This is a genomic window from Mucilaginibacter sp. R-33, assembly GCF_049949235.1.
Lineage (GTDB): Bacteria > Bacteroidota > Bacteroidia > Sphingobacteriales > Sphingobacteriaceae > Mucilaginibacter.
Genome location: NZ_CP188089.1, coordinates 230686 through 1153431 on the forward strand (window position 1 = coordinate 230686; position 922746 = coordinate 1153431).

Consider the following 922746-nt stretch of genomic DNA (forward strand, 5'->3'; position numbering starts at 1 on the left):
AATTAAACCTGACTTGATATGATTAAAAAGCTATTATTAATGGGTATGTTGCTTGGCGCCGTACGCGCGGGCGCTCAAACCTACACGCCAACGGCCGACAACCTTGCTGCAAGGCAAAACTTCCAGGATATGAAATTTGGCTTGTTTATTCACTGGGGTATTTATAGTGAACTGGGCGCGGGCGAGTGGGTGATGAACGAAAAACATATCCCTTATGATAGTTATAAACGCCTGGCCGATTTCTTTAACCCGCAGGCTTTTAATGCCCACGACTGGGTGATGTTTGCCAAAAAAGCCGGCATGAAGTATATCACCGTTACCTCGCGTCATCATGACGGGTTCAGCATGTTTGGTACTAAAGCATCGCCGTACAATATTGTTGATGCTACGCCTTACCACAAAGATCCCTTGATGGAACTGGCGCAGGAATGCGTTAAGGAAGGCATCGAACTGCATTTTTACTATTCGCTATTGGATTGGGGCCGTAAAGATTACGCCTACGGCAGTCCGATAGTTGACGGCAAGCCCGCAAATGGCGACTGGGACAGCTACATCAATTTCATGAAAGCGCAGCTTACGGAGCTCATTACCAAATACCCCGGCGTTAAAGGCATTTGGTTTGATGGCCACTGGGAGCGTGATGTTAACTGGCATTATGACGAGATCTACGGATTGATCCATAAACTGAACCCTGCTATACTGGTAGGCAATAACCATCACCTTGAGCCAAAAGAGGGCGAAGATTTCCAGATGTTTGAGAAAGACCTGCCCGGAGCCAATACAACCGGCTTCAGCGGTAAATCAAAAATAGGTGCATTACCTTTGGAAACCTGCGAAACCATCAACAACAGCTGGGGCTTTAACATTACCGACAGGAGTTTTAAGTCATCTAAACGCATTATCCATTACCTGGTTAACGCGGCCGGTTTAAATGCGAACTTTTTATTGAACATAGGCCCGATGCCAAACGGAAAAATTCAGCCTGAATTTACCGATACGCTGGCTGTTGTTGGCGCCTGGGTACAAAAAAATGGCGAAGCGATTTACGGTACCCGCGGCAGCGGTATCCCGGCACAGCCATGGGGAGTAATCACTCAGAAAGATAAAAACCTGTATGTGCATGTGATGACAGCACCGCAACAACCCTACGTTTTCATTCCGCAATTAAAAGGAAAAGTAACTAAAGCCGCTTTACTGGCCGATGGCAGCGCGGTGAAATTTAAACAACAAACCGAGGGCGTGTTTGTATATCTTAGCGGCGTGGCAACCGACCCTAACGATACAATTATTAAACTGATAACAAACTAATACAACGACAATATGAAACTTATACGATTTGGCGAGATTGGGAAAGAGAAGCCGGGAATTATACAAAACGATAAAAGATATGATGTATCGGCCTTTGGCGAAGATTACACCGAACAGTTTTTTGAAACTGACGGACTTAGCCGCCTTGCTGATTTTATAAAAGATAACTTACTGCCCGAAGTTGCCGATGATGTACGCTTAGGAAGTCCTATCGTGCGCCCTTCAAAACTGGTTTGTATTGGCCTTAACTATGCCGATCACGCTAAAGAAACCAATGCACCGCTGCCACCCGAGCCGGTGATCTTTATGAAAGCAACCACCGCTATTGTTGGCCCGTTTGATGACATCATGATCCCTAAAAACTCGGTTAAAACCGATTGGGAAGTGGAACTGGCTGTGGTTATCGGCAAAAAAGCATCGTATGTGGAAGAAGCCGAGGCTATGGACTACGTTGTCGGTTATGTACTGCACAACGACGTAAGCGAGCGCGAATTTCAACTGGAGCGCAATGGTACCTGGGATAAAGGTAAAGGCTGTGATACTTTTGCACCGCTTGGTCCGTTTTTAGCTACACCTGATGAAATTGCCGATCCGCATAACCTGCGCCTGTGGCTAAAAGTTAACGGCGAAACCATGCAGGACGGTACTACCTCAAACTTTATATTTAACCTGCCGCACCTGATCTCGTATACCAGCCAGTTCATGACCCTGCTGCCGGGCGACATTATCTCGACAGGTACACCTGCAGGTGTTGGATTAGGGATGAAGCCGCCGATCTACTTAAAAGCAGGCGACGTAGTAGAATTAGGAATAGAAGGCCTTGGCGAATCAAAACAAAACCTGATAGCTTATGCTAAAAATTGATGCACATCAGCATTTCTGGCAATACAACCCGATAAGGGACAGCTGGATCACTGAAGACATGCAGGTAATAGGGCGGGATTTTTATCCCGAAGACCTGTTACCTGTACTGCAAAAACACGGCATGGATGGCAGTGTCGCCGTCCAGGCCGATCAGTCGGAAAAGGAAACGGAATTTCTGTTAGATCTGGCATCCGTAAATCCCTTCATCAAAGGGGTAGTAGGCTGGATAGATTTGAAAGCCGATGACCTGGAAGGCCGCCTGGATCATTTTAAGAAATATGAAAAGCTTAAAGGCTTCCGGCATATCCTGCAGTCGGAGCCCGACGAGCAATACATGCTTGATCCGGCGTTTAAAAAAGGCATCGCCGCTTTGGGTAAACACGGATATACTTATGATATCCTCATTTTCCCTAACCATTTGCCGTATGCCGCGCAATTGGTTGCCGAATTTCCGGATCAAAAGTTTGTGCTCGACCACATGGCCAAACCCTACATCAAAGCCGGAAAAATTGATGGATGGAAGCAGGATATCGAAAAGCTGGCAAGCTATCCCAATGTATCCTGCAAGGTATCGGCCCTGCTTACCGAAGCCGACTGGGACAACACCCCGGCAGCTGATTTTATCCCTTATATTGATATTGTATTCAACGCTTTCGGTATCAACCGGGTAATGTTCGGCTCCGACTGGCCGGTATGTTTGCTGGCCGGAGGCTATGAAAAAACAATGGAGGTAATGAACCTGTATGCCGAAAGACTTTCTGCGTCAGAGAAAGAGTTGTTTTTTGGTGCGAATGCGGCTGCTTTTTACGGCTTGTAGCTGGTCTTACTGTTGATGCAGATGACAGGCGATCCGTGGGGACACGGATCGGGGAGATTAAATTAATTCATTACCCGGCGTTCGTGTCCTCGCCAGAAGTGTTTGGAAGAAAAAAAAGCGAGGATTGTGCGATTCCCTCCCTTGGGAGGGGTTTCATTCACAGACTTATTCGCCCGAAATGAAGTATAAACCCCTCCCTGCCACCACGAAATCCAGCCGCACCCCTCCCAGGGGAGGGAATTAAAAATCTTCCGAACACTTCTGGTGTCCTCACGAACGCTTTTGTAATTTATGTCATTGGATAACCACCACGGCCCTCCCGGGAAAAATCGTAATAATTTGTAAAATACATTTAAAGATGGTGCGCGGGGGGCGTTAGTGATAGGAGCGGATACCGGCCTTGTGGCTAATGCCTGTGCAGTATGAGCGCATAGCACGGGCCGCAGGCAACGCCCATGTTCTGAACCGGGATTTGGGCGGATTATTCGGATTTATTGGATTTCTCTTGAAATATCTCCGGCTATTTAAAATCCTGTCCATTTCAGAGGCTGTTTAAAAACAAATAAAAAGCGCCATAGATATGACATGGTTTGATAAGTCTTAAACCATCAAATTCCGCGTTTTTACGATACTTCGCCACTGTACTAAAATCACTAATCTGTACTGTATATTATTTATTTCAAAACGATAGGCTCTATTATCAATATGATAGCGCAGTGTTTGGTGCATTTAATTATAAATCAATTAAATATCAGCATAAATGTAATATTACGGTAACACAGAGCGTCAGATATAAGTATGGCACACATTTAGCTGTATGTACACATGATGGGTATAAAATAACATTAAAAAGGCGAACCATTTCTCTCCCGATAACGTTATATGGGTACCAATCAGACTTAAATTTTTATGTTAGACGTTATGTACACAACCCTGTTACAAGTTGTAGTCCTGCTTGCGGTTTTCATTTTGCCGATGTTCATATTTGGCAAAAAGATCAGGAACAAAAAAGTAAAGACCGTTAATTACAAGATAGATACCGATACCTCTGAGGCCCGATATGCTATTAATGAAAATGGCTTCCTTGAAGAAATAAATACAGGCAAGCTGTCAAAGCACCGTAGTTGAGTGCAAAAACATACAAAAGCAAAGCACGCTTTTGCCTGCTTTGCTTTTGTATTTAAAACTGATCTTATTACTCCTGTTTTTTCAGAAACCCTGCTCATCCGCGCTTGGCCCGTAGCTGCCCGGTATCGGGATATCCAGCAAACGCAAATAAACTCCCAACTGTGCCCTGTGGTGTACAATCTGGCAATAGGTCATCCTGATCACTTCTGCTTTTGTCCGCTGATTAAGGATCTGTTCTCCGTTACGAAGTGTCCAGATTTTATCAAACGTGCTGATATCAGCTTTTTGCAGGCTCGAATAGCCATCGGCCAATGAGTCTTCAAATAATTTCAGCAAATCGGCAGTGCCGCTTACTTTTTTAGGCTCGTAAGGTACAGTGGCAAAATCCAGTTCGTCGGTATTTAAGGTAATAGTAACCCAGGTAGGTAATTCAGCGATGTGGGTCGAGAGCTGTTCAATGGTCATGCTTTTAGGGTGCGGTTTCCACTGGTATTTATCGTCGGGGATGCGGCTCAGCATTTTTTCGGTAGTTTGAGCTTCCTGCTCCATCTCTTGCAATAACGATTTCAAAGTGTCCATAAGTGTTGTTGTTTGTTTTATGATGTAAAATAACGGAGGGGTAATGACAGCCCTATGTCAGCAGGGACCGGGGAGGGTAATATTATTTTTCTGAACCGTGATTTTTAGGATTGGCAGGATGTTGTTGGTGGATAGGGTTCATTACCCGCTCTGTTAATATACCCTGATGATAGGTACTTGAGATTTTTCCATGAGTGGTTTTGCTGATTAAATATTAACTTCGTAAAACCTTATAACAAATGAAGAGACAAAACCTGTTGTTGCCGGCAATTTTAGCGTTGGCTATCGCATCCTGCAAGAAAGAAAAAAATGATCAGTCCAAAGATATTCCTGTAACAACTCTTATTATTGGCAATTGGAAAGCCACTTCAATAGCCGAAATAGATTATACAGATGGAATACGCACTGGCTATGATACTATTGCAAATTATCCTTTAATACAATTTAAACAATTTAATAAAGATGGCACCGGAACAAGTACGAACAATTTATTTACTTATGAAAAGTTCAACTTCAGTATTTCCGGTAGAACGTTAACGCTTACAAACGATACAGTAACAGATTATAACGACAAAACAAAAAGCAGGCTACCTGATAGGGTATTTAAAATAATAAAAGTGAACTCAGCTACTCTTGGTTTATACTATGAAGTTCCGCCGTATGTAGAGGATGGAAAAAATAAAAGCTTCACACAAAATACTTACTACACCAGGCAGTAATGTAAGTATTGAATAAATTTGCAGCTATGAGTTACACACCACCACAGCTCCGCACCGTTAACGTGATCCGTTACGTAACGCCTTTGCGCGAGGGCGGGTCATTACCGGCCATTGCCGAAGCTGATGACGAATTTTTATATGTACTGAAATTCCGTGGGGCAGGCCAGGGGGTAAAAGCCCTCATTGCCGAACTTATTGGCTGCGAAATAGCACGCCTGTTAGGTTTCAAGGTCCCTGAGCTGGTATTTGCCAATTTAGATGAAGCATTTGGTCGTTCGGAGGCTGATGAAGAGATCCAGGACCTGCTGAAGTTTAGTGTAGGGCTTAACCTGGCGCTGCATTATTTGTCGGGCGCTATTACTTTCGATCCGGCGGTAACTATTGTTGATGGCAAACTGGCTTCGCAAATAGTTTGGTTCGATTGTTTGCTTACCAATGTAGACCGTACCGCCCGTAATACCAATATGCTGATATGGCATAAAGAATTGTGGATGATTGATAACGGCGCCGCGCTGTATTTTCATCACTCATGGAATAACTGGCAGGAAATGGCTACCCGCCCGTTTTTACAGGTGAAAGACCATGTGCTGCTGCCCCGCGCCAACCAGCTTGACATTGTTGATGTCGAATTTAAGGAGATACTAACACCCGAAAAGATCCGTGATATTGTAGCCTTGATCCCCGATGAATGGATCACCTACCGCGATTTTGAAGAAACGCCTGACGAAGTGCGGAATATATATGCCGAGTTTTTGATAACCCGGTTGGCCGCTTCAGAAGTATTTGTTAACGCCGCAAAACAAGCCCTATATGCAGGTATTTGAGTACGCCATAATCCGCGTTGTACCAAGGGTGGAGCGCGAAGAGTTTATCAATATAGGGGTGATCCTGTTTTGTCCCAAACAAAAATTTTTAAAGGTATTGTTCAAGGCTGATGATGCAAGGTTAGCTGCCTTTTGCGGTGACCTGGACCTGGATTGCCTGAAGGAAAATATCAATTCGCTTGAGCGCATCTGCAATGGCGAAAAGGATGCAGGGCCAATAGCGCAGCTTGATCAGCCCTCACGCTTCCGCTGGCTTACGGCTACACGCAGTACGGTGGTACAGGCGTCCAAAGTGCATCCGGGTATGACTGCCGATGCGGAGGCTACGCTGAACAGGTTGTTTGAGCAAATGGTGTTGTGATGATATTTGCCCGTGAGGACACAGGCAAAGGGGAAGAAAAAAGCTCGCGCTCGTTTGTAACGAGTGCGTAGCTGGGTTTGCGTTTATAACGCACAGGCGATACAATCGCCAAACCATATTAAGCACTCGTTGAAAACGAGCGCAAGAAGGGACGAATTCACGCCAGTTTATATTACAATAACATGATTGAAAAGCTTAAGTCAATTGGAGGAGTTGAAAAGAATCTCTTTTGTGCCGATCATAAGCAACAAGTGGAAAGCGCCTTTCTAAGTATAGAGGTAACATTTAATTCGCTTTTGCCGCAGTCTTACAAAGACTTATATATAGATATAGGTGCTTTTTCCTTTTTAGAACTTATTTGCGCGAAATGTATTGACGTAAATCCAATTATGCTAAAGGGAAATAAAATAAGTGTTGGCGATTTTTATTGTATTATCGGAAATAATGGATTATCAATAACTCAAGTTCTTTCAACTTTTCAGGAACAATTACCCGTTGGCCTATTACCAATCTGTGATGGCGAATTAGGAGATATTATATGTATGAGCCTTCGGCAGGCTGACTACGAATACATTTATTATTTCCATCACGAAAGTCCGCCTGGTAATGATTTATTTCTAATTGCAACAGACTTTGTAGCTTTTGTAATGAAATTGGAAATTTATGAAGAAGTTTAGCGTCTCAAAGAGCATTGATTACTTCGTCGATGTTGGTGATAACACCACATCTAATCGCCCCTACATTACCTCTCATCACACCATTTCTCCATCATCATAAAATCAAATCCATTAGTTTTATAAGCACAATTATAAACGCAGGGATATGAACATCAACCGAAATCTGATCAACAGGGCCATGCTGCTTGCTGTCGTTTTCATTATGGCAGTTTTTACAGCCATAAGCACCAACGCCCAAAGCCACAAAAAATTCAAAGTAATAGCCTTTTACACCGGCCGGAGCGATTTGGCGCATATCAGCTTTGTGCACGAGGCCAATCGCTGGTTTCCTAAAATGGCTAAAAAGTACAATTTTACCTACGACAGCACCAACAACTGGGCTAACATGAACCCTGAGTTTTTGGCCAAATACCAGGTAGTAATATTTTTAGATACCCGCACTGATAGCCCCGAGCAGCGTGCAGCTTTTGAACAGTATATGACAAAGGGCGGCGCCTGGATGGGGTTTCATTTTTCGGCCTTCGCGCTTACGCCCTCGGACTTTCCGCAAAACTGGGACTGGTACCATAACGAGTTCCTCGGTTCGGGACAATATGTGAGCAATACCTGGCACCCAACTTCGGCCATTTTAAGAGTTGAGGATGCTAATCATCCGGTAACCAAAGGCCTGCCCATCACTTTTAAAACAAACCCTAACGAATGGTACCGCTGGGAACACGATCTTCGTAAAAATCCGGATATCGATATCCTGCTGGCCGTTGATTCAACAAGTTTTCCCTTAGGCACCGGTCCAAAGCAACACGAGATCTGGCATAGCGGTTACTACCCCGTAGCCTGGACTAATAAAAATTACCGCATGGTTTATTTCAACATCGGTCATAACGATATGGACTATGACAGGGGCACCAACAAAGAGCTTTCTCAAACTTTTGAAAATGCCGATGTTGATAAGCTGATCATCAATTCGCTGCTTTGGTTAGGCAGAGGGAAATAGTGTCACCAGCCCCCTGAAGCAGAAGTTTTATTTTTATGTGGGTTTAGGCGCCCACGCCCAGAACCGTAACCTAAGAAAAAAACTCTTCAAAAGTGGGGGAATGTGCGATTCCCCTCTTGAGAGGGGCGGAGGGGTGTGTTATTCTACGTGCAGTTTATCACTTGTATAACACACCCCTGCTCCCGCTTTTTCCTACTGCACCCCCTCTCAAGAGTAATAGCCCCTGAATTAACATAATTAAAGAATTAACCGCCAAGTCTACTCACCCCGACATCGCTGCGCTTGTCACCCCTCTCTACGCAAGCGTAAAGAGAGGGATTTATCTGTATTTTTTCTTTACCCTCTTTCCGCCAAAGGCAAAGAGAGGGTGGTCCAGCGTAGCGCAGATCGGGTGAGTCAACTGTACGGCATGTCATTTCCCGGCACTGTCTAATCACGGGCTATTACTCTCAAGAGGGGATTTTAAAGCGCTTACGCTAAATTAATCCCTTAGGTAATGGTTATGGCGTCCACGCCTGAACATGGTCATGGATAGAGCGTCCACGCTCCCGGCCACAGGCAGAAAATCCTGCGTATTCCGGCGCAAAAAACGATCCGAAAAACAGAACATAAAAATGGTGTCGCTACATTGTCAGTATGCAAGACAGGTAAAGCCGCCATTTGGTTTTTTCTCAAAAAAATCCTAAAAATCAGCAAAAATTCACTTTTAAATGCCGTCGTTTTTAATCTTTCGAGAAAGGCTCGTTTTGAACTCTTTATAGTTTTAAGTGTTGATTATCAGTATTTTAATAATGTTTCAGGTAAATGATTAAAGTATTGAACGTCAACGTGTTTCATAAAAAAGGTGTCCCGCGTTTTTACATTCAGAATTTGGAACACTCCAGTTTTCCGGAAAAAGAACGCCGGGAGGATTTTTAAATTTTTATGGAGAATCAAAAATTTGGGACATGCGTTTTGTTACAATTGGAATGCAGGACTTCGTCGGGACAATGTAAATAAAATACCTATTGGTATATTTTAAAGGCGCTTTTGCTTATTTTGCCGGCGAAATCCTGCCTCGCTTATGAAAAAGTTAAAAACGGTATTTAACCAGGTAAAATCTCTTAATGGCGCCGAAGCGCCTGGTATGGTTAACTTGCTATGGCAATTGATCTGTTATTCGCCCAAAATGCCGGTCCGCTTGCAACAGCAGCAATTGCTTGACGAAGCCAAAGCATTTACGCTTGAAGTAGACGATCCTCATTTTGCCAAATCTGCTTTAAAGTTCAATGGGTTTACCTGGGGGGAGGGGAAGCGCAAAATACTTATTACCCACGGCTGGGGCTCAAAAGCCGCCGACTTTGCCGAGCTCATTACGGCTTTAAAAAATATTAATGATGTGCAGGTAACCGCTTTTGATGCGCCGGGTAATGGCAGCTCGGAAGGGGAGCTGTCAAACCTCTTGCTCTTTGCTAAAGCTGCGACTACGGTAATCAAAACCTTTGGCGCGCCCGATGTGCTTATCGGTCACTCGTTAGGGGCAATGGCCAATGCCATCGCTATTAAGGAAACAGCTATTAAACCTGGCTTGCTCATCAGCATTGCCCCGCTTATTAATCTGAAAGAGAATTTTATAGCCAGCCTGAACGCGGCCGATGTAGCTCCTGGTTTACAGGATCAATTCTTTACTGATTTTGAGGCATTGTTTGATATGGAGGCTTCGGATTTTACACTTCATAATTTATATCCTGCCGGCTTGGTCCGGAAACATTGGTTAGCCTATGATCCGGAAGATAAAGTTGCACCCTTCGCATTTCTGGAAAACTTCCTTGTCACTCATCCCGAAGTTGAAACCAAAGTATACCAGGGCCCCGGTCATGAACGCATTATTAAAGATGAGCTTGTTATATCAGATCTCGTTAGCCTGATAGCTTAATTTTTATATATAGTAATTTGGCTTTAAGCTTTTAGCCTTCTGCTTTTAGCTTTTATAAAACTATTTAGCGGCCATCACCTCATCCATGGCTTTCATAAAAGTTGTAACTTCAATTTCGTTTCGGTGTGCCTTTAAATATGCTAACAGCTTCCTGTGCGCATCTGCGGGTGTAACCAAATAATCGCCGCCTACGCCATGAAACATGAAGATGCCCATTCCACCGCTTTGTTGTACTTTCTTTACAAAATCTATCAGGGCATCGCCGGTTACCGGGTTGCCTGTTACGCCCCATGAGGGCACTTTTAACGGGTCGAGGTTTTTAAAATCAGTGATCACAGCATCCGGTCCGCCGCCTATACGGGCGTATTTTGCGAGGCCTGCTTTACGCAGGGTATCAACATAGTTCACGCCGCCAACTTCAAGTTCAGTGCAGGGGTAGGCATAAGTGCGACTGCCGGTTTTACCATCAAGGGCAAAAAGCAGGGTGTTCATTTCCTTTATTTCGCGCACCATGATATATGGGGTATAATTGGCCGAATTGTCGGCAGGATTAGTTTTTATGTTTATCAGGCAGGGATGGTACAAAGTATGGTTAGCCAGTTCGTAACCTTTTTCACCTGTCTGGCGCCAGCGGGGTAACGAAGCTTCGGTCATGTTTCCGGTTAAAAAAAAGGTGGCGGTAAGGTGTGCCGAATCCAGCTGCGGAATGGCAATGTTTAGCTGCGAAGTTAGCCCGTCATCATATGTAAGCACAATGATGGCTTTTTTGCGTTTGGTTTGCTGCGCGTTGGCAACAAATAAAAAGTTGAGCAATAACAGAAACAGCGCTAATTTTTTCATGACGAGGGCTTTGGATTAATTGGCCTAAAATAAAAAAATCCGGTTGATAACCGGATCTCTTCATAGTTTTAACATACCTCGCTCTGCACCCCCGAATAATATTTTAGCTCGATCAGGTCATGCGGCAGTGTTTTGGTATTCCAGGCATGATGAATAGCCAATGCCGTACCTACGGCAGTTGCCTGCGCCATCGACGCGGCGTAAACTTCCAAATGAGGGAAGGCCAGCGCCAGTAGGTGCATGAAAACACTGTTTTTACTAAAGCCGCCATCTACAAAAATGCGCTTTACCGTACAGCCGTTTAAAACATAATTGGTTGAGATGGTTTGCTGGGTAACAATATCAATCATGAGTTGGTGATAAGCTTCAATATCATCAGCAAAACTGTTTATGTCGCGCTGCTCAAATGCCGATTTCTGTAACTGGCCGTCATTTTCATTTGCCTGTAATGACGGCTGATTATTTAACCGGGCCGCGATGGCCGGATCATAATTTATGGTACGGTACCTGATCTCGTCCTGGTTAAAGTGGGTGGCTATTCTTTTTACCTGCTGCTCATATTCATAACCCGTAAACAAGCGTGAGGCTTTTACCGGGCTGCCTTTATATTGCAGGTAATTAAGACAATCATGCTTCAGTTCATCAGCCGTAAGTGGTGTTTGGTTAAAAGGGTTAAGACTGATTGACCAGGTACCCGTAGAGATCAGCACAAAGGGCATATTAAAGCTCACGAGGTAAGGGATCAGCGCTGCTGAACTATCGTGCAACCCAATACCAACCTTATAAGTGCTGCCCGGAAACTCGGCCGGAAGCACGCTGTCTGCAGGATGCAGAGGCGCCATTTTGGGCAGGATCCCTTCATTATTAAGCCAGTTGTGATAGGTGTTCTTAGCAAAATCCCAAAGGGCAGTGTGGCAGCCGATACTGGTTAAGTCGCTCACCATTTGCCCGCTGATAAGATAGCTCATGTATTGCGGCAAATGCAGGGCATACTTCACCCGCTTAAATACTTCGGGTTGCTCATATTTAAGCCTGTACAACTGTAACCCAGAGTTAAGATTGCCCAGAACGGGCGAGGCGGTCTCTAAAGCAAACCTGGCTTCATCGCCATAGTTTTCATAAAACTGCCTGCCCAGTTCAGGCGGATATGGTTTGAGGTAATTATACAGTGGGGTAAGCGGTTTGCCATGTTCATCAACATACACAAAGCTGGCTCCATACGTTGAAAAATTGACCGCTTTAAGATCAAACTCCTTATGCTTAAAAATTTCGCGCAATGAGTCAAACACCGATAGCCTGAGGCTGTCGAGGTTTTCACATGCATCGCCATCTTCGTCGTGAGTTTCCAGGAAGCGGGCTGTGCGTTCAAAAACTATCCTGTAGTTCTCATCGAACAGGAACAGCTTCTTATTGGTTTTACCCACATCAAAAACGGCTATAACAGGTATCGGCTCCATAGGCTTACAATCCGGTTGATACTGCTTTTGCTCCTCGTTCGTTTATCAGTTGCTGCCTGATAGTTTGCTGCCTGTAAACTGCCAGCGGGTTTAGCGCACCGCCTGCCCTTAAACGTGCTTCGGCCAGTAATGAACGGACGTCGGTGCGGTAAGCCTGCTGCAATATTTCCTGGGCAAGTACTACATCATTATCCTGTTGTGCCTGTACCAATGCTGGAGTATCTACTAACAATGCCTGTGCATAGGCTATCTTAATGGCTTCTACTGATTGTAACAGGTCTTCAATCGGGTCTTTTACATTGTGTGAAGCATCGATCATCCAGCCAATGGATGTAGCGTGTGCCATGCCGCGGGCATCCATACCTTCAACCAGTTCGTTAAAGATGAGGAACAACTGGTATGGGTTGATGCTGCCAACGGTAAGGTCATCATCACCATATTTTGAATCGTTAAAGTGGAAACCGGCCAGCTTGCCTTCCATCAGCAGTAATGAAACTATCTGCTCAATGTTTACCCCCTGTAAGTGGTGACCAAGATCAACTAATGTTTGTGCTTTTTGTCCCAGTTTTGATGATAACAGGTATGATTGCCCCCAATCGCCAATAGTGGTTGAATAGAAGTTAGGCTCATAAGGTTTGTACTCTACCCAAACTTTCCAGTCATCAGGCAAGGCCTCATAAATTTCCTGTAAGCTTTCTAAAGTGCGTTCAAACGCGCCGCGCATGTTTAACTGCCCGGGGAAGTTTGATCCGTCCGATAGCCAAACAGACAATGCTTTGGAATCAAGCTCAACGCCGTATTTGATCACCTCAATATTGTGAGCAACAGCTTGTTTACGTACCGCTTTATCTACATGGTGCAATGAGCCGTATTTGTAGCTCAATTCCTGGTTGGGCTGATCCTGGAAGGTATTAGAGTTAACCGCGTCAAAATGCAAACCCAATTGTGCTGCATGGGCTTTGATAGCTGAGGCATTGGATGGGATATCCCAGGGAATGTGCAGCGAAATCGAGTTACTGCTACGGTTAAGTGCGTGGATCAAACCCACGTCTTCAATTTTTTCTTCCAGGCTGCGGGGTTCACCACCGCCCGAAAACCTGCCGAAACGGGTACCGCCGGTACCTAAAGCCCAGCTTGGTATAGCAATATTAAAATCAGTTAATTTTTGCAGGATGGTATCCAGATTTTTCACATCACCGGCAACAAAATCGAATTTGCGTTGATGATCATTCAGCTGTTGATGATTGGCTTCATCAATTTTATATTTTTCTAACTGCATAATTGGTATTGGTTATAAAGCAAGTTCAAGTTTGACGCTTGAACTTGCAAAATTTATAAATATGTCATTGCGAGGAACGAAGCAATCGCATGCTATACAGAGTGGCTACGCATTGCGGCCATGCTTCCGTGCGATTGCCACGCTATCACTCGCAATGACATTGGTTTTATTTTTATTAAGGAAGGCTAGCCCTTAAGCGATGACCATGAACCATGATCTATCAACCATGAACTAACTACCGCACAAACGCCATCGCCACGCCGCCATCAACATTCAACACGTTACCGGTTGATTTGTTAAGCAGGCCGCCTGTAAAGGCAAAGCAGGCATTAGCTATATCGGCAGGTAAAATCACCTCGTTTAATAAAGTACGTTTTGCGTAGTACGCTGGCAGTTCATCTACGGTAACGCCGTAAGCTTTAGCACGGCCTTCGGCCCATCCGCCGGCCCAAATGTTGCTGTCGCTGATTACTGCATCGGGGTTAACTACGTTTACGCGGATCTTGTCGGTGCCAAGCTCGGCAGCGTTTAACCTGCTCAAGTGTAACTGGGCCGATTTTGCCGAGCCGTAGCCGGCGTTGTTCGGTCCGCTTACTAAGGCGTTTTTACTTACAATGTTGATAATGTCGCCGCCAATGTCTTGTTTTTTCATCACAGCAACTGCCGCCTGGGTAATGAAGAACTGGCCTTTAACCAATACATCGTACAATAAGTCCCAGTCTTTTTCAGTATGGTCGGCAATTGATTTAGAGATAGACAAGCCGGCGTTGTTCACCACAATATCAACGCCGCCGAAAGCTAAAGCAGCAATTTCAAGCGCTTCGTTGATCTGATCGGCTTTGGTTACGTCAAGTACGGCAGTTGTGTATGAATCTTTGCCGTATTGCTTTTTGAACTCCTCGCCTGCACCTTCCAGGCGCTCGGCGTTCATGTCATTCAGAATAACTACGGCGCCTTCATCAACAAATTTTTTGGCGATAGCTTTACCTATACCACCAGCGCTGCCGGTGATCAGGGCAATTTTGCCTGAAAGGGCTTTTGGCTTAGGCATGCGCTGTAATTTGGCTTCTTCCAATAACCAGTATTCAATATCAAAAGCTTCCTGGCGTGGCAACGAAGTATATTCAGAAATCGCCTCAGCACCCTTCATTACGTTGATGGCATTGGTATAAAACTCGGCGGCAACGCGGGCGGTTTGTTTATCTTTTGAAAACGAGAACAAGCCTACCCCCGGATACAGGATGATCACCGGGTTGGTATCCCTGATAGCCGGACTGTTATCATGCTTACAGGTATTGTAATAATCAGTATACATTTGGCGGTAAGCCTCAAAGGCAGGAGCCAAACGTGCTTTTAACGCGGTAACATCGCTCAGGTCTTCGCCCGGTGCAAGGTCAAGCACCAGCGGACTGATCTTTGTACGCAGGAAGTGATCGGGGCAGCTGGTACCCAAAGGAGCCAAACGGTCAAGATCATTGGAGTTAATAAATTCCAGTACGCGGGCATCATCCGTAAAGTGACCAACCATGTGCCTGTAGCTTGAACAAAAACCACGTAGTATAGGTGCAAGGGCAGCCGCCTGTTTTTTACGGCTGGTCTCGTCCAAACTTTCAACTTTTTGACCACCGAAAACAGGGCCTTTTTTTCCGTAGTTTTCTTCAAGATATTCGGCACAGCGCTCAATAACCTCAAGCGTGTTCATGTAGCTTTCGTAAGCTGTATCGCCCCAGGTGAATAAACCATGCGAGCCCAGCATAATACCACGGATGCCCGGATTTTCGTCAAGGCACTGTTTTAATTGCAGGCCAAGCTCAAAGCCTGGTTTTTTCCATTCAACCCAGCCGATGGTGCCGTTAAAAAGCTCCCGGGTTATTTTTTTACCATCTTTTGCTGCCGCGATGGCGATGGCAGCATCAGGGTGCAGGTGATCGATGTGTTTGAATGGCAGGAAGCCGTGAAGCGGCGTATCAATAGATGGCGCTTTTGAGTTAAGATCGTAGATGCAGTGATTAAACAACTCAACCATTTCATCTTCAAATTCAACCCCGCGATAAATGTTTTTCAGGCTACGAAGGCGATCAACATAAAGGGCAGCCAAGCCGCTCTTTTTCAGCGTACCAATGTCACCGCCCGAGCCTTTGATCCACATTACCTCAACATCATTGCCGGTAAGCGGGTCTTTACTCATCAACTTGCATGAGGTGTTACCGCCACCATAGTTGGTAAGGCGCAAATCGGCACCCAAAAGGTTGGAGCGGTATATGAGCAGGGCTACTTCATCGCCCGCCAGTTCGGCGGCTTTTGCTTCATCCCACAAATAGCTTACGTGTTTAAATTCAGTTGTTTTCGACGACATATATTTTAATTGTTGAATTATTGAGTTAATGAATTATTGATTTGTTTTTATCGTTGGCTTATTTAGCTCGGCTTTTACCGTCGGTTTTTCGGGTTTTATCTTATTCCCATATCCCACAACCAGTACCGATATTACAATTACTGCTATACCGGCTATTACCGTTGCGAATGCTTTTTTACTTACGCCTTTCCACTCTTTAAGTACCAGGCCCCACGTATTAGCAATCAGGATAATGAAAGCCATGTGCAGGATCCAGGAGCTGGCGCCATTACCCATTTTACTTTCGCCCATACCGTAAAAAAAGAACTGTAAAAACCAGGTTGTGCCGGCCAGTGCCGCAAACAGGTAGTTTTTAAGCAGCGGTGTTTTTTTATCGGTATAATTATCAAACGTTTTGTTGCGGGCATTTAGCACCATACACCATATAAAGTTAGTGGTTAAGCCACCCCATAGTATAATAATATAGGTTACGTTGTTTGAAAACAGGAAATTGCCTTGGCCCGGATGCGCCGCCTGCCAGATCTGGTTAGCTGTATCGGCCATTGGTTTCCCGGCTTCAATACCGAAGTTGAAACAAGCGCTCAGGATCCCCGAAACTACCGCCACCAGTATACCTAAGCCAAAGCGGTAATCCTTATTTTCCTGGGCTATGGTTTTATCGGCCGAGAGTTCTTTCTCTTTCATCATACCTGCTTTACCGCATATAATAATACCCACTACACAAAGCACAATGCCCAATAAAACCATCTGCCCCCATTGGGTGTGCAGCATCAGCGTAAAGGTATCTTTCCCTTCTTTCGGGAAAAGGTCATAATAAACCGATGGAATTATCGATCCAAAAACCGAGCATAAGCCCAGTATGATGGTACTACCCAGCGATACTCCTAAGTAACGTACCCCTAATCCATATGTTAAACCGCCAATGCCCCACAGCAATCCCATAAGGTACGTCCAGCCAAGGGTAGCAGTAGCTGTATGGCTTATAATGTCGGCAAAGCCGGGAATAGTAAGCCATGCTGCCAGCGGTGGTACAATGAGCCATGAAAAAATGCCGCCTACTATCCAGTAGCTTTCCCAGGCCCAGCCTTTTATTTTTTTGTAGGGGATGTAAAAGCTCCCCGAAGCAAAGCCACCGATAAAATGGAAGATGACCCCTAAAATTACTTGCATATTCTCTGATTGGTTTATATTGGTAAGGCTAATGTAGATAATTTAAATGCCGGAACTGTCCTTTGCTGTCATGGATGTGAAGGAATTTGTCTGAACGGGGATTTGGGGTGGGTCTATGGAATAGATAGGATTTTTGTCTGAACCGGGGTTTTTGGGATTTGCTGGAATAGACAGAATTTTGATGAGCTGATTTTATGTTAAACTGTTAAAGAAATCCCATAATCCTAAAAATCCCCCCAAATCCCGGTTCTCTTTATTATTTTGGCAATCAAATACATCTCTATGCAGGCATATATTTTAGGTATTGATATTGGCACCGGCAGTACAAAGGCCGTAGCGGTGAGTTTAACGGGCGAACCATTAGGTACAGTATCCAATCATTATCCCATTAATAGCCCTGAACCCGGTTACAGCGAACAGGATCCGCTGTTGATTTGGGACGCTTTTGTAAAATGCCTTGCCGGTATTACTGCCCAATTGGGAGCCGTTCCGCAGGCCGTGAGCCTGAGCAGCGCCATGCATAGTATTATTCCGGTTGATGAGCATGGCGAAGCGCTGCTGCCTATGATGACCTGGGCAGATGCGCGGAGCGAGAGCATCGCGCAGGCATTGCGTGCAACAGAAAAAGGTGAACGCCTTTATCATAACTGCGGCACAGCTATTCATGCCATGTCGCCCCTAAATAAGTTGTTGTGGCTGCGTGATAATCAAAGTAACATCTTTGAAGCCGCCCATAAATTCATTTCGATAAAGGAGTTTATCTGGTTCAGGCTTTTTGGTGTTTTTGAGGTTGATTATTCCATTGCGTCGGCTGCAGGATTGTTTAATATTGTAACCAAAGAATGGAATGATGAGGCTCTTACACTCACCGGTATTACTGCTTCAAAATTATCAGCCCCGGTTAATACCACTTATCACCGTAACAATATCAGGCCTGAAGTAGCTGCATTAACCGGGATAAATGCCGTTACCCCTTTTGTTATAGGGGCAAGTGATGGTGCATGTGCCAATTTAGGCAGCCACACTACCGGCCCGGATGTAGCGGCGCTTACTATAGGCACCAGCGGCGCGGTACGCATTACCAGCCCGAAGCCAGTTTACAATTACGAAGCCATGGTTTTTAATTACCTGCTTGATGAGCAGACTTATGTATGCGGCGGAGCAGTAAATAACGGAGGTATAGCGGTAAACTGGCTGCTCAAAAACTTTTTGCAAAAGGATAACCTTACCGCGGCTGATTATGACGCTTTGTTTAATGAGATAGCAACTATACCTGCCGGCAGCAACGGGCTTATATTTTTACCCTACCTGTACGGTGAACGCGCCCCGCTCTGGGATACCAAAGCCTGCGGCACATTTTTTAATATCAAACCGGCACATACCCGGTCGCACTTTTTACGTGCGGGGCTTGAAGGCATTTGCTTTGCGCTGAATGATGTGCTTAAAACATTGGAAGATGCATCGGGCGGGATTACACAAGTCAATATCAGTGGTGGTTTTACCAGCTCAGCAGTATGGACACAGGTACTGGCAGATATCACCGGGAAAAGGCTCGCAGTGCTTCAGTCTGAAGATTCATCAGCGCTCGGCGCTATTTATCTCGCTGCACGGATATTATATCCTGAAAGTTATGGCGCGCTTACCCGTGTTGAACAGCAGGATTTTATCGAACCAAATACTAAAAATCATGAAGTATACAGCAAAATGTTCCCGGTATTTAAAAAGCTGTACAGTGATTTAAAAGACAGCATGCATTTGGTGGATGGATGGGAGTGAAGACGGATTAAAAAAGTTATCATTCCAGCCCCAGCCATTTAACCAATCTCCAGCAACCATATACAAAAAACGGCGCGGCCACTACATCAATAGTGTAATGAATATGCTGTATCAACAGTAATACAACCAATACTATCGCGCAAATTAATGCGATCAGTTTATCTGTGCGCTTTTGCAGGTGCAGGTACACGAGCACCATGGTTGCTGTATGGCCCGAAAAAAACAGGTCTTTGGTGATAAACGTATGCCCGTAAAAAACGCTTGTGCTTGGGTCAATAAGCGGGACAAGGCCCATTGGCGGATTGAGCTTGACCAGGCCGATAGTGATAAACCGGGCAATACATACAAAATTCAGTGTCCAGATATAAGTGATACATATCCTCGGGTTATAAAGCGCCCGCCACATCATGAGCAGGCCCATGCTCCAGATAAGTATAAAAATAGGGACTGAGAGATCGTAAGAGGGTAAATGGGCCAATACCCAATCATTAAGTACAGCCCCGTCCTGCCTTTTTTCGATATACTTAAAAAAAGACGGTAACATGTTAATGATGATGACTATGACTATAGTGGCACCCAGTAACTTGAGCCTGCTGGCCCGGGTATTGTAGGCGCTCTGCCAAAGCTGTTTTATATGATAAATGGAGGCTAAATTCAATCTGTGTTTTTTTATAAAGCCTGCAAAAATACAGTTTGCTGATTAATATTAAGTAATTGTCAGGTATTTGTTAATTTAATAAACTCAAATATGGATAGTGAAAACAAATGCAATTGTGTTGCATTAACTTGTTTATATTTGCGGCATGGATTTTCAAAAGCTTTCACCCCGGCTGGATAATATTGGTATCACCGCTTCAACGCTTTGTGCTATCCATTGTGCAGTAGTGCCTTTGCTGTTTACGAGTTTGCCCCTGGTGGGCCTTGGTTTTTTGGCTAACGCCTGGGTAGAGTGGGGGATGATCATTTTCGCCCTGGTTATAGGAGTGTATTCTATAGGCTTATCCTACTGGCGTACGCATCGCCGTTCAGTTCCACTATTTATGCTTGTATCAGGTTTTGTTATCATCATGGGAGGGCACGCGTTTACAATAACAGGAAAATCCGAGGCTATGATAGTTCCTGTTGGAGGCTTGCTGATAGCCGCCGCGCATTATGTAAATTATAGGTATACCGGTGCCTGCAATCATAATCATAAAACATATAAACTTAAAAAGGTTGAGTAATGGATAAGCGCCACAGGAAATTCTTTTATGCGTTTTTGCTGTTCAACTGCTTTTTGAGTCCGGCTTGTAACCATGAAAAGCATGGTGCCTTGGCTGTATCAAACCATCATACTAAGCCAATAAAAAATACCGTTATAAAAGCCGGCAACTAATGGCGCATATTATACGTACCATTATTAAATTAGCGGCCTTATAATTATTACCCGATTAATACATGACACAAACCCGCGATATACATCATTTTGAGCACCTGCTTGATAAGCATCACCTGAAAAAAACCGCGCCCAGGCTGCGGGTTTTATCCATGATGTCGTCAAGACATTCGGCTACCTCGCAGCCCGACCTGGAGAGCCTGATGCATGATATCGACAGGGTTACCCTTTACCGGATCCTCAATGCTTTTGAAGAAAAAGGGATCATCCATAAAGTATTTGATTTAAACGGTACGGCAAATTATGCCCTTTGCTCGGCGAGCTGTAATGAGCATGACCACCATGACGAACACCTGCATTTTAATTGTACCCAGTGCAAAAATGTATATTGCCTTAATGATATGAACCTGCCGGTGATAGATCTTCCAGCGGGCTTTGAGTCGCATGGCTTTACCCTGTATGCTCATGGCTTATGCCCCAGGTGCAGTAAAAAGGCGGTGAAAAAATGAAATACATCGCTTTGCCCGGGATGATCATCCTGTTATTCCTGTTTCAAAATTCATTCGCGCAGCAAAAAGATACTATACCTGCTGTTACAACTTTTAGGTTTAAAACGGTTGTTATTGATGCCGGGCATGGCGGCAAGGATGCCGGGGCGCGTGGTTCACATTCGTTTGAGAAAAATGTAACACTGTCAATAGCCCTGAAGCTCAAGGCAGCGCTTGATACGGCCATTACCGATGTTAACGCTATCCTTACCCGTACCGATGATACCTTTATCCCGCTAAACCACCGCTCGGCTATTGCTAATCAAAACCATGGCAACCTGTTTATTTCCATTCATTGCAATTCATCGCCCGAGGGCACTGCCGCACGTGCACATAAGCAAAAAGGGGTACTGATGCTGGTATACGGTTTCCACCGCCTTAAGGAGCAGGAAGAGGCCATACGCGAAAATGCTTCTATTTTCCAGGAAAAGGATTACAAGCAGAACTACGAAAGCTATGATGAAAGCGATCCTTCAAATATGATCGTACTGAATGCTTATATACAGAAATACCGTAAGCAAAGTATCCGTTTTGGTGATCTGCTTGATGATGAGTTTACCGGGGTAGATGGCCGCGAAAGTAATGGTGTGAAAGAACAGGGGGTATTGGTGCTGGCCCATAGCGCTATGCCTGCTGTATTGATAGAAACCGGTTTCATTAATAACCCGGAAGAGGAAGAGTACCTTAATTCGGACGAAGGGCAGCACGAAATTGTAATGACGATCATCAGGGCACTTCGGAATTACCGCAAGGCGATAGGATCATAAAAAAGCTTAAAGCTGAATGCCTCTAAAGCTGAAAACCTGATCTTCCGGTACGTGAGGTATAGCATTTCTCCTCAATCCGGCGCTTTGCCCTTGCTGTACGGCGAAATGATGTAAAATATGTTCAACTTATAGTTTATTCAACTCATCCATCAATATCTTGCTGTACTGATTAAAGTAGCGCCTTACCCCAAAACCCATAACGGTTTGGATACCGCGGGTGGCGTTGGTTAAAAATACTTCATCGGCCTCGTATAAAATATCAGGGTTGATCTGGGCTTCGGTGATATCAATTTTGTTTTCCTTTGCCAGTTTGATCACTACCTGGCGCATTACACCTTCAACGCAGCCCTCGCTTAGCGCCGGGGTATATAAATGGTTTTGATAATTGATGAAAATATTGGAACTGCTGGCTTCGCACAGGTTACCGCTTTGGTTCAACAGAAAAACATCATCCAGCTTGTTTTGAGTTTTGTACAAACCCGCCATTACATAAATAAGCGAGTTGCATGTTTTAATGTTCGACAGATAGTTGGACGGTTTGGGTAGTTCCGTAAACACATCCATGATCAGGCCCTTCTCATTCAAAAAATACCGGGGCTCCTCTGATGGGGTTAACTCCAGGCAATAACCCATTTTATTTTGAGTAGGGGTATACAAGCCTTCGGCATCGCGGTAGACGGTAAGGCGTAACCTGCCGTGTTTAACTTTATTCCTGCGGGCAAGCTCACTAACTATTTCGTTCAGGAACCAGGTATCCATTTGCGAATAACCATCAATTTTAAGAGATTTCATGCCCCGCTGAAGGCGGTCGGCATGCAGTTCGGCAAATTTTAATTTTCCTTTCATTAACCGCATGCTTTCAAACAGGCCATCGCCATATTTAAAGCCCCTGTTGCCAATGGTAAGCAATGGAGTGTTTTGAGGGAGATATTCGCCGTTAAAATTGATGAATACGGGCATCATGGGACGGGTAGATATTATAATTTGATCGTGTTGTTAATAATTACCGGGTATTGTTGCTCTTCTATCTAACGTCTGTTATTTCGTATCTGTATCGCTGTACTTTCGCCATTTTGCAAGTACGGCCTCAAAATCAGCCGGCAGCGGCGATTCAAAATGCACCTGCTTTTTTAACGTAGGATGTAAAAAGCCCAGCGTTTGTGCGTGCAGGGCTTGCCGCGGCATCAGCTCAAAACAATTTTCAACAAACTGCTTGTACTTGCTGAACATGGTGCCCTTTAAAATTTTATCACCGCCGTAAGTGGCGTCGCTAAACAGGGGGTGACCGATATGCTTCATATGTGCCCTGATCTGATGGGTACGGCCCGTTTCCAGTTGGCATTCAATCAGGGTAACGTAGCCCATTCGCTCTAAAACTTTATAATGCGTTACCGACCATTTTCCTTTTTCAGGATCATCATATATCGACATTACCCGCCTGTCGGCCACACTGCGGCCAATATAGCCGGTAATGGTGCCGTCTTCCGGTAAATCGCCCCAGGCAAGCGCTATATATTTACGAGTGATGGTATGCTCAAAAAACTGCTTAGCCAGCCAGTTCATGGCACGCTCATTTTTGCTGATAAGCAGCAGGCCTGAGGTATCCTTGTCAATGCGGTGTACCAACCCTGGCCTGCCATCGTTGCCCGGCAGGGTTGGCAATTGCTGAAAATGGTAAACCAGCGCATTAACCAGTGTGCCCGTATAATTGTTATAACCGGGATGTACCACCATACCGGCTTCCTTATCAACCACCAATACATCATCATCCTCATAAATAATATTGATGGGGATGTTTTCAGGATATACTTCCGTATCGCGCGGAGGGTGTGGCAGCACTACCGAGATCACATCAAGCGGTTTTACTTTATAGCTCGATTTGATGGTTTTATCGTTCACGAGCACATTGCCCAGCTCAATGGCATTTTGAATACGATTGCGCGAAGCATTCTCCACGCGGTGCATCAAAAATTTATCAATCCGCAAAAGCGACTGGCCCTTGTCAACCACTACGCGTAAGTGCTCATACAAGTCCTGTTCTTCCTGCTCAATAAGTTCGGGTTCGTGTGCCATTTGAGGCGCAAAAGTAATCGTTTTTTATGGTAGGTTAAACGTAATATTGCAATAGCATTAACGCCGTATTATTTTATGAACATTGAGCTTGAAATTTTTAGCCCGGTACAGCAAGTCAGTAACCCCCTGTTTGATGACTACGGCCTTAAAGTTTTCATCAAGCGTGATGACCTGATCCACCCCATGATATCGGGCAATAAATGGCGTAAGCTTAAATATTTACTGAAACAGGCGCAAACTAAAGGGAAGGCACATCTTGTAACCTTTGGTGGCGCTTACTCCAACCACCTGATGGCCACAGCCGCGGCTGCCGCAAAGTTTGGCTTTAAAGCTACAGGCATAGTGCGCGGCGAGGAGGTTGATAACGATACCTTGTTTTTATGCCGCCTGCATGGTATGAACCTCCAATTTACTGACCGCGACAGCTATCGTGATAAACCGGCCCTGTTCAATCAATATTTTGGCAATGATGAACAGGCTTTTTTTATTGATGAAGGCGGCGCATCTGCCGAAGGGGCCAAAGGCTGCAGCGAACTGGTTAACGAACTAACCGAAACCTACGACCACATTTTTTGTGCCTGCGGTACCGGTACAACAGCGGCGGGTATCATTAACGGATTAAATGGTCATCAGCTTAAAACAAAATTCAACGCGGTGCCGGTATTTAAAAACGGTGGTTTTATTAAAGAGGAGATAGACCGGTTTTTAACGACCCCGGCAGGATATAACATACATACCGATTACCACTTTGGCGGTTATGGCAAAGCGAATGACGAGCTCATCAGTTTCATTAAACAATTTGTTGCTGCAACAGGGATATTGATAGAACCTGTATATACCGGCAAAATGATGTATGCCCTATATGATTTAATAAGCAAAGGGCATTTTAAACCCGGCAGTAAAATCCTGGCAATTCACAGCGGGGGGATTTGGGGCCTGTTGGGAATGAAAGAAAAGTTTAATCAACACTAATTACACGAATGTGTTCGAATTTTTGCGAATTAAAGTTAGATAGCAGTAATTAAGTTAATCAGTTTGAATTTACACAAATCAGGTTAATTCGTGTAATTCGTTCTAATTGTTAGGCGTCATGCAGGTCATTCGTGTTTATCGGGATCTCAAAATGGAAGGTTGACCCTTCGCCGTAAGTGCTTTCAACCCAAAGCCTGCCCTGGTGACGGTTAACAATTTCCTGGCAAATATACAAGCCAATTCCTAATCCCGACATGTGAGAGGCGAGGTTCTCAACGCGATAAAAACGTGAAAATACCCGTTCCAGTTGATCGGGCTGGATGCCGATGCCAAAATCCTGTACCGATACCCTAAATTTATTATTGATAACAAGGGCCTCGATGATCACTTTATCTGCCTTTGGCGAATATTTAACGGCGTTGGTTACCAGGTTAATGACAACCTGCTCAATACGCTGGCTATCGGCATGGATAATTAATTCCCCGGCAGGTAAATTTAAAAGGAGCTGATGGGAGGGGCCGGTTTGTTGCAGGATCTCTCTCAATTCGGTAAGCAGTTTGATCACATCAAAATCAGCATAAGTAAAAGGCAGTTTACCGGTCTGGATTTTGGTAACATCAAGCAAGTCTGATATCAGGATGGTTAATTTGCCTACCTGTTCCAATGCCCTGTTGGCCAGTACTTTGCTTTTATCATCCGGAGGGAGGTTACGGGCTATGATTTGGAGGTAGCCCTTTAAACTGGTGACCGGTGTTTTTAGCTCATGGCTTGCAAGCCCTATAAATTCATCCTTTTTTTCATTAAGCTCTTTAATATTTTCATAAAGCTTGGCGTTATCAAGTGCTACCGCGGCCTGGGCGGCAACAGCCAAAACAAGTTGCTCGTGCTCCCTGGTAAACCTGGCCGGTTGTTCGTGCCCAAAAAATAACCCGCCAATCACCTCGCCCGATTTGCCCCTTACCGGAACAGCGAGGTAGCTTACTACCGGCAGGTGCCCTTTAGGCTGGCCAAAATGTGGTGCATTTTTTCCGTAGCGTGGGTCTTTGGTTATATCATCAACCCTTACCGTTCCCTCACCACTGAAAGTAGGGTGAAAGACTGCCGTATTACGCGGCATGCCAAATTTTTCAAATGCCTCACGCGGCGCGCCCGAAAGCGTGAACAGCATATATGATTCGCCCTGCTCGTTAACCTGGTTGTGAAAAAAAGCGCCAAACTGTGCGCCGCACAACTGGGTGGTGGCATCGGTAACTTTTTGCAGGATATTTTGAATATCCAACTCGGCCGAAATAACCTGTCCTATGGAGTTTAAAATCTCCAGGCGTTCGGCATACTGTTGTAATCTTTCTTCTGATTTTTTTTGCCTGCCTATATCGCGGATTATTTTTGAAGCCCCTATTACCTTATTGTTGTTGTTTCTTATGGGAGATATGGTAAGCGAAATTTGTATTTCCTCGCCGCTTTTTGTTTTACGTATGGTTTCAAAATGTTCTATCCGTTCGTTAGCCCGTATTTTATTAATGATCATTTCTTCCTCATCATAACGGTCTTCCGGTATTAAAACCGTGATATGTTTGCCTATGATCTCATCTTCGGTATAACCAAATAAACGTTGGGCCGCGCCGTTCCAGCTGGTAATTATACCATTAAGGTTTTTACTTACAATAGCATCTTCTGATGATTCAATGATAGAGGCCAGCATCCCTTGCTTTGACTCGGCATTTTTTTGTTCGGTAATATCTATCAGGGTATTGGCGGCGCCTGCCAGTTCGCCCTTTTCATTGAAACGGGGCTTAGGGTTGGATAATATATAGCTTACACTTCCATCGGGACGTTTAATAAGTATTTCCTGCTGCTTTATAGCCCTGCCATATTTTAATACTTTACCCGTTGGTGTTTCATCGGGAGCTAACAGTATACCGTCGGAGGTAAATATCTCCCAGTTTACATACCACTTGTCTTTATTAGCTTCAGGCGTTTTGCCCCAAAGCGTTACCGCCGCTTTGTTAAAAGAGGTTATATAACCCTCTTTATCGCAGGTATAAACTGCAACGGGCAGGTCTTCAAACAAGTCCCAGTCGGCACTATTGTTAAATGTTACTTTTGGGACCGGTTTTGAGTGGCTGGCAGATAATGGTTCTTCTCCCATGGTTATAAATATCCCCTTTGGTTGTATCTGGTACTAATTTAATATTAAAATAATCAACCTATGCCAAATTAATTAAAAAGAAACGTTTATTAAATTATGCCGGTACAATTCAGGTTGGCGGATGAGGAATTTAGTTGTTAACCGGGCGGTAAATGTAAATTTGAGCTGCATTTTTTTATGAATATCGTGATGGAAACGGGTGTACCGGTTTTAAGTTTGGTACAAAAAGTAACTTTAAACAATTTAAAGTTACTTTTTTGCCAATCGGTTCAAAAACCGCTTAAATTTTGATTTTAGGCGGTTTTTACTAAATTTGTAATAAACCCAATTAATATGTACAACCTACTTGTTTCTCCGCAGGATGTCCAGGCGTCGCTTCAAAAGCATGTACTGGCCGATGGATTCGACCTCACTTTTGATATGGAAAAAAGTAAGGGTGTTTATATTTATGATGCAAAATATAACCGTACGCTGCTTGACTTTTTTACCTGCTTTGCTTCGGTGCCCCTGGGCTATAACCATCCCAAAATGCTGAATGATGAAGAGTTTAAGAAAAACCTCATGCTTGCGGCTTTAACCAACCCGTCAAATTCAGATATCTATACAACGCAATACGCCCAGTTTGTTGAAACGTTTGACAGGATAGGGATCCCCGAATACCTGCCGCACGCTTTTTTTATTGCGGGTGGCGCACTGGCTATTGAAAACGCGCTGAAAGTAGCTATGGACTGGAAAGTGCAGAAAAACTTTGCCAGGGGTTATACTAAAGAAAAAGGTTTTAAAGTATTGCACTTTGAGCATGCATTTCACGGTCGCTCGGGCTATACATTGAGCCTTACCAACACGCTACCAAATAAAACCAAGTGGTTTGCCAAGTTTGACTGGCCGCGGGTGTCTGTACCCTATATGAATTTTCCTTATAGCGATGCCAATCATGAAGACCTGCTAAGGAGGGAGCAATTATCGGTGGCACAAATCAGAAAAGCATTTGAAGATAATAAGGATGATATATGCGCCATAATTATTGAGCCTGTACAATCAGAAGGAGGCGATAACCATGTACGCAAGGAGTTTTTGGAAAAACTGCGTGAGCTTGCCGATGAGTACGAGGCATTGCTGGTATATGATGAGGTGCAAACAGGTGTTGGTTTAACCGGAAAATTCTGGTGTCATGAGCATTTTGGTGAAAAGGCGCGCCCGGATATCATAGCTTTTGGCAAGAAGATGCAGGTTTGCGGCATATTGGCCGGCAGGCGCATTGATGAGGTTGAAGATAATGTATTTAAAGTATCATCGCGCATAAACTCAACCTGGGGGGGCAGCTTGGTTGATATGGTACGCTCGTCAAAAATAATGGAGATTATTGAGGAAGATAACCTTTGTGATAATGCAGCACTGATGGGAGAGTACCTGCAAAACGGCTTGAGTGAAATTGCCGAACGGCACACGGTTATCAGTAATGTGCGGGGGAAAGGATTGCTTACAGCCTTTGATTTTCCGGACAAAGCAATAAGGGACAGCTTTATTAAAAAAGGTTTTGAAAATAATATTATGTACCTTGGCTGCGGCGAAAGGAGTGTGCGTTTCCGTCCGGCGCTGATCATTGAAAAAAGCCACATTGATATAGGCCTTGATATGCTTGAACAGCTTTCGGTCACTTTATAATACAATAAATAAAGAAAATTAATCCCGGCTACAGCTAAATCCGCTCATGAAACGGATGAAATTAACTAATATTTAATAAGGTAAAATCGACATCTATTATTTGCAAAAATGGAAAGATATTAATATACGCTACTTTTTTTCCAAAATACGCTATATTTTTTGTTATTATTCCGATTAGATTTGTTGCAACCCTATTAAAGTAACGTAGTTCTATTTCAAGCACCATGAGCAAACACATAGAGAAATTAAAGAAACAACTGGTTGAAGTTGCCGAGGTTGTAAACTCATTCAAATCTGAAGCTGTGCAGGTTCGAATAATTGACCGTTTACTGGAAGTTATGATCGAATCGGAGAAAGTAGATGCCGAGGGTGTTGAAATGTTTGGTAAAAAAGTAAGGAAATTACGCGTTGAAGATGAAGGCGGAGGTGTTTCAGGACGTAAAAAGCCCGGCGCTACCAAAATACTTAATCAATTGCTAAATACAGATTTCTTTGATAGTCAGCGGTCTATTTCATCAATTGCCAATTACTGTAAAGAACAGTATGATTCTGATTTTAAAACATCTGAACTTTCAGGGATCCTCTTAAAATTAGCTAATGAAAATAAGCTCAGAAGGGAGCGGAGCAATGAAAACAATCGCTTTGAATATATTAAAGCATAAGTATCATCATACTTGCTAAAATAAACAGGGAGCCTGATTTTCAGGCTCCCTGTTTATTTTAGGGTGAAATTTATTATATATAACTTATAGTTAAATATAAATATTATTTAAGGTTAAATAAATTATCTACCCCTAAAATTTTTCTGCTTGTAAAGCCCTCGGCGTATTTTACCTGGATGCTTTTGCCAAACTCGCGTGCCCGGCCGGTTACTATTTCAATAAAATTGGATGTTGAAATATAGGTTTGAGGCTCATCTTCCCAGCTCGGGTTATAAAACTGTGATCCGTAGGCATTAATACTCTCTATTTTTTTATCCCAATGTTCGGTTACATCAATTAATATATCAGGAGTAATATAATTATCCTGTATAAAATGCAGCACCATGTCTGGCCGCCAGGCCTCTTGTGGTGTGCCATCAATATCAAATGTTTCTATTTTGCGAAGGCCAGCTAAAAATGCCGAGGCTTCAACAAGTTCATTTGCCCGGCCATGATCGGGGTGGCGGTCATGGTAAGCATTGGTTATTACAATGGAAGGACGAAATTTGCGGATGGCTTCAATAACCTTTACCTGGTGTTCGCGGGTATTTTCAAAAAAGGCATCGGGCAGGCCAAGGTTTTCACGTACGGCTAAACCTAATATTTCGGCGGCGGCGGCGGCTTCCTGTTTACGGATCTCGGCCGAGCCGCGGGTACCCAACTCGCCGCGGGTAAGGTCAACAATACCAACTTTATAGCCAAGGGCAATATGTTTTAAAATTGTACCTGAACAACCTAATTCAGCATCATCAGGATGTACCGATAAAACTAATATATCTAATTTAAGCATGCGCAAAAATAATTCATTGGTTAAATGCCGCTGTCAGCAGGCGGTCAATCTTTCGCCTGATTTTTGAGGAGTTAGGTTTGGTGAAAGGGTAGTAAAAATCAACTACATACCCATTCTTATCAATCAAGAATTTATGAAAATTCCAGCGCGGAACCGAACGTACATTACCATTCTCCTTTTTATCGGCAAAAAATTGATACAATGGGTCGGCATATGGGCCACGTACCCTTATTTTTTCAAATATGGGATAATTTGCTCCATTGGCTTCACAAAAAACAGCAATAGCTTCGCCATCTAAAGGTTCCTGGCCGCCAAAATCATTTGAAGGGAATGCAAGAATTTCAAAGTCCTTGCCGGCAAGCTGAGTTTTTAAAGCTGCCAATTCTTTTAGCTGAGGTGTAAAGCCGCATTGCGATGCCGTGTTTACAATTAAAAGAACCTTGTTTTTATATTCGGAAAGACTGATCTCTTCACCGTTTAACTTTTTAACGTTAAACTGGTAAATGCTTTTGTTATCCATTAAACTAATTGCTGTATGAATTATATCCGGCCTGGTTTAATATGGCTTCGATATCCTTCTGTTCTTCAGGGTCGTAGGTTTCTTTGAGATTATGACCAAATATGCTGGCTACCGACTGGAACATGAAAGCCTTAAAGCCGCCTTTTAATTCTTTAACCATAGCAAAGCTGGTTTGCCCGGTTTCGCGGTCAATAAGCTTAATTAAAACCTCTCCCTGACTAATTGTCAGGTTTTTTATTTCTTTATTGAACAGGTTTTTTATTTCACCCTCGCAGGTGCTTACCAGTTCTTTTTGTTTTTTCCTGTCGGCAGTAACGGCAAGGTCGCGCTGTAACTGGCGGTACCTTTGCCCTGCAAAACGTGCGTAGGGCAGTACTTTCATTACATTATAACGCAAACGGCGGTAGTTTAGCCTATCGGCCTCGCTCGCAAAAATACGGGTATCTACAATTCTAACCTCCGGCTCAACTATCCATGGTACAAGCTCACCATCAAGGTTGGTCATCGCTGTTTTGATGGTATCATTTTTGCCAAGAGTTACGGGTGCAGGCGTAGCTGTTTGGGCCTTTGCAGCACCCATTAAGCAACATAACAGCAGCGTAAAACCAATAAATTTCATATTTTTACTTAATACAAAAATAATGTAATTTTTTTTGGTATTTTACTAATACCTGCAATAATATTTATTTGCTGCATGTTTATGATTGAATACCGCTAATACCCCGTACATGAAAGACTTAGTGATAGACCTGGAAGCCGAGAAGAACGAGATACTAAAAAGATACCGTGCTTTGTTGCGTGCCTGTAAATCAACCCTGCAAAAGGGCGATAAACGCATGATACGCAAGGCATTTGATATGGCCCTGGAAAGCCATAAGGACATGCGCCGTAAAAGCGGCGAACCTTATATATACCACCCTATTGCCGTTGCCCAGATAGCCGCCGAAGAAATTGGCCTGGGTACCACCTCAATAGTGTGCGCCCTGCTGCATGATGTGGTTGAAGATACCAACATGACGCTTGATGAAATTGAGATGGAATTTGGTAAAAAGGTTGCCAAAATTATTGATGGCCTTACCAAAATATCAGGGGTATTTGATACCAATAGCTCATTGCAGGCCGAAAACTTCCGCAAAATGCTGCTTACCCTTGCCGACGACGTAAGGGTGATCCTGATTAAGCTTGCCGACAGGCTGCATAACATGCGTACCATGGAGTTTATGCCCAGGGACAAGCAGCTTAAGCTGTCGTCAGAAACGGTTTACCTGTATGCGCCCCTGGCACACCGCCTGGGCTTGTATGCCATAAAATCTGAGCTGGAAGACCTCTCCATGAAATACATGGAGCGCGAAACCTACCAGTTCATCAAAAATAAACTGAACGAGAAAAAGGCCGAGCGTGAGCGTTTTATTCGTGATTTTATCGAGCCAATTAATAAATCGCTGCAAAGCCAGGGGCTTGAGGCTGATATTTTTGGCAGGCCGAAATCAATCCATTCTATCTGGAATAAGATGAAAAAGAAATCGATACCTTTTGAGGAGGTATATGACCTTTTCGCCATCCGGATCATATTGGATAGCGCCCCTGAACATGAAAAGGCCGACTGCTGGAAAGCTTATTCGATAGTAACCGACCAGTACCGCCCCAATCCAGACCGACTGCGCGACTGGATCTCATCGCCCAAAGCTAACGGTTATGAATCATTGCATACCACGGTAATGGGCCCGCGCGGGCAATGGGTTGAAGTGCAGATCCGCACCAAGCGCATGAACGAGATTGCCGAAAAAGGTTTTGCCGCGCATTGGAAATACAAGGAAGCCAGCACCGACAGCGGTCTTGACCAATGGGTACACAAAGTGCGCGAAATGCTCAAAAACCCTGATACCAACGCGCTCGACTTCATCGATGATTTTAAGATGAACCTCTTCAGCGATGAGATCTTCATTTTTACACCAAAAGGAGCGCTGATCCAGTTGCCATTGAATGCTACGGCGCTCGACTTTGCCTTCGAGATCCATACCGATGTAGGCGCAAGCTGTATCGGTGCTAAAGTAAATCATAAACTGGTGCCGCTAAGCTACAAGCTCCAAAACGGCGACCAGGTAGAGATCATTACCTCAGGCAAGCAAACCCCTAAGGAAGACTGGCTTAATTTTGTAGTTACCGCAAAAGCTAAGGCTAAAATCAAGTCGGCTTTAAAAGAAGAGAAACGCAAGATTGCCGAGGATGGCAAAGAGATCCTGGAGCGTAAAATGAAATCGCTTAAGATCACTTACAATTCCGAAAACCTGCAAAAAATCAGCTACTTTTTCAAGCTGCAGGCCACTCAGGATCTTTTTTACAATGTTGCCAAAGGCATTATTGATATGAAAGACCTGAAAGAGTACCAGGCATCCGAAAAAGTAATTGACAATAAGCCGCAGGATAAAATTGACCAGGAGCAGGTTCAAAACCTCATCAAAAATATCAAGGCCAAAGACAGTGATATCCTGCTCATTGGCGAGGATATGCAAAAGATTGATTACAAGCTGGCCAATTGCTGCAATCCTATCCCCGGCGATGATGTTTTTGGTTTTGTTACCGTGAGCGACGGGATTAAGATCCACCGTACCAATTGCCCTAATGCGGCTAAGCTTATGGCTAACTATGGCTACAGGATAGTAAAAGCCCGCTGGACAAACCAGCAGGAACTTGCCTTCCTTACCGGCTTGCGCATTACCGGTATTGACGAGGTTGGGTTAATCAACAAGCTTACCACGGTAATATCAAATGATTTTAAAATAAATATCAGGTCTATTACAGTTGATAGTGATAATGGTATATTTGAAGGGTCGCTGATGTTGTATGTAAATGACACCAGCCACCTTGATACCCTGATTAAAAACCTAAAACAAGTAAAAGGCGTAACCGCGGTTAACCGTTTTGATTCGGCAATTGAAAAAGCGTCGTGAGGATAGAAGCAGGAAGTCAAGAGTCAAGAAGCAAGAAAGAACCGGGAAATTAAGAATTATGAGGCAAGACAGAATTCACCAATCTTGATTCCTGACTCTTGACCTCTTGTCTCTCTAATCCATAATTTATTAATAACTTTGCCCCGTTAATACATCATTATGTCACAGCAGGATACCATACCAATGGTTAAAAAAATTTTTGAGGCTTACCTCGAAAATAAAAACCTCAGGAAAACCCCTGAACGTTTTGCTATACTCGAAGAGATATATTCCCGTACAGATCACTTTGATGTGGAGTCGTTGTACATCCACATGAAAAATAAAAAATACCGTGTAAGCCGCGCTACGGTTTACAATACGCTTGAGCTGTTGGTTTCGTGCGATCTGGTTACTAAACACCAGTTTGGCAAAAACATGGCCCAATTCGAAAAATCATACGGTTACAAACAGCATGACCACATCATTTGCATCGATTGCGGTAAAGTGGTTGAGTTTTGCGATCCGCGTATCCAGCAGATCCAGAGTATGATGGGCGATATATTGAAATTTGACATCAAACACCACTCATTAAATCTTTATGGTAATTGTACCAAATTAAGAGAGGGTTTTTGTGACAGACGAGTATAAAATCATGGACAAACCTATTTTAAGCAAGCAGGCATTTTGGGATGTTGATATGGATAGTATCGACTATCAGAAAAATGCCGCGCATGTTGTTGAAAAGGTTATCGAAAGAGGAAAAGCAGAAGATTTTAATAACTTGTTGAAATTTTATGGTTTTGACAAGGTGAAAGAATTAGCCTTGCAAGCATTATGGCTTTCAGATATCAGCATCAATTTTTGTTGCGTGCTGTTTAAGGTTAAACCTACCGATTTTAAATGCTACGAAAAGAAACAGTTGAACCTGCAACACTGGAACTTTTAAAAAAAATAGTTTCACTTCCTGGATTTGAACAATTCAGATTGGTTGGAGGTACTGCACTTTCGCTACTTTACGGACACAGGCTATCAATTGATCTTGATTTTTTTACAGATCAGCCACTTGATAAAGAATTTATCAAAGAAACCCTTAATGATAATTTCAATCAGGTTAGAAATGAAAACGACAGGTTTAAATCCATATATCAATGCCTCATTGAAAATATCAAAGTTGACTTTGTTTCTGTTAAAGATCCATTTACTTATCCGGCACAAATAATTGAAGGAATTCCCATTGCCGATATTCGCGATTTAATAGCGTTGAAGCTTAATGCAGTGAAAGGCAGAGGGGTAAAAAAAGACTTTTGGGACATTGCCAAACTCCTGGAGTTTTATTCATTTGAAAATCTTTTTCAATTTTATCATGATAGATATACTTATGATGATACCTTTGCGGTCATAAGATCAGTGGTTTATTTTGCTGACGCTGAAAATACTATAACTCCCGAGTCATTAGATGGTATGACATGGGACAAAGTAAAACAAACCATCACAAACGCATTTGACGATTATTATAGAAATATTAGAAATTAATGGCTGTTGACGTATTATTAGGCCTCCAGTGGGGCGATGAAGGAAAAGGAAAAATTGTTGATGTGCTTAGTGCAGGTTATGACCTGATCGCACGTTTCCAGGGCGGGCCAAATGCAGGTCACACGTTGGAATTTGACGGTAAAAAGTTTGTTTTAAACACCATTCCTTCAGGTATATTTTTTGAAAACACCATGAACCTTATTGGTAATGGTGTGGTGATTGATCCTATCACCCTGAAAAAAGAACTGGATAAATTAAAAGATGCCGGACATGATCTGCTGGCAAAAAAGAATCTTTTAATTGCTAAAAAAGCGCACCTGATATTACCTACCCACCAGTTGCTTGATGCCGCCAATGAAAAAAAGATGGGCGAAGGCAAAATTGGTTCAACGTTAAAAGGTATTGGTCCAACGTATATGGATAAAACCGGTCGTAATGGTTTACGGATCGGTGATATCACCTTGCCCGATTTTAAGGAGCGTTATCAGAAGCTGGTTGATAAGCATGTATCTATGCTGCAGCAGCTTTATGGCGAAGTAGCAGATTTTTCAGAACGCGAAACACTGTTTTTCGAAGCACTTGACGTTTTACGCCAGTTCCCGCTTGTTGATTCTGAACATTGGGTTAACAGCTATATTAAAGATGGCAAAAAGGTGTTAGCTGAAGGTGCTCAGGGCGCTATGCTTGATATCGACTTTGGCTCATATCCGTTTGTAACTTCATCAAATACTACCGCTGCCGGCGCTTGCACAGGTTTAGGTATTGCCCCACAGCAAATTGGCGAAGTAATAGGTATTTTCAAAGCTTATTGCACCCGTGTAGGTGGCGGTCCGTTCCCAACCGAACTGGAAAACGAAACAGGTGAGGAACTACGCAAAGTAGGCCATGAGTTTGGTGCAACTACAGGCAGGCCACGCCGCACCGGCTGGATCGACCTGCCGGCTTTAAAATATGCTATTATGCTTAATGGCGTTACCCAGCTGGTAATGACCAAGGCTGATGTATTAAGCGGTTTCGATAAAATTTATGCTGCTACTCATTACAACTATCTGGGCGAGCAGATTGATTATATGCCTTACGATATTTGCTCAGTTAAACCAGAGCCGGTATACAAGGAAATTGATGGCTGGAACGAAGACCTGACCGGCATTACCGAGCTGTCTCAAATCCCGGCTAAACTGCAATCATATATTGATTATCTTGAAGCTGAACTTGGCGTACCGGTAAAATATCTATCAGTAGGTCCGGACAGGAAACAGACTTTAACGTTACATTAATAGATATTCCCTATACCCATAGGGTTTATGATAAGAATAAAAAGGCCGGACGTTCCGGCCTTTTTTCATTTACTTGGTTATTTTTGCAGGGTGATAGTACAGGTTAATGATCTGCCGGAATTCAGAAAGAAGGCGTTGCAATGGGCCGCAACTTTTGATACGCTGTGTTACCTTGATTCGAATGGATTTAATGATCTCTATTCCAAATTTGATACGCTAATAGCGGTTGGCTCCCGTGCCGGACTTACTGCAGATGCAGGTAACGCTTTTGATAAGCTTGATGAGTTCAGAAAAAATAATCCCGGCTGGATGACGGGTTTCCTGGGATATGACCTTAAAAATGAAATTGAAGCGCTTACATCAACTAATCACGATGGCTTAAAATTTCCAGATTTGTATTTCTTTGTTCCTCAACATCTGATTTTGATAAGGGGGAAGGAGGCTGAAATTATTTCAGATAACCCCGAACTTGTCATAAGATCAATCATTGAGCAGGGTTTAATTGAACCTGTACAGCAGGCTAATATCAACCTATCCCCACGCTTCAGCAGGCAGGAATACATTGACACGGTAAACAAAATAAAAGAGCACATTACCCGCGGCGATATTTATGTCACTAACTTTTGCCAGGAATTTTTTGCAGAGGATATACTTCTTGATCCGCTGGAGATGTTTACGAGACTGAATGAAGTTTCGCCCAATCCGTTCTCTACTTTTTTTAAATGGAATGGTAATTATATTCTCGGCGCTTCGCCCGAACGATTTTTGGCTAAACGGGGAAGTAAACTCATCTCGCAACCCATAAAAGGTACGGCTAAAAGGATGGATGATATTGAAGCCGATGAACAGGCTAAACAGCGCCTGCGCAGCCATCCCAAAGAACTGCAGGAAAACGTAATGGTTGTTGACCTGGTAAGAAATGATTTAACCCGCTCGGCTAAACCCGGCACGGTTAAAACCGAAGAGCTCTTCGGTATTTACAGCTTTAAGCAGGTGCACCAAATGATCTCTACAGTGGTTTGCGAAATACAAGATGGGCTTTCAAATGTGGAGACCATTAAAAATACCTTCCCCATGGGTAGTATGACCGGTGCACCCAAGGTTAGCTGCATGCAACTGATGGAACAATACGAACGCAGTAAGCGTGGCGTATACTCAGGCGCTATAGGCTATTTTAGCCCCGATGATGATTTTGATTTTAACGTAGTGATCCGTTCATTGCTTTATAATTCCTCCAATAAATACCTTTCGTTTCATGCAGGTGGAGCTATAACTTATCACGCTATCGCTGAAAATGAATATGAGGAATGTTTGCTGAAAGCTGCAGCGGTGATGGAAGTTTTGGGTGGGAATTGATTATTTTGAAAACTAAAAAACAATCCGTCATTGCGAGGAACGAAGCAATCCCAAATCAGCAGAGTAGCTATGCAAATCCGCCCTGTAAAGTTGGGGATTGCTTCGTTCCTCGCAATGACGCGCGTGTAGCAGATCACCAAATTTTTATTATATTGGCTGTAAAGTACTATCACTATTCGCTTCTAATTATTAATATGTTAAGACCCCTACAAAACATAAAGCTAATTATCGGTTCCCTGTGTTTATTAGCAACCGCTATCTCTTCAGCCCAAACTAAGTATCATCCTTCAGATTTATTCCCGGCGCAGCCCTTATTACCTCCGGGCAACTCATATCGTACCGCTGCCGGTGAACCTGGCCCTGCCTACTGGCAAAACAAGGCTGATTATCTAATTGATGCAGCGCTTGATGATAAAACCAACGTCATAACCGGTACAGCTACAATTACTTATACCAATAATAGCCCCAAAGCCCTTTCGGCACTGTGGTTGCAGCTGGAACAAAACGTGTTTAAAAAAGATTCGCGGGGGATTCAATCCAAGCTATTTCTTTACCAGGATCCTGAAAAAACTACTCCAGACGGCGGATACCAGGTAGAAGGCGTGCAGCTTGCCGGAAATAAAGCTGGAAATATCAAATACCATATTTATGATACACGGATGCAGCTGGAGCTGGCACAGCCGCTGTTAAGCAGCCAGGCCATCAGTTTTAGCATCCGCTATCGTTATAACTTTCCGGTAAATTATAAAAATGCCGATTTCCTGGTTAACCGTACGGATATCCTCCCAACAAAAAACGGTAATATCTATGCGGTGGCACAATGGTACCCCAGGGTGTGTGTGTTGGATGATGTAGAAGGATGGAACACGCTGCCGTACTTAGGTAACGGTGAGTTTTACCTGGAGTATGGCAATTTCAGGGTTAATATCACAGTGCCATCTGGACTTATTGTGGAAAGCTCCGGCGATCTGCTCAATCCTGAAGAAGTACTAACACCAACCGCACTTAAGCGCTGGCAGGCTGCCAAACAAAGTGATGTGCCGGTGCAGATCAGAACAGCCAAAGAAGTAACTGATCCTTCATCGAGGCCAGCAAAAGCCACCTGCACCTGGAGATTTAAGTTAGATAACGCAAGAGATTTTGCGTGGACAGCCTCCCGTTCATTTATTTGGGAAGGGCTGAGTTTTAAGCTTGCTGATGGCAGGAGAGTAATGGGTAGTTCGTTATATCCGGTAGAATCAGAGAAGCAAAACAGCTGGAAACGCTCGTCAGAGTATATCAAATTTACCTTGCAGCATTTTTCCGAAAAATGGTTCCCATACCCTTATAATAAAGCAGTTAACGTGGCTTCAAACCTGGATGGTATGGAGTACCCCGGCATGGTTTTTTGCTCGGCAAAAGATACCGGCAATATGTATTTTGCTGTAGTAAACCACGAGCTGGGGCATACCTGGTTCCCGATGGTTGTGGGGAGCAATGAACGCAAATACGCCTGGATGGATGAAGGCTTTAACATGTTCATTGACAAAATAGCCGTCAAAGCTTTTAATAAAGGTGAGTTTATAGGTTATGTAGAGATCGATAGTCCGCTCGATTCGCTGTTTACGGAAAAGCTATTGCCTATTGTTACCCGCCCCGATGCTTTGCCCGGCAACCAGGTATATCCGTTGCAGTATCAAAAAGTGGCTTACTCTCTCGCGCTTTTGCGTAATCAGATATTAGGCCCTGAACGTTTTGACCGCGCTTTCAGAAAATATATCCGTGACTGGGCTTATAAACACCCAACTCCCTGGGACTTTTTCAGGAGTATAGATAGCTCGGCAGGTGAAGACCTGACCTGGTTTTGGAAGTCGATGTTTTTGGAAAACTACCGCCTCGATCAAAAGGTAACTAAAGTAGAAAGTGCGGCAGATTGTCAGCCTATTATTACAATCGAAAACATGGACAAGGCTGCTATGCCATTGGTGGTTGAAATAACCTATGCAGACGGTTTAAAGGAGCATCGTGAATTTCCGGTAGAGATTTGGGAATATAGCAGTATTTATACTTTTACCGGCGATAAGAAAGCTGCGGTTGCCAAAGTGATTATCGACCCGGATAAGATCTATCCGGATGTGGATAGGAGCAATAATAGTTTTGAGGTGAAGAGATAAGAAAGCGACCTCTTGTTTATCTCTTTGCACACACTTCTTCACAACAGTCATTGCGAGGTACGAAGCAATCGCTATCTATACAGAGCCGCTCTGTAAATCAGGGATTGCTTCGTACCTCGCAATGACGATTTTATAGAATTTTGTTCTATTCTCGTTCTATCAGAATCCTATCCTGGATATGCTGATGTTTGCGAGACACCCTTATAACTTCACGCCCCTCAAAAAGTCCTCGATACCCATGCGTTTCTTGCCCTCTAACTGAATATCTTTTAATAATACAAAACCGTCTTTAGCGGCAAATTTCAAATAGGTTTTATTGTCGGTCAAAAAGCCACCGGGCTGTATGGCCGGTTCTGATAATTGATATTCAGATGCATAAACTTTTAGGCTTTTGCCGTTAAGCTCAGTGTATGCGGTGGGTACAGGGCTTAGGCCGCGAATTTTGTTATAGATTGACAGGGCAGGCTGTGTCCAATCTATCCGGCAATCATCCTTAAAAATCTTTGGTGCGTGTTTTAATTCTGTCCCCTCGGCCAATTGCGATTGCGGGTGTTCGTTGTAACGTCCGCTCTCAACCGCTTTAACTGTTTTAACCAGCAGCCCTGCACCTTTGTTCATGAGGCGGTCATGTAATTCGCCGGCATCTTCATGGCCTGTAAGGGTTATTTTTTCGGTGAACAGGATGTTACCGGTATCAATATCATGTTTTAAAAAGAAGGTGGTTACGCCGCTTTCTTTTTCGCCGTTAATCAGTGCCCAGTTAATTGGCGCGGCGCCGCGGTATTGAGGTAATAATGAGGCGTGTAAATTTATGGTACCTTTGGCAGGCATGTTCCAAACAGCTTCGGGCAGCATCCTGAAGGCTACTACAACCTGCAGATCGGCTTTCAATGCTTTCAATTCGGCAATAAAATCTTCATTCTTAAGTTTTTCGGGTTGCAGCACTTTTAAGCCGTTAGCTACGGCATATTGTTTAACAGCCGACTCACTAACTTTTTGTCCCCTTCCGGCTGGTTTATCAGGCGCTGTAACAACAGCAACGATGTCACTACCGGCTTTAATTAAAGCGTCTAACGAGGCAACGGCAAACTGGGGGGTACCCATAAATATAATTCTCATAGTATGTTTAGGTATTAGATGTGCTTTATTCTGTTATTCGTATAGTAAGTATTTTTTGCGTGTGGCTTTAAACTTAGTTAGTCCGGGTTGCCAGCCGGCACGGATCTCTTCTTCGGTTTTGCCGGTTTCAATTTGTTTCCTTAGTTCGGCTGTACCTGTAAGCTTTGTAAAATAGGCATTAAAGAAATGGTCTTTGTAGGGGAAGGCGTTATATAACTCCAGGAGCCATTTCAAATTAATAACACCCGTACCCGTGATGTCAGTTGGCGGAATATTTTGCAGATTAATGCCAAAACATTCCTGGTCTTTCTGCGGCGGGTTCTCGCTCATACCCGGGATACTTTTGGGTGTAAACGAAAAACTGTATTTACCTTTCAACGCCGGGTGCCCCAGTACGGCAAATGGGAAGAGCGTACCCCTGCCCAAACTAAATGTTGTACCTTCAAATAAGCAGGTACTCGGATATAATAAAATCGATATAGGCGTATTTAAGTTGGGCGAAGGGTTTACGGGTAAGTTATAAGACAAATTATGCTTGTAATTAGCCACTTTAATGATCTTCAGTTTACATTTAACCCCATTTTTTAACCAGCCTTCGCCGTTTATCATTTGGGCATATTCGCCAATAGTCATACCGTGGGCGATGGGGATGGGGTGCATGCCCACAAATGAACGGTTAACCGTATCCAGAACAGGGCCATCAATCAAATAACCGTTAGGGTTTGGACGGTCAAATATCATGAGCTCTACATTGTTTTCGGCACAGGCCTCCATTAAGTAATGCAGGGTTGAAATATAAGTGTAAAAGCGTACGCCAACATCCTGTATATCAAATATCATGAGGTCGATACCCTTCAAATCGGCCGGAGTTGGTTTGTAATGCTTGTTACCGTACAGCGATATTACAGGCAAGCCGGTTTTAGGGTCTTTAGTGTCGCCAACGGTAGCGCCGTTACTGGCATTACCCCTGAAACCATGCTCGGGGCCAAAGATCTTTTTTACGTTTACTCCTAAATGCACCAAACTATCTACACTGGCAGTTAAATTTTTACCAATAACCGAAGTTTGATTAATCACCATCCCTATATTTTTTCCCTTAAGATAGTTAATATACAGCGGAATTTGATCAGCTCCGGGAATAATAGGGCTGTTTTTTTTGTTTTTTGGGATGGATGCTGTCTTGCAGCTTTTACAATTGGTTGCCTGGCTGCATGCCGTGTTTGCAAGTAAAACTGTTATCAGGGCAAATCGTAAAAAAGCACAAATCTTATTCATAAAATATTGAGTTGAAACAATTTTAAAAGTAGCAGGTTTAACAGCAAAACCGCATATTTGCGAAGGTACAAAAAATCAGTCTGCCATTGAGTTTCGCCTCCTTTATATCAGCCCGTATAACATTTAAATCAAAACGCACATTTTCAAAACTGATAGTGCGTATTGCAATAATAGGCATTATGCTGGGCCTTGGTGTAATGATACTGTCACTTGCTATCGTTAAAGGATTTAAACACGAAATCCGCAATAAAGTTCGCGGCTTTGCCGGCGACATCCGTGTGGTTAAGTTTGATCTGAATAACTCTTATCAAAGTTCCTCATTTCCTGCTGATAACGAATTTGTTAAGCGCGCGCTTAAAAGCCCGTTTATTACCCATGTAATGCCGGTGGCCACCAAACCCGGTATTGTTAAGGCCAATAACGAAATTGAAGGAGTGGTACTTAAGGGCGTTGACAAAAACTACGACTGGAGCTACTTTAAAAAAATGATGGTTGCCGGCGAGGTGATCAGTTTTGCCGATTCGGTTGAGGCGCAAAAGGAGATCATGATCTCGCAAACAACGGCCGACAGGCTTAAACTGAAAGTAGGGGATAAGCTGCTGATGTATTTTGTGGAAGATGATCTGCGCAGGCGCCAGTTTAAAATAAAAGGTATTTTCAATATCGGGGTTGAAGAAGTTGACAAAACCTTTGTTATCGGTGCCTTATCGCTCATTAACCGCCTTAACAATTGGAAACCGAACGAGATAGGCCAATACGAACTACGCGTAGCCGATTTTGATCATATTAATGAAGCCGCCTATGCGCTCGAGACTGTTTTGCCGGTAAAATTGAAAGAGTATACCATTGAAGAAGATTATCCTACCATATTTGAATGGCTCAACCTGCTCGATGTTAATTCGATAGTGATGCTGGTATTGATGGTGGCGGTTGCTGTAATCAATATGATATCGGCCCTGCTGATCATGATCCTCGAACGCACCGCTATGATCGGGATGCTCAAAGCGATGGGGGCATCCAACTGGGCTATCCGCAAAATATTCCTTATCAATGCCAGTTACCTGATAGGATTGGGGCTGCTGCTGGGTAATTTACTGGGTATAGGCCTGGGATATTTCCAGATGTATACTCATTTTTTCCAACTGGACCAGGCTTCGTATTATATGACCTTTGTACCGGTCGAGTTTAATATTTTTGATATTGTTGTCCTCAATATTGGTACACTGATCATTTGCCTGCTGGTGCTTGTTATACCATCAACGCTGGTAAGCCGGATCTCGCCTGTAAAGGCTATCCAGTTTAAGTAAGTTTTAAAGCAACCGGTAGCTTAATCCCAACCTAAAATATTCGCTATGCGCGTTAAAGGAAGCATCGCCTACCATATCTTTCATATAGTTGGTAAGGCCGTGGGCAAAGCTTGCATTTAAGCCATAGCGGCCGTAACTGGCGGCGGCACCAAGGCGTAACCTAACATCGGTTGGGGCCTTGCTTCTTTTGTAGTTAACTTTATAAATCTTACCTTCTTTATCCTTTACCTCGCCTTTATCCCTGGTATCCAGTATCAGGCCAATATCCATCCCCGGTAAAATATCAAGCTTAACTTTATTGAGGGCAAACCGGTATCCGATATATGGATTAAGGTTAATACTTTGACTTTGTAAAGCAACATGGCCGGTTACAGCAAAACTTGCGTCATTTGCTACTATATCGTATTCCGTTGGATTAAGAATGATAGGGGTATATTTATTAACTTCGGCTTTGCTCCTTAATAATTCATAACCACCCTGCAGCCCGACTATAAACCCGCCTTTTGATACCGTTTGAACCTGGACACTGCCGCCATAGCTAAAGCCATTTTTGCTGCCGTATGGGTTATTGGCACGGTTCATCGGATCGCCGGTGATTGAGCCTTGTAATACCTGGGTGGTAGCCGACGATGATTTACCCGCAAAATGAAATAAACCGGTGTTGGCCTGTACAGTAACTTCTAACTTTTGAGCACGGAGTTGCAACCCACTAATCAACAGTGGGGCAAGGATAAGGAGGTACTTTTTCATTTTTTATGTGTTGTAAAGTTCAGTTTCAGGTTTAAACCGCCTGCCCCAAATTTTATCTGCTGTGAGCCAAGGCCGTCAAGCGGGTATTTCAAAAATGGTTCAATAATTATCCTGTTGCTTTTGCCAAGCGGATAGCCAACACCAAATGCTACGTTCAGGGTTTTGGCAAAATAAAAGCTATTAAAGCTTTTGTGCGTTGTTTCATCGGATGTTTGCGGTTGTACACCGGCAGCCTGTGCCAGCCCGGGGTAACTGTAACTTGCCGTGTAGGCTTCATTTATAAACGTTCCCGAACTTAAACCTGCAGAAATATAAGTGTCATTTTTTTGCGGGTTAAATTCATACTTAAGGTTAACAGGAATATCCAGACCGATCAGGTTAGCACTGTAGTTTTTAAATGAAGGTGTAGACGATACCTTACTAAAATCGGCCAGCGTGTTATAAGCTGTGCTTAATGATGGCGAAAATGACACCGCAGCCGCAACATTTGAGGGTTGGTTTTTATTGTAATTAAGCGTGTTTTGGGCCAAAGCTAAACCGGTAGAAAGTTTGAGATTTTTGCTTAGCTTAATATCAGATGTAAAGCCGGCGCCGGCATTTACCTGGTTTTGGCTGCCCTTGGCATAGTTAAAGAATGTAGCCGCGTAAACACTGAATTTTACACTGCGTTCGTTCATGTCCATATCAGGTTTTTTAGGCTGATCCTGATCACTGGCAAGTAAAGATTCCATAGAGTTGATCTTTGGTTTTACTTTTACTATTGATGAAACAGCAGGCGGGTTTGCGGTAACAGGTTTGGTATTTGCCGGAGGCTGTACAGCAGGGTTATTAGCATATTGCTGCGCATTGGTTTGCTGCAATACAGATTTTACACTATCAGCTTTTTTAGCCGGAGTTACGTTGATTACACTGTTATTAGCCGGTTGAACTGTAGGGGGCACGTTGGTTTTGGCAATACCGTTAACTGGGTTTGCAGTTACAGGATTTGCCGGCACAGATGTAAACGCTGGTACGGTTGCTGCCGGTTGATTTACGATTACGTTGCCAGCCGGTTTATTTAAAGCGCTATTGTTTGCAAGTACATTTGATTTATTTGCCGGGGTGTTGCCTGCCGGATTCAGTTTTGTTGCTGAAGATTGGGTGCTATTGTTGCCCGCAAGGTTTGTTGCAGGTGATTGCTTAGTTGTTACAGGAGGCTGTACCGGGGTAGCGTTTTGAACATTGCTATCTGCCGTGTTGCTTTGCGGCTGCGCAGGTTTTACCGGTTTAGCCGAAAACGTTTGACCATTATTATTAACATTATTTTTATTCGATGCTATCCACAAGCCTATACTCAAAAACAACAACAGGACAGCAGCGGCGCTTGCCCACCATAGGTAAACCGGGCGGCGCTGTTTTTCCTGAACAGGGAACTTCTCCCTGAGCAGCAGCCAGCCTTCATCAGCGGTAGTGTCTTCGTAATTATCAAACACTTCCCTGATGCGGTCTCTTAAGTCGTTATCCAACTGGTCATCCATGGTTTTGTGCTTCTTTTCTTAATATAGTTCTTAATCTTTCTTTGGCCCTGCTCAGGTAAACGCGCGATGAGCTTACCGGGATGCCGAGCGTTGTGGCTATTTCATCATGGTCATAGCCGTCTATCTCATACATGTTAAAAATAGTTCGTTGTATAGCCGGGAGTTCAACCATCAATTTTAAAATATCCTGTACGTTTAAATTATCAACCGGCCCCATATTACTCCTGATGGGGGCGGCATTTTCCAATTCAACATTAAGCTGGAATTTAAGGTCTTTGCGCCGGCGGTCAATGGCTGTGTTAACCAAAATGGTGCGGAGCCAGGCTTTAAACGGCTTATCAATGTTGTAGCCGCCAATAGCGTTAAACACTTTTATAAAAGCGTCATTTACAGCTTCAAGGGCATCATCGCGGTTTAAACTGTAACGCAAACTTATACCCATAGCATAGCCATAGAACTGCTTATACAGCAATTCCTGATGTTTTAAGCTGCCTTTTTTGCATTGCCTTACGATCTCTTCTTCGGTAATGCGAGGGGGTGGATGCATTAAATGTACTTAGTTCCGCTAAATGTTGTTTTAAAGCCTTTACGCAGCAAAACAGTTAAATGATACAAAATAAAAAAAATTCTGCCCGGATTATTTGCTGTAGTAATCAAAAAAAGCCGGTACCCTCAATGCGGGCACCGGCAACGTAATAAAACAATAAAAAGTAGTTAATTCGTTTTTTTCAAATTGTATTGAACAGTTAACGTATCGCCGTTGCTGTTGCGCTGCATTTGAAATACGTTACCATCATAATAATATTGGTAAACACCTTTAAGATGAAATTTTTTGACACCCGGTACTACTGCCGATGAATCATTAAACTGGATATAGTAACCGTTGTACACAAATGCTCCGTAACTTGCCACATGTTTCCTGGTGTCGGTAGCTACTTTAAACAATGATGCCGCGGTAAGTTTTAAAGCTATCGTATCACGAATGGTATCATAACCGGTACCGGTTGTTTTTTTAACCAGCGCACCAAATGTACCGGTAAAATTGCCCTGTGGTTGAGCAATCGGAACAACCTCATTTTTAGGAGAGCAGGCTACGCCTAATGTTAACAATAATGGAAGCAGGTAAAATAAATTACGTTTCATATAATCTTATCTCGTTATCAATTTTTAACCATTACGCATGTTTTTAATTAAACGCTACAAACGGGCTGCATTATTTTACAGTTTTTTTGCCTCGTCCCAAAAAACATCCATCTCGGCCAGGCTCATGTCATGCAGTTGTTTGCCATTTTCCTGCGCTTTAAGCTCCAGGTATTGAAAGCGCTTAATGAATTTTTTATTGGTTTTTTCGAGGGCGTTTTCCGGGTTGATATTAATAAAACGGGCGTAATTGATCAGTGAAAACAGCAGGTCGCCAAATTCGGCTTCGGCCCTTTCATGGTCGATGGTGCTTTCATCTTCGGCATTGAATTCGTTTTTAAACTCCTGCATCTCTTCCTCAACTTTTGCCCAAACCTGGCTTTTCTCCTCCCAGTCAAACCCAACGCCTCGTGCCTTTTCCTGTATGCGCGATGCTTTTACCAATGCTGGTAAGGAAGCTGGTACGCCGCCCAAAACCGATTTGTTGCCCTCTTTAAGCTTGATCTGTTCCCAGTTGCGTTTTACATCTTCCTCGTTCTGTACTTCTATATCACCATAAATATGCGGGTGGCGGTTGATGAGCTTGTCGCAAACGCTGTTCAAAACATCGGTAATGGTAAAGTCGTTGGTTTCGGAAGCTATTTTGGCATAAAAAACCAGGTGCAGCATAATATCGCCAATCTCTTTTTTTATTTCGGGCATATCGCCGCCTAAAATGGCATCGCTTAACTCGTAGGTTTCTTCAATGGTAAGATGGCGCAGGCTCTCGAGCGTTTGCTTTTTGTCCCATGGGCAATTGGCCCGTAGGTCGTCCATAATAATGAGTAACCTGTCGAACGCGATGGAGGCGGTAGGGGCAGTTTCAGGGGCTTTTAAAGGCATAAATTATTTATAATGAATACTTATGCTGCAAAGGTATGATAACATCTTTAATGAAAACTTACTGTATCATTAATTTTAAACTAACATTAATTAATTTTATTAGCCAATTGTTAATGCTACCTATAAGCACAATTTATCATGAAAAAAACTTACCTGTTTATTCTCCTTTTCGTTTCGATAATTAAAGCTGGTTATGCTCAACAGCAGCCTGCCGGCGATGTGGCCAACAGTACTTTTAGCCAGCCTCAACCATTCCTGTTTACAGTCAGCACACTTAATCCGCAAGGCCGCAACTGGAGCCTAAATTATTCGGGCGGATATGGTGAGCGCACCGTTACACCCCTGGGTTTCGATGGTGTTGATCAAAATTTTTTGGCCAAGGGGTATCTGGGCAATAAGTTTACCTTAATGGCCATGCTGGGTACAGGTTTTAGTAATAACGGCGGTGTGCGTACCCTGCAGCAAGCCGAGGTACTACGTGATTTTATTGACGGCACTCAACCTATGGGTTTCAGGGCAGGGGCAAGCCTTGGTTTCAGAAGGGAGTTTAACAGTGATGCTGTAGCGTTCAGCCGTATAACCGCGGCATATGAGGTATCAAAATGGAAGCTTGGCGCTAATCTTCGCTTTGAAAAAGCGTTTTCAACCCACCGCGATGGTTTGGATTTAATAACCAGCGTTGGTGTGCACCGTCATATCTCGGGCCAGCTTTTCGGCGGCTTTGAAGCGGTAGGGCAGGATCTGGAAGGTTTTTGGGAAGCCGATGAAGCCGAAGGCGGTGCCCGTTTATTGATCGGCCCATCGTTAAATTACGCTCCTGTAAATTCGCGGCTGGCGTTTTCACTTTGCGGCGGCCCCATTATTTACGCTACCCGCAGCGCGGCAACCCAGGGCCAGTTTGCTTATCGCGAATTGCCAACCACCAATGGTTTCACACTGAAATTCAATGTAGGCTTCCGGTTTTTATAGCAGGAAGATTAAAGTTTTACTGCCCTGAGCATTTCGCGTTTGCCGGGTGCTCCGGGTGCTTTCTCTATTTTAAAGCCCTGGCTTTTGAGCATGCGTTTCAGGTTGCCGGTGATAGCGTAGGTAACAAACACACCACCCGGTTTTAAAAAGCTAACGGTGTGACCGATGGCTTCTTCATCCCACATTTCGGGTTGATGGGCTGCGGCAAAGGCGTCGAAATAGATAATATCAAACTGCTCGTCTGTTTTAAAATTCAGCAGCTTGCTGTGCGCGATATATAGTTGGTTTGTGGTACCGATTTGAACTTTACCTGTTAATGCAGCAGAATAATTATTGTTGAATTGTTCCCAAAGCAGTTCCGGGATGTATTGCCGGTAGCCGGTTTGCGCCATCATTTCGGCGCTTAAGGGGTAAGCTTCGATACCGGTGTAGTTAAGTTTTATTTGCGCGCCGGTACATCCATCGGCTGTTAACAGAAAGTTGAGCCCGGTGCCGAAACCAACTTCGAGGATACTTACCCCGCTGGTGTTATTCCGCTCCAGGAAATATTGTAAGCCCGATTTAACAAATACATGCAAGCTCTCCTGCAAAGCCCCGTGGCGCGAGTGGTAATGCTCACCGACTTCGGAATTGTAAATGGTATTGGAGCCATCGGCTGTGGTGACTATGGTTAGTTGGGCCATGGACGTTGTTATATATGCTATGATATAAAGCGTCATTGCGAGGTACGAAGCAATCGCGAACAGTACAGAGAGACTTGTATAGCCGCTCTGCTTATCGGGGATTGCTTCGTGCCTCGCAATGACGATATTTTTGATAATTATTAGTGCACCTCTTTCATCATCTCCGTTACCACCTCACCCAGGTCATAAACCGGTACGGCATTTATTGCAGCCGAAACAATACTAACACCGGCAGCCGAACGATAGCCTGCAGCGCAATGCACTACGACAGGCTTATCGGCAGGGATCTCACTAACGCGTTCGCGCAGCTCGGGCAAAGGTATACTAATGGCATTTTTAAAGACCTTGCCTGCCGCAACTTCTGCCTGGTTACGTACATCAACTATCGTGTAATCATTTTCATTTGCCCTGAAGGCGTCCAAATCAAGATCGGCGGATACTTCATTGGCGTTTACAGGCGTTAACAATGCGCCTTTGATATTTTGTTCGTAACCAATTTTGGCTGCTTTTTTAATCAGGGTGTCAAGCTTATCATCATTTTCGGCAATGAGGTAAAACTGCTCATCAGGGCCGATAATGGAACCCAGCCAGGTTTCAAATTTTTCACCATCCTGCAGGTTAATAGCGCCATGCAGGTGGCCGCTCCTGAACTGTGCTTTGGGACGGCCATCAACTACTAAAATGTCAGCTTCCAACGCGCTGCCTTCCTCCATACGGGGTACAGCAGTAATGCTGTCCTCAAAACCTGGTACACCATTTTTATTCAACAGCACATCACGGCCAAAGTATTTGGGCATAAAAGGCTGATCGGTGGTAAGCGTTTTAACAAATTCCAGCTCATCCATCAGTTGTAAGGCATAATTTTCACGCAGTTCGCGGCCAATGGTGCTTTCCAGCTCGGGGCTCATGTTTTTACCGCATAACGAGCCCGGGCCGTGCGCCGGGTAAACCACCACGTTTTTGGGCAGGGTCATGAGTTTTTGCCGGGTGCTTTGAAACATCTGGCGGGCAAGTTCCTCTTTTTTTGCAGTAATGTTACCCACATTTTCCCGCAGGTCCGGTCGGCCTACATCCCCAACAAATAGTGTATCGCCGGTAAAGATGGCGGTTTCTCGGCCTTCTTCATCTACCAGTAAAATACAGATAGAATCGGGCGAGTGACCGGGAGTATTGATGGCTTTTAGTTTAATATCATTAAGCTGGATAACGTCGCCGTCGTCAAAGGTTTCGTGGGGATATGTTGCGCCGGTTAACTTGCTGCAATAAATTACAGCGCCTGTGGTTTCATGAATTTCAAGGTGCGAGCTTACAAAATCGGCATGTGGGTGGGTTTCGATAACACCTACAATATCGGCATCGTGCTGGGCCGCAAAATCATAATAAGGCTGCGGGTTACGGGCCGGGTCAATAACTATCATTTTGCCCGTACGGATCACGGCATATGAACCATGCGCCAGGCCTTTATCGTAAAATTGTTGAATGATCATATTTTGCCTGCAAAGATAATGCTTAGGCGGAATGTTTTATTTGTGCAATGTTTGAGTGGTGTAAATATTGATCGCTTTGTGTAAATCTGTAAAGCATATTATCTACATAAATAGTTAAATTTGAATATGACAGCAATGGATATAGCCGCCAGTAAAGGAGAAATACGTTTTGATGAAATAAGAAAATGGATCGGCAGTAAAATGCTGAAAATAGATTAATTACTAAATTGCCTCAAATGGTGGTCAACATGTTTATAAGCTAACTGACCCATTTGTTCCCTGGTCATTTTGCCAAAAAAAGTATGCTCAAAATCAGTTTTTGAAGTTTTGCCATATTCCTCAACCAGTTCAATCCATCGTTTTTTTTGTGCTTCTATGTCGCCTCCGGCTTCCGTTACTTTACATTGCGGAACTGTAGGATTATTCTTTGCCAGTGGAGCATCATCCTTCAGCATATCTTTCAGCGCCACTTTGCCAAACAAGCGACCAATAAACGCTCGTTTATACGTTTTTTTGCCCAGGTACATTTCGTCCGAAAGAGTGCAATGTTTCAGCATTTGATAAACATTCATTTTACCCCATTGTGGCTGGCTGTTTTCGTTAATTAAATTGATGCGGGTTATGAGGCCATCCCGGGTTTCCTTATCAAATATTGTTTTCATTGTTTTAGAGCGTTTACGGTCATAAAGCTACTGCGAATTACAAAACAAGCACAGGGGTTTTTGAGCCATAAACAGGGAGGATTTACGCCAGTAAAATAACTCGTAAACCAAACAGGCCCGGTTGCACAACCGGGCCTGTGATAAAAAAAACTCCCGCTTACCAGATCTTAGTTCTGTCTTCAGGTTTTTTATACATTTTATCGCCGGGTTTCACGTCAAATGCTTTGTACCATGCGTTGATATTGGTTATGGGCGCATTGGTGCGGAACTGCTCAGGCGAGTGCGGGTCGGTCAGGATCCGTTGCGCTGCCGACTCCGGAGTTTGTGATGAACGCCATACCTGTGCCCACGACAAAAAGAACCGCTGATCGGGTGTAAAGCCATCAATGGTATTGGCCGACTGGCCTTGTTTGGTTTTGCTGAATGCCTCGTAAGCAATGTTCAAACCACCAAGGTCGGCAAGGTTTTCGCCAAGGGTAAGTTTGCCATTTACGTGCAGGGTATCAAGAACGGTAAATGAATTGTATTGTTTAACCACCTGGTCGGCGCGCGATTTAAATTTATCGGCATCTTGTTTGGTCCACCAATCGCGCAGTGTGCCGTCGGCATCGTACTGACGGCCCTGGTCGTCAAAGCCGTGAGTCATTTCATGGCCTATTACTGCGCCAATGCCGCCGTAGTTAACGGCGTCATCAGCCTTAAAATCAAAGAACGGGAATTGAAGGATCCCGGCCGGGAACACAATTTCGTTATTAGTTGGGTTATAATAAGCGTTAACGGTTGGCGGTGTCATTCCCCAGCGGGTTTTATCAACAGGTTTGCCTAAACGGCTAACGTTAAAATTATAGCGCCATTTTCCGAGAGCGCGCAAATTGCCGAAATAATCATCGCGATTAATCACTATACCATCGTACTTTTCCCAGTTATCAGGGTAGCCGATCTTTACCATAAAGGCATTAAGTTTTTTAAGCGCGCGTTCTTTGGTTGCCGGGCTCATCCAGTCAAGGCGTTTAATCCGATCGCCGAGGGTTTCCTTAAGATTATTCACCAAATTAACCATGTATTGTTTAGCGGCAGGTGTGAAGTATTTTTCAACAAAAAGCTGCCCAAGTAATTCGCCGAGAGTAGCATCAACAAGGGTACTCAAACGTTCAGTACGTGGTGTTTGCACTTTTTGACCACTCAGTGCACTGTTGAAAGCAAAACTGGCATTAACAAAGTCCGAGCTTAATGCATAGGCAGATCCCCTGAGCATATTCCAGCGCAAGTATACTTTCAACTTGGCAATCGGAGTAGCCGCAAATAAGGAGTCGGTGGCTCTGAAAAACGACGGCTGACCAACAATGATACTGTCCTGGCCGCCAGCGTGAAGGGCCGGTAATATTTTCGACCATTTTAGGTGTGGAGTCTGTTTTTCAAAATCAGTGATCAGGAATTTGTTGTAAGTAACGTGCGGATCGCGCATTGCTACGCGGCTTAATTGTGCTTTTGCCCATGTATATTCCAGGTCGTAAACTATAGCGGCGTTTTTGGCTGCTTCATCGGCATTGCTGCCGCTAAGCATGAACAGTGTTACAGCCAGCTTTTTCAAAGCCTCCTGTGCCTTTTTTGAACGTGGATCGTTTTTGAGGTAGTAATCCCTGTCGGGGAGGTTAGTGCCGCCCTGGCCAAGGGTTATTACATATTTGTTTACATTCTTTTCGTCCTGCTCAACACCAAACCTGAAAATCAGCGCCCCAACTGCGTTAACGCGTTCATAAATGAGTTCATTAATAAAATCATCCAGGTTTTTTATCTGATCTATGCGTTGAAGCCCAGGTTTAATGGGATCATAGCCACGTTTTTCGATAGTTAGGCTATCCATACCACTGGCATACAAATCTCCCACAAGTTGTTTCAGGCTGCCTTTGGGTTGCGACGCTGAGGTCTGGCTTACTTCATTCAGCAAGCCGATGAGCCTATCTGTATTTTCCTGGCGCAGGATATGGAAACTACCCCAGCGGGTTTCTTTAGCAGGAATACCGTTTTGTTTTAGCCAGCCGCCATTGGCATATTCAAAAAAATCATCGCCGGGCTTTACGCTCAGGTCCATGTTGGCGGGATCGATAAATTTTTTAGGAGGGGCGGAGGTTTTGTGCCTGGATTTTGCGGGTTTTGGGCCACCTACAGCAAACACATTTACCGACATGCCAAGGCAGGCAGCCAGTAATAAACAGTTAAACTTTAATTTCATGTCAATACTTAAAAATTAAAGTTAATAAATAGCGGGTATTAAACACAAGTGGCCGGGGGCAGGCCTTTAGTGATTGAACCAGTTAATGATGGCCTCGAGTTTTGTTTTTTTCAAAATATCAAGCCAGAAACGGTGTAAGGGTATTGTTTTCATGACAATTTGAATGTTACATATATAATAACTTGTTAATTGTAAAAATATTGTGGGAATGGGATTGTTCATGGTTGATAGTGTTGGTTTGGTGGCTGGTGGTTCATCGTTTTGTCTGAACCGGAATTTTCTGAATTAAAGAAATAACAGAATGCTAAGTAAATTCAATAAATTCTTAAAATTAGTTTAATTCGAGTTCAGACAATGGCATTGCCGGCGGCACGGGCTGTACGCTCATACGCCTGCAGGCATTACGCTCGTTAGCAGGTATCCGCTCCCATCCCTAATGCGGCCTCCGCTGTTATCCCTCTATAAACAATTGGATCAAACCTATCTTCGACCATGAACCATGATCTATGAACAATGAACTACCTTCCCGCTCAAAACCATGATCCATCAACCATGAACCAGCATAAAAAAATCCCCCAACCTTTGGCTATGAACCGTTAACTATCGTATTTTTGCGCGTTATGAGTATTGCTAAAACATATATCCCAAAGGAAACCGAAGAAAAATGGTACAGTTACTGGTTGCAGCACGGCTTTTTTAAGTCGGTGCCTGATGAGCGTGAGCCTTACACTATAGTCATTCCGCCGCCAAACGTTACCGGGGTTTTGCACATGGGCCACATGCTTAACAATACCATACAGGATGTGCTGGTTCGCCGCGCCCGTATGAAAGGCAAAAACGCCTGCTGGGTTCCCGGTACCGACCACGCCAGTATTGCCACCGAAGCCAAAGTTGTTGCCATGCTTAAAGAGCGCGGTATCAGCAAAAAAGACCTTACCCGTGAGGAGTTTTTAACCTACGCCTGGGAATGGAAGGAAAAATACGGCGGCATTATCCTGGAGCAGCTTAAAAAATTAGGTGCCTCCTGCGATTGGGACCGTACTAAGTTTACCATGGACGAGAACCTTTCGGAAGCGGTTATTGATACGTTTATCCACCTGTATAAAAAAGGTTTGATCTATCGCGGTATCCGCATGATCAACTGGGACCCGCAAGGTAAAACCGCGGTAAGTGATGAAGAAGTAATCCGTAAAGAGGTTAATCAGAAGCTCTTTTATATTAAGTACAAAGTCGTAAATCCGAAGTCGGAAGTTGAAAGTCAAGAGGCGACTTCAGATTTCTTAACCATCGCTACCACCCGGCCGGAAACCATTATGGCTGATGCAGCTATCTGTATCAATCCTAATGACGAGCGTTACATGCACCTGCACGGTAAAAAGGTTTACATCCCGCTGATCAACCGTGAAATACCGGTGATATTGGATGATTATGTGACTATGGATTTTGGTACCGGCTGTTTGAAGGTTACCCCTGCACACGATTTAAATGACTACGAATTGGGCCAGCGTCATAACCTGCCGGTCATTGATATCCTGAATGACGACGGCACCCTGAACGAGAAAGCTCAGATACTGGTTGGTGAAGATCGTTTTGCCGCCCGTAAAAAAATAGCCGTGTTGCTGGAAGAAGCCGGCGTGCTTGAAAAAGTTGAAGAATACAAATCTCAGGTTGGTTTCAGTGAACGTACCAACGCGGTTATTGAGCCAAAACTATCCATGCAATGGTTTTGCAAGATGGGGGAGATGGCTAAGCCTGCTTTGGATTATGTGCTGAACGGCGAAATAAAACTGATCCCCGAAAAGTTTGTGAACACTTACCGCCATTGGATGGAGAATGTACGCGACTGGAACATCAGCCGCCAGCTGTGGTGGGGACAGCAAATCCCGGCATGGCATTTACCTACAGGCGAGTTTGTAATTGCCAAAAACGCAGAAGAGGCGCTGAAAGAAGCACAACTTAAAAATCCGGAATATACCGTTGCCGACCTTACCCAGGACGAAGACGTGGTTGATACCTGGTTTTCATCATGGTTATGGCCCATCTCGGTATTTGACGGTTTTAAGGATCCTAACAATGCTGATATCAATTATTACTATCCTACCAATGATTTGGTTACCGCACCGGAGATCCTGTTTTTCTGGGTAGCCAGGATGATCATGGCCGGTCATGAGTTCAGGGGCGAAGTACCATTCAGAAACGTATACCTTACCGGTATCGTGAGGGATAAGCAAGGTCGTAAAATGTCAAAATCATTAGGCAATTCGCCCGATCCGCTTGACCTGATTGAAACATACGGTGCCGACGGCGTACGTGTAGGTATGCTGTTATGCTCGCCTGCAGGTAACGATTTGATGTTTGACGAAAGCTACTGTAAACAAGGCAGCGGCTTTGCCAATAAAATATGGAACGCCTTTAAACTGGTAAAAGGCTGGGAAGTTGATGAAAGCCTTGCCAACCCTAACGGCGTAGCCATTGAATGGTTTGCCAACAGGTTTAACCAGGCGCTAACCGAAATTGAAGCTAACTTTGCCCAATACCGTTTATCAGAGGCCTTAATGGATACCTATAAGCTGGTATGGGATGATTTTTGCGCATGGTACCTGGAGATGATCAAACCGGCTTATCAGCATCCTATTGATAAGGCTACTTATGCAGCTACTATTCAATTCTTTGAAAATATTTTGAAGGTATTGCACCCTTTTATGCCGTTCCTTACCGAAGAATTATGGCATGATGAGCTGTTTGGCGAACGCACCGAAACTGACTGCTGTATTGTAGCGCAATTGCCCGCTATTGGGGAAATTAATTCACGTCTATTAAATGAAACAGAGCTTGTTAAAGATGTGGTAACCAACATCAGGAACACCCGCAAAACAAAACAAATTTCTGACAAAGAGCAGCTTGAGTTATTTGTTAAATCAAATTCAGGGATCAATTACGGCCAGTACGAAGCTATCATTGCAAGGCTTGGCAACATCAGCAAATTTGAATCAGTAGCCGATAAAGTTGAAGGGGCCATTAATTTCTTAGCCTCAACAGATGAGTTTTATATTCCGTTCAGCGAAGAAATTGACCCGGTTGCCGAATGTGCGAAACTGAAAAAAGAGCAGGAATACCTGTTAGGTTTCTTGAAATCGGTTAATGCAAAATTGGGTAACGAGCGGTTTATGGCCAATGCAAAACCCGAGATTATTGAGGTGGAGCAAAAGAAAAAGGCTGATGCCGAAGCCAAATTAACCATCATTGAAGAAAACTTAGCAGCTTTGGCTTGCTAATTGCAGAACTTACCGGCTTGCGTAACAAGCTACCGTACAGTATTTTGATAGCTGTACGGTGGCCTGTCCAATTGCAGGGCCAATGTTAAGTTCTGAATATGAGTAATAAAGTAAGTTTTTTTAACTTATCAATTTATAAGATTTTGTCGAAGGAGCAATCGTTCCTTGACCAGGCCCGGATTCGTTTATTGTATTATGGGTTCTTCCTTATTTTTGTTGCCCTTGGGGCACTTTACCTGAACGTTTATTTCCAAAACCAAAAAATGCTTGCTGATACCGCCCTGTTTTTGATGGGAGCGGTAGTGGTATTATTTAAGTATTTAACCTGGCGGCCCGACTGGCGCAGCGCAGCACATGCCCTGCTTATTGTGGGTACCCTTGTTAATACCAGCCTGGTTTATGCCTCTATGCAAACGGTAAATATCATTACCGTGCAGGTAATTATAATCGTGATCGTATTCAGCTACTATATGCTCGGCCAGCAATGGGGGCTCATGTACTCGTTGCTTAATACAGTACCGGTTTTGGTATTTATGATCATTGAATACAACAGCGGGTATATTATTAGTATAAAGCCTAACAAAGTTGATCAGTCTACCATTATCATCAGCCTGTTTGCCAATTTTATATTGCTTATTTTTATCCATAGCCATTTTTACACTGCTTTCTTAAAAAACATCAGGCACCTTAAAAATAGCAGCAGGGAGCAGGCCCGGCTTTACAATAAGATGGAAACGGCTATTGAAAAGGCAGAGAAATCGGCCCAGGCCAAATCTGAGTTCCTGTCAACCATGTCGCATGAAATCCGTACGCCGTTAAACGCGGTGATCGGGATGAGTAATTTGCTGATGATGAGCAATCCGCGGCCCGACCAGCGGGAGAACATCGAAATTCTCAAGTTTTCGGCCAATAACCTGTTAGCCATTGTTAATGACGTGCTTGATTTCAGCAAAATTGAGTCGGGGAAGGTAGTATTTGAAAATATCCGCTTCAACCTTGTTGAGCTGATGAACAATATTTGCGGCGGGCAAATACTGAAGGCCGAAGAGAAAGGCCTGCTTTTTAAGCTTGATGTTGATAGCTCATTGAGGGATAAGGTGCTTTTTGGCGATCCTACCCGCATAACCCAAATCATTTTTAACCTGGTTAGCAATGCTATAAAATTTACTCCCCAGGGAAACATATGGGTAAGGGTTACTTGTGTGGAAGACCGGCATAACACCGTTACCGTTAACTTTTCGGTAAGGGACACCGGCATCGGTATCGAAAAAGAAAACCTTGAAAGTATATTTGAACCATTTACGCAGGAATCTTTAGCTACTACCCGCGAGTATGGCGGCACAGGGCTTGGCCTGGCCATAGTTAAGCGTTTGCTTGAGCTGCAGGAAGTGCAAATGACCGTTAACAGTACAATGGGGCGCGGATCAGAGTTTTCATTCCATATGGAATTTCCTGTATCTACAGAAGCATTGCCTGTTGCAGTAACCACTGCTCCCGAAGCTAAACAATTTTCAGAAAACCCGCTGGCCTGTTTACGTGTACTTATTGCCGAAGATAACATGGTTAATGTGATGCTGATGAAGAAACTGCTGAGCAAGTGGAGCATCAACCCAACCATTGCCGAAAACGGCGAACGGGCAGTTGAGTTTATGCAGTACGGCAATTTTGATATTATATTAATGGACCTCCAGATGCCGGTAATGAACGGTTTTGATGCAGCTAAAGAGATCCGTAAAATGGCCGACCCTAAAAAATCAAGCATCCCGATCATCGCGCTTACTGCTTCTGCACTTTTTGATATCAAAGAACAGGTATACGAGGCCGGCATGAATGATTATGTATCCAAGCCATTCAAACCGGATGAACTGCTGGAAAAACTTAATAATTATACATTGAACAAGGTGGGGTGAGCCCCACCCAAACCCTCCCGGGAAGGGGGCTTTAAAAACTATGCCATTGTTGGTGTTGTCACCAACAATTCCCAATCCTCTTTTAATCAGTTATTTCATATTACCATATTAAGCTCCCGGTTGCTTATTTAATACTATAACTGCGTGGAGTAGAGTTGTTGGTGACAACACCAACAACGGCCAGCGCTCACCTAATGGCCTATTTATTCAACTTATCCCCCTCCTTAATCACCGCCTGGTTTACTTCCTTTACTCTTTCGAACTCCATTTTTTCAACGGCCCTGTCGTAGGTTAAAACGCCGTTTACTTCGTGTTCAACGTCGGTGGTTTGGGTATATATGGCAACGCTCAATCCTTTATATTTCATAAGCTGTTCTACTTCATCCAGCAAAAAAGCATAACGATCGGTAAGTCTGGCTTTGGTTGGCTCGTAGTCATAGGCATCGTTATGCACCGGCCACATATGACCGCGAACAAACAGGCCAACGCCGCCAAATTCGCCCAGCGAGGCCGCCCGGTGGCTATCAGGAACGGAAGCACCGTAAGGGCCAACATAAATATGTGTATCCACGTAATCGCCATTGCCCGGATCGCCATACCGTTTTTGATAGCTGGGATTATTGTTAAAGCCCGAATTGCCATTAACTAATCGCGACGGATCATATTGTTTAACCCAATTGGTTATGTTTTTTACATCAAAAGCACCCCAGTTTTCATTGAAAGGCACCCATGTAATAATGGAAGGCGAGTTATAATGATCGTCGATTATGGCTTTTAACTCCTGCCTGTAAACGCGCCTGTTCTTAGTAGTATCTTCATTCTGATACCATATAGCGGGCATATCCTGCCAAACCAATAAGCCCATTTTATCGGCCCAATAATAAAAACGCTGCGGCTCGGTTTTCATGTGCTTACGGATTAGGTTGTAGCCCGCTTTTTTGGTGTATTCTATATCAAATTTAAGTGCTTCTTCCGTAGGTGCGGTTAAAACACCGTCGGGCCAGTACCCCTGATCAAGCAGGCCAAGCTGCATGATGAATTTACCGTTAATAAGCGGACGGATCACGCCGTTAAGCTTACCCAATTTAATATCGCGCATGCCAAAATAGCTTTTAACCTCGTCGGCTTCGCTGCCATCAGTATTGTATAGGGTAAGCTTCAGATCATACAAAAACGGAAAGTTTGGTGTCCATAAAACGGGGTTATCTATCGGCAAATAGAAATATGATCCGGCGGCCGCATTAACCTGCGACACCTCTTTGCCGTTGTTTAAGGCAACTGCTTTGATCTTGCCCGCGCCTGCAGCGTTAACAAATACTTTTAAGCGTTTACCTTCCACGTCTGGCAGCAAGCGGATGTTTTTAATATATGATTCATTTACAGGCTCCAGCCAAACAGTTTGCCAAATCCCCGACGAAAAAGTATAATCGCCACGAGGGCCGTTCTTGCCCGATGGTGTTTTACCGTCATTGGGGTCATGAGCAGCAACAATAAGGGTATTGCTGCCTTTTTTAAGATATGAGGTAATGTCAAAGCCGAAAGAATCGTACCCGCCCGAGTGCGAACCTGCTTTTTTACCATTCACAAAAATAGTGGCATCATGATCAACTGCTCCGAAATGAATAATGACGTGTTTGTTTTGCCATTTTTCGGGTACTTCAAAACTTCGGCGGTACCACATATTAATCTCCTGTTTACGCTGCACACCGGACAATACCGATTCAGGGCAATAAGGCACCAGTATTTTATCAGGCTTGTCATTAAAAGACACGGGCGTTTGAGGGTTCAGGGCATTTGGCGCGTTTTTACCACCCTGGTAATCCCATTTACCATTTAAGCACAACCAGTCATTACGCTGTAGCTGGGGACGGGGATATTCAGATAAAGGTATTTCGGCTTGCATGGCGGCATTGGTCCATTGAGTAGGGAGTTTAGCTTCCTGGGCAAAGGCGGCGCATCCGTATAATACAGCGGCCAAAAGCAGGGCTTTTGCTTTGAGATAGGCGTTCATAGGGTAATGTTATAATTGATGAGGTTATGAACGCCAAAATAGGGAATTGATAACTGTTATCATAACATTTTATTGGGAAATAGGATGTTGTCTGAACCCGAATTTATTGAATTTAGGGAACGAGCAGAAAATGCGATACACATTCCATGAGCTTCAGCCCTTCACATACCCTGGCAACTCTTCAATAAACTGGTAAGTATATTTTTCGTGGTCGATAGTACAATAATAATGCTGCAAACCGTTGCTAACCGCCAGCAGGGATACTTTATGCACCATGTTATACCGGGCAATCTGGTCGAAGGTCTTTTGGTCGATAGTTACTGATGGTGCTTTGCATTCAACCATTAAAATTCGCTGTCCGGACGGGTTAAATACCACAATGTCGGTACGTTTTTGCAGGGTGTTGAGCTTGAGGCCGCCTTCCAGCTTAATTAATGAGCGGGGATAGTTTTTTTGTTTGATAAGGTATTGTACAAAATGCTGGCGTACCCACTCTTCGGGTGTAATGATGATGGTTTTCTTACGGATCTCGTCAAAAAGCGTTAATGTTCCGTTATCGTCGCTTATTTTAAAAGGGTAGGGTGGCAGATTAAGCGGTTGGAGCATTTTTGAAAAGTCTGAAGTATTAATTTATGAGCCCTAAGTTGGGCATCAAAATTAATAAATATATCATTGGGCATTGGCTAAATAAAAATACATTCCACTTTTGACTTTCGACTTAGTACTTTTGACTGCGAAATATGACTGCTGCCGAGATATTAAAGGACCTTAAGAACCGTAAGTTTAAACCGCTGTACCTGTTGCATGGGGAGGAACCTTATTTTATCGACCTGGTAAGCAATTACATTGAGCATCACTTGTTGCCCGAGCACGAACGCGGCTTTAACCAAACCGTAGTGTATGGTAAGGATACTGATATCATGACTGTGCTCAATGCCGCCAAGCGTTACCCCATGATGGCCGATTACCAGGTGGTGCTGGTAAAAGAGGCACAGGACATGAAATGGGGCAAGGATGATGATAACAAGAAAAGCATCGACCCTGTATTGAGCTATCTCGAAAATCCGCTGCCAAGTACTATTCTTGTTTTTTGCTATAAGTACGGCAAATTTGATAAGCGTAAAAAAACCTACAAGGCCATTGAAAAGAATGGGCTTATTTTTGAATCGGCTACTTTATATGATAACAAAGTGCCGGCCTGGGTTGAAGGTTATGTAAGTGAGAAGGGCTACAAAATGAACCAGCAGGGATCGGCCATGATTGCCGAGTACCTGGGTAACGACCTGGCTAAAATTGCCAACGAACTCGAAAAACTGATGCTGAACGTTAGCGCCGGGCAGGAGATTACCCTGAAGCATATCCAGGATAACATAGGTATCAGCAAGGAGTACAATGTATTTGAGCTGCAAACGGCCCTCACCAAAAAAGATGCTTACAAGGTAAACCAGATCATCAATTACTTTGAAGCCAATCCCAAATCAAATCCCATTGTTTTGGTGCTCGGCAACCTGAATAACTTTTTCAGCAAGGTGCTGGTGTACCATTACGTAAAAGATAAAACCCCGCAAAACCTTGCCCGCGAAATGGGCGTTAACCCATACTTTATTAAAGATTATGAGCAGGCCGCCCGTAACTACCCGCTTGGTAAAATTTTCCAGGTGATCAGCTATCTGCGCGAGTATGATCTGAAAAGTAAAGGTGTTGAATCAAACGCGCCGCACGGTGAGTTGATGAAGGAGTTGATGTTTAAAATCCTGCATTGATACCGATTCCGATTTAACAGTTATGACCCTATCCTCGCAATCAAAAGTTAATATAGCATCCGGCATGATCCGCGTATCGGCGGTTTTGTATCTGGTTTATTATTATTTGAACGGCGGAAGATCGGCTTCTTTTCAAATCGCTTTAGCAACGTGCATAGCGCTGGGCATTTTACTTTTACTGGCTTTATTTATCAGGCGGGGTTATAAATGGGCAAAATGGCTGCTATTCGGCTTATTAATCTTAACTATAACGCCTGACGCTATAAATCTGCCCGCAACTTTTAAGGCAAACTTTTATGCAGGCTGCATCGCTGTTATAATTGACCTGTTACAAATAGGGGCGCTTGTTTTACTTTTTATGCCGGATAAAGAAAAGCCGGTTGCCGAGGATGCTGAATAGTTTTTTAATGATTATTTGTTAAAAGGTACCCGGCTTATGATAACATACATGAGGCCGCCAATTGTGACAATAAACCATAAGAAATATAAAGACTTTTTCAGGTCATTTATTTCTCTATCCTCTTTCCATACTAATGCCCTGAAAGCCGGTGAAAAAAGTGTCAGTGCGATCATAAAAAAAACGAACAGGAGTGACACGAGCGAATAATTTGCAGCACGGCCAACCCCTTCTTTTATAGAACCGGCAAAAAGAGGGATATTCCAACCCGCTAAAAACACAATTAATGCTGCAATTTTAAATGGTATTCTGCCCTGCCCCTGCATTTTCTTAACCTGGTAATATTGTGCCTGGTTATTGGCGGCTTTATTAAAGAATCCTGTTGCTTTTATGTTTTCAATTATGTCACTGTAAGGCATGTTTGCTGTAAATATAACTTTTTTAGGGTATGACGATACGTTGTGTATTATCTTGATGCCGCTGCCGGCAATTGAGGATGCATATTCGATTTGAACAATATCATCAGCGTTGAAAAATAACTGACCTAACAAACCAAGGTTAATCTTGAGTACAGAAGTATCAGCTTTCAAAGCTGCAAAAGGTTTGGAGACTTTGGTATTGCCAACATAGGCACCCCCGTTAAGTAAAAATTCGTTCATGTTTATTGTGATAGGTCCTTTAGCCCACAGTAAATATATCATAAAAACGGGTTCTCAAATAATCTCCAAAATCATTTTTGATAAATTAAATAACGTAACATTTTTGTTAAGTGTAGCGTTGGTTAGTGTTTGACCGTATACATCCATTTATTCATTGAATCTTCATTTTTAGCCGGTATTGGTTACTTTTTTCTCCTGACCTTCCGTTGTTCAGTGTTGCGTGTAATTGATTATTTACAATGTAACAAAATTCATCAGCCAATTAATTTCCTAAGTTCACTTATCCTAAGCAATATGTTAAGCTGATCAATAAGGCATACTAAATAAAAAAATTAAGGCATGATACTTTTATTTTGCGGATTATCAGGTGCGGGAAAAACTACTTTGGCAAAAAGTGTGGCCGCCGAATTAACAAGCCTGGGGATTAAAATTGAAATCATTGACGGTGATGAATACCGCGCGGCACTGTACCGTGATCTGGGCTTTAGTAAGGAAGACCGGAACGAGAACATCCGCCGCCTGGGCTTTGTAGCCAGTCGTTTCAGCGCTCAGGGTATTGTTACCATCGTAAGCGCTATAAATCCATATGACGATGTCAGGCAGGAGCTTGCCGAAAAATATGATCATGTAAGCATTGTTCATGTTGACTGCCCCGTGAACAAGTTGATAAGCCGCGATACCAAAGGCCTGTACAAAAGGGCGCTGCTGCCGCATGGGCATCCTGATAAACTACCCAACCTGACAGGTATTAATGATAGGTTTGATGTGCCTGTTAAGCCCGACCTATACATTGATACCTGCAATTATACCATACAACAAAGTACCTCATCACTGCTCTATTATATTATAAATAACCTGCATCCTGTTAAGCAGACGAATAAGATACCAAGCTACTCCTGATAAAAAAGGACGCCCATAACAGATTTATGCAAAAAAGAGTACTGATCATTACCGGGATGCATCGTTCCGGAACCTCGCTTATTACCCAGTGGTTGAGCAAATGCGGCCTGCAAACAGGCGAAAAACTGGTACCCGGCGGCCATGGCAATGTGGAAGGGCATTTTGAAGATATTGAATTTTTAAAAATGCACGAAGAGATCCTGGCCGGCCATAACCTGCCCAAAACCGGGCTTACGGTTGAGCATGTGGCCCAGTTTACCTTGTACGAAAGGGAAAAGCTTAAAAGCATTATTAAAGTTAAACAACAGTTATACGACCAATGGGGCTGGAAAGACCCGCGGACCTGCCTGTTCCTGGATGTATATAAGGAACTGCTGCCCGATGCCTGTTACCTGGTTATACTGCGCGATTATCAGTCGGTAGTGAGTTCACTTTTACAGCGCGAATTTAAATGGGTGGAAAACAGGTACATGGCGCGTAAATATTTTTCAAGGCTGGTATGGATAAAATTTCGCCGCGGCCGCCGCATGGTGCAGTTTTATAATGATCATGCTACCGAATACCTCAAAATTTGGATAGCCTACAACCAGGATATTTTGAAATGTATTGAAACACTGCCCCGGGATGCTTTTGTAGTTGTTAATTATTCGATGCTGAAAGATGAGGATGAACAGGTTTTTGAGTATCTGAAAGACAAGTGGAACCTGGCATTAAAGTACTCCAGATTTAAGGACATTTTTAAGGAAAACCTGATCGGCCCCGATGTCGCTTTTGAACAATATATCAACGATAAGACCCTCATTACGCAGGCCATAAAACTGCAGGCCGAGCTTAAAGAATATATGCTGACTGATTAGTATCAAAAGTTTTTTGCGGTTTATTATACGTTGTTGCGAAAGAAGTAAACAAGTATCTGTGCAATAAAGTGTAAAGGTAGCTCAATTTGTGATACAATCGTTATTACGGTTTGATAATCAGCTTATTATTTCTCCAAATTCGTTTTATTCAATGGCTTAAGTACCCCTTGTTACGGTGCTGAACTTTGCCGTTGTGAAACGAAGGAGAAGATATGAAAGCTAAGTTTTTTTGCTACTTGCCCTATAGAGTAGTTACGGGGCTTTTGATCATCATGTGTTTACATTCGCCGGGTTTTTCGCAGGCGGCGAAAATCGGGTCGCTGGCATATTTAAGGGCGCGCAACGGAATTGGCGGGTTTAACCTGGGCGGCTTGTTAACCGGCGAGCAGGAACAGGCTTTAACTTACATTGATGGAGAAGGCAGCAAGCCCGATGCGGATAGCTGTGTTACCTATGAATATCATCCGGATAAGCAGCTGGAACTGGAAGACGGGCTAACCGCAACTCATATTTGTGTACGTACATGGCAAAATAAAATAGTAAATATTTATGTTTTCTTTAACCGTAACCAGGGCTATAAAATGCTCAGTAAATTTTTGCACTGGTACGGTACCTTCACTGCAAAGCCAAATGATTACCAGGACGTTTATCTGTGGGATTCGCGCACGGTAAAACTATTGTTGAGCTATCACCCCGATGATGACCAGGGAATTGCTGTTTATACCTCTGTTCCGTTAACAAACACCATCAACGCGCAAAATGCTAAAAGGCTAACCCAGTTGTTGACCAGTAATGAATAAGTAAAGACTTTATTAACCCCTACATCACCACTCCACCCCGTAATTTCATTGTAACAATACGCTGTATTGCCTGTAGCGCATTTTAGTTTACGCTCCCTTTTTTACATTTTTACGTTACAAAAATTTATACCGTACAAATGCAACATTGGTTAGTTAAGAGTGAGCCCTTTAAATACAGCTGGGAAAAATTTAATAAGGATGGTCGTACCTTTTGGGATGGTGTGCGCAATTACCAGGCACGCAATAACCTGAGGGAAATGAAGGAGGGCGACCTGGTGCTATTTTACCACAGCAATGAAGGAAAAGAGATAGTAGGCATAGCCAAAGTTGTTAAGGAAGCCTACCAGGACCCCACAACCGATGATACCAATTGGGTGGTGGTTGACCTGGCCCCGGTTGAAGCCCTGAAAACCCCGGTAACCCTTGAGCAGATCAAAGCCGACCCTAAATTGCAGGATATAGGCCTGGTAAGGCAGGGGCGTTTATCGGTAATGGGGGTAAAGCGCGAAGAGTTTGATTACATCTTAGCGCTGGGCAGTAAATGAAACTGAGCAACATCTTTGACAGTTGTTTTATTAAGCCGGGCCTTACAGCCGCTTTATTTATACTACCAGGATTTGTAAAAGGACAGGACGCGTTTAAAGAATTCCCTGATCTGTTTACCACCCCGTACAGCTATGTAGCAAAGCATGTAAAGCAGGCGCCGGTAATTGATGGCGATGTGGAGGATGCTGTATGGCAGCGGGCCAAATGGACCCGGGATTTCCAGGATATTGAAGGCCGCCTCAAACCGCAGCCGCCCCTGCAAACCAATGTTAAAATGCTTTGGGACGATAGCTGCCTGTATGTAGCAGCCCGGATTAGAGATCCCCATGTTTGGGCTACGCTTAGCCATCATGATGATATTGTTTACAAGGATAATGATTTTGAGCTGTTTATCGATCCTGCCAACAGCACGCATAATTATTTTGAAATTGAGGTGAATGCCCTCAATACTATTTTCGACCTGTTTTTGACCAAACCATACCGTAACAGCGGCGCCGCGGTAACCGGTTGGGATACGCACGGCTTACGGTCGGCGGTAAAAGTAGAGGGCACGCTGAATGATCCTAAGGATACTGATAAAGGCTGGACGGTTGAAATGGCTATCCCATTTAAAGCCATAGCCGGTGGCTTTAACCGGGCTGTAATAAAAGATGGTACCCTGTGGCGCATCAATTTTTCGCGGGTGCAGTATGATACTAAAGTGCAAAACGGCAAATATGTAAAGCTGCAGGATAATGCCGGGCATAATTTGCCCGAGCATAACTGGGTTTGGAGCAACCAGGGACTTATCAACATGCATTACCCCGAACGCTGGGGCTACCTTCTTTTCAGCGATCATGAGGCTGATGACGCGACGTTTAAAATGCCTTATGCCGAAGAGCAAAAGAAATACCTGTGGCTGGTTTATTACAAGCAAAAGCAGTGGTTTAAAGATCATCGCGAATACTGCACCTTGTTAAACAACCTGGGTGTTGAAAATAAGGTAACAGTGGCTGGCCATGCCAACGAGCTTAAGCTGGAAGCAACTGCTCATCAGTTTATAGCTTATATTGCTGATATTAAAACCAAAGCAACCTATAAAATTGACCAGGACGGCCTGGTGCAGCAACAGATAATCCCTAAAACTCCATGAATAAGCGCGAATTTTTAAAGGCCGGTTTACTGGCCGGCGTGGCTGCCCAGTTGCCCTTAGCAAGCAATGCCGCTGTTGAAACTGCCAAAAGCAGTAAGAAAAAAGCCATGAAAAACTGGGTATGGATCAACCCTAACCCCAAAGATACAGATGATGATCTGGCCACCCGCTATGCTTCCTACAAAGCATCGGGCATTACCGGCATATTTTTCGAGAACGATAGCGAACGCCATTTTCGTGCCGCTAAAGCTAAAGGCCTGGAGACCCACCGCTGGATCTGGACTTTTAACCGTGCCGAACTGGTAAACGAAAAGCCTGAATGGTATAGCAAAAACCGCAAGGGCGAATCATGTGCCGATCATCCGCCGTATGTGCAGTATTATCGCTGGCTGTGCCCGTCGCGCCCCGAAGTGCAGGAGTATTTAACCAAAACTGTCGATGATATTTTAGCTAAAGATTATATCGATGGCATCCACCTGGATTACGTGCGTTACTGCGATGTGGTGTTACCGGTAAATCTTTGGGATAAATATAAAATTGAGCAAACCAAAGAGTTGCCCGAATATGACTTTTGCTACTGCGATGTTTGCAAAGCCAAATTCAAGGAAGAATATAACCAGGACCTCGATCAGATCCAATACCCCGAAGCCAGCCTTTCATGGCGTTTGTTCAGGTATAATAACATTACCCGGGTGGTTAATGGTATTTCGATCGTTGCCCATCAGCATAAAAAACAAATAACTGCGGCCGTATTCCCAACTCCCGAAGTGGCCCGCCGCAATGTAAGGCAGGACTGGACAAACTGGAACATGGATGGCATTTGCCCCATGATATATCACGGCTTTTACAAGGAGGGCGTAAGCTGGATAGGCAATGCCGTAGCCGAAGGCGTACATTTCCTGGCAGGCAGGTTTCCGCTATATGCCGGGCTGTATTTATCTGATTTTAAAAGCGATGACGAAATCCGTACCGGCATCCAGGTGGCGCTTAAAAACGGTGCCATGGGTGTGTCTTTCTTTGGTAATGTAAGGCCGGAAGTATTGGCGATACTGAAGGATGAAGTTGCGGCTTTTAAGGCTTCGTAATATATACCTCGCAATGACGGATTTGTTCTGCTGATCCACTCTGTATAGCATGCGATTGCCATGTTTCGCAATTTACCGTCCCATCAGGGTCTCTCGCAGAGAACCCTGATGTATAAGTTATGCAGATCCGTTGTTTTAAATATCTGTTAGATGTTGTCTTTGAACGCGGCGAACCTCAGGGTCCTCTGTGAGAGACCCTGAGGGAACATGACATGTTTTTATTTTGAATTTAAAGGCAATAAACCTTTCGCCTTTAACCTTTTCCCTTTCACCAAAAAAACCTATCCCCGCATTTTGTCCAACAGATCGCTTAGGGTCGCGGCTTCATCTTCGGTGAGGTTATTGCTCAGGATCTCTTTTGTTTTAAACTCGGCGTCCATTTTTGAAAGTGTTGCAAGGCCTTCTTCGCTGATGCGGATATCTACGGCGCGCCTGTCTTTATTATTGGTGCAGCGTGATACCAGTCCTTTTTGAACAAGGCGGTCAACAATGCGTGATGCATCCGACATTTTATCGATCATCCTTTCCTTCAATAAATTTATGGTAGCCGGTTTAGGATATTGGCCGCGCAGGATTCGCAGTATATTGAACTGCTGCTGGGTAATATTATGTTTTTCAAAATGACAACGAAAATAGTTAGCCAGCCAACCTTGCGTGTACGCCACGTTAATGGCTACTTTGTGGTAGTTGTCTTCAAAATTGGTACTTTGTATTTCGTCTTCTATTCGCATAGTAATAGTAATGAATGGGATGCAAATATGTTTAATTATTTTTAATTTAACATTGATTTATTTATCGCTATCGCTTGATTCAGTGTCATTTCCAAACAATTTTACCTTGCCATAACTCCAGGGGCAATGCAGGCACTTGTTTTTACAGCAATAGCCCCGCTTTAAATGTAAAAACGAAATTGCCGTCTTCGTTGATATAATAATCAATGCCTTCCTGCAACATCAGTTCAGAATTTTTACAAAGATATCATCTTTAAAATAAGCTTTCAGATGCTCGCCCTTACCGTGAAGCGTCCACACCTGTTTGGGTTTGGTGTTGGCGATGGTTTGCAGGATATCGTTCCAGTCCACATGGTCGGATATAAAGAGGGTATCCTGGTTGTTAACCTGCAGGTTTTTCCATCCCGATGCAAAAAGGCGTTTCACTCCTGTGGCCCTGATGTAGCTATCAAAAGTCAAGGGCGGCACAATGTAAACAAACTCATCCTGCACCTTCATCAATTTGCGCCCGTAAATTTGGTACTTGCCGGGATGGAAGCCCATCTTTTCATAAATGGCATTGATAGGCATTATTTTATGATGTACCAGGATCTTTTTTTGCGGTGCATGTTCGGTAATGAGGTTGATCAACCGCTGGCTTTTACCCAGCGCATATGCACCAAGTAAAATATTGCTTTTAATATCGTTGATCTTCCGGATCTCACTCACCGGGTCGGGATGGATAACAGCCGGATTGGCGAAGGTACTTTCGGTGATCAGCACATCGGTTGTCACCCATTCAATAGGTTCGCAGGTGGCATCGGGCTGTAGCTTATAGTCGCCGGTGTATAAATACCTTGCGCCTTCATACTCCATTAGTATTTGTGCCGAGCCAAGCATATGCCCCGCCGGGATCAGTGTTACCGTAACCCTGCCCACTTCAAATGGCTGGTTAAAGGCAGCTATGTTAAAAACTTTGGCAGCGGTGCGGTCATACCTTAACTGCATAATGTTTGCTGTGGCGCGGGTGCAGTAAACATTGTTGTTACCACTTATGGCATGATCGGCATGGGCATGGGATATTACAGCCGTTTTTACCGGCTGTTGAGGGTCGATATAAAAATCGCCGTACTTGCAGTACAGCCCCTTTTCGTCAAAAGAAACAAAATCGTCAAGTATCATTAATTGCTGTCAAGCGATAAGTACAGTTCATGCAAGGCCAGTACCTGGGGTATAACCAGCTGTTTACCGTCGTTAATAATTACATCATTGGCCAGTTTCAGCTTTTCCTCCTGGGATAGCTGGCGGGCCTCGCGGCTTTCAACATCGGCCCGGCTAATGCCGTCGCGCTCTATAACGCGGGCAATGCGGACTTCAAGCGGAGCGGTGATCATGATGGCCCTGTCGCACATTTTGTATGAGCCGCTTTCAAACAAAATGGCCGCTTCCCGGATCACGTAGGGAGCATCCTTGTGCAGTTGGTCAAAACTATCAAAAGCCCTGAACACGGCAGGATGTACCAGGGCGTTAAGCTTTTCAAGTTCGGCTTTGTTGTTAAAAACTATCCCCGATATATATTTGCGGTTCAGGCTGCCATCATCAAAATAAGCCTGCGGACCAAAAGTTTGTTTAATACCTTCAATAAGCAGCCGGTCGGCAACCATTACTTTTTTGGCTTCGTCATCGGCATAAAAAACAGGGATGCCAAGCAATTCAAATACCTGGGCTACGGTAGTTTTGCCGCTGCCTATGTTACCGGTTAAACCTATTTTAAGCATTATTTTTTTATGTAGAAGTCAATATTGGCAGGGGCAATCTTTACTATTTTACAAAAGGGAGGCATATGGATAAGTTTTACCGGCAGGGCTGTATAACCCTTATCGCGCCACAGGTTAAGATCGGCAACGGCTTCAAACAGGTCTTCATCAATATCGGCATACCGGCTTAAAGATGTAGTAAAAGTTACTTTAATTTTTTGCGGAAATACTTTTACGGTGTAATAGTTATTGTTATTGATCAACTTCACGGGGATCTCCAGTGTTTTTTCGGTAAATTCATCAACAGGGATGATGGCCTGTACCGAGCGCGGATAAACATTCAGGTTGCCCTCATTGCTGGGCTTTAAGTTAACCCTGGTATTAATGGTTTCATTAACATCACTGAATTTAAGCGAGTCTGTTTTCCACGAGGTGATTTGCTTCAGGCGTTCAATAGGGCCGCTCACAGTAACGTAAGCAGGCCTAACCGTTATGTTACCCGATACAGCAAATTGCTTTTGATAGCTAACGCCCATGGTAAGCTGAACGGGGACTTTTTTGATAAGGCGGTTACTGAAATCAAAATAAAGCGTATCCGGGTCAATGGATAAGATCCGGTTGGCCGGGTCTTTCCCTATATTGATCTGTTTAAGTTGCATGCTGTCGATAACCACATAATTTCGGGTTTCGAGCGAGCGGAGATCAACAGTTAGCGGCTTATTATCGCTGTTGAGCCTGGAAAACAGCATTTGCCAGCCGGTACCCTGTATGGTTGCATCAACAGTATCGGGCTGCAGCGAATGAAAAGCCCGCCTTTGCGGCGCGTTTTTAAAAGTTAAAACCTTTTTTACCCGATAAGGAAGTGGATCGGAAAGAGTAGTAAAAATCCAGGCAATGATAGCCAGCGACAAACAGGTAAAAAATACCGAGAGCCGCCTGCGTTCTGTTGCCGATAATTTTACTATTGCCATTCCTTTTAGGTTAAAGACCGTTTTAGGTTAAAGGCGAAAGGTTAAAGGTGAAAGGTCAAGCACTTTCATGCATTCCTTTTCCTTTAACCTTTCGTCATTGTTTATTTTATCTGAGTAAAAGTTTTCTGGTTTCGCGTTAAGGCTTCTACCTTTCGCCTTTAACCTTTATCCTTTCACCTCAATTACGCTTTCTTTTCAACCGCAGGTGTATTCAGTGCTTTTGATGCATCAAGCGATATGGCCGATTTATCAAAACGGATCTTGCCGTTTTCAACCTCAACCAAAAATGTGGTTTCGTTTAAATCAACGATACGGCCGTGGATGCCGGCTGTAGTTATAACCCTGTCGCCTTTTTTTAGTTCTTCAACGTATTTTTTTTGATCTTTTTGCTTTTTAACCTGCGGGCGGATCATAAAGAAGTAAAACACCACGATAATCAGTACCATTGGTACTAATGAACCGTAGCTACCTAAGCCGCCGCTTGAAGCCTGTAATAAAATAGTAGCTATCATTTGTTTAAATTAATTGTTATTTTTTTAAAACCTCGCCAATTAAATGCACCATAGTTTCGGCAGGCTGGGTGTTTGCCGTAACGGTTATTTGTTTATCCTGTAAACCGCTTTTACCGGCGCTGTTAAAAGTAACGCTGATCACGCCGCTTTCGCCGGGTTTAACCGGGGCTTTTGGCCAGGTAGGGGTAGTACAGCCACAGGTAGCACGCGCGTTGGTAATAATTAATGGCGATTTACCGGTATTGGTGAACTTGAAATCATACGATACTTTGTCGCCTTCTTTGATCTTGCCGAAATCGTGGCTTTCCTTTTCAAATTTAGCTACCGGCGCGTTAGCCGCGGTCGCGGCGCTATCGGCATTAGCTTTTGAAGCGTTATCGGCTGTGTTGCCGTTGCTGCTGTTGCAGGCCGATAATAACATGCCTGCTGCTACTAAGCTTAAAAATAGTTTTTTCATTTTTTAATATTATTCTATTAAGCCGCGGCCTATCTTTTTGATTTTGTTTTCGGCTTTAAGCTCTATTAAAATCTTGTCCAAGATACCGTTTATAAATGAATTACTCTTAGGCGTGCTAAACTCTTTTGATATTTCAAGATACTCGTTTATAGTAACTTTAACCGGGATAGAATTGAAGTTAATAAACTCGGTTATAGCCATTTTCATTAACAGGGTATCCATCATGGCAATACGCTCGGGCTCCCAGTTTTGGGTTTTGGCGGCTATCAGCTCATGGTAGGCCTCATTGTACCTGATGCTTTGCTGAAACAGGTTTACCACAAACTCACGGTCCTCAACCCAGTTGCCGGTAATTTCGGCAAGTTGGTTAAGCTTGTAATCATCGTGCGAAAAGTTTTTGAACGTTTTGGCAATAAGCGCCTGGAGCACGTCTTTATCAACAGGCCAAAAAATAAACCTGTCTTCAAAAACCTGCTCGGCTAATGATGATTTAAGGATAACTTTTTTGAAAATGAATTTGATGATATCCTTGTCTGTTTGCAGTGTATCGCCTGTTTTGGCAAGATATTCGGCATACTCAGGCGAGTTTTTAAGGATAATGAAAAGTGATTTTGCAAGTTCGGGCTCAAAGGTCCAGTCAACTTTGTACTTTTTCCAGGCTGTAATGTATTCCTTATTGTCGTTCAGGCTCAGGATAAACCTGTTGGTGAGGATCTTTAGGTTTGCATTTAAGTCATCGGCGGTAGGGAGGTGTTTGTTGGCGCGTTCCTGCGCGTCATTCGCGGCAAAACTTACTACTTCATTAATTAATGATAGCATCCAGATATACATTTCGTAAACCTGGTCAATGCTGCTTAGCATGTTTTTCTCGAATAGCTTAACATCTTTCGTGTCTGATTGATGATACGCGTACAGTGCCTGTAATACCTTTACCCGGAGGTGCCTTCTGTTTAACATTTTTGTAAGAACGATTTGGTTTGCTTATGCAAACGGTTTATAAAAAATTAATTGTTTTAATAGGATGATTTTACTTTTCTGATGTCTTCAATGCGTTTTTCGGCTATTTTATTGGCCGCGCTAATGGTTGGAATGTTTTCGGCCTTTGACAGCTTTAACACATTGCGCGTAGCCTCATAAATATTTTCTGTAAGCTGTAAGGTACGCTTTTTATTGAAATTCATCAACTCCGAATAACCGGTAATAATACCACCCGCGTTGATCACATAATCGGGGGCAAAGAGAACCCCTTTATCAAGCAGCATTTGCCCGTGCACACTCTCGTCAAGCAGTTGGTTATTGGCCGAACCTGCAATAATGCCGCATTTTAATTTAGCAATGGTTTGATCATTTACTGTACCGCCCATAGCGCAGGGGGCGTAAATATCGGCATCGATATCAAAAATATTATTGTTTGATACCGGCTGCGCGCCATATTTTTTAGAGATCTGGCTTACGCGTTCCTCATTAATATCGCTGGCGTAAACTTTTACATTTTCGTCCCTAAGCAGGCGTACCAGGTTTTCGCCCACATGGCCAATACCCTGTACTATAACCGATTTACCTGTTAAGCTGTCGCTGCCATACATTTCCCTCACACAAGCTTTAATGCCCATCAAAACGCCCAGCGCTGTTATTGGCGAAGGGTCACCGCTGCCGCCGATGTTTTCAGGAGCGCCGGTAACATGGTTGGTTTCCATTTTAATGTACTCCATATCGCGGGGGTTGGTGCCTACGTCTTCAGCAGCGATAAATTCGCCGTTAAGGTTTTTGATAAACCGGCCAAATTTACGCAGTAAAGCTTCGTTTTTGTCCTGGCGCGAATCGCCGATGATCACCGAATAGCCGCCGCCAAGGTTAAGGCCCGCTATCGCTGCTTTATAGGTCATGCTTTTGGCTAAACGCAACACATCGTTAAGGGCATCACCTTCGGTTTTATAGGCCCACATACGTACGCCGCCAAAAGCAGGGCCAAGCGTTGTATTATGGATTGCGATAATAGCTTTCAGATGGGTATCAGGATCGGTACAAAAAACAACTTTCTTATGCCCGAAAGCGTCAAGCTGGTTAAATATGGATTCCGGTGGATGTTGTTCAGGCATTAGTACTATAAGTAAATGTCTTTAAGCGCACAAAAGTAGAGGTTTTTTTTAATACTGGCAAAGATATTAAGTTGGGAGTGCGTATGAAATATCTATTATATTAAAGCTAAAAGCAGAATGCGCAAAGCTGAAAGCTAATAAAATCAGCACAGGGCCGGTATTTTTAATTTAAGTTAACTGTGATATTTTATTTATAAACTCAGCTAAAGATATTGTATGATCGGGGGTTACCGGTTGAATTGTTCGTATAACCATAACCGTGTTGATGATCTCTATCACAAAATCTTTGTACATCATTTCAACAAGGATCTTCCTAAAAGCTCTAGTCATGGCCGCTTTAGCTTTCTCTCTGTCGTTAGCAACAACGTAGAAAAGATTGCTGAAGACCCTGTCATCATTAAATTTAAGTTCAACGGGGTGGATTATCTCTAATATCTTATCAGTAAATGTTTCTCTTCTGATTAATATCCTACCGAAGTCTGATTTTAAATCGGCAAAAGCCCATACCTGGTATTTATCATACTGGGTAACCTGGCCTCCTTTACCACCCCGGCCGCCCATACTATTTTGGTAGCTAAATTTGACAAAGTTTAAATAACAATTCACCGAAGGATAGTTGATAAGTAAAGTACCTCCTAACCTTGCGCCCGGAATGTTATTAAATATTTCAAATTTGTTGATGAACTGTTCGGATTGATCAGGCACGCCGATTTTGAATTTTATTTTAAGCTCTTTGTAGGTATCGTCAAGTAATTGTATCTCTTCAGCATCAATCGCGACAGTATCGAACAGGAAATTTTTCAATTTTATAATTATTATTTGTAGGAAATAACGAAAAGGATTAACACTTGATTTGTGCGTATACTAACAAAGATATTAAGTTAAGAGCATGTATGAAATGATTATTAAATAAGTATGAACGGCCGTTAGCGGAATATTTAAGTTTTATGATTACAGTAAGATTATAAAAACAAATTTTGGATTTGAGACATTTGTCTGTATATTGGTAGACATTATGGCAGAGGTAGCTAATCACCCAAAGAAAATAAATATAGCCGATCTGGAGATTGGATCGCCGGACGCATGGTATGTTTTTTCTTTTCTTTTCCCGCATGAGTATCTTAAAGCCCACCTGAAGTGTGATATGGATAGTAATATAATTGATTGTATCAGGGGTGGGATACCGAGATTGGCTATTGATAGCATTTTAGAAAAAACTAATGTTTCCAGGGCGCAGCTTTCTAATATATTGCATATCAGTACCAGGCAGCTTAACCGTTACGGACAGGATGACCGTCTATCGCCCGAGCAATCAAACTTTCTTTATGAGTTTACGCGTGTTTATACCCGCGGGCTTGATATTTTAGGTGATGCAGCTACTATTGATAAATGGCTGATGCGCCCAAATATGGCCCTGGGAGATAAACAACCGTTAGAATTGCTTGATACAAGCGAGGGTTTAAGGATGGTAAACGATCTGCTTTCGCAAATTGAATACGGGTTTTATTCATGATCCTTTATCGTATTACCAGGGAAAAGTACGCTCATGATCTGTCAGGCAGGGGAGGCTTGTTGTCATCAGCCCGATGGCATGATCATATTCCGGTGATATATGCCTCTGTTAATTCATCAACAGCTATCCTGGAAGTGCTTGTACATCTGCAGCCGGAAGAAATTCACCACGACCTTGTGATCATGAGTATTATGGTACCTGATATAACCCTTAGTGAAGAGTTGGATATTGCTCAATTACCTGCTGATTGGAACAGTTATCCTGCGCCAGCTATATTGAAAAGGATAGGTAATGCCTGGCTCACATCAAAAAGCGCAGCACTGCTTTATATTCCAAGTGTTATTGATCCGCTGGCTAAGAACGTGCTGATAAACTCGATACACCCTGATGCCGCCTTGTTAAAAATTGATGAGGTAAGGCCTTTTACTTTTGATAAACGATTGATTAAAAAAGATTGATCATACTGACATGATCCTGTCAGTGTTCAACTTTTAAAAAACGGGTGTTCAACTTTTTACTTCTTGATTTTGTAACTGATTGATTATTAGGATGTGTGTGTTCAATTGGACTTTTAAGGGCGTTTGTGTTGTTTGTAATATATTGATTATCAATGGTGTTTATTTTAGAAAAATACGCAAGTGTTTACACTTTTAAAAATTGAACACCGGCGAGATAGTAACGGATATATCAATGTAATATTCTTACATCCGGCCGACTTTTCCATTCCATCACTCTCCCCAAATTTTAATACTTTTGATCATCATGTCAGGATTTGCGGACTTTTCCGACTTCCCGACTTCCGGACTACAATAAATGAAAGACCTCGCATACCTTAATAAGTTTTTTTACAAATACCGCTGGCGGCTTATCCCGGGCGTGTTGTTTGTAATTATATCCAATGTTTTTGGTGTGTTACCGGCGCAGGTTATCCGAGTGGCGTTCGATCTTGTTACCGAAAACATAGGGGCCTACCAGCTTTTTTCGGGTTTCGACAGGCAGAGTTTTATTTATGATATTTTCGGTACCAGTTTGTTCCTGTTTGGTACGCTGGTATTGGTACTGGCCTTGCTTAGGGGCCTGTTCCTGTTTTTTATGAGGCAAACCATCATCCTCATGTCCCGCCATATCGAGTACGATTTAAAGAACGAGATCTACAATCACTACCAGGAACTGTCACTGGCCTTTTACCGCCGCCACAATACCGGTGATCTGATGAACCGGGTAACCGAGGATGTTAGCCGTGTGCGCATGTACCTTGGGCCGGGTATTATGTACTCCATCAATACCGTAGTATTGTTTGTTATGGTAATATATGCCATGCTTACGGTTAATGTACAACTGGCTGTTTTTTCGGTGTTGCCATTGCCTATTTTGGCCGGTGTTATTTACTATGTAAACAATATTATCAATCATCGCAGCGAGATGATCCAGGAAAGGCTGTCGGGCTTATCCAGCTTTGTGCAGGAAAACTTTTCGGGCATCAGGGTGATCAAATCATATGTACGCGAAAGCTTTGTGCGCGAAAACTTTGCTAAGGAGAGCGAGGATTATAAAGTCCACTCCATGGAGCTGGCTAAGGTACAGGCCCTGTTTTTCCCGATCATGCTATTACTTGTGGGTTTGGCCAATGTAATAACCATGTACGTTGGCGGGGTAGAAGTAATAAAAGGTAACATTACTCCCGGTAATATCGCCGAGTTTATTGTGTACCTCAATATGCTTTCTTTCCCGGTTATTTCATTGGGCTGGGTAACCTCTTTGGTGCAGCGTGCCGCGGCTTCCCAAAAACGCATCAACGAGTTTTTACACCAAAAGCCAGAGATCATTTCGCCAATTTCCGAAAAACATCATGTTAAGGGATTAATTAAGTTTGATGATGTTTCGTTCATTTATCCCGATACCGGCATCCAGGCTTTAAAGAATGTTTCGTTTACCGTAGAGCCGGGGCAGATGCTGGCAATTATAGGTCGTACGGGTTCGGGTAAATCAACCATTGCCAACCTGGTAATGCGTATGTACGATACTACAGGCGGAGAGATCACCATTGACGGTCGGCCGATAAAATCGCTTGGCCTTGAAAACTATCGCTCGCAGATTGGTTTTGTACCACAGGAGGTTTTCCTGTTTTCGGATACCATAGCCAATAACATTGCTTTTAGTGCCGATGTACTGGATCTGCCCGTTGTTGAGCAGGCGGCTAAAGATGCCGCGGTATACAATAACATTATTGAACTGGAGGAAGGTTTTACAACCCTTATAGGCGAACGCGGCGTTACCTTGTCGGGCGGGCAAAAACAGCGTGTATCCATTGCGCGCGCCATATTTAAGCATCCGCAGGTTTTGATCTTTGACGATTGCCTTTCGGCAGTTGATACCCGCACGGAAGAGGAGATCCTGAATAACCTTGGCCGGGTAATGCAGGATAAAACAAGCATCATCATAGCCCACCGCATTTCCACCATAAAAAATGCCGACAAGATCCTGGTAATGGATAACGGCGAAATAGTTGAGCAGGGTAACCACGCGCACCTCATGCAGCTTAAAGGTACCTACTTCGAGCTTTACGAAAAACAACTGCTGGAAGAAGAGCAGGACGCGTAACAGCCTTCTCTTTGCTGAGGCAGTTTCCTCGAAAGCACCCTCACCACCTTTCACTTTTCATAGACCTGTCTTAAAACGATCATCCACACAAAAAAATGACGCTTTTGTTTCAAAAAACTCAATAATAACGAATAAAATACTTGCACTTTGAAAATTTATTTATATTTATGCCAACCAAAACTAATTACAGGTAAATATATATGGGAGATTTTGACAATAGAGAGCGTGAAGAGGTTTATTCAAAGAAGGTGAGAGCTGGGAAGCGGACCTATTTTTTTGATGTAAAAGCAACCCGTTCAAACGATTATTATGTTACTATTACTGAAAGCAAAAAGCGTTTGGAAGATGGGGTGTTTGTAAAACACAAGATCTTTTTATATAAGGAAGATTTCGAAAAGTTTGCCGAAGGTTTGAAGGATACTATCGACTACATTAAATCAAACCAGGAGGTAGTTGAAAAACGCTATGAGTACAGCGAAAACCCTGAAATTGCCAGGGCATCTGCCGACGAAGACTTTTCGTTCGAGATCTAACAACAGAACAATACTAAACTAAAATAATTAAGCCCTGCATCTTATTAAGAGGCAGGGCTTTTTGCGTATGTGGTATTCAAGGCAGGGTTATAGTAATATCCCCCGCATAAATAATACCGCTATGGTAAAGTATATGATCAACCCGGTAACGTCAACCAAAGTAGCTACAAAAGGCGCTGATGATGTAGCGGGGTCGGCACCGAGTTTTTTTAGCAGTAACGGCAGCATCGAGCCCGATAATGATCCCCATAAAACAATACCGATAAGAGATGCGCCTACTGTAAAGCCAACCAGCATCCAATGCGGGCCGTAAATATTGCTGAACATGCTCCAGGCTGCTATGCGTAAAAAGCCTATTAAACCTAAACAAACACCAAGCATTAAACCCGAAAGAATTTCCCTGCGCATAACCCGCCACCAGTCGGTAACGGTAACTTCGCCCAGTGCCATGGCCTGAATAATAAGGGTTGATGCCTGCGAGCCGCTGTTACCACCGCTCGAAATAATTAATGGAATAAAATAGGCCAGTACTACTACTTTGGATATTTCATCGCCAAAATAGCCCATGGCTGTGGCGGTAAGCATTTCGCCCAAAAATAAAATGATGAGCCAGCCAACGCGTTTTTTAACAAGTTTAAAAAGATTGATGTCCAAATAAGGTTCATCCAGTGCTTCGGTACCGCCTATTTTCTGGATATCTTCGGTATATTCTTCGTTAGCTATCCAAAGGATGTCGTCAACTGTTACTATGCCAAGCAATACGTCATTATTATCAACAACCGGCAGGGCGGTGCGGTTATTCATCCTGAAAACGTTGATGGCTTCTTCCTGCGGATCACTTGCGCTAAGGGAAATCAAACGACCATCCATTAGTTCGCTTACTTTGGTTTCGGGCTTTACCAATAAGATCTCACGGATCCGGATGTCATCAAGTAAAACACCGTGCTCATCAATTACATAGATGACATCGATGGTCTCTGAGTTTTTACCATACCGGCGAATGTGCGAAAGTACCCGGCTTACGTCCCAGGTGCGTTTAACGGCAATATAATCGGGCGTCATTAAACGACCAACGCTCTCTTCTTCGTAACCTAAAAGTTTTAAAGCTTCCTCGCGGTTTTCGCGTGAAAGTTTTTGGATAAGTTTTTGAACGGCGTCACCATGCAATTCGCTGAAAAGTGACGTACGGTCGTCAGGAGGGAGTTCGTTGATCAGATCTTCAAGCTTTTGACCCGAAAGTTTTTTGATGATCCGCTCTTGCACAGGGAATTCAAGGATGCGGAACACGTTAACCGCGCGGTTAAGCGAAAGGGTTTCGATGAATTTTGGGCCATGTTCAGGAAGTTCACCAATCAGTTCTTCAACATCCGATATGTTAAGGTTGTTCAAATATTCCTGTAATTGGGTATCGTCTTGTTTTTCCAGCAACAATTCTATTTGCTCAACCATTTCTTCCATATATAGGCCCTCCTCTTTTACATCGGTGTATTAATATTTAGCTTCTTTTTTCCGAGCGCAAAAGTCGTTTATTTTTTCAAATTATAAGGCAAAATTTTCTGTTATCTTTGCGCTTTTTAAAGTGAGTGGTTTATTAGGTTAAATGGTTGAGTAGTTTACCGAAATCAAAACTTAATCAACCCAATCAACCATTCACCCAATCAACTAAAAACACAAAAATGGGTTTACAATGTGGTATAGTAGGTTTGCCGAATGTGGGTAAATCGACACTTTTTAATTGCTTATCAAATGCAAAGGCACAGGCGGCTAACTTTCCGTTTTGTACCATTGAGCCAAACGTGGGTGTAATTACGGTGCCGGATGAGCGCTTAACAAAGCTTACCGAAATAGTACAGCCAAAATCAATTGTACCAAACGTTATAGAGATAGTTGATATTGCCGGCTTGGTTAAAGGGGCCAGCAAAGGCGAAGGTTTAGGTAACCAGTTTTTGGCCAATATTCGCGCTACCAATGCTATCATCCACGTATTACGTTGCTTTGATAACGATAATGTGATCCATGTTGATGGCTCGGTTGACCCAATCCGCGACAAAGAAATCATTGATACTGAACTGCAGCTAAAGGACCTTGAATCTATAGAGAAAAAGATTCAGAAGGTTGAAAAGATGGCTAAAACCGGCGGCGACAAAGAGGCTAAAAAAACCTTTGATGTTTTAACCGTTTATAAAAATCACCTGCTGGAAGGTAAGTCGGCCCGTACTGCACCTGTTGAGGAAGAAGATAAAGAATATGTAGCCGACCTTTGGCTGCTTACCGCCAAACCGGTATTATATGTTTGTAATGTTGATGAAGGTTCGGTAAGTACCGGTAATGCTTATGTTGAAAAAGTAAAAGCAGCTGTTAAAGATGAAAATGCCGAAGTGCTGATCATCTCAGCTCAGATTGAATCTGAAATTTCACAACTGGAAACCTATGAAGAACGCCAGATGTTTTTGGATGACCTTGGTCTTACCGAATCGGGTGTTAACAAGCTGATCAAAGCTGCTTATCGGTTATTAAACCTGGCTACCTATTTTACGGCCGGTGTACAGGAAGTACGTGCCTGGACTATTACCCAGGGTTTCACCGCACCACAGGCGGCAGGCGTGATCCATACCGATTTTGAAAAAGGGTTTATCCGTGCCGAGGTTATTAAATACGATGACTTTGTGAAATTCAACGGCGTTGAAGCTACCATAAAAGAAAATGGCAAGCTGGGCGTTGAAGGTAAAACCTACATTGTGCAGGATGGCGACATTATGCACTTCAGGTTTAACGTGTAGGGAATATACCCAAGGCGGCAAGAGTCAGGAATTAAGATAATAAAAAAAAGCCAGAAAAGAGGTTGGGTGTTGATTCCCGTTTCTTTTCTGGTTTTTTTAAAATCAGCACTCTATCAGCTCTTAAAAACATATAAATGAAGCGTCATTGCGAGGTACGAAGCAATCCCCGACTTTACAGGGCGGATTTGCTTCCGTGCGATTGCTTCGTTCCTCGCAATGACGTTTTTTAGTTATACGATTTATTGTATTACTTAAGGCAGTACATACTTCCTGTTTCTTGTCTCCTGAATCTTGATTTCTTGACTCTACCTCAGCGGTTACACCGCTGAGGGTGCTACCCCATAAGCTTTTTTAAAGGCGAAGGAAAAGTGGGAGAGGTCTTTAAAGCCTACATCCATATATACATCCGATACTTTGTGCTTCTTTTCCTTGATAAGGAAGTAGGCGTCCTTCAATCGCTGCTGCTGGATCCACCGGTTAGGTGATATATTAAAGATCCGTTCAAAATCGCGCTTAAAAGTAGCAAGGCTGCGACCTGTTAAGTAAGCAAAGCGGTTAAGGTCGACATTAAAGCGGTAGTTTTGGGCCATGAAGGCCTCCAGGTCTATTTTGCCGGGTTCGCTGAAATCAAAGAGGATATTTTTGAGTTCGGGGTTTGTTTCCAGCAAAATCATTACAGCTTCCTTAACCTTGTGCAGGGTAAGTGCCGGGCTAATTTCGTCGCTGCTTTTATCCATATACGGGGCTAACGACCCGATGTAATTGCTGAACAAGTCGTTTGGCCTTAAGAATAAGGCGCTTTCACCTGTATACGGGCCATCCGCATGCAAATCAAGTTCGGCACTCATACTTTGCAGCGTAGTCTGATCCATACCGATGGTGATGGTTTTAAACTCGCCGCCTGCGGGTGGATGCTTTACAAATTTTGCCAGTTCGTTCCGTTTCAAAAAACGGTAGTCGCCCTGTTTAAAATAATAGTTTTTACCGTTGACATAAAGCTCCGAATCGCCGGAGAGAATATAGCCGAATACATGGTCGGCAATAAATTGTTCGCCGGCCCGGCTTACTTGCGAGTAGCAGGAGTAAAGGATCCGTGGCGATGTTTTGATGTTTGACAAAGGCATGTTGTTCAAATTTAATAATAAACAAAGACTTACGAAGTTTCAAAAGCTTCGTAAGTCTGATATATCCCGGGGAACATGCCCCCACAACCGAAATTATATTATGCTTTTTGAGCGGTTATTGATTTCCCAAATTCTGTATTCAGAAAATCTTCAGCTTCGGCATGATCAGTTGAAGTTGTAACGGGGAGCCATTTTTCAAATTCGGCTTTGCGTGCTTCGTCGGCAGCTTTTAATAAGCCGGCGGCTTCACTGCCTAATATAAGGTGCATAGGAGGTTCCGGATGTTCAGCCAGATCAACCATTGCTTTCGCTGCTTTTTGGGGATCGCCTACAGGAATAAATTTGCCGCTCGATAAATAATCGGCACGCACGTCAACCGTTTGTTCATAGCCTTCAACCTTAGGGGCGTAACTCATGGAATCGCCGGCCCAATCGGTACGGAAGCCTCCAGGCTCAACGCTGGTAACCAGTATGCCAAGTGGTTTTACTTCTTTAGCCAAAGCTTCGGTGAAGCCGCTCAAACCAAATTTAGCTGCCTGGTACATGCTTAAACCTGCATTACCAACGCGGCCACCAACCGAGCTGATCTGCAAAATACGGCCCGAGCGTTGCTTGCGCATATAAGGCAAAACCGCGCGGGTGATTTCGATAGGAGCATAAAGGTTTGTTTCCAGCTGGCTGCGTACCTGCTCATCCGTAAAGGCTTCGGCTGCACCAATGATCCCGAAACCGGCGTTATTTACCAATACATCAATTTTGCCAAAGTGGGCTACCGCGTCGGCAACGGCTTTATATACTGCCGGGTAATCGGTAACATCTAATTTTATCGGATATACCTGGGCTGGATATTGATCAGCCAGATCTTTCAATTGTTCGGCGTTACGTGCTGTAGCGGCAACATTATCGCCTGCTGCTAAAACTGCTTCTGTAAGGCTGCGGCCTAATCCGCGGGCGCTGCCTGTTATAAACCATACTTTTTTCATAGTGTTATCTTTCTTTTTGGTAACACAAAGTTAGGCTGATAGGCAGTGCAGCGTTTTGTTAAAAAGCTCAAGTTGCTTTGTTGAAAAGGTCATGAACCATGATTTTCTTGATTAGAGGATTTCTTGATTGGGGAGATAGATTATCTTTCATGGGAAATCCCCTAATCCTAAAAATCATGGTTCCTTAAAAAAATGTTGCCATCTTCTCCATATATTCCTCAATAGGCATCGAGCTGCGCATGTTCATTAGCATGTTGCCCATATCACCTATCACCGTACGGAATTTATTGCTTTTGCCAGTAGCAAGATCATCAATAGCGTTGACGATTAACATTGGGTCATCAAGCTGCGATTCATCGCGTGAGCCCATCAGATTTTGCAGTTTGTTGGTAAGCTCGTCATAGGTGGTTATGTCTGGATTTTGATTCCAAACCACGCTTTCAACAAAATTATTGCCCTTCGAGCCGCCTTGTTCAATTAACCTTAAATGGATATTAAGCGGTTTTAATTCATAGTAAAGTCCTTCGGTAAGGCCTTCCAATGCGAATTTCGACATATTGTATAATGAGCCGAGAGGTACAGCGGTGGTAATACCCATAAATGAACTGATGTTGATGAACATGCCGTCACCGTTTTTCCTGAAGTGGGGCAGAAAAGCACGGATCACGTTGATAGGGCCACGGGCATTTACCGCAAACTGCCAGTCGATATCCTCTTCTTTAGCAAGTTCTAACGCGCCATACGTACCCATACCTGCATTATTAACCACAATATCAACCTTTCCGAAAGCGGCTATTGCCTGTTCGGTTGCTGTTTTTACCTGCTCAAGGTTGGTAACATCCAGTTTAAATATTTTAATATTAGGATATTGTGTTAGTTCGGCTTCCTTTTCGGGCGTACGCATGGTGGCGGCTACATTCCAACCCTGATTTGCAAAATGTTTAGCGGTTAATTTGCCCAGCCCGCTGCTGGTTCCGGTTATAAAAACTGTTTTTGACATGTATTTTATTATTTGATGCAAAAGTATGATGTAGTTGATATAATTTTGTAACCAGTTACACAGAGTATACCAATATGGAAGAGGGAATAACGTCACACGAACGTAATCATGCCGATGAGCGGCAGGCTTTACAAGATACCATGTATGTTATTGGTGGCAAATGGACACTGCCAATCATTAATTCCATTTGCAATGGAAACAAACGTTTCCGGGAAATTGAGCGGAGTATTCCCGGTATTACCACGCGCATGTTATCGCGCGAACTGAAAACCATGGAGATGAACAAACTTGTTAAACGTACGGTGACCCCAACTTCGCCGGTTTTAATTGAGTACGAATCGACAGAGTACTGCCGGAGTTTTGGCGGCATCATTTTGGAGATGATAAAATGGGGCAAGGAGCATAGGGAAATGTTGAGGAAGGCTGATAAGCAGTAGTTGTTAATCCCCATTGTAAAAGTTGAGATATCTTTAACGGTCATCCGCTATAAAAAACTATTTTCACCAGGTAATGAAACAATTCACCTTAATAACCTGCAAAGGCCTTTTCCTTTTGGCTTTTATATTTTCAATTGCACCGGCTTCGGCACAAAAAAGGCAATTGCCCAATATTATTTTTGTACTGGCCGATGATATGGGGTACTCTGATTTAAGTTGCTATGGGAACCCAGTGATCCGTACACCGTTTTTGGATAAGATGGCACAAAAAGGGGTGAGGGCTACCAATTACGTAGTGAGTAGTCCCACCTGTACACCTTCGCGAGCTTCATTGCTTACCGGGCGCTATGCTTCAAGGATGAATTTGCCGGCACCGATCGGCCCCGGATCAAAGCTTGGTATTCCCGATCAGGAAGTTACCATTGCCGAAATGCTGAAACAAATTGGCTATAAAACAGCCATGATAGGCAAATGGCACCTCGGCGACTATGCTGCTTACAACCACCCCATGGCACAGGGCTTTGATTCATACTATGGTTTGTTGTACAGCCATGATTATCGTTCGCCTTATGTAAAAACAGATACTACTATTAAGGTGTTCCGTAATCATAAGCCCGAGATCTTAAAACCTGCTGATTCATCCCTAATTGAGTTGTACCAACGGGAAGCCATTCGCTTTATCAAGGAGCAGAAAAAGGGTGATAAGCCGTTTTTCTTATATCTCGCTCACAATATGCCGCATTTACCAGTGGCTTTTGCGTCATCGGCAAAAAATAAAAACCGCAGCGAGGGCGGTCACTTGGGTGACGTGGTTGAGCAGCTTGATGAAAGCCTTGGCCAGGTTTGGGCGGAGCTTGAAAAACGGGGACTGGCTGACAATACAATATTCATGTTTTCGAGCGATAATGGTCCGTGGATAGATTTTCCCGACCGGATGCTGGGCGATAGCGCTACCAAACGGTGGGATGCAGGTACCGCAGGAGTTTTTCGCGGCAGCAAAGGATTATCCTACGAGGGCGGGGTACGTGAGCCATTCATTGTTTACTGGAAAAATCATACTCCGGTTGGGGCAAGCATCACCAGTATGATGAGCAACCTTGACGTGTTACCAACCCTGGCTAAATGGACAGGTGCCCCGCTGCCCAAAGGCCGCACCCTGGATGGACAATCGATAGCTGATGTATTAACCGGAAAGGCGCCTAAACATCCCGATCACAGGCCTATTTACTATTATAATAACAGCGTTTGTGAAGCAGTACGCCTTGGCGACTGGAAATATCGCGAAGTAAAGGCCAATAACAATGTTGGCGGTGTAGCAGGTTCGCCGCTATCTGCAAAAACCGAACTGTTTAACCTGGCCTATGATCCCAGCGAACGTACTAACGTAATCAAAGAATACCCAGAAATGGCCCAAAAACTCAAAGCTCTTTTTGATGAGTATCCGGGTATGAAGGAGAATTAGGAACGGAATAAAATTAATAGTCATGCTGAGTGATTAAATCCATGGACTCTGAAGGTTAGATGACAAAGAGAGCTTGTCAGTCTGAGCCTGTCGAAGACTCGTGAGCAGAGGCCTGCCCACCATACTTTGACAGGCTCAGTATGACACCCATTTTTTAAGTTGTCATGGGTAACTTGTTTCAGCATCCCACTCGCTAAGCAACCGTGCTAAGCAAATCGACTACTTGTAATGTGGGGTGCTGAAACAAGTAGCATGACAATTATTTATATAAGTCAGGGGGAAATCAACTCTCCCTTATCGTAGTCTTATCCTCCAACGCCATTTTAGCTATTTCATCTTTCCGTTTAAAGCTTACGCCTTTGTGCTGTTGTATGTATTTGATCAGGTCGTTTGCGGCTTTAGCCATTTGTGGGGTGCCGCCGATGCGATCGTGGAAACTGATGGACATTTGCCGGCGTTTGAACCCGGCCTCGGCATAAAGCTGGTCGAATTCAATTTTTACCTGTGTGAGGAATTGATCTGTTGAGAAATTTTTGCCTTCAATCAGCACGATATCGTTGTTACGGATGGTATAAGGTACCACCACAAAATCTTTTTGATTTATGGGGATGATAAAAGGCTCATCGCGGCTCAAATCGTCAATATGGTATACAAAACCAAGTTCCTGTAATATTTTCAGCGTGTTTTCGCCGCGGCGCAGCCAATTGGCGTTGTAGCCTACCGGGGTAAAACCGGTTACTTTTTTAATGGCATCGGCGCCATCTTTTATAAACTGCTTTTCCTGTTCATAGGGCATGGTGTATTGCGTGGCCCAATTCATGCCATGTGCTGCAGCTTCGTGTCCACGGTCCACAATTTCTTTAGCTAAGGAGGGGTTTTTAAGTACAGCCGAACCAACCATGTGCGACGTTACTTTAATGCCCAGTTTATCCCAGTTATCCAGCATACGGGGAATCCCTTCTTTATAACCGTATTGAAACCAGGTTGCACCGGGCAGATCGATATAGCCTTTTTGCATATTCTGCGGAAACGGGCTCTCGGCATTATCCGGCTGACCACCGGCCTCAAACTGCATGGATACGGAAACCACCAGCCTTGAACCATCGGCCCATTTTGAGGTATTAAAGTTATTTGCCGGTGTGTTTTGTTTAGCCGATGCCAAATTACTGCCCACAAGGCCGGCCAACCCTAAAAGTCCGCCTTGTTTTACAAAATCTCTTCTCGAGCTCATGATCTTATTTATTGAAGAAAAGGTTATCTAATGAATAGGTATTGTTAGCCGAAAACTGAAGCAGTACGGCGAAGAAAGCAGCATGGATCAGCTGTGAAGGAAGGATCTCCCAGTTCTCGATCAAACAGCTGCCAAATATTAACAGGATCATTGCCAGACTGCCGCCAATTAAAGCAGGTTTAGTAAATAAGCCCGATAAAAGCAATATACCTATAATAAATTCGGCAATTGGTAACAGGTAACTAAAGGGTGTTACCATAGCTTTGGGCAGCATTGACTTTTCAAAAGTGCCAACCATCCATTGGCTGAAACTATTCAGTTTAGGTAAGCGGACCAAGCCGTGACCAAACATACTGGCTCCGGCGGCCAGTCTTAGTATTACAAATGTTAAATCGTTCATGATGTGTTTGTTTTGATAAGTCAAAGTTCTGTATAATCAGTACCTGCGCCTTGTACATTCAGGGGGATGATCTGTAACTTTACGGGTATGGAAACCAAGAACCTGTACAGGCCTTATGAACTGGAGTTGCTCGAAACAAACCAGTACACAGCCAAACCGCATCGTAATACTTTTTTTGAAATGGTATTTACGCTGGAAGGTAAGGGGATCCAGATCATTAACGGGCATGAACTGCCCTATGCTTCGGACAAGTTCTTTTTGATTTTTCCGGAAGACCATCATGGCTTCGAGGTACATGAGCTAACACGGTTTTACTTCATCCGTTTTACGGATAGTTACCTGAAAACCCAAAGCGACCAATGGGTGAAAAAAATGGAGTACATTTTTCATAACCATAACCACTTGCCTGGCTGCATCCTCAAAACAGTTACGGACAAACCGTTGGTAAGGGCCCTGATAGAGGCCTTACAACGGGAAACATCCCATGAGTTTCCGCAGCATAATGAAGTGGTTGAGCAATTGATGAATACCATTATTACCATTGCCGCCCGCAATATCACGCTACAGCAGCATGCCAATATCATAAAGCAGCCTTCAACAACCACGCTTCCGCTGCTTAACTATATCCACGAATATATTTACCAGCCCGAACGCCTGAAGGCCGGGTGTATAGCCTCGTCATTTAATTTTTCGCCAAACTATATCAGTGAATACTTTAAGAAAACCACCGGCGAAAGCTTACAGCAATACATCACCAATTATAAACTGAAGCTGATAGAAACCCGCCTGCAATACACCGATAAACGTATGAGCGAAATAGCCTACGAGTTTGGTTTCACGGATGAAAGTCACCTGAACCGGATTTTTAAAAAGTATAAAGGGGAGAATCCGACTGCGTATAGGAAGAGGTATGCGGAAGTGAATAGATAAACAAAAAGGTGAGTCTTGATTAATCGTTGTTTCTGAATTTTGATTTTTATCTTCAATAGATACCTAAGGTTTTAAATTGTATTGTAGGTGGGAGAATAATTTGAATTATTAAGGAGAAGTATTTATTCAGATAAATTATATAAGAATTAAAACTAAATACTTATTGGTTAATATTTACTATTCTAAGAGTTATTTTTCTAAACTACAGATGTTTATTAACATTATTTATCCACACTTGTTAAAGTAAATAGGAAGTATTAAATATTACCGCTAAATTAGCAAAATCAATAGTTCTTAGTGAAGGCGTACGAATTTTCTTTTTGGTTTTTTTTCCACCTAAACAAATTAAAATCAATTTAAATGGAACAAACACAGAAAAGATTTCTTAGGGTTCGAATTTTAATAGGGATTTAACTCAAGAGATAGGCAGGTGCTCGGCCTAATATTAAACAGGGCGTAACCAAGGAGGTAAATATGCCAACACAGTATAAGACGATTGATGGCAAAACTTACAAACTTGTATTTACGAAATTCATCACCTTTAATGGTGTTCGTAAATACCACCCAACTGGCGGTGTATACCGTTTTTGGGTAGAAGTTAAGTAGTTCAAGGGGTTACAGTTCGTACCTGTAGCCCTTTTTTCTTGGTTAAGCCCTGTTTACTTTATGAGTACTCGGTATACGTTCACCTTTCATGATAACAAAGCCATCGTTGATTGGTTTTATCTCTTCAAATTTTATAAAACACCCAATCATAAAATTGTTGAAAAAGTTAGTTCCTTTAACTTCCATGGTTTCTTCGTTAAAATAACAATTGAATCCATACATTTTGGCCCGGTGAGTAAAGCGTGATGAGTGCTGCATAATGACCTATTAAAATGTGTTAGAGTGAAAAAGTTTACAATTATAAAGTTAATTTTATATTTAATTCCAATGTATATGTAAAAAAATTACATTAATCAGGAATTATTATTTTCTACGGCTTGTTAAACAATAAGTTACAATGAGGGATATAATGTAGAATATAGACTTTTCTAATCAAATATGGAATTTTATGGGTAAGAGCACAATTACAGTAGGGCAATTAATATCTCATTTATCAGGGCATGATAAAGATCTTCCGATAGATTTTGGAGGTCTTAATTTTTATAGATGTAAAGATAGAGGCGGTTCTGTCCAATTTGAATTTAACGAAACAGTGTATTTGGATGACGAGGGGGACGTGGTGGTAATAAATCATGACTTACCTCCCAAATAAGTAATGGCATCTATCATTTTACAATCTAATTAAGAAAGTAGCAATAAAAAAGCCCTTTAAAATCAAATTAAAGGGCTTTTTTGTGCTCCCGACGAGATTCGAACTCATATCGATGGTACCGGAAACCATAATTCTATCCATTGAACTACGGGAGCAGACAGGCGCAAAGATATAAAATTGATTTAAACCAAAAGCATTCTTTAATACATTACCGCGTTGTGATAATGTACAAGCTTATCAATCCTTGTGATCCGTTCTTGGCGCTACGTAAACGTTTACGTAAATAAAAGTATGTCGCCGCCGTCAATTAAATTGAAAGTTTAATAGTTTAGGTGTTTAATGTACAATTAAACGCTTCATTGTTCGTAAACTCAATAAGCGATAAACCTGCTTGAATTTTTCTTTTAATTATAACTAATAATGAAAATCCTTCATTTTTTAACGCTGCTTATAACGCCATTTGCCGGTTATGCGCAGCAAAAAGTATTTAACATTACCGATTATGGCGCTAAAGCCGATGGCATTACCAATAACACTGTGAGTATTCAAAAAGCTATTGATAACGCAAGCGAAGAGGGCGGAGGTATGGTATATGTTCCTGCCGGAAAGTTTCTAACGGCTGCTATCAGCCTAAAATCAAATGTTACCCTTAACCTTGCCAAAAATGCTGTATTGCTGGGCAGCGCAAAAAGAATTGATTACGGCGAAGGCCATGCAGCTCCATTGATAGCTGCCAATGGCCTGCAGCATATTGCCATAACAGGTAAAGGGATAATTGACGGAAACGGTGAAGAATTACTGAAAGACCTTTTCGCGATGCTGAGGGCAGGGAAATTAAGGGATTCGTTATGGCAAAAACAAAACCCCTGGGGGCAAACCCAACCCGAGGAGCCTAACCGTCCTAAATTGATCCATTTTTCAAATTGTACCGATGTGCTGATAAAAGGTGTAACCATGAAAAACGGCCTGGTGTGGGTGCAGGATTATACCAAATGCCGCGACCTGGTTATCGATAGCATAAAAGTAGAAAGCAACACGTATTGGAACAACGATGGTATTGATTTGGTTGATTGCCAAAATGTAAAGCTTACTAATAGCTTTTTTAATGCCGATGATGATGGCATCTGCCTAAAATCGAGCGACAGGAACAGCAGCTGTGAAAATATCTATGTGGCAAACTGTACCACCAGGTCAAGTGCCAGCGGCATCAAATTTGGCACGGCTTCGCGTGGAGGTTTTAAAAAGATAACCATAAAGAATGTGAAAATTTACGATACCTACCGGTCGGCCATTGCTTTGGAGTGTGTTGATGGTGGCGTAATGGAAGATATTGATATCAGTAATATCAATGCGGTAAATACTGGCAATGCCATCTTTATTCGCCTTGGTCATCGTAATAGAGATACTGTAATGAGCCGTATCAATGGCATCCGTATCAGTAATGTAACAGTAGAAGTACCGAAAGGTAAACCCGATAAAGGTTATCCCATGGAAGGGCCTTTAGTTAAAGGAAACCATAATACCTTTCCTTCGTCAATTGCGGGCTTGCCGGGACATCCTATTAAAAATGTAACACTTGAAAATATTAAGATAGTGTACCACGGCGATGCCAGCAAAGCTGTGGCAAATATCAGCCTTGATTCGTTAACAAAGATTCCCGAAAATCCACATGATTACCCCGAATTTTCAATGTTTGGCGAACTGCCGGCCTGGGGTTTTTACGCACGACATGCGGAAGGGGTAACGCTTAAAGATGTAACCCTTAGCTGCCTGGGGAATGATTTCAGGGCTGCCGGCGTGTTTGATAATGTGTATGGCTTGACTATTAATGGCCTCAAAATACCACAGGTTAAATCACTGCCGGTGATTGTGTTTAACAGGGTAAGCAAATTTTCGGTTAAAGGTATTCAGATTCCCGGAACGAGTAAAAATAAGATCCTTAAGAGGTAATTCCATTTCACAGTAGGAATCAGCCTTGCTAAATCAATTTAAGGGCTTTTAACGTTGTGTGTGCAGCTTTTAACGTTGGTGTAACTTAATCGTTTACGTAAATAAATATTGCAGTTAATATAAAAGGACCGTTTTTTTTATCAAAATTTAATCATTATAAAACTAAACGGAGCATTGAATTGCAGCTCCAGTAAAACTTAAAGCCGCAATAATTAATTGGATTTTTCTGTGGTATTTGGTTTGGAGCGCAATAAATATCAAGGTGCTTAATATTTAATAAAAGGTTTACAATATGGAAAAGTTAACTGAAAAAGAGATATCGCCATTGCCGAGTCTTGATGTATGGGAAGATGATGTATTGAGCAGGTACCCGGAACCTGGCACCGAAAAGGGCAAAGAGGAGTTCAGGGTTTATAACGACGATGAAAATAACCCGGTAAGGGAATTTTACAGGCTTAACCATACTTATCAAACCTATGGCAACGTATTGGCCAAAAAGGCAAACTTTTTACAGTTTGATAAAAAGGAGATGCCATGGTGGTCGGCAATGGAATACCTGAACACCTTGGTTGATGAATCAGATCCGGATATCTCGCTTGATCAGCTGCAGCATTTATTGCAAACATCTGAGGCTATCCGTGCCGATGGTCATCCGGATTGGTTTGTATTAACAGGCTTTATACATGATTTAGGCAAGGTGCTTTGTCTTTTTGGTGAACCGCAATGGAATGTAGTGGGCGACACGTTCCCGGTAGGCTGCAAGTTTTCGGATAAGATAGTTTACCCGGAATTTTTTGCCGCAAATCCTGATAGCTACGATGAGCGTTACAATACCAAATATGGTGTATATTCACATCAGTGCGGTCTTGATAACGTACACATGTCATGGGGCCATGATGAGTACCTGTATCACATTACCAAAGATTATTTACCCGAAGAAGCGTTGTACATGATCCGCTACCACTCTTTTTACTCACAGCACCGCGAAAAAGCTTACGATCATTTATTGAACGCGCATGACCAGGAGATGTTTAAATGGGTTGATAAATTTAACCCCTACGATCTGTACTCCAAAAGCCCGAAACCGCCGGTAGTATCGGAGTTAAAACCTTATTATGAGGACTTGATTGCCAAATACCTGCCCGCGACAGTTAAGTTGTAATTTAACGGGCTGTAGTTTAGTCCTGTTTTTATATATTGGTCATTCCAGTTACCTGTTTAGCCCAGGCTATAAAAAATAAGTTTATAGTCTGGGTCAAGCTTTACAAAAGGTGATAAGCCTCCTATCTGTTACTGAATAAATAATTAATGGCGCTGCTATGGCGTGGCTTCGTTGATTGAAAAATAGTTGTACTTTTAACAATAATTCCTGCCTGTTGATTAAAGAATAAATAAATAATTATCAGTTTTTTATGGATTCAAATGGAGATAAAGATTTAGTGTTTCGCTTACACGATGATGACATCGGCGCATTTGATATGCTTTATCAAAAGTATCACCAGGCTATTTATCGTAACATATTCAAACTCACTAAAGACGATGATAGTGCCCGGGATATTTTGCAGGATATTTTTGTTGCCCTATGGGAAAAACGGGCTGATATTAACCCCGATCAATCTGTAAGTGGCTGGTTATTTGTATTGAGCTTCAACAAATCCATCTCCTATCTCCGCAAAAAGATACGCGAAACGGCTGTTGTTAACGCCATGCCTTTTGCCGAAATGGAAACCGATAACGGCGACGTACAGTTAATGGATGAGCAATATTATTTATTACAACAGGCTATTAACCAATTATCGCCGCAGCGAAAAAAGGTATTTACCCTTTGCAAATTGGAAGGGAAAACCTATGAAGAGGCCGCCGAGAAATTGAACCTTTCTAAACATACTGTTAAGGAATACCTCGGACATGCGGTTGTGGCAGTTAAAAACCACATAAAAGAACACCATACCGAATGGAAAACCGCAGGGGTTACGTTGATTTGTTATTGGATAGGGGGAAATCAATAAGAGATTATTTACTTTTAAATAGTTGTTAAGCGATAAATGGACATTTATCGCTTTTTTGTTTTGGGTAGTAGGTTTTGTAGTTTATAACTACAAGCTAAAAAAATATGTCATTGCGAAGCGCGCAATCGCACGGAGGCATAGCCGCCCTGTATCGTATGCGATTGCCACGTCGCCCCGGGCGCGTTTACCTTGCGGCCTCTCGCAGTGGCATGTTTTATAGTCATTCAGGTTTATATTGTAATTATTTGCATTTCAGAAATCGCCAATGATCAAAAAATAAAAAATAATCGCAATTCCATCCCCCCGTTTTAAAGCTCCCGGCGTATTTATATAAAAATAGCTTGTGGAAACTATAGTCAAACGCTTAGAAAGGCTTTATAATACCGAGAATTTAACTCCTGAGGACAGGCGCTGGCTTGCCGAATACCTGCAAGGAGATGTTTCAGAATTATACCTTGTAGCGCTTGAAGGTTTCAGTAAGGATGCACTGGAAAAGAAGATCTCTTTGAGTGGAGAAGCATCTGATCAGATACTTAACAATATCCATCAGCGTATAATAAAGCCTCCGCCCAGAAAGGTGTTTCCTCTTTGGCGTTTGCTGGTAAACATAGCTGTAGCCGCATCTTTAACCGCTATTTTTAGTGCCGGCTATATCTTCAGAAAACAGTTGGATAACTGGCTGAACCCTGTTACTTACCAGGAAACGGTAGCGCTAAATGGCGAAATCAAACTGATCACCTTGCCCGATGGTACGAGCATTTGCCTTAATGCCGGCAGTAGTTTAAAGTACCCGGATAAGTTTAAAGAGAAAACGCGGGATGTTACACTTACAGGCGAGGCTTTCTTTAAAGTAGCACACGATAGCAGCAAACCGTTTGTCATTCACTCGGGTAAAATTAAAACCACTGTTTTAGGTACCAGCTTTAATGTTAAAGCTTATACCGAAGATAAATCGGTTAAGATCACCGTGGTAAGCGGAAAAGTAGGAGTTGTTCCAACGATCTCAAAACATGCAGCTGTATTACTCACAGCGAATATGCAAATGGTATATAATAAAACCAGCCAAAAACTGATTACCGAAAAAATTGAGGATGCTTCGTCAGTGATCAGCTGGCAGCAGGGCAAGCTGCAATACCATAACACCCCTTTATTTGATGTTTTGGCCGATGTGCAGCGAAAATATAATGTAACAATCAGGGCCGACAAAAATTTACTGAACTGCACGTTATACGCCGATTTTAACAATATGCCGTTAGAAAAAGTATTGAAGCTGACGGAGGCCCTTATAAATGCCCATTTTAAAAAGGCAGGCGATGCTTATACGTTAAAGGGCAAAGGCTGTAATTAATGTACCTGATAAACCAATTATAAAAACAAATAAATGTTTGACAACCTAAAAAAATGAAATTGCTATGAGTTAAACCAAGGAAAGAGAAAATGATCCTCCAAAATGGCCGGGCCAGTTTTGGAGGAATAAAATGTAAAGATTTTTTAATGGACCATGCACAGGGCCTCTCACAACCGCAGCACGTTCCAGCTTGACCTATAACACTTTAATATAGCAAAAATATGAAAATAAACATACCCGAAAGAGTCTTTCGAGCCATAACATTTGTTATGAAAATTAATGCGATCATTTTATTAGTAGTCTGTTCCCTGTCAACCATTGCCATGGCTGATAATTCATACGGACAAAGCGTGCTGGAAAAGCCAGTTACCGTTAAATTAAAAAATACCCCTCTTGCTGATGCACTGGAGCGGATTTCCGCCAGTACCGGCGTACGGATCATGTACACAGGGAATAACATTGAAAGCGATGTCAAAGTAACCCTTACAGCTCATAACGAAAAGCTGCAGGCTGTTTTGAAAAAAGTTTTATTGGATAACCAGTTTACTTATACCGAGGTTGAAGGAAGTTTGCTGGTTAAACCCGCGCCAAAGCCACCGGTAGAGAAGAAGATCGAGCTCCCACCGCCTGTTATTGTTACCGGATCTGTTGTTGATGATAAAGGGCAGCCCTTAATAGGTGTTTCTGTTAAAATAGAAGGCCTTGCGACAGGTGCGGTAACCGATATAGATGGTAAATTCAGGGTGCAGGTTGCCAACGAAAAAGCTGTGCTGGTGTTTTCTTACATAGGCTTTGAAACTCAAAAAATAGCCGTAGGCAAACAAACATCTATAAAAGTAATTTTACTGCCTTCGGCAAACTCGTTATCTACCGTTGTAGTAATTGGTTATGGTACTACTACCAAAAAGGAATTGACCAGCGCTATTGCAACTGTAAAAGCCGAGCAATTTAATGCCGGGGTTGTTGCAACTCCTGCTGATCTGTTAGAGGGTAAAGTAGCCGGTTTAAATATCACCAACGATGGTAACCCTAATGGTAAAGCTTCGGTAACACTGCGTGGTCCATCTTCAATAAGGGCTGGTGCAGCGTCTGTGCCTTTTTATGTAATTGACGGTGTGCCCGGCGCCGATTTTAATTTGCTGGCTCCATCAGATATTGCTTCTATAGATGTATTGAAAGATGCTTCGGCTGCGGCAATTTACGGAACCAGGGCTACCAATGGCGTAATCATTGTTACTACCAAAAGGGCAAAAGCAGGCCAGTTAAGGATGACTTATAACGGATACGGATCATTTGAAAAAGTATCTAACCAGTTTAAAGTAGCCACTGCTGATCAGTTAAGGGCTTATGTAAAAGCCAACGGACAAAGTTTTACACCTGCAAATGATAATGGCGGCAATACCGACTGGCAAAAAGCTGTTGAGCGCAGCACCGGTTTTTCCCAAAATCATAACCTTTCTTTTGGTGGCGGCACCGATAAAACTACTTATAACGGAAGCATAAACTACCTGCAAAATCAGGGTATCGTTAAAAGCAGCGATATGAAGCGTGTCATAGGCAGGCTCAACATCACCCAAAAGGCACTGAATGATAAATTGAAATTGGATTTTTCGTTAAGTAATTCGGTAACCAATTCTAACCTGTTAGTTAATGATATTCCGCTATCATCGGCAAATGGACAAAGCCCCGGGTTGTTTAAATCGATAGTACAATATTTACCTACCCGTACTATTTACAATGCCGATGGCACTTTTTACAACGATCCTACTTTAAAATTGGGTTATAACCCAGTAGGGCTTATTACCAATGATAGCTACAAGCAAAAAGTTAATTTGTTATTGGGTAACATACGTGGTGAGTTGATACTGCCTGCAGGCCTGCTTTACAATTTTAACTTAGCTTACCAGGAAACAAATACCGATAATAATACTTACTATAACTCAGCATCGGAGCTGGCACCTGGCCTCAACGGCAAAGCCATCCGTTCAACTTATGAGGATAACAAAAAGTTGTTTGAAAACTATTTGACCTATGCTCATAAATGGGGCGATAAACATGATTTTAAAGCCCTGTTTGGCTATTCAATAGATCAAACTACCACCGGGAATGGCTTTCAATCAACCAATCAAGGATTTATTTCGGATGCTACGGGTTCCAATAACCTGGGGCTGGGCACGCCTGCTGCAGGTTATCGCGTTGATTACGGCAATGTTAATGTTGAAACTTTACGTTTAATATCTTTCTACTCTCGTCTTAATTACAGTTATGCGGGCAAATACCTGTTACAGGCATCTTTACGCCGTGATGGTTCAAACGCGTTTGGTCCCAATAAGCGCTGGGGTTATTTCCCTGCTGCTTCGGCTGCATGGCGTGTAATTGACGAGGGTTTTATGAAATCTCAATCCCTGTTTGATGATTTAAAATTGCGGGTTGGATATGGTAAAACCGGTAATTCATTAGGGTTTTCTCCATATACGCCTTTAACGATTTATGGCACTACAGGTAGCTTTTATTACAATGGTGCTTATATTGGTGCAATTGGTGTAACCCAAAACCCTAACCCAAATTTACAGTGGGAAAGTACAGCTACACTGAACGGCGGTGTTGATTTCTCGTTATTTAAAGGACGTTTGGGCGGGTCGGTTGATATCTACAATAAAAAAACATCTAAAATGATCACCCCGGTGCCGGTATCGCTTATTAACAACTTTGTGGGTACAACGGTTGAAAACGTAGGCAATATGACTAACAAGGGTGTGGAGATAGCCCTTAACGGAACACCAATAAAAACAAAAGATTTTACCTGGAGTAGCTACGGCAATATTTCATTTAATAGAAATAAGATCACCGCACTGGCGCCAAATCTTTCAAAAATATATGCAGGCGATCCGGAAGGTCCCGGACAAAGTGGTATCAAGGTATCAATAATTGAAGCCGGTTATCCGCTTGGCGAATTTTATACCTTGAAATATCTTGGCCGTACTAATGGCGTATCTACCTTTATGGGTGCTAATGGTCAGCCAACAACAACGCCTCAAAGTACAGATCAAACTTATGCGGGCAATGCCCAGCCGACATACACATTCGGTTTTGGTAATGATTTTACTTACAAAAACTTTAGCCTTAATTTCTTTTTCAGGGGGCAGGGCGGTAACAAGATCATGAATGCATCATTGGCCAGCTTTAACCAACCAACGCAGGCTTCGGCGCATGGTGTGCCTGCTTTAACATTAAGCGAGCCAGGAACCGATGTTAATGCCAATTTATATTCAACACGTTATCTTGAAAGCGGTGCCTTTATCAGGTTAAGTAATGCTACACTGGCATATAAAATAAATGTAGCGGGCAATTATGTACATGGCATCCGGTTGTATGTTACCGGTACCAATTTATTCATCATCACCAAATACAAAGGCGTGGACCCTGAATTGAACTTAAACATCGATAACCAGGCAAGCGGCCAGTTTATCGGGGTAGACAGCAATAATTTTTATCCAAAAACAAGGAGCTTCCTTGCCGGCGTACAAGTTGATTTATAATAGATTTTAACCTAACAGACATGAATAATTTAAAAAGATATATAAAACCTGGCCTCATTGCCATGTTTATAGGAGCAATTTACCTTTCGGGTTGTACAAAATTGGATATTACGCCAAAATCGGCGCTTACAACAGCTAACTTCCCTACTACACCCGCGCAGTATGTAGCTGCTACCGGGCCTATCTATACCTCATTTCGCGGGGCGCCGGGCAGGCAATACTGGCTGCTGCAAAACTTAAGTACCGATGAATGTGTACTTGTTGCACGTGGCGGAAACTGGCTTGATGGAGGCACATATTCAACTGTAAACCTGCACACTGTTACGCCTGATAACGGCATGACCGAAACATGCTGGTCGGGAGGTTACGGAACCATTAGTTTATGCAACCAGGTACTGTCGTTATTGGCACCTACGCCCGAGAGCGATGCAAAAAAGCAAACTATTGCCGAAATTAAGACCATGCGTGCCCTGTCGTACTTTTATCTGATGGACCTGTTTGGTAACGTGCCTATCAGCAAAACTTTTGGCGATACTACCAACCTGGGCACCCAGCCAAGGGCAGCAGTGTTTGCATTTATTGAAAGTGAACTGCTTGCCCAGATTCCTGATCTGAGCGGGACAGCAGGGGTAACCACCTATGGCAGGCCGACCAAAGGTTTGGCGTATGCCATACTTGCAAAAATGTACCTTAACGCGCAATATTATATTGGCACACCAAGGTACCAGGACGCTGTTACCATGTGCGATAACGTTATAAAAAGCGGTCAATATGGTTTAGATGCAGATTATTTAGGCATGTTTAAGCCCAATAACGGCCCGGGTATTAAGGACTTTATTTTTGCCATACCTTATGACGGTGTATTGGCGCAGGGTCAGTATTATTCACGCTGGACATTGAATCCTAACCTGAAAAATAAGTATAAGATGCCATATACACCAGATGGGCCTGTGTATACTTACAAAGAATATTATGCTTTGTTTAACGATGCGAATGATATCCGCAAAAAACAATTTTTAGTTGGCAAGCAGTACAATAATGATGGCTCACCAATATTAATCACAACAACTAATATAGGATTGGACGCAAGTTATTCCGGACCAAACCCAAATGCTACGGTAGTACACCAGTTGGAGTTTACACCCGATATTGTGTGGAAAAATCCGGCAACGTTTGATATTGGTAACGACGAACTCGCCAATGAAGAAGGTTACAGGAATAATAAATTTTATCCGGACAGCCTGAACAGCGATCGTAACCAGGGTAATGATGTGCCTATGTTCAGATATGCTGATATTTTGCTGGAAAAAGCCGAAGCTATTTTACGCGGCGCATCAGCAACCAATGGCGATTCGCCTTTGTCATTGGTTAACCAGGTGAGAGCGCGTGCAAAAGCCTCGCCTTTAGCTACTGTAACACTATCAGATATATTGGATGAGCGCGGCCGCGAGTTCTCTATGGAAATGTGGAGGCGTAATGACCTGATCCGCTTTGGTCAGTTTGAAAAGCCATGGGGCATAAAAACAGACGCTAATCCCAATAAACGTATTTTCCCGATCCCAAGACCGGAAATGCAGTTGAACCCGAAACTGGTACAAAATCCGGGTTATTAATTTAGTTCTATTATTTATTTAACAAACGCAGGCCCTAAAAAGCCTGCATTTGTTTTTTTAGAAGGGCTTTGATGATCTTAAAACTCCCTGAATTTTCTCCGGTATTCCATTGGTGTGCTCCCGGTAGCTAATTTAAAATACCTGTTAAAATTTGAAAGATTGTTAAACCCCGAATCGCGGCTGATTGAATTTATATTTTCATTGGTCTCCCTAATCAGTTTACAGGCGTTTTCTATTCTTACCGTCAGTAAAAAATCAAAGTAGGTTTGGCCGGTACGCAATTTAAAATAATGGCAAAATGCTTTCGGCACCATGTGTATGATGTTTGCTATTTCCTTAAGCTTAATGTCTTTGTAAAAATTGTCCATAGTATACAGATAGATCTTCGTTAGCCGCACTTCATCTATCCTGTTAAAGATCTTCTTCTCCGTTTCACCGGCCAGGTTTGAGAGCTGTTCACCCTCTGCTATTTTATTTAACAACTGCAGCAATAACGGAAGTTGTTCATGCCTGGCCGAATTTTCTATTCGGCGGATGAAGTCGACCGCAACAGCTTTAGAATTTTCATTGATCAGTAATCCATTCTTGGCGCCATTTAAAAGATTGTTTATCAGGTTGTTTTCTGGCAGCGTCATGAAAGTACTTCCCAATTTATTGGGATCAAAATGAAGGGTAAGCAACTGTAGCGGTTTGGGTATTTTACCGCTTTTCATGGAGTAATCATAGTAGCGGTTAGTTTCAAACTTAAACATATGGGGCACGTTGCAGCCTATGATGATCATGGTATCCCCTGAAATTCTTTTTGAAGTATTTCCTATCGAAAAAGTGCCTTCACCACTTATAATATAAATAAGTTCGAGCTCGGGATGGTTATGGAAGTTATTGATAGCATGGTAGGTTTTTGCTTCGGCTATTGTAAAAGCTGAATTGTCGACTTTCAGGACCTGCTCGAAGAAATCTTTCATTTTATACTATAGTGATATAAAAAGTTAAAAATAGACAATATGTTATGAATATAGTATTACTTATTGTGAATATTTAAGCATTGGGCAGTTTGTTAAGCGGCTAACTTCGTTTTATAAAATTTAAGCCATGAAGGAAAAGAAGTTTACTATGAAACTTATTGAAGCTTCGATAAGTGACATTGAATTAGTAGGAGGTAAAAATGCATCGCTTGGAGAAATGATGCAGAACATCTCTCAATTTGGAATTGATATTCCTGACGGGTTTATCATAACAAGTAAGGCCTATTACCAGTTCATTGCAGATAATCAGCTTGATAAAATGATCAGGGATATCCTTGAGGATAAAGACCTGTCCAACTTGCAGGTTCTGTTATCCTGTGGCAGTAAAATACGAAAGCTTATACAAAACGGCCGGTTTTCTGTTGTTATGCAGAATGAGATCCTTGAAGCTTATAAGGATCTGCTGATCCAATATGCAGATAATGCAGCCGACGTTGCAGTCCGCTCATCGGCTACTGCTGAAGACCTGCCCGATGCATCATTTGCAGGCCAGCAGGATACCTATTTAAATATAAGCGGAGAAGCAAGTTTGTTAACAGCGATAAAGAATTGCTTTGCCTCATTATTTACCGACAGGGCAATCAGCTACCGGGAATCATTTAATTATGATCACTTTAATGTCGGCCTTTCTGTTTGTGTTCAAAAAATGGTGCGCTCAGATAAAGGCGTTTCGGGGGTTGCATTTTCATTAGATACAGAAAGCGGTTTTAAAGATGCAGTGATTATTAACGGATCATACGGCTTAGGAGAAATGGTGGTGCAGGGATCAATTAACCCTGACGAATTTATCGTTTACAAGCCATTGTTGAAAAGTGGTTTCCGGCCCATCCTTGAAAAAAAGTTAGGCAAAAAGCATAAAAAAATGATTTACGGAAACCCGGGAGAAGCCGCCGTAAAAATCATTGATACTCCTGTTGAGGAAAGTTCAAGGTTTTGCCTTTCTGACGATCAGATCATTCAGTTAAGCAACTGGGTAATTGTTATTGAAGCCTATTACACCAAATTGAAAGACAAATGGTGCCCCATGGATATTGAATGGGCGGTAGATGGGATTACCGGCAGATTGTTTATAGTACAGGCCAGGCCCGAAACTATTCACTCTCGCAAGCAAGTAAACCTGCTTGCCGAATTTCGCATTAATGACCCGGACAGAGCAGACAGGATCCTGCTGAAAGGGATCGCTGTTGGTGATAAAATTGCGACCGGAAGGGTACATAATCTCTCCGGTATTGGTAAGCAAAATATCCACGAAATTAACTTTTTACCCGGCGATATCATGGTGACCGATATGACCGACCCTGACTGGGAACCGATAATGAAAAAAGCATCGGCTATCATTACCAATAAAGGCGGCCGGACCTGCCATGCCGCCATTGTTGCCCGCGAATTGGGCGTTCCGGCAATAGTTGGCTGCGAATGTGCAACTGCAATACTGAAAACCGGTGATGAAATAACCGCCTCCTGTGCTGAAGGCGACGCCGGAATTATATACAGTGGCACAGTGGCATTTACTAAACGGGAGCATGATCTTAACGATTTGCCTGAAATTGAAACACCGCTAATGATGAATATCGGATCGCCCGAAATTGCATTTCAATATGCGTATTATCCCGGAAAGGGTGTAGGGCTTGCCAGGGAAGAATTTATCATCAATAACTACATAAAAATTCACCCGTTGGCCCTCCTCGAGCACAGGAACCTGAATGATGCCTCATTAACAGCGCATATTGAGGAGGCTATGCTGGGTTATGATAGTGAAGAGGCATTTTTCATTGAAAAATTATCGTATGGAGTAGCCAAGATAGCCGCTGCATTTTATCCCAATAAAGTAATTGTACGTTTCTCGGATTTTAAAACCAATGAATACTACAATATGCCGGGCGGCAAGTATTTCGAACCGAATGAGGAAAATCCAATGATCGGTTGGAGAGGAGCATCCAGGTACTATTCTAAAGTATATAAAGATGCTTTTGGGATGGAGTGTAAAGCTATTAAGAAGGTACGAGAGATGATGGGCCTTGATAATGTGGTGGTGATGATCCCTTTTTGCCGCACAGTGAATGAACTTTCATTGGTATACGAAACTATGAACGAGTATGGCCTGAAACGTGGGGAAAACGGGCTTGAAGTTTATCTGATGGCCGAAGTTCCGTCGAACGTGATCCTGGCCGAACAGTTTGCCGATCATGTAGATGGTTTTTCAATTGGTTCCAATGACCTTACCCAGCTTGTACTGGGGCTCGATCGTGATTCGTCTTTAGTGGCGGGCTTATACAACGAGCGTAATGATGCGGTAAAGTTCATGATCTCATCGTTAATAAAAACTGCAAAGAAAAGAGGCGTGAAGGTGGGGATCTGCGGGCAGGGGCCATCTGATTATCCTGATTTCGCCCAGTTTTTGGTAGAAGAGGGTATTGACAGCATCTCCGTTACGCCCGATTCGTTTTTTAAAACAGTAATGGCTATCAAGAAAATAGAGGATGAAATTGAAGAGGCGAAACGGCTATGCCTATCTGCTTGATATGAACGATTTATTAACTAATGCTAAAGCCGCTACTCAATCGGAGTAGCGGTACTAATTTTAAAACTTTATTATATGAAAGCGGTAAAAACTTTAAGCCAGTTTATCATTGAAAAACAAGCAGAATTTCCTTACGCCACAGGTGAGCTCTCCAGGCTGCTGAGAGATATTGGGATTGCGGCAAAGGTTGTTAACAGGGAAGTTAACAGGGCGGGATTGGCTGATCTGACCCTCGATAACGGTTCGGTAAACATACAGGGCGAAAGCCAGAAAAAGCTGGATGTTTTTGCCAATGAACAGTTTATTTCGGCCTTACAGCACGGCGGCGAATGTTGTGTAGTAGTATCCGAAGAAAGTGATGAATATATTGATATCGACAGTGAGATCTCAAAAAATGCTAAATATATTGTAGCGATAGATCCGTTGGATGGCTCTTCCAACATTGATGTGAATGTGGGCGTGGGCTCCATTTTTTCCATCTACCGCCGAAAAACAACAGACGGAAGAGCTACCATTAAAGATGTTTTACAAAGGGGTACCGAGCAGGTAGCCGCGGGATATGTGATTTATGGTTCATCAACCATGTTGGTTTACACTACAGGGAAAGGGGTGAATGGTTTCACCTTAGACCCCTCACTCGGTGAGTTTTGCCTCTCGCATCCCAAAATGCAAATCCCTGATGATGGCGTCATCTATTCTATAAACGAAGGCTATTATTCTCATTTCCCTGATGGTGTGAAAAAGTATATCAAATATTGCCAGGTTGAAGATGTTTCAACAAACAGGCCGTTTAAAGCAAGATATATCGGATCGATGGTGGCCGACCTGCACCGGAATATGATAAAAGGCGGGATCTTTATTTACCCGGCAAATGCAAGCGATCCAAAAGGGAAATTGCGTTTAATTTATGAATGTAACCCTATGGCCTTCATCATTGAACAAGCCGGGGGAAAAGCCAGTAACGGATACGAACGTATTTTGGACCTGGAGGTTACAGAACTTCACCAGCGTACAGGAATCTTCATTGGTTCAAAAAAGATGGTGACCAAAGCTGAAGAGATGATGAGGCGCTTTTCGCCAATTACAACCAATGTTGACTATAGTTATATGGAATTAATATAAGAAAGCTAAAAGCAGAAAGCACAACGCTAAAAGTTATAAATTGATTTAAAGACAAACCGGGGGAGCGGGGGCGCTATTTAAGTTTACCCGGATTTTTAATTAAAAAACTGTGGGCTATTACTTTACATGTATTACATGTGAATAATAGCCCAACAGTGTATTCATAAATGACATTAGGGGTAGAGGGACTGTCATCCTGAGCTTATCGAAGGATGCGCAGAGGCCCTACCCGCCATGCTTCGACAAGCTCAGCATGATACCCATTTTTTACCAACGCTATACTTGTTTTGCAGCGCTGGCTTTAATATTAAGCCAGATCAAACCTGTCGAGGTTTATTACCTTGGTCCAGGTAGCTACAAAATCTTTTACAAATTTGTCTTGTCCGTCGGCGCTTCCGTATACTTCGGCAATAGCCCTTAGCTCGGCATTGGAGCCAAACACAAGGTCGGCACGGGTTGCCGTCCATTTTACCGCGCCGGTAGCACGGTCACTGCCTTCGTAAAGTTCCCTATCGGGAGCCGTAGCTTTCCATGCGGTGCCCATATCAAGCAGGTTTACAAAAAAATCGTTGCTAAGCACACCTTCGCGCGCGGTGAATACGCCGTGTTTTGATCCGTCAAAATTAATATTCAATACACGCAGACCGCCCAACAATACGGTTAATTCAGGAGCTGTCAGGGTGAGCAGGTGTGCTTTATCAATCAGCAATTCTTCGGTTGATACCGCAAATTTTGACCTGCGGTAGTTGCGGAAGCCATCGGCTGCCGGTTCAAGATAGCCAAAGGATTCTACATCGGTTTCCTCCTGCGAAGCATCGGTACGGCCCGGAGTGAACGGAACGGCGATAGCATGCCCGCCATCTTTAGCAGCTTTTTCAATAGCGGTACTTCCTGCCAGCGCGATCAAATCGGCCAGTGAAACTTTTTTGCCATCGGTTTGAGCGCCGTTAAACTCATTTTGGATGCCTTCAAGCACGCTCAGTACTTTTTGCAATTGCGTAGGGTTGTTTACCTGCCAGTACCTTTGCGGGGCCAGGCGGATGCGGGCGCCATTTATACCACCGCGTTTATCCGTACCGCGGAAGGTAGAAGCAGAAGCCCATGCTGTTGAAACCAGTTCAGTTACACTTAAGCCCGATGCCAGTATTTTCCCCTTTAAAGCAACAACGTCGCTTTCAACTATCGGGGCATAATTGGCAGCCGGGATAGGGTCTTGCCAAAGCAGCACCTCTTCAGGCACATCGGTGCCCAGGTAACGCGCCCTCGGCCCCATATCGCGGTGTGTTAATTTATACCACGCGCGTGCAAAAGCATCAGCAAATTGATCCGGGTTTTCCAGGAAACGCCTTGATACCTTTTCATAGGCAGGGTCAAACCTTAACGCCAGATCGGTAGTAAGCATGGTTGGTAAACGCTTTTTCGAAGCATCATAAGCATCAGGGATGATAGCTTCGGCGTTTTTAGCAACCCATTGGTGCGCGCCGGCCGGGCTTTTGGTTAATTCCCATTCAAAGCCAAACAGGTTTTCAAAAAAGTTATTGCTCCATTTGGTTGGGGTTGTGGTCCAGGTTACTTCAAGGCCGCTGGTTATGGTATCAGCACCTTTGCCCGAGCCATAACTATTGTGCCAGCCAAAACCCTGTGCTCCAATGTCAGACGCTTCAGGCTCCTTGCCTACGTTATCTGCCGACGCGGCACCGTGGGTTTTGCCAAAAGTATGGCCGCCTGCTATCAATGCAACGGTTTCCTCATCGTTCATGGCCATGCGGCCAAATGTGTCCCGGATATCTTTAGCAGCCATGATGGGATCGGGGTTGCCGTCCGGGCCTTCAGGATTTACATAAATCAGGCCCATTTGCACGGCGGCGAGTGGTTTTTCGAGATTGCGTGTGTGAATATCACCGTCTGCGTCATCATCTGACACCAATACACCATGCCCTTCCTGTACACCCGGCGAACCATGTGCATAACGGATATCACCGCCCAGCCAGGTGGTTTCTGAACCCCAGTATACTGATTCATCTGCTTCCCAGGCATCCTCGCGGCCGCCGGCAAAGCCAAAGGTTTTAAAACCCATTGATTCAAGTGCTATGTTTCCGGTAAGGATCATCAGATCGGCCCATGAAATTTTGCGGCCATACTTTTGCTTAATAGGCCAAAGCAGCCTGCGGGCCTTATCAAGGCTCACATTATCGGGCCAGCTGTTAAGCGGCGCGAAACGTTGCAAACCTGCTCCGGCACCTCCGCGGCCATCACCTACGCGATAGGTGCCGGCACTGTGCCAGGCCATGCGGATAAACAAGCCACCATAGTGGCCAAAATCTGCCGGCCACCAATCCTGCGAGTCGGTCATAAGCGCGTGCAGGTCTTTTTTTACAGCTTCAAGGTCGAGGCTTTTAAAGGCTTCAGCATAATTAAAATCTTCGTCCATAGGGTTTGATAGTGAAGAGTTTTGCCGAAGGATATTAAGCTTTAGCTGGTTAGGCCACCAATTGTGGTTGCGTGTACCGCCGCCGCCAACATTGTGCTTCATTGTACCGTTGTGAAACGGGCATTTACTGATGTCATTTGATCCGTTTTCCATAATTATAGTTATAAATTGAATAGACTGCTTAAACCGCCGTTGGGTATTAAGTTTTATAAAAGTAGGATGTTAATAGCAACAATCACAATCAATTAATTCTATAAGCGGATAGCTAAAAGCTATAACATAGTTGATGATGGCCGGGCTTAAAAAATGGTAAAAAGATGTGATTATATCCGCCAAATTGGATGTGCCGGTAACTGTAACTTATAATCTTTATATTAATTAATAGGTAAAAAACACCTTTTTTACATCCTTCTTGATCTTTTTATTAACGAAATGTTTAGTTTTGCATCAACCCTAAACTTATCAGTATTGAAAAAAATATCCTATCCTGTAACAATAACCCTATCAAGGTCGTCTTCTTGAAATATGAAGATGTTAACGGCTGTGTCCGGTTGATTGGATTAACGATGTGTTTTTGCTGAAAAATTTACGGTATAATTTAAACATACCAGGCAGCGTTTAATGCTGCCTAACGATATTCCCGATAGTTCTTTAATGAGTATTTTCATTGTAAAATACAGTTTTAGTTAAAAAAACAATGTGTTAGCCAGGGATAGCACATTGTTTATTCGCCTTCCGGGCCAGCTCATTTTATCCAGGCACTTTCTCCCATTATTCTTCGAAACTTATAAATGCAAATTCCTTACTGACCATTGATATGCTGCATTCGTTAGCCTTACAGAAATGAATTGTTTATTAAATGTTGCCAGGACGTTTTTTAATTTGTCGGTTACACTTAACTTAGGGCCAGTCAATTCGTCAATAATTACCGTATTAAACCTAAATTAATGAACCTTAAAAAGTGTTTATCCATACTAATCGGAAGTGTATTGCTTAATGCCGGTGCATTTGCCAAAGTGATCATGCCGGGTGTTTTTAGCGATAATATGGTTTTACAGCAAAAAACCATGGCTCGGGTTTGGGGCAAGGCGAATGCGGGTAAAACAGTAACCATTACCTCTTCATGGAACAATAAAACCTATACAACCATTGCCGATGCTGATGGTAACTGGAAAACGAAGATCAAGACGCCATCGTACGGAGGGCCTTACCAGGTAACTATAACCGACGGCAGCGACCCGGTGGTTTTAAATAATGTACTGATAGGAGAGGTATGGATTTGCTCGGGCCAGTCGAACATGGAAATGCCCGTGGCCGGTTGGGGCCAGGTAAATAACTATAAAGAAGAAATAGCCAACGCAAATTATCCGGAGATCCGTTTGTTACAGGTATCGCAGGCAACGAGCCTTACCCCGCAAACCAATATTAAAGTTGCCAATAACGGCTGGATGGTATGCTCACCTCAAACTATCGGCGAATTTTCGTCGGTAGCTTATTTTTTTGCCAGGGAGATCAATAAACAGGTTAAAATTCCTATCGGCCTCATCAGTTCAAACTGGGGGGGTACTATGATCGAAGCCTGGAGCGATGAAAACACGCTTACTAATAACCCGGTTTTCAGCGCACAGATCAAACAGCAGCAGGAATCTGCTAAAACAGAAACGCCATTAACCTTTGCACAAAAAATGGATGCTTGGAACAAACTTGCCGCCGCTGCTGATTGGGGGTATACCAATAATAACGCGTTTAATCCTGATACTGCCGGCTGGCGGAGCATGTTGCTGCCCCAGTTTTTTGAAAAAGGCGCTTTAGGAGATTTCGATGGCGTTGTTTGGTTCCGTAAAAAGATCATCATTCCTGCAGCCTGGGCCGGGCAGGATGTAAAGATTAGCCTGGGTAAGATAGATGATAATGAAATAACATTTTTTAACGGTGAAAAGATAGGCGCTACGGATGGTTACACACAGTCGCGTAATTACATTATTCCTACTGCAAAGGTAAAGGCCGGGGAGTCGGTGATCACCGTGCGGGTTTTTGACAGCGGTGGCGGTGGCGGTCTGTACGGCGCCGATGAAATGCAATTGGTATCAGCATCGGGTGAAAAGATCTCCTTAGCCGGTACCTGGGATTATAAAGTTGGTTTTAATATAAAAAGCCTGCCGCCAATGCCTGTTGCCAATAACCCGAACCGGTTGGCTGTGTTGTATAATGCGATGATCAATCCGCTTACACCTATGGCTATCCGTGGTGCTATCTGGTACCAGGGCGAAGCCAATACAGGCAGGTCGGACCAGTATAAAGAATTATTTGAGGGCATGATAAACGGCTGGCGCACCATTTGGAACGAGGGCAATTTTCCGTTTTATTTTGTACAGTTAGCTAACTGGCAAAAACGTGAAGCCGACCCCGTTGCATCAGGATGGGCAGAGTTGCGGGAGGCTCAAACCCAAACACTTGAACTGCCTAACACTGGCATGGCCGTAGCTGCCGATCTGGGCGAAGCTGATAATATCCACCCAAAAAATAAACAGGAAGTTGGCCGGAGGCTGGCATTGGTCGCGCTTGATAAAACCTATCATAAAAAACAGCCCTATTCCGGGCCGATGTACAAATCACAAAAAATCGAGGGTGATAAAATTGAATTAAGCTTTAATTATACCGATGGCGGTTTAAAAGCACAGGGAGGCGACAATATGCAGGGTTTTGCCATAGCCGGTGAAGATATGAAGTTTCATTGGGCTACCGCTGTTATAAAAGGCGATAAGGTTATAGTGAGCAGCCCGGATGTTACAAACCCGGTTGCCGTAAGGTACGCCTGGGCCAATAACCCGGTAAGTTCGTTGTACAATGGCGTCGGATTACCGGCTTCGCCTTTCCGCACGGATAATTGGGCAGGGAAGTAAATAACAGAGTATAACGTAACCATCTTCTAAAATCCAGACTTACGAAGTTTCTAAAATTTCGTAAGTCTTCAACTGTTCTATTACTTACAACAATGGTCTCGGATCAAATATTACCCTGATGGAGTTTATCTTACCATCAACCACATGATACCACCCGCAGCTGAATATGGTGGCGCGGTCCATATCAATATCAAAAAAGATACATACATCATCGCCATCGCTAAACACACGTTTAATATCATATTTTAGCTTCATGTGCTGCATATCAGTAAAATAGGCATCGGCACCGTCGCGCTGGCCAAGTACGCCTATAAATTTCAAGTCGTCTGCCACGCAATTGCGGGCCTCTGCAAAATTTTCTTCGTTTAATGCTTTTATGAAGGAAAGCACCACGTCATTGGCGCTGCCAACTGTTGCACCTGCTTCTGTTGTCATAGGAATGGTTATTTAAGGTTACAAAATGATTTAATATAACCATCAATAATTATTCCCTTACTTATCCATTCAGTAATAATTCTTAAATTTATTAGGATGAAAAAGCATTTCGTAATTAAACTGACCGGCAACCGCCCAACGTTTCCTAACGATATGACCGATGACGAACGCGTTATTATGCAAGCTCATTCCGAATATCTGAAAGGGAAAATGAAAGAAGGCCTGGTGCTTATTTTTGGCCCGGTTTTCGACCCGAAAGGCGTTTATGGCCTTGGCATCCTTACAGTTGATGACGAGGCTCAGGTGCACGAAATTATTGCCAATGATCCGGCCAATGTTTTAGGTACTTATGAAGTGGCGTTGATGATGGCCTGGATATCGGCTTAGTTTTAAGTTAACAAGAAAGCCGCCCGGTAATGCAGGCGGCCTAAAATCAAAACAACAAAATTAAAAAGGATTAATCGAGTGGTGGCTGAAGTTGGGTAGTTACACCAATGCGGTTCCAGGCATTGATGGTGATGATAGCCATAATCACTTGTGCCAGGTATTTTTCGTCAAACAATTCTGCGGCTTTTTTATAGGTTTCGTCAGATACGCGGCCGGCGATCAGGGTTACTTCTTCGGTAAGGGCTAATATTGCACGTTCCTGCTCATCAAAGAAAGGTGCTTCGTGCCAAACACTGATGTTATAGATGCGGCGTTCGGTTTCGCCGGCTTTGCGTGCATCTGTAGTGTGCATATCCACGCAGTAAGCACAGCCATTAATTTGTGAAGCGCGGATCTTGATCAGGTCTTTATGACGGGTGGTTAACTCAGTGCTTTCGATGTATTTTTCAAGGGCAAACATGGCCCTGTATGCAGCCGGTTCGGCGATGTTGATTTTTAAGCGATTCATGTTTTTTTCTTTTTTGTTAATACAAAATTGGGGATAAACATGGCCTCAAAAAATGAACTGAGTTTAAGAAAATCAGATTTTTTTAGCCCTGAGCCGGCTCAAAAACTGCGGGGTAAAGCCTAAATAGGATGCCAGCATGTATTGGGGCACCCGCTGAACAAAAGCTGGAAACAAACCGGTGAAATGGCGATAACGCTCCTCATCGTTTTGATTAAAGATATAACCTATGCGGCGCTGTGATGCAATGAAAGCTTTTTGCATCATGATCCGGAAATAACCTTCCATCTGCGGAACCGCTTCAAATAATGCTATACGGTTCTTTTCGGTAAGCAACAGCATTTCTGAAGCCTCAATGGCTTGGATATAGGTTGTGGCGGGCTGGTGATTAAGCAGGCTGTCCTGATCGGCTATCCACCAGTTTTCAAGACCAAACTGGATGATCTGCTCATTGAGCTTGTTATTAACAAAGTATTGCCTCACCAGGCCTTTGGTTACAAAATAGTTACCAGCACAAAGTTTGCCGGGTTCTAAGATGAATTCCTTCTTTTTAAAGTTCTTAGGCTCAAAATGCCGGCAAATGGTTGCCTCATCAGCCTCTGATAGCTGAACATATCGTTTAATGTGGTTGATGAGTTCGGGATACATAAATCAGGCGCGATTTGGTTAGCGCAAATCTCACGAATTAGATTGAATTGCGCCAATTAGAGTTATATCTCCGGCAAAATAAATGTTATTTATATTAAAGCCCCAATTGATTATGCAGTGAGATGTTTCCATATCGTCCAATGTTCTTTCGCCAAATTTTTGATCTGATGCTGAACTATAGACAGCTTTAGTTCTTGATAGTTTTTGTGGTAATAGGTTGATAGTTTCGCTACCTTTTCATCGCCTGCAATCAGGTATAGATATTCGTTCGCATTTTTCTTGCCAGATATCGAATAGGTCAAAAAACCTTCTATATCGCTTATTTTATAAACTTTTTTTAAGCCAAATCCAAACCAGCGAACCCTGATTACTGTGTCACCTTCAATAACTATTTTATGGGCTTTATGATTTAGTTGATACCCTATCAAACTACAGATAGTCCAATTAAATATCATATAAGGAAATATTAGGAAATGAAGGGGCTTACCATGAGCAAAAAAAATATCGAAATTAATGAAAATAAAAAAAACTATCAGGCAGTTCAAAAACAGGCACATCAGTATAAGGAATTTAGGCCAAAATTTGAACTTGGATCTCATTTGTCTAATACATCATCAATAAACTTTACCTGTACCATCAAGTTCTGCCTTTTCCTCATACCCTAAATTTAAATCATCTTCAATTTTTTGCTTTGTCGGGCGCAAATAAATAAAGTATGCTATGATAGCCCCGGATATACCCAAAAAGATCAAATTACCGGTTAGCATGAAGCTCACAATAGCAAAAAGGGAAGGCCCCTCTAATAAAGCAAACCTCACGATCAAGGCAGATTGATAAGCAGCGAGTTTAGTCTTCAACGGACTTTGGCCGTCAATTTTGTTCACCAATGTTTTAAATAATATGTTGCTTACGGCAAGACCAGTAAAGGCCATTATGGGTACAACATAAATGAACACGTTATCACGCTGCCCAATAGTTGTTTTGTTAGTTATCATGAAAGTTACTGCGGCAAACATAATTTGTCCGGCTATCAGAGCGAGGTGGATTATCGATATAGTTTTCAGGAAGGTATTGGGGCTTTGAACTACCGGCTGTTTATTTATCATGTTAAGGTTGGTTATCTTGAGGCAAGATAAATAATAGAAATGACTTGAAGGTTATTTGTGATGGAATAATATCAATTGAAGAATTGTACTTTTTGAATCATATAAGTCATATAGCACCCCGATAATGGCATTTTTGCCCCTCTTCGCCTGGCCACATTAGGCTTAACTTTATCTCAAAACAAAAACATACTATCATGACAACTAAAGAAATTGTACAGCAGGTTATCGACGCTTTTGATAATAATGACGTCGAAAAGATCTTAAGTTTTTTTGCCGACGACGTAAAATGGACTATGAAAGGCTCATCTGTAACTATTATGAACGGGAAGAATGAAGTGGAGCAATTTTTAGGCGGAATGGAAGACGTGAAAATGGTGTCATCAACCAAGGATCACATTTTAGTGGAGGGTAACACCGCAGCTGTTGACGGCCTTGTTCAGTGCAAAGACAAAGATGGCAAAGAAATGGCTATGTACTATGCCGATTTTTATGAGCTGGAAAATGATAAGGTGAAAGCAATTACATCGTACATAGTTGATAAAAAGGAGTAAATTGTTTTTAGTGGCGAAAGGTAAAGGTTAAAGGCGAAAGGTTTTGACCTTTGCTATCTAAACTTCTTCCAGTGTCAACAGGTTGTCGATACCGGCCCTGTCGGTTAGGGATTTGAGGTGCTTTTTGCCGCCGTTTTCGGGTTTTACTATAGTAAGATAGGTTTTGCCCCGCTCGGTGCTTACATAAAAAGCCTGGCTGTTGGCTTCGATACGGGCAATGGCTTCAGCTACGGAGATCACTACCCTCGGCCTGTCTAACGATTCATAATAACCGATGTGGGTTATTTGCTCTTGTGTACTTGAGGCTTTGGGTTTGTCAATACAGTTTATCTGGTAGCTTGCCATAAAATATGAGTGTGGTATTTGTAAAGATATGGTTTAATAAGTAATAAGAAGGTTAGAAGAAAGTCATTAAAAGCGTTATGCTTGGGGTGTCAGCGTGCGTCTTTCGAAGGTCACACGCGAAAAGATTAAAATTGGGTGTCATGGGTAGCCTGTCGAAGTATGGCGGGCAGGCCTCTGCGCACGAGTCTTCGACAGGCTCAGACTGACAGCTCTTCCTTTGTTATATCGCCTTCAACGTTCACCCTGTTTCAAACTCAGGATGGCGGTTTATTTTAAAAACCTTACTTTTGCCCCTCATTAATCCCGGTAAATTGTACTCAAAAGAGCAGGCAACTCAACTAAAACAGGCGTTCTGGACAGCGTTTGGGCAATACCTCAAACCCCAGCTTTCGGCCGATGGCCTGCGCACTAACTGGGTTAATTATAAAACTGGTATCAAGCACCTGTACTTTAAAATGGAAGCTGATAAAAAGTCTGCCTTTATAGCTATTGAAATGAGTCATCCCGATGCTGATATCCAACAATTGATGTTTGATCAGTTTGTTGAGCTAAAGAATGTCCTAAACAGCCAGCTTGAGGAAGAATGGGACTGGGAGTTGCATACTACCGATGAGTATGGTAAAACAGTGAGCCGCATTATTAAAACCCTACCCGGCGTAAGTGTATTTAACCAGCAGGACTGGCCCGCGCTGATCTCTTTCTTTAAACCAAGAATTATCGCGCTTGATGAGTTTTGGAGCATAGCGCAGTATAGTTTTGATTTGTTCAGGTAGATCGAATAAATTTCCTGAACGGATATGGTGAAAAACTTACGAAGTTTTTAAAACTTCGTAAGTTTAAGAGTGCAATAAGAAAAATCTTTAAACGATGTGTGCCACATCATCACCGGCTGCCAAAAAGCAATGGTTAACTGTGTCGATAACATCGCTCAAATTAAAAGGCTTGGCAATAAAAGCATCGGAACCATAGCTGCCTAATGATTCCAGCACACGCGGGTAGGCCGATACCATCACCACCGGGATATGCGCCGTGGCCGGGTTTGTTTTTAGCATGTGGCAAAGTTCGCCACCGTTTATACCGAACAAAATGTAATCCAAAATTACAAGGTCGGCGTTAGCTGATAGGGCCGCCTTGCATATGTCATCAGTATAGTTCAGTACCTCAACTTCATAGTGCTCCATTTCCAGAGCTTCTTTCATCACTTCCAAAATATCCTCGCTATCATCGAGGATCAAGATCTTTTTTGACATAATTAATAATTGGTAAAGAAGATAACGCGGGGGACGTTTCTTTTGTTTTCAAAGTTATATCCAATTATTGTAACAATCAAGTAACAACCTGTAGCTCTAAGATATTGTTATTATTTACAGCTTCAGGTTATCTACGAGGTTATGAACAGATGCCAAAACGATATCCAAATTTGCAGGAGAATCTGTCACTTTCGAGATCATGATACCGCCCTCAATAAGCGCTATCATGCTTAAGGCCGTTTCTGTAGTGTTGATGCCCGGCTTAAGCTCGCCTGCATCGATGCCTGCTTTAATGAGGTTTTCGATGCCCGTTTTCCAACGGATCACCGCCCTGGCGGCTTTATCTTTCAGCAATGGGTTGGTGTCGTCGGCATCAACAGCAGTATTCAGAATAGGGCAGCCGCCGGGAATAAAATCACCCCGCGTAAAACTGTGGTATACCTGGGCATAAACCAATAATTTGTCATGGTAGCTGGTAGCCCGCTGAATCCGCTCCTGGATCTGTTTGCGCACCTTGCCCGAGTTATATTCAAATACTTCGGCAGCTACTTCTTCCTTATTTTTAAAGTTACCGTAAATACTGCCCTTGGTGAGCCCGGTAGCCTCGGTAAGATCGGAAAGGGATGTGCCGGCATACCCCTTTTTATTAAATACGGGTGAGGTACGCTCAATAATGAATTGACGTGTACGTTCAGCTTTTGACAATTCGTTTTCCATAATGCAAATATACCAATTGGTATTAATTAGTGGTCATTTATGATAACAACAGGACGGGCTTGTTTTTTACGGTTGATAACAAGGAACAAGAGCGGCATAGCCAGTAAAAATATCAAACCCGAAAACAGGTAGGCATCCAGATAGCTTAATAAAAATGATTGTCTGTTAATGGTGCTGTCAATAACTGCTATAGCTTTATTATGCGCGTCAAATGATGTAAATCCTTTGCTGCCAAAGTAATTAGTAAGCTTTGCGATACGTGCTGTGGTTTGATCATTGAAAATATTAATATTAGATAACAGGTCATTGCGGTGCAATCCGAAACGTTGGGCTACATAAGTGTTGATAACGGCGATACCAAACGAACCTCCTAACTGCCGCATCATGTTATTTAAAGCAGTTCCCTGTGGAATGTCTTTAGGTTCGAGCCCCGATACAGCTAAAGCTGTAAGCGGAACGGTCAATAAGGCAATACCCATGGCACGGTAAATAAGCGGACCAACCAAATCGCCAGGTGCTGCCTCCAGGTTCATGCGCGACATTTGCCAGGTAAAGGTGATAAAGATGATGAAACCGGCGGTGATAATAATTAATGGCGATACGCCTTTTTTTAACAATGTGGCCGAAAATAACAAGCCCACAATGGCCAGAACCGCACCCGGTAACAGAATAAGCCCGGTGATGGTAGGCGGGAACAGAAGCACCCTTTGAGCAAGAACAGGCGTAAGGAATACAGACGTAAACAGGCCAAAACCGGTCACAAACGTCAATATAGCCGCTACCGCGAGCGACTTGCTTCGCAACACCCTAAGATCGATAACAGGGTTAGGCGTTGTAAGCTCCCACCAAATGAAAGTACTGAGACTGATAACAGCAATTATAGTAAGCACGATGATATAAACTGCCGAAAACCAGTCGTCCGTTTCGCCGCGTTCCAATACGGTTTGGAGGGAGCCTATGCCGATGACGAGCAGGAGGATGCCCCACCAGTCTACACTTTTTACTTTGGCTTTGATCTCCGGTTCAGTGACCAGCAATAAACTGGATATAGTTACAGCAATACCGATAGGGATGTTGATGTAAAAGATCCATGGCCAACTATAATTTTCGGTAATGAACCCACCCAGAGTAGGGCCAATAGTCGGGCCTAAAAACACACCCACGCCAAACAGCGCGCTGGCTATGCCCACGCGTTCCTTGCCGTAAACCTCAAATACAATAGCCTGAGATACTGACAACAGCGCGCCGCCACCGATGCCCTGCAAAAAGCGAAAAGCAACCAGTGTCCATATGTTTGACGCGAGTCCGCACATGGCCGAAAAGAAAGTGAACGCGATGATAGACCCGATATAATAATTACGCCGGCCAAGCTTGGTGGTTAAAAAACTGGTCATTGGTATTACGATGATGTTGGCAATGGCATAAGCTGTAATAACCCAGGAAGTATCTTCGAGTGTGGCGCCAAGGTTACCGCTCATGTGCGAGAGGGCAACATTTACTATGGAGGTGTCTATCAGTTCCATGATAGCAGCAGCTATTACGGTAATGATAAGGATGCTTTTTTTCATTGAAGTATGAGATTTGGAACTAATAATTATCCTAAAAAATACCAATCGGTATTTTTTAGGATAAAAAAATTAAGCCAGAGAATTATCTCTGGTGAAGAGCTTTCAATGCTTCGGCTGGGTTTGACAGGAACAAGCGGTAGAATGGTTCGGTGCCACCAACGCGGATCTCGTAGTTGTCGGCTTCAAAACCGGATACAAATTCATCGGCAACTTGCGAAGCCGGGATCCCATTATGACCGCCAATCTCTGCCGAAAATTCGGTGTCAACCAATGGAGGCATCAACTCAAATACTTTAACATTGGTGTTTTCCAAAGCTGCCCTCAATGAAATGGTATAAGAGTGCAAGGCAGCTTTAGTTGCCGAATAGGTAGCAGTTTGTTTACCAGGCAAAAAAGCAACTATTGACGATACGTTAACAATGGCGGCATCGCTTTGCTGTTGTAAAACAGGAAGCAATTTTTCGTTAAGGCGGATTACTGAAATATAGTTGGTAAACATTTCAGTTTGCGCGTTTTCAAAAACATTAGGTGTGGTAAGCAGGTCATTGATTGAAGCTGCACCGGCGTTATTGATCACCACATTTAGCTGAGGGAAATCTTTTTTCACTTTTGCGGTTAGTGCCTCTACATCATCTGCATTTGAGATATCTGCTTTAATAGCGGTTACATTTTGTAATTGAGCGGCTGCTTTGTCCAAGCGATCCTGGTTGCGGCCAATAATGATTACGTGGTTATTTTTAGATGATAGTTGTTTTGCAATTTCAAAACCTATACCGGCACTGCCGCCGGTTATCAATACTGTATTTTGTGAAGTTTTCATGTTGTTGTGTGTCATTTAGTTTTGACAGTACAAAAATATACCAATCGGTATATTTTTGTATCATCCATTTGTCATTGTTGTAAATTGTTGATTTTTAGGTTAGTTAGAGGCGAGTGAGGTGTAAACAAAAACGTCATTGCGAGGTACGAAGCAATCCCAAACTATACAGGGTAGACCTGCTTATAGGGGATTGCTTCGTACCTCGCAATGACGTTGTTTTTAAAAGATCTTTACAAAAGTATAAACACTGATAAACTCCTTGGCCCATGCGCACCAATCACCAATGACTGCTCAATATCCGCTGTTTTTGAGGGGCCGGAGATAAACGAACCATAGCCATAATCGGCATCGCTAATGGTTTGATAAGCCTGCGCCATGGTAGGCACAAAATCATCTTTACCAATCACTACCGCCAAATGCTGTGCTATAAAAGGTAATACGCGGCTTCCCATATCCTTTTCAGTAAGCCAGAGGGCCCCGTTTTCGGCAACACCAAGTTTAGTACTAAGTACGGTTAGCTCCACATCGGCAAAGTTGTGGCCGTCTTCGTGTTTCACGTTTTCGGCATAAATGTAATCGCTCAGTTCGTTAAGGGCAGATATGATTTTTACACCGGGTTTAAATTCATTGTTGATGATGGTTTTGATCTCATCAAAGCCACTAACCTCATAAACGAAGCTTCCGCCTGCTGTAGCTATGGTTTTGTATTTTGACACCAGATCAGTTCTGACATCGGTTAGCGTATTCAGCACTTCCATATCTGGCAGCGGCATAGCAGCGGGCTGATTAAATTTTACAGCAGCTAATATTTTTTCTCGGCTCATGAGTTTTTTGTTCCTTTCCTTTTGGCATACCATTCGCCAAACGATTCATCGGGTGCTTTTGGCATTTCGCGTTGGTTGTACCAGGGATTTAATTTATTATTTACCGCAAATGGGGCATATTTAAACACCAGTCGACCGGTTTTTCCGCCCATACGGTACAGGGTTGGTGAGGCCAACGTTAACGCCATAGCTTTCATGGCTATAGTTTTTGCTTTGGGCGAATATCCTTCCTTCACAATCACCTGCCGCCATTTATACAATTGGTCATGAATATCTATCTTAACCGGGCACACGTTGCTGCACGAACCGCAAAGGGTAGAGGCAAAGGGCAGGTCGGCATATTTTTTCATGTCGAGGTTAGGGGCGAGGATAGAGCCTATTGGTCCGGCAACGGCGGTATGGTAGCTGTGACCACCACTTTTGCGATAAACCGGGCAGGTATTCATACAAGCCCCGCAACGGATACATTTCAATGAATTGCGAAAGTCCTCGCGACCCAGCTGAATACTCCGCCCGTTATCAACAATAATAATATGAATTTCAGTGCCATCCTGCGGTTTGCTGAAATGGCTTGAGTAGGTAGTAATAGGCTGCCCCGTAGCGCTACGGGTAAGCAGGCGTAGAAACACACCAAGGTGTTTTCTTTCAGGGATGATTTTTTCAATGCCCATCGAGGCGATATGGATCTCGGCCAAATGCGCCCCCATGTCGGCGTTACCCTCGTTGGTACAGATCACGAACTCGCCTGTTTCGGCAATAGCAAAATTAACGCCGGTAAGAGCTGCGCGACGGGTTAAAAATACTTCGCGCAGGTGTTGGCGGGCAGTTTCCGTCAATATTTTAGGATCCGATTCGCCTTTTGCCGAACCTAAATGTTCGTGGAAAATATCACCTATCTCTTCCTTTTTTTTGTGGATACAAGGCAGCACAATATGGCTTGGCGGTTCATTGGCCAACTGTACAATACGCTCGCCAAGGTCGGAGTCAATTACGTCGATGCCCTGTTCTTTCAGGTATTCATTTAAATGGCATTCCTCGGTAAGCATCGATTTGCTTTTAACCATTTTGGTAATGCCCTTTTGCTCAAGCAGGCTGTGTACAATGTGGTTATGTTCTGTGGCGTCGGCCGCCCAGTGTACAATAATGCCATTTTTAATGGCGTTGGCCTCAAACTGCTCCAGGTAGGTGCTCAGGTTTGAGAGTACGTTAAATTTTATTTGGGATGCCGTTTCGCGCAGCAATTCCCATTCAGGGAGTTTATGCGCAGCAATATCTCTTTTAGCGCGTACCCACCACAGGGTTTCGTCGTGCCAGTTTACACGTGGCTCGTCGCGATTAAATTCGGCAGCTAAATGCGGGTGGTCTTTGGTAGTAGCGGTACTCATTACATGCTGTGGTTTAAAATTTCGGCTACGTGAATTACTTTAACATCGCTGTTTTGACGGCGTAAAATGCCTTCGAGGTGCATAAGACACGAAAGATCGGCCGAGGTGATGTACTGCGCGCCATGCGATATGTGATCTGCCACCCGGTCTTTACCCATTTTGGCCGATACAGCTTCCTCAACCACGCAAAATGTACCGCCGAAACCGCAGCAATCGTCCTGGCGGCTTAATGGTACCAGTTCCAGTCCATTCACCATATCAAGTAGTTGTGCCGGTTTGCTGAAAGGTTCGGCCACTAATTCACTCATTTGGGCTATGCGCAATCCGCGTAATCCATGGCAGCTTTGGTGCAATCCAACCCGGTAAGGAAAGCTGGCTGAGAGTTGTTTTACCCGTAATACATCAACCAAAAACTCGGTAAGCTCATAAATCTTTTTGCGGATCTCTGTTGCCTGGTCCTCTTTTCCATCAGCATGTAAATGCTCTTTGATGTGCAGGGTACAACTCCCCGAAGGACAAACGATATAATCATACCCCGAAAAATTATCGACAAATAAATTATTGCAACCGCCGGTTAAATGCTCATAGCCCGAATTGGCCATCGGCTGCCCGCAGCAGGTTTGATTTTTAGGGTAGTGGACTTCACAGCCAAGTTTTTCCAGTAACTCCAGCGTGGCAATAGCCGCCTGGGGGTAAAACTGGTCAACATAGCAAGGAACAAACAAGGCAACTCTCATCGTTTACACGTTTACTTTATTGGTTGAAGCAATATTAGCGTTTATCATTTGCACAACTATCCCCTGGTATCTTGCCGGCAAATCAAACGGTTATATACTAACATCGAAAGTACAGCTAAGTGTGACACGAGTTTTCAATTTTATTTGCAAAATGTTGACTTTTATTTGCAGAAAAGGGAGGATAGACATGGTTTTGATGTTATGCGATAAATTAGGTAAATTTGTTAGGTAAAGATTATTACAATGGCAATAGCTCAGAAATCTCATACCGAACTTAATCCTATACAGGTAAGCTTGTTAAGGTTATTCAATCGCCCAATGTCTGAAAAAGAGACGCTGGAATTAAAAAAGCTATTGACTGATTATTACGCCGACAAATTAGAAGAAGAAGTGAATAAAACAATGTCGGAAAAAGGGTATACCCAACAAGATTTTGATAAAATGCTCAATGCGGATAGCTAATGAGGGCAGTTATCGATACAAATTGTCTTCTCGCCTCTATCCCTTCCCAAAGTTCCCATTATTGGCTGTACAAAGCATTTAAAGATCTCAAATTTGAATGGCTTATCAGCAATGAAGTACTTACGGAGTATAATGAATTGCTTTCTTCGTATTATTCCACTCAAACCGCGGAGCTTGTGCTAAATCTATTGAGTGTTGCTCAGAATGTTATCTATACAGAAGCCTATTTTAAGTGGAATTTGATAACAAATGACCCTGATGACAATAAATTTGTAGATTTAGCAATAGCCGCAAATGCAGATTATATTGTTACGAATGATAAACATTTTGATATTTTAAAGGATCTTGACTTTCCAGAACTCAATGTTGTATCCCTTAATCAATTTCGAGAAATAATTTTAGGAAATTGAAAATTCTATCTGAACCAGAATTGAGGAACTGACAGCTAAATTCAATAAATTCTTTAATTCGTTTAATTCAAGTTTGACAAAAAGTAAAATCCCATAAATCCTCTAATCCTAAAAATCCCGGTTCAGAATATGGGCGTTGCCTCCGGCCAGGCTTTCCGCTCATACGCCTGCAGGCCTTATACGCATTGGCCGGTATCCGCTGCAATCCTTAACGCGAAATTTGTTTTCAATTATAAATTCGTTGCTAAACGCTCCCCCTTTAGGGGGCTGGGGGCTACTGCACATATGCCAGCTTCACATCCTTATAAGCCGGTTTCTGCAATTGTTTTTTTAAACCTTTGAAACTTTCGGTAGGGCCTTGTGCGGCAAACATGTTAATAAGCCATGCAGGTACCGAACCTCCGGGGTCAAGGTGCAGGGTGTACACAATACTTACATGGGAGCTATCAACAGGAGTAATAATCCACTTGCCGGTTGAATTTTCCACCCTTACAATGCCATCTTTCGCGGGTACCATGTTAGAGATAACTGGAGCGTCAATAGTAACCACTTTGGTTTTAGGATCTTGTGTAACCTTTAAATGCGCTACGAAATCGCGGTTATGCACCGGCCAGGGTATGTTTACCTCCGAGTAATAATAAATATCCGATGGCGACACCTGCTTAATAATGGTAGCCGATTTGGTGTGATAAACCCACTCGCTGCAGGTTTTAATGTCCATAAGCACAGCTACCAACTGAGCAGCAGTTGCGTTAAATGTGCATTCTACTTTAATGGCTTTGATTTTTGAATCGGGGATGTGGCGGGTATAAACCCTGATGCCTTCCTTATCGGTGCTTAATGACCATGGCTCTTCCGGGCCTGCAACGGCAAATTTTGTAACAAATAATAAAAATACAATAGAAAATATCCTGTGCATGGTATCAGTGATTGTAAATAAGGTATGGCAAATTTATATACAAAAACAGGCCGGGGTTGCCCCGGCCTGTCAGTAAATGGTCATTTGATATGCGCAGATATTGAAATATGAAAATACTATGGCATTTGAAACTCCATTACTTTACTTCGAATACATAGCTGCCAGCAGCTATCTTGTACACTCCTGTGGTGGCAATCGCTTTGCCGCTGGCATAAACTTTACCGGCCGGGAAGGTAATTGTCGCGGTTGAGTTTGCAGGCACAGTAACTTTATAAGTTACACCGCTGCCAGTACGCTGCCATGATGAAACGATGTTACCATAAGGCCCTTTATGCGTTGCAGCAAACTCATTTAAACCCGGTACAAAATGGGGTTGGAGCAGCACGTTTTTAAAGCCCGGATGCTCCGGATCAGGGTGGATGCCTGCAATGCCTTTGTACAGCCATGCGCCAATTTCGCCAAACATGATGTGGTTAAGGGAGATATCGGATTTAGCATCTATCTGCCAGTTTTCATACAGGGTGGTAGCGCCGTTAACCATCCACCAGCCCCATGACGGGAAAGTTTCCTGCGATGCTATTTTGTAAGCTACATCCGGGTAGCCGTTATCGCTCAAGGCGCTCAATATGGCTTTGGCACCCAAAATGCCCACATCCAAATGGAAATTATCGGTTTCAACGCGCTTAGCCAGGTTGGCAGCAACTTTGCTCTTCATATTTTCGGGAACTACACCCCAGTAAAGTGGCACGCTTAGTTCTGTTTGCAGGCCTTTGCCATAAATGCCGGTTGCAGTGTTTAAGTATTTTGCGTTAATGGCATTTTTGATCTTACCAGCCAACGCCGAGTATCTTATGTAATCGGCTTGTTTGCCCAGTATTTTGGCTGCTTTGGCCAATATGCGGGCATCGGTATAATAATAAACCGATGAAGTGAGTTCAACCGGCGAAACCGATTTTACCGGCACCCAGTCGCCAAGGCCCCAGCTGGTCAGGCCGGTTGGGTAAAGCTCGTCAATATGGTTTACGTATTTTTCAATAGCTGTATAGTTATCGGCCAGTAGTTTGCTATCGCCATAAAACAAATAAATATTGTAAGGGATAATGGCGATGGTGCTGGTCCAGTCGGGCCCGTTACCCCATTCATAGCCCCAGCCTCCGGTTGGGATAATGGACGGTAACACGCCGTTTGGCTGCTGCTCGTCGCGGTGGTCGGCCAGCCATTTTTCGTAAACAGTTATTCCGTCAAAGTTATACAAACCTGTCTCGCTGGCAATATGGGCATCGCCTGTCCAACCGTTTTTTTCGCGCTGAGGACAATCAGTAGGATAGCCGAACAGGTTGCTGAGGTAGCTATTGTTGGTAGCCACCCAGATTTGGTTAATGGTTGGGTTTGATGCTTTTACCGTACCAATAGGCTCCACATCGCTGTGCATAAAAAATGCCTTGATATTTTCTTTGCCAATCTGGATAGGTTTACTGCTGCTTACCTCAATATATTGAAATCCCTTATAATTAAAGCGAGGTGAAAATGTTTCTTCACCTTTGCCGCCTAAAATGAAAATATCGGTTTGGAAGGGGTCTTTATCATCAGTTGGGCGGTAATGCAGATCAATGTTCGATTGATCAACATGGCCGTTTTTGTTTAACCTTTCTGCATGTTTAAGGCGGATCACGGTGCCCGAGTCTCCTTTAACAGTGATTTGACTCACGCCCGAAATATTTCGGCCCATGTCAAACACCCAAACATCGCTGTCAATTTTGGTAACGCTTTTGGTGCTGATGGTATCAACCGCACGGATAGGCTGCATAGCTTGCGATACAATGTTCATGGACGGGGCCGAACGGTTGATCACCGGTTTCCATTTGCTGTCGTCAAAATTAGCAGTGTTCCAGCCCGGTTGTTCTAACCGGCCGTCGTAATGCTCGGCAGTATAAATGCTGTTGAAAACAATAGGACTAAGCGACGTTTTCCAGTCGGTGCCGGATTTTATGGTTTCAACTGTGCCATCGGTATAGGTTATGCGTAGGTCCATGCAAAACGCCGGGCGACCACGCCATGGCGCCTGGTGAAAAAACCAAACCGCAGTACTTTGGTGATTGTACCAACCATTACCTAACAACACACCCACAGCATTTTTGCCGCTTTGCAACTGAGCTGTAACATCGTACGAAACGTAGAGTGTGCGCCTGTCGAACCGGGTATACATAGGATCGAGGCGATGATTGCCGATCTTTTTGCCGTTGAGATAAAGTTCATATAAGCCAGCAACCGCGATATAAGCCCTTGCTGAGCGGATTGGTTTAGCTACCTTAAATGTATTGCGAAAATAGGGGGCGGGATTTACTGCTATCCCTTTATTATCGCTGATCCATGAACCCTGCCAGTTTTGCATGCCCATAATGCCGGTTTCAAAACTGGCTACCGGCGCTGCAGCGAGTTTTTTACCAGCCTTATCCCAGAGCTGAACTTTCCAGTAATATTTAGTAAAAGGTTTTAGTTGCTGGCCACTATAAATGGCAAGGCTGTTTGATGAAGCAATTTTAGGGGTAGTCCACGCGTTGCCTTTACCCGCCGAAACCACAATAGAATCAGTCCCCACATAGAGTTGATAGGCACTTTGAGCGGCTCCCTGCGCTTTATCATTCATTAACCAGGTTAAACGGGGATGTGTATTATCGATACCTATCGGGTTTACAAGATATTCACTTTTAAGACCTGTAGCCCCAGGCGTTTGAGCTTGTGTTACCGAATAAAAGCAAAATGATAAGGCAATGCAGAGCAATGGCTTACATAGAGGGTGTTTCATGTGGTTAAGATAGCGGTTTGTACGTTATTGGCCAAAGACTATGGTATGTTGTCACAATCAACAATGTTAATTGGATGAATTGGGATTGGCATCCTGAACTGTCTGAACCTGGATTTTGACCATTGATTTTTTCTGATTACGTTGATTACGCTGATTTTTTTCTGAACTCGAATTTATGCGATTAAGGAACTAACAGAATGCTGAGCAAATTCAATAAATTCATTTAATTCAATAAATTCGAGTTCAGACAAAATAAGACAGTTCTCATTTTTATACATTTGCACCATGAGCAAGCTATGGCAAAAAACTACCAACGTTAACGAACTGGTTGAAAACTTTACTGTTGGCCGCGACCGCGAATTTGATGAGCAAATGGCGGCGTTTGATGTTTTGGGGTCACTGGCCCATACCCACATGCTACAAAGCGTTGGGCTAATGGACGACACTGATTTGGAGCTTGTTCAGCGTGAGTTAAAAACCATTTATGCCGATATTGCCAAAGGCGGTTTTAAAATTGATGAGCATGTTGAGGACGTGCACTCGCAGGTTGAGTTACTATTGACCCAGCGGATAGGCGATGCCGGCAAAAAGATCCATAGCGGCCGTTCACGTAACGACCAGGTTTTGGTTGACTTGAAACTATTTTTCCGCAGCCAGTTGCAGGAAGTAGTTGAAAGCACTGAAACACTGTTTCGCCTGCTTATCGAATTAAGTGATAAATACAAGGATGTTTTATTGCCAGGTTATACCCATTTACAGGTGGCTATGCCGTCATCATTCGGCTTGTGGTTTGGCGCTTACGCCGAAAGCCTGGTTGATGACCTTGAACTGGTTTTAGCGGCTTACCGTATCACCAATAAAAACCCGCTGGGCTCGGCCGCCGGTTATGGCTCGTCATTTCCGCTTAACCGTACCTTAACCACACAGCTTTTAGGTTTTGACAACCTGAATTATAACGTTGTTTACGCGCAAATGGGGCGCGGCAAAACCGAGCGTATCATTGCACAGGCCATATCAACTATTGCAGCAACGCTGGCTAAAATGGCCATGGATCAAACCTTGTACCTGAGCCAAAATTTCTCGTTTGTAAGTTATCCGGACGCATTAACTACCGGCAGCAGCATCATGCCGCATAAAAAGAACCCCGATGTTTGGGAAATTATGCGCGGCAAATGTAACCGCCTGCAAGCCCTGCCTACTGATGTAGCCATGATGACTACTAATTTACCATCAGGATATCACCGTGAGCTTCAATTACTGAAAGAATTGTTATTCCCTGCTTTTGCCGACCTGAAACATTGCCTTCAAATGGCAACTTTTATGTTGCAAAATATCACAGTAAAGACAGATATCCTGGACGATGCCAAATATGCTTACCTGTTTAGTGTTGAAGAAGTAAACCGTTTAACATTAAGCGGCACGCCATTCCGTGATGCTTACAAGCAGGTTGGTTTGGCTATTGAAGCAGGCAATTTTAATCCTGATAAAACGGTGAACCATACCCACGAGGGTAGCATTGGTAACCTTGGTAACGAGCAGATTGCTGCCTCATTTGATAAACTGATCAGTAATTTTGATTTCGGAAAAGTAGAGCAGGCAATAAAAGGATTGGTTGAATAGTTATCTTAGTAACGGGAAACTCTTAAATTCCTGATACTAAACCTATGAAGAAGCCTTATTACCTCATTCTGTTGATACTTATTAGCTTATTTTCGTGTAAACGCGATAACGGTGTAACTATCAAAGGCGACATACGGGGCCTTAAAAGTAAATGGGTTTATTATAAGCCCGTTTTTCCACAGATGGTCCGACCTTCAGACTCCGCTAAAGTTACAGATGGGAAATTTGAATTTAACTTTCAGTCGGATACTGCTTTTTTTGCTAATCTTGTTTCTATAAGTTACCTGGATGAAAAAGGGATCAGGAAACCTATAGCTGTTACTAACCCTTATGAGCACGCAAAGAACCACTCCAGGTATACTGATTTCGTTTTGGGGCCAGGATTGACAACCATAACCGGCGATTTTTCTAAAAATACAGGCGCTGTACTGAATGGTGGTACGCAGACCGATTTTTATCTCAGGAATATCACGTTACCTTTCATTCAGATGAGCGAAGACGGCGCCGTTAGAAATAAACAGGCAGCACGGATCGAAAGAATAATTAAGCGGGCGCCTGACGCATATTGGACTTTATATGCATTTAATAATCTTAGATTTTACTTTAATCACAAAGAGTTGAAAAGCTTCTACGCCATGTTTGGCAATGAAGCAAAATCATCATATTATGGCAGACGGCTTAAACTATTTATAGATAATCAACCTTTAAACCAAAATCAATTCGTCAATAGTATTTTCGCCGATCAGGAAGCAAAACCGGTTACCCTGATAGATAATACGAAAAAGTTGAACATGGTAATATTCTGGGCAAGCTGGTGCGTGCCATGCAGGCGGGAAATTCCATCATTAAGAAGAATAACAGAGCAGTTTAGTAAAGATGATGTGAGATTTGTAAGTGTATCATTAGATGCAAAAAAAGAGAATTGGCTACAGGCACTGAAAAAAGAAAATATGCCATGGCAGCAACTAATCATACCTCAACAAGAATACGCAAAGGCTCAGGCAAAATACAATTTAGGTTTTATCCCACAAGTATACCTTGTAAACAACAAAAATGTGATTGTAAAAAAAATTGATGGCTTTGACAATGGCAACGAAGAACGTGTTAAAACTTTTATAGCCGATTATCTTGCGAAAAATTGATATTTGCCTGGTTTTTGTGATAAGATTATTGTCGATCTATTCAATCAAATCAATCAGACAAAATCAAAAAGAAAAATCAGCGAAATCAACGTAATCAAACAAATCAACGGTCATGAATGGACAAAACAGAAGCGATATATACCCAGGCCTTGAGGTTGATATTATATTAAAAAAAGACCAGCGTACAGGTACGCTGACCAGGGGTTTCGTAAAACGGTTGTTAACCAGCGCAGCCTACCATTCGCGCGGAATAAAAGTGCAGTTGGATGACGGGCAGGTAGGCCGTGTGGCCTGGATTGTTGAGGAAGACGATTTTTAGTATCTTCATTTATTCTACATCAAACATTATCATATTTATGGTGTAGCTTAAATTGTATGCCTCAAAAAGCCAAACCAAAAAACAAAGTCTTTTTTAGTCTTGATGCCCATCACCGCCTCCTGATCTCGTTAGGGGCCGCAGCAATAACACTGTTTTTCTCCTGGGCCCATTTTTCGGCACCAACGGTGGCATTAGTAACCTGGATAGCATTTGGTTTATGCGTCATTATTATGGATTGGATCATTATTCTGACGGCTAACCCCGCCGAAATCCGTAAAATAGCCAGTATCGAAGACTCAAGCCGCACGCTGATATTTTTGTTTGTGATAGTATCATCGCTGATGAGTTTACTGGCCATAATGTTCCTGTTGTTATCCACAAAAAACCAATCGGATGCGGTTGTGACGGCGCGGGTTTTATTGGCCATGGCATCGGTTATTGTTTCATGGTGGCTGGTACACACTATATTCTCCTTGCGTTATGCCCATATGTATTATACTACAGATCCCGATGATGATAAAAAACTCAAACATCTCGGCGGTCTTGAATTCCCCGGTAATGAAAAAGAACCTGATTACCTCGATTTTGTATATTTCTCATTTGTTGTAGGCATGACGTTCCAGGTATCTGACGTGGAGATTTCCGCCCGGTCTATCCGCAGGCTGGCCTGGCTGCACGGGTTGATTTCTTTTGCATTTAATACAGCTATTGTCGCCTTGAGTATTAATGTGATATCGGGGATGATATCTAAATAGAAAAGACGTCATCCCGAATTTATTTCGGGATCCCATTTGCACGGCGAACCTGCATGGTTTAAACTAAGCAGTTGGGGTGCTGAAACAAGTTCAGCACGACTTCGTTTATTTTAGATTGGCATATCTTCCTTTGTAACATTTAACTATCTGCACCTCCCGCACCTTTCAAAGTAGTTAAATATTTTGTTACTTGTAATGCCTTTTATTTAAACAGTTATGCACAGAAGAAATTTCCTCAAAACCGGTTCATTAGCCGGGTTAACGATATCTACTTTAGTAGCGGCATCCTGCAATCAGCCATCTGCCGAAAATAAAGCTGATGAAACTGCCGCTGCTGATAACAGTAAGGACGATATATTTGAACTGAGCGAAATAACCATTGCCGATCTGCAGCAAAAAATGCAGAGCAAGCAGTTTACTTCAAGGCTGATTACCGAGCTGTACCTGAAACGCATTGATCAGATAGATAAAAAAGGAATTATGCTTAACTCGGTTATCGAGCTTAATAAAGATGCCCTGAATATGGCCGATGCAATGGATCGTGAACGTGAAAAGGGGAAAGTACGCGGCCCGCTGCACGGCATACCAGTGCTGATCAAGGATAATATTAACACCGGCGATAATATGCATACCACAGCGGGTTCATTGGCATTAGCCGATAATTTTGCTAAACAGGACGCCTTCATTGTACATAAGCTCCGCGAGGCGGGAGCGGTGATATTAGGCAAAACTAATTTAAGCGAGTGGGCAAACTTTCGCTCCACGCGTTCGACAAGTGCCTGGAGCAGCAGGGGAGGACAAACCAAATGCCCTTATATTTTAGACAGGAACCCCAGCGGTTCAAGCGCCGGTACGGGAACGGCTGTGGCAGCCAATCTTTGCGCTATTGGTATCGGTACCGAGACTAATGGCTCTATAGTTTCGCCAGCATCGGTTAACGGCTTGGTGGGCATTAAGCCAACTGTGGGATTATGGAGCCGGTCGGGCATAATCCCCATTTCCAAAACGCAGGATACGGCCGGACCAATGGCGCGTACGGTTAAGGACGCCGCTATATTACTCGGGGCGCTTACCGGTATTGATACGCTCGACCTGGCAACACTTGGCAGTAAAGGCAGGATTGAGGCGGATTATACCAAATTTTTAGATGTTAATGGTTTACAAGGCAAACGGCTGGGTATTGAAAAAACAGCGTTTGACGATAAGCCGGCCGTTGTTGCATTATTACAGGATGCCATCAAAATCCTGAAAAGTAAAGGTGCCGAAGTTGTGGAAATTGAACTGAACAAGGAGCTGAAAACCATAGGAAAAAATGAATTTACCGTGCTGCTTTATGAATTTAAAGACGGCCTTAATCAATACTTTGGCAACGCCAACAGCAAAATAAAAACCCTGGCCGATGTAATTGCTTTTAACAAACAAAATGAGGCCAAAGCTATGCCTTTTTTTAAACAGGAGACCATGGAGTTAGCTCAAGCCAAAGGCGACCTGAACAGTAAAGAGTATCTTGACGCAATTAAGCAAACCAATACAGGTACCCGTAAAGTTATCGACGATATGCTGGCCAAATATAAGCTTGATGCAATTATAGGTACTACCAACGGCCCGGCAGTTTGCATCGACCTGGTAAATGGCGATTATGATAATGGTTTCGGTTTTTCGGGGCCTGCAGCTATGGCTGGTTATCCGCACATTACCGTACCCATGGGCCTGGCGCATGACTTACCGGTGGGGTTATCGTTTTTTAGTACGGCTTATAAAGAGGGTGATATCATTAAATTGGGATATGCCTATGAGCAGGCATCTAAAAGGCGGGTAGCACCGTTGTTTAAGCCCGATCTGTTTGCTTAATTTTGTGTTATGGAAGCAACGCTTACTGTTCCGAAAAAGATACTGGCTCGTCAGCATGAAATTACTGCCGACTATTTGAAAGCTATTGATAGGCATCTTGAAGATGTGCTGAACAACCGAGTATTGGACATGTACGAGATCCGTGATTTTGCTGATGAAATGCATATCCATCCCACACATTTGAGCAATACTATTAAACTGACCACAGGTAAACATCCCTGTTTCTTTTTCGAAGAAAAGATCATGGAAATTGCAAAAGCCATGCTTCAGGAAAATACAGTAAGTGTAGCCGAAATAGCTAACCGGCTTACTTTCGACCCGTCAAACTTTACCAAGTTTTTTAAGCGTTTTGAAGGAATAACGCCAAAGCAGTATCGTGAGCAATGGCTGGTAAGGAACCTTGATTTATAGGATTGGAGGATTATATGATATTGTGCTGAAGTGTTGTGCGGGGGGAGCGTTAGGGATTGCAGTGTAAAGCCCACAGTGTGCGGAGGCTGGGGCGTTGGAAGGCGAGGACTTGTAACGAAAAGCCCCGGCCGCAGGCAACGCCCATGCATATAATATGATTCTAAATAAATCTGCCAATCAATAGTTTACAATCACGTCGTTATGAGAGATGATGACAACTGTGCCTAAACATATTAATCAGCTCCGTTTAGTATGTATTACGTTATTCCAAAGGCATGTCATTGTTATAGTCGAATAATAACTTCTGTATCATCCTCCAAACATTATTGGACAAAGCACGAGGCAGGGCGTATTAACGCCTGTTGTTATCCCTGAAATTTTGAGTACGTACGGCAATTTGTTCTAAAGTAAGTTCGCCGTATTTTTTAGCGCGATCTGCCCATTCGGGGGCATTGTCAACCAGGTTATCGATAATTGATTTACCGTCGGGTCCTTTTTTGGTTACGTAATTTATTCCGTAAGCAACTGCAGCACCTATAGCAAGAGTTTTGATAAAGCCCATAATTTATTTTTCTTTTTTGATATACGACAATGATAATGCCAGTTTGTTACTTCACCTGATAAAAGCTTCTATATTTGAAGTACTTAAACACCATAACCGCCATATGTTTTTTATTTTTTCAAAAGTTCTTTCGTTTTTAATGAATTTGCTTCTATGGGTATTCGCATTTTTATTGATCGCCCTTTTTTCAAAGAACGTAAAACGTAAACGGAAATTTTTGCTTGCAGGTATTATTGTGCTTTATATTTTCTCTAATTCATTGTTACTTAACCTGGTTAGCTGGTGTTGGGATATCAGGGAGATTACTGTACCAGCCGATAAAAAGTATACCTGTGCTATAGTGCTGGGTGGTTTTAGCTCGGATGATGGCAATGGCGGCGGTTTCTTTAACTCTGCTGCCGATAGGTTTATCCAGGGTGTTCGTTTGCAAAAAACAGGTAAAGTCAGCCATCTTCTTATCACAGGAGGAAACGGGCTTTTGAGGCCATCGGGTTTTAGGGAGGCTGATTGGGTAAGGGAGCAACTCAGGGAAATGCAGGTTGCGGACAGTTGCGTACTAAGCGAACCGAAATCCCGCAATACCATTGAAAATGCCGCTTTTTCAAAAGAACTCTTGCAGCAGCATAAACTTAAAGCACCATATTTACTGGTTACCTCGGCATTTCATATGCGCCGTTCCCTGATGATATTTAAAAAACAGGGAGTTGACGTGGTTGCATACCCCTGCAATTTTTCCAGCCGCAGGTTTTCGGTATCTGCCGATGATTTCCTACCTAATGCAGGTGCTTTAGCAGGTTGGGGGACCTATATAAAGGAAGCCATCGGCTATGTGGTAACCCGTTATTTTAAGTGATCAGCCTTGTTTAAGATGCCCTATATTTGGGGTAAAACCAGGCTCCCGGCGGTTATGTTTATTCCAATTGGCTATATCCACCATTCCGGGCGGCGTCTGATAATGATTTGGGTTGGCGCCGCATCTTACAATAAATTTACCTTTAGCCTGTGCAATTACAGGCCTGCTGCCGCAGATAATGCAAGGCTCGCAAAAGATGGATACCTGAATTTTAATGGGTTCGCTCATAATTAAACTAAGGTGCTATCTATCGCGTAAAAATTCAATACCAAGTAGTTGGTATTTTTAGCGGTATATTACCGTTGTTTTTTAACAGGCTGGTGCATCATCAATTGTTCAATGTCCTTTGCAATATCCCCGGGCTGCATGGCAAATTGAAGATATAAAAACCGCTCTCCCGGTACCACTACATCGGTGCCGTTGTCCTTTATTTCCATGTTAAGTTTGCGATAGGTAAAATAAGGTTTGGGCCCCCTGATGGCTGTTAGTACGGCGGTTTCGTCCCAACTATTGCGGCCGGTTGTATTCTTGTCTTTTGTAAGTGCTATCTGGAAGGCGTCTTTTACGGGGCTATCTTTTATTGATGTATTGTTGATCAGGCGGATTCCGGTCAGGATTTTTTCACCTATTTCAAAACCGCTAAGGGTAATAGGGGTAGGCCAGTCTTTAAACACTTTTTGCGCAGAGGCTGCGTCCACATTGACATTGTATTCGCTAAAGGTTTTACCATCGCTACCAATTCCGGTTGCCATAGATACCAGGTTCTTTACCTTTTGCTTTACCAGTTGCACCCCGGTTAGCTTGCTGTACTTATCGGCTCCTGACCGCAGCAGGTCGGCGAGGTTGGTGAAAAATCCTACCGAAATAATAGTTACGCTGGTATCGGGCTGCTTTGCCAGCAACTTGCGGTAAAGTGCTACCGCTTCAACTGCCTGGCTGTTCGATTTTACGTTATGCGGATATTTGGCAATAATAGACTGGGCCCATTGCTGTGCACAGTCTTTATTGGGTTTGTCTTTTTTTACAATACCTATGGGGATATTGGGCCTGCCAAAATAGGTGTTGATCACACTGATGGTTGGTGCGGTAGTTTCGAAGGCATTGCAGGATATGGTAGCCAGTATTTTGGCCTCACCCTTATCTGCAAAGGCATGCAGCACAGCCATGGCACCAACATCGTCATAATCTCCGGCAATATCTGTATCAAAAATAACGGGGATAGGGCTGTGTTTTTGCGCTTGTGCAAGGTTGAGGTTAAAAATAAATGCCAGGATGAGTAATGCTGATTTGAATTTCATTGTATGCAATAAAATAAAAGACAGTTAGTACCGAAAAAGATGTATGGGCAAATAAATGGTTTATGAATGATCGGTAAATAAATCTCGCATTATTTAATTACTTTGGCAAGTATTAATTTATAACGCATTACGCTAATCAGATGACTTATTGCCTGGGAATTAAAGTTAAAGAGGGTGTGCTGGCTATTGCCGATACCCGCATAACTTCGGGGACGGATACCACTGTAAAAAAGAAGATCACTATAGAACAAAAGGATCATTTTTCGCTGTTTATCATGACCAGTGGTTTGCGCTCTGTGCGCGATAAGGCCGTGATCTATTTTAATGAATTATTGGAGACAGCCGAGTTTAATAAGATGTACAAGGCTGTGAATGCATTTGGCGAACAGGTAAAGCGTGCAGCACAAGAAGATAAAGTGTCGCTCGATGCCGCCGGATTGCGGTTTGATTTGAACACCATCATTGGCGGGCAATTGCGCGATGACGATGAACACAAGCTTTTTTTGCTATATCCCGAAGGAAACTGGGTGGAGTTAGGGCAGGGGGCACCCTATGTGGTTATCGGCAACTCGGGCCACGGTAAGGCTATCCTTAACCGGATACTCGATGAAAATTCGAGCTTGAAACTGGCGCTTAAAACAGGTTTTCTTTCCTTCGATTCAACAAGGGTGAGCTCGAACAATGTCGATTTTCCGATAGATGTGGCCGTTTATAAAAAGGATAGCTTCAATATTGTTGAGCAGCGTTATAACAAACAGGATTTGGAACATATCTCAACCCAATGGGCCGAGGAACTGAAACTTGCGCTTGAGCATATTTCGGAGGATTGGATGGATGCCACATTTAACAAATTAGAAGAAATAAAAAACAGAAAGCTGATAACATGAAATTCGATGTGTTTACCCAAATGGAATATGTAGTACGGTCGCCGGGCACATTGATTTTAAACATACACGCATTACGCAGCCCAAATCAAACGGTAATAAGTGAAGAATTTGGCCTGGAACCATATATTAAGTTTGAAGAGCTGCAAACCCTGCAGGGAGAGAACCGTTTGGTGCGCTTTGATGTAAGTGCCGATACGCCCAATGTTAAAGTTACCTACAATGCTACAGTTGATAATTGTTATGAAATAACCGATTTCGGCAATTTGCAGGAAACCCATGTTTCTGAACTGCCTTCGCCGGTGCTGCCATATTTAAATCCAAGCCGTTATTGTCAGTCGGACAAATTATACCGCCTTGCACATAATATGTTCGGGCGTGTTACCAACCCTTTTGAGCAGGTGGTTGAATTGACCAACTGGATCAACAAAAATGTCCAATATTTAAGCGGATCAACCAATTCGCAAACATCGGCCTTTGATACAGTGACTGAACAGGCCGGCGTTTGCCGCGATTTTGCGCACCTCGGCATAGCCCTTTGCAGGGCTCTGACAATACCCGCCCGATATTTTACAGGTTATGCTTATCATCTTAAGCCTGCTGATTTTCATGCCTGTTTTGAGGCATACCTGGGTAGTAAGTGGATCCTGTTTGATGCAACACGGCTGGTACCTTTAAACGGACTTATCAAAATAGCTACCGGCCATGATGCTGCCGACTCGGCCATAGCCAATATTTTTGGCGATGTTACCTTTACCTCCATGCAGGTAAGTTGTGAACTTGCCGAAGACGGCTTTGAGCCTTTTTATTACGGTGATGGGGAATTTAAGGGGTTGTCATATCTGTAAAAAAAGCCTTAAAAAGGAAGTCTATGTGTTGATAACAAAAATCAGGCTTGAACCCAAAGAAAATGATATCTACAATTCGTCATTGCGAGGTACGAAGCAATCCCAAACTATACAGGGCGGACCTGCAAATCGAGGATTGCTTCGCACCTTATAATGACGTGATCATAAGTTATTGATTATTAAGTATATTTTTTGAGGAATTTATAACATGGGCGTTGCCTGCGGCCCGGGCTTTCCGTTGCAAGTCCTCGCCTTTCCTGCCCGCACCCCTTTACGCGCTCCGGGCTTTACACTGAATCTAACGCGGCTCACGCGCAACACCGTTAAAATATAATTTTTACACGTCATCACGTTTTTTTTTCAGGTTTCCCCTGATGGATACTCGCAATGACGAATCCTTTATTTGATGTTATTTTGTAATAGCGTTTCCATAGCGTTATCGCTTTCCCTTTTTTACCGGTACTTTTTTCCCTTGTTTTGCCCCATAAGCCCAGTTAGCCGCCAGCACAGCTACGCAGATCAGCAGCCCGAAAAACTCACGCACTTCTTCAACCCAGGGCTTTTCGGCTTTCATGGTTTGTACAAGGCTTTCAGCATGATGGAACTTAAACCAGTCGATAAGGCCGTTGTTATCAAATATCTTGTAAATGGCATACCCCGTAAAAATGATAATGCCGACTGCATAGCCAATGGGGTAAAACTCTTTTTTGGCTGCCAGGTAGCAAAACCAGGCACAATAAAGGTAAATGGGCATCCAAAGGTAAGGGTCAGGGTCGTTATATTGTAAACCCGCAAAAATGACAAAAAGTACAACCCATATGATATTGAAGATCTTCATAAGTAAAAAGCAATTGCAATAATTTATACTGGTTATAGCGCTTAATATGCAGGTTAAGCAATGCTAAATATATGAAAATATGTTTCAGCATTTAAATAAGGAAATAACTAATATCAGTAGCCGTTCCCGCCTTATGCATTATCAAAATTATATCCGGCCTAACATTAATTAAATATTGCTCAAACATTTTTTAACCTAATTCACTTCATCTTTTATAACTTTTGCAGCCGTATCTTTTAAATTGTTAATGCACATGACTTTAACGGGTTACTATTTTACCGGGCAATACTCCGGAAGGTTAAGAATCATACTGCTCCTGCTTTTATTGTTCACGTTTTTCTGTAGCCCGCATGTACGGGCTCAGGTTAATATTTTTGATTTACGTAAGGAAAAAGATACCGTAACACGATTTTCAGATCCGCCGGCAAAACAGAAACGTTTTGGAAGGGCTGCCTTAGAGCTTGGCCTCGCCGAGATTGCGCCCTGGACATATGATCGCTACATAGTCAACGTTGATTACGCCCGGATTTCCTGGAAAACAACAGGTCATAACCTGAACCCAGGCAGTTGGACCTGGGACAATGATCCGTTTCAAACCAACCAGTTTGGACATCCATATCACGGCAGCATGTTTTATAGCGCCTTCAGGAGTAATGGTTATAGTTTTTGGCAATCAGTACCGGTTACTATGGTGGGCAGTTACCTGTGGGAAACATTTGCCGAAAACCAGGCACCTGCCCCCAATGATTTTATCAACACCAGCTTTGGCGGCATAGTATTGGGCGAAATGACTTATCGGCTATCAAATAAGATCATTAATAACCACCGCCGCGGTTTTAAGCGGCAAGCCAGTGAGGTGCTGGGTTTTTTGGTTAACCCGATGAATGGCCTTAACCGCATTATTGATGGAAAATGGGGAAAGGTTGTTGGGCCGGCAAGTAGGTCGCAGGATGATTCATCAAAAGTGAGTGCCGAATTTGATCTGGGTGCACGTAAGTTTAACAGCGGCAACCAGGGATTGTTAACCCATGGACGGTTTGGTTGGTTTGGCCGGGCGAAGCTGCTTTACGGCGCTTCTAACGAAAATTTGCACACACCTTTCAGCAATATTTCCATCACAGCCGAGTTTGGGAAAGACGATAGCAGTGCGGTTAATGTGATCAGTGTTTATGGATCTCTTGCGGGATGGGACGTGTCAATATCGGATAGCGTGGAGAACCTGATCATCATATCAGCTAACTATGATTATATACGTAATGCCGCTTTCTTTTACGGAGGGCAAAGCGTAAAGGCTAATTTACTATCTGAATTTAGATTGTTGAATGGCTTTAAAGTGAATACGGCGGTGGGTGCGGGGCTTATCATTTTAGGAGCCGCTCCCGATCCCTACCTGTATAGAGGGCGCAATTATGATTACGGCTCGGGTTTCGCCATAAACGGCAGAGCTGGTTTTAATATAGGTAACAGATTTTATTATAGTATTAATTATCGCGGTAGTTGGCTCATGACTATTAATGGTAATAAGTCACATTATTTTTTACATACCATAACCAATGAGATGAGTTATCGTGTGTTAAAAGACCTCTCGATAAGTGCCGAACCTGGATATTTCAGGTTGGAAGGAAACTATAAAAATCATCCGGATGTAGACAAAACTTATCCGTACCTGCGGATTTCAACAAGATACAGAGTTAACCTGTAAGCTGTAAACAAAAAAGATTGGAAAAATTTGATGTCGCGGGCAGATTCGAACTGCCGTTTAGGGTATTGCGGACCCCCACCTATCCTCTCGGTCACGCGACTTGAAACTCTAAAAAATCACTTAATCAGATCGGTTGTGGGGTGTAGATATAATTATCTCTCTCCCGTTTTGCACAGGAGCAGGAATTAGCACCTTTTACATTATGCGGATGTACAGGTTGCTAAGACGTCTTTGGGCCTTTCCCTCAGTCTTTCTTGATAAGTTATGGAAAGAACGTGTTGTCGTTGTTGACAGTGCAAATGTAATAATAAATTATATAATTCCTATAGTTTAAGTAGTTTAATTTAATTTTTATTCGTTTTGTGCTGATTTTGAATGGGATAGATTTGCTGTTATTGTAAAAAAACAATGCTATTTCTAATTCTTTGGAGAAGTATCTGGAAGAAAAAAACTGAAACGGTCACCATTTAATCTGAAGTAGTCACCATAATTTTAGGCGCTGACTATTGCATCTTTGTATTGTTAAACATTAAAATAACAACACCATGGAAACAAATAAAATTGCATTAATAACCGGCGGCAGCCGTGGCCTTGGCAAAAATGCCGCTAAACATATCGCCCAAAAAGGTATTGACGTTATTGTTACTTACCGTAGCAAGAAAGAAGAAGCTGAAGCCGTAGTTGCCGAAATTGAATCAATGGGGCAAAAGGCCGCTGCTTTACAGTTGGATACAGGTATAGTATCTACCTTTGATGCTTTTATCACAACATTAAAAGCAACGCTTAACGAAAAGTGGGGCCGGGATACCTTTGATTTCCTGATCAACAATGCAGGTATTGACGCGGCCTCGCCATTCGCGCAAACTACGGAAGAGGATTTTGATAACCTGTTTAATGTGCATTTTAAAGGCGTGTACTTCTTAACACAAAAGAGCTTACCCGTAATTGCTGATGGTGGCCGGATCATTAATTTTTCGACCGGGCTGGCCCGTTTCTCAACTCCCGGGTATGCCGCTTATGCCTCTATGAAGGGCGCTATTGAGGTATTCACCAAATACCTTGCAAAAGAGTTAGGCAGCCGTGGTATAGCCGCAAACGTTGTGGCTCCGGGTATTATCCAAACCGACTTTACCAAAGCAGCATTCGACTCTCATCCCGGTTTGGAAGAAATGATGTCGAAATCTACCGCATTGGGCAGGGTAGGCCAACCGGATGATATCGGTGGTATAGTAGCGTTTCTCTGCACCGAAGATGCCCGCTGGATCAACGCTCAGCGTATCGAAGCTTCGGGCGGGATGTTCTTGTAAGAGGTGAGTGGTTGTGTTTTTAGGTGAGTAGTTGATTGAGTCGATTATGTGAGTGGTTGTTCAGCGTTTCAACTATTCACCCAATCAACTACTCACTTAATCAACGACTCACTAATCCAACCAATTTCCTATCTTTCCCACAAAAAAGCGATATGGAATTTGGCAGAGTAACCGATGAAGAATTAGCAGGGGTTGATTTTACCCTGCCGGCTGATCCGCAGATAACCTTAAACACCCTTGCCGCTGCAAAAAACGATGTGCCGCTGCAGGTACATGTTGGCTGCGCAAAATGGGGGCGCAAAGAATGGATTGGAAAAATTTATCCGCCAAAAACCAAAGACGCTAATTTTTTAGATGAATACGTTAAGCACTTTGATTGCATTGAGCTTAACGCCACTTTTTACAATGTTTACGGCCCCGATACCATTGCCAAATGGAAGGCCAAGGCCGATAGTAATCCTGGGTTTAAATTTTGCCCTAAATTTTCGCAGAGCATCAGCCATATCCGCCGCTTAAAAAATGCCGAAGATATTACAACCACCTATTATGAAGGTGTTTTGGCTTTTGGCGAAAAACTTGGCCCGCTGTTTTTGCAGTTGAGCGATAACTACACACCAAAGAGTTTCCCGGAGCTTAAGGCCTATCTTGAGCAACTACCAAAAGACCTCCCGGTGTTTGTTGAACTGCGCCATAAAGAGTGGTTTGCAGTTGCCGAAAACCGCGATAGGGTATTTAACCTTTTCCGCGATTTAAACATCGGTTCTGTTATTACTGATGCCAGCGGCCGCCGGGATGTGGTGCATATGGCTTTGCCTACACCGCATGCTTTTATCCGGTTTGTAGGCAATAGTTTACACCCTACAGATTATGCCCGTGTTGATGAGTGGGTTGAACGGATCAAAAACTGGAAGAAGCAAGGCCTTAAATCGGTATGGTTTTTTATGCACCAGCATGATGAGCGTTACTCGCCCGAACTGGCCGATTACGTGATTGAAGAATTAAATAAAGCATTGAGCACACAGCTAATGCGCCCAACGTTTATCCGAAGGGACGATAATAAGCCAACAGCACAAACCTCATTGTTATTGTAAAGGTTCGGTAGTAGCCGGCGGAATTTTTAAGGCCGGGTTAAAGTTGGGGATCAGTTGCTGCACTTTATCAGCAGTTGAATTGTTCATATCCAGGAACGACCAACTTTTTCCGCCATCGCCGCTAACTGCTAGCAGGTTACTATGCATGGCCATACGGCCTTTTGGGCTTGCCATGATGATCGTCTCGGGCAACAGGCAGTGGGTTTCTTTTCCAGCTTTATAAAATTTGCCCGGTGTGCCTACCGTGATACTTTCAAAACTAATGCCCGCTGCTTTCATCTGTTGCATGCCTGCACTAACCATGGCCGTCATTTTTTCTTTGCCACCGGCCATTTGAACGGCCTTGGGGTAGGTATAATTAACTATGCTTTTATAGTCGCCTTTAGTCATGCTTTGGGTCATCAGCGTGGCCTGTTGTTTTACTATAACCGGGTTTTGAGCGTGTAGAGCCAGTGGCGATAATATGAAGATCAGGAGCCTCAATGCGTTTTTCATAGGATGTTTTTATTTTTTTGTAAGGATGTTATCAGCAAGTCGGCCGGTACCATCAACCGCCATTGTATTTAAGCCCCAATATCCGATTTACTAAATTAAAAACATCAACATTTTTAAAAGAAGGTATTTGTTTGTTTTAAATACCGGTCCCCAGGCCATGTTGTAAAGCCAGACTTGGGAAGTTTCAAACTTCGCAAGTCTGGCCCGGCTTATCTTCACACCTTGGAAGTTCGAAAGATTCCAAAACTCAGTACGACCTGGTGATGTCTATCGCGCCTATTTCCTCTTTAACGCTTCCGCGATCCCTTTTTCAACCAATGGCCCCATTATCCGGTATCCTTCAATAGTGGGGTGTACACCATCGGCGGCGAGGTTCTTCGGTAAGCCTTTACGCTCGTCGGCCATGGCGCTATGATAATCTACATAAACCATTTTATTGGCATCGGCAAAAGCTTTGATCATGGCGTTAAGCTGCACCACTTTTTGCGCCGGTTCCATCCCGGGGCGCCATGGAAAAGCATAGGCAGGCAGCACCGAACATAATACCACTTTTATGTTGGCAGCTTTGGCCAGCAATGCCATGGATTCGATATTACCAAAAATATCTTCAATAGCTATCGGACCGTTATTTTGGGCGATATCATTTATTCCTGCCAGGATCACTACGGCACCGGGTTTCAGATCTATCACATCCTCACGGAAACGCACCAGCATTTGGGTGGTGGTTTGTCCGCTGATGCCGCGGTCAAAATATGGTTTACCGCTCCAGAAGGTTGAATCCCTGCTGATCCAGAAATCTGTAATGGAATCGCCCATATAAACTACACTTTTAGGGTTTGGAGCTGATGCTTTTATCTTTTCATTATCGGCCTTGTAACGGGTCATGTTTGCCCAGTCTTTATGAAATGCATCTTCCCATTGCTTATGGTAGGCTTCCCATTGATCGGCCCTTTCTTTAACTGTTTTTACTTTAGGGTCTATGGGTTTTAAAAAACCTTTCAGATCGAGCCACTCGTTAAAGCGGTCTATCCAGTTGTCGGTAGGCAGGTTTTGTTTGCGCATGCCAAAACCGTGGCCTCCTTTAGCGTACATATGCAGCTCGGCGCTGTGTTTTGATGCCAGCCATTTGCTATAAAGCTCAATGCTGTGCGGCGCAAGGCCAAGCTGATCATCAGTAGCTGCAGCTATAAACATCGGCGGCGCGTCGTCAGGGATTTTTGAGATCAGTTCTGGAGGCACGTATGCATAAATAGGCGCGTCAAAATCGGGTTTGTTAGCTGCTGTGTAATTGAAAGCTGCGGCACCGGCCAGTGTGCCGCCTGCCGAAAAGCCCATGATCCCGATTCGTTGCGGCGAAACATGGTATTCGGAGGCATGTTCACGCACATAAGTCAGCGCTGCACGCGCGTCAGCGATAGCTAAGGGAATGATAGGCGCTACCTGTTTAGGGAAATCCTTCTGACTCATTTTAGTTACCAGTTCCTTTACAGGGTCGGTAGTAAGGCTATGTGCCAGCCTGTATTTTAGTACAAAACAGGTAACTCCCTGTTTATTGAGCCATTTGGCCACGTCATAGCCCTCGCTGTTGATAGAAAGGGTATGAAAACCGCCGCCCGGGCAAATAACTACCGCCGTACCATTAGCAATAGTTGAATCGGGCAGGAAAACCTTTAGAGAAGGGTGCGTAACGTTGTAAACCACTTTGGTGTTGAAGGCATTTTTATCGCTTTCACCTTCGTCCCAGGTCCAGTTTTCGGAACCGCGGGCCGCGCCGGGGTACAGCGGAATAACTTTTTGCTGGGCCTGTACGCCAAGTGCCGACAATAGGAGTAAGGTGCCTATCAGTTTTAATTTCATGGGAGGTTAATTCAGGTTAAATGTTGATGTACAAAAATAACAGCATTAAGCAAAGAAACAAGATGCCTAAACGTTTTAGCAAAGATAAATCCCGTTTTAATCACAGCATCTGTAACCTCGCTGTAAAATATCTGTTATAAGGTTTAGTGACAGATATTTTCGCTATCTTAAACATTCCTGATTTATATGGCTGCGGCATTTTTCCATATCAAAAACCTGCTCCGGATTTTGCCGTTGTTAGTTTTGTTTGGGTCCTGCGCTAAACAAAAAAAGATTTTCCAAAGCGATTGCAATACCCCCAGGGGCTATAAAAAAATTTCGTTTACGGAGCTCATCCGTCATATTGAAGAATATGATAAACAATACGTGGAGGTAAGCGGCAAATACAAAGAAGGGAACGAGCAATCGGCGCTTTTTAACGACAGTCTTTTTTCGAGCCATGATTTGCATGATGCTATTTGGGTTGATTTTAGCCAGGATTGCCCGCTATATCTGCCCGGTACCCATATCGGCTTGTTTACTTATAACGATGGGCAGTTTACCAAAATGAACAAACGCAAAGTAACCATCCGCGGCGTGATTGATGCAGGCGATAAGGGGCACTTAAAACAATACAAGGGTACCATTGACAGGATAAGCTTTATCGAGTTGTAAATCCCCGTCCTCACCATAAAACAATGTGATATCCGGGCGGTTTTAACTATAAATATAAACAATAGTTATGGCTATCAACCCAAATGATATACCCGACAATGGCTTTTTTGACGAATCAGATGATGAAGAGATCATCAATCAAAATAAACTAAAAGGCTCAAACACGGTAAAAGATCCGGATGATTGGACAACCGGTGATGAACCCATGACCGGCGCGCAGCACTCCTATCTCAAAACATTATCCGACGAAGCCGGTGAAGAGTTTGACGGATCGCTTACTAAGGCCGAAGCGTCAAAACGGATAGACGAACTGCAGCATAAAACAGGCAGGGGATTAAATAATTAATTAAAAGATACGGATAGCCCGTTGGTTTCGGCAAATGTTTTGAGCATGATTACAGCAGTATGGTTGTTATCGGCAATGTCATTTTTATTTGCCGGATTAAGAAATCCTTCTACATTTTTCAGCAAGCCTGCATTTACTGATGCAAAAGCCATTGACCATTTTGGGAAAATTCTTTCCTCAACCATTCCGGTTATCATCAGGACAATGTTACGATGACGTGAATCAAGTTGGATTGCGTTATAAATTTTGTAAAGGTCTTCTGTTTCGCCCTCAAGCGCCTGTATAAAAGTACCTTCACTGTATAGGAGCATACCGGTGACGTTATGGGCGAAATTTTTTTTTCGTGCTGTTTGCAGCAGGTTCAATAATTCATCATCGCCCATTAACTTTTTAGCGGTACTTATATAAACAAGATATTCCATAGATGAGAAGAAATTTTGCCCCAAGATACGGGAAATTTAGAAACGCAGATTTAATGTTGGGGTTAAATCTCCAGTTTTAAACCGTCATACGCCAGCTCGATACCGGCAGGTAGCTCTTTAGAAACATCAGCATGTTTGCCCAGCCTGTGGCTTATATGCGTAAAGTAAGTAGTCTCTGCCCCAATATCGTTTGCAAAAGCTATGGCTTCTTCAAGCGTAAAGTGGGAGATATGAGTTTCCTTTTGCAGTGCATTGATCACTAATATTTTTGTGCCCTTTATTTTTTCCTTCTCGGCGTCCGGAATCGTTTTGGCATCGGTTAAGTAAGTAAAATCTTTAATCCTGAAGCCTTTTATAGGCAATCTGTAATGGAATACTTCGATAGGGATCAGCTCAACATTGCCGATCATGAAGGGATCAAGCGCAATAATGTGCATGTTTACCTGCGGAATGCCCGGGTAACCAGTGCCATCAAAAATATAGGGAAATTCACGCACAAGGGCTTTTTGCACCCTTTCGTCGGCATAAATATCAATCGGGGCATTTTGTTTGTAATTAAACGCGCGGATATCATCCATGCCGGCAATATGGTCTTTATGCTCATGCGTAAAAACAATAGCGTCAAGGTGCTGTACTTTGGCACGGAGCATCTGATACCTGAAATCGGGGCCCGAATCAATAGCGATAACCTTATCTTCGGCTTCAATTAAAACAGAACTGCGCAGGCGATTATCATGCTTATCTGTTGAGAGGCACACCTCGCAGTTACAAGCAATAACAGGTACACCCTGTGACGTTCCGGTTCCTAAAAATGTTATGGTCACAGCTGCAGTTTTGTTTGTTTAATATCCTGCAAAAATGCAATCTGTTTATCATCGAGCAATTTGTAATCTACCTCAAGTTCACGTAATAATTCAGTTAAGGCAAGGATCTTGCTTTCCAGGTTAGAGAAACGGTTAACAACGATCATTTTACTGTTAAGCAACAGGCAGGCGCCGGTTTTGAAGTTACCCTTTTCATAACGCACCTTGTAACCGGCCGTTTTTAACAGCAGTTCCAGTTTCTCGAGAGTATGGTTAGTCGCGGGTAGCATTAATTTCAAAAGTAGCAAAAATGGGTGTATTTGCCGGGCTTAAATTGGCATTTGCATGTCACATTTGCTAATTTAATTTCTAATTTTATTAACCTGTTATACCCTAAAACCATCCGAATTAAGAACTTACTGCTTACCGTTACAGGCATTGTTTTTAGCATTGCTGTTTATGCCCAGCAAACCAAAACCTATGCCGAAAAGCTTGGCTGGTCTAAAGGTTCACGTGTCATTATTCTGCATGTTGATGATGCCGGGATGTCGCATGAATCAAATGAAGGGGTGGAGAAAGCTATTGGGGATGGTGCTGCCACTTCAACCAGTGTGATGATGCCCTGTCCCTGGGTGCCCGATTTTAAGCATTATATGGATCAGCACCCGGGCATTGATGCAGGGCTGCATTTAACCCTCACTTCCGAATGGCAAAATTACCGCTGGGGCTCGCTTGCGGGTAAGGCAACAGTTCCGGGATTGGTTGATAAAGAAGGTGCTTTCTGGTCCGCGGTGCCAGCTGTTTATTTCAGGGCTACAGCCGACGAGGTAGATAAGGAGATCCGCGCCCAGCTTGACCGTGCCTTAACCATGGGCTTTATACCAACACATCTCGACTCGCATATGGGGACGTTGTTTGCCAAGCCTGCTTTTCTTGAAAAATATATTAACCTGGGGATTGAAAAGAAAATACCTGTAATGCTCCCCGGCGGAGAAGACCTTTTTTACCGTGAGGAAGCAAAAAACGCTACGATTGCCCGGCTTAAAAAAGATGGTAAATACACTGAAGGTATGGCCATACCGGAACCTGCAGAACTGGCAAAAGCGCGTGAACTTGGTGAAATGGTCTGGAAAGGTGGCTTGCCGGTGCTGGACGATCTTGATAATTCAAGCTATGACTGGGCAATGCCCGATATTGAAAAAGCGACCGATAGGGAATTGCAAAAATGGTACACAGATCATTACATCGAAAACTTCGACCGTCTTTCGCCGGGATTAACGATGGTATTAATGCATTGTACACAACCCTCACCTCAGTTTAAAAACATCTGTAACGAAGGCCAGAAACGAAAAGGCGACTTGCTGGCCATGACCGACCCACGCCTGAAAGCTTACCTTAAACAAAAAGGGTTTATTTTAACCACCTGGAAAGAGGTGATGGAGCGTAGGGTAAAGGTGGGAAATGAGTAAGTTTGTGGCTTAAATCTATTGTTTCGTGCACATCAATATCTTCGGCGCTTCGGGTTCGGGCGTAACCACTTTAGGCAAAGCGTTAAGTAATAAACTTAGCTACCCGTATTTCGACAGCGATCATTATTTCTGGTTCCCATCCGATCCTCCTTTTATTAACCGAAGGCCACCTGAAGAACGAAATGCAATGATCAACAGCGAGATGGCCGGTAATGATAACTGGATCCTTGGGGGCTCTGTTATCAACTGGAATAATAACTGGCAGTTTGATCTGTCGGTATTTTTGTATATCCCGCCAGCCATCAGGATTTGGCGTTTGCAGCAAAGAGAGCTTGAACGTTATGGCGATATTATCTATACCGATAGGGAGCGAAATAAGCTTTATAATGAATTTATTGACTGGGCACGCGGTTATGATGAGCTCATCACCAACAGCCGAAGCCTGCATTCGCATAAGAATTGGATGAAAAAGCTCACAACTCCTTTGCTGATTATAGAAGGTGATACAACTGTTGAGGAAAGGGTAGAGGCTGTTTTAGGGAAAATTAAGGAGTTAATTTTGTAATAAAAACAACTCTTCGCCGCCGCTCGGCTCCTGCCGAGTGGCAACTATCCTGCGGCGTCCCGCCGCCGGGAGCAAATAAATCAGGTGCTTAACGCAGGCCAGAGGCCTGGTAATAGTTGCCACTCGCCAAGAGGCGAGCGGCGGCAAAATAATTAAAATAAAAAAAACGGGAGGTACCCCCCCCGCTTCAAAATATCTCAATTCTCATGTCTCAGATCTCACATCTGAGACAGATTACCTCAAATCTACCACCTCAACACCCGGGTGGCCTTTGGCATCCCAGGCAAAAGTTGCGTCAGGAGCAGGTACGTTAGGGGTAAAGGTGCGTACGGTATAAGTATACCTGTTGCCGTTTTTATCGAACAATAAAGCACTGTAGAGTTGTTTTTTTACTTTGTCGATGGTAAGCTTCACTTTAAAGATGGCTTTTTTATCATCTTCGGGTGTAAGCTCTATGTTTTGATAAACTTTGCCTGCTATCTTCTGTTCGCCGGTGTACAGGTATTTAAAGCCTTTTTCATACATCGTAAAAATCTGGGCAGGGTTATTTAGTCCGTCGCCGCTTTTGTCGGCATCACTTACCTGTACTTCTTTATCTTTTTTAAGGTATGTCCACTGGGTTTTGCCATCGCTCAAGATCTCTTTGTCTACTTCGGGTTTTGCAGCTGCGCTGTAAAGTGTAACGCGGTATTTGCCGGTTTTTGCCCTCGATATCAGGGTGCCGGTTTGTGTTTCTTTAATATTGGCCTGCTGGTTGTTAAGGCTAAAGGTAAAGTCGGTTTTAATAACATCGTATGAACGGTATTTTTGGCTCACCTGATTTAAAATCGCCTTTGCCTGGCTGTCTTTTTGCGCAAAAGCGGTGCTGTATGTACTTATTGCTAAAATGGTATATGCTATGATCTTTTTCATTCAGTTTTATTCAACAACAACTATTGTTATTAATAGTTATTGGATTAGAGTAAATAAATTTTGCTTGGTTTAATCTTTAATAGGTTTTTGCAACGTTTCCAGGTAGCGTTCAAGGCTGTATTCGTCGGGATAAAGCACATCGCGGGCTTTGCTGCCTTCAAAAGGGCCTACAATTCCGGCTGCTTCCAACTGGTCGATAATACGGCCCGCGCGGTTGTAGCCCAGTTTCATTTTACGCTGTATGAGTGATGTTGAACCCTGCTGGTGCAATACGATAAGTCGGGCAGCTTCTTCAAACATCGGGTCGCGGTCGTCAGGATCATATTCTTTAGCGCCGCTGCTGGCTTCGCCTTCGCCCACATACTCAGGTAAGTACATAGCCGATGGATAACCTTTTTGGTTGCCGATAAAATCAGATATCGCTTCCACCTCAGGCGTATCCACAAAAGCGCACTGCAAACGGATCAGGTCGCTGCCTGTTGAGAACAGCATATCCCCGCGACCGATCAACTGATCAGCGCCGCCTGCGTCAAGAATGGTGCGCGAATCGATCTTGGAAAGCACCCTGAATGCCAGCCTTGACGGGAAGTTGGCTTTAATAGTACCGGTAATAATATTAACCGAAGGGCGCTGTGTGGCAATAACCAAATGGATGCCCACCGCACGGGCAAGCTGTGCGATACGGGCAATAGGCATTTCTACCTCTTTACCGGCGGTCATCATCAAATCGGCAAACTCGTCAATCACCAAAACTATAAAGGGCAGGTAACGGTGTTTTTCGGGATCGCTGATTTTGCGGTTTACAAACTTAGCGTTATACTCTTTCAGGTTGCGTACCTGCGCGTCTTTCAGCAGGTCATACCGCTGGTCCATCTCAATACAAAGCGAATTGAGTGTGTTTACAACCTTTTTGGTATCGGTGATAATGGCGTCACCATCATCAGGTAGTTTGGCCAAAAAGTGCCTTTCTATCTTGCGGAAAAGCGTAAGCTCCACCTTTTTAGGGTCAACCAGTACAAACTTGAGCTCGGCGGGGTGCTTTTTATATAGCAAAGATACCAGGATGGCATTAATACCAACTGATTTACCCTGACCGGTAGCACCTGCAACCAGCAAGTGGGGCATCTTAGCCAAATCGGCAATAAATACTTCGTTAGATATGGTTTTACCTAAAGCGATAGGCAGGTCCATCGTGGTATTCTGGTATTTTTCGGTCGATAGGATAGAGCGCATCGAAACCATCTCAGGATTTTGATTAGGCACTTCAATACCGATGGTCCCCTTGCCAGGCATAGGGGCAATGATACGGATGCCTAATGCGGCTAAACTTAGTGCGATATCATCTTCCAGGTTCTTGATTTTGCTGATCCTAACACCGGGGGCGGGGATGATCTCATATAAGGTAACCGTTGGGCCAATGGTTGCTTTGATCTTATCAATTTCGATGTTATAATGATTGAGCGTTTCAACAATCTTATTCTTGTTGGCCTCCAGCTCTTCGGCATTAACCGAGATCTTGTTTGAACCGTGGTTTTCTAATAACTCCAGGTGCGGAAGTTTGTATGAAGCCAGATCGAGCTTGTGGTCATATATACCAAATTTGCTTAGCAGGTCATCCTTTTTGGCTTCATCAGCCTGTTCAACACTTAATTCGGGCAATGGCCTGTTGGTATCAATAGTAAGTGGGATTTCTTCCTCCTCTTCCGGCTCGTGTTTAATTGTATTTTCAGGGCGCAACACCACAGGCTCATGATATCCGGGCATTTGCTCCATAGGAGGATGCCGGAGCGGTGATGGAGGTATAAGCGGTTCTTGTACCATGGGCTCGGGCATGATGCTGCTTACATGGGTTTCGCGGATGTTATTATTGCCCCGGGGCCATTCAAGCGGCATTGATGGCTCTTCATCAATCAGTTCAACAGGTTCAGGTGCTATCTCATCAACACTCATAGCTGCAACCGGTCGGTTTTTACGCTGGGGTATTTTAAAGTCGATATTATAGGCTATTACCAATACAGTAAGTGCCAAAAACACCAGCAATCCGCCGGTTCCCGCTTCACCTATCTGAGCCGCAAGCAAGCGGTTAGTCCAAAAACCGAAACCGCCTTCAAGGTAGTGGGGATAATCAATCACAAATGAATGAAAATAAGCTATCGCCACAGAAATAAAGACAATGCTGAATAACGAATATGCAAGTGTTTTACGGATAGAAAACAACCTCGCTTTAAAAAGCAGGCGGTACCCTACAACAAAAAATACAAAAATAAACAGGAATGAGGCTACGCCAAACCATTCATAAATAAACTGATTGGATAATAGCGCGCCAAACTTGCCCAGCCAGTTTTGCGCCCTGATGGTCGGATCGCTCAGGTCGGCAATTTCGTGAACGGTAGTGCCTGTTGAAAGGTTATGCCAGCCGCCGTTAGTTTTGGAAATGTAGCTTTGGTCTTCCTGCCAGGTAAACAGGTATGATGTAAAAGCGATGAGGAAAAAAATGGATAATAGCAGTGAAAACAAGCCCGCTATTTTAACAGCCTTGCCGTTTTCATAGTCAAAGTCAAAACTCGGCAGTTTAGGTAATTTCCTGCCTGCCACTCGTTCCTTTTCGGCCTTGCCGCTTTGGCGAGGCTGATTTTCTCCCTTGAAATTATTTGATCTAAACTGGTTTCCTTTTGCCGGCATCCTGATGTAACAATCGTTTATGTGCAAACTTACGTAAAATTTCACCTATGTGAACTTTGCAGTTACACCCGGTAAATATTTTATATAAGATTCATTAACCTGCAAAAAATTACAGGCCGAATGAATATAAAGTTAACAGATTATATAACTTATTGGCAACATTTTTAATTTTTTAGTATAATTGAAAAACAACGGTTGGAAATTAAAACTTCGCTTTTAAGCCTCACCCTCCCCGGTAGGAAGGGCTTTAGAAGTCTCCCCTTCCGGGGGAGATTTAGAGGGGGTTGCGTTGATACACCAATAAAGTAAATATAACAGCGCGCTTAATAGTAAACGCTTTACTTAACTAAGTAATGAGCATAGAAAGACTGGAAGAATATATCGCATCAGCCGATTTAGATAGTATCAATACCCTGCTTGGCCGCGACCCTGCGCTGGCTTTAAAAAAAACAAGCCTTAACGTATCGCCGCTGATGCTTTCATGCTATTATAAAAAGCCGGAGGTTACCAATTTACTGTTAAACTATGTAAGCGATATCAGTTTATTTGAAGCCGCTGCTGCCGGTAAATTTGATGTGGTTGCCCACCTGGTTGCTATTGATCCGAACACACTTGATGATTATGCTGACGATGGCTTTACTGCACTTGGGCTGGCCTGTTACTTTGGGCAGTTTGATGTGGCCAGGTACCTGGTGTTGAAGGGTGCAAATGTTAACCTTCAATCAAATAACGGTTTTAACGTATTCCCCATTCATTCGGCAACTGCCGGAAACTATACCGATATAGCCCGGATGCTGATCGAAAACGGCGCTCGGGTGAACGTTGTGCAGCAAGCCGGCGCTACGCCGCTGCATTCAGCCGCGCAGAATGGTAATCTTGAACTGATCATCCTGCTGCTGGAAAGCGGTGCCGAGGTTCATACCCGGATGGAAGGTGGCAAGCTTCCCGCCGACCTGGCCCGCGAAAAAGGTTTTGAAGAGATAGCTGAGATTTTGAGTTGATGTTTAAACGCTTAATTTTAAATTGGTTAAGTGATAGCTTTTTATCAATGATCTGCGTTTTTTAAGGCTTATCGCATGTTTTTGTGCCGGGTGCTTTTATATATTTGTAATAACCTGAATTATAACAAATGAAAGAAATAGCGCTGCTTATTCACGAAGACATTAATCTTTCAACCATATCGGGCGTATTGGATATGGTGAGGCATACTAACCGTTTCCTGGTTGAAAGCGGCAAAGCCGAAGCTTTTAGCGTAATGCTTGTAGGCGAAAAAATAAATAATAACCTGCTTTATTTCCCTGCCCAATTCACCGGTTTTAAAACTATTGATGAGATCAAAGATATTGACCTCGTGATAGCCCCCGCATTTTACGGTCCGCCGGATCTGGTGATGCGCAAAAACAAAAATTTGATAGACTTTATAAGGAATATGTACAATAAAGGCGCAGAAGTAGCCAGCCTGTGTTTTGGTAGCTATTTTTTGGCCGAAGCCGGCGTGCTTGATGGTAAACCCTGTACAACCCATTGGGTAGCTGTTGATGATATGAAACGGCGTTACCCCAAAGTGGAAATTTTACCGGATATGGTAACCACCGACAAAGGGGGGACTTATACTAGCGGAGGGGCTTTTTCAAGTATGAACCTGGTGCTTTATCTGATTGAAAAATATTGCGGCAGGGACACCGGCATATGGGCCAGCAAAATGTTTTCATTGGATATCGACCGTACCAGCCAGGCACACTTTAAGGTGTTTGAAGGGCAGCACCAACATGAAGACCAGGAAATAATGCGTTCGCAATTGTTTATCGAAAATAATTACCATTTGCCTATTTCGGTAGAGGAAATTGCCGGCCAAACCAACATGAGCAAGCGCAATTTCATCCGCCGATTCAAAAGCGCCACGCAAAATACCCCTATGGAATATCTGCAAAAGGTAAAGATTGAATCGGTAAAAAAGGGGCTCGAGAAAACCAATTTCAATATCAGCGAACTGATGTATAAAGTTGGTTATAATGATTTAAAGACATTCAGAAAGATCTTTAAACGGATAACAGGCTTAACCCCGCAGGACTACAGGAGTAAGTACTGCCGCAGGGCAGTGCTGGAAAATTAAAGATGAAGTATTTAAAATAAAAGACATGTCATTGTGAGCCTGTCGAAGACTCGTGCGCAGATGCCTGCCCGCCATGCTTCGACGGGCTACCCATGACATAATAATTTAAGCAGGTACAAGTTCCCTATTTAATTCAAAGGCGAGTTTTTCTAATCGCCTTTGTTTCTGTTCCTTAATGATATTTTCATAGGCTTGCAGCCCTTTTTCCACAAAGTCGGCTCCTTTTACAATTAAACGCCAGTATTGAGCGGCCAGTTTTCTGGCCGTTGCTTTAATAGCTATTGCCGGACCTTTTCTGCCCCTTAATCTTCTTGCAAATGAACCCCAGCCGATATACTTGCTGTTCAATAATCCATGGGCCATTTGTTTGAATATTTGCCCGACGGCCGGTTTACCCTTACTTTTACTTTTGTTCTTTTTCCCTGAACGATCCTGGCCGGGAGATAAACCAAGCCAGCTTGTGAAATGTTTTTCACTTGGCCATCGGCTAAGATCCGAACCCACCTCTGTGTATAACTGTAACCAGTTGTAATCTGTAATACCCGGAAGTTTAGTTGCATCCTTACCATCAAATATTTTTAACAGATGATCTCCCAGGTTGTTGATATGAGGTTTGTTGTGACGGATCGCCTTGCGTTTTCCTTCGCTTATTCCCGGCGGCAGGTTCTTATCCCTGTTGATCCGTTGTAAAACACTATCAATCTGGCTGTCGCATTCCATTATCTGGCCTTGATAAAAACCATAAGCCTTATAGGCCTGACCTAATGCAAAAAGCCCTTGCGCTGTATAATGACCTTGCAGGGCTTTCAATAGCTCTTCCCCTTTATTCTCCCTGATCTTTTTATGGCAAAGTGAAAACAACTTATCAGGATCTCGCTCGCCTTGCAGTATCGCATCGATTAACGCCATCCCGCTTACTCCATGGACCTGGCTTAATACCTCCGGCAAACGGATATTCATTTCTATTAAGGCCTTCTGCATGTGCTGAACATGCATGGCCGCACTCCGAAGATGATCCTCACGAAGGCGCTGGTAACTACGCAATTCTTTGATATGACCTTCGGATACATAACAGCGGTTCAGCAAGCCATAACTATGCAATTGCTGTATCCACTGACAATCTTTTACATCTGTTTTCCTGCCTGGTAACTGGCGCGTCTGTCTTCCGTCAACAAGCCACACATCCAATCCCCCATCTAAAAGAATATCGTAAAGTACATACCAGTATACTCCTGTGGCTTCCATTGCCACTGTACTTACCTTATGCTCCAATAAATAGTTCTTAAGTGATACCAGATCACTGGTGAAAGTCTCAAACGAACGAACCGGCTGGCCTTCAAGACCCACAAATACCTTGCGGGCTCCAATATCTATACCTGCCGCATGAAAATGCATCTTTTCCATACTTATAACGCTTTTTAAACCGTGCCCGAAGGAGTTTAAAGAAAAGACAGGCTACCCATCGGACAAATCACCCACACAAGGGATCGTACCATACCTTCAGACTCTTGCTTCGGAACCATACTCAGCAACAGGCAATAAGCACTATAACTCGGTCGGCCACACTGCACGGTTCAGCAATCTATGTAATTTCACCTTCAGAGGCCACGGATTTAAACACTCAGTATGACACCCCTTTTTAAAATTGTCATAGGTAGGAGGAACGAGGGTTGTGCTTCCGTTCGGTTGCCAGACTTCTTCGCAATGACATGGTTTTAAAAGTACTTTTAAACCATTTCTTCTTTTTCGCCCTGCTTCACAGCTTTTTTTTCCTGGTTATTTTCCTTCTCCTCAAGCGATTCAAAATAAGCTTTTTTGACTACAGTAGTCATTTTATGATCGCCGGTATGGCTCCAGCCCGGCGGCATTATAATGTATAAAAACTTGTTTTTGATGCCCGGCGCTTTACGTACATCTTTGGCCAGCGCTATGATCTCGCCAAAATAGGCATCCAAAAAGCTGTTTTTAATCATGGGACGACTGATGCCATATTCAATAGGGATCTTGCGGTCTTCATTTTGGAAGGTGCCGAAAACTTTATCCCATATCGGTAACAGGTTACAGAAATTGGTATCCATATATAATGGATTACGGGCATGGTGTACCCTGTGATGCGATGGCGTAAGTACGATTTTGTTCAGGAAGCCAAGACGCCCATCTTCAATAAGGTTTTCACCAATGTGGATCATTGATCCCCAAAAGCCATCCACAAACATGATCACAAACAGCATTGGCGGATTTACACCTAATAAAATGCAAATGCTGGTGCGGATGAGATCTGCATAAGGCGCTTCAAGAAAAAAATGGGCGAAAGTAACCGAAAGGTTCATGCTTTCGGGCGCGTGATGGGTTGAGTGGAGGCACCACAGGATCCTCACCTTATGCGCAAGATAGTGATACCAAAAATGTGCAAACTCCCATACTATGTACCCGTAAATAAACCAGTACCAGGTAAACGTTGTTTTAAAAATGGCAAACCTCGAAAAGAAACCGACGCAGAATCCCACCATGGCAATGGAAAGTACGCTGCCTATAAAAGCATTTAGCACGTAGGTCCAAAAAGAGATCTTGTAATGGATTACCTTGAATTTTTTATAAAAAGCCCCTCTGATGATCTCAAATACCAGCAATACAGGTAGCATAGGGCCTAATAAGGCTGTAATACCATCATAAGTAAGCAGTTTGCCATAATCGCCCGATTTGATGATGGTATACAATCCGCCGAGGCCAAAAAATCCTGTAATATGCTCGTATATCGTTTTTAAAAAATCCATATCGAAAATTAGGTTTACCGGTAAAAGGTTTTATTCAAATTTAGGAATAATTTATTTGTATATATGTAGGTACATGCAAATTCTTTGAAAAAGAGTATTAACATCACACGTCATGACTCATCTGCCTGCGCCCTTCAGTGAAAAGAAAAGAAATGATGGAACATCAAATAAAAAGGGTAGCGAGTGTAGTGATGTCAGGAGTGAGTAACTCTGCATCAATCCCGAAACAATCCGTTAACAGCAAGGTTATTTCTATAAATTTGCCTCAAAAAATCATCTGATATGAAATCATTTAACCGCGCTTTTGTATTATTTTTAGTGTGTATGATCCGGTACAGTTTAGTTAACGCCCAATCAACACCTATGACCCAAACTTCTGCCAGCAATCCACTACAAAACAACAGGATCAAAATTGATTCCCTCGATAAAAAACTTATAGCCTTATTGGGCGAACGCGAGAGAGTAGTAAAAGAGATCGGCATCTATAAAGCAAAAAACAATATTCCTGCCCTTCAGTCCGACCGTTTTAAACAGGTACTGGAAAAAACTGTCGAAGCCGGAAAACAGGAGGGGCTCTCCGCCACATTCATTACCGAACTTATGAATGCTATCCATAAAGAAAGCCTGCGCATTGAGGAAGAAATTAAGGCTCAAAAGCAATAGCGTGTGTAAAAAATACACCATACTTTAAAATGCATTTTAGCGCATCAAATCTGTAAGCAATTCGCTTGTTTATTATGGTATAATATTCTTATTATCAATTTATTAAAGTAAAATAAAATTTGGTATTAAGGCGTATCAATTTTCCTGGAACGACCTTTTGATGTGATAATTTATATCGGGATTTTTGCTTTTTTTTAATTAAGTTTAATAAATTTGACAACTCCGGTTAGCCACAATCCAGGCTTGTAACCAAGCCGGTAAGCCTATTTAATTAAACTCATGCAAAAAAAGTATTTAATTGCCTGTTTGATCGCGGGCGGATTATTAAAGATTGGCTTTGTCAGGGCCCAGGGTAAAGCGCCTTATTCGGTAATGGGTAGATCGGTCAAGGTGATTGTCTCTGAGCAAAAGGCCGGGTATAAATTTAAAGAAACCGAAACCCTGAAGTTTGCAGATAAGCCTCAACCTGCAGAAACAGAGGTGGCAGTTTTTATTGATCCGGCCAAAACATTCCAAACGATGATAGGAATTGGTGGTGCGCTTACAGATGCGGCAGCCGAAACCTATGCTAAACTGCCAAAAGATAAACAAAAAGAATTTTTAACTGCTTGCTATAATAAAGCCAAAGGCATTGGTTACTCCTTTGGCCGCACCAATATTCAAAGCTGTGATTTTTCGAGCGATAGCTACAGTTATGTAAAAGATGGTGATAAGGACTTAAAAACCTTCGATATCAGTCATGATAAAACCTACCGGATTCCTTTTATTAAAGCGGCCGCAGCGGCTGCGGGAGGTAAACTGACCATGTTTGTGTCACCCTGGAGCCCTCCTGCTTTTATGAAAGATAATAACGATGTACTGCATGGAGGTAAGCTCAAAAAGGAATTTGATCAAAGCTGGGCCAATTTTTACGTTAAGTTTATTAAAGCTTATGAAAAAGAAGGGGTTCCTATATGGGGCCTTTCGGTACAAAACGAACCGATGGCTAAGCAAACATGGGAATCATGCATGTATACTGCCGAAGAGGAGCGTGATTTTGTAAAGAACTTTTTGGGCCCAACCTTGCAAAAACAAGGCCTGGCCAATAAAAAACTGATAGTTTGGGACCATAACCGAGATTTGCTTTACCAGCGCGCCAGTACTATCCTGGAAGATCCGGCAGCGGCCAAATACATCTGGGGTATCGGTTTCCATTGGTATGAAACCTGGACCGGGGCAGGCCAAAATTTTGAAGCCACCCGTCGTACCCATGAAGCATTCCCAGGCAAAAACCTGGTATTTACCGAAGGGTGTATCGAAAAATTTGATTTCAACAAGATCAATGACTGGTCGCTTGGTGAACGTTATGGGCTTTCAATGATCAATGACTTTAATGCCGGTACCGTAGCCTGGACCGACTGGAACGTATTGCTTGATGAAAAAGGCGGGCCAAATCACGTAGGCAACTTTTGCTTTGCCCCGGTACATGCCGACTTGCGCAACGGAAGCCTCATCTACACCAGTTCATACTATTACATAGGCCATTTCTCTAAATATATTCACCCCGGTGCAAAACGCATTAGCGCGGTAGCCAGCAGGGATAAGCTGTTAACAACCGCTTACCAAAACCCCGATGGCTCAATTGCAGTGGTGGTAATGAACAAAACCGACGAAAAAATAGATTACAGCCTTTGGATAAAAGGAAAAGCGGCAGGCACTATTGCCCTGCCGCACTCAATTGCTACACTTATAGTGAAGTGATCTTTATAAAAATCTTTAGTTTAATCAATCAACTAAATCTCTGGTATGGTGGGTCATTTATGATCCACCATTATCATTACCGGGAAGTGGTCGCTGGGCTCCTTAGCCTCATATTTATCCGATCCTTTAGCCTTTGCCCTGTAGGTATCTGTTAAGATCCCGTATCTCTTTACCGTAAAATCTTTGGTTACAAAAATATGATCGATACGGCCGCTGGTTTTACCATTAGCATCAAAATCATTAAAAGTACCATTGGTAGCATATTTTATGGGCGATAGCTCATAGCTATCCTTCAACGTCCCCGAGTTATTAATTACCGCGTAGCTGTCAGACGTTTGATCAACATTAAAATCGCCTGATAAAATAGCAGGCGCGTTACCGCCTAACTCTTTCGCTTTTTTCAATACCAGCTTTGCGCTCTCACGGCGGGCAACAACACCTATATGGTCCATATGTAGGTTAAAGTAGTAAAACTTGTAACCGCTTTTTATCTCCTGGAAATATCCCCATGAGCAGATCCTTGGAAGTGCGGCATCCCAGCCTTTGTTGGGCTTGTTGGTAATCGGCGCCATCCAGAAATCGCCATGTTTCAACAGTTTAAATTTATCCTTTTTGTAAAAAATGGCCGAGAACTCTCCGGCAGTTTTACCATCATCACGGCCTATACCGGTATAAGCGTACCGGGGCATGGCCTGTTTTAAACCATTAAGCTGGTGTACCAAGCCTTCCTGGGTGCCAAAAATATCCCAGTCATGAAAGCGGATGAGCTGCGTTATAACCGGCAGGCGCTGTTTCCAGCCATTACCTCGTACCGAATCATCATTTGTAGCATTATCATTACGTAAGTTATACGTGGCAATAGTAAGCTGATGCTGGCCATAACTTGCTGAAACAGAAAGTATAGCCGTAAATAACAAAGAAAGTAGTTTTTTCATAGTAATATTTAGATGAGATGCCAACGGCACTTGAACAAAGTTAAAAGTAAGTTACACGCTGAAGAGTATTTAACCGGCGAAAACTTACGAGGGTTCAAAATTTTGTAAGCCAGGAGTAATTCTATTCAGAATTTAGAGAAACATGCAAGGAGGCCGGGAACAAGCTTAGCTTCGCATTGGCAGTATCGGTACTATCCCGAACATTGGCGGGTGAGTTTACTCAAATACTACCGTTTTGTTCTTATACACAAATACCCGGTCTTCAAAAACAAGCTTTAGGGCCTTGGCTAATACGGCAGTTTCCACTTCCTGCCCGGCTTTTACCATGTCTGTCCAGCTATATGAGTGGTTTACCGGCACAATTTGCTGAGCAATGATCGGCCCTTCGTCCAACTCATTTGATACGTAGTGCGCCGTTGCCCCTATTAGTTTCACACCCCGTTCAAACGCCTGCTTATAGGGGTTGGCACCTATAAACGCCGGTAAAAACGAGTGATGGATATTAATGATCTTCATCGGAAATTCAGCCACAAATTGGGGCGACAGGATCCGCATAAATTTAGCCAGTACCACGTAATCAGGAGGATATTGTTTAATGGTACCAATCACCTTTTGTTCAAATTCGGCCTTGCTTACCTGTTCATGGCTGATGTGATAAAAAGGAACGTCAAATCGCTCGCATATGTTTTGCAGTTTGGCGTGATTGCCGATAACACATTGCACGCTTGCGCCCAGGGTATTAAAGTGGTTACGCACCAGGATATCGCTCAGGCAATGATACTCTTTGGTAGCCAGTACAACCACCTTCTTCACAGGCTCAGGGTTTACTGAAATATAAGCCCCTTCGGGCAGTATTTTACGTAATGAATCTTCGAGGCCGGTGTCGTCGCCTTGTTCAACTTCCAGGCGCGTAAAAAAAACATTTTCGTTATGATCAACATGCTCACGCATGGAAACTATATTGAGCAGGTGTTTAGCTAATGTTGCAGATATGGCCGCTACAAGGCCCACTTTGTCTTTACACTGTATTACAATAATCATGGTTTAATGATACAAAGAATTTTGCTGAATATACAACAGGCATTTCCCTTTAAATTATTTTACAACTTATTGTAGCAAAGCCATGTGCTGTACCGTAAGGTATCTTATAAACCCACAATTATGAGAATTATCCTGTTAGCAGCATCCGTAATTTTATTAGGTAGTATAACCGCCTGCAATAAAGGCGACCTTCCCGGGCCGGGCAGCAGCAGTATAGTTGGCAAATGGCGCTGGGTAAAATCAGTTGGCGGTATTGGCGGCTTTACCGTTACGCCACAAAGCAGCGGCTACAATATTCGAAATGAATTTTATGCTGATAGCAGTTTCAAAAGGTTCCAAAACGACGTGCTGCAGATCAGCGGTAATTTCCGCACTACTCCAAACTATCAATATAGCCCAACAGAAAATGCAGATATATTATTGCTCTCCGGGCCTACGCTTGATACGCGCCCGGTTTCATACCTCATCAGGCACGATACGCTTTACCTGAATGAAATTTATATAGCCGATGGGTTTAATGAGGTATACGTACGGATGAAATGATTGCCGTTACTTATCCTGGCATCGCTGTGCTCATTGCCTCCTCTCTAAATACGCATAAAGAGAGGAGGGTATTTTTTCTTACCCTCTTTGCAAAGCAGAGAGGGATACTGACTGGGTGAGTAAACTGTAAGCTATGCTTACCCTATATAATAGTTATTTAGCGTAATGCCCTATCTTCATCATATCCCGTACGGCGCTTGCTAATGAGGTCTTCTCATTATTATCAAGTTCTTTTTTCTTTTCGCCATCATTGAACTGATAGGTAATACGTCCGTTATAATCGCTTTCGGCACTTATTTCAAAGTCATTATTTTTGTATCTCACTTTCCCATTGGGCGAGATCCTGCTGATGCCCGTGCTATCAGCGGTAAAATACACGTGCCCCCAGTATTCAATCCGTCTTTCTCTGCCATCAGCGTTTTCAGAAATCACTGTATGCCTTCCGCCTATGTGGCAGGCATCTAATAAGGCTATCAAACCCATGACAACCAATACATAACCTAATAATTTTTTCATGTTGTTGTTTTTTTTAATGTTGATTATTTTAATTGACGCTGCTCTTTGGTGTTGAGCAGTTTTATAAAGCAGGAGCCGAGCGATACAAACCAAACCGACCAACCCAGGTGGGCCAATCTTTGAATAAGCCCGGTATAATTGTTTTGAATAGTAGCCGAAGGAATGAAGCGGATAAAGATGAGCAGCATAATACTCAGGCTTAATAGCGAAAGCTTCCTGATCTGTCTAAACTCCTCTCCCCGCCATAAAATAGCGGAAAGCAGCGCACCTGCGTAAAGCAGTAAAAACACCGGCCCGGATGCCGAATGCAGTGGGTTACCTGCATGAAATATAGCCGCCCAGCCAAACATGATAGGGAAACCTATCACCCCAAACACCGGTAGGATATTAAGCCCCAACTGGCTGCAAGCAATAAACAGGCCCGCCATAAAAAACACGCTGAGCACTGTATTGAGCAGCGTAAATGTTTCCATCAGCGTTTCAGATTTTGTGCCGATAGCGCCCAGCTCACTGATTGTATTGCTGAAATGATTGTAATTACCATGCACAAACCCGCAAACAATGGTTGAAAGCCAAAATACAATGGGAATAATGATGCCGGTATAGAGTAGCGGTTTAGTGTCCATTTTAATAATATTCAACTTGTTTTTCTTTCGATTAAAACAAAGTTAATATTAAACATGGTACTATACAATACATAGTACTATGTTTTTTATTTTATTTTTTCAAAACTGTTTAATGGCTTCGCCAAAACGTGTTAGTTTAAAAATGGATTGACGAAACCTGAATTTGATTTAGATGCACTTCGCCCTTGTCAGACAGGAAGGAGGCAACACAGCGTAATATCACAGAGATGAAACAGATACCGGTTATACCCATGCATTTATTCACCATCACAAAAATGTACTAACTTCGCGGCATGTATCAGTTGATAAAACCCATCCTGTTTAAGTTCGATCCGGAAAATGTGCATTACTTTGTTACCCGCAACCTGAAGCGCTTTAATCGTTTTCCGGGTGGTGCATCGTTAAGTAAAGCGATGTGGGATGTAAAAGATCCGAAGCTTGAACGCGAGGTTTTTGGTCTGAAGTTCAGAAACCCGGTTGGCCTGGCTGCAGGTTTTGATAAAAACGCAGAAATGATGGGCGAAATGGCCAACCTTGGCTTTGGTTTTGTTGAGATTGGCACTGTTACACCGCTGCCGCAACCTGGTAACGAAAAGCCGCGCATGTTCCGCCTACCGGCAGATAGCGCGCTCATTAACCGCATGGGTTTCAATAACTTTGGTGTAGACATAGCTGCCGAACGAATCGCCGCCTTCAGGCGCGATCCGAAAAATATCAACAAACAACTGATCATTGGCGGCAACATTGGTAAAAACAAGGTTACCCCTAACGAGGATGCTGTTAGTGACTACATTAAATGCTTTGACCGCCTGTTTGATGTAGTTGATTATTTTGTAGTAAACGTAAGTTCACCCAATACCCCGGGCTTGCGTGCCCTGCAGGAAAAGGGACCTTTGATGGAAATTTTGAATACATTACAGCAACGTAATAGTAAAAACGGTATCAGCAGACCTATTCTGCTAAAAATAGCGCCTGATTTAACTGATTCCCAACTGGATGATATTGTTGACATCGTACAGCAAACAGGTATAGCTGGAGTAATAGCCACTAATACTACTATCAGCCGGGAAAACCTTTCATCGCCGTTAAAAGAAGAAACCGGCGGGTTGAGCGGTAAACCGCTTACCCAACGCTCAACAGAAGTGATTGCATATCTGCATAAAAAATCTAACGGGTCGTTCCCCATCATCGGAGTAGGGGGGATCCACTCTGCCGAAGATGCCATTGAGAAATTAAACGCGGGTGCTTCATTGGTACAATTGTATACCGGTTTTATTTATGAAGGACCGGGCTTGATCGGGAGGATCAATAAAAAAATCCTGAACCATGATTTTTAGGATTGAAGGATTGTCCTGACATACGTTTTGAGATCAAATCTTCCGTTTCTTCCTTACGGAAATCTAATCCTTTTTTCGTTTTTTTTGAACCTGTGGGGGGCAGGGGTTGAGGAGGGAAATATGATGATCATTATCAAATCCTGAAAAGCCAATTCACAAAAAAAGTCCCGCCGGAAACCGACAGGACTTAAAGTCTTTTCTTCCGAAGAAAGGGAGAATTATTTGCCTAATGCGATATCTAAAGCTGCATTGTTTTTAGCTATCTGGCTGTGTTTTGACTCAGCAGAACGGCTTCCGTATTCAAGGTTAGTAGCCAGTTTCAAGAACTGTACTTCTAAGCGTGAAAAAGTTTTATTTCTCCTGTCTTTTCTTTTTAAACGAGTAACGCCCATTGTCTTTTATTTTAAATTTTTTTAACCCTGAGGTCGGAAGCGGATTCGAACCGCTGTAAAAGGTTTTGCAGACCTCTGCCTAGCCACTCGGCCATCCGACCCTTTTTTAAGGACTGCAAAGATAGCAATTATTTTTAGCGGACAAATTTATTTGAACGAATTTCTTTTTATTTCTGAACATAATATGGCCGTAGCTATAGCTACGTTCAATGATTCGGCATAGCCTATCCGGGGTATGGTTACTGTTTTATTTATTAACTGCTGTATTTCAGGGCGTAAGCCATTACCCTCGTTGCCCATAGCCAGTAAACCTTCACGGCCGAAATTGGTGTTGTAGATATTTTCGCCATCGAGCATGGCGCCAAATAATGGGAGCTTTATTTCGGGGATGATAGTCATTAAGTCGCCGTAATGCACATTTACCCGTGCTAATGAGCCCATGGTAGCCTGCACCACTTTGGGGTTATAAACATCAACGGTATCATCTGAGCAAATAATATCGGTAATGCCAAACCAGTCGGCCGTGCGGATAATAGTGCCCATATTGCCGGGGTCCTGCACCCCATCAAGCACCAGCGAGAACTTGTTTTTCAGTAAGTTATAATTTAATCTGGGCCATTTTGGTATTTTTATCAAACCAATTACATCCTGTGGGGTTTTCAAACTGCTGATCTTTTCCAGATCGGTCAATGAAATTTCCTGAAAATTTATTTTTCGGGATAAATTCATCATTTTTGGAGCAATTTCGGATGTATGGTATATAGCATCAACCTGGTATGCAGCGTTTACAAACTCAACAACTGATTTGTAACCCTCAACCAAAAATAAACCATGCTCTTTACGGAATTTTTTATGTTGTAAGGATTTTAATAAACTGATCTGTGATTTTGAAAGCATATACTAAGCCTGCTGTTTACCGCCTTACAATATTAAGTATTTTACTGGTTATTATCGGTTCGGGCTGCAGCATTACCCGTGGCATCCGCAAAGACCAGGCACTGGTGCGCAAAATTACTATAAAAGGTATTGACGAGCAATTTGCGGAAACCGCTATAAATTATGTGGATAAGGAGCAACAACCCAATAACTGGCTCAATCTGCAGTTGTACTATACTTTTAGCAATAAAGGTAAAAAAAATATAGGCGAAGCCCCCGTTGTTGTTGATAGTAACCTGATCGAGTACTCGCGTGTACAGATGGAAAAATACATCCGCAGCCGTGGTTACCTGAAAGCGAAGGTCACCGACAGTGTGGTGATAAAAAAGCAAAAAGCTGAGCTGATTTTTACTGCTAATGAGGGCCCTATGTTCCGCATCCGCAAATTTACCGATAGCATTGCCGATAATAATATTAAAGCATTGTATAATGGTAACCGCAACAGGATCTCGCACATACAGCCAGGCGGCAGGTTTGACACCGATAGTTTAGCTTACGACCGCGACCAGCTCTATTTGCTCATGAAGCATAACGGTTACTACGATTTTTACAGGCAATATATCAATTTTACCTATGATTCCACCTTTAACAGCAGTGTGGTTGATGTAAAAATGATCATTGATAACCCCGCGGGGAAAACACAACACCCGGTTTATACTATCAACAATACATTAATTACGATATCAAACAGTCAGGGGCGTACGCCTGGTAAAGTTGATACGATACAAGTTGATTCACAATTCAGGTTTGTTGACTACTCAAAAAGGTTCAAACCAAGGGTAGTAACCGATTACGTTTTTCAGAAAAAAGGCGAGATCTATGATATTGATAAGCAAACACGCACCACCACTCGCTTATCCGAGTTAAATGTTTTCAGAAATGTGCCCAACCCCGTTTACGAAAAACTGAAGGATAGCTCTAACAGGCTTAATACCCGGATAGATATTGTGCCGCTTAAACGGATGAGCGATCGTGTAGAAGGTGAGGTGCTTTTTAGCGGCGGTCGTTTTGGTTATAACGTGGGTAACACCTTTACCGACAGGAATTTATTTAAACAGGCTGCTATATTGCAGCTAAAAGTTAACTGGAGCATCCTTTTTGATAATGGCAATAATGTGGGTAATGATCATAGCAGTATTCAAAACCAGGAGTTTAGGGTAGGAGCACAGCTTGTCTATCCGCGGCTATTGCTTCCGTTCAAATTTCCGTTTCTTGGTAAATTTGCGGTTCCACACACCACATTTTCATCAAACTATTCGCTGTTTTACCAAAAAGATCTGGTTAAGCGCGAAAGTTTTATCAATTCCATTACGTACGACTTTTTTGATACACCGTATAAAACGCATACTATTACGCCCATTAACATTGAGTTTTCGAGGGGCATAATTGATCCGGCTGCAAGGGCGGCGCTGCTTGCACAAAACAGGTACTCCTATGTTTATTTAATCGGGCGTACGGTTTTTACATCCGGTAGCCAATACACTTACCAGGTTAATGCCATAAAGCTTAATGGTTATGAAAATTTCACCTATTTCCGGGGCAGTTTAGATATTGGCGGGAATTTTCTTAACCTGGTAAGCAATCTCACCAATGCTCCTAAAGATACTCTTGGGCAACACAAGCTTTTTGGATATACTTTTGCGCAGTATACCAAAGTTGAGCTTGATACGCGCATCTATCGAAACTTTGGTGGCGAGAAACAATTTGTTTTCCGTCTAAACCCGGGTATAGGTATCCCTTACGGTAATAGCAATCAGCTTATTTTTGAAAAGAATTTTTATGCAGGCGGAGCCAATGATATCAGGGCCTGGCTGCCGCGAACCTTAGGACCAGGGCAATTTAACCGGGGTGCGTATTACGGTACCGATGTTAATAACCGGGCACGTTTGAAATACCTTGACCAGTTTGGCGAGATCAAGTTTATAACCAATGCCGAGTACCGGTACCTGTTGGCAAATAACTTTTTTGGTGCAAAACTTAAAGGTGCGGTTTTTGTTGATGCCGGTAATGTATGGCGCTTGCATGATGAGCCTGATAACCCCAACGGACAGTTTAAACTGAACAACTTTTTAAGCTCAACGGCTGTAGGTATTGGTACCGGGTTGAGGTTCGACCTAAGCTTCTTCGTTTTTCGGCTTGATGCCGCCTTTAAACTTAAAGACCCGCAATTTAGCGGAGCTAACCAATGGGTGCTGGTTAACCATGCCGGCGAACTGTTTAGCAAAGGTTCATTCAAACAAGCTTACAAAGCAGCCAACGGAGAAGATTACAACTTTATGCAGTTGAACTTTGGCATTGGATTACCTTTTTAAGATTTTTAGGTAAAAGGATAAAGGTGAAAGGCAAAAGGTAGCTGCAGCTTTACGTGTGCATCTGTTTTTTTAAAACTTTTACTTTTCGTTTTACTTTCACCTCTCCATAAAAAACCTTTGACCTTTCGCCTTTGACCTTTCGCCTTTGACCTTCCTTCTAAAACATATTCTTCAACCCATCAATAATGCTTTCAAAAAAGGTTGGAATGCTTAAGCCGTTGTGGTAATTGAAATACAGGAAGATACAGAAGATTACTACGGCAATAATGATAAACCGCTTAAACATATAAGCCAGCAATACCAGTAACAGGGGAATGGCTATCAACAGTACCCAGCTGATATGGAATGGACTTAGTTTACTATCATGCTTGTAAATGTAGTATAGTATGGCATGTGTGCCGGAATCGTTCATATGTTTGGCGTACAGGAAGGTTGAACGGTCAAGCTTGTGGCGGTAAAAAGCCGTGCCTTTGTCAAACTTAAGTTCTTCGGTAAAACCGTTCATTACAAAGGTGAAAATGCCGTTTACATTTTCCTGTATCACGCCTGCAGTATCGGTTGCAACTACGGCTACCTCATCAACCGCAAAGGGGTTTTCTTTAATTACAAAATGGTTGATAGCAGTTTTATCGGCAAACGCAAAGCTGTGTGCTGCTGTAATAAAGCAAAAAATAAGTAAAAGTTTTTTCATGGTTTGATAGAAAGCTCTTATCGGTGCTGTAATTATCTGCAATAAAAATAGCGTTTTTTATGAGCTATCGGTTAAAGAAATAAATACTCGCGTTAAGTATGCTGGCAAAGCTAACCCACAATAAATACGGAATCAATAACAGTGCTGCAACCCGGTTAAATTTATTAAACCAGTTGATGTTTACAATAATGCTGAACCACAGTAAGATGATCACAACCATGGCTGTTGCTATTTGGTGCATGCCAAAGAATGTTATCGACCACGAAAAGTTTAAAATAAGCTGAATGAAATACACTGAACGCGCGATGATAAAAGCGGGTTTACGACTGCGGTGTTTCCAAACAAGATAAGCAGCGGTTGCTATCATGATATAAATTACGGTCCATACAGGTGCAAACAACCAGGGTGGCGGGTTAAACGACGGCTTTTTGAGTGTGCTGTACCAGCCGGCAATTTCGGGCCGGGTTACCAGTGAGGCAACAAAACCAATAAATAGCACGATTAGCAAACTGATGAGGTAAGGTAAAAATTGAAAACGTTTGGTGGATGCAGCTACGGGCATATGTTATTTGAACTGTTAAAAGATGCGTAAGTTTTATCACGAACGAATAATCTTTAAAACTAAATAAACATTACTGTTACGTAAAGCAACTGTTTTGCAATAAATACACAAGGGATGGGTAGTATTAACAGTTAAATATTAGTTTAGCCCGTATGATAAAAGCCTACAGGTTATATACCGGCAATGACGGTCATTCGCATATAGAAAAAGGTGTGGTTGATTTAGGAACATTTGACGAAGCGCTTGCTATCAGGTTCCTGGAATCGGAGCCGCATGCGTTTTATGATTACCATAATGCCCCAACCAATCAGTATGTGATAACCCTTACCGGTACGCTTGAATTTGAAACCTACCCCGGCGAAAAATTCATACTTAAGCCCGGCGAGATCCTGATAGCCCAGGATATAACCGGAACAGCACACAAATGGCGACTGATTGGCGATGAACCCTGGAAAAGGGTTTATGTTACTTTTGATCCGGCAAAGCCGGTGAACTTTGTAGCTGATAAATAACTGAAAACAACTGCCGCGGGTTTAGCGCAGTGTAACCCGCGGCAGATTAGAGTTGTGATCACGGATCTACGTAATATTCCTTTTACAAATCCTGATACAAAAGCCAACAAAATTTTAATAGTTATAGTAAATCAGTATTTTCGGCAAATACCTTTTATAACCCACAAATGAAAAATACCCAACAGAACTATCGCCGCCAATTTTTAAAGACAGCTGCCGTAGGCACAATTGCCTCTATGGGGATCCCATCTATTGTTTCATCAGCATTAGCTGCCGAAAAACCGGCAAGAAGACTGACTTTTAACCAGGGCGATGTAGTGCTTTTTCAGGGCGATTCCATTACCGACTGGGGGCGTGACCATAGCAAAACCGAACCCAATACCACCAGCGCATTAGGCTCGGGTTATGCCTTGCTCACAGCTTCGCAATTGCTGCTTAAACATGCCGATAAAGGTTTAAAGATCTACAATAAAGGTATCAGCGGTAATAAAGTATATCAGCTTACCGAACGCTGGGATACTGATTGTCTTGCCCTTAAACCAAACGTACTAAGCATCCACATAGGTGTAAACGACTTTTGGCACACCCTTACCAACGGTTACAAAGGCACAATAGATACTTACATTACCGACTATAGGGCATTACTAACCCGCACCAAACAGGCCCTGCCCGATATTAAACTGGTGATCTGCGAACCCTTTGCCGAAAAAAATGTGAAAGCTGTTGATGATAAATGGTACCCCACATTTGATTCGTTCCGCAAAGCTGCTAAAGACATTGCTGCAGAGTTCGATGCGGTATTTGTGCCTTATCAATCAGCATTTGACCAAGCCGAACAAACAGCACCGGCCACCTACTGGAACCTTGATGGTGTACACCCCAGTGTAGCCGGCGAAGCCCTTATGGCACAAACATGGTTAAAAGCGGTGGGAGCGTAAAATGAAAAGTATATTAATGTTATTGCTGCTAACCCGTTTGTGGAGCAGTACACCACCTAAGGATATTACCGGAAAATGGCAAGTTGATCATGTTGACATTTCAGGGAGCACCATGAAAATGAATGAGCAGCAAAAGGCCATGATGATAAAATCACTAAAAGGCATTTTCTCCAACGCTGATTTTGATTTTAATGCCAACCACCATTTTTATTTGACCCCGGCGATAAAGAGTATGCCGAAAGGTGACTGGGAATACGATCCGGATAAAGGTGTGATACGCGTTAAAGAATTAAATAACACGGGAACTGTAATGATGATCAATGTTGTAGAAAAAGATGGGGGTACAGTATTTGAAATGGTAGAAACCCAGATCGTTTTAAAAGTTCACAGAAAATCCTGATTAGGAATGGATTCAATTTTGTCATCCCGGTTTCGTTATTAAGCATTACCCAATAAAGCCTTAAGCTTTCTGCCTTCGGCATTCAGCTCAAAAACAGTATCTTTGCGCGTAAATGATTGCTATAAATAACCTTACGTTCGAGATTGGTGCGCGGGCCTTATATGATGAAGCCAACTGGCATATTAAACCCGGTGAAAAAATTGGTTTAATTGGTGCCAACGGTACTGGTAAAACCACCCTTTTAAAAATTATTGTAGGCGACTATAAGCCTACCTCCGGAACTGTTTCAATGGCTAAGGACCTTACCATGGGGTACCTTAACCAGGATCTGCTTTCATACTCATCTGATAAAAACATCGTACACGTGGCTATGGAAGCCTTTGAGCGCCAGAACCAACTGCACGACGAGATAGAGAACCTGCTTAAAAAGCTGGAAACGGATTATAGCGAAGATCTTTTAAATAAACTGAGCGACAAGCAGCATGAGTTTGAACTGCTTGACGGTTACAATATCGAATATAAAGCCCACGAAATTTTAGCCGGTTTGGGTTTTAGCGATGACGATTGCAAGCGTAAGCTGAGCACCTTTTCGGGTGGATGGCGCATGCGTGTAATGCTGGCCAAGATCCTGTTGCAGGCACCTGATATCCTGCTGCTGGATGAGCCTACCAACCACCTCGACTTGCCATCTATCCAATGGCTGGAAGATTACCTGAAGGCTTTTACCGGTGCTATCATCATCGTATCGCACGATAGGTGGTTTCTGGATAAGGTGATCAACCGTACGGTTGAATCGCGCAAAGGCAAGCTTACCGTTTACGCGGGCAACTACTCTTTCTATCTCGAAGAAAAAGCCCTGCGCGAAGAAATTCAGCGCGGTGAGTTTAAAAACCAGCAATCAAAAATTAAACAGGAAGAGCGTTTGATCGAGCGTTTCCGTGCCAAGGCTTCTAAAGCTAAAATGGCGCAATCCCGCATCAAAATGCTGGATAGGATGGAGCGTATTGACGATGTGGATGACGATAATCCATCCGTTAACTTCGCTTTCCGTTTCAGCAAGCAATCGGGCAGGCACGTGATCACTTTAGAGGATATCACCAAAAAATACCCTGCTATCGATATTCTTGACCACGCCGAAGCTGTAATTGAAAAAGGTGATAAAATTGCCCTCATCGGTGCCAACGGTAAAGGTAAATCAACGCTGTTGCGTATCATCGCATCGGCCGATAAGGATTATACAGGTACGGTAACTACCGGTCATAACGTAACTACTACTTTTTTTGCACAGCACCAGCTGGAGTCCCTGCACCTCGAAAACCAGATCCTGCAGGAGCTGCAATCATTCGCCCCAAAACATACTGATACCGAGTTGCGTACCATTTTAGGTTCGTTTTTGTTTACCGGCGATGATGTGTTCAAGAAGATCAAGGTATTATCTGGGGGTGAAAAATCGCGTGTGGCTTTAGCTAAGGCACTTACCGCCGATGCCAACTTCCTGGTACTGGATGAGCCTACCAACCACCTGGATATGCAGTCGGTTAATATCCTGATCCAGGCGCTTGACCAGTACGAGGGTACTTTCATTGTGGTATCGCACGACAGGTATTTCCTTGATAACGTAGCTAACAAGATCTGGTTTATTGAAGATCAGAAGATCAAGATCTACCCTGGTACTTATGCCGAGTTTGATGAATGGTATGCCAAACGCAAACTGGAGCCCAAAGCTGCCGCGCCTGCACCTCAGCCCAAAAAGGAGGAGAAAAAGCCTGAGCCTGTTAAACAACCACAAGGCGAAAACAAACATCAGCAGCTTAAAAAACTAAACCAGGACCTGGCCAAAATGGAACAACAAATTGCCGACCTTGAAAAAGAAGTAAAGCAGTTTGAAACCCAGCTGGCCGACGAAAAAATATACAGCGATAACGCCAAGCTAAAACAAACCAACGCTGCCTACAGCGCCAAGCAAACCGAACTGAAACAATTGCAGGAAAAGTGGGAAGCACTGGCCGAGCAGATCTTGGAGCTGGAATCGTAAGCGTGAAATGAAATTTCCCCGTCATTGCGAGGCACGAAGCAATCCCCGATTAGCAGAGTAGCTATGCAAGTTTCTCTGTACAGTTCGCGATTGCTTCGTACCTCGCAATGACGTTTAACGTCCCATCAGGGTTCTCTCGGAGAGGACCCTGATGTATGCGCTATACAGGTTCACTTGTACAGTTCGCGATTGCTTCGTGCCTCGCAATGACGTTTGTTTTATAGTGCTTTAACTGAATTAACAGGTTTATATGAAAAAGCTTTACATTATCCTCTTCATCCTCCTGTCACTAAATACCTTCGCCCAATCCCCCTATAACAACAACGTTTACTCACCGGCCATAAAAAGCGTGGAGTTTTACAATACTGCCAAGCAGGGCTCTTTCCCGGTTATTAATTTGGGGACTGATGAAAAGGTGCTGTTAACCTTTGATGACCTGCGCGGGGGCAGCCGCAACTACTATTACACCATTGAACATTGCGATGCCAACTGGAACTCATCAAACCTTTCATCGGCCGAGTACATGCAAAATTTTACCGACGACCGGCTGTATAATTACAGCTACTCAACCGGTACCATGCAAAAATATACCCATTATGAAATTTCGTTGCCTAACAACAACATAGCCCCTAAAATATCGGGTAACTATGTGCTGAAGGTTTATGAAGATGGCGACCAAAATAAAATGGTGCTTACCCGCAGGCTGTATGTGTTGGGCAAACGCGTGTTGATAGCTGCCGATCTGGTGCCTTCGGCCAATAATGCTACCCGGCAAACTAATCAAAAAATCAATTTTACGGTTGATTATTCGGGCCTTGTTGTGCAGAACCCGGCTTATGCCCTGCGTACTTTTATTATGCAAAACGCCCGTACCGAAACAGCGGTGCTTAACGGGCAGCCAACCTATATCCGTGGTTCGCAGCTGATTTATAACGATGTAAGCATTAATGATTTCCCCGGCCGTAACGAGTTCAGGCTGTTTGATATGCGTACGCTCAAGCTTAATTCGCAAAGGGTAGCTAAAATTTACAAAGATTCAACCAACGTGGTAGTGCTGCTTGGCGACCCGGTGCGCGACCAGCCCAACTACATTTTTCAGTACGATAACGACGGTAAGTTTTATATCCTGAATAACGACGGCACCACACCGGCTACCGATGCCGATTACGCGCACGTATACTTCACCCTATCAACCAATAAAGACCCTAAAGACGGAGCACCATACGTAGTAGGCCAGTTTAACAATTATCGCCTTGATGAAAGCAACCGGCTTCACCCGCTTGATAACGGCAGGTACACGGTAAACATGCTGTTAAAACAAGGCGTGTACGATTATGAATACGTTTGGGTAGATGCCAAAACAGGCAAAGCCGATGATATCCCTTTTGAGGGCAGCCACTTTGAAACCGAAAACGAATACCAGATGCTTACCTACTACCGCCCGCCCGCTGCCCGATGGGATGAGCTAGTTGGTTATAGGGAGTTGGTGACAAAAAGATAATGGCCTCACCTAACTCCTCTACGAAGGAGAGGACTTTAAAAACAAACTTAACAGCGTTTGCGAATTAAAAGCTTCCGCTTAGGAGAAGGCTGTCTCATCCTAAAAAAAGTTTAAAAAGTCACGAGTACGCCACGCTTTTCCCTGCGCTGCTTACTCGCGCCAGTTGGGTACTTGCACGGCCTTCACCATCTCAATCCTTTAACAAATCATCATACAAATCCTTCCACTCCGGATTAAGTTCTTCAATTAGCTTAACTTTCATTTGCCTATTCCCACCTTTCAGCGCTTTTTCAGCAGCAATCGCTTCCTCAATATGGGCATAAAATAGATAGTAAACTAACTTATTGCAATTGTATTTAGCCGCAAAGCTTTGAGGATAGGTTTTGTTTTTATGATCGAATATTCTACTTATAATGTCTGATGTTACCCCCGTGTACAGTACTGAGTTAGTTTTATTGGTGATAATGTAAACACATCCGCCTCGTTGCATAACCATAGGTGTAATGTAAGGAAGATTTCGGTGTGTTGAGAAACTGGAATTTAAAATAACCCGTCATTGCGAGGTACGAAGCAATCGCGAACTGTACAGGGCAAACTTGATAATAAGCCCCAAGTGCGCGATGCTTTTCTTAATGCTGCATACTTGCACCACTTGAGGAAATTAAATCGTTGTTTTTTTTAAAGGTTCCAACAAATCAATTTTTTTCAGAAGAATTTCCAAACTAAAGCTATAACGATCCGTGCGTCTAAAGTCTTTCAGTGCATTTAAAAGCCTAATATTCGAATCTTCATTAACAAATCCAGATCTAATTAGCAAAGTATCTTCATTTTGATCTTTTTTTTCGAAAAGATTAGAACCCCTTCTCTGTCTTTCTGAATAATAGTTATCGTAAAACTGTAGAAATTGAGCCTCTTGATAAATAAAATAATTCAAATCATATTCATCAATCTTATCTGGAAAGAAGTTATTTAGCTTTTCAACCGTTTCTTGTAAGTTAATGTCTTTATTCACAATTCTTTGGTAGAAGTTTCTCTCAAAATCTCTGATAAAAATTAATAAAAATAAAGTTGATGAAAATACATAACTATTATGTCCAAAAAGGTTTAGTACAAGTCGGGCATGGCCAAAGATTTTCTCTTGTTGCCTTAAAGGCGTATTATGCTTTTTAAATATGTGTTCAGCCATTTCTATAAAATTCTCTTTATCATTTCTTAGATCAGGGAACTTTTTACGATCTGACGAGTTAAAAAAGTCATCGAAGCCGAAATAATCATATAAATACCTACAGAAAAGCTGGGTGTCTATTAAAGGAATAGAATATTCGATGTCAATAAATCTTCTCAAATATTCATTCGCATCTATTCGATCGCTACCATAGAAGCCCCTTATTGCATTTCCAAGTTGCGTTTTATCTATAGTCAAAACGAATACAATTCCAGATACATTAAAAAAGTGCTTGACTTGCTCTAATACTTCAACTGCGTAATTGGGTCTGCACCTATCTAACTCGTCAACCAAAAATACCAATGGTTTTCCTTCAGTATTTTCTTTAATAAACACTTCTAATGCATTTCGAAACTCGAGGAGGCCCTTTTTTTTCTTAGCATATTCATTTACTTCATCGCTTAAAATATCAACAGCAGATTCCGCAAAATCTCCTATGATTTCTTGTAGTACTTTATGCCCAACATATTTTTCCGCAATAGCTTTTATTAACCCTGGGAGTACCTTCTTGGTTATTACTGCCCCTTTAGATAATAACGACTTAAAAGTTGAATCTGCCTTATCGGAAACAATCGTTTTTAATTCAGCTAAAATTGCAACCAACGGGCTACTATCAAAATCATTTACCCAAGCATTGAAATACAATGTCTTGTAGCCGTGGATTTCAAGTTGCTTTTTCCACATTTTTACAAATGTTGTTTTCCCGGTTCCTCACCTACTATCAATCGCTAAAACAAAGCCATCAGAATAAGAGCCGATAATATCCGTTAAAATTTGGCCATATTTTTTTCGGCCGAGCTTACAGTTTTTGAACGGATCATCATCGGGTATCTCAATATCATTGTGTCTGATTTTCATATATAAGAGATATTATCTCATAAATATAATGATAATCCGCTTCCTTTATCTCAGTTTCCTGTTAAAGCATGTTAAGCAAATCTGTACAGTTCGCGATTGCTTCGTACCTCGCAATGACGTGGTGGAGAGGTACTGCTAAGCAAGTTCGCCCTGTATTGTTCGCGATTGCTTCGTACCTCGTAATGACGCGGTCGGGAAAAAGTGGGTATCCCACAAACAAAAAACGCCCTCCGGTTATCCGAAGGGCGTTTTTTATGATCTAAAAAATCAGCTATTATAATTTGCCAAGTTCCTGAACAAGGTCAATCAGTTTATTCGAGTAACCCCACTCGTTATCGTACCATGAAACAACTTTTACGAAGTTTTCATTCAGACCGATACCGGCTTTAGCGTCGAAAATTGAAGTGCGTGAATCGCCTTTAAAGTCTTCAGATACTACTTCGTCTTCGGTGTAGCCAAGGATGCCTTTCAATTCGCCTTCAGAAGCTTCTTTCATTGCAGCTTTGATGGCTTCATAAGAAGCACCGTTTTTCAAACGTACAGTTAAGTCAACTACAGATACGTCGGCAACTGGTACGCGCAGGCTCATGCCTGTTAATTTACCTTTTAACTGAGGTAAAACTAAACCAACCGCTTTAGCTGCACCTGTTGATGAAGGGATGATGTTTTGGTAAGCACCACGACCGCCTCTCCAATCTTTTGCAGATGGGCCGTCAACTGTTTTCTGCGTTGCGGTAACAGCGTGTACAGTGGTCATCAAACCTTCTTCGATACCAAATTTATCGTCCAATACTTTAGCGATAGGCGCTAAACAGTTGGTAGTACATGAAGCGTTTGAAACGATGTTTTGATCGGCTTTTAACGCTTTGTGGTTAACACCCATTACAAAGGTAGGGGTATCATCTTTTGCAGGGGCGCTCATTACTACTTTTTTAGCACCGGCGTCGATGTGTTTTTGAGCAGTTTCCTGAGTTAAGAACAAACCGGTTGATTCGATTATCACCTCAGCACCTACTTCGTTCCATTTAAGGTTGGCAGGATCTTTTTCGGCAGTAACACGGATGGTTTTACCGTTAACAACCAAATGACCGCCTTCAACGGCAATAGTACCATTGAACTGACCATGGGTTGAATCGTATTTTAACATGTAAGCCATGTAATCTGGCTCAACAAGGTCATTAATACCAACAACTTCAATGTCTGGTCTTTCAATTGCAGCCCTGAATGCCAGGCGGCCAATACGGCCGAAACCGTTAATTCCTATTTTCATGATTTTTTAATTTTTACTTGAATAGTAGGTTAATAAATTATTTATGGGTTCTTTAATTATGTTAGTGATTTGCAGATCAGCTTCGGCGGCAGCTTCATACAAGTGTTCCTGAAAATTAAAAGCAACAGAGCCTGCAAAGTGAACAGACGTACCCGGGTGTTGCTGATATAAAGGTAACAAATATGTGGAAATTAGCTTGCTAAATCCTTTTTTTATGACGTTTTGCAGATGATGATCATTCTTGTTATCGAGGTAAAAATCGGTAAAGGAGCTCAAAAATAAAGCCGGTTGCTTTTGGCGGTAGACCTTTTCGAGCAGGTTTTTACGGTCGGCATCGTACTTATGGATAAACTTTTTACGGATGGATGGTGGCAGGGTATCGTTCATGAACTCCTTAATAAGCTGCCTGCCCAGCCAGTTGCCCGAGCCTTCATCGGCAAGGATATAACCCAAACCGTAGTTGTTGGGCCAAACTCTTCTTCCATCGTACCAGGCGGCATTGGTACCGCTGCCGCAAATGCTTACAATGCCCGGTTCATTTTTACAACATGCAATAGCCGCGCCGGCAATATCGTGCTCAATAGATATTTTACCGAACTTAAAGAATGCTGAAAACGCGTTATGAACAATCTTCTTCCGCTCATCGGAAGATGCGCCTGCGCCAAAAAAGTAGATGCGTTTTATTACTTCGGCGTGGTGTATAAGATTGATGTTTTTGTTGAGCAATTGAAGGATATGCTTTTCGTCGTTAAAATAGGGGTTTATGCCATTGGTTTTAAAGGAAGCAACAGTTCTTCCCTTATCAGTAAGCCTCCAATGTGCAAAGTACGATCCGCTATAAACAACTGCAATCATTAATAATCTATATCGATAATATATCCATCATTTGTAAAAGGTCTTCTTCAAGCTTAAACTCATGGTGGTTAAGTGCTGCTTCCAGGTCTGTCATCATGATCTGGTTGGCCTGCAAACCTACCATTTTTTGTGATTCGCCGGCAACCAAAGCGTTAACTGCTGCAAAGCCAAGCCTGCTGCCCAAAATACGGTCAAAGCTTGACGGTGCGCCGCCCCGTTGCAAGTGGCCTAAGATAGTAACTTTTATGTCGTAATTTTTAACTTCTTGTTGTACAGCCTTTGCCACGTCATAAACACCGCCATTTTTATCACCTTCGGCAACAATTACAATGCTTGATGATTTTTTGTTCATGTGCCCCTCTTTAAGGTTTACGATCAAATCATCAATGGCGGTAGCACGCTCGGGCAGTAAAATAGCCTCGGCGCCGCACGAGATACCTGCACGCAAGGCAATAGCGCCCGAATCGCGGCCCATTACCTCAATAAAGAAAAGACGGTCATGCGCATCGGCGGTATCGCGGATTTTATCGATAGCCTGGATAACCGTATTGGTAGCGGTATCAAAACCAAGGGTATAGGTTGAGCCGCAAAGGTCATTATCAATAGTACCCGGAACGCCCATTACGGCAATGTCGGGGTATTTGCGCGAAAAGCGCAGCGCGCCGGTGAAAGTACCATCGCCGCCAATAACAACAAGGGCATCGATACCACGGGCCTTAGCATTTTGGTATGCTATCTCCATGCCTTCATCTGTTTTGAAAGGCAAGCAGCGCGCGGTTTTTAAAATGGTGCCGCCTAAATTAAGGATGTTACTTACCGAGCGTTTATCCATGTCATACATGTCATTGTCAATAAGGCCTTTATATCCTTGCCTTATCCCTACAACTTCCAGCCCGTTATACAGTGCGGTCCTCACAACAGCACGGATACAAGGGTTCATTCCGGGGGCATCACCACCCGAAGTTAAAACCCCTATTTTTGATATTTTACGCATCTTTCACTCCTTAAGTTTACGCTACGAAGATACTGTGTGTAAATTACACCATTAAATTTTATTTATTTTTTTTTGGATTAGGAATTAAGGCTATATCTTTAAACTTATTAACTAAATCTCACTAATAGTTTGGAACTAATGTTACCCAAGTTTGATTCCGTATTCTCGATTGACTGCGTGATATTCGGCTTTGAAGCCGGCGAGCTTAAAATTTTGCTTATTGAGCGAAACGAAGAGCCTTATAAAGACTGGCTTGCGCTGCCTGGCTATATTGTTGAGCAGGACGAAAGCATCGACGATGCCGCCGAGCGGATCCTGTATGAACTTACGGGCCTGCGCGATTTGCATATGCAGCAGTTCCATACCTTTGGCGAGGTAAACCGTCACCCGCAGGGCCGTGTAATTACGGTTGCTTACTATGCGCTGATCCGCATAAACGGGCAAAAGGAGCTACGCCCGGTAACACAATACGCCAAAAAAGCGTTTTGGCACCCGGTAAGCGAGCTGCCTAAACTGGCGTTTGACCACAGTGAGATCTTCAAAACAGGTTTCAACAAAATAAAACGCAGGCTGCACTATCAGCCGATAGCGTTTGAATTATTGCCCGAAAAGTTTACCCTCACGCAGCTGCAGTCGCTTTACGAAGCTGTGTTAGATAAAAAACTGGATAAACGCAACTTCCGCAAAAAAATGTTGAGCTACGGCTTTTTGAAGGAGCTTGATGAAAAGCAGAAAGGGGTATCGTACCGTGCCGCTAAGCTTTACAAGTTTGATAAACGCAAATACGGTAAGATTTTTCAGGGAGAGATGAACCTTGTGTAGCGGCGATAGAGTCAGGAAATCAAGATCTAAGAATCAAGACCATTAGAAATAAGAAAGGTTGGAATGTTTTTCCAGCCTTTTTATTTTTATCTCACTCTCCAACCCGTCATTGCAAGGTACGAAGCAATCCCCAATAGGCAGAGGGGCTATGCAAATCCGCCCTGTACAGTTCGCGATTGCTCCGTACCTACCCATGAGGTGGTGGTAGAGGATGTCCACGTTTATCTGTAAGTACAGTGACACGGGTATACGGACAGACGGCATCATCATCCCATTGATGTACTTAAAAAGCAAAAGGGCCGGAAAATCTTCCAGCCCTTTTTATCTTAGAATCTTAACGTCTTAGGTCGTGATTCTTGACTTTTGCTTCTAACTATAAAGAAGAAGGTGCTAATTCCAAGTGGTATTTCACCAGGTTATCTATAGGTGAGCGGATGATGTTGCCAACAACCATACCATTTTCGGTAACCACTTCTTCAAGCACATTGCGGAAGTTATAACCTACCGAGCCAATGCAGTTGAAAGTATATTTTTGATAATCAGGGTAGTGGGTAACCAGGTTGCGGAAAAAATCTTCGAACGAGGTGCGTACCAGGTTGCGTGAGTATTCGATGTGTACGTTGTTATCGTAAACAAATTTGCTGAAGCTTGCGCAAAAACGGTTTGCACGTGGCTGGGTGTAAACCTGCTCGTTGATATCATCAGGAGTAAGTTTGTAAGTTTCCCAGAAAAGGGCACGTACAGGCTCAGGCATGTATCCGCGCAGGTAATCTGTTAACAGCTTTTTGCCAATGTAGCAACCGCTGCCTTCATCACCCAGGATGTAAGCGCCCGAATCGATATTGTGTACAACTTCTTTACCATCATAAATGCAGGTATTGGTTCCGGTACCTAATATAGCGGCAAAGCCTTCGGTGTTGCCAAGCAGGGCGCGGGCAGCAGCAAGCAGGTCATGACCAATATTAACCTTTGCGCCAACGAAAACCACTTTCATGGCTTCTTCAACAATCTTACGCATTTCGGGGGTTGAACAACCTGCACCGTAGTAATTTACCTCGGTGATCAGATTTTTTTCAAGATCGGTAGGCAAACTTTCGTTTAGTGATTGTATAATATACTCTGTACTTGAAAAGTATGGGTTATAACCCTCGGTATTAAAGTAAACTTTTTTTCCCTCTTCGGTAACCAGGCACCAATTTGTTTTGGTTGAGCCACCGTCAGCAATTATGATCATAAATTTTTGTTTTTTTAAAAATCGGTTAAAAGTAGGATTAACTTATTGTAAAAAAAACACTTTGTATTTCAAAAAATGAAAATTGCGATTTTTACGTAGATTACAGCTACTTTTTAATATAAATTAAACTTTAACTGGCGATTTTATGCCAATGTTATCAATAATTAATCAGGTCAACTATACCTTTTTTTAAATGTAAAGGTTACAGATAAGCAGTTTCCTTCGCCATTTAAAAACAGAGTAATTTACAATTGTACGTAATGTTACATTATTTAGCAAAATATTGAGTTTAATTAAAGCTAAAACGTGTATTTTGTATTACATAAAGGATAGTGAATTGCCAGGATGGATGTGCGTAGCTTTAATACCTGGTACGTTTTGATGTAACCAGCCTATCATAAATTCTGAACCGGGCTCTTCGCTGGCAATGTGCCCTAATACAATCAATGAAAGTTTATCGCCTTTGGCTTGCGCATCCCGCACATATTCGGCGGTTTCCCACTCCGAAATCTCGCCGCAAATCAGTACATCGGGCTTTTTGGTGCTCATTTCGGTGATCTGCCTTTTGCCGCCTGCAGCTCCGGGTAGCAGCAGCACCTTTTGGCAGCTTTGTGATGGATTGCCTATGTAGCGTACCTTTTCAATTTTAAGTTTCTTTTTCAACGTTTCGATGAGGGAGCTTAACGGGGTTGATGGGATACTGAGCAGGTTCCCGGTTTCGGGCTTATAGTAGCTTACCCAATCAAGCTGTTTTAGTAAGCCAATGCCAACGCCATCGGGTTTAAGGCTGTGTATGGTATCATGGTTGCGCCAAACGGCAATGTTGTGCTTATCCAGCAGTTGTTTTTTATATTGATATACATCATCGTTGGCCAGCCAGGTGGTTTCATCGGCATGGTTATAAAAAGTTGGCTCATGCGCTATAATGAAATTAGCGCCTAAACTAATGGCCTTCTCAATGATGCCAATCGTGGCAAACATGGTGGTTACTATGCCGGTAACCACAATATCGGGGTTACCCGATTTTAAGGTATCCACCGTATTTGGAAACGGGGCGCCCGGTACCTGTTTCATAAACAGGTCGATGATTTGCCCTACCGTGATGTTTTCATCGGGCTTAACAAAGGTTATGGCATCCGCGGCAAATGGAGCCGACAGCAATGCGGCGGTACCTGCTAAAGCGCCTAACTGACCGATAAATTTACGACGGTTAGGATTATGGTTAATTGGGGAGGAGGTTGATTTCATGGTAATGATTGGATTTGATCAAAGATAGCACAGGTAAGTTAATTTAAGGATTTGTAATAATTGTGTGACATATTTATATCTTCGCATAAATTTAACGATCCCTAATCCGTGCAAAAACTTGCTAAGCTTATCACTAACAAACCTTTTGTTTATTCTTTATGGTTTGGCCTAAGTTTGTTTCTGGTAATTAAAGGTGTTTTGGCCCACCAGGGGTTCAACAATTACACCATCTTTAAGTATAACTTTTTAAATACCATCCATCAACATAACCTGTATGCTTATCAGCCCGAGCATTATTATGACCTGAACCACTACGGACCCGTATTTTCAATTATCATGGCACCATTTTCTATCCTGCCCGATAGTATCGGGGTTATTTTATGGGTGCTGTTTAACGCGTTTATTCTGTTTGAGGCAATTCAATTATTGCCGCTAAAAAAAGATCAGTATGTTATTGTGCTTTTGTTGTGCGCCCATGAATTGATGACGGCATCGGCCAACGTGCAGAGCAACCCCATGATAGCGGCGCTGATCATTTTGAGCTTTAACTTTATCAAACGCGAGCAGGATTTTTGGGCTGCATTGATGATAGCACTCGGTGCCTTTATAAAGCTGTATGGAATAGTTGGGCTGGCTTTCTTCTTTTTCTCGGCAAATAAGCCAAAGTTTGTGTTAAGCTTTATATTTTGGTCGGTAGTGTTGTTTGTTTTGCCGATGGCCATTTCATCGCCTTCTTTTATCATCCAAACATATCATGATTGGTATGCCGACCTGGTGGTCAAAAACTCGGGCAATCAACATTCGGTAATGCAGGAAATTTGCTTTACCGGTTTTATCCGCAAAGCTTTTCATTATGATGACCTTAAAAATATGTATGTAATAGGGCCGGCGCTGGTGATGTTTGCACTGTCATACCTGCGCATAGGTGCTTATAAAGTTGTGGAATACCAGCGGCTCATCCTTTCATCGGTGTTGATCTTTGCCGTTATCTTCAGCAGTTCGGCCGAATCATCAACCTATATCATCGCTTTTGTGGGTATTGCAGTTTGGTTTATGAATTTAAACCGACCGGTTACCGGCTTCGAGATATTCCTGTTGGTTTTGGCGCTGTTGATAACAAGTCTTTCCCCTTCAGATCTTTTTCCCTCCTTTATCCGTACCCAATATATCGTTCCTTATAAACTAAAATCAATACCCTGCTTTTTGATCTGGATTAAAATAATTTATGAAACGCTTACCAGGGATTTCGCGGGTGAAAAGAAAAGTGCATTGAATACGGCCGCAGTTTAGAGGATTACTGATATGAAAACAATTTCTGCAGGGGCTAATTTTTGATGTAAAACCCCGGAAACTTGCAGATTAATAAATAATTATTATTTATGTTTGTAACATAAAAGTTACGTTTGGGGAATTTGGCACCTTGTATTTAAAATCTGATTACGGCAGTTACAGTTTGTAGCAAATTAGCGTAAGGTTATTTAAGTAAAAAAGGGTGCCTAAAGGTATTCAAATATAAACTTTAATTACTTATACCACCTATTACAATTAAAAATCCATAGTATAACTATGACTTACCTTGCCGATAAGAAGATCTCTATTGTTATACCCTCTCATAACGAAGAAAAAAACATTAGTTATTTAATTGAGCAACTTCGTGAAACACTTTCGCCCACAGGATATGCCTATGAGCTGATCTTTGTTGACGACGGAAGCCGTGATAATACCCTGAATGAGTTAAAGATCAATGCCGAGTTGCATTCCAATGTATTTTATGTAGAACTTTCGCGCAACTTTGGTAAAGATTATGCTCTTAAGGCCGGTATTGCAATGGCGCAGGGCGATGCCGTGATAACAATGGATGCTGATTTGCAGCACCCGCCACAGCTGATCCTGAAGATGTTAAATCTTTGGGAAAATGGCTATGATATTGTTTACACCTATCGCGAAGGCGAAAACCCTCATGGCAAGGGTTATCAGAAAGTTACCTCAAAATTGTTTTACAAAGGCCTTAACATGCTTTCGGATATCAAGATGGAAAATGGTACCGCCGATTTCAGGCTGATTGACGAAAAGGTTGTGAAGCAGCTTAAGCTCATTGATGAGTACGAGATCTTTTTCCGGGGGATAATTAAGTGGGCGGGTTATAAACAGGTTGGCATTCCTTATGTGCCATCAAAACGGCATACCGGCGAGGCAAGCTACTCGTTTGCAAAGCTGGTTAAACTTGCTGTAGGCAGCATTGTGGCGTTCAGTGCAAGGCCGCTTTACATTGTATCATTAATTGGGTTACTGGTTTCGTCATTGGCCATTTTGTATATACCATACGTGCTGGTAAGCTACTTTTTAGGTTACGCGGTTTCGGGCTGGGCTTCAATTATTGCCACTATAGCCTTTTTTGGCGGCCTTCAGTTGCTTGTGATGAGTGTTATAGGGGTATATGTGGGAAAAATTTTTATGCAGTCAAAACATCGCCCGCATTATATTATCCGGTCATCAAATGTTGTTATTGTAGATAATGATTTTATTAGGGTTTGATGTTGAGGAGTTTGATATGCCGTTTGAGTACGGCAAATCAATACCATTTGATGAGCAGCTTGAAATTTCGACAAGGGGTGCCAACACAATACTCGATTTATTAAAAGACAGAGGCATACAGGTTACCTTTTTTTGCACAGCTAATTACGCCAATCATAAGCCCGGACTTATCAAAAGGATGGTAGCCGAAGGGCATGAGATAGCATCGCACGGGTATTATCATTCAGATTTTAAGGCCGAACATTTAAGGCAGTCGAAGCTGGTCTTGGAGGATATTTCCGGAACTGAAGTAACAGGCTTCCGCATGGCACGGATGATGCCTGTTGATGAGGCTGAAATGGCAAAAGCCGGCTATAGGTATAACTCGTCTATAAACCCAACCTGGCTGCCCGGGCGGTATAATAATTTTGATAAACCACGTACCTGGTTTTATGACCATGATGTGCTGCAGATCCCGGCTTCGGTTTCGCCGTTGGTACGCTTTCCGCTGTTTTGGCTAAGCTTTCATAATTTGCCGCTATCTTTATTAAAACGTATGGCTTCGGCAACGCATAAAAAAGACGGTTATCTGAACTTGTATTTCCACCCCTGGGAATTTACCGACCTGCACGATAAAGAAAAGTTCGGTTTCCCAGGCTATGTTTCCAAAAACTCGGGCGAAGCTTTTGTACGAAGGATAGCTGATTTTATCGATTGGGCAATGGACAAGGGTTACACCTTTGGACGGACGGACGGATTTTGTGAAACAATTAAAAACAAAAATAAACAAGAGCCCGTATTACATTAACAAGCTGTTAAGCAGCTTATAGCAAATCAATTACCAAATTGATTGTTATTTTCAGCATAATTTTGCATATTTGCACCGCAAAAAAATATACAGTATACCACGGGTTAGAAACCCTGTTTATATTTGTAGTTTAGACGCGATGGTCCTATAGCTCAGCTGGATAGAGCAACAGATTTCTAATCTGTAGGTCTTTGGTTCGAATCCAAATGGGATCACTTATAAGAAAAGCCGTTTCAGTTAACAGGAAACGGCTTTTTTCGTACATGGGGGCACTTTTGAGGGCCTGCCATATCTTGAATCGACAGTCGTCGTATCAGCTTGTCCCGGAACATAGTGGTCAAGTTCAACAGAATCTCCACCCATCAACGAGTATTGTATCGACTTTGTAGCCCCTGTAAAAGTCATTACTAAGTGAGTTCATATGTGCTATTTCCCGGGTAAGCGAGTTATAGACTATACGAAAGTCTGGTTCTTTTTTCAGTAAAGCACAGCAGTCGGCGCAAGCCCGAATTGCTTTTTAAAGGCAAAGGAAAAATGGGACAGATTTTCGAAGCCCAGCTCAAGATAAATGTCTTTGGGCTTTTGGCTTTGCTGGTGGATGAGAAAGTAAGCTTCTTCCAATCGCTTTTTTGTCAGCCAGCGTCCGGGCGTGTCGTTATAGATTTGCTGAAAGTCACGCTTGAAAGCGGATAGGCTTCTGCCCGTCAGAAACGCGAAGCGCTCCAAAGGGACATTAAACCTGAAGTTCCGGGTCATGAAGGCTTCGATGTCTATCTTTTGAGGCGCACCGAAGTTGAACAATACGGCAGCAAGGCCTGGGTCGTTTTTGAGCAGGATCAATAGCAGTTCCTCTCGCTTGAGATCTGCAAAAGCTTCCTCGATCTCGGCCTCACCCCTATAATAGGGTTCGAGGGAATGGATGAAGCTGGTGAGCAGCTGATCGTCTTTGACCGGCCGGATGGAATCGTCTGACGTGGCGATGCCGGTATCTACCCTGTGCCGGACTAAAAACCGTTTTAGAAAAGCTTCATCCAGCACGATGACGATCTTTTTAAAGTCACCGTCCTGCTGCTGCTTGGTGTAGCGTAGCAAATGGTTCTTGCGGGCGATGCAGCTGTCGCCGGGATGAAAGTGGTAATGCTTGTCGCCACTGTATGCCAGCATAGAGCCTTTTAGGAGGTACAGAAAGAAATGATCGGATATTACCTGTTCGGGAGATATTCCGGGACCTAAATGACAGGATTGCAGACTACTGGCGATCATGCTCAAAAATACTTAATTCAAAAGACTATCCGCACTTGCCAATATCACTTCTTCCTTACTGCGAGGATGCCAATTCAATACCCGCTGTGCCTTTTCGTTGGAAATGGCAATATAGAAGGATTCATCCAGCGGTTTCAGGTCGGCGATATTTCCGGCGTATTCGGGTCTTTCTTTCCGGATAAGCTCAGCCACGTCGTAAAGGCTCATGACTCCGATGGCTGTTGCCAGGAAGCGCTCGCCCGCTGCGGCCGGATGTGTCATTGCTTTGAGGTGAATATCGGCTACATCACGCACATCCACCACGCCAAAAGTGAAGGGCAGCGTTTCTTTGATCTGGCCATCCAATATGCCTTTCACAAAGCCGATAGAGGTGGAGAAGTCTTTTCCCAGGGCAGGGCCGAATACGCCTACCGGGTTTATTACGGTGAGTCCCATGCCGTCGCCCTCGCTGTTGATCCAGTCCCAGGCAGCTTTTTCGGCAATCGTTTTAGATTTAATGTAGGCGCGGTCTGTCAGTTCGGGGTCTGTCCAGTCTTCTTCCGTAAAGGTGTAGCCTTTGGGATCTTTGCTGTAGCCAATGGCAGCAAAGGATGAGGTTAATACCACGCGCTTCACACCGGCATAGCGAGCTGCTTTCAATACTCGTAACGCGCCGTCCCGCGCTGGTATAATAAGCTCATTGGCATCTTCGGGTTCTTCGGCAGGAAATGGGGAAGCTACGTGCAGCACATAGGTGCAGCCATCAGCTGCCCGGTTCCAGTTTTGGTCATTAGTCAGGTCTGCTTCCACAAAGGCGAGGTTTTCAAAGGATTTGATTCCGGCTCCTCTGAGCAGGTTAATTACTTCATCTTTTCTTTTTAAGGAGCGAAGGGTTGTTTTAACAGTGTAGCCTTGTTGTAAGAGTTGAAGGATACAATAGATGCCAATGAAGCCTGTGCCGCCTGTTACTAATACGGTTGGTTGTTTGATGTTATTTTCCATGTTGAATTTTCTTTTAACAAAGATGGCGCTAATGCGGCTTGCCTGTTTTGTTTAGAAGTTCAACTTTGTTTTGTTTAAAAGTCCAGAAAATTTGATTTTGCTTTAATTTGCTGACATTTATCGGGTAGCCCGCTTGGTCGGGAAATGTTCAGGGATGGGAATACCGGCCTGCAGCACGTGACTGACATTTTTTAATACGACCTCGTCAAACCCGCTTTTGTCAACCATTTCCACAATTTTGAAGCTATAGAATTGCTTTTTTAATACATCACATTCAACAGATAGTGCCAGCGCCAGCAATTGTAGCTTCCCAGGAGGAAAGTCCTTTTTATCTGATTCTATCCTGCTTAAGTCGCTCCGGTTCATTCCAAGTTCTGCGGATAAATATTCTTGTGAAAACTTTAATGTTGTCCTATACTTTTTGATCAACCTGCCAAAGCTCAAAGCGGCAGGTGGGAGGCTCTCTTTCCCGGAAGCGACGGTGTTAGGGTTTAGTGGCTCAATAGGTGCGTAGCTGCCGATGATTTTGAAAAGATCGGCGAACTGCCTGGCAGGGCGGTTTATATCGGATGTTTTAAGCTCATATCTGATCTTTCTATTCTCGCGTCTGATGGTTACAAAGCCTGCTTTTTTAAGATCGGTTATATGCTTCGTTAATTGCCCTGGGTTAAAAGGAAGAGAAAGTAATGCCTCGTGAGATAGTATGTTGCCATTCGCGATAAGCGCTTTGAAGATACATACCCTGATTGGTAGCGCCAGCAACCTGGCAAAGTTGCAAAGTTCCAGATCTGCTTTATTGATATCCATATTTGAACCGGGCATAAATACGAAATTATCAATATAAATTAATGTTGTTCCGGTTCAGCTTCGTGGGAATCCGGTATGCCCAGTTCTTCTACGAGGCGACCATAATGTCTGGCGAATCTGCTCCACATATTTTCATTTAATGTATACAAAGATCTTTTTCCATCGATGCTAACCGATATCAATTCGGTTTTGATCAACTCCTTCAAATGGTGGGATACTGTAGATTGTGCGAACGGTAGAAATTCCACGAGCTCGCCTGTGGTAATCCCAGGTTTCCTTGCAATGATACGGATAATAGAGATCCTACCGGGGTGCGACAGTGCTATGGATACATCTGAAATGAACTGGTCGGGATAACTGAACTCTTCTGTTTTCTTTTGTGCCATCGCTGTTTACAATTATTTGATCGTGCTAAAATAGAGTTTGTTTTTTGAATGTTGGAAGCTTCTTAATCTATTTAAGATTGTCTATAATATCGATTATTCAATATATTCTTTTTGATAATATGAAATTAACATTGGCTTAATTTATCGCCGATAATTTTGAGCGTCATTTAAGATTATGCAAAAGTTTACTCGGCTCTTTTCTTTCATTCTTTTAAGTTTTTTAATAAGCTCCAATTCATTTGCACAGTCATTGGGTAAAATTGCCGGTAAGGTAATCGACCAAAAGACTGGTGAAACACTCATAGGCGCGACAGTTGGCTTACTGAGCGGCAGCAAGGGCGCTGCCACCAATGTGGAAGGCCGGTATATATTGAGTGGACTTCAGCCGGGCAAATACAGTATCGTTGTTAAATACATCGGTTACCAGAGCAAATCGGTTTCTGATGTGGAAGTTCAGGCAGGTGCAGTAACCTCGCTGGATGTAGCTTTGACCCAATCTTCAACGCAGGCTCTTAATGAAGTTGTTGTGAAAGCTACTTACCGCCAGGCTTCAGTAAACGCCCTTTACGCAAGGCAGAAGAATAGTATACAATTAAGTGATGGTATATCTGCCGATATGATCCGTAAATCGCCTGACCGGAATACCGGTGACGTTTTGAAGCGGGTCAGCGGAACAAGCGTGCAGGAGGGTAAATTCGTTGTTATCCGTGGTTTATCCGAAAGGTATAATAACAATATGATGAACGGGACAACGCTGCCAAGTTCCGAACCGGATAAAAAAGCTTTTGCTTTTGACATCATTCCTTCAAGTCTTGTCGATAATATTATCGTGTACAAAACGGCGACGCCCGATCTGCCCGGTGATTTTGCGGGTGGTACGATCAATACTATTACCAAAGATATTCCCGACAGCAGGTTCCTGGAAGTGGCGTTAAGCGTTGGCTATAATTCCAAAACTACCCTTAAGAATAACTTTATCGATGCGAGGCCTAACGGGAAATATGATTTCCTTGGATTCGATGACGGTTCAAGAAAGCTGCCTGCAGCCTATTCCAATGTGAAAAAGGACTATACATCCGGGACAACAAGTGCCGAAAAAATCGCTATAGCGCAGCAATTTCCCAATACCTTTTATTACAAAGAAGGGCAAATGAGCCTTCCCAATATTGGTTTCCAATTTTCCACGGGCAACTCTAAGACCAATACAAATGGCAATCGCCTGGGTTATAATTTCAGTCTGAACTACAGCAATGGGCACCGTGCGTCATTTGGTGACAGAATTGGCTATACCGGGTTCAATGATGCGTCGAAAGAACTTCCTCTGTACAGCTTTGACCGTAATACTTACACCAATTATAAAAGCCTTGGCGGTTTGCTGAATTTCGCTTATACCTTCGGCAAAAACAAAATTGCCTGGAGAAACCTTTACAATAACGATTTTTCTGTTGACTTCGAGCAAACCAACAATGCCCTGAATTTTGAGGCAGGTCAAACAGACCCGCTGCGTTACAAAGGCTACTCTGTGGAGACAACTCAAAACGGCATTTATACTTCCGCATTGGAAGGCCAGCACACGCTGGGCAAAAAAAATATTATTTTTGACTGGAATGCTTCCTACGGTTTATCATACCGGAACCAGCCCGACCAAAGGATCGTAACCATCTATACACCTTTGAACCAGCCGGAATATATCTCATTATCCAGCGAAAATAGCCCCAAACCTAATGATCTGGGCCGTGTGTATTCTAAATTAAATGAAAATATTTACGGCGCGAAAGCAAACCTGGCAGTTCCGTTCAAGTGGCTTAATGAGTCGCAGAAATTGAAATTCGGTGGTCTTATTTCTCATCGTGACCGTGATTTCAGTATTGACGCGCTGGGATACACTGACGCCATCGGCTTCGGAAACAAGGCAATCCCGCTGACTGGTGGCTATACGATCTTCAATGTTTTCAGTCCTCAAAGTATCGCTCAAAACGGGATCGATCTGTCGCGCCTGGACCTTAGCTCCACCGATTACAAAGGAAAAGCCAATCAGGACGCCGGTTATGTGATGCTGGACAATAAGCTGAACAAAAAAATCCGTTTGGTTTGGGGGGCACGGGTTGAACGGTATGCGCAGTCGCTCAAACCGCTGGGCCAAACCGAACAGAAATATAATAATACAGATGTCCTGCCTTCAGGTAACCTGACCTATAGTTTATCGGAGAAGGTCAATTTACGCGCGGCGTACTTCAGGTCGGTAAACCGTCCGGAGTTCAGAGAGCTTGCCAGTTTTCGCTATTTTGACTACCAGACTAACTTTATTGTCAGCGGTAATCCGGACCTGCAGCGAAGTATAATTGATAACGCAGACCTTCGCTTTGAATATTATCCGTCAGGAGGGGAGATCATCTCGGTTTCGGCTTTTTACAAGAAATTTAAGAATCCGATCGAGCAGATCAATCAGGGTAACGATATTTTGACTTATCAGAATGCGCTCAATGCCAAGGATTTTGGTTTTGAGGCCGAGATGAGGAAGAAACTGAATTTCATTGCTGAGGGAAGTTTCTTGAATGATGTAACATTTTATGTGAATGCTTCCTACATCAATGCCAAGGTAAAGCTGGCTGATGGCCGTAACGCGTCTACCCCCCTCCAGGGACAGTCACCCTACCTGATCAACTCTGGCCTGTATTATACACCCGAAGGCAGTGATTTTTCATTCAACGTGCTTTATAATAGGATAGGGGAGCGTTTACGTTTCAGAGCTGTTACTGGTGGCGTGGATATCTATGAGAAACTGCGGAATGTGATTGATATGCAGCTAAGCAAGGCGTTATTTAAAAAGCATGCCGAGCTTAAACTGACCGTATCTGATCTGCTTGCGCAGCCCTTCGCATTGTATAATAATTACGGAAGCTCGGGGAGCACCGCATATAATGCTAAAGAGGATAAAATCATCCAGAGCCGTTATTCGGGTTTTGGAACAACCCTTTCGTTCAAATATAATTTCAGTTTTAAAAAATAATCACGCTATACAGTAAAAGGCCTTCAATTTATTATCAATTATTATTAACAATTATTATGAAAAAAACGTTGTATTTACTTGGCTCATTAGCCATGATAGGATTAGCATCCTGCTCAAAAAACGATGATCCGGGTAAAAATCCGCCGGTTAATCCTCCTGCTGTTACCAAGATGGATGTAAGGGGAAAGATTACTAAAGACACACATTGGACCGCCGATATCACTTACAGGCTTCGCGGTTATGTTTACGTGGATAATAATGCAACTTTAACCATCGATCCGGGAACCAAAATTGTGAGCAATAAAGACTCAGCCGGTGTCCTTATCATTTATAAAGGAAGCAAGATCAATGCCGCCGGAACTGCTGATAAGCCAATTGTTTTCACCTCGGCGGAGGCTGATCCGAAACCAGGTAATTTCGGTGGCCTTGTGATCGTTGGATCGGCTACGGGTAATGGCAACCACGCTGTTTTGGAAGGTGGCGTAGATACCGAGCACCAGCCATTCGGCGGCACAAACGACGCTGATAATTCAGGGGTTTTACAATATGTACGTATTGAATATGCCGGTAAAGCGGTTAATCCAGGTGATGAAGTAAACGGCTTAAGTATGTACACTGTTGGCAGCGGTACCAAAGTAGATCACATTGAAGTGCTTCGCGGCCTTGACGATGCTTACGAGTTTTTCGGCGGTTCATTTAATGCTAAATACCTGGTTGCCTATAACAATGCCGATGATGACTTTGATTTTGATGATGGATACCATGGTAAGATCCAATACGCGATCTCTGTTAAAGATCCGGCATTTACTGATAATAAAGGTACCAGCGGTGATATCTCCAACAATTTTGAAGTGGATAACACAACAGATGCTAAAGGTTATTTATTAACTCCTAACACATTCCCTTTGTTGTCAAACTTTACGGCTATAGGGCCTAATAACGCCACAGGAGTATCTGCGGATTACGGCTATGGTATGCGTTGGAGAAGAGGTGCAAAATTTATTTTGGCTAATGCCATCGTAATGGGAGGGCAAAAAGCGGGCTTAGACCTGGATAATGATCCAACCGCTCAGTATTATATTGCCGGAACAAGCGGTTTAAAAAACAGCTTGCTGCAGGCGGTAACTTCACCCTATAAAGTTGACAAATTGGCTACAGCTGGTTTACTGGACGCAGCAGGTTTAAAAACTTTAGTTGAAGGCCGTGATGGCACAAAATCATTCACTGCTGCAGCAGATATTATGTTGACCGATCCGTTTAACAATGCTGCTCCAAACTTATTGCCTAAAGCAGGTTCACCGGCAATTGTTGCGGGCAAGTTTGATGGCTCCTTATCCGATTCGTTCTTTGATAAAACCAACTATATAGGTGCGATCGATCCAGCTAATGACTGGTCGAAGGCTTCCTGGATAGTTTACGGAAAATAATCCGCAGCCAGCTAAAGAAAAGACCTTTTCAGCGATGGAAAGGTCTTTTTTTATTATATGAGATAGTCAGCTTTGATTGGATCGCTAAGTTAACAGTAGTTAAAAATGTCCCGCTTCATTGGCGGAATTTTAGTGTTAATATCCAATTTCAACTGTTGCCTGGTAAATATCCCGGTTAGCAATGTTATTGATGATAAAGTGCGCAATATCAGCCCTTGATATTTTCAGGCAGTTTTTAAGAAATGCATTAATAGCTATGCGATATGTGCCGGTAACAGCCTGATTTGTAAGCTGCGGTGGTCTAATGATAGTCCAGCTAATGTTACTGCTTTTTATCACTGCCTCCATTTTGAGCAAATCGGTATACATATGTTTCAGCAGTTTTTGAACTACATATTTTTCAATAAGCCTGATATAAAATGGGAGTACGGGACTTATTTCAATTGCACTGGCCGAGATCAGGAACATGCGTTTTATGCCTTTTTGTTCCATCGCTTTTAAAACATTGGCATTGCCTTGCGAATATAAAGCTGTGGGTTTATCTGATCCGAAACCGCCGGCTACGCCTATTGCCGAAATCACAGCATCCTGGTTTTCAAAATGATTTTCAAATGCGCCGGGTTGCATAACATCGCCGCTTACTTTTTTTAGATTGGGGTGCTCGATTGCTAATTTGGCCGGGTTTCGTAATATTGCGGTAACCAGGTGCCCGGCCTGAAGGGCCTGTTCAACGCACTGCCTGCCAATGCCGCCGTTTGCGCCTACAATTACCAACTTATAAATAGGCATGTTTTGTTGCATTTCCATTCTTTTGGTGATTAACTAAATTTGAAAACGCTTAAAAAAACTATACTGAAAAACAATATCAGTTGTACTGTAAAAAAGATATTAAGGTTCACCTTAATTTGGTCAACCCGTTCTGCTAAGTAAGCTTTGTCGTTAGTCATAATCATTCGTAACTTTTCGCCTTGCCTCCTGCCAAAAAATATCCCGTTCAGCATTAGAACCAAAACAATTCCTATTTTTATTCTAAACCATAACTGTTCGCCAAATACGCCATGGGTTAAGGCCATCATGCCAATGCCTGTTATAACCAGCAGGGCGGCACCTATTCCAATCAATGTAGATGATTTAGATGTACCCGCCAGCATGCCTTTTGATTTTTCTTTATCATCATTAAAATGCTTCCAAAAGGTTTTAAATACTGTAAAATCAACAATGGTGGTGCCCGCCATTATCGTTAGTCCTGTTAGGTGTAATACTAATAATGCCGGTAAAAAGAGTGAGGTATTCATTTGTTGTGATTGATTAAATTTATAAAATATACCATATGGTAGTAAATTAATACAATATTATACCAAAAGAAAGTAAATAGCAAATATTGGAGGCGTTTTGTTAGATTTGATACCAAAAGGGAATAACAGGTGAATAAAACAGTTGAATTGGTTAAGCTTTGGGGCGATTATGAAGAGCAAAATCCCGGTTGTAATTTGAATGATTTCTTCCGGCATCAGCTGATGGCTAAGGCAGCAGATGAGAAGAAAGCTAAACCCGACTGGCAATTAAGGCCGGGAATTAACGGCAAGCTCATGATTTTGATAAGACGGATAGGGAAGTACCATATGGTATATTCAAACAAAGCGCTTGAAGGCACAGGGCTTGATCAGATAGAGGAGTTCGGTATATTGGTTACTATTTTTAACCAGGTTAATCCAATAAAATCTGAGGCTATTTATAATAATATAATCGAACTATCAAGCGGTACCAACATGCTTAACAGGCTAAAAAAACGCGAACTGATAACCGAGTATGAAGATATTGATGATAAACGTATTAAGCGTTTAAAGTTAACAGCCCTTGGAGAGGAAACTCTTGGAAAAGCCAAAGTACGTGTACTTGAAGTTGCGAGAATGATGACCAGCGCATTGAGCGAGGAAGATAAACAGCTTTGTTTTCAATTGCTTAACCCCGTTAGCGAAAAGTTTGACGGAACCTTCCAAAAATTTAAAAGCAAAGGTTTTGATGAAATTTTTGAAGCTATGATGAAGTAGTTTATTGGCTTTTTTAGCGGAAAGAAAGTTTTGTGACCGTAATTCAGCAATTGTTAATATTTGTTAAAAGTGTAAAGGTTAATAATTTATGCGTATATTTAGTTAACCCGCTCACCTGTTAACTGAACCCGTCATGAAAACATTGAAACTTACCTCAACAGTAATATTGATGCTCTTGTCAATAAATCTGTTTGCCCAGCGTGTTAAAGGTATCGTTATTGATAAAACTACCTATTTGCCGGTGGCAAATGCTTTTATCAATACACCCGCATCAAAAAGTATAAGTAATGTCGAAGGGAAGTTTGTGCTGGCCAATGTAAAGCCCGGTGATACTTTAAGGGTCACCAGCATAGGTTACAAGCCTTTTAAGCTTATAGTCAGTTTTTTAAAATTTGATACCTTAAGATGTTACATTGAGCCTGCGGCAACTGTTTTAAGTGAGGTAAAAATCAGGGCCAGGCGTAATGCCCGAGCCGATTCATTACGTAACAGGAGGGAGTTTGCCTCTGTTTTTGCCTATCGTAGCTCAACTATAAAAGATGCGTTTATAGCACGTCCGGCTGATCTTGATTTTGGTAAACCCAGCAATCACATAAATGCGGATAAAAGTACAGCAACTATCTTGAGCATCAACTTGCTGTCGGTGATCGACATGTTGAATAAAAACAGAGCTCCGCAATCAAAGCTGCAAAAGATTTTGTTGAAAGATGAAGAAGATGAGTATGTGGACAGGTTTTTTTCGCCGGAAAAGGTGAGCTCAATAACTAATCTTAAAGGCGATTCGCTGCAAAACTTTATGAACCAATATCACCCCGAAATTAAAAAAGTGAAAAAGATGAGCGATTATGATATGATCAGTTATATTAAAAAAAGCTATGCCGAGTATCTCAAATCGGGTAGCAGGCAAACAGCTCTGCTTTTTGCAAAGTGAAATGGCCTTGTATTGTTAAGCGATACCATGTTTTGAACAATAGAACGTGTATTGTTACTGAACGGTTTCGTTACCTTTCAATTACCAGGTATTTTTTGTTGCAGCTATAACAAAAATACCTTTTAACCGGCAGCCAAAATGTCAATAGCTTTAACAATGCAGGCCTGTGAATCCTTTGGCCGGTATTGGTTTGGCACTTTGGACAAAATGTATAGCTGTGCCTTTTTTTTGAAGGTTCATTTTCAGTATCTACAATATGCATAACATGAATACAATTAAACCCATTGTATCCTCATAAGCAGGTTTTTATTGATTAAATACCCAAAACTGAAACTATTACTTTTATGGAATAGTTTTTATGAGGCTTTGCTTTTATATTGTGTGCCTGTAAGCACCGGCGATTTTTGGTTAAACCTGTTCCATTCATCAATATTTACCATACCAGGAGCAGTTTCATAATGCTTTTTATTTGTTGGGCAGGTAACCACAAAACCTTTACGGGTTTGATTAATTACCGGGCGTGCACCACATTCTTTGCAAGGCTCACAATGGATATTGGGTTGAATTTGAATAGATTCGAACATTACGTTTTTTTAAAGGTTAAATGAACCCTTGCTGCTGAGCAAGAGACGTTTTTCATTATGAATTAGGGTTAGGGTTGTGTTGCTACAAAGATGCAAATAATATTTTTATTAAAAAAATGCAAATTGTGAAGTGGATTTCACAATTATATAACATGTTTATTAGCAAAAGTGTAAAGTTGAGTTGTTTGGTGTGCATAATTGTGCAACTGTTAGTTTACAACACGCAAGTTTAAGTTGTGAGGTTTTTGTTTATTAACAACTTTTTTACACTTTGAGGTATTGAAGTTCTCCCATGAAAAAAATCATAAGCACACTGTTATCGTTATTAGTTTGTATTCATTTTGCATTTGCACAACCGTCATCTTCTTCGATAAAGCAATGGCAGGATCAGAAGTTTTCCATGTTTATCCATTTCGGTGGTATTTATTCAGTTTTGGGTGGCGTTTGGGACGGGAAGCCGGTTACCCGCGGCTTAAGTGAGCAAATTCAGGCTCATGCTGGTATTTACAGTGATACTTACGCCAACCTGGCCAAAAACTTTAAGCCGGTAAACTGGAATGCCGATAGTATTGCCCTGCTGGCTAAAGCGGCTGGGATGCGCTCTGTTGTACTAACTTCAAAACATCACGACGGATTTTGCATGTTTAAAACTGCAACTACCGATTTTAATGTGGTTGATGCTACTCCATTTAACCGTGATGTGGTAAAGGAAATGGCCGAAGCCTGTAAAAGGCATGGTCTGAGGTTTGGTTTGTATTTTTCGCTGATAGACTGGCATTATCCGCAAGCGGCGCCCATATCAAGTCATAATTCTGATTATATAACACCCGAGCATCATGAATATAACAAGAAGCAGGTAACCGAGTTGCTATCAAACTATGGTACTATATCCGAACTTTGGTTTGATATGGGGTCGCAAAGCCCTGAACAAAGTAAAGAGCTTTATCAATTGGTGCACCGCCTGCAGCCTGATTGTATGGTAAGCAGCCGTTTGGGTAATGATCAGGGCGATTTTGCCGTAATGGGTGATAATCAGTATCCCGATTATTCCATTGGAGTGCCCTGGCAGTCGCCTGCTTCATTTTTTGACGAAACCTGGGGCTACCGGTCGTGGCAAAAACGCGGAAGCGAGGATGAAAAGTATAAAGAGAAATTGGAAAGCCTGATCCGTGTGATTAGCAGGGGAGGTAATTACCTGCTTAATATCGGACCCAAAGGCGATGGCTCAGTAGTTGGTTTTGAAAAGGATGTTTTATTGAAGATAGGCGTCTGGCTCCATAAAAATGCAGAAGCTGTTTATGGCACAACTGCCGATCCATTTTTTACCCCCTTTAACTGGGGTAATATAACTGCTAAACCCAATAAGCTTTATCTTTTCGTAACTTCGGTGCCTGCTGATGGCCTGATCACTTTACCCGGTCTGGAAGGCAGGATCGGTAATGTTTCTGTTTTGGGCGAACAACAATCTCTTAACTTTAAGCAGGCAACTGATGCCGCTGTGATAACCTTACCCGCAGGTTTTGACAGTGAAAAACAAATAAAAGTTATACAGGTCGACGTTGCCGAAGGTTACAAAGTGCAACCTGTTCATATCCTGAGCAGCAGTTATGGCCACATAAAACTGGATGAGCACAACGCTTATAATTATTATAGTTCATCGGGCATTGATTACAACAGCAATTATCAAAGTACGGTAAAGCAAGGCTGGACAATTAAGCCCAAACACAAAGGCAGGTATCAGCCTGCTATACAATATACTGACGAAGAAAAAGGCAGCATTGTTGACCTAAATGTTAATAATGTAACTACCACGCTCAAGCTCGACAGCGACAGGAAGATGAAGTATAAACCCGATACGGCTAAAATAAAATGGGGTCCATTATATATAACCGGCCCATACTCCGCAAGCTTAGGAGGTTTAAATGGCAGCGCGGATAAAATCGATATCTCAAAACCTTTTACCAAAGACACCAATAAACCATGGCGGTCTGTAAATGACTATAAAAACGGGCAGCTGATTGATTTGCCTGCAGGCATGGATAATGCTTACTACATTTTGCAAAACATTAACGCAGGCAAGGATTTAATTTACGCGCAGGTTAAGGTTATCAGCGGCGATGGTATAATTATTTTGCTAAATGGCAGGCAGCTGCTCATCAATAACAATCCGGGCAAGGCTGCCTCTGTAAGTCATGTCATCGGTTTGGATTTGATGCCCGGCAATAACCAGTTACTGATAAAAGTGTTCAACAACTTTAAAAAGAACATGCCTTTTGCGCTTACACATAGTATTCCACAAAATATCTATATTAAAGATCTTGAACCTTTAACGTTTGAAGCAAATAAACTTTACCCTGTGAGTTTAAAGTTACATAATCCGGCATCGCCGCATCAAACTTTAAAGTTGCCTAATCTTGAAATCTGGTTTGCGAAAAAGTAAGAAAGAAAGCCGCCTTACGAAGGTTTCAAAACTTCGTAAGGCTCACTTACTGCTGTAAATTGTTACTTCAACAATACCTTGGTAGCGCCGTAACCAAATTTTTCTTTACGGGCATCCATAAAGGTTTGTACTTTTTTATGCCTGCCCAATTGTTTGTGCAGCTCATTACGCAGTGTGCCATTGCCCGCGCCGTGTATGAAAGTGATATCGGGTAATTGATGAACAATTGCCGCATCCAATGCTTTGTAAAAATGGGCCAGTTGAATTTCCATAATCTCAGCGCTGCTTAAAAACTGATAATCGTCGCGCAGCTTTTCTATATGCAGGTCAACTTCGTTAACCGGCTTTTCGATCACTATTTTTTCGGTAGGGCTTTCAAAAAAGCTTTCCTTCAATTTTTGAGCATCAATAACCAGTTCAGGCTCGTCGAGCCTGATGAGCCAGCCAGCCTGGTTAAGCAATGGAATGTTCTTTTTAGTGGTCGAAAAATCCTTGGCCTTAAACTTTTCATGTACAGCCAACGGTGCCGGTGGTTCAACGTTTTGTTTAGTACTGAATAAAACGCTGAAAATAAACTTTGGCCAAACCTGCAGATCGGCCAGTTGGGCGGAGTAGATATTTTCGGTTGATTTTGGCGCGATGATCCCTGCAAATTCGCCTTTAAATACCTGTTGCTTATCAGTTGTTAAAGTAGCCAGCAACTGAAACGAAGTTTCATTGATTAAGTGAAAATGCACAACAGAACTTGCCCTGGCATCAGTAACCACACCTATATAAACGCCTTTTTTAACAAATTCACCTGGTATTACGAGCTTTTCATCCGTTGTATTGGTGCTTTTTGTCGTCCCTGCCGGTTGGTAACCATGAACGTAAGTTACTTTGCTGGCAAGTACCGGAATCTCAAAATCGTCATCGCCGGTAACACCTATCATCTGTTCGTCGATGATGCGCGTTACAAAACCTTCCATTTTTTCATCAACAAATCGAACAAAATCGCCTAATTTATATTTCATAGCATTATGTTATTGCAATGCAAAGTTAATTTATCCCGGCACATCTGTCCGGGTAATAAAACTTAGTTATTTTTAAGGTAAGTTTGATAAGCAATTGCGTGAAACAGCTTTTAAGAAATATATAAACCCTAACTATATACTTTTAACTTCATACCATGAGCAACAATACCCCTAAAACACTGGATAACGATTTGTTAAAACAGGTATTTGTCCACAATCTTAACCGTATTTATTTTGGTAAATGTTATCTTGATAAACATCTTGGGCACCTGAAAGGCCTCGCTTCTTTTACCGCATTGCAGCAAGCGATACAGGAGTTTTGGGACGATATCAAAAAACAGATAGAACGGATGAATAAGGTGTATAACCTGATTGATGAAATTCCGTCGGATAAGAACTGTAACCCTATAAAGTCCATTGTTAAGGATGAGTTTTGCCTGGACGAAGAGCAAACTATACCGGTATTGCTGGATATGGATATTATGTTGTATCTGCAGTTACTTGAGCATATTAATATCACTTCGTGCCATATGTTAATAATGGTGGCCAAACAGCTTAATTATACTGAAGCTCAACAATTACTTACCGAGTGTAAAGATGAATCAATTGACAACGACGAGCTGTTTACGCTTATTAGTAAAGAATATATAATTGCGGATTAAGCGTCTATAATAAGAAAGCCATCCGCATAGCGCAGATGGCTTAAATGTTAGTTATTTAATACCCCTATTAAAATAACTGGTAACAAAGTAAAATAAAATATATCCGATACCGCAAAATATTTATTTATAAATAATCTTTGTGACAGCTTTGTTACAAAATAAGCTCTGATATAGCGACTTATCAAGCGATTTTTTGTTTTAAATTTTCCGATTAATGTTTCCTGCATATCGTTATTTAGTCCAATTAATTTAAATTGGCAACGAAATTTAAGACGTATGACCAAACCCATTATTTTATCTGCATTAGCCTGCATTGCATTTATACAGGTTAAGGCCCAAACCTTGTATATGCCCCGCGATATACAAAAAGCATTTAAAAACGAAACGCGCTCGACTGATGGCCGCCCCGGCAAAAAGTACTGGCAAAATTATGGCCGTTATAATATCAGTATTACGGCTGTGCCTCAAAATCGTACTGTAAAAGGCACAGAACAGATCACTTATGTTAATAATAGTCCGGATACTTTAAAAAAGCTTAACATGAAGCTTATCCTGAACATTCATAAACCGGGTGCCGCGCGTTTTGGCGATGCAGGGGCTGACTATCTTACACCGGGCATTCAGTTTGATAGCTTTTCAATTAATGGCGAAGCAAAAAAAGTTGCATCAGGTTCAACAAATCAAATGGTAGGTTTAAGTAAGCCGTTGATGCCTCATGATTCGGTTAAGCTTGATATTGACTGGCATTTTGAAATTTCGAAAGAAAGCGGCCGCGAAGGCATGATCGATTCAACTACCTGTTACCTGGCTTATTTTTATCCGCGGGTATCAGTTTATGATGATTACAACGGCTGGGACAGGCTACCTTTTTTAGATGCTCAGGAATTTTACAACGACTTTAACGACTATACCCTGCACGTTACCGCGCCTAAAAACTACGTGGTTTGGGCTACCGGTACCTTGCAAAACCCTGATGAAGTACTTCAGCCTGAATATGCAAAACGATTGAAGGCTTCATTCACCAGTGATTCAACTATCAATATTGCATCGGCTGCTGAGCTTGCCGCTCATAAAGTAACTGCTCAAAAGGAGATGAACACCTGGACCTGGACCGCTAATGATATCAGCGATATGGCTGTAGGCATCAGTGATCATTATGTATGGGATGCAGCCAGCGTTGTGGTTGATGATGCAACAAACCGCCGCTCAAGTATGCAGGCAGCTTTTTTAGATAGCTCGGAAGATTTTCACCATGCTGTGCAAAACGGCCGTAATTCATTAAGCTGGTTATCCCACAACTGGCCGGGCGTACCCTATCCGTTCCCCAAGATGACGTCGTTCCAGGGCTTTGCAGATATGGAATACCCTATGATGGTTAACGATAGCCATACCAACGATGTGCGCTTTTCGCAATTTGTGCAGGATCATGAAATAGCGCATACTTATTTCCCTTTTTATATGGGTATTAACGAAAGCCGTTATGCATTTATGGACGAAGGCTGGGCAACCACTTTTGAACTGTTGATAGGAACATCAGAAGTTGGCAAAGAAAAAGCTGAAGCATTGTACAAAAATTTCCGTGTTGACAGATGGATCCATGATGCTTCAACCGCCGAAGATCAGCCGGTTATTACACCATCGAGCGAATTGAGGGGTGGGTACGGTAATAATTCATATGGTAAGCCTTCATTAAGTTATTTAGCCCTGAAAGATATGCTGGGCGATCAACTGTTCAAAAAAGCCTTGCATGGATATATGGACCGCTGGCATGGCAAACACCCAATACCATGGGATTATTTTAACTCTATGAGTAATATTACAGGTAAAAACCTCGATTGGTTTTTCAATAACTGGTTCTTTACTAATTACTATATTGATCTGTCGATAAAAGGTGTAACTAAAACAGCCGGTGGTTATACAGTAGCAATTAAAAACGTGGGCGGTTTTGTAATTCCGTTTGATGTAAAAGTTACTTATGCTGATGGTTCGGCCGAAAGCATTCATCAAACCCCTGTGGTTTGGGAAAAAAATCAAAAGCAAATTTCGGTAGATATCAAAACCGCCAAAACCATTAAATCAGCTACTTTAGATGGCGGTATATTTATGGATGCTGATGACAGCAACAATACATGGAATAAATAATAAAAAAAACGCTTATAAATAATAAAACCCTGCCAACTGGCAGGGTTTTATTATTTTATGATAGTACTAAATATTATGCGTTTTGTACAGAATTGTTCCAGTCGTTAGCAGTTGCTTTAGCTTTATCTTTTGCGCTTTCGGCGGCGTCGCTGGCTTTGCCTGCAATTTCATCTGCTTTTGATTGTACTGTGTCAACAGCTTTATCTTTAGCATCCCAAAGGTCGCTAACAGTTCCGCTAAACTTGGTTTTTGCTTTGTCAATTACATTGTTGCTGTAATCTTTGATTTCTCCGGCTGTTGTTTGCGCTTTCGTTTTGGCTGTATCAACCAAATCATTTATATAGTCTGCAATATCTCCTCTCAATTCAGTTCCTTTTTCAGGAGCTAACAATAAACCCAAAGCCGCGCCCGCCGCTGCACCTACCAATAGTGCTGCTATAATTTTTGCTTGATCTTTCATGTTCTTTCTTTGTTTTATATGTAGTCGATTTATGATATCATAGTTTAAACAACAACAATGCCAGTTTTATTTGAAAGTAACATTCAAATATTAAGTTGAAATACCCTGCAGGTTAATAAAAAAAATAAGTCAACAAAAAAGGCACTCAAAAAATTGAGTGCCTGGTAGGCTTAATGATTATATTATAATTATATAACTTTTACATTTACCGCGTTAAGACCTTTACGGCCGTTTTCAACTTCGTATTCAACGGTGTCGTTTTCACGAACTTCGTCAATAAGGCCTGTTGAATGAACAAAAATATCCGGACCACCATTACTTGGTACTATAAATCCGAAACCTTTTGTTTCATTAAAAAATTTTACTGTTCCTTGATTTTGCATTATTTTATTTATTAATGCTGCCAAGGTAGTCATAATTTACCATAATCAGCAACAGCCAAAGGGTAATTTAGGTGTAAATCAAATCTGTGGGATAGTATTTTGCTTGTTAAATAATTGATGGTCAGGCTACTATTGCCAAATGGCCTCCCCGGATGATGTCTTCCGAATCCTTTACTATTCCCCGTATCTTTTTATCCAGTTCGTTAACGGTATGTTCTATTACATTAAAGTAACCAAAATCAATATTTCCATTCGCATGAGTCTAATATGCCAAGCAGTGACGCTACCGGCCTCCGCAATTCGTGCGATTGTATGATAGCTATACGGTTAAGCGCCTCTTTTTGAATATTGATTTGCACTTCGCGCCTTTTGCGTGTAGTAGTTTACCAGGGCCGCTGTTAAAAACTAATCGCCTATGTGTTTAAAGAATATGTGGCATAATTAAACTTTTAGTTTTTTAAAGGTTTAAGTTTGCCGAAAAACTGGCTCGGTTTTATCTCATAAATTGAAAATTAATACATGAAGGCCTTTATATTCGACCTCAACGGCACTATGATCAATGACATGCCTTATCATACCAAAGCATGGCAATATCTTTTAAATACCGACCTTGGCGGTAGCTTTACCTGGGATGAAGTAAAACCACAGATGTACGGCAAAAATCAGGAAGTGCTGGTACGTATGTTTGGTCCTAACCGCTTTACTACCGAAGAAATGGACAGACTTTCGTACCTTAAGGAACAGCGCTACCAGGATGAGTTTTTACCCCACCTGGCATTATTGCCCGGTTTGCATGAGTTTTTGGAAAAAGCTTATGAAAACGATATCCCCATGGCTATAGGTTCGGCCGCAATTCCTTTTAATATTGATTTTGTATTGGATAACCTTAACATCAGACATTATTTTAAAGCGATAGTAAGTGCCGATGATGTGGTGTTAAGTAAGCCCCATCCTGAAACGTTTTTGAAGGCTGCTGAACTGCTGGGTGCATTGCCTACAGATTGCATTGTGTTTGAAGATGTGCCTAAAGGCGCCGAAGCTGCCGCTAATGCAGGTATGAATGCTGTTGTACTTACCACAACACATCAGCAGGGTGAGTTTGAAGCGTTACAAAATGTAATTCACTTTGCCGATGATTTTACAGATAGCTTTATTAACGGCCTGGTGCAATAATCAGTAGGTTTTGTTATTTTATTGTTTGTTTTAACGTATTATTGTTCAGGATCCTATTTATAAACCTGATCTGAACCTTTTACGATGAAACTTAAATTCAGCCTGCTTTTGCTCCTGGCCGGTATGATCATCAGCTCATGCAGTGATCATATTTATGCGCCGGCCATGCACCATAGCGATATTGCTTATTTGCCTAAACCGGTATCTGCCGATGCTGTTAAATCAGCAAACTATATTTCGGGGGCGTTAGTAGTTGATGAAAGCCCTAATTACTCAGACGAGTTGGTGAGCGGACAGCTTAATTTTAGCCGCGCACATGTGTTTGATCATTTCAACCTGGCTTACGGTGCTTTTGGTACATTAGGAGATTATCATAACAGCGAATTGAAGCCGCAAGATCCCAACTATTTTAAAAATAAATTCTTTGGAGCGGCGGGAGGGAGGTTATCGGGCAACTTTTTTGTGAGCAGCGCACACGTCGATTTTCGCTTTATTGGTTTTGAAGCCGCCTATAGTCATGAGTTTGGTGATTACCTTAACTTTAGGAAGGCTGTCACCAATAAACCGGGCTTTTACACTGATCCGCGTGCCGGCCTGTTTACATTAGGTGGTACAACTGAGATCATATTTCATACCAATAAAGTTGCCAACCAGTTTGGTTTCCGGCTTTTTTGGGGCGGTACATTCGGAAATGATAATGTATACCGAAATAAAAACAGCGATTACGACTACAAGGTTTATAATCCTGGTATTGTAGCCGCTGCTTATTTTATGCAGATTAAAAACTTTATAGCCATTGTTGAAGCCGGCAATTATGTACAGCTAAGGCTTGGCTATAGGTTCAGATAGCTATTCAGAATAAACGCTGCCAACCCTGTCGCGCAGGTTATAGCCTGACGCCATCACTTCGCCATAAGCGCCTGCAGTGCGTACAGCTATCAGGTCACCGCGGAATGATTCGGGCAGGCTCACATCCTTCTGAAAACAATCCGTGCTTTCGCATATCGGCCCCACAACATCATACTTTAAACGTTCGGACTTTCCGGCTTCCGGACTTTCCGACATCCGACTTAAATTCTCTATCTGGTGATAAGCCTGGTAAAGCATCGGGCGGATCAGCTCGGTCATGCCGGCATCAAGGATCAGGAAGTTCTTTTTCTGTCCGTTTTTAACATACAATACACGCGATATAAGCGAAGCACTTTGGGCTACCAGTGCACGGCCAAGCTCAAAATGTACTTCTTGTCCCGGCTTAACATTCAGGAAGTTTTTAAACACCTGGAAGTAGGCTTCAAAATCAGCTATGTTGTTATCCGGGCTGTAATAATCAACTCCAAGGCCACCACCTGTATTGAGTACTTTGATAGGGAAACCGCGGTCTTCAAACCAGTCCTGCATCTCATTGATACGGGTGCAAAGGTTTTTATAAACCTCCAGGTCGGTAATTTGTGAGCCGATATGGAAGTGGATTCCTAAAAATTGCAGGTTATCACATTTGCGCAAAGCAGCAGCAACATCAGGTAATTGCCAAGTGTTGATGCCGAACTTATTTTCATCGAGTCCGGTGGTGATGAAATGGTGAGTATGTGCATCAACATTCGGGTTAATGCGGATAGCTACACCAGCTTTTTTGTTTTTTGCTTTAGCAAGGCCATCAATAATAAAAAGCTCCTGGATGGATTCGACATTAAAGCAGAAGATATCTGCATCAAGGGCCAGGTTTATTTCACGGTCTGATTTGCCTACACCTGCAAATACAACTTTGCTTTTATCAAAGCCATGATCAATAGCTGCCTGAACTTCATTGCCGCTCACGCAATCGGCGCCAAAGCCATAGGTTTGTATGGTGTCAATAACTTTTGGGTTAAAGTTGGCCTTCATGGCGTAATGCACATGGAAGCCGTGCTTTGCAGAAGCATCGCGGCAGGCACTCAGGGTGTTTTTAAGCACCTCGAGATCGTAGTAATAAAACGGAGTTTCTAAGCCGTTGAATTTATCTATAGTTTTACTTGTGAACATGGTAATATTTCATCAAATCATGCTGAACTATTGCATATCAGGGATTGCTTCGTTCCTTGCGATGACGTTTTAAATTAAAAATTTCAAATAAGGTAATTCCGAAATCGAAAATCCGATATCCGGAATTAAAACAGCCTGTTGTGTAAACTCCTTAAAGCCTCAACCTTATCCTCTGTTTTTACCAGTAACGACAGGTTGTGATCGCTGCCGCCGTATGATATCATCCTTAACGGGATATGTTTAACTGCTTCCAGCACCCGGGCTGCATAACCATGTTTTTCGGCCCCAAAATCACCTACCACGCAAATGATGGTATGGTTCACGTCTATCTCAACCGAGCCGTATGCATTCAGCTCTTTAGTGATATCGCCCAAATAAGTAGTGTCATCGATAGTTACCGAAACCGCTACTTCCGATGTGGTGATCATATCGATAGATGTTTTATAGCGTTCAAACACTTCAAATACCTTACGCAGGAAGCCATGGGCCAAAAGCATTCTGCTCGATTGGATCTTGATAGCTGTAATGGCATCTTTAGCGGCGATGGATTTGATCTTATCCTTTTCGCTGGTGATGGTGATCAGGGTACCTTTTGCCTGCGGATCCATGGTATTCAATAAACGAACGGGGATCTTATATTTTTGGGCGGGGAAAACACTTTGCGGGTGCAGGATCTTAGCGCCAAAATAAGCTAGCTCTGCAGCTTCATCAAACGAGAGCTGGGCAATCGGCTGCGTACCTTTTACAATCCGCGGATCGTTATTGTGCATCCCGTCGATATCTGTCCAGATCTGTACTTCCTCGCTGCGAATACCGGCACCAATTAATGATGCGGTATAGTCGCTGCCGCCGCGGCGCAGGTTATCTATCTCTCCATAAGCATTGCGGCAAATATAACCCTGGGTAATAAACAGGTTCACTTCAGGATGCTTATCAAGCAACGGGAGGAGGTTTTCGGTAATATGATCAACAATCGGCTCATTATCTTCGTCTATCTTCATAAAATCCAGGGCAGGCAGCAATACTGATGGGATACCTATCTCCTTTAAATAAACATGATAGAGGGTAGTTGAAAGCAGTTCGCCCTGTGCAACAATGATCTTATCTTCAATATGTGTGAAAAGATCATTAGCCAGGTTGCCGAGCAACGAAAAATGGTAGTCGATAACCTCTTTGCCCTGGGCTAAAAACTCGGGCTTCGCAAACAATTCCTTAATAAAAATTTCGTACTTATCCTTTAGGATAGTAATAAGCTGCACCGCCTTCTTCTTATCACCGGCGAGGTATGCTTGTCCAATTTCTACGAGGCTGTTTGTTGTGCCTGACACAGCCGATAGCACCACTACCTGGCGCTCGGCCGGGTTAATGATATCAAGCAGTGCTTTCATCCGGGCGGGGCTACCTACTGATGTCCCACCAAATTTTAAAACTTTCATTTTTATGTTGCTGTTAACCGTATATGATCGGTGTTCCTGAACATCAGCTTGCTGATATTCAAGCACCAATATTTGAGGCGCTAAAAATAGTGTTTTAAAACGCTTTAATGTAATGTGATTGGAATTTAAATTTGACGGGCCATATCATCCTTGAGCTTTGAGATCCGTGGTACTCTGATTGGTAAATGATATCCTCCCGTTGTTATTCGGGGTAAGATGTCGCCACTGTTACAAAATATTTTATCCCCTACCTTTTAACATATCAAGCGAGTAAAAACTGTCCCGCCAGTAAATACCTCCCTGTACAACGGTTATTATTGATGCTTTTAAAAAATACCAGGCCAGGAAGAACCCTGAAAAGGGGATCATAAATGCATACCACCATTTATTGGGCGGCACCAGCTCCATATAAATTATATGCACTATGAGCATAACAGAAGCCATGGTCCTGATAACCGGGGTGCCGAAAATGAACATCAATGGCATAGGCAATGCCACCGTTAATAGCATATTCAGTACGTTAACAATGGCTTGCGTAATACTGTACTTAGCCATAGCAAATGAGTTTTTCTGCACGCCGCGCCCAAGCTCACCAAGATTTCTATACCATTCCAGGCAAACGTAACCCTTACCGGCTAAAACATCCTGCCGTAAACCTTCCTTTTTTATCAATTGACCAAGTTGAAGATCATCATCCGGGCGCAGTTTTATGCGTACATGCGTGCCAATTTTTTCATAAGCCGTACGCCTGACCAAATTGAAAGCCCCTATGCCCGACGATGCTTTTGATTTCGGGTTTTTGGCCTCCCATGGTTTCATGGCAATCATGAGCATAATACTTAATGTGGCAAATACACTGTTTAAAATTGACGACCGGGAGATCAACTCAGGTAACATGGTTAAATGATCAACCTCGTGTTTAACTGCATAACCGACAGCCTGGTTAATAGCATCAGGATGAAAAACGATATCAGCATCGGCAAAAAGCATCCATTCTTCAGTACTGCTAAGGTAACCCTGGTAAAGTGCGTTGTTTTTACCAAGCCATCCGTCGGGTAAAGTGTCTATCGTAGTCACCTGAAGTTTTGGATAGCGTAAGCTAAAATCTTTCAGGATGTCGGCGGTACGGTCGGTTGAGCGGTCGTTCACTACAATAAGGCGATGCTTAGGATAATTGATATGGCAAACGCTTTGCAAGGCTTTTTCAAGGTCTTCCTCCTCGTTTCGCACAGCTATAATGATGGCAAGGGGTGGGGGATTATCCATCACAGGCTGTCGGCTTACCTGTTTAATTTGTTTAAAGCCGATAAGCAGATAAAAGTTAAGCGCTAAGGTGGATACAAACAGTATCACGCTGTACCAGAATAATATCATGATAAATAGGTTTGGATAAAGGTGGGTAAAATCAGGAAACAATCACAACAAAAAGTGGCATATTGCATCACCAATTTTAACATCTATGGAAAACATCAGTCGCAAAAAATTTATTGCTTCGGCCGCGATAGCTGTTGCCGGCTTGCCTTTGGGTTTAAGTGCTTTGGCTAAGCCTTCATCTTTAGATTCCGGCGTTGCTGTTGGCAATCTCTCTCCGGGTGAAAAAATAAAAGTGAGTATATTTTCTAAACATATGCATTGGCTTAATTATGCCGATATGGCCGCTTTGGCTGCACAGCTTGGTTTTGACGGAATCGATCTTACCGTAAGGCCCGATGGCCATGTGCTGCCCGAACGTGTTGCCGACGACCTGCCTAAAGCGGTTGAATCTATTGAAAAAGCCGGGCTTAAGGTTTACACCGTAGTAACCAATATTAAAACTGCCGATGAAAAATACACCGAAGCGATCCTGAAAACGGCGTCGGCATTGGGCATTAAATATTACAGTACCGCCTGGTTTAATTATGATAAGGCTACCAGTGTACCGGCCAATATCAGGGTTATCAATAAACAACTGGCCGGCCTTGCCGGGCTCAATAAAAAGTATGGCATGCACGGCGGTTATCAAAACCACTCCGGCGACTTGTTTGGAGCATCGCAGTGGGATTTATGGCTGAGCCTTGAAGGACTTGATCCTAATTATATCGGTTGTCAGTACGATGTAAGGCATGCCACAACCGAAGGTGCCGATACCTGGCCTGTTACACTTGATCTGTTAAAGGCTTATTCCAAAACAATCAATGTAAAGGATTTTTACTGGGAGAAAAGGGGCGACAAATGGCAGGTGAAAAGTGTGCCATTAGGCGAGGGGATGGTTGATTTTAAGAAATACTTTGGCCTGCTGAAACAGTATAATATCAATGGCCCTATGAGCCTGCACTGCGAATATCCCTTAGGAGGTGCAGAGGATGGTAAACGTGAGCTGGCTATTAGTAAAGATGAGTTTTCGACCGCTTTAAAAAAAGATTTGACCAGATTGAGGGGGTGGCTGGCAGAGTATGATCTGTAAGTGCCGGTCAACGCCATTGCAGGTATAAATATCTGCGCTTGAACCTGCCAATTTTTTTACTCCCCTAAAACTTGTTTTATAACAAATTTGTTACTAAATTTAATAGCAGCATGCCCGTCGCTTGATCTCCCTGATCACCCCGGGTTGCTGATAACCAATTATTAAACTAAAAGGAGGGCTTTATGAATCTGGTTCATAAAATTGAACACTGGGGCGATACTCATCACCCTAAAGTTTTGGATATTGTGCGTGTTATTCTTGGCGTGTTTTTATTGTTGAAAGGCATAACCTTTATGGAAAATACCTCATACCTGCGCGGTATTATTACCGATCAGGATGTTATTGACGTATCGCCTGATATGCTGATGATCCTGGTGTACTATGTATCATTTGCCCACATGGTTGGCGGCATACTCATAGCCATGGGCATATTAACCCGTTTAGGCTGCATTATTCAGATCCCTATATTAGTGGGCGCGGTATTTTTAACAGGTATTTTCCAGGAGCCTATTAACGCCATGTTATGGCCATCAATTACAGCGCTGGCCCTGCTTATACTATTTACCATTTTAGGCTCCGGCCCATGGTCGTTAGATAAAGTCCTGTCGTTTAAGGGATAGTGCAGATATATTAAGAAGTAGGAGATCAAGAACCAGGAATCAAGAAAGGAATTGCTTTGAACTAAACGCCAAACTCTAAAACTCCCGACTTAGGGCTAAGACTTCGAACTCAAGATTTCTAACTTCCAATTAATATCCTTTAACGGCTTCATCCACATAACACCATAGCCAGCGCTCACCTGGTTCGGCAGATATAACTACTGGATGGCCGGTAGCGTGGAAATGCTTAGTCATATGCGTATTCGGTGAACTATCGCAGCAAAGCGTAACGCCGCAGGTTTGGCAGGTACGCAGGTGCAGCCATGAACCGTGATGTTTTATGCATTCCTCACAAACGTAGCCTTTGGGCTCGGTTATGCTTTCAACAGCTTCAATATGGGCGCAGGTTTCTTCCATAAGTATAGGTAGTGTTTGATGATTTAAACTTCAGCAAGGTATTTATGTACAAAACTTATCGCCATTGAGCCTTCGCCTACGGCAGATGCCACGCGGTTCATGGCCCCGGCACGTACATCGCCTGCTGCAAATATGCCCGGGCAGCTTGTTTCCAACAGAAATGGATCACGTTTAAGCTTCCAAACTTTGTTAAAGTTCTCGTAACTGCGCAACTCCCGGCCGGTTTCAATAAAGTCTTTATTATTTTTAATGATGTCCAGCTTTATCCAGTCGGTATACGGCTTGGCGCCAATAAATATATATAATGCGTTAGCAGTTTTAACTTCGCTTTCCTTGGTTTTGCAGTTTTGTATCGTAAGCTTTTCAAGGCAGTTAGTGCCTTCGGCCTCAATTACCTCGGTATTTGGCATAACCTTTATATTGGGCGTATCGGCAATCTGGTTAATCAGATAGGCCGACATGGTAGCTGTCAAATCATCCCTGCGGATAATGATATGCACATTCTTCGCGAATTTAGACAGATACATAGCCGCCTGTCCCGCCGAGTTACCTCCGCCAATCACAAATACCTCTTTACCTGTACATGCCGAAGCTTCGGTAGTAGCCGCGCCATAGTAAATGCCGGCTCCGGTAAAGTTATCAACGCCTTTAACTTCCAGTTTACGGTAATCAACACCGGTAGTAATTACTACCGTACGGCTGATGATCTCCGGTCCGTCATCCAAGATAATAGTTTTGTAGCCGTCTTTTTGCCGGATATCGCTAACAGATTGAGGCGACAAAAACTCGGCACCCAAGCGCATAGCCTGACTTATAGCACGGCGGGTAAGGTCGGCACCGCTTAAGCCCGCCGGGAAACCCAAATAATTTTCAATACGTGAGCTGGTACCGGCCTGTCCGCCCGGCGCTTTACGCTCAATCAATAAAGTTTTTAAGCCTTCTGATGAACCGTATACTGCAGCTGCTAATCCTGCCGGACCGGCGCCTATGATCACCACGTCATAAACATCAGTAAGCTGGGTAGGATTTTTGCCCATTTTATCGGCAATGTCCCTGATGGTTGGTTTTGTTAAACAGCTGCCATCCTCAAATATCACCATCGGCAAATCATCGGTTGTGCGGTTATTGATGGTAAGCAAACTGGCCGAATCGATATTTTTTTCGATATCAAACCAACGGTAAGGAATCAGGTTACCGGCTAAAAAATCTTTTATAACGTGCGATTGAGGCGAAAACTGGTAGCCAACGAGCTTCATACCCACAAATTCGGGTATGTAGTGGCTGTGCCAGTCATCAAGCAAGTCATTTATTACAGGATAAAGTTTTTCCTCTGGCGGGTTCCAGGGTTTCATCAGGTAATAATCAAGCTGTACATCGTTAATGGCTTTAATGGCGGCATCAGTATCGGAGTAGGCGGTAAGCAGTACCCGTTTAGCCTCGGGGAATACTTTTTTTGCCTTCTCCAAAAATTTAACGCCTTCCATTTCGGGCATGCGCTGGTCGCACAAAAATAAGGCGACCACCTCCGAACTGTTTTTCAGTTCAATAAGGGTATCATATGCCTCATTTGCCGATGTTGTGCTTAGTATTTTATATTCTTTGCCATACTGCGACTTTAAATCGCGGCTTATTGACCGCAAAACCTGCGGATCATCATCTATGGAAAATATTATCGGACGGCTCATAGGGTAAATATGCAGGCAAATTAACTAATATTTTTGGTAAAATCAGTTTTTTGCTAACCATTTATCGGGAAGCAAACTATAAACTCCGTATGCCCGGGTCTTGATTTTACCTTTATTGAACCGCGGTGCTGCTTCACAATACGCTGCACCACTTCAAGGCCCATACCGGTACCTTTGCCCATTTCTTTTGTGGTGAAGAACGGATCGTAGATCTGGCTGATATTATCTTCGGGTATGCCGGGCCCATCATCAATGATTCTTACTTCAACAAAGTCGTTATCTTTTTTTGTGCGGATGGTAAGTGTGCCTCTCTCATTTATTTCCATGGCATCAAGGGCATTATCAACCAGGTTGGTCCAAACCTGGTTAAGTTCGCCGATAAGCGCTTTCACTTCGGGCAGGGTTTCATCAAACTCTTCAATTACGGTAATATTTTCCTTCCTGATCTTGTACCCCAGCATGGTAATCGTGTTACGGATCCCTACGTGGATATCGGCATACTGCTTATCTTGCGCGCGGTCCATGTGGGTAAACGTTTTAACGGAACTTACCAATTCGGCAATACGTCGTGCCGATTCCTGGATATCTTCAATCATCTTTTCGCCCATAAGCTTGGCACTAAGCCAGCCCATAATGATGGGTACCGCATGTTCTGGAATGTGCGATTTTAGCGCCTCCAGATTTTCGGTAGTAAAGCTAAAGTCAACAAAACTTTCGGCTATATCATAGGCATCCTCAACACCGTTATCTTCCAGCCATTCTGATATTTCGTCTTCAAGCTGGGTACGCTGTTTTAGTGTAAGGCGGGTATAGCATTCCTTTTTATTCAGGATCCTAAACAGTTCGTCGGTCAAACCATCAACCTGCTCATCACTCGCCCTTATGGCAAACATATTTTTCAGATGGGCAGGCACCATACGCAGATGTTTTCTTAATGATAACGAGTCGCGCACAATGGCCGATGCCGGGTTATTAAGCTCATGCGCTAAACCGGCAGATAGCTTACCTAAAGCCATCATTTTATCATTTTGCTGCTGCATGGCGGTAAAATCGCGCACGCGGGTAGTCATGATATGTACCAGCGCCTGCGTAAGCTCAAAATGGTTCCGGATCATTTCCATGATTTCGGCTGTAGGGTAACTCAATACCGTCAGTTCGCCAACAGCCTGGGCATAGCCTTTGGCTATAAGGCCGCGGGAATAGGGCATATAACCGGTGATACTTCCTTTTTCAACCATGGTATAATCGCGACGCGAACCCTGCTGCATCATAAAGAAGCGCATGTTGCCTTCTATTATAAAATGCGGGCCTGTAAGATCCTGACCCGGCTCCATTAGGTATTCACCATCTTCAAATGTTAAGATCTCACTTTTATCAATCAGCCATTGCAGCTGATCGTCGGGTATATTGGCCAAAGCTTCAAAAGCTTTTAAGTCTGATACGCTTACCTGTAGTTCACTTACCTTTTGCATAATTTAAAAGTAGGGAATATTATTTAATGATGTAAAAATGAGGCAAAAAATTGCAATTAGGTGAACCTGTGCAGGATGGATTTTGTTTGTCTGTACCAGGATTTTGTCTGAACCGGGATTTAGGGGATTATTGGATTCCCGGGATTCGTGTCCTCACGAAACGCTTTGTTAATATGGAAAGTTGATGGCTTTGAAGGCGATCGTGGAGACACGATCGCAGGGGCAGAATATCGAATGGCTCGGTTAATCTTCAGGCAGCATTCAAAAATCCAGTAATCAGGAAAATCCTATAAATCCGGGTTCAATTCCATTTGCTCAAAAATACCCCGAAGGCTTCTTTATACTGATCCCCAACGGTAATGTTCACTTTACCTATCTGTAAAGCGTTGCGGGTAATGGAGTTGATTTTATTGAGCGATACAATGAATGAACGATGTACACGCATAAAACGTTTGGATGGCAGTTTTTCTTCCAAAGCTTTTAAACTGGTGAGGGAAAGCAATGGTTTTTCCTTATCCTGAAGATAGATTTTTACATAATCTTTCAAACCTTCAATGTACAAGATGTCATTAAGAGCGATCCTTACTAACTGGTATTCTATCTTTAAAAACAAGTACTCTTCCTCTTCGGGTTCAGCGGCAATTACGGTTGCAGGGCTGTTCGAGCGGTTCACCAGTTCAAAATAAGTTAGGGCTTTGTTTGAAGCATGCAAAAATTCTTCGTAGTTAAAGGGTTTGAGCAGGTAATCGAGGGCATCAACCCGGTAGCCTTCAATAGCAAACTGGTTGTAGGCGGTGGTGAAAATAATGCGGGGTTTATTTGATCCGCGACTGTCAACCACCCGGGCCAACTCCATGCCATTAAGGTTAGGCATTTGGATGTCCAGGAAAATAAGGTCAACCTTTTGATCCTGTAAGCCGACAAGTGCCTCAACGGCACTGCTGTAACGGCCGATGAGTTTCAGGAAAGGGGTTTGTTCGATAAAAGCACAAACCAGGCCTAGCGCAAGCGGCTCATCATCAACAGCTATGCAGTTAAGTATCATGACAGGTTAAGGATTAAGTGAACAGTATAGATATTGGCGGTTACATCCTCAGTAATATCCAGTTTATATTTTCCTGCATAGAGCAAATCAAGCCGGCGGATGGTATTTGTTAGGCCGATACCTTTATTTTCGCCAATGCTCGGATTATGATCTTTATAGATGCCATTCTCTACCTTTAACTCCAACTGGTTATCATGCTGATCGATAATGATGCGGATAGCACTCGGCTCTGTAGCGCTGATGCCGTGTTTAAAGGCGTTTTCTACAAAAGGTAAAAAAATCATTGGGGCCACGGTTACATCATTAGTGTGTGCAGGCGGAGTAAAGCTAACGGTTACTTTTTGGGTAAGGCGCAGTTCCATAAGGCTGATATAGTCTTTAATGAAAGCTATCTCCTGGCTTAATAATGCAGTGCCATGTTGTGTATCGTATAACACATATCGCATCATGCGCGAAAGCTGGTGTAGCGCCTTGCGCGATGTTTCGGCGTTAACATGGGTAAGCGCATAAATGTTATTGAGCGTATTGAAAAAGAAATGCGGGTTGATCTGGGCTTTCAGAAAAGATAATTCCGAGCTGATCTTATCCTGTTCCAGTGCCTGGCGCAGGCGGATATCCATCTGCCATTTTTGTATTGCCGTAATACTGGTACTGATACCTAAAACCAGGGCCACTATAACAGTGCCAAAAAAATCCCAGCCCCCGCGGTCCCTTGGTTTTGGCGGACGGTGCTGCCGGTGAAAAACGGCTTCCATATGCTCATGCATATGCAGCACCTTATCGGCCCAGCTATTGAGTAGCAAAAAAACAATTATCACTCCCACAACAACTATAAAGTACATCCCTATACGGTCATGCAATAAAAATCGCGGAACCAGTAATTTGCTGTTGAAGTAATAGGCAGCAACCAGTATAAAAAGGGTAACCGCCTGTTTGATCCAGAACTGGTACGGAAATTCAACATTCCAGGTAAGCGGCTGATAGAAGAACAACAGCAGTCCAAAAACTACCCATATTAAGATATGAATGAAGACGGTAACGGTATTGCTTTTTGATTTAAGGCTCATTGAACGGGTTTACAACACGGTGCACTACAAATAAATTTACAGATATAATTCAGCAATATTACAAATCAATAAGACTATAAGACAATTATAATCGCCCGGGAGGCAAAAATCACCGATGAGCGCTTTGATCTGATCTTTAAAGACTTCTATTAACCTTTCGTAGGGTAACAGTCCGCGTTTATAGGCAAAAAGCTGTATCCCGTCTATACATAAACAACGCCCGTCTATTCCGTTTTTTTCACTAAAAATAATGCTATTGTTTTGGGGCTGTTAATCAGCATAAAATGAAAATCCTATACTCCTTGGCAGTAATTATTGCCTTAGCGTTTATCAAACCGTTTAACGCAAAAGCCGACCCTGGCCGTACGGTTAAAGGTGTCGTAAAAGACTCTACCGGTTACGTGGTTGCGGGTACGAGCGTAAAAATGCTTACCGGTACCGACAGCACTACCGTTATTACGGGTGCCGATGGTACCTTTACATTTAACAATGTGGCAGTAAGCCAGTTTAGTTTAGTTTTTAGCTCGATAGGTTATGAACCACTCAGGCGCAGGTTTGTGTTGGCTAATGATAATAAGCCGGCTAATTTGCCGCCGGTTATCCTGAAAATAGAAACTACGATGTTAAAAACCGTAATTATTGCGGATGTGAACCCGGTAAAGCTTAAGGAAGATACTATTGAATTTAATGCCGATGCCTATAAGGTGCGCGATAATGCCCCTGTTGAAGATGTGATTAAAAAGCTGCCGGGCATGGATGTGGATAAGGACGGCAATATCACCGCTCAAGGCAAAAGCGTTACCAAAGTAAGGGTAAATGGGAAAGATTTTTTTGGAGGCGACGTTAAAACAGCTACAAAAAACCTGCCTGCAGATATCGTACAAAATATCCAGATCATAGATGATTATGGCGATCAGGCAAATCTTACCGGTGTAAAAACCGGCGAACCGGATAAGGTACTGAACATAACTATTAAGCAAAATAAAAACTATGGTTACTTTGGGCAGGCCAGCATAGGCGGCGGTCGGGATGCTATTCCCGGTGTCTCAAGCGATAAGGAGAGCAACAGGCATGTGGCTTCGGCCAATGTGTTTAGCTTTAATGGCAACAGACAGCTGGCTTTTTTGGGTAACCTTAACAACACCAATACCAATCTGTTTAGTTTTGGAGGTGGTGGTCCAAGAGGTGGCGGACCGGGTGGCCCTCCGGGATCAAACAGTAGCTCATCAAACGGGATCACTACAGCACGTTCGTTCGGGTTCAATTATCGCGATAGCTGGGGCAAAAAAATTACCGCTTATGGCAGTTACAGCTTTGCTGATAATTCGGTGAATACCATCAGCAGCACTATTCAAAATAACCTGTCGTCAACCAACCCGAGCACTAATACGCAAACCAATAACCAGCAGGACGAAAAGCTGAACCACCGGATAAATTTCAACATCGAATACAAGCCCGATACGGTAAACTATGTGAAGATTACCCCAACATATGCTTACGCCAGCACCAACACCACATCTGATGCAACCAGTTTGCTGCTCAGAAATTCGGAAACGGTATCCAACTACAGTCTCGCAAACCTTAGTAAATCAACCGAGCCCAACTATGGTGTTAATGTGTTGTTTAATCACAAGTTTAATACTCATGGACGCAACTTCAGTGTAAATGTAGGCGCAGGAAGTTATACCATTAATAAATATCAAAACCCGGTTTACACCTACATTGATGGTGCCCGCAATGCACCTTTAAACCAGTTCATCAATACCGATAGCCGTACCGATAGCGTGGGGACTACAGTATCATACATGGAACCTATCAGCAAAAAAGGATACCTGGAGCTTAACTACGCTTACCATTACTCCTACACCACTGCCGACAGGGCCACCGATACCCTGGCCGATGATGGAAATATCAACCGATACGATTTGTTAAGCAATAACTATAATTCGACTTTTGTTACCAACAGGTTCGGGCTTAACTATCGTTTTATCGACAAAAAATACAATTATACCCTGGGCCTGGTAGCGCAACCTACGCTATTAAAAGGATCGTCGATAGTTGATGGCACACCATTTACTACTAATAACAATACGTTTAACTGGGCGCCTACTGCAAGGTTCATTTATAACTTTTCGCGCAGCCAATCGCTTAGTTTAAATTATAACGGCAGCAGCAATCAGCCTACTTATACGGAATTACAGCCGGTTACCGATTTCAGTAATGCATCATACCCGGTACAAGGTAACCCCGATCTGAAGCCAGAGTTTAATAATACCTTATCGTTAAAATACAATAAGTTCAATTTTGAAAGCGGGAACGTGTTTTTCAGTAACCTGTCGTTCATTAAAACAGATAATAAGATAGTAGCCAACACCATTACCTACCCCAGAAATTATGCACCAAACAGTAAACTTGCGGGAAGTATCTTAACCCAATATTTAAATGCCGATGGCTATTATTCGGCACAGGGGTTTTACGTGTTCGCCAAGCCATGGCAAAAAAGAAAATATAATTTATTCATGATCGGTAACATTTCGTACAATAACAACGTCTCATATATTAGTAACGTTGACTCTGCTACCTTTAACATGACAACCGAAAAGAATATAGCCAAAAACCTGGTATTATCTCAAGGCGCACGCTTTAGGGTAAGCATCACCGACGTTATTGATGCCGAAGCAAGCACTACCTATAGCGTTAATACCTCAAGCAACTCCATCAAACAGGCAAACGTTAACAGCAATTTCCAAACCCTTAACCTTGGCCTTAACGGCAAAAGCTATTTTAAAGACTGGACGCTGAGCTATGATTATTCAAAAATGATTTATTACGGCTATACCGGTGCTACCAATCCTAATATTTTGAATACTTACGTGGAGCGCCGCTTTTTAAAAGGCAATGCCGGTACCCTGCGTTTTTCGGTAATGGATGTGTTTAATGAAAACACCGGTTATACAACCACTCAAAACGGCAGCTACATCACTCAAACCAAAAGTAACCGTTTGGGTCGTTACTACCTGTTAACCTTTACACTTAAGTTGCAAAAATTTGCCGGCAAAAGACCAACGATGGAACGTGGCGGACCAGGTGGTCCACCTCCTGGCGGCGGCCCCGGCGGACCGCCACCGTTTTAATGAACGGCAAGGTTCAAAATATTAAAAACCTTCCCATCCCTGAGAAAGATGGAGAGTTCAGATCAAAAACATGATGATCTGAGATTTAGTTGATGTTATCATCAAATAACTGCAGGGCGTTCCGAGGTGAGATACGGAACGCCCCTTTTTTATTAATTATACGTTAATGCACCGCTCGGGGTTTTATGATATTTAAGATTTCAATTAAATATTGCTTATTTTCTTTACGCTCTTATTAATATTATGAATTATTAACGGCAATTAAATAGTTAATACATCATCTTTTAATTAATTAAAAAATGATAATTTATTCCCGCCTTAAAGCTGCTCTGTTTAATTGAATAATTTCCCGATGTTTTATCGCCGCTATTTATCGTTGCAGGAATTGCATAAGAAGCATTGATCTCAAATGCTTTGTTGATGATTAAACCGGTTCTTATCGGAAATCCCAGCCAATTTTTATCGAACGATAACAAGTTTTTATTTGAGGTCGATGTGCTTGTCGAACTGATTACCTGAGTGTATTTGGCAAAACTTACAGTTATGCCTATACCTCCATAAAATTTTACTGCATTATTGTTGTATAAGTAATAAATAAATTGCGGATATGCAGTTATATTACGCTGATCAAAATGATATTTTATTTTGGGCTTATCAGGTTGACCATAATAAAGATCGGCCATTGTTTCGTTAGAGCTTGTCCAATACATCAGTTCAGCTCTGAACACGGCCCGGCCAATTTTGGCATTTGTGTAAAAGTTAACGCCTGCCGAAAATGTTGGGCCATACGTTGTTTTACTGTCGGTAGCATTTCGAAACGGTAATTCGCCCCCGAATTTAAATTTACTGCCAGATACGCCTGCGCCAATAAAGAAATCAAAGGATGATAGTGTTTCGTAGTGCGTATTGTCTACAGGCATGTCGTTTATCATTTGTGATATTTTCCTTAAAACAGGAGTTTTATAGCTGGCCTGTTCAATTTCTTGTTTTAACTCTGTCGATGAAGGATTATATTTTGTGCCCAGATCATATAACTGGGGTATAAATTCATTTTCGATGTGGGTAACAGGCCCCATGTCGGGAATAAAATATTGTTTAAATAACAACTCAAAGGTTGTGCCGGCCTTATTGTCGGCTATAAAATACCGCATTTTAATTGCATCGTTATAGGAATAAAGAGAAACGTTAGGCCCTTTTTGCTGCAGTTTTAAGAATATAATATCCTGCTTTTTACTTGAATCGCGGCCGCGCGACAATTTTGAAATATTTGTTTCATCAGTACTAACAAAACCACTGTAACGCTGATACGCTACCGAGTTGATGATTTCAAAATAGGTGATATCATTGGGCGTAAAGTTTTTTACTTCAGCCTCGTTTAACGTGGTTTTGAAATTGATAACTGTCGGGTTGGCATCCCACTCTTTTTCGTTAATAAACCCCCGGATGGTTTGGCCGTTAATAGTAATAACATAGCCGGGCTTGTAGTGGGTTTGAGCCTTTGAAAAAAATGAAAATAAGATTAATAGTGAAATTAAAATACACTTAGGTTTCATTGCAAATTGGTTCGGGTTTAATTGGTAGTTGAAGATAATGTTAAAAAAAGAACAAATTATACACTTTTCTAAAAAATAAGCTTTTTTTACATTTTTTAATTACATTTAGCCATTTATTTGTAAATAAAACTGAATGAAGCCGCTTTTACTTAAAGTTTCTGCCGATCCTGCGCATTCCTTTAGCGTAAGGCATGATGTATTGCCGGATATCAATAACCGCTGGCATTGCCACCCCGAACTGGAGCTGATTTATTTCATCAAAGGTGGCGGAACGCAGTTTATAGGCGATAGCATTAAACAGTTTGAAGACGGCGATATGGTACTGGTTGGATCAAACCTGCCTCATTACTGGCGCTTTGACGACATGTACTTTAATAATGGCAACGAACAGGTGCCGGTTGATACCATCGTGGTACATTTTTGCGAAAACTTTTGGGGAGATCAGTTTCTTCAGCTCCCGGAAAATAAGCTAATAAAAGTACTGCTTGAACGTTCAAAACGTGGCTTGCAAATAACAGGTGAAATAAAAAAGCAGGTGGCCTCTATTTTAGCCACTATGCTCAATACCGATGGAGCCGAAAGGATCATCATGCTGCTTAAAGCATTGAACACCATAGCAGGCAGCTCACCGCTTAATTATCTAACTTCAATTGGCTTCAAATACGATCATAACGAATCGGAAAGCGAAAGGCTCAATAACATTTATGAGTACTCGGTACGTAACTTCCGCAAAAAGATCTACCTGGAAGAAATTGCCGATATCGCCGGCGTGAGCGCGAACTCGTTTTGCAGGTACTTTAAATCAAAAACCCGTAAAACCTACTCGCAGTTTGTAATCGAGATAAAAGTGGGTTACGCCTGCAAACTCCTGATTGAAAACAAGCTCAACATCAAACAGCTTTGCTACGATAGTGGGTTCAATAATTTCTCCACTTTTCACAAGCATTTTAAGCAGGTGACAGGCAAAAGTCCGCTGATGTATCAGAAGGAGTTTACCAAGAAGGCATAATTTTTTGTTGTCGTAAAATAGTGGTTTTGATTGTATTGAAAAAAACAACCCGGATGGGTTGTCCTTTAAAAAAAAAACAGCTCATGACAGTGCAGCAGCCCCTTAGTGTTTTTTTCTATAAATAAGGATGAAAATAATTCTATTATCCTTTCCCGGAAATAAATTTCTAAATTCACGGTGATATATCTCCCGTTTTGCGCACTTACTATTAAACGCACTGATCATGACACATGAGATAGTTTTTGATAAACCGGCCGCCCGAAGGGAAAAACTCATTACGGAGCTTTACCAAAGCGCTTTCCCAACAGTGGCTAAATATATAAGTAAGATGGGCGGTTCTTTTGATGACGCGAAAGATATTTTTCAGGATGCCCTTGTTATTTATTATGAAAAGGCAGTGAACAGTGATCTGTCCCTGCACAACAGTGAAAAGGCTTACCTGTTGGGTATTGCCAAACATCTTTGGTTCAAAAAGTTTAAGGGTGACCGCCATAACCTGCCGCTTGATAGTTGTACTAAAAATTTTGATGTTACAGATGAAACTGAAGATCAACCATCGGGGGTTAAACTAATGAGATACCTGGAAACCGCCGGTAAAAAATGCATGGAGTTGCTAAGCGCTTTTTATTATCATAAGCTGCCCATGAAGGATCTCGCGGATTTGTTTGGCTACGCGGGCGAGCGATCGGCTACTGTGCAGAAGTATAAATGTATTGAAAAAGTAAGGGAAACAGTTAAAGAACAGTCACTGGCTTATGAGGACTTCATTGAATGAGATCAAGGAAATTGACGATCATGTGCTTGGGCAAACTGCACCTGATGAGGTACTGTTGTTCGAGGCCAAACTGATCATCAATCCTGGCCTTACGTATAAGGTGATGTGGCATAAACAAACTCTGGCTCTGGTGCAGCAATATGGCCGTAACAGCCTTAAGGCCGAAATTGAAACCGTACATCAAAAGTTATTCAGCCTGCCTGAGCATGCGGGTTTCAGGCAAAAGATCATGCGTTTGTTCCGTAAACGCTAAACATTAAATTTTATGAATATTAATCAAAATGAGTTCCGCAGATATGCGGTAGGGCATCGCCGTGTCCAAAGTTTACATGTTGACAGGTTTATTGCGCAGGTAAATAACAGCAAAATAAGCATGGGCATGACGCCCTATATTATGGAAGAGCGGCAGCTCAATATCTCGCAAATGGATGTTTTTTCGAGGCTGATGATGGATAGGATCATTTTCCTGGGCACCGCGATAGATGAGCAGGTGGCTAACATCATCCAGGCGCAATTGCTTTTTCTGCAATCGGCCGATGCCAAAAAGGATATCCAGATCTATATCAATTCACCGGGCGGTTCGGTGTATGCCGGACTGGGGATTTATGATACTATGCAGTTTATATCGCCTGATGTAGCTACTATCTGTACCGGTATGGCTGCCTCAATGGCTTCGACATTACTTTGCGCCGGCGCCAACGGCAAACGGGCTGCGTTGCCGCATTCACGAGTGATGCTGCACCAGCCATCAGGTGGAGCGCAGGGGCAGGAATCGGACATTGAAATTGCTGCCCGGCAGATCTCTAAAATGAAGCGAGAACTGTATGAGATCACAGCCAAACACAGCGGGCAAAGCTACGACAGGGTTTATGAAGTATCTGACAGGGACTACTGGATGATAGCTAAAGAAGCGAAAGCTTTTGGTATGATAGACGAGGTTTTGGGAGCGAAGGAGGATTGATTAGCATATTGAAGACTTACGAAGTTTAATTGCTTCGTAAGTCTGGCTATTTAAATCACTTATTCAATGCATCCACCTTATCAAAAAACTCATTTTGCAATTTGATGGTACTGGTATCGGCCTTAATCGCTTTAAGCGCTTGTACAAAGCTGGCTATTTCATGCTCTGCTATAAATTTGCCGAATTCGGGTGTGGCTTTGGCTCCTTCACCGGCATAGTGGTTAGGGTAGGCGGCATACCACCATATAGGCGTGTAAATATTAGCCAGGTTTAAACGATGTTGATTATCGCCCGATTGTGATGCTGCCCGGTCCATCTTCATCAGGTCGGGGCGATAGTACAGCATTGATGCGGTTTCGCTTTCACCCGCGTGCTGGTCGCCTTCAATAGCCGACTTGTGCATTTTCCGATATTGGTCATTATACTCCTTGTCGCCACTGTGCGGATCATAAAAATATACAGCATAGTTGTGGCGTTTGTTCAGCAGTGATTGCATAAAGAACTGGATAAACTCCGGGTTACCTCCATGACCATTTAGTATTACTATTTTATCAAATCCGTTTCGAGCAATTTCATCGCAGGTAGCTTCCAGTAAATCCCAGATCACTTTGCTTGGCAGCGCAAACGTTCCGGGCTGATGACGGGCCTCATTGATCTGCCCGTAAAAATAATCGGGAAATACAACTGCATATTCCGACTTAACAGCATGGGCAGCCCACTCACGCACATGGATCAGATCGGTGCCTAAAGGGGAGTGAGGGCCGTGTTTTTCCAGGATCCCAATGGGCAGGATGCAGGTTTTCGACGATTTTTTGAGTGCAGCAGGAAAATCTGAGGCAACAAGCTCGTCCCAGCGCGCAGGTATTTGCTGGGCAAAGGAATAAGCAGGAAGCAGCAGCGCTACAAACAGTAATAAGTAAGTTTTCATAAATTATAGGTTTAATAACAGGTTATAGCAAACTGTATTTGAACTGAAATTTACGAACTTAAAATGTTGTTTTTCAATAGGTAATTTAAAAATTACAATGAAGAGGTTAATGGACATTGGGCAATGAGTAGCAGAAAATAGCCCCTTTTTCCTTGTCGTTTTTAACCCAGATCCGGCCATTCATTTTTTCGGTAAAATCTTTACAGATCATGAGCGCTACGCCTGCGCCTTTTTCCTTTTCGTTACTGTACTGCATGTTGGCTTTAAAATTAAAGAGCAACTTTAGCTTATCGGGCGAAATACCTTTTCCTTCGTCCTGTACACAAACAGTTACATCGTTGTCATCGCTTGATGCACCTATAGTAATAGTTGAATTATCTGGCGAAAACTTAATGGCGTTATGTATAAAATTGCGGTGGATAAACTGTACCAACTCTTTGTCGGCATGAATAACAATGGCCGGGTCCACTTTGATTACGAACCTAAGCCCGCGGTCTTTACCCATTAAGTAAAATGGTTGTATTGCCTCATCTATAAGGTCCTCTAAAGGCAGGGGAACAGCTTTGTAATTAAAGCCCGACAACTGCTGTTTGATCCATTGCAATATGTTTTCAAAAATCTCCAGCGAAATATTTGAAGAATGCTCCATGGTATCTACCAATTCCATCAATTCTTCCCGTGTAAAAGTATCGGCGTCTTTAAGTACCGTTGCCAGTGTTTTGAGTGCGCCTATTGGCTGCCTGAAATCATGCGCAAGAATAGATACCAGCCGGTTGTTGAATTCATGATCTATTTGCAGTTTTTCGTTTCGTAGCTGTACGGTGTGATTAAGTTCTTCCAATGTTTGGCCATGCTTTTTCTTCAGGTTGTACAGTCGGTAAGTAAATATTACGGTAATGGCGGTTATCACAAATAAAACACCAAGTACAATCGCAAGCACCTGCCTGTTTTGGCTCCGGATGGTTATAGCTTCCAGTTCCTGGTCTTTCAGGGCATAATCAATATAATCAAAACCTGTTGTATTAGTGTACTTCTCCTCGTCGTCATATAGTTTCAGCAATTTTGAACTGTAGCGCTGTACTTCGGGCAGATTATTTTGAGCAATATAAATATCATATAATTTTTTCCCGAAGACTTTTTCATAATAGTGATAGCCGCTTTTTTCGGCGATAAAAAGTCCCTGTTTGTAGTATTCAATAGCTTTGGGAACATTATTTTCGAAGTACAAGTCGCCAAGGTTCATGACTATATCAAGGCTCAGGTAATAAAGCTCCATGGCCAAACCATTATCTACTGCTTTTTGTAAAAGCGCCACACCTTGTTCACGCTTGTTGCTTTGAAGGTATAGCAATCCCTGTACTTGGTCTGCTTCAACGAGCATACGTTTATCTTTATACCTTGTGCCAATTTCGCGTGCTTTATCAAGGTAAACTTCAACCGAATCTTTGGGGATTTGCTCGGGGTATAGGAGCAGGTAATTGCACAGCACCAACGCCACGATAGAGTCGCGCTGCAGGGTTTTACCAATGTTTAATGCCCGCTTAAAAAAGTTTATCGCTTTTTTATCTTCCTTGTTCTCGTTAAACACAAGGCCAATGTTCATTAACCCCTGTACAACGTTTGAGGTATCATTTAATTCTTTGTAAAGGTTATAAGCCTCGTTATAATAGCGCAGTGAAAGCTGCAGATTGCCTTTAAGATCATAAACAATGCCTATAACATTTAGTGCATCGGCCTTCCCTGCCTTATAGCCAAGCCGTTCAGCTATAGTTCTTGCCTTTTTAGCATAATTGAAAGCACTGTCGATATTTTGCTCATACATAAGCATCCCCAGCCTGTTAAGCGTATTTACATACTGTATGCTATCATGCGTTAAGGGCAAGTCTTTTTTTAGTTTATTAACCTCCCTGAATTGGCCGAAACATTCAGATACAGCAAGCAACAGTAATACTAAAAAGCTTACGTTTTTTTTCATTAATTAATATTTGCAAAACGGACTAACGGTTCATGATATAGCCTAAAGCTATTATACGGATAAAAAGTGGTATGGTTGAAGAATGTTAAATAAAATAGGCTCAGGTACAGTTAGTTTTGACTGTTATTCAAAAATATTAAACCTTCTGCAGGTAATACAGGCATAAAGGTGAAATAAAAAAACGATTCAGAAAAATGTTATAACGAATCGGGATTAGGAATAAAGTTCATAAATGCCTGGAATTTGGCATAATAGTTTTGCATATTTAACTGGTAATAATAAGCACCGCGTTTTGAGCCTGCTTTATCCTTATCGGCCAGTTTAATGAGTAAACCGGTTGCCAGCACTCTTTTACTAAAATTACGTTTATCAATAGTGGTATTAAACACGCTTTCGTAAAGAGTTTGCAATTGCGGGATAGTAAACTTGGTGGGCAAAAGCTCAAACAGGATAGGGTGCATAGCTGCTTTGTAGCGGATGCGTTTGCGGGCCTGCTCAACCATTTCCTGCTGGTCAAATATCAATTTGGGGGCACGTTTAAGCTGAAACCACTCGGCATGGTAATCATCACTGATCTGGGCTTCATATTTGTGGATATCAACCAGTGCAAAGTATGCTACAGATACTGTACGCTCAATAGGGTCACGCTGGGGTTGCCCAAAAGTATATAATTGTTCAAGGTACACGCCTTCCAAACCGGTTAATTGCTTTAAAATGCGGTTGGCACTTTGATCAAGACTTTCATCTGGCTGAACAAAGCCACCCATCAGGCTCCAGTTTCCCTTTTCGGGTTGAAAGCCTCTTTTTATCAATAGGATCTTTAAAACTTCGCCATCAAAGCCAAAAATGATACAATCAACAGCTAATAATAACCTTGTTTGCTTGGAGTACTTGAGCATTTAAAACAGTAATAATTTTATGGTAAAAACAAATATAGAATAACATTCGATATAAGCTTGCAAATTTGCTGTGTTACACCCGTTAAAAAAGCATTAATTTACAATTGTTAGTCAAATGTGTAAATTAATTGTGCTTTTTACAATAATAATTGACACTTATTCATTATTTATTCGCCCCATGCCGATATTACCAGCATGCGGTTGCCGCCGTGGTTACGATGCTCGCACAAATAAATTCCCTGCCACATGCCTAAAGCCAGTCTTCCGTTGCGGATAGGAATAGTTACCGAACTGCCCAGCATTGCAGCTTTCAGGTGGGCAGGCATATCATCAGGCCCTTCATCATCGTGTAAATAATCCGGGTCGTTTTCGGGTACGGTTTTACTGAAATACATTTCAAAATCCTGCCTTACGGTTGGGTCGGCATTTTCATTAACGGTTAATGATGCCGAAGTATGCTGAATAAATACCTGGCAAATACCGGTTTTTAACTCATGTATTTGAGGCAGGGCATTAATTACTTCCGCCGTGATGAGATGAAAACCTCTTTTGCGCTCCCTAAGCTGAAGCATTTGCTGAAATATTTTCATAAACAGTTTGCTTTATAACAGTGTTGCAAACATATCTATAAAGATTGTTCCGTTTTGTTTTGAATGGTGTGCCAATTAAAATTGTTTGCAGGTTTGCATTGCTTATGCAGCAATGGCAGGATTAAGACCACTTTCGGCTGCGAACAGGCGATTAATGAAAGCCTTTATCTTTTCGATGAAACTTTTCCTGACCGGTTTTTCAAGCATTTGAATTTGATCATCGTCCGAAGGCTTTGGGGTATCGGCATCCTGCATCTCTTCCAAAACAATTTCACGGATCTCAGGGTCACGGTTTACGATCTCATCCAGTTCGGTGAGCTCGTTAAAGGTGGCTATACCGTTTTTTTGCCGTTTAATAAGTATTTCAAAACGGTCCTGGTTGAAAGTACGCCTTTCCAGTTGTTTGCCGTGTCTCATGATATATACAGTAATCTTTGTTATGAACTCAAATTAAGTGCCATGTATTTATAGTGTTGGTATTCAATTGATTACTTTATTTTTTAATGCGGCGATTTGCATCGTTATGATACATTTATTGTTCGTTTTCGTGCAGGGTTACTAAGTAAAGGCATGCCTCTTAAACAACCTCAAATTATAGGCTATGGTTGGAAAGCCATTTATCTGCTTGATCCGGATGTGTACCGGCTGTGCTTCCACTGGCCTGTACCATAATATTATAACCGCTCATAGTGAGATTCCGGCCCGTCTGCTGCAAGGGGAACTGTTCCGTAGAAAGTGAGTATTTTGCCTTCTATCCTGAAAAATGTGATGCTGTTGCTCGAGGTATCATTGTCATACATGATCTGCTCATGTGCATTGTCATATTTACGGGTACGGTAAGTGCCGCTGTTTATCAGGGTGTCTTTTTTAAATCGTTTGTAGGTACTGGCGGTAAAAACAATAATGTTGCCGTTGCCTGCCTTTATCGAATTGGGATCTTTAGGAGGTTCGCAGTAACAACTGGTGCCGCGGTACTCCCACCTGCCAATCAACTGATCATTATTAGGGGTATTGTCTTTTTTACAGCCTGATAAAACGGCGAGCACGCCAAATAAAAACAGCTTTTTCATAGCATAAGGTTTATAATACTTTACGTTTATACCAGGCAAAACGCTACAAATTAACTTTGTTAGTAACACTTTCAATACACAATTTGCAGGCATCAATTAATTGATAACTTTGGTGTAAACCAATGTATTTCCTATAAAATTTATGAAGCAGCATAACTTATCAAGGCGCAGGTTTATTGGCAGCAGCGCACTTGCCGCAGCGGGGCTTTTAGCATTTTCAAAATCATCATTCGCCGGCGTGGTTTCAGGCAGGGTTGATAAACCCAACTCGCTTATCAACGGCGTACAAATAGGCGTTATCACCTACTCATTCAGGAGCATGCCGGGCACAATTGAAGATTTACTGAGATACTGTATCGATTGTAATATTAACGCCATTGAACTGATGGGCGATGCCGCCGAAATGTATGCCGGTGCCCCTAAACATGAAGCTGGCGAAGACTGGGCTGCATTTGGGAAAAAGATAGCCGAATGGCGTACCTCTGCACCAATGGATAAATTTAAGGAGATCAGGAAGATGTACCATGATGCCGGTGTCAATATTTATGCCTGGAAACCTAATGCCCTCGGTACTAAAAACAGCGATGCCGAAATTGATTATGCCTTTAATGCAGGGAAAGCTTTGGGTGTAAATCACGTAACTGTTGAGTTGCCTGATGAGGTTCAAACCAAACGCCTTGGTGATATAGCCGCCAAACATAAAATGATGGTTGGCTACCATGCCCACACCCAGGCAACGCCGACCCTTTGGGACACCGCTCTGGCCCAATCAAAGTATAACGGAATTAATTTGGATGTTGGCCATTATGTGGCAGGTACCAGCAGTAGCCCGGTTCCCTTTATTGAAAAATATCATGACCGTATAACCAGCATGCACATCAAAGATCGTAAGTTTCATGACGGTCCCAACCAGCCCTGGGGGCAGGGCGATACTCCAATAAAGGAAGTATTGCAACTGCTTAAAAATAATCACTATAAATTCCCGGCCACCATTGAGCTGGAGTATAAAATCCCTGAAGGATCACATGCGATAAAGGAGGTGAAAATTTGTCGCCAATTTGCTGCCGATGCTCTGGCATAAACTATTGTATGGTTTGTCCGTGATATGAACGCTTCTTGTTTTGTAAATTTATATTTATTTGAATATAGCTATGGATAACTCCTGTAAACTAAAGTTGGAATGGATTCCTGCCGCCTATAGCGGAATAGCAAAACATGGCTTTAACGATACATCGGCTGATAAACTTAAACAAACGCAACCTGTAAAAGGGATTTACCAAAGCGGCAAAGGCTTTACAAAGCACAAGGTTTACCGGCGGAAACCGTAAGAAGTTGCTTTGCTGATGTTCGGCATATAACCCTATCTTTATCAAATGGAATCTAAAATATTTTCATACAAGGCAGATGGCATTATACTTGCCCCGGTTGACGATCAGTTAAGTATCAGCCCCGTATTTGATCGCAAAGAATTGCTGAGCAAATTGAAGGACCTTTTTAACGATGATGACTATAAAGTTGATGAACGTGCCCTCGATTATAAAATTAAAGATGGCCAACTTTACATTGAAGGTGTAGTAACGAAACATGTCCCGGCAAAATCGATAGGATTTATGGGCGGAAAGTAGTTAATTGCCATACTCCGACCTTATTTTTATGCTTGTTTTATTTTTTTCGGATCAGTAAAAGGTGCCCCTTTCCTAAGCCCGTTTAATCGAGCCTGTTTACCCTGTAATTTAATGCTGCAGTTGTGCCTCCGGTTACATCAATGGTAACGCCTGTAACCTGGCCAGCCAGATCTGATGCCAGGAAAACCGCGGTGTTGGCAATATCGGCCATTAAGGGTAATTTTTTGAGCATGGTATCAGCTTCCATTTTTTTAAGGATAGGATCCATAACATCGGGCATGGTGTCAATGGCGTTTTTAAACACGCGCGAATCGGGTGAGCCTCCCGATCGGATATTAACCACGCGGATACCGTAAGTACCCAGCTCAGATGCCAGTGTGCGCGAAAAGCTTTCAACGCCGCTACAAGCCGGGCCAAAGCCACCTGTGTGAGGATAGCCTATGCCTCCCGGCGTAGCTGTAAGCGATAAAATTACTCCCGATTTTTGTTTCATCATCATCTTGCCAGCTGCAATGGCCGTCATGAAGCGGGTTTGCATCGTAAGCGTAATCGGCTTTACAAAATCTTCGGCCGATATTTCGTAAGTGGTACATTCTGCACAACGTCAACTCCAACGGCGTTAAATGAGATATCAATCGTCCCTGCGCTGCTTACCACTTGCTGTAAATGCCGATCAATTGCTTTTTCGTCAAATGCATCTACAATTGCTATTTCAGCCAATCCCCCTGCAGCAATAATTTCATCGAATATCTTTTTAATTGATCCGGGGTTAGGCCCGGTTAAAAATACGTGCGCGCCGGCGCCCGCCAATGCCTTTGCAACTGCACCGCCTAATGAACCGCCTGCACCGTAAATTATCGCGTTTTTATTTTGGAGCATCATGATGGTAGTTTTATTTAAAGATAGTTTTAAAAACACCGGCTACACAACAAAACTAATTGTAAATGATGTTTGAGGGAAGGGGAAAAGATGACAATTATGGGGAGCGGGACAAGAAAAGGAATATACCAAATTATTAAATACAGATGAACTTGCCAGGTAAATTTAAGACCCAATAGAGGTTATTGAGCTATATCCTCTGATTGGGTTAGATTGTGTTTGATTGTTTGCCATATTAACATTCGCTAAAAGGGAATCTGATGGCAATCAGCAAACAAACGTAGACGACTTATTTATAAGCTTCAGACCATTTTGATATTATATAGTTGCTTAATCTTAAGCTCCCGTCTTTTTCCTGATCCTTAACAAACCATTAGCAGTGGTGGCATAAATAATACCTTTTGAATCTTGCACTATCTGGTAAATAGTAAAACCAGGGAGCGGCGAATTGTTATTGTGGTAATTTTCCCAACCACTATTCAAGTCAAACCTGGCAATGCCCGATTCGTCTGTACCCAGCCACAAAACATGCTCAAACTTATCATACAACATAGTATTAACATGGTTAGCAGGCATGCCCGAGTTTTTATCATTATAATGCAGCCAGTTACCATTAAACTTTAGTACGGCTATACCTTCTTTATCACTATCATTTTCACCGGTTTGTTTATTACAATCAACCAGTGAGAAGTAAACATTTCCTTTTTCATCCTCCACCGCGCCCGAAATACTGGCATTTTTCAGCGGAGTGTTGTTAAGGCTGTTAAATGAGGTGATAACGCTTTTATCAATCATGATGGTGCCTTTTGACGTACCTATCCAAAGCCGTTTTTGACTATCTACATAAGAAAAAAGTACATTGCTTGAGGGCATTTCAGGCATCGATTTTTTGTTTATTACTACTACTTTATCTTTCCTTTTTACAACAAGACCGTTTTGGGTGGTGAAAAGTAATTCGCCATTGCGGCTGTTCAGCACCTGGTTAACCCCACCTGCCAAAAATTGCTTAAAATCAAACAGCTGCCAGCCACCGCTGCCGTACATAAATATTTTATTATCGTAATAAACCCATTTATTATTATCCCTGTCGATGGTCACTTCCTTTATGTTTGCATCTGACGGGAATGGCGAATTATATTCATTAACCGGGATAAACGTTGTTCCCTCAAAGCGGGTCATTCCTTTTTCGGTAGCATACCATAACAGATCCGATTGATCCATAGCAGCTGATTTGGCGATGTTATCAACCAGGGGCGAGTTATATTTTGTCCATACCGTAAAGTCGTAGTTTTTTAATGATGGATTGGTGTAGGTGAAAGTTTTATTGTAAATGGTTGGGTCGCCGGGTGGTTTCATTTCGGCAAGATCCAGCCTCTGTACCTGGCCATAAACGCCGCCGCTTATAAAGCGAAAGATCACATTTACAGATGAGGCTACTGGTTTGCCATCTACCTTGGCCGGCTTCCAGATACAACCGTTCAGGTAGGTGATCAACTCGTTGGTGAGGGCGCTTTTGCTCGCATCATTATGGCTAAGCACGCAGCTAAAACCCCGCTCATCCACCAAAACCTGGAACGTTATGGAACCCGTAGCTTCTTTTAGCAGATAACGGTTATTGATCCTCGCAGAAACAAAATCAATGGCAAGCTGGTCGCAACTGGCCTTGGGATCGCCGCAGTCCATGCAATAATTGGTGATATTGCACATCTCAACCTTTTGCAAAAAAAGATTTTGTGCAAACAGGGCCGATGGTAAAATAAAGATAAACAGGCAGATAAATAAAACTCTGCGGATTTTAGTTGGGGATAACAATGCCAGCATTACGCTTATAAATAAAAGAAAGCAAACCCGAAACTCCAAGCGAATGATAGTTAAATAATGTTAAACAAAGATACAAATCCTAAATGAGGATAATATGAAGCAGTTTGTTTTTAGCGTGTTTATTACAAACGTTTAAAATAGATGATCTACACGTTTAAAAACTATGAAAGTAAAGTGACGGCCTGGGTTTTTTAAAAAATCTTTTAAAATCTTTTACTTTTGCACCATGAGCTACGAAGAATTGAGTGAATACTTTAGTAATGTTACGTTACCCCAGGAATTAAGGCTTGACCGCGCTACAACTCAGCTCCATGTTGCCGATTTTGTTAAGCAATTATTGAAAAACATGAAAAACTATCCTGATAATTGGCGTCACCAATACCAGTTAATGAGGATCAAACACGCCCTTGAAAACCCCTACAATGGCCCGGAAATTCCAAGATTTTAGGTGTTCTGTTTAGGAAAACAGGTCGTTTTCGCCTAAATAACTCCTGATCATTTTTAAAATAGGCTCACCCAGGTCTGTTGCTTTTGCATCACCAAAACTTTTTAACTGCGAAAGCTGGTTTAATGACCGTGGTAGTTTTGAAGTGATATCCCGCAGCATGTTTTCGGACACCAGCGTATGTTCAGGGATCTTACGTTCAAAACTGGTTTCTTTACGCCAGTTGAGCAACTGCTTGTAAAGTTCAGGGTTAACAATTTCCTTCTCCTTTGGCAGCGCTTTTGGGTTCCAGTTTTTATATACCGGTTTGTAACTTATCCCGGCCTCCTGTACTGATGATAAAACATCCCTGCCCGATGTGGCAATGGGCAGGCGTACAAAGGCTGCCGTTTTTGCTTTTAGGTTTACCAATAAATGATTTAGGCTATCATAAAACTCGGCAGGAGGGTTGGTGTTATTTACAGCGGTGTAAAAACTGTTAATAGCTTCTGAAAAAACATTCAATTTAGGTAGAAAATAGTTGGCTGCATTTTTTAGCCTGCCTATAAATGGTACATTGCTCCAGATGAGCTGATCATCAGGTAAAGCACCCAGTTCCTTCCTGATAAAACGGTCGCCGATGGCTTTAATTTCAGTTTCCCAGCTATGATCGGTTTTGCTGATGTTTTCGGATAAGGGACTGTTTTTAATCGCACCGTTTAGCATGATGGTTTTAAGTTGCCTCCATGCACCGGTGAGCATCGAAAAATCAAAAATGTCCTTCATTTCTTCCAGGGCTATTTGCCGGATAGTACTTTCCAGCAGATTTTCATCGGGTATAGCGATAGCCGCATTTTGCATAAAGCTGATGATCTCCGGATCGGTACGGATATTTTCGGGGCGTACCGGCGATTTCAGGATCATGCCTTCCAACGAGCGGCAGCGGCTTAGTGCCACATAAGCCTGCCCGAAAGCAAAGGCGGCGTCGACATCAATAACCGCTTTTTCAAATGTAAGCCCCTGGCTTTTATGTATGGTGATGGCCCAGGCCAGCCGCAGCGGATACTGGCTGAACGACCCATTGTTTTGTTCGTTTACTTTCTGCTCATTTTCAGCCAATGCATATTTTACGTTTTGCCAGGTTTCTGGGATCACTTCAAACTCAGAATCGTCATCAAGAAAGGTTAAACGGATGTTGCCTGGCCCCATAGCAGTGATACGCCCTGTTCGGCCGTTATAATATTGCTTTTTGCCCGAGCTGTCATTTTTAATGAACATCACTTGTGCCCCAACTTTCAACACCAACTCCTCTTCGGCGGGGTAGGCATCTTTGGGGAAATCGCCGGTTACGGTGGCTTTAAAAGTGTGGGCTTCACCATCAAGCTCCATTAAACGCTGCTGGTTAATTTCGTTAACAAGTTGGTTATGGGTAGATAGGGTTACATAATCTTTAAGCCAGTTGGCATTCAGATTAGGGTTATAATGTGCGTTAAGCTTGTCCAGCATTTCGTTGTTGGCGTAGCCATTGCGAATACTGTTCAGGATCTCCACAAATACCGGATCTTTTTGGCGGTAAACCTGTGTAAGTTCAAATGTTAACACCGGAAATTTTTGGAATGCAAGGCTATCAAAAAAATAAGGCCCTTTGTAAAAGTTTCTGAGTACCGGCCAGTCTTTTTCATAAACCGGGGGGAGCTGAAACAAGTCGCCGATCATCAATAACTGTACACCGCCAAAAGGTCGCGCCGATCCTTTAACCTGGCGTAATACGGTATCAATATAATCAAGGGTATCGGCGCGTACCATACTGATCTCATCAATAATAAGCAGATCCAGGCATTTTAATATGTTTGATTTTTCGAGGCTTACCTGCCTGAGCAGGGTGCTATGATTGTTATGATCGGTTACAGGCACCTGCGGCCCGAAAGGCACCTGGAAAAAGGAATGAATGGTTACGCCGCCGGCATTAATAGCTGCCACTGCGGTAGGCGCTACAACTGCCAGATTTTTGGTAACGTTTGCCCTAATCCAGCGGAGAAAAGTGGTTTTACCGGTACCTGCCTTACCTGTTAAAAATATCGGCCGGTTAGTATTTTCAATAAATTTAAGTACGAGTTCATGAAAAGGCTCCAACACCATACGCTTGCTGTTTTATTATCGCTCCCCAGATGAGAAAACATTTTCAAATTTAACAATTAGGCATGAGAGTAGGGGATTTGTGTTATCAACAGTGTTAAATTGAAAGCACTTGCTCCCTTTGTTTGCTTTTTTGAATGAGCTTTTTTATCGAAATCAAAAATGTTTAATTAAATATTGAATTTTAATCCGTGTAAATAATTGATTAAAAGTGTATTAAATTTAATGTGCGAAATTTCAAAAAATATTTTGCCAGCACATGGTGGAAGTTATATATTTGCGGCCACCAACGCGAAAGTAGCTCAGTTGGTAGAGCACGACCTTGCCAAGGTCGGGGTCGCGAGTTCGAATCTCGTCTTTCGCTCTTAAGCCTTTCCCTATTCAGGGAGGGGCTTTTTTATACCTCATATATTATCTATTCAACCACCCGATTAAGGAATAATTGGAGATCAGGCAGAAATTTGAAATGCTTAAATTAACCCGAAGAAATAGCTGCGTTTTTACTGCTTCCAATTGGGTTGAGATCATTTTAGTAAAAGCATATCTGTAACAATATCAATACAATGAAGATAGATAGTGAGGGTTGGCCGAGGCAGCGTCATGACAGGGTTAATTCTTCCCCGGTTCGGGAAAGTTTGTATACGCCAATTGGGCTTATGGGCAAGTATAAAAGTTGATTTATCTGTAAAACTCCCGTGTTATTTCAGGAAAGTTTTGCGGTAACTGTACCAGCGGATAACTTTTAATAGCTCATCCTCTGAAATAATATTATTGCCTGTGGGCTGGAAAACCAGTTCTTTATCCAGTATTGTGGCCCGCAACAGTTGGGACGAACCCGGACTGGTTTGCGTTTCCGGTTCGAAAACGCAGACGCTACTACCTGAACCGGGAATTAAGATAACATCGACCCCACCTACGGAGTTTAGTAAATAATTTTGATCCATGCTATACCTTTTGCAAAAAGTATACCCCTTTAGTAACTATCTCTATCAACGGGGATGACCGAAAAATAAAATATAACCATCAGCATCTGCCAATTCAAAGCCGCGCAAGCCATCAGGAGTATTTTGTAACGGTACAGTGAAACTAACACCGCGCGATATAAACTCTGCGGACAGCGTATCCGGGTCAGGTACATTAACATATGCGTCCCACCGGGCATCCGGGCCCTGCTTGTGGTTCGGATGCGGGGCCTCGCCTACAGATTTCAGGAAGATCATTGCCCCATCCCGCTGTACAATAGCAAAAAACGGATCGTGATCCGGCTCCTGGAAAACGGTATCAAAACCGAGTTTCTCCCGATAAAAGGATATTGCCGTTGTGACATTGCGTACAATGAAGAATGGAGCAATGCCGGCTATATGTGGCTGATTCATAACTTGATTTTACAAGACTACAGATATAGATATATGAAGCAGGTACTGGATTGGCAATATGTGAAATATGTTTCTCCTTACTGAATAATGTGAATATATAAATAAGTCTGTCGGATATAAGTCTTATCCGACAGATTTGCATCGCAATGTCCTTTATGGCCCGTTATAAATAATTGTACAACACGGTAAAGTGCTTATGATGTTAATTTTTGACTGTAGTAGATAGTTTTGCTAATGAGAAGGCACCGATTGCCATTACAATGTCACGCACAGCCACATCTAAATAGGTTCCGCTTGCCAATAAACTCAATGCAATTAATACTAACCAGGCACTAACAAGATAAGCTCCTTTTTGCGGATTTAAAAAAACTAATATTCCGGCCACAATTTCAATTACACCAACAATCATCATAAATACATGTTCGCTGAAAGGCAGCATGGTTTTAATTGTTGGATTGAGATAATGTGACCAATCGGTCAATAGGTTGGTGAATTTGTCGGCTCCCGCTACAACAGGCACTAAACCATAAGTAAACTTTAAAAGAGTTTGAGTGTTTTTAGTTTGATCTTCCATGATTATTTTGAATTAATATCCATTAGAGATTGCCTTTGAACAAAGGGTTACAAAGTTTAATTAGAGGTAATCTGTAACCCTTCAGCTTTACAGTGCTCTATTATATAAATCAGATTTTATGAACCCACCTGCCGATCATATGACAGATACTTTCAGTGACGAGGAGATTGTAAAACGAGTAGTTAATGGCGAAAAGCATTTGTACGAAAAACTAATGCGCAAATTCAACGAAAGATTGTATAGGATCAGCATGTCCATCATTAACGACGATAAGGAGGCTGAAGACATTATGCAAACGGCCTACCTGAACGCCTATCGCCAGTTGTCTAATTTCAAACATCAATCGAGTTTTAGCACCTGGCTAATCCGGATCCTGATTAACGAGAGCCTGTTGCACAAAAAGAGGAAAGTTCAATTAGAAAAAACACTTACCGAACATATTCGCATTGATCACCAACCTGAAACACCTTTAGATAATCTTATGAACAAAGAATTAAAAGCTATTTTAGAAAAGGCGGTATTAACGCTCCCCGAAAAATACAGGTTGGTATTTGTAATGAGGGAGATACAGGGAATGACCACTAATGAAACAATGGAAGTGCTGGAAATAGGGGAGTCTAATGTTAAAATAAGATTGAACCGGGCCAAAGAAATGTTACGCACCGAGTTAAATAGTTATTGGCAGCCCGGAGAACTTCTGGAATTTAACCTTACTCGTTGTGATGTGATCGTTAATTATGTGATGCATAAAATCAATGCAGGTTGATAATAATGTTATCAAAAATTTGGGTTTTACTATAGTTAATCTATTAAAACAAACCGCGATGGGTAACAATCTGGTCTTCGTCGATTTGTTTGCCACCGGCAGAGATAGCAAAGCTGGGATCAGTATATTTGCTTTAAGGAGAGATCACTCTTAATGATCGGCTTCGTTACTTTTAAACGACTTATAAACCGCCCTTCAATTAGTAAACCGAATGAATAAAACAGCATTCGCCCCCAATTTTAAAGCGATGAGATTTGACATGGTCAAATTACTCGTCGTAAGCATATTATGGATTCCGATGGTTTTTATTTCAAACAAATGTTCAGCGCAGGCCACACCCTCGCGGGTTTTACTTGCACTTTCAAAAGGCGATCATAATTTGGCGATCATAAATCCGGTGACTTTAAAGGTTATCGCGCGTATTCCTGTGGGATCCGATCCTCATGAAGTTATTGCCTCAGCCGATGGAAAGACGGCTTATGTTTCCATCTACGGTGGAGGAAGCCTGCACGAGCTGAGCGTAATTGATCTTGTGGCGCAAAAAGCGCTGCCCGCCATTGATACCAAACCATTGATGGGGCCGCATGGACTCACATTTGCAGGAGGAAAAGTTTGGTTCTCGGCCGAAGGCGCTAAAGCTGTTGGCCGCTATGATCCTGCAACCGGCAAATTTGACTGGGCCATGGGAACAGGCCAGGACAGAACTCACATGATCTATGTAACCGATGATGGAAAAAAGGTGTTCACCACAAATGTATCTTCAGCAACGGTAAGCATTTTGGAGGATAGTTTGCTGAAGCCAATGGGACCTCCGGGCGGTTTTGCACCTCCGGCACGCCATGACTGGGTACAAACTGTTATCCCGGTAGCCAAAGGCTCCGAGGGTTTTGATGTATCACCCAACGGGCGCGAATTGTGGACTGCAGGTGCTGAGGATGGCAATATTTCGATCATCGATATCACGGCCAAAAAGGTAACTGCCACAATTGATGCAAAGGTAACGGGTGCCAACCGGCTTAAGTTCACACCGGATGGTAAACGTATTCTGGTTACGAGCCTCCGCACTGGCGACCTGTTTATTTTTGATGCAGTATCGCGCCAGGAGTTGAAACGTATAAATACAGGGCATGGCGCGGCCGGCATCCTGGTTGATGATGACGGATCACGTGCATTCATAGGTTGCACCGGCGATAATTATGTGGCAGTGATCGACCTCAATAAATTAGAGGTTGCCGGGCATATTGATATTCGCGGGGCTGATGGTTTGGCCTGGGCGGTGAGGCGTTGATGCTGCGATATTTATTAGCTTTAGGCTTCGCATTTTGCTTTTAGTCCTATAAAAAAGTATTTGCAATCAACGGGGTAAGTAAAGGACAGTTGACTACTTTTTAATTAGCATATTGCTTTACCAATTATTTTTACTGTAAACCCAATTATGACAAAAAATCCTGCCCCGATAGCTAAACCGGCTATCCTGATTTTATTAATGTTATTTTCATTTATACAAATTAACCTTTACGGTGCTGTAAAAGGGACCCGGATAGTTAACCTACAGGTGGAATATACTGATCATCCTATTGGGATTGATGTTAAACTGCCCCGGTTTAGCTGGCAAATGCTGGCCACTGAAGGATCGAGAGGCTATAACCAGGTTGCTTATCAGATCATCGTAAAAGATGCACAGGGAAAAGTGGTATGGAATAGCACCAGAATAAAAAGCGGAACAGCCTTAGCTGTGGTTTACGCAGGCTCGCCGCTTAAAGCCGCAACCCGCTATAGCTGGACGGTAACTGTTTGGGATCAGGCAGGCGGTGTTTCTTCCTCGGGCTCCTGGTTTGAAACGGGGCTCATGGACACGGGAATGTCGGCATGGGATGGCGCGCAATGGATAGGGGGAGGAGATAATGACCTGGTGCTTTATGCACATTACCTGCCGCTGTATAACCTGAAATATAAAGTGGCTATCGCTCCGGGCAGCTCCAGGGCAAGCATGATTTTTGCCGCTAATGACCCACGGCTGATGGATAGTAACAGGAACATTTTTCAGCTTGCCAATAAAAAGAACCAATCTTATTTTAAAGTGGAGGTGGATATTTCAGGTCTGGATCAGGGAAGCAATGCACGCATCAACGTATACAGAGCAGGGTATTCGGAAAAAGATACATTGGGTAAAGTATTTAAAAGTTTTCCAATAAAAACCGACCTGATTGGCAACGGTAATAAGAACAAACAGCACTCCATATTGATCAATAATGAGCTTGGTACACTTACATTCACTGTTGATGATAATAAAACATTTTTAGCCGATGAGAAAGATGCAACTGCTATAGCCCAGCCTGTGCCTGCAAACCGCGACGCCGTGATAACACTTAATCCGCTTGGCCGCCATGATGTAATCTCTTTTGGAATGCTTGGGGAGATAGGTTTTTCTGTAGATAAAGGTCAGAAAGCCGAATTTTCTGAGCTGACGGTTTCCAATTTCAGGTCGCCGCGCAACAATTTATTCAGCGAAAAGCCCGAAGAAAATAATTACAAAGGGATTTTTAAAGAAGCTGTTATTACCCCTTCATCCGGTTTAGTTATAAAAGATGGGAAATATGAGGTAGATGGCGGAAGTGCAGGCGCATTTATCCTTGCCGATCCCAGTCATAACGCTATGCCCATGCTGCGGTCGGTGTTTAGTGCGAATAAAGCTATTTCGAAAGCAAGGCTTTATGTCACTGCAAGAGGCATCTATGAAATTTATCTTAATGGTAAACGGGTAGGTAACGATTATTACAACCCCGGCCTTACACAATACAACAAAACTCATCTTTATCAAACCTATGATGTTACCAATATGATAGCCAAAGGTAAAAACGCTATCGGAGCTATGCTTGGTGAAGGCTGGTGGAGTGGGTTGTTAAGCTACGGCTCGGTCTGGAACCATTTTGGCGACAGGCAATCCTTATTAGCCAAGCTGGTTATTACTTATACTGATGGTTCGGAGGAAGTGATCAAAACCAATAACAAAAACTGGAAATATTTTAACGATGGCCCTGTTGTTTACAGCAGTCTGGATATGGGCGAGGTTGACGATGCCACAAAGGAAGTTGCAATTAAAGACTGGAACACGGTAGCTTATGATGATCACAACTGGCAAAAAGCGCAGGAAGTATCTCTAAAAGGAACAACATATACGGGGGATGACGTCGACTATTTCGGGAAAAAGATCCCGCTGGATTTTGATCATATTTCGATGATCGGGCAGATCGGAACATCGGCAGGAATTTATAAAACCCTTACTGCAAAAGGAGTGAGGGAAGTTAGAAAAGGTGTTTATGTATATAACATGGGACAAAATTTTGTAGGTGTGCCCAAGATCAGCATCAAAAATGGTATCGCCGGAAAAAAACTGACCTTGCGTTATGCCGAAATCCTGTATCCCAACCTGAAGGAGTCTGGTAAAAATGTAGGAATGATCATGACCGAAAATTACCGCGCAGCGCTGAGTCAGGATCTTTATATCATGAAGGATGGCGATCAGGTGATCCAACCGCATTTTACATCGCATGGTTATCAATATATCGAAATTACCGGCATTGACAAGCCTCTGCCGTTAGAGGATGTACAAGGCCTGGTTATAAGTTCCGTAAAAAAACTCACTGCCAATTATACTACCTCCAATCCAAAGGTAAACAAGCTATGGTCCAACCTAACGTGGTCAAACATCGATAACTTCCTCACTATACCAACCGATTGCCCGCAAAGGAATGAGCGGATGGGCTGGTCGGGCGATATCAGTATTTTTTCGCGTACTGCAACCTATGTATCCAATGCCGATCAGTTCCTGCGCAGACATATGCTGGCCATGCGTGATTTGCAAACTGAGCAAGGGCGATTTACCGATATAGCACCAGTTGGTGGTGGCTTTGGTGGTGTGATCTGGGGGAGTGCAGGCATTACTGTAGCCTGGGAAACTTACCAGCAATATAATGATGTATCATTACTTGCCGAACATTATGATGCCATGTGCAGGTATATGGATTACATCGACTCAACTATTGATCCTAAAACCGGCTTCAGTACGGATGGTGTGCTGGGCGATTGGCTTGGGCCACAGTATATGCAGCTTGGCACTGCTTTCCCGGTTACGGCTTATCATGTTTATGATTTGGGCATTATGGCAAAGGTGGCTGGCATTTTAGGAAAGAAAGATGATGCTGAGAAATTCAGGAAAAAATATGAAGAGCGAAAAGCTTTCTTCAACAAAACATTTGTTAACGCTGATAAAAAGGCAGTAGGTTTTGTTGGTGGTGGGATGTTCGGCGAGCCGGGCAAGAAAGAGTTTAAAGTTTCGGATACACAAACCGCCTATGCAACAGGTTTAGCTCTTGGTGTATTCAGCGACGAAAATGTCAGTTATATGGCAAAGAACCTTGAGGCTGCCGTTGAACGCGAGAACAAAGATGATCAGGAGATCGTCCGCCCGGCTTATTCCCTCATGACCGGCTTTGTAGGCACAGGGGGTATCAGTAAGGCGCTTTCAGATCATGGGCACTCGGAACTTGCTTATAAAATGTTGCAGAACGAGCATTACCCGTCATGGCTGTATGCTATTGACCAGGGCGCTACAACTATCTGGGAACGGCTGAACGGGTATACTGTAGAAAACGGCTTTGGCGGTAATAACAGCATGAATTCTTTTAACCACTATTCATTTGGTGCTGTTGGTCAATGGATGATTGCTTATTCCATCGGAATCCAGCGTGATGAACCTGGTTTTAAGAAATTTATTTTGCAGCCTGAACCTGACCCGACCGGGGAGATGACCTGGGCTAAAGGATCTTATGATTCGCTTTATGGGCGCATAAACAGTAGCTGGTCCGTAAGCGGTAAAACATTGACCTATGATGCAACTGTTCCGGCGAATACCACAGCTACATTGTTTCTTCCGGCAAGTACTGTTAAAGGGATAACAGAAGGTGGTAAGCCTGTGGCGAGGGCAAAGGGTATCAGCTTTATCAGGTTTGAAGGAAAGAAAGCAATTTATCGTTTGATGCCGGGAGCTTACCGGTTTAAATCAAGCTTATAAAGCTGTGCCCGAAGCAATTTTGGAAGTATTGATCGCAATGATTATTGATGAGATTGGGGATCGATACTTCCAAAATCTATAATGGACCTTACTTGATCAATGTAACAAGTGGTTTATCTTTTTCAACAATATAGGTGGCAAGCTCACTCGCCTTAGTAGTACCCACATTTTTTACCGAATGCACGGTTCCGTAAGGAATGAACAAAACATCGCCTGCTTTAAGTGTTACCGGTTGTTGGCCTGCTACCTGGTATTCCAGTAACCCTTCAAGTACATAAATAATTTCTTCGCCGGGGTGTTTATGCTCAGGATAAGCCTTCCCTTTTTCAATATCTACACGGATCTGCACCATTTCGCGGCCAGGAACACTAAGGTCATGTCGCTGTAACTCCGTGCGGCCAGTTACCGTTTGCTGAGCCAGGACAGATGATGGAAGTGTAAGTACTGCAAGAGCTGTGATAATAATGGCAGTAGCCAATTTGTTTTTATTAGTTTTCATGTTTTTTTTGATTTTAATTGTTTGTAATTTATTTAAAAGCAGGCAATGTGATTACTCCATTACCCTAAAGTAAATTAACGCAGTTGTTTGAATGCTGCACGCAACTCTTCAGTAAATAATTGTGGTTGTTCCCACGCTGCGAAGTGACCACCCTTGTCAACCTCATGAAAATAAGTAAGGTTAGGATATGCACGCAGGGCCCAGGTTTCGGGAGCGCGATAAACATCTTCCGGAAATACGGTAATAGCTACCGGCAATTTGATCTCGGTGGTTTTTTGCGCAGTGGCGCTTATGGGGCCGCGTCCGGCATTTTCCCAATAAAGGCGCGCTGCAGAAGTACTGCTGTTTGTAAGCCAGTACAAAGTAAAGTCGTCGAGTACTTCATCTTTTGTTGGGTATTTGTCTGGGTCATCATCATAAGTCCATTGTGAAAAACCGGGATGAATTAGTAACCAGGCTGCAAGGCCGGCAGGTGAATCTGTTAAGCCATAGCCAATGGCCTGTGGCCTGGCAGTCATTATTACGTTGTATGCAGCGGCGCCTGTTTTTCTGTATTTGCTTAAGGCATTAAATACATCAAGTTCTTTACCTGAAAGTCCGGCAGGAGCGGGGCTGCCGGTGGTAAGCGCCGCATCTACTTCAACAGGTATTGTGGCCGGTAAATTGAGGTGAATGCCTGCCAAACCTGCCGGCGCCTGCCTGCCCATTGCTTCGGTGATAACTGCGCCCCAATCGCCGCCTTGTGCCGCGTAATGGGTGTATCCAAGTCGTTTCATAAGCACATCCCATGCGCGGGCAATGCGCTCTGGGCCCCAGCCAGCTTCGGTTGGTTTGCCAGAGAAGCCATAACCCGGTAGGGATGGAATCACTACATCAAAAGCATCTTCTGCCCGGCCCCCAAATGCGGTCGGATTAGTAAGCGGGCCAATGATCTTAAGTAATTCAAACACAGAACCAGGCCAGCCATGTGAAATAATGAGCGGCAATGCATTTTTGTATGGTGAGCGTACATGAATAAAGTGGATGTTAACGCCATCAATTGTAGTTGTAAATTGTGGCAAAGCATTTAGTTTTTCTTCAGCTTTGCGCCAATCGTAGCCCTTGCCCCAATAATTAACAAGTTCCTGTAGCTTTTCAAGCTGAGCACCTTGTGAACGGTCGGCAACGGTTTCATGATCTGGCCAGCGCGTTGCTGCTATGCGGCGTTTAAGATCAGTGAGTTTTTTTTGAGGAATATAAACCTTGAAAGGGCGAATGACTTCATTGGATTGTACTTCGGCAGGAGTTCCCGTTTGCGCATAGCCGGTTGTGCCCTGCACCAGAAAGGTTCCTGCAATAATGGTACTTACAAGAAGGTTTTTTACAGTTTTCATTGTTTGAGTATCTAATTTTTGGTAAAACTACAGCAGTAGCTATCCGTTATAAAGCTCCTTTATGGTGAAGCGGACTAACTAATCCTTCAGACAGACATTAACGGATGCAAAAGTCAGGTTAAGGAGGAGGAAATGACCGCTTACCGGCCGAAAAAGAATAGCTAACAAGATTTGACTAATGTATATTTGATAAACAATTGCCAATATATAAATCACTTAAATCAGGCTTTAAGATTGCCAGTTTTATACTTCTAAAAAAATGAAGTTTTAACGAATAAAATCATGACTGACATATCTATAACCCAAAAGAGTATAGCAGACCAGGCAGCCCGCGATGGCAATGTTACTACCCTGGCTGATTTTATACTGAATTATGGCGATAGGTCACAGTTGTCGCAGTGGTTTGGGGATACGGGTTATCAACCGGAAAATAGCCCCGAGGAGAATGCCCGGTTAATTATATCTCATGCAAACTATTTTGATAGCTGGGCACATTATGAAAAATTTAAAACCGGGTTATCAGCAAATCCGTCCTTGCAGCAATTTGAGCAAGCGGCAGATGCTATAGCTGCCGGAGATGCAGGTACACTCAAAAGCCTGCTGGCACAAAGGCCTGGCCTGATAAATGAGCGTTCGCGGCGCAATCATCACAGCACATTGTTAAATTATGTTGGTGCAAATGGCTTTGAAGTATGGCGCCAGAAAACGCCACAAAATGCCGTGGAAATTGCGGCTATACTTTTAGATGCAGGCGCAGAAGCTGAGGCCTGGGGCGATATGTACCGGGGAACATCTACCCTCGGGCTTGTTGCCACAAGTGCGCACCCGGTTATAGCCGGGGTACAGGAGGACCTGATGGATATCCTGATCAGGCATGGTGCCGACCCCAATCATGCGGTAGCTGCGGATTATACCGATGGCAACCTGATCCTGGCCTGTCTGCATAATGGCCGTTATGAACCTGTCCGTTATCTTGCTTCCAAAGGCGCGGAAGTTGAATTGGAAGGTGCCGGTGGTATTGGCGACCTGGAAAAGGTTAAATCTTATTTTAATGATCAGGGAGAACTTATTAGTAAAAGCATGGCTGCGAAGCGCGATGGCTGCCTGATCTGGGCTTGTGTTTGCGGTCATCGCCCGGTAGTTGAATTTTTACTGAAGCATGGCTGCGGCGTACGCACCGTTTGGGACAATACCACGCCACTCCATTCGGCAGCCTACGGGGGGCAGGTAGAACTGGTAAAGATGCTGCTGAACGAAGGCGCAGACATGGAAGCATTGAATGGATACGGAGGCACTGTATTGGGCTCCACGCTTTGGGGTCTGTACAACAGCCGGAGACCCGGCCACCTGGAAATCATGGAAATACTGATCGACTCGGGTGCAATTATTAAGGACGGCTGGCAAATTTATATTGATAAAAAAAGGTCTGAAACATAGCCTGAGCCTATGAAATGAGCTCGTGCTGCATAACCAAAGTGACTATAACAATCAATGGAAATGAAACAGCAAAAGGAAAGTCTTCGCCCTCCGCCAGCGCCAGTTTGAGGAGGAGTTATTTTATTGCAATTTCCTACATGTCAATCGATCTTAATTTAGTCGACGGGTTAGCCATATTCATCGAAAAAAGATTTTCGGGTAGTATGATATCCGGGTATTTATCCATCATATAAGCCTTTTGAACGGGAACGTCAAATGCCCTGATCACGCGCTGGTTAAATGTTTTAACCTTGATAGTTTCGCTGTTTATGCGGAGGAGGATCATCGGTTGCGGCGCTCCGTTTACCTGTACGCTGTAATTATAATCTATCCCCTGAAAATAGATAGTAGTTTCATAACCGAATTCATAAACCTCTTTGGCTTTTTTGATCTTTTTTGATTTAACAGAAAGGATCAGGTAAAAAATACCAGCCCACGCAAGCAGCAATGGTACATATATTTTCCAGCCGCCCATGCTGCCAAAAAAGACTATTAAGGGTGCTCCGAAGCAAAGGTTAAACATCAATCCAAAACTGGCATAAAATGGTTTGGAATAAAAGTAACTGATCCTTCTGTTCACATCATCTGTTATTAACCTGATAGGCACCATGATTTTGTACTTTATGATTCAAACCAAAATAAAATAGTTATTGTTTTGGGGCCAAAGAACGGTGGATATTTTAGTTTGCCGCGATTCTACTAATGCTTTTTTATCTTGAACAAAGCGGCACACGGTCGTAAAAATATCAACCATTGTTGCTTTGTTTTAATGCAAATGTTAAAAAGCAAATGGTATATTGAATATTTGTCAGGTCGAACTGAAAAAAAAGCATTTTTTGTGAAATTTTTTCAGTGATCTCAAGTGTTTATTCTACTGGCATTGGCTTTGAATTGAATGAACTGGTTTAATTAATATAAGTTTTAATCATTAATTTATTTAAGGAGGAAGACCTATGACATTGGTTAAATTTAATGCCGACAAAAAGAATAACAGTTCGTTATTACCGTCATTTAATGATGTTTTTGAATCAATCTTAAACGATTCTTTTTTCAATGACCGCCTGGTAGCGCGCGTTCCCGCAGCTAACATCAGCGAAACCGAGGATCATTATCATGTTGAACTGGCTGCGCCCGGCCTGAAAAAAGAAGATTTCAAAATTAACCTTGATCGCAATGTGCTGCACATTTCGGTAGAACGACAAAACGAAAGCAGCGACGTTCAAAAAAATTACAGTAAACGTGAGTATAGTTACAGTTCATTTGTACGTTCGTTTACGTTGCCCGACAGCGCCAACGCCGAAAATATTGAGGCGTCTTATACAGACGGCGTCCTGAAGATCGATATTGCTAAACACGAAGAAGCTAAGGCTATACGCAGGCAAATTGAAATTAAATAAGTGGATTAGTTTTTTAAATGAGGCTCCTGTTAAAGCAGGAGCCTTTAATTTATAGCTATGGAACTCGGGTTTTATATTTTGCTGAGCGTTAGAACACCGGCAGGATTTGATAGTTATGGACAGTATTTTCTGGGTAATGACCGAAATTTCGCCGACCTGCTTTTTGACAGCTTTAAGGGTAGAGAACCTTCGGGCTCCGATTTACTGCATATCGACCTGATGGAAACGACGGATGAAATCCCGGTAAAAATCAAGTCGATATCCTGTACACTTGAGGAGCTAACCTGTAATATCAAATTGATTGTCCGGGGTATCTTCCGGCAGAAAAACCTCACAGAATTTAACGGATATGGACAGGCAACAATGGAGTGAAATGCTCATCGGTATGCTCACGATACTGGTGTTATTGACAGAATTGTTTTTATGGTTAACCAGCCCAGGTCACCGCTTGCCCGAAATGAATCAGAAATTATTGCTCACCGGTGTGTTACTTTGGATATCGGGCATTCTTTTCCGTATAAACAAAACCGACAGCGATGACTGGGCGATATAATATTGAAACGTTTGTTCTGCCCTTAACTTCGTGAAGTCGTATTCTTTTACTGACGGGGTGTAGTCTTAGTACACCAGGTTTTCACGCGGCATTTTTGCGATAAGAAATTAAAAACGGTAACCCATACCTACGCCGATGATCCAGGGCCTGATTTTTACATCAGCCGGTATGTTTTTCAAAACCGGCGCAAGTTCGGGTTTGCCCGCAGGCGTTAAATTGGATGCATCAACCTTTACATCGGTAGAGAGAAATATTTTCTTCAGATCAATATTCAAGAATACTTTTTTACTGATATCGAGATCAGCACCCAACTGAGTTGCAAAAGCAAAACTGTTGTTGTAATCAATGCCGCCTACGGTTGGACCTTTATCGGCATTGTAAAAAATAGTGTAGTTAAGCCCCGCGCCGATATAGGGTTTAAAAAGGGTACCTGTGGGCAAATGATATTGCAAAGTAAGCGTAGGCGGAAGCAACCATACTTTACCGAGATCAACATCGGCCGAAGAGCCGGCACCAATAGCACTCAGGTTGGAGCCTTTTGTTTTTACCTGGTGTTTTGTTGTCGCCAGGATTAATTCTGCAGAAAAGTTTTTGGCAAAAAAGTAGGTAAAATCGAGCTCGGGAACAACGGTATTGGAAATGTTCACGTTTCCGCCGATAACGCCTATCGTCGCGCTTTCCTGGGGGATAACCCCAATTGCCCTGATGCGGATGTCCCATTCATTTTTTTGCTGAGCGAAAGCGGTTATCCCGTTTAATAAAAATAAGATTACGGTAGTAAAGAAAATCTTTTTCATAATGATTTGTATTAAATTATGGGTCAAATGTATCCCGCAGGTGATAAATTTTGCCTGACAGGAAACAGTTGTTCTCATGATACTTATCATTTCACGTTTACCCGGTTTATTACCGGAGACAACCCGGAATCGAGCATAATACCGACGCTGCCCGCAATAAAAAAGATCCGCCCAGGGAGCGGATCTTTTTAAAGTAATTTAGTTTGAGGAGGCGCTTAGGTACGGTATATTGCGTCAATGAGCAGTTTGATCCGGCCTGCGGTAAAGTTTTTGTTATTTGCAGATTAGGGTTTAGCTATTTCAAGTACAATCCGGCCGTCTACCTTACCATTTTTCAGGTCGGCCAAAATTGTATTGATGTCTTCTAACTTCGCGGTATGTATGGTGGCTTTAACTTTTCCTTCCACGGCGAACCCGATAGCTTCCTGCAGGTCTTTACGGGTACCTACAATTGATCCCCTGATGGTATAGCGGTTCAGCACGGTTTCAAATATGGGGAGGTCGAAACTACCGGGCGGTAATCCATTCAGCGCGATAGTCCCTTTTCTTCTTAACGCGGATATACCTTGTTTAAATGCGATGGGTGATACAGCGGTAACCAACACGCCATGCATACCCCCTGTTTCTTTTTGTAAAAACGCGCCGGGGTCGGTAGTTTTGGCATTAACGATCAGCTCGGCGCCAAGGTTTTTAGCTAATTCCAGTTTTGTATCGTCTACATCAATAGCCGCAACATGCATGCCCATGGCTTTGGCATATTGTACAGCTAAGTGCCCAAGGCCACCTATGCCGGAAATAGCTACCCATTCGCCGGGTTTGGTTTCCGTTTCTTTAAGGCCTTTGTAAACGGTAACACCCGCGCAAATGATCGGTGCCATCGCGGTACAATCCGAGCCTGCCGGGAAATGCCCAACATAACGGGAATCGGCCACTACATATTCTGCATAACCGCCGTCAACGCTATAGCCGCCATTTCGCTGGTCGTTACATAAGGTTTCCCAACCGGTAATACAAAACTCGCAGCATCCGCAGGCGCTGTACAGCCAGGGTACACCTACAATATCACCTTCCTTCAGGCCTTTAACATCAGGACCAAGCGCTACTACATAACCAATAGCCTCATGACCGGGAATCAGCGGCATTTTGGGTTTAACCGGCCAGTCGCCGTCTGCCGCGTGCAGGTCGGTATGGCAAACACCACTGGCTATTACTTTAACCAGTATCTCGTGCCGGCCCGGTTCGCGTACCGGCATTTCTTCTATTTGCAAAGGCTGGCCAAATTCGTGCACTACGGCGGCTTTCATTTTTTTAGGTATCATATTTTCAATGGCTTATGACTAATGATTTTTTTATTAATACAAAGCTTGCGGAATTTAGCCGCTTAAATAGTGATCAAAATCACCTCCTGTTATGATATGGCACATTCAATCTGGGGGGAGACTGCATGAAAATACAAGATGGGAAAGATAGCCGCGCTATTTTCCCTCGTAAATAACTCCCGATGTCGGCGTTTCTTTCAATTCAATTTTGGTAAGGCCATCCAATTTTCCTGTTATGCTGTTCCAGATCCATACGGCCAGGTTTTCGGCCGTGGGGTTTTCCAAACCATGGACCTCGTTCAGAATGGTATGGTCCAACTGATCAACTATTGGTTTAACCGCGTTTTTGATCAGGGCGAAGTCAAGTACCCATCCTTCGGGTGTTGTTACCTCGCCTTCAAAATAAACTGTTAAATGGTAGGTATGACCATGTATGTTCCTGCATTTGTGGTGCGGCGGAACGTTGGGTAAAAAATGTGCAGAATCGAAAGTGAAGCTTTTGTAAATGATCATATAATACGCTTTTTGCGGTTTTTAGTTTGCGGGCAAAAGAAACGCGGAGAGTACTCTGATAAAATGATCTGTATTTCTTTATTCGTTGATTGAAATCACTCGCGCATTGGTTAAAATATCTCCGGGTTATATTTACTATACCGGCAGCAATGATTTTCGAAGTATTTACCCGTATCCTTAAGTTCACAATGCGGTACAAGTTTTTTACGCGGCAAATAGTTTTTTATTATTGGTTTTTGGGGTTAGATGTTGTTTTATAGATGTTGACAATCAGATTGATAAATGACAATCGTCACTATTTTAACACCCGCTGCGCTGCAACTTTACGTCGTCAAGAACGATGTTATGAAAACACTTGAAAGCGATAAAATACCTGTTGTTTTTAGAATACACCTGCAAAAAAATGATGGTTATACAGCGGCTATTATTGACGGGCGGCTGGTTAAATATTGCGACATATATAATATTGATAACCAAGTTGATAGCCAGCTATGCAATATCGAGCCAAATCATAAAAAACGTTAATCATATCCATTAATCAATCCTTTAAGCCATGAAAACTATTTTAGTACCCACCGATTTTTCGGAGCCTGCAAAAAACGCGGCGAGCTATGCTATAAACCTTGCGCAAAATATCAAAGCGGGCTTGATATTATGTCATGCCATTAAAATACCTTCAGAAACGCCCATGGCAGCGCAGGTAGCCTGGCCTTTAGAAGATTATACTTCGCTCAAAGCAGATGCGGATAAGGAATTGGAACAACTTTCAGTAACCTTGCAAAAGGAAAACCCTTACGCCAAAGCGGGGGCAGGCCGTAGTCTTATTACTAAGTACTGCGACGTAGGCGAGGTAATAGATGTGGTAACAGGCAAAATAGATGAAGACAAGAGCGTAATGGTTGTTATGGGTATGTCGGGAGCGGGCGCTATGAGCAGATTTTTTTTAGGCAGCAACACACAGGATATGATCAGTGATGCTGCCTTTCCGGTTTTACTTATCCCATCGCAAGCAAAATATCACCCTGTAACCAAAATAGCTTTTGCTACCGATTTGAACAACAGCGATATAGAAATGATCCATTCGGTAGCAAGCCTGGCACGCTATTTTAATGCAGAGCTATTGATAGCCCACGTAACCGACGAAAAATATGAAACAGGTGATGAAAAACAGGAGGTAGAAGCTTTTTTAAATGAAGTGACCTGTAAAGCCAACTATCCTAAAATTTATTACAGGCACATTAAAGGTACTGGTATAATGCGCGGGCTCGATTGGCTCAGTGAACACGGAGTGATCGATATGCTGGTGATGGTACACCGTAAAGTTAATCCCCTTGAGCGCCTGTTTGGTATCAGTTATACTGAAAAACTTTCGCATCATACTGAAATACCTCTGCTGGTGTTGCCTGAAGGGCTTCCGCCGTTGCATTTCTAAAACAGGAGATTGGGAGGGAGCGCATAAGATCACATAGCAACGCGTGTTACTCTTTGTTTTTTAGCTGTGAAAAATGATACTCATCACTTTTCCATCCAACAGCCATCATTTTTCAGGTGCCGGATTACAGCCATTTTTGATCTTATAAATAGATCATCAATGGCTGTAAATATACTTACCCAAACTACCTGTTACCACTGCGGTAACGATTGTGATAAAGATCATTATGTATTGGATGGCAAAGATTTTTGCTGTGCTGGCTGTAAAGGTGTTTATAAAGTACTATCCAATAGTGGGTTATGTAATTACTACAGTTATAATGAACACCCCGGCGCAACCCGCACCCACGTGGAAAAGCGGTTTGAATACCTTGATGATCCTTCGATCATGGCCGACCTGGTTGATTTTACAGACGAAAATATTACAATATTAACGCTTTATATCCCTTACATCCATTGCAGCTCCTGTATTTGGCTGCTTGAGCAGTTAAATAGGTTTAACCCTGCCATTTATTACAGCCGGATTGATTTTTTAAAGAAACAGGTAAGTCTGCGCTTTAATAACAGGGAGATAAGCTTAAGACAGGTTGTGGAACTATTGGTTGATATCGGCTATGAGCCACTTATTAACCTCCAGGACGTTATTAAAAAACAACAAACCGGCACTGGCGATAATCTTGTAAAAAAGATAGCGGTAGCCGGCTTTTGTTTTGGTAATGTGATGCTGCTAAGTTTTCCTGAGTATTTGGGATTATCAGAATATGAGCAAACTTTCAGGCATTTTTTTGGCTGGTTGAATGTGCTGTTTTCGCTGCCGGTTGTGTTTTACTGTGGAAGGGAATATTTCCAATCGGCCTATACAAACCTCCGTAATAAAATATTGAATATCGATTTTCCGCTGGCGCTTGGCATAGCCGTGCTTTTTCTGCGCACGCTGATTGAGGTACTAACTCATGCGGGGGCTGGATTTGCCGACACGCTTTGTGGGCTGGTATTTTTTTTACTGGTAGGTAAATTTGTTCAGCGAAAAACCTATTACCATATCTCTTTTGAGCGTGACTATCGTTCATTTTTCCCTGTTGCCGTACAGGCTGTTGATAACGGTATTGAGAAGCCGCTGCCCTTATCAGCCTTGAAAGTAGGTCAGCGGATCCGCATTCGCAGTAATGAGATCATACCCGCCGATGCCATATTGCTGAATGGCGATGCACGGATTGATTTTAGTTTTGTTACCGGCGAATCGGTGCCCGTGACAAAGGTTTGGGGTGAAGTGGTTTATGCCGGCGGCCGGCAAATGGGCGAAGCCATTGAGCTGGAGGTGATTAAACCTGTATCACAAAGCTACCTTACCCAATTGTGGAACAATGAAGCTTTCAGCCGCAGCCAGGACAACCGGATGCAAACCTTTAACCAAAAGGTAAGTAAGTATTTCAGCATTGTTTTACTGGTGATTGCATTGGGTTCATTAGTTTTCTGGCTGCCGGTCGATGTTTACCGTGCCTTTTCGGCATTTACAGCTGTGTTGATTGTAGCCTGCCCCTGTGCACTGGCCTTAAGTACTCCGTTCACTATGTCGGCGGCACTCAGTATCTTTGATCGTAATTTTTTCTACCTCAAAAACACCGCCGTTGTTGAACAACTGGCCCGTATCAATACCATCGTTTTAGATAAAACCGGCACCATTACTATTGGCGGCGAAAACGGTGTAAGCAACAATGCGCAGCTAAGCAGTTACGAGGAACAACTCATATACAGCATTTGCAGTAATTCGGCCCATCCCTTAAGCGTTCAGATTTGCGATTACCTCCAAGGGGCAGAAAAACTTCGGGTAAGTAATTACCGGGAAATAGCCGGAAAAGGTATTACTGCCTGGGTTGATGGGCATAATGTTCAAATCGGCAGCCAGTCGTTTTTAACGGGAGGAGTAGATATAGCAAAATCAACCGAAGTGCACCTGATGATTAACGGGCGATACGCCGGTTATTTCAGCTTTGTTAATAAGTATCGTGAAGGGCTTGAAGATATTGCGCGGCTGGCTGCGGATTATAAAATTTACCTGTTATCGGGCGACCAGGACCGGGAGCGGAAAAATTTACTGCCTTATTTTAAGGGGGAAGGATATATGCTGTTTAACCAATCGCCCCAGCAAAAGCTTGATTTTATAAAGGCTTTACAGCTGGCCGGTAAAAAGGTAATGATGATAGGTGATGGCTTGAATGATTCGGGTGCTTTAAAACAAAGTGATTTGGGGATAGCTATTACGGATAACGTTAACAATTTTTCGCCCGGCAGCGATGCTATTTTGGATGGGCGTTCGCTCAGGTTGCTGCCTGCATTTCTTAAATTCTCAAAGGATAGTATTACCATTATCCACATCTCGTTTTTTATATCGCTTTGCTATAACCTAATAGGATTAAGCTATGCAGTAAGCGGCAGGCTTTCACCGCTTATTGCGGCCATATTGATGCCTTTAAGTACTGCAACCATCATTTCGTTCACCAGCATAGCAACACACCTGGCCGCTAAAAAAAGAAAATTATCATGAACATTATTTATTTCCTGATCGGCTGCAGCGTACTGCTTGCACTCGTGTTTTTAGGCGCTTTTTTTTGGGCGCAACGTAACGGCCAGCATGATGATCTCTATACCCCATCGGTGAGGATCCTGCTGGATGATGAACCAACTGATAAAGATAAAAAATGACCAATATCATTATTCGGGCAAACCGTAATCATTCTGTCGGCGGCAGCCCCTCAATACTTTTACACCATCAAATTATTTAATATCATATGCAGCCCGAAAATTTTTACTATGACAACAAGATCGTCCGTAATTTTGGTATCGCCACGGTGATCTGGGGTATAATTGGGATGACCGTAGGCCTCATCGTAGCTATACAATTGTATAGCCCGGGGATGAACATGGGCAATCAGTACACTACATTTGGCCGCATCAGGCCCTTACACACCAACGCGGTGATCTTCGCTTTTGTGGGTAACGCTATTTTTATGGGTGTTTACTATTCATTACAACGGCTGTTAAAAGCGCGGATGTTTAGCGATGCCCTTAGTCAAATTCACTTTTGGGGCTGGCAGCTTATTATTGTTTCGGCTGTTATTACGTTGCCCTTAGGTTTAACCACCTCGCATGAATATGCCGAACTTGAATGGCCGATAGATATTGCCATTACCCTTATCTGGGTTGTGTTCGGCATTAATATGTTTGGAACCATATTTAAACGCCGCGAGCGACATTTATATGTGGCCATATGGTTTTACATAGCCACGTTTGTCACCATAGCCGTCTTGCATATTGTAAATTCATTTGAACTGCCGGTATCAGCCTTTAAAAGCTACATGGTATATGCAGGCGTACAGGATGCACTGGTACAATGGTGGTATGGCCACAATGCGGTGGCATTTTTCCTGACCACACCATACCTGGGCATGATGTATTACTTTTTGCCCAAAATGGCCAACAGACCTATCTATTCATATAAGTTAAGTATTCTGCACTTTTGGGCGCTCATTTTTATCTATATCTGGGCCGGCCCGCACCATTTATTGTATACCACGCTGCCCGGTTGGGCGCAGTCATTAGGTGTTGCCTTTTCTATTATGCTGTTAGCACCAAGCTGGGGCGGCATGATCAATGGCTTGCTCACCCTGCGAGGTGCCTGGGATAAAGTTCGTGACGACGTGATCCTGAAGTTTATGGTAGTTGGCTTAACTGCTTATGGTATGGCCACTTTTGAAGGCCCTATGCTTTCATTGAAACAGGTGAACGCCATAGGCCACTTTACCGATTGGATAATTGCTCACGTACACGTTGGCGCTTTGGGCTGGAACGGCTTTTTAACCTTTGCCATCCTTTACTGGCTTATTCCGCGTATTTATAAAACGCAGTTATATTCAAAAAAGATGGCCTCGTTCCATTTTTGGATAGGCACGCTCGGGATCCTGTTTTACGCCGTACCAATGTATTGGGCCGGTTTTACCCAGGGTTTAATGCTTAAAGAGTTTACACCCGAAGGAATTCTGAAATATCCGGCATTTTTGGAAACCACCATGCGCATATTGCCTATGCACGTTATGCGTTCTGTAGGCGGTGGATTATACCTGCTGGGTGTTATTGTAATGGCTTATAACCTTTGCCGCACCGCGCTGCAGGGCAAACTCGTTGCAAATGAGCCTGCCCAGGCTATGCCGCTGCCGACTTTAAGCAAAACCGGGCATGAAGAAACATGGCACCGGGTATTGGAACGCCGCCCAATACAAATGATGATAGCCGCATTGCTGGTTATACTGGTAGGTACTTTTATTGAGTTGATGCCAACGCTGACTATATCATCAAATATCCCAACTATAGCAGCGGTAAAACCTTATACTCCACTTGAGTTGCAGGGACGTGACCTTTATATCAGAGAGGGCTGCTCAAACTGCCACTCACAAACGGTAAGGCCTTTCCGCTCAGAAACCGAGCGCTATGGCGAATACAGCAAGGCTGGTGAATTTGTTTATGATCACCCGTTTTTATGGGGATCAAAACGTACCGGGCCCGACCTGGCACGCGAGGGCGGCAAATATGGTAATGCCTGGCACTATAACCACCTGATGGACCCGCGCCTCATGTCGCCGGGGAGTATTATGCCAAATTATGATTGGCTGTTAACCCAAAATCTTGATACGGCTACCACAGCCGCCAAAATAAAGGCCATGCGCACACTGGGCGTCCCATATCCCGAAGGATATGAAAAAATAGCCAACAACGATCTTAGTAAACAGGAAAAAGAAATTGCCGATAACCTGTATAACGATCATATAAAGGTTAAAAACAATAAAGAAATAGTAGCCTTGATAGCTTACCTGCAACGTTTGGGTACCGATATCAAAGCAAGCAAAACCGCCGCTAAATAACAAAAGCAATGTTTAAGCAATTTACAGAACACATTTCGGGTGCCCAGGGTTACCTGTTATTTTCTCTGGGGATCTTCCTCGTATTTTTTATTGTAGTAGCTATCCTGCTTTTCAGGCTCAGGAAACAGCATGTAGATCATATGCGTAATCTGCCTTTGAAGGATAGTCATGGTGAATCCCTTAATTCTTACAACTTATGAAATACCGCCGCCTGTTAATTTTACTTGTATTGATGATACCGTTACATCCGGCAATGGCCGCCGATGACAGCCTGATACCGGGCGATTTGATGAACGAGATAGGGTATGGAGCAATTATAGCCATGCTGGCATTGTTTATTGTAGCCATGCTGGTGTTGCTCAGGGCGCTTAGGGTATTGACAAAAATAACGCTCCGGGCGCAGGGGTATACAGAAGAGCAGATCATAGCGGAGATGAAACCCGCCAAAAAAGTTAAAAAGTCTAAAACGGAGGTTTGGAACAAATTACTGTCGCTAAGACCGATGTCTGAAGAAAAGGAGCTGATCATAGCACATGATTATGACGGTATTCAGGAGCTTAATAATCCTATTCCAGGCTGGTTCAGCTACCTGTTTTATATCACCATTATTTTTGCAATTGGTTACATACTCATTTATCATGTATTTGGTGTTGGGCAGTTGCAATATGATGAATATAAAACGGAGATGGCCCAGGCAGACATTGCCAAAAAAGAATACCTGAGCAAGGCCGCTAACCGGGTTGACGAAACCACAGTTAAACTCGTTACCGATCAGGCTGTACTGGCTTCAGGGCAGGCGGTTTTTAAACAAAGCTGCGTTCCTTGTCATGGCGATCACGCGCAAGGGGTAGTTGGCCCCAACCTTACCGATGATTACTGGCTGCACGGCGGTAAGATCAATGATGTATTTAAAACCATAAAATACGGCGTACAGGCCAAAGGGATGCCCAATTGGGAGAAACAGTTATCGCCCAAGCAAATCTCGGATGTGGCAAACTATATAAAATCATTGCATGGCAGCAATCCGGCTAATCCTAAAGAACCGCAGGGCGAAAAAGATGCAGATGACGTTGCGGCAAAAGGCAAAACGATAGCAAAAATATAACGATTATGGACGGTTTACTGGCGGCAAAAGAAAACGGGAAAAGGCAGTGGATGTATCCGCTGGTACGTAAAGGCAGGTTTTATAAATGGAGAAGCTGGCTAAGCTATTTTTATCTCATTTTCTTTTTTGCCGGGCCGTTTCTACGAATCAATGGCCAGCCGTTGTTGCTGCTCAATGTGATAGACCGGCAATTTGTACTGCTGGGGCAGGTGTTTTGGCCGCAGGATATTTTTCTGTTCATGCTGGCTTCGCTTGTTTTTTTGGTTTGCGTGGTAATATTTACTATTGCTTTCGGCCGTATTTTCTGCGGTTGGATCTGCCCGCAAACCATATTTATGGAAATGGTTTTCAGAAAGATAGAGATTTGGATAGAAGGGGATGCCAATAAGCGTAAAAAGCTTGACGCGGGCCCGTGGACACGGGAAAAAATCATCAAAAAAACAGCCAAGCATGCTTTGTTTGTATTGGTATCCTTTCTGATCGCCAATACTTTCCTGGCTTATATCATCGGCAGCGAAAGCCTTGTTAAAATTATTGTTGAGCCTGTTACAGCTCACTGGGTTGGTTTTATCAGTATTTGGATATTCACCATTGTATTTTATTTGATTTACAGCCAGGTACGTGAGCTGGTTTGCACATTGATATGCCCTTACGGGCGTTTACAAAGTGTATTGATTGATGAGCACACTTTAGTAGTAGCTTATGACGATGTGCGTGGCGAACCACGGGGCAAGTTAAGCCGTAACGCGGACCCCTTTAACCTGAAAGGCGATTGTGTTGATTGCAGCCTGTGCGTTGCTGTTTGTCCTACGGGTATTGATATTCGTAAAGGAACTCAAATTGAATGTATCAACTGTACCGCCTGCATAGACGCCTGTGACCAGGTAATGGACAAGATAGGAAAACCCCGCAACCTGATTGGCTACTTCTCCGAAAATATGATCAGGCTGAAAGAAAAGCCCTCGTTTACCGGGCGCATGATGGGATATACCGCGGTAATAACCGTGCTGGTAGCTGTACTTGGTTATTTTATTTTCAGCCGGAGCGATATGGATATCACCGTTATGCGCAGTGCGGGGATGCTTTACCAGCAGCAGCCGGGCGGCTATATCAGTAATATTTATAATGCCGAAATCATTAATAAAACCAATCAGGATAAAGTGATCAGGATAGGAGCAGATGATCCGGCTGTTAAGATCAGTTATATCCAGGCACCCGGACCGGTTGCAAAGGGAGGATCGGCTAAAACGGTGTTTTTTGTCATGCTGCCTGCATCAAAGGTACATACCGCCAAAACTACCATTAAACTGAACCTGTTGCTTGGCGGTAAGGTGGTTCAATCTGTTAAAACCAATTTTATAGCACCAACAAATGATTAAGCATATGAACTGGGGAAAAGGGATAGTAATAGGCATGCTGGCTTTTATGAGTTACATTGTAGCCATGGGCGTTGCCATGTTCAGGCAGCCCGACGATGTCGATCCGCATTATTACGAAAAAGGGCTTGCTTTTAATGCCGATTATGATAAAGAGAAGCAAGTACTTAACGATAAAGCACAGCCATCAATCAGCATCAGCAACAATATCCTTTTAGTAAAGTTTGCGGGTCCTGTAAAGGGAACAGCAGATTTGAAGCGCCCGGACAACGGCAAAATGGACAGGCATGTTAATCTGGAGAGCAGCCTGACGGGTAATGTTAATATTCCTCTAACTGATGTAAAGTCAGGTAGGTGGCAGCTTGTTTTTAATTGGGAAAACAATGGCAAAAAATACCTGTATACCAAAGAAATATTTATACCATGAGCACCAGTCAAATCGCTTTTTTTATAGGCTTGTTTGGCAGTGTTCACTGTATAGGAATGTGCGGCCCGCTCGCCTTCGCTATCCCAGTTAACCACAGTAGCTTTTGGCTGCTGTTGTGGGACAAGTTGGTATATAACCTTGGGCGTACTATAAGTTACGCAACCCTCGGCTTAATAACCGGGCTCATCGGTAAGCAATTATGGCTTTCAGGTTTGCAGCAGGGGGTAAGCATCATTAGCGGAATACTGATCCTGCTGGCGGCCGGTTCAAGATTGTGGAAGGTGAAAATTCGTAACAAAAGCAGCAGCAACTGGCTGCTGAAGCCTTTTAACGGGTTGCTTACTTATGCATTACAGCATCGGGCCGGCCATTTAGCCATAGGCTTGCTGAATGGCTTTTTACCCTGCGGTTTTGTTTACCTGGCGCTTATCGGTGCGGTAAACACTTCATCAGTGGGTGCTTCCGTGCAATATATGGTTTGGTTTGGTTTGGGTACCCTGCCTTTAATGCTGGCGGTCACTGTTGGCAGTGGATTTGTTAACCAGGGCATCCGAAGAAAGATGAACAGGGTGGTTCCCTATTTTATGCTATGCCTTGGCGCTTGGTTTTTATTACGTGGGCTCGCGCTTGATATTCCTTATCTGAGTCCGCCATCGGCCAGCGGAACTGTTATTTGTAAGTAACACCGGAGGTACATTGATGAGCCTCCTGGTTTATTCTAAATACATAATATTAAATTAATTATATGCACAGCTTTCATATACCTGTTTTAGGTTTGGGATACTCTGTTGATACACCGCTAAAAGTGGCCCGGTACGGTATCTCGTCCGTTGTTTCAATTGTTGATGATGAACTCGTTGAGCGTATGCGGCAGTATCACTCAACTCAAAATGGTTTGCCATTTACGCCTATTTTAAAAAATGGGCCCGACAGCCGTTCAAAACGGATTACGGCCTATCTTAATTTATTAAACGAGCTGGTAAATAAGCAGTTTGAAGAACTTAAACAAATGCCATTTAACCAGGGAATGGACATCGACCGTTACTTTAACCTGCTACCGGAGGCTTCGCCTTTAAAGCAGGGTTACGAACTGATGAACGAGTATCCCGAGGGGGAACGTAAACAGATCTTTCAAAATCTTTTGCGAGCCAGAATGAACAAAGGCGCTATTGATGTAAATATCATGGCCAAAGTTGATAAAATGAACTTTGACGCAGACGGCAATTATACTGGCGATACCCATACCGACGCGCTTGCTGCTTTGAAAGGCTTTGCTGAGAGCGACCTGGAGTCATCAGTGGTGCTTTCGGCGGGGATGAACCCGAGGCTGTACAGCTACCTGGAAACTTTTAAGTGTTTTTACCCTGATGGCAATAACGAGGTCCGTAAACGGATCGTTTTAAAGGTGAGCGATTTTCGTTCGGCGCTGATCCAGGCAAAGTTTTTAGCAAAAAAGGGGCTGTGGGTATCAGAATTCAGAATTGAATCGGGCCTGAATTGTGGCGGGCATGCTTTTGCTACTGATGGCCTGCTGCTTGGGCCGATCCTGGACGAGTTTAAACTGAAACGGGAACACATGATGCACGAACTGCTTGCCCTTTATCAACCGGCGCTTGCCGAAAGGGGTTTTACAGAGACCAACCCGGCGCAAAAGATCAGCGTACAAGGTGGGATAGGCACTATGCAGGAAGATGTTTTTTTGCGGGAGCATTATCAAATGGATGCTACCGGTTGGGGCAGCCCGTTCCTGCTGGTACCCGAAGCCACCAATGTTGATGAACATACGCTGCAACAATTGGTAGGCGCCGGCCATGATGATTTTTATGTAAGCTCGTCGTCGCCGCTGGGTATCCTTTTCAATAACTTCAGCAAAAGCTCGGGCGAAGAGCAAAGACTTAGCAGGATAGCAAATGGCAGGCCGGGCAGTCCCTGCAATAAAAAATATTTGGTATCAAATACCGAGTTTACCGAACATCCCATTTGCACAGCATCACGTGAATACCAACATTTGAAAATAAAGCAGCTAAAACACAGTGAGCCTCCGGCAGCTGAAATTCAAAAGCAAATAGATGCTGTTACCGAAAAGGTTTGCTTATGCGAAGGGCTCTGTGCATCTGCTTATATCAAAAACGATATCCTGAAAGCCCGGGAAAACAAGGCAGTAACCATTTGTCCCGGACCAAATATCGCCTTCTTTTCAGGGGTTTATACGCTTGATGATATGGTTGGCCATATCTATGGGCATATCAACTTGCTTGAGGCAACAACCCGCCCTAATATGTTTATCAATGAGTTAAACCTTTATATCGATTACCTTAAAAAGGACATTTCGGGCTATGTAGCAAACCTCAACGAAAAGAAAGGAAAATACCTGCTCAAATTTAAAGACCAATTACAGCAGGGTATCACATACTATAAAGAATTAATACCGCAAATAAGCAACCAAACCCAGGATTACCTGGAGCGGATGCTGAAAGACCTGCTCTTATCAGAAGAGAAACTGCAATTACTAAATATCTAAAACAAAGAAACCGGGAATCGATCCCGGTTTCTTTGTTTAACTGATAGTTGGTGTTGTCAAAGCCTTATCCAGTCATACTGAATAACTGCGTAGTAGGCTTATCGGCCCATAGGCGGGCATCAAGCGCCATACATATATTGCGTAAAAAGCGTTTACCCATGGGGGTAACTGTAATGCACCATGAATTTAGCTCAACGAGCCCGTCCTGCTCAAATTGGCGCATACGTTCCAGCCCCTTTAAAAAAGCTTCACCTGTTTCATTATGGTTCCAACAAGTTTTGCCATTACACATGATATTTAAAATATGCCTGCGAATGCTCAGATCATCGGTTGTAAGCATATGTCCTTTAAATACCGGCAGCTGGCCGGCATTAACTAATTGCAGGTATTCCTCTACTTTTTTTACATTTTGGGCAAAGGCATACCAGCTGTCGCTTATGGAGGATACGCCCAAACCAATCATTAATTGGGTATATTGATGGGTGTAACCCATGAAATTACGGTGCAGCGTACCATTTTGTTCGGCTAAGTAAAGACTATCCGTGGGCAAGGCGAAATGGTCCATACCAATTTCATGATAGCCCAACGCTGTAAATAATTCGCGTCCGCATTCATACAAAGCCCTTTTATCATTAGCATCTGGCAGGTCGTTTTCGGTAAAACGGCGCTGACCGGGTTTTATCCACGGTACATGGGCATAACTGTAAAAAGCGATCCTATCGGGCATTAATTTCGCCACTTGGGCAATGGTATCTTTTAGCCCGTTGATGGTTTGAAGCGGGAGGCCATATATCAGATCGAAGTTAACGGATGTGTACCCGATCCGTCGTGCCTGCTGGGTAACCAGTTTTACCAGTTCAAAACTCTGGATCCGGTTAATGATAAACTGAACCCTGGGATCAAAATCCTGAATGCCGAGGCTTATCCTCCTGAAACCAAGATTGTATAAAACCTGTAAATGATCAACAGTTGTGTTAGCGGGGTGCGCCTCAAAGCTAAACTCGGCCCGGGGATGGATAGTTGATGAATTTAATATACCATTGATCAGTATGGCCAGGTGTTCGGGTTTAAAAAATGTAGGTGTGCCGCCGCCAAGGTGTATTTCCCTGATAACGGGTCTGCATTCAAAGGTATTGATGTACATGGCCCACTCCATTAAAACAGCTTTAATGTATGGCTCTTCTACCCGGTGGTTTTTGGTGATGCGGGTGTTACAACCGCAATAGGTACACAGACTTTCGCAAAATGGCAGGTGAATATACAGGCTAATCCCGTCACGATCGTTACTCTCCTTAAAAGAAAGCGATACTGATTTTCGCCATTCCTCTTTGTCGAAGTTATCAGTGTTCCAATATGGTACGGTAGGGTAACTGGTATAGCGGGGAGCAGCAATGTTGTATTTATCAATAAGATGCTGAGGGATTTTCATAAATATTAAGTTTTGGTAGTATTGACCGTTGATAGCTCACCGGTCGCTTTGCAGTTTTTTGAACACACACACGCATTTCCGACGCACTTTTTAGCCTGCCATTGATCAAGGTTTTTTATGGTTTGATTAGCTATCTGCTGTAATGCCTCACTGGTTAAAAAAGCCTGATGGGGGGTGATGAGTACATTTTTAAAGGTCATCAGTTTTTCCAGCAAAGGGTCTTTATCGGTATCATGTTGATGCTGCTCAAAAAACAGGCCTTTTTCTTTTTCATAAACATCCAGTCCTAAATAACCTATTTTACCGGCTTCAAGGGCTTGTAATGCCGCTTCAGTATCAATTAATCCTCCTCGAGAAGTATTCAGGAGCATGACTCCATCTTTCATCAAAGTAAGGGTGTCATTATTGATCATATGATAGTTTTCGGGGCTGAGGGGGGCATGTAATGAAATGATATCGGCGGTAGTAAGCAGATCATTCATAGACACTTGTTCAACTCCTGGCAAGTTTGATTTGACAATCGGATCGTAGCCAATAACACGACAGCCAAAGCCATTAAAGATAGCAGCAACCGCCTGCCCGGTATGTCCCAGGCCAATAATGCCAACTGTTTTGCCTGATAAATTAAACCCCATGAGACCATTCAGCCTGAAATCGAACAGGTGGCTATGGGCGTTTGATTCGGTTAAATGCCTGTTCAGGGCAAGTGCCATGGCAACGGTATGTTCGGCAATAGCCTGCGGCGAGTATTCAGGTACATTGGCCAGTTTTATGTTGCGCAAAGCTGCTGTTTCCTTATCTATATGATCTGTACCAACCGACCGGGTAGCAATATATTTAACGCCAAGATCGGCCAGTTGGTTGATAACATAGGCAGATACATCGTCATTGGTAAAAACAACCACCGCTTCCTTACCCTCGGCATAAACCGCGGTTTCAGAATTTAATGGGTTAGAGATAAGGGTAATATCATGTTTTTTTTGGTTCGCTCTGGCCAAAAATTCCTTTTCGAACGCCTTGATACTGTAAGCTACAACTTTCATCTGTGCACATTTATATTAAACAAAACTACCCGGATGGCACCGGCAAAACCATGAGTGCGGTCAGTGAAAAAAATGACCTTTGTCAGTTTCTCATTTTTACCAGCTTGTTAAGGTCTGTTATATTGATAGTTGCACCTTTTTTTTCTATTAGGCCTTCCTCTTTAAAATCAGAAAGCGTACGGCTTACCGTTTCGGTAGCCATACCGGCCATTGAAGCCATTTCTTCCCTTGATATTTTAAATTCCTGTTTTTCCCCGTTTTGTTTGTTCAGTCTTACCAATACCTGTGCCAGCCGTTTCCTTACCGAATGGTAAGCCAGTTCGATAAGCTGTTCTTCCTTTTCTTTGATATTGTTTGACAGTATTTTCAAAAATTGCCGGCCAACGTCAGGATATCGGTCAAGCATGGTTAAAACGGTATCTTTCGGCAGCAGGCATATGGCCGCGTCTTCGGTTGCTTCTGCAGTTTCGCCGTAAGCATCATCAAGCAGCAGGGCGTGTACGCCAAGGTAGTCGTCGGCTTTGTATAAGCCGGTCATCAGTTCCCTGCCGTCTTCGGCCAGTTTAAATGTTTTTATGCTACCTTCCATCACCAGGTAAATTCCCTGCGGGCTATCCCCGTCATAAAATAATACTTGTTTTTTTCTTATCTGCCTTATTTTTCTACTGGCTATCAGTGCGTTTAATTCGGCTGCTCCGTTGCGCGAGTTGATGGCCAGGTGCTCTATTTTTTGCAGCGACCTGCTAAAAAATGCCTGTTGTTTTTCTTTTTTGCTCAACCTGCTATCAATGGCATTAAGCAATTCTATATCGTCAAAAGGTTTGGTAAGATAATCGTCGGCACCCATTTCCATGCCTTTTCTAAAGTCAACCCGTTCGGCTTTCGCAGTTAAAAATATAAAGGGTATGTTATCCGTTTCGGGCGATTTGCTGAGCATGAATAACACGCCATACCCGTCAAGCTCGGGCATCATGATATCGCACAAAATAAGGTCGGGTTTATGCTTTATAGCTAAGTCCACACCAATTTTGCCGTTACCGGCCTGTAATACCAGGTAGCCGGAAAGCTCCAGTATTTCGGCGGTGCTTTCTCTTATATCGGTATTGTCTTCAATAATGAGGATACTTTTTTTCATGATTGCGAAAATGTGAGCGTGAATGATGTTCCGTAATTAACTTTGCTTTCAAATTGCACCGTGCCGTTGATCAGGCCAACGTAGCGCGCCACTATATTAAGGCCGAGACCGGTACCTGATATATTGCCGGTATTATGTGCCCTGAAAAACGCTTCAAACAAGTGTTTTTGGTCATTTTCAGGGATGCCTATACCATTGTCCTTAACCACAACAACCAACTGATCGCTGGCTACCTCCGTGTTAAATTCAATAAAGGTATTTTCGCCCGAGTATTTGATGGCGTTGCTGATCAGGTTAATGATGCAGTTTTTTAATAATGCGGGATCCAATTTAAAAACACTGGTAGTACCGGTATGCTGATAAATGATATTTTGGTTTTGTTTGGCTACCAATTGCATTTCTTCTGTTATTTCCTCGCCAAATTTTACCAGGTTAAATTCGGCAAATACGGGCTCAACCTTCCCGGCTTCAAGTTTTTCGAGCGACAGGAAATCATTCAGGATACCCGTAAGGTTACCTACCGACGTTTTTATTTTGGCGATGTGTTTGCTGATGTTAGGATTGCTAAACTGCTGCGCATATTTTTCAACAAGGATGGCCGACAATTGGATACTGCTCAGCGGGGTCCTGAACTCGTGCGAGGCCATTGATACAAAACGGCTTTTCATCTGGCCAAGTTCTTTTTCTTTCTCTAATGACAGGCTGACCTCTTCTTTAGCCTGCAGCAATTCGCTTACCGAATGCTTTAAAGAAATTGTACGCTCTTCCACCAGCTCTTCTAAATGGAGGGCGTACTCCTTTAATCTTTCTTCTGCCTCCTTTTCACGTGTGAGGTCATGGATAAAACCGGTATAGATTTTTCGGCCTGAAAACTGCACTTCACTTACCCCCAGACGGAAAGGGAATACGGAGCCATCTTTTTTTAACCCCTTAACTTCGCGGCCAAAACCTATAATGTGCGGCTTGCCTGTATTTTGATAACGGTTTATATAACCATCGTGCAGCTCCTTATCGGGCGGGGGCATTAAAACAGATACATTTTTACCAATTACTTCGCCGGGACTGTATTGAAACAGATTACATGCTGCCGGATTGATGGATTCGATAATTCCGTGGCTGTTTATGGTAATAATGCCGTCTATGGCATTTTCAATAATTGCTTTTAGCAGCGCGGCATTCTCCATCAGCGTTTCCTTGTTTAATGACAAAGATCACGAATGGATTTAGTCTTCAATATGATGTGCCTCACCATAAAAAGTGATCACAATCACTTTTTATGGTGAGGCACAAAGTAAAAGGATGGTTGAGTGCAGAGCAACCATCCTTTTTTTACCTATTTTTAAACTCTATCCGATCTGTTAAATAGAAAACAAAATATATGAAGTATACGGTACTGATCCTGATCTTATCCATATTTTTCAATAACCAGGCACGGTCGCAAAACATGATTTCGGGCGGAGACTTTAAGGACACTGATGGAAATCAGATTAATGCTCATGGGGCAGGGGTACTTTATTATAATGAGGTATATTACCTGTTTGGCGAAATTAAAAAAGGCAAAACCTGGCTGGTCCCCGGGCAAAGCTGGGAAGATTACCGGGTTCCTGCAGGCGGGGTGTCATGTTATTCGTCGACAGATCTGAAACATTGGAAAAATCTGGGAACTGCATTAAGATCTGTGACAGGTGACCAGTCAAACGATTTAGATACCGGTAGGGTAATTGAACGGCCTAAGGTGCTTTATAACGAGAAAACCAAAAAATTTGTGATGTGGTTCCATAATGACAGAAATGATTACCAGGATTCAAAGGCCGGTATTGCCATAAGCGATTCGCCCGAGGGGCCATACACATACCTGGGCAGTATCAAACCAAACAATCAAATGCTTAGGGATATGACACTTTTTAAGGATACTGATGGCAAAGCCTACGTTGTTTATTCATCCGAAGATAACAACACTATGCATGTTTGCCTGCTGACAGATGATTATTTGAAGCCAACGGAACATTATACCCGGATTCTGATCGACAGAAACCGCGAAAGCCCGGCACTTTTCAAAAATAACGGCAAATATTTCCTGATCACTTCGGGGTGCTCTGGTTGGAGCCCCAACGCAGCATCTTATGCAACTGCGGATAGTGTCATGGGGCCATGGAAGGAGGTAGGCAACCCCTGCAGCGGTGCTAATGCAGAACAAACATTCTTTGCCCAGGGAAATTATGTTTTGCCGGTAAGCGGAAAACCTTCAAATTTTATCTTCATGGGAGATCTGTGGAACAAACTTGACCTGGAAAAATCTGGTTATCTGTGGATTCCTTTTGAGGTAATAGACGGCGAAGTGAAGATAAATTACTGATGTGTTGCCGTTGATAAATTGGTGTTTAGTCCTGAGCCGAAAGTCATAAACACTAAGTAACCCAATAGCTGAAAACGGGAAAGACCGCTATGATTTGCGTCTTTCCCGTTGTATGCCCGGAATCGGGAGTGGCGTTATGCTTTTAATTTATTCCAAATCAGTATCTTATGTTTGTGATTGAGCGTTGCGCAATGAATCGTTCAGCCCTGTTTCTTCGCAATATTATCTGTATATCACCCGTTCTTAAAGTTTAAAAATCTGTTTCATGCTCACCCATTTTTCTCCTTCTTTTGCCCAGGGGAGGGGTTGTTGAAATAGCCACATGAGTTGCTCCCATTCCTGTACTTTAGGATTTAGCGCGTCCATTTCTTCTTTTTTCTTTGACTCAAAATGGTCACTCGTTTCCATGATCATAAACAACCGGTTTCCAGTGCGATAGATCTGCATATCAAGAATTTCCGCGTCCAGTATGCTTTTGCGTATTTCCGGCCAGCTATTTTCAGCCTTATGCCAATGTTCGTATTCCGCTATCAATTGCGGATCATCCTTTAAATCGAGGGCCAAACAGTATCTTTTCATAGTGATATTTAATTTTTACAGATAAGCGGAAGCGTATGATTCGTCAACTAAGCCATATTCTTTCATTTCTTTCCAAAATTGTGTTGGGATCTTTAATGAAGCCAGCGAAACATTTTGTGCAACCCTGTCGGGATTTGTGGTATTCAGGGCGATACTTTTAACGCCCGGACCGTTTAACCCAAAAGCCACGCAGGCATCCGCCGGTTTTATTTTATAATCTGCACATAAGCGATAAAACAACTCTCGCCAACGATGTAAATGTTTGTCTTTTACCGGATCAGTTAACCGATAGTTATAATAATCAGACCCGGTTAAAAAGCCGCCATTAAAAACGGCGGAATTAATGATCAAAGTTCCTTGCTTTTCAAGCTCCTGCATAAATTCAATTAATTCTGGCGGATGGCTATGAATTGTCATGCTATTGGCGATCATTACCCAATCCAATTTTACATCCTGCGTTATCTTTTTGATGATCCGCCAGTCTTTCGAACCTACACCAATACCTTTTACTTTGCCATTCAGTTTCAATTCATTCAGCGCACGGTAGGCTTCCAATATGTCCCGGTAACGTTGTGCTTGTTCCTGTTTATCTTTTGCTGCATTAAGGTATTCATCGGGGTCATGTACCGATACCAGTTCTGCACGATAATTGCCCAGCAACTCATTTCCCTGTTCATAACATTCCAGGATGCCTTCATAACTTATTCGCTGAACGGCGTCATATTTCAGGTCGCGCCAAACACCCGGCTCAAAAGTAGGTTCGGGGCTTTTTAACTCCGTACGCAGCCAGCCCAATTTATTACTGATCAGTACCTCCGATTGGGAGACATTTAGTATTGCCAAAGCCTTTCCCAAAGATTCGAGCGCGAGCCCCGCGCCGTATTTCCCGGCTGAGTCAAATACAGCCGGTTTAGGAGAATGCCTGATACTTTCGGCAACAATAGCACATTTAACATCGTCTGGAAGTGCTACATATAAATTTCCTAATCCACTGGTTCCAAAAATTATTTTAGGCAGATTGATTTCTTGCATATTGAAAATGGAGAATTGTTAAAGGATAGTTGAAACCGGTACATTTTCCGGCCCCACTTTTACACGATGTCCTTTTAATCCAAAAAGGGCCACCACCGCAAAGCATACCAACGGTACCACATAACCATTTTGAATATTGCCAGTTACATCGCTGATATAACCGAATGCCCTTGGCAACACAGCACCACCAACGATAGACATAATGATCAGGCTGCTGCCAAATTCCGTATCTGCCTTCAGATCTTTTATACCCAACGCGAAAATGGTTGGAAACATAATGGACATGAAGAAACAGATCCCAATTACTGTGTAAACCGTGATCATGCCGTGGCCAAAAATGGCGATTGCGGATAGCAAAATATTGATACCCGCATAAACTGCAAGTAAAACAGCCGAGCTGTAATACCTCATCAGGAAAGTACCAATAAACCTGCCTATCAGGAATGCAGCGCCGCACAAACCAAGATAGTAGGTCGTTTGCACCTCCGTAAGTCCGGCAGATTTCGTGGCATAAAGAATAAACAAACTAAATACACAAACTTGCGCGCCAACATAGAAGAATTGGGCAGCCACACCCCAGGCCAAATGACGGTGCTTCAAGGCATGGAAAATGTTTTTGCTGGCTGTATGTCCTTCATGCTGTTGGATCCTTGGCAGCCGTGTAAACGCAAAAAGTATGGCAATAAACACCAATACACTGCCTAATATAAAATAGGGTGTTTTTACTGATGAAGCTTCGGCGGCCAGCGCCAGTTTACGGCCCTGTTCTGTCATTGCGCTTAATTGTGCCGGAGTATAACCTTTTGTCAGTATAATATGTCCGCCAATTATAGGCGCGAGGGTGGCAGCCAGCCCGTTAAATGATTGCGCAAAGTTAAGCCTTTGTGTAGAAGTTGCGGGATCTCCTAATGAAGAAGCATATGGATTGGCGGCAGTTTCTAAAATGGTTAACCCGCAGGCAATGATAAACAAAGCTACAAGGAAAAATGTGTACTGCTGTGTATTGGCTGCCGGTATAAATAAATAGGAACCAAACGCGAAAATTAGCAGCCCTGTGATAATACCTGTTTTGTAGCCGTATTTTTTCATGATGAAACCTGCCGGTAAAGCCATCACGAAGTAGGCTATAAATACGGCGGAATCTACCAATGTAGCCTGAACTGTTGTGAGCGTAAATGACTTTTTTAAGTGAGGTATCAATATCGGGTCGAGGTTATGCGCGAAGCCCCATAAAAAGAATAAGCTGGTTATTAATATAAATGGGAAAAGAGTTTTATTCTTTGTCATGATCTGATCATTGTATTAAACTTTTGTATGCCGGATTAAAGGTTCTCAATTAATTATTTGGCAGTTATTTTAGCTGCCCATCCGCCTGCTGTATCCATATGGATGTTGATCACGGAATTAGCCGATATCTTTTTTTCAGATCGGGTTAGGTCTTGAGGAGATGATAACACATCGCCCCATGATGATAACGTGTAGTTACCCGCCGGTAAAAAGTCCATTTTCAATTGTACAGTTCTTTCAGAATCGTTTGTCATCGCGCCGATATACCAGTCTTTCCCGCTTCTTTTGGCAATAACGACATATTGGCCCGGGTAACCGCCGAGTACCTTTGTATCATCCCAAACGGTTGGTATATCGTTTAAAAAATCGGCTCCGGGCTTGCCCAAAATGTTTTCAGGCGCATCGCAATAAACCATAAACGGACTTTCGTAGATCACGAATTTTGCTAGCTCGGCACATCGGCTGTTCATTACCTGGGTAGGGCTTCCCTTTCTGAAATCGCTTTTCTTTACATTCAGGAATCCGCCGGGAGTATAATCCATTGGCCCGGCCAGCATACGTGTGAATGGGAGTGTGGTATTATGCTCCGCTGTTATCCTGGTCGAAAATTTTGAATATTCTTCTCCCAAAACTCCTTCCCTGGTTACCATGTTGGGATAGGTCCGCTCGATGCCGTCGGGTTTAAAAGCACCATGGAAATCAACCATCAAATGATATTTTGCAGCCGTTTGGATGATACGACGGTACCAGTTCACCATTTGCTGATCATCGCGGTCCATAAAATCAATTTTTATTCCCGCAATACCCCATTTTTCGTAAATCGGAAATGCTTTTTCAAAATTGTCATTCCGGTTAACATCCGAGCTGTATAGCCAAAGCCAGCATTTAACCTTTTTGGCTTTGGCATAGGCTAAAATTTCAGGCATATTTAATTGCGGCGCCATTTTGGTAATATCTGCTTCTGGTTTGTTAAATGGCCCATACCATTGCCAGTCAATAAGCATGTATGGCCAACGCTCTTTCGATGCCAGGTCTATATACTTTTTGATGGTCGGCATGTCTACTTTTACGTCTCCGCTCCACCAGTTATCCCAGGCGCTCATGCCTGGTTTGATCCAGCTGGGATCTTTCAATACGTTAGGTGGGTTCAGGTTTTGTATCAGTTCCGATTCAATCAGTTTACCAGGCGAACCTGCCAGCATCACTACACGCCAGGGCGTAAGCAGGTTATTAGTGAAACGTGCTTTAACACCATTTTCATTTTCACCGGGCAGGGGCGATAGCTTGGTGATCAGGCTGATTTTGTCGGTAGCACTGGTGTCAGTTTTTGAGGATCCTATATAAAATCCCGGATAGTTATCAATATTGGCTTCAGTAAAAGCCGCATAATGATGCTGATCTAATTCTACCAGCAAAGGTAAGCCCGCAATTGTTTTTTCTGTGATATGGTTTAGGTTTTTCGGTTGAAATTCGGTTTCCTGTGATGAGGTATAACTACCATAGTCTGCCACCCAGGTTTTTGCTTTTGCCGGTAAGTTAAAAGTGGTTAGCTCATTTACTATCTGTCGGTCGCCGATTTTATCAGCCCCGAACAACTGGTAGCGAAATGCAACACCATCATTATAAGCCCTGAACCATATGTTCATGCGGCGCATTGGTGCCGATTTTTCTACCAGTGATAACTCCAGTTCATTGTAATGGTCGGTTACAATGCTGTGTTTAGCTTTTACTATTGGCGCCCAGGTTTGATTAACAGAATGCTCCACATGGCTGGTTACGGCCATGCCGGCTCCGATAGCCGGTTCATCTTTAAACTCGAAGCCGAGTGATGAAGAATGGACGACTGTTAAACCGTTGCTGGAAACTGTATATTGCAGGTTGCTGGTGTTGTTTATTTCCACAACATTTTTTTTATCCGGCGATACCAGCTTAAAAGTTTGCGCCAAAGAAGGAACTGCCAGTGAAACGGCAGTGATCAGGGTGTAACAAGTTTTCAGGTTCATCATATAAATTAAACAGCTCCTTCTATTTTTAAAACAAACGCATCTTTACCGGGTGCCTGCTCAGGCAATTTTACTTTAAGACCGGCCTCAGTCTGCTCAAAACTCAACTTGCCGTTTCCGAGCAAGCTTACACTGTTTACATTGCCTGTTTCATTATTTTTTGCTAACTTTTTAACAATGGCTTCATTCCCGGTTGGCCAACCCAGCATGGTAGCATAAAGGGTTTTGCCTTTTACAGTAAACCGGATATCTTCGGCTCCGAATGGTTTGCCTTTGCCTTCATTAAAGCCCTGCGCGCTAATTGGGGCCGCTGAATCTGTTGCGGGTCCCTCTCCAAACACTTTCCACGGGCGGGTGCCATAAATTGCTTCGCTGTTAACCTGCATCCAGGCGCCTATGCCCTCAACAACTGCACGTTCTTCACTATCGATACTTCCGTCTCCCCGTAATGGAACGTTTAAAAGCAGATTACCGTTTTTACTTACAATATCAACCAGGGTATGTACCACTGTTTTGGCACTTTTGTAGCCCTTATTGTCAAATATACGCCGGTCATAATGCCAGCCGCCAATACAGGTATCGGTTTGCCATGGTAAAGGTTCTATCTGGTTACTTTGGCCACGTTCTATATCCCATATCATGCATTTACGCTGCTGCTCATTCAATACTTTAGCAAATAGTGCGGCCTGTAGCTTTCCGTGCTTTTTAATGCTGGTATTGTACATATGCGCCGCTATTTTTAAACCGGCATCACTTACCGGCCATAGGGGCAAGGCTGTATCATCAAAATAAATCAGTTCTGGGCCGTATTTATCTATCAGCTCAATGGTGCGGTTCAAAAACTTATCACAGTAAGCTTTGCTGGGCGCGCTTGCGCCGTTGCCCCAATCCCAATGGCTGCCCATACTGTTGTCATCAAGGCTGTCCTTACTTAAAGGATGGTTTTGTGCATATAGTTCCTGTGGGTCATAGCCACTCCACCATTTACCTGCGCCATCAGCTTTGGTAAGCTTGCCGTCATAAGGTACACCTGCCAACGGGCCGGTTTTATCCGCACGTTGGGCAACCTCATACCAGGTCCAGGGGTGGGAAGCGTGTACGGTTACGCCAAAAGGCAAACCATGCTCTTTAGCTGCCTTGGCCCAGCCGCCTATCAGGTCTTTTTTAGGGCCAAGTTTAGTAGAGTTCCAGCTTTGGTATTTGCTGTCATAAAGGTCAAAATTATCATGGTGATTGGCCAGTGCCATAAAATATTTGGCGCCGGCTTTTTTATATAGGCCAACCAATTCATCTGGGTTCCAGTTTTCGGCTTTCCATTCGTTAATAACGTCTTTAAAACCAAATTTGGAAGGATGCCCATATTTTTGAACATGATATTTATACTGGTCGCTGCCTTCCTGGTACATGCCGCGTGCATACCAGTCGCCACGTTCCGGCTGGCATTGTGGGCCCCAATGCGCCCACATCCCAAACTTTGCGTCGCGAAACCAGTCCGGCACCTGGTACTGAGTCAATGAATCCCAATTTGGTTTAAACGGCCCAGAAATAGTTTCAGTGTTTGTTTGCAGCAAACTGCTACCAAATACCCTTGACAGATACAGAGATGAGAGTCCCGTGGCCACGCCTTTTATTAATGTTCTTCTTTTCATAATTGAGTTTGGAAGTTTTGAAAAAATATCTATCTGGATTAGCTATGCAAACAATTAGCCAGGCCTTTAAGTAAATTTCTATATGTCATTATCTATAATTGGTTGATGAGCAATTCACGTTAAATTGATCATCAATCAAATTTCTTTGAAATAATATTCAAATAGTTGACCTAATGGGACTTTTTTTTATACAAACCCGACTTTTTGAATGATTTATATTGCGATTGGAGTTGAGATTGATAAAAGGATCGGATACTACTTAAATCATATTATTTTTCAGGTTTGCCTATAAATAGCTTATTTATTGAGAATTACTTAATAATGGAAATAAAGCGCTTGTTTACGCCATGTCAGAATGCGTAGTGAAGGAAGACTTGGGAATGGGATTTAAAAAAATGAAATCATTGGCTGTTTCAGACCATGCCATCCTCAAGTTGCAGCATTATTAGTGAAAAAAGCGACAATGATAAGCATATGGATACTAATGATTGAAGCCAACCTGGTACATCTGTTTTTTATATTCGCTGGGCGACATACCAGTTAGCTTTTTGAAAGTTTTGGAAAAATAAGAAAGGTTATCAAACCCGGTTTGTGTGCAGATCTCTGAGTAAGCCATTCTGCTTGTTGCCATCAGATATTGTGCGCGTTCAATTCGTTTTTCATTTATATAATTCAACGGCCTGGTTCCTGTGTGCTGCTTAAACTGCCTTGAAAAATAATCGACATTTTGATTTGCCCGGGAAGCCAGCAGGTTCACAGTTAGATCCATGTGTAAATTAACAAGGATATAATTTAAGGTTTCTGCAATTTTAACGGGTATTGATTTATGTTCTGGATGTTTAAATAATTGTGGGTTAAGGAATTTTGCGGTTAACATCATCAGGATACCCTGGGTTTCCAGGTACACGGAAATGTTTTGTTGATTATTAAGTTCCTGATATTCCTTATAGTAGATATCTTTTTCATACACCTTAGGATTGTCTGACCGGTTAATTCCTCTCCCCGGGTTAATTTCAAGCAGCCTGTTAAAAAGGTTGATATCCATTTCGGTGGCCCTTGTTTTCAATATAACCCTGTGGTTAGCGAAAAGCGAACTTCCATCTATCGAATCCTCAAAAAACTGAACAAAATACTGGCCCAGATAATCACTGCACCCTAAGTTACATAGCGTGAAACTTGGAACTATGTATAGATAACCCGGTTCAAGTTTTAGCAAGCTGGCTGCATCTGATATTTCACCTTCTCCATCATCTATATAATAAATGCGATAGTAAGGACTGATCACATTCCTGTAATTCCATTTACAGTTAAGCTTCACATAGTCAACGTTGAGGAGCGAGAAAGTATGTTTTAAATTTCTTTTGATCATCTGAATCACAAATATGCAAATTGCATTGATATTCCTAAATGCATATGAATATCTTAAATATAGTAAAGTCGGATTTTTACAACAAAAAGTCCATTTTAATTAAGTTTTTAGATGGCGGCTTACTGTAGGTTTGAATCAACCAATATAAAGAAGGAATATCTCAAAACTTTGCATTAATACCCGGCATTAATAGGCTTGCTTTGCATATTAAAATTTGATATTTACCAAACACTGTCTTTTATTGATTATTTTTATGAATACTCCTAAGCTATGAGATATAAATTATCACTAAGCGTGCTTATATTGTTGTTGACGTTTCGTGTTGCTTTTGCGCAAAATGGCAAATACCAGTTTTCGCAGCTCAACAGAAGCAATGGCTTGTCTCACAACCAGGTTAACTGCATTTTTAAAGATTCTGAAGGTTTTATGTGGTTTGGTACTGCATCGGGCCTTAACCGTTATGATGGGTATAGTTTTAAAATATTCAAACATGATGCTAATAATAAAAAGTCGCTTAGTGATGATTTTGTAAGCGGTATTTTTGAAGGACCCGGCAAAAAATTATGGGTGTCAACCCGCGGAGGATATTGTTTTTATGATCCGGAAACGGAACAGTTTGACAGTGATATGTCATTAATGACGCGCTCGTTAAAGGTTCCTGGATATCCTAACGTATCTAAAATAATTCACGGCGGTAAGGACGAGTTTTGGCTTTTGTGCCCGGATTCCGGTCTTTACAAGTATAATGAAGTCAACAAAACAACCCGTCGGTATTATCACGACCGTTCAGGCGTATCATTATATTCAAATCTCATTTCAGACATAACTCAGGATGCTGCCGGCAACCTTTGGTTGGTATACCGTAACGGAATGGTTGAAAAGTTTGATATCAGTCAAAATAAAATTTCCTACCGTACAGATATTTTTAATAAAACTGTTAATAGTAAAGATGCATATTACGCCATTACTGTTGATAAGGACAACGATTTATGGTTTTACACCCCCGGTTTTTACGCCAACGCGTATTATTACAGTCCATCAAGCAGGGCGTTCAGGCCTATCGCTAACGAACCTTCGGGGCTCAAATTAAAATCTAATATCATCAGCAACATTATCCAGGCCGATGACGGCCTGATATGGATAGCAACCGACCACGGCGGTATAAATTTGTTAGATAAAAAAACTTTCACATTTACCTATTTATTGAACAGGGAAGATGATGCCAAATCATTAAGTCAAAACAGCGTTATCAACCTTTATAAAGACGATTCGGGTATTATGTGGGCAGGCACCTTTAAAGAAGGTGTAAGCTATTATCACAAAAATATTATCCGGTTCCCATTATACAGGCACTTCGCTTCAGACCCTAAAAGTTTGGGTTTCGAAGATGCTAACAAGTTTGTTGAAGATAAAAATGGGAACATTTGGATTGGTACAAACGGGGGAGGCTTAATTTATTTTAACCGTGAAACCGGCAGTTTTAAGCAATATAAGTATGAACCAGAAAATGCAAACAGTCTCAGCAATGATATTATTGTCAGTTTATGTATCGATCATGATCAAAAATTGTGGATAGGGACATATTTTGGCGGCCTGGACTGCTTTGACGGAAAAACGTTTACCCACTATAAACATGACGATAAGATAGTCGGGAGCCTTGCCGATAACCGGGTGATGAGTATTTTCGAAGATTCATCGCATAAGTTATGGATAGGGACATTTGCAGCCGGACTCCAGATATTTGACAGAGAAAAAAAGAAATTTTCCCCTCCCTTTAAACAAACAGATATCAGGTGTCTTTACGTTTCTGCTCTGTTTGAAGACCGCAAAGGCAATATTTGGGTTGGAGGATACTTTGGTATCGATGTGATTTTAAAAAATACAGGCAGGTTTATGCATTACAGTATAAATAAAGATGATCCTAACAGTTTAATCAGTAATACCATCAACTGCATTAACCAGGACAGGCATGGCTTGATCTGGATAGCTACGCGCTACGGATTAAGCATACTTAACCCCGAAACCAATAAGTTCACATCGTTAACCAAGCAAAACGGGTTACCAGATAATGCCATATTACAAATATTGGAGGATAATAAAGGAAGGATGTGGTTGAGCACTGCTAATGGTTTAAGCAGGGTAACGCTTATTGCCCAAAAGGCTCCTTACGCTTTCAGGTTTGAGAATTTTGATGAAACGGATGGTTTGCAAGGCCGGGAATTTAATGACCAGGCAGGGCTCAAAACCCGCAAGGGCGAACTCATATTTGGCGGCGGGCATGGTTTCAATATTTTCGACCCGTTAGCCATACATGCCAATATCAACAAGCCCAAACTAACTTTTACTGATTTCTTTCTGTATAATAAAAGTATCAAAGCCAATGAGGAAGTTAACGGACATGTTGTATTGTCAAAAGCTATTTCGGCAACCCGCCAACTGACACTAACACATAGTGAGAACGTATTTACCATTGAGTTTGCCGCACTTAATTTCTTTAATCCCAACAAAGTAAAACATCAGTATATGTTGGAAGGCTTTGATAAGGATTGGATTGATGCCGATAATGCTACGAGAAAAGCCACCTACACCAACCTTGATGGCGGTAATTATACTTTTAAAGTACGGGCGGTTAGCCAGGAAGGGCGGTGGGACCCTGATTATATCACATTAAAAATTAAGGTATTGCCCCCGTTCTGGAAATCGACAATAGCTTATTTTATTTATATATTACTTTTATTGGGGATCCTGTTTTTCGTGCGCCGACGCGGAATTCAAAAAATAAGAAGGCAGTTTGAAATCGAAAAGGAGAAACGCGAGGCTAAATTGTTAATTGAAAATGAGCGGCAGGAGGCCAGGCGTATGCATGAACTTGATATGATGAAAATTAAGTTCTTCACCAATGTAAGCCATGAATTCCGGACCCCTTTATCATTGATCATGGCACCTGTTGATAAGATTTTAAAGCAAACCGAGGCCGAAGAGCAGAGAAATCAGTTGCAATTAATTAACCGCAATGCTAAACGGTTACTAAATATGGTAAATCAGTTGCTTGATTTCAGGAAAATGGAGGTGCAGGAACTTAGGCTGCATGCACGGAGCGGAGATATTATCAATTTTATTAAGGAAATGGTTTACTCGTTTTCGGATGTTGCTGAGAAAAAACATATCAGGCTGGTATTCGATTCGGAAATTCAAAACCTGATTATCAACTTTGACCACGATAAAATCGAACGCATCATTTTCAACCTGCTTTCCAATGCTTTTAAGTTTACACCCGATGGCGGGCATATAAGTGTTTTATTGGCGATGGTTGAAAAAGCGCCTGAAGAGCGACAGCTTGAGATAAAGGTTATTGATACGGGTATTGGAATTCCGTTAGATAAGCAGGATAGAATTTTTGAACGCTTTTTTCAAAACGAGGTGCCAGGATCCATGGTTAACCAGGGTAGTGGTATAGGGCTGTCAATAACCAAAGAATTTGTAAAGCTGCACAACGGTGAAATATCAGTGCAAAGTGAACCCGGACAAGGCAGCTATTTTACTATACTTTTACCTGTTGATTTAGTGACAGAGGAAGAAGTATCGATAAATGAACCTGATTTCCCCCGGACAGCAGTATCCGAAAACCCCGATTGGGTGCAGGCGGGAGGCAGCAATTCAATAAAAAAGCTTTCTGTTTTACTGGTTGAAGATAATGAGGATTTCCGTTTTTATTTGAAAGACAATTTAAATGAGACTTTCAACATTATCGAGGCTGCTAATGGAAAGGAAGGATGGCAAAAAACCCTGGCCCTTCACCCTAACCTGGTAGTCAGCGATATCAGCATGCCGGAGATGAATGGCATTGATTTATGTCGGAAAATACGAAACGATAAACGTACATCACATATACCGGTTGTGTTGCTTACGGCTGTTACAGATGAAGAACAGCAATTGGAAGGGCTTGAAACCGGCGCCAATGATTACCTGACCAAGCCTTTTAATTTCGAGATTCTGACTTCTAAATTAAAGAACATATTGGCCATGCAGCAAGATATGCGTAAAACTTATCAAAAGCAGCTTGACGTTACCCCAACTGAAGTAGAAACCGAATCACTTGATGAAGCGTTTATAAAAAAAGCGGTACAAATAATCGAAAAAAACATTGACAATGCCGAATTCTCGGTAGAGGAATTGAGCAGCGAATTATTTGTGAGCCGCGTAACCCTGTACAAAAGAGCGTTGGCTTTAACAGGAAAATCTCCCGTAGATCTGATCCGTACCATCCGCCTCAAACGTGCCGCACAGTTGCTTGAGAATTCACAATTAACTATATCACAGATCTCTTACAAAGTAGGCTTTAAAAGCCAAAAGTACTTCGTACGATGCTTTAAGGCCGAATTTAATTGCCTTCCATCTGCGTATGTCAGCAACAAGAACAAATAGCGTTTTATAAGCCTTCAGCCGGTTTTACCGTAAGGAAATCGCTTTTAAAATTTGCCGCTTATGGCCTCACCTAAATCCTTTCCAAAGAAGAGGGCTGGTTTAGCTTTAGTTGTGTGCGAAATCGCATTTATTATTTTTTAAAACGATTTACCTGATTTTGCTATTGGTTTAACTTGATGCTTTTGGGGTCTTTTTGTTAAATTTAGTACAACATCTGTTTCAGTTATGACCGATTATTAGGTGTGAATCTACTTTAACATGCTGTAAATAAGCACAGTATGTGGTTTTAACATTTGTGTCCCCATTTGTGAACAATCGATTGCACCCCGGCATTTAGATTAGCAGCGTAATTCAATGTTTCTTTATTGTAAAACGCAATTAAAGTTTGGCATTGCTTAAGCCAATTTTCAAACCTGCTTAATTTACTATGATGTTAAAACGTATACTTTGGTGTACTGCTGCTATTTTTTCGATTGCTTCGCCGCTCAAGGCCGCTTTTTGTTATGTTCCTAAAAAAATAATAAATGACACAGCCGTTGTCAGCACAATTTATCCGTCATACAATATATCACCCAAAGCTCCCGATAAAACGGGAATGGATAACACTGCTGTGCAACAGGCAGCAAACATCAAATTGGGCTGGAACATCGGCAACACAATGGAAGCGCCCGGCGGCGAAACCGGCTGGGGCAATCCTTTAATTACAGAGGATTATATTAAATTGGTTAAGCGCAGCGGGTTTAATGCCATTCGTATCCCTTGTGCCTGGGATCAATATTCAGATAAAAAAACTGCCAAAATACAGGATGCCTGGTTAAAACGCGTAAAACAGGTAGTACAATATTGTGTGAAAAACGATATGTATGTGTTGCTCAATATTCACTGGGATGGTGGTTGGCTTGAGAATAATTGCACTCCGGCTAAACAGGATTCTGTTAACGCTAAACAAAAAGCGTTTTGGGAACAAATTGCAACAGCAATGCGCGATTTTGACGAACATGTGATGTTTGCCAGCGCTAATGAGCCGGCTGCAGATGATGCCGCGGCAGCAGCAATACTTGCTACCTATCATCAAACTTTTATTAACGCGGTTAGGTCAACCGGTGGTAAAAACGCCTACCGTGTATTGGTACTGCAGGGCCCATCTACTAACATGGAAAAAACAAGTCATTTTATGACATCCCTGCCAACCGATCAGGTGGCAGGCCGGCTAATGGTTGAGGTACATTATTATTCTCCCTTTAATTTTTGCCTTATGGAAAAAGATGAACCATGGGGCCGCATGTTTTATTATTGGGGGAACGGACACCACTCATTATCGGATTCTGCGAGAAACCCAACTTATGGAGAAGAGGCTGAGGTTAAGAGCACATTCCAACTCATGAAAACAAAATTCGTTGATAAAGGAATTCCTGTTGTGATGGGAGAATATGGCGCTTACAGACGAACTGCCCCTAAAGATTTCGCGGTACACAATGATGCTGTAGATTATTGGATAAAGTTTACAACCCAACAAGCTATAGCCAACGGCCTTAAGCCATTTTTTTGGGATATAGGTATTGCCCTGGACAGACGAAATAATAAAGTACTTGATCAACGCACAATTAATGCCCTTATAGCAGGGGCCAATTAACAATTTTTGCAATGATAATAAATCCGCTGATTGCCATGCAAGCGTCTCATACCAAACCTTGTTTAAAAAAATGAAACCAACCTACTTTTTGTATTTTTTGATTTTAGTGTTCGCTACAGGGAAAACTATAGCCCAATCCCCTGAAATAGCTTCAAAACGCGAACATTTATCTATTGATAATGACTGGCGCTTTGCTTTGGGGCATGCATACGATGTTTCTAAAGATTTTTATAACGGGACCGGCGGGTTCTCCTATTTGGCCAAAACTGGTTATGGCGATGGCGCCGCATCGGCAGAATTTGACGACAGGGGCTGGCGTAAGATCGACCTTCCGCATGATTGGGCAGTTGAACAGCCATTTAGCCCGAAAGGCAGTTTCAGTCACGGATCGAAAGCTATTGGCCGTAACTTCCCCGAGGCAAGCGTGGGCTGGTACCGCAAAACCTTTGCTATACCGGCTTCCGACCTTGGTAAGCGTATATCCATAGCGTTTGATGGCGTTTTCCGAAATAGTATGGTTTGGGTAAACGGACATTACTTAGGCACCGAACCCAGCGGCTATAATCGCTTTGAATATAATATTTCAGAATATTTAAACTATGCCGGCAACAACGTTATAGCCGTACGTGCGGATGTAACTATGGAAGAAGGTTGGTTTTATGAAGGCGCGGGCATCTATCGCCATGTGTGGCTTAACAAAACAAACCAGGTTCACATCGTGCCCGATGGAACGTTCGTTACTACAGCGGTAAAAAGCAATGTGGCCGATGTTACGGCAACGGCTACCATCAACAATGACGACAAAAAAACAAGAAGTTTTAATATAACTCAAACAATTATTGATGATAGTGGCAAAGCCCTTGCGACGAAAACGACTACCGGGCTTACGTTGAAGCCTTTCGCATCGCAGGATATTAAAAATATTTTGACGGTTAGCAATCCAAAACTCTGGTCATTAGAAACACCCTATTTGCATAAGCTGATTACTACAGTTGAAGAGAATGGAAGTATCATAGACAGTTACGTAACAACTTTCGGGATCCGAACCATAAGGTTTGACGCTAACGAGGGCTTTTTTCTAAATGGCAAACACGTAAAAATACAGGGAACAAACAATCATCAGGACCATGCCGGCGTTGGTGCAGCAATGCCCGATGCTTTACAGGATTTCAGGATCAGGACTTTAAAAGGCATGGGCTGTAATGCCTATCGCTGTTCGCATAACCCGCCAACGCCCGAATTACTTGACGCGTGCGACAGGTTAGGGATGCTGGTTATCGATGAAAACCGCTTAATGGGTGTGGCATCCACTCAACTAAATGACCTGAAAAGGATGATCCTGCGCGACCGTAACCATCCCAGCATCATCAGTTGGTCGATAGGAAATGAAGAATGGGGCATTGAAGGTAACATTACCGGGGCGCGGATAGCAGCCACTATGCAGGCTTTTGCCAAATCGGTTGATTCAACGCGTTATATTACGGCGGCTATAAGCGGCGGTATCGGCTCAGGGATATCAACAGTGATAGATGTGTTAGGCTATAACTACGTCGCCACCAAAAACACTGATGAGCAGCATAAAAAATACCCTAATCAGTTTAGCTGGGGTACGGAAGAGGGCTCGACAGTTGCCTCGAGGGGGATTTACGAGGATGATATGGACAAGCATCAGCTTGTGGCATACGACAGAAAACAAAACGATTTTTTTTATAGCCTGGAACAAGGCTGGAAACATTATGCCTCGCGTCCGTACCTGGCCGGCATGTTCATCTGGACCGGTTTTGATTACCGGGGAGAACCAACGCCGTTTGGATGGCCGTCAGTGGGGGCATATTTTGGGATGGTTGATGCCTGTGGTTTTCCAAAGGACGATTACTATTATTTAAAATCATGGTGGACGAACGAGACAGTGGTGCACCTGTTGCCGCACTGGAACTGGCATGGCAAAGAAGGCCAGGAAATAAGAGTATGCGCATATAGCAATTGCGACGAGGTGGAGCTATTCCTAAACAGAAAAAGTCTCGGCAAAAAAACTATGGAGCCGAACGGACACCTCGAATGGCAGGTAAAATATGAGCCCGGGACGCTGGAAGCTGTAGGGTACAAAAAAGGCATTAAAGCCGGTAATGATATTGTTAAAACTACGCTTACGCCAAATCAGGTTAAGTTAACAGCCAACCGCAAAGCGATTAAGGCTGATAAAAAAGATATTGCCATAATTACCGTACAGGCCGATGACAAAAACAACTTGCGGGTGCCAACCGCCCAAAATGAGCTGAGCTTTTCAATTACAGGCCCCGGTAAAATTATTGGAGTGGGCAACGGCGATGCAACATCGCTGGAGGAGGATCAATATTTAGAACGGATCGATCTTGTTAACATAGGCGCTTTCAAAGAGAAATTTGTCGACGATTTAAATGCAAAGGCCGAGGTTGCAGCGGATTATGACGATAGTAGCTGGCAAAATGCTTTTAAAGATACCAGGGACGATGAATTTGGCCGAAAAGTAAAAGCCGTAGTTTACAGGGCTGGTTTCACTATGCCTGCTGATGTGGCAACCGCAACGGCTACTTTATTTAGTAAAAATATCGGCAAAGTTCAAAACATCTACATTAATGGTAAGGAAGTAGGGCATGAAATCAAAGCGGGCGATGGGAACACCGAATTTAAACTGGAAGCCTCATTACTGCACCCCGGCAACAATACCATCGCAATTGTAGCTACCCCCTTGCTTAAAGCAAACATCTGGGCGAGCGTTAATACTAATCCCGGCCTTATCCAATTGGTTTACTCTGCAGAGCAATATAAGCGAAAACTTTTTAGTGGTTATGCCCAGGTTATTGTCCAGTCAACCGGGCAGCTGGGCACTATAGTTTTAAAGGCAATCTCGCCGGGGTTAAAGCAGTCGGCTATTGAAATTACAGCTGCTGATAAATAATGTTAAACAAAGAATTTGAAGAAATAATGTTTATGAAATATATAATTACCTGTATTATCGCGCTTTTTTTATTTAGTGGCGTATCCGCACAAAACAAAAATGAGGCAGCCCTGAAATTAAAGATCAATAGCATCATCAAAAAGATGACACTTGAAGAGAAAATAGAAATGTTGCATGGCAACGCTTTGTTTTCTTCGGCAGGTGTGCCCCGTTTAGGTATCCCTGAATTGACATGTGATGACGGGCCATTAGGCGTGCGCGAAGAAATAAAACGTTTTGACTGGGCTTCGGCTAACTGGACAACCGATTCGGCTACGTTTTTACCCAATGGTTCGGCAATAGCTGCTACCTGGAACCCTATAATGGCCAATAAATACGGTGTGGTGATAGGAGAGGAAGCGAATGCCCGTAAAAAAAATGTGATGCTTGCGCCTGCGTTTAACATCTGTAGGATGCCCCTTTGCGGCCGTACTTATGAATATTACTCAGAAGACCCCTATTTAAATAGCCAATTGGCCATTCAATCGGTAAAAGGGATTCAAAGTCAGCATGTGGCGGCCTGTATTAAGCATTTTGCCGCCAATAATCAGGAGCTTAACCGCGATAGTGTAAATACAATAGTTGATGAAAGGGCTTTACAGGAAATCTATTTCCCTGCTTTTAAAGCTGCCGTTCAGCAGGGCAATGCTTATACCGTTATGTCGGCTTATAATAAGTTAAATGGTTATTGGTGTTCTGAAAATGGGTATTTATTAAACAAAGTTTTAAAAGGAGACTGGGGGTTTAAAGGCGTGGTTATGTCTGATTGGGCAGGCACGCATCATACTGTCGCAGCCGCAAACAACGGTCTGGATATTGAAATGGGTTCAAGCGGACCTTATGATCAATGGTGTTTGGCCAAACCATTGCTTGCCGCTGTTAAAGCCGGGCAGGTTTCAGTAAAAACTATTGATGATAAAGTGAGCAGGATTTTATGGCTCATATACCATACATCCATGAGTGCCAACCATCCGAAGGGATCTATCTCAACCCTGGAGCACGCTAAGGCAGCGTATGATATTGCCTCAGAATCCATAGTTCTGTTGAAAAACGATAAACAATTATTGCCTTTAAAAACAAGTGAGATCAAACGCATCGCTGTTATAGGGGATAATGCCGTACGTACTTTCGCTTTGGGGGGATATGGTGCGGGTGTAAAAGCAAAATATGAGGTTACCGCATTAGAAGGGATAAAGTCAAGGTTCGGCAAAACCGCCGATATCAGGTTTGCACAGGGTTACAGGGCAAAGTACCAGGCGAGTAAAACTGCTGAACAAAATGGTGACTATAATAAACCTGATCAGGACCTGATTAATGAAGCCGTAGCGCTTGCAAAGAGCAGTGATGTTGCCATTTTGTGTATTGGTTCAAACCGTGAATATGAAAGTGAAGCCCATGATCGCAAAAGCCTGGAACTGCCTTTTGGCGAGCAGGCTTTGGTTAACGCCGTAAGTGCCGTTAATCCCAATACCATTATTGTAGTAATGGCTGGCGCGCCATTTGACCTGAACGAAGTCAAGAAGTTAAATCACACTATTGTTTGGTCATGGTTTAACGGCTCAGAAGCCGGCAATGCGCTGGCCGATGTGTTGAAGGGAACTATAAACCCATCGGGTAAGCTGCCGTTTACCTTTCCTGCTTCGTTAAATGATTCACCGGCATTTAATTTGAACACCTATTCAGGCGATAATCTCACAGCCGAATATAAAGAAGGAATATTGGTTGGTTATCGCTGGTACGATACTAAAAATATAGTGCCGCTGTTCCCATTTGGTTATGGCCTTTCCTATACTGATTTTTCAATCAGCAAGCTTTCTACAGATAAATCAAGCTATAAAAAAGACGAAACAATCCATGCGAAGTTTACGATCAAAAATACAGGTGAAAGAAGTGGTGCCGAAGTTGTGCAATTGTATGTGAATGATCCGGTTTGTTCGGTACAGCGCCCTGAAAAAGAGCTCAAAGCTTTTAAAAAGATATTTTTAAAGGCTGGCGAAACAAAGACAATAGAAATGCAGGTGAAAGCTGCAGATCTGGCATTTTATGATGAAGCAAAAAAAGGCTGGAACACTGAAGCCGGCGAATACGTTCTTGAATTAGGTAATTCATCCCGTAATATTATCCTCAAAACAAAAATTGCAGTTAAATAAGGATATTACTTTTATGAAAAAAATAACAATAGTCATCTCGCTTTTGGCTTATAGTGTTCTAAGTTTTGCCCAATCTTCGGTTGGCTCCGGGCGAAAACAATTGTTTGATTACAATTGGAAATTTAGCCTTGGCGATGATTCGTTGGCACGGTTACGGGATTTTAATGATAATGCCTGGCGTAACCTTGACTTGCCGCATGATTGGAGCATTGAAGGGAGCGTAAGCCTCAAAAATCCAACAGGAGGTGCAGGTGGTTATTTCCCGGCAGGTATTGGCTGGTACAGAAAAACGTTCAAGGTAGCCCCTGAGTGGAAAGGAAAAAACGTTTCGGTTTATTTTGAGGGCGTTTACATGAACTCCGAGGTTTTTATCAATGGTAAATCCCTTGGTATCCGGCCTTATGGTTATTCATCATTTAGGTATGATCTTTCGCCTTACCTGGATTTTAACAAAGACAACGTGATAGCCGTACGTGTGGATAATTCACAGCAAATAAATAGCAGGTGGTATAGTGGTTCCGGGATATACCGTCATGTGTGGATGGATGTTACCAATCCCTTGCACATAGCCGATTGGGGAGTAGCTATCACAACACCCGAAGTTTCTTCAAAACAAGCTTCTGTACAGGTTAAGGCTACTGTAAAAAATGAAACCGACTTTCCGCAGCACATCGCAGTTGCCACCCGGTTGCTGTCCGGAAGCTTTAAAGATGCGGGAAATAATACAACAAAGGTAGAGTTACCGGCGCACAGTGAAAAAGAAGTTACTCAAATTATAAAAGTATCGAAGCCATTATTATGGACACCGGAAACCCCTTATTTATATCAGGCTCAAATCCAGGTATTAAAAGGCAATGAAAAAATAGATGATACAAAGATCACTTTTGGCATCCGCTCAATAAAATTCACGCCGGAAAATGGTTTCCAGCTTAATGGTAAAACCGTAAAGATTAGCGGCGGATGTGTTCATCATGACAACGGGTGCCTTGGTGCCGCTGCTTTTGACCGGGCCGAGGAACGTAAAGTTGAGTTAATGAAAGCTGCCGGTTTTAACGCCGTGCGCACATCTCATAATCCACCGTCCGAAGCTTTTTTAGAAGCTTGCGATAGGTTAGGTTTATTAGTTATTGATGAGGCTTTCGATGGCTGGAGAGTTGGTAAAAACAAACACGACTATTCGGTATATTTTGATAAATGGTCGAAACGCGACCTGGAAACAATGGTGCTTCGCGACAGGAACCATCCGTCAATTTTTATGTGGAGTATTGGTAATGAGGTTGTTGAAAGGAACAAACCGGAGGCTGTTACGACCGCTAAAATGCTTGCGGGCACTGTGAAAGGTATAGACAAAACACGACCGGTAACATCCGCGATTGTAAAATGGGGTAACGCCTGGGAATCTTTAGATCCGCTTATGGCAGCTCATGATGTTTGCGGCTATAATTATCAACTGCAAGGTGCTCCCGCAGATCATAAAAGGGTGCCCTCCCGTGTTATTTTTCAGACCGAATCATACCCGCGGGATGCTTTTGCCAATTGGAAGCTGGTACAAAACAACAATTATATTATTGGCGATTTTGTATGGACAGCGATAGATTATTTAGGCGAATCGGGAATTGGCCGATGGTATTATTCGGGCGATGTGCCAGGAGAACATTGGGAAAATGATTTTTTTCCGTGGCATGGTGCGTATTGCGGAGATATAGATTTAACCGGATGGAGAAAACCGATTTCGCACTACCGCAGCATGTTGTACAACGATAAGGAAAAGTTGTACATGGCTGTCCGCGAGCCAAAGCCCGAACCACTGGAAATCAAAGAAACCTGGTGGTCGGTATGGCCTACCTGGGAAAGCTGGACATGGCCAGGCTTTGAGGGCAGAAAATTAGACGTAGACGTATATTCAAAATATCCCAAAGTAAGGCTTTACTTCAATGACAAACTTCTTGAGGAGAAGCCTACAACAGTAAATCAGGAATTTAAAGCTACTTTCTCAGTACCCTATACGCCAGGGACCCTCAAAGCAGTGGGTGTTGAAAATGATAAAGAAATCGAATCAACTACGCTGCAAACTTCAGGCTCCGCTGCTAAGGTCAGGCTCATTGCCGACCGTAAGCAGCTATTGCCGAATGGGCAGGACCTATCCTATGTTTCAATTGAAATCACTGATAAGGATGGCGTACTACAACCAAACGCATCAGATCGACTTCAATTTAAAATTGAAGGGCCTGGTGTAATAGCCGGAGTGGATAATGCGAATGTCAAGGACACCGACCTATATACAGGCAATTCGCGCAAAGCCTGGCATGGCCGGGCCATGGTGGTAATCAAGAGCACTCATAATGCCGGCGATATTAAGCTTACCGTTAGTTCCGAGAGATTCTCCTACACGTCTATCATCATAAAAACGGTCGGACACTAAAGTAATTTAAAATAGATGACACTGGATACCGATAAATCGAGATTACTTGCAGGAATGTATCGCAATGTGCGGCCTGCATTCCAATTTATGACATGAAAAAACAAGTTGCATTAAAATCAACTGCGATAGATTTTTCCAACTACCTATAAATACCTGACTAATGATAACTACCCTTAAAAAGATTTTCGCACTTAGCTTCGTCCTGCCCGGGATGTCGCTGATGCTGTACGGACAAGAGCTGTCCGTTAACAACGGCCCGTTCAAGCCTTCGGATACTTCTTTTAAACAATACCAATATCCTGTGTGGTTCAGAGATGCCAAGTTTGGTATTTGGGCGCATTGGGGACCGCAAGCCGTGCCCCGCCAGGGTGATTGGTATGCCCGTAACATGTATATTCAGGGCAGCGAACAAAATAAATATCACGTTGCGCATTACGGGCACCCGTCAAAGTTTGGTTATAAAGACATCATACCATTATGGAAGGCTGAAAAATGGGATCCGGCGAAATTGATGGCGCTATATAAAAAAGCCGGGGCAAAATACTTTGTAAGCATGGGGACTCATCATGATAATTTCTTTTTATGGAATTCTTCACTGCACCGGTGGAATGCTGTGCAAATGGGACCCCATAGAGATGTAGTGGGTATTTGGCAAACGGAGGCCAAAAAGAATGGCCTTAAATTTGGTGTTTCGGAGCATTTGGGAGCAAGCTATACCTGGTACCAACCCGCACATAGTGCCGACACCTCAGGCGCTTATAAGGGTGTTCCATATGATGCGAATGATCCAGCTTATGCCGATTTATATCATCCCAAAGCGAAAGCAGATGACCGCGGCTGGTTAACTAAGGACGCGGAATGGCAGCGCACGTGGTATAAGTCCGTCAAGGAACTGGTGGACACTTATCATCCTGATCTGCTTTACTCAGATAGCGGATTTCCGTTTGGGGATATTGGCAGGAACATGTTAGCTAATTTTTACAACGGAAATATGGCCTACAACAATGGCCAACTTACTGCCGTGTATAACTGCAAACAGCCTTCGCAGGGTATGTGGGTGCAGGACCTTGAACGAGGCGTTCAGGATTCCATCAGCCCGTATCCATGGCAAACGGATACTTCTATAGGCGATTGGTTTTATCGTACCGGCCAAACCTACAAAAGCGGTACCGATATTATACGGATGCTGGTAGACATAGTAAGTAAAAATGGGAACCTGCTAATAAATATTGTGCAAACACCGGAGGGAGATTTAGAGCCCGATATGTTGAATACACTTGATGAGATAGGTAAGTGGACTGCCGCCAACGGTGAAGGGATCTACGGATCACGACCGTGGAAAATATTTGGAGAACGCCCGGGAAACGCAGTAAAAGTTAAAACCGACAACTTTAATGAAGACCGGATGAAATACACGGCAGAAGATATCCGTTTCACCTGCAATGGCAACAAGTTATATGCTTTTTTACTTGATACGCCCACTTCAGATATTCGAATCAAATCGCTGGGTAAATCGTCGGCAATAAACATCAAAAAAATACGCTCCGTGAAACTTTTGGGCAGTAAAGAAAAAATACAATGGCAGCAGGAAGCGGATGCACTTGTTATCAAAAAGCCTGTGAACCTACCTGACTGGAAGGTATCAGGTTTTAGGATTGAGCTTGCTGATTAAGGGAAATCGGCTTAAGATAATAAATTAAAAGACAGGTCCTTCCGCTTCAACAGGAGGGCCTGTCTTTTTCTGGAGACTACAAGGAAGCTGCGTGCAACTCCTGCAATGATAAACTTCGATCTGCTATTTTCGCTACATTAAAGCAGTCGATAAGCAGCTCTTTACGATATTTATTTTTATAAAAATCAAACCGTATCATCTGTAAATTAATAGAAAATTTGTTAATTTAAGAAACGTATTTGAAGATGGAAAAGTAAATATCAGGTGTATAAAGGTTGTCATATGATATGCTTGACTTAGCTTTCTCCTGTGCTGTGTTATTAATTATATTCTATGAACCAACTACTGCGTAATAACATCGCCAGGCACGTTTCGCTCAGCGAAGATCAACTGCAACAGTTTCATGATCTTTTTGAACCCCGGTTGTTTAAGAAAAAAAGCCATTTTCTATCAGAAGGACAAATTTGTGCCCATGAAGGTTTTGTGCTGAAAGGACTTTTCCGTGTTTACCATGTGGACGCAAACGGTGTTGAGCAAGTTCTTTATTTTGCGCCCGAAGATTGGTGGATTGCTGATATAGACAGTTTTTCTAACCAAAAACCGTCAAATTTATTTATTGAAGCTTTGGAAGATAGTGAAGTCCTGGTCATTTCCCGGAAAAATAAGGACCTCGCTTATGAGCATTTCCCGGCCATTGAAAAGCTGTTCCGTATCATGACGCAGAAAACGCATGTAGCCTTGCAGCGCAGGATGATCGATAATTTGAGTAAAACGGCCGATAAACGATACCAGGATTTTTTAGCAAAGTATCCGGATTTATACAACCGGTTATCCAACAGGCAAATAGCGGCATACCTGGGGATTAGTCATGAGTTTTTGAGCAAAATCCGTAATAAACTGGCAAAGGAGAAGTAACTATCTTTTTGCGTTTGTTGAACTTGTTCAATGTTTTTCGTTTGAGCCATGGGTACCTTTGTTTAATCTATTAATCAACAAGGTTTAACAAAAGGTTTTTAACTATGGAAGCGCAGGCACAGCAATTTAAACAATTTCAATCAGGCAATCTTACACTTGATGTATTTATAGCAGCGGAAACCAGTTTTGGCGTAACGTCAACAATTATTTCGGGGAAGACGGAAGCAATACTCGTCGATGCCCAGTTTACCCTGGCCGAGGCGGAAGTTGTTGCGGAGCATATCAAAAACTCGGGTAAGAAATTATCGTTAATTTATATCAGTTATGCCGATCCCGACTTCTATTTCGGATTGGAGATCTTCAAACGCTACTTTCCTGAGGTTACAGTTTACGCAAATGATACAACCATTGAACATATTAAAGCAACCTCGCAAAAAAAGCTTGACGTTTGGGGAGGCCGTCTTGGCAATGCCCTTACCAAAAATGTGGTATTGCCGCAATTGCTAAAGGATGGTTCATTTGAATTGGAGGACGAAAAAATTGAAATATACGGACTTGAAGAGTTCCCTTCGAGATCTTTTGTATGGATCCCTTCCGTAAAAGCTGTAATAGGAGGCATTAATATTTTTGGCAGCAATTTCAACCTATGGACAGCCGACGCACAAACGCCCGATGCCCGAGGTAAATGGATCGCTATCCTGGATAAGATTACTGCTCTGGCACCATCTATTGTAATTCCTGCCCATACTGATCAGTATTCCGCTTTCGATACTGCGTCAGTGTCCCACACTAAAAACTACCTTTTATTTTACGAAGAAGCCCTGAAAGCAAATAAAACATCAGGGGAGTTGGTTGATGGTGTAAAGAGCCATTATCCAGATCTTCGTTTTGATGTAGCGCTTCAAATTGGAGCAAAGGTAAATACGGGCGAAATGAAATGGTAAATAGTAACAGCAATGACAAACCTTGAAATTGTAAAGAGTACTTACGAAGGGAAATCTTCGGAAGAGAACGGTAAAAACCTTCAGAAATTTCTTGCACCGGCAGCCGTTTGGACAGAGGCGGCGGGTTTTCCACTCGCCGGCACTTACGTGGGTTTTGACGAGATTAAGCAAAATGTGTTTTATCGGCTGGCTACCGAGTGGATTGATTATAAGTTTACGCCGGAGGGTTATGTTGCTGATGGCGATAAAGTAGTTGCCTTTGGTACATATAGCGGTACCTATAAAGAAACAAACAAATTTTTTAAAGCGCGTGTGGCGCACCTATGGCAATTGGAAAACGGCAGTATAACGTTATTTGAACAGTTTGTAGATAGTAAAACGGTTAATGACGCAACAAAATGAATAATCAATAATGAGCTCAGTTGAGTTTATTATTGATTAGGTGGGCAAAAAAAATACCCGGGGCCAGTGGAAGCCCCGGGCGTTTTTTTTAATTTGCGCCTTGCTTAATAGCGGTTATCGTACGCTGATCTTTTACAGTATAATTTCTTCTGTCCAGAGCGCCGCCTGTATCCCAATAAAATGGCAGCATGCCACGGATTTTCGCTTGTTTTGTAACATAGGTATTCCAATAGTCCACCGAACTTTCGTGCGTTGGTAAATCTAAAGGAACATGCGCTGTGTTGTCGCGCCTGTAGGCACCATATTCACCTAAAAGAACAGGAATTCCCTTATCAACGAATTTCGTCTTCATTAGGTTGAATGAGGCGTCAACATCGGCTTCTTCGCCCCAGGTGGCATTTCGTTCTGGTTCGATAGCTGAGTGGTGCCCTGAGCCCCAATAATAGAACATTTTACCCCAGCTTGCATCATTGTCTAACAGGCAGCAGAACTGAAATGGAGAGTAGTAATGTACTTCTACCATCAGCTTGTTTGTCACCTGATCTTGCGGAAGAGTGGTCATGAAATCACTCGTTTTCTCCATATTAGTAGATGGGCCCTGAAGCACCAATACACGATAGGCGTTTTTACCACCGGTTGATCTAACTGCGTTAATGAAGGTTTGATGATAGGTAGAAAGTATCGCCGTTGCCGCGGCATCATCTGCAGCGGGCTCATTGGCACTGGCAAACATCAGGTGTTCATCAAAATCGCGCATAGCTGTTGCAATTTGTTCCCATAATGCCTTTTGTTTGGCATTAACTGAATCTTGTTTGGCTTTGGTAATGTTATTTTCAAGCCAGCCACCATCCCAATGGATGTTAAGCAAAACGTAGATGTCGTTGTTTACGCAATACCCTACTACTTCTTTTACCCTTTTTATCCAGTTTGGATCTATTTGCGCAGTTGCCGGGTTACTTAAATGGCCCATGTTCCAGGCGCAGGGAAGGCGTATAGCATTAAAGCCTTGCTGTTTTACAAATTTTACATAATCTTCAGTGATTAGCGGATTGCCCCAGCCTGTTTCGCCGCCAGAAGCTTCCAGTGTATTGCCGATATTCCAACCCAATTTTATTTTCGCGGCAAGCTGAACAGCGTTACTGCTCATTCCGGTTGCATCAGGAGCCATTGGCGAAGTATTGTAATTGGGGAAAAGGTTAGATGTTTGAGAAACTTTTAAGGTTCTCGCCTGTCCGTTTGAAGAGTTTATGGTCAAGGTACTGGAACGTGTTGATCCTGTACCGTTTTCTGATAACGTTTTGATATGAATGACGATACTGCCGCTATTGCCTGATGTGGTGCTTAACTGCAGCCAGGTAGAGCCAGGATTAACTATATTCCATGTTGCATTACACGAAATCGAAAAATCCTGCGTACCGCCTTCGGGCGTAAAAGTTATTGCTGTTTGGTTTACGGTAAGCTCCGGCGGTGCACTATTCGTTTTTTTACACGAAAAAAACGATATTAATACAACTGTTATTAAAAATACCGATTTTAAGGAAAATGTTTTTTTCATTTTTTAAATGATTGGTAATAAATTCTTTGTTTGTTTTTGCATGCGATTATTGATTTGGGTTAGGTAAGTATTGGAACAATTGGTCCTGTCATTTGATGTACACAGAACCGTTTTTAAAATTTCATGCTATACATAGCATTGTTAGCTTACGTTGTTAAAAAATGCCGGGGCCCTGCTGCAACCCCGGGCATTCACCTATTCAACTAACTTTACTTTTTAATTTAAACTGTTGTCAGGTTATGAACAGTTATATTAAAATCTTTACCGGAATTTTCTCCGTATCTCGGCTTTCAGAGTTTTAATATCCAGGCATCAGCTAAAAAAATGCCGGGGCTTGTTAAGACCCCGCGCATTCATTTATAATCAACTAACTCTCTCGCTTATTTAACTCTTACTACTCTGATATTATCAATAGCTGCCTCGAAATTTTGAACAGTACTTGAACCATCATTAGTAAATGTAACGTTGATGGCCCCGGCTCCTGCTGAACCAAGCAGATCTGAAAGCGTTGGTGCCGGAAAGCCTTTACTGTCAACAAAATTTGATAATGGAATAGTAACTGTTTGCCAGCCCTTGGTAGTAAACGGAACTGTTGCTCCTGTAGAGGTTTTCCATGGATGATAAAGAGCTGAATAAGTCCATGAGTAATCTTTTACTATCTGGATAGAGCCGTTTGTCCATGGCTTGGTAACCGATATCTCGAATTTTAAAACATAATGGCTTAAGGTATCTTTCATGTTGGCCTGGGGTATCCACTGCGCCGAGTTTGTATTGATTGACCTGCCGTCATTCCACCAGGATCCATCGCCGGCAGGAACATTTGACGCTTTCAGAATCCCATAATAACCGGTGTTTCCAGGGTAAGTTGCTGAGCTGTTGGAAGTGCCCGAACCCCACGAGAAATTATTAATGTTATCGTAATTATTCAATACCCCGTTTACTAAATTGTGTATCGAATAAACAGTAGCAGCTTTACCTGATTTTGTTTCAACGCTTACAATACCACCTGTTTGCGTAATGCCTGCAGGCACTGCAAGGCTGATGCTTGTACCATCATTCGACGATTTAAAACTGGTAATATTAATTCCGCCGTAAATGACGCTTTTAACAAAGAAAAAGCTAAGCCCGTTTATTTTAACCGAATCGCCCGGGTTAGCGTCTTCGTTAGAAACGCCTGTAATAGTAGGGGCGGGTGCCACAATAGGGAACGAAAACGTAGTTTGACCATGATTGGTGATGTATTGTATGGTATTCAGCTTATCCGAAGGTACCGTCGGGAACGCGATAACAGCCGGAATCAGGGCGATAGCGCTGGTATCTGAAAACCAGGCGTCATTAAAAGAGCCTTTTACGCCATCAAAATTGATAGCAAGTGCACCTTTTAAATTTTTTCCCGAAATAACTACCCATTGACCGGTACCCACACTGCTCAGTAGCGAATCCCCGGGATGGGCCACATAATTACGGATAGAGGTAATCACAGGGGTCCCTTTTGATGATGATGTTGCATCTTTTTTACAGCCGGGTTGCATGAATGCGGCTGCGGCAAGCCATACAAGTAGCAAACAGCTTTTAATATGATTTAATTTTTTCATGATTTTAAGAATTATCTAAATGATTCTGAATGCAATTAATAATAGGGTACAGGAGCCTCTAACAACTTAGGGTCTGCCGTTTGCTCATTTGCCGGTATAGGCAGCATAAATGTGTTAATGGTCGGCGGCGTTATGATCAGGCTATTATTAGCTGCTTTTTTTACTCCAGTGGCCGGATCATAACTAAATTGCGAACGCGGTATATACCTGTTATTAGGATCAGGGTCATTAGTAAGGGTTATCTGCTTACTAATTATCGAAATTGCCTTATTAGGGTCGTAATAAGAAAGGCGCACAAGGTCGAACCAGTACTGGCCTTCAAAAGCGAGCTCAATCCGCCTTTCCTTCATAATGACATCAGGAGTAAGTTGGGTAACAACATCAACGCCGGCCCTGCTGCGCACCTGGTTGAAGTATAGCAATGCGTCCGCGTTAGTGGTTGTTGCGTTGTTGCCTAATAAAGCTTCGGCATAAATTAAGTATACATCAGCAAGGCGTAATACTGTATTATGCTCGATAGATGACCAAAGGTCCATCGTAGGCGAATTATTATCGGCTGCGGTACCAACTATGTGTTTTTTAACATTTACACCAGTTGCTGTGTAGCCTCCGCCTGCCGCGTTAAGCTCAGGGTATTTATCACCGGTAAGCATGAATGTAGCTTTGCGGCGTACCGAGTCCTGCGCTGTATACTGGTTTGCAAGATCTATCGTTGGGCCAATTGCGCCGCCCCAGCCGCCGCCGCCGGTAACAAGGCTACCGCTTGGTGCAAATTGGGCTTGTATTGAATTACCTTGCCCGTAAGGTACGCCAGGCGCCCATTGATAGGCAAATAATGATTCAGAATTGTCATTATACTGTGTCCTGAAAAGATTGTAGTAGCTTGGTAAAAGAGATAAACCGCTGGTTTTGCAAACATTACCGGCATAGTATGCTGCGCTGTCCAGATCAGACTGGTTGCGTGAGCCTTTTTGATTTAAACCGGCCCGGGTTAAATAAACTTTTGCCAGCATACCCTGTGCCGACCATGTAGTAACACGGCCAGGCTGATCAGTTCGCGGTAAATTAGCAACGGCATATCTTAAATCATTGATAATAAACTTATATACATCCTCAAGCTTATGGCGAGGTACCAGCGGGTTAGCTATCAATTTATCGTTATCTTCAACAATAGGTACAGGGCCCCACAACTGGGCAAGATAAAAATAGGAAGTAGCACGAATAAACCTTATTTCACCAAGCGCGCCTGTTTTACTTTTTACGGCTACGCTATCGGGCATTTTGGTATTAATGGCTTTAAGATTGATGTTGCAATGCGCCACAACATTATAAAAGCTTTGCCATGCCGATGTTAGCGTTCCGTTTTGCGGCGTGATGGAAAAGGTAGTAAGCTGAACAAGATCGGCGTTATAAGGCTGTAACATATTACCGCTCATGATGTCGCCCATACCGAGCAATGGAAAGTTATTCCAGGTAGCCCAGGGCTGTGCATACAGAGTAGCTGTAGCTAATCTCAAATCCGAACCGCTTTTATAAAAATTATCAGTAGTGATACCGGTTAAAGGGGGCCGGTTGAGGTAATCTTTTTTGCAGCTGCTTATGATAATTATGCCGATAACCAGCAAGATTATATTTATTTTGATGCGTTTCATGAATCTTGATTTTAATTGTTTAAGGATAGATTAAGGCCAAATGTGTAAACACGCGGCTGGGCGTAATATCCATTATCAATACCGGCTGCTAATGGGTTCCATGAGCCAATCTCAGGATCGTAGCCGGTATATTTAGTAATGGTGAACACATTAGTTACGTTGACATATACCCTTAGTGACCGTAATTTGATTTTGTTTAAAAGGTTATTTGAAAAGCTATATCCTAAAGCGATGCTTTTGCACTTTAAGAACGAACCGTTTTCGACGTATTTGTCGGAAAAACGCTGGTTATCATTACCGCTGCTTTGGCTAATCCTTACAATATTGGTTGAAGGGTTTGTAATGAATACATTGTTGATATCCGAAGTAGAACCGGTTGGATTAATCAACCCGATTTTTGCATAGTTGAACACAGACGGGAAATAACCAAAGTTTTGATTAGGGTTATCGCCGTTTACCTTTAACTGGTTATAAACTTTATTGCCATAATTGCCGGCCATAAAAATATTCAGGTCGAAATTTTTATAGTTGAAACTGTTATTGATGCCAAATTGAAATTTAGGCATAGGAGAGCCCAAAAAGGTTTGATCGTTGGCGTCAATTTTACCATCGCCGTTAATGTCTTTAAAAATAACATCACCTACCCAAACACCGCCAGAACCGGGCGTTATAGGTATGGGGCCGCTGCCATTTTGGGGCAAAGCGGGGTATTTTGCAAAATCTGCGGCATTTTTATAAATGCCCAGTACCTGATACCCGTAAAATTCGCCGATTGAACGGCCAACAACAGTTTTGGAAACAGAACCGTAAATGGCAGGGGTGCCGTCAACCAAAGCAAGCACTTTGTTGATATTTCGGGAAAAGTTAATATTTGTGGTCCAGTTAAAATCTTTTGACCGGATGTTTTGCGTAGAAAGTGAAAACTCAAACCCCTTATTGCTCACCGCGCCAACGTTTACATATGGAGCCTGCACTGCACCCGGTGAATATCCGCCGGCGGCAAATGTTCCCGAGTAGTACGGCAGGGTAAGGCTAAGCAACAGGTTATTGGTTTTGCGGTAATAAACGTCACCGGATAAACTGATTCTTCCATTTAACACGCTTGCATCCAGGCCAATGTTATATGATTTTGTAGTTTCCCATTTGATGTTTGGGTTTCCGGTTGTTGTAGCTATTTGCGAGTTACCTGACAAGCCCGTAGATATCGTACTTAAAGTTGAACCATAAGCATATTCAGCAATATTTTGATTGTTTACCAATCCGTAGCCGAGCCTGAGCTTAAGATCATTGATCGCTTTTACACTTTTAAGAAAATTTTCGTGGTTAATTTTCCATGCAAGGGCACCGGAATATGTGGTGTTCCACCGGTTAGCTTCGGCAAATTTCGATGAACCATCATGACGGACGGTTGCGGTTAACAAATAACGGTCGTCGTAGGTAAAGTTAGCCCTGCCAAAGTAGGCTTCCAAAGATCCCTGGCCCTTAACACCAGTATTGGTTGCAGTTGTGGCGTCGCCGCTGCTGATTGTTTGTACGTTATTACTTGCAAAATTGGTTCGGGTAGCCGATATGCCGCTATTTTTAAGCAACTGGGCTTCATGGCCAGCCACTACGTTTACCCAGTATTTTTTTGCAAATGTGTGCTGGTAGGTTAAATAATTCGAAATTGAGTTATAGAAATTTTGCGCGCTTGAAGCAGTACCGTTGTTATTACTTTTGGTGTACGCACCCATAACATAACTTGGATTAAAGTAATCCTCCGTTGCAAAGTCGAAATTTCCTGCTACCTCATTACGCAAGGTTAAATCTCTGGTGAATTGGATTTCTGCATAAGCATTACTGAATAGCTGGTAGCGGCTTTTAAAATCTTTCACAATAGTTGCTATTGCAAATGGGTTAGTGCCCACCGCACCATAAATATTGGGATCATTACCTCCCCATGTACCATCAGGGTTTTTTACAGCTACATCGGGCGTTTGATTAAGCGCTTGCAAAATCACACCTGTATTGGAAGTGGTAACATTCTCGGCCACATGCGCCATATTCAAGTTGATGCCAACCTTCAACCAATCGGTGGTTTTATTATCGATATTTGCTTTTACCGAAGTCCTTTTAAAATCTGAGCCTAACGCTATCCCTGTTTGGGAAAAATAGGTGCCTGATATATAATATTTTGTCCTGTTATCACCACCGCTGATGGCTAAATTATGGTTTTGCATAGGAGCAGTGCGGAACAGGGCTTTTTGCCAGTTGGTACCAACACCCAGGTATTGAGGATTAGCAAATTGCGGCCGCATATCATAACCGATAATTGCCGATTTTTCATTCATGAAAGTGGCGTACTGCCTTAAATCCATCACATCATAATACTTGGGTAATTTTTGCCAGCCCTGGTATCCGTCATAACTAATTAGCGGTGGGCCTGTGGCGCCTCTTTTAGTGGTAATAATAATTACACCGTTAGATGCCTGCGAACCATAAATAGCGGTAGCTGAAGCATCTTTTAACACATCTATCGAAGCTATATCTGAAGGGTTGATGCTGGATAAGGGGTTGGTGCCATTGCCTGCAATTGCCGACTGTCCATTCGGTGGGATCTGCACACCATCGATTACATATAGCGGAGGAGCACCTGTAAAACCACCCAAACCGCGGATCTGCACGTTAACGTCACCACCGGGCTGGCCTGACACCTGCTGCACAACCACACCGGCTACTCTTCCTTGTAAAGCCTGGTCAAATGTGGTAGGTTGCGCTTTTAACAGGTCTGCCGCTGTTACTGACGATATAGCCCCGGTAAGGTCATGTCTTTTCCTGGTGCCATAACCAATTACAACAACTTCGTTCAGGTCGCTGGTTGCGGGTTTGAGGGCTACGTTTATAACGGTAGATGAGCTTACGTATATTTGCTGGGAATTGTAGCTTATAAAGCTAAAAATCAGCACATCCCCGTTTTTTGCATTGATACTGTAGCTGCCATCTGCACCAGATAGTGTGCCCGTTGGCGAATCCTTTACTTTAATAGTTACACCGGGCAGCGGCTGATTATTGTCTGCACTGGTAATTTTACCTGTAATTTTAACACTTTGCGCGTAACCTGTAAGGTTTAGCAACAACAAAGTTGTAAACAGCAGTACTACATGTCTTAATCTTTTTCGTAAATCTTTTTCCATGTTAATTGGGGTTCATAATTGTTTGGTTATTTGGTTTGTTTATTTGATTGGTTTCGGACATTGATTTATCCTGTCATATTCACATTTGATGCTGTGGAACCGGAGTCGGGGACAGCATCGGTATGTTTACACGAAAGCATACCGATGTAATGCGGACGGGATATTTACAATAAATCCTGAATTGATTTTTTTAATGGGCTGCCTCGTGAAAGGCACAGGCATTAATAAGTACGCGTTTTGGCATAATGCTTAGTTTAAATTAGGTTATTCATAAAATTGGTTATCTCATCTGTCCCTTTGTTCAGGCATCAGACTACGGCATCGGTATAGAAGATATGCCGCTTTATGGAGGATGAAATTAGATGACCAATCGCAATCGATTGTTTACAAATGGGGGTACAAATGTTAATTGAAATTAACTAATTGATTATAAGGAAATTAAAGTTATTTTTATCAATAAATGGTGGCAAAACGCAGTTGCAGAGCCAGCAATATTCTCAAAAAAAGTAAAAGAGAGGCGTTTAAGAACGATATTGACATTGAAATTTGAAGGTAAAATCGCCGAAAAGTGCTAACAAATGCGAAAATAATACCAACTTTAAAACCTGTTGGGGAGGCCAGCGCGGGTTATTGCAGACTCCATCATTTGAAAATTAACATTTGTATCCCTATTTACCAACAATAAGGAGCGTGGTGCAACATAAATTTGCCGCCTCTGATAAAATATTGTTTGGCTTCGTTTATCGCTGCGTACTAATATTGTATCCCATGTAATAATTATCAGACAAGTCTTGTAAACAGAGATATAAAAATAAATATGAAAATCTTACCCATTATTTTAGGAAGCCTGTTTTTTAGTAACGTTTTTGCTCAGGGCAACAGCCCGGAAAAAGCAAATCAAGCAAAAAGGGTTATCAACATCGATTTTAAAAAAGAAAAAGGACGTTTTAATACCTCTTTTAATTTATGTGTAGGAGCAGGGCGCGCAAATGAAGGCTTGCGGGCCGACTGGCAGCAACAATTGGCTATTGTAAAAAAAGAATGTGGTTTTAAATATATCAGGATGCATGGCCTGCTTACAGATGATATGGCTGTTTACAGGGAAGACAGGAATGGTAAGCCAGAATATAATTACCAATACGTTGACGCCCTATATGATTATATTTTAAGTATAGGCATGAAACCGTTTGTTGAACTGGGATTTATGCCGGGAGCGCTGGCAAGTGGTAATAAAACAATTTTTTGGTGGAGAGGAAATGTAACACCCCCGAAAGACTATAATAAATGGGAAGGTTTGATCCGTAACCTTACCCAGCATTTTACCGAGCGGTACGGAATTGATGAAGTTAAAAAATGGTATTTTGAAGTTTGGAATGAGCCGAACCTCAAAGATGGTTTTTGGACTGGCTCGCAAGAAGAGTATTTTAAATTGTATCAATATAGCGCTAAGGCGATAAAAAGTGTAAATCCAGCCTATAAAGTAGGAGGGCCGGCCACTGCCGGTGCGGCATGGGTACCTGAAATGATAGATTTTTGCAGCAAAAATTCAGTTCCTATTGATTTTATAAGTACCCATGCTTATGGTGTAAAACAAGGCTTTTTGGATGAGTATGGTTCAACCGGTACCGTACTTGACAAAAACCAGGAAAGCGTTAGCGGTGATGTTCGGAATTCACGCAAGCAAATAGAAAATTCTACAATTCCAGGCCTCGAATTACATTATACTGAATGGAGCTCATCTTATACTCCGTCAGATCCCATACACGATAGCTATCACGAAGCTGCGTATATACTTGAAAAATTGAAACAAACCGGATCGGCAGCAAATTCCATGTCTTACTGGACGTTTACTGACATCTTTGAAGAGGCCGGACCACGGTTTACGCCATTCCACGGAGGTTTCGGTTTACTCAATACTCAAGGGATAAAAAAGCCGGCGTTTTTTGCCTATTCTTTTTTAAACAAATTAGGCGAAACGGAAATAGCAGATCAGGATAGTTCCTCCTGGGCTTGTAAAAATAAAAACGGCGATGTTCAGGTGTTGCTTTGGGACTACACTTATACTTTGCCTGATTCTGTCAATAACCAGGCTTACTATGTCCGCGATCTGCCCGCTAAATCAAAAGGAGAGGTTGAATTGGTAATATCCGGTATGCCCAGCGGTAAATACCGAATGGAAATTTATAAGACGGGATATAAAGTAAATGATCCGTACACAACGTACCTGTCTTTCAATAAACCTGATCAATTGACAAAAGCACAAGTTGACAAGCTAAAAAAAGAAAATAATGGTGCAGCCATCTGGCATGAGGATATTACAGTAAATGCATCAGGTAAGGTGTTAAAGAAACTTCCTGTCAGGGAAAATGATGTTGCTTTCATCAATATCGTTAAGCTTTAGTAAGCCTTCAGTTAGCTCATTTTAATACATCAGCGGGTGATACTCATTTAAAAGTATCACCTGCTGATGTATTCCCGGTATGGTTTGTTATTTAATTTGCAAAGCTAAGCCTCTTAAACAGTTATTTTTATTTTTGAAACTCAATTAAGCCGGCACGTATATTTATTCGTTTTATATACCGGTTAAAATTCACAACGTAGCCTGTCCGCATCGAATTTGGCAATTGCTTGGGCTAACTGCTGAGCAACATTTATTACTGGTCGGATATTTTATAAATATCCTTATGAGTACTTTAAATAATATTCAGGGTTTCTTTTTTTTTGTTGAATACCTGATTTGAAAAATCACCATTGCCATTAATAAAGTAAGAGATGTATAAAACCCGAAATTTTGTAGCGGCGAACCCACGGACATGGTCGCGGCTGTTTTTTCTATTTTGCTAATCATTTAAAGTAGGTTGAGGTATTAATAATATTACTAAATTACTATTATTTACAACTTAAAGGAGTAAAACGAATTGGTTTTATTTAAATTACTTCAGTAAGGCCTTAATTTCAGTTGATAATAATTTTCGTTATATTTTATCTTGAGTTGTACATATAGTATTCAAGATTATAGTCACCTGTACCATATTTTCTTTTAAATTAAACATTCAGTACCCTATTTATTCACTTTTGTGGCCTTGCCGGCCTATATATTTGGCTCCCAAACCAATAGCGCAAGAGTGGCTTTAACCAAAAAACAACCTGCACTGATTTGAAACAGAAGTACAATCGCTAAAACGACGTTTGTTTATGGGCTCTGTTTAACTGTTCTTTTTTTGCTATAAACCAATTAATATTTAAATATGAGAACACTTAACTATTTTTTCGGCGTAGCCGCGATTTTATTGTTTACCCGGTGCCAAAAGCAACAAATTGCCAGCCCGGCTGTTAAACCGCCTGTTTCCAAACCAGTTAAAACATTGGCTATAACCAGTTATCCAAATTACAATACGTCACCTCTTGCGCCAGATCAAGCAGGAGTAACCAGCACAGCCGCACAGCTTGCAGCAAAGTTTCAATTGGGCTGGAACATCGGTAATTCACTTGAAGCAATAGGCGGCGAGACATATTGGGGTAACCCTGTGGTAACCCAGGCCCTTATTGATGAGGTAAAAAAAGCCGGGTTCACTGCAGTACGTATCCCTTGCGCATGGGATCAGTATTCTGACCAAAGTACCGGGCAAATTCAGCAAAGCTGGCTTAACAGGGTACAACAAGTAGTTCAATACTGCGTTAACGACGGTTTGTACGTAATACTCAACATACACTGGGATGGCGGGTGGCTGGAGAACAATTGTACCACCGCCGCACAGGCCGCAGTTAATGCCAAACAAAAAGCCTTTTGGGAACAAATAGCTACTCAAATGCGAGGCTTTGACGAACATGTAATCTTTGCCAGCGCAAATGAACCTGCAGTATCTGATGCTACGGGAATGGGGGTACTGCTTTCTTATCACCAAACGTTTGTCAATGCGGTGCGGTCAACTGGGGGGCATAACAGTTACAGGGTGCTCCTTATCCAGGGGCCGGGTACTAACATAGATAATACCAACAGTTTAATGAATACCTTGCCTACAGATCCGGCATCCAATCGACTGATGGTTGAAGTACATTATTATACTCCCTTTAATTTTGCCGGTTTGTCATCAGATGCAAGCTGGGGAAGCATGTTCTATTATTGGGGCAATGGCTACCATTCTACAACGGATGCTTCAAGGAATCCCACCTATGGTGAGGAGTCGGATGCAGTTGCAGAGTTTCCTTTGATGAAGTCTAAGTTCATTGACAAGGGCATTCCGGTGATATTGGGTGAATATGGAGCTATCCGCCGGTCCACAACACTGACGGGAGATGCGTTAACATTGCATCTTGCAGGCAGGGCGTATTATCTTAATTATGTTACCCATAAAGCATTACAATATGGCTTGCGTCCGTTTTATTTTGATGACGGCGCGACAGGTAATAATGCATTCAGGCTTATGAGTAGGCAAACTAACGGAGCGGCCGATCAACAAGGTTTAGCCGCAGTAATACAGGGCGGGCAAAACAATACGTCTTCATCGATTCAGGTTGGGCAGGTTTACCAGATTTACAGCAGAAACAGTTTTAAAGCCCTGGAATTTGCGGGCTGGGGCACTGCAAATCAAACCCAGGCCGACCAATGGGACTATTTATCAGGTGCAAACCAACAATTTAAAGTAGAAGATGCAGGAGGTGGCTACTATAGATTAACACCTATGCATGCTACCGGAAAGTGCCTGGAAGTTTATGGCTGGAACACTGGTAACGGCGGACAGGTAGCGTTATGGGATTACAGTGGCGGCGCAAATCAAAAATGGTCCATTCAGCTAACAGACAACGGATATTATAAAATCATCAATGCCAATAGTGGAAAGGCATTGGACGTTAACGGAGCTTCGCTTAATAACGGCGTCGCAGTTGAGCAATGGACTTATTCCGGAAGCCGTAATCAGCAATGGGGCTTTGTGAAAATATAATGTAACTGTTAAAACCATTACGGCCTTTTTAGGCTATTGATAGGTAAAAAGGCAAAAAACAAAAAGCCTTCAGATTTAGCGATTTGAAGGCTTTTTGTTTCTCGTCGATTGCTTTTTAGTCTTTAAATCGGCCAGTCCGACCGGAAATGCATGCGATGCATCCCTGCAAAAACTTTCCATTCGTTTTTAAACAGCTTCTTAGAATGGTGGGCTTTTTTATGATGTTGTTTTTTTATTGTTGTTTTAACACTTAATGATGTATCTTGCCGATGAAAACCCAATTATGAGACGCATCGCTTTTTTATTAATTCTTAGCCCATTTTTGCTGTGGGCGCAACAAAAGCAGGTTGTCAAAAGCTTCCCTCTACATGATGTCAGGCTATTACCGGGGATTTTTAAAGAACAGGAGCAGACAGACCTCAACTATATGCTTGCCCTGCAGCCCGACCGCCTGCTTGCACCTTTTAGAAGGGAGGCGGGGTTGCCACAAAAAGCTAAAAGTTATACAAACTGGGAAAACTCGGGCCTGGATGGGCATATCGGTGGCCACTATCTTTCTGCCCTGGCTATGATGTATGCTTCTACCGGTGATAACCGTATTCGCCAGCGCCTTGACTACATGGTCAATGAGCTTAAATTGTGCCAGGACAAAAACGGTGACGGATATTTGGGAGGCGTGCCTGGAAGCCGCGAACTTTGGCCCCAGGTGATGAAGGGTGATTTTACAGATTTCAATAAGAAATGGGTGCCTTTCTATAATATTCATAAAGTATTTGCCGGGCTGCGCGATGCATGGCTGTATGAAAATAACCAAACAGCAAAAGTCATGCTGATCAAGCTGGCAGACTGGTTTTACAATATCAGTACTGCACTTAGTCAGCAACAAATGCAGCAACTCCTTGGAAATGAACATGGAGGTGTCAATGAGGTACTGGCAGATGTATACGGCATCACCGGCGAAAAGAAATACCTTGACGCGGCCTACAGTTTCTCTCACCAGGCTCTCCTTCAGCCGCTTGAAAAAGGCCAGGATAAACTGGATAATTTACATGCAAATACGCAGATCCCAAAAGTGATAGGTTTTAAGCGGATTGCTGATTACAGCGGTGATACCGCTTACAATCATGCCGCGACATTCTTTTGGCAAACCGTGGTGCACCATCGATCGGTTGCAACGGGTGGCAATAGCGTAAGGGAACATTTTAACCCTGCTGCAGATTTCTCTACTATGATCTCCAGCGTGGAAGGCCCCGAAACATGCAATACCTATAACATGCTTAAGCTTACCGAAGATCTGTATATGTCAGATCCGGATATTGCCTATATCGATTATTACGAACGGGCGTTGTATAACCATATCCTTACAACCCAGCGGCCCGGCAAGGGAGGTTTTGTTTACTTTACTCCAATGCGGCCCGGGCATTACAGGGTTTACTCGCAGCCACAAACAAGCATGTGGTGCTGCGTTGGCTCCGGGATGGAAAATCATTCAAAGTATGGTGAAATGATCTACAGCCATTCAGATAACGAGCTATATGTTAATCTGTTTATTCCGTCTCAGCTTATATGGAAGCAAAAGGGCTTGCAACTTAAGCAGGAAACCATGTTCCCTGACAAGGAAACAACAACGCTGAAGATTTTGAAGACTGGCAATAGTGTATACGGGATAAATATCAGGTATCCTTCATGGGTAAAAACCGGTGCACTTTCAATTAACATCAATGGCCAGCTTGTTCAAGTTACAGCACAGCCGTCATCATATGTGCAGCTAAAAAGAAAATGGAGGAAAGGAGATATAATCACCGTCCGATTACCGATGCACACGACGACGGAGAAACTTCCTGACGGCTCTAATTATGAAGCCGTGCTGCATGGGCCGATCGTACTTGCTTCAGTGATTGATACAATTGCTCAAAAAGGCCATGAGGCCGATGACAGCAGGATGGGCCATGTTGCTGCGGGCAACCTGTATAAGCTTACAGATATGCCGGCTTTTGTAAGCGATTCTGCTAATGATGCCCTGATGATAATTGGTGATAAAAATAAACCGATGTCCTTTACTGCCAGGCGGCTAATATACCCGGTTAAATACCGAAACCTGAAGTTGGTGCCGTTTTATAAGATCCAGGATGCCCGTTATGTAGTGTACTGGCGAAAAGAATCGGCCAGGGGCTTTGACGAATTGCAGGCTAAGTTAGCGGAGGAGGACGCGAAGGAAGCAAAATTGGCTGCTAATACTATCGATATGGTAACTCCGGGCGAACAACAGCCCGAATCAGATCATTTCATGGAAAAAGAGAATTCGTTTGCCGACGTTAATTTCAACAGGCACTTCAGGGCTGCAACGGGTTCATTCAGCTATAAGCTCACCGATAAAAATAAAGCCGCAAAGAAAATTAGTATCACGTATTTTGGAATTGAAAGGAACCATAAGTTCTCCGTCCTTATCAATGAACAGGAATTGGTCAGAGTCGACTTAAAAGATGGTAAACGTGACACTTTCTATACCGTGGAATATGATCTGCCGGCAGATTTGAAATACAACGCAGACCAAAGTCTCCGGATAAAATTCCAGGCGGATAAGGGTGCAATGGCCGGACCTGTTTATGAAGTAAGGCTTTTAAAATAATTGAGGGTTTAAATCTGTTCCAACCTGTTGCCATAACAGGAGTGGTTCACTGTTACATGGTAAATGCCCTAAATAATAGGATTTGGAGCGGCCCGCGATACTCAGAAAGTTGCCAGCCTGTTGCCGGGAATAAACCTCAGACGGATGATAAGCAGCAGTTTGAGGTGATCTTTCAGAATGCAAATTCAGATTAGTGCCCAGCCCAGATTTCCTGAACCTCTTCCAATGATTTTCCTTTGGTTTCGGGAACCATTTTATACACAATCACTAAAGAAAAAAAACAACACGCCGCAAAGAACCAGAAGGTGACCGCCGGCCCGATTGAATTTAAAAACATAGGGGTTAGCTGCCCTACAATTGTATCCGCCACCCACATGGTCATGATGCTTAAGCCTAAAGCTCGGCCTCGGATTCTTGTTGGATAAATTTCGGATGCGATAACGAATTTCAACGGGCCTATCGAGAACGCGAAACAAGCTAAAAATAGGATGATGCTAACAACTAATGCAAGGCCGGTTGTAGCACCTGTATAAAAGCAAGCCCCGGTAAAAAGAAGGCAAATCGTGGCGCCTAAAGCGCCGGCTATATATAGCGGTCTGCGCCCCATTTTATCAACTTTCCAAATGGCTATTAGCGTAAAAGCGAAGTTAGCAATGCCAAATATGATCTGGCTAAGCAGGGCGTTGCTTATATTGATGCCTGCATCGCTCAATATTCTCGGGCCGTAATAAATAACTGCATTAATACCACTGAACTGAGAGAACAGCGGCAGCAGCAACCCAATTAGCAATGGTTTACGCATAGCTGGTGCAAATATCTCGCGGTAGGTGCCTATGTTGCGACTTGGGTTGTTCTTTATCAGTGTCACGTCTTTTAGAGCCGTTGCATAGTCGGTTACTTTTGAGAGGATGACAATGCCATCGTCGGCTTTCCCGTTTTGAATAAGCCAGCGTGGGCTTTCGGGTACAAAGCACAGGCCAACAAAAAACAGCAGGGCAGGGATGGCGCCCAGGCCAAGCATACTGCGCCAAACTTCTTTAATCGTCACCAGATCGATAATTGTACCTAAGCTATTGCTCTTATGGTGTAATGAAAAATTAAGCAAACCGGCATTGGTAAGGTAAGCTACAAGAATGCCAGCGGTGATGGCCAGTTGATAAAAAGTTACCAGACGGCCGCGTATCCGTGCCGGGGCAATTTCTGATATGTATAGTGGTGCCACAATTGACGCCACGCCAACACCCATACCGCCCAGCATTCGGGCTAAGATAAGCAAGGTAAAGCCCGATGACAAGGCCGAACCCACGGCAGAAAGCAAGAAAAGCACCGCCGATAACATCAGCATTTTTTTACGCCCTACCCGGTCGCTCAAGTCCCCCGAAAAAGCTACACCGATAATACACCCGATAAGTGCCGACGATACGAACCAGCCTTCGGTAACGGCCGATAACGCGAATTGGCTTTTTACAAACGGGAGCACACCCGAAATAACTGCCATATCAAAACCAAAAAGCAGGCCGCCTAAGGTAGCTATAAGGGTTACAGCAGTTAAAAACAAGACGGAGGGTTTGGTGTCCGGTGATAGTTTTTGTTTCATGGCGATTTTATTTTTCGATGCGTACAGTGATTATTCCTTTTACCGGAATCTTAAAATTGTTATCAAGCGCGGCCACCTTTTCTTCGGTCAGATTGCTTTTCCAGATCTTTATCTTCGCTTTTGCTTTCGGAGTGATGTTCACTTCACTATCGCCGGTACTCACTATCTGCGCAATAACGCCATTGCCATCATCGGCAGGTTTTAAGGATTCTATGTAGATCTGCTTACCACCGATATTAAAAAACGGTTCGTCATCCTGATTATCCGAAGCGGAAACTATTAATGGCTGATGATTGCTAAGGCCAAACCGGTTGGCATCAAAACTATCGTATCCTAAGGTGTGGGAACGGAAAATATAACGGAACGTGGCCAGCCCTTTTTCCTGCTCAGCCCGGAAATTGGTGTGCCATAAGTTGTTCATTACCCACGAATAAATCTTTGGCGACTGCGCCGTGAATGTTAACCACTGCGGCGCATGATGCAAACCACCAAGCAAATCGGCAGTTGTGATCTTGCCTATCTCAAACAAAGGCGCATCCGGACTTGACCAGGTAATACCGAACGCCGCGTTTGAAACATCAACCCAACGCTGCATGGTAAACCAATTTTTATTGGCGTTAGGGAGCTGGTCGGCTTCGGCAGCAGCACTTCCCCACGGAATACTATAACGTACCTGTGCGCCTGGAACACTAAATGGAAACGCGAAGTGAACGCTCTCTTTAGTACGAATACTTTCCTTGTCAATGGTATTGATCAGCTCAATTTTATCAAGCCCGTTAACCAGCCTGATTTCGCGGGTTAAGCCATAGGCTCCAGGCGCTTTTGAGGTAGCCAAAAGGCTCACCACCAATGGCCCATTTTCTTTAATGCTGATGATGGCGTCGGTACTTGTTTGCTGGCGCTGCAGTGAATCGCCGGGCATATAAATGTATTTGTTAAAACCGGTGCTATCCACCAATACCTGTTGTTTACCACCCCCGGTTTTTACCAGTTTACTTATATCGCCGGTTTTGCTGTCAATTGTGACGGTGTAGAAGCCGTTAGCCAATCCGTTTAACGAAATTATAGCTTTGCCGTTTACAAAAGCTTTACCATGGTTAATAGTGTAAGTTTTTTTACCAAACGCCGGTACCCCTGTGGCAACAAAAGCCAGCTCGCCCGAGCTTAAGCGTTGCGATGGGATTGCATTGCCTGTTGCATCCTTAACCAGGTCGCCTGCTTTGCTTAAACCGGCCGGTACATAAACAACATCGGTGCGCAGCCACGACAGGGTGTTGTAAACGTCTACCTTATTTGCTGCTGCGGTTTTTACAGCCAATATCAAATTGCTGAGCGAATCGGTTTGTTTTTGGGCGCTTAGTGCATAGCCTTTTTTAATAGTCCACTCGCTTTTAACTTTTGCATCTTCGGGGTCGCTAACACTATTATATGCGCCCCAGGTGTGTTCATTGTAAAGCAGCAGGTTTTTCCAGGTGTCGTCAAAATCATCAACAGGGTAGCCTGGTTTATTACGGATGGCCCAAAGGGCCGATGCCTGTTTTAGCTTGTCAGATGTTTGGCGGCTGATGGCTGTTTCTTTCGCTGCTGACGACACGCCGTCCGTCCAGTACTCAGTATAGTCGCCGGTGAACGACGGGATTTTGTCTTGATATTGTTTCTCAAAGTCCTGGAAAAATTGTTTTACCGAGGTGATCACCAGTTTTGGCGAGGCAAAATGCTCGTTCCAGCTTTTAACAGCATCGGGAAGTTCAGGATCGATAGGAGCATTATCGCTCATAGCCCAGGTTAACAACGACATGTTATACGGAAAGTTATTTTGTTCAAGGCCGCCGAGATATTGGAAAAGGTGCGGGTTTAGAAAATTATCCGATGGGTGACCAGTATAAAAAGGTTTAGGATCGTCTATAGTAAAAAAATTAGGGATCCTGGTTCCTTTTAGCGCATAGCCTATCGAGTAAGGCTGGCATTGCCAGAACAGTAGTTTTTGTTTACCCGATGGCGAAATCCAATAAAATGGTTTATCCTGCCATTTGGCAAGGTTGCCTATCCTGTCGGATGCGTTTGGGCCTGATAAAAAATATTTGATCCCGGTTTGTTCGCTTTGCGCAGCAAGGCCCCAACTGGCGCCCGGCACATCGCCCTGGAACATGCTATGGATCTCAACCCCATGAGTCTTAGCCAGTTTTTGTGATTTGGCGAACATTTGCATCAACTGGTAGGAGTCTGTCATACTGGTATTGATATTACCGTAAGCGCCATCCAAATTGATCCATCCTTTTTTCACCGCGTCCCAAAAGCGCTCTTTTTTAGCTTCATCTGCCGCTTTCAGGTAATTATCAACTGCCCAAATGGCTTCTGTTGTCCATTTATAGCGGGCTTCCACTGGGTAGTTGGCCGTTTTTTTAGCCAGATCAATAGCTTCATCAATATTATCCATGTGCAGTTTCAACACCTTTGCCTGTGTGTTGGTGTAACCAATATCTACATGTGAGTGAGGGAGGATATACATGGTCCAGTTGTTGCGGGCCGGTTCAACAATGCAGCGGGCCATATAGGTTTGCCCGCCGGCATTTAAGGTAACAGTAACCTGCGCCGCCGAGGTTATTGGCGGGCCGGGAAGCGGAAGCTCAAATACATCAGTGCCCTCTTTACTGGCCGGTATTATAACATGATCGGTTATGCCATTGAAGGAAACGGTGGCCTCTGTGGCTGCGAAGTTTTTACCCTCATGAAATAGCAGCCGGGCCATTCTGCGGGACTGGCCCTGGTAATTGACATAGGCAATTGTTGGTTGCAGGGTGATTCCATTAAAATGCTTACCACCTGTTTGCGCCATTGCTGATGCACATATGAAAATGAATGCCGACAGGATGGAGAAAATCTTATTCATAACTTAGAAGGTTTTAAGAGGATGCGTTTTGAGTTTGATTTAAGCAGATATATTAACAACATTCGTCTTTAACAAAAGCTTTGATAACCTTAACCCTTGTTTTGCCCGTATTTTTAAGTGTATAGCTTTTAACCGCGGCCGGAATAATAAAGGTTTCGGCATAATTAATAACCTGTTCACGACCGTTAGTGATCACTGCAATGCTTTCGCCCTCAACCAGGCTCAATACATGGCATTGGTTATTGGTATCTTCAGTTATCTCGGCATCAAACTCAAAGCGCTCAATAGCGTAAAAGTGCTCAGGATGAGTTGATAAGCTAATAATCTCCCAGTTATGGCCTTTTTTTAAGGTGGTTTGTTTGGAGATGAGTGTTTCGGTCACTACATCACCTTTTCTTTCGAAATTGAGGTTTTCAAAGGCCCGGTCGATATTCAGTGTTCGTGGATTTCCGCTTAAGTCGGGGCGGAGCCAGTCGTATATTTTAAAGGTAAAGATGTACGGCGTGGCGCTGATCTCCAGTACCATATTATTTTTGCCCGAGCAATGTACCGTACCATTTGGGATCAGGAACAAGTCGTGCCTGGCTGCCGGGAAGGTTTGTACGTAGTCTTTGATCTCTACCGGTTCGTTTTGCTCAAAACTGTTCTCTAAAACACTCCTGAATTGTTGTTTGTTGATATTTTCCCGGAAACCAAGGTAAACTTCGGCGCCTGGTTCTGCATCGAGGATGTAATAAGTTTCATCCTGCGTAAAATCTTCGCCGAAGTTATTTTTAATATATTCAACAGAAGGGTGGCATTGCAATGAAAGGTTGCCGCCGTCAAAAGTATCCAAAAAATCAAACCGGATAGGAAAGGCATCGCCAAACCTGGCTGCCGCTTTGCCTAAAATGGCTTCGTTATCCAGTAACAGCAAGGTATCCAACGATACCTCTAACATATTGTTGCCGCTTTGCAGCAGGATGCCGTTCTCCGGGGCGATAAGTTCAAATGACCAGGCATAGTTTACAACATCTTTGTTCAAGCCATTGATGTTGTTTTTAATCCATTGGCCTCCCCAAACCCCGGGCTCAAACCATGGCCTGGCCCTAAACATGTGACTGGACATGGTTTTAAGTCCGTTTCTTAACGCATCGCCAGTTGTCCACGAAATTTCATTGATCCTTTGCTCATCGATGATTGCATCTATGGCAGGCAAAAGCTGTTTTTTATGCTTATTGAGTACCGGCCAATCTATAAAATAAAAACGTTTGTATTGATTTTTGGGATCGGAAGGCAGCTTTTCGCCAAGGTTGCAGATAGTGTTGGCCCTTGACCGGAACTGGATCTCATTTTTAGGAACATCGATATATAGCAATGTACATTTCCATTCGGCAAGAGCGGCACCCGCACCATACAATATGTTTAATTTGTTTGGTTCGGGTTTAAGACTTTGGAGTTTTTCGACATCAAAAAAATCGCTCAGCTCTCCATCGTATAGCTTACCAAATAACGGGTCATCGCCACCATCGTAATTAGCGGTTATTTCATGAATAATGCTTTCCGGTTTTAATGCTTTATTTACATTAATCCAATTAGCCTGGATGTCTGAAGCAGCAAATTCATCGTTTAGGCCGCAGATAAGTACATCCCAATATACGCCCGAATAGCCATCTATAACAATGTCATGGTTGCATGTAATGATCCAATTGGCTAAAGTTTTATAGCCGGTATATATCGGCCCGGCAATGTCGAAAGTGGGGTAAATGTCATACTCCTGCCTTTTCGCAGCTTTCTTCAAATCCGGAAGCAGAAACTGTTTGGTGTTCCTCATCGTTTCGATATTAAACGAGTTCGATAAAATAGATTTATTCATGCATTAATATGTTGTAATGTGCAAACATATTTTATTTCGTTTATATTTCAAATAAGTCAAAAAAAAATAAATTTAGGAACTGCGCCTGCTTTCTACCGTATAAACAAAGCTTTCGGCTTTATAATAACCCAGGTTATACTCCATCGGCCGTTCGCCCTGGTCGTAAACAAACCGTTTCCTGATCAAAACAGGACTGCCCGGATCTATTTCCAGTTTACCTGCTATGAATTTATCGGCCGCCTTGGCGCTTATTTCTTCCTTTGATAGGTCTGCAACTACAGAATGCTCACTCTCAAGCATTTCGTAAAGTGGTTTCTTGAAATCTTCTTCGCCCGTAAGCCCGATCCTTGGATGAAAATACGAAATAAAATACACAAAAGCCTCTTCGGAGTTTCCCCTTAGCCTTTCCATTTTCAAAATTTTCTTATCTGTTTTGATATCGAAAAAATTGGCTATATGATCTTCCGGAAAGACCCAGCTAATATGAAGCTCGTAATTTTTTATAGGGATGCTGCGGGCTTCCATCTCCTGTGTAAAGCTCAACCAATTCATTGATTTGGAGCTCATTTTGGTATGGGCCACTTTGGTTCCGAGCCTTTTTTTCCTCACCAGCAGCTCTTCATAAACCAGTTTGTTAATAGCCTGGCGTAAAGTGGTGCGCGATATAGCTAACTTTTTAGCAAGATCAACCTCGTTAGGCAATAATTTACCGGCCTGATATTCAGGCTCGCGGATGAGCTCTCTTAGCAGGTTCTCTGCCTGGATATGTAAGGGTACGGCGCTTTTATGATCGATGGAAATTTTCATAATGAATTAAGTGGCAAGGTAATAATTTATCAGGAAAACGGCAGGGGCCGGCATGTAGTGGTATCACTTTTGGAGGAGGAACATCTACGGAGCAGAAAAAGGTTGAATTTTTTTATAATACGGTTTTGGGGTTCAGTAGCAGTCTCCTTTACTAAGGTAATTTTCTGACCTCTGTTCATTTTTTATCATAGTTAATAAAAAAACTTTGGAAAAACTTTGGAATATAATATTATGATACTATGTTTGTACATACTATAGCAATCTGTCTCCATTTCTATCTGGTAAGGCAGCAACCTAATTACATATTTACCTGCATGAAAAAACGTCTACTCATTTCTACGGCATTGTCTTGCTTTGTTTTTTGCATTGCCGGAGCGCAACAGTCCTCCAACAAAGCTTTGGCAAGGGAAATTCTTGCCGATATCCGGCTTGATACAGTCCAGGCGAAAGCTTTAAAACTGTTATCCGGTTTTTCTGCAGGTACATCCTACAGCGAGGTGTGGATCCGCGACTTCAACACTTTCATCAATGGCTCATTAAAAGTACATCCCAAAGAAGAAGTAAAAACCAAACTATTGATGTTTTTTCGCATCCAGGGCCAGGGCGGGGATATTGTGGATGGTGTAGTTGACAGCGCTAAAGCCAGTGTAGGTTATAAATACCGCTACTCATCCTTATTACCGGGTTGGGCAGCGCATAAAAACACGGTAGAGACCGACCAGGAATCGTCATTGATCCAGGCTGTGAAAAAATACATTGATTTTACCGGAGACCAATCTATTTTAAACGAGTGTATTGGTGGTAAAACGATTTTGCAACGAATGGAGGAGGCGCTGACCTATCTGCATAAAGATCGCTGGTTGGAAAAATATGGTTTGATAACCGGGGCCACCACTATTGATTGGGGCGATGTGCAATCCGAAAACGGCTGGGGCGTGGCTATTAATGATAAAACCAAATGGGCTTTGGATATTTATGATAACGCCATGTTTGTGAAGGCAGTTCAAGATTTCCTTGCAATGGCACCTCGAGGCTATAAAGCCCAAACTGATTGGAAGGCCGTTGCCTCAAAAGTCACTGCCAATGTTCGTAAATACCTTTGGGATGCTGCCGCTCAAAAATATATTCCGCATATCTACCTTAACGGCAGCCCTTTCTCTTCGGATTTTAATGAAAAAAAGATCTTATACACAGGTGGATCTATATGTGCTATCATAGCGGGGTTTAACACTCCGGCCGAAGTTTTGGAAATAAACAAACAAATGCTTGCAGCCGCGGCTAAAGAAAAGCATGCCACTATAGGCATTACAGTGTACCCTCCTTATCCTGAAAAGCAGTATCCAAACATGAAACCCTATAATTATCAAAACGGCGGCGACTGGACATGGTTTGGCGGACGAATGATAGCACCGCTCATTATCTATGGTCGCCCGCAGGAAGCTTACGCTGAGTTATCACCGATGCTCGACAGGATGCTTGCCAACAAAGGCTTTTTTGAATGGTATGATGTGCAATCCGGCGCACCAAAAGGTTCGGGCGATTTCAGGGGTGAAGCAGGTGTTTTATATGATGCCATTACGGCACTAAGGCAATGGGCCGCTAAAAACCGGTAGCCTGCCAGCCAATAAGCTGACATAAACTAAAGTAAACTATAATCCAAATTCATGAAAAAAAATGATGCCATAAAGGCAATCCGGACTTCTTTGCCCTTTCTGAAGGGCAACTTCCGGCCTTGCGGCGGTTATAAACCGCCATGAATGCTTCGCAGAGAAGCGTTCCTATAATTACCAGTTTAAAAACAACCTACTAAACAATGTTATGAAGAAAAATCTTATCTACTCAATTCTGCTCACCTTGCTGTCGCTGCACACGATGGCGCAGGTTAAGATCAGCGGCAAGGTAACCGATGCTAAGGATAATTCAGCTTTACCTGGTGTAAGTATCAAAATAAAGGGCACCCAGGGTGGTACCCAGACGGATCTTAATGGAAATTACACGATACAGGTAACCAGTGCCAAACCCGTATTGATATTTTCATATACAGGTTATGCCAGCCAGGAAATATCAACCGTTGGCAAAACTGTCGTTAACGTGCAGTTAGCTGGAACGTCCAGCGCCCTTAACGAAGTTGTGGTGATCGGCTACGGAACTGTTAAAAAATCGGATCTTACCGGCGCTGTTACCGGCATCAAAGGCGATCAGTTAAATGATAAACCCGTGGCTAACGTAACCCAGGCCCTGCAAGGCAAAATAGCCGGTGTGGAAGTTAGTGTTAACAGCACGGCCCCCGGCGCGGGCGCTAAAGTGAGAATTAGGGGTATCGGATCCATCAACTCCAATGTCGATCCATTATATGTGGTGGATGGCGTAGTAGGAGTTGATCCAAACTCTATCAACCCGCTGGATATAGCCTCGGCCGAGGTGTTAAAAGATGCTTCGTCCACAGCTATTTACGGTTCGCGTGGTGCTAATGGTGTAATTATGATCACTACCAAACGTGGCCGTACAGGCGCTGCAACTATTACTTATGATGATAACTTTAACGTAAGCGAGTTGTATCGCCATTTACGTACTTTAAACTCGGCCGAGTTTGTTAAAGTTTACAATGAATCATTCGCAAACGGTCAAAAATTTGATCCGGCCGGAGGCGTATGGGCACCACCGGTTGCATTAAACCATGCTAATTTCCCTAAGCTTTTTGACGCGAATGATAACCCAATTTATGATACCAATTGGGAAAAGGAAACCTATAAACCAGCGTTTTCGCAAAGTCACCAGTTAAATATTCAGGGTGGCAGCGAAAAATCGCTTTACAGTTTATCGCTTGGCTATTTTAACCAGAATGGTCTTGCGCCAACATCGGCCTTTAAGAGATATACCATAAAAATGACAATGGATAACGACCTGAAAAGTTGGTTGAAAGTGGGTGGCAGCATCAATCTCATCAGCAGCAGGCAACGTTTAGTTACCGATGGTAATGGTGGGCTAAACGTGCCAAGGGACGTATCAGAAGAGGTGCCAATAGTGCCTGTTAAATATCCTGATGGCACATGGGCAGGCAATTATGATATTGCTGGTCTTGAGGGCGCGCCAAACCCGGTGCAGGTTGCCAACGAGCGTTACACGCTTAACAATAACCTGCAAATGTTAGGTAACATCTACTCTCTGTTCCACATTACAAAAGAGCTGGATTTTAAAACAGATTTCGGCTATAACTTAAGCGCTCAAAAAAATAACTTCTACTCAGCAGGCGATCTGCCGCACTTATCACAAGATCAGGGAGGTGTAGCTAACGTAAATGCTTACAATAATTACTACTGGCAAACAGAAAACTACCTTACCTGGAACAAAAAGATCAACGAAAGGCAGCGCTTCACCGCCTTGTTAGGTATCTCGTTCCAGCAACAAGGGTATGCCCGGGTACGCTCAGAAACGCAGAATTTTATTGATGATATTTTCCAGTACCACTACGAGCAGGCGGGTTCTGTGAGGAGTGCCAATGAAACGCAGGATGAAAAATCATCATTAAGTTCATATTACGCCCGTTTAACTTATAACCTTGACGAAAAATACCTGTTTACCGCAACGGGCCGGTACGATGGCTCATCGCGGTTTGGGGTGAATAACAAGTACGCATTCTTCCCTTCGGTGGGTGCCGCCTGGCGTGTATCGCAGGAGAATTTCCTGAAGGATAACCATACCATCACCAACATGAAATTGCGGGCCAGTTACGGTACTTCGGGTAACCAGGAGATAGGTAACTATCGTTCGCTGGCACAGATCCAGCCGAGCACCACGGTTTTGGGTGGGGCTGCTCAGTCAACATTGTTGCCAAGCTATATTGGTAACCCTAACTTAAAATGGGAACGTTCTGTTCAGTTTGATGCCGGTTTGGAGTTAGGTTTATTTCATGATCGTGTAAACCTTAACCTCGATTATTATAACCGCACCACTAAAGATCTGTTGTTGCAGGCCCCTATACCATGGTCTGCCGGTGAAACCAATGCCAATGTATATAAAAACGTAGGATCGGTGCGTAACTCCGGTGTCGAGGTTAGTCTGAACACCCTAAACGTTAAAACTCCCGATTTTGAATGGAGCACCAATTTTATATTCACTACCAATAAAAACAAAGTTTTAAAACTAAACGATAACGGCGCGGACATCTTCCCGGGCCCTAATTTCCTTGGTCAAAACTTTGTGATCAGGGTTGGCGAACCTATCGGTTCGTTTTATGGTATGACAAGGCTTGGTACCTATAGCACTTCGGCCGAGGATGTAGCCGAAGCCGCTAAACACAGCTTGAAGCCCGGCGACAGGAAATATATTTACAACCCGGATGGCAGTAATTATTATAGTATCATCGGCCGCGCTTATCCTAAATGGACGGGCACTTTCAGCAGCAGCTTCAGATACAAAGCTTTTGATTTTTCGTTCGATATCCGCTTTGTTCAGGGAGTAAATACTGCCGCCAACTTCAAACACTCGGTTGAGGACAGGCAAACCCTTTCAAACAGTTTGGCCACCGTGCTTAACGCCTGGACACCTAATAACCAGAACACCTATATTTCGCAGGTGCGTAACTACAAATTTGCGCAGGATTCGCATTTCGATACCTGGTGGGTTGAGGATGGTTCGTTTATTCGCGGCCAAAACTTTACGTTGGGCTATACCTTGCCACAGCCGGTGCTTAGAAAGCTTCATGCCAATCGTTTCAGGATATATGCAAGTGTTCAAAACGCGTTCATCATAACCAAATACACCGGTTATGACCCGGAGGTGGATACCTTCAATTCAAGCTACGGGTCGAACGGTTCGTTCTCGCAGAATTTAGATTTCTTCTCAAACCCCCGACCCCGTGTATGGAACCTTGGTTTACAGGTGACTTTTTAAACAGCGGTAGAGGATCGATTGATAGTTTAATTTAAATTATATAAAAATGAAAACCATAAAAAATATATTGCTTGTAGGGGTGGTGTTGTTTGCATGCTCCTGCAAAAAGTTTTTGAAGGAGGAGCCTACCAGTTTCCTTACGCCCGAGTCGAATGTATCGAGTGTTAAAGTGGCCAGGGCTTTTGCCAATTCGGGTTACCAAAATCTGCAGGGCTTTTTATCAGGCCAAAGTGGTTCGTACGGTGGTAATACCTGGAATTTGATGGAATTTATGACCGGCAAATCGGGCAGCGACCTTGGGCAAACCGGTTACGTAAATTACCAGAACCTAACTTACAGCAGTACTTCATTTTACTTTGATACATGGTGGCAACAAATGTACCTTGGCATAGGCGCGTGTAACCTGGCCATTGGTAAAATACCAACCATCAATGCACCCGGCCTTACTGACGAGGTAAAGAACAATATGCTGGCCGAAGTAAAAACCCTGCGGGCGCTTTACTATTTTCAACTGGTACGTATGTATGGCGCGGTACCCATGGTTACCGAAACGCCCAAAGACCTGAATCTCAATGTTCCACGTACAGCTGCTAAGGATATATATGATAAAGTGATTATCCCCGATCTGTTAGCTGCCGAAAAATCAACGCTGCCATGGAAGGATAACACCGGCAAAGTATCGATGGGTGCTGTTGAGGCCTTACTGGCCGATGTGTATTTAACCTATGCAGGTGCCGCGATCAATGGCGGTAAAACATTCTACGCCGAATCGGCCAAGCGCTCGCTCAACGTGATCCAGAATGGTGGTTATACCCTGTTTCCGGAATATACCGACATGATCAAACCTGCAAATAAAAATACAGGCGAATTTATATTCCAGGTGCAATATGCGGCGTCGGTACCATCGTCAAATCCGCTTACACCACTTACTATTCCAAATTTTTCGGGTGTTTCGCAATACTCAGATGAGTATGGTTCGGTTTATCCTACAACTCAGTTTTTAGCATCATTTGCTGCTGGCGATAAAAGAGTACAAGAAAAACAGTTCTTTTACTCCAGCTATACCAATACAAAAACGGGCAAAAAAATCACTTTCCGCAGCCCTTATATCTACAAATGGTTTGATTCTACTGCGGTTAATACCACATTAAAATCTGATCTTAACTACACCCTTTACCGTTTGGCCGATGTTGAGTTGATGTACGCCGAAGCATCAAACGAAGCTGAAGGCGCACCAAATGCTACGGCTATATTGATGGTTAATAATATCCGCGCAAGGGCTAAGCTGGCCCCGATAGGGGCGTTAACCCAATCAGCATTTGAGCAGGAGGTGTGGTTGCAGCGGTATTTTGAGCTCTGCTTTGAAAATAAAATGTGGTTTGATATGCTCCGAACCCGCAAAGTTCATAACGATATTACCGGCAACTGGGACAATTTTATAGGCCATAAAACTGTATTTGGCGCCACGTTTACTGATAAACAGCTGCTGTTCCCACTGCCTAAACAGGAAACGGATGTCAATCCGAAGTTGTTACCTAACAATCCGGGTTTTTAAAGGGAAAGTAATCTGAAATTTATTAATAACAAACAGTAAAAGGCCGCGCAAGCGGCCTTTTACTGTTTGTGAGTTTGACTCATAGCTGCCTGTCGGGCGCATTTCAAATTTAATATCTTATCAGCTTAGCAGTGAACGGGGCTATGATCACGCCTGGTACTTTACCAGAGGAGTCACCTCTTTTGGTTCCGGGAAAATCGATCCGTCGATAGTAATAGATGGTATGGAATCGGCAGCGAACGAGCTTGCCAGTCTCCAGGCGGGCGATATCCCAGCATTTTTGGTTTTGAAAATGCGGCTGCATCATCATTATATGGTGTACGGGCAGCATTGAAGGCAGGGGCAAACCGATGATACTTATCCCATTTACATTCAGACGGTTGCTTATCTATATTTTGTTGACGAGCTTAGCTTTTATGTAGTGTGCTATGCTATTTGAAAACTCCTCTGCCCCTTGTTTATTTAAGTGAAATACATCTGAGAACTTTTCGGGCCGGAAATTAAAGTGCGGGTCTGACGAATAATCCAAAAACGTTACGTTAGGATATTGTTGGGTGAGCTTCACGAGCAATTCTTTTTCTACAGCTTGATTATCCAGGTAAAAAGGATTTCTTAATACAGTTGGTGAAATGACAACTAATGTTTTAACGTGTCTTTTGGCGCTATTCTCCAAAAATGTTTTAAAATACCTGATAGCCTTTTCTTCCGGAATATCTTTACGCTTTTTGATTTTTAAATAGCGCTTATTCATTCTTAAACTATAGTCGTCTACCTCGGGTTTGGTCATTTGACCTTCCAGTGGTAAATATCCGTTATCATCTTTTTTTACTGTTTTAGCAAACAAGACATTAGTAGCCAGTATAAACACCGAGGAGTTGAATGGATAGGTTTGGGATAAAAGTTTGTAAGGCTCAAACGGACTAATTTCCTGAACGTATTTGATAAGTTCCGGATGTTTATTACAATAGGGCAGCAAGATGCTTAATTTATCGTATTTGGATTGATCAATCCCTAATTCTCTGGGACTGATATCTAATATGATAAGTTTGGGAGTATGCCTGCTTAACGAAATTTCTTCCATGGCGGTTGAGTACGGTATCATTAGTCCGTCCCGGCCGGAATCATAACAAGTTAGCCCTGTTATTTTAGATATAATGGATGGCGAATAATGACGGACAGCCCTTGAACTGCCATAAATCATAATGTCATGCCTGGCGCTGTCAACAGCATAGGTAGTTTGACTAAACTGCCCAACCCGCTGGCTGAAGTAGATTTTTCTGAATGCGGTTCCCACTAAATAGTCAAGTGATATCAATACTACAAGAAAGCAGGCTGGTTTAATCAGAAACTTAGCAAGAGACATGGTTTTTATCAAAATTGGAAATATATAAACTGGCCACCATTAAACACACCCAATAACAATATCAAAATAATGGTGAAGGCTACGGAGCCCCATCTTAAGGCAATATTGGGTGAAGTAAAGAAATTGAATTTTTCAGGGTAATATTCCATTTTGTACTCCACTGCAAATAGCAGAAATATGGCCAAAATAGAATGGGCAAAATTGCTTATTCCATCGCCAAAAAATGGTTTTGCTCCAAAGCTCCTTAAATTATAGATCAGCGTCAATGCATCGGAAACGCTATTGGCCCGGAAAAATATCCAGGCAAAGGTTACGAATAAGCAGGTCAAGGCCATATTTCCTATTCGTATTGCTGTGGCGGTTGCCTTACTTTGCTGCTCTTTGCGTAAATATGGTTTAATGATCATATACACAACAGAATATAAACCATGTAAAATTCCCCATATGATATAAGTATAGTTGGCGCCATGCCATATCCCGCTTATTAAAAATACGATAAACAGATTAAGGTATTGTCTTTGTTTTGATACCCGGTTTCCTCCCAGCGGGATATACAAATAATCACGGAACCAGGTTGATAAAGAGATGTGCCACCTGCGCCAGAAGTCCTGAATGTTGGTTGCAAAATATGGGCGTTCGAAATTTTTCATCAGGTCAAACCCCATTGTTCTGGCGCAGCCAATAGCTATGTCAGTATAACCGGAAAAGTCGCAATAAATTTGTACCGAAAAAAAGATAGATGCAATTACAATGGTGGTTCCGTTATGGAGTTCAGGATTGTTAAATACCGAATTTACAAAAATGGAAAGGCGGTCGGCCACTACTATTTTTTTGAAAAATCCCCAAAGCATCATTTTTAAACCGGATTTCATTAATTCGTAATCAAAACGATGTTCGGTATGCATCTGTGGAAGGATATTCTGAGGCCTTTCTATTGGTCCGGCTACCAGTTGCGGGTAAAACATGACATACAAGCTGTAAATACCCAGATGCCTTTCTGCCTTTTGATTACCCCTGTACACCTCAATTGTGTAGCTCATGGCCTGAAAAGTATGGAACGACAAACCGATAGGTAATAAAATAGTTAAATAGGGTATCGGATCATGATAGTTAAACTTTCCCATAAACCTATCTATATTAAGATTCAGAAAGTTGAAGTATTTAAAAAATGCGAGGATACCTATATTGGCCACTAAACTTGCTGCTAAAAGAAGCTTCCGGCGCCGTTTATCTTTGGCTTTTTCAATGTAGATGCCTGCCAGGTAGTCAATTATGATAGTAAAGCCTAATATCAGAATATAGATGGGGACAAAGGCCATATAGAAGTAACAGCTTGCAAGTAACAGTATGATCCATCTGAATTTATGGGGAAAGGCAAAATATAGCGATGTAACTATTACATAAAAGAGTATAAAACCTACAGAGTTAAACAGCATATGTATATAAGTAAGCTATGCTTACGTGATAAGAAGTAAAGGTCAAATATTTGCAAATATATCAATGTATATCCTTATATCAATGATATATTTATCAAATAATCTCAAATCATAACCCATAGTAATAATTTCGTCCCTTTCATTTTTGCGTATACAAAGTTGTCAATAAGGGCCAACTGAAGTGCTTAATGGCTGAATGCATTGTTGCCAGGTTAAATAGAACGGGCTACAGCTATACCCGCTAAGGCTTTTTACCCAAGTTGCTTCCTAATGCAACGGCGATGTATGCCTTGTTGATCTTTTGCCAGTTGTGTTGACCTTACGTTCTAAATAGACATCTGTTCCTGTTTGCACGGTCGTATCAGCGAACAATCGGCCGATAACTGCGCCCGATTTGTCGAATAATAAATGCGCTGCTTTGGGCTGGTTTTGATGATCGTGCTGACAAGCTATCCTGCATTGTGCCAGTTTATTATCATTTGCTATAAGCGAACGCGTTAATATCCCATCCGGGGCCGAAGGCGACAAATTATACCGGTGATTTATAAAATTAACTTTTGATTAACAGATAATATGTTGAAACTAATAAATATGTTTTAATGATAAATAATTATATAAAATAATCGAATATATCGTATTGACTAAATGATTTCATCGAGCCGTTCAAAGGGGTAGCGTAGCCGATCGTTTGTTTGCCATAGATTTGCATAAATAGGTGAAGATGAATGTTTTCCCGCCTCACTAACGGAAAGCATTGCGCTTCCGGGTAATTCCGGCAGGTATCATCAAAGTTAAAGTCATTCATACCGTTGTGGCTTGATCCTGATTAAAATTTGGTTATTGCGGTTAAGAACATTTTTATGAAGAACACAATGCCTTGTTCATCTGTTTGATCGAAGAAATCCTTACCCCGCAACCAATAAGGAATGTGAAAATCATTAATAAAGAACCTACAGTATTAGAAAAAGAACTCATCTAAATTTGGAATTAAAATGGAGATCAGGGATTTTACTGCAATATATATATATAACAAAGTAGCCAAATACGTTGTATCTGGCTACTTCGGTGATCCCGCTGGTACAAAACCCGAATCATTTGGAAAATGATTTGAAGTTGTTAGCTTTAATAAAATCGATAAGTAAGTAAATTCGATTGCCCGGTTGGCAATTTTTTCATTCGTTACTTAAGGTTAGCGCTGTTTAAACCAACTTAGAGGTTTCTTTCGGATATATTTAATATCCGGGGTTTTGTATTAGTAAATTGTTCTTGTTTACTTCATCGCGGGTGATTGGCCTGAAGTAAAGCGCGTTGTTCCAGGCCCTGTTTTCCAATACATTATATTCGGACGGTGTGTAGCTATAATCATAAACCGACGGGTCATAATGGTAAGGAGAGGATTGCGTTTTTCCCGATTTGAATTTTCCGGTAACAGTTACTATGGTTACCTTCCTGCCTACGGTTTCGTTGGCTATCAGCCATCTGCGTACATCATGATATCGCTGTTCTTCATAGGCCATCTCAATCCGGCGCTCATGACGGTAAATGTTTCTCAGGCTTGTTTGATCTGAGGCTGTAACCGCGGGCATACCAACCCTGAAGCGGATCTTGTTTAACCATTCTACCGCCGGGCCTGTGTCACCGAGTTCTATAGACGCCTCAATATAATTCAAAACCGCTTCTGTATATCTGAAAAAAGGCCAGGGAATAGTTTGCGGCATGTTTTGATCAATGATATTAGGATCCGGATCGGTAAATTTATGATAGTAATAGCCGGTGTAGGTACCGTTCCAGTTTTCTAACGAGCTGTTGCGGGTGTCCAGTCCGCTGAAAGATGTTAGTTTGCCGCTCACCATCAAATCATAAGTGCCGGTTTGAATTTGATTGGCGGGGTCAACATTGCCGGATACTTTATCGCGGGGTTTCCAATCCGAGCCATCGTACAGCACCGTTGCATAAAATCGGGGGTCGCGGTTTTTATAGGGATCAGCTTTTTCTAATGGGTTCGACCAACTGAATGGAGTGCCGTCCTGCATATCATAATCATCAACAAGTAAGCCAATCGGAGAGTTTCCGCCCCAGTTATGATAACCGTTAGGCCCGTTGTAAAGGTTTGGTGTTACGGCATAGTTTGGCAGCAGGAAATACTTTGCAAAGATGATTTCCGAAGCCCCGGCGGGGTCAATATTGGGTGCTTTGCTGCCTCCGCCCATTGCGATACTCGCATAATTGATAGTTCCCTGACTGGCTGAAACAGGAGCTGATAAATTTAGTTTATAACCCGTGCGCGGATCAGCATCCATCACCGCCTTTGCCGCGGTTTGTGCCAGGCGGTAACGATCGGCCTGGTTGCCGCTTGTGTAACATAGCAGGGGAAGGGTTTGATCCGGAATACCACTAACTTTTGCCGTTAGTTTAGCTTTATCATGCAAGTCACTAGCTGCGTAAAGTAATACCCTCGATTTAATGGCCAGGGCTGCAAGTGCCGTAGCACGACCTTGCCCCATTGTTTTACCGGATAATAATTTGTTCGCTTCATCGCAATCTTTTACAATGAAGTTTACACAATCCTCGTAGGTATTACGCTTTACCTTAAGGTCGTCGGTAATGTTATATACTTTGGTGATGAGGGGGACACCGCCGTAAAAGCGTAATAATTGCTGGTAGTAATAGGCCCGCAAAAAATAGGCTTCACCTAAAAACTGGTCTTTTTTGGTCTGGTCGGAAATGCTGTTTTTGCCGCTTACAATTCTGTCGATGGCCGTATTACAGGTCCTGATATACAGGTACATCCTGTCCCAGTTCCACGAATCGTCAATCCAGCCGGTAGTAGTGGGGCTAACATTGCCCGTATTGACGATATCGATACCCCGTCCGGTATGGTTAAACAGAGATTCGTCGGATACGGAGGCGAGCATTTGCTCAGATAATCCACCGTTTATCAGGCCTTTATAGGCATCGTTCATATAGGCTTCGGCCAAAGTCGGGTCGCTCCAAACCACATCAGCAGATAGTTGGTTGGGTGGCGTAACATTCAGGAAATCCTTTTTACAAGCCGCGCCCATTATCATAATGAACACAAGCAGATATAGATTTTTATTTTTTAATGTTGTTTTCATATCAATTCCTTTCATAATGCGTTTTCTCACGCTCCTTAAAAAGTAACTTTAACACCCATGTTAATCACTTTAGCCTGCGGATAATACTGCCCGCTGGTATTGGTAGATTCGGGGTCCCAAATTTTGATCTTATCAAAAGTGGCCAGGTTGATGCCATTAGCGTAGATCCTCAATGAATTGAGCCCTAACTTTTGTATCCATTCTTTTGGAAGCGTATAACCCAACTCCACATTCTTTATCCGGATGTAATTGCTGTTAATCACATAATAACTATTATCTGATGCGCTGGAAGTGAAGTAGGTAGCGCCGCTGTTAGAGTCAGATAACCGCGGATAGAGATTGTTCGGATGATCAATGCTCCAGCGTTTTTGGTATGACCATTCCAGGTAGTTACCAATGCTTCCTGATTCGGTCAGGCCTATTTTTTGTAAGCCGCCGGTAGCTCCCTGAACCAGTACGCTCAGGTCAAATCCTTTGTAACCCAGGTTGATGTTCACACCGCCTGTAAAGGTTGGCGTGCCGTTTTTATCCATCCTTATTTTATCGTCGCCATTAATTTTACCGTCGTGGTTTACATCTTTAAATTTCATGTCTCCGGGCCTTAAGCTCGAATTTGAAATTCCTAATCCGCTGTAGTCAAGCTTATTGGCGTCGATATCTCCCTGGTCTTTAAAAACGCCGTCATATTGGTATAACAGCCAGGCATCTGTTGGATGACCGGTTGCTCGCTGCCAGTCTGGAGCGCCCGGGGTTTCGTCAAAATACAATACTTTATTTTTAGCATATCCGGCGTTTACACTAACGCTGTAATTAAAATCGCCGGCGCGGTCACTGTAGTTCACGCTGAAATCATAACCTGAATTTTTTAATCTGCCAAGGTTAACAGGAGGGAAGTTGTATACAGGGATACCTGCGCTTCCCGGTATCGATCCGGTTTTAGGCGCCAGTACATTTGAGCGGAGGTTATAAAAATAATCGAATGTTACTGATAACCGGCTGTTTAAAAAGCTTGCTTCCAGGCCAACGTCGGTATTGTTTGCAACCTCCCAGGTAAAATCATAGTTAGGTACGGTACCTTCATAAACAGTCGCAACGGGCTGCCCGTTAAACATGTTATTGCTGGTAGCTAATAAAGTTAGGTATTGGTACTCTTTAAGCGCACCGCCATAATATGCTTCGGCCCCCATCCGGCCCCATGAGCCCCTTAACTTTAAGTTATCTACAAAGTGGATGTTGTTTTTAAAGAAGCCCTCTTCCGAAATCCGCCATGCTGCCGTAACACCCGGGAAGAAGCCAAACCGGTGGCTGGGGGGAAAGATATAGGAGCCATCTACACGCCAAAGAAATTGCGCGATATATTTTTCTTTGTAGTTATAATTGGCCGAACCGAAATAGCTTAAGCGCGCACTTTTAAATACATCATTGGCCCCGTTTGATTGTCCCAATTCCTGGCCAAATGATAACTGCGGGATTTGCGAGGATATAAAATTGGTTTTAAAAGCTGTAAAGCCGCTGCTATTAGCAGTTTGGCGCTGTACACCGGCCATTAATGAAACCGCATGGCCATTAAAGTTCCGGTCATAATTGATGATGCCGGTTAAGTTTATATCCAGCTCATTAATGTTTTTTTCTGTAAGATTTGGTGTATGAAACTGGTCAGGATAGAAGTTTTTAACCTGCAATTGCGGGCTGCCATCAGCATTCTGGGTAGTTTTATCCCACGAATACAATTCATAAGGTGTTCTCCAGGTACTTTGCCTGTTCCAGTATTTATCCAACGACGCCGTACCGGTTAATTTTAAGCCTTCTACACCCGGTACTTTAATTTCAATTTTACCGGTAGTCTGCAGGTAATCTTTAGTGTTTTTATCATACCCTGTTTGGTTAGTGGTGGCCACAACCGGGTTGATACCGTTTTCAATATCCGGACCGGCTAAACCGTTGGGCCAAATGGCCACATCGGTCGGCCTGCCACGCATAATAAACCTGAAAATGTTGGCGGCGCTCACTGTTGGGTAGTTGGGGTTTTCTTCCCTGCCGGTAACATTTAAGCTCGTGGTGATATATTTACTAACTTTAGATTCTACATTGATTCGCAAATCGTACTGCTTGTACCTGGTGGCCGAGTTCTTATAAAAACCGTCCTGGTTTAAATAGCCCAGCGAAACAAGATATTTGGTAAACTCATTACCGCCTGTAACTTGCAGGTTATGCCTTTGTTGTGGTGACCATTTTTGAAATACGGTGCCAAACCAATCGGTATTTGGGTATCTAAGCGGGTCAGATCCATCCCTGAATTTCTGCATAGCCTCCGGCGAAAAAGCCGCGTTTATATCGCCATTGCCATCGGGCCGGGTGTACGTGCCCGTGCTTTTCAAAGCTTGCCAGGCATCGTTCCAGTTGCTTTGATTTAAGCCCGAATTGAATATTTGTAATTCGTTCATGATCTCGGCATATTCAGGTGCATTGGCCATCTTAGGTGTACGGGTAGGGCGCTGCAAACCATAATAAAAATCATAACTGAATTGTGGCTTACCCGATTTACCTTGCTTGGTAGTAACCAAAATTACACCGTTACCGGCCCTTGATCCATATATTGCGGCAGATGCATCTTTCAGGATTGATATACTTTCTACGTCGTTAGGATTGATCCTGTCAATACCACCTGCACGTCCCGGTACCCCGTCAATTACAATCAACGGGTCTGTGTTACCACCTGATAAGGAGTTGATACCGCGGATGCGAATAGTAGAGCCATCACCACCAGGTTCGCCACTTGATTGGATAGCAACTACACCCGACAGGCGGCCACCAAGAGAGTTAGAGAGGTTAACAGAGGCTGATTTGGCCAGCTCCGAGCCCTTTACATCTGATACCGCGCCCGACACAACGACCTTTTTCTGCGTGCCGTAACCAACCACAACAACCTGGCTCAGGTCTGAAGCCAGAGGAACAAGCTTGATATTATCGAGGTTCTTTTTCGCCGGTACTTCCAAAGTGGTAAATCCCACGAAAGAGATAACCAGGATACCATCATCCGGAACATTGCTTAACGTAAAACGCCCTTCGGTATCGGTTTGTGTACCTAAACTTCCGCCTTTTAATTTTACCGATGCACCCATAAGGGGTTTTCCGGTCTCATCAACAACCTTTCCCTTGACGGTGATCGGCGGAGGAGCGTTTTCCTGATCAGCTGTTTGAGGATAAGTTGCTCTCAGCAAAATATTTTTACCGGTGATCTTGTAGCCGATCTGCGCGTTTTTAAAACAGGCGTTCAATGTTTCCTCGATCGAGGCGTCTTTAACATTAACACTGATGGACGTATTCACCAGGTTTTGATCGGTATACAGAAAAACATAACCTGACTGGTTTTTAATCTGGGATAAAACTTTTTCCAGGGAGGTATTTTTTTCGTTTAGACTGATCTTTTGACTATAGCTTTTAGCGCTTGCATGTAATAGCGTAATTATTAGTAGGAGGGTGGTTAGTTTCATAACCATAATAAGTTTATGGACCAGTGAGCCTTTTTTAGGGCATATCACTGTCAGGACACCTGTAAAATTCATTACATTTGTTAGGTTTGAGGTTAACACATAAGATAATACTCCATTTGTTTTACCGATTTATTCGGAAGGGTTGACTCAAGCTTTAACGCAGAAGTGCTTCGAACCACTTCTGCGTTCTTTTAAGAACCCTGTTTTCTCTGATCAGGTTATTTGACGTAATATTTTTTTCATCGTTTTCAGGTTAGCTGTTAAATAATTGGTTATTTATTTAGTGTAGGTTTAAGGTTTAATGATAATTTTCTTTTCTGAGCCTTTGGTTTGCTGTACAATTTCATAGTTTACTTTAAAATAAGCCAGCATATCCAGTATTTGTGTGGCGTTCGCATCTTTGATCATTTCGCCAGAAAAAACGGTTTTCGGAACACCATACGGGTATGAAACATCAACGTTGTACCAACGCGATAACTGCCGCATAACATCCTCAATTTTTGCTTTTTTAAATTTGAACAGCCCGTTTTTCCAGGCGGTTGCCTCGTTAATATCTGCGTCTTTAATTTCAATTGCTGTATTTGATAAAGACGTTATACTTTGCTGTCCCGGGCGGAGGAGCACACTCTTTGAATCTCTTGATAATTTTATGCTGCCTGCCACCAGGGTGGTTTTTATCACCTGTTCATCATCATAAGCATTTATATTAAATTCAGTACCGATATCTTCAATAGTATGCCCTTTGAAATTTACCCTGAATGGTTGTTTCGCATTATGTACAATCTCAAAATAAACTTCGCCGGTAATATTTACGGTGCGATCATTTCCTTTAAAAGCCGTGGGGTAAGTGATGGATGAGGCAGAGTTTAACCACACCTTGGTACCATCAGCTAACACCAGGTCATATTTCCCCCCGCGGGGGGTACTCAAAGTATTGTAAACTACAACTGAAGGATCGGTATTGTCAGGTGCATAAGCCAACTGACCGTTAGCCGTTTTTACGATTCTGATATTGCCTTGTTTAGCTATTGTCCCGTTTATCTGGCTGTTTAAACTAATCTTGAGGCCGTTGTTTAGTACCAGGACCGCTCTATTACCGCCGGGGGCAATGTCTACCCTTTCAACCTTTGCCGTCATTTGTTGCTGACTGGCTTGCGAATTTGAAAGATAATAGTAGCACCCTACTGATAAACAAAGTATCACAGAAGCTGCCAATGCTATTCGTGGCCATAGCCGTTTGGTTGCGGCCGGCAGTACAGTTACATTTAATGATTGCCAAACATCCGCTTTCATCTGGTCAATTTCTTCGGATGAAAGCTCCTGTTGTTCAGGTGTCCATTGGGTGTACCACTCCTCCAATAAAATGCGCTCTTCGTCGGTTATCGTGCCGGCGTGATATTTATTTAATAACTCCTGAAGATTGATTCTTGGGTTCAACTGGCTAAGTATTGTCTTATTTATTATAGACAAATAGCCCGGTAGGCATGGGGGTAAAAATTATTTATCGAATAAAATAAAAATCAAAAATGTTATGATGCCCAATTTAACCCTCAATACTTTAAGCGCATTTTTTACATGGCTTCTTACAGATTGTTCGGTAATATCCAGCTTACCGGCAATCTCCTTATAGGTCATATGATGCTTGCGGCTCATTTCAAAAACGATGCGCATTTTTGGGGGTAAGGCCTGAATTTCTTTGTTAATGATCTCGGTCAGTTGCCGTTCACGCACCAGGTGATCGGTCATGATAGGGGCGATAAGCTGGTCAGGAAGTTTCAATCTATATCTTTCATGGATCTGTTTACGCCCTATTAAGTTCAGGATCCTGTTTCGGGTAGCAGTATACAAATAATTTGACAGGTTGGTTTTAAATTCAATGGAACCATGATTAGCCCACAAAAAAGCGAATAACTCCTGCACTGCGTCTCTTGCTTCTTCTTTATCCCTTACGCGGTTAAACGCGTGGATATAAAGCAAACCGAAATACCGGTCGTATATCTCTGCAAAGGCCAGCGGATCATCCAGCTTGAGAAGATCTGTTAACTCGGAATCGCTTAATGTGTTATAATTGACCATCGCGATTATTTAAGTTACCTAAAAAAGCACACCTGACTGACGTAAGCAGCCATTGCGTGTAAATAATCAAGTTATTAATTGGCAGATGTATTAAATGTGGTTTTGACATTAAACGCAATTTGAGTAAAATGGCCGGTCAATTCCTACGAAGATGTAATGAAGATCTTGAAACGAATTGGTAGGCGTTATAACTTAAATTTCGAATTAAAGTACAATAACGCAAATTTATTTTTATGCAGGAAATTTATTTCGTTATGCCAGAGGCGGACATAATCGGCACATGAGGTTAGAAGGCAATCTGTCAATTGCTTAAGCATTATCTCCCGTAAGCCCTCTGTTAAATACCGCGCTAAATTAAAAGATTACACCGGCATTTTTTTTCTGATGAGGTTGAATCTAAACCTAACATCACCGTAATCGGCAAACAAAGGTCACGATGCTGCGTGTTTATGTTTTTGCCGATATGTCGGAAGGTGTAGCCATTTGGTTGGGTTCAATTAAGACGGATTGATGCGATCAGCCTTGGGGCTGGTAAAAATGCGCAGTCACGGATTACCTGCGAATCCGAATATATTTTGTTCATATATCAATAATTCAAAATCACATTAGCGGGATTTCGTGGCTTACTGATATTTTGATTTGGATACTGCGTTAATATTCACGTGTTTATATGATGGTAAGCCGATGGTCAGCGGGAAAGTACTCGGGAATTTCTCATAGGATTTGCCGGTGATTCGATCTCTTCGAGTTTTAATACCTGCTCCAGGCTGCCAAACTCGTGTATTCGATAGCTTTCATAGATGGGCTGTTCTTGTGTGTTTTCATGGGGGCAGTTTTAATAACCTGTCGGCATTGCCGTGGGCGAGTTTGGACAGGTCGGCATCGGGCAGATCGATCCGGCGAAAAAATTCCATACCTTGCTCGTTGGTGCTGAAGGGGTAATCTATGGAAAACATCATGTTGTCGATGCCGAAAGTATCCAGCGCGATTTGTAGGGGTGGCAGGGTAAAGAAGCCGCTGGTGGTGATATGAACCTGCTGGCGCAGGGTATCGCTTAGCTTGCGCTGGTTGGCGCCGCCCGCGCCTGGCTGAAAGGCCCGCTCTGACCTGGCCATCTGGAAAGGCAGCATTTCACCCATATGACCGATGATGATTTGCAATTTGGGGTATTGATCGAAGATGCCGGCATAAACCAGGCGCAGGATGTGGAGCGCGGTTTCAGCATGCCAGCCCCAGCCATAGGCAGCGAGGGCTTCCGCTATGCCAGCATGATTGGGCAGGCCGCTGTAATAAATATCTGCGACGCCTTTAGGCGGCAGGCCGGGATGCAGATAGATAGGCACATCCAATTTTTCTGCACGCTCCAGTATAAGGCCAAATCCGGGATGGTCCAGGAACTGGTCTTCCGTCAGTCCGCGGATCATAGCACCCCGAAAATGATGTTCTTTTACTGTTCGCTCCAGTTCATCGGCGGCGGCAGCAGGCGCAGTCATCGGCAAATGGGCAAACGCAGTGAACCGCGTTTCATAACCCCTGATCCTTTCTGCGATCAAATCATTATACTGAATGGCAAATGCCGGGCCTTTATCTTCGGCCAGCAGGTTGGCGCCCGAACTGTCCACCGATAATACCTGCATGCTGATGCCATTGGCATCCATGGATGTTAAACGGTCCCCGGTGATATCCGCCAGTTTGGGTACCAGCTGTTTCATTCTTTCGTTTTGACCAAACCCACCTAGTTTTTCCGTGGGTATCTGTCCGGCCATTTCCGGAAACGAGAGGTGTTCTTCAAGTGTAACGATACGCATGTCCAATAAACCAAGACCACCCGCTGATTGTTTGGGGGCGGTCTGCGGGCTACATTTACTTTATGGTATTTGTTGAAAAGGCCTGCTCGCGGATCGCGTCTTTATCGATCAGCGACCAGGCCTCGCTGATTTTATCGTCGCGAAGCCTGTAAAATACATATTCTGAAAATAGAACTCTCGGGTCATTGACCGGGATATCCATAACCGGCCAGACGGTGTACAATCGAACAGCAGCCGACTGGCTACTTCGTTGTCACCGGCTACAATAAGCCAGTATTCTAAGACTTTTACAAAGTTTTTCCTAATCATTATTTTTAATCAATTAAATAGAAAAATTTGCACTTTCTTGGCGGCATGAAGCCTACGTGATTTACCGTTGTGTCTCCTTCAGAAGAAGCAAGCTGTTATATAGAGTTGATTGATGGTCAACCTTTCATCTGTAAACGGACACTGATTGTCCGTTTACGATACATGAATCTCGATCATGGTAGTAATAATGTATTATCTATCAATTGATTATATAAGTGGCATAACGATGGTTTCTCAGGTTTAAATCATAATTATATAATTTCACCCGCAATGAACCGAATAATACCTAGGATTACAACGCTATTATTATTAACTTTCTTTTATGCGGCAGCTGTAAATGCACAAGTAGCAGATTCTACTATTGTCCGGTTGATGAAGGATAAGCATATTCCCACATTGGGATTGGCCTTTGTTAATAAAGGCAAAGTCGCCTTCTCAAAAGTGTACGGCGAACTTAACACGGGAGTTTCTGCGCCTGCTAATACGTTATTTAATGTCGCCTCAATCACCAAAACAGTAACAACAATGGTAACACTATGTCTGGTTAACTCGGGTGAGTGGGATCTGGACGAACCAATCTATCATTACTGGACCGATCCTGATGTTGCAGCTGATCCAAGGAGTAAAAAGCTCACTACTAAAAATATCCTGACGCACCAAAGTGGGTTTCCAAACTGGCGATGGATGAAGCCTTCAAAAAAGTTGGCCTTTGAGTTTGAGCCCGGCTTAAAGTTCCAGTATTCCGGCGAAGGGATGGAATATTTGCGGCACGCGCTTGAAAGCAAATTTCACCGGTCGTTGGAACAATTGGCTGATTCCCTGATTTTCGAACCCTTACATATGAACGATACGCATTTTATTTGGAATGATAGGATGTTAGATCATTTTGCCGTTGCGCATAATAGCAAGGGAGAGCCATTAGAAATCATAAAAAATAGCAGCCCCAGTGCGGCCGATCAACTAAAAACAACTGTAGCAGATTACGACAAATTCCTGATTTGGATAATTAACGGGGCTGGCTTATCAAAGGCGCTTTATCGTCAAATGACCAGCCCGCTGTCCAGGATAAAAGAGAATAAGTTCATAGGGTTAGGTTGGGCCGTCTATCCAGATTTGAGACGAGAATTTGGCTTATCGCACAGTGGCATTGATCCGGGAGTGAATACAATCGTATTTGTTTTACCAAAATCCAGTCGCGCTTTATTGATCTTCACTAATTCAGATAATGGACCTCAAATATATACCGATCTGGTTAAGATCTTTTTGAAAGAACAGGGCAATGCCATAATTGCTACCGAAATGAGAAATTAACAAAACTATAATATGAAAACAATGAACAATTTTTTTGCTACTGCGCTTTTAGTCGCTTCAATTTTTTTTACCTGTACTCGTGCAGAGGCACAAACATCCGGACCATTGTACAATGAAATAGCCCAACAGGATTCTCTTCAATTCAAGGACTTCAATAGCCGCAATCTTGATCAGCTAATGAATCACTTCGATAATAGTCTGGAACTTTACCAGGACAACACCGGCGTACGAAACTTTGATCAAGCAAAACAAGCCTTCGGTGGACTGTTTAAAATGAGTTATGTATTGAACCGGAAATTGATTCCTGGGTCAATGGAAGTGTATCCAATTAAAGATTATGGTGCTATCGAGACGGGAATGCATACTTTCTCTCATGTTGAAAATGGCAAATTGCAGGTGTTTACGTATAAGTTTATGCAGATCTGGCAAAAGAAAGACGGCATTTGGAAAGTAACCCGGGAAATCACCTACGGTCATTAGAATGACATGGTTGCTTAAAAGTAGCCATGCCATTTGGCAAACTAACGCATCGGGAGTAACATTGCTAAATATGTCGCGTTTGTGCTTTTGTACTCCAAAAGATACAGCTTTCCGACCACTTTTTAGAAGATATAGAGCTTTTAGGGCGTTTAATCGCATAAAAAGCAGATGGCGACGGGAACATTATCCAATCATATACTCGGCAAAAAAGCAATAGTTACTATTTCCCTTTTTTATGCACATGCGGCTTTAGTGAAGGTGTATTCCCTGGTGTTTCCTTGTTATCTCTTTGGCGCTGATCTGGTTTCCCGGTGGATACAGCAATTCGTTTTGGTCCTGGCTTAATTCCCATGATTTCTAATTTTTAAATTGTTTATTTATATATAAGTTTTAGCTATTGGGTTAAAATTCATCTATTATTTCAACCACCTCTTTCGCGTAAGGACTCTTATCAATCTGAATTTGCAATACGCGTCTGAAGTTATTTAATTCCCGCTGTTCAATTATTTCTTGCATAGCAGTGCGGCCAGTGAAACCTTTTTGCAATACCATCTCTATTGCATCATCAATACCTGTAAGTGTACTCGGCATGTCGTAAATAACCGCATGTGGTGCATTATTTATGTCCAAGTGAAACCAAGCGGGTTGGCGCCTATACTTGGTTTTAATAGCATTTTCACCAAACCCGTGCCTTTTATAAAATAATGCAGCTTTTTGCCTGATATAGCCACTTAGATCATTTGGTATAATCACTTTCAATTTAAAGTCGGTGAATGTGGCACCCTCATACTCTAAGTTTTCAGCCTCATGGATACTTTCAACCATTCCTTCAATAAAGTTTTTGTAATAACCGATGGCAAGAGCAGTTGTAGGATAAAGACTAAGATGCCCTAAGCGGTAATGCTCATTTATTTTATTAATAAACTCCCAGCAAGCATTTTCAATGGAAACGTCATCGATGGCCGTAAAGCGAGGCATATAAATACCACTAAAATCCGTGGGCAGTTTTATATCCTTTTCTACTAATAAGAACGATTTATCTTTGCCAAGTGCGCCGAGATAAAGCGCCATCTCCAGGATAACGTTATCGCGTGGTTCAATTACGATTTTGCCATCTGTCGTCAGCGTTAGGTCGTCAGCGGTCGCAACAAATACCCCAAAGTCAAAAAATTTAACCATGCGAAGTAGATTATCAAAAGTGCTTGTATTTACTTCCCATACACCATCATCTTTCCAAAGATGGCAATCGCCAACAGCAGAAAGGCATTTTTTTACTTTTTCAGCGATTGCATAACCGCTGGTAGAAGAACCTATAAATATTTGGGGTTTATGATCTGTCATGATTAATAAGATAAAATTGTGCGTTGCAAATTGTAGCTTCCAGCAATGTCTGTAGCGGCATCTTCAATTAGCAGATCCAAGTCTGCCTTTAATTTTATAAGTTCCGGTACGGTTTCAGCAGAATATAAAGGGCGTTCAATTCCGTTTGGACTTTGTAGCGAAACACGGTATGCCGGTTCTTCAATCAATTTTTTTAACTGTTCAGACATTTCCTGCGCTATCTTCAATTCGCTACCTTGATAATAAACCAACAAGTGGTCCTCAATCCCATGAACAATAGAAGTAAGCTGAAAACTTTTTAATAACTTAAAATCGGTATCTGAGTCGGCACGCAGATTTTTAAGTAGCCGTATCCCTTTGCGCGATCCGTCTAATGTTTGATCACCCTTGTAGTTTACATTCGACATGGTAGCAAAGGGATAATCCCGCTGACGCTGCTTTATTTTGAAATTGTAAAGATCTACACCCCGGTAATACTCATTGTTATTTTTTTTGTATTCATCAGTGCTATACCAAAAACCGAAAACTATATCTACTTTTCTGTGCAGATTTTGGTTTTCGATAGATATGCATTTATCGCCAGTATCATCAACTTTATCATATTGCCTTTTCATGATGGCAGTTGCCTGCTTTCTCATCTCGACAATATCATCATTAGGGTCTGTAGCGGTATACACCGCACCACTATTGGTTTCTTCGTAAAAATATTTATTTACAATGGTAAGCAGATCGAAATCGCTGTGCACACGGATATTAGTGTTGGTTTTTACAGATCCTTGTGTTCGATAGTCACGCTGAAAATGCAAATTGAAATCCCGTTCCAGGCGTGTTCTTACATTTTCGGCTGCCTGGATGGTTTTGGCATTATATTTTTGATCAATGGGCCTCATCGACTCAAACAGGTATTTTACGTCTGCCGGAACATCTGATGCGCTGAATTTATTGGTAACCGCATACTCTCTCAATCCAGGGTCATATCTTCTGCTTTGTAAATTCGCCAGTCTTTTATTGTAATCTAATGCTGCCATAATTGTGATATTAATAATTAAATTCTTCGGTGATCAACGTAAGGGTGTAACCATTTGCCTTTTAGTAAATAAAGCTCGTAGTATAGGTACCATTCATGTGTCCAAGGAATAATGGTATCAAATAAGTGTGACACATGGGTAAAACTTCGATCCTTCGGGTAAAACAAGCATAGGCTACCATCGCGACTGTACATATGGATATCGTTATTATAGCTAATTTGAGGCTGTGTTGTAAATACCATCGGCCTGGTTCCTGGAGTAAACATTAATTTATATTCATAAACTCCGGAATATTCGCTCGGTTGGCAGAAACCTTTAGCAAACAACGTATTACCGCGGATTACTACTTTTAAAAAATCATAGGCTTTTTCAAGCAGATGTTTCTCCTCGTACAATCTTTTTACCGGATTGACGCCCTTAAACGGAATGTATCTGTAATTATCCTCCATGATTTCTATGCCATGAATGTGATACCCCCGCAGTCGCGTTGATGTTGCCACTCCTGCCTAGGTAGGCTCCGCTTGAAACAAGCTTCGCCGAAGCCAAAAGTGCATCGGCACGTTTTTCATCCTCTTTACTGTTCCCTTCAGGAAACCTATCACCTAAATACTTACGCCAAAGTTTGGATGCCTTTAGTTGGTCATCTTCGTCAATAGCCTTTTGCGCATCATCACAAAACAAGGTCAGTTCCTCCCTGAAATTATCCTTTTGGGCCTGAGTAAGTTTGGCAGTCAGATTATCGTAAGGCTCCACCGGCGCATAACAACTAACAGAATAGGTAATTGCTGATTTAATAGAGTTCAACACGTTCAATAAACATTTGTCGTCGCGTCCAGCGTCCGTTACAAAATGTCGTGCCGCCCATACCGACAAAGCGATACCGCTTGGCATTTTACCATTACTCTTACGTTTAGATGCCCATCCCTTTAAGTATTTGACTATTCTTATAAATTGACCGTTATCATCTTTATAGTTTTCTAACCATGTAACCATGTGCCAGGGATCATCTTTAATCCATTCTTCGCCCTTGACAGCCATATAAGCATAATCTTCTCCGTCTACCTCGTAATAAGCGGGAAAATCGATGTTGTATTCGCAACGGAACAACACTCTAACGCACTTTTTGCGATGTTGCGCACCATCCTGTGTATGGTCTTTTACTGCATCGTAGATATAACTTTGCACAGTTTCTCCATTTACTGACGGTTTACTCGGTAAATAAACACCCCGGTCAGTGTCGAAAGTCCCATCTTCTTTGATAATTATGGTTTTTAGCTTTGGTGTATCGGAACCCTGTGTGTAAAACGTTGGCCGCATTCCAAGTTTATCAAATAGTTTGTCAGAAATTTTTGTTTCTAACGACTTACGAGAGGTCTTCATTTTTTGCCGCTGTGTACTTGAAGGGGTAATTTTCCCGTTATACTCTTTAAATAAATTGTCACAATCTGCCATGTTTTTTAATTTAAGTAAAAACCCTGATTATCATTTTGATACCCAAAGCTAAATATAACATTCTTGTGATTTTGTGAAAATTTCTCAAAATGAGATTTTATTTTTCCACATATAAACACATATATTTGGTTTCACTGTGAAAAAGGCGATTTTTTGTTAATAAGTCAATTATGCTCGTAGAATTTTCGGTCGAAAATTATCTTTCCTTTCGTGGAAACACACGACTCCGATTAGATGCGGGTACCATTAAAGAAAATCCTGGCAATATTTTTTACCCCATCTATATGCGGGATCTAAAACTGATTAAATGTGGGGTTGTGTATGGCGCGAATGCTACAGGAAAGAGTAATCTGCTAAAGGCTTTCCGATTTATGCAGCAGTTTGTGCTAACATCTTCAAAAGAAAGTTTAGCAAACGAGGAAATTCCTGTTCAACCTTTTCGCTTAACCAAAAGCAGATTAAGTTATCCAAGTTCTTTTGAAGCAACTTTTATTGTCAAAGAGATAAGGTATCGCTACGGTTTTATCATCAGTCGAAAAGAAATTCACCACGAGTGGCTTTATATGGTGGATAAAAAGAAAGAAGAACAGCTTTTTGAACGACGCAATAATAGCTTGGATGTTGATAAGAGGTTACTTAATGAGCCGAAAAATAAAATTGACGTTCTTCGGGAGTTCATTAGGGCTAATTCGCTGTTTATATCAGTATTGGCTCAATTTAATGTGACACTCGGACTTACTATTTCCAATTGGTTTTCCAACTCATTAGTTTTATTTGATGGAGATAGTGAAAATTTAATCAATCATACGGGTAACTTGCTTAAACATCCTATCTATCGCGAAAGAATACATGACATAATTAAAAAATCAGATTTAGGTTTTTTAGGTATTGAAGCCGCAATCAAAGAAAAAGCTGCGAAAAGTGGCCTTTCTGAAAGCTTTGTATCATTTATGTTTTCAACGGATGAGAATTTTCATTTAAAAACATCTCATAAAGTTTTTGACGACCAAAAGAAATTTTTGGAAACGACATTATTTGACCTGATTAAAGATGAGTCGCTTGGAACTCAAAAATACATCGCATTGCTTGGGGTTATTTTAGAGGCACTAATTGAGCGAAAAATATTGTGGGTGGATGAATTGGATTCACGCTTTCATGAGCATTTATTGAAAATGATTGTTGGCCTTTTCAATTCAAAAGACAATAATCCCAATGGGGCGCAATTAATCTGTACCTGTCATAATACATCATTGCTGAAAAAAACCTTGCGGCGAGATCAAATGATATTTGCTGAGAGGGACGAAACTGGCGCAACAAGCATAAACAGCCTATATATAAAAGATGCGTCAATCCGTAATGATGCGTCTTTTGATAAAGATTATAGTGCTGGTAAATATGGTGCCATTCCAAAACTTGAACAATTGAACCTATTTAATAGTTCAGAATTGGAAAACTTCGAAGATATTTAATGATTGCCGTCCGCTTCATTGCAGTAATCACAATGGAACGCTTGCGGAATTTGCTCATATTTAAGATACCTATAAATCGCCTCTGTATAATGTGGGCGTTTCGGAGATATGTTACACCCTATTCCGTGGCAAAACTGACCACCTGTTTGCTGGCAAAGAAATGCAGCTCATGCTTTAGCAGCATAAACAAAGATAATTATTTACCAATTTCCATTTAGCCTGGTGCTGCTCTATCTATAACCTCTTTTTTCTTTTCGAAGCTTTAATATGCAAGGTGATTGCAGGATCTCCATTCTGGTTATGGCCGTTCATTGCTTTATTAGAGGCTTTCAGCGCTATTTCGCATACCTAATGAGGCTACCGATCAACTCGTTCACCCGGCGACTGTATTTGGCATTTAAAAGGACGGCCAGCGTCTGATGCATAAACTACCAAAAATGGGGTGGTCAATTTGATCCGGAATCAGGTGGTCACTTTGGTCCGGAATACCCTGGTCACTTTAAATCGGAATCAGGTGGTCAGTTTGAGCGGAATCTCCAAGCAGATTACGGAATTAAACAATAAATTGTCTAACGCCAGGGAGATGCTGTTTGACGAAAAACTAGAACCTGCGGATTTTGCTATAATGAAAAAAGACTGTGAGGTAAAGATAAATAGGCTAGAAGCAGCCCTTGCGGACTTAAAGATACAGAAATCGAACACAGCAAGCATTGATAACATGGTTTTAAAGGCCGTAAAGGCACTTTCTATGCTGGAAAGTCTGTATGAAGATGGAGATGCATTGACCAAAAGGGCCTTGTTGGGTTCGATATATAGGGAGAAGCTACAGTTTGATGGAAATAATTATCGAACCCGAAGAATCAATGAAGTGGCTTTGCTAATATATCAGATTAACAGCGAGTTGGGGCATAAAAAAAACGGGAAAGAGCGGCTGTCTAACCGTCTTTCCCGTTCTGTACTCAGAGTGGGAATCGAACCCTGGTATTGCTTTAAAATCAATGTTTTATGACAATTTGATTTTCCTGCTCAATAAATCGCTCACTATAAATAAAACTGGCTTTACCAACTCGTTTATTAAAATAAAAATGATTTTGAAAAATAAAAAGGTTGACACTGTATTTGCATATTACATTTCTAACATAATCGTCTCATAAACGATGTGATACCGTCATTGGTTTATTCGTTTTGAGGGTATCGGCGCTGATTAGTTGAATGTGCATTCCTGCTGTTTTGCATGTGGCGTGGGCCAGACATTTGTAGGACGATACAGGGCACTTCCGTACGGAGCATGATCATGGAACTCCATGCCTTTACGTGTGGCGATCTTCGTCAGCTTTAATATTACAGCGCTCTGCTCGGCATAATTGATAAATCGCTTAAGGATTTACCAAACGGCCGACAGCCGAAGACCGAGGCAAAGTTTAAACTTGACCGTACCAGGGTGAGGCATGAACATCTATAACAACCCATCAAAACCACTTTACATTACCCTGATGTGCTTATCAGTTTGTGCATCCTGGCAGCTAGATCAAAATAAGATGCCAGGTTTAGAAACGGGCTGGTTAACAACGCAACAAATTCAAAAGTATTTGCAACATATGCGAAAGTAATTTTTGGGTGAGCTACGTTTCTTTGTGAAGAAATTGTACTGGCCTTACAATCAGTGGTGATCATATTGGCTGGTTTCAAAACAACATTCTTAACTTCAATGAAAAACCTAAAAACAACCTTAGCGATACCGCTTCTCATGCTATTAAGTTGTATGATATTTGCCGGATGCAACTATAGTAAAGGCGCAAAAAAAGACTTCCGCACCGGTTTATCTTTCAGCTACAATGGCTTTATCGTGCGCGATGTTTTATTGATTGACCCGGCCAATAAACGAATGACCGATAATAAAGTACAATTGAACACCCAAATAGCTATTGTAGCGCTTGGCCTAAACAATTATGGGCTTAAAGATGGAAAGGTTTTCCCGGGGATGATGCTCTTGGTAACTGATAAAAAGGGAACAACGGTACTTAATGCTGCCGACCTGTTTGCAGGTGCTCAGGGCTATCCGCCGGCAAGCGCTACCGAACTGCGCGGTGATATCACCATTGCAAGACCGATGGCAGCAGGGGAGACCTATCACGTAAAAGTACACATTTGGGACAAGGTGAAAGCGGATAATGAATTAAATATTGAAGCAGACCTGGTTATACAGTAAATTATTATACACCGCGAAATTTACTAACCAATTAAATTATTTACCATGGCCATTTTATTGCCGCGAAAACCGACCCTTATTTGCCTGACAGTGCTGGGCCCCATTTGCGTGGTGGACGGCATTGTCAAAAAAAACACACAGGAAATCCTGGCCATGTTGGCCGTATTCATATATGCTGTAGTAACCCTGATTGTGGACAGCAGAAAAAAGAAAAAACTTATAGATAAAAATAACCGGGAACATAATAATCCCGTTAATCCGAACCGATAAACCTAAACAAACACCATTATGCCCGATGGGAAAACTTTTGGACCACCGTTTCAGCATCGCTTCATAAGCACAACTTCCATTGCCACCGAAGGTTTTTTTTTTGACTTGTACTTCGCCAATTCAGTTACGTATGCTTCGGCAGACTCCCCTCTTTTATAATAATCTACCTGCAATGTCAAATAGTTTCCAGTCTACATCGTCCCAGGTTTATGATGAACAGGTCATCAGTCTGTTAGAATGAGAACGCACACCGTCGCAAATTTTAGCAAGTATTTTATTCAGCCGTTTAGATGCTTCCTGCATCGCCGGGCTTTTTTCCTGACCATGAGGCGCTGCTCCTCCATTGGTAATCATCCATGAAATACGTTCATTTAAGGCTTCTCCCGGGAGGGCTCCTTTGCTGAAAATAGTATATTCACAGCCAGCTACAAAGACGAGATCGAAACCTTTTTTTCTAAGCTTCTCTGTCTTTATTGCCGCTTTATTCATGTACAAAATTGTTCATCGGCACTCCCATGCATCTTCCAGGGATTAAAAACAACATGCAAGCCGGCTCGGTAAGCTGCTTCGGTTGCCAGAACGAGATGGGAAGTTTCTTCACCTGCTATACGAAGGTTTTGACGAAAGGCTGTTTATAGAGGATCTACTCGATGCTTATTCACCATTCGCCATGAAAACAGTTAAAGAGAGGTTTATACTATTGCAGAATGAAGATTATCCTTCCTTAGTTTAAAAGCATCTTTATGGCGTCTGATTGCGAGCTTACAAAATTGACCATTTTACCTTTGTTGCTTTCATAAATAAATTCGGCGATACTTTTTCCATGATATTTCTTAAAATTACCCACTATGGCAAGACGTACGCGGTAGTTTGAAAACTTCTGGAGTATTTCACCAGCCATTCCATTTTTCAGGTTAAAAAATTCCGGAGTAATGTTTTTTTCATGAATGATGATCCGGTCAAAATCCTGGTAATATAAATTACCCAACAGATCCAAACCGTCTTGAGAAGTCAGAATTATCTGCTCCTCAGAAATGACTTCGGCAATTTTTGTTTGCTGAAACGTATACGTTGTTATGTTCATACTTCAAAGTGCTAATAGTTACAAAGATCAACTATAACTGTGATGCGTCCACAGTCTTTTTTCGAATTATGGTGATACTAAAAAACCATGTACTCATGAATAAGACAACAGCTAACATATCCGTAAATGGTATTTTTGCGCAATGGAGACATCAATTTTTCAGCGGGTGTATGCTAATGATCTGCTTAAAGGCCAGGACTACGAGGGATTTTGTAAAGCACATGTTAAAGTTGATGTGATACAGGGAACATCGCTGTTAAAAGCCGGGAAGATTGCCAGGGAATTTTATCTGATTGAAAATGGAGTGTTCAGATCTTGCTTATACAATTATGACGGCAATGAGGTTACCACTGAATTCTATTGTCAAAACGATATACTGATTGAGTCATTCTCCTTATTTCACAGGATGGCGTCGAAAGAAAACTTCCAGGCCGTAACTAATGGAACAGTATGGAAAATAGACTACATTGTCTTTGAGCAATTTCTTTATAAAATGGAAGGCTTACGGGAATGGGGACGTATATGGTCAACTAACCAGCTATATCTGTTAAAACAACGTTCCATTGATTCGCTGACCATCACTGCTACAGAAAGATATTTAAACCTCATCAAGGACCGGCCTGAGATTGTCAGGCATTGTCCTTTAAAATACATTGCATCTTACCTGGGTATAACCGATACCTCGTTAAGCAGAATACGCAAAGAAATTACGACCGCTTAGTATTACTTGCCATATGGCAAGCAGGTGGATTTTCATCAGCGCTAATTTTGAGATATAAATTAATTAAAAAAAAGACGATGAAAAATCCTATTAACTGGTTTGAGATCTATGTCTCAGACATGCAAAGAGCAAGAATTTTTTATAACACAGTATTTCAATGTGAACTAAAAGATGTTCCAATGAATAATGAACGGCATCCAGAGATGCAATATGCCTTCTTTACGGGCGATCCGGAAACGAACGGCGCTACCGGTGCGCTGGTGAAAATGGATGCAGCTCAACCGGGAGCTGGCGGCACCCTGGTTTATTTTGCCACGGATGAGATCAATGCCGAACTAAGCCGGGTCGACGCCGCAGGTGGTAAAGTTCTGCGCGCAAAATTGCCGGTCCCGGACGGCGGCTTTATCGCCCTGATACAGGATACCGAGGAAAACATGATCGGGCTATCCTCTAAGAAGTAATAGCGGACATTTGAGGAAAAGCCAGAAATAAAAACAGCACCGGATAAGGTGGCTCTCTGATACCATTGTTCCGGCCGGTAAGATCGGTACGGTCTATGAAAATTCCGCCCTTTGCGGAATGCACCTACCGTTGGTACAGCGGGCGATGTGGAACGCCCGTCATAATAGACGGCAACGACGGTACACATTTTGATTAAACGGAAAACTGGCGGAACATTGGGACGGGCACAAAAAAATGCATTGATACAGAATGAGCTGCCGGTTAAGCCTGGAAAATACAGACAGGATTTCACCGATCCACGAATCCGGCGTTTGAAATAGAGACGACTAAATACGCGCTGAAAACCATTTAACACCAAATTATATATAAATCAAGCCGAAGGAGATTCTTAGGGCAGTTGTCACTGGTTACTGCTGCCCATAGGATTATCTGCTACAAACCACAGCAAGTAAGGGTTTTTGAAATAACCATTACTGTTGTTCTGTAATTTGTCATCGACCAAATACGGATGGAGTTCAATCAATTCCATCAGTTCGGTAGTTTTACCAGAATCTATTGCTGCTATTGGCCGTTGGGACGATAACATCCGCCATATCTTGCATAGTGCATATTGATTACGTAATGCAATATTACTAAATGGTTAATGCAATATTGCTACAACAACTATCTTCCAATATTATCCCCCGCTCTCAAATTATTAAAAAAAAGTTTGACGGTGTCTAAAAAGTTTCTACTTTTATAACATAATAGACCAGAATAGACCAATTAAATCAAAAATCAATTATGAAAAGAAAAGTACCTAAAACCCTGGGGCTTGTTATGTTTTGCTGTGTCATGTTATGCAGTATTCAACAAGCTTTTTCCCAGCAGCTTAAATCGATTTCGGGGCTCGTGAGGGATGAGCAAGGGATACCTATGCCCTCGGTAAGTGTAAGCCTTGTGGGCACGTCGCAAGGCACCGTTACCAATACTGATGGGGCTTATAAGATCAGTACGCCCCAAAATGCCACACTTTTATTTTCTTTTATCGGTTATGAAAAACAAACGGTAAAAGTCACCGCCAACTGGGATGGGAACGTAATCATGGTCCCTGATAAAAAAACGAAAGACCTGAATGAGGTTGTTGTGGTAGCCTACGGTACGCAGAAAAAAGCTAACCTAACCGGTTCGGTAGCTTCAATAGGTTCAAAGGAGCTGCAGGACAGGCCCGTTACCAATCTTAATGACGCTTTGCAGGGCACCATGGCCGGCGTTACCGTTACTACAACCGGCGGACAGCCGGGCACTTCGGGTAACATTAATATCCGCGGTATCGGAACGTTAAACAACAGCGATCCGATGGTGGTGGTTGATGGGGTCATTGGTAGTTTATCAGATGTGAACCCGAATGATGTGCAGTCTGTTTCAGTATTGAAGGATGCGGCATCAGCGTCAATTTACGGATCGAGAGCTGCTAATGGCGTGATACTGATCACTACCAAACGCGGTAAAAGCGGCAAAATGCAGGTAAACTATAATGGTTATTTTGGTAAACAGAAACCATCGAACCTGCCCGATTTTTTACCATCGTGGCAGGCGGCTACCCTTTACAACCAGGCTCTGGCCAACGAAGGTCAAACTCCTTATTGGACAGCCGACGACATCACCAAGTTTAAAAATCAAACTGACCCTGACACTCACCCCAATACCGACTGGCAAGGTTTCCTATACAAAGGGAGCGGCTTTCAGCAAAATCATGCTGTCCATATCAGCGGGGGAGATGAGAAAACCCAGTACGCCTTTTCACTCGGTTATTTTCAGCAGGATGGTATTATCGCGAAGTCAAATTTCAAAAGATATTCTACCCGCATGAATATCAATTCGGCCTTAACAAAAAATTTTAGTATTAACGCCAACTTATCGTTTTTATACGCGCCAGCTAAAGCGCCTGATGGTTTGGGTGGCGGCGATATCGGCGGTATTATAGGTACAACGGCCGCCATGAGCAGCACAGTGGTAAACCAGTATAAAAACGGAGTTTATAACTACCTGTCGTTTGGTAACCCTATTGCCTGGCTTAATTCGCCGGGGTATAACAATAATCAAAATACGCTTTTTACAGGTAATGTAGGTGCCGTTTGGGAACCGCTTAAGGGTTTGCATTTCAAGCCATCATTTGCGTACAGGTACAATGCTAACCCCGCGCAGGAATTTAAACCGGCGGATGTTTACTATGATCCGAAAAATCCTTCATCGGTACTTACTACCATTAGCCAAAGTTCACTGGCTAATGCTAATGTGGTTAACAGCTACTACAACCTGCAGGGTTTGTTGGAGTATGACAGGACTTTTGGTAAACATAGTATCAATGCATTAGCGGGCGCTTCGCAAGAACTTACCAATTACCAGTATCTGTATGCCTACAGGCAAAACTTTTTAAATGGTTCATTGTCACAAATTGACGCGGCACCATCCTTAGGTCAGCAAAATGCCGGTACAGCCAGTCAATTAGCTCTGTTGTCATATTTTGGCCGCGTAAGGTATTCGTACGATGATAAGTATTTGCTGGAAGCTAACATTCGTGACGATGGTTCATCGCGTTTTGCCAGGGGGCAGCAATGGGGCGTATTCCCTTCTTTTTCGGCGGGTTGGAATATCTCGAAAGAATCGTTTTTTGAATCTTTATCCAATACTATTCCCCTTCTTAAGCTAAGAGCTTCATGGGGTAAATTGGGTAACCAAACTTTGGTAAATTTTAACAACAGCAGCCAAACTTTGGCCAGCATGGGGGCGCTGAATATTGTTAGCCCTTACCCTGCTATTTCCGTTATTTCGAGCGGGCAAAATTATTCATTTAACCAAACCCTGGCACCGGGTATCGCACTTAATAACGGCGCTAATCCCCTGATCACCTGGGAAAAATCGACCACTACCGACGTTGGCTTCGATATGGAACTGCTGAACAGCAAATTAAGTTTCACAGCCGATTACTTTGTTAAAAACACCAACGATATCCTGCTGCAACTGCCTGCCAGCAATGTTTATGGTTTTACCACACCTTACCAAAACGCAGGCTCGGTGCGCAACAAAGGCTGGGAGTTTGCCGCCGTGTACCGCGATAAAATCGGTAGTGTTTCGTACAACATAGCGGTAAACGCGTCATTCATAGCCAATAAAATAACTGATTTGGCAGGTACCGGCTCTATCTCGAGCGGACTGGTTGTTGGCGAGCCTATCAAAGCCTTTTACGGTTACCAGGTTGAAGGTATTTTTCAGACACAACAACAGGTAGCCCAGCATGCTAAACAAAGCGGTGGTGTTATTGGTCCAGGCGATTTGATGTACAAAGATATCAGCGGGCCTAACGGCACACCCGATGGTGTTATTGATGGTAACGACCGTGTATACCTGGGTACACCTTTCCCAAAAACAACATTTGGTTTTACACTTGGCGCTGGCTGGCATGGTTTTAATGTAAGTGCTTTTTTTCAGGGAGCTTTGGGTGTTAAAAACTATGTTCAGGGCTTCGAGTTAGGTTCATTGCAACAGCCTAACATCGGCAATCCAACTAAGGCATTGCTCGATGCCTGGACTCCGGAAAATACTTCGGCTACTTTCCCAAGGTTATGGTCAACTTATTCGCAAAATAATCCGCAGAGCTTTGTGTCATCTTTTTGGGTTAGGAATGCTTCTTATTTAAGGCTCAAAAATTTATTGATAAGCTATAACATTCCAGGCAAGCCACTGCAGCGAATAGGCGTGAAAGGAGTGAGGATTTATTACAGCGGGCAGAATATCCTCACGTTCACCAGCTTTTATAAATGGGTTGATCCTGAAACCAGCGCCGGTAACAACGCGTACGGATCTTATCCGCAGTTAAAAACTAATACCCTTGGTATCGAGGTATCATTTTAATTATTAAAAAAATGTCGATGAAAAAATTATTCATAACCGTAATTATATTAGGTTCGGTGGCCGCCTCGGGATGCAGAAAGGCTTTCCTGGACAGAGCGCCATTAGATTCGTACACCAATACTGTACTCTGGAAATCATCCAACGATGCCCTTGCTGCTTTAAATGGCTGCTATTCTAAATGGGGAGGCAGCAATAACGGCTACTACGGAGTTTTTGCCGATAATAACTCTGATAACACATTCGATCAGTTCCCCTGGGAAAACTGGTTGTCGCTTTCGGCGGGGATAGCAACCCCAACCAATACGGGATACTCGAAATGGAATTATAAATGTATCCAAACCTGTAACTGGTTTTTGGATAACGTTGGCAGCACCAACATGGATGCCACATTAAAGGCCAGGCTTATTGCTGAGGCCCGTTTTTTAAGGGCTTACGAGTATTTTACGCTTAGCCAGTTATATGGCGCAGTTCCGCTGGTTGAGCACAATGTTTCGCCCGATGAGGCCAATAAAACGGTACAGGCAACCAAGGCTGATGTTGTAGCCTATATACTTAAAGAACTTACTGCCATTGCGCCCGATCTGCCGGTTAGCTATTCAGGTGGTGATATTGGCCGTGTAACCCGTGGTGCTGCCATTGCTTTAAAAGCCAGGATTGAGCTTTTTAATAAAATGTACACCGAGTGTATTGCCGATTGCCAGGCGTTGATGGCGCCGCCGTTTACCTATAGCATTTATCCAAGCTATGTTAATCTGTTCCGCCAGCCTTTTGCTGACAACCAGGAAGTGATACTGGATGTTCAATTTAAAGCGAGCGATAATAACTTTGGATGGGCCAGGAATATGACCATCAACTCATTGGGAGGCTATAACTCTATAGCTCCAACCCAAAGTCTGGTAGATGCTTATGAAACAAGCAACGGTAAAACCATTGATGATCCTGCATCGGGATATGATCCAACGCAACCTTATAAAAACCGCGATCCGAGGTTGAGCGCAACCGTTTTTTATCCGGGTGCGCAGTATAGCAGCAGGTTGCCTTACGGGCAGTACTATGATCCTCTGTCAGGCAGTCCTAAAACTATCGACCATTGGGGCGATAACAATTGCAGTCCATCTGCTTATGGTTTAAGGAAATATACTCCTGTAATTGCCGACTTCCCGAACATGGACCAGGTAGGCATGAATGTAATTCTGATTCGCTTTGCCGAAATTAAATTGATGGATGCCGAAGCCAAGATCGAAAGCAATAAAATCGATGCTACGGTATATGATGATATCAACTCGGTACGAAAACGTCCTGACGTAAACATGCCTGCTGTTGATCAGGCAAAATATAACGACCAGGCAAGTTTACGCACCTTATTACGCCGTGAACGTCGGGTTGAGCTGGCAGTTGAAGGCTTGAGGTGGTTTGATATCCAGCGCTGGCAAATTGGTCAGCAGGTAATGAACGGGCAGGTTACCGGCAGTTTGCAAGGTAGCGTGAGCCAAACTAATGGCGCGCTGACCCTTACACCGGGCACTACTATTAAAGTAGGAACACCGCGTGTATTTAATGCAGCTAAAAATTATTTATTCCCAATACCTCAAACAGAGATAGATTTGAATAAAAATCTAAAACAAAATCCCGGGTATTAATTAAAATACAAATGTTTGGCAGCCCCGGCTGCCAAACATTTGTATCCGATCGGAATTACAGGCCGATTGGTAACGGCGAAAAAGAGCAACGGGTTTGCCGCCTTTTTTCTTACTTTGGCTAAAATGTACTGGCACAATGGATAAAATTTTTCAGGAGATCAAAAAGCTTACAGATATCCCTTCCTATTCCAAACACGATAGGTTTGTGCAGGGCATCATCAACGCTATTAACGAAAAGGTTATAGGCCAGGACGAGATGCTGCCATCTGTAAACAAGTTGATTAAGGAGTTGGGGTTTTCGAGGGAGACGATCATTAAGGCGTACCGGGAACTGATTAGCAGGGGCATTGTTGAATCCAAAAACAGGCATGGCTATTTTGTGGCCAACAGTAACGCGGAACAGACACTGAATGTAGCCCTGTTAATGTATAATCTGGATAGTTTTGAAGAGCAGTTTTACCGCAATTTTCGTTATGAGCTTGGTCCTAATATCCGGTTAAACCCTTACTTTCACCATGGTGATATCGAGATATTCGAAACCATTCTTAACCAGATCAGGGGAAAATATGGCATGTATGTAATAGCGCCTATCCCTCATCCAAAAACAAAAGAACTGCTGGGAGCTATCCCACCAAATAAATTCCTGATGTTTGACAGGTATGAACCTATGGATGGCGATTTTAACCACATTACCCAGGAGTTTGGCCAATCATCATACCGTATCCTCGCCGAACTGGCCCCTAAGATCAAAAAGTTTAATGAGATTATATTTTATCATTCGCCGGCGTCGCTCGATCCGAAAGAGATCGTGCCATCGTTTAAGAAATTCCTGAAGGATTTTAACATCAAAGGCCGTATCATTAAGGAGTATACCCATGGTTCGGTTGAAAAGGGGAAAGTTTATTTTACTTTAGACAACTTTGCTTTATGGCAAATTATGCGCGATTGTAAAAGCATGCAACTTATTCCCGGTGAAGATGTGGGTGTACTATCGAGCAATGATGAGCCGGCCAAAGAGATCATCGGCATTACTACTTTTTCGGCCGATTTTGCCCGTATGGGTACACTGGCCGGGCGGGCTATCGTCAATAAAGAAAAGATCAGCTTAACGATGCCAACCATTTTATTTGAACGGAGCACACTTTAATTTTTACCAAAAACAGGGCGGGGTGAATTGGACTATACTAACCAGTTTTCTTTTTTTTACAGGTGTAGTTGGCCTGTTATCCTGGTATAAAACCCGCAAAAACAAGCTCAGCACACTTAATAGTTTCTTTTTTGCCGATAGGAGCCTGGGGTTTTTACTGGTTGGTGGAGGCCTGCTGTTTACTAATATCAATACCGCCACTATTATAGGCGAAAACGAGCTGGCCTACACGCACAATATGTCTGTAATGGCCTGGGGCATGACATCAGTGCTGGCTATGCTGCTGGTATCGGAGTTTTTGATGCCCATGTATCTTAAGTTGGGTATTTCAACCACTCCCGATTATCTTACCGCCCGTTACGGCGCAGGCATTGGAAAGCTGGTTTCCTGTATATTCCTTGTAAGTTACATTATTAACCTTTTACCATCGGTTTTATATAGTGGTGCGGTTGCTTTTAATGGCCTGTTCCATTTTTCTGATGTTTGGAAAACCGATTACTGGACCACCATCTGGATCCTGATCTGGATAATGGGAACAATCGGCTGTCTGTATTCATTGTTAGGGGGATTGAAGGCAATATCTACTTCAGATACCCTGCTCGGCTTTGGTATATTCGCCGGAGGGCTTTTGTTACCATTTTTGGGTTTACGGTATCTGGGGGAGGGCAATATGATGCAGGGGCTGCATATTTTGCTGAATAACCACCGTGAGCATTTAAACAGCATTGGTACGGCTGCCGATCCAATCCCATTCAGCACCTTGTTCACCGGCATGCTGCTTGTAAACCTGTATTACTGGGGTACCGAGCAATATATAGTTCAACAGGTTTTGGCCTCGCGGGATTTAAAAAGCAGCCAGAAGGGTATAGCGGTAGCCTGTTTGGGTAAGCTAATCTCGCCGTTATTGCTAAACTTGCCGGGCCTGATAGCTGTGCATGTTTTTACGCATTTAGATAATACAGCCGAAGTATTCCCGAAACTGGATAGTCTTGTATCGCCGCCTTTTATAGCGGGTTATATCGCGGCCATTGTTTTTGGTGCAGCCCTCACTACTTTTAATGCTGGTCTCAATAGCTCAAGTACATTGTTTATATTAAATATCTATAAACCCTGGACGGAAAAGCGCGGCAGAACAGCCAGTGAAAAGCACCTGATCCGGACAGCGCGATTATTTGAGATAATGATTTGTCTGCTGGCCATGTTCATAGCGCCTTTTATCATTTTTGTTAAAAACGGCTTTTATACCTATGTACAAATGGTGAACGGTTTTTTTAACGTGCCCATTTTTACCATTATGTTTATGGGGCTGGTTACCAAAAGAGTACCAGCCAAGGCAGCAGCGATAGGCCTGGCTTTTTTTATTATAACCTACGCGCTTACACAAACGGTGTTCGATCTGCATATTCATTTCTTGCATATCCTCGCTATACTATTTGTGATAACCTGTGGGCTGATGCTGTTTATCGGCAAGCTTCTTCCTATGGCAGAGCCCTATCAACTGCAGATCAATACCCTGGTTGATACCAAGCCATGGAAAAACCGGCATATCTACAGTTGTATATTATTGCTGATTATGGTATTGATGTTTATTGTGTTTTCTCCACTTGTACTTGCAAAATAAGTTTGAACAGTCAATAAAATTATCTATTTTTATAAAATAGACCAGAATAGACCAATTATGAATTTTCAATTTTCCTTAATTCACAGGCTTTTGGCGTCCGCGGTAATGCTGTGCATATTTATCAATTTGCCATCTTTTGCTCAGGACGTAAAATTTACCTCATCTGATAAAAAAATAGAACAGGCATTTGCCTGGGCCAAAGATATGGCTCTGCACTATAAAGGACACCCCGCCGATTCGGCAGGTCCCTGGTATGAATCGGCGCTACCCCCGCGTGATGCTTTCTGTATGCGTGATGTATCCCACCAAAGCATAGGCGGGGAGATACTTGGCTTAAAGCGCGAAAATAACAACATGCTCACGCTATTTGCCCGCAATATATCCGCTTCAAAAAACTGGTGTTCATACTGGGAGCTGAATAAGACAGGTAAGCCTGCCCCCGAAGATTACCGGAACGACCGCGAGTTTTGGTATAATCTCCCCGCTAATTTTGATGTGCTATATGCCAGTTGGCGGATGTATTTGTGGACTGGTAATAAGTATTATATTAACGATCCGGTATTTACTAATTTCCAGGAAAAAACGGTTAAAGATTATATCAATGCCTGGGTGCTATCGTCAGATTCTTTGTTGAACAGGCCTGCGCATCCTAACGCGCCTGTGCGTTTTAATGAAAGTGATCCGTTCCACCGGTGTCGGGGATTACCTTCGTACTCGGAAGGCGTACCTAATTTAAAAACCGGTGCCGACCTGGTGGCCGCGCTTTACCGCGGATTATCAACTTACTCGGCCATATTAGCCAGCAAAGGTAAACTGGCCGAATCGAAAGCCTACGCCCTGAAAGCCGAAAAGTATAGGCACAAATTAGAGGCGGATTGGTGGGATACCAGGGATAATTTGTATTTTACTTATTACGGCAAGGATGGCAAATTTGGCAGGGACGAAGGCGAGACTTTTTTGCTTTGGTTTGATGCCTTGAAGGATACCACACGCATCAAACAAACGCTATCGCACCTGGCCTCCAAAACCTGGAATGTTGAAAATACATCCTATCTGCCATTAATATTTTACAATAACAACTCCTGGGATAAGGCCCGCGATTACCTGTTGTATCTATCTGATAAAAATACCGAAAGACGGGAATATCCTGAAGTTTCATTTGGTGTAATTGAAGGCATTGTACAGGGCATGATGGGGATAACGCCCAATGCCCGTTCGCAAAGCATTACTACCATTTATAAAACAACCGGTAACGGTGATGCAGCTATCAGTAATTTACCTTTGCTCGGTACTATGATCAATGTTGTTCATCAGGGTACACAACAATCTTCCCTAAACAATATTGGAAAATTACAGATCATTTGGAAAGCAATGTTTTATGGTACTTATAAACAGGCCTATGCTAACGGCAGGCCGGTGCCTGTTAAACATGTAACCGACAACTGGGGGAAATACATATCCTTTGCTGAGGTTACAGTTAAGCCCAATCAGCATATTAAAATCAGTGTGAAATAATAAAGTCAGTTACATCCATATCTACTACTATTTAATGAATTTTTGCTCGCGAAAACATTGCTTAATCATACTCGTTTTTCTTGTACAACTGCGTTTAGTTTCGGCGCAGCAATTGGTTCTACCGCAACAGAACAATAGGTGGGCTTTACAACCCGACGGCAGTATCACCTGGCACATTAACGGTCGTCTCCCACATGCTGATCATATCGAAATGTCCGGCGAAAAAGTATCGTTATGGATTGCTTATAATGTAGATGCGGAGGGCTTATGCCATCTTTCACGTACAGTGGTTTTCCCAACATTCCGGACGCTTCCTGATGATACCCGTAGCCACATCGCTTATACATTTGATGACAATGCCCTGCCCCGAATGTACGTTGATGATAAACTTTTATGGCCCGATGTCGCAAAAGGCGGAATAAATTTACCGGCAAAAAGTATTAACCAGCATGGTTTTATGCGTATTGCTTACCGATCGGATATATTGAAACAGGTTAGAATTGAACATAGCCTGTTTCCGTCAACAGATAAACCAATAGCCATTGAAACTTATAGGTTTACTAACGTTAGCGATAAACCGGTTTCGGTAGTAATGGAGCACTTAAAGCGCGAGGTAACGACAGATACCCTTAAAAGCAAAGGTGCGCCACATACCGTTATTATGCAATCGGTAAATGACGGTCGCAAAATACTACGGCCTGGTCAATCCTACACGTTTGCCATCAACTATCAGGCAACTGATCATCCGCAATCGTTATTGCCTGTAAGACCTGATCTTGAAGAGCAGGAGCGACAACATCGTATTGACGAAATCCTGGCCCCATTACAATTGAAAACTCCCGATAGTGTTTTGAACGCCATGTTTGCCTTTGCAAAGATTAGGGCAACCGAAAGCATTTTTAAAACCAAGGGCGGTTACATGCATGGCCCAGGCGGGCTATCGTATTATGCCGCGGTTTGGGCAAACGATCAGGCAGAATATGTTAATCCTTATTTTGCCTTTTCGGGCGATAGGATAGGCAACCTATCGGCCATGAACGCATACCGCTTGTTTGCCGGTTATATGAACCCCGATTATCAACCCCTGCCAAGCTCTATCGTAGCCGAAGGCGATACGGTTTGGAAAGGTGCCGGTGATAGGGGCGATCAGGCCATGATAGCTTACGGCGCATCCCGTTATGCACTTACTTTAGGAAATGCGGATTCCGCAAAAAAACTTTGGCCGCTGATATCATGGTGCCTGGAATACAACCGCAGGCAGATGAATCAACAAGGTGTGGTAGAATCGCAAAGTGATGAGCTGGAAGGCAGGTTTCCATCGGGTAAAGCCAACTTATCTACCAACGGTTTGTATTACGATGCCCTGATCTCAGCAAGTTTTTTAGCTCAGCAACTACGTCTGCCAAAAAATGAAATAAAACAATACACAAAACGAGCGGCGGCGCTTAAAGATGCTATTGAAAAATACTTTGGGGCGGATATAGCCGGCTATCATACCTATAAATACTATGAAACCAACACCCAATTGCGCTCCTGGATCTGTGTTCCGCTAACCATGGGTATCTATGACCGCAGCAGGGGTACGATAGATGCCCTGTTTTCGCACGAGCTATGGACAGCCGATGGCCTGGCCACCCAAGCCGGCAATGGTACATTTTGGGACCGCTCAACCTTATACGCACTTCGTGGCGTATTACAGGCGGGTGAAACCGAACAGGCTGTAAGGTTTCTCAAATACTATTCACAGAGGCGACTTTTAGGCGAGCATGTTCCATATGCCGTAGAAGCTTACCCGGAGGGCAACCAACGCCATCTTTCTGCCGAGAGTGGATTGTACTGCCGCATTTTTACCGAAGGTTTGTTTGGGATGAGGCCCACCGGTTTCAACAGCTTTTATTGCATCCCCCGCTTACCCCACGCCTGGGATCATATGAGCCTGGAGAATATTCATGCGTTCGGTACGGTTTTCGATCTGGCTGTAAAGAGAAAGGATGCGAGTCACCTGTTAGTTACCATTACACGTAACGACCACAGTTACCGGTATGTGGTTAAAAATGGAGATGCTGTAAAGATATCCGTTTAAGAAAGTGCATTAAAATCCTGGTTTTGATAAATTTGAACTACCAATTAGTGACAGGATCGGAATGAATTTCAATCTACATCAATATGCCTGACGTGCATTTCAAAGTTATGACGATCAAGGATGTGCGCGTGTTTATATTGTTGAACCCACCGGCAGCTTCGAGGACGACCCCAATCTGACCAACGAAAAGTTTCCGGGCAACTCGAGTCGCTCTTATCGAACCCGGGAACCTTTAAAGATCCCCCGTGAGGCAAGGGCGCGGTCAAGCCTGACGCCTGAGCAATTTCAGCAATGGCAGGAAAAGCTGGCCAATAACCAGGGGAGATTTTTAATTAAGGGATCAATTTCTTACAGCTCGGCGAAGGCATAAATTTTTCAATAGGCCGCATTACTAAGTACCCTAAAGTCACAAAAGCTGAAAAATATATTCTGTCGCCGGTATTTCGGCAATGCTATGTCAGCCGCAGGCTTACTTATCTCCAACGTTATTTCTGTCTTGAATAACTTAATAAAACTGTTCGGCAAGCGAATGTTTGCTGTTCACGAGTCTTAATCCTAAATCGTTTGGTATAGGATTGAAGGATTGTTGTCCATTGCCAAGCGCAGCAGGGTTTACCAATGATTAGTCTTCCGTCAGATGATGAGCAAATCATGACCTAAATCTGAAACAAGTGTTTCAGATTTAGGTATCTTTGCGTCGTCATGGCGAGGAATGTAGAATTTAACGAAGCGGTAGCTATTCAGAAAGCGATGGAAGTTTTCTGGAAGAAGGGTTATAATGCTACCTCGCTCCGTGACCTGACTGATGCCATGCAGATCAACAGCAGCAGCCTGTACAACACCATTGGTGATAAGCAGGAACTGTTTGTGCGTTGTGTGCAGCACTATACCGATATCAGGAAGCAGGATTGGGACAAACGCTTGGCAAGTAAAAGGTCAGCCTTAGCTGTTTTAGTGGATTACATTCATGAAGCCGTTAACGTGATCATTAATGGCGAGGATAGCTGCATGGCTGTAAAGAGTGCATTCGAGGTGGCCACAAATGATGCGCGAGTGAAACAAATATTGGCAGCCGATGATCAGCGTTCCTACCAGTTTTTACATGACCTGCTCAGGAAAGCTATGGATAACGGCGAGATCCGAAACGATGAAGATCCCGCTTTGCTGGCCGATTACTTTAATAGCACCTGGACGGGCTGGTATGAATCATTTATCCTGCACAAAGACCCGGTCAAGATCAGGCGCATGGCAGAATATTTCATTAAGCAGTTAACAAAATAATTTTTTTACCCAATTCTGAAACATTTGTTTCAGAATACTAACGACAAAGACATGAATTTGAAAAATCTTAAAGGAAAAAGGGCATTGTTACCGGTGGTACAAAAGGTATCGGTAAAGCAATTGCGGATGAATTAGCTGAAGCAGGTGCAACGGTCATCATAAGCGCCAGAACAACACCTGAAGAAACCCCTCATCATTTTATAGCTGCAGAGCTTACCAACGCCGACCAGGTAGCGGGTCTTGCCAAGCAGATAGCAGAGACCTTTGGCGGTATTGATATATTGATCAATGTAGGCGGGCTGACAACGCCTGGCGGCGGGCATAGCACACTAACCGATGCACACTGGCTGCAGGAGTTGGATCTGAATCTGATCTCGGCTGGTCTAAATTCAAAGAATAAACACGCGGCGGCGCATATAAAGGCGCTGCCAAGCAAATGATTCATATGAAATGAAGCCTGTTAAAAACGGCTGTGCGTTTGTTCCGTTAGCTGCTGAAACAATGAATTTATTTTTAGAAACGGGAATGCCACAGGCAGAAAGCTCTCGCGATAGTAAAACTCACGGTCAAACTCATAATGGTTAGCATCACAAACCAAAAAAATACAGGAGTGTTATGCTATTAAGCTTTTATTATGACAGCAACATATCGCGATTTTCATATTCGGCATCAGGTTACATTTGTTAATACTAATACGCTTCGGATTGCTTACATCGAAATCGGTCCTATAGACGGATGGCCGGTTTTACTCTTTCATGGATTTCCTTGCGATGTCCAAGCGTTCGATGATGTGGCAAAAGTACAGGCACGGTTTGGAGCAAAAGTCATTGCACCTTTTACCCGGGGATATACAAGATCAGCTACCAATAACCAATTTTCAATTTGCCTCTATTTGTCAGTTTTGTTAAATAAATAGGTATTCCCCTTTTGTATTAACGTGAAACATCTTTTATCCGGTTCAAATTGAAAGGTGGCATCGGCAGAAGCATAAACAAATTTATTTTCACCTTTGGCTTCTAAGGGAAATGCGCTTTGACCCGAGGCTTGCGCAAACAGTGTGATGTCTTTTTTGGTCATAGTAATTTTCAGGGGTATTTGTGTACTGGAATATTCCCCGACATATTTATCAAGCTCAGTTGATTTCAATGTAATTGTTTTAAACTCTGGAATAGTAAACGGCTTGTTAAAATATATGCTCAAAGCTCCAGTGACGACGTCATTGTATGAGTATCGTGTTCCATTGGAAGTGTAAGCTACCGCTATCTTCTCTTTCGGTAAATAAAAAAGCAGACTTAAAAACCCATCGATGCCTCCGGAATGTCCATAGCCTTTTATATCATAAAACGGCATAGCAAACATGGCCATACCACAGTTGTCCCTCATTGTTTTCATCAACTCTAAGTTGGCGATACTAATAAGTTTGCCCTCAAAAAGTGCATTTATAAATTTAACCAGATCAGTGGGCGTAGAAACAATAGCCCCGGCGCCTCCCGGAATACTCATATCTGTTTCAGGCATTTGTGTCCACTGTCCTTGGTAAATGTAGGAGTGTGCTTCGTTTTTGGTTGAATTGGCTTTGGTGCCGTAATAAGTTTGTGCCAAGCCTATTTTTGAAGTGATACGCTTCTTTAATTCTTCGCCATACGTTTTACCTGTCAATCTTTCAATCATATAACCCAATAATACAAAGTTAGTATTGCTGTATTCGGCCTTTGAATCCGGCTCAAAATCGGATTTTTGTCTGCTAAAGATGGCAATCATTTCAGTTTCAGACTTAGGGCTGCCCATATAAGTGGCATAAAGTGAGTCGCTCGTAAAATTATGAAGCCCGCTACGGTGGTCAAGCATTTCCCTTATATTGATCTTACTGGCATTAGGTAGTTGTGGGAAATAACGAGCCAAAGGTGTTTCAAAACTAAGCTTACCTTCATCTATCAGCTGAAATATCATAGTTGCTGTAAACATCTTACTGATTGAGCCTATTCTATATTTTGTTTCAATGGTCGACGGTGTTTTTGCCTGTTTGTTTATTTGGCTAAAGCCGATAGCGTTTTGATAAACCACCACTCCGTTAGCGGATATGGCGATACTGCCCATGCTTTGGTCATTCTTATTCAGCGCTACAAAAAAGCTGTCTAACCTGGCTTTATCGAAAGTTTGCCCATGAGTGCAACTTTGTAAAATAAGAAACAGCAAGAAATGATAAGTTCTTTTTTGAATCATTGTGAAAGTGTTTAGACAATTAAAGATAGAGTTTAATTAGAGATATAACCACTAAGGTTACCATCGCATTTTTACAATAAATAAAAAAACTATGATCTTTCGCCTTTTTCAACATAATCATTTAAGTTAAACAAATGTCGATTTGATGGCCTTTTAATCAAGATGTTTATCTCTGAAACATGTTGACATACAGTTTGTTGTAAGCTTTTCGTTGAATGATTTTGAATGCTCGTGCGAGTTCAACGAATTGTTCAACTAAAACATGCGATTTGAATGAATCTTTTGGAGGGGTTTTAAAAGAAAAAGCCCCTAAATCATTTGATTTAAGGGCTTTTGAAGCGATTTTACTCTGCTTTTGTACTCAGAGCGGGAATCGAACCCGCACTCCGTTTACGGGAACAGGATTTTAAGTCCTGCGTGTCTACCAGTTCCACCATCTGAGCAGGTGTCTAACCTTTTAAAAATAAAACCCTTCTTTTTATCAGGAAGGGCTTTGAGCGAAAGACGAGATTCGAACTCGCGACCCCGACCTTGGCAAGGTCGTGCTCTACCAACTGAGCTACTTTCGCGTTGGTATTTTCCTCGCTTTGATTTGGCTTTCGTTAACCGGCTGCCTATCTCGTTTGCGGGAGTGCAAATATAGGCAGAAATGCATACTCTGCAAGGAAAAATTTAATTTTTTTGAAAATAGTTTATAACTCGCTGTTTTTCAAAATATCAGATATCAGCGCAGCTTCAAATCCGCGGCCCATGGCGTACTGCTGCAGCTTGTACCGGCGCTTCAGCTGGTTCTTCTCGTTTAGGGTAGCTTCTTTTTTTTGTAATAAGTGGGTCAAAGCAGTCAAATAATCGTCAGGGTCAATAATAAGGAGAGCTTTTTTAATCAATACATCGGGCACTCGTTTAAGTTTAAGCCCTTGTTTAATTTTAATACGTCCCCACGCTTTTTGGTTAAATTTACTTTTAGCATAGATCCGTGCAAAGCGTTCCTCGTTAAGGAAATTGCCCTCTATCAATTGGCTTATAATGCGTTCAACAGCGTCAGGCCATAGTCCCCACTCGTAAAGTTTGTCGCGTACTTCCTGCTGGGCGCGCTCTTGGTAGGCGCAAAAGTGCTCGGCTTTTGCAAGGGCAACTTTCTCGTCAGTAATTTTAATTGATTTGGGTTGATCCATTTAAAAACCAAAATTCGTTAAAAATTATTCTATTTGTTTTAATATCTCCAAATTAGCAGCATGCCCAATAACACGTACACCATAAGCGCTATAAAAAAGATCATCAAGGCAGATGGCAACATCGTTGAAGAATATACGATCAGTGCGCTTTTTACCGATAGCCGCCGGATCAACAACCCTGCCGAAGGCTTATTTTTTGCCCTGAGCGGCAGACGCAATGGCCATGAGTTTGTTGCCGAAGCTTATGCAGGCGGTGTGCGCAATTTTGTAGTGGAACATGGCCCGGAGTTTAACCTGCCCGGCGCAAACTTTTTGATTGTGCCAGATCCGCTGGCGGCCCTGCAAATGCTGGCAGCCTATCACCGCAGCCGTTTTAAGCTGGAGGTAATTGGCATTACGGGCAGTAACGGCAAAACTATTGTTAAGGAATGGCTTTACCAGCTGCTTTCGGCCGATAAAAATATTGTACGAAACCCTAAAAGTTATAATTCGCAAATCGGTGTGCCATTGTCCGTGTGGCAAATCAACGACCGGAACGAACTGGGGATTTTTGAAGCGGGCATCTCTACCATAAATGAGATGAATAAGCTGGAAGCTATCATTAAGCCCGAAATAGGGGTACTCACCCACATAGGCCCTGCGCATGACGAGGGTTTTGAATCGCCCAGGCAAAAGCTCCTGGAAAAACTGGGGCTATTCAAAAACAGCAGGCTGCTAATCCATAATTACGATCAGCTAATCGGTTATGAAAAAGATATCGCGGCTAAAGAAACCTTTACCTGGAGCCGTAAATTCCGTGAAGCTGACCTGTATGTTTTCAGCGAGACGGTGATCTCTAAAAATTATTACTTTCGTGCCCGGTACCAGGGTAAAGAAATAGAATGCCTCGTTCCTTTTACCGACCAGGCCTCGGTAGAAAATGCCATTACCTGTTGGGCTACTATGCTGGCTTTAGGCTACAGTGCGGTGGAGGCGGATAAGCGCATCGAGCGCCTCGCGCCGGTAAGTATGCGGTTGGAGTTAAAAAACGGCGTAAACAACTGTTCCGTTATTGATGATTCATACAATTCAGATCTGCAATCGCTGGAGATAGCGCTTAACTTTTTGTCTCAGCAAAATCAGCATCAAAAAAAGACGCTGATCTTGTCGGATATTTATCAATCGGGCCTGCAGCAGGATGTGCTGTACAAACAGGTGGCCGAATTGATCCGGGCTAAAAAGATTGATAAATTTGTTGGCGTAGGGGGGGCGCTGCTCAGCCACCAGCAATATTTTGACATAGCCCAACAGCATTTTTATGCCGATACAGCCACACTGCTGCAACAGTTAAAAGCACTCAATTTTAAAGATGAAACCATCCTGATCAAAGGTTCGCGCAGTTTTGAGTTTGAGCAGGTGAGCCGTGCGTTGGCCCAAAAAGCGCATGAAACCGTAATGGAGATCAACTTGAACTCCTTACTAAATAACCTCAATTTTTATAAATCAAAGCTTAAGCCGGGGGTAAAAGTAATGGCTATGGTAAAGGCTTTTAGCTATGGCAGCGGCACTTTTGAGGTGGCCAATATGCTACAGTATAATAAAGTAGATTATTTGGCGGTTGCCTATATTGATGAGGGGGTAGCTTTACGGCAGGCCGGGATTAACCTGCCCATCAAAGTGCTTAACCCCGAGGCTTCGGCATTTGATAAGCTCACCGAATATAAGCTTGAGCCTGTAATTTACAGTTTTGGTTTATTAGATGATTTTGTGAGCTATGCTTCGGCACAGGGCATTGCCGGTTACCCGGTGCATCTTAAAATTGATACTGGTATGCACCGCCTGGGTTTTGAAAATTACGAGATAGAAACCCTCTGCGATATGCTGGAGGTCAATCGATATATACGGGTGCAATCGGTATTTTCGCATCTGGCTGCAAGCGAAGCTCCTGAGCATGACGAGTTTACCAAAAAGCAGATCAGGCGCTTTGAAAAGGCTTTTAAAGAAATAGAGCGCACACTGGGTTATAAGGTGATCAAGCACATCTGCAATACTGCCGGTATTATCCGCTGGCCTTCGGCACACTATGATATGGTTCGATTGGGGATAGGTTTATATGGGATCGACTCGTCGGTGCCGGAGTCTGATGCGGGGTTGCAGCCTATAGCCAGTTTAAAAACAAGCGTTGCCCAGGTTAAAAAGATTGGAAAAGGGGACACAATCAGCTACGGGCGAAGCGGGAGCCTTGTTAAAGATGGTAAAATAGCTACTGTTCGTATCGGCTATGCCGATGGTTACCTCCGTGCCTTCGGCAAAGGCGTTGGCAAAATGCTGGTGAAAGGCACGCTTGTGCCTACTGTGGGCAACATCACTATGGATATGTGTATGCTGGATGTGAGCGGCCTGGATGTGCATGAAGGCGATGAGGTGATCATCTTTGATGAACACCAGCGCATTGAAGAACTGGCAAAGCAGATAGGTACCATCCCCTACGAAATATTAACCAATATTTCGCAAAGGGTAAAAAGAGTGTACTTTTACGAGTAGAAATCAGGGGCTTAAAATGAACAGGTTAGCGCGGGTATTATTCAGGTATTTTGTAAAAGGGATGTTGGTGGTTGTACCTGTAGGGGCCGCCATCTTCCTGATGTACTGGGCGGTGGCCAGCATTGATAAGGCGCTTAACCTGAGTGATCTTTGGGTTGATAAAACCGGAAAGCACATGTATATCCCGGGCCTGGGGATCCTGAATGTTGTAGTGGTTATCATGATCATGGGGGTACTGGTTACCAATGTAATCACCGAACCCATTAAAGGCTGGTTTAAGCGGTGGTTTGCACGTTTGCCCATCTTCGCGTTCCTGTATTCGTCGATAAAAGATTTGACAGAAGCCTTTGTTGGCGAAGAGAAAAAGTTCAACGAGCCGGTACTGGTTGAAGTTAATGAGTTTGGTTTAAAAAAGATAGGTTTCCTGGTTCAGAAAGACCTCGCAAAGATTGGGTTGCCCGGCGAGGTGGCTGTATACTTCCCGTATTCCTACTCGTTTGCAGGGCAGGTGATCATCATTGCTGCCGATAAAGTAAAACCGATGGATAAGAGTGCTGCCGATGTAATGAAATTTGTGATATCAGGAGGGGTAAGCGGGCTGGATTAGCTCAGCCCGGCCCCCTCTAAATCTCCCCCGGTAGGGAAGACTTTTTTGAATTTTCAAAGTCCTCCCTTCCGGGGAGGGTTTGGGTGGGGTTTACATGTTCCTACGGCAACACCTCCACCTGTTTTGAATCTGTCACCCTGGCTTTCTTAAAACTTCTTATCGCTAAGAAAACAGCTATCAGCATCAATACAGCACCCAAAATATACGGAGCGCCCGGAAAATAGGTTGAAGTATTACGATGGGTGAACAAATGAAACACCGAACTCATTAACAGGGGGCCGATGATCACCGCTAAACTACTGATACTGGTCAGTGAGCCCTGCAATTCGCCCTGTTCTTTAGCTGATACTGTACTGGTAATCATACCCTGAAGTGAAGGGCCCGAAATACCGCCAAGGCAATAAGGTACCATGAACACATACATCATCCAACCCTGGTTGGCGAAAGCAATGAAGGTTAAACCGATGGTATAGAATAGTAAACCGGCTACAATGTTTTTCTCCTGTCCAAATTTTGGAATGGTAAACCTGATGAGCCCTCCCTGTATGGCTACCAGTACAATGCCGATGAAGAACCCTAAAAAGCCAATACTTTTCAGCGACCAGTCGAATTTTTCAGTTACATAAAACGACAGTACATATTCAACAGCTTTTTGAGCAATGTATACCAAAGAAAATGCCCCGATCAATCCGGTTAAGGATTTATATCGCGACAGGCTGCGTAATGAGCTAATGGGATTAGCCTTCTTCCATTCAAAACGCCTGCGGTTTTTGATATTTAATGATTCGGGTAATACAAAATAGCCATACGCCGCATTCAGGAGGGCCAGACCGGCCGCCAGCATAAAAGGGAACCGCACATTTAATGCACCCAAAAAGCTCCCGGTGCCTATACCAATAATAAATCCAAGCCCGGATGCTGCCCCAACCAAACCAAAATTTGCCGCCCGGTTTTTACCTGTACTGATATCGGCAATGTAAGCGGTTGCTGTGGTATTACTGGCACCCGCAAAGCCTGCTATAGCACGGCCGATAAATAACCAGGCCACAGTAGGAGCGAAGGCCATAAAAATATAATCTATCCCAAAGCCAATAAGCGAACCTAACAATACAGGTCTGCGCCCATACCTGTCACTTAAATTGCCCAGCAACGACGAAAACAGGAACTGCATGGAGGCGTAGGTGAACGTTAAATAACCGTTGTATTGCGCAGCGGTACTTACATCCATGTTGCCCAGTTTTTCGAGCAGCGACGGCATTACCGGTATAATGATGCCTAAGCCAAGCACATCAATAAAAAGCGTTACGAAAATAAATCCTAAGGCGGCGGTATGTTTTTTAGGTTTGGCGCTCATTAATAATGATAAAGGTTTAAGCTGATTAAAAGTTTTATTATGGGCTGTTTTACAGTTTGATATTTAATTTATACTTGCGCTTTTGCTATTCTTGGCTGTTGTTATCACCAACTTTGTGACCGGCAATAGTGCATTCATGATATTAAGACATGATTGTTTGCGACAACACCAACAACGGCAGGTTGAGGGTGTTTATCTATCAATTTTACAATATGGGCGTTGCCTGCGGCCCGGGCTTTCCGTTACAAGTCCTCGCTTTTCCCGCGCAAGCCCAATCCACGCTCCGGGCTTTTCACTGCAATCCCTAACGCGGCTCCCGCTCATCGTCCCCTAAAATATATTTTAAACAACATCACGGTTTTTTCAGGATTTCCCCTGATGGCTGCTTGCAATGACATGGTTTCTGTTTAATCTCCCAATAATTTCATCTTCCAAACACGTATGACAACAATACCAACAACAGCAAAGCTTTAAGCTTTGTGCATTCTGCTTTTGGCTTTTAATGCAAGGTTGCCAGGGCATCCACATCCTTTGCTGAGGTTTTCTTCACGTTTTTGAAATTACGGATAGCAAGCAACGCGCTTATCAACATCAGTATTGCACCTAAAATAAAGGGGGCTCCCGGAAAAAAGAAGGGCCTTTTATCGTTGGTGAAATAATAAAATAAAGTGGTCATTACCCAGGGGCCAAAAATGGCGCTCAGGCTCATGAGGCTGGTTAGGCCACCCTGAAGTTCGCCCTGTTCATTGGCGGGTACCTGGTTGGTCATGATGCCTTGCAACGCAGGGCCTGCAATACCGCCAAGGGCATAAGGCACCATAAAGGCAAACATCATCCAACCCTGGGTTGCAACAGCAAACAGGATAAGGCCGATGCTATATAGCAGCAAGCCAACCCAAATGCAACGTTCCATGCCCAGTTTGGGCAGGATCAGGCGCATCAGGCCGCCCTGTACCAGCGCTATCATCAGGCCTATAAAGGCGAGGGAATAACCAACAGTATCCTCGCCCCATTTAAATTTTTCGAAAGTAAAATATGTCCAAACGTTTTGTACGGCCTGCCCGGCAAAATATACCAGGAACAGCGATAGGGCCAAACCCATAACCGACGGATATTTTTTAAGCTGCAGCAATGAGCCAAGCGGGTTTGCCCTTTTAATATCGAAAGGGCGGCGGTGCGCCTCATCCAGCGATTCGGGCAGGATGAAGAAGCCATAAAGGGCGTTCAAAAAGGCCAAACCTGCGGCAGCGAAAAATGGATATTGAACATCCATTTTACCTAACACACCGCCAATTGCCGGACCAATGATAAAGCCGAGGCCAAAGGCAACGCCAATCATACCAAAGTTTTGGGCGCGCTTTTCGGGAGTACTCACATCGGCTATATAGGCCGATGCTGTGGTGAAGCTGGCGCCGGTAATGCCTGCAATTGCCCGGCCTAAAAATAGCCACCATATGGATGGTGCAAAGGCAAGGAACAAATAATCAATGCCAAAACCCAGTAAGGAACAAAGCAAAACCGGGCGGCGGCCATACTTATCGCTCAGGTTGCCTATCATTGGCGAAAAAAGGAACTGCATTACCGAATAGGCCAGCGTTAAAAAGCCGGCATACAACGAAGCTTCGCTTAACCCGGCGTGGATCAATTTTTCAATCAGTTTGGGCAGTACAGGTATGATGATCCCTAAGCCTACCACATCAATCAGTAAAGTAACGAATATAAAGCCTAAAGCTCCCTGGGGTTTATTCTTGGCGGACTTATCCATGGCGCAAAATAAATTATTAACGTTAATAATTGTTAAAATAATTGTATTTATAATAATTTGTATTTAACTTGAACTATATAATTAGTTAAACCTATGAAACCACACAAATCAATGCTACTATTGCCGGCACTGCTGGCTGTGCAGATTGTTTTTGCACAAAATAATCATCTTACATTATCTGATAGTTATCCATCGGCAACTGAAAAAGTTCAAATTACTTATGATCCGGAGGGTACGCCTGTTGCCGGTAAAAAGGATATCAGCGCAGAAGTATATTACATTGATGGGAAAGATAACCCCGCAGCCGACATCGAACTAAAACCTAATGGCGCTTTACTTTCCGGCGATTTTACCATTCCTGCCGCAGCGAAAGCTTTTTTTGTAAAGATTTTTAGTAACGGTGACATCGATAATAATAATGACAAAGGGTACATATACTTAATTTATAAAGATAAAAAACCTGTTCAGGGTGCTTATGAAGCAAAAGCTTACATATTGGCGAGTGGTGTTGGCAGTAATTTTGCCAAAATAAAAACCGATTCTGAAGAAGGGCTGGCCTTGTTTAAAAAGGAATACGATACTAACCCGCAGGCCGAAAAGCCCTATCAGTTTAATTATTACTACCTGTTGGCCAAGAAAAAGGACCCGGCTACCTCGGCCATGTTAAACGCCAAGGTTCAATCGCTTGAAAAAAGCACGGTAGAAAAAGATCTGATCCTGGCCGCTAATATCCTGAACTGGCGCAACAAAAAAGCCTCTGCCGATTCATTGGGAGAGATCATCAAAGCTAAGTACCCTAACGGCGAATCCGTAAAAAACGAGGCGGAGTTTGCCATGATACGCGAGAAGGACGTACACAAAAAAGATTCGCTTTATAAAGCATATATAGCCAAATTCCCGGCTATGGCTACTGATAAAGGTTCTCGAATAGATTATATACGAGGGCAGCTGGCTACCGGCTTTTTGACTGATGGTAATACTGCTGCTTTTAATGCTTATGCAGCACAAGTTCAAAACAAATCAAGCATTGCAAACAGCTATAACAACATAGCTTATGGCTGGGCTCAACAAGATGAGCGACTTGATGAGGCTGAAAAGCTATCAAAACAATCATTGGACATCGTTACTGAAAAAATGAAGCATCCCGAGGCTTCGCCGTTTATGTCGGTAAAGAGCATGCAAAAGCAAAACAAGGATGTATACAACATGTATGCTGATAGTTACGCGTTCATTTTATATAAAGAGAAAAAATATGATGAGGCCCTTAAATATCAAAAAGAGGTTTATACAGACAACAAGGATAACGACCCTATTACCAACGAGCATTACGTACTCATTTTAAATGCCCTCGGCAAATATGCTGAATCAAAAGACGTGATTGAAGGCGCATTTAAGGCAGCTAAAGTTTCCCCGGCTTTAACAACCGAGTTAAAAAAAGCCTATGTGGGCTTAAAAGGCAATGAAGCAGGTTACGATCAATACCTGGCCGGTTTATCGGCTATTGCAAAAAACAAAAAGAAAGAGGAGGTGGCTAAACAAATGATCAACGAGCCTGCTGCCAAATTTGCCCTTAAAGATTTTGCGGGAAAAACAGTTTCGCTGGCCGACTTAAAAGGCAAAATTGTTATAGTTGATTTTTGGGCTACCTGGTGCGGTCCTTGTAAAGCATCTTTTCCGGGGATGCAAATGGCTGTAAATAAATATAAGGATGATGAGGATGTGAAATTCCTGTTTATTGATACCTGGGAAAACGGCGATAATTATATTGATGGCGTAAAGAAATTCATTGCAGATAATAATTACACCTTTAACGTGCTGGTAGATGAAAAAGGCAGCGATGGCAGGCAATCAAAAGTGGTATCACAATTTGGAGTAACCGGTATTCCAACCAAGTTCATCATCGATAAAAACGGCAATGTCCGCTTTAAGGTTGTGGGGTTTGATGGCTCGGCTGATGGGCTGGTAGATGAAGTGAGCACAATGATTGACATGGCAAAAGCGCCGGTTGCCGCGGAGGTTGCTGCTACGCCAAAACAAAACATGAAATAGCTGATTGCAAACCTAAAACTATATCAAAACAAAAATGCCGCCCTGTTGGAGCGGCATTTTTTATTGTATTGCCTGTTAAAAGTTTGGCTTAAGTACGTATTTGTTATAGAAACGGGTGATGTGCTCAACAGCCTCTTCGGCGGTATCAACCACGCGGTAAAGGTTCAGGTCGTCGGGATTGATATTGTGCTGGTCGTTCAGCATTTTTTCTTCAACCCATTTAAACAGGCCTTTCCAGTATTCAACTCCAACAAAAATGATTGGGAAACGGGCAATTTTACCGGTTTGGATAAGGGTAATGGCCTCAAACGATTCATCCATAGTGCCAAAGCCGCCGGGCAAAATGATAAAACCCTGCGAATATTTCATAAACATAACCTTACGGATAAAGAAGTAATCAAACTCCATGATCTTATCCCTGTCGATATATTTATTGTGGAACTGCTCAAATGGGAGTTCGATATTTAAACCTACCGATTTACCGCCGTTTTCATAGGCGCCCTTGTTGGCAGCTTCCATAATACCGGGTCCGCCGCCTGATATTACACCGTAACCATGCTCGGTAAGCAGGCGGGCGGTTTCTAACGCCAGCTGGTAGTATTTGTTATCGGTATGCGTTCGTGCCGACCCGAAGATGGATACGCATGGGCCAATTTTGGCCAGTTTTTCAAAGCCGTCAACAAATTCGGCCATTATTTTAAAGATCTGCCAGGAGTCGGTAACTTTAATTTCCTGCCAGTTTTTGTTCTCGAAAGCTTGTCTTATTTTATCTTCTCCGGTCATATTCTTTTTTTAGTCCGGAAGTTGGGGAGTCCAAAAGTCCGGAAGTGTTTTTTAGTCCGGAAGTCGGAACGTCCGAAAGTCCGGAAGTTTTTATTCTATATTAATTAATGCAAAGTACAAAGAAAATTGATTCCGGTTTATTTGTTGTTTTACTTTTTAATTACCCGATCTCCGGGCTTTCCGACTTACGGACTCCCCCAACTTTCGGACTCGAAGTAACCCACAGCCCAATAAATGTAATTAGTCCGTTTACAATGATGAGTTCGTTACCAAAAACATATCCGCCTAAAATTGATTTTGATTCGGCATTTAAAAAATAACATATAGCAGGAGAGAGTATGCAAATGAAGGGCACCAGTTTATCCATTACCTGCCTGTTGCCTACAAACAGGCCAAATGAATAAAGGCCAAGCAGCGGCCCATAGGTATACGATGCCACGGTGAATATGGCGCTAACTACAGCATCATTATTAATGGCGTTAAATATGATGATGGTTAAAAACATCAGCCCCGAAAAGGCAATGTGTACCCAATGGCGCACGGCCACCATTTTTTTGCTGTTCACATCCTTGCGCTTGTTAAAACCTAAAAAGTCTACACAAAAAGAGGTAGTGAGTGCTGTCAGAGCAGAGTCGGTAGTGGCAAAGGTGGCGGCTGTTAAACCCAGCATAAATATCATAGCCGGAACCAATCCTAAATATTGCAGGGCTATAGTAGGGTACAGGTAATCGGTTTTGGTAACATTGATACCGTTTTTAGCGGCGTACATGTAAAGCAAAGCGCCTACGCTCAGGAAAAATATGTTAATGATCACGAAAACGCCAACAAAGCTGAACATGTTTTTTTGCGCTTCTTTGATATTTTTAAGGCTAAGGTTTTTTTGCATCAGGTCCTGGTCAAGCCCGGTCATGCCGATAGTGATAAACATGGCGCCTAAAAACTGTTTACCCAAATGCAGCTTGCTGCTCATAAAATCGTTAAAGAAGAATATTTTGGAATAGCTGCTGTTTTTGATGGTCTCTGCAGCTTCAAAAATGTTCATGTGCAGACTCTGGCAAATAAAATATATCGACAGGAAAACAGATGTTACCAGGAAAAATGTTTGCAGACTATCGGTAATGATAATGGTTTTCAATCCCCCCTTAAAGGTGTACGACCAGATGAGCAGCAAACAAATAAGCACCGTAACCGCAAAAGGAATATGGTAGCTGTCGAAAATAAACTTCTGCAGTACGATAACCACCAGGTATAACCTGAATGCCGAGCCGATAACCCGGCTTACCAGGAATATAGCAGCAGCTGTTTTATAGCTCCAAACGCCTAAAGCGCCTTCAATGTAGCTGTAAATGGATGTGAGTTTAAGCCGGTAATATAAAGGAAGCAATACCGTGGCTATGATGAAAAAGCCCGCGGCGTTGCCCAGCACAAACTGGAAATAGGCAAAATCATCGGTGCCAACCTTACCGGGAACGGAGATAAAAGTAACCCCGCTCAATGCCGTACCTATCATCCCGAAGGCAACTAAATACCATTTGGAATTTCGGTTGGCTACAAAGAAGGTGTCGTTATCCGAAGATTTTTTTGATGTAAGCCACGAGATGATTAGCAATACCAAAAAATAACCGATGATGAATGACAATAATACTCCTGGCGACATAGATGTGTGTTATGTTTTTTTCTAAAGTCGGAATCTTTTTTCAAAAAAGGTAATTATTGTTTGATGGGTATTTTAGCTCCCGTCATTGCGAGGTACGAAGCAATCGCGAACTTTACAGGGAAACCTTACATGGCCCTCTGCAAATCGGGGATTGCTTCGTACCTCGCAATGACGGTGGAGATGATGTGATTGTTGGAAAATGCAATCACATAAAAAATATTTACCTTCGCACAATGAACTTTTCGTCCAAATTGCTGGAAAATGCTGTAGCCGAATTTGCTAAATTACCAGGGGTAGGTCAAAAAACCGCCCTTCGTTTGGTGCTGCATTTACTTAACCAGGATAAGCAGGATGTTGAACGTTTCAGTACCGCGGTAACCAAACTTCGCAACGAAATACAGTTTTGCCGGGTTTGCCATAATATCTCTGACCAGCCGGTTTGCGAGATCTGCTCATCGCACCGTCGCGACCACAGCCTTATTTGCGTGGTTGAGGATACCCGCGATGTAATGGCTATTGAAAATACAAATCAGTTTAATGGCGTTTACCATGTGCTGGGCGGCTTAATATCGCCAATGGATGGCGTTGGGCCGTCAGATTTGCAGGTGGATACGCTGGTTGAACGTCTTAAGCCAACCACCGATAACGAGGTTAAAGAAGTGGTTTTTGCCCTCAGCGCCACTATGGAAGGTGACACAACCTTATTCTACCTTCATAAAAAATTAAAAAATTTCAATATTACCATCACAACTATAGCTCGTGGCATAGCTTTTGGTGGTGAATTAGAGTACGTAGATGAGATAACTTTGGGCCGTTCCATAGCTACCCGCGTTCCGTACGAAAATTCACTATCTAAATAGCATGAAACTATCTATAGTTGTTGTAAGCCATAATACCTGCAACCTGCTCAGAATTGCCCTGAATGCAGCGGTCAGGGCTGCCCAGGACATTAGTCACGAGGTTTTTGTGGTCGACAATGCTTCGGCTGATAAGTCGATAGCCATGTTAAATACTGAATTTCCGGACGTAAAGATAATAGCCAGCGATAAAAACGAGGGCATGGCCCGGGCATATAACCATGCACTTAAACTGGCTACGGGCGAGTATATTTTACTGGTCAATGCGGATACTATTACAGGCAAGAAGACCATAGAAAAGGCCCTTGAATTTATGGATCTGCATACCGACGCCGGTGGTTTGGGGGTACGTATGATAACTCCTGAAGGTAAATTTTTGAAAGAATCAAAACGCGGGTTCAACAAGCCCTGGGAAACCTTTTTCAAGCTTACCGGCCTGGCAAAACACTTTTCAAAATCAAGGCTTACCAGCCCGCAAAGTAAAGATTGGGTTGAAGAGTTTCAAACCTCCGAATCGGATATCATCAACGGTGCCTTTATGCTGCTGCGTAAAGAGGCACTTAACCAGGTAGGATTAATGGATGAGCGTTTTCATACCTATGGCTACGACATCGATTATTCATACCGGATCAGGCTTGCCGGGTTTAAAAACTACTATTTCCCCAAAACATATATCATCAATTTTAACATACAAAACAAGGTTAAATTTAGCTGGGCACACATTAAAGAATATTATGGGGCGATGATTATCTTCGCCTCCAAATATTTATTTAAGGTGCCCGAACTTAAGGTGGAAGGCATCCCCCAGCTAATTCCTCCTTCGTATGAAGTTAAATGATAAGATTGTAATCATCACCGGCGCCTCGTCGGGCATCGGGAAATCACTTGCTTATGAATGTGCCAAACGCGGCGCCAATGTGGTACTGGCGGCAAGGCAATATGTTACCCTTTGCCAGCTTACCGAACAGTTGGAACGGGAATATAAAATCAAAGCATTAGCTGTACAGTGTGATGTAACCAATGAAGATGATTGCGCTCAGCTTATTAAACAAACCCTTATTACTTTTGGTAAAATTGATGTATTGATCAACAACGCAGGCATCACTATGCGCGCCCTGTTTAAGGATGCAAAAGTGGATGTGCTAAAACATGTGATGGACGTTAATTTTTGGGGAATGGTTAACTGCATCAAATATGCCCTGCCCGAAATTACTAAAACCAAAGGCAGTATAGTAGGCGTATCATCTATAGCAGGCTACAAGGGTTTGCCCGGCCGTTCAGGTTACTCGGCATCAAAATTTGCCATGAACGGCTTTTTAGATTCATTAAGGATCGAAAATCTTAAAACAGGGGTACATGTATTAACAGCCTGCCCCGGCTTTACGGCATCAAACATACGTAACACCGCTTTGAACAGCGAAGGCAAACAGCAAGGCGAGAGCACCCTTGAAGAACAAAAAATGATGAGCAGTGATGAGGTAGCCAAACATATTGTTGATGGCATTGAAAACCGGGTCCGCACGTTAACCCTCACCGGCCAGGGCAAACTTACTGTGGCCCTGAGTAAATTTATACCGGCATTTTTAGATAAAATGGTTTATAAGCATTTTACCAAAGAACGGGACCCGCTTCTTCGTTAGTCATTCATTCATTAGGTCATTGAGTCATTGTACTTACGCTGCAAAAAAAATGACTTAATGACGCAATGACCTAATGAATGATATCATATGCACTGATCCTGCTCAAATCCAATACAACGCGGCCTGTTTCGTCGCGCTCAAAGGCAGGTTTAAATTTAGCGTCCCATACAAAATCGTCGTATTGGTATGAAGTACGGGAATGGACGGTTTGCGAAAAAGTATCGTCGAAAGTTTTCAGGATTACCGAAAGGCCGGCTTGCCTGCGTTCAAGCTCCTCGGGTGTGATATCTTTAATCGGGCTGTTTTCATCAAGCGGATGAACTACTGTCCAGTTCAGGGTTAAGATACTAACCCGGGTTCGTTCCAGTTCGAGCTGGAAGAATTTACGTACGGTTTTGCCGTTTTCCTCGTCGTTATAGCTGAAAACTACTTCCATTTCCAGGTCGATGAGGATATTTCTGCGTTCGTTCGCCAGGCGAAACATCAAACCGTTACCGCCATCGCGATAGGGCGCGATAAGCACATTGCGGCTATACGTGATCTTGGCCGAGGGGCGCGAAAAACGACCGTAAAGTAAACCGGTTGCCAAAGCAAAAGCCAGCAGGCCCATCATTGATTCGAGCGCGGCGATGGTATTGGGAATCATGCCCCTGGGACTGATATGCCCATAGCCTACGGTTGATATGGTTTGTGCCGAAAAAAAGAAGGCGTCCATAAAGCGGTCGAAATCGGTATTGCCGCTTTTGCCGTCAAGCACATCAGGACCTAAGGAAAAATAAATAAACGCGAAAATAATGTTTACTATAAAATAGCAGCTAAAAACAATGAACCAAAACTTGCGCCAGCTCATGGTAATGAGCGAGTGGTAGTTGTTTGATGTAGTAAAAAACGGAAGGCCGGTACGTTTTACATTGATAGTACCATCCTTATTTATAACCGGCTGGCTTTTAATAACCGGCTGGGTACCAAAACCAAGATCATCTTCGGGATTAATTTTCTCTTTATGTATAGCCATGGAGCTAATTACTGAATTATGAGTTATTGAATTATCGATTTTTAGAAAATGTTTACAGTTTACTCTGGTCTTCTACTAATTTAGTAGCTAAATCAATAATTCAGTAAATCAATAATTCAATAAATGTACTGTTCTGTTTGTTTTTATAAAAACTATTTACATATTTGTGCCAACAAGTAACAATGACAAAATTAAACAACAATTGGTGGTGGCTTAACGAGTAATCGTAAGGCAATTCCATGTTTGTTTAAAAGATATATTCAAAAGGGTTGCCATACGGCAACCCTTTTTTTATGCTTCGCCCCCCGGCCCCCTAAGGGGGGAGTAACGGCAAAAGGGGGCAAAAACTTTAACAATAAACTCCCCCTTTAGGGGGTTGGGGGGCAAATGAAACAGATACTTAATCATCTTTTTGAACACAAAACCTTTAGCAGGGAACAATCAAAAGGCATTTTGATAAACATTGCGCAGGGTAAGTACAATAACGCGCAAATGGCAGCTTTCATGACAGCCTATTGTATGCGAAGCATTACCGTTGAAGAACTGGAAGGCTTTCGCGATGCCATGCTGGAACTTTGCCTGCCTGTTAACCTGGAAACCGAAGGCCTCATTGATCTTTGTGGTACCGGGGGCGACGGTAAAGATACTTTTAACATTTCAACGCTTGCTTCATTTGTTGTTGCGGGTGCAGGGTATAAAGTGGCCAAGCACGGTAACTATGGGGTGTCGTCGGGTTGCGGTTCATCAAACGTGATGGAGTATTTGGGTTACCAGTTTACCAATGATGTTGATAAGCTGAAACGCAGTACCGATGAGGCGAATATCTGTTTTTTGCATGCGCCGTTATTCCACCCGGCCATGAAAACTGTAGCTCCTATCCGCAGAGAGCTGGGTGTTAAAACTTTCTTTAACATGCTGGGGCCGATGGTTAACCCGGCTAAACCAGATAATCAGCTGGTGGGGGTGTTTAATCTGGAGCTTGCCAGGGTATACGCTTACCTTTACCAAAAATCAACTACAAAATATACCATCATAAACGCCCTAGAAGGCTATGACGAAATCTCATTAACCTGCGATTTTAAGACTTTCTCTGCTGATGGCGAAAAGATCAACAGTGTGGAAGACCTTGGCTTTGAATTGCTTGATCCTAAAGAGATTGTTGGCGGCGATACGGTTGAGGCATCTGCAGCAATATTTAGCAATGTACTTAAAGGCGATGGCACTTTGGCACAAAACAATGTAGTATTGGCTAACGCCGCGCTGGCCATTAAAACCATCGGCCCTGAAAAAACTTTTGGTGATTGTTTTTATGAAGCCGAAGAAGCATTGTTAAGCAAAAAAGCGCTGAGGAGTTTTAATACTTTATTACAAAACTAAACCATGAAAATAAAGGTTTGCGGTTTAAAACATCCTGAAAATATTAATGCGGTTGCCGCTTTGCAGCCCGACTATGCAGGCTTTATTTTCTATGGCAAATCGCCCCGTTATATGGCAAACCTGGCGGCAGATGCGTTGCAAACTATACCCGCCTCGATCCAAAAAACGGGCGTTTTCGTAAATGAAAGCGCCGAAAATATTGATCGCCTGATCGTTGAATATGGCTTTAACGCGATTCAGTTGCATGGTGATGAAAGTCCGGAGTTTTGCGCTGCTTTTAAAGGTAGGGTAACCGTGATCAAAGCTTTTGGTATTAACGAAGATTTTGATTTTGAACAGTTAAAAGATTATGCCAACAATGTCGATCTTTTCCTGTTCGATACCAAAACAAAAGAATATGGAGGCTCAGGCAAAACTTTTGACTGGGCTATTCTTGATCAATATAAACTGGACATTCCCTTCTTTTTATCTGGAGGGGTGGGACTGGAAAATATAAAAGAGGTTAAAAACATCACACATCCCCAATTTTATGGGGTTGACCTTAACAGCAGGTTTGAAAATGAGCCCGGCTTGAAGAATATCGAAAAATTAAAAGAGGCATTTAAAATCATCAAAAATAAAACACAACAGATGAAATACGGAGTTAACGAACAAGGTTATTATGGCGATTTTGGGGGAGCATATATCCCTGAAATGTTGTACCCTAACGTAGAGGAATTAAGGGAGCAATACCTCAATATCATAAACGATGATGATTTTAAAGCCGAGTTTGATGATCTGCTTAAAAACTATGTCGGCCGGCCTTCTCCGTTATATCATGCCAAAAGGTATTCGGAAAAATATGGCGCTAACATATTTTTTAAGCGGGAAGACCTGAACCATACCGGCTCGCATAAAATTAACAATGCCATTGGGCAGATCCTGTTAGCAAAACGCCTGGGTAAAAAGCGTATCATTGCCGAAACCGGCGCAGGTCAGCATGGCGTGGCTACCGCTACTGTATGCGCACTCATGAATATTGAATGCGTTGTTTACATGGGCGAAATTGACATGGTAAGGCAGGCGCCAAATGTGGCCCGTATGAAAATGCTGGGCGCTAAGGTTGTACCCGCCACATCGGGCAGTAAAACACTTAAAGACGCTACCAACGAGGCACTGCGCGATTGGATAGGCAACCCGGTTGATACGCATTATATCATTGGTTCGGTGGTTGGCCCGTATCCATACCCGGATATTGTGGCCCGTTTTCAGGCCATCATATCACAGGAAACAAAGGCGCAGTTGTTTGAGCAAACCGGCAAGGAGTTACCGCAATATGTGATGGCTTGTGTAGGCGGCGGCAGCAACGCTATGGGGATGTTTTTTCATTTTATAGAGGATGAGGCTGTGAAACTGGTTGCTGTTGAAGCAGCAGGCAAAGGTGTAAATAGTGGTGAATCGGCCGCTACAACAGCTTTGGGCGATGAAGGGGTGCTGCATGGCAGTCGCACCATATTGATGCAAACCGAAGACGGACAGGTGGTTGAGCCTTATTCAATTTCGGCGGGACTGGATTATCCGGGTATAGGGCCGCAGCACGCACATTTGTTTAAAACCGGCCGCGGACAATATGTAAGTATTACCGATGAGGAGGCTTTGCAGGCAGGTTTACTTTGCTGTCAGCTGGAAGGAATTATCCCGGCCATTGAAACAGCCCATGCTTTGGCACAGTTGGAGAAAATGAAGTTTGAGGCTAATGATAACGTGGTGATCTGTATTTCGGGCAGGGGAGATAAGGACCTGGATACGTACATTAATTATTTCGGCTATTAATTTGGAAATAGTAAAATACCTCGACTGGGTCTTAGAGACCGACCGGCTTAAGAACGAGGCTTTGTATAAAAAAGTAGAGGTAACCGGAACCCAAAGTTGCGGTTGCGAAGATTGCCAATATTTTGACAGCATAAGAGATGAATTTTTTCCAGAGGAGATAAAGCAGCTTTTTGCACAATTAGGCATCGACATTAAAAGGAATTTTAACGTGGATGGTTTTGGAGGTGGACAGATGGGGCAGAGTTTTAACGGACAATTCCACTTTAAAGGGCAATTGCTTGAAGGAGAGGATTGCTACGTACAAACCGAATTTGGCGGCTATCAGCTTAATCTGCAATCGGTAAGTGATAACTTTAAAATAGGGTTCACCAAAACAACATCACCATCGTTTTTTAACGATGAAACAGATATTATAAAAATAGAATTTATGGCCCGGGTGCCATAACAAACAAATAAAAATACAATAACCGGCTATATCATGAACCGTTTAAACAAGCTTTTTGCATCAAAGAATAACAACCTGTTATCTATATACTTTACCGCAGGCTATCCTGCACTAAACACTACAGTTGATATTGCCGAAGCCCTTGAAAAATCAGGTGCCGATTTCCTGGAGATCGGTTTCCCTTATTCTGATCCGGTGGCTGATGGGCCAACTATTCAGCATAGCTCAGAGGTAGCATTGGAAAATGGCATGAGCCTTAAAGTTTTGTTTGAAGAGCTTGCCGAACTACGCAGCAGGGTAAGTATTCCTATTTTGCTCATGGGCTATTTTAATCCCATTGCACAGTATGGTGTTGAACGGTTTTGTAAAAAGGCTGCCGAGGTAGGTGTTGACGGCATTATTGTGCCCGATCTGCCGATCTATGAATATGAAAAGATGTACTCGTCACATTTTATCGATAACGGCCTGAGCAATATATTCCTGGTAACCCCGCAAACATCCGGAGAGCGCATCCGCAAAATTGATGAACTGAGCAACAGCTTTATCTACCTGCTGTCGTCATCAACCATAACCGGTTACAACCTGAAACTGAGTGATAGTGTAGAAGAATATTACAAACGCATTACGGCCATGAAGCTAAAGAATCCAACCATTATTGGTTTCGGGATTACCGATAGCAGCAGCTTTGCCAAAGCATGTAATTATGCCAATGGGGCAATTATAGGCAGCAAATTTGTGAAGCTTTTAGGCGAGGAAGGTTATATGGATAAGATTGATGGGTTTGTGAAGGGGATAAGGCCGTAAGCCGATATTTCTCCACTGCGTCATTGCGAGAAAGAAGCAATCCCCGATAGAGAGAGCCGATCTGTGTAGTTGGGATTGCTTTATTTCTTATATTGATTTGAGCGTAAGCTGTTTGTTGTTAGTTTTTTTTGATTGGATGATGTGGGCGTTGCCTGCGGCCCGGGCTTTCCGTTACAAGTCCTCGCTTTGCCTGCCCCGATGCCTACCCGCGCTGTGGGCTTTTCACTACAATCTAACGCTGCCTGCGCACAATGCCGATAAACACAAAAAGCTTCTGTCCATCCGTGTACTTGTGTTACTATCTTATGGACGGGTTGTGGACGGGTTTTACTACTTGCAGAGCTAAAGAAAGAAACTTGATATAAATAAAAATCTATTCGTATATCGAATTATAATTATATCAATTACATATCTTTATTAAAATCCTTATCACATGTCTGACGACGAAGAAAATGAAGTATCAAGCAGCTTAGATAAAAGCATAACAAGCACTGGTGAGATTACTGGAATTGCTATAGCTTTAGCGGTAGTTTTTTCGCTAATACGAAATTACATTTATTACTACTTAAAACTTCACATACCTATATTTCAATATTTCGAGATAGCAGATATTGCATTAGTTGCTCCTACAGCTATTTGGTGGGCATTATATTATGGAAGTGTTGAGGCTGCTAATCAGCTAATCGAAAGCAAGAAAATTATAGGTCTACAAAAATGGGGATATGTAAGCCTTCTATATTGTTTTGCCATATTTCTTATGATATATGGATATCAAAATGATCCAATCATACGAACGGGTATTAGCTTAACTTTCGTACTAAAATATTGGTGGACTATAATTTTAATTTCTGCTTATGTTTTAATTAGGATGCGAGCTAAAGAAACCGGAAGCGATTTTTTTAGGGATAATCGTATTGTCGGCATATTTATATTAGCCATTTGGTATGCACTATTTGATAGCTTAGCCAGCTATTCAACCTTGCAGAAGCCAAATCATCAACTTCATGCAGTTTTAAAACTAAAATCCGGGCAAAAGATAATTACTGGCCAAACATACCATTTTGCTGGAAGAACTAATGGATACTGGTTTCTTTACAACTCAAAGACCCATTTCGTAAGAACGATAAAAAATGATGACATTGATTTAGTTGACTTTGATACCTATATTAATAATTAGAGCCTTACGATATAGAGTAGATTGATCTTCAGTCCTAAAAAGATTTATATTATATACACTAAACCCATCATTATGCCATGAGTGACTTTCAAAATAAAACAGAATATTACCTTGAAGATATCATTTCATTAATCGACAATGAAGTCGAAGAATCCATTCATTTAGATTTTAAAGAAGCCGGATCTTTTGACAAAAGCGATGGAAAAAAGAAAGAGATCTCCAAAGATGTTTCTGCGTTCGCAAACTCGGATGGAGGTATAATAATTTATGGCGTTAAAGAAGAAAATCATAAAGCTTCGGGATTATCATACATCGATGGAAACATATACACAAAGGAGTGGTTAGAACAGACGATAAATTCATCAGTACAGAAAAGGATTGCAGATTTAAAGATTTATCCTATTAGAAGTGAAGGGAATATCAATCAAAGTATCTATGTAGTCAAAATCCCTAAAAGCTACGATGCACCTCACATGTGTAGAGACAAACGCTTCTATAAACGGTTTAATTTTGAATCTGTTATGATGGAAGAATATGAAGTAAGAGAATCTTATGGTAGGAAACTAAAATCCAAACTCCTTTTAAAAGAGTGGTCAATCGGGAGGCAGAATGATAGGAGCAACCCGATTGGAAGAATTAAACATATATTTCAAGTAGATATCCTTAACGAAGGAGATGTAATCGAATCTGATTTTAAAGTTAACGTGTATTTCATAAACTATAATCTCATTAATATAACATGGGATCAGTATCAAGGATATGAATTTACACGTCTAAATAATAATAGAATGAAAATTTCTTCAAACGGTAAGACTACAATTTATCCCAATGAGCAGATAAATGCAATGCGCTTTAACTTCGATATTCCTGATGATAAAATTGCAAGTGCCTTGAAAGATTTAAAAATTGAAGTGATTTTATTATATCAGAATGGAGAAAGTAAGATGGAAGGAGATGTAAAACAACTTGAATACAAGTTATTATTGGAGTATCCCAATCAACGTTAACCACCGTTGCCCCGCTACCGCAAACGTTCTCCCCAACTGGCGTGGGTATGCAGCGTTGAGAAAGCGTGGCGTACTCGTGACTTTTTAACCAAGGACACCCAGTACAGTTCGCGATTGCTTCGTGCCTCGTAATGAAGTGGTAGTGATTGCGATGGATTACAGGACGGCTATGCTTCCGTGCGATTGCTTCGTTCCTCGCAATGATGGTTTTAATTATATCACTTATCTCTCAACCATGGCGTTGCGCCCGGATTTTTCGTTACAAGTCCTCGCCCTTCCTACCCTCGATAACCACCTCGCGCTGTGGGCTTTTCACTACAATCTAACGCGCCCGCCATACAACATAGCTAAAGCAGATGTAGTGTATTACAAATACAACTCCAAATCACCTTTACCTTCACGAACAATATCAAAGTCGCCGGTAGTGCAATCAACTATGGTTGATGGGATGTTGTCGCCATAACCACCATCGATCACAATATCCACCAGGTCTTCATATTTTTCGTGGATCAGCTCCGGATCGGTTGAGTACTCGATAATATCGTCGTCGTCCCTTATAGATGTAGAAAGTATCGGATTACCTAACACACGCACAATTTCGCGGGCTATATTATTGTCGGGCACCCTGATACCAACCGTTTTTTTGTTGGAGCTTAGCATTTTGGGCACCATATGACTGGCATTGAATATGAATGTAAAGGGCCCCGGTAATGCCTTTTTCAGTACACGGAAAGTAGTATTGTCAATGGGTTTGATATAGTCAGAGATATGGCTCAAGTCGTAGCAAATGAATGAGAAATTAGCCTTTTCGGGTTTGATATTCCTGATCTTACAAATAGCCTCAATAGCGCGGTGATTGGTAATATCACAACCCAAACCATAAATGGTATCGGTAGGGTATATGATGAGGCCGCCTTTTTTTAACACCTCCACCACCTGCTCAATAGCCTTTGGATTAGGGTTTTCGGGATATATTTTAATTAGCATAAGTATAAGAACAAATATAAGGCTACTTAGTTTAAAAATGAGGCTTAAACGCGCTTTAAATCATGTGTTTGCGATGATTTATACTGTAATGCGGAAAACTTACGAAGTTTTTAAAACTTCGTAAGTTTGGTTGGTTCATAACAAACAAAGCCATCCCGATTAAATCAGAATGGCTTTGCTATTTAAATTTTAACCTGTTTTGCTGTTTCAATAATGCCGTGTTGTTGGGATCCTTTAACAACAGCGGCATTTTAAAAGTTAAAACACAGCAACAGTATTAAAACAATTAAGCTTGTTTAGTGAACTGGATGTTGATCAACAATTTAATGTCTTCGCCAACTACAATTGAACCTGCTTCGGTTACACCATCCCAGGTTAAGCCGAAATCTTTACGGTTAATTTTGCCGCTGATCTCGAAACCAGCTTTGGTGTTGCCATAAAAGTCAGCAGCCGAGCCACCAAATTCTACATCAAGGGTTACCGGTTTAGTTTGATCTTTAATGGTCAGGTTGCCTTTCAGTTCGTACTCTTCATCATCAGTTTTGGTAAATGAAGTTGATTTGAAAGTGATCTGAGGATATTTTTCGGCGTCAAAAAATTCGGCCGATTTCAAGTGCTCGTCGCGTTGTGTCTGATTGGTGTCAATGCTGTTGATATCTAAAGAGAAATCAATTTCAGCATTTTCAAAATCATCATTATCAGTTAATAACTCACCGTTAAAACTTTTGAAAAAACCACTCACGGTTGAAATAACCAGGTGTTTAACTTTAAATTGTACTTCTGAGTGCATAGGGTCAATAACCCATTTTGTTGCTGTTTCTGTTGCCATGATTTTTATTTCTTTTTTGTTGATACAAATATAAGTACAAAAATAGATGTTTAAACATCTATTTTTACTTTGTGACTTTAAAACGACATTGAGTAAGTTTCTTAACCACAAATTTGCCCTATTGTTTAAATTATAAATCTATTTTTATCAAACTTAATAGCCGCTCATATAAAATTAACTATCCATGAGAAAGCTCTTCGTTGTTTCGTTCTTTATCATATTCAGTATGCTTGCTTTGTGGACTGTCATCTGGCCACCCGCTGCATGGTCGTTCCTGTTCATGGGGCCGGTATATCTTATCGGTTTTTATGATATGGTGCAGCCTAAGCATAGCATTGTGCGCAATTACCCGGTGTTTGGCCATCTGAGGTATTTGATGGAAGAACTTAGGCCCAAAATATACCAGTACTTTATTGAAAGCGATACCAACGGTACGCCTTTTAACCGTCAAAACAGGAGCGTAATTTACCAGCGAGCCAAAAAGGTTGATGACACCCGTCCCTTTGGTACCGAGCTTGATGTATATGATAACGGCTACGAATGGCTTAACCACAGCATCGCCGCTATGGATCACCATCAATTAAATATGGATCCCCGTGTAAAGGTTGGCGGGGCGGCCTGTACACAGCCTTATATGGCCAGCGTATTCAATATTTCGGCTATGAGTTTTGGTTCGTTGAGTATGAACGCCATACTGGCCCTTAACGGCGGTGCAAAACTGGATAACTTTGCCCATAACACCGGCGAAGGTGGATTGAGTGATTACCACTTGCAACCAGGCGGCGATATCATTTGGCAAATAGGCACCGGCTATTTCAGTTGCCGCCATAAGGATGGTACTATAAACTACGATGCCTTTGCCGAACGGGCGGTGCTTCCACAGGTGAAAATGATCGAGATCAAGCTGTCGCAAGGAGCAAAGCCTGGTCATGGGGGGATATTGCCCGCTGCCAAGGTCACACCTGAAATTGCGCGGATCAGGCTGGTGGAGATGGGGGAGGATGTGGTTTCACCGCCATATCATACCGCATTCACCAATCCATTGGAGCTGATGGTATTTATTCAAAAGCTTCGGGATCTTTCAGGCGGCAAGCCAATCGGATTTAAATTGTGTGTAGGCCATAAAAGCGAATTTTTAGCCATCTGCAAGGCCATGGTTAAAACTGGCATTACTCCCGATTTTATTACTGTTGATGGGGGCGAGGGCGGCACTGGCGCTGCCCCGCTGGAATTTAGTAATTCGGTGGGGATGCCGTTGCGCGAGGCTTTGGCTTTTGTTTATGACGCACTGACCGGGTTCGACCTTAAAAAACATATCAAGCTTATAGCATCAGGAAAAGTAGCCACGGGTTTTGACCTGGTCAAAAATTTTGCCCTCGGTGCCGATATGTGCAACAGTGCCCGTGGTATGATGTTCGCCCTTGGCTGCATCCAGGCGCTGGAATGCAATACGAACACCTGTCCAACCGGTGTGGCTACACAGGATAAAAGCCTGATGAAAGGCCTGGTAGTGGATGATAAAAAGGTACGTGTGGCTAACTTCCACCGACAAACGGTGAGCAGCGCCATTCAGATGATAGGTGCCGCCGGTTTAAGCAAACCCTGCGACCTGCACCGTATGTATATTTACCGCCGTGTTAACCACAGTCAGATCCTGACTTATGGTGAGTTGTTCCCTTACATCCCCAAAGGCAGTTTGTTGAACACACCTAATCCGGCGTCGTTTGAGTTTGATATGGCCATCAGCAGCGAAAATACGTTTGTGCCTGATTATAGCGGCATTACAAATGTTGACTATAGCAATGTGAGCTCGTATTGAAGAGATTTGAGGCTTGGTGATTAATCAAAAATGGCGCGATTGCCGGTTCAAGCACGAATGCCTGAACTGGCGGGTTATATTGCGAAAGCCCCGCGCTTGGATAAGGATTGAAAACTCTTAACGGATCTGTTAGCATAATTAATGTCCTACACTTACCACCCTTGTCACTTTCCATTGCCCGTCCTTATACTGCCAAATGTGTACAAATTTCATCAGGCCGATTACCGGTTGGCCGTTTTCGGTATGTGTGAAACGATGCGTACCCATTTCAATAGCGCCAAAGCCGGGCATGGGGTAAACTTCAAGCGTTTCTTTAAGCAGGTCGCGGCGCAGGTCGGCGGCTTGTTTGTTTTCAAAAATTCCTTTAAAGCCGGCAATGGTGCCGTCATAACCAGTTACGCCCTTGCCATCGTTATAAAATTCAACATCGGGCGCAAACAGTATTTTCAACACTTCTAAATCACGGCTGTTAAAGGCGTTGAACATTACACTATCCATGTGTGCGATGGTGTTAAATAACTGCTGGTCTTTGGGTTTAAAGGGCTTGGTTTGCGCGTTGGTAACGGAGGCAGATAGTATCGCAGCAAAGCCAATAATAAACAGGGTATAGGTTGATTTTTTCATGATATGATAGAGCGTCTAATAATTAATTTACGTGAAATAATTAAATAATGTCAATAGCAGAATGTAAGCTTTAGGCTTTGTGCGTTCTGCTTTTAGCTTTATATAAATGTATTTGAATATATCATCATGACGCGCCATGATGACCGATAGTGACAATAATAATACAGCCCATTTTCATGGTGAAAAAGCTGTATGGTGCTACTGCAGTTCATAATTAAGTAAAAATGCTCCCGATTAACATAATTTAACGGTTTATGCCCGGTGCCTCTGTAATATTTGGAGTGCATTTTACGTAACTTTACTTATTAAATTAAGCGCAATGAAAAGGAATATCTTTATGATAGGCTTGATGCTTTTAGGCGGTTTGTTTAGTGGCGCCGTAAAAGCCCAGGAAACTGCATCGCTGGTTGCCGATCAAAATCCACGCTACATGGAAAGCCAGGCAAAATATATCAGGGTTGCCGATACCCTGAACAGCCTGCACGGGGTAACCATACAAAATACTTACAAAGCTTACGATTGGTATGAAGCCAAACTGGAACGCCGCCGCCAAAACCGCGCGTGGCGGCATGAGGAACGCATGAACGGATATTATGATTATTCACCGTCATGGGGCTTATATGGCGGCTACTCTTATTCGCCATTTTTAAACTATGGATGGGGCAATCGCTGGGGCGGCTATTATGGTGGCCGCTGGGGCGGCCGTACAAGCATCGGTATCGGTTTTGGCTGGTAACAAATTAAGCAGCAATCAATCTAACACATCATAATTTATAATATACTACAAATGAAATTTAACAGGATTTTAACAGTTGCTGCATTAGCAGTTTCAGGGATTTTTATAGCCTCATGTTCAAGGCAGGTTACACGCGTTAGCACCGACCAAACTATTGATGTTAGCGGCAACTGGAATAACAGTGATGCACGAATGGCAGCCGATGAGCTTACCGGCAAAATTCTAGGTGCTAACTGGATAGATACTCACCTTAACGAACACCAGGGTAAACGCCCGGTAGTTATAGTTGGCTTTGTACAAAATAAAAGCCACGAACATATTGATGCCGAAACATTCTTAACCGATATTGAGAGCTCATTCATCCAATCGCAAAAAGTACGTTTGGTGCAGGGCGGTAAAAAACGTGATGAGCTACGTGCCGAAAAGGCCGATCAGCAAACAAACGCTACGGTATCAAGCATGAAAAAATTTGGCCTGGAAAACGGTGCCGATTATATACTGCAGGGTTCAATCAATTCAATAGTTGATTCGCACAAACGCCAAAAAGTTGTTTACTACCAGGTAAATCTGGAGCTTACCAACATTCAGACAAATGAAGTGGTTTGGATAGGCGAAAAGAAAATTGCCAAATACGTTAAAAACTAAAGCTGGTAAACATCATTGCCCTGAACACGGTACGCCTGTGTTCGGGGCAGTTTGCATTTAATAATGATCAACTTACGTACGCATATTCTCCGGGTATTTTCTTTTATCGGGCTGATGCTTTTTTTATCGGCGTGTTCAACCTATAATCAAAGTGTTGCTCCTTATTATAAAAATGTATCGGCCGGTAACTATCCCCAGGCCGAGAAGGAGCTTGATAATAACAGCCTCATTCAAAAGCCCCGAAATAAGCTCCTGTACCTGATGGAGAAGGGGAGGATCTGCCATTTAAAAGGCGAGTACGAAAATAGTAACAACTACTTTAACCAGGCAGATCAGTTGCTTGATGAAGGTTTGACCAGCGCATCTGACGCCGCTGTTGGCGTTTTGCTTAATTCCGCATCGCAAAGGTATAAAGGAGAGGATTTTGAAAAGTTCATGATCCATTATTATAAGGCGCTCAATTATTTGTACCTGAATAAAACAGAGGATGCAATTGTTGAAGCCCGTCGTATTACTTTACAGGCTCAGGAACAGGGCGATAAGTATAACAATAAAGACAGCCGTTACTCAAACGACGCATTTTCGCTGACGTTGCAGGGGATGTTGTATGAAAGTAACAACGATGTAAACAATGCATTTATATCATACAGGAACGCGGCGGAAATCTATCTTAAAAGTCCTGATAAAACTTATTACGGTACCCCGATGCCCGTTGAACTGGAAGAAGACGTGATCCGCACGGCAAAGCTGAACGGCTTTACAGCTGAAGCTGACCAGTTTGAAACAACCTTTGGCATTAAATATGAACCTGTAAAACCATCGGAAGGTGGTGAGCTGATATTTTTTTGGGAGAACGGCCTTGCCCCGGTAAAAACGCAGGTCGACCTGTTTTTTAGCCTGATCCGTAACAGCAACGGCGACTTGTTTTTTACGGATGTTGCCGGAGGCCTGGTAATTCCCTTTAATTACGACGGCGACAGGAACAGGGTGAACACCAAGTCGGTTGAAAGCCTACGGGTCGCATTTCCTAAATATGTTGCGCAAACGCCATATTATTCAAGCGCAAGTATCTCTGTTAATAATCAGGACGCGTCATTGGTAAAAGCTGAAGATATTAATGAGCTGGCATTTAAAACTTTGCAGCAGCGCGCATTAAAAGAGATGAGCGGGATCCTGTCGCGCCTTGCGGTGAAGAAGATAGCCGAATATTCAATACGTGCGGCTGCCAAAAGTGATGGCAAAACCAACGGGTTATTGGAAGGACTTGGTTACGGCATTCAGCTTTACAGCTTACTATCCGAAAAAGCCGATACCCGTAACTGGCAAAGTCTGCCGGCTTATATTTCTTATGCACGGATCCCTTTGCAAAAAGGAGATAACCAGGTACATATCACCCTCAAAAATGCCCAGGGCGCAACTGAAACAAAAACTATTACCGTACAAGGCACCGGCAGGTTGCAGTTTTATAATTATGCTACGTTGCGATAGCTGGCAGCAATTATTTGAGATTTGTATATAAACGAAAAAGCCATTTGCTGTTCAGGGCAGATGGCTAATTTATATTGATAGGGTTTAGGTTCGATATTTAAATACTTTTCTAAATATTTTTTAAAAATAGCTTTAATACTTTCTCCTTGAAATACCCCTTTTTCAGTATATTTCAGTGTTTTATGAGTCGCGTTCAAAAAAACTAAAATATCTACTCAATTACCAACGCAGTAATCTTTCGATGTATTGAACCATCAATAGTTTTCATCCGCATATAAGAGTGCCAAACCGGGTAGCGATTATTTGGTCCGCTCTTCTGTCTTTGTAAAGCAGGTTTAAGCCATTTGTTTTTCCGTTACCGAGATCAGATTTACCAGTTCGTTCCCGGCAAGTTCAATAGCGCCGTCATTCTGTATTTCGATGCAGTTTTCGAGATTGGTGTTGAGTTCGGCAGTGCGGGCTATACGATTGGCTATTTCTTCAGTGTTTTCCCGTCCTCGCCCAACCAGGCGACTTGCAATAGCTTCGGGACTCGCAGTTACTAATATCGCTATCAGATCGGGGTAGAGCCGTTGTGCAACGGGCAGGTATTCGCGCGATCCGTTAACCACCACATTAAAGCCTTTATTAAGCCAGTTGTTTATTTCCTGGCCTATGCCATAGTATTTATCGTGGCTGCCCCAGCTTAAAGCAAACATCCCGGCTTTGCTTCTTAATGCAAATTCCTCATTGGTTAAGCTAACGTGGTTCTCATTGCCAGAAAATGGCGGACGGGTAATATACCGGTGTGCAAATACCACATTTTCCGATCCGTTAATTTGCTTGCGGGCGTAATTCATCAAGGTGTCTTTGCCTGCTCCGGATGCGCCAATAACATAAAATAGCTTGCTCATGGTGGTTTTTTATGGATGAAAAGGGCGGATTATTTGAACCGCTATATATTTTGAATAGTAAAATTATCGATTGACGGCAGGTTGTTAAGTCAATTTATTACAAGTGTTGTGGCGATGCCGAAATGATCGCTCGGGTACAAGCCGGTTTCTTCATCAGGCACGTTTAATACCACTGCCGAATCGATAAACCGCGGGTAATTACCCGTACCAGGGAAGGGCAAAGTGAAAATCTGATCAACACATACCTGTTTGTTGGCTTTGTAATAGGCGTCCGTAAGGCTGTATCTCGGTTCTGTACCATTACCTTCGGTATAACAATCAGCAGCTTTAGATAATTCCCGGAAAGCCATAACTGCTTCCGAATCGGGTGTGGCATTAAAGTCGCCGCAAATAATGTGGTATGGCTTTGGGGTTTCCTCAGTAACAAAATCCGCAAGCGCTTCGGCCTGGGCTTTTCTAAGTCCTTTATGTTGGCCCAGGTGTGTAAGATGGGTAGTGGTAAAAGTAACTATTTTTCCCGATGGCAGGTTTACGTTTACCCGGAAAGCTTTGCGGTCGTTATCTTCGGCTACTACAGGTAAATCAAAACTCCCGGTTTCGGTAACCGGGTAAACTGATAATATGCCCAGGCCCGATGTACTGTTAACCACCCCGCCTTCAAACAGGCGTTTTTTCGATCGGCCGGGTAAAAAACAATAGTTCATATTTAATTCGGCAGCCAAAAATTTCAGGGTATCGGCATTCGCTTCTTCGCTGTAAAAACATTCCTGGCAAGCTATAACATGAGGTTTTAGTTGTTTAAGTTGTTTGGCAAGTATGCCCATGCGCACCCGATACTCGCCATCGCATTTCCATGTATTTATGGTGACAATTTTAACATTTTCCACTCAGGCAATATCAGCAATCTAAATTATACAATCAACATTCGGTAATTATTAGCTTATAACACCGGCCTGACGAGGAGTCTGCTGGTTAACCCATGTAAAATCTACAGTATAGAAGTTCCAATGAGTGTGGCAAAAAGCAAAGTGTTTAGGGTAAACAGGTTAATAAGATTGGTGGATATTTATTTTACCTTTTTAAACAAAGTAAATGAAGCGCATTGCCCTCTAACCTAAATTTTCATTTTTTTTTGAAAGTTTAAAAACTTATTTATATTTGTGCATGGAATTGGCAGAGGCAAAGTTAAAGTTCATTGAGGCCTGGGGTAAGCTGGGGTCGGAGTGGGGGATTAACCGCACCATGGCACAGGTACATGCTTTGCTGATGATCTCGCCGGAGGCTTTAACTACTGAAGAAGTGATGGCCGAGTTGAGCATATCACGCGGTAATGCCAACATGACCCTGCGCGACCTCATTGACTGGGGTTTGGTTGAAAAGCAGCATAAAACCGGTGAGCGTAAGGAGTTTTTTTACGCAGAGAAAGATGTGTGGACTATTGCCCGCCGTGTTGCCGAAGAACGCAAAAAGCGCGAGCTTACACCAATCATTAAAATACTTGATCAACTTGCCGGGGTGAATGGCGATGCAAAAGATCCGGCTTATAAAGCATTTAAAACCACGGTTACTGATATAAATAAGCTGGCTAACAATGCGAACAAAACACTCGATACCATGCTCAAGGCCGAAGAGAACTGGTTTTTTGGTTCGATACTGAAAGTGTTTAAATAATTTTTTTATAAATAAATTTCAATTTTTACTGAAAATTCTAAATAATTAATAATAACTAAATCTTTAATATTATGAACTACTTTATTTTAACCTATGTCATTTATCTGTTGGCAAGCATAGCATTGACAGTATGGGTGGCCAAAGTACTGTTTAAAAACGGGCGTATATTTTTAGTGGATATTTTTCACGGCAACAGTGAACTGGCCGATTCTGTGAACAAGCTGCTTGTAGTAGGCTTTTACCTGGTAAATATAGGTTATATGAGCCTGGCCTTAAAGGAGTATGGCAGTATTGCCAGTATGCAGGTAGTGGTTGAGGTATTGAGTTATAAAGTGGGCTGGATAATTTTAATATTGGGCGGTATGCATTTCCTAAACCTTGTCATTTTCTTTAAGCTGCGTACCCGCGCTAAACGGGAAAATGCATTTACTATAAATACTTAGTTTTTAGTTTTGTTTTGATTTGACGGGGTAGGTGAATATTGGCCTGCTCCGTTTTTTTGCCCGGACATTACTGTATATCAAGCGGCACTTCTTAACTGCCTGTTTATACTATTCAGCAAAACATCAATATCAAAAGGTTTGGCTATAAAATCATCGGGCGAACCGGCTTGGCTGAGTATACCCGGATTATGGCTTGCCGAAATTAATATTACTGGTATGTTTTTAGTTTCCTGCTGGTTTTTAAGGGTCTTGCAAAGTTCACGGCCATCTAAATTGCCCAGCATAATGTCAAGCAAAATTAAATCGGGTTCGTGTTGCTTTATCCGGTCAAACAAGTTTCTGCCTTCAGTTAAGGTATCAACCTCATAGCCCGAATCTTCCAGTATATATTTTATGATTTCTAAAATATCTTTGTCGTCGTCCACCGCTAAAATCCGTCGCATAGGTAATTTGTTAAAAAAAGTATCAGCAAAAAGTCAATGGCGATATGGCTTTATACAATATCGAGAAACATTAAGCAATTTTTATACCAAGTATTAGACGTAACTATTTTAATTCAAATTTGGATGTTATGCGGTTTTATAACTAACGCTCTTTAATTCTGTACTTATAACGATATACAATAAGTATATTATTGTATACAAATAAGGTAGGGCTCTAAAATAACAGCGTAAGGGAGGATATAAACGCAGATTATTCGCGTTTATTTGAAGTAACAGGATATCAATACACCGAAATTGGTTAATTGAAAATTATTTGATGAAAACGTGAGCCGACTTTTTGCACTTTGCGCAAAAATATTTCCTGACCGGTATAAAAAACAGGACGTTTTTCAAAAACCAACTCCTTCGCATCTGGAAGTGATAAGGGGCTCCGCATTTTGAACAATAATATCTTTTCTTTGACTTGGCTTCGTTTTCTTCCACAAACTTAAAATAACAGGCAGCCAAAATACAATATCTATATTATTGGTAAAGAAGAAAAAAAAGGAAAAGTACTTTTAAGTAAGTATTGATTTCTTTTTATGAAACTAATTATCGTAATATGTATCTCTTGCGTTGGCATTTGTAACACATGTACCTCTTTAAAGGGAGAAAAAACAAAACTTTTTTCACAAAAAAGCCTCTGGGCACACGGTTATCAAGCTCTGATTTGCACTTTGGGCATACCGCCGTTTTTTTTACTTCCGTTTTCTCGTGTTGATTTATTGATAGTACCATAATACAATCGGGGGCTTATTGTATTTAACTAATTATTTTGCTTTAACGTACAAACAAAGTTAAAATAATTACCAATATTTCAACCGTGCTGTTTAAGTATTGATAATTAAATCAATTTATGCGTTAAAAATGTGCTGTATTTATATTGCAGGAAGCTTTAAAGCGCTTTCTTTGCTTTTTTTATAATTATTATCCCGGTTTGGCAGAATAAAGGAATGAAATAAAGGTTAAATGGATAGTGCAAAGGGGAGGTAAATTGACCGATGAGGTCGGGATTACGTTTTTAAAGCAGGTTATTAACCTTTTCAACAAGTTCGGTCAAATCAAATGGTTTGTTGATTATTGCGTCACACCCGTAGCTGATGAGCTCATTTTCATTGTTCACGTAGGCCGAGAATATAATAACAGGAGTATTGCCAAATTTAGGGTGTACTTTTATGTTTCGGCAAATTTCGCCGCCATTAGTACCAGCCACCCGGTAATCAAGTATAACAAGATCCGGTTCAAAGCTCTCAATCAGCGGAAGTACATCGGTGCTTATTGATGTGCTTTTAACTTCAAATTGTTCATAAGTAAGGGTCTCATGAACAATATCAAGTATGTCTTGATTGTCGTCCAATACTAAAATACGCTTTACCATAATAAAAGTTAAAGAAATAAATGCCGAAAAGGTATTAAAGTATGCGTTAAAATTACAGTATCCTGTAAAATAGTGGTTTGGGTTTAATCTTATCGGATAAAACTTTAATGCAAAATTAAAACTATTTTTTATAAAATTAATGAAACAATGTTATAAATAACAACATGTTGTATGTTAGTTACACAAATCCCTTATTTTTAAGTGCAAAACGATAAAATTAAAAGGCTTATAGATGATTGAGACCGGTTATCAAAGCTTTTACCATATAAAAATCCTAAACTCAAATTTTGTTATTACTTTAGTTGGCATCAGCAGGTGCCCTATATTGAGGTTGCACGCCCGCTGGCCACACATAACCTATAACTTAATGGTACTGTTAACTATCTTTTTTTGTATTGTTTTACTGGTTTTGCTGGTGAGCCTTGTAAAAATAAACCCTTTTATTGCCTTTCTCATCGTTTCGATAATTGCAGGTTTGTTATTGGGCATACCCATTAATAAGGTAACCGCTTCCGTTCAAAAAGGCATGGGTGATATTTTAGGTCAGTTGCTCATCATTATTTGCCTGGGCGCTATGCTGGGCAAGCTGGTTGCTGTGAGCGGAGCTGCGCAAAAAATAGCAGGTGTACTTGTTGCCGCCGTAGGCGAAAAATATATTCAATGGGCGCTGGTGGCAGCCGGGTTTATTATAGGTATTCCGCTGTTTTATGGTATTGGCTTCGTGCTGATGGTCCCACTTATATTCTCTGTAGTTTACAAGTATAAACTCCCGGCTGTGTATATAGGCTTACCCATGCTGGCTTCGCTGTCGGTAACGCATGGTTTTTTGCCCCCGCATCCATCGCCATCGGCATTAGTGGCCTTGTTTCATGCTAATATGGCAACCACCTTTATTTACGGGCTTATGATAGCTATTCCGGCTATTATATTGGCGGGGCCGGTTTTTGCACAATTTCTTAAAAAAATACCGTCAGAGCCGCTGGCTACTTTCAGGGCTGAAGAATTACCTGCCGAAAAGCTGCCCGGCGCGTTCAATAGCTTTTTTACAGCTTTATTGCCGGTTTTGCTTTTAATGCTTACTGCGTTTTTTCCCTACCTTAACATACAGGATCCGGGTGTAGCAAAGTTTATCACATTTCTTGGCGATCCATCAATCGTTATGTTAATAGCGCTTATGGTTGCCACCTATACTTTAGGTGTAAAGCAAGGTAAAAGCATGGGCCAGCTTGCAGGCAATTTTACTGATGCGGTGAAGGATGTGGCCTTGATATTATTGATCATAGCAGGATCGGGCGCCTTTAAGGAAGTTTTAACCGCCAGCGGTGTAAGCAGCCAGATAGCAGCGCAACTACAATCGTTTAATTTGCCGCCGCTGTTATTAGGCTGGGTGATAGCCGCTATTATCCGTGTTAGTTTGGGCTCGGCAACAGTTGCCGGACTAACGGCTGCAGGCATTGTTGCGCCGCTGGTTTTGCAAAATCATATTAATCCCAATTTAATGGTATTATCCATCGGGGCCGGTAGCCTGGCATTTTCGCACGTAAACGATTCGGGTTTTTGGCTATATAAAGAGTATTTTAATTTAAGTATTAAGGATACTATAAAATCGTGGTCGTTAATGGAAACGCTTGTTTCTGTTATAGGGCTTGCGGGAGTAACCGTTATTAACCTGTTTATTAAATAAAAATATGCTTGTTATCAAAAAACTATCGGCAAGTTTAGCTCTGTTAATTTTTATGCTGATTACCGGCAATTGTGTATTAGCCCAGCCGGTTACTGCCCCGGGCAGCTATTATAGCTCGTTTGATGGTGTTAAAATCCATTATGAAGTGAAAGGCGATGGCTTTCCGGTGATACTGGTACATGGTTTTTCGGGTACAGGCGAAGGCTGGAAAAAAGGAAAGCTTTATAATGATCTGTTAACGAATGGTTATAAAGTGATCATACTGGATCAGCGGGGCAACGGACTGTCGGACAAGCCCCACGATGATGCGGGTTATGCAAACGATGCCGAAGCTAAAGACATTATGGGCCTGGCTACAAGCCTGGGGCTGAAACGATATGATATTGTTGGATATTCCCGCGGTTCGATCATCACTTCGCGCGTGTTTGTGCTGGATAAGCGGGTTCAAAAGGCGGTAATGGGCGGCATGGGCGATGCTTATACTAACCCCGAATGGCCGCGAAGGGTTCACGCTTATAAGGCTTTAATGGGCGATACCAGCTTTCATGATGTTGATGGGATGATTAAATATATCCACAGTAACCCTTTTGATGAACTTGCTTTAGCCTATCAGCAAAAGTGGCAGCCATCAACCAGCAAACAGGAATTAGCCAGGGTAAAAATCCCGGTACTGCTCATAGACGGGATCGAAGATCATGATAACGGCGACGAGGTTGCTCTTCATAAACTCATTCCCGGCTCAAAGCTGGTTCACGTTCCGGGCGATCATAACAGCGCCAGCCGCACTTCCGAATTTTCAAAAGCTGTAATGGCTTTCCTGAAATAACCATTGTTGGTTAATGTTCAGTTATTGAATTTTTGTGCAGCTATTTTCGATAATGGTCTGTTATTTGCATGAGTGTTTATGTTAACACTTATAAATACATACCATTATGAAAAAGCTAAAGATATATATGTGCTTTTTAATTGGCCTGATGCTATCCATTAGTATCACAACCAATGCACAAACCACAAAGAAAAAGGGGATAAGTAAACAAGGCAAAGGCGCAATCATAGGTGGAGCCGGCGGCGCGGTTGCGGGCGGGCTTATTACACATAGTGCAGGCGGCGCTTTAGTTGGCGGTGCGCTTGGTGCCGGTGGCGGTTATATTATCGGCAATGAGGCTCGCCGGCGCGAAGAGAAAAGGCAGCGTGCTGCCCGAATTGCCTGGCGCAGGGCACATCCCCATCACCATTATGCCACAACTAAAACAACCAACTAAACAAACAACCTATCATTAATTTAAATGGTTGTTATAAGGGCCTGTAGGTTTCAATGCTTACAGGCCTTTTTTATTTAAATTAAAATTTAGCTAAATTGAAGCGATTGCCCTGTTTTATCCGTTATTAAACTTATTAACAGCCAAACAGCAAGGCAAAATTTTTCGTTTAAAGTACGATGGTAAAAGGGTTATCTGTAATAGTTTTATGTTTAATTCCGGCAATGGTGCTGGCACAGCAGCCGGTTGCAGATACCATCAGCATAAAAAAAGATACAGTACCGCAACGGGATGTTATTGACATTGTACGTTCGCTTTTTAAAATAAAACCCCGGCAGCAGGCAACTGAGCGAAAGAAGATCTACTTTTCTGTTTTTCCCACCTCAACAACCGACGGGCGGAGCGGCGGAAAAGCATTGTTTACTTCAACAACAGCTGGGTTTTACCTGGGAGATGAAGCTACTACTAATTTATCAAGCTTTACTTTTACCCCCTATTTTAATCTGAAGGGGAGGTATGGCTTGCCTATCCGGTCAAATATCTGGCTTAATAATAACGAGTGGAATATACAGGGCGATACCAGGCTGATGGTTTATCCTCAATATACATGGGGCCTGGGAGGTAACCAGGGTCCCGAAGATAAGTTCCTGGTAAATTATAATTACCTCCGCTTTTATCAAAGCGTGTTAAAGCAGATAAAGCCATACTTGTATGCCGGTTTAGGCTATAATCTTGACTATTACATGGATATTGAAAGCAACGGCGATCAAAACCTGCGTAAGTTTACCGGCTACAAATATGGCACCGCTGCCGATCAGGATGCTTTTTCATCGGGCATAACGCTCAATTTATTGTACGATTCGCGCAAAAACTCTATCAATCCACTACCCGGAGCTTATGCCAACATAGTTTACCGGGTTAATGCCAAGGCTTTTGGAAGCCATACCGACTGGAGGTCACTATATATTGATATGCGTAAATATGTGCAGTTGACCAACTCGGGGCCTAAAAATGTGCTGGCTTTCTGGGCCTATTACTGGACAACACTTACACCCCGCACACCTTATCTTAACCTGCCAAGTCTTGGCTGGGAGCCTTATCAGCGATCGGGCAGGGGATTTCCGCAAAGCCGTTACCGGGGCGATAGGCTGGTATATTTTGAAACTGAATACCGCCGCGATATCACCCGCAATGGTTTATTGGGCTTTGTGGTGTTTGCTAACGTAAACTCCGTCACCGAGCCCGAAAACCATGCCTTTGTATACTGGCACCCGGCCGCCGGCACAGGCCTGCGTTTTAAGTTCAATAAAAAAGCAGGAACCAATATCAGCCTCGATTATGGCGTGAGCAAAAACTTTTCATCAATAAGTCTTAATTTAGGCGAGGCGTTTTGATGCTTCGGTTCATAGGTTATGGATCATGGTTCATAGAATTTTAGCATGACCATTATATATTGTGTGCCCATTCACAGCTATGAACTATCAACCATGAACCATCAACTAACTAACACACACGTATGACCAAACAAAAATATACCGTTCTGATCCTCATATTGGGTTCGCTTACGGCTCTTGGCCCTTTTTCTATCGATATGTACCTGCCGGGCTTTAAAGCCATAGCCAGGTACCTGCATACAAGTACCGATGAGGTAGCACTGTCATTATCAAGCTATTTTATTGGTATTGCTGCCGGGCAATTACTTTATGGACCTTTGCTCGACAGGTTTGGCCGTAAAAACCCATTATACTGGGGGCTTGGGCTTTACATCGTGTCATCAATGGGATGTTTTTTTTCTTCATCGCTCGAAATGCTTATTGCTCTGCGTTTTTTTCAGGCGGTGGGCAGCTGTGCGGCAAGCGTGGCAGCTATGGCTATGGTGCGCGATTTGTTTCCGGTTGAGGACAATGCCAAAGTATTTTCGTTGCTGATCCTGGTACTCGGTGCCTCGCCAATGCTGGCCCCTACTGTAGGCAGTTATATTACCGCGGCTTTTGAATGGCAGGTCATTTTCCTGGTGTTAACTATTATAGCGGTACTCATATTGCTGGCTGTAATATTCTGGCTCCCCGAAAGCTATCAGCCCGATCCTGCTTATTCTTTAAAGCCCGGGCCAATTATAGGACATTTTATAACGGTTTTAAAGGATGCGCAGTTTGTAACTTATGCCATAGGCGGCGCGTTCGCTTTCGCGGGCTTGTTTGCCTATGTTTCATCATCACCCATTGTGTTTATTGAAGGTTTTAAAGTAAGCGAAAAGCAGTTCGGCTGGATCTTTGCCGGACTTTCGGTAGGGTTTATCGGTTCAAGTCAGCTAAACAGTGTGCTTATAAAAAAATACAAAAGCGAACAAATGATAGGCGCATCACTTATTTTAATGGTGATTATCTCCACGGTTTTTTTGGCGGGTTCATTAAATCATTGGTTCGGGATAGGTGGTACTATAGCCATGATATTTGGAGTGTTATGCTGCGTTGGCATTTGTGCGCCCAATACATCAGCATTATCCCTTGCTCCCTTCTCTAAAAATGCGGGTTCGGCTTCTGCAATATTAGGCGCATCGCAAATGGCCGTGGGGGCTTTATCATCTATAGGTATCTCTGTAATAAAACAACATAGTTCGCTGCCTATGGCGGCGGTTATGGCGGCGTCATCAATTTTGGCACTCCTGATTGTTTTTATTGGCAAGCGGTTTATAAAAAACAAGGTTGAAGCCAGTGGAGATGTTGTTGCGGCACATTGAACCTTGATTTTAGGATTACAGGATAGCTTGATTTCGCGCCGTTGTTGGTGTCACCAACAACTTCCTATTCGTTGCTTTTATTAATTACAAGCTAATTCAGCATTGCAATTGCATAGCGCAGAGTTGTTGGTGATAACACCAACAACGGCGAAGGATTACAGGATTCGCTTGATTTTAAATTACTTGTAAGTGCAGGCCACAAGGCACAGCCTTGTGGCCTGCAAGCAAAGAATTAACTGATTTAAAATTTGCTTGCCCGCAAAGCTGTAACCTTTGAGCCTTCGGGGCCGGTACTTTCAAAAACTATCTTATTTTCGGTTAGTTCCGAAACGTAAAAAACGAAATTGCGGGTTTTGCCATCAGGGAGTTTTTCGGTTACATTCATGTTGCTGCCATTCAGCGTAAAAGAGCCGTGCGACAGGAACTTGCCTCCCCACACAATCAGGAATTTCATTTCGGGCGTAAACTGAATATAAGGTACGTTGGCATCCAAGTCGGCTTGTTTTACGGTATCGGGCGGACTGGCATTTGGATGCTCTATTTTTATATATTTCCATTTACCGGTAAGCGTCCTAACCGAAACTTCAGGTTTACATGATGCGATAAAAAGAACCACAACAGCAAACAATAAAAAGCCTTGTTTTATCATAACAGAAAAATGTTTGGATAAAACTATACAATTGCTTTTGAAATTGAAAGCGAAGGCTTGGTCTTTAGTCTAAAGCCGTAAGTCTTAAGTTCAAAGTACAGAGAAGAGGGAAACAGACTTAGGACTTCCGACTTAAGACTTTCGACTTAAGACTATTATTTCTTCGTGCCTTTCCTGGTACGCTCTTCAGCTTGCTTCACTTCGTCTTTTTCACTTAGCGGGCCTTCGGTTTTGATCTCTTTGGCTTTCTGGCCACCCGCTTTTGCCGGACTTATCCTGATACCTTCTTTTTTGATGTCTTTGGGGATACTCATAGCGGTAATGTTAAGTATTCATTAAACAATAGGATACTTATTTAACTATGTCTGTTGTAAAATGTTTCTTAAAAACGTTATAAAATTTACTTTCTGTGTATCAATTAATTACATGTACTTGACGGAGACTTTAAAATATTTTTAAGATTTTTCGTAACAAAGTATAATTGCAACTGTCTTAATGACACTATATAGCCAAGGTACTCTTCCAGGTAAGCTATAAGTATTGTGAGGGCCCGCACCTTAAGGGTTCCGTTAAAAAAATCAAAAACAATCTTTAAAAAATGGACAATCTAATTGTTAGTCTGTGGTGGGTTATACCCGTCATAGTGTTATTGCTGATGTACAAATTTGTTTTGCGCGTGTTTTGCGGCATGGTTATCGTTCCGGACGACCGTATTGGGTTGGTGATCAAAAAGTTTGCCCTTACCGGTAACAGCCGCCTGCCCGATGGTCGGATCATTGCCACCAAAGGCGAGGCTGGTATGCAGGGCCGTGGCCTTGCGCCGGGCTTATATTGGAAAATGTGGCCATGGCAGTATACTATTATCATGCAGCCCTTTACCATTATTGAGCAAAACAAGCTTGGCCTGGTAAAAGCAAAAGACGGTGCCTCGTTTGATACCGGCCGCGTGCTGGGTAAACCGGTTGATTGTGATAAGTTTCAGGATGCGGTAGCATTTTTGGATAATAATGGGCAAAAAGGCCCACAGGCAGCTTTTCTTACACCGGGCAGCTACCGTATCAATACCTTTTTGTTTGATATTGAGATGGTGCCTATCACCCAGATCCACGAAAACAAGGTAGGTATTATTACCACTTTGGATGGTGAGCCGCTGAACAAAGGCGAGATAGCCGGCGAATCAGTTGCAGGACATAAAAACTACCAGGACCCAATCGCTTTTATCACCGCAGGCGGTCGCAAAGGTTTGCAGGAGGATGTGATCCTGGCCGGTACCTATTACCTCAACCCCTGGTTTGTGAGCGTTGAGCAGGTCGATATGATCTATATCCCTATCGGTTACGTAGGTGTTGTGAACTCCTTTGTGGGCCCGGAGGGTAAGGATACCAGTGGTGATAATTTCAAACATGGTAACATCGTGAAACGAAATGAAAAAGGGGTTTGGGACGAACCGCTCGATCCCGGTAAGCACCCGGTAAACATCTATACCCATGCTGTTGAAATTGTACCCACAACCAACATCGTATTAAACTGGGCAGATAGCCGCACCGAGTCGCACGAACTGGATAAGAACCTTTGTACCATTACGGTAAGGTCAAGCGATGGTTTTACTTTTAACCTGGATGTGTCACAGATCATCCACGTGCCACGCAACGAAGCACCGAAAGTGATAGCAAGGTTTGGTAAAATGAAAAATCTGGTATCGCAGGTATTGGAACCAACCATTGCCAACTATTTCCGTAACTCGGCCCAAAAAAGTGATGTGATCGGCTTCCTGGCCAACCGTATCCAAAGGCAAACTGATGCCCGCGAACACATTGGCCGCGTACTGGAAACCTACAACGTAATTGGTGTGGATACCCTGATAGGTGACATAGTACCTCCGGCAGCGCTGATGAAAACCCTTACCGACCGTAAACTGGCCGAAGAGGAAAAGGTTACTTACGAGATACAGCGCCACGCGCAAATTGAACGTAAAGAATTTGAAAGCGCCCGTGCCGGTGCCGATATGCAGCCTGAGGTAGTAAAATCAACCCGCCAGGTTGAGATTAACACCCAGATGGCCGCTTCAAGGGTTGCCGCTTCAAAAGGTGAGGCAGAAGCTAAAACCATCAACGCAAAAGCCGATGCCGAGGTAAGGATTACGATAGCCAAAGCCGATGCCGAAGCAAAAACAGTGAACGCCAAGGCCGACGCTAACGCCACAGAGGTGAATGGTATGGCCGAAGGTGCCAAGATCAAGGCCATTGGTTTATCAGAAGCCGAAGTTACCAAACAAAAAACCGAAGCCATGGGTACCGAACAATACGCCATAGTGCGTGTAGCCGAAGCTTTGGCTGCCGCAGGCATCAGGTTAGTTCCTGAGATACTGGTAAGCGGCAAGGAGGGCGGCAGCGGCGGTATGATTGATGCCCTGATTGGTACTGAGATGCTTAAAAAACTGCAGATCGAAAACCAGGGTAAAGGCGGCGCCACCACTAAAGGCGAATAATTAAAATAGATGCACAAAAATTAAAGGTTGATTATGTAATCCCTTCAAATTATGCATCATGACAAAGGTTTGTGATTAGAGATTTTTGAGGGAGAGTACAGATAACTCGAAATCCTAAACCTTTTGTGAAAGAGATCAACGGTTAGAGGTTGGTGGTTAGTCGCTCCCTCCGGCCAAAGATAATACGTTCTTTATACCTAAACCTTTTTTAAGTGATCAGGGGTTGGAGACTATGGATTGGTTGCTGCGATAGTATCCGGTTTTATAACTCAACCGCACTGATTTAATTGACGAGGCTTTTAACCTAAACCGATCAATTGAACAAAGGCATCCGCGAGGGATGCCTTTTGTGTTTTTTGAGTTAAAGAATCAACGGAATCATCGAAATCAAAACTAATCAACGGTCATAGGTCGCTTAGTTTAAACGTATCTTTAACCCTGATGCCTTTTTCTGTTTGCTGTAAAGTGCAGCACTCATTAACCGGGTCGTGCTCAAAGTATAGGATGTATTCTTTTTCCAGTGCTTCATTTAAAAAGAGCTTTTTCTCAGTGAGCGTTTGCAGCGGGAACATATCATAAGCCATTACGTAGGGGATAGGCAGGTGCCCGACAGATGGCAGCAGATCGGCCATGTATAGGATCTGTTTGCCTTTATAATTAATGAGCGGCAGCATCATTGATTCGGTATGGCCGGATACAAAGCGGATCTCAAAATCTTTCATGAAGTTGATGCCGTCTTCGGTATCAACAAATTTTAGCTGGCCGCTTTCCTGTATAGGGATGATGTTTTCTCTGAAAAAGGAGGCTTTTTCCCGTTCGTTAGGGTTAACTGCCCAATCCCAATGTTTGGGATTACTCCAGTAGGTGGCGTTTTTAAAGGCAGGGAGCAGGTTTTCACCCTCGCGTACAACAGCACCGCCCACATGGTCAAAGTGCAGGTGGGTTAAAAATACGTCGGTAATATCATCGCGATGAAATCCAAGTGAAGCCAGTGAGCTATCCAAACTTGCGTTACCATGAAGATAATAGTGGCTGAAAAACTTTTCGCTTTGCTTGTTGCCTATGCCGGTATCAACTAATATCAACCTGTTTTCATGTTCAACCAGCAGGCAGCGCATGGCCCAGCTGCAAAGGTTGTTTTCATCGGCGGGATTAGTTTTGTTCCAGATGGTTTTCGGAACAACGCCAAACATAGCCCCGCCATCTAATTTAAAAAAGCCGGTATCGATAGTATGTAAGTTCAAAGTCGTACGTTTTAAGTCTTAAGTCAAATATATTATAATAAAAAAGAAGCCCGAGGTTTTGAACTCATAAATATAAGGTCAGAACTTCGGGCTTAGAACTTAAGACTTTCGGCTTACAAGTGGATACACTCGCCGTAAGCTTCGGCAGCGGCTTCCATTACGGCTTCGCTCATGGTTGGGTGTGGATGTACCGATTTGATGATCTCATGACCGGTAGCTTCCAGTTTGCGGGCGGTAACTACTTCGGCAATCATTTCGGTAACGTTGTAGCCAAGCATGTGAGCGCCTAAGAACTCGCCGTATTTGGCATCAAATATCACTTTTACAAAGCCATCTTTAGCGCCGGCAGCACTTGCCTTACCTGAGGCTGAGAATGGGAATTTACCAACTTTAACTTCATACCCAGCCTCTTTAGCTGCTTTTTCGGTATAACCAACAGAAGCAACTTCTGGGGAGCAATAGGTACAGCCCGGAATGTTGTTATAATCAAGCGGGTGAGGGTTTTGACCGGCAATTTTTTCAACGCAGATAATACCTTCGGCAGATGCTACGTGAGCAAGGGCCTGGCCTTTAACAATATCGCCAATGGCGTAAACACCTTCCACATTGGTACGGTAAAAATCATCAACCAATACTTTGCCGCGATCGGTTTTAACACCGTTTTCTTCAAGGCCGATGCCTTCAAGATTGGTAGCGATACCTACTGCAGAAAGTACGATCTCGGCTTCAAGAACTTCGGTGCCTGTAGCTGTTTTTACAGTTACTTTGCACAAATCACCGCTGGTATCAACCGACTCCACATTGGAGCTGGTCATGATGTTGATGCCCTGTTTTTTAAGAATGCGGTTTAATCCTTTTGATACATCCTCATCCTCTAAGGGAACAATATTATCTAAAAACTCAACTACGGTAACTTTTGTACCTATCGAGTTGTAAAAATAAGCAAACTCAATACCGATAGCACCCGAACCAACTACAACCATTGATTTAGGTTGCTGCGGCAATACCATGGCCTGGCGGTAACCGATAACCTTTTTACCATCCTGTTTAAGGTTAGGCAACTCGCGCGAGCGGCCGCCTGTTGCTAATATAATGTGTTTTGCACTGTAGGTTTTAGCTGAGCCATCTGCGGCTTTAACTTCAACAGCGCCTTTGCTTTTCAATTTACCAAAGCCAACAAGAACATCTATCTTGTTTTTCTTCATCAAAAACTGAACGCCTTTGCTCATGCCATCGGCAACGTTACGGCTTCTTTTAACAACTGCGGCAAAGTCAACTTCGCCGGCACCGTTAATTTTAATACCGTAATCGGCACTATGGTTAAGGTATTCAAAAACCTGGGCGCTTTTTAACAAAGCCTTGGTTGGGATACAACCCCAGTTTAAACAGATACCACCTAAAGATTCTTTTTCGACAATGGCGGTTTTTAAACCAAGCTGGGAAGCGCGGATAGCAGCAACATAGCCACCCGGACCAGACCCAATAACAATTACATCGTAATCCATATTATTATTGATATACTTTAATTTCGTTTCAAAGGTAAATAAGCTGCGCGGATTTTTGTGGTTTTTCCGCAGCCCCCTATTTTTTGAATGCCAAAGCTAAGGAAAAGGGCTGAAACCAAAAAATGTACTGCCGGTATATATCACCTGCCACGCGTTATTTATATCTGCGCTGTGTCATAAAAGCAAAGGGCGTAAAGCAGCCGTTAGAGCCGGATATGATTTAAACCATATTATTTGTAATATTTTCATTGTTTTTGACGATTGTTTTATGGTTTTTATACTTATAATGTAAAATGTTGATAAATATATAATAATTGTTAACGTTAACTTAACATTGGTAATTAGTTCATTAATTATCTTTGCGCCAATTAATTAAACGTATAATTAAAAAAGCAATTTATGAGGAAGCATTACCTTCTTTTATTACTTCTCATCGGCTTTTCGTTCTTCACTGGTAAGAGCGTATTAGCCCAGGGTGTAACCACCGCCAGCATTAACGGTACCGTTACCGATGCTAAAGGTGCTATTCCCGGTGCAACCGTAACAATTACACACATCCCAACAGGTACGGTGTATTCAACTGTAACCCGTGCCGACGGCCGTTACAACATCCCTAACTTAAGGGTAGGCGGCCCCTACACTTTCAAAGTAACTTTTATTGGTTACGCAAATTATGTTCAGGAAGGTATTACCCTTTCAATTGGTCAGGATCAAAGGATTGCTGCCCAGCTTGCTGATAACACTACCTCGTTAAAAGAAGTAACTGTTAGGGGCACTGCAGGTAAAGTGATCAACTCATCACGTACCGGCGCCCGCGAAACTATCAGCCGTCAGCAAATTGAAAACCTGCCAACTGTAGCACGTTCATTGTCTGATTTCACTAAATTAACTCCTTCTGCCAACGGTTTATCATTTGGTGGTCGTTCAAGTACTTTCAATAACATTACTGTTGACGGTGCATTGTTCAACAATTCATTTGGTTTATCAGGTACTTTAGGTGGCCAGACAAGTTCTCAACCTATTTCGTTAGACGCGATCGACCAGATCCAGGTTGATATCGCTCCTTACGACGTACGTCAGGGTAATTTTACCGGTGCCGGTGTAAACACAGTGGTAAAATCCGGTACCAACGAAGTAAAAGGTACTGCTTATTACTTTGCACGTGGTTCAAAATTGCAAGGTTACCACGTTGGCCCAACCAACCTTAATGTAACTGATGTAAACTACCATACAGATGGTGTTGCCGTGGGTGGCCCCATCATCAAAAATAAATTGTTCTTATTTGTGTCGGGCGAACAGGAAAGAATCACTACTCCACCATCGGCAGTTTATGTTGCTGGCCGGACTGGTTTAAGCGGTGCTAACGTATCTAACGTACAGGCTTCTACACTTGACCTGATCAAAACGAAACTGGCCGGTTTAGGTTACAATCCGGGCGATTATGAAGGCTATAAATATCGTACTTCAAGCAATAAGTTAACTGCTAAATTGGATTGGAATATCGACAAAAACAACACCTTAAGTGCTAAATATTTCTATCTGAAATCATTTAAAGACCAGCCTGCAAGTAATTCAGGTATCAGCAACAGCGATGGTAAAACATCTGTTGGTTATGGTACTACCCGCGCTCCGGGCCCTAATACTTTACCTTTCTACGGTTCTGGTTATACCATCAACAATAACTTCAACATCGGTATTGTTGAGTTAGATAGCCGTTTCAGCAATAAAGTTTCAAACAAGCTTACTGTTGGTTACTCAGCTTTGAGGGATTTCCGTAGCTTCCTTGGTAGCTCATCAATACCTATGGTCGATATAGGCAACGGTACAAGCGATGACGCAGGTAACGTATTAACTCCGGCTTCTGCAACAGCAACCAGCTTTGGTTCTGAACTTTATACTGCCGGTAACTTGTTAAATACCAATATCTTCCAGTTTTCTGATGATTTAACCATCTTCTCTGGTAAACACGAGTTCACTATCGGTACAAGCAACCAGATCCAGAGCTACACGAACGGTTTCGCTCCTGACTATAATGGTTTATATACCTATAATTCAGCATCTGATTTCTTGAATGACAAACCTGCTGCTGCTTATACTTTACGTTACTCGGCAGTTGGCAGCGGTTTCCCTTATGCTAAAATCAAAGCTTCTATTTACAGTGTTTACGTACAGGACAGGCTTCATTTAACCGATAACTTCCGGTTAACTTATGGTTTAAGGGCAGATTATGATCAATTTCCTACTACTTTGGCCGCAAACAGCAATGCCGCTGCTTTAACTTTCCAGGGTGGTACGCATGTTGACGTTTCTAAATTGCCTAAAAACAGGATACAGCTTTCTCCGCGTGTTGGCTTTAACTGGGACGTTAATGGCGATGGTTCAACCCAGTTGCGTGGTGGTTCTGGTTTATTTACCGGTTCGGTTCCTTTCGTATGGATTTCAAACCAGGCTTCAAACAACGGTTTGCTATTCGGTTCAAAAACTGTTACCAAAGCTAACGACCCAACTAACCCAAGCTTAATTTTCAAACCAGACGTAAATGCTTACCGCCCGTCAAATGCAGCAGCAAATACTTCATACGAGCTTGACGTTGCTGATCCCAACCTGAAATATCCAAAAATTTGGAGAACTAACTTAGCTATCGATCAGAAATTACCTGGTGGTATCGTGGGTACTATCGAAGGTGCTTATACCAAAGATATCCGAGCTATCTATCACCAAAACTTAGTATTGTCTGATAGCTATACAACTCTTCCAGGTGTTGAAGGTCAAATTCAGTACACTTCTAAAAATACAACTAGTCCAACTGCAACTAACCCAACTACAGCACAAAATCCATTTATCAATGGTTTGTACTACATGAGAAATACTCACAAAGGCTTCTCATACTTCATTACTGGTCAGTTACAGAAAAGCTTTACAAATGGTTTTGCTGCAAGCGTAGCTTATACTTATACCAAATCGAAAGATGTTAACGACGGCGGTTCAACTGCAAGCACTATCTGGAGCACCAGGTATGTTGCGGGTAACCCAAATACTGATAACCTTTCAAATAGCTCATACGTACAGCCAAACCGTATCATTGCTACTGTATCATACCGTAAACAATACGCTAAAAACTTAGCTACCACAGTTGGTTTAGTATTTGAAGCAGCTAACAGCGGTGCTATCTCGTACATCACAGCTAACGATCCAAACGGTGACGGCGCCACTAACGACTTGATGTATATCCCTAAAAATCAGGGTGACATTATCCTGGTTAAAGCCCCTGCCGGTACCAATGGTGTTGCTGATCCACGTACCGCTGGTCAGATATGGAACCAGTTGAATAACTTCATCAACCAGGATTCGTACTTAAGTGCACACAGAGGCCAGTTTGCTCAGCGTAACGGTGCTATCTTGCCAACTTACAAAAGGTTAGATTTGCACTTTGCTCAGGACTTCATGATCAAAGCCGGTAAAACTAAAAACACTTTAGAGTTTACTTTCGATGTAATCAACTTTACCAACTTATTGAACCGTAACTGGGGTACTTACCAAGTATCATACAGCGGCTTCAACAATGGTGCAACCACTGTGTTAAGGTATATGGGTAAAGATGCTACCACTGGTCAGGCAACTTATTCATTCCCTTATCTTGATGCTAATAACCAGATCCCTGTTACCAAATCATTCCAAAACGATATCAGCTTAGCTTCTCGTTTCCAGGGACAAATTGGTGTAAGGTATATCTTTAACTAATAACTACAGTTAAAAACATATTTAAAGGCCCCAGTCGATTTGACCGGGGCCTTTTTTTGTTAATGTTAAATTTATATTTTTTTTATTTGGTATTTATAAATAATAGTTAATTTCAGATTAATTAATAATTACTTAAATCTTATCAAATGAAAACAGAAAAACATCTCTCCCTCTGGGGTTTCTTCGCTTTGTTAATCCTCGTCTTAGGTTCTTGTAAAAAAAGTGAAGTAAGAAAGTCAGCTCAAAATGATAGTGCTCCCGAAAAAGCAAACAACCAGGTGATCATTCCTCAGGCCCATCCGGCTGATATGGGAGAATACGTTACCTATTATATGAATGATGGCTCGACGGTAGTCCTGCAAAAAGTAAATGATGAATACATTTTAGGTGGTGATATAGTATTATCTGCAAACCAGCTGAAATATATCCAGAACCATAGTTCAACAAAAAAGCTATCGGCGCAAAGTACAGTTAAAGAGCATAGCACCTTTACCTCTAATTTTAATTTATTGTGGCCTGGTGGCAAAGTTTATTATACTATTAATAACCCGGTAAATCAGGGTACTATTAACGCTGCGATATCTTACTGGAGTTCACACACCCAGCTTCAGTTTATTCAAAGGACCAACCAGGCAAACTATATCGTTTTTTCAGGAGCGCCCGCTCAGGGATCCGGCGATTCGCAGCTTGGAATGGTAGGAGGTCCACAACAAATCAGGTTGATAAATAACGTTGATTTTGGCGGGGTTCTTCACGAAATTGGGCACGCTATTGGTTTGATGCACGAGCAGGCCCGAACTGACAGAGGTGCCTATATTAATGTAAATTATGCAAATATCAACAGTAACTGGCGCCCGCAGTACGATACTTATCCCGGACTTAGCGGATATCAAATCGGACTTTTTGATTTCGATTCGATAATGTTATATCCTTCTGATAATCCAGACGCCCGTATAAATGGTAACACGGCTTTTCAGATGACTAAATTAGATGGAACTGAATTTTTCCAACAAAGATATTACCTGTCTGCTGGCGATATTGCCGGTGTGAATTATCTTTACTTTAACAGCTTGTTTGCTAAATTAAGATTCGTTCCTCTGGGCGATCAGATAGATAATGAATATACCGCACACCATGAATATACTGTATATGTTGATTTTTTCCAGGATGCGGCTTGCACAATTCCTAAAACTATTACCTCCCCGATAAGGCTCAATATAACTGAGGGATCCTTAGTTTATTACGACCCTTACCGACCTACGGAAACGATTACTAATTATTTCTCCGGGGGTAAATTCAATTCAGTTATATAGCGATATAATAACTCAGGAAATGGGCTTTACATATGATGGTACAGCTACCCCTGGATCCTATATTAAAAGTTATGGAATTGCCGGAGGAATAGGTTATATAGGCAGATATTGATAATAGGTTGAAAATGACTAAGGGTTATTGGCGGATTGATCTGCTAATAACCCTTTTTATGATAATTTTTATTTGTACTCAAACACTCCAAACTCCGATGTCACGGTTACTTTTTTAGTATCTGCCTTTTCTACACGGCCAATGATCTGTGCATCAACACCAAAGCTTTTTGAAATATTGATCAGGTCAGCAGCTATAGCTTCAGGCACATAAAGCTCCATACGGTGCCCCATATTAAATACCTTGTACATTTCCTGCCAGCTGGTTTTTGATTCCTCGTGAATGAGTTTAAACAGTGGTGGTACAGGGAACAGGTTGTCTTTTATAATATGCAAACCTTCTACAAAATGCAATACTTTGGTTTGCGCGCCGCCGCTGCAATGTACCATGCCGTGAACCTGGCTGCGATAGCCATCCAATATCTGTTTAATGATAGGGGCGTAGGTACGGGTCGCGCTTAAAACAAGCTTGCCTGCCGTTACGGTTTCACCGTTGCCAATGTCAATTGCATCGGTAAGGTTTTTACTGCCCGAAAAGATCAGCTCGTAAGGGATGGCCGCGTCATAGCTTTCGGGGAATTTATCGGCAATAGTTTTATTGAAAACATCATGACGGGCAGATGTAAGGCCGTTTGAGCCCATGCCGCCGTTGTATTCTTTTTCATAAGTAGCTTGACCGTATGAGGCAAGGCCTACAATAACGTCGCCGGGTTCAATGCGGTGGTTGGAAATCACATCTTCACGCTTCATACGGCAGGTAACTGTCGAATCAACAATGATGGTGCGTACCAGGTCGCCCACATCAGCAGTTTCGCCGCCGGTTGAGTAAATGCCGATGCCGGCCCCGCGCAGTTCGGCTAAAATTTCTTCGGTACCATTAATGATAGCGGCAATAACTTCACCGGGAATGAGGCCTTTATTGCGGCCGATGGTTGATGACAGCAGGATGTTGTCAGTAGCGCCAACACAAAGCAAATCATCAAGGTTCATGATGATGGCATCCTGGGCAATACCGCGCCATACAGAGATATCACCGGTCTCTTTCCAGTAAGTATAAGCTAATGACGATTTAGTGCCCGCGCCATCGGCATGCATAATATTGCAATACTCAGGATCGTTGGTTAAGATATCGGGTACTATTTTGCAGAAAGCTTTGGGGAAAATGCCTTTGTCGATATTTTTTATGGCATTATGAACGTCATCTTTGGAGGCTGATACGCCACGCTGATCATATCTTTGCGAAGAAATCATGGGCAAATATAATGCTATTAACCTTAATTTTAAGAAAGAGTGCTACTCCTTATACGGAGTTTAAATTATGAGTGTGACCTGATTAATAAAATTGACCGAAATTGTGTTTCTTTGTAAGAAAATCGACTAATACACGTCATTAGTCTGTTTTATCAGCTTAATCGGAAACAATTCGCGCTCATAACTCTTCATCAGCAGAATTGGTAGTATATACTTCTTATGTTAAAAACGCTTTCCTACAAAATAAACCGCTGGCGGTTAAAACGTAATAGTCAACGTAACTTTTTAATTTATTGCAGCGTGTTTGTAGGTTTTATGGGCGGACTGGCCGCCGTTGCCCTTAAGTTTTTAGTGCATTTAATGGAAGAGTTAAGCCGGAATATCTCTTCGCACCTGTATTATCATATAGCCTATGTGTTTTTACCTGCAATAGGCATTTTGGGTACGGTGCTGTATCAGCACCTGATCAATCGCGATAAGATTGAAAAAGGGATAGGTAAGGTGCTCATCAATATCAAAAAGAACCGCTCAAACATCAAAGCCAATAATATTTATTCGCATTTAATAACCAGTTCATTAACCATAGGTTTCGGTGGCTCGGCAGGGTTGGAGGCGCCTATTGTTTGTACGGGTACAGCTATCGGTTCAAATGTAGGTAAGTTTTTTAAGCTTACACCCTATGAAAAAACGGTATTGTTGGCTGCAGGATGTTCGGCGGGTATAGCTGCGGTATTTAACAGTCCTATTGCCGGGGTGCTTTTTTCGCTGGAGATATTAATAGGAGAGATTACCATTCCCACTTTTATACCTTTATTAATAGCATCCGCTACGGGAGTTGTGGTTTCCAAATTATTATACTCGGGGCAATTGTTCCATCTGGTTACCGAAGGCTGGGCAATGAACGCCCTGCCTTTTTATGTGCTGCTTGGCATATTAAGCGGATGGATAGCGATATATATATCCAAAGTAGGGGGGAAACTTGAAGGAGGGATCCTAAAAAAACAAAACCGGTACGTGAGGGCAGTTGGCGGCGGTGTGATATTAGGGTTGATCATTGCTGTGTTTCCTCAATTGTTTGGCGAGGGGTATCATTATCTCACCGAAATTTTAAATGGTAATATCAATGTATTAAAGGAAGAAAGCTTTTTTGCCAACTGGCTTTCCGAACCGCTTGTCATGCTGTTATTTATAGGGGCACTCGTGTTTACCAAGATCATTGCTGCGGGTATTACCATTGGTGCCGGTGGCAATGGCGGTACATTTGCACCTACGGTATTTACCGGCGCTTTCCTGGGCTTGTTTGTGGCTTACGGGGTTAATCAAACCGGGCTGATACATTTAAATACGGTTAATTTTATTGCGGTGGGTATGGCGGGGGCCCTGGCTGGCGTATTGCATGCACCCTTAACTGCTATATTTTTGATAGCCGAAATTACCGGTGGATATGTGCTGTTTATCCCGCTCATGATCGTATCAGCTATGTCATACATCATATCGCGTTATTCATCGCCCCATAATATGTACTGGAGCCAGCTGATTCATCATAACAATATTCACCCGGGGCAGGATTATGGCATGCTTAACAGTATAATGCTTGATAGCATCATTAACCGCAAATACACCCCGGTTGATAAACAAATGCCGGTTGGCGAATTTTACCAGGTACTGGCCAAAACCGATGCTAATATTTTCCCGGTGCTTAAAGGGGACGGGAGTCTTGAAGGTGTTGTATTGATAGACGACATTCGCCGGCGCCTGTTCAATAAAGATATCGCGGATGAAAATATAGCCGATATTATGATTGAACCACCGGCTATAATTGATTATGATCAACCGGCCAGCAGCGTTATGGACACCTTTGATGCCATTGACGTATGGCAGTTACCGGTGGTAAAAGATGAGGTTTTCATTGGCTTTATATCCAAATCGGCATTGCTATCAAAATACAGGGCTGTGATTATTGAACAGCATAAGGCGAGTGATTTGTTTGCGTAGGAATAACTAAAAAAATGTCATTGCGAGGAACGAAGCAATCGCATGCTATACAGAGTGGTCACGCTTCCGTGCGATTGCTTCGTTCCTCGCAATGACATGATAATACGAATGCCGCTAACGTTTAACATCAGCGGCATTTGTATTTTAAAATCAAAGTTCTATTTAATAAACAACAACTCCCTGAATTTAGGCAGTGGCCACTGGCGGTCATCAACCAGTTGCTCCAGTTTATCAACGTGGTAGCGGATAGGCTGGAAGAATGATTTTACCTTTTCATCGTAATCAATAGCGCGCTGACGAAGGTCGTCGATAACGTTAGCTTTTTTGCGCTCGTCAACCATTTGCTCGGTATTGGTTTTAATGAAGTTCACATGCTCTGAGATCCTGTTAATGATGTCAAGCTGCGAAGCGTAAGTTGCTTTATCCAGGCCAATGTCTTTTAGTCCTTTTACATTTTCAATCAGTTTGCTTTGATAGGCAATTGCTGCCGGAATAATCACGTTCATCACCATTTCGCCAATTACGCGGGCTTCTATCTGTAGCTTTTTGTAGAAAGCATCAAGCAAGATCTCGTGACGTGCATGCGCTTCACGCACGGTGAATACGCCGGTTTCGGCAAAAAGATGTTCCGACTTATCGTTTATTAAAGCATCCAGCGCTTTTGGTGTGGTTTTAACATTAGGCAAACCTCTTAGTGCGGCTTCTTTTTCCCATTCTTCGCTATAACCATTTCCCTCAAAGCGGATGTTTTTTGATTCTTTGATGTACTTTTTGATCACCATTAATAAAGCCAGATCTTTTTTCTCGCCTTTTTTCATCAGCTTATCTACATCGTATTTGAATTTTTTAAGCTGATCGGCAACGATAAGGTTAAGAATGGTCATTGGGCTGGCCGAGTTGGCTGATGAGCCTACCGCGCGCAGCTCAAACTTGTTACCGGTAAAGGCAAAAGGTGAGGTACGGTTACGGTCGGTATTATCGGGTAAAATTTGCGGAATCTTAGGGATGCCCTGCCATAACAGGTTTTCTTCTTTAATTTTTTTGCTGATGCGGGATGTTTCTATCTCATCAAGCACATCGCTAAGCTGGCTGCCCAAAAATATAGATATAATGGCCGGAGGAGCTTCATTGGCGCCTAAACGGTGGTCGTTATTAACTGATGCAATGGATGCCCTTAACAGGTCGGCATGCTCGTGTACCGCTTTGATAGTATTCACAAAAAAGGCCAGGAACATGAGGTTGTTTTTTGGCGTTTTGCCTGGCGATAACAGGTTTTTGCCTGTATTGGTTATCAGCGACCAGTTATTGTGCTTGCCCGAACCATTAAGGCCTGCATATGGTTTTTCATGAAGTAACACCTTAAAGTTATGGCGCCTGGCAACACGGTCCATCAAATCCATTAACAGTTGGTTATGGTCGATGGCGAGGTTAATCTCTTCATATATCGGTGCACATTCAAACTGGGATGGAGCAACCTCATTATGGCGGGTTTTAAGCGGGATGCCTAATTGCAATGCTTCGGCTTCCATATCCTGCATGTACGCATACACGCGCTCAGGTATCGAGCCAAAGTAATGATCTTCCAGTTGTTGGTTTTTGGCCGACATATGACCGAATAAAGTGCGGCCGGTTAAATAAAGATCGGGACGGGCATTAAATAAGGCCAGGTCAACCAAAAAGTATTCCTGCTCAATACCTAATGATGCATTTACTTTTTCTATGCCTTTATCAAAATAATGGCAAACATCAACGGCCGCTTTATCAAGCACGTTCAGTGCCTTTAATAAAGGTACTTTATAATCAAGCGCTTCGCCGGTGTACGATACGAACACTGTTGGGATACACAGGGTACGCGCCATTAAAAAGGCAGGTGAAGAAGGGTCCCAGGCAGTATAACCGCGGGCCTCAAATGTATTACGGATGCCGCCGCTCGGGAAGCTTGAGGCATCAGGCTCCTGTTGTGCAAGGGCATCGCCCGAAAAACGTTCTATAGCGCCGCCATCTGCAGTGGGCTCAAAAAAAGCGTCATGCTTTTCGGCAGTGGTGCCGGTAAGCGGTTGAAACCAGTGTGTATAATGGGTTGCGCCTTTGCCTAAAGCCCAGGCTTTCATTGCCGAAGCGATCTGTTCTGCAAGATCACGCGGGATCGGCTCACCTTTTTCAATTGAATTTACAATTCCCTGGTAAGCCTCTGATGAAAGGTATTCCTTCATCTTCTTTTTATCAAAAACATTCGATCCGAAATAATCGGAAATTTTTGGTGAAGGCGGTTTTACTTCAGGGATAGTTCTTGAAAGTACATCCTGTAAGGCTTTAAAACGAATATTGGACATATTTTATGAGGTTTAAATAAAGGTTAGTGTTCAAAAATATAACTATCCTTTAAAATATCGGGCAAAATTAAGTGAAATATAACATACCACCTAATCATTAAAAAACTGATATAATTTAAAGGAAAGTCTTAATTCTTCTAAAAGTTCTGCCTGAAATCAACAAAATCGTGTTTTTTTAATGTTTTTGGGTAGTTTTTTGCTTTTAAAACTGATTAATTGGTGTTTTAAACTGTAAAAATTAGATTTTTCAATTTTTTTAATGATGAAAATGAATTTATATTGAAAATATCATTTTTAAATGTTTAAAAAATGACATTCTTAGAGCCTTATTTTTGCAATTTTCATAATTTTTTAATTTTTTGCCATTAATTTATCATTAATAATTTGTTATTCTTAAAAATACTACCTAATTTCAGAAAATAATTTACGAAAACACACCAATTATTATGCTTTTTATAAAAAAAATGAAAAAGATTAGAGGCGTGATTGAGGATTTGGAGGTGAAAAGTGTTTTGTAATTCAGGATAGCAATCAAACTAAATTTAAATACAACAATCAAACTAATTAATTTTTAAAAAAACAATCAAACTAAATTAAACGATGAAAGTAGGTTCTACAAAACACAACTTCCTAAGTGCAGTCCGACAGCTGACACGTGAAAAATGGGCGCTGGGAGCAACCATTTTTACAGGGAAAATGATTGGCTTATTGCTGGTGTTTGCCGCAATGATGGTTTTGCCAGGTGTATTTGGCACAAAAGCTAACGCTGCCGAAACGTACACCGCCCATGAAACAGCGTTAATTAACACGGTTAATACTGTTTGGACACTGGTTGCTGCATTTTTGGTATTTGGTATGCAGGCGGGTTTTGTTATGCTCGAAGCTGGTTTTGCCCGTAAGCGCGAAACAGTGAACGTGCTGATGGAGTGTATTTTTGATACTTGTCTTTGTGGTTTGCTATTTTACGCTATAGGTTATGCCTTTATGTTTGGCAACGGTAACGGCTTTATTGGCTGGGGCGGTGCTGATGGCAAAACCTGGTTCTTCCTTCAAAATACACCTGAAACTTATGGTTCAACCGGTATCCCGGTATTGGCACACTGGATTTTCCAGTACGCTTTTGCTGATACCTGCTCAACCATTGTATCAGGCGCTATGATTGGCCGTACAAGTTTCCGTGGCGATATCCTTTACAGTATCGGTATTACCGGCTTTATCTATCCTATTATCGGTCACTGGGCATGGGGGCCGGACGGTTTCCTTGCTACCATGGGAACTTCAGGCTTCTTTAAATCAATAAGCGCTCAGCCTTTCCGCGACTTTGCAGGGTCAACAGTAGTACATACTATTGGTGGTGTTGCTTCACTGGCCGGTGCAATGGTGTTAGGCCCACGCTTAGGCCGCATATTTGCACGTGATGATAAAGAAAAAGGCGGATTGCCGGCAGGTCATAACTTATTGGTTGCTGCTGTAGGTGGTTTCTTACTTTGGTTTGGTTGGTATGGTTTTAACCCTGGTTCAACATTATCAGCAATGGATATGCAGGGTATCGGCCGCGTTGCTGCTAACACTACGCTTGCTGCCTGTGCCGGTGGTTTTACCGCTATGCTTGCTGCTTTATGGTTTGGCCCAACAAAAGGCAAATTTGATTTAGCCTTTACTATTAATGGTTTCCTTGCGGGTTTAGTTGCTATTACTTGTCCTTGTTACTGGGTAAGCCCATTCGGTGCTATTATGCTTGGTGCTATTTCGGGCTTCATTATCTTCGGCGGCGTTTATCTTATTGAATGGTTCCGTATCGATGATCCGGTTGGTGCAGTATCAGTACACGGCTTTAACGGTATCTGGGGTACTATTTCTTTAGGTTTATTCGCTTCAGGTCAATATGGTGCTACAGGCCCAACAGGTGCTGATAACTCTGCTCCGGTAACAGGCTTGTTTTACGGCGGTGGTTTTGATGTATTAAAAGCTCAGCTGATCGGTAGTCTTACTATTACCCTTGCAGTATTCGTGGTTTCATATGTAATGATGTTTGTGATCAACAAATTAGGCCATCCATGGAAATTACGTATCGAAGAGCATGGTGAAACAGGTGCCGGTGGTATCGACGCATTTGACCACGGTATCGAAGTTTACCCTGTTCAGGATGATGAGATTAGCTTAAGCGGCCTTTTTGATAATGGCGCTAAGGTTGCTTCTGAAGCCTAAATAGCTCGGTACAGTACCTGAGAAAGATATTTGATGCCTTGTGCGGTTGGTGAAGTAGGATGTTTTGATTGACGTTGCCGTTGCCAGCCGTACAGGGATTTTTTATGCCGGCGCATAAATGATCCTTTTAATTACAAGGTGTTGATAATCAAATAGTAATAGCGTGGTTGTCCCCAAAAATAACAATTAACAAATAGTTTATCAATTCACAATTAAATCGTTATCATGAAAAAAGTATTTCTACTCTTCTCATTATTTTCAATTGCGGCCTTTACGGTTAAGGCCCAGGACACTGTTAAAACAACCTCAGATTCCCCTCTGGTGATCTACGGTTCGGTAGATACCTATTATAAATATGATTTTTCTGATAAGGGTTCACAAATCCCTACCAGTTTTGCAAGCGATCATAATTCAGTATCAATTGGTATGATTGACCTGGGTTTGAAGAAAAAAGTTGGTAAAGCTGCGTTTGTGGGTGAACTTTCATTTGGTCCGCGTGGCCAAAGCCAGTCAATCCCAAATGGCCCCGATGGTGATTCATTCCATATTCAGAACTTGTACGTGTCATATGATCTAACCGATAAATTAAACCTTACAGGTGGTTATATGGCTACCTTTATTGGTTATGAGGTTATCAGCCCGGTAGGTAACTTTAACTATTCTACTTCGTATTTATTCACTAACGGTCCGTTCCAAAATCCTGGTGTTAAATTAACTTACGCGTTCAGCGATAAGGTGAGTTTAATGGCCGGTATTTTTAATGATACCTGGAACTATTATACTTCAGCACATAAGGTAAATACTTTCGGCTCACAGTTGTTCGTGTCTCCTGTAAAAGGATGGACTGCTTATCTTAACCTTGCTACCGGAAGCACTTCAGGTACCGAAGTTGATTTAACAACTGCTTATCAAATTACCGACGCCTTTAAACTGGGCTTAAACGGTGCTACTTATTCGGCTCCGCATGATGGCGGTGGTTTTAGCGGTGTTGCTTTATATCCGCAGTTGGCTGTGTCAAAAACAGTAACTTTGGGTTTAAGGGGCGAATATTTCAAAACTAAAAAAGGTGAATTGGCAACTTTTGGCCCCCCTCCGGGCGAAAATGTTAAGGCATTTACCTTTACCGCAAATATCAAATCAGGCCCGCTTACTTTCATTCCTGAAATCAGGTTAGATCATGGCTCGTCTACATCATTCCTGAACCACTCCGGCGATCCTTCAAAATCAGCCGGCCAGTTTGCTGTAGCTGCTGTGTACGCGTTCTAAAAAAAATTAATTTAATCTATTTTTATCGCGAGCCGTTCCGGGTTTATCCGGAACGGCTTTTATATTTGTTAAATGAAAAAGATACTATTAGGCTTTGTTGGTCTCCTTTTTTCGTCAGGCGCTTTTGCGCAGAAGGATTCGCTGGCTTTTGATGAAAATAACAGGTATATCTATTATAAAACGGCAGAGCAGCCCGGCGCTATAGCTGATACGCTTTATGACAGGGGCCTGTATTTTTTTAAGAAGGCTTATCCGGCAAAAGTGCTTAAGTTGACCAAGGCCGATAAGGATGGCAATGCGCTTACCGGTGCCGGGGCTTTTTTGATTAATAAAAAGGGTTTAATGGGTAATAGTGAAGGTGGCGAGATAGCTTATACGCTTAGGATAGAGGTGAAAGATGGTAAGTATCGTTATTGGCTGACTGATTTTGTGTATCAGCCCTATCAGCGGAACCGTTATGGTAATGTTGAATTAATGCATGGAAAAGATGTTGCCCTTGAAAAAGCATCGGAAAAATTATCAAAGGCTGATTTTAATGCTTGTTTGAACCAGGTAGCGATTAGCAGTAAGCACGTGGGCGATAATTTGAAAGTTTATATGCTCAAAACTTCGTCGCTTGAAAAGCATGACGTGAAAAAAGTGAAAAGGGTTTCAACTAAGGAATGGTAATTCTCTTGATTTTTCAGTTGCAGGTTTGCAGCGGGCAGTAACTAATGCGCAAGATGAAATAAAAGAGCCGCACGCTGTAAAGGGTGCGGCTTATTTTTTATGTTGTTAATTGGGTTAATCAGGTAGGGGTAGGGTCTGGTTATAGTTCCTCGTCGTGCTGGCTGATATCAAGGCCCGCGAGTTCTTCTTCAGGTGTTACACGTAATGTGCTGATCATGTCGGTGATCTTTAATAAAACAAATGAGCCAAAGAAGGCAAAAGCCGATACGCCTACAAGTGTAATTAAATGAATAATGAAGAGGTGGGTTTCGCCGTAAAATAAACCATTGCCGGTTGTATTGGCGGAGTTTACGTTTTGGTGTGCAAATACACCGGTTAATAACATGCCTACCATGCCGCCTACGCCATGGCATGGGAATACATCGAGGGTATCATCAATGCTGGTTTTTGTCCTCCAAATCACAACCAGGTTACTTACAACTGCTGCTACGATGCCGATAATTAATGAATGGGGAATAGTTACATAGCCCGCTGCAGGGGTGATAGCCACCAAACCTACAACCGCGCCGATACAGGCACCTAATACACCTGGTTTTTTACCGCGAAGGATATCAAAGAACATCCAGGCCATAGCTGCTGCAGCTGATGCCGTAGTGGTTGTTGCCAAGGCAGTTGCGGCCAATGTACCCGAACCTAATGCCGAACCTGCGTTAAAGCCAAACCAGCCAAACCACAATAAGCCTGTTCCTAATAATACATAACTGATCCGGGCCGGATTGTGTGATGTTTCATTACGGCCCTTTAAATATATGGCTGATGCCAAAGCTGCCCAGCCTGCACTCATGTGCACCACGGTGCCGCCGGCAAAGTCAAGTACGCCTTTTCCGAAAAGGAAGCCTTTTGGATGCCAGGTGGCGTGAGCTAATGGTGCGTATATAAACACCATAAACAGGCAAAGGAAGATAACATAAGAGTTGAAGCGGATCCTCTCGGCAAAAGCGCCGGTGATGAGGGCTGGGGTGATAACCGCAAATTTTAGTTGGAACATAGCAAATAGTATCAGCGGGATAGTTGGGGCCAGTTCCCAGGTGGCGTTGCCTAATGTGCCTTTCATCATAAAGAAAGTGCCGGGATTACCAATAAAGCCACCAAACTCATCTTCGCCAAAGGCAAGGCTAAAGCCGAATATTACCCATATAACAGTAATTACACCCATACAAACAAAGCTTTGCAGCATGGTTGACAATACGTTTTTTTTGCTCACCATACCACCATAAAAAAATGCCAGGCCAGGGGTCATGATCAGTACAAGGGCGGTACTTACTAATAGCCAGGCGGTATCACCTGTATCAATTTTGCTGTCTTTAATGGTTGTAAGTGTAACTGAAGGGTATAGAAGGGCTAATACAATTACAATTAAAAGTATGCCGAAGGGTATGAATTTTTTCATGTTTTGGGTTTAAGGGAGGAAAAATGAAGATTTGAATAATACTGCCCGGTATCCAATCAAAAATACCGGACAGCATTAAAACTAAATTTTTTTAAAAAACAATAAATCCTGCATGCTTAATCAGAGCATGAGGGTTGGTTTATTGTTTTTTGCCTACCAAAAATCGTGAAACGGAAAAAGGATGAGTTTACGGAACCGGGAGAGTTTACTCGTATCCAGTCCGCAAATGAAATCAAGGTATTTAAATTTAATGGCGTAGCCGCCGAGCGTTGCTACAAAGGCCTGTAAAGAATGTGCACCCCTATGTTGGTGTATATTAATAGCGGGCGTGAGCGCATTATTGAGTGTGAATTCAAAATTTAACGGGCGGTGATGCGGTATTGTCGCGGATACCGTGGTTTTTTTTGTGGTTTTGTGGTAATAATGGTATAATTCACCCTTAGCGGACGCAGTGAATCCGCTAAAGAGTAAAAAAAATAAGGCGATAAGTTTATAAAGCCTGTTAACCATATCTAAAAGTAATAAAAAAATAAAATAACTGCACTTTTTTTTAAAATATTTTAAGTTTTTAATGATTTATATATAAAAATTGTGTTTAAATGAATGTTTTTGTGCTGTTTTTGTTTAATTGATAAAAAAAATTGGTTTGGTTATTGATTTTTGAACAGAATATTATGATTTGATGGTTTTTGTGAGAAAATGAAAATTTGATGAAAAATTAGACGAAATTTTTTTCGATAAATTTAGTTTTATACAAAATATAATATAAGTATATCCGTTATAATTGAAATTTAATTCTGAAACTATGCTTATCACCAAATTTGATTTGTACAATGCCGAGTGGCTCGACCTTGTATTTGACCATCGCAACAAAAATTACGGCGCTTATGAATTAAGACAAAGCTATGGGCGTACCATGACAAAATCCATGGGGATCGCCTTTGCGGCAGTAGCCCTTTTATCGGCTGCAACCATTATTTTTAAGGCAAAGCCGAAGCCAATTGATAATAGGCGGATAATAGAAGTAAAACTTGATCCTTCCATCCCCAAACCACCTGTTGAGGCTAAACCCAAGCAACCGGATGCTCCTGCTCCAATGGAGCATCAAAAGCCGGCTGCCCCGGTTGAAGCAAAAGGATTCACCACGCCGCATATAGTTCCAACTGATCCGCCAACAGACCCGCCAACTATTACCGATTTGAAAGATGCAGCTATTGGGCCGGCTGATGTAAAAGGAACTCCTGGGGGAAACACTGTTATTGAGCAGCCTCAGCAAGGGGGAGGTGGCGGTGGCGCCGGAAAAGGAGAGGAGGTTGTTACTGATTTCGGTGGGCTTGAGGTTATGCCCGAACCTGTTGGCGGGGCTGCAGCCTGGGCTAAGTTTTTGCAAAAAAACCTACGCTTTCCGGGAGCCGCACAAGATGCGGGTGTTTCAGGCAAAGTTCTTCTGAGTTTCATTATTGAAAAAGATGGCACTTTATCAAATATAAAGGTGGACCGTCCAGCAGGCTATGGTTTTGATGAGGAAGCTTTACGTGTACTTAAATTAGCCAAAGCCTGGAAGCCGGGCGTGCAAAACGGCCAGAATGTACGGGTTAGGTACAGTATCCCGATAAGCTTTCAGTTAGCGACAGAAGAATAGGTAATAATTTGCTGTGTGTTTTTAATTAAATGTGTGTTATATAGTAGCTAACTGTTTCGGCCCCGCTTACGCGGGGCTTTTTTTTATCCATCATGCCTCCCGGAAGTTGTTTAAGAACAGATAAAACATTTTTGGTAGAGACGCATAATTGCGTCTCCCATAGGACAAGCCGGTTTGTAGGTCATTAAGTTCAGGAATTTGCATGTGGGAGACGCATGTGATGCGTCTCTACATAAAAAACAAAATTCGTCATTGCGGGTAGCCACCCTGGGGAACCCGGAAAAAGTTGCGGTGATGTATAAAATAGGTTTTAGTGATGGTGCGCGGGAGCCGCGTTAGTGATAGGAGCGGATACCGGCCTTGTGGCTAATGCCTGTGCAGTATGAGCGTATAGCACGGCCGCAGGCAACGCCCATACATATAATATTGACCAGGAGAACGCATTTAATGATCAGTAATTTACTGTCGCGTTATTTAAGTAATGAAGTAATGGTGCCTTTTTTTATAAGATCTTCATCAGGCTGTTTTTAAAAAGCCTCTTAATACCTCATTATATAAAGACTGTGCCGAAACTATCGCCGAGTATTTTCCACTTTCCGTTATTACAATAAAGGGATCTTCATTGGCGAACAGGGCGTTTGTTTGTTGCTCATTATCCCAGTTTTTGTCTATCTGTTTTTTTATCAGTACCGGCTTAAATAAATTATCAAGGTGTACGGTGCTGATATGCTTTGCGCCGCCCGTGCTTTCAATAGTTTGGCCAAGTTCGTTCTGTAAAAGTTGCTCGGCTAATAATTCGTTAGGTAAACCGGTGGTGTTTGAAAATGCCATCCAGGCGTGGCTTAGGGCAAGTATACCCTGCATCCAGGGCGGTGGCGGCGGCGGAGGATAATAACTGGCAGGCGGCAAGACGGCTAATGGACCTAATAATGCCCATTGCGCGGCAGCCGCACGGGCGGCATAAAAGGTTCTTAAGTATCGCGGGTCTTCTTTTAGCAGCTGTTCCAGCAGGTCGCCGGGACGGGCCCAGCCTAAATAAGTTTGCTCTCTTGCTTCGACAGTTGCTACAAAAACAATTTTATCGGGCTTTTTTAGGCGGTCGGCGCCGGCCAGCAAAACTAATAACCGGGTTTCCCACCAGGCATGGCCATCTTCAAGGTCGATCACCGCGACGCCCGAAGAGGTGGCCGCGCGCAGTGTTTCGAGGATATTGGAGGTGCCGCTATCTGCAACATACTGTCCCCGTACCCCAATATTGGCGGGTACGGTAAAACCCGAATTTGACAGTTGCTGGATTTTTGAAAAGTCGATCTTGAGGTCGCCATAGCCTATGCTACCCCCGCGCTCAATAACTACATTGAGGATTGCGAGGACGATAGGGAGCAGGCTAAGGATAAAAATACCGATCAAAACGGTGTTATTGGCCGAGTCGGCAGGCCAGCCTGTATAAACACGGAGCACCCCCGTGAGCAGCAGGAGCACCAATAAAACAACAACGGCGGTAATGATACTCACCTTTGGCGTAAACGGCCAAAAACTATGATCGCGCGGTTTCATTTATTTCGCCAATTGTGCTTGTGTAAATTCTAATTGCTGGTTGGTATGATTTTATTGTTGTTAGATGAATGAAATTATATATAAATTATTGAAAAACAATGCGTTAAATCACGTTTTAGGTGTGCGGTTTTTACGCGAATGTAAAAAGCGGCGTTATTTTACTGACAGATGAGCCTGAACAGAATTATTTTGCAACTTCAGGAGCCGCCTGTGCCATTTCCCTTATAGAAACCCAACCGTAGGGGCTGTTTTTATACCTTACAAAAACAGTCATTGACCGCCCCCGGCCTACAGACGGCTTGCCGCCATTTACCGGGGTTGCCCTAAACGCGAATATGCAGGTTTCGATAATGGTGTTGCCATTAAAGGCGGTACTTTCAACCTGGTTCTGGATTAATTCCATCCTGGATGTACGGAACATGGCCGTTAACTGCAGGGCCAGCTGCGTGCGGCCGGTAACCACATTGCTGCCGCCAAAATATTTAACAATATCAGGATGGTGCAACGCTACTATAGCCTTTACATCACTGTGAGCAAAAGCCGCGGTAAAAGCGGCCTTGGTTTTTTCAAGAGCAAGTTTGTCGGCGGCAAGGTTATCACTTTGGGGGGCTGTTGAGCAGCCGCAAAATATTAAAGCGATGAAAATAAGGTAGCGTGATATTTTCATACCGGTTATTGGTTTTTAATAACAAAATAGCTAATGCTAACGGTATGGGTTTGATGAATTGATGATTGTGTTGGGATAATTGACGAGATGTAGGTTGGGAGGGACGAGAGGGGGCGGATATTGATATAGCGTGCATTGAATCATTGTAATTTATTTACCCATAATACTTTACCATAGGTTTCATTTGTTAACTTTATGAATCAATCTTAACCTATATATGAAAATACTTACCGAACCCATCGGGAGCATTCCGCGCCCGGTTTACTTGCAACAAGCCATGACCGCCTTTGCAGGCGGACAAATTAAAGCCGACGAATTAAACAACCTGTTCGATCGGGCTACGCGCGAAACTATTCAGGAACTGGAAGCAACAGGTTCGCCTGTGATTAGTGATGGCGAGCAATCAAAACCAAGCTTTGTTACTTACCCAATGCAGGGTTTTAAAAACTTTGCCGCTGATGGCGTGGTGATCCCCTTTGCTGACGGGCATACCCGCCAGTTACCCAAACTAACCGCCGGCCCATTTCATTACACTACTTTTGCAAATTCATACCTAAACCAAGCCAAAAAGTATGCTACTTTGCCGGTGAAGCAGGCTGTTATTTCCTGCTCGGCCATGAGCCTGCTTTATCCGCAGGAGGGCATCGACGGTTATTCGCGCGATCAGTTCCTTACCGATTTGGTGAACGATGCGGTGTATGATATCCGCTCATGCCTTGAAAGTGGCGCTTATAATGTACAAATTGATTTTACCGAAGCCCGCCTGGCCATTAAGTTAGATCCCAGCAAACAACTGCTATCGGCTTTTATCGACCTCAATAACCAGGTACTCGACCGCTTCACTGCCGAAGAACAGAAGAAGATAGGCGTACACACCTGCCCCGGCGGTGACCATGACTCAACCCATAGCGCCGATATTTCTTATACGGAACTGCTCCCGCTGCTGTTTAAACTCCACGCCGGTAATTTTTACCTGGAATATGCTGCAGAAAAGGATAAGAAAACGGTGCTTAATGCTATTAAAGAAAACCTTGGAGCAGACCAGCGGGTATTTCTTGGTGTTACCGATGTGATTAATCCCAAAATAGAAACTGCCGAAGAAGTAAGTGAGCTGGTCCTGGAAGCTGCGCAGGTGATTCCTGTTCAACAACTGGGGACTACCGACGATTGCGGTTTTTCGCCATTTGGTGATGATATTTCAACTGCGAGGGAAATCGCTTTTGCCAAGATCCGCGCCAGGGTTGAGGGGACTAAGTTGGCGGAGAAGGTATTGGGGAGGTAGAAGGTTTAAATATCTGATACTGGTTCAAGTTTAGCGGTAGCATAACCCGGACCTAAAACAATGTAAGCGTCCTGCTTGCGGTTTAAGTTGATATTTTTTTTATGGATTTGGGTTAAGCTGAAAGCTTAACCCATTTTAGGACGAAGTTACGCCGTTGCTAAATTTCGACCAGTAAACGATCCCCCCAAATTATTTTACCGCTATTTTCTTATCATACTCAGCCTGCAGTTCATCTATCTCATCGTAATAATTCATCTTATCAGCAAAAGCCATCGGATTATAAGGGCTGCCTGGCTTGTGCTTGCTGAGGAGATCAAATTGGATGCCATGGGATGCAACCCAGAGATCAAATTTCAACCCCTTCATTGCTTTTAAGGTATACGCATAGTCATTGGCGATGCCGGGATAGGAAGAGATATCTGAAAACTTTTTATCGGTAACGATAGTGGGCATGTTGGCGATCAAAACCCTGTAGTTTCGTTTATTATCTTTTACATCAAATAAATAGCTGCAGGACCCTTTGGTATGGCCCGGATGGTGAAGTACAGTTAGTTTCATGTTACCCAGCTTAATACTATCGCCGTTGTGTAAAATACGGTCTGCTTTTACAGGCCTGAATGTGCGCACATCCCCTTTAAGATCATAATCAGAAAGCCCCCCGTCGGCTGCTACCGCCGCGTCGCCTTCATCTACCATCATTTTGGCTTTTGTGATCTTCTTTATTGCCGCCATCGCGCCCATGTGATCAAAGTGAGCCTGCGTTGTTAAAAGAATTTTTGTGTCTGAAACCTTGAAGCCCAGGGTCTTGATATTTGCTGTGATTTGCTGTTCGGAAGACGCAAGCCCGGTATTGATCAGGATATTGCCTCCGGAAGTGGTGATGAGATAACAAGCCAGATCGGTGGTGCCCACATAATAAAGATTGCCCGCGATTTGAAAAGGCGGAAAGGAGCGGGACCATTCCGGGTGCTTTGCTGCTGATGGTTCCAGTACCCTTTGGGCCTGGACTATTAAAGCGTTGCAGAAAAATAATAACAGGATAACCGTTCGTTTCATTTCATCAATCTTTTAAAGGTGAAATGATTTATTTATGCGCGCATGGTGCTGCAACAAAAATGCAACAAACTCGAAAGTATTTGCAACATACGCGTAAGTGTTTTTTTTACTGATAATGTTTTTTTGTAAGGTAATTGTATCTGCGTTATAACCCCGACAACAAAGCCTGCAATTTACACTAAACCTAATATCAATTAAATACCCTATGAAAAACACTTATCCATCCGGGCTTTATAGCCTATCGTTTAATGCTTTGAAAATCAGTAAATTAATTGCAATTGCGGGTCTGCTGCTTTTTGCCGCCTGCAAAAAGGATGCGCCTTCTGTAACTAAAACAAACAACGGTGCAGATACAACCGGTAAAGGAACGGGTACAGGCACCGGTACAGGTACAGGTGGAGGAACGGGTACCATTGTTGATACCCTAACCCCCAGCAAGGTTGCTGTTGCCGCTTTAGATGATGAGGTAAATACCTTTATGACTACTTATGATGTACCGGCGGTATCTGTAGCGATTACCAAAGGCGAAAAGCTGGTTTACCTGAAAGCTTACGGCGTAAGCGATAAATCTAAAGGTACCAAAGCTGTTATTAGCGACCGTTACCGGTTGGCCAGCTGTTCAAAACAATTCACGGCGGTTGCCATCATGAAACTGCTTGAACAGGGCAAAATAAAACTATCGGACAAAGTATTTGGCGATGGCGCTATTTTAGGTAAAACCTATGGTACTAAAGCCTATGGCTTACACATCACTGATATTACGGTTGATGAATTGCTGCACCACACCTCAGGCGGCTGGGGGAATGAAACAGATGACCCGATGTTCAGTAACCCGACAATGACGACGGCCCAGCTCATTACCTGGACTTTAGATAACCGCCCGCTCGATCATGTACCGGGTACCAATTACGACTACTCTAACTTTGGATATTGCATATTGGGGCGTGTAATAGAAAAAATTACCGGCCAAACCTATGCTGAAGCTGTAAAAATATTGGTTTTAACTCCAATCGGAATTACGGATATGACCATTGGCGGCAACACACTGGCCGATAAACAGGCCAAAGAAGTTACCTATTACGGTCAATCCGGAGAGGATCCTTATGCTTATAATATTACGCGGATGGATGCGCACGGGGGCTGGGTTGCTACCGCTGCCGACCTGGCCAGGCTCCTGGTTTATATTGATAAGTTTCCGGTACGGCCAGATATCCTTACGTCGGCTTCGCTAACCACCATGTATACCGGCTCAACGGCCAATGCAGGTTATGGATGCGGCTGGGCCATTGCAGGCGATAGCTATTTTCACCAGGGAAGCTTGCCGGGTACGGCTACAGAACAAGCCCGTTTGGGTAACGGGTTTAATTTTGTGATCCTGACCAACACACGCAGTTTCAAAGCTAATTTCGATTTTGCCCTTGATCAGATCTTCTGGAAGGCGTTCGCCAAAAATCCAACCTGGGCTACAGGAGATCTGTTTCTTAAATAGTAATAGTTAATAGTTAAGTGGCTGCATCCCCTCGCCGGTTGGGAGACCGGTGGGGGATGACTTATTTTTGCTTCAGTTTTGCAAAGAAATCGGTAATAGTGCCAATAACCGCGCATGGCGAATTGGCCGGGCAGTTACTAACTACGGGAACATAAAAAATCCTTCTGCTGCCGGGTTGCCCGTCGGGGCTTATCTCTACAACGTAGGTTTCCTCACTGATACCGCCGCAATTACACTCCTGCTTGTTGATGTTTTCGAAATTTTTTGCGGTCAGCTTGCTCATGAAGTTGTTCATGGCGGCATCAGCTATGTATTTACCGTTTTCGACTGATAAAGGTTTGCCTATTTGCGCATGAGGTACTTTTTTAAAGTAATAACACTTAGCTGCCAGAAGTGTTATAGCCTTAACCTTATGGTCTTTTTTGTGGTGCGGATTGTACCGGTAGATGATAACCTGCTTTGAATTTAGGTTTGATGGAGATTGGCTGGCGGTTTGAGCAAACGAGTTCCCGGTGCTTATGATAAACAACACTGTCGATACGATTTTTATGAATATTGACATGGGTTAACTTTTAAACACTTTTGCCAACGAGTTTGCCGTGCGTCTATGCCTGGCGGCTGTCGTAGTTATATTCGATTTGGTAATTGGTTTAATAAAATTAGGAGTTATTGGGGGAATGGCAATGATTGGTTAAGATTGAAAGACTAAGGAAATTAAATTACTTCAATTATGGTAGGTTTATTTATATTGAATTTCCAGACATTTTTGATGGTGCTCACTGCAGTTACTTGCTCGTCCTCTATTGTTACCTTATTAAATGGATTTGAGCTATTAAAAAAAGCGATCCAAATTACTTTTTCTTTATTTAAGTCCATGATACCAATAAACCCGTCACTGCCATGACTTGCTTCGCCGCAGAAAGCTTTTATTGAACCTGTTTCATCAATGAATTCATCTAATATTGCACAACTGCTCCAGTATAATTCTCCCGTTTTTTCAAGATCATCGATTGAAGTGGTTGATGATGTTTGCAGTTTAAATTCGGTAGGCCTTTCCCAAGATATCTCCACTTCAAAAAGCTGGATTGTTCTATCAGAAAAAATAATTCCATTTACCGATGGACATTCTAAATGATGGATGAAACCTTCTATTTTATTCATTTTAATATATACCTTGAGGTCTTTTGCGCATGTGTCAGCCTTGATCGTATGATCTAACGCGGGCCACAAGCGAGGACGCTTGCGGTAGCAGGAGAGGAGAACGGTTTATGGCAACTTTTCTATCAGTAATTTCAGTGCTGAGGGCTTCCATACATATCCTATTTCTTCTTGGTTGCTTTGAGCGGAGTATATTCCCGTAAATAAAGTGCCGATTGATCCCACCATGGTCGTGCCATTAGTATCTACATAATTCGACTGCCTAACCACGACTACAGATCCTGACATTCCTGGGCGAGTGGTTGCGTCGATCATAAAGATAGGCAACCCATCTGAATCTACATCTAAATCGGAAGCGATATGACCTGTTTTCCAAATAGCCAATCTACCCGCGGCCGATAGTCCATAAGGAAACCCTATTATAGATGCAGGAAAGCCGGGCAATACCCTCATATCAGAATTAAAATGATGTATTATATCTAATGGGTAAAGACTTATTGTATTAGGAAGATTGGATAACGGAAGAGCCACAATATCAAATGGTTTATCAGGTGTATGACCGCATTCAATCCAGCGCTTGGTATTGTCATTGTTATATAAAGGCTCACCTATTTTTTGCCAATATCCTAAATTGGCTGCGTTATGCCATATTGCTATCCAATTAGGTATACGCTGTAAAGAATCTTGTATTGCATGGGAATAATAGTCAACTCCGGTCAATACATGTAAGTTCGTTATTAAGTAATATTTATTGTTTTTCTCTATTACAAATCCCGTTGCCGTGCTTAATTGCGAATTATTATTGTAAGTCTCTATTTTCAAACTAATGACGCTAAGAGAATCAATTTTACGAGTTTGAGTAAATGCTTGTTGTGAAATTATTAGCAGCAGTAATATTCCAAATCGCCTCATATAGAGTCTCCAAGTAAAAAAGGGTTCGTTATTATCCCCTTATTATCGTAAGTGATAAAGGTAAGAGTAAATTTAAAATAACCTATTTGAGATGGAATAAGATGTTTTTTTCCAAGATCGGATCGCAACCGAACTTGAATTGTTGCTGCATCTTTTAACACGATTTCTATAGGGGTTTTAAGCGAATATAAATATGAATCTTCTTTTTGTTGTAAATTTAGGTCGAGAGCTGCAATTGGCGAAAGAGCTCTTGAAATTAAATCTCCATTATTGGAGCTGGATGTTGGATGCTTCTTAAACTGAATAATGTTTACAAGAATTCGATTAAAGATAATATTTTGTTTGGTGCTATTTAAAATGGTAATTGTCAACAACGGTAATTTATTCGGCTCGTCGTCCAAATAGGTATTTACTATTTTAATCTTCTTTTCTTTAAACAAAGAAAGTTTATTGCTTTGAGAAAAAGCGGTTAAGCTGAATACATTAAAAAATAATATTAGGGCGTATTTCATTTTTTTTGTTTAGTACTATCCTGAACTAATACGCCTTGTTTTTCAAGTTTCAACTGTTCATAGCTTACTGTGTCGCGATTTTCTTTGAATGAGTTGTGTTGATTATTTTGAGTAAATGTGTAACAAACTATTCCAATGATAGCCAAGCCAAAACAAGACAAAGTTATAAGCCTGAAAACTTTATAGGTCGCGCCTTGTGTTAACCGTGAAAACTCAGCTTTTTTAATTAATAATTTGAGTATGAGTAAAAATACACCGACTGCCAATCCTGCAATACCACAATATTTTATGACCCCCCCCCCATGGGGTCGAAGAGGTCTAAAATTTTATCAACTAAACTCACGAAATGCTAATTATTTATTAAAGATAGTAAAGCATGAGCATATATAATAAGAGATAAATATTTAAGTTCTCCACACTATAGCATCAATTGATTTTCCTCTGTTGCACATGTGTGCCGTGTGTGTTAGTTATTTCTTTGTAATGCTAATCCTGTAATTGTTAAATTGAGCGGTACCATTATTATCCTTTGCTGGCGCATGCGCGTCGCGTATGTCTTATTAAGAGCACCTATTGATTCTGATTTTCCAACTTTTCCAGCATCTGCCTACCATTACTATTCTGCGGATTTAACTCCAACGACTTTTTGTAATAGCGGATCGCGTTAGGTTTATCCCCTAAATGCATATACGCTTCACCAAGGCTGTCGTATGCATTAAATGATGTGGGATGTTTCTTAACGTTTTCGGAAAAATGTTAACCGCATTTTCAATATGATTTAAGCGTAATTGGTAATACCCAACTGGCGCGAGTATGCAGCTCTGGCAAAAGCGTGGCGTACTCGTGACTTTTATACAAGGTAAGTTATAAGATGAGCCTCATTAGAAAAAACACGACCAGCCGACCACCGTTCCCTGCTGCATAATCGCGCATAATCGCGCCAGCAAAAGAAATTTAATGCCTTGTCTTAATGAATTTAAGCTATAATAATGGTGTCGCAATTCTGTCAGTACCTTTTGCAACTAAAGCGCTGATTGCAGAAAATCTCCAAAAAACCATAAAAAATGAGTGAAATAAATGGAGGATGAAAAATTGATGGCTTGATCCCGTTTTTTTACTCTTTATAGTTTTATTGGCTGATTATGAGGTATTTAATGATGTTTCGGGTAAAATGGTAGTTCTTTGATTTTCAACGTGTTTCAATAAAAAGGTGTCCCGCGTTTTCACACTCAAAATTTGGAAAATGCTCATTTTTTAAAAAAGACACCGGAGATTTTTTTATTTTTTTTTCGGGAATCAAAAAATTGGGACAGCCACTTTGTTACAATTGAATGCCTCAACTTACGCAATCATCTGCCCATACCTTTCGCCTTTCAGCTTTTACCTTTCACCTAAACCTAAACTCCCTTTCGCCTTTCCCTCAAAAATTCATACTTTTGCGCATCCTTTCAAATAAAACAATATTACATTGGAGCACCAGGAATTAACCACCGTTGAAACCGCTAAAGATCTGGGCCTTTTACCCGAAGAATTTGCACGTATAAATGAAATATTAGGGCGTGTGCCCAACTTTACCGAGCTTTCTATTTTCTCGGTTATGTGGAGCGAGCACTGCTCTTACAAAAATTCAATTACATGGCTTAAAACTTTACCAAAGGATAGTCCGCGGATGTTGGCTAAAGCAGGTGAAGAAAATGCCGGTCTGGTTGACCTTGGCGACGGCATTGGCTGCGCCTTCAAAATCGAATCGCACAATCACCCTTCGGCCCTTGAACCATACCAGGGTGCTGCAACAGGTGTGGGCGGTATTAACCGCGATATTTTTACCATGGGCGCAAGGCCAATCGCACAGCTTAACTCCCTGCGTTTTGGCGACCTGAGCCTCGACAAAACCAAATGGCTGGTTAAAGGTGTAGTTAAAGGTATAAGCCACTATGGTAATGCTTTCGGGATCCCAACCGTTGGCGGCGAATTGTTTTTTGACGATTGCTATAATGTTAACCCGCTGGTTAACGCGATGTCGGCCGGTATTGTGAAGGCTGGCGAAACCGTTTCTGCTACATCATACGGTGTGGGCAACCCGGTTTATATAGTTGGTTCGGCTACAGGTAAAGACGGGATCCACGGTGCCGCCTTTGCTTCTAAAGATATTACCGAAGATTCGGTGAACGACCTTCCTGCCGTACAGGTAGGCGACCCTTTCCAGGAGAAACTGTTACTGGAAGCTACCCTTGAGGTAATTAAAACCGGTGCCGTTGTTGGTATGCAGGATATGGGCGCTGCCGGTATCATCTGCTCAAACTCAGAAATGAGTGCCAAAGGCGAGCACGGTATGCGGATAGACCTGGACAAAGTGCCAACCCGCCAGGATCATATGAAACCTTACGAAATCCTGCTTTCTGAATCACAGGAACGCATGCTGATCGTGGTTCACAAAGGCCGCGAAAAAGAAGTTGAAGACATTTTTGACAAATGGGACCTTAACTGCGCCATTATTGGTGAAGTTACTGATACCAAACGTTTGGAGTACTTTATGCACGGCGAAAAAGTTGCCGATGTGCCTGCCGATGACCTTGTATTAGGCGGCGGTGCCCCGGTTTACCAGCGCGAATACCGCGAGCCTGCATACTTTGCCGAAAACCAGAAATTCAATATAGACGACGTTGCCGAGCCTGCAAACCTGGTTGAGGTTGCAGAGCATTTGGTTGGTCATCCTAATATTGCTTCAAAACGTTGGGTAACCGACCAGTACGATAGCATGGTAGGTGTACAAACTATGACCGCCAACCGTTCATGCGATGCTGCCGTTGTTGCCGTTAAAGATACCGACAAAGCTATCGTATTAACTACCGACTGTAACTCGCGCTACGTATACGCCGACCCATACAAAGGTACTGCCATTGCCGTTGCCGAAGCTGCACGTAACATTACCTGCGCCGGCGGCGAGCCTGTGGCTATTACCAACTGCTTAAACTTTGGTAACCCTTACATTCCTGAAGTTTACTGGCAGTTTGTGAGCGCTATTAAAGGTATGGGCGATGCCTGCCGCAAGTTTGAAACCCCTGTTACCGGTGGTAACGTGAGTTTCTATAATCAGTCGGCCGATGGTGGTTCGGTGTTCCCAACGCCAACTATTGGTATGCTGGGTGTGATGGACAACGTTGAAAACATCATGACTGCCGACTTTAAACAGCCTGGCGATTTGATCTATCTGATCGGTGAATCGGTTAATGATATCGCGTCATCACAATACCTTGCTTCATGGCATAAAATAACTAAAGCACCTGCGCCGCATTTCGATATCGATAAAGAGTACGATATGCAGCAAACTGTTAAGGAACTGATTAAACACAAAGTGGTTGAATCGGCCCATGACGTTGCTGATGGTGGTTTATATATTGCGCTGTTAGAGTCGGCCATGCCTAACGGACTTGGTTTTGATATAGCTACTGATGACAGTATCCGTAAAGATGCCTTCCTGTTTGGTGAAGCACAAGGCCGGGTAGTAGTGAGCGTTGCACCCGAGGAGGAGGAACGTTTTGTTGAGGTAATGGCTACCAGCGAGGTTGAGTTTACCCTGCTGGGTACTGTAACCAATGGTGGCTTAACTGTTGACGAAGAAGCCTTTGGTCATGTTACCGACCTGAAAATGGTTCACGCTAACATCCTTCACGGTATTTTAGGCGAATAATGTTAAAACTTAACCGGGTACATCATATAGCTATCATCTGTTCGGATTACGCAAAATCCAAGCGGTTTTATACAGAGGTACTCGGCTTAAAAATAGTCCGCGAAGTTTACCGCGAACAACGACAATCATACAAACTCGATCTGGAAGTCGGCGACCTCTACCAGATCGAGCTTTTTTCTTTTCCTGATCCTTCCGCGCGCCCGTCGCGCCCCGAAGCGGCAGGTCTGCGGCATTTAGCTTTTGAGGTTGATGATCTGGATGAGGCGGTAGCGCATATCTCTTCTTTTGGAGTTGATATTGAACCTATTCGTGTAGATGAGTTTACCGATAGACGTTTTACCTTTTTTGCAGATCCGGATGGCTTGCCGCTGGAGTTGTATGAGATCTAATTTAGGTAGTCGTGCCGAATTTATTTCGGCATCCCACAGGACAAGTCTGCTTCGTTTTTAAATAGCTTTTGTTGGTATTAACAATCATTGGCCCGCTCAATTGCCGCGGGATGGCTGTTACTTTTGTCTTGACACAAAAGTAACCAAAAAGTCAAGTCAGCAGATAGGCTTCTTTGCCGCACCGGCCAGTGCACATGCCTTTGTTTGGCCTTTGCCCTGCAAACCGGGCATAACCACGGGCTGCAATTATTTTGCCCCGCTTCGCATGTGCCCAATGCTTCTGCAAAAACTTGCTATGCCCCTGCAACCGCACAGGCCACCATTGTTCTGCCCGCTTTCGCCCGAAGCTTACCTGCTGACGAGGAGGGGAAGAGATTCAGGACAGTGAGAGCCAAGAAACAAGAAAAGAAATTACGACTTCATGAAAGGATGGATCTTTGGGCAAATAAAATAATGTTATAAATCCCAAAACGAAAGCGGGTAAAGGCCCGGCAAAAAAGCGAGCCAGGGAGTATGGCCTGCGGGTTGAAGCATTTTTTTGCCTTGATGTTTGGTTACTTTGCATCTAAGGTAAAGTAACTGGCCCTCGCCCGGCCAAGAGGGCGACGATGTAAGTTATTTAGCAGAAATGTAGTTTATTCCCAACCAATGGATAACTTCGCCCTCATGTTCCGTTTCAAACAATTCAGCGTTGACCAAACCGGCTGTGCCATGAAGATCAATACCGATGGCGTATTGTTGGGTGCTATAGCCGGCGAAGGAAATCCGCTAAGCATACTTGATATTGGCACCGGGACCGGCGTAATCGCCCTGATGCTGGCGCAGCGTTTCACGAATGCCAAAATAGACGCAGTTGAAATTGATGAGCAGGCGGCTATAACAGCGAAAAACAATTTTAGCAATTCGCCATTTAAAAACAGATTAACACTTTATGCAAATGGATTTGAACAGTTTTTTGAAGATTATCCTGGAAAGAGATATGACCTCATTGTATCAAATCCGCCGTTTTATATTAACTCCCTGCAATCACCGGGAGTTAAAACAAATTTAGCCAAACATGCTGCTGATGGTTTCTTCGAAAAACTAATATCGGTAGTTGCCCCGCAACTTACCGAGCAGGGTATTTGCTGGCTGATACTGCCTCTAGATACTTCAGCACTGGTGAAAAACCTCGCCTTACAAAGCGGACTCCATCTGCAAAAAGCAATCAGCATTCACTCCTTTAAGAATGATGCCGCACACCGGGAAATTCTTGCTTTTGGAAAAAACAACACGCAGACGCAAACCGATAAATTTGTGATCTACAACGAGCCAAAAGTATACACAGAAACATACCGTGAAGTGCTAAAGGGTTTCCTGACGATATTTTAACCCCTATCTTGATTCTTGCATCTTAATTCTTACCTCTTACTACGTATCTTTACCCCATGACCCGCATAGGCCTTATTTCCGATACTCACAGCTACCTTGATGATGCCGTTTTTAAACATTTTGAGAATTGCGACGAGATCTGGCATGCCGGAGATTTCGGCACCATTGAACTGGCCGACAAGCTTGCCGCTTTCAAGCCGTTAAAAGGCGTATATGGCAATATTGACGATAAAGATGTACGAATTGTTTACCCCGAACATTTACGCTTTAAGTGCGAAGAGGTAGATGTGTGGATGACCCACATCGGTGGCTATCCCGGTAGGTACAGCCAAAATATCAAAGCCGAGATTTATAGTAATCCGCCAAAGCTTTTTATCACCGGGCACTCGCATATTTTAAAAGTGATGTTTGATAAAAAGATCAACTGCCTGCACATGAACCCTGGCGCAGCCGGGAAGCAGGGCTGGCACAAGGTACGTACCCTGTTAAGGTTTAACATTGATGGCGATAAGATCCAGGACTTACAGGTGATTGAGCTGGCAGGGTAGGAAATAAAAAGCTTTGTCATTTTGAATGAGCCGAATGGATTTGAGCATTGGGGCGAAAGAGAAATCTTCTACGCCTTGTAAAGCAACGATGCATGGCTTAAAGCATGAGGTATAAGATATCTCCTCACCGCTCACGCACTTTCCATGTCAGGTTCGTCGAAATGGTAAATTGTGAATAGGTGATTATTTACACCATCCCCGCCCTGGCATTCTCCGCCTCAAAAACCGAATCAATAAGCAGGGGAGGACGCTTACCTGCCGCTACAGCCAGTTGATCGCAGCGTTCATTTTCAGGGTGACCGTTATGGCCGCGTACCCAGGTAAATTTAATTTTGTGCAGTTTACTGAGCTCTAAATAGCGCATCCACAGGTCTTTGTTTTTTTTGCCTGCGAAGCCTTTGGCAACCCAGCCGTTAACCCAGCGCTTTTCAATGGCATCAATCACATATTTGGAGTCGGAAAAGATCATTACATCCTGGTTGGGTGCTTTGAGTGCTTCAAGTCCTTTTATAACTGCCAGTAACTCCATGCGGTTGTTGGTAGTTTTGCGAAACCCTTCAGATAGCTCTTTATAATGCTGGCCTGAACGCAAGATCACACCATATCCACCTGGTCCCGGATTGCCGCTTGAAGCCCCGTCTGTAAAAATCTCGATCATGTAAATTAGTTAATAGTTCATAGATCATAGCCACAAACCATAGTGAGCTTCAAAAATAGCAAACTTTAACCTATCCGTTAAAACTAATAAGGCTAAAAAGCAGCCATGAACAATGATCTATTATCTATCAACTTTTTTTATCTTCAGTCTCAATGAATTACCTATCACCACTACATCCGAAAATGCCATGGTCAGTGCGCCAACCATCGGGTTAAGGAAGCCCATTGCTGCAACAGGGATAGCAATAATGTTATAAGCGAAGGCCCAGAAAAGGTTTTGTTTTATGGTAAGCAGCGTATGCCTGCTGATCTGTAAAAATTTGATCACCGAATGCAAGTCTGTATTTAATAACACTACACTGGCGGACTGAATAGCCACCTGGCTGGCGTCGTTCATGGATACACCGACATCGGCATGGGTTAGGGCGGGAGCATCGTTAATACCATCGCCTATCATAATTGTTTTGCCTTTTTGTTTGTAGATATCAATTGTTTTGAGTTTCTCTTCAGGAAGACTTTCTGCATGCACTTCGGTTATGCCCAATTGATTAGCTACATTAAGGCAACGGTCTTTTTTATCGCCGCTTAGCAGTACGGGGACAATACCCATTTGTTTAAGTTGGGTTATAAGCGCCGCCGCTTCAGGCTTTATCTGGTCGTCAACAGCAATTTGCGCCATCAGGACCTGATTTTTATAAAGTGCCAGGTTAAAATGCCCGTCATTACCTGCTTTGGCTGTACCCAAAAAGTAATTGTTGCCATGGATATCTTCAGCCCGCATCCCAAGGCCTTTTTCTTCCTTAACCGATTTTAAAATGTGCTTTTGCTGAGGCAAGCCTTTTAACTCGTTTACAAGCGATTTGGCTATGGGGTGGTTAGAACGTTCTTCAATAGCGGTGATTATTCCTCTTATCTGCTCTAAATCGGCGCCAACTTCAAGCCTGATCTCATTAACAGCAAACTTGCCGGTTGTAAGAGTGCCTGTTTTATCAAACACTACGTATTTGGTATTGGTAACCGCTTCAATCGTATCCCCGCCTTTTACCAATATACCGTTTTTTGCAGCCCTACCCAGTCCAACCATTACAGCGGTGGGAGTAGCCAGGCCCATAGCACAAGGACAGGATATTACCAGTACCGCGATGGCGTTCATCATGGCATGTTGAAAACCGGCGTTGCCGACAAAATAAGTGAGCATAAAAGTGGTCAATGCTATCAATATTACCGCGGGGACAAATACAGCCGCAACCTTATCGCCCAGTTTTTGAACAGGCGGTTTAGCCGCCTGGGCTTTCTTCATCAGGTCGATAATTTGCGCGAGGATGGTATTTGACCCAACACGGGTTGCCAGCATGTGGAAATTGCCGTTAGTTAGTATCGTGCCGCCAATAGCCTTATCATATTTCTGTTTTTCAACGGGAATGCTTTCGCCGGTGAGCATGGCCTCATCAACGGCGCCCTGCCCTGAAAGGACTTCGCCGTCAACCGGTATTTTATCGCCCTGGTTAACCAGCAATGTATCGCCGGGGCGTACTTCTTTGGCATTGATTACTTCAATACTTCCATTTATTATGCGGTTGGCATTTACTTCCTGAAATTTGATCAGGTCTTTTACTGCCGAAGTAGTTTGGCTTACCGAACGTTTTTCGAATACATTACCCAGCAGCACCAGCGTAATAATAGTGGCACAGGTTTCGTAAAACTGATACTGTGGCCCCAGTTTTTTTATAGTGCCGATAAGGCTGTATATAAATGCCGATGTCGAGCCCACAAAAATGAGCACATCCATATTAGGGATTCCTCCTTTAAGCGAGCTGACGGCACTTTTGCCGAAATGTAAACATCCAACAATAAAAACCGGCAGGCATAACATCAACTGAATTACCGGCTGATGCAGGAAATGCCAGGGCAATATCATGTGCAGTAAAAGCGGCGCGGTAAAGATGGCGCAGAAGATAAATTTGTTCTCTACCCGTTCATAAAACGGTACCGAATAGGTATTAATGTCATCAACAACTTTAAATCCTAAATTTTCTATTCCTTTTTTTATTTCAGGGAGGCTGGCTTCATCGCTTGTTGAAAATTTAACCTCTTCGCCTGCGAAGTCAACGAGTATATTATGTAAGCCCTTTTTTTCGAGGAATTTATGGACAGACATGGCGCAATTATTACAATGCATGCCAGTCACATTCAGTTCAATTAATTGCTCAGCCATAATTACAAAACTACCTATTAATTATAATCGTTCTAAACTAAACAGGTAAGTTTAATGTAATTTTAAAAAAGAGTTTGCAAATAGCCGGGAGATTCCTATTTTTGCACACCCGAAACAAAAACGGTAGGCATAGCTCAGTTGGTTAGAGCACCAGATTGTGGTTCTGGGGGTCGTGGGTTCGAGCCCCATTGCTTACCCGCTTTTATAAGGCTCATTTACATACGTAAATGGGCTTTTTTTATGCCCATAGGGCAGTTTTACATGGAAAATTTGATTTAGTCAGGTTGATCGGCTTGCTCAATTAAACATGAAAAACTGCTCAGCTTGACGAAAATGTTTTACAAATGTTTTACAACGAATCGTCATATGGCAACAATTAGAGAATGTGGTTTTAAAACACCATAAAAAACGATGGGACTTTCAATGTCAAATACCGATTAACCCACAAGGGTAAGCAAGTTTATATAAGTAGCCCTCACTACATTACCGAAAAATAATTAAAAAAAGATCTAACAATCAAAGACAATTTTATATTGACCGAAGTGTCGTTAGATCTCGCATCATACCGCAAGAATTAAGTGAGGTCGGTTCGATGGTTGATCTATGTACAATCGAAGAGGTGGTCAAATTATTGAAAAATAGAGGCGAAACCCGTCGGTGGAATTTGTACAATTCAGCAAGACCTACATTGCTGAACTAAAAAAAGATAACCGAAACGGTTCGGCCGCGAACCTGCAGACTGTTGTCAATAGTTTGTGTGATTATTTCAAAAGCTCCGTTATTCCGATTGAAAATATCAATTCACTCATGCTCCCTAAATATGAAGCCTTTTTGCGTGGAGAAAGGAAAATAACCAGATTGAACCAATTCAAACAAGGAAGTTATCGTAATGCATAAGGGCCTATCTGATTCCGGATTACACAATCATATGCGGGATTTAAGGGTTTTGTTCAATGCTGCTCGTGATAAATATAATGACGAAGATCGCGGTGTGATCGCGATAAGGCATTATCCTTTTAGATTTTCAAAAGATGATGTGGCTTTTGCGTTAAATCATATCGATCAAAATAGGAAGACCACAGATATTTACATCATACCGGATTGGAAAATATTAGATGAAGTTTAGGGCCGCTGTTGTTAAATTGATTTCTTAACAATTTTCCGATTCCGCTGAATGTTGAGTTCGAAAGTATTTAAACAACAACATCTTTGCGGCGCGGGTGGGATTTAGCTGGAAAAAATCAATTTAGTAATGGTGGCATTTTAATTACTAAAATGTAATTGTATAACTTTGAGACTCTATAGACCATCAATTATTAAAATTTGAGCAACCGAGACTTTATTATATGCATAATCATGTTTTGCCTGCTATCCTCAGCAGCAAGGTCTATCACATCGGACAATCCGGATAGCCTTCAAAGGGCGCTTAATAATGTACTGAATAACCGAAAAAGATACGATCAGCAAAAACAACAGGAGATTAAAGTTTTTAAAGATTTACTTCGGCAGAACTACTCGTCATTAACAGGCCGGTATAATTGCTATCAGCGGCTTTTTAACGCTTATAAATCCTTTGTCCATGATTCGGCTTTTGTCTATTGTAAAAAACTCAATGCCTGCGCGTATGAACTTAATGATCAGAACAAGATAAATTATTCGCGCGTAAATATGGGTTTTGTATTGGTATCGGCCGGTATGTTTAAAGAAGGTTTGGATACGCTCAGCAAAGTGAATATCAAATTTTTGACGGATAAACAACGATATGAGTACCTGTTTCTGCAGGCCCGCAGCAATTTTGATCTGGCTGATTTTGATCGCATAGGCGACTATTATGACCAATACAGTAAAGCAGGCCTGTTATATTGTGATTCGATCATGAGTCAAAATAAACCCGAGTCATATGAGTATCTTTCGGCATTCGGATTAAAGTCGCTCCGTACTCATGATTATAAGGTTGCGGTTGTGCCTTACCAAAAGCTTTTGCGTTTTGAGCAAACTTACCAGGATAGCGCTATCAATTATAGCTGCCTGAGTTTTGTTTACCATGCCCTTGGCCGCGACGATCTGAGCTTGCCGTTATTGATCAAGTCAGCCATCATTGATAATAGCCATTCAACCAAGGAATCGGTGGCACTGACAAACCTTGCCGACAGGATCAAAAACACGGATATAGAAACGGCTTATAATTACATTAATAAAGCTATTGACGATGCGGTTTTTTATGGTGCGAGACACCGTGAAGCGCAGATCAGTATCATTATGCCGATTATTGAAAGCGAGCAGATCAACGGGATAGAAAAGCAAAAACGCTCGCTGATGATCTATGCTTCTATTATTACCGTATTGGTGGTTATTGTTATCATTTTTGCATTCATTGTTTCCAAGCAGTTAAAAAAACTCCGTATTGCCGATCAGGTCATTGTTAATAAGAATAATGATCTTCACGAAGCTAACACATCACTGATAAAGGCCAACAATCACCTCGATAGCGCCAACCGCAAACTTTCTCATTTTAACGCCAAGCTTGACGAGGCCAATATGATCAAGGACGAGTATATCGGCTATTTCTTCAATATTCACTCCGATTATATTGAAAAGCTTGACAGGCTCAAGCGTTCAATTGAAAAAAAGGTAAAAGAGAAGCGTTATGAAGAAGTGCTGATGGCGTTGAACCGCCTTAATCCCGGTTCGGAAAGGGAAAATTTGTCGCATAGTTTTGATAAGGTATTCCTGAACATCTTTCCCAATTTTGTACAGGATTTTAATGCGTTGTTTGACGGGGCCCACCGCGTACGCCTTAGCGAAGGACAATTGCTGAATAGCGAACTTCGTATTTTTGCACTCATCCGTTTAGGGATCCACGATAACGAAAGCATCGGTAAAATCCTGAACTATTCGGTCAATACAATTTATACCTACAAAACAAAGGTCAAAAACAAATCATTTATTCCCAACGATGAGTTTGAGGACCATATTATGCTCATCAAAGCTGTTAAAGAAGTGGCAGACGTGGCGCAGGGTTAACTGTGTGGATGAAGGCAGTCATATCTATCCATATTTTATCTTATAAAAATCTATATACTGATGTCTTTGGGTTTGTTGTAATTATCTAAAAATTAGATAGTTGTATCTATATAGCTTGTTGTATTTTTAATATAGCCATCCATATCCGTTGTTTTTGGTTTTAATGCGCTTTTACTTTGATAAAAGCAATCGGCAACCTGCCGGTGGTTTTTTATAAACCAATTAAACCCAATTATATGAACAAAGTTTACTTATTTAAGTATGGTTTAACCATGCTGTTTTTAACTTTCGTAATTACAGCCTTCGCGCAAAAAAGCGCTTTTATCGGTAAGGTTGTTGATGAACTGAACGGTCCGCTGCCCGGTGCTACTATTCGCATTAAGGGAGCAAACACATCTACCGTTACCGACAATGACGGTTTGTTTTCTTTACAACAAACCGGTGCGAAATCGCTAACAGTAACCATCACTTTTGTTGGCTATGTAACAGCCGAAAGAGTGATTAATGCTAATCAGCCTTTAACGATAAAACTGATACCCAATTCCAAATCGCTGGCCGATGTGGTAGTTATCGGTTATGGTTCTGTCCGTAAAACAGATTTAACAGGGGCGGTTACCAATCTGGGTGCTAAAGATTTGAACCCCGGCCCAATAACCAACCCGCTACAGCAGCTAACCGGTAAAGCAGCGGGGGTAAGCGTTACCCAAACCGGTAGCGAACCAGGCACTGCGCCAAGTGTACGTATCCGTGGTATAACATCGCTTATCGGGGGTAATGATCCATTGGTTGTAGTTGATGGAGTGCAGGGAAATATGGATTTGTTAAAGCAAGTTCCTCCTTCCGAAATTGAATCGGTAGATGTTTTAAAAGATGCTTCTGCCACGGCCATCTACGGCTCGCGCGGTGCGCCGGGTGTTATCATCATTACTACCAAAAAGAACAAGAATGGCACCAGCACGGTAGAGTACAACGAAAATTCATCACTCGATGTGATCTCCAAAAGGTTGCCAACCCTTAATGCCGACCAATGGTGGCAGCAGGCCCAGATTTATGGCGTACCTGCATCTGCCAATCATGGTTCAAATACCGATTGGTACAACCTGCTTACCCGCAACGGTGTAACACAAAACCATACGCTGTCGTTTGGTGGTGGTGCCAATGGCTTTAACTACCGGGCTTCCATCAGCGCTATTTTGCAAAATGGCATCGTTATCAAGTCTAATTACAAAAACTACATCGGCAGGATCCAGGCTACCCAAAAAGCGCTTGATGATAAGCTTACGCTTACCATGAACCTCAATAATGGTATTGATAATGCTAATTACAGTCCGCCGAGTATTGGGCGTGCAGCATTTACATCAAATCTGTTCAGTAATATTTATGTAACCCGCCCAACAGATCCTGTTTACAATACCGATGGTACTTACTATACCGACCCTAACGTGTTCCAATATATTAACCCCTATGCAGTTGCCCAAACGGTTGTTAACAATGTAAAAAATAACAACCTGTTTGGCAGCTTAAGGGCCGATATTGAACTTACAAAAGGATTAACGGCAGGCTGGTTTGGTAGTTGGCGTAAGGTTGACGGCAATACAGGCTATTACTTGCCTGCGGAATCTACCGTGGCATCAGCCATCGATAACCAGGGTATTGCCAACATTAGCAACTATCACCAGGATGAACGCCTGATGGATATCAGCCTGAACTATAAAAAAGATTTTGGTATACATCATTTAGATGCGATAGCCGTGTACGAGTGGCAGGGACAAACTTACAACGGCAACTTCGCTCAGGCCAAGGGTTTCATCAATGATATTGCTACTTATAATGCGCTTCAATTGGGCGACCTAAGTAAAGTTACTCCAGGGGATATGTCATCATATAAAAATGACAGGAAGCTGGTATCTTATTTAGGCAGGGTAAATTACTCCTACCAAAATAAATACCTGTTAACTGCAAGCTACAGACGCGATGGTTCATCTGTTTTTGGGGTGAATAATAAATGGGGTAATTTCCCTTCGGCATCGGTTGCCTGGAGATTAACTGAAGAATCTTTCCTGAAAGATCAGCACGTGTTTAGCAACCTTAAACTGCGTGGTGGCTGGGGTATTACAGGTAACCAACAAGGCCTGGCACCGCAAAACTCACTACAGTTAGTGGGGTATGCAGGCGTTACCTACTTCGGCGGGCAGCAGATCACCAATTTTGTGATTAGTCAGAACGCGAACCCTGACTTAAAATGGGAAACCCGCAAGCAAACCAATATCGGTTTGGATTTTACGACGCTTAATGACCGTTTAAACGGATCAATCGACGCGTACACAGCCACAACAGATAACCTGCTGTTTAATTACACCGTGCCACAGCCTCCTTATCCGTACCCAAGTATAGCTGCTAACGTAGGCAGTTTGCTTAATCGTGGTTTGGAGTTAACCTTAAGTTACCAGCTAATCAAAACCAAAAACACTTCATTGATACTTGCCGGTAACGGTTCATTGCTTAAAAATAAAGTACTTAACCTGAGTGGATCTATAGGCGGCGTTCCCTTGAATACCGATTTTGTGGGCTGGGGCTCAAACTCATTCCTCATTAAAGGGAAACCTATCGGAACGTTCTATATCCTGAAACATGCAGGTAAAGATGCTGCCAACGCCGAAACCGTAGTGGACCAAAACAAAGACGGTGTTATTGATCAGGGCAATCAAAGTGCCGACAGGGTTTATGAAGGCCAGGCTACTCCCAAATATACTTATGCATTCACCCCATCATTCAGCTATAAAAACTTCGATGCTTCGATGGTATGGCGTGGCTCTGGTGGTAACAAAATTTATCACCAGATCCGTTCGCAATTAAGCTATTTCGAAAATTTGGGTAAAGCAAATGTACTGCAAAGTGCTGTTCCAATGGGTTTATATACTTCACAATATGGTTCAGATCTTTGGTTGGAAAGCGGTTCGTTTCTGCGCTGGGAAAACCTATCATTCGGGTATCGCTTCAATACAGCTAATATTAAATACATCAGTTCGTTACGCGTATCGCTTACCGGTACTAACCTGTTGGTTATTACCAAATACAGCGGTATCGACCCTGAACTAAATGTAAGTGGCGGTAATGGCTCTGGTGGCGATTATGGTATTTACCCACGTACACGCACCTTTTCCTTTGGTTTAAATGTAGTGTTGAAATAATTATTGGAGACAGAGAACACATGAAAAAGATATTGACAAGCATTTTAATTATTGGCCTGGGAGCTGTAAGCTGTACTAAGGTTAGTGAAAATGTATACGATAAATACCCTGCCGATCAGTTTTACGGCTCGGCTAAAGGCGCGGATGTTGCTTTGGCTGGCGTTTACTCGCAGGTGGGGGGTAACTGGGGCGGGGTTGGGTATGCCGGTGCTGATAATGGTTGGTACGATCTGAACTGCTTTTCGTCTGATGAGCAGGTGATCCCACACCGTAACACAGGCGATTGGCAACTTGATTTTGCCCAACTTTACCAGCGGCAATGGCTGCCAAGCGCGTCTATTATTGGTAATACCTGGAACTGGCTTTATAAATCAGTTTATACGGCCAATCTGGCTATCGATCAATTGACCCAAGCCAAGGCTGATGAATCAAAAATTGCCGAAGCTAAAGTATTGCGGGCCTGGTTTTACTATTTGCTGATAGATGATTTTGGCGATGTGCCTTTTTATACCAGCAATAGTGTTACAGTTGATAAAATTCCGCAAACCAAACGCAAAGATGTTTACGATTTTATAGTGAAAGAACTTACCGAAAATGTAGATAAATTATCCGAAACCAAAGGTGGTGTTTACTATGGTCGTTTTAATAAATGGGCTGGCTATACTTTACTGGCTAAGCTTTATTTAAATGCCGAAGTGTATACTGGTACCGCTAAATGGGCCGAGTGTTTGGCCGCTTGTAACAAGGTCGCTTCGGGCGGTTATTCTTTGCACCCTGGCGATGTTGATGCCACCAATCCGGTTGGTAGTAAATATTACGAGCTTTTTGGCGATAAACTGCCCGATGATGAAACGATTCTGGCTATTTATGTTACCGAGAATATTGTATCGCGCAATATTTACACCATACGTAGCTTGAATGGTGCGAACGGTTTAGCGCTTATCGGTTTCAGCGGGTGGAACGGTACTATCGTACCTAAAGAATACTATGATAAGTATGATGCCAATGATATTCGCAGAAAACAATTTTTAGTAGGCTCGCAGGCGGGTGGTGTTACTTACACTGCCAATGTTTCTTCGCTGGATAATCCTGGCGCCGGCCCGAATGAAGGTATCCGTAACATCAAATTTTTTCCGGCCAAACCTGCAGACGGCAGCGGCGAATCAAATGATTTTCCTATTTATCGCTATGCCGATATCCTGTTGATGCAAGCTGAATGCAATGTACGTTTAGGTAACGCCGCTGCAGCTAAACCATTTATTGATCAGGTAAGGGCACGTGCGGGCCTAAGCGCGTTATCAGGCAACCCGACTTTGGATAATATTTATGATGAGCGTGGCTTCGAGCTAAATTGGGAAGGCCATCGCAGGCAGGATATGATCAGGTTTAACAAGTTTACCCTTGCACATGGCTTTGTACCTGCCGTAGGCGATTTCAGAAAACTGTTTCCGATCCCTACCAGCGCGCTTAATGCTAACCCCGGTTTAAAACAAAATCCTGGCTACTAAATCCAAATCACATGATGAAAAAATTAATCAATTTCAGCATAATACTGGTGTCCTGCTTAGCCCTGGGCTGTAAAAAGGATGCCAAACTAACAGTACTTGAGCCTATAGGTTTTGACTCATCTATCAAAGCTTCCACGGGTACGGTGGCACTTTCAGCCGCCACTGATGATGCTTCGGTTATCACGTTTTCGTGGCCGGCAGTTAAATTTCCTATTAAGGCAGCAGTAACTTACACGTTGCAGGTAGATGTGCCGGCAGATACAGTTGGTACTACCGCTTGGGCAAACGCTAAAAACATTGTAGTGGGCGATGATGTACTTTCTAAAGCATACAAAGGCTCGGACCTGAATACACTTGCTATTTCAATGGGTATTGAACCTAACACTGCCGGTAAATTGGTTTTCAGAACACAGGCTACGATGGATAGGAACACTTATACCAGGGGGCTTGCTATAACTATCAGTCCGTACCAGGTGTTTACCGGTTTTCCGGCATTGTATGTTCCGGGCGATTATCAGGGCTGGTCGCCGGGTACGGCAACATCAATTGTGGCCTTGCAATCCAATAAAATTTACGAGGGTTATGTATACTTCCCGGCTGGCGGAACTTTCAATTTTAAATTTACAAGTGATAGGGATTGGAACCATATCAATTACGGCTACGCCAGCGAAGGCAAGCTATCAACCGATGGTTTAGCCGGTGGTCTTGTTGTGCCAGGGCCTGGTTATTACGAATTATCAGCCAATACCAATAACCTTACCTGGACGTATACCAAAACTACCTGGAGTATTTTAGGTGATGCCTCGCCGGGCGGCTGGAGTACCGATACCCAGATGACTTACGATGTTGCCAAACAGGTTTGGACATTGACTTGCGATATGTCGGCGTCGGGGTCGTTCAAGTTTAGGGCTAATAATGCCTGGAATATCGATTTTGGTATCACCAAAGATGGTAAGCTCACCTATGCTGATAGCCCTGTGTATGGCTATAATGGAACATTGGATAACCTGAGCGTACCATCGAGCGGCAACTATACTATTACGCTCGACCTGCACGATGCCAACAACTACAAATACACTTTACATAAAAACTAATCATGGCAGGGCGGTGCTAACAGGTGCCGCCCTGTTTTAATTGATGATGACGATGAAATTTAAAACTACCCGTAATATGATGATCAATACTCTGTTGATTTGCCTTGTTTCGTTGTTTAGCTATTGTAAAAAAGATAGCAACAACACGCTGGCAAATAACACGCCGTACACCCAATACGGCACTCCTTTTGCCGGCGTACCCAACACACAGGACGCTATTATTTACCAGGTAAATATCCGTGCTTTTAGCAATGATGCATCATTAAAAGGTGTTACCGCCCGCCTGGACTCGATCAAGGCGTTGGGTGCTAATGTGGTGTACCTAATGCCGGTTTACCCCGTAGGTGTACTAAAGTCTGCAGGTGGCTTAGGCTCGCCTTATGCAGTTAAAGATTACAAATCGGTTAACTCCGAATTTGGCAATATGGACGACCTGAAAGCTTTGGTTGACGCTGCGCACAGCAAAAACATGGCTGTAATGCTGGATTGGGTTGCCGATCATACCTCATGGGATAACGCATGGATCAGCAACAAAAGTTGGTATAAGCAGGATGCAAGCGGTAACATCATCCCGCCAACTGGTACTAACTGGACAGACGTTGCCGCTCTGAACTTTGATAATCAGGACATGCGCAAAGCCATGATCGACGCCATGGAATACTGGGTGTACAATGCCAATATCGATGGTTTCCGTTGTGATGCTGCTGATTTTGTTCCGTTTGATTTTTGGAAGCAAGCTAATGATGCCCTTAAAACAATCAGCACCCATAAACTGCTGATGCTGGCAGAAGGTACCCGTGGTGATCATTTTAAGGCAGGTTTTCAGATGACCTATGGCATGGCCTGGTATTCAACAATTGAAAGCAAGGTTTACGCGGGCAACGGCTCTGTTACACAGCTTTCGGCATTAAATACGAGCGAATACTCGGGCGCTTTCAACGGTTCACAAGTTGTTAGGTATATTACCAACCATGATGTGTACAATAGCGACGGCAACCCAATAGCGCTTTACGGTGGCAAAATCGGCTCAATGGCTGCATTTTTGGTAAGTGCTTATATGAAAGGTGTGCCTATGATCTACAACGGACAGGAGGTAGGCTGTACCCGCGGTATTGATTTCTTTTATCATACACCCATAGATTGGGGCACTAATCCGGATATGACTGCCGAATACAAAAAGATCATCGCTTTTCGTAAAAATAGCGATGCGGTAAGAAATGGCGACCTTGCTACTTTCAGCAGCGACGATGTTGCGGTATTCGCCAAATCAACCAGTAAAGAAAAAGTATTGGTGATATCTAATCTGAAAAACAACACTGTGGCTTATACCGTGCCTGCGGGATTGAACACTACTTCGTGGAAGAACGCCTTTACCGGGGCTTCGGTTTCATTAAATGGTACGTTAGCATTGCAACCTTACCAGCATATGGTTTTAACGCAATAATTTTTTAAGCAGATACATGAAATTTAAAAAGATCACTTTAATATTAATTTGTGTCATGGGCATATCCAGGCTCATGGCACAATCGCCTGTGCTTATGCCGGGTAATTTGAGCAAAGTTATTGTTAACGGTCAGGAGATAGTTTTTGAAGCGGGAGGCGTATTTGGTAAAGTTGCAGTTTATTCGCCTTCGGTTATCCGTGTTCGATTAGATAAGAAACCTCTAGGTAGAGATTTTTCTTATGCCGTCGTCGCGCAGCCTCAAAAAGTAAAAACAAGTATCACACAAAATGAAGAAAGCATAACGGTACTCACTGACTCGTTAAAGGCAGTTATCCATAAAAAACCTTTCGCGATAGCATATTATACCACCGATGGGCAACTTATAAACCAGGATGAGCCCGGCCTGACAACAGGATGGGTAGGCGAGGAGGTAACCACCTATAAAACCATAATGCCCGGCGAACGTTTTATCGGACTTGGCGAAAAAACGGGTAACCTTGATCGTAAAGGCAATGCCTATACTAACTGGAACTCTGATACCTACGGTTACCAGGTTGATCAGGATCCGATTTACTCCACTATCCCGTTTTATATAGGTATCCACCATAAACTCAACTATGGTGTCTTTATGGATAATACCTATCAAAGCGATTTTAATTTTGGCGCGAGTAATAACCGTTTTTCATCATTTGGCGCCCATGGCGGGGAGATGAATTATTATTTTATCTACAACCAAAACATAGCGGGTATTATCCAGTCGTATACAGCCTTGACCGGTCATATGAAGATGCCGCCGCTTTGGAGTTTAGGATATCAGCAAAACAGGTACAGCTATTATCCGGACACTGAGGTGCTGCGTATAGCTCAAACCCTGCGCGAAAAAAAGATCCCAAGCGATGGTATCACACTCGATATCCATTACATGGACCGTTACCAGTTATTTACCTGGGATAAAAATCGTTTCCCAGATCCGGCGGAACTAACTTCAAAGCTCAATAAGCTTGGTTTTAAGCTTACTGTTATTGTTGACCCAGGCATCAAAGTTGAAAAAGGCGCACCGGCGTATGAAAGCGGCGCTAAAGACAGTGTGTTTATTCAATACCCCGATAAAACTTTTTATACTGGTCAGGTTTGGCCGGGATGGTGTAATTTCACTGATTTTACCAGCGAGAAGGGCAGGGCCTGGTGGCGTAAACAAGTTAAGTTCTTTGCTGATAATGGTGTAAGCGGTATCTGGAATGACATGAACGAGATCTCAACCTGGGGACAAAAAATGCCATCGAACGTATTGTTTGATTTTGACGGTGCAAAAACCACACATCTGCAGGCACATAACGTTTATGCTTTAGAAATGATCCGCTCAAGTTATGAAGGTGCAAGGGAACATTTCAAAGAGCGCCCGTTCATTTTAACCCGCTCGGGTTATGCCGGTTTACAACGATATTCCGCTATCTGGACCGGTGATAACCGCGCAGAAGAAAATCATATGTTACTTGGCGTACGTCTGATGAATAGCCTCGGTTTAAGTGGAGTATCATTCACGGCGATGGACATCGGCGGCTTCACAGGCGGAGCAAGTACTTCTTTATTTACGCGCTGGATGCAGATAGGTGCATTTATTCCTTACTATCGCAACCACACCGCATTAAATACCAAAGCATCAGAGCCATGGGCTTACGGCGAGGATGCGCTGGAGATCAGTCGTAACTACATCAATTTCAGGTATAGACTCATTCCTTATATGTACTCCAATTTTTATGAGTCAACACAGACCGGGATGCCTGTAATGCGTTCGTTGGCTATCAATTATACCTTTGATCCAAAAGTTTATGACCCCGCTTTTCAAAATCAGTATATGTTTGGCGGAGCGTTTATGATAGCCCCGTTTGAAAGTACTAAAGAATATGGCAGGATATATTTTCCAGAGGGAACATGGTATAATTTATACAATGATGAGCAGATACAAGGACAGCAGGAAGCGGTTGAGCCGCTTAACATGAGCCACCTGCCGGTTTTTGTAAAAGAGAGCAGCATTATCCCAATGCAGTCGCTGGTACAAACTACTTCAGAAGCACCAACCGACACGCTTACACTGCACATATACAATGGCAGGCTGAATAATACATTTATACTTTATCAGGACGACGGTAAGTCATATAACTATGAAAATAATGACTTTAATAAACGAGTTATAAACTTTGATCCAACTCAGCGAAAGTTAATTATCAGCGAACCCACGGGTAATTTTAACAGTAGATTTACGCGCCTTAAGCTTGTGATGCACAGCTTTAAGAACCTGGACAAGATAGCATTAAACAATAAGGTTTTAAATGGCCTAAAGGGGGCTTACACCATGATTGAACCGGTGGATAACATCGATCCGCAAGGACTTGTTAACGGGAAAAAAGATGCGGCCCCGGTTGTTGAGATAAACGTAAAGCTTTCGCCTCAAAAGCAAGTTTTTGAATATGAACTGAAAAAATAGTTCGGATAAAGATACTGCCTAAACGAGATTGACCGGGCAGCGATGATGATAAAGATTTAGTAAAGACAGCGCTCCGGGATGAGATCCGGAGCGTTTTTTGTATTCTTGAATAAGCCATAGCCGGGCGGTGGATAAATTTAAATATATCGAAGATAAGGTAGCATGACGGAAGATTCCAGGATGCGGAAACCTAACGGTAATGTGTATTGGGCCTCCGTGGCCAAATCTCGCTATTCTCTTAGTCAATGATTATAAAATCTTTTCGCATACTGCATCAATATATCAAACCTGCAGCGCCGTTAACCAGCACGACGCCGGCTAAGAGGATGCCGGAAAATTTGTTGCAATTTACATGATCTTTCCGGTCTATATTCCTTTTATGTGTGCTCAATTCTTAAAACGACAGTTTATGTTTTTTTTAAGGATTGCATAAATTGTAACGGCGATTTACCGAACTCTTTCTTAAAAGCCCTTGAAAAGTTTGAATTGCTTTGCAAACCGATCCTGTCGGCAACTTCACTCATAGATACATCTTCATGCGTCATAATCTGTATAGCCCGCTTGAGTCTGATTGTGCGTATAAACTCCGCGACCGACTGATCGGTAATACCTTTAATTTTTTGATATAGTTTTGTCCGGCTGATATACAAATGCCTGCATAGGAAGTCTACATCCAGGTTGAGGTCCTGGATATTATCTTCGATTATTCCGACAAGCCTTTGAAAGAATTCCTTGTCTTTCTCAGAATGTACAAGCTCGGTAGCTTCAGACAAATAATCATTTGTATAACGTTTCTTCAGCTTTTCCGCCCGGTCAAATATATTGCTAACGGTTAATATTAATAGCTCTATACTTAATGGTTTGGCGAAATAAAAATCAGCTCCGGATTCCATTCCTTCTATTTTAGTGTCTAAGGCATCTTTTGCTGATAAGATGATGAAGGGAATATGGCTGGTTTCGAACTGATCTTTGATCGCCTTACATAGTTCGATACCGTTCATTCCCGGCATCATCACATCACTGATGATGAGATCAGGTACATTTTGGATTGCTAATTCAAGGCCTTGCCTGCCGTATTCGGCTTCGTGGATTACATAATACTGCTCAAAAGCCTGTTTTAAAAACAAACGCAGTTCCTGATTGTTACGGGCCCGTATGAAAAGTATGAGGACGGTGAAATACTACAGGCTGCCGCTGGCTGGAAGTGTAGCGGTCATGGTACTGTTGTACAAACGTATTCAGGAAAATATGTATATCTGTGCCACGCCTATACGGAGGGAAGTAATGTTTTTACCGGCAGGCATGGCATACTCTCATCCGTTGACTGGTCAGGTCATGATGGATGGCCAAAAATGCGTGCGTTTGCCAATGCAACTGCATTGCCTAATATTCATGATAAATTTATGGATAAAACGCCGGCTATGTATTGGCAATATGATTTTCACTATGCCCAACCATTTGTAAAACAATTAAATGGCAATTTGAGCTTAACTGGTAGAATGCTTAATGGCAACACAATGGGCATTATCTACGGCCTGCGCCTAGTATCTGATAACTTTACCATCACCACCACCGTAGCCAACCACAACAATGCATTAAAAGGGCTTGCCTTTTACGGATCGGTTAAATCCGCGTTAGGCATAGGTATTAGAGGTAATCAGGTAATTTCCTGGATGGTTAAAGAAGGTGTTTTTATGGTTACTGATTCAGCAACAGTAACTGGCAGTAAATCCATTCAATTTAAAATTCGTATGTCGCCAGATAAAACTTGCGGGGTTTACTACCGCTACGGGGGAAGCACGTGGACTAAAATGTTTGCAGGCGGGACTATCATGACCAGCTTTTTACCCCAGTGGGACAGGGCTCCCCGTGTTGGATTATTTTTTAAAGGTCTACCTCATGAGTATGGATCATTTAAAGGTTTTGATCTGGAAAACGAGTCGAAATGAATGATGAAATTCTATAAATGCCGGTTACGTAATCAACCTTTTGGCGCTTGATATCAATGAAAAGGTGGATTGCCGTCAATCTGGTTGTAAATTCTACTTATTCTGAGAACTATGAGGGGAAATTCTCGTCAATGATAGTCCAATCTCACTATCAAGCTGAAATAGGGAATAGTAGCGCAGGGTTTGGTGCAAATAGGTATATTGTCAATAAAAATGTATTTAAGGTCAACCTTTAAACGGTTTTAAACAGGTTCTTTGCCTATGGTCAGAGAGTTCCGGCTTCCGTGCTTAATTACACCCTGTGCTTGCTTGAAATATAATTATTAAAAAATATGAAGGTTGCTGTGAAGAACGCAACGCTGTGTTTGTTCCCGGAAAAATACCGGCGTTTCAGGCACGAAAGATCCCCGGGATAATCTATTCATAACCTGGTCTATTAATTGGTTTCACGGCCCCATGAATTTGGGGCCGTGATTTTTTAACGGGATGTAGCTCGCATTCAGCTTTTTTTCGACCCGGTCAACTACCTTGATTACCCTCCAAAAATGAGGCCTTCCCCGTAAACGTGATGGATGGAATAGTAATGGGTATGATATCTTTAGTGCTTAACCCTGTAGAATTTGAAGGCAAACAAAAAGATGATCAGGTAGCATATGATAGGCAGGTAGTAGGCATGCGCAACATTATGATTAGCTATTTGCCCCATCAGTAGTGGGAAAATCGCACCGCCTACAACGCCCATAGATATAAATGACGAAGCTTGCTGCGTATGCCGTCCCAGGTTTTTTAACCCAAGGCTGAAGATAGTAGGAAACATAATGCTGAAGAAAAAGTTGATCATCATCAGCGCGATATAGGATGTCCATCCCCATCCTTGAGCGACGATAACGCACATCGTAATATTTGCTATCGCAAATAAAGCCAGTAATTTATTAGGTGCAATGAACTTCATCAGGAATGTTCCTATAACACGACCTAAAGCCATCATTAGCATAAAAACGCTCATGTAGTTGCCTGCCGTAAGGTTGCTAAAGCCCATGACTTCATGACCGTAGTTGATAAAAAAAGCCCATGTGCCGCCTTGGGCGGCAACGTTGAAAAACTGTGCAGCAACAGCCCATACAAAATGCTTATGCTGGTATAGCTTTTTTGAAGGCGCCAGATCTATATTCAAGGCTTCCGCATCATCTGCGGCTGTAACCGCATGAGGGTCAGTAAGCGAAGGTACGCGAAGAAAAAGAAAAACCATTATCAGGAAAAGGATAACCGCGCCGATACCGATGTAAAGGGATTTTACAGCCGAAAGGTCATTAGTATGGGCGCCGGTTGCCCTAAGCAGGAACCAAGAGGCGATAAGCGGCCCGCAGATGGCACCAATGGCATTAAACATTTGTGAAAAATTGATACGGATATCACTTGTGCGCTGGTCGCCTAAAGCCGCCGAGAAAGGATGTGCTACCGTTTCGAGTGTCGCCATGCCACAGCCCATGACAAATAAGGCGATCCTGAAAAAATTAAATGAGGCAGCATCCGCTGCAGGTACAAACATAAATATACCTGTAGCAAACAATCCCAGGCCGAGTAAAACACCTGGCTTATAACCGAATTTTTTTAGAAAGAAGCCTGCCGGAATGCTCATTATAAAATAGGCGCCGAAAACAGAAAGTTGAATGAGACCGGATTGTGATTTGGAAACGTTCAATGCCTCCTGGAAGTATTTGTTCAATACATCGCTCATGGCATGTAGTACACCCCACATTAAAAATAATGAGGTCACGAAAATGAAGTTAACTATGTATTTCTTCTCGATAAAAGGAACTTTTTGCATGGTTATTTAATCGTAAAATGGTTTAGCCTGATTGTTATTGCTGCGAAATAGTCGCTATACTTTTCAGCGTGGTTTATTATTGCGTATGATCAGCCTATATGTATATGGCGTTTTAATCGGTCAGCCGTTCATGAACTGTGTTTTTTTGATTACAATTATAGTTAATAAAACCGGTTTTGCAAGCTAAAAAGGCAATATTTGAAGCTGGATTTTAACTTAACAGCGCCAGCCCTTTTGAAATTCGGAATAATGGTTAACAGACCGGCTTTAATTCTTAGTTTTGTTTCCAGTTTAAAATGAAAAAATTATCGATTAACGATATTGCTCGTCAGTTGAATGTAGCCAAGTCTACGGTCTCTTTTATTTTGAACGGAAAGGCGAGGGAAAAAAGAATAAGCGAAGAGCTATCCATAAAAGTTTTAGCATTTGCCGAACAAATGGGGTATAGGCCCAGTCAGCTGGCCAAGAGCCTGAGCACAGGCAAAACGCAGATGATCTGCCTTATGGTTGAAAAGATTTCCGATCATTTCTTTTCTCAAATTGCCTATCACCTGGAAGCTCTGGCTTATAAAAACGGTTACAAGATCATTTACTGCAGTACGGAAAATGATACTGAAAAGGCCAGGGAGCTGATAAGCGTATTTCGGGCGCGTCAGGTAGATGGGTATATCATCACCCCGCCTGCTAATATAGATGCCGAAATCAGGGGGTTATTAAGAGATAACCTGCCGGTTGTATTGTTTGACAGATACCTGCCCGATACGCTAACAGACTACGTTGGATTAGACAACTATAACGGCACCAGAGAAGCAGTTGAGCATTTGATTATAGCGGGAGCAAAAAGGGTTGCATTAGTTACCATAAGTTCGGATCAAACTCAAATGCTCGAAAGGCTCGCCGGTTATGAGGCAGCTTTAGCGTTACATAAATTAAAACCCCTGGTACTTAAAGCGTCATTTGAAGATGACATGGAAGCTACGATAAACCTGATTGTCCAATTCTTAAGGAACAATGCTGATGTCGATGCGATTTTATTTGCAACTAATTATCTCGCATTAAGCGGTATAAAAGCAGTTAACGAACTGGAATTAAATATTCCGGCTGATATTTCTGTAATAGCTTTCGACGATCACGAAGTATTCAATATTTTAAACCCGCCCATCAGCGCAATTGCCCAACCTATAGCGGAAATCGCTACGCAACTGTTCCATATGCTGTTGGACCGGTTGCAAAACAAAAATACGCTGAATGATGTAAGTAAGGTCATTGTCAAGCCTGATCTGGTATTAAGGAGGTCGACAAAACAATAGCCTCAAGGGATATCTGGAACTTCTGAAACCTGAAATTTGCTATTGGCGAAAATTTGCCTTCAGAGCAATGAACACAACAAGCGGTTTTAAATACTATTGATCAGATGCTTTGACCAAGCATCTGCTTTGTCTTTGAAAAAGTATTCCGAAGTCTGGCGGAATTTCTTGCGGTCATCTCCGTTGATGACAACAGTAAACACCTTTTGTTGGTATGGGCGGCTCTAAAGCAGGTATGTGGACCTGCTAAGGGCGCAATTACCCCCGAGGCCGTTAAACTCAGTCTGCTGCCTTGTTTATAAGGACATAGCTAAGATGTTTATTGTTTCGCTTAATTCGTTTAAATTCATCGAGGCAAATCCAAAACGGATTGCGTTGTACTTAATCTCAGGGGTATCGAATAAATTACCATCATTAACATACAACCCCCGCTTCGCTGCCCTGGCTGCAATATTGCTCAGCAGATAATTTTTATCAAATTTGACCCATATGGCCAAGCCACCGGAAGGTTTTTGAAATGCTGCTACCCCTTTCAGGTGTGCTTCTAATTCGGCGCATAGATGGTCCCGCCTTTCGAGATATATTTTATTTGCCTTTTTCAGATGCTTGCTGATGTCTCCGTTTATCAGCAAAGTTGCAAGCGCATCTTCCAAAATATGATCCCCTTTCATATCTATCAATCTGCGTAACCGGACAGCTTTTCTGATAAAGTCTGTTGGACCTATCATAAAGCCTATGCGAATACTGGTTGTCAAAGATTTTGAAAATGATCCGATATACACCACCCGGTTATGATGATTACCTGCTGCAAGGGGAAGGTATGGAGACGAACTGTAATGAAAGTCATAATCGTAATCGTCCTCGACAATAATAAAATTGAATTGTTCAGCCAGTTCCAGTAATCGAATTCGCCTTAAAGGGCTTAAGGTCACGGTTGTAGGATGATGATGATGCGGTATCAGATAAAGCATACTGATCGGGTGTTTTTTACAAACTTCTGCTACCACTGCAACGTCAATTCCGTTCTCGTCTACAGGCACCCTTATAATATGTGCTCCCATATGATTGAAAACATCATTGGCAACATAAAAGCCCGGCTCGCCGACCACTACATACTTTCCTGGAGACAATAGCAAACTCGCCGCTATGTAAATGCTCATCTGCGCACCATGAGTGATGATGACGTGTTGTTCCTGTAATTGAATTCCGCGGGTAGCTCCAAGATGGTTCACCAATGCAGTTCGTAGCTTAATTGACCCCGGGGGCAGTGTCGCAGGTATATGCCTGAAAGCGTATGAATTTCTCATACGGCTATTATACTCCCGGTTAAGCAGGTGCAAGGGAGCCAACCGGTGATCAGGATGCCCGTCATCGATGATCAATTGAAACACCTCCGGTTTTATCAAGGCTGTTGAAGCCTGGTTGGTTAGAGGGATCTGAACAGTGGTTTCATACCCATAACCAGCAGTTTTTTTATCCCATTTTCGGGGCCTGAATTCCGGTAGTTCCAACGCAACTGCAAATCCTTTTCGGGCAATCGGATATATCCAGCCCTGGGCCTCCATTTCATTAAAAGCGGCGATAACTGTCTTACGGTGCACTTTTAATAAGGAAGCCATTGCTCGTGTACCTGGCAAAAGATCGCCTTTATTAATCACGCCGTTTCTGATATGCTCGATCAACTGGTTGGCAATTTGTCTAAACACTGCCAGATTATCCGACCTGTTGATAGAAATAAGTGTTTCGAATGGAAGCATGGACTACCTGAATTTTAAAAACTGGATCACAAAGATAGTCCTATTTGATTTTAATTTTGGCGAAGAAACACGAAAATCACTTTAGAAACGATCTTATCATCTCAATTAGGTAAAAGATAGTTCAGGCATGCTCCTGCTGCTTATTGCAACAGGTGCACAAATGTGTTATCCTGAACCGGTATGAGCCGTATTAAAAAGGACGTTTATTTCTTACCAAGAACAGTGAGTTTCGAATAATTAAAGGCAAAATTACTACTATGTCAAACAGAACAATTCTCAGAGATGCTGATCCGGAAGCATTTAAAGTTATGATGGGATTCGAGCGATATCTTTCACAGAGTTCTTTAACGAAAACTCATGCAGAACTGATAAAGATCAGGGTATCGCAAATTAATGGTTGCTCTTATTGCATTGATAAACATATTACAGACGCAATAGCGGCCGGTGAAAGCCATCGTCGTATTCATTTATTAAGTGTATGGCGTGACACACCGTTCTTCTCCGAAGAAGAACGGGCAATTTTAGCCTTGGCGGAAGAAATGACACATCTTTCCTCTCACGGTGTTTCTGATGAAGTTTATGACCATGCAGTTAAACTACTGGGGCAGAAATATTTTACAGAAGTAATGATGGGAGTTATTGCGATGAATGCCTGGAATCGTGTCGGGATAACTACAGGAAGAAAGCCTTCATAATAAATTGTGCCTTTATGAATAAAGTTGGTTAAAAACTTTTAGGTCACAATTACGATTAAACAATATGAAAGATAATAAGAAGGTATGTTTAATTACAGGTGCCAGCAGTGGTATTGGTTATTCAATCGCTAAGGCTTTAAGCGCTGATGGATATCAGCTGATTTTATCGGCGAGGCGAGAAGAAAAACTGAATAGCTTAAAAAATGACTTTACCGACGTATTTCCCGGAGATATCAATTCCGTAGAATATCAGGATAAACTGATAGAGTATATTTATAATCAATATGACCGATGTGATTACCTGTTTAATTGTGCGGGTACGCTTGAAACAGGGACTATTGATGATATAGATATTGACAGGATGTGCGCCATGATGCGTGTGAATGTTGAATCGACGTTCCGCCTTACCTATGCATTGCTTAAGAGATTTAAAAAACAGGGTTTGGGGCATGTTATAAATATTTCAAGTGTCCTGGGAACCAAAGTCCGGCCGACAGCCGGAGCCTATTCTGCGACCAAATTTGCGATGGAAGCTTTATCTGAAGCCTTAAGACTTGAACTTGCGGGAAGTGCCGTACAAGTTTCATGTATTGAACCGGGACTGGTGATGACGGAGCTGCATAAAAACTGGGCAGTTCATCCTAAAGAGAGTATGGGCATTCACGAACCATTAAATACGGGCGATATTATTTGTATTGTCAAGTTTATAATGGACCAGCCTGCCAATGTCAGAATTCCTAAGATTATGATCCTGCCAAGGGACCATAAAATATGATTGACACATCATGTTGGATAAATATATATTTAACACGCTGGTCAATAAGACTTACTTGTAATTTTCGGCAACAAAAACAGCATAAGTGAAACGATGAATAAGAAGGCAATACTGCCAGACAGACTATAGTCAAATGCTTTTTTATAATCTGGATGCGCCTTATCAAAAGCAAGAACCTGATAAAAAATACCCGCTAATAGACTAATGCCCAAAGCGGATGCTGTTTGTTGAAAAGTGGAAAAAACGCCTGCCGCAACGCCTGAAAATTTCGTTGGAATACTTTTCAAACCTATAGTAAGCAGGGAAGGTAAAACCAAACCGTTTCCAAGACCATATAATCCTATTAAAAGATTAATCGTAATCCAACTAACATGAGGTTCAAAAAATCGAAGCTGAAGCAAAAATGAAATTAAGATCAAAACTAACCCGACCTGAAGTACCCATTTACCGAATCTTACGATTAGTAATGATGCAAAAAATGACGAGGCCATAAATAGCAGCGCGTGCAATATGAAAAACAGCCCGCAATTTAATGCGGAGTAGCCCAACCCTGATTGAAGGTAAACCGCCGAAATTAACAAATACGAAGTATGCAGCATGAAATGAAATAAAACCGCCAACATGCCAATGTTAAAGTCTTTGATTTGAAACAAAGTCAGATCTATTAATGGTACTTTGTTACGCCGTAATTTTTGACGCTGATTAAGAACAAAATACACCCATACAAATATTGATAATGTCAACATTACCAAACTCGATAGTGGCCAGCCTAAATCGCGGCCTTGCGTTAGTGGATAGATTGTTGTAGCCAGCGCTATCGTAAGTATGATCGAACCCTGATAATCAAATGCAGCTTTATTATCTTTTTCTGTTTCTTCTAAAAACTTCCAAATGGCTAAAAGAGAAATGGTACCAATTGGCAGATTGATTAAAAAAACAAGTCGCCACCCCGCGATCCAAAAGTGAGTATCAACAAGGTAACCGCCCAATATCTGGCCAATTATTGCCGCAATGCTCAGCGTAATACCGTACCAGCCAACGGCGGTCGCTCTTTCTTTTTCATTGCTAAATAGAATTTGGATAAAAGCGAGGGATTGCGGCGCCATAAAAGCCGAGCTTACTCCCTGAAAAAAACGCGTAATATTGAGCTGAAATGGCGTTTGTGATAAGCCGCACAGACATGAGGTAAGTGTAAAGTAAAACATTCCCCAAAAGAAGACCTTTTTCCGGCCGAAATAGTCACCCGCCCGGCCACCCGTGATCAGAAATGAAGCACTTCCCAACAGATAACCTGCAATCATTAACTGGACGTCGCCATTGCTGGCATGTACGCCATTTTTAATGCCCGGAATGGCCATATTAATAATAAAAATATCAATTACGTAGAGCAATGGAGCAGTCAAAACAACTGCCAGTACGAACCATTTTTGGTTCATATTCTTTGTTTTCATAATAAGTAAGTGAATAAAATTTTAGAGGGGGATCAGGATATTTTTTCGTGTTGAAGCAGCCATTGCTTACGCCAGATTCCACCGCCATAACCAGTCATTGCTCCATTTTCGCCGATTACCCGGTGACAAGGCACCAGAAGGGCAATCCTATTCATACCGTTAGCATTTGCCACAGCACGTATCGCGTCTGGGCTGCCAATATCAATGGCTTGTTGCTTATAAGACCGGGTTTCACCAAAGGGAAGCTGCTGAAGCGCATGCCATACTTTTTGCTGAAATTTGGTTCCTGGCATAAATAGCGGAACGGTAAACTTTTTTCTACTTCCTTCAAAATATTCATTCAGCTGTTGGGTCAACATGCTAAAATGCCGGTTATTACCAGGAATGATTTTTGCCTTCAGTGTTTTAGCCAGTGATTTTAACTCTGTTTCCAGCATTTTGCGGTCGGTAAATTCCAGTAGGCAAATTCCTTGATCCACTGCGCAGGCAATCATGGTTCCCAGTTGGGTTTCTATCCGGGTAAGATCAATCACATTTTTATCGCGGCTTTGACTTGGTGGTGCCCCAAAAACATTCTTGAATAGATCGTTAAAACCACTTAATGATTCGTAACCTGCTTCAAACGCGGCTATTGTCACAGCCTCACCTTTTTGGATCTTTTTGAAAGCCGAATTTATCCGAAACATTCGCTGATAAGCATTAAAAGTAATTCCATGATTTTTTAAAAACCACCTGCGAATGGTTACAGGCTGAATTCCTCTGGAGATAAGGTCACTCTCACGAAATCTTAAAGAAGGATTTTCGTTCAGTTCCTCAATTATCCTTTTAATAAACGTGGGCGTCTCACCCAGCTTTTCGAGCGGATTACATACCTTGCATGGCCTATAACCTTTTTTGAGTGCTTCGTTTGCTGTTTCAAGGAATTCTACGTTCTCTATTTTAGGTTTTCTTGCTGTGCAGCTTGGCCGGCAAAAAATGCCGGTACTTTTTACCGCGGTAAAGAAAACCCCTTCGAACTTTACATCCTTATCTATAATCGCCTGGTACATTGTTTCACGGGTCATCATCGTATTTTTTGTCAAAATTACCCTTGTCCAATCCTTGCAGCAACCGAAAACCGGACAACTATTTTTCTGAATATTTTAAAGTTAATGCTTCTTGCCCGGTGTTTTTAATCAGTACACTTGATTTGTTGCGCTGTTCAATATTATAAAGCACAGCGACAATTATAGCAAAGAAACATCCGATTGCAGCTAATGACCGGATCATATTGTGCTTGTTCCAATTATTTAGTAAACAAGCCAGTTGGCAAGGAGGTGATTGAGCGGCCAGGTTATAATTAACTGTTAATCGGTACGTTCCCAAACCTTGTTACTAACAAACTGATTAAGACTAAAACTGCGGAAAGAATAAGCAAACCTGTCACAATTGATGAGTAACGAACGACCATTGTACACCAAAAATATAAGCGCGAGTTTTGTACGTTATGTGATGGGCGATGGGCTAAACAATGAAGGCGGTGGCTGCGGTATATTGCCGAACCATGATTCCATCCTTGTTGAGGGCGTTATTAACCCTGTAAAAATACTTCCGGCAGGTAAAAATACAACCCGGCCAGCTTGGTTAAGTGTAAGTGTACCGGTTACCGCTGTTGAAGGCCTTTACAGGGAGAATGTGAAGGTAATTGAAGGGGAAAATAGGCCCCTTTAATTTTACATTACGCTATACGAGTGCTTAACCCATACTTTGCCGGCACCGGAGCACTGGAAATTTCACCTTGACTTGTGGCACAACCTCTATATGTCCGAAACTAACAAAAATTTAATGGAAAGATTATGCATAACTCTATGCCCCGAAGCCTTTCACTGTTTTTATCAAAATATAGAGCGGCCGATATGCTAATCCTGCCGGTAAACCCCGATTGAAATTAACAGGTTGGGTTATTTTATGACGGAGTGAAAAATTAGCCGATATTACAGTGCCGATAGCTACAGCATAAAGGCCGCTGAAAAATAGAATAAAGGCGCTAAATTAGAGCAGAATTACGGATATTAATAACCTAACTAAACTGGTGGTTTAACTCACGAGTTCGGTTGATTTTTAATACGGTCACATGATACAATATTATAAATGTTAAAATCACTCTTGAATACCCGCATAAGTTATTATAGATATTATAACCGCAGTATATTAAAAGCAACACCGCTACTGTTACTGGTAACCTTAACAACAATAAGCGTTAGTGCTCAAAATTTGATTGTAAAAACTGCTTTAGCCTCAAAATCAACAGATATTACAGTGGCCACTGCTCAAAAAAGTATAAGTTTAGCTATTGATAATTCTGATTACCAGGCGGTGAAACTTGCGGCTGGCTTTTTTGCTGACGATATAAAACAGGTTACCGGAACTTCGCCTGCTATTACTACTTTGCAACACCCCGCCGGTGAAATGATTATTGCCGGCACTATTGGTAAAAGCCCAGCTATTGATAGGTTGATAGCTGCACACAAGATCAAAGATATTAATAAAATTAAAGGCCGTTGGGAGGCTTCATTATGGCAAATAGTTAACAACCCCGCACCTGGTGTAAAAAAAGCGCTCATTATAGTTGGAAGCGATAGACGAGGGACAGTTTATGGACTCTTACAAATTTCAAGGAAAATAGGTGTATCGCCGTGGCATTGGTGGGCAGATGTTCCTACTGCTAAAAGAAAAACAGTTACGATCTCCGTACCTAAACCAACTTGGGATGAACCGGCAGTTAAATATCGCGGTATTTTTATTAATGATGAAGACTGGGGAATAAATCAATGGGCGAGGAAAAACTTTGAAAAGGATTTTGCACACGGCATTGGCCCCAAAACATATGAAAAATTATTTGAATTGATGTTGCGTTTGCGGCTCAACTATATTTGGCCTGCTATGCATGAAGTGTCTAAAGAATTTGGCGATACTCCCGAGAATGTAGCTTTGGCCGATCATTATGGTATTGTTGCAGGTTCATCACATTGCGAACCGATGCTGTATAATAACGTGCATTGGAACGAGAGACTTAAAGGTGTCTGGAACTATAGCACTAATCCTGATAGTATTTATAAATACTGGAAAGAAACTGCTAAGGATAGAAAAGACAAAGAAGCAGTTTGGACAATGGGTATACGCGGTATACATGATCGTGGTATGGAATCGCCACCGTCAGGTATACCTGAAAGGATAACCCTTTTAGAAAAGGTATTTAAAGACCAGCGAGATCTTATTAATCAATACGTCAATAAACAATGGGGGGCTGTTGCTCAATGTTTTGTTCCTTATAAAGAGGTATTGCCTGTGTATGATGCCGGCTTGAAAGTACCTGGTGATGTAACTCTGATTTGGGTAGATGACAATTTTGGATACATTCGCCGCTTATCGAATCCAACCGAAAGGAAGCGGTCTGGCGGTAGCGGATTATACTGGCATTTATCTTACTACGGAGGTCCTCATTCGTATACCTGGATCAATTCTACCGCCCCGGCATTGATGTGGGAAGAGTTTCATAAGGCCTGGGAAAATCAGGCCCGGACGATGTGGGTGATTAACGTAGGTGATGTTAAACCGATGGAATTGGGGATCGACTATTTTTCACGCTTATCATGGAACCCGGAAAGTCAACAGGCGGATGCACAACCCCAATTTTTAAAAACATTTCTCACAGAGCATTTTAATGAAAATGTAACTACGCTTAACAATTTGCTCACAGAATTTTATCGTTTAGGCACAGTACGAAAACCCGAATTAATGAATCGTGATTGGGCTATTTCTTTGTCAGATAAAGAAGCTATGCAATTACAAGCTGATTATCAGAAATTATTAAATCTTGAAACTTCTGTAGCAAAGTCCGTACCCTTAAATAAGCAGGATCCTTATACAGAAATGATTGGTTTTCCGGCCCGTATCATGGCAGAAACCGGACTTATATTTATGCATGACAGGGCAATTGTTTATGGCGCAAATCAAGCTGCCCATCAGGTCGAGATAGATCGCCTTAAAGCAGCTTTGGAATCCGAAGTTGATAATTACAACAATAAAATAGCAGGGGGGAAATGGCAATATATGATGCCGGGAACAGTAACCGGTCAAAATCTTCTATCATGGAATAGCCAGGTAGCATGGCCATGGGCTGAAACCAGGAAACCGGATACCACCAAAAAAGCAATTCAGGCGGATATAACAAGAAACGCTTCATCTGCCGATGAACAAACCACAGCTGGGACCGCAAAATGGTCGGTTATACCAGGATTGGGCAATAGCGGCCGGGCTATGGCATTGACACCGGTTAACCTTAATTTATCATGGAAACCTGGTGATGTAAAAGCTCCAACATTGAATTACAATTTTAAAACTGATGGTAATTCAGCAAAGGTGAGGATTGATTTTATGCCAACTTTTAGAATTTATCCGGGTATGCAATTAAGGGTAGCTATTTTAGTTGATAATAAATTTATTTCAACAACAGAAGTGCCGGGGTCAAATGGCAAGGAAGATGAGAATGGACCCAACCGTAACCAGGGTATTAGAAATAATTACGTTAGTGCATTAATAGATTTACCAGCATTAACCACCGGGACACATAAATTATCTATCAGGGCTATTGACCCTGGCGTAGTAATTGATAAAATTTCATTTTATAAAAATTAGCGTTCTTAACTTTTTTATTTATTCCCAAAGCCGACGGTCCCAAAAGAAAAGATATATTCGGGAAACCGTTCCTGAGGAAATCAGTAGTTGATTGCTGCGTGTGCTTCTTAAAGTATTTTACAAAGTAGGATGGGCGTCTACGACCCATGCAAACCTCCATTCCTTTATGGCAGGATCTGTAAAATTTGTATTGGAACATGTAGAGCCGTTTTAGAGAAACGAGGGTTATGCCAGCTCATGAATATTTAACCCCTGATAGACAACCAATGGTGATCAAGACCAATCCTTAAGGAATGTGTTAAAAACTTCTTTATATTGTTCGGTTACAGGTATCGTAGTATTTTCAATCTGGACAGAATTTTTGGTAACGGATTTGACTGCTTCTTTGGATACGATAAATGAGCGGTGAATTCGCAGGAAAATACTGGCCGGGAGTTTCTCTTCAAGGTTTTTCAGGCTTGTGAGGGTTAATAACGGTTTATCCTGGTTCGCCAGGAAAATCTTTACATAATCTTTAAGTCCTTCGATATAAAGGATGTCTGCTATATTAACCTTTACCAGCTGATAATCAACCTTAAGATAAATATAGTTCTTTTCAACAGGCGTTCCGGGAGTTATATTATTTTGAGCGCTTTCCAAAATCTCAAAATAATCATATGCTTTGGCAGCCGCTTTTGAAAAATCAACAAAACTAAACGGTTTCAGTAAGTAATCTAACGCGTTTACCTTAAAACCCTCTAAAGCATACTGATCATAAGCTGTTGTAAATATAACGCGCGGGCCTTTTTTCTTTCCGGTTTGCTCAATGATCCGGGCCAGTTCAACACCGCTTAGGTCAGCCATCCTGATGTCTAAAAATATCAATTGAAGGCCGGGTTGTTGATGAATAGCTTTCAGCGCTTCGATAGCGTTGCCGAACGTACCCTGTAAATTTAAAAACGGGGTTTGTTCAATGTACGAAGTAATTAGCTTTAAAGCTATCGGTTCGTCGTCTACAGCTATGCAGTCAATTTTCATTTGAATCGGAAAGTTAAATTTACAATGAATTCCCTGATATTGGAGTCGCGGTCAACCGATAATGTGTAGCGCCCGGGATATAGCAGGTCGAGTCTTCTTTTCGTATTTACAATACCGATGCCATTACTATCTTCCAACTGAGCCGTCTGTTCTTCAAAAAGGGAATTCCTGATCTCCAGCTTCAACTCTTCGGCAGATTGGCTGACCTCTATATAAATGTAACTTGGGTGTACACCGCTGATGCCATGCTTAAAGGCATTTTCAACAAATGGCAGGAAAAGCATGGGGGCTATTTCATGATTTTTTAGGTTGACCTGTTTTTCAAAAATGATCTGTACATCATCGCTCAGTCTCAGCTTCATCAGCTTGATATAGTCCTCAATAAATTTGATCTCCTTTTCCAGGTCGGTCAGATCGTTCTTGGTTTCATAAATAACATAACGCATCATATGCGAAAGCGTGTAAACCGCATCTTTAGACGCCACAGGGTTGCTATCGGCGAGTGCATAAATGGTATGCAGGATATTAAAAAAGAAGTGCGGATTGATCTGCGCTTTTAAAAAAGAAAGCTCTGAGCTGATTTTTTCCTGTTCGGTGGCACGGAAGGCTTCCTGGTCGGCCTTGATCTTCCGGGAGACCGCTATGATTGTGCTTACTCCGAGTAAAACAAGTGCAGTTATGATAGTCCAATAATTATAAACATGGTTATCGTCAGATGATTTTTTAGCCGGGTTTTTGTAAACTTTGGTAAATACAGCCTTCCAACCGGTTATTTCATCTAACCAATTGTTTAAGTACACAACGGAGACGAGAATAGCTATCATCAAAAGAACAAATAATACAGCCTTGTTTTTGTAAATCAATTGGGGAGTAAAATAAAACAGGTTGGCATAGAATAATGTTGCCCATACCAAATGTATCAATACCTGTTTGATCCAAAATTCACCGGGGAGTTTTAAGGGCCAGGATAATGGGAATAACATTAACGCTAATAAACAGGCCACTATATAAAAGTGAACTGAGAAAAAGATCTTCTTTAAGCCTGAAAAAGCCATATCGCGAATTTTACCATAAAAATAGCGGAAAAAAGTGCGTTTTGTTTCTCAGGCAAAACGCACCATACTGTATCAAATACAGTAATCAACTAAATCCCATCTCACCGGGATGCTGCAAATGACAAAATGTTTTTTTATTTTTTTTAAGGAATAGATGGTTTACAGGAATTAATAGACAGAATGACAACTTTGATCTATAGCTTATATTGAAAATTCCTCCAATCACAAAGCCATAGACTCTAACGTTCGTTTGGTCTATTATTAAGGCCGATCCGTCTATTCTGCAGATTTTGATCAATGTATTTACTTTGTTTTGTTTCAAAATCTCGAATATGGGAACTGAAAATTACAAGTTCAACTTAAAAAATACAACGAGCCTGCGGGCATTGAAACTGATAACCTGGTTTTTATTGGCAGCAGGGACCGTGCGAGCCCAACAGCCCGCAGGCCCGCCATCACGTGCCTCTTTGGGTAATGGAACTATCTTCGGAACCGTAATAGACTCCCTGACTAAAAAGCCACTGGACTATTCGACAGTAAGCTTATTTAAAGCAGGTACAACTGCTCCAGTGAACGGTAGCCTGGCAGATCAGAAAGGGAGTTTCAAAATCACTGGTGTGGCGCCGGGAACTTATCGCGTCCAAATCGCTTTTATAGGTTACTCCACCAAAACAATTGACGGCGTTGTTTTAACGGGAGCCAAAACCGACAGAAACCTTGGGCAGGTCATCGTTTCGCCAAGCGCTAAGATGCTGGCTGATGTTCAGGTTACCGGGCAAAGAGCCGTGGTGGAAAACCACATTGACAAATTAGTTTTTAATGCAGAAAAAGATGTAACCAGTGCCGGCGGCAATGCTTCTGATATCCTGCGCAAAGTGCCCATGGTTTCGGTTGACATGGACGGCAATGTTTCCCTCCGCGGAAATCAAAACGTGCGGATACTGATCAATGGCAAGCCTTCAGGAGCGTTGGTAACCAATGCGGGCGACGTTTTGAAATCCATGCCTTCTGATCAGATCAAGAATATTGAAGTGATAACGGCGCCCTCGGCTAAATACGATGCGGAGGGTTCGGCCGGCATTATCAATATTATTACCAAGAAGAAGGAGGTTGCCGGCGTAAGCGGCTCCGTCAATATGGGTGTAGGCACCCGTCAAAACAATGAGAGCGGAAATATCAATTTTAACAAAAATAAATTAAGCATTACAGCTAACCTTGGTTATAACGTTGGATGGCCGCAAACCACCTATCAATCCTTTAACAGTCAAAATACCGAACTGGGTACATCATCCTCGTCAAACGGGCAAAGTACATCAAATCGTCATTTTACCAATGGCTCGGCATCTTTGGGATATGATTTTAATGATCAAAACACGTTTAACTCTACTTTTAGCCTAAGGGGAGGGGCATTTAAAAATAAAGGTAACTCGGTCAATAGCAATAATTCTGCATCAGAGGGAAATATCGATTATACAGCCTTAACAAGCAACGAATTCAAAGTCTCCAACTTTGACTGGAATAACGATTTTACCCATAAGTTTAAAAAGGAAGGTGAAGAATTAAGCTTTGCTTTTCAATGGACACATGGCACATCAGATGTAAACTATCTGTCAGAATATTCTGCTTTTACCCAAAACCAGCGTGCGGTTAATAACGGTACCAATAACGAGTATACTTACCAGCTGGATTACGTACTACCAATCAGCAGGGTATTTAAGCTGGAAACAGGTGCGAAAAGTATTTTAAGGAGGATATCCAGCGAATACGATTTTTTCAATCCAGATGCTTCAGGCGCGTACGTATTTAATACGGCCACATCCAACACCTATAGTTACGACCAGGACGTGTACTCGGGCTACGGCTTGCTTACTGCAAATTTGAAAGATGGTTTTACTGTACAGGCAGGTGCCCGGTTAGAGAATACAAAAATTAATGGAAATTCGGGTAATGTCAGTGCGGGCCTGGCACCTTTTGATAATACCTATACCAATTTTATTCCAAGCTTTGTGATTTCAAAGGCTTTAACGCCTACCCAAACGCTGAAACTAAGCTATAGTAAGCGTATCCAGCGGCCGAGCCTGCAATATTTAAACCCGTTTCTGAATACCAGCAACCCTCTCAACCAAACGCAGGGTAACCCGGAATTGTCGCCAGAAATTACGCAGACCGTGGAAATGACTTATTCTACCTTCATCAAAAGCAGTGTGATCAATGCCTCCGTCTATTATAGGAAGACCGATGATATTATTGAAAGCTACGTGCGTACAGTGCCTTACACCACGGTGGATAATAACGGGAACCCGGTTACCAGGGATGTTTCCCTCACCAATTACCTTAACGTGGGTAACAATAATTCCGTTGGTGTAACCTTCTTTGGCTCAACAGAATTGTTCAAGGTCCTAACCATACGGGGCAACGTTAATGCATTTACCTATAAACCGCAGGTGATCAGTAGCCTACAGCAAGCAAGCCAGTCTACCTATGTTCAGTACAATGCCTTCATTAGCGGAACAGTAAAAATAAACAAGGCTTTGTCTGCCGAAACTTTTTTGATCCAGAACTCGGCAAGGAGAACTTTCCAGGGAACAAACCCCTCTTTCAATTTATGGGTGATAGGTTTGAAGCAGGATGTTTGGAAAAAACGCGGAACTATTGGTTTGAACATTACCCAGCCATTTAAGGATTATAAAGACTTTACTTCCAATATCAATAGCGGCCCGCTTAGTCAAAGCAGCAGGTTCTCAGTGCCGTTCAGATCTTTTGGCGTTAGCTTTGCCTACAATTTCGGTAAAATGAATTTTGGTCCGCAGATGCCTAAGAAGAAACGCGGCGTTAACAATGATGATTTAAAACAGGGTGACAGCAATGGGCAAGGGGCGCAAAATTGATAGACAATATTGAGGGAGAGTTTTTTGAGTAATACCCTTATCACGGTAAAATGATGGCTATATGGGCTATATCCAACGAACTGATGCCGGTAACGACACACAGCCCGACTGAAACGAAAAGTAACAACCCCGTAATTACCTGAACCTTGCGCCGGGATCAGCGGGCCGTGACATACCTGCCGGGATATTTAAAAATGATAAAAAGTAATTCTGATAAATATCCCGGACCGGTTTGTTTGATATGGTGATGCTATTTAAATGACTTAAAAGCCTCCGCAGCCTGGTTTAATTGCGCTGCGCTGTTAGTTTGCGGCCCATTGTGTATGATAATCCGATACCTGAATGTTACCGATTCGCCTTTCTTTAAAGTCAGGTTCTTTTCAGATTTGCCGTTGGTAAACACCTTTTCGCCCAGCGGATTGGCTGCAAACAGGCCGTAGCCACGGGCATGCCAAAAAGTAGGATAATTAGGGTTTTGAGGATGATCGATAATGGTAACGCTTACCGAATCGGTTCCAATTTTACCATATACCTTGCACCATACGCCGCGGGTGCTCCATGCGTCGTTACCTGTTTTGCCTTCGCTGGTGAGGTAAGTACCGTTGGCAACTTTATCGGTACCACCTTTTACTATGGTAACATTACCCTTATCGTCAGTAAATTTCTGGTCGGCAGGGTCAGGGATTTGCAGCTCATGGGCCAGACGCAGGCCAAGCATGCCATCTTTGGCATCTTTAAAAAGAGCGTCCTTATCCGCAGTAAGCGTAGTTACACGGTCAATGATCCGTTCCCGGGCATTTCCGCTAAATTCAAAGCGGGTTTGCTCTTCCAGTATTACTTGTTTTTGCTGATCTGTCCAGTTTGCATGATAGGCTAATATGCCTTTTGTCCCATCTTTTGTTTCCAAAATTTTGTCGGTGCGGATCCAGCCATAACTGCTCTTTTTAGCCGCAGGTATGGCATAGGAGTTATTCCAGAAATCCAGACCGTTCAGGTTTTCAAAGTTAAACCATAACCCTATGTGATGCGGGTGATCTGTAGGGTCGCCGGGTCGTGGGGCTAGCGGAAAGCCGCGGGTTACCAATGTGCCGTTTGCCGACCGCAAAGGATAAAGAACGGGTTTTTCTAAACTGTCCGAATACAGGAAACTGGTAAAGGGTTTTCCACCTATCAGGATATCTATTTTATTATTTGTTGTTTTTACCAGCCTTACCGGTTCGGCTTTTTGAGCGTGTACTACAGGAAACAATAGCATATTTGCGGCAACGGCAAGTCCCAGTTTTTTTATGATCTTCATTGCTTGATGTAAGGTTAAAAAGGCTGTGCGCTAATGGCAAGGCACAGCCGATGTCAATAATGTTTGTGACCTATCCAGCTATTAATATTTAAAAACTTTTCCATTAGCCATTACCTCCTGGGTAGCTTCATCAAAAGTGGCCTTGTAGCCGGTATGAACAGCTGCATTGGTCATGATATTGGCTATCGAATGGCTGTAACCGGCTTCAACCGGGGCGTTTGGCTGCTTACGGCTGCGCACGCATTCCATCCAGTTGCGTACGTGGTTTGAAGTAAGTATATCACCTCCGGTATTGGCTGATGCTACCACCTTTTCGGTATTAGCCAGACTAATCTCAGGCAGCAGGTTTGCCTTCATATGCATGGCATCGGCCATTTTTTGAGTAAGACCTCCTTTTGGCGATACTGTATTGGTGATGAGGTTAAGCTCACCGCCGTTTGAATAGTAAATTTCGGCCGGGTGCTCATCGCCATTGTGCATGCGTGAGCCAAAAGTAACCTGGAAGCCGGTTGAAGGATCATTAAGCGGACCGTAATCAAAAGCGGCCAGTATGGTATCCCAGTTGCGGCGCCCATCTTTCCACATATAGATGCCGCCGTTGGCAACTACACTACGCGGGTGTTTTAAGCCCGTAAACCAGTGTACCGTATCAATCTGATGGCTCATCCACTGCCCCGGCAGTCCTGACGAATATGGCCAGAACAGGCGGTACTCCAAGTATTTACGCGGGTCGAAATCTTCATAAGGCCGGTTCATGATGAAACGTTTCCAGTCGGTATCCTGTTCCTTCAGCTGTCCTAATAACTCCGGCCGGCGCCAGCGTCCGGGTTGGTTCACATTCCAGGTAAGCTCAACCATGGTGATAGGGCCAAACTTGCCCGAACTGATAAATTCATTGGCCGCATGATAATTAGCGCCGCTTCTGCGCTGCGATCCAATTTGCACAATTTTGCCCGATTCCTTTACTGCCTTTAAAGCTGCCCGGTTATCTTCCATGGTTTCGGCAAATGGTTTTTCTACATAAGCATCGCAGCCGGCCTTCACCGCTTCAATAGCATGGCGTGCATGCTGAAAATCAGCAGTGCTGATGAACACGGCGTCGACGCTTTTACTATCGTATAATTCTTCATTATTGCGGTAAGCTTTTACATCGTGCTGCATTTTTTCTTTCCAGAGGGCAGAGCCTTCCTCACGCCGCTTGTTCCAGATATCAGATACGGCTACTACATCAAAGTTGAGTTCTTTATAATGGTTCATGAAACTGGGCACGTGCGAACTTTTGTGCCTGTCTGAAAAGCCTACCACACCAATCCTGACCCGGTCATTGGCGCCAATGATACGTTTATAACTTTGTGCGCTCCAACTCTTGGGGGCAAGCATAATTCCGGCCCCGGCTAACGAGGCCTGCCTGATAAAGGTACGGCGTGATTTTTCCATGTAGTAAATAGTTTTATTTGCAGGTTGTTTTTCTTCAAAATACGGGTACGTCAGGGGGCAGATACCTGTATTTTTCGCTGATTAAAAGGTAAACTGGTTAAAGCCGGCGCTTATGCGTGGCTAAATCAAATATCGAAGAATAGAATTGAAAAGCAATAGCGTTTTTAAATGTTAATGTAACAATAATACTGTTTTTTGCAGATCAGATTTCCTCAAAATAGTGTCCTGGTTTGAAAATGTAATAGGTTAATATTTAATTAAGGTAATTGGTTAAGCAACCCAAATTTATAGCAGTATAAAGTTTGAGATAAAACCCTCAAGCGCCTTTCATTTTTCATGAAAGGCGCTTTCTTGCCTAAAAGTTGTTCGAAACTTTCAGATTTTAACTAACTTTCTTTAGGATTAGGTTCTCCTTTACCTGTGGTAATGAGGTTGTACAAACTTCCCGTAATATAACCGGCCCAGGCGTTTGAGCAAACCTCATAACACTCATGCTGTGGAACCAAGCTCTGGTGGGTAAAGCGGACTTGTGTTTTACCTTCCTGTTCAGAAATTTCAAAGATCACTTTGGTGCCTTTCCATTCGGTTTGATCTTTGGTGAAACTAAAATAGTTATCCAGAACAAGCCAAACCACTTTTTGGTTGGGAACAACTTCTGTTAATTTCAAGGTACAGCGGTGAAGGTCCCTGGCTTTGTAGGTAAACTCGTCATTGAGTTTTTCTGTGCCGCCTTTAACTTCTTCCGACCACCATCCGCGAACATTACTGACGGCATCAAAAGCCTCTTTAGGGGTTTTGTCTACCGAAATGGTTATGGTTAAATCCTGATCTTTCATTTTTTGTTCATTTTATCGTTCATTAAAGCTCCCAGTTTGTCCAGTTTATCGCCCCAGAATTTATCATAGTAAGCTAACCAGGCCTGTAGCTCTTTAAAGCCGTCTTGTTTCAACACACAATGCCTTTCCCTGCCGATGTCTTGTATAGAGATAAACCCGGCGTTGTAAAGCACTTTGATATGCTTTGAAACGGCCGGCCTGCTCATATCAAAGTTCTCGGCCAGTGAGTTGATTGTACGGCTGTCTTTTGATAGCAGGTGCAGGATCTGCCTCCTGCTCGGATCGGCAATTACCTGGAATACATCAAGCCTGTGCTGTTCCATCTTTTTCTGCGTTTATGATCTGCAGCATTTTGTTGATAAGCACCAACCAACCCTTTTCCATCGAGCTAAACATCAACGGGTTTACAGAGTCTGCAAAATCACGGTGTACCAGCAAAAGTTCGGTGCCGTTATCCTTTTCAGTCAGCATCCAGTTTACTGTCGAGTTGCTTAGTTCACCATTGCCCGGGCCGAATTTCCATGAATAAGAAAGTTTTTTGAAGGGGATAACCTCCAGGATCTTGCAATAAAAAATCCCGTCGAAATCCATTTCAGGCATAGGTTTGGCCTTAAGCTGAAATTCGTGACCCAGTACAGGTTTCAGATCGCCGGGCATGAGCCATTGCGATATCAGTTCCTGATCGGTTAAAAATTCCCAAACCACTGCGGGTGGGTACGGGTAAAATAATTGGTGCTGAATAATTTTTGCCATGATAGGTAACTTTTAAGTTACTCAAATGTATATGTAACTTGTGAGTTACGCAAATTTATTTTGATTTTTATTTGGGATGGCTAAGAAGCTTGTTAAGATTGGTTTTTTAAATGTAGAGACGCATCATATGCGTCTCCCGCATGCAAATTACGGTAAGCAAGCGCCGTTTAAAGGAAGCTTGCCCTATGGGAGACGCAATTATGCGTCTCTACGTAAAATGATTGGAGACTTTGTGTCTTAGGGCAGCTTCTCTATGCAGGATGAGCATTTTGGTATAGGATCACTCCAATTATTATCAAGGCTATTACAAACAACACAGCAAGTATTATCTTCATTGCACTCACAGGGCGCTGGCCGATAACCTCGCCTGTGCTGGCATTAACTGTAAATTGATAAATCTTGTTATTGTAGTTATATGCGCTTACCCAAACCGGTAACATCAGGTATTTTATAGCTTTATCAAGATATTGGGTATCGGTGCTGTCAATTCTTTGCTCGTCTCCGCCTATGTCGTCTCGTATGGCCGAATTTATCGCTCCAGCAGTTTGTTCGGCCGCTTTAGTAAAACCTTGTTCCGGGCCTAACTGGTAAGTTTCGGAACGGAAGCCGCTCATATAACGTTCATCAAACTTAACCAGCATATTAAAATTCCAGGGGCCAAGTTTGGTAAGCGTTTTTTCGGGCAATGAGTTGCTGGCGGGTACCAGCAGGTCACGAAAGTCACATTCTACTCTTCCGGAGGCATATGACCAATTGGTATGGCGTACCTGCCTGGTTTTGGTCTGTGTTTTTCCGTCAACAGTTTCCGTATAGGTTTCGGTGGTATAGTAATAATCGCCTCGCTCACCGCTATAATCGGTTATGGTATAAGTGTCGTATGTCCAGTGGGGCAGGTAAACACCTTTTAATGCTGATGATACATCGCTCACCTTTTTAGCCAGGTCGTTTGGTGCCCACCAAAGACTTTTAAGCCATTTTTTGAAAAAATCAACACCCTGTTGTTGGGTAACGGCAAATGGCAAAATATAATGAGGCGGCACATATTGCTGTCCGCTTTCCAGGTCCAATACCAGGGGAGCTGTACAAAAGGGGCATTTATCCGAGGTTACAAACTGATCGAGGATGGTTTGTGAGCCGCAGTTTTTACAATTCACTACCTTAAGATCGGCACTTTGTTTATTGTTATCAATACCGGCGACAAATTCCTCATAATCATAAGGTAGAATATCGCGGCTGTCGGGGGCACTTTCAATGGCGTTGCTCACGCCGCAGTAATCACACAACAAATTATGAGTGCCGGGATTAAAGTGCAGTAATGCTCCGCAGCCCGAACAATTTAAAGAATTGTTTATTACTGACGGATTAACCTGGTTGTTCATCTCGAAAATATAGATTTAGGAATAGTTGCAGATCAGGCTATCGGTGGAGGTACATTGTTGAATAATTCTGCTATCTCTTCAACAGATGATGCAACCGCCCATGCAGCCATTCCTTTTTTCCAAATCATGCTTTCCCTGCTTAAGGTTCCGCTGGCGATCATTGCATTAATGTCATCGATAGCGTGCGGCCCGTCTGATTTTCCGTCCTTCACAATATGATATTGGACGCCTGGCTGGGGAGGCGGGGGTGGTACATCACTACCGGTATTATTAGGAGTAACCTGATTTTGCTGAAAGATATTGCCAACCTGGCCCATCATCGCAGCGCCAACACCCAAACCCATACCGGCAGCTCCTAAGTTACCACCAATTGTATTTTCGGCAGATTTTTCAATAGCATTGGCAGCCTGGAATTGTGCATAAGCGCCGAGATTACCCAAGATGCCCATTTCGCTGCGTTTATCAAGCACCTGCTCAACTTCGGGTGGCAGGGAGATATTTTCGACTAATAGTTTGGTTAGGTTTAAACCAAGCTCAGCGAAATCGGGTTGGATAGATTCTGTTATGAATTTGCCCATTTCGTTGTAGTTAGCTGCCAGATCAAGCACGTTTATTTTTGATTCGGCTACGGCATCCATCCCTCGCGAAACAACGGTGTTTCGCAACTGCTCATTGATATCTTCAATGATGAAATCGGGGTTAGTGGCAGCGATTTCCTTAATAAATACTTTGGGGTCCAGAACCTTAAAGTTAAACGAACCAAATGCCCTCAGCCGTACCGGCCCAAATTCAGCATCGCGAATCATTACCGGGTTTTTTGTTCCCCATTTTTGATTGGTGAACTGACGCAGGCTTACGAAGAATATATCAACCTTAAACGGGCTTTCAAAGCCATATTTCCAGCTCATTAAGGTGGTTAAAAGGGGCATATTCTGAGTTTGGAGCTCATAAGTACCGGGAGTAAATACATCGGCGATGCGCCCCTCGTTCATGAAAACAGCGGCCTGCGATTCGCGAACAATAAGTTTTGCACCCATCTTTATAGCATTATCATGGCGCGGAAATTTCCATACAAGCGTATTTTGGGTGGTATCAACCCACTCTATTACATCTATAAATTCGTTACGAAGGATATTGAACAGGCCCATATTTTTGGATGTCAGGTTTAAATAATGATTAAATATGTGAAAAAAACAAATAAGTGAATGCGCCCACTGTTAATTATTTTATGCTTTTAAATCTGCATAAAACAAAAAACCGGACACTAATCAATTGACTAACGCCCGGCTCAAATGTTACAAATCAACTAAATTATGGTACTACTTTATCAAGAGGCGGGATATTGGTTTCTGAACCTGCGTATCCTTTGCTCTGGTTAATATGACCATTTACATTCAGGTCGATCTCGCTTTGCGGGACAGGCCATAAAACATGGTATGGCGAAATAGTATAGTGATTACCCGAATTGGTTACAACATTAGGGTTTTTATAGAAGTCGTTCTTCTCCATGATCCTGTCGTAAAAGAAGTTGCTTGTTGAAAAATTAGCTACGTTGTAGCTTTTTCCATTATAAGCGGCAATTCCTGTTTGCGCAAAGATGAAAGCGATACGGGTAAGCTCAGTTTTACGTGGCTCCTCCCAATACAGTTCTCTCTGGCGTTCGTCAAGTATAGTGCCGATATTAACTTTGCCCGGATCTGTTAACAACTGTGCATTTGCACGTGCCCTTACTTTATTGATATCATCCATAGCAAGTGCGGTTTGGCCTTTCCATACGTAGGCTTCGGCACGCAACAGGTAGGTTTCGGCTAAGCGGAAAACATACCAGTCGGTGTTGGTACCACGCGGCGGGCTCCACCATTTATCAAGCGCGATAGGGCCCGAGCCAATAAACACTTTGTAATGCGGCCAGCCAAACCAGGCACGGATGGTATCTTTTGCACCATTCAGGAAGCGTTGCTTAACGTTAGCATCGGTATATTGCTCAAGATGCTTACCATACCATGCCGGATCGGAGGTTTTAATGGCCGGGCTATTGTAAACCAAATCGGCCATGTTCATCCAGTTACCGGGGGCGTGCCTTAAGTCGGTATTATCTGTCCAGATGTATTTGGTAGCATAAGGCGTACCGCGTAAACGACCAATACCACGGCCATACCATAAAGTAAGCGGGAATTCTTCAGTAACCTTATCTGAGATTCCTGGTTTTAATGCGCCTGGGGTAAGAATAGTACCGTTATGCCACATCGGCACACAATTCCTCATTACTTGCGATCCGTTTGGTGTAGCGCCATCAAGTGTTTCGCGGTCAAGCACTACATACAAAGCCTCGGCATTTGTTCCTAAAGCCTTGTTTTCGGGTCGGTGAAGGTCCCAGATGATGTTTTTTGAAGCGTCGCCCGCAACTATGCCGAAACGATTGGTCATGAGGTGATACGGGCCGTTGATGGCAACGTTGGCGGCTGCAATGGCATCATCAAATAAACCAAGTGCCAGATCAACTTTAGCTAAAAGGTGGGCAGCGCCGCCTTTGGAGATATCGCCTTTAGCGTTCGCATCGGTAAGATTAGCTACAGCGAACTCCAGGTCTGTTTTCATTTGCTTCAGGATAACGATACGCTGCGTGCTGAAGTAGCCTGTGTTTACCGCGGTTTCTTCTTTTAGCAGCAATGGCACATCACCAAACTCATGTACTAAACGATAGTAGCGGTAAGCCCGGTGAAATAAAGCTGTCGCTTTTACCAGGTTTTTATCGGCGTCTGAAGACCATTTAATGTTATCCAGCCTCGATAAAATAACGTTACAATCATGGATGCCTTGGTACCATGCGCTCCAGTAGCGACCTATCTTGTTATAGTCGTCACTGTTTAAGTTTGCGGTAGGGGTGATCCGCGCGTTCAGATCCTGTGCCGGCGTGGTTTTATCGGTAGTACCTTCAACTGCGGCATCAGTAAATATCGATTCAGTAAGCAACGGGGCCGAGTCGCCAAAGTATTCAAACCTGACGCTTACATTTAGCGTAGCTAAAGCGGCTTTAAAAGCAGCAGGTGAAGTATAAGTTACGTCGGGTGTAAATTTTGAAGGTGCCTGTGGATACAGATCAGCCCGCTTGGTACAGCCTTCGGTTATAAATATGGTTGCCGCTGTTAAAGCCGCAGCCATGATGTTTTTGTTTATCTTATTCATGTATTAAATCCTCCTTTAAAAAACTACGTTAAACCCGGCTGATAAATATCTTGGAGTAGGGCCGCCGTTTTGCGGGTCCCAAAGCGGCCAGCTCGAAAACACAGCTGCATTGCTTGCGTTCACAAATAATTTGGCGCTTGATATGCCCAGGCGTTTGATAAGCTGCGGACTGAAAGTATAGCCGATTGAAGCTGTTTGCAGCCTTACAAACGAAGCTTTACGCCAAACGTTAATGGTTGTGCCTGATGAACCTGAGTTTAAGCGGGCGTAATCGTCAATCTCATTATCAGGTGTCCAGTAAGGTAATACGTATGAGTTCATACGCGCAAAGCCTACGCTGCCCGGGTTGTTTAAAGCCTGGTTGTATTGCCTTAACTGACCAATGCTTGATACCAGCAGGAACGATACATCGAAATGTTTGAGGAAATTAAAATCATTGCGTAACGACCAGCTGAATCGTGGATTGGTTGAACCCAGAAATTGCTTATCGTCGTTGGTGAATTTAAAATCGCCGTTTACATCCTGCAGTTTAAAATCACCGGGTTTAGCGCCGTATTTAGCTGCTTCAGTAGCATCTGCGGTTTTCCAAACACCCAGGATCCTGTAATCCCAAACAGCGTTGATATCGTGACCAATGAACCAGCCGTTGCCGATATCGTCTTTTTCAACATTGGTGGTAACGCCGTTGGCATCAGTAATCGGGAATGCACCGTACAGGTGAACAATTTTGTTGCGGTTTAAGAAAAACGTTCCGCTGGCATTCCAGTTAAAGTTTTCGCTTTTGATGATCTTACCATCCAATGAAATTTCAAACCCCTTGTTATTAACCTGGCCGATGTTGGTGTATGGGTTGGAATTGTTAGCCCCACCAACTAAATCGCCCGATGAGTTGTAGCCCTGAACATCAAGAATACTACGTTTAACCAGCAGGTCGGTAGTTTTACGGTCGTAAACATCTATCGAGCCGCTTAACCTGTTGTGTAATATGGTGAAATCCAGACCGATGTTAGGCCCTACGGTACGTTCCCATTTTAAAGCCGCATTTTGTAAAGTACTTACATAAATACCGCTGTTATTGGTAACTGTACCAGAGTTGTTTGCTGTTGGGTATTTGATACCGCCCAATACAGCTAATGAGATGGATGGATCGGCAGTGGTTGTATTGGTACGGTTACCGTTGGCGCCGTAGCTGAAACGTAATTTACCATAGTCAAGCCATTTAAAAGCGTCGCCTTTCATGAAGCTTTCATCGCTGAATACCCAGGCAATTGCTCCAGAAGGGTATACCTCGCGTGGGTGCTGCAAGCCAAATGCAGAGAAACCGTCGCGGCGTACAGTGGCGGTAACAATGTACCTGCCCAACAAGGTGTAGTTGATCCTGCCCATGATGGCATCGGCGTTATAAATCCGGTCATCGCTGCTTTCAACAGGTAAATTACCGGCGCCTATGTTGTGGTAACCCAAAATATCGGTTGGGGTTAACTGTGTGTTTGAAGCATTGGTATACCACGTTTGATACTTTTCTTTGTTAAGCAGGAAGGTTGCATCAAAGCTATGGATGCCAAAAGTTTTGTTCCAGCTTAAAATGTTATCAAGGTTGTACCTGTAACGGTTTTCCTGTGTACGGATAGCGGTACCACCCGAAAGTTCGTTAGGGTTAGCTACGGGGCGGAAGAAAAAGTTCCGGTACGATTCGATGGTTGGCGCATAATTCACCGTATACTTAATACCGAAAGGAAGATCCAAACGGGCAAAAAGTACCGAGAACAGCGTGTTTTGAACCGCTACGTTTTGATTATAGCGGTTCCCGAGGAATGGGTTACGCTGGTTCAAACCGCTGTCATCGGTATCGATACGGCGTAATGAACCATCGGCATTATACATATCACCGTAAGGAGATGAGTTGATGATCTGCGTCCAGTCGGCTTCGGTAGCGTCAATACCCTGGCCGCTCAGCGGGGTGCTGGCTGCACCTTCATCGCGGCTTGCAAATTGCGCATTTACACCAAGGGTTAAAAATTTAGCAGCTTTACCTTCCAGGTTTACACGGAAACGGCCATCGGTATACTGACCGCCTTGAATCAGGTTCTGGTTTTTGGTATAGTTGCCTGATACATAATATTTAACGGTTTCTGAACTTCCCGAAAAGCTGCCGGTATAATCCTGGCGGAAGCCATTGCGGAAAATCAGTTTTGACCAGTCGGTCATTTTACCGGCCTGGTAGTTGGCAATCTCGTTAGGGAATAAACCTAAACGCTGCAGCCAGATGGTAGTCGGATCACCTTTGGCACCGTTAAGGAACTGGTCAAGCGTTACACCATCAGGCAGTTTGTTGGGGTTGCTGTAATAATAATAAGGATTTGAAGTATTGGAACTGCGGGCTCCGTCGGCACGCCAGTTAAGAAAGCCGTCGCCGGTGTAATATTTTTGATTTTGCAATAATTGGGCTATACCAAAGTTGGCATTTAAGGTGATTTGAGTACCTCCTTTTTTACCTTTTTTGGTAGTTATAGCTACAACGCCGCCAGCTGATTGTGCACCGTATACGGCAAGGGCGCTTGGGTCGCGCAGCACATCAACACGGTCGATATCGTTAGGGTTGATATCAGCCAGCTGGCCGGGATAAATAACACCATCCAATACGATAACCGGCTGAACGTTGCCCGAAAGGGAGGCTTTACCCCTGATCTGCAAATCGCCGGTACCGCCGCCTTTGGCCGAGGTGTTCAAGGCAACCGAAATACCCGGGATATTACCCCTGATAATGTCTGTAGCACTGGCCGGGTGTTCATTTTCTAATTTCTCGGCCTTAACACTGCTGATGGCACCGGTAACATCTTTAACAGCACGTGTGCCGTAACCTATTACCACAACCTCTTCCAGTTGTTTGTTGGCATCGGCCAGTGTTACATCAATTGTTGTGCGGCCATTAACCGGCTGCTCTTGTGTGGCCGAACCCACAAAGCTGAAAACAAGTATAGCGTTGCTGTTAGCCGTGATAGAATAGCTGCCTTTTAAATCCGTAATGGTTACCGCACCTGTTGACTTGTTTTTTACAGTAGCGCCAGGTATTGGCAGACCCTGGCTGTCTTTAACAATACCTTTCACGGTAACTTCCTGTGCGAAGGACCGTGTTAGCATGGTAATAAGTAAAACAAAAATTAGCGTAATTTTTTTCTTCATAATTAATTGCTGTTTAGTTGGTTAAGCAGCCCATGGCTGCCGGAATGGGCTATAGGCAAACCTGGTTTACACCATAGCGATGCAGGTAATAACTGCTGTGCAATCTTTACTTCATATAAGCGATTTGTTGGTTAAGCGTATTACTAATTGGTATTTGGTGGGGGTAAATTTAACGTGGAATAAACCAATAATACAATAGGTGAATTGTATGTAAGTTATTGATTTTAAGATATTTAAATCAATTTTGATACGTTTTGATAACGAGGAACTCAAACGTTGAAGTGGCGTATTTACAGCATGTTACACCCGGTTTATTTTTGCAGCTGATACGCTTTGTGAACAAGAAAAAAAAGTGAAAATAATTTAAAAAATGACAAAAGAGGAGATTGGGGAGATGGTTAAACCTGTTTTATGATGATAAAAATGAGGTTTTCACGCTATGAGGATCCTCTGCGAGCTTGGGTTAACGCACAAAACTAATAGCAAATGGCTATTGCCAATTGATTGATCAGCGTAGGTTGAATCCCCTCCAGGTTTCGTACAAGGGGGGAAGGATATTTCTACAAACCTTTTCCCTCTCTTTGGGAACTAATAAACAAACATTAATTGAAATGTAATGATAGGTGGTGCACCAGAGGTGCAAAAGGTTTGTAGCTTATAGTTCCAGCGGTATTCCTTTGCCCCAGAGGGGCAAAACAAGGAGCTTTGCTGAATAAATCATTGTCGGCCACAACGGGCGTCGTGTTTATAGCAAATAATGGAGTATGTTTAGCGCATAGGTGCCTCTTATCAATATTCAGAAAGTTTATCTCACATCACCAACACCGTCCAGCCTTGCTGATCATTCTTCTTTCGTGATTTTTTCTTTTCGTGCAACACTTTTTTTATGCGGATGGCATAGGTCCAGCAGGTGCTTTGCCTGATATCGAGCTTTTCAGATAATTGGTGCGATGATATGGTACCGTTGGTGCTGTAAATAAGATAGGTGAGATAAAAAGCCTTGTTGATAGGAATGCGGCTGTTTTGAAATATGGTATTATGCAGGGCCGATTCTTCATAACTGCATTTGGTACACCGGCGGCTGTGCGGCAGCCTACCGGCACAATACGTTGTATTCGAGCAGCGGGTGCAAATAAAGCCATCTTTCCATTTTAAAGCCGACAGGAATTTAAAACAGGTTTCCTGATCGGGATATTTAGCGCTGAATTCTTCATAGCCCAACTCTGTAGATAACGCGCGTGATTCGGTAACCTTTTCAATATTTGTTTTGAGTTGAACATTATCTTTTTCAAGTAAAACATTCATTCTTAATATTTCCCCAGCCTGCTTTTCCAACTGCTCGTTGGCCCGTAACAATTCTTTGTTTTGGTTTTCGATGATCTGGCTTTGTTGCCTCACCTCGTTTGATTTTTCAACCAGTTCGTGCGTACGGATTTCAACCTGGCGCTCCAATTCCTCATTTATCGAATCCTTCAACTGGCTGTTCAATTGCATTTGCCGTATGGTTTCTTCATGGGCTGCATCCTTCTCTTTCCGCAGGATCCTTACCTGGTCGCCAATGGCAAATGACAACAGTACCATCTCAATAATAAAACAAAAGCTGAGGCTATAGTAGCTTATAGGGGCCGGTAAAAAGTAAGTATAACCAAGGGCGGTAAGAGCTTTCACTATAAAGCCCACAAACAAAATCGAGTAGGCCAGCACAAAAAAGCGGGCCGGCTTGTAGCCGTTTTTATAGATATAAACACCGGTAGCAAAAGCCAGCGATAGCGGGATTACTTCAACAAACTTATATACAAACAGCGAATTGTTGAAGATAAGACAGTAAAGAAAATAGATAGTGCGCAGCAATAACACATAATTTATTAACCTGTTAAACTGCGGAGCTTTTGTTTTAACCTGCAATAACTCCTTGCTGAATATTAGGGCACAAATACTGGTAAAATATAGGGCAGCGCCGTTCCCGTAATTATTCAAAGCTGGTGCTCCCGGCCATAAATATTGGAACGCGATGCCATCGGCACTCATTTCGTAAAGGCCTACGCTTAAAATGTAAAATACGTAGTACAGGTATTGTTTCTTTTTAACCGCAAGGAACATAAGCAGGTTATGGAAACAAAAAATAAGGATCATGCCATAAAACAGGCCGTAGGTTAAGTATTCGTTAAGGGCATAATGAATAAAGTAATTAATGGTACGGTAAACTATAATAACATTTACCGCATTGTGCGATTTGATTCTGAAATAATAAGTATGATAACCAGGTTTGGTATCCCCGATCAGAAACTCAAAGTTTTTATGATGAAAAAGCCTGCTGTTGAAATTAAGGTTAGCGCCCGATTCACTTTTGATATAGTTACCTGTCGCATCAGGCATATAAGCCGTTACCTCATCAGTTGTTTGATCAAACAGCTCAATAATGCTGTTGTTGTTTACAGGTTCGCTAAAGTACATCCGCACGCGGAACCAATAGGTGGAGTTTTTATGGTGATTGCTGGGGTAGTATGAGCTGTTTTCGGTAAAAGAGGAGCTCATTTCCTGTATCTCCCGGAAAGTTAGCTTGCCGGTGCTATCCTGCAGGTATTTTACCTCGTTAAGGGTAAACTTATGTTGCTGAACACTTTTATCAACCCGGAGTATATTTTGAGCACGGGAAGTAAGTGCCCACAGGCATACATAAAAAATAAATAAATACTTAGTCAATGCAGGTAAATGTTTAATCAAAAGTTTTTAATAAGTAGTATGGCCTGCAATCATTTTAATTGCACAGTTACTGCATTCTCCCATTTTTGGGATAACGGTCATACATAATAATGTTTATTAAGAACAGGTTTATAATCTCCCAAATATAATTAATTGTTAATTATTTTGTCTTTGGTATGTGAGCAATTTTCCCTGTATATTTTGATAAGCTTTTGTTGTGTTGGTATTCCTGCCGTATTTAAACAGGATAAAATCTGCGAATGAAAGGCTGTTACATTTTAATATCTTTGGAGATAACCAGTTATTGTTTGCCCGGCTAATGTTTCAGCGATTAAAGGTTTTTTTGCTTATTTCTTTTTTATGTTATTCATTAACAGCGTCGGCAAAAGGCCCGGGTTTTCCGGTTAGATATTTAGGCATTGAAGATGGCCTTTCAAACAATGCGGTAACCTGTATTACGCAGGATAAATATGGCTTTATGTGGATGGGGACTTATGACGGCCTTAACCGTTATGACGGCTATACCTTTAAGGTTTTCCGGAATATTTGGGATGATAAAAATTCACTTGTCAATAACCACATCAAATCCATCAAGGCCTGCGGCGGGCGAATATATGCAGGAACTGAAAAAGGCCTGATGTATTTTGATTATGCCGATTCCCGCTTTCATGCACTTTACTGTTATAATGAAAAACATCAGCCCGTTAAGATCGGGTTTAACATTAATGAAATTGTCGTCGACCGATCGGGTAATGTTTTCGCTACCAATGGCACATACGGCTTCCTGAAATTTGGGAAAACAGATACCATTGGCAAAGAGATCCTGTATGATGTCAAAAAGCAACAGTTTAATACCATTGCCGCCCAAATGGATAAGCAGGGCACTATCTGGATCCTGGTAAACGGGGTTGGGCTTGGCAGGTATGATGCAGCGGCTGAAAAGATAAAAATTGTATCACCACAACTGGCATATGCAGGTTGTATGACTATTGATGGAAAAGGTAAAATTATTGCAGGCGCAGGTAATGAATTATTGATGTATGATCCCGTCACCCTGAAAACTACCAGGCTTGAGAACGGGCTTAACAAAGTGACCAACAACAATATTTTTAGCCTCACCACAACAAGAAACGGCGATATCTGGATTGCAACCAATGGGGGAGGTATTAAAGTTTGGAACCCGGAGACCAATACGTTCATCTATATCAATGCAGGCGAAACACCTAATAGCTTACGGAGCGATGCTGTTGATGCTGTTTATGAGGATGATGAATCCCGGATCTGGATAGCAACCTTACGGGGTGGCGTGAACATTATTGACCGCAAACCGGCCTCTTTTCATGTGTTCGCGCATGATGCTTTTAATAAAAACAGTGTTATCAATAATTTTATCCTGTCGTTTTGCGAAGATAAGCAGCATAATGTATGGATTGGCACTGACGGCGGCGGGTTAAATTACTGGAACACTAAAACAAATACGTTTACTGCCTATGTACACCAAAATATTCCGGGATCTATCAGCAGTAATTTTGTTGTAAGTATTTTAAACGATTATACCAATAAGATTTGGGTGGCAACCTTTAATGGTGGCATTGATGCGTTTGATAATGCAACCGGCCGGTTTAAACATTATAGCTGTTATAACCCGGTGGATAAAAAAGAAGAACGGAATTTTTGGAAGCTTTATGAAGATTCGCAGCACCGTTTGTGGGCAGGCAGTACCTGGGGAGGGGCATTGTTTTTGTACAACCGGGCCAAAGATCAGTTTGAACTTTTTGATAACAGCCTGGTAAACCTCCACGCGCTTTTTGAAGATCATAGAGGTAATTTGTGGGCGGGAAATTATAGTCGCCTCATCAAAATTGATGTTCAGCATAAAAAACACCAGGTTTATTTTATCGGCCAGGCCATCAGGGCTATTACCGAAGATAATAAACGCAATTTATGGATTGGTACCGAAGGCGGAGGGCTGCTTCAATATAATACCAACACCCATCAGTATAAAAGATACACCGAATCGGCAGGGTTACCGAGCAATACTGTACTGAATATATTGGTTGATAACAGCGGCAATTTATGGTGCAGTACTTATAATGGCCTTTCCTGTTTTAATGTAATCACAAAAAAGATCACCAATTACAATGCATCTGATGGTTTGCAAAGCAACCAGTTTAATTACAACGCGGCCTTAAAGCTGGCATCGGGCAAAATGTTGTTCGGCGGAATCAAAGGGTTTAATTTGTTTTCGCCCGATAGTATCGCTCCTTATGCACACCAGCCCCGGCTCATGCTTTCTGATTTTAAAATAAACAACGTTTCAATTGAGCTCGATAGTGCATATGGCCCAAAACTGCCGTTAAATGAATTAAAAAATATAACCATCCCGTTTAGCCAGGCAACGCTGAACATCAGTTATACAGCGCTTGAATATTCATTTCCCGAAAAGATCTCCTATGCATATTACCTTGAAGGCTGGGACCATGGCTGGAACTATGTAGGCAAGCTAAAGTCGGCCTACTTTTCGCGTCTCAATGAAGGCTCCTATACACTGAAAATCAGGGCTACCAATACGGAAGGACAGTGGACCGCGCCACCCATTACCATTAAAATTATTGTTTTGCCACCTTGGTATCGTACCTGGTGGGCCTATATAGTTTACCTGTCGTTAATAGTTGCTATAGGCTACGCGTTTTACAGGTACAGATTAAACCAGGCCAGGCTCAGGTTTAAGGTAAAGCTGGCCAACCTGCAGGTGGAGAAAGAAAAGGAGCTCAACGAAAAGAAGCTGACTTTCTTTACCAACGTATCGCATGAGTTCAGGACCCCGTTAACGCTTATTATTAACCCCATCAAGGACCTCCTTAATCAAAGTAAAGGCAATACCGAAGAGTTGAGCACGATATACCGCAACGCACGCCGTTTGCTGGGGTTGGTTGATCATTTGCTCCTTTTCAGAAAAACCGAAAGTGAAAATGCGTCGCTTAAAGTGAGCAGGTTAAATTTTGTTATTTTATGTAATGAGGTTTATTCGTGCTTTATTCAGCAAGCCAAAATTAAACACCTTAATTATACCCTCGCAGGTGGAGTAGATGCCATTGAAGTATACTGCGATCTGGAAAAGATAGAAATAGCCTTATTTAACCTTATTTCAAACGCTATAAAATTTACTCCGGATAAGGGGACTATCAACGTTGTAATTGAACAGGACGATGTTTATGCATATTTTAAGGTAATCGATAATGGTATAGGCATAAATACCGAAGCGGGCGACAGGCTGTTTGATAAATTTTACCAGGCAAAGGATAAAAACTATTTCCGCAAGGGTTTTGGCATAGGCTTATACCTGGTTAAGGTTTTTATAGAAAGTCATAAAGGTAATATCAGCTACTCTAATAATCCCGATGGGGGGACAACTTTCGTGCTTGCGTTGCCAAAGGGCAAATCACATTTTTCGGGGGATGTTATTGCTGACGATGTTGTGCCAGATTACACTTACGTAAATGACCTTATTAGCGAAGATAACAAGGATGTTATGCCGGAAGATGAGGACTTGGCGGCATTGGAACTCTTCAGTTCGGCGCGGCATACGCTTATCGTGATTGATGATAATGATCAGATCCGTTCATACATCAAAAAAATTTTTACGCCGGGCTATAACGTAATCGAGGCGAAGGAGGGTACCACAGGCCTCGAACTTATCAAGAAGCATATTCCCGATGTAATTATAAGCGATATCGTAATGGACGGCATCAGTGGACTTGATCTGTGCCGGATTGTTAAGGAAGATCAGGCTATAAACCATATCCCTGTTATCCTATTAACCGGGGACACTACACCGGATATTATGCTAAAAAGTATAGAGGAGGGCGCTATTGATTTTTTACGAAAACCATTTGATAAAGAATTGCTTATAGCACGGGTTAAAAGTGTATTGCGTAATAAAACAGAGCTCCAAAACTATTTTTATAAGGAGGTTACCAAGAAAAGTACAGGTCGAAGTATCTCACAGGAAAATAAGGACTTTCTGAATAACTGTATTTCGGTAATTGAGCATTACTTTACCGACGATCAGTTTGATGTATATGTGTTGGCCAAAGAAATTGGTATCAGCTATGCAACGTTATTTAAACGTCTTAAAAACATCACGGGGCAATCGGTCAATAACTTTATCCGGTTTGTGCGCCTGCGCAAAGCTGCCGAATTATTGATCCAAACCAATTGTAATGTCAACGAAGCCGCTTTCCAGGTTGGCTTTAGTGATGTGAAATATTTTCGCGAACAATTCTTCAAACAGTACGGCATCAACCCCTCTGATTTTATTAAAAAACACCGCGCCAATTTTCAAATTTCGTATCGACTGAACGAGTTTGAAAAAAGCTCTCCCAAATAGGCCGCCTTTGTTAGGATGATATTCCATCACTCCGAAAAGCTTGCTGAAATAAAATAAAAGTGAATTTGACACTTATTTTCTCGTGTATTCTGCAGAAACCACCAAAAAGGCGTGTTTTTGTATGTTTTGACCCCGGTAATTTATAGTTTTACCCCTCTCTCGTAATGCCAAATTACGCTTATTTCGTTTCAATCGACAGGCAATAATCAGCACCAATATTTTATTGCCGGCAATTCATAAACTAAAAATTAATGCAATGAAAGTTTCAAAAAAGCACAATTGGATCACATCCGTGGTGGTGTTAAATCGCCCCGGATAAGTTCAGGCTACCATCCGAAATTCCAAATTAAATGAACCCGATAAACCAAATTGAATTATGAAATATAGATTTACTCTCTTAAAAAGTTTTTCCGTATTGCTTATAATGATGATGCTCACAGGCATTACTCAGTTGGCACATGCGCAAACAAAAATTAATGTAAAAGGCGTTGTAAAAGATGCCACAGGTAACGCGTTGCCGGGTGCAACGGTAAACGTTCAGGGCACAACCCAGTCAACCACAACAGATGTCAACGGCGCTTTTAAAATTGAGGTAACAGAAGGCTCCACATTAAGGATTTCTTTCGTAAGCATGGTTACTAAAAGCATTGTGGTTACTAAAAATACTACCACACTAAACGTAGTGCTTGATGATAGTAACAAGCAGCTTAACGAAGTTGTGGTGGTTGGTTATGGTACGCAAAAACGTTCGGATGTTACGGGCTCGGTTACAACGGTACCTAAGTCTCGCTTGTCGCAGTTGCCTGTTACAAACGTTTTGCAGGCCGTAGAGGGTGCCGTTGCCGGGGTAACTGTAACCACATCATCATCAATTCCTGGTCGCCAGCCTTCAGTTACAGTTAGGGGGCAAAACTCGATCTCGGCTGCTTCTGGCCCTTTTGTGGTAGTTGATGGTATCCCGCTAACCAAAAGTGGAGGATCACTTAATGATATTAACCCCAACGATATTGCATCAATGGAGATCCTTAAAGATGCTTCCGCCGTTGCTATTTATGGTGCCAACGGCTCGCAGGGCGTTATCCTGATCACTACAAAACGTGGTACCGCTGGTAAACCTGTAATTCGTTACAATGGATATGCCGGCTATGAAAATCTTGGGCATATACTTGAACCACGTGATCCGGCCTCATTTACCCAGAAGTTCCTTGATTATGAGTCACAAAACCACTTAACCCAGCAATTTCCCGAGCCGGTATATAACAACTCTGAAAGGGCTAACTATGCTGCCGGTCGCACAATTGATTGGGTAAAAGAGGTTACTCAGCAAGGCTTTATGCAGGATCATAACCTGAGTGTAACAGGCGGTACACCTGATGTTAAATACTTTTTATCAGGCGATTACCTGAAACAAAAAGGTGTGATAAAGGGCTATCAGTATAACCGGGCAAGCGTACGGTCAAACTTGGATGTAAACGTAACCAGCTATCTGAGCGTAGGCGCGAACTTGTATTTTGCTAATAATAATTATGATGGCGGCAGGGCAAACTTACTCAACGCTACAGCCATGAGCCCCTATGGCAACATATATAATGCCGATGGCACTTATACCATTTACCCAATGGCCCCCGAACAGCTATATGTTAATCCTCTGCTTGGTTTAACTACCGACCAGATAAACCGAAGCGTTAACATAAGCGGCAACGGCTATGCCGAAGTAAAATTTGGCGGGGTACTCAAAGGTTTAAAATACCGATTAAATGCTGGGTATACTTACCTGCCTACCCGTGTAGACGGCTATAGCGGCCGTTTGGCTAATACGCCTTTAGGTTCGGCAACCGCGGTAAGTTCTGAAACAAATAGCTACACTCTGGATAACCTGTTGCTTTATACCCGCGATTTTGGTAAGCACCGGATCGATTTCACCGGCTTATACAGTGCTCAGCAACGTAAATATTTCATTTCGGGAATAACCGGTACTGGTTATATAAACGACGAACTGTCATTTAACCAGATTGGCATTGGAGCAACGGTATCAGGTGCAAGTGTAAATGGCTTTTCAGGGAGCTATTCAGATAGGTATGCGCTTAATTCGCAAATGGCCAGGTTGAATTATTCATATGACAGCAGATATCTGGTAACCCTGACCGTAAGGCGCGACGGTTCATCAGTATTTGGTGCCAATACTTCCAAATATGGCTGGTTCCCGGTTGCAGCTCTTGGTTGGAATGTAAGTAATGAAGATTTTCTCAAAAACTCCAAACTAATCAATAGCTTAAAGCTTAGGGCATCATATGGTAAAACAGGCAACGAGGCTGTAAGTGTTTACAGAACCATTACATCGGATGGTACGGTAAGGTTTCCTTTTAATGGGGTAAGCACCGTAGGCATACAAGCGAGCAACCTTGGTAATGGCAACCTGCACTGGGAGAGCACTAATCAGGCTAATATCGCGGCCGACTTTTCTGTGTTGAATAGCAGAATCAGCGGTACCGTGGAATATTATGATTCAAGAACAACCGGGCTATTGTTAAACCGTGCACTACCAACCATTACCGGTTACAACCAGGTTGTTGATAACATAGGTAAGGTAGCAAATAAAGGTATCGAGGTAACGCTAAACACCCGCAATATTGATGGCAAAGATTTTAGATGGGAAAGCACTATTGTGTTTGCAGCTAATAAAAATAGAGTTGTTGCCCTTTATGGTGATGGCAAAGATGATATTGGCAACAAATGGTTTATTGGCAAACCTATCAATGTAATATATGATTATAAAATGACCGGTGTTTGGCAAACAGGCGAAGATCCTTCCAAGCAGGATCCCGTTGCTAAGCCGGGTGATTTGAAATTTGCCGATATTAATGGCGATGGTAAAATTACTGCCGATGGGGACAGGGTAATATTGGGACAGCAGGACCCTAAATGGACAGGCGGTTTAACCAACACATTTCATTATAAGAATTTCAACCTAAGCATCTTTGTACAAACGGCACAGGGCATGTTAAAAAATAACGCCGATTTAAATTATGCCGACGAATCGGGCAGAAGAAATACGCCTGCCGCGGTTGGTTACTGGACACCAACTAATAATAGCAACGACTTTCAGTCATTAACTTATACCAACACGCGTGGTTATGGTTATCCGCGTAATGCCAGTTACACCCGTATTAAAGATGTGACCTTTAGTTATGTGGTTCCTCAAAGGTTGCTTGATAAAGCGGGCATAAGCGGTTTAACCTTTTATTTAAGCGGTAGAAACCTGAAAACTTTTACAAACTGGATAGGATGGGACCCTGAGGCCAATTACTCAACCCGCGGTTCGGGCGATTGGACAAATAATTATCCACAAACCCGTACAATTATTTTAGGTGCTAATATTTCTTTAAAATAACAAACCCGTAAAAAGACATGAAAAACTATTCAGCAATATTACTCTTTGCAGGGGTGTTAACAGCGTTTGCATCCTGCAAAAAATCATATCTCGACGAAAAACCATACTCGTCATATACTCCCCTTACTGTTACCGATTCATTGGGTATGGAGGCATCGGCAATAGGGTTATACAACCTTGAAACCGGTATCCTAACCTATTCAGGTGCGCAAGGCTGGCCAAGTGTATGGCAGGTAGGTACTGATGTGGCGAATGCTACAGCCCAACAGCAGGGTATTGAGGTGCCTTATTATAATTACAGCCTGTTAACATCACAGGATGGCGCCGCTAATTATATCTGGGGCAAATATTATGCAATGATCAATAATGCCAATATTATAATTGATAATGCCGAAAATCCATCAAATACAAAATTGGGGTCTATTGGTAAAAAGCAGGTAGAAGCAGAGGCTAAGTTTTTCAGGGCCTACGCCTATAATAACCTGGTTACCTTATTTGGTAAAGTGCCACTTACTGATCATGCTTTAACTGTTCCTAAAACAAATTTTACCCGTGCATCACTTGATGAGCTAAATGCGCTTATCGTAAGTGACCTTACTTATGCAAGCACTAACTTGTCTGATTTAAATGCGGGTAACTCGAAAACAAATGCTCAGGGAAAACCGGTTGGCAGGGCTAATAAATACATGGCCATGCAGCTATTAGCTGAAGCGTACCTGCGTATGGGTAAAAATGACCTTGCCGAACAACAGGCACAAGCGGTTATCAGCAGTGGTAAATTTAGCCTTATCAAAGCCCGTTATGGTGTAAGAGCAACCGGCGCAGGCGATTACTATTCAGATATGTTTGTATATGGCAATGAGCGTAGAGCACAGGGAAACACTGAAGCCATCTGGGTACTTGAGCAGGAAAATCCATCTGTTGTAGTTGGTGGTAATGTAGATAATGCCCAGCAACGCCGGGTATGGGGCGCTGCTTATTATGCAGTTCCTGGAATGTTACCTTGTGACTCATTAGGGGGGCGTAGTATTGCCAGGTTAAGGTTGAGCAACTGGGTGCTTTACGGTTTGTACCCTCAAGGCGATCTTCGTAATTCACAATACAGCATTAAAAGACAATACTATTACAATGATCCTAAGTTCCCTGCTTTATTAGGAAAACCTGTACCATTTGCCGGTGCGGATACTTTATTCAGGATTTGCCCAAGCACAACCAAATGGGGAGCCTTTGACCCTAACGATACCTTTGGATATGCCATGATCAAAGATTTTATGATGATGCGTTTAGGCGAAACCTACCTGCTGCTCGCCGAAGCACAGTTTAAACAAGGTAAAACTGCTGATGCAGCCACTTCTATTAACGTGTTAAGGACGCGGGCTAATGCACCACAGGTAACGGCCGCGCAAATGACACTTGATTTTATACTTGATGAACGTGCCAGGGAATTGATAGGCGAGGAAAACCGCCGCCAAACCTTGATGCGGACAGGTACACTGGTTGATCGTGCCACGCGGCTTAATAGTAACGATGCCGTTCACCCAACAACCGGGCTTGCAGCTAAGAATCTGCTGCTACCTATCCCGCTGTCTGAAATTCAATTGAATAAAGATGCGGTGCTGGAGCAAAACCCGGGTTATTAATTAAAACACAAATAAAAAGTAAGGGCGATATTAATTGCCCTTACTTTTACTTTTTATGAAGCTATACCATTTAAGATCACTGTTTTTTATAATTACCCTGCTTGGCGGTACTATCGCTGTATCTGCTCAAACCGGTAAGATAACTACCACTACTATAGGTTTAGGCTGGGCAAATAACTCTGTCAACACAGTTGTTTTTCGCAAAAACTCATTGGCTACTTTTAAGGGCGAACAATACGCCGCTTATTATAATAACGACGAGGTATTGGTTTTGGCAAAAAGAAAAAGCGGTTCGGTTAATTGGCAGGTTGCTACAACGCAATACAAAGCTGATGCTGCCGATGCCCATAAGGATATCAGTATCATGGTTGACGGTGCCGGGTATCTGCATGTTGCCTGGGGGCATCATAATCAGGCTTTGAATTATGCTAAAAGCATTAAGCCCGGAAGCCTTATTTTGTCGGCGCAGCAAAGCATGACGGGTATTACCGAAAATAAGGTGAGCTACCCTGAGTTTTATCGTTTACCGGACGGCGATCTGTTGTTTGTTTATCGCGACGGAGGTTCGGGTAATGGGAACCTGGTCATGAACAGGTACAGTATAACTACTCAAAAATGGAGCAACATCCAACAAAACCTTATTGACGGTGAGGGTAAACGCAACGCATACTGGCAAATGTGTATCGATAAAAAAGGAACTATTCACATTTCATGGGTATGGCGCGAAAGCCCGGATGTGGCAAGCAACCACGATATGGGGTATGCCCGCTCAAATGATAGCGGCTTGAGCTGGGAAAAATCAACAGGCGAAAAATATACGCTGCCAATTAATGCGGCAAATGCCGAATATGCCTGCAAAATACCGCAGCACAGCGCACTCATCAATCAAACATCCATGTTTGCCGATGATAAGGGTAATCCATTTATTGCCACTTATTGGCGCGATAGCAGTACAACCATCCCACAATATCATATTGTTTATAAAACCGGAAATAATTGGAGTTCGGTTGATCTTGGTTTCAGGAAAACAGCATTTAGTCTTGGCGGGACAGGAACCAAACGGATTCCGATTTCGCGCCCGCAGATCATTGCCTGGAGTAATGGCGGGAAACAATCAGCAGCACTAATTTTCAGGGATGCCGAACGCGGTGATAAAGTTTCGGTAGCGATGAATGCCGACCTGAAAACTTCAAACTGGCAGGTTAGCGATTTAGCAACCGCACCTGTAGGGGAATGGGAACCGACTTATGATACCGAGCTATGGAAAGATAAAAAGATCCTTAACCTGTTTATACAACAGGTAACGCAGGTTGATGGTGAAGGTAAGGCCAGTATACCGCCTACAAAAGTACAGGTATTGGAATGGAAGGCTTCGTTGTAAGTCTTAAGTTTTAAGTCAGAAGTCTCAAGTCGAAAGTATTTAGATTAAAAAAAGGACATGGTACTTTCGACTTAAGACTTTCAACTTAAATAAATGCATAATAAAACAAATAAATAGTCGGGATGCAAAAGCTCATATTTTACTTCATATTCATAAGTGCTCCGTTTTTGGTATCAGCCCAAAGCAAAAAGAATATCGCCCAGGTGTCCGACAGGAAATTGTGGTTAAGCTACATGGATAAGGTAGCCCGGCCTGTGATCAGCAACCTTGCAACCGATCAGCTTAAAGAAAAAATGCCGATGGAATTGTCTGACAGGGTAGATAATAAGGAAAGCCGTGCCAAAGTGGGCTATCTGGAAGCATTTGGCCGCACGCTGTGTGGCATAGCTCCATGGTTACAACTGGAGGGTGGTGATCCTGCCGAAGTAAAACTTCGTGAACAATACCGGGCATGGTCTTTAAAGGCTATCGCAAACGCGGTTAATCCGCAGGCTAAAGACTACCTGCAATGGAACGGCGGCCAGCCACTGGTTGATGCCTCGTTTGTTGCTTTTGCACTGGTACGGAGCCCATGGTTATGGGAGCATCTTGATGAAAATACTAAAAAGCAAGTAGTTGAAGTGATGAAAACTACCCGCGCAACGGTTCCGGTTTACTCCAATTGGATTTTGTTTTCGGGGATGATAGAGGCATTTTTTTGCAAATATGATTTGGGCTATGATCCGGTAAGGGTTGAATTTGGCATCCGCGAATTTACCGAACACTGGTACGTAGGCGATGGTATGTATTCGGACGGAATGAGTTTTCATCTCGATTATTATAATAGCATCGTGATCCATCCCAATCTGAGCACCATATTGGAAGAGGTTAATGCTAAAAAGAAAACTTATTTACGTGAAGAGCAGCGTGAGCTGGCTGTTGGCCAACGTTATGCCGAAGTGCTTGAGCGCCTTATTAATGCTGATGGAAGCTTTCCGGCTATCGGACGGTCGATAGTTTATCGCGGCGGCGCATTTCATCATTTAGCAAATATCGCCTACAAAAAACAACTGCCTGCAAACCTGAAACCGGCACAGGTAAGATGCGCGCTAACAGCTATGATTAAAAAAACGCTTGGCGCACCGCAAACTTTTACTGCCGATGGCTGGCTTAATATGGGTTTATATGGCAAGCAGCCCGGCCTGGCCGATTTTTATATTACAACAGGCAGCCTGTATTTCTGCGCTACCGTTTTTGTACCCTTAGGCTTACCCGAAACCGATCCGTTTTGGGCCGATGCGGACGAACCATGGACGGCTGTTAAAATCTGGAGCGGCCAGGATGCACCGGCCGACCATGCACTTGATATCAGAAAATAATACAACATCTTTATATGAAATACTATCGCTTTCTATTGCCGGCCTTTTTGCTGTTAAGTATCATTGGCCGTGCGCAAATTAAATTAACCAGTTTTAATCCGGGCGCTGTCTGGCCCGATGATAAAGGGGTGCACATTAATGCCCACGGGGGAGGCATTCTGTATAATAATGGGGTTTATTATTGGTTTGGCGAACACAAAATTGCCGGCGATGCAGGCAACCGGGCAATGGTTGGGGTTCATTGCTATTCGTCAAAAGATTTATACAACTGGAAGGATGAGGGGATCTCGCTGAGTGTTTCGCCCGATACTACAAATGATATAGCAAAAGGCTGCATCCTGGAAAGGCCCAAAGTTGTTTATAACAAAAAGACAAAGAAATATGTAATGTGGTTTCACCTGGAACTATTAGGCAAAGGCTACAGCGCTGCCCGCGCCGGCGTTGCTGTAAGCGATAAGGTGACCGGCCCCTACAAGTTTATTAAAAGCTATCGCCCCAACCCGGGGCAGATGCCGTTTTATCCGGCACTTACACCCGAAGGTGATAAAATAAACTGTATTAATCCGGCTCACGAAACCGATAAGTTTTTTTGCCGCGATTTGCCCGGCGGCCAGATGGCCCGCGACATGACCGTTTTTGTTGATGACGATGGCAAGGCTTACCACGTTTTTTCATCCGAAGAAAACTACACCCTTGACCTGGCCGAACTAACTCCCGATTATACAGGGCATACAGGTAAGTTTATCCGTATCTATATAGGCCACCAAACTGAAGCGCCTGCATTATTTAAACGTAACGGAATTTATTACATGATAGGCTCGGGCTGTACAGGTTGGGCACCCAACGCCGCCCGTTGGTTCAGTGCAAAATCAATCTGGGGGCCGTGGACCTACCACGGCAACCTCTGCCAGGGACCGGATAGTCAAATTACTTATGGTGGCCAAAGTACTCATGTGCTGCCGGTAGCCGGTAAAAGGGATGCCTTCATATTTATAGCCGATAAATGGGCTCCAAAAGACGCCATTGATGGCCGTTACCTCTGGCTGCCCATCAGCTTTAAAGGTGATGATATCGAAATAAACTGGGTAGATAACTGGAACCTTGACGTATTTAAGAAATAACATGCGAAACTTCATAAGCTTATGCTGCCTGCTGTTCGTTACCTGTACGGCGACCGCTCAGGACAGTCTCATTACCAATATTCAAAGCCGTAAAGCACTTGATCTGAACGGCAAATGGCAATACATTGTTGATCCGTACGAAACCGGGTTTTATGATTATCGGTATAAGGAGCTCAACGAAAAAAATGGCGATGCCTATTGGAACAGCGGCATTCCGGCTAATAAAACTGAGAAAAAGGAGCACGGCTATATCGATAAATATAGCATTGATGTACCCGGCGACTGGAACCATCAAAAGCCGGAGTTTACTTATTACGAAGGAACTATCTGGTATAAAAAATCGTTCGACTACGTTAAACCGGCCAATGGCGGCAGGCAGTACCTTTATTTTGGTGCGGTAAATTATAGGGCCGATGTATACCTGAACGGTAAAAAGCTGGGCATGCACAAAGGTGGCTTTACGCCGTTTAATTTTGAAATTCCTGCAGGGCTGCTTAAGGAAAAGGATAACCTGTTGGTGGTTAAGGTTGATAATAAACGCTACGCCGATGAAGTGCCTACCCTTAATACCGACTGGTGGAACTACGGTGGTATAACCCGCGATGTAAAACTGGTTGAAGTACCGTCTACCTACATCCGCGATTTTGTGATCCAGCTTAAAAAGCCTGTTAATGGTGCAGTCCCCGCTAAACAACCGGAGGTAAGCGGATGGGTTAAATTGAGCGATACTCCGCCAACTGGTCAAAATATCACCGTGCAAATACCCGAACTTAAGTTTAGTAAGCAGTTTGTTGCCACAGGCGTACTTACACAGGTGAGCTTTAAATTGCCAAAGGTGCAGCTATGGTCGCCGGAAATACCTAAGCTGTATAAAGTTATTATCAGCACCGGAGCTGATAAAACAGAAGATAAGATCGGGTTTCGTACGATTGAAGCTCATGGCCCGCAGTTGTTGTTAAACGGCAAGCCCGTATTTTTACGGGGGATCTGTATCCATGGCGAAATACCACAGGATGTACGGAGGGCTTACAGCCAGCAGGATGCGGAACAATTGTTAAATCAGGCGCATGAACTGGGCTGCAATATGGTAAGGCTGGCACATTATCCCCATGATGAAAAGATAACCCGCCTGGCCGACTCGCTGGGTATTATGGTTTGGTCGGAGATCCCGGTTTACTGGACGATTGACTTTGGCAACGCAGCAGTACTTGAAAAGGCAAAAGCACAGCTTAATGAAATGATTACCCGCGACCATAACCGTGCCAGTATCATAATCTGGTCGGTTGGGAACGAAACGCCGGTAAGCCCAACCCGTACTGATTTTATGCATAACCTCATTATCAAGGCTAAACAGTTGGATGATACGCGTTTGGTTTCGGCTGCGCTGGAGGTAAACTATGGCTCGGGTAAGGATTTGAATGTAGTAGACGATCCGTTGGGAGAGTTTGTTGACCTTGTTGCCTTTAACGAATACCTTGGCTGGTATGGCGGCCTGCCCGATAAATGCCGCACTACAAACTGGAGCACTCCATACAATAAACCTTTATTTATCAGCGAAACCGGGGCCGAAGCTAAAACCGGTTTTCATGCTGACTCATTGACCCGCTTCGGCGAAGAATACCAGGAATGGTATTTTAAAGAGCAGGTAGCCATGTTTAAGCGGATGCCTGCAAATTTCGTCGGCCTGTCGCCATGGGTGATGGCCGATTTCCGGTCGCCCAAACGGAATAACCCGGTGTACCAGGAAGGCTGGAACCGCAAGGGCCTTTTTGATGATAAAGGCAATAAAAAGAAAGCATTTTATATTCTTCAAAACTATTACAAACAAAAAAGCGCGGAAGCGCTGAACCGATAGCGTATCACAATGAAAAAAATTACAATATCCTTTTTAACATTATTTTTATGCCTGAGCGTCACAGCTTTTTCCCAGGTACCCAAGCATACGTTTGCCCTGGGCGACCAGGCTTTCCTGCTTGACGGGAAACCTTTCCAGATGATCTCGGGCGAAATGCATTATCCCCGAGTACCGCGAGAAGCCTGGCGTGCCCGCATTAAAATGGCGAAGGCAATGGGCTTAAATACCATTGGTACTTATGTGTTCTGGAATCTTCACGAGCCACAAAAAGGCAAGTTTGATTTTACCGGTAATAACGATGTGGCCGAGTTTGTACGTATAGCACAGCAGGAAGGCCTGTGGGTGATCCTTCGCCCAAGCCCGTATGTTTGTGCCGAATGGGAGTTTGGAGGATATCCTTACTGGTTGCAGAACGAAAAAGGCCTTGAGGTGCGTAGTAAAGAAGCCCAATACCTTAAAGAGTATGAAAGCTATATCAAAGAGGTAGGCAGGCAATTGGCCCCGCTACAGATAAACCATGGCGGTAATATCCTGATGGTACAAATTGAAAATGAATACGGCTCATATGGCAGCGATAAAGAGTATCTGGGGATTAATCAAAAACTATTTAAAGAAGCCGGTTTTGATGGATTGCTGTACACCTGCGACCCTGCCCCCGATTTGGTAGCTGGTCATTTGCCGGGATTACTTCCTGCTGTTAACGGCCTTGATAATCCTGCAAAGGTTAAAAAGATTATTAATGAAAATCACGATGGTAAGGGCCCGTATTATATTGCCGAGTGGTATCCGGCCTGGTTTGATTGGTGGGGAACTGCCCATCACACTATCCCTGCCGAACGTTATGCCGGTAGGCTTGATTCCGTACTGGCAGCAGGGATTTCTATCAACATGTACATGTTTCATGGTGGCACCACCCGTGCGTTTATGAATGGTGCTAATTTTAAAGATACCTCGCCTTATGAACCGCAAACGAGCAGCTATGATTATGATGCACCCTTAGATGAGGCAGGTAATGCTACCCCGAAATTTATGCAGTTCAGGCAGGTGATCCGTAAGCATTTGCCTGCCGGTATGCAATTGCCGGATGTGCCGGCAGCCAAACCGGTAATCACAATTCCTGCTGTTAAACTAACACAATCGGTAAGTTTATTAAATACTCTGCCAGCTGTTAAAGAAAATCTAAGTCCGCTTACGTTTGAAGACCTGCACCAGGACTATGGCTTTGTGTTGTACCGAACTGTTTTAAACGAAAGCAAAAGCGGACAGCTCAAACTAAAAGAGCTTAGGGACTATGCGGTGATTATGATTAACGGTAAAAAAGTGGGCACGCTTGATCGCAGGCTTAATAAGGATAGCCTGTATCTAAAACTTCCGGCAGGTAAAGTAACGCTTGATATTTTGGTGGAAAACCTTGGCCGCATCAACTTTGGCAAGTATCTTTTGCAAAATAAAAAAGGGATTACTCAACAGGTGATTTTAAACGGAACAGAATTGCAGCATTGGAAAATGTATTCGCTGCCGTTTCATGATCTAAGCACTGTGAAATTCTCTGCCGCAAGGCAAAATGCTCAATCGCCGGTTATAAGGAAAGGTGGATTTACGCTGGATAAAGTGGGTGACACTTACCTTGATATGAGCAACTGGGGAAAAGGTGTGGTATGGGTAAATGGCCACAACCTTGGCCGGTACTGGGGCATTGGTCCGCAGCAAACCTTATACCTGCCGGTTGAGTGGTTGAAAAAAGGATATAATGATGTTGAGGTGCTTGAGCTGTTAAAACCTGAGCAAGATCAGTTATCCGGAATTGATAAACCGATATTGGACGTAGTAAAACCTTAAATAAGCTTAAAGCCAAAAGCTAAAGGCTCAAAGCTTATTTTACACGTATTGGCAAAAAAAGAGGCTTTGGGCTTTAGGCGTTTTGCTTTAAGCTCTTTTGATAACAGACATATATTAATACTATTTACAATGGCAAGAGTAGCGTTTAAAATGAAGCTTCATGAAGGGCAAACCGCCGAATACAAGGCGCGGCATGATGCCATTTGGCCCGAATTGAGCAGTTTGCTTAAAGATGTGGGGATCAGTAATTATTCTATTTTTTTAGATGAGGATACGCATTGGCTTTTTGGTGTGATGGAAGTTGAAGATCAGGAAGCCCTTGATCATTTGCCTGATAGCCCTATTATGAAAAAATGGTGGTTATACATGGCCGATATCATGGATACCAATGCCGATCATTCGCCGGTGAGTGTGCCTTTGAAAGAGGTGTTCTTTTTGCCATAGATACAAAAACGTACCCGGCGAAATGGCTGTCATAAATGGCACACTGCGTTAGGTGCCTTTACGATAGCCATTTTTGTTTTATACAGGTCAAGCACCTGCTGGGCTGTTACTTTACTATGTGTGCTGATTTTAATAAAAAGAATTATTTTTATAGATATAGTTAACCCTGATAAGTATGGTTGAGATATTTCAGAATATCCGTAAAATATACAGGTTCAGCGCACCTTGCGAAGAGCTGGCTAACTATATCGAATTTTATTCACAATCAGTTTTAGATTTATCTGCACAGTACGTAAAAAATGAATTTTCATCGGTGAAGATGTTCCCCAGTTGGACACCTACTTTTTATATCAACCTTGGTTCGCCCTATTATATTGATTTGAAGAATACCCGGTATCATGTAAGGGAGCAGCAAGATGTTTTAATATTGAGAAACGAGGACGTTACCAGACATAAACTACCTGCCGATAATATATTTACGGTTAAATTTAATCCGGGCGGTTTAGAAGCCGTTTTAGGTATAAATCAAGTCCCGGTTATTGACAAGATCATTAACCTTAATCAAATTTTGCCCTGGGAATTACTTCAAAAAGTAAAACGGCCTGTAAGTTTCGAGGAGCGTGTAATCATTGTTGAATCATTTTTGTTAGAGAAGCTCGTTAAACAGGTAAGCCAGGATCATTATGTTAAAATTGTTAACGATAGCATTGGCGAATATCAGGCTACTGGCATGCAGTTGAATACATCAAAAGTTGCTGAGAGGCTGTTTATTACTTCTAAAACTATCAATCGGTATTTCAACAGGGTGATTGGCACTCCGCCTAAAAATTATTTCTCAATTGTGCGGGGCAGAAATGCATTAACAGCATTTGTAAATAACAGAGAAAACTTTGTTCCGATAGATTATGGATATTATGATTTGAGCCATTTTCATAAGGACGTTATGAACCTTACCGGTCAAAGGATAACCAAGCATCAATTTTAATTTGTCCGTTTTTTACTTTTAACGGGTAAGGCAGATCGCTTTCTTTGTAAGCTAAACAACGGTCATGAAAACATTCCTTATCATATTATTTGGCGCTGCTTTTCTTAATCAAAAAGCTTATAGCCAGAAATACAAACCGGTATTAGAGCCTTACCCTGGGTTGGTTAAGGCAGACCCAAGGCTTGTTTTAAAAACAGGTTACCTTGTTGTACCGGAAAATAGAAGTAAACCGGCAGGGCGCAAAGTGAAGATCCCGTTTTTATTTGTACGCAGGCCGGATCAGGATGCACGCAAAAACATCTCACTTTACACTACAGGGGGACCGGGTTATAGCACTACACGTAACATCGATAGCATAGGTTATGACTCCCGCTGGTTGGCCTACGGTGGCTTTATTGCTTTTGATCAACGCGGAACAAAGCGGGCGCAACCATGCCTTGATTGTACGGAAGTAGCAGCAGCCATTAAATGCAGTTACAGGGAAGGGAAAAATAAAGATAGCCTCGTATCTCAGGCCGTTACTGATTGCCGGAACCGGTTTGCAAAACAAGGCGTCGATTTATCGGCCTTTAACACCATTGAAAGTGCTGAAGATATAAATGATTTAAGATTAGCCTTAAATGTTGATTCGCTTAACCTGGTTGGCATATCCTATAGCGGCGGTCTGATGCTTACCATGGTGCGGAATCACCCTGAAGGCGTTCGTGCTTTGCTTTTAAATTCACCACTGCCGGGTTATGTTAATTTTGAGGAACACGCTTTGTTTAATATCAATGAAGCGCTTGAGCAGGTATTTCATAATTGCGAAACAGATTCCTCTGACACAAAATATAAAGATTTAAGAATGAAATTCCATCAATACTTCAGCTCTATCACCGGAAAAAAGTTTACTATAGCTTATCAGGAAAAAGGGAGTGATAAAACTGCCAACCTCACTTATTCAAAAAACGAACTGCTCGATGCGATAATAGGCCGGATGAACTCCCGGCAGGTTAGTACTATACCTGCAGTAGCAATCGATTTAATTGAAGGCCGTCATGATAAATATATACAGGAGGTATTTGATGGCTATTTCGCGGGCAACTTAAGTGTATCACTGGGTATGCGGTATTCTGTTTATTGCTCAGAACAAATTTCATACGATGATCCTACATTGGAAGCACAACAACATTTAGTACTACCGTGGTTGGCCGGGTATCCGTTTAATGATGTAAATCATGTCATATGCAATTGTTGGAAGGTGAAGGCTGAACCTGCTATAGCAAAGCAGCCTGTTTATTCTACAGTACCGGCATTAATTTCGGCAGGTGACGTCGACCCCGATTGCAGGCCGTTTTATAACAGGTTGATAAAACGGTATATGCCTAATAGCCAATTATTGATCATTCATAACAGGGGGCATGCTCCGGGTTTTAGTGTAGATGGGACTGATTATGTGAAACTTTTTTTTGAAAATCCTTATAGAAAACTTACATCTCAATCAAAAAACCTGATCATAGAATAGCTTAATAGCCATTGTCAGGTTTTTCGGTAATAAAGGTTTTGTCGTCTGTTAACATTATGCTAACATAGCAGCCTTACATTTGAGCCAAAACAACTCTTTGGCATGTATCCTGCACTTACTGATGAAGCGTTGATGGGGCTTATCCAGCAAAGCAACCCCGTTGCCCTTGAAACTCTTTTTAATCGTTACTACAAAACCTTATGCCAGTTAACGTCCCCTCAGGGCCTCTACGAGAGACCCTGAGGAGACACAAGCTGTCCGAGAACAAAAAAAGGCGTCATTGCGGGGAGCGACGCAATCCCCGGCTGGCAGATCCGCTCTGTATAGTTTGGGATTGCTTCGTTCCTCTCAATGACGCTTAAAGCCATTTCTGTTGTTTTGTCTTCTCTTAGCATTATCCTAACATGAAAATAGTATATCGCTTTGAGAGGTTATTGCACTGAAGATGCAGATTTTTTGCATGCGCTGATTTTGTAAAATACTGCCTGTACAAGCGGAATTTCAGCCTGAATTATTACATTGGTCTCGTAAATTATTTATGGAACCTGAAAACTTATCCAAGTGTACGAATTGTGGCGCTCCGTTGGTGCAGGATGCAGCAAAGAAATTAAAATGTCCCTACTGCGGCAGTGATTATCTTACGCCGTCCGCTGAACAGGAAATAACAGCCCCTGCCCGGAGGCAGGACATTCTGGTAAGCCAGGCCGAACCTCAAAACAATAACGGTGGTTATTTCGTTGCCCTGTTGTTAGTGGTCATGGTGATCATAGGAGGCGCGCTTATAGCCAATAATAATGCTCCGGGGGATGTGAAGTATGCTGATTCTTTAGTAACGGATACGACCAGGAATGATACCACCGTTGCCGAAAGTCCGAAGAAAGACGAAAACCCCTATAAACCTATCCTGGATGCATTGAGTGGCATCCAAATCGACTCCCAGACATTTAAAAAACTTTACCGGAAGGCATACAGGAAAGCGGATAAGTTTACAGGCAATATAGAAATAGCTGATCAAAGTTCGCCACGGTACGTCAATATCAATGGTTTTTATATTTATATTATGAACGATAGCTCAGGCCCGACGCTTCGCTTTGCTACGCAGTATGTCTCCAATGATTGGTTATTTATCAACGAAATGATCATCAACGCAGACGGGGAGAACTCCACGTTGACCCCGGAATTTAAAAGGGACAGCGGGGATGGTTCGATCTGGGAATGGTGCGATATGAGCGTTCCGGATGAGAATATTCCGATGCTGGTTAAAATTGCCGGCGCGAAAAAGGTAAGCCTGAGATATTCGGGCGATAAGTATTACCAGGTGGTAAAGGTTACCGCTAAACAGCAGGCGGCTATAAAAAGAGAATTGCAGCTTTATAAAGGCCTGTTGCTTGGGTATAAAGGACATTGAATACAAATGGGCGCGCTAAGCTAAAAATGAACTGGAACCGGGTGTATGACAAAATTGAACGGGACTGCCTTACAAGTTCAGTTACTTTTGCTTTCAATCCATTGCTGGAATTCTGCCGGGCCGCCTTCTTTTCCTCAACCAAAACATTTGAACCTTTCTTTGTATCGAAAGTTGTAAGGGTTGTGGTTCTTGGGGGCGTGGGTTCGGGTCCGTTTGCTTACCCCAAAGCCTCTTGGAAGCTGTTTAAAAACGGTTAAATAAAACTGCTATATCCCGCTCGCCATTGCGAGGAACGAAGCAATCCCCGATGAGCAGATCCGCGCTGTATAGTTTGGGATTGTTTCGTTCCTCACAATGATGCTTTATATTATATTAAAAGCCATTTCTGATGTTTTGTTCTCTCTTAACATTATGCTAACATAGCAGCCTTACATTTGAGCCAAAACAACTCTTTGGCATGTATCCTGCACTTACTGATGAAGCGTTGATGGGGCTTATCCAGCAAAGCAACCCCGTTGCCCTTGAAACTCTTTTTAACCGTTACTACAAAACCTTATGTCAGCTGTGCACGGTGTACACTAAAGATTATACCGTTGCCGAAGAGATCACCGCCAATCTTTTCATTAAACTATGGGACAACCGCGATACGGCCATCCTTAATGTAAAAAGTTACCTGTTTGTTGCTGCCAAAAATCTCTCTTTAAATCATATCCAAAAAAAGAAAGACCCGGTACATTCTATCGAAGATATCGACCTTCAGAGCCATATGTTAAAAGATAGGGATAATCCATTTAAAATTCTTTCTGGCCGCGAATCGTACAATAAAATACTAAACCTTATTGATACTTTGCCTGCCAGCCAAAGGCAGGTACTGCTCATGAGCCGTATCGATAATCTCGACAAAAACGAAATAGCCCGGGTTTTGGGTATTTCCGTTCGTACGGTTGAAACCACCCTTTACCAGTCTATAAAAAAACTCCGCCAGCTGTTAAAAGGGCAGCATAATTTCACTTCCGAGGGTTAATGATTTCTTAATATAAACTTAACTTTTTTCGCTACGTATCGGCTACGCAAAATCAGTCTTTATTGCAGAGACAGATTTAATGGAAGATAATAGTTATCGCTTAATAGTTGAATATTTTGAGAAAATCATCAGTGATGATGGCTTAACACAGTTGCAGGAATGGATTGAGGAAAGCCCCGAAAATCTCGCCCAGTTCAGTGAAACCATCCAGATCCTGGAAGCATCCAAAGTTCATTTTAAACAGCCGGAAAATGCCGAAAGCACCTGGGCAAAAATCAATGCGCATATAACCCAACCTCAAACACCTGTAATTAAACGCAATCTTAAATTCAACTGGATAACTTATGCTGCTGCCTGCCTGCTTATTTGTACTACAGGTTGGTTTGGATACCGATACTTTAAACAATCACAAGCTTTGGTTTATGAAGAAATCAGCAATGCCGATGGCAAGCATTCAAAAATAATACTGCCAGATAGCTCGACAGTTTATCTGGGTGGTGGTAGCAAACTCAGATACGCCAAAAACTTTAGCCGCGAAAAACGAGATGTAACGCTTAATGGCGAAGCTTTTTTTGATGTGGTTCACCAGGTTAAACCTTTTGTAGTTAAAAGCGGTGATATTACCACCGTGGTATTGGGCACTTCGTTTAATATTAAAGCCTACCCGGCCGATCACAAGGTAGCTGTAACCGTGCAAAGCGGTAAAGTAGGGGTAATGGCCAATGTGCAGGGGAAACCTCAAATGGTTAAATACCTGGTAAAGAACGAGCAGATCAGCATTGATACCCAAAATGGTATCTACACTTTTAATAATACCGATGCATTGGCAGTAAGTTCATGGATCAATAACGAATTTGTTTTTTACAATACAACTTACAGAGAGATAGCGGCTTCGCTTGAGCATCATTATGGCGTTAAGATCAGGTTTACAGAACAAGATTTGGGCAATGTAAGGCTTACAGCCAAATTAAAGGGCATGGCGTTGACAGATGCCATGGAAACCCTCAGCGCGCTATCCGGATTGGGCTATACGCAAAAAGGCGATCAGCTATTTATTTCAAACAATAATCAAAAAGGAGGAAGTATAATGAAATAGTATTTACCTGGCTATTGAAAGCCTGGACGTTGCTGGTAACAACCCCAGGCTTCAGAATTTTGACAATTTAAACTCACGGTTAGACAAGTATAAATTAAAGTAAATATATGAAAAAGTTATGGTTATTAACCATGCTGTTCTTTTTACAATTGCCTTTTGGCGGTATAAACGCTAAGGCACAAACAGTAATAAATAAAAGGATCACATTTGGTGCCGATGGTGCCATGTTAAAAGATGCCTTTCAGCAAATTGAAAAATTAAGCGATATCTCCATAAGCTATAATAATAGCTTGCTTGATGATAAACGCAAAATACATGTAACAAAAGCGGAGCGCTCTTTAGGCGAAACACTTGACCTGCTTTTAAAAGGAACTACCTGCACTTACAGGGCTGCAGGCGAACGAAATATCATCATCATTGCAAAAACACAGGATAGGGGTAGTGTTAAAGGGAAAGTTGTTGATGAAAAATCAGAACCTCTTCCCGGTGCAACTGTAAAAATTCCGGGGACCGGGGCCACTGCTATCAGTGGCGTTGATGGTTCATATACATTAAATATTGTGCCGGGTACTTACACGGTTGAGGCAAGCTTTATCTCTTACGAAACTAAGAGGATCCAGAATGTAAGTGTTAGCTCGAATGCCAATACTGTTTTAAATATCACGCTTAGCCCGGCCGATAATAAACTTAACGAAGTGGTGGTAACGGCACTTGGTATAAAAAGGGAAGATAAAAGTTTGGGTTATTCTGCGCCGGTTATTAAGGGCGAACAGCTAACAAGTGCCCTTTCGGGTAACTGGACTGATGCATTATCGGGGAAGGTAGCGGGTTTAAACCTCATCCGTTCAAACAGCGGCCCTGCGGGATCAAACAAAATTATCCTCCGTGGCGAAAACAACCTTACTGGTGATAACGAAGCCCTGATAGTGGTTGACGGTGTGGTAATTAACCAGGGCAGCGGCAGGCGCACAAGCAACTCCGGCGAATCGGCCTATGGTACCAGCAGCGACAATATGCCAGCCGACTATGGCAGCAACCTGAACGATATCAACCCTGAAGATATTGAAACTGTAACGGTATTGAAAGGCCCGGGTGCTGCTGCGCTTTATGGTCAGCGAGGTGCCAATGGTGCTATTATTATTACCACTAAATCAGGTAAAAAACATAGTGGTTTGGGAATTACCTTTAACTCAAATGCGAGCCTTGAAAGCGTAAACCGCTGGCCCGATCTGCAATATGAATACGGACAAGGTACGGCGGGTTCCCGTTATTATTCGTACGGTGCCGGTCCTGATGGTGCAAGCACAAGCTCGACAAGTTCAGCTTACGGCCCTAAGTTTGATGGGCAGCTTTTTTATCAGTTGGATCCGGTTACACAAAAGCAAAGCACAACACGTACGCCATGGGTACCCTACAAAAACCAGATCCGCGATTTTTTTGATGTTGGCCAAACTTTCACCAACTCGGTAAGTGTTGACGGTGGCAGCGATAAAACAACAGCACGTTTTTCGGCAACCAACGTTACCAATCACTGGATTACGCCGAATACAGGGTACACCCGCAACAGCGTCGCTTTATCGGTTAACTCCAAAATTAATGATAAGTTAACCATTAACGCAAAAGTAAACTACAACAACAAAAACAGCGACAATTTACCCGGCGCAGGCTATGGTAACCAATCGCTGATGTACTGGTTTATATTCTGGCAGCCTAATGCCGACCTAAACTGGTTGAAGAACTACTGGAAAAACGGACAGGATGGTAAAGCCATATTTTATCCTTTCAGTTCGTTCCCTGAAAACCCATACGCGGTATCTTACGAGTTTATCAACAGATCAAACCGTAACTCGGTTACAGGAAACGTAGAGGCACTTTATAATGCCACAAAAGAGTTTAGCGTACAGGTTCGTGCTACTTTAGACATGGGCTATGAGCAGCGCGCACAGCAGCGTCCATATGATGCCGGAAGTAAATACCCGAAAGGCTCGTACCGTACACAAAACATCTATTCGGAAGAGCAGGGTGCCGATTTCCTGTTGAAATACAACAAGAAAATAACACACGATGTTAACATCACCGCTACGGCAGGTGGTAGCATGCTCCGCAACAATTATAACCGCGATGAGGTACGTGCCGACTCGCTGGTATATCCGGGCGTGTATTCGATGGCTAACAATGCCGGCCCACTGGTTACGTTGCCGTTTAAGTCAAAATATGCTATCAATAGCTTTTATGGCTTGTTGTCTACCTCTTTTAAAGATTACTTGTATGTAGATTTAACAGCCCGCCAGGACTGGATCAGCACGCTGGCTACTGCGAACCGTACCGATCAGGTTGGTTTCTTCTATCCATCGGCAAGCCTGAGCTTTTTGCCATCTGAAGCATTCAAGCTGCCTAAATTTATTGACTATGCAAAAGTGAGGGCATCGCTTGCAGGTGTTGGTAGCGGTACAACAAATCCTTATCAAACCTCATTTAACTATGTATCGGCAGGTAGTACTTATGCAGGCGGTTTACAAAATCCGCGTACGCTATCCAACCCCGATTTGAAACCTTTGCGTACCACAACGCTTGAAGTTGGTGCCGAAACCAGGATGTTCAGCAATCGCTTAGGTTTTGATATAGCTTTATATACGGGTAACACTAAAAACCAGATCCTTAGCCGTACTGTAGATCAATCATCCGGCTACAGCCAGGCAGTTATCAACGTAGGTAAGGTAAACAACAAAGGCATCGAAATTACATTGAACGGAACGCCTATACGCAAAGCCAACGTGTTTAGCTGGAATGTTACTGCAACCTTCAGCGCCAATAAAAACACCATTGAACAGCTTGCCGATAGCGCGGTTGTGTTGCGGAATGGCCCTACCGGCGGTGGCCAGATTGTTGCCCGTGTAGGCGGCAGTATGGGCGATATGTACGGTCGCGGTTATTTGCGCTCGCCTGATGGGCAGATCGTTTATGATGCTTCAACAGGTTTTGCCAAATTAGCTGATAACCTGGTTTATTTGGGCAATACTATCCCTAAATGGAAAGCAAGTATGGGGCACGATTTCAGGTACAAGCAATTTAACCTGCACCTGTTATTTGATGCCCGGGTTGGCGGTGTATCATACTCGCTGTCAAACTATAAACTGGCCGAGCAGGGTAAAACAACACTTACCTTACCGGGCAGGTACAACGGTATCATAGGCAAAGGCGTTATCCAAAACCCGGACGGCAGTTACAGACCGAACGATGTTATTGCAACAGATGTTGACGGTTACTACCGCTCACACTATGGTATTGATAATGCCGAAGGTAATACGTTTTCAACCAACTTCCTGAAATTCCGCGAGGCAAGGTTTGATTATTCATTGAGCCCTCGTTTAGTTAAACGCCTTGGATTAACGCGTGCTACGGTAGGTGTATATGGTCGTGACCTATACATCTGGACTAAGTGGCCAATCTTCGATCCTGAATTTGGTACGCTTTCGGGTACCGACATTGTGCAGGGATTTGAAGTGGCGCAGTTTCCATCAACCCGCACATTTGGTTTTAACATAGTTATTGGCATTTAATAATTAACAATATGAAAAGGAACGGATATATACTTATATCAATGATGATGTTGTTCGTTAGCATAATGTCGTCATGTAAAAAGGATTTTATTGCACTTAATACCGATCCCAACGGTACGCCTAATGCCTTGCCGCAGCAATTGCTGGCCCCGGCATTGGTGAATACATTGGGTACTAATATGCTTCGTGCCCGTAATTTTAATAACGAGCTGATGCAGGTTACAGTTGATGCAGGCGACTCGGAGGGTAGGGTGTTCAGGTATGACATCAAACGTACCTGGGCCGATGTTACCTGGAATGCCTGGTATACACAGTTAACTAACTTTAAAGATATTTATACCATTGCCAGCAAGGAGGTTACCTATAACAAAACTTATATGGGCATTTCGCTCATTTGTCAGGCATGGTTGTACTCCATGCTCACCGATACTTATGGCGATGTACCTTACTTTGATTCGAACAAAGGCAAGGACGGAAACTTTACACCAAAGTTTGATAAACAGAAAGAGATCTACCTGGATATTTTTAAAAACCTGGAAGCAGCAGATACCCTGCTTAATGCTTCAGCAAACGTAGTTGCCGGCAGTGATCCGGTATTTAACGGCAATGCTTTAAAATGGCGCAAGTTTGGTAACACGCTTTATTTAAGGCTGTTGTTAAGGGTATCTGGTAAGGCTGATGTTTCGGCTGATGTGATCGCCAAGATCAAACAAATTGTTGATACCAATCCGGATGCTTACCCCATTATGGGCAGCAATGATGATTCGGCAGTTTTGCGGTGGACAGGCTCCGGTGCCTTGACATCTCCATTTATTGGGGGAGTACGCGAACAGGACTGGCGGCAACCCGGTATTTGCGAGTTTTTTGTAAACAACCTGGCTAAATGGGCCGATCCGAGGCTGGTTAACAACCGCTGGTCGATATCAAGTTACCAGGGTGGCATACAGGGGATTCCAAGTGGTTATGCCCCAGGTGAAAATGTTGGTATCAAATCATATTTCCAATCTACCACATCAACAACTACCTTAATGAACGATCCGTTGATGGGTAACATCATGAACTATTCGGAGTTGCAATTTATCCTTGCCGAAGCCGCTGCCAAGGGCTGGATAGCCGGCGATGCTGCTACTTATTATAAAAACGGTGTTCAGGCTGGCATCACTTTCTGGATCCCGACATATACAGTACCTATTGATACCTATTTAGCAGGCGCTGATATTACGTGGGATAATGCTGCTCCGCTTGATGAAAAAATGGAGATGATCCATGTTCAGAAATACTACTCCATGTTTTACACTGATTTTGAGCAATGGTTTGAATATCGCCGTACCGGCCACCCGGTATTGCCGAAAGGTAATGGTTTAAAGAACAACGGTATTATGCCGGCCAGGCTGCAATACCCGGTTTATGTACAATCGGCCAATCCTGATAGTTACAAGGCTGCGGTAGCTGCACAGGGTGCCGATGAGATAAGCACACAGGTGTGGTGGCAAAAACAATAATAACCCGGTTTTAAACTAAGAGATCCATAAAATGAAAAAAGTATATTTATTGCTGGTGCTTGCAATGGCCGCCGGTATAAGTTCATGTAAAAAGAATAACTATGCCGAAGGTACATTAAGCCCCATCATAGCAGTTGTTGACCTTCGCGCTATTTACAAAGGCTCGGATGTTGTGCTGAACAGCAGCAATATGGGCGGAGCTAAGGAAATAGTAGGTGTTGTAATCTCAAATGCGGCGGCAGGTAACAGTCCGGCCGGCGTATTGGTGGTACAAAATAACCGCCGCAACGCTGTACGAGGTATTTCTCTTGAAATAGGCAGCGCAGCTGCAAATTATGTTCCGGGCGATTCGGTAATAGTGCAAGTTGATGGCGCTACACTTACCAAAGTAAATGGCAGTATGCGTGTTAAAGGTCTTACTGAAACATCAGTAAGTAAAGTTGCCGATAACAGACCTATCAAAGTACAATCTGTTCCGTCAGCTACTTTACTGGCTTCGCCGGACGTTTATGAAGGCACGCTGGTTACTATAGCCAAAGCGGTTACTGATCCGGAGCCGCAGCAGGGCGAAACCTACGCGGGTGATAAAACACTTAATGATGGTTTTGGCAAAATAACCATGCATACAGAGGCAAACGCTGCTTTCGCAAGCACCGAATTGCCGTTCAGCGCTAATTTTACAGGTATCCCGTTTGCGGTAACATCTGGTACGGATACCAGGTTGCAGCTTTGGCCGCGTACTATTGATGATGTGTTTACACTTGCGGCAACCAAGCCATCGCCGATTATTATAACCGGATACCTTACAAATCCTTCGGGCAGCGATGGTAATTATGAATATATTCAGTTCAAGGCAACTAAGGATATCGATTTTTCGGTAACAAATTATGCCGTGGTAACCTGTAATAACGCGGGTACCAACCCGGCACCTGCCAATGGCTGGGCGCAAGGTTTGGCAAAAACTTACAAGTTTAACCTTACATCAGGCACAGTTAAAAAAGGCCAGTTCTTTTATGTAGGTGGTAACAAAAATATCTGGGGCAAAGGCTCAACCGATATCAGTTCATCAAACTGGATCAACAGCACGATGTATGCCGAAATACCGGGTGCTGATTTTGGTAACGTAACTACTAACCTGTTAGCTAACAGTGGTAACGTTGCGGGTATAGCGGTATTCAGCGGCACAACTGTTACGGCTTCAAGTGTCCCTCTGGACGTGATCATGTATGGTGGCGGTGGTACCGTGTACTCTGCTGGCCCGCCGGAAATTGGTTACCGTATTACCAATACCGATTACTATAGTACCATTAACCCGGTAACCCGTACAGACCAGGGCTTTTATGGCGGTGGTACCAATACCTCAAAGCTCACCTTGCCAACTGATGGCCTATTTAGCCAGTTGGGTGGCGTTTACGATGCACTTACCGGCAGGTGGGTAACCGGCAGAACAGTGACCAGCGTTACACTTACACTAACATCGCCAATAAGCACCATTGAAACAGCTACTGGCGTAACAATGGTTCAAAACTAAATACAATAAAAAGGCCGTGATGAATTTATAGGTGTAAAAGCAGGGAATGTGCGATTCCCTCCCTTGGGAGGGTGTAGGGAGGGGTTTTATCCGCCGGGTCATTTGATCGGCAAGGCGAATAACCCCTCCCTGCCATTACACTTTCCCGTCGCGCCCCTCCCTGGGGAGGGAATTGAAAGCTTTTGACTACTTGAAATTTATCACCGGCCTTTTTTTTACACATTTACCAAAGCTAAACATCTGTTTGAGCTTCGAAAATATCATCAAATGAACAGAAGATCATTTTTACAGGGCGTAGGCCTTATAACCGGCGGCGCGTTCATCTCGCTGCGTGCCAACGCTCTTACTCAAATATTAAAAGGGGATACAGTTAAAGGCCGTGTCACCGCAGGCAAAAAAGGAATTAAAGGAGTAGTAATATCCGACGGTTTTTCGGTAGTGATTACCGATGATAAAGGCTATTACGAGCTTACTCCCAATGAAAAAGCCAAAAGCATATTCATGAGTACCCCATCAGGCTATGAGTTTAAAACAGATTATAACGTAGCTAAACATTACGAAAACATAGGCGGCAGTTCGCATTTTGATTTTAAGCTGGAGCCGTTAAAAGTTGATGATTATAATCACTATTTCATTATCTGGGCCGATCCGCAGGTGAAAAACAAAAAGGATGTGAAACAAATGATGGATACCTCGGTTCCCGACACTATTGCTACCATAAAATCATTGGGGAAAAACGCGTTGGTGCATGGCATTTGCGTAGGTGATATTGTTTGGGATAACCATGAGCTTTTCCCGGCCTATAATGAAGCTGTTGCTCAAATGGGCATCCCGTTTTTCCAGGCGATAGGTAATCACGACATGGATTACCGCATGGGAGGGGATGAAACCTCGGATGTTACTTTTAAGCAGATCTATGGGCCAACTTATTATTCCTTTAACCGTGGTAAAGCACATTATGCAGTATTGGATAACGTTCGGTACCTGGGCGTTGAACGCGAGTACGATGGCTATATCACGGAAGATCAGCTAAACTGGCTGGCGAAAGATCTGCAATACGTTAAGAAAGATCAATTGCTGATCATCAACCTGCATATCCCGGTTTATAACCAGGTGAAAAACAATCAGGATTTTTATAAAGTGCTGGAAGGCTTTACCAATGTACATATCATGTCGGGCCATACGCATTACCATGACAACAATATCACCAATGGCATCTTTGAGCATAACCACGGCACCGTATGCGGCGGCTGGTGGACAGGGCCAATCTGCGTTGATGGTACCCCGCGCGGTTATGGCGTGTACTCAGTAAACGGCACCGAATTAAAATGGTACTATAAATCCACAGGTTTACCGGCCGAAAATCAGATCAGTGTTTATGCCGAAAAACTGACCAACCAGATGCGCCTCATTGCCAACGTTTGGAACTATGATCCGCAGTGGAGAGTTGTGTATTATTTAGACGACAAACCAATGGGAGTTTTATCAAAAGAGCAGGGATATGATCCCTTATCGGTAAGTTTGTATAAAGGTGATCAGTTGCCGGCAGGCCGCCATTTTGTTGAGCCTCATGAGACAGGGCATTTGTTTGTGGCGTATTTTGAGCCGTCGGTTAAAAAGGTTAGGGTTGAAGCTACAGATCGATTTGGGAATAAATATTCAAGCGAATTAGATGCGAAATAAAATAAACATTGTTACCGGTATAAGTCTTATCTTGTTATCAGGCTTTACTGTTGTTAAAAACATGGAATTAAAAAATGCAGATTTCCCCTCATTCAGTGCCGAAGCGCATCGCGGCGGCAGGGGACTGAGGCCCGAAAATACCATTCCTGCTATGAAAAACGCCATCGATCTTGGTGTTGTTACCACGCTGGAGATGGATACGCACATTACGGCTGATGGGCAGGTGGTTTTATCGCATGACGAATATGTCAACCCGCTGTTTTCGCTTACTCCTGATGGTAAGGAGATCAGCAAGGAAGATGCGAAAAACCTGATCCTCTATAAAATGAAATATGAGGACCTGAAAAAGTATGATGTAGGCTCAAAACCCTACAGCAAATTTCCGCGCCAGCAGAAGTTAAAAACCTATATGCCCCTGTTATCCGAATTGATTGATTCGGTGCAGGATTATATTAAGGTTAATCATAAAAAATCGGTATTCTACAACATCGAAACTAAATGCTCACCAGAAGGGGATGGTATTTATAATCCAAGCCCGGATGAATTCGCGGAGCGTTTGATGGCTGTTTTGATCGAAAAGAAAATCCTGCCTTACGTGGTGATCCAGTCATTTGATAGACGCACGCTACAGATCATCCACAAAAAATATCCTGATGTACGTACTTCCTATCTTATCGAAAACAAAAAATCGTTTGAAGATAATATGGCCGATTTGGGCTTTACCCCATTCATCTACAGCCCGGACTATAAACTGGTTGATGCCAACCTGGTAAAGAAATGCCATGATGCAAAGATTAAAGTACTACCATGGACTGTAAATACCAAAAAGGAAATAGAACAACTCAAAAGTTTAGGTGTTGATGGTGTGATTACTGATTATCCGGATTTGTTTTAGTGAAACAACCTGCCGCCGCTCGGCTCCAGCCGAGTGGCAACTATCACGCGGCCTCCGGCCGCCGCAAATAATACAAGCGTTTATTTCTTGCTCACTCCTGCGCTCATTTATAATGAGTGCTTAATATGGTCTTGCGTTTGTAACGCAACCGGGCGATACAATCGCCAAATCATTTTAAGCGCTCGTTGCAAACAAACGTAAGTTTAAACACGGCGGCCAGAGGCCGCAAAATAGTTGCCACTCGGCTGGAGCCGAGCGGCGGCATATGTTTTTATCCTCGCCACGCCAAATAAGCTGAATGTAATGTCAATTTTCGATAATCTAAACATTAAATTTAAATGTGATATTGCAGTTTGTTAAAACGTTTTATCAATTTAACCAACAACCCAATCATGTTTAAGTTAAAAGCTATATGCTTTATTGCGATTTGTGCCGCGTCCCTCTCACTAAAAGCACAAACGGCCCGGCAGCCTGTAAAACCGCTTGCCCAGCTTCAGCAGGAATTTGTCGACCTGCGCTTCGGTATGTTTATCCACTTTAACATCCCAACCTATATGGATCAGGACTGGGCCGATCCAGAAGCATTGCCAACCATCTTCAATCCAAAAAAACTCAATTGCGATCAATGGGCAAAGGCGGCAAAATCGGCCAACATGACTTACGGTTGTATCACTACCAAACATCACAGCGGTTTTTGTATTTGGGATACCAAAACAACCGATTATAATGTGATGAACAGTCCCCTGAAAAAAGATGTGGTTAAAGAATATGCTGACGCGTTCAGGGCTAACGGACTAAAAGTGTTCCTGTATTATTCTATATTGGATACCCACCACAGGTTAAGGCCAAACATGATCACGCCAAAGCATATTGAAATGGTTAAAGCACAGATCACAGAACTGATGACCAAATACGGCGAGATTTCTGCATTGATCATTGACGGATGGGATGCCCCATGGTCCAGGATCTCGTATGATGACGTACCGTTTGAAGAGATCTACACACTGGTAAAATCATTACAGCCAAACTGCCTGGTAATGGACCTTAACGGAGCCAAATACCCCGCCGAAGGCATGTACTATACCGATATCAAAACTTATGAAATGGGTGCAGGACAACGTGTATCAACTAAAGATAACCGCATGCCGGCGATTGCCTGTTTACCGCTACAGTCAACCTGGTTTTGGGAAACAAAGCACCCGGCAGCCCCGGTCAAAGAACCTGCCAAGTTAGTTAATGATATCCTGAAACCATTAAATAATGTCGACTGTAATTTTATCCTGAATGTAGCGCCTAATCGCGATGGTTTATTTGACGATAACGCTCTTGCGGCGCTTAAAGAAATAGGCAAGCTTTGGAAAAACGAAGGCCCGCTTGCTAAACTCTCTCAACCGGATGCGCCTATCATTTCATCAAATATTGCTAAAAATCAACCGGCAAGTTCAAGCTGGAGCGATGATTCGGCCATTATGGATTTTGCGAACGATGATGATTTTCATAGTTCATGGGTATCAAACCCAACAGTTAAGAATCCATGGTACGAGATCGACTTTAAGAAAGACCAGGCCCTGAATACCGTTGTTATTGCCGAAGAAAAGCCGAATATTTCACATTACCGTTTAGAATATTACCTTAACGGAAGCTGGAAGCCATTGTTTGACGGTGAAAATGGTAACAAGATTAAAGTTCATCGTTTTGACAGGGTATGGGCTGGTAAAGTACGGATCTCGATAGATAAGGCCGATCACCAGGTATCCATAGCCGAGTTCCAGGTTTATAACGAAAGAAGATAATTACACAATAACTAACTACTAACTGATGAGAGCCCGCCCGCAAAGCGGGTTTTTTATTGAGAACTAACCGTTTTGGATATAAAAATGCCAATAAGCATTATTTTTTATAGATATCCCGTTGTTATACTTGTAAAAACAATTGTAACCTATTTTATGAACCAAGCTCTGAAAGCAACACTCCTGTCTGCAGTTTTACCACTATGCATGCAACTGGTTGCGTTTAACGCAAACGCCCAAAACAATACTTTATGGTATAAACAACCCGCAAAGGTATGGACGGAAGCCTTGCCCATAGGCAACGGCCGGTTGGGTGCCATGGTTTTTGGCGGGGTTAATGATGAATTGCTGCAGCTCAATGAATCAACTTTATGGTCGGGTGGGCCGGTGAAGCAAAATGTAAATCCCGGTGCATTTCAGTATTTGGCCCAGGTGAGGGAGGCATTATTTAAAGGCGATTATCAAAAGGCGCATGAACTGACAAAAAAGATGCAGGGTTTGTACTCTGAAAGCTATCTGCCTATGGCCGATTTGCATATCAAACAATCATATAATGGAGTTAACAGTGCAAAATATTACCGCGACCTGAATATCGGTAATGCTGTTGCCACAACAAAATATACGATTGGCGGTGTAAACTATAAACGCGAGATTTTTGCTTCGGCACCCGATAAGGTGATCGTGATCCGGTTTACTGCCGATAAGCCTAAACAGTTAAATCTTAAAATAAATACTAACAGCCAGCTCAGGTTTCAAAAAGAGGTGCTGAATAAAAATATACTACAATTAAGCGGCAAGGCCCCAGCACATGTTGAGCCAAGCTATGTTGATTCAAAAAATCCCATAGTTTATGCCGGTGATGATAAGTGCCGGGGTATGCGTTATGAGGTGTTGGCAAAGGCCGTAAGTAATGATGGTAAAATAATTGCCGATACAAGCGGTATCACTGTTAAGGGGGCATCAAGTTTAACATTGTATGTTACTGCAGCCACCAGTTTTAAAGCCTATAATCAGTGCCCTGATGGCGACGAAAAGGTTGCGGCCAAAAATCTTGATAAAGCTGCTGCCAAGCCTTACGCACAGTTACTTACCGCCCACCTTGCCGACTATCACCGTTTTTTTAACAGGGTAAACCTCAAGCTTAATGATAATAAAGGCAGTCATGCCGGATTGCCGACCGATGAAAGGCTTGCACTTTACAACAAAAATCAGGGTGCTGACCCAGGTATTGAAGCTTTATATTTTCAATACGGCCGTTATCTGTTAATAAGCAGCTCAAGAACACCGGGCGTTCCTGCTAACCTTCAGGGCATCTGGAATAAAGAATTACGTGCACCATGGAGCTCAAACTATACCAGCAACATCAACGTGCAAATGAACTATTGGATGGCCGAGGACTGTAACCTGTCTGAAATGCACCAGCCTTTATTCGAGTTGATCAAAGGATTATCGGAAACGGGCGCTGGTGTTGCTAAAGATTTCTACCATGCTAAAGGCTGGGTAACCCACCATAATACAGATATCTGGGCGTTGGCTAACCCCGTAGGCGACCTTGGTCATGGCGATCCTAAATGGGCAAACTGGGCAATGGGTGGCGACTGGCTAACCCGTCACCTTTGGGAGCACTATTTATATACCGGCGATAAAGCGTTTTTGAAAAATACAGCTTACCCTTTAATGAAAGGCGCGGCCGAATTTACTTTTGATTGGCTGGTACCCGATGGTCAGGGACATTTGGTAACTGCACCGTCGATGTCGCCCGAGAATGATTTTATTTATGCAGATGGTAAGGTATCGGATGTTTCTGTTTCTACTACAATGGATATGGGCATCATTCGTGATCTGTTTGATAACCTGATAGCTGCAACCAAAGTACTGGGCGTTGATGCCACTTTCAGGGATTCACTTATCGCCAAAAAAGCTAAACTGATCCCATATCAGATTGGCAGCAAAGGCCAGTTGCAGGAGTGGTACAAAGACCAGGAATCGCCAGATCCGCATCACCGTCACGTGTCGCATTTATATTCCGTTTATCCGGCTAATGAAATTTCTGTAGCTGCAAACCTGGAGCTGGCAGCGGCGGCAAAACGTTCGTTAGAGTTACGCGGCGATGAAAGTACCGGATGGAGCCTGGCCTGGAAAGTAAACCTTTGGGCCCGGTTGAGAGATGGCAACCATGCCTACAAACTTTACCGCGATCTGCTGCGCTTAACCGGCGAAAGTGGATACAACTACAGCGAGGGTGGGGGCCTCTATCCCAATATGTTTGATGCCCACCCTCCGTTCCAGATTGATGGAAATTTTGGTGGCACCTCTGGTTTGGCCGAAATGCTGCTGCAAAGCCAGGATGGTAATGTACACCTGCTACCTGCATTGCCCGATGCCTGGGCCAATGGTGAAATTAAAGGTTTGGTAGCAAGAGGCGCATTTGTAGTTGACATGAAATGGGCAGCGGGCAAGGTTGTGACCGCCCAAGTGTTATCAAAAACAGGCGGCACCTGCCATATTATATCTAAATCTAAACTGACAGTTAAAGGTTTAAGTGCTACTCCTATTAAAGTAAAAGAGGGGTATGAGTTGGTGATCAATACAAAAAAAGGCAAATCATATCAATTAGTAAGGAGCATATGAGCAACAGTAGGAGAGATTTTTTAAAGAAAGCATCGCTGGCGGGCGCATCAGCAATGGCAGCACCGGGATTGGTGTCAGCATCAGCAAAGAATGATGATTATTTGCCAGATGATGACATTGGAAAAACTTTTCTTTTCCAGGGCGATTCGATAACCGACGGCGGCCGCAGTTATGATAAAGACTGGAACCATGTTTACGGTCAGGGCTATGCTTATTTGATAACTGCCCGGATTAATTTTGATTATCCCGGCCGTGATTACCAGTTTTTTAACCGGGGAATAAGCGGTAACACCGTAAATGACCTCGCTGCCCGCTGGCAAAAAGATACATTGGATATTAAGCCAGATATACTAAGCGTATTGATAGGCATTAACGATGTGCATAGGGCAATAATGCAGGGCGATAAAGCAACCGCCGAAGATTTCAGTAATGCTTATGATAGGCTATTAACACAAACTAAAGCTGCGTTACCCAATGTTAAGCTGATTATGTTAGAGCCTTTTATTTTACCCGTTGGTATGGTAGGCAAGAACCCGGAGCTATGGACAACTGAAGTTCAAAAGCGACAGGTTATAGTTAAATCACTTGCGTCAAAATTTAACGCCATTTTTGTGCCTTTGCAGGAAGTTTTTAATAAAGCTTTACAAAAGGCCAAAGCTGAACATTGGATCTGGGATGGTGTTCATCCCATGCCCGCCGGGCATGAGCTCATTGCCCGGGAATGGATGAAGGCGGTTAAAAAGCTGTATTGATGTTTGCCGTTTTACGATACAAAAACTCGTTGTGAGTATAGCGTGGCAATCCCATAGCCAATGCATGTCCAATTTGTACAGCTACGAGATTGTCTCGCCTTTTCTTTACATGACTTTTTAACCAGTATCTCCAACCCAAATCTCTTCTTCCGAACACTAACAACGGCGTAGAAATTAATGAATCTTTTTCCAATCTATGATATCATGATATTCGTAGTAATCAGCAATAGATTCAATATCATAAAGAATTGGTTCTGCTGAAATGTGAATGCTTTCTAAATATTTTAGATATTTCTTATGGGTTGAAAAGCCCCGCTCTATTTTCTTTGCTGGAACCACAACATACCACCCTTCTTTAACATAATTTCCATGAAGAATTGAATTAGTGTAATAAACCAGAATTACTCCATCTATAACATTTGCTTTTTTAATGTGAGAAAAGCCTGTATCCCCATCTATGCCTTCCAGGTTCATTCCCCATCCTGATTCTTTAGTTACAATTATTGCTTCATAAGGTTTAATGAATGGTAACCTGGCTGAATCCCATTCTCCTTTTGCTGTGTAAAATTCATCTATATTAGATCGTTTATGAGATTGCCCGGAGCAGGAGAATAGCAGTAAAATGGTTAAGGAAACAAAAGAGTCGTTTTCATTGGTTTATTGTACATTTCGTTGCCAAGAGCTAACCAAAAAACTGTCTTCACGCATTTATTGGTTAAGGTAATAATAGAATTGTAAATAAAAGCTCTAAAAAAATATCAAACAGGCTATTGGTCGGTTAGTTCGTAGCACAAATAAACTTTATCACCGGCTTTGTTTTTGATTTTAAAGAAAAAGCTTTAGTACGAAAAAAGCAAATCGGGTAAGCCTGATCCGCTTTTGTAAAACTTAATTACTTCCCGCAATCATTTGAATTGCCTCTTCGCGGGTTTTGTGTTCAATGGCCATTACAAATTCAACAGGGCCGCCGCCTTTACCGCAGCCAAAGCATTGAAATATATTTTTTTCAGGCGATACCATCAATGATGTAGCCTGGTCTTTATGAAATGGGCAGCGGCCTTTTAAATTTCTCCGGCTTTCTTCAAGCAATACATATTTTGAAACAATTCGTACAAGATCGGCCTGTACCGGCGACAGGGAATGAGATGCAGACATGTTGGGTAATAGAATGATTAATTTATCAGGCTGCGAAAATAATTTTTTACCAGGTTGGAATAAGGGATTGTTGAAAAAAATGTGATTTCCACGGGACAAGGTAATGCCTCTTTATTACAAGTGATAATTTACATAGCAACTGGGCATCACTTTTATTTAGGCGCCCACATGCTAAGTTGATGGATGTTTAACAGATGGCTTGTTCTGCGCATTCCCAAAACAAGTTCGGTATGACTTTTTTTAAGTAACTGGCGATGCTTTCTGCTTTTCTCAGAAATATTTACTTTAGCCACACAAGCAAATCGGCAAAAAGACTTTGCGCTTTGCGAGAGAAAAATCGAACACCATGAACTACACTCAAATTTGCAAAGCTTTTAATGATTTAACCGTTACCGAACTGTACCAATTACTAAAGCTCAGGAGCGAGGTATTTGTAGTTGAACAAAATTGTGTGTTTTTAGACACCGATGATAAAGACTACGCTTGCCACCATCTGTTATTGTTTGATGATGATCAGGACCTGGTGGCTTATGCCCGTATTGTACCCGCGGGTAAATCATATGCCGAAGCATCAATTGGGCGTATAGTTAGCAGCAAAAAAGTACGCGGTACAGGTGTAGGTAAAATACTAACCCAGGCCGCTATCGATCAAACTAAAAAGATCTATGGAGATGTGCCTATCCGGATAGGGGCACAGTACTACGCTATCAAGTTTTATGAACAGTCGGGCTTTAAAATTGATGGTGAAATTTATGATGAAGATGGTATCGACCATATTGAAATGATCCTGTCCTGACAGATCTCTACCTGAAAAGAGCACTGATGATTGTTGTTGCCCGCTTTACTAATTTGATGCAGTTGTAAATGTGTTACTGATTAAATTGTATGATGACACTTCCAAAAAAACTACATATCATGAAAGTCATAATCTGCGGGGCGATGGTGTTTATCACGCTTGTACTGTCATCTATTGGTTGGGATTTGTCATACACATACCATGATCATCATGCACCGTTTATTTTTTACTTTGGGGTAACCGCATTTACGTTATATTGGCCCAGTAAAAACACAGTTCAGCATGTGTAATCATTCGCTCCAATATGAATAAGTTATAATAAGAAATAGCAATCACAAATTACATATATCATGAAAACAAACATCGGAATTAATGAAGCAGACCGCCAGGCCGTTTCAGATCAGTTAGCCAAATTATTAGCCGACGAATTTGTACTGTACACCAAAACCCGTAATGCACATTGGAACATTGAAGGTCCTGATTTTCACTCTATGCATGTATTTTTTGAACAGCAATACAATGAGCTTGATGAAATAATGGACAGCGTTGCCGAACGCATCCGTAAAATTGGCCACTACGCACCGGCTACTTTAACCCAATTATTACAACTTACCCATTTAACCGAAAAACTTGATCATAAAAATGATAGCCTTGGTTTTTTGAAAGAATTGCTTGAAGACCATGAAAGCATCATCGAGTTTATCCGCGGTAATATCGATCCTTTTGTTAGCAAGTACAGTGATGCAGGTACCAGCGATTTTATTACCGGCCTGATGGAAACACACGAAGGCATGGCCTGGATGCTGAGGTCGCATTTCAGATAAAATCCCCGTTTAAATAACACTTTTCGGCTCAAATGATCTTCCGGATGCAAACGGAAGATCATGAGCGAAAAGTAAAATAATTATCTCTGCAATATTATTCAGCCTGCTCATGGTAAGTTAGTTGTTGATGATAATCCTATTGCCATGCAAATCTTTTACACCTTCGGTGCATTTTTTACTTGTTCCTGAAGTAAGACCTCCGGCGGAGAGCGTTAAATGCCACCGATGACATCATATATTTTTAAAAAAGATAGTGCAGGATGCCAGATCATGATGAAAGCGTTAGTATTGTTTAAATTATAAACTTACTGGCTTTCACCATAAATCCGTATAATTTGGTACTGGGTCTCCGGTAAATCTACAAGGGGGGTAAAGATCTTGAATCGATGAAAAAGAGGATGCTTAACCAAGCAACTAATAAAGTAAACGAAACAGACCTTTGCTACAGCACTTTTCATTGTGCCCCCTCTCAAGAACCGAATTTTAAAAACAGACAAAAAGATATTTTCACATGAAGAAAATCATCGGCATACTCACATTAACCATCATCTGTTTTATCTGTCAGGCCCAAAAGCTTCCTCCGGTTTTTGATGCTAAGCAATCTGCCGAAGCACAATCGACAGAAACGGTGAGGAAATATCTTTCACCCGTCCGCATTCTTTGGAAATCGCCCAATGCGGCTACCAATATTATCAATGCCGAAAAACTGCTGAAGCAAGGTGATGGACAGGCCGATCTTTCAGGTAATGACTTGTGCATTCTCCAAAGTAATGAAAAAGGCAAACCTGGTTTACTGCTTGATTTTGGTAGGGAACTCCATGGCGGTTTGCAATTGGTAACCGATCAATCAAAAAGTGGCAAGCCAGTGAGGGTGCGTATTCGTTTTGGCGAATCGGCAAGCGAAGCTATGTCAAATATCGACACCATAAAAGGCGCTACGAACGACCACGCCATGCGCGATATGATCATATCCCTGCCATGGTTGGGTAAGCTGGAAATCGGTAACACCGGTTTTCGCTTTGTCCGGATAGATTTGGTGGATGATAACAGTCAACTTAAGCTGAAAGAAGCAAGGGCCATTTTTGTTTACCGCGATATCCCTTACCTCGGCTCATTTAAATGCAGTGATACGTTGCTTAACAAAATCTGGCTTACCGGTGCGTACACCGTCCATCTTAACATGCAGGATTATCTTTGGGACGGAATCAAGCGCGATAGGCTGGTTTGGGTAGGTGATATGCATCCCGAAACATCAACCATTGCCGCTGTATTTGGCGATAATCCGGTGGTGTCAAAGAGCCTTGATCTGGCACGGAACACTACCCCTTTGCCGGGCTACATGAACGGGATGGTATCCTATTCCATGTGGTGGATCCTGATCCAACGCGATTGGTATATGCATACCGGTAATTTGAAATATCTGCAGCAGCAGAAAGCTTACCTGGTAAAGTTGCTGGATCAGTACGCTGTACAGGTTGATGCAAACGGCAGCGAAAAGCTGGACGGTGCCGGTCGGTTTTTAGACTGGCCATCGAGCGAAAATAAACCTGCTATTCATGCCGGCTTACAGGCCATGCTGGTGATGACCCTGAATGCCGGTGCCGAGCTCTGCAAAATATTGAAAGATCCGGCCACCGCCAAAAAATGCGAAGCCGCGGTTGCTAAACTAAAAAATAATGTGCCGGATGCCAGCGGTTCAAAACAGGCAGCAGCCTTATTGGGCTTATCGGGTTTACTCCCTGCCGAAAAAGCAAACGATATTCTTTCTAAAGATGGAGTACACAATTACTCAACGTTTTTTGGTTATTATATGCTGTTGACCAAAGCCAAAGCCGGCGACTACCAGGGTGGCATTGACGCTATCCGTAACTTTTGGGGACCGATGCTGAACCTTGGCGCTACTACTTTTTGGGAAGATTTTAATATCGACTGGCTGCCCAACGCTTCGCGGATAGATGAGTTGGTGCCCGATGGTAAAAAAGATATCCATGGTGATTATGGCGCTTATTGTTATAAAGGTTTCAGGCATAGCCTTTCGCATGGCTGGGCATCAGGGCCAACACCGTGGTTAACCGAGTATGTATTGGGTGTAAAGGTAATAGCGCCGGGTTGTAAGGTAATTAAGATTGAACCCCATTTGGGCGATCTGAGCTTTGTCGAAGGTACTTATCCAACGCCATATGGTATTGTGAAAATTAAACATGTTAAGCAGGCTGATGGGAAAGTGAAATCGGTGATTAATGCCCCAGCCGGGATTAGGGTAATTCAATAAATATCTACCGTTGCCGCTGGCAAAACCGTAAAGTATTGCCGTCAGTATCCGTAACATAAAACTCGCGCGTTCCCCAGGTTTGGTCGGTTGGTCCCTGGTGAACGGGTGATTCTTTTTTAACTGAGGTATCCAACCCGCGGGATAGGTAATATGTAAACCGGCTATCCATATCATTAACCCAAACATTTACCACCGAACCAAATAAGTGGTCGCTTTCATATACTGTTAACTGCAGCTCTCCAAATTCGCTTATTAGGTCAATAACGCCGTCGTCAGCGGTGGCTTCTGGGTATTTGAGCCTGAAATCAAGCACGTTAGTGTAAAAACCAACGGCCTGGTGTAAGTCCCGGCATTTAAAAAGTGGGATCATTTTCATTGTGAAGTATTTGCTTAAAGTTAGCCCTAAACTTTTGTTAGAAGAAATATTAAAAGCGCAGCGATTGAATAATTGGATTTTTCATTGTTCAAAACAAATTTGTTACGGAGTTATTGATATTAAAAGTGCTATCTTGGTGTAATTATAAATCGCTGTACCTATGTCTACAACAAAGCCCTGCACTCCAACCGACGGCGAAGACAATTCAAACGGAACGCGCCGTCATTTTCTTAAGCAAACATCGCTGTTAACGGCCATTGCCTTAACACCGGGTACTGTAGTTAAAGCGGCCGAAAACCAATGGGATGAGAAACTTGCCGGCGTTTTTGAAAAGCAAGCCCTGCACCTGGAGGTGAACGGTGTAAAACATGAATTGATGGTTGAACCGCGTGTGACCTTGCTGGAAGTGCTGCGCGAATACCTCGACCTTACGGGTACCAAAAAGGGTTGCGACCGCGGCCAGTGCGGCGCTTGTACGGTGCATGTAAATAGCGTACGCGTTAACTCATGCCTAAGTCTTGCATTAACAAATGATGGTAAAAAGATAACCACTATTGAAGGCCTTGCCAAAGAGGAAGAGCTGCACCCTATGCAGGAGGCTTTTATTAAGCATGATGGTTTTCAATGCGGATATTGCACATCGGGACAGATCATGTCGGCTGTGGCTTTGCTTAAAGAAGGCCATGCCGGTTCCGAAACAGAGATCAGGGAGTTTATGAGCGGTAATATTTGCCGTTGCGGCGCTTATCCCAATATTGTTAAGGCTATTCAGGAAGTTAAAGGAGGTATGGTATGAACCAGTTTCAATACACACGACCAGCCGAAACGGCTGTCGCCGTTAAATCATTGGCAAAAGAACCAAACGGTTACTTTTTGGCAGGCGGAACCAATTTGGTTGATATGATGAAGATGGGATTGGTAGTACCGGATAAGTTGATTGATATTAACCGCCTCCCGCTTAAAAAGATAGAAAAAACGGCCACAGGTATGCACATCGGCGCTTTAGCCTCCAATAGTGAGGTTGCTGAGCACGCTTATATAAAGGCGCAATACCCGTTGCTGGCGCTGGCTATCAATGCCGGTGCTTCGCCGCAGCTGCGCAATATGGCTACCGTTGGGGGCAATCTTATGCAGCGCACCCGCTGTCCTTATTTTTTTGATACTGCCATGCCTTGCAATAAACGTACACCCGGAAGCGGTTGTGGAGCGTTGGAGGGGATTAATCGCATGCATGCCCTTTTTGGCGCCAGCGATAAATGTATTGCCGTTAACCCCAGTGATATGAATGTGGCGCTGGCCGCATTGGATGCCACCATCCACGTAACGGGTGTAAAAGGCCCGAGAGCCATTCAGATTGGTGATTTTCACCGCTTGCCAGGCGACCATCCCGAACTTGATAATACCCTGCAAAAAGGTGAGCTGATCACTTCAGTTGATCTGCCCACAGCATCATCTGCTTATAACAAACACGTTTACTATTTAAAAATCCGCGACCGTACATCATATGCCTTTGCCCTGGTTTCGGTGGCTGCTGCCTTGCATATCGAAAATAATACCATTACAGGCGCAAGGTTGGCAATGGGTGGGGTAGCACATAAGCCATGGCGTTTATCCACTGCCGAAACATTTTTAAAAGGTAAAGCTGTTAATGAAGATAATTTTAAGCATGCAGCGCAAATTGCCATGCAGGGAGCTAAAGCTTATGAGTACAACAAGTTTAAGTTAAAGCTTGCACCTAATGCTATTGTACAATCCTTAAAATTGGCCACCGGCCTTGCATCATAAATTAACAACTATTTAGCTAATAGATTTAATACTGATCTTCATGAAAAAAGACGCAATTGGCGATTCCTTAAGCCGTGTAGATGGCCGGTTAAAAGTAACCGGCGGAGCTAAATACAGCGGTGAATATAAAGTTCCCAACCTCACCTATGGGGTGCTGGTATCGGCAACCATTGCTTCTGGTACGGTAACTGCACTTGATACCAGGGCTGCCGAGCGTGCGCCGGGGGTGCTTGCTGTCATTACGCCATTTAATGCGCCAAAAGTACCGGGTTATCAGGCCGGAGCCGAAAGGCCGGTACGCGGGCTTAAGTTATTTAATGATAATAAGATCTACTTTAACGCGCAACCCATCGCGCTGGTAGTTGCTGATACCTTTGAACGTGCTACCTATGCGGCAAGCCTGGTTAAAGCAACTTACAATACGGAGCCTTTTGAAACTGATTTTCATAAAAACATAGATAAAGGGGTAACCCCGCAAAAAGGTAATTATAAAGATTATGTGCGCGGTGAGGCAAATGCCTATAAAAATGCCCCGGTAATGGTTGAGGAGGAATATCTGCTTCCTACCGAAGTACATAACCCTATGGAGTTGCACGTCACCACCGCTTTTTGGGATGGGGATGATAAGGTTACTCTGTATACCAAATCGCAGGGGGTAAAAGGTTCCCAGCGATCCATTGCTGCGGCGTTCGGGCTTAACCCCGATAATGTGCAGATCAATTCGAGGTTTGTTGGTGGAGCTTTCGGCTCTTCGTTACGTACCTGGCCGCATGAAATTGCAGCCGCACAGGCAGCCAAACTGGTAAAACGTCCGGTTAAACTTACACTTACCCGCGAACAGATGTTTACGCAGGTAGGCTATCGCCCTTTAACCGTCCAAAAAATAGGACTGGGTGCAACTGCCGATGGTAAGCTGATTGGTATTAGCCATGAATCACATTCACAAACAGCCGTTTATGAAGAATTTACTGAAGGGGCGGTAAATGTATCGCAGTTTTTATACAACAGCCCTAATGTAAATACGCTTTACAAGGTAGTGCCTTTAAATGTAGGCGTACCTGCGCCTATGCGCGGTCCGGGGGAGGCTACAGGTTCTTTCGCACTTGAATCGGCGCTGGATGAGTTATCTTACAAGCTTAATCTCGATCCCATAGAGTTAAGACTAAGAAACTATACCGATACCGATCCTGAACGGAACAGGCCATGGTCGAGCAAATACCTAAAGGAATGTTACCAGAAAGGGGCCGAGGCCATAGGCTGGGCCGATCGTAAAGCCCAACCCGGCGCCAATAAAGAGGGCGACTGGCTGGTGGGCTATGGAATAGGCTGCGGTGCGTTTGGCGCATATCGTGGTAATGCACAGGCCAAAATAAAGTTAATGGCCGATGGCAGTGTGAACATTCAGAGTGCCACGAGCGATATCGGCCCGGGCACCGGCACATCAATGGTGTTGATAGCTGCTGATACTTTGGGAATCCCTGCGGATAAGATCACGTTTGAGCTGGGCAATTCGGCTTTTCCTAATGCGCCAACGCAGGGTGGGTCGGCAACGGTATCATCTGTTGGTTCGGCTGTGCATGATGTGTGTGTGGCTTTGAAACAGAAGCTGTACACCATGGCCGGCAAACCTGCCGATAGTATGGAGCCTATTGATTACGTTGCCGTGTTAAAGCAAAACAATATGCCGTCGGTTGAGCTTACACAAGAATCAAAAGGCAATCCCGAAGCGCAAAAATATTCCATGTACTCGTTTTCGGCACATTTTGCCAAAGTGCATGTACACCCGCTTACAGGGCAGGTAAAGATCAAAAAGATTGTAGCCTGTGTTGATGCCGGAAAAATAGTTAACCACAAAACCGCCAGCAGCCAGATGATTGGCGGTGCGGTTGGCGGCGTTGGCATGGCCATGACCGAAGAAGCTGTTTTTGATGATCGCTACGGGTGCTACATTAACGGTAACTTTGCCGATTACCACGTGCCGGTAAACGCAGATATCCAACAGATAGAAGCTATATTTATTGATAAGCCCGATCCGGTTTTAAATCCGGTAGGCACCAAAGGTATTGGCGAAATTTCGTTGATAGGGGTAGCTCCCGCTTTGGCAAACGCCATTTATAATGCTACGGGTAGAAGGGTAAGGGAACTGCCTATAACACCCGACAAACTGATATAGCTGTAAAGCTGCTGATGAAAGAGATCATTGATATTGTTGCCGCCTATGATGAGGCACATGCGCTGGGTAAAAAAACTGCCCTGGCTACTGTTGTATTGGTGGAAGGTTCTGCCTATCGCCGGGCCGGTGCACGCATGCTGATTACTGAGGACGGGCAGCTTACCGGCGCCATCAGCGGCGGGTGTTTGGAAGGCGATGCCCTGCGCAAAGCCCGACTGGTGATCCTGCAGCAACAACCTTTACTGGTAACCTATGATACTACCGACGATGACGATGCCAAATTGGGCGTAGGATTAGGCTGCAACGGCATTATCCATATCCTTATTGAACCCATAACCGGCGATATCAATAACCCAATTAGTCTGTTGAAAAATATCGTCAGCAATGGTCAACATGCCGTACTTGCAACCGTGTTTTCTATTAAAGACAGAAAAGCCTCACAGCCTGGCACTTGCCTTTGCCTTACCGAAGATAAACTTGCGATAAGCCATTCCGGGCACCTGCAATACCAGGTTACTTTGGTAAGTGATGCTGAAAGGGTACTGGAAGAACAGCGATCAGAAATACGGTTTTACCAGGCTGATACTGAATATACTGCTTTTGTAGAACATATTAAACCTGTGATTTCGCTCGTGATTGTGGGGGCAGGTAACGACGCAATTTCTTTAACACGAATAGCTGCGGTTTTGGGCTGGAATATTACCGTGATAGATGGCCGGCCTAATTATGCCATTAAGCAGCGCTTCCCGGTTGCTCAAAATGTTGTAACTGCCAAACCGGCTGAGGTGTTATCACATATAAAGATCAATGATCGTACGGCTATTGTTATGATGACCCACAATTATAACTATGAGATAGCGCTACTTAAAGAACTATTACCTACATCGTTGCCTTATATCGGCATCCTCGGCCCTAAAAAGAAACTGGAACGTATGCTGGCAGAAGTTGAACATGCAGGCATATCTATCAGCGAAGCACAAATGAACAACATCTATGGCCCGGTAGGCTTGGATATAGGCGCAGAGGGGGCCGAAGAGATAGCTTTATCGATTATGTCTGAAATTAAAGCGGTGTTATCAGCACGCCAGGGTTATTCATTAAAATATAAACCCGCGCCTATTCATATTTCTAATCTTCAATACCTGGTTAAGTAGCCGTCGGGTATCTGTTCTTTTTTATTATATACTTCTGATAATTTTTCAATACCTCCCGAGTTAACAGTTTTGATTGCAATTTGTCATACCGGAATCATTAATTGTCCCGAACCGTAAAATAGACCAAAACATCAGAGCTTCAGCCATTTTTAATCAGGTATTACTGCGCAATTTTGTATTGCATAGGCGAGGTAAAGCAGCCAAACCGAATGGATTTTTAGGTGTGTAATAATTACACTAAGATGAGGCCGGTTGCCATAAACTTTAGTAAATTTATGGTAGAAAAACGAGGCAAATGAAGCCGGAATATTTTCATATCGGACCCTGATCCTGCTTTACCTGCCTATAAAATATTAAGTATCATGACAAGTATAACACCCCAAAGCAGCAAAAAAAAGATAGTAATTGTTGGCGGTGGTTTTGCCGGACTCAACATTGCACAGCAGCTATATAAAAACAAGTATTATGATGTTACCCTGGTTGATAAAAATAACTACAATTATTTTACGCCGCTGCTTTACCAGGTGGCAACCAGTTTTCTCGAACCATCAAGTATTAGCTATCCGTTCCGTAAGCTTTTCAGGGATAAAAGATTGAGCTTCCGTATGGCAGGCGTGGTTAAGGTTGATCCTGCGGCAAAGATTGTTTATTTAAGCAATGGCGAGCTATCTTATGACTACCTCGTTTTCGCGGCTGGTGCAAGTACAAATTTTTACGGGATTGAGAGTATCAAACAAAATGCCATTTCCCTTAAAGAAATTGACGACGCGCTCCGAATGCGTAACAGCCTTATTAAAACAATGGAAAAGGCAGCCATTACTACCGATCCGATAGAGCGTCAAAAGCTTTTAATCATAGTAGTTGCCGGGGGCGGTCCAACTGGTGTTGAAGTAGCTGGTATGCTTGCCGAGATGAAAAACTATATCCTGAAAAAGGATTACCCCGAGCTAATGAATGCAAAAGGTAAAATTTACATAGTTGATGGCGGTCCTGATTTGCTTGCTCCGATGAGCGATAAAACCCACAAGGAAACCCGCCAGGCGCTGATTGAGTTGGGTGTCGAAGTTAAATTAAATGCCCATGTAAACGATTTTAATAATGGTGTGATAACCTTTGCCGATGGTGAAACGCTTGAAGCCAAAACCCTGATCTGGGCTGCCGGTATTATTGCCAATACTTTTGAGGGTATCCCTGCGAGTAGTTTAGGCATAGGCCGCCGCATGATCACTGATGAATATAACCGGGTTAAAGACCTTGAAGATGTATATGCCATAGGCGATATCAGTGTGCAAATAACCGACCCGGTTTATCCCAAAGGGCACCCGCAACTGGCACAGGTTGCCATACAAATGGGACGCAATACGGCTAAGAACTTTATAGCCATGGCAAAAGGCAAAGCCATAAAACCATTTAAATATTTCGACAGGGGAGATATGGCCATTGTTGGACGGCATAATGCCGTGGTCGACCTGTTTAAGCACAAGGTACACCTTAGTGGTATTGCAGCTTTATTCGTATGGCTATTTATCCACCTGATGTCGTTAGTGAATTATAATAATAAAATTAAAACTTTGTATAACTGGGCGGTAGCCTTTTTAACACGCGACCAGGCACTAAGGATGATATTCGGGAGCGGGCAGAGCCGGGCAGATTAATCGTCTGTATTAAATGGTTTGCTTATACAAAAAAGGGGCAGCGCCTGGTGCAGGTTGCTGCCCCTTTTTCGTTTCTCAAATAATGCGCAAGCGCATTTATGGCCGGGAGCATTGTAACAAATGGGCTGTCCCAATTTTTTGATTCCCGAAAAAAAAAATGAAAAAAGGCCGGTGCTTCTTTTTTTTAAAATCCATGTGTTCCATTTTTTAAGTGTAAAATAACGGAACGGGTTAAAAATGTTATTCATTGATAATCAGTGGTTTGTGCTTTTGTATGAAACATAGTTAAATTATTGATAATCAGTATTTAAAACTTTTTGGCGTATTTGTTTAGTGTTTCACCTTTAATCCAAACAGGGGGCTTGTTTTTGAGTTTATTTTTATACTTTTTTTAATGTTTTTTGATAAGGCTGGTTGACGGAATCTTGATGGTGACAAAGTACTGCCACCATTGCTTAAAGCCGGGAAGATTAGCTTTGTACTTTTCTGTGTATATGACGAAGCGAAGCTTCGTCAGCCCCGAGGCTTGAGTCACTTTATTGCCGGTGTACATATGCTGCATGTGCTTTACTGATATTAGTTTTAGAGATACCCGCGAAACGCGCGCCAGCACGGTAAAATACTTGTTTTCACAGTTGCGATTTAGCGGTTTAATGGTAGTTTTGAACAACCAATCGCAATTTTATGAGACGTTTAATTTTTATACTTGCTTCAGTGCTTACTGTGGTAGCTGCCAATGCACAACCGGCTCCCGTTAAGGTAAATGAAGGGCTGCTGCAGGGTACTTTTGAAAATAGCCTCACAGTTTATAAAGGCATTCCATTTGCTGCTCCTCCGGTTGGCAAATTGCGCTGGTGCCCTCCGCAGCCCGCCGCAAAATGGGATGGTGTGCGCCTGGCCGACAAATTTGCCCCTGAACCCATGCAGGGAGGTAACCCCGTGTCGGGAAAAAGTGAAGATTGCTTGTATCTGAACGTTTGGACGCCTGCTAAATCACCCGATAGCAAAATTCCGGTCCTTGTATGGATTTACGGCGGTGCTTTCAATGCCGGCGGCACTGCCGAACCGGCTTATAACGGCGCCAACCTGGCAAAAAAAAATGTGGTGCTGGTAAGCATCGCCTATCGCGTGGGCCAGCTTGGATTTTTGGCGCATCCTGAATTAAGTGCCGAAAGTCCCAATCGCGTATCCGGTAACTACGGCCTTCTTGATATGATAGCAGCACTTAAGTGGATTAAACAAAATATCGCGGCCTTTGGGGGCGATCCTGGCAAGGTAACTATTTTTGGCGAGTCGGCGGGAGGCATCGCGGTTAGTATGTTATGTGCAAGTCCACTGGCTAAAGGACTGTTTCGCGGGGCCATTTCCGAAAGTGGTGGCTCATTCGGCCCAACGCGTACCACAACCTTTCCGGGCGAAAATATGAAAAAGCTGCATGATGCCGAGGCTGCCGGCGAAGCATATGCTAAAGGTGCCGGTTACCCGTCAATTGACAGTTTGCGAAAAGTTGATGCTGATAAGCTCCCTGCCGTACGCGGGCTTGCATGGCCCATTGTTGATGGCTGGGTGATTCCCGATGATCAGTACAGGCTCTACGAAGCCGGGAAGTACAACGACATACCTATACTGGTAGGCTACAACTCTGATGAAGGGGCCAGTTTTTCGCCGCCCAAAACTACGGATGACTATATTGCCGCCGTAAAAAACCGCTATGGAAAATTCGCCGATAAACTTATCAAGGCTTATCCGCCCGGCACCGGTACGGTAGCAAAAACCGCGCGCGACTTAACATGTGATGCAGCGTTTGGCTGGCATACCTGGAGCTGGGCTACATTACAGGCAAAAAGGGGCAAATCCAAGGTTTTTTATTATTATTTTGATCAACACCCCGAGTATCCGGCAGGTTCCCCGCAGGCGGGTTATGGATCGCCGCATGCACAGGAAGTGGCTTACGTATTTGGCCTGCTTAATTCCTCAGGTGCGCAGGCTAAAGCAGACCTGGATATTTCGGATGCGATGAGTACTTACTGGACAAACTTTGCAAAGTATGGCGACCCCAATGGTGCCGGAAAGCCCGAATGGCCGGCCTACAGCCCCGGTCGCCCGGCAGTAATGTACTTTTCCCAAACGGCGCATACCGGCCCTGTTCCGGGCCTTGCGTCGCTGAAAGTATTGGATGCTTATTTCAGATGGAGGCGTTCGCCGGATGGCCAGGCCGGTGTTAAGTAAACGGAGCGCCCGACTCCTCGTAAATGGCCGGTACCGGATCAAAGAAAATAGCTGTTAGGCTGATTAAGCTTAAATAAAACTTGAATGAAGTTAAGAACTATTGATGCAGCATCGTTAACACCGGCCGAAATGCAGGTTTATCTGCACTATGCCATTGCACCCCGGCCAATATGCTTTGTATCCACCATCAACAAAAGCGGCGAGGTTAACTTAAGTCCGTTTAGCTTTTTTAATGTTTTTAGTATCAATCCGCCAATATGTGTTTTTTCACCCACAAGCAGGGCGCGGGATAACACCACTAAGCACACGCTCGAAAACGTTTTGGAAGTGCCTGAATGTGTGATCAATATTGTGAGCTACGATATGGTGCAACAGACCTATTTAACCAGTATGGATTACAAAAAAGGAGTAAACGAATTTGCGAAAGCGGGCTTTACTGAACTGGCTTCGGATACGGTAAAGCCACCGAGGGTAGCGGAGTCGACCGTTCAATTGGAATGTGCAGTGAATGATGTGATATCGTTAGGAAAAAACGGGGGCGCGGGTAATTTGGTTATTGCCGAGGTGAAACGGATCCATATCAGCGAAGCTATTTTGGATGCTCATGATAAAATAGACCCGCATAAAATAGATCTGGTGGCCCGTTTAGGCGGCGATTGGTATTGCAGGGTAACCGGCGATAATTTATTTAAAATTTCCAAACCAACAGGTAGCGCCGGCATAGGTATCGGTGTAGATGCATTTCCAATAGAGGTTAAATACTCCAAAGTATTAACCGGGAATGATCTGGGGGTATTGGGGCTTGTTGAAACGCTGCCATCCGATGAGGAGGTAAACGCTTTTAGCAAAACCGATGAAATGAAAGAACTGGTTGATGCTGCCACCAATGACACCCGCACCCTGCACCTGCATTTAAAAGCCAAACAATTGTTAGATAACGGCCGGGTAATGGATGCCTGGAAAGTGTTGTTGATGTAGGTTACGTTTGCGCCTGTAGGTGATTAGCTTATAAAATTCGGCGCCCGATGAGGTGGTGGAGATAAGCGGTAGTTTTAGTATTTCGAGATGACGGGGGATTAGCCTATAAACTCCGACGCTGCCGCAAGCGCCAGCGGGGGCGGCACGCGTGCACCAACTAAAGGCAGCGTATGCTATGATTAATTTTATAAAAATTCAATCAATTCCGCTTCTCCAACGCATCTTGGCCCTTCGTGTATCCACCATTTTCTGCCGATATTTAAGTAGCGCTCTATTTTCCAACCTAAAAGGAATCTTACAGTTACTGCTTTTTCTTCACCGGGCTCAATTGTAAACCGATCATCCCACCTAATGTCCCCGATGTATGTTTCAAACCTGTTGCCATCTTTGTCATATTCAAAAACGTGATTGGGCCGGTATCCGCTTAATATCCCTGTTCGTCTTCCGCCATCTTTGGTTGCTTTTAGCTTTATTAAAGCTTTAACAGAAATTAGTTGGTGTTCTTCCTGCTTTATTTCCCTGATACTCGCAAGAGTATATTTATCATAAGCCATAACATCAAATACTTTTGATGCCCCTGTATCAAGCCATCTTTTGTAGATGAGTTTGCCGTTCATGTATACGTAGAGTTCGCGATCTCTGACTTCTTTGTGGATTAGCATGGTATTTATAAAGGTAGAAATTGTGCATGTAACCGCCATGAATTATAAGACAGTTAGTGTTGAGAATGTGCGACACATGAGCACCAGCCAAGGGCGTTTAACCAATCACTGCGACAGCCATGTTTCAGATGCTTTTTACCATTTTAAAAGAAATAATAAAAAGTAATATCATAAGTTATAATTAAATCGTTACTAAGCTTAGTTACAAATCTGAACCTTACTTCAAGTCACAAATCATCCATGCTGAAATTTTTGCTAATTCTTTTCTTGATGAGCTTTTTATCATCTATCATCAACGCTCAAACCTTAGATAGGATAGAAACCGGCATAACCGATACATCAAAAAAACAATGGCCACGCCGATCATTATCTGCTTCTTTTGCACCCAAAATTGATCAGTCACGAGAGAGAATATATCATCCGGATAGTTCCCATATTCCGCACAAGGCAGTTATGCGTTCCTTAATGATTCCAGGTTATGGACAGGTCTATAACCGCAGATGGTGGAAAGTGCCGTTGATTTATGGTGGCCTGGGACTCCTGGCCTCGGCAATAATATATAACCAACATCAATACAATGAATATCTCACTATATCGCGATATCGTCAGGGTGATCCGCCAGGTCCTGGCGCCCCCTATTACAATCAATATATTCTTTTCAGGGATTATCAGGTTTCGGATGCCCGGTTAAGCGATATCCGGGAAAATTCGAGAAGAAACAGGGATTTGAGTATAATGGGTTTTCTGGCAGTTTGGGGCATCCAGGCAATTGATGCGTACATTGATGCGAAGTTCCTGCATTCTTATTCAGTTGATAGTAATCTGTCATTCAGGGTAACTCCCCAAGCTATAAATCAACAGGTATATGCACAGGATGCGGGTTTTAGGTGTATTCCGGGTGTTAAAGTAATTTGCAGTTTCTGATAAGCTGTTTAAAGCGATTCAGTAAAACTTACATTAAAAAGTCACGAGTACGCTACGCTTTTGCCCTGCGCTGCATATTCGCGCCAATTTGGGATAGCATTACAAACTATCAAAATCATTGATTAATACCATTACTTGTCCGAGAAGCGCCATGGTTCATAGTAGGTTGCCTGTTAATTTTGTATTTAAAAAAGAAAAACAAAATGAACAGGACAACCGCAACTCAAATCATCATCAGGCAGATCAAAAACAAGCAGGTTAAATACCAGGAATTGGCCAATGCCATCAGCAGAAGCTTAGTTTGGACAACCCTTGCGTTGCACGGGCAGGCTGTAATGGAAAAACACGAAGCCGAAAAGATCGGCGAACTGCTTGATCTGGATGCAGAACTTGTAACCTCCCTGCAGGAGATCCCCGATAGAGGTTCCTTAGATGAAATGCCGCCTAAAGACCCTACCCAATACCGTTTTTATGAAATGCTGTTGGTTTACGGCACAACCCTTAAAGCCATCATCAACGAACAGTTTGGCGACGGCATCATGAGCGCCATTGATTTTACCATGGATATCAGCAAGGTTGAAAGCCCTGCCGGCGACCGCGTTAAGGTGATTATGGAGGGCAAGTTCCTGCCGTTTAAGAAGTGGTAAACTAACAATGTTTTCTTTGCCCTGGTTGGAGTTATGCAACTGCTAAACTTCGACTTGTTGGAGATTCAATTGGCTTCAACGCTCCCGCCAACGCTGCCGCAAGCCTCCCGGCTTGTGGCTTTAAAGCTATTTGTAACCAGGCGGGTAAGATGTATTTTTAAAACATGAGCCGTAATTATAAATTTCACAACCCGGAAGGCATGTACTTTGTGAGTTTTGCCACAGTATTTTGGATAGATGTGTTTGTGCGACGATTGTACTTTGACTGTTTGGTAGATAATCTGAATTTTTGCGTGCGTGAAAAGGGAATGGAAATATATGCCTGGTGTATTATGCCAAGCCATGTTCATTTAGTATTTCGATCTGAACCGATCAAACCTGAGGAATTGATAGGCGGTTTTAAGTCTGTAACATCGAGGAAACTTATTAAGTTGATAGATGAAAATATACAAGAAAGCAGACGTGAATGGCTTTTAAATTCATTTAAAAAAGCAGGTGCAGCAAATTCAAACAATACGAAAAATCAATTTTGGCAACAACATAACCAACCTGTTGAGCTTTGGAGTAATCACGTAATACAGCAAAAAATAGATTATACACACAATAATCCTGTAGTTGCTGGTTTTGTCGAAAATGATTATGAGTATTTATACAGTAGTGCCCGGGATTATGCTGGTATTAAAGGCTTGGTTAAGATAGAGATAGATTAGTTTATAAAACTGAACGCTACCGCAAACGTCCTCGCTTGTGGAAATCATGCTAAGCTATGCGAGCGACCTTTCATGTTGAAGACCTGAACGCGGGCCACAAGCGAGGACGCTTGCGGCAGCTGAGGGAAAGCTAAGAAATTAGTTGTTTTCCATCATTTCCTTTCTTTTTTTATTAAATTGTATTATTGAATCTTTTATTTGGTATATCACATCAACCAACGCTTCATCTATGTTTTTGTTATTGTAAATAGGTTGCCTATTATAGGATATCGGCATATAGTCAGCAAAAGGAGATGAATCATTATATGTATTTTGCATCATTATTGGAATGATTAAACTATTTCCAGATACCGCTTTCTCAATGATTTTTTCTATTTCGTCTACAGATATTACTTCATTAGTATGATAATTAGGAGTGATTAAGCAGATAAATATGTCCGCCGTTGAAAGATTTTCGTTTCTTTCGCGTTTTTCGTTGTTTCCAGCAGTTATTTTACTTTGATCCCATACTATTAAACCATACTCCTTGATTAAAGGTAAAAAGTGTTTATAAAACCTTTGTTTAATAAGATTATCTTCGGTCGAATAGGATATATAAACACGGGTTTTACTCTTGCTATTACCGGAATCTTTGCCAAAAGTGTTGTCGAGTAGAGCATTTACTTTGATTTCTTCTAAGCTATTGTTACATCTATCGATGTTTATATTTTTAGATTGAAGACGTTTCAGGTATTCATATTCGTAGTAGTAAGGCTTTGGATTTTCGAAGCACTCACTACAAATACATGGGACTAATTTTTTTACTTTAATGTTTTTAAAACTATTATTTATTTTATCGATGTGATAAAGGATAATTGTAAGAAATTCCTTTTTTTCATAACCATAAATTTTTATTAAAAACTCTTTCTTTCCATAGGTTTGAGTTATCTCTGCGCGAGCATTGTCACCTCTTTTTAGTATTACACCTTCTCTCCAAACTAATTCTTGGTTTTCGATATATTCTTGAACTCTTACAATGAATCTTGTAATTATGCCCTTGGGCATAAACTCATATTCATATTTTATAGTTAAGTTTTTTTCTTTATCCCACTTATATAATGGACGATTTCTTTGTAATAACTCAGGTACTATATAACTTGATTTTTTTTCTTCTATAGAATAGCAAAGTTCAAATTTTGTCATCAGTGCAAGTAGCTCATCATGCATTGACTTATAAAATTCATTATTCCATAATCGTTGGATGTCGTGTTTCGTAAAGAAACCGTTGCTGTTAATAACAATATCGTCGTCTAAGATTTTATATACCGCTTGCGTTCCCCAATCTGGTTTTAAAATAACCCATCGCTTTAAAACAGGGTTGTCTTGAAAATGCAAAAATATTCCGATATCATGAAAATATTCGCTGAGCAGTTGAGCTTGTTTAATATCATATCCCCCTATTGATTTGCAGATTTCAAAATATTCTGTATCCGAAATAAACGGTTTGTTTTTTGATTTTTTTTCTAATTTTTCTCGTATTTCTACCCAGCTTTTAGGTAACTCATCTCCCATATGAGATAGTCCGCGCACCTCAAGCTCGATATGTTCTTTTAGTTTCTTTAAGTTTTGAACATCTGTCGCCAAATTGAAAGAGAATGCCCGATGTAAGGTGCTAAAACGCTCCCTCATCCCCAAAATATTTATGTCTTTCTTTCTGTTCTGTTTTTCATTCAATGTAATCAATAATGGGCTATTTTCGCTAAGTAATTCAACCGTTTGTAGCCAATAGTTAAAGTCAGTGTCCTCTGCGCGATTATCCGCAAGTAAGATATATAAAGAACGTTTTGTTAGAAAAAATTGGTGCGTAGAATGATAGATTTCTTGGCCGCCAAAATCCCAAATATTTATCCTGAAATTGTTGTTCCCAGATTTGAAAAAATAAGGTTGAATTTCGATACCAAGAGTAGATGTTTCAGATGGGTTAAGTTGATACTTTTCATTTATAAGCTTTCTCATTAATGAAGTTTTGCCTGCACCCGGTTCCCCAACAATTAATAGCTTAGCCTCATAGATTTTTTTTGTTCCTTTTGCTTTTTCCCTTATGTAATTTAAAATAGCTTCGGAGCCCCGATTATAAATCTCTAACGGAGGATCTACGACTGGATTGCCATCATAATCTACTGTTTGTATATTGAAAGCCCAATTTGGCAGATGTGTAATTTTATTGCTTTTTGCAAACAACAAATTTAAATTATCTAAATCTGATATTCCGACAGGAAGTTCGGTTAAATCATTTCTTGATAAATATAGAACTCGAAGATTTTTTAATTTGCTTATTTCAGGAAAGAGAGTTTTTAATCGACAGTCCTTTAAATCTAATAACTCAAGATTTTCAAATTCACATAACCAATCTGGAAGCTTTTCGAGAGGGTTGCCACTGAGATTTAGTCGTTTGATAAATCTAATTTTCAGCAACTCATCGGGAACTTCTATAAGATTTTGTGTACTTAGATCGATGGTTTCGCCTTGATTTAGCAATACCTGATTTATTTTATTTAAATAGGAAGATTGATTATTTGATGAGTTCATTTATCCTAATAATTAAATTAGTCCACACCTTCTCCCTTTCGAAATCGCTCATTTGAATTATAGTTTTTGAGGGACTATTTACAGCTTGAAATTGCGAGAGTTGTGGGTAGAAGTCGAAAAGACAAGGTTTTAAAATAACACTTAGTATTGTAACTCCCCTTTTTTCTGCATTTAATAAATAAGGTAATTCCTTTTCCATTATAAAGTTGGAATTTAAAAAGTCTGGACTTATAAGAAGAATTGCTATTCTGGCTTGGCTAAGCGCTGTTTCTATTTCTTCCTTCCATTTCATTCCTGCAAATATTTTAGAATCGTCCCAAAATTCAACTTTGTTTTTTAGCGCGGAAAAATGTCTTTTCAAACTTTTTAGCAATTCTTCATCTTCATGACTGTAACTTATGAAAACTCTATCCAATAATGTGTCGTTCATCAAAATACTTTTAAGATATTAAAATCATTATCGTAATATATAAAATAAAGAGATTGTATAAAAAAATACAAATAATTATTTAGTGGATTCAATAATCTTAACAAAAAAAGCGCGCTGTATACTTTCCTGATACAATAAGCAGTCTTTGACATTTAACAATTTGCCGAAAGTCTATCCCTGTGGCGCATGAAAGGTATAAACCATGTATTACAAAGGATATCCAGCTTTTAAACCTAACCACAAATCAACCCCGCCACAGTCCTCACCTCCACAAAATCATCCCCTTCCAAATCTTTACAATTCACATGCGTATCGGTACAGATTAGCTTTTTAATAGCCCCGCAAGCTTTTAACTTGCCAATACCATCGTTAACAAATAAGCCATGTGTAGTGATCACATAGATATCACCGGCACCGGCGTTTTTATAAGTGAGTGCGGCGTTTACGATGCTGCCGCCTGAGCGGATCATGTCGTCATAAATTATGACCGTTTTTCCGGCTACGTCGGCGTTGATGGCACTTACTTCGGTATGGTCGCCTTTGAGGCGGCGTTTGAGGATAAAGGCCGCATTTACGCCCATGTCGTTAGCTAATGATTCCACCCATTTGGCGCGGCCGGCATCGGTGCTGGCTATTACAAAGCTATCACCTCCATATCGGGTGGCTGCCTCAATTACAATATCTTTGCAATACACGTGTACGGGATACAGGTCCTGCTCAAAGTAGTACTGGATACCCTCGCTATGGAGGTCGAACAGCATGACCTTATTGCCCCGATTTGATTTGGGTATGGCCGAAATTAGGCGGGCGCGGGTTTTGGCGGTCACGATTTCGCCGGGTTTAACGGCGCGTTCCATGGTGCTGTAACCGAAATAGGGGATCACCAGCGTAAGCGAATCGGCACCATAACTCACCAGCGACGAAGCAAGGTCATATAATTCAAGTGTGGCGCTGTCGTTCACGGTACCACCAATCAGCAGCACTTCGCGACCTTCCACATTGGATAGGATACGCTGGTAGCGCTCGCCATCGGTAAAGTGGCTTACTTCAATTTCGCCGCGTTCGCAATGGCCAAGGGCAAGCACTTTTTCGGCAAGGTATTCATATCCGGTTATGGCAAAAAGTAGTTTCTTCATTATATAAGAGCTTAAAGCAGAAGGCCTAAGCATAAAGCTTTTTTGTTTATGCGGTTTATTGGTGTTGCAAGGTATCTATCACCTGTTCAAAGGTAAAATCTTTCATGATATGGCCGTTCTCAAAAACGGTTTGCAGCTGGTCGGCCAGTTCGGGTTGCTCATCCTGCTGAATGGTTTTGTAGCCTTCGGCAGTTTTTACCAGTTTGAGCCTGCCGCCTTTGCTCTTTTTAAAGCTGGTGGTGATGTTGCCATTGGCGTCCATTTCGGCCGGACTTTTCTCAACGGCTACCTCTTTGCCATCAATCACGGCGCTGCTGCATTTCAGGGCGAACTTCTGCGTATCACGGTCAACCTTTTGCAGTAACGCGCCGCCCATGCCCAGCACCAGGTTTTCAGCACTGATCCCGTTTTCTTTAAGGGCTTTGTAAATCACGCCTATCTCGGTATAATTAACCCCATCGCCCTGGATCACCCTAACCTGCGGAGGCAGCGCTTTATAGCCCTTGGCATTGGTGGTAAAGCCGAACTTATCGAACAGGATGTTAAAGATCTCCAATAAGGTCATGACCGGGTCGCCGCTATCCGGGCGGATCACCAGTGTACCATCGCGTTTTAGGATCTCCTGTTTCAAGTCCTCACCCCAGTACTCGCTGCAGGCGCGGAAAATATTGTAACTATCGCTTACACAGGCAATAACGCCGGTAGGGAAGCTGCGCAGCACATGTTTAAATACTTCCAGTTCGCCTTGTTGCCCAAGCAGGGTACAAATGCTGTGCTCGGTAGCCGGAATGCTGAGGCCGTAAACCTTTTCCGCGTGGTAATATTTAATGGCCATACCAGAGCCGGCCAGGTTATCGCTGCCTGCAAAGCTGAGCAGGTGAGCCGCGCCACCAATTTTGGCACTTTCCACGCTGCTCACCCCGCGGAAACCGAAGTCATTCAGCACAAAACCAATCCCGCCGAAAGCTTCGGGTGTGGCGGTTTCCTCGTAGTATTGGGTAACTACTTTTTTAACCTCGTGGCTAAGCGTAGCTACGGTGCAAGGGTACCAAACCTGCATCAGCAAGGTTTCGAGGAAGTTGGTGAGCCAGTAACATTCCGGGTCCGTATTTTCAATAGTCATAAGCACGTTGCCTGTGGGGACGCTGCTGCCTTCGGCCACAGCTTTAATGCGAACCGGCAGGTGACCGTTATATTTATCCAGTATGTACTGAAATTTGCTGCAATCAAACACATCATCGCGGCCAAAAACCTGTTTCAGAAATTCGTCGGCCTCATCCAGGTCAACCTGGTTAAAGGCCGGGCCCTGCAGGTATTCCTTCAAAAAATATTGCAGCCCGAAGAAAACGGTTTCGTTGAACATGCCCCCGCGGCTTTCCAGGTAACTGTAAATATTGGTGGTGCCGGGGTAGTAAAATTTATGGTGGGCGTATTTATATGCGTCGGCTAAGAGGATCAGATTTTCCTTTTTCATGGCTTTAATTTTTAAGGTATTTGCCGGTGATGAAATTAAACAATTCAATGTGTTCTTCGCTTATGGAGCCATCTTTTATCATCAATGGCAGGTCGGTAAGTTTAAACCAGGCCAGGTCGGCAATATCATCCTGTGCCTTTGGTTATAATTACTCCTGTTTTTATTTCTGTTTTGCGTTAATTATACGCAAATATAAAATATGCGTTTTTAATACGCAAATTGTTTTTTTATTTTGGGGGAGAGACCTATAATGGTGGTAAAATAAACCGGTCATGCTGAACTTATTTCAGCACCCCACAAGCCGAGGCGCAAGCATAGCGGAGACTTAGCATGTGGGGGCCCGAAATAAATTCGGGATGGCGAATGTGGGCATGTTGAACTTGTTTCAGCACTCCACAAGCAGAGGCGCAAGCATAGCGGAGACTTAGCATGTGGGATCCCGAAATAAATTCGGGACGACGAATGTGGGCATGCTGAACTTGTTTCAGCACCCCATAAGCAGAGGAGCGGGCATAGCGGAGACTTAGCATGTGGGATCCCGAAATAAATTCGGGACGACGGAAAAGTTAAAAGTCTCCCCAACCGGGGGAGATTTAGAGGGGCCCCGCTATATCTCGAAACTAATACCCTCTTTCTGCAGCTGATAATACTTTTCCTCATTAAAACGGAAAAGGTTACCCGGTCTGCCGGCGCCTTCGAGAGCCTGTTTTTCGGTAGTTTCTTCGAGGAAGCCGTATTTGGTGATCTTCTTTTTAAAGTTACGGCGGTCGATAGGGCGGTCGAGTACCGCGAGGTAAAGTTTTTCGAGCTCGGAGAAGGGGAATTTTTCTTCAAGCAGTTCAAAGCCTACAGGCTGATAAAGCATTTTACTTTTCAGGCGTTCGCGTGCCACACTGATGATGGTGGTATGATCGAACGCCAGGGCGGGAAGCTTTTTGATATTGAACCAGTTTACATCGCTGGCGTCGGTAGCGGCTTTAACAACAAAGGCGTCGGGCCTTACAAGCCCGTAATAAGTTATGGAGATCACCCTGTTACGCGGGTCGCGCCCTGGCTGGCCAAAGCTGTACAGTTGCTCCAGGTAAGTGATGTTTACGCCGGTCTCTTCCCGTAGCTCGCGCTGAATGGCTTCCTCTAACGATTCATGGTCAGCCACCAAACCGCCTGGTAATGCCCAGCTGTTTTTAAAAGGCTCAATATTGCGTTTGATGAGCAGCACGGATAATCCCTCCTTGGAGGTATATCCAAATACTACGGCATCAACGGCAACCTTTATGTTTTGGGCGACTGACATAATACAAAGTTAGATATTGAGAAGCGGTAGGGCAAGAGAAAGGCAACTATTCAATCAATTAAAACCGGTGTGCCGAACACTATTTCTTTACGTTTTATTAGCTGGTGAGGTAACGGTGTTAAGCGGAAGGAATATTAAAAGTTTTTTTATTTAAAAATTTTCTTGTAAATATGCCCTACCGATCAGTAAACCGTTTTACCGCCGCTATGCTTCACGATAAGGAATATCAAATGTGGCCCGATGCCCGGTTATTGGGGCAGTTAAGGCTTGATGACCGTAAGGCATTTGAAATTCTGTACCATAAATATTCGTCGAAGTTGTTTTACGCTGCTTATAATCTTTTCAGGGATAAGGATGTTTGTGAAGACCTGGTGCAGGAGTTATTTATTGATCTGTGGACAAAGCGCAATCAGCTAAATATCACTTCGCTTGAAGCTTACCTTAAAGTAGCCATCAGGCACCGTGTGTTATTTTATCTGCGTACAAAAAAGGCATCGGTAGATCTCGCTGTGATTGAAACACTGGTTGAAAAGTATTCGGCCGATAGTAAATTGTTCCAGGATGATATTACTCATTTATTGGAAGATGGCGTAGCTCAGTTACCCGAAAAATGCCGGCAGATCTTTACCCTGAGCCGTAAAGAGTATCTCAGCAATAAAGAGATAGCTACCCGGCTAAACATTTCTATTAAAACAGTCGAAAATCAGATCACTATCGCTTTAAGATACCTGCGCACCGGTTTAACCGACTATCTGCCGTCGGTAGTGGCGCTGGTATTGCTGCATATGTTTGGCAAATAGACCCAAAAAAATATTTCCAATTGCTTTGGGGGGTACCCCGGTTTATTGCATCCTGCAGTTATAAACCATGGCAAAATTCCCTTTCAGAAAAAAACAATCCGGTGCAAATGACATGCATTTGCAGGAAGAGCTTGTAAATAAATATTTCGACGAGCTCGATCTCCGCAGCGTACAAAACGAGGCAGGTGATGAGGTGGAATTTAATGCTGATGGCGTATACAGCAGGATCAATGCTACTTTAGATAATGCAGAAAAGAAAACTCCCGGCAAATCAAAAAGATGGATGGTTGCAGCCTCGCTGCTTGCCGGTTTATGCATTTCGGTAACTGCCGCCTATCATTACCGTTATGCCCTGCTTGATCGTTTAGATCCTATCGCCAGCAAACAATTGGTTGCCGCTAACGGGCAAACTATAAACTTTACCCTTGCCGATGGTACTAAGATATGGTTAAACGCAGGCAGCAAGCTTACTTACCCCGAAACCTTCCGGGGCGAAAAACGGGAGATCAGGCTGGAAGGCGAAGCTTTTTTGGATGTAGCCCATGATCCGGCCAAAGCTTTTATTATACATACGGGGCAGGTGAGCACCCATGTATTGGGTACCAGTTTCAATATCAAAGCCTACGCCAATGAGCGCTTTATTAAGGTTGACGTTTTAAGCGGAAAGGTAGGGGTGGTTACCCCCGAAGGTAAGTCGAAAAGTACAACCACAATGTTAACCCCTGCCGAAGAGGTTGTTTTTAACAAGGATGGCCTGTCGGTTACCAAAAATAAACAGGTTGATGTGAACGCCCTAAGCAGCTGGAAGGACGGCGAACTGGTATTTAAAAATATGGCGCTGCCTGAAGTGCTCAACACTATTAACCGCCACTTCAATGTAACCGTAATGGCCGATGTTAACCTGGCACGTTGCTCTATTACCGCCAACTTTACCAATGTTTCACTGGAAAATATTATGAAGATCATATCGAAACTGGTGAAGGGAAAAGCTGTGCAAAAGGGCCCGGTTTATCAGCTAAAAGGGAAGGGCTGCTAACATAAAACCAATTAATTAAAGAGATATACCAATTATCAGTTAACCTAAATACAAGCTATGATAACATAAATACATTAAAAAACCCTGCTCAAAAGGGATTTTGACAGGGTTAAACTAAAATGCCGGGTTATTAATTAGTGCAGCGTTTAGAGGTCCAATTCAGAACGAAGCACTTGAATTTCAAACACTTTAATTTTCTCAAATCTATGAATATATCTCTATTTTCAAATGGAGTAATTCGTCATGTATTAATATTAATGAAAATTACCTCGCTTGCCTGCTTTGTGGTTTGCCTCATGTGCTTTACGGCCGTGGCAAACAACTCGTTTGGCCAAAAATTTCTGGAGGTATCGGTTACGCTCAGATTAAAAAATGCCAAACTAACCGACGCGCTGGATAAGATCTCGAACCAAAAGCATATCAAATTTGCTTACGCCGATAATGTACTTAAATCAACTTATGTTGTAAGCCTTAAGGTTAAGGACAAAAGTATCAGGGAAGTACTCGATCAGGTTTTAACCCCTTTTAATCTTAGCTATAAGATCATCGACGATGTTATTGTTATTGATGAAAAGCCCGAGATTGAAAGCAGCACGGGAGGCATACAACAAGGCCCCAGGCAACCCATCAAAATTAAAGGTAAAGTTACCGACGAAAACAACTTAGTTATACCCGGCGCGAGCGTTCGGGTTAAAGGTACTTCTATTGGCACAGTAACTGACGTTAACGGCAATTACACTATTGATGCTCCGGATGCTAACGCTGTACTGGTGTTTAACTTTATTGGTTATACCACAAAGGAACAGCCTGTCGGTGGCCAAACTACGCTGAACGTGCAATTGGTTCCTGAAAGAACTTCTCTTAATGAGGTGGTAGTTATTGGTTATGGAACGCAAAGGCGTGCCAATGTTATTGGTGCGGTTGACCAGGTCAGCTCGAAGGCTATCGAGACGAAACCATCGGTTAACCTGACACAAGCTTTGCAGGGAACATCCCCAAACCTTATCATCCAGCAAACCAGTTCAGAGCCAGGTGCTTACGCTAATATTAATATACGGGGTATGAGTACCTTGAATGATAATAACCCATTGGTAGTTATTGATGGTATTACGGGCGGCGATATCAACTTGCTCAACCCTTTAGATATTGAAAGTGTTTCGGTATTGAAGGATGCCGGTTCGGCTGCTATTTATGGTTCACGCTCGGCCAATGGGGTTATTTTGGTTACCACTAAAAAAGGAAAAAATAATTCGCGTACAACGCTTTCATATAATGGGCAGGCTGGTATCCAGTCACCGCATGTTGGCTACAAGCCGGTGCATAGTTATGAAAATGCCATTTTGCGTAACGAGGCTGTGGTGAATGCCGGTTTGCAGCCTATTTACAGTCCGCAGCAAATTCGTGACTTTCAGCAACAAGGCGATCAGCAATGGTTTTTGGATGCAATTTTAAAAGATGCATGGCAGCAAAATCACAACCTGGCTTTAACCGGCGGAAACGCCACTACTACATTCCTGGTATCGGCCGGGGTTACTGACCAGCGAAGTAACCTCGTTGGTCCCAATTATGGCTTAAGGCGTTACAATTACAGGATGAACCTTACCAGTAATTATGGTAAACTTAAGTTAACAGGCATACTTTCCTACTCACGTACCGAAATTAAAGAACACTCGTACAGCACCGGTACCCTTATTGTGGATGCCGGCCGTACACCTACTTATTATAAAATCAAAGACGACCAGGGCCGCTACCTTACGAATGATGTGCTTACCGAGTTTAACCCGTTGGGTATACTCGAAAAAGGTGGCTATCGGTTACGCGATAATGATAACATATTTGGAAATCTTAATGCCGAACTTTCCATCACTAAAGACCTGAAGTTAAAAGGTGTATTTGGTGGTACGTTGCTATCAAACCACATGTTTGGCAGGGTAATGCAGGTTAATTTTTATCCGTCGGGTACCTACGGTGCTGATAGAAACACCAACGACGAGAACGACAAAAACCTGTTTACCAATGCACAGTTTCTGGCGCAGTATACTAAAACCTTTAATAAATCGCATAATGTTGATGTGCTTATTGGTGTTGCTAATGAATCGACCACTAATAAATCAAACAGGCTTTATTTAAAGTATACCGACCCGGAGTTAGGCACCCCAGTTACAGGCACCGTTATCGATCCGGCATCTTCAAACACCAATAATAACACCGTAGAAACAAGTCTTAACTCGTTATTTGGCAGGGCTAACTATTCGTACAAAAACAAGCTCTACGGCGAGTTCGATTTCCGTTTGGATGCTTCGTCTAAATTCAATACACAAAATCGTAACGCATTTTTTCCATCGGTTTCGGGCGGTTACAGGTTAACAGAAGAGGCCTTTATGCAAAACTATCGCGATAAATTAGGCGATATTAAGTTAAGGGCTTCATATGGTATTTTGGGAAACCAGAGTGTGCGCGATTATCAGTATCTGCGTACTTATGGGCCTTACCGCAATGGAGATGGAACAATCAATCCCAATCCTTACGGGTTCAATAACTCCGGCGTTGGCGGCATAACTATTGATTTTGCCAATCCAAACCTGCGTTGGGAACGCGCGGCAACATTTAATGCCGGCGTTGATGCCAATTTCTTTAAAAACAGTTTAAGTGTATCGGTTGATTATTTCAACAAAACAACCCGTGATATCCTGTTGCCGCCGGTTGTACCAGGAACTTTCGGCGCCGGGCTACCAAGTTATAACGCGGGGAAGGTGCAAAACCACGGCTGGGAACTTACGGTTAATTATTATTTGACCACTCAAAACTTTAAGCATTCCTTTAGCTTTAATGTGGGCGATAGTAAAAACAAAGTTTTATACCTTGAGGGCGGCGACCAGTTAAAAACGTACGATGAGATGCAGGTTATTAACCGCGTTGGTCTGCCTATTGGTTCGTATGTGGGTTTAAAACGCGATGGCTATTTTCAAAATCTCCATGATATCCAAACAGGCCCTAAACCAGCCGGCCTAACTGTTTCGCCTGGCGACAATCGTTATGTTGACGTTAACGGCGACGGCGTTATTGATGATAACGACAAGTTTGTTTTGGGCAACCCATTCCCACGATTGACTTTCGGTTTTACCTATAATGTTACGTTTAAAGGTTTTGACTTCAACCTGTTTTTACAGGGCGTGGGCAAGCGGAGCATGTTTGTAAGAGGCGAACAGGTTGAGCCCTTCCACGTAAATTATTCGCAGGTTATTTATCAGCACCAGTTAGATTATTGGACTCCTGAAAACCCAGACGCACGTTACCCAAGACTCGCGGCCAGCGGCAGTCAATCGAATGAAAATAACTTCAGGCGAGGGTCAGACATGTACCTGTTTGATGGCAAATACCTGCGGGTGAAAAATGTGCAGTTTGGTTATACCTTACCTGCAACTTGGTCAAAGAAATTGGGCTTACAAAAACTGAGGGCCTATGTATCCGGTCAAAACGTACTCACTTTTTCAGGTGTGAAGTTTATAGATCCTGAATCGACCGAGTTCAACAATAACCTTAGTGCAAATGGAGCAAACAGCGCACGCGCTTATCCAACACCAATTTATTATGGTTTTGGCTTAGATGTAACCTTATAACACTATCCATCATGAAAAAAAAATCAACACATAAAATTGCCTTCTTTATATTGCTTGCCGGGTTGGTATCGGCCTGTAAAAAGCTTGACCTGGCACCGGTAAACAAATTTACCGATAGCAATTTCTGGACGACAGCTGAAAAGGCCGGCAGTGTGCTTAATACGGCATATACTCAAATGTATAATAATGACTATTTCTTTTATAACGAAGGAGCGTCGGATAATGCATACAATGGCCGTGGTGACAACCAAGGGGTGGCTTCGCTTGCCGCAGGCACCTATGATCCGTCATTGGGGCGTATCAAACAGGAGTGGGGCTTTCACTATAGTGGCATAAAAACTTGCAATATCTTTTTAGAGAATGTTGATAAGGTTACCGCTATGGACGCAACGCTGAAAGCCCGTATGAAAGCTGAAGCAAGGTTTATCCGTGCTTTTCATTATTTTATGCTGGAGACCTGGTGGGGGGATGTGCCTTTATTTGATCACGACATTACAATTGAAGAATCAAAAACAGTTGCACGTACGCCGAAGGCGCAGGTAGTGGATTTTGTTTTAAAAGAACTTGATGCAGCGGCTGCCGATTTGCCGGTGAACACCGCCTATAAAGAATTCGACAGAGGGCGCATCACTAAAGGCGCTGCCATTGCCCTTAAAGCAAGGGTGTTGTTATATGAAAACCGCTGGCAGGAAGTTGCTGCTACCTGCGAAAAGCTGATGAACGATAATAGTAATGGTACATACAGCTTGTTCCCCTCATATGAAGGTGTGTTTTTGCCGCAAAACGAATATAACAGCGAGGTAATGCTTGACCTGGAATATGTGCCTATTGTGCGTACCTACAGCAACTTTTTTGATATGGCCCCGCTGGCTGTGGGCGCGCGTTTGAATGCACTTGCGCCAACCCAGGAACTGGTGGACAGTTACCTGATGGATAACGGAAAAAAAATATCTGATGCAGGTTCGGGCTACGACGAAAACAATCCGTACGTTCACCGCGATCCACGTCTAACCAATACTATTGTTTACAATGGCTATCAATGGAAAAAACCTGATAACACAACACAGGTTATATATACCAAACCGGGCGATGATCCTGCTCCTACCAAGCTTGATGAATATGCTCCCGGAAAGGTAAGTTCGCCGACTGGCTACTATATCCGTAAGTATTACGATCCTACATCTGCCACCAATTTTCAGTCGGGTTTAAACTTAATATTAATCCGTTATGCCGATGTGTTGCTGATGTATGCCGAAGCTAAAAATGAGCTTGGCCAGCTGGATGCCGGTGTTTGGGATAAAACAATCAAAGCCTTACGCGCCCGCGCCGGTTTTACCGATGCGCCTGCACTTAACTTCAGTGCAACCGGACAGGCAGATTTACGGAACGTTGTACGCAACGAGCGCCGCGTAGAGCTGGCTATGGAAGGCCTGCGGGTGTTTGATATCCGTCGTTGGCATACTGCCGAAACCGTACTGAACGGTTGGGCGCACGGAGCCAAATTTGGTCCGGCATCGGTTGATAATGGCTACATCAGGGCCAACCTGCGCACATTTGACAAAGGTAAAAACTACCTCTGGCCAATCCCTCGCGATGAGCGCGCTGTTGACCCTAACCTAACTCAAAACCCGGGCTGGTAAATCATTAATTATTTATAAAAAGACATTATAATCAATTACGATCATGAAAAATATTACATACTGCCTCATGGCAGGCATCATAGCCATTTTAATGGTAACAGGCTGCAAAAAGGATAAAACCTTACAACATACACAGGTATCGGCAGTAACCAACCTTTTTGCTCCTGCAAATAACAAATTCATCCAGTTAGAGCCGGTAACAGGTTCGGCCACCTTTGAATGGGCCGAAGCCCATGCCGAAGACAATGGATTGGTTTTGTACGAGGTTGCCTTTGATAAAGAAGGCGGCGATTTTTCAAAGCCAATTTATACTATTCCTTCAGATGCTAACGGACTATACAACAAACTTACCATCTCGTACAAAGACCTGAATAAGGTGGCCGATTTAGCCGGGATCCAACCGCAGGCTACCGGTAAATTGAAATGGACCGTAATGTCATCAAAAGGTATCAATGTGGTTAAAGCGACTGCATCAAGCATTATTGAAGTGCAGCGTGCTGCGGGTTTTACAGATATTCCTGCTGATCTGTACCTGACAGGTTCGGCTACCGAAGGCGGCGAAGACTTAAGCAAAGCGGTACATTTTAAACAAACTGCAGCGGGTGTTTTTGAGGCCTGGACTTCATTAAAAGCAGGTACTTATCACTTCGCCGAGCGTAACACAGGCACGCCTGCAACTTACTCTGTCGATGGCATTAAACTGCTGAAAGACGGTAGCACTACCGTAACCGGAGCCACAAAGGTCGAACGTATCGTAGTTGACTTTACCTCTGCGTCAGCTACTATAACCGAAGTAACCGAGGTTGGTTTATGGTTTGCGGCAGATAATAAAGTATGGTTCCCACTGCCTTACAAAGCCGGTGGTAAATGGGAAATAGATAACGCTTCTATTGTATTTCACCAGGAATCATGGGGTAGGGACGAGCGTTACAAGTTCCGCTTTACCTTTAAAGATGCGGCTGGTAACACTACAACTCAGTTTTATGGCAGCAAAAATTCGGATAACAGTCGTCCGGATGCCAATACAGCCAAATCATTCTGGTACATGGTGCCGGTTAACAACTCGCAATATGATTTCTGCTTTAAGTTTACCGGTGCAGCCGATAATCACAACGCCGATATCGTAGTTGATTTTAGCGCTGATGCTGCTGCTTATACTCACTCTGTTACTGTTAAATAATTAATGATTAGCACCTGTCGCCTAACCGTCGGCAGGTTCACTATAAACTATATTTTATGAAAAATAAAGTATTCAAGAATTTAGCTGTCGTTGCCCTCGCGGGAGGGGTAGCAGCAAGCTTTTCGTCGTGCCTGAAAGATAAACCTTTCCCCTTGTACGGCAATAAAGCTTCGGCAAAGGTGCAATATAAGTACGCCGAAACGGCCGATTCATTACAGGAAAAAACATACACAACTTTCATATCAGCAAACGGTAACTACTTCGTAGCGAATAACGCGGGTAGTACCACGTTTAACTACTGGCCTAACGCGCATACGCTTGATATTTTTACCGACGCCTATCTGCGCACCAACAATGATATCTACAAACAAAGAATGAGCTCGCTTTTAGCCGGGATAAAAGCTACTAACGGCGGGCTTTCCAATAATTTTTACGATGATATGGAATGGCTGGACTTGGCTGCACTAAGGGCTTACAATGCTACAAAGGATGCCGCTTATCTAACAGCTGCCCATGCGCTTTGGGCAGATATCCAGACCGGCGAAAACAATAACCAGGGCGGCGGCATAGCCTGGCGTAAAAATCAGTTGGATTATAAAAATACACCTGCAAATGCTCCGGCCATCATCTTTGCGGCGCGTTTATATGCTCTGGAAAAAAATGAGGCCGACCTCGCGACAGCAAAAAGATTATATACCTGGCTCAAGAAAACCCTGCTTGATCCATCAGGTATTATCTGGGATGGTATCAACGCCAATGGCGACGGGCAGATCAGCAAGTGGAAGTTTACCTATAACCAGGGCGTGTTTATCGGGGCCGCATTAGAACTTTATCATGTTACCAAAGATGCTGCCTACCTTACCGATGCGGTAAACACAGCTAATGCCACCATTAATGATACAGATATTTCACCCGGCGGTATCCTGAAATCGGAAGGGCAGGGCGACGGTGGTTTATTTAAGGGAATCCTGATCAGGTATCTTACACTGCTGGCCCTCGACCCCGATGTTGCTGAAACCGACAGGACTAAGTTTATCAGCTTCCTGAAATTTAACGCCGAAACACTATATACGGCAGGTATCGAAAGACCATCGCTCATGATCAGCCCCGACTGGAAAAAGAAACCATCGGGAACAACAGACCTTACTACCCAGTTAAGCGGTGTGATGATGGTTGAAGCTGCCGCAACGCTGAAATCGGCCGGTAAATTTTAAACAACAACTTTGTAACAATAAAAGCCATAAAAGTATTCAACCACTTTTATGGCTTATTTTAGTATCTGATTTATACCTGTCTTAAATACAATTATCTATGAAAATTAAATTGATTAGCCTGCTTTGTCTGTCTGTTGCCTTAAGTACAAGTGCCCAAACGCCCGGCTACAAAGAGCGGATAAAAATCATTAACCAAAATATCAACAGTTGTTTTGCTGATACCAAAACAGGGTTGTATCTTGAAACTACCGACTCGGTTGAGAATAAGGGCAACCATTCGTTTTTGTGGCCACTTTGTGCTTTGGTTCAAGCTGCTAATGAAATGGAAGTGCTGGAACCTTCAAAACAATATCTCAAGCCTGTTATGGTTGCTATCCAGCAATATTATTCGCCCCGCTCGCCCGCACCGGCTTACCAGGCCATGGTGGCAAAAGAAAAGCAGGATTCGCGTTTTTATGATGATAACGAGTGGGTGGCCATTGCCCTGATGGATGCCTATAACCGTACCCATAACAAACAGTATTTGGAAACCTCTAAAATGATCTACCGCTTTTTACTAACCGGTTATACCAATGAGGCAGGCGGTGGTTTTTATTGGGAAGAAGGCAACCGGAAAAGTAAAAATACCTGCTCAAACGGTCCGGGGATTTTGGTGGCTTTGCAGTTGTACAAAGCAACCGGCCGTAAACAGTATTTAGATACCGCGTTGCTGGCTTATAACTGGACAAACAAAAACCTGCAGGCGTCATCCGGCTTGTTTTATGATAACATAAAGGTGCCGTCGTTAAAGATCGATTCGGCCATTTATACATACAACGCGGGTACCATGCTGCAAGCCAATGTGCTGCTCTATAACATCACCCATGATAAAAAATACCTGACCGAGGCCCGTCGCATAGCCAAAGCTTCCGAACAATATTTTTACCGTAACAACCGGCTGCCCGGCAATTATTGGTTCAATGCGGTTTTACTTCGTGGCTACCAGGAATTATATCGTGTTGATAAAGACCAAAAGCAAGTCCGGTTTTTTGTTGACGACGCCAACCGCACCTGGCAACAGGAACGGAACGATAAAAACCTGCTCGGCCCGCATCGCATCAAAAGCCTGATAGACCAGGCAGCGATGGTGGAGATTTATGCGAGGTTGGAGGAGATGGGGGTGTAACTAACTACTAACTAACCGTCATGCCGAATTTATTTCGGCATCCCACATGCTAAGTATTTAGGCGATAGAGTTTTATTTTTATTAAGAGAATAGAATAATTTAGCATAATTAACTAAATCACAATGCCAGACAAACAAGGTCATGTTTATATCATGACCAATACCTATCGAACTACGTTTTACATCGGGGTAACCAGCGATTTGCGTGCAAGAGTTTGGCAACATATTAATGGAGAAGGTTCATTATTTGTGAAAAAGTATCGCTTGTACGATCTTGTTTATTATGAACATTTTCATAGAATAACAGATGCCATTGATAGGGAAAAACAACTAAAGAATTGGCATAAGGACTGGAAGATCAATTTGATCAAATCTGTTAATGCTGCAATGAAAGACTTGAAGGAAGAATTGGAAATAGAATAATTATAATCTGTCCGCTTAGCACGTGTACTTCTTAGCATGTGGGGTGCCGAAACAAGTTCGGCATGACAATTAAGATGAAGCGTCCGTCATCCCGAACATGTTTCGGGATCCCATGGGACAGGTGGGCGATATGCTTAGCACGCGTACTTCTTAGCGCGTGGGGGGCCGAAACAAGTTCGGCATGACAATTAAGATGAAGCGTCCGTCATCCCGAACTTGTTTCGGGATCCCACGGGAAAGGTTGGCGATATGCTTAGCGCACGTATTTCTTAGCAGGTGGGTGCCGAAACAAGTTCGGCATGACGGTTAGGAAGATTTATCATCCCCCTTACCCAAACAAATTATTCGTAAACTCCAGCTTTATTCTTGTTTGAAAGTTATCTATCGTTTTAAAAATCTCCTTTAAGGCTACTTTTTCAATTTTGGTGAGTTTATCCGGGTCGATGTAGTTGTCGGGTTCGGTGCGGTCCTGGATAATTTGAGAGGCCTGGTTGCGGAGGCGCAGGCCCATCAAAAAATAGTACGACTGGATCAGCTCGTGTACCTCTTTTTCGTTGAACACACCTTTCTCTTTCAGCGCCTTCAGCCGCTCGCCGGTGTTAACCTCAAAGATACGGTGACGTAGGGCATACATCCGTACCAGGTCAACAATAGGCGTCATTGATTTTTTAATATCGAAAACTTCCTGGCTGCCCTTGGTAAAAGTTTTGATGTTTTTGAAAAAGGTGAGCGGGGGTTCGTACTGCAAAGCATTTTTAGCCATATGGAAAAAGATCTTACCCAGTGGTTTTTGCAGTTCCTCGTCCAGAAACTCTTTGAGTTCATCCATAATACTCGCCTCGCCATACAGGTAGCGGCAATCAAAAAAGGTGGAAAACTGGATCACAGTTTCGGGTACGGCTTCGGTCATCCAGCTTTCGTAATTGCGTTTCCAGTGCGATAGGGAATGTGTCCACTTAGGGTTTTGGGCCATGTAACCGCCGGTGCAAAAGCTGAAGCCGATGTGATTAAGCTTTTCGGATACCTGCCGGGCAAAGCTCAGGAAATATTCACGCACTAATTCACGCTGCTCATTAGCTTTATCTTCGTAAATAATGGCGTTATCCTGGTCGGTTTTAAAAGTTTGCTCCTTACGGCCTTCACTGCCAAGTACCATGAAAACAAATTTGGCCGGCGGTTGGCCCATTGTTGCGATAACGCTTTCAATTACTTTTATGGCGATGGTATCGGCAATGGTGGTAATAACCTGGTTTACAATTTCGGCGTTTACACCGCGGCCAAGCAATTGTGTAACCATTTGCGGTACCGATTCCCATTTGCGTTTAAGTTCCTGTACTGAAATGGCCTGTTTTACCGATTGGATAAATACCAATGGTGACTGTGCCTGCTCGGCCAGTAATTTATTCCTGCTGATACTGCCTACAAATTCATCACCGTTTTTAATGAGCAGGTACCGCGTTTTGGTGCGGAACATCATCAAAATGGCTTCATACACATAAGCATTGGTACTAATGCAAACGATGGGGTTATCCATAATGTTGCCAACCGGCTGGGCGGTATCAGCCTGTTTGGAAACCACATTGTCGCGCAGGGTGATATCGGTTACATAGCCTACAATTTTGGTTTGCTCATCGCGGATAAAAATGCAGCTCACCTTGTGTTTAGCCATTAGGCGGGCGGTTTCATAAACAGGGGTACTTTGCGGACAGGAAACTATTTCGCGGTATTCAATACTTTCTATTTTGCGCGAATACAATTGTTCGGAAGCGATATAACTTTCCTCAAAAGTTGCCGGACGTTTATAAAAATGGGCGAACTCATCATCAAGCATTCGCTTACCGAAATCGGCGGTAAAGTATTGAACAAAGTCCTCGTACGCTTTGCACAGCGACCGGAAATCCTTGCGGTGCAGGAAAAACACAGTCGTGCCTTTTTTGGCGATCACCGTACGGATAGACTGCTTGCGGTTAAGCAACACCGAAATGCCGCCATAGCAATAGCCCGGATGATGGTGCTCCAATAATCGTTTATTTTGCTGGGTGTCGTAAAAGAAGGATTCGTATTCGCCTTCGGCAATAATATCCACGCCGCGCATTTTGGTTACTTCCTGTTGATAAATAACCGCGTCTTTACTATAACGGATCTCCTGCAACTGATCGGCAACCTGTTCAAGTACATCGGCCGGCAGCAGGTTAAACGGGGCTACTTTACTTAAAAATTCAAGACGTTGAACCATATAACCAAAAAGCTATGATGATGATCAAAATTAAAACGATGGCTGCGGGCAAAAGGTATTTTTTTTCGGAGCGGATCTTTTGCAGGTAAACCTCCTGATGCTCTACGCTCTCTTCGGTAATATCGCCGCGTTTCAGCATCTCAAAAAAGCATTCGGCGGTAGCCTCCGCATCTTCAAGGGCGTTGTGCTGCCTGTCGAATGTTTTGTTAAACAGTACCTCGTACAATTGGTTTAGCCTTAAATACTTGGTCTGCGGATTTTGTACCCATTTGGTGGTTGCCAGCATGGTACAAAAGGTTTTTAAATTTTGAAGCGGATTGGTGATGCCTGTACGGTAAAACTCAACGCCTGCAACATTCAGGTCAAGCTCAATAAAGTGACCTATTACCAATGGCTGATACTCTAAGAGATCATCGGCCAGCATGGTCATTACATCTTTGCGCCATTCACCGTGCTCAACCAAATACTCCTGGGTAAGGCCATGAACGGCATATGCTTTTGGGCTTATGGTGAAGTCATTATCCTTAATATAATGATCTTCGCGTTTTATCTCCTGCATGTCATTGGTGTACACAATCCACGACACCTGCAGGGCATAAGGCCAGTTGTCGTTATCGCAATAGGGCAGGTCCCACTTTTTGGGCAGGCCGGAGGTTTCGGTATCTATGAATAAAAGGTAATCTTGCACATGCTAAATTTATGAATTTATTTGAATGATGGGAGCAGGCAGCAAAATCCCTGCGGGGAAATATTGGTTTAAATAAAAAACACTCGCTTCAGGCGGGTGTTTTTTATATGATTTTACTACAATAGTTGCCCCTTTAAGGGCTGGCGGTTACGGCGCTGTCAACGTCTTGCTCACCACTGTATGCGCACTAAAATATCCCAACGCGCCGCCTTTGATATTGGTTAACGGATTTGCCGGGGCAGCGTTATTGCCATCGCCGTTGGCGCTGTTGCTAAGGCTGTAAAAGTATTTGTAAACCGCCTGGTCAATGCTCATCATTTCTATAGTTACCTGGTTGCCGGGGCGGATATCGCGTGCCGGGTTATCGTTGCTGTTATCAAACCTGAGGTTGTTGTTCACTTCCTGCCCATTGGTAAATTCGTCGTCTTCCAGCATGATCGTTTCTTCTTTGCGGCCGTTTACATACTGTACAAAACGGTAATAGTTTTTGGTAGCTATAGGGTCGTCATATCGCACGGTAACATATTTGCGCGGGGTACCGTCCTTGTTATTTTCAAGTTCGTCTTTAACCAGGTAAATACTATCTAACGGAACGGCGGGGTGCATTAAGCAGCTTGAGGTGAATGTTTTGCCATTAACACTCACACTAAGCTGATAGGTATGGCCAGGGTTGCCTGTTAAAGTAATGTTTTGGTAAATACCGGTACCTGTAGCCGTAAGCGGGTAAACATTGTTATTATCATCGGCAATGGTAACGGTAGCGCCGCCTATCCCATTGAAGTCGTTATTATCAGTGAAGTTTTTGGTCTTGCTTAATAATACCTTGCAGCCGCCGGCCTGGTTGGTTAATACGCCTTCAACTACATATTGCGGCGTGGTATCTTTTAGTTTCAGGTCGATGGCTTTTTCGCAACTGCTTAAAGTTGCTGCAAAAAGCATAGTGGTGATGTATTTTATAGTGTTTTTCATCGGCTTAAAATTTAAAGTTATAAGTAACCGAAGGTACAAACGTGAACAGGGTAGTGCGTACAGCTTCGGTGCGGCTTGCATCGGTTTTATTATCGCGGAAGAATATGCGGTAAGCGTTAGGGTTGCCGTAAGCATTGTAAAGACTGAAGGTTAGATCAGATTGAAATTTCGCTGTTTTTTTGAGTTGCCGAGTGGCTCCCAGGTCTAAGCGGTGGTAGGCCGGCATCCTGTCGGCATTTCGGTTGGTATAGTAGTAATAAGTTACGCCGTCAACCTGGTATTTACCGCTCGGGAAGGTCACGGCATCGCCGGTATAGTAAACAAAGTTGGCCGAGAATGTCCATTTTTCGCTGGCTTTGTACATAGCTACAATGGCAATGTCGTGGGTGCGGTCCTGCCGGGCATTGTACCATTGATTGTTATTGATGCCGTCAATCATTCGTTCAGATTTTGACAGTGTATAGCTGATCCAGCCGCTAAGCCTGCCGGTTTTCTTCTTCAGCAAAAATTCGGCACCGTAGGAGCGGCCTTTTCCGAAAAGCAACTGTGTTTCTATGGGTTGGTTGGTGAACACATTGGCGCCATTGCGGTAATCTATCTGGTTTTGCAGCTTTTTATAATAGCTTTCAACCGTAAATTCATAATTATGATCGTTAAAATCTTTATAGTAGCCTACAGAGAACTGGTCGGCAATTTCCGGTTTAATAATATTAGTGCTTGCCACCCATTTATCCGTTGGTGACCCCGAGTTTGAGTTGGAGATCAAATGCAGGTTTTGCGCATTACGGGCGTACGATGCCTTGATAGAACTCACATCATTTAGCTGGAAAGCTGCTGCAATGCGGGGCTCGGGGTTTATATAGGTTTTTACCGCCTGGCCGGAAGTGTAATGTTTAGAGCCTACGATGTTCCCGTCAGCATCAATATCATAATAATCGCCTGAGCCAAGAATGGTAAAGGCCGACAGGCGTACCCCGTAGGTTAAAGTAAAACGATCTGTTGCTTTCCATGTGTTGCTAACATAAGCGGCGTTTTCAAGGGCATACCTGTTTTGCAGGCTTTGAGATATAACCCCAGAGTTACCGGTAGCGGAAATTTCGCCCGGCTTAATGGTATGGTAAATGCTGTTTACACCAAAGCTGATGGTGTTTTTGCCGCCGGCATACCATTGCATGTCTTCCTTAAAGTTAAAATCGCGGATCTGCGAATAAATATTGTATTCGTTTACATCCTGCTTAATGTTAAGCTTATAGTCATAATTGCTGTAGATGAGCGAGGTGTTTGAAAACAGCTGACTGTTAAAAATATGGTTCCAGCGCAGGGTAGCCGTGGTGTTACCCCAGTTAATGCCGGCTATGTCGGCAGCCTTAAGCACATCTTTTCCAAAATATCCCGAGACAAACAACCTGTCTTTATCGCCTAAAACATAATTGGCTTTGGCATTAAGGTCATAAAAATAAAGCTGGCTTTTTTTGGCAATACTGTCTTTTGATAAGGCCAGGAAAGCATCGGCATAAGTACGCCGTGCAGAAATCAGGAAAGATGATTTGCCTTTTTGAATAGGCCCTTCGGCATTGATGCGCGCGGCAATCAGGCCAATGCCGCCGCTTACGCCAAACTTCTGGTTGTTACCATCGTTCATTTTAATATCCAGTACAGATGAAAGCCTGCCACCATATTGCGCGGGCATGTCGCCTTTATAAATATTAATATTTTTGATGGCATCCGAGTTAAAGGTGGAGAAGAAACCCAGCAAATGCGATGCATTGTATACGGGAGCCTCATCCAGCAGGATCAAATTTTGATCGGTTGCGCCACCGCGTACAAAGAACCCGCCGCTGCCTTCCCCGGCCGATTTGATGCCAGGAAGCAATTGGATAGTTTTGATTACATCCCGCTCGCCAAGCAGCACGGGAATGTTTTTGGTTTCCTGGATGCTGAGGTGCTCAACGCCCATTTGCGGGCTGGCCAGGTCGCGCGCGCCGGGAGGCGCTGCTTTAACGGTTACTTCCTGCAGTTGCTGGGCATTGTCTTCCAGTTCGATATTTAAACGAAGGTTGCCGGCTAATGATACCTGAACAACCGCGGCTTTTTGCCCCATAGCGCTTACCGAAAGTTGATGGTCACCGGCAGGTAGTGTAAGCGAATAAAAGCCGTATTCGTTACTTGATGTGCCAAAGTTTGCATCGGTAACCCTAATGCTTGCGCCAATAATCGTTTCGCCGGTTTGTTTTGATTTAACGGTGCCGCTTACCGTGTATTTGCCATCAGTGCCGGCGGCTGCCTGCTTTTTTACCTTGCCGGCATCGTATTTGATCAATACTTCATTATCAAGCACCGTAAAAATAAACGGGTGCGGAGCAAGGGCCTTGCGTAATACCTCGCCCAAAGGCTGGTTTTTGGCATTGACAATGATCTTAACAGTGCTTTTGGCAACTGTTTCATTATAGGTGAACCTTACGCCGCAGGCAGCTGTGATTTTATCCAAAGCCTGCTTAAGCGGTTCGTTGCTTATAGTTATAGTAACGGGTTTATCTAAAGGCCCCTGGGCTTGTGCTTTGCTTAGTGCCATCATTAAAAATAACAACATGCAGAGTGCCGTTCGGAAGGGTATTCGCGTTATTTCGCAAATCAGCATGGAGGGCCATGCCGGTCTGTTGGTTTTCATAGTTGCTTTAAATTGTTGGTGTGGTTTGTTTTCCTTTTTAGGGATGATGTTTTAGAATAAAAAGGTTAATTGTTGGGTGGTAAAGGTTGCAGGAAATATTGGCTTTCGACCCGTTTCCAGCGAAGGTCCATTACGGCGCAAAGTTTATTAAACGTTTTGTCGATAGGTTCATTCGTGTTGATATGACCGTAAAAACCGTTTTGGGTGATATCCGGCGTAAGGTTTATGCGGATACCATACTGATGCGACAGATCGTCAACTACGGTTTGCAGGGACGCCCCGTCATAACTGAACAAACCGGTACGCTGTGAAAGGAATTTGGAGGCATTGGGATAATTTTCCTTAATTAACGATCTGTCAGCCTTGTTATACAAGGCCCTTTGATTAAGTACCATAATAGCTTGCTGGCTTTTGGGCAGGTTATGCTCCTGCACCGCCACCTTTCCGCTGATAACCGTAACTTCAGAGATAATCTGGTCGGGATAGGCTTTAACATTAAAGCTGGTACCTAATACAACGGTTTTAAGCTGTCCCGATTGGATTACGAATGGATGGTCCTCATCATGTACTACATCGAAAAACGCTTCACCCTCCAGTATTACCAAACGTTCTTTAGTCCTGAATTTGTCTGGATAACTGATGCGGCTGCCGGGACTAAGCCAAATCCGGGTGCCATCGGGCAAACTGATTTGCCGGTGTTTGCCCGGAGCTGTAACCAGTTCAACCTGTTTGGCAGGATCAATAACTTCCAATACCTGGTTTTTGTAAAGCGCGGCAAAGGTAACCAGCAATACCACAGCCGCTGCAGCAGCTATGTTTCGCCATAAGGTAATTACCTTACGCGCAGGTTGCCCCGGTGTTTCCATTTGCGCGGTTATCTTACTCAAAATACTTTTCCGCAGCTGTTCAGGATTTTGGTATTTTGAGGCCGATAACAATACTTCTTCATCATTAAAACCAGCATACCAGGTATCAAGCCAGGCTTTTTCGTCAGCACTGATGGTGCCTTGTTTTAATTTATGAGCGAGTTCCTTTACGTTGTAGGTGTTGTTTTCCATTTTGCCTGATCTTTCAACCTTTTGCACATATAGTCAGTGATGGAAGCAGATACCCTTAGTGGAAAATGAAAAATATTTATCGCTATCGTTTTTTCTTTTTGGTGAGATAAAGATCTGTATAGGTTATGCCGGTTGAAATTTACTAATTTTAAAAAAGTCAATTAAAAACCAATCAAATGAGAAAAGTAATCTACGGCATTAACCTGAGCTTAGATGGTTGTTGTGACCATACCAAATTTAGCGGTGGCAAGGATATATTAGAACATTTTACCCGACTTATGGATGATGTTGACCTGATTGTATACGGGCGTAAAACCTTCGAGCTTATGGTTCCGTATTGGCCGGATGCCGCAAAAGATCCTAACTCAACCAAAGAGGAGAGAGAATTTGCACAGGCATTTGATGGTATTGAAAAACTTGTTTTCTCACGGACACTGACCAGTACCGACGATAAAAACTCTGTTATTAGTCAAGCAAACCCTGACGATGAGATCCGCAAACTGAAGCAACAGGCTGGTGGTAATATTTCGATAGGAGGTGTGAACCTGCCCTTACAACTCATTGAACTTGGTTTGGTTGATGAGTTTCATTATGTTATACATCCCGTAATTGTAGGCGAGGGGAGAAGTCTGCTGGAAGCCGCAGGTTTAAAGGGAAATGTAGGCTTAAAGCTAATGGAATCAAAGATCCTTGAATCGGGCTGTATCGCGCTTCATTATGTTAAAAACTGAAGCGTATGTTAACTGAGGAGTAAAATTAGCACCGGCAGAGAAATACCCAGCGATTGCCTTAACGAATTTAATGCCTTTGACATATGCGCTTCAACAGTTTTTTGTGATATGTCCAGTTCTGCAGCTATCTCGGCATAGGTTTTATTTTCATTACGGCTAAGCAGGAAAACGATGCGGCATTTTTCGGGCAGGAGGCTGATGCTGTGGTTAAGTCGTTGGCGCAGTTCTTTTTCCTCCAGCCATTCAATGGTGCTGTCGTCTGTTTCGGGCGAGGTAAAAGCAAGCTCATCCAAATGTTGTTGCTTTCTGTATTGACGATCAAGATGATTGATCACCTTGTATTTAACCGCTACCGAAAGATAGATGGCCATTGTATGTGTTAACTTAAGGCTTGCCCGGCGCTGCCAGATACTTAAAAATACTTCCTGCACTACTTCTTCGGCCTCATGTTCATCATCTAAACGGTGATAGGCTACAGCAAAGGTTTTATCCCAATACCGGTTATACAGCTCGGTAAAGGCATTGCGGTTGTCGCGGGCCATCAGTTGTAATAACTGTTCGTCTGTATGGGCTATATGCTGATTTGGTACAGGCATTATTTTATCTGCAATGCTATGTTAAAGGATGTACAAAAAATCTTTTGCACTTGTTTAACATGTTTTAACAGTTTGCAAGTTTAGAGTTTTATCGGCGGATAAAGTTACAGAGCTATCAATATTTATGAATCTCCTCTAAAATAAAAAAGGTCGCCCCACAATCGGGGCGACCTGTATCGAATCAGTCAGTTAATAGTTTTTCAGTTAATTATTTAAAATGTAAAGCCTACCCGGGCAAAAAAGCGGCGGCCATTTTGGCCCATCTGTACGGCATCAAACGGGCCCGATGGTTCGTTATTATATGCCCATCCTTTAGCGCCTTTTACATATGCCAGATCGGGGTGTACGTTAAAAATATTGTCGGCGCCTATGGATATGCGAACCGATTTCGCCACTTTATAAGCGAAATACAGGTCGCTTACAACTTTACCGCTGTATATGTACTGATCGGGCAGTTGGGCCGAACCATCATCGGTTGGTACAGTAGGGGTAAGGGTTGAGCCATCGCCATAGCCATCAATCACAACTTTGCCAAAGTAAGTAAAGCGGGTGCCTACAGTAAAGTTTTTACGTCCGTACTCAGGGTTTAAGCTAAGCTTTTGAGGTGGCGCCGATGCCAGGATAAATTTCTTTTCACGCTCGCTCAAAAATGTTTCGCGCAATGCAGGGGTAGTACCAAGTATAGGCGGGTAGTTTACCTTGTCAATTTTCATGGTTTGGAAATTGCCTGTAAAAAGTACCCTGAACCTGTTGGCGCCAATGGTTTTGTTGTAGTCAATAACTACGTCCAACCCTTTATTGGTAGTGTTTACAGCATTGGCAAAAAACTGGGCAGAGCTTACGTGCAGGTTTTTCAGGGCATTGGTAAATGTAGGGTCGAGGGTTTCGTCATCGGCACTGAACTGGCCGGAAAGCACAACGCGGTCGGTAACTTTAATATAGTATCCATCAACAGTAAAGCTTAACTCAGGCAGTGGCTTAAAGGTAAAACCCAAACCGGCATTCTTTGATTTTTCCTGCTTAAGGTTAGGGATGCCTGCTGCTTTGGTGATGGGGCTGTAGTTAGGGGCTATTTTAACTTCAGATATCACAGTGCCCTGTACGTTGGTAAAAGTTGAACTGTAATTGATCTGTTGTAATGAAGGTGCGCGGAAGCCGGTACCTAATGAACCGCGGATGTTAAAATTATCGGTGATTTTATAGCGTGTAGCCAGTTTGGTATTAAAGTTTGAGCCAAAATCGCTGTAATGCTCATATCGGTTGGCAAAATCAACCAGCCATTGTTTGGTGATATCGCCTTCAAGATCAACATATACACCTTCTACCGAACGGTGGGCATTTACCACATCACCGGGCTGATAGCCGGGGAAGCCCTGTGAGCCTGCCGCCTTTACGCCGGTGGGGTCGTAATTTTTGTACGATCCTTCTTCACCCGAAAAGATCTTATAGCGCTCGTAACGGTATTCGCCGCCAAAACCAAGGTTAAGGCCCTGCATTATATTGCCAAAATGTTTGTTGATGTTCAGGTTACTGGTGTTTTGTAAAAACTCCGATCCGCCATCGTCAAAATTGGTTTTATCCGCACCCAAAGAAGCATTAAATGTTTTATAGCCAAAAAAGTGGAACTTATTGTTACCAATATTATTGCTCAAATCCCAGTCCCAGGCGTCGCCCAGGGTGCCTTTTGCGCCTAAGGCAATGGCAAGGTCTGTATTATCTGTACGGATAATGGGATTGTAATATGATTCGCCGTCTGGGGTGTTAAAAATGATACCGCTCACCGGGATCATATTGCCGCTGTTGTCGGTGGGGAAACGTTCGGGGCGACCGGAGAAATTACGGGTAAAAGCATAATCGTCAGATGCCTTATAGCTATAACCGCCAAAACTGTATAAAGTTGTACGGGTGCCTGCAAGCGGCGATTCGTGGTTGAAAAAGAAAGTACCGCTTTCGGCTGATCCATCGCCATTGGCACGCCTGTAAGGGTTTATGGGCAGTGCTTTAGGGTTTGAGGTTGTGGTATCATGCGTTTGGCGAAAGGTTTTGCCGTTTTTGGCATAGTCGCCCGTAAAGTTGATGAAACCGCCGTTTTTGCCGAGTGCTAAACCATAGTTGGCATCAATAGTGATACCATTGCCATCAATAGCGCCGCCGTGAGGATATTGAGATGATACAACACTTTTACCACTGTTAAAGGCAGGATCATAGTAACCAGAATAACCAACGTTGGCATTAAACACACCAGTGGTTTTCTTTAAAACAAGGTTGATAACACCCGCAATAGCATCAGAGCCATACTGGGCCGAAGCGCCGTCGCGAAGGATCTCGATCCTGTCGATAGATGCCGTTGGGATAGAACTCAGATCGACACCCGAGTTACCGCGGCCACGGGTGCCAAACACAGAAACGAAAGCAGTGGAGTGGCGGCGTTTGCCATTTACTAAAACCAGGGTTTGATCGGGGCCTAAGCCGCGTAATGTACCCAATTCAACGTGGTCGGCACCATCGGAACCGGATTGTTTATTATAGTTAAATGACGGGGCCGAGTAGTTAAGGATGTCGGTGATATCCATACGACCGGTTACTGATGCCGCTTTACCCACATTAACAATATCAACAGGAACCGCCGTTTCAAGTTTTACCCGCCCGGCAGATCGTGTACCTATTAATACTACTTCATTTAATTGGGCTATATCACTAACCAGGGTAATATCAATTTTAGTACGCCCGTTAATGGCGACTGTTATGGTTTTATAGCCAGTATAGCTTATAATCAGTTCATCAATTGTTGCCGCCGAAATAGTGTATATCCCTTTTGTGTTGGTGCTTGTACCTAAGTTGCTGCCTTTTATATGTACCGATACTCCGGGCATAGGTGCATTGCTTGCCGCATCGGTAACGATTCCGGTTATAGTTTTCTTTTGTGCTAATGCCAATAGGGGAGTTATGGTTAGCAAAATGAGGGTAAATAGTAAAATTTTCTTCATAAAACGGAAGTTGTGGCTATTGAAATAATGTTAATTTTAATGTAAGTTAATAATTATTGAATAGTTTTCAATATAAAATCAATTTTATTGGAAGATTTGCACTTGTAATTTGCTGTTTTAGGTGATTGGTGGTGAAAAATATTAGCCTTTTGTTATTTTTTTATGTCGAATTGTTGAAGTAATAAAAAAAGCCAATTGTTTAAAGGCTTTAATCCTTAACAATTGGCTTTTTTGGATTTAAAAAAAAATGATTGAACGTCTTTTTGTTGTTTAATTTTTTAATTAAACGGCTTTTTCAGGCTCGGTATCTTTTGTTGTTTTGCTCGGTGCTTTTGCGGGAGTAATCGACGCTGCTTCAGTTGTTTTCTTCTCTTTTTTTACTTTGTGTTCAGCGGGAGCAGCATGTACTTCTGGACTTAATTTAGCCGCTAATATTTTTGCCAGGTTTTTTGCAGCTTTGTCGATAGCTTTTTTAGCTTTACTGGCATCAGGGCCAAATTCACTTACCAGGGTTTCAATCTGGATAACTAATTTTTCTTTTAATTGTTTCTTAAGAGCTTTACGGGCTTGTTTAGTAGCGGCTTTATCTTTTATGTTTTTCATGTGAATGGATTAGAGATCGGGTGAAGCACAGTTTTTTCTGCGCGGCGCAAAGTTAGGTTAATATAATGTGGTTTTAATATTATGTTTATGTTAACAGTCACTATTTATGTTAACTTTTTATTAATTGATAATCAGTGCTATTAAATGTTGTTACTTTATTTATTTTTTGTTTTATAACGCTTAGCCTAATACGGCCTATACTAATTTTTTGAAAGCCTTCGGGTTAATTCTTAACTTAGCCGTTTATTTATCGTCCTAAAACAACATGATTAAAGATTTAAGTGCATTAACCCAGGTAGCCGAATTTCATGCCACTTTTAAACATCCTATAATTGAAAAACCTGCAATACCGTCAAAAGCACGCTGCGATCTGCGTATCGAACTGATTGCCGAAGAATTAAAAGAGTTGCAGCAGGCCGTTAATGATAATAACATGGTTGAAGTAGCTGATGCCCTTTGCGATCTGCAATACGTATTATCAGGAGCGATACTTGAATTTGGTTTGGGCTCAAAGTTTAAAGAATTGTTTGACGAGGTACACCGCTCAAACATGAGCAAAGCCTGTAAAACAATAGAAGAAGCCGAAAAAACCATCGAACACTATAAAGCTACTGCTAATACAGAAGCATATTATAAAGCGATAGATGGTTTGTATCTGGTGTACCGTACATCTGATCATAAAACGTTAAAATCTATCAATTATTCGCCTGCCTATCTGAATGGCATTGTGGGTTAATCATAAACTAAAAATACTATTCCATTGTCAGCACAAGAATCCAATCAGCCCGAGGCTAAAACCAATATGCACCCGCGTAATAAACACCGCGAAGGGTATGATTTTAAAGCATTGATAAAAGCCACGCCCGCTTTAAGGCAATTTGTGCGTACCAATGAGTATGATAATTTAACTATCAATTTTGCCAATCCCGAAGCGGTAAAAATGCTTAACAAGGCATTGCTGCAGCATCACTATGGTATAAATCATTGGGATATTCCTGAAGGGTTTTTATGCCCGCCGATACCAGGTCGTGCCGATTACATTCATTATGCTGCCGATCTGCTTGCTTCTGTTAATGAGGGTGTTGTACGCAAAGGCCGGAAAGTACAGGTGCTTGATATAGGAACGGGAGCTAACCTTGTTTATCCCATAGTGGGCTTTAAAGAATATGGCTGGAATTTTGTTGGATTCGAACTTGACCTGGAGGCTATGGCATCGGCACAACGTATTGTTGAGCAAAACAGCCACCTAAAGGTTGCAGTTGAGCTAAGGCAGCAAAGCAAAAAGGCCGATATTTTTAAGGGGATCATTAAACCCGGTGAGTTATTTGACCTTACCCTTTGTAACCCTCCGTTCCACGCTTCGGCCAAAGAGGCTGCTGCCGGTTCGGCCCGTAAATGGGATAACCTGGGTTTAAGAAAGGATAAACAGCCTATACTTAACTTCGGAGGCCAAAACACCGAGCTCTGGTACCCCGGCGGCGAAGCCGCCTTCCTGAAGCTGATGGCTGCACAAAGTAAACCGTTTGAGAAACAGGTTTTATGGTTCACAACGCTGGTATCTAAAAAAGAGAACCTTCGTGTTTTATACAATGCCCTGCAAAAAGAAGGTGTTAAAGATGTGCAAACTATCAACATGTCGCAAGGGCAAAAAGTAAGCCGTATTATGGCCTGGACCTTTTTAACGCCTGTTGAGCAGCAGGCCTGGAGCAAAGCCGGCCGTTGATTTATTTGTGATTACGTTGATGTCTGAGCCTGGATTTGGGGTGACTCAGTGATTGAGTGGCTTTTACTTAAAAATCAGATTTTTTTAATTTATCCGAAGCGGCCTTTTAATTATGCCAATGTTAGAGATCATATACCGCGACGAGTACCTGATAGCCATCAACAAGCCGCACGGGTTGCTGGTACACCGTTCATCAATCGCAGCCGACGCTTCAGAATTTGCCCTGCAATTGCTCCGCGATCAAATCGGCATGAAAGTTAACCCTGTTCATCGTATAGATCGTAAAACCGGTGGGATCCTGCTTTTTGCATTTAAAAAAGAAGTTGAAATAGCTATGCAAAAGGCTTTTATGGAAAACCGGGTAGGTAAAAAATATCTGGCAGTTGTGCGCGGCCATACGCCGGACATGGAAGATATAGACTATCCATTGCGGAAGGAAAACGGCACCCTGCAGGACGCGTTCACAACCTACACAACCCTAAAAAGGGCTGAGCTCAATATCGCTTTTGGCAAACATGCTACTTCAAGATACTCATTGGTTGAGGCCGTACCCACAACAGGCCGCATGCATCAGCTTCGCAAGCACATGAGCCATATTTTTCATCCCATTATCGGCGACCGTACCCACGGTTGTAACAAACAAAACAAGCTATTTTGGGAACAATGGGAAATGACCACGATGTTGCTTCATGCATCGCAGTTGAGTTTTACACACCCCATAACCGGCGAAGAGATAACAATAGAAGCCGCGCTTCAACCCGAATTTGATAGGGTAATGAAAATCATGGGCTGGTAATTGTGTTAACCTTTAAGAAGCTATTTAAAAACGATAATTGCCAAATGTAGAGACGCATCACATGCGTCTCCCCCTATGCAATTTATGCATGCTCGTCTCTTGAACGCGGCTTGTCCTACGGGAGACGTATGTGATACGTCTCTACAAAAAACATTTATTTTATTCGTTTTTAAACAGCTTCTAAGAAAATCAGGTAAACAAAATCGGGTTAATATTGTAGTTAAATACATGAAAAAGTCGGTGGTTTTTGATCTGGATACCGAGGACGGTATACGCCGGATCAGTATTAAAGCAGTACACCAGCTTATACCCGGTACGCATGCTTATGCAACCGGTGTATTTAGTTTAAGTGAGGGAGAAGCAGATTTAGGCGATATTGTTTTTGATGATCATATGCACGAATGGGAATATACCTGTATGGGCAATTTGAGCCATCGTGATGCCAAAAAGATTGCGAGGTTTATCAAACATAACTTCAAAACTGAAGTTGCCGGATAGTTTTTTTGAGCCGCTCCCGCAAAATGCATTGGTGATAAGTTCTTGAATATTAAAAAACCGGAAGTGTTCATCCTCCGGTTTTTTTGTAAGCATGGGTGCTTAAACCTGCTGGCGGCGCTTAATCCGCGCAAATAAATAGTCCTCCGGATTTTTACAGTATCTTTGCGCCTCAACAAAGTAAATCATGATCGATCAGGCACTGAGTAACCTTGGCATAACTGCCCTTAACCCCATGCAGCTTGCCGCTCTTAGCGCCGCAAAAAAAGGTGATGTAATTCTTTTATCGCCTACCGGTTCGGGCAAAACACTTGGTTTTTTATTGCCTTTACTTAACCTGATTGATGCGGGCATTGCTACTGTACAGATAATGATCCTGGTGCCATCGCGTGAGCTTGCTTTGCAAATTGAACAGGTTTGGAAATCGATGGGTACGGGCTTCAAGATCAATTGCTGTTATGGCGGCCATGCCGTAAAAATCGAACGTAATAACCTGTCGCATCCGCCTGCAGTTTTGGTTGGCACGCCGGGGAGGATTGCCTTTCATTTGCGTGAAGAAAATTTTAGTACTGATACTGTACGTACGCTCATTCTCGATGAGTTTGATAAAGCGCTTGAGTTCGGTTTCCAGGAGGATATGGCTTATATCATCAGGCAGTTGCCCGTTGTAAAAAAGCGGATATTGACTTCGGCTACAAAAATGAGTGAGATCCCGGATTTTACAGGGATTGCTAAACCTGTTGAAGTGAACTTTTTAAGTAATGTTACCTCGGCGCCGGATATTAAACAAAAAGCGGTGATATCCGAAGCTGCCGATAAACTGGATGCACTTTTTGCCCTGATCTGTAAAATTGGTAATAAAGCAACCCTTGTGTTTTGTAATCACCGTGAGGCGGTTGACAGGATCAGCGAGTTGCTTTGGTACAAGGGGTTGGAGCACGATGTTTTTCACGGCGGTATGGAACAGGATGACCGTGAGCGTGCCCTGTTAAAATTCAGGAACGGAAGTCACCGTTTATTGATCACCACCGATCTGGCCTCACGTGGGCTGGATATCCCGGAGATAGAATATGTGGTACATTACCAGCTGCCGCACAATGAGGAGGCTTTTTTACATCGTAACGGTCGCACGGCACGTATGAACGCTAAAGGCACATCATACCTGATGCTAACACCCGATGAAAAGTTGCCATACTTAAAACAACTGCCTGAGATTGAAGAACTACCCGAAAAGCTGATCTTTCCACCGGCTTCCCCCTGGGTTACTTTATATATAGCCGCCGGAAAAAAGGATAAGGTAAACAAGGTGGATATAGTAGGCCTGCTACTTAAAAAAGGCGGACTGGCCAAAGACGATCTTGGCCTGATAGAAGTGCTTGATTACTCATCATATGCAGCTATAAAACGGGATAAGATTGAGGAGGTGGTAAGGCAGGTAAAAGCCGAAAAAATTAAAGGTAAAAAGGTGAAGATGGAAATTTCGAGGTAATTTTGTTAAAAAGAAAGATATAATGAGCAATAACGATATCATGAAAAAGCTGCGGGTGGCTATGAAATTTACTGATGATGATATTATCAAGGTTTTGGCATTGGTTAATTTCAGGATCACCAAAGCCGAAATAGGCGCCATATTCCGTGCTGATGACCATCCCAACTTTAAACCCTGTGGAGACCAGATCCTGCGTAATTTCCTGAATGGCCTCATTATCTACAAACGCGGCCCAAGGGAGCAGAAACCAAAAACGGAGGCCGGCAAATAAGGTTGTTGGAGACAACTCCAACAACGGCAAAGGGGGATTCACCATTTATAGGATTTGATTTGCGAGCGGATAGATAAGCCCGGGCAATCCTTTAATCCTAAAAATCCCGGTTCAGACAAAAATCAATGCCCTTCCACCGGCTTTTCCTGTATTAATCTGTATCTCCCTGATTTAATAAGCTTTTGTTGCTGAGCCGAAAATGAGGTTCTGCCACCGAAATCCTGTACCCAGTAGGTTTTATATTCAGCCACACCAACTTCCTTAAAGTCCGGGTTCATGAGGTTCCGGCAGTGGCCTTCGCTTTTAAACCATCCGGCCATTACTTCGGCAATACTTTGCTGGCCCTGTGCTATGTTTTCGCCTATGGCAAAACTTTTGAAGCCTTTAAATTTATAACCGGCGTATACAATGCGGTCTTCCATGCTGCGACCATCTTTACTGTCGTGACTAAAATAGCTTTTGCGGGCCATGTCTTTAGCGTGGCCTATGGCTGCATCTTCCAAATCATTATTCCAGGTAAGGGGAGGGGCCGGCGGGAAATATTTGCTGCCGCAATTGCAGCCTTTCTGGCGTGTAGCATTAATGCTGTTTAAAAACTCGGTCCTGAATTGTTTGCTGCTTTGGCTGTAGGCATTCGCAAACCAGAATAATGCAGCAAATAATACTATCAATTTTTTCATCTTAGTGCTTTGACAATTTTAAACGCCTGTGGTTTAAATTATTGTTTAGGCCGCCTGATAGCTGAACGCCAGCGACCGGTTTTCTTCCGCCTGTAAATGATAATGATGGCTACAACGACGAGAACAAGAGTGGTGCCGATGAGAACGACAATGACGTTATGTGCCTGGCGTATCTTAGCATTGGCCTGCGCCTGGAGTTTTTGGTAAATACTTTTTTTTTGGCTATCACCGAATCCTGTTTTTTGATCTTGATCGAATCGGCAGCAGCTACCTTGGCAATGCTGTCGACTGTAACCTGGTTAAGACTATCGTCCAAAAATTCATGGCGTTTAATAGCTACCGCAGCTTTATCATAATCGTTCATTTTTCGGTACAATTCGGCATAACCTACCTGCACTATCGATTCTTTTTTTGGATCGTGGGTTTTAAGCGATAGGGTTAAAGCATCGTTCAGGTCCTTCATACTGAGTTTATAGTCTTTGATGTCGCTTTTAATGGCTGCAAGCTCTATAAGCGAGCTGATAATATTAAGGGTATCCTTCCTTTGCCTCGATATGGTGTTCGATTGCAAAATGAACCATTTGGCCTGGCTGAATTTACGCTGTGAGCGGTAAACCTTTGCAAGCGCGTTAAAGCTTGTACGCAAGCCTAAAGTATCGTTATAAGTTGAATAGCTATGCAGGGCGAGCATAGTGTAATTAAGCGCCTCAGTTTGGAAATAGTATTTCATTCGCCGGGTTGATACGGTATCGTATCCTAAATAATGGGCAGCTATTTGGGTATAAATAGGGCCTTTTAACGAGTCGCTGGTAACCTGTAATTTTTGCTTAAGACTATCAAGCTCACTGGTGTGTGCGGATAATTTAAGCGTGGCTGTCAGAATAAAAAGTAAGGTAATAAGTCTCTTCATATAGCAGATTACTCCAAAATACAATAATCTGCTTATAATTAGGCAAATAGCGTGCCCGTTTAAGTCACCGCCATAGGTGTTTGTGAAAGTCGCTTGGCTTTTTGTTTGTTTTTGAATTGTATGGGCTGTTTTTCAGGAGGATAGCCCTGGAAATATTAATTAACAAATGTTTGCGCGTTTTCCACACTGCCTGCTTTAATACATAAAGTTGTATAGAAAAAGAGATTTTGCACAAATGGGTATTTACAATAGCAAGGATTTTAAAGGTCAAAAGTTGCCAATCGCAAAGCGTTATTCCATTAAAATCCTATGCTATTCAAAGCAGAGCCCGTAAAGGTTTACAAGGTTTTAACTATTGTTGTTAATTAGGGTTGATAATTAAAAACCATATCTTAAGCCTATCTGAAACTGGTAAGGGTTGCCGCTTAAATTGGATACCCCTGCATTTGTGTTAACCGCGTATGCGTATTGTTTTTTAACAGGGTCGAAGCTTTTAATCGTATAAATAGGAGTTGCACCCAGGTTATGGTTAACGCCCCATTCTTTATTCAATAAATTGGCCACGTTAAATAAGTCGACAGATATTTCAAAATACTGTTTTTTAAATAGCGTAACCCTTTTAATCAACCGTAAATCAAATACGCCATAAAACGGGTTTACTCCTCCATTACGTTCAGCAATTTTTCCGAAACTTTTAACTATGTAATTTTTGGCGCTTTGCTCTACCTTAGGGTTGTTCAGTATCGCATTGATCCCGTCTTTTATGTATTGAGGTGTTGACGCTGCATTCGGATCGTAAATGTAAGCCAGATCGTTACTGGCCACAAAATCGCCGTTCACGTTACCGTTCACCAATAAAGAATACCTGGTGCCGCTTATCCCCGAAAATCGCAAGCCTGCGCTAAAGCCATGAAAGGTTGGCGAACTTCCGTAAGCAACAATCTTATTCCTGAATTGGTTATCAGAATAATTCATTCCGCCCAGGTTACGCGGATCATCTTTTACGTACTGTACAAGCGTAGCCGTATTAGCAACGTTTCCGTTGTATGATGTATTGTCTTTAGTTTGATTCCATGTATAAGAAACGGAGATTTCGCCCTGTTTATAATATTTGTAGTCGGCATCAATAACAAAAGCCATCTGGTTAACTCTGCCCTTGCTTTCTAATTCCAATACCCTGCCTACTTCAGTTGTTTTTCTGCCTTGTGTCCAGTCTGCCGAACCATTTGACGCGTTTATTGTATTTGCCGGAACATATACACCTCTGTTATCTTCGGCAGCAATACGGAAGTACGGCTGATCAACCATGTTTTTATCCAGATAAGTATAGTTGTTGCGACCTAAACTTAAGTAGCCGGATGCTGTAACCCTGAAGTTTTGAGCAAAGAAGTGAGAATAAGACAAGTTGGCTTTGTAAACCGTTGGCACTTTAGCATCCTTGCCATTCATATTAATAGTAGCAAGCTTGGGTATGGCGGGGTTATTAAGTAAATCCTGTCCTGGTGCTGTTGCAGGGTCCTTGCGGTAAGCCGGAAAGTTAGGGGTAGGCACTTGGCTGCCGTTAAGATCAACACTTAAAATGTGTGAGCCATCAAACAGCATATTGTTTATCATAGAATAAGGGTTCAATGCCGAACCTAAAATGCCACCACCTAACCTGACAATGTCTTTACCATTTTGCCCTACATCCCAGGTGGTTTGCAAACGCGGTTGAATTTGTAGCGTAGCCAGTTTGTTAGATGTATTTAAGCCTAAAGTTTTATAAACCGTAGGATTGAAATTTGCCTGGTCAAGGTAATCGGTATAATCAATACGTACCCCGGCGGTTACTTCAAAACCCGGAAACAACATAGTTTGTACCTGTGCGTAAGCATTAGGTGCAAGTATGTTAAATTTAATGTTCCGGTTTGATGAGGTATAAATATCCCTTGCAAAGCGATAGGGTGTAAGGTTATTGAAATTAGTTAAGCCTGTAAAGTAAAAACGTCCATTTGTTTCGCTGCCGTAAATAGAATTTTGATTGGTAAAAGTTAACCCTCCACCAAATGTAAAGTTATATTTGCCTTTGGTCCAGTACAAGTTGTCGGTTAGCTGTGCTACATTATTGTTAAAATAGTCGCCGCCGTAACGTTGCCCTCCCAACTGTATAGCGGTAGAATAGGTAGAACCATCCGCTGCAAGCGAAGAAATATTCTGCACAATAGCGCGGGGAATATTATCGGCAGGTAACTGGCTGTTTGCAAACATCTTATTGTATTCCCAGTAGTGCTGCACTTTCAGTTCGTTGGTTAAATTAGGACTGAATATACTACGCAATGAGGCCATTACACTGTTATTTAAACTTTTGCGCGTGCTGTAAACCTCGTAGATGTTTATGGCAGTATTATCACCGTCGGATTGGTTATCCAGGTCGTAGATGAAATTATCTCTGATAGTGAACAAATTTTTGGAATTAATTTGCCAGTCGATACGTGCAAAAGCGGCGTGAGTATTTTTAAATTTATCAAACTGACCAAACTGTCGGGTATTGGCAACTCCATATTTAGCCCTTGCTATACTCAAAAAGTTATCTAATGTGGCCTGGGTTACATTGTTTCGTTTTTCGTCATCTGCAGATTGGATATTGGCAATATAAAGTGGCCTTGAATCTGCCTGATGATCCCAGGCAATAAAGAATTGCGCTTTATCTTTAACAATAGGACCTCCTAATGAAAAACCATATTGATAAGTAGAAAACGACTGGTTACGTTTTAATCCATTTAATCCAAATGGACTGGATAGCCAATTTGCACGTGCATAAGTGAAAGCGCTCCCTGATAATACGTTAGTTCCTGATTTGGTTACCGTACTTATTGTACCGCCGCCGGCGTTGCCATAAGTAACATCATATTGATTGGTAACTACCTGAAATTCCCTTACAGCCTCAAGCGAAATAGAGTAAGCACCGGTTGGTTGGCCACCGGCTATAGTACTGCGTGCCGCCATGCCATCAATGGTATAATTTGTAGCTGACCCCAGCTGCCCGCTTAAGCTGCTTCCCGCGCTCAATGGAGATAAATCGGCCAGGGATGTGAAATTACGACCGTTTACCGGTAACTTGGCTATATCTTTAGCTGTAACAGCGGTGGATGAGCCAATGTTTTCGATCCTGTTACGGGTTGTGGTAGTTCTTACTTCAACAACATTGAGTTCCTGGATCTTTTCTGTCATTACAAACGTAACCTGTAGCAAGTCGCTCTGATTTAAAGCATAACCGGTTTGTCTTTGCGCAGTCATGCCCATAATTTCTGCTGTTATGCTATAAGGTGCACCCAGCGGAAGCTCCTTTAACAGAAATGTTCCTTTAGAATTGGTTGTAGCTTTGATTACAAACCCGGTCGACTCATTTTTAACGGTAATGGTAGCATTTGGCAAAGCTTCACCATTCGGGCCGGAAACCTTCCCTGAAATACCGGCCAAATTGGTTTGTGCCATACCAACCGTTATTAAAAATAAATTGAATATGCCCAAAAGGCACAACTTTTTAAAAAAAACTTTGTTTATCCTTAACATTTTAACATTTTTAGTTAAGGCAAAAATGCGTCCGCGGTGTTAAAGGGAGGTTGGTGGAACGTTAAAAATTGATAATGTATTTCGGGGAATATTGATAAAGTTTTAGTATTTTTTGCTTATATTTAATATAATGATAATTTGTAGTAAACGCTAACAATCCGCTAATTGTGTAAGCAAGATGTTACACTACGAGATTACCCTTTGGTATTTATTTAAAGCAGACTGCAAACCCGCGAATTTTTTTAATAGTACATTGTATAAGGTAATACCTAATGCCGCGCAAGTAATGCCGGCTAACACGTCAAGCACGTAATGGTGGCTTGCATATACCGCCGTAAACCAGATACCAACGGTTACCACCGCAAAAAAGATATTAGCAAGTCCCAGCTTGTTTTTTAAGCCGTAGTAAAGCACTATAACCGGGTATGACGAATGCAGCGACGGCATGGCAGCAAACACGTTTGATCCTTTTGTATAAATCCCTTTAAAAACCCCGGCATGAAAATAGGCGTCAAACCTGGCCAGCCCGGCGGTATTGCCCATGGTTAACGGAATAAAATGAAACCCGTGATATTGAACAAACCAGGGTGGTGCGGCAGGGTATGCGTAGTAAACTATAAAGCCCAGGATATTCACCAAAACAAACGTTAACGAAAAATTGAGGAACTGTTTTTTGTTTTTGAAGAACAGGTAAGCAGCAAAACCCAGCGGCACAGGGATCCAGCATAAATAGAATAAGCCCGATAACACATCAATAAAAGTGTTGCTGTTGGCCAGCCAGTATTCATTGGGTGTAAGCAGTTTGCCGTTAAAATGAATGCCGAACAGGTGTTTCTCTGCATTATAGAGCTCGGCAATATGTACGGGGTTGTAATTATAATTGGGGAAGGCCTTCATGTAATCAAAAACAATCCAGTACACTATGAAAATAGTGAAGCCTAATATAAACTTGCGGGTTATTGCCGATGCATAGAATAACACATTGAAAATAACTACCAGCGTAAGCTCATCTGGTTTATAACCAATAAGGAAAGTTGAAAACGCCAGGTAAGCAATGGAAAGCAGTGAAACAATAATTATCGACCGGATATTTACTGTTACGCCTGTATTGGCATTGGTCATTGCTGTTTTTTTAAGAAATCTGAACGGAAAATTTTATCCCAGAAAGGTGAACTCACACCATAGCCTTTTTCAGGATCCTGGTAGTGGTGCAGCATATGGTGTTGTTTTATTTTTTTGAACAAGCCGCTTTTAAAATTAAAATGGTGCATGGCATAGTGCGATATGTCATAAAACAGGTAGCCCAAAATAAAGCCCGGAAAAAAGCCCCAGATGTAGTTTACAGGCAATAACCATTTAAACAAAAAGAAAAAGCCTGTAGCCAGCGGAATGCTTAATGACGGGGGCAATACCAAACGTTTGGCATCGCTCGGATAATCATGATGCACGCCATGCATGATAAAATGCAGACGTTGTGCCCATTCCAGTTTTTCGCTTGGCTGATAGTGGAAAACAAAACGGTGCATGATGTATTCGGTGATGGTCCAGATGAAGAGGCCGAAAATAAACAGGCCAAGATATGTTAATACATCCAATCCCAGGTCAAAGAATTTATAGCTGCAATATCCAATAACAGGTACAAAAATATATAGAGGTACGGTATAGTGTACCTTTGATAAGCCTTCTAAAAAGTCGCTCTTAAACATTCGCACCGATTCCTGCGAGTTGGATATATATTTCTTTTTCATTGTTATAATCAGGGTTTAAAATGTTTTACGATCTCTCTGCCTGTTTATGGTGTTAAAATTATTCAGAATGGCTGGCCTTAAACCAGCAAAAGGCAATTTTAGCAAAGATATTGCTAAGCGTAAATGCCTTTATTTTATTGTTACGAAGATATGATATTTGTTGCTAAGTCTTAAGCCTAAAGTTCGCAGTCTTAGGAGAAGTAATTCAACGTCCTCGTTTAAGACTTTTGACTTAGAACTACAGCCTTACTTACCTTCTTCCTCTTCCAGTTTAATTAAAGCTTTTTTAGCTTCTCTTAGCCTGTTAAAAGCCGTAATATTGGTTAAAACGGCAAGTATTACCAATGGGATAGTAAATATCGATATGGTTTCAAATACATGAAATTTGATGCCGGGAACAAATAATTTATAGTTACCGCCGATGTATTGAGCTACTATGCCCGATAAAGCTGCGCATAAGCCGATAGTTACTACACGCTCGGGCCTTTGCATTAAACCGCCTTTAATTTCAACACCCAAACCTTCGGCACGTGCACGTACATAACTAACCATCATTGAGCCAATCAGTGCTATAAAGGCGGCTATCGAGCTCAGGAAATAGTGATGTGCTACCAGGTAATAGCAAATGCCCAGGAACATGATCAATTCGCTGTAGCGGTCAAGTACGGAATCATACAAAGCACCAAAGGTTGATTTCATATTGCCTAAGCGGGCTACCTGACCGTCAAGCATATCAAATAAGCCTGCAAAAAGGATGAGGCCGCCGGCCCAGCCAACATAGCTCAGGTCGCCGCGGTTACCTTCTTCGGCACCTAAAATAAATATCCCTGCAACGCCTACATTAAGTACAAAACCTATGGTAGTAACTGCATTGGGGGTTAAGCCTATTTTTATAAGGATCTTCACAAACGGATCAATAACCTTATATATCCCTAACTGTAGGTTGGTTCTGAATGATCTCCTAAGTGTTGTTGTTTGCTGTTCCATTTTTCTCTCTGCTTATTTAGGTGCAATGATTAAAAGTCGAATTTAACCCTTGTGCGCAGGCCCCATTGGGCAACGTTTGGCTGGTCAAGGTAGTTAAAGCGCCTCACAAAATCTATGCGTATAAATTTAAATATATTTTCAATACCAACACTACCCTCAACATAAGGCGTTTTGCCCAATGTATAAGTAATCGGCACGCCATCGGTGCCAACGGGTAATTGATATAATGACGGATGTATCGAAGGATTGTTTTGATCAGACAGGCCGCCGTATAGTACTTTTAACGATGCGGTTTCGCGCCATTTCAATTTCTTTAGCAAAGGTATTTTATTAAAGAAGAAACCGCTGAAGTGCTGATCTATCCTGAAGCTGGCATATTTATCACTCACAAACTCCAAAAAATTCATTAAGTTGTATGAGTCGAGGTCATACGCGTAAGTTTGGTTAGCCCTGTGTATGGTTAATAAAGGGTACGGCACCGAACCAAAGATTTTACCTGCCGAAACATTAATATCCGCATAACCTAACTGCGAAAAATAGAAACGTTTATCGGCACGGAAGTCAAGCTTTTGATAATTGTATTCGCCGGCAAATAAGCCTTTAATACCTTGAGCATAATCAAGTTCAAAGGCCGGGTATTTGTTAGGGATAGGGATGCGATAGATCTTGCCCTGGTAAAACTGCTCATGAGGTGCCCAGCGGATACTTCCGGTAAGCTCGGTGGTGGTTAAATGATGGATAGAATTTGGCAGATCATTAACAATATTATCAAAATATAATGATCCCGCCGGCTCTTGGGTCCATTTTTTGAAGCCCGCGGCAAACGAAAGATGGCTTTCCAGTTCGTGTAAATAATCAAACCTGTAAAAATCGTTATAAAGGAACTTATCGTTCACACCACGCTTAAACGATAACAGGAAGTTATCCTCCTGCACAAACTGCAGGCTTGCGCCAGGGATTTTGGTATCACGCTGAAAACTTGCCCTAATATAGTTTTGAGGGAAACGATAGATAGATTTATTATTAATGGAGTAGGTTGCACTTAAAAAGTACTTCCAGCGCTCGTCTTTAAAACCATAAGCTGCATAAGTTTCAAAATAATAACGTTTGCTTAATTCGGGTGTTGTACGGCCGCCTACACGTAAACGGAAACCTTCAACCGGGTTAAAGCTGTAAAATGTGTTGGCAGGACCTAACTCAAATTTACCAAAGCCTTTATAGCCTGCAAGCAGGAGCGTTGCTATATCAACCGTACGTTTAAACGAAGGCATATTACGCAAGCTGTCGATGTTTTTATAAACCTTTGATTCGGCAAGCGTTAAAGTATCCGGCCTGTTTTCCTGCCAGAAGGATTCGGGGCGATGTTTCACTTCATCGCTTAATTCAGCATATGGCGATCCCTGATAAGTTGTATCCGGCCGGGGTTTGTTAACCACGTAATTGCTGTAGGTTATGGCCCGGATACCAAATAAACCACTCTTTGCATCTTTTTTGGAAGCGCCAAAATCTGCAATGGTAGTACTTTTGCTCAGATGATATCGGCCATCGGGGTTTTGCTGAAACTCCAGGTTAACGGTCATCGACCTGATAAAGTTGATGTTGATATGTTTATTAATGGTCAGGTCGCACTTTTGTACAGCGTAGTTACCATCAAGCGTAATGTAGATACTACCCTCAAAAAGTACGTCGGTTGTATTGCGGGGGGTAAAGTCAAGCTTAACCAGTTTGTTGTTATGTGCGTCAACAATGGTATCGGCAATAAAGTATTTGTAATAGTTTGGCGAGTTGTCAGATATCGGGCTAAGAAACTGGCTTGTTATCAAAAATACGTTGTTGGTATAAATATCAACCTTGTTGTATAAGTGTTTGAAATATTGGGTAAGCCCTTCATTATCAATACCCGCACCGTAGTTAACACTTTTTTGGCCGGTTATATCTTCCCTTGTTTTTTCGGGGTTTTTACGGTAATAAACCTGCTGCAGCTTTTCATCAAGATAAATAGGCAGCAATGATTTGCCTGGTACCAATGAGCTATCGCGGTTATCCAAAATGAACTTATACTTGCGGAAAAATTTCCTGTCCGAAAACTGGGCGGATACGTTGCTTAGCGCAAACATCATTTTATCATACTCCTTGTATTCAACATAGTTGTATGCTTCGGGGCGGTTCTTTTCTTTATTTTCGATAACCTTACGGATCAGTTCAACAGCGGGGTTATCTTTATTACGGTACTTAGGTTTTTTGCCCGATTTTACCACAACCTCGTTAAGTTGCTGAGAAGCGGGGAACATCTTTACATTGATAACCTGCTCTTTACCGGGAACAACAGCTAAAAAAGCGTCTTTATAACCTAAAAATGAAATTTTGATTTGTTTGTATTGCTGATTGTTTGTAGCTAGCCGATATTTGCCATTAACATCTGTAGTGGTACCGGTAGTGCTGCCCGTAAAAGAAATACTAACAGAAGGCAGGGTTTGTTTGTTACCTGCATCAGTAACAGTACCCGTTATTACCGTTTGCTGCGCATATAATGCCGAAGCAGAGAAGAACAGTATTAAGAAAAATAAGCTTTTATAAAATTTTTTACAATCCATGTATTTTGTGCATTGTGCAAATACAAACTTCTTTTTTCGGCTTAACACTTTTATTATCGGATAAAGAGGTATGTATCAGTTATTCAAATATTTTTGGCAGATTAATTATGCCCGCCTCCGTATGTTTTTCATTGTTCTGCCGCTTTAATCTCTCTACACTTACCTTGTTTTGTACACTCCCGGCAGATGGTTATTGTGGAGTTTACAATTAACAGGCCAAAGGTAAAAAAAATCACTACAGACTAATGTGGTCAAAAAGTCAAATATTGTTTACAGCTTTTATGCTATGATATTACTGTAATTATAACTAAACTCAAACAACGGCTTGGCCGGTTAGTTGGTATTACGGTTGTTTGCTGTTAGTTACATAAGAAATTAGGTAACTATCTGATAATTAGATATTATTTGCTATTTTTGATTGTTAGGAAGAAGCCGTTTAGGTTAATAAATAACATTATTTAACAAATTAACATTAGCGCCAATAAGACTATTGCTTTAAAATAATGTTACTTGCGTATGATCATTTTTACCTGATAAAAACAAAACAGCCGTAATGCAGGGTTTAGTTGCTTACGGCTGTTTTGACGGTATTTGGTAATTTAACGATTATTCGGTCGCGAACATATCGTCATAATAATCCAAACCAAGGTGGGTGATCAGGTCTTCGCCCATCAGGTAACGAAGGGTATTCTCCAATTTGATCAGTTGTTTAAAGATGTCATTTTCTGCATGTAAACCCGGGGCAGTTTGAGGCGATTTCAGGTAGAATGACAGCCATTCCTGGATACCGCTCATGCCGGCACGTTTAGCCAGATCGCAGAAGATAGCCAAATCAAGCGCGATAGGGGCAGCAAGGATCGAGTCGCGGCAAAGGAAGTTGATCTTGATCTGCATTTTGTAGCCTAACCAGCCAAAAATATCGATGTTATCCCAGCTCTCTTTGTTATCACCATGCGGAGGGTAGTAGTTAATACGGATCTTGTGGTAGATGTTACCGTAAAGTTCCTGGTTATCTTCCGGTTTGAAGATATCTTCCAATACACCCAGTTTTGATACTTCTTTAGTTTTGAAGTTATCAGGATCGTCAAGAACCCAGCCATCGCGGTTACCCAAAATGTTGGTCGAGAACCAACCATGTACACCTAATGAACGTGCTGCAAGGCCCGGGGCCAATACGGTTTTCATTAAGGTTTGACCGGTTTTGAAATCTTTACCGGCAATCGGGGTTTTGGTTAATTTAGCCAGTTCGATCAATGCAGGGATATCAACTGTTAAGTTAGGGGCACCATTAGCAAAAGGAACGCCTAATTTTAAAGCTGCGTAAGCATAAATCATGCTTGGAGCGATCAGCTTGTCGTCATTTTTCAATCCTTCTTCAAAAGCGGCTAATGACTGATGTACAGCAGATGCTTCATAATAGATCTCGGTTGAACCACACCATACCAACACAACCCTGTCAAGACCATTAGCCTCTTTAAAGTTTTTGATATCTTCCATTACCTGCTCGGCAAGTTCAAGCCTGGTTCCGGTTTTAACGTGGGTGCCATCAAGGTTTTTAGCGTAGTTTTTATCAAACGCGGCTTTCATTGGCTTTATAGCTTCCAATTCGGCTTTAACCGAATGTAAAAGTCCTGCTTCCAGTACCTGTGCGTTTGAGGCAGCTTCAAATACGTTATCTTCATAAACATCCCAACCGCCAAATACGATGTCGTTTAAATCGGCTAAAGGAACAAATTCTTTAATTTTCGGGTTACGGTTTTCGGTTCTTTTTCCTAAACGTATGTGGCCCATTTGAGTAAGGGAGCCAATTGGCTGCGAGATGCCTTTTTTAACGGCCTCTACGCCGGCAATTAAGGTAGTTGCTACAGCGCCTAACCCGGGGATCAGGATGCCAAGCTTACCTTTAGCAGGTGTAATGTTGATTTTCATTTATGTTACTATTATTTATTTCAAATTAATCGGCTAAAGCCATTTGTTGGCTTTATACCATTTTAGCGTTTCGGCCATGCCGCTTTGCAGATTGTATAAAGGATAAAAACCCAGGTCGGATTTAGCTGCTTCAATATCGCAATTCCAGTTAATGGCGGTCAGTTCATTAAGCTTTTCGATATTCAGCACTGCAGCTTTGTTGCTCAAAGAACTTATTTTTTCAGATACTGCTGCAATCATTTTAACAAAATTTACAGGCAGATGAAACTTTAGCGTTTTTAGCATTAATACCTCTTTGGTGATGGTGCCTAACTCATAACGGTTATAAAAGTTACCATCGCTCAGGTTATATGTCTTGTTATTGCCACCGTATAAAGCCTTGATACTTGCTTTGGCCAGGTCTTTAACATATATAAAGCTGAGTTTTTGCTGCGCCTTGCCTATATAGGGCTCAATACCCTTCACTATCTGTTTAAAAAATATAAATATGCCGGTGTCCCTCGGTCCGTAAACCGCGGTAGGTCTTAGTATGGTATAATTCAGGCCGCTCACCGTTTTTAATTTATGTTCGGCAAGCAATTTGCTCCTGCCATATGCTGTAACAGGGTGCGGAGGGGTTGCTTCGGTTATGGTGCCGGTTAGCGTATTAAGCGGCCCAACGGAAGCCAGGCTGCCAATAAGTACAAACTTTTTTAAATCGGGGCAAGCTTCATAAGCCGCCGAAGCAAGGTTATGGGTATATGTAGCATTGATCCGGTTATATTCGGCTTCGGAGCGGGCACTGGTTACACCTGCCGCGTGGATGATATAATCGGGCTTTATCTCGGCCAGTTGCTTCTTTAATGTTTCCTTATTGTTAAATTCGGGATAGATATATTGGATATCTAAATCGTTTAAGTGACTTATTACACTGCTTTTTCTGATGGCTATAAAAACCTCCAGATTGTTTTGTAAGGCCTCTTCAATCAAATGATATCCAACAAATCCGCTTCCACCGGTTATTAAAACCCGCTCCCTCATATCGCTTTTTGATATAACCTGTATTTTTTATAAGGATCGCCCTTTATAGCTTCAATGGCACGGTTCATCATATCGTTGTTCTCCAGTGTCCAGCCGGCTTCGGCATGTTTATAACCCTTGGCCTTATATTCCTTTATGATGGTGCCATATAAACAGGCCTCGATACCCATTTTGCGGTAATCTTCAATAACACCGAGGGCATAAATACGGATACCGGTAATGCTTTTTTTGCCGAACAGTAATTTAAAAATACCGGTTGGCAACAAGCGACCGCGTTTTATTTTTTTGAAGATGTCATTATAGTCGGGCAGGGCCAGGCCAAAGGCAACTATCTTACCGCGCTGCTCGGCCACGATGGCAAAATCGGGATCAAGGATCAGTTTAAGATCTTTGGCCAGGTAATCGTACTCTTCATTGGTCAGGGGCACAAAACCGGTGTTTTTGTCCCATGCTGAATTATACACTTCGCGCAGTTTGGCGGCTTCTTCCTTGAAATTTTTAAGGTTGATCTTGCGGATAATGATATCGTTGCGTTTTAACCGATCTTCAAGCGCGTTTAATAAACGTACTGATTTATCATCATAAGCTTGTCCGTCCCAATGCCATCCAATCAGGTCTACATCTTTTTTAAAGCCAAAATGCTCAACCAGGTCGGCATAATACGCAAAATTGTAGGTGTTCATCAGGAACGGTGAACTATCAAATCCCTTTATTAATAAACCGCAAGGCTCATTGGTTGAAAAGTTGGTAGGGCCTAATAATTTGCCGGTAACGCCTTTTTCTTTAAGCCATTTGGTAACGGTTTCAAAAAGCAGGTTAGATACCGCCGTATCGTTAATACAATCAAAAAAGCCAAAAAAGCCATCGTTAACGTGGCTGTATTCGTTATGGCCGTTATTAAGGATCGCGGCTATCCGGCCAACAATTTTATCGCCATCATAAGCTAAAAAGGGTTGTACGGTATTGTGTTTATGGAAGGGATGTTTGGTTAAGAGGTCCCTTTGGGCAATAAACAACTCCGGAACATAGTAAGGATCGTCCTTGTACAGGTCATGCGGGAAATCAATAAACGAAGCCAGTTCTTTTTTTGATTTAACCGTTACTATTGTAATCATGTGTGGTAAATGATTGAATAAAGCAAATTGGTATGCTTTAAAATAAAAAGTGCATTTAGCTTACCTTAATTAAAAAGCAGCTAAATGCACCTCAGGTTTCTTCATTATATTTTTTCTTTAACAGAAGCGGTTACACCAACTTCTTTAAAGGCTTTTGACAGTTTTTCAACGGCTTCGTCAATTTGCTCAAAGGTATGGGTAGCCATCAATGAGAAACGAAGCAGTGACGAATCGGAAGGAACGGCAGGGGATACAACCGGGTTAACAAATACACCTGAAGCTTGCAGGTGTTTGGTAACCGCGAAAGTTTTTTCGTTATCACGAACGTAGATCGGCAAAATAGGGCTTTCGGTAGGGCCAAGGTCAAAGCCTTCTTCCAGCAAAAGTTTCATGGCATAATTGGTGTTATCCCATAATTTCTCGATACGCTCCGGTTCTGATTCAATGATATCTAATGCGGCAATCACGCTGGCTACAGAGCCCGGAGGCATACTTGCGCTAAACATCAATGAACGTGCGCGGTGTTTGATATAATCAATAGTATCCTGATCGCTGGCGATGAAACCACCTAACGAGGCTAATGATTTACTGAAGGTACCCATGATCAGGTCAACTTCATTGGTAAGGTTAAAGTGTGAGGCGGTACCTGCACCCTTATCACCAATTACACCAAGGCTGTGGGCATCATCAACCATGATATTGGCACCGTAAGTATCGGCAAGCTCAACAATCTTAGGCAATTTAACAATGTCGCCTTCCATGCTAAAAATACCGTCAACAGCGATAATCTTCACGGCATCTTCAGGAAGTATGCTTAATTTGCGCTCCAAATCGGCCATATCGTTATGGGCGTACTTGATCACTTTTGAAAACGACAGGCGGCTGCCGTCAATGATACAGGCATGGTCATACTCATCAAGTATGATATAGTCATTCCGGCCGGTAACGCACGAAAGTACACCAAGGTTAACCTGGTAACCTGTGCTGAATAAAACAGTAGCTTCTTTGCCTACATAGTTAGCAAGCCTGTTTTCAAGCTCAATGTGGATATCAAGTGTGCCGTTCAAAAAACGTGAACCGGCACAGCCTGTGCCATATTTGTCAATTGCTTTTTTTGAAGCTTCTTTGATTTTTGGATGATTGGTAAGGCCTAAGTATGAGTTAGAACCAAACATTAATACCCGCTTGTTGTCAATAATTACCTCAGTGTCTTGTGCAGACTCAATAGGCCTGAAATAAGGATATAACCCCCGTTCACGCAGCATATTTGCTACTTGAAACTGAGCGATTTTCCCATGTAGTTTTTTAACCATGTATATTAACTCTGCTTAAATTTTGTGTAAAAATACCATGAATAAGCATATAACTTATACGGTGTGTGTAAATTTTTTTAAAATAATGCCTATTAACGTATCAATACTACTTAAGAAGCACACAAATTCTTACACGGCAAATTAATTAATTTTTTTGTTTATATCGAGCCTATTATTTTCATTTTTTTGTCAAAAGCCCAAAAAGCTGATACTATCCCGTGTTTTTGTAATTTTTTACGTAAAATTCTTGTTCGTGATTTTAAATTAGTAATATTAATTACATATTCGCATTCCCCGTAACAATCTTGCACTAATTATAAAATTTTTCTTATAATTTTTGCCTGATATACATTGTTATTTATAGCTACCCTATGAAAAAACACAAGTACTTTTTGGCGCTTCTTGTACTTAATTTAACATTGAATTTACATAGCAATAGTTATGCCCAAACTGCCGTTGATAGTATAAGCGGACCGGTTTCCCTAAAACAGGCTATTGACTTTGCCTTGCGTAACCAACCAACAGTAAGGCAGGCTTCCATTGATGAACAGATCAATGAGCGTGATATTAGAATTGGCCTGTCGGCCTGGCTGCCGCAGGTGAACGGCTCGGGCCTTTATAATTATTACTATAAGGGCAGCCCGCAGGCTGGTGCCTCCGGTGCTAACATCCCCAGCAACGCGGGCAGTATCCGTAACCTTTCAACCTTGGGCGTTACGGCCTCACAGGTATTATATAACAACGATGTATTTCTTGCTTCAAGGGCGAAAAGATATTCGCGCGAGTACTATAAGCAGAACACCTTGAGCAGCCAGATTGATGTAGTAAGTGATGTAAGCAAAGCTTTCTTTGATGTTTTACTATCCGGCAAACAACTTGACATCACTAATGAGGACATCATCAGGTTGCAAAGAAGCCTGAAGGATGCGAAAAGCAGGTATACCGCCGGTATATCCGATCCTACGGATTATAAGCAGGCAACCATCGCTTTAAATAATTCATTGGCTACCCGTAAACAAACTGAAGAAGCTATCAAAAGTAAAACGGCTTTATTAAAACAGATCATGGGCGTAGGGGCGGCTACACCGTTAAGCCTTTCCTATGATTCGAGCCGGTATGAGCAGGAGGCCAGTATTGATACTTTACAATCGCTCAATGTAAATAACCGGATCGAATACCGTTTGCTCGAAACAACAAAGGCACTCAATAATCTCAACGTAAATTACTACCGCTTTGGGTTTTTGCCTTCATTATCGGCGGTAGGGAGTTACCAGCATGCATACTTCAGTCATGATTTTGGTGATTTGTATAATAAATCTTTCCCTACAGGTTATGTTGGCTTAACGCTGGCTGTACCTATTTTCCAGGGGACGAAGCGCCTGCAAAACCTTGCTAAAGCCAGGCTGCAGGTTGAACGTACTGACCTTGACCTGATAAACACAAAAAATAGTATTTATACGGAGTACACCCAGACATTGGCGGCATATAAAAGCAATTATACCAGCTATCAGCTCATTCGCGAAAATGTAACACTGGCAAAAGATGTATATAAGGTGGTAAGCCTGCAATACCGCGAGGGGGTAAAAACCTACCTCGACGTAATTGTATCGCAGGCCGATCTTCGTACTGCCGAACTGAGCTATTATAATGCCCTGTTCAATTTGCTCAGCAGTAAAATTGACCTGCAGAGGGCCCTTGGAATCCTGCCTGTTCAGCAACCATAAGATATTGTTATAAAAAATAAAAACTACAGCAACACACGAACAACCTATTCTACATGAAACATACATATATATATTGGTTAGCCCCTGCAGCACTTTTAACTTGGGCATCATGCGGTAAACCTCAAAAGGGCGGGCCGGCGGCCATGCCCCCAACCCCAGTATACCTTGCCGACGCTAAAACAGCCGAAGCAGTATATTATGATAAATACCAGGGTATTGTGGTTTCGGTGAACACTGTCGAACTGCGCAGCCAGGTACCGGGTTTTGTAACCGGTATATTTTTTAAAGAGGGAGATGTTGTGCAGAAGGGCAAAGTATTGTATGAAATAGATAAACGCAAATACCAGGCTGCTTTTGACCAGGCCAAAGCTAATGTGCTAAGCGCCGAAGCCAATTTGGTTAAAGCGCAAAAAGACATTGACAGGTATAACATGCTGCTTAAGAGCGATGCGATTGCCCGTCAGACAGTGGATCAGGCGCAGGCTGCCTACGAGACCAATAAAAGCCAGGTTGCTGTAGCCAAAGCCGCGCTTGAGTCGGCCCGTACTGATTTGTCATATGCTACCATTACCGCGCCTTTCACGGGACGAATAGGGATCTCGCAGGTGAGGCTTGGAACACAGGTAGCAGCAGGCACCACATTGATGAACACCATATCCGCCGAGCACCCTATAGGTGTTGATGTGGTGATCAACGAGCAGGACATCAACCGCTTTTATGGCCTTCAAAAGTCAAGCACCGACAGCACCTTTAAACTCGTGCTGCCCGATGGAAGTAAATACAACAAGACAGGTAAAGTACTGGCGATTGACAGGGGCGTGAGCAATCAAACCGGCAGCATTAGGGTGAGAATCCAGTTTCCGAACGAGGATGACGTGCTGAAGGATGGCATGAGCTGCGTTTTGCAGGTGTTGAACAGCCAATCGGGCGAGCGGGTGCAGATTCCGTTTAAAGCGGTGACCGAGCAAATGGGCGAGTTTTTTGTTTTCGCAACAAGAGATACCGTTGTTAAAGACACAGCTGCCGATAAAACGGTTAAGGACAGGCGTGATACAATTGCAAAACAGGTGAAGGTGAAATTAGGGCCGCGTATTAACAGCGATGTAGTGATAATGGATGGCATAAAACAAGGCGATAAAGTAATTACCGATGGTTTTCAGCGTTTGCGCGATGGTGGTAGGGTCACTACCGGAACAGCCGCGCCGGCAGGAGCAGCACCCAAAAAATAAATTTATATCAACAGGAAAAATTTTAAGCCGAAGAAGGGGTGCATCTACCCTGGAAAACTTAATATAGAGAAAGAATGATCGCAGATACTTTTATAAAACGACCGGTTACCGCCATTGTAATATCCCTGGTGATATTAATAGTGGGTATCCTGTCAATAACCAGCCTGCCAATAGGCCAGTACCCCGATATTACACCGCCTACCGTATCTGTAAGCGGTACTTATACCGGCGCCGACGCGTTAACGGTTGAACAAACAGTAGCTACGCCGGTTGAGGTACAGGTGAACGGTGTACCGGGCATGACTTACCTGCAAAGTAACAGCAGCAGCAACGGGCAAATGAGCATGACTGTTAACTTTGACGTAGGTACTGATATCAACATCGCTGCCCTCGACGTGCAAAACCGTGTGGGCATCGCCCTTCCAACCTTACCGCAGGAGGTACAGCGTTTGGGTATGGTAGTGCGTAAACGTAACCCGAGTATATTAATGCTTGTGGCTATGTACAGCCCTAATGGCAGCCACGATGTCACTTTCACCGATAACTATACCAACGTATTTATAAAAGACGCTATTTTACGCACCAAAGGTGTGGGCGACGTTGTTACCCGTGCCGACGATTTTAGTATGCGCCTCTGGCTTAATCCCGACAAGCTTGCCGCCTTAGGCATGAGCGCTGCCGATGTAACTACGGCACTGCAGGAACAAAACGCGCAGGTAGCTGCCGGTACGGTAGGTGCAACACCGCAATTAAAAGGACAAACTTTTGAGTATTCGGTAATTGTAAAAGGTCGTTTAAGTAAACCCGAAGAGTTTGGAAATGTTGTTGTTAAAACCCAGCCTAACAATGGCGGAGTAGTACACCTTAAAGATGTTGCCAGGATTGAACTCGGTAAATTCAACTATTCAGGTAACTCGTTTGTTGATGGCAAGAGGGCATCTTACCTGCTGGTTTATCAGGCCCCGAACAGTAACTCGCTCCAAACAGCCGACAATGTGTATGCGACCATGGAAGAGCTAAAAAAGAGCTTTCCCAAGGATATTGACTACGTGGTGCCTTTTGAAGCTGTAACCGTTGTAAAAGTGTCGGTAAGCGAAGTGGTCGAAACGCTTTTGATAGCACTTGCACTGGTAATTATAGTGGTATTCCTGTTTTTACAAAGCTGGCGTACAACGCTCATCCCTGTATTAGCCATCCCGGTGTCTATTATCGGTACGTTTATCTTTTTTATTCCGCTTAATTTTACGATCAATACATTAACATTGTTTGGTTTTGTACTGGCTATTGGTATTGTGGTGGATGATGCCATTGTAGTGGTGGAAGCAGTTCAGCATTATATGGACGAAGAGGGCATGACACCTAAAGAAGCTACCAAGCATGCTATGGCTGATATTTCGGCGCCGGTAATTGCCATTGCCCTGATCCTTGCGGCAGTATTTGTGCCGGTAGGCTTTGTACCGGGTATAGTAGGGCGGTTGTATCAACAGTTTGCTATCACCATTGCTATATCGGTATTGATCTCGGCTTTTGTGGCGCTGTCATTAACTCCGGCGTTGTGCACCTTATTATTAAAACCACACAAGATCGATGAGAAATCGGGCGGATTGGATAGGTTCTTCTTTAAGTTTAATACATGGTTTACCCGGGTAACCGGCAAGTATCGTAATACAGTTGATAAGAGCATTAAGAATTCAAGATACGTAATCATTGTACTGGTGTGTATTATTATTGGCGCCATATTGTTGTTCAGAAGCAAACCATCAGGGTTTATTCCGCTGGAAGACGATGGCCGTGTTTATATCACCTTTGATTTGCCCGAAGCCTCATCAACCGGCCGTACTGTTGATGTGTTACATAATATGATGAAAACCCTTGATAGCGTACCCGAAATAGCCCACTATGCAGCTTTGGGAGGGTTGAATGCCATCAGCTTTGCAAGTAAATCAAATAGTGCAACCATATTTGTGCAACTTAAGCCCTGGGATGAGCGTAAACAAAAATCGCAGCAGATAACTGCGCTTGTTGCAAGGCTGAACCAAAAACTTGGTAAGTATAAGGAGGCTAACGTGGTAGTGATCCAACCGCCGGCAATTCCGGGTTTGGGTAGTACAGGTGGTTTTTCATTTATATTAGAGGAGAAACAGGCCGGCGGGGATATCAAGGTATTTGAAAAAACACTTCGTTCGTTTTTGGGGGCCATTAATCAGCGTAAAGAAATTGCAAGGGCGTTCTCTTTCTTCACAGCAAGTACACCGGCTTACCAGTTAACTGTCGACAGGGAGAAAGCCAAAAAGCTGGGTGTAGCTATATCTGATATCAACAACGCGCTGCAAACGTATTTAGGTAGTACCTATATCAACGATTTTACCATTTATGGGCGTAATTTCAGGGTGGTGGCCCAGGCCGATACCAGCTACCGTACCAATGTGCAAAACATAGGACAGTATTTTGTTCGTAACTCTGCCGGTGCCATGGTGCCGCTGAGTACATTAACATCATACAAAGTAATAGAAAACTCGCCACTGATATCGCACTATAACCTGTTCCGTTCGGCCGAGATCAATGGTAGTACTAAACCCGGCTACAGCAGTGGTGACGCTATTACCGCCCTGCGGGAAACAGCCGCGCAGGTGTTGCCGCAAGGTTATGGCTATGAGTTTTCGGGCCTGAGCCGTGAGGAATTATTGTCGGGCTCTAAAACGGTTTACATCTTTGCACTGTCAATCGGGTTCGTGTTCCTGTTCCTGGCGGCATTGTATGAGAGTTGGTCGGTGCCGTTCTCCGTATTATTATCAGTACCGTTGGGTGCATTTGGGGCTATCCTTTTTCTTACTTTCTGGCCCGATCTGACCAATAACGTATATGCACAAATTGGTTTGATAACGCTGATAGGCCTGGCGGCCAAAAACGCCATCCTGATTGTGGAGTTTGCCAAAGAACGTGTAGACTCTGGTATGGAGTTAGAGAAAGCGACGCTTGAAGCGGTACGCCTTCGTTTAAGACCTATTATCATGACATCCATGGCCTTTATATTAGGTGTGGTGCCGTTGATGCTCTCATCAGGTGCCGGTGCCGAAGCCCGCAAAACCATAGGTTGGACAGTGTTTGGAGGAATGCTTACTGCCACTTCCTTAGCTATCTTCATAGTGCCCGTTTTATTTTACCTGATCACCAAAATGGCTTATGGTAAAGAAAAACTTGCCGAGCTTGAAAAAAACTATGATCCTAAAAAGCACGGACCGGACGCGTAATAATTGTTAAAGTTTTGTAAAAAGAGAGGCGCAAGTCTCTCTTTTTTATTTTCCGGCAGGATTGGTATGCTGCTATACCTGGCTATTTAACCATTTATGGCCTCGAAATTTGGTGTTAGTAGACACTTTTGATGCTTATGCAGGGCAGTTTTTAATAAAACTATTCATCATAAATTATATTAACGTTAATTATTTTGTATTGACCTTGTCACTTTAAATAATGTTGATTTTCAATTATTAAGCCGGGTGTGATTGGATTAAACGCGGTTGTATTAATAGTTCAAATAATATTTTCGATGGTAAATGATGCCAATAATGGCAAAGTATTTGTTAAGGAGGAGTTAATGCAATGGAAAATTAAAAAATGAACATTGTAGAATTTGACTAAAAAAACACAACTATGAAAACAATGACTAAAATGATAGCTTCGGCGTTTACTGCGGTGGCTATCTTTATCGGAACAAATGTTAAAGCTCAAACCACACCAGCAAATGCGTTACGCTTTGGGATAGGTTTGGAAACCGGTATACCGGTTGGTAACAATATTAGTGATTTCTCCAACTTTGAACTTGGTGGTACAGCGCGTTTGCAGTATGGTGTTTCAAACAATCTCGCTTTAACGCTTACGTCGGGTTATTATAATTTCTTTGGCAAGGATTATACGATAGATGGTCTGACCCATTCGGCGAGAGATTTAGGGCTTGTTCCATTAAAGGCCGGTATTAAAGCTTTTTTTGCAGAAAATGTTTATTTTGGAGCTGAAGTTGGTGCCGGTTTCGAAACTAAAGAGCGATTTCCCGGAGCTGAGAAACAAACTAAGCTGATTTTGTCGCCTGCAATTGGCTGGGCAAACAAAACATGGGACGTTGGCGTTCGTTACGAAAATTTTTCAGGACAGAGTAATAACTATGGCTTGGTTGGCCTGCGTGTAGCCTATGGTTTTGGGTTATAAGCTAACAACAAAGAAAGCTTTAAAAGCTCCTTATTACACATGATAGGGGGCTTTTATTTTTTATACATTTGCCACCTTGTAACAAAGAGTTAACAGGGACTTAAATTACAGCTACATGAAAAATACGATTTCAAAAGTTATTACCGGCATATCAGTTGCCATGGCTTTGTTTACTGTTAAAGACGTTGATGCTCAAACCACCCCGGCCAATAAATGGCGTTTGGGAATAGGACTCGAAATAGGAAGGCCAACGGGAAACGCTCATGATATATCAAATTTTGAATTAGGCGGTACAGCACGTTTACAATACGGCTTAAGTAATAGTACTGCCTTAACGCTTACGTCAGGCTACTATAATATGTTCGGTAAATCCATCACGGTTCTTGATGCAACTGCAGGAGGAACAGGTGTAGAGGTAAAATCTAAAGACTTGGGCATTATACCTGTAAAGCTTGGTATAAAATCTTTTCTTGCCAATAAGTTATATTTCGGAGCCGAAGCGGGTGCCGGTTTTGAAGCGACTTCTCTTTATCCCGATGGCAGCAAGGATACCAAACTAATCCTTTCGCCAACCATTGGTTTTGCTACTAACGTAATTGATTTAGGTCTACGTTACGAAGGTTTTTTTGGACAGGGTAACAATTATGGTTTGATTGGCTTGCGGTTAGCATACGGATTTGGATTGTAATTCCTGATATAGTTAAAAAAACCGCTTGCCAACAGCAAGCGGTTTTTTATTTCTGAACCGGGATTTGAGGGGATTTATCAGATTTATAGGATTAATTTTGCCGTGCAGACAATTAAGATCCTGATAATCCTCAAATCCTAAAAATCAAGGTTCAGTTTATTATGCCAATTTACCCAACGCTTCTTTTAACCTTCTCATCGCTTCAATCAGCTTATCTTCGGCAGCAGCGTATGATAAACGGATAGATGAGGGATCGCCGAATGAATCGCCGCCCACGGTGGCTACGTGGCCTTCTTCAAGCAGGTACAAGCTTAAATCGTCCGAGTCATTAATTACACGGCCTTCATAGCTTTTACCAAAGAAAGAGGTAACGTTAGGGAAAAAGTAGAACGCGCCATCGGGCAGGTTCACTTTAATGCCTTCAATCTCGCTTAATAATTTATAAACAATGTCGCGGCGCTTTTTGAATGCGGCACGCATTTCAAGTACGCTTTCCAAACCACCTTCGTAAGCGGCAACACCGGCACGCTGGGTGATTGAACACGTACCTGAAGTTACCTGGCCTTGCATTTTATCAAAGGCAGCAGCAAGTTCTTTGGTGCTGGCCGTGTAACCAATCCTCCAACCGGTCATGGCAAAGGCTTTCGACCAACCGTTGATGATTACTACGCGGTCTTTAATATAGTCAAACTGTGCAATAGACTCGTGCTTGTCAACAAAATTGATATGTTCGTAGATCTCATCACTCAGGATATAAACTTGCGGATATTTTTCAAACACTTTTGCCAGGCCTTCCAGCTCATCTTTAGTGTAAACACTGCCGGTAGGGTTACATGGCGATGAAAACATGAACAACTTGGTATTAGGAGTAATGGCTGCCTCTAATTGCTCAGGGGTGATTTTGAAGTTAGTATCAACAGTGGTGTTGATGAAAACACTTTTACCTTCGGCCAATTTAACTACTTCACTGTATGAAACCCAGTAAGGAGTAGGGATAATTACTTCTTCGCCTGGGTTAACCAAACACAATACCGCGTTAGCGATAGCCTGCTTGGCACCTGTTGAAACAACTATGTCGGCAGCATCATAATCAAGATTGTTCTCGTTTTTCAGCTTTGTAACAACGGCTTTACGAAGGTCAGGGTAGCCTGCTACGGGTGTGTAGTAGGTGAAGTTCTTGTCCATGGCCTGCTTAGCTGCTTCCTTGATGTGCTCAGGGGTATGAAAATCAGGTTCGCCAAAGCTAAGGCTGATCACGTCGACACCTTTAGCGGCAAGTTCACGGCCCAGTTTGGCCATTTTAATTGTTGCAGATTCGGACAGGTTTTGTATCCGGGTACTTAATGCGCTCATATAAATTATGTTATCGCGGCAAATATAGAAAATAACTTTACTGCTACTTACGCTTGTTATTTTTTAAATTTGCGGCCTAATACTACCCTTGCTTTGAATCAACAAAAAAGGATCATTTTAATTTCGCTTATAACGGGGATTGTGCTGATGCTGGCGAAATTTGGCGCCTACTTTTTAACAGCCTCCAATTTTGTACTTACTGATGCCGCCGAAAGTATTGTAAATGTAATAGCAAGTTCATTTGCTTTTTACAGTATCTATCTCTCGGCCTTGCCACGAGATGAAAACCACCCTTACGGTCACGGCAAGGTGGAGTTTTTTTCTGTTTTTATAGAAGGGTCACTTATCGGCATTGCCGGGTGCATCATCATTGTAAAATCGGTTTACAGCTTTTTCTTTCCCAACATTATCCATGACCTGTTTACCGGCGCTATAATTATAGCTGCCACCGGAGCCATTAACGGCGTGTTGGGTTATTATATGATCCGTAAGGGCAAAGAGCTTCGTTCCATGACCCTTGATGCCGACGGCCGTCATTTGCTGGCAGATACGGTTACCAGCGTAGGCTTGGTGGTAGGTTTGTTGCTAATTGAGTTTACCAGGATTTTATGGCTCGATAGTGCTTTATCTATATTGGTTGGCTTATATATAGTGTACAGTAGTTACAAATTGGTGCGTAAATCGGTAGGGGGATTAATGGATGAGGCAGATTTTCAGGTAGTGACCGGGATCGTGAACGTTTTAAGTGAAAAACGCCGTGAGGCCTGGATAGATGTACACAATTTGCGCGCGCAGAAATATGGACATGAGCTGCATATCGACTGTCACATGACGCTACCCAACTATTTTGATCTGAATACAGTACATACTGAAATATCATTGGTTGATAAGATGATAAATAACGATATGGGCATAAAAACGGAGCTTTTTATTCATGCTGACCCTTGTGTGCCCAATTGCTGCCACTACTGCAGTATGCCCAATTGCCCTATCCGGTCGGAAGCAAAAACCGAAACAATAGCCTGGACAATGGAAAAGGTTGTACGTAATAAAAAACACTTTGAATAATGGAATACTTTAATGTAAGGGTTTACGGTCTGCTTCTGAACGATGATGATGAATTGCTCATAAGCGATGAACAGGAATATGGCATGCGTTTTTCAAAGTTCCCGGGCGGAGGCCTGGAACTTGGTGAGGGCCTGATTGACGGGCTTAAACGTGAGTTTATGGAAGAGTGTAATATTGAGATTGAAGTTGTAGGCCATTTTTACACCACTGATTTTGCCGTAAAATCGGCATTTAACAACTCCCAGGTGATCAGTGTATATTATTTGGTGCGAAGCATCACCCCGGTTAATTTGAATATAAAGGCTGTTGCATTTGATTTTGACGGGGAAGGAGAGGTGTTGCAGGCTTTTAGATGGGTGCCGCTTACCGCGCTGAGCGTAGCCGATTTTGAATTTCCGACAGATAAACGTGTGGTTGAACTTTTGCAGAACGAACTATGAACCTTACCGAAAGGGATTTAAAAGTAATATGGCACCCTTATACCCAAATGAAAACCGCGCAGCCGCCTGTAGGCATTGTACGCGGCGAAGGGGCACTGTTATTTGACGAAGAAGGAAAACAGTACATTGATGCAGTATCGTCATGGTGGGTAAACATTCACGGGCATGCTCATCCTTATATTGCCCAAAAGGTATCAGAGCAGCTTCACAAACTGGAACATGTGATCTTTGCAGGCTTTACCCATGAAGGCGCCGTTGAATTGGCGGAACGGCTGTTAGCAATTTTGCCGGGCAACCAAAAAAAGGCATTCTATTCAGATAACGGTTCAACCGCTGTTGAGGTGGCCATAAAAATGTGCCTGCAATACTGGCTTAATAAAGGTGATCAGCGCACCAAAATCATAGCTTTTAATAATGCTTACCACGGCGATACCTTCGGGGCTATGGCCGTAAGCGGCCGCAGTGCATTTACCAAAGCGTTTGATAGCCTGTTGTTTGAAGTAGAATTCATCGACATCCCTACAAAAGAAAACATCTCAAATCTCAAATCTCAGATCTCAAATCTAAAGAACGAAACAGCCTGCTTTATTTTTGAACCATTGGTGCAGGGCTCGGCAGGGATGATCATGTATGAGGCTGAGTATTTGAATGAATTGATGGCCCACTGCCGTGAGGAGGAAGTGATGCTGATTGCCGATGAGGTGTTTACAGGTTTTGGTCGTACGGGTAAACCCTTCGCCACAAATCATGTGGATGTTGAACCGGATATCATGTGTTTCTCAAAGGGGCTTACAGGCGGTACCATGGCCCTGGGCTTAACTACCTGTACGCAGCAAATTTATGATGCTTTTTTATCGGATGATAAGTTGAAAACCCTTTTTCACGGGCATTCGTTTACGGCCAACCCGATAGCATGCGCTTCGGCATTGGCAAGTCTTGATCTGTTTCAACAACCCGAAACGGCAGAGAACATTGCCAGGATCAAAGCCGCTCATACCGCCTTTGCAGATAAGATCCGCAATCACCCTAAAATAAAAACCGCGAGGCAAACAGGCACTATACTGGCCATGGAGTGGGAAACCGGCGATAATACCTCATACTTCAGTTCGCTTAGGGATAAGCTGTACCATTATTTTTTATCCGCGGGGATCATATTGCGTCCCCTGGGGAACGTTATTTATATTTTACCGCCATATTGCATTACTAATGAGCAACTCAACTATGTTTACAGCAAAATTGAGCAGGCTCTTGAAGAACTATAAATTATGCTGAACAAAATACTACCTACCATAATTGCCGATAACGAACTGCATTCACGCTGGTTAAATACTTTATCCTTAATGGAAAATACCGGCGCACGCAAGATTTCGGCCAGTGAAGATCCACTTACTGTGACTTACATCATATTAAAGCACGCTGCCGAAGAGCACCGTCATGCTTTCTACCTAAAAAAACAACTGGAAAAAACGGCTGTAACACTGCCTACGTACGCGGCCGAATACCTGCTGGCTCCGGGCTCAAGTAAGTACTATTTGAACCAGTTGGATGTTGATGTTTGCCGTTATTTAAAAAGCGAGCTTAACCTGAAAGGTGCCGACCTCCGTTTTGCAGCTTACCTGTTGGTTACCTACGCTATTGAGGTACGTGCCGATGAACTTTATCCAATTTACCAGGATGCCCTTGACGAAGCAGGCAGCAAAGTGAACGTAAAATCAATCATTTTAGAAGAGGAAGGTCATTTGGAAGAGATGATCAACCAACTACAGCATTTTTCTCCTCAATGGGAATTACATGCTCAAAAAGCGGTTGAATTTGAAACCAAATTGTTTAATCAGTGGGTTGAGCAGTTGGGGAAGGAAATAGCTTTATAAACTCCCGTCATTGCGAGGTACGAAGCAATCGCGAACTATACGGAGAGACTCTGCTAATCGGGGATTGCTTCGTACCTTATAATGACGTTTTTGAGAATTAGCATTGGTAGTCAATACGCCATATACTCCGTAAACACCTGTTGCAGATAAGCTTTACCGTAAGCAAGTGCTGTTTCGGTAGCCTTTTTATCAGCATTTGGTTTGCTGTTATAGATCGTGGTGCGGCCGGCGTTATCATAGGATACCGCCTGCCCCGGGTGCATAAAACCGAACCCGTTATCCCAATCAAAAAAGGCAAACTCTTTACTATTGGGATTCAAGAGATCTTTCGACCACTTAAACTGATTATGTGGCATACCTAACTGAGCCAGCAGGGTAGCTGCGAGGTCTGTTTGTCCGCCCAGTTTACTGTTCTTTTTACCACGATATTCGGGCTTGATCACATCGCCGAAAAACAAAAGAGGTATATGGTATTTAGCCGGGTCGTAAGCCTCGGCTGTATTACGCGGCAGGCGGTGACCGTGATCGGCCACAAGGATAAACAGTGTGTTTTTATACCAGGGCTGTTTTCTGGCCTGATCAAAATAAGCGTTCAGGCATGAATCGGTAAAATAGGCTGTGCTTCTGAATTTATTACTTACATCAGCGTCATCATTAAAATGGTGCTTAACAGGTAGTACAAAAGGCTCATGATTGGATGATGTTTGTACATAGTTAAAGAACGGCTGTTTTTGACGGGCCAAATATTGCAGGTTTCGGGTAAGCAAGTCATCGTCATAAACACCCCATTGTGTTTTTATATGGCTGTTATCAAAGCTGGCCTCGTCGATAATATGATCGATATTATGTGAAGTCATGAACTTATCAAAATTCATATAATTACTTTTGCCACCATAAAAATAAGCTGTTTCATAGCCTGCATCTTTAAACGATGCAGATAAAGCCGGAAGTTTTTTATGTTTAAGCGTATCGCTGATTATGGTACGGATTGCCTGTGACGGGAAGCCACTCAGGAGAGCTACAATACCCTTGTCGGTACGATCGCCTGAGGCATAAATGTTGTTAAAGAACAGTCCGTTTTTAATGAACTTTTCAAAGTTTGGCGCTACGCCTTTATCGCCGCCCAGTGATTCAATCACATCGGCTGTATAACTTTCCAACTGGATAATTACCACATTGGGCCTGCTGGTGGTAAGGATTTGTTCGGTAGAATCGTTTTTAACATCGTACAGCTCATTAACAATTTTAGCAGCATTATTTGGATGGTTGTAGAGATAAGGGTTATAAGGTGCGCGCAGGTTTTCAAATACATTGTTAAAAAGGTTCCACTCGGTGTTGAGCGCACTCTGGTTGAGGATCTGCTTTTCGGAGAAATAGGCGGAATTCTGGCTTACTGACTTAGCTTGTAAACCACCACGCATCAGCACAAAGTTCAAAAATAAAAGTAGTGCAGTAAGCGAAACTTTTAGGCTTGGCCGGGCTTCGGGCTTTTTAAAATCGTAGTTGATTATAAAGTGAGATAACATTATGCCTGTTGTCAGTAAGGCTATGCCAATGAAAATACATTTACCAACCGGCGAAGAACCGCTTGAGGCAATGGCTTCTGAAGGTGCGTGATAAAACGAAGTAAACACCCTGAAACTAACTTTGGTGCCCCATTCACGGAAAATATTAAAGTTAAGTACCGTATTCAACGAAATGCAGGACAAGCAAAACCAAACATATACTTTTAGCCAGATGGGTTTTATTCTAACCTTTGGGATAAACCAGTTGATGGCAAATACAAGGATGGGAATGATACAGATATATGCTGTTGCCGATATGTCAAGCCTTAAGCCCCAGAAAAACGTTTGAAGGATTTCACTGATGCTGGCATTATCAAGCTTGTGCAGAAAATAGATCTCAAATGTCGCTCTTGTAATTGCGAAAAAGGCGATCCAAAAGATGAAGAATCTGAAAAAGCTAAAAAGGTTCCTTAACATTGGGGTAACAAAAATAATATTTTGCTACAATGTTAAGGAACCTTTAATGAATTGTTAATGAAATATTTTCGATTACCTGCCGCCGCTCATAGCTTTCAGGTCATCCAGGGTGATCTTTTCAAAATCAGCAGGGATCCCGAAGGTACCGGCAGGGTTTTTTTGTTCGGTAATGCTTTTAACAGTAACCTCGGTGCTTTGACCTTGTGAAAATGAAGTGTATTGTACCGGGAAACCACCAACAGATCGGTAGTATTTAGCAATAGCAGTTACAGGTACAGTAACATCATTAGTTACCCAGATATCATAAGTTTTGTTGGCTTTTGCATCTGTAGCTACCACTTTTTTGCAATTAAAACCCGAAATAACTTTGGTTTCGCTACCTGGGGCAAAAGTAAGAGTTGGTAATGAAGCCATAGCCTGGTCAACCTCATCAGGAGTTGCTACTGCTGCTTTTTTGATAGATGCAACAGGTACATCAACCATTACAACTAACGATTTACCATCGGCATCGGTTAATATTTTAATAGTAGCCGGACCGGTAGTAAATTGCATAGCTGCAGAATCGGCACGGAAATAACTTTTAGCTTCAACTTGTTGCCCCTGCATAGCTGTTGAAATAGTTACCACGCCCTCTTTGTAAGCTTTTTGAGCGTTTGCGCTGATTGCTGTTGCGGTAAGGGCAAGGCCTAAGGCAACATTGAAAATTTTAATGTTCATGTTTTGAGTTTGATTTAATGCCAAATTAATTTTTAATAATTAAAAGACAAATTTTTAGATAAGTAGTTTAATATGTTTTTCAATTAGATGCTGTCACGAACGATTTGTTACGTTTTAATACCACATAATTAGCATGTAGCAGGTGGGCTTGGTCCACAATAAGCTGCACGGTTTTAGGGGTGTTTGTGGCATCAATAATTACGGTATGATATTCGTAGTTTTTGTTAATAATAGCAAGCAGAATTTTCGGGCTGCCGGTAATGTACAGGAAATCAGTTTTTCGTTTTTCAGGGGACATGATATCCGTATAATCTTTGTTTATGATAGTTATAGACTGGTTTCGGAACTGGATAAAATTATCCTGTTTTCGTAAAAAGCCTAACCGGATATCCTGGTCAGGTTGATATAAACGAACATCGCTTATTTTACAACTATCCAAATATGGCCGGATAGAATAATTATAGTTTTTGTCGGTATCGGCCAGGTTGCTTAGTACAATAGCATGATTGCCGTTTTTAAATATAATGCCAGTGTTTTTACGCAGGTTTAAAAAGACTATGCTATTGGTGTTGTATGATCGGTATATTTTTACGCTGATGCTTACAGCCAACAAAAGTATCAACGCGATACCTGCCTTCAACAGCCAGGTTTTTCTATCGTACAAAAGGTAAAACACACAAATAATAATGACGTAAAGTACCAGGTATTCGGTTGTGGTGAGCCATATTTTGTTGATGCTTGCAAACGGCAAATGTTCAACCCATGCCATTACAAGGTTCATAAACATAATGGTTTTCTCAAGGATCCATGCAAGAAGGGCTGATATAAAAGGGATTGACGGCAACAGGAGATAGAAAATCCCGCTGTACATAATAACAGCCGTTGGAATAACAATTAACAAATTGCTAAACAGAAAATAAACCGGGAACTGGTGAAAATAAAAAGCACTCAGCGGGAAGGTAATTACCTGCGCGGCAATGGATACCGAACATAAGGCCCACAGTTTGTCAATCCATTTGTTATTAAAAATAAACCAGGCATAAACTACCGGCTGTAAAACAACAAGTCCGGTAACGGCAAGATATGACAACTGAAAGCCTACATCAGTTATCAGCAAAGGATTATATAGCAGCAATATAAACGCCGATATGGCCAGGATATTTAAATTATTGATATACCGGCTATAAGTTTTACCAATGATAACCGTGCTGATCATTACTGCTGCCCGGCAAACCGCGGGCGAAAATCCGGTAAGCATGGCATAATACCAGATGATGGGAATGATAATAATCGCTTTGATCAACCGACCATGTTTCAGCCTGTTCAGGAAGCCAAGCATAAATGTCAGCAAAGCCCAAATGATAGCCACATGAGCGCCGGAAACCGATAACACATGAATGGTGCCTGTTTTGGAATAGGCCTGCAATACATCTTCGCTCAAATCAGCTTTATAGCCTAATATTAAGGTGGAGGCTACGGCTATAGCATTTGGATCATGCATTTGTTTTTTTAACTTTTCAACCATTTGCCGCCTTAGCGCCAGCGCGTTTGCTATGAACATATTGCCGGCGTGTGATTGCACCAAACCGTATTGCCCCGGGTATAAAAACTCCTGGTAATAAATGTTTTGATGGGCGAGGTATTTTTTATAATTAAACTCGGCAGGGTTAAAAGGCGGATCGATAGGCGAATACTTACAGGGGATGAGCAGTTCATCGCCGTAGTTCAATCGCGTTGCAGCGCTGTCTTTGATGCTGATCATCAATGTACCGGTTGTTGGTGTTGGCTGTTTTTGATTAATGTTTGCAATTACAGTGACTGTAAAGCGGATCAGCCCGTTTTTTATTTGTGGCTCATTATTAATGCGTACAAGCAACCGTTGCGCGGGCAGCTTTGAAAAATGACCTGGATTATTAAGTTCGTTATTGTTGATGACAGTTATCCAGCCAGCAAGAAATAATAACAAGTGAATGATGATTCCCCCAATCCATCGTTTTTTGTAAATTTTAAAGCGACTGTAATAAAAATTGAGCAGCAGAAATAACATCAGCAGACTGGCAAACCCAACAGCCAAGGGCATTAAATAAGCGACAGACCTTAAATTGACCCCAACGCTTATACCCAATAAAAAAGGAATCAGTAAAATAACAACCGGGATCTCGCCCTTGTGGTTAGCGATCATATTTTAGTTACGGATTGTTATTGCAGGTGACAGCATGCTAAGGTTAACGCAACAGGGTTATAAAAATAAAGATAGTTTTTATGCGGAAGATTACAACTGGTCGCGTACCTCAAGCAGGAATTTTTTGAGGTTTTCGAGCGAATCGATAACGCGCTGGTTGTCCTTGGTATCGCCCATGTTGCTTTTAAGATGTTCCTTAGCTCCGTTTAGGGTATAACCTTTATCGCGGATGAGGTGAAAGATGATCTTGAAGTTTTCGATGTCTTCGGGGGTGAAATACCTGTTGCCCTTTTTGTTTTTCTTGGGCTGCAGTACATCAAACTCCTTTTCGTAAAAACGTATAAGCGATTGATTTACATCAAACATGGCCGATACCTCGCCCATGGTGTAGTACATCTTGCTTATTTCACGTTCTTTATACGGCATAATACAAATGTATCTATTTGATTTCGGAATTGGGAATTAGGTTTCGGAATTTTCTTTGAATCTGATCTATATAATTATCATAAGGTTTCAACACAATTGCTTTATTTCCAATTATGTGTTTGAAAATGGTTGGGTTGTGCCAATTGCTGCCTTCTTTCAAATTATAGTGACACCATAAAATCAAAAAATAATAATATATTTATTGCCCTAATAACTTTATGACTATTAAACTATTGATAACATACACGCTATGTGTGTTGTGTACTATGCGGGTAAGTGCCCTCGAAGCTGATTCGGCTGTAACCATAACCTCCCTGAAAAATGAGTTTCGGTTTAATTGGAACAGCAAAGACAACCGTGTAGAGATCAACCAAAAACTTAATAATATCTACACCAGTAGTGCTTACCAGGTTAATTACACGGTATCTGAATTTTACAACAACAATATTTCTATTAATAATATAACCTGCAAAGTTGACGGCCGCACTCCCCGCGGTTTTAAGCCTGAGTATACCTATTACAGCAATAATGATATTTTTTATTCGGATGAACGGTTGTGTTACTTTCCACTCGATCTGGCAAAAAAAGGAAGTATTGGCAATGTTACTTTTGAAGAAACTGTTAATGATCCCCGCTATTTTACAAATATTTATTTTGCTGATAACCTACCGGTCCAACAAGGCGAAGTTAGTATTGAAATTCCGCACTGGATGAAGGTGGATATTAAGGAGTTTAATTTTAATGCTTTTAACATTAAAAAAAGCACTATTTATAACAGCAGCAATGATGCCGATATTATAACATATAAGTTTACTAATATCCCGGCAATGAAAAAGGAATTGCATGGTCCGGGCCCAACCTACATATACCCGCATTTGCTCATCATGTGTAAATCGGCCATTGTAGGGAGTAAACAATTTACTTATTTCAATACTCTTGCCGATCTTTATGCATGGTATCACGAGTTAGTAAAGGATGTGGCCGGCGACCCCGCGCTGTTGCGTACTAAAAGTAATGAGCTTACTGCAGGGTTAACTAATGATTTAGATAAAATAAAAGCCATATTTTATTATGTTCAGGACAACATCAGATATATAGCATTTGAAGATGGCGTAGCAGGCTTTAAACCTGAAAAAGCCGACGAGGTGCTGAGAAAAAAATATGGTGACTGTAAAGGAATGGCCAACCTGACCAAAGCCCTGCTTGTATCTGCAGGCTTTGATGCCCGGCTTTGCTGGCTGGGTACAAAACATATTGCATATGATTATCAAACACCCTCAATGGCGGTTGATAATCATATGATTTGCGGGTTGCTTTATAAAGGCAAAACCTACTATCTTGATGCCACTGAAACCTATATAGGTATTAATGAATATGCGGAAAGGATACAAGGCAGACAGGTTTTAATGGAGGATGGTGATAAGTATGTTCTCGGTAAAATACCATCCGCGCAACCTCAGCAAAATTTAAGCAGCGAAATAAGCAAACTCTATATAAATGGCGCGAGTCTTGCCGGTAAAGTGAGCAACGTTTGGAAAGGAGAGGATAAAGAAGAGGTATTAGCCGGAATAAATAGCATTAAGCATGAAAATGTCGAAGATGTTATGAAACATTATCTCGCTGCAGGTAATGTCGATTATACCATCAATAACCTTGTTTTAAGTACTACAAGCAACCCCGATAAAGATTTAAATGTCGGGTATGCTGTTGATCGTAAAAGTGGAATATCTGCTTTTGGTAAAGAGTATTATATTGATCTGGATAACCGTAAAGAGCTTTCGGATGCTGTCATAGCTATTGATGAGCAAAAAAATGATTATTGGTTTTCAAGAAAAGACCAGATTGCAACCGAAACCGAACTCACACTGCCGCAAGGTTATAAAGCCGCAAGCATACCGCCCGGCGTTGACATATCCAGACCTGGGTATGAGTTTCATATTACTTACATCAGTTCGCCCGGAAAAATCACTTATAAAAAAACGTTGCTCATAAAGAACACGCTGCTTACAAAAGCAAATTTTGTACAATGGAACCAGGATATTGAGCTCCTGAATAAAGCTTACAACGAAAATTTAGTTATAAAACCTGTATCACAATGAAAAAAACATTACGTTTATTATTTTTCTTTCCTCTGTTTGCCACGACCGCGGGTGCGCAAAACAATAACCAAACCTATGCGGAAAAAGCAGCCGAAATTCAGAAGGAGGTTTGGGGGACAACCGTGCCTGAATTTGCAACCACAAAGGTGCCTGTTAATTTAAGTAATGAAAGCGCCGTGGTTTTTGCCAAATCATACAGCATGCAAAGATCGCTGACCAATAAATTTAAATTTATGATCATCACGGCGTCGTCAACAACTCGGGCACTCAAGCTTACCACTTTTCACGAACGGGTTAAGATAAACGATAAATCAGCACTTGAAGATTTTTCAACTATATCTTACCAAAAACGTCTTGATGAAAGCGTACATATTTTGAGCGCTAAATTTTCCATGACACATGATACCTACATTGGGGCTAAGATCATTAAGCCAAGCGGCAAAGAAGTTGTGGTAAACACAAGCGAAGAAGTTCTGATCAAAAATGAAAAGAACGATCAGGTGAGTAAACTTGCCGTATCCGATTTGCAGGTTGGTGATATACTTGATTATTACGTGAGCACTGTTGACGTAAACGAAAATGCAAGTACCGATAATTTTGCCGATAACGACATGGTTTTTGTATTGGCCGGCGAGTATCCTGTTTTATACAGCAGCTATGATTTTCAATATTCAAAAAAAGATAATGTAAAGCATATTTGTGCAAATGGCGCCCCGCAGTTTAATATAAGTACGAACGCAGCCGGCGACCAGATATACAGTTTGAAGGTCAGAGATCAGGCAAAATATTCGAGTGAATTTTGGACTTCCAAGTTTCGTCAGTTCCCTTATATCGAAATCAGCAGTTCACACACCATGGGCTTTGTAAAGTTTGTTTCGGGTGGTAAAGCAGGTGAAAGTGCTGCTGATAGGTTGCAGGCCAATAAAGCAATTTTTGAAGGAACTTTTACCGAGCGGAACATTCCTTACTTCAGCGATGTTGTTGATCGTTTAAAAAAATATTTCGACGGTAAAAAGAACATTAAAGCTGTACCGCTTGATAGCGCTATGAAGGTGCTTTACAATATCAGAAAGGGGATGGTTTTTGGTAGTTATAGTAAAGATGATGTTGGCAAAGTTGATGAAATCAATTATCGTCGTATGTCCTCAAAGTTTAATACGGTTGTTATGAGCATGGCTTTAAATGATCTGAAAATTGATCATGACGTATTATTGGTTTGTTCGCGTAATGCTAATACACTCGATAATATCTTTAATTATAGTGATTTTGACGCCTGTATCCGCATAAACGATACCAAGCCGCTATATATGTTTTTTGATGACGCCGCAACTCACTTTAATGAGATACCTCAACGCTTTCAGGGTGAAAAAGTGATTGTGCTTACTCCTAAGCGGGAAAGTTCAACCAAATATTCGTTTGCTGAAGGTACAGCGGTTTTGCCGGTAATGCAGGCCGCTGTTAATAATATCAATGAAGACATTAAGGTTTCGCTTTTGCCGGCCAATATGCAAAAAATAAAGATACAGAGGTTGGTTAAACAAACAGGGTTGATGAGGCATGATGATCAGTTACGTTTACTGCCGGTAGTTGATATTGATAACATCCTTATGGAATTATCTAAGAGTGAAAGGCTGGAAAAACGACTGGCAGAAAACCCTGAAACAAAAAAACTGCGTGATGATTTCAGCTACGCATTTTCGGATGATGAGTCAAAATCAGTAAAGAAATTTACATCTGAAATAAAAGCCCAGTACGAGCAGGAGCCAACCCAGGTTACAGATTGTAAAATTATTAACGCCGCTCTTGATAACAGCAATCCAGTTTTTCAGTACTCAGAATCATTTGTATTGGATAATCTGGTAAAAAAAGCGGGCAATAATTATATTATTGACGCAGGTAAACTTGCAGGATCGTTTTACAAACTGGTGGAAAAAGAACGAAAACGCACTTATGACGTGTATATGCCATGCTCCCGTAGTTTTAAATACACCATAAACATTGCTGTACCACAGGGATATACAGCCAAAGGCCTTGAGGAAATAGCAGCAAAAAAGACTAATAAAACCGGTTCGTTTTCGTCAGAAGCAATCCTTAACGGTAATGTTGTAACCATTGTGATAACACGTGTTTACAATAATAATTTTGAAAAAGCAGAAAACTGGCCGCTCCTTAGCGAGGTGATTGACGCTTCAGCGGGATTCAATGCGCAGAAAATACTGTTTGAGAAAAAAAGTTAATGACTGTTTAAAAAAGTCCGGATACTACATTCGGACTTTTTTCAACCCGCTCTATAATTGCATCAGTAATTATTTTTAATGTCCGCTAAATCTGTATCGTATGGCTATTTGGTTTCGCTCCAGGGCAGGGAAGACGCTTTGCCTGCCAGGAAATCAGCTTTGCGGCTGGCCAGGTCTTTAGCCTGTTGTTCAAGCACAGCGTCGTTTTCATTATCTATGCGATAATTATAATCCAAACTGTCAAGAAAAGCCAGGAGTACTCGCTTCTCCTGTTCGTTTTGAATATCAACTCTTAAAGTTTCCATAAACAAATTTAAAGCAAATAAGGTAAATTGTATTAATATATATCGACGAATGAGGGTTAATATGATGTAATTAATAAATAAAGCTCAAATTGAAAGTCCCTCAGGGGCTTTCGGAGTAATTCCTTTTACTTTCCGACTTCCGGACTTTCTGACTTCCCGACTATTATTTACCTTTGCTCCCTATGACTGCTACCGAAATACGACAGGCTTTTCTTGGTTTTTTTGTTTCAAAGGGACACACCATCGTTCCTTCGGCGCCAATTGTAATTAAAAACGATCCAACCCTGATGTTCACCAACGCGGGGATGAACCAGTTTAAAGATATATTTTTAGGCGAGGCAGCCCCGAAAGCCCCGCGCGTGGCAGATACGCAGCGTTGTTTACGCGTATCCGGCAAGCACAACGATTTAGAAGAGGTAGGTATCGATACCTATCACCACACCATGTTTGAAATGCTGGGCAACTGGAGCTTTGGCGACTACTTTAAAAAAGAAGCCATAGCCTGGAGCTGGGAACTGCTTACCGAAGTTTACAAGCTGCCTAAAGACCGCCTGTACGTTACCTATTTTGAAGGCGACGAAAAGGAAGGTCTTGAAGCCGATACCGAAACCTACGAACTGTGGAAGCAGTATGTAGCTGAAGATCACATCCTCCGTGGCAATAAAAAAGATAACTTTTGGGAAATGGGCGAAACAGGCCCATGCGGTCCATGTTCGGAGATCCATTTTGACAGCCGCCCGGATAACGAGCGTGCCGAAGTAAGCGGCGCCATCTTAGTTAATGCCGATCACGACCAGGTTATCGAGATTTGGAATGATGTATTTATGCAATTTAACCGCCTTAAAGGTGGTGTATTGCAACCGTTGCCTAACAAACACGTGGATACCGGGATGGGCTTTGAGCGTTTGGTACGCGTGTTACAGGGTAAAACATCCAACTATGATACCGATGTTTTCCAGCCGATGATCCAGTTCATCGCCGAAAAATCTGGGAAGAAATATAACAGCGCCGCTAAACCAGGTGATACCGATTGGAATGACGCTGTGGCTATGCGCGTACTGGCTGATCATATCCGCGCCATAAGCTTTGCTATTGCTGATGGGCAGTTGCCATCTAATAACAAAGCCGGTTATGTGATCAGAAGGATCTTGCGTAGGGCTGTGCGCTATTCATATCAGTATTTGGAGTTTAAAGAGCCTTTCCTGAACCAATTGGTCCCGTTATTGGCAGATCAGTTTAAAGGTGTATTTACTAATCTTTTTGAACAGAAAGATTTTGTACAGAAGGTGGTTTTGGAAGAGGAAGTTTCTTTCTTAAGAACATTGGCAGCCGGAATAAAGAAATTTGAAGAATTTACAACTTACTCGAGTACTTCAAATAGTGCCATGTTGTACGCAGAGGCAGATGTCTTTCAAACTTTACGCCATGAATTGAAGGGAGAATTTGCATTTGAGTTATCAGATACTTATGGCTTCCCTATTGACTTAACTGAGTTGCTTGCAAGGGAAATAGGTTGGACGGTAGACATTGATGGCTTTAATCAAGCTCTCCAAGAACAAAAAAACCGCTCCCGCGCTGCTACCGCTATTGATACCGGCGACTGGATCGTTTTAAAAGATGATGAATCGGTTGAGTTTACCGGTTATGACGAAACCGAAACCATTGCCCATATCGTAAAATATCGTAAGGTAACCGCTAAGGGCAAGGAACAATACCAGTTGGTGCTGGATAAAACACCTTTCTATGCTGAAAGCGGTGGGCAGGTAGGGGATAAGGGCGAACTGGTTTTCCCTGATGGGGAGATCATCCTGGTTACAGATACGAAAAAGGAGAACGGACTGATAGTTCATTTTACCGATAAATTGCCGCAGGATATTGACGATGCCTTAACTGCTATTGTTGATCCTGCTCTACGCAGCCAAACCAATAGTAATCACTCGGCTACGCACTTGCTGCATGCTGCCATGAAACAGGTTTTGGGAAGCCATGTAAACCAAAAAGGATCATTGGTGAATGCCGATTACCTGAGGTTTGATTTTTCACACTTCGCTAAAGTTACTGATGAGGAGCTGGCGCAGATAGAAGCTATCGTAAACCAAAAGGTACGTGAAAATATCCCGCTGAAAGAAGAGCGCAGTGTACTCTATGCCGAAGCCATCAGCAGTGGTGTAACCGCCCTGTTTGGTGAAAAATATGGTGAATACGTACGCGTAATTACTTTTGATGACAACTTCAGCAAGGAGCTTTGTGGCGGCACGCACGTGAAAGCTACCGGGCAAATCGGTTTCTTTAAAATTATCGCCGAAAGTGCTGTAGCTGCTGGTGTTCGCCGTATTGAAGCTATTACCGGTGTTGCTGCCGAAAAATATATCGTTACCCAAAACGCTTTGGTTAACCAGTTAAAAGAATTGCTTAAGAATCCTAAAGACCTTTCAAAAAGCATTGAAAGCTTACTGGACGAAAACGCTAAACTGAAAAAGGAGATCGAAAAATCGATCCTTGAGAAATCATCAGGCTTAAAAACAGAGCTGGCCCAAAAAGCCGAAGCTATTGGTGATATCAATTTCATCGCCCAAAAAGTAGACCTGCCTAATGCCGACGCGGTTAAAAACCTGGCTTACCAGCTTAAAGATATCGTATCAAACCTGTTCCTGGTGCTGGTTGCTGATTTCGATGGCAAACCAAGCATTACCGTAATGATTGCCGAAAACCTGGTAAAGGAAAAAGGCCTGCATGCCGGTAACATCGTTAAAGAGCTGGCTAAAGAAGTTAAAGGCGGTGGCGGCGGTCAGCCGTTTTTCGCTACAGCTGGTGGCAGTGATGTAAGCGGATTGGATAATGTATTGGTGAAGGCGAGGAGCTTTGCGGGGTAAATAACCCCTCCATCACGTCATTGCGAGTAACCATCAGGGAAGCCCTGAAAAAAGCCGTGATGACATGTGAAACATATTTTAGCGATGGTGCGCGGGGGCCGCGTTAGGGATTGCAGTGTAAAGCCCACAGCGAGCGTTAGGATTGTGGGCAGGAAAAGCGAGGACTTGTAACGGAAAGCCCGGGCCGCAGGCAACGCCCACGTTATAAAACTGATCGAAAAAATACACTTTAATAACTTACAATCACGTCATTATAAGGTACGAAGCAATCCCTAATGAGTTGAGCGGCTAAGCAAGTATCTCTGTAACGTTGGGGATTGCTTCGTTCCTCGCAATGACGAGTTTAATAAAATAAAAAAACGACCACCTCCACTGAAGCGGTCGTTTTTATTTATATACTTTTTAGGGGAAAGCCTGTTGGACAATTAATGGCGGTGACCATTTTTTTGTCCACGGTGTTCAACTACGCGGGTACGTTTTACTACGGTTTTATGCGGCTTTTGGTAACGGTTTACTACCTTGGTACGGTTAACCACATGTGTGCGGTTCACTACCCTGGTGCGATAGTTATCTCGCACTATAACATTCTTTGTACCGCGGTAGCGGGCATAGGTGTCACGGTCGTGTGTAAAATAGGTATACGCTCTTGGACGGTTTACGGCCACTTTGTAACCTGTTGCAATGTTGTAGCTGGCATAGCGTGGCGGCAATGATCGCCTCCAAACCCAGTTTCCGCCATCCAAATAAACATATTGATGAGTAGGGACATAATAGTAGCTTTCTACATCGGGTAAGTAGTAATAATTAATACCCGCATATTCGGCGGGCGGGTTCCATAAGCCAACATTTAAATTTACACTTACCTGTGCATTTGTCCTGGTAACCGAAGCTGCAAGTAAAAAACATCCTGCAAGCATTCCTAAAATTAATTTTTTCATGGTGCCTGTCTAAATATGAACACTTATTCAATTTCTGTGCCTGACAAATAAATAGACAGCGGAGAATACAGAAAGTTTAATCATGCTGATGACAGGCATGTTTTGAATTGAATATTCCCATCAACTGATCTCCAATCATCTGCTATAATCTCTATAACCCCTACCTTACAACTATATAATTGCACTTTTACCGTTGTTTTAAAAGCAAAATGGTGTTGTTACTGTATTAATCTTTATATATTTGACTTTTATACATCAGTAAAATCATAGCTGAATTTTTATTTTTATGACAGTTCTCGCAGACGGGGTAGCTGAAAAGTACGAGTTGGTGATAGGCCTCGAAGTACACGCGCAGTTATCTACATCAAGTAAGATATTCTCGGCAGATTCGGCTGCCTTTGGTGCCGAACCTAACCGCCATGTTAGCGCGGTATCGCTGGGGCATCCAGGCACTTTGCCCTTTATTAATAAAAAAGCGGTTGAATATGCCGTTAAAATGGGCCTGGCCTGTAATTGCACTATCAACCTGAATAACAGCTTCGCCCGTAAAAATTATTTTTATGCCGATCTGCCCAAAGGCTACCAAATTAGTCAGGACCAGGCGCCTGTTTGCCTTAACGGTTATGTGCCCGTGAAACTGGCCGATGGCACTGAAAAGAACATAGCCCTGCACCACATTCATATGGAAGAGGATGCCGGGAAAAGTATGCACGATCAGCACCACGCCGATTCACTGATCGACCTGAACCGCGCTGGTGTACCGCTGGTAGAGATCGTATCTGAACCGGATATGCGCAGCGCCGAAGAGGCTGGTCAGTTCCTGACCGAAATGCGTAAAATTCTCCGCTATCTTGATATTTGCGATGGTAACATGGAAGAGGGCAGCATGCGCTGCGACGCTAATATTTCGGTACGGCTTAAAGGTGCAACTGCCTATGGTAACCGTTGCGAGGTAAAAAACCTTAACTCCATCCGTAACGTGCAGCGTGCTATTGAGCATGAGTTTGCTCGCCAGGTAAACATTATTGAAGCCGGCGGCCACATCGATCAAAATACGCTGAACTTTAACGCTGATACAGGCGAAACTTCAGTGCTCCGTTCAAAAGAAATGGCCAATGATTACCGATATTTCCCCGAACCGGACCTGCCGCCCTTGAAGCTTACCAATGAGTATGTGGAAAGCGTCCGTAAAAGCTTACCGGCACTACCCGGTCAGTTGTATCATAAGTATACGGAGCAATTGGGCTTAACCGCTTATGACGCCTCGGTTATCACTGCCGATAGGGACACCGCCTTTTATTTTGAATCGCTGATAAAACATACTGATCATTATAAAGCTGCTGCTAACTGGCTGATGGGTGCTGTACGCTCATACCTGAATGATCATAACCAAACCATTGGTAACTTTGCTGTTACGCCGCAAAACCTTGCCGCCCTCATCAAACTAATTGACACCGGGGTGATAAATAATTCTGTAGCTTCGCACAAATTATTTCCTGCCATGATCAAAGAACCCGGCAAAAAACCGGATGATCTGGCTAAGGAACTTAACCTGCTAATCAGTGCCGATGGTGATGATGTAACCCGTTTTATAAAGGATGCCATCGCCAAATATCCTGATAAGGTTAAGGAATACCAAAAGGGGAAAAAGGGCGTTTTGGGCCTGTTTATGGGCGAGATCATGAAAAGCTCAAAAGGGAAGATCGACCCGCAGAAAACTAACCAGCTATTGATAAAGGAATTAGAAGCTAAGTAAATGAAAGTTAAAAATCTGGCTGCCGGCGCGTTGTTATTGCTTAGCGCGGGCATGTACTCTTGTAAAAACGAATCACAATTTAGTGTTTCGGGAACTATCAAAAATCCGGGTAACCTTAAAGCTGTTTATTTGATTGAGGCCGATAGCTCGGGCTTAAAGGTTGTTGATTCTACTTCGTTAGGCGAGGGCGGTAAGTTTGAGTTTAAGCATGTGGCGCTTTATCCAAACCTGTTTAAACTTAGGGTAGGCAATACTGGTCCGCAGGGTGGCGAAATGCAGGGCGAAAACCTGTACGATTTCATTGCTAAAAATGGCGACGATATTGAGTTTGAAACAGACAATAACAATAAAAACCACGAGTATACTATCAAAGGTTCTAATGATTCGGATAAGATAAAGGAGTTTAACCGTATCAGTAATCTTTACGGCGATAAAAATGCTAAGCTTTTTGCCGAATATCAGGAAAAATCTCGCGGTGAGCGGAACGATTCGCTGCTGAAAATATATATGCCTATATTTTTAAAGAATGTGAATGAAAGCGGCGAAGCGGTTTTAAAATTTGTGAACGATAATAAAAAATCGCTTGCGGGCTTTTATGCAGCTACCACGCTCGATCCTACCAAATACGAAGCCCAGCTTATTAAATTTGCTGATGAAATCAGGGGCGATTTTAAAGATAACCCTACGGTACAAAAGTTTATCGCGCAGATGGATAAGGCTAAGCCGATATCCCTTGGTCATAAAGCGCCCGAGTTTACCGTTAACGGTATTGATGGCAAGCCAATTAATTTGTCTGATTACAAAGGCAAGTATGTAATGATTGATTTTTGGGCTTCATGGTGCCAGCCTTGCCGCCAGGAAAATCCAAATGTGGTTAAACAGTACAATGCATTTAAAGATAAAGGCTTTAATATATTAGGAGTATCGCTTGATAAGGACAAAGCACCATGGCAAAAAGCTATCAGCGATGATAAGCTTGCCTGGGCGCATGGCTCGGATTTAAACGGCTTTGAAGGCCCTACAGAAAGGCTTTACCATATTGAAGCTATTCCTTCAAATTTCATCATCGATCCGCAGGGAAATATTGTTGCCAAGAATATTACAGGCGCCGATCTTGAAGCTTTTTTAAATAAAACATTTAAATAGCCTCAACTTAGGGTTAATATAAGGTAACGTTTAACAATTTGTTAATATTAGCTTAACCATTAGCTGTTGTAAAGCGTATACTTTTATACAAAAAATTTAACGCAACATGAGCAGCACCGCAAAACAGAAAATACTTATTGTTGATGATGAACCGGATATTTTAGAACTGATTGAGTATAACCTCAAAAAGGAAGGTTACCAGGTGTTTTTAGCACGTAACGGCCAGGAAGCTGTTGCCGAGGCAAAAAAGGCCCTGCCTGATTTGATTGTACTTGACATCATGATGCCTAAAATGGATGGGATAGAGGCATGCCGCATTATGCGCACCATGCCCGAGTTTAAAAATACCTTTATGGTGTTTTTAACAGCCCGCAGCGAGGAGTATTCGGAAATTGCCGGCTTTAACGTAGGTGCCGATGATTACATTGCAAAACCTATCAAACCACGCGCGCTGGTTAGCCGCATAAACGCCATACTCCGTCGTAATGCTCCTGCCGAAGATGTAATTGATAATAAACTGGAAATAGGCGACCTGGTTATTGATCGCGAAGCTTACCTGGTTTATAAAAACGGTGTTAAAGTTGTATTGGCCAAAAAAGAATTTGAGCTGTTGTACCTGCTGGCTTCAAAACCCGGCAAAGTTTACACCCGCGAGGTGATCCTTAAAAACATTTGGGAAGATTCGGTAGTGGTTACCAACCGTACCATCGACGTACACATCCGTAAACTGCGCGAAAAACTGGGCGACGACTGCGTTGCTACTGTGAAGGGTGTGGGTTATAAGTTTGAGGCTTAAGCTCCCTCGGCCCCGAAGGGAGTTATGATATTAAAAAAGCGATTGGATTGTCCAATCGCTTTTTTTTGTGGCATTATTGTTAATCTGCTTTGGCTATAACTTCATTACGATAGTATTTTCGGCGAAGCCAAAACGCAGCGTTAACCAGCGCTATCAGTGCGGGCACCTCAACCAGCGGACCGATCACCCCGGCAAAGGCTTGCCCCGAGTTAATACCAAATACACCAATAGATACCGCGATAGCCAGCTCAAAATTATTGCCTGTAGCTGTAAATGCAATGGAGGTACTTTTTGAGTAATCGGCGCCAAAATATTTGCCGATGAAGAAACTAAGCAGGAACATAATTGCAAAGTAAAATACCAGCGGTATAGCAATGTGAACCGCATCCATAGGGATTTGCACTATAAGCCTGCCCTTGAGGCTAAACATGAGTATAATGGTAAACAACAGCGCGATAAGCGTTATGGGCGAAATAAAAGGAACAAATTTTTGCTGAAACCAATCCTCGCCCTTTAGTTTGATCAACGTATAACGACTAATAATACCGGCGGCAAAAGGAATACCGAGATAGATACCCACGCTTTGGGCAATCTGGAGCATGGTAATATGTACCTGGAGACTTTTAAAGCCAAGCACCGGCGGCAATACGGTTATAAAAATGTAAGCATATACGCTATATAAAAGTACCTGGAAAATACTGTTCAGGGCTATCAAACCGGCGGCATATTCGCGGCTGCCATCGGCAAGTTCATTCCATACTACAACCATGGCAATACAACGGGCAAGCCCAATTAATATCAGCCCTGTCATATATTCGGGGTAACCGTGCAGGAAAACGACAGCTAAAACGAACATTAGTACAGGGCCTATTATCCAGTTTAAAACAAGCGAGGCACTTAATATCTTTACATCTTTAAATACCCTGCCCATCTGTTCATATTTTACTTTGGCAAGCGGCGGGTACATCATTAATATGAGGCCGATCGCCAACGGAATATTAGTAGTCCCGCTCGAAAACGAATTGATAAAATCGGACGATGAGGGTATAAAGTACCCCGTTCCAACCCCTATAGCCATAGCCAGGAAAATCCAGATGGTGAGATAGCGATCAATAAAGCCGAGCCGTTTTCGTTCAACCACCGGAGTGCAATTATCGGCAGACATATTATTGCGCTTCGGTTAAATGCTGTTCCACAAATTGTTGGGTGTACGCTTTGATCTGTTCACGCACTTTTCTGAATTCGCCCATCACCTCATCTTCGGTGCCGCGGGCTTTGGCCGGATCCGGGAAGTTATAATGAAAACGTTTCACATTCCCCGGAAAGTAAGGGCAGGCTTCGTTAGCATTATCGCAAACGGTTATTAAATAATCAAAAGCAATGTTGGTGTATTCATCCACATGGTTTGAGGTATGGTTGGAAATATCAATATCATCCTCGGCCATGGTTTTAATGGCTTTGGGGTTTACGCCATGTGTTTCAATGCCCGCACTGTATACGTTTGCTTTACTGCCCGCAAAATGCTTTAAATATCCCTCGGCTATCTGACTGCGGCAACTATTGCCTGTGCACAGTACTAATATATTTTTCATAATTGTTTTATTGGCAGCAGCCTGGTTCGCAGCATACTTTTGTTTCGGGTTTTTCGGCATACACGGTGACGCTTACAATGGCGCCGTTGCCGTTTTTAAATTCGTTAATTTCATCTGCCGATAGGTAATTGCTTAGAATGTCGTCAGGAATAATAATGGCTTTTTCTTTTTGCACGATGATATTGGCAAACCCATTTTTGCTGATGAGATCAAGGTATTCCTCTTTTTGAATGGCCCCTGATACGCAGCCAGCATACATTTCGGCGGCTGTCCTGATCTTTTCGGGCAGGCTGCCTGTCAATACAATATCCGAAATGCTAAAGTGGCCGCCGGGTTTCAATACGCGGTAAATGTCTTTAATGACAGCGTTTTTATCAGGCACCAGGTTTAATACACAGTTGCTTACAATTACATCGGCCGCGTTGGCAGTTACCGGCATATGCTCGATATCTCCCAAACGAAACTCCACATTATTAAAGCCAAGTTTGTCGGCGTTTTCGCGGGCCTTGCTAATCATAGCTTCTGTAAAATCAATCCCTATTACTTTGCCGGTCTCGCCGGTTTCGGAACGGGCGATAAAGCAATCATTGCCTGCACCACTGCCGAGGTCAATTACCGTATCTCCTTTTTTAATTTGGGCGAATTGCGTGGGCAAACCGCAGCCTAAACCAAGGTCGGCATCGGCATTGTAACCTTGCAGTTTGGTATAATCTTCGCTCATGATATTGTAAACCTCGGTTGAACATCCGCCAGCTCCGCAGCATGATGATTGATTGGTATCCTTATCCTGTAAGGCAATTTCGCTGTATTTCAGCTTTACCAATTCTTTTAATTCCTCGTTTGTTTTCATTTATGTATTGCAATATTACGATTGATGTAATCAAAAAATTTTAACAGCAACTATTGAAGTCTTTGTACGATGAGAATAGTTTATTTAACTCATCATTCAGGTTTTTCCAGGCTTCGGGCTCAATGCAGTAGCAAACGCTTACACCTTCAATGGTACCCTGTATAAGGCCGGCATTCTTTAATTCTTTAAGATGCTGGGATACGGTGGGCTGGGCAAGCCCCAATTCGGATGACATATCGCCGCAAATACAAGCCTTAGCTTCAATAATAAGCTGCAGGATGGCAATACGGGCCGGATGAGCTATAGCTTTAAGCTGCACAGCCAGTTTGTTCTGCTCGTCGGTAAATATTTCTGTTTTAGTGATCCCCATAAATTATATTGCAATATTACGATTAATTAAATTACTGTCAATAGCTTTTACCATTTAATTTTCGGCTGGATGTTGATTGATGAGGTAAATTCGGAAAGAGGAGAGGAAGACCTGCGAAGTTTCTAAAACTTCGCAGGTCTGAAAATTAGCAATCTTACTTAGCTGTAGCTGCCGCTTTCTTTTTAACGCTGGTAGCTGCTTTAGCAGTTTTCGATGCTACGGCTTTCTTAGCTTCCGTGGCTTCAGTTTTGGCTTTTGTGGTAATAGCTTTTGCTTTAGTTGCTGCCTTTGCTTTTACTTCAGCCGCAGCTTGTTTAGCGGTTGCTGCTTCATCTTTTGCTTTGGCGGTAATGGCTTTAGCCTTAGTTTCGGCTTTGGCTTTTACTTCAGAAACTGCTTTTTTTGCTTTGGTGGTTACCGCGTCAGCTTTTTTAGCTGCTGTGGTTTTAGTTGGCGCAGCTTTTTTGGTAGCCGTGGCTTTTTTAGCGGTTACTTTTTCCTTGATATCCTCTATTTTTTCTTCGGCTGCTTCTTTTACGTCTTCGGCTGTATCTTTTGTGCCTTCCCAAAGGCTTTCAATTGTTTCTTTAACCTTCTCGAAAAATCCCTTTTCTTCAGGCTGGGTTGATTGATCACTCATGATGTTTTTATAGATAGGTAAAAAGATTGTTATTAATTAACCTGTTAACCTCAAAAAGTTTAGGTTTGTTTTAAATCTGCTTAACAAACAGTAAACATCGAAGCCATTGAGATCACCCTTTAAACCTGGCATTACTCAACCCATATAAGCCGTCTATTATTTTTAAAGTAGCCTCGCCAACTCCCTGCTTCAAGAGTGATCGTATCTCGATATAGATATCTTGTTTAACCCATAAATGTATGGCCTGAAGTGTTTCGGCCTTATCACCCAGATGTTCATAAAACGATACGCAGGCGGCATTCCACAGGTCTTCAGATTTTTGCCTGAAACACCATTCGGCAAAATCATAGTTCTTTTTGAGCTGCATGGTGTCATTATCGCGATGTGCAGCAACAGTTGCATGTAATAATTCCATAAAAACGCCGTAAATAGACGTTTCGGGGTCTTCAAATTCTCTCTTTAAAGCAGGGAGGCATTCAATTGCCCTTTTTCGCCAGGCGCTCATTTTGTATATCTATGGTTATATCAGGAACTAATATAAAGCAAAAAGCCCCGCCGTTGGGCAGGACTTTTGTATAAAAAAGGCGTTCAATTATTTCACTACCGAAAACTTATAAAGCGATTGCGTTTTATAGGTATCGCCGGGTTTCAATTCCGTAGAAGGGAATTGCGGCTGATTTGGTGAATCAGGAAAATGCTGGGTTTCCATAGCAAACGAAGTACGGTACTCATCTTTAATACCGCGTTTCATCGCGTTTTTAGCCTGCATAAAGTTACCGCTGTAAAATTGTAGGCCCGGCTCTTCGGTAAATACTTCCATTTTAATGCCGCTCTTATCACCAACTACAGTTGCTATCGGAGTGCTCATGTCATGTTTGTTCAGCACAAAGTTGTGATCGTAACCTTTGCCGTCTTTTAACTGCACATTGTCTTCGTTAATGCGTTTGCCAATGGTTTCCGGCTTGGTGAAGTCAAACGGAGTGCCTGCAACTTTTTCAATTTTTCCGGTAGGGATCAAGCCTGCATCAACCGGTAAATAATTATCGGCATCTATCTGTACCAAATGATTGAGGATTGTACCGCTGCCTTCGCCGTTGAGGTTAAAGAACGCGTGGTTGGTAAGGTTAACAACCGTTTTTTTATCGGTAGTCGCTTCGTACTGGCATTTAAATGAGTTATCGTCGGTAAGGCTGTAAATTACTTTAACATTAAGGTTACCGGGGAAACCTTCTTCCATATCTTTTGAAAGATAGGTAAGCTCTACGGTAGACGAATCGATCATTTTACCATCCCACACCACTTCCTGGAAACCATGTTTGCCGCCGTGCAGCATATTGGGTGTATTGTTAATTGATGATTGATAATCTTTACCATCTATTTTAAAATGGCCTTTGGCAATACGGTTGCCGTAACGGCCAATGGTGGCGCCGTAATAACGTTCGGTTGATTTTTCAAAACCTTCCACATCATCAAAACCTAAAACAACATCGGTTAACTTGCCGTTTTTGTCGGGCACTAACAGGCTTACCACACGGCCGCCATAATTGGTGATGGTGGCAATAACGCCGTTTTTGTTTTTAAGGGTAAATAAATGGGTTTGTTTACCATCGATTGTTTTTTCGAATGCTGATGCAGTGGTTTGGGTGCTATCCGCCATAGTAGTGTTTTTCTGTGAGGTTGAATTTTGATTACAGGCAGCCAAATATAGGCTACAAGCAGGTAAAATTGTTAAAGAAATACCTTTAATTAAGTTTCTCATAAATAGGTTGGTTATAGTTTGGTTTAAAAATAGCGTTTTTTCATTATTCCCTCGTTTTATAATGGATCTCACTTAAGCCACGCAATTTTTCAGCGGCAAACTCTGCTGTGATATCGCGTTGCGGATTGGCCAGCATCTCATAACCTACCATGAACTTTTTAACCGTGGCCGAACGTAACAGTGGCGGGTAAAAATGCATATGCCAGTGCCAGTAGGGATGATCGCCCGAATTAACCGGTGATTGGTGCATGCCTGCCGAATAAGGGAACGATGTTTCAAACATGTTATCATACCTGATGGTAAGCCTCCTGATAGCATCGGAAAGGGCATGTTTTTCCTGCTCGGTAAAGTATAAAATGCTGGTTACATGTCTTTTGCTTACAATCATAGTTTCGTACGGCCAAACTGCCCAAAATGGCACAAGCACAACAAAATGTTCATTTTCAAAAACTATGCGGTCCTGCTTTTTAAGTTCCAATGCAAGGTAATCGGCTAAAAGGCTTGTTCCTTTTTGCTCAAAATGCAGCTTTTGCTGCTGGGTTTCTTTAGCTACTTCAACCGGCAGGCTATTTTGAGCCCAGATTTGTCCATGCGGATGTGGGTTGCTGCAACCCATGATATCGCCTTTATTTTCAAAGATCTGGATGTGCTTGATCCATGGATAAGAAGCCAGGTCCTCAAATTCCGACTGCCATACGTCAACCACTTTGCTGATCTCTTTGGTGGTCATCTGGGGCAAGGTGAGGTCATGCCTCGGCGAAAAACTGATTACCCGGCAAATACCTTTTTGGCTGTTAGCTACCAACAGTTCATCTTCATTTAAACCGCCATCGGGCGTATTCAGCAACAGCGATGAATAGTCATTGGTAAACACAAAGCTTCCTTTATAATCGGGGTTTTCGCTGCCATCGGCCCTTTTGTTTGTGGGGCACAGGTAACAGGCCGGATCATACTGCGGGCGGTCGTCGGCTTGTGTAGCCTCAACTTTGCCTTGCCACGGGCGTTTTGTACGATGCGGTGATACCAGGATCCAGTCGCCTGTTAAAATGTTTAACCTACTGTGAGGATGCTCTTTAAGATCAAAATTTGTGTCCATTAGTTTAAAATCAGGTAATAATTGGCTTATACATGTAAGGTAGACAGTTATACCTTAGCGATTTCAAAGTTGGTAAAAATAAATGTAAATCATACATTTAAAATAAATTTTTCAAAATAAATAGTTACGGTAGAAAGATTGAGAGGATTTGTAGAAAGGAGGGGTGTAGCATGTCATTAACAATGACATGCTTTGGACGCTTAAAATCCCAATCCACCGGCCTCCACCACTGCCGAATCGCAGATATAAGTTGGCACAATGCCGGTGGCGGTGATGCGGTTTTCGGCGTCTTTGGCCTGGGTATTACCGGATAGCACCAGTACGGTATCCAAACCAAATTTATTACCGCCCAGAATGTCTGTTTGCAGGGTATCACCTACCATTACAATATCTCTTTTACTGATCGGCCTGCGCTCGCGGAGCAGATCGTAGGCAAACATGAACATCTGCGAATCAGGCTTACCAAAACGAATAAACTCTTTACCCACAATTTTTTCTATCATACTGGCTAAGCCGCCTATGGCTATAGATACGTCATGCTTGGTTAGGGGATAGGCATGATCGGTATTGGCTACAATGGCCGGAATGGTGCGCTTACGCATGAGGTTAACTGATTTGTTCAGATCACGGCCCCAGTCAAAACCTTCGTCATCCAAAAAAACCAGCGCGTTAACCCTGTCAATATTGCTTTCGTTTACTTCGCTGATAGGCAATGTATGCAGCCCCGAGCTGTCAATGTAATGGGCAGAATCGGGCGTACCTAAATAAGCTACGATACCGTCGTTCACCTTCAGGTCAAGATATTCTTTGGTAAGCATGCCCGATGATATGATCCTGTCGGGTGTTATGGCGGTCAATCCTTTAGTGGTATAGGATTCCGCTAATTGCACCGGGCTTCGTGAAGCATCGTTGGTTACAATGTAATACTCCTTACCTTGTTCTGCCAGGTAAGAAAAGGTGCGCTCAATACCCGGAAGCAGGCCGCCATAGTTTTTCAGAACCCCAAAAGCATCAAAAAAAACAACTTCGTATTTATCAATAATGGATTTAAAGTTGTCTATCCTGGTCATGCTTATCTGTTTTAGGGCTTTTTATAAAATCAGCCCGAAAGATAGCTAACCTATTTTAATTTTAAGGCCTCAATGATCTTTTCGGCATCAAAATCCCTGTCTACCGATGGTAAATAGATGTCAAAAGCTTCAGCCTGTAGTTTTTTGGCATATTGTTCGTTAAAAAAGTGCTTGCCATCTTTAATTACGTAATTCAGGATAAAAAAACGATAAGCTTCTTTTAAAAAGCGGATCTCATCGGCAGTAAGCGGGTTAACTTTATGGTATTCTTTTAAAAAAATGATGAATCGGTCCTCCATCATGGTGTTGATCACGTAGCTGAAAACGGTACGGTCGCCGATATCAGAAACTACGCGACTAAAAAAATAAAAATCGAGCAAACGGTAACTCATCCTGAACCAATCATAATCCCAGCGCGAGTAAAGCTCAAGATCAGGTGTTACCGAAAAGTTGCCGATATTCCAGTCGATAAATACAGGAATGATCTCGAACGAGCTCATATTGTATTTGGAGCGGTTTTTCAAAAAGGTTTCGCAGTGGTATTTTAAAAAGTCGGCCTGCATACCGGTACCAAATTGTTTTGGGTTGCTCTCGATTTGTTGCTGCAACGCCCAGATATCGGTACGTAAAGTCTTTGACGATTTAGGCAACACATTTTTAACCCTGGAGCAGGCTTTATGAAATTTGCCAACCTGCTGGCCAAGCTTTTTAATATGGTTTTCTTCTAACCGGCGCGGCAGGCGCTGTAAAATACGTGTAGGGTTATAGAAAACCACCCAGGCATCGGTTTTGCCATGTTTATGGTGGTAGATGTAAACTCGGTTATTTTTTTGTAAAGAACGGGCCAGGAAATTCTCAAACGGGTACAGCAGGTTAATTGCCAGCGTTTGAATAATGCGGTGGTCCTCCTTAAAATGTTCGAACTTGCCAAAGTAAGAGAGTTTGGCTATGATAATATCATCGTCATCAAACGTAATACGGTACACGTGATTGGTTGAAACCATAGCGCTGATGTCTTCAATATCGCGGATGGTTTTTGACGCGTCATACCCTTCCCAGGCCTTGCGGATAATAAAAGAATAGTCCATTTGTATGTGTCTGCCGGCAAAGTTACGCCATTGGCAGCATTCGGTTTATAATTAAGGGTGTAAATATATTATATTTCTCTGAACTGGGATTTTAGTTATAACGCGTCATTGCGAGGTACGAAGCAATCTTCGATTAACAGAGCAGCTATTCAAGTTCGCTCTGTACAGTTAGGGATTGCTTCGTGCCTCGCAATGACGATGGGAGAGATGGGCCTTTATCCCCGGTTCAGATAATCTCAAAATACCTTTTCAACTCCCAGTCGGTTACGCTTTTGGCAAACTGGCGGTATTCCCACAGCCGGGTTTGGGTGAAGTGATCAACAAAGCCTTCGCCGAAGAGCTCTTTGGCAATATCGGAGTTTTGCATGGCCATTGCGGCAGTATGCAGATTTGGCCATAGTACACCATTACTTTTGTCCTGGTAACCATTACCTGTTGTTGGCTTAATATTTAGCTTAAGCTTGTTTTTAATACCGTACAGGCCTGAAGCCAGTGCTGCAGCCATGGCCAGGTAAGGGTTAGTATCCGAGCCCGGGATGCGGGTTTCCAGGCGGGTATAGTTTTCGGTGGTATTGATAACACGTAGCGCGGTAGTACGGTTTTCAACACCCCATGTTATGGTGGTGGGAGCCCAGGCGCCTTCAACCAGGCGTTTATAACTGTTGATGGTTGGCGCGTACATCGGCAACAGGTAAGGCATGCAATATAGCTGGCCTGCAAGGTAATGCTTATGCAGGTCGCTCATTTTGTTTACATCGTTAGCATCGTAAAACAGGTTCTTTGATTGGTCTTTAGTCCACAGGCTTTGATGGATGTGGCCACTACAGCCAGGCAGTGTTTCGGTCCATTTGGCCATGAATGATGCCATGATACCGTGTTTATAGGCTATCTCTTTAACTGCGGTTTTAAACAGCGTTGCTTTATCTGCGGCAGCTAAAACTTCATCATGAAGTATGGCAGCTTCATATACTCCCGGGCCGGTTTCGGTATGCAGACCCTCAATAGGGATATTGAATTTGGTAAGCAGATTAAACAGATCATAATAAAAATCGCTGTTTTCGGATGTGCGCAATATCGAGTAGCCGAACATGCCCGGTGTAAGCGGTTCAATATTGATGAATTTTTTATCGGCAAGGGTTTGCGGTGTCTCTTTAAAATTGAACCATTCAAACTCCTGCGCAAACTCGGCGTGATAGCCCATCTCATCACATTGCGCTTTAATATGTTTGAGCAGGCTACGCGGACAGGCCGGCAAGTCGTTGCCGTCGGGTTTGCTGAAATCGGCTAAAAAACAGGGGATATCATCCTGCCAGGGCACATTGCGCAGGGTCGACAGGTCAATACGGCAAAGTTTGTCCGGGTAACCGCTTTGCCAGCCGGTTAACTGTACGTTATCATAACAAACATCGCTACTATCCCAGCCAAATACTACATCGCAAAAGCCATAGCCACTTTGCAATCCATCAATAAATTTTTTAGGGTTGATCACCTTACCGCGCAAAATGCCATCAATATCGGCAAAGGCGAATTTTATTTTCTGGATGTTATTCTGTTCTATATACGCTTTGATCTCTTCTGTGTTCATGGTATAAAAGTATGGCCGGTTAAGGTGCAGCAAGATAGCTATTATGGCTTAAACTATAAAAAAATAGCCTGTGCGTGTATATACGCGTTTGCGCTTACCTTTGTTTGAGCTATTTATGGAAACAACAAGTCAATTTTTATTTGTGTATGGCACATTGCTGCAGCCCGGTAATGAGTTTGCAGCGTATCTAAATAAACACTGTAAATTTATAGCTGACGGAAGAATAAGAGGGCGACTTTATGATATTGGCGAATATCCCGGCGCTGTGATCGGTAATACTGCAGAGCGCTACATTTACGGTAGTATTTTTATGATGGATGATCCCGACATTATATTAAAGGTAATTGACGATTATGAAGGTGTCGGTGGGTTATACCAACATCCGCATGAATATATAAGGGAAACGGTGAGCATCTATACCACTAATGATATCATGGAGTGTTGGATGTATCTTTATAATTTACCTGTAGCCGCTTATAATGAGATTACCACGGGTGACTATATCCAATATTTAAAAGATACTTCTGTCAAAAATAATGCTGCTAAGCAGCCATTTAAATAAAAGTTGAATATAAATATTATTAAGCTAATGCTTTGATTGAAGAACTATATGTAGTTGACAAACAGATTGTAGAAAAAAAATCCCCCGGTTATAAACCGGGGGATAAAAATAATAACTATTTATTAGGGGGATTAAAGCTTAGCTGATTTTACAGTTTTGATGATAACTGCAGCAACTTTGTATGGATCGGCAGCTGAGTTAGGACGACGATCTTCCAGGTAACCGCTCCAGTTGTGGTCAACAGCGTACAGAGGGATACGGATAGATGCACCACGGTCAGATACACCATAGCTAAAATCATGAATAGAAGCTGTTTCGTGTTTGCCGGTTAAACGCTGATCGTTATCAGCACCGTAAACAGCGATACACTCAGCAACTGCAGGGCGGAAAGACTCGCAGATAGCTGTGAAAATTTCTTTGCTATTTGCAGTACGTAAAGTAGTATTTGAGAAGTTAGCATGCATACCAGAGCCGTTCCAGTCTAATTGACCAAGCGGTTTGCAATGCCAGTTAATAGCAACTCCGTATTTTTCACCAATTCTTTCCAATAAATAACGTGCAACCCAGATCTGGTCACCGGCTTCTTTAGCACCTTTAGCAAAAATCTGGAACTCCCACTGACCGGCAGCAACCTCAGCGTTGATACCTTCAACGTTTAAGCCTGCTTCTAAACATGCGTCTAAGTGCTCTTCAACAATTTCGCGGCCGAAAGCATTTTTAGCACCTACTGAACAGTAGTAAGGGCCTTGCGGAGCTGGGTAACCTGCTGCCGGGAAACCAAGCGGTTTGCTGGTTGACGGATCCCACAGGAAGTACTCCTGCTCAAAACCGAACCAGAAATCATTATCGTCATCAGCAATAGTAGCACGACCATTTGATTCGTGTGGTTTGCCATCAGCGCTTAATACTTCGCACATTACCAGGTAAGCGCTTTTTCTTTGTGGATCAGGAACAACAAAAACTGGCTTTAAGATACAATCTGATGAACCACCTGGTGCCTGCTCAGTTGAAGAACCGTCAAAGCTCCAGTTATCTAAATCTTCTACTTTTCCGCTAAATTCTTTAACGATTTTTGTTTTGCTGCGCAGGCTTTGTGTTGGTTTGTAGCCATCAAGCCAAATGTACTCGAGTTTCGTTGCCATTTTTTAATTAATTTGTAAAGTTGGGGTTCTAATTATAGTTTTTGTATTAATCTCAATAATTATTAAGGCGAATTTAAATTATTTTTACAAAATTCATTACAAATGTTAAGAAATTTTGTATTTTTTTTCAATAACACGTTGATTATAGCTGTAAACCTGTAAAAAAGAATCTGTAAAACTGTGTTTTTAACAATTTCATATTTTCGGAAAAGAATAAGGGGTGTTTTTTATCAATAACGCAAATGTGCGTGTACGGGATAGCCCTGCAGGTATAATACAAGCAGATATACTTGCCTCTTCCGGTAAGGCTAAAATAAAATTATTGATGCAGGAACTTAGTCGCTTAATTTTTCTGAAATATTCTTAATAGCGTCGTCGAGCCTGGTGGCCGAATCATAAAGATGCTTTTCAACCTGTAAAAACTCCTCTTTTTTGTCCTTGCTTTCGCTCATCAGCTCAACAAGGCCTAATATATTGGTAAGATGTTTACGCACCTCATGCGAGTTGATAAAAGCCAGCTCGTTTTTTTTGGTATCATATAATAATTTTTCATAGTGCCGTTTTTGCCTGGCGCTGCGGTATAACAGGGCAATAACAGCAAACATGAAAACTGTGGTAATACTGATGAGGATCAAAATAAGGCGTTCGCGCCTGTATTTTTCGGCAGTATCGGTAAACGAGGTTTCAATTTTATCAATTTTTATTTGCGCCGATACATTGCCCACCTGTGTGGTATTATTCAGGCTTTCTTCTGATTGCTTCAATGCAAGGTCAAAATTCTCGACAGCCAGCTTGTAATCGCCCCTGTCTCGGGCTATTTTTCCAAGCAATTGATAAAGGTGATGCTTTATTTCAGGGTGATTATCAGAATACGGGAGCGCAAGCAGCTGGTTAGCTATAGAGCTTGCCGAATCCGGCTGTCCGTTAAGGTAAAAAGCATCGGCCAGATTTTGTTTCTCAACATCGTTTGGCACATATTTCTTGTCTCGTTGAAGGTTTTTGATTTGTGTTATAGCTTTGTTATAATCATGTTTTAACAGCGATATATAATAGGCAGTACGATATTGGTAGCTGAATAGTTTATAACTTTTGTTGTTTGGCCCCATTAAATCATCATGACATCGCTGCAGCGAATCAAGATTTTTCATCCTGAAAAAGTTCTCGGCTTTGTTATAGCTTATTATCGTGTAAAATCTGTCGTCCTTTATCTTATTTTCTTCCTTGATATGGAATGCCTGGTTAAGGTAATATAATGATTGGCTATATAGGTTGAGTTTGTAATACAGATCGGATATATTGATATTCAAGAATACCTGCAATAGCGGATCGTTAAGTTTTAAAGCTTGTTTTTGAGCCAGGCCGTAACTGTATATAGCGCCTATGGGGTTGCCTTTATCTGTCTGAATAAAAGCAAGATGGCTAATAAATGAATAAAGCAAAAAATCGGCTTTGTTCTTTGATGCCTGGTTAATGGCTTTAACCATAGCACTTTCAGCTTCGGGGAGTTTTAAAAAGCGTTTCTGAATAATGCTTTCAATAAAGTATTTTAAAGCTTCCTTGTCGCCCACATCGTATTTATCAAGCTCTTTATAAACTTCATTTTTACCCTGCGGGATCGTATTTACGGGCCCTTGCTGAAAGCGAAGCTTAATATAATTAACCAGCTTTTTATCCTGAAGATCCCTGTTCTGGATCTTTAAAAAATGAACAAGACTGTCTTCAGGAAGATATATATAAGGATCAGCTTTTGAATAGCTTACACCAAATATTACCAGCAAAATACAGTAGAGGAATTTTTTTAAGCTACGCGGCATGGAGCATAAAAATACGTTGGCGTATGATAATTTCAAATACTTTGTACCATTTAATTTTAACTGTCAAATTTATCAAGCAGCTTCAAAAGCGTTTCAAAGTCTTTAGGATATGGAGCATGGATGGTAACTTCGGTTTCGGGATTGATACGAAATGTTACTTCATAAGCATGCAGGGCAAAGCGCTTCATGATAGGCAACTCTTCCTGATCTTTACCCAAATGATATTTGCGCTTTAATTTGGAGAGAAAAACAGGCTCGCCCTTATACATCTCATCGCCGGCTATGGAGGCCCTTTGTGTAGCCAGGTGGATCCTGATCTGGTGCATACGGCCTGTAACCGGACGGCACTCAACCAAAGTATAATGTTTATAATATTTTAATGACTGAAACCAGGTTTCGGCACGCTTGCCTTCCTGCCTGCTGATGGTTACACTGCCCTTGCCAACATTTAATATAGGCAAATCAACAAGCAGGTTATCGAAAATATGCGTACCGTCAATAACTGCATGATATACTTTTTTAACCTTACGCTTTTCAAACTGAATGGAAATCGATCGGTAAGCTTCGGGATTTTTTGCAAAAATAAGCGCGCCGGATGTTTCTTTATCAAGGCGATGGCAGATCTGCGCATCGTCCCAATAAGCCTTAGCCAGCCTTAACATGCTGATCTCGCTGCTGCCTTCGCCACGTTCATCAAGTGAACTTACAAAAGGCGGTTTGTTTACAACAATAAGGTCGTCGTTCTCAAACAGTATCAGATCGGCAAATTTGGGAAACTTCATAGCCTGCAAAAATACGGTTTATAATTTAAACAGCTGCCACCATATTTTATTCATCTGCGCCGCTGAATTAAGGCTGCAAACAGGGTAGGGAATTAAGTTGAATGTTAATAAAAGTTTTAGCTAATATTTACTCCATATCATCATTGTTTAATAAATAAAACTTCCTGTTTTTCCTCGTTAAAAAAGTGTACCTTTGCGCCGTTATTTTCATGGTGGTGCTGAGCGCGTTTTTGCCTGTAATTCCTTCATCGACAATAAAAAAGAATTAAATAAACAATGAAAAAAATTGGCGACTACAGGAAACTCCTGAACGTGACCGAAAATGCAGAGTTAAGCGAGTTGCGTTCGGTTTATAAAAGCATGATGAAAACCTGGCATCCCGACAGGTTTCAGGACGACAGCAGGACAGAGGCAGAAGAGAAGAGTAAAACCATCATCGAAGCTTATCATTTTTTGGTAAGCATTGCCCCCGAAACCCGTGCTCAAACCTTGCCCGATTATACAGCTACCACTACCTTATCAAACATTGCCGATTTTGAGTATAAGCAACAGGTACTGAAAGTTACTTTTCTTGATGGTAATGTGTATGAATATTTTGGCGTGCCCAAAGCGGTTTATATCAAACTGGTCAATGCGGATTCGCCCGGCCGGTTTGCCCGCAGGCATATTTTTAACGAGTTTGTATATCGCAGCGTAAATAAACTGGTTGCTTCGGCTTAATTATCTTATCCTACCTGGTTGAGCCTTTCTAAATCATCGGCGGTGTCAATGTCAATAGCTCCCAGCGGAAAAGGGAGTATAAAAACGTCGTCGGCATGTGCTTCGATGATTTTTTTTGCACCTTCGGTGCCTTGCAGGCCAAGTAGTTCGGGGAAATATTTTATATCGAACAAAGCGGGCGCACCCAAAACGTCACGATAGCCGCAGGCAATAATACCGCAGTCATTAACTTCCTTTTTTTCCATTAATTGTGATATCAGGAAAGAATCAACAAATGGCTGATCGCAAAGCATTAGGATAATTGAAGTTATGTGGGGTTCAAGCCTCAAAATTTCGGCTACACCAACTTTTATTGACGAGCCCATTCCCTCTTCCCAACGCGGATTGTGAATGACCCCTACAAGTTGTTCATCTATATTGGGACGGATTAATTGTTCATTGGCTCCTAACACCACAATAACTTTTTCGCAATGCAGGCAGGTAAGCGCGGTTTGAATCGCCCGCTGTAAAAGGGTTTTACCCTGGTAAATTTGGTTTTGCTTGGGGGAGCCAAAACGATTTGATGCGCCTGCTGCCAGAATAATAATCCCTGTCATTTTTTATAACTATTACATTAGATGTTGATATGACTATTGTTGTAATGATCATGCATTACCATTTTGTAGCTTCCGGTCCTGCGTTTTATGTTGTTTAGGCTCAGGGGGCTTCCTTTTATAAATTCTTTGGGGCGGATGCTTGCCTTAATACGGTAATAATTTAATGAAAGTTTTAATTAGATCTGTTCATTTATAACAATTTGATTTTTTGCGCTTTATGTGTTGGATTAGGAAAGGAGTATGCCTTGGGTACGCTTTCGCAATTTTATTTGCGACTGGATATATCAATGAGAAAGGAAATAAAAATACATTTCGTAAACATCTCCAAGCGGGGTAATGCTTATTTTTACAATTGCCATGCATAAACTTAAAGGTGTAATGGCTGTTAATTAATTATTTTTACAGGATAAAAAAACTATATTTTGTTAACAGATAATCATGGACGGAAGATCAGCTATATGCGCCTCGCGGTGACAGACAGGTGCAACCTGCGTTGTTTTTACTGTATGCCCGAGGATGGCTTGAACTGGCTTTCACGTGCCGAGCTCATGACCTATGAGGAAATGCTGCGCAGCTGTAGTTTGCTTGTAAAAATGGGTATCGAAAAAATCCGTATTACCGGAGGCGAGCCCTTTGTACGTAAAGATATTATGCATTTGCTCACAGCTATATCCAGGCTGGATGGCTTGAAAGAGCTGGGCCTTACAACTAACGGCGTACTCACGGCTCCTTATGTGCCCGAATTGAAGAAGATAGGTGTACGGTCAATAAACCTGAGCCTGGATACGCTGGATGCCAACCGCTTTTTTACCATTACCCGCCGCGACGAATTTACCAGTGTGATGGCAGCCTTAGATGCCATGTTAAGCCATGATATGGAAGTGAAGATCAATGCCGTGGTGATGGATGGCAAAAATATACAGGATATTATCCCGCTGGTTGAATTGGCAAAAGAGTTGCCGGTAAGTGTCAGGTTTATAGAAGAAATGCCTTTTAACGGCGATGGTCATGTGTACGATGGATTACATTGGGATTACCTTCGCATTTTAGATGAAATAAAAAGCAAATATCCGCAAATAAAGAAACTGGATGACCCGGCTTATTCTACTTCATACAATTATCAGATCCCAGGGCATAAAGGTACAGTTGGTATTATAGCAGCTTATTCGCGTACGTTTTGCGGTAGCTGTAACCGGATTCGCATAACGCCTCAGGGCGGGCTAAAAACCTGTTTGTATGATGATGGCGTACTCAATTTAAAAGATCTGATGCGTGCGGAAGCTTCTGATGAAGTATTAGAGAGTGCCTTGTTAACCGCTTTTAGCCATCGGCCGGCAGATGGCTGGGAAGCCGAGCGGGCACGGATAGCCAAAACAGGCATCCACGAGTCAATGGCCACTATTGGCGGATAGTTTTAAACTACATATATTATATGACAACGGTTGAAGAAGCTGAAAAACTGGTGCTTGCGCAAATTAGGGATTATGGCACGCAAAACCTCCCGTTTGAACAGGCTCTGGGTTATGCCCTGGCCGAAGACCTGAAGGCCGACCGCGACCTGCCCCCTTTTAACCGGGTAACCATGGATGGTATCGCTATAAGATATGAAGCTATTGAAAGCGGGATCAATATTTTCCGCATCAAAGCTACCCAGGCAGCCGGTGACGAGCCGGTTCAGATCGACAGCGCCGACGAATGCATCGAGATCATGACCGGTGCTGTGTTGCCCGCTTCGGCCGATACAGTGATCCGTTATGAGGATGTAGAGATCATTGCCGGGTCGGTGAGCATACATACCCGCGATATAAAAAAGGGGCAGAACCTGCATTTGCAAGGCCTTGATAAAAAACAAAATGATATTATATCAACAGCAGGACAGGTGGTAAGCCCTGCTATCATTAGTGTGGCGGCATCAGTAGGTAAAACCCACTTGCTTGTTGAAAAAATGCCGAGGGTGGTAATAGTTTCGTCGGGCGATGAATTAGTTGATGTGCATGAAACGCCGCTGCCGTACCAGATACGCAAATCAAACAGCTATATGGTAAAGGCCGTTTTAAAACAGCATGGTACCGATGCTGATATTTTGCATATCCCCGATGAGCCCGCGGTTACTAAAGAAAAGATCCAATACTGTTTACAATACTATGATGTACTGCTGCTAAGCGGCGGTGTTTCGATGGGGAAGTTTGATTATATCCCCCGGGCGCTTGAAGAATTAAAGGTTGAAAAGTTGTTTCATAAAGTAGCCCAGCGGCCCGGCAAACCCTTTTGGTTTGGCAGGCATAATAACGGTGCATTGGTGTTTGCTTTTCCGGGTAACCCGGTAGCCACATTTATGTGCCTGCACCGTTACTTTTTGCCGTGGCTTAATGCTGTACTTGGTTTGCCAACAAAGCCGCCAACTTATGCAGTATTGAGCAAAGACTTTACTTTTCAGCCGGCATTGCAATATTATTTGCAGGTAAAGTTGCAAAGTAATGAGCAAGGCCGGTTAATAGCTATGCCCGTTGAAGGAAATGGTTCGGGCGATTTTGCTAACTTAGCAGATACCGAAGCTTTTTTAGAACTTCCGCCTGAAAAGAATAATTTTAAAGCAGGAGAGGTGTTTAAGGTTTGGAGGTTTAACCATGATTTGTAGGATTTTAGGATTGCCTTGATGGCAATTAGAAACCAAATAAAAGTTATGCATGCAAATATTCTTAAATCCTATAATCAAGTAAATCAAGGTTCATAATGTTAACCCACATAAACAAACAAGGCGATCCTAATATGGTTGATGTAACTGAAAAGCAGGTTACACACCGTACTGCTACCGCGCGCAGCGTGGTTGCTTTGCCTGCACAAGTATTTGAGCTTTTAGCAGGGAATGAATTGCAGACTAAAAAGGGCCCTGTTTTTCAAACAGCTATCATTGCCGGTATTATGGCCGCCAAAAAAACCGGCGAACTGATCCCGCTTTGCCATCCGCTGGGTTTGGATAATTGCAATGTAGCCATACATATCAACGAACAACAAGAGGTTGTTGTTGATTGTACTGCAAGCATCACCGCCAAAACAGGCGTAGAAATGGAAGCGCTGGTAGGAGCTTCAATAGCGGCGCTTACTATTTATGATATGTGCAAGGCCATGAGCCATGATATAGTGATAAAAGAAACCAAACTGATCTCAAAAACAGGAGGTAAACGTGACTTTAAAAGATCATAACCAGCCGTCGGGCACCCATAAAAAACACGCCAGGCTGTCAAGGCCTTCAACCGGTAACTTTGGCCGTAACGAGTGGGCTATTCTGGGCGGCCCCTGTACCGTGATCAAATTATTGGCCGATGATGTGATCCGTTCGCTTTCACCGGTTTATAAATGTGCTTATGTGGATATGTCACATAACGATGATATTACTTTGCTGCCCGGCAGATTGGTGAGCGGCGCCTTGCTCGAATATACCGACCAGGTAAACTATCAGCAATTCAATTATCAAAACCCGGTATATCCTTATCAGCTCAAACAGCAATTCTCGTCTGCCGACCTGGTAATAGTTAATGGAAATCACCAGCAGGCTAAGGCACAGGTAGTTATTATCGATAGTAATAAAGAAGCGTCGCTGCAAAAAAGGATAGGTCAGCTCAATAATGTTCAGCTTTTTCTGCTGGCCGATAATGCAAGCGAAATCCCGGGCTTTATACAGGAGGTTATCCCTCACTGGCAGCAGATCCCCGTTTTAAAAGTAGATGAACGTGAAAAGATCGTAGCCTTTTTTGAAGCCGCGTTAAAACAGGCCAAACCTGTTTTAAATGGACTGGTATTGGCCGGCGGCAAAAGTACCCGAATGGGTTTTGATAAAGGTACGGCCAAATGGCATGGCAAGCAGCAACGGTATTATATGGCCGATCTGCTTAAAACCTTTTGTCGGGAGGTTTACATTTCCGGTCGCCCCGGCCAGCAGCAGGAAATTGACCCGGTTTATCCCGTTATTGAGGATACATTTACTGGTTTAGGACCTTATGGGGCTATTCTTTCCGCTTTTCGCGAGCAGCCGGATGCCGCCTGGCTGATCATAGCCTGCGATTTGCCTTTGATGGATGAAGCTACCCTTCGCAATTTAGTGGCCTGGCGAAACAGTTCGTCGGTGGCTACGGCTTATCACAGTCCGGTAACCGATTTCCCTGAACCTTTGATAGCTATATGGGAGCCTAAAAGCTACCCTGTACTGCTATCGTTTTTGGCGCAAGGGTATTCATGCCCGCGCAAGGTTTTGATCAATAGTGATATTACATTGTTAAACGCCCCACAACAGGAGGCACTGACCAATGTGAATACGCCTGAAGAATTGGAGAAAGTAAAATCAATGATCCACCATACAATAGTTGCTACTAATGAATCAGGATTTACAACGATATAACTGCCAGATAGCACTGCCTGGTTTTGGCGAGGAAGCCCAGCAATTATTGCAGCAAGCCCGCGTGCTGGTTGTCGGGGCTGGAGGGTTGGGCTGCCCGGCTGCACAATACCTGGCATCAACCGGAATTGGCACATTGGGAATTGCTGATTTCGACCAGGTATCGGTAAGTAACCTGCACCGCCAGGTATTATATAACCCTACTGATGAGGGGGAAAATAAAGCTGAAGTGGCTTGTTCACGCCTGCAAGCGCAAAATCCAGGTATTAAGCTTGTTTCTCATGCCATCAAAATAACATCCGATAATGTGATGGATGTTATCAGCAATTACGACATTGTGCTGGATGGTACCGATAATTTCGAAACCCGTTACCTGCTTAATGATGCCTGTGTTTTGGCCGCTAAACCGCTTGTTTATGGTGCCATTTATCAGTTTGAAGGGCAGGTTGCCATTTGGAACGTAAGCAACCCCAAAGGGGCAAATTCGCCCAATTATCGTGATTTGTTCCCCGAAGTGGATGCTACCCAGATCCCTAACTGTACTGAAGGCGGAGTAGTACCTACACTGGCCGGAATCATTGGCTGTATGCAGGCCAATGAAGTAATCAAGTACATTACCAAAACCGGTGAATTACTGGCCGGGAGAGTGCTGATCTTTGATGCACAAAGCATGCAAAGCCGCATCTTTAAGATTGGCCCGGTAACAAAAACACATATCCGCAGGTTAAAAACAACTATCACTATTCCAACCATCAATGCAGATGAACTAAAAAAACGGATCCTTTTAGATGATACGGTAGAACTTATTGACGTGCGTACCATCCAGGAGCGTGAAGCCTATGATATAGGTGGTACGCATATCCCGCTGGACGAAATAGAAGAGTACCTGGCCTACTTTACCAGCCCGAATACCAAAGTCCTTTACTGCTCATCAGGTAAACGAAGCGAGGAAGCCGTAAAACTTATCCTCAAAATGATCCCCGAGGCCGATGTGTTTTCATTGGAAGGCGGGTTAGAAGAGTATAAGGCTGATTAAATGATTTCGGATATCGGAATTTCGATTTCGGATTTTTTTAATTTGAAATCGAAACGTTTAAATCTGTGCCGTTGTTGGTGTTGTCACCATAGCCGTTAACCTAAGGATTTTAAAAAAGTTTTTTTGAGGAGTTATAAATGACGGGGCTTCGCCATTGGGCAAAACCACTTAGATTTTCCCATATTTGTATAGTTTAATATTTATTAAAAAGGCGGTTTGTTTTCGAGGCAATTACCGCCTTTTCTTTTATAAAAATAAGTTTTTTTTCGCGATAATCATTCATTTTAAGGGGAAAAGCGCCTTTTATTTTCGATCAAAGTACATTTGTTACTGATTATGCATCCGAACTACAAACCAGCATCCGCTCAGTTATAGACCCTGATAAACTTTCTGAATTAGCTCGAAAAAGTGGTTTCCTACAAAGGCAGTCCAAGCTAAAACCATCGGAGTTTATCGACACGTTGATGTTTAGTGATTTAGACCATAGCCAGCTTAGTCTGCAGGATTGCTGTAACGATCTGGCCCAGCAACATCAGAAATCTTTAAGTAAAGTTGGACTGCACAAACGCTTCAATACAAGAACGCTTGACTTTCTGAAATCGGTTTTGTCAACCCAAATGGCTTTAAAGCTGGATCATGGCCAGCTAAACAGCTGGCAGCCTTTTTCACGTGTGCTAATCGCTGATTCCTCTAAGTTTACGCTACCCGACCAATTCGCGGAAGATTATCCAGGCTTTGGAAACTTTGGAGTATCTTCTATTATGAACATTCAGTATTCTTTTGATTTGAAGCACGGGAACTGGGAGAACCTTGAATTAACAAAAGCAACTGAAAATGACCAAAGTCATTCGGGAAAGACATTAGACCGGATCTGCAAAGACGAATTGCATATCCGGGACCTGGGGTTTGTAACATTAGAATATCTTGCAAGAGTAATTAAGGAAGAGGCATTTTTCCTGAACAGACCTCACCCACAGGTAAAGTTTGTCCAGTGCAGCAATGGTAAGCAGATAGATTGGGTAAAGCTGTACCAAAAGATGCAGAATAATAATAATCATTTTGATACGGAGGTTATTGTTGGAACAGGTAAAGATGCCATCACTTGTCGCCTGATCGCTTTACCTGTACCGGAGGCGGTATGGTCAGAACGAATAAGAAAAGCTGAACAAAAAGCAAAAAGTCAGAAAAGTAAACTTACTGATAAGTACAAGACCCGTTGTAAATTCAGCGTATTCATTACCAATACAACGAAAGAATCCCTTAACGCGGCAGCTATTATTCAATTGTATCGCTTACGATGGCAGATTGAATTAGTATTCAAAACATGGAAATCGTTGTTCGGTATACATCAGATCAAGGCAGTTAAAAAAGACAGATTGGAATGCCAGTTGATCGCCAAATTCATATGGATATTACTCAACTGGAAGATCTTCCGATGTATCGATGCAGCTATTCAAAAGGGAGTGCCCGGATACGCTTGCTCTATGTGGAAGTTTTTCAAGCAGGCACGCCAGTTTGATTATGCATTAAGAAAAGTGGTAAAAAGCTCCATGAGCTTTGAACAGTGGTGCGAGATATTCATTTTCCCAATTATAAAAAACATGCTCATTGAACCTAAGAAACGGAAAAAAGCAGCCTTTGAGATTGTTTACGACATATTCAATCCCTTAGGTTAACGGATATGGTGTTGTCACCAACAACTTTTTTGTATCCTAAGCTTTTATAATGACGAAAACTCCAACAAGCGGCAGCTACGGAGCGGGAGTTGTTGGTGACAACACCAACAACGACGAGGAAAATCTCCCATTGAAAATTGAAAAATCCGAATTTCAAGTTCCGAAATCCAATATCCCAAATCCTAAGGATGTGCTGCCACCCAGACATCGCCATCCTCAAAGCTTTCTTTTTTCCAGATAGGGACGGTTTGTTTAAGTGTGTCGATGATGTACCTGCAGGCATCAAAGGCAGCGTCACGGTGCGCTGCTGAAACGGCAATAACAACCGGCACCTCGCCAACCTGCAGCAATCCGGTACGGTGATGGATCAGTATTTTTTGTACCGGCCAGCGTTCAAAGGCCTGCGCAGCAATTTTGTTCATCTCGCTGATGGCCATTGGCTCGTAAGCTTCAAAATCGAGCCTTAAAACTTTTTTTCCTTTGGTTGCATTGCGTACGGTACCAATAAACACATCTATCCCCCCGGATTCATGTGACATGATCCAGTCGATACATGATTGGATATCCAGTGTTTGGGCCGATAGGAGGATCTGTGTGTTCATAGCAATGCAAATCTATATTTTATCTGCCAATGATTTCATGAGGTATTTGGGCGATTCAGTATAACCCTGCTTGTAATAAAACCGGTGGGCGTCGGTCCTGCGTGTATGGCAGTGCACCTCTATCCTGTCGGCATCACGTTCTTTGCCAAGTTCGGTAATATAACCCTCAAGAGCCTTACCAATACCTTTGCCCCGGGTGTTTTCATCAACAGAAAAACAACTGATGCGAATAAAATCACCCTTAACAACCAGTTGAGTTAAAAAATCAATGGCGATAAAACCTGCAACCTTACCTTCATCTTCATAAACCAAAACCTTCGATGAAGGTTGCTCTAACATTCGTTCAAGGTTCCCCGGCAAAAAATCTTCAGTGCCTGGATAGCCCAATTGTGTTAGCAAATTTGATATTGCAGTATGATCGGCAAGCGTTGCGCTTCTGATGGCCATTCTATATTAAGTTGATTGTTTAATATTGATGAAATTGAGGGTAAGTCCTAAAATACTACTGCAAGCTGCCCACTAAAAACTGTAAACTGCCGCTAAAAAGTTTACTGCCACTGCTACTTAAAAACTGCAAACTGATTATCCCCCGCTTACCGGCGGAATGATCGCTATTTCGTCGCGTTCGTGAATAGTATCGCCGGGCAGGGCATATTCGTTGTTAACAGCCAGCATGTATGATGAAAGCTGCTTTAAACGCGGGTATTGTTGCTCAAGCAGGTATTTTAAATTGGAGATAGTTGCATCGTTGGTCATTTCCAGGCTAACTTCGCTGCTTCCAAATATCTCCTTAGCCACTCCAAAAGCCAGTATGTTGATCTTCATATCTCAAAAATATTCAAATTAGCTTACAAAACGAGCAGCAGGTTTAAATTTAACAAATCAACATATGTAAGTTCATTATGCGGGTCCAAACCTCCGGGTTTGAACCTAAACAAAAAAATAAGCTTGGAGGATTAACCTTGTTGGGGTTTACATGTGTTAATGCTGTTTTTAATGTAATTAATTGATTGTAAATTAAATAGTGTAAAATAGTTCGAATTCCTGTTAACCCCTTGCCGGGCTAAGTTAACGGCTGTTTTGCAGACGCTTGCCTCAAAAACAATTCAAACGAAGGGACTTAAACTTGCCTTCTGCATATAAACTTGCATAAACAAACTATGCCATAAATTGTATCTTTGAATATGTCTTCGCCATCAGTTATTCATATCCCGGTTGTAAAAGTTAACGCTAACCGAAGCGCAAGGGAGGAGGATAGCATAGCCATTGAAGAACCACTTGAAATTAAACTGCAATATGGTCCTGCAGATGGCAGAGAGTTACGTAATATCTCTGTAACTATGCGTACCCCCGGTCATGATGCCGAACTGGCAACCGGTTTCCTTTTTACCGAAGGCATTATTAAAAATGCAGATGAGATAAAATCAGCTAAACACAGCTTTATAACCTGCGCTGAAAACAAGGAGAACACCATGCTGGTAACACTTGAACAAGATGCACTGCCGTACCTTCAAAATACCGAACGGAATTTTTATACCACAAGCAGTTGCGGTGTGTGCGGAAAGGGTTCTATCAGCGCTATTCGCACAGTAAGCAATTTTGCCGCCGGGGCAGATGATGGCAATGTGATCCATAATTTGGTACTTAATCAGTTACCGAAGATTTTGCGCGGGCACCAGCGGGTATTTGATGATACGGGCGGTTTGCATGCATCGGCTTTGTTTACTCCTTTGGGTGAACTGTTATTATTAAGAGAAGACGTAGGCAGGCATAATGCTTTAGATAAGCTGATAGGTGCTGCTATGATGTATAACTGGCTGCCGTTGCAGCAAACAGTATTGTTACTTAGCGGCAGGGCGAGTTTTGAGCTTATTCAAAAGGCCGCGATGGCAGGCATCAGTATTATTGCGGCAGTAGGTGCGCCGTCAAGCCTGGCTATAGAACTGGCAAACGAATTTAATATTACACTGATTGGCTTTTTACGCGATGAGCGCTTTAATATTTACGCGGGCGCGCACCGGGTAATGGTCCCCGATGAGGCCGTACTAACGGCACCATCGGTGTAAACTGATTGATACCAATGAAAATAAGGATAAAAGGTAATTCATTAAGATACAGGCTCACAAAAACTGATGTAGCCAAACTGGCCGAAGAAGGTTATGTTCAGGAAACCGTCGATTTTGGCAGTCAGCAGCTTATTTATGCTTTGAGACTGGTTGATGATGAGCATCTTTCGGCAACCTATAAGGAGAATGCCATAACACTATATGTGCCAAAAACTGTGGCCACCGGCTTTGCCGACGACGATAAGGTAGGTTACGAAGGTAAACACGGCAGTTTGCATTTACTGGTTGAAAAAGATTTTACGTGTTTGGATGAAGTCGCCGAAGATCAAAGCGATAATTATCCTAATCCCTTAGCAGCTAAAAAGCCATGAGCAAGCAAGCAGAACAAGGACCGGCAGCAGAGAATCCTGAGGAGCTACTCGACCTGAAAATAACACATCCAAAAGACTGGGCGGCGGGTATCCCTGCTGTTACAGTGGCTATGGTTGATATATTAAAGGAAGCAGGCCTGGCAAGAGGTATGGAAGGCTTGTTTCATATGAACAAAAAGAGCGGTTTTGATTGTTCTGGCTGTGCCTGGCCCGACCCGGATGACGACCGTTCGCCCATCGCCGAATATTGTGAAAATGGAGCCAAAGCGCTTGCCGAAGAAGCTACTACCAAAAAGCTCACTGGTGATTTTTTTGCTGAAAATTCGGTAGCGGATCTTGCCAAACTTAACGATTATGAGATAGGGAAAAAGGGACGCATAGCCCAACCAGTATATCTGGCCAAAGGAGCTACACATTACACACCGGTAAGCTGGGATTTTGCCTTTAAAAAGATAGCAGATGAGCTCAACGCTTTGGCATCGCCTGATGAAGCTGCATTTTATACATCCGGCCGTACCAGTAACGAGGCTTCATTTACGTACCAGCTATTTGTGCGCGAGTTTGGTACCAATAACATGCCCGATTGCTCCAATATGTGCCATGAAAGTACCGGTGTTGGCCTTGCAGATACCATTGGCATTGGCAAGGGGACCGTCACCCTTAATGATTTTTACGATACCGATGTAATCATTATCATGGGGCAAAACCCTGGTACCAATCACCCCCGGATGCTTAGCGCGCTTGAAAAGGCCAAGCAGAAAGGCTCAAAGATCATTGCGGTAAACCCCTTGCATGAGGCTGGGTTAATGGGTTTTAAAAACCCGCAAACGGTAAAAGGCATTTTAGGTATCAAAACGCAATTGGCCGATCTGTACCTGCAGGTAAAAATAAACGGTGATATGGCTTTGCTAAAAGCCATGGAAAAACTGCTATATAAAGCCGAGCGGGAAAATTCCGGCAGTGTCTTCGATCATGAATTTATTAAAAAGAACACTACTGGTTACGTTGCCTTTTTAGACAGCCTGAACCAATACAAGATTGATGACCTGGCTAAAGCCGCCGGTTTAACAGTGAATGAAATTGAGCAGGCGGTTGATCTGCTTAAAAATAAAAGCCGCATCATTATTTGCTGGGCTATGGGCATCACCCAGCATAAAAACGGAGTGGATACCGTAAAAGAAATTGTGAACCTGGCCATGCTTAAAGGCGCCATTGGTAAACCCGGTGCCGGTTTGTGTCCGGTGCGTGGTCATAGCAACGTACAGGGTAACCGTACCATGATGATCTGGGATAAGCCAAAACCGAAGCAGTTGGATAAACTCAAGGAAGTTTTTGGTTTTGAGCCGCCGCGGGGCCATGGTTATGATGTTGTTGAATCTATTAAAGCTATGGACGAAGGCAAACTTAAAGTGTTTTTTGCCATGGGCGGCAATTTCCTTTCGGCTACGCCGGATACCCTGTTTACGGCACAGGCCTTGCGTAAACTTAAACTTTCGGTACATGTATCAACCAAATTAAACCGTAGCCATCTGGTTCATGGTGAAGAAGCTTTGATCTTGCCAACACTATCACGAAGTGATAAAGATGTTGTAAATGGCGAGGATCAGTTTATAAGCTGTGAAAACTCCATGGGGGTTGTTCAAATGTCAAAAGGGATGCTGAAGCCTGTATCTGAACATCTGATGAACGAGAACCAGATTGTATGCAACCTCGCCAAAGCTACATTTGGTAACCGCTCGGTTATCGACTGGGACAAATATGCTCAAAGCTATGACGCTGTGCGCGACGCGATTGCCAAAGTCATTCCGGGCTGTGAGGATTATAACCAAAAGGTACGTTTGCCCGGCGGTTTTTACCTGCCCAATGCCGCCCGTGAGGGTAAGTTTATCACCGAAAAAAATGGAGCTGTTGTGCCTTTTAATATCGCCCCGTTGCCAAAGCATGAACTGGCGGCTGATGAATACCATATGGCAACCATCCGCAGTCATGATCAGTTTAACACCACCATATATGGCCTTGACGACCGCTACCGGGGCATTCACAATGAGCGCCGGGTAATTTTGATGAACGAAAACGATATGAAAAATGCCGGTTTTAGAGCGCAGGAAAAAGTTGACCTGTTTAATTATGATGATGGTGTTGAGCGGGTAGCGAGGTTGTTTGTAGTTGTACCTTACAACATTCCCGAAGGGAATACAGCTACCTATTACCCCGAGGCCAATGTGTTGGTGCCGATCAACAGCGTTGCAGAACAAAGCAATACGCCAACATCCAAACTGGTTAATATCAAAATCAGGAAACACGTGGCTTAATAACCATTCTAAATACTTACACACTTAAAACAAAAGCGTTTACATAATACTTATCTCCTTAAAAAAGTATTATGTCATTTGATCAATATCACGAACCGGCAAATGAGCTATCCGACGAAACCCGCACCTTTGCCCGGATGATAGTTTCATTAACCGAAGAGGCTGAGGCTATAAACTGGTACGAACAGCGGATTTCTGTCGAGAAAGATAACCAGGCCAAAGCCATTATGCAAAACGCACAGCAGGAGGAGTTTAAGCACTTTGGTATGGACCTGGAGTTTTTACTGCGCAAAAAACCGGTATGGCGTACTACACTGCAGGCTATCCTTTTTAAAGAGGGTGATATTGTTGAGCTGGGCGCCAAAGGCGAAGAAGCGGCAGAATAATAGTCATTTTTACATTTTTAATACCATTGTTAATCATCGTTATATTAAGTTAGGGCTATTGTATTATCTTTAGCGCTTAAATTAATACGGCCCTACTATAGAAGAATATGATCTGGTACGAAGAGGATGTGAAGCAGCTGGAAATTAAGCGAACCAAGCTTGATTATGTGCCGCGGGTAATTTTTTATGGAAGCTCATCCATTCGTTTGTGGAATACGCTTGATGCTGATTTTGATGACATGCAACCAGTTAACCTGGGTTTTGGCGGTTCTACACTGGCTGCCTGTGTATGGTTTTTTGAACGTATAATGCATTCTTATAACCCCGAATCCATTGTAGTGTACGCGGGCGATAATGATCTTGGCGATGGTCGCAATCCCGAAGAAGTTTTTATATTTTTTAAGCAGCTCACGGTTGAGGTTGAACGGCTTTTTGGTAATATTCCCTGCTATTATATATCGCTTAAGCCAAGCCTTGCCCGCTGGCCTATTGTTGAAAAGTACAGGTACACCAATAGCTTAATTGAAAACGAGATAATACACCGCCATAAAAACTGGCAGTTCATCAATATATTTAATCAGATGATAGATGCTTCCGGTAAACCAATACGAGAATACTATGATAAGGATGGTTTGCACTTGAGCAGCGCCGGTTACGCTTTGTGGAAAAAAGCTGTTTTACAGCGAATGCCACAAAGTATCAAATTAGCTTAATATAGGGTTTACACGCATTTGTCATCTTTCAGCGGTTTAAAAGATGAAAAGAGAGTACCACAAGTGGTTCAGTCCGTCGCTTCAGCGCAATATGGAATTGCTGGTTTTTGGCCATGCGGGCGCCTCTGTTCTATTTTTTCCCACCCGCACAGCCCGGTTTTATGATTATGAAGACTGGAAAGTAATTGAAGCCTTACGCAGTAAAATTGAGGCAGGTCACCTGCAGGTCTACTGTGTGGATAGCATCGACCGGGAAAGCTTTTATAATGAGTTCAGTCATCCTTACCATCGCATGGAAAGGCACCTGCAGTATGAGCAATACATTTTACAGGAGGTAGTGCCCTTAATGAAAATACTTAACGCCGCCGGTTCAATTATTTCGGCAGGTTGCAGCATGGGGGCCTATCATGCGGTTAACATAGCATTTAAACATCCCTTGGTATTTGTGAAAGTAGTAGGTATGAGCGGGCGCTATGACATTACCCAGGCTATGGGCAATTTCCGCGACCTGTTAGATGGGTACCGCGATGAGAATGTGTATTTCAATATGCCTAACCAGTTTTTAAATAACCTGCATAGCCCCGAAATTATTGACCAAATCAAGCGTCTCCAAATTATCCTGGCCGTGGGCGAGGAGGATGCATTTTTGGAAGATAATAAATACCTAAGCACCGTATTGGCCAGCAAAGGCATCCAAAACAGCTTGTATATTTGGCACGAGGAAGCACACCGCGCCCGTTACTGGCGTAAAATGGTGCAACTTTATTTCTAAAAGCAAAACACTTTCCTGTTTGTTTATTTGCTATAATTTAAAATATTATGGGCACTATTGAATTAGTACAGGGCGATATCACAAAAATTAAAGCTGATGCCATTGTAAACGCGGCAAACACCTCGCTCATGGGCGGCGGCGGTGTCGATGGCGCTATCCATCGCGCCGGCGGACCGGAGATTCTGGAAGATTGTCGTAAGATAGTAGCCCGGCAGGGCGGCTGCAAAACCGGGCAAGCTGTAATTACAACCGGCGGTAAGTTGCCTGCTAAATACGTGATCCATACCGTAGGTCCTGTTTATAATAGCGGTAAAAAAGGCGAGGACGGACTGTTGCAATCCGCTTATTTAAATAGTTTGAAGCTTGCCGCCGAAAACGATGTACATACTATAGCTTTTCCTAATATCAGTACCGGTATTTATCATTTTCCAAAGGACAGGGCTGCGGCAATCGCTGTTAAAACGGTTAAAGATTTTTTGGCAGATAACGAGGTAGTTGAGAAAGTGATATTTGTCTGCTTCGATAACGAAAATTACAGCTTGTATAATAAGCTGCTCACTTAGCAGCACACTGTGCTTATCCCTTATATGTTGCAGACCCAGACTTACGAAGTTTCTAAAACTTCATAAGTCTTCACAGTTTAAAATGATCAGGAATTTGTCAACCCAATGCTAAGTGCATAAATTGCAGCTATGCATCCTGCTTTAAAACAACATCTTGAAGGTAAATTAATCCTCTCGCCTGAACATGAGCGGCTGATTGCAAATTGTTTTAAAACCCGTTTTACCAAACGAAACGAGACCCTGGTTGAAAAGGGAAGCATCGCAAAACATTTATATTTTGTGGTAAAAGGATGCCTTAGGGTATTCTTAACCGATAATGACGGCAATGAATCAACCCGGTTCCTAATATTTGAAGGGCGGATGGGTACCGCATTCCCCAGCTTTATATTAAAAGAGCCCTCTATTGCATCTATTCAAAGCCCCGAGCCGTCCGAACTGTTGGTGTTGACCTATGCGGATCGCGACCTGCTTCTTCAGGAGATCCCCGGCTTTGAAACTCTGTACCGTACAGGTCTCGAACTTGATTATATAGCATCCATCCAACGGATAGAAAGCCTCATCACTATGGATTCAAAAGCCCGTTACAATATCTTAATGCAAACCCAACCAGAGATCATTAAAAGGTTACCTAATAAAATTGTTGCCGATTACCTCGGCATCTCGCAGGAAACCCTGAGCCGCCTTAAATCAAAAAAGTGATTTATTGACTATTGTCAATCTTTTTGAATCGCTAAATGTCTTGTTTTGTGATATAAACGCTAAACATTATGTGCAAACAAATCTTCACCATTATTATAATCTTGCTATCAGGCCATCTTGCGATTGCCCAAAACTTAGGCGAACGCACCCTCGATTTTAAAGATGAAAGTCGTAACCGCCCGGTGGTAACGGAAATCTGGTATCCAACTGCTGATACGTTGAAGCCTGCAGATAAACATTTTTCGCCCTTTTTAAGGCAGCCAACGGTCCGTAATGGTAAGCTTCCGGCAAATAAACTGCCGCTTATCCTGCTCTCTCATGGTACAGGCGGCGGCCGGTTAACTTTGGAGTGGCTGGCCCAGGCCATCGCAAACAGCGGTTGTATAGTTGCTGCTGTCGATCATTACGGCAACACCTATGATCATAAAATTCCCCTTGAATTTGTTAAGCCATGGGAACGTCCGCTGGATATCAGCTTCGCCCTTACATCCTTACTGAATAACCCCGAGATTGGCCCCCTTATTAATCAGCAAAAAATAGGCGCAACCGGGTTTTCATTTGGCGGCTATACCATGATCGCCCTGGCCGGTGCAAAGCTTGATTTTGAACAGGCCCGCAACTATTACAAAACCACAGGCCGCAAAGAGCTGGAAATCCCCGAATTTCCGGGCTTGGTAAAATTACTGGACGATAGCTCCATGATCGCCGATTCCAAACATGTGCCCCCGCTAAAAGATCAAAGAATCAAAGCATTCTTTTCCATATCACCTGCCTTAGGCTTTGGTTTTACCCGTAAAGAGCAGGTAGCTGATATTAAAGGCGTCTTGTATATTGTAGGTTCGCAAAGTGATAGCATAGCCCCGGTTAAAACCAATGCGAGGCATTATCATCAGCTGATTGGCAAATCTAAGTATATCGAGCTACCTGGCAAAACAGGCCACTACGTAATGCTTGGTGAAGCAATTGATGCAGTTAAAAAAGAAGCGCCAATATATTTCACCGATGATCCGTCGGTTAACAGGCATGCTATACATTTACAGGTGGACAGCTTGGCTGTCGGTTTTTTTAAGACTGCGTTAAAGTATTAGTCGGCCGGTAAAATTTAACAAAACCTTATCATTAGGCTAAAAACATTTTTATCGTGCAGGAGTTGATAGTTAAATCTGAATCGTAGAATTTTTTCCTGCCGATACTATGAAAGCTTTTATGTTAGGTTTGCTTATCACACTTTTTGCTGGTGTTAATGCCGGCGCGCAAACAAAAAATGTAAGCGGTGTTTACGCCGGTATTGAAATAACCCTACCTGTTACTATGGGGGGAGGCATGGGCCGCAGTGATGTTGTTTTCCAGTTAAGGCCCGATGGTACTTTTAACGATTTGCTTGAAAAGCCCGATTGGAAAACACATGTTGCAGGCCGTTACCAGGTACAGGGCAGTACGCTCAAGCTGCAGTATCTCAAAGGCGCCAAACAGGAATATAAAATTGAATCTGACGGCGATATCGATGCAGGTTCTTTCAGTATTTTAAAGCTCAATACTGCCGATAGGGTACCTGCCGGTTATTATCAATTTACACATGCAAGTAGCATGGGAGGCGGGAATACCGGGCAGGTATTTGTTGGCACATCGGGCTCAAAAGGTCTTTATTTTGATGGTAAGGGCAATTTTAGCCAAAATAGTTCTTCAGCTACCATGGTATCCGGTGAAGGCATAGGAGGTGGCGGAGGTCGCAAAGACAGCGGGGCAGGTACCTATACAATTAAAGATGGAGTACTTACCCTAAATTACAATACAGGTAAAACCGAAACGCATAGTTTCTTTTGCCGCCCCGGTGAAAAACCGGTGATGGCTGCCATTGACGGCAATATTTATTTTATGGAGGACAAAGCACCCAAAAGCGCGTCATCCTCATCTAAAACAACATCCGGGTCTTCCGGCAATGCCAAAACAACTGCCGGAAATCAGGCAGCTGAAACCGGTGATAATGATGCTGCGGGTTTATTAAACAAGGCTGCCGAAGTTCATGGCGGTGCAAAGCTCAATGCAATTAAAACCATGCAGATCTCCGCTACAATGACGGGCTTCGATTTTACTATTAAGATTGACCTGCCCGCTCATCGTGTGCGCTCTGAGATTCGCAAAGGTGGGAAGTTGTTGCAGGTTGAGCAAATGGAAGGTGATAATGGCTGGCAATGGCGTAACGGCGATAAAAAACCGCTTTCATCTTCCCGCATATCGCAATTGAAACAAGGTTTCCGTTCAGGAGCGTTATTATTCAGGAAAGAGAACCTCGACCATATTCAAAATGTTAAGGCACAGGAGGGTAAAAATAACGTGATGATAGTGAGCTATAGTTTTGACGGCATAACCAGTTTTGCCGTGTTAGACAATAAAAATCAGTTGGTTGGCGAAGGTACTAAAGTAGGCTCGTTGGTGCAGATATCGGCTTTTACCGGTTTTAAAACTGTTGATGGTATTGTTTTCCCTGCCGCCGAATTACAAACAGAGGGTGCGCAAAAAAGCAGCATTACCTATAACGATTATAAAATAAATCCAGCCTTTACCGAAGCTGATTGGGCAGATGCCCGTTAAGATCATGCCATGGAGTTTTGATAATATATATTATCAAATAGCTGCAAACGCCAATTATTATATAATCCGCAATTGCAAACAAACCTTACATAATAGCTGCCGTTATCTCGCGGCCTTCCCGGCAGATGCCATAAATGATAAGCGTTAAAATTAGAAGGTACGCAAATGCCGAATTGGATTAGATTAAGGTTGTTACTATGCAAGTGGCGGGTTTAAACCTCGTCACTCAAACGATATAGTTAAAATATACGGCCCCGGGCATGGCTGCACCCCACACAGGTTTATATATTTGAAGTTCCAACTCCAATACAACCTCATGAGAATTAAGTACTATCTGCCGCGGGTATTTGTGGCATCCGCTTTATCTATCAGCTTTAGCCTTGCAGCATCGGCACAGGAAAAAAATATCTATCACAAAGGCTGGATAGATTTTAATAAGAACGGCAAAATGGATGTGTTTGAAGATCCCTCACAACCCATTGATAAGCGTGTGGCCGACCTGGTAAGCCAGATGACTGTTGAAGAGAAAACCTGCCAAATGGCTACCCTTTATGGTTATAAACGCGTTTTAAAAGATGAAATGCCTGTACCCAACTGGAAAAATGAAGTTTGGAAAGATGGTATCGCCAACATCGACGAGGAACTGAATAACCTTACCTCGCATACCGACGATGCGCCCACGCAATATTCATACCCGTTCAGTAAACATGCTTCGGCAATCAACACCATCCAAAAATGGTTTGTTGAGGAAACCCGTTTAGGAATTCCGGTTGATTTTACCAACGAGGGGATTCACGGCCTTAACCATGACCGGGCCACGCCACTGCCTGCGCCAATATCCATAGGCAGTACCTTTGATAAAGAACTTGTGTATCAGGCGGGTAAAACCGTTGGCCGCGAGGCTAAAGCCCTCGGATATACCAACGTTTATGCGCCTATACTTGACCCCGCCCGTGACCAGCGCTGGGGCCGTGTAGTTGAATGTTATGGTGAAGACCCCTTTCATATTGCCGAAATGGGCAAGCAAATGGTGCTGGGGATTCAGGAAGGTGGCGTAGCCTCAACCCTTAAGCACTTTGCTGTGTACAGCGTGCCTAAAGGAGGCCGTGACGGCAGCGCCCGTACCGATCCGCATGTGGCACCGAGAGAAATGCACCAGTTGTATTTATATCCTTTCCGCAGGGTGATCCAGGAGGCGCATCCTATGGGCGTAATGAGTAGCTATAATGACTGGGATGGTGTGCCCATAACCGGTAGTTATTACTTTTTAACCCAGCTTTTACGCCAGCAATTTGGATTTGATGGTTATGTGGTAAGCGACAGTGAGGCTGTTGAGTTTCTGTACTCTAAACACCATGTAGCGGCAGATTATAAGGAAGCCGTAAGGCAGGCGGTGGAAGCCGGGCTTAACGTACGCACCAACTTCACTATGCCGCAAACTTTCATTATGCCTTTGCGCGAGCTGATCAAAGAGAACCGCATCTCTATGAAAATTATTAATACCCGTGTGGGCGAGGTATTGAAAGTGAAATTCAGGCTGGGCTTATTTGACAGTCCTTACGTTAAAGATCCTAAAGCTGCAGATAAAATAGTGCACACCGATGCGGACAAGGCCATGAGTCTCAAAATGAACCGCGAATCGATGGTACTGCTTAAAAACGCCAATAACCTGTTGCCGTTAGACAAAAAGAAGTATCCTAATATCCTGGTAACCGGTCCGCTGGCTAAAGAAACCAACTATGCTGTGAGCAGGTATGGCCCATCGCATAACCCGGTTATTACGGTGTTTGACGGCGTTAAAAATTACGTAGGCAACGACGCTAAAGTAAGCTATGTTAAAGGCTGCGATATGATTGACGCCACCTGGCCCGAAAGCGAGATCATTGAAACGCCATTAACTGCGCAGGAGCAGGCAGGAATTGATTCGGCGGTGGCACAGGCTAAACAGTCGGATATTGTGATTGCGGTGGTAGGTGAGGACGTTGACCGTGTAGGCGAAAGCTTATCGCGTACCGGCTTGAACCTTCCCGGCAGGCAATTAAAACTGATTCAGGCATTACAAGCCACCGGCAAGCCTGTGGTAATGGTGATGATCAACGGGCAGCCGCTAACCATCAACTGGGAAAATAAATATGTACCGGCCATATTAGAAGCCTGGTTTCCCAGTGTACAAAGCGGGCGGGTGATTGCTGAAACCCTGTTTGGCGATAACAATCCCGGCGGAAGGTTGCCGATCACTTTCCCAAAAACAACCGGTCAGTTGGAGTATAATTTCCCTTTTAAACCCTCGTCGCAAGCCGAACAGGGCGGGCAAAATAGCTGGGGTAAAACAAGTGTGAAAGGGGCTTTGTACCCTTATGGTTATGGCTTAAGTTATACCACGTTTGAATACAGCAACCTGCAGGTATCGCCCGAAAAAAGTAACTCCCAGGGACTTATACAGGTTAGCGTTGATGTAACCAATACAGGGCAGCGCAAAGGCGATGATGTGGTACAGCTTTACCTTAAGGATGAGGTAAGCAGCGTTACTACTTACGAGTACGATCTGCGTGGCTTTGATCGCATTACGCTAAATCCCGGCGAGAAGAAAACAGTGCAATTTACCCTGCACCCCGATGATTTGGCCCTGCTGGATAAAAATATGAACTGGACGGTTGAGCCTGGTAAGTTTATGGTGATGATAGGCAGTTCATCGGTTGATATTAAACTGAAGAAAGAGTTTGAGATAGAGTAAAAAGGATGTTTATGACTTACGAAGTTTTTAAAAACTTCGTAAGTCTGTTCTTCATTAAGAAAGGGGCTTAATGAATGATTTTTTGAACAAATGAACCGGATTTTGTCTGGCATGATTATCTTTATACCCGGAAAGTTGGCGGTAGCTAAAACATTTGTTATTGAGGACTAAAATAATTATAAATCCGTATCGTTCTGCTATAGTATTTTATCTGTAAAAACGTCCCTGCTAAACCTTAAAAAAACAGACGTATGATCTTAGACGATACCTGGGTATCGGTTGAAGCCGTATCCGATGACGATATCCCGCTGCTGGTCCGTTACAGGCCCAATTTATCAAACTTTTTTGAAACCGGTGTTTACCTGCAGCGGATGGATGTAACCTGGAGTTATGAATCATTTGATCCATCGTTACTGCCTCCGGCTGATGAAATGTTGCTGATGGAGCAGGTAGAGGACGCATTGGTGGATATCCTTGAGGATGATTATCAAAGTATCCTGGCATTTGTATTCACCGGCGAAAATGAACGCTGGTGGGCCTGGTATACCACCGATATCGAGGAAGCAGGCGAGAGGTTAAACGATGCCCTATCCGAATTTGATGAACTCCCCATTAACATCACGGTTATTGACGACCCTGAATGGGAAGAATATTTTGCCGTTATGGAAGATTTTGGGGAAGATGAATAAAGGGCATACTGCCCCGTCAGCCTATGAATGAAGTAATAACAATTAATAATCGGAAATTGTATTATCAAAAGCACCGTCTGGATATGGATTGGACGAAGAATATTCCCGGTGAAAAGTGGGTATTAGTTGCGGATATTGACAAAAAAGATAAAACATTACTTGATGATATAGCCTGCAAAGCGATAGATCACGATGTATGCTACGCTTGTTGTACCGGTAGTTATGGCGAATTTTTACACGATTACATAGACGAAATAATAGTTCTCCGCAACGTAGGCGTAGTTGAAGGCCATCTACCAATTGATGATATAATAACCACCTGGCATAATGATGGATTAGCCGATGCCCTATGGTTTGCATTTTACTGCACTGATCATGCGGGTGACCTATTAATGATCGACCTGTCGGAAAGGGAGACAGAGCCGGATTGGCATCAGGTAAAAGCTGAATTGATCCAAATGGAGTAAGGTACGTTTAAGCGTTTTACTTTTTCGGCCTTTCCAGTTTCTGAAAAGGTATCTTCAGAATATTTACAAACCTTCCGTTAACGCTTTTATCCATGTGGGTATCAATGCCGAAACAGGTGTTTTCCTGTTCCAGTTCGCCAAAAGTGCCAAAAAGCCTGTCCCAGATGCTTAGCACGTCGCCGTAATTGCGGTCGGTATGCGGTAATTCATAATGATGATGTACATGGTGCAGGTTAGGCGTTATGAAAATCAAGCCAACTACTTTATTTACCTTGCGGGGAAGCCTGAATTCGGTATGGGCCAGGATATTAAATAATGATTGAAAGGTTTGCCTTAATACCAAAACGCTAATAGCCGGGCCGCAAATAAATACCCAAAGCATTAAACAACAGGTACGTACACAGGTTTCGCCGGGATGTTCGCGTACCGTGGTTGAAACGTCAACATGAAGATCGCTGTGATGCACGAGATGAAATTTCCAAAGCGGATCTACTTTGTGCATCACTACATGATAAACATATTCGCAAAGGTCAAGCAGCATGAAAAGGCTTATATAGTAAATCCATTTATTATGGTGACCGGGTATGTAATTGATTATCCCCCAATGATGTGCGTTGGTCCAACCAACTATGAGTAAAACAATCGTGGTAAGTAATAGCTGGATAGGGAGGGCTGTGAAAATGAACAGCAGGTTGGTTTTATTGTGCTTCCAGCGTTTTTTTACCGAAATTATGCCTGAGGCAATGCAAACTTCCATCAGCCACAGTGAGCAGATAATAAAAGCGTATAAAGCAACCTGCACTGCGTCCTGATGCTGGTCGAGGAATTGGGTAATAGCCATTTTTAAATCAATAGGGGTAGTTGCCTTATGCAATAGCTGCAGACAATTAATGGCAATTTCCCTTTTTTGAATGAATGTTTGATGAAGTATGTTAAGCGGTTGTTAAATTATGCGATTAATTGAGACAAAATAATCTGCGTTCGGTCACTCAAACAACAAAAAGCATCATACATTTATCCTATGAAGATTCCGAAAATTACCGGTATAATTGACAGACGTATATTAATAAACTTTACAGTAGATGCGGATATAGCTAAAAAAATGGTACCGCCGCCCTTCAGCCCCCAGCTTTTTAATGGCAAGGTTATAGCCGGGATCTGTTTGATCAGGCTTAAAAAGGTGCGACCTAAGGGAATGCCCGCTTTTTTAGGAGTTGGGTCTGAAAATGGTGCGCATCGCATTGCCGTTGAATGGCACGAAAATGGAGAATTAAAACAAGGGGTTTATATTCAGCGCAGAGATACATCATCTTTATTTAATACGGTTGCCGGCGGCAGGGTATTTCCCGGCAGGCATTATCATGCCAAATTTGACGTTAATGAGCACGACGACCAATATCACGTGGCTTTCACCAGTTCGGACGGAACGGCGATTAGTGTGGATGCAAAAGTTGCTGATCAACTCAATCCGGATTCGATATTCGGGACGCTTGATGTAGCTTCTGATTTCTTTAAGGCCGGGGTAACCGGATATTCACCCAATGGCAATAAGTATGAAGGGTTAGTGTTATATACCGATAACTGGAAAGTACAGGCGCTCGAAGTAAGCTCGGTTAAATCAAGTTTTTTCGAGGATGAAACCATATTCCCCAAAGGTTCTGTTGAGTTCGATAATGCTTTACTCATGACCAATATTCAGCATGATTGGTCATCGGGATGTGATAAACCCGTGGTTGCTGATGCTTAATTACTGCATTTAAATATCTTTGCTTTCACGCAAAAATGAAACTATCAGCTACAGAACAATCCACAGGCGGCGATCTGCTGCTGCTTATCAATGAGAAACATTTCGACAGGATGTTTTTTACGCGCGATCGTCAACATAAATATCTTACCATAGCCTGGAACAGGGGTGAAAAGCAAATCGTAACCATCGATGAGGTGGATTACGATTTTTTGCCCAATACCATTTTGCCGTTGATGGTTAACCAATCCTTCCGTTTTGAACGGCCGGAAGATATAGTAGCCTGGCAGTTTAACCGCGATTTTTATTGCATTGTAGATCATGACGAGGAAGTAAGCTGTGTGGGCTTCCTTTTTTATGGTAACTCGGAGCAGGTTTTTGTTACCCTCGACGCAACCATACAGTTTAAACTACAGCGCTTGCTTGATATTTTCATTGAAGAATTTGAAACGGCAGATAATATCCAGATAGATATGCTCAGGATGCTGTTAAAACGGCTTATCATTATCGTAACCCGCCTCGCCAAGGCCCACAGTGGGCATAAAGAGGCGCTGGCTGACGAAAAGTTTGGTACTATCCGCAAGTTCAACTTAATGGTAGAGAATAATTACCGCGAACATCATTCTGTTGCCTATTACGCGCAGCAATTAAATAAATCGCCCAAAACGCTTTCCAATCTTTTTGCATTATACAATCATAAGTCGCCATTACAGGTGATACGGGAGCGGCTTATTATTGAGGCTAAGCGGTTGTTGTACTATACCGATAAATCGGCCAAGGAGATAACTTATGAACTTGGTTTTGAAGATGCGGCTTATTTCAGCAATTTCTTCAAAAAACACACCTCGGTTTCACCCACCGATTTCAGAAATAATAAGGTTTTGGTGGCCGAAGGGAAATAATTACAAGAAGCCGGGAAGTTTGCCCATTCCGCAGGGGGGCGAAAGTCGCCACCTTTGTAGTGTTAATTCAAAACAACAAAATTAACACCACATAAAATGAAAACTTTCGCAATTCCAACCAGAGAACAAGTAACTTCAGAAAACCAGGCCATATTTGATACATTAACAAAAGTAGTGGGCCGCGTGCCAAACCTGTTTGCAGTTTTTGCAACTTCAGATCATGCGCTTGCTAACTATATAACTCTTTCAAACGGTAAAACATCATTACGTGCTAAAGAAAAAGAAGCTGTAAACCTCATAGTAAGCCAGGTAAATGATTGTGCTTACTGTTCTGCCGCTCACACTGCCATCGCTAAAATGAATGGTTTCACTGATGATCAGATCGTCGAGATCCGTGGCGGTTCAGCTTCATTTGATCCCAAAATTGATGCTTTGGTTAAAGTAGCCAAATCAATTACCGAAAATAAAGGCCATGCCGATCATCAACTGGTTGAAAACTTTTATGCTGCCGGTTATACCCAGGCTAACCTGATCGACGTAGCAGTAGCCGTTGGCGATAAAACCATTACCAACTACGTATACGCCTTAACCCAGGTACCGGTTGACTGGCCTGCGATTCCTGAACTGGTAAAATAATTTCTCCTGATTTATAATTTAGTTTACACCTTTATGCCCGCCTTGCACCGCAAGGCGGGCATAAGTATTTTATCCATTTAAAATTTTTATATTATGAATTTTGCACGCTTTGCTTTTACAGATGGCGTTAAAAAGCTCCAGGAAAAATATGGCAGCCGCAGTAGTTATGCCCGTATGGAAAGCCTAATGGCGGATAAGGATGGCATTACGGAATCTGAGCAAATATTTATTGAAAGCCGCGACAGTTTTTATACGGCCAGTATAGGCGAGAATGGCTACCCATATATTCAGCACAGGGGAGGGCCGGCCGGTTTTATTAAAGTGATAGATAACCATACGCTTGGCGTGGTCGATTTCAGGGGCAACAAGCAGTACATTTCGGTTGGTAACGTAATGGAACATCCGCAGGTGTCTTTATTTTTGATGGATTATCCGCATAAAACAAGGCTCAAGATCTATGCTGATGCCCGTATTGTTGAACTTGCCGACAATCCCGAACTGTTTGACCTTATTGATCCCGCTGAGTACAAACATACGCCAGAAAGAATGCTCGTTTTCGATGTAAAAGCATTTGACTGGAATTGTCCGCAGCATATTACTCCACGGTATACCGTTGATGAAATTAAAGAAGCCTTCGCACCGCAAAATGAATATGTGCTTAAATTGGAGTATGAAATAGCTAAGCTAAAAAAGCAATTGGAAGAAAAATAAGCGGCTTTGATAAATAGACCGCAATAGTTTACCTTTAATTAATGCTGATAACAGCAGCAGGCTTAAACTAATGAACATAATTCAACAAATAATCCCCATGCTTGCCTACGAAGATGGTATTGCGGCCATGAACTGGTTATGCGATGTTTTTGGTTTTACTGAAAATATGCGGATGACGGATGCGGCTGATCGCCTTGCTCATGGGAAGCTCAAATTGGGCGAAAGCCTGGTTATGCTGGCCGAACCCTCGCCTCACTATCAGGGGCCATTACATCACGCTCAAAATTGTAATATCGCCGCAAAATGGAGCACTGTTCCATATATTATTAGCGGGGTTTTGGTGTACGTCGATGATGTTGAACAGCATTACAGAACTGCTAAAAGTAAAGGTGCAAGGATATTAAGTGAATTGGAATATGGTTTCCCCGGTACCCGCTATCGTGCTGCCGACCTGGAGGAGCAGCGCTGGATGTTAATGCAAATTGAAAGAGATTAAACCACCTTATGACTACGCTGCTCCATTTATTGTTTGTTGTAATTAAATCATCCATTCTTGGGTTGTTTTATACCCCGGTAATTTGGTTTTTATGGATGCTGTTTTTAAAAGTACAGAAAAAGTATACCAACTTTAAATGGCTCAGTGTATTTGCAGTTTATAAAATTGTAGGTATATCATTAATGGTGTTTTCCTTTACCTATTATGGCGATCATGGTCTTGGTGATGAATCCCGGATCCCTTTGGGGCATGGAGAAGCTATGGAGGAGAGCGACCAGTTTGCTTATTTTGTGCCTAAAGGGAAAAGTGAACAAATCCATGTGGATACCTATCTTTTAAAAGGCGATAACCTTTGCATGTCGGTTGATTCGGGATATAAAGTTTATAATTTAAGAACTAAAGGTGTTGTTAATTTCAGTGATGAGCCAATGTATAATGCTTTTGCTGTTTCATACGGTTTACCACTATCGCGGCATTTAAAAGATTTTAGATCGCAGTATGATGAATACTGGAGCGGGTGGCGGTTTTGGCTGCTGCCGTAGTGAGTTATTGGGCTCAAATAGTCTGGGATGGTAAATTTTAATCAAAACTTTCGCATATTTTATATCGTACACCAATATAATAGATATTTTTGTGCGTTGTAGGCAAAAGGCACATTAATGGTGTCCATATACATACAACAGGTTTACTGTAATATTTACAGTTGTACTTATTGACTTTATTTTTAATTTTATAAAATTCAGAACACTAAGGTGTTGCCTGTTATAAACCAAACTATAATAATTGTTGATGGAACTTACGAATAAAGGGGTAAAGGGCAGCCAGTTAAAAAATATGATCATTAAAAGGCTTTATTTTAATAAGGCCATGTCGTGTGCCGGATTAAGTGAGTTATTTGATAAAAGTATTCCGTCTATAGCCAAAGCTATAAACGAGTTAATGCACGAGGGTTTTGTGGTTGAACAGGGGTATGCCCCTTCGAGCGGCGGCCGTCGCCCGTTAATGTATTCGGTAAAGTCAAGCGCTATGCATATTTTAGCTATCGCGCTCGATCAGCTCACCGCCCGTATCCAGATGTTTGATCTGCTGAATAATCCGGTAGCCGATATGCTCACTTTTGAGCTTAAACTGCTTAATAACCCCGAAGCTTTGCCCACATTGGTTGACAGGATCAATAGTTACATTGCACATAGCAGCATCCCTAAAGATAAAATTGCAGGCATAGGTATAGGTATGCCGGGATTTATAAATATCACCGAAGGTATCAATTACACTTACCTTGATGCCGGCGGACAAAGCTTAACAGCCTATCTTACTTCAAAAACAGGCATCGCCACTTATATTGACAATGATTCGAGCCTTATAGCACTTGCCGAGCAAAAATTTGGTATAGCCAAATCACAGCAGGAGGTTATGGTCATTAACCTGGGCTGGGGTATTGGTTTGGGAATGATCGTAAACGGTAAACTGTTTCGCGGTCATAATGGTTTTGCCGGGGAGTTAAGCCATATCCCTCTGTCCGAAGACGGTTCCCTTTGCGAATGTGGTAAGCGCGGTTGCCTCGAAGCCGAAGCCTCGTTGCTGGTTGTGGCCCGTAAAGCCATCGAAGGCATCAAAAAAGGCCGTATAACCAGTTTAAAATACAACGGGGAAGATCATTCCAAACTGATGGGCGATGCCCTGATAGAAGCTGCCAATAACGGCGATCAGTTTGCTATTGAACTACTGTCGGACGCGGGTTATAAAATAGGGAAGGCCCTCGCTATTCTTATCCACATCATGAACCCCGCCATCATTGTATTAAGTGGTCGCGGGGCTAAAGTTGCCAAGATACTGATGGCCCCGATACAACAAGCCCTTCACAAGTACTGTATCCCGCGCCTGGCAGGCGGTACCGAACTATTAGTATCTGAACTTGGATTTGATGCTGAGTTAATTGGTGCGGCTGTGTTGGTAATGGAAAACTTTGACAGAGTGGTGAAAAATAAAGCAGCTAAAGCAACTAAGCACGCCGCGGCATAAAGAATGGTCTGAATCAGAATTTACAGAATTTTTAAATTAGCAGAATTAATTTCTTTGCCCTGGTATGCAAGCTTCAATTCTGTAACTTCTTAAGTTCTGTAAATTCTGCTCAGGCGAACACCCTTCCCGAGTAATCCATCGCTTCTTTAAATTTATCCATATTAAGCCCTGTGGGCTCATTTTGTATTTTAAGGTAGCCTATCAGGTTTTCGGTGGCAATATTGCCTGTGAGATCGTCTTTGGCCATTGGGCAGCCTCCGTAGCCTTTTATTGCGGTATCGAAACGCTTGCAACCGCTTTGGTAGGCTGCGGCTATTTTAGGTTGCCATGTATCAGGAGTGGAATGCAAGTGAATGCCAAACTCGGTATTGGTGAATAAACGGCAAAGGTTGGGGTAAATGCCACTGATCTGTTCTGCATCCGCAATACCTATGGTATCGGCAAGAGCGACGTTTTTTATTCCTTCTGCTGTCATTTTTTCTGCCCAGTGTTCAATGATGCCGGTATTCCATTCATCACCGTAAGGGTTTCCAAAACCCATGGAAAGATAAACTAACAATTGCTTGCCGTTTTTATGGCTCAATTCCTTTATCCGCTGTACGGTTTCAAAAGCCTGCTCAATGGTTGAGTTTGTATTTCTAAGCTGAAATGTTTCGGATATGGAAAATGGATAACCAAGGTAAGTGATCTCTTCATGTTTAGCCGCGTCTTCTGCCCCGCGATAGTTGGCTATAATAGCCAATAGCTTTGAGCGAGTATTACTCAGATCGAGTTTCTTTAATACCTCCGCTGTGTCCTGTAACTGGGGGATAGCCTTGGGTGATACAAAGCTGCCAAAATCTATCGTATCAAAGCCCACCTGTAAAAGCAGGTTAATGTATTCGGCCTTTATATCGGTAGGAATAAAATCATGAATGCCCTGCATGGCATCGCGGGGACATTCGGTTATTTTGATGCTCATTTTTGGAAATCTTAGGTTTTAAGTCTTAAGTCAAAAGTCATCAATTTAGTTTAGAAAACGCTAAACTTCCAACTTAAAACTTTTGACTTAAGCCTTAGAACCCGAGACTTTAGACTCCGGACTTAAGCTAATCAACCGTATTAGGCAAATGCTGATCCTCAGTTAAGCCTTCACGCTCAAATTTGCGGATAATAAGTCTCGTACCGCCATTATAGGTTACATAGCTCGATACCCAGTTAATGAATACAATCACCTTATTACGGCCGCCTAAAAGCGATATCAGGTGCACAAACATCCATACAAGCCATGCAAAAAATCCCTGGAATTTTACTTTGCCCAAATCGGCCACCGCCTTATTGCGGCCAATAGTTGCCAATGAGCCTTTATCGTTATACTTAAACGGTGAGGTTTGTTCGCCGTTAATGATATGAATGATATTTTTAGCCACGTGCTGGCCCATTTGTATGGCTACCTGCGCTACGCCGGGGTGTCCCTTAGGGGTTTCATCGGTGATCATGGCTGCAACGTCGCCAATTGCGAATACGTTGTTAAAGCCGGCAACGCGGCCGATACTATCCACCTTTATTCTATTTCCACGTTCAATAACATCTTTATCAAAGCCTTCGGGTACAACGCCCATAACCCCGGCGCTCCAGATCACGTTTTTGGTGCGGATGGTTTTACCGCCTTCAAATTTTATTTCCTCGCCGTCGTAGCTTTCCACCTTTACGCCGGTTAGCACTTCAACGCCCATATTGGTCAGGAAGGTGCGGGCTGCGTTGGATGCCTGGTCGGAGAAAGGCCCCAGCACTTTCGGTAAAAAGTCAACCAGGTAAACCTTCATGTCCTCTTTTTTTAGTTCCGGGTAATCTTTTGTTAAAACGTGGTTACGGAGTTCGGCCAATGAGCCGGCAAGCTCCACACCGGTTGGCCCGGCGCCTACAAGCACAAATGTAAGATAGGGATCGCGTTCGGCCTTGCCTACTTTAAGCAGGGCTTCTTCAATATTCTGCAAAATAGAATACCGGAGGTTCAATGCCTCGGGGATCGACTTCATTGGCATGGAGTAATGCTCAATATCCTTATTGCCGAAAAAGTTAGTGGTTGAGCCGGTAGCAATCACCAGGTAATCATAAGCTATATTGCCTATAGTGGTTTCGAGCATGTTGTTATCGGCATCAACCCTGGTTACTTCGGCAATCCTAAACCTGAAGTTCTTTTGACTGGCAAAATTTTTCCTTAATGAGAAAGCTATCGACTCCGATTCGAGGCTGCCCATAGCAACCTGGTATAAGAGGGGCTGAAAAGTATGGTAGTTATGCTTATCCAGCATCAAAACGTCTACAGGTTTGTCCTTTAGTTGTTTTGCTACCTGCAGGCCGCCGAAGCCGCCGCCTACGATCACTACAAGTGGAAATTTTGAATTATTTGATGTGTTCATTTGTGCAGGGTATCTGTTAAAAAACTTTTTAAGGGCAACGTAATGCGCTTTTGGGAATATAGCGCAATCTCCGTGCCGCCAATAACATTTATATGAAATACGGTGTAAGTATAGTTCATTGTACGCGATATGCGACACCATCTGTTGGTGATATTATAGCTTTTTCTAATGAGCAGTATGGCATTGTACATCAACAAAAAAGGCCCCAAATTACTTTGGAGCCTTTTAACAATTTATTCTTTTTCTTATTTCAGGTCTTTCTTTCCAAAGTCAACGATCACCGGTGTTGCCACACAGATCGACGAATATGTACCGAAAAGAACTCCGATCAATAACGCGAAAGAGAACCCTTTGATCACATCGCCACCAAAGATGAATAATACCAACAATACGAATACCACGGTTAATGCTGTGATAATTGTACGGCTTAATGTACTGTTGATGGCCCTGTTGATAACCTCTTCTGGTTTTTCGTTTTTGTTAGAGTGATCAAGGAATTCACGGATCCTGTCAAATACTACCACGGTATCGTTAATCGAATAACCAATAACCGTTAATATAGCCGCAATAAACGCCTGGTCAATATCCAGTGAAAACGGAAGGAAGCCATTGAACAATGAGAAGAACGACAATACCAATAGGGCATCGTGAGCGGTTGCAATCATGGCACCCAAGCTGAACTGCCATTTGCGGAAACGGATCAGGATGTAAGCCGAGATTACAAATATGGCGAATAGTACGGTGTAAATAGCTGATGTTTTTAACTCATCAGCAATAGTAGCACTTACTTTTGAACCACCTAAGTCGCTATTAGCAATTTTGGTTTCGGGTTTTTTATTCAACGCATCTACGAGGGCTGCCTTTACTTTAGCATCTGCAGCGGTTGAGTTATCATTAAACAAATAGTTAGTGGTGATACTAAATTTATCGCCCATGGTTTTAACTTCAGTACTGCGGCCTAAAGTAGCATCAACGGCATCGTGGATCTGTTCGGTTGTTACTGCTTTGTTGGTAAAGCTAACAATGTAGTTACGACCGCCTTCAAAGTCGACACCGTAAGTAAAGCCGCGGGTGAAGATAGATACCAAGCCGGCAGCAATGAACAAGCCTGAGAAAATATAAAACTTACCACGGTTTTTTACGAACGCGAAGTTTGCATTTTTGAAGGTATGTGAGCTCCATGGGTTTGAGAATTTGATATCCATGCCTTTATCAAGCATCCACTCAAATATAACCCTTGAAATCAATAATGAACAGAACAACGAAGTGGCGATACCGATCATCAATGTAGTTGCAAAGCCCTGGATAGGACCGGAACCAAATACGAACAGGATTAAACCGGTAAGGAATGTACTGATCTGTGAATCGAGGATTGAAGGCAATGCATGTTTGAAACCATCGGCTACTGCAACCCTTAATGATTTGCCAAGGCCAAGCTCTTCACGTACACGTTCGTAAACCAGTACGTTAGCATCTACCGCAATACCTAAGGTCAGTACGATACCGGCAACACCCGGTACAGTCAATACAGCGCCCAGGCTGGTTAATACGCCCATCAAGAAGAAAATGTTGATAATTACCGCAACTACCGCTACAGTACCTGCACGGTTGTAATATGCGATCATGAAAATCAACACAACCACCAAACCCAAGATACTTGAAGTAATACCGGCAGAAATAGCTTCCTGCCCTAATGACGGACCTACGATTGATTCAGATACGATGTGGGCAGGAGCAGGTAGACGGCCTGCTTTTAATACGTTGGCTAAGTCACGGGTGTCATCAATGGTAAAATTACCTGAGATTGACGATACACCACCCGAAATTTCATTCTGAACGGTAGGAGCGGAGTATACGTTATCATCCAAAACTATGGCAATAGCTTTTTTGTTAGTGCCTGATGATGCCTCAGCAGTAACAGTACGCCATTTTTGGGCACCTTCCGAGTTCATAATCATCACAACCTCAGGGCTGCCTTTCTGGTCATTATCGGCACGGGCATCGTTAATTACGTCGCCTGATAATACCGGGCCATTTTCGGCACCTGTAAGTTTGATAGCGTATAACGCGAAAGTTTTGGTGTTTTTAATAGGTTTTACTTCCCACAAAAATTTGATGTTACGTGGAATAACTGCTAAAACATCTGCACTGTGCAGGTATGAATTTACTTTAGCAGTATCCTGAAGTGGAGCATAACCAACAACAGGGCCCTGGCCTAATTGCTGCTGGCCGTTTGCACCCTGGCCAACGTTTAATGACATTACTGCAAACAACGGGTGTTGTGCAGCTAATTTTGTTTTGCTTAATGAAGCAGCTGAAGTATCGTTTTTAGCAGCATTCTTTTGAACTTTGCTTAACAATGAACCTCCTTTAGCTGTATCAGCTTTTCCGGCTGCAAGTTTAGCAGTGGTATCTACTTTCGCTGATTTACCTGTGTCCGCTTTGGCAGTTTTGCTTTTTGCAGCAAGCAGGTTGTCAATATTGATCAGGTACTGGTAAGCTTCCGCATTATCAAAAGTTTCATAGAACTCCAATTTTGCAGAACCTGAAAGCAATTTACGAACACGCTCCGGTTCTTTAACGCCTGGCAGCTCAACTAAAATCCTGTTTGAGCCTTGTTGCAACTGGATGTTTGGCTGGGTTACACCAAACTGGTTGATACGGGTGTTTAAAACAGTGAACGATTGTTTAACCGCTGTTGAAGCCAAATCCTCAAGGTAAGTTTTAACCTCGCTGTTTGATGCGTTGAACTTCAGATGGTCCTGGTTATCTTTTGTTGAAAAGATAGCGGCAAGTTTACCGTTAGGGCTTAGCTTTTCGTACTCGCTTACAAATAAAGCGATGTAATCTTTTTGGTTGGTTTGCGCATTGGCCTGTAATTTATCGGCGTTAGCCAAAGCCTGGTTAAAAGTAGCATCAGGATTGTTGTTGGCAATTTTCCTAACCAGCTCATTAAGCTGGATCTGCATGGTAACGTTCATACCACCCTTAAGGTCAAGGCCTAATGCAATTTCCCTTTGCAATACATAAGCGTAATCATGTTTTAATAGCGGATAAACCGGTTGATTGGAAATAGAATCCAAATAAGCTTTTTCTTTCTCAGGATCTCCCTTTGAGTATACTTTGGCATCCTCCCTAACCTTATGGGCCACCCACGTAAATGATAGCTGGTATAAGCACACCACTGCCAGTAGTATGGCGAAAAATTTAATAACCCCTTTGCCTTGCATCGAATTTGTAATATGTAATAAATTAGTTTATAAGCTTTTTTTCAATAAGGCAGCAAATCTAATAAAATTTCGTAAGCACAAAATTTTAAATTAAAACAAAATCATGACAAAAAATGTTAGCGTCGCACAAGTGTAATAAAAGCATATTTATACTTGTTTTTTTCGTCCGGATCAAAATCTTCACGATCTGTTTCCTGCCACTCATCAGGATTTAACTCGGGGAAGAAGGTATCTCCCTCAAAATCCTGGTCGATAATGGTGAGATATATGCGGTTTGTAAGAGGAATAGCCTGCCGGTAGATCTCAGCTCCGCCAACAATAAAAACTTCATCCTCGGCCTTGCAAAGCTCAATAGCCGCTTCAATGGATGGTACCACCTCGCAACCATCGATACTGATGGCTTGCCGGGTAATAACAATGTTGCGGCGCTTAGGCAATGGCTTACCAACCGAATCAAAAGTTTTACGGCCCATGATAACGGTATGCCCGGTAGTAACATCTTTAAAATGCTTCAGATCATTAGGCAAATACCAGAGTAATTTATTGTCTTTACCGATAGCGTGGTTTTTGGCTATGGCTACGATGATGGATAAAATCATTTTATTTGGTCATTAAGTCATTGGGTCATTGGTTTCGCGTCATTTGCCCTGCTTCATTTGCTTCGCTTCAATAAGTCATTTTTTGACTTGCGTTTATGCGTTACCCTTTCCAATGAATTTGATGTAGATGTTTAGTTTTATGTGAATTGTTTCCAATTCCTTGAGCAGCATTTGATAATCTTCGTCATTGATCAGGCTTCTTGTGTTGCTTTCTTTAGCCAGCCCTTGGTTTCAATTACTGAGCCTCTGCTAAAATAGCAGAAGTTTTTATTTTCCTTGTAATGATATCGCCCAAAGCCCTCAGCAATGTTTGCACCTATTGAATCAGAGGATCGAACAATTTGCTTACCCAAGGTATCTTTAGCAAAGTACTCCCACTTTGCAACTATAAACCAAACTCTATCGGCAAATGCTTCCGAAAGATTGTACACTTCAAGTTCTTCAATTCTATTACTCATGATAAGATCAGGACAAGCAAAAGTAGGACAAGCAAAAAATGACTTAATGACCCAATGGCGCGAAGCAAATGACCAAATTATACCGCCACTTCGGCCTTAATATGCGGCCAGGGATCATAATTCTCCAAAGTGAAATCTTCAAATTTAAACGAGAAGATATCTCTTACCTCAGGATTGATCTTCATGGTAGGCAGCGGACGCGGATCGCGGCTTAGCTGCAGGCGCGCCTGTTCCATGTGGTTGTTGTACAAATGTGCATCTCCAAAGGTGTGTATAAAGTCGCCAAGGTCGAGGTCACATACCTGTGCCATCATCATGGTGAGCAACGCATAGGAAGCTATGTTGAACGGAACTCCTAAGAATATATCTGCACTTCTCTGATACAACTGGCACGATAACTTTCCTTTAGTCTCGCCTTTTGAAATATCGGGCGGAGCCACATAAAACTGGAACAAACTATGGCATGGCGGCAGGGCCATTTGGTTAACCTCTGCAACGTTCCAGGCCGACACAATAATCCGGCGCGAATCGGGATTGTTTTTAAGCTGGTTCACCACTTGTTGGATCTGGTCGATATGGCCGCCATCCGGTGTAGGCCATGAGCGCCACTGTTTACCGTATACCGGACCAAGGTCGCCATTTTCGTCGGCCCATTCGTCCCATATTTTTACGCCATTTTCTTTAAGGTAGCGGATATTGCTATCGCCGCTCAAAAACCAGATGAGCTCATGAATGATAGATTTGAGGTGAAGTTTTTTGGTGGTTACCATCGGGAAACCATCCTTAAGGTTGAAACGCATCTGGTAGCCAAACACACTTACCGTACCGGTACCGGTTCTGTCGTGCTTTTGCGCGCCGGTTTCCATCACATGCCTCATCAGATCGAGATACTGTTTCATTTCTTTTTAGTTGATTACGTGAGTAGTTGATTAGGTGAGTGGTTATACAGATTTATTGGATAAAATACCAATGAACTAATGAACCAATGAACTAATGAACATTTTCAGAGGGCAAAGAAAAATAATATACCTTTGGTTTCCTACTGATGTTGGCAAATACATCACGTGTTAATTACTTTGTATGATTTTATTTCCGAATGCAAAAATAAACATCGGCCTCAATATTACTGAACGCCGGCCGGATGGTTATCATAATCTCGAAACCATTTTTTATCCTATCGATATTAAAGACGCCCTTGAAGTGGTACCGGGCGACAAGCTCAGCTTTACCTCAACGGGCCTGGAAATTCCCGGGCTGATGGAAGATAACCTCTGCGTAAAAGGTTACCATATGCTTAAGCAGGATTATGACCTGCCCCCGGTAAGCATTCACCTGCATAAACATATCCCCATAGGCGCGGGACTGGGCGGCGGTTCATCTGACGCGGCGTTTTTTATCCGGCTGATGAGCGACGAATTTAAGCTCGGTTTATCTGTTGACGAGATGACTGATTACGCCCGTCGCCTTGGTGCCGACTGCGCCTTCTTCATTGAGAACAAGCCCGTGTTCGCCTTTGAGCGCGGAGACGAATTTGAGAGCATTAAACTTGATCTATCGGCATACAAAATAGTGTTGGTGATGCCTCCTGTTCATGTATCAACAGGGGAGGCTTTCAGAGGCATAAAACCAACTCCGGTAAAAGATTCGCTGTTTGATTTGATCAACGAACCAATAGCCGACTGGAAGAAGCTTATCAAAAATGATTTTGAACAAACCGTGTTTAAAAATCATGTGGAGATCCGTGGTATTAAAGCGGTCCTTTATGAAGCCGGAGCCATCTACTCCAGCATGAGCGGAAGCGGTGCATCTGTTTTTGGTATTTTTGCCGAAGCTCCTGATTTGAAATTTTTAGAAAGTGAGAACGAAGTGTTCTATTTATGATGTCATTGTTGATGTCGGATTTCGAATTTTCGATTTCGGATTTAGTTGAATTTGGGAAGCTATCCTAAAATAAGAAAAAAGCGTCATTGCTGTAAAGGTTATATAATTCGGTAACAGAATTAACAAAAAAAAAAAGTGTTAATTCAGCGTATGCGGAATATCAATAATGACCTTACGTTAAAGCGAAACTATCTGAGTAAGTATCGTTTTTTAATCAGCGAATATGAGCAGGTAAAGCGTAAAGAACATCCTCAATTCAGGTTTGCGAAAGACTTTTATTTGGCCCATGATACAGATCCAAGTTTTCTAAAGTATTATAATCGCTTTAAGCAATCAGGAAACGATCTTGATCTTCTGCCAGGTAAGCGGGGGCCTAAGTATAGTAAGCGGCGTCCCGATCCCACAGAAGAGCAACAAGTCCTTGATCTGCGGGAGCGGGGCTGTAATAAGTTTGAGATTGCAGATCAGCTTAAACGAAAAGCTAATACCTTTACACCATCCCCTTCAGGAGTATACAACATTTTGAGGCGGTATAACAAGAATCGTTTAACGACCGCGGATAAGGAAATAAAGCGGAAGATCATTAAGGAACGTATGGGGCAATTAGGTCATATCGATTGTCATCACCTGAGTAAGAGCGTTATCAGGGGGCAGAACAGGAAACTTTATATACTTTGTGTGCTGGATGATCATTCCCGTTTAGCCTGGGCACAGATCATGGAGGACATCACTGCGCTAACCACCATGTTTACCGCCATGCATTGTATGCAGGCACTCAAACGGGAGTTCGGTATACAGTTCGAGGAGATTATCGCTGATAACGGCCCGGAGTTTGGTCCTTCAACCAGTGCCAGAAAGAAAGACCACCCTTTTGAGAGAATGTTGATGGAAACCGGCATTAAGCGCCGCTATATGCAACCTTACAGGCCGCAAACCAATGGTAAGGTGGAACGCTTCTGGCGTACAATTAAGGAAGACCTGATCGAGGATACCGATTTTGATAGTTTGGAAGAACTTGAGGATGAACTCCTCAAGTATCTCGTCTATTATAATTGGGAAAGACCTCATCAAGGAATCAACGGTAAAAAGCCTATCGATATGGCTTCCTTAACAACCAAAAATAATCACTAATTCTGTTACCGAATTATATAACCTTTACAATTGCGAAGTACGAAGTAATCCCCGATAAGCAGGTTCGCTTTATATGGTTTGGGATTGCAGCATTCTTCGAAATGATGTGATGCTGTTAAACAGACTTACGAAGTTTTTAAAACTTCGTAAGTCTTAAATGAAGCGATCTTGTAAGCTGGGAACTGTCCTGTTAAATACAAAAAATGCCGGATGATATATTGATCTTTAAAACGATCGATATATCACCCGGCTTCTTGTTTTATATTAGAAATTCTTAATCGAAAAATTTCGAAATTGAACATCCGAAATCCGAAATCAAAGTCCCGCGTCTTCACTCACGCCGCGACCTATTCCTTCTATCCAGTCACGCTCACCCCAGCCTTTGGCTACAGCAGTTAATAAGCGGCCGTGTACAGCGTTTGCAATAGGCATCGGCATCTCGCTTGTCTGCGATAATTTGAACGCCAGGCGCGCGTCCTTATAGCCCAGTTTTGATTGGAAGCTTACGGACTGATATTGCTTACCTGCAAGAGCCTTGCCATAGTTTTGGAAGATAGGAGCATTGAAAAGTGTCGAACCAAAAAACTCAGAAACCTGTGTCCGGCTTAGTCCGTTTTTTTCGGCAAGGGTGAACGCTTCGGCCATCATTTCCATAGAGGCCATGATCATGAAATTGCCTGCTATTTTAACCACGTTGGCACCACCTATCGAAGGGCCAAAATCTATCACGGCCTGGCCCAATAAATCAAGGATTGGCCGGGCATCAGTTTTAATTTGTTCATCACCCGAAACGCAGATCCAGAGCTTACGGGCAGCCGCCGCTTCGGGCCTGCCAAACACCGGGGAAGCGAGGTAGCGGCTGCCGGCCTGTTCATGTAATTTGGCCAATTCTTCAGAAGTATCGGGCGAAATGGTGCTCATGGATATGTGCACAGCATTTGGCTGTAGCGTTTTTAAAATTCCGCCGTCGCCTACAGCCGATTCTCGCAGCACTTCGTCATCCGACACCATGGTGATCAAAAACGGCACATTTGCTGCCGCTTCGGCCGGGCTCAGGCATTTGGTTACGCTGCCGGCATCAAGCTCGTCAATCTTTGAAATTGTACGGTTGTAAACCTGAAGATGGTATCCGGAGTCGATCAGGTTTTTAGCCATATTGATACCCATGTGGCCGAGGCCAATAAATCCAATTTTTGTTTTCATAATTAGCTGATGTATTCTCGGTCCTCGTCACTTAGTGTATCGGGGTTCTCTTTTTTATGTATGGCGTCATAGTAGCCTTCTATATCAAATTTTTGCTTTTTCGGCCATGCAACGATCAGGCCGAGCACAAAACCCGTTATGGCAACTATAAGCATCATCATTAGTTTGGATACCCTGAATGTGGCGAACAGAAATTTGAAGTAAACCTCATCTGTGTTTTGCATGAGTACGATGGTAAGCAAAACTGCGATGGCTACAATGACAATTGTTTTAATGCTCATGATGGATGTTGGTTTTAGAGTAATACAATATCCGCTTTTTAAATGTTTAATAAAAATCGATCTCGTATAAATGGAGACGCCGAAAATTTATTATATCTGAGCGAGAAGATATGCCTTGATTTTACGGTCATATTTTATGGACTACATCAACCTCGGCCACCTCTGCCTTTTTTAATTCGTTCAGATTTGGTCTGGTTACTAATCGCGCTTTCAAAAACGAAGCGACCAAAATCATGGTGAAATTTTAAGCAAATTTTTTTAATGCAAAATCAATGCTTTTAACACTTCTGAAATTTGACGAGGTAGTAATTCCTAATGCCAAAAATTTCTTCGCGAGGATTCTGCGAGAGCGTAAAAAAAAACGTTCGAAAATAGATTTTGTATACAAGCAGGAGAGATGCTGCGATTTTTTTTGATTCCTGAATTGTTACTTCATTACACTTTGTAAATTGGGTTTTGACTTTTGGTTTATTAGAAGTTTTACACTAAATAATTACATGTATTTATTTGATTTTTAAATTTATATGATACTTTAAATCGGCTTTAAATTTATATGCTAATATTTTTAGTTTTTTTGAGATTTTACTTAGATCAGTTTTATCAACCATCTATTTATTTAAACTTTATAAGAAATTGATTTTTAAATTTATATGTTTATTATATAATTGAATTATTTAAGTTTGTAGATTTTAAAAAATGGTTGAAAATAGGAATATGTACATTCGACGCCATGATTTTTATATTGATATTTAATACACTAAGTTAAAAATGGATTTTGCCCCTGTTTGGCGCTAATGCATTAGTTGAGCCCGGAATGTCTTAAAAAATTTAAATGGCTTAGAGGGGCTAAAAAAGGCTAAAGCAGCCTTAGGTGCTTCGCCCCTATTTGGGAGAAAATGACGAAAAAATTAAGGTGATTTGAGTTGTTGAAAGGCTGCTTTAAGAACAGGCAGAACCACGGCTATTACAAGTGTTTGTATAAAACAAGAATATGGAGAGTTAAGAATTAAGCTACAGTTTTGCGCCTTGTTATTTGCTTTCGGGCTATGGGGTACAAAAAAATTGTTGACAGGATAAGGAATGCTCCGCCCCAAAATCCGGGCGTCATTTTGTTGAGATCTCCGAAAAAAATAAACGAAAGGATGATACCGTATACCGGCTCGAGGTTGGTAATGAGCGCCACCCGGAAAGCCGAAAGTTCGCGCATTACAGATACGCCGGCCACGTAAGCAAGCGATGTGCATACGGTGCCAAGTAGTACCAGGTAACCGATATCTGCTGGTTTCAACAGCATGGCCCTGGTGTAACCAGAGGTTATAAACAGGTATATTGAGATCCAGACAAAGGCTCCGGAAAGTTCATAAAATGCAATAAACGGCGCCTGTACTTTTTGCACCTGACGCGAATTAATGATAGAGAAAAGGCTGGCACAAACAGCGCTGGCAAGCCCTGTTATGATACCCTTAGTGTATCTGATTTCGAATTTGAAAATCAAAACAATGCCGGTGATAATTAAAATGCCGGCCAATATTTCAAGTTTCGAAATACTTTTTTTGTTGATCAACGGTTCAAAAATTGCCGTGAAAAGTGTGATGGATGAGAGGCAAACCAGGGTGACGGCGACTGTGGAAAGTTTGATGGCAGCGAAAAAAAGGATCCAATGCCCGCCCACAATCGCGCCAGTGAGTACCAATTTTACAAGGGTTTTTCTGTCAACCTTAAAATTAGTTTTGTTGAATTTGAAATACAAAAATAACGATGAAAAGGCAATAAGTACCCTAAACCACACCAATTGTACGGCCGAAATGGTGATCAGGGCGCCCAAAATTCCGGTAAATCCCCATACAAAAACTGTAAAATGGAGAATAATTAGGTTCTTATTTGGGGATGAAGGGGTGTTTTGCGCCATTATTTGGGTGCTTTTAAAAGTAGATAGTAACCTAAAATGCCAAAAACGATGTTAGGAATGAATACCGCTATTAAAGGTGTCATGCCCCCTTTTACCGAAAATACGAGGGCAAACCGCTCTAATATAATATAGGCAAAGCATAACAGGATACCTATCCCCAATGGTAAACCAACGCCACCACGCACCTTTCTTGATGATATAGAAACACCAATAAGCGTTAATACAAACGCCGATAATGGGTAAACAAACCGGTGATATTTTTCAAAATAAATAGCTTTTAGATACTCTGGTCTGCGCAGTTTTTCCTTGTCAATATTCTTGTTCAGGTCGTTTAAAGACATGGCCTGGTATACGTTATCATATACAATAAAATCGCTCGGGTGCATATCCAAAACAGTGTCTTTTGGTGTGTTGCTTGTAATGAATTGCTCTTTCATTCCGTTCACATATTTAACACTGTATTGCTTAAGCGACCAGATCCGTTTTAAAGAATCGTATTGGATTTGGTCGGCAATTAATTTTTCACGCAACGTATCACCATTAAATTTTTCCATGATAAAATTATAACCAAGGTGTGTTGTAGGGTCGTAATTGGCAAGATAAACAAAAGTGTGTTTGTCAATCTGCATGTGTACCTCTACCTTAGTCGGGTCATTATCCATCATTCCATTGGCATTTTCAAAGTCGATTTTTAGCCGATTTGTGAAAGGAATGAGGTAAACATTTGCGAAAAATGACACCACAAATATGATGGATGAAGCGATTACATAAGGTCGTAAAAAGCGATTGAAACTTGCCCGGCCGCTTAGTATCGGAACGATTTCAGTTTGATTTGCCATCTTAGCTGTAAAGAAAATTACCGCTAAAAAATTGATCAACGGCGACAGCATATTTAAATAAAATGGTATAAAACCCGCATAATATCTGAACACAATATCGTGCAGACTGGCATGTTTATTAAGGAAATTATCCAGCTTTTCTGATACGTCAAACACTACAGATATCACCATGAAAATACCCATAGTAAATATAAAAGTGCCGAGGTATTTGCCAATAATAAACCTGTCGATGATCTTTAAATATCTATGAAAAAAAGCTTTCATCTGTCGGTTGTTTGTTTGTTAATTTCCATGTTTTTCCTGGAGATTTTTTTTGATTTTATGAGTTATTATAAACGCTGTCCAAGGCGCTTTACCATCATGTTTTTCCAATCGTAAAACTCACCCGCAATAATTTTTTTTCGCGCCTCTTTAACCAGCCATAGATAAAAATGGAGGTTGTGCAAGGTTGCGATTTGAGCGCCTAACATCTCGCCAGAGTGGATCAAATGGCGTAAATAAGCTTTACTGTAATCTCTGTCGGCAAACAGATCGCTATCATCTTCAATGGCCGAAAAGTCGCTTTTCCATTTCTCATTTTTGATGTTGATGATGCCGTTTTTGGTGAAAAGCATGCCATTGCGCGCGTTCCGGGTTGGCATAACACAATCAAACATGTCAATGCCCAGAGCTATGTTTTCCAAAATGTTTACAGGCGTACCTACACCCATTAAGTAACGCGGTTTTTGCTGCGGTAATATATTGCATACAATTTCGGTCATGGCATACATTTCTTCGGCCGGTTCACCTACCGAAAGCCCCCCTATGGCATTACCTTCGCGCTCATATGAAGCTATTACTTCGGCCGATCGTACGCGCAGATCTTTATATACCGAACCCTGTACAATTGGGAAAAGCGTTTGACTGTAACCATATTTTGGCCCGGTGCTGTCAAACCTGTCGCAGCAGCGTTTCAGCCAGCGGTGGGTCATTTCTATGGATCGTTTTGCGTAGTTATAATCACAGGGATAGGGGGTACACTCATCAAACGCCATAATAATATCGGCACCTATTATGCGCTGGATATCCATTACATTTTCGGGAGTAAACAAGTGTTTTGATCCGTCAATATGCGAGCGGAAAGTAACACCTTCTTCTTTTATTTTACGTACCTCGGTTAATGAATACACCTGGTACCCGCCACTGTCGGTCAAGATGGGACCGTCCCATCCATTAAATTTATGTAATCCTCCGGCGCTTTCAAGTGTATTTAAACCGGGACGCAGATATAGGTGATAAGTGTTGCCCAATATAATTTGCGCCGAAATATCCTGTTTAAGCTCGTGCTGATGCACCGCCTTTACAGTGCCGGCAGTGCCTACGGGCATAAAAATAGGGGTTTGTATGGTACCGTGGTCGGTAGTGATCTCGCCGGCTCGGGCCTTTGAAAGCGGGTCTTGTGCTGTTAAGTTAAATTTCATTTTAGGGTTGCAAAATTAGCAAAAAAAACCCTCATGCCCGTCCTTTCCAAAACGGCGGCAGGATAAAAGCTATTTATAAACGTGCTGAATATTAAAACCATGTTAATTAAAGTACTTTTATTTTAAGGGGGATTAAATAAGAGTACATTAAACTTCAAATTAACGCTGATATTGAGCCTTAATTTCATTGATTTTTAACAAATTTGCCTCATTATTTTTTTTGTTTGGAAACGTACTTACACGACGCGCTTTTTATTCTTTTTCAGCTTTGTTTTATAGTTCAGCTATATTACCTGGTAAGCAGGCATACCCGCCTTGCAGGCCATAAACCCGCCGAAGGGCCGCCGCCCAGAGTCTTAATCCCCATTTCAGTTATTATCAGTGCCCGTAACGAAGCCCGTAACTTAGAGGAAAATCTGCCATCGATACTGGAACAAAACTATCCCGATTTTGAGGTGGTTGTTATCAATGATTGCTCTTTTGATACTTCCAACGAGGTGCTTGAAACCATGCAAAAAAAATATGCCCACCTTAAAGTTCTTACAATTACCGAGCATGACCGCTTTAAAACCGGTAAAAAGTTTGCCCTTACCTTAGGCATCAAGGCATCAAAAAATGAACACCTTTTATTTACCGATGCTGATTGTAAGCCAGCTTCCGAAAACTGGATAAGCCGTATGGCAGCCAATTTTTCAATCGGTGTGCAAATAGTTTTGGGATACTCTCCTTATTATAAAAAAGGTGGTTTTATTAACGCTTTTACCCGCTTTGAAACCATAAAAACAGCAACCAGTTACCTGTCGGGCGCGTTAACCGGCGATCCCTATATGGGTATTGGCCGCAACCTTGCCTATACAAAAACGTTATTTTTTAGTGCAAAAGGTTTTGCTTCGCACATGCACGTAATATCAGGCGATGATGACCTGTTTGTTAACCAGCATGCAACTCCTGATAACACAGTAGTTGAATTGAGTACCGAATCATTTATGTTTACTGAAGCTAAAACCACATTTAAATCGTGGTTTAAACAAAAAAAGCGACACATGGGGGTTGGTAAACTGTATAAAAACCAGCACAGGCGTATGCTTAGTTTTGATGCAGTTAGCGGGTTTATATTCTATATTTTATTGATATTATTCCTTATTTTGAGATATGAGCCGTTACTGGCATTAGGTTTGTACGTTTTTAGGTTGATATTACAAATGGCCATTTATAATCGTATATTTAAAAAACTTAATGGCAAAGACCTTTGGTGGTATCTCCCCTTTTTTGACCTATTATATTATACATATTTAAATGTTTTTGGATTGATCGGTACCTTTTTAAAAACTACTCAATGGAAATAAACGCCAACTTTACCGAGAACGCAAAGAATGATTTTCACCTGGTAGTGAAGGCCAGGCAGGGAGATCAAAAAGCCTATGCCGATTTGATGCACCGTTATAAAGATTCGATTTATTTCATGGTGCTTAAGATGGTAAACAACAAAGAAGATGCAATGGATTTAACGGTTGAAACGTTTGCCAAGGCATTTGAAAAACTTGAAAAATACCAGCCTGATTTTGCTTTTAGCACCTGGCTTTTCAGGGTAGCAACTAACAATTGCATCGATTTTATCCGCAAAAAGAAACTGAGCACCATGTCAATTCATGGTATGATGGACGATGAAGGCGATGAGAAGCCGCTGCAAATTAAGGCCGATAGCCTTAACCCCGAAGAAACATCTATCAAAAAGCAACAAACCCAGGAGCTAAGATCATTAATTGAAAGTCTCCCCACGCGCTATAGGAACCTGATTACCTTACGTTATTTTGATGAGCTTTCGTACGAAGAAATAGCCCAGCAACTCGACCTCCCGTTAGGGACGGTAAAGGCCCAATTATTTAGGGCAAGGTACCTGCTTGGCAATATTATTAACCGTTTTAACAGGGATGACATCTGAAATAATTCTACAATATTTTCCTGATTTAAGTGCCGAACAGCGTGAGCAATTTGAAAAATTGCCTGCTTTATATGAACACTGGAACAGCCAGATCAACGTAATTTCCCGCAAAGACATTGATCTTTTATTTGAACGTCACGTGCTCCACTCGCTTGGGATTGCCAAAGTAATGGCTTTTTTACCGGGTGAAAATGTGCTTGATGTGGGTACCGGTGGGGGCTTCCCCGGTATTCCGCTGGCTATTTTATTCCCCGAAACACAATTTCATTTGGTTGATTCGATAGGCAAAAAAATCAAGGTTGTTACGGAGGTAGCTGCAGCCTTAGGCCTCAGAAATGTGAAAGCATCACACCTTCGGGCAGAGCAAATTGCGGATAAATTTGACTTTGTAGTATCACGCGCTGTTACCCAGTTAAAGGATTTTTATCCATGGGTAAAAGGTAAATTCAACAAGCAATCGAATAACAAGCTACTCAACGGCATCCTGTATTTAAAGGGAGGCGATTTGGAGCAGGAGATCAAAGAATCGGGCTTAAAAGTTACCCAGTATCATCTGAAAGATTACTTTAAAGAGGAGTTTTTCGAAACAAAACAGGTGATATATGTGAAAAGCCCCCTCTAAATCTCCCCCGGTAGGGGAGACTTTTAGGACTTTAAAAGCCCTCCCTCCCGGGTAGGGTTGCGTGGTGCTTATATCAAATGATCATGATGCTGGTTGTCGGTGCGTGAAGCTGCCCAAAAAACAAACCCCAGGAAAAACAACGCGCCGCCGGCAAAAACAGGCAGTTTAAATGTCCATCCGCCATTTAAGCCGGTAGTGATAATTGAACTGCCAGAGCTATCTACCGCATTGATGGTATGCTTATAAAAAAAATTACCTGCAATAAGCATCACAATGCCTACTATTGCTAAAATGATCCCAAACTTTTTCATGTTATGAGGTTTAAAAATGAACAAAATCAGGTTACCGGTAAGGTCCAGGAAGTATAATTGGTACTTATTAAACAAAGCGTATTTTAATGTGTTTGCTTTGTTTTAGATATATTTTAAAAGAAATTGTCCCGATGGGATATGTCTAAGTTACAAACTTTTGAATATTTAAAGAAATTATTTAACGATTTGTAAAACAGGACTGTTAAAGGGAGAGGAGGGATTTACGCAGAAAATTGCCGGGTCGGTTTTAGGCCGGTCGGCAATTATAAAAGCTTGTTAAAGCCTTTTTATTTACTTATTGTCAGTCAGGGGGCCATAGCCTAAAACAACAACTTCGCGAAGAGTAGTTGAAAGCTTAGCGGCGGATGTATTTGCCTGAGCATATAGTTTTGCAGGGGTATAAGCGTATTTTTTATCCTGGGCATCTACCAATGATAGAGTTACAGGTATATTATAGTAACCTGATTTTACACTAAGGTTGCCATCAAAATCATTCACTACCCGCTGCACCTCATTGTCAATTTCCTGGTCAACACCTCTGATAATGTTTACATTGTTTATTTTCCCGTTATCGATACTGAAGGTTAGGATTACTCTTCCCGAAATATGGTTTAAGCGTGCCTTTGAAGGATAGCGAACGTGTTTTGCAACATACGAATACAGGTTCTGAAATGGATCGGCAGGTGGTGGTGGCGGCGCAACGCGTTCTGTAATTGCTGGTACAGAACCTGCCGGTACTGCCGGGGTAACCGGCGTTACTTCTACTACTTTAGGTGTTTTTTTTACTTTTTCCGGATTTGCAGGTGGCGGCGGAGGCGGAAGTTTTACGTCGGTAACTTTTGGTTTTTTTCCATTGGCAGGTGGAACAGGCGGTGGCGGCGGAAGTTTTGGATAGATCAACATTTTAGGGAATGTATAGCCGTATTTGTTTTTCAGCATAGCCAGTTGTTCTGGTGTTGCTTTGCTCTTGTAATATTCCTTTTGTTCTCCATTTTTTTCAGTAACGATTACCCGGAAATCGGTTTTGTTATCAATAAGATAACCTGTCTCCTCATATTTATAGCCTTTTACAGTAAGATCTTGTTTTTTTATACGGATTGGGTCTACTTTTATAGTATCTGAAGTGCTTTTTTGCGCATTTGTCGGCTTTTGATTAGCAATTCGATGGCCGGGAATCAGGTCGATGATCCCATAGCTTTTACTGAATACTAAGGTTGACGCGCAAAGCAGGCCGGCGCATATGGGTACGGCCACGAGGTATTTTAGCCTGGCTAATTTCCCCGAACGTTTTTGGTTTAACATAATTATCCTCTTTTTTAATAAGTTATAATTGAAAAATGAATGCGCCAGGGGCGAGCCGTTTAACCCATAAGCATTGCTTACCAAAAACGACGAATAGCTGAGGGCATCACTTTCCTGCGCGGCAGTTTGCTCGTCGGCTATATATTCATGGATGGTTTTCAGGCTGATTTGCAATAAATAAACCAGCGGATTAAACCAATTGATAATCTTGATCAACTCCAGAAAAACAATATCAACCGAGTGTTTTTGACGAATGTGAACCAGCTCGTGCCTGATAATGATATTATTAGCTTGGGTTTTTGTGCCAATAAAAAGGTAGTTAAAGAAGGAAAAGGCGGTGTTTGATCCCTCTATATTGATGAGTTTATACTTATCATTAACCAGAGTTTTGGTGGCCTTTGTTAGTTTGACCAATTGATAAAGCCTGATAAAGAGTACTGTGGTAAGTACTATTGTACCAAGTATATAGGCGTAAACCAAAATATCGTTAAAGGTTAACGTTGGCTGCACAGTAAGCTTTTGCACGGTGGTTTGGTAAGCCGTTTGCGGAATGATAACGATTGTTTTTGTTGCAGTTTCAACCGGTTTTAGCCAGCCAATTTGTACAACGGGTAATACAAATGAAATCACACAGCTCAATAACAGGTATATACGGTTTAAGGTATAGTGTGTTTCTTTATTTAAAAACAAGCAGTACCCTGCATAAAATACGCATAGGTACAAGTTTGCTTCAAGCAAATAATATAGCCAGTTCATTGTTGTTTGCTTTTAAGTTTATCAATTAATGATGTTAGCTCGTCCAGTTCTTTTACGCTGATGTTCTTTTCATCCACAATAAAGGATACCAAACTTTGATATGAGTTGCTGAAATAGTTTTTCATCATCTTATCAAATGTGAATTTTTTGTACTCCGCATCGCTGATGAGCGGAAAGTAAACATGCGAGTTACCATAGGCCTTATGGTCGATAAAGCCTTTGCCCTCCAATACCCTTACCACAGTCGACACCGTGTTATAAGCGGGTTTGGGTTCCGGCATTTCTTCAATAATATCTTTAACAATGGCTTCCTTCAGTTGCCAAAGGATCTGCATTACCTGCTCTTCGGCTTTGGTTAGTTCTTTGATATGCATAGCAAACTATTTTTATAGTTAGATAAAGGTAAAACTATTTTTATAGTTTGCAAACTATTTTTGTAGTTTTTAAATAGGTGTGCAAATTAAGGCTGTGCAGATATGCAAATTAAATAACGAAAGGCATATGTTTTTGGGATGGGTATGATATCCAGACTTTATTTATTGCATTGCAAATAACAGGTCCTGCTTGAAAATCGCCCGAATATTTATAATTTGCAAGGCTCTAATCTGCATGTCTAAACCCAATGTCATTACTCCATAAAGTAGCTTTATCTTTTGTTAAAAACCTCGGGCCGGTAGCGGCTAAGTCACTGATCGCATATCTTGGCAGCGTAGAAGAAGTGTTTAACGCATCGCCCGAAAAAATGACCAGAATTCCGGGAATAGGTGAGAAGCGCGCTGTAAAATGGGATTTTGATGATGCTTTGAGGCAAGCCGAAAAGGAGCTGAAGTTTTTAGAAGGTCACGATATCGATGTTATATTTTATACAGATGCCCGTTACCCAAAGCGCTTAAAAAATTGCCACGATTCGCCGGTGCTGCTTTATGCAAAGGGCAAAATGGATCTTAACCCGCCCCACATTATCAGTATAGTGGGCACCCGTAACGCTACCGATTATGGCAGGCAATTATGCCGCCAGTTAGTTGAAGAATTACAGCAATACAATGTATTAATAGTAAGTGGTTTGGCGCATGGCATTGATGTAGCGGCACATAAAGAATGTGTAAAGCTAAACGTGCCAACCATCGGTGTACTGGGCCATGGGCTCGACAGGCTTTATCCGGCTCAAAATAGGGGTACTGCCGATAAAATGCTCGAAAACGGCGGTTTACTATCCGAATATCCTTCGGGCACTAATCCCGACAGGGAAAACTTTCCGCAGCGAAACCGGATAGTTGCCGGCATTGCCGATGCAACTGTGGTAATTGAAGCCAGTATAAAAGGAGGTGCGCTCATCACGGCCGAAATTGCCAATTCCTACAACCGGGATGTTTTTGCTTTTCCGGGCAGATTGGGTGATGAATTTTCTGAAGGATGTAACTTCCTGATCCGCAATAATAAAGCAAGCTTGCTCACCTGCACCGCCGATCTGGCTTTTAGTCTTGGCTGGGAAAAGAACGATGCCAATAAACCTGTAGAGCAATTTATGCTGCCTTTTGATTTGTCGGCAGATGAACGGCTGATTATGGAGATATTGCAGCAGAATAAAACGCCGCTTGCCATAGATGATCTTACTTTAAGGGCTAATATGTCTATGAGCCAACTGGCCATGAACCTCCTTAACATGGAAATGCAAGGGTATATCAGCTCGCTGCCGGGAAAAACTTATAGAGTGAATTGAGTGGGGAGTCCGAAAGTCGGAGAAGTTCGAAAGTCGGTAAGATTCTTATTTAACGGTAATTTTTTTCCGTAAAATTTGAAATAGTTTCGCCTCGCTGGCGACTGATGAAGGTCAAATAGTATTTTTTCTTTCGGACTTACGGACTTCTCTGACTTTCGGACACAACGCTACCCCTTCGGTGAATCAAAATGCGTCAGTGTCCCGTCTTCTTCGCTGATGGATTGCCATGTATCGTTTTCAAAGGTAATGATGGCCACGGCACAGGTCGGCATCTCTTTTAGCTGGCTGGTGAGGTAATATAGTATTTGGCTTATACCCGGGTTATGGCCAACTATGCCTATATAATCATATTCATCGGGCAGGCTATTAACTACTTTAACCCAGGTGTTTTCGCTGGCTTCGTAAATTCTTTTGTCTTCCCCCGGAGCCGGTAATTTAAACTGGTTAGCAAAAATTTCGGCAGTAGTTTTGGTACGCAGTGCAGGGCTGGTTATTATAATTTGAGGTATTTGTAACTGTCCTTTTAAAAGGGTGGCCATTAAAACCGCATCCTGCATACCTGATTGTTTTAAAGGCCGGTCAAAATCAACATAACCGCTTTCATGGGTAGCTTTTGCGTGGCGTATTAATAATAACTTTTTCATGATTTTAAACGGCTGACCGATCGGTTTATAATGTTACGGTTTTGTGATTATAACGTGAGACATTTGTAATAAGTTTCCAATAATACTAAATAAATAAGGAGAAGCTGTTGCTTCTCCTTATAATAAAAGACAGGCAAAGCCTGCTTCAATTTTTTACCAGGTTAATTAAAACGCGTAACCAACTGAAATACCGAAAACACGGTTTGTAAGTTTGATGCCATCAACGTTTGTGACGTTGGTAAGACCCCAATCATAATTAGCATTGATCAGGAAACCGGTTTTGAATTTAAAGCCAACAATGGCATTTAAACCAGCGTCTGTTCTTTTGATCTCGTCCTGGCCGCTGCCAAATTTAATGTCTTCAGAATTGCCGTTGTTGTCTTTTGCTTTGCCGGAAATACCCATGCCAAGGTAAGGGCCGGCACCAAAGTAAAAGTCACCGACCACCGCAGGCACGTGGTACACAACATTTACCGGAACTTGCAGGTAATAGAGTTTTACTTTGCCGCCAGAGTTTGCTTCGCCATCAAAAGAAACACTTGATGATCCGCCTTTACCGGTAAAGTTTAAGGCTGGTTGTAACGATACATTGCCAAATTTAAAATCGACAAAAGCGCCTACATTGAATGTGGTTAAGCTGCCCGAATTACCGGAGCCGCTAATCCCGTCAACTGTAGCATGTAACGTTGCGAAGTTTACACCTCCTTTAAAACCAACGGTAGGTAATTGTGCAAATGCTGCGAAAGATGCCATTAAAAGGCACAGGCTTAGTAATGTTTTTTTCATCGTGTAAGGGATTTAAGTTAATACGCAAAAGTATACAAATACACTAACATTAAAAGGTATCTGATGCTTTTTAGTAAAATATTAACAATTGTGGATTTGTAAGTATACCTTAGGCAAGGTTTTATACTCTTAATTAGCGATTGGAGAAATCTACAATATCGGTCTCTGGCATATCATTCATACATTTAAAGTGTCCGAGCGGGCATTTTTCAAGTCCGAATTTGGAGCAGGGGCGGCAGGGTAGTTCGATACCGGCGATCAGCGTTTCTTTTACTTTGTAAGGCCAAACTCCCAGCAGATCGGGCGTTGTGCCCCCCCAAACCGAGGCTATCGGCACATTAAAAGCTTCGGCAATATGAGTTAAACCGGTATCAAAACCAATTATATTTTTTGCGCGCGATACCAGGAAAACCGATTCATCAAGAGAGGTAATACCACAAGCATTGTAAACAGATGTGCCTACAGCCGCGGCAATTTCATCGCCGTTAGCCTTTACATCATTGCCGCCCAACAATAAAACAGGCAAATTAAGCTGCCTGCAAATGCTGATGATCTTGTAATTAGGCATCCTTTTGGTAAAATGTGTAGCGCCTATTACAAAAGCAACATAGCCATGTTGATGGCTAACCGGCAGTAATTTAGTTATATCGTGTTGGGCTTTGATATAATAGTCTATAGGTTTATCGTCATTAACTACGCCTAAAAATTTAACGGCTTTTAAATACCTGTCTACAAGGTGTTCCTCACTTACCAGGTTGCGTTTCAGCTTTAAACTCAGCCATTTCAGGATCGGCTGTTTTTTGTAGGTGGATGCCTTGACGCCTGTTCGCAGCTTGATGATGCTTGTGCGAAGATTATTATGTAGATCAATGATCTGATCATACTTTTCTGCCTTAATGTCGTTAATGGTATCTGTTAACGAGGGTTTTAGTAACAGCAACTTATCAACATACGGGTTATTATCGTAAATGTATTTGAAAGCTGGTTTGGTTAAAAAATGAACTTCGGCATCGGGGACCTGCTTTTTGAGGCCGCGCACAACAGGCGTAGTATAAATTATATCACCCATCGAGCTAAAGCGGATCACCAGTATCTTCATGTCGTTATTAAGTTCAGGAAATCTGGTTCCTGATTTTTTCGATTATGGAAGTGGATGAATACCCTTCAACAAAATTAATGGTTTTAACCTCGCCTCCGTTTGCTATCACTTCTTTAGCCCCTACAATGTTTTCAACCGCGTAATCAGCGCCTTTTACCAGGATATCCGGCAGGAGGGAGCTGATTAAATTCAAGGGCGTATCTTCCTCAAAAACCACAATAGCATCTACAAAAAATAATGCCGCCAACAGTGCTGCACGGCTGTTTTGATCATTTACCGGGCGGGTTGGCCCTTTGATGCGCCTTACCGAGCTATCGGCATTAAGGCCGATCACCAGCTTGTCGCCAAGCTCTGCCGCTTTGGCCAGGTAGGTGAGATGGCCTATGTGCAGCAGGTCAAAAACACCATTGGTGAACACTACCTTTTTGCCTTCGGCCTGCCAGTTTTTGATCTGCGTTTGCAGTGATTGCAGGTCGGTTATTTTATCAAGAAGGGTTTTTTCGAAGCCGGTTCTCATTTGTTTTTTCTGTAGAAACGCTTCTCAGGCGTCCCCTTGTTATTGCTCACTATAAGACGCATGTGATGCGTCTCTACGGTATTATTTAATCAAAAAGGTCATCAACGGCGGTACATAGGATATGCCCGATAAGGATATGCATTTCCTGGATGCGCGCGGTAATGTTTGATGGCACGATAATATTCAAATCGCAAAGTCCGTTCATTTTACCGCCATCCCTGCCCGAAAGTCCTAAAGTTTTAACCTCCAGTTTTTTAGCCGACTCAAATGCCGCCAGGATCCCCGCACTGTTTCCACTGGTCGAAATGCCGACGAACAAGTCGCCCGGTCTGGCAAAGGCCTCCAGCTGGCGCGAAAATACATGCTCGTAACCATAATCATTAGCGATAGAGGTAAGCGCGGAAGTATCAACTGTTAAGGCGATGCCAGGTAAAGGTTTACGATCTTTCACATAACGCCCGGTAAGTTCGGCTGCGATATGTTGTGCATCTGCAGCGCTGCCGCCGTTACCTGCCAGCAGTACTTTATTGCCGTTTTTTATGGTTGAGGTAATCATATCACAGGCTGTCTCGATATCGCCGCCAAGCGTATCAATTACCCTTTGCAGCGTATCCTGGTGATCTTTAAGTTCGTTTAATATTTTTTCGTTCATTCGTTCACTGGTTCATTAGTTCATTGGTTGGTTAGGGCAAGCACATTCAAACCATTGGCCTTTAACCTCTGCCTTACCTTTCGCTTTTTAAAATATCCTCAACAATCTCATCTACCGTAGTTGTTGCGCTGCCCACGTGGCGAATTACTATAGCAGCCGCGTGGTTGGCCAGTTCGCATGAATCCTCAATGCTTAAGCCTCCCGCCATAAAGTATGCCATGGTGGCCAGTACAGTATCGCCGGCACCTGTTACATCAAACACTTCGGTTGCCTTTACCGGTAAACTTTGATAGCCCTCTTCGCTTAATATTACCATGCCTTCTTCGGATAAGGTAACTACTATATATTGAGTCCCGGTTTGTTCAAAAATTACCTTACCGGCCTGTTGCAGGCTTTCTATCGAGTTGATCTTATCGGTTTTAGCAGCTTCAGACAATTCCTTTCGGTTAGGCTTGATGATAAACGCGCCTTTATATTTTTCATAATTAAGCCCTTTGGGGTCGATGATCACTTTTTTGCCTTTAGCATTTGCTGCTTTTATAATGCCTTGGGTTAGGAACGGCGAAAACAGGCCTTTGTTATAATCAGATAAAAGTACCATATCTGCGTCGTCAATATAACCGCTTAGCTTACTAATAAGCTCGTTGGCAATAGGCTCCGATACTTCGTCGGTAACTTCACGGTCAACACGTACCAGTTGGTGGCTGCCAACAACAACGCGGGTTTTTACTGTGGTAGGGCGGTTGGCATCTTTTATGATGGTATCAGTTTCAACGCCTTCGTCGGTCAGGATTTTGATCAATTCTCCGGCAGCCTGGTCATTTCCAATTATGCCGGCAACAATAACTTTTGCACCTAATGATACCAGGTTTTGAACCACATTACCGGCACCACCTAATGTAGTGGTTTCGTTTTTAACGTTTACAATAGGCACAGGCGCCTCGGGCGAAAGGCGGGTAGCATTGCCCCATATATAATGGTCAACCATCAGGTCGCCAATAACAAGTATTGCCGGTTTGCGAACCGTAGCCTGTATAGCGTGTACTTTATCTTTTAGGTTCATTTAATTTAGTCATTGTTTCATTGCTTCATTAGGTCATTGTTTATCGCGTAAAAAACACTAACCTCTGATCTCTAATCACTAACCTCTCTTTGCAGCAAACGCCTTCGTAATTTCAGCCACGGACATAGCATTCATACACATTTCTTTATACAAACCGCCTTTACGTGCGGCAAGAATACCGTAATGCATATCTGTGAAGCCTTCAATACGGTGGGCATCGGGGTTTATAGATAACATAACACCTTTATCTAAAGCATATTGGTGCCAGCGCCAGTCGAGGTCGAGCCTTAACGGGTTGGCATTGATTTCAATAACTACGTTATTCGCTGCGCAGGCATCTATCACTTTTTTATAGTTGATAGGATATCCGCTACGACTTAGTAAAAGTCTGCCTGTTGGGTGTCCCAATATAGTTGTATAAGGATTTTCGATTGCGGTGATCAGTCTCGACGTAGCCTTTTCCTCGTCCATTTTGAGGATTGAATGAACTGAGGCTACAATGAAATCAAACTTTTGCAGGATCTCGTCAGGATAATCAAGCGAACCATCATACAAAATATCCGATTCAATACCTTTAAAAATATGGAAACCATCGAGTTTTTTATTCAGGGCATCTATTTCTTCATGTTGCTGCAATACCCGTTCAATACTCAGGCCTTTTGCATAAAACGCGCTCTTACTGTGATCACACATGCCCAGGTATTCTAATTTCAGGGTATCCCGGCAATACAAGGCCATTTCTTCAATGCTGTTAACGCCATCGCTCCATGTGCTGTGGTTATGAAGTGTACCTTGCAGGTCGTGCCAGTTAATGAGCGTTGGCAGTATGTTCTTTTCGGCCTTTTCAATAAACAGGGTACCTTCACGCAGTTCGGGCTGCATCCAGCTTAAGCCGGCCTTGGTGTAGATCATTTCTTCCGTTTCTGGCTGTTCAACAGGAACATTAATCCTGTCGAAAACGGCCTGTACATGATCATCAGTACCTGTATTGATAAATAGTTCTTTGTAATAATCAGCCTTATCTACACAAACAATATCAACGAGCAAGCCATTTTGCAGCTCGCCCTGAATATGGTTTTGATTTTTACTTACATTGCAAAGTATGGTTGAATTTACCAGCGCTTCGTAGGCAACATCATGGTTAAGGCTACCTACTACGATCACAATTTCGGTGATGATCTCATTCAAACGCCTGAATTCGCCGGCGAAATGCTTTAGCGCATCAGGGAAAATGGCTTTTACCTCATCCATCAGTTCGTTGGCTTCCTTTTCAACCTGGGCAAAAAGAAATTTGCCATTGCTCGCCATCCTGAACTCAATAGCCTTACGGATCTCTTCCTGCGTTTTAAGACCGAAGCCCTTTGCCTCTATCAGGCGGTTTTCATTGCAGGCATAAAAAAGCTCACCGGTATTTTCAATGCCCAGTTCTTTCCAGATGACAGCTACCTTTTTGGGGCCGATGCCTTTAATACCCATCATTTCAACCACACCGGCAGGGGTTTTATCCAACATATCCTGCAGCTCGGTCATGGTGCCGGTTTCAAGCAACTCAGCAACTTTGCCGGCTATGCTTTTACCTATACCATCAATCTTCTCCAGTTCGTCCAGTTTTTTACCGGCGATAGGGAAGGGGAGCTTATCAACCTTAAAAGCTGCGTTGGCTACCGATTTGATCTTGAACGGATTAACCTCATGGAGTTCCATGAGTTGTGAGAGTAAACGAAGTGTACGAGCTATGGGTTTATTTTCCATAATTACAATGAGGCAGTAAAAATACAAAAAGCCATTGTAATGACAGCTTATGCGGTGGGTTTGTTTTTGAGCAGGGCTATTTTCTCGCGAAAGGCAAGCCATAATACAGTTTGAGAATACCTGGCTGGCGTCTTTTAAATTATTGAATGAGTAATCATTGGATTCTTTAACTTTAATAAAAAGATCATGCCCGATTATAACGACATCCTTTACGCCGCCGAAACTCATGCTGTTGATGAGATCAAAGCGTATTTTAATAAAGGCGGCAGCCCGAACGAAGTTCATGATGGCATGCCTGTTTTTACCATGATGGTTGAAATGTATGCCCGCGGCCCCCGGTTTAAAGAATGTGTGCAAGCTTTTATTGATGCCGGACTTGATTATGAATACAAGGCGTTACTGGCGGTTTTTGCCCACGATGAGGAGATGTTAAAACAGGCTTTGACGATAGATCCATCTGCTGTTAACAAAACCTATTCTTTATATAATAATACCTATACTCCTTTAACGGGTGGAACACTCATGCATTTTTGCGCCGAATATAATAGCCTTGCCTGCGCCAAAATACTTTTACAGCATGGGGCTGATGTAAATGCCAAAGCAGCTTATGATGATCATGGTTTCGGCGGACATACACCTATTTTTCATACGGTTAATCAAAACGGGAATAGTTCTGTTGATATGCTTCACTTTCTGTTGCAAAACGGTACCGATCTGTTCTATACAGTTAAAGGGTTGATCTGGGGCCGGGGATATGAATGGGAAACGTTTATTCCATCTGTAAACCCAATAAGTTATGCCATGATGGGGTCACTACCACAATTTCACCGCAAGGAGCAAACTATTATGGAGGTAGTTAGCCTGCTGATAAAGCATGCTTACGGAATTGACTATGTACCGATGAATGTGCCGAATGCTTATTTGAAGAGGGGATAAGATGTATTATATTTAACAGACTTATGCAGTTTTCAAAATTTTGCAAGTCTTACCGGACAACAAAAAAGCCACCCAAATCGGGCAGCTTTTCACAATCAAAATTAAATGTATTAATGAAATATTATTTGATCACCAAATCGTAAGGAAGGCGGGCTTGCGGAGTGCGCATCATTTGAGTGATGCCTTTGATCTGTTGATAAACACGGTAATTTTCGCCAAGTTCGTTTTTCACCATGCGGGTTTGTACTTCGGCGCTTAAACCGCTGCCCACCTTGTTGAAAAAGCTTTTTTGCTCGGGGTAACTTACAATATTATAGGTTTTGACCTTGGCTTTTTTGGCAGCTGAAGTGATAGCGTCGTTGATATTCCCCAAACGGTCAACCAGGCCAATTTTTAGGGCCTGCTCTCCGGTCCAAACACGGCCCTGGCCAATGCTGTTAATGTAAGCCTGTGTTTTGCCGCGGCCTTCGGCCACTGCTTTCGTAAATTCATCATAGCCACGGTTCACACTGTTTTGTAATATCAGGCGCTCGTCGGGATTAAGCGGACGGCTAATATCGCCCAAATCTGCATACTTCCCGGTTTTTACACCATCAAAGGTTACACCCAGTTTATCGTTAAACAGTTTTTGCATGTTTGGCAATACGGCGAAAATGCCGATAGAACCGGTAATAGTATTAGGCTGGGCAATGATCGAATCGGCCGCACATGAAATGTAATAACCACCCGATGCAGCATAATCGCCCATAGAAACAATGATCGGCTTTTTTTCGTGGATGAGTTTCACCTCGCGCCAGATCACGTCAGATGCCAGTGAGCTGCCGCCCGGCGAATTTACACGCAATACCACAGCTTTAACTTTATCATCTAAACGAGCTTTGCGCAATGCTTTCGAAATAGTTTCTGAACCGATATTGTTATCGTCGCCATCGCCACCGGTGATATCGCCCGATGCATAGACAAGGGCGATACGGTTTTTAGATGATGAATCATCCTCCTTATCGTCCGAATCATCACTTTTGCTTTTAGCGTAGTCCCTAAGGTCAACGCTTTTTAAGTCGTCTTTTAAATCAGTGCCAGTGCGCCTTTTCAAATCGTTCAGGATCTCATCTTTATATTTTAAGCCGTCAACCAACTTCAATTTATAGGCATCCTCAGGAAATTGAATGCGCATATTATCGGCATAAGTGAATAACGAATCCCTGTTAAGGCCGCGGCTTTTGCTGATGCCTGTTAAAAAATGATTGTACAGTGAACCAAGATATGAAGTTACCTGTAGCTTATTGGCATCACTCATCTTGGTAAGGAACAACGGTTCAACAGCGCTTTTAAAGGTGCCAACTTTAATGATCTGTGCTTCTATGCCTAATTTGTCCAGTGCTCCCTTCAGGAAAGTGGTTTGAGAACTAAAGCCGTGAAACTCAAAAATGCCTTTTGGGTTAATATAAACTTTATCGGCAACCGATGCCAGGTAGTAAAAGCCCTGGGTATATACTTCGGCGTAGGCTACAATAAATTTACCTGATTTTTTAAAGTCGATTAGTGCGTTGCGGATCTCTTCGGTAGTGGCCTGGCCGGCGGTCATATAACTCTCATCAAGGCATATGCCTTTAATATTATCGTCGGTTTTGGCTTTTTTAATATCAGCCAGGATATCATTTAAGCCGATTGATTTATCTTCATTCAAACCTAAAAAATCCAGACCGGCAAGGGGATTGTTTGGTGTACGCTCGGTGATCTGATTTTTAAGCGACATGTATAAAATAGAGTTTGAGCTAACATCTACAGTTTTATCACTGCCTGCGGATGCAATAAGGCCGATAACAAGAACCGCTCCTACAACACCTATTATTATACCCGAAATAATTACCCCTACAATAGTGGCCAGAACGAATTTGAAGAATTGTTTCATTAATGTTATAAATCTTTTTAACTATGCAAACTTAGTAATAAGGAGCCGTATAATGCTAAGAGCGGTTTCCATTATATTTGTTACAACATGATTGATGTTTTTTTATTACTTGGGAGCAACCTCGGTACCCGCGAATTGTTTCTGCAGCAGGCAATTGAATCTATTTCGGCCCAGATTGCTCCGGTTAAACTGATATCGTCGGTTTATGAAACCCAGTCGTGGGGTAAAACCGATGAGCCCGACTATTTAAACCAGGTGCTGATGCTCCAAACTGATCTGTCGGCGCAGGACGTGTTGGAAAAAATATTGAATATCGAACTGCAAATGGGTCGTAAGCGGGAGGTTAAATGGGGATCGCGCATTATTGATATTGATATTTTGTTTTATGGCGATGAAGTGATCCATGATTTTAACCTGGTGGTGCCCCATCCCGAATTGTATAAACGCAGTTTTACGCTGATCCCCCTGGCCGAGATAGCACCTAACCTTATTCATCCTGTGTTCAAAAAAAATATTTTGCAGCTAAAGGATGAACTAAAGGATAACTTAATCGTAAAAAAGCATATTTTTGAATAAACACAAAGCTTTTATAATGGCAGATATTTCACCAGAACAGGACCTTGATCTTTCTTTTTTATACGAGATTGCCGATGGTAGCGACGATTTTATTGTTGACTCGATTGGGATGTTCCTTGAGCAATCGCCCGATCTACTTAATACGATCAGCAACGCGTTAAATAACCAGGATTGGGCGTTAGCAGCCCAGGCAGCTCATAAATTAAAGCCTAACCTTGGTTTTTTTGGTATGCCCATAAGTCAGGCTACCATACAGGAAGTTGAGCTGGCCTGTAAAGCCGGCGGTCAGAACCCAACCGAAATATTTGAAAAGTTTAACCAGGTAAACAGCATGGTATCTGCAAACCTCATCACTTTAAAGGAAATTAAAGCCGAAAAGGAAGCTAATTTGTAAGTCTTTAAGGTGAAAGGTGAAAGGTGAAAGGTGAAAGGTGAAAGGTGAAAGGTGAAAGGTTTCGCCGCTGGAAGATAAAAACAAAAAAGGCAAGAGATTTCCCTCTTGCCTTTTTTGTTTTTATGGCTTTGGTTATTTAGGAGCAAATAAAAAGCCTTTCAGCTTTTACCTTTCGCCTTTCACCTAAAGAACCTAAACTTCAGATATTTTAAAAGTATAGCTTTCCATGATCAGGTTAGCCAACAGGTTTTTGCAGGCCTGGTCAACTTTGGCACTGGCGGCTTCGGCATTTTCGGCTTCTATTTCAAGCGTAATGTGTTTGCCAATGCGCACGTTATGAATTTCGGCTAAGCCAAGGTTTTTCATGCTACCGGTTACTGCTTTTCCTTGTGGATCAAGTATTTCTTTTTTGGGCATTACGTCGATTTCAGCCTGGAACTTTGTCATTTGTGAGTTTTGTTTGAATTAGAGATAAGGTGATATAAATAAATATAACCACCGGAACGGCCACAAATTTAAAAAATAGTATGAGTATTGCCGAAAACAAGAGCAGTAAATAACGGAAAATGTTTTTGTTAAAGTCGCGGTTCTTGAATTTAAGCGACATGAGCGGTATTTCGGATACCAGTAGGGTACACATTATTAAAACCAGGACTGTTAGAAGGTAAGGATTTAAAATGTAATGTGCCAAAGCATCGTACTGCTGTACTATTAAAGGCAGCGATGCTATAAGGATGGCGTTTGCTGGTGTTGGTAAACCGATAAAGCTATCTGATTGCCGCGTGTCGTTATTGAACTTGGCAAGCCTCAACGCCGAAAATACCGGTAAAAGGAATGCAACGAAGTTTAACAGGTGACTTACGTTGTCTATTTGCGGAGCCTGTAAAAATAGTTCGTACATAATCACCGACGGCAGTACGCCAAAGCTCACCATATCGGCCAGCGAATCGAGGTCTTTACCAATAAATGAATAGGAGTTTAAAACCCTTGATGCAAGGCCATCAAAAAAATCAAATATTGAGGAAAGAAAAATGGCATAAGCAGCCACTATGAGGTTACCCTGGAAAGCGAAAACTATACCTATACAACCGCTAAAAAGGTTGGCGCAGGTAATAGCATTTGGAAGGTGTTTTTTGACGCGTCTCTTCATTTCGCCATCGAAGTTATCAGGAATTTATTAAGTAATAATGAAGTTACAAATAATATTCTACTTACTTATAACTTCATTATCGCTAAAATATTACGAATTCATCGAAATCAGAAATTCTTCGTTAGTTTTTGTGCCCCTTATTTGAGCTTGTAAAAACTCCATTGATTCCTGCGAATTCATATCGGCAAGGTGATTGCGAAGGATCCAGATACGCTGAAGCGTGTCACGGTCAAGCAGTAAGTCGTCGCGGCGGGTACTTGAAGCGGTGATATCGATAGCAGGGAAGATGCGTTTATTTGATAATTTACGATCCAGTTGTAACTCCATGTTGCCGGTACCTTTAAATTCTTCAAAAATAACCTCATCCATTTTTGAGCCGGTTTCGGTAAGCGCTGTGGCGATGATAGTTAATGAACCGCCATCCTCAATGTTACGCGCGGCGCCAAAAAAGCGTTTAGGTTTGTGCAATGCGTTAGCATCAACACCGCCTGATAATATTTTACCTGATGCAGGGGCAACAGTATTATAAGCGCGTGCCAAACGGGTGATAGAGTCAAGGAGGATCACTACGTCATGGCCACACTCCACCATACGTTTTGATTTTTCAAGTACAATATTAGCAATTTTTACGTGGCGTTCGGCTGGCTCATCAAAGGTTGATGATACAACTTCGGCTCGTACACTACGGGCCATGTCGGTAACCTCTTCCGGACGTTCGTCTATCAGCAATATAATAAGGTATACTTCAGGATGGTTTTTGGCAATAGCATTGGCCACATCCTTTAATAACATGGTTTTACCAGTTTTTGGCTGTGCCACGATTAAACCACGCTGACCTTTACCAATAGGCGAAAACAGGTCCATAATGCGGGTTGAATAGTTGTTCGGATCGGTGAAGAGGCTCAGCTTTTCGGAAGGGAACAATGGCGTTAAGTGATCAAACGGAACGCGGTCACGCACTTCGGCCGGGATTCGGCCGTTAATGGCCTCAACACGTACCAGCGGGAAGTATTTTTCACCTTCTTTCGGTGGGCGGATGCTGCCCCTAACAGTATCACCTGTTTTAAGGCCGAATAGTTTTATCTGCGATTGTGATACGTAAATATCATCGGGAGAAGTAAGGTAGTTATAATCAGATGAACGAAGGAAGCCATAACCATCAGGCATGATTTCCAAAACACCCTCATTTACAATTACATTATCAAAATCGAGATTGATTGGCGGTTCCTGTGCTTTTTGCTGGTTTTGGTTGTTGCTGTTAACCCTGCGCTCAAATTTTTGCGGGCGGGCTTCCGGAACAACTTCTTCTGTACGGGTAACTGTTTCACCGGCTTGCGGCGCTTCCGTTTCTGTGGTTACAGCAGGAATTTCAGTTTCCGGATCATCCTGTGATGGCTCATCATCCTGCGCATCAAAAAGATTGGTATCATCTAAAGGAACCTCTATACGCGGTTTTGATGAATCTTTGGTTTTTATAACACGAGTTCTTTTTCGGGGTTTTTCAATTGTTTCGGCAGGCGCTTCGCCTGGCGCGGGTGTAGGGGTATAGTTTGATTCAATTAGATCTTGTTGGGCCCTGGCGGCTTCAATAAGCTGTTGTTGTTCAATAATACGGGCAACAAGCTGAGCTTTACGTAGTTCGTCGGCCTCAGCAATACCTAAATTTCTGGCAATTTCGCGCAACTCAGAAACGAGTTTGTCGTTCAATTCAATTTTATCAGACATGATATGAATTATAGTTCAATGGGATTTTTTAATTGTAATTTGTTTTCAAACGGCAAAAATTTCTATGCAAGTGTTAAAGCTTGACCACATGTAAAAACATATGAGGCTATAATTGAAAGAAATTGATCTTGAAACCTTGTTTTAGTAAACATCCAACCCCATGCAAGTATTATTTAAAGTGTTAATAAAAAGCGTGGTGATTTAAATTGTTTCTTTAGTGCAAGAAAAATTCAATGGAAAACGATGCAAGTGTAAACAATTATTCTTTAATTTCAAATTAATTAAATAAATATCACTTATATCAGAACACATAAGCCAAATTTTTAGTTTTTTTGACAATTAAAATATTATTCAGTCGCTGATGATGTCCCGCCAAGAGTTAATTGAACAAATCAAAAAAAAGAAATCGTTTTTATGTGTTGGGCTTGATCCCGATCTCAACAAGATCCCGGAATTTTTAAGATCATATCCCGATCCTGTACTTGAATTTAACAAACGCATCATTGATGCTACGCAGGATCTCTGTATAGCTTATAAGCCTAATGCCGCTTTTTACGAAGCCTATGGTATAAAAGGATTACAAAGCTTAATTGATACCTATAAATACCTGCCCAAAGATTGTTTAAGCATCATTGACGCTAAACGGGGCGATATCGGCAATACATCCGATAAATATGCCAAAGCATTTTTTGATGAGCAATCGGGCGGGATGAGCTTTGATGCTATAACCATTACGCCTTATATGGGTAATGACAGTGTTACGCCATATCTTGCTTACGAGGGTAAATGGGTTATTATTTTGGCCCTAACATCATCTGTAGGTAGTAAGGATTTTCAATACCTGCAAACCGGGGATGGCTATTTATATGAAAATGTGATAAAAAAGGCCAACACCTGGGCCGGAGCCGACAGGATCATGTACGTAGTAGGGGCTACTAAAAGCACCGAATTTACCAATATCCGCGCATACGCGCCAGATAGCTTTTTACTGGTACCCGGAGTAGGGGCGCAGGGCGGAAGCCTGGAAGAAGTTTGCAAATACGGTATTACTAAAGATTGTGGCCTTATTGTAAACTCGTCGCGTTCTATATTATATGCAAGCAACGGTGAAGATTTTGCCGACGCCGCCCGCGCGGAAGCCCTAAGTTTGCAGCAGCAAATGCAGGTGGAGTTGGAAAAAGCTGGGGTGATATAATGTCAGTCAGGCGCCCGCGCTTGAACTTGCGTTGAGAAACTAAAAAGCCCGAAGTCATAATAACTCCGGGCTTTGATATATTTTTCAGCTTTCGCCTTTATCCTTTTACCTAAAGCAAATACTATTCAAAGTATTCCTTCATCCGTTCAAAGAAACTTTTTTCGTTTTTGCCCGGATTGGGTTTAAAGTTAGGAGAACCTTGCAGTTTTTCCAGGATCTCACGCTCCTCGCGGCTTAATGCTTTTGGTGTCCATATGTTAATGTGCACCAACTGATCACCACGGTGATATGAGTTTACTTCTGGTAGTCCCTTACCTTTCAGGCGCAGGATTTTGCCTCCTTGTGTTCCGGGGTCAATTTTTATTTTGGCTTTACCGTCAATGGTTGGCACTTCAATAGATGTGCCTAAAGTTGCATCAACAAAGTTTACATGCAGATCATAGATCACATTGTTGCCATCACGTTTTAATGTTTCGTGAGGTACTTCTTCAATCAGGATGATAAGGTCGCCGGGAACACCGCCGCGTGGGGCTGCATTACCTTTACCGCTCATGCTCAACTGCATACCTTCGCTAACACCTGCAGGCACCTGGATGGTGATCAGCTCTTCACCGCGAACCACGCCGTCACCATGACAAACATTACATTTTGACAGTATGGTTGAACCTTCTCCGTTACAGGTAGGGCAGGTGCTGGTGGTTTGCATCTGGCCTAAAATGGTATTGGTTACTCTGCGTACCGCACCTGAACCACCGCAGGTTTTGCAGGTTTGGAACGATGATTTGTCCTTAGCACCGCTGCCGTCGCAGGTTTTACAGATGATCTGCTTGTTAACCTTGATTTTCTTTTCGGCCCCGTTGGCAATTTCTTCAAGTGTTAAGCGCACTTTAATACGTAGGTTACTACCGCGGGCTACACGCCTGCCGCCGCCGCTTTGACGGCCGCCGCCAAAGAAGCCTTCAAACGGACTGCCCCCGCCAAAAATATCGCCAAACTGGCTAAATATGTCGTCCATATTCATGCCACCGCCACCATAACCGCCACCATTTGGCGATGAAGCGTTGGCTGCATGGCCAAACTGATCATAACGCTGACGTTTTTCGGGAGTGCTTAGTACTTCGTAAGCTTCGGCAGCTTCCTTAAACTTTTCTTCCGCTTCCTTATCGCCCTGGTTTTTATCAGGGTGATATTTAATAGCCATTTTACGATATGCTTTTTTTATGTCATCAGCACTTGCGCCTTTCGCAACCCCAAGCACATCGTAATAATCTCTTTTAGCCATGTTATTTAATGTCGAATTAATGAGTTAGTGAGTTAGCGAATTATATGCGGCGTCCCAACCAATAATCCAAACTCATGATTTTATTTGTAATGCAGAATGATTGATTAAGCGAAAAGTGATTAAACCACTAATTCACTAAATCAATCATTCAATAATTAATTTTTATGCTCCTACAACCACTTTAGCAAAGCGGATCACTTTGTCGTTAAGGGTATAGCCTTTTTCCATTTCGTCCATTACCTTGCCTTTAAGGTCATCAGTAGGTGCAGGAATATTGGTGATGGCTTCATGCAGGTCGGCATCAAAGGCATTGCCTATTGATGTCATTTCTTTCAGGCCTTTTTGGCCAAGTATATTTTTCAGCTTGTTTTGGATCAAAGTAACGCCCTCTTTAACCGGGGCCACTTCGGTAGCCTTATCCATAGCGCGTTGCGCGCGCTCAAAGTCGTCAAGTACGGGTAGTAAAGCCACAATTACATCTTTACCTTCAGTTTTGCGGGCTTCCTCGCGTTCTTTAATGGTACGCCTTCTAAAGTTATCAAATTCGGCATATAAACGCAAGTACTTGTCATTAGCCTGTGCCAGTTCTTCTTTCAATTTTTCTTCGACAGTTGCGGCAGCAGCAGTTTCTTGTTGGATTTCCGTGGCTGTAGCTTCTGCTATCGGGGCTTGTTCCTGCCCCTCGTCATGTAATTGCTCGTTGTTCACTTCGTTTATATTTTCAGTATTATCCGTATTTTCTTTCTTCTTTTTCTTCAACATATCGTTAAATTTCATAGCGAGTAGTGCCAATCAAGTATCTTGCCACAACTGTAAAGCAGTCAAGCTGTCAGTGGCATGTAGTAATTTTAAGAAAGGGTGACAGGGGAAGCGCCAAATGGGCAAACCAGAACCATGATTCGCCTGATTTAAGGATGCCTTGAGTTTTATGCATCAGGGACATCCTTAAATCCTAAAAATCATGGTTTAGTTTATATCTCCACATCTTCCAAAACCTTACCGTTCTCGCATTTGATAATACGCGACGGAAAAGCGCGGATTATGTGATAATCGTGCGTGGCTACCAGTACAGCAGTGCCCGATTGACTGATCTGTTTCAGCAGGAGTACAATTTCTTCAGATGTTTCGGGGTCGAGGTTGCCTGTAGGTTCATCGGCCAGGATTATTTCTGGATCATTAAGCAGGGCGCGCGCTATAACCACACGCTGCTGCTCGCCACCTGAAAGTTCGTGAGGCATTTTCTTTAATTTTGACCGCAGGCCAACTTTCTCAAGTACATCAAGAGCTTTATCTGCAATCAGCTTTTTATCGTTCCAACCGGTCGCACGCATTACAAAGTTGAGATTTTGCTCAATGGTACGATCGGTAAGCAACTGAAAATCCTGGAAAACTATACCCAGTTTACGGCGCAGGTAGGGAATGTCGCGGCTGGGTAGCTTGCTTAATTCATAACCACAGGCATGACCGGTACCGGCTTTAATTCCCAAATCGCCATAAATTACTTTCAGCAGGCTGCTTTTTCCTGACCCTGTCTGACCTATCAGCCACACAAAGTCACCTTTATCAACATGTAAATTCACGTTTGAAAGTACCAGGTGCGCCTGTTGAAAAATATCAACGTTGTTTAGTTTTATTATAGAATTTCCAATCATCGTTTTTATAGCTCTAATTTTAAGATCTGCCCAAACGGCAGGTCTTTGATAATATTCATGATTTCGTCGGCCTTGTCGCCCAAGCCAACTTTGTCCAGCGATTTATCCGGCCTGTCAACCCTGAAATAAGCCAGCAGCGTAAATTTATCATCACGCAACTGCACATAATCGGGTATTTTAGCGACACCTTTAACTTTTATGATATACATTTTTTTAAGGTTAAAGCTGAAAGGTAAAAGGCAAAAGGTTGCCTTTTAAAGTGAAAAAGGTAGTAACCTTTCGCCTTTTACCTTTATCCTTTCACCTTACTTCCCAAAGGTATTATTTATTTAAAGACTTGACAAAAATTCCATCGTATCCACGCCGTCGGCATAATCCCATAGTTTGGGTTGCTGGCTTTGTCCAAAACCTACTACCTGGCTTGTAACCTGCAGCGGTAGTTTGCTCACTATACACTGGATATTTTCCGCATTCTGATCGATGATATTTTCGACCCCTGCCATGTCATGATAGTAGTTAAAGAATAATACTGACAGCGGAGATGTCAGCCTGTCATCTTCTTTAACCATCAAAAAACCGTTATCAAAATGTTTATCACCGTTAACCAGGTAAATGGATTTGTTATAATCGTAATTATTGTTGTATTTATGATGATTGATAATGGCTTTATGATCTTCTATCGATTCAAAAAAGAAAGTAAAGTCATACCCCTCTGGTACCAGTATTTTGGATACGTTGCGACAGCCAAGGCCGTAATAATCTAAAATGTCATGGCCGAGATTGAAAAGTTCGGCGGCGGTTTCCTTGCCGCCCAATACAGCGATGCTATTGCGGTTTTTGCGGATGATGTTAGGAACTTTACTAAAATAATAATCAAAATAACGTGAGCTGTTGTTGCTGCCTGTGGCTATGATGGCGTCAAAACCTTCCAGCCTGTCAACAAAGTTAAAGCTGCCGGCAAAAGCAGAATCAATAGCTACCAGTTTTTCCAATACAGCTTTGATGAGTCGTGCATCCTGTGATGAGGCTTTGATAAGCGCCTTGTTGCCGGAAGCAATAACACAAAGCACGTCATGAAACCCTACCAGCGGGATGTTGCCTGCCAGTATAAGCCCTACGTTTTTTGCAGGTTTGCCTGTTTCAAGCACATATTTCGAAAGCCATGTAGTTAGATCTTCCACGTTAAGCATGGCGCCTATGGCTGTAACGGCTTCTGAAACACTTGCCGGCGTAAACCAGGCATTATGATATTGTTCGTTTTCAATGAGTGCGCTTAATGCCGCATCGGGGGCCAGGAGTTGCCTGCCTAACTCCGAAAATGAATTTATTGAGTTTTTTGGATTAATTTTTGACATATATATGTTAAGGGATTAAACCCTTAAAGCCTTTTTTTGTTATATTTGTACGCTTGTAATTTGCAGGCAAAGTTAATTGAGATTATTAGATATTTAGAAATATGGCGATTAAAATCACCGACGAATGCATAAACTGCGGGGCCTGCGAACCGGAATGCCCTAATAATGCTATTTATGATGCAGGAGCGGCCTGGCGTTTCAGCGATGGGACTGGCCTTAGAGGGATAATTGATTTTGGCGATGGTAATACCCTGAATGCCGAAGAAACACAAGCTGCATTATCTGACGATATTTATTATATAGTACCCGATAAGTGTACCGAATGTGTAGGTTTCCATGATGAACCCCAGTGTGCTGCGGTTTGCCCTGTAGATTGTTGTGTTGATGACGAAGATATCCGCGAAAGCGAAGAAGAGCTGCTTGCCAAAAAAGAGTGGCTGCATATGAACGAATAGGACATTATTTTAGGGATATAAAAAGGGATATGCAATGCATGTCCCTTTTTAGTTAGCGATGATTCGGCGAGTGATAAATTAAGTATTAAGGATTGCCGGAAGATTTCTGTTGGGTTAAATATTTCAAAAATATTTTGTATTATCGTATAGCTTTTACCCCAAAAGTTACTGATACCAATTATTAAATAATATCATATTAAAATGTTAACCGCGTATAGATTAAAAAATACGTGCCAGATTGTTGTTTATTTGACATTACAGAACTATGGAGTACGGGATATGTAATCTTGCTGTAATCCCGCTAAGGGCCGAGCCCAGTGAGCGGAGTGAGCAGGTATCGCAATTGCTATTTGGCGAAGTGTTTGAAATTACTGAGTGGCAAAACAACTGGGTTAAGATCATTGCCGAGGCGGATGGGTATATCGGGTGGATAGGCCGCTTGCAATTTGCTATGCTTGGTCATGTAGCGTATAAAAATATCAGGAACCATCCCTCAAAGCTCACTTACCAGCCGGTTACGCAGGCATGGAAAATGAGCGACAATAGTGTTGTTTATTTGCCGGCGGGCAGCTCGCTTGCTTTTTTAGAAGGGACCTCATGCCGCATTGGTCATGAACGTTTTGAAATAATTGGTAAAATTGGTGAGCCTGAAGATATTGCTGCCACCGCTAAAGCATTTCTGAACTCTCCTTACTTGTGGGGCGGGCGAACGCATTTTGGTATTGATTGCTCGGGCTTTACACAAATGGTTTACAAACTTAAAGGCCTCAGAATTAAGCGGGATGCAAGCATGCAGGTGAAAGAAGGTATCAAGGTTGATTCGATAAAGGAAGCACGGTTAGGCGATCTGGCTTTTTTTGATAATTCCGAAGGCAGGGTAACTCACGTAGGTATTATACTTAATAATGAGCACATCATTCATGCATCGGGCAAGGTTAAAATTGATACTATTAACGAAGATGGTATATACTCACGGGAGCAAAAAAAATATACCCATAACCTGTGCGGCATAAGGCGTTTTTTTAATTAGCTCCATGCCTTATTTACCCCAATAATGTAAAGGCATACGGAAGGAAGATAGTTTAATTTGGTAAGATAAGTTTCCTGAAAAAAAGAAGGATGTCAACTAAATTTAATCTCCCATGAAATGATCTTTTTATCGTCACTTACCGAAAGGAGTTGGTCGGGAGTTCCCCAAGCTAATTTATTGACAGATAACACATGGCCTGGATAGCCTTTTTCCCTGCTGATATTTTTGTAGAGTTTAAAATCGTCCGATCCCCAAATCTTGATACTTTTATCCATGCTGGCGGTAGCAAAATAGGGTAGGGTGGGATGGAATGCAATATGGTTCACCGCAAATAAATGGGCAGGAACATTTTTTATTTCATGATAACTGCTGCTATCCCAAATCTTTACCTGTGCATCTCTTGAGCCGGAAGCGATGTAACTCCCATCGGGACTGTAGACAAGCGCAAAAACAGCCATAGTATGGCCATGAAGAGCTTTAATAATAGTATAATCTTCCAGGTCGTAAATGGCGATGTGATTATCCCGGCAACCGAATGCCACCTGTTTTTGATCCGGCGAAACGGCAATACAACGAACGGTGTCCCTGGATACTGTTATGCTGTGCACCATTTCAAGCGTTTTAAGGTTCCATACAGATACGGTGCCATCTTCCGATGCTATTAATAACTCATCTTTTTTAACTGATGATTTGATATCGAAGATAGCCTTGCGGTGGTGCCTTAAAGGTTTGAGCAATTTTTGCTGAATAAAATCAAACACCAGAACTTCGCCGCTGCGCAAACCAGCAAACATTAGCGGATATCCCTCCGGACAATGAATAGCATAAATAGATGCATTGACCGGGAACATCACTTTAATAAAAGTGAAATCATTCAAGCCCCATTCAACCAGTCCTTTATCATTTCCGCCCGTAAACAATATGCCCGGCTTTTGCGATAACTCAAGCGTGAATATTGGGTTGGCATGGCCTGTGAGCTCGGCTGTTTTTTGGATGGTGATCATTTCAGTTTGCAGTTGCCGGTTGGCAGTTTATAGTTTTGTATTTTGCAATATTAGTTAAAACTCTCCAACTGCCTGCTGCAAACTCAAAACTGCCAACTATTTACTTATGTCTTGATTCTAAATTTTTAGCGATAGTTTCCAGTGTTAAACCTTTTTCACGAAGCAGAACCAATAGATGGAAAACCAGGTCTGATGATTCATTGATCAGGTCGGTTTCTGTTTCGGCAAGGGCGGCGATAACAGTTTCAACTCCTTCTTCACCAACTTTCTGGGCTATTTTGTTAAGGCCTTTGTTGCGAAGTTTATTTACATATGATCCTTCAACCGGGTTAGTATATCTGTCGGCAATGATATTTTCCAGCTCCAGGATAAAATTTTGATTAAATTCGGTATTGAAGCAGCTGCGTGAGCCTGTATGACAGGTTGGGCCGTCGGCTTTCACTTTGATCAGCAGCGTATCATTATCGCAATCAATGCTGATGCTTTTTACATGCAGGAAGTTGCTGCTGGTTTCCCCCTTAGTCCATAAACGGTTTTTTGTACGGGAATAAAAAGTAACGATATTTTCCTGAACGGTTTTATCGTAAGCTTCCTGGTTCATGTAACCCAGCATCAGTACCTCTAAAGTTTGCTCGTCCTGTATAATTACGGGGACAAGTCCGCCGGTTTTTTCAAAATCTATATTCATTCTTTTCTTTTAATTTCCTCCCTGGGGAGGGGTGTATTGGGAATGTGCAATGGCAGGGAGGGGGGGACATCTGTTGCTGAAACCCCTCCCTACACCCTCCCAAGGGAGGGAATCGCGCAAGGCCGCCGCGTTATCTCAAATCCTAACTTCTATTTTATTGCTTTGCAATATCCGCTTTAAATCCGGTATCAAAATCTCACCATAATGAAACACTGAAGCCGCCAGTGCTGCATCCACATTGGTTTTCTCAAATACATCAACAAAGTGTTCAACCTTGCCTGCACCGCCCGAAGCTATCACCGGGATATGCACGGCATCATTAACAGTTTTCAGCAAACCATTATCAAAGCCGCCTTTGGTGCCGTCATGATCCATAGAAGTGAGCAGGATTTCGCCTGCGCCACGGCTTTCAGCCTCCAGGATCCACTCCAGTGTTTGGCGCTCGGTTGGCAGCCTGCCGCCATTCAGGTGTACTATATTTTTATCACCAATGCTACGGGTATCAACTGCTATTACTACAAACTGAACACCGAAGGCATTAGCAAGTTCATCTATCAGCTTAGGATTACGTACCGCGGCCGAATTGATGGAGATTTTATCGGCTCCGGCATTGAGTAGTGCATCGGCATCCGCAATTTCATTAATACCTCCTCCGATAGTGAAAGGGATATTGATCTGCCTGGCAACAGCTTTTACCAGTTCAACCATAGTTTTACGGCGTTCAACGGTTGCTGTAATATCCAGAAAAACGAGTTCGTCGGCCCCTTGGTTGGAATAGTTCCATGCCAGTTCAACGGGATCGCCGGCGTCTCTCAAATCTACGAAGTTCACACCTTTAACGGTGCGCCCGTCTTTAACGTCTAAACAAGGAATAATTCGCTTGGCAAGCCCCCCCCGCCCCCTAAAGGGGGAGCTTTGGATTTGCGTATTTATATTTTCCAATACTTTTTCTAAATTATTAAGCACCTGGTCATTGGTAAAGCGCAATACTTTAAGTCCATCGGAAACCAAGTTGTTTTGTCTAACAATATCATTTTGAATTACATCAGGAAGATTATGAATACTTCCATCCAATTCAATGATTAATTTATATTGGTGACAATAGAAATCAGCGATGTAAATTCCTAAAGGATGCTGCCTTCGAAATTTTACACCCAACCGTTTACCCTTTAATTGTTCCCAAAGTAACTCTTCGGCAACTGTCATTCTATAACGAAGTGCTTCTGCGTTTTGAAAGACTAATCGATCTGCTCCCAAAAACATTTTTCTTTTCATTATAAAACTATTGTTCCCCCTTTAGGGGGTTAGGGGGCGATTATATCGATATCAATGCGTCCAAATTCCAGTGTTTCACGTTTTCAATGGTGATATGGCCCTCATATATGGCTTTGCCAACTACTACCGACTCAACTTTTAAGCGGTTAAGTTTTTCGATATCGCTCATGGAGCTAACGCCGCCTGAGGCGATCAACTTAATGAACGGGGAATGGTCAAGCAGTTTTTCGTACAGTTCAATGCCGGCACCGCCCAATTTACCGTCTTTATTAATGTCAGTACAAAGGAAACGGAAGAAACCTAAAGCCAGGCATTTATCAACGTAATCCATCAGTTTGATGGGGGAGCTTTCCATCCAGCCTGAGTATTTGATTACCTCGTCAAGTACGTCGATGGCTACTACCACCTGGTCGGAGCATTTGTCTTTGCCGCAGATCTCTTTGCTCAGATCTGGTAGAAAATCAGGGTTGGTAAGTGCCTGCGTGCCAACAATAACGCGGTGAACGCCTGCATCTATCAGCTCTTTTACTTTTTCGATGCTGCGTATACCACCGCCATACTGTACCTTCATATCAGTTTTACGGATCACGTCAAACAGGTACTGCTGATTGCTGAAATCATTTTTTGCGCCGTTAAGGTCGATAATGTGGATGAAGTTGGTGCCGTTGCTCTGGTAGCGTTCAATCATTTCTTCAAGGGTAACATCGTATTCGGTTACCTGTTTGTAGTCGCCTTCACGAAGACGGACAACCTTCTTGTTCAAAATGTCAATGGCAGGAATAATGTACATATCCTTTATATTTTTGAGAAATTAGTTAACAATGTTTCGCCAAACACGCCCGACTTTTCGGGGTGAAATTGTACGCCGTAAAAATTATCAAGCCAAATTGATGCCGAAAATTGATTTCCGTAATCGGAGGCTAATAAAGTGTATGCTTTATCATACTCAATAAAGTATGAATGTACAAAGTAAAAATGTGAACCTGACGGTATATTTTCAAATAGCGGGTTGTCCTTTTCAGGGTAAACCCTGTTCCAGCCCGTGTGCGGCACTTTATGATCGGCGCTATCTTTAAACCTTAAAGTTTTAACCGGTATGATATCCAACAGGTTAGAGTCGCCCTCTTCAGAGTAAGAGGTAAGCAATTGCATACCTACACAAATACCGAGGGTGGGCTTTTTTAACGCTTTGATGGAAGGTACAAGCCCGGTAGCTTTAAGCTTATTCATGGCTGCGCCCGCATGTCCGACACCGGGGATGATATAGCGGTCGTACTTGTCAAAATCCTCCTCGCTGTTTATAAAGCCATAGGGGATACCTAAGCGCTCTAAAGCGGCAGTTAGGGAAAATATGTTTCCGGCTCCGTATAGGATGATGCCGATACCCCCCCCGCCCCCTGAAGGGGGTGCCTCTGCGAGGCTTTTATCGGTTCCCGATGTATTGTTTTGATCTGGTGTTTCCATTTTGATTAGTTACTCCCCCTTTAGGAGGCTGGGGAGTTACAAAAGCCCTTTAGTGCTTGGTAAAACCATCTTATCTACATCACGTTTTACAGCCACTTTTATTGCCTTGGCAAAGGCTTTAAATATAGCTTCAATTTTGTGATGTTCGTTTTGTCCTTCTGCTTTTATATTCAGGTTGCTTTTTGAGGCATCGCTGAATGATTTGAAGAAGTGGTAGAACATTTCGGTAGGCACATCGCCTACTTTTTCGCGTTTAAAATCGGCTTCCCAAACAAGCCAGTTACGGCCGCCGAAATCAATAGCAGCTTGTGCAAGGCAATCGTCCATTGGCAAACAGAAACCGTAACGTTCAATTCCCATTTTGTTGCCCAAAGCAGCGGCAAATACTTCGCCTAAAGCAATGCCGGTATCTTCAATGGTATGATGCTCGTCGATATGCAGATCTCCTTTGGCTGTAATTTCCAGGTCAATACTACCATGACGGGCAATCTGATCCAGCATGTGGTCAAAAAAATGCAAACCGGTTGATATTTTGGCATCGCCCTTACCATCAAGGTTTATTTTGATATAGATATCGGTTTCCTTAGTGGCACGGCGATGTTCAAATACCCGCTGACCAAGTTTCAGAAACTCATAGATCTTTTGCCAGTCGGTAGTTTCAAGGGCGATAACGTCATCAATATGATCTGCTTCGCTAAACTCGTTGCCGCCAAGGTTGCTGTTGTTGTTAAGCCAGATAGCTTTTGCACCCAGGTTTTTTGCCAGCAGCACATCGTTTTTACGATCGCCGATGGTAAACGAATTTTTCAGGTCGTATTTAACCGCATCTAAGTATTGCGTTAACAGTGCAGTGCCCGGCTTACGGGTGGGGGCATTATCACGCGCAAAAGTACGGTCAATGATCTGGTTAGCAAATTTTACGCCTTCACCTTCAAAGGTTTGCAGGATGAAATTGTGGACAGGCCAAAATGTATCTTCAGGATAAACAGAAGTTCCTAAACCGTCCTGGTTGGTAACCATTACCAGTTCAAAATCAAGTTCTTTGGCTATTTTGGGCAGATAGGTTAACGCGCCCGGATAAAACTCCAGCTTGGAAAATGAATCAATTTGCTCATCAGCAGGCTCTTTGATCAGGGTGCCGTCGCGGTCGACAAATAATATTTTCTGTAAACTCATTCTTTATAATTAGTGAATTAGCGAATTATTGAGTTAGTGATTTTTTTATTTAAAGTTTTGAAGCGCTTCGAGTAAAATAGTGTTCTCATCTGGTGTGCCTACAGTGATGCGCAGACAGCCCTCGCAAAGCTCAACTTTTGAACGGTTGCGCACTATAATGCCCTGTTTTACCAGGTAGTCGTAAATACCGTTAGCATTGGTGGTTTTTACAAGGATAAAGTTGGCATCTGAAGGGTAAATATCTACCACAAACTCAAAATCTTTCAGTTGTAAAACCAACCTGTCGCGTTGTGTAAGGGTTTCTTTAATCCATTCATTAACCTGACCAACGTTTGCCAGGGCAGCCAATGCCAGCTGTTGTGAGGACTCGTTAACGTTATAAGGCGGCTTTACTTTGTTCATCACCTCAATGATTTCCTCGCTGGCGAAAGCCATACCAACACGTAAACCGGCCAGGCCCCAGGCTTTGGAAAGGGTTTGCATTACCACAAGGTTGGCACATTCGGTCAATTCCTGTATAAATGACTTTTGACGGCTGAAGTTGATGTAAGCCTCATCAACCACTACAATTCCGCTGAAGTTGGCCAGCAGGGTTTGAATATCATCGCGGTTGATAGAATTGCCAGTCGGGTTGTTGGGCGAGCAGATAAAGATGAGCTTGGTGTTTTTGTCGATAGCTTCGGCAATTCCCTCTAAATTTAGCTGATAATCTTCCGTAAGGTTTACTTTGCGGGCCTGGATATCGTTGATATTGGCCGATACCTCGTACATGCCATAAGTAGGCGGCACCAATATCACATTGTCAACACCCGGGTTACAAAAGCTGCGGAACAGGATATCGATAGCTTCATCACTGCCGTTGCCTACAAAAATATTGCGCGGCGGTACGCCTTTAATTTCGGTAATGCGTTTTTTTAAATCGTACTGTAAAGGATCAGGGTAGCGGTTAAACTGCTGATCTAAAGGAGAGCCAAAAGCATTTTCGTTGGCATCCAGGAAAACGCTTGCTTCACCCTGGTATTCATCGCGTGCCGATGAATAGGGTACAAGACGTTTTATATTTTCTCTGAGTATATTATTTATGTCGAACATTTTAATTGTAAGGCTTAAAATCCTTTGTGAATTTTCTTAATTTTTTATTCTCTCCGTCAAAATAGATGGTGTCATTTTTAAAATATGGCGCTGAAAAATAGTTGGCATCATCTGTTTCGATATAATCATCAACCAAATAATAATTCGTGGTTTTCTTGGTAACCGGATCATATTTAGCAGCCGATATACTGTTATTACCTGTTGTATCTATTTTTTTTATTTGCCAGAAATAAATGTTGCCGTTTATTACAGATGGTGAAGAAAAATAGTCATTAAAGTCAGTTATAAACGCTGACAGATTTTGTTTTTTACCATTTACGACCATTATATAACTGCCCAAAGACCCACTGATTGATTTTTGAGATTTCTGTGTTTTCGAAGTATCATCTTCTCCCGGCCCTGTACCTGTTATTGTTAGATATAAATAGTTATCGTTGCCAATTTTCTCAATTCCGTAATATTTGTCAATAGTATCGGCAAGCTTTCCGCTTCTTGTTACAACGGCATAGCTGCCTCCCATAACAGTTGCATCAAAAATACCTGTGTCAATTACAATGTAGTCTTTATTAAGCTGATAAGGCTTAAACGAGGTAGTGGTATCTCGTTTAACTGTATCAGATATTAATTGTTTATGATTACCGTTGTGACAAGCAGTGAGTGCAAACAAACTCAAAAGGTATGCAAGCTTTTTCATGATCAACTATTGTTTCTGACACTCACAGCATTCCTGTGTGCATGTAAACCCTCCAATTCGGCCAAAACTTCAACTGTTGGACCGATGTTTTGGATCCCTTCGCGAGTGATATGCTGAAACGTGATCTTTTTCACAAACGAATCAACTGACACACCCGAATAAGCCCTTGCATAACTGCTGGTTGGCAGGGTATGGTTGGTTCCTGATGCATAGTCACCTGCGCTTTCTGGTGTTAAGTTTCCTAAAAATACTGAACCCGCATTGATGATGTCTCCGGTGATCTGTTCCCAACTGTTGGTTGCCAGGATCAGGTGCTCAGGAGCATATTGATTGCTGAAACTCATGGCCTCGGCCAGGTTATCAGTGATTACCACATATGAATTATCGATGGCCAATTTGGCTATCTCCCCACGGGGCAATACAGGCAGCTGTTTTTCAACTTCGGCAATGGCTTTTTCGGCAACATCAACGGAGGTACAAACCAATACAGCCTGGCTGTCGATGCCATGCTCGGCCTGGGCCAGCAGATCGGCTGCAATGTATGCCGGAATAGCGGTTTCATCAGCAATAACCAACACTTCCGACGGGCCCGCAGGCATATCAATTGCCGTTGTGGTGGTTGACTGGATAATGGTTTTAGCTTTGGTTACAAACTGGTTGCCCGGCCCGAAAATCTTATCTACCTTAGGAATGCTGGCTGTTCCGTAAGCCATTGCCGCCACAGCCTGCGAACCACCAGCCAGGTAGATCTTATCAATCCCCAGCATCAATGCCACATAAGCTATAAAGGCATTTACTTTACCGTTTTTTTGCGGAGGTGAGCAAACCACTATTTCATGGCAACCGGCAATACGTGCCGGAATCCCCAGCATCAAAAACGTACTTGGCAATACAGCAGAGCCACCGGGGATATACAAGCCAACTTTTTCAATCGGCCTTAATTCGCGCCAGCAGGTTACGCCGGGCATGGTTTCAACCCTGTCCTCGGTTTTTAACTGGGTTTGGTGAAAATTGTAAATGTTATTATACGCTGTTTCCAACGCTGCTTTCTGATCGGCAGATATGGCTTTGGCAATTTCTTTCAGTTCGGCTTTATCGAGGTAAAGCTTGTTCAGCTCCACCTTGTCAAACTTTAAAGCATAATCAAGCAGAGCGCTGTCACCATGCTGCTGCACGCTGGCAATCACATCTTCAACAATAGTCCTGATCTCGTTGGCCGGGTCAACATTACGCTGAACCAGTTTCTGGATCTCGTTGGATGAAAGTTCTGAATAGTTGTATGTCTTCATAAGATCAGCCCCCTCTAAATCTCCCCCGGAAGGGGAGACTTTTGATGCTATTTTTTAAACGGCCCTCAATTTTAAGCCCTCCCTTCCGGGGAGGGTTTGGGTGGGGCTAAAGGATTATCTTCTCAATAGGCATTACCACAATGCCTTGCGCGCCTGCTTGTTTGAGCTGGCTTATGCGATCCCAGAAATCACGTTCGGGGATCACGGTATGCACTGCTACCCAGCCTTCTTCGGCCAATGGTACTACCGACGGGCTTTTTACGCCCGGCAATAAAGCAATAACGGCATCGAGGTTCTTTTTCTCAACGTTAAGTACCACATATTTAGTTTCTTTGGCGCGTAAAACTGATTGAATACGCTGGATCAGTTCCTGTACAAGGTCGCTTTCGGCAATGGCTTTGCTGCCAATCAGCACCGCTTCCGACGACATTACATCGGCAAAAGGTTTCAGCCCGTTGCTTTTAAGGGTACCGCCTGTTGATACCAAATCGCAAATGGCGTCGCTAAGACCTAAGCCAGGTGATATTTCAACCGAACCGGAAATGGTGCGGATATCTGAAGTAATATTTTGTTGTTTTAAAAACTTGCCTAAAATGGCAGGGTAGGTGGTAGCAATTGCTTTGCCGTGTAAATCGGCCAGTGAGTTGATATCGCTGTTGTTGGGCACTGCTATCTTGAGCGAGCATTTACCAAAACCAAGGCGCTGCAGATAGCTTACTTCAACTTCGGTTTCCTGGATCACATTTTCGCCTACGATACCTAAATCGGCAATGCCATCCTGCACATATTCAGGGATATCATCATCGCGAAGGAAAAGGATTTCTAAAGGGAAATTGGATACCGGAGAGATAAGCGAGCTTTTGTAGTTTTCAAAGTTTAAGCCGCAATTTTTTAATAATTCAACGGATTTTTCGTTGAGCCTACCCGATTTTTGGATAGCTATTTTAAGTGTTTTCAAAAGATTGAATTTAAGAGACTATGATAAAAAAGAATATAAACGGAGGTTGTTATTTCGCGTAGAAACATACATATTAGCTGATCACCACATGGTGGTGATGCAGATGAAGATGATGTAGTGCGATACCGTTCATTTTTTATATAGTAAAACTATAGATTAGCGGTGCAAATATAGACAGATGTTTTTTAAATCAAAATTTAATGTGAAAAAGTATACGGGTGCGTGAAATTTTCAAGAAGTTTTATGTCCGATTGAACGAGCTTTTAGAATTTAATTTTGTTAATTGCTAAGTTGCTCCGCCCGTTGTTGCTGTTGTCAGGTAACTATATACCTGTTAAACCATGTGGATGAGAAGAGAATTACTTCAACGTTAATTCTTCGGTAAACAAATGCCCATTGGGGCATTTGTATGTATAGATTATCAGTTTACCATCTCGCTTATTCGATACAATTTCTTTTGCTTCTTCACTACATTCTAAACAGTCGGGGTAAGGTTTTTTAGGCAAAGGAATATTCACCGATGTTTTTATTATAGAGTTAACGATGTTTGATGCTTCTTTGGGGTTCTTCTGGCCTGCCATAAAACAAAGATAAACATTGACAAATGAAACCCGCCCGTTGTTGGTCTTTTGCCGTTGTTGGTGTTGTCACCAACAACCTTTACGCTATGCATAGCGGCCTTATAGGTTCATAAAAAGATACGGGAACAAGTTGTTGGTGTTGTCACCATATCCGTTAACCTAAGGGATTGAATATGTCGTAAACAATCTCAAAGGCTGCTTTTTTCCGTTTCTTAGGTTCAATGAGCATGTTTTTTATAATTGGGAAAATGAATATCTCGCACCACTGTTCAAAGCTCATGGAGCTTTTTACCACTTTTCTTAATGCATAATCAAACTGGCGTGCCTGCTTGAAAAACTTCCACATAGAGCAAGCGTATCCGGGCACTCCCTTTTGAATAGCTGCATCGATACATCGGAAGATCTTCCAGTTGAGTAATATCCATATGAATTTGGCGATCAACTGGCATTCCAATCTGTCTTTTTTAACTGCCTTGATCTGATGTATACCGAACAACGATTTCCATGTTTTGAATACTAATTCAATCTGCCATCGTAAGCGATACAATTGAATAATAGCTGCCGCGTTAAGGGATTCTTTCGTTGTATTGGTAATGAATACGCTGAATTTACAACGGGTCTTGTACTTATCAGTAAGTTTACTTTTCTGACTTTTTGCTTTTTGTTCAGCTTTTCTTATTCGTTCTGACCATACCGCCTCCGGTACAGGTAAAGCGATCAGGCGACAAGTGATGGCATCTTTACCTGTTCCAACAATAACCTCCGTATCAAAATGATTATTATTATTCTGCATCTTTTGGTACAGCTTTACCCAATCTATCTGCTTACCATTGCTGCACTGGACAAACTTTACCTGTGGGTGAGGTCTGTTCAGGAAAAATGCCTCTTCCTTAATTACTCTTGCAAGATATTCTAATGTTACAAACCCCAGGTCCCGGATATGCAATTCGTCTTTGCAGATCCGGTCTAATGTCTTTCCCGAATGACTTTGGTCATTTTCAGTTGCTTTTGTTAATTCAAGGTTCTCCCAGTTCCCGTGCTTCAAATCAAAAGAATACTGAATGTTCATAATAGAAGATACTCCAAAGTTTCCAAAGCCTGGATAATCTTCCGCGAATTGGTCGGGTAGCGTAAACTTAGAGGAATCAGCGATTAGCACACGTGAAAAAGGCTGCCAGCTGTTTAGCTGGCCATGATCCAGCTTTAAAGCCATTTGGGTTGACAAAACCGATTTCAGAAAGTCAAGCGTTCTTGTATTGAAGCGTTTGTGCAGTCCAACTTTACTTAAAGATTTCTGATGTTGCTGGGCCAGATCGTTACAGCAATCCTGCAGACTAAGCTGGCTATGGTCTAAATCACTAAACATCAACGTGTCGATAAACTCCGATGGTTTTAGCTTGGACTGCCTTTGTAGGAAACCACTTTTTCGAGCTAATTCAGAAAGTTTATCAGGGTCTATAACTGAGCGGATGCTGGTTTGTAGTTCGGATGCATAATCAGTAACAAATGTACTTTGATCGAAAATAAAAGGCGCTTTTCCCCTTAAAATGAATGATTATCGCGAAAAAAAACTTATTTTTATAAAAGAAAAGGCGGTAATTGCCTCGAAAACAAACCGCCTTTTTAATAAATATTAAACTATACAAATATGGGAAAATCTAAGTGGTTTTGCCCAATGGCGAAGCCCCGTCATTTATAACTCCTCAAAAAAACTTTTTTAAAATCCTTAGGTTAACGGCTATGGTGACAACACCAACAACGGCGGGAGCTTGTCATCACCAACAACGGCGGGAACGGAATTCGTGGTAATCCTAAAATCCTATAAATCATGGTTCAGACTCATACTCATAAATCGCACCCTCTTCGCCAAAATCCTTGATCTTTTTTAGATTTTTAACTTTTTGAATGTCTTTTAGGTTGATAAGCTCCGGGTTCTCCAATACGTTGAACCAGATGAGGTAGTAGTGTTTAACCTTGTAAAACTTATCAATATCCTTGGTAAAAAAGCGGTGCGGTACCAGGTATGATGACATGCCTGAGAAAAAGTAAACGGCTTCATGCGCATCGGTATAGATCCTGACGCCCGGTTTAAATAAACTGTGGTCTGTTCCCCTCAAATAAGCTGCAAACTCCGAATCGATCCAGCTTTCGTCGGTATAGCCGGGGTTGCCGTATTCGTCGACTACCTGGTCGTTATAGCGGGCTTTATCTATCAAAAACTCGCTGGTTATAAAGCCCAGCATCAGTATCACCATTATAGCTCCAACAATACGCCGGGTGGTGGTATTATTTAACTTTTTAAGCAGCAGCAAGGCCCAACTGGTATATCCCCATAAAGCGGAAATGTATAACGGCGATAACAGGCGGTGATTAATTCGCTCATACCTTGAAAAGGTAGATGAAAGTACAATAAACGCTCCGTAAACCAACGCGAAGGTTATAGCCAGATTTTCAAAACTATCCAGCTTGCGGCGATAATAATTAAATGCCAGGGCAGCAATAAAGCCCAGGAATATGATGATGGCTAAAGGTGTAGCAACCCAGTATTGATTTGGTGTAAGGCCCATCCAGTCGCACATTACGGTACCAAAGTAATACAGGTTTTTGCTAAACGGAGTGATGGATGGCTCCCGCGGACCGGTTGTTGTACCTGTTACAAAAGCATTGAATACCAGGTTGCTTACCAGCAGCGAAATGCAAATTAGTCCGTAAATGCTGATATGAACTATTTTCTTTTTAAGCGGCAGCACCCTGTCAAGCAATAAAATTAAGCCGCCTGTACCTACAATAGTAACAGCCGCGTAACGCGTAATACAGCTTATGGCGGCTATAACAGCCGCTACAATAAGCGCTTTAAGCGTGTGTTTTAAAAGATATTCCCGAAAGGCTACCAGAAAAAAAAGGATTTCGAGGATGAACAAGGTCTCCGACCATAAATAGGAATATACCTGGAGCAACGGCGGGCTCAGGATGATAGCCGCCAGCATCAGCCATTTATAAATTCTTGAAGCCGGTACAAAGTGCTCCATGATCCACCCACTGGTAAAGATGAGTGTGGCGAACATGATCCCATTCATTACCGCGCCAAACTTAACAGGATCTATCTGTGTGATAAACGAAATGATGCCAAGATAAATGGGATAAAATACCGGAAAATCGACAATAGGTACACGGTTGAATGTTAACAGTGTACCGTGGTCTTTAAAGCTCCTGGCCGCGCTGGTATACATGATACTATCCGGCGAAACCCCTACACCGCTATACCTGAAAAACAAGCTTAATATAAACCAGCCGATTAAGGCGGCTATTACAGCATCAAGGTTTTTTAAGTAGCGGCTTTTTTGCATGGGATAATATGAATATTGGTAAAAAGCAGGAGAGAAGAAAATGTTTTAGGGAAAGTGAAAAAGCCCCACCCCAACCCTCCCCGGAAGGGAGGGCTTTAAACTCAAGTCTCCCCTCCCGTGGGAGATTTAGAGGGGGCCGTTCTACAGTATCAGATCCAGTACCGTACTGATCGGCTGGTCGCTGTCAATGAGGATACCTTTTACACCGGCAGCTGTGCCTGCTTCAACGTCGCGTTCGCGGTCGCCTATAAAGTACGATTTTGATGGATCGATGTTATATTTTGCTATGCCTTGCAGCAGGAGTCCCGGTTTTGGTTTGCGGCAATCGCAGTCGCCGGTAAAGTTGGGGTGATGCGGGCAGTAAAAAAAGTCGGTAAGTTCAACGCCGTGTTCATGATAAACCTGTTTCAGGTGAGTGTGCATTTTTGCCAGTTCCTCTTCAGTATACCAGCCTTTGGCCAGACCACCCTGGTTGGTAGCAACAAGCAGCATATAGCCGCGATCCTGCAGGGTTTTAAGGGCATCAAAGTTATCAAGTACATGGAAATCCTCAAAACGGCGTACGTAATCGCCCATTTCCTGGTTTAACACACCATCACGATCTAAAAAAACAGCTTTAATTTTATCAGGCATCTATTTTAATTTTTTGGCGAAGGTACGTTTTTTAGTCCATAGTCGATGGTCCATAGACGATGGTTCATAGTTCATAGATCATAGTTGGTGGTTAAAAAAGCAATGGAGCAGTTTGCTTCGATTATTTAAATTGAAAACGGAGATTGCGTTGGTTAATAGCGGATACCGGCTATGTTCCTGACCTGGATTAAACAGATTTAGGATTTGCTGTTAATTCAGATATCATTTGCACTTGCATATGACAAAAGAAACTAACCCCCAGCACTAATCTCTGATCACAAACCATGGATCTCAAAAAATAAAAACAGATATTTACGTAATATCGTTAACCATACTACATCTAAATAAAAATCAGGCCGGATAAATTGCTGGCTAACAAACTTAAACTAAAAATGGATACATCACTTATTACTACCAGTACAGCCTTAGATGGCTACAAAGTTACCAGGCATTTAGGCGTTGTACGCGGCATTACGGTGCGGAGCCGGAGCGCCTTGGGCAATATTGCCGGCGGTTTTCAATCGCTGTTTGGCGGCAGGCTTTCAATTTACGTTGAACTGTGCGAAAACGCGCGCGAAGAGGCTTACCAGCTTTTAATTCAGCACGCGCAGGCTATTGGTGCCAATGCCATCATTAACATGCGTTATGATGCCAACGAAGTAATGCAGGGCGTTACAGAAGTGCTTGCTTACGGTACCGCTGTTGTAGTTGAAAAGGTTTAATAAAAAAGGAAAAACCACCCTGAAATTATACCAGGGTGGTTTTCTGTTTTATATGGTACAGCTTTACTTTATTTAAAATATGAAAGTGGGATGGTTTTCCACATGCCGTGGGCAAGGTGGCCTATCAGCAACTCATATATCAGGTATACAGGCCAAAATATGTAATGGATGATAAGTAAAATAACACTGTGATTGTAGTACCAGCTTATCATTAAACTATATAATCCTAAAACAAGATATAGTATACTGGTTTCGCGCTTTTCCATTTTCTTGACCGTTTATTTTTTAGCTAATTTATAAATTGTGTTTAAATTAACGGCAATTTTTCATGCTGTAAATTACTGTATAATCGGCTGTGCTGTTTGTTTGTTGCTTACCGGTTTTTGCATCGTACCTGTAAGGCTTTTGGGCAAGCTGATTGCTCCTTAGCTGAAATTCGACGCTCAGCGTATCCGCGCGGCCTTCCTGGCCGTAAGTCCATAAGGCTTTAATAACATTGCCGTTTAAATTGCCCATCAGGCTGCCTTTGCGGGCATCTTTTTCTTTGGGCAGCCAGTCCATATCGCCGGTAACTTTATTGCCGTTAATATGCAGGTTAACTTTGGTAGTGTCCTGACCGGCGGTGCCTTCGGTAGTATAAAAGCAATACTCCATATTTACAGCCGGCGCGTCGGGTGCATTAGCCATGGCGGTGTCTTCCTTTTTAATTACCGTATCAGTATCATTTGTTGAATGATTGCCTGAGCAAGAGGCAACCGTCATTGCGATAAGGGAAACAAAGCCTAATTGAAATTTCATAACTGTGGTTGATTTTTTGTTATGACAATTAAAATAGTAAAAGGTTCAATCACTAATTACTACAGCCACGAAATAGTTACAATGTACTGATTAATGTCATTAGTACCCGGTTATGCCTGTTTTATTTCGGGCGGGGTTGATACAATTTCCCCAAATTCATTTACATAGGCCAGCATGCTTTCCAGATCGCTGCTGCCTGCATTTTATTTGCGTTCCTGTTTGCGTTGTTCTTTATCTTCCTTTTTTTTCTGGCGATTTTTTTCCAGTTGTTTTTTCATAAATGTTGCTTGCGACTTAGCCATAATTAAGATCAATTAAGTTAAACAATAGCTATTCCGTGTAGCAATAAAAAGGCCGGGCCAGGTAATAATCCCTTGTTTTGGTGAGCGTAAAAATGATCTTTAAGTTAAGTTCCGGGCAGCAACGGTATCAGCGGGGAATAAAACAGATCAGCATCAAATAGCTGGGCGCTGTGAGCTGGAATAGCTTTAATATTTTGCCGTTTATACACAAAGATAACAAAAATAGCTGAATTTTCAACCAGACCATGTCGCCGGGCCAGCAAGAATGCTTGGAAAAAAACGGATAAAACAATGTTATCCATGTTTGAAAACGAGGCGTAGGTGTTATATTTAGCCCGCAAAACCAATTATAACCTCATGAAACGCAGAAACTTTGTTCAAAGCTCGGTACTGGCCGGGGCCTCGTTATTTACTTCAGGTGTTTTAAAAGCCTCCACACTTACCGGCTGTGCTGAACCCGCAGATGAAGCAGCCGCTATAGCCGGCGATAAGCCTTTTAACCTTAACTATGGCATTCATGACGGGATGTTTAAAAACCATGCAGGGGATGATTTTATCGACCAGATAAAATTTGCTTACGATAAAGGTTTCCGCGCTATTGAGGATAACGGGATGAGCGGCCGCCCGGTTGAGCAGCAAAAAAAAATAGGCGATACATTGGCAAAGCTGGGTATGGCCATGGGTGTTTTTGTGCAGCCAGGCCTGGGCAATGACAGCAACATGCTGGCAACAGGCAATGCCGACCAGGTTGAAAAGTTCGTCGCCTCATGCAAGCAGGCGGTTGAGGTAGCCAAACGCATAGGCAGCAAACTGGTTACCGTAGTTCCCGGTGATTTTGCGCGGAAACTTCCTATCGGTGTGCAAACAGGCAATGTTATTGAAGCCATAAAAAAGGGAACTGCCATACTGGAGCCGCACGGCATTATTATGGTTTTGGAGCCGCTAAGCGATAATCCGGATCTGTTCCTGCGTACACCCGACCAGGCTTATGCCATCTGTAAGGCTGTGGGAAGTCCATCATGTAAGATCCTGTATGATATGTACCATGTTCAGCGTAACCAGGGTAATATTATCCCGACACTTGATTTGGTTTACGATGAGATAGGCTATTACCAGATAGGGGATAACCCCGGCCGTAGAGAACCCGGAACCGGTGAAGTTAATTATAAAAATATATTCAAACACATTTATAACAAAGGCTATAAAGGCGTAATGGGTATGGAGCATGGTACTGCCGGAACAGGAAAAGAAGGTGAGCTTGCATTAATTAAAGCATATCGCGAGGCGGACAGTTTTATTTAAAATGCCGCTATTGTAGCCGGTTATCAACATTATTTATTTATGCTTAGCCCCAACTTTAATCCGTTTCCTGTTTTGGTAACTGAGCGCCTTATATTAAGGCGCTTTACTCGTGATGACGCTGCCGATTTGTTTGAAATGAGATCGAACGAAACCATGATGCAGTACATTCACCGGCCAATCAATAAAACCATTGATGACGCCATTGCACTGATAGACGTGATAGAAGACCTGCTTGGCAAAAACGATGGCATTACCTGGTGTATCTGCCTGAAAAACAATAATAAATATATTGGGAGCATAGGTTTTTGGCGGATAGAGAAAGACAGTCACCGTGCCGAGATCGGGTATCTTTTAAACCCGGTATACCAGGGGCAGGGGCTCATGCAGGAGGCAATAACAGCCGCTATCGACTATGGTTTTAATGTGATGAAACTGCATTCTATAGGAGCTTATGTAAGTCCGGCGAATTTCGCTTCAATTAAATTATTGCTCAAAAACAATTTTGTGCAGGAGGCTTATTTTAAGGAAGATCATTTGTATAACGGTCGTTTTGAGGATACGATGGTTTATTCGTTATTAACACAAACTTAAATCTGTTAACAAATTATTTATGCCAGCTATTTTTAATTAAAAAAAAATGATGCATGTTTACGCATAGAAACCAATTATACCTGTGCTGAAAACAATTCAGTTTAAATGGGGTTAACATTAAAAAACAAAAGAAACTTATCATGGCAACAGAAAAAGGAAGTGGCATCACCGCTTATTCAGTGAAAACAAAAACTAAAAATGTACCAATGATCAATCCCGTTATCGACGTAAAATCGGGCAGATACATTGCGACAGGAACTGACAGTGAAGGTAACAAAATGGCTGCCATCATGGGCAAAGCAACTGCCGAAGAGCATATCAAAAATGGTAATGCTAAAAAAGGCTCTGGCTGGTAAATAAAACTAAACATAAAAATGCCCTGTATTTGTTGAAAATGCAGGGCGCTTTTGTTTAGTAACGATTTGAAATTTTTTATTTATCCGAAGGATTCTTCTTTTTATTCTGCAGCATTTCCACCATTTTAGTTAAGCGGTCCTGGCGGGTTTTTTCCTGTTTGGCTGTAAGGATCCAAAGTACATACTCCTTTTTATGGCTGTAAGCCAGCGACTGGAAGTAATCAATCACTCCCGGATATTGTTCCAACGTTTGCTTTATATAATCAGGCAGAGTTACTTTTTTATTATCCACGTCAATATAATCGCCGTATTCGTTATTTCGCACAGCCTCCTTACGCTCTGCTGAAACTTTTACAGCTTCAACCGGCCGAAAGCGTAATGCAGTCCATATTTCGTTAACAGCAGCTGATGCTACAGGCCGCAAGCCATACTGAGCCGGAGCGTCCCAGCTGCTCATCATCTCCAGATCTGTTTGGATACCTGAGCTTTTCTTTGGGTAGATGATCCAGAAAACGGTGTCTGCTTTGAGAAGGCGAGTGATCACCTTAAGTTCGGATGTCAGTTCTGTACTGTTGGTCACAAATAGCTGGATACCGTTAAATTCGCCTTCGGTGTTAAATACAAGGCTGGCATTATCCGGCAGGGGAGACAAGCTATCCTGGTAACCTGCGGGCGCATTTTGCAACAACCAGCGTGAATTTGGTTTGATCAGCAGTTTTTTAGCAAGGGCATTCATTGTAAACGTTTTATAATGGATAAAGCTAATGTAAGCAATAAATTAAAATTGAATGACAAGCCCAAACCCTGCTGCATGGTATTTTTAATAGCTTTGCCTTGATGGAACATGTACTTGATAACCCAGCCTGGAACGCGCTTAGCACCGGTAATAAAGCTTTTGCGGGCGGTAATGATATAGCTAAATATTTCCCGAAGGAGGTTTCACCTTTTGTTGCTACCGCTGAAATATCTGCAGGTTATTTTAACCTGCTTTACGATACTATTCCCTTTGAGAGCCATTTTATCTTTATTGCCCCGCATGATATTGAAATTCCCGAACAATGGAAAATAGTACATTGCCTGAAATGCCTGCAAATGGTTTTTGAAGGGGAAGTGCCGGCTGATGTTTCGGACGAAGGCCTGGTGCCGCTTACAGAACAATATGTGCGCCAAATGGTCGAACTCACTCAACTAACCAATCCCGGCCCTTTTATAGAACGAACTATTGAATTTGGTCATTACCAGGGCATTTTTGATGGCGATAAACTGGTTGCCATGGCAGGCCAGCGTTTAAACCCTACCCCTTATGCCGAGATCAGTGCTGTTTGTACCCATCCGGATTACCTGGGACGCGGATATGCCGGTAGGCTGTTATTGAATCAGGTTAAACGGATTAAAGAAGTTGCTGAAATTCCATTTCTGCACGTGAAATCTGAAAATGACAGAGCTATCAAAGTATATGAAAAGCTTGGTTTTGTAACGCGGAAGGAAATGTCGTTTTATGTGTTGAGGAAGTAACCCCCTCTAAATCTCCCCCGAGGGGGGAGACTTTAAGAAGCAATTTTTTAAGCCCTCTCCTTTGGAGAGGGTTTGGGTGAGGTTCTATATCGCCATCTTAGCAAAAAAATCCCAAAGCACGATGCCTGCCGATACTACAATATTAAACGAATGCTTAGTGCCAAACTGGGGGATCTCAATACAGGCGTCAATCGCTTGCATTACTTCATCACTTACACCGTTTACTTCGTTACCAAAAATCAGGGCGTATTTGCCATCTTCAGCGGGTTTAAACTCGTGAAGCATGGTGCTGTTTTCGGCTTGTTCAATGGCTATGATCTGGTAGCCATCGTTACGTAATTGTTCAACAGCCTGCAGAGGAGTTTCGTAATGAGTCCAGTTAACAGACTGGGTTGCGCCAAGGGCTGTTTTTTCAATTTCGCGGTGAGGTGGCTGGGCGGTAATACCGCAAAGGCAAATCTGTTCAACCGCAAAACCATCGGAGGTGCGGAAAATGGAGCCAATATTGTGCATACTGCGTACGTTATCCAGCACCACGGCTACCGGCAATTTATCCTGTGCTTTAAATTCATCAACCGTAGCCCGGTTCAGCTCATCCAATTTTAATTTGCGCATATTTTTTTGTCCATAGTCCATAGACCATAGTCGATAGTTTAAAGCAAATGGCTATCGTCCATCGACCATGGTCCATCGACAAAAATACAAAAAAGCCGTTAGTTAAGCACTGAAGCCAATACGCCTACACCATCGCCAATAAGCGAGCTGTAAACAGACGGGGCGTAACCTATTTTTTGCGTGTAGTATTCGGTTATTTCTTTGCTGAAATTATCAAACGCGTCACCTTTTACCAGAGCAATGGCGCAACCGCCAAAACCTGCACCCGTCATACGGGCACCCGCAACATCAGGGTTGGTTTTGCTGTATTCAGCAACAGCGTCCAGTTCAACACCGCTTACTTCGTATAAATCGCGCAGGGAATCATGTGAGGCGTACATCAGCCTGCCAAATTCGGTCAGGTTGTTATCTGCAAGGGCCGTTGCGGCCAGTTTTACACGGTCGTTCTCTTCAATTACGTGTTTGGCCCGTTTCAACACAACCGGATCTGTTATCAGGTGTTTGTATTGCTCAAAAGTAGTGCTATTGATCTCGCAAAGATATTTAATGTCCAGTTGCTGTTGCAGGGCCATTAGGGCTGCCTGGCACTCCTCTACGCGTTCGTTATATTTTGATTCGGCCAGTTTGCGGGGTTTATTTGTGTTGATAATGGCAAGTACATAATCGCCAAGATTACTGTCAACCGCCTGGTAATCCAGGGTATCGCAGTTAAGCATCAGGGCTTTGTTCTTTTCGCCAAAGGCAACTGCAAACTGGTCCATAATACCGCAGTTAACACCTATAAAGTTGTTTTCTACATCTTTTGACAGTTTAACCAGGTCGAGCTTGCTATAGCCGCTGTTAAACAAGTCGTTAAGTGCATAGGAGGTAACCACCTCGATAGAAGCTGATGATGACAAACCCGAGCCAATTGGGATATCGCCATAAAATAACATATCCAGGCCTTTTAACGGGTGACCATCCTTTATAAAGCGGTCAATGACACCGATAGGAAAGTTAAACCAGTTTTCGCCGGTTTTTTCATAACTGATTTGCAAAGGAATATCTTTTTGCTCACTAAAATTTAAACTCCTAAAGCGGAAAATGCCATCCTCATTAGGGGAAGTTAGTAAATAAGTACCAAAAGTAATAGCGCATGGCATAACCAAACCACCGTTATAGTCAATATGTTCGCCAATAAGATTTACACGACCGGGCGAAAAATACGCGTTGTCTGCTTCTTTGTTAAAGATCTTAATAAATTCCTGGTGTAAATTATTCTTCATTATTCAGGTTGGTTTTTCGGGAAACAAATATTGTAAAAATTGTCAACTTTACAGTTATAAATTTAATTTAATTTTTAATTTATTTTAATGGGATAGTTTTGCAGATATTCGGACCTGATAAAGCATGCATGCGCAAAAACTGCATGCATGTTATTTAAATACCAATTAAAATAGATACCCATGAAACAATACCTCGTTACCGCCTACGATTATACCGATGCCGAAGCATTTGAACGTCGGTTAGGTGCCCGCCCTCATCATCTTGATGGTGCCAGGGTTTTAAAAGCCAATGGTAATTTTGTGTTAGGAGGAGCCATGCTAAACGATGAAGGCAAGATGATTGGCTCAACCATGATAGTACAGTTTGAAACCGACGAAGAGATGGAAGCCTGGAAACAAAATGATCCGTATGTTACTCAAAAAGTATGGGAAAGTGTTGATATAAAACCCTTTAAAGTGGCAGACGTTTAACACGGTTTGCAGTCATTAGTCTGCTGTTTGCAGTTACAAAAAAACTCCGCTGTTCGAAGTCAGAGACTTCGGACAGCGAATATCACAGAATGTCAAACAGATTTTCACTGCAAACTGCTAACTCAAAACTGCCCACTGCCTACTGCTCCGCCCATCTGCTCATTTGCCAGTATCCCTGAGCATCTTTAGCATAAAAAGCAGTATAACCTTTGCCCTGCATCGTAAAATTAAAATCAAACTGATTTACCGAACTGTCATCAGGCAAAAAATTGGCGACTAAATTATCAGCTACCGCGATTATCATAGCACTGAAGTCATCCTGTACCTGTTCCTTAGCCTGGGTACTCGCCATAAAATCATTAAAAGTTTCAAACTCGTAAGCTTCGTTACTTTGTTTCCTTGCTGCGTTAAAAGCCGCTTCGGCCCATTGTTGTTTGTAGGCTTCCATAGCGTTGAGCAGGTCTTCGGCTGATATTTCCGGCAGGCCATCCTTGCCAGTAGTGTTATAGCTGTTTAGTATTTCTTCTTTACTTTTCATTCAGGACTAATGTTTCATAATAGCTGCCGGTGTTCATTCCTTTCAATTTGATTCAAAATTAAAAGGATGCCAAATTAATGACATCCTTTTAATTTTAGCTCTTCAAATGGTTTATTTATGCTTCAGACAGGCTGTTCAATACATCTATATCATCATCTGACAGCTGAATATCGGCGGTTCTCATATTCTCCTCCAAGTGTTTAACACTGGATGTGCCGGGGATGAGCAGGATATTTGGCGAATGATGCAATAACCAGCTTAACGCCACCTGGTGAATGGTAGCATCGTGTTTGGCGGCAATACGGCCCAACATGTCTTCGCCCTGTACATTACCGCCGCCAAGCGGGAACCATGGAATGAAGGCGATGTTATGATCGCGGGTGTATTCCAGTTCGGCCTCCCATTTGCGGTTGTCAACACTGTACATGTTTTGTACTGATACTACTTCAAAGTATTGCTGGGCAAGCTTGATATCTTCAACACTTACTTCAGATAAGCCTATATGCCTGATCTTACCTTCCTGCTGTGCTTTTTGCAAAAACTCAAATGATTTTTCGGCAGGAACTTTAGGATCGATGCGGTGTAGTTGGTACAGATCTATACGATCAACCTGGAGGCGTTTCAGACTGCCTTCAAGAGCTTCCTTTAAATGCTCCGGCGAAGAATCTACAGGCCACTCGTTAGGGCCAGTACGTAATAAACCGCCTTTGGTACCTATCAGGAGGTCGGTAGGATATGGATGCAAGGCTTTGGCAATTAACTCTTCCGATACATTTGGCCCATAACTATCGGCGGTATCAATGAAGTTTACGCCCAGCTCGACAGCGCGTTTTAATACACGGATGCTTTCTTCTTTATCTTTTGGCGGTCCCCAGATACCGCTGCCGGTAATCCGCATTGCGCCGTAACCTAAACGATTAATGGTAATGTCGCCACCAATGGTGAATGTTTTTTCAAATGAACTTGTTGTGCTTGCCATGGTAATGTATTTTGGATTGACTACTGTAAAGTTCAACTAAAAAGCATCAGTATTGTTCATGGAATATATAACATCAGTGTCATTTTGAACCTGCATTAATTGCACTAATGGTGTAAACGAATTACACGAATTAAGGCTCGATAGCTATTCGTGTAATTCGCATAAATTCGTTTTCTATTAGTGAATAATCATCTTATCTCCAGGTACCTAATATTAAGCCCATCAGGGTTAGGGACACTACGCTATAGCCGCCGTTTATGAAGATCAGCCGCCAGCTTTTGAGCTCAAACAGGCTGTGAATAGCGATAGCGCAAAACGTCCAGATGCCCGCAAGAAAACCCGCTGTCGCTCCCCAGGCAAGATCAGTTTTCGCATCGGCTAAAAACATAGCGAGGTTTACAGCCATAATGATAGAAAAGAAGGCTGTAAAGCCAAAGGCCCTCCCTTTGCTGGATGCCTGAAGCTCGGCACTGCTAAGCTTATTATCTGCCATCCATGCATTGGCAAACAGGGCAGGAGAGTACCAGATACCGCCAACTAAAAACGCGGATAATGCTGCAACCACAACGGCCAGCCAGTTGATAAGTTGAAAATTCATGATGATAATGTTTAAATTAATTGGTTGTACTAATATAACTATTAATAGCTAAAAGCTGAATGCCCAAAGCCAAAAGCTAATAAATTGATACAAATAGGGATAAATGAAAAGCCCTGGCTGCTTTTTAGCAACCAGGGCTTTTTAGTCTGTCAGCAAAATTTGTGCTGGTTTATTTTACGTTGTAGTGGATCACACTTCGGCCTATATTACCTTCGGCGTCAATTCCCTCAATTATAGCACGGTATGAGCCGCGTTGGTCGCTGTTAAAGAAGCTGATAGTTGCCGTACCGGTTGCCTTATCGGTAATTACGTTAGGTTTCCAATAAATCGTATTACGTAAGTCACCCCCAAGCGTGCCTGCTTTGGTTACGTCATATTTAGGCGAGTAAAACTCCTTGGCCTTGGTATAGCCCTGCACTGCAAAAGTGATCACATTTTGCTTGGGAATAAGTTCCTGTAGTTGTGCAAGTGTTATCTTTTGTTTTTTAACAACCTTTTTGTTAATCACCAGTACGCCCTTGGTTTGGGTACTACGGTTGATGCCGCTTACCCCATCATTTAAAAAGATCTCCACAGATTCAACCTCGCTCGATTGTATGCTTGATAAAAAGTTGGCATCAACAGGCAGGCTGCCCACATATACCTGCACCGGGGTGCGGCCGCCTGCATTGTAATCGCGGGTAACGTAAAAATTGTTGTCAATATAGGTAAGGCCCATTGCCATGGTTGATAAACAGTTTAACAACAAAGGGCAGCCCTGTAATTGTTGTGCCGATACTTCATGGTCCGCCTGCATAGGTAAACCTGAGAAGGTGCCATAATCGGCATGGCTGGCTTTTTTTACGATCTTGGTTGATTTTACAACAACTTCCTTTATAGTGCGTGAGCTTTGATATTGTTTATAGCTGTTTTGTAAATAAGGGCGGAAAGTACTGTCAATATTCAGGATCTCATCGGGGATGTTGTTGTTTTTGCTTAGTTTTTGATAAGCTTCGCCATTAACCGATATAACCATGTTGCGTCCGTTAGGGTTGTTGCGGGCACTCAGGGTAATTTTTGATGTATCCGGCACATTCACGTTTGAGAATTTAAAATTGCCCGACATATCGGTAATTGTTTCTGCCGAAAAGTTTTTATCTGGAATCAATAACCTTAAGCTGCCTTTGGCTACCGGAAGACCTGCATTGGTCCTCAATGTTCCTGTTACGTCAATGCCTTGCTCCGGCATCAGGTAGATAGGCGGATTTTTGTCGGCCAGTATATCCTCATAATCAAAACGACGGTAACCCTGGGTAAGCATCAAAATATCCAGGTTGGCCAGTTTTTCATCATCGGGTTTGTTGAAGTAATAGTTCGGTTTTTCGATGTAACCTTTCAGATCGGAGGTAAGCAACATATTACTTAATATGGTTGATTCTGCATCTTCATTTGATGGTACCGTGCCATCATCAACAACAGCTACCGAAAAGCTGCCTTCGGCCGGGGTTGTATTGTTTTTTGCCGATACTGTGATCTTAACACTCCCCCTTGTACTGTAGGATGGTTTATCAGTTTTAAGGGCCAGGTTCATCTGGTCATTATGTTGAATAAATACAATCCGCTCGCATAAAGCATATCCGCCCGATGAAAACAGCGTTACCTGTACAATACCTGTAGGGAACTTACTTTTAGGGATATTGGCCGAATAAACTGTGCTTTGCAGTACTGTTTGAGCCGCATAGTAAATAACGCCGCCGCTTTGCGCTACCAGGTAAAAACTTTTGTTTTGTTTGCGCTGAAAAAACAAATCGTTAGCCGATATTTTTACAGTGAGATTGGTTGGATCATTGTTGTAAACGGCAATATTTATTCCCATTGATTGTACGCGAGGCAAATTATAGGTAGCCTGTGATCCATCGGGGAAAGTAATGTTTGCTTTGTATGATCTTTCGATATCGGGAGTGATAGCGAAGATGCCCATTCCTAAATGGGCACTGCTGATCTGGGCAATCTCAGCGCCTTTATCATCAACAATAGTTCCTTTGATATCAACGCCCAGCCCGCTTGAGGCTATAGCCTTAAAAGCGACTTTTGTGCGGATTCCGTTGGTTAACTGCCCTCCTTCCGGAAAAAACTGCACATCATAGCCTTTAACGGCTGTACGCATAGAAAAGCTGCTGCTGATAGTTTTACGGTCGCCAACGTCAACGGATGTAACCAGGATACCGCCGGTAATTACATCGGCCTGGCTTTCGGGCAGGTCAACCTGCAATACGCCTTTATCGTCTGTAACGCCGTGGCCTTTGCTTACGGGGTCGCCGTTTTTCATCAGTTGCCAGTTTACTTTTTTGTTGGCATACGGACTGTTGTCCGGCCCTTTGTAAAGGATGGTGGCATCAACTTTAACGCCTGTTCTTTTGCTTGAACTTTTATAAGTGATGTTGGTGCGTACCTGGTTATCTATGGCGTTGCCAACATTAAAAGTATGGTCATAAAAATAATCCGGGTCAAAATTACGCATCCAGTTGGTGTAGCTTCGCAGGCGGTAAGCTCCCTGTTTATAAGTATCGCCGTTAAGCACAATGTTACCGCTTGCAAAACCATTTGTAACTGCGATGCGCTGACTCTCAACTACGGAATCGCGGTTGTTGATCAGGTCGACATAAACAATGCGGCTCAATGCCGATGGCTGGTGCTTTTCAATGGTTACATAGGCCTTAAACCAAATGGTATCGCCAACAGCGTAATAAGGTTTATCTGTATGCAGGTAAACCTTCTCGATAGGGTAGCTGCTGTTAAACTTGCTTGTTTTTTCGATTATGGTTGTTAGGGGGATGCTATCCTGCTGGGCAAAAACAGATGCGCCAAATGCGGTTAACAGGCATAATAGGAGTAAAAATCGACGTATGATCATCAATATAAGTTAAAGAAGTAACAGGGGCTAATATAAACATTTAGCCGTATTGCATTTTTAGCGGCTGTTTATTTAACACTTTTTTACAAATGCTTTTTTTAGCCGCTTGCGAAAGTTAAACGCTAAAAGCTATACGCTTATACAAAATAGCACAATTGTTACTTGGCTGCAGTTTTGGCCTTGCCCTCAACATGTACCGAGACCATGCTTGAGTGGATGATGCCCAGGGTAGTACCGGGCTTTACATTAAGGTAAAATTTAAAGTAGCTGTCCACAACCGCTTTTGAGGTATGGATATAATCAGCCTCTCTTTCCTGGTCGCCGTTAAATCCAACAAGCGGGGCGCCGTAGTACAACTTGCCCTTATCATCAACATACATGGTGAAGGAAAAATAGAAATCTTTATAAGCGTTTTTGATCACGATGTCGTAAGTAGGGTCAAGGTAATCGTCAGAGTTATCGAAATTATTAAGTATATCCGGTTTGGTAGTACGGCGAGATACGGTTACCAGCGGGCTTTTGCTGGTTATTATGGCCGGCTGTCTGGCTGCAAAAGCCTTGGTATAATCTGCAGTTGCTTTAGCGGCAAGCGAACGGATGAATACAGTATCGGCACGGCTTGGCCTTCTTAATGTAGCGGTATCGGTGTGCAAAACGTTTTTTACATAATTATCAGCAAAAAATCGCATGAACACCTTGGTGCCTTTTACATCAAGTGAATCCCCTTTCTGGATCAGGATCTCCATGGTTATGCTGTCCTTATTGATCTGCCTTATCTTTAACCATGAACGCGCTGCATTGAAGATTGAATCATAGCCACGGGTTAGCGGAAAATTAATAAAAGCATTTTTTGTTGGACTGAAAATGCTTATCGAATCGTCTGAAACAAATTTTAGCTTCCATTGCGGCTCCAGTTGATAACCATATTCGTTAAACGAGAGCCCGTTTTTTTGACGTCTGGATACTTCGGAGTAGTTGATGCCATTGTAAGGTTTAAAGGAGATCAGCTCTCTTTTCTTTTTACCTGAAGGGCCGCTGCCGCAACCTGAAATAAAGGCAGATATGATGAAGAGCAGCCCAAATGCTGCCGTTTTTAACATTTTAAAATTGATAAGTAGCATTGCTGCTAAAGATATAGATAATTTGATAAATGGCTAAAAAATGGACCGATATCGTTACAAGCCACTTTTGCCGGTAACGTTTACTGCAATCTCGCTGGCATGCACAATGCCAAGCGTACTGCCTGGCTTCACATCGAGATAAAACTTGAGGTAAGTTTCCATTACAGCTTTTGAAAGATGGGTGTTGCTCTCCCTTTGAGTTTCTTCGAAAAATACCCGTAGGGGTTTACCATAATACATCCGCCCCATGGGGTCAACAAAAATTGAGAACGAGTAGTAAAAGTTTGCATAGGCTTTGTCAATAGTGATGTCAAACTCGGGGCGCATATAGTCGGATGGGTTAAAATTGTTGAGCATGGTTGGCTCGGTATGGAGTTTTTTTATTTTTATCCGGTTACTGCTGCTGCTAAGCTCAACCGGTTGCCGGGCTGCAAAAGCTTTTTTAATGTTTTTATTGGCAGCTTCGGCTAACTGCTTTATATATATCGAGTCTTTGCGGTTGGGGCTTTTACATTTGCTCAAATCGCCGTGAAGTGTGTTTTTAATATAATTATCGGCATAAAAAACCATATAAACCTTTGCGCCGCGAGTATCAACCGAATCGCTGCGAGCTTTAAGCATTTCGATGATCATGCTATCCTTAGTCATGGTCTTAACTTTTAACCAGGTGCGGGCGGTATTGAAAACGGAATCGTATCCGCGGGTTAGCTGAAAATTGATAAATTGTTTTTTTGTCGGGCTGTAAACGCTGACTGAGTCATCGGAAACGAATTGCATTTTCCATTGCGGCTCTAATTGATAACCGGAGTTATTAAATGACAGCCCATTATCTGATCTGCGCGCTATTTCTGTATAGCTGATACCCAATACAGGTTTAAAGGAAATCAGGTCTTTTTCGCCATTGTGTTTAACAATGTTACGTTGTTTGCAGCCCATGCAAAGCAAAGCAAAAACGATGCAGGTTAATTTTGCTATAGGTTTGTTAGTTATCATATAGGTATTTGTTAAATATATGACTTATTATGAACGCTAAAATGAGGAGGTTACATAACCTCGTGACTTAAATCTACACGCCCCGGTTTCCTGTAACATGAACGGCTATCTCGCTGGTATGCACTATACCAAGTGTTTTACCGGGAATAAAGTTCAGGTAGTATTTAAGGTAACTGTTCATTACCGCTGTAGAGAGGTGAATATAATTTTCCTCGTAGCTTTTCTCCGAAAATGCCGTAAGGGGTTTTCCATAGTGTATTTGCCCGGCCGGATCAACGAAAATGGAGAATGAATAGTAAAAATTGCTGTAGGCTTTATCGATGGCAATATCAAACTCCGGGTTCATATAATCGTAAGAAGCATCGAAGTTGTTAAGCATGGTTGGCTCTGTATGGCGTTTACTAAAAGTAACATGCGGGCTTTTGCTTTCAATCTCCACAGGTTGTCTTGCGGCAAATGCTTTGGTAAAATCTTTACCCGCTGCATTGGTTAATGATTGTATATATACAGTATCTCTTCGGCTGGGACTTTTGCATTTGCTTATATCGCCATGAAGTACGTTGTTTATATACTTATCCGAATAAAAAACCATGTAAACTTTAGCGCCGCGCGTATCAACCGAATCTGCATAGGCCTTTAGCAATTCAATGATCATGCTGTCTTTTGTCATTGCTTTAACTTTTAACCAGGAGCGGGCAGTATTAAAAATGGAATCATAACCGCGTGTGAGTGGAAAGTTGATGAATCGTTTTTTTGTAGGGCTGTAGATGCTTGTTGAATCATTTGAAACAAATCGCATTTTCCATTCCGGTTCTAACTGGTAACCAAAATGGTTAAATGATAGCCCGTTTTGTGAACGCCGCGCAATTTCGGTATAGCTGATGCCAAAGACAGGTTTAAATGAGATCAGATCTTTTTCGCCGTTGTGTTTAACAATGTTGCGGTGTTTACAGCCAAGGCAAAACAAAGTCAAAACAATGCAGGTTAAATTTGTAAAAGGTTTAGCAATTAGCATATAGGTTCGATATATTATAAATATATGATATTTACCAACGCCCAAATGTTAAATAATGCTAAAATTGCAGATTGTAAGTAAATCGGATATAAGCTGATGGCAATTGAAATAGAACGTAAATTTTTGGTAGATCAGGAGAAATGGCAGCAGGTAACAAAGCCTGAAACAGTGCATTTCAGGCAGGGGTACATTTTTAGTGATGAAAAGAAAACTATCAGGGTACGGGTTACTGATACAGAAGCATATATCACTATAAAAGGGAGTACAGAAGGTTTTAGCCGCAGCGAGTTTGAATATACTATTCCCAAAACTGATGGTATTCAGTTGCTTGATAACTTTGCAGTCTCTGAACTGGAAAAATATCGCTATAACATCCACCACGCCGGTAAACTTTGGGAAGTTGACGAGTTTTTAGGCGATAACCAGGGTTTGCTGATGGCCGAAATTGAACTTGGGAGCGAGGATGAAGAGTTTGAACTGCCGCCATGGGTAACAACTGAGGTAACCGGCGATGATCGGTATTACAATGCCAGGTTAAGCGTTCATCCTTTTAAAAACTGGTAGCAACTTTTCAGGCACATTCCGGTAAGTCAAGCAGATAGTCGGGTTTCGATTCGTCGTAAACCGTTTTAACATACTTGTTGCCTTGGGGACAAACAGCAGGGATCAAACTGGTTTTGTTGCCTTTGTCATCAATAATGTAAGCCTCACCATCCTCATGTTTTATCCAGTCATAAAGTTTCGACCTTTCGGTGAGGCCTTTTACATTGATCCGCTCGTTGATCCATTCAAGTGAGTCGATGGCCACATACGGGTTATTGTGCGGTGCGGTGTCGGTTTTTATAGATACTATACGTACTGCCATTGTATTAAATTGCATTAGACATTCAGGTGTGATAAAAATATGGCAAAAAACAATACCCCGAAATAGGTATAATCACCCAATTTTCACTACGTAAAATTACCTATGGTATAGGCGCTGCCGCTTGCTAACCATATCGCTTATTTGGCGAATAATGAAATGATTTGAGGATAGGAGTGTATTGCATATGCTTGTAAATAAGTATGTTGAAAGTAAAGTAGCACCCTGTAGGTGCGTGTTGCGTCTTTTTAAGAAAATTAAAATAGATATTGCGTAACCAAATGGTTTCATTTATATTTGTAACCGAACGGTTTCATGTTTCCGTTCTGTTACTATGCGAAGAGATGTTTTCCAGGCCATTGCCGACCCAACCCGCCGCGAGATCATTAACCTGCTGGCCAGCCGGCAAATGAACCTTAATGCCGTGGCCGATAATTTTGATATCAGCAGGCCGGCCGTATCCAAACACATAAAAATATTAACCGAATGCGGCTTGCTCGTTATTAAGCAACAGGGGAGGGAACGCTATTGCCATGCCGATTTGAAACAGTTAAAGCAAGTTACAGACTGGGCAGAGCAATACCGCCGGTTTTGGACGCAGAAACTGGATGGCCTCGACGCTTTTTTAACCAACGAACAAAATACAGATAACCATAAAAACAGCAAACTATGAGCACACAACCATTTGTAATTGAACGTGTTTATTCGGCGCCTATTCAAAAGGTATGGGAAGCCATTACCGTTAAAGAAAAAATGAAAGAATGGTATTTTGACCTTGCCGAATTTAAACCCGAGGTAGGATTTGAATTTGAATTTACGGCGGGAGATAAGGATAATTTTCAATACCGTCACCTGTGCCGGGTAACTAAAGTTGTTGAGGGTAAAATCATTGCTTATACCTGGCGATATGATGGCTACGAAGGCGACTCGGAAGTTACGTGGGAACTTTTTCCTGAAGGGAATGGCACCAAATTAATCCTCACCCACAGCGGTCTGGAAACTTTCCCGCCGTTGGATTCCTTCAAAAAAGAAAATTTTGTTGCCGGCTGGACACATATTACGGGCGTATCGCTTAAAGATTATCTGGAGAAGTAAAAAAAACAATATCGTAATCCTATTTATTCCAAAGGCACTTGTTCCCCAACAGGTGCCTTTTTATTATTGCTTGTTAATTTTGCATAAAGTTATCGCTTCGGAATACTCGATATGCCAATATCTTTTATATTAGTGCTTGCTTAAACCTGTTACAATTTTATATGATCAAATTTTACTTATCAAAACCCTCTTTTTTTAGATCACTTACAGCTTGTTTAAAATTAAGATACTACACTTTTTTATTATTGTTTATAATTTCGTCGTTAGTTTCGGCCCAGCAAAGAAGTAATTATACCTTGCTGTGGCGCATTAGCGGAAAAGGCTTAACTCAGTCTTCGTATTTGTTTGGTACCATGCACGTAAAAGATAAGCGTGCCTTTGGTTTTAGCGATTCGGTAATGCTGGCAATCAAAAATACTTCGGCTTTTGCCCTGGAGGTACAGCCCGATACCCTGATTAAAACCATGTTTAATCAGCTCGGCTCACGCGATAGTTTGCGCAGCCTTCGCAAATGGCTTTCGCCTGCAGAGTATGCTAAACTTTCAAAGCGCTTTAAACAGAAAAAGGGTTATGATATGGGTAATATGGACCCAATGAGCCTTGAAGCGGCAATGCGGCCTGAATATGATAAACCGGGCGATAAGGCCGCGGTTGTTGATGCTTATTTGTACGGAGTAGCCCAAAGCCTTGGTAAAGAAGTTTATGGACTGGAGAATACGGCTGAACAGTTTGATAGTTACTTTGGCCTGCGGTCAAATATCAAAGAACGTGTAAAAGACCTGGTAGAAGAAGATAAAGGGAGCGATGCAAGATATCTTGACGCTATAGAAACTATGATCAGGTTATATAGTGCCGGTAACCTTGATAATATGAAGGCGTTTATGACCGAGGAACAGTTGAATGATGACGAGCTTATCACACGAAACAAGGTTATGTTTAACAGTATTGTTAATCATATTCATAATCAAACTATGTTTTCGGCGGTGGGAGCTGCGCATTTACCTGGCGGGCACGGTTTAATAGCCTTGCTGCGAAACGCGGGCTACACGGTTACACCTGTTAAAGCCAGTTTTACCGGCGTTGCTGATAAATTTAATACCGATTTTACCAAATTTAACTGGGAAATCTACAAATATGAAAGTGATGGCTTCTCCATAAACCTGCCTTTTGCGCCTGTTAAAACAAAAATATTTTATGAAATGCCTACCGTTATTTATGCTGATATAGCCAACGAGGTTTTTATGGGCGTGTATTCTACAAAAATAGGATCGGGTCTTAAACCTGTTGATGCGGAAAAGGTATTAAACAATATGACCGGCAACTTCAAAAAGAAATCAGAAGATCGGGTTTTGAGTCAGAATACCATTATTGTAAATGGTCAGAAAGTACGGGAATTGATAATGCAAACCAAGGGGCAAACCCTGCGTGCAAGGTTCATGGTTGTAAACGATTATTTATATATGGTTTATGCAGGGTTGAAGCTGTCAACTATCCGTTCACCTTACGTAAACAGGTTTTTTGATTCATTTCAAACATTCAAACCGGTTCCAAAATCTAATCCAGCCTGGATAACTTATAAAAATGATACGGCTGCGTTTTCTGTTCATTTGCCGAGCAATCCCCAACCAATATTAAAGGAACTTCCATCCGGAGATTCGTTGAGTGAGCCTTATCGCATCCATCTTTTAATGGCTATCGATACGAATAATATCGAAAATTACATCATCAGGTATAACGATTATCCTAAAGGCACTTATCTTGCTGACAGGAAAGCATTGTTTGGAAATATGAACCAATTATTTGGTAATGCCACCAAAATCATCAAAGCTCCCCATAAAATTATAAAAGAGGGATACGAGGGCTTGGAAGAAGAGGTGCTTATGGCCGAAAAATATTACTGCAAAATACAATTGCTGTTGAGAGGTAACCGCACTTATGTGCTATTAAGACAAAATTTGCAGCCTGGGGCTAAGGATGATAAAACTAACGACGACTTTTTTGAATCCTTTAAGCTTTTACCCTATAATAAGGCGGTAATGGATCAATATCCTGTTGATGGCGGCAATTTCACAGCAGGAGTATTTCAAAAAGCAAAAAGTATTGTTGATAGTAGTTATGCTTCTGCTTTTGGTAATTCGGTAACAATGTATTCAACCAACCTTGCTTCGGGTGGGTTATATGGTATTGAACATGCGCGAATAAGCGGATATTATCGCGCTAAAAGCGTGGATTCCATATTTCATTCTTTTACGCATAAAAGGATAAAATACACCGATACCCTTTTGAAAGATGATACCATAACAGTTAATGGCATCAAGGGGCATGAATTTATAACTCAAAATAAGGAAAACGGCACCAGGAAACGGAACAGGATACTTATTGATAACGGAGATCTGTTTTATTTAACAGGTTACCTGGCCGATGAGGAGCTTTTTAACGAAACCAGTAACGCGTTTTATAATTCGGTAAAGAAGATAAAGCCAACTAATACAATAGATCTGGCATCTTCAAAAGCATCCAAAATTGCTGATGGCTTGGCATCAACCGATACAACCAAATTTAAATACGCTCATGGTGCCTTGTCATATTATGATTTTAACAAGGATGAGTTGGCTTATGTTTATAAAGCTCTTGAAAAAAGCTACGCCAATGACAGCACCTATGAGGGAACAACCCATAAACTGGTACGTATACTGGAATCAACACATGATGATAAGACCATCGACGTGCTTGCATCGGTATATAAAAATTCGCAGATAAACGCCAATGTAAAGCCGGATATATTGGCGGCAATTGCTCAGATTGATAAACAAAAAGGGTATAACCTATATCTGGACCTGCTCACCAATATCCCGGCACCCAAAGCCGAATATAATTATAACTCATTTGTGCCCCTTATTGATTCAAATGATTATGTAGTAGCTAATTATAAGCGTATTATACCACTGTTAAAAAATGAAGATTACCGTTCAAATTTGTTGATGGTATTTGAAAAAATAGCCGGAAATAAGAAGGGCCAATATGATGATTTTATCCGTGCTCATTTTAACGATTTAGTAACGTTTGCCAATAGCGATCTTGATAACCTGTTGAGCAAAAAAGATAGTAATAAAATGTATTTGCCGGTTTATTATTACTTGTCACTAATGCAAAAAATTAAAGGGCAGCCCATAACAGCTGGTTTTACCAACAAGATAATAAAGCAAAACGATATAGAAAAATATTTGCCAACCGCTGTAATTACACGTATTAAAAATCGATTGCCGGTAAGTCAGATTTTGGTGAACAGGCTTTTGGACAGCATTGCTCAACGCTATGATCTGATGCTGGAGCTCGATAAAGAAAAACAACTTGCAAGGGTTCCTGAAAAATATAAAACACAGGCTGCTTTTGCTAAATTATGCGTTTATCAAAACGCCATTGCCACTGATGAAGATGAAAGCCCAAGTCACATAAAACTTTTAGGTACAATCTCCGATAAGGGAAAACTGTTTTATGTATTCAACTACAAGAGCTATTATGATGAAGAAGACAATAACTTGCAACTGGCTGTTAGTGGTCCGTACACGCCGGGAGCTTCAAAGCTTGATTTTAGTAGCTACCATACTTATTATGAACGAGTTGATAAAGATTTGGACTGGCAAAAGCAGGCAAAAAAGATGCTGCCAGATCTTAAAAAGCAAAATGATAAGGAATTGGCCGGCAAAATTGAAAGATAAACCGGAACAAACAACAAAGCCGGGCAAAACCCGGCTTTGTAATTAAAAACGATATGACAGGGAGATCTCTTCAAAGAAGTAACTAACCTCTGATCTCAAACCTGCAATCTCTACCACTAAAACACCTGGTCAAACTGGTTAACAGCGTCTTTACTTTCCAGCAGAGAGTGGCCCATTAAAAACTCGTCAACCTTGCGGGCAGCTTCGCGGCCTTCAGATATAGCCCAAACCACCAATGATTGTCCGCGGCGCATATCGCCTGCTGTAAACACTTTGCTTACGTTGGTACGGTAAACACCTTCTTTGGCTTTAACGTTTTTACGGTCGTCAATTTCAACGCCAAGCTGGCTGATGAAAGTATCATGCTGTGGATGTAAGAAACCCATAGCCAGGAATACGCGCTGACAAGGTATCTCACGCTCCGAACCTTCAACCACATGGAATTTTACCGGGCGACCCATGAAATCCTGCTCCCATTCAACATCAACTACTTTTAACGCGCGCAGGTTACCTTCTTCATCACCTAAAAATTCTAAGGTGTTAACACCCCAAAAACGGTCGGCACCTTCCTCATGTGAGCTTGTTGTTTTCAGTACCATTGGGTAAGTAGGCCATGGCATATGCTGTGTACGCTGAGCCGGCGGTTGGAACATCACCTCAAATTGCTTGATTGATGCAGCACCCTGGCGGTTTGAAGTACCCACACAGTCTGATCCGGTGTCACCACCGCCAATTACCACTACGTCTTTACCGGTAGCTATAATATCTTCTGCAGTAACTTCAATATTGCTCACACGCTTGTTTTGCTGTTTCAGGAAGTCCATTGCAAAATGGATGCCTTTTAACTCACGGCCCGGAATGTTAAGATTACGCGGAATGGTGGAACCTCCTGCTAAAATCACTGCATCGTTATTACGTACCAGTTCATCGGCTGCTACGTTCACGCCAACTTCGCTGTTGTATTTAAATACAACGCCATCTTTTTCCATTACTTCAACGCGGCGCTCAACAACCCATTTTTCCAGTTTAAAATCGGGTATGCCATAACGTAATAAACCACCTGCACGGTCATCACGTTCGTAAACGGTAACGGTGTGGCCAACTTTCACCAACTGTGCGGCAGCGGCAAGGCCCGCAGGGCCCGAACCTACAACGGCTACCTTTTTGCCCGTTTTAACAAGCGGTGCAGTTGGTTTTACAAGGTTTTTCTCATAAGCTATCTCGATAATATGGCGCTCAATTTCCTCAATAGCAACAGGCGGTTTGTTGATGCCTAACACACATGCAGATTCGCATGGGGCAGGGCATATACGGCCTGTAAACTCAGGGAAGTTATTGGTTGATGATAATATATGGTAAGCTTCTTCCCAGTTTTTACGATACACGGCATCGTTAAACTCAGGAATGATATTACCAAGGGGGCATCCCGAATGGCAGAAAGGGATACCGCAATTCATACACCTGGCCGATTGCTGGTTAAGCTTTTCTTCAGTATATAAATTCACAAATTCGTTATAGTTCTTAACGCGTTCAGCAGCCGGAACTTTTGATGGAAGTTCGCGATTAAACTCCTGAAATCCTGTAGGTTTTCCCATTTCTTAGCCTATGGTTTGATATTGTAATTTCTCTAATACTTTTTTATACTCTCTCGGGAATACTTTCACAAACTGGGTTGATGCTTCATTCCAGTTGTTTAGTATCTTTTGCGCCAGCTTGCTGCCTGTTAAGGTGATGTGTTTACGCAGCAGGGTGAGGATCTGTTCTTCGTCTTGTACACTTAGCGGGTCAAGGTCAACCATCTCAGTATTGCAATTTTCTGCAAACGTACCTTCAGGATTATAAACCCACGCTATACCTCCGCTCATACCGGCTGCAAAGTTGCGGCCTGTATTACCAAGAATAAGCGCCCGCCCGCCGGTCATGTACTCGCAACCATGGTCGCCGATGCCTTCAACAACAGTGGTAGCGCCAGAGTTACGTACCGCGAAACGCTCGCCGGCCATACCACCTACAAACAATTCACCCGATGTAGCACCGTAAAGAGCTACGTTACCGATGATGATGTTATCTTCAGGTACGAATGTTGCGTTAGCTGCCGGATAAACGGCTATCTGAGCGCCCGAGAGACCTTTACCTACGTAGTCGTTAGCTTCGCCTTCCAGCTCGAAAGAAACACCTTTAGTGGTGAATGCTGCAAAACTTTGACCGGCCGAACCTTTAAATTTGAAGTTAACGGTATTGTCAGGTAAACCGGCCGAACCATACACTTTAGAAATCTCGTTAGATAACAAGGTACCGATAGTGCGGTCAACGTTGATCACATCAAACGAAGCAAATACCGGGGTTTTATCTTCAATAGCAGGCTTCGCAGCTTCCCATAGTTTCCAGTCAAGGATATTGGCCATGCCATGATCTTGTGATTCACTGTTGTACAAGGTCATACCTTTGGTGTTGGTAACCGGGTGCAGAATGCCGCTCAAGTCGATCTTTTTGGCTTTCCAGCTTTGCAGGTTATCTTTCACTTTCAGGAATTGTACGCGGCCAACCATTTCATGAATAGTACGGAAACCAAGCTCGGCCATGATCTCACGTAACTCTTCGGCCATAAAGCGGAACAGGTTAACGATGTGCTCAGGTTTGCCCGAGAATAATTTGCGCAGTTCAGGATCCTGAGTAGCTACACCTACAGGGCAGGTGTTCAGGTGGCATTTGCGCATCATGATACAGCCGCCTGCAACAAGGGCAGCAGTAGCTACACCCCATTCTTCGGCACCCATCAGAGCTGCGATTGCCAAATCCCTGCCGGTTTTCAGCTGACCGTCTGTTTGTAGTACCACGCGGCTGCGCAGTTTATTACGTACCAGTGTTTGGTGAGCTTCGGTTAAACCAAGCTCCCATGGTAAACCAGCATGTTTGATAGAGCTTATTGGCGATGCACCAGTACCACCGTCATAACCTGCAATCAGGATTACGTCGGCGTGTGCTTTGGCAACACCGGCTGCAATAGTACCTACACCTGCTTTTGATACCAGCTTAACGTTGATACGGGCAGCACGGTTAGCATTTTTAAGATCGAAGATAAGCTGTGCCAAATCTTCGATAGAGTAAATATCGTGGTGCGGTGGAGGAGAGATCAAACCTACACCCGGAGTAGAGTGACGGGTTTTAGCGATCCAGTCATCAACCTTGTGGCCCGGCAGCTGACCGCCTTCACCTGGTTTTGCACCCTGTGCCATTTTAATCTGCAACTCATCGGCGTTGGTAAGGTAGTTTGAAGTTACCCCAAAACGGCCCGATGCTACCTGTTTAATGGCAGAACGTAACGAATCGCCGTTTGGCAATTTGTCGTAACGCATCTCGTCTTCACCTCCTTCACCAGTATTACTTTTACCGCCAATACGGTTCATCGCAATAGCCATGGTGCTGTGCGCCTCGTGCGAGATAGAGCCGAATGACATGGCACCTGTAGCGAAACGCTTCATGATGCTTTCCGCAGGTTCAACCTCATCAATGCTGATTGATTCGCGGTGGTGGGCAAAATCAAGCAAGCCACGGATAGTGAAGTGCTTTTCAGTTTGCTCGTTAACCACCTTAGCGTAGTTTTTATATACCTCGTAGCTATTAGTACGTGTGGCGTGCTGTAAGAGGTGAACGGTAGTAGGATTAAACAAGTGGGCTTCGCCTCGGCGTTTCCACTGGTAGATACCACCTTCAGGTAACAGGTTGTCAGCTCCTTTAGCTTCAAAGCCCATTTTGTGTTTGCAAAGCGCTTCGCGGGCAATTTCATCAAGGCCTAAACCACCTATACGGGTAACAGCACCATGGAAGTATTTGTCAACAACGGTTTTGTTTATGCCAAGGATCTCGAATACCTGTGCGCCATGGTATGACTGTAAGGTTGAGATCCCCATTTTTGAGAAGATCTTCAGCAAGCCATCGTTAATAGATTTAACGTAGTTATTACGCAGCTTTTTGATATCGTAGCTGGTTTCAAGGCTGCCATTGTCCTTGAGCGTTTCAATGGTTGAAAGCGCCAGGTACGGGTTGATAGCTGTAGCACCAAAGGCCAGTAAACAGGCAAAGTGGTGTACTTCCCAGGCATCGCCGGTTTCAACAACCAGGCCAACAGCGCCACGGCGCCCCTTGCGGATCAAATGGTGGTGTACTGCTGATACAGCCAGCAGGGTAGGGATAGGGGCATGCTCAGAATCAACCGCACGATCCGAAAGGATCAATACCTCGAAGCCGTCATCAACAGCATCTTCGGCGTAGCGGCAAAGGCGTGCAATGCCTTTTTCCAGTGAGCCTGGCAGGCCATCAGCCTTAAAGTAAGTTTGCAAAGTTTTGGCGTGGAACAGGCCGGTATCGATACTACGCAGTTTTTCTAACTGGTGGTTTTTCAATATCGGGTGTTTCAATACCACGCAATGGCAATGCATTTTATCTTCGTCTAACAGGTTGCCATTGTTACCGATAAAGGTAGCAAGGCTCATCACCAAACGCTCACGGATCGGGTCGATTGGTGGATTGGTTACCTGCGCGAAGAATTGTTTGAAATAGCTTGACAGGTGCTGAGGTTTGTCCGAAAGGATAGCCAAAGGCACATCGGTTCCCATTGAGCCTACAGGCTCTTTGCCATCAAGGGCCATCGGTTTAATGATGGTGTCGATATCCTCGCGGCTGTAGCCGAATACCTGCTGGTAACGGTATACAGAGGCTTCAGACAGGCTGGCGAAAGCCAGGCGCGGTTCTGAAAGCTCGCTCAGGTTAATTTTATAATTCTCTAACCAACGGCCATATGGCTGTTGTGATGCAATTTGTTGCTTGATCTCTTCATCAGTGATGATGCGGCCTTTTTCAGTGTCGATCAATAACATTTTACCGGGCTGTAAACGGCCTTTGCGTAAAACAGTGCTTTCGTCGATAGCTAAAGTACCTGCTTCAGAAGCGGCTATTACACGACCATCGTTCGTTACCACGAAGCGCAGTGGGCGCAAACCATTGCGGTCAAGCAGGGCTCCTACCAGTTTACCATCGGTAAAGGTAATTGCGGCAGGTCCATCCCATGGCTCCATTAGTGTAGCGTGGAACTCATAGAAGGCTTTTTTAAGCGGATCCATGGCTTCGTTGCCATCCCATGCTTCAGGCACCAGCATCATCATCACATGTGGCAATGAACGGCCGGAGTGCAACAATATTTCAATGATATTATCCAGGCAGGCAGAATCCGACTGGTTGTTATCAATCACCGGCAACAACATGTCCATTTCTTCGGCAGTAAAGTATGACGAAGCGTATGATTTCAGGCCGGCATAAAACCAGTTTAAGTTACCTGTAAGGGTATTGATCTCGCCGTTATGCGCAATTAAGCGGAATGGCTGGGCCAGTTTCCATGAAGGGAAAGTATTGGTAGAGAAACGCGAATGGATCATGGCAAAGCCCGATGCAATACGCGGATCAGAAAGATCAGTATAGTATTTACGCAGCTGGTAGGTAGTAAGCTGCCCTTTGTAAATAATTGTTTTACAGCTTAATGATGTAAAATAAAAATTATCAGAAGCGCCGGCTACCGTTTCAGTAATGGTTTTGTTGATATACCTTCTGAGCACGAATAATTTGCGTTCAAAATCATCGGCGTTGGTAATATGATGTGGCCTTGCGATATAAATTTGCTCAATATCAGGCTCGGCCTGGCGGGCTGTTTCACCAATAACTGATGAATCAACGGTAAGCTTACGCTCGCCCAGCTTATGTAAACCTAATTTTTCAATAGCATTGTTAATAATGGTACGGCAGGCCTTTTTCTGGGCCGAATCTTTAGGTAAAAATATCATACCTACACCATACTCGCCGGGTTCCGGCAGGCTGATCTCGAGGTTTGAGCATTCTTCCATTAAAAACTCATGGGGCAATTGTATTAAAATTCCCGCACCGTCCCCGCTCTCGGGGTCGCATCCGCACGCACCGCGATGTTCCATGTTTTCGAGCATGGTTAACGCGTTATCAATAATTTGGTTGGTTTTATGACCGTTGATATTGGTTATAAATCCCGTTCCGCACGAATCGTGTTCAAATTCCGGTCTGTAAAGACCCTGGTGGCTATCAGTTTGATCCATTGTTTAAATTAAACCGTTTACAATTTTATAAGGGGTGTAACCACGAAGTTACCAAAACTCAAATAAATTATAAAATTTACGGTAATTTTTAAAGATTTCTAAAAAATCAATTATTTAAATCATAATTATTTAACATTATCTCAACAAAAAGAGACAAATATTATGATGTACAAAATGAAAGTACGAAAAAAATTATTTAGAATCAATATAAAGTTATACCAAACTTGTGCAATACATTTATTAAAGCTGACTTTTTAGCTATAACCAAATTAAATTTTGTGGTGTTTCTCTATGTGATTAGTAGGATTTGGGAGGGGAAAAGTCCGGGGGCAGTAAGTCGGCAATCCAAAAGTTGAATTTTGAACAATCTCCTATCAAGGTATAGATAAAGTTCTGGGAGTGGATAGGTCTATAACTTTTGATTTCGAATTATTGTCTGAACTCGAATTTATAGAATTTAAGGAATCAACATGATGCTATGCAAATTCTATAAATTTTCAAAATTCGTTCAATTCGAGTTCAGACAAAATCAACTATCTGTAAGTACACAGATACGAACTCTGCACTTCTGTTTTAACTTTAAATGAAGTATTTGCTTCAACCTCAAATACTTGTCCGTTGATAAAAGTTTGCCATTGGCTTTGACCTGGTAATAAAGCTTCAAGGCTGCCTTCAATTACTGTCATGGTTTCGTGACTTGAGGTGCCAAATTCATATTCGCCGGGTTCAATAACGCCGATGGTTGAGCGCCCTTGCGGAGTAGTGTATGCCAGTGATTTTACGGCACCTTCAAAATATTCGTTTACGTTGATCATGTTTAAAAATTTCGGCCTAATATGGTTAAATAAAATGAATTGTATTATAATTGGGGCTTAACTATTAAAAGCCGCCGTACCGGCGAATGTTAAAATATGTGAAAAAAGTAATTTCGGTTGTGATTATTACTTCTTAAACATCGTTATTTGCATAAAATTTATATATGAGGAAAATCCAACTATTAATGCTGTTCGTTTTATCAGCTATAATATTCCAGGGCTGTAAAAAGGACGTTGTTACTTCTGCTTCCACTACTTCTGACCAAATACTTGCCGCAACTATAAATGGTACATCATGGATCCCTGATGATGTTACCGCTACTATAAATTATGATGCTACTGCTAAAACAAAATCATTTAATGTAGTTGGTACTGCTGACCTGAAAAGAGTAAAATGGACGATTACTTTAAGTGATGCTAATGCTACCAATGTCAATACTTTTCCGCTGGCTACTTATAAGGTTGATGCTACCAACAAGGTAAATATGGCTTACTTTACATCAACTGGCGGTACATCCTATAATCAGGTGGGTGTGGTTGAGCCGGGTTCGGGTTCTATCATAATTACCTCTATAGATCCATCAAAAAATGTGATAACCGGTACCTATAGCATGACCACGAAAAAGGTAAACTATAATGATGATGGTACCATAGCATCTATTGAAACGTCGCAGATATTAGGTGGTACGTTCACTAATCTGCCTTATACCTTTACCCAGGTCAGTAATTAAATAAATTAGAAAATATAACATGAACGCCCCGGTTTGCAATATCCCGGGGCGTTCTTTTTTAAACCGATCCGTAATTATTGGCCAGGACTTGGCCTGGTTGGGCTCGACGGATTAGGTGTCGGGCTTGGTGTTGTCGGGCTTGGCGTATTTGGTAGAGGGCTTGGGTTAGGCGTGTTTGGCTGCGGCGCCGGGTTAGGGGTATTAGGTGTTGGTGAAGGGTTTGGTGTTGGCGTGGGCGCAGGAGTTGGTACCCGATTTGGATCAGTAGGCGTTGGTGTCGGACTTGGCACAGGATCTGTTGGTTTTGGTGTGGGTACCGGAGTTTTTGGTTTCTTTTTATTTTTATCTGGCACAGTATCAGTGGTCAATGTGTACTTTGTTACTGATACACCGGTATTTTGACCTTGGTGTCCGTTAGCTAATGCCAAAGAGCCGGCTAATGACAGGGCGACAGCTGCGGCTGTTATTCTTAAATTTTTCATATTTTTTTCTTTTTATTTATGAAAAGTTAACTATTAAGATAACTTGACGAGAAAGGAATAGTTTTTGAAATTTGAAATGAATCCAAGTCCAGTGCATTAACCACACCTATTGAAGCAAATGCCCTGGTAATGCAACGCATTATAACAGCGTTTGCATTGTTGATGAGTGGCCGGTTTAAATATTGAGCACCTATATTTGCCTGTAACCTGCATATGCAAACATTACCCTATGACTGAACTTGAAAAAATGATATCCGGCGAACTGTATAATGCCGGAGATGCCGAACTTGTTGCCGCCCGTTCAAAGGCCCGGCAATTGTTTACACAATACAATGCCGCAAGCTATGATGATAAAGAAACCAAAACCGCCCTGTTAAAACAACTGTTGGGAAGTTTTAAAGGCAATATTGATGTTCAATCGCCTTTTTACTGTGATTATGGCTTTAATATAATAGCCGGGAATAACCTATTTCTGAATTTTAACTGCATTATATTGGATTGCGCCCGTGTTACCTTTGGCGATAACGTGTTCCTGGCGCCAAATGTTCAGCTTTATACAGCCTATCACCCGGTAATGGCTGCCGAACGGATCAAAGGTCCTGAATATGCAGCACCTATTACTATTGGCAATAACGTGTGGCTGGGTGGCGGTGTAATTGTTTGTCCCGGAGTTGCCATAGGCGATAATACGACAATCGGTGCAGGAAGTGTGGTGACCAAAAGTATTCCGGCAAATGTAGTTGCTGCAGGAAATCCATGCCGAGTGATCAGAGAGTTGTGACTTCATTATAATTTCGGATTTCGGAATTTCGATTTCGGATTCGGCGACTTTGGGAGCATCGGTGCTAAGAAAAAGTAACGTCTTTGCGGCTTAGCGCCTTCGCGTGAATTATCGAAATAGTTATTGGAGTAAGGGATTTTAAACCGATAGCACCGGTAACGGCTTTGTGCTGTCTTTTAGTAATTTTAATTCGGCGACAATGATGAAACTTACAATTACCAGGAGGGCCCAGGAGCTTATTTTCTGATAATTTACTACTGTCCATGCATGATGCTGATAAGCATAACGCCAGGCCCCAAGCCGGGTAGCTATATTTTCGGCAAGCCAGATGAAAAAGCCTATAAGCATAAATGATAATATTGTTGGCATGCGATAAACTTTTTCTTGTAAATGAAAAACTACAACCGATTGCCTGAAAAAATAAAGGATCATCACGCCTATGCCATAGCGGATATCGGGCATAAAATGATTGCTGAAGAAATTAAAATATATCAAAATACCTATAGTGCGGGCAATGTAGCGGTTAGGCCAGTTTTGTATTTGCAGGTTAAGCCTTCGCCACGCCTGGCACATGTAGCTGGCAACGCTGGCATACATAAAGCCGCTGTATAGCGGAACGCCGCCTATTTTCAGATAAGCAAATTCAGGATAGGCCCATGAGCCGTAGTGAACTTTGAAGAGCTCCATTACCAGGCCCAGCAGGTGAAATATGCAAATTACCAGTACTTCATCTTTAGTTTCAATCCCGGTGCAATATAAAGCCGCCTGGATAAGCAGGCAAGCTATCAGCATAAAATCATACCGGGGTAAAATGCCCGTAAACAAATGCGAAAGTGCCAGCATGGCAAATACCGAAACCGGGAACAGGCAAGAAAGCGCCTGCTGCTGCACAAAAATCCCGAAATGTTTAATAGCTGTTTTCATGGATTAATTTAAAGCATATGCCTGGTCCATTCCCTGGATCTGGATTTTGTATTGCGCCGGCAGGAGAGTATCCCTTAAAAATTTTCCGGGTTTAAGGTTCTTTATTACCTTGTATACCTTTAATACAGGCCAAAGCCAGGCTATTTTACCCAGCGGCAGTTGTTGGCTAACCTGCGTAGGTACGGTTAATAACTGTGCTTGTTTCATGATTTGATACCGGACAAAACCAAGATATTTTTCATACTGGCGATATAAATCGGCGGTGAACGCGCTGCTGATCAGGTTGTGTTCAAGGTGTTCTTTACGCATTTGTAGATAGTGTTGATAATCTGATGGCAGGTCTGTTAGCTGCATTCGTTTCCCAACTCTATAAAATACATTAAATACCTCGGCTTTTTCGGTTGTACTAAGAGGCTTTTCCAGTAATTCATATGAACGGATGGACAGATCGATCAACAGGAACAGCACATCACGATAAGCCCAGTCGGGTATTTGGGAACCGCGGGCGGTTTCAACACCTTTATGAATGGCATTTATTTTATCAATAGCCTTTAAAGCTGCTTCGCGCTCCGAAAAGATGATCTGCCGCGAATAGGCTACGGTGCTAAACAGGCGTGCTAAAGGATCAGCAGGAAGTTTGCCCGTGAAATAAAGCCAGTCGACAGCCTTATTTAAAGCAAACTCGGCTGCGGCCCCGGCGAAAATGAACAGGATGGTATCTGCCTTGCCCCAGATCCTGCGCACTATCGAATATTCATCTACAAAAAGATCCATGTTATATGTTTTTGGTTGCTTTTACTTTGTTTTATAAAAGTACTTTGTATTTCAAAGTTATTAAAATGATTTGAGTTTGCAATAGGAAGCAGGTGATTTATTTAGAGTGGTGGAAGGTTGGTATCAGATTCAGTTACTAATTGATTGCTAATTTTTATGGCTTTTTAATTATTAAAATTTTTTTTGCTAATTTTTATAGTTTTAAAATTACTGTTGGTATACTTGTATTTTAATAAGGAATATATTTGGAGCAGGCTTATGGTAAATGCAGTTTTTGAATTTGAATTTAATAATCAGGTTGTTGAGTTTGATATCAGCGATAAGGATTTAATGATCAATGCCACAGAAATGGGCAAGATCTTTGGGAAAAACCCAACAGAATTTTTAAAGCTGAAACAAACTAAAGATTTTATTGACGAATTGAAAAGCATGCCCTTGCCTTTTAATGAATCGAATTTTGAAGGGAACAGCACAAAGAATTCTGCTGATCTGGAAGCAATGATATTTGTGAACAAACTGGATGGACTATGGATGTGCGAAATTTTAGCGTTGAAATTTGCCGGCTGGCTTAACCCTAAGTTTGAAGTGTGGGTGTATAGCACCATCCGGGAATTTTTGCCCAACTTAAGGGATAACAACGAGGCCTATAAGCAAATTGTAAAGTTTGAAGATCAGTTGGATAAACTGGTGAAGAAACTACAGGGCAATGCCGATTTTCAGGCCTATATGCAATTACAGGAAAAATTGAAAAAGCTGCCTTACCGGATCAAACGAAATAACCAGGCCACTTTAAGGCAATACAGGCAATTGAAAGCTATTTGAATATATTGTTTATAAAAGAGGGGATCAGCTTTCCAAGGACTCGTTTTCCGCTCTTAAAAATATTTAGCGCTCCAGTTTGCCAACCTAATGTCATTAAATCACCGTTGATTTAGTATTAAATAATTGTAATCCAATTTTCTTTACTTTCGCTTTTTATTAGCTCCCGGGGAAATTAGGATTTGATCAATCCCTGCCGGTCAAACCTTTGGGGAAACTAAAGCAACGTGTTTTTCATGGAAAGTAAATTGAGGTTGGCCGAATATAAAGTACTTTTATACAGGCTGTTTTTGGGGTATTTGTTTTATTTTATTGCAAGGGTATTATTCTTTACCTTTAATACCCACCTGTTTGCCGTGGATAGCATTTGGGCCTTGCTTAAGCTGTGTTATTACGGTATGGCCTTCGACACCACGGCTTTACTATACATCAACAGCCTGTTTATCCTGCTCAGCGTTTTGCCCTTAACTGTAAATACCCGGCCGGCTTTTCAAAAAGGTATGGCTATCCTGTACTTTGTTACCAATTTACTTGCTTACGCCACCAACTTTGTTGATATCATTTACTATCGCTTTAGCCAGGTGCGTTCTACCAAGGCAACGCTTGATGTACTGGCTGATGAAAATAACAAGAAGCTGTTATTTACCCATTTTTCTGAAGCTTATTGGTATGTGATCATCATATTTATATTGTGTTCTGTTTGCTGGGTTTGGCTGTACAAACAGGTGAAGTTAAAGCCCACTGCGGTAACGGATAAGAAAGTGTATTTTCTATCGTCGATAGTTTCCTTCCTGTTAATCCTCACACTGGTTATAGGTGGCATCCGGGGCGATTTTGCACACAGCACAAGGCCTATTAACATGGTTGATGCCTACAAGCACATCACTGTCCCAAACCAGGGCGATATCGTGCTGAACACCCCTTTTGCTGTATTCCGCACACTGGGAACCAATAATTACAAGCTTCAGCATTGGACGGATGAGGCTTACATCAACACCAACATTAAACCCATAAAACAATACAGCACCAAACCGGCTGCTAAGCCCAATGTAGTGATCATTATATTGGAAAGTATGGCCCGCGAATATTGGGGCAGCATGAACCGCGATGTTAATATACCGGGCTTTAAATCATATACACCGTTTCTGGATTCGCTATCCAATAGCAGTCTTATTTTTACCAATGCTTACGCTACCGGACGACAATCCATTCATGCTGTATCATCGGTAATAGCAGGGATCCCGTCTTTTCAGAATGCTTTTACATCATCACCTTATGCCAAGCAGAAAATCCAGTCAGTGGTATCAGTTTGTGACAGTATGGGATATCAAACCTCGTTCTTCCATGGGGCAGCCAATGGGTCGATGGGATTTCAGGGCTTTGGCAGTATTTTGGGGTATAAAAACTATTATGGCCGTACCGAATATAACGACGATAAAGATTTTGACGGCATTTGGGGTATTTGGGACGAGCATTTTTTTCCATTCATGGGGCGCACACTAAGCAGCCAGAAACAGCCGTTTATGGCTACGTTGTTCACGCTGTCATCGCATGATCCATATCAACTGCCCGAAAAATATAAAGCGAGGTTTAAGGGCGGTCCGTTGGCTATTGATAAATGCGTTCAGTATACCGATAACTCGCTGCGGATCTTTTTCAATTACGCTAAAACGCAGTCGTGGTTTAACAATACCATTTTTGTGATCACTGCCGACCATACCAGTCAAACTTATTATCCCGAATACAGCAAGCAGGTAAACCGTTTCGCAGTGCCTATCCTGTTTTACAGCGCCAATGGCGCTTATAATTTGAAAGGTGTGCGTACCGATCTGGCGTCGCAAATGGATATTTATCCAACGGTGGTCGATCTGATCGGTTATAACAAGCCTTTCAGGTCGTGGGGGAGGAGTTTGGTAAGTAACCTACCCGATGAGCAGCCAAGGGTTATCAATTCAACAGGTAACATCTACCAGTTTATGCAGGGTAATTATACTTACTTGTTTGATGGTAAAAACTTCACCGGCATTTTTGCTGTGAGTGACAAGGGGCTGGAGAAAAATCTGATGACCGCGCAACCCAATGCCGAAATGCAAAAAGGCATGCAGGATTGCAAAGCGCTGATACAGGATTATACGGATAGGATTGTGAACGGGAAACTGGTGGCCAGGTAAAGTTTATATCGATACAGATAGCATTTATTTATCGAACAGGTGCGTTCATTCCCTACATATCCACACCACCCCAACTTTTCAACAATACCCTAAAACCCCCGCTAATGCATTAACTTTACCCGATTAACAGAAGGAGTAACCGCTTGGCTAAAGATACTACCAAAGAAACCCCCTTAATGCAGCAATATAATGCTATCAAAGTAAAGTATCCAGGTGCTTTATTGCTGTTTAGGGTGGGCGATTTTTATGAAACATTTGGCGAAGACGCCGTTAAGGCTGCCGGTATTTTAGGCATCGTACTTACCCGCCGGGCAAACGGCGCCGCTACACATATTGAGCTTGCCGGTTTTCCGCACCATTCGCTGGATACTTACCTGCCTAAGCTGGTACGTGCCGGGCAGCGTGTAGCCATCTGCGATCAGCTGGAAGACCCCAAAACTACCAAAACCATCGTTAAACGCGGTGTAACCGAACTGGTTACCCCAGGTGTAGCCACTAACGATAACATCCTTCAGCAAAAAAGCAATAACTACCTGGCCTCGCTGCATTTTGAAAAGAATACGATAGGCATTGCCCTGATAGATATCTCTACCGGTGAGTTCATGACCGCCCAGGGTAACAGCGATTATATTGATAAGCTGCTGCAAAGTTTTTCGCCCAGCGAAGTGATCTACCCCAAAAGCCGTACACGCGATTTTAAAAATACTTATGGCGACCGCTTTTACACCTATGCCCTTGACGAATGGCCATACAGCGGCGATTACGCCACTGAAACGTTGCTTAAGCACTTTGGTGTAAAATCGCTCAAAGGCTTTGGTATCGATAAACTGAATTTAGGCATCATCGCTGCCGGTGTAGCTATTCATTATTTGAATGAAACCGAACACCGTAACCTGGGTCATATTTCGGCTATCAGCAGGATCGAGGAAGACAGGTACCTGTGGCTCGACAGGTTTAGTATCCGCAATCTGGAACTTGTTGGCTCGGCTAACGAAAACGCCATGACCCTGGTTGATGTACTTGATCACACCTGCTCGCCTATGGGCGCACGTTTATTGCGCCGCTGGATTGTGATGCCGTTGAAGCAGATCAAAGCAATTAACGACCGCCTTGGCGTGGTTGAATACCTGATAGAAAACGAAGAATTGAGGGAAGAGCTGCTCCAATACCTGCGCCAGATAGGTGATTTGGAAAGGCTCATCTCAAAAATTGGCCTCCAAAAAGCCAACCCGCGCGAGGTTTGCCAGTTAAAGAAGGCTTTAACCGCCATAGCACAGATCAAACGCATAGCGGAATCATCACAAAGTGCCCCGCTGCGTGCCATTGGCGAGCAGCTTAACCCTTGTGCACTAATTTGCGAAAAGATAGAACGTGAATTAAACCCCGAGCCTCCGGTTATGCTGGTGAAAGGTTCGGTAATGAACGAGGGGATTAATGAAGAGCTTGACAGGTTGCGTAAGATCGCCTTCGGTGGTAAAGGCTACCTGCTGGAGATTCAGAAGCGCGAAGCTGAATTAACGGGGATCCCATCGCTTAAAGTATCGTTCAATAACGTGTTTGGCTATTATTTGGAGGTTACGCACAGCCACCGGGATAAAGTACCCACCGAGTGGATCCGCAAGCAAACGCTGGTTAATGCCGAGCGATACATTACCCCCGAGCTTAAAGAGTATGAAGAGCAGATTTTAGGGGCCGAGGAAAAGATCCTGGCGCTTGAAACCCGACTATATAACGATCTATTGTATTCGCTTGCCGAATATATTAAGCCAATCCAGTTGAATGCCCAACTGATAGCCCGTTTGGATGTGTTGCTCAACTTTGCTACCATCTCCATTAAAAACTACTATGTTAAGCCTGAGATAAACGAAAGCAAGGTACTTGACATTAAAGGTGGTCGCCACCCGGTTATTGAAAAAAACCTGCCGATAGGCGAGGAGTACATCACCAACAGCGTTTACCTCGACTCGGAAACCCAGCAGATCATCATTATCACTGGCCCCAATATGGCTGGTAAGTCGGCTTTGTTAAGACAAACCGGCTTGATAGTACTAATGGCCCAGATGGGTTGTTTTGTGCCGGCAAAAGCTGCGTCAATAGGCCTGGTTGATAAGATCTTTACCAGGGTGGGCGCTTCGGATAACCTTTCGTCCGGCGAATCGACCTTTATGGTGGAGATGAATGAAACGGCCAGTATCCTTAATAACCTGAGCGACAGGAGCCTGATCTTGCTGGATGAGATTGGTCGCGGTACATCAACCTATGATGGTATTTCGATTGCCTGGTCAATCGCCGAGTATTTGCATAACCACCCGACGGCAAGGGCAAAAACGCTGTTTGCAACGCACTATCATGAGCTAAATGAGCTTAGCAACTCATTTAGCCGCGTCAAAAACTTTAACGTATCGGTAAAAGAAGTGGGCCAGCAAATCATCTTTTTACGTAAACTGGTACCAGGCGGCAGCGAGCATAGCTTCGGGATCCACGTAGCTAAACTGGCGGGTATGCCTTCAAAGGTACTTTCCCGTGCCAATGAGATCTTAAAGAAACTCGAAAACGAACGTACCGGCGGCGAGCATATCAAAGAAAGTATCCGCAAGGTGCAGAAACAAGCTGTACAGATGCAGATGTTTTCGATAGATGACCCGGTACTGGTTAAGATCCGCGATACGCTGAACAACCTTGATGTAAATACGCTAACCCCGGTTGAGGCACTCATGAAGCTGGATGAGATCCAAAGGGTGGTGAAGAGTTGATTTTTGATGTGCGGATTTCAAATGTGCAAATGGTTTGAAGGCCAATCCTTTGGAGGGAAACTTACGAAGTTTTAAAAACATCGTAAGTTTTGGCTTTCTAATATCTGCACATCTAAAGGCAGCACTTCACCAAAGCCAGTATTGTGCAGTTGCCGACAGGAGGCTTAATTATGTCTATCAACCTATTTTTCGGTAATTGTTATACTGCCACCCTTGGCCGGCTTTTTGTAAACGTCAATCATAATAGTTATATGTGTATCTCCATATTGATAAAAGGTTGATTGACCGTTATCATCTTTGAGGATGAGCGGATATTTTATTTGCTTAATTAAGGCATCAATAAAAGTTTTATTGGGCGATTTATAAGTTGCTCCTTTATGATTGTAATCAATAAGTTCTTCGTTTGGGGTCGACGCGTTTTTAATAAATCTGGGCACTGGATATGGCCTTGTATCCTTTGTAAATAGAAATGGTTTGCTAATGAGATAATTTGGATCTTTTTCTTTTAAAAGATGGTGCAGGTTATCAAAAGTCAGGCTTTGTCCGTATAAGCTAATGCTACAAATTAAACAGGGAATAAATAAAAATAGCTTCTTCATTAAATCATATTATGATGCAAAATAATGAAATTAGGGAAACTATACTGCTCGCCCGCAGCATCTGCTCATCTGAAATTTACACATCTGCACATCCTCCCCATGTTAATATGTTAAAAACATCCGTATCCTCTCAATAAACATTAAAGTTAATTTTACTTTATGAGCATATACCTGCGTCGTAGTTTTTATTTGTTTATACTTTTCCTTTCCCCATTTATATTAAGTTCATGTCACTCGCGCAAGGCCGCTATGCGCGGCCAGCCGGGTGATGTGGTTAATCCATCGCCTGATATCGCTTCAAAATATTCCGAAATTATGGGGGTTGATAGGGGCGATATCCAAAATGGTCGCCTTTACGCTTTTATTGATCAATGGATGGGTACGCCTTACAAATTTGGCGGACTTGATAAAGACGGTATTGATTGCTCCGGTCTTACCTTTTTATTGGAACAACAGGTTTATGGCATCACCATTCCACGAATGACCAGCAAGCAGATTTCCGTCATCAAACGAAAATATGAAGATGAGCTAAAGGAAGGCGATCTGGTGTTTTTTGATTTCGACGGAAAGCAGTTTAGCCACGTTGGGGTTTACCTGCAAAATGGCTACGTTGTGCATGCCAGTTCGCGCCGTGGGGTAATCGTTGTAAAGCTGCGCGACCCATCCTTATATAAGTACTTTTCAAGGGCAGGTTCTATTGAAAACGTACCTACAGGCATGAATTAGTAACACAAATTTTAGAAAGATTTTTGCGAATTACACCAATAGCAAGCTTAAATCGCATTCGTGTAATTCGTGAAAATTTGAGCCAAATTGTGCATTTATTTTCAATAATTTTGCACCATCATGGCCGACAAAAAAAACGATTACTCTTTTTGGACTAAGTACAAGCGTTTTGCAGGCACCGAGATTATGCTTTATGTGATCATGGTGCTTGGCATTATCCTCGGTATCGTGATATTTAGTTATCTTTAACTAAGGTAACGTTGTCATTATCCACATCGGCAATTGACTGATAGAAGTCGACCAGTTTCTGGTAAGTATCCTTGCTGTAAGTGCCGTCAATAAGTTGCAGCTTGCGGCTATAGATCAACTTATCGCCATTTACCGTTGTGCTTGATTCAAATTTTCCGAAAGGTTTTTCGATACTTACTTTTTTAGGGCGCATATCAACTTTATATCCTGCGGGCAGGGTATAGATGATTTCATCTTCATCAGTATATCCCCGGTTGATATACACATCATTATGGCGGTTACGAACTTCCCGCAACGGTGAAGTTATGCGGTTAGCCGGGTTGGCCAGGAAGATTATCTTTCCGTCAGATACCGAACCATAGTCTGTAGCCGAAATTTTTAACGTTTCTGTAGTGTAAGGCTGGTCAACTTTAAACTGCTTCAGGTCTGCACTTTCAATATCAAGGTTATTAATAGGGTAAATCTTCTTCAGATCCTTGATCTGCTCTGTTTTCGACTCGTAGATCACGTGATCACGATCTTCATAATTTGTACCCTTGAAATTGGTAACCATTGTGCCCGATAGGTTACCGTTGGCACTTAATGTAAAATTGGCTTTGCGTTGCTCAAGATTAGCTTGGGCCGTGTATTTTGGCGTATGCATTAATTTGCCGCCTTGTGGGGTACAAGCCAACACGATCCGATCATCGGTGAAATCGCCTAAAAAGCCAAACGGTATGTTCTGGCTGGTACATTCTAAAAAGGTGGTGTCATTTTTAAAAGGCAGGCATAAAATAATATGGTTGCCCTGGTCCATGCTCGCAAAATCAGGCTGAAAGTTTACTTTGGATGATCCTGCATATACCACACAGTAATATGAATCAATGTCGACGGCCTTTAACAATGCCTGTGTATAGTTAACCAGGGCCTTGCAATCACCATAATTTTGAGCATCAACATCTGATGCCGGGAAGGGTTGTAAACCGCCTATCCCTACCTGGATACTGATGTAATGCGTTTTACTCTGCATGTATTCATAAACCTTGCGGGCTTTGGCTTTGGGATCGGTTATTGAACTTGTAAGTTCTTTTACTTTCGCCATAGTTTGAGGCGAAAGTTGCTGACGGCCTGCATTAAGCTTGTCATATTGCCATTGGCCCAACTCTTTCCAGTTGGTAAATGAGCCGCTAATTCCGCGATAAATGAATTTTTCGGGCACTATTTCCAGCCTGGGCATTATTGATCTGTAAATAGGGCTGTAAGGTTCATGCTTTAAAGCTTTGAGGTTGTTAGTTTGCCAGGTGTATGTTTGCAGCCCCTGCTTATTGGTGCCAATTGTTACCTTAACCGGCAAATTGGTTTGTTTATATTTGATCTTAAAATCGGGCTTGCAGATTAACGTATACGAGCTTTTCTCAACTGCTATACCATCCGAAGGTATCGGGTGCCAACTCTCAAGGTCAAGTGATTGTTTTGACTTTACATCATACTCATAACTTACGGTGTAAGGATAATCATTTACCCTGGGTTGATAATGTTTTATCTTTAGGTCGGTAAAAAGCGAAAAGCCATCGTGGTTGTTGTCATCCTCAAAGTCGCCTTCCGAAAATTTGCTGATGGGTTTGCCCCATTGGTTGTAAACTATGCCCTTTATATCCTTTATATAACGACTTTTGTCATGCCATATCGCTATATCAACCTCATCGTCGCCATTTTTATTAAGTACCGTTAATACTTCTTTTACATGGTAAAGTGTGTTGTCAAGATCCTTAACCTCTACGGTAACTTCTTCATTACGCACCACCGAGCTGGCATAAGGCAAAAGGTCTTTTGAAATGAGCGATACATCGTAGTTTTCCTGTGCTTGTACACTGGTTGCTAGCGAAAATATAAAAAGGGTATTTAAAAATGCTTTCATTATTTTTTCCTGAAGATCATATCTCCTTTTTCCGTTAGAATGATCTTATTAAACAGCTCCTTAAGATAAGGGTATTCAGCCGAATCATAAACCGACTTGTTAAACTGGGTGATGTTGGAAAAAGTAAAGGTGTTATTATCCTGGGATTCAAACGTGCTGGCAAACATACCACCTTTATTGGGCAATGAATAGGCCACTACCTGCGGCGGGGTTTCAACGGTGTATTGTGCAGGCAGATGCATCACCAAAACCAGCCTCTTATCTGAGGCAAAGGCCCAGTCAACAGGGTAATCACGTTCGGCAAGTTTGAAAGGGTTGGTGGTGCGTTTTTCCCAAAAGTAAGGGTTAAACGCAAGCTTATCATGATTGGTATTATCAAAAGCCTCTATTTCCACTTCAAAAGTTTCCCGTAACGGATTTTCAAGACTGTCGAGATTTGCTATATCTGATTTAAATACTCTTAGCTTTGGCTGTTTCTCGTCAAAATCTTCAACGTATTCATCAACTGTATTAAATTTTTTAATGGCTTTGCGTTTTTCATAAGCGTCGTAACCTTTGTAGTAATTGGTTATAGTTCCTTTTAGCTTTCCATTATCAAGCAATGTCAAATCGAACATCCGTGTGGTGGCCGCTTTTTGCTGAGTGCTTAACTCTATCCAGTATGATGGTTTATTAAGGCTAATCACCCTGCCCTTATCGTTTATACATTTAAGAGGGAGTAAACCGAAGGACAATAACGGATCGGTAGCATCAAGCAGGTAGGTTTGAGTGCCGATAGTTAACCTGGCTATAACATAGTTAAAGTCAGTAAGTACCGGGTAAAGATTATTCACCATGCCGTGTTCGCGGGTCGAAAGTAACACAGCTTCGGCATTAAGGCCGGCGGCGCTAAGTGCAGTAATAAGCGTCAGATTGATATCGGCTATGCTGCCTGCATGTGTATCCAGCGCTTTTTTAATACCATCGTTACTGGAAAAACCAATATAGTCGTTCCATTTTATCTGATTTTTGACCCAGGCATACAAGGTTTTTGCTTTATCAAGATCGTCTGTTTTACCTGCAATTACCGATGCTATGCGCTCTTTGAGCAGGCTTGTGCGTTTTAGTTGTACGCCAAAATCATCTGATATTTTTAACTGGCGGTCAACATCGCTCCACTCTTTTGTTACAACAGTTTTAACGCCGTTATAAGGATTGGTATATTCAACCAGCTCAAAAAATATCGCCGATAAAAAGTTTTTACGGGCAGTCATATAATCCTCATCAACAAATGCCGGAATATCCTTCATGTTGTAAGTGATATGCGAGCAATCGGCTTTTGAACCCCCTGATGAGAAGCATTCGCGTTCAACCTCCGAATTACTTTTGGTTAATTTGAGTGCCCCGCGCAGCGATGCGTTAAATGTCCAGAAGCCCGGGATATGCACTTCATATTGTGAATTTATTTTAGGAATATCATCCTGAAATGTCCAGCCCCTGAAATGATCCCAGTATGGTGAGATAAGTTCGTATTTAAATTCAATAACGCAGCCGGGCCGTAATGCAGGCAAGGCAAACTTTACAGTACTGCCATATTTATAGTCTTTAACGGTAAATACCTTTTTTGAATCAAGTTCCGCCTTCTGAATAATACCGTTATCATCTTTATAGTAAGTAAATCCGGTAACGTTATTAACTTCTTCTGCCGAGTTATCGCCGTTGTGTATAGGTATTTCTATGGTGCCATGGTTTAGCCCTTCCTTAGTAAATATTTTAATTTTGGCATGGTACGTATAAATGAGCCTGATATGATCCATATATTCATCTATACGGGTATTACCAAACTCGTTTAAAAAAACAGCATTAGCCTGCGGATCTTTATCGTATTTGGCCATCTCAATCTCCTGGTCGGTGATTCCGGATTCAAAATCCTGCGCGGCAGCTTTGTACGATAAGCCGATAAAAATCAAAAGGATAAGGGCGATCTTGTTCATATGAATCGTGATAATTAGGGATAATCAAATTAAATAATAAATTGGTATATTAAATAAATTAAAAAATTTATTCTGCTGATTAATTTTAGGACATTTGCGACCTTTGCATCTCTGAATACTGACAAATGAAATTAAACTTAAAACGCCCACTCGCTTTCTTTGATCTTGAAACAACAGGTACCAATATCGGTGCCGACCGTATAGTTGAAATATCTGTAATCAAGCTTAACCCTGATGGCAGCGAAGAGGTGAAAACCTGGCGTGTCCACCCCGGCATTCCTATCCCGCTCGAGTCATCGCTGGTGCACGGCATTTATGACGAGCATATCCAAAACGAAAAGCAATTTAAAGAACTTGGCCAGGAAATAGCCGATTTTATTGGTGATAGCGACTTGGCCGGATACAATTCGAATAAGTTTGATATCCCCATGATTATGGAGGAGTTTTTACGTTCCGGAGTGGATTTCAACCTGGATGCCCGCCATTTTGTTGATGTACAGAACATATTTCATCAAATGGAGCAGCGTACGTTAAAGGCTGCTTACCAGTTTTACTGCAATAAAGTAATTGAAAACGCCCATTCGGCCGAAGCAGATACCCGTGCTACCATGGAAGTTTTGCTGGCACAGATTGAGCGTTATGAAAATGTAGAGTGGGAGGATAAAAAAGGTAATAAAATAATCCCTGTAGTGGGCGATGTTGAAGCGCTGCACGCGTTTACCAACCTGAGCAAGCCGGTTGATTTTGCAGGCCGTATGGTTTACAATGAACAGGGCGAGGAATTAATAAATTTTGGTAAACATAAAGGCAAACGTGTTGAAGACGTGTTGAACGCCGAGCCAAGTTATTACTCATGGATGATGCAGGGTGATTTCCCACTTTATACCAAGCGCAAACTCGAAGAAATTTATACCCGCTGGAATGCCAAAAAAATTGCCGAACGCCAGGCAAACAAAGCGGCCCAGCCGAAACCTGCAGATCAACAGCCTGCTGCTCCTAAACCTGAGTATCAGAAAAAGGAATACACCAAGCCCGATCATACCAAAAATCAGCAGTATCAAAACAAACCTTTTAAAAAGAAGGATGAACCAGCCCAACCGGTTAATGATGATATGCTGGCTCAGTTAGCCTTGAAGTTTAAAAAGGGATAATTGTTCTGAACCCTGATTTTTAGGATTAAAGGATTTTCAGGATTTTTTGTTGAAGCCCTTGCAGTTATTTATGCAAGGGTTTTTTGTTGATAATATTTTGAAACCTAAGCTTCATGAGGCCGTTCAACTTTAGCCTTTAGCCTTTAGCCTTTAGCCTTTAGCCTTTAGCCTTTAGCCTTTAGCCTTTAGCCTTTAGCCTTTAGCCTTTAGCCTTTAGCCTTTAGCCTTTAGCCTTTAGCCTTTAGCCTTTAGCCTTTAGCCTTCAAAAAATCAATATTCCGCTTCAACCCGCCAAATTTTGTGCGCTTAACGGCCGAGTTTTTAAATACTTTTTGAAAAATATCCTGTGTGATCTCCTGCCAGTCAGCGGTTTTTAAATGTAGAAGATCAGGATGCGGGGTAAAAGCCGGCTCTGTATTTAAAACAGAGAAGCGGTTCCACGGACAAACATCCTGGCAAACGTCGCAACCGAACATCCAGTTATCCATTTTGCCTTTAAACTCCTGCGGAATTTCGTTTTTAAGCTCTATGGTTAAATAAGAGATACAACGGCTGCCATCAACCACGTATGGGCCTACAATAGCATCGGTCGGGCAGGCGTCGATACAATTGGTGCAGGTACCGCAATGATTGGCTGTGGGGGCTATATCATATTCCAGTTCAAGATCGATGATCAGTTCGGCCAGGAAAAAGAATGATCCGGCTTTTTTGTTAAGCAGGTTGCTGTTTTTTCCAATCCAGCCCATGCCCGCTTTACGTGCCCATACCTTATCAAGCACCGGGGCCGAATCAACAAACGCGCGGCCGCCTACTTCACCTATCTTATCATTAATGATCTGTAGTAATTGCCTCAGCTTATCTTTAATCACCGTGTGGTAGTCAATTCCATAAGCATATTTGGAAATTTTGGGCGATAAGGGATCGTCCTGTTGCTGATCGGTATAGTAATTTATACCAAGCGAGATAACTGACTTTGCCCCATCAACCAACAAACGCGGGTCGAGGCGCTTATCGAAATGGTTTTCCATGTACGACATTTCGCCGTGCATGTTTTTATTTAGCCAGGCTTCAAGGCGTGGGGCCTCATCTTCTAAAAAATCTGCTTTGGCAATGCCGCAAAACAAAAAGCCAAGATTTTGCGCCTCGTTTTTAATGAGTTGACTATATATCGCTTTGTTTGGTTGCATTGGTGCAAAGATAGGATAAATTGAAATTGCTATGTGCCTGGTAATATTATTCAACACGTTTTATCAAACTTGTTGTACTTGCACCGGGACATTATTCGTTATTATTATTTACGCTGTTTGCTATAAATTGACTATTGGTGCAGTTTTTGTATCTGATTAAAAAAACAAGGATTTATAGCATGCTTGAGCATATAAGATACTTGCCCCCGCATGTGTTAGGAATGCATGCGGTTGGCTATGTTACTATTGGCGATTATGAAAAGGCATTACGGCCATTGCTTGAGCAGCAGGTGAAACAAACCGGGCGGATAAACTTCTTATTGATACTGGAAACTAAAATTAAAAACTTTACAGCGGGTGCCTGGTGCGGCAATATCAGGCTTGGTCTTAAGTACTTCACCCGGTGGAACAAAGTTGCCGTAGTTACCGATCAGGACGGGGTACGTGAGTTTAGCCACCTGTTTAAATATATTTTGCCAGGCAAGTTTGCAGGGTACAAACTGGAGGATTTGGACGAGGCTTTAAAATGGGTAACAGGAATTAAATAAATAACCATTATGGAAACAATACATAAAACAGCAGTTGTGAATAATGATGATTCAGACCTGCACAATGATGAGTTGGGTGAAAATACCGGCGATGATACCATAATAGCCGAAATGGCTCACTTAAAGGCCGATGAAAAAGATATCGGTAGTATGCCATCCTCAAACAAAGGACAAGGCCCGGCAGGGGAGGATTTGTAGTCCACCGGTGCTAAAAGGGAGCTGTTGATCAACAAATAGCATTTCAATACATTGATAACAAAAACGCCTGACTCAAAAGAGTCAGGCGTTTTTGTTTAACGGTTTCCATATCCTCCCTTTAGCAGGCGCGGGGCTAAAAGCTATTCCTGATGCTGTTGCTCAAAGTTTTTGCGCTCCAGTAACCGCTATCTAAAATACGGCGTACAGTCATCAATGGATCAGTTTGATCGCGTTTGTCAGCTAATTGGAAAGCCATTTTAAAACCGCGTTTCCTAAGCTCAGGTAAAGCGGCTTTGTTCCAGATGCCAAACGGATAAGCAAAGTAATCCATCTTTTTGCCGGTGATCTCTTCCAGTGTTTTGGTTGGTTTTTCAATTTGGGTAACCCAGTCGTCAACCGGGCGATTGGTTATTTTACCATTTTTACCAATGATCTTAAGGGTAGAAGTATGGGAGTAGCGGTCAACACGGTGGTGGTCCCAGGTATGGCTCGCGATAACATTACCTTCGGCAGATAGTTGTTTTACCTGCTCCTTGGTCATATAATGCGGACGGCCTAACGATACGGTCATCACAAAATAAACCGCTTTAAAACCATACTTTTTAAGGGTAGGATTGGCAATGGTGAACTGATCAAGGTCAGTATCATCAAACGTAAGCATTATAGGCTTTTTAGGCAGCGGCGCTCCCTTGGTAAGGTATGCATAAAGCTGATCGGGCAGTATGGTATGATAACCGCTGTCGGCCAGCATTTTAATGTGCTCTTTAAAAGCAGCAACCTGAACTATATAATCTTTGGCATTTTTTGAATCGGTAGGCTTCCAGTCGCGGATTTGGTGGTAGCAGAGGATAGGTACTTGTTTGCGGGCTAAAATAGCGGCCGCGTCACCCTGTGATGTTGCATTGGCAGCCGGAACTTCGGTAACAGGGGTAGTAGTAGTTGATTTATCTGATGGCTTCGACTGGCATGAAACAGCGCCGAAAGCACAAAGGGCCAGCATGGCTAACGTTTGTTTTATCATATTATAGGTTGGTTTTATTCCTTAATTAACGGCAGCTAAATTAATAATTATATAACACGCAAGCCCTGCGATGTAAACAAAATTAATTAAGACTTTAAGTATGATAACCGGATAATTAATCGCTTTTACTGATGATCTGCTTCAGGCCCGGCTGACAGGTAAGCAGGTGCCATCCGCCAAAAACTACAAACACTTTGTTATGGGTTTTGAGCAGGTTGTCAATGGTGCGAAGCAGGCTTTGATCCCTGATCTCTTTGGATGCCCGCCCAATTTCCTGGAATTTTCCTTTCGGATCAAACGGATTGGTAGGTTCCAGCTCCTCGAGCTTAAAAGGGCGGTTAAGCAATTTTTGATAGTTTGTTTTATAAAATTCCAGCGTTTGCTCGGTGCGAGAAAGTTTGACGCCGCCTGTTTTCATGATATAACCTCCTATAAATTTAGCGTAGTTTCCCTTAAATGCCACACTATCGGTAATTGGTGGTCGCTGTCCCCACATAAAGCGTTCGGTAACAATATAAGCTAAAAACTCGCCGGTGGTGTATCTTTTCAGCAGCTCTCTAAATTCCAGGCTGTCGGTCATGTCGCCGTTAACGGTTTTTATTTTAAGGCTATCGGCAAGGGCTTTAGTAAGCCCTATTTCACCATCTTTTTGTATGGCTTCTTTTTTTGAGGTAAAGATCGTTTTTGAAACATCTCCTCCTTCGTTAACACATACATCAGGTTTAAATTCAAAAAATGCCTTTTCGATATCCTTAAACATCGGGTTTTCGATATCGTTGTTATCCGGCAGATGGTTAACGCCACAAAAAACAATCTCTTTTTTTTCGTTTTTAAACCTTAAAATGTACGGATTGGCAGGCAGGTGCCCAGCCGCATCAAGTTTGATCTTTAAGTAACTAACCGTTGGGTAAACCTCAGCGGGTGCTTTGCCTTTTTTGGCTCCACAGCTTAACAAGGCCGAGGAAAATAACAGTAATAAAGTTATGTTTTTCATCGGCCCCGTTGTGTTTGTTATAAAACTATACGCTTTCCTTCTTTTATCGAACGTTTAGCAGCATCCAGGATCTGCATCACAATCATATTGTATTTTAATGATGAACGGTCATCCGGGTGTTTGAGCGGATTTTGCAATGCAGCGGTAAAATAGGCAACCGGCGCATCAGCTGGTGCTACCAGTGGGGCAGCTTTATAACCTCTTGCATGGTTATTAACTTTTATTTCAACACTATCCTTATCGAAGGCGTGGATATAACCCTTAGCACCGAAAATCTCCATGTCCTTGATACTGAAAGGCCAGTTCCAGGAAGCTTCAATTTGCCCGGTGGCATTGGCGTATTCAACCAATATGGTGGCATCATCCTCAACCTTCGGATATACGTTTGGTTTATAATGCCTTGCAATGGCGGTTACTGCTATCGGGCGCTGGCCCTTCATTAACCAGGTCATCAAATCAGCGCCATAGCAACCAAAATCATTCAGGGCTCCTGCACCATTTAATACAGGATCTGTTAACCAGCTCAAAAAATCTTCGCTGCAGCCAATTTCGCGTGGACCCTGGTGCCCGTCGTGTACTACCATTTTACGGATTAAACCTAAGCTGTCCAGCTTAACAGTGTTATAAGCATCCTGGAAGGATGGGTACCAGGTGGTTTCATAATTGGTTAACACTTTTACGTAATATTTAAGGGCCAGAAACTCCATGCGTTTAGCCTGCTCAAGGGTGGCGGCCAACGGTTTTTCAACCATTACAGAAATACCTAAGGGTGCGCAGGTTTCCACAATATCCACATGTTTGCCAACAGCGTTGTAACCGAGTACAATAGCAGGCTTACGGGTGGTGCACATTTTCCTTAGGTCATCAAAAAACAGGGAATCGGGCAGGTTATATGCTTTGCCAAATTTTTCCCAGAGCTTTTTATCAGGTTCGGCAATGCCTACAATATTTACGTTTCCTTTGCGGTACTCGCTTAATATCAGGTGGATATGGTCATGGTTTAAGCCCATAATACCCACTTTTAGTGTCGGTACGGGCTTGTGCACCACGGGTATGGTGTCTTTTTTCACCTTGTTAACTGAGTCAGTAGGCGCCGTAACCGAAGAAGCGGGGGCTGTAGCCGGTGGCGGGGTTGTTTGTGCCGATACGATAGTTATGCAGCTTAAAAAGAGCGTAGTTGCAGTGAGCAGTAGTTTTAATTTGATTTTCATGATTGGTGGCGATGTATACGTTTATCTCAAAATAAGGATGGATTTCCCCCCAGCTTTATCTTTCCTAAATGTTTGTAGGCAGCCTCAGTAGCTTCACGGCCGCGGGCCGTACGCATTAAAAAGCCTTCCTGTATTAAGAACGGTTCGTAAACTTCTTCAATTGTGCCCTCGTCTTCACCAACTGCCGTTGCAACGGTTTTTAAACCCACAGGGCCGCCTTTAAACTTATCAATAATGGTAAGCAGGATCTTGTTGTCCATTTCGTCCAGTCCGTGACTATCTACATTTAATGCGTTCAATGCATACTGGGCAATCTCCGTATCAATTTTTCCATTTCCTTTGATTTGGGCGAAATCACGTGTGCGGCGAAGTAATGCGTTGGCAATACGCGGGGTACCACGGCTGCGGCGGGCAATTTCATAAGCACCTTCATCAGTAATGGGTGTTTTTAGTATCGATGCCGAACGCAGTACAATAGTAGTGAGCAATTTTGCATCATAATATTCTAACCTTGAATTTATACCAAACCTTGCCCTTAGCGGTGCAGTAAGCAGGCCCGAGCGGGTGGTAGCCCCAACCAGGGTGAACGGATTGAGCGAGATCTGTACTGAACGGGCATTGGGGCCGCTCTCCAGCATAATATCGATCTTAAAATCCTCCATGGCCGAGTACAGGTATTCTTCAACCAGCGGACTTAGGCGGTGAATTTCATCAATAAAAAGGATATCCCCGGTTTCAAGATTGGTAAGCAAACCTGCCAAATCGCCGGGTTTATCTAAAACAGGCCCAGAGGTAATTTTAATGCCAACGCCCATTTCATTGGCGATGATGTGCGACAGGGTGGTTTTGCCCAAACCCGGAGGGCCATGCAATAACACATGATCAAGCGCTTCACCACGCTGGCGGGCGGCCTGTACAAAGATCCTTAAATTGGCTAATATTTTATGCTGACCGGTAAAGTCCTCAAACTGCTGCGGGCGCAATACTTTTTCAATATCACGTTCGGCAGGACTGAGGCGTTCGCGTTCAGGGTCAAGATGCTCATTCATTGCCAACGAAATTAGTAATTTTTTAGGCTAAAGGTGAAAGGTTAAAGGTAAAAGGTTTGTTTCTTTTATTTAGGTGAAAGGACAAAGGTAAAAGGCGAAAGGTTTTAGGTAACAAGGTCAGGGCGAAGGGCAATAGGTTTGTTTTTTTTGATAAGTAACAAAAAAGGCGAAATGCTTCTACCTTTCACCTTTTGCCTTTTACTTTTCACCTTAAAATCATCCTTCCGGATATTTCCTGAAAATGCTGTTGATCTTCATCTGGATCACGCCTAAAAATGCTTCGCGAAAAATACGCGTCGACATTTTGGAGGAACCCGCTGTGCGGTCGGTGAATATGATGGGAATTTCAACCACCTTAAAACCATGTTTAAGGGAGGTGTATTTCATCTCAATTTGGAAAGCATAGCCAACAAACTTAATTTTATCCAATCGCACAGTTTCCAATACCTTACGTTTGTAGCACATGAAACCGGCGGTTGAATCCTGGATCTTCATGCCGGTTATAAAACGAACGTATACTGATGCAAAATAGCTCATCAGCACCCGGCTCATGGGCCAGTTTACTACGTTTACACCAGTTACATAACGGGAACCTATTGCCGCATCAGCTCCATCGATACAGGCTTGCCTTAGCTTCAACAGATCATCCGGGTTGTGGGAAAAGTCTGCATCCATCTCAAAAATATAGTCGTAGTGGCGGGCTATGCACCATTTAAAACCATGTATATAGGCAGTGCCCAACCCCTGTTTACCGGCCCGTTCTTCCATAAAAAGGCGACCGTCGTATTCAGGTTGCAGACTTTTTACTATCTGTGGCGTGCCGTCCGGCGATCCGTCGTCAATGATCAGGATATGAAAATCATGAGGTAAAGAAAATACTTTACGGATCATCCGTTCGATATTTTCCTTCTCATTATAGGTGGGTATGATTACAACGCTGTCTGGCACTGAACAGTATTTTGAAATGAGTTAAATGTTTAAGCTGCGAAAATAATCAATTTACAGAGCATCAAAACAAAAAAAACAGGAAAGCTTTCGCAATCCTGTTTTTTTGAAGTTATATTTTAAAGGTTGTTGGTCTCGGCAATCACCTCATTTCCTATATAAGGATCTGTAATATAGTTTCTTTCCTTAAGGCGTGGTGCAACAAACATGAATATAATAATAAACACCGCGATAAAGGCCACAAAAAACCATTCATAATTGGCGCCTTTAAGATTTTCGGCCCACCAGCCGCCGTCTTCAATAAGACCATTTACAAGAGCGGTGATCAGGTTTCCAAATGAAACAACCAGGAACCAGATTCCCGACATAGTACTTTTCATTGATTTTGGAGAATGGGTATAAGCGTATTCCAAACCTGTAATTGATACCAATACTTCCGCGGCTGATAATATTAAAAAGGCCAGCACCTGCCACCACATTGATGGTGTGCCGCCATGATCAATACTAACATGTGTAAAACCGATAACTACAAATGATAATGCTGTTAAAACCAAACCTGTACCAAGCCTTCGCAAAGGTGTTGTTTTTAATCCCATCTTATCTAAATTAGGGTAAACCACATAGTTGAAAAATGGTATGAACAACAGCAGGAAAATTGTGTTAAATGTAGACATTGAACCTGGTTCTATCTGAAACGAAGTAAAACCAAGGTTGATGTTTCGATCCATTTTCGCAGCATAAAGTGTCCATTCTGAAAGGCACTGATCCCAAACAGCCCAAAACGCCAGCGCAAAAAAGAATACAGAAATCACGCGGTATACTGCTTTAACTCCTTCAACGCGTTCCGGGTCATAGCTTTCTTTAGCAATATCAAGTAATGATTGGCCTGGTTTCTTTTTATTTAGATTGGTAAGTGCATACCATGTAATAAACACCAGGTTATTTCGGTTTACGCCTTGTGGAGGTACTTTTACATATTTTTTGCGGCCCATAAAAAATATAATGGTTGCCAAACCCATCAAAAGCCCGGGAACACCAAAAGCCCATTTAGGGCCGTAATATTTGTAAATGGTAGGAATAGCAATCGTTGATAACATAGAGCCTGCATTGATGCTAAAGTAAAACCAGCCGTAAACTTTTGAGAGCAAATCCTGGTTACTGGCATCAAACTGGTCGCCTACGTTGGCCGAAACGCACGATTTGATACCACCCGCACCGATGGCGACAACAAGCATACCTATCTCAAAGCCACTAAGGCTTGTATCAAACATCGCCAGCAACAGATGCCCAAAGCAATATACGATGGATATATAAAGGATTAGCTTGTATTTGCCGGTAAACCAGTCGGCCACCATGCCGCCTACAAATGGCAAAGCGTAGGCCACCATAACAAATAAATGGTTCAGCTTATTGGCGTGGGCATCAGCCTGTTGGGCTAATGCGGGATTACCTGCAGGGTTAAAGAATTGTTTTACCAAAAAAAGGGTAAGTATGGAACGCATGCCATAAAAGCTAAAACGTTCAGCAGCTTCATTGCCGATAATGTAAGGGACGCTCTTGGGGAATTTTGATTTTAGTGGAGCAGTTTTTTCTTGCATCAGTTAACTTAAAATTTGCTAAAGGTAATATAAATCTTCTAATCCGAAATTTAATACCGAAAGTGTTACAATTTAAACAATAAATGTGTTGGTTTTCGGGGCGTTGGTGTTATTTAATTTCTTAATGTTTTACCGGTAAAAGGGCGCGGTCTTTTGCAGCTTGCTTTTTGGGGTCAATATATTCATTATCGTTGGCCGAATTGCCGTCGGTAATATTGCGCATATCAAGGTTTTCTATATAAGTCCAGCGGCCATCTTTTAATTTATAGCCGTCATAACTCAGGTCGGGGCCAAAGGTCTCGGGCTTGTCCTTACTCCGCCCATCTGGCGCCGAAAGATGGTCAAAAACAATAATGTTTTTCTCGGGTACAAATCTTAACAGCATAGATACCTGCCGGGCATATTCAAATATCACCCGGTTGCGGGTTTTGCCATTGCCGTTAAACACGGGCATACCAAACTGCGGCACGCCATTATTAAATGAAATTGCATCGATCACTTTTTTTGTAGATTTAACGGTATTACCTTTCCACCCTAATAATACATAATATGGTTTGGGGCCGTACACCGGCATTATCTTATAGTATTGGGCACCATACCATTTATGGCTATCGGTTACCGAATCTTCCGGGTTTTTCAATAAAGGCGAATAATCTTCGAGCGGGTACATTTTGAGCGGGCCGCCGGTATTTATTTGAACAGTACCATAAAAGCGATAACTGCCATCGAGGTTTGTAACATGCCAGCTCAAAATCCTGAAGCGGTTATCTGGAGAGTTAACAATGCTGATGCTCTTAACAGAATCAAAGGGGAACAGGAAGGAGTTATTGATTTTTAACGCCTGTACCAGTGTTTTAATAAACTGGTAATTAGCGTTTTTACGCTCCATGTCATTCTCATCATTTACAATCTTTTTGCCAAGGCGAGTGAGACTATCCTGGTATTCGTTAAGTTTTTTGAGCCTTGTACCTTCGTCATAGTATTGCGCAAAAGTTTGCATGCAAAGCAGTATGGAGAAGATAGTAAGAAGGGTTTTTTTTGTCACTATTTTAATTTAATTAGTTGAGCTTATTTTTTATGTCTTTGCGAGATGGCTTTGCAAGTTTCTTTATATAGAATAAGATTGTTTCGTTTCTTATAATGATGTAATTGTAAGCTATTGGTTAGTATTGTATTTTATAATCTATTTTATAAATATGGGCGTTACCTGCGGCCCGGGCTTTCCGTTACAAGTCCTCGCTTTTCCTGCCCGCAACCGCAACCCGCGCTGTGGGCTTTTCACTGCAATCCCTAACGCGCCCACACGCAACATCATTAAAAATATATTTTGCTTATAATGACGTTATTTATAAAATACTAACGTAAATTTTCGATAACCATTGCACTGGCACCGCCGCCTCCGTTACAGATACCTGCAGCGCCATATTTACCGTTATTTTGCTTTAATACGTGTAAAAGGGTAACAATGATTCGCGCACCCGAAACGCCGAGAGGGTGGCCTAATGAAACAGCACCGCCGTTAACGTTTACTTTTTCCGGGTCGAGGTTCAAAAGCTGGTTGTTGGCTATTGATACTACAGAGAAGGCTTCATTGATCTCAAAGAAGTCGATATCGGAATTTTGCAGGCCCGCCCTGTGCAGTGCCAGCGGAATAGCTTTTGAGGGCGCAGTGGTAAACCATTCGGGTGCCTGCTGGGCATCGGCATAAGATACTATTTTAGCAAGCGGCTTTATGCCAAGTTCATCTGCTTTTTCGCGGCTCATAAGCACTACAGCTGCTGCGCCATCATTCAGGGTCGACGCGTTGGCGGCCGTAACCGTGCCGTCTTTTTTAAATACGGGTTTTAATGATGGGATCTTGTCAAACTTAACTGTTTGAGGTTCCTCATCTTCGGTAAACATGGTGATATCGCCTTTTTTGTCTTTAAGACCAACCGGGGTAATTTCGTCTTTAAATTTACCGTCTGCCTGTGCTTTTTGGGCGCGCTGGTATGATAGTATGGCATATGCATCCTGTTCCTCCCGGCTGATGTTGCAGTCGGCAGCGCAAAGTTCGGCTGCTGAGCCCATATGATAGTCGTTGTAAACATCCCAAAGACCGTCTTTTACCAAACCGTCAATGATTTGCCCGTTACCTAAACGGTAACCGTTGCGGGCTTTATCCAGGTAATAAGGTACGTTGCTCATGCTTTCCATGCCGCCGGCAACAACAATATCGTTTTGCCCTATGGCTATGCTTTGGGCGGCTAACATAATGGCTTTCATACCCGATGCACAAACTTTGTTAACGGTTGTTGCGGGCAGATAGGGGAGCCCTGCAAATATGGCTGCCTGTGTAGCAGGCGCCTGCCCAACATTGGCCGACATTACATTGCCCATATAAATTTCCTGAACCTGATCGGGCCGTAAACCCGCTTTTTCAACTGCCGATTTGATGACTGCCGCGCCCAGCTGTGTGGCACTGATAGCGGCCAGACTGCCTCCAAAACTACCTATAGGTGTGCGTGTAGCCGCTACTATTACTACTTCTTTCATGTGTCCCTCATTAAAATTGGTGGGCAAATTTAGTGATTTGAAAGAAAGAAAATACTATGCACGCATAATAAAATTAGTTGCAGTTTTTTAGTGGCAGTAGCAGGTTTTAAATCAGTTGATAGTTTAGTTTGCAGTTTTTTGATTATCTAAAATTAGGGCTTTTGTAATGGGACAATAATTATACTAACTGCAAACTATAAACGGCAAACAGTTGCTACCTACTGCTACTGCCGCTAATCACTATCTTCCTTTTTCTTCTTCGAACTTCCTTTTTTCCTGGCGTGCAGGGCTTGTTGCATGAGGTATTCGATCTGGCCGTTGGTGCTTCTGAATTCTTCGGCAGCCCAGCTCTCAATCTCCTTCAGCATGTCGGGGTTAATGCGTAATACAAATGCTTTTTTTTCGGCCATATCAACTTGCGGCCGCTGCCTGGGCCTGTTTTAACAAAACTAAATTTATGCCCAGTAACGCCAATAGCGGCAGTTCTGGTACTTTTTTGATCATATCGAGGTTCATTTTTACAATAAATGGCTTTTTCCGGCTCCATATTTTGGTTTCTACATTCAGGATATCGCCCAATTGCTCGTTTACCCAGGTACAGGTGCGTGAAAGGATCTTTTTGTTATAAAAAGTAGCCATGAGCCCATTGTTTAAATTGAGCGTTATCTTACGGTTCCAGATGTCTGGTGTCACCAAACCTGTTTCCATGCCATCGGACTGCTCAATAGCAAGTTTTCGGCCTAACCAGTTCTTGCGTTTTACTATCCAGTTTCCATTCGCTGTTTCCAGTAAGCAAGCGCGTTTTAAAGCTCCCATATAGGTGAGCTTACCATAGCTAAACTGCCCGTCGGTAAGTTCGTACCATGGTCGCCAAAAACCATGCCTCAGTACTGGTAATTCCGATACGCGGAGCTGATCAAAGCTTCTGAATTGATCCATGGTATTAATGGTATAAAGTACCGGTATTAACAACAGGGTTAACAGCTTTATCACCGCAAAGTACAACCAGCAGATTGCTTACCATGGCTGCCTTGCGTTCCTCGTCAAGTTCAACTATGTTTTTTTCGGATAGCTTGTTCAGTGCCATTTCAACCATGCCAACGGCACCTTCAACTATCAGCTTACGGGCAGCTATTATGGCCGATGCCTGCTGTACCTGCAGCATGGAATGGGCAATTTCAGGAGCGTAGGCCAAATGAGAGATGCGGGCTTCTAATACCTCAATGCCGGCGCGGTCAAGCCTTTCGTTCAATTCCTTCTCCAGCATAGAACTTACCTGTTCGGCACCACCGCGCAGGGTAATAGCCGCGGTTTCATCCTCCAGGTTATCATAAGGGAAAGAGTTGGCCAGGTGCCTTACTGCAGCTTCGCTCTGGATATTTACATATTGAATGTAATTTTCAACCGCAAATACGGCAGCGGCGGTATCTTTTATCTGCCATACTATAACCGCTGCGATTTCAATAGGGTTACCAATGCTATCGTTCACTTTCAGTTGTTGCCCGTTAAGGTTAAATGCCTTCAATGATACCTTCTTTTTAACAGTGAATGGATTAACCCAGAAAAAGCCGTCAGTTTTTACAGTACCAACATACTTGCCAAAAAGGGTAAGCACTTTTGATTCGTTGGGATTAACAACGATGATGCCAGGAAGTAAAAATATGAGGCTCACCGGAATTAATAGGAAACCGATAGCTTCCAGTCCGGTGCTTAAGCAGAAAACGGCCGCAATTAACAAAGCAATAGCCAAAATAAACACAGAGAAGCCGGATGGCGGGTTAATGGTTTTTTCAGTATTCATGATTTAGTTTGATTTTAAAATGATATCATAAAGATATCAAATTTATTTTTACAAAAGCAAGAAAAACTGCATATAACAGAAACTTATATTATTTTTGGCAGGTTAATCATTTAAATGGCAAAACTATCCACTTCGCGCCAAAAGGCTTTACTGCGCAAATACGCCCGTAATGTTAAGTTTTTGATGATGCTGATTAGTATCGTGCTTATTGTTTACTTTTTACCGAAGCAGGCAAAATTTAGCTACGAGCACGAAAAGGGGAGGATCTGGAACCAGAAAGACCTGATATCGCCCTATAATTTCGCAATACTAAAAACACCGCAGGAAATCATAGCCGATCAAAAATCGGCGCTGGAAAGCATAACGCCGATTTACCAGCTGGACGCAGGGATGCAAAATCAGCAGATTGAAGGTTTTAAAGCCGACCTGGAAATTAAATGGCACAATGCCGGTATCAATGACAAACTCAAGTCGAAGTACATTGCTGTCGGTACCGATTTATTAACCGAAATTTACCAAACAGGGATTTTTAAACCCAATGCCAAATATCAGCAAAGCTCCGAAAATTACCCCATACGGATTCTGGATAAGAATGTAGCCACTGATAAAAACACCAGCGAACTGTTTACCAAAGAAAAAGCGCAGGCTTATTGTGATAAAGTGCTGAGCAAGCACACAGATTTAGATAAAGCCTTCCTGCTCGATGTGATCAGTAACCGCCTCCAAAATAATCTTGCCTATGATAATAACCTTACTTCAAGGCTGGAGAAGGAAGTTGTAGATGGCCTTTCGGTAACACGCGGAATGGTACAAAAAGGAGAAGTGATAGTTTACAAAGGCTCGGTAGTTAATGACGATGTTTATCAAAAGCTGGAATCATTTAAAAAAGCCTTTGAGGATAACGCCCGTGTTAACGGTAACAGGAACTTAGTGCTCTTGGGGCAGTTTTTCCTGGTGGCTATAGCTATATCGCTGCTCATGATTTTCCTTTATCTTTTCCGTAAGGATATTTACGCTGATAACAGGTTGGTAAGTTTGATATTACTGGTAATTACTACCATGCTGGCCACTTTATCGCTGGCTATAAAACTCCAGTTTCCGACTAATTTGTACTATATCCCTTATTGTATAGTACCTATCATTATTCGGATATTGTTTGATACCCGTTTGGCGCTTAATATCCATTTGCTGGTGGTGCTGATAGCCGGCTTTTTTGTACCTAACAGTTTTGAGTTTGCTTATTATGAGATTACGGCGGGTATGGTATCCATCTACAGTATTAAAAACCTGGTACGCCGCGAACAGTTTCTGATCTCGGCAGTGATCATTATCTTTACCTACTTCGTGGCATTTTTGGGGATTACCTTTATTCGTGAGGGTGATTTCCTGAACATCGACTGGATGGACTTTTTGCCTTTTGTAGTTAGCGTACTGCTTACCCTGCTGGCTTACCCGCTTATTTATTTGTTCGAGAAGGTTTTTGCCATCACTTCCGAAATTACGCTCATTGAGCTTACCAATACCAATGCGCCATTGCTGCGCGAACTGGCTTTTAACGCTCCGGGCACCTTCCAGCATTCGCTGCAGGTAGCTAACCTGGCCGAAAACGCTATTTATGCAGTTGGCGGCAATGCCCTGCTGGTTAGGGCGGGGGCGCTTTATCATGATATAGGAAAAATGGAGAACCCTTTGTTCTTTATCGAGAACCAAAGCTCGGGCTTTAATCCGCATGATAAGCTGCCTTATGAAGAAAGTGCCCAAATCATTATCCGCCACGTGAGCAGGGGTATTGAAATGGCGCGCAAGTCCAACCTGCCCGAGGTGGTGATTGATTTTATCCGTACGCATCACGGTAATACCCGCGTGGATTATTTTTACCAGTCGTCATTGAAAAATTTCCCGGAAAAATTCATTAACGAGAATATTTTTCGCTATCCCGGTCCTATTCCTTTCACCAAAGAAGGTGCCGTTTTGATGCTTGCCGACTCGGTTGAGGCCGCTTCGCGCTCATTAAAGGAGCCCGATGAAGAATCGATCAGTGTACTGGTAGACCGTATTGTAAAATACAAGCTTGATCAAAACCAGTTGAAAGACAGTAATATAACTTTGAAAGATATAGAAACAATCAAGGCCATTTTTAAGCGGATGCTAATGAGTATTTATCACGTAAGAATAGATTATTAAAAAATGTATTTTTTTTTTGCAGGGATACTTGAATTGCTATATTTGCAGTCCCTGAAAAAAGGGATATAGTTTAAAAAACAAAACGGAGAGATGCCTGAGAGGCCGAAAGGAACAGTTTGCTAAACTGTCGTACTGGAAACGGTACCGAGGGTTCGAATCCCTCTCTCTCCGCCAGTTTCAATAACAAAGCGCATTAAAAGCCTGCAAATCAAATGATTGCAGGCTTTTGTTTTTGGGCTAAATGCCCATTTTATCCACCATTTCGCATATAAAAAGTGCGTTATTCGGTGAGTTAATTTTTGAAAATACTCACTCACCAATATCTACGTATCATTCTGGTAGTCAACCTGTTAAAAAGTTGAACATCTTGTACGGACCTGATTGCAAGCTTAATTTTGTTTCACTTTTTAATGTCAAAACATTATGAAAACTAACTTCAGCTTGCTTTTTTATTTAAAGAAGCCAAAAAACCATCAAAACGGCCTTGTGCCTATTTATTTGCGGATTACTGTTAATGGTAAACGGGCAGAAACCAGTACAGGCCGGGAATGTGAACCTACCCTATGGAACAGTACCGCAGGACGCTTTAAGGGAACTAAAGAAGAAATCAAATCTTTTAACGCCTACCTTGATAACCTGCAAGCCCAGGTGTACGAAGCGCATGGCCAATTAACCGAAACTGGCGGTATGGTTACTGCCGAAAGTTTAAAAAACAAGCTATTGGGTAAGAGCGAAAAATCCCGGATGCTTATCAGCTTGTTTAAAGACCACAATAAAAAGGTTTCGGCTTTGGTTGGTGATGAGTATGCTGCAGGGACATTGGAACGCTACGAAACCTCTTTAAGGCATACCCGGAGCTTTTTAGAATGGCAGTACAAAGTTTCGGATATAGACATTAAGCAGATTGACCATGATTTTATAACCAATTATGAATTTTATTTGCGATCCGAACGTAAGTGCGCCAACAACTCCGCTATCAAATACATTAAGAACTTTGGCAAGATCATCCGCATTTGTTTAGCAAGTGGCTGGCTTGATAAAGACCCTTTTGTAAATTACAAAGCCAAAGTTAAACGGGTTGACAGGATATTTTTAAACCGGGAAGAATTACAAGCCATAGCAGATAAAGTATTTCCAACCGAACGGCTCAACCAGGTGAGGGATATTTTTCTTTTCTGTTGCTTTACAGGATTGGCCTATGCCGATGTGAAAAAATTGAAGCCGGCTGAAATAGTAAAAGGCCTTGACGGGGAAATGTGGATATATACCAAACGAAAAAAAACAGACACACCAAGTCGTATTCCTTTACTGCCATCTGCGTTGAGTTTGTTAAAAAGGTATGCAGACCATCCGCTTTGTTGCAATACAGATAAGGCGCTGCCCGTATCTACCAATCAAAAAATGAATGCGTATTTGAAAGAGATTGCAGACGTTTGCGGCATCAATAAAATACTTACCTTTCATATTGCACGGCACACGTTCGCCACAACTGTAACGCTGTCTAATGGTGTACCTATTGAAAGCGTATCGAAAATGTTGGGCCATACTAATATCAAAACCACCCAGCACTATGCCAAGATTTTAGATTTAAAAGTGGGACAGGATATGGCATTGCTTAGGCAAAAGTTTGTTATTGATTAACCCAATTATCAGTTTTAGGCAGCTTGGTTTTTCATTCCTTATTCACTGCTACAGCGAAGATAGCCCACGCCGGGATAAAACGTCAAGGGTATATAAACCCCGATGATAGGATCGGGGCCCTTGACATTTTACCCGGCTTTGCGCTGTTGGTTGCTTAACGGTTGAATAAGGACTGGTTTGTTCAATCGGACGGCGTTTTGCACTGTTTATTTTGAAGGGCGAATACATTAAATTCTCAAAGTACAAACGCGGCAGCGGGGGAGCAAGCGGAAGTTGGGCAGAGCCCAACTTTGCTTGCCGTTTGCGCTGCAAACGGGGTTTTGACTATACCCAAAGTATACTTTGCCCACCTCATTGTAGTTTAAAGGCCGTTTTTACCATGGTAGTGAGTATACTTTAAATTTGTAATTTGGAATATACCAAACTTTAGTCAGGCTTTGTTCACATAAAAAGCGCTACGAATTTCTATCCAGTCCGTCTATGTATCCCAATTCTTTCAAGCGGGATTTTAATTGCGCGTCAACTTTATTTTTAGCAGTATAAAACGCCAGAATTTTCAATTTTAATGGTAACGGTTGTTGAATAAACTTTTCAAAATCTATATCTGTCCTGTAGACCCTCAGTTGATGAAGTTCTGGAAGATTTTCGATACCAGTTAGAGAACCAAGCGTTTTACAGTTAAGAACCTTTATATCGGTCAAATTTGTAAATTCCTTGCCAAAATGAATTTTCGGCAAGCGAATATGGTCTTGAATTAATAATGTTTTTAACTTATGGAAGCGGTTTATGTTTTCTAAATCATTTAATCCTCTTATCCAAGTGAGATTTAAATTTTCAATGTTATTACCCTCAATCTCGTTGATATTATCTCTGCCTCCAAGTATGATGTTCAAAGTGTGCAGAACTGGCAATTCGTTTACAAATGATAACGGAACTTTTGATATGCCGTTTAAGTTGAGATGTTCTAATCTTTTTAAAGAGCCTATCGCTTCTATATTCTTGGTGTGACCCGCAACAATTAAATAATCCAAATTTTTGTAGCTGGACAAATAATCCAAGTTTAAAGCCTTTGTTTTGGTGTCCAAAATGTACAATCTGTTTAAGTTTTGGAAATTCTTAGCACTTAGTATATCTGTTTCTTTGAGCTCGAATACGCCTATCCCTAATTTTTTCAGGTTTTTTAAATAAGTAATGCTTTCTAAATTATGAGCTTGCCTTAAGCAGTCAATACTCAATGATTTTACTTCCGGTATCTGGTCAACAATACTACAATCAAATGAGCTGCTATAATGTCCATAAAACCGTATAGTGAGATTTTCATCATACTTGCCAGTCAGTTCATTGAGTTTTGACAAGATATGACTGTTATAGACTTCCGAAGAGAATTGTACAATTACTTCTTTATTTTCGTCCAGTAGTCTGCTAATAACATTTTCATCAATTACATCAGGGTCTTGAATTCTGTGCTGCTTTCTCATTAGCCTTGTTATGTTATAGATTAAGGTTTGTACAACAAAACTATCTTTTTTTTAATGATTCCAATTATTGACTGCTATTACATTTGCATGAGCGTTCAAATTGACTATATAGTTTGGCTAAAATCAAATCACCACAGTAGTAACGTGAAGCTTGTTTTATTAAAATAAGTCGCAATTGATGAATTTATAATTCGTATAGTAACGTCCATTGCAACCATCGGGAGCAATGGCAAGTTTGCCCCGAGCCGCAGGCATCGGGGGAGTTTTTGTGGTAACAAAAACACAAACTTGCTACTTATCGGCGGACTACTTTATAAAACCGGCATAGTCGTTCAGGTGATCTTCTGTTAAGCAACAAAAAGCGGAAGAAGACAGGGCTGTCAAGGGAACGTGGAATAAATGGCCAAGTGCGTGAAAGGCTTGTGGGTTTATGCCGCGAAAGCCCTTTACTGCCCTGGCTTCGCGGGCTACCTTTGCGGTTACAGATGATCACCATGATAAGTTACGATAAAATGTGTTACAAATCCAAAATTGCTATATTTGCACTATAAGATTTGCAATTAATCTGTACAAAAAAAGTGGTGAGTATTTCGGTGAGTAAGAAATAAAATCCATATAAAATATTGAATATCAGGTCGGTTTAAGAGGTAAACAAATCCCTCTCTCTCCGCTTCGCAAGAGGATCGCAAGTTGCGATCCTTTTTTGTTGATATAGGTCTCGTATAAAAGCCGATACTGTTTACCTACATCCATTAAACGCTTATATTTGCACAAATGGAAGCTATTGAAATACCATTTTGATTGCCCCTTTTCACCAATTTCATTTACATTCTTAACTATTTGATCCTGATAACTAAGGCAGTCAAAACCAAATTGGCTAACAAGGGGCAATATGTTGTGGCTTATCCACTATCGATGGAAACTCTAAAAAAACGGTTTACAAATAGTGTAAACGTTATGTTCATTGATATACAATTTAATACCATTATTTTACTCTTGTTGTTTCTTTAAAAATATACCTATAAATTGGTTTGTAATCTAAATATCAGTCACTTTATATCGGCATCATTTCATTTCGATAAAGGGTTAATATGTATTAATCCGCTCTGTTACTTGTCGCCTACCTGGCTGATATAACCGATTTTAATTAAGTAAAATAAATTTTAACCAATCATGATTGAACAGGGCTCTTACCTAAAATCGAAAATTTATGATTTAATGAACCTGATGATTAACGATGAAAGCGGGTTGTTTGAAGTAGGCGATTTGGATGGTTACATTGATAAGCTAATTGAAAAAGCTTGTATCATAACTATTATGGCACAAGATGCTTTACAAGGTTTTTTGGCTTATTATGCCAACGATTATGAAAATAAAGTTGGATTTATCTCCATGCTGATCATTGATCCTTCTACAAAACGGATGGGTTATGGCCGAAGGCTTGTTGAATTTGCGTTAAAAGATTTAACAATGAAGGGATTTGAAAAATGCCGCACCGAGGTGAATGCTGACAACGTCAAAGCAGTAAATATTTGTAAAAGGTTAGGCTTTACATATGTGGGTACTAATGATATATATATGGTGTTTGAAAAACAGCTATAGTTCCCTCAAATAACCCTGATCATTTGCATTGAAAATTTAGTTGCTGCTTTCACTTAGAAGCGTTTTTCAAAATGTAGAAAAGCGGCTCTTTGATATTATAGCTGAAGGGGCCAAAATCAAAAAAAGCATTTCCGATAAGCAGGTCGGGTTTTCCATCACCGTTTATATCACCGGCGTCAAGAGTTACCGCGCGTTCAAACTTTGTATCGGCCGGAAAAGCATATGGTACAAAGTTTAAATTACCGGTGTTCTTTAAATATATAAAACCTTCTTCGGGCTGCTTTGCATCGGTAAAAAGGCTGATTGTTGCAAGATCAATATTTCCGTCACTATCAAAATCTTTAGCGATGGCTTTATAGCAGCCGTTTATGGGATAAAAATACCGCTGTTTGTAATTGCCTTTCCCATCGTTCAAAAAAATGTAGACACCATGGTATGGTTTTAATACGAGCGTTGCATTCCCATTATCGCCGCAAGTGTAAACTATGTCTTTATAGCCGTCATGGTTCATGTCAACCATTTCAAAGTAGGACGACCCATAAATCGGCGGGAACCTTAAAATTTCCTTTGAATCAAATTTGCCGCTCCCTTTGTTTTCGAAATGAAAAATGCCTTCTTCGCCCTGTGCAAAAAGCACATATAAGCCGGGCAACTTGTTGTCCTGGTAATCGATATACGCTTTTATAGCTCCGGGTAAATTACTTATCACGTGTTTTGCAAAAGCGCCGTTACCCAAATTTTCCATCCAGCAAAGCCCTCCGGTTATACTTCCAAATTCACAAATAACATAGTCGGTTTTGTTGTCGTTATTCAAATCGGCCGCCAGTATTTGAACTGGTCGGCCAAGCTTATCAAAAACGGGCCGGGCGGCTAATTGCATTTTGCCTTCGGCAGTAATTGTCAATGGGGTTATAGTACCCAGTTTATCGCTGTTTGCACCTAATTCATTGCCTATGATGCAGATCATGGTATTGCCATGGTCAAAAAGCAGATCTACCACAGGGCCGGTTGTCGATACCGAATCGATAACTTTTAATTGAGCTGATAAAAGATAAAGCTTTTTTGTTTGCCCGTTAGCAATAAAAACACGGGCCGGCTTAACGCTGTTGTCAATTTTTACATAGCAGCCCAACACCTGTTTGCCGTCAAATGATTGCTGTGGTTTTTGGATGTTAAAAAATGGAAGCTCCTGTTTAATAGCCATAGGCCTGTTTTGTGCAGGTAAGGCGATAGGGGCAGTGTTCATGTAATAATCGATAATATCCTGCCATTGTTCCTCATTTAATGCGGGCTTGTCCGGCACAATCAAATCGTCGCCCTTAATTGTCCCTACGTATGATTCACCTCTGTGGGCTTTAATGCCCATGCGTAAACCCATTTGCGGAAATACATTTTTCCATTTAAACCTGTTAAGCAGGGCTGGTTCGGGCAGCATATGGCACGAGCGGCAGTATCGTTGAGATAAGATCTTTCCCCCGGCAATGCTTTGAAGGGTTGCCATCGGGTAATCAGTTCGTAGATCAGTACCGGCATTATCCTGTTTGTTTTCGGAGATATGCCATATTGAATAAACTACCAAGATGGTCATGACTAAAACAATCGAACCAACAATTACAACTTTGCGATTTTTTGCAGGACGTTGACTATCAGGTTTATTATTCATGAATATTTTATAAGGCGGTTAATATACAAAGCTGAAAGCAGCATGCACAAAGCTTAAAGCTAAAAAATATTAATCGGTGAGAGTTGTCTTTAAATACATAACCCCGGGGCATTTGCCCGGGGTTATGTATTTAAAGGTATTAATCTTTTAGTATCCTGGGTTTTGTACCAGTTTTTTATTCTTGTCAATTTCCGCTTGCGGAATTGGCATCCAGTTTTGCCGCTCGAAGAAGGTATTGGTAAATATTTTAACCGGGGTATACGTTAGCCCTGAGCCGCCGGCTTCGATCTTCATGCCATATTCCGGCGTGGTAAGCACACCGTTTGTGCCGGTAGTTATCAGCCATCTGCGAATATCAAACCATCGTTTATCTTCAAATGCGAGCTCAATGCGGCGTTCGCGACGAATATATGCACGCATTTGATCCTTGGTTAAGCCGGCTTTTACAGCAGGCAATGCAGATCTCGTCCTTACTTTATTAACCGCGTCATAAACCGATGCATCTGGTCCAACCGCTTCATTTTGCGCCTCAGCATAGCTTAACAGCACTTCCGCGTAACGGAAAATAATGTAATTGGCAAAGCTCGGCGCCAGGTTGATACTGGTTTGCCCGGTGATGCTTTCATCCAGTGTTTTGCGGGCATAATAACCGGTATTGGTAATATCACTTGACGAGCCAAGGTCTATCTGGTTACTGCCACCTATTCGCGTTTTTATTATATCTCCCTGCCATGCTGCACCATCATATAAGATTGACTGATAGAAACGCTGCTCACGATGGGTGTAAGGGGCTTGAGGATTATAACCTGAAGCCGCATCTGTAATAGGCAAGCCATTATCCATCGAGTAATCATCAATCAGACCCTGTGTTGGAGCAAGGTTTCCCCATGACTGCTGAACACCGTTTACATACACCGGGCCCAGGTAACCTTCCCGGTGACTGCCCTTTGCTGGTCCGGTAGCGTAGCCGCGAGCAAATATCGTTTCAACATTCCAGTTGTTTGCCGATAGAAACTGATCGGCATAAGAAGTAGCCGAAGTGTTGAACAGGCTATAAGTACCCATATCCATCACCGATTTGTTGGTAGCTGCTGCTTTACTCCATTTTCCCGCGTCATTGGCCGTGTTTACCAGCGGGCTGGCTGCAAACAGCTCGACCCAGCCCTTAAGTGTTAATGCGGCGCCTTTTGTGGCTCTCCCGGTTTGTGCTGCTTTTGTAGGTAAAACAGCGGCCGCGGCATCGCAATCAGCCTCAATAAAGGCAACAGTCTCATCAATAGTGCCCCGGGCAGTAAAAATATCAGTTCCGTTCCGGTTATCAAGCGGGACAGTAATAATAGGCACCCCTCCGTAAGCCGTGAACAACAGGGAGTAGAAGTAAGCTCTTAGAAACGTAACCTCCGCAACGCGCTGCTTGTACCAATCGTCGGTATACTTCGCTTTATTTAAAGCAGCCTGCTGTAGAAATACATTGCATTTTCGTATTTTGCTATAGTTTCCTTCCCAACTCCACATGCTACCGGGGCCGGTAGGTACGTTACTTGGGCCAATGGAACCTGCCCTTACAGTTGCCTGACCGTTTTCCCAGGCTGCTCCACAAAAGCTGTTATCAGCATATTGTTCGGTTAGCTGGTAATCGTTATTGACGTCGGGGATTTGATTATATATGTCATTTACAAAAAGATCTGCATTACTCTGCGAACTGAATGTAGCTACATCAGTTAAAAATGCTTTATTTGTTACATTTAAAGAATCATCTTTTTTACATCCACTGATACTTACAACAAGCAAAGCAAGTAAAAAAAGCTCTCTGTATTTTTTAAAAATCTGTTTCATCGCTTTCTTATTTTAGTTAAAATGTGGCATTTAAACCTAATGAAAATACACGCTGCTGATAGTAGTTGGTGTTATTGCCACTATTTTCGGGGTCGATAATTTCCTTTACATGAGGTAAATGGTTAATGACGTTTTGCCCTGCAACGTAAATTCTTATAGACTGGATCTTATTTCGCAATAGCTTGTTTGACAGTGTGTAGCCAACTTCAAAGCTCTTTAACCTGATGTAGGAATCATTTCTGACAAACCAGGACGAAGTTTGTGTGTTATTTGATGTGGGCGTACCGGTAACCCTTGGATATAAAGCGTTGGGAGTGGAAGGCGTCCAATGGTCGTCATATACCAATTGAGAGGCCGAACCGGACGCGTTGAAAGGAAAAGCAAAATAGTTGCTGATAACAATGTTGCTGTTACCCGAACCCTGAAATAAAACATCAAGATCGAAGTTTTTGAACGTCAACCTGGGTTCTAAACCATAGATGATCTCTGGCGTATTAGGATGGCCTATTACAGTTTGGTCGTTAGCATCGATCTTGCCGTCTGGTTTTCCGTCAGGTCCGCTTAAATCAGCGTATTCAATATCGCCCGCCTTAACAGGTCCGAAAGAAGGAACTGGTAAACCGGCTTTGAGCGATCCATCTGCGTTAAAATCCGTTGTTTTGAAATAACCCAACGCCTGGTATCCAAATATGGTATTTAAAGGCCTGCCTGTTATTCTCCTGTTTGGATTGTTCGCTGTTGCATTTGTCTCATAAACTTGTAATAGTTTATTCCTGGCAAAGGTAAAAGTACCTGTAACATCTAACCGCAGGTCTTTTGAGAAGCTATGGGAACTTTGCAGTGTCAGATCGATACCGTGATTACTCATGATGCCGCCGTTTACAAGCCCTACTCCGAGGCCGTATTCACCGGGTAATGTATTCCCAATGCTTACAAGCATATTGCCCCTTTTTTCATAGAAGTAATCGGCTTCAATGCTTAGTAAACCTTTCCATAACGTAGCTTCAAATCCAATATCTGTTTTAGTCGCTTTTTCCCAGCCGATATTAGGATTGCCCTGCAACGCCTCGTTGATTCCCTGTGTGGCACTGCCATTAATAACAGCGGAGTTTGCATAAGGGTTATAAGGGTTTAGATACTGGTAGGTTTGAATATTGTTATTAGTTCTTGGATAGGCCCCTGATTTACCCCAGGAAGCCCTAAGTTTTAAGTTATCAAGCCAGAGAATATTGTCTTTAATGAATTTTTCTTCAGACAGTCGCCAACCGGCAGAAAAGGCGGGGAAGAAACCATAACGATGGCCTGGAGCAAAGAGGTAGCTTCCGTCATATCTACCCGTTGCTTCAAACAAATACTTTTTATCATAGGAGTAACCTACCCTGTACACGTAACCAATTTGTTTTTGCCCGCTTGATCGACCAAAATTGGTTGCATCTGCAGCTGCCGGACCACCAAAATCCAATTCATCAATATCAAGGTTGTAGTTATATTTAGTGGCCCCAAATGTTTGATACTTTACGCGGCGGCTTTCAAAAACGCCTAAAGCGGTAATATCGCTTTTGCCAAATGAACCTGCATAAGATAACAATCCCTGAATGGTCAATGTGTGGTTTTGGCTGTAATTTTCTGAAAATGTAGCCTTTGAGTTACCTTGTATCCCCTGTTTATAAGTGTAAGGGGTGGTAGTAACGTCAACATTATAGAAAGGTATCGGGGTAGTATAAATACGCTGGAACGAGGTTTGGTTTCCTGTGAATAAAGGATCTGGCCCATTATCATAGCTGAGCACACCTTTCAAGCTTAAACCTTTGATCGGAAGCTTCTGGTCAATTGTAAACTGCGACAATACGGCCGTATTTTCATTGAATTGATAACCGCTGTGATAAATTTCGCCTATAAGCGACTGACCAATATAGCCGGACCATAACCCGTTACTGTAATAAATAGGCGTTGTCGGCGCCTGGCGTTGTGCCTGCCCAATAATTGTGGCAGCACTTTGGGATGGAAAGTGCTGATCTTCTACATAACTGTTAACAGAGAGTGATACCGTTGTGGTTTTAGTGGCGTTTGCAGTTAAGTTTAACGAACCATTATATTTATCAAGATAGGTGGTGCTCCACATACCTGCCTGGTGAGTATATCCAAGGGCTGCGAAATACTTGATGTCTTCTGTACCTCCCGAAAGTGTCACATTATGATACGTGATTGGACGGTTTTTCTGGATAATTTGCTGTAAAGGGTGCCCATCGGGGTGCCCATCGGGATCTGAATGATCTTTGAATTTTTGAATATCATCTGCTGTATATGCCGGTGGCTGACCATCATTGGCATTGGCCTCATTACGCAGCAACGCATACTCATACGAGCCTACAAATGTGGGCACCTTGGTTGGGTTTTGGATACCATAGTATCCGTTATAAGTTAGCGTTGGTTTGCCTGATTTACCCTTTTTGGTAGTAACCAGGATTACACCGTTTGCTCCCGCCACACCATATGGAGCAACAGCAGCAGCATCTTTTAATACCGATACGTTTTCGATAGTATTTGGATCAAGACGGCTGAAATCGCGCGGCACACCATCAACAATAAGCAATGGCGAACTACCACCATTGGATCCAATACCCCTGATCAATATGTTTGAACCATCATAGCCTGGTTCGCCACTGCTTTGGGTTATGATTAAGCCAGAGGCACGACCAACAAGGCTGTTGGTTAAGTTAACCACCGGTTTTTTTGCAATTTCGGTGGTTTGAATTGTAGATACGGCTGCGGTTGAGGACGTTTTCTTTTGGGTACCGTAACCTACAACGATAACTTCATTCAGGTTTTTTGCATTTACCTGTAACCTGATGGTTACTGAAGTTTGTCCGTTTAAAGGAAACTCTGCCTGTTCATAACCTATATAGCTAACTATCAGTACAGCATTAGGTTCGGCGTTAAGTGTAAAACTACCGTTTACATCGGTAACGGCACCTGTACTGGTTCCTTTGATTTTTACAGATGCGCCAATGATGGTTTCGCCGGTGGTTTTGTCAATTACTTTACCTTTAATGGGTACGGCGGCTGTATATCGGTTAAGTTTTATTCCGCTGAAAGAGTTAAAGGCAGTAGCTGCATAGCTGCTTGTTTGCATAGCTATCAGCAGGATCAGTGATAAAACTACTGACCCGGATTTTCTTCTCAAAGATATTTTATCGGGTAAAAAATATTGCATAATTGGGAGTGATTAGAATTTAAAACTTGGCATTAGTTAATGCGTATGGATCATGGTCCGTTTTCTTTTTAGTTTTTCTGTCTTGCCATAATTTTTTGTTAGGTTATGAAATGAGTTAATAGAATAATTGTTAAAACAACAGTTTAAATTTAGGGTGCAATTCAGGCAGTAATCTCAAAGAACAATGGTAGCTTTCCGTCTTAATCTGACGTTAATAGTGTAACCCTGTGTTTTATAAACATTTGAGGTTATATTATTTCACAGCGGCAGCAAGCAACTTTTAATAAATAAAAAATCTGTACAAACAGGCCGTTATAATATTTGCAGAGGTTCTAACAGACAGTCTATGTTAATTGGTAGCCACAATTAAGCGGTATTTTTTTGAAAAAAAAGGGGGTAAAGCTGTAAAAAAAAGGGGATAAAATCCATTATATGCAACGTTTTTAAAATAAAACGGTCGTATGTCCCTGTTTTTGGTGAGGAATAATGTATATATGACAATTTAAAAGGGCAGCAAACAAAGTGTACTGATCAGGCGGTTTAATTTTTTTGATACACCCGAACGTAATCAACTTCAAACCGTTTAGGGAATTTTGTGGCAGATGGGTCGCCACCGTTATCACCACCTATTGCAAGGTTAAGCAATATATAATGAGGCTGCATAAAGGGATTAAATTGAGTGCCGTCCTGGTTAACCAGATCTTTCAGGTCCACATGGTTAAGTAAAAGATCATCTACATATAAGTTTATAGCGTTTTGATCCCAGTCCATACGCCAGGTATGGAATTTTTTGCTCCAGTTGGCTTTGAAAGTATTGAGGGCTTTGGTGTTACTATACCATTTAGCTTTATAAGGAACCTCTGTACCGCAGGCAATATTAGCCAAAAGCTTATTCTGGTAATATTCCATAATATCAATTTCTCCGTTGGCTGGCCATGGCTTTTCTACACCTAAGGTCCAAAAAGCGGGCCATAGCCCGGCATCGGTACTTATACGGCCGCGCATAATGAACCGGCCGTATTGGAAGCTGTGTTTGCCCCTTGTGTTAATGCTTGACGATGTATAATTTATAAATTGTCTTTTCTGTTTCCAGTTGGTACTGTTAGGCGCATATCCCGGATTAGGCAGATGTACCCGCTGCGCCTCAATGATCAGTTTACCATCACGGCAAATTGCGTTTTGTTCCTGATACCATTGATCTTCATTATTCCGTACAAAACCGGATTCAAATGCCCAATTATCCGGCTTTGGAGAGCCGTACTCGTCAAACTCATCTGCCCAAACCAATTTATAGCCGCCCACCGTATCCTGTTGGCATTTACCGACAAGCGGAATTGCTATCAGCAGTAGGACAGTAATTATTTTAGTAATCATAATAATGAAATAATTATAAATCTTAAATGATCTTATTGATTTCGTCCGAAACAAAATAAGGCATAATTTAAAGTATAAAGGAGGGACAAAACTATAAATTAAAGGGGAGAGAAAATTGTATTCAGGCTGTTCAGCTGTTTTTAAGACAGCCTGATGTTTCTCTTTCCGAACTTTGCACCATTGATATTTAATTTACGGGAGGTTTTTCAAACTCGTTTAAGCGATAGGAGACCTGGAAATTTGCCCGGTGTTTTCTGATAAATTCTGATGGATTGACGCCGAATTGTTTGTGAAATTGTTCCCTGAAATATTTGATATCGCTGATACCTACCTGTATTGCCGCCTCATTGATATTACAATTGGTTTGGATCAGGAGCTCGGCGGCTTTACGCAGGCGAACAAACCTGATAAAGTTGTTGATAGACTGACCGGTAGTGCTTTTGATCCTTTTAAATAATGTTGGATAACTAATGCCGACTGCATCGGCAAGGGCATAAACATCAAAATTGTCGCTGTTGAAATTTTGCTCAATAACAGCACTACAGTTGTTGAGCAGGTCTTTATTTTCCCGCGAAATATTAATGGCTATGTTTTCCTTCGTAACCTCCTTATAAAAATATTGCTGAAGTTTTGTTTTATTCCTCAATACACTTTTAACCCTTGCTGTGAGCAATTCTTTATCAAATGGTTTTCGCAAAAAGTCTATTGCACCTTGTTCAAGGCTTTTAACCATAATATCGGGTGTGGTATCGCCGGTGAGCAAAATAACCGGGATGTGCTTTATGGCCGCATCATCCATAATCATTTTACATAAATCCAACCCGTTTATTCCGTCCATTAGGATATCGCTGATGATCAGATCTGGTATATATTTTTTAATCAGCTCAAGACCCGCTGCTCCGTCTTTTGCTTCAAGGACTAAATAGTCGGCAAAAAATATTTTTTTGATATATGTCCTGATCTGTTCATTATCGTCAATAACAACCAGGGTATGCTTTTCCTGGCTAAACAGTTCAAGCTTCTGCAATTTGGTATTTTCTTCAACCAGGTCTTTACTGCCATGATCTATAAGGTCATTTACAAAATTATAGTCAGGAGCTGTTACAATATTTATCTCCTCTGCCGAAAAGTGTTTTATTCCTTTTGATAGCTTTAAGGTAAAGGTTGTTCCGCCATTTTTATTATTTAAATAGTTTATCGTGCCCTTATGGCAATCAATAAATACTTTAACCAGGTACAAACCGATACCGAAACCCTTTTTAAAGTAATTATTATCCTTTACCTGGTAGAATTTATCAAACAGTTTATCGCCGGTTTCGGTATTTATACCAACGCCATTATCCGTTATTTTAAAGTAAACATGTGTGTCATCTTCTTCCACAAAAATCTTGATGGTGCCATAATCTGGTGTAAACTTAACCGCGTTCGAAATAAGGTTAAACAATGAGATCTCTATTTTTTCGACATCGGCAAATACCGTAATATTCCTGCTGGTTGTTTCAATGTTAAAATTCAGGTTTTTGATTTTAGCCTGATGTGCAAAGCACGAAAATACCTCTTCGCATACCCGCACAAAATTTATCTCACTTATATTTAACTGCGCGTTTTCGCTTTCAGTTTTGCGGAACAGCAGGAGGTGATCTACCAATCCTAATAAGCGCCGGGCATTCCTATATACCGTATTTAGCTCGTCCGAATGGCTTTTATTTTTGTCCAGCAGATCTTTGATAGGATTGATGATCAGCGTAAGCGGCGTTCTGAACTCGTGCGAAACATTGGTAAAAAAAGCGAGCTTCTTTTCATTCAGTTCTTTTTCCTTTTCAACCTTTAAGTTAGCCAGGTTAATTTCAAATTTAAGCTTTGCCTGTTTTACCCGGTATAGGAAATAAAGGTATATTACCCCAAAGATAATAACCAGGTATACTACGTAGGCCCACAATGTTCTGTACCATGGCGGAAACACAATAACTTTAACACTGATCTGTTTCGGCATCCAATTTCCCCGGGTGTCTGTAGCTTTGACCCTTAGCCTGTAACTGCCTTCATTTAAATGAGTGTAATATGCAGATTTGGTCTTGCCCACATAGTTCCACCCATGATCCCATCCTTCAAGATAATAAGCATATTCAATTTTATCCGGAAACGAATATTCGAGTGCTGTGTAATGAATGGTAAGCGCAGCCTGTTCATAATTAAGCCGGATTGTTTTAAGATCCGCTACAGATTGATTTTTGAGCAATTCGCTGGAGCCATCAGTTTCTGAATTGTCAATTTTCAGGCCGGTTATGCGAAGATCGGGCCTATGGTCTGCTACCTGTATGCTGTCTGGATTAAAAATGTTATATCCATTAATCCCTCCAAAGGCCATATCGCCCGATTGAAGCCGGATAGCTGCGTTGTAATTAAATTGGAGGCTTTGCAAACCGTCAGAAACAATATAATTTGTAAACTTATTTTTTGCCGGGGAAAACCTGCTTAAACCATTGTAAGTACTGCACCATAGGTTTTCTTTATTGTCGATAAGGATGTTGAGGATTGAATTACCCGGCAAACCATTAACCTTGGTATACCTCACACGGCTCATATCAGGAAGGTTGAATTTTAGCAATCCACCACCCTCAGTTCCAACCCATAAATGGTTTGAATTATCTGCCGCGATGGTTCTGATGCCATAACCCACATTAAAAAAATGATGAGCCTTCTTAACGGTATCTATTTTAATGAGCCGGGTGTAATTACCTGCCCATAAGTTTCCATTACTGTCTTCAAATATAGCGTGTATGTTAACCAGGTCTTCATCGAATAGTTCAAAGCGGTCATTTTTTCGGTTATAAAGATATAATGGGCCGCCCCTGGTAGTACCTGCCCATAAATGGTGCCTGGAATCTTCAAAAAGTTTCCATAGGTTTCTATCGGTTGTTTGAGTTAATGTATTATAGCAGTTGTAATGCTTGAATTTGCCGGTAGTTTTGCTAAATTGGTCAATACCACCGTTGAAAGAAGCCACCCATATTTTATTATCGAAGGTTTTAAGTATGCTCACGATAAAATCGGTACTCAAGCCCCCACCGGTTGATGCATGAGTATAACCGGTGTATAAATTATTTTTTATGTCCCAGTAAGAAAGCCCGCCGCCATCGGTGCCTATCCATAGGTTATGTTTTTCATCTTCACAAAATGAAAGAATGAAATTGTTGATCACGCTGTTTTTATTGAAGGGATCATTGTTAAAAAGTGCAAACGGCTTTTTAAAGTTGTCTACAACGCTAACCCCGCCGCGCAGGGTTGCTATCCACTTTCTTGATTCCCTGTCATGATAAATCGCGGTAACAGCCCCGCTGCGCAATGAACCTGCTTTGTTACCATTGGTAATAAAAGTGAGTTTGCCACTATCTGTATTTAAAATATTGATGCCGCCACCGTCGGTAGCTATCCAGATATTACCTTTTTCGTCGAGAGTTAAATTGGATATGTTATCGCTGGTAAGTTTATCAATAGCCTGGTGAAACCTCTTGATAGCTCGTGTTTTACTGTTAAATATAAACAAGCCGTTTTCGGTGCCTATCCAAAGGTTGCCCACTTTATCTGCAAGCAGGCAACTGGCACTGTTAAGTTGAGTATTCATGATATTTATACGCCCGGATTTTGGATCATATAAACCCAGCCCCCGGTTTTTTACAAATACCCAAACACCTGCCCGGGTTGGATATAATGCTTTTACGCTATAATTATATTGGTTGGTAAGCCCCGTTTGCAGGTAAAGTTTCCTGGTTTTGTCATATCTCAATAACCCCAGCTCATCCGTTCCTATATATATACTACTGTCCTTATCGGTTACAATAACATTTATATTTGAAGTTATTTTTAACCGGCGCCCGCTGTTGTGCTCCCGGAAATATTCCGGATAAAAATAAGAGTCGGGGTAATTATAAAAAACAAGCCCGCGTTGTGTGCCTATCAATATTTTGTTACCAACACCATTTAAGGCACTTATATGATTGTATGGGAGGGATTTGTTGTTGTTCCACTCGTTTCTGTAGACTTTAAATTCATCGCTGTCATATCGGTTTAAGCCATCATAAGTGCCCATCCACATAAAACCATATTGATCCTGGTAGAGAGATGTAACCGCATTATTAGATAGTCCGTTTTCGATACCAAGATACTGCACGGGCTGTCCGGCTGTGAAACCAAAAACATTTAGGTAAACGAAAAGGAACAGGAAACTAAAGTATATTTTCGGATTTAAGACGTTATTTATCCTACTATGCATTATAAATTATTAGTTAATAATTGGTAAGTAAAAATATCAAATTGATTTACAAAAGTGTCTTGTTTTTTAATCCAAGTGATAATGTTACAAAGCAAGGGCAGGGGTAGTGTTCATGGTGCTGTTTTGAGTATATGTCTATAGTTAATTGCTCTATACTACCAGATAGTTTTCTGTATCTTGATTTTTACAGGCAATTTATTTTACCCCCTTAAATTTAGGGCTTTACCCCCTTTTTTTCTAAGTCTATTATTGCATTTTTGATCAGCAGCCAGTTAAACCTATATAGCAATCTGCTTTTTTATTTTTCGGGCAGTAAACTAATAGTTAGATAATAAAAAAATATGTCATGATAAAGCGTGGACTCATTCTTTCAACACTGAGTGTTTTATTTTTAATAAGCCTGTCCATATTACTGGCGTTTAAACGCCCGGATCCAAAATTGAAAGTTAAGTGGGAACAGCTTTTTAACGGAAAGGATTTAACGGATTGGACTGTTAAAATCAGGAAACATCAATTAAATGAAAATTTTGGTAACACCTTCAGGGTTGTTGATCATAAGATCCAGGTAAGTTATGATCAATATGAAAAATTTGATGACCAGTTTGGGCACTTGTTTTACAAAAAGCCTTTTTCTTATTACCTGATAGGGGTAGAGTATCGTTTCACAGGTAACCAGGTAAAAGGTGGCCCCGGATGGGCGTTCCGCAACAGCGGAATTATGATACACGGGCAGGATCCTAAAACTATGAAGGTAGACCAGGACTTTCCAATATCCATTGAGGTTCAGTTATTGGGCGGTAATGGTAAAGATAAACGGCCGACGGCGAACGTGTGCACCCCTGGTACACAGTACGTTTTAAATAACTCGGTAGTTAAAAGTCATTGCCTGGATTCAAAATCGGAAACCTTTCATGGCGATCAGTGGGTTAGGGTAGAGGCCCTTGTTTTGGGCGATTCGCTGGTGGTACATTATGTAAACGGAGAAGAAGTGTTACGTTATCAGCGCCCGCAACTGGACCCGGTTGGCAGCACAGAGGAGGGTGCGTTGTTAAAAAGCGGTACAATTTCCCTGCAAAGTGAAAGCCATCCTGTTGAGTTTAGGAAAGTTGAGATTGTTAACCTTGAAAAATATGCGCATGATCCTCAGAAATTAGCCGACGTAGTTAAACTGTTAACCGCTGAGAAACGGATTCCTAAACAATAAATAAAATAAAAAGATTAATTTGACTGCCTTTTACCTGTATAATTAAAAAACAACAATGTTAAAGTTATCCTTAACCCTATTTCTCTGTTTATCTTTCTTTTTGACGCTCAAATATTTTGCAAATACCCGCAGTAACGAAGCGGGACATGCCAAACCAAGTACTTTGGCTTCAATACGAGGACAAAGTCAATCTAAAAGCGATTCGCTCCATTGGCCAGCTGGCTTTACAATCACCAGGTTTGCCGGACCTGAGCTTACACCAAGCCCCGCTTGTTTAGCTGTGGCAGCCACAGGCGAGGTATTTGTTGGAGTTGATATGATTGGTTCGCTGGGTAAAGATCCCGGGAAAGGGCGGATAGTTAAACTTATCGATAGCGATAATGATGGTAAGTTAGATAAGCATACAGATTTTGCTGATGTTGACGACCCGCGCGGTATACTCATCATGGGCGACCAGGTTTTTGTGCTTCATACAGTTTTTTCGAAAGAAACGCGTAAGGCGACCGGTATGACCCTTGAAGTTTTTGAAGATAAAGATCATGATGGCATTGCTGATGGCCCGCCAAGACCACTCGTCGAGCACCTGAGTAATGCTCACATGCTGGTTGAACGCGGAACAGACCATGCTACCAATGGTATCCGTATGGGGATTGATGGATGGATCTACATAGCTGTTGGCGATTTCGGCTTTCATGATGCTACCGACCGGGATGGTAAAAAACTGACTATGCTTGGCGGCGGCATCATAAGGGTAAGGCCTAATGGCAAAGAAATGGAGGTTTATACCCATGGTACCCGCAATATTTATGATGTTGCTATAGATCCGTACATGAATGTATTTACACGCGATAATACTAATGATGGCGGCGGCTGGAACATCCGTTTCTCGCATCATATTCAATCGGGCGAATATGGTTACCCCTTGTTATTTCAGCATTTTACAGATGAGATTCTGCCCGCCCTGGTTGATTTGGGCGGCGGCTCAGGCACAGGTTCGCTGTTTATGGATGAACCTACCTGGCCCGAAAAATATAACCATGTACCTATGACGGCCGACTGGGGACGGAGCGAACTTTATATAAATAGGGTAAAACCAGATGGTGCCAGTTTTAAACAAACTGAAGAACCATTTATTGAATTACCTCAGATCACCGATCTGGATGTTGATGGTTCGGGGCGGCTCTATCTTTCGGCCTGGGATGGTGCGGGATATTCTGGCAGTGCATCAAAGGGTTATGTGATCAGGGCCATACCTAACGGATGGAGCTATAAAGCATTTCCTGATGTTAAAACGCTGGCCGTAGCTGATTTGGCCAATATGTTAAAATCAGAAAGCGCGGTGGCAAGATTAAATGCCTCACAGGAACTTATTACCAGGCCGGCCGACGAAAGCAGCAAGGCAGCTTTTGCCATAGCATCGGATGCGGGTGTTGCTTTATATGCACGGGTGGCTGCTCTTTTTACTTACGGACAAATTGCCCGGGAGAGCGGAATAGCTAACCTTGCACAACTTACGCAGGATAATGCTCTGAGGGAATTTGCATTACGAGCCTTAACAGACAGGAAAGAAGGGATAGCACAAGTACCAATAGCTCCTTTCTTGAACGGGCTGAAAGATCCGTCTCCGCGCGTGAAAGCTGCGGCGATTATAGGTTTGGGTCGTCTTGGCCGTTTAGAAGCAGCTTCTGAATTACTTAAAACACAAGTTCCTGCAAGTTTTGCAGCGCCTGCTAAAAATACTGAAGGGCCGCACGCCACGCCCAATTCGGCCATAATACTGCCCCACCTGGCTGTGAGGGCACTTGTAAGCATGAATGCGGTTGATGCATGCGTTGGTGCAATTGGAACTACCAATTCAACATTAGCATTGTGGGCATTGCGGTATATGTACGATACTAAAGCAGTAAATGGATTGATTGCCGCTTACCCTAAAATCAAAGATGTAAAAACAAAGAAACAAATATTGGTAACCCTGGCACGCCTTTATAAGCAGGAAGCTCCTTATGATGCGTCCTGGTGGTGGGGAACCCGGCCCGATTCACATGGCCCAATTTACAAAGGTATAACCTGGGAAGGCTCGGCTCGTATCGAGAAGTTCCTGACGCTTGAACGAAGCAAAGCAGACGCTGCGGGCAAACAATTTTATGCTGATCTGAATGAGCGGCACCAAATGGGGATCACGGCATTTGGCGGTGAAGAAAAAAATGTTCCTACAAAAGAGGTTAAAGTAGATTTGTCAAAGATCCTGAACAAAAAAGGGCAAATCGGTAATTCATCCATTGAAGACCTGATGTTAATGTTAGCCAAAGTTAAAGGAGATCCAAAGAAAGGAAGGGCACTATTTACGCAGCAAGGCTGTGTAGCCTGCCATAGCCTTACCCGTGGCGAAAAACTAAAAGGGCCGTTTATGGGCCAGATCGGATCTATCATGAATCGCCAGCAAATCGCCGAATCCATCTTAAAACCCAGCGCTTCCATTTCGCAGGGATTTGCTACTGTGATGATCACAGCTAAAGGCAATAAAAATTATATGGGATTTATTACAGATGAGTCTGCCCAAAAAATAGTGATGAGAAACATTACCGGAGATGTATTTACCATTAAATCCAGCGATGTGCTTACCAGGAAGGAATTGAAAACATCTATGATGCCTGTAGGGCTTGCCAATGCATTATCATATGATGAATTTGCCTCACTGGTTACTTTTCTATCTCAGCAAAAAAATTAAAAAGATGAGGGAGAATTATGAAGGTGTTTGAAAACCATTGGTCATAAAGTATCTTCGTATTTAATTAGCCGGCAATCTGCTTCTTATTTAGCAGGTTGCCGGCTCAAATTTAAACCTCAACTATGCAACACAAAGCTATATCGCTCAGGCCATTCATCGGCGCTAAAGATTTTGAAATATCGCTAAGTTTTTATCGCGACCTGGGATTTGAAGAAGTTGTATTGAGTGCAGATATGTCGGTATTTAAAACAGGGCAGCTCGCCTTTTATCTGCAAAAAGCATATGTTAAAGATTGGATAGATAATACCATGCTGTTTTTGGAGGTTGATGATGTCGCCCGCTACTGGGATGAGCTGTTAGCTTTAGATTTACCTTCGAAATATGCCGGCGTAAGATTAACTCCGATCCGCGTGGAGCAATGGGGGAGGGAATGTTTTTTACACGACCCCTCCGGTATCCTCTGGCATTTCGGTGAATTTTTTAATAAACTTTAGTTCTTATAGCTCCATTGAAGATATTAACGCTTTTTATTCCCCAACCTATTTCATGGTGAACTTCCGACTGATGGGGAATAATGTCAAGTCTGAAAACGACGCGTAACGGTTAAATATCAATGATAGTCCTCCCACTATCTGTTTCACCTTTTGCATAGGATAAAAATATCCCTTTCCCTTTAAACCTGCTTAATTAATCTCGTAGTTTGATGTCATTAATCTGTCAATGAACTTTATGCGAGGATGTTTTAATATCTATTTGCTTGATTTTGTATGGATTACGCCGGATTTAGTTTAAATTAGGTTAAAAGTATCCATATGGAAAACTTCTGGCAGGAAAAAAAGGAATGGCTCAATAAACTGACCCTGGAAGATGCAAAGTTCATATTTGAACAGGCCGAAAAATCATATAACTACACCATAGAAACGGCAAAGGGTATTTACGAGCGATCAAACGGATTATTAACCCTGGTTTCGGGCGTTTTAATTGGTCTTTTGGCTTATGCAATCGGAAAATGGAAGGATACACCTCACTTGGATAGTTTGTTATTTACAGCAATTGTAGGGATCTTTTATTTTTTGATAGTAGGTTTAATGTTTGTACTGCAAGGTTTAACCCCAAGCGAATATCTTTTGCCAGGTACAAGCCCCAAAATATACTTTGATAAGGCATTTTTCCATAAGGATATTGCTGATGATGAAAGGATCCTGAGGTTTTATAAGGTTGAAATCATCAATTACCAGGAACGGATTGAGCAAAACACAAAGAAAAACGATTACAGATGGAATATTTACGTACTTTGTTTACGGGCAATATTTTTTTCGCCCATAGTTATGGGGATAGCTTTTGCTATTGCAACTATAGCTTCCTGACTATTCCGCTCCCAGATAATCCGCCTGGTCAGACGATGACAGGTCGTTATCATCCCATAAACCGGGGGTATCTATATCTCCTTCCAAATAAGGCTCGCTGTCTTCGGCACAAGGCATGGCCTCATCCAGGTTAGTATCTGACCTGCCCACACGGCCCTTGCCTGATGTTTTGATATCCCAGATATCAGGGATATTTCCACTGTCTTCTTCAGGAGCAGGAGTTTCGTCCGGATCTGGAAATTGGCTCATAATCAAATAATTATTGCTAAATAAAGTTAAATTATAATTTGCATAATACCAAATTGAAATATATTTCCAGGTTTTTAGAACAGCTTCCTTAGGGCCTGTCGAAAGAGTCCTCTCAATATTTTACCTCATGTGTTCTTTAATGCCGATAAATCACATTGCAGATCTTTATCCCAGTTTCCGGTTTTAGCAGCGGCGTCATAGGTGGATTGCAAAAATTGTAGCAAAGTCCGTTCCGGGTCGGCCGATCGGGAAACAACTTCGTAAGTCAATAAAAACTCACCCATTTCCCCGCTGTAAAATGCTTCGGGAGGCGATACCTGCTGTTTGGCAAAATCTTCGGGAGCGGGGTAGCAATATGCGTAAAAAACGGGATGAGGGAAAGCATCCGAGCCCGGCCAAAAGCCGCATGAGCTTACTTCCTGCGAATAGGCTTCCTGCATTACTATTGCAGGCATATTGGGAACGCTGCCCTGGTGTTTTGGTGCGGGCCTGCCCGAAAAGCGGGTGACCGCCAGGTCAAATCCTCCCCAAAAGAAATGTACCGGGCTATTTTTTCCTTGAAACCCGGCCCTGAACTCTGTGAAAACATTATGGATCCTTACCAGTGCCTGCCAGTAATCATGCATAATGGAAGCGTTATAATTACACGGCGTGTGATTTTGGGCAAAAGGAATAGCCGGCTCCACTTCATTCGGCACCGCATATATTTCTACACCTGCATTAACTGAAGCAATGCTGTCCATCAGGGAACTGAAAAAGGCGGACACACTTCCGGTACCGAGCCCAAACGATCGTTTTTCTCCGGTACTGGTGGATATATTCAGGGTATGACTCATAAAATCAAGATCTATCTGGAAAACGCCGCCCTCAAATGGCATACTTCCGGTAGTTAGACCGGTTGAACTTACATAAAGGGTTACCTGCCATGAATGATTGATCCAGGGCATTTGTTTTAGTCTTACCTTACCAATGATTTGAGTCCACATATGAACACTTGCAAGGGTATCTTTAAGATCATGGTAATCGAGCCTGGGCCAGCGTGTTGTTATCGGGTTGCTCATAGGTATAGTTTGTTGAGTTAAATCGCTTAATCCTAAATTACAAATGTTTTGCGGGATGTTAGCTTTAATTTTCAGTCAAATAAAAATAAAAGCAGGTGTTTCGGTTTTTGCTTCACTGTCACATTTTTATATCATTTGTTCTTGTTAACGGTGAGCTAACATGAGTGGGCTAAGTTGGCTGCCGAAAGTATTACAAAATAAAAAGATCGACAAAATTACTTATGGTACTAAGCACTAACAGGAACATTGGACTGTTAATTAAAACCGGTTTAATAATTATGGTTGCGGGCTGCATCAGCGGTTCCGCATTGGGGCAATCGGCCCATGTAAACCCCTGGGCTCCCAAACCGCTGGGCACACTGCCGCCGCCGGCCAGTCTCAGTCAGGGTGTCTGGCTTAAAGGCGAGCTGCATATGCACTCCAGGCATAGCAAGGAGTCGTCAAATAATTCAATCAGCAAGATCATCACTTTTTGCAGGTTGGTAGGGATCGATTTCCTGGCTATTACCGATCACGATAATCATGTAGATGGCGACGTAGCCCACAATACCTGGGCTGATCCGGAGTTTAAATCAGATTCGGTATTGCTGCTGTACGCTGCCGAATGGACAACTACCCGCGGCCATGGCAACGCCTTTTCGGCCAGGCCTTATGATCATCAACAGTTATACGATGTGCGCGACCAACGTGATACTGTTGTGGGGCGCATAAAGAATAAACTTGGTATTCACCTGTCGGCAAACCATCCCAGCGGTAAAGATCATTTTGGGTATTCGTATGATATGGTTAATTCTATCGAAGTATGGAATTCGGCCATCTGGTCAAAAAATGCCAATGCGATCATGATCTGGGATGATATGTTGTCATCGGGCCGAAAGCTAACCGGCAGGGGAGGGAGCGACGCACATCACGGCGTGCCTGTAGGGGATGAAAAACCAGGCCCTAATTACCAGGCTAAAGCCAATTATGCAGGAACGCCTACTACCTGGGTATTTGCAACTGCACGTACTAAGCAAGCTGTTATTGACGCCTTAACCAACGGAAGGGTATCCATAAGTTCAAACCCATATGCTCCCCGTGTTGAGTTTTATGCCGATTTAAATGGCGACGATAAAATGGATATGATGATGGGGGATAACGTGAAGGCAACCGGTAAGCCGGTTAAATTTAAAGTTCAGTTAACCGGAAACAGTATAAAGGATACTACCTACACTATCAATGTGGTAAAAAACGGCAACCCGTTTGGTACTTTAAAAATGGAAGGCAAAACGCCCATGATTGAATTTACTGATACACCGGCAATAGCCGGCCGTACTTATTACCGGGTTACGGTTGAAGGGCCGTCTACACCTTACCCACAAGTGCCGCAATCGGCAGCACTGAGCGGGAATATGGTAGGATTGTCAAACCCGATCTGTTTTAATTTTGATCCGAATTTCTGACAACCGGGATATAACAGGGAAAACCGTACACGAGCTTACGGTGTACGGTTTCTTGTTGTAACTATTAACTAAAAGAACGAAGCTGCAGTTAAAAGTGTTGGTGTTTATAATAATTATTAAAACCCCAATTCAATACGGATTTGTTTAGTTTAATAAGGTCAGTATGTCATCAATTATGTGATGTAACAGGATATAAAAAGAGCCGCATTATGCAATGCAAAACGGCTCTTTTTTGATTTTATTAACGTGAACCGATATACTTCCATTTCTCAGTCCAGGTAGTTCTGATATATGGAGCAGTCGTAATTACACTTGGTTGTAACATATTGTAGATAATATCAATAGTTTTAGTCCCGGGATCATATGCATTTGCGCCAGAAGGGTCTAATGCTGCAGATCTGGTATTGGAAGCCGGCTGGCCATAATAATTTGTAACAGCCGCAACTTTATTGGTGGCAGGGTCAAATTCGATTATTAGGGCAAAGTTACCATAATAGCTGGCACCGGTTCCAGACCTTATCGGCATGTAGTTACCACCAAAAAGGTAATTATCATAAACCTCACATTTCGTTGCAGATATTGTTCTCAACTCAAATTGCATAGGGCCTTTCGGATCCGATGTGTTGGTTGCACTTGACAAGTACTCATTGATATGACCTAAGGTAGCATTAGCTTTATCAGTCATTGTGCCGGTTATCTCATAAACACCATCCCATTTGTTTTTTACGCTAAAAAAAGCATAAAGGGTATCCTTGCTGGCGGCGTGTACTCCTAAACCATCAGTTCCGGTAAGTTTGTAAGCCAAACCATAGGTTTTTGAAAGATCCAGTTTACTTCCATTAAGTTTTATAATGAAATCTTCCGCAAATGTACCTGAAGCAAACTTAAAGGTCAGATCGCCGTTGGTTGCCTGTGTAGTGTTTGCGTTGCCCAATGTATAAAACGATTGTGGTAACAACTCGTAAGATGATCCGTTTTTTGCATTGTATTTTGTAAGCGCGTCAGGTAAAGATGTAAGCACAAAAGTTTGGGCTTTGTTTAATTCAGCCTCACTCTTTGCATCTTTTTTTAGTGTAAATACATTAACGGTTTTTACATTGGTGAATGGCTCAAAGAAAGTTGCATTAATCATGCCATTAGGGAAACCAATGAGTGTTTTTCCATTATCAGCTGCCTGGCCGCCAACCTTATCGGCGGCAGTTTCTTTCCGGCAGCCCGAAAAAAGGGCAACAGATGCGATACCGGCAACAAGCAAATACTTAATAAATATATTCTTTTTCATGTTGTGTCAATTTTTTTAATGATTATTTACCACCATCCCACCAAACTCTTGTATCCTGAGTATCGCCGCCCATGCGTGCAACTGCCGTGTTAACGTTTGCGCCGTTAGTGTTATACTCTGAAGTAGCATACACGAACCTCCTTACAATTTGCTTAGATGCGTTTGTAGCATCAGGAGCGGGAGTAAGAACCGGGTAACCACTTTTCCTCCAGATATCCCAGGCCATATGGCCATCAGGATAACTTGCCACCCAACGCTGAGTTGAAATTAGCTGAATGTTAGGTGTGCCCAAGCCTTGGGCGAAAGTTTTACCCGCAGCAGATGTTAGTCCCCACTGTACGAACGATTCACCTATACCATTTTGGAAATCGATAGCTACTGTTTCAGATGTTGTTGGGGTGATCCAGCCCAGGTTTACAGCTTCGGCCCTTGCCAGCCACACCTCTGCAGCTGTGATCAGGGTTACTGATCCGTTTTCAAGCCTGAAGTCGCCGCGTAAAACACGTGCCCATTTTGGGTTAGCGTCGGTAAAAGAGGTCACCGCTAAACGCGCTAAGCCGTATGGAACGCCAATATTTGATGTTGTAACGTTACCCGCCTGCTCACTTTCGCCGCCAAAAGCTGCCTGGCGCGGATCGCTGGTGCTCGCGGTATAATCGGTAAGGGTTTTTGATTCGGCAAAATCCTTACGTCCGTTATACAGGTTCCACCATGCGCTTTTGTAATTACCTCCAGGATATTGAAGTTTGAAGTTTTGATCGGTAGTAGTAATCACTCCTCCATTAGCTGGGTTAATAGCTTCGTTGGTAGCAGCAGATGCGATGGAAGAAGAAGAGGTTACCTTTGACATTTGAATTGCAACAAGCAATTTAAGAGAGTTTGCCATTCTTTTCCATGATGCTACATCACCACCATAAATGATGTCACCGCTTATTGGCGATGAATCAAACGAATTTATAGCCGTAGTCAGCGTGGTAAGTATGCCCTTATAAATGGTTTCCTGGGAATCATATTTAGGCAATATGTTAGCCGCCCCTTTGAGTGCGTCGCTGTAGGGAACATCACCCCACGAATCCGTCACTATCCAAAAAATATACTGCTGCAGTATTTTAGCCACATTAACCATGTTTTTACTTGGGTTTTGGTTAATGATAAGCTGCAGGTTATTAAGGTTGCCTGCGTAATTGCCGGTAAAGCCGTTTTGAGGGAGGTTGTACAATGAAGTACCTGAATACTGTGTTTCAGTAAAATATTGAGCATACTGGCCTCCGCTTATTGCCTCGGTACCGGTTGATGCATAACCACCCAAATTTGCCTCAACGTTTGATAACAAGGCCGAAGGGATTGGCGTTACTGTTGCTGCAGGATTGTTGTTTACGTCGCCAAAATCCTTTAGCTTATTGCAACCCGCGCCTAAAAAGGCGAACGCGCCTGCTAATGTATATAGATATATCTTTTTCATTTTTTCTTAGTCTAATAATCCTTGTTCGCTTAGAATGTTACTTTTAGGTTGAAACCAAACCCCCTCGTGCCTGGGTATTGGGCAGTTTCACCTTCTGTCGCGGTGATCTCCGACGGATCGAAATCCTTAGATTTAGCGTATATCAACAATAAGTTACGGCCGGTTAAATCAATCCTTGCCGATTGGAATACATTTCCTAAACCCCATCTTTTAATCGGCAGGTTGTAACCTACAGCAACCTCACGAAGTTTGATGAAAGTCAAGTCGTAGATGTAGGGATCGTAAGTTTTATTGTTTGTTAAACCCTGATAGTATGATTTTGCGTCGACGTAATAGGTCACGGCTTTATTGTCGGCATCAACACCGGTAACTTTAACACCGCCACCATCAGCAACAGGGTCACGTACCGACATGCCTTTATCGTTAAGTGCCGCCGTATTAGCCGTTAAACCGCTATACTGCCCCCAACGGTTTGATAATGAAGCGAATTTGCCACCAAACTGATAGTCGATATTTGCGCTCAACACAAACTCTTTAAATAAAGTGAATGTATTTTGTATACCACCGGTATATTTAGGCAATGCACTGCCGAAATATACGTTAGGATCATTGATGTAAGCGCCGGATGAAGTAAGGATTGGGACCCCGGCAGCGTTACGTTTGATACCGTTACCGTAAATTTGGCCCCACCATTTGCCTTTTTGATTGATCAGATAAGGCATGTCTGTACCCCATACACCTGCAACCTGCACACGGTCAACACCGTATTTATTGCTGATCTCTACTACTGTATTATCCAATAACTGTGCAAAGTTGGCATTAATTGTCCAGCTAAAGTTTGGTAACCGGATAGGGGTACCGCTTGCAGTTATCTCCAAACCTCTCCGTTTGATCAAACCTACGTTGGTCAGGATAGATGATACACCACTGGCAGCGTTAACCGCTAAGCCCAATGGAAGGTCTTTGTCATCTGCAGCCCAGTAAGTAGCGCCAAAAGTTAAACGGTCGTTAAAGAAACCTAAGTCTAAACCAATTTCTTTTGAAGTAGTGGTTGTGCCATGTAAGGCAGGGTCAACAAATTGGGTTGGGCCACCTTGCAATAAGGCGCCATTCCATTTATTTGGAGCGATACCGTATAGTGTATTGTTCCTGTATGCGCCAAATGTTTCGGTTGTGTTACCTAAAGCTAATGGTACCTGGCCCCATGATCCCCTTATTTTACCATAGTTTAACCAGTCTTTAAATTCAGGCAATACCTCGCTGAATACGAATGACCCACCAAATGATTTTGACAACACTGAGTTAGCGTTGTTTATAGTAGAGATGGTTGAAAACCAGTCGTTACGTAAAGTCGCATCAGCATATACAATCCTTTTGTAATTGGCAGAAGCTTTCGCAAATACCGCACGGTATTGCTCCTGGATCCTGGTATTGCTGGCGCTGATCGGATCCACAGAGTTTGCCAGGGTATACAAGTCAGGAACACTTAAACCATTGTTGGTGTTGGCGCCGTTATCTTTATAACTCCAGTTGTAAAAATCGCTACCGGCATTAATATTCAGGTGAAAATCTTTGATCTGCTTATCATAGTTAAGCAAGGTTTCGTAGTTTTCGCGGTTTGAGTAAGACGTTGAAGTGCCATAACCAGCTTTCTGTCCTGTTTGTGTACCGCTGGCCTGTATTTCAGATGAAATTTTACCTTCGTTCCAGGTGTTGGTTTGATTGCGACGGTAGGTAACTTTAAAGCTTAAATCATTATTGATCTTGTACTGTAAGTAGATATTTCCGTACAAACGGTCGCGGGTGTTAAGGTTTTGCCATTGTTTTTGCCATAAATAAGGGTTGTACCAATAGTTGCCCGCATAAAACGAGCCCGGGTTTGATGGATCGTATGAGTTAGGGTTTTGGTGGTTCCAGCTTACATAGGTGCCGTCAGGCGATTTTAGATCCTGTAATTCTTTCATGATGCCCATGTCCAAATCACGGTGAAACCACGAGTTGAACGAGCCACTTGAAGCACTTGCGTAAGCATCACTGATCTGACCATGAAGTTGTGTGCCCGAAAAATTAATACTTGCACCTGCTGTGAGGTGTTTGTTAAGATCGTAGTTAGCGTTTAAGGTAAAGTTGTTTTTGTTTAGCCAGGTTTCAGGCACTATGCCTGTAGTGTGCTGGTTATTGTATGACATCCTGATGTTGTAATCATCAGCCGCTTTAGTAAATGCCACACTGTTATTTAAAGAAACACCGGTACGGAAGAAATCCTTGGCGTTATCTGGCTGAGGGGTCCATTTCGCAGTTTTGAAAGAATATTTGGTACCAGCAGCCCATGCATACCATGGGATATACTCCTGGCCAACCATTTTAGGTCCCCAACTGCTATCGTCTGTATAATCCGGGTAATATTTGCCATCTAAAGCTTTCCATCCTTCAGGATCACCATCTTTCCAATGGTATTGGATAAAATCGGCAGAAGCACCGCCGCCATAACTGTTTTGGTAGTTAGGCAGGATGTAAGCCTTGTCGAAATTGGCACCAAGGTTTAATTCAACGCCAACGCCTTTTGTTTTCTTGCCTTTTTTAGTTGAGATGACGATAGCGCCATAAGCACCTTGTGAACCGAACTGAGCAGATGCTGCAGGACCATTCAGGATACTGATGTTGTCGATGTCGTCATTGCTCAAATCGTCGGCATTTGGCATTATAGTACCGTCTACAACATATAAAGGGTTGTTGCCGCTGCCAAAACCGGTAGCACCACGCAGCCTGATATTGGTATTACGACCTAAAGCTGCAGCTGACTGGCTACGTACCTGAACACCTGCAACTTTACCGGCTAACGCGTTATTAACGTTAGGCTGGCGTATGGTATTAAGTGCATCTGACTTTACCACCTGTGCCGCATAAGAAGCCGAACGTGATGACTGTTTGGTACCATAAGCACCGGTAATTACCACTTCTGATAATTTGTTAGCACTGCTTGTTAGTTTAACATCTAATGGTGCTGAAGTGATTTCAACAGTTTGAGATGTAAAACCGATAAAGCTAAAGCCTAAAGATTTTGCAGAGGCAGGAACAGATAAAGAAAATTTACCATCTGCATTTGTTTGTGTACCGAGTGTGGTACCTACAACTCTTACGGACACGCCTGGCAGCGGTAGTCCATCGTCTTTTGAAGTTACCCGGCCGGTAACCGTTTTGTTTTGTGCATGTACCACACTAATAAATAGCATGAACAAACACCAGCTTGCGAGTAGGAGTTTTTTCATTGTTAAAAAATCAGTTTTAGTTAATATCCAAAACTACGATTTTTGTAATAAAATGAAAAAAAAGTTGAAAAAAGTTTAATATTTCAATTATATATTTAAATATTGATAAAAAAAGTGATAAAACGTTACTTCGATTTCGATAAAATGACGATTTTTTTAGATTCTTCATATAAAATTCATGTAAATTTTATATGATTTTTATTTTTGGAAATGGTTGAGGTAGGAATATGGATAAAAGATGCGAAATATCACGTACTATTACTCAGTTATTTTTTATAATTGAGTGATAGGAGCCAAAAAAGGCGCTTATTTTGTTTTTTAATGTTGAATACATGTTTAACAAAAGCTTAACTGTTTCGGCTTTTAAAAATAATAATATTTTTTTGTAAAAAAAAAGTTACAGGACGACGAAATTGAATAATTTTTTGGTAAAAGCTTTTATCATTAATATTAGCTTAAATGATTGTTTTTTTAAGTTATTGATTGTGAGTATGTTATTTATTTTTATGTAGATGGGGTTTATTATTCCTGAAGGTGATTTATTTCTTTGATGCAGTATTCTTGTAAATAATAATGACCGGTCATGGCTTTTTATATTTAGATTAAGGAAAAAAATAATTAATTATTTTTTTCCTTAATCTAAATTTTGATGGTTTTTTAATCAAAAATGTTTGAAAATCTATTTTATCTCAGATATTTCGTCATTGCGTATATAGAAAATACATGCACCAAGCTGTCAACTATTTATCCTGCTGCTTGTTAAAACATTGCCCGAAATATAGATAGTAAGGGGTAAACTGGTTTATCCGGTATTGAAAACAGAAGCAATTCGCAGAGTTAACATTCTTACTAATATTTAAACGAATCGTTGGATTGGCCTTGATGAACACTGTTGTAGGGGTGTTGAAAATTGAAGGATTTACGAGATTATCCGTCAATAGCGTAACAAATACTTCAGTTTGTGATTCATTTTTATCGATAATAAACCTGGCTGGCTCCTTTGTAATCGTAGGATAAACATAATTACATTGGGTTAACTGGTTGTTTTTTAAATAAGGGCGCTTGTTTTGGGGCCTTGGTAAAACAATACCGTTGTCATAAGATTTATCTTGCAATAATGCGATTATACAAATCAGCATTATTATAAATGTGCTAATAAAGTATTCCATCACTTTTTCCTGTTAATAGGTTTCGGTATGTATTGGGGGTACAGTAACCGGGTAAGCGTAGTTCATATAAATAAGATGTGCGATGGCTTTTCATTTATTTAAGTTTGCTTTGGTAGAACAATTTATGAACAGAGGCCAGGATGCACAATACAAATCAGTTGGTATTTTTTGAAGTGAAGATAAAATATAGATTTACAATGAATTTATAACCTGAAAAGTACCGTGGAAAAATTATCAGTAATAATAGCAGATGATCATACTTTATTTATAAACGGTTTACACATGTTATTGCAGGGAGAGCCGGATATAGAGGTAGTGAGCGTTGCAGCAAACGGTAAGGAATTATTGCATTTGTTACACACCCAAACACCCAACCTCATATTGCTTGATATCAATATGCCGGGTATGAACGGGTTTGACGTACTTAAGCGTATAAAGGATTACTATCCTAAAATTAAGGTAATCATGCTTTCTACATACAATGAGGAGCACCTGATTGAAAAAGCAAAAGCTGAAGGAGCCAGCGGCTACTTGTTCAAAAATGTCGAAAAGGCGGAACTATTGCAGGTAATGCGCTCCGTAGCGCAAGGGCAACTGTATTTTCCCTGTAAACAGCCGGTTGCTAATTCTATGCCTAATGAACCGGATCCTTTTTTAAAGCAGTTCCAGCTTACTAAGCGGGAAACTGAACTTTTACAATTTATAAAACAGAATTTTACCAACCAGCAAGTGGCCGATCATCTTCACTTGAGTATTTATACTGTTGAAACACATCGTAAAAATATTATGCAAAAGCTTAACCTGAAAAATCCGGTTGAGCTTAACCGGTTTATAATGCAATATAACTTATAAAGGTTTATTGGCGAGTGGGATATAAATAGAAACAAGTGTGCCCCTGTTAGGCTGCGAATCAAACTCAACCTTGCCATTTAAAAAATTTATTCGCGACAGTAGGTTGTTTAAGCCCATCCCTTTAAAAATATCAGGATTGGTTGTGTCAAAGCCTATGCCATTATCTTCAATAGTGAGGCTGATGTTTTCATCGCTTCTCATGAGTGAAATGTCAACCCTGTTGGCACGAGCGTGCTTCATTACATTGTTTACACTTTCCTGTAATACCCGGTATAAAATGATCTCGATGGTATCATCAAACGGCGAATCAAACCCCTGGCAAAAAAAGTTTATTGCAATGTTATTGTTCTTAATATTCTCAATAAATTGTTTAATTACTTGTGCCAGCCCTGTTTTATGAAGTGCCCAGGGCATCATATTGTGTGATATCGTTCTTACCTCTTTAAATCCATAATCAACAAGGTTAATTGCTTTCTCAAAACGGGTTCTTTGCTCTTCATTTATAAAAAGTAATTCACTGCTTATAACTGACAGGTTTATTTTGGCCGCCGATATTATTTGGCTTACACTATCATGTAAATCCCGGGCAATTCTTCGCCTTTCACTTTCCTCAGCCGCAATTATAGCCTGCATAGCTATATTGCGCTGTTTTAGCTTGTTTTGTTTATAATAAAAAAAGCCAGTAAAGAACATTAAAAGTATAAAAACACAGATACCCGCCATCCAGTAATTACGCTTTGTTATTTCAAATTGCTGTTGCAATACCTGGTCTTCACGTTGTTTTATTTCGTATTTTGCCTGTAGTTCATCAATGGTGCTGTTACCTGAGGTTTTAATTGCTGCATGCTTTTTTAAGTACATCAGCGATTGCTTATAGTTGCCCATTTGCTCATACAAATCAGCTATTTCGTTTGTGGCGCTTCTTTGCATATCTGCATAGTTTATTTGTGTGGCAAACTGAAGGCTGTTTTTTAAGGCATCGAGAGATTGTAGATATAACCGTTTGTTTTTATACAATACGCCAAGGTTAAAATAGTTAATTGAAAGCGCAAGGGTATCATTTAATGATTTCTTGACATCGATGGTTTTTAAAATTTCCTGTTCTGATTCGTTGGGTTTAATACTTCCCATAACATCCCCCATAAATTTATGGCTGTATGCTTCAGAGGTGTTTTCATTTGTTTGCCGGGCAAGGTTTAAAGAGTCTTTTATGTCGAAAGCCTGCCTGGAGTAATTTAAGGCCTCCCGGTAATTGTTTTTTGCCTCATATAACGTCGCGGCCAGGTTTAAGGCTTCTGTCAATTCTGTACGCTCGCCGGTTTTTGGGGCATACGAAATTGCCAGCATGCAAAATTCAAGCGCTTTTTTATGATTTTTTAATTTTACATACGCTTTCGCCAACCTGTAATAACTATCGGTTAAAATGTACTGTTGATTTATTTTATTGAGCGCAACCGCGGCAATGTTATAATAATATGATGCGGAATCATATTGGTTAGTTTGGAAATAGGCTTCTCCTAAAGTTTGCGATAGTAAAGTAATTGCTTTTTTATTGTTTAGCTTATGTGCAAGGTTCAATCCTTCTTTTAAAACAGTAATGGTTTTAGCCGGATTTTTTTCAGCCGGATAGTTGGTAATCTGAGTAGCGGCGGTTAAGCGTTTTTGCGTTGGTGATTTGCTGAAAACAACCTTTTCTAAACTGTCAATATTTTGACCGTAACACGGAATTACAGCCAAAATAAGCAGAAAAAACAAAGGGTATTTCATATCCGGGTTTTTGGTCCCGGTTAAAGATAGTAATTTGATGTTTATCAGCAAAAGTCGTCGGTCTTGGGGTTGTTACCGGTTAATGTGTTTTTAAAATCTGGAGATGAATATTATTAAAGCAGATAACACGGCTAACACGAAAAACACAATTTGCCGTTGCCTGGCGCTGATAATGTTGGGTATTTTGCCTGTTCCCTGCAATTTGTCGAGCTTAAATTTATACATAGCCGATAATCCCATAAAAGTTAGGGAAACAAAGCCCGCGAGGTAATTTAAAGTACTTTCCATGGTTTTTTAATTTAGATGAAACGCGATGAATTAATTTGTTCAAAAACCATTTATGGCTTTGTTTTATATTATTTCACCACCGTGCTTGACAGTACAATTTTATGGAGCTGCCGAAATACACACAATACAAAGCAGTTGGTATTTTGGAGTAACACCATAAAGCTTATTTTTACGAATGAAATATTGGAGGTAAGCATATCATGTAGAAACACTATTTAGTATTATACAGATAGGATATATTGGGAAGCCGTGTGCCGCACTTGATAAAAAGGATTAACTTTAGTAATGATTTTGCGATATAATTCTAACCTATACCTAAAATCATTATTACTCATTGACAATCAATAAAAATTAAATTAATAAGCTATTATTCACAAATAAAATTGGCTGATTGTATTGAAAGCAATCGCTTTCTGCATGAAGATAATTAAATGGAAATGTCATACATCGTCCAAAAAAAGGAGAGAAACCAGCGACTCAACAGCTTAATACCATGCTTTATTTGGTTATTAGTTGCCTGGGGGGGCTTAAGTAAAACTGTGGCCCAGAGCCGCAATAATCAGTCGGACTGGAACGTGCCGCCGCCATTAACGCCCGGTACAATTACCAAAGGAAACACTCAGGGAAATGGTTCGGCGGGTAAGCCGATTGTACTTACGCTTACGGATATCCCGGTAGTTGCTCAGCCCTTTGTTTCAACAACTCCAATGCCTGTACTGGCTGCAATTGGCTCAACGCCACCTTTGGTTGATGCACCCGATCAACCCGATATTAATGGTGCAACTGCGGGGCTACCTGAAATTCCATCACCCGAAGCACCCGAGGCCCCGCATTTGCCGAAGCAAACGATGCAAGACCTTCAGTTTTCAGCGGTTATGGACCTCCCTTTGCCCGAATCACCGGAATTGCCGCCAGCGCCTGTTGAGCCAACCGTATCAGGCCAGGTGAATATTATAAAAGGCCCCATTCCGGTAATGCCCGATATAACAAGTACGGTGCTGCTTTTGCAACCTTCCGGAAATCTTATACCCTGGTCTATCCCGGAAATTCCCGAAAGTGAAAGTTTTAAAATGACATCGCCTGCGGGAACAAAGGATGATAAGCTAAAAGGCAAACCTCAATCAAACAGGAAAAAACACTAACTGCGACATAATGTCAAATTATTAAAGGCATTATAACAAGAACACCAAAATGAAAAGTACCCCAATTGAGTTAAAATATATATTGGTTATAATATTAGCTTTTGCGAGCGGTGTTACCTATGCCCAGGGCAGATTTAAACAGGGAGATGAGTTTCAAAGGCAGGTAAATACAAAGTCAAATTGTGTTTTACAGCGCGGCAGCCAAACTTTACGAGTTGGTTCGGTTTCAATAATTGTTAAAACGTACAAGGTAACCGATGCTTCTGAAAGGGGCACCTCTTTTACTATTACTACTGATAAGCTTATCGATACCATAAATGCAATGAACCAAAACCTGGTATATAACTCAGGTAAACCTGCCGACCCAAATTCTGTTATCCAGGTTGGTTTGCAAAAGATGTTCAATAATCAATCGATAGTTTCAGTAAACAACAAAGGCGAGATCCTGAATTTAAAACGCCCGGCTGTTGCCAATGATACACTTTTATCTTTTGCCGGCATCCAGCCCGAACGGTTGTCGCCCGGGACCACACTACAGTTAATGGTTGATTTTCCAGTTAGCTTCACGCTTAAAAAGGGCTATTCATGGAAGGTGACTACTTCATCGGCCGAAACCAACTATACAGTTTATGCTATAAGCAGCACAACTACCGTTGTTACCTATAAAACTTCGGTTTTAGGCGGTAGCTTAAATAGCCGGATAAACGGATCAATGCTCATAGATAACAACACCGGGGTTATTTTAAAACGCTATTCGCAAAGCGTTTCTACTGGCTATGAAATGGTAAATGGAATAGTTTACACTGCCACCCGCCGTACTGCTGTTACGGAGATCTGTAATAAAAAATAGACTTTTAATATCCTTTGATTTATTTAAAAAGCGTCGCTGTAAATTTGTAGCGCATTGAAAAACTCACCTCGTGACAGAGTATAAAAAGGAGTTGAAATTATGAGGGTATGGTTTTTGAAGATAATGGTATCGACCTTAAGCATTAATGTTTAGTTGTTTTTTAACCCGATCTGATGGTTGCCATAATCGGTTAGGTATTCATTACTGATGAAAAAATCGAGACTGAAAATGGTACGGTAATCACCCGTATTATTGGGATTTTGCACTTCTGTTAGGTTTCCGGTGCTTGATGTGGTATAAGTATAAACAAAGCCCTTGTTGGTAGTTATGGTTACGGTCGAATTTGCGGGAAGGCTGCCTACTGAATTGGTTGCCAGCCTGTCTTCAATTACAGTAGTTGATGGGGTTCCGGTATCAAACAAAATCTGTCCGGAGATGGTCTTTCCATTGTAAGTGATAGTTGCAGGGATATTAGGTGAGTATCCGCCGCTGTTTGAATAAGAAAGCGGGTGCATAATGAATCCGGATGATGAAAGATCACTGTTGCTTAAGCCGATAGTTAACAGATTGCTTACATAAGTTCCACTGGTAGAAAATAAGCTTTTATTTAACGTGGCCAGCTTAAATCCGCTTGTAAGACCTGTGCCGGTGCTAAAGGATCTTAACGGACTCTGAATCAGACTGGTTACATAACTTGTACCGGGGCCAACACCAAAAACATCGCTGGCATGGGCCGATAGTTGCGCACCAGTTTCATCAACTATTTTGTAGTATAAAAAAAATGGCACCCTTTTTAACGTAAGGTTGCCCTGTGCGTCGCCGATGGTGATATTGGCGTAGGCTAAATTGCCGTATTCTTTTGTGGAGCTTAACTGGTCGCCAAAGCTTATTGTGCCCTTGGTATTAGTAACCGTAATACCGTTCACAACCACCGAGTCCCCGGTAAACTGGATGCCTGACGATGTGATCATTGATGCAGGCAGGATACCTGCGGCATCAAGCGTCATCCCCGATGAACCCGTATCAAACACGGTATAATAAGTCACTGCTTTTGTGCCTACCAGCGTAATGGGTAAAAAGATCCGTTTGTTTACCCCGCTGGCGTATTCATATAAACCAAGCGTAACAGGACTAACTTGTGTTTGAGGCGCTGCGGTTTTATCTTTTTTACAGGAAAAAAAGGCAACCGTTATTAATAAACAACCAATAATTTTGGAAGTAAAAAGTAAATGTTTTGCAGTCATATATGTCTGTATATAAACCCGGTTGGTAATAATTACGATAAAAGTGCCGTTTTAGTTGAGCTTAAAATTAAGATAACAATTTGATATACCGGGTTAATGAATCGATAAAACTGGGTGTTGAACCGATTAATTATCCGGACATATAAACGGACGGAGAACGCTGCTATTGTGTAAGTTAAAGCAAATGATTGGTTTCTTTGATAATATCCATTACAAAAGTGCTTTTTGAGTGGCCAATACCCTTTACTTCGCTTAGTTTATTTACAAAAAACGAATGGTAACTATCCATACTTTCAGAAACAATTTTGAGCATAAAATCAAAATCGCCCGATATGTTATAGCATTCTATCACTTCGTCAAATTCCAATACAGCGTTAATAAAATCGGCACCTGCTTTGCGGCTATGTTCGCGCAGGGTTACCATGCAAATAACCATGATGCGTTTGTTCAGCATCCGCTTATCTAAAATGGCGGTATAGCTTTTAATAACCCCCGCTTTTTCAAGGCGTTTAATGCGTTCGTGCGCAGGCGTAGGGCTTAGGTTGATCTTAACAGCAATTTCCCGCACAGTAAGCTTGGCATTCCGTTCAACCAGCCGTAATATTTCGTAATCTTTTTCATCAAGCTGGATGCCGGCTTTTTCTTGTTCTGTTTGTGGGGCCATAACGGTGTGTTAATTGGGCGTTTGTTCTTTTAAAGCGCTTTAATTTTTAATTATGTTCCAAAATTATAATAAATAATATTGTTAATTTCTATTAACATAGTTTTGAAAGGACAGAAATCAAAATTATGGCACAAAAAAAGAACAAAGTCCTGATCATAGCCTCTATGGCCATATTTGTCGAAGCGCTTGACATCGCCATCATTAACCTCACCATTCCGGCAATACAAAAGCAGTTTTTGGTCAGTAACGACCAAGTTCAATGGCTTCAAACGCTCTATGTGCTATTGTACGGCGGTTTCCTGATTATAGGAGGGAAGCTGTCTGATGTTGCCGGACCAAAGAAGGTCTTTATTACCGGTGCGGTATTATTCCTGGTAACTTCATTAGGTGCCGGCTTATCAGGTACTTTTGTGTTTCTTAGTTTATCGAGGGCTGTACAAGGCCTGGCTGCAGCGTTGATCATGCCATCAGCACTTTCCATAGTAACGCATACTTTTACCGAAGAACGGGAGCGGAGCAAGGCTATCGGGATCTTTAGCTCATTCGCGGCGGTTGGTTCAGGAAGCGGCCTTTCCATCGGCGGAATTATCAGCACCTATTTAGGCTGGCATTGGGTTTTTTTGATCAATGTGCCAATACTGGTTTTTATTATTGTTATAGGCTGGCTGTGCCTGGCTAATGACGCTCCTGAACAAAAGCAGCCATCCCCCGATCTGTTTTCGGGTATTTTATTGGTGATGGGTTTGCTGATGCTTAGTTATGGTGTGCACCAGCTTGCAGATATCAAACAACAATATACTTTTATTATGCTTTGTGCCATAGGCGTGGTTATTTGCATGAGGCTCTTATATGTCCGTTTAACCCGGAGTGCAAATCCGCTGATCGATCTTTCAGTTTTTAAAGCGTCATCAGTTATTACCGCAAATGGCGTATTCATTTTATTAGGCGCATTTTTTACCGGTTACCTTTTCATTATATCTCAATTATTGCAAAAAGATATGCATTACACCGCAGCACGGTCAGGCTTGTTACTGGTACCTTTTAGTTTTTTATCAGCTATTGTGGCTAAGTTTATGCTACCCGGCATCATGAAACGGTTAACAACCGAACAAACAGGATTGTTGGGTATGAGTTGTATGTTAACCGGGGGACTGGTTTTAATTTGCGCGGTATTTACAGGTTACTCTCTCGCTTTACTGCTGTTATCCGCTGCTTTTATATCCGGTTTAGGTATGACCATCTGTTTTACAAGCTTGTCGGTACTTGCTGTAAAAAACATCCCCAAACAACACTACGGGTTGGCATCAAGCCTGGGTACTACCGCTTACTTTTTAGGTGCCGGAGTAGGTTTGTCTATACTCACACTTTTTATGCAAACAAGCGATGAAGGCGCTTCCGTGAGCACTTTATCGCTTGTTATACTTAGTATGTATGCTTTAATCGGTTTGCTATGGCTCATTATTTACGTTGTAAATTCGGTAGCCAGGAACATGCAGATATCATTAAATGAATCATAAAGACTGTCCGACGTTTTTTAACTGGTGAATGTGCTTTTGAGTATGATAGGAAATAAGATAGAGCCATTCTAACCGGGTAAGCTCACCAAAAAAAGGAACTACCAGGTCAGTACTAATGGCATAAAGATCTTTGGAGTTAATTATTTCTCTAACCTGGATGATAACTGTTTGTAATAATTCGATAAGCTCAGATTTATTGTGAGGCCCGTCTGATGGCAATATATTTGGTGCTGATTTGAATTTGGCTTCAAAATCAAGAAACAGGTCTTTTATCATTTTTACTTTTTCAGCAGGGTCTCTTTCTGCTGGTTTGTCGGCACCGGTAAGTATCGGAACAAGTTGTAAAGCCGATTTAAAAACATGTTCCGCTATCTGTCCGGCTGTCCATCCGCCGTGGGGTGGTACAATATTAATTTGTTGCTCATTGAATAAAGCAATGGTTGATAAAAGGTTGCTGGCAGTATCCTCAAATACTGCCAGTAAGTTAATACGTGCATTGGTTTGGAGGGCGGTGGTTATTTGATTTTCCATGATGTTTTGAAGATTAATTAATACAAATCTCCATGCAAAATCAAAATTTACACCTTGTCGTTTGTGCCATAATTGGGGTGGTTTTGCGCCATCGCATGTGCAGGCGTTTATCTTTTCTTTTCACCCAATGAAAACCAATTACCTGAGTCATCTTTGAATAAGGCTTCAAAGCCGTAAAACTCTTTAGTGGGGGCTTTAGTAAACTCAACGCCTTTCGCTTTTAACTCTTCGTAAGTAGCTATAAGGTCGTTGCATTCAAAAACCCCGAACCCAAAGGTGCCGCGCTGTACCAATTCGCGCATTTGATGTGCCGACTGTGCGTCGAACATCATGCCCTCCGTTATGGCCATGAGTGATATTTCCAATTCGGGCTGTCCGGGAGCACACACAGTGAGCCAGCGCATTCCCGGCCCCATGGCAGCATCCGTATTTACGGTAAAGCCTAATTTGTTCACATAAAAATCATAAGCGCTGTCCTGGTCAAGTACAAATACGCTTACATGGTTTAATTTGGTTATCATGTTAATGTTGTTTGATAAACCAAAAGTCGTTATCAAAAAAGAACCGGGCTTATTGAAAATTGCGATTTCGCTGCCATTCTTTTTCCCGGGCAAAGCAACCAGGTATAAATTTGAGGGGCGATTGCTGCATCTCCGCCTGTCGTTTAAGTTCTGTTTGCTGGTAGTTTGCAGGAGAACAGGATGTGATCTTTTTAAATAAAGCCGAAAATGAAGTAACACTGTCAAAACCTACAGCATAACAAACATCAGCAATGGGAAGGCCTTTTTTTAATTGCAGCCGGGCGTTTTCAACCCGCACCTGGATGAGGTATTGGTGTGGTGTTTTACCATAGATGTTTTTAAACAACCTGATGAAATGATATTTGGAAAAATACGCTTCGTCGGCAATATCGTTCAGATCGATCGGTTCATGATAGTTTTTATCAATGAACAACTTAGCCTGTACAAGCCTGCGGTAAAGGTATATTTTGGGTAATTGATTGGTCATTTCAGGTATAAATATCGGCTTTTATTATTTGAAAACGCGCTACCTGTTAAAACTGAACAATTGAACATGTTCGTTCTTTCTCTCCATGATAAGATCATGGAGAATTTCGGCAGCAATTACGCTAAAAGTGATACCATTACCTCCAAAGCCAAGCGCAAAATAAGTGTCTGGTCTTTCGGGGATATAGCCAATATAAGGCAAGCCATCTTTCGTGTTGGCAAAAGCACCAGCCCACCTAAAATCAGCTTTTAATGGGATGTGCGGCATTTTTTTGAGAAAAGCCTGCTGTAACATGTCCGTCTTTCGTTTAATAACAGAAGGCGGTATATGCGGATGATGAAAAGGGTCATCGCGGCCTCCAACCAGGATGCGGTTTTCACTTACAGCCCTAAAGTACATGTAGGGTACAGCAGTTTCCCAAATCAAACTGTTCTTATACCAAAAACGTACATCGGGCAAAGGCTCCGAAACCAGCGCGTAAGTTGAGTTAATTTCGGCTATTTTTTTAGGGACGTATTTTAAACTTTCGTAACCACATGCAATAATCAACTTTTTAGCTTTGATAACTGAGCCGTTGCCGGTTTGCAGCGTTATGCCTTGTTTATGATGCTCAATGGCTTTAATATCGGTATTGCTGTATACTTTATGACCGGCTTTGGCAAAATTTGCAAGTAAAGCATGGGTAAGCAGATATGCATCAACCTCCCCGCCATCTGCAGAGAAAATACCCCCGGAAGCCTTAAACCCGAATTTCTGTTCAATTTCATCAGCCTCGAGCCAATGTACATCAAAACCATGCTTTTTACGGAGTTCATATTCCTGCATTAACGAGGCTGTATGTGTTTTGAAGCTGGCATACTGCAAACTTGGCCTCAGGCTAAAATCAAAAGCAGGTTTAAGCGATTTACATAAATCAGCAATATCGTAAATAGCTTTGCGGCAAAGTTGATAGCTTGTTACGGCATTTGCTTCGCCAACCAGGTTTTTTAAAGATGTAAGGGGCGTATCAATTTCATATTGCAGGAAAGCAGTGCTGGCCGCGGTACTACCCATACCAACGTGGCGCTTATCAAAAACAGCTATACTTAAGCCCGAGTTGCGGAGTTGCCAGGCTGTTAAAGCGGCACTGATGCCGGCTCCAATAATTGCTACATCCAGCTTCAAATCTTTTTGCAGAGAAGGGTAGGAAGCAACTATGCCATTTTTTATTAGCCAGTAAGGTTGTTGTTCATATAAATTCATGGATTTGAACAGCTATAGCAGAACAACATGAAATCCTTTTTTTAGTTTTTTGGAGGGAACTCAAGTGTAATAACAGGGTTGTTCAGTATTTTGAGAAACCATAAAGAATTTAATTTAAGGCAATATTTTGTTAATGAGGAGATTATATGAAGGGTTGAAAAATCTTTCAAAAAAAATTTTGCAACTTAATTTAAAATCCTACTTTTGCACACCCAATCAGGGAGACGGGATGTAGCGTAGCCCGGTATCGCGCCACATTTGGGATGTGGAGGCCGCAGGTTCGAATCCTGCCATCCCGACGAAAGCGATACCAAGTGTCAAAACCCTCTAAATTGAAAGTTTAGAGGGTTTTCTTTTCTGATTGATGGAATAGCATGCCAGCGCAAGCTGAATAAAAAAACGGGATGTAGCGTAGCCCGGTATCGCGCCACATTTGGGATGTGGAGGCCGCAGGTTCGAATCCTGCCATCCCGACAAAAAGCGATACCAAGTATCAAAACCCTCTAAATTGAATTTTAGAGGGTTTTCTTTTTACAGATTCATGTTTACTTGCTTCCATTACTTGATCTTCTTTAACGGGGAGCAACCAGAGTCATTTCTTCGCTTACAAGCATATTTTGTCGCAATTCTCCCCTAAGTAGTCGTTTTTGCACGCTATCAAACCCTGAAACGAGTTCCATTTTTGTATTGATAATAAAATCAAACTTAAACGCCATGAAAAATTTACTCCATGCACTTAATGCTCTTAAATCAATGCTGTTCATTGTAATTATGTTTGCAACATCCCGATCAAACGGACAACAAATAAAGCCTTCCAACAGTGGCTATGCACCTGTGAACGGGATCAAAGTTTATTATGAGGTATATGGCGGGGGTAAGCCGCTCATTTTACTGCATGGCGCTTTTATGACAATTGACGGAAACTGGGCCGAATTGATCCCTGAACTATCAAAAAACAGGAAAGTAATTGCCATTGAATTACAGGGACACGGGCATACACCGTTTTCGGATAGAAAGTTATCATATGCTACCTTAGCAAATGATGTAGAAGGAGTGATGGATTACCTGAAAATTGACAGTGCCGACGTAGCAGGATATAGTATGGGTGGCTCTGTGGCTTACAAGTTCGCTATACAAGCCCCTAAACGGTTAAAAAAATTAGTGATCATTTCTTCTACTTATAAAGGTAGCGGCTGGCTGCCTGAAATAACCAATGCATTTAAATCCTGGAAGCCCGAGCTTTTTATGAATACTCCTATGAAAGCCGCATACGATGCAATATCACCAGATAAAACAAAATGGTCGAAGTTTATAGAGCAGATGATCGCTTTCGCGCGGGAGCCGTTCGACTTTGGTGATGTAAATATTTCGAAAATTTCTGCGCCGGTATTGATCATAGCCGGTGATAACGATGGGCTGGACAAAATTGAATTGGCAAAAACATATAAATTATTAGGCGGCGGCGTTTCTGCTGATTTAGCGCCAATGCCAAAATCGCAATTGGCCATTGTCCCTTCGCAAGGACATGTAAGCCTGATGATGCAGACAACAACGGTGTTGACCTACTTGAGCAATTTTTTAAAGTAAGCTGATGCAAATGCATGCTAACAGAAAAGAGTTATCAGAATTTAGCTTTTTGATCAGGCAGCTTCTCTCGTAAGGATATTGTTCGCAAGTATTTGAAAGAGTAGTTCGAATGATCTTTTGAAGAAATGCTTTGAACTTCTTGCCGCTCAATCAACACTTTTTGCAATCAAATCTTCATCGTAATTGTTGTTACCTAAAAAGGAGGAAGCATGCCCTGGTATAACGGAGATTACCCGCCATCTTACAAAAATCAACCTCCCAAATTGCGGGAAAAGGCGGTAGAAATTGCTAATGAAATTTTGAAGGAAAGCGGGGATGAGGGCCTGGCCATAGCCACAGGTTTAAAAAAGGCACGGGAATATTTTAAAGATCATCCCGAAGAAGCTGATGCTGACAACGATTAAATTGTTCAGGAAGCTATTAAAACATCGCTGCGCTTTTAGGGGTTACTTTACCGATCCTTTTATCCGTGCGCGAAACAAGTTCGCACAGCTGTATTGCCGAACTCTCAAAATCATCGTGGCTGTCACTAAGCAGGAGCCAGGCTGTATCAAAGCCCTCGTCTAATACAAAATCAGTGATGGCCGGTATTTCCCTTTTGAGGCTGGAATGGTTTTCCCGCGTGGTAGAGATCCAAATACCGTTATGCTGCGGATTTTTACCAACCTTTCGGAAGATCAGCACAATTTTTTTATCGAAATAGATATAGAACATGCCTACCGCCGGCTTGATGATTATACCTGTCGGCAGGTAATCGAGCAGGAAGTCAAATGGCACGGTTTTTTTCATAGTTTTTCAATGAATGTGCAATATAGTGCACCCTGATGAAAATAAAGGGTTTTTCATTTGGTTTGGCAGACCGACGGTGAACGAACTCATGTCATAATATGCCGCTTAAATGTCACTAATGCACCTTGTCGGGCCATGAAAAACCAATTAGTTTTGAGGTAGTGAATAAGAAAAATCAGAACAGATTAGGATCTTGAGTTCTTATTCCCGATAAAGGCTGCAAGGTGAAGCCTTAACCGGCGGTGCTGCCTGTAAAAACAATTAACGCTTACAATTTTTAATTATATATCACCACTAAATCATTTATCTATGTTACCCATCAAACCACACATCTGGTTCGACCAGGATAAAGCCCGGGAAGCTGCCGAGTTCTATGCAACCTTAATGGCTGATTCGGCTTTAAACTATGTTAATCATTTCCCAATGCCCGGCGGAGAGTGCGAAATAGTTGAATTTACCTTTGCCGGCCAGTCATTCCTGGGCATTAGCGCCGGGAATGGGTTGAAGATCAGCCCCTCTATTTCTTTTATGATCAATTTTGATCCGTCGCGTGACTCGGATGCCGCAGGGCGTATTGACGAAGTTTGGAGCAAACTGTCAGAAAACGGGAAGATAATGATGCCACTCGACCGGTATCCTTTCAGCGAGCGCTACGGTTGGGTGAGCGATAAATATGGTGTGTCATGGCAACTGATACTGACCAATCCGGCAGGTGAAGAAAGACCGGTGATCGTTCCGTCGCTGATGTATACCGGCCAGATGGCCGGTAAAGCGGATGAAGCCATCGATTTTTATTGCTCTGTGTTTAAAGACGGTAAACGCGGTATTACGGCGCCACGTCCGGAGGATATGGGCCCAGATAAAGCCGGCACGCTTATGTTTGCCGATTTTTATATAGACCAAACCTGGCTGGCAGCTATGGACAGCGCACATCCGCACGGTTTTAGTTTTAACGATGCTGTGTCACTATTGATCCCCTGTGAAACACAGGAAGAGATCGATTATTACTGGTCGGCGCTTTCGGCTGATGGCGAACCCGGTCAATGCGGATGGCTGAAGGACAAATATGGAGTGTCCTGGCAGGTTGCATCAACAGTTATGTTAAAAACACTGAAAAACGGCAGCCCCGACCAAATTGCACGCATTACGCAGGCTTTTATGACGATGAAGAAAGTTGACATCGCAACTCTGCAGCGGGCCTCTGATGGCCTGTGACCAGTGTCGGCGTGATGCCGCTATTACCTGTTAATTTACCGACTTGGCATATTCCACATCATTAGGTTCCTATAGTTCAATTTTATTGCCTTCAGGGTCCATCCAATGTACAAAGTTGCCATAACCGGCTTTCTCTACTGAATCGGTCGGCAGGATGCCGGCTGATTTAAGATTGGAATCATGAATTGGCGCATCTGCAGCTTCAGTATCGTGTGCTTTTTACTGTTGTTGTTTCCATAATCGTTTATTTTGAATATTGATCATCACTTACTTTCTCCAGCCAGGTAACCACATCGCCGTTAACAGCTTCCTGAATGGCTATATGACTCATAGCTTTACCCGGCGAGGCACCATGCCAGTGTTTCTCCTTTGGTTCAAACCAAACTACATCACCCGGCCCTATATCTTCGATTGGCCCACCTTCGCGTTGTACCCGGCCAAGACCGGAAATAACAATAAGTGTTTGACCTGCCGGGTGAGTGTGCCAGGCTGTTCTGGCGCCAGGCTCAAAGGTGACCAACGCACCCGCGCCTTTGGTAGCTTCTTTTTTTGCAAACAGGGGATCTATGCGCACCGCGCCCGTAAACCAGGCTTCCGGGCCCTTTACTGATGCTTGCATGCCGTTTTTAATAATTTCCATAACAAATAGACTAAGAGAGTTTATATGGTTTTGACATCAATGACATAATGTAGTGTATTTTGCAGCCATTATATTTTCCTGGCTTCGTTAACTTGTCGTGCTTTAATAACCTGTATTTGTGGGTAAATGTTATTATCTGTATAGTAATTAACTTTTTAAGTTTCCGATATGCTAATGCGCCATTGTTCTTCATGGTTCAATGGGTTTTAAAATTTTTGCCGGAATACCGCCGACAACAGTATTTGCCGGCACATCTTTGCTAACAACCGCACCCGCGGCAACAACGGCATTCTCTCCAACGGTTACACCCGGCAATATAGTAGCGCCAGCGCCAATCCAGGCGTTGCGCTTAATAATGATAGGTTTGCAAATCATACCCCGCCGGTTAACCGGGTTGAGTGGATGATTTTCAGTGATCAGGTTTACCTTAGGGCCGAGGAGCACATGATCTTCCAGCGTAATACCGCCCATGTCAAGAAACGAGCAGGCATGATTAATAAACACATGCTTGCCAATACTAATGAAACGGCCAAAGTTGGTATGGAACGGTGCGAACAAAGTGGTGCTTTTGTCTATTGTTGCGCCAATAATGTTGCTAAGCTGCTCGCGGACCTGCTCAACGGTGGTTGCTGCATTGAGTGCAGGCGACAACGCCAGAGTGCGGGCCACCACAGCATTTACCTTGTGAAATTCTGGGTCAGTAAGCGGAACAAATTCCCCTGCTTTCAACCGTTCGAAAATATCTTTCATAATAATGTTTTTATTTAACGCTATTGTATTCATTATCAGAAATATGTAGCCATATCGCAATGCCTTTTTCTATATTGAAATTGATTGCTATTTGCGTAAAGCTGTTTTGGAACGTAGTACCATGCCAGTGTAAGATGCCCGGCGAAATGGTGACCACATCACCTTTGTGTAGAAATTTTTGCGTCGTGGCACTTAGTGAAAACAGACTACCTGCACCTAAAATCATCAGCTGCAGTATGATGGAAGTTTTGTATCTGCCGATGTTTTTCATTTTGCAAAGTTAATGCTGTTGCCAACTTTGCTGTTTAAGAAAATCAAACCAATGCTTATGAAAATCAAACTTCCATGGTGCGAAGCGAGGTTGGATTGGTGCCCGTCATACGTTTAAAATAATTGTTGAAGTAGCTGGGATATTCAAAGCCAAGTGCATAAGCGATGTCGGCTATGTTCCAGTCAGTATGTTGTAACAGTGCTTTTGCTTCGCTAATAATCCGCTCTGCAATGTGCGCAGATGTTGGCCTGCCGGTAACTTCCTTTACCATACGGTTGAGGTAATTTACGTGAAGGGCGAGGTTTTGGGCGTAGTCCTGGGCCGTCTTCAACTGCAACGGCTTATTTGGGCTTTCTACAGGAAATTGTCTTTCAAGCAATTCCATAAATACAGCAGCAACCCGGTAGGCAGCGTTTTTATGCTGATCAAAATTTTCAGAGGGCTGCATTTTCATCGCTTCATGCATGATCAGGTTGATGTAACTACGTATCAGGTCGTCTTTATATACGTAACTACTGTTTTGCTCATCTATCATCTTCTGAAAGAGGATGTTCAGAGACGCTCTTTGCTGTTCGGTGATCTTTAATACCGGTGTGCCGCCGATCTTGAAAAAGGGTGATTGCTGCAGCATATCGGTACGTTCTGAAACGCACAGAAATTCTTCGGAAAAGAGACAGGTATAACCCACATAAGTGGTTGAGATAGTTTCCCAGGAATAAGGAATATGCGGATTGCCAAAAAACAAAACAGTGCCCTCCACTTCAAAGCTGCGGTCGGCATAGTGAATCTTGCTTTTGCCTGTAGTTAAACAAATTTTGTAAAAGTCCTTTCTACTGTAAAACCGGACTGCCTGATCGTCTTCTTTTATCTGGAAAACATTGAAGCCTTTTAACCTGAGGTCATTGTTAAAGAGAGAAACCGATCGCGCTATTTTATTGTCCATGACGTAAAGTTATGAAACTCAAACTTTCAATTTCCAATTAAAAAGACAAGCGCTGACCTTTGATGTAATTGTATATCCCGTTCCCGAATTGTAAACAGGCGGTTCCGCTATATTAAGCAGCGCTGATCGATTTAAGCAAAATTACTCTCCCATAAACTTTTCACATTAAAGTTTACTTATTTTGTAAAGATTGCCATTGTCCGTAACACCGTATAATGCGCCATCCTTACCGGTGACAAGAGAACGCCAGCGTTCGCCCTTGTCTTTCAGCAGGCGTTCTTCCGCTACAATCTTATTGTCTTTGATAATAAGCCTGATGATATGTGATCCACCTAAGGCGCCTACAAATAGATTTCCTTTCCATTCGGGAATCAGGTTGCCCGTATAAAAGGTTATGCCGCACGGTGAAATACTTGGGTTCCAGTAATAGATGGGTTGGGCCATGCCTTCTTTTTGTTGTATGCCATCGCCAACTTTTACACCCCTGTATTCGATGCCATAAGTAATAACCGGCCATCCATAATTCTTTCCCGGCCGGATAACGTTAATTTCGTCACCTCCCCGCGGACCGAATTCCGATTCCCATAATTCGCCGGTATTTGGGTTCATCGTCATGCCTTCGGGATTTCTTAAGCCATAAGCGTAAATTTCGGGCAAAGCGCCGGCTTTTTGCGCAAATGGTCCATCAGGCACCGGTTTCCCGTCACGGGTTATATGCAATACTTTTCCGATTGCAGTATTCAGGTCCTGGGCCTTGACACGCATTTCATCATCCCCATGTTCGCCTGTGCTTACAAACAGATTGCCTTGCTTATCGAAAACGATTCGTGAGCCGAATTGCAGATGACCGTTATAAGCAGGTTTAGCATGATAGATCACCTTTACATTTTCGAGCCTGCTGTAATCGGACGAAAGCACACCAGTGGCGACAGCCAACTGGAATCCCTCAGAAACTTTTTCGGAGTATGACCAAAATAACGTCCGGTCTTTTACAAAAGAAACGTCAAAATTAACATCTAACAAACCTCCCTGGCCACCCACTGCTACTGCCGGCAAACCTTGAATATTCTTGTCCAAACCGCCATCAGCCCTTAATATCCGCATGCTACCGCCTTTTTCTGTAATTAAAAAGCGCCCGTCGGGCAAACAGCGTAAAGCAAAGGGCTGTTTCAGCTCATGATTGATCACGTTTACACTGAGTTTGGTTTTAGTTTGTGCGCCGGGGGCTCTTGTCTGACCCGGAAAAGCAGGCTTGTAGTCGGCCGTTGGCGATTGCGTTTCAAAGGGCGGCAGTGACTGGGCAACAGCCCGCGCAATATCAAGAAAAAAGCAAAGTGAAGCAATTGCACAGGTAACTAACAAGGGTTTGATTGGTTTTGACATGGGTAATGTGTATTTGTTGTGAAGATAAATAATATGCCGGCAAATGTTAAAATGTGTTGAGCAAATAAATCTGCCTGCTCCGGTAATATTAACAGGCCATCAGGTGGTAACAGAGCCCAAGGGCAATGATTTATTATCAGTACATATAAAGAGCGTTGCGATGTTTGAGATATCTTCCTCTGGCCGATATGAAATTAGCTGGCTAGTGCCTATAGCTTAGGATTTAAGTACCTGCGGCATTTTACACCGGCATTTAAAAAAGGTAAGCGGCCAAACACGCCAGAAATATAGAGCATTGAATTGAGAAACGGGCCGGGTCGGTTCACCCTGGCGCCAGATTTAACCTGCAATAGATTTAAAGAAAAATAACTATTTTATTTACACTGGTATTCCTGGTAGAAATATTTAAATTTAATTATTAATTCCCGATCTCAAGCCTAACTTAAACTCTTCAATATGATAGCGATAACAATCAATGGGGAACAGCGGGAGGTTGCCGCTGACCCGGACATGCCTTTACTGTGGGTTATTCGTGACCTTTTAGGCCTTACCGGCACCAAATTCGGTTGTGGCGTGGCGCAGTGCGGAGCATGTACTGTACACCTGAACGGCGAAGCTGTACGGGCATGCGTAACAAAGGTGAGCCGGGCGGCAGGGCAGCGGGTTACTACAATTGAAGGACTGTCTAAATTAAATGACCACCCTTTGCAAATTGCCTGGGCCGAGTTCGATGTTCCGCAATGTGGTTACTGCCAGTCGGGCCAACTCATGTCGGCAGCTGTTTTACTGCGGGAAAACCCCAATCCAACAGATCAGGATATTGACGATGCGATGTCGGGTAATATTTGCCGTTGCGGTACATATCCCCGCATCCGGTCGGCTATACACAAAGCGGCAGAATTGCAGCGGGAAGGAGCAAAATCATGAACAGGCGTAACTTTATACAATCAGGTGCATTATTGAGTGGTGGCTTGCTCATCTCATTTACTATTCCAAAGGCCAATAAACTGGCTGCCCTTGCAGATACCGCTGAGTTAAATATGTTTGCGCCGAATGCATTTTTAAATATAGGTACAGACAACAGCATTTCGGTATACCTGAGCCATGTGGAAATGGGGCAGGGGATCTGGACTACGCTGCCCATGCTTATAGCGGATGAGCTTGATGTGGATCTGAAAAAAATCAACATTAAACATGGTGGTGCCAATAAGGCGTTTAATCACCTTATTTACGGAGCGCAAATTACCGGGGGCTCAAGTACCACCTGGTCTGAGTTTGACAGGTATCGAAATGCCGGCGCAACCGCACGGACGCTCTTGCTTCAAACAGCCGCTACCCGTTCGGGGATTGCTGTTGAAAGATGCAAAACGGAAGATGGGTTTGTTATTGCCGGGAACAAAAGATACACTTATGGCGAGTTAGCTAACGATGCCGCAAAGTTACCTGTGCCTGCAAAGGTTCCGCTGCGTTCGCCCGCCGATTGGAAATACATCGGCAAAGGAAGCAAACGGATGGATGCGCGAGTAAAGACTGACGGTACTGCAAAATTTGGCATGGATATCCAATTTCCCGGATTACTTACCGCTGTTGTTGCCCATGCACCTGTTTTTGGTGGTAAAGTTAAATCGTTTGATGCCGGTAAGGCGAAAACAATTCCCGGCGTAAGGGAGGTTGTACAAATTCCGACGGGTGTGGCTGTTATTGCCGACCACTTCTGGGCCGCCCAACAGGGACGGAAGGCCTTACAAATAACCTGGGATCATGGCGCCGGCGTGCAGTTAAACACCGGTGCGCAAACTGCGGCTTACCGAAAACTGGCTGCCTCGGATGGCCTCCTGGTTCAGGAAAAAGGCGATGTTAAAGCAGCGTTTACAAAAGCGGTAAATACCATTTCGGCAGAATATGTTTTTCCTTACCTGGCCCACGCACCTATGGAACCACTGAATTGCACAGTAAAGATTGAAAATGACAGTTGCGAGATATGGACGGGTACACAGTTGCCAGGCGGGGAACAGGCCGCTGCTGCAAAAATTCTTGGATTTAAGCCGGAGCAGGTAAAAGTAAATATACCATTCCTTGGGGGAGGCTTTGGCAGGCGTGCTACACCTGCCTGCGATTTTGTTTCGGAGGCAGTTCATATTGCGAAAGCAAGCGGTAGGCCGGTAAAAATGGTATGGACACGGGAAGATGATATGAAGAGCGGCTTTTACCGGCCTTTTTATGTCCATAATGTAAAGATTGGCGTTGATAAGGGCGGTCTTCCCATTGCCTGGAACCATAATATTGCAGGTCAGTCAATTATGGCGGATGCGGCAGTGCTTTTTGGTCCGCCTCCGGCAATAGATGATACAACTGTGGAAGGCGTAAAAGGATCACCATACCTGGACGAGATACCAAATCATTTTGTCGGCCTTCACACCACCAAAGAAGTAGTGCCTGTTTTGTGGTACCGGTCTGTAGGTGGTACGCACACTGCATTTGTAATGGAAACGCTTATAGACCAGCTTGCCCACAATGTAAGTATCGACCCTGTGGAGTACCGCCGCGGGTTATTTAAAAATCATTCGAGGCACCTGGCTGCACTTAATCTTGTGGCTGAAAAAGGCAATTGGAACCGAACGCCGTTACCAGGGCGGTTTAAAGGCATGGCGGTACATGAGGCTTTTGGCAGCGTCGTAGCTATTATAGCCGAAGTAAGCGTTGATAAAGGAGTTACGAAGGTACATCAGGTAGACTGTGCAATTGAGTGTGGCCTGGCCGTGAACCCCGACGGTGTAAAAGCCCAAATGGAAAGCGGGATAATTTTCAGTATCTCGATGGCAATGTACGGCGAGCTGACGTTCGTTAATGGAGAATTGCAACAAAATAATTTTTATGATTACCGGATCACCCGGATGCACGAGGCACCCCGGATCAATGTTTACATTGTGGACAGCGAGGAAAAAATGGGAGGCGCCGGAGAATGTGCAGTTCCGCCAACAGCACCGGCTGTAGCTAATGCAATTTTTGCAGCAACCGGAAAACGGATTTACAATTTACCTATCGTTAACAACCGACTCGAAAAACAGGCATGAAAAAACTAATAATCACCATGATCGTTTTGTTTATGTCAAGCGCGGTCATATTATCGTTCAAAGAGGAAAAATCAACATTTAATTATGCGGCACTGCCCAAAGATAGCGTAGCTTCTGTTGCAGCTTTTAAACAGGTTTACACTGTATTAATGAGCGCCCGCTGTATGAATTGTCATCCTTCAGGTGATATACCGCTGCAGGGTGAAGATAATCACTTGCACACCATGTTTCCTAAACGAGGGGTGGACGGTAAGGGTGTTTATGCCATGAAATGCGCCAATTGCCATCAGCCAACAAATACCCCGGGCTTGCACACGCCTCCGGGCAATCCCAACTGGCATCTGCCACCTGCCGATATGAAAATGGTTTTCCAGGGCAGGACGCCCCGTCAGTTGGCAAAGCAAATCATTGATCCCAAGCAAAACGGGCATAAGGACATGCAGAAGCTCATTGCACATGCAGATGATGGACTGGTGCTTTCGGCCTGGAAACCGGGAGAAGGCCGTAAGCTTCCGCCAATGAGCCATGCGGCATTCAAGAAAGCCTGGCTTACCTGGCTAAAAACCGGTGCGTATGCCCCGGCTAAATAAAGTGTGACAAAGCCGGGATCATTAAAGACGGAGGAAGCGGGGTTTTTAATAGCTCAGCTATCTAAGTTGTTGATTTATAATGCTGCTTATTTAAATGCAGTTTGAGTTAATAATAATGCGCAGGCCAAAGCTTCATCCTGGTTATCAAAATTGCCGGCAAACCTCCTGCAATAGTCATCAGATATAAAAAGTTTAAGCTATTTATAAGACAAAAAAAAGCCCGATACATTTGGTACCAGGCGCTGTTAGTTAGTTGTTTGATATTTTATTTATTAATTGCTACTGACCGTTTTATTATCAAGCTGACTTAGGGATGCGGTATTAACGGTATTAAGCATCCCGTTTATAATGCGCTGATTGATGTACGCCGAAAACTTTAAAGCTCCTTTGAAATTCAAATGCCCAAAATCGGCAAAGTCATCATTTTTTAGCGGAAAGTTATTGAAGTCCAGGAATTTTATATCGCTAAAGTAACGCTCCCGGATCAGCGAAAATTCGGCCTCATTATTTCTGTATTCATACAAAGGATGTTGCGGGCTCCTGATCAGGAAGACACTTTTATGCATGCTATTGCAATAATTTATTATTTTCCTGAGATATTGAATATTGGTTGTTGAGATTGCACTTTTATTTGATGGTGTTTTAATATTTTTACCCGCCGGATTATTTGAAGGTAAAAGCATGGAACCTTCTATTTTGAAATATCCTCCTGTTTTTCCTGTATAATCGTAATTAAATGAAAGCGCTTTAATAAAATTGGTACGTGCAGCTATGCCTACACAATTCATAAAATATTTTGAATTGTGCTTAGCCAGCAATTCAAAATCGGCCGGACTCATAAAAGAGGCATATTGCGGAAACATGTTTGACATGTAGGTATATCCCCATGTCCAGTCATCCATTTTTGTGTCAATCTGGTTATTTGAAAATTCTATAAGTACAGTGGTTATCTGAGGGTTTTGCGACAGGTATTTTTTAACCTTCTGAAAGGTGTAAAAATAAGATTCGGCAGAATGCGACAGATTGGTTAGCTTGGGTATTAGGGTATCATTGTAGGCACATTCTGAATGCGAATGACCAAAAAGTGCAATAGTATTGTCTTTTTTTACACTAAACTTTGAAAATTTATTTACCATATAACCCGGGATGAGGGCAATAGCTAAAATGAGCAGGCAGCTCATTAAAACAAATGATATGGTTTTTATTAAAAAGCGGTGCATTGCTTAAAATTGAAAGTAAATAAACTGCTGCTCTTTTCCTGTAAATAAAAAAATCACCACAACCAATGTATAGTAAAAGGTCAATCTGTACCCTCTTTTTCTTAACCAACTTAACTTCTCAATGGCATATTGGTTTTCCCGCCCCTGCCACTCAACTATTATAAAACATAGGATAAGAATGATCACTTCAAGCAATTGTGCTTTGTTAACATCTAATTGAGGTATGGAAAAAAGCGATCGCGAAAAAATCCGGCCAATATATTTAAATGCTTGTGTAACACTATCAGCCCTAAAAAAGATCCATGCAAAAATTACCTGCAGAAATGTGGCTATCATTTGCATGACTTCGGTGAAAGTTGGCATAGCTTTACCTTTGGCTGCTATCTCGAGGTGGTTTCTGTTTGTTTTTAAAAGGATAGAAGGGAGAATGAATAAAGCATTTAGAAGACCCCAGATGATGAAGGTCCAGTTGGCGCCGTGCCAAAAACCGCTAACCAAGAAAATGATTAATGTGTTTCTTACTTTGAGCCAGGTGCCTGTTTTGCTGCCCCCAAGAGGTATGTATAAGTAATCTCTAAACCATGACGATAGTGAGATATGCCATCTGCGCCAAAACTCGGCCATATCTCTTGAAAAGTATGGGAATGCAAAATTTCTCAGCAGTTCAAATCCAAAAAGTTTTGCTATGCCTAATGCCATATCAGAATATCCCGAGAAATCGCAATAGATTTGGAATGCAAAAAATATGGCGCCTAAAACAAGGGTACTGCCTGAATAATGCGAACTATTTGCAAATATCATGTTGGCATAGTCGGCACATTGATCGGCAATTACAGCTTTTTTAAACAGGCCCCATAGAATTTGCCTCAGGCCATTAATTGCGTCCTGGTAGTTAAATTCTCTCTTTGTTTTTACCTGGGGCAAAAGGTGTGTTGCCCGTTCGATAGGGCCCGCCACCAAAAGCGGAAAAAAACTTACAAACAATGAATAGTCGATGAAGTTCCGTTCGGCTTTAATACGGTTTTTATAAACATCAATTACATATGATAAACCGTGAAATGTATAAAAAGAGATACCGACAGGGAGGATTACATTTAGGGTAAACGGGCTTAAATGGATACCGATACTGGCGCATATGCTGGCAAGCGATGCTGCAAAGAAGTTGTAGTATTTAAAAACACCCAGAAAGCCCAGGTTTACAGATACGCTTAACCAAAGCCAAAAGGTTTTTAGGCTTTGTGTTTTTGCCTGGTACATTTTTAGCCCGGTAAAATAATCTAAAAGGGTCGAAAAAATTAAAAGTAAAAGAAACCGCCAGTCCCAGCAAGCGTAAAAAAAATAGCTTGCAGCGAGCAGCAACAAATTTTGCTGTTGCATTTTTCGGTTAAGTACAAACCAATAAAGCACAAAAACCACAATCAGAAATATTCCGAACCCAAAGGAATTAAAAAGCATGATGGTGAATTTTAAAAAATAGCCATAGTGGCCGACTTAGGGATATTCAGTATGTACAGGCTGGGAAATAGGTAGATGTAGATGTATAACAAAAGGCAACAAAAATTGATCGCTGTTTTGCAGCAACCAACTTATAACTGTATAAAAAAAGTAAGTAAAGGTCTTTTGTCAATATAATAATTTTGTGATATCTGGAAGCTGTCAATCTGCCTTTAGCGTGTTTTCGTTGCGCAACGCTTCATTGAATTTTTCAAGCAATTTTATATACTTGTCCATCCAATAATATATGGCATCAAGCGGAGCGTCTTTTGCTTCATGGGTTTCGATATCCTTTTCGGCATTCGGCGAATTAAATCTCAAAGCAAATTCGTTGGGAAATTCCTTTGAAAAATCATGTTCGATAACGATTCCGATCTGACAAATTATATCAAAGCTAAGCCTTTTGGTATTAAACCAATTGTATAACGTTCTGCGGCTTACGTTGAGCTTCCGGGCGATTTCACTTATCCCCATATGGTCACGTCTAACAATTCGCTCTACAATTTTGCCAAAATGTAAATCTTGAGTGTCATTAATACCAATAGATCTTTGATCGTTATTGATATATGAGCTAACAGGGTAATAAACTTTGCTGTGCATAAGATTAGATTCGATTAGGTGTCAATTTTTAGTTGGTTAGCATAATTAAATTTAGGTTATAATAAACTGCAAATTACTTATAGATATTTATGATCATAAATATCGGGTCTCGGATTTTTCTGAATCATGATTTAAGTTTAGGTTATTCATTTGTTTGGTATTTAATGCTTCACATTCGTTTATCAATAAACAAGCAATGACCTTGTTGATAATTCGTATCATCGTTTGTGAATTAAATTTATGTATACTTCCTATCTTAATTCAACCTATAAAAGGCCAAATTATACCTGTAGAAGGCGTTAATGCACACTAATTAGGAATAGTAAAAATGGCTCTGCACGTTTTTGGGGCCGATATTTGCCAGGTTTTGTGAGTGGTAGTTAAGTTATTAAACTGTTATCCATCCAATGAAGTGTTATTTTAGTTAATTTTACTAAAGGTGTAATTTTTTTCAAAATAAGATAAATTTAACACATAGCGCTATTGCAAACGCATATATTCGTAAAATATTGGCGAATTATCATTTTTTTTATCTTCCGCTTGGAGATCAGTACGATAAAATATTTTTCTAAACAGCTCAGTCCGTTAAAAAATTGGCCGTTTTAAACGGTGAAAGAGGAGTAATATCCAGAAGTATTCCTGATAGCTTTTTACACTTATTATTTTGAAATTCAGGATAACCAATAATTCTTATCTTTCTTGAATTACCTTTGGCGGTTATCATATCAACTTCAATATCAAAAGAGTTTCCGTATTTTAACGCGTCTTTTAAAGCTTTTTTACTAAGTCTCTCGCTTTTGCCTTGTTTAAAAAGTTTCCATATCGTTTTTATATCAGGTACGAAGTACTCAGGTACTTCAAGGATACTTTTTATAACGTTATCCCATTGCATGGTATGGGTAAGCAGATCTCGTGTCCAGGTACCTATTTTTGACAAGGTAGCGGCTCTTTTTAGAAGCTTCTCGGCCTGTTTGTTTTCTTTCTCTATGGCTTTAATTTGGGAGATATCTTCGGTATGGATAAATAGTCCGCCTGTTTCTCCCGAAGTTGTAAACCAAGGTTGAATATTCCACTTTAACCAAACGCGGGTGCCATCATTCTTTTTTAAGAGCAGGCCATCATATTGATATATATTACCTTTTAAGCAATGATTATGGAGCTTTTCGCATTTCTTTTTTGTATCTGGTAAAACTTCATATATACTTTTTCCAATAAAACCTGTGTTTTCAAGTTTGTATTCGGCAACCCATTTTTTTGAAGCAGCAATAAATTGCATCTGGTTATTGAACATGGCAATAGCAATAGGGGCCTGTTCTATAAGCATTTTATTATGAGTATTATTTTCTTTTTGTGTTTCGATGAGCTCACCATCGGATGATTTTTCTTCTAAATATCGATGATAACATGCCGAAAAATTTGACGGATTGGAAAAATTAAGCATCACCGCCATTTGGTTTTTATTGCAGCGCTTTTCCCTGATATATCTGTCTGCAATTTCCATTTGCAGATACCGGTAATAGGAAAAAATCGTTCTGCCGAAACTCAGCTTAAAATCTCTTTTTAATTTTGACTCAGATACAAAATGTTTTTTTGAAAGTGCAGAGATACTCGGAAATCCGATAAACAGGTTCTCATTTAGTGTTTTTGCAACATTTTCAAGGAGCTGGTCGTTTTGAGTTACAAACTCCGGTAGTTTTTCTACTCCTGTTTTATTATTATCGTGGGATTTATTATTTAGCGGGCTAATGTCTGCCATATGTGCATAAAATCCCTTTATTTCACCTTCAACATAGTTGGGATGATAAGTTACCCGCACGTTTTTAGCTTTGCCCGAATACAAATGAATTACCTGGTCAAAAACCTGTATTTTACCGCCTAACACACCATTAATATAAGGAAGCTGCGCTTCAAATAATGTTCCCAAAATTTCTGAAAGATGTGATTTATTGATCATATGCTCCGGGGTTATCCCAAACCAATCGGCCGTAGCTTTATTGGCATAGCGGCAAATCAGGTTTTTATCCCAATAAGCCAGCATGGCTTCAGTATGCTCCGTCACGTTGAACGCTATCTCAAAAAAATCAGAATTCGGATCAAAGGACATTAGATTTCCTCTTTAAAAAATAACAATCATCAGCTTTACCCATCGTAATGCGAATGGGATATTAGGTTTTAATTTGCTTAAATCTGCAAATTATTATTGAAAACCTATAAGATAAATCATATAAATTAAAAAAAAGCTTAGTTCACCATTTGTTTGTCAATCAATTTTATGTCGAGCTTTTCATATTGAGAATTATTGCTGATGTAATCGGGCAATATGGTTTTCATTTTCGATACCATCAAATCAACTTCATTATGCAGGTTGAGCTCCAAAAGGTCCTTTATTAAATTATTGATCTTAGCATAACTAACCGGGATATTTTTGGAGATTTTGATGTCTTTGTTATAAGTAGGTATTACCTCTTCTTCCGCATTTAACAACTCTTCGTATAGTTTTTCGCCAGGCCGCAAGCCGGTATAAACAATCTGGATATCTTTTCCCGGAACAAGACCAGCCATTTTTATCATATTCGCCGCCAAATCGGCAATTTTTACAGGCTCGCCCATGTCAAACAAAAATATTTCGCCCCCATTGCCCATTACGGCTGCTTCAAGTACCAGTTGTACAGCTTCGGGTATAGTCATAAAGTACCTTGTGATATCCGGATGGGTAACGGTAACGGGCCCGCCTTTTTCAATTTGTGCTTTAAAGCGAGGGATCACGGAGCCGTTTGACCCAAGGACATTGCCAAAGCGGGTTGTTATAAACCTGGTTTGGTTGCCTTTTGACGGATCAGAGTTAAAAAAATGCTCTTCAAATAACACGTTATTTAACGATTGGATATACATTTCCGCTATCCGTTTTGAGGCACCCATGATGTTTGTTGGACGCACCGCTTTATCTGTTGATATCATTACAAATTTTTCGACATTAAATTCTATTGAAATGTCTGCCAGGATTTTTGTGCCCCATACGTTTGTTAAAATAGCTTCAGTTGGATTATTTTCCATCATCGGTACGTGCTTGTAAGCTGCCGCATGAAATACTATTTGAGGCCTGTATAAATTAAATAGTGTTTTTATGCGACCGGAATTTTGGATATCAGCAATAAAGATCCTGGTGCGATTACCGTACAAGCCGTCTTCAATTTCCATTTGAATATCATGCAACGGGGTTTCGGCCCTGTCACATAATACAACAAATTCGGGACTATACATTAACACTTGCCTTACCAGCTCAGAACCTATTGAACCAGCAGCACCCGTGATCAAAATCCTTTTACCTTTAATGTCATCCAAAATATGTTCATTGCAGATTTTTATGGGTTTTCGCTCCAACAGGTCTTCTATTTTTAAGTCTTTAAACTGATTTGGGTTTGGCTTGCCATTGATCCACTGGTCTGATGACGGCACAACAATTACTTTTATGCCAAGTTCAATGCATTTCTCAACCGCCTTTCTTTTTCCATCGATTTTTATATCCTCGGATGTTATCAGCATTGACTTTATATCGTAGCGTTTTTTTAGCATATCAATTGATTTGATAGGATAAACCTGCTTTTGCTCAATGCATTTTGATATTCTGTCAACCCCGGTGTCGATAAAGCCCTGAACATTGAGTATAAATCCTTTTTGTGCTTCAAGGGCATTTTTAATTAGTATGGAAGGTTCGTTGGACCCGTAGATCAGTACATTTTCTTTTTCAACTTTATAACTTGTTGCCTCAATGTATTTAAAAACATCCTTGATTATAATACGCATACACATAAGCATAGACGAAGTGATAAAGAAATTGATCAGCAGCACATCCATCAATCCGGTGACATCTATTTTAAGATAGAAAGCGAAGAACACATGATAAAACAGCAGAAACGTAACATTACTTGCCAGTACGGTTATTAAAATCCGCATCATATCGCGTGTGTTGGAATACCTGATAATACATGTATGTATTTTCATTATCATAAAAACCAGCACCGCATTGCTGCAATAAAAGAGCATATAATAAAGACTGATGGGATCAAACTGAAGCCGGTTTTTAAAGTATAGTGATGTCCATAATGATAACAAAACTACCATCAGGTCAATTACCAGGATTAGCCATCTTGAATGAAACTTATCCTGGAATAACAAATTTTTGAGGTATATCATAACTGGTTTATTTAGGTATTATCTTAAGCGTATCTGTATAGTGGAAAAAAGTCTACTTCGGCGTTTTCTTCAATGCCCTTATCCTGCAAAAGCTTTTGGTATATTTCGGGATTGGCAATATATCTCCATGTTTTAAAGTCAAGATGGAGGTCGGAGAAGGCACATTTCCAGTCAAAGAGCTTGTCGTTCTTAAATCCAAGGCCACCGCCCAGGTTGTAATATTTCATTCCCTTTTCCCTGCCTATCTGCGTTATACAATCGGCCAGAAATTTGGTTGGGCTATGGTGTAAATATTCTGCCCGGGCACCTACTAAATGGGCTTGAATAATACCATTTGTAAAGGTTATTATAGTGCTTGCAATTGCAATGTCGTTATAGTAAACAGTTAGCAAACGGGCTTCATATTCAGATGTGTTTAATATTTCTGAAAAGTATTTTTCATTAAACAGGTAGTAGCTACTGGCGCCAACGCGTTTCATGTTTTCGGTATAAATTTCGACAAAGGTGTTTAAGCCGTCAGCATTGGTTTCATCCTTTACTTTAAACCCCCTTTTCCATGCGTGCTTAATAGCATCCATGGTTGATTGCCTGTATTTTTTGCGCTGTTCATCAATAGGCACTGAAAGGTCAAGTACTACCGTTTTTCCGTTTTCGTGAACACCTCCAAATTTCTCCAATAATTTTTGCTGCTTATAAAAAGGATGAAGTCTTACAAAAACAGACACATACTTTTCCTTTATAAGGAAATTATTGAAAGCGCCTTTAAAATTTTCCAACAGCTCCTCATCTATCTCATCAATCTTTTTGTTTGAAAACGGGCCCGAAAAACCATATACACAGGTTAGGTCGTTGTAGTCAGAACCCGGAATTTTTCGCTGCAGCAGGGGGAAGCCGATATAGGTATCTGACTCCTCATAAATAAATAGAACAGGATCTCCGGCTGTTTCAAGGGAGTGATAATGCCATGTATGATAAAAATCATGTTCGGCCGAATTACCGACGTAAGAAATCCATTCCTCTTTATTGAGCAGGGTAAAGATCTTAATCATTGAATTAAAGTTTAGGAGATGGTAAATTATGACTGTTGATTTTGAAGGCAAACAAACTTACTTTTGGTAATACTCATTGTAATCAGATCATTTACCTTACCTGTAATTTCAAACCCTGCCTTTTCATAAACAGTTATTGCCGCGATATTTGCAGGGTGTACCTTTAAATAAATCTCATCCAGTTCCTTTATTAAAAAACCATATCGTATCATCTGTACTGTTGCCTGGTAACCAATTCCTTTACCCCAGTAAAGTTTGTTACCAATAAACAGGTGTAATTCTGCGTCATGATTAGTAATATCAAGCAGTTGGATATTTCCTATATAGGTATTAAGTTCTTTAACACAAATTGCAAATCTAAGCTGATCGGGCTTGGCCAGCTTTTCACGTAACCAGGCTGTTTCTATTTCCGAACTAATATAATGAGTAGGTTTGTAGCCTGTATATACCCATATCAATGGGTCGTTACGCCATGCGTAAGATACGGACGCATCTTCTATTACAAGGGGGCGTATGTAAACTGAAATGGTCATAAAAAAAGTCTTAGGGTATTTAACATATAAAACATATCCTGAAGGTCATACCGTTGATCGATTGGTAATGGCACTAAGCACCGGGCCAGGTAATTTTCGTTGGTGTTTTTCTTAGTCCATTTAAATACATTAGGCCAGTAGGTGGCAACATATATTTTTTTCTGTATCAAATGAACCTTTAGGTGCCGGTCGTTTGTTAAAAAAGGATAAACCAATGGTACTGTGTGCTCATCAGCGGCGTTAAACTTGAGCAGGTTAAATTCGGCAAGGTGCTTGTGCAGAAAATTAAAGTTTCGCTGCCTCGTAAATACACATTCATTGTAATTGATGCTTGAAAGCATCTTTTGGGTTAATAACGACATAGACCTGATCTCGTTGTTTTCCAGATCCTTGCTGTTGTTTATATAGTCAGAATACCCGGCTTCTATACCTGCGTCAATACTTTTTATGAGGTGCGAAAACCGGTTTACCGAACTATCTATGGGCAACTTTTTAGTGAGTTTTCTTTTAATGCTTAAGTATGCGCCGTCCGGAACGCCAAAAAACTTGCGGCACGAATAAAATGTATCAATGCCGGCAAGGGGCTCTGAAAAAAAGGCTTGCGAATTATCAATTATAAGATTTTTGATTTTGCCGCTAAGCTCTGATGCTTTTGTTTGTTTTATGCCAAAGTAATTGGTATATAAAAAACAGGCGTCAGGCTCAATCTCAAAATCAACGATGGGATCTAACTGCCGGTCGACATGATAAAACTGGTATTGAATACCTGTTCGTAAAATAGGCTCAAGCAGCACATCGCAGGTGAAATAAGGAATATAAATTTTATGGTATTTTTTTTGTATCAATATGTACTCTAACGCGTTGCGTCCTGTGTTTAACCGAACCAGATCGGGATAGTATTCATTCCCTTTGGGCAGTTCCAGCTCCAAATACCCGCCTATGGGTTTTAACGCGGCTTTATTTTTTTGCATGACTGTAAATTGAGTGTGAAAAATAAAGTTGTTAACCCTGGTCACTTTTATACATTCTTAAATGAATGGGCTGATAATATTCTTCCAGGCTTTCTGGGATACGTGAATTATAACCCAATACCTGCCGCTGATCAGCACTAAGCTTATCAATAAAGTCGTAGCCTAATACCCTTGGATAGTCCATTTGTGGTTTAATAAAAGGGCGGGTGAATCCCAGCGTTAATGCCCGGCGTTGCTTAATTGTTTTATTTTCGCCAGCAGCATGCCATATGTTGGAGTCGAAAAGGATGATACTTCCTTTTGGTGTTACAGCCCTGTCGGCGGTTTCGTAGAAATAAGTTTCGTTAGGTTTAATGTCCGTTTTATGTGAGCCCGACAGGAAATAGGTAGCACCGTTTTCTTCGGTAAAGTCATCCAGGGTAACTATCATTTGCACTAATAATTTTGTATCGCCTAAAAATGTGCGCACATCACGGTGCATATTACTTACATAAGGATGTTGCTGCTGGGTGTGTATTACAGCATTAAAGCCATTCAGTATATAATTACCACTCAAAAAATAAGCTATCTCATCGGCGCAATACATTTTTTCAATAAACGGCAAGCTGAAATTGTCCTTTTCAACAAGGTGGTGAAGTGTGCCGACCATATTAGAGCTTATCCCATTTTTTTCCTGAATGGCTCGTCGTTTTACGTACGCTTCCTTTAAATCCTCATTTATAACTGCAACAAAATCGCTGTCTAATGCATTCTCAAAAATAACCCATCCGTAATCACGCATCGCAACGCGGAAATCTTCAAAGTGCCTGTCTCCGTAGTTAAGTCTATTTCTCATGAATTTGTATTGTTGATTTTCGGCTAATTAGTTTAGGTCCATTATCTGCATCATCATAGCATTTACTTTATGCACATCAAATTTTTCCTTTGCCAAGGCCAGCCCGTTAAGCCCGAAACTGCTGATAGCTTCCTTGTTGGTTATAAAATACTCCATTTTGTGCACAAGTTCGGCTGTGTTTTTTACAGGTATTAAAAATCCATTGCTATTGGGTGATGTTTCAACAGTTTCCCTGCAACCAACGGAATCGCAGGTTATAATGGCACGCGCCATAGCCATGGCTTCAAGCAAACACCGTGGAATTCCTTCCCGATAGTATGAAGGTAGTACCACAACAGATGAACTGCTTATATATGGTCTTACATCATCCACGGCGCCCAGGTAATTAATTACACTCCGGTGCTTTATCTCCGAAAATAAATCGGGGTGAATGGCGTCGACATTATCATCATAAGATCCGATTAGTTTGAAAGTTACGTGTGGGTGCTTTAGGAATACAATTTGCGCCGCTTCAAAATATTCGCGGATCCCTTTGGCGTTGATTAGCCTGGATACCATGATAAAGCTTATGTTATTAATATCCGGCTGGGTAGGGGCATAGTAGCTCAAATCAACTCCCGATCCGTTGACCACTGCAGTTTGATGCTTTGCCGATATTATTTTAGAATCAAGCAGCGTTTGTACATCATCTTTATTTTGAAATATGACAGACAACCCCTGTCTGTTTTTAAGGCTGAACCTAAGTAGAAAGCGGGTAATTTTGCTTGTTAAAGATGTGTTACCGCTAACAAAATTATAACCAAGGCCCGAAAGCATCGGCGTTATTTTCCGCACGCCACCCAGTTTGGCTGCAAGTGTTCCATATATAACCGGTTTAAGGGTGTATGGAAAAAAAACATCCGGCTTTAGCTGTTTAATGACCCGGTAAAGTTTCAATACATACTTCAGATCAGATAGGATCGATACATTACTGCCGTTTAGATTGTTTTCAAATAAAACGATGTTTAACAATGCCAGTTTTGCGCGTTGCTCGGACGGTATTGCAGGGATAAAAGCATAAACGGTATGCTCTTTGCGCATCAGTTCAACTAATTTACCTCTAAAATCAATCAACGATTTGGCCGAATCGCAGGCGATCAGCACTTTTTTGCTTGTCATAATGGTATAATAAGCAATAGGTTATAAGTGAGGATTTATTGCAGACGTAATGCCATTCAAAAGATAATACACGATTATCGGGAGCGGTACTTTAGTGAACAAGAACCGGCTCGGACTCGGTGCTTTTAATATGGTAGTATTTTTTATACCATGCAATAAATCGTTCAACCCCAGTATGAACAGAGACCTGGGGCTTGTAGTTCAGCATGTCATCTAAATTTGAAACATCGGCACAGGTTTCGGCAACGTCACCATCCTGCATTGGCATTAGTGTCTTGATTGCTTTTTTATTCACCTGTGCTTCAATTTCGCTTACAAAATCAAGCAGGTTAACTGGTGCTCCTCTGCCAATGTTAAACACCCTGAAAGGTGCAGATGATGTGGCCGGATCGGGATCTTTGGCATTCCACAGATAATTAGGTTCAGCCGGCTGATCAATAACATGCGTAATGCCTTCAACAATGTCATCTACGTAGGTAAAATCGCGAAGCATATTACCGTTGTTAAAAACTTCAATAGGCCTGCCTTCCAGAATTGCCTTGGTAAAAATAAATAAAGCCATATCCGGCCGGCCCCATGGCCCGTAAACTGTAAAAAAACGTAACCCTGTAGTGCGCAGGTTAAATAGATGGCTGTAGGTGTGGGCCATCATTTCATTGGCTTTTTTTGATGCAGCGTATAATGAAACCGGATGATCGGCAATATTATGCTCGCTGAAGGGCATTTTTTTGTTTAAACCGTAAACGCTTGATGAACTGGCGTAAACAAGGTGATTAATCTTGAAATGCCTGCAGCATTCCAGGATGTTTAAAAATCCTTTTACGTTTGTGTCAATATAAACGTCGGGATTAGTAAGACTGTAGCGTACGCCTGCCTGGGCGGCCAGGTTACAAACGGCATCAAACTGATAATTTTGGAACTGCTGCTGCAGATTTTCCTTATCCGTTATATCCAGTTTTATAAACGTATAATTTGGATGTTTTGTACTGCAAACAGGTTTGTTGTAAACCATTCCTGATACTTTTATGCCGGCATTCAGCAATCGATCGTGCTTTAGCTTTACATCGTAGTAATCATTAATATTATCAATGCCTACAACGGTGTCGCCGCGTTTAAGTAATTTTTGGGTTAAATGATAGCCGATAAATCCCGCAGTGCCGGTAATTAAAATTTTCATAAATAAGTGAAATTAGGTTTAAATGAAAGCCTCAGAGAAGGCGTTGATTATTGGTTGATTACAAGCGCGAACGCTTAACTAATGGTAAATGCCTGTATCAAAGAATCAGGAATGGTAACGAAAAAGGCAGGTAGATGTACTTGTTGCAGAATACTTTTGAGTAAGGAATTTATCAAATTGCGCGCGTTTGGGTGTGATTTGATAATTCTTACTTCATGGTATAAGTGTATTTTCTCCCGTTTGTAAGTGGATTACTATTGTCCGACGTTGAGAAATACAATGTGTTGCCCCAATGGCTAAATTGTCCGAGTCCAAAACTGCGGATATCATGGTGGGTAGAGTGGGCCGGTCCCAGTTCAACGCCGTTTTCAAACAGCCTGAGCTTTGAAACAGTTGGAGAGGTGTTCGAGTCCCCAATTTCAGGTAAATCATAGCCAATTTTGTAACAAAAGCCGCTATCACTTCTCAATCCTATCAAGCTTATCGATTTGATAGATTCGTCCTGCGGTGTTGTAACAGGAGGAGTAGTTGTAGGCGGGGTTGGTGTTGGTGTTGGCTGGTCAGCTTTTTTACAGCCGTTAATAGCAGTTAGCATGGCTACAATTGTTATTATAGGCAACACAACATTTCGGGTGGATTTAATAATTGTTTTCATAAAATTTTTATTTTAGTTGGTTAAAGTTGTTGCGCTACTATGTATAAGTCAGGGGCCGTTATACCAGTGCATTCAGTATCGACTTGATGAATATTTCGGGGGTGCGGTCTTCTACGTATTGCATTATAAGGTCTTTATGATTGCCATTAGTGTTGAGGGCGGTGTTTACCACTGTTGTTAATGAGTTTACATTATCGGCTTCAGCCAGGTAAATGCCCGGAATCTCATCGATACCTCCCGCGCAATTGGTGCAGATTACAACTGGGTTCAGGATCATCATTTGCAACAATACGTTCGGAAAACCTTCTTTTATTGATGATATAACGCAGGCTTTTGCATGCTTAAAATAAGGCATTGGGTTTGCGATCCACCCTTTTAATACTACACGGCCCTCCAATTTTAATTCACGGATCAATTTCTGAAGCGAGGCTCGCTCCGGGCCTTCGCCAAATATCAGTAGCTGCAAATTGGGTCGGGATGCTTTAATTTCATCAAAAGCCATAATTAGTATATCAAAACCCTTTTCAGGAATCAGTCGCCCGGCTGCGCAAATAAATTCAACAGCGGCATCGGCAGCGGGCAGTGCTTCTTCGGCCTTTATCAGGTTTTGTTCAATGTCGATCGGGTTTTTCTGAATGATAACCCTTCGCTTGTCGATGTATGGGAGATGCTGTATAAAGCTATCCCACATGCTGCTTGTTTGGCATACAACCAAATTTGCCCCGGGGTAGCCAAGCCGATATGCTATCTGGTAGCTCAATTTTTTTAGACCGCTGTACCGGGTTAAAACAGACGAGCACTCCCTTACTATGAGTTTTGATTTTAAATATCCAATGCGTTTTAAAAACCCCAGGAAAGCATTTAAGTAAGGATGCGTACTGAAAATAATATGATCTGTGCGGTAAGGGCTTAAGCTTTTTATTAACTTGGAAAAGCCACTTAATATGCTTCCGTTGCTCACATATTCAACTTGTTGATCGCTGGGAATATTTAACCCGCCGCTTTCAACTTTCTTTAAAAATAGCAGAGAAGCGTTACTTGCACGGGCAGCCTGTAACAATATGTTTTCGGCTCCGTTTGCCTTGTTGGTAATTGAAACGAAAAGTAATTTAGGCTTCATCTTGGGCACTAGTTAGGATTATTAAGGCTCTTCAGCTTTCTGATCACTTTTTTAAATGGTCCCATTGCACTCAATACTTTGCGTTTTCCGTCAACAATCAATAATCCATCTTCAAAATTTATAGTATGCAATCCTTCGTCATAAGGTGCCTGGGGAAGTAGTTCAAAAGCGGTATGGTATTGAAAATCTGTTTCGGTTATAGTGGTAATTTCATTGATCATTACCGAGCCGCCATAACACCTTTTCGGATTTTGGCTGGGCATATAAAGTTTTTGCCCAACTACAAATAACCTGCCTGCCGATCGGCTCACGTTTGACGCCACATTTATCGGGTTTTGTTTATGTGCCTTAAATGGAGCGTCGAGTGTGTCGGCATAAAATAAGTACAGTACGCCGTGTTCACCCGAAACACTTGTAAAGAGCCAATATTTGTTGTTATAATGGATAATGGAACTGTCAACAAATGCCTGGCCTTCCAGCAATACCCTGATCTTTTCAAACTTATACGGGTTATTCATATCAATTTGATAGAGTGCCACCTGTTTAGCCCTGCCTGTTTCCGGAATACAGTATAGCCGGTTACTGTCAGTGAACATGTGAGGATAGGAGAGGTGTATTTCATCTTCCATGATACCATTTACTTTTTTCTTGTTTTTGAAATGCATGTTATCTGTCATCATGATCTCGCCTTTTCCCTTCCAGAAATTAAGCTCTTCATAATAGAGATGTAAACGGCCATTGATATTTGCGGTAAAGGGATCGGCTGTATAATCCACTTTATCTTCTGATAACCAATTGATTTTTCCGTTTAACTGCTGAGTATGGATAAGATTTTCGGGAGATTGTGATATATAACCTATATTCCATTTATCATAACTAAACAGTTTGTGAATAATTGAAGTGAATGTGGAGATAAGGTCTTTCATAATCGAAACATTTTTTTTAAAAATGACAGGAACGCGAGTGATATAGGTACGTAGTCGGTTTCTTGCAGCAGGCTTCCACCAAAACTATCTTTGAATTTGTTGATCTTTAAAAGTTCGGTATCTGAGGTGTTGTAAGCATAGCCTCCAAGGTCATATATTTTGAAGCCCAGTTGTTTAAAAAAACGGATATCTTCAAAATGCAGTAAACGGTTTGCCCTGCCGATAACAGCCCTTAACTGGCTGTCGTTTTCATTTCTGAACAGCGAAGCCGAATGTAAGAGCCTTACCCTTTGCGATGAATGGTCGCGAATGTAAGCGTGCATAACAATATCCTGGTCCTGATAAACCGCCTTGGTGATAAAGAGGTGCGGCTTGTATTTATAAAATTCTTTGTTGATTTTTTTCAGGCCTTTGGTAGCTGCAAATGCATTGTAAAAATCAATAAATTGTTTAATGCCGGTACCCATTACGGTTGATACGCCATCTTTAATGGCCCTGCGTATTTCGTATGATGTATTTTTATCAAACTTGGCTTCAATAGCAGGTACAGGCGCGTTTATATCAATTATTTTGGTGAAAAAATCCTCTTTGCGATATCCCGGAACAGCTTCGCTGCTTTTACTTTGTTTATAGTATTTTAACAGGCAACCCCATAAATTGGGTTTGGCGGCAAACCATACAACGGTGTAGGGTACTATACGCATAGCCCTGTTGTTAATCTGGATCATAAGGTTTTGAATGTTTAAGCTACCTGGTATGTTGAAATTGGTTTTGAATGCTGATTTTTTAACCATTGTGTAAATACAAGCAGTTTCCAGATCTGCGTTGTTCTGTTCCATTTGCCGCTCATGTGGTCGTTTATCATTGCAAATGATTTTTGTACATTAATACCGGGAATGTTCTTTAGTTCGCTGATTGAAAGGTGGTCCATTACATGATCTCTCAGTTCGTTTTTGAACCAATGCCCGAGTGGCATCGTGAAGCCCGCTTTCGGCCTGTCAAACAATTGCGCCGGGGCGTATTGGTATAATATATCTTTTAAAATCCTTTTTTGAATGCCATATTTAAATTTATAGCTGTCGGGCAGGTTTTGAGCAAAATCAACTACCCGGTGATCCATAAGCGGTGCCCTTGCTTCTAAGGAAAATGCCATTGTGCCCCTGTCCACCTTAGTATTTATATCACCGTTTAAATAGGTCTTGGTATCAAATGCCGATAGCTTTTGAAGCATACTTGTTGATTTTGATGACCAGATATCCATGAACGGAACCTGCAGGCCAATGTTAGGATTTTCGAGCCAGGAGTATTCCAGGCCGCCCAGCATAAGCCCGTAAAGTGATTTAACCTCCGGATTGCAGATCCCCATTGCAATTAGCTTGTGACGATAGTTAGGGGAAATGCTAATTATGTCGGCTATTTTTTTACGCAGCGCCAGCGGGCATTTAAACAGCTGGTTAACCATATTAAACCATTTGTAACGGCTATATCCTAAAAAGCTTTCATCGCCGCCATCACCGCTTAAAACCACGGTAACGTGTTTTTTGGTGTGTTTACTTAACAGCAGGGATGGGATGGCACTTGAATCGGCAAAAGGCTCATCATAATAGCGGCCGAAACTCTCAATTAGTTCAAGGCCTTCCTCTTTATTACATTCAATTGTATGATGATCTGTTTTTAAATGATCGGCAATTTTTTGTGCAAAAACGCTTTCGTCAAAACCTTTTTCTCTGAATTTTATGCAAAAGGTTTTTACATTATTATAGTTTTTTGAAGCTATGGCCGCAACAAGTGAGGAGTCGATACCACCTGAAAGATATACCCCAAGGGGCACGTCGGCATGCATGCGTATATCAACAGCGTTAGTAATCAGCCGGGTTAAATCGGCCTGTGCTTGTTGGTATGCTCCTTCATAGCGTTCGGCATGGTTTAAATCCAGTTCCCAGTATTTTCTTGTTCTGAAACTGCCGGTGTTGCAATCAAAACAAAATGAATGTCCGGCCTCAAGTTTCTGGATTTCGTTCCAGGCCGATTTGGGTTCGGGAACGTATCCCCATACAAAATATTCGTTAATAGCCTGTTCATTGATAGTTACATTCCGGCCTATACATATTTGCGATGGCTGGCTGGCAAATTCAAAATCTAAACCATTTTGGGTATAGTAAAATGGCTTTTTGCCAAGCCTGTCGCGGGCGCCAAAAAGCTGGAGCGTGCGGGTGTCAAAAATTACAAAGGCAAACATACCGTTGAAATGGTTGACACAATTTTCGCCGTATTCAAGAAAGGCGGCTGTAATAACTTCTGTATCCGAATCGGTTAGGAATCTGTAACCCAGGGCTGTGAGCTTTACCTTTAAGGTTTTATAATTGTAGATTTCGCCATTAAATACAACTTTAAGGTGATTGTAAGTTAAGGGCTGATCTGACCGGTGATCCAGATCAACAATAGCCAAACGGTTATGGCCTAAGGTAACCGGACCATTGTGTTCAAAGCCAGAATAATCGGGACCCCTGAAATCGGCCCTTGCCAGTTTTTGAAATATGATGTTATCGTCATATCTCACTGTTGATCCATAAATGCCGCACATAAAAAAACGCTGAGGGGTTAATAGTTTTGTTTAATTAGCAAGCAGGGTTTCATATTCCATGCCTATTTTCTCGAGACTAAAGCGATCAACGATATCGGCTTTGATATTAGGATGCTGCCAGGTTTGATTGCATGCCCTGATAATTTGATGGCGTAGTGTGCACAGATCATTTTGCTCGGCTATAAAACCGTTAAAGCCTTCTCTTATCAATTCGTTAACCCCGCCAACTCTGAATGTAACCACCGGAACGCCTACCGACAATGCTTCGAGCACTACATTAGGGAAGCCTTCGGTAAATGAGCTTAAAACCAGTAAGTCATGCTTAGAAATAACATCGGCAACATTTTTAATTTCGCCGATGAACTTCACGCGTTCGTTGAGGCCGATATTTTGTACCTCTGCTTTTAAGGTATCCATCAGCGGGCCCTTGCCGGCTATAGTTAGAACATAGTTTTGAGGCAGTGCTTTCATAACGTCAAGCAAGCGAAATAATCCTTTCTCTTTGATGAGCCGGTTAACTGCAATAAGCCTCTTTAGTCCCGAAATTTGGTTTTGAGGTTTTATTACACTTGTTATAATAACCGGGTTATGAATAACAATAAGCTTGTTTAGGTTGATATTATAAAGTCGGGCTATGGATTGTTTCATTTCTTCCGACTGGCAAACAATTGAGTTAAAGCGTACAAACAAAAACCTTGAAAAATAATTGTAAAAGCGGGATTTAAATCCATAAAACTGCGCCATTTGCTGCGGATTGTTAGATGCCCTGGCTATTAAATTAGGCACTTTAACAAACATGGAAACAAAGGCTACCAGGATATTAATATGATCGGTAGTTGAAAAAACCGCGTATGGTTTTTCATCTTTCAGCAGTTTACGAAGTTTAAAAAATGAGCGTGAAGCCTTTATTGTTTTCAGGTTTAAAAATCTGATACCTGCTATTTCTGTTGAGAAACTGCACTCGTCTCCATTAAGCAATACTACAACTACCTCATAATCGGGCTTGTTGAAATATTGCGATAGCAGCCAGTAAACACGCTCAGAACCACCTGTACCAAGCGAACCAAGAACAAGGAAAATCTTCTTTCTCATTATAAATAAAAATTGGGATCAAGTTTTAAGCGACAGCTAATTCTTCCTGCATTGGTTCGGTTTGTTTTACCGGGTCTTTTAACCTGTTGTAATGTAATACAGCGAAATAAATAAATATAGTAGGGCCGTCCACGCTCATTAGCCACCCGTTATGTGACAACGCGTTTAATGAAACTGCTATAAAAGTGAAAAATATAGCTACATAAATAGCGCTTCCTTTATGTTTTACGTTTTTTATAGTTTGCCAAAACAGGCGAACGGTCTTGTAATATATGGCCCATAATAACCCTAATCCTAAAAACGGGCCAAGCACGGTTATAAACATCAGGTAGGCATTGTGCGATGATAAGCCGAATGTGAACAAGGGGTTTCGATAGGTTACCTCGTCCCAGGTTTTGCCATAAAATATAAGCCCGAAAGGGTAATCAGCAAATATTTTAAGGTTTTCGGCAGCCATATCGGCCCGGTTAAAATCGTTGGCTTCTTTAGCCTGGTTTTTGGATAAAATGTTGTTTTTGTCGTCAGTGTTATCTTTTAACACATAAGTGTATAACCCAAAACATATGATCACTGTAGCTGCAACCAGGAAAACGGCTCTATAGCGATAGTAAACAAACAGGAAGAGCGTTACCCCGGCCCCAAAGCTTATAAATGCCGACCTGTTCATGCCAAGGTAAATGCAAACAATGCAGGCCGCTAAAACCAAAACCCTTACTATAAGATATTGCCCGGTAGTGCATGATGCAATAAAGGCAAAGGTGGTAATTGCTACAACCTGGTACCCGAAGTTGAATTGCGTTACTGCCAGGCCTGCTGGACTTTGTTTAACCGGTTCGCCCAATAACATGCTCCTGATCGGGTCAATGGTGCCTGCCATGCTGTGATCAAGTACCATAATGATCATAGAGCACATGAGCAAAAAGAAGAACATTAGTATTGAAGCGTAATAGCGCGATTTATTTGCACCTACAAAATAATTAAAGTATAATGAGCATGGTATTATAGTAAGGAGTATGGCAAAAAAGGTAATATAATTGCTCATCCCTACTACCTGGTATAAAAAAACGCCGATTAAAAAAATTATTAACTCGTTGTAATAGCCAAAATCAAGCAAAGGCTTTTGCACAAAGAATAGCAGCATGCAAAAAATTACAGGCGCAGGAATCCTCAAAGTATCTGTCATGAAAATGTTAAAAGCAAGTGTGTACAGATAGAAGAGCATTAATCCGTAAAAGAGGCACTTTTTAAGCAGCATAATAAAGTGGTGCTATTGAAAAATTCGTTTTATTGTAGAAAATATAATTTTCAGATCCATGAAGAGATCCTGGTTGTCAATGTATTCGAGGTTCTTGCTGATCTTTGACGGAACTATCACCTTGATATACATATCTTCAGGATCATCGCTGCTGGCCAGGATATCATTTTCATTAAAATATTTGATAGATGCCCAATCTGTTACTCCCGGTTTAACACTTAATACCCTTAGTTGAGCAGGTGTATACAGGTTTACATATTTCCGTACTTCGGGGCGCGGGCCAACAAAGCTCATGTCACCTTTTAACACGTTTAGTAATTGCGGCAGTTCATCAAGTTTATATTTCCTGAGCCAGTAACCAACACTGGTGATCCGGTAATCTTTACTGCCTATGGTTAGTAATCCAGCCTTGTCCGAGTTTATGTACATGGTCCGGAATTTGAACAGTTCAAACTCATTTCTATCTTTCCCAACCCTTGTTTGTTTATAAAATGCGCTTCCCCTCGAATTTATTTTAATAGCTATAGCAATTAAAATAAACAATGGCAGCAACATTATCAGTGCTATAAGTGATATGCCAACATCAAAAAGCCGTTTAATCATAACTCTATTTTATAATTCAACTTTTGCAAGTTCTTTACATTCTTCCAGCACAGAGTTAACGGAGTTTATTACCGTAGTAACTATAAAATCAATCTGCTCACCGGTAAGTTGAGGATAAATGGGCAATGAGATTTCATTTGCATAAAGGGCATAAGCTGATGGATACTGAGCGATCTTATAACCCAGATCTTTAAAAAGAGTAAGCATTGGCAGTGGGGTAAAATGTACATTGGCCATGATCCCTTCAGCCATAATGCTTTCAATTATCTGGTCACGCTGTGCCTCTGATATACCTTTGATGCGCAGGGCAAACAAGTGATAGGATGATTCCCTTTGCTCGTTTTTTAGTGGCGGTTCAACAAACCAGTCCATTGATTTAAACCTGTTACAATATATTGATGCAACATGCTTGCGCATAGGCAGCAACCTGGCCTCATAATTTCTGAGTTGGCCGAGGCCTATTGCTGCACAAATGTCGGGCATGTTGATTTTGAGGCCCATAAACAGGATATCGTATTTCCAGCCGCCGCCATTACTTTTGGTAAAGGCATCTTTGGTTTGGCCGTTAAGAGTATATAGTTTTAAATACCGGTGTTCCTCGGCCGGATTAAAGCAGGCAGGCAAATTGATGCAGATACAACCTCCTTCGGCTGTAGTGATGTTTTTTACCGCGTGGAAAGAAAATATCGATACGTCACTATACTTTGCTGCCGGCAATTCATTTATGGTTGCACCGATTGAGTGCGCTGCGTCGGCAATTAAGAGGATCCTGCCTAAAATCTTTTGCTTAGGGCTTTCAGCAACGAATAATTTTTTAATTTCCGGTTTATTGATAATCGCCTTTAATTCTTCGTAGTTGCATGGCCAGCCGGCTATGTCAACAGCAATAATTGCTTTTGTTTTTGGGGTTATTGCTTTGATCACAGCTTCTGTGGAGATGCAGCAATCGTCATCAACATCAACTATCACCGGCGTAGCCCCGCAATGCAGTACACTTAAGGCGGTAGCACAATAGGTGTATGCTGGTATGATAACTTCATCGCCTTCCTTTATGCCGAACCATTTTAGCATTAGGATAGCTCCTGACGTCCAGGAGTTTACGCAAACAGCCGAATCCGAAGCTGTAAGCTGTTTCATTTGCTGTTCAAGTGCGGCTACTTTGGGCCCGGTGGTTATCCAGCCGGAGTTAAGCGTGTCCATAACCTCGTTTATAACAGACTGGTCAATGTAAGGTGGCGCAAAGGAAATTTTCATATCAGGTTTAAATAGTGTTAGTTTCCGGCAGGGACCCGTTCCAAAAAAGCGATTGCTTTTTGAGCGTAATCACGGGCTAATCGTTTATAAATGCAATATTTTTCGGCAAAGGCATCTGCCCAGGTATAATTTGAAAAATCGAGGTCATCCAATGAAACAAAAAGGTGATGGTTTTTTTCTAAGAAAATTTCAAGCTCAGCAAACGTTTTGTCAGAACAGGTTTCGGGATGATAATTGAATGTCCAGGTGTATTTTGTTTTTTGCTCAACTTCTGATAATTGAACAGGTACCCAATTAAAACCAAATCTTACATAAGGTGACTTGAGCAGGCCGTCGCTTATTATTTTAATGTTGGTATATTCGTGTAAAGCAAGCAGTGTATTGCGGTCAAAGGTATGTGCAGGAGCAATAAAAACAGTGGGGTTGATATTTTCACGTTTGAATATTTCGGCCGCTTTTCTTATTTTTTCTTTCTGTGTTTGCAATGGTAAGCCTGCAAATTCCGACCTGTTATTCATCTTCAGTAAGCCGGAGTTGTGATTTATGTAATAATGATCAAAACCGTGCATGCCCATCACATAATTTTTATTTTGAAGTTCGCGCACCAACTGCCAGTAGTAAGGATTGAAATTACCGCAGGCTTTTAGTTTGGGGTCTTTATTTGCCGGGATAACGGCTATTATGGGTTTTATGCCATACCTGTCAAACAGAGTGAAAAAACGCTCCCATTTTTGGAGATTATTTGTCGGGCATAAATCATCCAAACGAATTAAGTACTGTAGCATATTAACAGTTTGATAGTTTTATAAAGCTGGTTGGCTGTTTGTTAGTTGTGCCGCTGTTGTACTTGCAGTGACGTGCTTTTTGATTAACGTTTCCCATTCTCCCAGTATCTTATCGGGATGGTTGGTTTGAGATATGACACGGGCCTGATTTCCAAGAGTTGTTTTTAAAACCTCATCGCCGGCCAAACGGTGCATTGCATCGGCTAAATCAATTATTGATCCTCTTTTTACCAGTATTCCATTTTGGCCGTTGTTGATGATCTCCGAAGGTCCAAAATTGCAATCCACTGCTATGGAAGGGCATCCAAAGCTCATAGCCTCAACTAAAGCGTTAGGATATCCCTCGTTGCGCGATGGTAAGACAAACATATCGGCCTGGTTGTAATAATCCTGAAGATTGTTTTTGCTGCCAGGCAGCAATACCCGTTCTCTTAACCCCAGATTAAAGATCTGGCAAACGAGGTTAGCGCGTTCTTCACCATCGCCAACGATAATCAGATCGACGTTGGAAAGGCCTGATTTTGCATAGGCTTCAATAAGGATATCAAAGCCTTTTACGTAGGCCAAACGGCCAACCCCCAGAATAAACCTCCGATGGTGAACCTTCTTCTCTGACGGTGATGGGAAAATGGTTACGGCATTTGTTATGCGCTCGATATTTGTGAGCACTTTAAAGTCTTTGTCGTTAAGCAGACAGTCCTCAACTCCCTTAGCACTTACTACAACTGCGTCCGCTCTTTTATATAAGTTTAAAGCCAGTTGTTTACGCAAGTAATTAAACCTGATAACGCTTCTATCGGGCGAAGTGCGCTCTGAAACAATGTAAGGCACCCGGGTAAACCAACAGGTAATACCAGTCCAAACATTGGCGGATGTGATAAATGATAAAGCGCACACCGGTTTTTGAGCCCGCAACAACTTGATAAGTTTAAAAAAAGTTTCGGCAATATGATACAATCTGTAAACAAACCAATTTTTTTGACGGTCAGTAAGGTAAAATACCTTAACATCATCATCAATTTCATATGCTGGAACATCATTGTTTAAAGAAATAAGTACCGACTGGAAGTTGTTTTTATTAAAATAATTAGCAAGCGAAATGATAACCCTTTCTGCTCCCCCACCTCTAAGCGACGGAATAATGAAAAACAGAACGGGTTTTGAAAAGGGGGCGGCTTGTATGTTCATGTTAATGTTAAATGCGCTGGCAGTTATAGCAGGTATTTTACCGTCTCGTACGCTTTACGAAACCGCTTGTTTTGTAATTCAAAAAGCAGATAGCGTTTTACATAAAGCAGTAAAAGTCTTTTTTTAGCGATCGCCGAGTATGTGAAATTTTTGATGATTAAATTGAAATCACTTATAACCATTTCCATGCGCGCCTTGGCGTTGATCATGCTCCACACGCCGCCCTCATGATTGCGATAACAGCTCATTACCTCGGGTATTACATAAATTTTACCGCCGGTATGCTGGGTGGCCCATAGCTTAAATATTTTATCGCCGGCAAAACATTCAAAAAACCAGGGGGTAGCAAACAGCTGACGGGTTTCGGGAATGTTGCGATAAACAACCGTTGCTGTTTTTGTTTCTTCCTGTTTCCCCGCCAGCAAATCGGCATATGTATGTATTATCGGTGTTGGGTTAGGATGTACGTAAAGTGTTTTATTATTAACGTTTATCACTTTGTGGTAATGGCAGCAAATAACGAAGTCGGCATTGTTTTCTAAAAAATCAACCTGCTTTTGCAGTTTATATTCATTTATCCAGTAGTCGTCGCCCTCGCAAAGAGCTATATACCTGCCCCTACACTGTGTAACACAATTAATTAAATTTTTATGCGTGCCTAAGTTGGTAGGGGAGGCTATAAGATTGATCCTGCCGGGATAGGTTTCTGAGTAAAATTTAATTATTGACTGGGTTTTATCTGTCGAGCAATCGTCGCCAATGATGATCTCAAACTTAAAGTTGGTTTTCTGCATCAAGAAGCTTCGGATAGCCTCGGAAATGAATTTTTCATGGTTGTAAGTAATACAGAGAACACTTACCATTATTTCTTCATCATTCATACCGTTCCATTTACATTCGCTGCCCTTACATTTATCTCAGATTCAATTTTATCGGTCACCAGTGTGCCAAAATGTTTCGGTTTAAAGTTGTTGTCGAAGTTTTGTGCACGGAGTAATAACCTGCAAATAAGGTCGAGATCTGACAGTGATAGTGTATGATATAAAGGAAGACAAACCACCCGTGAGGCTATGGAATCGCAAACAGGCATTGGTTGGCTTTTTACGTATGGTAATGATGACAGCGAGGGATAAAAATACCTTCTGCAGTAAATCTGTGCTAACTCTAATTTTGCTTTGCTTTGATGCATGAGGGCCTCTGTTTGAAAAACGATGGGGAAATATGCATAATTGTAATCCTGTTCGTTTTCAAGTTTTTGAAACTGAACATCCAGGTTTTCCAGGCGCTGCAGATATTGCTCATACAAATACTTTCTTTTTTTAAGTATCTCGTCAACATGGCGCAGATTGCATAAACCCATTGCAGCATGAAACTCGCTGTTTTTTGCATTGATACCTTCTTCAGAAAAAGTGTCAACACCCGAATATCCGAAGTTGCGCATCAATGCCATGGTTTTTAATAACTCCGGATCCTGGGTAAATACAGCGCCGCCTTCGATAGTGTGATATAATTTGGTTGAGTGAAAGCTGGTTACACTGATATCGCCATATTCAAATACGGAGCGGTTTTTATAAAAAGTACCGAAGCAATGTGCGGCATCATAGATCACCTTAAGGTTATGTTTATCAGCAATAGCTTGTATGGCTGTTATATCGCATGGGTTACCGAATACGTGTGTTGCCAGTATAGCCGATGTGTTGGGTGTGATAGCAGCTTCTATTTTAGCCGGATCAATATTCAGTGTCTCAGGGTCAATATCCACAAATACAGGTTCGCAACCCTGCCATACAATAGTGCTTGTAGTAGCAACAAATGAAAATGGCGTTGTGATAATTTCTCCGCTTAAGTTAAGTGCTTTGATGGCCAGCTGTAAAGCTATTGTACCGTTTGTAACAAACAGCATATGACTAACGCCCAGGTATTGCTTTAACTTTAATTCAAGCGTGTTCACAAGGGGCCCGTTGTTGGTAAGCCATTGCCTTTCCCAGATACTTTTAACATAGGCTCTGAATTCCTTTTCGGCAGGGAGAAATGGTTTGGTTACTGGAATCATCTTTTTAGGATTAATTGGTTAAAATCTTTAATAGCGGAGAGTTTAATTAACAAACTGGCACCATAATAAACCGCAATGAATACTATGAGTAGTATGCCAATTTGCATAGTCGGGATGAAAAAATCATTGATCAGCAACTTGTCGAGAAAATAACAACAAAGGCCTATACTTCCGGCCAACGTTACTGTTGGCAAAATATCCTTCACCTGTTCGGTAACCGGGTAGTCAATTAAGCGCCCGCTGTAAATGGAATTGATGTAGTAAGCTATTATATTAAAAAGTAACTGAAAGTATAATAATCCATAAATTCCGAAGGGAATAAAGAGCAGGATGCCTACTACACTTAACACCTTTTTAATAACCTCTAACTTTAAAAACAAGGCGCTTTGTCCCATTACTTTCAAAACATTTAAGTTGTATGAATGAAGCGGGTACATGATACCACCTATGCATAGCAACTGGAAAAACGGAACAGCTGGCAGCCATTTATCGGTTAATAAGATGTGAAACAAGGGCCTCGCAATAACACTGAGCAATATAAGTGCCGGTGCGTTCCAGAATACTACCTGCTGCATAAGCCGTTTATATACATTTTTTAGTTGTACCGGGTCGTTTGAGATCTCTGCGAACATTGGGTAGGTAACCTTATTTATAGCTGCTGAAATATTACTTATCGGTAATTGACTTATCGAATCGGCCCGGCTGTAGTAGCCAAGCTGGGTTGCCGAAAAGAACTTACCTATGATTATCAGGTAAATGTTTTGATAAACGGTATCAATTAAACCTGATAATGTCATTTTGTAGCCGAAGTGGATATGCTTTTTAAAACAAGCCTTATCAAATATCAGTGCCGGTCGCCAGCTTGAAGTGATCCAATGTATGGCCGTTGATAAAAAAGATGTGCATAAACCCATCCAAACCAGGCTCCAAACGCCGTATCCTAATTTTGCAAGTATGATACCCAATATTCCGCCGCCAATGGCCGACGGGACTTGAATGTTGGTTTGTTTTTTAAACTTCAGATCCTTGACCAGTAAGGTGCTTTGTACCCCAAAAAACGCGTTTATAATTAAAATTAAGGTGTAAACGCGCACAACAGACGTTAACAGTGGCTGGTGATAAAAAGCAGCGATGAGCGGCGCCGTTATAAAAAGTATCAGGTAAAGGATACTGCTGCCAATGATATTAAAATAGAAAACGGTTGAATAATCGCGCTGATCGGCATCGGTTGTGCGGATCAGTGAAGCTGTGAGACCGCTATCCAGGAGGCTGTTGCCAACCGAAATAAAAAGCGACAGCATAGCTATCAAACCAAATTGTGACGGCTCCAGGATCCGTGCCAGGAATATGGATATGCCGAAGCTTACCACCTTTGAACTTAATTGCTGCCACAGCGCCCATACTATGCCGGACACAGCTCTTTGTTTATAGCTCATAATTTTAAAGCCGGGCGTTAACAACCTCTTCCGGTAAAAACGCCTTCAGGTCATATAATACGGCATTAGGTTTGCAAAGTGCTTTTATATTCATTTCTTTAAACTCCTCATGGGCAACCGCAAGTAAAACCCCATCATAGGTGCGGGTTTTTGATTCGCCGTTTTCGCAGATGATGCCATACTCTTTTTTAGCATGTGCCGCATTGGCCCAGGGATCATGGATATGCACTTTTACTTTATACTCCTTCAACCGTTTAACAATGTCTATCACACGGGTATTTCTCACGTCGGGGCAGTTTTCTTTAAAGGTGAAACCAAGTATCAGCACCTCACTATCTGTTATTGATGTACCACGGCAAATCATTTGTTTAATAAACTGATCAGCAACATATGCACCCATAGAGTCGTTTATACGCCGGCCGGCCAAAATAATTTCAGGATGATAACCTGCTTCCTGGGCCTTTTGTGCAAGGTAATATGGATCGACCCCAATACAATGGCCGCCAACAAGGCCTGGGCGGAAATTCAGAAAATTCCATTTAGTGCCCGCTGCCTCCAATACTTTATGGGTATCGATACCCAGTTTATTAAAAATCATGGCCAGCTCGTTCACAAAAGCAATATTTATATCGCGCTGCGCATTTTCAATTACCTTGGCAGCCTCGGCTACTTTTATTGAATGTGCTTTAAATGTGCCGGCTGTAATAATTGATTGGTAAAGCTTATCTACAGTCTCGGCTGTTTCCGGAGTAGAGCCTGATGTAATTTTGCGGATTTTTGAAACTGTATGTAATTTATCTCCGGGATTGATCCTTTCAGGCGAGTAGCCTGCAAAAAAATCAACGTTATAAGTAAGCCCCGATACTTTTTCTAAGATGGGCATACATTCGTCTTCTGTTACCCCGGGATATACGGTTGATTCGTAAACCACAATATCATTCTTTTTTAACACTTTGCCTACAACCCGGCTGGCATTTATTAACGGAGAAAGATCCGGCCGGTTATTTTTATCAACAGGGGTTGGCACAGTTACAATGAATATGGAGCATTGCCGTAATTTTTCAATTTCATCAGTAACGTATAAACCGGTTGCGGTTGTGCAAACAGGGGTAATTACTGCATTTAATTGGTCAGAGTCGATCTCTAAAGTGTGGTCGATGCCCGATTTGAGCTCATTGATGCGATCTACATTGATATCATAGCCAATAACCTTGTATTTTTTTGCAAATTCAACGGCCAGGGGCAAGCCTACATAACCAAGACCGATAATGCCTAATTTAGGTTGGTAATTCTCAATTTTCATGATTTCTGCTGATGTTATGAACTGATAAGTTTTGGATTGAAACACGTGTTACCAAAGCGCAATTGATGGTTTCAAAAACCATTAATACATTTTTGCCCTGTATTTGCAGCACCTTCCCCATTTGATTTACAAGAGCGCCATCTTTTATTTTAACTGTATCACCAACAGTGAGGTTCTTAAGGCTCACAATTTCCATGTCTTTGTAGCGAACAAGATTTGTTCTGATTTCGTCTATTACGTTGTCCCGCACTACAGCAGGTTTGCCCATATAATAAACAAAGCCTAACGCCCCCATTACGTAAAGTGCCCTTGACTGCTCATAGGCATCGACATGAACAAATACATAGGAGCTAAACAGAGGGATACTGATCTCCTTTTTCCTGTCAGACCATTGGCTTACTACATCTCTGACCGGGCAATAGCATTCAATGCCATTTTGCTTCAAAAGCTTGTCCACCTTTTTTTCCCATCGGGGCTTGGTGTAAATAACAAGCCATTTTTTTTCATGATAATTTGTCATGCGAAATTGCGGTGTTCTTAATTGGGTTTCCATAAAATGAATAAAGTTGGATCGGGGGAATTAATAATGGCTTATTATAGCTTCGCCAACTCACTCACATGGCGCAAGTGATGATGGTTTAAAAAAATAGTAATTGAAAATTACTAACCTGGTTATCTGATTTATTAGAGCCGTAGCTTGTGTTGGCTGCGGCTCCGCCAATCCAGTCACATGGTTAGGCGGTTAATAAAAAATAATCGAACTAATGGTTTATAATATTCGCCGGTTTTTCCCGTTTATCTTAAAATCTGACAGGTGTCTTAGTCTTTCTGTGGCTCCGCCAATCCAGTCACACTGGTCAGGCAGTAAAAAAGTAAGCTAACGGCTTATATAATTCTCCGGTTTTACCCGGTTATTGGTTCATAACAACTGCAACTTGTGTTGCTTACGGCTTCGCCAATCCAGTCACATGGAACAGCGGCAAACAGTCTAATTAAAAGTTTATAACACGTATAGCATTAACCTTATGCTATTGTAAAATGGTAGCTATCAACTGCCATATGCCGATGCATATCCGTATCCACCGTAGGCATACGCCTCCCGGTTTTCTTTCTTCGCATCGTTAAACACTACCATAAGGTTATTTAATTTATCATTATCATAAATATCTCTGAGGATACTTAATTGCTCGGTATTGGTATAATTATACCGTACAATATAAATACTCAACTCGGCGTATTTAGCCAGGTTAAAAGCATCGGCAACGGCACCAACAGGTGATGTGTCAAGTACGATATAATCAAACTCGGTTTTGCACCAGTTAAAAAGCAGGTCAAGCCGTTTATCTGACAATAGCTCGGCAGGGTTAATTGCTTTACTGCCGCTTCCCATTACAAAAAGGTTATCTGATTCATTATAAGCCTGGATGCATTCAGCCGGTGAATTGGTATCACCCATTAAAAAATCTGTAATGCCTTTGGTTTGCTCCATGTTGATGTTTTTAAGCAAATCGGGCTTGCGCAGGTCAAATTCCATAATTAATACCCGTTTATTGAGCATAGCGAGCGTTAAGCCCAGGTTGATGCTAAAAAAGGTTTTGCCTTCACCTTTCATAGACGATGTAACAAGCATGGTTTTGTGTTGCGTTCCCTGGTTCAGGAAACCAATATTGCTCCTGATATATCTGAACAGTTCTGAAATGTTGGTATTACTGCCGTTAGATATAACTACAGGGCTCTGACCTTCATTATTATGGCATAATTCGCCCAGAATCTTTACTCCTTTTATATTCAGCAGGCTTGATTGATTCCTGATTTTCAGGCTAAATTTATCTTTCAGGAAGATGTAAATTCCCGGCATAAATAATCCGGCTATAATAGCGAATAAATAGGTGAGCTGTTGCTTGGGGAATTCAGCTATCGGATTAGCAGCAGGTTTATCAATCAATTGCGATGAAGGAATTGTAGCTGATAAGGACAACGCTGTTTCTTCCCTTTTTTGCAACAGGTACTGGTATAAATTAGTTTTTACCCCCTGTTCACGGCTCCGCTGCAAAAGTCCCCGTTCAAGCGACGGAACCGAGCGGATGCGGGAGTCATACTGGGCAGAATTTTGGCTGAGCAATTTGTGGCTGATAGAGAAGCCTTTTTTAATATTACTGAGGTTTTCCATAATATTTACACGAAGGCTGGCTATCTGGTTGCTCAGGTTTTCAATAAGGGGGTTGGCAAGGTTTGCGCTGCCCAACATACGGTTCCTTTCCAACTGCAGGTCGTTGAAACGGCTAACCAGGGTATTTAACGCCGGATCTTTCAATCCCATGGTACTGGGTACAGCATCATATTGGTTAGCCGAGTTTTTTAAATATGCTTCAATGGAATTCACAATACCCAATTGAGTATTTGATTCTTCAAGCAGTTGATTATATTCTGCAGATTTTGTCAGATTTACCTGTGTGCTTGCATTAATCTCTGCAGCTCCATTCCTTTGCTTAAAAGTTTCAATATCACCTTCGGTGTATGACAGGTCCTGTTCTAAATCATGTAATCGTTTATCAATGAATAATATGGTGTTTACGGCTGTAACGTTTTTCTTAACAACGTTTTCGGCGTTATAGGTAGATATGATATTGTTAAGAATATCAACCCCTCTTTCTGGCACAGCATCAACCAGGCTTAAGGTTAAGGTATTTGATTCTTTAACTACAGGGTTTACCTGTAATAATCCGGCGCTGTAAGCTGCTGCCAGCCTGGTAAGGTTTTTAAACTGGATCAGTATCGGCGTTTCATTATCTGCAAGGGCCGGGCCTTTTTCTACTTTAAATGAATAATCCTTGTGATTAATTAGTTGATTATAGCTGTAGATCCATGTTTTAGTTTCCTCTTTTAACAAAAACTTACTTTGTGAATATGACTGGATATATAGTTTTTTCAAATAGCCGGTTTTTCCTATTCTCTTTACAGTAATGGTGAAAGGCCGCTCATTACCATACAGTTCTTTTACTTGAAAGCCACTTTCATCAAAATAGGAAGTTTCCAGGTTAAGTTTTTTGAACACGCTATAAATCAAATCTTTTGACCGCAATACTTCCATTTCATTATCCACGGTTTTAGTTTCCTGAAACATGTTCAGGTCGCTGAAAGCAGTAGCTTTTAAAATACCATCGCCTTTTTTATCGTCGGGGATTTGCAGTGTACTTGTTATTTTATACAGCGGGGTAACATAGTTAAGGTATGCCCAGGCTGCGCCAAAACAGATAACCATGCTTATCAGGAATAAATACCAGCCATTTAAATAAGGCTTAATGTTGTTCCTGAACTTGTTGCCCGGCAAAGGTTCTTTTAAAATAAAATTGTTATCCATGTCAGCTATTCTTAGGTATCTCTAAAACTGTATTTTATCTTCTTAAAAGTACTGCCGCCAATACGGCCAATGCCGAAATTGAGGCCACTACTATTGGTGCTAAGCGCGTGCTCTGGCTATACTCAACTGCCTTTGATTTGTCGGGCTCCACATAAACAATATCATTTTGTTTAAGGTTGAAGTAAGGCGAATCCATCGATTCAACTTTATTAAGGTTAAGGCGGTTCATTGTTCTGCGTCCGTTTTCTGTGCGGATCACCAATACATTTTCCCTGCGTCCATAAACTGTCATATCCCCGGCCATACCTAATGCTTCAAGTAAGTTTACATTTTCATCAGTTATTATAAATGTTGATGGTTTGTTAACCTCGCCTATCACGCTTATTTTAAAATTTAGAAGTTGGATGTCAACTACCGGGCTTTTAACAAAAGCCGATAGCTTTTTAGCTATTTCTGTTTGTGCTTCCTCGATGGTTTGCCCTTCAATTTTATAGTCACCTATAAGCGGTAAATTCACAAATCCATTTTCATTTACTTTATATCCGCCGCGGGTTGATTGACTGTTTAAGCCTACATTTTTGTTACCATTAAATAACATGTTCGATTCGGGGTTTAAGCTGGTAACAGTTACATTTAAAATGTCTTTCTGATGAATGACTACTGTTCCGCTTGTATTGTTATTTGCCGCACCTGTATTTGCCATGTTGCTGAAGTAAACAAGATCCCGACTTCCGGCACATCCGGTTATCAATAGCAATGTTGTAATGAAACAGTATATATTAATTTTTTTCATCATCAATAGTTTAAGAGAGTTTAGGGAACTATTTTGAACTGGTTTATTTGGTTAGTCAAATTTATCTATTTGGGCATCGATCGTATACGGTTTTAGTCGATTGCCGTTTTTTTGTAAACCTGTATCTTAGTCTTTACAGAACATGTAAAGCAGTAATGTAGGCATGTGTAAAGGGATGAGAAAAAAGTGTCTGAGTTGGGAATTTGGGGCTACACGTTCATATAATAGTGGTTACACCCAGAAATAACAGCACATAAAAAAAGCAGGCCTGAGCCTGCTTTTTTTATGGAGTTTGTTGGTTAATTATTACAAATTATTCTACTGTAACCGATTTAGCCAGATTACGGGGCTGATCAACATTACAGCCCCGTTTTACGGCTATATGATAGGAGAGAAGTTGTAGCGGGATAGTGGCCAGCAGTGGTAAAAAGGCTTCGTCGGCATCGGGTATTTCAATGCAGTAATCGGCCATGTTTTTTACTTTAACATCACCACGGGTAACAATAGCTATTACTATTCCTTTCCGGGCTTTAACCTCCTGTATATTGCTGATCACTTTTTCATACGAGGAGTTTTTTGTGGCGATGAAGATCACCGGCATCTGCTCGTCAATTAATGCAATTGGTCCATGCTTCATTTCGGCGGCGGGATAACCTTCGGCATGAATATAAGAGATCTCCTTTAGTTTTAAAGCTCCTTCCAAAGCTACGGGGAAACCGAAACCCCGTCCTAAGAACAGGCAGTTTGGCGCATCCTTTATTTTGCAGGCAATGTCTTCAATCAATTCATTATCCTGCAGCAGCGTTTGAATTTTATCGGGTATGGTATCAAGCTCCGTTAATAAATTGGTGAGCTTGCCTGGCGTTAAAGTACCTTTGTGCTGTGCAATATATAAAGCAATTAAAGTTAAAACAGTAACCTGCGCTGTAAAGGCCTTGGTTGAGGCAACGCCTATTTCCGGGCCGGCATGGGTGTAAACCCCGGCATCAGTTACGCGCGGAATTGATGCACCAACAACATTGCAGATCCCCAGGATGGTTGCCCCCCGTTCTTTAGCTATCTCAATGGCGGCTAATGTATCGGCAGTTTCCCCCGATTGGGACACCGCCATTACGATATCTTTATCAGTAATTACGGGGTTACGATACCTGAATTCGGAAGCATATTCAACTTCTACCTTAATGCGTCCATATTCTTCAATAAGATATTCGCCTGTTAAGCCGGCATGCCACGAGGTGCCGCAGGCAATAATAATTATCCGCTCGGCATTTTTAAGCTTATCGGTATATTGTTTAATGCCACCTAACTCAACCTTGCCTTCAAGCGGAAAGATGCGGCCACGCATACAATCTCTTATTGATCGCGGTTGCTCAAAGATTTCCTTCATCATAAAATGCTCAAAGCCGCCTTTTTCTAACGATTCAAGCTTTAATTCCAGTTCCTGGATCAATGGGGTTTGAACAACATTGTCAAGCTTCTTTATTAAAAGCCCACTGGGTTTAACCTGTACTATTTCGTTATCTTTTAAATACACTACGTTTTTGGTGTACTCGATAATAGGGGTGGCGTCGGATGCAATAAAATATTCGCCATGGCCAACACCAATAACCAGGGGGCTGCCTTTTCGGGCGGCAATCAGCTGATCGGGGTTTTCCCGGTCCAGAATAACTATGGCGTAAGCACCTATCACTGTATTTAAGGCCAAGCGGACAGCCTCCAGTAAATCAGTTTGTTCGATATTTTGAATTTCCTCAATTAAGTGGATCAGGATTTCGGTATCTGTTTCGCTTTTAAAGGTGTGCCCGCGGGCAAGCAGTTCTTCTTTAAGGATCAGGTAATTTTCGATGATCCCATTGTGGATAATATGCAGGCGGTTATCGTTTGAGCTATGCGGATGCGAATTTGCATCAGATGGGGCGCCATGTGTGGCCCACCTGGTATGTCCTATGGCAACATGCCCGCTTTTGTCTTTATCGATGGTGTGCTCCTCAAGACATGCCACCTTCCCGGTTTTTTTATACACACTGAAGCCTACATTATTTATAATAGCAATACCGGCGCTATCATAACCACGATATTCTAATCGTTTGAGGCCGTTCAACACAACGGGCCACGCATCTCTTGATCCGATGTAACCAACAATTCCGCACATAGTTTTAGGTCTTTAAATGATAAATTAAGTTTATTTGTTACTTGATGAGTAAAATTATCTAATTGACTATCAATAAAGTATGAGCCCCGTTCAATTGCCCGTAAATTGTAAATCTGACGCCATTTTACACGTTTAAACTGTAAAAGGATATAAATCGCTTTACATTTTAGTTGTTGTGTTATATGATAAGCCCGGTTGAGAGTTTTTATCAGTTGGTTAGAGAATCAATTCACGTTGGGGTTACTGTGCCTGTGTTCCTGAACTTGCAGCCTCCTGATCAGATTTTGGCTGTAAAGTTTGTTGCGTGATTTTACAGAATGATTTACGATTGCAGTGCTCCTATTTTATATCATTTTATTTTCAGTTAGGTTTAATTAACCAAAAAGAACCTAGCGATGATATTCAACTCATTTACTTTTCTGCTGTTTTTTCCTGTGGTAACGGCTTTATATTTTCTGGTGCCTCATAAATTTAGGTGGCTGCTGCTGCTTATAGCAAGCTGCTATTTTTATATGTTCTTTAAAGCTATTTATATCCTCATCCTGTTTTTTACAATAATTATCGACTATACCGCGGGCATTTACCTGGAAAAAGTTAGTGACCCTAAGAAGAAGAAGCTTTTGTTAATATTAAGCCTTACGGCAAATATTGGCGTACTGGCTGTATTTAAGTATTTTAATTTTTTTAATGCCAATTTATCGGGATTGCTATACTGGATGGGGTACACTAACCCAATTCCGTTTTTACAGATCCTGCTTCCGATAGGGTTGTCATTTCACACTTTTCAGGCCATGAGCTATACTATTGAAGTTTACCGGGGCCATCAAAAGGCCGAACGGCATTTCGGTATTTATGCTTTATACGTGATGTTTTATCCGCAATTAGTTGCCGGCCCTATTGAACGTCCTCAAAATCTGTTACCGCAATTTAAAACCGAACATCATTTTAATGCCCTGGATGTTTCTGAAGGGTTAAAACGAATGCTGATCGGTTTTTTTAAAAAGGTTGTTGTTGCCGATAGGTTATCTATATATGTAAAAACTGTTTTCAACAATTATCCTGAACACGGCTCGGCCACAATTGTGCTTGCTTCATTGTTTTTTGCAGTCCAGATTTATTGCGACTTTTCGGGCTACTCGGATATTGCGATAGGCAGCGCCAAAGTGATGGGCTTTAAACTGATGGAAAATTTTAAACGGCCTTATTTTGCAAAAAGCATAAGCGAATTTTGGAGCAGGTGGCATATCTCACTTTCTACGTGGTTTAAAGATTATGTGTATATCCCCTTAGGAGGCAACCGGGTTAGCAAAGGCCGGTTGTATTTAAATTTATTTGCCGTGTTTATGATCAGCGGTTTGTGGCATGGCGCCAATTGGACATTTATTGTTTGGGGCGCTTTACACGGGTTTTATCTCATCTGCGGAATGGCAACGCAGAAATGGAGGAAGGCAACAGCAAGTAAATTAGGGTTAGGCAGCGGAGTATTTGCCAATTTCTTAAATATATCTTTTACAATATCCCTGGTTACTATAAGTTGGATCTTTTTCAGGGCTGGATCATTGGAGCAGGCCTGGGGTTTGTTGAAGGGGGTTTTTGTTTACAAACACGGGTTTTTTATAGGTGAACCTTCTTATTTTCTGTATGACTTGATGGCTATCGCCGCCTTGTTTTTTTACGAAATAAAACAGGAATACGGCCATCATTCATTACGGTTTCTTCACAATGAAAATTGGGGGATCCGGATGGCTTCCTATTTAGGGTTGGTTTTTATAATCCTGTTATTTGGAGTTTTTGACGGCGGACAATTCATTTATTTTCAGTTTTAAATTATGAAGCAGTTTAAAGGAAGCAGCAAAAAGTTTTTTATCAGGTTGTTATTGATGATTGTGGCTTTTGTGGCTGTTGATCAGGCAGCCGGTATATTTCTTTATTATTTTTTTACACACCAGGTTTCCGGCGAATACGCCGTAGCTAATCACGTTGTGTATAATTTAAATGAAGACGTGTTGGTTTTGGGAAGCTCAAGAGCTTCACATCATTATAATTCATCGCTTATAAAAAATGGTTTGAACTTAAGTTGTTTCAATGGCGGCCGGGATGGCGAAGGGCTTTTATACAGCACAGCAATATTTGAATTGGCATTGAAGCGCCACGTTCCTAAGATTGTTGTTTTGGATGTAACCAGCGATGTGTTAAGTGAAAAGGAAGATGAAAAGAACAGGCTTTCCATTTTACTGCCTTATTTAAAACAATCGGATGTTATCGGCAATATGATTGAAAAGAAGGGCCGGCTGGAGCTAATAAAAAGCCATCTTCAAACATATCGCTACAATGGCCAGGTGGTTTCTATATTTCAGCATTACTTTTTATTATCAGGAAACACAGTCATGGGTTTTAATCCGTTGGATAATAAAATGGATGTCAGCAGGGTTTCAAACCATACATCGCTTAAGCCATATTCAGACAGCATATCGGCCGATAACGCAGAGGCGCTGGATTTTTTTATAAATGAGTGTAGGCGGCAAAAAATACAGTTGTTTGTATTTGTATCGCCAAGGTATAACGATGATACCCAACAGAATTCATATTTAAAATTGAAAAGTATTTGTAACAGCAACAAGGTTATTTTTCACGATTTTACCAACGATGTATATTTTAAAAACCCAGAATACTATTCGGACAGAGCGCATTTAAACGGCAGAGGGGCTGATTTGTATACTGATACTATCGTGGCTTTTATGAAAAAAAGATTAAGTCCTGCGGCTAACGTTCAATACCTCAGTAAAAATGAAGAACCTGTGTCTAAAGATTAATATTGCATTGGAGTCGGGATCAATAAAAAGTAAAGGCCGCTTTTATGAATTATCATAAAAGCGGCCTTTTACTTAAAAAGGGGGTGAATAATTTAATTAACTGTTTTAACACCAGCACCTGCTGTTACTACTGCCGGAACGTTGGCAGCAGCATCAAGCAATGAACTGTAAGCGTATGACGGCACCCAGCTTGATAAAGATGAGGTAATGTTATTGGCACCGCAATTAGAATAAATGTTGGTTGATACCCCGCTGAAGTAACCTACGGGATCGCCATCTAAGTTAGTAGTAAGTGGTTTTTTACAGCCTGAGAAATACTCATTATCTGTTCTTACTGTGCCACCGTACCTTGCACCGATAGAATAACCGTCATTGTTTAAATGATAGTTGTTGTACATGTGGATGCTACCAAATACCAATGTTGGTTCCCTTTCGGCCACATTGTACCAGTAATTGTGGTGCAATGTAACATGTAGCTTGCCGGTGTTGGCTGTAACAGCATCGCTTGTTACCGAGCCAATAAGCAATGACAAGTAGGTGTCATGGAATTTGTTCCATGAAATGGTTACGTAGTCAGAGCCTTCGGCAACGCCGATATCTTTACCCCAGTAATCCCAGCCATGGCTGCGGTCTGTTGCAAAATCGCAATGGTCAATCCAAACGTGGTTCGACTGGAACTTAACGTAAACACCGCATTCGGTTACGTAGTTTCTAAACGTAACGTTTTGGATAATGATATTGCTTACAGTGAACAGGTAAAGGTTAAGGCTTGATAAAACGGCGCCGGTTTTACCGATGATGGTAGTATTTGAACCAACATACACAGGAGTTACGCCTGATCCGCTAATTGTTCCGGAAACATACACAATCTTGGGCGAATTGCCTGACACCGCAGATTTGAACGCAGCCAGTGTGTTTACAGTTACCGTGGTACCGCCTTTACCACCGGTTGTTGTACCGTTAACAGCAGCGTAACCGGTTAATACTGTACTCAAAACGGAGCCCGATGCGGTTGTTGTTGAAGTACTTGTAGCCGGAGCGGTTGTGGTGGTAGTAGTTGTTGTACCGGTAAGGGTGTAAGTGTACTTTCTTCCGTTTGTCAGAGGGCTGCTATTGTCGGAAGTTGAGAAATACAATCCGGTATCCCAGTGACTGTAACGCCCTTTACCAAGGTTTCTGATGTCACTGTGAACAGAATGAGCCGGACCTAACGCAACACCATTTTCATAAAGTTGGAGTGTTGACGCTGTTGGCTGCGTGTTTGAATCGCCGCTTACCTGAACGGGGCTGAATTTGTAAGAGTAACCTTCATCTAACCGGATTGAAGATGTGGCCATCGTGTAGACGGTGGGGGCTGTTGTTGCCAGGCTTTTGCTGGCGTTTAAATCATTAATTGGAACGGTTACTGGTTGGTCTGCATTTTTGGAGCAACTTCCGATGAGGATAATTGCGCTCAGTGCCAAACTGCCAAAAGTCATTTTTTTTAAAGATTTTGTTTTTTGCATGTTATAATTTTTAATTAAGCCCTCGAAACGTGGTCTTATATTAAAAATTACCGTTAATTTTTACCTAAAGATATAGACTAAAAGCATAAATAGTTCAAAAATGCTGATTCTGTTGTTTAAACGTATAAAGTTATGTGTATTTGTGACACGTGTAGTTGTGAAGTATTTCACACTTCATGACATTTAAATGACAATTTTAGTTCAAAAGAAAAAACAATTTTCGTCGATTATTGTCTTATGGCACTTCAAAACTATGTTTTGCCCAGTATTTTTAACTTGCAATTAAAGCATTAAATTGTGAAGGCAGCTTTACAAAAAGCTGGCACTTAACGTGGTCACTATGACATTTCAACATACTTATTGAATTCTAACTTGTCCTTCAAACGACTTCACAAATAATTTTGGAGAAAAATGATGACATAAATTCTTCGGCTTTGAGTATCATATCCATTGAGCCAATAAATATAAAGTCGCTGGTGCAGTTCCTCTACTTCAATTTCCATAGTTCTTTTGTATCCATCTGATGCTTTGCCGCCTGCTTGTTCAGTTATATAAGCCCATTGGGTTACATCCATAAATGAGTTGTAATTTCCCTCTGGGGGAATCAGCATTAATATTATCAATTATTTATTTGCGGATGAGCCTGTATCACCAATTATGATCAGCTTCATTTATTGAGTTATTCAGATATTTGAGCGATATATAGTTTTGGATTGGCTTTACTAAAAAAGGGGGTTTACAGAGTTAACACAATTTAGGGTTGTGTTTTTTATTATATTGTTGATTATCAATAATTTGAGTGGTGTTGCTCAAGAAATGTGTAAACCACCTTTTTTGTATAATATTATCGGCTAAACCTTCACTTTATAGGTAACACAACACCGCGGGGCAATTTGACTTATGATACAGCCGCATCCTTTTTAGTCAACCTGATTCGTGATAAAGAAATATAGACCCGGGAAAGTATAATTTTTAACTGTTACACTTAAGTTCCGGCTGCAACCGGAACCTACTTTAAAAATCCGGGGCGAAACTAAATTTAACACCATATTCCGCGGCGCCCGGATGGTCAAGGTAGTTAAACCTCTTGATTCCATCTATCCGCAAAAACTTAAAGATATTACCTATACCTACTCCGGCTTCTATATAAGGCTTAGTGCCTAAGGCGTAAGTGCCATTTGCTCCATTACCACCAACCGGGAACCGGAACAAGTTAGGCGAATAGAGTGGATTATTTTCGTTACGCAAGCCGCCGAATAATATTTTGGCTGATAAATATTCTCTCCATTTCAGATGTCTTATCAATGGGAATTTATTCAGTAAAAAGCCGCTGAAGCTATGCGTTAAGTTGATACCCGCGTAATGATCGCTTACAAACTCGAGATAAGTCTGTTGGTTATAGGCGTCCTCGTCATAAGCCAATGACTGATTCGCAGGGGCTAAGTTCAGGAGTGGGAAAGGTACTTTGCCCACCAAATAATTTCCAAGTACGGTAATATCTGTGTACCCAAGCTGCGAGAGATAGAAGCGCTTGAAAATGCTTGCTTTAACACTGGTGAAATCATACGCGCCATTGAACAAGCCTCTAAAACCATGATTGATCTGCAAATTCATGATGGGGTATTTGCTGTAGATGGTACGGCGGTATACTGTTCCTTGTAATATTTGTTCATGAGGTGCATATCTGAAAGCGAGGTTTAGCTCGCTGGTAGTAATATCATGAACCAGGGTATTGGCATCATCATTATATTGAAAAACTAATGACGCGGCGGGGCGTTGGTTCCAGTTCCTGAATGCGAGATCGAACGAAAAATGATTTTCAAAATCCTTTACATATTCAATTTTAGCAATCTTACTGTAAAGCCAGTATATTGTTTTTCCTGTCGAAAATGAAGAAAGCGCGGCTTGCTGATTGATAGTAGAAAGATCCCTCCCGGGCACATTAACGTCATTTAAATAGCTTGCTTTAAGATAGTCATTAGGGTAGCGGTAAAAAGGTGTTTTATTGAATGAGTAAAAGGTTGCGATGTTGTATTTATAAGCCTTATCGCGCGTACCGTAAGCGCCAAAGCCCTCAAAGTATATTGATTTGCTTAATTCGGGATTGGTACGTCCTCCTATCTGAAAGCGGGAACCTTCCTGGCTATCCCGGGAATAAAATGTGCCGATGGGGCCTATCAGCACCGGGCCTGCTTTGGCATAACCACCGGTAAACGTAGCTGCAAACCAGGTTGCCCGTTTAAATTGCGGCATTTTTTCTAACCGGGAGATGCGCGGGTACATCTTTGACTGATGGTCGGACAGTGTATCCGGCCGGTTATGTGCCCAGTATGAGGTGTCGGGTTTGTCTGCATCGGGGGCTATCTGCAGTTCCTTGCCATCGTAAAATGTGGCGGGAAGCGGTTTGTCTGCTATATAGTTAGAGAAGATTACCGTTCGTTCGCCCATTAAACCAAGCCCTTTGTTTTTTAAGATGCCGAAATCGGCTTTAACATCGCTTTTGCTTAAAAAATACCGGCCGTTAGGGTTCTGCTCAAAATCAAGCGTGATCTTGAGCGTTCGCATGAAATTGATATTGATCTGCTTATTTACATTGAGCTCGCAGCTCCGTACAGCATAGTTGCCGGTCATGCTTACCAATAGCTTGCCTTCAAAAAGCAGGTCGCCTTTGGTGCGTGGTGTAAAACTTAGCTCAATCAGCTTTTCTTTGGCTGTTTGTATGGTATCGGTAATAAAAAATTTGTAATAATTGGGCGAGTGATCGGCAATAGGACTCAGGAACTGGTTGGTTATGATAAAAACATTGTTATCATAAATATCAATTACATCACCGTAAAGACGGTTCATATACACATCCAAGCCCGCGGTATCGATAAATTTAAGAATATTGGCTTCTTTTTGTGCTTTGAGCACCCGGATGGATTTAGACGGCTCTTTCCGGTAATAATTTTGATATTGTTTTTCGCTGAGGTAGGTGGGGAGCAGTACCTGGGTTTGCCCGTTATTTTTCACGGTATCAAGCATAAACTTGTACATTTTAAAATAACGGCCGTTTATTAGTTTGGAAGGGACATCGATAAACGATAAATTGATCCGTTCATACTGATCATATTGCAGGTAATCGGCACTTTCCATGCGGTTTTGCTTTTTATGGTCGATAACCTGCTGAATAAGTTCAACCGCCGGGTTTCCTTTATTACGATAACGCTGTTTTTTTCCGGAAACTACCTTAACTTCTTTTAGCTGGGTTTGACTATCGTGTAATCTTATATGAAGAGTATTAACCTGTCCGGGTTTAATTATTTTAGTAATAGTTTGATAGCCAATGTACGAGAAAGTAATATGCGTAAAAGCTCCGGGAGCGTTAATCTCAAATTTCCCGTCGGCATCCGCAGTGGTTCCGTACCTGCTACCAACAAGCTTAATGTTAATACCCGGAAGCGACTGCCCCGAGGCGTCATCTACTACTTGCCCACGGACGCTTGTTGTTACTTGTGTCGATGCTTTTTTTAAGCTATCCGGCTGTTGCGCTACGCCACACAGCGGGATTGTAAATAGTACAATTAAAATATAAGGAAATAGCCGTTGTATTGAACCTGATGTACGGAAAGAAATCTCAAAAGAAGATAGCAAATTGTGGCAGATTAAAAAAACAAAAGGGTTCAGTTTTACGCGTATTACAGGAGTGACCCGGGAATACGTTTCATTTTTCCTAAACGTACAAATTAAATTTGAATTGTCTCGGAGGATTGTATTATTTTAAGATTAACAGCATTGTGACGCCCTTATTAATCTGCCTTCAGAACTTACTGTTTTTGTCAAGTAACATGTCCTTCCCTTTTATTTCAACTTCAAACATGGCCTGCTTCCCCTTTGCACCTTTTTAATTGGTTTAACGCAGTCAAATAGCAGTGGTAACAAGTTAACCGGTATATCACTCACTTCAATTTGAGAGATGGTAAGCGTTAATCGGGCTTGATTTTAATTGAATTAAACTTGAACAGGTTTGAACGGGCGTTTGTAACCGCAGCTCCTAACTTTGCTTTACATATATATTCCCCACTAAAATAAATTGTCTTCAAATCATGAAAACCTTTATCATTTCCTTGTTTTTAGGCTGCTGCTTTTGCAATTCTTTATTCGCTCAAAATAATTTTCTCAACAGCAAAAGCGCTTATTTGGGTAAAATCCCGCCAAATGATACGCCGCGTATTTTTGCACAGCAAATGCTGGTGCCGGATAGCGGTATGGCAATGGATAGATCGGCGTTTTCTGCAGACGGTAAAGAATTTTATTATTGCAATGCTATGCATTGGTTTAATTCAAAGGGCAATAAGATCCGTTACTTTAAATATAAAGGTAATAAGTGGCGCGGCCCCTTTGTGCTTAACTATGGATATTATGCACCAACGTTTTCTATTGATGGTAAGCGTATGTATTTTGCCGGGCAGGGGGATGGTAAACACGCCTTTGTTTGGGTATCGCACCGTAATAAAACAGGTTGGACAACTCCCGTCGCTTTTCTAAAAAAGAACTATGGGCTATATGATTTTATGCCAACCAATAACGGGACATTTTATGTTGGCAGCAACGCCAACGCAGGAAGTGTAAAAGATTACAGCACTTACGATTTTTGTACGCTTACCATTTCTAAAACAGACACGGTTATTAAAAGCCTTGGGCCGGTTATTAATACACCGGCATTCGACGGTGATTTTTATGTAGCGCCTGATGAATCATACATGATCATCAGTTACAAGGAAAAACCCGATTATGAGTGTGAGCTTGGGATCACTTTCCGTAAGCCCGATCATAGCTGGACAGTACCGCTAAACCTCGGTCCGCTGATTAATGGTGGTGATGCCCATCGCTGGGGCCAATATGTAACTCCTGATGGTAAATACATGTTTTATACCAAAGGCACCGACGAAAAGGATTGTCACATTTATTGGGTGCGGTTTGATACTCTGAAGGCGAAGCTAAGAAAGGAAGCTTTGGGCAAATAACAGTAAGTTTATTTTATTTCCGGACCATAAAATTTCAAACCTAAAACGCCTGTCATGATCAGTAGCATGAAAAATATTTCTACGTAGGAGAGGCGCTGATTTAAAAACGAAACTTCGACTAATTTGATCAGGATGAGCGTTACGGCCGTCCAAACAGCATACGCGACGGCGGTTGGTACCAGTTTTATAGCCAATGAGAAGAAATAGATATTGCCAATACCAAATACGATATAACCTACAAAAGGCAACCATACAGGCAATCCATGCTGCAGGCTTAATACAGAGTTAAGACGGAGCGCCTTCAGATCGCTGAATTTCATGAATTTTAGCGAAAACGTCCAGGCCGCTTCAAACGCGGCAGCGATTAAAATATATAGCCAGGCCAATATGTTGTTAGTTTTGTTGTAGCACGTTTTCTTGTTTGGTTACTAAGGTAACGGGTTGTTGTTCAATCTCCAATTTAGCCGCGCTGTTTATTTTAACCGGAATGATAGTTTTTAGTCCGGTGGGTATGACTGCTATCAGCCAATTCACAAACCGGGGCCTTAGGTGATAATACCAGTTGAACCAACGGTATTTGAGCAATTTGTTTTCATCAAAGCGTTTTACACTAAAGGCATGTTGTAAAAAGTAATCTTTGGGATAATTGTAATAAAGGCCCCAGTTTTCGGGTTTGTTGCCGGGGGTATGACCGGGGTCATAAACTGTGCCGAACAGGTAATCCCAAAATGAAAACTTGGTTGCAAAGTTGGCGTGAAAAACTTCCTGGTAATTGGCGTGGTGCCATAAATGCAATTGGGGCGAGTTAATAATGTACTTTAGCTTGCCCATGTTTACCTTAATATTGCCGTGTATAAACATGCCAAACATGGCATCTAACATAGCTTTTATCGGTATAACTATTGGGTTTGCACCTAACAAAATGATAGGTGCAAACTCAATGGTTTGATTGATGATGATTTCCATGATGTGCGAACGCGAACCGGCCAGAAAATCAACCTCCTTGCCCGAGTGGTGCGCCTCATGAATACGCCAGAAAAATTTATTGGAATGCTGAAAGCGATGGAACAGGTAAATATAAAGGTCATGTGTAAACAGGAAGAACAATACCTGTAATGCCACCGGCCAGCTACTTACAAATTGAAAATGCGACAAATCGAACTGCGCTTTTAACGGCGTAATGATATAATCGAAAATGATGATCTTTAAAAAGTAGCTTTGTATCAGCGTATACCATACCAAATCAATCCAAAATCCTTCCCTGAAAAATTTAAGTCCCTTTCTGTAAGGAGACATCCTTTCCCAGGCAATGATGAATCCTATCCAGCAAAAAAGGATAATGGATGTAATTATGGTAGTTAATTTTTCCGGAGACATTTTATTTAACGCTTGGCTTCTCTTTGTATTCGTCGCTGATGTTCACCCTTAAACGCTTCATTGGCGCAAGTTCTGATTCGTAAACACGTTTTTCACCGTCACCAGCTGCTGTTTCCACATCCCTGATATCGCGTACTAAGCGCTGCAACCCTTGTGGCTCAACAGATGCAGCGTGATCAGACCCCCACATGGCACGGTCGAGCGTAAAGTGACGTTCAACAAATGTCGCACCCATAGCCACAGCACCTACTGTAGTTGCCAGGCCTGTTTCGTGGCCCGAATAACCGATTGGGATGCCCGGATATTTGTTCTCAAGCGTTTGGATCATTTTAAGATTAAGCTCCTGCGGAGGACATGGATAAGCCGAAGTTGAGTGAGCGATAAACAAGGGATAGTTTTCATCAAAGGCATTGATATAATCCATAGTGGTTTCAATCTCTTTCATGGTTGACATACCGGTTGAAAGCATCAAAGGTTTGCCGGTTTCCAAAATCCGTTGGATCAGGGCAAAATCTGTTAATGATGCCGATGCTAATTTGTACAGGATGGTATCAAATTGCTCCATAAAATCAACAGATGGCGCATCCCAGGCAGATACGAACCAATCGATACCTACTTTTTTGCAATATTGGTCGATGGTTGCATATTCGGCTATGCCAAATTCGGTTTTACGTTTGTAATCGATATAGGTGATCCGGCCCCATGGGGTATCACGCACAATCTCCCACTGATCGCGCGGTACGCAAATTTCGGGTGTACGTTTTTGAAATTTAACAGCATCAGCTTTCGCAGCTACAGCTTCGTCAATTAATTTTTTGCAGGTTTCAAGCGAACCATTATGGTTGATCCCAATTTCGGCAATGATATAGCTTGGCTGGCCTTTGCCAATTACACGGCCATTTTGCAAAGCGATACTACCGTTCCTGGTGCCTGATAGATATTTATCACTTTTAGCTTCAATAATTAGCTCTGCAAATTCGCGGAAACAACCATCGCCACCATTTAATGAACTTACAAAATCTACCTGGGCTTTAACACGCGGTAAGGCATCGGCAGGCGAAGCGGTTAGACCGGCCAGCTTCATTACCTCCAGATCGTTATAATCATCTCCGATAAAGGCAACCTCGTTAGGTTGTAGATCTAATCGGCTGCAGATTTCTTTGAAAATAGTGGCTTTATCTTTTATACCTACATGAAGTTCGGCGATCTGTAATTTCTCAGCTCTTTTAATTAATGACGGTGAGTTTTCGCCGGTAAGGATCCCTGTATTTACACCAGCAAATTTGCGAAGGCGCTCAACCCCCATACCATCGCGCATGCTAAATTTTTTTAAAAGCTCGCCGTCGTGATTGTAATATACGCCGGCATCTGTTAAAACCCCGTCATTGTCGGTTAGCAATAGTTTAATGCCGGCCGCCTTTTGTTTCAAAATCTCGTTCATAATAGTTGGTTTAAATTAAATAGCTGTCCATCCTCCGTCAACAACCAGGTTAGCGCCGGTCATATAAGCCGATGCCTCGCTGGCCAGGAATATAAGCGCGCCCTGATAGTCTGACGCTTGGGCCATGCGCCCTAATAAAGTTTTTGCTGAATAGTTGCCAATGAAATCTTCGGCTTGTCCGGCTTCAACGCCGCCCGGAGAAAGGGTATTTACCCTCACGCCGGTATGGCCCCAATAGGCTGCTAAAAAGCGGGTGAAATTGATGATAGCCCCCTTAGTAACCGGGTATGCTGCCGACTTGTAAAAAGTTTGCTGCCCGCGCGAATCGCGGTAAATGCTTTGATCCGGCCCTACCATACCATAGGTTGATGCTATGTTGATGATGCTTCCACTGCGGTGCAGGGCCATTTGTGTACCAAATACCTGCGAGCATAAAAACACGCCGGTGATATTTACGTTAAGCGATTGCTGGAAAGCCTCTAACGGATAGTTTTCAAACGCCGATAGCTCCTTGGCCATGGCCGGATTCTCGAATTTATCGTTAATGGCGGCGTTGTTCACCAATATATCAACAGCGTCATATTTATCAAGCGTTGCGTTGAGCGCGTCAATTAAGGATTCCTTGCTGGTTACGTCAACACCCAGGCCCAGGTGCATATCGCCCAGTTGTGCGGCAAATGCCCTGGTTGCTTCGGCGTTTATGTCGGCTACTATTACATTTGCACCTGCTGCTGCAAGGGCCTCGCAATGTTTACGGCCTATCAAACCTAAAGCGCCCGTTACTACGGCGGTTTTCCCTTTTAATGAAAACAGATCCATAATTAGGCTATGCTTTTAGGTTTGATGTTGTAATTGCTCACCTTACGGAAAACGGCCTCTAACACTTCACCTTTCAGCTGATCTTTGATATTACCTCTTTCGATAGCCGCCTTTAACAACGGTAACACATCACGGTAAGCCGCAAGGGTATAATCGATATCTTCGGTGGTGTGGCTGTAGCACATGTTGTGGAAGCCGGCCCAAAGTACACCGCGTTTTATCATTTCCTGCTGCATGAAAGTTTTCACTTCCAGGCCGTTGCCGGCATCAGGGGTAAAGGTTACCATGCTGCGGCAGTTAAAACCAACGCAGCGTGTGTATTTATCAACGCCCAATTCAATGGCAAGACTGTTATAGCCATCTTTTAAGAGCGCACCATGCTCGTCAAGATATTGAGGTACTTTTTTATCGCGAAGCTCATTGATGGTAGCGATGCAAGCCGCTAATGATAAAGCCTCGCCGCCAAAGGTTGTATAGCTGAATACTTCAGAGTTGAACAACTCCATCACGTCGGCGCGGCCTGTTAACAATGCTATTGGCATACCGTTGGCACATGCTTTTGAAAATACGGCTAAATCAGCTTTAACATCGAAATATTCCTGTGCGCCGCCAACGGCTACACGGAAACCAGTCCACATTTCATCGAAAATAAGCAGGGTGCCATTAGCTTTACAAACTTCGGCAAGTTCCTGAAGGTAACCCGGTTTCGGGGCTTCAAAAATGAAAGGCTCGAGTATAAGGGCAGCAACTGTTTCATCTAACGCTGCTTTAACTGATTCAATGTCGTTGTATTCAAAGGTATAAGTTAAATCCTGGATAGCTTCAGGCACACCTGAGTTACGGCTGGTAATACCAATATACCAGTCATGCCAGCCATGGTAACCGCAGCAAAATACTTTATCCCTGCCGGTAAATGCACGTGCCACACGGATAGCCGCCGAACAAACATCCGCGCCTGTTTTAGAGATCTTTACAGCTTCAGCATTAGGCACAACCTGTTGTACCAGTTTCGAAAGTTCAACCTCCAAAGGGTGCATCAGTGAAAATGTGATACCATCATTCAGTTGCTGACGGATAGCTTCATCAACGGCAGGGTAGGCATAACCCAAAGAGATTGGGCCTATGGCCGAGTTTAAATCGATGTATTCGTTGCCGTCAACATCCCATACGTGCGATCCTTTACCTTTTACAAGATATTTTGGCGCTACACCTTTGGTAAATTGCCCGGGACCTTTGGCAAGAGTTTGGGTAACAGGTTTCTGAACTTTTAAAGCGCGTTCGTATAATTTATCCGATTCGGTGATGTTCGGATAGTTGTTGTTGAGCTCAATTTTATTAGCCATGATCAATATTTTTATTCTGAAAATTCAGGTGTTAAAATTTGTGGTTGATGGTGGGCTGTTTGATAGCCCAGTATTTTTTCGGCAATCTGTTTGCCGGTGAAGCCTTCATACTCCAATACCGAAGGAAGAAGTGTTGGTTTGAACCATTTTTCGTTCAATGCCATTGGCAGCACATTGGCTGTAGTACGGTGCTTCAATAAAACCTCGGCTACAATAGTATACAGGCCACCGGTTAAAAAATGATCTTCAAGTGTAACCACCAGTTTGCTTTGTGCAGATGCTTTCAATATAGCCTGCTCATCAACAGGTTTAAGGCTGCGCATGTTGATCAAACCAACAGAAAGCCCTTCGCTTTTCAGCATTTCAACAGCGATCAGTGCCTGCTCAAACAGCAAACCATAGGTTAAGATAGTTACGTCACTGCCTTCGGCTATTACCTCAGCTTTGCCTATAGTAAATAGCTCATGCACATAAGTGGTTTTGCGTGTGTTGATGCGTGTGTATGCCGGGCTTTTGCTTTCCCAGATCTGAGGCAGCATTTTTACCAGGTCATCTTCATCAGCCGGGGCAAATACGGTTACATTAGGGATGCCGCGCATGATCGAGATATCTTCAATAGCCTGGTGGGTTGGCCCGTTAGCATCTGATAAAAAACCGGGGATGAACGAACTGAGTTTAACAGGCAAATTGGCAATGCCAACATCGGTACGTACAAACTCAAATGCGCGCATGGTTAAAAAAGCGGCAAGCGCATGTACCACAGGGGTGCGGCCACGCAGGGCAAGGCCCGCTGCTGCACCGATCATGGTTTGCTCGGTAATACCCGTATCAATAAAACGTTTGCCTAATATGCCAGGCAGGTTACGTACCAATGCACGGTTTTCGGCGGTCATTACAATCACCTGCTCGTTGGCAAGGGCTGTTTGGGTTAAAAGTTCTTCGTAACTCATCTTATCGCACCACTAAAGTTTCTGATGTTAATGTTGTTTCATGTTCGCCATGCAGCTGCAGTAAAAGTTGCTGAATCTCATCTGCATTGAAATTGCAAAACCACCTATCGGCGCGTTCCTGTATACTTGGCAGGCCTTTGCCGCGTACGGTATCGGCAATAATTACATTGAGTTTGCCGGTTTGAAAAGGGAAAGCACCAAATGCTTCATCAAGCTCAGTAAAGCTGTGGCCGTTTATTCTTTTAACTGCCGCGCCAAATGCTTCAAATTTATCAGCAAGCGGCTCCAGCGGAATCAGGTCTTCGGTACGCATATTGGCCTGAAAATGGTTACGGTCAACCACGAACAGCAGGTTATCCAGTTTATAAGCATTAGCTACCAGTATGGCCTCCCAGCAGGTACCTTCGTTCAGTTCACCATCTCCTAAAATGCAAACAACTTTGTTTGTGCCGCCGCTGATCTTCAGGTCCAAAGCAACACCAATGGCTACCGATGGCAAATGCCCCAACGAGCCTGAGTGAAACTCGATACCCGGAATTTTGGTGTTTGGGTGCCAGTAAATATGGTCATTAAGTAGCAGGTGGTTTTTTAAACGTTCTCTTTCCAATAAGCCCAGTTCGGCAAAAGTGCCGTACAAGGCAGGCACATCATGGCCTTTTGACAAAAAAAGGTAATCGCGGTTTGGATCATCAAGATTATCCTTGTTAATGTTTAAAAAGCGACTATATAAATAAACGATCAGATCGACCGCCGATAGCGATGCACCTGTAAAACACCCGCCTTCGGTAGACATGCGGATGATGTGCTCCCGTACCTTCAGAGCGGTGTCTGTTAATCCCTGGTAATTGTTGTTCTCCACTGTTATCATTCGCTTGTTATAATTCCTGTAAGTTTTTTGTGGGTGCCTGTTTGGTTTGGGCAGATGTAATGGTTTTTAACTCATCTACATGATGCCGATACCAGTTTACCCCGGCATATTGTGCATTGATGTTATAGATCTCGGGTTTTTGATTGAGCAGGTTAAGGATATCATCGCACGAGAAATTATTGTTATCTGCATATAATTCGCGGAATACACGCTCTATGAAATAATAGTCTTCTGCGTAGTCAATTGTAAAGCGATGCGACATAGAATAATCCAAACCGGCAGGCCAGGTTACATTGCCAATCCTGAACAGTTGCTGGTTTTCCCAGATATAAGGAGTAGTATGCTCCAGTTCCAACTCGCGCGTTGCACCTTCCCATGTTTTGGTAAGGCATTCCATGGTCATGATCTCCACATCATTGCCGTCGGGGTAAGTAGCCGGGTGCAGGTTACTTACAAAATCAAAGTTGTTTTGGTTGGCAAAAAAGTAATCCAATACATGATCTACAATGCGCGGATCAATCAGCGGACAATCAGAAGGGATCTTTAATACAATATCCGCATTATGCAATTTCGCGGCCTGATAATGGCGGTCGAGCAGGTTATTCAGGCTGCCACGATAATAGGGGACACCTATGTTGATAGCTTCGTTGATGATGATATCATCATCCGGCGTTTCGGATGTGGCAATGACCACTTCTGCCTCATGGCTGATCATTTGAAGCCGCTCAATCATCCGGGCAAGCAGGCTTTTACCCAATATAGGCAACATTACCTTGCCAGGTAGCCGGCTTGAAGCCATGCGAGCTTGTACTACTATTAAGATTTTTTCTTTCACGGTAAAATGATTACCAGTTAGCTATTAGTTCTTCGGTTAACCGGGCCTCCTGCTGGCTAACCTGGCATTTTTCCATAGCAAGTTCCGGGTCAAAGCTTTCCTTGTCGCCATTGTGGTTTAAATAACCGCGGCAAATAGCAGCGATATTTCTTGCTGATACACCATTGTTTTGGATAGGCGCAAGCCTTTTAAGCTCATTGACATCAAAAAGGGAATGGACCTTTTTGCCTAAGGCGATACCCGTATAAACTACGGTTGAGTATTGGGTAATAAGCTCGCAGCAATTGGCTATCATATGGTTGGTATTGCCATGCCTGTATACCAATGTACCGGCCGGGGTATTAGCGTAGATTTCCTTTTCGGCCCGTTCAAAGTTTTCATTAGGATGAAGTTTGAAGAGCAGTGGGCGGCCATTGGCAATTTTTACCGCTTTTTTAATAAAAGCAATCCTGTTTTCAATGCGGAATGTTTCGCGCATATCGGTAGTGGCTACCATTACATAGTTATGATGCGGAAAATCATTATTTACGTGTTGAACCAGGTTATCATAATTAGGCATGCCGGTTACCACAATTTTGCGTTCGTCGGTACCCTTGTCCATAAAGTACTGTTTATAACCTTCTGAGGCCGCGCAGTAAACATCACAGATGTTTGAAGACCCGTTTAACGAGGTATTGCCACATAGCGTAGGAGGAAGTTTCAGACTTCTGATAACGCTGCTCCAGGGAGTGTAACGATCAATCATACCTTCCTGCACCCAGATAGTTTTGGTGTTAAGCATACGTTGAGGCACAATCAGGTCGGTGCAATAAACCACAAGCTCATATTTTTGCTTTTTGGCCTGAAAGTCTATCTGTAGATTGTTGTCTTTCAGATACCCTTCAGCGAGAATCCTGAATTTGGTAGATAGCACCGTTCCGCTAAGCAGGGTGGTTTTATTAATGATAGTATTTAAAGTAGTGTTATCAGTAAACAACTGGCTAAACCAGCAGTCAAATTCAGGCAGCTCCTTAGCTATCTGATGCATTTGCGTGGTTTGATTAATTGAACCGGTAATGAATAATATTTTCTTCATCCTTTTTATCTCAATCAGCAATTGCGTTTAGATTCAATGATTAATAATTTTATCATTTTAATTTTAAATTACGAGGCAGAGCAAAGGGCAAAGCCTTATAATTTGATAAATGTAGGGGGGCTATTTTTAGATAATGCGAAGTCTGCGTTATCAAATTATTAAGCAGGATGTTGGAGTGTATTATTTATTAACAAATAATGTATGTTGTTAATAAAGTGGCAGTATTGATGGGGATAACCCGTTTAATATAAGTTCGTTGTCGGGTTTGGGTTCTGCTTGTATTTGTAGCAGCGTTTTAAACCATCACCTTAAATATAATAAGGATGGCAGTGACAAACAAAATGATCATCCCACCGAGAAAAAAATAATCGGCTGAGGTTTCGAGATGACCGCCGGGCTTAATATTGCCCCTGATTGAAAGGAACGATAAGATACAGCTCAACATAAAGAAAACCAGGGCTATAGTTACTGTTTCATCAATATACGTCCGTTCGGAAAGTTTCAGGAATTTTAATGAGGTAAGCACCACAAAACATAAGCCCAGTAAATTTGATGCAGCATTAAGGATGTGTGGCGATTTATCGTTACGTGACATATATAAACAGGAGTAAGGTAAAACTAACAAAATCTATAAAAACCGGCAGAGGATAATGACAAATGTTTATCGGTCAATATCAACAATCTAATAACATAACCTCCGGCCGGATGTGTAAAATAATCGCAGATTGTTTATTTTTATCGCAACATTGAGATACAAATAGGCGATGATTAATAAAGCTATTATTGAGTTATTTAAGAATATACCTGATAAATAACGATATATCGTCATTTTTTTTACGTTGTTGCTTGCTAAGTTGCTGTGATATAGGATATTGTGTGTTTGGTATGCATGTTGCAAGTAATTCATAGTATTTAACTCCCTGCATCTTAAACACATTACCTCATGACAAAAAAGATACTTGTTTTTTTATTCCTTACGGGTTCGGCTGTGTACGCCAATGCGCAGGCCATAGCACCATCGGCCTGGCAAAAATTTCCGGATAGTACCGTTGTAAGTGTTCACGCGTCATATGATGATGTAACTGGTATCCACCGTTGGCTGTTCGGCGAAAATTATCGTAAGGATTGGGCCATGAAAGTGAAGCTTCCGGTTATAAAACTATCGCAAATAAATGGCGGGCTAACACCTATTAAACAGGGTGGCGGAATGGAATCAAAGTCGTTACGTTTGGAAGATAAAACCGGCCGCGAATGGGTATTGCGCAGTGTTGAAAAAACACCGGATAAGCTGTTGCCCGAAAATTTGCAGGGTACCTTTGCTGTTGATTGGGTTGGCGACGAGTTTAGTGGCCAGCATCCGTATTCGGCCTTGATCGTGCCGCCTCTCGCTGAAGCAGCGCGCGTACCGCATGCTAACCCGGTGATAGGTGTTGTGGCCGAAGATCCCGCACTTGGCCAATATAGTAAGTTGTTTGTTGGTACCGTATGTTTGATAGAGGAAAGGGAGCCCGTTGGTTCGTCGGATAATACCCTTAAAATGGAAGGGCAGCTGCTTAAAAGCTACGATAACAGGCTGGATGGAGAAGGCTTTTTACGTGCCCGCATGCTTGATCTTTTAATGGGCGACTGGGACAGGCACGAAGATCAATGGCGCTGGGCTGATACTAAAAATGGTAAAGGTAAAACCTATGTTGCTGTACCCCGGGATCGTGACCAGGTATTTCATGTTACACAGGGCGTGTTTCCGAGTATTGCTGCATTGCCCTGGATTGATCCCTTATTGGAAGATTTTACCGGGGATATTCCGCATGTGAAATATTCTCTTTTCAAAACAAGGTTCATGAAACAGTACCCGGATGCGCAAATAAGCTATGAACGGTGGATGCAGATAGCTAATGAGTTTGTTAAAGCCGAAACTGATGCAGTACTTGAAGAGAGTTTAAAACGCCTGCCGGCGGAGAGTTATAAATTAAGGAATAATGAACTACTTGCTATATTAAAACAACGCAGAGATAATATCCCGGCAGCAATGAGTGAGTATTATAAATTTACTAACAGGATAGTGGATATCCGCACTACTGATAAAAGCGAACTCATTACTGTTGCTGATGCTCCTGATAAAGCTATGCGTATAACTATTAATAAACTGAATAAGGATGGTGAAACCAAAGATCAGTTTATGAATATGGTATACATACCTGAAATCACTAAAGAAATAAGGTTGTATGTATCTGCAGGGGATGACCACATAGTTATTAATAATGCCAACTCGCCCATTAAATTACGACTTATTGATAGTGTCGGCAGTAAAACTGTTGAGGTTAAGCAGTCGGCGCAAACAATAAAATTTTATGGACGGAGGGATAGCACCAGCTTTACCGGTAACGTTGGTAAATTAAGTAAGCATCTTTCAAACGACACCTCAAATACCCGGTTTTTACCAACTAACTTATATAATGTATGGATGCCGCTGGCAACTGCTGCATTAAATAAGGATGATGGCTTTTTACTTGGCCTGGGCTTTCAATATACCGGGCATGATGGATTCAGGAAACTGCCTTATTCAACATTGCAGCAGGTAATGATAACCCATTCATTTGCTACGGATGCTTTCAGGATCAAATATAGAGGTGAGTGGATTGATGCCATTGGTAAAGCTGATTTTGTTATGCAGGCCAACATCCAGTCGCCAGATAATACGGTGAACTTTTTTGGTCTTGGCAATGAAAGTCCTTTAAATAAGTTTCCGGGTTATCGTACCTATTACCGTACGCGGTATGATATTTACCAGTTTGATCCGGCTTTACGCTGGCATACAGGCAAAAATAGCGATATCAGTGTTGGGCCTTCGTTTCAGTTTTATCACCTTGACCTCCATGACAATGCCGGGCGGTTTATTAATCAAACATCGCTCATCAACTCTTACGATAGCTTAACAGTTGGAAAAGATAAGGCTCACCTTGGCGCATTGATTAATTATACCACAAATCAGCGCGATAATAATATCCTGCCCACAAAGGGGTACTATTTTACTGTAACGGTGCAAGGGTATGAAGGGCTTAACAGTTACTCCAAATCATTTGTGCAGATCAGGCCGGAGTTTACGTATTATCAAAAGCTAACTCCCGGAGGTGCCATTGTATTATCTGATCGTGTTGGCGGTGGTGTAAGTTTTGGTAACCCTGCTTTTTACCAGTCTATGTTTTTAGGCGGGCAGGGTAACTTGCTGGGCTATCTGCAAAACCGGTTTGCGGGTAAGCACATGGTATTTAATAATTTTCAGGGACGGGTTAAACTTGCAGACATTGCCAGTTACATTATACCCGGTCAGTTAGGTTTGGTAGGCTTTTATGATGCCGGCCGCGTTTGGATTAAGGATGAACACTCAGATAAGTGGCATACCGGTACGGGCGGCGGGTTATATTTTGCGCCGGCAAGTTTAACAGTATTGCAGTTGCTGGCGGGTCATTCAAGCGAAGGCTGGTATCCTTATATATCACTTAACTTCAGGTTGTGATTAACCTTTGCGAAAACCAGCATAAAGTATAAAGAAGAGAGCCAGAGCCGGATCAGAAAGGTTTTGGCTCTTTTTTATTAGTGTTTGATTTTGAGTGTGTTATGTGGTTGGTTTGCCTGACTGTGTGAATGTTAGAAGAATTAAGAGGCCTTTATGCCAAGCACTAAACAGGCTTGAAAATATATTTCTTTATAATTCCTAATTCTTAAGTTATTGATCTGAGCAGCTTTCCTGAATGCCCCGTAATTAATAGAAGATCATTTTTGCTACGAAGCCGGGATGAACAAGATTTGCTTATCTCGGCTTTTTTAGTTCACTATTTCAATTGAAGAGTAACTGCTAAAAGCGGACTGATAAATTCGTTTGAGTAGTATCGGTATCTTAATGGAGCTCCATAATATCACTGTATTAATTATTGGTTAATTTAAACTTATTTTTACTTTCTTTTTAAATAACTTTTGTGCGATTTTTCATTTATATATCTTAATTTGAAATAAAATTTAAAAATAATTAATATTAAAACCTCTCAACCTAAACAATTTGAATAATTACGGCGTATAAAACCCAACCTGATTTTTGTTATGGCGGGTGCAAAACTATTTTATACCCTGAAGTGATTTTGCAAATAGAAGCTTTAACAACCTCGTCATTTGTGGATTTGATTTGTAAGGCATTGTGGGAGGTTCATGAACAACCGTTTATTAATATTATTATTCCTGTTATTCTCGTTCAAAGCGAAAGCGCAAAACTGCACTTTGAGCGCTAATATTTCGGCATCATCAACAACTATCTGTTCGGGCAGTTCGGTGGTGTTAAAAGCTACCGCGACTGCTGGTATAGCTCCTTATACTTATTTATGGAGTACCGGCGAAACCGGTCCTGCTATCAGCGTAAATAAATCAGGTACTTATAAAGTAACTGTTACTGATAAAACTGCCGGGTGCAAGGGCGTTACAAAGAGCATAACAATTGCTGATGCTAATACACCGGCCGCACCAACAGCTAAAAATGTAGTAGTTTGTCAAAATAGTGAGGCAACGCTTAACGCCACAGGGCCGGGGGGTGATTATCAATGGTTTGATGCGGACGGTAATTTTTTGGCAAATTCGAGTACATTTACCACCCCTCCGGTAATATCATCGACTACTTATTATGTACAAACCACAGTCGCCGGCTGCACAAGTCCCCGAACGGCGGTCGCGGTATATATTACCGGTAAGCCTGAAGTTACGGGAGCTGCTGTGTGTGTGGGCGGGGTTGCAACGTTATCAGCAAGCGGCGGGCAAAGCTATAGCTGGTATGCATCGGCGGCCGGAGGAGCTGTCTTGGGAACCGGGCCGTCGTTTGTTACCCCATCATTATCTAAAACTACCACCTATTATGTTGTTGCTGTAATTAATGGCTGTACCAGCGTTCCCACAGCTGTTGTCGCTAAAGTTAATCCCCCACCCGCTACGCCGGTAACTTCAAATGATAATATTTGTTCCGGCTCAGTGGCAACTTTACACGCCGATGCGTCTGCAGGTTTTTTTCAATGGTTTGATGTGCCAACAGGAGGTGTCCCACTTATTTCGAGTCCTGATTATACAACGCCGGTATTAACTGCCAACAAAACTTATTATGTGCAAACAGTACTTAATGATTGTGTTAGCCCGCGCGTACCAGTAACTGTATCTGTTAACCCGATACCGGCAGCACCGGCATCTCAAACCACTACCATTTGTTATAATTCAGCAGCTACATTAACGGCTGCTGAGAACCCTGCAGGGACATATGCCTGGTATGATGCGCCAACAGGCGGGAAGTTATTGATGCCGGGTTTGCAATTTATTACGCCCGCATTAACTAAAACAACTACATATTATATCGAAAATACTACTGTTGCCGGCTGTAAAAGTGACCGTGCACCGGTAAAGGTGATTGTTAGGCCCTTTGTAGCGGCCCCTATAGCGGCGGGAGCCGTGGTCTGTTCAGGTTCGGTAGCTTTATTAACAGTAACATCTGCGAGTAATGATAGTTATCAGTGGTTTGATGCACCGATGGGCGGGAAGCTTCTATCATCTCGGGCGGGATATACAACTCCGGCATTGACATCAAGTACAACTTATTATGTGCAAGCCACTCTTGATGGATGTACCAGCGCCAGGACAGCTGTGTCGGTTACGGTTATTCCTCCGGTAACGGCTCCCCAGGTGCCTGCTACCTCTGTTTGTTACAACGGGTCGGCGGTGCTTATTGCCACCGGAACCGGTACGGGTTTTACCTGGTATGACAGCGCTGTAGGGGGCACAATTTTATCGTCAGGATCAACATATGTCACTCCAAATTTAACTGCGGCAACAACTTATTATGTTGAAAGTACATCAAATGATTGCGTTAGCGAGCGTACTGCGGTTACGGTAAAGGTAAATCTGCAGCCATCACCCCCAATTGCCGAAAATGTATCGGTATGCTCGGGCTCATCAGCAAAGATTACAGCCAAGGGCAATGGGGAAATTCTGTGGTTTGCTACCTCTGATTCCGGGGACCCTTTGTTTATCGGAAACACATTTAATACCCCGGTTATGTCCGAAAAAACAACTTATTATTTACAAAGCAGGGTTGGCGATTGTGTAAGCAATCGCGTGCCGGTAACGGTTTCAATCAATGTTGCTGAAGAGGTGCGGTTTGTTTATACGTCGGGTACCTATAGTCCTCAAAGCCCTAACCCTAAGCCTGTCATCAATAATCCATCGGGCGGTATTTTCAGCGTATCGCCGGCAGGTTTGGTATTTGTCGATAACCATACCGGTGAGATAAATGTCAGGGCGAGTACGCCGGGTAAATATGTCATTACTTTAACAGGTAGTGGCCCATGTTCGTCAGCCTATAGTGCCGGGGTTGAAATTACTTCCATATTTAATTCAAAGTTTACCTATGGAGGGCCGTTTTGTCAATATGAAACCAACCCTAAGCCAACGTTTCCGGCAAATGCAAGTGCGGGTACATTTTCGGCATCGCCTTTAGGTTTAACTTTTGTGAGTACAGCAACTGGTGAAATTAATTTGAGTAAAACAACCCCGGGAACATATGAAGTTACCAATACCATCTATAATCCCGACGGAACCGTAGGCAGTGTAGTCAGCACAAAGGTAACAATAGTGTCTGGTGCGAGGATAGACGCCGGTCCCGATCAGGCCATACAAGCTGGCGAAACCGCCCAGTTGGCTGGCAGCATAGGCAATGTAAAAGGGGGGAAATGGTCGGGTGGGCTGGGCAAATTTGCTGATGCGACAGATTTGAATACTACATATACCCCGGCTGCCGGTGAAAAACAGGTAATACTCACTTTAACCTCAAATGACCCGGGCAGTTGCGGACCGGGGATTGACAGAGTTGTAATTAATATTGGCTCCACTGTGCGGGCGCCAACAGTATCGGGCACGACTACATGTATGGGTAGTATAGCTACTGTATCAGCTACGGCGCCTGGCGGAATATATCGCTGGTATAGTGCAGCCGAAGACGGTACGTTGTTATCTACCGGGCCTAATTTTATTACCCCTCCGCTCACTCAAACAACCACGTATTATGTAAATACAACATCCAATGGTATTACAAGCAGCATGACTGCGGTTACAGTATCGGTTACTGAGCCGCCACCTGCTCCTGTAGTTAAAAGTGTGCCAGCTTGCGAAGGCAGCAATACTACGTTAACCGCCAGCGGTTCAAAGGGTACATATCAATGGTATGACGCTCCGGTCGGTGGCTCTTTGCTTTCAATTAATGATAGCTATGTAACACCGGGTTTGATAGCCAATACCAGTTACTATGTGCAGGCTGTTGTGGATGGGTGTGTAAGTATGCGCACTAAAGTTGATATAACGGTTACTCCTTTGCCGGTTATTACCAGTGGTTCTGCCGATAATATATGCAGCGGCGTGGCCCAAAATTATTCAATAACAGCCGATTCCCCTGGGACTACGTTTTTATGGTCACGCGCGGCCGTGCAGGGGATTAGCAATGTCGCCGTTTCAGCTGAAACATCTGCTCAAATAACCGAAACATTGATTAACACCACGAGCGATCCTGTTGATGTTACTTATGTAATAACACCTGTATCTGCTAAAAGTTGTTCGGGTACGCCATTTAGTTATGTGGTAACGGTTTATCCATCCCCACAGGTTACAAGTGCCCCAACCAGTACATTATGTAACAAAACAACTGATAATTATGCCATCACTTTTAATATTCCGGGCACCGGCTTCAGTTGGTCGAGGAGCGCGGTTTCGGGCGTTAGTAATCAGTCTGTATCAGGGCAAATGGCCGGGTTAATCCGCGAAGTATTGTTTAATACTACTAATGCGCCCGTTGATGTTACCTACGTATATAATTATAAAACCAGCAACTGTTCGGGGACACCTTTTAAATGGGTTGTTACCGTTAACCCATCAGTTATCATTACCAGTAAAACATCAGATGCAACCTGCAGCGGTGAGCCGCTTGGTTATACCATAACTTCAAATGTTCCCTCGGCAACATTTACGTGGAGCAGAGCCGCTGTGGCCGGAATTAGTAATGCGGCAGTGGTGAATAAAACTGGTAATAAGATTGACGAGGCGTTGATTAACAAAGGAGCATCAACTGTAAATGTAACCTACATTATTACGCCAACCGCTTTTGGATGTAATGGCGCGCGGTTTGCCTATGTGGTAAAAGTTAAACCCGAAATACCACTGCCCGATATCAGAACAAATTCGCCGGTGTGCGTAAACAGTACTATTAAACTGAATGTGCCGACTACCCCGAATGCTGTTTATACCTGGACAGGACCCAATGGTTTTAAATCCTTGTTACAAAATCCCGAAATCAAAAACGTTACCTCAGATATGGCCGGCACTTATTCCTTGTATGTTACAGTTAATGGTTGCAGCAGTCTGGTAGCATCCAAAGAGGTTGCGGTGAACAAACTGCCAACTTCTGATGCGGGTGTAAATATACTGGCTTGTGTTACCGATCAGTATGTTCAACTGGCTGGCAAGATAGGCGGCGGCGCAAAAACCGGAGTATGGACAAAGAAAGATGCCAATCCGGGCCAGTTTTTGCCATCTGGTAATGAGTTAAATGCAAGGTATGAGCCAACTGCTGAGGAGAAGGCCGCCGGGTCGGTAACGTTGGTATTGTCATCTACCAGTAAAGACAATTGTAGCATTGCCACTTCCGAAATGACTATAACTTTTGGTAAAACATCTGGAACCGATGCCGGCACCGATCTGGAAGTTTGCGCAAAGCGCGACCCTATTAAGCTGGATGGAAATATCCTGATACCAGGCGGCGGCAAGTGGACAAGCTCCGGTACAGGTACACTGCTTTACGCGGAGAATGCCCAGGGAGCCGTATATACTCCTTCTGAAGAGGATGTAAAAAATCGTTCAGTAAAGCTTACGCTTACTGCAAACACGCCAGGACAATGTTATACAGCCAGCGATGATATGGTGATTAAATTTATACCGCCGCCAGTTGTTGATGCAGGCGGAATAAGATATGTATTGAAAAGGCACACCATCACCTTAACGCCAACTATAAGCGATGACAATGTACATTACTTGTGGCTGCCAAACGTAGGCTTAAGTAATAACGAAATAAAAGAACCGGTGGTAACGGGCGATGCAGATATTGTTTATACACTTTATATAACGGATGTTCGTGGTTGCGTTAACCAAAGCCAAACTATCGTTAAAGTTTCACCTGATATTATTGCGCCAAATACGTTTACGCCCAATGGCGATGGATTTAATGATTATTGGGAGGTGAAAGGCCTGGTTGCTTATGAAAGTTCGACAGTAGATGTGTTTAACAGGTATGGCCAGAGATTATACCATTCGATGGGTTATGGCGTGCCCTGGGATGGTAATTTTAACGGACAGCAGTTGCCGGCAGGTACCTATTTTTATATTATCGATCTTAAGATGGGCAAGCCGCCGTTATCGGGTTCTGTAACTATCCTCAGATAGGCTGGCACGGAAGAAAATCAAAAAAATTGCAACGTTTTTTTAGAAGACGCGTCATATTCTTAAACACGCGATCATGAAAAGACTAATTTTCTCACTTATGGCTTCGTTACTAACGGTTTCGATAGCCTTTAATGCTTCCGCACAAACTGTAACCCGCAATGTATCCGGTTATAACGGTATTGCCTGTGGCGGCCCGTTTAACGTATTTATTAAAATTGATGGAACCGAAAGCCTGAAACTTGATGTTGATGCCAATGTAGTTGATGATATTAAAACTGAAGTAGAAAACGGCATATTAAAAGTTGAATTTAAAGATCACTGGAAAAACCACCGCAACATTCAGCGCGCTAATATTTACATTACAGCCAAAAGCCTCAGGTACCTTGCTAACAGCGGTTCCGGAAACACAACTGTTGATGGTACTATAACTGGCGAGAATGCCAAAATTGCATTAAGCGGTTCGGGGAATATCAAAACTGCTGTTAAATCAGGTACGCTGGATCTGAGGATCAGCGGATCTGGCTCTATTGATGTCAAAGGCAGCACAGGCATGGCCGATTGCCACATCTCGGGCTCAGGCGAGATTAACGGCAAATCATTAACAACAGAAACTGTTGAAGCTTCAATTGCCGGTTCGGGCAACGTTAGTTTAATTGCCAGTAAAACTGTTTCGGCCCGTATTTCGGGTTCCGGAAGTGTTGTATATTCGGGCACGGCGACAATTGGCGAAACACGGTATGCTGGCTCAGGCAGGGTAAGTAAAGCTGACTAATAAACTGCTATTAAAATATTGAAAGACTGCGCTATTTGGGCAGTCTTTTTTTTTGTTATTGATGTAGCGAACTACTGATAAGTATCGTAATGTTAATTAAAACCTTCACTTTATGATTAAGCCTGTATTGATATTTAAGAATTTAACTGTTTGCCTGTTGCTATCGGTTTTGTTTTCTCTTGGCGCCTGTAAAAAAGACAAGGCGCAGCAACCTGTCCAAAAAAATACATCTCTTTTTGGCCAGTGGTATATTCCGGTTAAAGAGGGGGAACAGGCGCGTTATTTAGTATTCTCGTCGGATAGTACTTTTGTTTTGGCCGATGTAACTTATACAAATGGTAATTCAACAACGGTTCAGTACACCGGGAAATTTCATACTAAAGGAGATGGATTAAACATTGTTATCGCAAAAAAAACGGTAAGTGAAGGTAGTAATGTTATCAGTACCGAGCCTTCTAACGCTCAATTTTATACCAATTCGGCATTTGTTGTCGACAATTATAAATTGACCATAAACTATAAAGACAATATCGGAGCGGCTGTGAAAAGCATTTTTTCGATGGTACTTCAGGATAAAGTTATTTGATTTAGTTTGTTTTAGGCATCCTGAGAGGGGTGCTTTTTTGTTTATACCTTATTAATTTCGCCGGCCACACGTTGAGCCGAGCGGATACAAGACTCCATACCTCTGCTTAAAATATCAAGATAAGTACCGGCGAAATATCAATTCACATAGCCGGGGTAAATCCTTTGCGCCGGCTTTTCAGTTTAATTGCCTGGTATATCATAATTATGATAAATAATACCAGTAAAATTAAAAGCCCTGTTTTTATTACGGGCGAATCGGGCCCATCGGCCAATGGTTGTTCAACAGGGAGCCTTGTAAGCGTTTCAACTACCGCGGGCACCAACGAAAAGAATAAGGTGGCCGTCATGCCTAAAGTTTGCACATAATCTGCCTTACTGCCAAAAACGCGCAATGACGGAGCATAGTAAACAACAGGCAATAATATCAAAATAAGAAAAGACAGGTTATGCGCGCTGCTTAGGTGCCCTGTTTTCATGACCAGGAATGATGTTAAGCAGGCCAGCACAGTAAAAATGCCGTAAAGCCTGCCGTTTTTTGTTTTGGGGGCAATTTTTCCATCCTGAAATAAGGCTATAAAACCAACGGCAACTCCCACAAGGCTTATTGCAGTATGGATAATTCCGAACGTTGATAGATGATTTGGCATAAAAAGTGATTTTAAGGTTAATGATATTATTAAAGTGATTGGCATATGAAGATCAATACCAATGCCTATTTTTTATATTATTGATAATGAGGATTTTGTGTTTGTTGCTGACTTTGAGATGACGAAATATCGTAACGAATTGCCATTACTAACGGAATATAGTAATTGTCAGTTACTTAATAGTAATGCAAACTAACATGCCGGTTTTAGGGTTAGTTAAAATAGTTGTATATAAATGAAAAGCAAATGTTGAGCATTTATTATAAGATCTGGGTTGACGCCATAACGCAAGAAAGGGCAAAGAAGGGGACAGATGGTAATTGGAAGGCATTTACAATTATTCCAATATCACTAATTCAGGGCGTTAACCTGCTAACCTTCTTATTTATTCTCCGCTCTTTTACTGATATCCCTATCCTTTTTACAATAGACCTAACAAGAGATAAGGCTATAAATGCCTTCATTGCCGGTTTGCTTGTATTTTTTATTCCCTTTGTGATATTGAATTATCTGCTCATTTTTTACAATGACCGCTATAATAAGCTGATGAACCTATATCCAAGTCGCGGCAGCAAAATTTACCGTAATTATGTGTTGATTAGCCTGGGGATTATTGTGGTACCTTTTGTGCTTAAACTGATTTTTTAGCATATGATAAAAGAGATTGAGATCAGAAAGGGCCTTATACGCTTATGATCTGGTTTTTAATAGCAAAAAGCACCATACCCGTTCTTGACTTAAGCCCGAATTTTTGAAACAGTGATTCACGGTAGTTATCAATAGTATGAGGGCTCAGGTTCATTTCATCGGCAATTTGCCTGTAGGTTAGCTCTGAACAGCTTAGTTTCAGAAATGTAAGTTCGTTAGAGGTAAGCTCTTTGGATTTATCGGCAGCTGCATTTTTATTTTGCATGGTATAAAGCAATTTGCCGCTTACCAGTTCATTAAGGTAGTAACCATGCTTCTGGATAGTTTGCATCGCATACACTACATCCCTGATCTTCGAATCCTTAAGCATGTAACCAACCGCCCCGTTCTTAAGCATGTTGATGATCGGTTTATCCTCGTCAGACATGCTTAGCGCCAATACTTTTACCGTTGGGTGGTTTTCCCGTAGCCAGGCGGTTGCTTTATAACCATCCATCACAGGCATGGTAATGTCCATCAAAACAATATCAGGCAAGGATGACTTTTTAAGTTTACTGATCATATCCTCCCCGTTTTCAGCATCGAAAAGAATTTCAACCTCTTTAAAGTCTTCGAGCAGGCTAATCATGCCCTGCCTGAACAAAGTGTGGTTATCGATAATGGCAATTTGTATAGGCGCGGCCGATGTAGAAGTTTGCATTAATTAAAGGTTATATCTGTTAACCGGTGTTAACTATAATGCAAAGTATGAAAAATAATGAACTTCTATTTCATTTTATTATCTGTTTTGAACTAAAAAAAGGGCGATTTCACCCTTTCTAATTTTAGTGCTTAAACGAAATTTGAGATATAAAGGCCCCCCGGTTTAATATTTGTACCCCTGAATGAAATATGCTTATGACCATTAAAAGCGTAAGGATGTAGAAATTACTTCGAACGTTTATAAACCTAACTGAAGAGGAGCCTAAACCTTTTTACTTAATTATTTTAATATTGATGTTTAACCCATTGTAAAAGCCGTCGGCTTTTACAATGGGTTATCCTATTTTTACAGCCGCCTGTCTTCTTGCCTGATGGGTAAGTCATTGATACTGGCATAGCGTTTTTGCATAAGCCCGTTTTCGTCAAACTCCCAGTTCTCGTTACCGTAAGCGCGAAACCATTCTCCTTGGGCGTTATGGTATTCATATTCAAACCTTACAGCAATGCGGTTATCTGTAAAGGCCCAGAGTTCTTTTTTTAGCTTATAGTCAAGTTCCTTTTGCCATTTGCGGGTTAAAAATGCAACAACCTGTTCGCGGCCGTTCACAAATTCTGAGCGGTTGCGCCATTCGGTATCAATGGTATATGCTAATGAAACCCGTGCCGGGTCCTGGCTGTTCCAGGCATCTTCGGCCAATTGTACTTTTTGGGTGGCAGTTTCAAAATTAAATGGGGGGAGTGGCAGCCTCTGTTCCATGATGGTAATAATCTAATTTGATTCACCAAAGTTAAAAGGATCCATGTTCGTTTTGTGGTACTATTTACGGTTCCTTTGGTATTAACTATTCTTTTTTTAACTTAGATTAAGCCTCACAACCAATTTATTACCGGTTTAATCATGAAAGCCAAAACTGCAAAAACAGCCATCCTTGCCGATTCTGAAGGTGTAGATGCATATATGCAAAAGCTTGATCATCCACTAAAGGAAGTATTAGAGGCTTTAAGAAAAATCATCCTAAGTGTTGACGATGAAATTGGCGAACACATCAAATGGAATGCACCAAGCTTTTTGTATACCGGAGAGATGAAACCTTTTGATCCCCAAAAGTATAAAAGATACCTGATTGTTTCAAACGTTTACCAAACAGATTGTATCAGGCTGGTATTCCTTTCCGGCGCCAAGATCAATGATGCCTCGGGTTTGCTTTCCGGCGATTATGCAGATGGCAGGCGCCTGGCATTTTTTTATAGTATGGATGAGGTTGTGGTGAAAGAAAATGCATTAAAAAGCGCGGTTAAAACATGGTTGGCACTGTTGGATAAATAGCAAACACGCACTATGATTAAATTTATTCAGCATATAAAGGATTTTAACATTGAAGCTGTTAAGGCGATGATCAGGAAAGATCCCAGATGGCTTGCCTGGACTGAAGACGATGGTAAAAACGCGCTCCATTATTTATGCGCTGTTGAGATTGTGAAGAAGCCGGATAAGGCTGAAGATAGTTTAACGATACTCGAATTATTATTGGCCGGCGGTATGAATATCAATTCAATCCACCGGATAAAAGAAGAATGCGGTTTCTTCCCGGCCACACCGCTTTGGTATGCTTATACCCGTGGACGAAACGCGCTGTTATACAAGTACCTGCTGGCAAATGGGGCAGACCCGGAACATTGTATGTATGCCATAACCTGGTATAATGATGCTGAAGCAGCTGAACTGTTTAAAAGCTACGGCGCACAAATTGATAGTAGTGCGGGTAATGATACGCCATTTATGGCTGCTTACAATTGGAAACGCTTTGAAGTGGCCAGGTGGTTTTTAAAGAATGGCGCCAATGTGAATTTTGCTGATAAGGATGGAAATACGACACTTTTTCATGCTGTGAAACGAAAGTACAAACTTGACCAGATCAGGCTATTACTGCAATATGGCGCTGACTTTAATATCAAGAATAAGGATGGCCTATCTGCCAAGAAATTGGCAGAACAAAATAACCAGAAGGGCGTTTTAAAGCTGTTTGCCTGTTAAATATTTTTTACATAGAGACGCGTAATTGCGTCTTTCAATATGCAAATAGCACATGATTTGCTGCTGAATGTTTGTTCTAAAGGAGGTGCTGTGCCGTTACGCCGTGTTTTGATTTTAGTGAATTTGAAATGGCTAAACCTGACGAATTGATAAAGCAATTTCTTCAGCATGAAGTTTTATTAACCAAAAGGTCTCGTCCCAAAAAAGGTTACAGATTTTGAGATAATCCTGTTATGTATTTACGGTATGACATAATATTAATATGACTCCGTATGGTGCCTCCTAGTCTACGTGTAAACATCACCATTTTAGTATTCGCAATCTGCCCATTTTATTTAATTTTGCCGAATGGATTTTATTATTGAAGCAGCCGTAAAAGCAGTTAAACAACTATACCAAACTGATATTGAACCGGCTGCCGTTAGCATACAGGAAACTCGTAAAGAGTTTGAAGGACAAGTAACCATAGTAACCTTCCCGTTCACCAAATTTTCGCGCAAAGGCCCGGAACAAACCGGCACCGAAATAGGGGAGTACCTCAAAAACGAATTGAAGGAAGTTGCTTCTTTTAATGTGATCAAAGGCTTTTTGAACCTTTCAATAACCGACGAATACTGGATTAGCCAGTTATATAATAATATTATTGCCGATGACTTCGCGGCAGCAAAACCTAACGGACAAAAGGTGATGGTTGAGTATTCATCGCCCAATACCAATAAACCGCTGCACCTTGGCCATATCCGTAACAACCTGTTGGGTTATTCGGTTGCTGAGATCCTGGCAGCCGATGGCTATGAGGTGATCAAAACCAACCTGGTTAATGACCGCGGAATCCATATCTGTAAATCCATGCTGGCCTGGCAAAAGTTCGGTAACGGCGAAACTCCCGAATCATCTGGTATGAAAGGCGATCATTTGGTAGGCAAGTATTATGTGCTGTTTGATAAGGAACTGAGAGAGCAGCTTAAACCTGTTCTGAACGATGTTTATGAAAAGCATGATCTTTCGGTGTTTAAAGAAAATCAGAAAACGAAGATTGAAGATTCGTTAGCTACCATAGTTAAGGTAAAGGATAAACTTGCTCAAACCGATGCAGTAAATCAAAAGCTGATCGGCGAACTGAATGAGAAAATTGCAGGCGAAGAAGATAAGATCAAAGAGATAGCCAAAAATGCCACTCCTATCATGATCGAAACCCAGCAGATGCTGCAAAAATGGGAAGCCGGTGATGAAGAGGTAATGAATCTTTGGCGCACCATGAACGGCTGGGTGTACGCCGGTTTTGCTGAAACTTACAAGCAACTGGGTGTTGACTTTGATAAATACTACTACGAGTCTAACACATACCTTTTAGGTAAAGATATTATTGAAGAAGGCCTTGCAAAAGGCGTATTCTTTAAAAAAGCAGATAACTCGGTTTGGATAGACCTTACGTCAGACGGTCTTGACGAAAAACTGGTGCTTCGTGGAGATGGTACATCGGTTTACATTACCCAGGATATGGGTACCGCACAGTTAAAGTATAACGATTACAACATGGATAAATCAATCTATGTGGTAGGTAACGAGCAGGATTATCACTTCAAAGTACTGTTCCTGATATTGCAGAAATTGGGTAAAACAGGTGCAGATGGATTGTTTCATCTATCATATGGTATGGTTGATCTTCCATCTGGCAAAATGAAATCGCGCGAGGGCACAGTAGTTGATGCTGATGACTTGATGGCCGAGATGGAAGCAACCGCCAAAGAGCAAACCGAAGCCATGGGCAAGGTTGATGCGTTTAACGAAGAAGATAAGATTGCATTATATCATACCATTGGTATGGGCGCACTTAAATACTTCCTGTTAAAAGTCGATCCAAAAAAACGTTTGCTGTTTGATCCTAACGAATCGGTAGATTTCCAGGGACATACCGGACCGTTTATTCAATATACCCACGCCCGGATTAAGTCGGTATTAAGCAGGGCTGATTATCAGGTTGGAATTAAACCGACTGTAACTGAACTGGCAGGCGTTGAACGCGATTTAATTGTATTACTTGATAAATACCCTGAAACAGTTAAAGAAGCTGCAAAAGGTTATAGCCCGGCTGTTATCGCCAATTATGTATATGAGCTTGCTAAAACATATAACAAGTTCTATCATGAAAAGTCGATCTTACAGGCTGAAGATGAGGATTCAAAACAATTCCGTCTGGCCTTATCGGCATCATCAGCCAAGGTGATCAGCAAAGGGATGAAACTTTTAGGTATTGAAGTGCCGGAAAGGATGTAAAGCCCCCTACCCCCCTAAGGGGGGAACAAGAGCGGTTAAAAGAAAAAGCCTTTAGCAGAAAAAAAATGCTAAAGGCTTTCTGTTTTATAACTCCCTCTTTAGGGCCGGGGGGCTACCTCCAATACCCCCTTACCCAAACATATCCCCGATTGGTTGGTTGCCAATGTCCCTGAACATATACCCGGTTATATCTTGGCCTTGCATAAAAGCCCTGGCGGTAAACGTAATGGTTACCGCGCCAAACCCATTCGCCGGGTACCCAAACAGCATTAGGTTAGGGAGCTACCGGACGAACATAAACCGGTTCAACCGGGCGTTCGGTTACGTAAGCCTGGCTTGAGCATGATGCAAATAATGAGCCTGTTAGGGCGAGTACTATTCCTAATTTAGCAATGGTCTTCATTTCAGATGTTTTTAGTTGTTCAGTATAATAACTTTTGACAACATCCAACATCGAAAGTTTAACGGCGTTTAGGCTATGAATTTATCGGCCACAACCAAATCTTTGCTACTCGCGGAGTATTTATAAAACCCGCTACCTGTCTTGGCTCCTAAGTGGCCAGCCGTAACCATATTTACCAACAACGGACAAGGCGCATATTTGGGATTGCCAAAGCCATCGTGTAAAACTTTCAAAATAGCAAGGCAAACATCAAGCCCAATGAAATCAGCTAATTGCAGCGGTCCCATAGGGTGGGCCATGCCCAGTTTCATCACCGTATCAATTTCCTGTACGCCGGCTACACCTTCATACAGGGTGTAAATAGCCTCGTTTATCATCGGCATTAAAATCCGATTGGCTACAAAGCCTGGATAATCATTAACCTCAACCGGATCTTTGCCCAAAGTGCGCGAAAGCTCCATAATGGTTTCGGTAACGGCATCAGTAGTGGCATATCCGCGTATCACTTCGACAAGCTTCATCACCGGTACCGGGTTCATGAAATGCATGCCTATAACGTTGCCCGGGGATTTGGTTACCGATGCAATCTTAGTGATGGAGATAGATGAGGTATTGGAAGCAAGGATAACTTTATCATTGCAAATTTCACTCAGCTGTTTAAACAGTTTAAGTTTTATTTCCTGATTTTCGGTAGCCGCTTCAATTACAAGGTCGGCATTTTGAGCACCTTCTGCCAGATCAGTAAAAACATGGATCCGGCTCATAGTTTGGGCTTTTACATCTTCATTTATAATGCCTTTTTTCAGCTGCCTGTCCAGGTTATTGTCAATAGTTTGCAGGGCTTTACTCAGGGCGTTATCGCTGATATCAACTAATGATACCTTAAAGCCATGCTGGGCAAAAGTGTGGGCGATACCGTTGCCCATAGTACCTGAGCCAATTACAGTGATGTTTTCCATAGTGTATATTTACGAAGCCGGCAAAATATCGGTTTATGAAAGCTGCCGATTACAAGGTAATAAACTTACCAGCCTCTTTAACGGTTTTTTTGTTGATAGTTTTAAATTCAGGGATCTGACCGAGATCGGCAACTTCTGAATATTCAAGAATATAACTTTTTGAATAGATATCCTTATCTCCATTAAAAATGACCCCCATAACCGGGATGCCGTATTTTTTTAATGCATGTAACGAAAGCAGGGTATGGTTAATGCTGCCCAAATAGTGTTTGCTTACCAGTATTACCCGGGCATTAAGCTGTTTAATGAGATCGATGATCAGGAAGTTATCATTCAAAGGTACCATCAAACCACCGGCTCCTTCTATAATTAACTGGTTATCGGTTTTAGGCAGAACGATGTTTTCCAGATCGATAGTCACTTTATCAAGGGCAGCAGATTTATGAGGGGAGAATGGCTGAGTTAAAGCATAGGCCTCCGGGAAAAATTGGGTAACCGGATTTGAGATAAGACTTTTAACTTTCAGCGTATCGCTTTTATCAAGATCGCCCGACTGTATGGGCTTCCAGTAATCTGCGTTTAATTTTTCGGTTAAAATAGCCGAAACCAAGGTTTTACCTATGCCGGTATCAATACCGGAAATAAATATCGGTTGCTTATCAGGCATGTAATAGTATAAATTTGTTAAGCGTTGCAGCAAGCAAAGTTAACTCATTTTCGGTATTAAAACTATGCAGGCAGATCCTGATGCGCTCGGTACCTTGTGCAACGGTAGGGCTTAAAATGGGCCTC

Annotated in this window: 785 protein-coding genes, 10 tRNA genes, 6 pseudogenes and 1 riboswitch (2 of these 802 cut by a window edge); of the genes and pseudogenes, 380 read left to right on the plus strand and 421 right to left on the minus strand. The window is 42.5% G+C overall.

Going from position 1 to position 922746, the window contains the following annotated elements:
• The 5 genes from ACP26M_RS01100 to ACP26M_RS01120 all read left to right on the plus strand — a co-directional run.
• A protein-coding gene (locus ACP26M_RS01100) for an SDR family NAD(P)-dependent oxidoreductase (RefSeq protein ID WP_426585389.1) crosses the window boundary here: on the plus strand, positions 1-6 show its final stretch. Its footprint begins 759 nt before the window's first position; only the last 6 of its 765 coding nucleotides appear in the window; the start codon falls outside the window, past its left edge; it ends in the stop codon at positions 4-6.
• Positions 7-18: 12 nt separating this feature from the next.
• On the plus strand, positions 19-1308 hold the full coding sequence (locus ACP26M_RS01105) for an alpha-L-fucosidase (RefSeq protein WP_426585391.1): 1290 nt from the start codon (positions 19-21) through the stop codon (positions 1306-1308).
• Positions 1309-1320: 12 nt separating this feature from the next.
• Entirely contained in the window at positions 1321-2172 is an 852-nt protein-coding gene (locus ACP26M_RS01110) for a fumarylacetoacetate hydrolase family protein (RefSeq protein WP_426585393.1), read from the plus strand.
• Entirely contained in the window at positions 2159-2989 is an 831-nt protein-coding gene (locus ACP26M_RS01115; protein WP_426585395.1) for an amidohydrolase family protein, read from the plus strand. Before ACP26M_RS01110 ends, ACP26M_RS01115 begins: the two co-directional genes overlap by 14 nt.
• A gap of 921 nt (positions 2990-3910) precedes the next feature.
• On the plus strand, positions 3911-4117 hold the full coding sequence (locus tag ACP26M_RS01120; RefSeq protein ID WP_091166886.1) for a hypothetical protein: 207 nt from the start codon (positions 3911-3913) through the stop codon (positions 4115-4117).
• Positions 4118-4198: 81 nt separating this feature from the next.
• On the opposite strand, the gene ACP26M_RS01125 is transcribed toward ACP26M_RS01120, so the two are convergent.
• Entirely contained in the window at positions 4199-4696 is a 498-nt protein-coding gene (locus ACP26M_RS01125; RefSeq protein WP_426585396.1) for a DinB family protein, read from the minus strand.
• A gap of 239 nt (positions 4697-4935) precedes the next feature.
• Here ACP26M_RS01125 and ACP26M_RS01130 point away from each other — a divergent pair, with 239 nt between their 5' ends.
• The 6 genes from ACP26M_RS01130 (at position 4936) to ACP26M_RS01155 (ending at position 10186) form a co-directional block, all read left to right on the plus strand.
• A complete protein-coding gene (locus ACP26M_RS01130; RefSeq protein WP_426585397.1) occupies positions 4936-5415 on the plus strand; it encodes a hypothetical protein in 480 nt (159 codons plus the stop codon).
• A gap of 26 nt (positions 5416-5441) precedes the next feature.
• Positions 5442-6239 (plus strand): HipA family kinase, encoded by a 798-nt coding sequence (locus ACP26M_RS01135; protein ID WP_426585398.1) that lies wholly within the window; start codon positions 5442-5444, stop codon positions 6237-6239.
• Entirely contained in the window at positions 6226-6600 is a 375-nt protein-coding gene (locus ACP26M_RS01140; RefSeq protein ID WP_090528220.1) for a DUF3037 domain-containing protein, read from the plus strand. Before ACP26M_RS01135 ends, ACP26M_RS01140 begins: the two co-directional genes overlap by 14 nt.
• Positions 6601-6782: 182 nt before the next feature.
• Positions 6783-7277 (plus strand): SMI1/KNR4 family protein, encoded by a 495-nt coding sequence (locus tag ACP26M_RS01145; RefSeq protein WP_426585399.1) that lies wholly within the window; start codon positions 6783-6785, stop codon positions 7275-7277.
• A 145-nt stretch (positions 7278-7422) separates the two neighbouring features.
• On the plus strand, positions 7423-8271 hold the full coding sequence (locus ACP26M_RS01150; protein ID WP_426585401.1) for a ThuA domain-containing protein: 849 nt from the start codon (positions 7423-7425) through the stop codon (positions 8269-8271).
• 1063 nt (positions 8272-9334) lie between these two features.
• The gene (locus tag ACP26M_RS01155) at positions 9335-10186 is read left to right on the plus strand and encodes an alpha/beta hydrolase (protein WP_426585403.1); all 852 of its coding nucleotides are present in this window, start codon (positions 9335-9337) and stop codon (positions 10184-10186) included.
• A 60-nt stretch (positions 10187-10246) separates the two neighbouring features.
• Here the strand turns inward: ACP26M_RS01155 and ACP26M_RS01160 are convergent, their stop codons facing one another.
• From ACP26M_RS01160 to rhaT, 5 genes are all read right to left on the minus strand, one after another.
• Entirely contained in the window at positions 10247-11026 is a 780-nt protein-coding gene (locus ACP26M_RS01160) for a polysaccharide deacetylase family protein (protein ID WP_426585405.1), read from the minus strand.
• Between the two features lie 68 nt (positions 11027-11094).
• Complete coding sequence (locus ACP26M_RS01165; RefSeq protein WP_426585407.1) at positions 11095-12483, minus strand: FGGY-family carbohydrate kinase; 1389 nt, start codon at positions 12481-12483, stop codon at positions 11095-11097.
• Between the two features lie 4 nt (positions 12484-12487).
• Positions 12488-13762: a sugar isomerase gene (locus tag ACP26M_RS01170; protein WP_426585409.1), complete on the minus strand. Its 1275-nt coding sequence runs from the start codon at positions 13760-13762 to the stop codon at positions 12488-12490.
• A 235-nt stretch (positions 13763-13997) separates the two neighbouring features.
• On the minus strand, positions 13998-16118 hold the full coding sequence (locus ACP26M_RS01175) for a bifunctional aldolase/short-chain dehydrogenase (protein WP_426585413.1): 2121 nt from the start codon (positions 16116-16118) through the stop codon (positions 13998-14000).
• A 33-nt stretch (positions 16119-16151) separates the two neighbouring features.
• A complete protein-coding gene (gene rhaT / locus ACP26M_RS01180) occupies positions 16152-17288 on the minus strand; it encodes an L-rhamnose/proton symporter RhaT (protein ID WP_426585415.1) in 1137 nt (378 codons plus the stop codon).
• A 282-nt stretch (positions 17289-17570) separates the two neighbouring features.
• Between rhaT and ACP26M_RS01185 the strand changes: the two genes are divergently transcribed.
• Positions 17571-19064: a gluconokinase gene (locus ACP26M_RS01185; RefSeq protein WP_426585417.1), complete on the plus strand. Its 1494-nt coding sequence runs from the start codon at positions 17571-17573 to the stop codon at positions 19062-19064.
• A 19-nt stretch (positions 19065-19083) separates the two neighbouring features.
• Here ACP26M_RS01185 and ACP26M_RS01190 read toward each other — a convergent pair whose 3' ends face one another.
• A complete protein-coding gene (locus tag ACP26M_RS01190; protein ID WP_426585419.1) occupies positions 19084-19608 on the minus strand; it encodes a phosphatase PAP2-related protein in 525 nt (174 codons plus the stop codon).
• Between the two features lie 259 nt (positions 19609-19867).
• On the opposite strand from ACP26M_RS01190, the gene ACP26M_RS01195 reads away from it, so the two are divergent.
• The 3 genes from ACP26M_RS01195 to ACP26M_RS01205 all read left to right on the plus strand — a co-directional run bounded on the left by ACP26M_RS01195 (position 19868) and on the right by ACP26M_RS01205 (position 21754).
• Positions 19868-20287 carry a MerC domain-containing protein gene (locus ACP26M_RS01195; protein ID WP_426585421.1) on the plus strand — a complete coding sequence of 140 codons (420 nt, stop codon included), beginning with the start codon at positions 19868-19870 and terminating at the stop codon, positions 20285-20287.
• A gap of 214 nt (positions 20288-20501) precedes the next feature.
• Positions 20502-20948 (plus strand): Fur family transcriptional regulator, encoded by a 447-nt coding sequence (locus ACP26M_RS01200; protein ID WP_426585423.1) that lies wholly within the window; start codon positions 20502-20504, stop codon positions 20946-20948.
• The gene (locus ACP26M_RS01205) at positions 20945-21754 is read left to right on the plus strand and encodes an N-acetylmuramoyl-L-alanine amidase family protein (RefSeq protein WP_426585425.1); all 810 of its coding nucleotides are present in this window, start codon (positions 20945-20947) and stop codon (positions 21752-21754) included. The genes ACP26M_RS01200 and ACP26M_RS01205 overlap by 4 nt, the downstream gene beginning before the upstream one ends.
• Before the next feature lie 126 nt (positions 21755-21880).
• On the opposite strand, the gene ACP26M_RS01210 is transcribed toward ACP26M_RS01205, so the two are convergent.
• Together ACP26M_RS01210 and ACP26M_RS01215 are read right to left on the minus strand one after the other, a co-directional pair.
• Positions 21881-22717 (minus strand): aminotransferase class IV, encoded by an 837-nt coding sequence (locus ACP26M_RS01210; protein WP_426585427.1) that lies wholly within the window; start codon positions 22715-22717, stop codon positions 21881-21883.
• A 75-nt stretch (positions 22718-22792) separates the two neighbouring features.
• Positions 22793-23827 carry an RluA family pseudouridine synthase gene (locus tag ACP26M_RS01215; RefSeq protein WP_426585429.1) on the minus strand — a complete coding sequence of 345 codons (1035 nt, stop codon included), beginning with the start codon at positions 23825-23827 and terminating at the stop codon, positions 22793-22795.
• Positions 23828-23902: 75 nt separating this feature from the next.
• On the opposite strand from ACP26M_RS01215, the gene ACP26M_RS01220 reads away from it, so the two are divergent.
• On the plus strand, positions 23903-24799 hold the full coding sequence (locus ACP26M_RS01220; RefSeq protein WP_426585431.1) for a 1-aminocyclopropane-1-carboxylate deaminase/D-cysteine desulfhydrase: 897 nt from the start codon (positions 23903-23905) through the stop codon (positions 24797-24799).
• Positions 24800-24908: 109 nt separating this feature from the next.
• Here ACP26M_RS01220 and ACP26M_RS01225 read toward each other — a convergent pair whose 3' ends face one another.
• Entirely contained in the window at positions 24909-26948 is a 2040-nt protein-coding gene (locus ACP26M_RS01225; protein ID WP_426585433.1) for a PAS domain S-box protein, read from the minus strand.
• 333 nt (positions 26949-27281) lie between these two features.
• Here ACP26M_RS01225 and lat point away from each other — a divergent pair, with 333 nt between their 5' ends.
• Both lat and ACP26M_RS01235 read left to right on the plus strand, forming a co-directional pair.
• Positions 27282-28613 (plus strand): L-lysine 6-transaminase, encoded by a 1332-nt coding sequence (gene lat, locus ACP26M_RS01230; RefSeq protein WP_426585435.1) that lies wholly within the window; start codon positions 27282-27284, stop codon positions 28611-28613.
• Between the two features lie 224 nt (positions 28614-28837).
• Positions 28838-29275: a hypothetical protein gene (locus ACP26M_RS01235; RefSeq protein ID WP_090528165.1), complete on the plus strand. Its 438-nt coding sequence runs from the start codon at positions 28838-28840 to the stop codon at positions 29273-29275.
• A gap of 103 nt (positions 29276-29378) precedes the next feature.
• Here the strand turns inward: ACP26M_RS01235 and bshB1 are convergent, their stop codons facing one another.
• From bshB1 to ACP26M_RS01250, 3 genes are read right to left on the minus strand one after another with little or no spacing between them, the layout of a single operon-like run.
• Positions 29379-30104, minus strand: coding sequence for a bacillithiol biosynthesis deacetylase BshB1 (gene bshB1 / locus ACP26M_RS01240; RefSeq protein WP_176628936.1), 726 nt, complete (start codon positions 30102-30104; stop codon positions 29379-29381).
• A 13-nt stretch (positions 30105-30117) separates the two neighbouring features.
• Complete coding sequence (locus ACP26M_RS01245; RefSeq protein ID WP_090528159.1) at positions 30118-30624, minus strand: glutathione peroxidase; 507 nt, start codon at positions 30622-30624, stop codon at positions 30118-30120.
• Between the two features lie 4 nt (positions 30625-30628).
• Positions 30629-31243, minus strand: coding sequence for a DUF4294 domain-containing protein (locus tag ACP26M_RS01250; RefSeq protein ID WP_091175285.1), 615 nt, complete (start codon positions 31241-31243; stop codon positions 30629-30631).
• A gap of 109 nt (positions 31244-31352) precedes the next feature.
• On the opposite strand from ACP26M_RS01250, the gene ACP26M_RS01255 reads away from it, so the two are divergent.
• From ACP26M_RS01255 to ACP26M_RS01285, 7 genes are all read left to right on the plus strand, one after another.
• Complete coding sequence (locus tag ACP26M_RS01255) at positions 31353-33575, plus strand: RelA/SpoT family protein (protein ID WP_090529622.1); 2223 nt, start codon at positions 31353-31355, stop codon at positions 33573-33575.
• Positions 33576-33734: 159 nt separating this feature from the next.
• A complete protein-coding gene (locus tag ACP26M_RS01260) occupies positions 33735-34202 on the plus strand; it encodes a Fur family transcriptional regulator (protein WP_090528154.1) in 468 nt (155 codons plus the stop codon).
• A gap of 4 nt (positions 34203-34206) precedes the next feature.
• On the plus strand, positions 34207-34500 hold the full coding sequence (locus tag ACP26M_RS01265) for a DUF6922 domain-containing protein (protein ID WP_426585439.1): 294 nt from the start codon (positions 34207-34209) through the stop codon (positions 34498-34500).
• Positions 34455-35087, plus strand: coding sequence for a nucleotidyl transferase AbiEii/AbiGii toxin family protein (locus tag ACP26M_RS01270; protein ID WP_426585441.1), 633 nt, complete (start codon positions 34455-34457; stop codon positions 35085-35087). The genes ACP26M_RS01265 and ACP26M_RS01270 overlap by 46 nt, the downstream gene beginning before the upstream one ends.
• The gene (locus tag ACP26M_RS01275; RefSeq protein ID WP_426585442.1) at positions 35087-36364 is read left to right on the plus strand and encodes an adenylosuccinate synthase; all 1278 of its coding nucleotides are present in this window, start codon (positions 35087-35089) and stop codon (positions 36362-36364) included. Before ACP26M_RS01270 ends, ACP26M_RS01275 begins: the two co-directional genes overlap by 1 nt.
• A gap of 27 nt (positions 36365-36391) precedes the next feature.
• Positions 36392-37720 (plus strand): anthranilate synthase component I family protein, encoded by a 1329-nt coding sequence (locus ACP26M_RS01280; protein ID WP_426585444.1) that lies wholly within the window; start codon positions 36392-36394, stop codon positions 37718-37720.
• A 194-nt stretch (positions 37721-37914) separates the two neighbouring features.
• Positions 37915-39873: a M1 family metallopeptidase gene (locus tag ACP26M_RS01285; protein ID WP_426585446.1), complete on the plus strand. Its 1959-nt coding sequence runs from the start codon at positions 37915-37917 to the stop codon at positions 39871-39873.
• 201 nt (positions 39874-40074) lie between these two features.
• Here ACP26M_RS01285 and fmt read toward each other — a convergent pair whose 3' ends face one another.
• Both fmt and ACP26M_RS01295 read right to left on the minus strand, forming a co-directional pair.
• On the minus strand, positions 40075-40992 hold the full coding sequence (fmt, locus tag ACP26M_RS01290) for a methionyl-tRNA formyltransferase (protein ID WP_175490000.1): 918 nt from the start codon (positions 40990-40992) through the stop codon (positions 40075-40077).
• Positions 40993-41025: 33 nt separating this feature from the next.
• On the minus strand, positions 41026-42267 hold the full coding sequence (locus tag ACP26M_RS01295; protein WP_426585449.1) for an exo-beta-N-acetylmuramidase NamZ family protein: 1242 nt from the start codon (positions 42265-42267) through the stop codon (positions 41026-41028).
• Positions 42268-42422: 155 nt separating this feature from the next.
• Between ACP26M_RS01295 and ACP26M_RS01300 the strand changes: the two genes are divergently transcribed.
• On the plus strand, positions 42423-43574 hold the full coding sequence (locus tag ACP26M_RS01300) for an ABC transporter permease (protein ID WP_371328321.1): 1152 nt from the start codon (positions 42423-42425) through the stop codon (positions 43572-43574).
• Between the two features lie 3 nt (positions 43575-43577).
• Here the strand turns inward: ACP26M_RS01300 and ACP26M_RS01305 are convergent, their stop codons facing one another.
• The 5 genes from ACP26M_RS01305 to mazG form a co-directional block, all read right to left on the minus strand.
• On the minus strand, positions 43578-44324 hold the full coding sequence (locus ACP26M_RS01305) for an outer membrane beta-barrel protein (protein ID WP_426585451.1): 747 nt from the start codon (positions 44322-44324) through the stop codon (positions 43578-43580).
• The gene (locus tag ACP26M_RS01310) at positions 44321-45841 is read right to left on the minus strand and encodes a hypothetical protein (RefSeq protein WP_426585453.1); all 1521 of its coding nucleotides are present in this window, start codon (positions 45839-45841) and stop codon (positions 44321-44323) included. The genes ACP26M_RS01305 and ACP26M_RS01310 overlap by 4 nt, the downstream gene beginning before the upstream one ends.
• Positions 45834-46388, minus strand: coding sequence for an RNA polymerase sigma factor (locus ACP26M_RS01315; protein WP_426585455.1), 555 nt, complete (start codon positions 46386-46388; stop codon positions 45834-45836). Before ACP26M_RS01315 ends, ACP26M_RS01310 begins: the two co-directional genes overlap by 8 nt.
• Before the next feature lie 167 nt (positions 46389-46555).
• A complete protein-coding gene (locus ACP26M_RS01320; protein ID WP_426585457.1) occupies positions 46556-46984 on the minus strand; it encodes a hypothetical protein in 429 nt (142 codons plus the stop codon).
• A 75-nt stretch (positions 46985-47059) separates the two neighbouring features.
• Positions 47060-47863: a nucleoside triphosphate pyrophosphohydrolase gene (mazG, locus tag ACP26M_RS01325; protein ID WP_426585459.1), complete on the minus strand. Its 804-nt coding sequence runs from the start codon at positions 47861-47863 to the stop codon at positions 47060-47062.
• A 138-nt stretch (positions 47864-48001) separates the two neighbouring features.
• Here mazG and ACP26M_RS01330 point away from each other — a divergent pair, with 138 nt between their 5' ends.
• Complete coding sequence (locus ACP26M_RS01330) at positions 48002-48832, plus strand: hypothetical protein (RefSeq protein WP_426585461.1); 831 nt, start codon at positions 48002-48004, stop codon at positions 48830-48832.
• An 8-nt stretch (positions 48833-48840) separates the two neighbouring features.
• Here ACP26M_RS01330 and mnmD read toward each other — a convergent pair whose 3' ends face one another.
• The 4 genes from mnmD to ACP26M_RS01350 all read right to left on the minus strand — a co-directional run bounded on the left by mnmD (position 48841) and on the right by ACP26M_RS01350 (position 53897).
• Complete coding sequence (gene mnmD, locus ACP26M_RS01335; RefSeq protein WP_426585463.1) at positions 48841-49515, minus strand: tRNA (5-methylaminomethyl-2-thiouridine)(34)-methyltransferase MnmD; 675 nt, start codon at positions 49513-49515, stop codon at positions 48841-48843.
• Between the two features lie 140 nt (positions 49516-49655).
• Positions 49656-51002, minus strand: a complete 1347-nt coding sequence (locus ACP26M_RS01340) for an MBL fold metallo-hydrolase (protein ID WP_426585465.1) — start codon at positions 51000-51002, stop codon at positions 49656-49658.
• 215 nt (positions 51003-51217) lie between these two features.
• Positions 51218-51664 carry a DUF1569 domain-containing protein gene (locus ACP26M_RS01345; protein ID WP_426585468.1) on the minus strand — a complete coding sequence of 149 codons (447 nt, stop codon included), beginning with the start codon at positions 51662-51664 and terminating at the stop codon, positions 51218-51220.
• Between the two features lie 157 nt (positions 51665-51821).
• Positions 51822-53897: a M13 family metallopeptidase gene (locus ACP26M_RS01350; protein ID WP_426585470.1), complete on the minus strand. Its 2076-nt coding sequence runs from the start codon at positions 53895-53897 to the stop codon at positions 51822-51824.
• 620 nt (positions 53898-54517) lie between these two features.
• Between ACP26M_RS01350 and ACP26M_RS01355 the strand changes: the two genes are divergently transcribed.
• Complete coding sequence (locus ACP26M_RS01355; RefSeq protein WP_426585472.1) at positions 54518-57172, plus strand: valine--tRNA ligase; 2655 nt, start codon at positions 54518-54520, stop codon at positions 57170-57172.
• Positions 57173-57315: 143 nt separating this feature from the next.
• Positions 57316-59082, plus strand: coding sequence for an ATP-binding protein (locus ACP26M_RS01360; RefSeq protein WP_426585474.1), 1767 nt, complete (start codon positions 57316-57318; stop codon positions 59080-59082).
• Positions 59083-59281: 199 nt separating this feature from the next.
• On the opposite strand, the gene ACP26M_RS01365 is transcribed toward ACP26M_RS01360, so the two are convergent.
• The gene (locus ACP26M_RS01365; protein ID WP_426585476.1) at positions 59282-61093 is read right to left on the minus strand and encodes a glycoside hydrolase family 2 protein; all 1812 of its coding nucleotides are present in this window, start codon (positions 61091-61093) and stop codon (positions 59282-59284) included.
• A gap of 153 nt (positions 61094-61246) precedes the next feature.
• On the minus strand, positions 61247-61699 hold the full coding sequence (locus ACP26M_RS01370) for a type I restriction enzyme HsdR N-terminal domain-containing protein (protein ID WP_426585478.1): 453 nt from the start codon (positions 61697-61699) through the stop codon (positions 61247-61249).
• 134 nt (positions 61700-61833) lie between these two features.
• Here ACP26M_RS01370 and holA point away from each other — a divergent pair, with 134 nt between their 5' ends.
• Together holA and ACP26M_RS01380 are read left to right on the plus strand one after the other, a co-directional pair.
• Positions 61834-62856, plus strand: coding sequence for a DNA polymerase III subunit delta (gene holA / locus ACP26M_RS01375; protein WP_176629129.1), 1023 nt, complete (start codon positions 61834-61836; stop codon positions 62854-62856).
• Between the two features lie 22 nt (positions 62857-62878).
• Entirely contained in the window at positions 62879-63256 is a 378-nt protein-coding gene (locus tag ACP26M_RS01380; RefSeq protein WP_426585481.1) for a hypothetical protein, read from the plus strand.
• 11 nt (positions 63257-63267) lie between these two features.
• Here ACP26M_RS01380 and ACP26M_RS01385 read toward each other — a convergent pair whose 3' ends face one another.
• A complete protein-coding gene (locus ACP26M_RS01385) occupies positions 63268-63912 on the minus strand; it encodes a hypothetical protein (RefSeq protein ID WP_426585483.1) in 645 nt (214 codons plus the stop codon).
• A gap of 339 nt (positions 63913-64251) precedes the next feature.
• Here ACP26M_RS01385 and cysC point away from each other — a divergent pair, with 339 nt between their 5' ends.
• The 6 genes from cysC to ACP26M_RS01415 all read left to right on the plus strand — a co-directional run bounded on the left by cysC (position 64252) and on the right by ACP26M_RS01415 (position 69232).
• Positions 64252-64812, plus strand: coding sequence for an adenylyl-sulfate kinase (gene cysC, locus ACP26M_RS01390; RefSeq protein ID WP_426585485.1), 561 nt, complete (start codon positions 64252-64254; stop codon positions 64810-64812).
• Between the two features lie 26 nt (positions 64813-64838).
• Positions 64839-65669: a sulfotransferase gene (locus ACP26M_RS01395; protein WP_426585487.1), complete on the plus strand. Its 831-nt coding sequence runs from the start codon at positions 64839-64841 to the stop codon at positions 65667-65669.
• A 212-nt stretch (positions 65670-65881) separates the two neighbouring features.
• The gene (locus ACP26M_RS01400) at positions 65882-66469 is read left to right on the plus strand and encodes a hypothetical protein (RefSeq protein WP_090528074.1); all 588 of its coding nucleotides are present in this window, start codon (positions 65882-65884) and stop codon (positions 66467-66469) included.
• A gap of 137 nt (positions 66470-66606) precedes the next feature.
• Positions 66607-67014, plus strand: a complete 408-nt coding sequence (locus ACP26M_RS01405; protein WP_090528071.1) for an EVE domain-containing protein — start codon at positions 66607-66609, stop codon at positions 67012-67014.
• Positions 67011-68147 carry a carbohydrate-binding family 9-like protein gene (locus ACP26M_RS01410; protein WP_426585490.1) on the plus strand — a complete coding sequence of 379 codons (1137 nt, stop codon included), beginning with the start codon at positions 67011-67013 and terminating at the stop codon, positions 68145-68147. The genes ACP26M_RS01405 and ACP26M_RS01410 overlap by 4 nt, the downstream gene beginning before the upstream one ends.
• Positions 68144-69232 carry a family 10 glycosylhydrolase gene (locus tag ACP26M_RS01415; RefSeq protein WP_426585492.1) on the plus strand — a complete coding sequence of 363 codons (1089 nt, stop codon included), beginning with the start codon at positions 68144-68146 and terminating at the stop codon, positions 69230-69232. Before ACP26M_RS01410 ends, ACP26M_RS01415 begins: the two co-directional genes overlap by 4 nt.
• 281 nt (positions 69233-69513) lie before the next feature.
• Here the strand turns inward: ACP26M_RS01415 and ACP26M_RS01420 are convergent, their stop codons facing one another.
• The 10 genes from ACP26M_RS01420 to ACP26M_RS01465 form a co-directional block, all read right to left on the minus strand.
• A complete protein-coding gene (locus tag ACP26M_RS01420; RefSeq protein ID WP_091175216.1) occupies positions 69514-69963 on the minus strand; it encodes a MarR family winged helix-turn-helix transcriptional regulator in 450 nt (149 codons plus the stop codon).
• Between the two features lie 57 nt (positions 69964-70020).
• Positions 70021-70170, minus strand: a complete 150-nt coding sequence (locus tag ACP26M_RS01425) for a DUF5522 domain-containing protein (protein WP_426585494.1) — start codon at positions 70168-70170, stop codon at positions 70021-70023.
• Positions 70171-70185: 15 nt separating this feature from the next.
• Positions 70186-71124, minus strand: coding sequence for an MBL fold metallo-hydrolase (locus ACP26M_RS01430; protein WP_426585496.1), 939 nt, complete (start codon positions 71122-71124; stop codon positions 70186-70188).
• Entirely contained in the window at positions 71124-71720 is a 597-nt protein-coding gene (gene coaE, locus ACP26M_RS01435) for a dephospho-CoA kinase (RefSeq protein ID WP_426585498.1), read from the minus strand. The genes ACP26M_RS01430 and coaE overlap by 1 nt, the downstream gene beginning before the upstream one ends.
• The gene (locus ACP26M_RS01440; RefSeq protein WP_426585500.1) at positions 71720-72670 is read right to left on the minus strand and encodes a CdaR family protein; all 951 of its coding nucleotides are present in this window, start codon (positions 72668-72670) and stop codon (positions 71720-71722) included. Before ACP26M_RS01440 ends, coaE begins: the two co-directional genes overlap by 1 nt.
• 182 nt (positions 72671-72852) lie before the next feature.
• Positions 72853-73182, minus strand: coding sequence for a preprotein translocase subunit YajC (yajC, locus tag ACP26M_RS01445; protein WP_112657676.1), 330 nt, complete (start codon positions 73180-73182; stop codon positions 72853-72855).
• Between the two features lie 16 nt (positions 73183-73198).
• A complete protein-coding gene (locus ACP26M_RS01450; RefSeq protein ID WP_091175205.1) occupies positions 73199-73639 on the minus strand; it encodes a DUF1573 domain-containing protein in 441 nt (146 codons plus the stop codon).
• A 9-nt stretch (positions 73640-73648) separates the two neighbouring features.
• The gene (gene nusB / locus ACP26M_RS01455) at positions 73649-74596 is read right to left on the minus strand and encodes a transcription antitermination factor NusB (protein WP_176628507.1); all 948 of its coding nucleotides are present in this window, start codon (positions 74594-74596) and stop codon (positions 73649-73651) included.
• Between the two features lie 56 nt (positions 74597-74652).
• A complete protein-coding gene (locus tag ACP26M_RS01460; RefSeq protein WP_426585503.1) occupies positions 74653-75738 on the minus strand; it encodes a Glu/Leu/Phe/Val family dehydrogenase in 1086 nt (361 codons plus the stop codon).
• 168 nt (positions 75739-75906) lie between these two features.
• On the minus strand, positions 75907-76542 hold the full coding sequence (locus ACP26M_RS01465; protein ID WP_426585505.1) for a hypothetical protein: 636 nt from the start codon (positions 76540-76542) through the stop codon (positions 75907-75909).
• 211 nt (positions 76543-76753) lie between these two features.
• Between ACP26M_RS01465 and parS the strand changes: the two genes are divergently transcribed.
• The 4 genes from parS to ACP26M_RS01485 all read left to right on the plus strand — a co-directional run bounded on the left by parS (position 76754) and on the right by ACP26M_RS01485 (position 80385).
• The gene (parS, locus tag ACP26M_RS01470; protein ID WP_426585506.1) at positions 76754-77251 is read left to right on the plus strand and encodes a type II RES/Xre toxin-antitoxin system antitoxin; all 498 of its coding nucleotides are present in this window, start codon (positions 76754-76756) and stop codon (positions 77249-77251) included.
• A complete protein-coding gene (locus ACP26M_RS01475; RefSeq protein WP_426585508.1) occupies positions 77248-77709 on the plus strand; it encodes an RES family NAD+ phosphorylase in 462 nt (153 codons plus the stop codon). Before parS ends, ACP26M_RS01475 begins: the two co-directional genes overlap by 4 nt.
• Positions 77710-78064: 355 nt before the next feature.
• Entirely contained in the window at positions 78065-79852 is a 1788-nt protein-coding gene (locus ACP26M_RS01480; protein WP_426585510.1) for an ABC transporter ATP-binding protein, read from the plus strand.
• A 200-nt stretch (positions 79853-80052) separates the two neighbouring features.
• The gene (locus tag ACP26M_RS01485; protein WP_090528014.1) at positions 80053-80385 is read left to right on the plus strand and encodes a DUF3276 family protein; all 333 of its coding nucleotides are present in this window, start codon (positions 80053-80055) and stop codon (positions 80383-80385) included.
• 87 nt (positions 80386-80472) lie between these two features.
• Here the strand turns inward: ACP26M_RS01485 and mgtE are convergent, their stop codons facing one another.
• On the minus strand, positions 80473-81843 hold the full coding sequence (gene mgtE / locus ACP26M_RS01490) for a magnesium transporter (protein WP_426585512.1): 1371 nt from the start codon (positions 81841-81843) through the stop codon (positions 80473-80475).
• 218 nt (positions 81844-82061) lie between these two features.
• On the opposite strand from mgtE, the gene ychF reads away from it, so the two are divergent.
• A complete protein-coding gene (gene ychF / locus ACP26M_RS01495; protein ID WP_426585514.1) occupies positions 82062-83165 on the plus strand; it encodes a redox-regulated ATPase YchF in 1104 nt (367 codons plus the stop codon).
• Between the two features lie 317 nt (positions 83166-83482).
• On the opposite strand, the gene ACP26M_RS01500 is transcribed toward ychF, so the two are convergent.
• From ACP26M_RS01500 to ACP26M_RS01510, 3 genes are all read right to left on the minus strand, one after another.
• Complete coding sequence (locus ACP26M_RS01500; RefSeq protein ID WP_426585516.1) at positions 83483-84289, minus strand: helix-turn-helix domain-containing protein; 807 nt, start codon at positions 84287-84289, stop codon at positions 83483-83485.
• A gap of 98 nt (positions 84290-84387) precedes the next feature.
• Positions 84388-85272 carry an oxidoreductase gene (locus ACP26M_RS01505; protein WP_426585518.1) on the minus strand — a complete coding sequence of 295 codons (885 nt, stop codon included), beginning with the start codon at positions 85270-85272 and terminating at the stop codon, positions 84388-84390.
• A gap of 184 nt (positions 85273-85456) precedes the next feature.
• The gene (locus ACP26M_RS01510; protein WP_426585520.1) at positions 85457-86272 is read right to left on the minus strand and encodes an SDR family oxidoreductase; all 816 of its coding nucleotides are present in this window, start codon (positions 86270-86272) and stop codon (positions 85457-85459) included.
• A gap of 74 nt (positions 86273-86346) precedes the next feature.
• Here ACP26M_RS01510 and ACP26M_RS01515 point away from each other — a divergent pair, with 74 nt between their 5' ends.
• Positions 86347-86709, plus strand: a complete 363-nt coding sequence (locus tag ACP26M_RS01515; protein ID WP_426585522.1) for a winged helix-turn-helix transcriptional regulator — start codon at positions 86347-86349, stop codon at positions 86707-86709.
• A 73-nt stretch (positions 86710-86782) separates the two neighbouring features.
• The gene (locus ACP26M_RS01520) at positions 86783-88171 is read left to right on the plus strand and encodes a sulfatase family protein (RefSeq protein ID WP_426585524.1); all 1389 of its coding nucleotides are present in this window, start codon (positions 86783-86785) and stop codon (positions 88169-88171) included.
• A 283-nt stretch (positions 88172-88454) separates the two neighbouring features.
• Here ACP26M_RS01520 and ACP26M_RS01525 read toward each other — a convergent pair whose 3' ends face one another.
• Positions 88455-89402 (minus strand): polysaccharide deacetylase family protein, encoded by a 948-nt coding sequence (locus ACP26M_RS01525; protein WP_426585526.1) that lies wholly within the window; start codon positions 89400-89402, stop codon positions 88455-88457.
• A gap of 4 nt (positions 89403-89406) precedes the next feature.
• Positions 89407-89802 (minus strand): DoxX family protein, encoded by a 396-nt coding sequence (locus tag ACP26M_RS01530; RefSeq protein ID WP_426585528.1) that lies wholly within the window; start codon positions 89800-89802, stop codon positions 89407-89409.
• Between the two features lie 87 nt (positions 89803-89889).
• Here ACP26M_RS01530 and ACP26M_RS01535 point away from each other — a divergent pair, with 87 nt between their 5' ends.
• Positions 89890-90732, plus strand: a complete 843-nt coding sequence (locus tag ACP26M_RS01535; RefSeq protein WP_426585530.1) for a helix-turn-helix domain-containing protein — start codon at positions 89890-89892, stop codon at positions 90730-90732.
• A gap of 474 nt (positions 90733-91206) precedes the next feature.
• Complete coding sequence (locus ACP26M_RS01540; RefSeq protein ID WP_426585532.1) at positions 91207-91338, plus strand: hypothetical protein; 132 nt, start codon at positions 91207-91209, stop codon at positions 91336-91338.
• 735 nt (positions 91339-92073) lie between these two features.
• Here the strand turns inward: ACP26M_RS01540 and ACP26M_RS01545 are convergent.
• Positions 92074-92145, minus strand: a tRNA-Arg gene (locus ACP26M_RS01545).
• Positions 92146-92410: 265 nt separating this feature from the next.
• On the opposite strand from ACP26M_RS01545, the gene ACP26M_RS01550 reads away from it, so the two are divergent.
• From ACP26M_RS01550 to ACP26M_RS01575, 6 genes are all read left to right on the plus strand, one after another.
• Positions 92411-93940 (plus strand): glycoside hydrolase family 28 protein, encoded by a 1530-nt coding sequence (locus tag ACP26M_RS01550; protein WP_426585534.1) that lies wholly within the window; start codon positions 92411-92413, stop codon positions 93938-93940.
• Between the two features lie 292 nt (positions 93941-94232).
• Positions 94233-95102, plus strand: a complete 870-nt coding sequence (locus tag ACP26M_RS01555) for an inositol oxygenase family protein (protein ID WP_426585536.1) — start codon at positions 94233-94235, stop codon at positions 95100-95102.
• 250 nt (positions 95103-95352) lie between these two features.
• Positions 95353-95949, plus strand: coding sequence for an RNA polymerase sigma factor (locus ACP26M_RS01560; protein ID WP_426585538.1), 597 nt, complete (start codon positions 95353-95355; stop codon positions 95947-95949).
• A 343-nt stretch (positions 95950-96292) separates the two neighbouring features.
• The gene (locus ACP26M_RS01565; RefSeq protein WP_426585540.1) at positions 96293-97297 is read left to right on the plus strand and encodes a FecR family protein; all 1005 of its coding nucleotides are present in this window, start codon (positions 96293-96295) and stop codon (positions 97295-97297) included.
• A 269-nt stretch (positions 97298-97566) separates the two neighbouring features.
• Complete coding sequence (locus ACP26M_RS01570) at positions 97567-100836, plus strand: SusC/RagA family TonB-linked outer membrane protein (RefSeq protein WP_426585542.1); 3270 nt, start codon at positions 97567-97569, stop codon at positions 100834-100836.
• Between the two features lie 20 nt (positions 100837-100856).
• Positions 100857-102449 carry a RagB/SusD family nutrient uptake outer membrane protein gene (locus ACP26M_RS01575; RefSeq protein WP_426585545.1) on the plus strand — a complete coding sequence of 531 codons (1593 nt, stop codon included), beginning with the start codon at positions 100857-100859 and terminating at the stop codon, positions 102447-102449.
• 77 nt (positions 102450-102526) lie between these two features.
• Here ACP26M_RS01575 and ACP26M_RS01580 read toward each other — a convergent pair whose 3' ends face one another.
• Entirely contained in the window at positions 102527-103414 is an 888-nt protein-coding gene (locus ACP26M_RS01580) for an AraC family transcriptional regulator (protein ID WP_426585546.1), read from the minus strand.
• A gap of 127 nt (positions 103415-103541) precedes the next feature.
• Between ACP26M_RS01580 and ppsA the strand changes: the two genes are divergently transcribed.
• Positions 103542-105995, plus strand: a complete 2454-nt coding sequence (ppsA, locus tag ACP26M_RS01585) for a phosphoenolpyruvate synthase (protein ID WP_426585548.1) — start codon at positions 103542-103544, stop codon at positions 105993-105995.
• Between the two features lie 75 nt (positions 105996-106070).
• Complete coding sequence (gene fbp, locus ACP26M_RS01590; protein ID WP_426585550.1) at positions 106071-107117, plus strand: class 1 fructose-bisphosphatase; 1047 nt, start codon at positions 106071-106073, stop codon at positions 107115-107117.
• A gap of 307 nt (positions 107118-107424) precedes the next feature.
• Here fbp and katG read toward each other — a convergent pair whose 3' ends face one another.
• On the minus strand, positions 107425-109701 hold the full coding sequence (gene katG, locus ACP26M_RS01595) for a catalase/peroxidase HPI (protein WP_426585552.1): 2277 nt from the start codon (positions 109699-109701) through the stop codon (positions 107425-107427).
• 794 nt (positions 109702-110495) lie between these two features.
• Between katG and ACP26M_RS01600 the strand changes: the two genes are divergently transcribed.
• On the plus strand, positions 110496-112451 hold the full coding sequence (locus ACP26M_RS01600; RefSeq protein ID WP_426585554.1) for a sialate O-acetylesterase: 1956 nt from the start codon (positions 110496-110498) through the stop codon (positions 112449-112451).
• A gap of 84 nt (positions 112452-112535) precedes the next feature.
• On the opposite strand, the gene ACP26M_RS01605 is transcribed toward ACP26M_RS01600, so the two are convergent.
• Positions 112536-112886 carry a nuclear transport factor 2 family protein gene (locus ACP26M_RS01605; RefSeq protein WP_426585556.1) on the minus strand — a complete coding sequence of 117 codons (351 nt, stop codon included), beginning with the start codon at positions 112884-112886 and terminating at the stop codon, positions 112536-112538.
• 96 nt (positions 112887-112982) lie between these two features.
• Between ACP26M_RS01605 and ACP26M_RS01610 the strand changes: the two genes are divergently transcribed.
• The gene (locus ACP26M_RS01610; RefSeq protein ID WP_090527937.1) at positions 112983-113273 is read left to right on the plus strand and encodes a YciI family protein; all 291 of its coding nucleotides are present in this window, start codon (positions 112983-112985) and stop codon (positions 113271-113273) included.
• 70 nt (positions 113274-113343) lie between these two features.
• On the opposite strand, the gene ACP26M_RS01615 is transcribed toward ACP26M_RS01610, so the two are convergent.
• The 4 genes from ACP26M_RS01615 to ACP26M_RS01630 form a co-directional block, all read right to left on the minus strand.
• Positions 113344-113781, minus strand: a complete 438-nt coding sequence (locus tag ACP26M_RS01615; protein ID WP_090527934.1) for a carboxymuconolactone decarboxylase family protein — start codon at positions 113779-113781, stop codon at positions 113344-113346.
• A 72-nt stretch (positions 113782-113853) separates the two neighbouring features.
• Positions 113854-114426: a Crp/Fnr family transcriptional regulator gene (locus ACP26M_RS01620; protein WP_354486308.1), complete on the minus strand. Its 573-nt coding sequence runs from the start codon at positions 114424-114426 to the stop codon at positions 113854-113856.
• 110 nt (positions 114427-114536) lie between these two features.
• Positions 114537-114881 carry a hypothetical protein gene (locus ACP26M_RS01625; RefSeq protein ID WP_426585560.1) on the minus strand — a complete coding sequence of 115 codons (345 nt, stop codon included), beginning with the start codon at positions 114879-114881 and terminating at the stop codon, positions 114537-114539.
• Positions 114882-115040: 159 nt separating this feature from the next.
• On the minus strand, positions 115041-115532 hold the full coding sequence (locus tag ACP26M_RS01630) for a hypothetical protein (protein ID WP_426585562.1): 492 nt from the start codon (positions 115530-115532) through the stop codon (positions 115041-115043).
• 194 nt (positions 115533-115726) lie between these two features.
• On the opposite strand from ACP26M_RS01630, the gene ACP26M_RS01635 reads away from it, so the two are divergent.
• A complete protein-coding gene (locus ACP26M_RS01635; protein WP_426585563.1) occupies positions 115727-116083 on the plus strand; it encodes a nuclear transport factor 2 family protein in 357 nt (118 codons plus the stop codon).
• A gap of 57 nt (positions 116084-116140) precedes the next feature.
• Here ACP26M_RS01635 and ACP26M_RS01640 read toward each other — a convergent pair whose 3' ends face one another.
• On the minus strand, positions 116141-116428 hold the full coding sequence (locus ACP26M_RS01640) for a DUF3892 domain-containing protein (protein ID WP_426585565.1): 288 nt from the start codon (positions 116426-116428) through the stop codon (positions 116141-116143).
• A gap of 287 nt (positions 116429-116715) precedes the next feature.
• Here ACP26M_RS01640 and ACP26M_RS01645 point away from each other — a divergent pair, with 287 nt between their 5' ends.
• Positions 116716-117201 (plus strand): DUF4268 domain-containing protein, encoded by a 486-nt coding sequence (locus ACP26M_RS01645; protein WP_229701691.1) that lies wholly within the window; start codon positions 116716-116718, stop codon positions 117199-117201.
• Positions 117202-117288: 87 nt separating this feature from the next.
• Here ACP26M_RS01645 and ACP26M_RS01650 read toward each other — a convergent pair whose 3' ends face one another.
• From ACP26M_RS01650 to ACP26M_RS01680, 7 genes are all read right to left on the minus strand, one after another.
• The gene (locus tag ACP26M_RS01650) at positions 117289-117678 is read right to left on the minus strand and encodes a response regulator (protein WP_426585568.1); all 390 of its coding nucleotides are present in this window, start codon (positions 117676-117678) and stop codon (positions 117289-117291) included.
• Positions 117679-117792: 114 nt separating this feature from the next.
• Entirely contained in the window at positions 117793-118395 is a 603-nt protein-coding gene (locus tag ACP26M_RS01655) for a TetR/AcrR family transcriptional regulator (protein WP_188833939.1), read from the minus strand.
• Positions 118396-118421: 26 nt separating this feature from the next.
• Positions 118422-119963 (minus strand): DHA2 family efflux MFS transporter permease subunit, encoded by a 1542-nt coding sequence (locus ACP26M_RS01660; RefSeq protein ID WP_426585570.1) that lies wholly within the window; start codon positions 119961-119963, stop codon positions 118422-118424.
• 82 nt (positions 119964-120045) lie between these two features.
• Entirely contained in the window at positions 120046-120783 is a 738-nt protein-coding gene (locus tag ACP26M_RS01665; RefSeq protein ID WP_426585572.1) for an SDR family oxidoreductase, read from the minus strand.
• A 230-nt stretch (positions 120784-121013) separates the two neighbouring features.
• Complete coding sequence (locus ACP26M_RS01670) at positions 121014-121607, minus strand: LutC/YkgG family protein (protein WP_426585574.1); 594 nt, start codon at positions 121605-121607, stop codon at positions 121014-121016.
• Positions 121604-122992, minus strand: coding sequence for a lactate utilization protein B (locus ACP26M_RS01675; RefSeq protein ID WP_426585576.1), 1389 nt, complete (start codon positions 122990-122992; stop codon positions 121604-121606). Before ACP26M_RS01675 ends, ACP26M_RS01670 begins: the two co-directional genes overlap by 4 nt.
• The gene (locus tag ACP26M_RS01680) at positions 122992-123729 is read right to left on the minus strand and encodes a (Fe-S)-binding protein (protein ID WP_426585578.1); all 738 of its coding nucleotides are present in this window, start codon (positions 123727-123729) and stop codon (positions 122992-122994) included. The genes ACP26M_RS01675 and ACP26M_RS01680 overlap by 1 nt, the downstream gene beginning before the upstream one ends.
• Positions 123730-123972: 243 nt before the next feature.
• Here ACP26M_RS01680 and ACP26M_RS01685 point away from each other — a divergent pair, with 243 nt between their 5' ends.
• Positions 123973-124191 (plus strand): hypothetical protein, encoded by a 219-nt coding sequence (locus tag ACP26M_RS01685; RefSeq protein ID WP_426585580.1) that lies wholly within the window; start codon positions 123973-123975, stop codon positions 124189-124191.
• Complete coding sequence (locus ACP26M_RS01690) at positions 124191-124601, plus strand: putative toxin-antitoxin system toxin component, PIN family (RefSeq protein ID WP_426585582.1); 411 nt, start codon at positions 124191-124193, stop codon at positions 124599-124601. Before ACP26M_RS01685 ends, ACP26M_RS01690 begins: the two co-directional genes overlap by 1 nt.
• Before the next feature lie 274 nt (positions 124602-124875).
• Here the strand turns inward: ACP26M_RS01690 and ACP26M_RS01695 are convergent, their stop codons facing one another.
• Both ACP26M_RS01695 and ACP26M_RS01700 read right to left on the minus strand, forming a co-directional pair.
• Positions 124876-125520, minus strand: a complete 645-nt coding sequence (locus tag ACP26M_RS01695; RefSeq protein ID WP_426585584.1) for an START domain-containing protein — start codon at positions 125518-125520, stop codon at positions 124876-124878.
• 136 nt (positions 125521-125656) lie between these two features.
• Positions 125657-128326: a family 78 glycoside hydrolase catalytic domain gene (locus tag ACP26M_RS01700; protein WP_426585586.1), complete on the minus strand. Its 2670-nt coding sequence runs from the start codon at positions 128324-128326 to the stop codon at positions 125657-125659.
• Between the two features lie 285 nt (positions 128327-128611).
• Here ACP26M_RS01700 and argH point away from each other — a divergent pair, with 285 nt between their 5' ends.
• From argH to ACP26M_RS01730, 6 genes are all read left to right on the plus strand, one after another.
• Entirely contained in the window at positions 128612-129946 is a 1335-nt protein-coding gene (argH, locus tag ACP26M_RS01705) for an argininosuccinate lyase (RefSeq protein WP_426585588.1), read from the plus strand.
• A 44-nt stretch (positions 129947-129990) separates the two neighbouring features.
• On the plus strand, positions 129991-131088 hold the full coding sequence (locus ACP26M_RS01710; RefSeq protein WP_426585590.1) for a thioredoxin-like domain-containing protein: 1098 nt from the start codon (positions 129991-129993) through the stop codon (positions 131086-131088).
• 112 nt (positions 131089-131200) lie between these two features.
• Positions 131201-131407, plus strand: a complete 207-nt coding sequence (locus ACP26M_RS01715; protein WP_091211944.1) for a YwbE family protein — start codon at positions 131201-131203, stop codon at positions 131405-131407.
• A gap of 230 nt (positions 131408-131637) precedes the next feature.
• Positions 131638-132162 (plus strand): DUF1345 domain-containing protein, encoded by a 525-nt coding sequence (locus ACP26M_RS01720; RefSeq protein ID WP_426585593.1) that lies wholly within the window; start codon positions 131638-131640, stop codon positions 132160-132162.
• Positions 132163-132378: 216 nt separating this feature from the next.
• Positions 132379-134013, plus strand: a complete 1635-nt coding sequence (locus ACP26M_RS01725; RefSeq protein WP_426585595.1) for an amidase — start codon at positions 132379-132381, stop codon at positions 134011-134013.
• A 9-nt stretch (positions 134014-134022) separates the two neighbouring features.
• Positions 134023-134424, plus strand: coding sequence for a helix-turn-helix domain-containing protein (locus ACP26M_RS01730; protein ID WP_426585597.1), 402 nt, complete (start codon positions 134023-134025; stop codon positions 134422-134424).
• A 352-nt stretch (positions 134425-134776) separates the two neighbouring features.
• Here the strand turns inward: ACP26M_RS01730 and ACP26M_RS01735 are convergent, their stop codons facing one another.
• The gene (locus ACP26M_RS01735) at positions 134777-134986 is read right to left on the minus strand and encodes a hypothetical protein (protein ID WP_090527874.1); all 210 of its coding nucleotides are present in this window, start codon (positions 134984-134986) and stop codon (positions 134777-134779) included.
• Positions 134987-135125: 139 nt separating this feature from the next.
• Here ACP26M_RS01735 and ACP26M_RS01740 point away from each other — a divergent pair, with 139 nt between their 5' ends.
• Positions 135126-135839, plus strand: coding sequence for a YdcF family protein (locus ACP26M_RS01740; RefSeq protein ID WP_176628548.1), 714 nt, complete (start codon positions 135126-135128; stop codon positions 135837-135839).
• Here ACP26M_RS01740 and ACP26M_RS01745 read toward each other — a convergent pair whose 3' ends face one another.
• Both ACP26M_RS01745 and ACP26M_RS01750 read right to left on the minus strand, forming a co-directional pair.
• Positions 135840-136067 (minus strand): hypothetical protein, encoded by a 228-nt coding sequence (locus tag ACP26M_RS01745; protein WP_176628549.1) that lies wholly within the window; start codon positions 136065-136067, stop codon positions 135840-135842.
• Positions 136068-136135: 68 nt separating this feature from the next.
• Positions 136136-137137 carry a nucleoside hydrolase gene (locus ACP26M_RS01750; protein ID WP_426585600.1) on the minus strand — a complete coding sequence of 334 codons (1002 nt, stop codon included), beginning with the start codon at positions 137135-137137 and terminating at the stop codon, positions 136136-136138.
• Between the two features lie 140 nt (positions 137138-137277).
• On the opposite strand from ACP26M_RS01750, the gene ACP26M_RS01755 reads away from it, so the two are divergent.
• Entirely contained in the window at positions 137278-138024 is a 747-nt protein-coding gene (locus tag ACP26M_RS01755) for a peptidase (protein ID WP_426585602.1), read from the plus strand.
• Entirely contained in the window at positions 138021-138869 is an 849-nt protein-coding gene (locus tag ACP26M_RS01760; RefSeq protein WP_426585604.1) for a transglutaminase-like domain-containing protein, read from the plus strand. Before ACP26M_RS01755 ends, ACP26M_RS01760 begins: the two co-directional genes overlap by 4 nt.
• A gap of 436 nt (positions 138870-139305) precedes the next feature.
• Here the strand turns inward: ACP26M_RS01760 and ACP26M_RS01765 are convergent, their stop codons facing one another.
• The gene (locus tag ACP26M_RS01765) at positions 139306-139707 is read right to left on the minus strand and encodes a transmembrane 220 family protein (protein WP_426585606.1); all 402 of its coding nucleotides are present in this window, start codon (positions 139705-139707) and stop codon (positions 139306-139308) included.
• Between the two features lie 253 nt (positions 139708-139960).
• Between ACP26M_RS01765 and ACP26M_RS01770 the strand changes: the two genes are divergently transcribed.
• The 3 genes from ACP26M_RS01770 to ACP26M_RS01780 all read left to right on the plus strand — a co-directional run bounded on the left by ACP26M_RS01770 (position 139961) and on the right by ACP26M_RS01780 (position 143807).
• Positions 139961-141409, plus strand: coding sequence for a DUF3943 domain-containing protein (locus ACP26M_RS01770; protein WP_426585608.1), 1449 nt, complete (start codon positions 139961-139963; stop codon positions 141407-141409).
• 149 nt (positions 141410-141558) lie between these two features.
• Positions 141559-141673: riboswitch (SAM riboswitch) on the minus strand.
• Between the two features lie 281 nt (positions 141674-141954).
• Positions 141955-142716, plus strand: a complete 762-nt coding sequence (locus ACP26M_RS01775) for an SDR family oxidoreductase (RefSeq protein WP_426585610.1) — start codon at positions 141955-141957, stop codon at positions 142714-142716.
• Positions 142717-142868: 152 nt separating this feature from the next.
• Positions 142869-143807 carry a DUF72 domain-containing protein gene (locus ACP26M_RS01780; RefSeq protein WP_426585612.1) on the plus strand — a complete coding sequence of 313 codons (939 nt, stop codon included), beginning with the start codon at positions 142869-142871 and terminating at the stop codon, positions 143805-143807.
• Here ACP26M_RS01780 and ACP26M_RS01785 read toward each other — a convergent pair.
• Entirely contained in the window at positions 143799-144302 is a 504-nt protein-coding gene (locus tag ACP26M_RS01785; RefSeq protein ID WP_426585614.1) for a hypothetical protein, read from the minus strand. The two genes, ACP26M_RS01780 and ACP26M_RS01785, sit on opposite strands and share 9 nt — an antisense overlap.
• 276 nt (positions 144303-144578) lie before the next feature.
• On the minus strand, positions 144579-146159 hold the full coding sequence (locus tag ACP26M_RS01790) for a GDSL-type esterase/lipase family protein (RefSeq protein ID WP_426585616.1): 1581 nt from the start codon (positions 146157-146159) through the stop codon (positions 144579-144581).
• A gap of 186 nt (positions 146160-146345) precedes the next feature.
• Between ACP26M_RS01790 and ACP26M_RS01795 the strand changes: the two genes are divergently transcribed.
• Positions 146346-146813 (plus strand): hypothetical protein, encoded by a 468-nt coding sequence (locus ACP26M_RS01795; protein WP_426585618.1) that lies wholly within the window; start codon positions 146346-146348, stop codon positions 146811-146813.
• A gap of 67 nt (positions 146814-146880) precedes the next feature.
• Positions 146881-147159, plus strand: coding sequence for a DUF3072 domain-containing protein (locus ACP26M_RS01800; RefSeq protein ID WP_090527829.1), 279 nt, complete (start codon positions 146881-146883; stop codon positions 147157-147159).
• Here the strand turns inward: ACP26M_RS01800 and ACP26M_RS01805 are convergent.
• The 3 genes from ACP26M_RS01805 to ACP26M_RS01815 form a co-directional block, all read right to left on the minus strand.
• Positions 147156-147581, minus strand: a complete 426-nt coding sequence (locus ACP26M_RS01805; RefSeq protein WP_426585620.1) for a BLUF domain-containing protein — start codon at positions 147579-147581, stop codon at positions 147156-147158. The genes ACP26M_RS01800 and ACP26M_RS01805 overlap by 4 nt on opposite strands.
• 62 nt (positions 147582-147643) lie before the next feature.
• Positions 147644-148405 carry an MBL fold metallo-hydrolase gene (locus ACP26M_RS01810; protein WP_426585622.1) on the minus strand — a complete coding sequence of 254 codons (762 nt, stop codon included), beginning with the start codon at positions 148403-148405 and terminating at the stop codon, positions 147644-147646.
• Entirely contained in the window at positions 148402-148674 is a 273-nt protein-coding gene (locus ACP26M_RS01815) for a hypothetical protein (protein WP_188834027.1), read from the minus strand. The genes ACP26M_RS01810 and ACP26M_RS01815 overlap by 4 nt, the downstream gene beginning before the upstream one ends.
• A gap of 51 nt (positions 148675-148725) precedes the next feature.
• Here ACP26M_RS01815 and ACP26M_RS01820 point away from each other — a divergent pair, with 51 nt between their 5' ends.
• Positions 148726-149853, plus strand: coding sequence for a polysaccharide deacetylase family protein (locus ACP26M_RS01820; RefSeq protein WP_426585624.1), 1128 nt, complete (start codon positions 148726-148728; stop codon positions 149851-149853).
• A gap of 25 nt (positions 149854-149878) precedes the next feature.
• Entirely contained in the window at positions 149879-150418 is a 540-nt protein-coding gene (locus ACP26M_RS01825) for an AAA family ATPase (protein WP_426585626.1), read from the plus strand.
• A 234-nt stretch (positions 150419-150652) separates the two neighbouring features.
• Here the strand turns inward: ACP26M_RS01825 and ACP26M_RS01830 are convergent, their stop codons facing one another.
• Positions 150653-151330: a LolA family protein gene (locus ACP26M_RS01830; protein WP_426585628.1), complete on the minus strand. Its 678-nt coding sequence runs from the start codon at positions 151328-151330 to the stop codon at positions 150653-150655.
• A gap of 69 nt (positions 151331-151399) precedes the next feature.
• Positions 151400-154012: a DNA translocase FtsK 4TM domain-containing protein gene (locus ACP26M_RS01835; protein WP_426589687.1), complete on the minus strand. Its 2613-nt coding sequence runs from the start codon at positions 154010-154012 to the stop codon at positions 151400-151402.
• A gap of 353 nt (positions 154013-154365) precedes the next feature.
• Between ACP26M_RS01835 and ACP26M_RS01840 the strand changes: the two genes are divergently transcribed.
• Positions 154366-155013 (plus strand): ankyrin repeat domain-containing protein, encoded by a 648-nt coding sequence (locus ACP26M_RS01840; RefSeq protein ID WP_426585630.1) that lies wholly within the window; start codon positions 154366-154368, stop codon positions 155011-155013.
• 128 nt (positions 155014-155141) lie between these two features.
• The gene (locus ACP26M_RS01845) at positions 155142-156125 is read left to right on the plus strand and encodes a GlxA family transcriptional regulator (protein WP_426585632.1); all 984 of its coding nucleotides are present in this window, start codon (positions 155142-155144) and stop codon (positions 156123-156125) included.
• Positions 156126-156230: 105 nt separating this feature from the next.
• On the opposite strand, the gene ACP26M_RS01850 is transcribed toward ACP26M_RS01845, so the two are convergent.
• Positions 156231-157529, minus strand: coding sequence for an IS110 family transposase (locus ACP26M_RS01850; protein WP_426585634.1), 1299 nt, complete (start codon positions 157527-157529; stop codon positions 156231-156233).
• Between the two features lie 323 nt (positions 157530-157852).
• On the minus strand, positions 157853-158899 hold the full coding sequence (locus tag ACP26M_RS01855; RefSeq protein ID WP_426585636.1) for a sterol desaturase family protein: 1047 nt from the start codon (positions 158897-158899) through the stop codon (positions 157853-157855).
• A gap of 282 nt (positions 158900-159181) precedes the next feature.
• Between ACP26M_RS01855 and ACP26M_RS01860 the strand changes: the two genes are divergently transcribed.
• Both ACP26M_RS01860 and ACP26M_RS01865 read left to right on the plus strand, forming a co-directional pair.
• Positions 159182-159562: a chorismate mutase gene (locus ACP26M_RS01860; RefSeq protein ID WP_176628568.1), complete on the plus strand. Its 381-nt coding sequence runs from the start codon at positions 159182-159184 to the stop codon at positions 159560-159562.
• Between the two features lie 279 nt (positions 159563-159841).
• Complete coding sequence (locus ACP26M_RS01865) at positions 159842-161302, plus strand: glycoside hydrolase family 30 protein (protein ID WP_426585639.1); 1461 nt, start codon at positions 159842-159844, stop codon at positions 161300-161302.
• A gap of 53 nt (positions 161303-161355) precedes the next feature.
• Here ACP26M_RS01865 and ACP26M_RS01870 read toward each other — a convergent pair whose 3' ends face one another.
• Positions 161356-162237 carry an endonuclease/exonuclease/phosphatase family protein gene (locus ACP26M_RS01870; protein ID WP_426585641.1) on the minus strand — a complete coding sequence of 294 codons (882 nt, stop codon included), beginning with the start codon at positions 162235-162237 and terminating at the stop codon, positions 161356-161358.
• A gap of 216 nt (positions 162238-162453) precedes the next feature.
• The gene (gene purU / locus ACP26M_RS01875) at positions 162454-163278 is read right to left on the minus strand and encodes a formyltetrahydrofolate deformylase (RefSeq protein ID WP_426585643.1); all 825 of its coding nucleotides are present in this window, start codon (positions 163276-163278) and stop codon (positions 162454-162456) included.
• A 120-nt stretch (positions 163279-163398) separates the two neighbouring features.
• Here purU and ACP26M_RS01880 point away from each other — a divergent pair, with 120 nt between their 5' ends.
• Positions 163399-163821, plus strand: coding sequence for a hypothetical protein (locus ACP26M_RS01880; RefSeq protein ID WP_426585645.1), 423 nt, complete (start codon positions 163399-163401; stop codon positions 163819-163821).
• Positions 163822-163974: 153 nt separating this feature from the next.
• Here ACP26M_RS01880 and ACP26M_RS01885 read toward each other — a convergent pair whose 3' ends face one another.
• Both ACP26M_RS01885 and ACP26M_RS01890 read right to left on the minus strand, forming a co-directional pair.
• Positions 163975-164337 carry a hypothetical protein gene (locus ACP26M_RS01885; protein ID WP_426585647.1) on the minus strand — a complete coding sequence of 121 codons (363 nt, stop codon included), beginning with the start codon at positions 164335-164337 and terminating at the stop codon, positions 163975-163977.
• Positions 164338-164360: 23 nt separating this feature from the next.
• Entirely contained in the window at positions 164361-164963 is a 603-nt protein-coding gene (locus tag ACP26M_RS01890; RefSeq protein ID WP_426585649.1) for a DUF998 domain-containing protein, read from the minus strand.
• A gap of 293 nt (positions 164964-165256) precedes the next feature.
• Here ACP26M_RS01890 and ACP26M_RS01895 point away from each other — a divergent pair, with 293 nt between their 5' ends.
• Positions 165257-166300, plus strand: coding sequence for a quinone-dependent dihydroorotate dehydrogenase (locus tag ACP26M_RS01895; protein WP_426585651.1), 1044 nt, complete (start codon positions 165257-165259; stop codon positions 166298-166300).
• 218 nt (positions 166301-166518) lie between these two features.
• Here ACP26M_RS01895 and ACP26M_RS01900 read toward each other — a convergent pair whose 3' ends face one another.
• The 3 genes from ACP26M_RS01900 to ACP26M_RS01910 form a co-directional block, all read right to left on the minus strand.
• Positions 166519-166692 carry a spore protein gene (locus tag ACP26M_RS01900; RefSeq protein WP_090527770.1) on the minus strand — a complete coding sequence of 58 codons (174 nt, stop codon included), beginning with the start codon at positions 166690-166692 and terminating at the stop codon, positions 166519-166521.
• 30 nt (positions 166693-166722) lie between these two features.
• Positions 166723-166793: transfer RNA gene (locus tag ACP26M_RS01905), tRNA-Cys, on the minus strand.
• Between the two features lie 46 nt (positions 166794-166839).
• The gene (locus ACP26M_RS01910; protein WP_176628576.1) at positions 166840-167589 is read right to left on the minus strand and encodes a TrmH family RNA methyltransferase; all 750 of its coding nucleotides are present in this window, start codon (positions 167587-167589) and stop codon (positions 166840-166842) included.
• On the opposite strand from ACP26M_RS01910, the gene ACP26M_RS01915 reads away from it, so the two are divergent.
• Positions 167580-169940 carry a BamA/TamA family outer membrane protein gene (locus ACP26M_RS01915; protein ID WP_426585654.1) on the plus strand — a complete coding sequence of 787 codons (2361 nt, stop codon included), beginning with the start codon at positions 167580-167582 and terminating at the stop codon, positions 169938-169940. The genes ACP26M_RS01910 and ACP26M_RS01915 overlap by 10 nt on opposite strands.
• 157 nt (positions 169941-170097) lie before the next feature.
• Here ACP26M_RS01915 and ACP26M_RS01920 read toward each other — a convergent pair whose 3' ends face one another.
• The gene (locus ACP26M_RS01920) at positions 170098-170631 is read right to left on the minus strand and encodes a hypothetical protein (RefSeq protein ID WP_090527761.1); all 534 of its coding nucleotides are present in this window, start codon (positions 170629-170631) and stop codon (positions 170098-170100) included.
• A gap of 64 nt (positions 170632-170695) precedes the next feature.
• Positions 170696-171193 (minus strand): TspO/MBR family protein, encoded by a 498-nt coding sequence (locus tag ACP26M_RS01925; protein WP_426585656.1) that lies wholly within the window; start codon positions 171191-171193, stop codon positions 170696-170698.
• Positions 171194-171345: 152 nt separating this feature from the next.
• Between ACP26M_RS01925 and ACP26M_RS01930 the strand changes: the two genes are divergently transcribed.
• From ACP26M_RS01930 to ACP26M_RS01950, 5 genes are all read left to right on the plus strand, one after another.
• On the plus strand, positions 171346-171705 hold the full coding sequence (locus ACP26M_RS01930; RefSeq protein ID WP_426585658.1) for a hypothetical protein: 360 nt from the start codon (positions 171346-171348) through the stop codon (positions 171703-171705).
• 167 nt (positions 171706-171872) lie between these two features.
• Positions 171873-172643 (plus strand): SGNH/GDSL hydrolase family protein, encoded by a 771-nt coding sequence (locus tag ACP26M_RS01935; protein WP_426585660.1) that lies wholly within the window; start codon positions 171873-171875, stop codon positions 172641-172643.
• Between the two features lies 1 nt (position 172644).
• Positions 172645-173043: a hypothetical protein gene (locus ACP26M_RS01940; RefSeq protein ID WP_426585662.1), complete on the plus strand. Its 399-nt coding sequence runs from the start codon at positions 172645-172647 to the stop codon at positions 173041-173043.
• A 112-nt stretch (positions 173044-173155) separates the two neighbouring features.
• Positions 173156-175078, plus strand: a complete 1923-nt coding sequence (locus ACP26M_RS01945; RefSeq protein ID WP_426585664.1) for an ABC-F family ATP-binding cassette domain-containing protein — start codon at positions 173156-173158, stop codon at positions 175076-175078.
• A gap of 250 nt (positions 175079-175328) precedes the next feature.
• Entirely contained in the window at positions 175329-176579 is a 1251-nt protein-coding gene (locus tag ACP26M_RS01950) for a DUF5103 domain-containing protein (RefSeq protein ID WP_426585666.1), read from the plus strand.
• Between the two features lie 190 nt (positions 176580-176769).
• Here ACP26M_RS01950 and ACP26M_RS01955 read toward each other — a convergent pair whose 3' ends face one another.
• The 5 genes and pseudogenes from ACP26M_RS01955 to pfkA form a co-directional block, all read right to left on the minus strand.
• Positions 176770-177075 (minus strand): GIY-YIG nuclease family protein, encoded by a 306-nt coding sequence (locus ACP26M_RS01955; RefSeq protein WP_426585668.1) that lies wholly within the window; start codon positions 177073-177075, stop codon positions 176770-176772.
• 165 nt (positions 177076-177240) lie between these two features.
• Positions 177241-178503: pseudogene (locus tag ACP26M_RS01960) on the minus strand (KAP family P-loop NTPase fold protein); the annotation flags it as partial.
• A gap of 433 nt (positions 178504-178936) precedes the next feature.
• Positions 178937-179932: a type I glyceraldehyde-3-phosphate dehydrogenase gene (gene gap / locus ACP26M_RS01965; protein ID WP_426585670.1), complete on the minus strand. Its 996-nt coding sequence runs from the start codon at positions 179930-179932 to the stop codon at positions 178937-178939.
• Positions 179933-179938: 6 nt separating this feature from the next.
• Entirely contained in the window at positions 179939-180787 is an 849-nt protein-coding gene (locus tag ACP26M_RS01970) for a hypothetical protein (RefSeq protein ID WP_426585672.1), read from the minus strand.
• Positions 180788-180794: 7 nt separating this feature from the next.
• Positions 180795-181781 carry a 6-phosphofructokinase gene (gene pfkA, locus ACP26M_RS01975; RefSeq protein WP_426585674.1) on the minus strand — a complete coding sequence of 329 codons (987 nt, stop codon included), beginning with the start codon at positions 181779-181781 and terminating at the stop codon, positions 180795-180797.
• A gap of 129 nt (positions 181782-181910) precedes the next feature.
• On the opposite strand from pfkA, the gene ACP26M_RS01980 reads away from it, so the two are divergent.
• Positions 181911-182603, plus strand: coding sequence for an NUDIX hydrolase (locus tag ACP26M_RS01980; protein WP_371328320.1), 693 nt, complete (start codon positions 181911-181913; stop codon positions 182601-182603).
• Between the two features lie 373 nt (positions 182604-182976).
• On the opposite strand, the gene ACP26M_RS01985 is transcribed toward ACP26M_RS01980, so the two are convergent.
• Positions 182977-183837 (minus strand): N-acetylglucosamine kinase, encoded by an 861-nt coding sequence (locus tag ACP26M_RS01985; RefSeq protein WP_112652617.1) that lies wholly within the window; start codon positions 183835-183837, stop codon positions 182977-182979.
• Between the two features lie 318 nt (positions 183838-184155).
• A complete protein-coding gene (locus tag ACP26M_RS01990; protein WP_426585677.1) occupies positions 184156-185085 on the minus strand; it encodes a Nif3-like dinuclear metal center hexameric protein in 930 nt (309 codons plus the stop codon).
• 108 nt (positions 185086-185193) lie between these two features.
• On the opposite strand from ACP26M_RS01990, the gene ACP26M_RS01995 reads away from it, so the two are divergent.
• From ACP26M_RS01995 to ACP26M_RS02010, 4 genes are all read left to right on the plus strand, one after another.
• Positions 185194-186375 (plus strand): glycosyltransferase family 87 protein, encoded by a 1182-nt coding sequence (locus ACP26M_RS01995; protein WP_426585679.1) that lies wholly within the window; start codon positions 185194-185196, stop codon positions 186373-186375.
• A gap of 276 nt (positions 186376-186651) precedes the next feature.
• Positions 186652-187620 (plus strand): glycosyltransferase family 2 protein, encoded by a 969-nt coding sequence (locus ACP26M_RS02000; RefSeq protein ID WP_426585681.1) that lies wholly within the window; start codon positions 186652-186654, stop codon positions 187618-187620.
• A complete protein-coding gene (locus ACP26M_RS02005) occupies positions 187601-188407 on the plus strand; it encodes a polysaccharide deacetylase family protein (RefSeq protein WP_426585683.1) in 807 nt (268 codons plus the stop codon). The genes ACP26M_RS02000 and ACP26M_RS02005 overlap by 20 nt, the downstream gene beginning before the upstream one ends.
• A gap of 141 nt (positions 188408-188548) precedes the next feature.
• A tRNA-Arg gene (locus ACP26M_RS02010) sits at positions 188549-188622 on the plus strand.
• Between the two features lie 262 nt (positions 188623-188884).
• Here ACP26M_RS02010 and ACP26M_RS02015 read toward each other — a convergent pair.
• The 4 genes from ACP26M_RS02015 to ACP26M_RS02030 all read right to left on the minus strand — a co-directional run bounded on the left by ACP26M_RS02015 (position 188885) and on the right by ACP26M_RS02030 (position 191844).
• Positions 188885-189571: a helix-turn-helix domain-containing protein gene (locus tag ACP26M_RS02015; RefSeq protein WP_426585685.1), complete on the minus strand. Its 687-nt coding sequence runs from the start codon at positions 189569-189571 to the stop codon at positions 188885-188887.
• 111 nt (positions 189572-189682) lie between these two features.
• On the minus strand, positions 189683-190651 hold the full coding sequence (locus tag ACP26M_RS02020; protein WP_426585687.1) for an SDR family oxidoreductase: 969 nt from the start codon (positions 190649-190651) through the stop codon (positions 189683-189685).
• Positions 190652-190768: 117 nt separating this feature from the next.
• On the minus strand, positions 190769-191473 hold the full coding sequence (locus ACP26M_RS02025; RefSeq protein ID WP_426585689.1) for a helix-turn-helix domain-containing protein: 705 nt from the start codon (positions 191471-191473) through the stop codon (positions 190769-190771).
• Positions 191474-191496: 23 nt separating this feature from the next.
• A complete protein-coding gene (locus ACP26M_RS02030) occupies positions 191497-191844 on the minus strand; it encodes an ArsR/SmtB family transcription factor (protein ID WP_090533366.1) in 348 nt (115 codons plus the stop codon).
• Positions 191845-192019: 175 nt separating this feature from the next.
• On the opposite strand from ACP26M_RS02030, the gene ACP26M_RS02035 reads away from it, so the two are divergent.
• Both ACP26M_RS02035 and ACP26M_RS02040 read left to right on the plus strand, forming a co-directional pair.
• Positions 192020-194854, plus strand: coding sequence for a TonB-dependent receptor domain-containing protein (locus ACP26M_RS02035; protein WP_426585692.1), 2835 nt, complete (start codon positions 192020-192022; stop codon positions 194852-194854).
• A 56-nt stretch (positions 194855-194910) separates the two neighbouring features.
• Entirely contained in the window at positions 194911-196281 is a 1371-nt protein-coding gene (locus tag ACP26M_RS02040; RefSeq protein WP_426585694.1) for a hypothetical protein, read from the plus strand.
• Between the two features lie 135 nt (positions 196282-196416).
• On the opposite strand, the gene ACP26M_RS02045 is transcribed toward ACP26M_RS02040, so the two are convergent.
• Positions 196417-197088 carry an NAD(P)-dependent oxidoreductase gene (locus ACP26M_RS02045; RefSeq protein ID WP_426585696.1) on the minus strand — a complete coding sequence of 224 codons (672 nt, stop codon included), beginning with the start codon at positions 197086-197088 and terminating at the stop codon, positions 196417-196419.
• Positions 197089-197099: 11 nt separating this feature from the next.
• Complete coding sequence (locus ACP26M_RS02050; protein WP_426585698.1) at positions 197100-197576, minus strand: hypothetical protein; 477 nt, start codon at positions 197574-197576, stop codon at positions 197100-197102.
• Positions 197577-197705: 129 nt separating this feature from the next.
• On the opposite strand from ACP26M_RS02050, the gene ACP26M_RS02055 reads away from it, so the two are divergent.
• Together ACP26M_RS02055 and ACP26M_RS02060 are read left to right on the plus strand one after the other, a co-directional pair.
• Positions 197706-198332 carry a MarR family winged helix-turn-helix transcriptional regulator gene (locus tag ACP26M_RS02055; RefSeq protein ID WP_426585700.1) on the plus strand — a complete coding sequence of 209 codons (627 nt, stop codon included), beginning with the start codon at positions 197706-197708 and terminating at the stop codon, positions 198330-198332.
• Between the two features lie 133 nt (positions 198333-198465).
• Positions 198466-199263: a hypothetical protein gene (locus tag ACP26M_RS02060; RefSeq protein WP_426585702.1), complete on the plus strand. Its 798-nt coding sequence runs from the start codon at positions 198466-198468 to the stop codon at positions 199261-199263.
• A 356-nt stretch (positions 199264-199619) separates the two neighbouring features.
• Here ACP26M_RS02060 and ACP26M_RS02065 read toward each other — a convergent pair whose 3' ends face one another.
• The gene (locus ACP26M_RS02065) at positions 199620-199847 is read right to left on the minus strand and encodes a hypothetical protein (RefSeq protein WP_426585704.1); all 228 of its coding nucleotides are present in this window, start codon (positions 199845-199847) and stop codon (positions 199620-199622) included.
• 292 nt (positions 199848-200139) lie between these two features.
• On the opposite strand from ACP26M_RS02065, the gene ACP26M_RS02070 reads away from it, so the two are divergent.
• On the plus strand, positions 200140-202287 hold the full coding sequence (locus ACP26M_RS02070; RefSeq protein ID WP_426585706.1) for an alpha-L-fucosidase: 2148 nt from the start codon (positions 200140-200142) through the stop codon (positions 202285-202287).
• Positions 202288-202349: 62 nt separating this feature from the next.
• Here the strand turns inward: ACP26M_RS02070 and ACP26M_RS02075 are convergent, their stop codons facing one another.
• A complete protein-coding gene (locus ACP26M_RS02075) occupies positions 202350-203300 on the minus strand; it encodes a Smr/MutS family protein (RefSeq protein ID WP_426585708.1) in 951 nt (316 codons plus the stop codon).
• 155 nt (positions 203301-203455) lie between these two features.
• On the opposite strand from ACP26M_RS02075, the gene ACP26M_RS02080 reads away from it, so the two are divergent.
• Positions 203456-203962 (plus strand): DUF892 family protein, encoded by a 507-nt coding sequence (locus ACP26M_RS02080; protein WP_426585710.1) that lies wholly within the window; start codon positions 203456-203458, stop codon positions 203960-203962.
• 276 nt (positions 203963-204238) lie between these two features.
• The gene (locus tag ACP26M_RS02085) at positions 204239-206104 is read left to right on the plus strand and encodes a M1 family metallopeptidase (protein ID WP_426585712.1); all 1866 of its coding nucleotides are present in this window, start codon (positions 204239-204241) and stop codon (positions 206102-206104) included.
• Between the two features lie 73 nt (positions 206105-206177).
• Here the strand turns inward: ACP26M_RS02085 and ACP26M_RS02090 are convergent, their stop codons facing one another.
• Positions 206178-206564 carry a YtxH domain-containing protein gene (locus ACP26M_RS02090; RefSeq protein ID WP_090533337.1) on the minus strand — a complete coding sequence of 129 codons (387 nt, stop codon included), beginning with the start codon at positions 206562-206564 and terminating at the stop codon, positions 206178-206180.
• Between the two features lie 188 nt (positions 206565-206752).
• Positions 206753-206947 carry a cold-shock protein gene (locus ACP26M_RS02095; protein WP_090533335.1) on the minus strand — a complete coding sequence of 65 codons (195 nt, stop codon included), beginning with the start codon at positions 206945-206947 and terminating at the stop codon, positions 206753-206755.
• 519 nt (positions 206948-207466) lie between these two features.
• Here ACP26M_RS02095 and ACP26M_RS02100 point away from each other — a divergent pair.
• On the plus strand, positions 207467-208120 hold the full coding sequence (locus tag ACP26M_RS02100; RefSeq protein WP_426585715.1) for an HAD family hydrolase: 654 nt from the start codon (positions 207467-207469) through the stop codon (positions 208118-208120).
• An 84-nt stretch (positions 208121-208204) separates the two neighbouring features.
• On the plus strand, positions 208205-208969 hold the full coding sequence (locus ACP26M_RS02105) for a hypothetical protein (protein ID WP_426585717.1): 765 nt from the start codon (positions 208205-208207) through the stop codon (positions 208967-208969).
• Here ACP26M_RS02105 and lysA read toward each other — a convergent pair whose 3' ends face one another.
• The 3 genes from lysA to ACP26M_RS02120 form a co-directional block, all read right to left on the minus strand.
• The gene (gene lysA, locus ACP26M_RS02110; protein WP_426585719.1) at positions 208970-210139 is read right to left on the minus strand and encodes a diaminopimelate decarboxylase; all 1170 of its coding nucleotides are present in this window, start codon (positions 210137-210139) and stop codon (positions 208970-208972) included.
• 125 nt (positions 210140-210264) lie between these two features.
• Complete coding sequence (locus tag ACP26M_RS02115) at positions 210265-211575, minus strand: aspartate kinase (RefSeq protein WP_426585721.1); 1311 nt, start codon at positions 211573-211575, stop codon at positions 210265-210267.
• A 240-nt stretch (positions 211576-211815) separates the two neighbouring features.
• On the minus strand, positions 211816-212949 hold the full coding sequence (locus tag ACP26M_RS02120; RefSeq protein WP_426585723.1) for a glycosyltransferase: 1134 nt from the start codon (positions 212947-212949) through the stop codon (positions 211816-211818).
• Between the two features lie 85 nt (positions 212950-213034).
• Between ACP26M_RS02120 and ACP26M_RS02125 the strand changes: the two genes are divergently transcribed.
• Positions 213035-214018, plus strand: coding sequence for a sugar phosphate isomerase/epimerase family protein (locus ACP26M_RS02125; protein WP_426585725.1), 984 nt, complete (start codon positions 213035-213037; stop codon positions 214016-214018).
• Positions 214019-214200: 182 nt separating this feature from the next.
• The gene (locus tag ACP26M_RS02130) at positions 214201-214638 is read left to right on the plus strand and encodes a DoxX family protein (protein WP_426585727.1); all 438 of its coding nucleotides are present in this window, start codon (positions 214201-214203) and stop codon (positions 214636-214638) included.
• Between the two features lie 129 nt (positions 214639-214767).
• Here the strand turns inward: ACP26M_RS02130 and ACP26M_RS02135 are convergent, their stop codons facing one another.
• From ACP26M_RS02135 to ACP26M_RS02155, 5 genes are all read right to left on the minus strand, one after another.
• Positions 214768-215034 (minus strand): UBP-type zinc finger domain-containing protein, encoded by a 267-nt coding sequence (locus ACP26M_RS02135; RefSeq protein WP_090533305.1) that lies wholly within the window; start codon positions 215032-215034, stop codon positions 214768-214770.
• Between the two features lie 23 nt (positions 215035-215057).
• On the minus strand, positions 215058-216719 hold the full coding sequence (locus ACP26M_RS02140) for an FAD-dependent oxidoreductase (RefSeq protein ID WP_426585730.1): 1662 nt from the start codon (positions 216717-216719) through the stop codon (positions 215058-215060).
• Between the two features lie 53 nt (positions 216720-216772).
• The gene (locus ACP26M_RS02145) at positions 216773-218191 is read right to left on the minus strand and encodes an ATP-binding protein (RefSeq protein WP_090533309.1); all 1419 of its coding nucleotides are present in this window, start codon (positions 218189-218191) and stop codon (positions 216773-216775) included.
• A gap of 301 nt (positions 218192-218492) precedes the next feature.
• Positions 218493-219236: a LytR/AlgR family response regulator transcription factor gene (locus tag ACP26M_RS02150; RefSeq protein ID WP_426585733.1), complete on the minus strand. Its 744-nt coding sequence runs from the start codon at positions 219234-219236 to the stop codon at positions 218493-218495.
• Positions 219233-220303, minus strand: coding sequence for a sensor histidine kinase (locus tag ACP26M_RS02155; RefSeq protein WP_426585735.1), 1071 nt, complete (start codon positions 220301-220303; stop codon positions 219233-219235). The genes ACP26M_RS02150 and ACP26M_RS02155 overlap by 4 nt, the downstream gene beginning before the upstream one ends.
• Positions 220304-220587: 284 nt before the next feature.
• Between ACP26M_RS02155 and ACP26M_RS02160 the strand changes: the two genes are divergently transcribed.
• Positions 220588-223437 (plus strand): TonB-dependent receptor, encoded by a 2850-nt coding sequence (locus ACP26M_RS02160; protein ID WP_426585737.1) that lies wholly within the window; start codon positions 220588-220590, stop codon positions 223435-223437.
• Positions 223438-223721: 284 nt separating this feature from the next.
• On the opposite strand, the gene ACP26M_RS02165 is transcribed toward ACP26M_RS02160, so the two are convergent.
• Positions 223722-224990, minus strand: a complete 1269-nt coding sequence (locus tag ACP26M_RS02165; RefSeq protein ID WP_426585739.1) for an outer membrane beta-barrel protein — start codon at positions 224988-224990, stop codon at positions 223722-223724.
• 133 nt (positions 224991-225123) lie between these two features.
• Between ACP26M_RS02165 and ACP26M_RS02170 the strand changes: the two genes are divergently transcribed.
• From ACP26M_RS02170 to ACP26M_RS02185, 4 genes are all read left to right on the plus strand, one after another.
• Entirely contained in the window at positions 225124-225999 is an 876-nt protein-coding gene (locus ACP26M_RS02170; protein WP_413322554.1) for an AraC family transcriptional regulator, read from the plus strand.
• Between the two features lie 223 nt (positions 226000-226222).
• A complete protein-coding gene (locus tag ACP26M_RS02175) occupies positions 226223-226774 on the plus strand; it encodes an RNA polymerase sigma factor (RefSeq protein WP_426585741.1) in 552 nt (183 codons plus the stop codon).
• Positions 226755-227027: a hypothetical protein gene (locus ACP26M_RS02180; RefSeq protein ID WP_426585743.1), complete on the plus strand. Its 273-nt coding sequence runs from the start codon at positions 226755-226757 to the stop codon at positions 227025-227027. Before ACP26M_RS02175 ends, ACP26M_RS02180 begins: the two co-directional genes overlap by 20 nt.
• Positions 227028-227039: 12 nt before the next feature.
• Positions 227040-227735, plus strand: coding sequence for an ATP-dependent Clp protease proteolytic subunit (locus ACP26M_RS02185; protein WP_426585745.1), 696 nt, complete (start codon positions 227040-227042; stop codon positions 227733-227735).
• 55 nt (positions 227736-227790) lie between these two features.
• Here ACP26M_RS02185 and ACP26M_RS02190 read toward each other — a convergent pair whose 3' ends face one another.
• From ACP26M_RS02190 to ACP26M_RS02215, 6 genes are all read right to left on the minus strand, one after another.
• Positions 227791-228663: a creatininase family protein gene (locus tag ACP26M_RS02190; protein ID WP_426585747.1), complete on the minus strand. Its 873-nt coding sequence runs from the start codon at positions 228661-228663 to the stop codon at positions 227791-227793.
• A gap of 106 nt (positions 228664-228769) precedes the next feature.
• Positions 228770-230638 (minus strand): tetratricopeptide repeat-containing sensor histidine kinase, encoded by a 1869-nt coding sequence (locus ACP26M_RS02195; protein ID WP_426585749.1) that lies wholly within the window; start codon positions 230636-230638, stop codon positions 228770-228772.
• A 197-nt stretch (positions 230639-230835) separates the two neighbouring features.
• Positions 230836-231537, minus strand: a complete 702-nt coding sequence (locus ACP26M_RS02200; protein WP_090533328.1) for an NUDIX hydrolase — start codon at positions 231535-231537, stop codon at positions 230836-230838.
• Between the two features lie 167 nt (positions 231538-231704).
• Positions 231705-232127 carry a secondary thiamine-phosphate synthase enzyme YjbQ gene (locus tag ACP26M_RS02205; RefSeq protein WP_426585752.1) on the minus strand — a complete coding sequence of 141 codons (423 nt, stop codon included), beginning with the start codon at positions 232125-232127 and terminating at the stop codon, positions 231705-231707.
• Between the two features lie 102 nt (positions 232128-232229).
• Complete coding sequence (locus ACP26M_RS02210; RefSeq protein WP_426585754.1) at positions 232230-232544, minus strand: hypothetical protein; 315 nt, start codon at positions 232542-232544, stop codon at positions 232230-232232.
• A gap of 257 nt (positions 232545-232801) precedes the next feature.
• Positions 232802-233197, minus strand: coding sequence for a hypothetical protein (locus ACP26M_RS02215; protein WP_139160046.1), 396 nt, complete (start codon positions 233195-233197; stop codon positions 232802-232804).
• A 142-nt stretch (positions 233198-233339) separates the two neighbouring features.
• Between ACP26M_RS02215 and ACP26M_RS02220 the strand changes: the two genes are divergently transcribed.
• The 3 genes from ACP26M_RS02220 to ACP26M_RS02230 all read left to right on the plus strand — a co-directional run bounded on the left by ACP26M_RS02220 (position 233340) and on the right by ACP26M_RS02230 (position 234822).
• A complete protein-coding gene (locus ACP26M_RS02220) occupies positions 233340-234278 on the plus strand; it encodes a sugar phosphate isomerase/epimerase family protein (protein ID WP_426585756.1) in 939 nt (312 codons plus the stop codon).
• A gap of 70 nt (positions 234279-234348) precedes the next feature.
• Positions 234349-234525 carry a hypothetical protein gene (locus ACP26M_RS02225; protein WP_426585758.1) on the plus strand — a complete coding sequence of 59 codons (177 nt, stop codon included), beginning with the start codon at positions 234349-234351 and terminating at the stop codon, positions 234523-234525.
• A gap of 45 nt (positions 234526-234570) precedes the next feature.
• A complete protein-coding gene (locus ACP26M_RS02230) occupies positions 234571-234822 on the plus strand; it encodes a hypothetical protein (protein ID WP_426585760.1) in 252 nt (83 codons plus the stop codon).
• 82 nt (positions 234823-234904) lie between these two features.
• On the opposite strand, the gene ACP26M_RS02235 is transcribed toward ACP26M_RS02230, so the two are convergent.
• From ACP26M_RS02235 to ACP26M_RS02245, 3 genes are all read right to left on the minus strand, one after another.
• Complete coding sequence (locus ACP26M_RS02235) at positions 234905-235360, minus strand: SDR family oxidoreductase (RefSeq protein WP_426585762.1); 456 nt, start codon at positions 235358-235360, stop codon at positions 234905-234907.
• 17 nt (positions 235361-235377) lie between these two features.
• Positions 235378-235704 (minus strand): SDR family NAD(P)-dependent oxidoreductase, encoded by a 327-nt coding sequence (locus tag ACP26M_RS02240; RefSeq protein WP_426585764.1) that lies wholly within the window; start codon positions 235702-235704, stop codon positions 235378-235380.
• A gap of 333 nt (positions 235705-236037) precedes the next feature.
• Positions 236038-237522 carry a ligand-binding sensor domain-containing protein gene (locus tag ACP26M_RS02245; RefSeq protein ID WP_426585766.1) on the minus strand — a complete coding sequence of 495 codons (1485 nt, stop codon included), beginning with the start codon at positions 237520-237522 and terminating at the stop codon, positions 236038-236040.
• A gap of 226 nt (positions 237523-237748) precedes the next feature.
• Here ACP26M_RS02245 and ACP26M_RS02250 point away from each other — a divergent pair, with 226 nt between their 5' ends.
• Positions 237749-237970, plus strand: coding sequence for a DUF6965 family protein (locus ACP26M_RS02250; RefSeq protein WP_112575124.1), 222 nt, complete (start codon positions 237749-237751; stop codon positions 237968-237970).
• Between the two features lie 9 nt (positions 237971-237979).
• Here the strand turns inward: ACP26M_RS02250 and ACP26M_RS02255 are convergent, their stop codons facing one another.
• Positions 237980-240085 carry an AAA family ATPase gene (locus ACP26M_RS02255; protein WP_426585768.1) on the minus strand — a complete coding sequence of 702 codons (2106 nt, stop codon included), beginning with the start codon at positions 240083-240085 and terminating at the stop codon, positions 237980-237982.
• Positions 240086-240373: 288 nt separating this feature from the next.
• Between ACP26M_RS02255 and ACP26M_RS02260 the strand changes: the two genes are divergently transcribed.
• A tRNA-Gly gene (locus ACP26M_RS02260) sits at positions 240374-240446 on the plus strand.
• Positions 240447-240780: 334 nt separating this feature from the next.
• Here the strand turns inward: ACP26M_RS02260 and ACP26M_RS02265 are convergent.
• The 3 genes from ACP26M_RS02265 to ACP26M_RS02275 all read right to left on the minus strand — a co-directional run bounded on the left by ACP26M_RS02265 (position 240781) and on the right by ACP26M_RS02275 (position 242032).
• The gene (locus tag ACP26M_RS02265; protein WP_426585770.1) at positions 240781-241026 is read right to left on the minus strand and encodes a hypothetical protein; all 246 of its coding nucleotides are present in this window, start codon (positions 241024-241026) and stop codon (positions 240781-240783) included.
• Positions 241027-241071: 45 nt separating this feature from the next.
• Positions 241072-241458, minus strand: coding sequence for a VOC family protein (locus ACP26M_RS02270; protein ID WP_426585772.1), 387 nt, complete (start codon positions 241456-241458; stop codon positions 241072-241074).
• Between the two features lie 202 nt (positions 241459-241660).
• Entirely contained in the window at positions 241661-242032 is a 372-nt protein-coding gene (locus tag ACP26M_RS02275; protein WP_426585774.1) for a hypothetical protein, read from the minus strand.
• Between the two features lie 118 nt (positions 242033-242150).
• On the opposite strand from ACP26M_RS02275, the gene ACP26M_RS02280 reads away from it, so the two are divergent.
• The 3 genes from ACP26M_RS02280 to ACP26M_RS02290 all read left to right on the plus strand — a co-directional run bounded on the left by ACP26M_RS02280 (position 242151) and on the right by ACP26M_RS02290 (position 247872).
• The gene (locus ACP26M_RS02280; protein WP_426585776.1) at positions 242151-242798 is read left to right on the plus strand and encodes an RNA polymerase sigma factor; all 648 of its coding nucleotides are present in this window, start codon (positions 242151-242153) and stop codon (positions 242796-242798) included.
• Between the two features lie 211 nt (positions 242799-243009).
• Complete coding sequence (locus ACP26M_RS02285) at positions 243010-244086, plus strand: YncE family protein (RefSeq protein ID WP_426585778.1); 1077 nt, start codon at positions 243010-243012, stop codon at positions 244084-244086.
• Between the two features lie 147 nt (positions 244087-244233).
• The gene (locus ACP26M_RS02290; RefSeq protein WP_426585780.1) at positions 244234-247872 is read left to right on the plus strand and encodes a family 78 glycoside hydrolase catalytic domain; all 3639 of its coding nucleotides are present in this window, start codon (positions 244234-244236) and stop codon (positions 247870-247872) included.
• Between the two features lie 88 nt (positions 247873-247960).
• On the opposite strand, the gene ACP26M_RS02295 is transcribed toward ACP26M_RS02290, so the two are convergent.
• Both ACP26M_RS02295 and ACP26M_RS02300 read right to left on the minus strand, forming a co-directional pair.
• Complete coding sequence (locus ACP26M_RS02295) at positions 247961-248371, minus strand: cupin domain-containing protein (protein ID WP_176628627.1); 411 nt, start codon at positions 248369-248371, stop codon at positions 247961-247963.
• Between the two features lie 74 nt (positions 248372-248445).
• Positions 248446-249744: an epoxide hydrolase family protein gene (locus tag ACP26M_RS02300; protein ID WP_426585783.1), complete on the minus strand. Its 1299-nt coding sequence runs from the start codon at positions 249742-249744 to the stop codon at positions 248446-248448.
• A 282-nt stretch (positions 249745-250026) separates the two neighbouring features.
• Here ACP26M_RS02300 and ACP26M_RS02305 point away from each other — a divergent pair, with 282 nt between their 5' ends.
• The gene (locus ACP26M_RS02305; protein ID WP_426585785.1) at positions 250027-251181 is read left to right on the plus strand and encodes an ankyrin repeat domain-containing protein; all 1155 of its coding nucleotides are present in this window, start codon (positions 250027-250029) and stop codon (positions 251179-251181) included.
• A 133-nt stretch (positions 251182-251314) separates the two neighbouring features.
• On the opposite strand, the gene ACP26M_RS02310 is transcribed toward ACP26M_RS02305, so the two are convergent.
• Positions 251315-251830 (minus strand): hypothetical protein, encoded by a 516-nt coding sequence (locus tag ACP26M_RS02310; RefSeq protein WP_426585787.1) that lies wholly within the window; start codon positions 251828-251830, stop codon positions 251315-251317.
• A gap of 343 nt (positions 251831-252173) precedes the next feature.
• On the opposite strand from ACP26M_RS02310, the gene ACP26M_RS02315 reads away from it, so the two are divergent.
• From ACP26M_RS02315 to ACP26M_RS02325, 3 genes are read left to right on the plus strand one after another with little or no spacing between them, the layout of a single operon-like run.
• Positions 252174-252617 carry an Hsp20/alpha crystallin family protein gene (locus tag ACP26M_RS02315; protein WP_426585789.1) on the plus strand — a complete coding sequence of 148 codons (444 nt, stop codon included), beginning with the start codon at positions 252174-252176 and terminating at the stop codon, positions 252615-252617.
• A gap of 57 nt (positions 252618-252674) precedes the next feature.
• Positions 252675-252989 (plus strand): hypothetical protein, encoded by a 315-nt coding sequence (locus ACP26M_RS02320; RefSeq protein WP_426585791.1) that lies wholly within the window; start codon positions 252675-252677, stop codon positions 252987-252989.
• Positions 252967-253170, plus strand: coding sequence for a hypothetical protein (locus tag ACP26M_RS02325; RefSeq protein ID WP_426585793.1), 204 nt, complete (start codon positions 252967-252969; stop codon positions 253168-253170). The genes ACP26M_RS02320 and ACP26M_RS02325 overlap by 23 nt, the downstream gene beginning before the upstream one ends.
• Positions 253171-253277: 107 nt before the next feature.
• Here the strand turns inward: ACP26M_RS02325 and ACP26M_RS02330 are convergent, their stop codons facing one another.
• The 3 genes from ACP26M_RS02330 to queD form a co-directional block, all read right to left on the minus strand.
• Entirely contained in the window at positions 253278-253967 is a 690-nt protein-coding gene (locus tag ACP26M_RS02330; protein ID WP_426585795.1) for an OmpW/AlkL family protein, read from the minus strand.
• Between the two features lie 284 nt (positions 253968-254251).
• On the minus strand, positions 254252-255286 hold the full coding sequence (gene adhP, locus ACP26M_RS02335) for an alcohol dehydrogenase AdhP (RefSeq protein ID WP_426585797.1): 1035 nt from the start codon (positions 255284-255286) through the stop codon (positions 254252-254254).
• A gap of 156 nt (positions 255287-255442) precedes the next feature.
• Positions 255443-255799, minus strand: a complete 357-nt coding sequence (gene queD / locus ACP26M_RS02340; RefSeq protein ID WP_426585799.1) for a 6-carboxytetrahydropterin synthase QueD — start codon at positions 255797-255799, stop codon at positions 255443-255445.
• Positions 255800-256144: 345 nt separating this feature from the next.
• Between queD and ACP26M_RS02345 the strand changes: the two genes are divergently transcribed.
• From ACP26M_RS02345 to ACP26M_RS02395, 11 genes are all read left to right on the plus strand, one after another.
• Positions 256145-256324: a hypothetical protein gene (locus ACP26M_RS02345; protein WP_426585801.1), complete on the plus strand. Its 180-nt coding sequence runs from the start codon at positions 256145-256147 to the stop codon at positions 256322-256324.
• Between the two features lie 28 nt (positions 256325-256352).
• Entirely contained in the window at positions 256353-257231 is an 879-nt protein-coding gene (locus tag ACP26M_RS02350; RefSeq protein ID WP_426585803.1) for a universal stress protein, read from the plus strand.
• A gap of 159 nt (positions 257232-257390) precedes the next feature.
• On the plus strand, positions 257391-259775 hold the full coding sequence (locus ACP26M_RS02355; protein ID WP_426585805.1) for a heavy metal translocating P-type ATPase: 2385 nt from the start codon (positions 257391-257393) through the stop codon (positions 259773-259775).
• Entirely contained in the window at positions 259772-259933 is a 162-nt protein-coding gene (gene ccoS, locus ACP26M_RS02360; protein ID WP_091170101.1) for a cbb3-type cytochrome oxidase assembly protein CcoS, read from the plus strand. The genes ACP26M_RS02355 and ccoS overlap by 4 nt, the downstream gene beginning before the upstream one ends.
• An 86-nt stretch (positions 259934-260019) precedes the next feature.
• Positions 260020-262146, plus strand: coding sequence for a cytochrome-c oxidase, cbb3-type subunit I (gene ccoN, locus ACP26M_RS02365; RefSeq protein ID WP_090533233.1), 2127 nt, complete (start codon positions 260020-260022; stop codon positions 262144-262146).
• 8 nt (positions 262147-262154) lie between these two features.
• The gene (locus ACP26M_RS02370) at positions 262155-262346 is read left to right on the plus strand and encodes a hypothetical protein (protein ID WP_091170095.1); all 192 of its coding nucleotides are present in this window, start codon (positions 262155-262157) and stop codon (positions 262344-262346) included.
• 32 nt (positions 262347-262378) lie between these two features.
• Positions 262379-263251, plus strand: a complete 873-nt coding sequence (locus ACP26M_RS02375) for a cbb3-type cytochrome c oxidase N-terminal domain-containing protein (protein ID WP_426585808.1) — start codon at positions 262379-262381, stop codon at positions 263249-263251.
• A gap of 5 nt (positions 263252-263256) precedes the next feature.
• On the plus strand, positions 263257-264630 hold the full coding sequence (gene ccoG / locus ACP26M_RS02380; RefSeq protein ID WP_426585810.1) for a cytochrome c oxidase accessory protein CcoG: 1374 nt from the start codon (positions 263257-263259) through the stop codon (positions 264628-264630).
• Between the two features lie 4 nt (positions 264631-264634).
• Entirely contained in the window at positions 264635-265054 is a 420-nt protein-coding gene (locus tag ACP26M_RS02385) for a FixH family protein (RefSeq protein WP_175490087.1), read from the plus strand.
• On the plus strand, positions 265051-265737 hold the full coding sequence (locus ACP26M_RS02390) for a sulfite exporter TauE/SafE family protein (protein WP_426585812.1): 687 nt from the start codon (positions 265051-265053) through the stop codon (positions 265735-265737). Before ACP26M_RS02385 ends, ACP26M_RS02390 begins: the two co-directional genes overlap by 4 nt.
• Before the next feature lie 62 nt (positions 265738-265799).
• Positions 265800-267575, plus strand: coding sequence for a hypothetical protein (locus ACP26M_RS02395; protein ID WP_426585814.1), 1776 nt, complete (start codon positions 265800-265802; stop codon positions 267573-267575).
• Positions 267576-267639: 64 nt separating this feature from the next.
• Here the strand turns inward: ACP26M_RS02395 and hemN are convergent, their stop codons facing one another.
• The 4 genes from hemN to ACP26M_RS02415 all read right to left on the minus strand — a co-directional run bounded on the left by hemN (position 267640) and on the right by ACP26M_RS02415 (position 272366).
• A complete protein-coding gene (gene hemN, locus ACP26M_RS02400) occupies positions 267640-269004 on the minus strand; it encodes an oxygen-independent coproporphyrinogen III oxidase (protein WP_426585816.1) in 1365 nt (454 codons plus the stop codon).
• Between the two features lie 5 nt (positions 269005-269009).
• Positions 269010-270047, minus strand: coding sequence for a 2-hydroxyacid dehydrogenase (locus ACP26M_RS02405; RefSeq protein ID WP_426585818.1), 1038 nt, complete (start codon positions 270045-270047; stop codon positions 269010-269012).
• Between the two features lie 82 nt (positions 270048-270129).
• The gene (locus ACP26M_RS02410) at positions 270130-271182 is read right to left on the minus strand and encodes a response regulator (RefSeq protein ID WP_413319684.1); all 1053 of its coding nucleotides are present in this window, start codon (positions 271180-271182) and stop codon (positions 270130-270132) included.
• Complete coding sequence (locus ACP26M_RS02415) at positions 271179-272366, minus strand: PAS domain-containing sensor histidine kinase (RefSeq protein ID WP_426589689.1); 1188 nt, start codon at positions 272364-272366, stop codon at positions 271179-271181. Before ACP26M_RS02415 ends, ACP26M_RS02410 begins: the two co-directional genes overlap by 4 nt.
• A 194-nt stretch (positions 272367-272560) precedes the next feature.
• Here ACP26M_RS02415 and ACP26M_RS02420 point away from each other — a divergent pair, with 194 nt between their 5' ends.
• Positions 272561-273538 (plus strand): glycoside hydrolase family 43 protein, encoded by a 978-nt coding sequence (locus tag ACP26M_RS02420; protein WP_426585820.1) that lies wholly within the window; start codon positions 272561-272563, stop codon positions 273536-273538.
• Positions 273539-273781: 243 nt separating this feature from the next.
• Here the strand turns inward: ACP26M_RS02420 and ACP26M_RS02425 are convergent, their stop codons facing one another.
• The 6 genes from ACP26M_RS02425 to ACP26M_RS02450 form a co-directional block, all read right to left on the minus strand.
• Positions 273782-274117 carry an L-rhamnose mutarotase gene (locus ACP26M_RS02425; RefSeq protein ID WP_426585822.1) on the minus strand — a complete coding sequence of 112 codons (336 nt, stop codon included), beginning with the start codon at positions 274115-274117 and terminating at the stop codon, positions 273782-273784.
• A gap of 15 nt (positions 274118-274132) precedes the next feature.
• Positions 274133-275149, minus strand: a complete 1017-nt coding sequence (locus ACP26M_RS02430) for an aldo/keto reductase (protein WP_426585824.1) — start codon at positions 275147-275149, stop codon at positions 274133-274135.
• A gap of 18 nt (positions 275150-275167) precedes the next feature.
• Positions 275168-276436, minus strand: a complete 1269-nt coding sequence (gene fucP, locus ACP26M_RS02435; protein WP_426585826.1) for an L-fucose:H+ symporter permease — start codon at positions 276434-276436, stop codon at positions 275168-275170.
• Positions 276437-276489: 53 nt separating this feature from the next.
• Positions 276490-278442: a glycoside hydrolase family 97 protein gene (locus tag ACP26M_RS02440; protein ID WP_426585828.1), complete on the minus strand. Its 1953-nt coding sequence runs from the start codon at positions 278440-278442 to the stop codon at positions 276490-276492.
• 5 nt (positions 278443-278447) lie between these two features.
• Positions 278448-280088, minus strand: coding sequence for an alpha-L-fucosidase (locus ACP26M_RS02445; protein ID WP_426585830.1), 1641 nt, complete (start codon positions 280086-280088; stop codon positions 278448-278450).
• Positions 280089-280569: 481 nt separating this feature from the next.
• Complete coding sequence (locus ACP26M_RS02450) at positions 280570-281457, minus strand: helix-turn-helix domain-containing protein (protein ID WP_426585832.1); 888 nt, start codon at positions 281455-281457, stop codon at positions 280570-280572.
• Positions 281458-281727: 270 nt separating this feature from the next.
• On the opposite strand from ACP26M_RS02450, the gene ACP26M_RS02455 reads away from it, so the two are divergent.
• The 9 genes from ACP26M_RS02455 (at position 281728) to ACP26M_RS02495 (ending at position 298997) form a co-directional block, all read left to right on the plus strand.
• Positions 281728-285882 (plus strand): hybrid sensor histidine kinase/response regulator transcription factor, encoded by a 4155-nt coding sequence (locus ACP26M_RS02455; protein WP_426585834.1) that lies wholly within the window; start codon positions 281728-281730, stop codon positions 285880-285882.
• Between the two features lie 427 nt (positions 285883-286309).
• Positions 286310-287515 carry a glycoside hydrolase family 5 protein gene (locus ACP26M_RS02460; protein WP_426585837.1) on the plus strand — a complete coding sequence of 402 codons (1206 nt, stop codon included), beginning with the start codon at positions 286310-286312 and terminating at the stop codon, positions 287513-287515.
• 70 nt (positions 287516-287585) lie between these two features.
• On the plus strand, positions 287586-290453 hold the full coding sequence (gene galA / locus ACP26M_RS02465; RefSeq protein ID WP_426585839.1) for a beta-galactosidase GalA: 2868 nt from the start codon (positions 287586-287588) through the stop codon (positions 290451-290453).
• Positions 290454-290485: 32 nt separating this feature from the next.
• Positions 290486-292642 carry a glycoside hydrolase family 3 C-terminal domain-containing protein gene (locus ACP26M_RS02470; RefSeq protein WP_426585841.1) on the plus strand — a complete coding sequence of 719 codons (2157 nt, stop codon included), beginning with the start codon at positions 290486-290488 and terminating at the stop codon, positions 292640-292642.
• A 13-nt stretch (positions 292643-292655) separates the two neighbouring features.
• Positions 292656-295064 carry a glycoside hydrolase family 2 TIM barrel-domain containing protein gene (locus ACP26M_RS02475; RefSeq protein WP_426585843.1) on the plus strand — a complete coding sequence of 803 codons (2409 nt, stop codon included), beginning with the start codon at positions 292656-292658 and terminating at the stop codon, positions 295062-295064.
• Between the two features lie 160 nt (positions 295065-295224).
• On the plus strand, positions 295225-296736 hold the full coding sequence (locus ACP26M_RS02480) for an alpha-L-fucosidase (protein ID WP_426585845.1): 1512 nt from the start codon (positions 295225-295227) through the stop codon (positions 296734-296736).
• Positions 296737-297069: 333 nt separating this feature from the next.
• The gene (locus tag ACP26M_RS02485) at positions 297070-297651 is read left to right on the plus strand and encodes a Crp/Fnr family transcriptional regulator (protein WP_373613049.1); all 582 of its coding nucleotides are present in this window, start codon (positions 297070-297072) and stop codon (positions 297649-297651) included.
• A gap of 104 nt (positions 297652-297755) precedes the next feature.
• A complete protein-coding gene (locus ACP26M_RS02490; protein ID WP_426585848.1) occupies positions 297756-298595 on the plus strand; it encodes an MBL fold metallo-hydrolase in 840 nt (279 codons plus the stop codon).
• Positions 298596-298607: 12 nt separating this feature from the next.
• Positions 298608-298997 carry a nuclear transport factor 2 family protein gene (locus ACP26M_RS02495; protein ID WP_426585850.1) on the plus strand — a complete coding sequence of 130 codons (390 nt, stop codon included), beginning with the start codon at positions 298608-298610 and terminating at the stop codon, positions 298995-298997.
• A gap of 88 nt (positions 298998-299085) precedes the next feature.
• On the opposite strand, the gene ACP26M_RS02500 is transcribed toward ACP26M_RS02495, so the two are convergent.
• The 4 genes from ACP26M_RS02500 to ACP26M_RS02515 form a co-directional block, all read right to left on the minus strand.
• Entirely contained in the window at positions 299086-300552 is a 1467-nt protein-coding gene (locus ACP26M_RS02500) for a cellulase family glycosylhydrolase (protein WP_426585852.1), read from the minus strand.
• 380 nt (positions 300553-300932) lie between these two features.
• Positions 300933-302147 (minus strand): glycan-binding surface protein, encoded by a 1215-nt coding sequence (locus ACP26M_RS02505; RefSeq protein ID WP_426585854.1) that lies wholly within the window; start codon positions 302145-302147, stop codon positions 300933-300935.
• A 35-nt stretch (positions 302148-302182) separates the two neighbouring features.
• A complete protein-coding gene (locus ACP26M_RS02510; RefSeq protein ID WP_426585856.1) occupies positions 302183-303799 on the minus strand; it encodes a RagB/SusD family nutrient uptake outer membrane protein in 1617 nt (538 codons plus the stop codon).
• Between the two features lie 11 nt (positions 303800-303810).
• Positions 303811-306972: a SusC/RagA family TonB-linked outer membrane protein gene (locus tag ACP26M_RS02515; protein WP_426585858.1), complete on the minus strand. Its 3162-nt coding sequence runs from the start codon at positions 306970-306972 to the stop codon at positions 303811-303813.
• An 817-nt stretch (positions 306973-307789) separates the two neighbouring features.
• Here ACP26M_RS02515 and ACP26M_RS02520 point away from each other — a divergent pair.
• The 3 genes from ACP26M_RS02520 (at position 307790) to ACP26M_RS02530 (ending at position 314544) form a co-directional block, all read left to right on the plus strand.
• Positions 307790-309373, plus strand: coding sequence for a GH39 family glycosyl hydrolase (locus ACP26M_RS02520; RefSeq protein WP_426585860.1), 1584 nt, complete (start codon positions 307790-307792; stop codon positions 309371-309373).
• Between the two features lie 847 nt (positions 309374-310220).
• Positions 310221-311915 carry a cellulase family glycosylhydrolase gene (locus ACP26M_RS02525; protein WP_426585862.1) on the plus strand — a complete coding sequence of 565 codons (1695 nt, stop codon included), beginning with the start codon at positions 310221-310223 and terminating at the stop codon, positions 311913-311915.
• A 253-nt stretch (positions 311916-312168) separates the two neighbouring features.
• Positions 312169-314544, plus strand: coding sequence for a beta-L-arabinofuranosidase domain-containing protein (locus ACP26M_RS02530; RefSeq protein WP_426585864.1), 2376 nt, complete (start codon positions 312169-312171; stop codon positions 314542-314544).
• A gap of 190 nt (positions 314545-314734) precedes the next feature.
• On the opposite strand, the gene ACP26M_RS02535 is transcribed toward ACP26M_RS02530, so the two are convergent.
• The 4 genes from ACP26M_RS02535 to ACP26M_RS02550 all read right to left on the minus strand — a co-directional run bounded on the left by ACP26M_RS02535 (position 314735) and on the right by ACP26M_RS02550 (position 321693).
• A complete protein-coding gene (locus ACP26M_RS02535) occupies positions 314735-316141 on the minus strand; it encodes a sugar porter family MFS transporter (RefSeq protein ID WP_426585866.1) in 1407 nt (468 codons plus the stop codon).
• Positions 316142-316148: 7 nt separating this feature from the next.
• On the minus strand, positions 316149-319031 hold the full coding sequence (locus ACP26M_RS02540; protein ID WP_426585868.1) for a glycoside hydrolase family 38 C-terminal domain-containing protein: 2883 nt from the start codon (positions 319029-319031) through the stop codon (positions 316149-316151).
• A gap of 52 nt (positions 319032-319083) precedes the next feature.
• Positions 319084-320886, minus strand: a complete 1803-nt coding sequence (locus ACP26M_RS02545; RefSeq protein ID WP_426585870.1) for a class I mannose-6-phosphate isomerase — start codon at positions 320884-320886, stop codon at positions 319084-319086.
• Between the two features lie 72 nt (positions 320887-320958).
• A complete protein-coding gene (locus ACP26M_RS02550) occupies positions 320959-321693 on the minus strand; it encodes a GntR family transcriptional regulator (RefSeq protein WP_426585872.1) in 735 nt (244 codons plus the stop codon).
• 314 nt (positions 321694-322007) lie between these two features.
• Between ACP26M_RS02550 and ACP26M_RS02555 the strand changes: the two genes are divergently transcribed.
• The 3 genes from ACP26M_RS02555 to ACP26M_RS02565 all read left to right on the plus strand — a co-directional run bounded on the left by ACP26M_RS02555 (position 322008) and on the right by ACP26M_RS02565 (position 328141).
• Entirely contained in the window at positions 322008-323306 is a 1299-nt protein-coding gene (locus ACP26M_RS02555) for a GH36-type glycosyl hydrolase domain-containing protein (RefSeq protein WP_426585874.1), read from the plus strand.
• Between the two features lie 205 nt (positions 323307-323511).
• Entirely contained in the window at positions 323512-326586 is a 3075-nt protein-coding gene (locus tag ACP26M_RS02560) for a SusC/RagA family TonB-linked outer membrane protein (RefSeq protein ID WP_426585876.1), read from the plus strand.
• A 46-nt stretch (positions 326587-326632) separates the two neighbouring features.
• Positions 326633-328141 carry a RagB/SusD family nutrient uptake outer membrane protein gene (locus ACP26M_RS02565; RefSeq protein WP_426585878.1) on the plus strand — a complete coding sequence of 503 codons (1509 nt, stop codon included), beginning with the start codon at positions 326633-326635 and terminating at the stop codon, positions 328139-328141.
• Between the two features lie 388 nt (positions 328142-328529).
• Here ACP26M_RS02565 and ACP26M_RS02570 read toward each other — a convergent pair whose 3' ends face one another.
• From ACP26M_RS02570 to ACP26M_RS02605, 8 genes are all read right to left on the minus strand, one after another.
• Entirely contained in the window at positions 328530-329504 is a 975-nt protein-coding gene (locus ACP26M_RS02570) for a hypothetical protein (protein WP_426585880.1), read from the minus strand.
• Between the two features lie 8 nt (positions 329505-329512).
• Complete coding sequence (locus ACP26M_RS02575; RefSeq protein WP_426585882.1) at positions 329513-330940, minus strand: MBOAT family O-acyltransferase; 1428 nt, start codon at positions 330938-330940, stop codon at positions 329513-329515.
• Between the two features lie 1232 nt (positions 330941-332172).
• Positions 332173-334056, minus strand: coding sequence for a RagB/SusD family nutrient uptake outer membrane protein (locus ACP26M_RS02580; RefSeq protein ID WP_426585884.1), 1884 nt, complete (start codon positions 334054-334056; stop codon positions 332173-332175).
• Positions 334057-334091: 35 nt separating this feature from the next.
• Complete coding sequence (locus tag ACP26M_RS02585) at positions 334092-337550, minus strand: TonB-dependent receptor (RefSeq protein WP_426585886.1); 3459 nt, start codon at positions 337548-337550, stop codon at positions 334092-334094.
• Between the two features lie 291 nt (positions 337551-337841).
• The gene (locus ACP26M_RS02590) at positions 337842-338987 is read right to left on the minus strand and encodes a FecR family protein (protein ID WP_426585888.1); all 1146 of its coding nucleotides are present in this window, start codon (positions 338985-338987) and stop codon (positions 337842-337844) included.
• 60 nt (positions 338988-339047) lie between these two features.
• A complete protein-coding gene (locus ACP26M_RS02595) occupies positions 339048-339626 on the minus strand; it encodes an RNA polymerase sigma-70 factor (RefSeq protein ID WP_426585890.1) in 579 nt (192 codons plus the stop codon).
• 821 nt (positions 339627-340447) lie between these two features.
• On the minus strand, positions 340448-341338 hold the full coding sequence (locus ACP26M_RS02600) for an amidohydrolase family protein (protein ID WP_426585892.1): 891 nt from the start codon (positions 341336-341338) through the stop codon (positions 340448-340450).
• Between the two features lie 151 nt (positions 341339-341489).
• Positions 341490-341636: an ester cyclase gene (locus ACP26M_RS02605; RefSeq protein WP_426585894.1), complete on the minus strand. Its 147-nt coding sequence runs from the start codon at positions 341634-341636 to the stop codon at positions 341490-341492.
• Between the two features lie 377 nt (positions 341637-342013).
• Here ACP26M_RS02605 and ACP26M_RS02610 point away from each other — a divergent pair, with 377 nt between their 5' ends.
• Both ACP26M_RS02610 and ACP26M_RS02615 read left to right on the plus strand, forming a co-directional pair.
• Complete coding sequence (locus ACP26M_RS02610) at positions 342014-343054, plus strand: serine hydrolase domain-containing protein (protein WP_426585896.1); 1041 nt, start codon at positions 342014-342016, stop codon at positions 343052-343054.
• Between the two features lie 12 nt (positions 343055-343066).
• Entirely contained in the window at positions 343067-343534 is a 468-nt protein-coding gene (locus ACP26M_RS02615) for a nuclear transport factor 2 family protein (RefSeq protein WP_426585898.1), read from the plus strand.
• 220 nt (positions 343535-343754) lie between these two features.
• Here ACP26M_RS02615 and ACP26M_RS02620 read toward each other — a convergent pair whose 3' ends face one another.
• From ACP26M_RS02620 to ACP26M_RS02640, 5 genes are read right to left on the minus strand one after another with little or no spacing between them, the layout of a single operon-like run.
• A complete protein-coding gene (locus ACP26M_RS02620) occupies positions 343755-343886 on the minus strand; it encodes a hypothetical protein (RefSeq protein WP_426585900.1) in 132 nt (43 codons plus the stop codon).
• A gap of 50 nt (positions 343887-343936) precedes the next feature.
• Positions 343937-344875: an STING domain-containing protein gene (locus ACP26M_RS02625; RefSeq protein ID WP_426585902.1), complete on the minus strand. Its 939-nt coding sequence runs from the start codon at positions 344873-344875 to the stop codon at positions 343937-343939.
• Between the two features lie 2 nt (positions 344876-344877).
• Positions 344878-345903 carry a hypothetical protein gene (locus ACP26M_RS02630; protein ID WP_426585904.1) on the minus strand — a complete coding sequence of 342 codons (1026 nt, stop codon included), beginning with the start codon at positions 345901-345903 and terminating at the stop codon, positions 344878-344880.
• A gap of 17 nt (positions 345904-345920) precedes the next feature.
• Positions 345921-346352 (minus strand): hypothetical protein, encoded by a 432-nt coding sequence (locus ACP26M_RS02635; protein WP_426585906.1) that lies wholly within the window; start codon positions 346350-346352, stop codon positions 345921-345923.
• On the minus strand, positions 346342-347355 hold the full coding sequence (locus ACP26M_RS02640) for a cyclic GMP-AMP synthase DncV-like nucleotidyltransferase (protein WP_426585908.1): 1014 nt from the start codon (positions 347353-347355) through the stop codon (positions 346342-346344). Before ACP26M_RS02640 ends, ACP26M_RS02635 begins: the two co-directional genes overlap by 11 nt.
• Positions 347356-347525: 170 nt before the next feature.
• Between ACP26M_RS02640 and ACP26M_RS02645 the strand changes: the two genes are divergently transcribed.
• The 4 genes from ACP26M_RS02645 (at position 347526) to ACP26M_RS02660 (ending at position 351303) form a co-directional block, all read left to right on the plus strand.
• Positions 347526-348824, plus strand: coding sequence for an AAA family ATPase (locus tag ACP26M_RS02645; protein ID WP_426585910.1), 1299 nt, complete (start codon positions 347526-347528; stop codon positions 348822-348824).
• A 583-nt stretch (positions 348825-349407) separates the two neighbouring features.
• Positions 349408-349833 carry a hypothetical protein gene (locus ACP26M_RS02650; protein WP_426585912.1) on the plus strand — a complete coding sequence of 142 codons (426 nt, stop codon included), beginning with the start codon at positions 349408-349410 and terminating at the stop codon, positions 349831-349833.
• A 699-nt stretch (positions 349834-350532) separates the two neighbouring features.
• Positions 350533-351033, plus strand: coding sequence for a hypothetical protein (locus tag ACP26M_RS02655; RefSeq protein ID WP_426585914.1), 501 nt, complete (start codon positions 350533-350535; stop codon positions 351031-351033).
• Between the two features lie 45 nt (positions 351034-351078).
• Positions 351079-351303, plus strand: a complete 225-nt coding sequence (locus ACP26M_RS02660) for a hypothetical protein (protein ID WP_426585916.1) — start codon at positions 351079-351081, stop codon at positions 351301-351303.
• Between the two features lie 207 nt (positions 351304-351510).
• Here ACP26M_RS02660 and ACP26M_RS02665 read toward each other — a convergent pair whose 3' ends face one another.
• Positions 351511-351792 carry a hypothetical protein gene (locus ACP26M_RS02665; protein ID WP_426585918.1) on the minus strand — a complete coding sequence of 94 codons (282 nt, stop codon included), beginning with the start codon at positions 351790-351792 and terminating at the stop codon, positions 351511-351513.
• 235 nt (positions 351793-352027) lie between these two features.
• The gene (locus tag ACP26M_RS02670; protein ID WP_426585920.1) at positions 352028-352387 is read right to left on the minus strand and encodes a DUF4180 domain-containing protein; all 360 of its coding nucleotides are present in this window, start codon (positions 352385-352387) and stop codon (positions 352028-352030) included.
• 142 nt (positions 352388-352529) lie between these two features.
• Here ACP26M_RS02670 and ACP26M_RS02675 point away from each other — a divergent pair, with 142 nt between their 5' ends.
• Both ACP26M_RS02675 and ACP26M_RS02680 read left to right on the plus strand, forming a co-directional pair.
• The gene (locus tag ACP26M_RS02675; RefSeq protein ID WP_426585922.1) at positions 352530-353108 is read left to right on the plus strand and encodes a Crp/Fnr family transcriptional regulator; all 579 of its coding nucleotides are present in this window, start codon (positions 352530-352532) and stop codon (positions 353106-353108) included.
• Between the two features lie 77 nt (positions 353109-353185).
• On the plus strand, positions 353186-353569 hold the full coding sequence (locus ACP26M_RS02680) for a VOC family protein (RefSeq protein ID WP_426585924.1): 384 nt from the start codon (positions 353186-353188) through the stop codon (positions 353567-353569).
• Between the two features lie 401 nt (positions 353570-353970).
• On the opposite strand, the gene ACP26M_RS02685 is transcribed toward ACP26M_RS02680, so the two are convergent.
• On the minus strand, positions 353971-354156 hold the full coding sequence (locus ACP26M_RS02685) for a hypothetical protein (protein WP_426585926.1): 186 nt from the start codon (positions 354154-354156) through the stop codon (positions 353971-353973).
• Between the two features lie 197 nt (positions 354157-354353).
• Here ACP26M_RS02685 and ACP26M_RS02690 point away from each other — a divergent pair, with 197 nt between their 5' ends.
• From ACP26M_RS02690 to ACP26M_RS02730, 9 genes and pseudogenes are all read left to right on the plus strand, one after another.
• Positions 354354-357464 (plus strand): SusC/RagA family TonB-linked outer membrane protein, encoded by a 3111-nt coding sequence (locus ACP26M_RS02690; RefSeq protein WP_426585928.1) that lies wholly within the window; start codon positions 354354-354356, stop codon positions 357462-357464.
• A gap of 17 nt (positions 357465-357481) precedes the next feature.
• Complete coding sequence (locus ACP26M_RS02695) at positions 357482-359104, plus strand: RagB/SusD family nutrient uptake outer membrane protein (RefSeq protein WP_426585931.1); 1623 nt, start codon at positions 357482-357484, stop codon at positions 359102-359104.
• 136 nt (positions 359105-359240) lie between these two features.
• Positions 359241-360251: a winged helix-turn-helix domain-containing protein gene (locus tag ACP26M_RS02700; RefSeq protein ID WP_426585933.1), complete on the plus strand. Its 1011-nt coding sequence runs from the start codon at positions 359241-359243 to the stop codon at positions 360249-360251.
• 22 nt (positions 360252-360273) lie between these two features.
• Complete coding sequence (locus ACP26M_RS02705; protein WP_426585935.1) at positions 360274-361872, plus strand: solute:sodium symporter family transporter; 1599 nt, start codon at positions 360274-360276, stop codon at positions 361870-361872.
• Positions 361873-361929: 57 nt separating this feature from the next.
• Positions 361930-363387 (plus strand): hypothetical protein, encoded by a 1458-nt coding sequence (locus ACP26M_RS02710; protein WP_426585937.1) that lies wholly within the window; start codon positions 361930-361932, stop codon positions 363385-363387.
• 34 nt (positions 363388-363421) lie between these two features.
• Positions 363422-365470, plus strand: coding sequence for a hypothetical protein (locus tag ACP26M_RS02715; RefSeq protein ID WP_426585939.1), 2049 nt, complete (start codon positions 363422-363424; stop codon positions 365468-365470).
• Positions 365471-365597: 127 nt separating this feature from the next.
• Positions 365598-365712: pseudogene (locus ACP26M_RS02720) on the plus strand (NAD(+)--rifampin ADP-ribosyltransferase); the annotation flags it as partial.
• A 460-nt stretch (positions 365713-366172) separates the two neighbouring features.
• Positions 366173-366751 carry a TetR/AcrR family transcriptional regulator gene (locus tag ACP26M_RS02725; RefSeq protein ID WP_426585941.1) on the plus strand — a complete coding sequence of 193 codons (579 nt, stop codon included), beginning with the start codon at positions 366173-366175 and terminating at the stop codon, positions 366749-366751.
• 83 nt (positions 366752-366834) lie between these two features.
• Positions 366835-367191: an SDR family NAD(P)-dependent oxidoreductase gene (locus ACP26M_RS02730; protein WP_426589691.1), complete on the plus strand. Its 357-nt coding sequence runs from the start codon at positions 366835-366837 to the stop codon at positions 367189-367191.
• A 448-nt stretch (positions 367192-367639) separates the two neighbouring features.
• Here the strand turns inward: ACP26M_RS02730 and ACP26M_RS02735 are convergent, their stop codons facing one another.
• From ACP26M_RS02735 to ACP26M_RS02750, 4 genes are all read right to left on the minus strand, one after another.
• Positions 367640-368974, minus strand: coding sequence for a serine hydrolase domain-containing protein (locus tag ACP26M_RS02735; RefSeq protein WP_426585943.1), 1335 nt, complete (start codon positions 368972-368974; stop codon positions 367640-367642).
• Positions 368975-369332: 358 nt separating this feature from the next.
• A tRNA-Leu gene (locus ACP26M_RS02740) sits at positions 369333-369417 on the minus strand.
• 53 nt (positions 369418-369470) lie between these two features.
• Positions 369471-369543 (minus strand) — tRNA-Gly (locus ACP26M_RS02745).
• A gap of 123 nt (positions 369544-369666) precedes the next feature.
• Positions 369667-370149 (minus strand): regulatory protein RecX, encoded by a 483-nt coding sequence (locus tag ACP26M_RS02750; protein WP_426585945.1) that lies wholly within the window; start codon positions 370147-370149, stop codon positions 369667-369669.
• A 60-nt stretch (positions 370150-370209) separates the two neighbouring features.
• Here ACP26M_RS02750 and ACP26M_RS02755 point away from each other — a divergent pair, with 60 nt between their 5' ends.
• A complete protein-coding gene (locus ACP26M_RS02755; RefSeq protein ID WP_426585947.1) occupies positions 370210-372672 on the plus strand; it encodes a bifunctional UDP-N-acetylmuramoyl-tripeptide:D-alanyl-D-alanine ligase/alanine racemase in 2463 nt (820 codons plus the stop codon).
• Between the two features lie 16 nt (positions 372673-372688).
• Positions 372689-373279 carry a DUF502 domain-containing protein gene (locus ACP26M_RS02760; protein WP_426585949.1) on the plus strand — a complete coding sequence of 197 codons (591 nt, stop codon included), beginning with the start codon at positions 372689-372691 and terminating at the stop codon, positions 373277-373279.
• 100 nt (positions 373280-373379) lie between these two features.
• Here ACP26M_RS02760 and ACP26M_RS02765 read toward each other — a convergent pair whose 3' ends face one another.
• Positions 373380-374633 carry a TCR/Tet family MFS transporter gene (locus ACP26M_RS02765; protein WP_426585950.1) on the minus strand — a complete coding sequence of 418 codons (1254 nt, stop codon included), beginning with the start codon at positions 374631-374633 and terminating at the stop codon, positions 373380-373382.
• A gap of 499 nt (positions 374634-375132) precedes the next feature.
• Positions 375133-376398 (minus strand): TCR/Tet family MFS transporter, encoded by a 1266-nt coding sequence (locus ACP26M_RS02770; protein ID WP_426585952.1) that lies wholly within the window; start codon positions 376396-376398, stop codon positions 375133-375135.
• Between the two features lie 93 nt (positions 376399-376491).
• Between ACP26M_RS02770 and ACP26M_RS02775 the strand changes: the two genes are divergently transcribed.
• Positions 376492-378447, plus strand: coding sequence for a redoxin domain-containing protein (locus tag ACP26M_RS02775; protein WP_426585954.1), 1956 nt, complete (start codon positions 376492-376494; stop codon positions 378445-378447).
• Positions 378448-378522: 75 nt separating this feature from the next.
• On the opposite strand, the gene ACP26M_RS02780 is transcribed toward ACP26M_RS02775, so the two are convergent.
• Complete coding sequence (locus ACP26M_RS02780) at positions 378523-379230, minus strand: TIGR00730 family Rossman fold protein (protein ID WP_426585956.1); 708 nt, start codon at positions 379228-379230, stop codon at positions 378523-378525.
• Positions 379231-379390: 160 nt separating this feature from the next.
• Entirely contained in the window at positions 379391-380887 is a 1497-nt protein-coding gene (locus tag ACP26M_RS02785) for a sodium:solute symporter (RefSeq protein WP_426585958.1), read from the minus strand.
• Positions 380888-381120: 233 nt separating this feature from the next.
• Between ACP26M_RS02785 and recR the strand changes: the two genes are divergently transcribed.
• The 3 genes from recR to ACP26M_RS02800 are packed head-to-tail and all read left to right on the plus strand — an operon-like array spanning position 381121 to position 383384.
• On the plus strand, positions 381121-381747 hold the full coding sequence (recR, locus tag ACP26M_RS02790) for a recombination mediator RecR (RefSeq protein ID WP_112654519.1): 627 nt from the start codon (positions 381121-381123) through the stop codon (positions 381745-381747).
• Position 381748: 1 nt separating this feature from the next.
• Entirely contained in the window at positions 381749-382582 is an 834-nt protein-coding gene (locus ACP26M_RS02795; RefSeq protein WP_426585960.1) for a glycosyltransferase family 2 protein, read from the plus strand.
• Complete coding sequence (locus tag ACP26M_RS02800; protein ID WP_426585962.1) at positions 382569-383384, plus strand: SDR family oxidoreductase; 816 nt, start codon at positions 382569-382571, stop codon at positions 383382-383384. Before ACP26M_RS02795 ends, ACP26M_RS02800 begins: the two co-directional genes overlap by 14 nt.
• A gap of 70 nt (positions 383385-383454) precedes the next feature.
• Here the strand turns inward: ACP26M_RS02800 and ACP26M_RS02805 are convergent, their stop codons facing one another.
• The gene (locus ACP26M_RS02805) at positions 383455-384399 is read right to left on the minus strand and encodes an ion channel (RefSeq protein WP_426585964.1); all 945 of its coding nucleotides are present in this window, start codon (positions 384397-384399) and stop codon (positions 383455-383457) included.
• A gap of 387 nt (positions 384400-384786) precedes the next feature.
• Between ACP26M_RS02805 and trpD the strand changes: the two genes are divergently transcribed.
• From trpD to ACP26M_RS02835, 6 genes are all read left to right on the plus strand, one after another.
• Positions 384787-385776, plus strand: coding sequence for an anthranilate phosphoribosyltransferase (gene trpD / locus ACP26M_RS02810; RefSeq protein WP_426585966.1), 990 nt, complete (start codon positions 384787-384789; stop codon positions 385774-385776).
• 3 nt (positions 385777-385779) lie between these two features.
• Positions 385780-387588, plus strand: coding sequence for a bifunctional phosphoribosylanthranilate isomerase/tryptophan synthase subunit beta (locus ACP26M_RS02815; protein WP_426585968.1), 1809 nt, complete (start codon positions 385780-385782; stop codon positions 387586-387588).
• A 1-nt stretch (position 387589) separates the two neighbouring features.
• On the plus strand, positions 387590-388033 hold the full coding sequence (locus ACP26M_RS02820; RefSeq protein ID WP_426585970.1) for a hypothetical protein: 444 nt from the start codon (positions 387590-387592) through the stop codon (positions 388031-388033).
• A gap of 33 nt (positions 388034-388066) precedes the next feature.
• Positions 388067-388837: a tryptophan synthase subunit alpha gene (gene trpA, locus ACP26M_RS02825; protein ID WP_426585972.1), complete on the plus strand. Its 771-nt coding sequence runs from the start codon at positions 388067-388069 to the stop codon at positions 388835-388837.
• 433 nt (positions 388838-389270) lie between these two features.
• Positions 389271-390014 (plus strand): hypothetical protein, encoded by a 744-nt coding sequence (locus ACP26M_RS02830; RefSeq protein ID WP_426585974.1) that lies wholly within the window; start codon positions 389271-389273, stop codon positions 390012-390014.
• A gap of 77 nt (positions 390015-390091) precedes the next feature.
• Positions 390092-391021 (plus strand): AlbA family DNA-binding domain-containing protein, encoded by a 930-nt coding sequence (locus tag ACP26M_RS02835; RefSeq protein ID WP_426585976.1) that lies wholly within the window; start codon positions 390092-390094, stop codon positions 391019-391021.
• A 366-nt stretch (positions 391022-391387) separates the two neighbouring features.
• Here ACP26M_RS02835 and ACP26M_RS02840 read toward each other — a convergent pair whose 3' ends face one another.
• Both ACP26M_RS02840 and ACP26M_RS02845 read right to left on the minus strand, forming a co-directional pair.
• Positions 391388-392008: an L-threonylcarbamoyladenylate synthase gene (locus tag ACP26M_RS02840; RefSeq protein WP_090533076.1), complete on the minus strand. Its 621-nt coding sequence runs from the start codon at positions 392006-392008 to the stop codon at positions 391388-391390.
• Positions 392009-392294: 286 nt separating this feature from the next.
• Complete coding sequence (locus ACP26M_RS02845; protein WP_090533071.1) at positions 392295-392837, minus strand: YceI family protein; 543 nt, start codon at positions 392835-392837, stop codon at positions 392295-392297.
• A 184-nt stretch (positions 392838-393021) separates the two neighbouring features.
• On the opposite strand from ACP26M_RS02845, the gene ACP26M_RS02850 reads away from it, so the two are divergent.
• Complete coding sequence (locus ACP26M_RS02850; protein ID WP_426585979.1) at positions 393022-394656, plus strand: FMN-binding glutamate synthase family protein; 1635 nt, start codon at positions 393022-393024, stop codon at positions 394654-394656.
• Positions 394657-394794: 138 nt separating this feature from the next.
• On the opposite strand, the gene ACP26M_RS02855 is transcribed toward ACP26M_RS02850, so the two are convergent.
• Entirely contained in the window at positions 394795-395280 is a 486-nt protein-coding gene (locus ACP26M_RS02855; RefSeq protein WP_426585981.1) for a nuclear transport factor 2 family protein, read from the minus strand.
• A gap of 319 nt (positions 395281-395599) precedes the next feature.
• On the opposite strand from ACP26M_RS02855, the gene ACP26M_RS02860 reads away from it, so the two are divergent.
• The 3 genes from ACP26M_RS02860 (at position 395600) to ACP26M_RS02870 (ending at position 398149) form a co-directional block, all read left to right on the plus strand.
• Positions 395600-396016, plus strand: a complete 417-nt coding sequence (locus ACP26M_RS02860; RefSeq protein ID WP_091174405.1) for a hypothetical protein — start codon at positions 395600-395602, stop codon at positions 396014-396016.
• 51 nt (positions 396017-396067) lie between these two features.
• On the plus strand, positions 396068-396661 hold the full coding sequence (locus tag ACP26M_RS02865; protein ID WP_426585983.1) for a penicillin-binding protein activator LpoB: 594 nt from the start codon (positions 396068-396070) through the stop codon (positions 396659-396661).
• Positions 396662-396724: 63 nt separating this feature from the next.
• Positions 396725-398149, plus strand: coding sequence for a COG3014 family protein (locus ACP26M_RS02870; RefSeq protein WP_426585985.1), 1425 nt, complete (start codon positions 396725-396727; stop codon positions 398147-398149).
• A 335-nt stretch (positions 398150-398484) separates the two neighbouring features.
• On the opposite strand, the gene phnN is transcribed toward ACP26M_RS02870, so the two are convergent.
• Positions 398485-399042, minus strand: a complete 558-nt coding sequence (phnN, locus tag ACP26M_RS02875) for a phosphonate metabolism protein/1,5-bisphosphokinase (PRPP-forming) PhnN (RefSeq protein WP_426585987.1) — start codon at positions 399040-399042, stop codon at positions 398485-398487.
• 89 nt (positions 399043-399131) lie between these two features.
• Positions 399132-399929 carry an endonuclease/exonuclease/phosphatase family protein gene (locus tag ACP26M_RS02880; protein WP_426585989.1) on the minus strand — a complete coding sequence of 266 codons (798 nt, stop codon included), beginning with the start codon at positions 399927-399929 and terminating at the stop codon, positions 399132-399134.
• A gap of 277 nt (positions 399930-400206) precedes the next feature.
• On the opposite strand from ACP26M_RS02880, the gene ACP26M_RS02885 reads away from it, so the two are divergent.
• Both ACP26M_RS02885 and ACP26M_RS02890 read left to right on the plus strand, forming a co-directional pair.
• Positions 400207-400713, plus strand: a complete 507-nt coding sequence (locus ACP26M_RS02885) for a GbsR/MarR family transcriptional regulator (protein ID WP_426585991.1) — start codon at positions 400207-400209, stop codon at positions 400711-400713.
• Positions 400714-400784: 71 nt separating this feature from the next.
• Entirely contained in the window at positions 400785-401156 is a 372-nt protein-coding gene (locus ACP26M_RS02890; RefSeq protein ID WP_426585993.1) for a hypothetical protein, read from the plus strand.
• A 77-nt stretch (positions 401157-401233) separates the two neighbouring features.
• Here ACP26M_RS02890 and ACP26M_RS02895 read toward each other — a convergent pair whose 3' ends face one another.
• A complete protein-coding gene (locus ACP26M_RS02895) occupies positions 401234-401599 on the minus strand; it encodes a response regulator (RefSeq protein ID WP_426585995.1) in 366 nt (121 codons plus the stop codon).
• A gap of 1060 nt (positions 401600-402659) precedes the next feature.
• A complete protein-coding gene (locus ACP26M_RS02900) occupies positions 402660-403016 on the minus strand; it encodes a response regulator (protein WP_274987560.1) in 357 nt (118 codons plus the stop codon).
• A 367-nt stretch (positions 403017-403383) separates the two neighbouring features.
• On the opposite strand from ACP26M_RS02900, the gene ACP26M_RS02905 reads away from it, so the two are divergent.
• The 5 genes from ACP26M_RS02905 to ACP26M_RS02925 all read left to right on the plus strand — a co-directional run bounded on the left by ACP26M_RS02905 (position 403384) and on the right by ACP26M_RS02925 (position 408699).
• On the plus strand, positions 403384-404700 hold the full coding sequence (locus ACP26M_RS02905; protein WP_176628342.1) for a gluconate:H+ symporter: 1317 nt from the start codon (positions 403384-403386) through the stop codon (positions 404698-404700).
• 4 nt (positions 404701-404704) lie between these two features.
• Entirely contained in the window at positions 404705-405526 is an 822-nt protein-coding gene (locus ACP26M_RS02910; RefSeq protein ID WP_426585998.1) for an alpha/beta fold hydrolase, read from the plus strand.
• 106 nt (positions 405527-405632) lie between these two features.
• On the plus strand, positions 405633-405962 hold the full coding sequence (locus ACP26M_RS02915) for a hypothetical protein (protein ID WP_426586000.1): 330 nt from the start codon (positions 405633-405635) through the stop codon (positions 405960-405962).
• A 176-nt stretch (positions 405963-406138) separates the two neighbouring features.
• Positions 406139-407353, plus strand: coding sequence for a hypothetical protein (locus tag ACP26M_RS02920; RefSeq protein ID WP_426586002.1), 1215 nt, complete (start codon positions 406139-406141; stop codon positions 407351-407353).
• Between the two features lie 122 nt (positions 407354-407475).
• The gene (locus ACP26M_RS02925; protein ID WP_426586004.1) at positions 407476-408699 is read left to right on the plus strand and encodes a multidrug effflux MFS transporter; all 1224 of its coding nucleotides are present in this window, start codon (positions 407476-407478) and stop codon (positions 408697-408699) included.
• Positions 408700-408940: 241 nt separating this feature from the next.
• Here the strand turns inward: ACP26M_RS02925 and ACP26M_RS02930 are convergent, their stop codons facing one another.
• Positions 408941-409348, minus strand: coding sequence for a hypothetical protein (locus tag ACP26M_RS02930; protein ID WP_426586006.1), 408 nt, complete (start codon positions 409346-409348; stop codon positions 408941-408943).
• Positions 409349-409503: 155 nt separating this feature from the next.
• Complete coding sequence (locus ACP26M_RS02935; RefSeq protein WP_426586008.1) at positions 409504-409662, minus strand: hypothetical protein; 159 nt, start codon at positions 409660-409662, stop codon at positions 409504-409506.
• Positions 409663-409946: 284 nt separating this feature from the next.
• Between ACP26M_RS02935 and ACP26M_RS02940 the strand changes: the two genes are divergently transcribed.
• Complete coding sequence (locus ACP26M_RS02940) at positions 409947-411836, plus strand: SPFH domain-containing protein (protein ID WP_354484270.1); 1890 nt, start codon at positions 409947-409949, stop codon at positions 411834-411836.
• A gap of 404 nt (positions 411837-412240) precedes the next feature.
• On the opposite strand, the gene ACP26M_RS02945 is transcribed toward ACP26M_RS02940, so the two are convergent.
• A complete protein-coding gene (locus ACP26M_RS02945) occupies positions 412241-413080 on the minus strand; it encodes an MBL fold metallo-hydrolase (protein WP_426586010.1) in 840 nt (279 codons plus the stop codon).
• A gap of 113 nt (positions 413081-413193) precedes the next feature.
• The gene (gene lpdA / locus ACP26M_RS02950; protein WP_426586012.1) at positions 413194-414585 is read right to left on the minus strand and encodes a dihydrolipoyl dehydrogenase; all 1392 of its coding nucleotides are present in this window, start codon (positions 414583-414585) and stop codon (positions 413194-413196) included.
• 399 nt (positions 414586-414984) lie between these two features.
• Between lpdA and ACP26M_RS02955 the strand changes: the two genes are divergently transcribed.
• Both ACP26M_RS02955 and ACP26M_RS02960 read left to right on the plus strand, forming a co-directional pair.
• Positions 414985-418326: a carboxypeptidase regulatory-like domain-containing protein gene (locus tag ACP26M_RS02955; protein ID WP_426586014.1), complete on the plus strand. Its 3342-nt coding sequence runs from the start codon at positions 414985-414987 to the stop codon at positions 418324-418326.
• A gap of 146 nt (positions 418327-418472) precedes the next feature.
• Positions 418473-419639, plus strand: a complete 1167-nt coding sequence (locus ACP26M_RS02960; RefSeq protein ID WP_426586016.1) for a M12 family metallopeptidase — start codon at positions 418473-418475, stop codon at positions 419637-419639.
• Between the two features lie 180 nt (positions 419640-419819).
• Here the strand turns inward: ACP26M_RS02960 and ACP26M_RS02965 are convergent, their stop codons facing one another.
• Positions 419820-421001, minus strand: a complete 1182-nt coding sequence (locus ACP26M_RS02965; protein WP_426586018.1) for an AIR synthase related protein — start codon at positions 420999-421001, stop codon at positions 419820-419822.
• A 219-nt stretch (positions 421002-421220) separates the two neighbouring features.
• On the opposite strand from ACP26M_RS02965, the gene ACP26M_RS02970 reads away from it, so the two are divergent.
• Positions 421221-422996: a chloride channel protein gene (locus ACP26M_RS02970; RefSeq protein ID WP_426586020.1), complete on the plus strand. Its 1776-nt coding sequence runs from the start codon at positions 421221-421223 to the stop codon at positions 422994-422996.
• 158 nt (positions 422997-423154) lie between these two features.
• Here the strand turns inward: ACP26M_RS02970 and ACP26M_RS02975 are convergent, their stop codons facing one another.
• Positions 423155-425329 carry a glutamine synthetase III gene (locus ACP26M_RS02975; protein WP_274987574.1) on the minus strand — a complete coding sequence of 725 codons (2175 nt, stop codon included), beginning with the start codon at positions 425327-425329 and terminating at the stop codon, positions 423155-423157.
• A 600-nt stretch (positions 425330-425929) separates the two neighbouring features.
• Here ACP26M_RS02975 and ACP26M_RS02980 point away from each other — a divergent pair.
• The 3 genes from ACP26M_RS02980 to ACP26M_RS02990 all read left to right on the plus strand — a co-directional run bounded on the left by ACP26M_RS02980 (position 425930) and on the right by ACP26M_RS02990 (position 429472).
• The gene (locus ACP26M_RS02980) at positions 425930-427537 is read left to right on the plus strand and encodes an ammonium transporter (RefSeq protein WP_426586022.1); all 1608 of its coding nucleotides are present in this window, start codon (positions 425930-425932) and stop codon (positions 427535-427537) included.
• A 225-nt stretch (positions 427538-427762) separates the two neighbouring features.
• Positions 427763-428803, plus strand: a complete 1041-nt coding sequence (locus tag ACP26M_RS02985; RefSeq protein ID WP_426586024.1) for a porin — start codon at positions 427763-427765, stop codon at positions 428801-428803.
• A 72-nt stretch (positions 428804-428875) separates the two neighbouring features.
• The gene (locus tag ACP26M_RS02990; protein ID WP_426586026.1) at positions 428876-429472 is read left to right on the plus strand and encodes a DUF4468 domain-containing protein; all 597 of its coding nucleotides are present in this window, start codon (positions 428876-428878) and stop codon (positions 429470-429472) included.
• A gap of 139 nt (positions 429473-429611) precedes the next feature.
• Here the strand turns inward: ACP26M_RS02990 and ACP26M_RS02995 are convergent, their stop codons facing one another.
• A complete protein-coding gene (locus ACP26M_RS02995) occupies positions 429612-430922 on the minus strand; it encodes an ammonium transporter (protein WP_426586028.1) in 1311 nt (436 codons plus the stop codon).
• A 165-nt stretch (positions 430923-431087) separates the two neighbouring features.
• Between ACP26M_RS02995 and ACP26M_RS03000 the strand changes: the two genes are divergently transcribed.
• Positions 431088-431210: a hypothetical protein gene (locus ACP26M_RS03000; RefSeq protein ID WP_426586030.1), complete on the plus strand. Its 123-nt coding sequence runs from the start codon at positions 431088-431090 to the stop codon at positions 431208-431210.
• Between the two features lie 517 nt (positions 431211-431727).
• Positions 431728-432564: an energy transducer TonB gene (locus ACP26M_RS03005; RefSeq protein WP_426586032.1), complete on the plus strand. Its 837-nt coding sequence runs from the start codon at positions 431728-431730 to the stop codon at positions 432562-432564.
• Between the two features lie 516 nt (positions 432565-433080).
• Here ACP26M_RS03005 and ACP26M_RS03010 read toward each other — a convergent pair.
• Both ACP26M_RS03010 and ACP26M_RS03015 read right to left on the minus strand, forming a co-directional pair.
• Positions 433081-434121, minus strand: coding sequence for a hypothetical protein (locus tag ACP26M_RS03010; RefSeq protein WP_188832826.1), 1041 nt, complete (start codon positions 434119-434121; stop codon positions 433081-433083).
• Positions 434122-434305: 184 nt separating this feature from the next.
• Positions 434306-434788 carry a YybH family protein gene (locus ACP26M_RS03015; protein ID WP_426586034.1) on the minus strand — a complete coding sequence of 161 codons (483 nt, stop codon included), beginning with the start codon at positions 434786-434788 and terminating at the stop codon, positions 434306-434308.
• 217 nt (positions 434789-435005) lie between these two features.
• On the opposite strand from ACP26M_RS03015, the gene ACP26M_RS03020 reads away from it, so the two are divergent.
• On the plus strand, positions 435006-436070 hold the full coding sequence (locus ACP26M_RS03020; protein WP_426586036.1) for a cobalamin-independent methionine synthase II family protein: 1065 nt from the start codon (positions 435006-435008) through the stop codon (positions 436068-436070).
• Positions 436071-436259: 189 nt separating this feature from the next.
• On the opposite strand, the gene bla is transcribed toward ACP26M_RS03020, so the two are convergent.
• Positions 436260-437126 carry a subclass B3 metallo-beta-lactamase gene (gene bla, locus ACP26M_RS03025; protein ID WP_426586038.1) on the minus strand — a complete coding sequence of 289 codons (867 nt, stop codon included), beginning with the start codon at positions 437124-437126 and terminating at the stop codon, positions 436260-436262.
• 205 nt (positions 437127-437331) lie between these two features.
• Here bla and ACP26M_RS03030 point away from each other — a divergent pair, with 205 nt between their 5' ends.
• Positions 437332-438615 carry a serine hydrolase domain-containing protein gene (locus ACP26M_RS03030; protein ID WP_426586040.1) on the plus strand — a complete coding sequence of 428 codons (1284 nt, stop codon included), beginning with the start codon at positions 437332-437334 and terminating at the stop codon, positions 438613-438615.
• Positions 438616-438676: 61 nt separating this feature from the next.
• Here the strand turns inward: ACP26M_RS03030 and ACP26M_RS03035 are convergent, their stop codons facing one another.
• The 5 genes and pseudogenes from ACP26M_RS03035 to ACP26M_RS03055 form a co-directional block, all read right to left on the minus strand.
• Positions 438677-439177 (minus strand): hypothetical protein, encoded by a 501-nt coding sequence (locus ACP26M_RS03035; RefSeq protein WP_426586042.1) that lies wholly within the window; start codon positions 439175-439177, stop codon positions 438677-438679.
• A gap of 152 nt (positions 439178-439329) precedes the next feature.
• Positions 439330-439776, minus strand: a complete 447-nt coding sequence (locus tag ACP26M_RS03040; RefSeq protein ID WP_426586044.1) for a hypothetical protein — start codon at positions 439774-439776, stop codon at positions 439330-439332.
• Positions 439777-439881: 105 nt separating this feature from the next.
• Positions 439882-440685 carry a S1 family peptidase gene (locus ACP26M_RS03045; RefSeq protein WP_426586046.1) on the minus strand — a complete coding sequence of 268 codons (804 nt, stop codon included), beginning with the start codon at positions 440683-440685 and terminating at the stop codon, positions 439882-439884.
• Entirely contained in the window at positions 440682-441197 is a 516-nt protein-coding gene (locus tag ACP26M_RS03050) for a hypothetical protein (protein WP_426586048.1), read from the minus strand. Before ACP26M_RS03050 ends, ACP26M_RS03045 begins: the two co-directional genes overlap by 4 nt.
• A gap of 570 nt (positions 441198-441767) precedes the next feature.
• Positions 441768-441902, minus strand: a pseudogene (locus ACP26M_RS03055) (tetratricopeptide repeat protein); the annotation flags it as partial.
• 763 nt (positions 441903-442665) lie between these two features.
• Here ACP26M_RS03055 and purL point away from each other — a divergent pair.
• From purL to ACP26M_RS03075, 4 genes are all read left to right on the plus strand, one after another.
• Positions 442666-444888: a phosphoribosylformylglycinamidine synthase subunit PurL gene (purL, locus tag ACP26M_RS03060; RefSeq protein ID WP_426586050.1), complete on the plus strand. Its 2223-nt coding sequence runs from the start codon at positions 442666-442668 to the stop codon at positions 444886-444888.
• Positions 444888-445277 (plus strand): SMU1112c/YaeR family gloxylase I-like metalloprotein, encoded by a 390-nt coding sequence (gene gloA2, locus ACP26M_RS03065; protein WP_426586052.1) that lies wholly within the window; start codon positions 444888-444890, stop codon positions 445275-445277. Before purL ends, gloA2 begins: the two co-directional genes overlap by 1 nt.
• Before the next feature lie 648 nt (positions 445278-445925).
• Positions 445926-446648 carry a tRNA1(Val) (adenine(37)-N6)-methyltransferase gene (locus ACP26M_RS03070; protein WP_426586054.1) on the plus strand — a complete coding sequence of 241 codons (723 nt, stop codon included), beginning with the start codon at positions 445926-445928 and terminating at the stop codon, positions 446646-446648.
• 56 nt (positions 446649-446704) lie between these two features.
• Positions 446705-447196: a metallophosphoesterase family protein gene (locus tag ACP26M_RS03075; RefSeq protein WP_426586056.1), complete on the plus strand. Its 492-nt coding sequence runs from the start codon at positions 446705-446707 to the stop codon at positions 447194-447196.
• Positions 447197-447383: 187 nt separating this feature from the next.
• Here ACP26M_RS03075 and rnhA read toward each other — a convergent pair whose 3' ends face one another.
• A complete protein-coding gene (gene rnhA, locus ACP26M_RS03080; RefSeq protein ID WP_426586058.1) occupies positions 447384-447854 on the minus strand; it encodes a ribonuclease HI in 471 nt (156 codons plus the stop codon).
• Between the two features lie 120 nt (positions 447855-447974).
• Positions 447975-450068: a heavy metal translocating P-type ATPase gene (locus ACP26M_RS03085; RefSeq protein ID WP_426586060.1), complete on the minus strand. Its 2094-nt coding sequence runs from the start codon at positions 450066-450068 to the stop codon at positions 447975-447977.
• 123 nt (positions 450069-450191) lie between these two features.
• On the opposite strand from ACP26M_RS03085, the gene ACP26M_RS03090 reads away from it, so the two are divergent.
• From ACP26M_RS03090 to ACP26M_RS03125, 8 genes are all read left to right on the plus strand, one after another.
• Positions 450192-450265, plus strand: a tRNA-His gene (locus ACP26M_RS03090).
• Between the two features lie 460 nt (positions 450266-450725).
• Positions 450726-450965 carry a phage integrase SAM-like domain-containing protein gene (locus ACP26M_RS03095; protein ID WP_426586062.1) on the plus strand — a complete coding sequence of 80 codons (240 nt, stop codon included), beginning with the start codon at positions 450726-450728 and terminating at the stop codon, positions 450963-450965.
• Between the two features lie 459 nt (positions 450966-451424).
• Positions 451425-453092, plus strand: a complete 1668-nt coding sequence (locus ACP26M_RS03100; RefSeq protein WP_426586064.1) for a DUF6377 domain-containing protein — start codon at positions 451425-451427, stop codon at positions 453090-453092.
• A 236-nt stretch (positions 453093-453328) separates the two neighbouring features.
• Positions 453329-456283, plus strand: a complete 2955-nt coding sequence (locus ACP26M_RS03105; protein WP_426586066.1) for a SusC/RagA family TonB-linked outer membrane protein — start codon at positions 453329-453331, stop codon at positions 456281-456283.
• Between the two features lie 20 nt (positions 456284-456303).
• Complete coding sequence (locus tag ACP26M_RS03110; RefSeq protein ID WP_426586068.1) at positions 456304-457791, plus strand: RagB/SusD family nutrient uptake outer membrane protein; 1488 nt, start codon at positions 456304-456306, stop codon at positions 457789-457791.
• Between the two features lie 11 nt (positions 457792-457802).
• On the plus strand, positions 457803-458885 hold the full coding sequence (locus tag ACP26M_RS03115; RefSeq protein ID WP_426586070.1) for a SusE domain-containing protein: 1083 nt from the start codon (positions 457803-457805) through the stop codon (positions 458883-458885).
• A gap of 52 nt (positions 458886-458937) precedes the next feature.
• Positions 458938-460329 carry an alpha-amylase family glycosyl hydrolase gene (locus tag ACP26M_RS03120; protein ID WP_426586072.1) on the plus strand — a complete coding sequence of 464 codons (1392 nt, stop codon included), beginning with the start codon at positions 458938-458940 and terminating at the stop codon, positions 460327-460329.
• A 16-nt stretch (positions 460330-460345) separates the two neighbouring features.
• Positions 460346-462814, plus strand: coding sequence for a TIM-barrel domain-containing protein (locus ACP26M_RS03125; RefSeq protein WP_426586074.1), 2469 nt, complete (start codon positions 460346-460348; stop codon positions 462812-462814).
• 407 nt (positions 462815-463221) lie between these two features.
• Here ACP26M_RS03125 and ACP26M_RS03130 read toward each other — a convergent pair whose 3' ends face one another.
• Positions 463222-463941 (minus strand): response regulator transcription factor, encoded by a 720-nt coding sequence (locus ACP26M_RS03130; RefSeq protein WP_426586076.1) that lies wholly within the window; start codon positions 463939-463941, stop codon positions 463222-463224.
• Positions 463942-463953: 12 nt separating this feature from the next.
• Between ACP26M_RS03130 and ACP26M_RS03135 the strand changes: the two are divergent.
• Positions 463954-464151: pseudogene (locus tag ACP26M_RS03135) on the plus strand (family 43 glycosylhydrolase); the annotation flags it as partial.
• Between the two features lie 66 nt (positions 464152-464217).
• On the plus strand, positions 464218-464763 hold the full coding sequence (locus ACP26M_RS03140) for a hypothetical protein (RefSeq protein WP_426586079.1): 546 nt from the start codon (positions 464218-464220) through the stop codon (positions 464761-464763).
• A gap of 598 nt (positions 464764-465361) precedes the next feature.
• On the opposite strand, the gene fucP (ACP26M_RS03145) is transcribed toward ACP26M_RS03140, so the two are convergent.
• Complete coding sequence (fucP, locus tag ACP26M_RS03145) at positions 465362-466591, minus strand: L-fucose:H+ symporter permease (protein ID WP_426586081.1); 1230 nt, start codon at positions 466589-466591, stop codon at positions 465362-465364.
• 296 nt (positions 466592-466887) lie between these two features.
• Between fucP (ACP26M_RS03145) and ACP26M_RS03150 the strand changes: the two genes are divergently transcribed.
• Positions 466888-467901, plus strand: a complete 1014-nt coding sequence (locus ACP26M_RS03150) for a LacI family DNA-binding transcriptional regulator (RefSeq protein ID WP_426586083.1) — start codon at positions 466888-466890, stop codon at positions 467899-467901.
• A 293-nt stretch (positions 467902-468194) separates the two neighbouring features.
• Here the strand turns inward: ACP26M_RS03150 and ACP26M_RS03155 are convergent, their stop codons facing one another.
• Positions 468195-469655 (minus strand): PLP-dependent aminotransferase family protein, encoded by a 1461-nt coding sequence (locus ACP26M_RS03155; protein ID WP_426586085.1) that lies wholly within the window; start codon positions 469653-469655, stop codon positions 468195-468197.
• 257 nt (positions 469656-469912) lie between these two features.
• On the opposite strand from ACP26M_RS03155, the gene ACP26M_RS03160 reads away from it, so the two are divergent.
• Positions 469913-470350 (plus strand): carboxymuconolactone decarboxylase family protein, encoded by a 438-nt coding sequence (locus ACP26M_RS03160; protein WP_426586087.1) that lies wholly within the window; start codon positions 469913-469915, stop codon positions 470348-470350.
• Between the two features lie 64 nt (positions 470351-470414).
• Complete coding sequence (locus ACP26M_RS03165) at positions 470415-471125, plus strand: SDR family oxidoreductase (protein WP_426586089.1); 711 nt, start codon at positions 470415-470417, stop codon at positions 471123-471125.
• Between the two features lie 41 nt (positions 471126-471166).
• On the opposite strand, the gene ACP26M_RS03170 is transcribed toward ACP26M_RS03165, so the two are convergent.
• Together ACP26M_RS03170 and ACP26M_RS03175 are read right to left on the minus strand one after the other, a co-directional pair.
• Positions 471167-472576, minus strand: coding sequence for an MFS transporter (locus ACP26M_RS03170; protein WP_426586091.1), 1410 nt, complete (start codon positions 472574-472576; stop codon positions 471167-471169).
• 32 nt (positions 472577-472608) lie between these two features.
• Positions 472609-473643 carry a bifunctional transcriptional activator/DNA repair enzyme AdaA gene (locus tag ACP26M_RS03175; protein WP_426586094.1) on the minus strand — a complete coding sequence of 345 codons (1035 nt, stop codon included), beginning with the start codon at positions 473641-473643 and terminating at the stop codon, positions 472609-472611.
• A 364-nt stretch (positions 473644-474007) separates the two neighbouring features.
• Between ACP26M_RS03175 and ACP26M_RS03180 the strand changes: the two genes are divergently transcribed.
• Together ACP26M_RS03180 and ACP26M_RS03185 are read left to right on the plus strand one after the other, a co-directional pair.
• Complete coding sequence (locus tag ACP26M_RS03180; RefSeq protein ID WP_426586096.1) at positions 474008-474286, plus strand: hypothetical protein; 279 nt, start codon at positions 474008-474010, stop codon at positions 474284-474286.
• Between the two features lie 420 nt (positions 474287-474706).
• Entirely contained in the window at positions 474707-477253 is a 2547-nt protein-coding gene (locus ACP26M_RS03185) for a glycosyl hydrolase 115 family protein (RefSeq protein ID WP_426586098.1), read from the plus strand.
• 273 nt (positions 477254-477526) lie between these two features.
• Here the strand turns inward: ACP26M_RS03185 and ACP26M_RS03190 are convergent, their stop codons facing one another.
• Positions 477527-478270, minus strand: coding sequence for a LytR/AlgR family response regulator transcription factor (locus ACP26M_RS03190; protein WP_426586100.1), 744 nt, complete (start codon positions 478268-478270; stop codon positions 477527-477529).
• The gene (locus tag ACP26M_RS03195; protein ID WP_426586102.1) at positions 478267-479253 is read right to left on the minus strand and encodes a sensor histidine kinase; all 987 of its coding nucleotides are present in this window, start codon (positions 479251-479253) and stop codon (positions 478267-478269) included. The genes ACP26M_RS03190 and ACP26M_RS03195 overlap by 4 nt, the downstream gene beginning before the upstream one ends.
• A 404-nt stretch (positions 479254-479657) precedes the next feature.
• Between ACP26M_RS03195 and ACP26M_RS03200 the strand changes: the two genes are divergently transcribed.
• Positions 479658-482213 (plus strand): TonB-dependent receptor domain-containing protein, encoded by a 2556-nt coding sequence (locus ACP26M_RS03200; protein WP_426586104.1) that lies wholly within the window; start codon positions 479658-479660, stop codon positions 482211-482213.
• Positions 482214-482463: 250 nt separating this feature from the next.
• Here the strand turns inward: ACP26M_RS03200 and ACP26M_RS03205 are convergent, their stop codons facing one another.
• From ACP26M_RS03205 to ACP26M_RS03250, 10 genes are all read right to left on the minus strand, one after another.
• Positions 482464-483510: a PmoA family protein gene (locus tag ACP26M_RS03205; protein WP_426586106.1), complete on the minus strand. Its 1047-nt coding sequence runs from the start codon at positions 483508-483510 to the stop codon at positions 482464-482466.
• Positions 483511-483591: 81 nt separating this feature from the next.
• Positions 483592-484947 carry a Gfo/Idh/MocA family protein gene (locus tag ACP26M_RS03210; RefSeq protein ID WP_090532946.1) on the minus strand — a complete coding sequence of 452 codons (1356 nt, stop codon included), beginning with the start codon at positions 484945-484947 and terminating at the stop codon, positions 483592-483594.
• A gap of 386 nt (positions 484948-485333) precedes the next feature.
• A complete protein-coding gene (locus tag ACP26M_RS03215) occupies positions 485334-485783 on the minus strand; it encodes an SRPBCC family protein (RefSeq protein WP_426586109.1) in 450 nt (149 codons plus the stop codon).
• Complete coding sequence (locus tag ACP26M_RS03220; protein ID WP_176627743.1) at positions 485780-486106, minus strand: ArsR/SmtB family transcription factor; 327 nt, start codon at positions 486104-486106, stop codon at positions 485780-485782. Before ACP26M_RS03220 ends, ACP26M_RS03215 begins: the two co-directional genes overlap by 4 nt.
• Complete coding sequence (locus ACP26M_RS03225; protein WP_426586112.1) at positions 486087-486536, minus strand: SRPBCC family protein; 450 nt, start codon at positions 486534-486536, stop codon at positions 486087-486089. Before ACP26M_RS03225 ends, ACP26M_RS03220 begins: the two co-directional genes overlap by 20 nt.
• A 251-nt stretch (positions 486537-486787) precedes the next feature.
• Positions 486788-487915: a zinc finger domain-containing protein gene (locus tag ACP26M_RS03230; RefSeq protein WP_426586114.1), complete on the minus strand. Its 1128-nt coding sequence runs from the start codon at positions 487913-487915 to the stop codon at positions 486788-486790.
• A 32-nt stretch (positions 487916-487947) separates the two neighbouring features.
• Positions 487948-489063: an SPFH domain-containing protein gene (locus tag ACP26M_RS03235; RefSeq protein WP_426586116.1), complete on the minus strand. Its 1116-nt coding sequence runs from the start codon at positions 489061-489063 to the stop codon at positions 487948-487950.
• 163 nt (positions 489064-489226) lie between these two features.
• A complete protein-coding gene (locus ACP26M_RS03240) occupies positions 489227-491101 on the minus strand; it encodes a RagB/SusD family nutrient uptake outer membrane protein (RefSeq protein WP_426586118.1) in 1875 nt (624 codons plus the stop codon).
• A gap of 15 nt (positions 491102-491116) precedes the next feature.
• The gene (locus ACP26M_RS03245; protein ID WP_426586119.1) at positions 491117-494284 is read right to left on the minus strand and encodes a SusC/RagA family TonB-linked outer membrane protein; all 3168 of its coding nucleotides are present in this window, start codon (positions 494282-494284) and stop codon (positions 491117-491119) included.
• An 810-nt stretch (positions 494285-495094) separates the two neighbouring features.
• Positions 495095-496987, minus strand: coding sequence for a 7TM diverse intracellular signaling domain-containing protein (locus ACP26M_RS03250; RefSeq protein WP_426586121.1), 1893 nt, complete (start codon positions 496985-496987; stop codon positions 495095-495097).
• A gap of 319 nt (positions 496988-497306) precedes the next feature.
• Here ACP26M_RS03250 and ACP26M_RS03255 point away from each other — a divergent pair, with 319 nt between their 5' ends.
• From ACP26M_RS03255 to ACP26M_RS03365, 23 genes are all read left to right on the plus strand, one after another.
• Positions 497307-501377 (plus strand): two-component regulator propeller domain-containing protein, encoded by a 4071-nt coding sequence (locus tag ACP26M_RS03255; RefSeq protein ID WP_426586123.1) that lies wholly within the window; start codon positions 497307-497309, stop codon positions 501375-501377.
• Between the two features lie 424 nt (positions 501378-501801).
• Positions 501802-504768, plus strand: coding sequence for a SusC/RagA family TonB-linked outer membrane protein (locus tag ACP26M_RS03260; RefSeq protein WP_426586125.1), 2967 nt, complete (start codon positions 501802-501804; stop codon positions 504766-504768).
• Positions 504769-504785: 17 nt separating this feature from the next.
• Positions 504786-506408 (plus strand): RagB/SusD family nutrient uptake outer membrane protein, encoded by a 1623-nt coding sequence (locus ACP26M_RS03265; protein WP_112654160.1) that lies wholly within the window; start codon positions 504786-504788, stop codon positions 506406-506408.
• A gap of 55 nt (positions 506409-506463) precedes the next feature.
• The gene (locus tag ACP26M_RS03270; RefSeq protein ID WP_426586128.1) at positions 506464-507789 is read left to right on the plus strand and encodes a BNR repeat-containing protein; all 1326 of its coding nucleotides are present in this window, start codon (positions 506464-506466) and stop codon (positions 507787-507789) included.
• A gap of 122 nt (positions 507790-507911) precedes the next feature.
• A complete protein-coding gene (locus ACP26M_RS03275; protein ID WP_426586130.1) occupies positions 507912-509147 on the plus strand; it encodes a DUF2264 domain-containing protein in 1236 nt (411 codons plus the stop codon).
• Positions 509148-509161: 14 nt separating this feature from the next.
• Entirely contained in the window at positions 509162-510268 is a 1107-nt protein-coding gene (locus ACP26M_RS03280) for a glycoside hydrolase family 43 protein (RefSeq protein WP_426586132.1), read from the plus strand.
• A gap of 1 nt (position 510269) precedes the next feature.
• On the plus strand, positions 510270-512123 hold the full coding sequence (locus ACP26M_RS03285; RefSeq protein ID WP_426586134.1) for a glycoside hydrolase family 2 protein: 1854 nt from the start codon (positions 510270-510272) through the stop codon (positions 512121-512123).
• Positions 512124-512132: 9 nt separating this feature from the next.
• A complete protein-coding gene (locus ACP26M_RS03290; RefSeq protein WP_426586137.1) occupies positions 512133-513962 on the plus strand; it encodes a glycoside hydrolase family 35 protein in 1830 nt (609 codons plus the stop codon).
• 129 nt (positions 513963-514091) lie between these two features.
• Positions 514092-514406, plus strand: coding sequence for an L-rhamnose mutarotase (gene rhaM / locus ACP26M_RS03295; RefSeq protein WP_413318232.1), 315 nt, complete (start codon positions 514092-514094; stop codon positions 514404-514406).
• Between the two features lie 175 nt (positions 514407-514581).
• A complete protein-coding gene (locus tag ACP26M_RS03300; RefSeq protein ID WP_426586139.1) occupies positions 514582-515391 on the plus strand; it encodes a helix-turn-helix domain-containing protein in 810 nt (269 codons plus the stop codon).
• A gap of 64 nt (positions 515392-515455) precedes the next feature.
• Positions 515456-516895, plus strand: a complete 1440-nt coding sequence (locus tag ACP26M_RS03305; protein WP_426586141.1) for an alpha/beta hydrolase — start codon at positions 515456-515458, stop codon at positions 516893-516895.
• Between the two features lie 538 nt (positions 516896-517433).
• Positions 517434-518303, plus strand: coding sequence for a hypothetical protein (locus tag ACP26M_RS03310; protein WP_426586143.1), 870 nt, complete (start codon positions 517434-517436; stop codon positions 518301-518303).
• A gap of 26 nt (positions 518304-518329) precedes the next feature.
• Positions 518330-518560: a hypothetical protein gene (locus ACP26M_RS03315; RefSeq protein WP_426586145.1), complete on the plus strand. Its 231-nt coding sequence runs from the start codon at positions 518330-518332 to the stop codon at positions 518558-518560.
• Positions 518561-518760: 200 nt separating this feature from the next.
• Entirely contained in the window at positions 518761-519327 is a 567-nt protein-coding gene (locus ACP26M_RS03320) for an RNA polymerase sigma factor (protein WP_426586147.1), read from the plus strand.
• 79 nt (positions 519328-519406) lie between these two features.
• Positions 519407-520423 (plus strand): FecR family protein, encoded by a 1017-nt coding sequence (locus ACP26M_RS03325; protein WP_426586149.1) that lies wholly within the window; start codon positions 519407-519409, stop codon positions 520421-520423.
• A 107-nt stretch (positions 520424-520530) separates the two neighbouring features.
• Positions 520531-523983 carry a SusC/RagA family TonB-linked outer membrane protein gene (locus tag ACP26M_RS03330; RefSeq protein ID WP_426586151.1) on the plus strand — a complete coding sequence of 1151 codons (3453 nt, stop codon included), beginning with the start codon at positions 520531-520533 and terminating at the stop codon, positions 523981-523983.
• An 11-nt stretch (positions 523984-523994) separates the two neighbouring features.
• Positions 523995-525485, plus strand: a complete 1491-nt coding sequence (locus ACP26M_RS03335; RefSeq protein ID WP_188832785.1) for a SusD/RagB family nutrient-binding outer membrane lipoprotein — start codon at positions 523995-523997, stop codon at positions 525483-525485.
• Between the two features lie 31 nt (positions 525486-525516).
• Entirely contained in the window at positions 525517-527016 is a 1500-nt protein-coding gene (locus tag ACP26M_RS03340; protein WP_426586154.1) for a DUF5689 domain-containing protein, read from the plus strand.
• 267 nt (positions 527017-527283) lie between these two features.
• The gene (locus ACP26M_RS03345) at positions 527284-528699 is read left to right on the plus strand and encodes a calcineurin-like phosphoesterase C-terminal domain-containing protein (protein WP_426586156.1); all 1416 of its coding nucleotides are present in this window, start codon (positions 527284-527286) and stop codon (positions 528697-528699) included.
• A gap of 61 nt (positions 528700-528760) precedes the next feature.
• Positions 528761-529594 carry a glycerophosphodiester phosphodiesterase gene (locus ACP26M_RS03350; RefSeq protein ID WP_426586158.1) on the plus strand — a complete coding sequence of 278 codons (834 nt, stop codon included), beginning with the start codon at positions 528761-528763 and terminating at the stop codon, positions 529592-529594.
• A 392-nt stretch (positions 529595-529986) separates the two neighbouring features.
• Positions 529987-531387 carry an alpha-L-fucosidase gene (locus tag ACP26M_RS03355; RefSeq protein WP_426586160.1) on the plus strand — a complete coding sequence of 467 codons (1401 nt, stop codon included), beginning with the start codon at positions 529987-529989 and terminating at the stop codon, positions 531385-531387.
• Between the two features lie 153 nt (positions 531388-531540).
• Entirely contained in the window at positions 531541-534015 is a 2475-nt protein-coding gene (locus ACP26M_RS03360; protein WP_426586162.1) for a glycoside hydrolase family 95 protein, read from the plus strand.
• Positions 534012-534767, plus strand: a complete 756-nt coding sequence (locus tag ACP26M_RS03365; protein WP_426586164.1) for a GDSL-type esterase/lipase family protein — start codon at positions 534012-534014, stop codon at positions 534765-534767. Before ACP26M_RS03360 ends, ACP26M_RS03365 begins: the two co-directional genes overlap by 4 nt.
• Before the next feature lie 174 nt (positions 534768-534941).
• Here ACP26M_RS03365 and ACP26M_RS03370 read toward each other — a convergent pair whose 3' ends face one another.
• A complete protein-coding gene (locus ACP26M_RS03370) occupies positions 534942-535241 on the minus strand; it encodes a hypothetical protein (RefSeq protein ID WP_426586166.1) in 300 nt (99 codons plus the stop codon).
• A gap of 414 nt (positions 535242-535655) precedes the next feature.
• A complete protein-coding gene (locus ACP26M_RS03375; RefSeq protein ID WP_146750446.1) occupies positions 535656-535922 on the minus strand; it encodes a CHC2 zinc finger domain-containing protein in 267 nt (88 codons plus the stop codon).
• 346 nt (positions 535923-536268) lie between these two features.
• Between ACP26M_RS03375 and ACP26M_RS03380 the strand changes: the two genes are divergently transcribed.
• The 4 genes from ACP26M_RS03380 to ACP26M_RS03395 all read left to right on the plus strand — a co-directional run bounded on the left by ACP26M_RS03380 (position 536269) and on the right by ACP26M_RS03395 (position 539814).
• Positions 536269-536718: a GNAT family N-acetyltransferase gene (locus ACP26M_RS03380; RefSeq protein ID WP_426586168.1), complete on the plus strand. Its 450-nt coding sequence runs from the start codon at positions 536269-536271 to the stop codon at positions 536716-536718.
• 119 nt (positions 536719-536837) lie between these two features.
• The gene (locus ACP26M_RS03385; RefSeq protein ID WP_426586170.1) at positions 536838-537008 is read left to right on the plus strand and encodes a hypothetical protein; all 171 of its coding nucleotides are present in this window, start codon (positions 536838-536840) and stop codon (positions 537006-537008) included.
• A gap of 60 nt (positions 537009-537068) precedes the next feature.
• The gene (locus tag ACP26M_RS03390) at positions 537069-537542 is read left to right on the plus strand and encodes a Dps family protein (RefSeq protein ID WP_426586172.1); all 474 of its coding nucleotides are present in this window, start codon (positions 537069-537071) and stop codon (positions 537540-537542) included.
• Between the two features lie 511 nt (positions 537543-538053).
• Positions 538054-539814: an alpha-L-rhamnosidase gene (locus tag ACP26M_RS03395; RefSeq protein ID WP_426586174.1), complete on the plus strand. Its 1761-nt coding sequence runs from the start codon at positions 538054-538056 to the stop codon at positions 539812-539814.
• Positions 539815-539818: 4 nt separating this feature from the next.
• Here ACP26M_RS03395 and ACP26M_RS03400 read toward each other — a convergent pair whose 3' ends face one another.
• Positions 539819-540190: a VOC family protein gene (locus ACP26M_RS03400; RefSeq protein ID WP_426586176.1), complete on the minus strand. Its 372-nt coding sequence runs from the start codon at positions 540188-540190 to the stop codon at positions 539819-539821.
• Between the two features lie 160 nt (positions 540191-540350).
• Between ACP26M_RS03400 and ACP26M_RS03405 the strand changes: the two genes are divergently transcribed.
• The 7 genes from ACP26M_RS03405 (at position 540351) to ACP26M_RS03435 (ending at position 550164) form a co-directional block, all read left to right on the plus strand.
• Complete coding sequence (locus ACP26M_RS03405; RefSeq protein WP_426586178.1) at positions 540351-540986, plus strand: (2Fe-2S)-binding protein; 636 nt, start codon at positions 540351-540353, stop codon at positions 540984-540986.
• Positions 540983-541975, plus strand: a complete 993-nt coding sequence (locus ACP26M_RS03410; protein WP_426586180.1) for an FAD binding domain-containing protein — start codon at positions 540983-540985, stop codon at positions 541973-541975. Before ACP26M_RS03405 ends, ACP26M_RS03410 begins: the two co-directional genes overlap by 4 nt.
• Positions 541976-542015: 40 nt before the next feature.
• On the plus strand, positions 542016-544148 hold the full coding sequence (locus ACP26M_RS03415; protein ID WP_426586181.1) for a xanthine dehydrogenase family protein molybdopterin-binding subunit: 2133 nt from the start codon (positions 542016-542018) through the stop codon (positions 544146-544148).
• 14 nt (positions 544149-544162) lie between these two features.
• Entirely contained in the window at positions 544163-545302 is a 1140-nt protein-coding gene (locus ACP26M_RS03420) for an XdhC family protein (protein WP_426586183.1), read from the plus strand.
• Between the two features lie 362 nt (positions 545303-545664).
• Complete coding sequence (locus ACP26M_RS03425) at positions 545665-546957, plus strand: NAD(P)/FAD-dependent oxidoreductase (RefSeq protein WP_426586185.1); 1293 nt, start codon at positions 545665-545667, stop codon at positions 546955-546957.
• Positions 546958-547641: 684 nt separating this feature from the next.
• Positions 547642-549186: a carboxylesterase/lipase family protein gene (locus tag ACP26M_RS03430; RefSeq protein WP_426586187.1), complete on the plus strand. Its 1545-nt coding sequence runs from the start codon at positions 547642-547644 to the stop codon at positions 549184-549186.
• Positions 549187-549270: 84 nt separating this feature from the next.
• Positions 549271-550164, plus strand: coding sequence for a flavin reductase family protein (locus ACP26M_RS03435; protein ID WP_426586189.1), 894 nt, complete (start codon positions 549271-549273; stop codon positions 550162-550164).
• Between the two features lie 185 nt (positions 550165-550349).
• Here the strand turns inward: ACP26M_RS03435 and ACP26M_RS03440 are convergent, their stop codons facing one another.
• Positions 550350-550781: a hypothetical protein gene (locus tag ACP26M_RS03440; protein WP_426586191.1), complete on the minus strand. Its 432-nt coding sequence runs from the start codon at positions 550779-550781 to the stop codon at positions 550350-550352.
• Between the two features lie 315 nt (positions 550782-551096).
• Between ACP26M_RS03440 and ACP26M_RS03445 the strand changes: the two genes are divergently transcribed.
• From ACP26M_RS03445 to ACP26M_RS03455, 3 genes are all read left to right on the plus strand, one after another.
• The gene (locus tag ACP26M_RS03445; protein ID WP_426586193.1) at positions 551097-551750 is read left to right on the plus strand and encodes a DUF5683 domain-containing protein; all 654 of its coding nucleotides are present in this window, start codon (positions 551097-551099) and stop codon (positions 551748-551750) included.
• A 203-nt stretch (positions 551751-551953) separates the two neighbouring features.
• Complete coding sequence (gene cynS, locus ACP26M_RS03450) at positions 551954-552397, plus strand: cyanase (protein WP_426586195.1); 444 nt, start codon at positions 551954-551956, stop codon at positions 552395-552397.
• Positions 552398-552561: 164 nt separating this feature from the next.
• Positions 552562-553107: an REP-associated tyrosine transposase gene (locus ACP26M_RS03455; protein ID WP_426586197.1), complete on the plus strand. Its 546-nt coding sequence runs from the start codon at positions 552562-552564 to the stop codon at positions 553105-553107.
• Between the two features lie 138 nt (positions 553108-553245).
• Here the strand turns inward: ACP26M_RS03455 and ACP26M_RS03460 are convergent, their stop codons facing one another.
• The 4 genes from ACP26M_RS03460 to ACP26M_RS03475 form a co-directional block, all read right to left on the minus strand.
• A complete protein-coding gene (locus ACP26M_RS03460) occupies positions 553246-555675 on the minus strand; it encodes a COR domain-containing protein (RefSeq protein ID WP_426586199.1) in 2430 nt (809 codons plus the stop codon).
• Positions 555659-556105, minus strand: a complete 447-nt coding sequence (locus tag ACP26M_RS03465; RefSeq protein ID WP_426586201.1) for a toll/interleukin-1 receptor domain-containing protein — start codon at positions 556103-556105, stop codon at positions 555659-555661. Before ACP26M_RS03465 ends, ACP26M_RS03460 begins: the two co-directional genes overlap by 17 nt.
• A gap of 233 nt (positions 556106-556338) precedes the next feature.
• Positions 556339-557241, minus strand: a complete 903-nt coding sequence (locus ACP26M_RS03470; protein ID WP_426586203.1) for a ribose-phosphate diphosphokinase — start codon at positions 557239-557241, stop codon at positions 556339-556341.
• Between the two features lie 55 nt (positions 557242-557296).
• Positions 557297-558715: a nicotinate phosphoribosyltransferase gene (locus ACP26M_RS03475; protein ID WP_426586205.1), complete on the minus strand. Its 1419-nt coding sequence runs from the start codon at positions 558713-558715 to the stop codon at positions 557297-557299.
• On the opposite strand from ACP26M_RS03475, the gene ACP26M_RS03480 reads away from it, so the two are divergent.
• Positions 558714-558863, plus strand: a complete 150-nt coding sequence (locus tag ACP26M_RS03480; protein WP_426586207.1) for a hypothetical protein — start codon at positions 558714-558716, stop codon at positions 558861-558863. The genes ACP26M_RS03475 and ACP26M_RS03480 overlap by 2 nt on opposite strands.
• Positions 558864-559322: 459 nt before the next feature.
• Here ACP26M_RS03480 and ACP26M_RS03485 read toward each other — a convergent pair whose 3' ends face one another.
• Positions 559323-560009 (minus strand): NUDIX hydrolase, encoded by a 687-nt coding sequence (locus tag ACP26M_RS03485; protein WP_426586209.1) that lies wholly within the window; start codon positions 560007-560009, stop codon positions 559323-559325.
• Between the two features lie 170 nt (positions 560010-560179).
• On the opposite strand from ACP26M_RS03485, the gene ACP26M_RS03490 reads away from it, so the two are divergent.
• The 8 genes from ACP26M_RS03490 to ACP26M_RS03525 all read left to right on the plus strand — a co-directional run bounded on the left by ACP26M_RS03490 (position 560180) and on the right by ACP26M_RS03525 (position 571086).
• Positions 560180-560809, plus strand: a complete 630-nt coding sequence (locus ACP26M_RS03490; protein WP_426586211.1) for an RNA polymerase sigma-70 factor — start codon at positions 560180-560182, stop codon at positions 560807-560809.
• A gap of 67 nt (positions 560810-560876) precedes the next feature.
• The gene (locus tag ACP26M_RS03495) at positions 560877-561845 is read left to right on the plus strand and encodes a FecR family protein (protein ID WP_426586213.1); all 969 of its coding nucleotides are present in this window, start codon (positions 560877-560879) and stop codon (positions 561843-561845) included.
• A gap of 257 nt (positions 561846-562102) precedes the next feature.
• Positions 562103-565465, plus strand: a complete 3363-nt coding sequence (locus tag ACP26M_RS03500; RefSeq protein ID WP_426586215.1) for a TonB-dependent receptor — start codon at positions 562103-562105, stop codon at positions 565463-565465.
• A gap of 11 nt (positions 565466-565476) precedes the next feature.
• A complete protein-coding gene (locus ACP26M_RS03505; RefSeq protein WP_426586217.1) occupies positions 565477-567105 on the plus strand; it encodes a RagB/SusD family nutrient uptake outer membrane protein in 1629 nt (542 codons plus the stop codon).
• A 43-nt stretch (positions 567106-567148) separates the two neighbouring features.
• Positions 567149-568285 (plus strand): SusE domain-containing protein, encoded by a 1137-nt coding sequence (locus ACP26M_RS03510; protein ID WP_426586219.1) that lies wholly within the window; start codon positions 567149-567151, stop codon positions 568283-568285.
• 56 nt (positions 568286-568341) lie between these two features.
• Positions 568342-569499, plus strand: coding sequence for a glycoside hydrolase family 76 protein (locus tag ACP26M_RS03515; RefSeq protein WP_426586221.1), 1158 nt, complete (start codon positions 568342-568344; stop codon positions 569497-569499).
• A gap of 97 nt (positions 569500-569596) precedes the next feature.
• Positions 569597-570664: a glycoside hydrolase family 76 protein gene (locus ACP26M_RS03520; protein WP_426586223.1), complete on the plus strand. Its 1068-nt coding sequence runs from the start codon at positions 569597-569599 to the stop codon at positions 570662-570664.
• 122 nt (positions 570665-570786) lie between these two features.
• A complete protein-coding gene (locus ACP26M_RS03525; protein ID WP_090526303.1) occupies positions 570787-571086 on the plus strand; it encodes a GIY-YIG nuclease family protein in 300 nt (99 codons plus the stop codon).
• Between the two features lie 328 nt (positions 571087-571414).
• On the opposite strand, the gene ACP26M_RS03530 is transcribed toward ACP26M_RS03525, so the two are convergent.
• From ACP26M_RS03530 to ACP26M_RS03550, 5 genes are all read right to left on the minus strand, one after another.
• Entirely contained in the window at positions 571415-573322 is a 1908-nt protein-coding gene (locus ACP26M_RS03530; protein WP_426586225.1) for a DUF294 nucleotidyltransferase-like domain-containing protein, read from the minus strand.
• Positions 573306-574010: an exonuclease domain-containing protein gene (locus ACP26M_RS03535; RefSeq protein WP_426586227.1), complete on the minus strand. Its 705-nt coding sequence runs from the start codon at positions 574008-574010 to the stop codon at positions 573306-573308. The genes ACP26M_RS03530 and ACP26M_RS03535 overlap by 17 nt, the downstream gene beginning before the upstream one ends.
• A 147-nt stretch (positions 574011-574157) precedes the next feature.
• Positions 574158-574979, minus strand: coding sequence for a DUF4249 domain-containing protein (locus tag ACP26M_RS03540; RefSeq protein WP_426586229.1), 822 nt, complete (start codon positions 574977-574979; stop codon positions 574158-574160).
• Positions 574980-574983: 4 nt separating this feature from the next.
• Positions 574984-577647, minus strand: coding sequence for a TonB-dependent receptor (locus tag ACP26M_RS03545; RefSeq protein WP_426586231.1), 2664 nt, complete (start codon positions 577645-577647; stop codon positions 574984-574986).
• Positions 577648-577712: 65 nt separating this feature from the next.
• Entirely contained in the window at positions 577713-578705 is a 993-nt protein-coding gene (locus ACP26M_RS03550) for a FecR family protein (protein WP_426586233.1), read from the minus strand.
• Positions 578706-578881: 176 nt separating this feature from the next.
• Between ACP26M_RS03550 and ACP26M_RS03555 the strand changes: the two genes are divergently transcribed.
• Positions 578882-579436 carry a dihydrofolate reductase family protein gene (locus ACP26M_RS03555; RefSeq protein WP_426586235.1) on the plus strand — a complete coding sequence of 185 codons (555 nt, stop codon included), beginning with the start codon at positions 578882-578884 and terminating at the stop codon, positions 579434-579436.
• 8 nt (positions 579437-579444) lie between these two features.
• Here the strand turns inward: ACP26M_RS03555 and ACP26M_RS03560 are convergent, their stop codons facing one another.
• From ACP26M_RS03560 to ACP26M_RS03570, 3 genes are all read right to left on the minus strand, one after another.
• Positions 579445-580032 carry an RNA polymerase sigma-70 factor gene (locus ACP26M_RS03560; protein ID WP_426586237.1) on the minus strand — a complete coding sequence of 196 codons (588 nt, stop codon included), beginning with the start codon at positions 580030-580032 and terminating at the stop codon, positions 579445-579447.
• A gap of 212 nt (positions 580033-580244) precedes the next feature.
• Positions 580245-583019, minus strand: a complete 2775-nt coding sequence (locus ACP26M_RS03565) for a TonB-dependent receptor (protein ID WP_426586239.1) — start codon at positions 583017-583019, stop codon at positions 580245-580247.
• 282 nt (positions 583020-583301) lie between these two features.
• Positions 583302-583622, minus strand: a complete 321-nt coding sequence (locus ACP26M_RS03570; RefSeq protein ID WP_426586241.1) for a hypothetical protein — start codon at positions 583620-583622, stop codon at positions 583302-583304.
• A gap of 265 nt (positions 583623-583887) precedes the next feature.
• Between ACP26M_RS03570 and ACP26M_RS03575 the strand changes: the two genes are divergently transcribed.
• The 6 genes from ACP26M_RS03575 to ACP26M_RS03600 all read left to right on the plus strand — a co-directional run bounded on the left by ACP26M_RS03575 (position 583888) and on the right by ACP26M_RS03600 (position 588396).
• Positions 583888-584358: a hypothetical protein gene (locus tag ACP26M_RS03575; RefSeq protein WP_426586243.1), complete on the plus strand. Its 471-nt coding sequence runs from the start codon at positions 583888-583890 to the stop codon at positions 584356-584358.
• 24 nt (positions 584359-584382) lie between these two features.
• Positions 584383-585345, plus strand: coding sequence for a 23S rRNA (adenine(1618)-N(6))-methyltransferase RlmF (gene rlmF / locus ACP26M_RS03580; RefSeq protein WP_426586245.1), 963 nt, complete (start codon positions 584383-584385; stop codon positions 585343-585345).
• A 118-nt stretch (positions 585346-585463) separates the two neighbouring features.
• Positions 585464-586141: a pseudouridine synthase gene (locus tag ACP26M_RS03585; protein ID WP_426586247.1), complete on the plus strand. Its 678-nt coding sequence runs from the start codon at positions 585464-585466 to the stop codon at positions 586139-586141.
• 228 nt (positions 586142-586369) lie between these two features.
• Positions 586370-586639: a hypothetical protein gene (locus tag ACP26M_RS03590; RefSeq protein WP_426586249.1), complete on the plus strand. Its 270-nt coding sequence runs from the start codon at positions 586370-586372 to the stop codon at positions 586637-586639.
• A gap of 184 nt (positions 586640-586823) precedes the next feature.
• Complete coding sequence (locus ACP26M_RS03595; RefSeq protein ID WP_426586251.1) at positions 586824-588125, plus strand: DEAD/DEAH box helicase; 1302 nt, start codon at positions 586824-586826, stop codon at positions 588123-588125.
• 22 nt (positions 588126-588147) lie between these two features.
• Positions 588148-588396 carry a DUF1456 family protein gene (locus ACP26M_RS03600; RefSeq protein WP_426586253.1) on the plus strand — a complete coding sequence of 83 codons (249 nt, stop codon included), beginning with the start codon at positions 588148-588150 and terminating at the stop codon, positions 588394-588396.
• 122 nt (positions 588397-588518) lie between these two features.
• Here the strand turns inward: ACP26M_RS03600 and ACP26M_RS03605 are convergent, their stop codons facing one another.
• From ACP26M_RS03605 to spt, 11 genes are all read right to left on the minus strand, one after another.
• Positions 588519-589076: a CAP domain-containing protein gene (locus ACP26M_RS03605; protein WP_321558069.1), complete on the minus strand. Its 558-nt coding sequence runs from the start codon at positions 589074-589076 to the stop codon at positions 588519-588521.
• A gap of 109 nt (positions 589077-589185) precedes the next feature.
• Positions 589186-589986 (minus strand): hypothetical protein, encoded by an 801-nt coding sequence (locus ACP26M_RS03610; protein ID WP_426586255.1) that lies wholly within the window; start codon positions 589984-589986, stop codon positions 589186-589188.
• Between the two features lie 378 nt (positions 589987-590364).
• On the minus strand, positions 590365-593460 hold the full coding sequence (locus ACP26M_RS03615; protein WP_426586257.1) for a carboxypeptidase regulatory-like domain-containing protein: 3096 nt from the start codon (positions 593458-593460) through the stop codon (positions 590365-590367).
• Positions 593461-593724: 264 nt separating this feature from the next.
• Positions 593725-594660: a phosphatase PAP2 family protein gene (locus tag ACP26M_RS03620; RefSeq protein ID WP_426586259.1), complete on the minus strand. Its 936-nt coding sequence runs from the start codon at positions 594658-594660 to the stop codon at positions 593725-593727.
• Complete coding sequence (locus tag ACP26M_RS03625; RefSeq protein ID WP_426586261.1) at positions 594657-595286, minus strand: sterol desaturase family protein; 630 nt, start codon at positions 595284-595286, stop codon at positions 594657-594659. The genes ACP26M_RS03620 and ACP26M_RS03625 overlap by 4 nt, the downstream gene beginning before the upstream one ends.
• Before the next feature lie 246 nt (positions 595287-595532).
• Complete coding sequence (locus ACP26M_RS03630) at positions 595533-596273, minus strand: CDP-alcohol phosphatidyltransferase family protein (protein ID WP_090526345.1); 741 nt, start codon at positions 596271-596273, stop codon at positions 595533-595535.
• Positions 596274-596302: 29 nt separating this feature from the next.
• Positions 596303-598867 carry a DUF5686 family protein gene (locus ACP26M_RS03635; protein WP_426586264.1) on the minus strand — a complete coding sequence of 855 codons (2565 nt, stop codon included), beginning with the start codon at positions 598865-598867 and terminating at the stop codon, positions 596303-596305.
• Positions 598868-599473: 606 nt separating this feature from the next.
• Positions 599474-600796: an inositol-3-phosphate synthase gene (locus ACP26M_RS03640; protein WP_090526349.1), complete on the minus strand. Its 1323-nt coding sequence runs from the start codon at positions 600794-600796 to the stop codon at positions 599474-599476.
• A 33-nt stretch (positions 600797-600829) separates the two neighbouring features.
• Positions 600830-601816 (minus strand): NAD-dependent epimerase/dehydratase family protein, encoded by a 987-nt coding sequence (locus ACP26M_RS03645; protein ID WP_426586266.1) that lies wholly within the window; start codon positions 601814-601816, stop codon positions 600830-600832.
• The gene (locus tag ACP26M_RS03650) at positions 601813-602931 is read right to left on the minus strand and encodes a GNAT family N-acetyltransferase (protein WP_426586268.1); all 1119 of its coding nucleotides are present in this window, start codon (positions 602929-602931) and stop codon (positions 601813-601815) included. Before ACP26M_RS03650 ends, ACP26M_RS03645 begins: the two co-directional genes overlap by 4 nt.
• A 104-nt stretch (positions 602932-603035) precedes the next feature.
• Entirely contained in the window at positions 603036-604244 is a 1209-nt protein-coding gene (gene spt / locus ACP26M_RS03655) for a serine palmitoyltransferase (RefSeq protein ID WP_090526354.1), read from the minus strand.
• A 371-nt stretch (positions 604245-604615) separates the two neighbouring features.
• Between spt and ACP26M_RS03660 the strand changes: the two genes are divergently transcribed.
• The 5 genes from ACP26M_RS03660 to ACP26M_RS03680 all read left to right on the plus strand — a co-directional run bounded on the left by ACP26M_RS03660 (position 604616) and on the right by ACP26M_RS03680 (position 612088).
• Positions 604616-605968 (plus strand): TolC family protein, encoded by a 1353-nt coding sequence (locus tag ACP26M_RS03660; RefSeq protein ID WP_426586271.1) that lies wholly within the window; start codon positions 604616-604618, stop codon positions 605966-605968.
• Between the two features lie 53 nt (positions 605969-606021).
• A complete protein-coding gene (locus ACP26M_RS03665; RefSeq protein ID WP_426586273.1) occupies positions 606022-607197 on the plus strand; it encodes an efflux RND transporter periplasmic adaptor subunit in 1176 nt (391 codons plus the stop codon).
• A gap of 74 nt (positions 607198-607271) precedes the next feature.
• Complete coding sequence (locus ACP26M_RS03670) at positions 607272-610448, plus strand: efflux RND transporter permease subunit (protein WP_426586275.1); 3177 nt, start codon at positions 607272-607274, stop codon at positions 610446-610448.
• Positions 610449-610848: 400 nt separating this feature from the next.
• Positions 610849-611400 (plus strand): hypothetical protein, encoded by a 552-nt coding sequence (locus ACP26M_RS03675; RefSeq protein ID WP_426586277.1) that lies wholly within the window; start codon positions 610849-610851, stop codon positions 611398-611400.
• Positions 611401-611515: 115 nt separating this feature from the next.
• On the plus strand, positions 611516-612088 hold the full coding sequence (locus ACP26M_RS03680) for a hypothetical protein (RefSeq protein ID WP_426586279.1): 573 nt from the start codon (positions 611516-611518) through the stop codon (positions 612086-612088).
• A 159-nt stretch (positions 612089-612247) separates the two neighbouring features.
• On the opposite strand, the gene ACP26M_RS03685 is transcribed toward ACP26M_RS03680, so the two are convergent.
• On the minus strand, positions 612248-613441 hold the full coding sequence (locus ACP26M_RS03685; protein ID WP_426586281.1) for a pyridoxal phosphate-dependent aminotransferase: 1194 nt from the start codon (positions 613439-613441) through the stop codon (positions 612248-612250).
• A 93-nt stretch (positions 613442-613534) separates the two neighbouring features.
• Between ACP26M_RS03685 and ACP26M_RS03690 the strand changes: the two genes are divergently transcribed.
• From ACP26M_RS03690 to ACP26M_RS03705, 4 genes are read left to right on the plus strand one after another with little or no spacing between them, the layout of a single operon-like run.
• A complete protein-coding gene (locus ACP26M_RS03690) occupies positions 613535-614509 on the plus strand; it encodes a cation diffusion facilitator family transporter (protein WP_426586283.1) in 975 nt (324 codons plus the stop codon).
• Positions 614509-614949 (plus strand): NUDIX domain-containing protein, encoded by a 441-nt coding sequence (locus tag ACP26M_RS03695; RefSeq protein WP_090526365.1) that lies wholly within the window; start codon positions 614509-614511, stop codon positions 614947-614949. Before ACP26M_RS03690 ends, ACP26M_RS03695 begins: the two co-directional genes overlap by 1 nt.
• Positions 614946-616211: an adenosylmethionine--8-amino-7-oxononanoate transaminase gene (gene bioA, locus ACP26M_RS03700; RefSeq protein ID WP_188832760.1), complete on the plus strand. Its 1266-nt coding sequence runs from the start codon at positions 614946-614948 to the stop codon at positions 616209-616211. Before ACP26M_RS03695 ends, bioA begins: the two co-directional genes overlap by 4 nt.
• Positions 616212-616214: 3 nt before the next feature.
• Positions 616215-616820 carry a hypothetical protein gene (locus ACP26M_RS03705; protein ID WP_217633140.1) on the plus strand — a complete coding sequence of 202 codons (606 nt, stop codon included), beginning with the start codon at positions 616215-616217 and terminating at the stop codon, positions 616818-616820.
• A 110-nt stretch (positions 616821-616930) separates the two neighbouring features.
• Here the strand turns inward: ACP26M_RS03705 and ACP26M_RS03710 are convergent, their stop codons facing one another.
• The 4 genes from ACP26M_RS03710 to ACP26M_RS03725 all read right to left on the minus strand — a co-directional run bounded on the left by ACP26M_RS03710 (position 616931) and on the right by ACP26M_RS03725 (position 622127).
• The gene (locus tag ACP26M_RS03710; RefSeq protein WP_426586286.1) at positions 616931-618802 is read right to left on the minus strand and encodes an LTA synthase family protein; all 1872 of its coding nucleotides are present in this window, start codon (positions 618800-618802) and stop codon (positions 616931-616933) included.
• A 72-nt stretch (positions 618803-618874) separates the two neighbouring features.
• On the minus strand, positions 618875-619519 hold the full coding sequence (locus tag ACP26M_RS03715; RefSeq protein WP_426586288.1) for a hypothetical protein: 645 nt from the start codon (positions 619517-619519) through the stop codon (positions 618875-618877).
• 79 nt (positions 619520-619598) lie between these two features.
• The gene (locus ACP26M_RS03720) at positions 619599-621701 is read right to left on the minus strand and encodes a ComEC/Rec2 family competence protein (protein ID WP_426586290.1); all 2103 of its coding nucleotides are present in this window, start codon (positions 621699-621701) and stop codon (positions 619599-619601) included.
• Positions 621702-621791: 90 nt separating this feature from the next.
• On the minus strand, positions 621792-622127 hold the full coding sequence (locus tag ACP26M_RS03725; RefSeq protein ID WP_426586292.1) for a MerR family transcriptional regulator: 336 nt from the start codon (positions 622125-622127) through the stop codon (positions 621792-621794).
• Positions 622128-622345: 218 nt separating this feature from the next.
• Here ACP26M_RS03725 and ACP26M_RS03730 point away from each other — a divergent pair, with 218 nt between their 5' ends.
• Positions 622346-624226 (plus strand): transglutaminase-like domain-containing protein, encoded by a 1881-nt coding sequence (locus ACP26M_RS03730; RefSeq protein ID WP_426586294.1) that lies wholly within the window; start codon positions 622346-622348, stop codon positions 624224-624226.
• Positions 624223-626463, plus strand: a complete 2241-nt coding sequence (locus ACP26M_RS03735) for a hypothetical protein (RefSeq protein WP_426586296.1) — start codon at positions 624223-624225, stop codon at positions 626461-626463. The genes ACP26M_RS03730 and ACP26M_RS03735 overlap by 4 nt, the downstream gene beginning before the upstream one ends.
• Positions 626464-626567: 104 nt before the next feature.
• Here ACP26M_RS03735 and ACP26M_RS03740 read toward each other — a convergent pair whose 3' ends face one another.
• The gene (locus ACP26M_RS03740) at positions 626568-626768 is read right to left on the minus strand and encodes a hypothetical protein (protein ID WP_090526381.1); all 201 of its coding nucleotides are present in this window, start codon (positions 626766-626768) and stop codon (positions 626568-626570) included.
• 182 nt (positions 626769-626950) lie between these two features.
• Here ACP26M_RS03740 and alaS point away from each other — a divergent pair, with 182 nt between their 5' ends.
• Positions 626951-629641: an alanine--tRNA ligase gene (gene alaS, locus ACP26M_RS03745; protein WP_426586299.1), complete on the plus strand. Its 2691-nt coding sequence runs from the start codon at positions 626951-626953 to the stop codon at positions 629639-629641.
• 425 nt (positions 629642-630066) lie between these two features.
• Here alaS and ACP26M_RS03750 read toward each other — a convergent pair whose 3' ends face one another.
• Entirely contained in the window at positions 630067-630579 is a 513-nt protein-coding gene (locus ACP26M_RS03750) for a hypothetical protein (RefSeq protein WP_426586301.1), read from the minus strand.
• A 286-nt stretch (positions 630580-630865) separates the two neighbouring features.
• On the opposite strand from ACP26M_RS03750, the gene gatB reads away from it, so the two are divergent.
• From gatB to ACP26M_RS03765, 3 genes are all read left to right on the plus strand, one after another.
• Positions 630866-632335: an Asp-tRNA(Asn)/Glu-tRNA(Gln) amidotransferase subunit GatB gene (gene gatB, locus ACP26M_RS03755; protein ID WP_426586303.1), complete on the plus strand. Its 1470-nt coding sequence runs from the start codon at positions 630866-630868 to the stop codon at positions 632333-632335.
• Entirely contained in the window at positions 632336-633481 is a 1146-nt protein-coding gene (locus ACP26M_RS03760) for a redoxin domain-containing protein (RefSeq protein ID WP_426586305.1), read from the plus strand.
• Between the two features lie 106 nt (positions 633482-633587).
• Positions 633588-634277, plus strand: a complete 690-nt coding sequence (locus ACP26M_RS03765) for a response regulator transcription factor (RefSeq protein WP_022831601.1) — start codon at positions 633588-633590, stop codon at positions 634275-634277.
• Between the two features lie 79 nt (positions 634278-634356).
• Here ACP26M_RS03765 and arsB read toward each other — a convergent pair whose 3' ends face one another.
• The 11 genes from arsB to ACP26M_RS03820 all read right to left on the minus strand — a co-directional run bounded on the left by arsB (position 634357) and on the right by ACP26M_RS03820 (position 644327).
• A complete protein-coding gene (arsB, locus tag ACP26M_RS03770) occupies positions 634357-635442 on the minus strand; it encodes an ACR3 family arsenite efflux transporter (protein ID WP_426586307.1) in 1086 nt (361 codons plus the stop codon).
• Between the two features lies 1 nt (position 635443).
• Positions 635444-635869 (minus strand): arsenate reductase ArsC, encoded by a 426-nt coding sequence (locus ACP26M_RS03775; protein WP_426586309.1) that lies wholly within the window; start codon positions 635867-635869, stop codon positions 635444-635446.
• Between the two features lie 7 nt (positions 635870-635876).
• The gene (locus ACP26M_RS03780) at positions 635877-636719 is read right to left on the minus strand and encodes an arsenite methyltransferase (protein ID WP_426586311.1); all 843 of its coding nucleotides are present in this window, start codon (positions 636717-636719) and stop codon (positions 635877-635879) included.
• Positions 636720-636759: 40 nt separating this feature from the next.
• Positions 636760-637089 (minus strand): ArsR/SmtB family transcription factor, encoded by a 330-nt coding sequence (locus tag ACP26M_RS03785; RefSeq protein WP_426586313.1) that lies wholly within the window; start codon positions 637087-637089, stop codon positions 636760-636762.
• Between the two features lie 154 nt (positions 637090-637243).
• Positions 637244-637729 carry a hypothetical protein gene (locus ACP26M_RS03790; protein WP_426586315.1) on the minus strand — a complete coding sequence of 162 codons (486 nt, stop codon included), beginning with the start codon at positions 637727-637729 and terminating at the stop codon, positions 637244-637246.
• A 112-nt stretch (positions 637730-637841) separates the two neighbouring features.
• Entirely contained in the window at positions 637842-638234 is a 393-nt protein-coding gene (locus ACP26M_RS03795; protein ID WP_426586317.1) for a DUF7674 family protein, read from the minus strand.
• 87 nt (positions 638235-638321) lie between these two features.
• Complete coding sequence (locus ACP26M_RS03800) at positions 638322-639386, minus strand: aldose epimerase family protein (protein WP_426586319.1); 1065 nt, start codon at positions 639384-639386, stop codon at positions 638322-638324.
• A gap of 145 nt (positions 639387-639531) precedes the next feature.
• Complete coding sequence (locus tag ACP26M_RS03805) at positions 639532-640584, minus strand: UDP-glucose--hexose-1-phosphate uridylyltransferase (protein ID WP_426586321.1); 1053 nt, start codon at positions 640582-640584, stop codon at positions 639532-639534.
• A gap of 200 nt (positions 640585-640784) precedes the next feature.
• Complete coding sequence (locus ACP26M_RS03810; protein ID WP_188832750.1) at positions 640785-641654, minus strand: HAD-IIA family hydrolase; 870 nt, start codon at positions 641652-641654, stop codon at positions 640785-640787.
• Positions 641655-641704: 50 nt separating this feature from the next.
• Positions 641705-642742, minus strand: coding sequence for a hypothetical protein (locus ACP26M_RS03815; RefSeq protein WP_426586323.1), 1038 nt, complete (start codon positions 642740-642742; stop codon positions 641705-641707).
• Positions 642743-642968: 226 nt separating this feature from the next.
• On the minus strand, positions 642969-644327 hold the full coding sequence (locus tag ACP26M_RS03820) for a glutamine synthetase family protein (RefSeq protein WP_426586325.1): 1359 nt from the start codon (positions 644325-644327) through the stop codon (positions 642969-642971).
• A gap of 115 nt (positions 644328-644442) precedes the next feature.
• Here ACP26M_RS03820 and ACP26M_RS03825 point away from each other — a divergent pair, with 115 nt between their 5' ends.
• Positions 644443-644889, plus strand: coding sequence for a gamma-glutamylcyclotransferase family protein (locus ACP26M_RS03825; RefSeq protein WP_426586327.1), 447 nt, complete (start codon positions 644443-644445; stop codon positions 644887-644889).
• 131 nt (positions 644890-645020) lie between these two features.
• Here the strand turns inward: ACP26M_RS03825 and ACP26M_RS03830 are convergent, their stop codons facing one another.
• The 3 genes from ACP26M_RS03830 to ACP26M_RS03840 form a co-directional block, all read right to left on the minus strand.
• Positions 645021-646031, minus strand: a complete 1011-nt coding sequence (locus ACP26M_RS03830; protein WP_091210736.1) for a glutamine synthetase beta-grasp domain-containing protein — start codon at positions 646029-646031, stop codon at positions 645021-645023.
• Between the two features lie 335 nt (positions 646032-646366).
• Positions 646367-647881, minus strand: a complete 1515-nt coding sequence (locus tag ACP26M_RS03835) for a hypothetical protein (RefSeq protein WP_426586330.1) — start codon at positions 647879-647881, stop codon at positions 646367-646369.
• Positions 647882-647901: 20 nt separating this feature from the next.
• Positions 647902-648627, minus strand: a complete 726-nt coding sequence (locus ACP26M_RS03840; RefSeq protein WP_426586332.1) for an RluA family pseudouridine synthase — start codon at positions 648625-648627, stop codon at positions 647902-647904.
• A 276-nt stretch (positions 648628-648903) separates the two neighbouring features.
• Here ACP26M_RS03840 and ACP26M_RS03845 point away from each other — a divergent pair, with 276 nt between their 5' ends.
• Positions 648904-649347 carry a KTSC domain-containing protein gene (locus ACP26M_RS03845; RefSeq protein WP_426586334.1) on the plus strand — a complete coding sequence of 148 codons (444 nt, stop codon included), beginning with the start codon at positions 648904-648906 and terminating at the stop codon, positions 649345-649347.
• Between the two features lie 5 nt (positions 649348-649352).
• Here ACP26M_RS03845 and ACP26M_RS03850 read toward each other — a convergent pair whose 3' ends face one another.
• Positions 649353-649943 (minus strand): nucleotidyltransferase family protein, encoded by a 591-nt coding sequence (locus tag ACP26M_RS03850; RefSeq protein WP_426586336.1) that lies wholly within the window; start codon positions 649941-649943, stop codon positions 649353-649355.
• A gap of 422 nt (positions 649944-650365) precedes the next feature.
• Between ACP26M_RS03850 and moaA the strand changes: the two genes are divergently transcribed.
• The 6 genes from moaA (at position 650366) to ACP26M_RS03880 (ending at position 657048) form a co-directional block, all read left to right on the plus strand.
• On the plus strand, positions 650366-651355 hold the full coding sequence (moaA, locus tag ACP26M_RS03855) for a GTP 3',8-cyclase MoaA (RefSeq protein ID WP_426586338.1): 990 nt from the start codon (positions 650366-650368) through the stop codon (positions 651353-651355).
• A gap of 20 nt (positions 651356-651375) precedes the next feature.
• Positions 651376-652581, plus strand: coding sequence for a molybdopterin molybdotransferase MoeA (locus tag ACP26M_RS03860; protein WP_426586340.1), 1206 nt, complete (start codon positions 651376-651378; stop codon positions 652579-652581).
• Between the two features lie 95 nt (positions 652582-652676).
• Positions 652677-653147: a cyclic pyranopterin monophosphate synthase MoaC gene (gene moaC / locus ACP26M_RS03865; protein ID WP_426586342.1), complete on the plus strand. Its 471-nt coding sequence runs from the start codon at positions 652677-652679 to the stop codon at positions 653145-653147.
• On the plus strand, positions 653128-654339 hold the full coding sequence (locus ACP26M_RS03870; RefSeq protein ID WP_426586344.1) for an NTP transferase domain-containing protein: 1212 nt from the start codon (positions 653128-653130) through the stop codon (positions 654337-654339). Before moaC ends, ACP26M_RS03870 begins: the two co-directional genes overlap by 20 nt.
• Positions 654314-655372: a ThiF family adenylyltransferase gene (locus tag ACP26M_RS03875; RefSeq protein WP_426586346.1), complete on the plus strand. Its 1059-nt coding sequence runs from the start codon at positions 654314-654316 to the stop codon at positions 655370-655372. The genes ACP26M_RS03870 and ACP26M_RS03875 overlap by 26 nt, the downstream gene beginning before the upstream one ends.
• Before the next feature lie 371 nt (positions 655373-655743).
• Positions 655744-657048 carry an IS4 family transposase gene (locus ACP26M_RS03880; RefSeq protein ID WP_426589693.1) on the plus strand — a complete coding sequence of 435 codons (1305 nt, stop codon included), beginning with the start codon at positions 655744-655746 and terminating at the stop codon, positions 657046-657048.
• Between the two features lie 182 nt (positions 657049-657230).
• Here ACP26M_RS03880 and ACP26M_RS03885 read toward each other — a convergent pair whose 3' ends face one another.
• The 3 genes from ACP26M_RS03885 to ACP26M_RS03895 form a co-directional block, all read right to left on the minus strand.
• Positions 657231-657650: a molybdenum cofactor biosynthesis protein MoaE gene (locus ACP26M_RS03885; protein WP_426586348.1), complete on the minus strand. Its 420-nt coding sequence runs from the start codon at positions 657648-657650 to the stop codon at positions 657231-657233.
• Positions 657651-657662: 12 nt separating this feature from the next.
• Complete coding sequence (locus tag ACP26M_RS03890; RefSeq protein ID WP_090526445.1) at positions 657663-658097, minus strand: GNAT family N-acetyltransferase; 435 nt, start codon at positions 658095-658097, stop codon at positions 657663-657665.
• Between the two features lie 135 nt (positions 658098-658232).
• A complete protein-coding gene (locus tag ACP26M_RS03895) occupies positions 658233-658475 on the minus strand; it encodes a MoaD/ThiS family protein (RefSeq protein ID WP_090526447.1) in 243 nt (80 codons plus the stop codon).
• A gap of 359 nt (positions 658476-658834) precedes the next feature.
• Between ACP26M_RS03895 and fdhD the strand changes: the two genes are divergently transcribed.
• The 13 genes from fdhD to ACP26M_RS03960 all read left to right on the plus strand — a co-directional run bounded on the left by fdhD (position 658835) and on the right by ACP26M_RS03960 (position 672014).
• The gene (fdhD, locus tag ACP26M_RS03900; protein WP_426586351.1) at positions 658835-659716 is read left to right on the plus strand and encodes a formate dehydrogenase accessory sulfurtransferase FdhD; all 882 of its coding nucleotides are present in this window, start codon (positions 658835-658837) and stop codon (positions 659714-659716) included.
• A gap of 14 nt (positions 659717-659730) precedes the next feature.
• Positions 659731-660087 (plus strand): DUF7009 family protein, encoded by a 357-nt coding sequence (locus ACP26M_RS03905; RefSeq protein WP_426586353.1) that lies wholly within the window; start codon positions 659731-659733, stop codon positions 660085-660087.
• Positions 660084-662399, plus strand: coding sequence for an FdhF/YdeP family oxidoreductase (locus ACP26M_RS03910; RefSeq protein ID WP_426586355.1), 2316 nt, complete (start codon positions 660084-660086; stop codon positions 662397-662399). Before ACP26M_RS03905 ends, ACP26M_RS03910 begins: the two co-directional genes overlap by 4 nt.
• A gap of 71 nt (positions 662400-662470) precedes the next feature.
• A complete protein-coding gene (locus tag ACP26M_RS03915) occupies positions 662471-662785 on the plus strand; it encodes a hypothetical protein (protein ID WP_426586357.1) in 315 nt (104 codons plus the stop codon).
• 107 nt (positions 662786-662892) lie between these two features.
• A complete protein-coding gene (locus tag ACP26M_RS03920) occupies positions 662893-663498 on the plus strand; it encodes a GDSL-type esterase/lipase family protein (protein WP_354484065.1) in 606 nt (201 codons plus the stop codon).
• A 43-nt stretch (positions 663499-663541) separates the two neighbouring features.
• Entirely contained in the window at positions 663542-664270 is a 729-nt protein-coding gene (locus ACP26M_RS03925; protein ID WP_090526459.1) for an esterase family protein, read from the plus strand.
• Between the two features lie 47 nt (positions 664271-664317).
• Entirely contained in the window at positions 664318-664833 is a 516-nt protein-coding gene (locus ACP26M_RS03930; protein WP_426586360.1) for an O-acetyl-ADP-ribose deacetylase, read from the plus strand.
• A gap of 129 nt (positions 664834-664962) precedes the next feature.
• On the plus strand, positions 664963-665532 hold the full coding sequence (locus tag ACP26M_RS03935) for a Crp/Fnr family transcriptional regulator (RefSeq protein ID WP_426586362.1): 570 nt from the start codon (positions 664963-664965) through the stop codon (positions 665530-665532).
• 68 nt (positions 665533-665600) lie between these two features.
• Entirely contained in the window at positions 665601-666620 is a 1020-nt protein-coding gene (locus tag ACP26M_RS03940; protein ID WP_426586364.1) for an alpha/beta hydrolase family protein, read from the plus strand.
• 106 nt (positions 666621-666726) lie between these two features.
• Complete coding sequence (locus ACP26M_RS03945) at positions 666727-668124, plus strand: hypothetical protein (protein ID WP_426586366.1); 1398 nt, start codon at positions 666727-666729, stop codon at positions 668122-668124.
• A 316-nt stretch (positions 668125-668440) separates the two neighbouring features.
• Complete coding sequence (locus ACP26M_RS03950; protein ID WP_426586368.1) at positions 668441-670858, plus strand: glycoside hydrolase family 3 N-terminal domain-containing protein; 2418 nt, start codon at positions 668441-668443, stop codon at positions 670856-670858.
• A gap of 251 nt (positions 670859-671109) precedes the next feature.
• Entirely contained in the window at positions 671110-671547 is a 438-nt protein-coding gene (locus ACP26M_RS03955; RefSeq protein WP_426586370.1) for a DUF695 domain-containing protein, read from the plus strand.
• 83 nt (positions 671548-671630) lie between these two features.
• Positions 671631-672014, plus strand: coding sequence for a DUF7684 family protein (locus ACP26M_RS03960; RefSeq protein WP_426586371.1), 384 nt, complete (start codon positions 671631-671633; stop codon positions 672012-672014).
• Between the two features lie 16 nt (positions 672015-672030).
• On the opposite strand, the gene ACP26M_RS03965 is transcribed toward ACP26M_RS03960, so the two are convergent.
• Entirely contained in the window at positions 672031-672855 is an 825-nt protein-coding gene (locus ACP26M_RS03965; protein ID WP_426586373.1) for a sterol desaturase family protein, read from the minus strand.
• Between the two features lie 180 nt (positions 672856-673035).
• Here ACP26M_RS03965 and ACP26M_RS03970 point away from each other — a divergent pair, with 180 nt between their 5' ends.
• From ACP26M_RS03970 to ACP26M_RS04000, 7 genes are all read left to right on the plus strand, one after another.
• Entirely contained in the window at positions 673036-673761 is a 726-nt protein-coding gene (locus ACP26M_RS03970; RefSeq protein ID WP_426586375.1) for a DUF2071 domain-containing protein, read from the plus strand.
• Between the two features lie 35 nt (positions 673762-673796).
• A complete protein-coding gene (locus ACP26M_RS03975; RefSeq protein ID WP_426586377.1) occupies positions 673797-674660 on the plus strand; it encodes a helix-turn-helix domain-containing protein in 864 nt (287 codons plus the stop codon).
• A gap of 96 nt (positions 674661-674756) precedes the next feature.
• Complete coding sequence (locus ACP26M_RS03980) at positions 674757-675296, plus strand: carboxymuconolactone decarboxylase family protein (RefSeq protein WP_426586379.1); 540 nt, start codon at positions 674757-674759, stop codon at positions 675294-675296.
• A gap of 93 nt (positions 675297-675389) precedes the next feature.
• Positions 675390-676007, plus strand: coding sequence for a pyridoxamine 5'-phosphate oxidase family protein (locus tag ACP26M_RS03985; protein WP_426586381.1), 618 nt, complete (start codon positions 675390-675392; stop codon positions 676005-676007).
• A gap of 70 nt (positions 676008-676077) precedes the next feature.
• Positions 676078-676503 carry a VOC family protein gene (locus ACP26M_RS03990; protein WP_426586383.1) on the plus strand — a complete coding sequence of 142 codons (426 nt, stop codon included), beginning with the start codon at positions 676078-676080 and terminating at the stop codon, positions 676501-676503.
• 8 nt (positions 676504-676511) lie between these two features.
• Complete coding sequence (locus tag ACP26M_RS03995) at positions 676512-677045, plus strand: hypothetical protein (protein ID WP_426586385.1); 534 nt, start codon at positions 676512-676514, stop codon at positions 677043-677045.
• 247 nt (positions 677046-677292) lie between these two features.
• Positions 677293-678525, plus strand: a complete 1233-nt coding sequence (locus ACP26M_RS04000) for an ROK family protein (protein WP_426586387.1) — start codon at positions 677293-677295, stop codon at positions 678523-678525.
• A 109-nt stretch (positions 678526-678634) separates the two neighbouring features.
• Here ACP26M_RS04000 and ACP26M_RS04005 read toward each other — a convergent pair whose 3' ends face one another.
• The 6 genes from ACP26M_RS04005 to ACP26M_RS04030 form a co-directional block, all read right to left on the minus strand.
• Entirely contained in the window at positions 678635-679486 is an 852-nt protein-coding gene (locus ACP26M_RS04005; RefSeq protein ID WP_426586389.1) for a hydroxymethylglutaryl-CoA lyase, read from the minus strand.
• Positions 679487-679613: 127 nt separating this feature from the next.
• On the minus strand, positions 679614-680927 hold the full coding sequence (locus tag ACP26M_RS04010) for an NAD(P)/FAD-dependent oxidoreductase (protein ID WP_426586391.1): 1314 nt from the start codon (positions 680925-680927) through the stop codon (positions 679614-679616).
• A 245-nt stretch (positions 680928-681172) separates the two neighbouring features.
• Positions 681173-684157, minus strand: a complete 2985-nt coding sequence (gene secDF, locus ACP26M_RS04015; RefSeq protein ID WP_426586393.1) for a protein translocase subunit SecDF — start codon at positions 684155-684157, stop codon at positions 681173-681175.
• 116 nt (positions 684158-684273) lie between these two features.
• Positions 684274-684756, minus strand: coding sequence for a dihydrofolate reductase (locus ACP26M_RS04020; protein WP_426586395.1), 483 nt, complete (start codon positions 684754-684756; stop codon positions 684274-684276).
• A 191-nt stretch (positions 684757-684947) separates the two neighbouring features.
• Positions 684948-685214: a four helix bundle protein gene (locus ACP26M_RS04025; RefSeq protein ID WP_426586397.1), complete on the minus strand. Its 267-nt coding sequence runs from the start codon at positions 685212-685214 to the stop codon at positions 684948-684950.
• 77 nt (positions 685215-685291) lie between these two features.
• Positions 685292-686113 (minus strand): thymidylate synthase, encoded by an 822-nt coding sequence (locus tag ACP26M_RS04030; protein WP_426586399.1) that lies wholly within the window; start codon positions 686111-686113, stop codon positions 685292-685294.
• A 181-nt stretch (positions 686114-686294) separates the two neighbouring features.
• Here ACP26M_RS04030 and ispE point away from each other — a divergent pair, with 181 nt between their 5' ends.
• Both ispE and ACP26M_RS04040 read left to right on the plus strand, forming a co-directional pair.
• On the plus strand, positions 686295-687095 hold the full coding sequence (ispE, locus tag ACP26M_RS04035; protein ID WP_426586401.1) for a 4-(cytidine 5'-diphospho)-2-C-methyl-D-erythritol kinase: 801 nt from the start codon (positions 686295-686297) through the stop codon (positions 687093-687095).
• A gap of 150 nt (positions 687096-687245) precedes the next feature.
• Complete coding sequence (locus ACP26M_RS04040) at positions 687246-688226, plus strand: integrase core domain-containing protein (protein WP_426586403.1); 981 nt, start codon at positions 687246-687248, stop codon at positions 688224-688226.
• A gap of 315 nt (positions 688227-688541) precedes the next feature.
• Here ACP26M_RS04040 and ACP26M_RS04045 read toward each other — a convergent pair whose 3' ends face one another.
• From ACP26M_RS04045 to tgt, 5 genes are all read right to left on the minus strand, one after another.
• A complete protein-coding gene (locus ACP26M_RS04045; protein WP_426586405.1) occupies positions 688542-689429 on the minus strand; it encodes an NAD(P)-dependent oxidoreductase in 888 nt (295 codons plus the stop codon).
• Positions 689430-689431: 2 nt separating this feature from the next.
• Positions 689432-689710 (minus strand): lipopolysaccharide assembly protein LapA domain-containing protein, encoded by a 279-nt coding sequence (locus ACP26M_RS04050; RefSeq protein WP_426586407.1) that lies wholly within the window; start codon positions 689708-689710, stop codon positions 689432-689434.
• 1006 nt (positions 689711-690716) lie between these two features.
• Positions 690717-691619, minus strand: a complete 903-nt coding sequence (locus ACP26M_RS04055) for a DMT family transporter (protein ID WP_426586409.1) — start codon at positions 691617-691619, stop codon at positions 690717-690719.
• Positions 691619-692722, minus strand: coding sequence for an LptF/LptG family permease (locus ACP26M_RS04060; protein ID WP_426586411.1), 1104 nt, complete (start codon positions 692720-692722; stop codon positions 691619-691621). The genes ACP26M_RS04055 and ACP26M_RS04060 overlap by 1 nt, the downstream gene beginning before the upstream one ends.
• Positions 692723-692787: 65 nt before the next feature.
• Complete coding sequence (tgt, locus tag ACP26M_RS04065; protein ID WP_426586413.1) at positions 692788-693918, minus strand: tRNA guanosine(34) transglycosylase Tgt; 1131 nt, start codon at positions 693916-693918, stop codon at positions 692788-692790.
• A gap of 224 nt (positions 693919-694142) precedes the next feature.
• On the opposite strand from tgt, the gene ACP26M_RS04070 reads away from it, so the two are divergent.
• The 3 genes from ACP26M_RS04070 to rsmG are packed head-to-tail and all read left to right on the plus strand — an operon-like array spanning position 694143 to position 696482.
• Positions 694143-695264, plus strand: coding sequence for a glycosyltransferase (locus ACP26M_RS04070; protein ID WP_426586415.1), 1122 nt, complete (start codon positions 694143-694145; stop codon positions 695262-695264).
• Positions 695255-695860 (plus strand): RNA polymerase sigma factor, encoded by a 606-nt coding sequence (locus ACP26M_RS04075; protein WP_090526513.1) that lies wholly within the window; start codon positions 695255-695257, stop codon positions 695858-695860. Before ACP26M_RS04070 ends, ACP26M_RS04075 begins: the two co-directional genes overlap by 10 nt.
• A complete protein-coding gene (gene rsmG, locus ACP26M_RS04080; RefSeq protein WP_426586418.1) occupies positions 695850-696482 on the plus strand; it encodes a 16S rRNA (guanine(527)-N(7))-methyltransferase RsmG in 633 nt (210 codons plus the stop codon). The genes ACP26M_RS04075 and rsmG overlap by 11 nt, the downstream gene beginning before the upstream one ends.
• A 68-nt stretch (positions 696483-696550) precedes the next feature.
• On the opposite strand, the gene ACP26M_RS04085 is transcribed toward rsmG, so the two are convergent.
• The 3 genes from ACP26M_RS04085 to ACP26M_RS04095 all read right to left on the minus strand — a co-directional run bounded on the left by ACP26M_RS04085 (position 696551) and on the right by ACP26M_RS04095 (position 699225).
• Positions 696551-696793, minus strand: a complete 243-nt coding sequence (locus tag ACP26M_RS04085) for a hypothetical protein (RefSeq protein ID WP_091162272.1) — start codon at positions 696791-696793, stop codon at positions 696551-696553.
• Between the two features lie 291 nt (positions 696794-697084).
• Positions 697085-698851 carry a M56 family metallopeptidase gene (locus ACP26M_RS04090; RefSeq protein WP_426586420.1) on the minus strand — a complete coding sequence of 589 codons (1767 nt, stop codon included), beginning with the start codon at positions 698849-698851 and terminating at the stop codon, positions 697085-697087.
• Complete coding sequence (locus ACP26M_RS04095; RefSeq protein WP_090526521.1) at positions 698848-699225, minus strand: BlaI/MecI/CopY family transcriptional regulator; 378 nt, start codon at positions 699223-699225, stop codon at positions 698848-698850. The genes ACP26M_RS04090 and ACP26M_RS04095 overlap by 4 nt, the downstream gene beginning before the upstream one ends.
• 248 nt (positions 699226-699473) lie before the next feature.
• Between ACP26M_RS04095 and dprA the strand changes: the two genes are divergently transcribed.
• A complete protein-coding gene (dprA, locus tag ACP26M_RS04100; RefSeq protein WP_354484032.1) occupies positions 699474-700571 on the plus strand; it encodes a DNA-processing protein DprA in 1098 nt (365 codons plus the stop codon).
• Positions 700572-700738: 167 nt separating this feature from the next.
• Here the strand turns inward: dprA and ACP26M_RS04105 are convergent, their stop codons facing one another.
• From ACP26M_RS04105 to ACP26M_RS04135, 7 genes are all read right to left on the minus strand, one after another.
• Positions 700739-701215 (minus strand): SixA phosphatase family protein, encoded by a 477-nt coding sequence (locus ACP26M_RS04105; RefSeq protein ID WP_090526524.1) that lies wholly within the window; start codon positions 701213-701215, stop codon positions 700739-700741.
• A 165-nt stretch (positions 701216-701380) separates the two neighbouring features.
• Positions 701381-702001: a porin family protein gene (locus ACP26M_RS04110; RefSeq protein WP_426586423.1), complete on the minus strand. Its 621-nt coding sequence runs from the start codon at positions 701999-702001 to the stop codon at positions 701381-701383.
• Between the two features lie 133 nt (positions 702002-702134).
• Complete coding sequence (locus ACP26M_RS04115; protein ID WP_426586425.1) at positions 702135-703100, minus strand: glycosyltransferase family 9 protein; 966 nt, start codon at positions 703098-703100, stop codon at positions 702135-702137.
• Positions 703101-703113: 13 nt separating this feature from the next.
• Complete coding sequence (gene rfaE2, locus ACP26M_RS04120; RefSeq protein ID WP_188832730.1) at positions 703114-703617, minus strand: D-glycero-beta-D-manno-heptose 1-phosphate adenylyltransferase; 504 nt, start codon at positions 703615-703617, stop codon at positions 703114-703116.
• Positions 703618-703702: 85 nt separating this feature from the next.
• The gene (gene gmhA, locus ACP26M_RS04125) at positions 703703-704269 is read right to left on the minus strand and encodes a D-sedoheptulose 7-phosphate isomerase (protein WP_188832729.1); all 567 of its coding nucleotides are present in this window, start codon (positions 704267-704269) and stop codon (positions 703703-703705) included.
• A 73-nt stretch (positions 704270-704342) separates the two neighbouring features.
• On the minus strand, positions 704343-705332 hold the full coding sequence (gene rfaE1 / locus ACP26M_RS04130) for a D-glycero-beta-D-manno-heptose-7-phosphate kinase (protein ID WP_426586428.1): 990 nt from the start codon (positions 705330-705332) through the stop codon (positions 704343-704345).
• 78 nt (positions 705333-705410) lie between these two features.
• Positions 705411-707084: a DNA polymerase/3'-5' exonuclease PolX gene (locus ACP26M_RS04135; RefSeq protein WP_176627634.1), complete on the minus strand. Its 1674-nt coding sequence runs from the start codon at positions 707082-707084 to the stop codon at positions 705411-705413.
• A gap of 186 nt (positions 707085-707270) precedes the next feature.
• On the opposite strand from ACP26M_RS04135, the gene ACP26M_RS04140 reads away from it, so the two are divergent.
• Positions 707271-708020 (plus strand): ankyrin repeat domain-containing protein, encoded by a 750-nt coding sequence (locus ACP26M_RS04140; RefSeq protein ID WP_426586431.1) that lies wholly within the window; start codon positions 707271-707273, stop codon positions 708018-708020.
• A gap of 121 nt (positions 708021-708141) precedes the next feature.
• On the opposite strand, the gene sppA is transcribed toward ACP26M_RS04140, so the two are convergent.
• Positions 708142-709932: a signal peptide peptidase SppA gene (gene sppA / locus ACP26M_RS04145; protein WP_426586433.1), complete on the minus strand. Its 1791-nt coding sequence runs from the start codon at positions 709930-709932 to the stop codon at positions 708142-708144.
• Positions 709933-710019: 87 nt separating this feature from the next.
• On the opposite strand from sppA, the gene folK reads away from it, so the two are divergent.
• Both folK and ACP26M_RS04155 read left to right on the plus strand, forming a co-directional pair.
• Positions 710020-710508, plus strand: coding sequence for a 2-amino-4-hydroxy-6-hydroxymethyldihydropteridine diphosphokinase (gene folK, locus ACP26M_RS04150; RefSeq protein ID WP_176627631.1), 489 nt, complete (start codon positions 710020-710022; stop codon positions 710506-710508).
• A 16-nt stretch (positions 710509-710524) separates the two neighbouring features.
• The gene (locus ACP26M_RS04155) at positions 710525-710902 is read left to right on the plus strand and encodes an Hpt domain-containing protein (protein WP_112655708.1); all 378 of its coding nucleotides are present in this window, start codon (positions 710525-710527) and stop codon (positions 710900-710902) included.
• A 192-nt stretch (positions 710903-711094) separates the two neighbouring features.
• On the opposite strand, the gene purS is transcribed toward ACP26M_RS04155, so the two are convergent.
• The 3 genes from purS to rho form a co-directional block, all read right to left on the minus strand.
• Entirely contained in the window at positions 711095-711349 is a 255-nt protein-coding gene (purS, locus tag ACP26M_RS04160; protein WP_090526546.1) for a phosphoribosylformylglycinamidine synthase subunit PurS, read from the minus strand.
• Entirely contained in the window at positions 711330-712052 is a 723-nt protein-coding gene (gene pssA, locus ACP26M_RS04165) for a CDP-diacylglycerol--serine O-phosphatidyltransferase (RefSeq protein ID WP_426586436.1), read from the minus strand. Before pssA ends, purS begins: the two co-directional genes overlap by 20 nt.
• A 90-nt stretch (positions 712053-712142) precedes the next feature.
• Entirely contained in the window at positions 712143-713777 is a 1635-nt protein-coding gene (gene rho, locus ACP26M_RS04170) for a transcription termination factor Rho (protein WP_426586438.1), read from the minus strand.
• A gap of 364 nt (positions 713778-714141) precedes the next feature.
• Here rho and pyrF point away from each other — a divergent pair, with 364 nt between their 5' ends.
• Positions 714142-714972, plus strand: coding sequence for an orotidine-5'-phosphate decarboxylase (gene pyrF / locus ACP26M_RS04175; protein ID WP_426589695.1), 831 nt, complete (start codon positions 714142-714144; stop codon positions 714970-714972).
• A 121-nt stretch (positions 714973-715093) separates the two neighbouring features.
• Here pyrF and dnaJ read toward each other — a convergent pair whose 3' ends face one another.
• The 5 genes from dnaJ to ACP26M_RS04200 all read right to left on the minus strand — a co-directional run bounded on the left by dnaJ (position 715094) and on the right by ACP26M_RS04200 (position 719261).
• Positions 715094-716254 carry a molecular chaperone DnaJ gene (gene dnaJ, locus ACP26M_RS04180; protein WP_426586440.1) on the minus strand — a complete coding sequence of 387 codons (1161 nt, stop codon included), beginning with the start codon at positions 716252-716254 and terminating at the stop codon, positions 715094-715096.
• 162 nt (positions 716255-716416) lie between these two features.
• On the minus strand, positions 716417-717031 hold the full coding sequence (locus ACP26M_RS04185) for a nucleotide exchange factor GrpE (protein WP_426586442.1): 615 nt from the start codon (positions 717029-717031) through the stop codon (positions 716417-716419).
• A 194-nt stretch (positions 717032-717225) separates the two neighbouring features.
• Positions 717226-717906 carry a cell division ATP-binding protein FtsE gene (locus ACP26M_RS04190; RefSeq protein ID WP_090526556.1) on the minus strand — a complete coding sequence of 227 codons (681 nt, stop codon included), beginning with the start codon at positions 717904-717906 and terminating at the stop codon, positions 717226-717228.
• A gap of 5 nt (positions 717907-717911) precedes the next feature.
• Complete coding sequence (locus tag ACP26M_RS04195; RefSeq protein ID WP_090526558.1) at positions 717912-718115, minus strand: fructose-6-phosphate aldolase; 204 nt, start codon at positions 718113-718115, stop codon at positions 717912-717914.
• 120 nt (positions 718116-718235) lie between these two features.
• Complete coding sequence (locus ACP26M_RS04200) at positions 718236-719261, minus strand: acyl-CoA reductase (RefSeq protein ID WP_426586445.1); 1026 nt, start codon at positions 719259-719261, stop codon at positions 718236-718238.
• A gap of 101 nt (positions 719262-719362) precedes the next feature.
• On the opposite strand from ACP26M_RS04200, the gene ACP26M_RS04205 reads away from it, so the two are divergent.
• On the plus strand, positions 719363-719716 hold the full coding sequence (locus tag ACP26M_RS04205) for a 4Fe-4S dicluster domain-containing protein (protein WP_090526563.1): 354 nt from the start codon (positions 719363-719365) through the stop codon (positions 719714-719716).
• 265 nt (positions 719717-719981) lie between these two features.
• Entirely contained in the window at positions 719982-720746 is a 765-nt protein-coding gene (locus tag ACP26M_RS04210; protein ID WP_188832721.1) for a C40 family peptidase, read from the plus strand.
• Positions 720747-720838: 92 nt separating this feature from the next.
• On the opposite strand, the gene ACP26M_RS04215 is transcribed toward ACP26M_RS04210, so the two are convergent.
• The 15 genes and pseudogenes from ACP26M_RS04215 to ACP26M_RS04285 all read right to left on the minus strand — a co-directional run bounded on the left by ACP26M_RS04215 (position 720839) and on the right by ACP26M_RS04285 (position 734947).
• Positions 720839-721750 carry a WD40 repeat domain-containing protein gene (locus ACP26M_RS04215; protein ID WP_176627626.1) on the minus strand — a complete coding sequence of 304 codons (912 nt, stop codon included), beginning with the start codon at positions 721748-721750 and terminating at the stop codon, positions 720839-720841.
• Between the two features lie 100 nt (positions 721751-721850).
• Positions 721851-722438: a bifunctional phosphoribosyl-AMP cyclohydrolase/phosphoribosyl-ATP diphosphatase HisIE gene (gene hisIE, locus ACP26M_RS04220; protein WP_091162321.1), complete on the minus strand. Its 588-nt coding sequence runs from the start codon at positions 722436-722438 to the stop codon at positions 721851-721853.
• A 135-nt stretch (positions 722439-722573) separates the two neighbouring features.
• A complete protein-coding gene (gene hisF / locus ACP26M_RS04225; RefSeq protein ID WP_426589697.1) occupies positions 722574-723359 on the minus strand; it encodes an imidazole glycerol phosphate synthase subunit HisF in 786 nt (261 codons plus the stop codon).
• Positions 723360-723368: 9 nt separating this feature from the next.
• Positions 723369-723713 (minus strand): annotated as a pseudogene (locus ACP26M_RS04230) (endonuclease domain-containing protein); the annotation flags it as partial.
• Positions 723714-723753: 40 nt separating this feature from the next.
• Entirely contained in the window at positions 723754-724503 is a 750-nt protein-coding gene (locus ACP26M_RS04235) for a HisA/HisF-related TIM barrel protein (protein WP_090526572.1), read from the minus strand.
• A 5-nt stretch (positions 724504-724508) separates the two neighbouring features.
• Positions 724509-725177: an imidazole glycerol phosphate synthase subunit HisH gene (hisH, locus tag ACP26M_RS04240; protein ID WP_090526574.1), complete on the minus strand. Its 669-nt coding sequence runs from the start codon at positions 725175-725177 to the stop codon at positions 724509-724511.
• A 36-nt stretch (positions 725178-725213) separates the two neighbouring features.
• Entirely contained in the window at positions 725214-726353 is a 1140-nt protein-coding gene (gene hisB, locus ACP26M_RS04245; protein ID WP_426586450.1) for a bifunctional histidinol-phosphatase/imidazoleglycerol-phosphate dehydratase HisB, read from the minus strand.
• 45 nt (positions 726354-726398) lie between these two features.
• Positions 726399-727445 (minus strand): histidinol-phosphate transaminase, encoded by a 1047-nt coding sequence (hisC, locus tag ACP26M_RS04250; RefSeq protein ID WP_090526578.1) that lies wholly within the window; start codon positions 727443-727445, stop codon positions 726399-726401.
• Between the two features lies 1 nt (position 727446).
• Entirely contained in the window at positions 727447-728139 is a 693-nt protein-coding gene (locus tag ACP26M_RS04255) for a hypothetical protein (RefSeq protein WP_426586452.1), read from the minus strand.
• Between the two features lie 2 nt (positions 728140-728141).
• Complete coding sequence (gene hisD, locus ACP26M_RS04260; RefSeq protein ID WP_426586454.1) at positions 728142-729428, minus strand: histidinol dehydrogenase; 1287 nt, start codon at positions 729426-729428, stop codon at positions 728142-728144.
• A 106-nt stretch (positions 729429-729534) separates the two neighbouring features.
• The gene (hisG, locus tag ACP26M_RS04265; protein WP_426586456.1) at positions 729535-730386 is read right to left on the minus strand and encodes an ATP phosphoribosyltransferase; all 852 of its coding nucleotides are present in this window, start codon (positions 730384-730386) and stop codon (positions 729535-729537) included.
• 359 nt (positions 730387-730745) lie between these two features.
• Positions 730746-730967 carry a hypothetical protein gene (locus ACP26M_RS04270; protein ID WP_426586458.1) on the minus strand — a complete coding sequence of 74 codons (222 nt, stop codon included), beginning with the start codon at positions 730965-730967 and terminating at the stop codon, positions 730746-730748.
• A gap of 154 nt (positions 730968-731121) precedes the next feature.
• Positions 731122-732516 carry an IS4 family transposase gene (locus ACP26M_RS04275; protein WP_426589699.1) on the minus strand — a complete coding sequence of 465 codons (1395 nt, stop codon included), beginning with the start codon at positions 732514-732516 and terminating at the stop codon, positions 731122-731124.
• 277 nt (positions 732517-732793) lie between these two features.
• Complete coding sequence (locus ACP26M_RS04280; RefSeq protein ID WP_426586460.1) at positions 732794-734314, minus strand: hypothetical protein; 1521 nt, start codon at positions 734312-734314, stop codon at positions 732794-732796.
• Positions 734315-734455: 141 nt separating this feature from the next.
• Positions 734456-734947 (minus strand): D-glycero-alpha-D-manno-heptose-1,7-bisphosphate 7-phosphatase, encoded by a 492-nt coding sequence (locus tag ACP26M_RS04285; RefSeq protein ID WP_426586462.1) that lies wholly within the window; start codon positions 734945-734947, stop codon positions 734456-734458.
• A gap of 392 nt (positions 734948-735339) precedes the next feature.
• On the opposite strand from ACP26M_RS04285, the gene ACP26M_RS04290 reads away from it, so the two are divergent.
• Complete coding sequence (locus ACP26M_RS04290) at positions 735340-735669, plus strand: YbjQ family protein (RefSeq protein WP_426586464.1); 330 nt, start codon at positions 735340-735342, stop codon at positions 735667-735669.
• Positions 735670-735737: 68 nt separating this feature from the next.
• Here the strand turns inward: ACP26M_RS04290 and ACP26M_RS04295 are convergent, their stop codons facing one another.
• From ACP26M_RS04295 to ACP26M_RS04305, 3 genes are all read right to left on the minus strand, one after another.
• Positions 735738-735935, minus strand: a complete 198-nt coding sequence (locus tag ACP26M_RS04295; RefSeq protein ID WP_090526592.1) for a hypothetical protein — start codon at positions 735933-735935, stop codon at positions 735738-735740.
• A gap of 46 nt (positions 735936-735981) precedes the next feature.
• Positions 735982-736467, minus strand: coding sequence for a hypothetical protein (locus tag ACP26M_RS04300; protein WP_426586466.1), 486 nt, complete (start codon positions 736465-736467; stop codon positions 735982-735984).
• Between the two features lie 406 nt (positions 736468-736873).
• Positions 736874-737071, minus strand: coding sequence for a hypothetical protein (locus ACP26M_RS04305; protein WP_426586468.1), 198 nt, complete (start codon positions 737069-737071; stop codon positions 736874-736876).
• Between the two features lie 55 nt (positions 737072-737126).
• Between ACP26M_RS04305 and ACP26M_RS04310 the strand changes: the two genes are divergently transcribed.
• The 3 genes from ACP26M_RS04310 (at position 737127) to ACP26M_RS04320 (ending at position 739018) form a co-directional block, all read left to right on the plus strand.
• Positions 737127-738071, plus strand: a complete 945-nt coding sequence (locus tag ACP26M_RS04310; protein WP_426586470.1) for a hydroxypyruvate isomerase family protein — start codon at positions 737127-737129, stop codon at positions 738069-738071.
• A 39-nt stretch (positions 738072-738110) separates the two neighbouring features.
• A complete protein-coding gene (locus ACP26M_RS04315; RefSeq protein ID WP_426586472.1) occupies positions 738111-738662 on the plus strand; it encodes a GNAT family N-acetyltransferase in 552 nt (183 codons plus the stop codon).
• Positions 738663-738802: 140 nt separating this feature from the next.
• A complete protein-coding gene (locus ACP26M_RS04320; protein ID WP_090526601.1) occupies positions 738803-739018 on the plus strand; it encodes a hypothetical protein in 216 nt (71 codons plus the stop codon).
• A 76-nt stretch (positions 739019-739094) separates the two neighbouring features.
• Here ACP26M_RS04320 and ACP26M_RS04325 read toward each other — a convergent pair whose 3' ends face one another.
• The gene (locus ACP26M_RS04325) at positions 739095-739754 is read right to left on the minus strand and encodes a YdeI/OmpD-associated family protein (protein ID WP_426586475.1); all 660 of its coding nucleotides are present in this window, start codon (positions 739752-739754) and stop codon (positions 739095-739097) included.
• Between the two features lie 101 nt (positions 739755-739855).
• Here ACP26M_RS04325 and ACP26M_RS04330 point away from each other — a divergent pair, with 101 nt between their 5' ends.
• The gene (locus ACP26M_RS04330) at positions 739856-740533 is read left to right on the plus strand and encodes a GNAT family N-acetyltransferase (RefSeq protein ID WP_426586477.1); all 678 of its coding nucleotides are present in this window, start codon (positions 739856-739858) and stop codon (positions 740531-740533) included.
• 84 nt (positions 740534-740617) lie between these two features.
• Here the strand turns inward: ACP26M_RS04330 and ACP26M_RS04335 are convergent, their stop codons facing one another.
• Together ACP26M_RS04335 and ACP26M_RS04340 are read right to left on the minus strand one after the other, a co-directional pair.
• Positions 740618-741148, minus strand: coding sequence for an RNA methyltransferase (locus ACP26M_RS04335; RefSeq protein ID WP_426586479.1), 531 nt, complete (start codon positions 741146-741148; stop codon positions 740618-740620).
• A 98-nt stretch (positions 741149-741246) separates the two neighbouring features.
• Entirely contained in the window at positions 741247-742413 is a 1167-nt protein-coding gene (locus ACP26M_RS04340) for a galactokinase (protein ID WP_426586481.1), read from the minus strand.
• 180 nt (positions 742414-742593) lie between these two features.
• Here ACP26M_RS04340 and ACP26M_RS04345 point away from each other — a divergent pair, with 180 nt between their 5' ends.
• Positions 742594-742884, plus strand: a complete 291-nt coding sequence (locus ACP26M_RS04345; protein ID WP_426586483.1) for a YciI family protein — start codon at positions 742594-742596, stop codon at positions 742882-742884.
• A gap of 139 nt (positions 742885-743023) precedes the next feature.
• On the opposite strand, the gene ACP26M_RS04350 is transcribed toward ACP26M_RS04345, so the two are convergent.
• From ACP26M_RS04350 to ACP26M_RS04380, 7 genes are all read right to left on the minus strand, one after another.
• On the minus strand, positions 743024-743422 hold the full coding sequence (locus tag ACP26M_RS04350; RefSeq protein ID WP_426586485.1) for a hypothetical protein: 399 nt from the start codon (positions 743420-743422) through the stop codon (positions 743024-743026).
• A gap of 115 nt (positions 743423-743537) precedes the next feature.
• Positions 743538-744401, minus strand: coding sequence for an aldo/keto reductase (locus ACP26M_RS04355; protein ID WP_426586487.1), 864 nt, complete (start codon positions 744399-744401; stop codon positions 743538-743540).
• A 193-nt stretch (positions 744402-744594) separates the two neighbouring features.
• Positions 744595-744999 (minus strand): DUF1761 domain-containing protein, encoded by a 405-nt coding sequence (locus tag ACP26M_RS04360; RefSeq protein WP_426586489.1) that lies wholly within the window; start codon positions 744997-744999, stop codon positions 744595-744597.
• Between the two features lie 169 nt (positions 745000-745168).
• Positions 745169-747892 (minus strand): carboxypeptidase regulatory-like domain-containing protein, encoded by a 2724-nt coding sequence (locus ACP26M_RS04365; RefSeq protein WP_426586491.1) that lies wholly within the window; start codon positions 747890-747892, stop codon positions 745169-745171.
• Positions 747893-748050: 158 nt separating this feature from the next.
• Positions 748051-748992 (minus strand): hypothetical protein, encoded by a 942-nt coding sequence (locus tag ACP26M_RS04370; RefSeq protein WP_426586493.1) that lies wholly within the window; start codon positions 748990-748992, stop codon positions 748051-748053.
• A gap of 75 nt (positions 748993-749067) precedes the next feature.
• Positions 749068-750006, minus strand: coding sequence for a hypothetical protein (locus tag ACP26M_RS04375; RefSeq protein ID WP_426586495.1), 939 nt, complete (start codon positions 750004-750006; stop codon positions 749068-749070).
• Between the two features lie 73 nt (positions 750007-750079).
• On the minus strand, positions 750080-750979 hold the full coding sequence (locus tag ACP26M_RS04380) for a hypothetical protein (RefSeq protein WP_426586497.1): 900 nt from the start codon (positions 750977-750979) through the stop codon (positions 750080-750082).
• Positions 750980-751117: 138 nt separating this feature from the next.
• Here ACP26M_RS04380 and ACP26M_RS04385 point away from each other — a divergent pair, with 138 nt between their 5' ends.
• On the plus strand, positions 751118-751585 hold the full coding sequence (locus ACP26M_RS04385; RefSeq protein ID WP_426586499.1) for a CYTH domain-containing protein: 468 nt from the start codon (positions 751118-751120) through the stop codon (positions 751583-751585).
• A gap of 7 nt (positions 751586-751592) precedes the next feature.
• Here ACP26M_RS04385 and ACP26M_RS04390 read toward each other — a convergent pair whose 3' ends face one another.
• Positions 751593-751886, minus strand: coding sequence for a hypothetical protein (locus ACP26M_RS04390; RefSeq protein ID WP_426586501.1), 294 nt, complete (start codon positions 751884-751886; stop codon positions 751593-751595).
• A 331-nt stretch (positions 751887-752217) separates the two neighbouring features.
• On the opposite strand from ACP26M_RS04390, the gene ACP26M_RS04395 reads away from it, so the two are divergent.
• From ACP26M_RS04395 to ACP26M_RS04405, 3 genes are all read left to right on the plus strand, one after another.
• Positions 752218-752556 carry an ArsR/SmtB family transcription factor gene (locus ACP26M_RS04395; RefSeq protein WP_426586503.1) on the plus strand — a complete coding sequence of 113 codons (339 nt, stop codon included), beginning with the start codon at positions 752218-752220 and terminating at the stop codon, positions 752554-752556.
• Complete coding sequence (locus tag ACP26M_RS04400; protein ID WP_426586505.1) at positions 752553-752978, plus strand: SRPBCC family protein; 426 nt, start codon at positions 752553-752555, stop codon at positions 752976-752978. Before ACP26M_RS04395 ends, ACP26M_RS04400 begins: the two co-directional genes overlap by 4 nt.
• Positions 752979-753274: 296 nt before the next feature.
• Positions 753275-756697, plus strand: coding sequence for a TraB/GumN family protein (locus ACP26M_RS04405; RefSeq protein WP_426586507.1), 3423 nt, complete (start codon positions 753275-753277; stop codon positions 756695-756697).
• 116 nt (positions 756698-756813) lie between these two features.
• Here the strand turns inward: ACP26M_RS04405 and ACP26M_RS04410 are convergent, their stop codons facing one another.
• The 3 genes from ACP26M_RS04410 to ACP26M_RS04420 form a co-directional block, all read right to left on the minus strand.
• Complete coding sequence (locus tag ACP26M_RS04410) at positions 756814-758292, minus strand: glutamate synthase subunit beta (RefSeq protein ID WP_426586509.1); 1479 nt, start codon at positions 758290-758292, stop codon at positions 756814-756816.
• Between the two features lie 3 nt (positions 758293-758295).
• The gene (gltB, locus tag ACP26M_RS04415) at positions 758296-762813 is read right to left on the minus strand and encodes a glutamate synthase large subunit (protein WP_426586511.1); all 4518 of its coding nucleotides are present in this window, start codon (positions 762811-762813) and stop codon (positions 758296-758298) included.
• 533 nt (positions 762814-763346) lie between these two features.
• On the minus strand, positions 763347-763628 hold the full coding sequence (locus tag ACP26M_RS04420; RefSeq protein ID WP_426586513.1) for a pyrimidine/purine nucleoside phosphorylase: 282 nt from the start codon (positions 763626-763628) through the stop codon (positions 763347-763349).
• 164 nt (positions 763629-763792) lie between these two features.
• Here ACP26M_RS04420 and ACP26M_RS04425 point away from each other — a divergent pair, with 164 nt between their 5' ends.
• The 3 genes from ACP26M_RS04425 to ACP26M_RS04435 all read left to right on the plus strand — a co-directional run bounded on the left by ACP26M_RS04425 (position 763793) and on the right by ACP26M_RS04435 (position 765622).
• Positions 763793-764359, plus strand: a complete 567-nt coding sequence (locus ACP26M_RS04425) for a hypothetical protein (RefSeq protein ID WP_426586515.1) — start codon at positions 763793-763795, stop codon at positions 764357-764359.
• Between the two features lie 33 nt (positions 764360-764392).
• A complete protein-coding gene (locus ACP26M_RS04430; RefSeq protein WP_426586517.1) occupies positions 764393-764761 on the plus strand; it encodes a hypothetical protein in 369 nt (122 codons plus the stop codon).
• A 309-nt stretch (positions 764762-765070) separates the two neighbouring features.
• Complete coding sequence (locus ACP26M_RS04435) at positions 765071-765622, plus strand: sugar O-acetyltransferase (RefSeq protein ID WP_426586519.1); 552 nt, start codon at positions 765071-765073, stop codon at positions 765620-765622.
• A 138-nt stretch (positions 765623-765760) separates the two neighbouring features.
• On the opposite strand, the gene ACP26M_RS04440 is transcribed toward ACP26M_RS04435, so the two are convergent.
• Together ACP26M_RS04440 and ACP26M_RS04445 are read right to left on the minus strand one after the other, a co-directional pair.
• On the minus strand, positions 765761-766546 hold the full coding sequence (locus ACP26M_RS04440; protein ID WP_426586521.1) for a DUF817 domain-containing protein: 786 nt from the start codon (positions 766544-766546) through the stop codon (positions 765761-765763).
• Positions 766547-766549: 3 nt separating this feature from the next.
• Positions 766550-767320 carry an oxygenase MpaB family protein gene (locus ACP26M_RS04445; RefSeq protein ID WP_426586523.1) on the minus strand — a complete coding sequence of 257 codons (771 nt, stop codon included), beginning with the start codon at positions 767318-767320 and terminating at the stop codon, positions 766550-766552.
• Between the two features lie 258 nt (positions 767321-767578).
• Between ACP26M_RS04445 and ACP26M_RS04450 the strand changes: the two genes are divergently transcribed.
• From ACP26M_RS04450 to mutS, 3 genes are all read left to right on the plus strand, one after another.
• Positions 767579-768142, plus strand: coding sequence for a KilA-N domain-containing protein (locus ACP26M_RS04450; protein WP_091162386.1), 564 nt, complete (start codon positions 767579-767581; stop codon positions 768140-768142).
• A gap of 233 nt (positions 768143-768375) precedes the next feature.
• Positions 768376-770310 (plus strand): LTA synthase family protein, encoded by a 1935-nt coding sequence (locus ACP26M_RS04455; RefSeq protein ID WP_426586525.1) that lies wholly within the window; start codon positions 768376-768378, stop codon positions 770308-770310.
• Positions 770311-770453: 143 nt separating this feature from the next.
• Positions 770454-773063 (plus strand): DNA mismatch repair protein MutS, encoded by a 2610-nt coding sequence (mutS, locus tag ACP26M_RS04460; protein ID WP_426586527.1) that lies wholly within the window; start codon positions 770454-770456, stop codon positions 773061-773063.
• A gap of 182 nt (positions 773064-773245) precedes the next feature.
• On the opposite strand, the gene ACP26M_RS04465 is transcribed toward mutS, so the two are convergent.
• Complete coding sequence (locus ACP26M_RS04465) at positions 773246-773662, minus strand: hypothetical protein (RefSeq protein ID WP_426586529.1); 417 nt, start codon at positions 773660-773662, stop codon at positions 773246-773248.
• Between the two features lie 159 nt (positions 773663-773821).
• Here ACP26M_RS04465 and ACP26M_RS04470 point away from each other — a divergent pair, with 159 nt between their 5' ends.
• Positions 773822-774388, plus strand: coding sequence for a C40 family peptidase (locus tag ACP26M_RS04470; RefSeq protein ID WP_426586531.1), 567 nt, complete (start codon positions 773822-773824; stop codon positions 774386-774388).
• Between the two features lie 120 nt (positions 774389-774508).
• Positions 774509-774637: a hypothetical protein gene (locus ACP26M_RS04475; protein WP_274987845.1), complete on the plus strand. Its 129-nt coding sequence runs from the start codon at positions 774509-774511 to the stop codon at positions 774635-774637.
• Here the strand turns inward: ACP26M_RS04475 and ACP26M_RS04480 are convergent.
• Together ACP26M_RS04480 and ACP26M_RS04485 are read right to left on the minus strand one after the other, a co-directional pair.
• On the minus strand, positions 774624-776534 hold the full coding sequence (locus ACP26M_RS04480) for a DUF3857 domain-containing protein (RefSeq protein WP_426586533.1): 1911 nt from the start codon (positions 776532-776534) through the stop codon (positions 774624-774626). The two genes, ACP26M_RS04475 and ACP26M_RS04480, sit on opposite strands and share 14 nt — an antisense overlap.
• On the minus strand, positions 776534-778507 hold the full coding sequence (locus tag ACP26M_RS04485; protein ID WP_426586535.1) for a DUF3857 domain-containing protein: 1974 nt from the start codon (positions 778505-778507) through the stop codon (positions 776534-776536). The genes ACP26M_RS04480 and ACP26M_RS04485 overlap by 1 nt, the downstream gene beginning before the upstream one ends.
• A 125-nt stretch (positions 778508-778632) precedes the next feature.
• On the opposite strand from ACP26M_RS04485, the gene ACP26M_RS04490 reads away from it, so the two are divergent.
• The gene (locus ACP26M_RS04490) at positions 778633-779658 is read left to right on the plus strand and encodes an exonuclease domain-containing protein (RefSeq protein WP_426586537.1); all 1026 of its coding nucleotides are present in this window, start codon (positions 778633-778635) and stop codon (positions 779656-779658) included.
• Positions 779659-779906: 248 nt separating this feature from the next.
• Here the strand turns inward: ACP26M_RS04490 and queG are convergent, their stop codons facing one another.
• Positions 779907-780845 (minus strand): tRNA epoxyqueuosine(34) reductase QueG, encoded by a 939-nt coding sequence (queG, locus tag ACP26M_RS04495; protein WP_426586539.1) that lies wholly within the window; start codon positions 780843-780845, stop codon positions 779907-779909.
• Positions 780846-781024: 179 nt separating this feature from the next.
• On the opposite strand from queG, the gene ACP26M_RS04500 reads away from it, so the two are divergent.
• Complete coding sequence (locus tag ACP26M_RS04500; RefSeq protein WP_426586541.1) at positions 781025-781393, plus strand: STAS/SEC14 domain-containing protein; 369 nt, start codon at positions 781025-781027, stop codon at positions 781391-781393.
• 9 nt (positions 781394-781402) lie between these two features.
• Positions 781403-781591 carry a hypothetical protein gene (locus tag ACP26M_RS04505; RefSeq protein WP_426586543.1) on the plus strand — a complete coding sequence of 63 codons (189 nt, stop codon included), beginning with the start codon at positions 781403-781405 and terminating at the stop codon, positions 781589-781591.
• A 133-nt stretch (positions 781592-781724) separates the two neighbouring features.
• On the opposite strand, the gene ACP26M_RS04510 is transcribed toward ACP26M_RS04505, so the two are convergent.
• From ACP26M_RS04510 to ACP26M_RS04560, 11 genes are all read right to left on the minus strand, one after another.
• Complete coding sequence (locus ACP26M_RS04510) at positions 781725-782612, minus strand: polysaccharide deacetylase family protein (protein ID WP_426586544.1); 888 nt, start codon at positions 782610-782612, stop codon at positions 781725-781727.
• A 115-nt stretch (positions 782613-782727) separates the two neighbouring features.
• Positions 782728-783606: a hypothetical protein gene (locus ACP26M_RS04515; protein WP_426586546.1), complete on the minus strand. Its 879-nt coding sequence runs from the start codon at positions 783604-783606 to the stop codon at positions 782728-782730.
• 17 nt (positions 783607-783623) lie between these two features.
• Positions 783624-784817 (minus strand): Gfo/Idh/MocA family protein, encoded by a 1194-nt coding sequence (locus ACP26M_RS04520; RefSeq protein WP_426586548.1) that lies wholly within the window; start codon positions 784815-784817, stop codon positions 783624-783626.
• 26 nt (positions 784818-784843) lie between these two features.
• Positions 784844-785866, minus strand: a complete 1023-nt coding sequence (gene ruvB, locus ACP26M_RS04525) for a Holliday junction branch migration DNA helicase RuvB (RefSeq protein ID WP_121229611.1) — start codon at positions 785864-785866, stop codon at positions 784844-784846.
• 216 nt (positions 785867-786082) lie between these two features.
• Positions 786083-786814 (minus strand): polyprenol monophosphomannose synthase, encoded by a 732-nt coding sequence (locus ACP26M_RS04530; RefSeq protein ID WP_426586550.1) that lies wholly within the window; start codon positions 786812-786814, stop codon positions 786083-786085.
• Between the two features lie 116 nt (positions 786815-786930).
• Entirely contained in the window at positions 786931-788409 is a 1479-nt protein-coding gene (locus ACP26M_RS04535) for an MFS transporter (protein WP_426586552.1), read from the minus strand.
• Between the two features lie 121 nt (positions 788410-788530).
• Positions 788531-789454, minus strand: coding sequence for a hypothetical protein (locus tag ACP26M_RS04540; protein ID WP_426586554.1), 924 nt, complete (start codon positions 789452-789454; stop codon positions 788531-788533).
• 311 nt (positions 789455-789765) lie between these two features.
• A complete protein-coding gene (locus tag ACP26M_RS04545) occupies positions 789766-790944 on the minus strand; it encodes an acetyl-CoA C-acyltransferase (RefSeq protein ID WP_426586556.1) in 1179 nt (392 codons plus the stop codon).
• 233 nt (positions 790945-791177) lie between these two features.
• Entirely contained in the window at positions 791178-791354 is a 177-nt protein-coding gene (locus ACP26M_RS04550) for a ribbon-helix-helix domain-containing protein (RefSeq protein ID WP_188832692.1), read from the minus strand.
• A gap of 1 nt (position 791355) precedes the next feature.
• Positions 791356-791883, minus strand: coding sequence for a hypothetical protein (locus ACP26M_RS04555; RefSeq protein WP_426586559.1), 528 nt, complete (start codon positions 791881-791883; stop codon positions 791356-791358).
• 4 nt (positions 791884-791887) lie between these two features.
• Positions 791888-792745 carry an SPFH domain-containing protein gene (locus tag ACP26M_RS04560; RefSeq protein ID WP_129569798.1) on the minus strand — a complete coding sequence of 286 codons (858 nt, stop codon included), beginning with the start codon at positions 792743-792745 and terminating at the stop codon, positions 791888-791890.
• Positions 792746-792859: 114 nt separating this feature from the next.
• On the opposite strand from ACP26M_RS04560, the gene ACP26M_RS04565 reads away from it, so the two are divergent.
• The 3 genes from ACP26M_RS04565 (at position 792860) to ACP26M_RS04575 (ending at position 796570) form a co-directional block, all read left to right on the plus strand.
• Positions 792860-794929, plus strand: a complete 2070-nt coding sequence (locus tag ACP26M_RS04565) for an HD family phosphohydrolase (RefSeq protein WP_426586561.1) — start codon at positions 792860-792862, stop codon at positions 794927-794929.
• Positions 794930-795013: 84 nt separating this feature from the next.
• Positions 795014-795103: transfer RNA gene (locus ACP26M_RS04570), tRNA-Ser, on the plus strand.
• A 249-nt stretch (positions 795104-795352) separates the two neighbouring features.
• Positions 795353-796570: a site-specific integrase gene (locus ACP26M_RS04575; protein ID WP_091162420.1), complete on the plus strand. Its 1218-nt coding sequence runs from the start codon at positions 795353-795355 to the stop codon at positions 796568-796570.
• A 455-nt stretch (positions 796571-797025) separates the two neighbouring features.
• Here the strand turns inward: ACP26M_RS04575 and ACP26M_RS04580 are convergent, their stop codons facing one another.
• Positions 797026-798048, minus strand: coding sequence for a hypothetical protein (locus ACP26M_RS04580; RefSeq protein WP_426586564.1), 1023 nt, complete (start codon positions 798046-798048; stop codon positions 797026-797028).
• A 1227-nt stretch (positions 798049-799275) separates the two neighbouring features.
• On the opposite strand from ACP26M_RS04580, the gene ACP26M_RS04585 reads away from it, so the two are divergent.
• Positions 799276-799650 (plus strand): GNAT family N-acetyltransferase, encoded by a 375-nt coding sequence (locus ACP26M_RS04585; protein WP_426586566.1) that lies wholly within the window; start codon positions 799276-799278, stop codon positions 799648-799650.
• 49 nt (positions 799651-799699) lie between these two features.
• Here ACP26M_RS04585 and ACP26M_RS04590 read toward each other — a convergent pair whose 3' ends face one another.
• From ACP26M_RS04590 to ACP26M_RS04610, 5 genes are all read right to left on the minus strand, one after another.
• Positions 799700-801313, minus strand: a complete 1614-nt coding sequence (locus ACP26M_RS04590; RefSeq protein WP_426586568.1) for an FG-GAP repeat domain-containing protein — start codon at positions 801311-801313, stop codon at positions 799700-799702.
• Positions 801314-801460: 147 nt separating this feature from the next.
• Positions 801461-803149 (minus strand): RagB/SusD family nutrient uptake outer membrane protein, encoded by a 1689-nt coding sequence (locus tag ACP26M_RS04595; protein WP_426586570.1) that lies wholly within the window; start codon positions 803147-803149, stop codon positions 801461-801463.
• 16 nt (positions 803150-803165) lie between these two features.
• Complete coding sequence (locus ACP26M_RS04600) at positions 803166-806333, minus strand: SusC/RagA family TonB-linked outer membrane protein (protein WP_426586572.1); 3168 nt, start codon at positions 806331-806333, stop codon at positions 803166-803168.
• A gap of 570 nt (positions 806334-806903) precedes the next feature.
• Positions 806904-807737: a glycoside hydrolase family 16 protein gene (locus ACP26M_RS04605; RefSeq protein ID WP_426586574.1), complete on the minus strand. Its 834-nt coding sequence runs from the start codon at positions 807735-807737 to the stop codon at positions 806904-806906.
• A 187-nt stretch (positions 807738-807924) separates the two neighbouring features.
• Positions 807925-812010 carry a two-component regulator propeller domain-containing protein gene (locus tag ACP26M_RS04610; protein WP_426586576.1) on the minus strand — a complete coding sequence of 1362 codons (4086 nt, stop codon included), beginning with the start codon at positions 812008-812010 and terminating at the stop codon, positions 807925-807927.
• A gap of 346 nt (positions 812011-812356) precedes the next feature.
• Here ACP26M_RS04610 and ACP26M_RS04615 point away from each other — a divergent pair, with 346 nt between their 5' ends.
• The 4 genes from ACP26M_RS04615 to ACP26M_RS04630 all read left to right on the plus strand — a co-directional run bounded on the left by ACP26M_RS04615 (position 812357) and on the right by ACP26M_RS04630 (position 817309).
• Positions 812357-813214, plus strand: coding sequence for a 3-keto-disaccharide hydrolase (locus ACP26M_RS04615; protein WP_426586578.1), 858 nt, complete (start codon positions 812357-812359; stop codon positions 813212-813214).
• Positions 813215-813269: 55 nt separating this feature from the next.
• Positions 813270-815942: a DUF7133 domain-containing protein gene (locus ACP26M_RS04620; RefSeq protein WP_426586580.1), complete on the plus strand. Its 2673-nt coding sequence runs from the start codon at positions 813270-813272 to the stop codon at positions 815940-815942.
• Between the two features lie 122 nt (positions 815943-816064).
• Positions 816065-816436, plus strand: coding sequence for a VOC family protein (locus ACP26M_RS04625; protein WP_426586582.1), 372 nt, complete (start codon positions 816065-816067; stop codon positions 816434-816436).
• Between the two features lie 318 nt (positions 816437-816754).
• Complete coding sequence (locus tag ACP26M_RS04630; RefSeq protein WP_426586584.1) at positions 816755-817309, plus strand: hypothetical protein; 555 nt, start codon at positions 816755-816757, stop codon at positions 817307-817309.
• Here the strand turns inward: ACP26M_RS04630 and ACP26M_RS04635 are convergent, their stop codons facing one another.
• Positions 817310-817558, minus strand: coding sequence for a hypothetical protein (locus ACP26M_RS04635; protein WP_426586586.1), 249 nt, complete (start codon positions 817556-817558; stop codon positions 817310-817312).
• Positions 817559-817683: 125 nt separating this feature from the next.
• A complete protein-coding gene (locus ACP26M_RS04640; protein WP_426586588.1) occupies positions 817684-818619 on the minus strand; it encodes a DUF5996 family protein in 936 nt (311 codons plus the stop codon).
• 221 nt (positions 818620-818840) lie between these two features.
• Here ACP26M_RS04640 and ACP26M_RS04645 point away from each other — a divergent pair, with 221 nt between their 5' ends.
• Positions 818841-820061 carry a CehA/McbA family metallohydrolase gene (locus ACP26M_RS04645; protein ID WP_426586590.1) on the plus strand — a complete coding sequence of 407 codons (1221 nt, stop codon included), beginning with the start codon at positions 818841-818843 and terminating at the stop codon, positions 820059-820061.
• 241 nt (positions 820062-820302) lie between these two features.
• Here the strand turns inward: ACP26M_RS04645 and ACP26M_RS04650 are convergent, their stop codons facing one another.
• Genes ACP26M_RS04650 through ACP26M_RS04660 form a run of 3 tightly spaced genes read right to left on the minus strand, consistent with a single transcriptional unit; the run spans position 820303 to position 826074 of the window.
• Positions 820303-821343: a DUF1735 domain-containing protein gene (locus tag ACP26M_RS04650; protein ID WP_426586592.1), complete on the minus strand. Its 1041-nt coding sequence runs from the start codon at positions 821341-821343 to the stop codon at positions 820303-820305.
• Between the two features lie 22 nt (positions 821344-821365).
• Positions 821366-822805, minus strand: coding sequence for a SusD/RagB family nutrient-binding outer membrane lipoprotein (locus ACP26M_RS04655; RefSeq protein ID WP_426586594.1), 1440 nt, complete (start codon positions 822803-822805; stop codon positions 821366-821368).
• A gap of 29 nt (positions 822806-822834) precedes the next feature.
• The gene (locus ACP26M_RS04660) at positions 822835-826074 is read right to left on the minus strand and encodes a SusC/RagA family TonB-linked outer membrane protein (protein ID WP_426586596.1); all 3240 of its coding nucleotides are present in this window, start codon (positions 826072-826074) and stop codon (positions 822835-822837) included.
• Positions 826075-827465: 1391 nt separating this feature from the next.
• Here ACP26M_RS04660 and ACP26M_RS04665 point away from each other — a divergent pair.
• Positions 827466-828095 (plus strand): response regulator, encoded by a 630-nt coding sequence (locus ACP26M_RS04665; protein WP_426586598.1) that lies wholly within the window; start codon positions 827466-827468, stop codon positions 828093-828095.
• Here ACP26M_RS04665 and ACP26M_RS04670 read toward each other — a convergent pair.
• Entirely contained in the window at positions 828090-829862 is a 1773-nt protein-coding gene (locus tag ACP26M_RS04670) for a tetratricopeptide repeat-containing sensor histidine kinase (RefSeq protein WP_426586600.1), read from the minus strand. The genes ACP26M_RS04665 and ACP26M_RS04670 overlap by 6 nt on opposite strands.
• A gap of 90 nt (positions 829863-829952) precedes the next feature.
• Positions 829953-830150, minus strand: a complete 198-nt coding sequence (locus ACP26M_RS04675) for a hypothetical protein (protein WP_426586602.1) — start codon at positions 830148-830150, stop codon at positions 829953-829955.
• 539 nt (positions 830151-830689) lie between these two features.
• Between ACP26M_RS04675 and ACP26M_RS04680 the strand changes: the two genes are divergently transcribed.
• A complete protein-coding gene (locus tag ACP26M_RS04680) occupies positions 830690-831292 on the plus strand; it encodes a hypothetical protein (protein WP_426586604.1) in 603 nt (200 codons plus the stop codon).
• A gap of 49 nt (positions 831293-831341) precedes the next feature.
• Entirely contained in the window at positions 831342-832142 is an 801-nt protein-coding gene (locus tag ACP26M_RS04685) for a hypothetical protein (RefSeq protein ID WP_426586606.1), read from the plus strand.
• A gap of 149 nt (positions 832143-832291) precedes the next feature.
• Here the strand turns inward: ACP26M_RS04685 and ACP26M_RS04690 are convergent, their stop codons facing one another.
• Both ACP26M_RS04690 and ACP26M_RS04695 read right to left on the minus strand, forming a co-directional pair.
• The gene (locus ACP26M_RS04690; RefSeq protein ID WP_426586608.1) at positions 832292-833386 is read right to left on the minus strand and encodes a hypothetical protein; all 1095 of its coding nucleotides are present in this window, start codon (positions 833384-833386) and stop codon (positions 832292-832294) included.
• 175 nt (positions 833387-833561) lie between these two features.
• On the minus strand, positions 833562-834050 hold the full coding sequence (locus ACP26M_RS04695; protein WP_090526731.1) for an Lrp/AsnC family transcriptional regulator: 489 nt from the start codon (positions 834048-834050) through the stop codon (positions 833562-833564).
• Between the two features lie 125 nt (positions 834051-834175).
• Between ACP26M_RS04695 and ACP26M_RS04700 the strand changes: the two genes are divergently transcribed.
• Positions 834176-835567 carry an MFS transporter gene (locus ACP26M_RS04700; RefSeq protein WP_426586610.1) on the plus strand — a complete coding sequence of 464 codons (1392 nt, stop codon included), beginning with the start codon at positions 834176-834178 and terminating at the stop codon, positions 835565-835567.
• Here the strand turns inward: ACP26M_RS04700 and ACP26M_RS04705 are convergent.
• The 4 genes from ACP26M_RS04705 to ACP26M_RS04720 all read right to left on the minus strand — a co-directional run bounded on the left by ACP26M_RS04705 (position 835562) and on the right by ACP26M_RS04720 (position 838348).
• Positions 835562-836098 carry a DinB family protein gene (locus tag ACP26M_RS04705; RefSeq protein WP_426586612.1) on the minus strand — a complete coding sequence of 179 codons (537 nt, stop codon included), beginning with the start codon at positions 836096-836098 and terminating at the stop codon, positions 835562-835564. The genes ACP26M_RS04700 and ACP26M_RS04705 overlap by 6 nt on opposite strands.
• Positions 836099-836205: 107 nt before the next feature.
• Complete coding sequence (locus ACP26M_RS04710) at positions 836206-836619, minus strand: VOC family protein (protein ID WP_426586614.1); 414 nt, start codon at positions 836617-836619, stop codon at positions 836206-836208.
• A 49-nt stretch (positions 836620-836668) separates the two neighbouring features.
• Complete coding sequence (locus ACP26M_RS04715) at positions 836669-837106, minus strand: AraC family transcriptional regulator (RefSeq protein ID WP_426586616.1); 438 nt, start codon at positions 837104-837106, stop codon at positions 836669-836671.
• Between the two features lie 39 nt (positions 837107-837145).
• Positions 837146-838348 carry an NAD(P)/FAD-dependent oxidoreductase gene (locus tag ACP26M_RS04720; protein WP_426586618.1) on the minus strand — a complete coding sequence of 401 codons (1203 nt, stop codon included), beginning with the start codon at positions 838346-838348 and terminating at the stop codon, positions 837146-837148.
• A 225-nt stretch (positions 838349-838573) separates the two neighbouring features.
• Between ACP26M_RS04720 and ACP26M_RS04725 the strand changes: the two genes are divergently transcribed.
• From ACP26M_RS04725 to ACP26M_RS04740, 4 genes are all read left to right on the plus strand, one after another.
• Positions 838574-838647, plus strand: a tRNA-Pro gene (locus tag ACP26M_RS04725).
• Positions 838648-838748: 101 nt separating this feature from the next.
• Positions 838749-838822, plus strand: a tRNA-Pro gene (locus ACP26M_RS04730).
• A gap of 240 nt (positions 838823-839062) precedes the next feature.
• Positions 839063-839935, plus strand: a complete 873-nt coding sequence (locus tag ACP26M_RS04735; protein WP_426586620.1) for an alpha/beta fold hydrolase — start codon at positions 839063-839065, stop codon at positions 839933-839935.
• A 209-nt stretch (positions 839936-840144) separates the two neighbouring features.
• Positions 840145-840339 carry a hypothetical protein gene (locus tag ACP26M_RS04740; RefSeq protein WP_091162486.1) on the plus strand — a complete coding sequence of 65 codons (195 nt, stop codon included), beginning with the start codon at positions 840145-840147 and terminating at the stop codon, positions 840337-840339.
• A gap of 16 nt (positions 840340-840355) precedes the next feature.
• Here ACP26M_RS04740 and ACP26M_RS04745 read toward each other — a convergent pair whose 3' ends face one another.
• Entirely contained in the window at positions 840356-840724 is a 369-nt protein-coding gene (locus tag ACP26M_RS04745; RefSeq protein WP_426586622.1) for a hypothetical protein, read from the minus strand.
• A 309-nt stretch (positions 840725-841033) separates the two neighbouring features.
• Here ACP26M_RS04745 and ACP26M_RS04750 point away from each other — a divergent pair, with 309 nt between their 5' ends.
• Positions 841034-841939, plus strand: a complete 906-nt coding sequence (locus ACP26M_RS04750; protein WP_426586624.1) for a VOC family protein — start codon at positions 841034-841036, stop codon at positions 841937-841939.
• A gap of 244 nt (positions 841940-842183) precedes the next feature.
• On the opposite strand, the gene ACP26M_RS04755 is transcribed toward ACP26M_RS04750, so the two are convergent.
• From ACP26M_RS04755 to ACP26M_RS04775, 5 genes are all read right to left on the minus strand, one after another.
• The gene (locus ACP26M_RS04755; protein ID WP_426586626.1) at positions 842184-842579 is read right to left on the minus strand and encodes a (R)-mandelonitrile lyase; all 396 of its coding nucleotides are present in this window, start codon (positions 842577-842579) and stop codon (positions 842184-842186) included.
• Positions 842580-842768: 189 nt separating this feature from the next.
• A complete protein-coding gene (locus ACP26M_RS04760) occupies positions 842769-843329 on the minus strand; it encodes a DapH/DapD/GlmU-related protein (RefSeq protein ID WP_426586628.1) in 561 nt (186 codons plus the stop codon).
• Between the two features lie 10 nt (positions 843330-843339).
• Positions 843340-843600, minus strand: a complete 261-nt coding sequence (locus ACP26M_RS04765; RefSeq protein ID WP_426586630.1) for a hypothetical protein — start codon at positions 843598-843600, stop codon at positions 843340-843342.
• 64 nt (positions 843601-843664) lie between these two features.
• Positions 843665-844543, minus strand: coding sequence for a helix-turn-helix domain-containing protein (locus ACP26M_RS04770; RefSeq protein WP_426586632.1), 879 nt, complete (start codon positions 844541-844543; stop codon positions 843665-843667).
• A gap of 165 nt (positions 844544-844708) precedes the next feature.
• The gene (locus ACP26M_RS04775) at positions 844709-845926 is read right to left on the minus strand and encodes a PQQ-dependent sugar dehydrogenase (protein WP_426586634.1); all 1218 of its coding nucleotides are present in this window, start codon (positions 845924-845926) and stop codon (positions 844709-844711) included.
• 456 nt (positions 845927-846382) lie between these two features.
• Between ACP26M_RS04775 and ACP26M_RS04780 the strand changes: the two genes are divergently transcribed.
• The 3 genes from ACP26M_RS04780 to ACP26M_RS04790 are packed head-to-tail and all read left to right on the plus strand — an operon-like array spanning position 846383 to position 849590.
• Positions 846383-846853: a (2Fe-2S)-binding protein gene (locus ACP26M_RS04780; protein WP_426586636.1), complete on the plus strand. Its 471-nt coding sequence runs from the start codon at positions 846383-846385 to the stop codon at positions 846851-846853.
• Positions 846850-849000 carry a molybdopterin cofactor-binding domain-containing protein gene (locus ACP26M_RS04785; RefSeq protein WP_426586638.1) on the plus strand — a complete coding sequence of 717 codons (2151 nt, stop codon included), beginning with the start codon at positions 846850-846852 and terminating at the stop codon, positions 848998-849000. Before ACP26M_RS04780 ends, ACP26M_RS04785 begins: the two co-directional genes overlap by 4 nt.
• Complete coding sequence (locus tag ACP26M_RS04790) at positions 848997-849590, plus strand: hypothetical protein (protein WP_426586640.1); 594 nt, start codon at positions 848997-848999, stop codon at positions 849588-849590. The genes ACP26M_RS04785 and ACP26M_RS04790 overlap by 4 nt, the downstream gene beginning before the upstream one ends.
• A 272-nt stretch (positions 849591-849862) precedes the next feature.
• Here the strand turns inward: ACP26M_RS04790 and ACP26M_RS04795 are convergent, their stop codons facing one another.
• The 30 genes from ACP26M_RS04795 to glmS all read right to left on the minus strand — a co-directional run bounded on the left by ACP26M_RS04795 (position 849863) and on the right by glmS (position 885381).
• Positions 849863-850810 carry a hypothetical protein gene (locus ACP26M_RS04795; protein WP_426586642.1) on the minus strand — a complete coding sequence of 316 codons (948 nt, stop codon included), beginning with the start codon at positions 850808-850810 and terminating at the stop codon, positions 849863-849865.
• A gap of 3 nt (positions 850811-850813) precedes the next feature.
• Positions 850814-852265 (minus strand): MBOAT family O-acyltransferase, encoded by a 1452-nt coding sequence (locus tag ACP26M_RS04800; protein WP_426586644.1) that lies wholly within the window; start codon positions 852263-852265, stop codon positions 850814-850816.
• Between the two features lie 201 nt (positions 852266-852466).
• Positions 852467-852904: a helix-turn-helix domain-containing protein gene (locus tag ACP26M_RS04805; protein WP_426586646.1), complete on the minus strand. Its 438-nt coding sequence runs from the start codon at positions 852902-852904 to the stop codon at positions 852467-852469.
• 577 nt (positions 852905-853481) lie between these two features.
• Complete coding sequence (locus ACP26M_RS04810) at positions 853482-855008, minus strand: PAS domain-containing protein (protein WP_426586648.1); 1527 nt, start codon at positions 855006-855008, stop codon at positions 853482-853484.
• 137 nt (positions 855009-855145) lie between these two features.
• Entirely contained in the window at positions 855146-857098 is a 1953-nt protein-coding gene (locus ACP26M_RS04815; RefSeq protein ID WP_426586650.1) for a polysaccharide biosynthesis protein, read from the minus strand.
• A gap of 23 nt (positions 857099-857121) precedes the next feature.
• Positions 857122-858147: a GNAT family N-acetyltransferase gene (locus tag ACP26M_RS04820; protein WP_426586652.1), complete on the minus strand. Its 1026-nt coding sequence runs from the start codon at positions 858145-858147 to the stop codon at positions 857122-857124.
• A 26-nt stretch (positions 858148-858173) separates the two neighbouring features.
• On the minus strand, positions 858174-858680 hold the full coding sequence (locus tag ACP26M_RS04825) for a GNAT family N-acetyltransferase (RefSeq protein WP_426586654.1): 507 nt from the start codon (positions 858678-858680) through the stop codon (positions 858174-858176).
• Complete coding sequence (locus ACP26M_RS04830) at positions 858677-859651, minus strand: hypothetical protein (RefSeq protein WP_426586656.1); 975 nt, start codon at positions 859649-859651, stop codon at positions 858677-858679. Before ACP26M_RS04830 ends, ACP26M_RS04825 begins: the two co-directional genes overlap by 4 nt.
• A 31-nt stretch (positions 859652-859682) precedes the next feature.
• On the minus strand, positions 859683-860486 hold the full coding sequence (locus ACP26M_RS04835) for a phytanoyl-CoA dioxygenase family protein (RefSeq protein WP_426586658.1): 804 nt from the start codon (positions 860484-860486) through the stop codon (positions 859683-859685).
• A gap of 27 nt (positions 860487-860513) precedes the next feature.
• Positions 860514-861644, minus strand: coding sequence for a glycosyltransferase family 4 protein (locus tag ACP26M_RS04840; protein WP_426586660.1), 1131 nt, complete (start codon positions 861642-861644; stop codon positions 860514-860516).
• A gap of 91 nt (positions 861645-861735) precedes the next feature.
• Positions 861736-862821: an NAD-dependent epimerase gene (locus ACP26M_RS04845; protein WP_426586662.1), complete on the minus strand. Its 1086-nt coding sequence runs from the start codon at positions 862819-862821 to the stop codon at positions 861736-861738.
• Between the two features lie 208 nt (positions 862822-863029).
• Positions 863030-863476 carry a hypothetical protein gene (locus ACP26M_RS04850; protein WP_426586664.1) on the minus strand — a complete coding sequence of 149 codons (447 nt, stop codon included), beginning with the start codon at positions 863474-863476 and terminating at the stop codon, positions 863030-863032.
• Between the two features lie 58 nt (positions 863477-863534).
• On the minus strand, positions 863535-864596 hold the full coding sequence (locus ACP26M_RS04855; protein WP_426586666.1) for a glycosyltransferase: 1062 nt from the start codon (positions 864594-864596) through the stop codon (positions 863535-863537).
• Positions 864597-864604: 8 nt separating this feature from the next.
• Positions 864605-865522, minus strand: coding sequence for a glucosamine inositolphosphorylceramide transferase family protein (locus ACP26M_RS04860; RefSeq protein ID WP_426586668.1), 918 nt, complete (start codon positions 865520-865522; stop codon positions 864605-864607).
• Complete coding sequence (locus ACP26M_RS04865; protein WP_426586670.1) at positions 865519-866250, minus strand: hypothetical protein; 732 nt, start codon at positions 866248-866250, stop codon at positions 865519-865521. Before ACP26M_RS04865 ends, ACP26M_RS04860 begins: the two co-directional genes overlap by 4 nt.
• A 14-nt stretch (positions 866251-866264) precedes the next feature.
• Positions 866265-868106 (minus strand): asparagine synthase (glutamine-hydrolyzing), encoded by a 1842-nt coding sequence (gene asnB / locus ACP26M_RS04870; RefSeq protein ID WP_426586672.1) that lies wholly within the window; start codon positions 868104-868106, stop codon positions 866265-866267.
• 30 nt (positions 868107-868136) lie between these two features.
• The gene (locus ACP26M_RS04875; RefSeq protein WP_426586674.1) at positions 868137-869198 is read right to left on the minus strand and encodes a glycosyltransferase; all 1062 of its coding nucleotides are present in this window, start codon (positions 869196-869198) and stop codon (positions 868137-868139) included.
• Positions 869199-869223: 25 nt separating this feature from the next.
• On the minus strand, positions 869224-870381 hold the full coding sequence (locus ACP26M_RS04880) for an O-antigen ligase family protein (RefSeq protein WP_426586676.1): 1158 nt from the start codon (positions 870379-870381) through the stop codon (positions 869224-869226).
• Positions 870382-870465: 84 nt separating this feature from the next.
• On the minus strand, positions 870466-871056 hold the full coding sequence (locus ACP26M_RS04885) for a sugar transferase (protein ID WP_426586678.1): 591 nt from the start codon (positions 871054-871056) through the stop codon (positions 870466-870468).
• Between the two features lie 9 nt (positions 871057-871065).
• Positions 871066-872310 (minus strand): DegT/DnrJ/EryC1/StrS family aminotransferase, encoded by a 1245-nt coding sequence (locus tag ACP26M_RS04890; protein ID WP_426586680.1) that lies wholly within the window; start codon positions 872308-872310, stop codon positions 871066-871068.
• Between the two features lie 17 nt (positions 872311-872327).
• Positions 872328-873095 (minus strand): DUF2334 domain-containing protein, encoded by a 768-nt coding sequence (locus ACP26M_RS04895; RefSeq protein ID WP_426586682.1) that lies wholly within the window; start codon positions 873093-873095, stop codon positions 872328-872330.
• Between the two features lie 18 nt (positions 873096-873113).
• Positions 873114-874283: a glycosyltransferase family 4 protein gene (locus tag ACP26M_RS04900; protein ID WP_426586684.1), complete on the minus strand. Its 1170-nt coding sequence runs from the start codon at positions 874281-874283 to the stop codon at positions 873114-873116.
• 23 nt (positions 874284-874306) lie between these two features.
• The gene (locus ACP26M_RS04905; RefSeq protein WP_426586686.1) at positions 874307-875164 is read right to left on the minus strand and encodes a glycosyltransferase family 2 protein; all 858 of its coding nucleotides are present in this window, start codon (positions 875162-875164) and stop codon (positions 874307-874309) included.
• Entirely contained in the window at positions 875161-876336 is a 1176-nt protein-coding gene (locus ACP26M_RS04910) for a DegT/DnrJ/EryC1/StrS family aminotransferase (protein WP_426586688.1), read from the minus strand. The genes ACP26M_RS04905 and ACP26M_RS04910 overlap by 4 nt, the downstream gene beginning before the upstream one ends.
• The gene (locus ACP26M_RS04915; RefSeq protein WP_426586690.1) at positions 876333-877772 is read right to left on the minus strand and encodes a lipopolysaccharide biosynthesis protein; all 1440 of its coding nucleotides are present in this window, start codon (positions 877770-877772) and stop codon (positions 876333-876335) included. Before ACP26M_RS04915 ends, ACP26M_RS04910 begins: the two co-directional genes overlap by 4 nt.
• A gap of 4 nt (positions 877773-877776) precedes the next feature.
• Positions 877777-879075 (minus strand): nucleotide sugar dehydrogenase, encoded by a 1299-nt coding sequence (locus ACP26M_RS04920; RefSeq protein WP_426586692.1) that lies wholly within the window; start codon positions 879073-879075, stop codon positions 877777-877779.
• Positions 879065-879628, minus strand: a complete 564-nt coding sequence (locus ACP26M_RS04925; protein ID WP_426586694.1) for a UpxY family transcription antiterminator — start codon at positions 879626-879628, stop codon at positions 879065-879067. The genes ACP26M_RS04920 and ACP26M_RS04925 overlap by 11 nt, the downstream gene beginning before the upstream one ends.
• A gap of 495 nt (positions 879629-880123) precedes the next feature.
• Positions 880124-882436: a GumC family protein gene (locus ACP26M_RS04930; RefSeq protein WP_426586696.1), complete on the minus strand. Its 2313-nt coding sequence runs from the start codon at positions 882434-882436 to the stop codon at positions 880124-880126.
• A 34-nt stretch (positions 882437-882470) separates the two neighbouring features.
• Entirely contained in the window at positions 882471-883139 is a 669-nt protein-coding gene (locus tag ACP26M_RS04935) for a polysaccharide biosynthesis/export family protein (RefSeq protein ID WP_426586698.1), read from the minus strand.
• A 403-nt stretch (positions 883140-883542) separates the two neighbouring features.
• On the minus strand, positions 883543-885381 hold the full coding sequence (gene glmS, locus ACP26M_RS04940) for a glutamine--fructose-6-phosphate transaminase (isomerizing) (protein WP_426586700.1): 1839 nt from the start codon (positions 885379-885381) through the stop codon (positions 883543-883545).
• Positions 885382-885776: 395 nt separating this feature from the next.
• Here glmS and ACP26M_RS04945 point away from each other — a divergent pair, with 395 nt between their 5' ends.
• Both ACP26M_RS04945 and ACP26M_RS04950 read left to right on the plus strand, forming a co-directional pair.
• Complete coding sequence (locus ACP26M_RS04945) at positions 885777-887207, plus strand: MBOAT family O-acyltransferase (RefSeq protein ID WP_426586702.1); 1431 nt, start codon at positions 885777-885779, stop codon at positions 887205-887207.
• Positions 887208-887210: 3 nt separating this feature from the next.
• Positions 887211-888194, plus strand: coding sequence for a hypothetical protein (locus ACP26M_RS04950; RefSeq protein WP_426586704.1), 984 nt, complete (start codon positions 887211-887213; stop codon positions 888192-888194).
• A gap of 92 nt (positions 888195-888286) precedes the next feature.
• On the opposite strand, the gene ACP26M_RS04955 is transcribed toward ACP26M_RS04950, so the two are convergent.
• The 3 genes from ACP26M_RS04955 to ACP26M_RS04965 form a co-directional block, all read right to left on the minus strand.
• On the minus strand, positions 888287-889699 hold the full coding sequence (locus ACP26M_RS04955) for a pectate lyase family protein (protein WP_426586706.1): 1413 nt from the start codon (positions 889697-889699) through the stop codon (positions 888287-888289).
• A 389-nt stretch (positions 889700-890088) separates the two neighbouring features.
• Positions 890089-890310 carry a hypothetical protein gene (locus ACP26M_RS04960; protein WP_426586708.1) on the minus strand — a complete coding sequence of 74 codons (222 nt, stop codon included), beginning with the start codon at positions 890308-890310 and terminating at the stop codon, positions 890089-890091.
• A gap of 403 nt (positions 890311-890713) precedes the next feature.
• Entirely contained in the window at positions 890714-893332 is a 2619-nt protein-coding gene (locus ACP26M_RS04965) for a DUF5686 family protein (RefSeq protein ID WP_426586710.1), read from the minus strand.
• Positions 893333-893784: 452 nt separating this feature from the next.
• Between ACP26M_RS04965 and ACP26M_RS04970 the strand changes: the two genes are divergently transcribed.
• A complete protein-coding gene (locus ACP26M_RS04970; protein ID WP_426586712.1) occupies positions 893785-894705 on the plus strand; it encodes a hypothetical protein in 921 nt (306 codons plus the stop codon).
• An 8-nt stretch (positions 894706-894713) separates the two neighbouring features.
• Here the strand turns inward: ACP26M_RS04970 and ACP26M_RS04975 are convergent, their stop codons facing one another.
• From ACP26M_RS04975 to ACP26M_RS05020, 10 genes are all read right to left on the minus strand, one after another.
• On the minus strand, positions 894714-895091 hold the full coding sequence (locus tag ACP26M_RS04975; RefSeq protein WP_208102497.1) for a DMT family transporter: 378 nt from the start codon (positions 895089-895091) through the stop codon (positions 894714-894716).
• Positions 895092-895098: 7 nt separating this feature from the next.
• Positions 895099-896082: a sterol desaturase family protein gene (locus tag ACP26M_RS04980; RefSeq protein WP_426586714.1), complete on the minus strand. Its 984-nt coding sequence runs from the start codon at positions 896080-896082 to the stop codon at positions 895099-895101.
• A gap of 1 nt (position 896083) precedes the next feature.
• A complete protein-coding gene (locus ACP26M_RS04985) occupies positions 896084-897523 on the minus strand; it encodes an N-acetylneuraminate synthase family protein (protein ID WP_426586716.1) in 1440 nt (479 codons plus the stop codon).
• Between the two features lie 15 nt (positions 897524-897538).
• Entirely contained in the window at positions 897539-898342 is an 804-nt protein-coding gene (locus ACP26M_RS04990) for an SDR family oxidoreductase (RefSeq protein WP_426586718.1), read from the minus strand.
• Between the two features lie 2 nt (positions 898343-898344).
• Positions 898345-899685 carry an aminotransferase class III-fold pyridoxal phosphate-dependent enzyme gene (locus tag ACP26M_RS04995; protein ID WP_426586720.1) on the minus strand — a complete coding sequence of 447 codons (1341 nt, stop codon included), beginning with the start codon at positions 899683-899685 and terminating at the stop codon, positions 898345-898347.
• An 11-nt stretch (positions 899686-899696) separates the two neighbouring features.
• Positions 899697-900635: a transketolase family protein gene (locus ACP26M_RS05000; RefSeq protein ID WP_426586722.1), complete on the minus strand. Its 939-nt coding sequence runs from the start codon at positions 900633-900635 to the stop codon at positions 899697-899699.
• 1 nt (position 900636) lies between these two features.
• Positions 900637-901503: a transketolase gene (locus tag ACP26M_RS05005; protein ID WP_426586724.1), complete on the minus strand. Its 867-nt coding sequence runs from the start codon at positions 901501-901503 to the stop codon at positions 900637-900639.
• A 7-nt stretch (positions 901504-901510) separates the two neighbouring features.
• Positions 901511-902338, minus strand: coding sequence for a cytidylyltransferase domain-containing protein (locus ACP26M_RS05010; RefSeq protein ID WP_426586726.1), 828 nt, complete (start codon positions 902336-902338; stop codon positions 901511-901513).
• Positions 902339-902348: 10 nt separating this feature from the next.
• Entirely contained in the window at positions 902349-903413 is a 1065-nt protein-coding gene (locus ACP26M_RS05015; protein ID WP_426586728.1) for a hypothetical protein, read from the minus strand.
• Between the two features lie 295 nt (positions 903414-903708).
• On the minus strand, positions 903709-904008 hold the full coding sequence (locus ACP26M_RS05020) for a hypothetical protein (RefSeq protein ID WP_426586730.1): 300 nt from the start codon (positions 904006-904008) through the stop codon (positions 903709-903711).
• Positions 904009-904356: 348 nt separating this feature from the next.
• On the opposite strand from ACP26M_RS05020, the gene ACP26M_RS05025 reads away from it, so the two are divergent.
• From ACP26M_RS05025 to ACP26M_RS05040, 4 genes are all read left to right on the plus strand, one after another.
• Positions 904357-906930, plus strand: a complete 2574-nt coding sequence (locus ACP26M_RS05025; protein ID WP_426586732.1) for a BamA/TamA family outer membrane protein — start codon at positions 904357-904359, stop codon at positions 906928-906930.
• Between the two features lie 686 nt (positions 906931-907616).
• Positions 907617-912923 (plus strand): PKD-like domain-containing protein, encoded by a 5307-nt coding sequence (locus tag ACP26M_RS05030; protein ID WP_426586734.1) that lies wholly within the window; start codon positions 907617-907619, stop codon positions 912921-912923.
• Positions 912924-912996: 73 nt separating this feature from the next.
• Positions 912997-913695, plus strand: coding sequence for a head GIN domain-containing protein (locus ACP26M_RS05035; RefSeq protein ID WP_426586736.1), 699 nt, complete (start codon positions 912997-912999; stop codon positions 913693-913695).
• A 112-nt stretch (positions 913696-913807) separates the two neighbouring features.
• Positions 913808-914281: a hypothetical protein gene (locus ACP26M_RS05040; protein ID WP_426586738.1), complete on the plus strand. Its 474-nt coding sequence runs from the start codon at positions 913808-913810 to the stop codon at positions 914279-914281.
• Between the two features lie 142 nt (positions 914282-914423).
• Here the strand turns inward: ACP26M_RS05040 and ACP26M_RS05045 are convergent, their stop codons facing one another.
• The gene (locus ACP26M_RS05045) at positions 914424-914930 is read right to left on the minus strand and encodes a hypothetical protein (protein WP_426586740.1); all 507 of its coding nucleotides are present in this window, start codon (positions 914928-914930) and stop codon (positions 914424-914426) included.
• Between the two features lie 246 nt (positions 914931-915176).
• Here ACP26M_RS05045 and ACP26M_RS05050 point away from each other — a divergent pair, with 246 nt between their 5' ends.
• On the plus strand, positions 915177-915578 hold the full coding sequence (locus ACP26M_RS05050) for a hypothetical protein (protein WP_426586741.1): 402 nt from the start codon (positions 915177-915179) through the stop codon (positions 915576-915578).
• A 34-nt stretch (positions 915579-915612) separates the two neighbouring features.
• On the opposite strand, the gene ACP26M_RS05055 is transcribed toward ACP26M_RS05050, so the two are convergent.
• Both ACP26M_RS05055 and ACP26M_RS05060 read right to left on the minus strand, forming a co-directional pair.
• On the minus strand, positions 915613-916278 hold the full coding sequence (locus tag ACP26M_RS05055) for a response regulator (protein ID WP_426586742.1): 666 nt from the start codon (positions 916276-916278) through the stop codon (positions 915613-915615).
• A 348-nt stretch (positions 916279-916626) separates the two neighbouring features.
• Positions 916627-917037, minus strand: coding sequence for a DUF1348 family protein (locus tag ACP26M_RS05060; RefSeq protein ID WP_426586743.1), 411 nt, complete (start codon positions 917035-917037; stop codon positions 916627-916629).
• Between the two features lie 141 nt (positions 917038-917178).
• Between ACP26M_RS05060 and ACP26M_RS05065 the strand changes: the two genes are divergently transcribed.
• The 3 genes from ACP26M_RS05065 to argS all read left to right on the plus strand — a co-directional run bounded on the left by ACP26M_RS05065 (position 917179) and on the right by argS (position 920592).
• Positions 917179-917607, plus strand: coding sequence for a DUF1801 domain-containing protein (locus ACP26M_RS05065; RefSeq protein ID WP_426586745.1), 429 nt, complete (start codon positions 917179-917181; stop codon positions 917605-917607).
• Between the two features lie 12 nt (positions 917608-917619).
• Positions 917620-918315, plus strand: coding sequence for an ankyrin repeat domain-containing protein (locus ACP26M_RS05070; protein WP_426586747.1), 696 nt, complete (start codon positions 917620-917622; stop codon positions 918313-918315).
• A gap of 348 nt (positions 918316-918663) precedes the next feature.
• Positions 918664-920592 carry an arginine--tRNA ligase gene (argS, locus tag ACP26M_RS05075; RefSeq protein WP_426586749.1) on the plus strand — a complete coding sequence of 643 codons (1929 nt, stop codon included), beginning with the start codon at positions 918664-918666 and terminating at the stop codon, positions 920590-920592.
• Positions 920593-920704: 112 nt separating this feature from the next.
• Here the strand turns inward: argS and ACP26M_RS05080 are convergent.
• The 5 genes and pseudogenes from ACP26M_RS05080 to ACP26M_RS05100 form a co-directional block, all read right to left on the minus strand.
• Positions 920705-920767: pseudogene (locus ACP26M_RS05080) on the minus strand (hypothetical protein); the annotation flags it as partial.
• Positions 920768-920866: 99 nt separating this feature from the next.
• On the minus strand, positions 920867-920995 hold the full coding sequence (locus tag ACP26M_RS05085) for a hypothetical protein (protein WP_426586751.1): 129 nt from the start codon (positions 920993-920995) through the stop codon (positions 920867-920869).
• 68 nt (positions 920996-921063) lie between these two features.
• Positions 921064-921954 carry a 3-hydroxyacyl-CoA dehydrogenase family protein gene (locus ACP26M_RS05090; RefSeq protein WP_426586753.1) on the minus strand — a complete coding sequence of 297 codons (891 nt, stop codon included), beginning with the start codon at positions 921952-921954 and terminating at the stop codon, positions 921064-921066.
• A 49-nt stretch (positions 921955-922003) separates the two neighbouring features.
• A complete protein-coding gene (gene bioD / locus ACP26M_RS05095; RefSeq protein ID WP_426586755.1) occupies positions 922004-922621 on the minus strand; it encodes a dethiobiotin synthase in 618 nt (205 codons plus the stop codon).
• Positions 922614-922746, minus strand: the 3' portion of a protein-coding gene (locus tag ACP26M_RS05100; protein WP_426586757.1) for an aminotransferase class I/II-fold pyridoxal phosphate-dependent enzyme. The gene runs 1001 nt beyond the window's last position; the window shows 133 of its 1134 coding nt (coding positions 1002-1134); its start codon lies beyond the right edge, outside the window; the stop codon is at positions 922614-922616. Before ACP26M_RS05100 ends, bioD begins: the two co-directional genes overlap by 8 nt.

Coding starts and splice junctions, on each gene's coding strand:
- ACP26M_RS03425 (WP_426586185.1), top strand. CDS start 545,665: ATGACAAGTATAACACCCCAAAGCAGCAAAAAAAAGATAGTAATTGTT.
- ACP26M_RS01515 (WP_426585522.1), top strand. CDS start 86,347: ATGGAAGAGGGAATAACGTCACACGAACGTAATCATGCCGATGAGCGG.
- ACP26M_RS01920 (WP_090527761.1), bottom strand. CDS start 170,631: ATGAAAAAACTTTTACTTATTTTTTGCTTTATTACAGCAGCACACAGC.
- ACP26M_RS02805 (WP_426585964.1), bottom strand. CDS start 384,399: ATGGCTATACATAAAGAGAAAATTAATCCCGAAGATGATCTTGGTTTT.
- ACP26M_RS03140 (WP_426586079.1), top strand. CDS start 464,218: ATGGATAAAACGCCGGCTATGTATTGGCAATATGATTTTCACTATGCC.
- ACP26M_RS03440 (WP_426586191.1), bottom strand. CDS start 550,781: ATGAACGGCAAACTCATCTACAAAAGATGGCTTGATACAGGGGCATCA.
- ACP26M_RS02375 (WP_426585808.1), top strand. CDS start 262,379: ATGATACCGTTACATCCGGCAATGGCCGCCGATGACAGCCTGATACCG.
- ACP26M_RS01740 (WP_176628548.1), top strand. CDS start 135,126: ATGAATTTGCTTCTATGGGTATTCGCATTTTTATTGATCGCCCTTTTT.
- ACP26M_RS03280 (WP_426586132.1), top strand. CDS start 509,162: ATGAAATACTATCGCTTTCTATTGCCGGCCTTTTTGCTGTTAAGTATC.
- ACP26M_RS02130 (WP_426585727.1), top strand. CDS start 214,201: ATGAATCTGGTTCATAAAATTGAACACTGGGGCGATACTCATCACCCT.
- argS (WP_426586749.1), top strand. CDS start 918,664: ATGGATTTTATTATTGAAGCAGCCGTAAAAGCAGTTAAACAACTATAC.
- ACP26M_RS04010 (WP_426586391.1), bottom strand. CDS start 680,927: ATGAACACATCAAATAATTCAAAATTTCCACTTGTAGTGATCGTAGGC.
- ACP26M_RS02150 (WP_426585733.1), bottom strand. CDS start 219,236: ATGATACTTAACTGCATAGCTGTTGATGATGAGCCGCTTGCGCTAGGC.
- ACP26M_RS01785 (WP_426585614.1), bottom strand. CDS start 144,302: ATGAAAAACGCATTGAGGCTCCTGATCTTCATATTATCGCCACTGGCT.
- ACP26M_RS03635 (WP_426586264.1), bottom strand. CDS start 598,867: ATGGATTGTAAAAAATTTTATAAAAGCTTATTTTTCTTAATACTGTTC.
- ACP26M_RS04075 (WP_090526513.1), top strand. CDS start 695,255: ATGGAAATAAACGCCAACTTTACCGAGAACGCAAAGAATGATTTTCAC.
- bioA (WP_188832760.1), top strand. CDS start 614,946: ATGAACCTTACCGAAAGGGATTTAAAAGTAATATGGCACCCTTATACC.
- ACP26M_RS03550 (WP_426586233.1), bottom strand. CDS start 578,705: ATGGAAAACAACACCTACAACGTAAAGGAACTCGCTCATAAATTAAAA.
- ACP26M_RS01745 (WP_176628549.1), bottom strand. CDS start 136,067: ATGAGCGAACCCATTAAAATTCAGGTATCCATCTTTTGCGAGCCTTGC.
- ACP26M_RS02020 (WP_426585687.1), bottom strand. CDS start 190,651: ATGGAAAATAACATCAAACAACCAACCGTATTAGTAACAGGCGGCACA.
- ACP26M_RS02320 (WP_426585791.1), top strand. CDS start 252,675: ATGGAACTCGGGTTTTATATTTTGCTGAGCGTTAGAACACCGGCAGGA.
- ACP26M_RS03995 (WP_426586385.1), top strand. CDS start 676,512: ATGACTACGCTGCTCCATTTATTGTTTGTTGTAATTAAATCATCCATT.
- ACP26M_RS01405 (WP_090528071.1), top strand. CDS start 66,607: ATGCAACATTGGTTAGTTAAGAGTGAGCCCTTTAAATACAGCTGGGAA.
- ACP26M_RS03980 (WP_426586379.1), top strand. CDS start 674,757: ATGAAAACTTTCGCAATTCCAACCAGAGAACAAGTAACTTCAGAAAAC.
- ACP26M_RS03350 (WP_426586158.1), top strand. CDS start 528,761: ATGGAATTAAAAAATGCAGATTTCCCCTCATTCAGTGCCGAAGCGCAT.
- ACP26M_RS01700 (WP_426585586.1), bottom strand. CDS start 128,326: ATGAAACACCCTCTATGTAAGCCATTGCTCTGCATTGCCTTATCATTT.
- ACP26M_RS04620 (WP_426586580.1), top strand. CDS start 813,270: ATGTTAAAGTTATCCTTAACCCTATTTCTCTGTTTATCTTTCTTTTTG.
- ACP26M_RS01255 (WP_090529622.1), top strand. CDS start 31,353: ATGAAAGACTTAGTGATAGACCTGGAAGCCGAGAAGAACGAGATACTA.
- ACP26M_RS02535 (WP_426585866.1), bottom strand. CDS start 316,141: ATGAAACAAAAACTATCACCGGACACCAAACCCTCCGTCTTGTTTTTA.
- ACP26M_RS02200 (WP_090533328.1), bottom strand. CDS start 231,537: ATGCTCAAGTACTCCAAGCAAACAAGGTTATTATTAGCTGTTGATTGT.
- ppsA (WP_426585548.1), top strand. CDS start 103,542: ATGAAGGAAAAGAAGTTTACTATGAAACTTATTGAAGCTTCGATAAGT.
- ACP26M_RS01695 (WP_426585584.1), bottom strand. CDS start 125,520: ATGCACAGGATATTTTCTATTGTATTTTTATTATTTGTTACAAAATTT.
- ACP26M_RS01830 (WP_426585628.1), bottom strand. CDS start 151,330: ATGAAAAAGATCATAGCATATACCATTTTAGCAATAAGTACATACAGC.
- ACP26M_RS01440 (WP_426585500.1), bottom strand. CDS start 72,670: ATGGCAATAGTAAAATTATCGGCAACAGAACGCAGGCGGCTCTCGGTA.
- ACP26M_RS03905 (WP_426586353.1), top strand. CDS start 659,731: ATGAAAATAAGGATAAAAGGTAATTCATTAAGATACAGGCTCACAAAA.
- ACP26M_RS02595 (WP_426585890.1), bottom strand. CDS start 339,626: ATGGTCAATTATAACACATTAAGCGATTCCGAGTTAACAGATCTTCTC.
- ACP26M_RS02620 (WP_426585900.1), bottom strand. CDS start 343,886: ATGGGAATTAAGCCAGGACCAAAACGAATTGCTGTATCCACCGGGAAA.
- ACP26M_RS05070 (WP_426586747.1), top strand. CDS start 917,620: ATGATTAAATTTATTCAGCATATAAAGGATTTTAACATTGAAGCTGTT.
- ACP26M_RS03595 (WP_426586251.1), top strand. CDS start 586,824: ATGATCGATCAGGCACTGAGTAACCTTGGCATAACTGCCCTTAACCCC.
- rho (WP_426586438.1), bottom strand. CDS start 713,777: ATGTCTGATAAAATTGAATTGAACGACAAACTCGTTTCTGAGTTGCGC.
- ACP26M_RS01630 (WP_426585562.1), bottom strand. CDS start 115,532: ATGATAAATAAACAGCCGGTAGTTCAAAGCCCCAATACCTTCCTGAAA.
- ACP26M_RS01265 (WP_426585439.1), top strand. CDS start 34,207: ATGGACAAACCTATTTTAAGCAAGCAGGCATTTTGGGATGTTGATATG.
- ACP26M_RS04585 (WP_426586566.1), top strand. CDS start 799,276: ATGATTAACGATGAAAGCGGGTTGTTTGAAGTAGGCGATTTGGATGGT.
- ACP26M_RS02725 (WP_426585941.1), top strand. CDS start 366,173: ATGGCGAGGAATGTAGAATTTAACGAAGCGGTAGCTATTCAGAAAGCG.
- ACP26M_RS03275 (WP_426586130.1), top strand. CDS start 507,912: ATGCAAAAGCTCATATTTTACTTCATATTCATAAGTGCTCCGTTTTTG.
- ACP26M_RS04775 (WP_426586634.1), bottom strand. CDS start 845,926: ATGTCAAAACCAATCAAACCCTTGTTAGTTACCTGTGCAATTGCTTCA.
- ACP26M_RS02295 (WP_176628627.1), bottom strand. CDS start 248,371: ATGAAAACTAATAAAAACAAATTGGCTACTGCCATTATTATCACAGCT.
- ACP26M_RS03380 (WP_426586168.1), top strand. CDS start 536,269: ATGAACTACACTCAAATTTGCAAAGCTTTTAATGATTTAACCGTTACC.
- ACP26M_RS01225 (WP_426585433.1), bottom strand. CDS start 26,948: ATGGGAGAAGAACCATTATCTGCCAGCCACTCAAAACCGGTCCCAAAA.
- ACP26M_RS02815 (WP_426585968.1), top strand. CDS start 385,780: ATGAAAATAAAGGTTTGCGGTTTAAAACATCCTGAAAATATTAATGCG.
- ACP26M_RS04950 (WP_426586704.1), top strand. CDS start 887,211: ATGAAGCAGTTTAAAGGAAGCAGCAAAAAGTTTTTTATCAGGTTGTTA.
- ACP26M_RS03310 (WP_426586143.1), top strand. CDS start 517,434: ATGGAACCTGAAAACTTATCCAAGTGTACGAATTGTGGCGCTCCGTTG.
- ACP26M_RS02355 (WP_426585805.1), top strand. CDS start 257,391: ATGGCTGTAAATATACTTACCCAAACTACCTGTTACCACTGCGGTAAC.
- ACP26M_RS01800 (WP_090527829.1), top strand. CDS start 146,881: ATGGCTATCAACCCAAATGATATACCCGACAATGGCTTTTTTGACGAA.
- adhP (WP_426585797.1), bottom strand. CDS start 255,286: ATGATACCTAAAAAAATGAAAGCCGCCGTAGTGCACGAATTTGGCCAG.
- ACP26M_RS02265 (WP_426585770.1), bottom strand. CDS start 241,026: ATGGATCAAAATTATTTACTAAACTCCGTAGGTGGGGTCGATGTTATC.
- ACP26M_RS01380 (WP_426585481.1), top strand. CDS start 62,879: ATGACCCTATCCTCGCAATCAAAAGTTAATATAGCATCCGGCATGATC.
- ccoN (WP_090533233.1), top strand. CDS start 260,020: ATGCAGCCCGAAAATTTTTACTATGACAACAAGATCGTCCGTAATTTT.
- ACP26M_RS02135 (WP_090533305.1), bottom strand. CDS start 215,034: ATGGAAGAAACCTGCGCCCATATTGAAGCTGTTGAAAGCATAACCGAG.
- ACP26M_RS01220 (WP_426585431.1), top strand. CDS start 23,903: ATGAACATTGAGCTTGAAATTTTTAGCCCGGTACAGCAAGTCAGTAAC.
- ACP26M_RS02270 (WP_426585772.1), bottom strand. CDS start 241,458: ATGAATCAGCCACATATAGCCGGCATTGCTCCATTCTTCATTGTACGC.
- ACP26M_RS01475 (WP_426585508.1), top strand. CDS start 77,248: ATGATCCTTTATCGTATTACCAGGGAAAAGTACGCTCATGATCTGTCA.
- ACP26M_RS01340 (WP_426585465.1), bottom strand. CDS start 51,002: ATGATCATTCAACAATTTTACGATAAAGGCCTGGCGCATGGTTCATAT.
- ACP26M_RS02555 (WP_426585874.1), top strand. CDS start 322,008: ATGAAAAAACGTCTACTCATTTCTACGGCATTGTCTTGCTTTGTTTTT.
- ACP26M_RS02690 (WP_426585928.1), top strand. CDS start 354,354: ATGAAAAGAAAAGTACCTAAAACCCTGGGGCTTGTTATGTTTTGCTGT.
- ACP26M_RS01805 (WP_426585620.1), bottom strand. CDS start 147,581: ATGGAATATCTTGTTTATATAAGTACCGCTAAAAAGTTAATGGGCGAT.
- ACP26M_RS04500 (WP_426586541.1), top strand. CDS start 781,025: ATGCTTGAGCATATAAGATACTTGCCCCCGCATGTGTTAGGAATGCAT.
- ACP26M_RS03950 (WP_426586368.1), top strand. CDS start 668,441: ATGAGAATTAAGTACTATCTGCCGCGGGTATTTGTGGCATCCGCTTTA.
- ACP26M_RS02220 (WP_426585756.1), top strand. CDS start 233,340: ATGAAGCAGCATAACTTATCAAGGCGCAGGTTTATTGGCAGCAGCGCA.
- ACP26M_RS04420 (WP_426586513.1), bottom strand. CDS start 763,628: ATGATCAACGTAAACGAATATTTTGAAGGTGCCGTAAAATCACTGGCA.
- ACP26M_RS02685 (WP_426585926.1), bottom strand. CDS start 354,156: ATGTTATCGTCCCAACGGCCAATAGCAGCAATAGATTCTGGTAAAACT.
- ACP26M_RS04465 (WP_426586529.1), bottom strand. CDS start 773,662: ATGAAGAAGCTATTTTTATTTATTCCCTGTTTAATTTGTAGCATTAGC.
- ACP26M_RS01775 (WP_426585610.1), top strand. CDS start 141,955: ATGGAAACAAATAAAATTGCATTAATAACCGGCGGCAGCCGTGGCCTT.
- cynS (WP_426586195.1), top strand. CDS start 551,954: ATGAACAGGACAACCGCAACTCAAATCATCATCAGGCAGATCAAAAAC.
- ACP26M_RS04645 (WP_426586590.1), top strand. CDS start 818,841: ATGGTACTAAGCACTAACAGGAACATTGGACTGTTAATTAAAACCGGT.
- ACP26M_RS03830 (WP_091210736.1), bottom strand. CDS start 646,031: ATGGCAACGAAACTCGAGTACATTTGGCTTGATGGCTACAAACCAACA.
- ACP26M_RS03605 (WP_321558069.1), bottom strand. CDS start 589,076: ATGAAAAAATTGATAGTATTATTTGCTGCATTATTCTGGTTTGCGAAT.
- ACP26M_RS02170 (WP_413322554.1), top strand. CDS start 225,124: ATGAAGCCGCTTTTACTTAAAGTTTCTGCCGATCCTGCGCATTCCTTT.
- ACP26M_RS04400 (WP_426586505.1), top strand. CDS start 752,553: ATGAGCACACAACCATTTGTAATTGAACGTGTTTATTCGGCGCCTATT.
- ACP26M_RS03930 (WP_426586360.1), top strand. CDS start 664,318: ATGGGCACTATTGAATTAGTACAGGGCGATATCACAAAAATTAAAGCT.
- ACP26M_RS04510 (WP_426586544.1), bottom strand. CDS start 782,612: ATGATAAAACAAACGTTAGCCATGCTGGCCCTTTGTGCTTTCGGCGCT.
- ACP26M_RS02500 (WP_426585852.1), bottom strand. CDS start 300,552: ATGAAAAAAACATTTTCCTTAAAATCGGTATTTTTAATAACAGTTGTA.
- ACP26M_RS01780 (WP_426585612.1), top strand. CDS start 142,869: ATGGAATTTGGCAGAGTAACCGATGAAGAATTAGCAGGGGTTGATTTT.
- ACP26M_RS02315 (WP_426585789.1), top strand. CDS start 252,174: ATGACATTGGTTAAATTTAATGCCGACAAAAAGAATAACAGTTCGTTA.
- ACP26M_RS03760 (WP_426586305.1), top strand. CDS start 632,336: ATGAAAGTTAAAAATCTGGCTGCCGGCGCGTTGTTATTGCTTAGCGCG.
- ACP26M_RS02215 (WP_139160046.1), bottom strand. CDS start 233,197: ATGAAAAAGCTGTTTTTATTTGGCGTGCTCGCCGTTTTATCAGGCTGT.
- ACP26M_RS04780 (WP_426586636.1), top strand. CDS start 846,383: ATGATAGCGATAACAATCAATGGGGAACAGCGGGAGGTTGCCGCTGAC.
- ACP26M_RS02100 (WP_426585715.1), top strand. CDS start 207,467: ATGAAGGCCTTTATATTCGACCTCAACGGCACTATGATCAATGACATG.
- ACP26M_RS03390 (WP_426586172.1), top strand. CDS start 537,069: ATGAAAACAAACATCGGAATTAATGAAGCAGACCGCCAGGCCGTTTCA.
- ACP26M_RS01400 (WP_090528074.1), top strand. CDS start 65,882: ATGAAAGCTAAGTTTTTTTGCTACTTGCCCTATAGAGTAGTTACGGGG.
- ACP26M_RS03960 (WP_426586371.1), top strand. CDS start 671,631: ATGGATTGGACGAAGAATATTCCCGGTGAAAAGTGGGTATTAGTTGCG.
- ACP26M_RS05005 (WP_426586724.1), bottom strand. CDS start 901,503: ATGATAACAGTGGAGAACAACAATTACCAGGGATTAACAGACACCGCT.
- ACP26M_RS01970 (WP_426585672.1), bottom strand. CDS start 180,787: ATGATTGCAGTTGTTTATAGCGGATCGTACTTTGCACATTGGAGGCTT.
- ACP26M_RS03110 (WP_426586068.1), top strand. CDS start 456,304: ATGAAAAAGATATTGACAAGCATTTTAATTATTGGCCTGGGAGCTGTA.
- ACP26M_RS03210 (WP_090532946.1), bottom strand. CDS start 484,947: ATGGAAAAATCACGCCGTACCTTTATCAGGCAGGCCTCGTTAGCCGGG.
- ACP26M_RS03780 (WP_426586311.1), bottom strand. CDS start 636,719: ATGAAAACAAACGAGGAATTAAAAGAATTGGTAAAGCTGAAATACAGC.
- ACP26M_RS02665 (WP_426585918.1), bottom strand. CDS start 351,792: ATGAATAAAGCGGCAATAAAGACAGAGAAGCTTAGAAAAAAAGGTTTC.
- ACP26M_RS01505 (WP_426585518.1), bottom strand. CDS start 85,272: ATGAAAAAAGTATGGTTTATAACAGGCAGCGCCCGCGGATTAGGCCGC.
- ACP26M_RS04320 (WP_090526601.1), top strand. CDS start 738,803: ATGGCAACAGAAAAAGGAAGTGGCATCACCGCTTATTCAGTGAAAACA.
- ACP26M_RS03610 (WP_426586255.1), bottom strand. CDS start 589,986: ATGAAGAGACTTATTACCTTACTTTTTATTCTGACAGCCACGCTTAAA.
- ACP26M_RS03630 (WP_090526345.1), bottom strand. CDS start 596,273: ATGGAACAGCAAACAACAACACTTAGGAGATCATTCAGAACCAACCTA.
- ACP26M_RS04920 (WP_426586692.1), bottom strand. CDS start 879,075: ATGAAAATTGAGAATTACCAACCTAAATTAGGCATTATCGGTCTTGGT.
- ACP26M_RS01835 (WP_426589687.1), bottom strand. CDS start 154,012: ATGCCGGCAAAAGGAAACCAGTTTAGATCAAATAATTTCAAGGGAGAA.
- ACP26M_RS04490 (WP_426586537.1), top strand. CDS start 778,633: ATGAAATTAAACTTAAAACGCCCACTCGCTTTCTTTGATCTTGAAACA.
- ACP26M_RS01385 (WP_426585483.1), bottom strand. CDS start 63,912: ATGAACGAATTTTTACTTAACGGGGGTGCCTATGTTGGCAATACCAAA.
- ACP26M_RS02305 (WP_426585785.1), top strand. CDS start 250,027: ATGACTGACATATCTATAACCCAAAAGAGTATAGCAGACCAGGCAGCC.
- ACP26M_RS05065 (WP_426586745.1), top strand. CDS start 917,179: ATGAAAGCCAAAACTGCAAAAACAGCCATCCTTGCCGATTCTGAAGGT.
- ACP26M_RS04450 (WP_091162386.1), top strand. CDS start 767,579: ATGGTAAATGCAGTTTTTGAATTTGAATTTAATAATCAGGTTGTTGAG.
- ACP26M_RS03385 (WP_426586170.1), top strand. CDS start 536,838: ATGAAAGTCATAATCTGCGGGGCGATGGTGTTTATCACGCTTGTACTG.
- ACP26M_RS03180 (WP_426586096.1), top strand. CDS start 474,008: ATGAGTAACGAACGACCATTGTACACCAAAAATATAAGCGCGAGTTTT.
- ACP26M_RS02700 (WP_426585933.1), top strand. CDS start 359,241: ATGGATAAAATTTTTCAGGAGATCAAAAAGCTTACAGATATCCCTTCC.
- ACP26M_RS04830 (WP_426586656.1), bottom strand. CDS start 859,651: ATGCAAAAAAATAAAGCCGCGTTAAAACCCATAGGCGGGTATTTGGAG.
- ACP26M_RS03100 (WP_426586064.1), top strand. CDS start 451,425: ATGTTTTGCCTGCTATCCTCAGCAGCAAGGTCTATCACATCGGACAAT.
- ACP26M_RS05035 (WP_426586736.1), top strand. CDS start 912,997: ATGAAAAGACTAATTTTCTCACTTATGGCTTCGTTACTAACGGTTTCG.
- ACP26M_RS01520 (WP_426585524.1), top strand. CDS start 86,783: ATGAAACAATTCACCTTAATAACCTGCAAAGGCCTTTTCCTTTTGGCT.
- ACP26M_RS01295 (WP_426585449.1), bottom strand. CDS start 42,267: ATGAATAAGATTTGTGCTTTTTTACGATTTGCCCTGATAACAGTTTTA.
- ACP26M_RS02115 (WP_426585721.1), bottom strand. CDS start 211,575: ATGAAAGTTTTAAAATTTGGTGGGACATCAGTAGGTAGCCCCGCCCGG.
- ACP26M_RS02525 (WP_426585862.1), top strand. CDS start 310,221: ATGAGAACACTTAACTATTTTTTCGGCGTAGCCGCGATTTTATTGTTT.
- ACP26M_RS05085 (WP_426586751.1), bottom strand. CDS start 920,995: ATGAAGACCATTGCTAAATTAGGAATAGTACTCGCCCTAACAGGCTCA.
- ACP26M_RS02765 (WP_426585950.1), bottom strand. CDS start 374,633: ATGAGCGCCAAACCTAAAAAACATACCGCCGCCTTAGGATTTATTTTC.
- ACP26M_RS02280 (WP_426585776.1), top strand. CDS start 242,151: ATGAACCCACCTGCCGATCATATGACAGATACTTTCAGTGACGAGGAG.
- ACP26M_RS02145 (WP_090533309.1), bottom strand. CDS start 218,191: ATGCAAAAGGTAAGTGAACTACAGGTAAGCGTATCAGACTTAAAAGCT.
- ACP26M_RS02470 (WP_426585841.1), top strand. CDS start 290,486: ATGAAATATATAATTACCTGTATTATCGCGCTTTTTTTATTTAGTGGC.
- lpdA (WP_426586012.1), bottom strand. CDS start 414,585: ATGGATTACGATGTAATTGTTATTGGGTCTGGTCCGGGTGGCTATGTT.
- ACP26M_RS03285 (WP_426586134.1), top strand. CDS start 510,270: ATGCGAAACTTCATAAGCTTATGCTGCCTGCTGTTCGTTACCTGTACG.
- ACP26M_RS04395 (WP_426586503.1), top strand. CDS start 752,218: ATGCGAAGAGATGTTTTCCAGGCCATTGCCGACCCAACCCGCCGCGAG.
- ACP26M_RS03570 (WP_426586241.1), bottom strand. CDS start 583,622: ATGAAAAACATAAAAGATAAAGCCGCTACTAAACAAGCCCGTAAAGCT.
- ccoS (WP_091170101.1), top strand. CDS start 259,772: ATGAACATTATTTATTTCCTGATCGGCTGCAGCGTACTGCTTGCACTC.
- ACP26M_RS04590 (WP_426586568.1), bottom strand. CDS start 801,313: ATGAATAATAAACCTGATAGTCAACGTCCTGCAAAAAATCGCAAAGTT.
- ACP26M_RS03305 (WP_426586141.1), top strand. CDS start 515,456: ATGAAAACATTCCTTATCATATTATTTGGCGCTGCTTTTCTTAATCAA.
- ACP26M_RS03320 (WP_426586147.1), top strand. CDS start 518,761: ATGTATCCTGCACTTACTGATGAAGCGTTGATGGGGCTTATCCAGCAA.
- queG (WP_426586539.1), bottom strand. CDS start 780,845: ATGCAACCAAACAAAGCGATATATAGTCAACTCATTAAAAACGAGGCG.
- ACP26M_RS04085 (WP_091162272.1), bottom strand. CDS start 696,793: ATGAAAAAGTTTGGGATCATTTTAGCAATAGTAGGCATTGTGATGCTT.
- ACP26M_RS01605 (WP_426585556.1), bottom strand. CDS start 112,886: ATGACAACAGAAGCAGGTGCAACAGTTGGCAGCGCCAATGACGTGGTG.
- ACP26M_RS03470 (WP_426586203.1), bottom strand. CDS start 557,241: ATGAAGAAACTACTTTTTGCCATAACCGGATATGAATACCTTGCCGAA.
- ACP26M_RS02025 (WP_426585689.1), bottom strand. CDS start 191,473: ATGCCCGGTTCAAATATGGATATCAATAAAGCAGATCTGGAACTTTGC.
- ACP26M_RS04345 (WP_426586483.1), top strand. CDS start 742,594: ATGAAACAATACCTCGTTACCGCCTACGATTATACCGATGCCGAAGCA.
- ACP26M_RS03925 (WP_090526459.1), top strand. CDS start 663,542: ATGAAAAGAGAGTACCACAAGTGGTTCAGTCCGTCGCTTCAGCGCAAT.
- ACP26M_RS01770 (WP_426585608.1), top strand. CDS start 139,961: ATGACTTTAACGGGTTACTATTTTACCGGGCAATACTCCGGAAGGTTA.
- ACP26M_RS03155 (WP_426586085.1), bottom strand. CDS start 469,655: ATGCTTCCATTCGAAACACTTATTTCTATCAACAGGTCGGATAATCTG.
- ACP26M_RS03990 (WP_426586383.1), top strand. CDS start 676,078: ATGAACATAATTCAACAAATAATCCCCATGCTTGCCTACGAAGATGGT.
- ACP26M_RS01200 (WP_426585423.1), top strand. CDS start 20,502: ATGACACAAACCCGCGATATACATCATTTTGAGCACCTGCTTGATAAG.
- ACP26M_RS02430 (WP_426585824.1), bottom strand. CDS start 275,149: ATGCAAGAAATCAATCTGCCTAAAATAATTTTTGGAACCAGTGGATTA.
- ACP26M_RS04140 (WP_426586431.1), top strand. CDS start 707,271: ATGCCCGATTATAACGACATCCTTTACGCCGCCGAAACTCATGCTGTT.
- ACP26M_RS03120 (WP_426586072.1), top strand. CDS start 458,938: ATGAAATTTAAAACTACCCGTAATATGATGATCAATACTCTGTTGATT.
- ACP26M_RS05020 (WP_426586730.1), bottom strand. CDS start 904,008: ATGTCACGTAACGATAAATCGCCACACATCCTTAATGCTGCATCAAAT.
- ACP26M_RS03575 (WP_426586243.1), top strand. CDS start 583,888: ATGATTAAAGATTTAAGTGCATTAACCCAGGTAGCCGAATTTCATGCC.
- ACP26M_RS03370 (WP_426586166.1), bottom strand. CDS start 535,241: ATGAACCTGGAAGGCATAGATGGGGATACAGGCTTTTCTCACATTAAA.
- ACP26M_RS02845 (WP_090533071.1), bottom strand. CDS start 392,837: ATGGCAACAGAAACAGCAACAAAATGGGTTATTGACCCTATGCACTCA.
- ACP26M_RS02330 (WP_426585795.1), bottom strand. CDS start 253,967: ATGAAAAAGATTTTCTTTACTACCGTAATCTTATTTTTATTAAACGGG.
- ACP26M_RS03225 (WP_426586112.1), bottom strand. CDS start 486,536: ATGGCAAAAATTATTCAGCACCAATTATTTTACCCGTACCCACCCGCA.
- ACP26M_RS02760 (WP_426585949.1), top strand. CDS start 372,689: ATGAACAGGTTAGCGCGGGTATTATTCAGGTATTTTGTAAAAGGGATG.
- ACP26M_RS04835 (WP_426586658.1), bottom strand. CDS start 860,486: ATGAGAAATAGACTTAACTACGGAGACAGGCACTTTGAAGATTTCCGC.
- arsB (WP_426586307.1), bottom strand. CDS start 635,442: ATGTCTGCCGATAATTGCACTCCGGTGGTTGAACGAAAACGGCTCGGC.
- ACP26M_RS02975 (WP_274987574.1), bottom strand. CDS start 425,329: ATGTCCAATATTCGTTTTAAAGCCTTACAGGATGTACTTTCAAGAACT.
- ACP26M_RS01860 (WP_176628568.1), top strand. CDS start 159,182: ATGAAATCATTTAACCGCGCTTTTGTATTATTTTTAGTGTGTATGATC.
- ACP26M_RS03815 (WP_426586323.1), bottom strand. CDS start 642,742: ATGGACTATTCTTTTATTATCCGCAAGGCCTGGGAAGGGTATGACGCG.
- pyrF (WP_426589695.1), top strand. CDS start 714,142: ATGTCCCGCCAAGAGTTAATTGAACAAATCAAAAAAAAGAAATCGTTT.
- ACP26M_RS05050 (WP_426586741.1), top strand. CDS start 915,177: ATGTTGAGCATTTATTATAAGATCTGGGTTGACGCCATAACGCAAGAA.
- ACP26M_RS03330 (WP_426586151.1), top strand. CDS start 520,531: ATGAAAAAGTTATGGTTATTAACCATGCTGTTCTTTTTACAATTGCCT.
- ACP26M_RS01500 (WP_426585516.1), bottom strand. CDS start 84,289: ATGCCTTTGTCAAACATCAAAACATCGCCACGGATCCTTTACTCCTGC.
- ACP26M_RS02505 (WP_426585854.1), bottom strand. CDS start 302,147: ATGAAAAAATTAAATCATATTAAAAGCTGTTTGCTACTTGTATGGCTT.
- ACP26M_RS04890 (WP_426586680.1), bottom strand. CDS start 872,310: ATGAAAATTTCCTTTGCGCCACCTTACATTGACCAGTCTGTTATAAAC.
- ACP26M_RS02890 (WP_426585993.1), top strand. CDS start 400,785: ATGAACTACTTTATTTTAACCTATGTCATTTATCTGTTGGCAAGCATA.
- ACP26M_RS01735 (WP_090527874.1), bottom strand. CDS start 134,986: ATGGGCTTTATCAAAACTCTTGCTATAGGTGCTGCAGTTGCTTACGGA.
- ccoG (WP_426585810.1), top strand. CDS start 263,257: ATGGACGGTTTACTGGCGGCAAAAGAAAACGGGAAAAGGCAGTGGATG.
- ACP26M_RS04930 (WP_426586696.1), bottom strand. CDS start 882,436: ATGGATAACAATTTTATTTTAAAAGAACCTTTGCCGGGCAACAAGTTC.
- ACP26M_RS05060 (WP_426586743.1), bottom strand. CDS start 917,037: ATGGAACAGAGGCTGCCACTCCCCCCATTTAATTTTGAAACTGCCACC.
- ACP26M_RS03335 (WP_188832785.1), top strand. CDS start 523,995: ATGAAAAGGAACGGATATATACTTATATCAATGATGATGTTGTTCGTT.
- pssA (WP_426586436.1), bottom strand. CDS start 712,052: ATGAAGAGACGCGTCAAAAAACACCTTCCAAATGCTATTACCTGCGCC.
- ACP26M_RS03540 (WP_426586229.1), bottom strand. CDS start 574,979: ATGAAAAACACTATAAAATACATCACCACTATGCTTTTTGCAGCAACT.
- ACP26M_RS04790 (WP_426586640.1), top strand. CDS start 848,997: ATGAAAAAACTAATAATCACCATGATCGTTTTGTTTATGTCAAGCGCG.
- ACP26M_RS03355 (WP_426586160.1), top strand. CDS start 529,987: ATGTTTAAGTTAAAAGCTATATGCTTTATTGCGATTTGTGCCGCGTCC.
- ruvB (WP_121229611.1), bottom strand. CDS start 785,866: ATGAATGAGCATCTTGACCCTGAACGCGAACGCCTCAGTCCTGCCGAA.
- ACP26M_RS04980 (WP_426586714.1), bottom strand. CDS start 896,082: ATGTCTCCGGAAAAATTAACTACCATAATTACATCCATTATCCTTTTT.
- ACP26M_RS02680 (WP_426585924.1), top strand. CDS start 353,186: ATGAAAAATCCTATTAACTGGTTTGAGATCTATGTCTCAGACATGCAA.
- ACP26M_RS04485 (WP_426586535.1), bottom strand. CDS start 778,507: ATGAACAAGATCGCCCTTATCCTTTTGATTTTTATCGGCTTATCGTAC.
- ACP26M_RS04350 (WP_426586485.1), bottom strand. CDS start 743,422: ATGAAAAGTAAAGAAGAAATACTAAACAGCTATAACACTACTGGCAAG.
- ACP26M_RS04855 (WP_426586666.1), bottom strand. CDS start 864,596: ATGAAGCCTAAATTACTTTTCGTTTCAATTACCAACAAGGCAAACGGA.
- ACP26M_RS03415 (WP_426586181.1), top strand. CDS start 542,016: ATGAAAAAAGACGCAATTGGCGATTCCTTAAGCCGTGTAGATGGCCGG.
- ACP26M_RS03795 (WP_426586317.1), bottom strand. CDS start 638,234: ATGAGCGCCTGGCGAAAAAGGGCAATTGAATGCCTCCCTGCTTTAAAG.
- ACP26M_RS03150 (WP_426586083.1), top strand. CDS start 466,888: ATGAAAAAATTATCGATTAACGATATTGCTCGTCAGTTGAATGTAGCC.
- ACP26M_RS02550 (WP_426585872.1), bottom strand. CDS start 321,693: ATGAAAATTTCCATCGATCATAAAAGCGCCGTACCCTTACATATCCAG.
- ACP26M_RS02050 (WP_426585698.1), bottom strand. CDS start 197,576: ATGAATACCTCACTCTTTTTACCGGCATTATTAGTATTACACCTAACA.
- mgtE (WP_426585512.1), bottom strand. CDS start 81,843: ATGGAAGAAATGGTTGAGCAAATAGAATTGTTGCTGGAAAAACAAGAC.
- ACP26M_RS01525 (WP_426585526.1), bottom strand. CDS start 89,402: ATGAGCTCGAGAAGAGATTTTGTAAAACAAGGCGGACTTTTAGGGTTG.
- ACP26M_RS02450 (WP_426585832.1), bottom strand. CDS start 281,457: ATGATCAAAAGAAATTTAAAACATACTTTCTCGCTCCTCAACGTTGAC.
- ACP26M_RS02310 (WP_426585787.1), bottom strand. CDS start 251,830: ATGGTGCCTATCAGGTTAATAACAGATGATGTGAACAGAAGGATCAGT.
- ACP26M_RS03585 (WP_426586247.1), top strand. CDS start 585,464: ATGTTAGAGATCATATACCGCGACGAGTACCTGATAGCCATCAACAAG.
- ACP26M_RS02455 (WP_426585834.1), top strand. CDS start 281,728: ATGAGATATAAATTATCACTAAGCGTGCTTATATTGTTGTTGACGTTT.
- ACP26M_RS02085 (WP_426585712.1), top strand. CDS start 204,239: ATGACCAAACCCATTATTTTATCTGCATTAGCCTGCATTGCATTTATA.
- ACP26M_RS01650 (WP_426585568.1), bottom strand. CDS start 117,678: ATGTCAAAAAAGATCTTGATCCTCGATGATAGCGAGGATATTTTGGAA.
- hemN (WP_426585816.1), bottom strand. CDS start 269,004: ATGAAAATCCCTCAGCATCTTATTGATAAATACAACATTGCTGCTCCC.
- bla (WP_426586038.1), bottom strand. CDS start 437,126: ATGAAACGAACGGTTATCCTGTTATTATTTTTCTGCAACGCTTTAATA.
- ACP26M_RS03395 (WP_426586174.1), top strand. CDS start 538,054: ATGAAGAAAATCATCGGCATACTCACATTAACCATCATCTGTTTTATC.
- ACP26M_RS01580 (WP_426585546.1), bottom strand. CDS start 103,414: ATGAAAGATTTCTTCGAGCAGGTCCTGAAAGTCGACAATTCAGCTTTT.
- ACP26M_RS04110 (WP_426586423.1), bottom strand. CDS start 702,001: ATGAAAAAAACATTACTAAGCCTGTGCCTTTTAATGGCATCTTTCGCA.
- ACP26M_RS04960 (WP_426586708.1), bottom strand. CDS start 890,310: ATGCTGATTCCCCCAGAGGGAAATTACAACTCATTTATGGATGTAACC.
- ACP26M_RS03820 (WP_426586325.1), bottom strand. CDS start 644,327: ATGAACACAGAAGAGATCAAAGCGTATATAGAACAGAATAACATCCAG.
- dprA (WP_354484032.1), top strand. CDS start 699,474: ATGTCATTACTCCATAAAGTAGCTTTATCTTTTGTTAAAAACCTCGGG.
- ACP26M_RS03800 (WP_426586319.1), bottom strand. CDS start 639,386: ATGGCGGATAGCACCCAAACCACTGCATCAGCATTCGAAAAAACAATC.
- ACP26M_RS02060 (WP_426585702.1), top strand. CDS start 198,466: ATGAAAACATTGAAACTTACCTCAACAGTAATATTGATGCTCTTGTCA.
- rfaE1 (WP_426586428.1), bottom strand. CDS start 705,332: ATGAACCTAAAAGATAAAGTACACGCTATACAGGCTACGGTTCGCAAA.
- ACP26M_RS02650 (WP_426585912.1), top strand. CDS start 349,408: ATGCTGTTTGACGAAAAACTAGAACCTGCGGATTTTGCTATAATGAAA.
- ACP26M_RS03460 (WP_426586199.1), bottom strand. CDS start 555,675: ATGAACTCATCAAATAATCAATCTTCCTATTTAAATAAAATAAATCAG.
- rhaT (WP_426585415.1), bottom strand. CDS start 17,288: ATGCAAGTAATTTTAGGGGTCATCTTCCATTTTATCGGTGGCTTTGCT.
- ACP26M_RS01930 (WP_426585658.1), top strand. CDS start 171,346: ATGATAAAAGCCTACAGGTTATATACCGGCAATGACGGTCATTCGCAT.
- ACP26M_RS01215 (WP_426585429.1), bottom strand. CDS start 23,827: ATGGCACACGAACCCGAACTTATTGAGCAGGAAGAACAGGACTTGTAT.
- folK (WP_176627631.1), top strand. CDS start 710,020: ATGATTGATGTTTTTTTATTACTTGGGAGCAACCTCGGTACCCGCGAA.
- ACP26M_RS02300 (WP_426585783.1), bottom strand. CDS start 249,744: ATGAAAACTGTAAAAAACCTTCTTGTAAGTACCATTATTGCAGGAACC.
- ACP26M_RS02205 (WP_426585752.1), bottom strand. CDS start 232,127: ATGAAAATATTTCAGCAAATGCTTCAGCTTAGGGAGCGCAAAAGAGGT.
- mnmD (WP_426585463.1), bottom strand. CDS start 49,515: ATGGCCCAACTAACCATAGTCACCACAGCCGATGGCTCCAATACCATT.
- ACP26M_RS02910 (WP_426585998.1), top strand. CDS start 404,705: ATGCTTGTTATCAAAAAACTATCGGCAAGTTTAGCTCTGTTAATTTTT.
- ACP26M_RS04520 (WP_426586548.1), bottom strand. CDS start 784,817: ATGAAAATCAAATTAAAACTACTGCTCACTGCAACTACGCTCTTTTTA.
- ACP26M_RS05000 (WP_426586722.1), bottom strand. CDS start 900,635: ATGAGTTACGAAGAACTTTTAACCCAAACAGCCCTTGCCAACGAGCAG.
- ACP26M_RS01235 (WP_090528165.1), top strand. CDS start 28,838: ATGAGCAAACACATAGAGAAATTAAAGAAACAACTGGTTGAAGTTGCC.
- ACP26M_RS04135 (WP_176627634.1), bottom strand. CDS start 707,084: ATGGAAAATAAACCCATAGCTCGTACACTTCGTTTACTCTCACAACTC.
- ACP26M_RS04435 (WP_426586519.1), top strand. CDS start 765,071: ATGACTGAACTTGAAAAAATGATATCCGGCGAACTGTATAATGCCGGA.
- ACP26M_RS04000 (WP_426586387.1), top strand. CDS start 677,293: ATGGAACTTACGAATAAAGGGGTAAAGGGCAGCCAGTTAAAAAATATG.
- ACP26M_RS03810 (WP_188832750.1), bottom strand. CDS start 641,654: ATGACCAGGATAGACAACTTTAAATCCATTATTGATAAATACGAAGTT.
- ACP26M_RS04200 (WP_426586445.1), bottom strand. CDS start 719,261: ATGTCAAAAATTAATCCAAAAAACTCAATAAATTCATTTTCGGAGTTA.
- ACP26M_RS02395 (WP_426585814.1), top strand. CDS start 265,800: ATGCACAGCTTTCATATACCTGTTTTAGGTTTGGGATACTCTGTTGAT.
- ACP26M_RS02195 (WP_426585749.1), bottom strand. CDS start 230,638: ATGAAAAAAAACGTAAGCTTTTTAGTATTACTGTTGCTTGCTGTATCT.
- ACP26M_RS02885 (WP_426585991.1), top strand. CDS start 400,207: ATGGAATTGGCAGAGGCAAAGTTAAAGTTCATTGAGGCCTGGGGTAAG.
- ACP26M_RS01935 (WP_426585660.1), top strand. CDS start 171,873: ATGAAAAATACCCAACAGAACTATCGCCGCCAATTTTTAAAGACAGCT.
- ACP26M_RS01540 (WP_426585532.1), top strand. CDS start 91,207: ATGCCAACACAGTATAAGACGATTGATGGCAAAACTTACAAACTTGTA.
- ACP26M_RS04605 (WP_426586574.1), bottom strand. CDS start 807,737: ATGATTACTAAAATAATTACTGTCCTACTGCTGATAGCAATTCCGCTT.
- ACP26M_RS03505 (WP_426586217.1), top strand. CDS start 565,477: ATGAAAAAAAAATCAACACATAAAATTGCCTTCTTTATATTGCTTGCC.
- ACP26M_RS04720 (WP_426586618.1), bottom strand. CDS start 838,348: ATGAATTTATATGAACAACAACCTTACTGGCTAATAAAAAATGGCATA.
- ACP26M_RS01250 (WP_091175285.1), bottom strand. CDS start 31,243: ATGAAATTTATTGGTTTTACGCTGCTGTTATGTTGCTTAATGGGTGCT.
- ACP26M_RS03050 (WP_426586048.1), bottom strand. CDS start 441,197: ATGAAATACGCCCTAATATTATTTTTTAATGTATTCAGCTTAACCGCT.
- ACP26M_RS03190 (WP_426586100.1), bottom strand. CDS start 478,270: ATGAAAATTGACTGCATAGCTGTAGACGACGAACCGATAGCTTTAAAG.
- ACP26M_RS03680 (WP_426586279.1), top strand. CDS start 611,516: ATGAAAAATACGATTTCAAAAGTTATTACCGGCATATCAGTTGCCATG.
- asnB (WP_426586672.1), bottom strand. CDS start 868,106: ATGTGCGGCATTTATGGATCAACAGTGAGATATGACGATAACATCATA.
- ACP26M_RS04205 (WP_090526563.1), top strand. CDS start 719,363: ATGGCGATTAAAATCACCGACGAATGCATAAACTGCGGGGCCTGCGAA.
- ACP26M_RS04650 (WP_426586592.1), bottom strand. CDS start 821,343: ATGAAAAAGAATATATTTATTAAGTATTTGCTTGTTGCCGGTATCGCA.
- ACP26M_RS01430 (WP_426585496.1), bottom strand. CDS start 71,124: ATGATACTTGACGATTTTGTTTCTTTTGACGAAAAGGGGCTGTACTGC.
- ACP26M_RS02240 (WP_426585764.1), bottom strand. CDS start 235,704: ATGATGCTCCAAAATAAAAACGCGATAATTTACGGTGCAGGCGGTTCA.
- ACP26M_RS02325 (WP_426585793.1), top strand. CDS start 252,967: ATGGACAGGCAACAATGGAGTGAAATGCTCATCGGTATGCTCACGATA.
- ACP26M_RS03235 (WP_426586116.1), bottom strand. CDS start 489,063: ATGGGCCTGTTCAATATCCTTCGTAACGAATTTATAGATGTAATAGAG.
- ACP26M_RS03805 (WP_426586321.1), bottom strand. CDS start 640,584: ATGGACACAAATTTTGATCTTAAAGAGCATCCTCACAGTAGGTTAAAC.
- ACP26M_RS01310 (WP_426585453.1), bottom strand. CDS start 45,841: ATGGATGACCAGTTGGATAACGACTTAAGAGACCGCATCAGGGAAGTG.
- ACP26M_RS01675 (WP_426585576.1), bottom strand. CDS start 122,992: ATGAGTACCGCTACTACCAAAGACCACCCGCATTTAGCTGCCGAATTT.
- ACP26M_RS01535 (WP_426585530.1), top strand. CDS start 89,890: ATGGAAACCAAGAACCTGTACAGGCCTTATGAACTGGAGTTGCTCGAA.
- ACP26M_RS01285 (WP_426585446.1), top strand. CDS start 37,915: ATGTTAAGACCCCTACAAAACATAAAGCTAATTATCGGTTCCCTGTGT.
- ACP26M_RS02000 (WP_426585681.1), top strand. CDS start 186,652: ATGACTTACCTTGCCGATAAGAAGATCTCTATTGTTATACCCTCTCAT.
- ACP26M_RS04885 (WP_426586678.1), bottom strand. CDS start 871,056: ATGATTAAACGGCTTTTTGATGTTGGCATATCACTTATAGCACTGATA.
- ACP26M_RS02675 (WP_426585922.1), top strand. CDS start 352,530: ATGGAGACATCAATTTTTCAGCGGGTGTATGCTAATGATCTGCTTAAA.
- ACP26M_RS03530 (WP_426586225.1), bottom strand. CDS start 573,322: ATGGTTCAACGTCTTGAATTTTTAAGTAAAGTAGCCCCGTTTAACCTG.
- ACP26M_RS04190 (WP_090526556.1), bottom strand. CDS start 717,906: ATGATTGGAAATTCTATAATAAAACTAAACAACGTTGATATTTTTCAA.
- ACP26M_RS02490 (WP_426585848.1), top strand. CDS start 297,756: ATGGAAGCGCAGGCACAGCAATTTAAACAATTTCAATCAGGCAATCTT.
- ACP26M_RS02140 (WP_426585730.1), bottom strand. CDS start 216,719: ATGAGCCGTCCGATAATATTTTCCATAGATGATGATCCGCAGGTTTTG.
- ACP26M_RS02370 (WP_091170095.1), top strand. CDS start 262,155: ATGTTTAAGCAATTTACAGAACACATTTCGGGTGCCCAGGGTTACCTG.
- ACP26M_RS02510 (WP_426585856.1), bottom strand. CDS start 303,799: ATGAAACGCATCAAAATAAATATAATCTTGCTGGTTATCGGCATAATT.
- ACP26M_RS01315 (WP_426585455.1), bottom strand. CDS start 46,388: ATGCATCCACCCCCTCGCATTACCGAAGAAGAGATCGTAAGGCAATGC.
- ACP26M_RS04685 (WP_426586606.1), top strand. CDS start 831,342: ATGAAAAGTACCCCAATTGAGTTAAAATATATATTGGTTATAATATTA.
- ACP26M_RS04305 (WP_426586468.1), bottom strand. CDS start 737,071: ATGGATAACATTGTTTTATCCGTTTTTTTCCAAGCATTCTTGCTGGCC.
- ACP26M_RS02750 (WP_426585945.1), bottom strand. CDS start 370,149: ATGGATCAACCCAAATCAATTAAAATTACTGACGAGAAAGTTGCCCTT.
- ACP26M_RS03160 (WP_426586087.1), top strand. CDS start 469,913: ATGTCAAACAGAACAATTCTCAGAGATGCTGATCCGGAAGCATTTAAA.
- ACP26M_RS03975 (WP_426586377.1), top strand. CDS start 673,797: ATGAAACTATCAGCTACAGAACAATCCACAGGCGGCGATCTGCTGCTG.
- dnaJ (WP_426586440.1), bottom strand. CDS start 716,254: ATGGCTAAAAGAGATTATTACGATGTGCTTGGGGTTGCGAAAGGCGCA.
- ACP26M_RS04105 (WP_090526524.1), bottom strand. CDS start 701,215: ATGAAAAAGTTATTATTAATACGCCACGCAAAAGCTACCCATGAAAGC.
- ACP26M_RS04900 (WP_426586684.1), bottom strand. CDS start 874,283: ATGAACATACAAGCCGCCCCCTTTTCAAAACCCGTTCTGTTTTTCATT.
- ACP26M_RS01615 (WP_090527934.1), bottom strand. CDS start 113,781: ATGAATCGCTTAAAAATCAACATCGCCGAACCGGCTGCATACAGGGCC.
- ACP26M_RS01885 (WP_426585647.1), bottom strand. CDS start 164,337: ATGAAAAAATTATTAGGTTATGTATTGGTTGTCATGGGTTTGATAGCC.
- ACP26M_RS04805 (WP_426586646.1), bottom strand. CDS start 852,904: ATGCACAGCAAAGTTTATTACCCTGTTAGCTCATATATCAATAACGAT.
- cysC (WP_426585485.1), top strand. CDS start 64,252: ATGATACTTTTATTTTGCGGATTATCAGGTGCGGGAAAAACTACTTTG.
- ACP26M_RS01795 (WP_426585618.1), top strand. CDS start 146,346: ATGGCTGCGGCATTTTTCCATATCAAAAACCTGCTCCGGATTTTGCCG.
- rnhA (WP_426586058.1), bottom strand. CDS start 447,854: ATGATCGAGATTTTTACAGACGGGGCTTCAAGCGGCAATCCGGGACCA.
- ACP26M_RS04315 (WP_426586472.1), top strand. CDS start 738,111: ATGCTTAGCCCCAACTTTAATCCGTTTCCTGTTTTGGTAACTGAGCGC.
- fbp (WP_426585550.1), top strand. CDS start 106,071: ATGAAAGCGGTAAAAACTTTAAGCCAGTTTATCATTGAAAAACAAGCA.
- ACP26M_RS04560 (WP_129569798.1), bottom strand. CDS start 792,745: ATGAATACTGAAAAAACCATTAACCCGCCATCCGGCTTCTCTGTGTTT.
- ACP26M_RS02425 (WP_426585822.1), bottom strand. CDS start 274,117: ATGAAAAGATACTGTTTGGCCCTCGATTTAAAGGATGATCCGCAATTG.
- ACP26M_RS03955 (WP_426586370.1), top strand. CDS start 671,110: ATGATCTTAGACGATACCTGGGTATCGGTTGAAGCCGTATCCGATGAC.
- moaC (WP_426586342.1), top strand. CDS start 652,677: ATGTTAACCCACATAAACAAACAAGGCGATCCTAATATGGTTGATGTA.
- ACP26M_RS01865 (WP_426585639.1), top strand. CDS start 159,842: ATGCAAAAAAAGTATTTAATTGCCTGTTTGATCGCGGGCGGATTATTA.
- ACP26M_RS04990 (WP_426586718.1), bottom strand. CDS start 898,342: ATGGATCTGTTTTCATTAAAAGGGAAAACCGCCGTAGTAACGGGCGCT.
- ACP26M_RS03105 (WP_426586066.1), top strand. CDS start 453,329: ATGAACAAAGTTTACTTATTTAAGTATGGTTTAACCATGCTGTTTTTA.
- ACP26M_RS03430 (WP_426586187.1), top strand. CDS start 547,642: ATGAGACGTTTAATTTTTATACTTGCTTCAGTGCTTACTGTGGTAGCT.
- ACP26M_RS02495 (WP_426585850.1), top strand. CDS start 298,608: ATGACAAACCTTGAAATTGTAAAGAGTACTTACGAAGGGAAATCTTCG.
- ACP26M_RS04810 (WP_426586648.1), bottom strand. CDS start 855,008: ATGTCCTTTGATCCGAATTCTGATTTTTTTGAGATAGCGTTCAACGTG.
- ACP26M_RS04845 (WP_426586662.1), bottom strand. CDS start 862,821: ATGAAAATTTTAATTACCGGCACTGCGGGATTTATCGGCTATCATTTA.
- ACP26M_RS01330 (WP_426585461.1), top strand. CDS start 48,002: ATGAAAAAAACTTACCTGTTTATTCTCCTTTTCGTTTCGATAATTAAA.
- gloA2 (WP_426586052.1), top strand. CDS start 444,888: ATGTTAAAACTTAACCGGGTACATCATATAGCTATCATCTGTTCGGAT.
- ACP26M_RS02065 (WP_426585704.1), bottom strand. CDS start 199,847: ATGTTCGAATCTATTCAAATTCAACCCAATATCCATTGTGAGCCTTGC.
- ACP26M_RS02580 (WP_426585884.1), bottom strand. CDS start 334,056: ATGAAAACAACATTAAAAAATAAAAATCTATATCTGCTTGTGTTCATT.
- ACP26M_RS01175 (WP_426585413.1), bottom strand. CDS start 16,118: ATGTCGTCGAAAACAACTGAATTTAAACACGTAAGCTATTTGTGGGAT.
- ACP26M_RS04735 (WP_426586620.1), top strand. CDS start 839,063: ATGAAAAATTTACTCCATGCACTTAATGCTCTTAAATCAATGCTGTTC.
- ACP26M_RS01570 (WP_426585542.1), top strand. CDS start 97,567: ATGAAAATTAATGCGATCATTTTATTAGTAGTCTGTTCCCTGTCAACC.
- ACP26M_RS01925 (WP_426585656.1), bottom strand. CDS start 171,193: ATGCCCGTAGCTGCATCCACCAAACGTTTTCAATTTTTACCTTACCTC.
- ACP26M_RS01460 (WP_426585503.1), bottom strand. CDS start 75,738: ATGCCTGAACAACATCCACCGGAATCCATATTTAACCAGCTTGACGCT.
- ACP26M_RS04235 (WP_090526572.1), bottom strand. CDS start 724,503: ATGTACATTATTCCTGCCATTGACATTTTGAACAAGAAGGTTGTCCGT.
- ACP26M_RS03255 (WP_426586123.1), top strand. CDS start 497,307: ATGTTTCAGCGATTAAAGGTTTTTTTGCTTATTTCTTTTTTATGTTAT.
- ACP26M_RS01850 (WP_426585634.1), bottom strand. CDS start 157,529: ATGGAAAAGATGCATTTTCATGCGGCAGGTATAGATATTGGAGCCCGC.
- ACP26M_RS01680 (WP_426585578.1), bottom strand. CDS start 123,729: ATGAGAGTTGCCTTGTTTGTTCCTTGCTATGTTGACCAGTTTTACCCC.
- ACP26M_RS03410 (WP_426586180.1), top strand. CDS start 540,983: ATGAACCAGTTTCAATACACACGACCAGCCGAAACGGCTGTCGCCGTT.
- ACP26M_RS04025 (WP_426586397.1), bottom strand. CDS start 685,214: ATGAGTAATAGAATTGAAGAACTTGAAGTGTACAATCTTTCGGAAGCA.
- gap (WP_426585670.1), bottom strand. CDS start 179,932: ATGAAAATAGGAATTAACGGTTTCGGCCGTATTGGCCGCCTGGCATTC.
- ACP26M_RS04905 (WP_426586686.1), bottom strand. CDS start 875,164: ATGAATGATGAAGAAATAATGGTAAGTGTTCTCTGTATTACTTACAAC.
- ACP26M_RS02405 (WP_426585818.1), bottom strand. CDS start 270,047: ATGAAAGTTGTAGCTTACAGTATCAAGGCGTTCGAAAAGGAATTTTTG.
- ACP26M_RS02345 (WP_426585801.1), top strand. CDS start 256,145: ATGAAAACACTTGAAAGCGATAAAATACCTGTTGTTTTTAGAATACAC.
- hisC (WP_090526578.1), bottom strand. CDS start 727,445: ATGTTCGACATAAATAATATACTCAGAGAAAATATAAAACGTCTTGTA.
- ACP26M_RS01145 (WP_426585399.1), top strand. CDS start 6,783: ATGATTGAAAAGCTTAAGTCAATTGGAGGAGTTGAAAAGAATCTCTTT.
- ACP26M_RS01120 (WP_091166886.1), top strand. CDS start 3,911: ATGTACACAACCCTGTTACAAGTTGTAGTCCTGCTTGCGGTTTTCATT.
- ACP26M_RS02795 (WP_426585960.1), top strand. CDS start 381,749: ATGAAACTATCTATAGTTGTTGTAAGCCATAATACCTGCAACCTGCTC.
- ACP26M_RS01170 (WP_426585409.1), bottom strand. CDS start 13,762: ATGCAGTTAGAAAAATATAAAATTGATGAAGCCAATCATCAACAGCTG.
- purS (WP_090526546.1), bottom strand. CDS start 711,349: ATGACAAAGTTCCAGGCTGAAATCGACGTAATGCCCAAAAAAGAAATA.
- ACP26M_RS03895 (WP_090526447.1), bottom strand. CDS start 658,475: ATGAAGATCAACATACTGGCTTTTGGAGTGGCTAAGGAGATATTTGGA.
- ACP26M_RS03300 (WP_426586139.1), top strand. CDS start 514,582: ATGGTTGAGATATTTCAGAATATCCGTAAAATATACAGGTTCAGCGCA.
- ACP26M_RS04470 (WP_426586531.1), top strand. CDS start 773,822: ATGAGCATATACCTGCGTCGTAGTTTTTATTTGTTTATACTTTTCCTT.
- ACP26M_RS01985 (WP_112652617.1), bottom strand. CDS start 183,837: ATGATCATAATTGCTGACGGTGGCTCAACCAAAACAAATTGGTGCCTG.
- ACP26M_RS03475 (WP_426586205.1), bottom strand. CDS start 558,715: ATGAAAAAGGAAAATCTGATCCTCTTAGCCGACGCATATAAATACGCC.
- ACP26M_RS03720 (WP_426586290.1), bottom strand. CDS start 621,701: ATGATCGCTAACCACAAGGGCGAGATCCCGGTTGTTATTTTACTGATT.
- rsmG (WP_426586418.1), top strand. CDS start 695,850: ATGACATCTGAAATAATTCTACAATATTTTCCTGATTTAAGTGCCGAA.
- ACP26M_RS02770 (WP_426585952.1), bottom strand. CDS start 376,398: ATGGATAAGTCCGCCAAGAATAAACCCCAGGGAGCTTTAGGCTTTATA.
- ACP26M_RS03725 (WP_426586292.1), bottom strand. CDS start 622,127: ATGCCGTATAAAGAACGTGAAATAAGCAAGATGTACTACACCATGGGC.
- ACP26M_RS02920 (WP_426586002.1), top strand. CDS start 406,139: ATGGTAAAAGGGTTATCTGTAATAGTTTTATGTTTAATTCCGGCAATG.
- ACP26M_RS04095 (WP_090526521.1), bottom strand. CDS start 699,225: ATGCATATCAAAGAACTAACCAAAGCCGAAGAGCAGGTAATGCAGATC.
- ACP26M_RS04565 (WP_426586561.1), top strand. CDS start 792,860: ATGGCAAAACTATCCACTTCGCGCCAAAAGGCTTTACTGCGCAAATAC.
- ACP26M_RS02585 (WP_426585886.1), bottom strand. CDS start 337,550: ATGAAACTAACCACCCTCCTACTAATAATTACGCTATTACATGCAAGC.
- ACP26M_RS03850 (WP_426586336.1), bottom strand. CDS start 649,943: ATGACAGGGATTATTATTCTGGCAGCAGGCGCATCAAATCGTTTTGGC.
- spt (WP_090526354.1), bottom strand. CDS start 604,244: ATGGTTAAAAAACTACATGGGAAAATCGCTCAGTTTCAAGTAGCAAAT.
- ACP26M_RS02125 (WP_426585725.1), top strand. CDS start 213,035: ATGGAAAACATCAGTCGCAAAAAATTTATTGCTTCGGCCGCGATAGCT.
- ACP26M_RS01940 (WP_426585662.1), top strand. CDS start 172,645: ATGAAAAGTATATTAATGTTATTGCTGCTAACCCGTTTGTGGAGCAGT.
- ACP26M_RS03405 (WP_426586178.1), top strand. CDS start 540,351: ATGTCTACAACAAAGCCCTGCACTCCAACCGACGGCGAAGACAATTCA.
- ACP26M_RS01755 (WP_426585602.1), top strand. CDS start 137,278: ATGACTTATTGCCTGGGAATTAAAGTTAAAGAGGGTGTGCTGGCTATT.
- ACP26M_RS05025 (WP_426586732.1), top strand. CDS start 904,357: ATGACAAAAAAGATACTTGTTTTTTTATTCCTTACGGGTTCGGCTGTG.
- ACP26M_RS02390 (WP_426585812.1), top strand. CDS start 265,051: ATGAGCACCAGTCAAATCGCTTTTTTTATAGGCTTGTTTGGCAGTGTT.
- ACP26M_RS02785 (WP_426585958.1), bottom strand. CDS start 380,887: ATGTCGCCAGGAGTATTATTGTCATTCATCATCGGTTATTTTTTGGTA.
- ACP26M_RS01665 (WP_426585572.1), bottom strand. CDS start 120,783: ATGAAAACTTCACAAAATACAGTATTGATAACCGGCGGCAGTGCCGGT.
- ACP26M_RS04535 (WP_426586552.1), bottom strand. CDS start 788,409: ATGCAAGAAAAAACTGCTCCACTAAAATCAAAATTCCCCAAGAGCGTC.
- ACP26M_RS01185 (WP_426585417.1), top strand. CDS start 17,571: ATGCAGGCATATATTTTAGGTATTGATATTGGCACCGGCAGTACAAAG.
- ACP26M_RS04340 (WP_426586481.1), bottom strand. CDS start 742,413: ATGAAGAATAATTTACACCAGGAATTTATTAAGATCTTTAACAAAGAA.
- ACP26M_RS03565 (WP_426586239.1), bottom strand. CDS start 583,019: ATGAAGAAAATTTTACTATTTACCCTCATTTTGCTAACCATAACTCCC.
- ACP26M_RS03940 (WP_426586364.1), top strand. CDS start 665,601: ATGTGCAAACAAATCTTCACCATTATTATAATCTTGCTATCAGGCCAT.
- ACP26M_RS04860 (WP_426586668.1), bottom strand. CDS start 865,522: ATGAAAGACCTTATCTCCACATTCACTTCAATTATTCACAAACTGTTT.
- ACP26M_RS02645 (WP_426585910.1), top strand. CDS start 347,526: ATGCTCGTAGAATTTTCGGTCGAAAATTATCTTTCCTTTCGTGGAAAC.
- ACP26M_RS01945 (WP_426585664.1), top strand. CDS start 173,156: ATGATTGCTATAAATAACCTTACGTTCGAGATTGGTGCGCGGGCCTTA.
- ACP26M_RS03185 (WP_426586098.1), top strand. CDS start 474,707: ATGTTAAAATCACTCTTGAATACCCGCATAAGTTATTATAGATATTAT.
- ACP26M_RS03035 (WP_426586042.1), bottom strand. CDS start 439,177: ATGTCAATATTCATAAAAATCGTATCGACAGTGTTGTTTATCATAAGC.
- ACP26M_RS01320 (WP_426585457.1), bottom strand. CDS start 46,984: ATGAAACGTAATTTATTTTACCTGCTTCCATTATTGTTAACATTAGGC.
- ACP26M_RS04480 (WP_426586533.1), bottom strand. CDS start 776,534: ATGAAAGCATTTTTAAATACCCTTTTTATATTTTCGCTAGCAACCAGT.
- ACP26M_RS03085 (WP_426586060.1), bottom strand. CDS start 450,068: ATGGCTGAGCAATTAATTGAACTGAATGTGACTGGCATGCATTGTAAT.
- ACP26M_RS02005 (WP_426585683.1), top strand. CDS start 187,601: ATGATTTTATTAGGGTTTGATGTTGAGGAGTTTGATATGCCGTTTGAG.
- ACP26M_RS01760 (WP_426585604.1), top strand. CDS start 138,021: ATGAAATTCGATGTGTTTACCCAAATGGAATATGTAGTACGGTCGCCG.
- ACP26M_RS03400 (WP_426586176.1), bottom strand. CDS start 540,190: ATGAAAATGATCCCACTTTTTAAATGCCGGGACTTACACCAGGCCGTT.
- ACP26M_RS02175 (WP_426585741.1), top strand. CDS start 226,223: ATGACACATGAGATAGTTTTTGATAAACCGGCCGCCCGAAGGGAAAAA.
- ACP26M_RS03735 (WP_426586296.1), top strand. CDS start 624,223: ATGAAAAAAACATTACGTTTATTATTTTTCTTTCCTCTGTTTGCCACG.
- hisD (WP_426586454.1), bottom strand. CDS start 729,428: ATGAAGACATACAACTATTCAGAACTTTCATCCAACGAGATCCAGAAA.
- ACP26M_RS03045 (WP_426586046.1), bottom strand. CDS start 440,685: ATGAGGCGATTTGGAATATTACTGCTGCTAATAATTTCACAACAAGCA.
- ACP26M_RS04895 (WP_426586682.1), bottom strand. CDS start 873,095: ATGCTACAGTACTTAATTCGTTTGGATGATTTATGCCCGACAAATAAT.
- ACP26M_RS04910 (WP_426586688.1), bottom strand. CDS start 876,336: ATGATTCCAGTAACCAAACCATTTCTCCCTGCCGAAAAGGAATTCAGA.
- ACP26M_RS02030 (WP_090533366.1), bottom strand. CDS start 191,844: ATGGCACAAAAGAAAACAGAAGAGTTCAGTTATCCCGACCAGTTCATT.
- ACP26M_RS04615 (WP_426586578.1), top strand. CDS start 812,357: ATGATAAAGCGTGGACTCATTCTTTCAACACTGAGTGTTTTATTTTTA.
- ACP26M_RS04935 (WP_426586698.1), bottom strand. CDS start 883,139: ATGGCAAATACAGGTGCGGCAAATAACAATACAAGCGGAACAGTAGTC.
- ACP26M_RS02605 (WP_426585894.1), bottom strand. CDS start 341,636: ATGGATATCCCGGTCAATGACCCGAGAGTTCTATTTTCAGAATATGTA.
- ACP26M_RS03175 (WP_426586094.1), bottom strand. CDS start 473,643: ATGATGACCCGTGAAACAATGTACCAGGCGATTATAGATAAGGATGTA.
- ACP26M_RS03480 (WP_426586207.1), top strand. CDS start 558,714: ATGGCTTTAATTTTTAAGGTATTTGCCGGTGATGAAATTAAACAATTC.
- ACP26M_RS02925 (WP_426586004.1), top strand. CDS start 407,476: ATGACCAAACAAAAATATACCGTTCTGATCCTCATATTGGGTTCGCTT.
- ACP26M_RS02980 (WP_426586022.1), top strand. CDS start 425,930: ATGAAAGTAGGTTCTACAAAACACAACTTCCTAAGTGCAGTCCGACAG.
- ACP26M_RS04050 (WP_426586407.1), bottom strand. CDS start 689,710: ATGAGCATTAAAACAATTGTCATTGTAGCCATCGCAGTTTTGCTTACC.
- ACP26M_RS04715 (WP_426586616.1), bottom strand. CDS start 837,106: ATGACCAATCAATTACCCAAAATATACCTTTACCGCAGGCTTGTACAG.
- ACP26M_RS02545 (WP_426585870.1), bottom strand. CDS start 320,886: ATGAATAAATCTATTTTATCGAACTCGTTTAATATCGAAACGATGAGG.
- ACP26M_RS01195 (WP_426585421.1), top strand. CDS start 19,868: ATGGATTTTCAAAAGCTTTCACCCCGGCTGGATAATATTGGTATCACC.
- ACP26M_RS04280 (WP_426586460.1), bottom strand. CDS start 734,314: ATGCAAAAAAGCCGCTACTTAAAAAACCTTGATGCTGTAATAGCCGCC.
- ACP26M_RS01730 (WP_426585597.1), top strand. CDS start 134,023: ATGGAAGCAACGCTTACTGTTCCGAAAAAGATACTGGCTCGTCAGCAT.
- ACP26M_RS04580 (WP_426586564.1), bottom strand. CDS start 798,048: ATGAGAAAGCAGCACAGAATTCAAGACCCTGATGTAATTGATGAAAAT.
- ACP26M_RS03165 (WP_426586089.1), top strand. CDS start 470,415: ATGAAAGATAATAAGAAGGTATGTTTAATTACAGGTGCCAGCAGTGGT.
- ACP26M_RS04945 (WP_426586702.1), top strand. CDS start 885,777: ATGATATTCAACTCATTTACTTTTCTGCTGTTTTTTCCTGTGGTAACG.
- ACP26M_RS03040 (WP_426586044.1), bottom strand. CDS start 439,776: ATGAATAAAATAGAAGGTTTCATCCATCATTTAGAATGTCCATCGGTA.
- ACP26M_RS04370 (WP_426586493.1), bottom strand. CDS start 748,992: ATGTTAAAAACGGCAGCATTTGGGCTGCTCTTCATCATATCTGCCTTT.
- parS (WP_426585506.1), top strand. CDS start 76,754: ATGGCAGAGGTAGCTAATCACCCAAAGAAAATAAATATAGCCGATCTG.
- ACP26M_RS04355 (WP_426586487.1), bottom strand. CDS start 744,401: ATGGCAAGCACAACAAGTTCATTTGAAAAAACATTCACCATTGGTGGC.
- ACP26M_RS04925 (WP_426586694.1), bottom strand. CDS start 879,628: ATGGAAACCCAATTAAGAACACCGCAATTTCGCATGACAAATTATCAT.
- ACP26M_RS01415 (WP_426585492.1), top strand. CDS start 68,144: ATGAATAAGCGCGAATTTTTAAAGGCCGGTTTACTGGCCGGCGTGGCT.
- ACP26M_RS02440 (WP_426585828.1), bottom strand. CDS start 278,442: ATGATGAACCTGAAAACTTGTTACACCCTGATCACTGCCGTTTCACTG.
- ACP26M_RS03360 (WP_426586162.1), top strand. CDS start 531,541: ATGAACCAAGCTCTGAAAGCAACACTCCTGTCTGCAGTTTTACCACTA.
- ACP26M_RS02755 (WP_426585947.1), top strand. CDS start 370,210: ATGCCCAATAACACGTACACCATAAGCGCTATAAAAAAGATCATCAAG.
- ACP26M_RS04045 (WP_426586405.1), bottom strand. CDS start 689,429: ATGAAAACAAAAATTGGATTTATTGGCCTCGGCCACATGGGTATCAAT.
- ACP26M_RS01280 (WP_426585444.1), top strand. CDS start 36,392: ATGATAAGAATAAAAAGGCCGGACGTTCCGGCCTTTTTTCATTTACTT.
- ACP26M_RS04285 (WP_426586462.1), bottom strand. CDS start 734,947: ATGCCTGATAAAATTAAAGCTGTTTTTTTAGATCGTGATGGTGTGTTA.
- ACP26M_RS01395 (WP_426585487.1), top strand. CDS start 64,839: ATGCAAAAAAGAGTACTGATCATTACCGGGATGCATCGTTCCGGAACC.
- ACP26M_RS01640 (WP_426585565.1), bottom strand. CDS start 116,428: ATGGCAAGCTACCAGATAAACTGTATTGACAAACCCAAAGCCTCAAGT.
- ACP26M_RS04695 (WP_090526731.1), bottom strand. CDS start 834,050: ATGGCCCCACAAACAGAACAAGAAAAAGCCGGCATCCAGCTTGATGAA.
- ACP26M_RS03945 (WP_426586366.1), top strand. CDS start 666,727: ATGAAAGCTTTTATGTTAGGTTTGCTTATCACACTTTTTGCTGGTGTT.
- ACP26M_RS01715 (WP_091211944.1), top strand. CDS start 131,201: ATGAATGGACAAAACAGAAGCGATATATACCCAGGCCTTGAGGTTGAT.
- ACP26M_RS02165 (WP_426585739.1), bottom strand. CDS start 224,990: ATGAAACCTAAGTGTATTTTAATTTCACTATTAATCTTATTTTCATTT.
- ACP26M_RS02235 (WP_426585762.1), bottom strand. CDS start 235,360: ATGCAAACCCGCTTCATGACGGCCATTGCAGCTGGCAAGATGATGATG.
- ACP26M_RS03790 (WP_426586315.1), bottom strand. CDS start 637,729: ATGAGTGATCAATCAACCCAGCCTGAAGAAAAGGGATTTTTCGAGAAG.
- ACP26M_RS02520 (WP_426585860.1), top strand. CDS start 307,790: ATGAAAATCTTACCCATTATTTTAGGAAGCCTGTTTTTTAGTAACGTT.
- ACP26M_RS04655 (WP_426586594.1), bottom strand. CDS start 822,805: ATGAAAAAGATATATCTATATACATTAGCAGGCGCGTTCGCCTTTTTA.
- ACP26M_RS01530 (WP_426585528.1), bottom strand. CDS start 89,802: ATGAACGATTTAACATTTGTAATACTAAGACTGGCCGCCGGAGCCAGT.
- ACP26M_RS05040 (WP_426586738.1), top strand. CDS start 913,808: ATGATTAAGCCTGTATTGATATTTAAGAATTTAACTGTTTGCCTGTTG.
- ACP26M_RS02560 (WP_426585876.1), top strand. CDS start 323,512: ATGAAGAAAAATCTTATCTACTCAATTCTGCTCACCTTGCTGTCGCTG.
- ACP26M_RS02780 (WP_426585956.1), bottom strand. CDS start 379,230: ATGACCGGAGAAGATAAAATAAGACAAGCTTTCGAGAACAAAAACTGG.
- sppA (WP_426586433.1), bottom strand. CDS start 709,932: ATGAAACAATTCTTCAAATTCGTTCTGGCCACTATTGTAGGGGTAATT.
- ACP26M_RS03445 (WP_426586193.1), top strand. CDS start 551,097: ATGAGCTTTTTATCATCTATCATCAACGCTCAAACCTTAGATAGGATA.
- fucP (WP_426585826.1), bottom strand. CDS start 276,436: ATGACAAAGAATAAAACTCTTTTCCCATTTATATTAATAACCAGCTTA.
- ACP26M_RS03290 (WP_426586137.1), top strand. CDS start 512,133: ATGAAAAAAATTACAATATCCTTTTTAACATTATTTTTATGCCTGAGC.
- ACP26M_RS02600 (WP_426585892.1), bottom strand. CDS start 341,338: ATGAAACAGCTGGTACCCAAACTGGCGGATATCACCGGGGACCGTTTA.
- ACP26M_RS02615 (WP_426585898.1), top strand. CDS start 343,067: ATGAAAACAATGAACAATTTTTTTGCTACTGCGCTTTTAGTCGCTTCA.
- ACP26M_RS02635 (WP_426585906.1), bottom strand. CDS start 346,352: ATGGAGGATAATTACAGATACATTCCGTTTAAGGGCGTCAATCCGGTA.
- ACP26M_RS04700 (WP_426586610.1), top strand. CDS start 834,176: ATGGCACAAAAAAAGAACAAAGTCCTGATCATAGCCTCTATGGCCATA.
- ACP26M_RS03935 (WP_426586362.1), top strand. CDS start 664,963: ATGCATCCTGCTTTAAAACAACATCTTGAAGGTAAATTAATCCTCTCG.
- ACP26M_RS02960 (WP_426586016.1), top strand. CDS start 418,473: ATGAAAACAGAAAAACATCTCTCCCTCTGGGGTTTCTTCGCTTTGTTA.
- ACP26M_RS01270 (WP_426585441.1), top strand. CDS start 34,455: ATGCTACGAAAAGAAACAGTTGAACCTGCAACACTGGAACTTTTAAAA.
- ACP26M_RS02865 (WP_426585983.1), top strand. CDS start 396,068: ATGAAATTTAACAGGATTTTAACAGTTGCTGCATTAGCAGTTTCAGGG.
- ACP26M_RS04760 (WP_426586628.1), bottom strand. CDS start 843,329: ATGAAAGATATTTTCGAACGGTTGAAAGCAGGGGAATTTGTTCCGCTT.
- ACP26M_RS01160 (WP_426585405.1), bottom strand. CDS start 11,026: ATGAAAAAATTAGCGCTGTTTCTGTTATTGCTCAACTTTTTATTTGTT.
- ACP26M_RS01110 (WP_426585393.1), top strand. CDS start 1,321: ATGAAACTTATACGATTTGGCGAGATTGGGAAAGAGAAGCCGGGAATT.
- ACP26M_RS03920 (WP_354484065.1), top strand. CDS start 662,893: ATGATCTGGTACGAAGAGGATGTGAAGCAGCTGGAAATTAAGCGAACC.
- ACP26M_RS01895 (WP_426585651.1), top strand. CDS start 165,257: ATGTATCAGTTGATAAAACCCATCCTGTTTAAGTTCGATCCGGAAAAT.
- ACP26M_RS03500 (WP_426586215.1), top strand. CDS start 562,103: ATGAAAATTACCTCGCTTGCCTGCTTTGTGGTTTGCCTCATGTGCTTT.
- ACP26M_RS02800 (WP_426585962.1), top strand. CDS start 382,569: ATGAAGTTAAATGATAAGATTGTAATCATCACCGGCGCCTCGTCGGGC.
- ACP26M_RS02895 (WP_426585995.1), bottom strand. CDS start 401,599: ATGCGACGGATTTTAGCGGTGGACGACGACAAAGATATTTTAGAAATC.
- ACP26M_RS04875 (WP_426586674.1), bottom strand. CDS start 869,198: ATGAGAAAGAAGATTTTCCTTGTTCTTGGTTCGCTTGGTACAGGTGGT.
- ACP26M_RS04210 (WP_188832721.1), top strand. CDS start 719,982: ATGGAGTACGGGATATGTAATCTTGCTGTAATCCCGCTAAGGGCCGAG.
- ACP26M_RS01260 (WP_090528154.1), top strand. CDS start 33,735: ATGTCACAGCAGGATACCATACCAATGGTTAAAAAAATTTTTGAGGCT.
- ACP26M_RS01115 (WP_426585395.1), top strand. CDS start 2,159: ATGCTAAAAATTGATGCACATCAGCATTTCTGGCAATACAACCCGATA.
- ACP26M_RS04825 (WP_426586654.1), bottom strand. CDS start 858,680: ATGACCATTTCAGTTTACATACGCCCCCTTGTAATAGAAGATGCGTCC.
- ACP26M_RS02710 (WP_426585937.1), top strand. CDS start 361,930: ATGAATTTTCAATTTTCCTTAATTCACAGGCTTTTGGCGTCCGCGGTA.
- ACP26M_RS04005 (WP_426586389.1), bottom strand. CDS start 679,486: ATGAGCATCAAAATAACCGAATGTCCCCGCGATGCCATGCAGGGCATT.
- ACP26M_RS01750 (WP_426585600.1), bottom strand. CDS start 137,137: ATGAAATTCAAATCAGCATTACTCATCCTGGCATTTATTTTTAACCTC.
- ACP26M_RS02190 (WP_426585747.1), bottom strand. CDS start 228,663: ATGAAAACTTACTTATTACTGTTTGTAGCGCTGCTGCTTCCTGCTTAT.
- ACP26M_RS02660 (WP_426585916.1), top strand. CDS start 351,079: ATGGCCATTTTATTGCCGCGAAAACCGACCCTTATTTGCCTGACAGTG.
- ACP26M_RS04850 (WP_426586664.1), bottom strand. CDS start 863,476: ATGAAAACAATTATTAAATCCACCCGAAATGTTGTGTTGCCTATAATA.
- ACP26M_RS02210 (WP_426585754.1), bottom strand. CDS start 232,544: ATGAGACACGGCAAACAACTGGAAAGGCGTACTTTCAACCAGGACCGT.
- ACP26M_RS03455 (WP_426586197.1), top strand. CDS start 552,562: ATGAGCCGTAATTATAAATTTCACAACCCGGAAGGCATGTACTTTGTG.
- ACP26M_RS02120 (WP_426585723.1), bottom strand. CDS start 212,949: ATGATATTATTCTGGTACAGCGTGATACTGTTTGTATCCACCTTAGCG.
- ACP26M_RS04955 (WP_426586706.1), bottom strand. CDS start 889,699: ATGCAAAAAACAAAATCTTTAAAAAAAATGACTTTTGGCAGTTTGGCA.
- ACP26M_RS02185 (WP_426585745.1), top strand. CDS start 227,040: ATGAATATTAATCAAAATGAGTTCCGCAGATATGCGGTAGGGCATCGC.
- alaS (WP_426586299.1), top strand. CDS start 626,951: ATGACTGCTACCGAAATACGACAGGCTTTTCTTGGTTTTTTTGTTTCA.
- ACP26M_RS03640 (WP_090526349.1), bottom strand. CDS start 600,796: ATGAAAATCAACATTACACCTGCTAAAGGTAAGCTTGGCATCCTGATC.
- ACP26M_RS04750 (WP_426586624.1), top strand. CDS start 841,034: ATGTTACCCATCAAACCACACATCTGGTTCGACCAGGATAAAGCCCGG.
- ACP26M_RS04335 (WP_426586479.1), bottom strand. CDS start 741,148: ATGCGCAAATTAAAATTGGATGAGCTGAACCGGGCTACGGTTGATGAA.
- galA (WP_426585839.1), top strand. CDS start 287,586: ATGAAACCAACCTACTTTTTGTATTTTTTGATTTTAGTGTTCGCTACA.
- phnN (WP_426585987.1), bottom strand. CDS start 399,042: ATGAGCAAGCTATTTTATGTTATTGGCGCATCCGGAGCAGGCAAAGAC.
- ACP26M_RS04310 (WP_426586470.1), top strand. CDS start 737,127: ATGAAACGCAGAAACTTTGTTCAAAGCTCGGTACTGGCCGGGGCCTCG.
- ACP26M_RS04555 (WP_426586559.1), bottom strand. CDS start 791,883: ATGGATCAATTCAGAAGCTTTGATCAGCTCCGCGTATCGGAATTACCA.
- ACP26M_RS02850 (WP_426585979.1), top strand. CDS start 393,022: ATGAGAAAGCTCTTCGTTGTTTCGTTCTTTATCATATTCAGTATGCTT.
- mazG (WP_426585459.1), bottom strand. CDS start 47,863: ATGCCTTTAAAAGCCCCTGAAACTGCCCCTACCGCCTCCATCGCGTTC.
- ACP26M_RS01155 (WP_426585403.1), top strand. CDS start 9,335: ATGAAAAAGTTAAAAACGGTATTTAACCAGGTAAAATCTCTTAATGGC.
- ACP26M_RS02625 (WP_426585902.1), bottom strand. CDS start 344,875: ATGACAGATCATAAACCCCAAATATTTATAGGTTCTTCTACCAGCGGT.
- ACP26M_RS03220 (WP_176627743.1), bottom strand. CDS start 486,106: ATGGAACAGCACAGGCTTGATGTATTCCAGGTAATTGCCGATCCGAGC.
- ACP26M_RS01620 (WP_354486308.1), bottom strand. CDS start 114,426: ATGTATCCCGAACTCATCAACCACATTAAACGATATGTTCAGCTATCA.
- ACP26M_RS01420 (WP_091175216.1), bottom strand. CDS start 69,963: ATGCGAATAGAAGACGAAATACAAAGTACCAATTTTGAAGACAACTAC.
- ACP26M_RS03845 (WP_426586334.1), top strand. CDS start 648,904: ATGAAAAAAATTGGCGACTACAGGAAACTCCTGAACGTGACCGAAAAT.
- ACP26M_RS02045 (WP_426585696.1), bottom strand. CDS start 197,088: ATGGAAATGCAACAAAACATGCCTATTTATAAGTTGGTAATTGTAGGC.
- ACP26M_RS01815 (WP_188834027.1), bottom strand. CDS start 148,674: ATGCTACCCGCGACTAACCATACTCTCGAGAAACTGGAACTGCTGTTA.
- ACP26M_RS01555 (WP_426585536.1), top strand. CDS start 94,233: ATGGAAAAGTTAACTGAAAAAGAGATATCGCCATTGCCGAGTCTTGAT.
- lysA (WP_426585719.1), bottom strand. CDS start 210,139: ATGTTCACAAGTAAAACTATAGATAAATTCAACGGCTTAGAAACTCCG.
- ACP26M_RS02225 (WP_426585758.1), top strand. CDS start 234,349: ATGGATAACTCCTGTAAACTAAAGTTGGAATGGATTCCTGCCGCCTAT.
- fmt (WP_175490000.1), bottom strand. CDS start 40,992: ATGAGAATTATATTTATGGGTACCCCCCAGTTTGCCGTTGCCTCGTTA.
- ACP26M_RS04060 (WP_426586411.1), bottom strand. CDS start 692,722: ATGAAAGCTTTTTTTCATAGATATTTAAAGATCATCGACAGGTTTATT.
- ACP26M_RS01305 (WP_426585451.1), bottom strand. CDS start 44,324: ATGAAAAAGTACCTCCTTATCCTTGCCCCACTGTTGATTAGTGGGTTG.
- ACP26M_RS04330 (WP_426586477.1), top strand. CDS start 739,856: ATGGAACATGTACTTGATAACCCAGCCTGGAACGCGCTTAGCACCGGT.
- ACP26M_RS03215 (WP_426586109.1), bottom strand. CDS start 485,783: ATGAAAGATCAGGATTTAACCATAACCATTTCGGTAGACAAAACCCCT.
- gatB (WP_426586303.1), top strand. CDS start 630,866: ATGACAGTTCTCGCAGACGGGGTAGCTGAAAAGTACGAGTTGGTGATA.
- ACP26M_RS01190 (WP_426585419.1), bottom strand. CDS start 19,608: ATGTTACCGTCTTTTTTTAAGTATATCGAAAAAAGGCAGGACGGGGCT.
- ACP26M_RS02155 (WP_426585735.1), bottom strand. CDS start 220,303: ATGAGCCTTAAATCAAAAAGCAATACCGTTACCGTCTTCATTCATATC.
- ACP26M_RS03705 (WP_217633140.1), top strand. CDS start 616,215: ATGCTGAACAAAATACTACCTACCATAATTGCCGATAACGAACTGCAT.
- ACP26M_RS01355 (WP_426585472.1), top strand. CDS start 54,518: ATGAGTATTGCTAAAACATATATCCCAAAGGAAACCGAAGAAAAATGG.
- ACP26M_RS01130 (WP_426585397.1), top strand. CDS start 4,936: ATGAAGAGACAAAACCTGTTGTTGCCGGCAATTTTAGCGTTGGCTATC.
- bioD (WP_426586755.1), bottom strand. CDS start 922,621: ATGCCTGATAAGCAACCGATATTTATTTCCGGTATTGATACCGGCATA.
- tgt (WP_426586413.1), bottom strand. CDS start 693,918: ATGAAATTTAACTTAACAGCACAAGACCCGCTTTCAAAGGCCCGAGCC.
- ACP26M_RS04785 (WP_426586638.1), top strand. CDS start 846,850: ATGAACAGGCGTAACTTTATACAATCAGGTGCATTATTGAGTGGTGGC.
- ACP26M_RS01140 (WP_090528220.1), top strand. CDS start 6,226: ATGCAGGTATTTGAGTACGCCATAATCCGCGTTGTACCAAGGGTGGAG.
- ACP26M_RS03070 (WP_426586054.1), top strand. CDS start 445,926: ATGGATAACTTCGCCCTCATGTTCCGTTTCAAACAATTCAGCGTTGAC.
- ACP26M_RS01560 (WP_426585538.1), top strand. CDS start 95,353: ATGGATTCAAATGGAGATAAAGATTTAGTGTTTCGCTTACACGATGAT.
- ACP26M_RS04115 (WP_426586425.1), bottom strand. CDS start 703,100: ATGAAGATACTGGTGATCCGCTTTAGCTCGATGGGTGATATAATTTAT.
- ACP26M_RS01955 (WP_426585668.1), bottom strand. CDS start 177,075: ATGGTTATGCAACGAGGCGGATGTGTTTACATTATCACCAATAAAACT.
- ACP26M_RS04610 (WP_426586576.1), bottom strand. CDS start 812,010: ATGCATAGTAGGATAAATAACGTCTTAAATCCGAAAATATACTTTAGT.
- ACP26M_RS02095 (WP_090533335.1), bottom strand. CDS start 206,947: ATGCAAAATCAAGGAACAGTAAAATTTTTTAATGAAACAAAAGGTTTC.
- ACP26M_RS01855 (WP_426585636.1), bottom strand. CDS start 158,899: ATGGATTTTTTAAAAACGATATACGAGCATATTACAGGATTTTTTGGC.
- ACP26M_RS02250 (WP_112575124.1), top strand. CDS start 237,749: ATGAGCTACGAAGAATTGAGTGAATACTTTAGTAATGTTACGTTACCC.
- ACP26M_RS02445 (WP_426585830.1), bottom strand. CDS start 280,088: ATGAAAAGAAGAACATTAATAAAAGGCGTGGCCACGGGACTCTCATCT.
- ACP26M_RS03510 (WP_426586219.1), top strand. CDS start 567,149: ATGAAAAATATTACATACTGCCTCATGGCAGGCATCATAGCCATTTTA.
- ACP26M_RS04675 (WP_426586602.1), bottom strand. CDS start 830,150: ATGGAAAGTACTTTAAATTACCTCGCGGGCTTTGTTTCCCTAACTTTT.
- gmhA (WP_188832729.1), bottom strand. CDS start 704,269: ATGAACGAAAAAATATTAAACGAACTTAAAGATCACCAGGATACGCTG.
- yajC (WP_112657676.1), bottom strand. CDS start 73,182: ATGATAGCTACTATTTTATTACAGGCTTCAAGCGGCGGCTTAGGTAGC.
- ACP26M_RS03670 (WP_426586275.1), top strand. CDS start 607,272: ATGATCGCAGATACTTTTATAAAACGACCGGTTACCGCCATTGTAATA.
- ACP26M_RS04770 (WP_426586632.1), bottom strand. CDS start 844,543: ATGGACAATAAAATAGCGCGATCGGTTTCTCTCTTTAACAATGACCTC.
- ACP26M_RS03765 (WP_022831601.1), top strand. CDS start 633,588: ATGAGCAGCACCGCAAAACAGAAAATACTTATTGTTGATGATGAACCG.
- ACP26M_RS02835 (WP_426585976.1), top strand. CDS start 390,092: ATGAGTGACTTTCAAAATAAAACAGAATATTACCTTGAAGATATCATT.
- rhaM (WP_413318232.1), top strand. CDS start 514,092: ATGGCAAGAGTAGCGTTTAAAATGAAGCTTCATGAAGGGCAAACCGCC.
- rfaE2 (WP_188832730.1), bottom strand. CDS start 703,617: ATGAGAACCGGCTTCGAAAAAACCCTTCTTGATAAAATAACCGACCTG.
- ACP26M_RS03545 (WP_426586231.1), bottom strand. CDS start 577,647: ATGAAAACCAACAGACCGGCATGGCCCTCCATGCTGATTTGCGAAATA.
- katG (WP_426585552.1), bottom strand. CDS start 109,701: ATGGAAAACGGATCAAATGACATCAGTAAATGCCCGTTTCACAACGGT.
- ACP26M_RS02670 (WP_426585920.1), bottom strand. CDS start 352,387: ATGAACATAACAACGTATACGTTTCAGCAAACAAAAATTGCCGAAGTC.
- ACP26M_RS02900 (WP_274987560.1), bottom strand. CDS start 403,016: ATGGTAAAGCGTATTTTAGTATTGGACGACAATCAAGACATACTTGAT.
- ACP26M_RS04515 (WP_426586546.1), bottom strand. CDS start 783,606: ATGAAAAACATAACTTTATTACTGTTATTTTCCTCGGCCTTGTTAAGC.
- ACP26M_RS02080 (WP_426585710.1), top strand. CDS start 203,456: ATGAGCAACAATACCCCTAAAACACTGGATAACGATTTGTTAAAACAG.
- ACP26M_RS04440 (WP_426586521.1), bottom strand. CDS start 766,546: ATGAAAACAGCTATTAAACATTTCGGGATTTTTGTGCAGCAGCAGGCG.
- ACP26M_RS03015 (WP_426586034.1), bottom strand. CDS start 434,788: ATGAAAATATCACGCTACCTTATTTTCATCGCTTTAATATTTTGCGGC.
- ACP26M_RS03695 (WP_090526365.1), top strand. CDS start 614,509: ATGGAATACTTTAATGTAAGGGTTTACGGTCTGCTTCTGAACGATGAT.
- ACP26M_RS03315 (WP_426586145.1), top strand. CDS start 518,330: ATGAACTGGAACCGGGTGTATGACAAAATTGAACGGGACTGCCTTACA.
- ACP26M_RS02940 (WP_354484270.1), top strand. CDS start 409,947: ATGGACAATCTAATTGTTAGTCTGTGGTGGGTTATACCCGTCATAGTG.
- ACP26M_RS04300 (WP_426586466.1), bottom strand. CDS start 736,467: ATGAAATTTCAATTAGGCTTTGTTTCCCTTATCGCAATGACGGTTGCC.
- ACP26M_RS04385 (WP_426586499.1), top strand. CDS start 751,118: ATGGCAATTGAAATAGAACGTAAATTTTTGGTAGATCAGGAGAAATGG.
- ACP26M_RS03340 (WP_426586154.1), top strand. CDS start 525,517: ATGAAAAAAGTATATTTATTGCTGGTGCTTGCAATGGCCGCCGGTATA.
- ACP26M_RS05055 (WP_426586742.1), bottom strand. CDS start 916,278: ATGCAAACTTCTACATCGGCCGCGCCTATACAAATTGCCATTATCGAT.
- ACP26M_RS03650 (WP_426586268.1), bottom strand. CDS start 602,931: ATGATTACAATAGTAACGGTTAAATCAAAAAAAGAACTGGCTTCGTTT.
- ACP26M_RS01670 (WP_426585574.1), bottom strand. CDS start 121,607: ATGAGCCGAGAAAAAATATTAGCTGCTGTAAAATTTAATCAGCCCGCT.
- ACP26M_RS02655 (WP_426585914.1), top strand. CDS start 350,533: ATGAAAAACCTAAAAACAACCTTAGCGATACCGCTTCTCATGCTATTA.
- ACP26M_RS02915 (WP_426586000.1), top strand. CDS start 405,633: ATGAAAAAGCTAAAGATATATATGTGCTTTTTAATTGGCCTGATGCTA.
- purU (WP_426585643.1), bottom strand. CDS start 163,278: ATGATTATTGTAATACAGTGTAAAGACAAAGTGGGCCTTGTAGCGGCC.
- hisB (WP_426586450.1), bottom strand. CDS start 726,353: ATGAGTTTACAGAAAATATTATTTGTCGACCGCGACGGCACCCTGATC.
- ACP26M_RS04505 (WP_426586543.1), top strand. CDS start 781,403: ATGGAAACAATACATAAAACAGCAGTTGTGAATAATGATGATTCAGAC.
- recR (WP_112654519.1), top strand. CDS start 381,121: ATGAACTTTTCGTCCAAATTGCTGGAAAATGCTGTAGCCGAATTTGCT.
- ACP26M_RS04290 (WP_426586464.1), top strand. CDS start 735,340: ATGGATACATCACTTATTACTACCAGTACAGCCTTAGATGGCTACAAA.
- ACP26M_RS04800 (WP_426586644.1), bottom strand. CDS start 852,265: ATGCTTTTTAATTCCTTTGGGTTCGGAATATTTCTGATTGTGGTTTTT.
- ACP26M_RS03890 (WP_090526445.1), bottom strand. CDS start 658,097: ATGGCCATCAGAAGCGCAACGCTTGCCGATCATACTGCAATATCAAAT.
- trpD (WP_426585966.1), top strand. CDS start 384,787: ATGAAACAGATACTTAATCATCTTTTTGAACACAAAACCTTTAGCAGG.
- ACP26M_RS01655 (WP_188833939.1), bottom strand. CDS start 118,395: ATGGAAAACGAATTGTCAAAAGCTGAACGTACACGTCAATTCATTATT.
- trpA (WP_426585972.1), top strand. CDS start 388,067: ATGAACCGTTTAAACAAGCTTTTTGCATCAAAGAATAACAACCTGTTA.
- ACP26M_RS02630 (WP_426585904.1), bottom strand. CDS start 345,903: ATGGCAGCATTAGATTACAATAAAAGACTGGCGAATTTACAAAGCAGA.
- ACP26M_RS03860 (WP_426586340.1), top strand. CDS start 651,376: ATGACAACGGTTGAAGAAGCTGAAAAACTGGTGCTTGCGCAAATTAGG.
- ACP26M_RS02695 (WP_426585931.1), top strand. CDS start 357,482: ATGAAAAAATTATTCATAACCGTAATTATATTAGGTTCGGTGGCCGCC.
- ACP26M_RS01485 (WP_090528014.1), top strand. CDS start 80,053: ATGGGAGATTTTGACAATAGAGAGCGTGAAGAGGTTTATTCAAAGAAG.
- ACP26M_RS04195 (WP_090526558.1), bottom strand. CDS start 718,115: ATGTATATCATAAAAGTTAAAGGTGTCGCTAAAATACCCGATTATGTG.
- ACP26M_RS02930 (WP_426586006.1), bottom strand. CDS start 409,348: ATGATAAAACAAGGCTTTTTATTGTTTGCTGTTGTGGTTCTTTTTATC.
- ACP26M_RS02285 (WP_426585778.1), top strand. CDS start 243,010: ATGAATAAAACAGCATTCGCCCCCAATTTTAAAGCGATGAGATTTGAC.
- ACP26M_RS02480 (WP_426585845.1), top strand. CDS start 295,225: ATGATAACTACCCTTAAAAAGATTTTCGCACTTAGCTTCGTCCTGCCC.
- ACP26M_RS04740 (WP_091162486.1), top strand. CDS start 840,145: ATGCCCTGGTATAACGGAGATTACCCGCCATCTTACAAAAATCAACCT.
- ACP26M_RS05090 (WP_426586753.1), bottom strand. CDS start 921,954: ATGGAAAACATCACTGTAATTGGCTCAGGTACTATGGGCAACGGTATC.
- ACP26M_RS04295 (WP_090526592.1), bottom strand. CDS start 735,935: ATGGAAAAGCGCGAAACCAGTATACTATATCTTGTTTTAGGATTATAT.
- ACP26M_RS04185 (WP_426586442.1), bottom strand. CDS start 717,031: ATGAAATTTAACGATATGTTGAAGAAAAAGAAGAAAGAAAATACGGAT.
- ACP26M_RS01245 (WP_090528159.1), bottom strand. CDS start 30,624: ATGGATAACAAAAGCATTTACCAGTTTAACGTTAAAAAGTTAAACGGT.
- ACP26M_RS03660 (WP_426586271.1), top strand. CDS start 604,616: ATGAAAAAACACAAGTACTTTTTGGCGCTTCTTGTACTTAATTTAACA.
- ACP26M_RS01990 (WP_426585677.1), bottom strand. CDS start 185,085: ATGAAATCAACCTCCTCCCCAATTAACCATAATCCTAACCGTCGTAAA.
- ACP26M_RS04745 (WP_426586622.1), bottom strand. CDS start 840,724: ATGAAAAAAACCGTGCCATTTGACTTCCTGCTCGATTACCTGCCGACA.
- ACP26M_RS03600 (WP_426586253.1), top strand. CDS start 588,148: ATGAGCAATAACGATATCATGAAAAAGCTGCGGGTGGCTATGAAATTT.
- ychF (WP_426585514.1), top strand. CDS start 82,062: ATGGGTTTACAATGTGGTATAGTAGGTTTGCCGAATGTGGGTAAATCG.
- ACP26M_RS02290 (WP_426585780.1), top strand. CDS start 244,234: ATGACAAAAAATCCTGCCCCGATAGCTAAACCGGCTATCCTGATTTTA.
- ACP26M_RS03675 (WP_426586277.1), top strand. CDS start 610,849: ATGAAAACAATGACTAAAATGATAGCTTCGGCGTTTACTGCGGTGGCT.
- ACP26M_RS03465 (WP_426586201.1), bottom strand. CDS start 556,105: ATGAACGACACATTATTGGATAGAGTTTTCATAAGTTACAGTCATGAA.
- ACP26M_RS04595 (WP_426586570.1), bottom strand. CDS start 803,149: ATGAAACAGATTTTTAAAAAATACAGAGAGCTTTTTTTACTTGCTTTG.
- ACP26M_RS02385 (WP_175490087.1), top strand. CDS start 264,635: ATGAACTGGGGAAAAGGGATAGTAATAGGCATGCTGGCTTTTATGAGT.
- ACP26M_RS01710 (WP_426585590.1), top strand. CDS start 129,991: ATGAAGAAGCCTTATTACCTCATTCTGTTGATACTTATTAGCTTATTT.
- ACP26M_RS03620 (WP_426586259.1), bottom strand. CDS start 594,660: ATGACCAATGCCAATACAGGCGTAACAGTAAATATCCGGTCGATAATT.
- ACP26M_RS02350 (WP_426585803.1), top strand. CDS start 256,353: ATGAAAACTATTTTAGTACCCACCGATTTTTCGGAGCCTGCAAAAAAC.
- ACP26M_RS03775 (WP_426586309.1), bottom strand. CDS start 635,869: ATGAAAAATATATTAGTACTGTGCACAGGCAATAGTTGCCGCAGTCAG.
- ACP26M_RS05015 (WP_426586728.1), bottom strand. CDS start 903,413: ATGAAGAAAATATTATTCATTACCGGTTCAATTAATCAAACCACGCAA.
- ACP26M_RS04020 (WP_426586395.1), bottom strand. CDS start 684,756: ATGATTTTATCCATCATCGTAGCCATAGCCAAAAACCACGCTATCGGT.
- ACP26M_RS01635 (WP_426585563.1), top strand. CDS start 115,727: ATGACAACTAAAGAAATTGTACAGCAGGTTATCGACGCTTTTGATAAT.
- ACP26M_RS04705 (WP_426586612.1), bottom strand. CDS start 836,098: ATGGAAAATCAAATAACCACCGCCCTCCAAACCAATGCACGTATTAAC.
- ACP26M_RS02985 (WP_426586024.1), top strand. CDS start 427,763: ATGAAAAAAGTATTTCTACTCTTCTCATTATTTTCAATTGCGGCCTTT.
- ACP26M_RS01720 (WP_426585593.1), top strand. CDS start 131,638: ATGGATTGGATCATTATTCTGACGGCTAACCCCGCCGAAATCCGTAAA.
- ACP26M_RS02965 (WP_426586018.1), bottom strand. CDS start 421,001: ATGATTTCTTCGCAAAGATATGATCAGCGTGGCGTATCAGCCTCCAAA.
- ACP26M_RS04660 (WP_426586596.1), bottom strand. CDS start 826,074: ATGAAAAAACTCCTACTCGCAAGCTGGTGTTTGTTCATGCTATTTATT.
- ACP26M_RS02855 (WP_426585981.1), bottom strand. CDS start 395,280: ATGAAAAAATCAACCTATACCCTGTTTATTATTGGCTTTGCTGCGATA.
- ACP26M_RS01880 (WP_426585645.1), top strand. CDS start 163,399: ATGAGAATTATCCTGTTAGCAGCATCCGTAATTTTATTAGGTAGTATA.
- ACP26M_RS02485 (WP_373613049.1), top strand. CDS start 297,070: ATGAACCAACTACTGCGTAATAACATCGCCAGGCACGTTTCGCTCAGC.
- ACP26M_RS02420 (WP_426585820.1), top strand. CDS start 272,561: ATGAAGTATACGGTACTGATCCTGATCTTATCCATATTTTTCAATAAC.
- ACP26M_RS03125 (WP_426586074.1), top strand. CDS start 460,346: ATGAAATTTAAAAAGATCACTTTAATATTAATTTGTGTCATGGGCATA.
- ACP26M_RS03985 (WP_426586381.1), top strand. CDS start 675,390: ATGAATTTTGCACGCTTTGCTTTTACAGATGGCGTTAAAAAGCTCCAG.
- ACP26M_RS02515 (WP_426585858.1), bottom strand. CDS start 306,972: ATGGAAAAAGATTTACGAAAAAGATTAAGACATGTAGTACTGCTGTTT.
- ACP26M_RS04880 (WP_426586676.1), bottom strand. CDS start 870,381: ATGACAGATACTTTGAGGATTCCTGCGCCTGTAATTTTTTGCATGCTG.
- ACP26M_RS02160 (WP_426585737.1), top strand. CDS start 220,588: ATGAAAATCCTATACTCCTTGGCAGTAATTATTGCCTTAGCGTTTATC.
- ACP26M_RS04360 (WP_426586489.1), bottom strand. CDS start 744,999: ATGAATTTTCAACTTATCAACTGGCTGGCCGTTGTGGTTGCAGCATTA.
- ACP26M_RS03075 (WP_426586056.1), top strand. CDS start 446,705: ATGACCCGCATAGGCCTTATTTCCGATACTCACAGCTACCTTGATGAT.
- ACP26M_RS02075 (WP_426585708.1), bottom strand. CDS start 203,300: ATGAAATATAAATTAGGCGATTTTGTTCGATTTGTTGATGAAAAAATG.
- ACP26M_RS01725 (WP_426585595.1), top strand. CDS start 132,379: ATGCACAGAAGAAATTTCCTCAAAACCGGTTCATTAGCCGGGTTAACG.
- ACP26M_RS01765 (WP_426585606.1), bottom strand. CDS start 139,707: ATGAAGATCTTCAATATCATATGGGTTGTACTTTTTGTCATTTTTGCG.
- ACP26M_RS03525 (WP_090526303.1), top strand. CDS start 570,787: ATGCCAGACAAACAAGGTCATGTTTATATCATGACCAATACCTATCGA.
- ACP26M_RS04625 (WP_426586582.1), top strand. CDS start 816,065: ATGCAACACAAAGCTATATCGCTCAGGCCATTCATCGGCGCTAAAGAT.
- ACP26M_RS04055 (WP_426586409.1), bottom strand. CDS start 691,619: ATGGCGCAAAACACCCCTTCATCCCCAAATAAGAACCTAATTATTCTC.
- ACP26M_RS03970 (WP_426586375.1), top strand. CDS start 673,036: ATGAAGATTCCGAAAATTACCGGTATAATTGACAGACGTATATTAATA.
- ACP26M_RS01510 (WP_426585520.1), bottom strand. CDS start 86,272: ATGTCAAAAACAGTTTTTATAACCGGAACCAGCAGCGGGCTGGGCAAA.
- ACP26M_RS02870 (WP_426585985.1), top strand. CDS start 396,725: ATGATCAACTTACGTACGCATATTCTCCGGGTATTTTCTTTTATCGGG.
- ACP26M_RS01950 (WP_426585666.1), top strand. CDS start 175,329: ATGAAAAAGCTTTACATTATCCTCTTCATCCTCCTGTCACTAAATACC.
- ACP26M_RS03520 (WP_426586223.1), top strand. CDS start 569,597: ATGAAAATTAAATTGATTAGCCTGCTTTGTCTGTCTGTTGCCTTAAGT.
- ACP26M_RS02860 (WP_091174405.1), top strand. CDS start 395,600: ATGAAAAGGAATATCTTTATGATAGGCTTGATGCTTTTAGGCGGTTTG.
- ACP26M_RS02575 (WP_426585882.1), bottom strand. CDS start 330,940: ATGCTGTTTAACTCTGTAGGTTTTATACTCTTTTATGTAATAGTTACA.
- ACP26M_RS03555 (WP_426586235.1), top strand. CDS start 578,882: ATGAGAAAAGTAATCTACGGCATTAACCTGAGCTTAGATGGTTGTTGT.
- ACP26M_RS02565 (WP_426585878.1), top strand. CDS start 326,633: ATGAAAACCATAAAAAATATATTGCTTGTAGGGGTGGTGTTGTTTGCA.
- ACP26M_RS04815 (WP_426586650.1), bottom strand. CDS start 857,098: ATGATATACCTCAAAAATTTGTTATTCCAGGATAAGTTTCATTCAAGA.
- ACP26M_RS02990 (WP_426586026.1), top strand. CDS start 428,876: ATGAAAAAGATACTATTAGGCTTTGTTGGTCTCCTTTTTTCGTCAGGC.
- ACP26M_RS03615 (WP_426586257.1), bottom strand. CDS start 593,460: ATGGCACAAACCAATTTGGCCGGTATTTCAGGGAAGGTTTCCGGCCCG.
- ACP26M_RS03665 (WP_426586273.1), top strand. CDS start 606,022: ATGAAACATACATATATATATTGGTTAGCCCCTGCAGCACTTTTAACT.
- ACP26M_RS03170 (WP_426586091.1), bottom strand. CDS start 472,576: ATGAAAACAAAGAATATGAACCAAAAATGGTTCGTACTGGCAGTTGTT.
- ispE (WP_426586401.1), top strand. CDS start 686,295: ATGATTTTATTTCCGAATGCAAAAATAAACATCGGCCTCAATATTACT.
- ACP26M_RS01840 (WP_426585630.1), top strand. CDS start 154,366: ATGAGCATAGAAAGACTGGAAGAATATATCGCATCAGCCGATTTAGAT.
- ACP26M_RS03490 (WP_426586211.1), top strand. CDS start 560,180: ATGCCCTACCGATCAGTAAACCGTTTTACCGCCGCTATGCTTCACGAT.
- ACP26M_RS02715 (WP_426585939.1), top strand. CDS start 363,422: ATGAATTTTTGCTCGCGAAAACATTGCTTAATCATACTCGTTTTTCTT.
- hisH (WP_090526574.1), bottom strand. CDS start 725,177: ATGGAAACACCAGATCAAAACAATACATCGGGAACCGATAAAAGCCTC.
- ACP26M_RS04670 (WP_426586600.1), bottom strand. CDS start 829,862: ATGAAATACCCTTTGTTTTTTCTGCTTATTTTGGCTGTAATTCCGTGT.
- ACP26M_RS02570 (WP_426585880.1), bottom strand. CDS start 329,504: ATGTCTCTTGCTAAGTTTCTGATTAAACCAGCCTGCTTTCTTGTAGTA.
- ACP26M_RS04425 (WP_426586515.1), top strand. CDS start 763,793: ATGAGGAAAATCCAACTATTAATGCTGTTCGTTTTATCAGCTATAATA.
- ACP26M_RS03115 (WP_426586070.1), top strand. CDS start 457,803: ATGATGAAAAAATTAATCAATTTCAGCATAATACTGGTGTCCTGCTTA.
- ACP26M_RS01125 (WP_426585396.1), bottom strand. CDS start 4,696: ATGGACACTTTGAAATCGTTATTGCAAGAGATGGAGCAGGAAGCTCAA.
- ACP26M_RS04365 (WP_426586491.1), bottom strand. CDS start 747,892: ATGATCATACGTCGATTTTTACTCCTATTATGCCTGTTAACCGCATTT.
- ACP26M_RS04255 (WP_426586452.1), bottom strand. CDS start 728,139: ATGAAAAAGCTTGCATACCTTTTGAGTTTGTTTGCACTCACTGCTTGT.
- ACP26M_RS03435 (WP_426586189.1), top strand. CDS start 549,271: ATGAAGTTAAGAACTATTGATGCAGCATCGTTAACACCGGCCGAAATG.
- ACP26M_RS03495 (WP_426586213.1), top strand. CDS start 560,877: ATGGCAAAATTCCCTTTCAGAAAAAAACAATCCGGTGCAAATGACATG.
- hisIE (WP_091162321.1), bottom strand. CDS start 722,438: ATGAATATAGATTTTGAAAAAACCGGCGGACTTGTCCCCGTAATTATA.
- fucP (WP_426586081.1), bottom strand. CDS start 466,591: ATGCAAAAAGTTCCTTTTATCGAGAAGAAATACATAGTTAACTTCATT.
- ACP26M_RS02245 (WP_426585766.1), bottom strand. CDS start 237,522: ATGCTGGCATTGTTATCCCCAACTAAAATCCGCAGAGTTTTATTTATC.
- ACP26M_RS02840 (WP_090533076.1), bottom strand. CDS start 392,008: ATGCTAATTAAAATATATCCCGAAAACCCTAATCCAAAGGCTATTGAG.
- ACP26M_RS03265 (WP_112654160.1), top strand. CDS start 504,786: ATGAAAAACTATTCAGCAATATTACTCTTTGCAGGGGTGTTAACAGCG.
- ACP26M_RS02035 (WP_426585692.1), top strand. CDS start 192,020: ATGCAAAAGTTTACTCGGCTCTTTTCTTTCATTCTTTTAAGTTTTTTA.
- ACP26M_RS03750 (WP_426586301.1), bottom strand. CDS start 630,579: ATGAAAAAATTAATTTTAGGAATGCTTGCAGGATGTTTTTTACTTGCA.
- ACP26M_RS04820 (WP_426586652.1), bottom strand. CDS start 858,147: ATGATTAAGATCTTTACCCTGCTCAATAAAGAGGAATGGATTTCTTAC.
- ACP26M_RS03840 (WP_426586332.1), bottom strand. CDS start 648,627: ATGAAGTTTCCCAAATTTGCCGATCTGATACTGTTTGAGAACGACGAC.
- ACP26M_RS03825 (WP_426586327.1), top strand. CDS start 644,443: ATGGAAACAACAAGTCAATTTTTATTTGTGTATGGCACATTGCTGCAG.
- ACP26M_RS01150 (WP_426585401.1), top strand. CDS start 7,423: ATGAACATCAACCGAAATCTGATCAACAGGGCCATGCTGCTTGCTGTC.
- ACP26M_RS02830 (WP_426585974.1), top strand. CDS start 389,271: ATGTCTGACGACGAAGAAAATGAAGTATCAAGCAGCTTAGATAAAAGC.
- ACP26M_RS04030 (WP_426586399.1), bottom strand. CDS start 686,113: ATGAAACAGTATCTCGATCTGATGAGGCATGTGATGGAAACCGGCGCG.
- ACP26M_RS03910 (WP_426586355.1), top strand. CDS start 660,084: ATGAGCAAGCAAGCAGAACAAGGACCGGCAGCAGAGAATCCTGAGGAG.
- ACP26M_RS01845 (WP_426585632.1), top strand. CDS start 155,142: ATGAAAGAAATAGCGCTGCTTATTCACGAAGACATTAATCTTTCAACC.
- ACP26M_RS01450 (WP_091175205.1), bottom strand. CDS start 73,639: ATGAAAAAACTATTTTTAAGCTTAGTAGCAGCAGGCATGTTATTATCG.
- ACP26M_RS04710 (WP_426586614.1), bottom strand. CDS start 836,619: ATGATAACCAAATTAAACCATGTAAGCGTATTTGTACTTGACCAGGAC.
- ACP26M_RS03740 (WP_090526381.1), bottom strand. CDS start 626,768: ATGGAAACTTTAAGAGTTGATATTCAAAACGAACAGGAGAAGCGAGTA.
- ACP26M_RS04390 (WP_426586501.1), bottom strand. CDS start 751,886: ATGGCAGTACGTATAGTATCTATAAAAACCGACACCGCACCGCACAAT.
- ACP26M_RS01345 (WP_426585468.1), bottom strand. CDS start 51,664: ATGAAAACAATATTTGATAAGGAAACCCGGGATGGCCTCATAACCCGC.
- ACP26M_RS02995 (WP_426586028.1), bottom strand. CDS start 430,922: ATGAAAAAATTCATACCCTTCGGCATACTTTTAATTGTAATTGTATTA.
- ACP26M_RS03715 (WP_426586288.1), bottom strand. CDS start 619,519: ATGAACATTAAAATTTTCAATGTTGCCTTAGGCCTTGCCCTTACCGCA.
- ACP26M_RS02735 (WP_426585943.1), bottom strand. CDS start 368,974: ATGATTCAAAAAAGAACTTATCATTTCTTGCTGTTTCTTATTTTACAA.
- ACP26M_RS02180 (WP_426585743.1), top strand. CDS start 226,755: ATGAGGACTTCATTGAATGAGATCAAGGAAATTGACGATCATGTGCTT.
- ACP26M_RS03205 (WP_426586106.1), bottom strand. CDS start 483,510: ATGAAGATCATAAAAAAACTGGGACTTGCCGTTGCCGCAAATATGCTA.
- ACP26M_RS04755 (WP_426586626.1), bottom strand. CDS start 842,579: ATGGAAATTATTAAAAACGGCATGCAAGCATCAGTAAAGGGCCCGGAA.
- ACP26M_RS02230 (WP_426585760.1), top strand. CDS start 234,571: ATGGAATCTAAAATATTTTCATACAAGGCAGATGGCATTATACTTGCC.
- ACP26M_RS03885 (WP_426586348.1), bottom strand. CDS start 657,650: ATGAACACACAGATCCTCCTATCGGCCCAAACACTGGATATCCAATCA.
- ACP26M_RS04765 (WP_426586630.1), bottom strand. CDS start 843,600: ATGAAAAACATCGGCAGATACAAAACTTCCATCATACTGCAGCTGATG.
- ACP26M_RS03515 (WP_426586221.1), top strand. CDS start 568,342: ATGAAAAATAAAGTATTCAAGAATTTAGCTGTCGTTGCCCTCGCGGGA.
- ACP26M_RS04215 (WP_176627626.1), bottom strand. CDS start 721,750: ATGATCACCATCCAAAAAACAGCCGAGCTCACAGGCCATGCCAACCCA.
- ACP26M_RS04445 (WP_426586523.1), bottom strand. CDS start 767,320: ATGGATCTTTTTGTAGATGAATATTCGATAGTGCGCAGGATCTGGGGC.
- ACP26M_RS03915 (WP_426586357.1), top strand. CDS start 662,471: ATGTCATTTGATCAATATCACGAACCGGCAAATGAGCTATCCGACGAA.
- ACP26M_RS04640 (WP_426586588.1), bottom strand. CDS start 818,619: ATGAGCAACCCGATAACAACACGCTGGCCCAGGCTCGATTACCATGAT.
- ACP26M_RS03730 (WP_426586294.1), top strand. CDS start 622,346: ATGACTATTAAACTATTGATAACATACACGCTATGTGTGTTGTGTACT.
- ACP26M_RS03200 (WP_426586104.1), top strand. CDS start 479,658: ATGGGAACTGAAAATTACAAGTTCAACTTAAAAAATACAACGAGCCTG.
- ACP26M_RS03875 (WP_426586346.1), top strand. CDS start 654,314: ATGAATCAGGATTTACAACGATATAACTGCCAGATAGCACTGCCTGGT.
- ACP26M_RS02015 (WP_426585685.1), bottom strand. CDS start 189,571: ATGCTGGCATACAGTGGCGACAAGCATTACCACTTTCATCCCGGCGAC.
- ACP26M_RS02610 (WP_426585896.1), top strand. CDS start 342,014: ATGAACCGAATAATACCTAGGATTACAACGCTATTATTATTAACTTTC.
- ACP26M_RS01165 (WP_426585407.1), bottom strand. CDS start 12,483: ATGGAGCCGATACCTGTTATAGCCGTTTTTGATGTGGGTAAAACCAAT.
- ACP26M_RS02460 (WP_426585837.1), top strand. CDS start 286,310: ATGATGTTAAAACGTATACTTTGGTGTACTGCTGCTATTTTTTCGATT.
- fdhD (WP_426586351.1), top strand. CDS start 658,835: ATGTCTTCGCCATCAGTTATTCATATCCCGGTTGTAAAAGTTAACGCT.
- ACP26M_RS01660 (WP_426585570.1), bottom strand. CDS start 119,963: ATGAAAAAAAGCATCCTTATCATTACCGTAATAGCTGCTGCTATCATG.
- ACP26M_RS01550 (WP_426585534.1), top strand. CDS start 92,411: ATGAAAATCCTTCATTTTTTAACGCTGCTTATAACGCCATTTGCCGGT.
- ACP26M_RS01890 (WP_426585649.1), bottom strand. CDS start 164,963: ATGGACACTAAACCGCTACTCTATACCGGCATCATTATTCCCATTGTA.
- ACP26M_RS05045 (WP_426586740.1), bottom strand. CDS start 914,930: ATGCCAAATCATCTATCAACGTTCGGAATTATCCATACTGCAATAAGC.
- ACP26M_RS04545 (WP_426586556.1), bottom strand. CDS start 790,944: ATGAAAGAAGTAGTAATAGTAGCGGCTACACGCACACCTATAGGTAGT.
- ACP26M_RS02530 (WP_426585864.1), top strand. CDS start 312,169: ATGATGTATCTTGCCGATGAAAACCCAATTATGAGACGCATCGCTTTT.
- ACP26M_RS01410 (WP_426585490.1), top strand. CDS start 67,011: ATGAAACTGAGCAACATCTTTGACAGTTGTTTTATTAAGCCGGGCCTT.
- lat (WP_426585435.1), top strand. CDS start 27,282: ATGTACAACCTACTTGTTTCTCCGCAGGATGTCCAGGCGTCGCTTCAA.
- ACP26M_RS02935 (WP_426586008.1), bottom strand. CDS start 409,662: ATGAGTATCCCCAAAGACATCAAAAAAGAAGGTATCAGGATAAGTCCG.
- secDF (WP_426586393.1), bottom strand. CDS start 684,157: ATGCAAGGCAAAGGGGTTATTAAATTTTTCGCCATACTACTGGCAGTG.
- ACP26M_RS03005 (WP_426586032.1), top strand. CDS start 431,728: ATGCTTATCACCAAATTTGATTTGTACAATGCCGAGTGGCTCGACCTT.
- ACP26M_RS04270 (WP_426586458.1), bottom strand. CDS start 730,967: ATGGCAGGCCAGAAGAACCCCAAAGAAGCATCAAACATCGTTAACTCT.
- ACP26M_RS01575 (WP_426585545.1), top strand. CDS start 100,857: ATGAATAATTTAAAAAGATATATAAAACCTGGCCTCATTGCCATGTTT.
- nusB (WP_176628507.1), bottom strand. CDS start 74,596: ATGTTAAACAGAAGGCACCTCCGGGTAAAGGTATTACAGGCACTGTAC.
- ACP26M_RS01365 (WP_426585476.1), bottom strand. CDS start 61,093: ATGAACGCCTATCTCAAAGCAAAAGCCCTGCTTTTGGCCGCTGTATTA.
- ACP26M_RS02070 (WP_426585706.1), top strand. CDS start 200,140: ATGAAAAAAATCATAAGCACACTGTTATCGTTATTAGTTTGTATTCAT.
- ACP26M_RS03325 (WP_426586149.1), top strand. CDS start 519,407: ATGGAAGATAATAGTTATCGCTTAATAGTTGAATATTTTGAGAAAATC.
- pfkA (WP_426585674.1), bottom strand. CDS start 181,781: ATGCGTAAAATATCAAAAATAGGGGTTTTAACTTCGGGTGGTGATGCC.
- ACP26M_RS01870 (WP_426585641.1), bottom strand. CDS start 162,237: ATGAAAAAACTACTTTCTTTGTTATTTACGGCTATACTTTCTGTTTCA.
- ACP26M_RS03240 (WP_426586118.1), bottom strand. CDS start 491,101: ATGAATAAGATAAACAAAAACATCATGGCTGCGGCTTTAACAGCGGCA.
- ACP26M_RS02955 (WP_426586014.1), top strand. CDS start 414,985: ATGAGGAAGCATTACCTTCTTTTATTACTTCTCATCGGCTTTTCGTTC.
- ACP26M_RS03020 (WP_426586036.1), top strand. CDS start 435,006: ATGAAAATACTTACCGAACCCATCGGGAGCATTCCGCGCCCGGTTTAC.
- ACP26M_RS01910 (WP_176628576.1), bottom strand. CDS start 167,589: ATGCTTTCAAAATCACAGATCAGTTTATTAAAATCCTTACAACATAAA.
- ACP26M_RS01625 (WP_426585560.1), bottom strand. CDS start 114,881: ATGATATTTAATTGGACTATCTGTAGTTTGATAGGGTATCAACTAAAT.
- ACP26M_RS02105 (WP_426585717.1), top strand. CDS start 208,205: ATGAAACTTAAATTCAGCCTGCTTTTGCTCCTGGCCGGTATGATCATC.
- ACP26M_RS04635 (WP_426586586.1), bottom strand. CDS start 817,558: ATGAGCCAATTTCCAGATCCGGACGAAACTCCTGCTCCTGAAGAAGAC.
- ACP26M_RS01210 (WP_426585427.1), bottom strand. CDS start 22,717: ATGATGCCCGTATTCATCAATTTTAACGGCGAATATCTCCCTCAAAAC.
- ACP26M_RS03345 (WP_426586156.1), top strand. CDS start 527,284: ATGAACAGAAGATCATTTTTACAGGGCGTAGGCCTTATAACCGGCGGC.
- ACP26M_RS01205 (WP_426585425.1), top strand. CDS start 20,945: ATGAAATACATCGCTTTGCCCGGGATGATCATCCTGTTATTCCTGTTT.
- ACP26M_RS03030 (WP_426586040.1), top strand. CDS start 437,332: ATGAAAAACACTTATCCATCCGGGCTTTATAGCCTATCGTTTAATGCT.
- ACP26M_RS01600 (WP_426585554.1), top strand. CDS start 110,496: ATGAACCTTAAAAAGTGTTTATCCATACTAATCGGAAGTGTATTGCTT.
- ACP26M_RS04040 (WP_426586403.1), top strand. CDS start 687,246: ATGCGGAATATCAATAATGACCTTACGTTAAAGCGAAACTATCTGAGT.
- ACP26M_RS01610 (WP_090527937.1), top strand. CDS start 112,983: ATGAAAAAGCATTTCGTAATTAAACTGACCGGCAACCGCCCAACGTTT.
- ACP26M_RS03195 (WP_426586102.1), bottom strand. CDS start 479,253: ATGTTATTCCCATTATCCTGGCCCTTAAAACTCCCCGGTGAATTTTGG.
- ACP26M_RS01370 (WP_426585478.1), bottom strand. CDS start 61,699: ATGCTCCAACCGCTTAATCTGCCACCCTACCCTTTTAAAATAAGCGAC.
- ACP26M_RS04375 (WP_426586495.1), bottom strand. CDS start 750,006: ATGATAACTAACAAACCTATAGCAAAATTAACCTGCATCGTTTTTGCT.
- ACP26M_RS02415 (WP_426589689.1), bottom strand. CDS start 272,366: ATGGAGAATGCCGCGCTGCTAAAAGCAATTATTGAAAATGCCATAGAC.
- coaE (WP_426585498.1), bottom strand. CDS start 71,720: ATGCTTAAAATAGGTTTAACCGGTAACATAGGCAGCGGCAAAACTACC.
- queD (WP_426585799.1), bottom strand. CDS start 255,799: ATGATCATTTACAAAAGCTTCACTTTCGATTCTGCACATTTTTTACCC.
- ACP26M_RS01790 (WP_426585616.1), bottom strand. CDS start 146,159: ATGAAATTAAAACTGATAGGCACCTTACTCCTATTGTCGGCACTTGGC.
- ACP26M_RS04985 (WP_426586716.1), bottom strand. CDS start 897,523: ATGAACGAGATTTTGAAACAAAAGGCGGCCGGCATTAAACTATTGCTA.
- ACP26M_RS03560 (WP_426586237.1), bottom strand. CDS start 580,032: ATGCCTGTACCAAATCAGCATATAGCCCATACAGACGAACAGTTATTA.
- ACP26M_RS01350 (WP_426585470.1), bottom strand. CDS start 53,897: ATGAAATTAAAGTTTAACTGTTTATTACTGGCTGCCTGCCTTGGCATG.
- ACP26M_RS04550 (WP_188832692.1), bottom strand. CDS start 791,354: ATGGCCGAAAAAAAAGCATTTGTATTACGCATTAACCCCGACATGCTG.
- ACP26M_RS03710 (WP_426586286.1), bottom strand. CDS start 618,802: ATGTTAAGGAACCTTTTTAGCTTTTTCAGATTCTTCATCTTTTGGATC.
- ACP26M_RS02275 (WP_426585774.1), bottom strand. CDS start 242,032: ATGGAAGATCAAACTAAAAACACTCAAACTCTTTTAAAGTTTACTTAT.
- ACP26M_RS04325 (WP_426586475.1), bottom strand. CDS start 739,754: ATGAATGCCCTTGCTAAAAAACTGCTGATCAAACCAAATTCACGCTGG.
- ACP26M_RS03785 (WP_426586313.1), bottom strand. CDS start 637,089: ATGGGGATCACTAAAACAGAAATATTTACCGACGAGCAGAACAAACTG.
- ACP26M_RS01135 (WP_426585398.1), top strand. CDS start 5,442: ATGAGTTACACACCACCACAGCTCCGCACCGTTAACGTGATCCGTTAC.
- holA (WP_176629129.1), top strand. CDS start 61,834: ATGACTGCTGCCGAGATATTAAAGGACCTTAAGAACCGTAAGTTTAAA.
- ACP26M_RS02255 (WP_426585768.1), bottom strand. CDS start 240,085: ATGGTGTTGGAGCCTTTTCATGAACTCGTACTTAAATTTATTGAAAAT.
- ACP26M_RS04475 (WP_274987845.1), top strand. CDS start 774,509: ATGGCCGACAAAAAAAACGATTACTCTTTTTGGACTAAGTACAAGCGT.
- ACP26M_RS01105 (WP_426585391.1), top strand. CDS start 19: ATGATTAAAAAGCTATTATTAATGGGTATGTTGCTTGGCGCCGTACGC.
- ACP26M_RS04410 (WP_426586509.1), bottom strand. CDS start 758,292: ATGGGAAAACCTACAGGATTTCAGGAGTTTAATCGCGAACTTCCATCA.
- ACP26M_RS02640 (WP_426585908.1), bottom strand. CDS start 347,355: ATGGCAGATTGTGACAATTTATTTAAAGAGTATAACGGGAAAATTACC.
- ACP26M_RS02540 (WP_426585868.1), bottom strand. CDS start 319,031: ATGAATAAGATTTTCTCCATCCTGTCGGCATTCATTTTCATATGTGCA.
- ACP26M_RS04630 (WP_426586584.1), top strand. CDS start 816,755: ATGGAAAACTTCTGGCAGGAAAAAAAGGAATGGCTCAATAAACTGACC.
- ACP26M_RS02970 (WP_426586020.1), top strand. CDS start 421,221: ATGTTAAAAACGCTTTCCTACAAAATAAACCGCTGGCGGTTAAAACGT.
- ACP26M_RS01685 (WP_426585580.1), top strand. CDS start 123,973: ATGGCAATAGCTCAGAAATCTCATACCGAACTTAATCCTATACAGGTA.
- argH (WP_426585588.1), top strand. CDS start 128,612: ATGAGCAAGCTATGGCAAAAAACTACCAACGTTAACGAACTGGTTGAA.
- ACP26M_RS04915 (WP_426586690.1), bottom strand. CDS start 877,772: ATGAGCTATAAACAAAGAGCTGTGTCCGGCATAGTATGGGCGCTGTGG.
- glmS (WP_426586700.1), bottom strand. CDS start 885,381: ATGTGCGGAATTGTTGGTTACATCGGATCAAGAGATGCGTGGCCCGTT.
- bshB1 (WP_176628936.1), bottom strand. CDS start 30,104: ATGCTTAAATTAGATATATTAGTTTTATCGGTACATCCTGATGATGCT.
- ACP26M_RS03420 (WP_426586183.1), top strand. CDS start 544,163: ATGAAAGAGATCATTGATATTGTTGCCGCCTATGATGAGGCACATGCG.
- ACP26M_RS03010 (WP_188832826.1), bottom strand. CDS start 434,121: ATGAAACCGCGCGATCATAGTTTTTGGCCGTTTACGCCAAAGGTGAGT.
- gltB (WP_426586511.1), bottom strand. CDS start 762,813: ATGGATCAAACTGATAGCCACCAGGGTCTTTACAGACCGGAATTTGAA.
- ACP26M_RS01900 (WP_090527770.1), bottom strand. CDS start 166,692: ATGGGCGTTACTCGTTTAAAAAGAAAAGACAGGAGAAATAAAACTTTT.
- ACP26M_RS03230 (WP_426586114.1), bottom strand. CDS start 487,915: ATGAACAACCAGGTTAATCCGTCAGTAATAAACAATTCTTTAAATTGT.
- ACP26M_RS02410 (WP_413319684.1), bottom strand. CDS start 271,182: ATGAAAAAAAGTATCCTCATTATTGAAGACAATACCGATATAAGAGAA.
- ACP26M_RS02040 (WP_426585694.1), top strand. CDS start 194,911: ATGAAAAAAACGTTGTATTTACTTGGCTCATTAGCCATGATAGGATTA.
- ACP26M_RS04995 (WP_426586720.1), bottom strand. CDS start 899,685: ATGGCTAATAAAATTGAGCTCAACAACAACTATCCGAACATCACCGAA.
- ACP26M_RS04840 (WP_426586660.1), bottom strand. CDS start 861,644: ATGACAAGCAAAAAAGTGCTGATCGCCTGCGATTCGGCCAAATCGTTG.
- ACP26M_RS03965 (WP_426586373.1), bottom strand. CDS start 672,855: ATGGCTATTACCCAATTCCTCGACCAGCATCAGGACGCAGTGCAGGTT.
- ACP26M_RS02090 (WP_090533337.1), bottom strand. CDS start 206,564: ATGAAAGATCAAGCAAAAATTATAGCAGCACTATTGGTAGGTGCAGCG.
- ACP26M_RS04865 (WP_426586670.1), bottom strand. CDS start 866,250: ATGATCCAGATTAACAACAGGGCTATGCGTATAGTACCCTACACCGTT.
- ACP26M_RS04090 (WP_426586420.1), bottom strand. CDS start 698,851: ATGAACTGGCTATATTATTTGCTTGAAGCAAACTTGTACCTATGCGTA.
- ACP26M_RS03485 (WP_426586209.1), bottom strand. CDS start 560,009: ATGTCAGTCGCCCAAAACATAAAGGTTGCCGTTGATGCCGTAGTATTT.
- ACP26M_RS04795 (WP_426586642.1), bottom strand. CDS start 850,810: ATGCACCGCTTTTTAATAAAAACCATATCATTTGTTTTAATGAGCTGC.
- ACP26M_RS02775 (WP_426585954.1), top strand. CDS start 376,492: ATGAAACCACACAAATCAATGCTACTATTGCCGGCACTGCTGGCTGTG.
- ACP26M_RS04455 (WP_426586525.1), top strand. CDS start 768,376: ATGGAAAGTAAATTGAGGTTGGCCGAATATAAAGTACTTTTATACAGG.
- ACP26M_RS03270 (WP_426586128.1), top strand. CDS start 506,464: ATGAAGCTATACCATTTAAGATCACTGTTTTTTATAATTACCCTGCTT.
- ACP26M_RS02475 (WP_426585843.1), top strand. CDS start 292,656: ATGAAAAAAATAACAATAGTCATCTCGCTTTTGGCTTATAGTGTTCTA.
- ACP26M_RS03245 (WP_426586119.1), bottom strand. CDS start 494,284: ATGAAGAAAAAAATTACGCTAATTTTTGTTTTACTTATTACCATGCTA.
- ACP26M_RS01275 (WP_426585442.1), top strand. CDS start 35,087: ATGGCTGTTGACGTATTATTAGGCCTCCAGTGGGGCGATGAAGGAAAA.
- ACP26M_RS01480 (WP_426585510.1), top strand. CDS start 78,065: ATGAAAGACCTCGCATACCTTAATAAGTTTTTTTACAAATACCGCTGG.
- ACP26M_RS04575 (WP_091162420.1), top strand. CDS start 795,353: ATGAAAACTAACTTCAGCTTGCTTTTTTATTTAAAGAAGCCAAAAAAC.
- ACP26M_RS03365 (WP_426586164.1), top strand. CDS start 534,012: ATGAGCAACAGTAGGAGAGATTTTTTAAAGAAAGCATCGCTGGCGGGC.
- ACP26M_RS05030 (WP_426586734.1), top strand. CDS start 907,617: ATGAACAACCGTTTATTAATATTATTATTCCTGTTATTCTCGTTCAAA.
- ACP26M_RS03685 (WP_426586281.1), bottom strand. CDS start 613,441: ATGAGCGCATTAAGTACCCGGATACAAAACCTGTCCGAATCTGCAACA.
- ACP26M_RS01690 (WP_426585582.1), top strand. CDS start 124,191: ATGAGGGCAGTTATCGATACAAATTGTCTTCTCGCCTCTATCCCTTCC.
- ACP26M_RS03590 (WP_426586249.1), top strand. CDS start 586,370: ATGAAAAAGTCGGTGGTTTTTGATCTGGATACCGAGGACGGTATACGC.
- ACP26M_RS03260 (WP_426586125.1), top strand. CDS start 501,802: ATGATGATGCTCACAGGCATTACTCAGTTGGCACATGCGCAAACAAAA.
- ACP26M_RS04155 (WP_112655708.1), top strand. CDS start 710,525: ATGGCAGATATTTCACCAGAACAGGACCTTGATCTTTCTTTTTTATAC.
- ACP26M_RS03645 (WP_426586266.1), bottom strand. CDS start 601,816: ATGAGGGAGCGGGTTTTAATAACCGGTGGAAGCGGATTTGTTGGATAT.
- ACP26M_RS02905 (WP_176628342.1), top strand. CDS start 403,384: ATGGTACTGTTAACTATCTTTTTTTGTATTGTTTTACTGGTTTTGCTG.
- ACP26M_RS03375 (WP_146750446.1), bottom strand. CDS start 535,922: ATGTCTGCATCTCATTCCCTGTCGCCGGTACAGGCCGATCTTGTACGA.
- ACP26M_RS04970 (WP_426586712.1), top strand. CDS start 893,785: ATGAAAACCTTTATCATTTCCTTGTTTTTAGGCTGCTGCTTTTGCAAT.
- ACP26M_RS03625 (WP_426586261.1), bottom strand. CDS start 595,286: ATGAAAAAGAAATATATATCCAACTCGCAGGAATCGGTGCGAATGTTT.
- ACP26M_RS04690 (WP_426586608.1), bottom strand. CDS start 833,386: ATGACTGCAAAACATTTACTTTTTACTTCCAAAATTATTGGTTGTTTA.